Here is a 922,746-nt window from a genome sequence, read left to right on the forward strand (position 1 = left end):
CTTGACTTAAGCATATTTCTTAAAGGCTAAGGTGACGTTATGGCCGCCAAACCCAAAGGAGTTAGATAGAGCTACATTGACGGTTAAGGCACGGCTTTGATGGGGAACATAGTCTAGATCACATTCAGGATCGGGATTTTCCAGGTTAATCGTGGGTGGAACTTTATCTTCGGCGATCGCCATCACCGTGGCCACTGCTTCGATCCCGCCTGAACCACCCAATAAATGGCCCGTCATCGACTTTGTGGAACTGACCACCAAATCATAGGCATGACTTCCTAAAGCCTTTTTAATGGCCCTGGTTTCTGTTACATCATTAGCAGGCGTACTCGTCCCGTGAGCATTAATATAACTGACCGCTTCAGGACTTAAACCTGCATCCTTGAGAGCCAAGGCGATCGCCCTGGTTGCTCCCCGACCATCAGGAACCGGAGCCGTAATATGATAAGCATCACAGGTCATGGCATAACCCACGATTTCCGCATAAATTCTCGCTCCACGAGCTAGGGCAGAATCCAGTTCTTCTAGGAATAAAATCCCCGATCCTTCTCCCATCACAAAACCATCACGGTCTTTATCAAAGGGACGACTAGCATGGGTCGGATCATCATTGCGAAACGAGAGAGCTTTAGCCGATGCAAATCCCGCAAATCCCAGGGGCGTAATGGCTGCTTCTGTACCACCACAAATCATCGCCTTGGCATAGCCATCTTGAATCAAACGAAACGCATCCCCAATCGCATTGGAACCGGCTGCACAAGCAGTCACCGTACAGTTGTTCGGCCCCTTCGCCCCCAGGTTGATCGCCGTCAAACCCGAAGCCATATTAGCGATCATCATCGGAATCATAAAAGGACTACAACGGCTGGGCCCCTTGTCCAGAAAAATCGTCTGTTGATCTTCCAATACCTTTAAACCACCAATTCCAGTACCAATCAGTACCCCGATCTCATCTGCATTGAGGTCATTAATAATGAGCTTGGCATCGGCAAGGGCTTGTTGGCTAGCACAAACCGCAAATTGAGAAAAACGATCCATCCGTTTCGCTTCTTTGCGATCTAAGTATTGAAGAGGGTCAAAATCCTTGACTTCCCCACCAAAACGACAAGCCTGATTACTGGCATCAAAGCGTGTAATCGGCCCAATACCATTAACTCCCTTCAACAACCCTTGCCAATAGTCTTCTAAGGTGTTGCCGATAGGAGTAATTGCTCCCAAACCAGTGACAACAACTCGTTTTTTTACTAAATTTGTCATGATCCTCGTTCGTATTGGGGCTTGCTAACCCAGAATGCAGATAGGAAAGAAGGTTACTTTAAGATGTGAGTCGGGTATAAAGTGAGGTCGCTTTATTTAGTGGCTGCGCCAGTGGCTTCGGCGATATGATCGACTGCTTTGCCAACTGTATCAATTTGTTCAGCAACTTCGTCAGGAATTTCAATATCAAATGCTTCTTCTAGAGCCATAACAAGCTCAACGGTATCCAGGGAATCGGCTCCCAGATCATTAGCGAAACTTGCCTCTGGGACTACTTTATCCGGATCCTCAATTTCGAGGTTTTCGATGACGAGAGCTTTTACTGTCTCAAAAATGTCTTGATTCATTAGAAATAGATTTAACCGCTAAAAACCCTGTAGCTGCTACAGTACAAGGAGGAAACAGGGCGGGGATTACTGCTCCCTAGTGCATTTGTTGCTGTAAGCAAACCCAATCAGATTGGAGGTTCCAATCCGAACAGAACCGGTGACACTGATGATGCGTCATGCTATGTGGGTCAACAACCAAAGCCAATTTTATCATAGAGAGGACACCCCGATTTGCTCCCTTGTTGAGCACAAATGTTTGTAAAGGGGGACTTGTTGCCAATTAATACAATTTAATACAATCTACTCAAAACATAATCCGTTAACGCTAGTAAGGAAGCTTTAGCTGCCGAGGGTTTGAGACAATCCAATTGCTTGCCAGCCAATTTAGCATGGTACGCTGCTAACTCCCGCGATCGCCAAATGCCGTCACTATCTTTAACCAAATTTAAGGCCATCTCAATATCTCCAACTTCACTAAATTCTCGCTCGATTAAGGTGTTTAAATAGGGTTTTTCCTCCATCGCATAGAGAGCCGGAGCCGTAATATTGCCACTAATGAGATCGGAACCGGCCGGTTTGCCTAAAATTTCTGTGGACGTTGTAAAGTCTAAAATATCATCGACAATCTGAAACGCTAATCCTAAATCTCGACCGTAATGATAGAGCGAATCGGCCATCTCTGAGGAAACCTCACTCAAAACCCCAGCGGCCTTAGCACTATTGGCAATCAGAGAAGCTGTTTTATAATAGCTTTTATCTAGATAGGCATCTAATGACAGATCGGTATCAAAACGATTAATACTTTGTAAAATTTCCCCCTCGGCAAAGTCACGGATCACCTCCGACAACAATTTGACCACCTCTAAGTTTTCCAGATTTGCTAAATACCAAGAGGATTGGGCAAAGAGAAAATCGCCTGCTAGTACTGCAATGCGGTTATCAAAAAGACTATTAACGGTTGGCACATTACGCCGGAGGGCTGCCTCATCCACCACGTCATCATGGACAAGACTGGCTGTATGAATCATCTCGGTAATTTCGGCTAGCCGTTGATGACGTGGGGTAAGCTCCTCCTTCAATAAGGTGGCATAGGAAACTAATAAGACGATCGCCGGACGAATACGTTTGCCCCCCGCCTCGAACAGATGTTCCGCCGCCGCTCCCAAAATAGGATGACGGGCACTAATAAGCCGCTTAAGATTATCCGTCAAGAGACGTAACTCAGGGTCAACGGGAGCGAACAGGGAGGTACTTGAGATCATCGGCGAGCCAAACCCGGCAGATTTAGTTACAAAAATTTACATATCCCTATAGTGTATTTCAGTTAATCCCCAAAACAAAAGGGAGATCATTTTCTGTTCCACCAGCTAACAGGCTGAATCTAGAAGGGTATGTCATCCAGATCGGTGTCACTGAGTACGGGGGCAGGGCTGATCGGACGAGTTAACTCCTCTCTCTTCGGCGCAGATTCGGTCTTGGCAGCCGACTTGTAGCTGTCTAAATCAATCACTTTTTTCTCGCCGGTATGACTCTTGAGCATAACGATCGGATTAGCTGCCTGACGATTTCCCTCTGCCGATTTTTCTAGGGGATGAACCCTGGAAACAATCAATTCTGCCCGTTTTTCCTTAAAGCCTTCGGGACGATCCACCATTTGCATACTCAAACGCCCTTCTAGAATCAGGCGATCGCCCTCTGAATAGGTTTGTTGAATTTCTGTCCCTAAATTCCCCCAGGCAACAACTTTTAAGGTATGAGGGGGATCTTCCGGTCGGCTACCTGGAAACTCGACTAACATTTGGGCGATCGGGGTTTGGTTTTCCTGGGTATAACGTAACTCAGGATTGCGAATAATCGTCGCCATTAAAATACAAGTGTTCATGTCAAAGGAGTCTCCTAACTCACTAAAATCAAAGGAAAATGATGAAAGAATTGGAATGCAGTATAAACATTTCAGTTGATATTAACTTAATTATTTATAAAAAACTGATCTCATCTCCTTGAACCTGGTCAATAAATTTTTGCACATCTAGACGATAGGCTTTTAAATGGTCATCTACCCAATTACGATCTTCGCTATTGGCATAAATATGAACGAGTGGCTCTCCTGCATCCGGTAAAATTAAAACCCAATTATCATTGTTCGGATGGATAATTTTAACCCCATCGATTAATTCTAAATGTTGATGGCGGTGGATTTCTACCAAATGCCGCATTAAAGCTCCTTTTATTTTCCAGGGACAACGAATCGTACAGGATTTGTGATAGACCCTGGGTAATTCGGAACGAACTTGAGCCAGGGATCGCCCTTGGAAAGTCAACATTTCTACCACCTTGGCAATACTGAACATGGCATCAAAGCCAGGATGCAGCCGAGGGAAAATAAAACCCATTTCGCCACTTCCTCCTAAAACGACATGATTATTGGCTTGGGAAGCCGCCATTAAAGCCGTCGGATTGGCCTTTGTCCGAATTACCTTACCATTATGACGACGGGCTAACTGTTCTACCGCACTGGAAGCTTGTACTGGCACCACCACCGTCCCCTTGGGATAGGCCGTCAGAATCATATTGACCATCAAGGCTGTTAGTAATTCGCCACGAATCGGCAACCCTGACTCATCCACCAAAATTAACTGTTCTCCATTAGCAGAAACTTGTACCCCTAGACTGGCTTTTAAGGCCTCTACCACCTGTCCTAATTGATGGAGAAGGGTTTCTCGCTCCTCATTGGTAACGGCGGTTTGTCGTAGGCTGGCATTTAAAACCACCGCATCGCAGCCGAATTTGGTTAAAAGAAGCGGTAAAATTGCTCCTGATACGCCATAGACGTAATCAATTACAATCTTCGAGCCACTGCTGCTTAAAACATCCACTTCTAGTAAGGTTTCAAAGGTATTACGATAGGTTTCCAATACCTGAGCCGGATAGGACATTTCCCCAATATCGGGAATACTGACCCGCCGTAAATCCTCTTTGAAATAAGCTCCTTCAATTTTCTTTTCTGTGGCTTTGGAAATATTGATGCCCTGGTTGTCCAAAAACTCAATCAATAGATATTCGGGGCGATCAGGATGAACCCGAACATGAATACCACCGACAACTTTTAGCTTGGGAATCATGGTGCGGGCAATGGGAATAGCCGTTGCTTCCAAGTTTTGAATATTAATACCGACCGACATTAGACCGGCAATCAAAGAGCGAGTGACCATGCGAGAGACATTGCGCTGATCACGGGAGACCATAATTTCCGCGCCCTGTTTCAGGGAAGATCCGTAGGCAGCCCCCAATTTCACCGCAAATTCTGGAGTCATGTCAATATTGACAATGCCTGACACCCCCCGTTGACCAAAGAGATTGCGGTGGGCCGTATTTCCCCAAATCAAATTAATGTTCAAAATGGCCCCGGATTCCACTCGCTTACTGGGCCAGACTTTAACGTTGGCACTGATTTGGGCCTCTTCTCCGATAATAGACATAGGGCCAATCACTGCCCCCTCTAGGATTTGAGTACGGCGTTCTACTCGACTGCCACGACCAATTACACAGGCCGCTAGAAAAGCTTCATCACCAATCATGGCTCCATTCCAAACAATGGCCCGTTTCAGATCGGCTCCCACTCCAATGGTGACGTTATCTCCTAGAACGGTTCCTGCTTCTAAGACGGCTCCTGGCCCAATGCGACAATCATTGCCAATTAGAACTGGCGGTTTAAGAAGGGCAGTGGGATCAATATAGGTATTCTCTCCCACCCAAATTCCCGGAGACTGTTGAGTATGGTCGAAATCCAGATTCACTTTGCCGTCTAAGGCATCATATTGGGCCTGTCGATAGGCATCTAAATGGCCAACGTCACACCAATAACCTTCGGCGATATAGCCATACATCGGTTCTTGCCTTTCTAGGAGTAGGGGAAACAGATCTTTTGAGAAGTCACTTTCTTCGTTGGCGGGTAAATATTCCAGCACTTCTGGCTCTAGGATATAGGTTCCCGTATTGACAGTATCTGAAAATATTTCACTGGTGGAAGGTTTTTCGAGAAAACGGCTAATTTTTTGGTTTTCGTCCGTAATGACAACTCCAAATTCCATGGGATTGGGAACTCTAGTCAAAATTAAAGTTGCTCTCGATCCTTTATCTCGATGAAAGGCGATCGCCGCCGACAGATCAAAATCGGTAATACTATCGCCACTGATTACCAAAAAAGTATCATCTAGCAGTTCCTCAATATTTTTAACGCAACCGGCGGTTCCTAAAGGTTGTTCATCTTCAACGGCATAATTCATTTGTACGCCAAAACCGCTACCGTCCTGAAAATAATCTCGGAGTGCATCAGGCAAATAATGGAGGGTCGCAATAATTTCGGTAATATTATGGCGTTTGAGCAGGTTAATGATATGTTCGGCAATGGGTCGGTTGAGAATCGGAACCATCGGTTTGGGTAAATCGCAGGTAAGAGGACGTAATCGCGTTCCAGACCCTCCAGCCATCAACACTGCACGCATACGTTCTCCTTTCTACTGGATTTTCTCCTTCAATTTAACATTTTCTTTTGCCGACGAGAATTAACGGTCTAATTGGGTAAGATTGGCATTTTGATAATAGTGGGCCAATATTTGGGTATAGGGTGTTCCCTGTTGGGCTAACCCATAGGCTCCCCACTGACTGAGTCCTAGCCCATGCCCTGAACCGCGACCTTCAATAATAAAGCTGCCACCACTTTCAGAGACCGTAAACAAGGTACTCTTGAGCTTTAGGACTTCTCTCATTTTAGTTCCCCTGATATTCTTTGTTCCCCTACTGCCCACCACTCGCATGGTGACGATTCGTCCCAAGGGAGTCGTTTGTTCAGGAATCATGGCCCGAACGGTTCCTACACCGCCAAGCAAACTACTCATTTCCCCGACACTAAAACCTTTATTCCACTGGAACACCGGCGCGCTTTGATCATAGTCCACCACCGCCCTGAGATAGGGTAGCGGAGAAGTCCAGACATCCTCCACATTTTCCGTGTGGCCACCGGAAGAGGCATGAAAAGCCGCGAGAATAACTTTGCCGTTATAGGTCATCACCTGCCCCTGGGTGGCATTCACCGCTTCAACGGTGCTCACATACTCATTTTCCATGCCCTTATAGACTTGGGTGGCAGTAGTTGTATCAAGGTCATAATACCGATTACTTTCAGCCGTACTTTTATAGATCGCAAAGGTACGAGCCGCCACAGCCTGGGATTTTAAGGCTTCCAGGGGCCAAGCGGGAACTGCTTCCGAACCGACAACACTATATAAATATTGTTCTAAATTGACCTGATTAACGGCGGTTACTCCCGAACCTTGACGAAGTAGCCGAGTTCTTCCTCGATACCAGCGATCGCCGATCCAGACAACCCCATCCCCACTCGGTTCAATGATAATTTGAGAAGCTGTCCAACCATTGAGGCTAACACCTCGACCATTGGTTCCAGCGATCGCCGGGACTAATTCACCTAAGCTTCCCAAGGTTTTTCCTCCCCCATCCTTGACCAGCGCGGGAGTAGAACTACCCACCTTAACAGAACTAACAGCCTTACGAATGGCAACGCGCAAGTCCATTGCCTGGGCTGATAGCACCGAAAAGAGGGTAAAAAAGATCGCTGCTCCTCCGAGGCGAGATAACAGTCTGACCCAAAAATTGAGATTCAGTTGGGACGAATTAATACTAGATTGATAGAACATAATAGTTTATTAATCCTCACACGCACTGCTCGATTTTAGCTCAAGTTAATCGGAGTGCAGGGATTAAATGCTTGGGAGTCGATTTTAGAATAGAGGAAGTGTAACATGATGTTAAGCAAAGGACTAATTTTCTATGGAATGGCAAGAACTATCGGGTAGTTGGGTATTAATCCCGCCCCAACCGATCGCCCTGATTCATTTTTTAGGGGGGGCTTTTGTGGGAACGGCTCCCCATGTTACCTATCGTTGGCTCTTGGGGGAATTAGCGAAACAGGGTTATGGCATCATTGCAACCCCTTTTTTAAATACCCTTGACCATACGGCGATCGCTCGTGGTGTGTTAAATCGCTTTGAAAATATTGTCGAAAGATTGCAGAATCGGGGCGTACTTTCAACGGGATATATTCCTATTTATGGCTTAGGTCATAGTATGGGCTGTAAACTCCATTTATTAATTGGCAGTCTCTATAGTGTGGAAAGAGCCGGCAATATTCTGATTTCTTTTAATAATTATCCTGTTAAACAAGCCATTCCCTTAGTCGAACAATTATCTCAACTAGAATTAGATAAAGTCTTTAAATCACTACAGGCCCAATTTGATTTTAAATCGGATATAAGTTTGGATTTTAACCTTGAATTTAGTCCCACACCGGCCGAAACAACGGACTTAATTAGCCAAAGTTATGCGGTGCGACGGAATTTATTAATTAAATTTAGCAATGACACGATTGATCAAACCTTAATATTACACCCCATCCTCGGCGATCGCTTTGCCAATTTGATTGCGTTTCGGACATTGCCAGGCAATCACCTTACTCCTCTTGGCCAAGAACTGCAATGGCAGGCGGGATCTGTTTTCACCCCCTGGGATGCGATCGGCCAATGGCTCAAAGATTCCCTCTCTCAGGATCTTCAGAAACTCAGTCAGGAAATTCTGCGTTGGCTCAATCCAACTGTTTTATCCTGGTAAGTAACTATGCTAATCTTAAAAAAATAAATTCTTATCATCAAGGAGCTTTAAATATGAATCGCAATGAGCTTTTTTCTGCAACAGTCTCTTTGATAGCTGCTAGTTTTTGTTTAGGAAACTCCTTGCCGGTTCAGGCCGAAACCTGTCAAGCCTTGATGCCAGTGGGGGGCAATAATACCACCGTTAGAAAAACCGTCAGTCAGCCCTCAATTCCCCTTTTTGGCCCCATTGGTTTAAATAATGATTGGAATACAGACTTTATCGTTGAATCTAATGCTAAGTATAAAAACTATAAAGTGATCCTCCTGCCAACCAGTAACGGGGAATATTCTATTCGGACGTATTTAAAGTATAGTGACAATACAGCAGATAATTTCTATGATCAAAAACCCAGTCTCACTGCCAATAAACCTCTCGTGATTACCGGATTTCCTCGTAGTCAACAACAACCCTATCAGGTCAATGTTTTTGTCGGTGACTTAGTTTCTTTGGGCAAAGGTTATCAAGTTACCGTTGAAGGGTGTCGTTAACCTGAGTAGAACTCTCAGCAAATATTTTGGTCAAGATAGATACCTGAGAGAGCATTTACAAAAATTAATTTTCGTATTCTTGAATTACCTGTATCTTGTAGAAAGACCATCACTCTCAAGAAAAGTTATGCCGACATTAGATAACCAAGATTCCCCTCCGACAGATAACCCATCAACACTGCAAAAACATCTTAAGGCGGGTGATTTTCTTACTGCTTTTTCCGAAGCTATGGATAGAGTTACCAATTTAGAGGTTGTAACGGTCATAGAGGAACCGAATAGCACTAATCTCAGAGACACAAAAGCCAGTATAAAAGCAAGCCAGATTGGTGACCCAGGTAAGGTTTTATATACTAAAATCAGCCTAGTTGATGGCGATATTGTTAATGTTTATGGTAGAGAATTTATTAATGAATCTGAATCTTCTCATCAATCCTTAATTCAGTTCCATAAAGAACAAGTGCAGAAGGGGGAGACAATAATCCAAAATAATATTGATACTCTCATAAAAATCATTAAGTACGCTATGACCCTCAAAGATAAAGATAAAGGATAACCCTTAAAGATAAAGTTAACCCGTAACTATTTATCTAAAACCTGATAGAGTACTAAGACATTGTTATTGAACAACAAGCTTTTTGCCTTTCCCTGAGTGGGGAATAAATTTTATGGCTGAACCATCTTTGGAGCAAACAAAAAAGAATATTCATGCTGCTTTTGATAGCTTGGTGGATGGGCTAAAAGATTCTGTCAAAGATATTTCAGCCTTAGAGGTAAATACAATGATTGTTTCCGACATTAGCGGTTTAAAATTTAAACCTCTATTAGCTTATGAAGCACTTTATCGTATTCCTCATAAAGACCTTCCTGATAATATTATTAAAGACTCCGATGATTATTATGATGATCTCTATAAAGGAAATCTTGAATATCCTAGCCTGAATGGAAGCAATACAAGAATTAGTTCTAAAGACTTGAATATTGCTCGTAAGAATCATTTAAAATTGCGAGAAAGACTGGGGGAAGCTGCTAAGTTAGCAACTAATAATCAAGATTATCAATTGCCTGATCCTGAAAGCGTAGAGGATAGGCTAGAACTTCACAACTTATTGGAAAATACACAATTTATTCGCTCTTTACGGAAACTGAATGAATTGCGATCCCTGGCAGAAAAACCAGAGGCTTCGGATTCTAGCAATGTTTTTGATAATATCTATGCACAAACAACAATTCAGCTAGATGGAGATATAGTTAATTGTTTTCACAAAAGACTTTTTGAATCAATGGAGGGTGATGATCGAGATTTCTTAATTAAAGTTCATCTAGATGCTGTTAATAGTGGTCAAAAGAACTGGCAATCTCTTCTCCATCTTATTTTTGATATGCTATCTCAAATCCCTAAGCTGATCAATCCTAATCGTTCTACAAATATTTGATCATTTTAATAATATAAAAGAATGAGTTTACAAAGTTACTCATGAGTACTAATGATGATGACTACTTAATAATTTCCTCTTTAGATTACCCTCTCTTGGAAATTGTTATTGGTTATGAGCTATCTGGTTGGAAAGGTTTGGGTGATTTTATTTTTGTAGTAAACCAAGAAAAGGCTGAAAAAATTTTTGCAATTCAGCATCGGCAAGTTAATATCCAGTTTCCACAATACTTAGACCGTTTAGTAATTCGTAATTTCGCAGTTTCATCTAGTTTAACTTTTATCACCTATTATCAATCTTCAGAAGATAATCAGTTACCTAATTATTACCAAGAAAAAGCAATTGCAGTAACTTCCCTGTCATTAGATGGTGATATTTTCCAGCAAATGATTAAGGATTGCTTACAGAACAAGGTATATCAGAAAGTGGTTTACGCACACTTGTGGTTAGTCCGTCAAACGATAAGCTCTTTTTACGCGAAAATATATAAACGTCTTCAACATATTGATCTCAGTTTATTTTTAGCATTTGGCAGTGCAAATAGTACAAACAGTATTCTTTCTGGCTTTGGCAATAATCCTGTAAATTGGCTCAGAAATTTTATAATTTCTTTATTGATCATGGTTTTAAGTCTTTTATTAATAAACTTAAGAAGACGTTATTTTGGAGAAAATTTCTCTGAATTTGGACAAAAAATATTTTCGACAGAACTCGATCAGGCGATCTTTATTTCTGGCATAGTAATCCCAAACATCGTGACAGAGAATAATTATCTAAAACCTTTACTGATGATTTTAGTCACTGTGTTTAGTCTATTAATGAGGTGGATAAAAGATCAGAAAATTTATCAACGATTGATCAGAATTGAGATTCTCCCCAACAGCTTTGCTAGTCTAATGCTGGAAATTATTTTAGAACTATTCTTGATTATGGTTATTTTTCTCAATTTACATTTTAATTCATTTTCAAATACAATAATTGTTGCTCAAGTATTATTAATTAATTTATTGATTTTTCGGTTCCGCGATCGCCTACCCTCTTTAATCACTCAATGGTTTTGGCGAAAAATCTTAAAAGGCTGAACAAATCCAAGAGTTTAAGATTCCGAAAATTGCTGAATAGCTGGGATTAAATACTGACTCAAGGTAAAGGCATCAACCCCTAATTCTGTGCGTTCCTTGACGGCTAAAATACCTGCCTGAGCGTGCCACCAAGCCGCCGTTGCTACCATTTGTGCTAGAGGATAATGGCAATCTAAAGATTGAGCTAATAACCCGCCCATCAAGCCAGTTAACACATCTCCACTTCCTCCCCTCGCTAAGGCTGGAGTACTTTCTGGAATTAACCAGGTTTGACCATCAGGAGCCGCGATCGCCGTTCTGGCCCCTTTCAATAAAATGATCCCTTGACTCGTTTTCGCCGCTTGTTGTACCGACTTAATCCGATCAGTATTTGGATTATTGAGATCAGGAAATAAACGTTTAAATTCTCCCAAATGGGGGGTTAAAATCGTTGGCTTTGAGCGGTGACTTAAAATTTTATTAACTCCTAATTGAGCTAAACTCGTTAAACCATCAGCATCAATAATGACAGGAATATCGGCTTTTAAAACCTTGCTAACTAAGGCTTGACATTCTAAGGTTAATCCCGGCCCAATGGCTATCAAACTATATTGAGAAAAATCTTCTATTAAACTGGGTAAATTGGCGATCGCGCCAGAGTTTGTTTCAGGACAATCAATAATTAAAGCTTCAGGAAGATGACTCACTAACAACGGTTTTAACTCGGCTGGAACCGCAATAGATAACATCCCAATACCACTGGCTCTAGCCCCTAAAGCGGCTAAAATAGCCCCCCCCGCATAGCGACGAGAACCACAAATTAACAGTAAATGACCCTGTTGATATTTATGGGCTAATAAAGGACGAGGTAACGGCAAACAGTCTAGGGCTAATGACTGGCTTAAAATTTTAGGAGTTATTTCATGGGCTAAACTTGCTTGTAAAAAATGAGCAGGAATGCCAAAATCTAAGCGTTCAACCTGTCCGAAATAGGGCAAAGCCGGATCTTGAAAATAAGCTAATTTCCAGAGTCCTAAACAGAAACTTTGGCTCGCAACAATAGCTGTACCCAGTACTTCTCCTGTATCCGTATGTAAACCGGAAGGAATGTCGATACTGGCGATCGGTAACTGCCATTGATTGACTTGGATAATAATTTCCGCGATATTATCGGTTAAAGCACGAGTTAGACCAAAGCCAAAAAGTCCATCAACGAGAAAATCACTCTTTTGCAACTGGCTTACGTCATCAACAAAGCTTATTCCTAAACTCTGGGCATACTGGGTATGGTTTTTTGTTAAGGCTTTGAGTTGATTAAAAGGACAATAGATTTGCACCTGATAACCCCCTAGCCACAATTCCCGCGCGATCACCAGAGCATCACCACCATTGTGGCCTGGCCCGACCAAAATACCGACTTGAGGATATAACAATACAGGATACAATTGTTGAAGACGATCGCTAATTAAGAGAGCCGCTTTTTCCATTAAGGCTGCAACGGGCATTCCCAGGGAAAAAAGGTATTCTTCCACCTGGCGCATCTGATCTGCGCTGACAATTATGTCTGCTAGTAATTGCTTCGGTTGCGATCGCTGTATATTCTTGGACAAAGTGTTTGACCGATTCACTATGATAAATTGTCTCCAAATCCGAGATGCCTTACCATCAGATTTAACACAAATTGTTGCCATCTATAATGCCAGTATTCCCAACTATTTGGCAACAGCAGACACCGAGCCGATTACAGTAGAAAGTCGGTTACAGTGGTTTGCGAACCATTCAGCGAGTACTTATCCACTCTGGATTATGGAAAATGAACAGCAACAAATGTTAGGTTGGCTAGGATTTCAAGCTTTTTATGGTCGTCCAGCCTATCGTAAAACGGCTGAGTTAAGTATCTATATCGATCCCGCATTTCAAGGCCAGGGATTGGGTAAACGATTATTAGCAGAAGCGATCGCCCAAAGTCCCCGATTGGGATTAAAAACCTTATTAGGATTTATTTTTGGCCATAATCAACCCAGTTTAAAACTTTTTTCTCAGTATCAATTTGAACAATGGGGATTTTTGCCATTAGTAGCTGATTTAGGAGAAAAAGAAAGGGATCTGGTAATTATGGGAAGACGGGTTAACTGATATTTTTGTCTTTATTTATTCCCTAAAATTTAATATCCTGTGAAACGGTACGATAGGGCTTTCGAGCTCGCGTCAGATGTAATCAACGAAAATTTTACAGCAAGGAGGGTTTTGAGAAACGGATTTGGTATAACTATCCCTTTCGGTCAACTTACTTGTAAACTAAAACTAAAAAAGCAGCAATTGAGCTTGTTAAACATTTGCCTGAGAACATTTATTGGAAAGCGATCGCGTTTTTTCTCTTTTCAGGAAGAGGCGATCGCGTTTTTATCTTGACGGTAAGAGGCGATCGCGAAAATGTTAAAATTTAGCCATGTTTGATAATGTTTGCAAATTTCTCGCCGAAAATTTTTCCGAAGATTATGCCACTTGGTTACTTGGTCGTCCTGTTACCTTGACGAAACTGAGTCCAACGGAGTTATCTTTAGAACCGATCCGCGCTGATTCTCTAATTTTAGAGCAATCGGAAGATTTTGTATTACATCTGGAATTTCAAACCGAACCCGATGAAACAATGGGTTTTCGGATGCTGGATTATCGAGTTAGGGTTTATCGTCGTTTCCCAACCAAAACCATGAACCAAGTGGTTATTTATCTGAAACCCACAAAATCGACTTTAGTTTATCGGGATAGTTTTCAAGTGGGAGAAACTATTCATCGTTATCGAGTCATTCGTTTATGGGAACAATCCTCAGATTTATTTCTAAACAGTTCAGGCTTATTACCCTTAGCGGTGTTAACCCAAAGTTCTGACCCAACGATAATATTAAGAAAAGTAGCCGAAGTCTTGGAAACCATTCCCGATAATAATGTAAAGCAAAATTTAACCGCCGCGACGGCTGTGTTTGGAGGATTGGTTATTAAACCTGATATTGTAAAAACTATCTTAAGGAGTCAATTTATGAAAGAATCAGCCGTTTATCAAGAAATTCTTCAAGAAGGTCGCCAAGAAGGTCTTCAGAGGGGTCGTCAGGAAGGCAAATTAGAGGGCAAGCTAGAGGGCAAGTTAGAGGGCAAGTTAGAAGTTGCTCGACAGCTTTTGCAGTTGGAGATGCCTTTGGCTCAGGTGGCTCAGGTGACGGGTTTATCCGAAGCAGAGTTACGGCAGGGTTTGTCGCTCTAAAACGCGATCGCAACTTTTTAAGTTCCGACAATAACGTTTCAACCTGCAATCTTAATGTTGTACTCTGCAATAAGAATGTTTCACTCTCCAATAAGAATGTCTCACTCTACAGTCTTAATGTTGCACTCTGCAATTTTAATGTTGCACTCTCCAATAAAAGCGTTTCAATCTGCAATCTTAATGCTTCACTCTCCAAGCGGTTGGGTCTGGAATTAGGAGAGATGCAGAACGCTACAACCTCTGATGGAAAAGGGTTTGGGCTTGATTTGTTCGTCGGTATGATGGATTTTGTGTTAACTGTGACTTTTCTATATTGAAAAAATAGTTGGTTGTACTGTAAAATGCAAAGTAATTTTTCATACACAGGAGGAATTTATGTCTAACGTTTCTGTTTCGAGTCTCGCGTCTGTTTATGATCAACTCACGAGTTTTGCTAATTTGAGCAATTTCTGGAGTCTGTTTGATACGGCTTTTGGGTCAAGTTATGATTACGCAACGGCGGCAAATTTTCGTTCGCAATGGCAGAGTGGGAATTTTAGTTTGTTTCCCCAGATTGAAGTTGTTAGTGGCGATGTTTTGGGTACGGCGAATGGTGCTTATGCGATTAGTACGAATAGGATTTATTTGTCGGATCGGTTTGTGAGTTCGGCGAGTCAGCAGTCTTTGGAGGCGGTGATATTAGAGGAAATTGGGCATTTTGTGGATGCTCAGGTGAATGCAACGGATACGCCAGGGGATGAGGGGGAGTTGTTTTCGGATTTGGTGCGGGGAGTGAGTGTGAGTGACTCGGAGTTGAGTCGGATGAAGGGGGAAAATGATTGGGCGGCGATCGTGGTTAATGGGCAATCTATCGCGGTGGAGCAGTCTATTACCCAGATTGGAACCTATGACACCCCAAGCTACGCTGAGGGGGTACAGGTAGTGGGTAACTATGCCTATGTCGCGGATGATTATTCAGGACTACAAATCATCAACATCAGTAACCCCGCCGCCCCCACTCTCACTGGTTCCTATGACACTACAGGCTACGCTTATGGGGTACAAGTAGTGGGCAATTATGCCTATGTCGCCGATGCTTATTCAGGACTACAAATCATCAACATCAGTAACCCCGCCGCCCCCACTCTAGCTGGTTCCTATGACACTACAGGCTACGCTTATTGGGTACAAGTAGTGGGCAATTATGCCTATGTCGCGGATTTTTATTCAGGGCTGCAGATCATCAACATCAGTAACCCCGCCGCCCCCACTCTCACTGGTTCCTATGACACCCCAAGCTACGCTTTTGAGGTACAAGTAGTGGGCAACTATGCCTATGTCGCAGATTGGGATTCAGGGCTGCAAATCATCAACATCAGTAACCCCGCCGCCCCCACTCTCACTGGTTCCTATGACACTACAGGCTTCGCTTATGGGGTACAAGTAGTGGGCAATTATGCCTATGTCGCGGATGATTATTCAGGGCTGCAGATCATCAACATCAGTAACCCCGCCGCTCCCACTCTCGCTGGAACCTATGACACCCCAGGCTTCGCTCAGAAGGTACAGGAAGTGGGCAACTACGCCTATGTCGCGGATAGTGATTCAGGGCTGCAAATCATCGACATCAGTAACCCCGCCGCTCCCACTCTCGCTGGAACCTATGACACCCCAAGCCTCGCTAATGGGGTACAAGTGGTGGGCAACTATGCCTATGTCGCGGATTATGATGGCGGTTTAAAAATCCTTGATGTCAGTGACTTCACAAGTACACCCACCACCGTTAACCTAGCCGTCGCTCCCACCAGCGTCACCGAAGATGGCACAACTAATCTGGTCTATAGCTTCACCCGCACAGGCCCAACCACCAACGCCCTCACCGTCAACTACAGCATTGCAGGAACAGCCGACGCAACCGACTACACAGGGGCAACCCCTGAAACAGGAAAAACCATCACTTTTGCAGCAGGTTCAGCAACAGCAACCCTAACCATAAATCCCACAGCCGATACCACCATCGAAGCTAACGAAACCGTAGCCCTCACTTTAGCAACAGGCACAGGCTATACCATTGGAACAACGACTGCTGTAACAGGAACCATCACCAACGATGACTTACCCAGTATTAATCTGAGTCCTAATGGTCAAACCGCTGTCGAGGGCTTAACCAGTCCCCAAAACCTGAGTTATACCGTTAGCTTATCTAGTAGTAGCACTCAAACTATTACCGTTCAGTACAGCACTGCCAACGGAACTGCTTTAGCTGGCTCAGACTATACCGCTACAACGGGAACCCTCACCTTTAACCCTGGTGTCACCAATAAAACGATTTCGATTCCCATTCTCAATAATTCTGTTAATGAAGCAAATGAAACCTTTACGGTCAAGTTAACAAGTCCTACTAATGCAATCTTAGGAGGAACAGCGACAGTAACCAACACCATTACCGATACCCTTTCAGCTTCGACTACCACGACCCTAGCCGCTAATGTCGAAAATTTACTCCTGACAGGAACTACGGCTATTTATGGTACAGGTAATGCAGGCAATAACGTCATTACAGGAAACAGTGCGGCTAATACTTTAGATGGTAAAGCAGGAATCGATACTCTCACAGGCGGAACAGGAACCGATACCTTTGTTTTCCAATTTGGCCAATCTCTAGTTGCTAACAGCGATCGCATTACTGATTTTGCGATAGGAACCGATAAAATTGACTTGTTGACTCAAAGTGGTTTAGCGACAAATGCACCTACTGCTTTCACTCGTGCGGTTGATAGTTCTGCGGCTAATTTAACTACCGTTGTTAATAACGTCTTCACTGATGCTAACGGAGCGATCGCAGGCAATCAAGCCTTAGCAATTAACAGTGCCGCTTTAGTCAAAGTTACTACTACTGGCATTACTGGGACTTATCTTGTGGTTAACGATGGCACTGCTGGCTTCCAGGCTACCAATGATCTCTTAATTAATATCACAGGCTTTACTGGTACAATTCCCGCCTTGGGAACCATTGCAGTTAATAGCTTTTTTGTTTAAATCTTAAGGGCGATCGCTTTTTTTCTGAATCGGAAAGAGGCGATCGCATTTTTTTTTAATTAACTAAAAACAGCACGACAGGGAATTGTTTTTTGAATTTCCTCGCCAATTTGTTGTTCAGCTAATCGTAACTCATAGGATTTTTGTAAATTTAGCCACAACTCAGGACTTGTTCCAAACCATTGACCTAATCGCAAGGCTGTATCTGCCGTAATTGCTCGTTGGCCGTTAAGAATTTGGGTAATTCGGTTAGTAGGAACATGAAGTTGACGAGCTAAATCGGTCGCGCTGATGCCAATTTCTTGAAGTTCATCAGCTAAAATTTCACCAGGATGAATAGCAGGGCGTACCATTTTTTTCTAAGTGTGATAATTAACAATTTCGATTTCCCAGGGTTCGGAATCTTCTTCTATCCATTCAAAGCAAATCCGCCATTTATCATTAATACGAATGCTATATTGACCCTGGCGATCGCCTGATAAGGATTCAAAACGGTTACTGGGCAATAAGAGGAGATCTTGCTTATTTTTGGCTGATTCGAGGATTTCCAATCGTTTATAGGCTTGCCTGTCAAAAGACTGAAATTCTTTAACTCTTTCCCCTCTTGCAAAACGTTCAGTTCTTTTATCTTTATATTTTCGGCGCATAAGCATCCGTGAAGAAGTTACCCGTTACGTCAAGCATAACACAAGTCACGGCGATCGCGTTTTTCTTAATCGGGAAGAGGCGATCGCGGTTTTGAATAAATCACTGTGAACTATTCACTATCAACTATTTACTAATCGGCGATCGCGTTTTTCCTAATGAGTAAGGGGCGATCGCAGAAATGTTAAAATTCGTCCATGTTTGATAACGTCTCCAAATTTCTAGCCGAAAACTTTTCTGAAGATTATGCTACTTGGTTGCTCGGTCGTCCCGTCACATTGACGAAACTGAGTCCAACGGAATTATCTTTAGAACCGATTCGCGCTGATTCCCTAATATTGGAACAATCGGAAGACCTAGTATTACACCTAGAATTTCAGACTGAACCTGATGAAACAATGGGTTTTCGGATGTTAGATTATCGAGTCAGGGTTTATCGTCGTTTTCCGCTTAAAACCATGCACCAAGTGGTTATTTATCTGAAACGAACTAAATCGGCCTTGGTTTATCAAGATAGCTTTCAACTAGGAGCAACAACTCATCATTATCGAGTCATTCGTCTTTGGGAACAGTCTTCTGATTTATTTCTAAAAAATCAAGGTTTATTGCCTCTAGCGGTGTTAACTCAAAGTTCTGATCCCGAATTAATATTGAGACAGGTCGTAGAGGTTTTAGAGACCATTAAGGATACTCAAATTAAAGCCAATCTAATGGCTGCAACCTCCGTTTTTGGAGGACTTGTACTAACCCCTAGGCTTATTAAAACAATTTTACGGAGTGAAATTATGAAGGAATCAGCCGTTTACCAAGAAATTCTACAGGAAGGGGAGCAGCGAGGTCTTCTAAAAGGTAAACTTGAGGGAAAACTTGAGGGCAAACTTGAGACGATTCCCCTACTGACAAAATTAGGATTATCGATCGCAGAAATTGCTGAGGAATTAGATATTGATGTTGCTTTAGTCAATCAGTTTGTGGCTAATCAGAATAATTAAAAATTTAGATAACTATTCATCAGTGATCGCGTTTTTTCCAATGAGTAAGAGGCGATCGCTGTTTTTCTTTATCGGTAAGGGGCGATCGCTGTTTGTCTTTATCAGTAAAAGGTGATCGCGGTTTATCTTCACGGTAAGAGGACGATCGCTGTTTTTCTTCACAGTAAGGGGCGATCGCTTTTTTAATGGATAATGGACAATTAACAATGGATAATTATCAACTATTCACTATCAACTATTCACTGAACGGCGATCGCGTTTTTAATGGACAATTGACAATGGATAATTATTCACTATCAACTATTAACTATTAACTAAACGGCGATCGCATTTTGAGAGATGGAGGGTATTAGGCGATCACTATTTTCCCGTTGAAATCTGACCAGATCAGGGCTAAAATCTCGAAGATGCTATTTTTAAAATTTAATGACAAATTTAATGACAGAGCTATTGCAAGGTCTAAACCTCTATCTGATTGGCATGATGGGAACGGGTAAAACAACCATTGGCTACCAACTGGCACAACAATTGGGTTATCGTTTTTTCGATACAGATGTGTTGATTGAGCGGGTAACGGGACAGACGATTAAGACACTGTTTGCAGAGTTAGGTGAGGAGAATTTTCGCGCCTTAGAAAGTCGAGTATTAGGAGAAGTTGCGGGCTGTACGCGCAGTGTCATTGCCACAGGGGGCGGTATTGTACTGCGTTCTGAGAATTGGGGCTTGCTTCGTCATGGGTTGATCATTTGGTTAGATGCACCGATCGCCCTTTTGGTGGAGCGTTTAAAGGAAGATCAAACTCGTCCGCTTCTGGCTGAAGAAGATTTGGCAACAAAATTAATCACCCTGTCAGCGCAAAGACAACATTTGTATGCCGAGGCAGATTTACACATCAAAATCACGGATACTCAAACACCAGAAGAGATTATTACCAACATCTTGACCCAACTACCAACTGTTTTAATCAGTTCCCAGATCAGTCAAGCGGAACAAAATTAAGCATCCTGTTGGTTTGCAGGAACTGGTATCGTCTGATCAAAGTTGAAAAAAGTTATGGTGTAAGGCTTTGAGAAAATAGAAAAATAGTTTAAGACTAGACATCGGCCCGTTTTTATTATACTATTATTATTGTCATTATATCAAAGAAGAAGGAAACAGAAAACAATGTCAATATTAAAGAAAAGCTCTATGGAAATCCTGAATGATGTTGGCTTGTGCCAAGAGAAAGAGGATGCCTTATTCAAGAAAAACTGTCCTCATTGCTATAGTGAAAACGTAAAAATACATTCTCATTATCAAACGAAAGGTAACGGGGAACGTAAAATGTTCATTTGTCAAGAATGTAGTTCTTGTTTTGCTGAGACTTATGGTAGCGTAATCGCTGGCTTAGAAACCCCATTAAGTGAAATTGTAAAAGTATTAAAAGCCAGAATGGAAGGAATAGGATTGAATGCAGCAGCCCGAGTATTTGGCTACGCGAAAACAACAATATTGAATTGAGAAAAGAAATTATCAGGATTACAAGAGACATTATTTTTATACGCCTTAGTGAATGAATTTGTTAAATTAGTAATAGAAGGGGATGAACTATACACAAAAGTTGGAAAAAATAAAGAAGCAAGTGCCTCTGAGGGGTGGACAATCGTGCTCATGGACAGGGCTAGCCGCTTTATTTGGCATTTAAAATGTGGTCGAAAAGAGCAGAAATTATTTCTAGAAGCAATGATGACGGTAGCGGAATTATTTGAAAGGAGTGCAGAATCTCTCCAGTTATTTACAGATGGAGAAAAGCGATATAGTCAACTGCTATTTAATATTTGTCACGAAGTATTAAGGACTGGAAAGCGAGGTCGTCCCACCAAAGTATTACCGAAGGGTCTTGTGGTAAGACTAAAAAATAAGAGTAGTAAACGTCGAGATTCTGAGGGTAAACTAAAGAAAGTAGAAACTCCGAAACCAGAACATCCAGAGACAACAGAAAAACCAGAAGAAAAGGACGTCCATGCCAACCACGTTGAGGCATTTAATAGTGCTATCCGACGCTATTTAGCCGCCTTTCGTCGTCGTACAAATACTTATGCTAAATCTGTTGTGGGATTACAGCGAGTCCTAGATATTTTCTGGATGGTTCATAACTTTGTTCGCAGCCATTTTACTACTAGAGAAGTTCCTGCTGTAGCTCTCGGTATAATTGAAAAAGGGTTTACTTGGGAGGACTTACTCCAAATTCGCCTGATTTCTTGAACCTCTCGTATTGCAACGTTTGTAGCTTCTAGCTAGACGATACCAGTGCCGGTTTGCAACACCGCCCCATAAAGTGGCATCGGGGGTAATGAACATCGCATCCCCAAAGGAATAAAATCGATACTTTTCCTGAATGGCTTCTTGATAAAGACTTAATAACCGTTCTCGACCGATTAAGGCACTGACTAACATTAATAAACTGGATTTGGGTAAGTGAAAATTGGTAATTAAACCGTCAATGATCCGCCATTGATAGCCAGGATAAATAAAAATATTGGTCTTACCGCGATAGGCTTTTAACGCTTGAATATCCTTAGCGGCAACAATTTGGGCTGCCCCTTCCAAACTTCTGGCCACTGTTGTCCCGATCGCAATAATTCGTCCTCCCTTGGCCTTAGTTGCTTGCATTGCTTCTACCGTCACCTCTGGCACCTCAATCCATTCCTGGTGCATGGTATGTTCGAGAATATTTTCTACTTCCACCGGACGAAAGGTTCCAATTCCGACATGAAGTGTAACAGAGGCTCTTTGAACACCCTTAGCCGTTAATTTTTCAAATAATGCTTCAGTAAAATGTAACCCTGCCGTTGGAGCGGCGATCGCCCCTAAAGATTCAGCATAAATCGTTTGATACTGTTCAGGCGTTGCCTGATGCTCAGTCACATAGGGAGGAAAGGGAATAGTACCATAGCAGTCCAGTAGATCCCAGAGACTTAAACCTGATGGCGGCAAAAATTGTAACAGTCTGCCTCCTGTAGCCAGATCCCGATCAATAATTCTGGCTTTTAGGGGTGGGTCAATGGTTAAATGGGTTCCATTTTGAGGATAAAAATCGATTTCAGCCCCCACCTTTAGTCTTTTACCAGGTTTTACCAGGGCTAACCAACAATTTTCCTCTTTTTCTTCCATCAGCAAAATTTCTACCGGCGTGCCAGTGGATTTTTTACCGTAGAGCCGAGCGGGAATGACACGAGTATTATTAAGCACTAGTAAATCCTGGGGTTGTAGCCAATCCGCTAAATTGTGAAAATAACAATGATGATGGTGTCCAAGGCTAGTATCTTTACCCTCACGACCAGAAACCACTAACAGACGAGAACGATCTCTGGGAATAACCGGCGTTTGAGCGATTAACTCAGGAGGGAGAAAATAGTCATAACTGGAAAGCTTTTGATCATCATTCATTGAATCTTGAATTTTCCCATTCTCAACCGACCGTTAAATTATCAATTAATTTTTAAATTTTCTCAACCTTCACGGTTAACGATAGTGACAAAAACACAAATCTAGAACAACTATCACGAGGGAAGGTACAGCACTATGATGGGGCGATCTCCCTAAGCATGGGTGCGACCTTTAGTTGATGAAAAAAAGAAAGGTGTTAACATGAGATGCAGAAGTGTTGAACGTCGAAAAAAGTCCAATAAAATCTGGTACTATAGATATAGGAGTTACGCATTGTCAAAAAAGAAGAAATGTGCTAGACGGCGAAGAGAAAGGTATATTGTCATGATGCTCAAGAATAAACTGGCGAATAACAGGAACAAATCTGATTCCGAATTAGTTTGTGTCTTCTTGTATTTCTAAAAGCTTCTTGCTCAAGGGCTTTACGGAAAAACATACATCAAACATCGTCTTTTGTACCTTCCAATGGGTGTTATTGAGCGAAAAACACGCTATCAAAGAACTTTTGAACGGGATTCAGGAGGCTCAAAGCCTTATTCTCTCGTAGCCACAAGCTCATGCGGAACTAGGGTTATTTTAACTCACATCAGATGTATTCTACCTTTTTTGTCAATGCGTAACTCCTAAGATAGTGTAAAAAGCTAAAATAAGTTCCTAAAAGCCTGAAAACTTGACGGCGGCTATATTTTTCGGTAGGTTTGCATAACGCAATGGATATCATTTAACTCGCACTCAGCTTGTCTAGGGCTTTTTCTAGAGCTTAGGTCGTTCGTTTAAATGAATGAGAAACTTCTCTTCGTGATCTGTAGTCCACTGATCTGTGCAATTCTGTGGCATTAGCTATAACATTTGATTAACCTTTTTCCTCCTCTCACTTCAATCTGTCTGTTAAAATTCAGCCATTCCTTTCGGTACATAGCAAAAATACACTAATTTTCTATGCTTAACATTAAAATCTTGTGCTATCTACTATCAGTGGGACTGACATTGGGGGTTATTCCACGAGTAGAGGCGTTCTCGGATGCTGCCGTTCAAACCCGTAAAGCCCAACCTTCTCAGAATTTCTGGATGAAACAACAACAGCGATCGCCATCGGGGGAAGTTGATTTTCAGGATCCAGAAAAAGCCAAGGAACTCAGTCAGTCCTTAAATGAGAATCCTCAGACGACAAGCAGTATGCCCCAGGATGCGGAAACCCTCAGACAGTTACTCAGCGTGGAGGAAATCGCCCCACCTTCTAAAGTCAATCGTGTGTTTCCAGGTTCTAGCCTTGGTGTCCCGACCGCCTATGGGGCCCAATGGGGAGATGCTTGGTTCGGAGGAGCATTTTCTTCTGCCAATCTATTTGCTCCCAATGCAGACGGTTCGGTTGCCCTGGGGATGGGTTTCGGAGATGCCAAGGAATCTGTGGGTTTAGAAGTCTTTACGGGGATTTTTAACCTCAGTGGTAAGAACACTGATATTGGTGGGGTTGGGGGGAATGGCGGTGCAGTGGGTTTTAAGCTCCATCGTCGTCTGGATGATCGCGGTTACTTTGCGGTTGCCCTTGGCATGGAAAATGCCATTCGTTGGGGAACGGAAAATGCCTATGGGGGAAACTATGATACCTATTTTGGGGTTTTCACCGGACGATTTGATTTGAACGCGCCCCCCGACTACAATGAATCCGATTTAAAACAAGATCCTTTGCTCCAAGAACAAGCCAGAGCGATCGCCGGTCAGATCTATGATGGCTCCTATAACTATATGCCTCTGGTCGTTTCTGTTGGGCTTGGCTCAGGTGCTTTTCGTTCCAAAGGTGCTTTGGAAGCGGAGGAACAAAACGTCAATGTTTTTGCCACAGCCGGTTTGAGCATTCTGCCCCAGGTTTCCTTAATTTCCACTTGGGCAGGCTCACAATTAAATCTGGGAACTTCCATTACCCCATTCAATCATTTTCCGATTGTGCTCAATATAGGGGCTAGTGATGTAACTGGCGTTTATCCCCAGGGCACTCGTTTTATCATGTCACTCGGCTACGGCATCAAATTTTAGGAAGGGGAGCAGTAAACCATGCGTTATTTGACTAAAATCATCGGCATCAGTGGCCTTGTTAGTGTCTGTTTGATTGCAATTTCCCCTCAAGCAAGCTGGGCCAATACAGGGTCAGCTATTACGGGGGATAGTGGTTCCGGCAATCCCGACAGCTCAACCTTTATGGGAGACTTGTTTGGCTCTCCTCCCTTTGGGGGTAACGTCAATGAAGGGGCGGGGGGGGCCTTTGCCGGCGGCAGACAACGTCCTAAAAATTGGAAATGTAATCTCCCTTACAAGAATCAGGAGGGGTCACTACGCTTTAAAACGGTAGCAACCATGTTATCGACCAACTTAGCTGGAAGTGATTCTATTAATTTACTAGAAGCCAAAAATGTTATTACTGGCCCTAATGGTCAAGATATCGTCAGTAATCAAGGGCCCCTTTTTAGTTGTGCTGATAGTTTAACGCTTCGTCCAGCCGCGATAACAGCAACCAGTCTCTCCACTGCTCCCCCAGAAGTTGTACCGCCAAACACCTCAACTGCTCCAACTGCCCCAACTGCCCCAACTGCCCCAACTGCCCCAACCTCTCCAACCTCCCCTAGTTCGGCCGCATCCCTAGGCGGTGAAATTCAACCCACGATCGAACCCTCCATTCCATCTAACCTTCCATCTACCACAACAGAAACGGCTTCTACTCCAGCAGAACCCCCTAGTCGTTCGGTTTCGTTGGTTGAGTATTTTAACCGACCGGTTGAAACCCCTTTTCCCTTTGTTAGCTCTGGGGCTAGGGCGCAACAATCCCTGCAAGAAAGCTTAAAACTGCCCATTGTTCCCGATATGGATGATCCGTTAGCCGGCCCAGATACCGATCCCGAAATCATTAAAAGTAAGACTCTTAGGGATTTGATTACCACCCTACAGGGCTTAACGACGGAGAAAACCTTACCCGAAGATCCAGAGAACATGAAGGACAAGGTATTTGAAAAGATCTTGCCTGGCGATCCTCAGGGTGAAAGTTTGGTGGATATTAATCAGTTTGCGGCGGCGATTAAAACCTATAATGAACTAATCGCAGCTTTGGACGAGCAACAACTCCAGACCTGGGCTAATAATCGCTATGGACAAGATATTACCGCTACCTTGAAGAAACTCAGAACGACTTGTAATTGCGGTTGGGCGGATCGGGACAATACAACAGCAGGGATTCCCTCAAACTAACGTATTACTCCTGAGGGGTAAATCTCGCCTTGACATCCTCTCCGCCGTAGAACTGCGAAGATTCCTAAACCTCACAATTTAGGTTTCTGCTTCATTCACCGTCGCATAACACAGTTTTAAAAACCATGTACTGTCTTACACAGAGTCCACAGACTTTTACCCCATTTCAGAAGCCCGATTCCGTGTGTCCCACGGTACGGTTTCAGCAAAATGCTTTTTGTACTTGTTGCTTAGACTTTTTACCTTGCCAAGCCTTTCTAGCAAGAACCCCCTAAGCCTAGTTTTCAAGGTGCGATGCCGACCACTTGGTTTTCGTATTCAGCACATCGATTCTAACACCTTGTAAAGCCGTCCTAGAAGGACGGGGTTTCAGACCCTTTTTTTTCGATGATGACCGATCCTAGGCCAACTGAAGAATCTCCCTCTTTGCTAGGGTTGGTTCCTATTGATACAAGTGAGGTCAAAAACAGAGTCCTTGATCGCCCTTTCAAGCGACCTAGCTGGCAAAAAAGCTACTGGCTCTGGAGCTTGGCGGGAATTGGCGCGTTAACAATTCTTGGTGGGGGGATCTATGGACAATATTTTGTTCAAACTCAGATTGCGCCCTTAATTGGCCAAGGACTAGGGGATTTTCTCAACCGACCAGTCAAGCTGGGCAAATTGGAGGCTGTTTCCTTTAATTCTCTGCGTTTTGGGGCTAGTCGATTAGAGAAAACGCCTCAGGATCCCGATCAAGTTTCAATGGCGGGACTGGAAATTCATTTTAATCCCCTAGACTATTTAGGTTATCGTCAGTTATCTCTAGAGGCGATCGCGGATTCACCCCAAATTTATCTGGAGCAGGGGAAAACGGGAGAATGGTTATTAACCCCTTGCGATCGCCTTAGACCTGATGTTCCTTTCCAGCTCAAGCGGTTACAACTGCAAAAAGCCAATATTATTTTGGTAGCACGGAATAAGCAGGGAAAACTCAAATCCCCTGTCCCGATTTCCCTAGAGCGAGCAGACATTGATCTTCGCCAATTTCAATCGCAACAAAAGGTTTATTTTAAGCTTCAGGGACAACTTGCCCAAACCGGACAGTTGGCGATCGCGGGTTTGTACCAACCAAAAGCACATGACTTAAACCTGTCGGTTAGAGGCTCGCAATTAACGGCGAAGGCAGTGAGTGACCTGTTGCCCTTACCCTTAGCTTTCACCCAGGGTTATTTAGATAGCAATCTAGATATTACCGTGCGGCAACAACGGCTCATAAAGGTACAGGGTCTGGCTAATTTACAGAATGTCAGCACCGAACTATCCCTCTTTCCCCAACCGATAACGGCGATTCGGGGGCCATTACGTTTTCAAGGCACAACGGTTTTCCTGGAGCAAGTGGTTGGGCAATTGGGTGAAGGCGGTAAAAATCAGGCCCGGTTGATTGCTCAGGCTCAGGGTTCTCTTGACCTAATAAAAGGCTATCATCTCACCCTAAATACTCAGCCTCTAGCCCTAGCCCAAATTCCGCAAGCGTTAAAACTGCCGGCTCCTTCTGTCACCCTAGAGGGAAAGATTACTGCTCAGTTGCAGGTGACAGGCCCTCTCTCCCAACCTCAAATTACGGCTCAAATTCAAAACAGCGATCGCCGACCACTTCAGATTGATCGCCTGGGCTTAGAAACTCTAACCGCGAACTTAAGCCTACAGGGTTCTAATGTCATCATTGATCACTTTCAAACCCAGCTATTAACAGGGGGAAAAATTCAAGGGCAAGGCCAACTTTTGGGCAAGCGACAACAAGGAAAAATAACCTTTTCTCGTTTTCAAGGAACCATTCAGGCAGAAAAACTCGCCATTCAAGCCCTAGCCCATCGTTATGGCAAGTCTCTGCCCAGGGAAATTCAGCAACTTTCGGGACAAGGACAAATTACGGCCCTCTGGCCCCAGGAAAAAGCCCATTTAAAAAGCGATCAAGACGCTCTCTTTCCCCATCTAAGTTTTACCCAAGCTAGAATGCAAATTCCCCTAGCCGGTGGTGAAATTCGGGGTGAAAATGTCAGCTATGACCAGGGCCATTGGCAAGGTCACTTAACACTTAATCGCTTACAGGTAGCCCAACTCCCCTTCTCTTTACCAACTTTCCTTGGGCAAGGCAGATTACAGGGAGATTTTCAGGTTAAAGGCTATCAAGATCAGCTAAAAACCCTGGAGGCGAAAGGAGAGGCCCGATTACTGGTCAGGGCGAGCGAAAATGCGGTTGCAACCGACGGTGTTAGTAAAAAAGTTGTTTACATTAACCAGATCTCTTTACAAGATCAACAATGGCAGGCCCAGTTACAGACCCAGGATTTGCCGATTCGTTCTTGGTTTCCCCAATTGTCTTTAAGCCAAGCGGGACGGTTAACAGCTCAACTAATTGTAGGGGGCCATCTAGGGTCTCAACCTTTACAGGATGATTTAATAGTCAGGGGTCAGGCTCAAATTCAATTTCCTCAGGGCCAGATCTTGGCCCAACATCTTAAGCTCGATCAAGGTCAATGGCAAGCTGCTTTACTGGCTGACCAAATTCCCCTACGCGCTCTACCGCTACCACAGTCTCAGGCTCTAGCCGGTATGGTCACAGGGCAGGTTCAAATAGGAGGAACGGTTAAAGATCCGATCGCGACTTTGGTGGGAAGGGGTGAAGGGAAGTTACTTTTTGCCCAGGGCCAAGTAAGAGCGAAACAGGTCAATTTTGATGCCCATCGTTTTGAGGCCACTCTAGTCTCCCAAGCTTTGGGACTGAATCAATTAAACCCTTCCCTGCGGGGGAATCTGGATGGTCAGGTTAAACTGCAAGGACAATTGCAGAGATTGCAGCCCCAATTAACCCAGGTAACTGGCAATCTAGATTTTAGTCAGGGTTTAGCCAACTTAACTCAGCCTTTAAGTACGGTCTTTGCCTGGCAGGGAGAACGGTTAGCCTTACAAAAAATTCAGACCAAAAACCTGTCGGTCCAGGGAAATATTCAGGTTGATCTCGCTGCCTTAAATTCTCCTCAAAACCTGACCCAGAGGGTTAAGCAAGTTAACTTAAGCCTAGTTGCCCAGGGACTTCCTTTGACTGCACTATTAGCGCAATCACCTTACCCCCTAGCCTATGGTGGCCAGGTCAATTTTACGGGGAGTCTGCGGGGGAATCTGGCCCAACCGCAACTTCTGGGAAAACTCGCTCTAGAAAATTTACAGCTAGGAGATCTCAGTTTTGATCGTCGTTTGACGGGCCAAATTGGCAAAAACCATCAGGGAACGCATCTACAACTACGGGGTGACAGCGATCGCCTCAGTCTGACCTTAGACAGTCAAAATCAACCCACCGCTTTGAGGTTGCAACGGCAGGGGATGACCATTCAAGGAGTGAGAGAACAAGAACAACTTTTTCTGATGGCTAAACAGGTTCCGCTCTCTCTTTTGCAATCTTTGGTCGGTTTAGGTCGTCCCTGGTTGGCAAGATCGGGACAGTCAGTATTCAACCAAAACCTGCCTGCTCTGGGGGGAAATCTATGGGGAGATCTAACCTTTAATTTTGCTCAACAATCAGCCCAGGGTAAGGTCAGAATTGAGCAGCCTCGTTTAGGCAACTATGGCGGCGATCGCTTGACAGGGAATTTTAGCTATGGACAGGGGATTTTTAGCTTAAATTCAGGACAATTGTATAGTCAAAATAGTCGGTATGGATTGCAAGGTCGTCTCAATCTGGCCCAAAACAGTGCTTTTCAAGGGGAAATTTCCCTCGATCAAGTCTCAATCCAGGATCTTTTGACCAGCTTACAAATTTTTCGTTTAGAGGATCTCAAACGCGGTCTGAATGCCCCGGTCTATGGACGAGCCAAGGATCTCTATGGGGTTGCGGTTACTAATCCCCAAGAGGCCTTAATTTCGGTGGGTAATCCCCAAGATAGAGCAAACGAACCTTTTAAAGAACTTGAGAATGTTAATAACCTTCTTCGTCATTGGCAAGAACGGCGATGCCAAAGGCACACTTCGTGCCCGCAACAATCTCGACTCCCCGATCTAGAAAGCTTACAGGGCAAGTTAGCGGGCAAGGTGGGAGTACAGGGAACTTGGGGAGGAGAGGTGGCTCTCAATTTTCAGGTCAATGGTCTGGATTGGCATTGGGGACAATTCCAGGTGGCCGAATGGGAATTACAGGGCGAATGGGATAGGGGCCAATTATCGCTTCATCCCCTGCGATTACAGTCGGGAAATAGTTTAATGACGCTCACGGGCAAGGTGGGGGGCTACGGCCAGGAAGGGGAATTGCAGTTAGAAAATGTGCCATTGCAGCCCTTTGCCAGCCTGATCGGCCTACCGGAGGCTGTGCGTTTAGGAGGAAAGCTCCAAGCAGCGATCGCGATCGGGGGGAGTCGATCTAATCCTAGGGCAATGGGGAAACTTCAGGTTGACAATGCCACCATTAACCAATCTCAATTACAGTCCACTACCGGCCTATTTTCCTATCAGCAGGGACGACTCGATTTTGCCATTGATACGGTACTCAACCAGAAAACCGATCCCCTTACCCTCAAAGGCTCCTTTCCCTACCTTTTGCCCTTTGCTTCCACTCGCTCAGACAGCGATCGCTTTACCGTTGGTTTGCGGATCAATAACGACAGTTTAAAAATTCTGGACTTGCTGACCAATGGAGAATTAGTTTGGCGGGGTGGCCAAGGAACGGTGCAATTAGATGCATTTGGTCGGCTCGATCCCCAAACCCAAATGGTGCAGGATCTACAGGTGGCAGGATTGGCGAATCTCAGTCAAGCAGCGATCGCGGCTAAAATCTTTCCCCAGGAACCCCTCACGGACATTAACGGCACGATTACCTTAGATCTCCATCGTTTAGACGTGAAAAACCTAACGGGAAAATTGAGTGGTGGCGATCTGGCTATTAGCGGTTTTCTCAACCTTCATCCCTCCTCTCCTCTCCCCCTCTCCCCCTCTCCTCCTCCTTCCACCCTCTCCCTTTCCCTTAACAATCTAGCGGTCAAATTTCCCGATCTCTATGAAGGTGGTCTGCAAGGGACAATACAAGTTGGTGGCGATATTCAACAGCTTCGCATCGGGGGGGATTTAGACCTTTTCAAGGGAACGGTGTTGATCGGCGGTCAGATTCCCCAACTCAGTCAGGGCCAGGGATGGGCCAACCAAACCCAATTTCAAAACTTTAAATTAACCCTAGGGGAGGATATCCGTATTCAACGCCCGCTTCTCCTCGACTTTTTAGCCAGTGGTGGTGTCACCCTGAATGGCAGTATTAGCAAGATGGAACCAGAGGGCATGATTAGTCTGAAAAGTGGCCAGGTTAACCTCTTTGCCAGTCAGTTAAGATTAGGGGGAGGAGAAGAGAATGCGGTTTATTTTCATCGCAAACTGGATCCCTATCTAAACTTACATTTAATCAGTGCTGCAACAGAAACGAGTCATCGCCTAGCGAGTAATGATGGACGTAATTCTACTAACTCGTTTTCACTCTCGACCGAGATAGATGAGCCTTTTACTGCCAATCGAGATAGTCTGCAAACCGTGCGTATTAATGCTAATATTCAAGGATATGCCAGTCAATTAGATCAGAGTATTCAATTAACCAGTACTCCTAGCCGCAGTCGAGGTGAAATTATTACCTTACTCGGAGGTAGTTTTATCAATGATTTAGGCCAGGGAGAGACTTCCTTGGGTTTAGCAAATTTTGCTAGTTCGGCAGTGTTAGGGACGGTGCAGGGTCGCATTGGGGAAGCTTTGGGTCTCAATCAATTTCGGATTTTTTCTACTCCCTTGATCAACGAAAAAGAACGGACTCAAGCCAATCAACTGGGTATTGCGGCAGAAGCGGGCATTGATTTAAACGATGATTTTGCTCTTTCCGTACAGAAGATTTTTAATGCCGATCGCCCACCTCAATGGGGAGCTTCTTACCGTGTTAACGAAAATCTGCGAGTGCGCGGTTCCAGTAATTTTTTGGATGATAGTCGGGGCGCGATCGAGTACAATCAGCGTTTCTAACAACAGAAATTGACCTGACTTTTTCTGACTTTTTCCCCTTGTCGTTTATCGCTATTTCTCCCATGATGGTGGTTATACAGATCATACAAGGTTAACAATCACCGAAAATCTTGTAAATCTAAGGTTTGCAATATCATACGACTTGCTTAAGTTCCAATTTTCTCATTGAGTAAATTTCACGGTTGAAGATCGACTTCAGTTTCAGGAAAACAAGCTTGGTGTTATACCAAATCCTGTTGTCATACCTCTTTTTAGGCAATGTAGGGGCTTAGTCTCTAAATCCTATACTCTCTGGATTTGGAAACCAAACCCCTACCCAAAATTAAGGTAGCTTTAACAAAGGGATTTCGTACTATTTCTATTTTTATTCTGATTTATTTTAACTCATCTTTTTGTCCAATTACTCATCATTCTCTGTCTTCGAGGCCAATCTCAATGTTTAAACCGATTAAAATGATTGCTTCTCAACTGACCTTCGGCTTAATTGCCTGGGCGATCGCTGGTTATGGTCAGGCGGCATCAGCGGCGGCTGTCTATACCGATAGTCTGGTTACGGGTTGGAATAACTGGAGTTGGGGAACCACCTATCTCAATGACACCACCGTTCAAAAATCAGGAACCGCCTCAGCAAAAGTCACTATTACTGATCCCTGGGGAGCCTTTAGTCTTAGTCAAAGTCCCACTACCACCAGTTTAAGTTCTTTATCGGCTGTCTCTTTTGACGTAAACCCAGGCGCGTCTAGTAATATTGCCAAGGTAGCCGCCCTTAGCATTACTCTCCAAAATGGCAATACCCTCGGTAACGCAGTTTCCCTCTCCACCTATGCCTCCCCACCCCTAGCTGCCAATACCTGGTCAACTGTAACAATTCCCATTAGTGCCTTGGCAGGAACCCTCACCGCTCTTCAACGTTTGAACTTTCAGGATGGCTTAGGCCAAGGAAATATTGTCTTTAACCTCGATAACATCACCTTGGTTCCCACTTCAACCACGAGTAGCTGTGGTTCTTTAGTCGTGGATTCAGGGACTGCTAATGGTGGCGTTAGTCTTAACGGCTTTTTGAATGATCAATATAAGTGGTATGACAGCAGTTGTCGTCTCCGAACAGCCGCTTTGGCACGAAACGATACCAGTAAGGGTGGTAATGCCAAACAGTTCACTTATGTACTGAATGATGGCACAACGCGAACCATCAATCCTGGGACCAGTGCTGGAGGGTTTGGCTATATTGTCGCTCATCTAAGCAATCCCTCCTTTGCGAGTGCCTATGGAGCCAGTGATTCTCCCTTTGGTTCTGGCAATAGCGCGACCTACAGCAAGGTATTTACCGGTACGCACCATGCCATTCATGAATACACGCTGAACTATGTTCGCTATGGCCTGACCCAAGCAGCGATTAATAGTGGCTTTGCGCCCTGGACAACCATTAACAGTACCAATAAGTCGAATGTCACGGTTTATAATATGCCCGTTCGGATTCAATGGCTCTTTGCGACAGGTCGAAACTATCCTATCTGGTCAGTCACCTTTGATTTATCTGCCGCTCCTAATCGCGCTATAGACTCGGATTTTCGTGCGCCCTATGGAGATATGAAGATCGAAGGGGGTGATGGTTCGGCCCTAGTTGCAGGAGTGGCTTGGGGCGATAAGTACAGATTCATTTCTTCAGGTAATCCCTTCACCATGAATAATGATTGGGACTATTCTCAGCTTAATCCTGGTGCGCCCTATAGTTCGCTCTGGACGACAACGGTGGATGCTGAAATGGGTATAGCTGGAACCCGAATCACGGCCCTTCAAAATGCTGGAGGCTACAACAATTATCAAGCTCCTATCTGGCGGGGCAAAACGAGTGCAACGATGGGAACCCTTTGTCTCAATGATGGTGGTGCGGGGCCTGCTTACAATCACAAAATACCCTGTACGAGTGATTGGGCCTATCAATTAATTCAATATTCTGTTTCCAATGCAACTCAAACAACGAATAATAAGCGTTTAGCCTGGGGGGCAGATTGGGGATCTTTAGGCAATAGTTCTTTTACCAGTTCCAATGGTTATACGGTGAGCGGCTATCCCAAAGTGAGTTATAGCGTTTATATTGTTTTAGATCCTCACTCGGCCAATCCGACTCAAAATGTTGCCCTGCAAGCGAAGACAGCTAGTTTAACCACTTTAACCGCTAGTGTGGGAACGGTATTAACGAGTGGCATTGCCGGCGTGGGGCGAACGGACACAATTGCCTATAGTCCTTCAGGATTTAGCCCTGTTTTTGGCACCTGGGAAGTGAACGCTGCTAGTAATAAGGTTTCTTTATCCTTTGTGGTATCTAGCTCGGCTCCAGCAACGCTCAATTCTCCTATTATCGTGGTGCGTAACTACACTGGCCCGGCTAACCCTGCTCAGGTGACGTTAAATGGTGTGACGTTGACCGCTAACAGCGATTATTTTAGTAGTTTGCGTTCTGACAAGTCAGAATTATGGATTACGCTGAATAAAAAATTGGCTGGAACCAATAGTTTTAGTATTGTGAATTAAACAATAATTAGTGGTGCGATCGCTTCTAAACCCTCATCTTTTACCCTAGAAAGCCGGAAGGGAGAAGCGACGAACTTATCCCAATCCATCAAACAAAACTTAAAGAAAGTTTAACCCATGAGTAACCCCATTATTGTTGAAACCAGACTTGAAGATGTCCTAACCAAGATTGAAAATCGATTAGAGCGCATTGAAACCAAGCTAGAAGCCTTGCCCAAAATAGAAGAAAAATTAGACGGACGGGAGAAACGGGTAGATAAGCTCGAAACTAGTCAAAACCGACAAATCTGGGTTTTGATTGTTGCGGTCATCGGAGCTATTATCAAATTTGGATTTTTCTCTAATCCCTAACCGGCGATCGCCCTAAACTATTATAATTACTACCTTATTTGTTTCCCCAACCACCTATGTTAGCCAAACGAATTTTACCTTGTCTAGATGTCAATTCCGGTCGAGTGGTAAAGGGAGTGAATTTTGTTGATCTCAGAGATGCGGGTGATCCGGTCGAATTAGCAAGATTGTATAACGAAGCTGAGGCTGATGAACTGGTTTTTCTAGATATTACCGCTACCCATGAACAGCGAGACACGATTATTGATGTGGTCTTATCGCACGGCTGAGGAAGTCTTTATTCCCCAATTTTAGTAATTTTCTAGTGAGATGTATGCTTTCTTGGTATTTTGATATTTCTCTTCTGTTAGACTAGGAAGACATTTTCAAACCTCAAATACTAAAGTCCTTCCATAGCAAGACTTTTGAGCTATTAAGTTAGGAGGAAACACATATTTTATTTTATCCTCAGAAATAACGACAGATCCTTGTTGAGCAAGGGTTGTAGGATTTGAGATTTAAAATCATTTCCTAAAGTAACAAAAGAGAGATATCTCTCTTTTGTCAGAGCAAGAGAGCTATAATGAAGAAAAATGGCTAGAAGCAAGGCGGTGTATATGACGAAGCCAAGAGCCGCAAAACCAACAGTACAATTTATAGATAGCTACAGTGAATTGTACAAAGACTTATTTCCAGAAGTGAGAGCCTATGAGTATTTTAAATATTTACTGTTAGGATTAATTAGGGCTTGCTGAAAAAGTCAAAAAACGAAAGAAATGTGGGTTAGGGAAGTATGGACTGAAAAAGCATAGATAACTTATCCTTATGGAAACAAATCAAAATACAGATTTTGTTTAATCTATTGTTCCTTTCTGTCTAAAAAGGTCAACACAAATCACTCCTCACAAAAGAGAGGAAAATTAACACCATTTTTCACAAGAGAAACGACTCTACAACTTTTTACTTTTTGTCTTCTGAAGTAGAGTAGAAAGATTCATTACCAAAAAGTTCATCGCAATTACCGTTTCCGAGGTCTCAGGTAGTTTGGCCATCACTCGACCAAGACTAAATTTCCTCTTTCCCTGTCCGAATTTACCCTCAATGGCATTACGCACTCTTTCATCTGAGCGTGCCTCTTTCTTTTTTTCTTTGCTCACCTCTTTCGGCGGTCTTCCCAATCGGGGACCACTCATTCTTATATCCCTTTCTTTACAATAAGCTCGATTCGCTTTTGTTCGATAGATTTTATCCACATGAACCGATTCCGGATAACATCCTGTTTCCCTTTTATATTCTTCTATTCGCGCTTGTAAATCTCCCGATTCGTTGTAATTATCCCAACTTAATTTGTCTAAGAAGACAAAGCCATTCACATTACTTGCCGATATTTTAGCTCCAAACTCTACTGCTTTTCCCGCTTTTCCACGCACTATTGGACGCACGTGAGGTTGGCTTACACTCACAATTCTGTTTTCTACTTTATTTGTCTTTTTTTCATACATTTCTAACTGTTGCTCATACACTTTTCCTATCGTTACAAGCTCTTCTTGCTCTTTTTTCGTTAGTTTTTCTAACTTTGCTCCCTCTTCTATCATTTTTTCTATATCAGACAAGTTTCTTTTTATATATCCTAGTTGTTTTTTTGTTCCTTTTCTTCTTTCTTTTTTTGACACACGACGTTTTTTTGCTATGGCTAAGTACTCTTTTCTTGCCACTTCCCTATAAGTCCTCGGCTTTTCTTTCCTTTTCTCTTTTATTTCTTCATACAGCTTATCTATTATTTTTTCTGTTTTTTCTCTGGCATCATTCAATATTCCTATATCCGTTGGATATTTTATATCTGCTGGTGTACAAGTCGCATCTAACAATAACTTTCCTTCATTTTCTTTTTTTTCTGACGCTACACCCGTCGCTTTTTTTTCTATTTCTTTATTAATTTTATTTATTAATTCCATTCCTATTTTTTTACGAAAATGAACCATCATTGACGCATTAAATGCTTCTTTGCTACTATAGCTTTCCATTCCTATAAAGTACTGTAAATAAGGGTTCTCTTTTATTTGTTCTACTGTTTCTCTGTCACTTTTTCCTGAAATTTCTTTGATAATTAATGCTCCTAATGCCATTCTAAATGATTTGGCTGGGGCTCCTTTTTTTTCTGTGAAGTTTTTTGCATATTCTTCCTCATATTCTTCCCAAAGAATCATTTTTGACATTTCTATCCAACGATTTTCTTCGTCTAACTGCCCGCCGAACAGATTTTTCAAGTTTTCTGGTGTTTCAATTGAGTACTGTTGCTTTCGGTACATCTGCTTTCTCTCTTCTTAATGCAATGGTTTTGAGGCATTCTACCCTATTTTCGTGCATTCTAGCGGTTCTTAATTCGCCTACTATTTTTCTCCGTAAAGGTTTCAGCTTTTTTCAGCAAGCCCTATTTAGGGCTGGGAATATCCCAGACTGGAATGAGTATTAATACTCGTGAATTATTGGAAATAAAAAAGGGAAATATGGGTAAATATAGATTAGAAAACAACGGAAGAAATAGCGAGGATAAAACTATCAATAGAAAAAACAAAAAAAAGACACCAACTAATTCCGAATTAGAGGTATCTTACCAATTAAAAAAGCTTTACGGATTAAAAACTGATCCTATTGGGATTGATGGCTAGGATCGTCCTATCTTGCTGGGCCACCGTAACCACCAGTCAGTCCAACTCCGCGAGTTCCCGCTCCAACTCCGTGAAAACCAGGGCCAACTCCACCACCCGCACCAATCCAATCAATAAATAAAGCCGTTGCACCGCCTGATTTGGGCAGTTCGCCTTCAATAATTTTATATTTGTAGATTAGATCTTTGCCTTCCATCACAGGATTACTGATTTCGATCACAGCCAATGTATTTTCTTTATTGTTGCCTTCATAGACAGAAAGGGTGGCATTGGGGGGATCATTTTTAAAGTTGTCTGACCCTGCTTTTGCTGTCCATTCATCGAAATAGGCGGGCATGGTCAAATTTCCTGCTACTCGTTTTGGGCGATCGGAAAAATATAAGGTTTGTGGATTAACATTGACTAAACGCAGGGTTTTGTCTTCAGAATTTACCTTTAGATCTTCCGACGTTTGCACAAACATTAACTGTACTTTTTGAGCAGAAGCGGTTTCTTGTTTTGTAGGCGCATTTTGAGCAGAGCTAATAACAGGAAATCCCCAGTTAGTTATTGTCAATAGAGCAGTGGCCAGAAAAAGAACAGGACGAGTCGAGTTGTGAATGATTTTTATAGAGTTCATGGTGAAATTAATCCTTAGGATGGATTTTGGTTAAAGGCGATCGCATCAATTTAATCTCATTATAACGTGATCGCACCTTGCAAAAAGATCATCCCTCAAATGATAGCTTCCTAATCTCACAGTATAGTGATCGTCTCATCTAATTGAATCCTCGCAAAAAGAGATCGCCTTTTCAAAACGTTCCTCTAGACAGTACTTAAACCTTTGAATAAAACGTTCAAGACGTTATGCTCTAAGAGGCTAAAAACTTAACTTTTCGGAAGGATTGAAAATTCTAAGTCAATCACTTATCATAGAAGTATTACAGTTAAGGCAATACATTGCACTTAAAAGAGGAGAGTCATTGAGATAAACAAATCTTAATCGAAGAATAGGAGAATAGGAGAATAGGAGAAGCATTGCAGCGATCGCCGCCAAAACGCTTATCAATTGTATAAATTAATCACCGTTAGAGAAGCGATCTAATTTTGTTGTAACTCAGCCGCATAATAGGATTTTTTGCTACTTTCTTCATGGCTAATAATAAGACCTAATTCTTCAAGAATTTCTAAGCAATTGGCAATAGCTTTTGTCTTTTTCCTCCCTGAAAATTGGCTATCAATTTGCTCGATTGTCCATTCTCGATTTTGGGTTCGTAATAGTTCCCGAATGGCAGTAAGTTGTTCTTTAAAAGTAGTGGGGAATTTCTGAAGTTCGACGGGAGTAATTGGTGCTATATCTTCGATTTCGATTCCTTCAATTTCAGGTTGAGTCGTGATTTGATCAGGAGCTTGATAGTCGGGACGAAGCCAACGAATCAGCCCATTTTTCTCTTCTTCAGCCCGTTCCAAATTGAGATCAACTAAACGCTCTAGGATTTCGCCCTCCGTCAGATTTTCAGGCCAACCGTAGGCAGCAAAAACCGCCGTATCTAATTCGTCATGGATTTGTCTAAGGATAGAAACTAAAGCACGGTTATTATAGGCTTGATCTGGTGCAGAAAAAGGTTCTTCTTTTTGCATTTTCTCAAGCAAATTATACATTCCTGTGAGGGTAATATCGGGATGATTAGTCTGGACAGTTTTACGGTGATTGTCTAGTCTTTCCCCTAGGTCTCGAATTTGTTGTTTTAAGGTTTCAGAGGGAGTAGGAAAAGGAAACTTCATAAAACAATCACTATGATTATAATTGGAATCATTTCCTACCCCTAAAAAAGCTCCCGTCCTTAATGACCATAAAACATGAATTTGTGAAGATAAAATCCCTAAATAATAACTATCGTCTAAAGTAATAGCAATCAATTTTGCATCCGGCAGAATAGCACTATTTAAAAATGTAAAAATTCGATGTTTTGCAGTTCGACAAGTTGCAATATAACGAGTCAGTGATTGCAGTGACTTTCTAAACTCTGGTCTTTTTTCAGCAAATAGCCACCAATGCTCTCGATTAGCTTTTCTCTTCTGTTGATCTCGAATCGGTTTAACTTTATCTAAAAGAATTTGGTACAAAGCAGGATACTGTAAAAATGCCTCTTGCTGAGTAATTCCATAAAAATCAATTACCCATCTATTTTGAGGATTTTGAACTAAATCTCGACCGATGAGATAAGGCTTGATAACTTCTGGTAATTGGTGAGCTTGAATACCTAAAGATTGTAAGTCTTCTTTTGTTAACCTGAAACCTTCGCCTGATAAAATAACTCCTTGAAAGGATAATCCCAGATTCGCTTGTAATCTGATTAATTCTTGGGTATTTTCACCAATCGTTAAATTAGTATTAATCTTGCCAATATTATTTGAAAATTCAACTTCACTAACTCCCTCTTGATCGGTTATTTCTTGAGTTGAAATTAATAAATTACCTTGGTATTCTCCTAAAGCACAAGCAGTCATGGCCACTCTAACGGCGGCTCCATCTTTCGTATCTACCCAGGGATGATCGGGAATAGCAAAAATTAAAGATAGACCTTTATCCTGAGAGAGATAATTTTCAACAACTCTTCGATTAAAAGGTTGGGTAATGCTATTGGTTGTAATCAAACCAAAATGTTTAATTTTTCCCTCTGTTAATAACTGAGCGGCTTTGTTCCACCAATACATCACTAAATCAGCAGATTCAGGTACTTCCTTATAAACTTTTCTTAAGGTTTCGACATAACCATCTCCTAATAGATGTCGCATTCTTTTATTGCCAATAAAAGGCGGATTAGAAACAATATAATTAGCTTCTGGCCATAGGGCGGGACGGGGACGAACATAATGCAAAATCTTTTCTTGATCATTCGGATCAGGCACTTCTTCTCCAGTCACTGGATGCTTAATCGTTTTGCCCCCCCAGCGCGTTCTTACCTTACCTGTTTTCGGATCAACCGCCGTTTTAATTTTATCGTAGGCTAACACCGCATCTCGAAATTCAATGTTTTTATATTCACGCAAAACAGGCTCAATCGGAGGCAAGGTTCCAAATAAGCGGAAATGCCATTGTAAATAACCAATCCAAATCACTAAATCAGCGATCGCGGCTGCCCTGGGATTAATTTCAATGCCTAAAAATTGCGAAGGATTAACCTTTTCAAACTCTAATTTTAACTGAGATTCTCCTGTTACGGTTTCCAAACGATTAAAGACTTCTAACTCCAAAGTCTTCATTAAATCCAAAGTGACATAAAGGAAATTACCCGAACCACAGGCAGGATCAAGTACCTTAATTTCCCGTAATTGCTTTAGGAAATCCTCTAAAACAGTCTTTGCTAAACTAACTTTTTCTTCCTGACTTGCCTCGGATTCCGTATCTAAAATATGCTCCACTTCCCCTTGAATTAACTGCCATTGTTCCTGTAACGGCTCAATAATAGTGGGACGAACCAAACGCTCCACATAGGAACGAGGAGTATAATGCGCTCCTAATTGACTGCGTTCATCGGTCTCTAAAGCCTGTTCTAATAAGGTTCCAAAAATAGCAGGCTCCACACTTTTCCAGTCCCGTCCTGAAGCCGATAATAAAATTTCTAATTGTTCTTTTTTTAAATTAAAAGCCGTAGCATCCGAAAATAAATTACCGTTAAAACGCAGGAATTTATCAAAGGCAAAGTTTCCTCCTGTATTCATTACTTTCCAAAGTTCTTCAACCTCTTCCTTAAACTTGTAAGGCTTATCTAGCCAACGATCTTTAAGACGATTAGTAAAAATATGATCGGGTAATAATTCAATATCTTCTGCGAACATTGTAAAAATACAACGCATTAAAAACTGAGCCACTTCCTGGGGATCGCGTTTTCTCGGTTTTGTGTCAACTTTATGGGCTGGTGGCATTTCATGTTCTAACATTTTTGCTAAAATTGCCAAATCAGCAGCCACTTCCCTAGTTACTTTGGCCGCGATCTTCTCTGGATTTAAAGATTGAGGATCGGAAAAAATCTTAACAAATCGCTCAACAATTTCTGGTCTTAGTAAATCTTGAAAATCAATATATTCACCACTATCATAGGTTCCATAATTGCCATTCGCACTTAACCAATAGGGATTAAAATCTTGCCAAATGCGAAAATGATTACCAATATCACAAACAATTAAAAATGGCGGTTTAACGGGGGAAAATCGCGCATAATTCAGAGCTTGGGCAAAGGCTTTTTTCATCGCTTTTCGATAACTATTAGTTCCTCGTTTGCCCACGCCTTTCGCACTCAGATCACTTCCTTGCTTGGCCTCTAAAACAAAATGGCCTTCTTTGTAAAGATCAATAAAATTAGGCTTGATGATCACCTCACCATCAGGGGGAATAACCCTAATGTCTTTATCAAAACAAAAGCGATCGCCTTCTTCTGTACCTTTCGGTCGTGGTTTTTCTACACCTAACACCTCACAAAATTCTGTTAGAAATAATTGATAATTGGCCCGTTCATTGCCGCTTGCTTTTTGCCAACGGGTAATAAATGCTTCCATTCTTTGGCGATTATTTTCATCCATGATCATTGATTAAATTTTACTAATAATCCTTATAGAAAATATTTTAAGACTGAATTATACCACTTTATGCTTGCTATCAAGAAAAGCGATGCAGGCGATCGCGGTTAGTTTTCTCGTCTGTCTATCCTAATCTAAAATCCTAAAAGTTTTATAGCACTTTACCTAGACACTTACCCTACGATACCATCAAGTAAGTGTAGAATTATTAACCTTTTTGTTTCCCCAACCACCCTATGTTAGCCAAACGAATTTTACCTTGTCTAGATGTCAACGCCGGTCGAGTGGTGAAGGGAGTTAATTTTGTTGACCTCAGAGATGCGGGGGATCCAGTCGAATTAGCAAGACTGTACAACAAAGCTGGAGCTGATGAACTGGTTTTTCTCGATATTACCGCTACCCATGAACAGCGAGACACGATTATTGATGTGGTCTATCGCACGGCAGAGGAGGTCTTTATTCCTCTCACGGTGGGAGGCGGCATTCAAACCTTAGCGCATATTAAAAATTTGTTACGGGCAGGAGCGGATAAGGTTAGCGTTAACTCCTCGGCGGTCAAAAACCCTGCTTTTATTAATGAAGCCAGCGATCGCTTTGGGGCGCAATGTATTGTAGTGGCTATTGATGCCAGACGGAGGCATGATCCTCAAAATCCTGGTTGGGATGTCTATGTGCGAGGAGGACGGGAAAATACAGGGTTAGATGCGATCGCCTGGTCCAAGGAAGTGGAACAACGGGGGGCCGGAGAATTATTAGTCACTAGTATGGATGCCGATGGCACTCAAGCCGGGTACGATCTGGAACTAACGGCCACTATTGCCAACCAGGTGGAAATTCCGGTCATTGCCTCTGGAGGAGCCGGCAATTGTCAGCATATCTATGAAGCCTTGACCGAGGGAAAAGCAGAGGCGGCCTTGTTGGCTTCTTTACTTCATTACGGACAATTAACGATCGCCGAAGTTAAAAACTATTTACAAAGTCATCAAGTCCCCGTCCGCTAAAGGGTTAACGATTTAAAGCCCGTTGACCAATATCTCGTCGATAATAATGACCCTCAAACTCAATCTGAGCCACCGCTTCATAGGCACGGGCGATCGCTGTTCCAAAATCATCGCCGAGGGCTGTCACCCCTAAAACCCGTCCGCCATCAGTGAGCAGTTGACCTGACTGTGAACAGGTTCCGGCCTGAAAAACGACTGCACCCTGGGCTTCGGCTTGATCCAGTCCCGTAATGACTTTGCCTTTTTCGTAGGAGCCAGGATAGCCCTGGGAAGCCATCACCACACACACAGCACATTGTAATCCCATTTTTGTATCACTCTTGGGATGATCCTGCGATCGCCAGGTGAGAGGGGGAAATTGGGCCAGGCGTTGCTCCGTACAAGCAAAAAGAACCTCTTCTAGGGGCGTTTCTAGGAGCGGCAGAATGGCTTGGGTTTCGGGATCGCCAAAACGACAATTAAATTCCAGAACCTTGATCCCCCCTGTGGGACTGATCATTAAACCAGCGTAGAGAACACCACAATAATTAATCCCCTTTTGTCGCAAAGTATCAATCGTGGGTTGCAAAACCTCCCTGGTAATCTGTTCCAGGAGGGCTGGGGGAGCGATCGGGGCGGGTGCATAGACTCCCATTCCCCCCGTATTATTGCCCGTATCTCCTTCTCCAATCCGTTTATGATCCTGGGCTGGTAATAGAGGACGTACCGTTAATCCGTCACTCAAGGCCAAGACGGAAACCTCTTCGCCGACTAAACATTCTTCCAGTACCAGTTGATCAAAACCCGCCGCAAACAGTTCAGCGATCGCCCTTTTTGCCTCGGCCATGGTTTCTGCGACAATAACGCCCTTGCCAGCCGCTAATCCATCTGCTTTGACGACAATGGGGGCTCCTTGTTTTTTTAGATAAGCTTGGGCCGCAACCTGATCCGTAAAGGTTTCTCCCAGGGCCGTAGGTACTCCTGCCTCTATCATTAAAGCTTTTGCCCAGGATTTACTGGCTTCAATACGCGCCCCTGCCTGGGTGGGGCCAAACACCCGAATTTGCTGAGATTGAAGATAATCAACGATCCCCAAGGCAAGTGGGACTTCAGGGCCAACGATAACTAAATCAATGACCTGTTCCAGACAGAATTGGGCAATGTCTTCAAAATCTTCCAAATTGAAAGAAACATTTTCACATTTTCTTAATGTTGCCGTTCCACCATTCCCAGGCAAACAATAGCATTGCGCGACCTGGGGAGATTGCACCAACTTCCAGGCGATCGCGTGTTCCCGTCCGCCATTGCCCACGACTAAAACCTTCACGCTTATTGACCTTTTTAAACGACTATCTAGATTTGACTACTCGATAATAGCGGTTGATCAGGCCGCTGCGATAAATAACAAGAAAAAATTTGATTGTAATTATCTTTACAGCTAACGGGGATCAGCCAGTGCTAGTTTATAGGGGCAATGAAAACTCAGTTTAACAATCTCCCAATTATTATGGCTCAGATCCTTGATCCTGTACCGAGCGGTCAAAGGGGTACAATCCTATGCTGCTATGTGAATGCTACTAGCCACATTCAAATTGCCCGCATCACCAATATTACAAACTGGTATTTTGAACGGGTTGTCTTTCCTGGACAACGTTTAGTATTTGAAGCCCTTGCCGAAGGTCAATTGGAGATCCATACCGGCATCATGGCTAGTTCGATTCTTTCCGATACGATTCCCTGCGAGCGACTTTGTATTAGTGACGGCTTGGATGATGACTTGGACGAGGATACTAAACCCCCCGGCAAAAACCCTACGTTGACAGTTAAAAGCGTAGTCGCTTCAGCAACGATACCCGCAGAACCCCTCGTTATTGCTACTTATTATTCATCGTCTCAGCTAGAGCCAATTCTTGCCTAAAAAATGAGGGTAGGAGAGGGGAGCCAAACAACCCATCCTATCTCAAATAGACGGGTTGATCAAAAACATTTTGAACGACAAATAAGAGTATAAAACTAATCACGGCAGCCATAATGGGGGTGGAAATCCAACTGGAGACGATATCTTGTAAGACTCGCCAGTTAATTTGTCTAGCTCCCTTCGCGCCTTTCAATAGGCCCACACCAATCACTGCCCCCACAGCGGCCTGGGCACTGGAAACCGGAATGAGTGGAATGGGGGGAAGGCCCCACTGGATGAATAAATGTTGCAAGCTACTGGAAGAGAAGATAAAGAGGACAATAAATTCTGCTAAAACAACCACAAAAGCACCGATCGGGTTTAAAGGCATCAGATTATTTCCCACTGTCATCATCACCTTCTGGGAATCTGTATAGACTCCTACGGCAATGGCGATCGCCCCTAATAAAAATAATTGTTGAGCCGCCGATATTTCTCCGAGATGACCCACCGCGATCGCTCTAAAGGGATCTGACGGGACAAATACACCCATGACATTGGCAATATTATTGGCCCCTAGCGCGTAGGAAGCCATCGCCCCCACCACAATTAATCCCCAACGGGTATAACTATCCAAGCGCAACAGATGTAACTTCTGACGCTGGAGTCCCCAGGTAATACCTTTATAAAGCATCGCGCTAAACAAACCACTTAAGGCTGGACAGGCAATCCATGTGCCAACAATCTTTAAAACCACAGAAAGATTAGTGGGAGAACCACTAAAAAAATTCCAGCCAATGATGGCTCCTACCACTGCCTGGGAAATGGATACAGGGATATTTAACTGGGTCATCCAATAAACCGTTAAAGCAGCCGCTAAGGCCACAGTGAATGCTCCCCCCACCGCATTAACGGCTCCTAATTCGGTTAACCCCTGAGTTGCTCCGGCTCCACCAATCACCGCCCCTAAAATAACAAACACACTGAGGATCAAGGCTGCCGTTGAAAAACGCACCATCTGGGTACTAACAGCTGTTCCAAAAACCGTTGAAGCGTTATTGGCTCCCAGAGACCAGCCTAGAAAAAGGCCACTGGAGAGAAAGAAAAAAACGATTGGTGAGGTCATGAAGACGGTTAAGTTTCCAATAAATACAATAAATGCAAAGAATACTAATAAAATTAATCTGCCCGCTTAATCGCATAAATGGCCAGCCATTCACTCACTTCTTCGGCATTATCGGCAATTTCATCAATAAAATCGATACTATCTCTAAGGTGCATTTTTTGCTCTAGTGGTAAATCAGATTCAAAGATTTTTTGCTTTAATCGTAATCGAATGGTATCCGCTTCCGTCTCATAGAAACTAACCTGGGAGGTGTAGTCACGCGCACGAATGGGATCACGGAAATAAAAGCGGGCTGCTAAAATAATGGTTTCTACACTTTTGACCACTGCTTTCGTTAAATCAATAAAATCTTGTTTATAAATATCGGGAATCTGCGGCTTTTCAATGAGTAATTCCTGAAAGCTATCTTCACAATTGTCAATCAAAGAATAAAGATCCTGTAATAAACTGAGGACATCACCCCTGGTATCAGGAATTAACATTTCCGTATAAAGTTCAATGCCAATTAAACGACGTAATTCCTGGCTTCGACGTTTGACTTCAATAAGTTGTTGTAATTTTTGCTCACAATTCTGGTCAGAGCAACAATCGCGAAGATAGGAAATAATTCCTAATTCAAAACCCATGGCTCCTTCGGAAATTTTATCTAAAAAATCTTCCATTTGGGCAATAATAAAGCGAGTTTTTCCAAAGATACGGGGCATTTCTCTTGTCATTATTTGAATTTCCTGACTCTTCCTGATTTCTTTCACTTGACTATCATTATACGCCTAGCGATCGCATCAGAATTAACCCAAACCAGACAATCAACTATGCAAATTCAGAGCTAGACTGTTGACTGGGAATAACAATTAAAGACCAGTAGGGAACCTTGGCCGGATCAACTTCAGTAATGGGAATAATGCGTTGGTTGGGATAACTTGCTTGTTCAATATACAGCGATCGCGCTAAAAGTCCCAGTTCTGCTAGGATTGTTCGAGTTTTTAAAAAGTGCTTACCTAATTTAATAATTACTGCCGCATCAATCTGGGCCAGGCGATCGCGGAGATGGTTTTCTGGCAAGGTTGCGGGAATAATACTTAAAACATCGTTGCGGTAGGTAAGAGGTACGCCCAAGATCGCTGCACTGGCTAAGGTTGAGGAAATTCCTGGTACTACTATCGTCGGAAATTGGGGGGCAAGACGCTCAAAAAGATACATAAACGTACCATAGAGCATAGGATCACCTTCACAAAGCACTGCCACCGATTGACCTTGGGTTAAACATTCAGCCAATTTTTCGGTAGCCAGGTCGTAATAGGGTTGAGCAGAATTTTTTGTACTAAAAGGTAAGGGTAAGGGAATTTCTAATTGTTCTGAGCGGATAAACTCGGCCACAATGTCCCTGGCCACACTCCTCCCCTTTTCCGAAGTTGGGTAAGCAATTACCGGCACAGAAGTCAAAATTCGATAGGCTTTAAGGGTTAATAGTTCAGGATCACCGGGCCCAATCCCTAAGCCATAAAGTTGTCCTAATTGGCTCATAGTTCTGTCTCCAGGGCCAGGGCATTAACCGCCGCCGCCGCGATCGCACTTCCGCCCCGACGACCTTGCAGGGTAATAAAAGCCACCCCTCGACTATTGGCCACCAGTTCCGCTTTTGATTCGGCGGCTCCCACAAATCCCACCGGAAAACCTAAAATTAAGGCAGGTTTAGGAATACCTTGATCGAGCAATTCTAAAAGATGAAAAAGCGCAGTGGGAGCGTTACCAATGGTGACAATGGCATCTTTTAAATGGGGTTTCCATAATTCAATGGCAGCAGCAGAGCGGGTATTATCAATTTGTTGGGCGATCGCGGGGACTTGGGGATCATTCAAGGTACAAATAATGGGGTTACGGGCCGGTAAACGAGAACGAATAATACCATGAGCCACCATTTGAGCATCACACAAGATAGGAACCCCCGCTTTGAGTGCTTCTCGACCAATTTTTACCGCTTTTTCAGAGGCCGCGATCGCCGACCCAATATCTGTCATTCCACAGGCATGAATCAACCGAACCGCGATCGGAATTAAATCAGCCGCTAGATTTTCTAGATTCGCCTCAGCCCGAATCAGGGCAAAAGATTGACGGTAAATATCATCGCCATTGCGAAGGTAATTGATCATTAAATTGTTATTGGTTTAAACTTTATTGAAAAGCCTGTTTAAAAGTCAACCTAGAGTCTCTAATCGTAACGGGAAAGCCGCAGGCAAAATCCAGGCAATACAGTTTCTCCCGATAATGCTGCCGGCAAATTGTAAATTTCCACTTCCTGCTGTAAACGATAAATTTCTACTTGTTGTTGTTGAGGATTAATCAACCATCCTAACAGGACTCCTGCCTCCTGATACTCTAGCATTTTATATCGTAAAGTTTCTAATTTATCGGTAGCAGATCTTAATTCGATAACAAAATCTGGTGCTAGGGGTGGAAATTTTTGCCGTTGTTGTTGGCTAAGGGCCAGCCATTTTTCTCGTCGAATCCAAGCAACATCAGGAGAGCGATCAGCACCATTAGGTAACTTAAAGATGGTGGATGAGCTAAAAATAAACCCTAGCCCCGTTTGCCGATTCCAAATTCCCAAATCAATCAGAAGATCAGCTTCTCGATTACCACTTTCTCCCCCGACGGGTGACATAATAATTAGATCTCCTTGGGTTGTGCGTTCAAATTTTAATTCGCGATTATTTTGACAAATATTGTAAAATTGCTCATCACTTAGAGCAACCTGATTTAGGCTTAAAGTAAGAGGACTAGTCACCATAAATTCTGCCTGCAATCCCTTAGAAAAGACTAACTTAAAATTTAAACCACTCGTTCATTTCCCCCATCAATAGGAACCTGGGCCGCAGTGGTTTTGGCAAATAGGGGGCCACACATTTCAGCCGCTAACTCTGCCACATCCTGACTGGTGATTTCTACTTTCAGTAAATTATTGGTTTTATACTCCTCTACGGTTAAACCGTAATGTTTAGCCCTGGCTTGCAAAACTTCTTCCGTCCAAATCCCTGTATCAAACACCGCATTGGGATGAAGGGTATTTAAACGAATGCGATCGCCGCCCCATTCCAGAGCCGCCACACGAGTTAATTGATTTAAAGCCGCCTTAGAAGCAGAATAGGCTGCCACACCAGGCCCCGGAGCCGGAACATTTTTGGAGCCAATCACCACCACTCGTCCAGAACGGGGAGCTAATTTGAGGAAGGGATAACATTCTCGTAGCAGCATCAAATTGGAGTCCAGGTTGATACTCATCACCCGTTGCCATTCTGTCCCAGAAAGTTCGCTAATCCGACGGGCTGGCGGAAAAATTCCGGCATTGAGAATCAGCATATCCAAACCGCCAAACTGATTCAGTCCTTTTTCTAAGGCCTGTTTAAAAGCAGTTTCATCAGTGAGATCACACTGAATGCCTAAAACATCCGATCTTTTATAGCTCTGCTCAATAGCCGGTTGAATATCCAGGGCAATGACCGCCGCCCCCCGTTTTAAAAGAGCATCCACACAGGCTTTGCCGATACCAGAAGCGGCCCCCGTTACCAAGGCGATTTCCCCTGTAAATGGGGGAGTCTTACCTCCCTGTTTCAATTTTGCCTGTTCTAAGTCCCAATATTCCATGGCAAAGAGATCCTGGGCGGATAGGGCCCGATATCCTCCTAAGCCTGTGGCCCGTTCGATGATTTCGATGGTGTGCTGGTAAATATCGGCGGCGATCGCTGCACTTTTAGCGGTTTGACCAACGGTGCAGAGTCCCAGTTCTGGATCGAGAATAATCCGAGGAGCCGGATCGAGCATGGTTTTAGGTTCCGGTGCTACGGCTGCCTGGGTCTGAAAATAGGTTTTATAGTTTTCTACGTAAGTCTGTAAATCGCGGCCAATCAGAGGCAAACGTTTGGTGCGAATAATATGGTCGGGAGTGGCTGGCCCCTGTTGGGCAATTTCAGCCAGATCGGAACGTTGGGCAAAGGCTAAACTGCGATCATCAACTTGACGATTTAAAATAACAGGAAATCCGGCAGCGGCGGAAACCTCCGCCCGTAGATGGGCCAAAACATCACCCACAGATTGCTCCTTTTTTTGAGGAGGATGGCTGGCTAAATGCCAAGCTCCCTGACCATGCAAATACTGTTCAGCCAGATCCACCAGATAAATCATGCGTTCATAGGCCTCTTGAGCGGTTTCCCCAAAGGAAAAGATACCATGATTCATCAACACCATCCCAATGGTTTGTTCTCCGGCGATCGCTGCAAAACGTTCGGCACAAAGACGAGCCAGATCAAAGCCTGGCATGACATAGGGAATAATAACGACCCGATCGCCATAAACCGCTTGAATCCGTTCTAATCCCTGGTCAGTATTGGTAATGGTCACTACCGCATCGGCATGAGTATGATCCACAAACTTATAGGGTAAGGTGGCATGGAGAATGGTTTCTACTGAGGGAGTGGGCGCACTGGCGCGGGTCATCTGGGTTTTTAACTCATTGACCATCTGGGGATCGGAAAGACTGGGCAATTGGGCCAATTTCAACAAATGGGCTATCCGTACCGGCGAAAAACCTGCTTCTTCAATGGTGGCCAAATCCCAACCACTGCCTTTGACATAGAGAATTTCTTCGACTTCTCCCACTAAGTTGGTTTCTCGAATTTTGACTGAAGTATTACCGCCACCGTGAAGTACTAAGGAGGGATCACGCCCTAACAGACGGGAAGTATAGACTCTCTGACCTAAATCACCACTGTAAAGGCTTGCTTCGCGCTCATCCCACAAACTTTTCATAACGTTTAATTTAATTAATTTTTAGGGTTAGTTTTTTGATACATTATGGAGAGTTATACCTTAAAAAGGGAGTTATTAAAACCCCCTACAATACTTTTTTTGCACTAATAGAACGTCAACTTTATTTTGATGGGTTGCTAGATTCTCAAAGCCTTGCCAAAATAGACTTACGGGTTCTTGTAGCCCCTCATTTCAAGCTTGACAGACCACTAGTCTATCCCTAACCTTATCCAAAGCCCAGTAACGTTTCTTACAAGCATAACCCACAGTTTTCATAATTACCAAATTACCAAATCCCTTAGATATGGCAGACTTAGGAACCACAAAGTTAGTTAGGCCCTACATTGCCTAAAAAAGAGGTATGACAACAAAATTGGGCTACCTGTAAATAATTCGTTGATAGATTATCCTGTGAAACGGTACGATAGGGCTTTCGAGCTCGCGTCAGATGTATACCTCGCACGGTGATAATTTGCGTTTTTTAGTTCAGCCCCCCTAGCCCCCCAAGTTTTGGGGGAACCATTCTCTATTTAGGGCTTGCTGAAAAAGTCAAAAAACGAAAGAAATGTGGGTTAGGGAAGTATGGACTGAAAAAGCATAGATAACTTATCCTTATGGAAACAAATCAAAATACAGATTTTGTTTAATCTATTGTTCCTTTCTGTCTAAAAAGGTCAACACAAATCACTCCTCACAAAAGAGAGGAAAATTAACACCATTTTTCACAAGAAAAACGACTCTACAACTTTTTACTTTTTGTCTTCTGAAGTAGAGTAGAAAGATTCATTACCAAAAAGTTCATCGCAATTACCGTTTCCGAGGTCTCAGGTAGTTTGGCCATCACTCGACCAAGACTAAATTTCCTCTTTCCCTGTCCGAATTTACCCTCAATGGCATTACGCACTCTTTCATCTGAGCGTGCCTCTTTCTTTTTTTCTTTGCTCACCTCTTTCGGCGGTCTTCCCAATCGGGGACCACTCATTCTTATATCCCTTTCTTTACAATAAGCTCGATTCGCTTTTGTTCGATAGATTTTATCCACATGAACCGATTCCGGATAACATCCTGTTTCCCTTTTATATTCTTCTATTCGCGCTTGTAAATCTCCCGATTCGTTGTAATTATCCCAACTTAATTTGTCTAAGAAGACAAAGCCATTCACATTACTTGCCGATATTTTAGCTCCAAACTCTACTGCTTTTCCCGCTTTTCCACGCACTATTGGACGCACGTGAGGTTGGCTTACACTCACAATTCTGTTTTCTACTTTATTTGTCTTTTTTTCATACATTTCTAACTGTTGCTCATACACTTTTCCTATCGTTACAAGCTCTTCTTGCTCTTTTTTCGTTAGTTTTTCTAACTTTGCTCCCTCTTCTATCATTTTTTCTATATCAGACAAGTTTCTTTTTATATATCCTAGTTGTTTTTTTGTTCCTTTTCTTCTTTCTTTTTTTGACACACGACGTTTTTTTGCTATGGCTAAGTACTCTTTTCTTGCCACTTCCCTATAAGTCCTCGGCTTTTCTTTCCTTTTCTCTTTTATTTCTTCATACAGCTTATCTATTATTTTTTCTGTTTTTTCTCTGGCATCATTCAATATTCCTATATCCGTTGGATATTTTATATCTGCTGGTGTACAAGTCGCATCTAACAATAACTTTCCTTCATTTTCTTTTTTTTCTGACGCTACACCCGTCGCTTTTTTTTCTATTTCTTTATTAATTTTATTTATTAATTCCATTCCTATTTTTTTACGAAAATGAACCATCATTGACGCATTAAATGCTTCTTTGCTACTATAGCTTTCCATTCCTATAAAGTACTGTAAATAAGGGTTCTCTTTTATTTGTTCTACTGTTTCTCTGTCACTTTTTCCTGAAATTTCTTTGATAATTAATGCTCCTAATGCCATTCTAAATGATTTGGCTGGGGCTCCTTTTTTTTCTGTGAAGTTTTTTGCATATTCTTCCTCATATTCTTCCCAAAGAATCATTTTTGACATTTCTATCCAACGATTTTCTTCGTCTAACTGCCCGCCGAACAGATTTTTCAAGTTTTCTGGTGTTTCAATTGAGTACTGTTGCTTTCGGTACATCTGCTTTCTCTCTTCTTAATGCAATGGTTTTGAGGCATTCTACCCTATTTTCGTGCATTCTAGCGGTTCTTAATTCGCCTACTATTTTTCTCCGTAAAGGTTTCAGCTTTTTTCAGCAAGCCCTATTTATCGGTTTCAAAGTCCCCCAGCATTGGGGGATTCAGGGGGCGAAAATCTCAATCCATGACCGTGCCAAGTATAATCAACGAAAATTTTACAGCAAGAAGAAAATTGATTTAAATAACAGTGATATTCGGCTGGACAGTGGGAAGTTCTCGATGCGGGTAAGTGGAGAAAAGAAAATCGGACATCCGATACCAAAGAGTGCCGTTATGTCCGAAACTGGCTGATATAAGAAAATCGATAGCCAGTGCTATCTAGGGCTTGCTGAATAAGTCTGCAAATCGAACCTAGATGCCACAGGGCGCGAAAAATGGTGACTTCAGAAATCAGTTTCCGATTTTAACCCACAATTTTCTAGCAAAGTGCATGGATTTTGAGCCTTCAAATGCCATAAGCTTGCACCTAATCGTGTTCAAAATGGCTGAAAAGCTTATCTGATAAAGGTTCTGCCTTTATTCGGCAAACCCTATCTATCAATTATGCAACTATGTCAGCGACTAGAGCAAATCCTCGATAATCTCCGTCCAGCCTTTAGCCGAGAAGCAACGTTCCAATGGTTTATTCTGTTGGTCTGGGGAGTAGTGCTCAACAGCCAACCCAGCGCAATCACCAGCTATGTCAATGCCATTGGCTGAACAGAGAGCTACTACAATCAGGCTCTACATTGGTTTGATTCCAAGGCGTTTAGTGTCGAAGGGCTAACTTTGCAATGGTCAAAGTGGCTAAGTCAGCATGAAAGTCTATACAGAATTAAGGGGAAACGGGTGTATGTGGGCGATGGCATCCATCCGTGTCAACTTAAAGGAATGGGTTCCCAAATTTGTTGATTGAGAGCGGCCTTTTCTCGATGTCGCTTTCTCTCAGCTTTGACCAAACCAAATAACTTAGCACGTTCAGCCAGATAGGTTACTGTATCAGGCTTTTCTCCTCTAGCAATAGCCTTCGCTACATAGTATAGACTCCGAAACACCATCTCTACTGAGATTTTTTCTTTCGGTTGATTTAGAGCAATCGCCACTTCCCCTACCAATTGATTTAAGACCGTATAGAAAATCAAAGTGCAAATAATCTGGATTTGGACACCATTCTTATTCCCTACCCATAAATAGGCTAGTCCTAAAAGTCTTTTCGTTAATAAAAAGGCTTCTTCGATTGGGTGCGACCTTTAGTTGATAAAAGCTGTTGTAATCAGGGTTCTACAGGGAACCCATATTGATCAAGTTTTGCCCAAAATTGACTCCATCGTTCCTTGGTCAATACCAAAGCTCGTAGGCTCAAAATAATTCCTGCTCCTTTTTCCTTCCATCGCATCCCTGAACAACATAATCGTTGTTTGACCAACGTCTTACAAGCTGCTTCCGTAACACCTGAACCAATCGGATACTTTTTCTCTATGTATTCAGCATAATCCATTTGATGCTGATGATTCTCGTAATAAGTAATCGCCGCTTGTAGTTTCTCGGTAAGATTCTTAGAATGACTTTTTTCTTCTTTGACTTCTTTCATCAGATTTAGCAGTTCTCCTGCTTTTCCTTTTTCATGCTTGAGTTCTCGACAATTTTCAGTCAACCATTCTTTTTGTTTTGACACGGTATTCGGATGCAACGCTTCTGCCAAGGCACCTAAGTAACCAGAGGCATGATAGAAATCTAATATCTGTTCTTCCGTTTGCTTTTCTAAAAACTTCCAATTTGATTCTGCCCCGTCTGCTATCCCGACCAATGTTGCCTCTGGATAACGTTTTTTCGCTCGCTCAATTTCTCTTTCTAATCTTTCTAGAAAACTCTTTTTTCCATACTCTGGTGCCGCACCTAGATAGATTGTATGTTGACGTTCGCCTTCACTATCGTATAGGGAAACGGTTCCCACCATTGCTTCACGGTAGCCATCCTCACACATCAGCATACAGGTTCCATCTAATCCTATTCCCACTGTTGCAATTTGGCTATCCTCCTTGGGCGGGGCATAACTCCACGCTTCTTCTTTTGCCTGTACCACACTTCCTACTGCTTCACTCAATCTTTGGATATAGGATAGCGCTACTTTTCTACCATGATTTTCTAATAAATCATTTTTCACCTCTTTGCCTGCCATCCCTGACATTTTTGAGGATACCTGTTTTGCCAATAATGGCGTTGATGTTATGATTATCCTTGCTTCTCTTTCTAAGGGGCAATACGTTTTTCCTCAAAGGTGAACGCTGATATACATGACGATTCACTATAACCTCACCATAAGGTGTTTGATATTCTTTCGGTTGCTCTCCCTTACTCTTCCAGATTTCTTCACCGATTTTTAAGGGTGAACCATCTGTATCTAAATATTTCAAGGCTTCTTTGCTGGCGATGCAACCTACTTCGTTTAAGCCTTTTTGAATATTTATTTCTGTATCCAACATTGAACGACTTAGTTCTAATGTTAGTTCTATTTTTATCTTTGAACCCTCTACATTAATTAGTTTTGCTGTCATCATTGTTTCCTCTTTGTCACTTTTCATCTCATGTTAACACTTTTCTTTTCCTTCATCAACTAAAGGTCACACCCATTGGGAGAGTGAGATTTCAATAAATCATAACGCTTGACGGTATTATCGAGGTACGTTATGATCAGCGTTATCTATGATTAAGACTTTTTATTGTCGAGAAACTGAAAAGCTTTTTTTAAGGCGATCATCATCTAAGTTTCCAAGTAATTTTCTGCGGTCTGCTCAACGTAAGTTAGCTATTTTGGATGCAGCAGAAAGGTTAGAAGATTTACGGATTCCTCCAGGTAATCGTTTAGAAAAGTTAAAGGGCGATCGCCAAGATCAATATAGTATTCGGATTAATGATCAATGGCGAATCTGTTTTAAATGGATTGATGGCAATGCCTATGATGTCGAAATTGTTGATTATCATTAAAAAGGAGAATTAGAAACATGAAGTTATTACCTGTACATCCTGGTGAAATTCTATTGGAAGAGTTTTTAAATCCTATGAGGATTAGCCAATATCAGTTAGCAAAGGCGATTAATGTACCCGCAAGACGTATTAATGAAATTGTTCATGGTAAACGGGCAGTTACACCTGACACAGGATTAAGGCTATCTCGTTATTTTGGGCTTTCTGAACGCTTTTGGTTAAATTTACAAATGCAATATGATTTAGAGGTTACTAAGGATAGTTTACAAGAACGTCTTGATAGTGAAGTTAAGCCTTTAAGCTGTCATCACTCTAAGTGGATATAAGGTAGAATATATAGACTTACTTTTTTGTATGACTATGCAAATACGTACCCAGGGGAGCATCCCAGATTTGCAATGAGTAAAAGTACTCAGGCAATAGCTTCATTGAGATAAGCACAGCGTAATCTCAATATTTGAGGAACGTTTTCTGACTTCCAACAAGCCCCTGCTATTTGTATTCTCTTGCCAATTTGTTTGATTTTTGACTCTACACTTCCTGAGCCAATGCAGATACCTAAGTCTTGATAGAGTCCATAATCTGGCATTCTGCTTTCATGTTTCTTCATATAATTGATGAAGTTAATTGCTTCCTTTTGTTTTGAACCGTTCAATTCTTTAATTGCTGAATCTTGCTCCCCTTGCCATAAGTACGTCTCTATTTGCCTCTTTACCTTTTTTGAAACTTTCACTTTATGGATATTTTCCACCAAGTGATACCAATCCAATACTTCCCTTCTTTCGTCTTTATCCCTTATCTTTTCTATCAGATTCCAAATCCCATCATGTCCATCTCCTAAGCAAGTTACTACTCTCGCTAATGGTTGATTATTTGTCCAAGCGATTAATTCTTCCTGCGCTTGAAAAAATGCCGCACATACCTGACCATGTAAGCTTACTGCTTTATAATTTTTCCAGATACTTTCTTCGCCTACGCTCGTTCGTATTCTTACTGTTCCGCCATCTATGCTTAGACTTTCTATTTTCCCTTTACCTTGAGCTTCTTGAAATTCATACCCTAATGCTAATCGGTGTTGACTGCTTTTTGAGATGGACATTCCCGTCGTCATCTTGATTGTTTTTTCTCCTCTCTCAAATGACTCACAGGCTACAATATTTAAGCAGCATTTTTCTAAATAAGGACTCACTTGTTTATTTTTTTCTAACCCTAGCTTTTTCGCCTGTTTTTCTGTAATTTTTACTTTTCCGATAATACTGTCCACTGTTCTTTCTCTTCCTGCTTTTGTTCCTGTTGCTGTTTCACAAAAAAAACGGCCAATAGCTGGACTTACGACCGTCAACATTTGCTCTCGTACCGCTAGTTCTATACTTTCAAAGCTTTTCAAGTCTTCTTTTTGCGTATTTCTGACCATGATTTCTGCGATAGCTTTGAGATGGTCGTCTAATTTTTGCTTATCTTCAACGTTCATTTTTTGTACTCCAATTTTTATAACTTTTTAGATTATCCCCTTTTCCCTTCTTTGTAACTAAGCATTTATACTTACTGCAAATTTGGGATGCTCCAACCGTTAACCGTTTCCCTATACGATAGTGAAGGCGAACGTCAACATACAATCTATCTAGTGGTCTGTCAATTTTCTATTTGTGGATAAAGACGCTTGAGACGGATACGAGCCTCAGCCGTCGTGAATTGCCAATCTACCGACTTTTGGGAATGATTGCGCTGAGTGTACCAAGCCGTTGTTTCTTGCTCTAAAGTTTCCCGATCTGGAATTCGACGAGCTAGGCATTGCCGAGTCATTGCGGACAGCTCGTTTTCAGCAATATTAAGCCAACTGCCATGTTTTGGGGTATGGTGAATTTCCAACCGTTCGACTAGACGACGAGCCGTGGAAGGCTCAAATGCTTCATATAGTGAGGCAAGTTTGTGAGTATTTAGCTGATCACATACTAAAATGACTTTGTCGTTATCAGCATAGTCGTTATCGAGTAAATTCTTAATTTCTGTTGCCCAGTCAACCGATGTTCTACGTTCACTGACAACTGTCTTTCGCCACCCAGACAAGGGTTCTGTAAACATAAAGATATTGGCTGTTCCATTGCGTTCATATTCGTAATCATGCGCCTCTGGCTGTCCAGGTTTGGCTGGTAGAGGAAGGCGGGTTTCTTTGACCAATTGTATAGGTTGCTCATCCATGCAAATCACTGGACAATTGGGGTCATAGGGTCGGTGATAAATTTCTAGAACATCTTCCATGTTAGACACAAATTCGGCACTCTTTTCTGGTGGAATCACGTACATCTGTCGCAGATGAGGTTTTAGTTCGTTTTTTTTAACACTTGACGCACGGTTTCGTGACTAATTGCTGGCACAATTTCTAACTCGACCGCCTTGTCGGCTAGGGGTGTGACCTTTAGTTGATGAAGGAAAAGAAAAGTGTTAACATGAGATGAAAAGTGACAAAGAGGAAACAATGATGACAGCAAAACTAATTAATGTAGAGGGTTCAAAGATAAAAATAGAACTAACATTAGAACTCAGTCGTTCAATGTTGGATACAGAAATAAATATTCAAAAAGGCTTAAACGAAGTAGGTTGCATCGCCAGCAAAGAAGCCTTGAAATATTTAGATACAGATGGTTCACCCTTAAAAATCGGTGAAGAAATCTGGAAGAGTAAGGGAGAGCAACCGAAAGAATATCAAACACCTTATGGTGAGGTTATAGTGAATCGTCATGTATATCAGCGTTCACCTTTGAGGAAAAACGTATTGCCCCTTAGAAAGAGAAGCAAGGATAATCATAACATCAACGCCATTATTGGCAAAACAGGTATCCTCAAAAATGTCAGGGATGGCAGGCAAAGAGGTGAAAAATGATTTATTAGAAAATCATGGTAGAAAAGTAGCGCTATCCTATATCCAAAGATTGAGTGAAGCAGTAGGAAGTGTGGTACAGGCAAAAGAAGAAGCGTGGAGTTATGCCCCGCCCAAGGAGGATAGCCAAATTGCAACAGTGGGAATAGGATTAGATGGAACCTGTATGCTGATGTGTGAGGATGGCTACCGTGAAGCAATGGTGGGAACCGTTTCCCTATACGATAGTGAAGGCGAACGTCAACCTACAATCTATCTAGGTGCGGCACCAGAGTATGGAAAAAAGAGTTTTCTAGAAAGATTGGAAAGAGAAATTGAGCGAGCGAAAAACCGTTATCCAGAGGCAACATTGGTCGGGGTAGCAGACGGGGCAGAATCAAATTGGAAGTTTTTAGAAAAGCAAACGGAAGAACAGATATTAGATTTCTATCATGCCTCTGGTTACTTAGGTGCCTTGGCAGAAGCGTTGCATCCGAATACCGTGTCAAAACAAAAAGAATGGTTGACTGAAAATTGTCGAGAACTCAAGCATGAAAAAGGAAAAGCAGGAGAACTGCTAAATCTGATGAAAGAAGTCAAAGAAGAAAAAAGTCATTCTAAGAATCTTACCGAGAAACTACAAGCGGCGATTACTTATTACGAGAATCATCAGCATCAAATGGATTATGCTGAATACTTAGAGAAAAAGTATCCGATTGGTTCAGGTGTTACGGAAGCAGCTTGTAAGACGTTGGTCAAACAACGATTATGTTGTTCAGGGATGCGATGGAAGGAAAAAGGAGCAGGAATTATTTTGAGCCTACGAGCTTTGGTATTGACCAAGGAACGATGGAGTCAATTTTGGGCAAAACTTGATCAATATGGGTTCCCTGTAGAACCCTGATTACAACAGCTTTTATCAACTAAAGGTCGCACCCTCGGCTAGTAACCTCAATGTCCAACGGGCTTGACCAGCAGGCGGTTCTCCACAACGTAAGGCGATTAGTTTTGCTTCTACCTCTCCATCAATAATCGGTTGACGAGGCGGCGTTTTGCGGGGCTTGCGGCTTAATGCTGACTCCACACCTTCATTGACCAATCGCTCCCTGAGATTGGCGACTGTGTTACGGTGACAACTAAAGGCGGCGGCAGCTTCCTCATCCGTCCATCCTTGTCCATTCACATCAATGTTTAACAGAATATTGGCGTGCTTAATTTTGTAAGCCGCTCCTTTGCCGATGGATACCAAATCTTTTAGGGTCTGACGTTCTTCTTGACTTAATCGGACAATATAGGTCTTGAGCATGGTTACTTATTACGATATCTGTTGAGGTAATGAATAGCCTCTCCATTTTCCCTCAAATTCACAATCTTTAGCTTGACAGACCACTAGGTGCGGCACCAGAGTATGGAAAAAAGAGTTTTCTAGAAAGATTAGAAAGAGAAATTGAGCGAGCGAAAAAACGTTATCCAGAGGCAACATTGGTCGGGATAGCAGACGGGGCAGAATCAAATTGGAAGTTTTTAGAAAAGCAAACGGAAGAACAGATATTAGATTTCTATCATGCCTCTGGTTACTTAGGTGCCTTGGCAGAAGCGTTGCATCCGAATACCGTGTCAAAACAAAAAGAATGGTTGACTGAAAATTGTCGAGAACTCAAGCATGAAAAAGGAAAAGCAGGAGAACTGCTAAATCTGATGAAAGAAGTCAAAGAAGAAAAAAGTCATTCTAAGAATCTTACCGAGAAACTACAAGCGGCGATTACTTATTACGAGAATCATCAGCATCAAATGGATTATGCTGAATACTTAGGGCTTGCTGAAAAAGTCAAAAAACGAAAGAAATGTGGGTTAGGGAAGTATGGACTGAAAAAGCATAGATAACTTATCCTTATGGAAACAAATCAAAATACAGATTTTGTTTAATCTATTGTTCCTTTCTGTCTAAAAAGGTCAACACAAATCACTCCTCACAAAAGAGAGGAAAATTAACACCATTTTTCACAAGAAAAACGACTCTACAACTTTTTACTTTTTGTCTTCTGAAGTAGAGTAGAACTAAGTACAGGACAAAAAATGTAGGGAGTCGAGAAAAAGAGAAAAATTGGGTAGAGAAGGATTAAGAACAAGATGACGAAGATGGTCAAAACCAAGACGAAAAAGACTCTGCGCTAGGCGACCATGTTTCTTGAGGGGAATGGGATGAAGATGATGAATTGCTAGACCAGTTTTGAGAGACCAAGCCAAAGCTAAAGTCAGTAAAGCCAAAAGCTTACGAAGACGCTTGGGGTCAGTAAAGTGAGTAGATTCCAAGCAAAAGCCACGAGTCTTAAAGATGCCAAAAAGGGTTTCAATGCCCCAACGCAGGGCATAATCGTGAATAAGACCTTGGGAATCGGGATGTCCAATGACGATGAGTAGAGAATTATCAGGCAAGCGAAGAGCCTCTACAGAAACAGGATATCCCCAAACCCGACAACTCCCTTGAAGACGTTGAGATTCACTCTTTTGCAAGATGGGCAAAAATGACTTTGGCGGCCAAAAGCTTGCCATTGTGCTCAATCTTGTCCGTAGCCCGAATTCTCAGACAGAAAGCCAGTAGCGGTTCGAGCAGAAGATAGCGAAGCCAAGCCTGACCAATAAACTCACGGTCGCCACATAAACAACGAATCAGGGCGGTGGGAAAAATCTTGAGCATCTCCTCGATAAAACGCATTCGTTCATCACTGTTAGAATTGCCCTTTTTCTTGCTAAGCATCCACCACAAGATGGGAATGGCTACTCCTTCATGGACAATGCCGACAGTGAGGATATTATAACCATGACTGCCAAACTCCCAGGTTGTGCGGTCAATACTTAATACCCAAGGTTGAGGGATATCCAGCCAACTGACTACAATACGGGCAATGTGATGGTAATCCAGCTCAAATCCTGAGAAAAAGCGTTGTAAGCGTTTGTAATGAGAATCCACCAATGCCCGACCTTCAAAACCCAGAGCCAATTCTTTAAGGTTAACCGTTTTCACTTTGAGGAGGGCGAGTAAGAACAAGGCTAGGAAGGAGAGTCTGGCACCATGCCATCCCAAATGGGGTTTTAGGGCTTGTTTCAATGCGTTATATTGGTTCATGGGTTTTCTTACATTACGTTCATCTTCCATGAAACCCCTTTCTCGTATACTTTTCAAGCCTTTTGTCCTGTACTTAGAGAGTAGAAAGATTCATTACCAAAAAGTTCATCGCAATTACCGTTTCCGAGGTCTCAGGTAGTTTGGCCATCACTCGACCAAGACTAAATTTCCTCTTTCCCTGTCCGAATTTACCCTCAATGGCATTACGCACTCTTTCATCTGAGCGTGCCTCTTTCTTTTTTTCTTTGCTCACCTCTTTCGGCGGTCTTCCCAATCGGGGACCACTCATTCTTATATCCCTTTCTTTACAATAAGCTCGATTCGCTTTTGTTCGATAGATTTTATCCACATGAACCGATTCCGGATAACATCCTGTTTCCCTTTTATATTCTTCTATTCGCGCTTGTAAATCTCCCGATTCGTTGTAATTATCCCAACTTAATTTGTCTAAGAAGACGTATTTTACCCCTTGCCAATCCTTTTTTTTTACTTCACATTGACGTTGATAAATTCCATTTACTTGATCCCATGATAGAGATTCCTCTCTGCTTACTTGTTCCACACTGCTCACATTTACTCGTCCATAAATATATTCTTCATACCGCACCGTATATTTCCTACGGGCTTCCATGAATTCCAGATTTTCTGTAAAAAACCTTTGACAATTTTTACAGTAAAATTTACGACGAGGCACTTTCAGGTATACCATTTGACCAGATATAGACAAATCCCTTACCAGTACATTGTTCGTCTGATGTAATTCATCTGTTAAGCTACCACAATAATTACATTTGACTTCTTCCTCTTGACAACTCAGTATTAAAAATGCCTGTTTCCCTTCTTGAATAACATTTCTTATGCTTACCTTTGGCAAATTCAGGAGATTTTCCAGAAAAAATAACATTGATGTCATCCTCATATACTGTATCTTATTATACATCTTTTACCGCAAAGCCAGAAGAACCAGGAAAGTTATTGTTAGATGCGACTTGTACACCAGCAGATATAAAATATCCAACGGATATAGGAATATTGAATGATGCCAGAGAAAAAACAGAAAAAATAATAGATAAGCTGTATGAAGAAATAAAAGAGAAAAGGAAAGAAAAGCCGAGGACTTATAGGGAAGTGGCAAGAAAAGAGTACTTAGCCATAGCAAAAAAACGTCGTGTGTCAAAAAAAGAAAGAAGAAAAGGAACAAAAAAACAACTAGGATATATAAAAAGAAACTTGTCTCATATAGAAAAAATGATAGAAGAGGGAGCAAAGTTAGAAAAACTAACGAAAAAAGAGCAAGAAGAGCTTGTAACGATAGGAAAAGTGTATGAGCAACAGTTAGAAATGTATGAAAAAAAGACAAATAAAGTAGAAAACAGAATTGTGAGTGTAAGCCAACCTCACGTGCGTCCAATAGTGCGTGGAAAAGCGGGAAAAGCAGTAGAGTTTGGAGCTAAAATATCGGCAAGTAATGTGAATGGCTTTGTCTTCTTAGACAAATTAAGTTGGGATAATTACAACGAATCGGGAGATTTACAACCCACATTCCGTACATAAAAAAAGAACAAAGAAAATAAGAAAAGTCATTATGACAAAAGATAATACTGACAAGTAGTAGCCCCAAAAAAGCGCAAAATCCTCTCTCGCTCAAGCGTTAGATTGATTATTTGGGGACAATTATCCAGTACAACCCAATGAACTCCTCTCAACATCTGAAAAATCCAACGCAGTGTCGGACGCTGAGTCGGCTTTCCCAACTGATTAGGCACAGTCTCCTCCTGCTCTGCCAGAGCCAGTCTCAGTTTACGTTGTCCCAAGCTGTACACCAGTAAACACAACACCATGATGAAACTCAATGCCATAATCCGCTCAGGGGTTTTGAGAAAAACACTGGACGCCAAAAACAGAGGGTCTTTAAGGAAGCGAAAACCTCGCTCTACCCCTTGCTGTTGCTTGTAGTGGACAAGCAGTTGCTCATCGCTCAAAGAGTCTCCATCTAGCTGATTCGTCGCCAAGACAAAACGTCCTGCTGCCCGCTCTGAAGCTTGAACTTTCGCACTATTGAGGCTGAAAGTGGCTTGGGCATGATAGCTACGACGAATGGGCTGTTCATGGGGACGGGGTTTACCTCGATGACCGTAATGACATTTTTCGACGACAGTTAGGTCTTGAAGAAGATGCCATTCTAAACTCTTCTCCCATCGGCTCAGGGCGGTTAAAGCATCCTCCCGACAAGCAAATTCCTGACGCTGTAATTGTTCTAATTGTCTTTGAGCTTGAGCCGTTGCTTTCTCTGTCTTCTTCGTCAGTTGTTTGAGGTCTAAAGCTTTTTTTTGCTCGCTATCTACCACTATCCAACGTTGTTTGACTCCCCCATATTCACTTTCTAAGGAGGTAAGACGATAGCCCTCTAAATCAGTTGTGATGAATTGCTCCGAGGCTAATTGACTGACCGCATCCTGCACTTCTCTAATCGTTTTCGGCACAGAACATAACCAGTATATGCCGGTTAACTTTTGCAAGTTATCGGCACTGTATAAGGCTGAATCTGCTATATACAAACCATCGAATTGCCACTGCTCATTGAACTTTTTCAAGAGTTTAGCAAACTCTTTTTTATCACTTTGATTGCCATCTCCTAATTCGAGAAAAGCGGGAATGTCGCCATCCCCCCAACAGACTAGATTCAAGACAAATTGTTTCAAGTCTGGTCGCTTATCCTTTGAATAGCCATGAGTGATATGGATTATTTGGCTTTCTTTGTCTTCTCTCTCCACCGATAATTTATATTCCCCTTGTACCGATAATGAACTGGAGTCTAAATGGGAACTTTTCATCACTATTTTGAAGATTTCTACGGCTTTTAGACAAATTCCGAGAAACAAACGGCTGATGCCGGCCATAAAGATTAAATCTAAGACTCTCCCTAAACGGTCATCATTCAGGTCGCTGGCTTTTATTCCTTTTCCTAAAAGATGTTCTACTGGTTTATCTTCAAAAAAACGACTGAACAAATATAAAGGAGAGTTGATAAAGCCTAAGCCATTGAGAATCATCGCTTTCACTACCAGACCCGCACTGATTTTAGCACGGTCATTTTCTCCTAGTTGTTCATTGATATAATCCACTAGACCTAGTTCATCAACTATCGCCGCGATTATTCCTAAATGGTCGAGATTTTTAACGTTTAATTGGGTCATTTTCTCTTGGGTTTATTAGCTTTTTTATTTTAACTATTCTGTAGCCATTTTTGAATCTATTTTTATTTTTTCAAGACTAGTACGGAATACGGGCTCTAACACAGAAGTCGAAGAAATTAGCATAGATGGTGGGAAGGTACGACTCAGAACTCCCAAGGGAGAACCCTTAATTTGGCGTGATTATAAAGGAGTCAGTTTTCATCAATTGGGGGTAGCTGCCTTTTTTCAAGATAACTCGGCTTTATTAGATTTGGTTAATTCTCAAATTTTGGCTAAGCCTTTAATTTGTTTGGGAGATGGACATGATGGTATCTGGAACTTATTTCGTGAGATAGGACAGAAACATGAGCGAATTGAAATTTTGGACTGGTATCACTTAATTGAAAACCTCTATAAAGTTGGGGGGTCATTCCAGCGAATTGAGGAGGTCAAGTCTTTTCTTTGGACGGGTGAAGTGGATGCCGCTATCTCCTGTTTTGAGGGATGGTCAGAGCCTCAAGCTGAGAATTTTATCATTTATTTAAACAAGCATAAACATCGGATTGTCAATTATGGTTATTTGCAGGCAGAGGGCATTTCCATTGGCTCTGGCTCTGTCGAATCTCAAGTTAAACAAATTGGTCATCGTCTTAAAATTACTGGTGCGAGTTGGAATTCTGACAATGTACCACAAGTCCTTCGTCATCGCTGTTCCTATTTAAATGATTACCTTTTTTGACTCTTTCATTTACCTCGTTAAGTATTTCTACTTATTGCAGAGGTGAGATGCTCCCTGAATAAATACAAGGGAGAATTAATAAATCCTAAGCCATTGAGAATCATGGCTTTAACCACCAGACCCGCACTGATTTTCGCACGGTCATTTTCTTGTAACTGTTCATTGATATAATCCACTAGACCTAGTTCATCAACTACGGCCGCGATTATTCCTAAATGGTCGAGATTTTTAACGTTTAATTGGGTCATTTTCTCCTCGGTTTGTTAGCTTTTTTATTTTAACTATTCTGTTGCTATTTTTGAATCTATTTTTATTTTTTCAAAATTAGTACGGGATATGGGTTACAAGCGCGAATAGAAGAATATAAAAGGGAAACAGGATGTTATCCGGAATCGGTTCATGTGGATAAAATCTATCGAACAAAAGCGAATCGAGCTTATTGTAAAGAAAGGGATATAAGAATGAGTGGTCCCCGATTGGGAAGACCGCCGAAAGAGGTGAGCAAAGAAAAAAAGAAAGAGGCACGCTCAGATGAAAGAGTGCGTAATGCCATTGAGGGTAAATTCGGACAGGGAAAGAGGAAATTTAGTCTTGGTCGAGTGATGGCCAAACTACCTGAGACCTCGGAAACGGTAATTGCGATGAACTTTTTGGTAATGAATCTTTCTACTCTACTTCAGAAGACAAAAAGTAAAAAGTTGTAGAGTCGTTTTTCTTGTGAAAAATGGTGTTAATTTTCCTCTCTTTTGTGAGGAGTGATTTGTGTTGACCTTTTTAGACAGAAAGGAACAATAGATTAAACAAAATCTGTATTTTGATTTGTTTCCATAAGGATAAGTTATCTATGCTTTTTCAGTCCATACTTCCCTAACCCACATTTCTTTCGTTTTTTGACTTTTTCAGCAAGCCCTAATTACAGATTTATCAACTTTCTCTAGCTGGATCTTCCAATATTATCAATAATAATTCTCTGATTGCCAGTGGAACAGCCGGAATTATTCCCGCCAAAAAAACTTTGTTACTAGACTTGACAAGTTTGGGCATTCCTATTGACAATGTTGAAGGAATTACCTTTGGTTCAACTCTGCCGAATGGAGAGCGATCGCTGATTTTAGTCAGTGATAATAATTTTAGTTCCACTCAGTTTACCCAATTTCTAGCTTTTGGCGTTCAATCTGTACCTGAACCAACTACTACGGTAGGTTTACTCGTTTTGGGTATTGCGGGATTAATTAAACATAAAGACCGCTTTTAATAGGATGAGATAAAAAATTGAGTTCAGAAAAACGGTAATGTTCTAGACCGGTGGATCGCATTTCCAGAACGTAGTCAGTTCACTCATTACGATTGGTCTTATCCACAGATTCAGAACACTACCCTAGAGATAACCGGCGATCGCCATCAAATCAAATTTAAAAAGCTTGAATCCATTCCTTCACCTCATATTCTGTCCAAACACCATTTTGCCAATAGGGATCGGCTTCCACTAATTGCCTAACGGTAGCCTCATCCTCTGCGTCATAAATGCCAAAAACCTTCGTTAAATCTTGAGTTGGGCCTAGGGTTATTAAAACCCCTTGCTCCTTTTGAACTTGCAGACCCTCTAGGTGAGCTTGACGATAGGGAGCGCGTTTTTCCAGCACATCTTCACAGTAACTCCCCCATAAAACATATTTAGGCATGGTGTTTTTGACTCCGGTTAAATTTCTAAAGGGACTAATTCCAAATGATTGTTTGCGGAAATGGGTTCCACTAAATTTGAGGCTTGATAAGTAAGAGCAGCCTGCATTAATCCTAAAAATAAAGGATGAGCCTGATTAGGACGGGAACGAAATTCGGGATGAAATTGAGAGGCTATAAAAAAGGGATGATGGGGATATTCCACAATTTCTACTAAACGACCATCGGGGGAAGTTCCACTCACCACAAAACCCGTCTCTAGAAAAAGACTACGATAGGCATTATTAAACTCATACCGATGGCGATGACGTTCATAAACGACTTCCTGTTGATACAAGGAAAAGGCGAGGGTATTGGTGGCTAAACGACAGGGACAAAGTCCTAATCGCATAGTTCCTCCTAAATCCACCACATCCTGTTGTTCAGGTAACAGATTAATGACCGGATTGGGGGTTGTTGGTTCAAATTCAGCACTGTTGGACTGAGGTAAATTGGCCACATTTCTAGCCCATTCAATTACGGCACATTGCATTCCCAAACAGAGTCCTAAAAAGGGTATTTTTTGTTGGCGAGCATATTCAATTGCCTTTACCTTGCCATCCACACCACGCACTCCAAACCCCCCTGGTACTAGAATGGCACTAACCCCTTTTAGATGATGATCGGCTCCATTTTCTTCTATTTCTTCTGCACTAATCCAGCGCACATTTAATTTACTGTTAACGGCGATCGCGGCATGGCCTAAAGCTTCAATAACGGAGAGATAGGCATCACTAAGTTGAATATATTTACCTACTAAGGCCACTTCAATCTCATGCTGGGGCGATCGCATTTTTTCCACCAAGGATTGCCACTGGGTCAAATGGGGATGGCGGGCTTCTAACTTTAATAGTTCGATAGTTTGTTGGGCTAACCCTTCCTGTTCTAGGATTAAAGGCACTTCATAAATACTGCTGGCATCCTGACAGGTAATCACTGATTCGACCGGTACATCACAAAATTCCGATAACTTCTCCTTCATGCCTGGATGTAAAGGGCGATCGCAGCGACAGACCAGCACATCAGGTTGAATACCAATCGAGCGTAACTCTTTGACCGAATGTTGAGTCGGCTTGGTTTTCATCTCCTTAGCCGCCGGAATCCAGGGAATCAGGGTAACGTGCATATAAACCACATTATTGCGTCCCACTTCCTTGCGAAACTGACGAATAGCCTCTAAAAAAGGCAAAGATTCGATATCTCCCACCGTTCCACCAATTTCCGTAATCACTAAATCAGGATTAGTATTGTGAGCGACCCGCAAAATCCGTTCCTTAATTTCATTGGTAATGTGGGGAATAACCTGAACTGTTCCCCCCATATAAGCTCCGCGACGCTCTTTATTAATAACCGCCTGATAAATAGAGCCAGTGGTGACACTATTTAAACGGGACATGGAAGTGTCGGTAAAACGTTCGTAATGTCCCAAATCTAAATCCGTTTCTGCCCCATCCTCGGTGACAAATACTTCCCCATGCTGAAAAGGACTCATGGTACCAGGGTCAACATTAATATAGGGGTCAAGCTTGAGGATTGAAACCGAGTAATCCCGTGATTTAAAGAGACGACCCAAACTGGCCGCCACAATTCCTTTGCCAATACTGGAAACCACACCCCCAGTTACAAACACAAACTTTGTCATAGGTCTTAATCCGTCAGATTACTCGTGCTTCGAGCTGTTAATTAACCTTTAAAAGTTCAACATCAAAAATAAGCGTTGCATTGGGGGGAATTACGCCGCCAGCCCCTCTGGCTCCATACCCCAAATCGGGAGGAATAATTAACTGACGTTTACCACCCACTTTCATCGACATAACGCCTTCATCCCAACCTTTAATCACCTGGCCGACACCAATCTTGAAGGAAAAAGGTTGATTCCGCTCGACTGAACTATCAAAAACCTTGCCATTGGTGAGAGTGCCTGTGTAATGAACAACAACGGTTTGGCCCTGGGTAGGAGAAGCCCCTTCCCCTTCTACTATATCAATGTACTGGAGTCCAGAGTCCGTTGTAACTGTTTTTTGAGAGGACATTTGTGCAATTTCCTGATCTATCTTTGCAGCCAGTGTAGCGGTCGAGTTGTCATCTGTCGAGACAGTGGGATTAACAGTTTTAAGGTTAGCGGCTAGAACATCTGTCTGAGAAGAGCCACCATTAAACAGGTTGGAAAAAATTAAGATAACAGCAAAAAAAAGGACAAAACTTAAGCTAATTAAAACTTCTTTCATTGACTTCGTTTTATTGAACATTAGGTAAGAATTTAAAGGATTAAATGAAAGGGAAACTTCAAAGCAATTGTTGCAATGGCAAGGAAAAAGCCTTCGCGGTTAAAGTTCATCGCCAACGCTGATTTTCTAGTTCTCGAAGTTGTCGTTCCAGGCGATCGATGCGACCGCGCAGTTCGTCCATTTCCGATTGACGGGGAACGCCTAAATCCTGCAACATATTTCGCATTTGACGTTCTAGGTTAGTTTCCCAGTTGCTTTGTTCTGTTTTAACCTGATTGAGCAAATCATCAACAAAGGCTTTGGCTTGATCCGGGTTGATCTTACCATCTTTGACCCATTGATCACCGACTTCTCCCAGTTTGTCAGCCACTAGGGTCGTTGTGCCAATTCCCATCAGGAGAAGTTGCCGTAGCCAGTCATTTGTATCCATATTTTTGTTTTGGTGAGATTTTGATTAATTTTTAAAATCTTAGAAGAGCAAGGTGTTGAGAGTTAGCCAGAGATGACATGATGACATAAAGAATTTCATCACACTCTAGGAGGTTTTAATCATGCTTTGCCAATCAGGACAGCGGTTGGATTCAGAGCCGTAGGGGTGCATGGCACAAACGAAAATGGTGTTGTTATAAACCCTGCCGTGATAGTGACAACAGCCGATACAGGCAGGATGGACGTTTGTGGTAGCGGCAATTTTGGGATTGAGCCACAGGTTAGGTTCTTCTTCGGAGGTCGGGGGCGTAACCGCAAATTCGACAGCGATGTCATGATTAGAATCCACAAAAGGTTCGATCCATTCTCGCCAGAGGGATTCTAAAGGAGTCGTCACATCTTCGAGTACCGATTCCCCAACTTGTTCTAACGTCTGTTCGACTTCCCCTAAAAAGTCTTCAACAGTGGTGGTCACGGTTTCTACAAAGCGTAAAAAATCTGTTTGCCAATCTTCCATTGCTAACTGTGTTCCTTTTTCTATGCTGGTTTTATCAAAAAAAGTTCCTATAGTTAAAGTTCTCATGGTGAGCGATCGCGGCCAATACCTTGTCTCTTAGATAATTCAGAGGATAAGCTGAAAAATTACTGCTGACGCATCCGTCGTAACTCTTCTTGGAGGGCGGCTACCTGTTGACGTAATTCATCGACCCCTGAACTGTCTGAGGATTTAGGACTGGAGGAAGCTGGGGGCGGGGATTCGGTCGAAGCCTTGTCTTGATCATCAAAAACAATTTCAATGCGGCGGGGTTCACGGGGCGTTTTATCCGTTGATTTTTGCTCAGGGCCAACCTGGGCATCTTGGATTAACTCTTCAACGTAGCGTTTGGCCTCCTCCGTGGTCATTTCTCCCCGTACGACCAGTTCATCAGCCAGTTTTTGGGCTTGGGTTCTCAGTTCTTGGAGATTGGCTCCCGCTTTTTCCGCCGCATAGGCGGCAATCCCCACGCCAAGATAGAGGGCTTTTTGGACTAGATCACGCATAGCAGTCAGATTACAATAATAGGGCTATCTCTCTAGGATACGCAGAAAGCCTGTCAAGCGACTACTCTTTAGCAAAAACTGTTATGATCTTTAACCATCAATTGAGGGAGATAACGGCGATCGCTGTCCAAAAGGATGTCAAAAGCGGTTCAATGACGTAAATAATCTTTGTTTATGTCAAACATTGAAATGAATAGAGAAATAGATTATCAAATATTCTCTTTTATTCTCTTTTTCTCTTAAATTAACCAGTAAAATTCATGGGTTTGAGGAGTTGAAAACAATGCTAAAAAAACAAATGTTGCCTCTATTAACGTTCTTGTTACTGACCGGAATGGCTAGTCGTGCTTGGGCAGAAACGGTTCTTGAAAAAGTTGCCAGAACTGGGGAACTTAATGCCGCCACTCGAACCGATGCAGTTCCCTTCGGTTATCTAGATGAAAAGGGAAAACTGGATGGCTACGCGGTGGATCTGACTACCTTGATTCAACAGAAATTAGCAAAGCAATTGGGCAAGCCGATCAAATTAAATCTTAAGCCGGTTACACTGGCTGATCGGTTTAAAGTGGTTCAAAATGGTAGCTCTGATGTTGTTTGTGGAGCAGCGACTATTACCGAAGAACGCCTAGAAATAGTCAACTTCTCGATCCCATATTTTATGTCTGGTGCGCAATTTTTAATCAAAAAAGCTGACGAAAAGAATTTCAATATTAACGGTATGCTTGAGGGGATTCCGATCGCTTATCTGGCGGGAACGACAACCTACGATATTATCCCCCAAATCTATCCTTCTGCTAAATGGGTTGCGGTCAAGGATCGCCAGCAAGGTATTGCTAAATTAAAAAAAGGGGAAGTTAAAGCGGTGGTTAGTGATGGAATTCTGCTGATTGGTGAATTGGTAAAAGATGGCAACAATCCTAAAGCATTTGCCCTTACTCCCAAACAACCCATTACCACAGAACTCTATGGCTGTATTCTTCCTAAAAATGACTCAGCTTGGAAAGGTTTTGTCGATTCCGTCGTTGCCAGTCCTGAAAACCATGACCTTCAAGAAGAATGGTTTAGCGTTGATAAGAGTAAATTCCCCTACCTTGTCCGTACTGATCCCCGTTAGTTGATCTCTGAGTAATCCCCCTAAAAATGGGGGATGCAGACAATATTAAAGGCAATATTTAAAAATTGAATAAAAACTTAAACGAGAAACACACAGACTCTATTTAGACTTTATACTTATGTCCTTTGTCGGTTTACATATTCACAGTGATTACAGTTTATTGGACGGGGCTTCTCAGTTACCGGCTTTAATTGATCGGGCTATTGAGTTGGAAATGCCAGCGATCGCCTTAACGGATCATGGGGTTATGTATGGCGCGATCGAATTACTCAAAGTCTGTCGCAATAAAAATATTAAGCCCATTATTGGCAATGAAATGTATGTAATTAATGGCAATATTGAGGAAAATAAGAAAAATCGCCGTTTCCATCAAGTCGTTTTAGCCAAAAATACCCAGGGCTATAAAAATTTAGTCAAATTAACCACGATTTCTAATTTAAAAGGTATTCAGGGGAAAGGAATTTTTGCTCGTCCTTGCATTAATAAAGAGCTATTAACCCAGTATCGCGAAGGTTTAATCGTCACCAGTGCCTGTCTCGGTGGAGAAGTTCCCCAGGCAATTTTAGCAGGCGATCTCAAAAGAGCGAAGGAAGTTGCGAAATGGTATCAAGATTTATTTGGAGAGGATTATTATCTAGAAATTCAAGATCATGGCTCTATCGAAGATCGCATTGTTAACGTTAATCTGGTTAAAATTGCCCAGCAGCTAAAGATTAAAATTGTTGCGACCAATGATTCCCATTTTATTTCCTGCAATGATGTGGAGGCCCATGATGCTCTACTCTGTATTCAAACGGGAAAATTAATTACGGAACAAAAACGTCTCCGTTATAGTGGCACGGAATATCTCAAATCGGCTGAAGAAATGCGTCTTCTCTTTCGGGATCATCTTAGTGAGGAGGTAATTGAAGAAGCGATTCAAAATACGCTAGAAGTGGCGGAAAAAGTGGAACCCTATAAAATTATGGGCGAACCGCGTATTCCCAATTATGCTGTTCCCCCTGGTCATACCCCCGATACTTACGTTGAAGAAATTGCCTGGCAAGGTTTATTAGAACGCTTAAAATATCGATCGCGGGAAGAAGTGAGTCAAGTCTATCGTGATCGCCTGGAATACGAATTAAAAATGTTGCAACAAATGGGTTTTTGTACCTATTTTCTAGTGGTATGGGATTACATTAAATACGCAAGGGATCACGGTATTCCAGTCGGGCCAGGACGCGGATCAGCCGCCGGTTCTCTGGTTGCCTATTCCATGAAAATCACTAACATTGATCCAGTTCATCATGGTTTACTTTTTGAGCGATTTTTAAATCCCGAACGCAAATCCATGCCAGACGTAGATACGGATTTTTGCATTGATCGCCGCGATGAAATGATTCAATATGTCACTGAAAAGTATGGAGAAGCCAACGTTGCCCAGATTATTACCTTTAATCGTATGACCTCTAAAGCCGTCTTAAAAGACGTGGCCAGGGTATTAGATATTCCCTATGCTGAGTCAGATAAAATGGCCAAAATGATTCCAGTTTCGCGGGGAAAACCAACTAAATTAAAGGTCATGATTTCTGATCAGACACCTGAACCAGCCTTTAAAGCTCGTTACGATAATGATCCCAGTGTAAAACATTGGTTGGATATGGCTATTTGCATTGAAGGAACCAATAAAACCTTTGGAGTTCATGCGGCGGGAGTGGTCATTTCCTCCGAACCTTTGGATCAAATTGTGCCTCTGCAAAAGAATAATGATGGAGCCGTGATTACCCAATATTTTATGGAGGATTTGGAGTCTCTCGGCCTATTAAAAATGGACTTTTTAGGCTTAAAAAACCTAACTACTTTACAAAGAGCAACGGAACTCATTAAACAGAATCAAGGGATTGAGTTAGATCTAGATCAACTTCCCCTCGACGAACGGAAAGCATTACAAATTATTGCCAAAGGAACTGCTAAAAAGCTACCGGAAGACATCAGGAAAACTCACAAACTATTAGAAGATGGCGATCTGGAAGGAATATTTCAGCTAGAATCCCAGGGCATGAAACAAATTGTTAAGGACTTAAAACCTTCGGGAATTGAGGACATTTCTTCTATTTTAGCTCTCTATCGACCCGGCCCTTTAGATGCGGGTTTAATTCCCATTTTTATTGATCGTAAGCACGGACGAGAAGCCATTTCCTATGAACATCCTTTATTAGAAACCATTTTGAATGAAACCTATGGAGTGCTAGTGTACCAAGAGCAAATCATGAAGATGGCTCAAGATCTAGCTAATTATTCTTTAGGAGAAGCTGATCTATTACGTCGGGCAATGGGGAAAAAGAAAGCTTCCGAAATGCAAAAACATCGTGAAGTTTTTATCGATGGCTCTGCTAAAAATGGTGTGGAAAAACGCATTGCTGAACATCTTTTCGATCAGATGGTTAATTTTGCGGAATACTGCTTAAGTGAAGATAGTCTTGTTCTTACCGTAGAATATGGCCCTATGTCTATTGGTAAAATTGTTAAAGAGCAAATTCAATGCACCGTTTATAGTGTGGATGCTAATGGTTTTGTTTATACCCAGGCGATCGCCCAATGGCATAATCGTGGACAACAGGAAGTTTTTGAATATGAATTAGAGGACGGTTCAGTAATTCGAGCTACGGCGGATCACCAGTTTATGACAACCGATGGTCAAATGGTCGCCTTGGATGAGATCTTCACAAAGGGACTAGAACTGCAATTAATTTTAGAATAAATCTAGGCAACCTCCACTGAAGTAATGCGACGTAAATCGAGAATATCACTCATATTTTTGATCTTGGCAATAATATTTTCTAATTGCTGATGATCTCGAATATCAATCTGCAAACTAATCATGGCGGGTTTGCCATGGCCCGTTTTAACCCCAGCATTACGGACATTAATATTGCAATCCGTTAAGCGTAAGAGGATATCTTTTAAGACACCGACCCGATCAATAGCTTCAATCAGAATATCCACCGGATAAGTATGACCATTATTGCCATTTTGGGGATTCCATTTCACCGGAATTAACCGTTCCCCGGTCACACTATCTAAATTTGGACAACCTTGACGATGAATGGCAATTCCCTTGGCTCCTCGTCCCACGACTCCAATGATTGGTTCCCCTGGCAAGGGATGACAACAACCGGCAATGTGATAGAGCAAACCCTCTACTCCGGCGATCGGAGATTTGCCTTTGTCTGAAGATGGGGGCGGGTTAGAAACATAGGAAGCAGTTGAAATTGTAATCTCAGGCTGTTGGGTTTTAACTGTTGTTTCCCGCAGTTTATTCACAACCTGATTAAGCGTCACTTCTCCATACCCCATACCGGCTAAGAGATCTTCGACACTCTGATAATTACAGCGTTCAGCTACGGCTTGCATGGGAGGTGATTTGAGCAAGGATTCCAGTCCACTTTTTCCTAACTCTTTTTCCAGTAATTCCCGACCGCGTAAAATATTTTCATCCCGCCGCGATCGCTTAAACCATTGCCGAATTCGATGCCGTGCGCTAGGTGTCACCACAAAATTGAGCCAATCTAAACTAGGATGGGCATTCTTTTGGGTCACAATTTCGACAATATCACCATTTCTTAACTTCGTTCCCACCCCACTCCATTGACCATTAATACGAACGCCCTTCATATGATGTCCGACTTCCGTATGGATGCGATAGGCAAAATCGACAGGAGTAGAATCCCTGGCTAGGGAAATAACATCGCCATTGGGCGTAAAAACATAGACATCATCATCAAATAAATTTTCCTTAAGGTGATCGACGTATTCCTGAGCATCCTTAAGATCACTTTGCCAATCTAGTAGTTGCCGTAACCAAGTAAATTTCTCGTCGGAAGAGGTTAACTGAGTGTGATTAGAGTGCCCCGTTTCCTTATATTTCCAGTGAGCGGCAATCCCATATTCAGCAATATGGTGCATTTCAAGGGTGCGAATCTGCACTTCTAAGGGCCGACCATTTAAGCCAACAACCGTTGTGTGTAGAGACTGGTAACGGTTTGGTTTCGGTAAGCCAATGTAATCTTTGAAACGTCCTGGAATCGGTTTAAAAGCATCGTGGACGATCGCTAAAGCCCGATAACATTCATCTTTATTCTCAACAATAATGCGGAGAGCGGCAATATCAAAAATTTCTTCAAATTCTTTCTTTTGGGACACCATTTTATAGTAGATGCCATAAAGATGTTTGGGTCTAGCTTGTAATTCTACGAGCTTCACACCGATTTCTAGCAATCGTTTACGCAGGGTATTTTTAGCTAACTCCAGTCGAGATTCGCGATCGCCCCTTTTCTCGGCTACTAGGGATTGAATCTCACGATAGGAATCCGGTTCAATATATTTAAAAGACAGATCTTCCAATTCCCACTTAAACCGCCAAATGCCTAAACGGTTAGCCAAGGGCGCGAAAATTTCCCTGGTTTCCCTGGCAATGCGAGCTTGTTTTTCCTCGTTCAAAGCCTCCAAGGTTCGCATATTATGCAGGCGATCGGCTAGCTTAACCACAATAACCCGAATATCCTGGGCCATCGCCAAAAACATACGGCGGAAATTCTCAGCCTGATGTTCTGTTTTACTCGAAAAATTAAACTTAGATAACTTCGTTACCCCCTCAACTAATTGCGCCACTTCTGTACCAAATAAGCCAGCAATACCCTCCACTGTAATGTCCGTATCTTCCACCACATCATGCAGAAATCCCGCCGCAATCATGGACTCATCTCCACCCAAGTCCCGTAGTAAGCCAGCCACTGCCACCGGATGGGCAATATAGGGTTCTCCCGATTTGCGATATTGACCTTCATGAAGTTGGTACGCAAATTTAAAGGCCTGACAAATCAAACAATCACTCTCGACTGATTGGGACATATCCACGCGATCTAGACAATCCTGAAGCCATTGGGGCAAATCGATGAGCAGAGGTGATGAACTTGTCACCGCAATAGGAGCAGAGGATTTAGGCGGTGTGGTTAAAGTGGCAAGGGCGTTCATAGGTCTTAACGAAGGGGGATAATGGCAGAGATAGGCAGTCAGATAAAACCGCAACGAACGAAGAGCCAGACAGGCATCCCTGATAAGTTCAATTGGAAAACTATCTTTACCCTATATAGCTTTATTGTTTATTAGCATAGGGAAAGGGAAAGGTTCGGAAAATGATACTTTATCTTAAGACTTTTTTTAAAAACAGCCTTTCTGATGGGAGAAATCTCCAGGCTTGGTTCGGAGTAAATTACTTTCACTCTAACATGATTTACTGAAAAATGTTACCTACAACACATTTATCTGTTTACTATCAGTTTGCAGCCAGGGTTGATAACTTGAGCGTTTTATGGAGGGCAGAAAATCCTGTCCCTGAGGCGATCGCGGCCCAATTTGAAGAACTAGAGTCTTATTTTTTGCAAGAGATATTGACCCTAACGGATGATACCTTAGAACCGAAGATGGCTCATCAATGGCGAGTTATGCAAACCGAGATCCACCGGCTGTTACGGTTAATGAGGACAGATCTACTCTTCTGGCAAATGACCATGAAATCGGGTAAAACGCCTAAGCAAACTCAACGTCTTCATAACTACTTGCAGAAATTACAAGCATTCTGTCAGATGGCGACCCACGATTGATTAATCCTAATATTGTCCAACCAATTATTATATTGTTGCCTGTATGGTCATTGAATAGTTGAAATTTCAGGTTCTGGTGTTTTGGACATCTCCATAATATTTTAAAAAGCACAAAATTAATGTATAATTCTAGAAAATGGAAAACTAACAATGGAAAATTTTACCAGTAGAAAATAGGAGCCTAAAAGCACCCGTCAGTTATGCGGGGGAGTGTCAAATTAACTTACATCAATAAACATCCAGAGGAAACAAAGCGATTGTTAGGTATTGACTATAATCACTTACCACTATTGATGGAGCAGGGCAAAGTTTTGTATTAAAGAAAATAGGAAGAAATAGAAAAAAATTTTTTTAGACTAAATCGAGCGGCTGGTGGCAATAATCCTAAGCTTTTAATCGAAATGCAAATAATCTTAATGCTAGTTTATCTAAGGCATAATATCAGTTTTCAATTATTGGATTTAATGTTTCAAGTTAGTGAATCAACCACAAATAGTACTTTTTGTATTGACAACAATTCAGTAATTCTAAATTTAGGGTTTCATGACATAAAAAGCCTTATAACAAGAGGGTTGTACAATTCTTAACAATTACACTGATCGCTGAAACGACGCAAAATCGTTCTGAATTTATTTTTGCTGTTCTAATATGGAATAACTGATACATTTATGCGACAGAAAGCGGTATATTACCGCATTTTGCAACAATAGCATCACCCTCGTTACTGAGAGTGAAGGTCGTACCCGACAAAGCCTTGAGCATAATACCCAAAGCACCATTCCAATCGCGTGGAATAACGTGGTCACAAACGGGACATCGAAAAACCTTAGAACCACCTAGTTTTGTGTGGATATGTCCGCATTTCGTACAAGTTTTGCTGGTAAATTCTTCTGTCACGTCAAACACCTGACAGCCACTTAACTCAGCTTTATTTTTAAGGACTTGTTTGAACCGATAATGCGCCCAGGTCAACATTTGTCGGGCAGTTTTACTTCTGATTTTTCGCTTGGAACGATTGGTCATTTCTGACGTTTCAAACTTTGGCAGCAAGATAGCTGGATATTTTTTTGTTAAGTAACTTGCTGTTTTTTTATGGCAGTCATCAATTAAGTCACGAATCTTGCCCCGTAATCGAGACGCTGCCTTTCTCATCTTTTGTCGTTCTTTAGCAACTTTTGATAGGCTAATTCGACTCATTAGAGCATCAAGATATTTGCATAGCCTGTTGATTCGTCCCATGTCTGATGAGCCTACTTCTAGGAAGTTTTGTCCATCAAATCCTGTCAGAAAAGTTCTTACTCCTAAGTCAAGAGCAATAATGCGATTTTCTTGTTGTGCTACGGGTATCACCTCTTCTAGGAAAACACAGAACCATTCTCCTGACTTGTCTTTGATTAGTTGAGTTGCATAAAGACTGACGTTAGGAATTTCTTCTGAAGAAACAAAACTAAGTCCCTTTGTTAGAGATGGATATCATGTCCCTTTACTGAAATTGCAGTTGTTAAACTTGATTGTTTGTCTAGGAGCTTTACAACTTCTATACTTAGGGCTTGCTGAAAAAGTCAAAAAACGAAAGAAATGTGGGTTAGGGAAGTATGGACTGAAAAAGCATAGATAACTTATCCTTATGGAAACAAATCAAAATACAGATTTTGTTTAATCTATTGTTCCTTTCTGTCTAAAAAGGTCAACACAAATCACTCCTCACAAAAGAGAGGAAAATTAACACCATTTTTCACAAGAAAAACGACTCTACAACTTTTTACTTTTTGTCTTCTGAAGTAGAGTAGAAAGATTCATTACCAAAAAGTTCATCGCAATTACCGTTTCCGAGGTCTCAGGTAGTTTGGCCATCACTCGACCAAGACTAAATTTCCTCTTTCCCTGTCCGAATTTACCCTCAATGGCATTACGCACTCTTTCATCTGAGCGTGCCTCTTTCTTTTTTTCTTTGCTCACCTCTTTCGGCGGTCTTCCCAATCGGGGACCACTCATTCTTATATCCCTTTCTTTACAATAAGCTCGATTCGCTTTTGTTCGATAGATTTTATCCACATGAACCGATTCCGGATAACATCCTGTTTCCCTTTTATATTCTTCTATTCGCGCTTGTAAATCTCCCGATTCGTTGTAATTATCCCAACTTAATTTGTCTAAGAAGACAAAGCCATTCACATTACTTGCCGATATTTTAGCTCCAAACTCTACTGCTTTTCCCGCTTTTCCACGCACTATTGGACGCACGTGAGGTTGGCTTACACTCACAATTCTGTTTTCTACTTTATTTGTCTTTTTTTCATACATTTCTAACTGTTGCTCATACACTTTTCCTATCGTTACAAGCTCTTCTTGCTCTTTTTTCGTTAGTTTTTCTAACTTTGCTCCCTCTTCTATCATTTTTTCTATATCAGACAAGTTTCTTTTTATATATCCTAGTTGTTTTTTTGTTCCTTTTCTTCTTTCTTTTTTTGACACACGACGTTTTTTTGCTATGGCTAAGTACTCTTTTCTTGCCACTTCCCTATAAGTCCTCGGCTTTTCTTTCCTTTTCTCTTTTATTTCTTCATACAGCTTATCTATTATTTTTTCTGTTTTTTCTCTGGCATCATTCAATATTCCTATATCCGTTGGATATTTTATATCTGCTGGTGTACAAGTCGCATCTAACAATAACTTTCCTTCATTTTCTTTTTTTTCTGACGCTACACCCGTCGCTTTTTTTTCTATTTCTTTATTAATTTTATTTATTAATTCCATTCCTATTTTTTTACGAAAATGAACCATCATTGACGCATTAAATGCTTCTTTGCTACTATAGCTTTCCATTCCTATAAAGTACTGTAAATAAGGGTTCTCTTTTATTTGTTCTACTGTTTCTCTGTCACTTTTTCCTGAAATTTCTTTGATAATTAATGCTCCTAATGCCATTCTAAATGATTTGGCTGGGGCTCCTTTTTTTTCTGTGAAGTTTTTTGCATATTCTTCCTCATATTCTTCCCAGGGAATCATTTTTGACATTTCTATCCAACGATTTTCTTCGTCTAACTGCCCGCCGAACAGATTTTTCAAGTTTTCTGGTGTTTCAATTGAGTACTGTTGCTTTCGGTACATCTGCTTTCTCTCTTCTTAATGCAATGGTTTTGAGGCATTCTACCCTATTTTCGTGCATTCTAGCGGTTCTTAATTCGCCTACTATTTTTCTCCGTAAAGGTTTCAGCTTTTTTCAGCAAGCCCTACTTACAATCCCTACTGGCAGTATAGGCTTGGTGAGCATCAAAAATAGCATTCTGCCTGATATGGCAAGGGGTGTCTTTTACCCATTCAGGAAGATTGGATTGCATAATAATATTTCTTAACTTGCCCTTGCCAATCCTGCCATTTTTCTTTTGGTAGTCAATAGCTTGATCAGGGTAATCGCATATTAGTAGAGTGGAATCAAAAAAGAAATCTAGCTTAAAAATAGACTATATCAAAAACTAAAAAGAGAAGAAAATCAACTTAAACTCTAAAAGATTAAGTAGGGCTTGCTGAATAAGGATGAAATCCTTGCTAGACAATACTTTCAGGCATTTTACAAACGATCAGATGCAAGTTTATGGCATTTGGAGGCTCAAAATCCATGCACTTTGCTGGAAAAATGTGAGGTAAAACTGGAAACTGAGCTCTGAAGTCACCATTTTTCGCGCCCTGTGGCATCTAGGTTCGATTTGCAGACTTATTCAGCAAGCCCTAAGTAATTTCGCTAATTCATAATTGTTGGTGTCAATATTTTGCCAATCCTCCTATTTGGGGCTTGCTGAATAAGGATAAAATCCTTGCTAGACAATACTTTCAGGCATTTTACAAACGATCAGATGCAAGTTTATGGCATTTGGAGGCTCAAAATCCATGCACTTTGCTGGAAAAATGTGAGGTAAAACTGGAAACTGAGCTCTGAAGTCACCATTTTTCGCGCCCTGTGGCATCTAGGTTCGTTTTGTGGACTTTTTCAGCAAGCCCTATTTGAAGCTAAATATACTCATGAATATCACTCCCGTGAACTAGCTGCTAAAACCTGTAGAAGAAAATTGTTGTCCATCGCCGCCAAATAACGCTTCATCTTCAAGCTTTTTTGAGATGGCTCATGTTTAAGCAAATTAATACTTAAACGACGGAGCAAGCCCAAATTATCAGCCGCATTACCTTGACGCACTCGACTCGCATCCTCATTAAAAGTGACATCTAAAACCCAATGCAGACTATTTTCAATACTCCAGTGAGAACGAATCACATGGCTATGACGTTCGGCATCCGTAGGAAGACTGCTAATATAATAGCGAAACGTCTCTGTTGTTTTATGACCGAATTGAGTTTTACTTTTAACCATCACAACAGTTGCTAAACCGACCCACTGATTTTGGCGATGCAATGCGGAAAGCTGATTGATTGACACTGTCCAGACTTGACGAGTTTCTAAACGGTAATGTCCTTTTTCTGTCTTCTCATGATAACTGTATTCAATTCCTTGCCAGTTCTGAGCGACCGCTTGTTTAAACCAATCCCTAACTTGTTTATTAAGTTTGCCCTGATTTCCTTTGAGAGCCAATACATAGTCACCTTCACCTTGCTTTATTTGTTTTGCGATTTCTGTCTGCGTTCCCATTGCATCTAGGGTTACTACTGCCCCCTTGATGTTAAGTAACTTCAGTAACAAGGGGACTGCTTTTATTTCATTAGATTTACTATCTACTTTCTTTTGCGCTAACATCAGTCCCCGCTCACTACTCCACGCACTTATGCTGTGTAACGCATTTAGTCCTTTTTCCCTATCATAAGAACCTCTTTTCGTTTTTCCATCTATCTGTATCAGCTCTATGTCCATTTTCTCCGTTAGACTGCTTATCCAGCTCAGAAAACTTTTTTCTAGTTCTTCTGTTTCCAACATTCCAAATACTCTTCCAAAGGTATCGTGAGAGGGAATTCCCTTTGGTAACTCTAGAAACATTTCTAGCCATTCTCGTTTGGCTTTGCCATAGGCTTCAATTGCTACGAAGCCATCTGCCCCTGACAATACTGCCAATATTCCTATGGTGACAATTGCTGTTAAGTTATGGTCTTGCCTTCTCCCTGTTCTCGGTTCTTTTAGGCACTGAAAATGTTTCAGTATGCTTCTTTTGATAATTTTGACTTCTTTTTCTTGTTGTGGGGTTAGAACTCTTGCGCCGAAGCCTTTTGCCATCTTTGACCTCACTCACTTACTTTTTTTAAATAATAGCCTTTTCTTCTCTTAGATGACTGCTTCTTTTTTACACTATATTTCTCTCTTTTTGTCTGTATTTTTTGTAACAAATAAGATGCGATTACCCTGATAGCTTGATTAAAGCAATAACGACAAGCCGCCATCCATTTATTCCACTGTTTCTTCAACTCCAGACTGGGATAAACTTTTATCTTTCTTGATCTGAGTTTTATACTTTCCGAGTCCGTATAATCGGCTTGAGAAACAATCGAGAATGGCGAGGATGTCTTCAACCATCTCGGCTTCAGGAGAGAGATTTGTCTCATTGAGAACCACGATTGAGCATCCAAACTTTCGGCAGAACCAGTCAAGCCAATCAAATCCAAATCGGGCAAGCCTATCTTGGTGAGCGACCACAATTGTTGCGACATCTCCAGACATGACTCGTTCCAATAAGGTTGTAAGTTTTTGCCTTTTGAAGTTGAGTCCTCCACCGATTTCGCTAACGACTTCCGCTTGCGGGTACTTTTCTTGGAGGACGGCGACTTGTCTTGAGAGGTCTTCGGATTGTCCCCTACTGCTGACACGAGCGTAAATAACGGTAACTCTAGTTGGCTCAACATATTTTCCTGTATAGGATTCAATGTCGTATCGCCTTTGTCCTGACGGGGTTTTAATTGCTTGGATTTTCCCTTCCTGCTCCCATTTAACCAGGGTTCGGACGTGGACTCCGAGCATTCCTGCTGCGGTTTTGGGTTTAACATATTTTGCGATAATAAATCCCTCAATTCGACGCTTCCATTCTAGCGCATAGTAGCGCATTCTGTCGGTATTCGTGGATTAAATCTTGCTCTTTTTATTCACTCGTATTTCCTCTGCTTCTCACCCTAGTCGGCGAGGTGTAGGACGGCTGCTGGATTAGTTGTATGGCATAGAGACTAATGATGCCGGTTAACCCCAGTATTCCCCCAGCGATCGCGGCGATCATTTCCCTGCCTAAAATTGCCATTAAGGAACCCGTAATTAATGCCACCACCGCTAAACTAAACCCTAAAATCTGCCCTAAACGGCGATCGCCAGCTTGTTTTTGTTGAATTAAGGATTCATTGGTCAGCATTTTCAGCCGCAATTCATATTTTTGAGTCTGTTCCTTTTCCACGAGTGCCAAAATCTGGAGCGCGATCGGTTCAGGATATTGCCGGAGTAAGGACAGAGAAGTCAGAGGCTCGGAGCAACCTAAGGATTCTGTGAGATCAGCCAACCAGGGATTGGTGATCGCTTGCGACTCCAAAGAGACATTCACTTGCTCTGACTGTTGAGGTGATAGATCCGCAGAAGATATTTCGCGGGTGCGACCTTTAGTTGATAAAAGCTGTTGTAATCAGGGTTCTACAGGGAACCCATATTGATCAAGTTTTGCCCAAAATTGACTCCATCGTTCCTTGGTCAATACCAAAGCTCGTAGGCTCAAAATAATTCCTGCTCCTTTTTCCTTCCATCGCATCCCTGAACAACATAATCGTTGTTTGACCAACGTCTTACAAGCTGCTTCCGTAACACCTGAACCAATCGGATACTTTTTCTCTATGTATTCAGCATAATCCATTTGATGCTGATGATTCTCGTAATAAGTAATCGCCGCTTGTAGTTTCTCGGTAAGATTCTTAGAATGACTTTTTTCTTCTTTGACTTCTTTCATCAGATTTAGCAGTTCTCCTGCTTTTCCTTTTTCATGCTTGAGTTCTCGACAATTTTCAGTCAACCATTCTTTTTGTTTTGACACGGTATTCGGATGCAACGCTTCTGCCAAGGCACCTAAGTAACCAGAGGCATGATAGAAATCTAATATCTGTTCTTCCGTTTGCTTTTCTAAAAACTTCCAATTTGATTCTGCCCCGTCTGCTATCCCGACCAATGTTGCCTCTGGATAACGGTTTTTCGCTCGCTCAATTTCTCTTTCTAATCTTTCTAGAAAACTCTTTTTTCCATACTCTGGTGCCGCACCTAGATAGATTGTATGTTGACGTTCGCCTTCACTATCGTATAGGGAAACGGTTCCCACCATTGCTTCACGGTAGCCATCCTCACACATCAGCATACAGGTTCCATCTAATCCTATTCCCACTGTTGCAATTTGGCTATCCTCCTTGGGCGGGGCATAACTCCACGCTTCTTCTTTTGCCTGTACCACACTTCCTACTGCTTCACTCAATCTTTGGATATAGGATAGCGCTACTTTTCTACCATGATTTTCTAATAAATCATTTTTCACCTCTTTGCCTGCCATCCCTGACATTTTTGAGGATACCTGTTTTGCCAATAATGGCGTTGATGTTATGATTATCCTTGCTTCTCTTTCTAAGGGGCAATACGTTTTTCCTCAAAGGTGAACGCTGATATACATGACGATTCACTATAACCTCACCATAAGGTGTTTGATATTCTTTCGGTTGCTCTCCCTTACTCTTCCAGATTTCTTCACCGATTTTTAAGGGTGAACCATCTGTATCTAAATATTTCAAGGCTTCTTTGCTGGCGATGCAACCTACTTCGTTTAAGCCTTTTTGAATATTTATTTCTGTATCCAACATTGAACGACTGAGTTCTAATGTTAGTTCTATTTTTATCTTTGAACCCTCTACATTAATTAGTTTTGCTGTCATCATTGTTTCCTCTTTGTCACTTTTCATCCCATGTTAACACTTTTCTTTTCCTTCATCAACTAAAGGTCACACCCATATTTCGCTCATAGTTGAGTCGTTTTTGCAAAATAGGTTTGAGGATCTGCTCGTTTGAGCAAGGCCAGGGATAAAGTCAACCAAATATAACCGACAGCATAGCCCGCAAAAATATCACTACCCCAATGAACACGGCAATACATACTGCTCAGACCAATCAATCCGACCCAACCGGTTGCGCCTAGATAAATATAAAAACGGTGTTGAGGAAAATGGGTTGCCAACAAAAAAGCCATATAAAAATAAAAAACCACACTACCCGCCGCATGGCCACTGGGAAAACTTTTACCATCCACATCCACTAAACTAGACAAATCACTCGAAAAAGAACCTGGACGAATGCGATTAAATAAGGGTTTTAGGACTCGGTCAATGATTAACAGTATTCCCAAGGTAGCAAAGGCTAAAAATTTTGCTTCTTCCCAATAGCGTTTCCAGAGCAATAATCCCAGGGAACCTAGCACAAAAAATAAGGTGACATGGACTCCAGTGATCATATAAATCAGTCGCAAGATCTGACCAACAAAGCCCGGAATGAACTGATGCAATTTTTCTAAAAGAGCGACATCTAGGGCAATTTCTTGATTGGAAGCAAACAATGGCCCCACTGTGGCAAGTAAGACAATAATAATCAGAGAAATAATCAGTGGAACGATACCGATCGCCTGAAGCCAGGGCACACTTTCTACGGGCTTTGGGGATGGTGTTTTAAAGGGAATCTTCAAGGTCATTAACGGTCTGAGCTTACCGATCTGCAAATCTGAGCAATTCTAACATAAGGGCTAGACCACCAGAGGAGAGGAGATCTAGCACTGTCTAGTTAAATATCGCCGCGAATTTCTTCTACAACGCCATCCCTGAGTACAACTTCTACATTCAGTTTTTGTACGAGGTTATCCCCTATTTCAATGCGGAAAAAGCTTTCCATTTGCGCTTGGGCCACTTCCTGATCTAAATCAAGGAACTGTACTTGCTGCATTTGTTGAAGCATTTGATTTTTCTGCTCCAACATTTCACTTTTTTGCTGATTGACCTGGATTTGGATATTGTCAATTTGCTGAAGTACCTGGGGCTGTAAGGGCGTAATACTCTGTTTCTGAATTTCGGCGATCGCCCGTTGACCCTGTAGCTCAAGTTGTTGAATCTGGCCATCAAGCTGACTAATTTGGGCTTGGAGTTGTTGCTGCATCTCTTCTTTCCAGCGAGGTGTCACAATCACCTTAACCGTCACTGGGCGTTTTAGAAGCAGACTGGTTTTTGCGTCATCCATAAAGGCAATTTCCGTAGTAAAAATCAAGCGTTAAAAATGGCGAGTCCAGGGATTTTAAGCAAATAATCAGGACTTAGCAAACATCCCATCAATAATACCGCGATAATGTTCGGTCACGACAGGACGTTTAATTTTTAGGGTTTGGGTCATCATGCCATTATTTTGGGAAAAGGGTTCCAAGATGAGGCTAAAAACCTTAATTTGATCATCGGGACGATAGCCAGGGCGGTTTTTAACTTCTCGATTTAACTCCTGTCGGAAAAGCCCTAGTATCGTCTTGTCATAGAGATCGGTTTGGGAGAGTTGCGCTAGAGCCGTATCTTCGGGCGGCAAAGTAAGACCCAGGGATTGACTCCGAATCCATTGATTCAAGGCATCCAAATTCGGCACAATTAAAGCCCCTAAAGATTTTTGATCCTGCCCCACTAACATAATCTGATCAATGTAGGGACTGCGAATACAAGCATCCTCAATGGGTTGGGGTTCAATGTTTTCGCCATTACTCAATACAATAGTATCTTTTTCCCGTCCCGTTAGCACCAGATCATTCGCCTGGGTTACCCAACCCAGATCGCCACTATCAAACCAGCCGTCTGAATCGATCACTTTGGCGGTAGCTTCCGGCTTATTATAGTACCCTTGCATGATTTGAGGGCCACGAATCAAAACCAGACCTTTTGCTTCCGGCGGTAAGGGTTGACGGGTTTCCGGATCCACAATGCGAATTTCCGTGTAGGGGATGGGTTTGCCGGAAGAATAACGAAGATTCCGTTCAGGAGTACGAGCATTGGTGACCGGGGACGTTTCTGTTAATCCGTAACCCACTAGCAGAGGAATACCAACAATTTCATAGAAATCATCCAAATGTTTGGCTAAGGAACCGCCACCGCTCACGAGAGTCTTGAGATTGCCCCCCGTTCCCTCGCGCACTTTTTGATAAATTAGGCGATCGCCGAGTTGATGGAGAGGAGAGAGTAAGAGACACTGAAGGCGGGCAAAAAAACGGTAGAAGCCAGAAACATGGAGATGATCGAGACTAAGATTCTCGGCAATGCGTTTCATCAACATATAGCGTCCAGAAACCTTAAAGAAAGAGTGAATCAGTTCCTGTTCCTTCTCAGATTGATCTCGAAATTGTTTTTGAATACCTTCGTAGAGAGATTCCCACAGTCGCGGTACACCCACCATGTGATCCGGTTTAAATTTCTTTAAATCAGCCTTAAACGTCCGAATACTGGTGTAAATCAAGGTACAACCCTGGGATAGGAGAAAATATTCTCCACTACGCTCATAGGAATGCCAGGAGGGAAGAATACTTAAGGCGCGATCGCCGGGTTGAGGATGGAGAATCGCTTTTAACTCCTTAACCTGGTGTAACAAATTACCATGAGAGAGCATTACCCCTTTGGGTTGGCCAGTGGTTCCAGAGGTATAAATTAAGGTGGCTAAAGTCTGTTCATTTTGATCAACGGGTTTTAGTTCTTGATCATTGCTAAGAGCCAGCACCTGAGAAAAATTGAGTTGTTTGATCGGAAAATCCGGGTCAGGGGTTTCGTCCGAAAGTAAAATGACAAAATCTAAGGCCAGATCCGTTAAGCCAGTCCTGAGTTTGTCCAAGGTTTTGCGATCTTCAACGATTAGGCTACGACTTTGACTGTCAGCCAGAATATAAAGCAATTCTTCTCGATCTGCCTGGGAAGAACGCACCACATTGGTTGCTCCCGACAGCATACTTCCCTGATCGGCAATAAACCAACGGGGACTATTATCGGCAAAAATCGCCACCTTATCCTGGGGTTGAACCCCTAATTGCTGTAAGCCAATGGCAAATTGTTCTAGTTTTTGATAGAGTTCCCCATAAGTCAAACTCACGGGTGGTTTACTGTGAGGGTCTTGGAGAGCCAAGATTCCAGAGAATGTTGCTGCGGCAATACGCCAAACTTCCGGCAAAGATTTAACAGAACGATAGTCAACCAGGGCAGCCATGATTCTTATGGTGTTCTCAAAGATACTACTGAATAGGATAATTCATTCGATGGGGGAGATGGGGAGATGGGGAGATGGGGAGAGAGGGTTGGTTAATAAACGGTATGCCACTATTAACATTAAGTAACATCAAGGTTACGGCTTAAAATTTTTAACCTGATTTAAACCAATCCAACCGCATGGAATCCAAACCCCGCAAATTGAGAGATACGACTATTACCCTTGCTCATGGTAGTGGTGGCAAGGCCATGAAGGATTTAATCGAGCAGATTTTTCTGGCCCATTTTGATAATCCCCTTTTAGCTCTCCTTGAAGATCAGGCCCGCTTTGATCTGGCTAGTTTAACTGCTTTGGGCGATCGCCTGGCTTTGACAACGGACTCCTATGTGGTAGATCCTCTCTTTTTTCCTGGGAGTGATATTGGGGCCTTGGCGATTAACGGCACGGTCAATGATTTGGCGGTCAGTGGAGCCATTCCGCTTTATTTAACCTGTAGCGTTATTCTCGAAGAGGGACTGCCCATTGCGACCCTAAAACAGGTGGTGGCCAGTATGAAACAGGCGGCGATCGCGGCAGGCGTGCAGATTGTCACTGGAGATACAAAGGTCTTACCCAGGGGATCGGTGGATAAAATTTTTATTAATACCACTGGAGTCGGTGTGATTCGGACGGGAGTATCACCAGCAGCCCAAAGTATTCAACCAGGGGATGTGATTTTGGTAAACGGTTTTTTGGGTAATCATGGGGCCGCCATTATGGTAGCGAGGGAAGATTTGGCGTTAACGACCACCATTGAGAGTGATTGTCAGCCCTTAAATAGTCTAGTGGAGGCGATTTTAGCGGTTTGTCCTCAAGTACGGGCTATGCGAGATGCCACTCGTGGCGGTTTAGCAACGGTCTTAAATGAGTTTGCCCAGAGTGCAGGGGTTGGTATTCGTCTAGAGGAATCGGCCTTGCCTATTCAGCCAGAAGTGGAAGGGTTATGTGAACTACTAGGGCTTGATCCGCTTTATTTGGCCAATGAAGGAAAATTAGTGGTGGTCGTGCCGCGATCGCATTCTGAGACAGTATTAGCGGCCATGCAGGCCCATCCGATGGGCAAGGAAAGTCAAATTATTGGCGAGGCGATCGCTGAACCGCCAGGGTTTGTTTTCCTGAAAACTGCCTTTGGAACGGAAAGAATTCTTGATCTGTTAGTAAGCGATCCCTTACCCAGAATTTGTTAAATCGCCATTAAAGCTAAGAAAGATTAAAAAGTTATTTTGAGCAAATTGATGGAAAATTTAAAATGCACGAATTAGGGATTACCCAAAGTATTATTGATATTGCCCTTCAGTATGCCCAGGGTCAATCCGTCAGCCATGTCACCCTAGAAATTGGTCAACTCACTGCCATTGATCCCCGTTCTATTGAATTTTGTTTTGATGCTTGTTGTCGAGGCACTTTATTAGAAGGGGCAGTTTTAGAAATTTTAGAAAGGCCTGGATTAGCCCGTTGTCGTCAATGTGGGGCAGAAGTGGCCCTTGAACAACCCTTTGGTGTTTGCATCTGTGGTAGTCTCAACCTCGAAATTATCCAAGGTATGGAATTACAACTTAAGGAACTAGAAACCATCGATGATTGAAAAAGACAAACTTCCTGGGCTGTTCAGGATGGGATAAGATCGGAAGTTACCATTTTTCTAACAATTGCGCGATTCTTTTTGATTTTAAATTTGAGTTGAACCCTGTATGACCTTCTCGCCCGATCCAGTTTCTCCCCCTACCGTAGAAGTTGCCACGAGCAAGGCTCCCCATCGAGATTATCGTCCTTTGGATCGCAGTAAATTAACCCCCATGTTTCAGCACTATACGGAGGTGAAGGAACAGTATCCAGGGGCGTTATTACTCTATCGAGTTGGAGACTTTTTCGAGTGTTTTTTTCAGGATTCGGTCATCATTGCCAGGGAATTAGAACTCATTTTAACTAGCAAAGATGGCGGGAAAGAAATCGGTCGAGTTTCTATGACCGGCGTGCCTCACCATGCTCTAGAACGCTACAGTCGGCAATTGGTAGAAAAGGGCTATGCGGTGGCCATCTGTGATCAGGTGGAAGATGCGGCAGATGCGGCGGCGGAAAAGCGCATGGTAGAGCGACAGGTGACAAAATTACTCACGCCTGGGACGTTAACCGATGATAGTATGCTGCCAGCCAGACGGAATAATTTTTTGGCCGCGATCGCCTTATCAGGAGAACATTGGGGATTAGCCCATGCCGATATTTCAACGGGGGAATTTTTTACCACCCAATCCACGAATTTAGAAGCTCTAGGTTTAGAACTATTACGATTGCAACCGTCGGAAGTTTTAGTGCCAACCAACGCGCCGGATGTGAGAAATATTTTACGACCAGGGGAAAAATCTGAACATTTGCCCACCTGTTTACCCGAATCTTTTTGCTATTCCTTGCGATCGCAAACTCCCTTCAGTTTAATGGAAGCTAAACAGCGATTATTAGACACATTTCGAGTGCGTTCTTTAGAAGGCATGGGTTGTGATGGTTTACCCTTGGCTATTCGAGCGGCGGGCGGACTGTTGGAATATATTGAAGATACCCAAAAATCAAATTTAGTCCCGATTCAACCTCTAAAAACCTACAGTTTGACTGATTTTCTCATCCTTGATCACCAAACTCGTCGCAATTTAGAAATTAACCAAACAGTACGAGATGGTAGTTTTCATGGTTCCTTACTGTGGGCTTTAGATCGCACCTGTACGGCGATGGGGGGACGGGCCTTGCGGCGTTGGTTATTGCAACCTTTGTTAGATTTTAAAGGTATTCGCGCCAGACAAAAAACCATTCAAGAGTTAATGGATAATCCCCCTCTGCGTCAAGATATTCGGCAATTATTAAAAAGTATTTATGATTTGGAACGGTTAACGGGACGGATTGGGGCGGGCAGTGCCAATGCGCGAGATTTATTGGCTTTAGCGGAATCCTTAGTGCGATTAACAGATTTGTCCTACCTAGCCAGTCAAGGGAATTCTCCCTATCTCAAAGCCTTACATTTAGTACCACCGGCATTAGAAGAACTGGGCCGTTATGCGATCGCCCATTTAGTCGAAAATCCACCGCTTCATCTCAAAGAGGGAGGTGTAATTCGCAGTGGAATTAATGCTGATTTGGACGGAATGCGTCAACGTTTAGAAGAGGATAAACAATGGTTAGCTAATTTAGAAGTGACTGAACGACAACGCACTGGTATTCCTAACTTAAAAGTAGGCTATAACAAAACCTTTGGCTATTATTTAACTTTACCGAGAAGTAAAGCTGAACAAGCCCCTGAAAATTATCTACGGAAACAAACTCTGGTCAATGAAGAACGCTATATTACCCCTGAATTAAAGGAACGAGAAACCCGTATTTTAACGGCGCAGGATGATCTTAATCAATTGGAATATGAAATTTTTACGGAAGTACGCAGTAAGGTGGCGGAAAAGGCCCAGGCGATTCGAGATATTGCTAAAGCGGTGGCAGCCTTGGATGTTTTATCGGGTTTAGCCGAGGTCGCGGTTTATCAAGGTTATTGTTGTCCTGAAATCGTGGAAGGGCGTTTGCTACGTATAGAAGAAGGCCGACATCCGGTGGTAGAACAATCCTTGAGTGCCGGTTTCTTTGTGCCTAATTCAACGGATTTGGGGGATCTTAATGGCCAAAGTCATCCTGATTTAATTATTTTGACGGGGCCTAATGCCAGTGGTAAAAGTTGTTATTTGCGTCAGGTGGGTCTTATTCAATTATTGGCTCAAACCGGCAGTTTTGTACCCGCAAAATCGGCTCAATTAGCAGTCTGCGATCGCATTTTTACGCGGGTCGGTGCGGTGGATGATTTAGCGACAGGTCAATCGACCTTTATGGTAGAAATGAATGAAACTGCTAATATTTTGAATCATGCGACTCCTCGTTCTTTAATTTTATTAGATGAAATTGGACGGGGAACGGCTACTTTTGACGGTTTATCGATCGCCTGGGCGGTGGCTGAATATTTAGCAATGGAAATACAAGCTCGCACTATTTTTGCTACCCACTACCATGAATTAAATGAGTTGGCTTCTATTTTAGATAATGTGGCTAACTATCAAGTAACGGTGAAAGAGTTGCCCAATGAAATTGTCTTTTTACATCAGGTACAACCAGGGGGAGCCGATAAATCCTATGGTATTGAAGCTGGACGTTTAGCGGGTTTACCGAGTTCTGTGATTCGTCGAGCTAAACAGGTGATGGGACAAATTGAAAAGCACAGTAAAATTGCGATGGGTTTAAGGCAGGGTATTCAGAAAAAGAAGGTATCTGTTCCGAGTATAAAGTCAGGGCATCAGGTTGAGCAGTTGGATATTTTTGCGGATTAAAGAAAGGTTAGAAACGCCGCTTATTTTTACTCTACCTGTTGCCGAAAATAGGTTTCTGCCAGGGGAACTTGAAAGGCATAATGTTCATTAGTTTTGATTAAAATTTCTTTGTCTTCAATCAGGGTTTTAATCTGTATTTTGGAAACATTTTCTAAATGACCTGCGCTCATAAATTGGCTTAAAATCTGCCGTTGTTCCTCGGTAATTGTGTTTTTCCACAGTTCACGGAAATAATTGATACCGCGATCGCGTAGCAGTGCAAAGGTCGAGGGCTGGTGACTTCGTGGATTAAGTGCAAACCGATAAATAGTTGGGTTTGATCAAATTGGCTGTTGCAATCTCAGGATAAGTTTTGTAAAGAACGGCGATCGCGCTTTACTCTGTACTGTACAGTTATAGATAATGATGTTAGACTCTATTCCTACTTGGCAGTTAAAGAATTAGGTTAAGATTTCCTCCTGAACTATACCAATCGCCCGAATCCCACATCAGCAATATGGATATTGAACAAAAACTTAGTAATGCTCGAACATTGCTCAATGAATTGGGGAATGCCTTAACGGATTTGGTCAATGTGGCTCCTGATGTATTTGAAGATCAATCGTTAAACGACAAGTTACAGGATTTTCGGCGGGTTTATGACGAGGCGACGGAACGGTTAGCCAATCCAAGTCTCCGTATTGCGATGATTGGGACAACTTCATCGGGTAAGTCCACGATTGTTAATGCTTTGATTGGGCGGCGTATTGCTCCCATTGAGGCGGGAGAGATGAGCGGTGGCGTTTTACGGATTAGACATTCTCAGGATTGTTGTCTGAAAATAGAGGCAACAGACGATGCTGTTTGGGAGACGGGGGAATGGACAGATTTAAGTGATGAGGAAATTTATAATCGCATTCGGGCGGTTATGTACCATTACCATGAGGCACGACGAAAAAAAGACTATCTTGCACCTCAGATTGAGGTAAGCCTGCCAATCTTGCCTGCTTGCGATAAAAGTTTATCGGGTTTACCTGAAGGTTTAAATATTGAGTTTGTAGATTTGCCTGGTTTGAAGTCAGTACAAGATCACAAAAACTTAGAAATTATTCAATCTTTAGTTGGTAAAGCATTTAGTTTAGTTGCGCTTGACTATTTGCAAGTAGATGAAGAGCATAGACAAGTATTACTACAGGAGTTAAATAATGTAGTTAAATATTGGCAAGGTCGCCTTGATTCAACTATTTTTATTTTAAATCGGGTTGACTCTCGTGGCTCTGATGATTTACCTCTTGATATGCGTGTAGAAACCTTACAGCAAGAAATTCAAACGCTTCTATCATTAGCTGAATTACCAGATATTATTCCTTTTAATGCTCGTCTTCTTTACAATGCTCAGTGTTCATGGGGGCATAATTCTTTGGAGAATTCATCAGGGATATTATTGGAATCAAGACGAGAATTTCTCAAGGCACTGGTTAAAGATTCTGCTAGTAAAATTGAGGAACAAGTAACAGGAAAGCGTGATTTAAGAAGATGGTTTGATGAAATCAAGTATGATCTTGATGATAATCTTCACGTTGAAGATGAAAAAGTCAGGATGATTGTCAATTATGCTCTTCAGTGGAGTGGGGGTCAAACTTTATGGGATTGTATTAAAAAGAGAATTGAAGAGTCTTTTGCCGAGTTGGTAATTTTACCTATTTTAGTAAATGTTTTTAACTCTTATGATAGCTTGTCTGATTCAGTTAATTTATTAATTCAAACTAGAAAAATTACTAATCTTGAAGAGATTAAGGAAAAACAAGAGCAGTTAATTAAATTTCGCAATGAATTTCCTGATTTAGCCGAAAAAGTTAATAAAAACTTTGAGCAAGAATTAAAAGACTATATTAAAGATTTGAAGAGTAAAAATCCAACAGAAATTAATCAAGCAATCCAAAAGGCAATCGAAAAAAAACGTAAAGGATTTCAAGAAATTTTCGGCGCAGTTAATGATATTGAAGCGGATTTAAACACTAATATTATTATCCAAGTTAGAGATGCTTTTAAAAATAAAAAAGGTGCTTATGAGTTAGAAGATAAATTACAGGAAGTTATTACTCCTTCTCTTGCTAAAGATGTTGCTAGAGAATATGACCATGTTAGTCGTAGGATCAGTGACTTTACATCAGAAAAAGATGGTTATTTAGTTAAAAAAATTAAGATAGATGACAGTAAAAAAATCAAAGAATTAGAACATGATGAGAAATATGTCAGATTACTTTTTCATACCATAAAAGATGCTTTAACAGCAAGAGCAGAATTCAAATTACAAGCTAAACAAAAAGATTTCATTACTGCTTTAGATTCCTTAATTCAAGATCAAATTACACGCTTAAAATTTTTCATTCCTGAAGAAATTTTAGAATCATTAGATATTGAACAAGCTGTAATGAGTGATGTTAGGAAAAAATTAAATGAAAATTTAACTACGTTGCCAGAAAAGTTTTTTAATTTTTCTGAGGATATTAAGGGAAATACATTAACTCAAAGGGAAAAAACTGGCACAAAAGCTCAAAAAAGAAGTCGGGAAGTCGGTAGCTGTTTAAATAAGCGTACAGAAACTTATACCGAGTATGTTGATCAGCACGATAATATCCAATATAAACAATTACTAATCCCCGACATTGAAACAATGGCTAAACAATGGTCAAGTGGGATTAAAAATAGTGAATATGGCAAAGGTGGTTTATGGGATATTTTATTTGATTGGATCACTAATAAGTTAAATTATGCCAGTAATTTATTTAATGAATCTGTAAATAACATTCTTAATTTAACAGAAAAATGTTTAGATGAACAATTTAAAAAATTAGAGGAACAACAACTAGAATTAGAAAAATTAGCTAAATTTGAATCTTGTCACAGTAAAGCTAATAATATTCGTCAAGAATTAGCTAAAATATTTAATTCAAATTCTATAAATGAAGGAGTTATTGATAATGAACTCTTTTAATGAAATATTAAACGAAATATATGATAAAGTTCAAGAAAAACATTTATATACTAAAGATTTTAATCTTCTTTTAGAATATGCGATAATTTTATGGACAAAAAAAATTGATTTTCAAAAAAATATAAATCCAGAGATATTTAATGATATTAAAATATTCGACTTTGGCTATGAGCTTTATAAAGAATGGAATGCAAAAACAACAAAAGTATTAGAAAAATATACTAAAGGATTTAGTGTTGATGCACCATTCCCCGATGATAAAAGTCCACTTTATCACATAATACAAAAACTTATTAACAAATTACCATTAAGGAGTCAAGAAATGAAAAGCATCAAATTTATTGTTTTTCTTGGTCTTGTTATTACAGCAGTTGGTTATGTAGTTTTTCAACTCAATCAACAAAAAACGGCAACAAGCAATCAGGGATCATTATCAGATGATGATAATCCTTCATATTTTCTTCCTGAACCTAAAACATTAATCTTAGTAGTCAATGCTCTCAAAAAAGATTGCTTAGATAAACTTGAAAGTCAAGGTAATCAAATCCAATCTGAAGATTGCGAAAAACTTTATCGTGCTACTAGCTTTTTATGGATGGGAGATGAACTACATCCAAAATTAAATCGAAATTTAAACAATAGTGGTGCTTTTGTCGTTCAAGAAGGGGCTGAGTCTGAATATGATGTTTATTTGCTTAAAATTGAGTTATCAAAAGCTAATGAAGGCTTTGAACAGAATGCAGATCAAGTGTCGAGAATTGACGCTTTTCGAGAATTAGAAGGTTTATCTGTTCAGATTTCACGTCGGTTAAAAGTTTCTGTCTATGAAAACACAAACATTTACACTCGATAAAAGGAGAAAACCAAATGTTAATTGATGCAAAATTGTTAGTCAATAGCCCCGAAATTATTCAAGGTTTAATCTCTGGGGATATGGTTCGCTATGGTAGCGTTATTCGTTGGGCTAAAGGGGTTGGCCCCCACCCTGGCAGTGTTGTTAAAAATTTAATTGAAACGCCAGGCATTGCAAATCAGTTAATCGGATTACCCCTTTCTCCTATTGGAGGAAGTATTGATGTGATAGGCCACACCATGACTTATCACAAATTGCTAGGGATTGATAAAAAGCTAATCGGTATGAATCAAACCCTTTCCCAGGTAATGAATCTTAGCCAAATTGCCGCAGGCGCAAGCTTTTTAAATTTAGGCGTTAGTATTGTAGGTTTTGCTTATATGGCTTATAAACTTAATCAGATGCAAAAATCTATTACTGTTCTTCAACAAACGGTGGAAAAAGGATTTGATGATGTCAATCGTCGTCTTGATAAAATGTCACAACAACTAGGTTACATTTGCTTAGTTGTACAAGATAGTCGAGCAAAACAGGAAAAATTAGCCCAAGCAATTGCTCACCTTTACCAAAGCAGTTTAATCAGAGAAATATCAGAATTACAAGCCGAACTTCAAAATTTAAACCGTTTTCCTGATGAATCCCCCATAGTAGCTATAAAAACAGCAAGTCGTATTCGTCTATTTTTAAGCCATGAAGCACTAAAAATCACCCCAGAACTAGAAGCAGAATTAATGCTAAACAGTGATATTGCCATTCAAGGTTGGGCAGTTTCTACCATTACCGAAGCTAATTTATTAATGGAAATGGGTCGTTATCAAGACGCGAAATACATTTTAGGGGAAGAAGTCGTTAAATTTAAACAACTCTCCGAAAATTGGTCAAAAGCATTGCTAGATGACGGCCATGATAGTCTTAATACTTCCTATCGTTTCGTTGGCAAACCATTTAATGAGTTTATTTTGCCAGAAAGAGTAGAACGAATTTGTCAAATTTACCCTAAAGATTTTAATCTAAGCTCGGAACAAGTTCGACGCATCAAGAATGAAATTGATGTTGAATTTGATATGTCCTACGCTCCCGAACGCTACAACCAAGCCTGGGTTAACAAACAACTGGCGATCGCCGAATATTTAGACACCCTTAGCGAACTTTTAGCTCGACTAGATACCCTTCAAGATTTTGCCAGTCTTTGTGAAAATCGAGGTGTAAAGAGTAGCAAAGAAATCCTTCCTTCGCAAGATGTTAAGCCAGGACTCTATTTACTCGATGGAGTCACCTGATTTTCACTACAAAAGCTGTGACTTGCTGAATGGGATCAAACCAGATTCATATTCAGTAACACCTCTTTGCCTTTCTGCTTTAGTTTTATATTAGTAATTGGATAGCGAAAGAAATCCCATTTGCAATTATCGCAATTATCTTGAACCTCAAATGTGATATAGCCAGGATTCTTTAGTGACCACCATAAAAATCGTCGAAATTTATGAATTGCATCCAACTTATCTTCTTCCAGTAAACCTTGTCCTAGTTCTATTATATATTGTTTAAATAGTTCATCATCGGTAATGTAATCATTCTCAAGTTGAAGTTTTTTCAAAGTCATCAAGACCGCAACTAGATTTTCCTTATTAATATTGAGAAACTCCATTTTCATATGCTTTTTTTCCATTTTATGTTAGTTTTCATGATTAACGAAAGTGGCTTTACTTTCTTCTGATATTTATTTTTAGCCTATTTTTTTGCTACCCGCACTGAATTCAGTTTTTTTATTTTACCACCCATCTAAAATTAGCACACAACTTTAAAAAAATGCAAACGTACAAGATGTGGATAGCCGTACTTAGTTCTTTGCAACAACTATCCTAAATTCTTAAATATTTTCAGCGATCGCCTATTTCACCCCCAACACGCTCAAAAACTCAGTCACCACATCGGTAGTTTTTTCTTCACACTCTTTAGCGGTGAATCTAACTGTTGGTATTCCCTCACGCAACATTAGGCGATTATCCTACGTTATTCTGGCTTAATGTGTATAATTTATATGGCAGAATAATATGTGCTCTAGCTTCGACTAGGATGATATGAAAAACATAACTCTTGATCCCGCAAAACCCATTGGCGACCTCACCATTGTCAAAGATTTTTTGCCATCTCCAGAACAATTAGTCCCCAAAAAAACAACAGTGCGAGTAACAATGGAATTTACCCAAGAAAGTATTGAATTTTTTAAGCGTGAAGCCAAAAATCACAATGCCTCTTATCAAGCCATGATTCGTAACTTGGTAGATACCTACGCCAAACAACAACAGCAATAAATCTGGAAAGAATTGACTCTCAAAGTGCGATCGCCTATTTAAACCCTAGTAATCCCAAAAACTTCAGTCACCACATCGTTGGTTTTTTCATGACGTTCTTGAGCAATGAATCTAACTGTTGTTATTCCCTCTCTTAACATCAGGCGATCGCCGAGTATATTGAAAAAGAAAACCCTCAACCTAGAGAACAATCATTATGACCCTACAAGACATCCAATCCCAAATCTTAAAATTACCAACCCAAGACAAATGGCAACTCGTTCAAACCCTTCTAAATGCCATCCAAAAAGATACCACCGCCCCAAAAACAACCCCAGAGAAAACCTATCCCCTGCGCGGTTTACCCATCACCATTAGCGAAGACTTTGATGATCCCATGCCAGAACTGTGGGAGGTATTAACAGAATGATTCTCCTGGATACCCACACTTGACTATCGAACTCCTTCACTGTCTCCCCCTGTTTTACTAAGGCGATCGCCCGATATTAAACAACCCTTTTGATTAACCTACTTATTAAACCTATGCTAATTAAAAAAATTATCCAAGAATTACAAGCAATCCCTGAAGAAAAACTCACAGAAATTTATGATCTAATCCACTATTTTCGTATAGGCGTAAATCAAGAAACTAGTCTGCCTCGCACTCCAGGACTTCTGAAAGGAAAACTAAGTGACACCTTTTTTGATCCCTTACCTGAAGAGGAACTTCAACAATGGGAATAAAATACTTGCTTGATACTCATGTTTTATTGTGGTGGTTTTTTGATGATTCAAAACTAGATTTTTCCTGTCGAGAAATTATTAAAAATCCCAATCATCAAATTCTGATCAGCAGTGCATCTGCTTGGGAAATTGCCACAAAATATCGCATCGGAAAATTACCTGAAGCTAAACAAATTGTCGAAGAATATTCGCAAATATTAACTCAAGCACGATTTGTTGAACTAAAGATTACTTCAGCCCATGCTATCAGAGCGGGAAGCCTAGCCATTGACCACCGAGATCCCTTTGACCGAATGATTATGGCTCAAGCAGAACTTGAAAAAATTCCCGTCATCACTTACGACAAGGAATTTCAAACAGGACTCATTGATGTTATTCCCTAATTTCTACAAAATAGCCTCTCTTTTTTTAATAAGCCGCCCGCCCGATATTAAACAACCCTAAACCCAGACCCATTATGCAAATTGAAGACTATTTTATTTTTCTCACCCCTGATGACATTCGCCTAAAAGGTCATCGCATCGGTATTGACAACATCCTATTTTACTTTCTCGAAGGTTATAGTCCTGAAGAAATTTTATCTATCTATCCTGACCTAAACCTAGAAAAAATTTATGCAACTATTACCTATATTCCTTCTCTTAACATAACGTGATCGCTTTTTTAAAATTATCAACTACTCACTAAGCGGCGATCGCATATTCAAAATAATTGAAAACATGATAACATAGACTATAAATTGCCTTCCCAGAGGACAAAAAAATGAACCCATCCACCTTAATAGACTTCCCTCAACTTAAAACCATTATTGCCCAATGTAACCTAGAAGAAAAACTTGAATTATTGCAAATTCTGGAAAAAGAGACCTTTTCTGTAAGATTTAACAAATTTTTAGAATCCGTTAAAACCGACGAATTAACCCTAGAAGATATAACCCAGGAAGTTGAAGCCGTAAGACAGGCAAACTATCATGGAAAGTAATGCTCTTCGCGTTGTGATTGACACGAATATCTGGATCAGTTTTTTAATTGGAAAAGCGATCACGGGCTTGAATCAAGCAATTATCAATGATCGAGTAATTATTTTATTTAGTGATGATTTATTTTGTGAACTTATGGAAGTTTTAAACCGTCCTAAATTCAAAAAATACTTCTCAGCTGGACAGTGGGAAGTTTATGGATGCCAGATAAGGTAATGACTATGCGACGAAAGTAAGCATATCAGGGCTTGGGGAAGAGGCAAGTTTAGCGGTAAGGAATTTAGGCAAAAGCAGACTGGGTGGACTTTGAGGAAAAATCATTTGGGCTTGATGTTGAAGGGCTAGTTGAGCAATCCGTTCACTAGGGTAGCCATGGGATGGTAATGTCCGAAACCATCGAGGAAAATTAGCCCAAATCCCCTGGGGTAACTCTAAGGCGAGAATTTGAAGTAGCCCTAAAGCAATGGCATTAAGGTTAACAAAACGCTCAAAGGCTTCTACCTTGTTTAAAATCTGAGTCTGAACAGCTTGTGGATAGTCACTGAGGATAAGATTGCTGGGCCAGGTAGGTAAAGTAGGAAGACTCTTAAGCCAAAAACGATAGGCAAAGCTGCCCAAAAGATGGACTAATTGACGAAAAGTGACTTCAATCTTAAATCGGAGACCGTAAGCGGCAATAATCTCAGGTCCAGTCAAACAGAGATCAGTAGAAAGCAGAATCAGTCGTCGTCCGTTAGGCAATTGGGTCAGAACAAACTTGACGAGCTGATGGGGACTATCCCAGTGGAACTCAAAGCACTGATAAGAAACCGTGACTTGTTGACCATAGAGCCAGACTTTAGCTGTCGGAAAGTCCGCCGCCAGAGCGAACAGCTTTTCTAGTTTTATCGAACTCCCCCAAATCCGTGGTCGTCCTCTCCCCGTCAGCGTCGGCACGGAACAAAAGGGGGCATAGGCGACGGTGGAGCAACGCACTCTTGTGATTAGATGCAAGGCGTTCTGGCGAAAACTTTTGAGCACTGGTTCGCAAGCAAAATAAGCATCCAAAATTACATAACTCCCTGCCTCTGCGTAAGTAACACAAAGGTCAGCCATTTTTGTCACCAGGCTCGTCTTCACCTTTTTTTTGCCTTTTCCCTCCCCCTTCTCGGTTGCTTTGGACTTGATGCCATCGTCTAGCCGCAACACTAAGGGCAAGGCAAAGCAGGCTTTCCCTACTCCCACCAAAATACTCAAGGCATTGAAGTAATGACCCCTTATCCACTCTGGCTTGGACACATCTTCCGATTCTTGGTGTAGTCGTTTTACACCTGGCATCTTGCGTCCTTCTTTCCCCACTTTGATGCCATCACCCACATACACCCGTTTCCCTTTAATTCTGTATAGACTTTCATGCTGACTTAGCCACTTTGACCATTGTAAAGTTAGTCCTTCGACCCTAAACGCCTTGGAATCAAACCAATGTAGAGCCTGATTGTAGTAGCTCTCTGTTCAGCCAATGGCATTGACATAGCTAGTTATTGCGCTGGGTTGGCTGTTGAGCACTACTCCCCAGACTAACAGGATAAACCATTGGAACGTTGCTTCTCGGCTAAAGGCTGGACGGAGATTATTGAGGATTTGCTCTAGTCGCTGACATAGTTGCATAATTGATAGATAGCACTGGCTATCGATTTTCTTATATCAGCCAGTTTCGGACATAACGGCACTCTTTTGTATCGGATGTCCGATTTTCTTTTCTCCACTTACACGCCTCGAGAACTTCCCACTGTCCAGTTCTCAGAATCGGCTATTCAAAACCTAATTGCACTACTAAACGAAAAAGTTGAGTTAATTGAAACAAGTTTTCACTTTGATGATTGTCGAGATAAAAAAGATAATTTTATTTTAGATTTAGCGGTTTCGGGTAATGCAAATTATTTAGTAACAGGCGATAATGATCTATTAATATTGAATCCATTTGAGAAAGTGGAAATTATCTCCTATCAACATTTTCAAGATATTGTTTTAACTATAATTAACCCTTAATTAATTTTAAAATTATCAACTATTCATTGTCAACTATCAATTAATCGGCGATCGCCCAATATTAAACAACTCCAAATCTAGACTTCCCATGCAACTTGAAGACTATTTTATTTTTCTCTCTCCTGATGACATTCGTATAAAAGGTCATCGCATTGGCATTGACAACATCCTATTTTACTTTCTGGAAGGTTATAGTCCTGAAGAAATTTTATCTATCTATCCTGACCTAAACCTAGAAAAAATTTATGCAACTATTACCTATTACTTCCAGAATCAAAAAGAGATAGATGCCTATTTAAACCGAATTAAAAACTGGAAAGAAAACCGCTATCAAGAATCTCTTAAACATCCGTCATCTCAAAGGGAAAAAATGAGAGCGATTAAACAGCAAAGACAGGATTTATTAAAGGCATGAAAATCAAATTTCTCCTTGACGAAAATCTATCACCCCGTCTAAAAATTGCTGTTTTGAGGCTCAATTCTGATATAGACATTCTCCGTGTAGGGGATGAAAATACACCTAAGTTAGGAACCCTTGACCCCGATGTTTTAATTTATCTAGGAACTTCTCAACGACTATTAATCACTGATAATCGTACCAGTATGCCTGAACATTTAAAAGAATATGGGCAAACCAATCAAAAAATGTGGGGACTTTTGTGGGTACATCCTATAACGACAATGGGAAAATTAGCAGAGGAATTAACCCTCATTTGGGAAACAAGCGAAGCTGAAGAATGGATCAATGTTATAGATTGGATTCCTTTCTAATTCATCATTAATCATCAAAAAAATCGCTCAAACTGAAATATCCTACGAAGGCGATCGCCCTATTTAAACAATCCCTTTTTTGATTAAATACCCTAAACAAATGAACAAAACCAATTCACTTTTAACCCGAATCACCCAAACCCCTGGACAATGTGGTGGCCGTCCTTGTATCCGAGGAATGCGAATTCGTGTCTCCGATATATTAGAAATGCTGGCAGAAAATGTCAGTATAAATGAAATATTAGAAGACTTTCCAGACTTAGAATTTGCTGATATACAAGCCTGCTTAATTTTTGCAGCCAAACGAACAGAATTTCCCCGATTAATCGCATGAAAATCTGGATTGATGCTCAATTGCCACCAACTTTAGCCAATTGGTTAAACACAAACTTTAAAGTAGAAGCTATTTCCTTAAAGGAATTGGGTTTACGAGATGCTAAGGATACCGAAATTTTTGAAGCGGCTCGTCAGTTTAACGCAGTCATTATGACAAAAGATAGTGATTTTATTGATCTTGCTTGCCGCTTAGGAACACCTCCTCAGATTTTATGGTTAACCTGTGGAAATGTTACCAATCGTAATCTACAAAAATTGCTAAGTTTAACATTAGCACAAGCCCTTATGGAATTAAAACAGGGAGAAAATATTGTTGAAATTAATCAAATTAATCTAGCCTAAATCACCAAAAATAATTAATGAGATTATCTCCTACTGAGGCGATCGCCCTGCGTTATTCTAGCTTAAAGTTCTGACATTATTAACTCTAAAGCGATCGCTAATCAATTTGAGGATTAAATTATGGCAACAACGATAACTCTCTGGAATTCAGCAGAACATTTAAAAACAGAAGAAGATATTCAGCTATACCTAGAAGCTTGCCTTGATGAAGCTGATGGTGACTCTGATGCCTTAATTCATGCCTTGAATGTTATTGCCCGTGCTAAAAACTTAGGTCAAATTGAAAAAGATTCGGGTCTAACAAATGATGAACTGTATCAGGTATTTATCCCTGATAGTAGCCCCACTTTCGCAATGGTAGCAAAATTTGTTAATGCCCTGGGCTTTAAGCTGACTGTAGAGCCGATTATTTAATTTCTGGTTAGGTTTTATCTGGATAAATAATGGATAATTATCAACTATAAATTAATCGGCGATCACGTTTTCAATGGATAATTAAGGCTTGCTGAAAAAAGCTGAAACCCTTACGGAGAAAAATAGTAGGCGAATTAAGAACCGCTAGAATGCACGAAAATAGGGTAGAATGCCTCAAAACCATTGCATTAAGAAGAGAGAAAGCAGATGTACCGAAAGCAACAGTACTCAATTGAAACACCAGAAAACTTGAAAAATCTGTTCGGCGGGCAGTTAGACGAAGAAAATCGTTGGATAGAAATGTCAAAAATGATTCCCTGGGAAGAATATGAGGAAGAAGGTCGTGTTCTAAACCTGTGGAAAAGAGTAATAATAAATAAATGTAAATCTTAAAATTGGTGTGCCATGCTATTCAAAGCAATTGTTTGCCCAAGTTGTCAAAGTACGGATATTGTGAAACACGGCCCCTCTGGGGAGGGGAAAAAGCGTTACAGATGTCGTAATACAGAATGTAAGCGTTGCACATTTATCTTAAACTATACTTAGGGCTTGCTGAAAAAAGCTGAAACCTTTACGGAGAAAAATAGTAGGCGAATTAAGAACCGCTAGAATGCACGAAAATAGGGTAGAATGCCTCAAAACTATTGCATTAAGAAGAGAGAAAGCAGATGTACCGAAAGCAACAGTACTCAATTGAAACACCAGAAAACTTGAAAAATCTGTTCGGCGGGCAGTTAGACGAAGAAAATCGTTGGATAGAAATGTCAAAAATGATTCTTTGGGAAGAATATGAGGAAGAATATGCAAAAAACTTCACAGAAAAAAAAGGAGCCCCAGCCAAATCATTTAGAATGGCATTAGGAGCATTAATTATCAAAGAAATTTCAGGAAAAAGTGACAGAGAAACAGTAGAACAAATAAAAGAGAACCCTTATTTACAGTACTTTATAGGAATGGAAAGCTATAGTAGCAAAGAAGCATTTAATGCGTCAATGATGGTTCATTTTCGTAAAAAAATAGGAATGGAATTAATAAATAAAATTAATAAAGAAATAGAAAAAAAGCGACGGGTGTAGCGTCAGAAAAAAAAGAAAATGAAGGAAAGTTATTGTTAGATGCGACTTGTACACCAGCAGATATAAAATATCCAACGGATATAGGAATATTGAATGATGCAAGAGAAAAAACAGAAAAAATAATAGATAAGCTGTATGAAGAAATAAAAGAGAAAAGGAAAGAAAAGCCGAGGACTTATAGGGAAGTGGCAAGAAAAGAGTACTTAGCCATAGCAAAAAAACGTCGTGTGTCAAAAAAAGAAAGAAGAAAAGGAACAAAAAAACAACTAGGATATATAAAAAGAAACTTGTCTGATATAGAAAAAATGATAGAAGAGGGAGCAAAGTTAGAAAAACTAACGAAAAAAGAGCAAGAAGAGCTTGTAACGATAGGAAAAGTGTATGAGCAACAGTTAGAAATGTATGAAAAAAAGACAAATAAAGTAGAAAACAGAATTGTGAGTGTAAGCCAACCTCACGTGCGTCCAATAGTGCGTGGAAAAGCGGGAAAAGCAGTAGAGTTTGGAGCTAAAATATCGGCAAGTAATGTGAATGGCTTTGTCTTCTTAGACAAATTAAGTTGGGATAATTACAACGAATCGGGAGATTTACAAGCGCGAATAGAAGAATATAAAAGGGAAACAGGATGTTATCCGGAATCGGTTCATGTGGATAAAATCTATCGAACAAAAGCGAATCGAGCTTATTGTAAAGAAAGGGATATAAGAATGAGTGGTCCCCGATTGGGAAGACCGCCGAAAGAGGTGAGCAAAGAAAAAAAGAAAGAGGCACGCTCAGATGAAAGAGTGCGTAATGCCATTGAGGGTAAATTCGGACAGGGAAAGAGGAAATTTAGTCTTGGTCGAGTGATGGCCAAACTACCTGAGACCTCGGAAACGGTAATTGCGATGAACTTTTTGGTAATGAATCTTTCTACTCTACTTCAGAAGACAAAAAGTAAAAAGTTGTAGAGTCGTTTTTCTTGTGAAAAATGGTGTTAATTTTCCTCTCTTTTGTGAGGAGTGATTTGTGTTGACCTTTTTAGACAGAAAGGAACAATAGATTAAACAAAATCTGTATTTTGATTTGTTTCTATAAGGATAAGTTATCTATGCTTTTTCAGTCCATACTTCCCTAACCCACATTTCTTTCGTTTTTTGACTTTTTCAGCAAGCCTTAAGTATTAATACTTATTGCATAAGTGAGATGCTCCCGAACTTGACTGAATTGGGAGTTGATTTTTGGCTAATAAATTAAGATCAAGAATCCCTGACTCTTTCATACTCATCTTCTAATAGCCAAAGTCGAGCCTCTTCATAATCCGAACTAGCAAAAACGATTTTATTATTTTCTTTTGGATCATAAATTATAAAATTCCCCTCGGTATCTCCTGATAAAATCAGAATGTAAGGAGGAACGGTGGTTGAATCAGTCCACGTTTCAGTTTTTACAATAGTGTTGGTTCTATTGGGAGAGAGTGACAACATAAGAGATTTTAACCTTATCTATATTTTTTAATCAAGAAAAATCTACCTCTTTACTATAGCTAATTTTTTTCAGATTGTATAGGTTTTTAAAATCGGCGATCGCCGTTAAGTATGAGTGAATAGAAAGCGATCAGGGGTAAAAGCAATCAAAAAGAAAGCCACTATTAATAAGCCCCTTTGCCAAATAAAATTAAACGAGCCGTTTCCACTAAAATATCCAGATCAAGATTCAGAGACCAATTATCAATATAGTAAAGATCTAAACGGGCCACATCATTAAAATCACCAATATCCGATCGCCCCGAAATTTGCCAAAGTCCCGTAATCCCAGGCATTACCTGATGACGAATATGGTGCCAAGCATCAAAATGTTCTACATCCCGAATCGGTAATGGTCGGGGGCCAACCAAACTCATCTCCCCAAATAAGACATTAAACAACTGAGGAATTTCATCTAAACTTGTATGCCGTAAAAAATGGCCAATAGGAATAATACGAGGATCGCGTTTCAGTTTAAACATTACCCCATCTGAACTTTCATTATTCCTCTCTAATTCAGCTTGTTGTTGGGGCGCATCAATAATCATGGTGCGAAACTTCCACATCATAAAAACTTTGCCCTGTAATCCCACTCGTTCCTGTCGAAAAAAGGCTGGCCCTGGAGATGAACAACGAATCGCGATCGCCACGCCTAAAAACAAAGGAGAAAGAAGAATTACCCCCACTAAAGCTGCTATAAAATCACAGCCTCGCTTAATCCGATAATCCAAGCCCACTAATAAGGGCATTTCTACCCGCAAAGTAGGCAGACCTGCAAAAATTTCAGGCATTCCTCGACGATAGAGAATATCTCGACTAGAAGGCAATAATCGTAACGCAATTCCCGATCGCCGTAAGTGCCAATAGAGACTAGACGCTAAATTGGTTTTCAGTAAATCTTCGGCTAAAACTTCAACCGCTCCAGACTCAACAATGGTTTTCCAGGTATGTTCATTATGGGCCAGGGTCGCAAAGGCCACCCCTACAACAAGATAATTAGAACGGTCTTTTAAAATACAGGTTAACGCCTTTAAACGAGCCGCTGGAGCAATAATAAACACAGGAGTAGGAGCCTGATGACGTTGTAATTGTCCAACCATTAAAGTGGTTAATAAACGAAAACCGATCACAAATAGTAAACTGCCTCCCCAAGCAGCAAAAAACAGCGATCGGGGCGGATCAACGGTGGGATCATAGAAATAATTCAGCACCAGGGAAGTCAAATAAACTAGACTAATCAGTTGCAATAAACGAATATAGTTATGACTACGGGCGGTCGGACTATAAACTCCTCCATAGGCGAAAAAGAGAATCGTCATGGCCGCAAAACACCAAAATAAACTCGGCAATCCTAACCATACCCACCAAATTAACTGGGGCGGTGGAGCAGCATAGAAATGATTAAGATCACGAGCAAATTGCCAAGCCAGAGCCAGGGCAACTAAATCTCCTAACAACAAAATTCCCACCCTTAACCATTGCCGATTACTCAAATTGACACGACCAAAGGATTGAGGGGCGCGAATATCTGACAAAAGGGGCGAAAATTGCTTAACCAGTTTTTTCATGGTCATTGAGTGAGGAAAAAAGGTTAGCGTTTAAGCTGACTCGTTAGCCATTGCCAACCAAAGAGCAGGACAAAAGCAGGATTATGGAAAAGATAGCGTCGCCATAAACGTCTCGGTTCTGCCCCAAGTCGATAGAGCCATTCTAAGCCCCGATTCATCATCCAGCGAGGAGCCTGGGATACCATGCCACTATGAAAATTAAAGGCAGCCCCCACACCGATCATAACAACCGCCAATTTACCCTGCTGCCGTGCCATCCATTCTTCTTGCTTGGGACAGCCTAGACCCACCAACACCAGGGAGGCTCCTGAAGACTGGATTTTTTCTCGAATTTCTTCTTCTTCTGCTGAGGTTAAGGCACGAAAGGGAGGAGCATAGTAACCAGCGATCGCCAGGTTAGGATAACGGTTTTGTAAAATGGGAATTAGGGTTTCCAAAAGGGCTTCCGTGCCACCATAAAGAAAAAGCGGTAGTTGGTATTGAGCCGCCCGTTCACACCAGGCCAACATTAAATCAGGGCCATAAACCCTCGTCGCTTGTTTAATCCCCAATAATCGCAGTCCCCAGACCAGGGGCATTCCATCTGGTGTCACCAAAGCAGCCTGATTAATAACCGCTTGATAACGACGATTCCAGTAACCCTTCATCACCACATGAACATTGGCGGCCACGACATAACAGGAACGCTTTTCCCTGATCCATCCCTGTAAGCGATCGCAGGCATCCTGGTAACTCGTAGCATCAATACGGGTTCCTAAAATAGTTTGATGTTCTAAGCTCGACTTTAGCACCCCTTTTCCCAGACTCATTCTTTCGTAAACGAGTTAAACTTCAATTTGTCTTCTGTTTTAACAATAACGGGCCAAGGGAACAGAAAGACTTTTTTCTCCCCATTCTTCCCACTCCCCCCAGTCTCCGAGTCTCCCCAGCCCTACTTACCCTTCCCCAACTCCTGGGAACGACGACAAGCGGCTCTAACGGCTTCAATCATGGCCGATCGCAGACTCATTTTCTCTAAAACGGTCACACCTGCAATGGTGGTTCCGCCTGGACTCGTGACTTGATCCTTTAATTCTGCCGGATGGAGATGGGTTTTCTGTAACAATTGGGCCGTTCCTAATACCGTCTGAATGGCCAATTGATAGGCGATCTCCCTGGGTAAACCGGACGCAACTCCCCCATCAGCTAAACCTTCAATCATCATCGCCACATAGGCTGGCCCCGATCCTGATAGCCCTGTTACCGCATCCATTAGAGATTCTGGCACTTCTACCACCTGACCCACTGCCGCAAAAATTGATTTCGCAATCGTAAGATGATAGGCCTCGACTAATTTGCCAACGGCGATCGCGGTCATACCGGCCCCCACCGTTGCTGGCGTATTAGGCATCGCTCGAATAATCGGATGTTCGGGAAACCCAAAATCTAACCGACTAATGGGAACACCCGCTAACACCGAAATAACCAGGGGTTTCTGTTGATTACCGGCTAAACCTGCCACCACCCGCTCTAATACCTGGGGTTTAATGGCGAGAAGTAAAATTTCAGAGGCATTGGCCGCTTCCTGATTATCGGCTGTCACCTGTACACCATAGGTCTGACGTAAAAATTCACGGCGACTGGTCTGGGGATCACTTACCATAACTCGCTCTGCCGGATAAATTTGTTGATGCAACAAACGGGACAAAATGGCCTCTGCCATCACGCCACCGCCAATAATACCCAGTTGAATAGACACAAACGAAACCAAACTAATTGTGGTGGAAGCTATAAAGAATACGCCCTAAAATCTAGTTTAAAGCGCATCTTCTCCTCTGATCGGAGACTCAAAAAATCTTAACGACAAATTTTTCTTACTGAGCTAAACGACTTGCATCTAAGCCCCAGGCGGAAGTCGGTACAGCCGCACGTGAGGGAGAAGATGAGTTTTCCGGCAGCTCGTAAACGGTTCCTGCCAGAGTGCTAACTTTCACACAACTTGGCGTAAATAGAAAAATACTTTCACCAATACGTTCTTGATGACCATCAATGGCATAGGTTCCCCCTGCTACAAAATCGACGGCTCTCTGGGCCTCTTCGGGATCCATGACATTGAGATTCAGCACAACAGACTTACGTTCCCGCAGGGTTTGAATGACCTGGGGCATTTCTTCAAAGGAATGGGGTTCTACCACCACTACCTCGGCGACGCTATTGCTAATTCCTGGCATTCCAATCACGTTATTTCTCGTTCCTGTTCCCATGGTGGGTTCATTAGTTAACTGTAAGGCTTCTCGATTAGAGCGACGAGTATTGGGAATTTCTTCGGTTAAGGGAGGAGGGGTTATCGGCTTTTGGGCCTGTTGCCAATTCATCTCCTCGTATTCTTCCTCGTATTCATCATGTTCGCTAATGCCAACAAAGTCTTTTAATTTGTTCAAAATCATAGTTATCCATTTCCTGATAGAGGGGGAATTAAATCTCAAAAAAGTACGCAGTCAGCCAGGAAAACAAGGTAGTACACCAAACGTTAGCACAGAAAAGACCAAAATAACACAGCAAAATCGATGAGGTGCTCTGGTGATCTAGGGGTTCGTCTGTTTTTTTCAGCTTGAGCCAACCTAGGGAAGATGAGCCGAAAGGCAGCTATCTGCTTAATATAGCTAAATATAGCAAGAAAGAAATTCTTTCCATTAGTCGAAACTATGGTCGCAGAAGTTCCCAAGAAATTGTAAAATTTTGGCTAATATTCTTTATTTTGCCTACGGAAAATCTTTGTCCCCCTGTAAAGATTGTTTTTTCAGATAGTTATCCCTATAGATCACTCTATGGGATTGAGTCACTAGATTCTCGATCGCCGAATATTATCCGTCCCAAGCGGATCATGGTGGCTCCAGCCGCGATCGCCTCAAGGTAATCATCGGACATCCCCATAGAGAGTTCTGTAAAACACAGCGAGGTTTTCTGGGAGAGGATCTGGCTCAATTCTTGAGTTGCCTGAAAGGTTGTTAATCGTTGTTCTGGGGTTAGACCTAGGGGAAGAATCGCCATTAAACCTTGAATGTTTAAATGCTGGCAGTCAGCTAACGCGGCTAGATCTGCTTCTAGCTCCGGGACTGACCATCCCTGTTTGTTCGCATCCGGCAGCATTTTTATTTGCAGACAGATATGCGGTTTTTGAGGTAAATCTGTGGCTAAACGATCAAGGCGTTCGGCGATCGCTAAATTGTGAACCGAGTGAATCCAGGTAAAAGTCTCTAAGATTTTGCGGGCCTTATTGGCTTGGAGAGTACCAATGAAATGCCAACAAATATCATCCAGATCAGACAACATTGTAAGTTTTGGCAACGCTTCCTGAAGACGACTCTCTGCAAAATCCCGAATGCCTGCCTCGTAGGCCAAGCGTATCTTCTCAACTGAAACAGTTTTGCTGACCGCAATCAGTCGAATCTGGGACGGTAAAGACTGGCGCAACTGGGCGATACGGTTACTCAGGGTCATCATGTGTTGATTCTAAGATTAGCCAATGATTTCAGGATGATCTCGCTACGCGCGGAAAACTCTAGATCTGAAGCCCACGCAGCCTTTCTTTAAAAGGTGTTTTTGTGAAGCGTAAATAACACCTGATAAGCTTGAGTCTCACCATTACGTCGCAGCCAACGTAGGCGATTTTCCACCATGAGTTTGGCATCAGCACGAGTAATGGGTTCAAAAATAGTTTTACTTGCCGTCGTCGCCACTAAAAAAAACAGACGTTGGGCATAAAGCGTCGTAAAAATCTCCTGATTTTCCTCTAAGAGACAAACCCGGTACAATAGTCCAAAGGTGGGATGGTTGAGGTAAGTTTCGTTGCTCATTCAGTTTCCCGCTTGACAGCTCGATCCCAATCAGGGATAAAGCAGACATCTCCAGTAAGCCATATTATCCTGTATAGGGTCACTCTTTTCAGGATTCCAGAAGTTGTCCCTATCCGGCAGAGAAACTGATAAATCCGTAAGTATGAAGTCACGACCACAAAAATAGTTTTTTTGTTTCAATCCAAGGTTGGCCAGAATAGTGATTATTTCTTAGAATTCTAGTCTAATCAAAAATTATCTACCGAAAATTCCTGTCCCATGTTATACCTTCATATAATGCAGCCTTTAGTAACTAAGTACATAAAAATTAGTCGGGAAATATGTCAGATCCGAAGCCTAGTACTATCAATCTTGATCAAGCACCGCTCCTTGAAAATCCGTTAATTCGTTCACAGGAACAGTTTGACGATGATGAGGAAGAGTTGGATCTGCGACATCTCTTTCGGATTATTCGGCGCAGGGGATGGTTAATGGCGATCGTGGGACTAACCGTGAGTGGTTTGGTCGGATTCAAGTTTTTTAAACAACCCCCTGTTTATAAGGAATCCTTTCAGCTATTAGTTCAGCCGCCCGCCGCCGACATTACCAACCCTTTAGCCGGTGCAGCACAATTAGTCAGTGGGCTTGGAGTTTCTAATCGCGATGTGTCGTACTTTGAGACGCAAATTCAAGTTATGCAAAGTAATAAGTTGCTGTCTCCAGTGTTGGCAGAGGTTAAAAAGCAAAAGCAATTTTTTAAGAACTCAGAAAAACTAGATAAACTTACACTAGATAGATTTTTGAAAAACTTACAAATAAAACAGTCTAAGGATACACAAATAATAGAAGTTAGTTATAAAGATTTATCTCCTCAACTAGTTAAATTTGTTCTTGAGAAACTGGCTTCAGCCTATTTAGACTATACAATCGCCGATCAAAACGCACAGTCAGAGCAGAAACTGTTTTTTATAGAAAGACAAATACCCATCATTCAGAAACAGCTTTCAGGACTACAAAAGCAATTGGAACAGTTTCGACTAAAAAATAATTTGATTGATCCTCAAAACCAAGGTGAGGTGATTGCTAAAAGCCTAATTGAGGTAAATAAGGCTCAACAGGAAACTAATGCTCAGCTCAGAGACAGCATAGCACTTTATAATAATCTTCGCCAGCAATTAGGCATTGGGGAGCAACAAGCTATCATTCTCAATGCCTTAACTGAATCTCCGCGTTATATGGGTCTTTTAAATAAACTTAGAGAAGTCGATACAAAACTGGCCGCTGCTTCGACCCGTTTTACGGATGAAAATACTGCTATTCAACAATTAAAAGCTGAACGAGAAAATCTAATTCCCTTAATTAAACAAGAAGCGGCGATCGCCCTCAACGGTTTGTCAGTCAACCCCCAACAAGTTATTGATGGATTTGTCTCTCCTAATACAATTCGCCAAAATTTGACTCAACAACTCCTAGCAACGACTAATCAAGTACGACAATTACAAGCCCGACAACAATCTTTGGCCGTGAGTGCACAAGGTATTCGCCAACAAGTTCAAAACTTGGCCCACAGTGCGGGACGCTATGCTGATTTATCGGGGCAAATTGAAATTGCCAAGCAAAGTTTGGCCGCGCTTCTAACCGCAAAACAAACGCTTGAAGTGGAGACGGCTAAAAGTTTTACCCCTTGGCGTTTAGTTTCTGACATTCATCTGCCAGAGAAACCAGAAAGTCAGTTAATCAGAAATATTTTGTTATCGTTAATGGCCGGATTAACGGCTGGTGGAGCTGCTGGTTTATTAGCGGAAAGTTTAGACCGTACTTTCCATACACCAGAGGAGCTAACAGAAGAAACGGGTCTGAACGTTTTAGGAACGATTCCCTATCAACCTAGCCTCTTCGGTCTCAAAAAAAGACCCAGAGCAATCGAAATATCACAAAAAGCGATTCCTCAGTGGACTGCTTTTCTAGAAGCTTATTCTTTTCTCTATACGAATCTCTTTTTTATTCGGGAAAGAAGTCCTTGGCGATCTTTATTAGTTAGCTCTTCAGTCCCAAATGAGGGCAAGTCCACCACTGCATTTTACGTTGCCCAAGCCGCAGCCAATATGGGACAACGAGTCTTACTGGTAGATGGTGATCGCTATTTTCCCCAACAAGAAAAGTGGGCTTTATTGGCAAAACTGGGAAATACCCAAAAGAATGAAGCCTCTGAACTAATGTTATTGAATGATGCGGATGAAAGCAATTTTACTCAAAACAGTAGTGCTGCTCCCATTAAACTAGCTTATAATCTTGATGTATTAATCTCTGATCAAAAAGCACTTAATCCGGCTGAATTGGTAACGAGCAGAAGTCTTCATCAAATGATCGACTATTGGAAACTTCAATACGATGTTATTATCATTGATGCACCACCCTTATTAGGACTATCGGATACTAAATTGTTAGCAAGTCAAGCTGATGGAGTTTTACTGGTTGTCCGTCTGGATCAAACCAGCCGAGATTTAGTCAAAGAGTCAATTCTTGAATTAAAGATGTCTAATATCAAAGTTTTTGGGGTTGTGGCGAATGCAGTGAAACACGCTAACCGCCGCGACTATTATTATTACAACTATTATCGTCAAGCTAAAGAATCTGCCAACTTGAATTCTCCTAGCCCAGCAGAAAATTTGATTCAGAAAAACTAAATCATTACTGATTGGGAACGCGAGACAATAACTGGGCAATGTCTGGATCGTAAATCCGTAGGTAGTTCCAATAGTTGCTAAATACCGATTCTACATAGCCCTTGGTTTCAGCAAAGGGGATTTTTTCCACAAAACCATCCGGATCACTGCCTTGATATTGCTGTAACCATTTAGCTACACTCCCTGGCCCCGCATTATAACTAGCAACGGCGAGGGCAGAATTATTACTATAGGTTTTGTGGGTATGATCAAAGTACCAAGTTCCTAAGTTAACATTGTCCATGGGATTGCTTAAGGCATAGTTCTTTAGCTTAATTTGGGGCGCAATCCAAGCGGCTGTTGAGGGCATGACCTGCATTAATCCGGTGGCTCCGACGGGAGATTTGATATCCTTTTCAAAGCGAGATTCCTGGCGAATTAGGGCGGTGACTAAAAAGGGATTCAGTTGGCGTTTTTGTGACCAATTAAAAATTAGAGATTGATAGGGAAAGGGAAATAATGTCTGCCAATATTCGGGGGTTTGTCGCAGCGATCGCCAAATTTTTTCCTGCTCAGGATCGGTCGGGTTGCGAAGATCTAAAATCTGGTTAATACCGGCCAAATATTGATTTTGACTAATTTTTAAGAGGGCATCCGTAAAGGACTCTTCTACGGTTAAGGGACGTTTCACCTGGGAATCCTGGGATTGATTGATCTCGGCCGCAAATAAGGCGATCGCATCTCGATCTTGTCCCAGTTGATAAAGCTCTTTAAAAGTGGCGGAACCAGCCGGGGGAAGAGGACGTAATTTTGTGGCAGTAACAGGAGGATTCAGAAAACGAACCGTATTAAAATCTCCCACTTGCCAACCTAGTAACACGGCTGAACGCCAGGCATAGTAGGACTGGGGATAACGAGCTAAAACATTTTCAAAGGCAGCCTTGGCATCTTCTGGACGATTTAATTGCTGGGCCCATTTGCCGATCCAAAAGATGGCTTTCGGAGCCTCTGTACTATCAGGATTTTGTTGAGATAATTCCTGCGCCCACTGCCAAGCTTGGGATAAATCCCCTGCATCCGCCAATTGACGAGCCATTCGCCAACGGTATTGAGCCGCCGCATCGGAATTGGAATATTGTTTGAGCAGAGTTTGCAAGGCTTGATTGGCCGTCGCCGCATCGATCGAGGCTAATAAATTAGCTTTTTGCAATAGGGCATCGGGAGCTTGATTGGGAAAGCGTTGAATCAGTTGATCTAAATAGGCCGCCCCTTCCCTGGCTGGAACTAAGGTGGCAAGGCGTTTTAAGGCTCTGGGTGCATCTTCGTGATCAGGATACTTTTGCAGAAATAACTGATAATTCTGAATCGCCTCGGCCTTTTTATTTTTGATTTGTTGCGATCGCGCTAAACGATAAAGATTTTGGGCATTTTCTGGGGCTTTACGGTAGGCTAACAGGGCCTGATCAAAATTACGTTCTTGCCAAAAACTGGCTCCAATGGCTTGCCAATCTTCTGGCGTTAATTCGGTTTTATATTCTTTGAGTAGTTGATCCCGAACGGGATTTGTTTTTGGATTCTCAGGAGCCGATCGCATAATTTGACTCATGAGAGCTAAGGATTGAGGCTCTTTTTTTAGTTTCTGAAGCAGAATATCCAAAGTACGGGGATGGTTCGGATAATCTGCGATCGCCTGTTCCCAATATTTCGAGTCAGATTTGCCCAACAGATAAAGAGCTTCTACGGTGACAGGAGAATGGGGATATTTTTGGAGAATTTCTTGCCAGGTTTCATTGGCTTTGATTTTTTCGTTAGATAGTTCATAACCTCGGCCCCGTTTGAGGAGAATATAGGGAGCAAGAACCGGGTATTCATTTTCGAGATTTTCTAATAATTGTACGGCAGGGCCCCCTTCAAACTGCTTTAACCGATCATTGGCTAATAAATATCTGGCTCGACTGCGCTCTAAGCTCTGGTTCGGTTGGGCGGCGATCGCTTGTAGTTTGGCATCCCTCGCGGTATCGGTTTGATCCACCAGCTTTAACACCTCTGATGCCTGGGTTTGTTCCTGCTCAAAACTTTTAATTTGTTGGGACTGCTGCCACTGTTCTAAGCCATCCATGGCCTTTGGTAATAACAGCAATCCGCCTCCTAACAGCGTAATCAGTAAGCCACCGCCGATCAGCCACAATTTAGGGATTTTGGCTAAAAAAGATTTGGCTGGCTCCACGGAAGGAGAAATATTATCAGCCGTTGCTGGCGGTAGAGGGTCTGATGACTCAACAAAATGTTTTTCTCGTAAAAACTTCGGTAAGTCTGGGATGACTGTGGGTTTCTGTCCTAATTTTTCTGGCGATTTCTCTGGTGATTGCTCTGGGGCAATGTCTGGACTATTTAGCGTTTCTGAGGGAGGAAGCGTTTGCTCTGTGGGGAATTCTACCTCCGTGGGAGCCGCCGTAACCATTTCCGAGGACTGATCCTGAAGGGATTCTTTGTTATCGTTGAGAGGATCTGGAACCTGTAAATCTTTGAGCATATCCAATGTTATTGCCGAACCTAGCTTACTATTATCAGGGTTATCCAGTTTTTTTAGGCATTTCTTTTCAGTAATTCTAAATTTTCCCTGTGGCAAGACTTTCGGGAATTAGTTCGTACAAAACGTAGTCAAGTTCAACGGAATTGTCAATTTCATTTCACGAGTTTTCGGGCTTTCAGTAAAATAGTACACCTGAAGTCACCCAAAAACCTCCCTTTAAAACGTTCTTTAAATCCCTAAAAGACTTGCTGTGTCTAAGACTGAGAATTGCTGGTCACAGTCATTGATTTCGAGAATTTTGCACTAAGTCCGACAAAACCAGTTGCTTAAGCCTCTTTTAGATTGTTGTCGAACGCGACTATGCTAAACATGACCGTAGAAATTACGCGAATAATTCATGACACCAACTGGAAATTGGAAGAATTCAAAAGAAAACTTAACTAAACTTCAGCAATTCTAAATTTGCGCTGTAGCAAGAGTTTCAGGTTTTAGTTCGCGTAATACGGGGTAAAATTCAACGGGATTAACAAGTTCATTTAGTCCCAATGGTCAAAGGCTTGTTGGTGGTGGTGGTTATGGCGAACGCGGCGGAATGATTAAGATTTATGACGTAAAAAATGGTGAAAGCATATGTAAAATTCCTAAGTACAGGACAAAAGGCTTGAAAAGTATACGAGAAAGGGGTTTCATGGAAGATGAACGTAATGTAAGAAAACCCATGAACCAATATAACGCATTGAAACGGGTGCGACCTTTAGTTGATAAAAGCTGTTGTAATCAGGGTTCTACAGGGAACCCATATTGATCAAGTTTTGCCCAAAATTGACTCCATCGTTCCTTGGTCAATACCAAAGCTCGTAGGCTCAAAATAATTCCTGCTCCTTTTTCCTTCCATCGCATCCCTGAACAACATAATCGTTGTTTGACCAACGTCTTACAAGCTGCTTCCGTAACACCTGAACCAATCGGATACTTTTTCTCTAAGTATTCAGCATAATCCATTTGATGCTGATGATTCTCGTAATAAGTAATCGCCGCTTGTAGTTTCTCGGTAAGATTCTTAGAATGACTTTTTTCTTCTTTGACTTCTTTCATCAGATTTAGCAGTTCTCCTGCTTTTCCTTTTTCATGCTTGAGTTCTCGACAATTTTCAGTCAACCATTCTTTTTGTTTTGACACTGTATTCGGATGCAACGCTTCTGCCAAGGCACCTAAGTAACCAGAGGCATGATAGAAATCTAATATCTGTTCTTCCGTTTGCTTTTCTAAAAACTTCCAATTTGATTCTGCCCCGTCTGCTATCCCGACCAATGTTGCCTCTGGATAACGTTTTTTCGCTCGCTCAATTTCTCTTTCTAATCTTTCTAGAAAACTCTTTTTTCCATACTCTGGTGCCGCACCTAGATAGATTGTATGTTGACGTTCTCCCTCACTATCGTATAGGGAAACGGTTCCCACCATTGCTTCACGGTAGCCATCCTCACACATCAGCATACAGGTTCCATCTAATCCTATTCCCACTGTTGCAATTTGGCTATCCTCCTTGGGCGGGGCATAACTCCACGCTTCTTCTTTTGCCTGTACCACACTTCCTACTGCTTCACTCAATCTTTGGATATAGGATAGCGCTACTTTTCTACCATGATTTTCTAATAAATCATTTTTCACCTCTTTGCCTGCCATCCCTGACATTTTTGAGGATACCTGTTTTGCCAATAATGGCGTTGATGTTATGATTATCCTTGCTTCTCTTTCTAAGGGGCAATACGTTTTTCCTCCTACTGAACGCTGATATACATGACGATTCACTATAACCTCACCATAAGGTGTTTGATATTCTTTCGGTTGCTCTCCCTTACTCTTCCAGATTTCTTCACCGATTTTTAAGGGTGAACCATCTGTATCTAAATATTTCAAGGCTTCTTTGCTGGCGATGCAACCTACTTCGTTTAAGCCTTTTTGAATATTTATTTCTGTATCCAACATTGAACGACTGAGTTCTAATGTTAGTTCTATTTTTATCTTTGAACCCTCTACATTAATTAGTTTTGCTGTCATCATTGTTTCCTCTTTGTCACTTTTCATCTCATGTTAACACTTTTCTTTTCCTTCATCAACTAAAAGTCGCACCCATTGAAACAAGCCCTAAAACCCCATTTGGGATGGCATGGTGCCAGACTCTCCTTCCTAGCCTTGTTCTTACTCGCCCTCCTCAAAGTGAAAACGGTTAACCTTAAAGAATTGGCCCTGGGTTTTGAAGGTCGGGCATTGGTGGATTCTCATTACAAACGCTTACAACGCTTTTTCTCAGGATTTGAGCTGGATTACCATCACATTGCCCGTATTGTAGTCAGTTGGCTGGATATCCCTCAACCTTGGGTATTAAGTATTGACCGCACAACCTGGGAGTTTGGCAGTCATGGTTATAATATCGGGTGTGACCTTTAGTTGATGAAGGAAAAGAAAAGTGTTAACATGGGATGAAAAGTGACAAAGAGGAAACAATGATGACAGCAAAACTAATTAATGTAGAGGGTTCAAAGATAAAAATAGAACTAACATTAGAACTAAGTCGTTCAATGTTGGATACAGAAATAAATATTCAAAAAGGCTTAAACGAAGTAGGTTGCATCGCCAGCAAAGAAGCCTTGAAATATTTAGATACAGATGGTTCACCCTTAAAAATCGGTGAAGAAATCTGGAAGAGTAAGGGAGAGCAACCGAAAGAATATCAAACACCTTATGGTGAGGTTATAGTGAATCGTCATGTATATCAGCGTTCACCTTTGAGGAAAAACGTATTGCCCCTTAGAAAGAGAAGCAAGGATAATCATAACATCAACGCCATTATTGGCAAAACAGGTATCCTCAAAAATGTCAGGGATGGCAGGCAAAGAGGTGAAAAATGATTTATTAGAAAATCATGGTAGAAAAGTAGCGCTATCCTATATCCAAAGATTGAGTGAAGCAGTAGGAAGTGTGGTACAGGCAAAAGAAGAAGCGTGGAGTTATGCCCCGCCCAAGGAGGATAGCCAAATTGCAACAGTGGGAATAGGATTAGATGGAACCTGTATGCTGATGTGTGAGGATGGCTACCGTGAAGCAATGGTGGGAACCGTTTCCCTATACGATAGTGAAGGCGAACGTCAACATACAATCTATCTAGGTGCGGCACCAGAGTATGGAAAAAAGAGTTTTCTAGAAAGATTAGAAAGAGAAATTGAGCGAGCGAAAAACCGTTATCCAGAGGCAACATTGGTCGGGATAGCAGACGGGGCAGAATCAAATTGGAAGTTTTTAGAAAAGCAAACGGAAGAACAGATATTAGATTTCTATCATGCCTCTGGTTACTTAGGTGCCTTGGCAGAAGCGTTGCATCCGAATACCGTGTCAAAACAAAAAGAATGGTTGACTGAAAATTGTCGAGAACTCAAGCATGAAAAAGGAAAAGCAGGAGAACTGCTAAATCTGATGAAAGAAGTCAAAGAAGAAAAAAGTCATTCTAAGAATCTTACCGAGAAACTACAAGCGGCGATTACTTATTACGAGAATCATCAGCATCAAATGGATTATGCTGAATACTTAGAGAAAAAGTATCCGATTGGTTCAGGTGTTACGGAAGCAGCTTGTAAGACGTTGGTCAAACAACGATTATGTTGTTCAGGGATGCGATGGAAGGAAAAAGGAGCAGGAATTATTTTGAGCCTACGAGCTTTGGTATTGACCAAGGAACGATGGAGTCAATTTTGGGCAAAACTTGATCAATATGGGTTCCCTGTAGAACCCTGATTACAACAGCTTTTATCAACTAAAGGTCGCACCCATAATATGGGTGTGACCTTTAGTTGATGAAGGAAAAGAAAAGTGTTAACATGGGATGAAAAGTGACAAAGAGGAAACAATGATGACAGCAAAACTAATTAATGTAGAGGGTTCAAAGATAAAAATAGAACTAACATTAGAACTCAGTCGTTCAATGTTGGATACAGAAATAAATATTCAAAAAGGCTTAAACGAAGTAGGTTGCATCGCCAGCAAAGAAGCCTTGAAATATTTAGATACAGATGGTTCACCCTTAAAAATCGGTGAAGAAATCTGGAAGAGTAAGGGAGAGCAACCGAAAGAATATCAAACACCTTATGGTGAGGTTATAGTGAATCGTCATGTATATCAGCGTTCACCTTTGAGGAAAAACGTATTGCCCCTTAGAAAGAGAAGCAAGGATAATCATAACATCAACGCCATTATTGGCAAAACAGGTATCCTCAAAAATGTCAGGGATGGCAGGCAAAGAGGTGAAAAATGATTTATTAGAAAATCATGGTAGAAAAGTAGCGCTATCCTATATCCAAAGATTGAGTGAAGCAGTAGGAAGTGTGGTACAGGCAAAAGAAGAAGCGTGGAGTTATGCCCCGCCCAAGGAGGATAGCCAAATTGCAACAGTGGGAATAGGATTAGATGGAACCTGTATGCTGATGTGTGAGGATGGCTACCGTGAAGCAATGGTGGGAACCGTTTCCCTATACGATAGTGAAGGCGAACGTCAACCTACAATCTATCTAGGTGCGGCACCAGAGTATGGAAAAAAGAGTTTTCTAGAAAGATTAGAAAGAGAAATTGAGCGAGCGAAAAACCGTTATCCAGAGGCAACATTGGTCGGGATAGCAGACGGGGCAGAATCAAATTGGAAGTTTTTAGAAAAGCAAACGGAAGAACAGATATTAGATTTCTATCATGCCTCTGGTTACTTAGGTGCCTTGGCAGAAGCGTTGCATCCGAATACCGTGTCAAAACAAAAAGAATGGTTGACTGAAAATTGTCGAGAACTCAAGCATGAAAAAGGAAAAGCAGGAGAACTGCTAAATCTGATGAAAGAAGTCAAAGAAGAAAAAAGTCATTCTAAGAATCTTACCGAGAAACTACAAGCGGCGATTACTTATTACGAGAATCATCAGCATCAAATGGATTATGCTGAATACATAGAGAAAAAGTATCCGATTGGTTCAGGTGTTACGGAAGCAGCTTGTAAGACGTTGGTCAAACAACGATTATGTTGTTCAGGGATGCGATGGAAGGAAAAAGGAGCAGGAATTATTTTGAGCCTACGAGCTTTGGTATTGACCAAGGAACGATGGAGTCAATTTTGGGCAAAACTTGATCAATATGGGTTCCCTGTAGAACCCTGATTACAACAGCTTTTATCAACTAAAGGTCGCACCCTCTTTAAGACTCGTGGCTTTTGCTTGGAATCTACTCACTTTACTGACCCCAAGCGTCTTCGTAAGCTTTTGGCTTTACTGACTTTAGCTTTGGCTTGGTCTCTCAAAACTGGTCTAGCAATTCATCATCTTCATCCCATTCCCCTCAAGAAACATGGTCGCCTCGCGCAGAGTCTTTTTCGTCTTGGTTTTGACCATCTTCGTCATCTTGTTCTTAATCCTTCTCTACCCAATTTTTCTCTTTTTCTCGACTCCCTACATTTTTTGTCCTGTACTTAGGCTCAAGATTTTTCCCACCGCCCTGATTCGTTGTTTATGTGGCGACCGTGAGTTTATTGGTCAGGCTTGGCTTCGCTATCTTCTGCTCGAACCGCTACTGGCTTTCTGTCTGAGAATTCGGGCTACGGACAAGATTGAGCACAATGGCAAGCTTTTGGCCGCCAAAGTCATTTTTGCCCATCTTGCTATTGGTGAATCTCAACGTCTTCAAGGGAGTTGTCGGGTTTGGGGATATCCTGTTTCTGTAGAGGCTCTTCGCTTGCCTGATAATTCTCTACTCATCGTCATTGGACATCCCGATTCCCAAGGTCTTATTCACGATTATGCCCTGCGTTGGGGCATTGAAACCCTTTTTGGCATCTTTAAGACTCGTGGCTTTTGCTTGGAATCTACTCACTTTACTGACCCCAAGCGTCTTCGTAAGCTTTTGGCTTTACTGACTTTAGCTTTGGCTTGGTCTCTCAAAACTGGTCTAGCAATTCATCATCTTCATCCCATTCCCCTCAAGAAACATGGTCGCCTCGCGCAGAGTCTTTTTCGTCTTGGTTTTGACCATCTTCGTCATCTTGTTCTTAATCCTTCTCTACCCAATTTTTCTCTTTTTCTCGACTCCCTACATTTTTTGTCCTGTACTTAGGTAAAATTCATGATATTTCTACTAGTGAGTGGGGAAAAATATCTTCTATTGGCTTTAGTTCCTATAGTGATTTTTTCGCAAGCGGTAGTAGTGATGCACAGGTAAAAATTTGGGATACAGAAAAAGGAGAACTTCTACATACTCTTTGGGATGAGGGTGAAATTGGGGTGAGATCGGTTGCTTTCAACCCTAATGGAGATACGCTGATTGCCGCTATGGAGCAGGATAAGGTATATGTATGGCATCGGGAAGAAGAGACTGAATAAACTAATCAAAGACAATTGCGACTTCAGTGTGATGGAGTGCGATCGCTTTTTCTCAATCGGTAAGGGGCGATCGCTGTAAAGAAGTGTTACCTGTCGCTTTTTGCTACCTGGGAAGCCCGAAAGTCTGATATGCTTTTGCTATTGATTACACCCTTTACTCAAGCCTTAATAAGTGTCAGCACCCCGCACTGAAGTGACGGCGGCTCTCGTGCCTCTAACGGTCGTTAGCTGACCAGCCTAAGTCCTTCGAGGACTACGTTATCTAAGTCAAGATACCCACGAATGCGTCGCTAGTTTTTTGACTCTATCGTCAACTATTAAACAGTTTTACGAGGGGTAAGACAGTGTGGTTGACCTAACAAGCTCAGATAACATTGGCGAAGCGAACCTTACGTCGTACAGGATAGGCGGACTTCGGCTGAGAAGTGAGATAGGAACTGTACCTCTTCCAGTCTCCTCCTTGATGGGGAATAAATTCCCCTGAGTCGTTTTTCCTCTCAGGTCTGAGGACGCTGAGTTTCCACACTCTCATTTTTTCCTTATGAAAATCGCCATTACAGGTAGTACTGGTTTTGTTGGTAGCCAGCTAGTCAAAAAACTGATTGCACAAGGTCATTCCCTACTTTTATTGGTTCGCAATCCTGCCAAAATGAGAAGTTTATTAACAACAGAACAGCTTGCTCAAGTCGAAATTGTGCCTTATCAGGCCACTGAGTCAGGGGATTGGCAAGCAAAAATCACTGGTTGTGAGGCCGTGATCAATTTAGCCGGTAGCCCGATCGCCGAACGGTGGACTCCTGAGCATAAGCAGATCATTTTAAAAACTCGACAATTAGGTACGCAACGTTTGGTGGAAGCGATCGCCGCTTCATCCTCTCGACCGAAGGTTTTGATTAATGCCTCAGCCATTGGCTTCTATGGAGCCAGTGAAACCGCCACCTTTGATGAGCAGAGTCCGGCGGGTCAAGACTTTTTAGCAACCGTTTGTCAACAGTGGGAAGCTGCGGCCCAAAAAGTAGCGGAATTAGGCGTTAGATTGGTCATTCTGCGCTTCGGGATTGTTCTAGGCAATGGGGGAGCTTTGGCTAAGATGATACCGCCCTTTAAACTCTTTGCCGGTGGCCCCTTGGGAACGGGACGACAATGGTTTTCCTGGATTGATCGGGATGATTTAGTTGAGTTAATTCTGTTTGCTTTAGAACAGGAATCTATGCAAGGAACCTTTAATGCAACGGCTCCTCAACCGGTACGAATGACTGAACTCTGTCATGTTTTGGGGGAATTGCTCCATCGTCCTTCCTGGTTGCCCGTTCCCGATTTTGCCTTGGAATTATTACTAGGGGAAGCCGCTAAGGTGGTGTTGGAAGGTCAACAGGTTTTACCCAAAGCCACTCAAAATGCGGGTTTTAATTTTGCCTATCCAGAAATCTATACCTCTTTACGGAAAATTCTGAGCGGAGCCAACAATTTTTAGACAGCATTATTCATGACGAACGATTGTCGTTATAGATTTCAATCAGACTTAACAGCAAGAAAGTGATTAATGGAGTATAGAGGGCAGTCGGCTTAGCAAAATTTACGAAACAACAAGTTCCGATGGCAAAAATTTTGACGGCATTAACCTTATGATGCTTGAGTTTACGTCGTATCATCATTTTATGGCTCCTTTTTTATATGAAATGCTCGACTGGCTGGCAAGTGACTGATGACTGACTGAATGAATTTATTTTACCATGATTCTTATGTTGTTTGGCAAGGCTTAATCTGCTCCATATCTAAATTTCCGAGATGATCTAAGCATGGCAAGAGGTTCAGCCTAAAATGTGCAGTTTAAATCATGAACAGCTTAGATCAACAAAAACGCTAAACTGGCATTCAGTCACTAGATGGTTGACGGAGAGTAGTATGATGACTTGTGCATCTTTTTCGAGTAAGGCGTTCGCAGATGATTCTTTCGCAATAAATCGCGGTTACTCGCTCTATAGAGCAAATTTCTAGCATCACAGAAGGAAGAGCCTGAAAAATAATAGCCTCATTGGGAAGTACGACTTTTTCTAACGGGAACCGATGATCCGTGATTGACAGCACTTCATGGCTGGAGCTTTGATTAACGTAACAATAAAGTTCAGACATAGCCATTCTCTCCATGTAATAATCTTATTTTGCTGTGACTGACGACTGACTGACGACTGTCTGATGAACATAATCAAATCATATTTGGTAGTTGATTTCTTGTCAAGGCTTTACGCTGTTCCAGTGATCGCTCAGATCATCAAAAATCGTAAAGTCCTCTCTGTATAAGACTTTCAGGGCTAACAAATTTGGAGTTTGGAATTGCTGCTTGCCGATCAAGAAAAAAAGTGCTAGCCTAAACAGGCATTCAGTCGCTAGATAGTTGACGGAGAAAAGATGTCAGTCAGTTGTAAGCTTTCACATAAAGGACTTGAAAGGCTTAAAAAAGCACTTTCTGATAAACGTATGAGCAAACAAGAGCTTGCTGATAAAGCGAAAGTCGCTCGATCAACAGTTTCCAACTTGTTTTTGGGCAGATCTGTTTTATCAGAAAAACTCGAATCGATTTGTTCTGTCCTTAATATTCCTCCAGAAGAAATTATTAGTGACAACACAACTACTGACGATGTCAATACAGAATTGAATTGCGACACGAAAAACACACAAGCTCTTGTCAATAACGTTCGGAACAGGCTATTTTCTAATAGTGAGCCTCCTGAGGTTATACGATCTTTAGATATGCCTAAGCCTATAGACATTAATGACATTTACGTTGAAACAAAGGTTTGGAACGACTTAAACTACGACAGAAGAAAAGAAAAAAATAATTCTGACGAACTAGCCAGAGTTAATGGTTCAAAAATTCAAGGAATTGACGCAATTCGCTTAAATAGTAAGTTGCTTATTCTTGGTAAACCTGGTGCGGGTAAGACTACTTTCTTGAAGTATATTGCTCAAAATAACGAATTAAGCCTAGAACTGGATGTAGTGCCAATTCTTATCAAACTTCGAGACTATGCCTATAGACATATTGAAAAACCACAATTAGATGCTTATATTAAAGATATTTTAGATCAACAAAAAAATATTACGGAAAGCGAGACACAAACAATTCTTAATCAAGGAAAAGGCCTTATTCTTCTAGATGCTTTGGATGAAGTTCCCATCTCTCAAGACAACTCTATTTGCAGAGAAATTATTGACTTTATAGCAAAATATCGCAAGAATAGATTTGTGATAACTTGTAGAAATGCATCTGAACCCTTTAAGTTAGAAGATTTTGTCCGAGTTCAAATAACCGATTTTGATGGTGATCAAGCTAAGCAATTTGTTGAAAAATGGTTTAAAGGGGATGAAACTTTATTCCCGTATAATCAAGAAAGTCTCAAGCTTGCCAAAGAAAAATTGACAAGACAGGTAGAAGCTCAATCAGTATCTAATGAGTTGAAAATTAATAGACATAGAATTGATGATTTAAGATCAATAAAAGAACTTACAAAAACTCCGTTACTGCTGACAATGCTTTGTCATGTAGTTGCACAGGAAGGAGAAATTCCTAGAGGGCGATTAGACTTATACAAAAAGTCGGTAGATATTATGTTAAAAGAGTGGGATGCTGAACGTGGTATATCCAGAGAAAGACTCGATGGACTAACGACAGAAAAAATAAAAGTTCTATTATCTAAAATAGCAATTCAAGCCCATTCCAAACATGCCCCTGTGATTTCGGAATGGGAAATTGAATCAATAATTTTACAAGAGCATCAAGAATATGAACCAAAACTTGACCCCTTAGAATTTCTAAAGTTAATTGAGTCGCAATGCGGAATTCTTATCAGTTCGGATTTAGGCAAGTACGCTTTTCGCCATCAAACTTTTCAAGAATACTTTACTGCCTTGTCTATTATTGAGTTAATTGATGATTCGGCAAAATTATCAGACTATCTTACATCAGAACGGATTGCAGATCCTTCCTGGCTAGAAGTTTTTGTTTTAGTTGCAGAATTTTTATGCCATAAAATGGAAGCTAAAAAATTAATTTCTGATTTTCTACATATAATTTTGCAACATATAATTTACATTTTAAATGATTCTTCAAAAAATCAGCTTTTACTAAATGAATTTATCGAAGAAATAAAAAAAATTGAAAAGGGAATATCAGAAACGATTCGGAATAACCACAAGACAAGGACAAATAATGAAGAAAAGTTCATAGATTCAGCAGCATTAAGAATATTTCTTTCTGATCCTGATTATGAATATGATAGTACTAGAACATTACTGCTTGAATTAGATAAACAATTTGGTAATGTTTTAGTAGCTTCTAGCTTCATTATCCGGTTATTCTGGGACGAAGTTAATGACAAAAATATTGAAATTCCAGAAGCAATTATGATTGCGATGCAAGTGCCAAATATTCGTGATGCAGTTAATGCTGATCATGCTCTAGAAATCGTATATAAATATACAAAAGATGAATATTTTAAGATTGAACGTGTAGCTTCACCAAAGTCATATATAAAGCTCAGAAGTAAAGCAATTGAAAACGAGCTTGAATATATCTACACCGATGATCATTTAAGTCTGGCTGAAAAAGCTGAAAAATGCCGAACCTTGTGTCTAAAAAATTTAGATTTAAGTGAAACACTTAATGTTTCAAATAAACTTATTGGCTTACCCTCATATCCACAACTTTATAACGCAACACTATTATTAACTAGATCAATGAATTTGATTGAGTACTTGTTACCAAATCTAGATTTAGGTTGTGATTTACAAAATTTGATCATGACTACATCTGACGAACTTGAAAAAGAATGTAATTTAATGAAAAACAACAAATTTAATAATCAATTGAATGAAGGTGAATATAGATTTTCTGGTCAACTGAGTGATGAATACGCTCTTTGGCAGTCTGCACGACCTTATGTTGACGGTTTACGCAAACAACTTATTGATTTTTTAAGAGAATCTGAACAATCCCAAAATGCTATCCCTCGTATTCTTGAATTAGGATGCGGAGATGGAGAGCTAACTAAACTTGTTTTAGATTATCGAAAAGCAAGCATTGTTGCTGTTGATAATGAACCCTTGATGATTCAAAAAATCAAACAACGTTTTAATCAGTTTCAGGATAATGAAATTCTTTTGATCGTCCAAGCAGACATCTTAAGCTTCTTGAAAATGTGTTCTTCAGAGTCTTTTGACTTTATTATATCGGGATTTACATTACATAATATACTTGCACCATGTCGATTTGATGTCCTTAAAGAAGTTTATCGTGTGCTGCGATCAGGAGGTAAATTATTAGATGCAGATAAAATCGCTCAAAGAGGAGAGTCGCACGCCCAAGCGAGAGAACGGCAAATTAACAAGTTTATTGAAGTTTTAGTCTCTGCCAAACGTTTGGATTTACTTGAGAAGACTATTTTACATTATATGATTGATGATGAACCGGACAGAATTCGTTATGAAGATGAGGCTATTGCAGAATTATTAAAGATTGGATTTAAAGATGTCAAACTATCAAATCGTCAAGATATGGACGCTATAATTGTTGCATTAAAGTAAGCTGTCTATTGTGAGGAAAAAACAGAGAGCTGCTCTACATAACCTTTTGGTAGTTTTCTACATCTGTAGATAGATCGCTCTCTAATGGTCAAACTGACTACTATTCAGAAAATCGATCTACAATTTTACAACATCACCAATTGCAACGTAACGAAAGCCTTGATATCAAAGTATTTTCAAGTATCTGCTGATTTGGCTCCTTTTTAAATTTGACTATGCCGAAAATCGATCTACAGTTTTATCACGTCACCGACTGTTGTAAAGAGAACAGTTGAGGGATAATAATCTAACAAGATCCTTCGAGATGAACCCTGACCATGATTGAAGTTGAACATCTGAGCAAAATTTATGGTTCAACCGCCGCCATTCAAGATGTGGATTTTTCGGTGGCAAGCGGCGAAATTTTGGGCTTTTTGGGGCCGAATGGGGCGGGTAAAACAACTACCATGCGGATTCTGGCGGGTTATATTCCAGCAACCACCGGCACGGCTAGGGTGGCAGGCTTTGATGTTCATGAAAAGTCTCTAGAGGTTCGCCAACGGATTGGCTATTTGCCCGAAAATCCGCCCCTCTATTTGGATATGACGGTGGAAGGCTTTTTAACCTTTGTGGCTAGTATCAAGGGGGTAGCAGCCGGCGATCGCCGTAGTCGAGTCAGTTCGGCCATTGAACGCTGTCAGTTAACCGATAAACGTAAGGTTTTAATTCGCAAATTATCCAAGGGTTATAAACAACGGGTGGGTATCGCCCAGGCGATCGTCCATGATCCCCCTGTTATTATTTTGGATGAACCGACGGTGGGTTTAGATCCGAAACAAATTATTGAAGTTCGTAACCTTATCAAGGGCTTGGCGCAACAGCATACGATTATTCTTTCGACCCACATTTTGCCGGAAGTCAGTATGACCTGCGATCGCGTCACCATTATTAATCGCGGTAAAATCATTGCGACCAATACTCCCGATAATTTGCTCTCAGAACTCACGGGGAATATGGGCTATTTGCTAGAAATTGGTGGCAATATTGAGCAGGTAGAATCGCTATTACAACCGATTTCTGGTTTAAGTCAAATTGATATTCAAACCATTGAATCCCCCTTAAATCCAACCCGTTATAGCGTTAAAATTAAAACCGCATCTACCCAGGAATTAGGCAAGGATATCGCCCAGATTTTAATTCACAATGGGCTAGAACTCTATGAAATGCGCCGCACTCGTCCCACCCTTGAAGATGTTTTCCTCAATCTGATTACAACGGAAGAAAATACGCTTCACCAGACTGATATAGATGATTTGCTCCCGCCGGCTGAAACAGAATCCGCTAGTTTATCGGCAGAAAATTTATTAGAACCTACCTCTGAAGAAAATTCTCCTCACCATGAATAAAATCTTAACGGCTACCTGGCAAAATATGATGCTTCTGTTCGCGAACTTTCTAGCTATTTTCCGCAAGGAGTTTTCAGGCTATTTTTCCTCTCCCTTTGCCTACATCATTGCAGGAGTTTTTTGGTTGATTGCGGGGATTTTCTTTGGCGTAATTTTAGAAGGTATTATTCAAAACGCCGAGTTTGCTCGTCAAAGTGGAATGTCCATGCCGGTTGACATTGCCAGTGACTTTTTAAGTAGCTATTTAGGTGTTATTATTTCTCTGATTTTAGTGCTTTTACCCGCCCTTTCGATGGGTTTATACGCCGAGGAACGCAAACGGGGAACCTTAGAACTGTTGGCAACTTCTCCTGTCACCAATTGGGTAGTGGCCTTGGGTAAACTGGCTGGAGTATTGGCTTTTTTCAGTATTTTAATGTTCCCGCTCTGGATTTATCAAAGTATTATTTTTAGCGCCGCGACACCGCCCTTACCGATCGCCATTATTCTCTTGGCTAATTCAGCCGTTGTGCTAGTGGCGGCCTCAATTTTATCCCTAGGAATGTTTATTTCCTCGTTAACAGAAAGCTCGATTATTGCCTATATTTTGACCTTTATCTTGGTCTTAGGTCTATGGATTATTGATGTAGTAGCTCAACGGGTGAGTGGAATAGCGGGAGAAATTTTTTCTTACCTATCACTATTTGAGCATTACAATACCCTCGTCAATGGGGTGATCGATGTCAAAAGTTTTGTTCTATTTTTAACCTATATTTTTCTCGGTATCTTTTTAACGGCCCAATCGATTGAAACCCTTCGTTTCCAAAGATCTTAAGCTCTAAGCTATTAATCATCTCAAACGCATACAGGCAAGGGGCTTAAGCCCCTTGTTACAGAGCTTTCAACAAAATCGCCATGCACTTTAAAGGTGCGAAAGCTTAATACGAAATTTATCGCATTTCTCAAAATTTTGCTGAACCGTTGGCTGAAGTCAGAGTCTAAATAAATGTTGCAATTTTCTCGCTGATCTTAGAAAAATGGGAATCTAATTCTAGGATGGGAGTCAGAATTTGCTTATTTTCTCAGCTTTTAGGAGAACTCCATGCCATTTCAAGATGCTAGGGACTATCAAATTTGCTTTCTGAGTAGCTTTTTGCTGTTGGGAATCGGCTTGAGAGATTGGACGGTCAGGCCTGATTGGTTGGGTGGTTTACTGCTAAGTTGTTTGCTCCTGCAAGCCGCATTACTGCTGTTAAAACCGTTAATGGCAACCCGAAAAGCGTCAATTCCTCTGCGGCAATATCCAGCCCTAGTCTGGAAAATAGGGTTAAATAACTTAACCATTGCCTCTCTCAAAAGTGCCTTGATTACAGGTTTAGGACTGTGTTTGCTGTTGCGAGCTAATCATTTTTCAACCCTTTTGTTAGCAGCCAGTATTGCGATCGCCAGTAAGTTCCTATTGCAGGTAAGGGGTAAACACTTTTTTAATCCCGCCAATATTGGCATTATTGCCGCCCTGAGTTTAACCAACGATGCTTGGGTTTCGCCGGGCCAATGGGGAACCGAAATTTGGTTATTGGCCTGCTTTTTAGGGGCGGGGGGACTGGTACTCGGTAAAGTGGGACGCTGGGATACCTCAGTGGTCTTTTTTGCCATCTATGGGGGTCTAGAAATGGCTCGCAATATTTGGTTAGGCTGGAATCCAGAGGTGGTGCTTCATCATTTGAGTAGTGGCAGTTTACTGGTTTTTACTCTTTTTATGTTGACCGATCCTCGCTCGATTCCCAATGCCCGTTTGAGTCGTCTGCTTTGGGCCACGGCGATCGCCATTTTAACCTTTATCTTGCAATATACTCTCTATTTACCGACAGCCATGTTTTGGGCGTTATTTTGCTGCTCTCCTCTGACTTTATGGTTAGATAACCATTGGCAAGCTCCCCGTTTTACCTGGCAAGCTAAAACCCTGCAATTTAGCTCTTTTTAAGATTGAAATGTTAGTTAAATGTTAATTTAATTCCCTTGAATGTGATGAATAGTTTTCTCAAAAATTTTCTCAAGACTTTACTGTTTAGTTTTGTACTTTGTTTAACAATTCTGCTCTTTAGTCAACCTGTTTTAGCCTTTTGCGGCTTCTATGTGGCTAAAGCCAATACCAGTCTTTATAATCGGGCTTCCCAGGTGATTATTGCCAGAGATGGCCAACGAACTATTTTAACAATGGCGAATGATTACCAAGGAGAAGCCAAGGATTTTGCCCTCGTGGTTCCGGTTCCTGTTGTCTTACAAAAAGAGCAAGTTAATGTCGGCGATCGCCAAATTTTAGAACGATTAGATGCGTTTAGTGCGCCTCGTTTGGTGGAATATTTTGATAACAATCCCTGTCAACCCTATCCGATGATGGAGTCAGATATGATGACCAGGGGAGCTTTGAATAATGCTCCGGCTAGTAAAGCGGCTCGCAGTAATGAGGCATTAGGGGTGAAAATTGAGGCAAAATTTTCTGTGGGAGAATACGATATTTTAATTCTGAGTGCCAAGGAATCTAAGGGATTGGAAACCTGGTTAACTCAAAATGATTATAAAATTCCCCAGGGAGCCAGTCAGGTTTTACATCCCTATATTAAACAGGGTCTTAAATTTTTTGTAGCAAAAGTTAATTTAAAAGAATATGCTCGCAACGGTTTTCAATCACTACGACCCTTGATGATGGCCTATGAATCGCCTAAGTTTATGTTGCCTATTCGTCTCGGTATGGTCAATGCCAAGGGGCCTCAGGATTTAATGGTTTATGTCTTGTCTCCGAAGGGAGCTGCCGAAGTGACTAATTATCGCACAGTCAAAATTCCCAGCGATGAAGATATCCCTGAATTTGTGCAGCAGGAATTTAGCGGTTTTTACCAAGCCATGTTTAAAACTAGCTATCAGCGAGCCGGTAGAAATGCCGTTTTTCTAGAATATGCTTGGAATATGAATAATTGTGATCCCTGTTCAGCCAATCCTCTCACTCCTGAAGAACTGAAAAAAGCAGGGGTATTTTGGTTAGAGAGTCCTGTTTCAACGGTTTTTATCAGTCGTCTGCATTTGCGTTATACTCTCGATAAATTTCCAGAAGATTTGCAATTTCAAACCACTGCTAATCAAAATTCTTTTCAAGGTCGCTATGTATTGCGTCGTCCCTATCGCGGTGAAATGAACTGTGATGCGGCCCGAACCTATCGCCAAACGGTACGCGATCGCCAGGAAAAAGAAGCTCAAACCCTAGCCCAATTAACCGGCTGGCATTTAAGCGATATTCGTAAACGGATTCAATTTATGGAGGGTCAATCCCAACCCTGGTGGCATAATCTTTGGCCGGTTCGTTAGAGAAAGGCGATCGCTGCTAATCGTAGCTTAATCATAGGCAATGATAGTGGCCTGATCCCTTAACCGCGATCGTTTTTGTCCTTGGGTTCTGGCATAAAATCCTAATAATTCAATTGGTGTTTTCCAAATTTCAATAGGATCAGCTAAACGAGTTTGGGGAATTTCCTTTACAAGCCAACGCCCTAGTCGATAAATGGCCTCTGACCAACTAAATTCTCTCGCCAAATTAATACCATGCAGTTCCTGAAGATAACGATTTGATTCTCCATAGCGTTGCCATTGTTGATAGAAAGCTGACCAATTATCCCGATGTCGATGGTAGGCGATCGCCTGGGGTGCAAAGGTTATTTGCCAATCTGTCTTTTGTTGAATACGCCAACAAAGATCGGCATCTCCGCCAGTAGTAAGATAGGGACGAAATAATCCGACTTGCTGAAGAATGGAGCGACGTAGGGCTAAATTAGCCGTCTGTCCGTAGGGATAAAAGGGGTGATTTAGTGCAAATTTTGGGGACAAAACCCCATAATGTTCCGCATATTTGGCAAATACACTCGGATCTGGTAGAGCTTGGATTTCTCCAGCCACCATGCCAATAGTCGGCCTTTGCAAAGGTTGGACTAAAGCGGTTAACCAATCCTCAATCGGACGACAATCTCCATCGGTAAAGGCAATGATTTCCCCCGTTGTCTGCCGAATGCCTTGATTGCGGGCTGCGTAGGAACTTTGAATTGTATTTTCCTGCTCAACTTTAATCGTAATTCCTTTTTTATTGGCCTCGATTTGAGCCGATGCTAATAGTTGACTTGTTCGATCTTGACTATTATTATTAATTAAACAATATTCTACCTGGGATAATGGATAGGTTTGGTTCCACAAACAGGTTAATAAGTCAGGTAAATCCTTTTCCGCATTGTATAGGGGAATAATCACTGATACCGTCGGAGTAAACATTGTTTCAGAATTGATATCAACCATGATCAAAGAACTTTTAAAACAATTAATTTTTAGTTTACAAATTTTTTGGGTATTGCCCTTAATATTACCCTTTTTAGTCTCCACCGAAAAAACGATTATTCGCTTGGATGTACAACGCTGGCAACAGCTATTAAATTTACCCAGTCGAACTATTTTTTTTCAATTATTAGTATTGTTGCAATCGGCCCCAGAGTTTCGTAACTTGTATTATTTTCGTCTTTTTAAGGGAAATTTTGCTGGCCGGTTAGGGATAATGATCTGCAAAGTGATCTATCGCCCTTGTCCCTCTTTGTTTCTCGATTATTCCTGCAATATTGGGGCGGGACTGTTCATTCAGCACGGTTTTAGCACGATTGTTATGGCGGATCTGGGAAAAAATTGTTGGGTTAATCAGCAAGTGACGATTGGTCATCAGGATCGAACGGGACGGCCACGTTTGGGGGATAATGTGCGTGTCACCGCCGGAGCGAAGGTGTTAGGGGCGATCGTGGTTGGCGATAATGTGACGATTGGGGCCAATGCGGTAGTCGTGAAAGATGTGCCTTCCAATTGTGTGGTGGTCGGAATCCCCGCCTATATCATTGAACGTAATGGCATTAAAGTCAGAGAACCGTTAATTTAGCGATTAGTTTAAACGTTGCCGCAGGATAAATTCAGCGATCGCCAGATCAACCGGCGTGGTAATTTTCAGGTTTGTTTCCTCTCCTAAGACAATTTTGACGGGTAATTGACACTTTTCAAATAGGGCCGCATCATCGGTCACTTCCCATCCCAAGTCCGCTCCCTTTTCATGACATTCCATGAGTAATTTGACATCAAAACCTTGAGGAGTTTGGGCTGCCCAGAGATAATTTCGATCCGGTGTACTTTGAATCCAGCCCTGTTCATCCACCACCTTAATCGTATCTTTGACTGGAACCGCCGCGATTAAGCCCTGACAATCGGCGATCGCCAAAGCACATCGATCAAGTAAATCAGGCGTTGCTAAACATCTGGCTCCATCATGAATTAATACCGATTTTGCCTCTGACGGTAGAGCTTTTAAACCATTAAACACAGAAGCCTGACGGGTATCGCCACCCTGAATGAGAGTAACGGGTTTCGTGAGGGTTAGCGTTTGTAATACCTCCTCAATGGCGGCAAAATCCGAAGGCTGCCCCATAATGCCAATCCATTCAATCTGACGGGATGCCTCCGCTGCCAATAATGTCCAAGCTAAGAGGGGTTTTTCGAGGAGGGTCAATAACAGCTTATTGCGATCGCTGCCCATGCGTTTCCCCATACCCGCAGCAGGAATCAAAAAATACATAGGTTAATGGCTGCCATGAGATTTAAAACTATAGATTACTTCAAAGGGGATCAATCTACAGAAAAAGCGACTCCTTGGAATCAAAAACCCCCTCTTAGGATAGGCTGTTAATCATCTCAAACGCATATGGGCAAGGGGCTTAAGCCCCTTGTTGCAGAACTTTTAGCAAAACCACCATGCACTGTAAATGCGCGACAGCTTAATCGCTTAACCCAGGTTAACGACCAAGAACGCTCTTGTCCCTCATCAATTATTGAGAAAGTTTTGCAAGTTTATTGACATTATTTATCATTAATCTTAGGATGAATAACATAGTGTTCTCTTCTCAAGGATTCGGGGGGTGGGATGACTCGGCCAAAAAATCGAGTTCTCCCCCGTTTTTTTTAGCGTAAACTAGACAATCGGAGTCAATTTGGATGGTAGTGGTATGAACGCCTCGGCGTATGACGTGATTGTGATCGGTTCCGGCATTGGTGGGTTGGTAACAGCGACTCAACTGGCGGCGAAAGGGGCAAAAGTATTGGTATTGGAACGATATTTAATTCCTGGGGGTAGTGCGGGCTATTTTGAACGGGAAGGTTATCGCTTTGATGTGGGGGCCTCGATGATCTTCGGTTTTGGCGACCAGGGAACTACCAATCTGTTAACCCGTGCCTTGGCTGCGGTGGGTATGACCCTAGAGACGATTCCTGATCCTGTCCAAATTCACTATCATTTGCCCCAGGGTTTAGATCTGAAGGTGTATCGGGATTATGAAAAATTTTTGCAAGCCTTAACAGCCCATTTTCCCAAGGAAAGTCAAGGAATACGAAAATTCTATGATCAATGCTGGCAGGTGTTTAATTGTCTCAATGCGATGGAGTTGCTTTCCCTAGAAGAATTGGGTTATCTATTGCGCGTTTTTTTCCAACAGCCTGGAGCCTGTTTAGGGTTAGTGAAATATTTACCCCAGAATGTTGGTGATATTGCGCGTCGCTATATTCAAGATCCAGAATTACTGAAGTTTATTGATATGGAATGTTATTGCTGGTCGGTCGTGACCGCCGATCGCACTCCTATGATCAATGCGGGGATGGTTTTCAGCGATCGCCATTATGGCGGTATTAATTATCCCAAGGGAGGGGTAGGAAAAATTGCCCAAAAACTGGTGGAAGGTCTAGAGAAAGCCGGCAGTGAAATTCGATATAAAGCCAGAGTCACAGAAATTTTGCTAGAAAAAGGTCGAGCGGTAGGAGTCAAGTTGGCCGATGGCAGTCAATACCAGGCCCAACGAATTGTGTCTAATGCGACCCGTTGGGATACCTTTGGCTCCCTACTGTCCTCCGAGAATATACCGAAAACCGAAGTCAATTGGCAAAAACGCTACCAGAAATCACCGAGCTTTCTCAGTTTACACCTAGGGGTACAAGCCAATGTTTTGCCGTTGGGAACGGAATGTCACCATATTCTGCTAGAGGATTGGCAACGGATGGAAGATGAACAGGGAACGATCTTTGTTTCGATTCCAACCCTGCTGGATCCCAGTCTCGCTCCGGCGGATCATCATATTATTCATGCTTTTACCCCCAGTTGGTTGACGGCTTGGCAAGGCCTGTCTCCCCAGCAATATCAAGCAAAAAAGGAAGCCGATGGCGATCGCCTGATAGAGCGTTTAGAAAAAATTTTTCCAGGGTTAAGTGCAGGTTTAGATTATCAGGAAGTGGGTACTCCCCGCACCCATCGACGTTTTCTGGGGCGACAGGATGGAACATATGGTCCGATTCCTCGCCATAAACTATGGGGTCTGTTAGGAATGCCCTTTAATCGTACCACAGTACCAGGTTTGTACTGTGTAGGAGATAGCACCTTTCCGGGTCAGGGTCTTAATGCAGTGGCTTTTTCTGGGTTTGCCTGTGCCCATCGCATCGCCGTCGATTTGGGTTTATAGAGATCAAGCACTAGTGCTGTCAATGATCTGGAGTACAATCCGTATGAGCATCACCCCATGTTTGTGGTAGTAACCTTTCCCAGTTAATTTCCAAACAAGTTATGCTTGCTTTAACGGCCTATTCATCATCATCATCATTGAGAATGTTATTGGGACAAGATCTAATCCATTTGTCGCAGAATTGTTCAGAAATTGAGCAGTTACTCCCCCAAATGGCTGCTATGATCGGTCGTGCCTTGGGAGTGGAGGTTTGCTTATTAGTCGTGGGTCGTAATGAACAAAATCCCTTACAGTCAGTACTTTGGACGGGTGCGACTTTTAGTTGATGAAGGAAAAGAAAAGTGTTAACATGAGATGAAAAGTGACAAAGAGGAAACAATGATGACAGCAAAACTAATTAATGTAGAGGGTTCAAAGATAAAAATAGAACTAACATTAGAACTCAGTCGTTCAATGTTGGATACAGAAATAAATATTCAAAAAGGCTTAAACGAAGTAGGTTGCATCGCCAGCAAAGAAGCCTTGAAATATTTAGATACAGATGGTTCACCCTTAAAAATCGGTGAAGAAATCTGGAAGAGTAAGGGAGAGCAACCGAAAGAATATCAAACACCTTATGGTGAGGTTATAGTGAATCGTCATGTATATCAGCGTTCAGTAGGAGGAAAAACGTATTGCCCCTTAGAAAGAGAAGCAAGGATAATCATAACATCAACGCCATTATTGGCAAAACAGGTATCCTCAAAAATGTCAGGGATGGCAGGCAAAGAGGTGAAAAATGATTTATTAGAAAATCATGGTAGAAAAGTAGCGCTATCCTATATCCAAAGATTGAGTGAAGCAGTAGGAAGTGTGGTACAGGCAAAAGAAGAAGCGTGGAGTTATGCCCCGCCCAAGGAGGATAGCCAAATTGCAACAGTGGGAATAGGATTAGATGGAACCTGTATGCTGATGTGTGAGGATGGCTACCGTGAAGCAATGGTGGGAACCGTTTCCCTATACGATAGTGAGGGAGAACGTCAACATACAATCTATCTAGGTGCGGCACCAGAGTATGGAAAAAAGAGTTTTCTAGAAAGATTAGAAAGAGAAATTGAGCGAGCGAAAAAACGTTATCCAGAGGCAACATTGGTCGGGATAGCAGACGGGGCAGAATCAAATTGGAAGTTTTTAGAAAAGCAAACGGAAGAACAGATATTAGATTTCTATCATGCCTCTGGTTACTTAGGTGCCTTGGCAGAAGCGTTGCATCCGAATACAGTGTCAAAACAAAAAGAATGGTTGACTGAAAATTGTCGAGAACTCAAGCATGAAAAAGGAAAAGCAGGAGAACTGCTAAATCTGATGAAAGAAGTCAAAGAAGAAAAAAGTCATTCTAAGAATCTTACCGAGAAACTACAAGCGGCGATTACTTATTACGAGAATCATCAGCATCAAATGGATTATGCTGAATACTTAGAGAAAAAGTATCCGATTGGTTCAGGTGTTACGGAAGCAGCTTGTAAGACGTTGGTCAAACAACGATTATGTTGTTCAGGGATGCGATGGAAGGAAAAAGGAGCAGGAATTATTTTGAGCCTACGAGCTTTGGTATTGACCAAGGAACGATGGAGTCAATTTTGGGCAAAACTTGATCAATATGGGTTCCCTGTAGAACCCTGATTACAACAGCTTTTATCAACTAAAGGTCGCACCCCTTTGGACAGAGGGAAAGACAAGCCTTCTATCGACAACCGCCCGTTTTTGGCATCAACCCTGGGTAGAACGAACTAAGTTCAGTTCCGTATCTGTATTGTCTCATCCCCTGGCGACTGGCTCTAGGAAGTGGAAATTAACCCAGGAGATGGGTGCGACCTTCATATGATACCTTCTCGACTCTGGAAAATTCTTGCCTAGCAAAGCTTTCATCGAATCCACTCAAAAATCATGTTGTGAATTAGCAACAACCAGAATCCTTACGCAGCAATAGTTTATCAATCAGAGGTCGCACCCCAGGAGATTACCTTAGTTTCTGGGCTCAGTTTACGAACAGAATTCCAAGGGAGCATGAATGGCATGATTATTCTTGGCTCCTCAAAGGCAAGGTATTGGTCAGAGGAAGAACAAGATTTAAAAGAGATCCAGGATGCTTTGGCGATCGCTTATTACATTATCCAAACCCAAATGACGATTCCAACCCGTAGTCTAGGCTCGGAGGAAAGTCCCCTTTTTCGTGTTTGGATCGAGGCCACTCGCCAACAGTTAGAACAGCAACGACAATGGAATCAGCAACTGATCCATAATATTGTCACCATCATGAGCGATCAGACTCGTAATCCTTTAGCGACGATTCGGATGGGGATTGAGATGCTGCGGAAACGTCCCCCTTCGCCCGAAGTTTTAACCCAACGGCTAGACATGATGGAACAGCAATGGCGCAAGTTAAACGATATCAATGAAAAAATCCTCCAGTTACGAACCCTTAAATGTGATCAGAACAGTTTGGTTTTTCAGTCTGTTAACCTGATTGCTTTTCTAGAAAGTTTTCTAACCCGTTATCAAGAAGAAGGAGCGGCGATCGCTTCTAGACGGCGGGAGATCAAAACCAAATGGCCGGAGGAGACTGTTTTCGTGAATGTGGATATCAACTGTCTTAAGAAAATTTTGCAAGAGCTAATAACGAATGCTGAAAAATTCGCTTTGCCCCACACTCCGATTCAATTAGAAATTCAAGACCATTTAGAGACAGACTCGAATAAGGTGACAGTGTACTGCCGTAATTTTTCCCATCATATCCCCCCGAAACATCTAAAATATCTTTTTGATCCCTTTTACCGAGAGCAGTGGACAATTGATGACGCGATTCCAGGCATTGGCTTGGGGTTAACAATCGTTAAAACGCTGGTCGAACAACTCAATGGTACGATAGATGTAATTTGCGAACCCACTGATAGCCCTGATTTTTGTTCTATTATTTTTGTATTGGTTCTTCCCCAAAAAAGCTTGGCGAAATAATTCCTCCGGTTCTATGGTGATTCAGTTCCCTCCCGATCAATCTGTGTTGTGGCAAAGGGTTTCTGATTCTCCCTGGCAGCGACAGTTAACCTTGATGAAAGTGGCGATTACCTTTGCCGCTTTTTTGTTGTGGGATTCCTGGCGAGGCGATCGCTCTTCTGCTCAACGCCAACGTCGGGCTAATTGGTTAGTGAACCGTTTACTCGAATTAGGGCCAACTTTTATCAAAATTGGGCAGTCCCTTTCTACCCGTGCCGATTTAATTCCCCCAGAATATATTCAGTCCCTGAGTCAACTACAAGATCGAGTCCCTCCTTTTGATTCCCAAACGGCGATCGCGGTCATTGAAACCGAACTGAATCAGCCTATCGATCAGCTTTTCCACTCTTTTGAGCCTTTTCCCTTGGCCTCTGCTAGTTTAGGGCAAGTCCATCGTGGCATTTTACCGACGGGCGAGGCGATCGTGATTAAGGTGCAGCGTCCGGGGCTAGAGTCCCTCTTAAACTCCGATTTTGAAATGTTGCACCAAGGCATACGACTAGCTAAACGATGGCTACCTGGCTTTAAAAAATTTGCTCAAAAATATGATATCGAAGCCATTTATCAGGAATTTTTTGGGCTATTATTTCAGGAAATTGACTATATCCACGAAGGCAAAAATGCTGATCGCTTCCGTGTTAATTTTAGTGATTATCCTCAAGTTAAAGTTCCGATTATTTACTGGCAATATACTACTCGCAAAGTTCTTACCCTAGAATATTTACCTGGCATCAAAGTGGATGATCGAGAAACCTTAAATGCCCAAGGTATTAATCTCGATCAAGTCATTCAGATCGGCATTTGTTCCTATCTCAAACAATTATTATTAGATGGTTTTTTCCAATCCGATCCCCACCCTGGTAATATGGCGGTCAATCCCCAGGGCGATCTGATTTTCTATGATTTTGGCACCATGGCAGAAGTAAAAACCATTGCCAAAGATCAAATGATTCAGACCTTTTTTGCGATTTTACGTAAGGATGGGGACAAGATCCTAGAAACCTTGCTCTATATGGGGTTGATTGAACCAGTCAGTGATATGAGTGCGGTCAAACGCATTATTAATTTTCTGTTAGAAAACTTCCGCGAAAAACCCATTGATGTCAGAGCCTTTGAGCAAATTGGGGATGAAGTTTATCTGATGTTCCAACAACAACCTTTTCGTCTGCCACCTCAGATGACCTTTATTCTTAAATCTCTGACCACTTTAGACGGTATCGCCCGCGCTCTCGATCCCCATTATAATTTGATTGCAGCGAGTCAACCCTTTATTCAAAGTGTGGCTACAACTAGTCCGAAAGCCTCTCTATTCGCTACGATTATTCAACAAGTCCAAGGTTTTATGATGGCTCAATTTCAACGTCCCAACCGAAGTGAGCAGTTCATGCAAACGCTAGAGGGAAAAATTGAACGGGGGGAACTACAATTTCGGATTCGCTCCATGGAAAGCGATCGCCTCTTAAAACGAATTCATCTGGCGATCAAAAGTTTAATTTATGCCTGTTTAACCGGTTTTACGCTGCTATCAGCCTCGGTTTTAGTTTCCACGATTTATGTCAAATGGGCGGTAATGGGATTTGGATTAGCCGGATTATTCAGTTTATTTCTGCTGCGTTCTTTAATTCAATTAGCCCTTCAGGAACGAGTTGATAACATGATTAACAAATAACTGTATTGATTGTAAATTAATTTAACATTATTAAAATCATGAACTTTTATCAATAACTGGACGAGTTCAGATCCTGATTGAGGCAGATAGAGTAGATTGGTCAAGAACTTAAAGCTGGATCAGTCCAGTGATAAAATACAGATTAATTGTCAACGACAGGTTCGGTATATTAACGTGGTTACAACATTTCCCCCTTCTCCCACCGTCACAGTTTCTTTCGAGCCACCTTCAGGGTTAGAGGCTTTAAAATCTTGGTTAGCAGACTTGGCGCAACGGATTATTGGGGGGGAAAGGCTAAATAAGGAACAGGCTTTGGCTCTTAGTCGCATCGAAGGGCAAGCAGCGATTTTGTTACTCTGTGAAGCGGCTGATCAGATCCGTCAAGCTTGCTGTGGCAACGTGGTTGATCTCTGTAGCATTATCAATGTCAAGTCTGGTAACTGTTCTGAAAATTGTGGCTACTGCTCCCAATCAGTCCATCATCCCAACCCCGATTCCCCCATCTATGGACTCAAAAGCCAGTCCGAAATTTTAGAACAGGCCAAGGCCGCAGCCGCAGCCGGGGCAAAACGCTTTTGTTTAGTGAGTCAAGGTCGTGGCCCACTTTACAACAGTCCCAAATCCCAGGAATTTGCCACGATTTTAGAGACAGTGCGTCAAATTGTAGAGCAAACTGACATTAAACCCTGTTGCGCTCTAGGGGAAGTGAGTTCAGAACAGGCCGAGGCTCTACGGGAAGCAGGCGTAACTCGCTATAACCACAATCTAGAAGCGTCAGAAAGTTTTTATCCTGAAATTGTCACCACCCATAGCTGGCAAGATCGGGTACGCACGATTAAAAATCTGAAAGCGGCGGGAATTCAAGCCTGTACGGGGGGAATTTTGGGGATGGGGGAAAGTTGGGAAAATCGCATTGATCTGGCCCTGGCTCTACGGGAGCTTGAAGTGGAATCCGTACCCTTAAATTTGCTTAATGCCCGTCAAGGTACACCCCTCGCTGATCGCCCCCATCTGGATCCCTACGAAGCCCTGAAAGCGATCGCCATTTTTCGTTGTATCTTACCGGAGCAAATCCTGCGTTATGCCGGAGGACGGGAAGCCATTATGGGAAGCTTACAAAACCTGGGATTAAAGGCTGGTATTAATGCTATGTTGGTAGGAAATTATTTGACGACCCTGGGCCAACCCGCAGAACAGGATCGTGCCATGTTAGAGTCCCTCGGATTAGTTGGGGGAGACGCGCCCATTCCCGGTGAATATCAATCCTGATCCCAATCTTGCCAAGTCTGACAACGATACACCTTCTCCCATGAAGGTATCCTTTCCCCTGGAAATGCTTTGGGCGGCGATCGGCCTGCTTTTAACCATTTTAAGCACGTTTGTTGAGGCCTTTATTACCAATCCGCCCTGGGAGTGGATGAATAAGGGCATTTATTCTCATTCTCTAGGGATTACCTACCAAATTGGGGCCGTTCTTCTAACAGGCTGTCTGGGCGGCAAGAATGCTGGTGCTCTTTCCCAGGTGGCTTATATTCTGTTGGGGTTGGCTTGGCTACCGATTTTTGGTCATGGGGGAGGCTGGAATTATTGGCAGGAACCCAGTTTTGGGTTTATTTTAGGATTTGTGCCAGGGGCTTGGCTGTGCGGCTTTTTGGCTTTTCAGGACAAAGCTAAGATCGAAGGTTTGGCCTTTAGTTCCTTAGCGGGGCTAGGGGTGATTCATGGCATTGGTATTTGCTACTTAATTTTTCTAACCCTGGCAAAAATTCCCAGTCCTCCTATTTTGACCTGGGAGAACTTGCCAACAGCAATTTTTAATTTTTCTCTGGTTGCCTTACCCGGACAAATTATTCTGGTTTGTTTGAGCGCAGTCTTAGCTTTTTTTATTCGTAAATTACTTTTCTATTAACTTTGAGAATCTTAATTGAGAGTATTATTGTGAGTGATTTTGGCAAGCGTTGATAATAGATTAATTTAATCAATAATGAGAAAAAAATCTCTATTCTGGTTAGTGGCGATCGCTGGTCTATTTTTAGATCAAATAACTAAACACTGGATAGTCGGTCATCTTCAACAACCTGGAACCACCTTGCCACTAATTCCAACTATCTTTCATCTTACCTATGTCTTAAATTCAGGAGCCGCCTTTAGTGCTTTTCGGGGTGGATCAGGTTGGTTAAAATGGTTATCTCTAGGGGTGAGTATTGGCTTAATTATTTTTGTTAGCAGAGTCCCTAAAATATCTCGACTCGAACAGTTTGCCTATGGTTGTATTTTAGCCGGAGCCTTGGGCAATGGTATAGACCGTTTTCTCTGGGGACAGGTGGTTGATTTTTTAGATTTTCGATGGATTCATTTTCCAATTTTTAATGTAGCTGATATTTTGATTAATATGGGAATTATCGGATTGTTAATTAGTAATCTTCCACGCCGTTATAAGGTAGATAATTAGGGCTTGCTGAATAAGTATAGAACCCTTGCCAGATAATGCTTTCAAGCATTTTAAAAACGATCAGGTGCAAGGTTATGGCCTTTGGAGGCTCAAAGCCCATGCACGTCGTTGGAAAACTGGGGGTTGAAATTGGAAACTACTCTCTGAAGTCACCATTTTTCGCCTCCTGTGGCATCTAGGTTCGTTTTGTGGACTTTTTCAGCAGACCCTAATTAGGCAATTTTATTCTAGGAAAAGCAAAGTGAATTGAATATGAATTGGACTTGTTTAAACCGTTTTGTTGAAATTAAGTCTCCCTGGTTAACACTGATTGGAGAAAAATGGCAAGATGATCAACCTGACTTTTCCCGTTAAGTCCAAAATCCAGCAATGCAAACTTCTAGAGGCTTTATCTGGCAAGGGTTTGAGTAATGATTCTCTTGACAGGAAAAAAATATTCTGAAGCCATCATCCCGCTTATCGTTCAAATTTCAAAAACAAAGGATGAAGGGAGTATGAGACTGTAAAATGGAGAAAATCTTAAAGGGCAGGTCAAAAAATGTTGGAATGGTGGACAAAAAACTTTGCCAGTTGTGAATTGGGAGACGAGAGGCTAAACAATCGTGCCTTCTCGATTGGGAAAAAGTTAAGTGAGGGGTTTGGAAAAGCCTTATCAGAAGTGTTTAAGGGAGGAAACGAGTTAAAGAGGGCCTATGAATTTTTGGGAATCCGAAAACAGACTTTGTCAAGATAATAGAGCCGCACTGTGAAATGACAACTGCCGCCGTAGAAGAATATAAGATAATGCTATCAGTCGGAGATACGACCTTCTTAGATTATCGCAATATCAAGGAAAAAAGGGAAGGGTATGGGCCGACTGGAAAAGGAGGGAATGGATTAATACTGCATAGTGCTTTAGCAATTGAGCCAGAAAAAGGACAAGTATTAGGTTTATTATGGCAAAAACTGTGGAATAGGGAGGTAAAAGAAAAGCCCCCAACAGATGAAACGGCGAAGCAGAAAAAAGAAAGACAGAAAGAACAAAGAAAAGCAGCTCGTCAAAGACCATTTGAGGAAAAAGAATCCTACAAATGGGTAGAGGCTCTAAACACCTGTGAGAAACAGGTAGAAAGTTCAACGAGGGTAATTCATGTATTTGACAGAGAAGGAGATGTTTCAGAAGTCTTTGACTCAGTGCGTCAACTCAAGCATACAGGAGTGCTGGTCAGAGCGTCTCATAATCGTAGTTTAGACAAAAATAGTGAACGACTTTGGCAACATTTGGAATCAGAACCGATTCGTTTTCATCAAGAAATCGAGATTCCGAGTACAGGAAAAAGAAAAGCACGGAAGGTTAAGCTTGCCGTCCGATTTTGCTCAGTTAATCTACGAACTCCCTATCGTTTTGATAATCGTGACCCGTTGAATGTCTATGCTGTTTATGCGACAGAAATCGATTGTCCCGAAGGCGAAACTCCTTTATCTTGGATGCTTCTGACTACAGAAGTTGTTGAGACTATTGAGATGGCTGTCACTATTCTTCGTTGGTACACCTACCGATGGCGGGTTGAAGAATTTCATAAAGTCCTTAAGTCTGGTTGTCAGAGTGAGCGTTATCGACTTGCCTCTGATGGAATGAAAACTCTTTTGGGTTTTTTAAGTGTCATTGCTGTTGAACTTTTACACGTTACTTATCTTCATCGTACCCAGCCCGATGCTCTCGCGATTGAAATTCTTAATCCTCTTCAACTTCAGGTGTTAAAAGCAGCCGCCTCTCAAAAACTTCCCCCTATTTTGACTGTTGCTTGGGCTGTCGAGTCTGTTGCTTTTCTTGGTGGTTATCTTGAACATCGTCGTAAAACTCCTCTCGGTATCCAAGTCCTTTGGCGCGGTTGGTTGAAGTTGCATGACCTTTGCCAAGGCTGGCAGCTTGCAATCCGCACTTAACGGGAAAAGTCAGGATGATCAACAGGCTACTTTAGAGTATTGGCGAGTAGAAAAAGCTGACTCTTTGATTATTCTGCCGATTCAGAAGGCCAATGTCGATCTCTCGCCATCAAGCCAGGATCGTTTTTTATTACCAAGGTCTTTCTATCGCCCAGGTCTTGGCATAACAACCCTCGATTTTCCAGGGGGAAGATTGCTGCCCGAACAACAGCCCGAAACCCTTATTCCTCAGATCTTGCAGCGAGAATTAGGCATTTCTCCTGAGCAAATCACCGAGTTATCTGTTATTAATGCTCAGCGATCGCCTATCCATTGTCTATTCAAAACGCCTGTTAATTGATAGTTGATAATTGTCCATTGAAAACGCGATCGCCCTCTCTCATCTCTAATATTAAAAAGCGAATCGCCCCTTCCCTTCTCATTCCCAAAAGCGATCGCCTTTCCATTCTCCCCGTGTTTAAAAGCGATCGCCTTCCTTTCCCATTCTAAAAAGCGATCGCCTTCCTTTCCCATTCTAAAAAGCGATCGCCTCTCCATTCTTCCCCATTCTAAAGAGCGATCGCTGCTTAATAGGTCGTTATTAAAACAGCGATCGCCTTTCCGTTTTCTGGGAATTCAAGATTGTTGAATCCTGCGATCCTTTAAAAAGAGACAAGCTGTGGATATTCGTAAGAAAAAAAATTGATTATATTTCTCTCGATTGTTGTATAGTTGATCCTGTTATTGTGCATTTTGCTGGAGTTTTCTGATTCTATGCCCTCATACCGTGATTTAGAACCGATTGAGCGTGGCGGTGAGATTAGTCGTATTGGGCTGGAGTTTCAGGATCATGTTGCATCTGGTTACTGTATCGAAATGCTTCAAAATCCACATCTGGTAGAAGTATGGTGTGAAAGTTTGGATGATATTACACTTATCCGTCGAAATGGAGACATTGAAGAATTTGAATTCGTTCAAGCAAAAAGCAATCAACTTAATCACTTATGGAGTGTTTCTGAGCTATGTAAAAGAAAAAAATCAAATGTAGGTAGTTCGATTCTTGAGAAATCCTTGGCTAATGAGCGTGCAAAAGAAGCGGTTTGTTTCCGTATAGTCACTTGTTTGGGAGTTAACAAGGAGTTAGAAATATTGACATTTCCATTAAATTCACCAAAACGAGCAGGCGATGCTTTAACAGGATTGTGCCAGAGTATTGCTGAAAAAATACCGAATTATACATCTCCAAATGGCAATGGTACTGACTTTTGGTTATCTCGGACTGTCTGGGAAATTCGTTACTCGTCTAAAACAGTAGAAGACGCAAATATTCGGAAATTACAGACAGTTTGCGAAAACATGAATTTTTATTTGGTTGCAGACCAATTAGCTGAGTTATATCAAAAAATTCTCCGAAAAATTCAAGATGCGGGTAAAGCAGAATGGCAATTTGATCCAGAAGCCAAAAAGATAAAACAAAATGATTTCCGAGAATTGATTAAACAATGGTCTGGCCAGTCCCAGCATCCAGGAATTGGCGGTAAGGGGAATAAACTTCGTGAAAAAATGGAGATAGCGAGGATTTCGTCGGGTTTAATTGAAACAGCCCAAGAACAAAGAAGATTTTACCGAAGCCGTACTCTAAATCCAAGCTATATGGATTTATCAAAACGTGAGGAACTTGAAATGGAGACTCAAGCTCACCTACAATGTTTAAAAGCTCAATTAGATGCTGGGGCGTTAAAGGATACAGGGGTTGAGTTTCATAGTCGCTGTCTAGAGAGCTTAAAGCAAATTCAAGCTAACACAGAAAATGTACCTCTTTCCATTTTGCAAGGATATATGTATAACTTAACGGAGCGGTGCTTGCATCGCTTTACGAGGGAGATGTTATGAAATCTATACATGAACTTGCTGAAGTCCCCGCAGGCGTATCACTATTGGCCGATGACATTGTAGAATTTCATGCAGCAAGGATTCTTTTGTTGATAGAATTGTGTGGCAAAACAGATCGCGCTCATGGTGTAACCAAAATCGAGGGCTTAACAAAATTAGCAAAACTAGATTTTTTCGTAAGATATCCTCACCTTTTTGATAAAGCTTGTGCGGTGACTGGTGAAGGGGTTCGTTCCTTCTCAACTTCTATCGAATCCAGTATGGTAAGGCATCATTATGGGCCTTGGGATCATAGATATTATGAGATTCTTGCCTATCTAAGAAGTCGAGGTTTAATTAAAATTAAAAAAGAAAAAAATACCTATAATTATCAGTTAACTTCCATTGGAAAGGAGAGAGCCAAGCAATTAAGTGAGCAATCCTCTTTTCGCAGTTTATGTGAACAAATGCGCCGTGTTAAAAAAGCCTTTGGCTCAAAAAGTGGTTCATACATAAAAAACAAAATTTATGAAATTTTCAAACAAGAAGTTGAACAAAAATCTTTAGGAGAGGTTATTGAGTGATGACTACAAAAACTTTAGTAATAAAACAATTAAGTCGTTTTCCGAAAACAGGTGACTTTGATGAATTAAATTTTGAATATGGAGTTAATATTTTAGTAGGAGAAAAAAATACTGGGAAAACTCAGTGGCTCCGAATGCTTGATTTTTTAATGGGTGATCGAGAACCAGTAGAAAAAGCCTTTGACGAAGTATTGGTCGAGAAATATGATTCTATTAAAGGAGTTTTCATGGTTGGCGATGAAGAATTGATCCTAGAGCGACATTGGAAACAATCTGGAAATAAAGGAAAGGTCTTTGTTAACAAAATGCCAATAATAGTTGATAATTTTTCATCGCATCTGTTATCTCTTCTTAATATTCCTACCTTACATTATCCAGAGGGTAATCCCCTGTCACCTCGTACATGGCCAGAACTTAGTTGGCGCAGCTTGTTTCGTCATATCTATCGTCAGCAAAAATCATGGGGAGAATTAGTTAGCAAGCAGCCCGATGTTCAGCAACACGCCTGCTTATTGTTGTTTCTTGGCATTGCTGAAAATCAATTTTCTTCACAATATCAAAAATTATCAGATAAACAGAAAAAACTCTATAAATTACAAGCGGGAAAAGAAGAATTTAGCAATATGCTAAATCAAATATCAAGAGAACTTTTGAGCGAGCAAAATATTAACTCTCACATTCCTATAACGGAAGATTCAATTAACTCTGCTATTGACAGTCTTGATGCCAGAATGATCAGTTTGCTTAACCAGCGTGATCAAGTTCTCACTTCATTACAAAATAATGTTCTAGAGGAATTTTCTCCAGAAAGGACAATTATTTTTGAGCAATTAAGTAATAAATGGGCACGGCTTCAAACTAACAGAATTGAAATTTCATCTCAAATTAAAAACACTCAATCTCGTTTGCGAGAAATGGAAGAATATAGTGTAAAGATAGAGGATGAATTATCTCGAATCGAGCGTACTAAAAGTGCAGGTGAGATTTTTAGAAATTTACGGGTAACGAATTGTCCCGTTTGTGAACAGAGTATTCGCCCTAACAACAAGCCATCTAATTCCTGTTATTTATGTGGACAGACAATAGAAATTGACCTTGATGAAAATAAAGGAAGTGAACAAAGGCTTGACTTTGAAATTGAGCAACTTTGTTCTGAAAATGAGGAGGCAAAGGAATTAGTAACGCTAATTGAGGATGAACTGACAAGCTTAATTTCCGCTCAACGTTTCATCGATGAGGAGCTTGCTAGTATTCAAGATCAAATGAAACCTTTACAAGTTGCAGCATCTGTGATCTTACCACCTGAAATATCTGAGATTGATATGGAGCTAGGACGAATTCAAGAATCGAAAAAACACCTTGAAAGAATCAAAGGAGCTATTGAATTACAAACAAATTTGTCAGAGCAAATTGCTCAAATTGATAGCGAAGTGATCGAATTAGAAACTGAAGTAAATAAGTTACTAGATGACATTGACTTTAAAGAGTCTAGTTCCTTTTTTATTGAAAATATCAATCAGTATTTAGAATTGCTGAATCAATCTAATAACAATTCGTGGGATCAAGGGAAAGTAAGCCTGCGTTTAACAGATAAAAATTTTAGTTTTATCACAGCAACTAAAAAAACTATCGCAGGAGTAAAAAAACAAAGTAGTATCGGTGACACGACAATCCTGTATTTTTTGCCAGCCTATAATTACGCATTATTATCACTTTCTAATGAGATGCAATATCATTATCCAGGTTTAAGCATTTTAGAGTTTCCTGCAAGTTTTGCAGATGATTCTGACAAAGAAGAACTCAAAAATCACGAAAATTTCATTCTAGAGCCTTTTATTGATTTACTCAAACAGCCCGATATGAAAAATACTCAACTTATTGCTGTTGGTAGAGCGTTTGAAGGTTTACAAGGTGTTAATCAAGTTAAATTAACTCATAAATGGATTTAAAAATTAAGCCGTGGTTGCAGTTTTCAATAAATAGTTGTTAACCATTTATTATCAACTATCTGATGATCGCGTTTTCAATGGACAATTATTCACTATCAATTAATCCGCGATCTGTAGGAACTTAATACTATTAAGTCCTCTTACTTTTGTCACAGAAATTAAGGATTTAACAGTGTTAAATCCCTACGGAATGGAGTTGCGATCTCGTTTTAAATGGATAACTATCAACTATTCATTATCAACGATCAATTATTCACTAATCGGCGATCGCATTTTCAATAGATAATGGACAATGATCAATTATTTATAATGTTCAGTGTCAAACCTTGAAAACAACCTCCTATTTTGACTCCACGAGAAACCGCCCAGATCGTTTGTTCATAAAAGACGAATGGATTACTTTTGTTATAGAAAATCCCGAACGAATTCAGATTCAGATAGATGGTAGAATTCGGATATGGGCAAGAATTATAGAAGCCGAGGGAAAATATCTTCGTGTTATTCTTCTCCCAGATCGTGAAACCGTTCACAACGCATTTTTTGATAGGAGATTTAAGCCATGAAACTTCAATATTTTAAAGATACTGATACCCTATACATTGAGTTCAAAAATGTGGATATTGTTGATACCCAAGACCTTGATGAAAATACTTTGCTAGAGTTCAATGAACAGGGTGAGATCTGTGCAATTACAATGGAACACGCTAGTCAAAGAGCCGACCTTAATCACCTCACAATGGAAGGAATTGCTGTATAAATGAGCGATCGCGTTTTCAATGGATAATGGACAATTGACAATGGATAATTATCAACTCTTCACTATCAATTATCAACTTTTCACTATTAACTATCAATTAATCTGCGATCGCTGCTAAAGTTGGATTCTTTTATCTTTTTAATTCCACAAAATTTTCCAAATTTTACTTTTTGGATATTACTCAAACAAGAATAGACCTCTTGCCAATTCAAGAAAGTCCCCCTTTTTAAGGCTTCGGCCTTGAGTCAGCCGAACGGTGGATTTAGGGAGATCAAACGCTATTGTGCCAGAAGTCTATTGAATTCCCCTACTTCAGGAATTGTTTCAGGTTCATAGGCAACTGATAATGATTTTCTCATGGCTCAAGCCTCTAAACCTAGTATAACAATTAATATGACTCAAGCAGACAATAGCAAAACGATAACCAGTTTAATGGGGAATAAATCTTGTCTCCAAAGCCTTAAAAGGTTAGCGTAAAAATCCCTCCGATGGACTTTGGCAACTTCCTAATTCTCCTGATTGGCGGCTATTATTATCCAGTAAACAGAGATTACGAATTTCATAAATTTCTAATTGATCTATCCGCATATTGTAAATTGCTTTTTGTAAATCGGTAAGATTACTAGGAGAACTATAGGGAAAATAATCAATGGCTCTAACTAGCAGATCTTTATTGAAAGGAACAATGAGTTTCTGTCCATTACTCTGTCTGGTTTGAATTAAATCGGCAACCATGCCGACTCGCCATTTTCCGGTACCAATGGATTGAGGCGGATCAAGGCGTTTAATTTGTAACTGGGCTGATATTTTTTGAGTGGGAGAACTGGCAAAAACTTCGGGTGGAGTCATGCCCGCAATTTCCCTTAAAAACCCTTTGCGAAAATCTTCCGAGAGGGCGAAACTGGCCACCCAACTATTGGTCGAAATTTTTTGATTGCCGCCCTGGGGAGTGGGAATAAAAAGCCCCTGATCCCGTTGGGGTTTACTGACCTCTTCTAGGCTTTGAGCCGGTAGCATTCCCGACCAGTTAAACATCAGCGTCATGGTTTGATTGACAAAGTGTCGAATCGCTTCTGGTTCTCTGAATAAAGGATCTGCAAGCAGGGGGCGTTGTCCGGCGACAAGTTGAACAAAATTGGCCGGTTGTCTCAAACTCAATTGACGAATTCTGATGCCTTGAATAATTAAAATGAGTAAAGCTAAGGCGTGTAATGCTAAACCCGCGATCGCCAATAGACTTAACAAACTAATGCTTTTCTTTTTCTGTTGTAACAAACTCATACTGTCTTAATCTTTGCAACAGGATCAGGTTAAAATCGCCTCAATAGCAAAATTCGTTAAACTATCCCCATCAGTTTATTGCAAGAGAGCGACTTTTTCATGAATTATAATGACCTGAGTCTCGCCATTGTTAGTTATGCCAGCACCAGTTTAGAAGATCGCAAAGATTGGTATTCTCCCGCCGCCGATGCCTATAACCAAGTTAGACCGTCTTATCCTCAGCCCTTTATCTCGCGAGTATTGGCGATCACGCCCCTCACAGCTGATTCAAAAATTCTTGAGGTAGGTTGTGGCCCTGCCACTGCCACAGTCGCCTTCGCGCCCCTAGGGGCCAAAATGCTTTGCCTAGAACCCAATCCTCACTTTTGTCGATTAGCTCAAACTAATTGCCAAGCCTACCCCCAGGTTAGCATCAAAAATCTTTCCTTTGAAGAATGGCCGTTAGAATCAGACTGCTTCGATGCTGTTTTAGCGGCTAGTTCTTTTCATTGGATTCCGGCTGAAATTGGTTATCCCAAAGCAGCCCAATCGTTACGAGCAAAGGGTCATCTCATTTTATTGTGGAATAAAGAATTACAACCATCCTACGATGTATCTCTACTTTTATCAGAGGTGTATCAAGTTCATGCCCCCTTTCTTGATCGCTATGAAGATCAGGAAACTCAGGAAAAAATCGTGCAAGGATTAGGGCAAATTATTACTGATTCTGGGCAATTTCAAAAAGTTGTTCAGGGAACTTTCTGGTCTGAGGTTGTTTATACCATTGATGAATATTTGATGCTTTTAAATACCTATTCTCCTTATCTGAAGTTAGAAGCGGAACAAAGGGCCATTTTATTTGAGGCTCTGAGAGAAAAAATTGAGCAAAACCTAGGAAATAGTCTGCCGCTCTCCTATCTATCCGCCTTTCATGTTGCCAAAAAACGTTAGATACTAGTAAACAGAAAAGCAAATTCTTCTTACTTGCAGCCTGGGGTTCTCCCCAAGAATTCCGTTCTAGGATACCGTAAGAGAAGATTGTCTATTCTTAAAAGCCTTTCTGTAACCCTGCTAAATCACCATGACCGCGATCGCTCCTCACCAAAAAGCCAAAGCCTTAAAGCCGAATAGCCCCCGTCCTGCCAAAGCTCTCTGTAGTGAGTGTGGTCTATGTGATACCTACTACATCCACTATGTCAAAGAAGCCTGCGCTTTTTTAAATCAGCAGATTGCCAGCCTGGAAACCCAAGCCCATGGCCGTAGTCGGGATTTAGAAAATGAGAATGATCTGTATTTCGGTGTACATCAGGAAATGATGGCGGCTAAGAAACAGCAACCCATCCCTGGGGCCCAATGGACGGGAATTGTGAGTACTTTGGCCTGTGAAATGTTAAATCGAGGTTTAGTAGAAGGGGTTATTTGTGTTCAAAATACCAAGGAAGATCGTTTTCAGCCTCAAATCGTTATAGCGCGATCGCCGGACGAGGTTTTAGCTGCCAAGGTGAATAAACCGACTTTATCTCCTAATCTTTCCGTATTAGAAGAAGTGGAAAAATCGGGAATAAAACGATTGTTGGTGATTGGGGTCGGTTGCCAAATTCAAGCCTTGCGAGCGGTAGAGAAATCCTTGGGATTGGAAAAGCTCTATATTTTGGGAACGCCCTGTGTGGATAATGTTTCACGGGAAGGGTTGAAAAAGTTTTTAGAAACCACTAGTCGATCGCCGGAAACAGTGGTGCATTATGAATTTATGCAGGATTTTCGGGTGCATTTTAAACACGAAGATGGCTCGATGGAATTAGTCCCCTTTTTTGGCTTAAAAACTAACCAATTAAAGGATGTGTTCGCGCCTTCCTGTATGAGTTGTTTTGACTATGTGAATTCTTTGGCAGATTTAGTGGTGGGTTATATGGGCGCGCCTTTTGGTTGGCAGTGGATTGTGGTTCGCAATGAGACGGGGCGTGAGATGTTAGAGCTAATTAAAGATCAGTTAGATGTCCAAGCAGTGAGTTCGGAAGGCGATCGTAAAAATGCGGTGCAACAAAGTATTCCGGCCTACGATAAAGCGGTGACATTACCCATGTGGGCAGCCAAATTAATGGGAGTCGTGATCGAAAAAATTGGGCCGAAGGGTTTGGAGTATGCCCGTTTTAGTATTGATTCCCATTTCACTCGGAATTATCTTTATGTGCGTCGTAATTATCCCGAAAAATTAGCGGCCCATGTGCCAGAGTTTGCAAAAAAAATTATCGCTCAATATAAATTACCTAAAAAGTAAATGAAGAAAATGTTACTTGTTCCTACTACTTTCTCTGTTCCTCTAAAGACTGATGCTAATGGTGTTATTCGCGTCAATCAAACTCGTATTACGTTAGATACTGTCGTTACTGCTTTTCTGGAAGAAGCGACTGCCGAAGAAATTCGGGAGCAATATTCATCGCTGGAACTTGCTGATATTTATGCGGTTCTTAGTTATTATCTACAGCATCAAACAGAAGTTAATGCTTATCTTTTAGAGCGTCAAAATCTTGCTAACTTTATTCAACAAGAAGCCGAAAAACAATTTAATCCTGTTGGCATACGCGATCGCCTATTAGCAAGAAGGACACAAGTTTAAGCAAACATGGTGAAATTTTTAACATTAAAGAAACTGATAGATGCTTTGGCGATCGCCCTTAGTATTTATTTAACATTAATATTGAGATAAACAAAATTTGATCAGGAGGGGTCTATGTCAATTACCTATGATAAAGATTTAACAATCTGGGCAAAAGATACGGCTCAACTTTTGCGGGAACGTTGTTGGGATGCTATTGATTGGGAACATTTAATTGAGGAGGTTGAGGATTTGGGGAAAAGTGAGCGCAGTGCGATCGCCTCTCAAATGGAACGGATTATGGTGCATCTTCTGAAGTGGCAATATCAACCCCAACGGCGATCGGATAGTTGGCTTGATTCTATGAATGATGGGCGATCGCAAATCCGTCGTAAGTTGGAAGATAGCCCTAGTTTACGAAGTTATCCCCTACAAGTTTTAGAAAAAGAATACACAAGAGCGCGTCGAGAAGCGGCCCGACAAACTCATTTGGAAATCAATCTTTTTCCTGAATTATGTCCCTATCTCATTGAACAGGTTATGGGAGATTGGTTGCCTGGTGATGATCTTCAATAGTTCCCAAATCCATAGAGTATAGGACTTGGATAACAAGCCTTTACCTTAAATAAAAAAGAAGTCCTAAAAAAGAAATTTACTTTCTCAATTAATTATCTGAAAACATGAAAAATATTAGATTTACTAACCTCGGTCAAATCAAAGAAGCCGATATAAATTTCGGTGATTTAACTTTATTTGTTGGCCCTCAAGCTACGGGAAAAAGTATTTTATTGCAATTAATAAAATTATTGCTTGATAGTCAAGATATTGTGAATAATCTTAACAATAACGGTTATGACTGGGAAGAAAATACCGATGAATTTTATGAGCTTTACTTTGGGGAAGGAATGAATAATATTTGGAATAATAAAACAGAAATATATTTAGATGAAACAAAGTTTGATTCGGGAGATTTAGCTTCAGATTCAGACTTTTATTATGGGCAACAACTTTTTTTAGTACCTGCTCAACGTGTAATTGCTCTTGAAAATGGATGGCCTCGTCCGTTTACAAGCTTCGACATTGGCGATCCCTATGTAGTTCGTTATTTCAGTGAATCACTAAGATTAACAATTCAAAAAAGTTACATTAATTACGATACACATGAAGAGATAAAGAAAGCAATAGAAAACAGTATTTTTCATGGAGCATTGATAGAGGTAATAGTTACTGGAATGCGTAAAAGAATTCATCTTAATATTGATGGCAATTCATTCCCTTTTATGACTTGGTCAGCAGGACAACGTGAGTTTATGCCTCTACTGTTAAGTTTTTATTGGTTAAACTCTACACCAAATGATGATTTAGAATGGGTAGTAATTGAAGAGCCAGAAATGGGTCTCCATCCCCAAGCAATTTTATGTGTAATTCTAATGTGTTTAGAACTTTTAAATCAAGGTTACAAATTAATAATTTCTACTCATTCTCCTGTTCTTCTAGAAGCAGTTTGGGCAATTCGTTTTCTGCAACAAGAAAATTCTGATGTTAAATATCTTTATCAACTTTTTAATTTAGAATCTTCTGAATCAATGACAGAATTATTTGAAAATATTCTCAAAAATAAAACATTTTCAACTTATTACTTTGATCAACAAAAAGACGGTGTTTATGTGAAAGATATTTCATCCTTAGATCCAGGTGACTTAGATGACGCGATCACGGAGGACTGACAAGTTTTAGTAGTCGAGCTTCCGAAGTTGTATCCCAAGCGGCTCAGGAGAAAGCATGAGTTTTAAGACTGCAATTGATCAAACCCCTTTACTTAGAAATCATCTTAGAGACGGATTATAAGCTCTGGGTTCAAACAGTAACAACATAAAGCCAAATGATTCACGAAAATGTGAAGGTAGTGTGGACATTGATAATGCCGTAAAACAAGAATTTTCTAGTGATAATCGTTGGGATTACGCTGTTGGCTATGATGGGAAGACCTATTTTATCGAAATTCATCCTGCTGATACCAGTGAAGTTAAAACAATCTTAAAAAAGCTTGGATGGCTAAAAGTATTTCTATCTGAAAAAGCTCCTGAATTGAATAAAGAACCAAAAAGTTTTCATTGGGTTGCTTCTAAAGGAAACCATATATTATCTAATAGTCCCCAATATCGACAATTAGCTCAATCTGGAATTACAGCCATTGGTCAGCTTACCCTAAAATAAAATTTTTTAAATGGCATATACTCATTTCTTAATATAGCTCAAAAAAAAGCTTTCCATGCACTTCATTCTTGAATTGGCGATCAGAAAATATCGGCGGGGTCAGCAGCACGAAGTTTACGGGTAGCAATGCCACCTGAAATTAAACACATCATAATAGTTAAAATCAGGACAGTAATGGCTCGGCTCATGGTCATAAATAGCGGTAAATTGGTTGCATTTCGGGTTAAAGCATAGAGACTGACTGCGATCGCCGATCCGGGCAAAAAACCGAGAAAAGCCAGAATCAGAGCTTCTTGAAAAACAACGGTCAATAAATAGGAATCTTGATAACCCATTGCTTTGAGAGTGGCATATTCAGCCGTATGTTCAGCCACATCACCCGATAGAATTTGATAGACGATAACAACCCCAACCACAAAACCGATCGCCGTTCCCATCGTAAAAATAAAACCAATGGAGGTATTTTCAGACCAATATTGTTTTTCAAAATTGATAAATTCTGCCTTGGTTAAAACCCTGACATCATTAGGTAAATTTTTTTGTAATACTTGGGCCATGACTTGAGGATCGACTCCTGGTTTAAGTTGAATTAAACCTGCACTGACCTGGGACGGATCACGACTGGTCATAATGCGATGAAAATTAAGGTCACTCGTAATCACATTGCCATCAGCAGCAAAGGAAGCACCAGAGAGAAATAGCCCCTTAATATTTAATTTACGTTCCCTGGCTTCGGTGGAAACAGTTTTCCCCTGTTCTAAATCGGCGATCGCGGTTGTATAATTTCCCCGTGAACCTCGATCAAACAGGAGAATATCAGGCATTTTCAATTTCTCTAGATTTTTTTCCACTTCAGGAATTAAAAAAGCTGTTTTTTTCGGATTAAAGCCCAGTAATAAAATAGAAGTCTTGAGATTGGTTTGAGGATTTTTCCAGTCAACAAAATCCGTATAAAGCGGTTCAGCACTGGTGACTCCTTCAAAACTTAAGGCTTGATATAATCGTCGTCGGGGAAAAGTATCTAGACTAACAATATTTCTACCTTGAGGACTAATGAAAACTAAATCCGCATTAATGGTTTGGTGCAGTTGGGTATTGCTGTCATACAGCGCAGTCTGAAACCCCAATTGAATAAACATCAACATATCGGCAAAGGCAATTCCTGCCATCGCAACCATAAGACGACTTTTTTCTCGTTTAAGTTGGAGCCAAGCCAGGGGAATATTCCGAAAAATGGGTTGAGTTTTCATTCGCTTCTTTATCTAATTTTTGAGGTTTGATCCCCCTAATCTCTTTAAAAAGAGGAGAAAATCAAGAAATTATTGAATCTTAATCGCAACAGTAACTTCAAGATTAGTAAAAGCTTTGACTTTACGACTACTAATCGGATCTAGTAATACTTTAACCTCAACAATTCGTGCATCGGTGGCCGCAGTGGGATCGGTATTTAAGACCTTATTTTTATAAATTTGTAAGCCAATTTCCTCGACTTGACCGATCGCCTCTTCGGTGAAAGCATCACTGGTAATCACAGCCTTTTGTCCGATTTTTAGGCGTTTAACATCTGTTTCATAGACTTCAGCCACTGCCACCATTTGAGCCGTTTGACCCAGATCCACAATGCCATCATTGCCGACAATTTCTCCGTCCCAGCTATGGATCTTCAGAATTTGGCCATGACGGGGCGATCGCACATAGGCTAAATCTAAATCGGCTTGAGCCTTTTTAACCGCAGCCTGAGCCGCATTGACTTCTGCCAGAGCCGTTTGTACATCAACGGGACGGACTTCTGCCACCTTATCCAGAGTAGAACGAGCTTCATTAATTTGCTGTTGACCCGTGCGTTCAATTCGTTCCAAAGCGGCCTTGGCTTCGTTTATTTGTTGCTGACCGGTGGCTTGAGTACGAACCAAATTAGCTTTGGCTTCTGCTAATTGCTGACGACTGGTTTCTAGGACTAAACCTTTATTGTCATAGATGGAAGCTGAAACCGCTCCCTCCTCGTTTAATTGCCGATAACGCTGATATTCTGCCTGGGCATTGGCTAATTCTGCCTCTAACTTACGAATAGCAGCTTTTTGCGCCGCCACATCTCCCGCTAACTGTTCCTCTAAACGATTTAAGGTAGCCTGCTGAGTCGCTTTATCGCCTCGCCATTGAGCTTGTAGGCGTTCAATCGTGGACTGTTGTGCTCCAATTTCTCCTGTTTTGGCTCCTGCTTTCACCTGGGCTAACTTAGCTTGATTAACTCGTACCTGTTCCTGAGCCTGTTCTAATTCAGCTTGTAGGCGATCGCGGCTATCGAGAATAGCGATAATTTGACCTTTTTTGACGGTATCTCCCTGTTTAACCTGTAATTGGGCAATGCGATTACCACTACTGGAGGCTGCGATTTTAATTACTTCTCCCTTTGGTTCCAATCGGCCTAAGGCGACAACCGTTTTCGCCACCATCATTTGAGCCGGAGAACTGGCCACAGACTTCGATTCACTTTCTTTGGTTTGGTTCAGGTTAAAGACAATCAAGCCAGTGGCCGCGATCGCACCTATTACACCAAGGGTAATGACTCCCTGCCCTAGAAATTTAGGCAGTATTTTGGTTAAAGGATTTTTGGACGGTTCGATGGATTGCATAGGGTTAGTACCTAATCACGAGGGCAAGAAGAGTAATAATGTCGGATAATGCTTATGCAAAAAAATGAATATAAAATTAGGATAACAATAATGTATATTAAACAAAATGTATATGTCAAGGAGAAATTTTAATGGCTCTATCCCACGCACTACTGGCAAGTCTTTTAGTAGATGGCCCCTGTAGTGGCTACGATATGGTGAAACGATTTGATGAAAAAATTAGTTGTTATTGGATGGCTTCCCACCAACAGGTTTACAAGGCGTTGCGTGAATTAGAGTCCCAGGGCTGGGTCAGTTCAGAAACCATTACCCAAACCCGTCGCCCCAACAAAAATATCTACAGCATCACGAGGGACGGAACGGAACAATTAGCCCATTGGGTGCTGACTCCCAGTGAACCAACGACGATTCGTGAAGATTTGATGATTAAAACCCAGGTTGGCTTTCTGGTACCGCGTCCTGCCATTATTGAGGAGTTAAAGCGTCGTCACGGCATTCATTTAACCAATTTAGAAGTACTAAAAACCATTGAACAGCAAGAGTTCCCTGACCTCCCATCCCTTACCATTGAAGCCAAATTTCATTATCTAACTCTGCGACGCGGCATTCGTTTTGAGTCCGATTGGGTTGCCTGGTGTGAAGAGGCGATCGCTTTTATTGAAGCTCATGATTAAAGACAGGGGCTTTAGGGTTTTGCTGCCACTCTCAATTACAAACAGGACAATGACAATCGCTCGTGCCTTAGACTTTAGATAAATTTTAAAACTTTAGATAAATTTTAAAAATATCATCTTTACAGGTAATATTAAGGATATTGAAATAAAAAAAGTCCCACCTATGAGCCACTTACAATCGCGGCCAATTGCAATTATTGCTCGCAAGTTGTTTGCATTGTTTGGAGCAGATTACGAAGCCTTTCGGTACCAGAGCTTTGTTTTACAAAAGCAATGTGAGAAATTTGCGCGAAAAATATTTGAGCCGATGGGTATAGATTATTGGTCTAAGCCAGCCATATTTGACATGGACAATAAACTTCAAAAATATTTGTCCTATTCTAATGGTTTTTTCATCGAAGCCGGTGCAAATAATGGCTTTGATCAAAGCAATACTTACTATCTGGAAAAATTTAAAAATTGGCAAGGAGTTCTCATTGAGCCAATTCCAGAATTGTATGAACAATGTGTTGCTGAACGTACTCAGTCCCGGGTTTTTAATTGTGCTTTGGTTTCTCAAGACTACGATCAACCGACCTTAAAAATGAAATACATAGGCTTAATGTCAATGGTTAGTGGTCTTTTTCAAGACAAAGAGAAAGAAAAAGTACACGTTGAGGTGGGAGTGAAGATTCAAGGCAAACTCTCCACTTACGAAATTGAAGTGCCTGCACGGACTTTAACGTCAATTTTGGAGCAAGTTGGGGCAGAAAATATAGATTTTTTCTCCTTGGATGTAGAGCAATTTGAATTAGAGGTTTTAAAAGGTTTAGACTTAAGTAGATATCGTCCTAAGTATTTTTTAATTGAAACTAATCAGAAACAAAGTATTGATGATTATCTGGAAAATTATTATGTCCAAATCGATCAATTAACTTTTCATGATTATCTCTATCAAAGAAAAGACGATTTGTCTGATAATTGCCCATCTTAAAAAAAGAAGGAAGAAGTTAGGGAAGATCAATAAATATGAAAAATTATTTGTATCTGGTTGGTAAGAAAGTCAGTCCTGGATTATATAAAATTTTTAAGAATTTTAGTTGGTTGTTGGCTGAAAGGCTATTAACCATGATGATCGCCTTAACCATTGGCATTTATTCGATTAGATATTTAGGCGTTAGGGATTTTGGCTTGCTCAGTTATGTCATTAGCTTTGTAGGAATTTTTGATGTCATTGCCAGATTAGGTCTAGATTCAATTGTGGTTAGAAATTTAGTAAGAGAAGATAGTTTAACCAATCAATTACTAGGAACATCTTGGGTTTTAAAAATAATATCAATTGCTACAATTGGACTCATAAGTATTCTTTCTCTTTTAAGCTTTAGTGATAACCAAGAAACTAAGTGGCTAGCAGTTATTATTGTATGCAGTTTAATTTTTAATGCTTTTGACGTAATTGACTTTTGGTTTCAAGCTAAATTATTGTCTCAATCAATGGTAATTGTCAGGACGATACAGATAACCATTAATTCAATTCTCAAGCTTATTTTTATTTATTTAAAATTGTCTGTATTTGCCTTTGCATTTTTATTTATTATTGACGGACTTATCAAAACAGTCGGGATGATCATTGCTTATCGTCAACAAAAATATTCATTAAGCCAATGGCGGTTTAGTTTACCTCTTGCAAAAAAACTGTTAAGTGATTCTTGGCCTCTCATTTTATCCTCTGTAATGGTAACAATTTATGTCAGAATTGATCAGGTAATGTTAGGGATAATGGCTGATCAAAAGGCAGTGGGAATTTATGCCGCAGCAATTCGGTTTTCTGAAATTTGGTACTTTATTCCAGTAATTATTTGCTCATCTGTATTTCCAGCTATTCTTAAAGCAAAAATACAAAGTCAGTCTCTTTATTCTCAGCGATTACAGCAACTCTATGATCTGTTGACATGGATTTCTTTAATCATTGGTTTATGTGTTTGTTTATCTGCCTATCCTGCGGTAAATTTTCTGCTTGGTCAAGCCTATCATCAATCCGCCACTATTTTGATTTTGCATATTTGGGCTTTACCTTTTGTGTTTTTAGGTGTAGGTCGTAATCAATTACTTGTAGCTGAAAATTTGACCCATTTTAGTTTCTGGACTACTGCCCTAGGCGCTATTTCTAATATTCTGCTGAATCTATTCTTGATTCCTACTTACCAAGGCATCGGAGCCGCGATCGCCACTGTCATCTCCTATGGTATTGCTGCCTATTTTAGCTGCTTATTATACCGTCCTATTCATCCAACTTTCTGGATGTTAACCAAAGCTCTATTGATTCCTTTTAGGGTTCAGCAAAATTTAATTTATCTTCGTCAAATTAGAAAATTATTTGGTTGAGATAGAAAGCTTGCACAAAAAATTAAAATTCGACAATACAAGTATCTAAAGTGTTACGTTATATGTGTTATAATCATAAAAAATCACTCATAATCATAAAAATCAACCGATGAATCAAGATACAAAAATCGTTTTTATCCATAGAGGATATCGATGGTACCTTCCCTATGCTCTCTATCAAGCCAATTTCGCTAGCCCAAATTCTGAGGTTGTCCTGATTGGCGATAACTCAAACTTTAAGGGGATTCAAATTGAACCCTTAGATAAAATTCAAAGTGAGAAAATACAAAAATTTAAGCAATGCTACTCTCATCGGTCAACTAATAAAGAAAGTTTTGAATTATTCTGTTGGCTACGATGGTTTTATTTGCTAGAGTATATGTATCAAAATAAGGTTTCTTCTGTCCTACATCTTGACTCGGATGTCCTTCTTTATAGCTCAATTGAAGAGATAAGCAACTGTTATGGTCATCTAAACTGGGAATGTGGTTTATCTATTCCCAAGCAGGACTCAAATTCTTTTACCTGGAGTGCTTCAGGGCATATTAGTTATTGGACTATTACGGCTTTAGAAGATTTCTGTAACCTGACGATCGCTAGTTTTAGTGAGCGTGAATATTTAGAAAAATATCAAAAAAAGTGGGATTGGCATTTATCTCAGAATAAGCCTGGCGGGATATGCGATATGACTACTCTTTACCTCTTTTGGGAGGCCAATCAAAATCGGATTATAAACATGGCTAAAAGCAAGCAATCAAACGTTTTTGATCATAATATGAATATCGCTTCTAATTATGAAAATCCCCAGTATATCACCGAGTCTGGTATTAAGAAAGTACATTTTGTCAATGGTCATCCTTTCCTTGTTCCCATTAATCAAACAGAAGCTCTAGATCGCGCCCATGCCTTACACTTTCAGGGGGGAGCGAAGAGATATATTCGGGATTTTTATACAGGCCCATCTTTCCCAGGCAAAACCTATGCAGATACTCTCTTTTTCCTCCAATCTATCAAGGCTAAATTGCCATGATAATCACCTTTCAATCTTTTTTTCTGACTATCTTAGGCATAACCATGTTCTGCCAAAAAGTCTAGACTAATCTCTGTTTCTCGGTGGGCGGATTGATGATAACCCAATAATTTTTCGACATATTTACCTAAAATATCGCCTTCTAAATTGACCCAATCCCCAGGTTTTAAATACTGTAAATTAGTTTCGTGATAGGTATGGGGAATGACCGCAACGGTGAACCAGTTTCCCTGGCGATCGCCGTTAGCAATGGTTAAACTGATGCCATTAATACTAATACTACCCTTAGAGACGAGATAACGGGCCAAATAACTTTGCCATTGGGCTTGGAGTTCAGTCGGAGCCGTAAAGGTTAATTCCCAAGCATTCTCAGTGGCGCTCGCCTGGCTTAAAGCACCAATCCCATCCACATGACCGGTTACAAAATGGCCACCAATTTTTCCTCCCACTCGTAAGGATGTTTCAATATTGACATAGCTGGCCTTCTGACTGGCTTGGCCCAAAGTACTGCGATGCAGGGTTTCTGGGGAAACATCGGCAATAAATCCGTCGCTGGTAATGGTTTCTGTGGTCAGACAAACCCCATCCACTGCCACACTATCCCCGATCGCCAAATCTGAGAGAATATAGGTTGAAATGGCTGAAGAGAGAACAATTTGTAAGCGATTTTGTGGCAGGGAACGCAGTTGGCCCAAACCTTGAATAATGCCTGTAAACACGGTATTGAGGTTGAATAAAGGGAGTGTATTAGACGAAACTAGCTAGAGCAATTCGTCCATCAGGGTCATAACTTGTACCGTCGCTGGTGATAATAAAGATTCTTCAGAATGTTGGTCTCGATAGCGTTCCCAGAGGTTTTTAATGGCAATTAATTTCAAACTATTTTCCGCTAATGTAGCCGCGATCGCCGTTGCCCCAGGCAGATAACCCGTTGCTCCCAGATCCATCATGGCCGAGCGTCGTAATTGTAAATCCTTACCCTGTAAAGCTGAGATTAGACGTTCAGCATAAACAGTGTTTTGGGTTAACTGATAGAGAGAACGGGCGGCTGCATATTGTACCTTTGGGGAAAAATGCTCTAGAAAGGGTTCGATTAGGGAACGAGCCTCTTGGGCCTGTAGTTCTCCCAAGGCTTCTAAAATGGCTTCGTAGGGTTGGGCTAAATGGGGTTTATCGGCAACTTTTTGGGCCGCTTCTAATCCACCTTGGAGTAACTCAGCTAGGGGGGCGATCGCCCTAGAATCCTTCAGTTGGGCCAGGGCATAGGCTGCCGATTCCCGCACATAGTAATCCTCACAGTTCAAGGTCTGAATCAGGTCAGGCACTACCGTGAGATTGCCCAGTTTACCGAGAGCCTTGGCAGCATTGCGTCGCAAGGGATAGCCCCCATCCGGCGATCGATCCGTTTCATCCTGCAAAGCTTCCAGCAGAGCCGTGATCACAATCGGTTCTTTCACCTGAAACCGTCCAATCCACCAAGCCGCATAGTAACGCGCACTGGGATCTTCTTTTTGTTGCAAATTGGCGATCGCTTGGCTGGCCGTATAGGCAGGATTAACTACTTCCAACTCAGTATTCATTGTACTCAACTATTAATTCACCTTTTACCAATTACGTTCGGCCCAAACCGGATGGGAAAATAAAGAAGCTGCGACTCGTACCCCCCGCAGTTGATTCAATAACGGTAAATGTCCCACCGGAGCCGTTAAAGCCCAGATAAAGCCATGAGGATATTTTGTCCAACTATTGCCGTTTTTCCAGCCGATCTTGGGCCAAAGTTTCACAAAATCCTTACCCAGGGATAGCCAGAGTTTACGTTGTACCGAAAAGCCAAATCGTCCTTCCGAATGAACCCACCAGAGCGAATTAATGGTGTGTAAATCCACAGCCGAAAACTGTTCAACTTCCGTAAAGTATAACCATTTGCGTTGAATCGCTCCCGAACCAGCTAATTCACAGAGCTTTTCACGGGTCAGATTATCTGCCAATTCAAATTCCTGACGAGCGAGGGCAATCTGTAGGAGACGATAATCAATCTGGGCGGAAGATTCGAGGGGAACGACTCCATCGGGATAATGCTCTGCTAAAAAGCTCTGAACCTTAGTGTCATCCAGAGCATAAAGACTTTGATAGATTTTCCCCATAACGAGATTAGGAACGGGGGGGGAATGGCTCGCTAGATAGTCTAGCAAAACCTGCCATCCTGCTTCTCCCAATGTGGCTAGTTTGCCAATAGACTGAAGCTGATTTTTCTCAGATTCGTTAGACAGTTGACTCGCTAACTGCGAGAGATCGAGAGTGGAGTCTAGCATCGAAGAGGGGAAAGAATCGGTCATGTTTAGCAATAATGATTTTCTATTCATTTATAGTAATGGTTTTTTGGGGATTACTGCGCCCGGTTAGAAGGGTACTGGTATCGTGTGATCAAAGCTAGAAAAAGTTATGGTGTAAGAGTTTGAGAAAATAGAAAATAACTTACGACTGGACATATTCCCGTTTTTGTTATACTATTATTATTGTCATTATATTAAAGAAAGGGAAAACGGAAAGCAATGTCAACATTGAATAAAAGCTCAATTGACCTCCTAAGTGATATTGGCTTACCTCAAGAGAAAGAGGAAGCCTTATTTCAGAAAAACTGCCCTCATTGCTATAGTGAAAAAGTAAAAATACATTCTCATTACCAAACGAAAGGTAACGGGGAACGTAAAATGTTCATCTGTCAAGAATGTGGTTCTTGTTTTGCTGAGACTTATGGTAGCGTAATCGCTGGCTTAGAAACCCCATTAAGTGAAATTGTAAAAGTATTAAAAGCCAGAATGGAAGGAATAGGATTAAATGCAGCAGCCCGAGTATTCGGCTACGCAAAAACAACAATATTGAATTGGGAAAAGAAATTATCAGGATTACAAGAGACATTATTTTTATACGCCTTAGTGAATGAATTTGTTAAATTAGTAATAGAAGGGGATGAACTATACACAAAAGTTGGAAAAAATAAAGAAGCAAGTGCCTCTGAGGGGTGGACAATCGTGCTCATGGACAGGGCTAGCCGCTTTATTTGGCATTTAAAATGTGGTAAAAAAGAGCAGAAATTATTTCTAGAAGCAATGATGACGGTAGCGGAATTATTTGAAAGGAGTGCAGAATCTCTCCAGTTATTTACAGATGGAGAAAAGCGATATAGTCAACTGCTATTTAATATTTGTCACGAAGTATTAAGGACTGGGAAGCGAGGTCGTCCCACCAAAGTATTACCGAAGGGTATGGTGGTAAGATTAAAAAATAAGAGTAGTAAACGTCGAGATTCTGAGGGTAAACTAGAGAAAGTAGAAACTCCGAAAACTGAACATCCTGAGACAACAGAAAAACCAGAAGACAAGGATGTTCATGCCAACCACGTTGAGGCATTTAATAGTTCTCTACGACGCTATTTAGCCGCCTTTCGTCGTCGAACAAATACTTATGCTAAATCTGTTGTGGGATTACAGCGAGTGCTAGATATTTTCTGGATGGTTCATAACTTTGTTCGCAGCCATTTTACGACGAAAAAAGTTCCTGCGGTAGCTCTCGGTATAATTCAAAAAGGGTTAACTTGGGAGGACTTACTCCAAATTCGCCTGATTTGTTGAACCTCTTGTATTGCAACGTTTATAGCTTCTAGCTAGACGATACCAGTGCCGTTAGAAGCGTTGACTTAAAAAGTGCTGCCATTCCAGCCCCACATTGATCCCTTAGCATCGTTGAATTCAATATAAATACGATTTTGAGGAACTCCTAGCGTCATCTGAATAAGCTCACAGAAATCTTTACTCATGGCCTTGGTTTGGGTAGGGGACATTGTACCAATATTTTTGATTTCAAGATAGCAAACTGGCTCAAAAGTACCGCCAAAGGTCATTTTTGCCTGGGGTTCAAAGCTAGTCATGACATAGGATTCAGGTTTATTGACGTGTTTAGCCAATTTAGCGGATAGACTTTTGAGTAAGTCGTTGACTTGGGCATCAGAAGCGGCGATCGGTGCAGAGGTTTGAACTTTAATCAGGGGCATGATTTTGATTATTTTGTGGGTAATTTCCTTGTCATTATGCAGGAAAAGACTGAGATTAAAACGGCAATTAGAGGAAGATTGGCGTAAAACCACTCATTATTTTGCCATAGTTTCTCAGTACCGAAACATTATCTCTTGGAGTTGGCTGAGTACTATTGTTTGCCAAATTTAAGGCTTGAGGATTGGCTCTAGTGCGGTAGAATCAACGATTAGGCAAATGGGTTGACCCTAAAGCTTACCTCCAGTAAAAGTTTGAGACGGTATCAAGCCTTCTCAAGAGTTCTCTCTTTTTATCTTATACCTCGCACGGTGATAATTTGCGTTTTTTAGTTCAGCCCCCCTAGCCCCCCAAGTTTTGGGGGAACCATTCTCTATTTATCGGTTTCAAAGTCCCCCAGCATTGGGGGATTCAGGGGGCGAAAATCTCAATCCATGACCGTGCCAAGTATAACCTCGCCCCTAAACCCGGTCTAACTCGCAACCCATAGTTTTTTGAATCCCCAAGGTGATCCCCCTAAATCCCCATTAAAAAGGGGGACTTATGCCTGGAATATATCTAAGAAAACTACAGTTTCCAAAATGGACGGGGTTTAGCGGAGTATATTGACTCGTTAATTGATTAAAATGCTTCCCTATGCAAGCCCTTAAACCCTATTTGAAATATCTATACGTCCCTGGTGTGATTCTGACGGTGGCTGGTGTGGTCGCGGGAATAACCGCCGGTAGTTGGTCGCCGCTTTATTTAGGGTTAATAGCGATCGGTGGCATGATTCTGGTGGCTTGGTTGGGCTGGCTATTGAGCAACTATCCTGGTTTATTCTCTCGTCGTTCTACCCAGGCTGGAACTAATGCTCTTGTCACCACGATCGCCCTATTGGTCATTGTCGGAGCGATTAATTTATTAGCTTTTCGCTATTCGGGCAAGATTGATCTCACGGAAAATCAACTTTTTACCCTCTCGCCTCAAACAGAAACGGTGATTACTCAATTAAAGCAGCCTGTTAAGGTGTGGATTTTTAGTAGTAATCCGATGGCCAGTGATAAAGATTTACTCAAAAACTATCAACGAATCAATAATAATTTTTCCTTTGAGTTTGTCAACCCCGATCAGCAACCAGGCTTAGTCAAAGAATTTAATGTTAAGTCCCAGGGAGATGTGTTTGTTCAGTATGGTGCGAAAAAGCAACTGGCTCAAACACTGATTAATTTTAATCAACCCGAACCCCTTTCAGAGATTAAACTCACCAATACTATTGAAAAAATTCAACGCGATCGCCTTCTCAATGTTTATTTCCTACAGGGTCACGGTGAACATCCGTTAAATAACAGCAAAGAAGGCGTTTCTTATGCAGTCACCAGCCTAGAAAATAAAGGCTTTAAAGTAAATCCGCTCAATTTAGTACAAAATGCAGGTATTCCAGAAAATGCGAATGCCATTGTCATTGCTGGCCCCAAACGGGAAATTCTTAAGCCCGAAGTCCAAGCTCTGAAAACCTACAGCGATCGCGGTGGTAACTTAATGGTCATGGTAGATCCAGAGGTTAATCCAGGCTTAGATCCCCTTTTTCAGACCTGGGGTATAAAACTTGATCCCAGAACCGTCGTTGATTTATCAGGAGCCGGAAATCTCTTAGGTTTAGGCCCGGCAGCCCCCATTATTACCCAGTACGGAGAACATCCGATTACCAAAGAATTTAACAACGGCATCTCTATTTTTCCCCTCTCTCGCCCGATTGCCACCGTTAAAATGCCCAATGTTCAAGCCGTCACCCTGTTAGAAGCCTCTCCAAAAATGTTAGCCAAAAAAGAGCTAACCGCCGATCTACAATTTGACGAAAAACAAGATCTGCGTGGCCCCTTTGATCTCGGTGTTGCCCTAGAACGTACCGCCATCCCCCCTCAAATCACCCCATCCCCCTCTCCAAGCAGTAGTCCTAACCCCAACCTCTCTCCCAATCCCCAGGCCTCCCCGTCCTCAATCCCCTCCATCTCTCCCAGTCTCCCCATCCCCCCATCCCCCACAACCTCCCCATCCCCCACAACTTCCCCATCTCCCAGTCCCTCACCTAATCCTCAATCCTCCAAAACCTCTCAAAATTCTTCTAATATCAAACTGGTCTCCTATACCCTGGCTCAAACCGCAACCCCTAGCCTCGCCACACCCATTCCCCTAGTCTCCCCATCTCCTAGTCTCCCCATCTCCCCATCTCCCAGTCCCCTAGTCTCCCCATCCCCTACTCCAACAACCTCTTCCAAAGCAATTACTGAAAAAGTCACCTCAAAAATGGTCGTTATCGGTAATGCCCTGTTTATGACCAATCAATGGTTTAACGAACAATTAAATGGTGATATTTTTCTCAATAGTGTGCAATGGTTAGCCAATCGAGAAGAACAACCTCTTGCGATTCGACCCAAGGAAGCCAAAAACCGTCGTTTGACCCTAACACCGCTTCAAGCCAGTGCCATTAATTGGTTATCTCTCGTCATTTTTCCGCTTCTAGGAATTGGACTAGGCATTTTTACTTGGTGGAAACGACGTTAATTCAGATCAAAAATAATCTCAGATTTTCCGACTTAAGCAGCAATAGCAGGGAACTGTTTAACTATCTCTTCTTCTAATCCTAAGACTATGAAAGATAAAAACTTAGTTAAGATTTCTAATCTATCAGAGTTAAATATTCTGCGAGGAATAGCTGCTCTATTTATGATTATTAATCATGCTAGTTATAAGCTATTACCTTCTAAGCTAACAACAGAAGGGATATTCGGCACAATAACGTTTATCGGTAGTTTTGCTCCTGTTTTATTTTTTTTAATTACTGGGATTGGTTATGGATTACAGGATGGACAAAAGAAAAAGAAAAATTATTGGTTAAATATTATTTATAAGACTTCTATTCTTTGTTTAGCAGATCAATTTTTATTTTGGCGAGAAGGACAATTAATCGGTCTTAATTTCTTAGGTTTTATTGGATTCTCTATAATGATTATGGGTCTTATTCGAGTATCAAAACATCCACTAATATATGCCTTAATCTTGATTTTTTCTTCTCTTCTTTTACGTTATATTCTTGGAAGCTATTTAGAGAATAAACTTGATGCCTCCGGTTTAATAATTTGGTTGTTGGGAACAAAGGGGTTAAGCAATATTTCCTACCCATTCTCTCCTTGGATTACCTACCCTTGTTTTGGCTACATTTTTGGAATTTTTCTTAAACGCAATTATGAAAAGATAGAAGAAATAATAATAAAAGATATTTTAAAGTTTATGCTTTTTATCGTTCCTTCAAGTTTGGTCACTTATTTTTTATGGGCAAAAAATTTCTCTTTTCATCGATGGGGAACGGTAGCTGTTGCTTTTTATGTTGCTAGTATTTTAGTTTTGAGTATCGTAATAGTTGTTTTATATTTTATAAAAATCTATTCTTTTAGCAATCTCCTAGAAAATTATATTGGACTTAGAGGAGTTAGCTCTCTTGCTATTGTTCCGATTCATTATGGATTAATCTCGATTTTGAGTGTTGTTGGATTCAATAATTTAAACCCTCTTATTTTTATTGCTATAGTTTTATTAATTAGCTATATCAGTTTTATTTGCGCTGATCAGGTTGAATCTTGGGGTCGCTCTCTTGTTAGAGTTTGGCCCACCCAACGTATTCTCTATACTGGATTGACATTAGTAGCTCTCTGTGCTATCATTACCTGGTTTACTTCACCTGAAAGCTCTTTTGTACTTGTCGTTGCTGTAACTGCTGGCCAAATTCTTCTTTGTCTGTTATTGACTATTCGCTGGTAGTTCTTAAGAATCTCTTGTGATAGATAGCTAAACTAATCTAGGCAAAATCTAGCAGATCAATGACTACTAGTAAATAAATAGGGCTTGCTGAAAAAGTCCACAAAACGAACCTAGATGCCACAGGGCGCGAAAAATGGTGACTTCAGAGATCAGTTTCCAGTTTTACCTCACATTTTTCCAGCAAAGTGCATGGATTTTGAGCCTCCAAATGCCATAACCTTGCATCTGATCGTTTGTAAAATGCCTGAAAGTATTGTCTAGCAAGGATTTCATCCTTATTCAGCAATCCCTAAATAATACGTCTGATGTGAGTTAAAATAACCTAGTAGTCAGCAAGGGTTTTAGCCCCCCCTTTAATTAGAGAAAGCATCAATTAAACGAGTTTACGCCATTCCATGCTCCAACTCACATCAGGCGTATAATGTTCCTGAAAATACTAATCTAACTAGAGGTAACTCTAAATATGCAAGCCCAAATTATTAAAAATGTGCTGGATCCAATTTACTTAGGTAGTCTAGCTGAACGATATCATCAGCAATATATGAGTGCTGATCCTTTTGCACATATTGTTATTGACAATTTTTTACCAGATTCTATTTTGAATGAAGTCCTAAATGAATTTCCTAATCCTGATGAGATTCAGTGGAAAGAGTTTGATAATAAATCAGAGAAAAAGTTGGCTTCTGTCTCTGAACAACAAATGGGTCATGCAACGAGATTTCTTTTATATCAACTGAATTCTTCAACTTTTATTACTTTTCTGGAAAAACTAACGGGTATTGATGGTATTATTCCCGATCCTCATTTTGTTGGAGGGGGATTACATCAAATTAAACCTGGTGGCTATTTAAAAATTCATGCAGATTTTAATAAAAATACTCGTCTGAAATTAGATAGGCGTTTGAATTTGTTACTTTATCTGAATAAAGATTGGTCTGAAGGCTATGGGGGGCATTTAGAACTGTGGGATGTGAAGATGAAAGCCTGTCAGCAAAAGATTTTACCGATCTTTAATCGTTGCGTTATTTTTAGTACGACCGATTTTTCCTATCATGGTCATCCTAATCCACTAACCTGTCCTGATGATCGAAGCAGAAAATCTTTGGCTCTCTACTACTATAGTAATGGTCGTCCGCCCAAAGAAGTAGGAAGTCCTCACACGACAATATTTAGAGAACGTCCTAATGAAAATTTGAAAGAGTCGATATCTTGGTCAAAAGGGGCTAAAACTTTTATTAAAAAGTTAGTTCCTCCTCTTTTCATAGACTTGCTTTCTGTTTTCAAAAAGTAATTGTTTAGTTCTAAGCGGCCACCCCTAACGGTAGGAAAATGGTTAAAACCTCTTCCTGCTGCGCACCGCGAAGCGGATCTCTGCGAGATCGCTGACGAACAGTTAGTTTGCCTCCCAGGGCTTGGAAAAGATTTTTTGTCACCTCCAAATTCAGACTTAAACAACCCGTTTCCGGCTGAAACATCAACAGTTCTCCTAATGCTTTGAGCGGGTTAATCTGATAACTGGATTGGGTATGAAATTGAACTTTGAGTTGATGACCTGCGGTACTGACTTGCAGATGAATTGCGCCGCCCTGGGCTAAACTACGCACAAATTTTTCGATTAATCCGGTCAACACTTGATCTAACATCCCTGGATTACTAACCACCTGGGGTAGGGTAGAAGGCAAATCCACCTCTAGAGCGACATTGTGACGTTGGGCCTGTTTTTGCCAACGGGGAATGCCACTTTGAAAGACCTGCTCTAAGGACATGGAAACGAGAGGAAGATGATCGGTTTGTTTCTCAGTTTGTTTCAATGTCGTTTCTAATTCGGTAGCGCGGAAAATTAATTCCATGCGGTTAATTTGTTCAGTGCATTCTTGATCAATGGACTGAAGCCGTTTTAAGACATCGGCAGGCAAGTCTTTTTTCCTCAGCAGGAGGCGGGTCATGGTACGAATACTGGTTAAAGGAGTGCGAATCTCGTGGGTTAAGGCTTGCAACAATTCCACATCCACTGACTGTGCAGCTTGGCAAGGATAATGGGGTGGTTCTGCTGGTTCTAACCCATTGATCGAACGGGGAGATGGTTCAATGGCGGGCAAATTGGGGAGAAATTTCAATAGTTGACGGCTAAAATCACTCACTAAACGGTAATTGGGTTCTAGGGGCGTAAATTCTTGGACAAGGCGATCTAATTCTCCTAATTGCGGCACATAAACCAAACTTAAACGCGATCGCAGGGTTGACCAGGCTTGTTCGATGGCTTGGATATCAAAGGAAAAGTCAAAAAAAGGTAAACCGGTTTGCTCTTCCCCTAACAACAGCAATAAGCTAAAGCTTTTCGTGAGTATTAGACAAAATTGCTCTGTGGTGAGCGGATCCTGGGGAAAAAGTGGAAATTCCTGGGTCTGAGGAGAAAGAGACGGATAAGCGTTTGATTCCTGAATTTTCTGGCTAGGTAAGGGAATAAAATGTGTCCAGGCATTCAGGGTAAAAACACCGCTATATAATCCGGTCAGTAAATCGGGATGACTCAGGATCGGAGTCGGGCCAGCTAACATCACCCCTTGCCAGGTCTGGGAAGATGAATCTTGATGGGTCAATAATAATTGCTCTAAGGCGGCGATCGCGGCAAACCAATCCCGTTGGGCTCGTCGTTGAGCTTTTTGGTAATCACTCTCAGTCACCATTTGGCCTTCGGTCAGACAATGAAACTTAGCACTGTCTGGACTGGCCGTTGTAAAAATATCCCTTAAGCGGAGATGTGCTCCCTTGCTCTGAACCATTGTCGTTATCCCTTAATACCCCAGGCTCTGCCCTAAGATACTAAACCGAAATGCTGGCTTTCTCTAGCCGTAGAACCGAACCTTAAAAAGCGCGATCGCCGCTCTAGCCGGTGTTCTATTTCAGTTACCAAGTAACTTTGCCCTCCAGTTTGTGGAGTGTGCTTTCTTTGATGCCCTCCACTCGCTTTAAATCGGCTAAGGCCGTAAAGGGTTGTTGTTGCCGAGCCAGAATAATACGACTGGCTAACTTAGCTCCAATGCCGGGCAAACTTTCCAGTTCAGGTTGACTGGCCGTATTGAGATTAATTAAACCGGTTGAGGCGTGGGATACGGGGTCTGGTGTTAATGAAATATTGGGAATTTGGGCAGAGCCTAAGCATTCTTTTTCCTGTTTGGTGATCGCCTTTTTAATACGACTGGGTAAACCCAATTGGGCAGCTTGATAGAGATTGCTAAATTCCCGTTGATAATGGGCATTAATCTGAGGATTTTCTAACACTAACAGCGTTTCATCATTAAGATAATTAGCTCCGTTTGACCAATTATGGGAACCCGTAATGACCCAGCGATCGTCCACAAGTCCCAGTTTGTCGTGTAACTTATCTCCCTTCGGTAAAGTGGGAATGCCCACCGTCTCAATCGGATTAGACCAAGGACGATTATGGGCTTCTTCCTGACAATTTGTTTTTAAGTTAACGCCTAATAAATCTAGCCCCTCACTATAGTTTCTAAAAGCAAAGCCTGGATCAATTAAAACCTTAATCTCTGTTCCCTTTTGATGACGTTCTTCTAAGATATTACTGATGGATTGCTCACTAAATACGAAAAGTAGTAGATGAATTTGCTGCTGGGATCTTTGCAGGGTTTGGGCAATCAGTCCGTTACTGGTTTGTTCCCAAGGAATTATCTTTTTATCGGGAGAAAATTTAACTGTGATTTGGCTATTACCAATGGTCAGGGTTTTTGCTAATCTTTGCGGCTTCTTAGTGCCAAACAAACTATCCTTTTGACCACCGACTCCATCCCCCCACATGAGGTTAAATTCTTCGGTAAAGATTTGAGCCAGTTCAGGAGATTGAATGACCAACAAATTGTTAGTATTCCCCCTGGTTTCGGGTTTAGTATAATCCCCATGCTGATCACTGAGGGTAAAATTAGCTGAGGTGACAATGAGTGTTTTGCCATCCACAATCACAAATTTATGGTGCATTAATCCCGTTCCTTTAGATCCATCTTCCGTATCATCAATAACCGGAATGTTCCCATTGCGAAGAATTTGTACCGCATCTCGCTGATCACTTTCGGCTGGAGTAATACCATCCTGATTCTGATCAATAAAAGCAATATAATCCTCGGCGCGATCGCCATCTTGATCAGAAGTTTTAGCTTTTGCTTGTATCTTTTCTACTAATTCAGCAACAGTGAAATTATAAGTATTTTCTAAAATGACTCGTACTTTTACGCCTGATTCCTGTTTTTTAACTAAAGCCTGAGCAATTAACGGCAAACGCAATTCTTGCACTGCCACATCAACATTAGATTGGGCTTGATTAATCGTGTCAATAATGATTTTCTCCAAATTGTCACCAGGGCGATTAATGTGACGATAGGGATCTTGATAATCAGCTCCTTGAGCTAAATTATAATTAAAATAAACTTGAATATCAGGATCTTGAGGTAAGGGGCTAGGACGTTGACTTCTGAAAACACTACTGGCAAAAACAGTCAAAGTCATGACTCCCATCATGAGCAAAACTAAGATCCACCAGTTCTTAAATTTTTCTGATTTTCTTGGCATCTTAACTTAAACCTATACTAATATCTATAATCTGGTTTATAATCTTTCATTCTCTCGGCGAACTTCGGCGATCGTTGTCGGTAAAACCCCTACCAATAAAGCAAAAATCTCATCAGAAAGCAAGGTGGCAGTGGTGGCATCAAACCAATGTTCAAATTGATTTAAAATTACCTGAGCGCGTTCTCTTGGAATGGGATTATCAACAATTTGCTTCATTAATAAAACCCATTGACGACGGATTAAATAGCCTTTACGTTTTTCCTCTGAATTTTGCGGTTGTAAGAGAGAGAGATTGCCCACTGCTAAAATATTACTAACATCTCGATCAAAATCATTGCCAATCACTGAACCTGGTCCAGCAAATTCAGCGTGATAAGGTTTAATTAAAATAATGCCATTTCGACGACGAGGGTTAACTAGTAAGCAACCATTTTGCCGCAGTTGTGTGAGAATTTCTGGCAAATCCTCCATTAAGTTTCTCCTAAAAATTTATAATTACTCTACTATAACCGTCTAGATTTAAAGGGTTTTACTCAGTAGCAATCTCCTCGGTTGCCAAAATAACCAATCTGGCCAATTTAGGCGATTGTGTTGCCATTGATAACCCATATTTTCGTAAAGTGTCTTAGCCGCCAGATTATTGTCAAGAACGTGCAAAGACAGATTGAGACAATTCCAGTCCTGGGCTACTTGTTCGCATTTTAACAAAAGTTGCTGGCCAATTCCTTGTCTGCGATAGGCAGGACTGACAGCCAAATTAGAAATGTAGCAGATTTTAGTCGGCGTATAAAACCAACCTCGTAGCGCGATTTCAACCGTCCCTAAAATGTGTTGATTTTCAGAAGATAGGGCCACTAAGCATTGATAATCAGGAGAATTTCCTCGCAAACGGGTGCGTAAATCTTCATGAATCCCTAGGCGTAACAAGGGAGATAACCAGGCAGTCTGATTGGTCGTTGGGTGGAAACTTTGCATCAAAACATCGGCTAAACCTTTAATATCCTCAGTCTTAGCAAAACGGATCTGAATGGCAGGGGGGGGGACTGTCTTGGCGTTAAGGTTTGATAAGTACACAAGTTTAGAATTAAAGAGGCAGAAGTCCACATTTCCCTCTAAAAATGAATTATAAGGTGTGAGGATAGGCTCGTTTTAGCAATTTTGGCGATCCATTCAGGATAACAGGGGTTGACAGGGGGATTATTCCTTTGCAATGTTTGGATTTTAACCTGTAATGCTGATCTTGGGCTAAGGTTTTTCAATTTTGTAAGACTTTGATCATTTTATTAATCAGACTTTATTGATCAGATTTTTTTGTATCAGCTTCAAGGTAGGCCAGGACGGACGACAAAACCTGTTCTAGTAAATCAGGCGCGATCGCGGTAAACCATTGAATAGTGGGATCACCCCGAAACCAGGTGCGTTGTCGTTTGGCAAATTGTCTGGTATGAAGAATAATCTCAGCGATCGCCGTTGGTAAATTAATTTGACCGAGAAGATACTGTGTGATTTCGGCATAACCGAGGGTCTTTAAAAGAGGAAGATCCCAACCATATTTAGCCGCTAATTGGCTGACTTCAGTAATCAATCCTTGCTCAATCATGGTTTGAGTTCGCTGTTCAATGCGGGGCTGAAGTTGCTCTGGACTACAATCTAAACCAATTTGTAAAATCGGATAATTGGGCGGATTGGTTCCCTGTTGTTGGGAAATGGGTTGGCCGGTAACATAAAAAACCTCTAGGGCGCGGAGGGTACGGACTTGATCCTGAGCATGAATTTTTTGAAGAGAGAGGGGATCAACTTGTTCTAGTAATTGATAACATTGGGGCTGGCCTAATGTTTGTAATTGTTGGCGCAGCAGAGGTTGGGAAGCTACTCTTGGAATTTTTAAACCCTGGGTAATCGCCTTAATATAAAGCCCAGTGCCACCGACTAACAGTATGGGTGAGGGCAAAGTTTGAATTAATTTTTGTGCTTGTTCTTGATATTCTGCTAGGGTTAAAGTCTGAGTAGGTTCACAGATATCTAATAAATAGTGAGGCACTAATTGCTGTTCTGCTAAACTAGGTTTGGCTGTGCCAATATCAAATTCTCGATAGATTTGTCGAGAGTCAGCACTTAAAATAGCACCCTGCAAACGTTGGGCCAGTTGTAGTGCCAGTCCCGATTTACCAGAGGCTGTGGCTCCACAGATCACAATCACTTTAGGCGATCGCCTCATAGCCGAATTCGATTGGGGATTTTCGCTCACAATATTGTCAAGATAGTATAGTTTCTCGATAAAAATTCATAAAAATTCATAAAAATTCATAAAAGTTTTATAGTCTCGCAAATTATACTTTGTTTAAGCATTCATTAAGTATTCAGCTTGAGATAATTAGGTCATCCTAAGAGGGGTCAAGTAAGATTTCCATTAACCAACTATTTTGGAGTTCTATTTTAACAATAGAGAGGGCTTTTTCGAGATCTATTTCTAAATCCCGATTATAGATATCCGTGACCAGCTTATAAAGTAGTTCAAAGTCAAGTCGATCTTCTTTTTCCATCATACAGAAACGACCATTAGCCGCATTCTTCAGTTTCTCAATTTCTTCTTGGCCTACTTTACCTATAATCTTATCTTTACGGCGATCGCGCCAGATGCTAAACTGAATATCCTTGTGCAGAATGACCAATTCGTTGAAATTTTTAATGCGATTAGTAAAGAAAGTGCCATCTAAATTGAGAAAGGCGATCGCTTGACGATGGTTCTGATGTTGAATGACTAAATGTTCGGGCAATTTTTTTTTGCCAAAGCGAAGATAATCAATGGTAAAATTACCTGCTAACTGAAACGCTTCGGTAATGACCTTAAATTTACCCACATCATCGGTGTCAGTAATAATCTGTAGTTTGTCGTAATCCTGCTCTAATATTAGACGATTTTTTATCAGGAACTCTTGCACCAAATTAGGGCCAATCGATGTCGGTAAAGAGGGCGTAGATTCAGAACAGGATGAAGGAAATTCTAATAAAGCTTGACTGAGGGTTTGAAAGAGGTGTTTAAAAGACTGAAACTCTTTTTCTAATTGGGTTAGCCGCTTATTCAGAGAGACATTCTCTTTCTCTATGGAAGATAAATGAGTTTGAGAAGACGTTAGCGGCGGTGATAGGGGAATACCCCGAATTTTGTGGAGATAATGTTCGGCTGCACTATTCAAAATACTGCGAATGGAACCATGATTCAAAATCCTAGTAATTTCTGATGCAGTAAATAATTTTTCTAATTCCAAACCAACGGCTTGGGCTTTAATGATCAGGATTTCCTTTAATTTCTCATCCGTTGGCCGGTTAAGCAGGACTTGATTTTGGGAAACACGATCAATAATTGAATTATCAAGCTTGCCTTGGAATTGTTGCCAACGATCTGGAAAAAGATTGAGGATAATTAAACTATTGGGTACATGGGTAAAAATCTCTTTGACGGCTTCACCAAAATTAAGCAATAAGGTTTCATTTTGTTCTAATCCTAATAATTCCAACTGATCAAAAATAATAATTAAGGGTTCATCCAACAGAGATAATTTACTAAAAACGGCAATGGCTTCTAGAGAAAAAGCTTCTTTACTGAGTTCCTCACTCCAGTTATCCAAACCAATCAGTTCTAATTCTCCCTCCGTTAATTCCTCCGCCGCTAACCAACGAGTTACTAATTCCTTATAACGGCGATCGCTGTATCGACAAAATTTAATAATGCCCTTAATAATCTTAGGCGCGTAGCCCGCAATTCCATATTCACTCATCCACCATTCATTGGTGCGTTTTTCAATATGTTCCCAGTAACTTTTTTTCTTTTGACTCGTTTCTGTTCTCAGATGTTCATAGAGATTTAACGGATTACTTCTAACCGCATTCATAATATCCTGATCTTTCTGGTTCAGAGAAATCAGACTGGTGTGGCTAATTAATTTAACAAAACTATGGGCCAATAAAAATTCTAACTGAGTGTAACCTATTTCAGAAATTTTATAGACAAAAGACTCTAAAATACGGCTATAAATATGATAAAGTACCGCTTTAGGATTATTGGGATGACGAATAAAAAGCAGACGATTAACTTGAAGTAATTCCTTCGCCAATCGCATCATTAAATGAGTTTTGCCACTACCAGGTTCTCCAATAACAACGGCTCCCTTGGACTGATGATTTTTATCCTGTTTAATATCATTAATGATCCATTTTAATCGTTCAAATTCCGCCTGATAAATACTTTTTAAATCTAAATGATCTTGAAAAGGATTATCAACGCGACTGGAAGAAAAGGGATTAATAGAAATTGGGGACTGATTCATACTTTTTTGCTGGCGGATTTTACAATAAAGTTGATAGGTAAATAACGCATCATAGCGAGCCGTGTGGGCCTGTTCAGGATCAAAATATTGATTATTGACCTTTAATCCTAGTTTTTGACTGAGATATTCTAAAGAATAATTAGATAAACCTTGCAGATATTGCTGAGACAGTTCAAAAGTGCAATCCGTTGAGAGGGTAAAATAGGGAATACCTGTTTTATAGCAGCTTTGTCGCAAAACATTGAGGTCATGCCTCGCAGAATGAAAGATAACTAATTGATGATTAGCCAATAAAAAGAATTCCTGTAAAATTTGTTTGAGTGGTTTAACCTTCAGAGGCTTGCCATCATTTTCAGGGTTTTCCTTAGCAAAGGCTTCATAAATTAGTTGCCCTTGAGCGTCAATAACGGCAATTTCTCGCAAACTCTCTTTGCCTTCTGTATCGACAACAATAAAGTTAGGAAATTCTTTCATTTGGCATTGTCAATGGGCATTAATAAATAACCTTTGATTAACGCTAGATTTTAATAATATAGAACAGAGATTCTAGATTCGCGCTGTAGCAAGGGTTTCAGGTTTTAGTTCGCGTAATACGGGGTAAAATTCAACGGGATTAACAAGTTCATTTTACAGGTAGAAATTTCGCGCATTGTGCCTTTATGAACCTGAAAACGCCGAGAAATATCTTTAACGGTTTTGTATTGGAGTAGGGTTTGCGGCATGGGATAAAGTCCTCATAACCTTCATTTGACTTTATTATACTGTCAATTGACTTGGGTATTAAGTTTAAGAAAATTAGGGGCGATCTTTGATTATTTCCTCGATAGGATAGATAAAACGATTTTCATAGAGAATCATCCCATGATCACTATCTCTCTCAAAGAAGCCCAAGCCCAACTACCCGATCTTATTCATAACCTTAAATTAGGGGAAGAGTTGTTAATTACTGATAATGATCGCCTACTCGCCAAATTAGTTGGGCAATCCTCAACGCCATCCCAGCGTCCAGGCCCAGGGCTATGCAAAGGAATGATAACCATCGTGGTTGATGATGAGGAACACCTGCAAGAGTTTGCGGAGTATCTGCCTTGAAATACTTGTTAGATTCCCACACCCTCTTTGGTACACACTCAACGATTCCCAACTGAGCAGTACCGCCACCAAGCTCATTATTGACAAAAATACAGATAAGTTTAATCCTCTAGGCGATCGCATATCGGAGTGTGGAAATACAGTAGATTAAATTTTGGAAATACTGAAAAGCGAACCGCTAAATTTCCCTTAGTAAAACACAAATCTAACCAATTTCTAAAAGGTGATTTCTTGCCATTCCTGAGCATCAATAAAAACGATCATCCTCTAGTAAAAAGCTTTTGACCAGAAGGACGATTACTGTCAATAATTTCTTTGACTATTTCCCAATTTTTAGAGTTTTCTTCTGCTTCTTCTTCCGTGACCTTTTCTTCCATTTTTTGCTGTAACCAGGTCATTAATGGCTTATTTTTCTCTAGTTGTTCTTCAGGGGTTTTACCCAGATGTTTGAGATAGGGCGCGAAGGTGTGTTTCATAGATAGTGACCTTTCAGAGCTACTTTCCCTAAATTATACCTTCTAATTCAATTGGACATTGGGCTGAAGAGAGTCAGGGGCGATCGCGGGTTGGGGTGTGGAAATATAGTCGCCTTCTGAAGAGAATCACGAGTGATCGAATAGAAATCTACTACGCAGCGATCGCGGGTTGGAGTTTGGAAGAATCCTAATTCAGTAAAGCCTTCTGAGTTTAGGAAAAGGGCTAGGCAAAAATAGAAAATTTTACTAAGGGATAAAACGCGATCGCCGATCCTGTAAAGCGCGTCAGCAAAGCATAACGTATAACAAGATCTCAAGAATTAGTCCTATACAGATAAGAATTTGAAGGTCATAATGCAAAACTTCATTCTTCTTAATCCTTCTTGTTGAGAGTTTATACAAAAAAATGATAAAACCTCTAACCCTCAATTATCTTCCGCAACTTTTCAATTTCTTTCTCTTTACTGAGTGACTTCCAAGATTCAGGAATATCTGGTTCGTCAGCATTATATAGTATAGCAAGCTCAGAAGAATAAGCTGCCATAAACCACTTCCAGTAGCTTCCAACTTCTAGGCTAAGATCACCATTAATTTTCCACGAAGCATAGTAATCATTAACTTTCCGATAATCTTTGTAAAGACGGTATTCCCCATTAGTATCGTAGTTTATAAATGATCCCTCTCCTGCTACATCTTGTTGGCAAGTTTCTATAGCCAGTTTTGGTTTTCCATAAACAGGACGATAGCCAGTTATACCTTGTGGACGATGATAAGGAGTTCCATGATTTCCCTCATGATTATGATCTTTATCCACCCCCCCAGCAATACAAATCTCCCCACAGAAGGGACAACTCTTTAGACAACCAATCCGCAGACGAATTATGTCATTCACAACATCGCTTCTCAAATTAATATATTTCTTAGTTTGTGAATTAGAAAAATCACTTAATTTGCTAGCTAGTTCTGATTTTGTAGTATTCAATTCCTTACTAATTTCAGCTTGAAAATATGAGAAATCAAAATTCCCCTCAAAACTAGAACCCAAAATCTCAATCCTTTCAATATTTTTGAGAATAAGATGTTCTCTTGTCAATTCACGAAATTTCTTAGTCCAATTGGCAATAAAATGGGAATTTTCATCTTGACTTTTAATGTATCGATTTGTTGATTCTACAAAATTTGTAGCCAAATCTAATAATATTTTGATTTTGGCTTCTATGAGACCTTTAATACCCTTATCTGTAGTATTAAATTCGTCAAAATAATTAGATATCCAGCTTTTAATACTCTGTTCAGGCTTTTTGATATAAGTATAATAAGAATTTATGTCCCCCTTCTGTGCAAGAGAAACCAGAATACTCGCTATTAACGATTGCTTATCAGTAAGGATTGTGAAATTCTCACTCAACATCTTATTGCCTATTTCAGATTGTAAACTCGCTTCTATCTTCTCAGCCATTCCTTGCCTGATAATCTCACAGAATACCGATACCATAGTACTAACCAAATTTTCTTTGTTAAAACCAGCTTTAAAAATCCCAAAATAATATTCTTTGTCGAGATTTTTAATTGGATCATGATTGTCTCTGTATTTTTGATCTATTTTTTTCAAACGTTCGATGGCATAACCACAGATAATGATTGTTAAGTCAATCTTTAACTCTGAAGTTAAACTAAAAGCAAAGTTTTTAGATAATTCCTTAGATTTTTTTTCTATGGTACTCTTAATTTTTTGGATAATATTGCCAATATCAGTGTCATTGTATGGACGGGAATTATCCTCTTTGTCTCGCAGAAGCTTAATTACATACTCAAATAACTTATTTTTTATTTCTTCGATCTCGTTGATAACTTGATTCTCTTTTTCCTTAGAGAAAAAATCTGCGATGTTATCAATGATGTTATCAATGATGTTATCATTCAAGTCTGTTTTTTTATAGTGACTTTTCTTCACAGAAAGATCACTATAATTAAGTGTTTCACGTTTTTGTATTTTGTTGATAATTTGTTTAGAGTTAGAGGGATAAACAATTTCTAAACTTCTTTCATTATGCTTTTCTACCTTTGCTGGTTTTAGACGATTTTTGTCGTATTCTCTCCTTAACTCAGCTATCCAAACTTCCCATTGAGGGTCAAACAGTTCTCTTAGTTCTTCTTCAGAAAAACTAAGCATTTTTTCTTGCTCATTTTGACTTTTCTTCTGTTCCTGCACAAATTTTCGTATCATCCCAGTAATTTTTTCTTCATATCCCTCCCCTGCGATACAAATCTTAATTTCAGCTAGTCTATTATCATGATAATTTTGAATCTGCTCATTTTTTTCTCTTATCAAACTATTCTTCAAGTCTTTTAGTCTAGCAAAGGTACTTGTTTGCCATTGCTTCATTGAGCCGTCATACATTTCTTTTGATTTTGTGAAGAACTGTTTTAAACTTTCTTCTTGCTTCAAGAATATTTCCTCTATTTTATCTGATAATTCAGGCTTTAATTTTTCAAATACTTGAGATAATTCCGCCTCATTAGCGCAATTCATAATTTCAGTATGTGATTTCGCCATAAAATCCGTTACTGGAATCTGAAATTCTGTTTCTATCTGACTCCAAAATTTATCTAGTTCTCCTCTAGCTTGAGTTTCAATAATATTTTTAAACTGATAAACAAAATGCTCGTTTTTAATGGCATTCCAAAGATTATTCAAATGTTGATAAAAGTCAGCGATTGATAATTGATTCCTTGAATTTAACCCTTGAATAATTCTGCTTTTAAGTCCATTTACCTGTTTACTATAGTTAGGAATAACGGCATTTCTTTCATCATCACCTTCATGAAGAGAAGACAAATATTCTACATCTTCCGTCAGATTAAAATTAATTACATCTTTGAATAGTTTAATTGGTTTCTCTTCATGCTTACAGATCATTTCTGTAGAATTGTCAAGAGTTTCGCTCAAAACACGCTTTTGAGTAATTAATCTGCTCGGATCTGCTATGTTAGAGCGGTAAACAATTTTAGTTTTAGGACGCAAATTAACCTTTTTCATTCTTAAAAAAGCATGAACAGAAATAGGCAAAATTTCCTGTAAGTAAGAAATCTCTTCTGCTGAAGGGACTTTAATTAAAGTCAGATTACTTAAGCCAATTACAAAAGTTGAAAGTTCATTATCATGTTTCTGAGTTGAATTAGAAGAAAGCTCTGGAGATTTTAAACCTTCTGTATCCACTACAAAAATATAGTCAACATTATATTTTTCTCGTAATTTCTGTTCTAATTTTACTGGTTGTAAATAAACACCTTTTGTGCAACGACCTGCGCTAACAGCAAATTGCAAACCAAACATAGTATTCAATAAAGTTGATTTACCAGAACTTTGAATACCCATTGCTGATAACACAAAAACTTGCAGATTTTCTTTTCCTTCCCGTTTTTTAAGCGTTTTATTTAATTCTTTTAAAACAGTTTCAACCCAAACAAAGGGAACAGAACCAACATCTCCATCCATAATTTCTACTGGATACCCACTCAAGAGTAAATCAGCAGCAATTTGTGGTAATCGTTCTAAGTCTTTGAAGTCCGCTCTTTCGGATTCAGGACGTTCCATCACTGCTGAATAAATTTGCCCCATTTCTCGTAGCAAATGTTCCAAACCAAATGATTGAGATGAAATTTTCTGATCTAGTTCGTTAAGTATATTGTTAATAGCAGCTTTTTCTTCTGGCGTTTTATTATGAATTTCTTGCATCTGTTCACTATAGGAACTATATAAACGTGGTAGTTCCTCTCTGGAAAGTTCATCTAATCCTAGCTTTAAACACCTGACAAAATATTCTAAAGTTGAAGAATGCTCATTCAAAAATGTTTCGATGAACAATTTCATAACTTCTGGAAGACCATTTTTAACTATGCTAAATTGCCGTTTTCGACTTGCTATTTTGCGCTCTTCTTGTTTCTCAACGTATGTTATTGACGTTTCTTCTCCCTTATTCTCTTGGCGATAAACTTCCTTATCAGCTTCAGCCCAGTTTGCCCAATCTTTACCCTGTAAAGGTAATGTTTCAGCTTTACGTTTGTCCCTATCATACTTTTGAACAATTTGTAAAATTTGTTGAGCTTTTTTAATTCCTTGCTGACAATTTTCTTCTAACTCATCTACATCCACTCCCTGTTCTTGCATTGTTTGAGCCAGATTTTCTAGGCTAATTTTAGAATTATCCTTGGCTTTTATCTTTGTTAAAATTTCTCGAATTTCATCTCTGATGACTGGGGAATTTTTGTTTTCAATATCTATAATTACCAGTTGTTCATCATCATAGCTAGAAAAATACTCTAGGAAATTGTTAACTGTTTCTTCATCATCATCAGTAATGGTTTTATCAGTTAGTAGAATAATTACATTTTTCCCTACGGATAGAAAACTTTGCACAATTTCAGTTTCTTTTTCTTTTAGTTCCTTCGCTGAAACTAAGATTACAACTTTAGCTGAAATTTGTTTAATTAATTCTAATTGAACAGGATAATTTCTAACATCACCACGCAAATTGGTAAATGAAACTATATCTTGGAAAATATCTTCTTTTACGCCTTTAGGTAAATACCAACTAATTTCTACCATACCATCCGCTAACTGCCGATTTTTAGTAGAACCTTCCGAATTTCTGTGAAAAAATACAGGATGAGATTTATCAGGCTCATTTTCACTAATCACCCAATTTAAAAGCGATGATTTAGAAAAATCAGACTTATCAAATCTAATAAAGCTAACTGTTTCTATAGAATAATTAGCAATTCCCCGTTCTTCACTTTTAATAACTGTTCCTTGTAGAGCCTTCCACTTCATTACTAAAGAGCGCATTGCCCATAAAAAGAATTTTGGATCTTTCTGGCCATCTTCCTGAATAACTAAGGGAATGGCTAATTTACAACCCCATAATCTCTGAACTAAATCTTGTTGAATAATGGGATTACAGCATAAAAATGTGGCCGCAACCACATCTAACGGATACACATTAGCCGTTTCTACTTCTTGTTTCTTGCGTCTCCCAAAGCGACTACTTGATGGTTCCGATTTATTTTCTGATGCAATTTTCAGTTTACGCCCTTCATAATTAAACGATATTAAGTTACTTAAAAAATGTGTTGCAAGTTGTTCTGTAGTTGCTGGAATATTTGGCTCTAGTGAATATTCTGTAATGGAGTAAACTTCTTCTCTTCCTAATTTTCCAGGATAATATTGAGTTAGTTCTAAGCGTTCTAGTATATCTTGTAACTCAGAAGAAGGTTGTTCATCGGATGATGTAACGAGAGATTTTTTTAGTGAATTATTGTCAGTTTTTTTCATAATATCTTGTAACCCACTTCCTAAATTTTCATTCTGTGGTTGATCATCAATAATATCTTGCAGTTCTTTAACTGCTTCTACACATTCATAAGACAAACCTAAATTATATCTCTTGAGAATGCTAATAATGGATTCTGATTGTAGATTCGGTAGTAACACTTGCTGAACAAAATCTATTGTTCTCTCTTTTTCTAAAAACAAAACATCAGAGCCTAACAGCTTGAGTATTAAATAGACTTCTTTTTTTTCTGCCTGACAATTTTTTGCTTCTATACCAAAAGGATACTCTTGATCTTCTCGCAATAACCTTTCCAACGTTTGATAGTCTTCAACTTCCCAAACTTTATTAAAAAAGCTAAATTCTGGCACATAACCCAAGGGGAAAAGCAAGCACAAAAAACTAAGTTCACTCAGTTTATCTTTTTTTATCAGTGCTGTTCGTAAGCTATTGATAGCCAATATTATATATTGATATGATTTTTTCCTTAAATTTTCTGTACGCCCATTATCTTCTGAAATAAGCTGAATAAGCTTAGAAATCTTCTTAATAAGTTCATTAACATCCTTAATATCATCTGATATGATCAACTCAATATTTTCTGATTTTTCATTGAGCCATTTGAATATATTTTTATATGTAGCATAATCTTCTCTGGACATTACCATTGTATCTTCTGGATTCAAAATCTGACGTATTAAATCCTTTGTTTCTTTACTATCAGCACTGTTATACCTAACATCAAGTAAATACTGTTGAACTATTTTGGCTGACAATATTTCTTGCACCCAATAGTAATTATTCTTGGTTTTTGTTTCAACCTCTTTTCTCCAGTTAACTAAATAGCTTAGATTCTCAGCAGTAAGCTCTCGTTGCTGAATCCATAAAGGAATTTGTTCATTTAATAGAGTATTGATTTTTTCATTAACTTTAGCTATTTCATCAACAAAATATCGGAAGCTAGTGGTTAAACCACTGAGATTCATCCATTCGGCATGAAGCATCTCAGCAAGTCTCTGAGAATTTACAAATTCATTTAGATGATGACGGCAAATAATTTCCCATACAGCAATAGTTTTTCTGTAATCTCTGTCAATAACAGCAGATTGCTCAGGATTTAAACCACCAATTTGTACTTTTTCTATTTTGATCTTAGATTCGATACTTTCCTGTTTATAAGTATATTGATTTTCAGTATTTGAACTGTGGCTTGTCTCTAATCCTCCTCCTCCCATTCCAACAAAGTCAACTTTAAACTGAGTGGTAATTTTGTTATTAACAAGATTTTGAATTGTCTGCTCATCAGAAGCTAAAAAATCATTATAAGAAGCAGAAATCAAGAAGATTCTACCAAACGTAACAGTTCCCAACAGTGCGTGAGAGCCATAATGCTTCAGAAAATCGTGACAAGCCCTAATCGCTATAGATTCTGATTCGGGATTGCGTAAAATATCATCTATTCTTTTTAACTCTTGTAAGGCATTAGAATCAAAGCGAATCTGGTTGGGATTGAGAATACAAGCGGCAGTAGGGATAACTACATATTGAACTTTAGAGTAGTAACAACGCTCAACTCTCTGACTACTTTCAGCAACATTTTCTCTCTCTTGACGCAATGAAACATTAGCACTTAAATCCAGTAAACCTTGGAATAAACTATTACCTTGTGCTGATGCTTCAACACTAGCCCCTAACTTTTCTATCCCTTTTTTAAAAATATTTTCCTTACTTTCTGATTTGAATTCCTCCGTTTGGTCAAACGCTTGACGTGATGGCTGGATCAAAGAGATGTTCTCTTGAACTGTAATGAGATTAAATCGTTCTTGTAAAATTTCTTCTTCGTTTTTAGTGATAAGCATCCCTTGTAAAGCCAGTCCAGCCGATGCTTTTTGTAACATATCCTTGCTTGTCTGCTCTATTGGCAAAATACCCGTACCACTTAATTGCGCGATACTTGATTCGATATTATTTTGGCTGGACTCTGACATAAATAAAAGCCTCTATTCATAAATAGCTATTGAATTTTTACCAATGGCGATCATAATTATGACCACAATTTTCGCAAGTATCACCACGACCTTCATAGGATTTACAATTACAACCACTAGAGGAACAAGCCCCATAACCAGAACGTAAAGGCTTATTATTTGGGTAAGGTTTGAGCATTAACTTAGTGATGGTGGGTTGTAATAAAGCGTTTGGCTTCATAATCCATATTCTCGATAACTTAGAGTAGATGTAAATGAGTATGTTAGGGAAACATCGATTATACTGCGTTGTTTGGGCTGTAGCACCCTAAATCAGAGGCACAAAAATTTATTATCCTAATATAACACTATCTGCTAGATTTTATTTGCATAAGTAAATAATCATAATTAATTTTCTAGAAAATCAAGTCACAGCAAGGTTTTCAAGGTAATCTATTTTGCGTTTAGTTCAAACCACCTACTTGCTCAGTTCAGTAATTGTTAAGGCTGTTTTGCTTGCCAAGTGTAACAACCCACGATGGCAAACCCCTGAAATCACGATAATCAGCTTTCGATCCTTACTGCATAATGGTTTCAGAAAGCCTAAATCTAGAGTGCAAATAAATAAAGACACTAACCAAATTTTACTAAGGGAGTAAACGTGATCGCGTTTGAGACTGAGAGATATTGATAGCGCGATCGCGGTTTTGCAGATGATCAAGAGCGATCTCATTTGAGACAGAGACATATTGATCGGCGATCGCAGTTTTGTAGATGATAAAGAGCGATCGCGTTTGAGACTGAGACATATTGAGCAGCGATCGCGGTTTTGTAGATGATAAAAAGCGATCGCATTTGAGACAGAGACATACTGATCGGCGATCGCGGTTTTGTAGATGATAAAAAGCGATCGCGTTTGAGACAGAGACATCTTGAGCAGCGATCGCCTTATTTGTTTATGCCTTAATTAATATCGGTTTAAGAGGAATAGTTTCTCCGTGTTTACGATAACTCTCCTTAACCCCTTGCCAAGCTAATTCCAATTCATCAATAGCCCCTTGGGGAGTATCCGAAAAAGCAGAAACCGTTGGCATTTCTACCAAATGAGCCAACCAATCTCCATCTTCATCTTGGAACAGATTAATCGTAAAACCATCGAAAATATTTGTTTGAGTCATATAATTAGTCTTGTAAAGATAAAAATTGTCTAACTTGATAGGCTTTCGCTTCCCCATTTTTAGTCGGCTGAATAGATAAACGGACTTTAGTTGGCGAATACCAAATACGATGACTACCTGTTTGATGATCAAAAATCCAATCACAAAGACCTAATAGTGTCTCAAACTCGCTGAAACGCAAACCTTGAGGATTATTTTTGGCTTTTTTGAGTAGCTTGTCTTTTTTATCCACTATCTATTGGCAATTTCAACCTTCAAGTCAATTTTAGCCTAGTACGGTGAAAGCGATCGCATTTGAGACAGAGACATACTGATCGGCGATCACCCTTGAGAACAGAACTAAAATGAGGTCTGCGATCAAGTTTTTGACCTGAGAGGTAAGAGGCGATCGCATTTGAGAAATAGTGATAGGAGATCGCCACTTCTCAAGCCAACCTACGCAGCTTTAGCCTTTTCCTATAATTAATAAACTTCACGCTTATAAAAAGTGATGCCGACTCGCTCAATATGTTCAATCAAGTTAGGATTATTCAAACTATTGAAAATTGATAAATCAAAAAAATAGGGAAGAAGTAAATCATCAATCTTGTTCAAAATTTCCAGCAGTTGATGATAGTTGATATTGTCGCCAACAAGAGTTAAGTCAATATCAGAACCTGGTTTATAGTTTCCCTTTGCACGAGAACCATAAATAATCGCTTTACTAATTTCAGGATAGGCAGAAAATACTTGATTAATCTGATTAATTGTATCTTGTTTAAGTCCAAATTGGCTCATATATTTTGCATTTTTGTTTGAAGTTCTATAAATAGCTGAAAATAAAGGTTACGAATATCTTGAATAACTTGCCTAGCAACTTCCTCATTATAGGTATGTACCGTTGCTATTCTACTTTTAATCATTTTCATCCAAATTATCGCCATCCTTAATAATCCCCCTTTGAAATGCCAATCTTAGAGCATCTCGACTGCCCTGAATGTTAACTTCGCCCTGTTCTTCATAGTAGTCTTTAATCATTTTCCAGGCAAGTTCATAGGTATATTCAAAAGCTTTAATCATCCCTTGCTCTTCTAACTCATTTAATTCTCCTTTTTCAATAAATTTCGTGAGTTGACGAACTGCCTTTTGATAGTTATCTAAACGTTGTTTCCAGCGTATATCTTGCATAATTAATAAAGTAATTTTTATTTTGTTTACTATTAGGAAAAATAAATGAATTAGGCTAAATGCTAGTCGTCTATTCTAGGCTAAAAATGGGGTCTCTGTCAATACTCACGCCACAGTTAACCCTAGAATATAGTTAAAATGAGGTTTGCGATCGCCGTTTTATCGCCGTTTTACAGATAACAAAGAGCGATCACCGTCGGTATAAAGGCAAATTATGCTCGTCGCTGAGTTTGGGTGCTTTCTATATATTGGCGTAGAACGCTGTTTATTAAAGTTTTATACTGTTCTCCTTGAGCCTGAAACCATTGCTTCACATCGGGATCAAGCTGAACCAAGTCGTGCGCTTGCTCTGCTGGGATACATAAAGTAGCTCGTTCAAAAAAATCATCTGTCAGAGGTGGAATATCCGAGTAGTCAATATTCTCTTCTGACCTTGACTCCAATGCGGCCCAATTAGTACGAGAGGTACTGTTCAAATCGTTTCTGCTCATGACGGTTGGCTCTTCGTGCTGAAATGATTCGGAAGACATTCTGTCGACGTTCTGTCCAGACTACTACTGCTATTCCAGAACCGAGAAAACCGATCCCAAACCAGCGATCTTCGCCATAGTCAAAACGATCATCTAGCTCAATCAGCATTTTTCCATCAAACATCGTGGGAACATCAGCAAAATCAATCTCATGTTTACGAATGTTTTCAATATTTTTCGCTTCATCCCACTCAAATTGCATAAAGAATCAAGATATGCAAGATTGAACTAACTTTTTTCAGTATCACACATTTGGCTAAAATTGGTTAGTTTTTTAATGGAAACGGTTTTGGAGATGATTAATCAGCGATCGCCCCCCTATTTGGATTAAAAATAAACCTAAAAAAGGGGGCAAAATGACTAGGCTCCTCCGCGTAATTTATCGAGAACAGAACGATCTTCTAGGGTAGAAGTATCCCCCGAAATTTCTTGACCAGAGGCTAAACTCCTCAATAAACGTCGCATGATTTTACCTGATCGCGTTTTGGGAAGCACATCCGTAAAACGAATTTCACTGGGACGGGCGATCGCCCCAATTTCGCCCACAACGTGCTGTTTGAGTTCTTTCGCCAGAGCCTCACTAGGGGTTTGACTGCCTTCTAAGACCACAAAGGCAAAAATGGCTTCTCCGGTTAAATCATCGGGTTTACCGACAACTGCGGCTTCTGCTACTGTGCGATGGGAAACTAAAGCTGATTCCACTTCCATTGTGCCCAGGCGATGACCGGCAACACTAATCACATCATCGACTCGACCCATTACCCAATAGTAACCATCTTGATCCCGTCGTGCGCCATCTCCGGCAAAATAAACATAGTTACCCTCCTTGGGCGGAATATGCTCCCAATAGGTACGACGGAAGCGATCGCTGTCGCCATAGACATCACGAATCATACTGGGCCAGGGATGTTTGATAATTAGATAGCCACCCTGCTCATCGGTGACAGCATTACCATCTAGATCCACAATATCAGCAACAATACCAGGGAAAGGACGAGTACAGGAACCAGGCTTAGTCGGAATTGCACCAGGCAAGGGCGTGATCATAATTCCCCCCGTTTCCGTTTGCCACCAGGTATCCACAATCGGACATTTTTCGCCGCCAATGACTTTGTGATACCACATCCAAGCTTCAGGATTAATCGGTTCGCCGACAGTTCCCAGTAAACGCAGAGAGGAGAGGTTACGGGCATTAGGAATGTCATCTCCAGCACGGATAAAGGCACGAATTGCAGTCGGGGCAGTGTAGAAAATATTCACACCATATTTTTCAATCACATCCCAAAAGCAACCTGGATTAGAAGGACGGGGAACCCCTTCATACATAACCGTTGTGGCTCCGTTAGATAAAGGCCCATAGACGATATAGCTGTGGCCCGTAATCCAACCCACATCAGCCGTACACCAATAGACATCGGTATCTTTGAGATCAAAAATCCATTTGGTCGTCATGTGGGTATAGAGGTTATAGCCCCCCGTTGTATGCACAACCCCTTTGGGCTTGCCCGTACTTCCCGACGTGTAGAGAATAAAGAGCATATCTTCACTGTCCATCGGCTCGGCAGGACAATCAGCCGACATTTGGGATTTGAGATCGTGCCACCAATGATCCCGACCATCCACCATCGCGATCGCTTCTTTGGTGCGTTGAACGACTAATACATTTTCCACGCTAGGCGCACCATGTTCTAGAGCCAGATCAACCTGTTCCTTAAGGGCAATGACTTTATCTTTGCGGAAACCACCATCGGCTGTTACCACTAATTTAGCTTTGGCATCCACCAGGCGATCGCGAACTGCTTCAGCACTAAAACCCCCAAAAACCACACTATGGGCTGCCCCAATCCTGGCACAGGCTAACATGGCAATGGCTGCTTCGGGAATCATGGGCATATAAATACCAACGCGATCGCCTTTTTTAACCCCCAAGTGTTTCATGACATTGGCAAAAAGACAGACTTCTCGATGTAGTTCCCCGTAGGTCAGGGTGCGAGAATCGCCTGGTTCCCCTTCCCAAATAATGGCGGCCTTATTGCGTCGCCAGGTGGTGAGATGACGATCTAAACAGTTATAGGAAATATTGAGTTGGCCCCCTACAAACCATTTAGCAAAGGGAGGTTGCCAGTCGAGAACGGTATCCCATTTTTTAAACCAATGCAATTCCTGTTCTGCTAATTCAGCCCAAAATCGTTCAGGATTGGCGGCGGCCTTACTATAGAGTTGCTCATACTCGCGCACACTGCGAACATAGGCTTGGTCACTAAATTCCGATGGTGGATTAAATAATCGTTCTTCGTGGAGAACGGACTCGATGGTGGGGTCTGACATAGATTTATCGGATGATGACGACTTGTTGTGTTCATTGTCTCAAACATCGTTATTGATCCCCGCAATTGTAATGTTATGTTAAGTTCCTCGTACCATTAAGTGATCTTAATTTGGGAAGGCGGCGATCGCGGCTGACTTTTGTTGCTAGAATAGGAGCCAAACTCGCCAGTTTTGTCTAGGAGGAAATTGGGGGGAATCAAATTTACTTTGTAAAAAGCGAAAAATGTCTAACATTTACCAACGAAATGACGGGGGCGGTGATAATATCGCAGGTGACAAAATCGCAGGAGACAAGATTGGTCGTGACAAAATCGTTTATTACTATTCCCAAAACTTAGTTCAAGCGGCTCAGGACATTCAAAATTTGATTGCTCAACTTTCTCAAGATTATGATAGCAGCACGCCATTGGGACAAATACAAATGAGTACTAAAATCATTGAAGGTATTGAGGCTAATCCTACTCTGAAACAACGAACTTTTAATGCCATCAAAGAAGGTGGTGCGACGGCTTTAGAAGAAGCGATTAATCATCCTGTTGCCAAAATTACAATTGCTACTCTAAAAGGTTTTATTGATGCTTAGATGGTGTTTAAAAATTATTTATTGTAATTGAAAGTTAAATTTACAACTTAGGATGAATAGTCTTTAATAATAATTTTGTAAAAAATTCGCGGAAAAGTCAATGAGTGAAAAACAATTATTGCAAGCGGTAGCAAACCATTCTGCACTATCAAATCCAGAAGTTGTTGATGATGAAGCTTTACCTCTGAATGAAGCTAAGGTTATTTTTGTAGGACAAGGTTCAGTTGGTAAAACATCTCTGATTCAACGACTAACACACGATACTTTTAATAAGACATACGAAAACATCACTGACCGACTGGATATTAAATCATGGTGGTTAAATATAAACGATCAATCAATTAAGCTTGATTTATTGGATTTTAGTGTTCAAGAAATTTATTATGCAACCCATCAGCTTTTTTTAACTAGACATACTTTATATATCCTCGTATTGAACAGTCGTGTTGAAGAAGAAGAAAATCGCGTTGAATATTGGCTTAAGATAATAGAAACATTTGGTGGCAATTCCCCTATTTTAATTGTAGGAAACAAATCTGATCAACAGCCACTTGATATAAATCGAAAGGCTTTAATCTCTAAATACCCTACCATTAAAGGCATTTTTGAAGTTTCCTGTTTAACGGGTGAAGGAATTGATAGTTTACGTAATTTTATCAAACAAATCATTCCGTCTCTTCCTCATACTTTTGATCTGATGCCAAAAACCCGGTTTGAAATTAAGGCCGCTTTAGGCGATTTAGATAAAGATTATATTGCCTATGAAGACTATCAAGTAATCTGTGCCGAACATGGTCTAATTAAATCAACAGATCAATCTCTGCTAATTAATTTTCTCCATGACCTCGGCTCTGTTATTTATTTTGATAATTCTCGGCTCGGTGATACGATTATTGTCAATTTTAAATGGTTAACAGACGCAATTTATTCGATTTTCGATTCTAGTTTAATTAGAGAGGATAAAGGTGTTGTATCTTTCGATTCGCTAAAAAAAATCTTAGACTGTAATCGTTACCCCGTGAATAAACATCGCTTTATTCTCGACATCATGCAGTCTTTTCAGTGGTGTTATGAACTGAAAAATGAGAGTTTTCTTATTCCAAATTTACTTTCTAAGGAAATTCCTCTAGAAGTTGAACTACAGGATTGGAATGACTCTCTGCAATTTCAATATCGTTACGATTTCTTACCAGAAAGTATAGTGTTTCGTTTCATTGTACGTCAAAATCAATTTATCGATCACAATTTTGTTTGGCGTAGTGGTGTTGTTTTAAAATTCAAGGAGAATATCGCTCAAATTGTTGCTGATTTTGAAGAAAAAACAATTAACATTTTTGTAACTGGCTTACTCAATACTAGACGTGATGCCCTCGCTGCCATTCGCTATGAATTGGATAGTATTAATGAGACTTTTGCTAATCTTCAAGTCTCAGAACGTGTGCCGATTCCAAATCATCCGAACTTTTCCGTTGACTATCAAACGCTCTTGGCTTGCGAAAGGGAAGGAATACGCGAAATTATTCCTGATGGCATGACAACGCCAATTGACGTTCAACTATTAATGAATGGTATTGAACCATTTACTATTTATCAAAGAGACCCAAAACTGCTCCGTAAACGGGAAAATTTAAAAGAGCGTATAAGCAAAGGGCTGGCCAAACTTGGAGAGTAGCTTAAAAATGAGTAAAATCCAAGATAAATTAACACGCCTAAAACAGAAACGCTCTAAAAAAGTTCAACAATTATCTGAAAGCTTCCAACAGCAAATTGGAGATATACTTGAAGATGAAATTTTAAGCATTAAAGAAGAAATATCAGATCAAATCATAGAGATCGTCGAGAAAATTGATGATAAAGATAGTTTATCTGGCAAAGAACTGGACCAACTAAAAGAGGAACTCTATCTTCTTGCAGCTTATATTGCTGAAGTATCTGAGGATGAAACAATCAAAAGTCACAAAGCCTCAGTTCTTATTCAAAACTCGACTGTCACAGTTCAAGCTACTGAAAGAGGAGACAATATTGCCCAGGATAAAATCGAAGGTGATAAAGTAGTTCGTGACAAAATTCAAGATTATCATAATGTAGAAAAATCAAACTAAAATTCACTAAAAAGATTAGTCGCTGTATTTGTACAAGACTGTTGTATTGTCAAAGTGGGATGATAATAGTTAACTAAATTCCCTCTGACTCAATCTGGAAAAGTTAAACAGCGATCACTCTCTTTGTTTGTATTGTTCAATTACTATACTTGTTTTGACCTGTATCGCAGAGCCGCACCAATTGTGTACTCAAAACAGACTTAAATCAGTCAATGGCTTGGGCCGCAAAAATAAATTTAGAATCATGGTGGCTTGGGACAGCAGTTTGCAATTCGTGTCATTACAAAACAAGTAGATTCAGGGGCTACTTTTTCTTTATAATGGGAAGCCATGATTCAGTCTTTACCGAATGATCTCGTTAATTTGATTGCGGCGGGAGAAGTGATTGATTCCTTTGTCGCAGTGGTACGAGAATTGGTGGAAAATGCGATCGATGCGGGGGCAACTCGTCTTAGAATTTATCTTAATCCCGAACAGTGGCAAGTACAGGTAATTGATAATGGCCAGGGAATGACCTTAGAGGATTTGCAAATCTGCGCTCTTCCCCATACCACCAGTAAAATTCAATCCCTAGATGATTTTTTTAAGATTAATAGTCTTGGTTTTCGGGGCCAAGCTCTCCATAGTCTCAGCCAGGTAGCAGAGTTAGAGATCGCCACTCGTTCAGCCCAGGGAGAAAATGTGGGTTGGCAAGCCAGCTACAATCAGCAGGGAGAAGTTCAGAGGATGGAATCCTTGGCCCTGGCGGTGGGAACCTTAGTAAACGTGAAAAACTTGTTTGCTAATCTCCCCCAGCGTCGTCAGGCTTTATCGGGGCGATCGCCGCAAATAAAAGCGATTCAACAATACGTGCAGGAAATGGCCCTCTGTCATCCCCAGATCACCTGGCAAATTTGGCTGAAGGAGCGTCTTTGTTTTAGCCTGAGTCCAGGCCAATCCGCCGGACAGATTTTGCCGCAAATTTTGAAGGGGGTCAAAACATCGGATCTACAGCATTTTTCTAGTACGGTAGAGATTCCCGATCATCCCAATCGGCCAGGGACTCTGACCCTTTGGTCTGGCTTAAGCGATCGCTGTCATCGTCATCGTCCTGACTGGGTGAAAGTGGCCCTCAATCAACGCCCGATTCATTGTCTTGAACTGGAACAAACTTTAATTAATGCCTTCCATCGCACCTTACCTCGCGATCGCTTTCCCGTTTGTTTTTTACATTTGCAAATAGAACCTGATCAAATTGACTGGAATCGTCACCCCGCTAAAACAGAAATTTATTTACAATCCTTGAGCTTTTGGCAAGAGCAAATTACAACCGCCGTTCACACCTGCTTGCAACTGCATCCCTCTTCTGCCCAACAACAACAGCGTGTTACCCAATTACTGAAAACCGCCGAAGCTAACGGGATTTATCGCATTAATCCCCTCGAACAAAGTCTGGAAAGTCAACTCGGCCAAGCAACGCCAGAAACTAATCTCATCTCTCTCAAGGCGATCGGCCAGGTAAACCAGACCTATATTATTGCCGAAGTAAGTGAGGGAATTTGGCTAATCGAACAGCATATTGCCCACGAGCGAGTACTTTACGAACAATTACAGGCAAATTGGCAATGTGTTCCTATTACCACTCCGCTTTTACTCAATTATTTAACCTCAGCCCAGGTCGAAAAATTGGTGCATTTAGGCATTGATATTGAACTCTTTGGCGAGTCAGTCTGGGCCGTTCGGTCAGTTCCGGCTCCTTTAGTGCAACGGGAAGATTGTCTTGAAGCCTTACAGGAATTAAGTTTAGGGGGAGATTTAGCTACGGCTCAAGCGGCGATCGCCTGTCGAACAGCGATCAAGAATGGTACCCCCTTAACGCTAGGAGAAATGCAAAGCCTATTGGAACAGTGGCAACAGACCCGTCAGCCCCGTACCTGTCCTCATGGCAGGCCCATCTATTTGGCCTTAACGGAAACTGCTCTGGCTCGTTTTTTTCGTCGTAATTGGATGATCGGGAAAAGTCATGGTTTGTGAACTAGACCGCATTCACTTTAAGAAGTTAAATTTTTAGCCCCCTGTCCCCAACTTTGGAGGAAAAGAGTATAAAACGGATTAAGTCAACCAGTATTGGAGAATTTAGGGGGATCAAACCTCAAAGCCTGCCTTTTTCAAGATGTGTTTACACAGTAGCCTTATCAAGAGAGCAGAGGGGGATCGAGCGCAAAATCTATCTTTAATTTAATTAAGAACAGCTACTTATCCAGGACTATCAAATTTGTTTAAAACTCATAGAACTCAATTAAATTCAGATTTATTTTGGCTAATATTTTTTACCTTAGCAGCCATTTTTCTCTGGTTACTTGCCCTAGGTGAATTACCGCTACGGGATTGGGATGAAGGCTATTATGCCACCGTTTCTCAAGATATGTTTAACCATCATCAATGGTTGTATCCCACCTATCAAGGCCATCCCTTTTGGCTAAAACCGCCTCTTTTATTTTGGTTAATCCATCTCAGCTATCAATGGGGTGGTGTCAATGAATGGTCTTCGCGTTTACCCAGTGCCATAATTACGGCTTTAGGCGTACCCTTACTCTATCTAATTGGACGACAACTAGACTCTTTAGAGCCTGCGACTGAGCGTTATCGGGCCATTTTCTCTGCCTCAGTTTACCTAACCCTTTTACCCGTTGTCCGTTTAGGTAGATTAGCGATGCTAGATGGGATGATCAACACCTTTCTATTAATTGCAATCTTCTGTCTATTAAAAGGCTTTAAATCGTCGCGCTGGTTAGTTGGGGTCGGAGTTGGATTGGGATTAATTTCCCTCAGTAAAGGGGTTTTAGTGATAGCTTTAGGAGCAATTCTTTTAAGTTTTATTTTATGGGAAAAACGATTTAAATTACTACTTAATCCTTATTTATGGTTGGGATTATTAATCGGCTTTTTACCCGCCTTGATTTGGTATTTTTTACAAATTCATCACTATGGTCAGGATTTTGTTAAAATTCACTTTTTCTCCCAAAGTTTTGATCGTCTTTCCACTGCCGTTGAAGGCAATACGGGGCCATTCTGGTTTTACCTGATTGAGTTATTAAAATATGCTATTCCTTGGTTATTTTTCTTTATTCCTGGTTGCATTTTGGCAGTGCGGTCACTAAGTGTGTCTGCGACATCGCGCTCTCAAACCTGGGCAAAATTGGCATTAGTGGGTAGTATTGGCTATCTCGGTATTATTTCCCTGATGACCACTAAATTACCCTGGTATATCATGCCTTTTTATATTTTCTTTGCCTTAATCACCGGAAATTATCTCAATCACTTAAAAAATTCACACTTAAAATATCCCTCTCTATTAAGCTATTTGTTATTGCTTTGCACCGTAATTGCCCTCGGTGGCTGGATTTATTTTACCTTTGTCACTCAACAAATCAGTTTAATCCTCATTGCTGGTGCTTTGGCCTTGACCTTTGGTAGCTCAACTTTTTACTTTTTTCAACATCAATATCGTTCTATTTTGCTGCTCATCCTAGGATTGTATGGTACTTTTTGTCTGCTGATGCTCTCTCCCCTCTGGAATTGGGAACTCAATGAAGCCTTTGCGGTTAAACCTGTTGCCCAACTGATCAAAAGTCAGACTCCTGCTGATACAATTATTTATAGTTCTATGCCCTATAGTCGCACCAGTTTGGATTTTTACAGTGATCGCCAAGTTTTAGCCGTGGATGAAAAAGCGATCCAGGATTTAAGCCGCAAATCGGGCTATCTCCTCCTTGATGCCACTAGCCTCGCCAAAATAAGTACCCAACATTATCAGAACTTGGGACAATCAGGGGAATTTATCTTGATTAAAACCCATCCTTAAGGTGCAATTTTTACTAGTTTTATTAAAATTTCATGAAATCTAAAATAACGATTAAACGATTACTATTAATTCTCATTACCGTTATTTCTTTAATTCCGTTTTGTCTTTCCCTAGTTAATAGTCTCACGGAAGCTCAGGTACAAACTAACCTGCAATTATCCCAGACGAATTTAATGCTTGAGGCGACTATCCTTCAATCGGAGGGAAATAGTAATCAAGCCAGTTTAGCGTTGCTACTCTTGGGCAAGGATCCCTATCAGGTGGCGACAGAGCAGTATCAGGTGGCGATCGCCGAAATTGATAAAAATCAGCAAAAAATACAAGCTAGTTTATCGGCGTTACAAGAGGTGAGTGGTGCTAAAGAGTCTCAGGACATTGTCTCAATAGCTGAACCGAATCCGGCCCAGGTTAAAGCACTACAAGCCTCTTTACAAACTGTCACTTTAAATCGTCAAAAAGCCGCTTTGAATCTGGGATTATTGGCACAACAGCAAGGTAAGGATTCACTAGCGCGTCAACAATGGCAGGATATTATTGCCCTAGAAGTAACCAATTCTCAACTATTACCGATTCAAAAAACGGCTGAAATTCTGCTCCAACTGTGGGAGCAATCGCCTCAAGTCAGTCCCGATGATCAGGCTATCCTAGAGAAGAATTTATCGGGTTGGTTCCGCGATCGCGCCTTGACCCAATTCTATCAAGTCAGACAAGAGCGATCGCAACTTCAACAATTACAGCAAGCGGAACAAGAAAGGGCCAAGCAAGCTTTCCTTAAACTAATTCTGTTGAGTGTGCTACCTGTTTTAGGAGGCAGTCTGGGGATTGGCTTATTATTAGTTTTATTGCTGCAATGGTTCCTCAAAAAAGATCAGGCAATTCTAGCATTAAATACGTTAACCGCCTGGCAAACGCCCTGGGATTGGGAAATCATTTGGCAAGTTTTGGGGATTGGCTTTTTTTTCCTCGGCCAGATTGGTTTGCCCTTAATTTTAAGCTTGATTCACCTGGATGCTAGTAGTTTGAGCCTACGCGGAAAAGCCATTTATGTTCTCTGTAGCTATCTGGCCATGACCCTGGGCGGGCTATCAGTATTGTACTTTTCCCTCAAACCATTCTTTCCCCTGGCTGCCGATTGGTTTAGCTTTCGTTGGCAAAGTCGGTGGTGGTTGTGGGGATTGGGGGGTTATTTAACGGCGTTACCCCTGGTTGTGCTAGTTTCCCTGATTAATCAGCAATTTTGGCAAGGTCAAGGGGGCAGTAATCCCTTGTTATTTCTGGCTCTAGAAGCTCAGGATAAAGTGGTTTTGATCATCTTTTTCTTTACCGCTTCGATCGCCGCTCCGTTTTTTGAAGAGATTATTTTTCGTGGTTTTCTCTTACCTTCCCTAACCCGTTATCTGCCGGTGAGCGGTGCGATTATTCTGAGCAGTTTTGTTTTTGCGATCGCCCATTTGAATCTGTCGGAAGTTTTACCTCTGGCGATATTAGGGATGGTTTTAGGAACCGTTTATGCCCGTAGTCGCAACCTGTTGGCCTCCATGCTCTTACATAGTTTGTGGAATAGTGGTACGTTAATTAGCCTCTTTATTCTGGGAAGTGCAGGTTAAAAGATCTCCCGAAGGAATAGATCAACCCTAGCTGATCGTTCAGAATGAAACCGAGCAAGATAAAATAGGGAAAATAGATCTAAGACAATTTGAGACAATAGGATAATTTTTGGTGCTACTTTCCCTCGTTGCTGATTTTCGCATCATCTTTGAGCGTGACCCTGCTGCCCGTAACTGGCTGGAGGTATTATTTTGCTATCCAGGTTTTCAGGCACTCCTGTTTCACCGTTTTTCCCATCAACTCTATCGCCTGGGTCTGCCTTTTATTCCCCGTTTACTGTCCCATGTCGCTCGCTTTTTAACGGGAGTTGAAATCCATCCTGGGGCCCAAATTGGGGAAGGGGTTTTTATTGATCATGGCATGGGCGTTGTGATTGGCGAAACAGCGATTATTGGTGATTACGCGCTAATCTATCAAGGTGTCACCCTGGGCGGTACGGGCAAACAAAGCGGCAAACGTCATCCAACCCTGGGTGAAAATGTGGTAGTGGGGGCTGGAGCGAAGGTGTTAGGGAATATTTCGGTAGGAAATAATGTTCGGATTGGGGCTGGCTCGGTAGTATTAAGGGATGTCCCTTCGGATTGTACGGTGGTCGGGATTCCAGGCCGGATCGTCCATCGCTCTGGCGTGAAGGTTAATCCCCTTGAACATGGCAATTTACCGGATTCGGAAGCGACGGTTATTCGTCTGCTCCTAGACCGTATTGAAGCCTTGGAAGAACAAATGGAAAAACTGGAAACCTCCCGTCAACGGGAATTAGAGACTTTTTCTAGTAATTTTTATCAATCCTGTTCAGAAAGTTTTGCTGTTAAAAGGGAAAAAATTTGTCATGTCGGCGATCGCGAAATCGAAGAATTCTTGGGGGGAACACTGTAGCCTATTGTTAAAACCATGAGTATTTCTATGCAGTGGGCTAATGCTTTATCAACTCGTCCTTCCCTAGAAGCGGCAGTGAACGAGGTAGTGTCGATTGTCCAGCGATCCTTAACCGCGTCTCCAGACTTAGGGATTGTCTTTTTGTCTTCCGCCTTTGCCAGTGACTATCCTCGCCTTATTCCCTTGCTTCAGGAAAAAATGCCTCTTCCTGTGTTGATTGGTTGTGGAGGGGGCGGCATCGTTGGTATGAAGTCCGGTAAACAGGTAGTAGAAATAGAGAATAGTCCGGCTTTGAGCTTGACAGTGGCTTGCTTGCCAGGGGTAGAAGTTCATCCTTTTCGCCTGGATGCCGATAGTTTGCCAGACCTGGATAGTTCTCCCCAACGTTGGAGTGAATTGCTAGGGGTGAGTCCCGAAAAAAATCCCCATTTTATTTTGCTGGCCGATGCCTTTACTCCGAACATCACCGACCTATTGGAGGGCTTGGATTATGCCTATCCTCAATCAATCAAGATCGGCGGTCTGGCCAGTGGGGGGGCTAGTAATCAGAGTAATTTGTTTTTTGATTGTTTCTCCCTGCCCCGTTCTCGATTTAACCATTTCGGGACAATTGGGGTAGCCCTGAGTGGCAATATTCAGGTGGAAACGATTGTGGCCCAGGGCTGTCGTCCCATTGGTGAGCCGATCCAAGTTAGTCAGGGAGAGCGCAATATTATCACGGAAGTTTTAGTGCCAGACGAGAAGACTAATCAATTAAAGGCCAGATTGCCTTTGGATGTTATCCGGGAATTGGTGGAAACGCTGAGTGAAAAGGATCGAGAGTTGGCCCAACATTCGCTGTTTATTGGCATTGCCCGTGATGAGTTTAAGTTAGCGTTGCAATCAGGGGATTTTCTGATTCGTAATTTATTGGGGGTTGATCCGCGTCATGGAGCCATTGCTATCGGCGATCGCGTTCGTCCAGGTCAACGGATTCAGTTGCATCTGCGGGATGCCCAAACCTCAGGGGAAGATTTATTATTTCTGTTAGAAAATTATCACCGTGCGAAGGTCAATAGTCCCCAGGCGATCGGAGCTTTGTTGTTTTCCTGTCTCGGTCGTGGCGAATCTCTCTATGGCAAACCGAATTTTGACTCGGAATTATTTCAACGTTATTTAACGCAAGTTCCCCTCGGTGGCTTTTTCTGTAATGGAGAAATTGGCCCCGTTGGTAATCGAACTTTTCTGCATGGTTATACTTCTGCTTTTGCTATTTTTAGACCAATATCAGCATAGGACTGGACTATCTTAAATAGGCCAATCTCAGGCAAGGAGAACCTCTTTTTGACAGCAAAAATAAATTTGGAAAGATTTTGCGCCGTTTCAGCGATCACTCCAATTGTTAAGAATTGTACAACGCTCTTGTTATAAGGCTTTTTATGTCATGAAACCCTAAATTTAGAATTGCTGTCTGTTCATAGACCGTCCATTTATTAGGCGGTTGATTGATTTCCCGCAAGGTTTGCCCTAAATCTTCTTTTTCCGTCCAAGGAGAGAGTAATTGTACCTGTAAATAATTCGTTGATAGATTATCCTGTGAAACGGTACGATAGGGCTTTCGATCTGGCGTCAGATGTAATCAACGAAAATTTTACAGCAAGGAAAAATTCAGCTTTGATGACTAATCTGCCCGTTAAGTTATTTGAAATGGGTAGCAATCAATGGCGATATTACGATAATTTTACTTCAGGCAAACAACAGATTCATTATTTTCATAGTAATGGATTAGCCGCTATCAACAATCAGGCGGGAAAATTAGTCACGACTCTCCCTGAGACTGAAACCCCTGTAACAGATGATTTTGTCCATGATCCCTGGCGACCCGTACCTTCTTTAGGCGGTCATGCGAGTTTTCCAGGAGGAGTTTTTGAGCGATCGCTGTTAGATTGTCGCACCGATATTGTCACCTATACTTCAGAGCCACTAACGACAGATTTACACCTTTTAGGTTCTCCGATGGTCGAGATTCAAGTCCAGGCAGATAGCGAAAGTTTTGATCTCTGTGCCATTTTGTCTAGAATGACTGCCGATGGCAACGTTTATAATATTAGCCAGGGCTATCGTCGCATTGATCAGTCTCAAGCAGTTGTCAATCTCTCTCTTCAGGCAACTTGTATTAAAATTCCCAAAGGCGATCGCTTACGATTGAGTCTTAGTGGTGCTTGCTTTCCGGCCTATAATGTTAACGCGGGTACAGGAAAAGCTTTAGCAGAAGCACAATTATTAGAGCAGCAAGTGATTACTATCAGTATTGAATTAGGCAAAAATTTTACGAGTAAACTTTGTCTGAATTTAAACGAAAATACAGTTTAATTTGTGATTTTTCCCAAAAGTTTGGGGCTAGGAGCGAAAAACGGAACGGCTCCACGTGGATGGATTTATTCTTAATCTTGAAGTACTAAATTATCACGATGAACAATCGTTTCTGGCCCAGCATAACCCAAAATAGCCGCAATTTCTTCGGAATGATGGCCCTTAATTTTTTCGATTTCCTGACGACTATAATTAGCTAAACCCCGCGCAATTTCTTTGCCTTCCAGATTGCAGATTTGTATCGCATCATCTGCCATAAATTCTCCTTCCACCTGGGTAATTCCGGCAGCTAAAAGAGATTTACTACTTTCACAAAGAGCCTTCACCGCCCCGGCATCGATATAAAGCTTACCCATCGGCAACAACCCAAAAGCAATCCAACGTTTGCGAGCATTTTCTGTACGAGTTTGGGGTTCAAATTGAGTTCCGATCGCCTCTCCTGCCAAAATTTTACTAATATTCTGAGGTTGACGACCGTGAGTAATCACCGTTCTGACCCCTGAACCAGTGGCAATTCGAGCCGCCGTGATTTTCGTCATCATGCCACCCGTTCCCCACTGAGAACCTGGGCTACCAGCATTTACCTGTAATTGGGCCAATTCACTGGCGGAGACAAAATGAATCGGTTGGGCCTGACTATCCAAACGCGGATCGGCAGAGTAAACTTGATCCACATCAGTTAAGATAAACAACCAATCCGCTTCGACTAAACTGGCCACCAGAGCCGAAAGAGTATCATTATCGCCAAATTTTAATTCCTCGATCGCCACCGTATCATTTTCATTGACAATGGGAATCACGCCTAATTCAAAGAGAGCTTGAAAAGTGTTGTAAGCATTGACATAACAATTACGATCAATCAGTTCTCGTCGCGTTAATAAAACCTGGGCAATGACCTGACCCAAATTACTAAATAAATCGTCATAAATTCGGATCAAACGACCCTGACCCACCGCCGCGATCGCCTGTTTAGTGGCCATCTTTTTAGGACGTTCGTTCATTTCCAAGCGCAGACAACCGACTCCCACTGCACCGGAAGAAACCAAGACGATGTTATAACCCGCTTTTCTTAATTGACAAAGGGTTTCCACTAAAGCGGCGATCGTGGAGAGAGCTAATTGGCTCGTTTCTCCCTGGGTCAAACTCGATGTACCAATTTTAATAACTAGTGTTTGTTCGGAAAGCATGAAGAAATGATGGCAGAGAGATAGATGATGACGAAGCCAAGGACAGCTAATTTGTTATGGTCAAAACTGACTAACCCAAAGTTGTTTTGTACAGTTCCAAAACCTTTTCCCAGGCATCCTGAGCCGAGGTGGGATCATAGGAAGTCCGTTGATCACAGAAAAAGCCATGATCAGCCCCCGCATAACGAAAAACATGATGGGGAATTTGATGATTGGTTAAAGCCTCTTCAATTTGATCCACTTCGCTTAAAGGAATACTGGGATCTTCTTCTCCAAAAAAGGCGTAGAGCGTCCCTTTAATATCAGAGGTGCAATCCAAGGCCGGTTGAGAACTGCCCGGACGACCCGTAACAATACCGGCCCCGTAAAAAGAGGATGTTGCTTTCACCTCTGGCAAGGTCGCGCCTAAATAAACCACCAAACCACCAAAACAAAAACCAATCGTGCCAACTCCCATCGGTTTTACCTGGGGCAAACGATAGAGATAGTCAATCGTGGCTTGCAAATCGCTGAGTAATTCCTCAGTTTTAGTTTCGGTCTTATAACGTTTTCCCTCTTCAATACCTGCCATTGTGTAACCCGTTTCAAAGCCAGGGGCTTGGCGTTGGTAAATGGCTGGAGCGATCGCCACATAACCTTGTTTAGCAATCCGTTCCGTTACATCCCGAATATGGGCATTCACCCCGAAAATTTCTTGAATAACAATAATGGCCGGATAGGTTCCTGGCTCAACTGGAATCGCTAAATGGGCCGCGATCGCCAAATCTCCATTGGCAATAGCAATAGATTGGGTTGTAATTTCTAACATAAAATGAAAGTTAACGACTGATCCGAAAAATCAAAGACTCAAATAAACAATCTTAATCGCCAATGGTGGGATTGAAAATAGCTTAATTAAACGCCAGCAATTCCAAATTCAAATGGTATAAATAAATACAGAAGAATATCCCGATTTAGGAGCCTATGAACAAGAAAGGAAACTTCTGCCTGTTTTGTAGAGGGTGAAATGAAAGTAAACGACCTAAGTTTTGATGGCATCATGGAGTGTTTAAACGAGGTCATTGCGAAGATAAATGACCCCCGTTCGGCTAGTAATGCTACGAAATATAGTCTAAGGGAGGCGATACGGGGAGCATTTGCTGCCTTTTTTATGCAAAATGAGTCATTTTTAGAGTATCAACGTCAACTCCACAGTCGTTGTGGGCGAGATAATGCTCAGAGCTTGTTTGGAGGGGTGCGACCTTTAGTTGATAAAAGCTGTTGTAATCAGGGTTCTACAGGGAACCCATATTGATCAAGTTTTGCCCAAAATTGACTCCATCGTTCCTTGGTCAATACCAAAGCTCGTAGGCTCAAAATAATTCCTGCTCCTTTTTCCTTCCATCGCATTCCTGAACAACATAATCGTTGTTTGACCAACGTCTTACAAGCTGCTTCCGTAACACCTGAACCAATCGGATACTTTTTCTCTAAGTATTCAGCATAATCCATTTGATGCTGATGATTCTCGTAATAAGTAATCGCCGCTTGTAGTTTCTCGGTAAGATTCTTAGAATGACTTTTTTCTTCTTTGACTTCTTTCATCAGATTTAGCAGTTCTCCTGCTTTTCCTTTTTCATGCTTGAGTTCTCGACAATTTTCAGTCAACCATTCTTTTTGTTTTGACACGGTATTCGGATGCAACGCTTCTGCCAAGGCACCTAAGTAACCAGAGGCATGATAGAAATCTAATATCTGTTCTTCCGTTTGCTTTTCTAAAAACTTCCAATTTGATTCTGCCCCGTCTGCTATCCCGACCAATGTTGCCTCTGGATAACGGTTTTTCGCTCGCTCAATTTCTCTTTCCAATCTTTCTAGAAAACTCTTTTTTCCATACTCTGGTGCCGCACCTAGATAGATTGTAGGTTGACGTTCTCCCTCACTATCGTATAGGGAAACGGTTCCCACCATTGCTTCACGGTAGCCATCCTCACACATCAGCATACAGGTTCCATCTAATCCTATTCCCACTGTTGCAATTTGGCTATCCTCCTTGGGCGGGGCATAACTCCACGCTTCTTCTTTTGCCTGTACCACACTTCCTACTGCTTCACTCAATCTTTGGATATAGGATAGCGCTACTTTTCTACCATGATTTTCTAATAAATCATTTTTCACCTCTTTGCCTGCCATCCCTGACATTTTTGAGGATACCTGTTTTGCCAATAATGGCGTTGATGTTATGATTATCCTTGCTTCTCTTTCTAAGGGGCAATACGTTTTTCCTCAAAGGTGAACGCTGATATACATGACGATTCACTATAACCTCACCATAAGGTGTTTGATATTCTTTCGGTTGCTCTCCCTTACTCTTCCAGATTTCTTCACCGATTTTTAAGGGTGAACCATCTGTATCTAAATATTTCAAGGCTTCTTTGCTGGCGATGCAACCTACTTCGTTTAAGCCTTTTTGAATATTTATTTCTGTATCCAACATTGAACGACTGAGTTCTAATGTTAGTTCTATTTTTATCTTTGAACCCTCTACATTAATTAGTTTTGCTGTCATCATTGTTTCCTCTTTGTCACTTTTCATCCCATGTTAACACTTTTCTTTTCCTTCATCAACTAAAGGTCACACCCGTTTGGAGTGGAAAAAATACCAACAGTAGAGCCGATGGACGGGGTAGCCGCAAGTAGTCTATTCCCTTTGTTTGGTTTGATTTACCAAGCATTGAGGAGCATGGGATTCTTGAAAGTCTATGAAATATTGGGGGGAAATCTGCTAGTGGCGATGGATGGGACAAATTATCACAGTTCGGAAAAAGTAAACTGTCCATGCTCTCTTTGACCAAATATCTGCTCTTTGAAAGCTGGCATCATCTTTTAGATTTTATGCTTGATGCCCCCGTTTATCTGGCACTGGTATCGTCTAGCCAGAAGCTACAAACGTTGCAATACGAGAGGTTCAAGAAATCAGGCGAATTTGGAGTAAGTCCTCCCAAGCAGCAAAAATAAATTTGGAACGGTTTTGCGTCGTTTCAGCGATCACTGTAATTGTTAAGAATTGTACAACCCTCTTGTTATAAGGCTTTTTATGTCATGAAACCCTAAATTTAGAATTACTGCCTCCCAAGTTAACCCTTTTTGAATTATACCGAGAGCTACAGCAGGAACTTCTCTAGTAGTAAAATGGCTGCGAATAAAGTTATGAACCATCCAGAAAATATCTAGGACTCGCTGTAATCCCACAACAGATTTAGCATAAGTATTTGTACGACGACGAAAGGCAGATAAATAGCGTCGGATAGCACTATTAAATGCCTCAACGTGATTGGCATGAACATCCTTTTCTTCTGGTTTTTCTGTTGTCTCAGGATGTTCTGGTTTCGGAGTTTCTACTTTCTCTAGTTTACCCGCAGAATCTCGACGTTTACTACTCTTATTTTTTAATCTTACCACAAGACCCTTCGGTAATACTTTGGTGGGACGACCACGTTTTCCAGTCTTCAATACTTCGTGACAAATATCAAATAGCAGTTGACTATATCGCTTTTCTCCATCTGTAAATAACTGGAGAGATTCTGTACTTTTTTCAAATAATTCCGCTATTGTCATCATTGCCTCTAGAAATAATTTCTGCTCTTTTCGACCACATTTTAAATGCCAAATAAAGCGGCTAGCCCTTTCTATGAGCACGATTGTCCACCCCTCAGAGGCACTTGCTTCTTTATTTTTTCCAACTTTTGTGTATAGTTCATCCCCTTCTATTACTAATTTAACAAATTCATTCACTAAGGCGTATAAAAATAATGTCTCTTGTAATCCTGATAATTTCTTTTCCCAATTCAATATTGTTGTTTTCGCGTAGCCGAATACTCGGACTGCGGCATTTAATCCTATTCCTTCCATTCTAGCTTTTAATACTTTTACAATGGGGTTTCTAAGCCAGCGATTACGCTACCATAAGTCTCAGCAAAACAAGAACTACATTCTTGACAAATGAACATTTTACGTTCCCCGTTACCTTTCGTTTGATAATGAGAATGTATTTTTACGTTTTCACTATAGCAATGAGGACAGTTTTTCTTGAATAAGGCATCCTCTTTCTCTTGGCACAAGCCAACATCATTCAGGATTTCCATAGAGCTTTTCTTTAATATTGACATTGTTTTCTGTTTCCTTCTTCTTTGATATAATGACAATAATAATAGTATAATAAAAACGGGCCGATGTCTAGTCTTAAACTATTTTTCTATTTTCTCAAAGCCTTACACCATAACTTTTTCCAACTTTGATCAGACGATACTAGTGCCGATAAACGACGAATCCGAATGTCAATTCTGGCTCTGGCTTGAGAATCGCGTAGATTTTTAAACCACTGAGAGTAGGTTTCGGTTTGACGGATTTCAATCATTTTTTAATTGTATCGCACCATTGCTCATCTTATTGGCAGAGGTTTAGAACAGGGATTAAGAGGGATTTAAGGAACGCACGAAGTATTTTTAAAGGGAAGTTAATCAAAAATTGGTGAAGTTTGTGTCATACATTTAGAGTAAGCTTAAGGTTTACACTCGAATCCTAAGCCAACTTGAATAAAATGAGAATCTTCCGTCAAAATATGTTGGATATTGAATTCCTGCATAACAACCATTGAGGATAAATCTGCAAAAGAAATTTTAGGTTTATCAATATATTTTAATCTTAATATTTGGGTTTGATTAAAGCGAGTTTCATTAATTTGAATTAGATGGAACTGCTCTGTTTTGAAGGCATTAGAAAGTTGCAACATTGCTTGTTTGGCTTGATAAGAATTTAAGCGTTTAAAAAATAAGGTAAATGTTTCATCAAGAACAAAAGTTGTGGTATAAATTAGCGTTTTCTCTGCAATTAGATTGTGATATAATTCTGCAACCTGTTCATGTTGACGTTCTCCCGCATCATTTAGCGTTAGCCAACCCCAAGTATCTATAAAAATACGATTATTCATAAAGGCTGTTATCTATATTCTGGGCTAGATTTCCATGAGTGTTAGCTCCAACAAAATCAATTAAGGGATCGCTTGTTTCTTGGGTTACAGAGGTTTTTGTTTGAACAGTTTGGATAAATTGTAATACTGTTTGAATTTGACGATCGCTGAGTTGGGAGATAGCTTCTAGAAGTTCTTGGCGCGGACTGGTGGAATACATAGCGTTGAAATGATTAATGTTTTTTCTATAGTAGCAAATAGTCAACAAAAAGCGATCGCACCATTGCTCATCTTATCAGGAGAGGGTTAGAACAGGGATTAAGAGAGATTTAAGGAGCGCACGGATTATTTTTAAAGGGAAGTTGATCAAAAATTGGTGAAGTTTCTGTAATCGGTTTTGTTTGTGTTTGGAGTGGGGGATGTTAGCTTGGCATAGGTAATAAAATTAAAAAATATAAATAACAGCAAAAAGGCGCATTTTATTTCATTAATGCACCCAGCGATCGCGGCGATTACACTACAAAAACCATTGGTTATCTTCTGGAGGATTTATCCCAAGGTATTCTGTATAAATTCGTTGTTTATATTCAAATCCAATTTCGTTTAGCGCATCAATAAATATTTGGTAAGTTCCGCTGCCCCCTATCTTTTCCCAAAATTCATCACCGATTAGCACAACTTCATCTGTATTCATATTAAACCATCTGGCTGGGAAACTCCATGAATAATTTGCTTTTGTTCCATAGGGGTTATACGGCAGTGCGTAGTAAGCTCCCATAACTTGACGTGGTTCCATACAATATAATTTTAATAATTTTTCCTTACTAACCTTTGTTTGATCACTATTTGGTAATGGGGCCTTTAACTCAAAAGAATAAGCCTCGCCAGTTGTTGTGTTCTTTGCATAAACATCACAAATAATCTTAACTGGTATAGTAGCCTGAGATTTATCCTCCAAAATATAAGATAATTCGGTATTCCAATCAGGTTTAACTTTTTTTTCGTTTACCTGACGATGTTCTAAATGATTCAAAATTTCCGTGATGCGTCTAAGTTTTTCTTCACTGATATTTCCCATAATTGGATATTGTCTTTCTCCATATCCTAAACCTTGATTTGCCGCTACTACAGCAAGCGTTTCCCAAATTTTTCCAAAAGTCGTAACAAAACGTCTTTCAAAATGAGAAGACTTAAATATCTCATCTGGCACTAAAGCAGCATATAAGGGTTTTTCTGCTCTGTGTTTATCTTTTAAAAATGGATCTTTTTCTAAAACCCGATAAAGAACACTATCCATCATCACTTTTATTACTGATTGAATTTCTGTTTTCATTGTTTTACCTACAATAGTGATAATTTTGCTGGAAGATTACTTTTTTTTCCAAATAAATACCGATTCATAGAATTCACTAGAACGACGACCTGTCCTACGATTTACTTGGCGTTGTAAAATAGCTTCTTCTTCAAGATTACACCTTTTTGCTATCTCAGAATATAAATTATATTTATCTGCTGCAATAATAATTAAATAACCACCAGCTTTCATAGATTTAGTAGCGTTATTTAAGACTTTTGCTATAGATTCTTGATACTCTAATTGCGCTTTTTTACTAGAACCTTTTTGAGCAGACCCAATTTCAAGTTCTTTATAATCTTCAAGGTTCAGAAGTTCGTAAGCATATTTGTGTTGTTGATGGTAATCAATTAAACCAACATAAGGAGGGCTTGTAATCACTCCATCAATTAATGGGATTTGTTCAACACGGCTATCAGTGTGAAAAGCGCAGGTGCTGGCATCAGTACGTAGTGAGTCAAATTTTTCAATTCGCTGAATTGTGTCAATACTGTATCTTTTTAAGAATTGATAAGCTGTTTCCGTAGGAGAGCAAATTCTGTTGTGTTTGTAGCACCAATAAGGTTTTATTTGTGGTTCTTTAGGAAAATCAAGATCAAAATGGGTTGTTAGACGTGCGGATCTTGCCGCTCTAGAAAGAATGATTTTAAGAAGGTCTTGATTCTTGTACTCCTTAATTAATTCTCGATAGGTTAATAATTCATGTCTAGAATTGGGAGCAAACCAATTCATTAAATAATCACCAGCCGCATGATGATTAAAGACGGTATAATCGTTATTCCAAAGAGATAGCTGATGACTTCCTGACTGAGTGATTTGCTCTGTCTTATTCAAAATATCAAAAATTTCTTGACGAACATTTTTTAGATTATAGTAATTAGTTTTTACTTTTGTCAACAAAATATTAAAAGCAGAAACATCGTAGCCGATAGAATTTATACCAAGTTCATTCGCCTGAACTAATGTCGTGCCAGAACCAGAAAATGGGTCTAAAATTGTTTGACCTGGACGGAAAAACTTTCTTAAAAAAATTTCAACTATTTGTGGGATAAACTTACCTAGATAAGGATGCAAGCGATGGACGTGCTTAGTTCTTTCTTTTTCAGGTAGATCACTTTCTGTCCAATTCAAATTTAGTTCTGCCAAATGAGTAGCAAAGGTAACATTTTGGGGGATACTAGGCTTACCCTTTCCCAAATAAATTGAGACCGACTGTCTTGTGCTGGAACGTACATCGTTTTTAAGATTGTTAAAAGTACTGACCATATTTATTTAACTTTTGTTATCACTTCGATAGTCATTATACGCTATTTTATCTTGAAATTAACTGTGTGTTAATAAATCACAATTCTTAAATGGGTAAGGTCTATCAGCGAAGTCGTTAGCGATCGCCGCTCCCCAAGCCAGACTTTTCTCCATGATTAGAGATTCCTCTCGCGAATCTGGTAAATGAGTATTAATGAAACAGCTTGCTTTATCCTTGGCAACAGTACCATTTGAGCCATCCCCTTAAAAAGATAGGAGAAAACGATTTATGCAAGATGTTTAATTATGGATTTCTAGCCAATAATGCTAAAATCAAAAAGCGATGAATAGATAAACAAACGTTAGGAGATTGACAATTATGTTTGATCGAATTACCTTTAATCCTCAGATCATGGGAGGACGAGCTTGTATTCGTGGTATGAGAATCACCGTATCGTTGGTAGTAAGTCTTGTCGCCAATGGATTAACCTCAACCGAAATTATTCAGGAATATCCTGATTTAGAATTAGAAGATATTCAAGCTGCGCTGCAATATGTCGCCTTTTTAGCTAATGAAGAGATTCATCCCGTCATCAACGAGGCTGCTGCATGAAATTTGTGGCAGATATGGGAGTGTCAATGACCGTAGTTCAGGCATTGAGAGAGCAAAATTATGATGCAATTCATCTTCGAGAACAAGGACTTCAGCGACTCCCCGATCCTACAATTTTGATTAAAGCAAAACAGGAAAACCGAATTATTCTGACATTTGACCTGGATTTTAGTGAACTTTTGGCTATTAATCGGGAAAATTTACCCGGCGTTGTTATCTTTCGTCTTCAAAAAACAATCCCCCATTTTGTTGCCGATCGCCTATTAGAATCGTTGCCATTGTACAAAGAAAACTTAATTCAAGGAGCTATTTTGATTATTGAAGATAGCCGTTATCGCTTACGTCATTTGCCAATTTAAACTAGGGATAAAAACGCTACAAGTTCCACTATTGAACGTTGAAGATTAGCGATCACTTTTGTTTTAATTGGTAGCTTATCTAGCGATCGCCCCTTATCCTCATCCCCCCAAGCCAGACTTTTCCCCCTAATTAGAGATTCTTATCGCGAATCCGAATAAATGGTATTGCCAAATGATTCACCTTGCTCTATGATAAGTCTCACAAGATAACTAAAAGTCTATGGTGATAAGGGAAACTCACTCACCGTAAGCATTCCATCTATTTCCGACTGAGAGAAAATCCATGTTAGAGAGCCTCAGCCAGGTCGTCTGGCTAGTACCTTGTTATGCCCTATTAGGGGCAGTTTTAGCCATACCCTGGTCGCCAGGCATCATTCGCCAAACGGGGCCGAGACCTGCTGGTTATATTAGCATTGCCATGACCGCGATCGCCCTAGTGCATAGTTTATTAGCATTGAAATTTATCTGGGATAAACCCGCCATTGACCTATCCTTTCCCTGGTTACACGCCGCAAACTTAGATATTAGCCTCGACTTTGAAGTATCCGCCGTCAATGTGGCCGCTCTGGTCTTAATTACAGGCTTAAACCTCGCCGCGCAAATCTATGCGGTGGGCTATCTGGAGATGGATTGGGGCTGGGCCAGATTTTTCTCCCTCATGGCTCTCTTTGAGGCGGGACTTTGCACCCTAGTACTGTGTGACTCCCTTTTCTTTAGCTATGTCGTACTAGAAATATTGACTTTGGGAACCTATATGCTGATTGGCTATTGGTTCAACCAATCCCTGGTAGTGACGGGCGCGAGGGATGCCTTTTTGACTAAACGGGTGGGAGATTTAATCCTACTGATGGGGGTCGTGGCCTTGCTGCCGTTGGCGGGAACTTGGAACTATCACGGTTTAGCAGCTTGGGCGGCCACCGCTAATCTTGACCCGACCTTGGCGACCTTACTCTGTCTAGCTTTGATTGCTGGCCCCCTCGGTAAATGCGCTCAGTTTCCCTTGCATCTTTGGTTAGATGAGGCAATGGAAGGCCCCCTACCTGCTACCGTTTTGCGTAATACCTTAGTTGTGGCCACAGGTGCTTGGGTATTAGTTAAAATTCAACCGATTTTAACTCTTTCTCCCCTAGCGTTAACGGTAATGATGGCCATTGGGGCAACTACGGCGATCGGGGCTTCCTTAATTGCGATCGCCCAGATAGATATTAAACGCTCCTTGTCCTATACCGTTAGTGCGTTCATGGGATTAATATTTATTGCGGTGGCAACGGGCGAAACTAATACAGCCTTGCAATTAATCTTAACCTATACCCTCGCCATGGCCATCTTAGTCATGTGTGTAGGTGGCATTGTTTGGAATAACGTAACCCAGGATTTAACCCAATATGGTGGGCTTTGGTCGCGTCGTCCGATCTCTGCCTTAAGTTATCTAGCGGGCATTGTTTCCTTAATTGCTTTACCTCCCTTTGGCAACTTTTGGGCTTGGTTGAAATTAGCGGAAACATGGAATGAACAAAACCCCATTTTATTAGGTGTTTTATTATTTGTTAATACCCTCACAGCCTTTAGTGTCACCCGTGAATTTTGTTTGATATTTGGCGGTAAACCGAAACCGATGACTGTGCGATCGCCTGAAGCATTATGGCCCTTAGTTGTGCCGATGGTGATTACCGTAGGCTTTTCTTTACATAGCCCCTTAATTTTAAAACAATGGCATTTATTACCCGATTTTGCCGATATTAACTTGACTTTTACTAGCATTTTAATTGCCTCTAGTTTAATTGGTATTAGTAGTTCCGCTTTTATCTATCTTAATCCCGCCATTGCTAAACCGATTCAGTTACCCATTAAACCTCTACAAGATTTCTTTGCCTACGATCTTTATACCGCCCAAATCTACAAAGTCACTATCGTGGCGATCGTCGGAGGAATTTCCTACATTGTTAATTGGTTTGACAAATTTATTGTGGATGGATTCGTTAATTTAGTTGGCGTAGTAACTCTTTTTAGTGGTCAAAGTCTGAAATACAATGTTACAGGGCAAACCCAATTTTATGTCCTTTCCATTGTCTTAGGATTAACCCTCATTGGAGCCTTATTAAGCTATCCTTTCCTTCATCAATTTTTCTAATTATTATATTCTCCCCCCTTTTTAAGGGGGGCTGGGGGGGATAACAGGGCAAACGCATCTTATTTTTGAACGATAGGCTAGGTAAAGGTTTCAGTGATCATGATTGATTTTTTATGAAACGCTAAAAGGCTTGTCAAATAAAGGGGCTAGAATTTAGATGCGTTCGCCCTGGGGGGGGATAATTTTTAAGGGGGGCTGGGGGGATCAAATACGGTATCATCAGTTCTAGCTCATTATTAACCTCAACTATTCCCAAAAGAACCAATGTCGAAATTTAACCCTATCAATCGCCGTCATCTGCTCCAATACGGAGGTGGTTTTATCGGAACCAGCTTAATGGCAACAGTCTTAGGCTCTAATCTCATTAATGCTCCCGTTGCTAATGCTCAAAATAAAGACATTACGCCCGATGAAGCCCTTAAAAAGTTAGTGGAAGGGAATGATCGCTTTGTAAACCAAAAACGCACCAATCGCAATCAAACGAAAGAACGTTTAGTCGAAGTCGCCAAGGGACAAGAACCCTTTGCCGCCATTTTAGGTTGTGCCGATTCTCGCGTACCAGGTGAGATTGTTTTTGATCAAGGTTTGGGTGATTTGTTCGTCTGTCGTGTGGCGGGTAATATCGCCACCCCTGAAGACGTTGGCAGCCTAGAATTTGGAACCTTAGTGTTAGGCGCGAAAGTTCTAGTGGTTATGGGTCACACCAGTTGTGGAGCCGTTAAAGCTGCGATTCAAGGGGGAGAATTACCAGGCTCCATTGGTAGTCTCATTAAGAGTATTGATATTGGTAGTGTCGCTCCAAAAAGTGAGGTGCCTGGCGATGTAGATAAAGCTGCTCAAGCTAATGTTAATCATCAGGTTGAAACCTTAAAAAAATCACCTATTCTGAGTGATTTAATTGCTAAAGATAAACTGAAAATTGTCGGAGCTTACTATGACTTAGATACGGGCAAGGTTGCTATCCTAAGTTAGTAAAAGACAAGCAAAAAAACTGGGCGCAAGCCTTGCGCCCCTACCATAAACTTTTAATTTATGGTCTCCCGCCTCCCCGTCTCCCTCATCTAAAATAACTATGCTAACAACCTTATTAATCATTCCCCTGATCGGAGCCTTAATTGTCGGTTTTTTCCCAGGCAATTTAGAAGCTAAGAAATTACGTCAAATTACTGAAGTTTTTGCCGTTATCACCCTTTTTTGGTCACTATATTTACTCTCTCGATTTGATTTAAGTAATCCTCAGTTTCAATTCCAAGAATATTTCCCCTGGATTCCCCAACTAGGTTTAACCTATAGCCTGGGAGTAGATGGTCTTTCCTTACCGTTAATTATTCTCAATGGTCTGTTAACAGGGGTGGCGATTTACAGTATTGGCCCTAACTTAGATCGATCGCGGCTTTATTATGCCTTAATTTTATTTATCAATGCGGGTATTTCAGGGGCTTTAATGGCAGAAAATTTATTACTGTTCATTATTTTCTATGAACTAGAACTCATCCCTTTTTACCTGATGATTGCTATTTGGGGCGGCGAAAAACGAGGTTATGCTTCCATTAAGTTTTTACTTTATACCGCCATTTCTGGATTGCTAGTATTAGCTGCCTTTCTAGGCATTGGTCTGCTCGGTAATCAAGGTTTATTTGACTACGGTTCTATCTCCACAGGAGTTTTCTCTGAGCAAACTAAATATCTATTATTAATTCTGATTTTAGTGGGTTTTGGAATTAAGATTCCCCTCGTTCCTTTGCATACTTGGCTCCCTGATGCCTATACTGAAGCGTCTCCTGCCACTGCCATTTTATTGGGGGGAATTTTAGCCAAATTAGGAACCTATGGTGTGATTCGTTTTGGGTTACAACTGTTTCCTGAAACATGGGCAAGCCTCTCTCCCATTCTGGCCATTATTGGTACTATTACGGTTATGTATGGAGCTTTAGCGGCGATCGCTCAACGAGATATTAAACGCATGGTTGCCTACAGTTCCATCGGTCACATGGGTTATATCTTAGTAGCGGCGGCAGCCGGCACAGAATTAAGCGTACTAGGAGCCGTTGCTCAAATGATTAGTCACGGCTTAATTTTAGCCCTCCTATTTCACCTCGTTGGCATCGTTGAACGTAAGGCTGGAACCCGCGATTTAGATGTTTTAAATGGGCTAATGAATCCCATTCGAGGATTACCCTTAACCAGTGCTTTATTAATTACCGCAGGTATGGCCAGCGCAGGTATTCCAGGCTTAGTCGGATTTGTTTCTGAATTTATTGTTTTTCAGGGAAGTTTTACCGCTTTTCCTATCCCGACTTTATTGTGTATTTTGGCTTCAGGTTTAACAGCCGTTTATTTTGTTATCTTGCTAAACCGTACTTGCTTTGGCAAACTGGATAATAAATTGGCCTACTATCCTAAAGTTTTACCTTCAGAAAATATCCCCGCTTTAGTCTTAACCGCTATTATTTTCTTTCTTGGCATTCAACCCAACTTTTTAGTTAAATGGATTCAACCTACAACGGATCATTTAATTGCTCAAACTCCCATTGTTGAATATTCCCAACAAATTGCCGAAAAACCTTAAAAAAATTCGCCTCTCTTTAAGGCAAGCTCAAAAAAAATCTATTCCCCCCTTTTTAAGGGGGGCTAGGGGGGATCAAAACGCCCTCACAATGTACATTTATTTTAAACATAAAACCTATGACCGCCACCTTAATCGCTCCTAAAATTGCGCCATCTAAGCATCCCCACGCCGATGTGATTCATCGTCTCGAAGCAGGTGGATCAATGCTGCCTGATACCCCTGAAAACTTGATGCAAATTATCGGTATCTATAAAGCCTACGCGGTGCCGATGGACTTTTATTGGCGAGATTTATTGTATATTGCCGAGCAGGTTTTTCTGGAGCCTTTACCCTTTTTCAAATACTTTTTACCCCAGGAATATCTAGACTTAGAAAATCACTATGCCGGGGATAATGCCGATCTCAGAATTTGGCGAGGTCGGGGTACAGCCCATCCCGAATTATTAGAATTTATGGAAAAGGGGAAAACCCGAAAAATGCCCAAATTATTCCATCATTTATGGCACGATCGCATCAATATGGAATTTGCCGAAGCCTGTATGCAAGCGATGTTATGGCATGGTCGGGATATGGGCTGGGGATTATTTGATGGCTATTTAGATAGTGATGAATATAAAGCCAATGCGGATCGGGCGATTAAGGCTTATTTTAAATACAATCCGCCCATGTTAGCCCTCTATAAACTTTTTCCAGAAATGTTTTTAGAGCAAGTGCGAATGATGTCCTATTATTCCAATTTAGGATTATTTTGGGAAGTAATGGCTCCTGTCTTTTTTGAAATGTCGGATATTTACGATGAAGGCGGTTTTAAGGGCGTTCCTGATGCGATGAATTTCTTAGTTAATGGTATCTTTGCGATCGCGGGTCGTCCCATTTATCATCGTGTGAATATTCGCGGTGAATGGTTTGATATTATTCCCAAATCTAAGGGGTTTACCTGGCTCTATGAAGCGGCATTACCCTATGTGGAAGCGGTCTTTTATCGCACTTCACCTTTCCGAGGCACAAAATCCTATAATGCCCAGGCTAAACAGGTTCCTGAAAACCAAAAAGATTTTCACTATGGCATTTTATACGCCGATGTTTTTCCAGTAGGAACGGCAGGCATTCCACCCACTTTATTGATGGATGATATGTATCATTTTCTGCCCGATTATTTGGTTAAATATTATCAAGAACATTGTCGTGGAGAGGAAGATGTGCTGATTCAATTAGGGATTACCTTTCAGCGATCGATGTACAATGTTACTTCGGCAGTAATTCAAGCCTTACGAACGGCTTTGTTATATCCCTTAGATGATCCTAACCCCCGACATTTAGAGAAAAATCGTCAATTTTTTGAAGCGCAAATAGATCGTTTCCTCCGTCCCGAAGCCCGTTTACGGGATATTCAAAGTCCGAATTATCGTTAGAGAAGTCCCCCTTTTTAAGGGGGATTTAGGGGGATCAATCTTAAATCTATTGAGTTCATTGAGTTCTATTATTAAGAATTAAAATCGACTTTTTCTTGAAAACAATGAAAACTCCTGTCTTTACAACTTCAATTTTATCCTTCTTAGCCCCCTTTAAAAGGCCATCCATCACACAAAATTGGTGAAAGCCTTAATGTAAGTTGATCCCCCCTAGCCCCCCTTAAAAAGGGGGGAATCGTTAGTAAACCTTAAGTAAGAGAAAAAATTATGCCTGATATTGTTGATATTGCTGTTAGTAACGAAGGATTTTCTACCCTAGTGACCGCCGTTAAAGCTGCCAACTTAGTCGAAACCTTAAAAAGTCCTGGCCCCTTTACCGTTTTTGCTCCGACCGATGATGCTTTTGCCAAACTTCCCCCTGGAACAATTACCACACTAGTACAAAATATCCCCCAATTAACTCGTATTTTATGTTTTCACGTTGCCCCAGGCAAATTAATGAAAGCTGATTTGGAAAAATTATCATCGGTAACATCTGTGGAAGGTTCACCCATTTCTCTAGATTTCACTGAAGCTTTTGAAGTCAAAAATGCCACTGTTGTTGCGGCGGATATTGAGGCAGATAATGGCGTTATCCATGTAATTGATAATGTTATTTTAATGGGTTAAGTTGTTGAGGTGAACCTCAAGATGGAACGTCTCGCTGATCAAGGTTGAAAGACGATCGCCCCTTGAGGCAATTGGACAAACATGGGAAGATAGGAAGGATTGTGCTTTTCTCCCCTGTATTTAGTCCTCTATTTTCACCAATCCCCTATGCAATGTCGTGTCTGTGATTCCACCCAGCTAGAATTGGCCGTTGATCTTGGTTCCCAGCCCTGGTGTAACCATTTTCTGAAACCCGAAGAAGTGGGACAGGAACCCTACTATCCATTGCGAGTTTTGTACTGCCATGATTGTGGAACGGTACAGTTGGATTACACTGTCAAAAAAGAGATTATGTTTGGCGATCATACCTATTTATCAGGTGTGACCAAATCGCTAAGTGAGCATTTTCGTCAGGTCGCGCTGGAAATAGACGAACGATTTTTTAAAGATAAAACTCAGAAATCAGTGTTAGATATTGGTTCCAATGACGGGACACAATTAAAGCATTTTCAAGCTTTGGGATACGAAGTTTTAGGGGTAGAATCTTCAAAAACAACGGCTAAAATTGCCAATGATGCGGGTGTGCCAACCCTGAATGATTTCTTTAATTTAGAAGTCGTTAAAAAGCTAGATCGTAAATTTGATGCCATTAATGCGGCAGGAGTCTTTTTCCATCTCGAAGAGTTACATTCAGTAACGGCAGGTATTCGGGAAGCCTTAGCCAAAGATGGCGTATTTGTAGTGCAGTTTCTTTATATGAAACGCATTGTCGAAAACCTTGCTTTTGATCAGATTTACCATGAACACCTGCTTTATTATAATCTTCAGACCATTGAAGTACTATTAAATCGGCATGGTTTAGCGATGTTTGATGCCTATTTAGCTCCCATTCATGGCGGTTCTATTGTTGCTTTTGTGGGTCATCAGGGTAGTCGGCCAGTCAGCGATCGCCTACAGGCCATGAGACAGGCAGAAAAAGAAGCCAAGAGTAATGAATTTCAAACCTATCTGGAATTTGCTCAACGGATTGAACAGATGAAAGTGGAAAATCTTGCCTATCTAGAGCAGGCTAAACAAGCGGGGAAAAGCATCTGGGGATTTGGCGCACCCGTTAAAGGCAATACTTTGCTCAACTATTTTGGCATTGGTACTCAGTATTTAGATTACTTAGTGGAAAAAAATGAATTGCGTCGTGGTTTATATTCCCCCGGAATGCACATTCCCTTAAAAATCGAGAGAGAGTTAACTGCCTTGCCCGATATTTACTATGTTTTAGCCTGGAATTTTAAACGAGAAATTTTAGCCAATAATCAAGCCTTAATTGATCAAGGTTTGGAATTTTTCTTCCCCGTTAATCCGCCGGATGCTTAATGATAATCTCTATTCATTTTAAGCATTTTTTACTGAATATTATTGGGGACAATGAATGACTGTTGAACTGCGAAGTTATGTTTATTTAGATAGTTTACAACCTCAACATGCAGCTTATATTGGTACAGTGGCAGTGGGCTTTTTGCCATTACCAGGAGATTCCTCTCTTTGGGTAGAAGTCTCTCCGGGGATTGAAATTAATCGCATTACCGATATCGCGCTTAAATCCGCCGTTGTTCAGCCAGGGGTATTATTTGTAGAACGACTCTATGGTTTATTGGAAATTCATTCCTCAAATCAGGGAGAATTGCGGGCTGCTGGTCAAGCGATTTTGGGTTATTTAGGGGTCAAAACCCACGAATGCCTAAAGCCCCAGGTGGTTTCTAGTCAAATTATTCGCAATATTGATGCTTACCAGGCCCAGTTAATTAATCGCAATCGACGAGGGCAATTGTTGTTAGCGGGTCAAACGTTATTTGTATTAGAAGTTCAACCCGCCGCCTATGCTTCTTTAGCAGCTAATGAGGCCGAAAAAGCGGCCTTGATTAATATTTTACAGGTGAGTGCGATCGGGAGTTTTGGACGACTCTATTTAGGGGGTGAGGAAAGAGATATTATTGCTGGATCACGGGCTGCCCTAGCGGCGATCGAGAATGCCCCTGGACGCAAACCGATGTTGTTAGGCAAACAGGAATAATTTCTCTTAAAAAAATTAACTTTCCTTGAGAAAAGCCTGATAACTTTCCCCCATTTCCTTAACGGCCACTTCGTAAAATTGTTTACCCTGTTCTGGGGTGGCAAGAGCCGGATTTGACCCCATACGACCATCGGGATAATGTTGTCGAAAAGCATTGGCACCATAAATGCTATGGCCAGAGGCAACGGGACTACTGAGGGGGACATTTTTAATAGCTTCTGGATAGACAAATTGAGTCAGGGCAACTTCACTGGGAGTGGCATGGGAACCTTCTTCATTACCGTAGAGTTGCTTGGCTAATTGATAAACGGAACGGGCCATAAACCAATTTCCGACTTGACAGCGTACCTGGGCCGCGTTATCAAGACGCAATAATTCTAGATGGTAATACACTTCCGAAAAAGCCGCTTTCAGGGTCGCAATATTGCCGCCATGACCATTGAGAAAATAAAAATGAGTAAAGCCAGCCCTAGCTAAACTGGTGACAGAATCTAATACTACTTGAATGAGGGTACTGGGCCGCAAACTCATACTGCCTGGAAAGGCTAAATGGTGTAGGGCCATGCCCACTGCAATGGTCGGGCCAATCATGGCTCCCGTTTCTTCTCCCACTCCCTTGGCGATCGCCTCTGCACAGATCGCATCCGTTCCAATTAATCCCGTCGGGCCATGTTGCTCGGTGGAACCAATGGGGAGAATAATACCCGTAGAAGACTTAAGATATTCTTCCACTTCTGGCCAAGTGCAAAGCTGAAGTAACATTGGTGTTAAAAAACTCCCCTAAAATTTCTAACGGCTCCCACCTGAAGTGCTGAGAGGCTCTTTTCTATGGTATATCTTGGCATGGAAGCTCACCTCATCCCACTTTTTATGCTATCCCTTGACGCACCAACCTTCTCAAAAAAACCAGAGTTAGTCCAAACTCATCGCATTCTGATTGTTGAAGATGAAGAAGTTATTCGGCAAATGATTGTCATTGCCCTAGAGGAAGAAGGTTATGAAGTGATTACTGCCAGTGATGGCCGTTCTGCCCTATCTCTCCTACAGGAACTTGGGGAAGCAACGGGAAAACCCTCAGTTGATTTAGTCTTGTTGGATTTGATGTTACCCCAGGTGAATGGCTTAGATATTTGTCGTTTATTACGCTATCACGGTAATACTATTCCGATTCTCATTTTGAGTGCTAAAGCCAGCGAAACAGACCGGGTTCTGGGTTTAGAAGTGGGAGCCGATGATTATCTCACCAAACCCTTCAGTATGCGAGAGCTAATTGCTCGCTGTCGTGCTTTGATTCGTCGTCAGAATTTTAGTGTGGTTTCTCCCTCACCCTGTCGCAAATTTCGAGATTTATCTCTCTATCCCCAGGAATGCCGTGTTATCTTGCGTGGCGAAGAAATTGCTCTAGCGCCTAAAGAATATCGCCTTTTAGAATTATTTATGAGTTATCCTCGGCGCGTCTGGTCACGGGAACAATTGATTGAGCAGGTTTGGGGTATGGATTTTATGGGAGATACGAAAACTGTTGATGTTCATATCCGTTGGCTCAGGGAAAAGCTAGAAGTTGATCCCAGCCAGCCAGAGTATATTATTACGGTACGGGGTTTTGGTTATCGTTTTGGTTAAATAGGATGTTCACTTCCCTTGCCCCTTCATGGCTCGATTATGGACTTTTTCACCTTACTCCTAGGGGTTATGGTTGGGTTTGGCTTAGGAACGTGGGAACGATATCGCCTCAAAAGCCGCCTTCGACCCCTGCTCACCTCTCTCCCTGATACGGCTGAGGTGGCCCAATCCCTTTCTCTCACCTCTTTAGTGCGTCGGGAGATCACCTATCTTTCGGAAAAATGTCAGGCTTATCAGGAGGAACTGGAACTTTGGCAATATTTGATGGATCAGTCTCCCCTCGGTTATCTCCGCATTGATGCTGATAATTATTTGCGCTGGTGTAATCCGCAAGCTCAACAGCTTTTGAAAATTGATCGCTGGCAGCCAGACCAATTACGGCTAGTCCTAGAATTAGTGCGCTCCTATGAGTTAGACCAGCTTATTGAAAAAACCCGTCAAAGCCAACAAAATCGGGTGGAGGAATGGTTTTTTTATCCGGCTCCAGAATCGGTAGAAAATGGCCAACAAAGTTTTGCGCTCTCTTCTCGTTTGTTAAGGGGTTATAGTTACGCGTTGCCCCAAAAACAGGTAGTGGTGATGCTAGAGAATTTGCAACCTTTGGCTGAATTAACCCGTAGCCGCGATCGCGCCTTTTCTGATTTAACCCATGAACTCCGTACTCCACTCACGGCTATTTCTCTGGTGGCGGAAACTCTGGAAAAACGGTTACAAAATCCAGAACGCCAATGGGTAGAGCAAATGCTGGGCGAAACGAAGCGATTACAGTATTTGGTAGAAAATTGGCTAAACTTGACGGCTATTCAGGAAAATCCGCAACAGTTTTTGCAATATCAACCGTTGGAATTGCGAGAGTTAATTTTTGACCGTTGGCAGAGTCTTCAACCCTTTGTACAGCATAAGCCGGTACGATGGCAATATCAAGGGCCGGATGAAGTGAGGCTAGAAGCTGATCCTGATCGCCTTATGCAGGTTTTTTTGAATCTTTTGGATAACAGCCTGAAACATAGTCCTCCCGACGGTTTAATTGAGGTTAAAGTCCAGTATCTAGAGACAAAAGCTGTTTGGGAGATTCAAATCATTGATCAAGGTGAGGGGTTTTCAGCGGCCGATTTACCCTATATTTTTGAGCGGCTGTATCGTGGAGAAGTTTCCCGTACTCGTCAAGGTTTAGTGCGAGAGCGACAGGGCAGTGGTTTGGGATTGGCGATCGCCAAGGAAATTGTCGAAGCCCATGGAGGAACTCTCACTGCTCACAACTCCCCTGTAACGGGAGGAGCCTGTCTGACGATCCATTTACCTCAAAAGAAAACTTAATTTTTTGTAAAAAATTGTTCGATCCCCTTCTGCTTATTTTTAAAAATGATACAATGTTTCTAAACTTCTATCCCTTCAGAATCTGTTCTTCATGATTAAACAATTTTTTTGGGTTAAAACTCTTGGTGTTGGCTCAGTCATCCTTTATTTGACGGGAATGCAACCTAGTCAAGCCCAGGACACCGGTTTCGTTTGTGCTGTCACTAACGATAATGTTCCGACAACCTTTGCCCAGACAGGTGACGGCCCTGTGGACGTTTTTAAATGGCAATCCACCTATTTTCGTCCTCCCTATACCCCCATGCAACGCTGTCAGGAAGTTACTGAACGTATGAATAGTTTTGCGGCTCAGGGAATGTTGGACTACATCACCACTGGCCGTGTTAATAATCAGCCAGTTCTCTGCGCGGGTTCAGCCTGCGATCGCAGTGGTAGTAACGTTTTGTTAACCTTAAGACGAGATCAAAATCCGAACCAAGTTTTACAGGAAATTAATGCTAATCGGGCAGGTGCGGCCGGCCCCTCTCGACAATTAAGTGGTGGCAGCAGTTCATCTAGTTCCAGCTTTATCAAACAAAATAGTGATGGAACCATCAGTCTCAACGTTAAAAAATATTTAGGGGCTGCTTCTAAAAGTCCCTTTAAATCAACTCCCAACAATTCTTCCACATCACCTATTTTTAACAACAATTCCCCCTCTACTCCCTCACCTTCAGGGAGTTCCTCTGGCCGCAAATGGTAAACTATCTCATTTTTAGATTGCATGGCAACTTTGCCGAAAATCTTCTCAAAAAAGACTTAAGCTTTTTGTCGCTGTGCGTTCTGAATGATGCACAACTGCGGCTGATTGTGCCTAACTTCTTCTCCTTTTTTTCAGGCAGTTTATGAATGGTCGTTTACTAATCCTCGTCACTAGTTTGATCAGTTTTGGGTTAGGATTCTTCCTTCAGGGCTTGCCCAGGGGAAATTGTAGCCCCAACATAGTCGAATCGAGCTATGCCCCTAAAAGTGAGGTTTTATCGCCATCCTATGCCCCAAGCTCTTCTAAAACACCAGACGTTTTAGAGCAATATGCCCGCTCAATTACGGTCAAAGTTTTATCAGGAGAAAATTGGGGTTCGGGAATTTTAATTCGTCAGAAAGACAATATTTATAATGTCTTGACTAATCAACATGTTCTGATCTTTGGAGAGGGGAAGAGTTATCGTATTGTTACATCGGACGGTAAAACCTATCCTGCTAAATTAGTGACTATCAAGGGCCTATCTCATCAAGATTTGGGACTGTTGCAGTTTAAGAGCCAAAAAAAATATACTATTGCAATCCTTTCTTCTAAGGTAAAACCGATTCAAAGCGAAAAAGTATTGGCAGCAGGTTTTCCTTTTGATAGTCGTTTTAAGGGTTCCCAAGGTTTTTTAGTTAATTGGGGTCAAATCGAAATTCTGAATACTCGTTCTTTCGGTGGGGGATATCAGATTGGTTACAGTAATTTAGTTAAAAAAGGAATGAGCGGGGGGCCATTAATCAACCTTCAAGGTCAGGTTATCGGTATTAATGGTGTACATAAATATCCTCTTTGGGGCAATCCTTACGTTTTTAACGATGGCGATACTGCTTCCCCATCTGAAAAACAGAAAATGAGTCAATTTAGTTGGGCTATACCTATCCAAACTTTTTTAGAAATAGCTCCCCAGTATCTCGAAAAAAACACGCAAAGAAGAACAGAAAAAGTTACGCAAAAAAAGATAGTTCCCCTATCTAATCCACCTTTACCAGATAGAAGTTGGTAACTCACTTGCTTGGCCTACTAATTGTAAGCGATCGCCTCTTGAGATTGCTGGTATTTTTTAGTTAAAAACGTACCTCTATTCTAATTTTATGTGCTCTCTGTTTTGAAATGATCAAAATAAATTCTATTCTTACAATAGGTCTCAGTTTATGGCTATACACTAGCTTTGTTTCAAGGGCTATTTCTGATTCGCCCCGCCAGATTGCTAAACAAATTTATCCACTCACCGTCAAAATCACAGGAAATAAAGATTTTTATACGGGGGTGTTAGTAAATAAGCAAGGAGAGATCTATTCGGCCTTAAGTTGTGGCAATTTTTATTCGTCTAATCCATCTGATTATCAGGTAATTTTAGATAATAATCAAGTTTATAATGTTCAATCTCTTCGCAATGTTAACTCGAATAATCCTCTTATCTTATTGACTTTTACAAGTCAGAAAGTCTATCCCACTGCAAAATTAGGAAATTCTCAATCCTTGTCGATCGGCGATCGCCTTTATCTGGCCGGTTTTGTCAAGGGAGATGAACAAGCAGGAAATCAAAATAATAGCATTAGTGGCTTTCAATTCACTGAGGGGATTATTTCCAGTATGCCAAATCCGCCTCGACAGAATGTTTACAATTTTACTCACACTAACATTAGTTATGCCGGTCTAGAAGGCAGTCCTTTATTTGATAGTGAAGGGAAATTAGTCGGACTAAATTGTGGGAATCAACCCTTGCTTGACCAAAGAAATAATCCATTTAAGTTGTCCTTTGGTATTGGCATCAACGCTTTTCAAAATAACACTTCTACTCCTACTATAAACAGCAAATTTTCTGCTTTTGGTTCTCCACCACCTTATCCCAAAAATCGTTTTCTACCATCACCTCAAACTGCTGAATTAGTGACAGATGATAATCATAGTCAAGAACGTAGTCAAAAACTTCTAGATTTAACCAATCTAGCCCGAAAAAAAGCTGGTTTGTCATCGCTTCGTCTATCAATTAATCTTAGTCAAGCTGCCCAAAATCATGCTTTAGATATGGCTAGTCAAAATCTGATTAGTCATCAAGGTTCTGATCATTCCAATCCTAGCGATCGGGCTAAAAACTTTGGCTACCTGTCCGATTATGTTGGTGAAAATATCACAGGTGGCAGAATAACAGCCCAGGAAACTATTGATGGTTGGTTAAAAAATCCTCTCTATCGAGCCAATCTTTTAAATACAAAATATACTGAAGTCGGTTTTGGTTATGTTTATCAACCGAACAGCAAATATCAACATTATTGGGTGGCTCTTTTTGGAACTAAAATAAGTAATAATTCTGGTACGGCTCCTATTAATTCAAGTTCTTTAAATGGCATTAATTGCCAAGGGCAACAGTGGTTAACCCAAGCTACTTGTACAGGGGATGATCTAAATTCTGAAGAAGCAAAACTCTACCATCTGATTAATCAATACCGTATCCAAAGACAATTATCTCCTATTGCTCAATCAGTCTCACTAAATCAAGTGGCCAACCGTCATGTTCGAGATTTACAAGAAAACTTAGCTCTATATAATCAAAATGGCAAAGATTGGCGATTTGGCTGGAGTAATTGTCCCTACAATAGCGAGCAATCTGTAACGTTTTCCTGTTTGTGGTCAGCCCCCCAACGACTGAAAACGACTTATTCAGCGATCGCCTATGAAATTATTTGTGGTGGCGATGGTGAAATTACAGCAGAAGAGGCTTTGCGTTGTTGGCAAAATAATTCTCTCAATAATGATCTAATTATTAATCAAGGATTATGGCAAACTTATCAGTGGAGAGCAATGGGAATCGGTATATATAATGGTTATGCTGTGCTATGGTTAGGAGAGAAAATTGATGGTGGAAAAACTGCACCTAAACCTAGTCCGCAACATTTTCCTTTGCCTGGACGGGGAAAAATTTGGTAATTAAACCTATTTTTGTTATTTTGAAAAGGTTTTAAAATGCAAAAAAAAGAGATCTCATTCGCGTATTTTCATAAATCTTTCCTGAAGATTTTAAAACTAATTTTGGTAATAGATCTTTTTTGGAGTCAATCCTCTTTAGCCTATACTCCAGAAGCAATATCTAGTCAAATTTCATCTCGGCTGACTAAACTTAATCATCTAATAAAAACAAAAGTTAATAGTCAAATCAGTACTCAGTTTGATAGCCGCAAAAATATGGCTTATCGACAAGCTGGTCAGTTCCAACTGATCTATCAACCGACGACTTCTTATCCAGAACTGGAAAAAGCTCTCCGCAAATATAATCTCTTTGAAATAATTATTCATCAACTAAACACTTCGGGCTTGATTCTACCAGTTAACTTGCCAGTCATTTTACGAGAATGTGATCAAGTTAATGCTTTTTATGATCCTGTGGAAAAAAATATTACTATGTGCTACGAGTTTATTTTAGGAGCGAACAAAGATTTTGAAAAAATTGCTAAAGATGAGAGAGAAGAAACCGGTGAAAGCGCTGTTTATGCAACTATATTTGCTTTTTACCACGAATTAGGTCATGCGTTGATTGATATTTTGAAACTACCGACTGTGGGAGAAGAAGAAGGAGTCGTTGACGAGTTTGCTGCAATTATTTTGCTCAATACAAATAATAAGGCTTCTAATCATTCCGGCAACGAATCCGAAGATTTTCAAACACAAATTGTTCTTAATGGTGCAATCTGGTTTGGTATTCAACCTCAAGGGCCTTTTTGGGATGAACATCCTGCTGGGGATAAGCGTTTTTTTAATTTACTCTGTCTGATTTATGGCAGTAATCCTGACAAATATCGGCCTATTATTGCGACGGTTTTTAAACATATCTTAGCAAATGAGAATGCTGAACCAGAACAACTTCAGCGTCGAGGTAGTATGTGTGAACAAGAATATCCAAAGAAATTAGAAAGTTGGACGAAATTATTGATACCCCATTTTGCTCGTTCTTCAGGAGGATGGGGGCGATCGCGGGTAAAATCTCCATCCCCCTATGTGCCCCCATCAAACAATGGCCGTAATCCTGGACGTGTCTGGTAAAATAAAACTCGTCAAATCTGATGATTTTATAGGATTTTATTTGCCGAATTGACGGTCAAGATCATCGGCAGCCGAGGAACCGTGATTAGAATTGATCCGCAAAGATTCACCATCTTTCGACAATTCATAACTTAAAGGAATTCGTGATGACTGTAGATAAAATTTTCCTCGTTCGGCTAATGCTTGGGGGGGATTTTCTGCCATTAATTGTTTAAAGCGTTCAATCCGTTTGGGGACAGCAGGATGATCCGTGTCAAATTCAGCCCCTTCTGTTCTGGCTAAGACTTCCATGGCTCGAATGCAACCTTGGGCATCAAAGCCGGCTTTGGCCATGTATTGATAGCCCACTTCATCTGCTTCAAATTCCTGTTTACGCACATTGGCCGCACTTTCCTGCTTAAATTTTTGCTCTTTTTCGACAAAAATTTCCTGGGCCCGGACTTGGGCCTCCTGAACACGTTGAGCTTTAGCCTTTTCTATTTGAGCAGCTGTTGTATAGGCCGTTGAAGAATTGTTAGATAAACCAGCACTTACAGCCCCCAAAATGCCAAGAATCACGTCGCCTCCTGTCGGTTGTTGGGCACGTTCTATTTCTGCAACAGCCTCTTCCTGGGCTTCTTGCTGAAGTTTTTTCTGTAAGGCGACTTGCTCTGCTTTACCAAGGGCAATATGACGTTTGGAGTGGTGTCCCATTTCGTGAGCAACGACACAGGCGATCGCCGATGAATCGGATCCCAGTTGATCAAGAATACCGTTATAAACCGCGATCAAATTACCATCGGTTGCAAAAGCGTTAACTTCGTATTCAGGAGAAATGGTAATGCGCCAAGGATGTTCATCTAACTGATTTGCTCTTGCTAGACGATCAATAATGCGATAGAGAACATACCAATCTTCAGACAAATCTTTTTTGGCCATTGCATAGGGATCAATGGGTTGAGGGGCTGGCGCAACTGCCGGGGGAACAGACGTTGGATTTTTCTTACGGCGAGGAGCAGCTTGGACAGCAAGAGACATGTGCAGAAATAGAATACTGACCAAGAAGGCTAGAGAATGTCGAAATGAAGTATTGAACATACTTGAACAAGGTTACTAAAACTGATTCTTGCCTCAATTATCAATATCTCTGTCCCAAAAATCAAGCATATTTAGATCAAAAATCAAGCATATCTTAGATGGGGAAGTTTACTTATCTGTTTCTTGATTAGTAGCCTTAGTAACTGTAGGGATCGGCTGGGGTGGGAATGGCCTTAATCGATTGAGCTTTTAGCACAACTTGCCGTTTATTGGTAACTCCCTGAGCGGAATTACTACTCTTATTGGGTAGAGTTTCTGTAATCATTTCGCCTTGGATTTCAAGCCAACCATCCTGGGGATACTGTTGACGACTGCCGGTTAATTTCACGGGCAAACCGACCGGATAGGCATCCACCGCACAACAGGTCAAAATAAAGCGACTGAGCAGTAAATAGTTATCGGGTAAATTAGGGGAATAGACGACAAAACCTCGAATTTTAGCCTTTTGGCCCGCGTAGGCATCGGGTTCAGGGTAAGCATTGATCGTCCGAATCCAATCAATCAGCGATCGCTCTTCGGGTTTAATATTGGCAGCAAAACTTTCAGCTTGAATTTGGGTAGCCGGTAAAGTATTACTAATCCCTCTCTGGAGAGCAACCTGACTATTAAAAGCAGTGGGGGGAATCAAAAATGCCAAGATCGCCGTGATTAACAGTAAAGCACTGCCTAGACCGACGGGCAGCAGGGTAATATGAGCAACGGTATCCTTGACAGACGATGAGCGATTTTTGCGAAATAACCGTTTTAGCCATTGTCCTCCCCGAATCACACTTAAGCCAACTAGCACTACGCCAGTCATGGTCACTAAGCCAAAATAATTGGGATGAACCAGTAATCTTAATTCGCCACTGAAGGAATATCGCAACATCAAAAGTCCCCAGGCCAAAATAGCCAAAATATCCACCGTTGGCAGCAGAAATTGGGTAGTGAAGGACTTAAGGGGCAGCAAAGATTTCATAACGATGGCCGAAAAAAAGACAAGATAGGCTGATTGCTAAAACAGATAACTATGGATTAAGGCCAAAATAAAGGTTAATTGGGCCGCTAAAACCAAAAGATAGACAATAATTTTAGCCCGAAAGATCGAGAGCATTAGCCCGATACTCTTAATATCAATCATGGGGCCAAAGATTAAAAAGGCCAATAGAGAGCTACTGGTAAAGGTTGAGGCAAAGGAAAGGGCAAAAAAGGAATCAACAGTAGAACAGACAGAGACAATCCCTGCTAACAGCATCATGGCTAGAATCGAGCTAATGGTTCCCTGACCTAATGTCAAAATCAATTCTCTGGGAACAAAGGTTTGAATGGCGGCGGCGATCGCACTTCCCAGGATTAGCATTCCTCCCAATTCCCGTAATTCCTGGCTAACGTTTTCCACAAACAATTGCCATCGCTGAGGAGCCAAGGGAGAAAGAGCCGGATTCAGCTTGCTAGATAAGTTTTCATCTAAGCGTAAGGGTTGGCCTGGGGTTCCCAGTAAATAAGTTCCTGATTGCAACAAAGGTGAAACTAGCTCTGTCGGGGTTTGAAGACTTAAATTACTTCGTTGTAAACGTTGAGCTAAGAGAGGTTGTAATAAAGGAGACGCATCCTTCTGGACACTGAACACGCAGCTAATGGCGATCGCAATACTCAAGGAAAAAATAATGCGAAACCAAACAATTTCCGGCTGATCTCGAAATGCCACCCAGGTTGACCAAATGACAATGGGATTCACCGTTGGGGCCGCTAACAAAAAACCGATCGCCACCGAAGTAGGCAAACCCTTCATCAAAAAGCGTCGAGCCACGGGTACATTGCCACACTCACAAACAGGAAACAAAAACCCCATAAAACTTCCCGCCAAGGCCCCTAAAATCGGCTGACGCGGTAAATAGCGAATTAATTTCTGCTCATCACTAAATAACAGCAAAGCACTAGAAAGTAAAACCCCCAAAGTTAAAAAGGGGATAGCTTCTACTAATAAACTCAGAAAAATGGTAAAAGCTTGCTGAAATTGACTCATGGAGAAGGGGCCAGATATTACTTTTGGGGAGGAGTCGCCGAATCATTCTGGCCCGGCAGAGGCGGTTTTTTACCGGTTTTGACCTGATATTTAATAGCATCTAGCAATTGTTTTAATTGCTTTTCTTCTGGATAAAGTTTAACCAGTTTTTCCATCGGCGCGATCGCTCCAGGTAAATCCCCCATTTTTAATCGCACTTCTGCTAAACCTTGTAACGCCGTTGGGTTTTCGGGTTCTCGTGCTAAAACTTTTTCGTAACCCTGGGCCACCTGCTGGAGATTATTTTTCGCTGATTGGGGAGAAGTTGTAGGACTAGAAGGAGGAGCCTGATTGAACATACTAAACATCGGAATTGTCATCGTCCCTAAGAAAGCCAGGCTGGAGATGATGATTAAAAACTTTTGTAAATTGTTTTTGGAAGAATTCTCTGACATTATTCTCGCAATCTTTATTAAAATGAGTTGAAATTTTATGGAATCATTTAAAATCAGGTTTAGAATCTAGAACAGCTCATCTCTAGTGTAGATTGATAGCTCTAGGCAAACTACTTATTGATTACTTAACGTTCTTATAATGCATGCCCCTGAGCTAGGATGAGAGATTAAAATTGCTTGCTCTCCTCACAGGAGAAATATAGTGTGGTTAAACAGAGGTTAAACCATAAAACTAAACATATTGATTAAAGTGAAAATAGCTATAGACTCCTCCACCAAAACTCAGCAGACAAATTAACGTTAAAATACCGAGGGTTTGGAGACTGTTAAAACCCGCAGAGCGAAATTCGATACGTCCCAAAATGGCTGCGGCCAATAAAACTAAAAATTCAATAAAGAGATTAAACCAGCGTAAAACCAAAACGAACAAAAAAGACCAGATTAGAATCGAAACAATAGATCGAACTTCCGACTGCATCCAACTACCGACAAAAAAAGTCATCAAGGTGACAGGGGCGGTTAAAGCTAAAGAAGTCAGAATGATGGCCATTAACGCTAGGGCATGAATAACGGCAATAAAGATTTCCTGCTCTAATCCGATATGCCAATGCTGGAATTGTTCCAAGAGAATTTGACTCCAACCCAGGCTTTTGGCCGCAATATCCCAGCCAAAAACAGCATAAGTAATGATCAATAAGCCAGTGGAAAGTAGGGGAATTAAATTCAACCAGGCCATGAATAATCCTTGACAACGCAGAAGAAAACCAAAAGGGAATGGAAGAAAAGGAAAATACCGCGATTAATTACTGATAGTTAGCCAACCGCGATCGCTTTTCCTCCCCCCATCCTAGCCTAGTCCTAAAATTAAGACATTGCTTGAATAATATAATCAAAGTAGGGAGCGGCTTCTTGGGCCTCTTCAATACTCAGTAAACCGAGAGCAGCGTCTTTTAGGCAACGAATCGCTTCCACCATGCCCGGAACTGGAACATTGAGGGAGTTATACATTTCCTTAACACCGACTAAACCGATTTTTTCAATGGGTTCTTGATTGCCAGAGAGAATCCCGTAGGTTATGAGACGGAGATACCATCCATAATCTCGAAGACACTGATTGTACTGGCGTTGACCATAAGCATTACCGCCAGGGGCCCGAAAGTCGGGTCGCTTTCTAAATAATTGCTTTTGGGCTTGGTCAACAATTTTCTTTTCATTTTCAGCCAAGGTCTCAGCGATACGAATGCGCTGTTGGCCGGTTTTTAAAAACTCTTGGATACCCTGTAGTTCGCCACTACTGGGATATCTGAGTTCGTCGTCTGCTTTCAGAATAACTTGACTAACTACGCTCATGATATCAACGGAAATCTAATATCTTCATAGTAGTTTAGCTTGAGTTGTGATCTCTCAGGACAAGTCTCACAGAAAAGCTAGAAGAAACTTAATGAGGAAAGAGTCGCTCTCAATCTCGATAACACGCCCTTTTTCATCGATTTTCTCTAGCATTCTTGCTTAACGGACAAATTAAATGCCCCCATGCCCTAAAGATTAAAGGCTTCTTTTAAGGCGATCGCCTTGTCAGTTTTCTCCCAGGGTAAGTCCAAATCATTGCGGCCAAAGTGACCATAGGCAGCTACATCCTGGAAGAAACGGCCTCCCCGTTCCGAGGGTAAACCCCGCAGATTAAAGGCTTGGATAATACCGGCGGGACGAAGCTCAAATAATTGATTAACAACGGTTAATAATGCTTCTTCATCCACCTTGCCAGTACCGAAGGTTTCCAGCATGACACTAACTGGACGAGCTACCCCAATCGCGTAACTAACCTGAACTTCACATTTATCCGCTAAACCAGCAGCGACAATATTTTTGGCCACATAACGGGCGGCATAGGCAGCAGAACGATCAACCTTCGTGGGATCTTTCCCTGAAAATGCACCACCGCCATGACGAGAATAGCCACCGTAGGTATCGACAATGATTTTACGTCCCGTTAAACCAGCATCACCTTGGGGGCCACCAATGACAAACTTACCTGTAGGATTCACGAGAAAACGGGTGCTATCGTTAGGCTTCAGGGCAATATCGGCAAAAACTGATTGAATCACAGTTTCCCAAAGATCTGCCTTGATTTTAGCCTGTACACTTTCGTTGTCGGTCATGCTGCCAATGGTGGCATCATGTTGAGTCGAAACCAGAATAGTATCAATGGCAACGGGTACGCCATCTTCATAGACAATGGAGACCTGGGTTTTCCCGTCTGGACGAAGATAATCTAATTCTCCCGATTTACGGACGTTGGCTAGACCTAACGCCACCCGATGGGCCAAACTAATGGGTAAAGGCATTAATTCAGGGGTTTCATTACAGGCAAAACCAAACATTAAACCCTGATCACCGGCACCAATACTATCCAGTTCGTCTTCGCTCAGTTGATGACGTTGTTCCTGGGCCGCCGTTACCCCTTGGGAAATATCAGGGGATTGTTCATCCAGGGCCACTAACACCGCACAGCTATTGGCAGAGAAACCATTATCCGCATCGGTATAGCCAATTTCTGCAATTTTTTTGCGGGCAAGATCCACAAAATTAATATGGGCTTTGGTGGTAACTTCTCCCGTAATTAAAACGAGTCCGGTATTAACGACCGTTTCGGCTGCCACCCGACTGGCCGGATCATGGGCAAGCAGAGTATCTAGAATGGTGTCGGAAATCTGGTCACATACTTTATCAGGATGACCTTCAGTGACGGATTCCGAGGTAAATAAATAACGTTTAGACAATTGACCGTAAGCCTCGCAAAGAAATGGAACATTCTCTTAACTTGACACTCCACTCACTCCAGAGGGTGGATTCTTGGGCTGAACACGGCTTTACTAAAAAAAATGAGTTTTAGTTTTACTGGTTCATGTCTAGTCCGACTATACGCTTTCACGTCAGCCTCTTAATGGACTACTCCCACAAGCGTAAATTTCCCTGTGTCCCAGGGTATATAGCCTAATCTAAGGCCAAGCTATTCAAGACGGAAGAGGTTTAAAACCCGATTTTTCCATAAATTAACCAATCATGATAGCGGTAATTTTCTTAAATTGTGATTAATGACGGTTGAAAGTTCTAGAGGTAATGGAAGGGAATGGGGTGTTGGGACTAGAATAGGTACATTAGACTTTGTTCAGTTTATTTTGAGATCAATTTGGCGGTGATTATGTCTTTTCCCTTAGTCCAAGCTGCTTATATTCATCTTCCCTTTTGTCGTCGTCGCTGTTTTTACTGCGATTTTCCGGTGGTGGTGGTGGGGAATCACGCCAACTTAAGGGATCTAGCTGGGGTTCAACACTATGTTGAAGCTCTTTGCCAGGAAATTCAAATCACACCGTCTCAAGGTCAATCGTTAAAAACTCTCTTTTTTGGCGGGGGAACTCCTTCTCTTTTGCCGATCGCTGCTTTGGAAACCATTCTCCACCAACTCGATCAAAAATTTGGGATTGATTCCAATGCAGAAATTTCCCTAGAAATTGATCCGGGGACTTTTACTCGTGAACAGTTGTCTGACTATCACCGTTTGGGGGTCAACCGTCTCAGTTTAGGGGTACAAGCTTTTCAAGATGAACTTTTGCAATCCTGTGGACGTTCCCATTGCCTGGCGGATATTTATTTGGCTGTTAACTGGCTACAGGTTAGGGGTTGGCAAAATTGGAGTTTAGATCTGATCTCTGGTCTGCCTCACCAAACCCTAGCTCAATGGCAATATTCCCTCGAAACCGCGATCGCCCTTGCCCCCCATCATATTTCCTGTTATGACCTGGTGTTAGAACCAGTTACGGCCTTTGGCAAACGCTTTCAGCCAGGCGAAACCCCGTTACCAACTGATGAAAATGCCGCTCAAATGTATCGTCAAGCTTCTATTTTGCTGCAAAAAGCGGGTTACGAACACTACGAGATTTCTAACTATGCTCAAAAAGATCATCAATGTCGTCATAACCGAGTCTATTGGGAAAATCAAAGTTACTACGGTTTTGGCATGGGAGCAGCCAGTTACACCAACGGCATTCGCTTTACTCGACCTCGTACCCGTCAATCCTATTACCATTGGCTGCAAAAATATCAACAGCAGGGCGGTCAGCTTTTTGACTCTCCCTTAGATTTAACAGAGCAATTATTAGAAACCCTGATGTTAGGTTTGCGCTTGGCAGAGGGAATTCCCCTAGAACGTCTAAGGAAATTTGGCCAAGATCCACTAGAAAAAGTGTTGAAAACCCTCGCGCCCTATCGTGCTAATGGTTGGGTTCGACAACCGACAGAATGCTCACCTTTGGTTGCGTTAACCGATCCAGAAGGTCTGTTATTTTCTAATACGGTTTTAACGGCTTTGTTTAAGGCTTTTTCTGAGGAAGAGTGAGCTTTTTACGAGGCCAGCGAGTCCCCATCTCAGTCATGGCAGAGAAAACCAAATAGAGAACTAAAATCATCATCCCTATCAGAAAAGGCAATAAATCGTCTTTCATTTTTGCTCGACTCTGCGTTGTTTCAACAGGCTTAGAAGGAAATTAATTTAATATTTAATCATTAATTATTATCGTTGCCCTAAGCTCTCATTTGTTCTACTTTTGACAGGACAAATAAACTGCCATCTCCCCCCCGACCAATCCGCATTGTTTCATCCAAATAGGTAATATCTAAGGTGGGAATCCGTCCCTGGGGGCCACGAGCCTGTACAACTTTGCAGGGATCAAGTCGAGGTGTTTTAAAACCAGTTACAGTTTGAATTGCAATAATTCTTTCTAAAAATTGGACGTTTAAGCGTTTATCTGGCAAGGGAGAACCCGATTCTTTGGCGATCTCAAAGGTGGCTGTTACTTTCACATAGCCGGAGACTAAACCGAGGGGATGTTTGACAAAAGCTTGATTAAAAAATGCTTGGTTAGCCACATCGATCGCCTGATAGACTTTTCCTAACTGTAAACCAAGGGGGAGTTTATCAAGGGAACGAATTTCGCGGGCAGTGGAATAATGGAGTAGCCAAATCCCATTGAGCAGTTGGGGAGCATACAAAAGGGGATAAAGCTTAGGATTGACAGCTTCTAGGGCAACCGTTAATTGTTCAATTTCGGCGATCGCTTTGGGATCTAGCCTTAAGTTGGTGAGGGGTGAACCTTGCTTTTGGGCCTGTAGGGGTTCAATAATAGCGAGGAGTTGGTTTTTGAGGGACTGTTGGGGATTCAAGGTATTGTCTCAGTCACAGGATTATGTTCTTGATTTTAGCTGACTTGTTTCTCTGAATTTTCATCATGTTTTTGGGATGAGTTAAATGCTGGCCGTTTCTCAGGTTGAATTGTGGTGGTTTTCTCTCTCTGTTGATGAGCATACTCTAGCTTCTCTGATTGCTCTCCTATCCCCCACTGAAATGGCAAGGGCCGATCGCTTTCGGTTTGATCATCATCGTCGTCGTTATCAAATTGCTCATGGTGCGCTCAGAATTTTATTGGCTAATCATCTCCATTGTTCCCCCGCATCCATTGCTTTTGACTACAGTGAACGGGGTAAACCGGCGATCGCCGACCATTGTCAGCCCCAGGGTTTACAGTTTAATTTATCCCATTCTGAAGACTTAGGGATTGTGGGAATTAGTCGCGATCGCTTGATTGGAGTGGATGTGGAATATGTGCGAGACATGGACAATTTAGACTCCCTGATCAAGCGTTTTTTCTGTGCTGAAGAGTATCACTATTTTCAACAGGCAAATTCCCAGGAACAACAGAAAATCTTCTTTCAACTCTGGACAGCCAAAGAGGCCTATCTCAAAGCAACAGGGGCTGGATTAGCGGGTGGTCTCGATCAGGTACAATTATCCCTATCACCCTTAAAGTTTCAATCTCTCCCAGGAAACACTGAAGATCTCAAAGACTGGGGTTTATTTTCCTGTGCATTACTATCAAATTATCAGGCCGCGATCGCTGTCGGTCAACCTTGGCAAAGAACGACTCATTTAACCCCTTGGCAACTAGAAATGAAAGCGTTTCAGTTTCCCATTTCCTAATCAGGAATGTGCTATTGTAAAAAAATAGACTAGCCTATTGCCTTAATTTTAGCTTGTACCAGGATTGTTGATGTAGATTTTGAGCCTAGGTGTCGAAAATTTTGGGTATGTCAACCTTTAAATTCCGCACTACTATAAAATTTGAAACTATTGCTAGTCATCTCAATAAATTCTGTGGTATCAGTGAAGAACTTGCAAGTAAACGTCTTCACTTGCTCAAAAAAATTCATGGTCTTGGAGGTGCAGATAATGTTGTCTTTGACTTTTCAGGTGGTGTCTATAATAGTCTTACCGATGAATTTTTAGGAAGCCTCACTACTGGAGGTGCAAAGGAGAAAGCCTAATGAAAAAAAAAGATGCCTGGGCCATTCTAAGAATAGATGAAATGTCTATTGAATTGGCAGATTATATCAGCATAAAAGGTGTTTATGATAGCGAAGAAGCGGCCCATTTAGCGATACCCAATTCTTCGGAAAAATCTCATTATCTTGTGGTGAGAACTCGGCACTATTGCGATGAATTAACGACTAAAAACTTTGCACAATCTAATCCCCAATTTGTTCAAGGAATTCAGCTTCGATCTAACGGTAGTTACGCTGCTATAGACAAATTTCAGGAAGGATTTTCAGCGATTCAATGCCTTTGGCAAATACTTCCCTCGCAAACTCGCAAACAGGCTCTTTTTCAATCATTAAATCAGTTAACTGAAGTGGCACTCGCAAGAGCTTTAAGTGCATCTCTGAATGAAAATCCCAATTTACCTTGGGATCTGGAGCTATCTAATGGTCAACGAATTGTCGTTAAAGTGGTTATCCTTGAACCAGAAGCTAAAAAATCCCCTAATCTTCAATTTCCCTTGGAAAGACAGTTTGATTTTTTTGTGATCGTGATCTTTACACCAGATTTACAGATAGAAATCGCAAGAATGATTCCAGTTGAAGCTCTAGATTTTTATGCTCGTTCCGTTAATCCCTTATATAAACAATCTGCATTAAACCTGCGAGTGACTCAAGCTTTATTAGACTACCCCGGTTCTCAAACAGTGAATCTTAATCCCGTTTTAGTGGCTGCTTAATTTTCTACCTGCTTAGTAATCACGATTTCGGCTGAATTAAATATCCACAACTATGTTCACCACTATTGAGCCAATGAATCCGCTCAATGATGCAATCGGATAGAACTGCGCTAAACATTTCTAGCTCATGACCACAGATCGTTGGATATGATTCAGCGACTTCGGCAATGGCACAATGGTGTTCGGCCAAAATAAATTGATTGGGGGTTTCGGGTAAATGCAATTCGGCCATGTAACCCTCTTCTCTGCGGAGAGAGACTAACTGTTTCACCCGCATTTCTAAAGATCCTGCCCCAATGCGTTGACTATATTCCTCGGCTTTTCTTTCCCACTGTCTTTTCAGGACTTCGCCCACCTGTTGTTCGCCTACCGTCTCCGTTAAGGTATCCAAAAAGGAAACTGCAAATTCTCCATAACGACTGGGAAAGCGATCGCGCCCTTGTTTGCTGAGTTGATAGTAATGCTGAGGCCGTCCCATGCCCATCTGTACCGCTTGATGAAGAATTAGCTCCTCTGCTTCTAGATCCTTAAGATGCCGTCGGATGGCTTGCGGACTAATTTCTAAAAGATCGGCTAACTCCTGGGCCGTTGCTTGACCCTGTTTCAGCAGATAATTGAGAATATCCTCTTTAGTGGAGAGCTGTGGTGTAATAGTCATAGCAAGCGATCGCCAAAAAAAATCCAAAAAATCTCGATGAAGTCCAGCCGTCCAAGCCGTGGCCAGAAACCTTGGGGTTGCCTTACCAACAGATCAGACTAAATCTATCTTAACGACTTTGACAACTTGTGTGTTGTTAATCTATGATGGAGAAGAGTTAAGCAACTGTTTTGTTGTTTAAGTATCCAGTCCTTGAGAATACCTTTTTCCGTCCTCTCACGCTTCTATCTCCTCGGCGATGAAGTTCTGAGATTTTATCCCCCACCAGAGAACCCTAAATCCGATGAGTGCGACTACCGTTAAAACCCTCGTCAACCAACCCTACAAATATGGTTTTGTTACTGACATTGAAACAGATACCATTGCACGAGGGCTAAGTGAGGATGTCATTCGGCTAATTTCAGCCAAGAAAAACGAACCCGAATTTATGCTAGAGTTTCGCCTCAAAGCCTATCGCCACTGGCTGACGATGACGGAACCCACCTGGCCCCACGTTTCCTATCCGGCGATCGATTACCAAGACATTATCTACTACTCTGCTCCCAAACAGAAAACCGAAAAATTAAATAGCCTAGATGAAGTGGATCCAGCCATCCTAGAAACCTTTGAAAAATTAGGAATTCCCCTCTCTGAGCAAAAACGCCTCAGTAATGTCGCCGTAGATGCTATTTTTGACAGTGTTTCGATTGGCACTACCTTTAAAGAAAAATTAGCCGAACATGGTGTCATTTTTTGCTCCATTTCCGAAGCTTTGCAAGAGCATCCCGAATTAGTTAAACAATATTTAGGCTCCGTTGTTCCCGTCGGAGATAATTTTTTTGCGGCCCTGAATGCCGCCGTTTTTAGTGATGGCTCTTTTGTCTTTATTCCCAAAGGCGTAAAATGCCCAATGGATTTATCTACCTATTTTCGCATTAATAATGGTGATACAGGACAGTTTGAACGGACATTAATTATTGCTGAAGATGGAGCCTCCGTCAGCTATTTGGAGGGCTGTCATCCCGCCGGAGAACAAGTGCTTACCGCCCAAGGCTGGAGCAATATTGAAAGCCTCAAAGCTGGCGATAAAGTTTATGATCACAATGGTCAACTGCAAAAAGTTCGAGCCGCAATGGTACGTCATCATCAAGGGGAGATGATTACCATCCGTCCAGTTTCTCGATACAATGAATTTCGTCTAACACCTGAACATCCAGTTTATGCGATTAAACGGGAAAATGTGACGGTTAAAAGGAATATCAGAAAAGAGGGCTGGTTGCCTGAAGTTAATACTAAAAAATTATTAAAAACTGAACCTGAGTGGGTTAAAGCAGGGGAACTTCAAAAAGGAGACTTTATCTTAGTACCCAAATTAACTCGCGCTGATTCATCGGCTTTTAGCGATGCTGAATTGGAACTGCTTGGTTATTATCTGGCAGAAGGGAGCACCTACTTTAACCAAGCAAACCGACAATATACTAATCAATTATCTTTTGGTTTACATGAAAAAGAATTAGTGAATCGTGCTCATCACTTAGTGACAGAAATTACAGGTCGTCCTGCCTATGTCACAGAACAAACCGATCGCAACGGTGCCGGCATTAGTTTTTATTCCCAACAATACTCTGAATGGTTTACTGAACACTGTGGTAAGGGAGCAACGACAAAGCAACTTAGTCCCGCTTTAATGGAACTTTCTCCTCAGCAAACAAAAGTCTTCTTAGATGCTTATTTAGCAGGGGATGGTAATGTTCATCAACGTGATAATTCTTGTTTAGTTCGTTATTGTACAGCTTCAGAAACCCTCGCTCAACAGGTTCAAATGCTGCTCAATAAATTGAATATTTACGCTTGGATTCAGACTCGACCAGGGGGTGAAGTTCAATTTTCCAAACAATCAGAGCGAATGATTAACCGTCAACCTCTTTATCAGGTAGGTTATACCGACCAGAAAAAATGGGATATGGTACGAGAAACAGATACGCACTTTATTATTCCGATTCGTGAGGTTGATCGTGAAGACTATGATGATTTAGTCTTTAACATTGATGTTGATCAAACCCATAGTTATCTGGTTCGAGGCTTTGCTGTTCACAACTGTACTGCCCCGATGTACGATAGTAACCAACTTCACGCGGCTGTGGTTGAATTAGTAGCATTAGATAATGCTGAGATTAAATATTCAACGGTGCAAAATTGGTATGCGGGGGATACCAACGGTAAAGGTGGAATCTACAACTTTGTGACCAAGCGAGGCCTTTGTAAAGGTGTGAATTCTAAGATTTCCTGGACACAGGTAGAAACAGGTTCTGCAATTACCTGGAAATATCCTAGTTGTGTTTTAGTGGGCGATCATTCCGTAGGAGAATTTTATTCCATTGCCTTAACAAATAACTATCAGCAGGCCGATACGGGGACGAAAATGATCCATATTGGTAAAAATACTCGCAGCACGATTATTTCTAAGGGAATTTCTGCCGGTCATTCTCAAAATAGTTATCGAGGTTTGGTAAAAATGGGGCCAAAGTCCCAGGGTTCCCGCAACTATTCCCAGTGTGATTCTATGCTGATTGGTGATAATGCGGAGGCCAATACTTTTCCCTATATTCAGGTAGATAATAATACAGCGAAGGTCGAGCATGAGGCTTCTACCTCTAAAATTGGGGAAGACCAGCTTTTCTACTTTGCCCAACGAGGGATTTCTGAAGAAAATGCGGTTTCCTTGCTCGTCAGTGGTTTTTGTAAGGACGTACTTAATGAATTACCTTTAGAGTTTGCGGCAGAAGCTGATAAGTTACTCAGTCTTAAGCTAGAAGGTACAGTGGGCTAAGATTTGGCTAACTAAACCTGATAGACTTGCCTCGCTCTCCGAAGAGAGAGTGCCCTCTTAGCCCCCTTTCAAAAGCTATCCATTACGCAGAAGCCTCTGAAATCCTGGCTGAGTCTCGATCCCCCCAACCCCCCTTAAAAAGGGGGGCAACGCCCAAAAGACTTACTGTGCATGGCTTTGAGTTTTTAGATTGGGAGATTTGCTGAAAGAACAGCTTTCAAAAGAGGGAAATGAGTAAGTTGACTGTTTAAATTTCTTTTGTCAACTGTCAATTATCAATTATCAACTATCAACTATCAACTATCAACTATCAACTATCAACTATCAACTATCAATTATTAACCATCCATTATCAAAGATTCCATGACCAACACTATCCTCTCTGTTAAAAACCTCACGGCTACCGTTGATGGCAATCCTATTCTTAAAGGACTTAATTTAGACGTTAAAGCGGGAGAAGTTCATGCTATTATGGGGCGTAATGGTTCAGGTAAAAGCACTTTCTCTAAAGTCTTAACCGGTCATCCTGACTATGAAGTAACAGGAGGAGAAATTCTCTATAAAGGCGAAAATTTATTAGAGAAGGAGCCGGAAGCTAGGGCTTTAGCGGGAATTTTTCTTGCCTTTCAGTATCCTCTCGAAATTCCTGGGGTTAGCAATCTTGATTTTTTACGCATTGCCTATAATGCTAAACAAAAACATTTAGGACTGGAAGAAATTGATGCCTTTGACTTTGAAGATTTGGTTAATGAAAAGCTGGATATTGTGCAGATGAATCCGAGTTTTCTTGATCGCAGTTTAAACGAGGGTTTTTCGGGCGGAGAAAAGAAACGGAATGAAATCCTACAAATGGCTATTTTAGAGCCAACTTTATCTATCTTGGATGAAATTGATTCGGGGTTAGATATTGATGCTTTGCGTATCGTTTCAGGGGGAGTTAATCAACTCAAAAGGCCTGACAATGCCACAATTGTCATTACCCACTACCAACGCCTATTAGACTATATCGAGCCGGATTACGTTCATGTTATGTACGATGGCAAAATTGTGATGAGTGGCGGTAAAGAATTGGCGTTTGAACTAGAAGCCAAGGGCTATGATTTTTTAGATGAAGCAGCACTTATCCCTGCTTAAATACTTCGGCCTTTTTGGTCAACCAGAGTTTAAACCTTTAGTTTAAATTTTTCAGTTTAAATCTTAATTGTATCGTTATTTTCAGAATGAGGGGAAACAATGAACAGTGTGGTGATGTTAAAAAATGATGCCGATGGGTTAACTAGGGATACCTATCTACAAAGCCTATTGCATCAAGGCGATCGCCGACGAGCAGCAGCAGAAAAAAATGACTTTCTGGTAAAACTCCGGCAACAGGGCAGCAATCAAGTCAAGCAATCTCGCCTTCCCCATAAACGGGATGAGGAATGGTTGTTTACGGATTTATCTGATCTGGTCAAAGTAGATTTTCGGCCAGCCCAGCCGATGACGTTAAATCAAGATGTTTTAAACCAATTTATCTTGGAAGAAGCGACTCAAACCCGCTTAGTTTTTGTTAATGGTATTTATACTTCTGAACTTTCCGATCTGAGTGCCTTGCCCCAGGGTATCTTTGTGGGTAACTTAGGGCATTTAGCGGCGGAACAAAAAGATAAACTTCAGCATTATTTAGGACAACAGGAAGGGAGCGATGAAGTTTTTACGGCCCTCAATACCAGTGGTCTGGAGGATGCGGCGATCGTTTGGGTTGAAGCGAATACGGTAGTAACCACTCCCATTCATTTGCTTTTTTTGTCGGTGGTTTCTCCTCATCCTTCCCTAATTCAACCGCGAATTTTAGTGATCACAGAACCTCATTCTGTCTTAACTCTGGCAGAATCCTATGGCACTGTCACCGATACTTGCTCCGATCGCCCCCAACATCGTCCCTACTTTACTAATACTGTTACGGAAATTTTTCTCGGTCAAAATAGTCGCCTCACTCATATTCGCAATCAACGGGAATCCGCCGATAGTTTTCATATTGCCAAAACAGCGATCGCTCAGGAAAGAGATAGTGCTTATCGCTTATTTGAAATTAATCTGGGAGCAAAACTATACCGCCATCATCTCAATGTTGTTCAACAGGGCGAACACACCCAAACCGATCTTTTTGGCTTAACCATTATTGCCGGACGACAGGTTTCTGATACCCATAGCCTGATTCAATTGCGCTATCCCCAGGGTGTCACGAATCAATTGCATAAATGTATTGTTGATGACTACGCCCAGGCTATTTTTAGTGGTAAAGTTTTTGTCCCTAAAGCGGCTCAAATGACCAATGCTAACCAATTAAATCGCAATCTAGTTCTATCACCGAAAGGACGAGTCAATACGAAGCCCGAACTGCAAATTACGGCTGATAATGTCAAATGTTCCCACGGCGCGACCGTTAGCCAACTAGAAGCGGATGAAATTTTTTATCTCCGTAGTCGGGGCTTAAATGATTATGATGCTCGCCATTTGTTGATTGATGCCTTTGCCGGAGAAATTCTTGATCAAATTCCCTTGCCTTCCTTGCAACAGCGTCTAGGACAGTGCATTGCTTGTCGCACTATTTAGAGAACTCTTTTGTGCCTGCCTAATATTGCTACAATAACTATATTTCTATCCAGTTTTTATCTCCGTTAATCACCTAAGCCATGACTGTCCTCCAAGAAAAAGCCCTAGCCACCAGAGTCCGTAGCGATTTTCCGATTCTGAATCAGGAAGTCAATGGCCATCCCTTAGTTTATCTAGATAATGCGGCTACGTCCCAAAAGCCTTTGGCCGTATTGAACTGTTTGCGCCACTATTACGAACACGATAATGCTAATGTCCATCGGGGAGCGCATACTCTGAGTGTCAGGGCAACCGAGGCCTATGAGGCAGTTCGAGATAAGGTGGCGCAATTTATTCATGCCCAATCTCGTCAGGAAATTGTCTATACTCGCAATGCTACGGAAGCGATTAATTTAGTGGCCTATAGTTGGGGCTTAAATACCCTAAAACCAGGGGATGAAATTATTACCTCGGTGATGGAACACCACAGTAATTTAGTGCCTTGGCAAATGGTGGCGCGAAAAACGGGAGCCGTGATTAAATTTGTGGGATTAACAGATAATGAAGAATTTGATTTACAACAATTTCAAAGTTTGCTATCGGAAAAAACCAAATTAGTTACCATTGTCCATATCTCTAATACTTTAGGTTGTATTAATCCTGTTCAGGAAATTACCTATCTAGCCCATCAAGTCGGAGCCAAAGTATTAATTGATGCCTGTCAGAGTCTGCCCCATTGTCCGATGGATGTACAGGCAATCAATTGTGATTGGCTAGTGGCCAGTGGCCATAAAATGTGCGCTCCTACGGGTATTGGTTTTCTTTATGGGAAAGAGGCAGTTTTAGAAGCAATGCCGCCTTTCTTTGGTGGTGGAGAAATGATTAGTGAGGTGTTCTTTGATCATTTTACCTGTGGCGAGTTACCCCATAAATTTGAAGCCGGAACCCCAGCCATTGGAGAGGCGATCGCCTTAGGAGCCGCGATTGATTATTTAACGGCCTTAGGAATGGACAAAATCCATGCTTACGAGGAAGAATTAACGGCTTATTTATTTAAGAAATTGGAACAAATTCCTAATCTGAGAATCTACGGCCCCCGGCCGAATTATAAAGGGCAAGGTCGGGCAGCCTTAGCATCTTTTAATCTGGAAGGCATTCATGCGAGTGATTTAGCAACGTTATTGGATCAAGATGGCATTGCCATTCGTTCCGGCCATCATTGCACCCAACCTTTACACCGTCTATTTGGAGCATCGGGCAGTGCCAGGGCAAGTTTATATTTTTACAATACCCAGGCAGAGATTGATAAATTCATTCAGTCTCTAACCCAAACCATTGATTTTTTCCTCCGTCTAGAAGATTAGGCTTTGTGTCAAACTGTCACCTTTTTATGAGCAGTGCGATCGCGCCACCAGGCCAAAGAAGTACTAGCAATAAAAATACTGGAATAGGCTCCAGAGACAAAACCCACAATTAAAGCGAGGGCAAAAAATTTCAGGGTTTCTCCCCCAAACAGAAAAATAGAAACGAGGGGTAATAGAACTGTCAAAGTTGTGTTAATTGAACGAGTTAACGTTTGATCAACAGAACTCTCAACAATTTCGTCAACGGACAAATCGGGATGCTTTTCTGTGTTTTCCCGAATACGGTCATAAATAACCACAGTGTCATTGACGGAAAATCCAATAATGGTTAATAAAGCAACGAGAAAGAGGCTATCAACTTCAACTCCTGCGACTAATCCTAAAAAGGCAAACACCCCTACCGTGATAAAAACATCATGGAAGAGGGCCACGATCGCCCAAAAAGCATAGTCTAATTTAAAACGAAAAGTGAGATAAACAATAATTCCGACAAAAGAAAGAATCACCGCTAACAAACCAGAGGTAAAAAGCTCTTTTCCCACCGTTGGGCCTACGGTGTCGATCTGAATGGTTTCTGGATTAAATTTACCGATCTTTTCATTCAAGACATTCTGAACCTGATTCCGTTCGTCTCCATCTAGGGTTTTACTGCGAATGGAGAGGGTGTAGTTTTCAATGACCTGAAGGTTGCTATTACCTAATCCTTCGCTATCCAAAGCATCTCTAACCTCAGCAATCTCAATTGGTTTAGGACAGTTTTTCTGAGTTGCACATTGCAACTGTAATTGAATTCGCGTTCCCCCAATAAAATCTAATCCTGGTTTTAAGGGAGAACCGTAAACATTCCAGGAAATGATCATGGCGATAATGCCTAGCACGGTTAGGATGGCTGAAAAACTCCACCAAAAACGCTCCCATTTAATAACATTTAATTTCATGGCAAATTCTTTCCTCACTAACAGTATTTTCTAAATTTCTAGGATTTCTAAGATCTTTTAGGATTTGGCGATCGCCGGTGGATTAGGGCAAAACAGTTGGGGTTTTTGACGAACCCCTGGCACACCCAAAACGACCAATAACAAAAGAGTACGACTACAGGTAAGGGCGGTAAACATACTAACCATCACACCGAGCGCCAAGGTCAAAGCAAAACCTTTCACCAAACCCGATCCCAACCAAAACAAAGCACCACAGGCAATTAGCGTAGTAACATTACTGTCTAAAATACTGGAAAAAGCGCGATAAAATCCTGATTCCACTGAGCGATAGAGGGTATTACCGGCCCGAATTTCTTCCCTAGTGCGCTCAAAGATTAGAACGTTAGCATCTACCGCCATGCCAATACTGAGAATAAATCCGGCAATCCCTGGCAAACTTAAGGTCACTCCGACCAGGGCAAAGGCGGCCAAACTTAAGAGTGTGTAAATCAAAAGCGAAACATCGGCAATTAAGCCAGGCAAACGGTAATAGATGCCCATAAAAATCAGAACCAGGATTAAACCGACGACCCCAGCCACAATACTGCGCCGAATACTATCCTGTCCTAAAGTTGCACCCACGGTGCGATTTTCAACCACCTTAACGGGAAAGGGTAAGGAACCTCCCCGCAATTGCACGGCCAGATCATTGGCCGTTTCAATCGTAAAGTTACCCGTAATCACTGCTGCACCACCCGTAATCCCCGTATTCGCAAATTCCACTCCCACCGAGGGTGCACTAATTAAATTGTTATCGAGGAAAATGCCTAAACTGCGACCCGTTCCCGCTAGGTTTTTGGTTAATTCTGCAAACTTTTTACCGCCCTCAGCATTGAAACGAATCGCTACTTCCCAGGCATTGCCCGCTTGGGTGGGAGCAGGACGAGCATCTTCTAGGTTTTTGCCGGTTAATCCCACCGATTCAAACAAATTTAAGAGAGCTTGATTGGATTTATCTAAGCTTTTCCGTAATTCTTCATTTTTTTGGATGACTTCTGGGGAACTCCCTTGTTTACGCAAAAATTCTAATTGGGTGTCTAGTTGTCGTTTAATACTATATTCCGCTTGAAATTCCCCTTCTGTTCCTGGTTTCTGTTGACGAAATTCTAACTGGGCCGTCCCCCCTAAAATCCGCTCTGCCTGGGTTGGATCGGTGACACCTGGAAGTTGTACTAGGATCTTGTTTTGGCCAACGGTCTGCACTAAGGCCTCGGACACGCCTAGAGCATTGACCCGATTTTCAATAACCGTTTTCACTGCCACTAAATCGTCCGACTTAATAGCTCTGGATTCTTTCGGTTGTTGTACTTCCATCGTTAATTGGGCCCCACCCCGTAGGTCTAAACCCAATTGGAGCGGCAGGCTTGCGAGTACAACACCGGAGGCGATCGCCAGTAAAATAATCAGGAAAATTAACCAACGCTGTTTTTGCATCGTCTAGAGGGAGTTTGGGCTGAACATCAAGGTTTATCACCATCAGTTTACCGTTAAGGGTCACTACTTGGGACTAGACGGCGAGTTGGTAAGCCTCTTCAATAGTGCCAAAGTGTAAAAAGCTTAAATAGAATTAAAATCGGAAAATGTGTTATTGATCCAGTTTTGTAACTATCCCTGTGCTATGCAATATCGACGTTTTGGACGAACAGAATTGGCCATGCCTGTTTTTTCCTGTGGTGGGATGCGTTATCAGCACCAATGGCAGGATTGCGATCTCGCTCAAATTCCCGCCGCCGGTCAGCAAAATTTGGCAGCTATTATTGAGCAGTCCCTAGCTTTAGGGATTAACCATATCGAAACAGCCAGGGGTTACGGTACATCGGAAATGCAGTTGGGGCAAATCCTACCTAAATTACCGAGGGAAAAGTTAATTATTCAGACCAAAGTTTCACCCAAGGAAAATGCCCAGGCTTTTCGTGCTGATTTTGAACAGTCCTTGAACTATTTAAAGTTAGATTATGTGGATCTTTTGGGATTACATGGCATTAATAATGCAGAAGTTTTAGATTATTGTTTGCGTCCTGGCGGTTGTCTGGAAGTAGCCCAACAGTTACAGGCCGAAGGGAAAGTTCGTTTTATTGGTTTTTCAACCCATGCCCCGACGGAGATCATTATTCAAGCGATTGAAACCAATCAATTCGATTATCTGAATCTGCATTGGTACTATATTTTTCAAGATAACTGGCCCGCGATCGCCGCCGTCACAGCCAAAGATATGGGCGTATTTATTATTAGTCCGTCTGATAAAGGTGGACAACTCTATAATCCCCCGCAAAAATTAGTTGATCTTTGTCAACCGCTCAGTCCGATAGTTTTTAATAACCTTTTTTGCTTATCCCATCCCCAAATTCATACCCTGAGTATTGGTGCATCTCGCCCCACTGATTTTGCCGAACATTTAAAAACCTTAGATTATCTGGATCAGGCAGAAGCAGTATTAGCTCCTATTCTAGAAAAATTGGAACAGGCCTTGATCGATACTTTTGGCAAAGAATGGGTTGATACCTGGCAACTGGGCTTGCCTTCTCCAGAGGTCGTTCCCAACAACATCAGCATTCGTACCATACTTTGGTTAAGAAATTTGGCCATGGCCTACGATTTAACAGATTACGGCAAAATGCGCTATAACTTGCTGGGCAATGGCGGACATTGGTTCCCTGGTCAACAAGCCAAAAATGTTCAAGCTCTAGATTTTTCCCTCTGCTTACAACATAGTCCCCATCGAGAAATCATTCCCCAACTATTGCAGGAAACGGATCAACTATTGGGCGGAGAAAGCGTTAAACGTCTCTCTCAAAGTACTTAAATATCTTTATTGTTAGGGAAAGATTTTGATGTCTTTGTAAGCCTTACGCCAAGCGGATTTTTCCTGCTTAACCATTAGAGCGATCGCTTTTCATTGTGTTTACTCAGCGATCGCCTTTGAATTTTAGGGTTTATGAGAACGGGTTGTTTGATTACCGACTAAGACTTTGACGAGAACTGCGATCGCAATAATAATCCAGAAAGGATCATTACCATCAAAGCGAGGAGGCGTGGCAGGAATTTGAGCGGGTTGGGTCGGTTGGCTGGTTTGTGTAACCATCTTTTTCTCCTTGAATAAGTTGATATTTCTAGCTTGAGGCAAAAATCCTGAAACGTCGTTAGAGTAAATGTTTGAGTTGCGGTTAAAGTTGTTAAACTTGTTAAAGTTCAGTGCAAAAAACAATTTTCATAAAAGAGAAGGCAGGCTAGAAGCCCGCCCCACAGAAAAGACAATGCCCATGATGGTAGAACAGGCATCTTGCCTGTAGATAATTTTTATTTCTCTATTTTTTAAGGATGGTAAACAAGATGGGACGGCGCACATTACAGGCTTCTTCGGTAGGGATTGAGACAATTAAAAAAGCGATAAAACGTAAAAAGTGGTCACAGGATCTTCTAGCCGGTCGAGTCGGTTGTGTGCGACAAACGATAGGACAGCATTTATACAAAGGCGATCCCATTGATGAAGATTATTTTCTGGCAATCTGTCAGGAATTAGGTTTGAATTGGCAAGAAATGATTGTTCAAGAGGCCGAATCATGTGAAGATGACCTAGAAATTCAGGATTTAATCGCGGATATTCGTCAATGCATTGAACCAATGGTTAGAAAAGAATGTGGAAAGATGCGGGTTTTGGATATGGAGCAGGACATCGCCTTAGGGGAAATTTATACAGATGTTAATATTCTGGAAAATCTTACCGCCAAGCAACGTTTGGGTTTAGAAGAGTTACATTGTTTGTTCCATAGTGAGTTAGAAGACTTTGAGCGGTTGGGATGGGGTAAAGCTCAAAAAAGAGTATCGGGATTAGAGGCGGTTCAAGGTCATCGCAAGTTAATGATTTGGGGAAAGCCTGGAGCAGGAAAAACCACTTTTTTAAAATATATTGCAATGGAATGTTTGGCGGAACGATTGGGAACAGATTGTTTTCCGATTTTTCTGTCTTTAAAGGAATTTGCAGAAAAGCCAGATCAACCTGAATTGCTTCACTATATTAAGTATAAATTTGTAGATACGGGCGTTAAAATTGAAGTCATAGAAAAGCTTTTAAATCACGGGAAAGCTTTAATTTTATTAGATGGTTTGGATGAAGTTTTAGATAAAGATAGCCGTCGCGTGATTTCCCAAATTCAGAAATTAGCAAATCGTTTACACTACGGCAAAAATCAATTTCTGATTACCTGTCGTATTGCCGCTAAGGAATATCTATTTCAAGGTTTTCGGGAAGTGGAAGTAGCAGATTTTGATCGAGAGCAAATACAGGTTTTTGTGACGAAATGGTTCCAATCCAAAAATCCTAGCAAGGCAGAAAAATTTATTGAAAAGTTGGCTGACAATGAACCCATTCAAGAATTAGCAAGCAGTCCGCTTTTATTAACATTGTTATGTTTAGTCTTTGGAGAATTGACGAATTTTCCCCACAATCGAGCGGAGTTATATGAAGAGGGAGTTGATATTTTATTAAAAAGATGGGACGGTAAGCGAGGGATTGAACGGGATCAACTTTATAAAAATTTGTCGGCTAAACGTAAGGAAGATCTCTTAAGTTTAATTGCCCTAGAAACCTTTTGGCAGGGAAATTATTTCTTTAAACAAAAAACAGCAGAAACCTATATTGCTCAGTTTATTGAAAATTTACCTGATGCCAAAAGTGATCCCGAAGCTTTGCGCTTGGATAGTGAAGATGTTTTGCGGTCTATTGAAGCGAATCATGGGCTATTAGTGACTAGAGCTAAGGGCATTTATTCCTTTTCCCATTTAACCTTTCAGGAATATTTTGCAACGAGAAAATTAACCTTAAATCCAACAACAGAAACGCTCAGGGAATTAGTCAGTCATCTCACCGAAAAACGCTGGCGAGAGGTGATTTTGTTGGCAGTGGAAATGTTAGAAGATGCAACCGAATTAATGCAGTTAATGAAGCAAACAGTGGATCAACTCTTGGCAGAAGATGAACGGCTACAAGAATATTTGCAATGGTTAAAAGCTAAAGCCGATTCTTTAGAAGGAGAATATACAACCGAGGATATTGAACAGATCACTAGAAAATTTCCTTATTTAGCTTATATTAAATCAGATCAGCCCAAAATACTCTACCTCTACCTCTCCCTCGACCTCGGCCTCGACCTCGACCTCGACCTCTCCCTCGACCTCGACCTCGACCTCTCCCTCGACCTCTACCTCTACCTCTACCTCTACCTCTCCCTCTACTTCTACCTCGACCTCTCCCTCTACTTCTACCTCGACCAAAGATTTACCAAGCTACTCAATAAACTCCCCCAGATTTTATTCAAAGAAGAACTACAAGCCCTATTCGCTGAACGTCCCGATCCCCAAAACACAGAACAATTTAAACAATGGTGGCAAGAAAATGATAAAGCCTGGAGGAAGAAATTACGCCAGCTTATGATCACCCATCGCAATATTGGCCATGACTGGCAATTTAATAAACTACAAAAAGATTTGTTAGATCAATATTTCATTGCCAACATTTTATTAATGGAATGTCTGGGTCGGGAAGCCGTCATCGATCGAGGAGTTCGGGCTGAGATTGAAAACACACTCTTTTTGCCTATTTCTAACTAACATAAGCCTTACACTCTATGGATTTGGGAACCAAACCCCTACAAAATATTAACAGTGTTTTACAAGCAGATTTGGTATAACAATTAATTAAGCCCACTTCCCTATTCACTCATGGGCGATCGCTTTTATTAACCAGGACGCTCAATCAGAAAAGCTTTTAGTCCAGCCCTTTCTGCTCCCTGATAGTCTTCGCGGAAACTATCACCAATGTGCCAAGCTTGATGGGGTTGGGATTGATGTTTGGCTAGAGCTTGCTGAAAAATAGGGGTTTCTGGTTTAGCGGTTTGGCTGGCGGAGGAGAGCGTCACCGATTGAAAATAATTCTCTAGCTCTAGGGCGACTAATAGGTGATGTAAACGACTGTCAAAGTTAGAAATAATCCCTAACTCAACGTTTTGATTTTGCCAATAATTTAAACAAGGAATAACATCTTCATAGATAAACCAAGGTTGGGCCGTGGCAAAATGATCATACAAAAGTTGAAAATAGGCTGTAAAATCTTCAAATTGTTCTAAGGCTCCAATTTTCTGGAAACTTTGAGAAGCGATCGCTTGCCACCAGTCAAATTCTAACGGTTGCAATTTACTCAGATCAGATTCCCCAAAGGCTAAGGCAGGAGAGGCTCGAAAAGTATCCAAAAAAGCAGCATTAAGGGCTGAGATATCCACTGTTACCCCAAAAGAAACCGCGATCGCCGCATAAATTTCGCCCACAGTTGCCCGTAAACCAAAGAGAGTTCCCATCGCATCAAAGAAAATAACCTGGGGTTTATCTAAATGGGGTTTTTGTTGTAGTTCTTGAGCGAGATCTCGAATAACAGTGATCATATAAATTAATCATTTTTGGCCATCTTTTAAGCATCGAATCTAGTCTAATGCTTTGGTTATTCTAAATCATTTTGGGATTATTAACGTTCCTTCGGTAATAGCGATCGCCAGGCAAGGGGTAAAATGCTATCAAAATAATGTTCTAACTGCCGGTAGTGACGCTGATAAACAACACCGAGGTAAATAATCGCAATGCCCAAAGCGGATAGAGCCAAGGGAAATAATAGAGAATTTTCAAAAACCCGAAAAGCGAGGTAACTAATATAGCCAAATATACCCAAGCTGCCAAAAATCATAAAAAGGCGACGTTTTAGCAACAGAGAAAGAGCCATTAAACCGAGATTAATTAGCCCGTAGATAAAACGGCTCCATTCTGAATCCTGTCCTGAAAAAGGGAGGCTAAACCAAAAGGTAATCAGCCCAAATAAATATAGCCAAAAGGCAAAATCTCCCTCACTACGACGACACCGTAAATCAACGACATAGGCGATCGCTAAACAAATAATGCCATACCAAAGGGAAACGACTGCCTGGGTATGAAAATCAACATTTTTACCATACAGAAGAGGAACAATGTCCATGGACAAGTACCACAAACAAAACGCGAGGGGAAAGGTTAAAAAGGGAAATTTGATCCATCGCAAGGCCAGCAAACTAGCCAGAATGGTTCCCACTTCCATTAAAAACCAACTGCCCTTAATCCAACTATGAAAGTCCTGATAATGCCCTGGATCGCCCTGACCCCAAAACCCTGTCCATCGCTGTAATCCATAAATGGCTAGAGGGGTCATCCACACCGCAACAGTAACGAGTAATCCCCCTGGAATCTTTAAATTTTGCTCAAAGTAAAGATATTTTCCCGCCCATAAAAAGCCCAAGGCATAAATGACCGCGATCGCAAAAATACCAAAACCCCCTAAACTTTCCCAAGCTAAGGTGACAAAAAAGGCCATCGCTACAATGACAATTAGCGCACCAAAGTAGTAGGCCACATTGGCAAAATCAAAACGTAATTTGTTGGGATTAGAGTGATCCTGAGCAGTTTGAGCTTGAGTGATAAAAAACTGCCAAAGTTTAGTGGCCTGTTCTGGAGAAATCAGCCCTTGTTCAACCGCTTCCCGAAAATCTTCCTCTTCTAAATTCATCCCTTCTGCCTCCCATCACATGGACTGATTCTGACGGATTACCGACAGCTTATCTCAAAAAGTTAGGATAGTTTAAGAATTGGCTGATCTTATCCCCCGTTAGGGCATTGAAAAGACAACGGAAACAGATAAGACTAGGGAAGGATAAACCGAATTGTTAGATCAGTAACGAATCTATGGCGATCGCCCTACCGTTTTTATCGGCTCCCTATTTGGCAATGCACATTCCCGACGGCTTCCTCAGTGGCCCGGTTACGGTGCTCACCTGGGTTTTGGCCTTAGGCTTTATGACGCTTGCCTTCAAACAGGTGCAGCGAGACTATCAAGAGCAAATAGTGCCATTAATGGGAGTCTGTGCGGCTTTTATTTTTGCGGCTCAGATGATTAATTTTCCCATCCCAGGGGGAACTTCTGGTCATCTCTTGGGGGGAACCTTAGCCGGAATTGTGCTAGGCCCCTGGGCCGGTAGTTTAGTGATGTCAGTGGTTTTTCTGGTGCAAGCTTTCTTTTTTCAGGATGGTGGCATTACAGCTTTAGGAGCCAACCTTTTAAATATGGGATTGATTGGGACTTTAGGGGGCTATTATTGTTATCGATTTATCCGTCTTCTGTTAGGGCCTAGTCGTTGGCGTAGTATGGCGATCGCCACAGGGGTTACTGCTTGGTTAAGTGTGGTGACAGCCGCAACTATGGCCGCCGTAGAATTGGGTTTTTCCCAGACCATTCCCCTTAAAATTGCCTTGATTTCCCTCATTTCTTGGCATTTGATGATTGGTTTAGGTGAGGCCTTAATTACGGTCTTAGCGGTTCAATATATTTGGCGATCGCGTCCTGAATTAATCTACTCTCCTTTTAGGCACAAGCGTTGTGTCCCTACAAAAAATGTTTAAACAGGCATGGGGGAAAATTGCGTTTGCTCTTTAGCTATTCAATATACCAATCTAAATTGAAAACCTGGCAGATAAATTTTGAAAAAATCCTGTAGGGGCGTAAGGCTTACCATTGGTGTCAACTTAAGCCAAAATGCCTACTCACAAAAGATTAGCCTAAAAGCAGGCGGAAGTAAGAGTAGGCTGAAAAAAAGGTTAGTATATAAAAAAGTGAGCAAAAAACAAATGGCAAGACAACATCCTCGGAGAAAAGGAAACCCAGACTTACGTCGTAAGACAAATCAGCCAGGGGTAGAAATCCCTGAAATAACAAAAGAGTTGTTTGAATTACTAGAACCCACAATGTTTACACCATTAAAATATTTACAGGGAACTCATGAGAAAATGATGAGAGATAGGGTGCTAAATTTACCAGTAATGGTGGCATTAGTGTTAAGTATAGTGTATCGTCAAATAGCGGGTATAAGTGAAGCGGTAAGACTGTTAGAGGAAGAGGGATTGCTATGGGTAGCATCATTAAAAGTAAGCAAACAGGCAGTATCAAAAAGAATGATGAATGTGCCAGCCGAAATATTTGCAATATTACTAAAAGGAGTGTTAGAAAAAGCAGCCGAAAAAGGGAAGAAGCTCCAAGTAGGAGAAAAATGGGAAAAAATAAGAGAAAAGTTTAGTGCAGTGTGGATAGCAGATGGCTAAACGCTAGAGCAGATAAGGAAAAATATGAAAATAAGTAAAGAAGAAAAGAGTAAATTGGGGGGTAAAATAATGATGGTAGTGGAAGCCTTTACCCAAAGACCCGTTACTTTATGGTACACAGAAAATGATAAATCAAATGATAAAATATGGTGTGAAGAATTGGCAGCTAAATTACCAGAAAATGGTTTAATTCTCGTAGATATGGGATTTTTTAGCTTTGTGTGGTTTGATTTGTTAACAGAAGCTAAAAAGTTTTTTCTAACCAGATTTAGAGCGGGTACATCTTACAAAACCAAACAAGTATTGTCTCAAGGTAGTCATTACAGAGATGAGATTATCATTATGGGAAATTACCGTTCTAATCCTTGCAAGCATCCGGTGAGATTAGTCTCAGTATTATGGGGAACAATCTGGTATCAGTATTTAACAAATGTGTTGTCTCCCGAACAACTGTCCGCCGAAGAGGTCTGTGATTTATATCGAAGACGATGGACAATCGAAGAAGCCTTTTTATTAACGAAAAGACTTTTAGGACTAGCCTATTTATGGGTAGGGAATAAGAATGGTGTCCAAATCCAGATTATTTGCACTTTGATTTTCTATACGGTCTTAAATCAATTGGTAGGGGAAGTGGCGATTGCTCTAAATCAACCGAAAGAAAAAATCTCAGTAGAGATGGTGTTTCGGAGTCTATACTATGTAGCGAAGGCTATTGCTAGAGGAGAAAAGCCTGATACAGTAACCTATCTGGCTGAACGTGCTAAGTTATTTGGTTTGGTCAAAGCTGAGAGAAAGCGACATCGAGAAAAGGCCGCTCTCAATCAACAAATTTGGGAACCCATTCCTTTAAGTTGACACGGATGAAGGCTTACGCCCAATAAAATTGTCTAATTGCTATCTTTAATTTGATTTATGATTAAAAATACTCGCCAAAAATCTAATTTTTTGATCCTCATTTTAGGATTTTCTATTTTCATCGCCGTAGCCCTTTCTCCCTTTGCCAGTTCTAAACCAGATGGCTTAGATCGCGTTGCCGAAGATCTGAAATTTGCTGACAAAGCAACTTCCCTAAAAAGCCCCATTCCTCTGGCAGATAAACTGACCAATTATCAAGTACAAGGCGTTCCTTCTTGGTTAGCAACTCCCCTCGCTGGTCTCTTGGGAACCGTCACCACCTTTGCAATGACCTGGACATTGGGGAAGCTAATGATCAAAAAAAGGCCTAACCCCACTGCCTCAGAGGAATTATCCTAGCGTCTTGTGTTAATTCATCTTCCCCAAGGTTTTACGGCTCGACTGGTTAATCAACCTCAATTAAAATTTCAGCCTTCTGTCTATTTGCTGTCTATTTTACTGACTTTGTTGGCGATCGCCGTTACCCAAAAAGGAGACTGGGGAAGCTTAGGCTTTTATGCCCTGGGCATTGGAGGATGGCTTATCAGATTAAGAATTTACCTTAAAATATCGATGCGATCGCTGTTTAGCCGAGTGACCGTTGAATTTTTATTTATTGGTCTCATTCTCCTAAGTACTCTTTTTCAAACAGGTGGAGAGGTTATTTTTAACTGGGGCTGGCTACAAATTACCAGTCAGGGTTTAATCACCTTAATAACGGTGAGTTTCAAAACCTTTCTTTCTCTGCTATTAGTTAATTCTCTGTTGAGCATTTTAAGTCAAACTCAAATCCTTAATGCTTTTTTAGCTCTGCATTTTCCGCCCCTATTAGTGGCCATTATGGGATCAATGTTGCGTTATTTACATCTCTTAAACCGAGAATTTCAAACTAAAAAACGAGCCGCTTTATCGCGAAATCTGTTGCTTAATCCCCGTCAAACTCGCCAAGTTATGGCTAACTTAATTGGCTCTTTACTGATTCGCAGCTATGATCGAGGAGAAAGAATTCATCAAGCGATGTTAGCCAGAGGTTATTCTGGTTTGACAATGACTTCCGAACCTTCCCCCTTTTCTCGCTCAGAACGCTTATTTTTAGGGTGTCTTGTTCTTAGTTTACTCCTCGGACAAGGGCTATAATAAATCCTGACATTCTGCTTTAGTTTGCAAAGTTTTCAAGATTTGTTTAATATCCTGGGTGCGATCTTTGGGCACAATTAAAGTGACTTGGCGATCGCGGACAATGACCAAATCTTCTAAGCCAATGGTGACAATCACTTCCTGTTCATCGGTGGCATAGACAATACAGCCTTGACTATCTTGAGCGACGTGATTAGCCAAATCGACATTTTTTTGAGTCGCTGGCCATAAACGTTCCAAGGAAGTCCAATCTCCTAAATCATCCCAGCCAAACTTAGCGGGTAAAATGTAGGCTAATTTGGTTTTTTCCATTAAGGCATAGTCAATACTTTTCTTCTCTAATTCTCCATAGGCCGCTGCCCCTTTTGCGGTTAAAGCCTTTAATAAATCCGGTGCATGAAGACTTAATTCCGCCAACACAATTCCGGCTTGGAAAAAGAACATACCACTATTCCAACTATAGCGACCCGTACTGAGAAAATCCTGGGCGGTTTCTCGATTGGGTTTTTCAGTAAAACGGCTAACTTGATAAACCGGCAGTTCCTCAAAGGTCGCCGCTAACTCTCCCTGTTCAATGTAACCGTAACCTGTCGCTGGCTCTGTGGGGGGGATACCGAGGGTGACAATACTGGCTTGACTGGCCGCAAAGGCGATCGCCGCTTTTAGGGTTTGTTCAAAATCAGCCTGTTCCCCAATCCAATGATCCGCCGGAAAAAAACCAATGATCGTATCAGGGCCATAGCGTTTCGCAATTTCGAGACTGGCCCAGGCCACTGCCGGAGCCGTATCTTTGCCCTCTGGTTCTACTAAAAGATTTTCTGACGGTAAATCGGGCAATTGTTCTTCCACTCCCGCCGCGATCGCTGCCGCCGTAATCACCCACAAATTTTCCCAACCGCCAGCTAATCCCAATAGCCGCTCGGCCGTTGCCTGCAAAAGACTAACACCCGTACCATCTAGACATAGAAACTGTTTAGGCTTCTTTTTACGACTGAGCGGCCAAAAGCGTTCTCCCTTACCACCAGCCAAAATCACAGGGACGAATAAGGGACTTTTCTCGAAACTCATAGACAGGTTCCTATCGAATCACTCGTTAATTAATAACCAATCCCCAGTATTTTAAGCGAAATCTCCCTATCTAAATGGTTTTCCATGAAAGTAATATTTGTGCTCTTAAAAGCATTTTACTGTCAATCTTAATGATCTGCTGCACATTACATTATTGTTGCAAAAAAAGATATCTCTCTTGTTTTACTTCCAGGGCGAACGCATCTTATTTTTGAAAGGTAGGCTGGATAAGGGTTTCCGAGATCATGATTGATTTTTCATGAAACGCTGAAAGTCTTATCAGATAAGGAGTCTAGAATTTAGATGCGTTTGCCCTATGATACCAGTGCCAAAGTAACACAAGAGAGATATAATAAATTATCGCCAAAAGCGGCGGCATAGCCAAGTGGTAAGGCAGAGGTCTGCAAAACCTCCATTCCCCAGTTCAAATCTGGGTGCCGCCTTAAATTAATCGCAGAAATTGCTGAAGAATTAGAGCGTGTCATCAATCAGCAATTCCAAATTCAGAATGTAGTCCAAGATACAAAAGCCTTGAAGTGCTTACGGTCAAGGGGTTTTGTATCAATATGTGGAATCAGCGTAATGCTCTATTTAGTGATTGATCAAGTTTGTTTGCAGGTTGCTGACTCTCCAAGAGGCTAAGATTCGAGGAGGAAGTACAAAAAACGTCAGAAATCAGCGAAATCTCTTTTAACTGCATAAAAGCGAGATAACGTCTGTATCTTATGTTACTGTTTGAATTTGGAATTGCTGGTTCAACGTTTCGCCCAAAACCTACGAGATCGGCGATCGCTCTTTCACGTCTCAGGATTTAGCGAACATTGCCATCGAGGCCGAAGACCTCATTACCCAACTCGGCGATCGCCATTTTGAACCGACTCCCTCAGTAGCTAATTGTAGTATTTGTCCCTATTCAGTTATTTGTGAAAGCACTGTCAGTTAAGGGATCGCGCCTCTTTGAACTAAAGTTGGATTTTCTTATGTTAACGAAACCTATGAGACGGCGATCGCACTATCTGAAAGTGCCAGGCTAGAAAAATAAAGCTATAATTCCAACATGATATTCTCTACCGCACTTTTGACCATTTTATAATCTGTTAATTGCGTCTAACTCTTAACTCCTTCACCAAGGTAATCATCAATGGATACTCAACCCCTAGACCATAGTTTTCACTCTGCCGATGTCCCTAACCTACCCAGCGATTTGCATACACACCAAGATTTGTTCAGTGATCCGACTATTGGAGTCCATCACGATCCTTTCGCTCCATCCAGTATTGGGGTTTATGAGTCGAATCATATTCACAGTGGATTTGATGGTCATAACTTAGCTGATTATCAGCCCCATCATGCCAATAGCTTGCTAGATCATCAATATTCTCACGTTAATAATCCTTCCCATTTGGAGCATTCTTTTGAGAATCAGCACTTAGCGGATTATCAGCCTCATCATGCCAATAGCTTGCTAGATCATCAATATTCTCAAGTTAATAATCCTTCCCATTTGGAGCATTCTTTTGAGAATCAGCACTTAGCGGATTATCAGCCTCATCATGCCAATAGCTTGCTAGATCATCAATATTCTCAATTTGATCACAATTCTCATTTGGATCATCTTTCTCAGCGATCGGGTTCTGCTAGTTTTACCCCGTCTTCCCCTGCTGAGGTTGTGAAAAATAAGGAAGTCATTATCAAAGACGAGTTTGGCCATGACAAGTCAGGCACGGTAACAGATAAGCATAGTGACGGCACTTACAAGGTTGAGACCAGTAAGGAAGTTTATGACAATGTTTCCTATCATGATGTTCAGAAATATGGCCCCAAGTGATGATCCATCGTATCGTAGAACAGGCATCTTGCCTGTTGCTGTTGCGCTTTCTCGTTGCTTTCTGCCATTAACAGGACAGGCTGGAATCCCATTCCGATTAGATAGACATTCTTTTCTTCTTTTCTGACTGGACAGGTTGGAATCTCATCCCCATTAGATAGACATTCTTGACTATTGCCTTCTTTTTTTCTGACTGGACAGGCTGGAAGCCTATCCTACGGGAGAATTTTTAGGGGATTTTGCCTATAATCAAAGGGTCGCGTTGTTCTGGATTACTGGGATTAATTGGGATCAAATTAAATTTACAAAAAATTATTGTGGAGAAATTGTTGTTATGTTGACGGATAGCCTCGGTCTTTTGATGATGAGTGCCACTAATTTTTTCTCTGCACAAGAAAATCGCAAATCGTCTGAAAGAATTCAGGCTTTAAGTCGAGATTCTGCTGAGTATGTAAGTCATCTGAATCGAGAATCGTCGGAAGAAATGGCACGATTAAACAGAAAACACGCTGAGAAGTTGCAGTATCGGCAACTTAAAATGTCGGTTTTGCAACAACGGGAAAGTCAGGAGTTTCAACGAGAGTTAGCGGCTCTGAACCATGAGCGGGCTAAGGAAATTGAGGCTTATCGGGCGCAAGTAAATTTTGCAATTAATCAAAAAAATCTGGATTTTCAGAAGTGGCGTTTTGAGCAGGAGAAAAAGATTCAGTTTGAGATATTGCAATTACAGCAAAATTTTCAACGTGATTTAGCTAGTTTGCAACATCAAAATGCTGTGGAGCAAATGCGAGAAAGATTAAGATCGGATAAATCTCCTATTGCTAATTTATCTTTTGATTTACTGGAAAATTCCTTTGCTCATGGCACAATGCCCTTAAAAGTATTTCTTGCACCACCTTCTTTAGATCATGATCCCAGTACCGGTCAGCCGTTAAAATCAGATTACGAGACCTATTTAGCTGAAGAAATTGAGCAATTTTTACATCAAGGTTATTTAGGAAGTCATCACCATCCTGTGCAATTGGTTGATCGAGCTTGGGAGTCTAAGAAATGGGGTGGAAGTTCGGCGTTACAGTCTCTTCATGGACAACTAAAAAGTATTCCTGTTTTGGTTTTGGAGTCGGATATTAATTTAGGGGATTTGGTGAATTTTAAGCTGGGTTATTGGTCGGCAGGGGATGTTTCCTACACTAAAGCTACTATTTTGTCTGGTCAATCTTATTCTGATTTACTTTATTCTGTAGCCAAAAATCGGGCGTTAGAATGGGAAAAAACTCGCCAAAAACTCAAAGAGATTGGTAAGGATGAAGCTTTTATTAAGGAAAAAGGAGGTCTAAATGAGGAAAATTTACAGATCCTTCAGGAAGAATTAGCTGAAAAAGCTGAGTTTGAACAGCATGGTCTTGATTTGACCGTTAAGAAAGATTATAAGCTCAGTAATCTCGATTATCGTGCATTTTATCAATATTTGGCTGTATGGCATTGTTTGGCGATCAGGCTTTATGCGGATATTCTCTTTTTGGGTAATTCTTGGGACAATACGCCATTATTACCGAGTTTTATTCCGTATTTGTTGGACAAATACCAAAGTAATCCGCTTTTAACGCCAGATTTTTGGCAGGAAGCGATTTCCAAAATTGTGAAGTGTTACGGGGATTTTTATGACAGTTTGACGGTGGATTCTGCCTATTGCGCGCCTGATGTTCGGATGAAGTTGGCGTTATCTTTGGCTAATTTACCCAGTGAGTATGGCTATTTGGCTTTAGAACAGGGAAATAAGGCTTTTTCTGATTGGTTAGATGTCAATAATGTACCTTCAGATAAGGTTTTTGATGTGGATAATGATGAGGATTGTCAGGTATTAAAGCGGATTATTTATCAGGAGGACAAGCCATTTTTAGAGTCTTTAAAATTGTTATTAGAAAAAGTGAGGGATGCAGACAAGATCGAGGCAAGTCAAACGGAAGGGATTAATAGTCTTTTATTGGGTTGGCAGTTTTTGAGTCGTTTTGGTAATATTCCCCAGTTACCAGCGATGGAAGCGATCAATTTACCGATGATTGTGGAGGAAAAGGTAAAGCCTAATATGCCGAATCCTTCAAAAAACTTTACGGAAATGTTGCCTGGTAAGGTGGCATTGGAAATGATTTCTATTCCTGCGGGTGAATTTATGATGGGTTCAGATGGTTATGATGATCTAAAACATGATTTTTATCTTGAGTATATTCCTGATCACGATGCGGCAAGCCCCATGCACAAGGTAAAAGTTCAGGCTTTTTATATGGGAAAATATCCAATTACTAAAGCTCAATATAAAGCTGTTATGGGAAATGATCCATCATCTCATTCTTACCCTAATCCTACCCCTAATGTTATAGCACAATATCATAACCAAACAAAAAAACACCCTGTTGAATGTGTTAATTGGAATATGGCGAAAGAGTTTTGTCAAAAGTTATCAAAGTTGACAGGGAAAAACTATCAATTACCGACAGAATCTCAATGGGAATATGCTTGTCGAGCAGGAACTACCACTAAATATTTTTTTGGAGAAAAGCATCAATATATTAAAAAATATGGGCTTATACAGAACCACCAACACCTGTTTTTTGTTGACAAAAGAAACCGTTACTTTTGCGAATCTTTTAGTGCCCGCCTCTGGCAGTAATAATAATACTAAGCCTGTAATGTCGTTTAAGCCTAATCTCTGGGAATTATATGATTTAATAGGAAATGTTTGGGAATGGTGTCAAGATGATTGGATTGATGGTTATTATGGGCATCCTTCTGATCTGGACAGTGGGAAGTTTATGGATGCCAGATAAGGTAATGACTATGCGACGAAAGTAAGCATATCAGGGCTTGAGGAAGAGGCAAGTTTAGCGGTAAGGAATTTAGGCAAAAGCAGACTGGGTGGACTTTGAGGAAAAATCATTTGGGCTTGATGTTGAAGGGCTAGTTGAGCAATCTGACTTTTCCCGTTAAGTCCAAAATCCAGCAATGCAAACTTCTAGAGGCTTTATCTGGCAAGGGTTTGAGTAATAATTCTCTTGACAGGAAAAAAATATTCTGAAGCCATCATCCCGCTTATCGTTCAAATTTCAAAAACAAAGGATGAAGGGAGTATGAGACTGTAAAATGGAGAAAATCTTAAAGGGCAGGTCAAAAAATGTTGGAATGGTGGACAAAAAACTTTGCCAGTTGTGAATTGGGAGACGAGAGGCTAAACAATCGTGCCTTCTCGATTGGGAAAAAGTTAAGTGAGGGGTTTGGAAAAGCCTTATCAGAAGTGTTTAAGGGAGGAAACGAGTTAAAGAGGGCCTATGAATTTTTGGGAATCCGAAAACAGACTTTGTCAAGATAATAGAGCCGCACTGTGAAATGACAACTGCCGCCGTAGAAGAATATAAGATAATGCTATCAGTCGGAGATACGACCTTCTTAGATTATCGCAATATCAAGGAAAAAAGGGAAGGGTATGGGCCGACTGGAAAAGGAGGGAATGGATTAATACTGCATAGTGCTTTAGCAATTGAGCCAGAAAAAGGACAAGTATTAGGTTTATTATGGCAAAAACTGTGGAATAGGGAGGTAAAAGAAAAGCCCCCAACAGATGAAACGGCGAAGCAGAAAAAAGAAAGACAGAAAGAACAAAGAAAAGCAGCTCGTCAAAGACCATTTGAGGAAAAAGAATCCTACAAATGGGTAGAGGCTCTAAACACCTGTGAGAAACAGGTAGAAAGTTCAACGAGGGTAATTCATGTATTTGACAGAGAAGGAGATGTTTCAGAAGTCTTTGACTCAGTGCGTCAACTCAAGCATACAGGAGTGCTGGTCAGAGCGTCTCATAATCGTAGTTTAGACAAAAATAGTGAACGACTTTGGCAACATTTGGAATCAGAACCGATTCGTTTTCATCAAGAAATCGAGATTCCGAGTACAGGAAAAAGAAAAGCACGGAAGGTTAAGCTTGCCGTCCGATTTTGCTCAGTTAATCTACGAACTCCCTATCGTTTTGATAATCGTGACCCGTTGAATGTCTATGCTGTTTATGCGACAGAAATCGATTGTCCCGAAGGCGAAACTCCTTTATCTTGGATGCTTCTGACTACAGAAGTTGTTGAGACTATTGAGATGGCTGTCACTATTCTTCGTTGGTACACCTACCGATGGCGGGTTGAAGAATTTCATAAAGTCCTTAAGTCTGGTTGTCAGAGTGAGCGTTATCGACTTGCCTCTGATGGAATGAAAACTCTTTTGGGTTTTTTAAGTGTCATTGCTGTTGAACTTTTACACGTTACTTATCTTCATCGTACCCAGCCCGATGCTCTCGCGATTGAAATTCTTAATCCTCTTCAACTTCAGGTGTTAAAAGCAGCCGCCTCTCAAAAACTTCCCCCTATTTTGACTGTTGCTTGGGCTGTCGAGTCTGTTGCTTTTCTTGGTGGTTATCTTGAACATCGTCGTAAAACTCCTCTCGGTATCCAAGTCCTTTGGCGCGGTTGGTTGAAGTTGCATGACCTTTGCCAAGGCTGGCAGCTTGCAATCCGCACTTAACGGGAAAAGTCAGAAGCATACAGGAGTGCTGGTCAGAGCGTCTCATAATCGTAGTTTAGACAAAAATAGTGAACGACTTTGGCAACATTTGGAATCAGAACCGATTCGTTTTCATCAAGAAATCGAGATTCCGAGTACAGGAAAAAGAAAAGCACGGAAGGTTAAGCTTGCCGTCCGATTTTGCTCAGTTAATCTACGAACTCCCTATCGTTTTGATAATCGTGACCCGTTGAATGTCTATGCTGTTTATGCGACAGAAATCGATTGTCCCGAAGGCGAAACTCCTTTATCTTGGATGCTTCTGACTACAGAAGTTGTTGAGACTATTGAGATGGCTGTCACTATTCTTCGTTGGTACACCTACCGATGGCGGGTTGAAGAATTTCATAAAGTCCTTAAGTCTGGTTGTCAGAGTGAGCGTTATCGACTTGCCTCTGATGGAATGAAAACTCTTTTGGGTTTTTTAAGTGTCATTGCTGTTGAACTTTTACACGTTACTTATCTTCATCGTACCCAGCCCGATGCTCTCGCGATTGAAATTCTTAATCCTCTTCAACTTCAGGTGTTAAAAGCAGCCGCCTCTCAAAAACTTCCCCCTATTTTGACTGTTGCTTGGGCTGTCGAGTCTGTTGCTTTTCTTGGTGGTTATCTTGAACATCGTCGTAAAACTCCTCTCGGTATCCAAGTCCTTTGGCGCGGTTGGTTGAAGTTGCATGACCTTTGCCAAGGCTGGCAGCTTGCAATCCGCACTTAACGGGAAAAGTCAGGTATGCTGATGTGTGAGGATGGCTACCGTGAAGCAATGGTGGGAACCGTTTCCCTATACGATAGTGAAGGCGAACGTCAACATACAATCTATCTAGGTGCGGCACCAGAGTATGGAAAAAAGAGTTTTCTAGAAAGATTAGAAAGAGAAATTGAGCGAGCGAAAAACCGTTATCCAGAGGCAACATTGGTCGGGATAGCAGACGGGGCAGAATCAAATTGGAAGTTTTTAGAAAAGCAAACGGAAGAACAGATATTAGATTTCTATCATGCCTCTGGTTACTTAGGTGCCTTGGCAGAAGCGTTGCATCCGAATACCGTGTCAAAACAAAAAGAATGGTTGACTGAAAATTGTCGAGAACTCAAGCATGAAAAAGGAAAAGCAGGAGAACTGCTAAATCTGATGAAAGAAGTCAAAGAAGAAAAAAGTCATTCTAAGAATCTTACCGAGAAACTACAAGCGGCGATTACTTATTACGAGAATCATCAGCATCAAATGGATTATGCTGAATACATAGAGAAAAAGTATCCGATTGGTTCAGGTGTTACGGAAGCAGCTTGTAAGACGTTGGTCAAACAACGATTATGTTGTTCAGGGATGCGATGGAAGGAAAAAGGAGCAGGAATTATTTTGAGCCTACGAGCTTTGGTATTGACCAAGGAACGATGGAGTCAATTTTGGGCAAAACTTGATCAATATGGGTTCCCTGTAGAACCCTGATTACAACAGCTTTTATCAACTAAAGGTCGCACCCAGTCAAACAGAGATCAGTAGAAAGCAGAATCAGTCGTCGTCCGTTAGGCAATTGGGTCAGAACAAACTTGACGAGCTGATGGGGACTATCCCAGTGGAACTCAAAGCACTGATAAGAAACCGTGACTTGTTGACCATAGAGCCAGACTTTAGCTGTCGGAAAGTCCGCCGCCAGAGCGAACAGCTTTTCTAGTTTTATCGAACTCCCCCAAATCCGTGGTCGTCCTCTCCCCGTCAGCGTCGGCACGGAACAAAAGGGGGCATAGGCGACGGTGGAGCAACGCACTCTTGTGATTAGATGCAAGGCGTTCTGGCGAAAACTTTTGAGCACTGGTTCGCAAGCAAAATAAGCATCCAAAATTACATAACTCCCTGCCTCTGCGTAAGTAACACAAAGGTCAGCCATTTTTGTCACCAGGCTCGTCTTCACCTTTTTTTTGCCTTTTCCCTCCCCCTTCTCGGTTGCTTTGGACTTGATGCCATCGTCTAGCCGCAACACTAAGGGCAAGGCAAAGCAGGCTTTCCCTACTCCCACCAAAATACTCAAGGCATTGAAGTAATGACCCCTTATCCACTCTGGCTTGGACACATCTTCCGATTCTTGGTGTAGTCGTTTTACACCTGGCATCTTGCGTCCTTCTTTCCCCACTTTGATGCCATCACCCACATACACCCGTTTCCCTTTAATTCTGTATAGACTTTCATGCTGACTTAGCCACTTTGACCATTGTAAAGTTAGTCCTTCGACGCTAAACGCCTTGGAATCAAACCAATGTAGAGCCTGATTGTAGTAGCTCTCTGTTCAGCCAATGGCATTGACATAGCTAGTTATTGCGCTGGGTTGGCTGTTGAGCACTACTCCCCAGACTAACAGGATAAACCATTGGAACGTTGCTTCTCGGCTAAAGGCTGGACGGAGATTCTCTAGGATTTGCTCTAGTCGCTGACATAGTTGCATAATTGATAGATAGCACTGGCTATCGATTTTCTTATATCAGCCAGTTTCGGACATAACGGCACTCTTTTGTATCGGATGTCCGATTTTCTTTTCTCCACTTACACGCCTCGAGAACTTCCCACTGTCCAGTTCTGATGGTTCAGCAGTAAATAGGGCTTGCTGAAAAAAGCTGAAACCTTTACGGAGAAAAATAGTAGGCGAATTAAGAACCGCTAGAATGCACGAAAATAGGGTAGAATGCCTCAAAACCATTGCATTAAGAAGAGAGAAAGCAGATGTACCGAAAGCAACAGTACTCAATTGAAACACCAGAAAACTTGAAAAATCTGTTCGGCGGGCAGTTAGACGAAGAAAATCGTTGGATAGAAATGTCAAAAATGATTCCCTGGGAAGAATATGAGGAAGAATATGCAAAAAACTTCACAGAAAAAAAGGAGCCCCAGCCAAATCATTTAGAATGGCATTAGGAGCATTAATTATCAAAGAAATTTCAGGAAAAAGTGACAGAGAAACAGTAGAACAAATAAAAGAGAACCCTTATTTACAGTACTTTATAGGAATGGAAAGCTATAGTAGCAAAGAAGCATTTAATGCGTCAATGATGGTTCATTTTCGTAAAAAAATAGGAATGGAATTAATAAATAAAATTAATAAAGAAATAGAAAAAAAAGCGACGGGTGTAGCGTCAGAAAAAAAAGAAAATGAAGGAAAGTTATTGTTAGATGCGACTTGTACACCAGCAGATATAAAATATCCAACGGATATAGGAATATTGAATGATGCCAGAGAAAAAACAGAAAAAATAATAGATAAGCTGTATGAAGAAATAAAAGAGAAAAGGAAAGAAAAGCCGAGGACTTATAGGGAAGTGGCAAGAAAAGAGTACTTAGGGTTTGCCGAATAAAGGCAGAACCTTTATCAGATAAGCTTTTCAGCCATTTTGAACGGGTGTGACCTTTAGTTGATGAAGGAAAAGAAAAGTGTTAACATGAGATGAAAAGTGACAAAGAGGAAACAATGATGACAGCAAGGTACTGGTATCGTGTGATCAAAGCTAGAAAAAGTTATGGTGTAAGAGTTTGAGAAAATAGAAAATAACTTACGACTGGACATATTCCCGTTTTTGTTATACTATTATTATTGTCATTATATTAAAGAAAGGGAAAACAGAAAGCAATGTCAACATTGAATAAAAGCTCAATTGACCTCCTAAGTGATATTGGCTTACCCCAAGAGAAAGAGGAAGCCTTATTTCAGAAAAACTGCCCTCATTGCTATAGTGAAAACGTAAAAATACATTCTCATTATCAAACGAAAGGTAATGGGGAACGTAAAATGTTCATTTGTCAAGAATGTAGTTCTTGTTTTGCTGAGACTTATGGTAGCGTAATCGCTGGCTTAGAAACCCCATTAAGTGAAATTGTAAAAGTATTAAAAGCCAGAATGGAAGGAATAGGATTAAATGCAGCAGCCCGAGTATTCGGCTACGCGAAAACAACAATATTGAATTGGGAAAAGAAATTATCAGGATTACAAGAGACATTATTTTTATACGCCTTAGTGAATGAATTTGTTAAATTAGTAATAGAAGGGGATGAACTATACACAAAAGTTGGAAAAAATAAAGAAGCAAGTGCCTCTGAGGGGTGGACAATCGTGCTCATGGACAGGGCTAGCCGCTTTATTTGGCATTTAAAATGTGGTCGAAAAGAGCAGAAATTATTTCTAGAAGCAATGATGACGGTAACGGAATTATTTGAAAGGAGTGCAGAATCTCTCCAGTTATTTACAGATGGAGAAAAGCGATATAGTCAACTGCTATTTAATATTTGTCACGAAGTATTAAGGATTGGAAAGCGAGGTCGTCCCACCAAAGTATTACCGAAGGGTCTTGTAGTAAGACTAAAAAATAAGAGTAGTAAACGTCGAGATTCTGAGGGTAAACTAAAGAAAGTAGAAACTCCGAAACCAGAACATCCAGAGACAACAGAAAAACCAGAAGAAAAGGACGTCCATGCCAACCACGTTGAGGCATTTAATAGTGCTATCCGACGCTATTTAGCCGCCTTTCGTCGTCGTACAAATACTTATGCTAAATCTGTTGTGGGATTACAGCGAGTCCTAGATATTTTCTGGATGGTTCATAACTTTGTTCGCAGCCATTTTACGACTAGAGAAGTTCCTGCTGTAGCTCTCGGTATAATTGAAAAAGGGTTAACTTGGGAGGACTTACTCCAAATTCGCCTGATTTCTTGAACCTCTCGTATTGCAACGTTTGTAGCTTCTAGCTAGACGATACCAGTGCCCAGGCAAAGAGGTGAAAAATGATTTATTAGAAAATCATGGTAGAAAAGTAGCGCTATCCTATATCCAAAGATTGAGTGAAGCAGTAGGAAGTGTGGTACAGGCAAAAGAAGAAGCGTGGAGTTATGCCCCGCCCAAGGAGGATAGCCAAATTGCAACAGTGGGAATAGGATTAGATGGGGTGTGACCTTTAGTTGATGAAGGAAAAGAAAAGTGTTAACATGGGATGAAAAGTGACAAAGAGGAAACAATGATGACAGCAAAACTAATTAATGTAGAGGGTTCAAAGATAAAAATAGAACTAACATTAGAACTCAGTCGTTCAATGTTGGATACAGAAATAAATATTCAAAAAGGCTTAAACGAAGTAGGTTGCATCGCCAGCAAAGAAGCCTTGAAATATTTAGATACAGATGGTTCACCCTTAAAAATCGGTGAAGAAATCTGGAAGAGTAAGGGAGAGCAACCGAAAGAATATCAAACACCTTATGGTGAGGTTATAGTGAATCGTCATGTATATCAGCGTTCACCTTTGAGGAAAAACGTATTGCCCCTTAGAAAGAGAAGCAAGGATAATCATAACATCAACGCCATTATTGGCAAAACAGGTATCCTCAAAAATGTCAGGGATGGCAGGCAAAGAGGTGAAAAATGATTTATTAGAAAATCATGGTAGAAAAGTAGCGCTATCCTATATCCAAAGATTGAGTGAAGCAGTAGGAAGTGTGGTACAGGCAAAAGAAGAAGCGTGGAGTTATGCCCCGCCCAAGGAGGATAGCCAAATTGCAACAGTGGGAATAGGATTAGATGGAACCTGTATGCTGATGTGTGAGGATGGCTACCGTGAAGCAATGGTGGGAACCGTTTCCCTATACGATAGTGAAGGCGAACGTCAACATACAATCTATCTAGGTGCGGCACCAGAGTATGGAAAAAAGAGTTTTCTAGAAAGATTAGAAAGAGAAATTGAGCGAGCGAAAAACCGTTATCCAGAGGCAACATTGGTCGGGATAGCAGACGGGGCAGAATCAAATTGGAAGTTTTTAGAAAAGCAAACGGAAGAACAGATATTAGATTTCTATCATGCCTCTGGTTACTTAGGTGCCTTGGCAGAAGCGTTGCATCCGAATACCGTGTCAAAACAAAAAGAATGGTTGACTGAAAATTGTCGAGAACTCAAGCATGAAAAAGGAAAAGCAGGAGAACTGCTAAATCTGATGAAAGAAGTCAAAGAAGAAAAAAGTCATTCTAAGAATCTTACCGAGAAACTACAAGCGGCGATTACTTATTACGAGAATCATCAGCATCAAATGGATTATGCTGAATACATAGAGAAAAAGTATCCGATTGGTTCAGGTGTTACGGAAGCAGCTTGTAAGACGTTGGTCAAACAACGATTATGTTGTTCAGGGATGCGATGGAAGGAAAAAGGAGCAGGAATTATTTTGAGCCTACGAGCTTTGGTATTGACCAAGGAACGATGGAGTCAATTTTGGGCAAAACTTGATCAATATGGGTTCCCTGTAGAACCCTGATTACAACAGCTTTTATCAACTAAAGGTCGCACCCATTAGATGGAACCTGTATGCTGATGTGTGAGGATGGCTACCGTGAAGCAATGGTGGGAACCGTTTCCCTATACGATAGTGAAGGCGAACGTCAACCTACAATCTATCTAGGTGCGGCACCAGAGTATGGAAAAAAGAGTTTTCTAGAAAGATTAGAAAGAGAAATTGAGCGAGCGAAAAACCGTTATCCAGAGGCAACATTGGTCGGGATAGCAGACGGGGCAGAATCAAATTGGAAGTTTTTAGAAAAGCAAACGGAAGAACAGATATTAGATTTCTATCATGCCTCTGGTTACTTAGGTGCCTTGGCAGAAGCGTTGCATCCGAATACCGTGTCAAAACAAAAAGAATGGTTGACTGAAAATTGTCGAGAACTCAAGCATGAAAAAGGAAAAGCAGGAGAACTGCTAAATCTGATGAAAGAAGTCAAAGAAGAAAAAAGTCATTCTAAGAATCTTACCGAGAAACTACAAGCGGCGATTACTTATTACGAGAATCATCAGCATCAAATGGATTATGCTGAATACATAGAGAAAAAGTATCCGATTGGTTCAGGTGTTACGGAAGCAGCTTGTAAGACGTTGGTCAAACAACGATTATGTTGTTCAGGGATGCGATGGAAGGAAAAAGGAGCAGGAATTATTTTGAGCCTACGAGCTTTGGTATTGACCAAGGAACGATGGAGTCAATTTTGGGCAAAACTTGATCAATATGGGTTCCCTGTAGAACCCTGATTACAACAGCTTTTATCAACTAAAGGTCGCACCCTTTTGAACACGATTAGGTGCAAGCTTATGGCATTTGAAGGCTCAAAATCCATGCACTTTGCTAGAAAATTGTGGGTTAAAATCGGAAACTGATTTCTGAAGTCACCATTTTTCGCGCCCTGTGGCATCTAGGTTCGATTTGCAGACTTATTCAGCAAGCCCTACTTAGCCATAGCAAAAAAACGTCGTGTGTCAAAAAAAGAAAGAAGAAAAGGAACAAAAAAACGGGTGCGACCTTTAGTTGATAAAAGCTGTTGTAATCAGGGTTCTACAGGGAACCCATATTGATCAAGTTTTGCCCAAAATTGACTCCATCGTTCCTTGGTCAATACCAAAGCTCGTAGGCTCAAAATAATTCCTGCCCCTTTTTCCTTCCATCGCATCCCTGAACAACATAATCGTTGTTTGACCAACGTCTTACAAGCTGCTTCCGTAACACCTGAACCAATCGGATACTTTTTCTCTAAGTATTCAGCATAATCCATTTGATGCTGATGATTCTCGTAATAAGTAATCGCCGCTTGTAGTTTCTCGGTAAGATTCTTAGAATGACTTTTTTCTTCTTTGACTTCTTTCATCAAATTTAGCAGTTCTCCTGCTTTTCCTTTTTCATGCTTGAGTTCTCGACAATTTTTAGTCAACCATTCTTTTTGTTTTGACACGGTATTAGGATGCAACGCTTCTGCCAACGCTCCTAAGTAACCAGAGGCATGATAGAAATCTAATATCTGTTCTTCCGTCTGCTTTTCTAAAAACTTCCAATTTGATTCTGCACCATCTGCTATACCGACCAATTTTGCCTCTGGATAACGGTTTTTCGCTCGCTCAATTTCTCTTTCCAATCTTTCTAGAAAACTCTTTTTTCCATACTCTGGTGCCGCACCTAGATAGATTGTATGTTGACGTTCTCCCTCACTATCGTATAGGGAAACGGTTCCCACCATTGCTTCACGGTAGCCATCCTCACACATCAGCATACAGGTTCCATCTAATCCTATTCCCACTGTTGCAATTTGGGTATCCTCTTTGGGCGGGGCATAACTCCACGCTTCTTCTTTTGCCTGTACCACACTTCCTACTGCTTCACTCAATCTTTGGATATAGGATAGCGCTACTTTTCTACCATGATTTTCTAATAAATCATTTTTCACCTCTTTGCCTGCCATCCCTGACATTTTTGAGGATACTTGTTTTGCCAATAATGGCGTTGATGTTATGATTATCCTTGCTTCTCTTTCTAAGGGGCAATACGTTTTTCCTCAAAGGTGAACGCTGATATACATGACGATTCACTATAACCTCACCATAAGGTGTTTGATATTCTTTCGGTTGCTCTCCCTTACTCTTCCAGATTTCTTCACCGATTTTTAAGGGTGAACCATCTGTATCTAAATATTTCAAGGCTTCTTTGCTGGCGATGCAACCTACTTCGTTTAAGCCTTTTTGAATATTTATTTCTGTATCCAACATTGAACGACTGAGTTCTAATGTTAGTTCTATTTTTATCTTTGAACCCTCTACATTAATTAGTTTTGCTGTCATCATTGTTTCCTCTTTGTCACTTTTCATCTCATGTTAACACTTTTCTTTTCCTTCATCAACTAAAGGTCGCACCCAAAAAAACAACTAGGATATATAAAAAGAAACTTGTCTCATATAGAAAAAATGATAGAAGAGGGAGCAAAGTTAGAAAAACTAACGAAAAAAGAGCAAGAAGAGCTTGTAACGATAGGAAAAGTGTATGAGCAACAGTTAGAAATGTATGAAAAAAAGACAAATAAAGTAGAAAACAGAATCGTGAGTGTAAGCCAACCTCACGTGCGTCCAATAGTGCGTGGAAAAGCGGGAAAAGCAGTAGAGTTTGGAGCTAAAATATCGGCAAGTAATGTGAATGGCTTTGTCTTCTTAGACAAATTAAGTTGGGATAATTACAACGAATCGGGAGATTTACAAGCGCGAATAGAAGAATATAAAAGGGAAACAGGATGTTATCCGGAATCGGTTCATGTGGATAAAATCTATCGAACAAAAGCGAATCGAGCTTATTGTAAAGAAAGGGATATAAGAATGAGTGGTCCCCGATTGGGAAGACCGCCGAAAGAGGTGAGCAAAGAAAAAAAGAAAGAGGCACGCTCAGATGAAAGAGTGCGTAATGCCATTGAGGGTAAATTCGGACAGGGAAAGAGGAAATTTAGTCTTGGTCGAGTGATGGCCAAACTACCTGAGACCTCGGAAACGGTAATTGCGATGAACTTTTTGGTAATGAATCTTTCTACTCTACTTCAGAAGACAAAAAGTAAAAAGTTGTAGAGTCGTTTTTCTTGTGAAAAATGGTGTTAATTTTCCTCTCTTTTGTGAGGAGTGATTTGTGTTGACCTTTTTAGACAGAAAGGAACAATAGATTAAACAAAATCTGTATTTTGATTTGTTTCCATAAGGATAAGTTATCTATGCTTTTTCAGTCCATACTTCCCTAACCCACATTTCTTTCGTTTTTTGACTTTTTCAGCAAGCCCTAAATAGGGCTTGCTGAAAAAAGCTGAAACCTTTACGGAGAAAAATAGTAGGCGAATTAAGAACCGCTAGAATGCACGAAAATAGGGTAGAATGCCTCAAAACCATTGCATTAAGAAGAGAGAAAGCAGATGTACCGAAAGCAACAGTACTCAATTGAAACACCAGAAAACTTGAAAAATCTGTTCGGCGGGCAGTTAGACGAAGAAAATCGTTGGATAGAAATGTCAAAAATGATTCCCTGGGAAGAATATGAGGAAGAATATGCAAAAAACTTCACAGAAAAAAAAGGAGCCCCAGCCAAATCATTTAGAATGGCATTAGGAGCATTAATTATCAAAGAAATTTCAGGAAAAAGTGACAGAGAAACAGTAGAATAAATAAAAGAGAACCCTTATTTACAGTACTTTATAGGAATGGAAAGCTATAGTAGCAAAGAAGCATTTAATGCGTCAATGATGGTTCATTTTCGTAAAAAAATAGGAATGGAATTAATAAATAAAATTAATAAAGAAATAGAAAAAAAGCGACGGGTGTAGCGTCAGAAAAAAAAGAAAATGAAGGAAAGTTATTGTTAGATGCGACTTGTACACCAGCAGATATAAAATATCCAACGGATATAGGAATATTGAATGATGCCAGAGAAAAAACAGAAAAAATAATAGATAAGCTGTATGAAGAAATAAAAGAGAAAAGGAAAGAAAAGCCGAGGACTTATAGGGAAGTGGCAAGAAAAGAGTACTTAGCCATAGCAAAAAAACGTCGTGTGTCAAAAAAAGAAAGAAGAAAAGGAACAAAAAAACAACTAGGATATATAAAAAGAAACTTGTCTCATATAGAAAAAATGATAGAAGAGGGAGCAAAGTTAGAAAAACTAACGAAAAAAGAGCAAGAAGAGCTTGTAACGATAGGAAAAGTGTATGAGCAACAGTTAGAAATGTATGAAAAAAAGACAAATAAAGTAGAAAACAGAATTGTGAGTGTAAGCCAACCTCACGTGCGTCCAATAGTGCGTGGAAAAGCGGGAAAAGCAGTAGAGTTTGGAGCTAAAATATCGGCAAGTAATGTGAATGGCTTTGTCTTCTTAGACAAATTAAGTTGGGATAATTACAACGAATCGGGAGATTTACAAGCGCGAATAGAAGAATATAAAAGGGAAACAGGATGTTATCCGGAATCGGTTCATGTGGATAAAATCTATCGAACAAAAGCGAATCGAGCTTATTGTAAAGAAAGGGATATAAGAATGAGTGGTCCCCGATTGGGAAGACCGCCGAAAGAGGTGAGCAAAGAAAAAAAGAAAGAGGCACGCTCAGATGAAAGAGTGCGTAATGCCATTGAGGGTAAATTCGGACAGGGAAAGAGGAAATTTAGTCTTGGTCGAGTGATGGCCAAACTACCTGAGACCTCGGAAACGGTAATTGCGATGAACTTTTTGGTAATGAATCTTTCTACTCTACTTCAGAAGACAAAAAGTAAAAAGTTGTAGAGTCGTTTTTCTTGTGAAAAATGGTGTTAATTTTCCTCTCTTTTGTGAGGAGTGATTTGTGTTGACCTTTTTAGACAGAAAGGAACAATAGATTAAACAAAATCTGTATTTTGATTTGTTTCCATAAGGATAAGTTATCTATGCTTTTTCAGTCCATACTTCCCTAACCCACATTTCTTTCGTTTTTTGACTTTTTGGCACTGGTATCGTCTAGCTAGAAGCTATAAACGTTGCAATACAAGAGGTTCAACAAATCAGGCGAATTTGGAGTAAGTCCTCCCAAGTTAACCCTTTTTGAATTATACCGAGAGCTACCGCAGGAACTTTTTTCGTCGTAAAATGGCTGCGAACAAAGTTATGAACCATCCAGAAAATATCTAGCACTCGCTGTAATCCCACAACAGATTTAGCATAAGTATTTGTTCGACGACGAAAGGCGGCTAAATAGCGTCGTAGAGAACTATTAAATGCCTCAACGTGGTTGGCATGAACATCCTTGTCTTCTGGTTTTTCTGTTGTCTCAGGATGTTCAGTTTTCGGAGTTTCTACTTTCTCTAGTTTACCCTCAGAATCTCGACGTTTACTACTCTTATTTTTTAATCTTACCACCATACCCTTCGGTAATACTTTGGTGGGACGACCTCGCTTCCCAGTCCTTAATACTTCGTGACAAATATTAAATAGCAGTTGACTATATCGCTTTTCTCCATCTGTAAATAACTGGAGAGATTCTGCACTCCTTTCAAATAATTCCGCTACCGTCATCATTGCTTCTAGAAATAATTTCTGCTCTTTTTTACCACATTTTAAATGCCAAATAAAGCGGCTAGCCCTGTCCATGAGCACGATTGTCCACCCCTCAGAGGCACTTGCTTCTTTATTTTTTCCAACTTTTGTGTATAGTTCATCCCCTTCTATTACTAATTTAACAAATTCATTCACTAAGGCGTATAAAAATAATGTCTCTTGTAATCCTGATAATTTCTTTTCCCAATTCAATATTGTTGTTTTTGCGTAGCCGAATACTCGGGCTGCTGCATTTAATCCTATTCCTTCCATTCTGGCTTTTAATACTTTTACAATTTCACTTAATGGGGTTTCTAAGCCAGCGATTACGCTACCATAAGTCTCAGCAAAACAAGAACTACATTCTTGACAGATGAACATTTTACGTTCCCCGTTACCTTTCGTTTGGTAATGAGAATGTATTTTTACTTTTTCACTATAGCAATGAGGGCAGTTTTTCTGAAATAAGGCTTCCTCTTTCTCTTGAGGTAAGCCAATATCACTTAGGAGGTCAATTGAGCTTTTATTCAATGTTGACATTGCTTTCCGTTTTCCCTTTCTTTAATATAATGACAATAATAATAGTATAACAAAAACGGGAATATGTCCAGTCGTAAGTTATTTTCTATTTTCTCAAACTCTTACACCATAACTTTTTCTAGCTTTGATCACACGATACCAGTACCGACTTTTTCAGCAAGCCCTAAATACAGGAAGCAGTCAAAAAGTAGTGAGAGGAGGCTGTTTTACTAGTTCACAAAATGATTGTTGTTCTTTTTCTCGAAGCTTCAGGGGTGATAGTATTATTGATCGAACCATTGGGTTTAGGGTTGTTTGTGTCCCGTAGAACAGGCATCTTGCCTGTTGCTTTCTGCCTGTTGTTTTTTGACTGTTGTTTTCTCCCATTAACAAGACAGGCTGGCAACCTATACCACTTTTTTGAGCAACAGGACAGGCTGGAAGCCTATCCTACGATTTGAATTATTTTTCTTATTAACTGGACAGGCTGAAACCTAGACTGATGTAAATCCATCAAATAGCTGATTAGTAGAACAGGCATCTTGCCTGTTGCTTTTTCCCATTAACAGGACAGTCTGGAAGCCTATCCTACGGTTAGAATTCTTCCCATAAAAAAGGATAATCTTCAGGACGTTCTGTCAAGCCAGCCTTAACAGGATTCTGCCGAATATATTCCCAAAAATTAATAAACTCTTGATGATTCCTGACGATCCGATCATACCGTTCAACTTGCCAAACTATTCCAATATGCTTCATAACTTGAGGAATTTGTTTAGAACTATAACTTTTAATACTGTGTAAAATACTGCTGAGTGACCAATATTTATTGTCGGATTTGGGCAAAGGTTGCATCAACCAATGAACATGATCGGGCATAACTACCAATGCAAATGTATGATACCTTGCCTTATTCTCAATCTGATTTTTATCAAAAAATAGGCAGCAATCTAACACAAGTTTTCTAGCAGAATGATTGAGTTCCAACTTTTCCCAAGTGTTGAACGTAATAAAATAAACCGAACCCAGCAATTCCCAATGGGGCAAATTTCTCATTTTAATAGTAAAATTCTGGGCTTTCAATTGCATAGACTCTTAGAAAAATTAGATATTGTATTAAGTTGACAATAGGAAACCCAACATTTCAAAGGGAGAGGATTAGGTTAAATGGCGATCGCTTTTGAGACTGAGACATACTAATCGGCGATCGCAGTTTTGCCAATGATCAAGAGCGATCGCAATTATCTTATCTAAACGGCTATAGTTTGAACCGAAAAAGGAATATTCTCTAAAATGACATTAGGTACATTTCCCGAACCTAAAATTTCCTTAGCATCGAGAATTTCAATGCCGACTAATAACTCATTCTGACCAATATTCAAGGCGATTTCTTCTGTTAATTGAAGTATTCTACACTCTTGGTTTCCTTCCACTAGTTTAATATAGAGCGCATCAATTTCACTATCATAGCTAATTTTCATAAAATTGCCTCCTCTTAAAAATAAAAAGTATAAACTGTAATAACAACTAATTCCAACTCAGTCTCAGCAACAACTGGTGCAACCTTTTTGAGAGTATAAAACTTACCCTGCCAGACTGCATCATATTGAAAAGTAGCCTGATATTTAAACCGTCCAGCTTTTGCTTTTTGACAAATACCAGTACGAATTGCATGAACAACTTCTAACTCGTTTGTACCTCTTTCTAAACATTGTTCTTGAGCGTGTTTGGATAAACGAATTGGTTTCATCGCTGAAAAATATTATTGTAGGTATTTTAACATATTCATTTTTGAATATGCGATCGCCGATCCCGTATCTCAAGTGAAGGAACACAACCCCAAAAACATATTGTACTTAGGTACGATCGCCGTCTTCCTGTTAATTAAACTAAAACTGCGATCACGTTGGTTTTTATCAGTCATTTTTATACCTCAAACCTTTTGGCCAGCCATCCTCTACTAATGTATAAAGCACAGGAACAACGATCAAACTCAGGAGAGAAGAAGTCGTTAAACCTCCAATAATAGCAACGGCCATGGGTTGTCTTAATTCCGCTCCGGCTCCCAATCCTAAAGCCAACGGTAACATCCCCAAAATCGTTGAACCTGTCGTCATCACAATGGGACGAAAACGCACTAAACCTGTTGTAATCAGAGCCTCACGCCGTTCTATTCCTGTTGCTCGTAGGTGATTAGCGTAGTCGATTAATAAAATGGCATTTTTCCCCAATAGACCCAATAGAAAAATTAAACCAATGAGAGAAATCATGCCAAAATCGCTTTGGGTAATCAGTAGGCCGAGCATGGCTCCCACAATCGATAAGGGTAGGGAAAGACCAATCACCAACGGTTCCTTAAAACCTTGAAAGAGCAAAACTAAAACTGTCAACATAGCGACCAAAGAAAGCAATAGAGTTAAGGCAAATTCCGCAAAAACTTGACCGATGCGGGCCGAATCTCCTTGCAGTTCTAGGGTTATGTCCTGGGGTAACAGCGATCGCCCGATTTGTGTGACTTGTTCAGTAACATTGCCTAAAGCCTGATCGGAGGCCAGGTTCGCACTCAGATAAACGGCCCGTTTCCCTTGAAAATGTTCAATTTCGCTACTGTAATCGGCTCCTGTTAGTTTGATTTGAATTAGACCTGGAATTTTTTCTACTTCCTCCTTAAATTTGGTCGCGATCGCCTGAAGTTGGGATAAATTTTCACCCCTTAAGGCCACTTTTAAAGGACTATCATCCCCCGTTTGCACAAAGAGAATATTTTCCACACTAGTCGTTACTTTTGGTAATGAGGGTAAATCAGCCCTGACGGTTTCTTGTACCTGGGCAGTGGTTTGCGATCGCGAAGATTTTAACTTGGTATAAATATTGCCCTTGAGAGGATTGCCTTGCAAACCGGCCACCGTAAAGATTGATTCAACTTGGGAATTTTGTAAGAGCGTTGGCTCTAATTTTTCTGCCACCCGTCGAGTTTTTCGCAGCAAAAAACGTTCAGGCGATTGGGCAATTTCTGAGATCCAATCAAAAGCTCCACCGCTACTTTTGGAGCTATCCACCGCCCCATTTTCCGGCTTCAATTTTCCCGCTAATTTAGGTAAAGCCGAACTATAGACCACATTAAATTCGCCCCGATCTAAGGTAGGAATAAAGCCCTGGGGAATGAGGGGAATTAAGGCTAATCCGATGATTAAACTGGCGATCGCGACTCCCATAACGGCCTGACGATGATTTAAAGACCAGCCCAGCAGACGACCATAGTGGTGAATTACCTGTTCTAAAAACCCCTGGCTTTTCTTACCTGGCTTTGGGGGACGTAACCAAAAGATAGCTAGAACGGGAGAAAGGGTACGGGCTACTAAAAGAGAAAAAATTACCGAGGCTGTCACCGTAATGGCAAAGGGTTTGAAAAATTGTCCTAAAGTTCCCCCCATCAACGCGATCGGTAAAAAGACCATCGCAATAGAGAGCGTCGTAGCCGTGACCGTTAAACCAATTTCCTCGGTTGCCTGCATAGCCGCCTGTTTGGGAGAGGCTCCCGCTTCTAGGTGACGACTAATATTTTCCACATCCACGATCGCATCATCCACAACGATACCAATTACCAGGGCCAACGCCAGCAAGGTTAGAGTTTCTAGATTAAAACCCCCAATGGCCATCACCAATGCCGTTCCCAACAAAGACAGAGGAATGGCGATCGCGCTAATTAGGGTAGCCCAACCACTGCGGAGAAAGGGAAAAATAACCAAAACAGCCAGAAAAATGGCACCCATCAAGGATTCTAGCGTTGCATTCGTCGCTTCTTGAATGTAATTGGCCTGGGTTTCTGCCAAGACTAAATTCAGATTGGGAAAAGATTTTTGTAAAGTCGTGGCCGCTTTTTGAGCTTCCCGAACCACCTCCAAGGTATTCGCATCTGCTTTTTTAATCACCTGAACCGCTAAAACATCCTGGCCTTGCCAACGAGTCAGGGTCGGCGGATTGGGATCGGGTAAGTTCGGATCGGCGGGGGGGCGAATATTGCCATCTCCCAATAAATTAACCCTTAAAACCCCTGCTAGTTCACTGAAACGGGGAATAATTTGCTCTTGGGTAAGGGTTTCTAAATCCTCTAAACTTTGCCCTATTTTCTCGTTCGGAACAATGGCATAGGTAACGGCGGGGGATTCGTTGAGATTGAAGGGAAAAACCTCAAATTTGGCTCCTGTCGGTAATTTTAAGTTCTCTAAGGCTGTCTTGACCTGTTGAGTGGATTGATCCAAATTTAAACCCGCATCAAAGGCCGCCGTGATCAGCGATCGCCCTCCATAGGTAGAAGAATAAAGGGTCAGATTAGGCAAAGACGTTAATTGCTGCTCAATCGGGTTGGTCAGTTGGATTTCTGTTGCCGCGACAGAACTGAGGGGAATGGTGGCATTGACAATCACGACGGGAAAAGCAACTTCTGGAAATAGACCATATTTGAGCGTACTAAAAGCCAACAGACCCGCCACGGACAGGGCAATCCAAAAAGAAATGGTCAGCCAGGGATGGTTAATCGCCCAACGGGAAATATTCAAGCGGTCACTAAGGAACATCGGCAAACGGTTAAAAACTACTCGTATAATACCTTTTCAAAACAGGCTTCTCCCACCTCGGATAATTTACGGGCGATCGTCTTATCGGCCTTTGCCTTTTGTACCAAATTTCTAAATTGTTGAATATTGTATTGGCTACGGAATTGAGTTATAGTACACTTGCAGATATCCAGACCCACATCATCCGTTAATCCCTGTTGACGGACTCGTTTTAGACAGTCTTTTTGATAATCCTCAAAGGAGTTGATAGTGGTGATCGGGGTGACGGAGGGAGCTTTCGTGCTTGGTTTTGGGGCCGCGAGCAACGGGACAGTACAGATTGTGGCCACCAGTCCCAGAAACGCTCCATAATACTGGAATTTTTTCATGGTTAGAAATCAAGAAAGTTGCTAGAGCTAATCTTAGCGATTAAAATTGGTAATTTAAGTTTAACAAATCCTTGCTGATTGTAATCAAAAAAAGAGACAGTTCATCACCCTGCACAATCAAATTTAGGTCGGCAATTGTAGGCAAATGGCTTGAGAATTCAGTTCAAGTGTGACTTCTTGACCGTAGGTTAAATCAGCAATAAATGGCGATAGAATTTCCAACAGATTGGGGTTTTGAAAATGACTTCGTTTTGTTTCAGGATGGGGATAATAGACTAAGCTACGATAGCGATCGCCTTGATGGTTTAAATAACAGGGAGAAAAAGAAAAATTTTCGGGTGGATGGCAGGCTGACCAATCAACAGCTAAAAAAGTATATTCTGGCGCAAGTATTTGATAGGAATAGGGTGAGATCTCCACATTCAGCGTTCCGGCAAAAAAAGCAGTTAGATCCAATCCTAATGACTGAAAAAAAGGCGTTTGTAAGGCGATCGTTCCTTGGGGGTAAGGACTTTGGGGTGATTGACCCGATGCCACCTGATGGCCTGGCCGAATAATGCCCTTAACTTGAACCCATTCCGTCATAGCAACTTTCTTCTGAAATTTCCTGGCTTAATGTTACGCTAAATAGGATTTAATCCCTTCATTCTCCTATCCCAAAGCGTCCAAATGTCTGTGGTCTCTACTTTTGGTCAACGTGCCGCCGCTATCCGTACCTGTCCCATCAATCCGAATCACTGGTATGTGGTTGCCCAAAGTTCTGAGTTAACGGATCAGCCTCTCAGTGTTGTCCTCTGGCATGAAAATATTGTTCTTTACCGCGATCGCCAAGGGCTGGTTCAAGGGCTAGAGGATCGCTGTCCTCATCGTCAGGTGAAATTAAGCGAAGGACAAATTGTAGGGGATCATTTGGAATGTATTTATCATGGTTGGCAATTTAATCGGAAGGGAGAATGTGTTTTTATTCCCTATTTAGCAGAAAATCAAAAATTACCCACCTGTCAACTACGTACCTATCCCGTCAAAGAACAAGATGGTTTTATTTGGCTTTATCCAGGCGATCCAGAACTGCTTAAAACCAAATCCCTCAATCCTCTTTCTTTACCTGAATGGTCACATCTGAATTACATTGCTAGTGTGGCCACCATTGATTGTCAAGGACATTTTTCCTTTTTAATTGAAAACTTAATGGATATGTATCATGGTCATTTACATGATAGTTATCAGGCTTGGGCTTCTGCTAGTTTGCTCCAAATTCAAGCCGATTCAGAACGGATAGATGCCTATTATGATGCTCAGAGTTATTATAAAATTGATAGAATTTGGTCTATTTCCCAACTCTTTTTTCCTGCTTTACGAAAACTACATTCTGAGCCGTTAACGGTGAGTTATCTTTATCCGCATTGGTACTCAACTCTCGGTAATGATTTCAAGATTTATTGTCTTTTTTGTCCGATTAGTGAAACCCAGACTCGCGCCTATTTAGTTCATTTTACTTCCTTAAATGCGTTTCCAAAGTTGCATAAATTACCGATCGCCTTTCGGCAGTTTTTAAAGGATAAACTCTTTGGTTCAGCCCGTAAAATGCTAGAGGGATTAATACGACAGGATGTGATTATGATTGAGCAGGAGCAGGAGTATTACAGTAAAAATCCCCAGCATCGCAGTTATGAAGTTAATCCCACTTTAGGGAAAGTTCAATCCCTCATTCGTCAGCAAGCTCAAGCGGCTATTCCGGTTTTAGACTCTTTGGAACAGAGCTAAAGGAAGTACGAACAGTTGACTTTTCATTGAAATAAAAGGCGATCGCTGAAACATCACACCAAAATAATCTATCTGTATTTGCTGACTTCACCCATAAGATTAGCAAATTAGTAGATGCCCCCTTTGGCGATCAGCATTTACAGCTAGAATGTCCCAATCAAATGAAGTGATCCCATCAATCTCTTGATTCAAAATAACAGCGATCGCCGACCGAGTGATGAAGGGTATTGAAGTTTATTAAGTTCTATTTTTTCCTGACTTCTGAACTTAGGGGTTAATGCTAGGATGAGGGTTAGCTTTCGTTTGACAGAGTGCGATGACCCCGAAAAAGATTCTGATTTTAGCTGCCAATCCTTTAGAAACCGCCCATTGATAGCTTTACGAATACTCTGAACCACATTTAAGAAAGCTTCATCCTGATTTTCCCAGGTCGTAATCGGTTTGCCATCTTTTGGTAATGCTTGTAATTTGCTAAAGGGTGTATCTTTCCAGTCAGTTGGTCTAAGAATAATCGGGATTACCTTGGCGGTTCCTGCCTGATGACGTTCCATTGCTCGCTGCATTTCTAAGTCATAGCAATATTCTGATGCCATAAAGGGTGGACTAATCAATAGCAGGATAATTTGAGCGGATTCCAAATGAGCTTTGATTTCAGCATCCCATTCTGTCCCTGCCTCTATTGCTCGATCATTCCATGCAGAGATTTTTCCTTGCTTCTTGAGATTTGCTAAATGAATATCAAGTTCTTCTCGTAGGCTTTCATCTTTATGAGAGTAAGAAATAAAGATTTCTATCATTTCAGAGCTATTTTTAGAAGAATTTACGGCTAAAGAGGCGTTTTCTTCAGATGGCATTAAGCCTGAGAAAGTATCTATAATTTTGTTACTGTGGATTGGAGTTTCACGCTCAAGTTCACAAATAAAGTCGAGAAGTGCATTCAAAATACGAGATTTTTCACGTCTGAATTCTTCGAGACTAACGAGACCTTTACGTTTCTCATTTTCAATTTGTCTGAAATTGGCCGTGTGTAAAATAATTTCATTCTGATAACGAGACGGATATTCTTTGGTAATCTCTGTCAGTTGAGAGAGGGCATTTTCTACTTCATCTTGTTGAAGTAAGCTTTTAATCGTTGTTAGACTGGTATTCATAGATTATTCTTTAGATAGAGATAACTGGTAAAGTAATTGATTTTTTGTAAAAGATAAGAAAGGAAGATAAACTAGAAAATTTACAAAAGTATATATCGTTACATCAACCTCGTTTATATCTGTCCTTGGAAGCCAAGCTTGAGCGTATAAATACATCTGCAAAAAACAAATAAAAATAACTATTGCAAATGGTGCGGCTACTAGATTAAATACCTTAAATGATGAATAAATTTTGTTCTTATTTGGCTTTAGAGATTGAAATATGATAAATAGACATGGCAACCCAACAAAAACAAGAATCTGTGTCAAAGGCTTCAGATCAGTTGTCAAAGAAAATGAACTACAAATCCAGATTATAAACATCACACAAATAAATGTAATAATCGTATACAAAAGAGATAACCAAAAATCGAAAAAATAAGTGCTTTTGAAGAAGCATAAAATTGTTATAGTTACAGATAATAATAAAATATTCCAAAAAATAAATAATGACGGTATTTCGGGAACAAAAAATAAATAAAAAATAGTCATATTATTATAATACCCAGAGCGAATGATAGAAACAATGTTAATATTGCTTTCGATTACTTCTTCTGCTGCTTTTCTTTTTTCTAATTCACTATCCATATTATTGAATTTAATATCTTGAGACACTAAATTTTCTATATTAGTGCCAGTAGATTCTTTGATGATTGCCAAAAAGTCATCGATTGTTCCATTTTTTATCGAATCCAAAATATTAGAAAGAGATTTCTCATTTAGTGATTTTTTTTCAGATTGACTATTAAGAAACATATCTAATAATTTACAAGCTGAATCATTTCTATTTATCAAATAAAAGATGAGACTTTCCTTTCCCATAGACCTTTGTAATAAATCAATTTTTCTCTTATCAATTTTTCCCTTATCCATTAAGCAATAATTTCTTTCACTGTCAGTATCAGTGCCAGTGTCAGTAATTAGTGCGTCTGTATAATTTAACGAGTCTTTGCTAACATACTTTACAAAATCATCCTTAACAATGTATTTTTTTATATCTCTAAAGTAATTTTTATAGTTGCGATGTATTGCTGCTGACCCATTATTTTTTTTCTCATTGTAATAGCTATAGATTAAATCAAAATCTTCGACACCAGACATATCAATTGCGTCAAGAATGATTGTATTGACGATGAGTCTTTCTTTGTTCACTAAAAGTTTTAACTCAAGCGAGTTTAAAAAAACTAGGTTTCCAGAAACAATCAGAAGAATGCAAGCACAATACCCAAAGACTTCAATGGGTACATCCCGGATAAAGTAGTACATAGAATCTGGGGTAAAATGGAAAAAAACTGATGAGCGAAAAAAGTATGTTACCGATTCCCCCAGAAGAAAAAGCACTGTTAAAACAGCATCTCACCGAATCAGCCCGTATCCTGCGCAAATATACGGAACCAGAGAAACAGAAGGACTTTGGAAGCATCGAAGTAGAAGTCAGAACCCAGATGTTAGAAATTGTGGGGCCAACAATGGGGGAGTTTTTTTTTCAGAAGGGGGAAAAAAACGGTCTGGAAACAAGCGAAAAATCAAAACCCTAGTCGGAGAAGTGGAAATAAGCCAAAAACAAGCCAGAAAACTAAAGGTGTCGCCAAAAATCGTCTTAAGTCCAGGTTTAGAGAAATGCTGTCTAAGAGCCAGTGCGAAAACATCCTACCAACAAGCAGAAGAAGATATAGAGGAGTTGATGGGGATAAAAGTAGGACATAGCAGTTTACATCGCTTGGTAGAACGGACAGAACTGCCCTTAGCTCAAGCTCAGTCAGAGAGTGCGGGGGTCAGTATAGATGGGGGAAAGATTTGTCTGCGGGGCGAGGAGAAGGAAGGGGGACAGTGGCGAGATTATAAACTGGTGAGTCTTCATGGCAATGTCTGTGAAGCCTTTTTCCAAGACCCAGAGGGCTTAAAGAATTGGAGCAATGTTCAACCTTTGTCCCCAATAGTGACCTTTTTGGGAGATGGTCATCCCGCAATCTGGAATGCGGTAGAGAGTTTCGCCACTCAATCGTGGCTGATACGACGAGAGGTGTTGGATTGGTATCATCTCAAGGAGAATCTGTTCAAAGTGGGTGGCTCTCTCAAACGGCTAGAAGCAGTGGAGCATTTACTGTGGCGGGGTTTTGTGAACAAGGCAATAGATGCGTTTGATGGAGTCAAAAGCAAGAGGGCAAAGAATTTTCAAGCCTATTTGACGAAGCATTATCAGCGTATCCCTGATTACCAATACTATCAACAGCTTGGTATTGTGATTGGTTCTGGTGATGTGGAGTCTAAGATTAAACAGGTGGGAGCTAGGGTTAAATTGTCGGGAGCACGTTGGCATCTTCATAATGTTTCTCGTATTCTTCGGCTACGATGTGCTTATCTCAATCACTCTCCTCTTTTGAGTGTCAATGTATTATCTTAAGTCTCCTCTTTTGAGTGTCAATGTATTATCTTAAGTGGGATGCACCCGACTTCAATTAATGTGTTGTGTCTTCTAAAATGTCCATGTTTTTTCTCGATATTATAAGTTGACTGCAATTTAAACCAATAAATAAGAAAGATAGCTTCGAGAATAGCAATAATAATAGTCCCACCCCATAAAAAAATTGGATAATGGTAGTAATTTATTGGCGTGACTAGCACCAATAAAAAAATACTCAGATTTGCAAGTAGAGAATAATAAAAAACGTAATGCAATTTCAGTCCCCATAGTCGAGGATTGCCTAGCAAAAGTTTATGGTTTATGTCTTGTAGAAATCGAGGAAATAAAATCCGAAAGACTGGCTTAGGTATATTCATAATTATTTATCCTCAAAGCGTTTTTCTTCAAACAATTTACGAGTAGATTTACTAATGTCTCTAAAATATTTTAAAGAGATATTCTGATTGATAAAAATTTTAAGTAGGTCATGAGCTTTAATATTTCTGTCTGTATGAATAACAAAGCTTTTTCCTTCTTGATCAATTCTGTGACAACTAAAATTTTCTAGTACATCGAATAATTCATCCTTCGAGAGATTACTTGCTATTTCATAGGAATTTTCCTTTCTATCTTCCCCAAAATCAGCAACTGAACCATTATAGATAGCACTACCTCCTTTAAGAAAAATAATATTATCAGCAATATCCTCAACTTCATATAAATGTTGTGAGCTAACAATGACAGATAGCGGATTAGCACTCGAATTTGCCAAATCTCTTAAATCCTGTAAAAATAAAATTTGGGTATTGATATCGAGGTTTGCTAATGGCTCATCTAAAATAATTAGCTTGGGAGTCCATACGAGAGCTTTTGCTAACTCAAATCGAGTTCTATATCCCCCTGATATTTCATCCCAAGTCGCTTTGCGATACTGCTCCAATCCTAGACGACTGATAATAAAATCAACCTGGTCTTGATTATCATCTCCTGTAATACCATGAATGGACGCAGCAAAGTGTAAATTATCCATCAATAAACCGTTCCACTTCTCTATTTGCTGGGGGATGTAAGCGATTTGTTGTTTAATTGAATACCAATCTTCTCGACCGTTGAGCGTTAAAGCAGGATACCCAAGCTTACCCATGCTATTTTTTAACTCACCAGCAATTATTCTCAATAGAGTAGTTTTGCCATTACCATTTTCACCAACAATAGTCGTTATTTCCCCACGTCTTAGAGTTAGATCGATGGGATTTAATTTAAATTTGACGGCACGACTTTTGTAACTTTTTGTGATTTGAATCCCCGCGAAGACAATATCTCTATCCTCAGCAATATTAATAGATTCAGGCGGATGTTGCTTTCGAGCGTCTAAAAATTTTTGTTTGGCTCGTTGCAAATCAGTCATTGGTGTATTGGGGTTGTTGCTGATTTTTTCTTCGGGATTGTCTAAAATCTTAGACAAATCTGTTGGCTCATTAAAATTGTGAGGGTTGGATAATATGGTCTCTTTTGAAGTCTCAGATTCAACCACTTCTTCAAGTTCTGTTGATACGTCACGCCTAGACGGATTAAGGACTTGTTCGTATTCCTCCTTAATTTGATCAATAAAATCCAAAATATCTCGTCTAAGCTTTGCAAATCTCTCATTAACTAAATCCGTCTTGCCAAGAGTACGCGAATCCTCCCTGAGTTCGGTGTACTCCGCCCGAATATTGATGCTCTCACGCTTATCTTTTTTGTCTTGCGAAAAATCAACACAAAAATCCATCAGTCGTTTCGTTGCGGCATTTAAGTCATTGGAAGCGACACTGTTTTCGATTTCAGATGCTCTTTCTTCTAGCTCGGCACGGCTCATTCGTGAAAAATCAGTAATTTATTTAAGGATTATAATATGAAAATGAGATATTCAGTGGTTTTACCAGAAAGTAGGACAAATCAAAGTGTGTTGAAGGAAGAGATAGGTCGAGCAACAGAAAAACTCTGCGCCGAGGCACCAGGGCGGGTATCGTACTTTGATGAACTAAAATAGAGAACGATAAATATCACGATAAGCGAAAGGTGCCAAAAAGTCTGGCAATGTTTGTTCGAGAAAACGAACAAGAGTATCCGAGAAATTGACGATAGCACATAAACACCGATCGGTAGTTTGTATTATTGAAAAAAGACAATCGAGTAGTAATCTTTTGGGATTAGTAACCGTCGCTATTGCTTAAAAGCTTTCATAACCGTTCCTCTTACGACAAAACCCATACCATTATAACAAAATCCACTAACGGCGATCGCAGTTTATGGATTAGTTGAAAAGGGCGATCGCGTTTAGTTTTCTTTAACTGAAACAGATTTGATAATTTTAGAGAGAAATATTTTGACGATTAACATCAGTAATGGGTAACTCTACATCTTCATAAATTGCGGAGAGATTGATTGTTAAATTTAGACTTTCAAAGCAAACCTTTACTTCATTATAACTACGATAAAACCATCGTCCGAGTTCATCCCGTAGAAAAATTTCGACTCGCTGATGTTGGCTATTCACTAAAACATATTCCTGTAAACTGTTTAAAGTTTGATAATCATTAAACTTATCACCGCGATCAAAGGATTCTGTACTCTCTGATAACACTTCAATAATTAATTTTGGAAATCGTTTATAAGTAGAGGTTTCTCGGTCTTGAGGATCACAAGTCACCAAAATATCGGGATAATAAAAACAGTTTCGTTTTTCCAGTCGGGCTTTAATATCGGCAAAATAAACACGACAATCGGTTCCTCGTAAATGGTTACGGATGATACTGGCAAGGTTCAGAGCAATTGTGTTATGACTGTCTGTTGTGCCGGTCATTGCATAAGCTTCTCCGTTAATATATTCGTGTTTAATCAGACTTTTTTCTTCATTTTTGAGATAGTTTTCAGGGGTTAGATAGTTGTAGTCTGGTAAAGCAATCATGGTTATCATTCTATTTTTTGCATCAAGAGGGGAAATCTTGGTTTTTATTTTAACTTGAAAAAAGCGATCGCGGTTTATTAAGTTAAGGAGTGATCGCCCTTTTTATTCCTCTATAAAATACTCACTTAAAATTGAATTAATATCGCCAGCTGTAATATCTTCTTTTTCAGCTTTACTATAAATAGTTAGTAGTAAAATACTGGTCTCTGACTCAAGTAAATAGATTAATCTGTAGCTAGCATTTTTGCCTTTTTGAATATTACTATTTTTAACCCTGAGCTTATAAACGTAAATCTCAGAACCAAATCCCGCCAGGCGATCGCCTAAAATAATTCCTTGCTCCAATTGTTGAATAATCGGCTCAACATCTCGTTGAATATTACGATATTTTTTAGATAACCGATACAATTCCTTTTCAAATTCATCAGCAAATCTAACAGAAAATATGTCGCCCCTCAGATTCTCTCCCATAGCTCCGAAACGGGTCTTGTTTTTCCTTCTGTGTAATCCTGTAAAGCCCTTCTCAAACTAGCCTTAACGTCTTCTACAGACGTATCATCAGGATCAAACTCAACTTCATCTGATTCCGTCGAATCATCACTTTCTCGTTCCGCTAAATGAGCCAAAAAATCAGCCGCAATTAATAGCTGATCGTCTGATAACTGTTCAACATAATCTTGAATTTGACTGCGAAGCTCTACCACACTCATCACAAACTACCTCTACCGACAAAATCCACACTATTATAGCAAAGTCAACTAACTGCGATCGCGGTTTATTAAGTTAAGGAGCGATCGCCGCTTGAAATTCCTTCAAAAAAAGCTTGAGCGGCAACCTAGACCCAATCTCGGCTTTTACAACCAGAGGGAACCAGACTACCGCCCGTCTTTGCAATGATCAAGAAAAAACAAACCTCTCAGTCCTTCAATAGTTTCAAGATTTGTTTACGACTTCAATGGAATAGGTAAATACGACCCTTTCTGAAATTATAACTTCGGCAAAATTTGAGAGATTTTAGGGATTAAATGGGAAGCTTGCAGCATAGGAGTACTGGTAACAGAATCGCTGGCTAAGGTGAAGAGAGGATTCGCTAAAACACCCGCTAAAGTAGTTGCAATTAAGGTCAGAACTAAACCTACCTGAAGCGGACGCATTCCCGATAAATGCCACTGAATTTTAGGATAATTTTTAACCACATTGGACATTTCATGGGGTTCTTTGACCACCATCATTTTCACCACCCGAATGTAGTAATAGATGGAAACCACACTGGTTAACAAACCTAATAAAACTAAACCATACAGTCCGGCTTGCCAACCTGCCCAAAATAGATAGATTTTGCCGAAGAATCCTGCTAGGGGCGGAATTCCCCCCAAAGATAATAGACAAATACTTAAGGCCAAGGTCAGCAACGGATCTTTGGAGTAGAGTCCGGCATAATCGCTAATTTGATCGGTTCCTGTACGGAGCGAAAAGAGAATAATACAAGTAAAAGCTCCCAGGTTCATGAACAGGTAAATTAGCAGGTAAAAGACCATACTGGCATACCCTTCATCGGTTCCTGCCGTTAAACCAATCATCACAAAACCGGCTTGGCCAATGGAGGAATAGGCTAACATACGTTTCATGCTGGTTTGAGCCAAAGCCACCACGTTACCGAGAATCATACTCAAAACGGCTAGGGCGGTAAAAATCACTTTCCATTCATCGGTGATCACCCCAAAGGCAGTGACTAATAGGCGAATGGCGATCGCAAATCCAGCCGCTTTGGAACCGACCGACAGAAACGCCACCACCGGCGTGGGTGAACCTTCATAGACATCAGGAGTCCATTGGTGAAAGGGAACCGCCGAAATCTTAAAAGCAATCCCCGCAATCACAAATACCAGGGCAATGGCTAATCCTAGAGATTGACCCCCATTTACCGCATCCGTCAATTGGGCCGCGATCGCCTCTAATTGGGTTTCTCCTCCCGACAGACCATAGAGCAGGGAAAGACCGTAAAGAAAAATGGCGGAACTGGAAGCCCCGATTAACAGATACTTTAAAGCCGCTTCATTGGAACGAGGATCACGCTTCATGTAACCCGTCATCAGATAAGACGAAATACTCAGCATTTCCAAGGAAACAAAAATCATCACCAATTCGTTGGCGGCACTGAGAAACATTCCACCCAGCGTCGCCGTGAGCATAATGGCGATAAATTCAGCCAAAGAAGTTCCCGTCTGTTCCACATAACGCACCGACATTAAGATAGTGACCACCGCCGAAAGTGCAATGATCGCCCGAAAAACAATACTGAGATTATCCCCATTAAAGGCTCCCAGAAAACCGATCGGGTCTGCACTATCCCAAGCAAAATAGAGCGCGACAGTAGCTGCCAATAGTCCGGCGATCGCTGCATAGGGCAACCAACGGGCCGAACTACGTCCAGCTATCAAATCTCCAACTAAAATAAAGATTAAGGTAACGGTAACAATGCCTTCTGGCAGAATTGTCCCCGCATTCAGTTGAGTCGCAATACTACTAGAGAAATCCATAGGTACAATCAAAAAAATGCCTAAACAATAGCTTAGGCCATTTCTGGAATGATCGCTTGTCTCTAGCGATCGCAGTCAGCACTCACGGTTAGTCGGCAACGCGACGAGAATTGTAGGAATTATAGGAACGATAAGCGGGATTGCTGTTATAGCCATAGCGAGAATACCCACTCCCATTACCGTTCATGCTCAAAGGCGATTGCAGAGTTAAGGTGAGATCCTGACTCGGATCAATGGTCATAACCTCTCTCGTGCCACCTCCCACAATACCCGCAGTCGGTAAACCCCAACCCGCTAAGGCTCCTGTGGCCGCACCGGCTAACACCTCTAGGGCATTAATATGGCGATCGCCGGTTGTTCCTGCAATCAAGGTGGCTGTACCTGCACCTGCCAGGGTTCCCATAATAATATCCGCCGCACTTGCCCCTTCATTTTCCGTTTGGAAATCCACTAACATCCGAGAAGTTGCGTTAATGGGTATGGATCTGCCATTGGGCAAAACAATTTGTTGGGCAAGATATTGCACGCCCTGATCCGTCGCTTGCAGTTGACCACTAATTTCACTACCGGCTGGAACTAAAATTGTGCCATCAGCTTGACGAATATTAGCGGCCACATTGAGATTAAGAGAGAGACTTTCACCCTTAGCAATGGTAATTGTCTCAGCATCATCGTAGCTAACCGGAATGGCAGTGCCAGAGGGAATTATTATCCCTGTTTGGGAATATTGACGAGGGGAATTATTGTAGTTAGGGGGATAGGGCTGAGTTGAGCTATTGTAGGTATTACTCGACTTGCCAGAAAATAACGGTTTTGCAGAAACAGTCGTGACAGAACTTAAGACGGTTGCTCCAATCATCAAAACGGCAACTAGGGATTGGGCAGATTGTTTATGGTTAAAGCACAACATAGATTTTCCTCTCTTTTTTTCGGTTCAGTAGTAGATGACCTCCACCGATATCTTTAGCTTAGAGAGTGACTTCAGGGATGTCAGTCCCCAAAAAAGAGGAATTTTGTAAGGCTTTTTACCTATTGGTCAGCGATAAGGTGGAAAAAAGTAGAAAGTCAGCAACAAAGCATTAGCGCAATTCTCCACCCCAGGAAAAAAGAGCGGTAAGGGTGCAAACCAGTAGAGCGATTCTCTAAATCGTTGTCAGTTAAGCTATCAGGAACTTAGCTGAACCAGAGATTCAGAACATGACTCTTTCCTTACAACAAACCCTCTAAACGCCGACGGAGACGCTCTAATTCAGCCGCAGAAAACTCTCCTTCCTCTTCTGATTGTCCTGGCACAGGTTCTTGCATAACACCATCGGGATCCCAATCTGCATCAGCAATATTTTTTTCAGGAGGAATAGCCAACATTCCATCACTGACCATTTCGTACTCGTATCCTGCCTCGCGACAGAAAATTTCAATTTCTTCCGAGTCCATTGGTTCTACTGTAGGGGTGGGGAAATCCTGGGCCTCGAGTAACAGCGCGAAACGGGTGGCATCGTCCTCAGACTCAAACATCAGAATTTTGTTTTTTCCGCCCATTTGAATGGTATGAATTCCCTCATTGTCAGTGCGGGCATTAAACAACAAGACATAAACGCGCATAGGTCAAAGAAGTACTAGGAACTTAGCATTTTGATCAGAATCGTTTTGATGGTCATGATTGGGATGGGACGCTATCTCGATTTATCAATGAATCAAGACATCTCTGGGGGAGTGCGTCCTCCTCACTAATTGCGAGCTAACCATTTTTGTCCATTGAGACGCTGTAGGGTGTAGTTCACCATTAGATCCAGAGTCACTTTACGCTCATCAATCATAAAGGATTCAAGAGTACTGGGTTTGTTGCCCCCCGTTGACCAAGAAAAGGCTTTCTGTCCGTTAATCGTTTCGTCTAGAAAATAAATCTGAAACTGACGTTTTCCGGCTTGCCAAGTACCTGTAACTTGCCAATAGGCTTGGCTTGGGTCGGCTCCTATCATGGGAATGGCTTGTTTTTGAAATTGTAATTCTAGATCGGTTAAACCGGCTTGATCAAGGGCAGATTTAAGACGAGGGGTGAAATGCTGCTCCATGAACTCAGTAAAGGGTTTATCTTCTAAGGCGGGTTCTTTCGGCTTTTTGGCGGCGGGCTTCTCGCCATCTGCGGCAACTGCTTTAGGCACTTTTGGGGGTTTGGTCTCTTCTGCCATAGGAATAAATCAGCGATCGCTGAGAAATAGGACGATTCGGAAGATGGATTTCTAAAAATATAGCAATTATAGGCTGTTTGTTTAGCTTTCTGACGGCTTAAGTCCTGAATCCTCTTTAGAGGAATGGGAGCTAGGATGGGAAAGTTGATTACTAACCCGCCGTAATACACCATTCAGAAAACGATAGCCTGCATCATCGGAATACCGTTTAGCCAATTCTACCGCTTCGTTAATGGCCACTTTTTGCGGAATTTCTAAATATAAAATTTCAGCGAGAGCCAATCGCAAAATATCCTGGTCAATTTTCGGTAAACGATTCAGTTTCCAATCCACCATCGCTTCCTCTAATTGTTGATCAATCTCTTGACGGCGACGATGAACGGTACCAACAAGTTCAAGAGTATGTTGTCTAACCTCGTATTGACTGGCCAATTGGAGAATTTCAGGCAGTTCTACGGCGATCGCCACCCGATTAATCGCGGTCTGGGTAAGCACAATTGACTCCTGTAGCATGGCTTTCGCACTCTCTAGGGAAGTCGCACGAGTTTCGCTACTCAAAAGACGTTCATTACTGCGATTAACCTCTGCGGATGCCGTTTCTAAAATATCCTGAACTTCCCCCGTTAAAGTTCGGATTGCGGCCAATAGCAGAGAATTAATATCCTCCTGTTCTAATTTAGCTGTCCCATTCTTAATCTGACTCAAACTTAATAACGCTAACTCACGGGCAATACGACGGGGTTGTTGACGCGGTGGCATAGGAATTTACCCAAAAAATAGCAACGGAACAATGGAACAGGTTGGAAGATGAATTTTCTAGCTTAAACTAGGGCTTTGGTAAGCTAGGGGCAACCGAGCTATTATTGACAATCCCGCCAGAAATAATAATCCGAAAAGCGTCTTCAATCGACAAATCCAGATTAATGACCTCTTCTTCTGCGAAAATGGCATACCAACCAGAGGTTGGATTCGGGGTAGTGGGAATAAAAACACTCAATACAGATTGAGATAATTGAGCTTGAATCGGCTCACTGACTCCACCTGTCACAAAACCAATACTCCAAACCCCCTGTCGCGGATATTCCACCATCACCACCCGCCGAAAGCGATTTTTGGAATCTTTAAATAGGGTTTCTAAAATTTGTTGTAAGGTCTTGTAAACCGTTCCTGCTAAGGGGATAGACTGAAGAATGCGCTCTCCGGTATCTAACAGCCAACGGCCAATGAAATTGCGGGCCATCAAGCCAATTAACAAAATACCAAGAAAAGGAACGGTTAAACCGACGAGCAAATTCAGTAAATTAGTCAGGTTCGGATCAAGACCCACAAAGGGATTTAGTTGTTTGGGAATCTGGGTTAATAAACTAATGGCCCAATTAGCGATCGCAATGGATAGCCAAATAGTTGTGGCCAAAGGAATAACCACCAACAGTCCCGCGATCAGATCATTTTTAACTGCCTGTTTTAATCGGTAGAAAAGAGAACGGGAATCCGACATGATGAAGAGTAAGTAACAGACTAAAACGGAAGGATTAAGAGAACTGAATTCAGAGAATTTGGATTGCCAGCCCTGGTATTTTCCTAGCGTCGAGGAGTAGATGCATTGGTACTCATAACACCACGCAATCCCAATGCCCCTACCGTAGCATAACCAATGGCCAGCATCAGACTATTAAGACCCGTACGAAGTCCTTGTTTCAGGGCTTGAGAAGTCGCTTCACCTTCTGCTTTACGCTGTCTGTCTTGCAGTTGGGTCTCCAATTGCTTTTTGATAACATCAATACGCTTTTTATAGGCGGCAGGATCTTTAGATAGATCTCGTAATCCCTGAAGTTGATTTTTTTCAGCTTGCAGTGCTTCTAGTTGTTGGGGAGAAAGGGGATTTCCTTGGAACTGACCGCTTTGAATAACCTGATTGCGTTGAGCAATTTGTTGATCTAAAACGGCTGGATTTTGAGAGAGACTATTAACCTGTTTAAGAAATTGTTGAATCTGCTCTTTCCCTTGCCCAGCCCCTTTTTCGATTTGAGTTAGAGCCGTTGTCTTCGCCTGATTAAGATTGTTCAAGTGAACGGGAACGAGGAGCAAGAACATAAGTCCTAAAAAAGCGGACAGGATAAACACCGGTAGTCTTAAGTCAAAACCAGAGGATTTAGCCTTACTGGCACTGGTGGTTGAATCAATCCAATAGCCAATGAGAATAAGACCCACCCCGACCAAGGGAACGACTCCTCGATCTACTAGGTTAGATACAAAGCCCAGTTGCCACTGTTGATCACTCCAATTAAAGGGAATGGCTAGGGTCAGATAATCCAGTAGAGAGGAGAGAATAAAAATGACACCAAAGAGTTTAAGACACAGAGAGGTAAAGGCTGAACTATTCATTGTTTATCGATCTTGAGAATTCTAAATAGAAAGTTGGTATCTGTAAATGGTCTTTTAAGCGCGTATAACTAAACGTTCTTAAATGAGGTTGCAGGTCAATTACTCACTATAAGCTACGCAGGAATCAATTTTACCGCCGAAGTCTCACTTCCGTTAGGCTGGTAGTGTTCTGAGTCTATGATTAAGTAATCTCCTGATAGATTAACTGACTACGATTGAGAAAATCATCAGAAAATCAATCCACAGGTTGGCAACGTCACCAAATATAGTTGGTTAAATGTATTAACATAGATCCGCATGGCCCCTAATTTCCGTTTTAGTCACGAGCTGACAAGGCCTGAAAGTTTGACCTTACGTTATAATTACGGTAAAAAGTCATGGTTATGAATACAAAAAATTTAGGCGATCGCGTCAATCTCATTAAAGGTAAACGAGAATTTTTACTCAAGCTCTCGGAACAACCCAATTTAGGCATTCTAAAATTGGACGTTAGCCAAGCCTTAAGCGAATTGGATGATCTGATTGAAGATTTTGCCCAAACCTTTCCAGAGTTAGATTAAGGAAATGATGACTGGCGAGAAAATTCGGAATCTGGTAATTGCTCTGATTGCCATTGTTTTAAGCACGGCCATTTATTTTGGTTTTCAGACTCAAGGAGCCGCAACTTCTCTAGAGGCTCAGGTTAAACAGGCAATGCCCATTGAGGTCGCGCTGGCCAATGGGAAACCGACCTTAACGGAGTTCTATGCCAATTGGTGTGGTAGCTGTCAAGCTATGGCCAAGGATTTGGCTCTGATTAAGCAAAAATATGCTCAGTCTGTGAATTTTGTCATGCTCAATGTCGATAACAATAAATGGCTACCAGAAGTCCTCAAGTATCGTGTTGATGGCATTCCCCATTTTGTTTTTTTTGATGCCACGGGAACAGCGATCGCTCAAGCCATCGGTGAACAACCTTTGCCGATTCTGGAAGCCAATCTACTGGCCTTGGTACAAAATACCGATTTACCCTACGCCAATCGAACAGGGCAGACCTCGTTGTTTGAACCTAAGGTGACGGCGACTGAAAACAGTGACCCTCGTCGTCACGGGGTTAATTAACATAAATGGGGGTCGAGTTGGCAAGGCAATTGGTAAACTGGCCCCCGACTTTCCCCATTCCCCTCAGACCTTGATTAACTGAAAGATACGAAAGATCACAGCAGATCAAATGTGTGAGGTTAGACTATGCTGAATTTCAAAACCCGTTTAGAACTTGTCTTTCTGGGGTTAGGGATAACTGTTTTAGGTTTACAGATACAAGAGGCGATCGCCTATCCCGTCAATTCCTATAATCGTCCCCAACCAGCAGATGTGATTATCAACAGCGATCCCCAAGCCTATCCCCTCCCCTCTCAACCTGGTCAGGTTAACTATCCCCCGCAAACTAGTTCCATCGATCCACGCTTTACTTGCCAGAACAATAGTGGTCAATATACGGTGATGTATCGTCCCTTAAGCCAACCTGGCAGGGCCTATCCCTGGGCAGTACCTCGTAATTTAGGGGATGGTTGGACGGCCCAACGACGTTGTCAGGAAATTAGTCAGCGTTTAGAAAGTTACCGTCCTGATGGGTTAGCCGAATTACAAACAGGTTACGAAAATGGCTATCAAACCATTTGTGCTACCACAGAAGCGGTTCCTGGCTGTCGGATTGTGCTTACTGTTCCACCGGGCCAAGATGCCGAAGTGATCCGCGATCGCGTTTTTCAATCTTTAACCGTGGCGGATAGTGGCCAGATGACTCAGGGGGTTAATGCTTTTACGGGAGGCAATTCAGGTCAAAACTTTTTCAATCAATTGGGGCAACTATTTAATTTCGGTCAGTCGAAAACGAATCCTAAAGCGATCGCCACCAATCCCAGTCAGGGAATTAATTTACGGCCTTTCCTAGATACAGCAGACGGAGGAACTGGCCAGCAATTGAGTCGATTACCGAGCAAAAAATCTTCTCAACGTTTAAATTCTGGTCAGTTTCGTTAATATTCGTTAATTATTTCCTGACAGACCGAGACTTTCAAAACGTTTTTACAAGAGAATCATTCGTCATTAGGAATGAAAATCTATTAAATTAAGTTGTGCATTTGATGTTCTAAAGTAAAAGCTTCAGGTTTGTTTAACAACAAAATGCCTAGGTTATTTATTTTTTATCCCTTATCACTAGAGTTATTATCACTAGATTATTACCTGCTTATTCTCGCCTTGACTAAGGTCTTTATTCATTCTCAAAATTTCTAAAAAACGCCAATATTTCTTGAATTAGGATAAATTCATTCCTTTTGTAACCTAGAAGACAACGCAAAGGGATTGAAATTGATGCAATTAATGCAATCAGGAATATTGCATTGCCACTTGTCCAAAGGAGCATACACAATGAAGAATGATGCCAAAACCTGGGGAATAGTCCTGCTAATGAGCTTAATTGCTTGGGGATTATCACTTTCCCCCGTTGCTGCTGAACCGGATCTCCAAGAACAAATTGTCACGGCTCAAGTTGCGGCTGATACGTCTTTTATGATGTCTTGTTCCGGCTTAGTTCTTTTCATGACAGTGGGGTTAGCCTTTTTCTATGGCGGTTTTGTTTCCAAACGCAATGTCCTGAATACCCTAATGATGAGTTTTATTTCCTTAGGGATTGTGGCGATCGCTTGGCTCCTGTGGGGCTACAGTTTAGCCTTTGCACCTGGACTTCCCTTTATTGGCGGTGTGCAATGGCTTTTTTTACAAGGAGTTGGCTTGGAAACAACGGGCTATCTCACAGGAAGTTTACCCGATAATATTCTCTCCTATGCTCCGACCATTCCCCATCAAGCCTTTATGATCTATGAGGCGATGTTTGCAATTATTACCCCGGCGTTGATTTCGGGGGCGATCGTTGAGCGGACAAGTTTCAAGGCCTATTGTTTATTTTTATTGCTTTGGTTAACCTTCGTCTATTGTCCCCTGGCCCACATGGTCTGGGCTAAAGGTGGCTTTCTCAGCTTAATCGGAGGAACCTTAAAAGCACTGGATTTTGCAGGTGGAACAGTTGTCCATACTGCCTCTGGCGTTTCCGCATTAGTTGCTGCTTTAGTGATTGGCCCTCGTAAAAACTATCCTGATCGCGTTTCTCCGCCTCATAACGTGCCTTTTATTCTGCTTGGAGCCGGATTACTCTGGTATGGCTGGTTTGGCTTTAATGCTGGCAGTGCTTTAACGGCTGGCCCTCTCTGTACCTCTGCTTTTGTGGCAACTAATACTAGTGCGGCGGCGGCCATGTTAACCTGGTTGACCCTAGAACAAATTTTACGGGGCAAACCCACCACCGTCGGTGCCGCAACGGGCGTTGTTGTCGGATTGGTTGGCATTACGCCTGCATCTGGCTTTGTCACGCCTTTATCTGCGATCTTTATTGGTATTATTACCGCGATCGCCTGCTTTTTTGCTATTAGTTTGAAAGTTCAATTAGGAATTGATGATAGTCTAGACACTTTCCCTGTGCACGGTGTGGGTGGAGCCGTGGGAGCGATTTTAACTGGAGTATTTGCCACCCAGACGATCAATAGTGGTGGTATTGATGGCTTGTTATCGGGAAACCCCTTTCAATTACTCATTCAAATTGGAGCGGTTGTCATTACCTATCTTTTCGCTGGATTAATGACCTTTGTTATTCTCAAAATTGTTGATCTAACTCTCGGTTTACGCTTAAAGCCAGGCGCAGAGTTGCAAGGTATGGATATTAACGAACATGGCGAAGAAGGTTACGGCAGTGAATTTATCGGTCGTGAGACCTTGACTTCTTATGAATAGAAACTATATCTGTTCTAGTAAGATTAATAATGTTTCAACAGAAATATAGAAATTAGAAATATAGAAATGGAGGCTTAGAGGGATTATTAAAAGAGCCAGAATCACCAGTAAGACCCAAAAAAGTCTCCGTAGAAGAAGCGGCTCTCTTGCAAAATGAATTGCAGCTCTTTCCAGAACTCTAATGCTTTTCCCTAAAGCTGGTTTTGTCCCCAGTTCTATAATAGAAACAAACTTGTCTCACAAAATCCATGACTTCTGAACTGTCTGTCCTGACCTATCCCGAATCCTTACTCAAAAAGAATGAACGTTCCAATCTGATTCGTTTAGAGTCCATTTCTAAGGTCTATGGCACTGGGGAAACGACCGTTCATGCCCTCTCAAATGTTCACCTGGCGATCGCCCAAGGTTCCTACTGCGCCATTATGGGAGCTTCGGGGTCTGGGAAATCCACCATGATGAATATTATTGGTTGCCTAGATCGTCCTACCGCCGGACGGTACTATTTGGACAATATCGATGTTTCTGGATTGTCAGAGGATGAGTTAGCTAAAATCCGTAATCGCAAAATTGGTTTCGTCTTTCAACAGTTTTATCTGCTACCTCAGATGAGTGCCTTGGAAAACGTCATGTTACCGATGGTCTATGCGGGTGTTCCCCTCGAATCTCGGAAAATACGGGCCACAGAAGCTCTGGTTCGGGTGGGGTTAGAAAATCGGATGCAAAATAAACCGAATCAATTATCAGGCGGTCAGCAACAACGGGTCGCGATCGCCAGAGCCATTGTCAATCATCCCCTTTTAATCTTGGCCGATGAACCCACAGGGGCCTTGGACTCTAAAACTACGGAAGAAGTCCTCGGCATTTTTGAACAGTTACATAGTACCGGTATTACCATTGTTATTGTCACCCATGAAGCTGATGTGGCTAAACACACAGAGCGGGTCATTTGGTTCCAGGATGGCAAGATTAAATCCGATGGTGACTCCTTTTCGCCCGATCTCAATCTCCCCGATCTCAGTCCAATCCCGAATCAACTACCTTAAAAACGACTCAAGAGCATTATTGGATGAAGTTTATCGCAAATTTTTTAAATCCCCCTTGACAAAATCAGATAGTCACTTATACTTAAGTCAGGTGTGAGGAAAATTCAAGAGAAAGCACTTAGGGTCGAAACACGGCAAGACTCCTAGGTGTTTTTTCGATCCAAGGGGTACTTTGCGAGATAATTTAGGATATCTGCTTGAAATCAGGATTACTGGAGTCAGACTTAAGCGATGATGGAAAATAATTGGGAAAACTTTCTTCAAAATCTTGGAGAATGGCAAGGCTCTTTTACGCGAGTTTCCCTAGAAGGTGAGCTACTGGATTCCACACCGACATTGCTGACCTTAGAAAGCTTTGAGAATAATCAACTTGTGCGTTTTCGCCTCCAGCGTTTTGGGCCAGGTGGCTATAGTGAACCTCCCATTCAAGATCACGTACAAGAATATCGGTCTGTGGGTGGGCAAAATATCTTTTTTGAGACAGGAGCTTTTTCTAAAGGCTCATTGCAGTTTGCTCCTTTTTCGGAATTTGGGGCTGAATACGGGTTTGTGTCCGGCGATCGCCGTCTGCGTTTTGTTCAACTCTACGACAAGGAGGGAAACCTCAATAGCTTGACCCTGATTCGCGAATTTCGGCAGGGAACAGCGGCCAAGGAACGTCCTCCTTTAAGCGTCGATCAATTATTAGGAAAATGGCAAGGCATCGCCCACACGGTTTACCCAGGGTGGGAACCCTCAAAAACCTATACGACTCAATTAGAAGTTCAAAGTATAGGGAATGGACAATTACGACAACAGTTATCTTTTGGAGAACAAACCATTACTTCGATCGCTAATATTAAGGACAATCGCTTAGATTTTGAAAGCGGCGAAATTCCCAGACGTATTCTCCTACTCCCCGATGGCGCATCTAGCAATACCCCTTTACAACTTAAACTCCGACAACCGTTTTTTGTAGAATTAGGATGGTTAGTGGAAGAGAACGAACGCCAGCGATTGATTCGTAGCTACGATGAGAAGGGTGCTTGGGCCCATTCAACTTTTGTGATTGAAAAGAAAATATGACTATCTTATTTGATGCTTAAATATTTGTTGTTAGTGATTAACAGAAAGGCGATCGCTGCTTTTTAGCAAGGAATGACAAAGAACAATGTAGATTGAGCATAGGCGGAATATATTCTCTTTTTCTTGACACTTTTTCCCTTCTAATTGTTCTCAAAGACATCTATTTTAATACTGATCAAAAAATAGAAATGATGGCCGCAAACTTGCTTTCTTGAGGATTTTCGTCCTAGAGGTGATCATATTTAATTGACGAAATTTAATATTTTTTCTATAGCAAATCTTGGTAAACACTGCTAGATTATTTTTGGTAAAGAGTCAAGCAAACTCTAGTACCACTGCAATTTGTTTGTAAGAATCTGCCTATCGGCCATGACTCAAACCCCTTTTTGATGCTTCAGACACTAATGAATGTTCTAACCACGAATATATGAGTATGACCCAATTTCCTTGGCTAACCACCACTATTCTCTTTCCCATCGTCGCGGCCCTCTTCATTCCCATCATCCCAGATAAGGATGGTAAAACCGTTAGATGGTATTCCCTAATTGTCGGTTTAATCGATTTTGTTATTTTAGTTTATGGCTTTTATACGGGTTACGACCTGAATAATCCCAACTTACAGTTGGTGGAGAGCTATACCTGGCTACCCCAAATTGATTTGAAATGGTCAGTGGGAGCCGATGGTCTTTCGATGCCCTTGATCCTGCTCACAGGCTTTATCACCACCCTGGCCATTATGGCAGCTTGGCCTGTCACCCTTAAACCCAAGCTCTTTTATTTTTTGATGTTGGCCATGTATGGCGGGCAAATTGCGGTGTTTGCCGTGCAGGATATGTTGCTCTTTTTCCTAGTTTGGGAATTGGAGTTAGTCCCCGTTTATCTGATTCTTTCGATCTGGGGGGGGAAACGTCGGCTCTACGCAGCCACTAAGTTTATTCTCTACACGGCGGGGGGTTCCCTGTTTATTTTGCTGGGTGCTCTAACCATGGCCTTCTATGGCGATACCACGACCTTTGATATGTCGGCGATCGCGGCCAAACATTTCCCGTTGAATTTGCAGCTATTGCTCTATGCCGGTTTTCTCATTGCCTACGGGGTGAAATTACCGATTTTTCCGCTCCATACCTGGCTACCTGATGCTCACGGGGAAGCGACGGCTCCAGCCCACATGTTACTGGCGGGAATTTTGCTGAAAATGGGGGGATATGCCCTATTACGCATGAATTTACAGATGTTGCCCGATGCCCATGCTATTTTTGCCCCTGTGTTAGTGATTCTTGGGGTTGTCAATATTATCTATGCGGCCTTAACCTCCTTTGCCCAACGGAACCTGAAGCGTAAAATTGCCTATTCTTCCATTTCCCACATGGGCTTTGTGTTGATTGGGATGTCCTCTTTTACCGACTTAGGTTTGAGTGGAGCGATGTTACAGATGATTTCTCATGGTCTGATTGGAGCCAGTCTCTTTTTCATGGTCGGAGCCACCTACGATCGCACCCATACCTTGATGTTGGATGAGATGGGGGGTGTGGGCCAAAAGATGAAAAAAATGTTTGCTATGTGGACGGCCTGTTCCTTTGCTTCTTTGGCGTTACCTGGCATGAGTGGCTTTGTTGCTGAACTGATGGTCTTTGTGGGTTTTGCTACCAGTGATGCCTATAACCCGATTTTCCGTACCATTGTGGTGATTTTGATGGGGGTTGGGGTCATTCTCACACCGATCTATCTGCTCTCGATGCTGCGAGAAATTCTCTATGGCCCAGAGAACAAGGAGCTTACCAGTCATCATGCTCTGATTGATGCGGAACCCCGTGAGGTGTTTATTATTGCCTGTTTATTGGTTCCCATTATTGGCATTGGTTTCTATCCTAAGTTAGTCACTCAAATCTATGCTTCTAGCGCGGAACAGTTAACAGCAACATTACGGCGATCGGTTCCCAGTTTGGTGCAGAATGTGGCCCTTGCTCCGATTGAAACGGTGGCTTTACAGGCTCCTGAAATTGGTCGTTAAAACGAAGATAAGTTAGGGTGGATAATGACTTGTATAAATGACTTTTATAGTTGTTTTTATCCCCCTAAACAAAAAGGCATCCCTTTCAGATGCCCCTGATCGACTGGTCGATAGTCATTAAATTTACTTGAAGCCAACCGCAGCCTGCCAGACAAACGCTAATGCTAAAAAGAACAGTGGGATAATAGGCAGTACATCAACGAGTGGATCAAAGATTTGATAGGCTTCCGGCAATTTAGCCAGTAATAATGCGATCTCCATTGCTTGAGTTCCCTTTCTAACAGACAGATTATGATAAATCAATAGATTAAATCCTAGCACGAGTTGTCCGTGATCCCATGGCTCTGATTCGGTTGTTTAGGGGTTTTCTGGTGAATTTGGCCAAAGGAGTTTTAACGCCAGAATGGCAAACCCGATCGCCGCGATCGCCTTGAGAATTTTTGCCGGTAACAGTTGGGCAAGACTGCCTCCAGCGATGACTCCCAAAAAGCTGGCCAGGATCAAAGCCGTCACTGAACCGAAAAAAACGGCCTTTGGGGATTTAGCACTGCCCCCCAAAGCGATCGCCGCTAGTTGACTTTTATCCCCAATTTCAGCCAGAAAAACAGTAATAAAACTAAGACCTAATAGCTGCCAGTCCATACGAAATACATTCTCTTGATTTTGCTGAATCTCAAATAAACCCTTAAGTAAGTGGGCTTAATTAATTGTTAGATAGTAGAACAGGCTAGAAGCCTGTGGACGGGCAGGATGCCCATCCCACGTTTTATATTTAATTGTAACCAGCTACTTACTAATCCCTAAAGGGTAGTTAATAGGCAATTAACAAATACTCAATAGGTAATTAATAGGTAATTAATAGGTGATTACGTCACCGATCAATAGTCCTGTAATCAATAGCAGTAAGATCGCCACCGATAAATCTAATACCTGGGGAGACAACCGCCTTGCAATCCAATAACCAATTAATACGCCTAAAAGACTAGTAACGATTAATGCCGAAGCTGATCCTGCAAAGACAATCCAAGGCGACTGGGACTCTGCACTAATCAATAGGGTGCTGAGTTGAGTTTTGTCACCCATCTCTGCTAAAAAAATCGTGATAAAGGTCGAAGTAAAAACCGACCGAAAATAGGAAGGCTGCTTTTTTTGCACCTGAATAGCTTCTGAACTCGATTCTGAATTGGCTTGATCACCAGTCGCTACCATAAAATTGACACTAAAATCTTTTTAGGTTTTTTCATACTCTTCTCATTATTACGCAAAAATTCTGTCATCTCCTGGAATTTTTAATTTTTAGCTTGGACAGTTTAAGCCCCATTAACCGCGATCGCCTTCTCCATTTCGGCCATGAACCTATCCCATCACCTCTTGATTTTTACCCGTTATCCTGAAATTGGTAAAACGAAAACCCGTTTGATTCCCCTTTTAGGCGCAAAGGGAGCAGCCGATTTGCATCGTACCCTAACGGAACAGACCGTCAGTATGGTCAAACAGCAACAACAAACCGCCCCGATCAAAATCACAATTTATTTTTCTGGGGGAAATCAGGCTTTGATGCAGGCCTGGCTAGGGACAGACCTTGAATATTGTCCTCAAAGCCATGGAGATTTAGGACAAAAAATGCAGCAGGCTGTTTTAAGGTCTTTTTCTCAGGGGGCTAGTCGTGTGATTATAATTGGCACAGATTGTCCTGATCTGACGGGGGACATTCTAGAAACGGCCTTTCAATCTTTAGAAAATGTTGATATTGCGATCGGACCGGCTCAAGATGGAGGCTATTATCTCCTCGGTTTGCGCTATCCAATCCCTGAACTTTTTGATCATATTGATTGGGGAACCGAACGGGTTTTGACTCAAACCCAAACGCACATTGCCCAAAAACATTACAAAACTTATTATTTACCAGTTCTCAGAGACATTGATCGTCCTGAAGATTGGCTTATATGGATTAAAACCAAAGATTCTAACACTTTATTTTGAATTTAGGCTGCAAGCTATTCCTATCAGTTCATGCCAAATAGCGAAATACATTAAAAACTCTATAAATTATGACTAACTTTAATCAGAAACAACAACAGTTTTTATTACATTGTGTAAATCTCAAGTAATCTATCGCCTCTATCAATTAGAGTAATAGTATTGTTTCCAACCCAAGCTACATAGATTGTACTCCTAGAGACCCAGTCCTTCGGGTTCAGCAGGAGAGTAGATCATTATTTTTACTTCAAGCACACAAAGGTATTAAACGAAATAGCCATGAAAATCACCAATCTTTGCAAACTGACAGGAACAGGGCTTCTCAGCCTATCCTTACTCACCCCCATGCTTTTTGCTCAGGCCACCCCTCTGCGTCCTGAAATTACTCCCGCTGTCAAAAATGATGTTTCGCCACCCCTGCGCGATCTCATTTCTAAACCAGACTCTGGGACTCAGAGGGAAATTCCGCTACGATCCATTCCTTTGCCATCTTCCTCATCGACCGATGCACCCGATCAGGCTGTCCAGTCCTCAGCCTCCAGACCCTTAGCTGGTACAACACCTGGATTAAACTTTGCAGGCATCGGCAAGGGAGACTATGGCTACTCTGTCACTTCCGCACCGCCAGATACCAACGGAGCCGTGGGAGACACCCAGTATGTGCAGATCGTAAATACTGATTTTGCCGTTTTTAACAAGACTACCGGAGCAATTCAATTAGGCCCCAAAAAGATTAATACGGTTTGGTCTGGTTTTGGAGGGGGCTGTCAAACCAATAATGATGGAGATCCTACCGTCCTCTATGACAAGGTTGCTAAGCGGTGGATCATTTCCCAATTTTCTGTCAGTACAACTCCCTATCTCCAATGCGTTGCCGTTTCCACCACCTCTGATGCGACGGGAACCTACAATCGCTATGCCTTTAGTTATGGCAATGTAGCATTTCCCGATTATCCCAAGATGGGGGTTTGGCCTGATGCTTATTACATTACCTTTAACATTTTTAACAATGGTACAACCTATGCGGGGGCGAAAGCCTGTGCCTATGACCGGGCCAAAATGCTAGCAGGGCAAGCCGCTACTCAACAGTGTTTTGATCTGGGTACGTCCTATGGTAGTTTACTGCCCGCCGATTTAGATGGTAATACACCTCCCCCCAGTGGTTCTCCCAATTATCTGGTTAATTTTGGCACGAACAAACTAAACCTTTGGAAATTCAAAGTGGATTGGGTTAACACCGCTAATACCGCCCTAACAGGCCCCACTAGTCTTCCTGTTGCCGCTTTTACGGCTGCTTGTAACGGTGGAACCTGTATTCCTCAATCGGGAACGACTCAAAAACTAGATTCCCTAGCCGATCGCCTCATGTATCGATTGGCCTATCGCAATCGAAGTGGTACGGAATCCTTGATGGTAACTCACTCCGTCAAGGTGGGAACGAAACGCACTGCACCATCGGGAATTCGTTGGTATGAACTAAGGATTGCTGGTGGTACGCCTTCTGTTTTTCAACAAAGTACTTTTGCGCCAGATTCTACCTATCGTTGGATGGGAAGTATTGCCATGGATAAGCTCGGCAATATGGCAGTGGGGTATAGTGCCTCTAGTTCTGCTATTCATCCCGCTATTCGCTATACAGGTCGTCTCGTCAGCGATCCGCTCAATACCATGCAGGCGGAGAATAGTATTATTGAAGGTACAGGTTCTCAGACCTCTAACCTCAGCCGTTGGGGTGACTACAGTGCGATGTCAGTCGATCCGGTTGATGACTGCACCTTCTGGTACACTAATGAATACCAAAAGGCCAATGGCAGTTTTAACTGGAGTACCCGCATTGCCAGTTTCAAGTTCCCAAGCTGTAATTAATAAGCTGTTAATCATCTAAAACGCAGACGGGCAAGGGGCTTAAGCCCCTTGTTACAAGATTTTGAGCAAAATCATTATGCCAGTGATAGCTGACTTAAGTTTTGGCTAGTTTTCCTGTAATAATTAGGGCTTGCTGAAAGGGGAAATTAGACGAAGAAAATTGTTGGATAAGAATGTCAGAAATGGTTCCATGGGAGGAATTTGAAGGAGAATATGCTAAGAATTTCAAAGAAAACAAAGGAGCACCAGCGAACTCATTGAGAATGGCATTAGGGGTAAATCGTTAAAGAAATGTTAGAAATCAGTGGGATATTATCCGGCGTTGCTGAATCAAGGTATGAATCAGGCAGGAATTTGTGCAAAGTTGCTATTCATCTCTTGATTCAGCAACTCCAAAAAAACTTTATTCATTTAGAGGCAATTGTAACGGGTGCGACCTTTAGTTGATAAAAGCTGTTGTAATCAGGGTTCTACAGGGAACCCATATTGATCAAGTTTTGCCCAAAATTGACTCCATCGTTCCTTGGTCAATACCAAAGCTCGTAGGCTCAAAATAATTCCTGCTCCTTTTTCCTTCCATCGCATCCCTGAACAACATAATCGTTGTTTGACCAACGTCTTACAAGCTGCTTCCGTAACACCTGAACCAATCGGATACTTTTTCTCTATGTATTCAGCATAATCCATTTGATGCTGATGATTCTCGTAATAAGTAATCGCCGCTTGTAGTTTCTCGGTAAGATTCTTAGAATGACTTTTTTCTTCTTTGACTTCTTTCATCAGATTTAGCAGTTCTCCTGCTTTTCCTTTTTCATGCTTGAGTTCTCGACAATTTTCAGTCAACCATTCTTTTTGTTTTGACACTGTATTCGGATGCAACGCTTCTGCCAAGGCACCTAAGTAACCAGAGGCATGATAGAAATCTAATATCTGTTCTTCCGTTTGCTTTTCTAAAAACTTCCAATTTGATTCTGCCCCGTCTGCTATCCCGACCAATGTTGCCTCTGGATAACGGTTTTTCGCTCGCTCAATTTCTCTTTCTAATCTTTCTAGAAAACTCTTTTTTCCATACTCTGGTGCCGCACCTAGATAGATTGTATGTTGACGTTCGCCTTCACTATCGTATAGGGAAACGGTTCCCACCATTGCTTCACGGTAGCCATCCTCACACATCAGCATACAGGTTCCATCTAATCCTATTCCCACTGTTGCAATTTGGCTATCCTCCTTGGGCGGGGCATAACTCCACGCTTCTTCTTTTGCCTGTACCACACTTCCTACTGCTTCACTCAATCTTTGGATATAGGATAGCGCTACTTTTCTACCATGATTTTCTAATAAATCATTTTTCACCTCTTTGCCTGCCATCCCTGACATTTTTGAGGATACCTGTTTTGCCAATAATGGCGTTGATGTTATGATTATCCTTGCTTCTCTTTCTAAGGGGCAATACGTTTTTCCTCAAAGGTGAACGCTGATATACATGACGATTCACTATAACCTCACCATAAGGTGTTTGATATTCTTTCGGTTGCTCTCCCTTACTCTTCCAGATTTCTTCACCGATTTTTAAGGGTGAACCATCTGTATCTAAATATTTCAAGGCTTCTTTGCTGGCGATGCAACCTACTTCGTTTAAGCCTTTTTGAATATTTATTTCTGTATCCAACATTGAACGACTGAGTTCTAATGTTAGTTCTATTTTTATCTTTGAACCCTCTACATTAATTAGTTTTGCTGTCATCATTGTTTCCTCTTTGTCACTTTTCATCCCATGTTAACACTTTTCTTTTCCTTCATCAACTAAAGGTCACACCCATTGTAACAACTTGTTAAGGAGTTTTATCTATGACCCTATCTATTAACCCAAACCAAGCAGATATTTTTGAAAAGGTAAGAGATATTGTCGCAAACAAACTTTCCTTAGATGGAAGCAAGATTACTCCACAATCCAATTTTGCCAACGATTTAGCGATTATCTTGTTTGTCAAGGCCTTGATAGGATCGCTATCAAATAAAATTAGTCAAAACAAACAACTCATCCTCATACAACTCGTCAGAGAATGAGTTATGTTAACTCTTTCAACCAATATCAGAGAATTAGCACGCTTGCAGTTTTTCCTCCTTTGTCTCTATATTTTCAGGACATCGCCAAGGTTTTTGACTCTTGACTATAGCATGAAGAAATCCCAATAGCTTATGAGCGCAGGCAATTAAAGCTACTTTTTTGGCCTTACCTGCCTGGAGCAATTTTTGATAAAACGCCTTAATTACCGGATTGTGTTGTATTGCCACTAGGGCTGACATATACAGCACGGCACGCACCCTTGCTCGTCCACCGATAATACGTCGTTTTCCTCGCATTTGCCCACTGTCACAGTTCATGGGAGCAATTCCCACTAGACTCGACAGTTTCTTCAATGGTAGCTCTCCTAATTCTGGCAACATTGATAGCAAGGTCACGGCCGTTACTCTGCCCACTCCAGGTACACTGGTTAATAGCTCATACTGCTTTTTACTCTCTTCGTTGTCTTGCCGCAGTTGGTCTATCTGCTCATCCATTCCTTTTATCCTTTGTTTGAGCCATTGAATATTAGTCTCAATGTCAGCTTTCGCCGTGCTACTACGAACACTGTGCGCTCGTTTTTGTTCACTGTTTAGCATTTCCACTAACTGACTACGACGATTGACCAAATCGGATAAAGCTACTTGAGATTCTGATGCTAACGGTTTTGGGCTTGGTTGCAAGGCTTCTCCAAAATGGGCTAATACCTCGGCATCTATTTTGTCCGTTTTCGCTAGACGACCTGATGCCTTGGCAAAATCTCTGGCTCTTTTGGGATTAATCACTGCTACCTTGAATTCCTCTTTTTGCAGCTTGTGAGCCACTCCTCTTTCCATTCCTCCTGTTGATTCGATGATGATTAACTCAATTTTGTATTTTTTGAGTTGTTCGCTTAATTCCTGCCAGCCTGACTCTTGATTGGTTACTTGCAAAACCTTATTCGCTGGACGTAAAGCTATGTCCAACTTGGCTTTGCTGACGTCTATACCAACCCATTGGCTTGCTACTTGAGTTTCCATGCTTTTACCCCTTTACTTTGAGTTTTTATCTTCATTACTCGACCTTGTTCACTACGGGTTCGAGACCCTCTCGATTTTTCGAGTTTTTGAAGGATTGATGAGTGGCGACCTAGACTAAATCTCGGCTTTTATAACCAAGGGGGAATCGGTCTACCACTCTTCCTTTAAGATACAAGGGGTTGATTCTCTAGATGCCGTTGAATTAGTAATGGCTTTGGAAGAACAGTTTAATATTAAAGTCCCTGAAGAAGTTACGGAAAAAATGACAACTATTCAAGAGGCTGTGGATTACATCGACCGGCATTTCTGATTTTGAATATAAATCTTCTTTTATCCCATTTTTAAGGTCTAGAGTCTAGAGTTAAACTGACTTTTGAATGTGTGCGAATTTGTTATCCATATTTTGGTTCAGCAACGTCTTTTTGAAATGGCCCACAAAAACTGGGCTAATATTCTTGACTATGGAGTAAAATTTCTGGGCCAAGGCGGAGAATTTTTGCCTATCTCATGTGGCCAGTTTTGAGGCGATTACCGCATAAAAGGGATCAGACCCCATAATGCCTAAACGTTGCCAAAAGCTGGGGATATTAGTTGTTTTTACCACGACTTCCGGCGCACTAAAACCTGGTAATCCTTGAAAATAAGCTTTAACTAATTGGACATGGCTTAGATCTGTACCTTCACGCCAAATGGCGATCGCTTTTTGGTAGAACATACGATTGGAAAAACTGATAATCACAATGCCATCAGGTTTCAGAATGCGGTGGATTTCACTCAAAATGGCTTCTGGATATTCCACATACTGGATAGAAACCGCAATCAAGACCGCATCAAAGTCCTGATCAGGGAAGGGCAATTGGGGAGATTGATTCAGATCTTGGACAAAATAATGATTTAAGCGGGGATTTTTGGCTAATTCTTCTCGATTCAGTCCATGACCTTCTACCCAGGCAAATTCCTTTTCTTTTGGTAAATGGGATACCCAACTACTCATCAAATCGAGAATGCGGCTCTGGGATTTGAGGCGATCGCGGTAAAGATTCGTTAATTGATCAATAAAGGCAGGATCAACATGGGTGACAAAGCGAGGGAAGGAATAGAATTCTGTATCTTGATTACGATCCAATTTTTGACGATCTTCAGGGCGAAGCAGTAGCATTTCGGTAGTCGAGGTAAGGGTCTAGAATTTAATTTTTTTTGAATGATTAACTATCTTAAAATGACGCATTACTGACTAGAAGTAATTCCCCGTTCCTTCAATTGTCGAATAAAATATTCTTCTAAAGAAGCTCTGGCTAAATTAACACTAATGAGTTGAGCATCAAGAGTCGGTAAATGATCAATCAAGGCCTGGGGATCGCCATTTACTTGACCATGCCATAGCCCTTCTACTAAGGTTAAGCCGGTGATCCATTGCTTAAGTTGTTCGGCTTCTCCTCCTTTAATAATAACCTGGTAAACATCAGCCCGTCCCAAAATTTCCTCTAGGGAACCGACACATAGTAATTCGCCTCTGGCTAAAATGGCAATGCGATCGCAGATCTGTTCCACATCTGTCAGAATATGGGAATTAAAAAAGATGGTTTTGCCCTGTTCCTTAAGCGATAAAATAATCTCACGGACTTGATAGCGTCCCAGAGGATCTAAGCCTGACATCGGCTCATCTAAAAAGACTAATTCGGGATCATTAATTAATGCCTGGGCCATGCCCACCCGTTGTAACATTCCTTTAGAATATTGACGCAATTGTTTCTTTTTGGCTGTTTTTTGGTCTAAGCCCACTAGATCAAAAGTAGTCGCAATGCGTTTATTTAAAATGGGTTTAGAAATTTGGAATAACCCCCCGACAAAGGTTAAAAATTCCCAAGCCGTTAAAAAATCATAGAAATAGGCATTTTCGGGTAAATAGCCTACTCGTTGTTTGGTGGCGCGATCGCCGATGGGTTGGCCTAGTAGAACAGCCCGGCCATTGGTTGGTCGAATTACGCCTAATAAAATTTTTAAAAGTGTCGTTTTTCCAGCTCCATTGGGGCCAAGTAAGCCAAAGGTTTCTCCCTGCTGAACCGACAGAGAACAATTGGTTAAAGATTGAACTTTTTGATTCAACCAAAAACCCGTGCGATAAATTTTATTCAAATTCCAGGTTTCCACGACTGCCATTGTTTCTTTGCCCAAGGATGGAACGGCTAAATCAGACATTGTATTCATAGACAATCCATAAATTATTAATCCTTGCCAATTAAACAACCGGAAAAACCAGTTGATCCACTTCAATCATTTTCGGAAAATCTTTAAAGATCATGGTACAAGATTTGACAAATTTTTTTGCCCATTCCTGGGATAGCTCAATTTGAGCAATGCTGAGTTTATCCTTAATGGAGCCTTTATAGGTGACTTTAGCCGTAGAACGATTTACCTCAAACTGTTCAAACCATTCTAGCGAAGGTCTAGAAGCTTGAATATAGCGACTAGTCATGGTATTACCCAAATAACGATTACCCAGTTCACTGAAATGATTGAACATTAAGAGTAAATCTTCTACCGTGAGCGATAAAGTGGTTAAATCAATCACAGGAGAGGGAGTTTCTAGCTCGGCTTTCTGAGTTGGAGCAGGACTAACCGCGATCGCTACTTCTCCTACTTTTTTAAGACCGGCTTTTACTAAATTAAAACTAGTATCAAAACGAGTTTTATTATTATATTTAGCATTACTGAGAGCTGCTCTAGTTAGATCTGCACCATTAAAATAGGTTCCATTCAAATGAGCATCCTGAAGATTACTGCGCGTTAAAATAGCCCCAGTACAGAGTGCTTCATCTAGATTGGCCCCCTGTAAATTTGTTTTAATTAAATAGGTTTTAATCAGAGAAGCCCCTTTTGATGATTTAAAAAGATGGGAATAGCGACAATGGAGATTGCAAACCCTCTTTATTGTAATTGAAACTCGAAGCTTAGGGCACAATGTCTGGCTCTGAGCAGCAGGGGAGATGGCTCTAAATTGGTATCATTAAATATTTGAAATACTCATAAGCTCTCACTTCTGGGAATAAGTCTTTGTACAATTCACTGTAGTCATCCATGAAGTGTACTGTTGGTTTTACCTCTCTTGGCTTTGTCATATACACCGTCTTGCTTTTAGCCTTTTTTCTTCATTATAGCTCTCCTTCTCTGACAGAAGAGAAGTATCATTATTAACATAGGTTGGCAGTGATAAAATTTTTTGATTAAATGACGTGATTCTAAAAATATGCAAGAAAACAATAAACCTACGACAAAAACGCTAAGGGAATTCGGTTTTTTAGTTGGTGGCATTGGGGCTGGACTTTTTGGGGCTGTTTTACCTCTCATTAAAGGTCATGCTTTGCCCTGGCAGCCTTGGCTTATTGGTAGTATTTTAGCGGCTTTGGGACTTGTCCTTCCCCAGTCCTTAGCCCCAGTCTATCGTCTCTGGATGAAACTGGGTTTGATGCTGGGCTGGATCAACAGTCGTATTATTTTAAGTATTGTTTTCTTTGTCATTGTTACACCGATGGGCCTGCTCATGAAGTTGCTGAATCGGGATACGATGAACCGACAGTGGGAACTTCAACGTTCGACCTATCGTATTCCTAGCCGCGATCGCGCCATTACCCAAATGGAAAAACCCTATTAATTGACCCTGTACTGACTTGTTTGAGTGCGGCTCTCAACATTCCCGTATAAGAAGACAAGGAAAGGTGCTACAATGGAGAGTCTGTATCCTGACTTTTATAGTAAGTAACAGGAGGCATACGCACAAAAAATTACGGAGATTAAGGGATTTAGGTCTTAAAAACATACATGGTCAGTCAAACAACAACCCCTACTAGAACTATTGGATTCACTCACGAGGATTTTGCCGCTCTTCTCGATAAATATGACTATCACTTCAGCCCTGGCGATGTTGTCGCTGGAACCGTCTTCAGTATGGAGTCCAGAGGGGCCTTGATCGATATTGGCGCGAAAACTGCCGCCTACATTCCTATTCAAGAAATGTCGATCAATCGGGTGGATGATCCCGATGAGGTGCTTCAGCCCAATGAAACCAGAGAATTTTTTATTCTGACTGATGAAAACGAAGATGGCCAGTTAACCCTATCCATTCGTCGCATTGAGTATATGCGGGCTTGGGAACGAGTGCGCCAACTTCAGGCAGAAGACGCTACGGTTCGCTCTAACGTATTTGCGACCAATCGCGGTGGAGCACTAGTGCGGATCGAAGGTTTACGAGGCTTTATTCCAGGTTCTCACATCAGTGTTCGGGAAGCTAAAGAAGATTTAGTAGGGGAAGATTTACCCTTAAAGTTTCTGGAAGTGGATGAAGAACGGAATCGTCTAGTTCTGAGCCATCGTCGTGCCCTGGTAGAACGCAAGATGAATGGTTTAGAAGTGGGTCAAGTTGTCATTGGCTCGGTACGGGGTATTAAACCCTATGGTGCCTTTATTGATATTGGTGGAGTCAGTGGACTACTACACATTTCAGAGATTTCCCATGATCACATTGACACTCCCCACAGCGTCTTCAATGTCAATGATGAATTAAAGGTCATGATTATTGATCTGGATGCGGAACGAGGACGGATTTCGCTTTCCACCAAGCAATTGGAACCAGAAGCCGGTGCGATGTTAAAGAACCGTGAACTCGTCTATGAAAAGGCTGAGGAAATGGCTGAAAAATATCGTCAGAAGTTATTGGCAGAGGCTGAAGGTCGTCCCATTGAGGAAGAAATTCTCGATATTCCCCCCGCTCTAGAAGAGATTGAAGATGATCTGGCGATCGCGGCCACTGAAGACGAATAACACTCATAACAACCGAGATCTTCCTTTTTGATCAGAAGACCTGGGTTGATCTAGTTAATACACTAATGAGAGGGGAGACCCTCTTTTTTATTGTTGGCTAAAATTGCCTACATCCCCATCACTTCATAGCCAGCATCGACATAGATAATTTGTCCGGTAATGCCACTGGCGAGATCACTGGCTAAAAAGGCAGCCGTGTTACCGACTTCCAACTGGGTGACAGTACGATGTAGGGGAGCAATCTCTTCCACATGGTGGATCATGTCTAAAATGCCACCCACCGCCGAAGAAGCTAATGTCCGAATGGGGCCAGCCGAAATACCGTTAACCCGTACATTTTGCGCCCCCATTTCTGCTGCTAGATAGCGGACACTCATTTCCAATCCGGCTTTGGCAATACCCATCAAATTGTAGTTAGGAATAACTTTAACGCCACCGAGATAGGACAGGGTAATCACACTACCGCCCTCACTCATCAAAGGTTTAGCTGAACGAACTAATCTGCTTAGGGAATAGGTGCTGATTTCTAAAGATTGACTAAAAGATGCCCTAGGAATATCACTAAAACTCCCAGATAAACCTTCCTTATCAGCAAATGCTAAACAATGAATGAGAATATCCAGTTTTCCCCATTTCTCAGCGATCGCGCTAAAGAGATCTTCCACTTGGGGATCATTTTGGACATCACAGGGCAAAATTAAACTGGGATTGAGAGGCTCAACCAACTCCCGTACTTTCTTCTCAAAACGTCCCTTCTCGTCGGGCAAAAAAGTAACCCCAATTTTGGCTCCGGCCCGATGTAGCTGTTGGGCAATGCCCCAGGCAATGGAGCGATTATTAGCAATCCCTGTCACCAGGGCAGTTTTTCCGCTTAAATCTAACATAAAGCTTTCTCTGGATAAATTCAGTCTAAAAGGCGAAAGAGCTTGTAACAGCCCAAAATATAACTATATCGCTCTGGTGATTCCCTCTATGACAAAATCCAAAATTCAGCCATCCGCTTGGTTTGTCAAACCCTTTTTTTTCTGTCTGACCTTGACAGTAGTGCTCTATTTATTAAGAGGCATGGCTATTCTGACTTTCTTACCCGGTAGTATCTGGCTAGGGTTAATCAGTCTCTGTTTAGGACTAGCTCTTCTCTATACCTGGGAAAAAAGTCGCCGTTGGTAAAACGGATTGAGATAAAATCCCAAATTTTTCTAGACTGGCCGCTAGGGAAGGTCAATCTGGCCCATATACTGGGGATAACTGCTCTGACGACATCCTCGGTTAGATGATTTTGCCAAGACAGCTTTAAGGTGATCCTAGGGAATGGGGACACAAGCAAAGGACTCAAACCTTTAGCGAAAACTGTTTTTTCATGACTGAATGAAGGATTGCTGTAACATTTATTTGCACTCCCTATCAAGATAAAGAAGAAAATTATGACAGGAAAAGTTTTAGAGAGTAATCCCAAAGGCATCTTGATTCTAATTCTGCCGATCGCCGTCGGTATGGTATTAATCTACAAAGCCTGGCGAGTAATTTTGCTATTAGCTGCTCTAGTGATGGGATTTATTGCCTGGGATACTTACCAATGGCAACAAAAATGTCAGCAAATTGACCCTCAGTTTAATCAACTGGTGAAGGCAAATCAGGGACAAATTACCCAAGCGGATCTCGCCATACAAGGGATTGCCAAGGGACGTGCTGCCCAACGTTATTTAAACGATAAGGTGGCAGAGTATGGAGCCTACCAGCGCAAAGTTAACGAAACAACGGTCTATTATTTTATTACCGCCAGTACGCTAGGAACCATTTTTGATAGCAGTGAACCAGCCAGTGAAGTGGAAATAGTTTCAGCCCCTGTAGAAAATGCTTCTCCCCAATTAACAGCAGCGATCGCTCCTCCGGTTATTTTGCCAGAATCGCCCAAAGCCGAAACCATCGTTGAAACGGAACCATCCAGTTTTAGTTCCGGGTCTAGCCCCTTTGCCAATTTGGCCGAAATCAAGGAAGAGCGCAAACAGTTAGCCGAACCCATTTGGGATGTTAACCCCGTCATCGATAGTGCCCCTAACTCGATTCATGAAAATTCTGACTCCGGCCTGACCTTAATCCAATCCGAATTAGCCAAGCGGTTAGACACCACCTCCAGCACGATCGCCCGTCGCAAAGCCGAAGCAGATTTTACGGAATGGAGTCAGAGCAAAGATCCTGATGGTCTGGGTTGGTCGTACGATCTCGATAGTAAACTGTTCAAATCAGTTTAGTTTAGTTTAGGTAGGAATACTTTCCCCGGGCCAAGGGTAAAGTTAACACCCTCTTACTTTTCTCGGCAAATCTGGACAAAATTTCTGATTCAAGCGGAAGATTTGATACTAAAATTCAGCAACAGTTACGTCATTTTGTCTAATCAAATCAGCGAGTATTAGTACTATGGGGAATGAACGGGTATCAGTCGGCATTATTGGCGCATCGGGGTATGGTGGAATTCAATTAGTCAGGTTGTTATTGGAACATCCCCAGGTTGAATTGACCTATCTAGGGGGACATAGTAGTGCAGGAAAACCCTATAGCCAAATTTATCCCCATCTCACCAATATTGTTAATCTCACCATTGAACCGATTGATTTAGAGGCGATCGCGGCCCGTTGTCAGGTGGTTTTTCTGGGATTGCCCAATGGATTAGCCTGTGATATGGCTCCAGTACTAACCGCCAAAGGTTGTAAGGTCTTAGATCTGTCGGCGGATTATCGGTTTAAAGACTTAGTGACTTACAGTGCTTGGTACGGTAAGGGGCGTACGGATAAGGTGGTGGCTGCCAAAGCCGTCTATGGACTCCCTGAACTTTATCGAGAAGAAATTAAGTCTGCTCAATTGATTGGTTGTCCAGGCTGTTATCCCACCGCCAGCTTAATGGCCCTCGCTCCCCTGCTCAAACAAGGTTTAATTGTACCAGAAACCGCGATCATTGATGCCAAGTCGGGAACCTCCGGTGGGGGACGGGAAGCCAAGGTGAATATGTTACTGGCGGAAGCGGAGGGATCTTTGGGAGCCTATGGCGTTGCGAAACATCGTCATACCCCTGAGATTGAGCAGGTTTGTAGTGATTTAGCCGGTCAAGACGTAAAAGTTCAATTTACCCCCCATCTCATTCCCATGGTGCGGGGCATCCTGTCCACGGTTTATGCCACTCTGCGGGATCCGGGTCTGGTTCGAGATGATTTGATCACCATTTACAGTGCTTTTTACCGTTCCTCCCCCTTTATTAAAGTCTTACCCAATGGGGTTTATCCGCAAACCAAATGGGCCTGGGGAACTAATCTCTGTTATCTCGGCATTGAAACTGACCCTCGTACCAATCGTGTCATTGTAATGTCTGCCATTGATAATTTAGTCAAAGGTCAGGCGGGCCAAGCTCTACAATGTTTAAATTTAATGATGGATTGGGAAGAAACCCTGGGATTACCCCGATTGGCCTTCTATCCTTAAAAAAGTCTTGAACATTATTATGATCACCTAGGGATAAGGAAGGCCCGTAGTTTTTCTTGTAAAATCGGCTTAAAGAATCTTGTCAGCCAATGTGAGGACTCCCTGCCATGAGAAAATCCCTGGGTTTGTTGTTATTGAGTCTTATACCCTGGGCGATCGCTGATGGTTTTTGGGGAGCCTCCAGGATTCAAGCGGGGGAAACCTGTAACTATATCAACAACCGTCTTTATATGGCCCAGGCTTACCTCAACACCAAAAATATCTGGGTTAGTCAGGGATGGTGGGTGATCGAACCAGGTCAATGTGTTGTCTATGCCGATCATGCCAGCACCTACTTTAAAATCGAAGAGGAACAAGCGGCACCTCGCCCGATAATTCCGCAAAGTGTTCAGACCGATCTCTGTGTTGTCAATGATCGTTTTACGGTTTATCAAGCCAGTGATGCCGCCGTTTGTGATAATCAGGATGGGTGCGACCTTTAGTTGATAAAAGCTGTTGTAATCAGGGTTCTACAGGGAACCCATATTGATCAAGTTTTGCCCAAAATTGACTCCATCGTTCCTTGGTCAATACCAAAGCTCGTAGGCTCAAAATAATTCCTGCTCCTTTTTCCTTCCATCGCATCCCTGAACAACATAATCGTTGTTTGACCAACGTCTTACAAGCTGCTTCCGTAACACCTGAACCAATCGGATACTTTTTCTCTAAGTATTCAGCATAATCCATTTGATGCTGATGATTCTCGTAATAAGTAATCGCCGCTTGTAGTTTCTCGGTAAGATTCTTAGAATGACTTTTTTCTTCTTTGACTTCTTTCATCAGATTTAGCAGTTCTCCTGCTTTTCCTTTTTCATGCTTGAGTTCTCGACAATTTTCAGTCAACCATTCTTTTTGTTTTGACACGGTATTCGGATGCAACGCTTCTGCCAAGGCACCTAAGTAACCAGAGGCATGATAGAAATCTAATATCTGTTCTTCCGTTTGCTTTTCTAAAAACTTCCAATTTGATTCTGCCCCGTCTGCTATCCCGACCAATGTTGCCTCTGGATAACGGTTTTTCGCTCGCTCAATTTCTCTTTCTAATCTTTCTAGAAAACTCTTTTTTCCATACTCTGGTGCCGCACCTAGATAGATTGTATGTTGACGTTCGCCTTCACTATCGTATAGGGAAACGGTTCCCACCATTGCTTCACGGTAGCCATCCTCACACATCAGCATACAGGTTCCATCTAATCCTATTCCCACTGTTGCAATTTGGCTATCCTCCTTGGGCGGGGCATAACTCCACGCTTCTTCTTTTGCCTGTACCACACTTCCTACTGCTTCACTCAATCTTTGGATATAGGATAGCGCTACTTTTCTACCATGATTTTCTAATAAATCATTTTTCACCTCTTTGCCTGCCATCCCTGACATTTTTGAGGATACCTGTTTTGCCAATAATGGCGTTGATGTTATGATTATCCTTGCTTCTCTTTCTAAGGGGCAATACGTTTTTCCTCAAAGGTGAACGCTGATATACATGACGATTCACTATAACCTCACCATAAGGTGTTTGATATTCTTTCGGTTGCTCTCCCTTACTCTTCCAGATTTCTTCACCGATTTTTAAGGGTGAACCATCTGTATCTAAATATTTCAAGGCTTCTTTGCTGGCGATGCAACCTACTTCGTTTAAGCCTTTTTGAATATTTATTTCTGTATCCAACATTGAACGACTTAGTTCTAATGTTAGTTCTATTTTTATCTTTGAACCCTCTACATTAATTAGTTTTGCTGTCATCATTGTTTCCTCTTTGTCACTTTTCATCTCATGTTAACACTTTTCTTTTCCTTCATCAACTAAAGGTCACACCCATCAGGATGGACTGATGACTCCTTTTACCGCCATTGGACAACAAAAAGAAGTGCTTCAAGAATCTAATCCCTAGCCATTCCTTGCTGGTTTGGATAGACTTCATCCCCGCCTTATTCCGTGCGCTCCTGAACCCGTAATCTTTTTTTACATTCGGCGATCGCTGACAGGAAAGGCTTTTCAGTATTTTTTACAAAATGTAATCTTGAATACAGCATTTTAGGACTTTTCTCTTTTTTCAAGTTAGACTATATTAGTCAATAAGCCATGTTACCCCTTGTAGGTATCTGTATGAGTATTAGTACCCTGTCTCCTCGCACGTCCAGTAGCTACTCTATTACCTTACTTAAGGATGAAGTCCGTCAGTTAGTCGAAAGAGGAACCGTTAGCCGTCATCAGCCGATCTATGTGTTATGCCAATATATTCCAGCACGGGAATGGGTTTGTGTTGAGTGTGAATTAGAGCGGAGTGATTTTCTGTTGCGGGATCAGATTGGCGATTTAATTTCTTCTGAATGTTGGGATAATGACTAGGCGATCGCGATGGAAAAATTTTCTTCGTGCCCAGTCTGTAGAGAAAACGATTAAGTAAGAAGGTCAGCTAACTGAAACGCGATCGTCAATGATGGGTCGTGGTTTGGTAGTAGTGATGGGCTATATTGAGAAAGGATGAATGGCTCCCCTTTTAAGTATTTGTATTCCAGCCTATAATCGTCCTTTTTGGCTACGGCGAGCTTTAGAATCCATTGCTGTCCCTGGTTATGATGGTTCTCAAGTAGAAATTATTATTACTGATGATTCGGATGATCAAACCGTAGAGACGATCGCCCAGGAGGTTTTAAAAAATTGGTCTGGAAAATGGCTGTATGAATTCCATGAGTCACGGTTAGGAATGGCTCAAAATTGGAATCGAGCGATTAGTTTGGCAACGGGAAATTATGTGATAGTTTTACACGATGATGACTTTTTATTATCGGGTGGTTTAGCAAGACTATTAAAGGGAATTAAACGTCTAAACGATCGTTACCCTGTCCTATTATTTGGAGTTTGGGTTGTAGATAGCCAAGAACAAGTAATGAAGCGTCAAGTTTTTAAAGATGATCGCTTTTTAGCTCCGAGAGAAGCTTTAATTGCTTTATTTTCTGATTCTTCTTTTGTGCGTTTTCCGGCGATCGCCATGAAACGATCTGTATTTGAAGAAGTTGGTTTTTTCTGTCCTGAGTGGCAAGAACCCTGCGATGTGGAAATGTGGATGCGTTTATTTGCCTGTTATGGGGCTTATTGTTGTCAAGAAGAGACCGTAGCCTATCGGGTACATTCTCAAGCTTTGACAATGGCTTCCTTTAATGAGCAAACGATCAGCATTCTTTTAAATTTATTTGAGGAGTTATCCCTCTTAAATCTTTTGAGTGAAGAGCAGTTAGAACAGTGCCAACAACAGTATTTCTATCAATACATTTTAGCGGGAGCTTGGCGACAGTTACGCAGAAGAAAATGGCAAGCTTTTAAACAGGTTATGGAATTATTAGAAGTTCCAAGCATCAAAGTATTAGTTTGTCCGAGAAAATGGTGGTTTTTGAGAGCAATCTTCAGTTTATTAGCCGATATTGTTTAAACTTTTTCTAGGTTCTTTTTTCTTGGAAACTGCGATCGCCAAATCGTCTCTACCAAGCTTTAGGTTTAAATTTTGGGTCGTTAAGAATTACCAAATTATCTCCCGATTGAGCAATCACAAATAAGCCCTGACGATAGGCATAACTAGCTACTTCTTTCGGTGTGACCATTGCCGCCACTGCTCCTAAAATCTTTAAACTTTGATAGCGAGGTAAAAGTCTTTTGAATTTATCGAGTCTTTCTAGATGTTCATCTACATCAGCTTGAGTTAGTTTACTTTTAACTTCGATTGCGATCGCATCCGATCCATTGACAACTAAAAGATCAATTTCAAGACCCTCATCTCCCCTCTGTACGGAAAGGTCAGAAGATAATTCGGTGACATCAATGCCTCGTTCATGGAAGAGACGAACCGCCGCAGGTCTAACTTGCCACTCCACAAATTCTCCCAAACGATTGCCTAGTTTACCTAATTGCTCATCAACTCGTTTGTTTTGTTCTTTGATCAATCGTTCTGTTTCCCGAAAACGGCGATCAGTTTCTTTTTGGGATTGAATAAGTTCCCCTAAGAGTTGCCAGACTTCATCTGCTGTTGTTGCCATTATTGATTTCCTGTAGTCTGATTAGTTTTATTGTAGGCGATCGCAGGTTCTTCTAAAGCTCAGTTTTAAAAGGAGAATTAAAAGCAATTTTGATAGTTACCCATTAAGACCCAACTAATTTTCATGGATGAGCCATTGTTTAAGTTCATTTTGATTGGTAAAATGCAAAATTTGATCACTTAATTTTTCTAGTTGTGATGTTGATAAGTTAGTAATTTGTTGTTGAATATCGGAGGGAAGGGAACCCAAACGATTATTTAATAGTTTAAGGATAATAATTAATTCTCCCTGTTGAAGTCCCTGTTGAAGTCCCTGTTGAGTTCCGCAGGGTGTGACCTTTAGTTGATGAAGGAAAAGAAAAGTGTTAACATGGGATGAAAAGTGACAAAGAGGAAACAATGATGACAGCAAAACTAATTAATGTAGAGGGTTCAAAGATAAAAATAGAACTAACATTAGAACTCAGTCGTTCAATGTTGGATACAGAAATAAATATTCAAAAAGGCTTAAACGAAGTAGGTTGCATCGCCAGCAAAGAAGCCTTGAAATATTTAGATACAGATGGTTCACCCTTAAAAATCGGTGAAGAAATCTGGAAGAGTAAGGGAGAGCAACCGAAAGAATATCAAACACCTTATGGTGAGGTTATAGTGAATCGTCATGTATATCAGCGTTCAGTAGGAGGAAAAACGTATTGCCCCTTAGAAAGAGAAGCAAGGATAATCATAACATCAACGCCATTATTGGCAAAACAGGTATCCTCAAAAATGTCAGGGATGGCAGGCAAAGAGGTGAAAAATGATTTATTAGAAAATCATGGTAGAAAAGTAGCGCTATCCTATATCCAAAGATTGAGTGAAGCAGTAGGAAGTGTGGTACAGGCAAAAGAAGAAGCGTGGAGTTATGCCCCGCCCAAGGAGGATAGCCAAATTGCAACAGTGGGAATAGGATTAGATGGAACCTGTATGCTGATGTGTGAGGATGGCTACCGTGAAGCAATGGTGGGAACCGTTTCCCTATACGATAGTGAGGGCGAACGTCAACATACAATCTATCTAGGTGCGGCACCAGAGTATGGAAAAAAGAGTTTTCTAGAAAGATTAGAAAGAGAAATTGAGCGAGCGAAAAACCGTTATCCAGAGGCAACATTGGTCGGGATAGCAGACGGGGCAGAATCAAATTGGAAGTTTTTAGAAAAGCAAACGGAAGAACAGATATTAGATTTCTATCATGCCTCTGGTTACTTAGGTGCCTTGGCAGAAGCGTTGCATCCTAATACAGTGTCAAAACAAAAAGAATGGTTGACTGAAAATTGTCGAGAACTCAAGCATGAAAAAGGAAAAGCAGGAGAACTGCTAAATCTGATGAAAGAAGTCAAAGAAGAAAAAAGTCATTCTAAGAATCTTACCGAGAAACTACAAGCGGCGATTACTTATTACGAGAATCATCAGCATCAAATGGATTATGCTGAATACATAGAGAAAAAGTATCCGATTGGTTCAGGTGTTACGGAAGCAGCTTGTAAGACGTTGGTCAAACAACGATTATGTTGTTCAGGGATGCGATGGAAGGAAAAAGGAGCAGGAATTATTTTGAGCCTACGAGCTTTGGTATTGACCAAGGAACGATGGAGTCAATTTTGGGCAAAACTTGATCAATATGGGTTCCCTGTAGAACCCTGATTACAACAGCTTTTATCAACTAAAGGTCGCACCCGTTCCGCATGAGTTTGTGGCTACGAGAGAATAAGGCTTTGAGCCTCCTGAATCCCGTTCAAAAGTTCTTTGATGGCGTGTTTTTCGCTCAATAACACTCATTGGAAGGTACAAAAGACGATGTTTGATGTATGTTTTTCCGTAAAGCCCTTGAGCAAGAAGCTTTTAGAAATACAAGAAGACACAAACTAATTCGGAATCAGACCTAGCCTATCGTTCAAAAATAAGATGCGTTTACCCTGTTCTATACTATAAAAATCAATCTCATAAAGTAGCCTATTCTCTCTCTGCTGAAAGTAATAAGCAAATTTTGCTCAATCTTGTTCAAAAAACTCTCAACTCTTAATAACTTAATGTTCAAACCATTCTGTGTTGCATTACTGGCATCTTATCGAACTGGCCAAAGGAGCGAACTTACTCCGTACTTTCACCCCCACAATCCAACTCTTTCGCTATTGTGTCCCCTGCGATCGCGCTAAACTAAAAAAGTCTCGTCCTTGGTTATCGGTTAACAAATATGTATCAAACCTTACCACCGCGATCGCCTCGTGAAACCCTACCCACCATGTACGATCTACCGAGTGAAGACCCGGAGGAACCTGGTTTGCCCGACGAATTTCATCTACTTCAACCAGAACTATTGCGCCAAACTTTTCGCCCTCCCAGCTATGAAATAGATAATTTTTTCACAGCCAGTGACCTGAATCTTTATTACGACCTGCACCATCCCCAATGGTATAAACGTCCAGATTGGTTTGCCGTGTTGGGAGTTTCCCGTCTCTATAACGACAGCGAGCTACGCTTAAGTTATGTGACCTGGCAGGAAGGCGTTTATCCTTTTGTCGTTGTTGAATTATTGTCACCAGGCACAGAGAAAGAAGATTTAGGTCAAACCTTACACGAGGTAAATCAGCCTCCCAATAAATGGACAGTCTATGAGCAAATGTTACGGATTCCTTACTACTTTGTCTTTAACCGCTATACCGACGAATTACAAGCCTTTAGTTTAGTCAAAGAAAGTTATCAGCCCTTATCCCTAGAAGGGGCGGGAGTCTGGTTAGAAAAAGCCCAATTGGGCCTAGGACTATGGCAAGGGAATTATCAGGGCGTAGAACGCCAATGGCTACGTTGGTATGACCGCGATGGTCAATGGATTTTGACTCCTGCCGAACAGGAGCGACAATGGGCTGAACAAGAAAGGCAACTTGCCGAACAGGAACGACAACGGGCTGAACAAGAAAGACAACTTGCTGAGCAGGAACGACAACGGGCTGACTCCGCAGAAATGGAGATTGCTCGGCTCAAACGACTTTTAGAGCAAGCTGGTATTAATCCCAATTCTTAGACGACCCAACGACAAATGTTCCCTTAAAATATTACTACCTGTAAATAATTCGTTGATAGCTTTTCCTATCAAAAGGGATGATAAGACTTCTGTGATAACATCAGATATAATCAACGAAAAATTTACAGCAAGACTAAATTTAGTTAGAGCCTATTTTCTTCTGCTCTTAACCCTCTCACATAAATACAATGTCCTTCAACGACTTTACCCTAGCCAGCGTCAAACAAAAATTTGGACTAAGCCTACACGAAACCCCTCACCTCTTTCAATCCATTGTCCCCATTACTATCAGTGAAACTCTCCAGCAATCGCTAGAAGAAAATACGATTCTTGCCCTAGCCAGTAATACTGAAAAGGCCCGCTCGGAAATGTTAATTACACCAATCTTGATTGAATTGCGTCGTTTTCTTAAATATCAAATCAGTTTTTTCTCTGGTATTAGCTTTAACATTGATCCTAGCCAGGGATTAAATGGAAACTGTGACTATATCATTAGCAATAGTCCAGAGCTTTTAATTTTAACGGCTCCGATAATGACATTAGTAGAAGCCAAAAAAGAAGACCTAAACTTAGGATTAGGGCAATGTTTAGCGGAAATGGTCGCTGCTCAAATTTTTAATCAACGGAATAATAGCTCTATTGATACAATCTATGGCGTAGTCACATCTGGCACAAACTGGCGGTTCTTAAAACTTATTAACCAAGAGGTTTATATTGATCTAAGTGAGTATTATTTACAAAATATTAATCAAATTTTTGGCATATTGGTCTATATGTTATCATCTCTTGCTAAAACTTAAATTGATCTTTTTAATCAAAAATTAACGCCATTTAATCAAAAATTAACGCCATGAAAACGCCTCAACACTGGTATGAAAAAAACAAAAGTCAACTGAAACAGTATCGCGGTCAGTGGATTGCTTATGATAGTGATGGCATTATTGCTCATCATGCTAAGTACGAAAAAAATGATTCAGTCTTTACCCCTAGAAGTACTGATTATCTGATCGGACGAATTTATGAAACAGAGTTTGTTGAGCCTGTAAAATTCTATCCTATTCGGTTTAAAATCCTAAAAAAGCACGAATGACAACCCAAATATCCTGTTACTTTACAGTTTCAGATTACCTATTATTAATCCTAGACATGAAAATTACTACCCTTGTTGGCGCAAGACCCCAATTTATTAAAGCTGCTGCTGTTTCTCGTATCCTGCGTGCTAACTCAAATATTAACGAGATTCTGATCCATACAGGACAACATTATGATCCTAATTTATTCTGATATATTTTTCAAGGAATTGGAAATCCCTAAGCCTGATTATCATTTAGGCATTGTTTCGGGGAATCATGGTCAACAAACAGGTAGAATGTTAGAGGCCATTCAAACCGTTTTAATTATAGAAAAACCTGATTGGGCTCTCGTTTATGGCGATACAAACTCAACTCTAGCAGGAGCCTTAGCCGCCGTTAAACGATCTATTCCTATTGCCCATATAGAGGTAGGTTTACGCTCTTTTAATCGCCAAATGCCTGAAGAAATTAATCGCGTTCTAACCGATCACAGTTCAGATTTGCTGTTTGCACCAACAGAGGCTGCTGTTAATAATTTAAAAAAAGAAGGCATTGACACGAATAAAATACGCCTTGTCGGTGATGTGATGTATGATGCGGCTCTTTTCTATGGGGAGGAAAGCGATCGCCAATGCCCTAATTGTTGGATATTTTGAGAATAATCCAAGTGAGCTGAAAACTATGACAATATTCTTTTAAGGTACTTAACGTAGTATGAGTCAGATCGTAACCGTTATTCGAGCTAAGAATCAATCCTTTGGAGATACTCTTAAGGAATTTTGGGAATATCGAGAATTATTGTATATGTTAACGCTGCGGCGTATTAGTGTGCGCTATAAGCAAACCATCGTTGGCATTGCCTGGGTGTTGATTCAGCCGTTAATAGCGATGACTATTTTTAACGTTATTTTTGGGAAGTTAGTGAAAATTCCTTCTCAGGGTATTCCCTATCCCATTTTTGTCTATTCTGCCTTGGTATTATGGGGATTATTTTCGGAGGGACTTAACCGTTCTAGTTTAAGTTTAATTGGGGAAGCCCAGTTAATTTCTAAGGTCTATTTTCCGCGTTTAATGATTCCTTTTTCTGCCGTCGCTTCTGCCTGGGTAGATTTTGCGATTTCGTTATTTTTATTATTGCCTTTGACTTTTATTTACGGATTAAGACCGACCTGGAGTTTACTGTTGATCCCTGTCGTAATGGTCATCACAATGATTCTAACGACGGGTTTGGGGGTGTTCTTAGCCGCGATGAATGTTCGTTACCGAGATTTTCAGTATCTTGTTCCTTTTTTAGTGCAGGTTTTGCTCTACGCTTCGCCTGTCGTTTATTCTATCGAAATTGTGCCTCCTCATTTACATTTTTGGTATTATTTGAACCCCCTCGCTGGCTTGTTGGATATGTTTCGATTTGCGGTCACGGGACAGACAACTTATAGCTGGTTAGGTTTTGGCTGGTCAGTCATTAGTTCTCTGATTTTCTTTGGCTTAGGAACCTGGGTTTTTCGTTCTGTGGAACGAGGTTTTGCCGATTATGTTTAGTCGTCATTACTTGTCAAAACCCATAATTTTGTTAAGAAAATGATCATCAATTTGCAGCTTTTGGGTATAGTGATAGAGGTAAGTTGTGTAGGTTTTGATGAGTCAACCAGTGATTCAGGTTCGGGATTTGGGTAAGTTGTATCGCATTCGTTCGACAGAGCGGCAACCTTACTCGAATTTGCGTGAGGAATTTGGTGAATGGTATTAAACGCTTTGTGGGGGGGATTTTGGCTAGTTCCAGTCTGAGTTTTTTCGTTGCAGGATGTGAGTTGTGATAGGTAGGGGAACTCAATAGACATCTCCATAATACTATAAAATCGACAAATATGCTATAATCATAGAAATTTAGACAGGAGTAACTATGCCTGAATACATCTATATGTGGGCTTATATTCAAAAACAGCCTCAAGAAACAAAGAGGTTGTTAGGAATAGAGTACCCAAAATTATTAGAGCTTATAACCTATGGCAAATTACTTAAAAAAGAATTTGAAGAAAGCAAAACCACACTGATTAAAGCAGGTGGTGGAAATAAACCGAAATTATCAGAGGAGGAGCAAATAGTTTTAATGCTAGTTTACTTAAGGCATTATCCGACCTTTCAGCTACTAGGAATAATGTTTGAAATAAGTGAATCGTCTGCCCATAATATATTCAATTATTGGCAGTCACTATTCGGAGAAAATTTACCAGCAAGTCTATTTGAACAACTAAAAAAGTTGCCAGAAGAAATAGAAAAAGTTAAAGAGGAGCTAATCCAACATGAACTAATAGTGGATGCGACAGAACAACCAGTAGAAAGACCTTTAGGGCAGGAGGCACAAAAACCATACTACTCAGGTAAACAAAAAAGGCATACCTCAAAAAGCCAAATAATCATTTGCCCAAAAATCAAGGAGATTGTGGATGTTGTGATAGGAGAAATAGGTTCAAAGAGCGATGTACAAATATTACGTCAAAGATTGGCTAAATTCCATCAAGAACAAGGCTTTCTAGGTGATAAAGCCTACGAGGGAGAATTCCAATTAACAACACCAAAAAAGAAACCAAAGGGGCGAGAATTAAGCAAAGAAGAAAAAGAAAGAAATAGTTGGTTATCGTCTCGACGAGTAGTGGTTGAACATATGATTCGATTGCTCAAAGTATTCAAAGTGATGCAAGAAAAATTTAGACTAAGAAAGGGAAGATATAAGTCATTAATCTCAACAGTATGTGGATTGGTGAGACTAAGGATAAATGCGCTGATATTAAGCATTATAAAATGTAGCGAATCAGGGCAGGTAATTGAGGTAAAGATGAGTCATTGTTTTTTGCCAGAATTGAATTTGGAGGTCTGAAAGCCCTGTAAACTCGTCTATGTACCAAGAAGTCTACTGAGTCTAGATTTAGCTACACTGCTTGCTAGACTAGGCTTTCCAGTTTTTGGAGATGTCTAATGGATAACGTTATTGCTATTATTAAGTCTTACAATGCAATTCCTATTCGTCTTACTCATCAACAATGGTCTCACATCGTCGAAAATCATGACTATATGGCAGGTTGTCTAGATTTGGTTTTAGAAACCCTTAGCGAACCGGATCTAATTATTCAAGGTTGGACAAATGAATTGATTGCTCTGAGACATTATGAAAAAACGGTTATTTCTCAAAAAGCGGCAATTGTTGTCTATAGAGAATTGTTAGAAGATGGTTTTGTGATTACTGCATTTTTAACTTCATCACCAGAAAAGGTTTACAAGCGAGGAATTTTATGGCAGAAGCCGAACTTCTAAAATCCGTTCCCTATTTGTTGACGGCTCCGTCTTCTCAGATTTGGACAAGTTATGATCAAGAAGCTGATGTTCTTTACATTAGTTTTCGCAAGCCTCAAAATGCGAATGATAGTGTTCTGGAAGATAGTTTAATTTATCATTATCATGATCAGGATTTAGTCGGCATCACGGTTTTAAATGCTTCTCAGTTGAAATGAATTCTGATGGGCAGAAAGTTTTGGTCAGGTTTTGGGTAGGATAGAAAGGTAAGTTGTTGGGGTTTTATGAGCCAACCAGTGATTCAAGTTCGGGATTTGGGTAAGTTGTATCGCATTCGTTCGACGGAACGGCAACCTTACCGCAATTTTTGTGAGGATATGGTGAATGGCATTAAACGCTTTGGGCGGATGGACTTTGGGCGAGTCCCAATCTAAGGATTTTTGGGAGTTAAAATTTAGCAAAGGTAAAAGTCTATGCAGTATCAAGTTTTTGTGAAAAATGAGTCTCCTGAGCGTTTTGTTGCTTCTGTGGTGGGAATGAATAATGTGATAGAGGTTGGAAAAACGGAGGAGGAGGCTATTGATCGAATTAGATTGGCATTAGAAGGTTTACTACACCAAGGCAAGTTTGTCAGTCTAGAGGTTCCATCTCCGTCAGAGTTTCCGCCGATGAAATATGCAGGGATTCTGGCCGATGATTCGAGTTTCGATGATCTCGTGGAAAAATTGGTCGCTATTAGGAAACAGGAGAATTTAAGGGATGACGAATGACTGTTTATATTTTTGATACTGATCACCTTAGCCTTTATGGGCGTAAACATACTGCTCTGATAACTAATTTAAGAGTAAAACGAATTAAGTTGATAACAACGGTGGTAAATGTTGAAGAACAATTAAGAGGTCGTTTAGCTCAGGTGGCGGAAGCAAAGTCAAGAAACCAATGTGTTTTTGCTTACCAAAGGTTAGTGGAGACGCTTCTATTGTTATCAGATTTTGAGATTTTGTTTTACGATGAAAATGCTGAAAAAGAGTACCAATTATTACGGAAACAGGGTCTTCGTGTGGGAAGTCAGGATTTGCGAATTGCTTCAATAGTTATTGCCTACGGGGGAGTTTTGTTAACGAGAAATTGTCAGGATTTTGAGAAAATTCCTGGATTATTGTTTGAGGATTGGTCAATTTAGGAAAGAGTCATAAGTTTTGTTAAAAAGGTGATGTTCTGGCTAGTTTTTGGGTAGGATAGAAAGGTAAGTTTTTGGGTTTCTATGGCTCAACCAGTGATTCAGGTTCGGGATTTGGGTAAGTTGTATCGCATTCGTTCGACGGAACAATCGCCTTACTCGACTTTTCGTGAGGATATAGTGAATGGCATTAAACGCTTTGTGCGGGGGGATTTTGGCCAGTCTCAGTCTAAGGATTTTTGGGCATTACGTTAAGGAAGTCAGTTTATGATGGTTCGATATTCATCTATCAATTTAAATTCGGACAATATTTCGGCAATTTTGGCTAGGGTCAAGGAGGAACCAGCAATTATTACCGACGAGATTCAGGACGTTGCCATTATTCTATCCATTGCTGAATACCAGAAAATCTTAAAAAATAATATTGAATCTTTTCAGCATTTTTGCGATCGCGTTGGTTTAGAGGCAGAGAATAGGGGGTTAACAGAAGAGTTTCTGTTCGAGATTTTAAATGATGAGTGAGCAACGGTTTTTTGTTGATAACAATATATTAGTTAGTCGGTTACTTGCACCAAATTCTATCCCAGCACAAGCGCTCAGGGTCGCGGTCGAAAAAGGAAAATTATTGATTTCAGCAGACACTTTGCGCGAGTTGTCTGTGGTGTTGAGTCGAAAAAAGTTTGATAAGTATGTTTCTCTTGAGAATCGGCAAGAGTTCATTCAGCGATTAGGGGTTATTTCTGAGCTAATCTTGATTCAAACTAGGATTACTATTTGTCGTGATCCAAGGGATAACAAGTTTTTAGAATTAGCCGTTGATGGGAAGGCACAAATTATTATTACGGGAGATCAGGATTTGTTGATTCTTAATCCGTTTGAAAATATAGACGTTTTAACGCCGAGGGATTTTCTATTGAGGTACGATGTGTAAAGTTTTCTTGATGATTTTTAGGGATTGAGTGATAAGTCTAAGTTTTTGGGTAGGATAGGAGGGTAAGTTTTTTGGTTTCTATGAGTCAGCCAGTGATTCAGGTTCGGGATTTGGGTAAGTTGTATCGCATTCGTTCGACGGAACAATCGCCTTACTCGACTTTTCGTGAGGATATAGTGAATGGCATTAAACGCTTTGTGCGGGGGGATTTTGGCCGGTCTCAGTCTGAGGATTTTTGGGCGTTGAAGGATGTCAGTTTTGATGTTCACCAGGGGGAAGTGGTGGGCATTATTGGGCGTAATGGGGCTGGAAAAAGTACTTTACTGAAGATTTTGTCGCGTATTGTGCAGCCTACGACGGGAGAAGCGATTATTCGCGGTCGGGTTGGTTCTCTGTTGGAGGTGGGGACGGGTTTTCATCCTGAGTTGACGGGACGGGAAAATATTTTTATGAATGGGGCGGTTTTAGGGATGAAACGGGCAGAAATTAAGAGACAGTTTGATGCGATCGCCGATTTTGCAGAGGTGGAGAAGTTTTTGGATACGCCAGTAAAGTTTTATTCGTCGGGGATGTTATGTCCGTTTGGCGTTTGCGGTAGCGGCTCATTTGGAGCCAGAGATTGTGGATAAGGTTTTGGCGTTGGGGGATACGGTTTTTCAGAAGAAGTGTTTGGAGAAGATAGGGTAAGGGTTTGTGAAAACAGACAAGTGGTTTTACGAGTTATTTTTATCGCAACAGGGGATGTTGGCGGAGTTATTACCAGGCATTGAGGCAAGTTGGCGATTTTCCTACAGTGCGCCAGTGATTAAGGAGAAGGAGTTTCGCATGGATGGGGTATTTACTCCAGTTTTGGATGACCCAAAGATACCCATCGTGTTTGCAGAAGCGCAGATGCAAATTGATGATAATTTTTATGGACGCTTTTTTGCGGGAATTTTTCTGTATTTGAGGCAGTATGAGGTACGTCGGGCTTGGCTAGGTTTATTAATTTTGCCCAGTCGGGGTCTGAACTTAGGGGCAGAGTTACCCTATCAAGACTTGTTAGACCAGCGAGTGACAACGCTTTATCTGAGCGAGTTGAGGGAACGCCAAGGTTTGAGTCCGAATTTAACCTTGTTACAGTTACTGGTGACGGATCAAGAGAGGAGCGCGGAGATCGCTAAAGTTTTGTTGAAAACGGCAGAAACGGATACAGAGTTTGAGCGGCGATTGAGTTTGATTGAGACTATACTGGGCAATAAGTTCCCTGAGTTAACCGAGGAAATGATTATGCAAATTCTAGATTTAAAAAAGATGGATATTACGCAATCTCGTTTTTATCAGGAGATTCGTGCTGAAAGTGAGGCGAATTTGGTGCTTCGTCTATTGAAGCGGCGGCTGGGAGAATTGTCTATTAGTCAAGAGGAACAGGTAAAGGGCTTGTCGGTGGAGCAGTTGGAGGCTCTGGGGGAGGCTTTGTTGGATTTTACGGTTATGGCCGATTTAGAAGGTTATTTGGCTCAGTGATAATACCAGGTGATGTTCTGGCTAGTTTTTGGGTAGGATGGAAAGGTAAGTTTTTGGGTTTCTATGAGTCAGCCAGTGATTCAGGTTCGGGATTTGGGTAAGTTGTATCGCATTCGTTCGACGGAACGATCGCCTTACTCGACTTTTCGTGAGGATATGGTGAATGGGATTAAACGCTTTGTGCAGGGGGATTTTGGCCGGTCTCAGTCTGAGGATTTTTGGGCGTTGAAGGATGTCAGTTTTGATGTTCACCAGGGGGAAGTGGTGGGCATTATTGGGCGTAATGGGGCTGGAAAAAGTACTTTACTGAAGATTTTGTCGCGCATTGTGCAGCCTACGACGGGAGAAGCGATTATTCGCGGTCGGGTTGGTTCTCTGTTGGAGGTAGGAACGGGTTTTCATCCTGAGTTGACGGGGCGGGAAAATATTTTTATGAATGGGGCGGTTTTGGGGATGAAGCGGGCGGAAATTAAGAAACAGTTTGATGCGATCGCCGATTTTGCGGAGGTGGAGAAGTTTTTGGATACGCCAGTTAAGTTTTATTCGTCGGGGATGTATGTGCGGTTGGCGTTTGCGGTGGCGGCTCATTTGGAGCCAGAGATTTTGATTGTGGATGAAGTTTTGGCGGTGGGGGATGCGGCTTTTCAGAAGAAGTGTTTGGGGAAGATGGGGGAGGTAAGTGAGAGGGACGGGAGGACGGTTTTATTTGTTAGTCATAATATGAGTGCTATGCAAAACTTATGTAGTCGAGTAATCTATCTAGAGGGTGGAATAATAATGGATGATGGAAATTCTCAAAAAGTAATTGAACAATACATAATGGTATCTAACAACAGTAAAAACCAAAAAAATTTAGCCAAGATGATAAGAAATAATAATGAATTAGGGATGAAGGCCAAAATATGTCAATGTTACATACTTAATTCAAGAAATAATCAAGACAACATTATAAAGTTTGGTGAGCCTTTTTCAATTGTATTATCAATTATCCCTTACCAGGAAATAAAGCATGCATCGGTTCTTGTTAGAATAGATTCTCTTATGAATGATGCAATTGTGACAACCGCGAGTGAAAGTCAGGATATTTACTTCGACTTGATACCACAACAAACGGTTGAAATTAAAACAAATTTTAAAGATTTATATTTAGCTCCTGGACAATACTGGATAACAATTGGTTTAAGACAAGATAGACAAGGGATTGATGAACTTTGCCAAATATGCCCTTTGGAAGTTGCTAATATTTTGTACCACAAAAACAAAAAATTCAGCAACACATGGGGCCATCTTGAATATTACCCTGTATGGGATAGTCGTTAATTATTATATTCGTTTTTAGCATGGCTATCAATACTCAAAAAACAATGATATTAAAGTTCAAAAATCTCATCTATAAAATGCTAAGTATAAACATTAAACAATTGTTATTGTTTGCTGTCTTTGTTAAGGACTTTTTAAGGCCCTACATTAGACACATTAAATATCAGGGATTTACACTTGTCTATTCAAAGGGGACTTCTCTCGTTGAAGTTAATGGAAATCCAACAGTTAGATTTGGTGGAGTTTATGAACCAAGAGAAAGTCTTATACTAGCTAATTGGCTATCGGAGGTTCGGGATAAGGAACCGATTTTTCTAGATATTGGAGCAAACATTGGACTGATGAGCCTAAATGTTTTATCCAGCGTCCCCGATACAAAAATATATGCTTTTGAGCCTGGAGAACACCAAAATTTTCTTTTAGGCAAAACTATTCAAACAAACAATCTTGAGCAAAAAATAACGTTGTACAAACAAGCATTAAGTAAAGAATCAGGCAAAGGATTATTTGCTGTTCATAAAACACAAGATTGTTCGGGAGATGGGCTTTTTGATACATTAAGAGCTGGTGAAGTAAATACTATAGAGGTTGAGTTAAATACACTTGATGATTGGTGGCAATCAGTTGGGTGTCCCCTCGTAGATGTTATGAAAATAGATACAGAAGGAGCAGAACTCTGGATTTTACAAGGAGGCGAAAAGATGATTCAATCCTGCAAGCCAAAGGTTTTAATGGAAATTAATGCTACCAACTTAAATCCTTATCCCTATTCTCCCCATGATATATTAAGCTGGCTTAATGGAATCGAATACTCTCTTCAGAGTTTATCAGGAATACCAGTTAATGCCGATAACCTGAAAAGCTCTCTTTTGGATTGCGAAAATTTTAAAGCTATTCCCTTTAAGTCTTAAAAATCAATGACTTTAGTTAGAATCATCAAAAACTGGGATTATCCAGATTTACTACGTCAAACTCCCGACTCTTTAGGAAGATGGGAGCAGATACAATTTACTTGTGATGATGTAGAGGAAGCTGATTATGTCATTATTCTAAACGGCTCGTTATGTAATCTAGAGGTGAAATGCGTCCCAGAAAATATTTGGATTATCGTACAAGAACCGCCAACTAACGATGTTAAAAACTGGCACTTTATTCCCAATCATTGCAACAAAATGTTTACTTCAGACGAAAGTAAAGTCGGAAAAAATTATGTTCATTCACATCCAGCATTGCCTTGGCACGTCAATAAAACATACAATGAATTATTATCTTACTCCACGCCTATAAAGAGTCAAAATATATCTTGGATTACGAGCAATAAAACATTTTATGATGGACACAAAAAAAGACTTCTATTTATGGAAAAGTTAAAAAATATTTTAGACTTTGATTTATATGGAAAAGGTTTTAAGGAAATTCCTGACAAATGGACAGCTCTTACCCCATATAAGTATTCATTTGCGATTGAGAACTTTAGTAATCAATATTATTGGAGTGAAAAAATAGCAGATTGCTTTCTCTCTTGGACAATGCCTATCTATTATGGGTGTAAAAATATTACTCATTATTTTCCTAAAGAATCTCTTATTCAAATTGATATCGATTCAGATACAGTAATTGAAGATATCAAACTAGCCTTGAGTGAGAAAAGATGGGAAAAAAGTTTAGATGCTATCTCTTACGCTAGGACTTTAGTTTTAAATAACTATCAATTATTTCCTTTTATTACGTCTCATATAATTAGCTCTGAGAACAGGAGAGGGGCGTTTCATAAACCCCAAAAAGTAGTTATCCCAAATCAACTTGAATCATTAAGCAATGGTTCTTTTAATTGGGCGAATATATTAAAGCAATTTAAAATATAATTGTTAAAATCATGCCAAATAATGATTATGTAAAAATCAGTATTTTAATGCCTGTCTATAACGGAGAAAAATATCTTCGTGAAGCAATTGACAGTATTCTCAATCAAACCTTTACCGATTTTGAATTTTTGATCGTTGACGACGGCTCAACAGATAACAGTGTTGAAATCATCAATTCTTATCAAAATTCTCGGATTAATCTTGTTAAAAATGATAAAAATGAAGGCTTAGTTTACACCCTTAATCGAGGTTTATCTTTAGCCAAAGGTGAATATATTGCCAGAATGGATTGTGATGATATTAGTCTTCCAGAACGACTTAAAAAACAAATTGATTTCCTCGATTCCAACTCTGAAATTGCCGTAGTAGGAACTTGGATAAAAGTCATTAACGAAAAAGAAGAACCTCAAACAACTTGGCAGTATCCCCTTAAACCATTGGAAATTCAGTGGAATCTATACTTTTATTGTCCGTTAGCTCATCCTAGCGTAATGTTTAGAAAAAGAATTATATTGTCCAATGGCAGCTACTCTCCAGAAATGACTCATGCAGAGGATTATGAATTATGGTGGCGACTGAGTAAAAAATATTTATTGGCTAACTTACCTGATATTTTGTTAATTTATAGGCAACATCAAAGCAGTATAACTAATGAGCATCATCAAAGTCACATTCAAAAAGCCTCAAAAATCAACCAGATAATTATTGAAGATATTTTAGCTAAACGAGTTCATTATGATAATACCTACGATTTATTTTATCAAAATAATAAAACCTATCAGCAAGCTAAAAATAATTCCCTATTGACTTACAAAATTTATCAACAATTTCAACAAAAACATAATCTGACAACATCTGAAAATCAATATTTAAAACAAGATACTGCAAACAAAATTTATAACTTTACTCGTCCCCATATTCGCCAGATCAAATCATGGAAGTTTATTTTATTAGCTTTTTATTTAAATCCCTATCTTATCTCAATATTTATTAGTAGTCTCTCAATTTGGAAGAAATATATTTTAAAAATCCCAAAATAATGAAAACTGATAAACTTTTTTATCGTATTTTCTTAGAAAATCCTAGTTTGATCTCAGAATTATTACCAGACATCCCCAAAAATTGTGAGTTTGAATATAGCGCACCTGTGATTAAAGAAACCGAGTTTCGCCTTGATGGTATTTTAAGTCCTACGGCTCAGGATTTAGATTTCCCATTGATCTTTTTAGAAGCGCAAATGCAAAGTGATGAAGGATTTTATCGTCGCTATTTTGCCGAACTATTTCTCTATCTTCAACAATATCCCACCGCGAGACCTTGGCGAGGTTTATTGATTTTTCGCAGTCGAGAACAAAAATTAGGGTCAGAAAAAGCTTATGAAACCTTGCTAGAACAACAAGTACAAAGGCTGTATCTCAATGATCTGTTATCTTTAACAAATTTAAGTTCTAATTTGGGCTTGTTAAAATTATTGGTAGTCAGAAAGTCAGGGGTGGCGACTACCGCAAAGGAGATTTTAGCCAAAGCCCGTAATACCCAAGAGTTTAGACAGCAATTGGAGTTAATTGAGGTTATACTGGCCAATAAGTTTCCCACTTTAACAGCCGAGGAGATTTCAGCAATGTTCGACTTAAAGACCGCAACGGTCAAAGAACCCCGCTTATACGATTATCTGGTGAACTATTGGCAACAAGAAGGTCGTCAAGAAGAAGCATCCGCAATGGTGTGTCGTCAGTTGGCTCGGCAGTGTGGGGTTTTGTCTTCCGTTCAGGTGGAGCAGGTGAAGGCTTTGCCTGTTAGCCAGCTAGAAACATTGGGAGAAGCCTTACTAGACTTTTCAAGTTTATCAGACCTAGACAATTGGCTACAAACAAATTGAATTAACTGAGCGTATGAAAAAAATTCTTTTCTTTACCCCCTCTTGTCACCGTACAGGCTCAGAAATTGTCCTCTACAATCTCATTTCAAATATAGATAAAAGTAAATTTAAAGCTGTTGGTGTCGTAACTTATCTTAAAGGAGAATTACTTTCTCAATTTGAACCTGATATATTTACAATTGATTTTGAACATAGCTATCCTCAAATACTTCCATTATTAGAGCGATTGAAAATTAAAGCATTTAAACAAGACTTTTATCAACAGTTTTTAACAAAAATACACAAAAAACTTAAACCAGATATTTGGTATATTAATACAATCATACAGTCCGAAGTTTTGTATGCGGCGAAACTGCTTGATATTCCCTGTATTGTTCACTCCCATGAACTTGAACAAATGCTAACCAATCTCAGTGCTGATTATATCGAGCTATTAATTTCCTATCCTAAATTAATTATTGCTTGCTCTAAAACTGCCGAAAAAGTGCTAAAAAGACTAGGACGTAACGACAACATAGAAGTTTGTTATCCTAGCATTGACACTTCGTTCTTAGATCAATATACTGACCCAGATTGTAAGGTTAGATTTAGAGAAAAATATAATCTTCCCCAAAATGCTTTTATATGGCTAATGTCTGGTACAACTGATACCAACAAAAACCCCATTAGATTTATAGAACTCGCAAAAATTATTATTGAACAGTATCCTAACGTTTATTTTATCTGGCTTGGTAGTGATTCCAAGTCGGCAATGAATACCTATCTAACTCAGTATAGCAACGAACTAGGCATCTCTAAAAAAATCAGATGGGTTGATAGTCTAAAGCAAAAAGAATATTATCAATATTTCACGACAGTAGATAGCCTTATATTAACCTCAAGTAGGGAGTCCTTTTCTATCGTTACCTTAGAAGCAATGTATCTAGGCAAACCTGTTATCAGCCTTGATTGTGGTGGCCCAAGTGAAATTATAATCAAGGATACAGGGCAAATTATTAATTCCTGGGATAATGGCACAATTGCTAAAGCGATGATAGAAGTAATGAGTCAAAAAACTGATTATAATTGTATCACAGCCAAACAACAATCTAGTATTTTTTCAATAACTAATCAAGCCAAAAATTGGAACAAAATACTATTAAAATATTTCTCTTGAAAATTTAAATTCATACAATCTTCTTAACAAATATGCCCCTAAATTTAGTAACAAAAAAAGCAATCAAGTACAAGCTTAAATCACTTTTGAGATTCACTCGACTATATTCAATTTATTTACTATTTCTAAAGTTCAAAGAAAAAATAAATAAAGTTTTTGGATTGATTATTGGTTATTGTATTTACTTACTTAAATTTTCGCCCGATGTTCCCTTTTCTCCCCATAGTCAATATTACCGTTGGCTCCTGAGACATCACCCTAGAAAAGCTGATTTAGAGCAAATGGCTGAAACAATTCCGTTTCTTAAATATGATCCATTAATTAGTGTAATAATGCCCGTTTACAATTCACCATTAAGTTATTTAGAAGCAGCCATTGAATCAGTTATTAACCAAATTTATCCCAATTGGGAATTATGTATAGCAGATGATGCTTCTACAAATCCAGAAATCAGAACAGTTTTAGAAAAATATGCTCAACAAGATTCTCGTATAAAGACTGTTTACAGAACAACAAATGGACATATTTCTGCCTGTTCCAATAGTGCAATAGAAATTGCAACAGGAGAATTTTTAGCTCTTTTAGATCACGATGATTTACTAACCTCTGATGCTCTTTATCAAGTCGCCTTAGAACTCAATAAATATCCTGATGCTGACATGATTTATTCTGATGAGGACAAAATTGATGAACGTGGTTGGCGAAAAGAACCATTTTTTAAACCTGATTGGTGTCCTGATAGTTTTTTGTCCAGAATGTACACTTGCCACTTAGGGATTTATCGTAAAAAGTTAGTGGAAGCAATTGACGGTTTTCGGATTGGATTTGAAGGCTCTCAGGATTATGACTTAGTATTAAGGTTGACAGAAAAGACGGATAAAATTTATCATATTTCTAAAATTCTTTATCACTGGCGTATTCATCAAAACTCAACAGCGAAGAGCATAGCAACAAAAAATTATGCAGTAAATATTGCTCAACAAGCTTTGGCGGAATCCCTGGAACGTAGAGGAGAAAGTGGTGATATTGTGCCAATCATTGGGGATCACCATATTATTCGCTATAGGATTAAAGAATATAAATTAGCTAGTATAATTATCCCAACTAAAAATTTAGGAGACACTTTAAACAGATGTCTTTCCTCAATTTTTATAAAAACGAATTATCCAAGCTTTGAAATTATCCTAGTAGATAACCAAACAACGGAGGAAAAGGCTCATGAGATCATAAATTATTGGAAAAAGACTGAACCTAATCGCCTTAAAGTTTTTAATTATGATCTGCCTTTCAATTTTTCTGAAATTAATAACTATGCTGTAAAGTTTGCACAGGGAGATTATCTTTTATTTCTGAATAATGATACGGAAGTGATTAATGATGACTGGCTAACGGCAATGGTTGAACAGTCCCAACGGCCTCAAATTGGTGCGGTGGGAGCATTACTGTTATTTCCTGATGATACCATTCAACACGCGGGGGTCATTGCAGGATTAGGAGGAGTTGCAGGTCATAGCCATAAGCATTTTAATGCAGGACATCATGGCTATTTTAAGCAAATTCAAACTATTAATAATTATCTTGCTGTCACAGGAGCCTGCTTAATGTGCCGAAAGGAAGTTTTTCAAGAAGTTAATGGATTTGAGGAATATCTATCTGTTGCCTATAATGATGTTGACTTTTGTTTCAAATTGATTGATAAAGGTTATCGAAATATTTATTTACCTCATGTCAAATTATATCATTATGAATCTAAAAGTAGAGGTTTTGATGATACCATAGAAAAACAAAAACGATTTAACCAAGAAATCGAATTTATGATGGTAAGATGGGGAGGATACATCGCCAATGATCCCTGCTACAGCCCTCATCTATCTAAAAAGTACGAAAATTTTTCCGTCAACTAATTTTGTTCACTAAGCGTTATTCTCGATTTAAAATATGAAAAAGATAGTGCGATTAGTACTCAGGGTACTCCGCAGAATATTTCTAGTAATTGACACTCAGTTCGATCATGAGCTTATCGCCTCTGATGTTCCTTTGTCTGGACAAATTAATCACTCAAAATGGCAGAACTATTTATATGAAATTGGAAATAAAGAAGGAATGAAAATTTTGGAGATAGGTAGTCGTGAAGTGACGGCAAAATCTAACGCCAGACAAAAATTTTCTAATTCTACTTATATCGGCTTTGACTATTACCCAGGTAATAATGTTGATGTAGTTGGAGATGTTCATAAGTTATCTTCTTATTTTAAGTTTGAGAGTGAACAAGATAAGTTTGATATTATTTACTCAAGTGCCTGTTTTGAGCATTTTGCCATGCCTTGGATAGTTGCAATTGAAATTTCAAAATCATTAAAAATTGGCGGTATTGTTTTTATTGAAACGCATTTTTCCTATGCTTCCCACGAACGACCATGGCATTTTTTCCAGTTCAGTGATATGGCGTTAAGAGTTTTGTTTTCTGAAGCTCTTGGATTTGAGTGCATGGAAGCAGGAATGTCCAATCCTATGATAGGACGTTTTTCTTCTCTTGCGGATGATTATCTAAAAAATAAACCAATTCCTCATTTATATTGCCATAGTGAATACCTTGGTAAGAAAACTAAAGAGGTAAAAGATTTTAATTGGAACCAAGTAAATTTACAGCAAGTTGTTGGTGAAACTCATTATCCCTTATCCTAGTTCAAGGGCTGAATGATATTCAGTCCCTACAGTTTGCAAAAATATTTTTACATTTTCCCAAAAAATAGAAAACCGCGATCGCCTACAATAAAACCAATCAAATAAAGAGAAATTATCCTGCTCAGAATTAGTATATTTTAATAAACCGCGATCGCTCCTTTTACTCCTCTCAACCTATGACAAAAAAAGCTGATATTGGTAGTAAACGGCTGATTAGCCTTGATCCGAATAACTGAGTAAATTGGATAACCGAATCCTCCGACCTAGTGGTTACAGAATTTCTCAATCCAGACTTCCAATGGATTAGCAAAGAAAGCGACGTATTAATAAAAGTCCAGAGCCAAAACGAAGGTGAATTATTAATCCTGAATGAACTACAAATTCGTTATCACTCAAAAATGCCCCAACGTATTCGAGCCTACGCAGCCCTAGCAGAAGAACGGTATAATTTGCCAGTTTATCCTGTCCTCATCAATATCCTACCGCGCTCCGCTAGTCAAAATATTCCCAATTGCTATCATTCTGAAATACGAGGAATTACCGCTCATCAAGACTATCGAGTCATTAACCTTTGGGAAGTTAACGCTAATTTAGTCTTTGAACGCCATCTGACCAGTCTTCTTCCTTTTGTCCCGATTTTAAAAGGAGGTAATGAACCGCTTGTTATCCGTCAAGCCTTACGAGAACTACAAAATGATGAAAATCTTAACGAATTAGAGCCACTGCTCTCCTTTTTTGCTAGTTTTGTTTTAGAGATACCCTTAATTCAACAAATAATGAGGTGGGACATGACCGTACTGCGCCAATCACCCTGGTACGAAGAAATTCTCAAAGAAGGCTCTCAACAGGGACTTCAACAGGGACTTCAACAGGGACTTCAACAGGGAGAATTAATTATTATCCTTAAACTATTAAATAATCGTTTGGGTTCCCTTCCCTCCGATATTCAACAACAAATCACTAACTTATCAACATCACAACTAGAAAAATTAAGTGATCAAATTTTGCATTTTACCAACCAAAATGAACTTAAACAATGGCTCATCCATGAAAATTAGTTGGGTCTTAATGGGTAACTATCAAAATTGCTTTTAATTCTCCTTTTAAAACTGAGCTTTAGAAGAACTTGCGATCGCCTACAATAAAACTAATCAGACTACAGGAAATCAATAATGGCAACAACAGCAGATGAAGTGGGCAACTCCTAGGGGAACTAATCCAATCCCAAAAAGAAACCGATCGCTATTAAAATCCAATATGAAACTAGAATGGTTTTATGATAAAACAAGTCACCAATGAGTTATTAGATCAAATCACGCACAAACTAGTTGCAACCCTGAATCCAGAGCAAATTATATTGTTTGGCTCTCACGCTTATGGCGAACCTAATGAAGATAGTGACATTGACTTACTGGTGATCGTGTCCCAGTCTAATGAACCTCGTTATCGGCGATCACGCCTAGCATATAAAGCATTGCGTGGCATTTGCGTACCTACTGATGTGATTATAATGACGCGAGAGGAGGTTAAAAGGAAGGTAAATGTACGGAGTTCCCTAATAAGTCGAGTCATTCATGATGGGAGAGTTCTCTATGGATGATGCACATTATCATGAAATCCAGCAGTGGTTGTTAAAAAGTCAGAGAGATTTAGAGGCGGCTAAAGTATTGTTTGAGCATGGGCTTTTTGACGTTGTTGTTTATCATTGTCAACAGTCTGCTGAGAAAGCTTTAAAGGCTTATTTGGTGTATCAAGAAGTCATCTTACAAAAAACGCATAATCTTGTTGTTTTGTTGGAAAGTTGTCTTGCTTTTGATATTAACTTTGAGATATTGCGCGACTCAGCAGAAATTTTAACACCATACGCGACTGAGTTCCGCTATCCAGGTGACACTATCGAGCCAGAGAAATATGAAGCCGAAGAAGCTTTGGCGATCGCCAGTTTAGTACTCGATTTTGTAGTTAAATTATTACCTAACAGTTAGTGAGGGATGATAGGCATGGATAAAGAAAATGCTTATACTAATACATTAACCGAAATCATACTTATATTGAAACTCGGCTTTCCAAAAATCCCTTTTATATTACACTTTCAGTTTTACACCGCCTTAGAACTCTTATTAAAAAACTTATTAAAATCATTCTCTTTGAACCAGATCAAAAACCCCTTAAACTCTGGGCATCCTGCTTAGGTTTTATTCACGGATTAATTGGTAAGCTAGGTAAAACTTGGCTTCCTTGAATAGATTTGGTGATCGCCTGCAATAAAACTAATCAGACTACAAGAAATCAACAATGGCAACAACAGCAGATGAAGTCTGGCAACTATTAGGAGAACTCATCCAATCCCAAAAAGAAACTGATCGCCGTTTTCAGGAGACAGAACGTCTTCTCCAAGAACAGTCTCAGGAAAGCGATCGCCGTTTCCGAGAAACAGAACGACTAATCAAAGAACAAAACAAACGAGTTGATGAACAATTAGGTAAACTAGGCAATCGTTTGGGAGAATTTGTGGAATGGCAAGTTAGACCTGCGGCGGTTCGTCTCTTCCAGGAACGAGGCATTGATGTCACCGAATTATCTTCTGACCTTTCCGTACAGAGGGGAGATGAGGGTCTTGAAATTGATCTTTTAGTTGTCAATGGATCGGAGGCGATCGCAATCGAAGTTAAAAGTAAACTAACTCAAGCTGATGTAGATGAACATCTAGAAAGACTCGATAAATTCAAAAGACTTTTACCTCGCTATCAAAGTTTAAAGATTTTAGGAGCAGTGGCGGCAATGGTCACACCGAAAGAAGTGGCTAGTTATGCCTATCGTCAGGGCTTATTTGTGATTGCTCAATCGGGAGATAATTTAGTAATTCTTAACGACCAGAAATTTAAACCCAAAGCTTGGTAGAAACAATTTAGCGATCGCCTACAATAAAACTAATCAGACTAAGTAAGTGGGCTTAATTAATTGTTAGATAGTAGAACAGGCTTCTAGCCTGTGGACGGGCAGGATGCCCATCCCACGTTTTATATTTAATTGTAACCAGCTGCTTATAGCAATCGGGAGATAATTTAGTAATTCTTAACGATCCAAAATTTAAACCTAAAACTTGGTAGAGACGATTTGGCGATCGCCTACAATAAAACTAATCAAACTAAGTAAGTGGGCTTAATTAATTGTTAGATAGTAGAACAGGCTTCTAGCCTGTGGACGGGCAGGATGCCCATCCCACGTTTTATATTTAAATTGTAACCAGCTACTTATAGCAATCGGGAGATAATTTAGTAATTCTTAACGATCCAAAATTTAAACCTAAAACTTGGTAGAGATAATTTAGTGATCGCCTACAATAAAAATAATCAGACTAGAGGAAATCAACGATGGCAACAACCGCAGATGAAGTCTGGCAACTATTGGGAGAACTTATTCAATCCCAAAAAGAGACAGAAAAGTTATTCAAAGAACAGTCTCAGGAAAGCGATCGCCGTTTCCGAGAAACAGAACGACTAATCAAAGAACAAAACAAACGAGTTGATGAGCAATTAGGTAAACTAGGCAATCGTTTGGGAGAATTTGTGGAATGGCAAGTTAGACCTGCGGCGGTTCGTCTCTTCCAGGAACGAGGCATTGATGTCACCGAATTATCTTCTGACCTTTCCGTACAGAGGAGAGATGAGGGTCTTGAAATTGATCTTTTAGTTGTCAATGGATCGGAGGCGATCGCGATCGAAGTTAAAAGTAAACTAACTCAAGCTGATGTAGATGAACACCTAGAAAGACTCGATAAATTCAAAAGACTTTTACCTCGCTATCAAAGTTTAAAGATTTTAGGAGCAGTGGCGGCAATGGTCACACCGAAAGAAGTGGCTAGTTATGCCTATCGTCAGGGCTTATTTGTGATTGCTCAATCGGGAGATAATTTAGTAATTCTTAACGACCAGAAATTTAAACCCAAAGCTTGGTAGAGACAATTTAGCGATCGCCGACAATCAAACCAATCAAACAAAGAGAAATTATCATATTCAGAATTAGTATATTTAAATAGACTGCGATCGCCATTTTTGCCCCTCTCAACCTATGACAAAAAAAGCTGATATTGGTAGTAAACGGCTGATTAGCCTTGATCCGAATAACTGGGTAAGTTGGATAACCGAATCCTCCGACCTAGTGATTACAGAATTTCTCAATCCAGACTTCCAATGGATTAGCAAAGAAAGCGACGTATTAATAAAAGTCCAGAGCCAAAACGAAGGTGAATTATTAATCCTGAATGAACTACAAATTCGTTATCACTCAAAAATGCCCCAACGTATTCGAGCCTACGCAGCCCTAGCAGAAGAACGGTATAATTTGCCAGTTTATCCCGTCCTCATCAATATCCTACCGCGCTCCGCTAGTCAAAATATTCCCAATTGCTATCATTCTGAAATACGAGGAATTACCGCTCATCAAGACTATCGAGTCATTAACCTCTGGGAAGTAAACGCTAATTTAGTCTTTGAACGCCATCTGACCAGTCTTCTTCCTTTTGTCCCGATTTTAAAACCCACATTCCGTACATAAAAAAAGAACAAAGAAAATAAGAAAAGTCATTATGACAAAAGATAATACTGACAAGTAGTAGCCCCAAAAAAGCGCAAAATCCTCTCTCGCTCAAGCGTTAGATTGATTATTTGGGGACAATTATCCAGTACAACCCAATGAACTCCTCTCAACATCTGAAAAATCCAACGCAGTGTCGGACGCTGAGTCGGCTTTCCCAACTGATTAGGCACAGTCTCCTCCTGCTCTGCCAGAGCCAGTCTCAGTTTACGTTGTCCCAAGCTGTACACCAGTAAACACAACACCATGATGAAACTCAATGCCATAATCCGCTCAGGGGTTTTGAGAAAAACACTGGACGCCAAAAACAGAGGGTCTTTAAGGAAGCGAAAACCTCGCTCTACCCCTTGCTGTTGCTTGTAGTGGACAAGCAGTTGCTCATCGCTCAAAGAGTCTCCATCTAGCTGATTCGTCGCCAAGACAAAACGTCCTGCTGCCCGCTCTGAAGCTTGAACTTTCGCACTATTGAGGCTGAAAGTGGCTTGGGCATGATAGCTACGACGAATGGGCTGTTCATGGGGACGGGGTTTACCTCGATGACCGTAATGACATTTTTCGACGACAGTTAGGTCTTGAAGAAGATGCCATTCTAAACTCTTCTCCCATCGGCTCAGGGCGGTTAAAGCATCCTCCCGACAAGCAAATTCCTGATGCTGTAATTGTTCTAATTGTCTTTGAGCTTGAGCCGTTGCTTTCTCTGTCTTCTTCGTCAGTTGTTTGAGGTCTAAAGCTTTTTTTTGCTCGCTATCTACCACTATCCAACGTTGTTTGACTCCCCCATATTCACTTTCTAAGGAGGTAAGACGATAGCCCTCTAAATCAGTTGTGATGAATTGCTCCGAGGCTAATTGACTGACCGCATCCTGCACTTCTCTAATCGTTTTCGGCACAGAACATAACCAGTATATGCCGGTTAACTTTTGCAAGTTATCGGCACTGTATAAGGCTGAATCTGCTATATACAAACCATCGAATTGCCACTGCTCATTGAACTTTTTCAAGAGTTTAGCAAACTCTTTTTTATCACTTTGATTGCCATCTCCTAATTCGAGAAAAGCGGGAATGTCGCCATCCCCCCAACAGACTAGATTCAAGACAAATTGTTTCAAGTCTGGTCGCTTATCCTTTGAATAGCCATGAGTGATATGGATTATTTGGCTTTCTTTGTCTTCTCTCTCCACCGATAATTTATATTCCCCTTGTACCGATAATGAACTGGAGTCTAAATGGGAACTTTTCATCACTATTTTGAAGATTTCTACGGCTTTTAGACAAATTCCGAGAAACAAACGGCTGATGCCGGCCATAAAGATTAAATCTAAGACTCTCCCTAAACGGTCATCATTCAGGTCGCTGGCTTTTATTCCTTTTCCTAAAAGATGTTCTACTGGTTTATCTTCAAAAAAACGACTGAACAAATATAAAGGAGAGTTGATAAAGCCTAAGCCATTGAGAATCATCGCTTTCACTACCAGACCCGCACTGATTTTAGCACGGTCATTTTCTCCTAGTTGTTCATTGATATAATCCACTAGACCTAGTTCATCAACTATCGCCGCGATTATTCCTAAATGGTCGAGATTTTTAACGTTTAATTGGGTCATTTTCTCTTGGGTTTATTAGCTTTTTTATTTTAACTATTCTGTAGCCATTTTTGAATCTATTTTTATTTTTTCAAGACTAGTACGAAATACGGGCTTAAAGATGCCAAAAAGGGTTTCAATGCCCCAACGCAGGGCATAATCGTGAATAAGACCTTGGGAATCGGGATGTCCAATGACGATGAGTAGAGAATTATCAGGCAAGCGAAGAGCCTCTACAGAAACAGGATATCCCCAAACCCGACAACTCCCTTGAAGACGTTGAGATTCACCAATAGCAAGATGGGCAAAAATGACTTTGGCGGCCAAAAGCTTGCCATTGTGCTCAATCTTGTCCGTAGCCCGAATTCTCAGACAGAAAGCCAGTAGCGGTTCGAGCAGAAGATAGCGAAGCCAAGCCTGACCAATAAACTCACGGTCGCCACATAAACAACGAATCAGGGCGGTGGGAAAAATCTTGAGCATCTCCTCGATAAAACGCATTCGTTCATCACTGTTAGAATTGCCCTTTTTCTTGCTAAGCATCCACCACAAGATGGGAATGGCTACTCCTTCATGGACAATGCCGACAGTGAGGATATTATAACCATGACTGCCAAACTCCCAGGTTGTGCGGTCAATACTTAATACCCAAGGTTGAGGGATATCCAGCCCATTGGTGTCAACTTAAGCCAAAATGCCTACTCACAAAAGATTAGCCTAAAAGCAGGCGGAAGTAAGAGTAGGCTGAAAAAAAGGTTAGTATATAAAAAAGTGAGCAAAAAACAAATGGCAAGACAACATCCTCGGAGAAAAGGAAACCCAGACTTACGTCGTAAGACAAATCAGCCAGGGGTAGAAATCCCTGAAATAACAAAAGAGTTGTTTGAATTACTAGAACCCACAATGTTTACACCATTAAAATATTTACAGGGAACTCATGAGAAAATGATGAGAGATAGGGTATTAAATTTACCAGTAATGGTGGCATTAGTGTTAAGTATAGTGTATCGTCAAATAGCGGGTATAAGTGAAGCGGTAAGACTGTTAGAGGAAGAGGGATTGCTATGGGTAGCATCATTAAAAGTAAGCAAACAGGCAGTATCAAAAAGAATGATGAATGTGCCAGCCGAAATATTTGCAATATTACTAAAAGGAGTGTTAGAAAAAGCAGCCGAAAAAGGGAAGAAGCTCCAAGTAGGAGAAAAATGGGAAAAAATAAGAGAAAAGTTTAGTGCAGTGTGGATAGCAGATGGCTAAACGCTAGAGCAGATAAGGAAAAATATGAAAATAAGTAAAGAAGAAAAGAGTAAATTGGGGGGTAAAATAATGATGGTAGTGGAAGCCTTTACCCCAAAGACCCGTTACTTTGTGGTACACAGAAAATGATAAATCAAATGATAAAATATGGTGTGAAGAATTGGCAGCTAAATTACCAGAAAATGGTTTAATTCTCGTAGATATGGGATTTTTTAGCTTTGTGTGGTTTGATTTGTTAACAGAAGCTAAAAAGTTTTTTCTAACCAGATTTAGAGCGGGTACATCTTACAAAACCAAACAAGTATTGTCTCAAGGTAGTCATTACAGAGATGAGATTATCATTATGGGAAATTACCGTTCTAATCCTTGCAAGCATCCGGTGAGATTAGTCTCAGTATTATGGGGAACAATCTGGTATCAGTATTTAACAAATGTGTTGTCTCCCGAACAACTGTCCGCCGAAGAGGTCTGTGATTTATATCGAAGACGATGGACAATCGAAGAAGCCTTTTTATTAACGAAAAGACTTTTAGGACGGGTGCGACCTTTAGTTGATAAAAGCTGTTGTAATCAGGGTTCTACAGGGAACCCATATTGATCAAGTTTTGCCCAAAATTGACTCCATCGTTCCTTGGTCAATACCAAAGCTCGTAGGCTCAAAATAATTCCTGCTCCTTTTTCCTTCCATCGCATCCCTGAACAACATAATCGTTGTTTGACCAACGTCTTACAAGCTGCTTCCGTAACACCTGAACCAATCGGATACTTTTTCTCTATGTATTCAGCATAATCCATTTGATGCTGATGATTCTCGTAATAAGTAATCGCCGCTTGTAGTTTCTCGGTAAGATTCTTAGAATGACTTTTTTCTTCTTTGACTTCTTTCATCAGATTTAGCAGTTCTCCTGCTTTTCCTTTTTCATGCTTGAGTTCTCGACAATTTTCAGTCAACCATTCTTTTTGTTTTGACACGGTATTCGGATGCAACGCTTCTGCCAAGGCACCTAAGTAACCAGAGGCATGATAGAAATCTAATATCTGTTCTTCCGTTTGCTTTTCTAAAAACTTCCAATTTGATTCTGCACCATCTGCTATACCGACAAATTTTGCCTCTGGATAACGGTTTTTCGCTCGCTCAATTTCTCTTTCCAATCTTTCTAGAAAACTCTTTTTTCCGTACTCTGGTGCCGCACCTAGATAGATTGTCTGTTGACGTTCTCCCTCACTATCGTATAGGGAAACGGTTCCCACCATTGCTTCACGGTAGCCATCCTCACACATCAGCATACAGGTTCCATCTAATCCTATTCCCACTGTTGCAATTTGGCTATCCTCCTTGGGCGGGGCATAACTCCACGCTTCTTCTTTTGCCTGTACCACACTTCCTACTGCTTCACTCAATCTTTGGATATAGGATAGCGCTACTTTTCTACCATGATTTTCTAATAAATCATTTTTCACCTCTTTGCCTGCCATCCCTGACATTTTTGAGGATACCTGTTTTGCCAATAATGGCGTTGATGTTATGATTATCCTTGCTTCTCTTTCTAAGGGGCAATACGTTTTTCCTCCTACTGAACGCTGATATACATGACGATTCACTATAACCTCACCATAAGGTGTTTGATATTCTTTCGGTTGCTCTCCCTTACTCTTCCAGATTTCTTCACCGATTTTTAAGGGTGAACCATCTGTATCTAAATATTTCAAGGCTTCTTTGCTGGCGATGCAACCTACTTCGTTTAAGCCTTTTTGAATATTTATTTCTGTATCCAACATTGAACGACTGAGTTCTAATGTTAGTTCTATTTTTATCTTTGAACCCTCTACATTAATTAGTTTTGCTGTCATCATTGTTTCCTCTTTGTCACTTTTCATCTCATGTTAACACTTTTCTTTTCCTTCATCAACTAAAGGTCACACCCTTTAGGACTAGCCTATTTATGGGTAGGGAATAAGAATGGTGTCCAAATCCAGATTATTTGCACTTTGATTTTCTATACGGTCTTAAATCAATTGGTAGGGGAAGTGGCGATTGCTCTAAATCAACCGAAAGAAAAAATCTCAGTAGAGATGGTGTTTCGGAGTCTATACTATGTAGCGAAGGCTATTGCTAGAGGAGAAAAGCCTGATACAGTAACCTATCTGGCTGAACGTGCTAAGTTATTTGGTTTGGTCAAAGCTGAGAGAAAGCGACATCGAGAAAAGGCCGCTCTCAATCAACAAATTTGGGAACCCATTCCTTTAAGTTGACACGGATGTATCCAGCCAACTGACTACAATACGGGCAATGTGATGGTAATCCAGCTCAAATCCTGAGAAAAAGCGTTGTAAGCGTTTGTAATGAGAATCCACCAATGCCCGACCTTCAAAACCCAGAGCCAATTCTTTAAGGTTAACCGTTTTCACTTTGGGGAGGGCGAGTAAGAACAAGGCTAGGAAGGAGAGTCTGGCACCATGCCATCCCACAATGGGGTTTTAGGGCTTGTTTCAATGCGTTATATTGGTTCATGGGTTTTCTTACATTACGTTCATCTTCCATGAAACCCCTTTCTCGTATACTTTTCAAGCCTTTTGTCCTGTACTTAGGTAGGGAGCACGTTGGCATCTTCATAATGTTTCTCGTATTCTTCGGCTACGATGTGCTTATCTCAATCACTCTCCTCTTTTGAGTGTCAATGTATTATCTTAAGTGGGATGCACCCTTTCTACTTTCTCTAGTTTACCCTCAGAATCTCGACGTTTACTACTCTTATTTTTTAATCTTACCACAAGACCCTTCGGTAATACTTTGGTGGGACGACCTCGCTTTCCAGTCCTTAATACTTCGTGACAAATATTAAATAGCAGTTGACTATATCGCTTTTCTCCATCTGTAAATAACTGGAGAGATTCTGCACTCCTTTCAAATAATTCCGCTACCGTCATCATTGCTTCTAGAAATAATTTCTGCTCTTTTCGACCACATTTTAAATGCCAAATAAAGCGGCTAGCCCTGTCCATGAGCACGATTGTCCACCCCTCAGAGGCACTTGCTTCTTTATTTTTTCCAACTTTTGTGTATAGTTCATCCCCTTCTATTACTAATTTAACAAATTCATTTACTAAGGCGTATAAAAATAATGTCTCTTGTAATCCTGATAATTTCTTTTCCCAATTCAATATTGTTGTTTTCGCGTAGCCAAATACTCGGGCTGCTGCATTTAATCCTATTCCTTCCATTCTGGCTTTTAATACTTTTACAATTTCACTTAATGGGGTTTCTAAGCCAGCGATTACGCTACCATAAGTCTCAGCAAAACAAGAACTACATTCTTGACAAATGAACATTTTACGTTCCCCGTTACCTTTCGTTTGATAATGAGAATGTATTTTTACTTTTTCACTATAGCAATGAGGACAGTTGTCCTTGAATAAGGCATCCTCTTTCTCTTGGCACAAGCCAACATCATTCAGGGGGAGCATCCCAAATTTGCAGTAAGTATAAATGCTTAGTTACAAAGAAGGGGAAAGGGGATAATCTAAAAAGTTATAAAAATTGGAGTACAAAAAATGAACGTTGAAGATAAGCAAAAATTAGACGACCATCTCAAAGCTATCGCAGAAATCATGGTCAGAAATACGCAAAAAGAAGACTTGAAAAGCTTTGAAAGTATAGAACTAGCGGTACGAGAGCAAATGTTGACGGTCGTAAGTCCAGCTATTGGCCGTTTTTTTTGTAAAACAGCAACAGGAACAAAAGCAGGAAGAGAAAGAACAGTGGACAGTATTATCGGAAAAGTAAAAATTACAGAAAAACAGGCGAAAAAGCTAGGGTTAGAAAAAAATAAACAAGTGAGTCCTTATTTAGAAAAATGCTGCTTAAATATTGTAGCCTGTGAGTCATTTGAGAGAGGAGAAAAAACAATCAAGATGACGACGGGAATGTCCATCTCAAAAAGCAGTCAACACCGATTAGCATTAGGGTATGAATTTCAAGAAGCTCAAGGAAAATAGAAAGTCTAAGCATAGATGGCGGAACAGTAAGAATACGAACGAGCGTAGGCGAAGAAAGTATCTGGAAAAATTATAAAGCAGTAAGCTTACATGGTCAGGTATGTGCGGCATTTTTTCAAGCGCAGGAAGAATTAATCGCTTGGACAAATAATCAACCATTAGCGAGAGTAGTAACTTGCTTAGGAGATGGACATGATGGGATTTGGAATCTGATAGAAAAGATAAGGGATAAAGACGAAAGAAGGGAAGTATTGGATTGGTATCACTTGGTGGAAAATATCCATAAAGTGAAAGTTTCAAAAAAGGTAAAGAGGCAAATAGAGACGTACTTATGGCAAGGGGAGCAAGATTCAGCAATTAAAGAATTGAACGGTTCAAAACAAAAGGAAGCAATTAACTTCATCAATTATATGAAGAAACATGAAAGCAGAATGCCAGATTATGGACTCTATCAAGACTTAGGTATCTGCATTGGCTCAGGAAGTGTAGAGTCAAAAATCAAACAAATTGGCAAGAGAATACAAATAGCAGGGGCTTGTTGGAAGTCAGAAAACGTTCCTCAAATATTGAGATTACGCTGTGCTTATCTCAATGAAGCTATTGCCTGAGTACTTTTACTCATTGCAAATCTGGGATGCTCCCGAACCCACATTCAGGATTTCCATAGAGCTTTTCTTTAATATTGACATTGTTTTCTGTTTCCTTCTTCTTTGATATAATGACAATAATAATAGTATAATAAAAACGGGCCGATGTCTAGTCTTAAACTATTTTTCTATTTTCTCAAAGCCTTACACCCCATATCCCGTACTAATTTTGAAAAAATAAAAATAGATTCAAAAATAGCAACAGAATAGTTAAAATAAAAAAGCTAACAAACCGAGGAGAAAATGACCCAATTAAACGTTAAAAATCTCGACCATTTAGGAATAATCGCGGCCGTAGTTGATGAACTAGGTCTAGTGGATTATATCAATGAACAGTTACAAGAAAATGACCGTGCGAAAATCAGTGCGGGTCTGGTGGTTAAAGCCATGATTCTCAATGGCTTAGGATTTATTAATTCTCCCTTGTATTTATTCAGTCGTTTTTTTGAAGATAAACCCCTAGAACATCTCTTAGGAAAAGGAATAAAAGCCAGCGACCTGAATGATGACCGTCTGGGAAGAGTATTAGATTTAATTTTTATGGCTGGCATCAGTCGTTTATTTGTAGGAATTTGTCTAAAAGCAGTGGAAATCTTCAAAATAATGATGGCAAGCGCCCATCTAGACTCAAGTTCTATATCAGTAGAAGGGGAATATAAATTATCAGTAGAAAGAGAAGACAAAGAAGACCAAGTAATCCACATAACCCATGGTCATTCAAAAGATGGCCGACCCGACCTGAAGCAATTTGTCTTAAATTTAGTCTGTTGGGGGGATGGGGACATACCCGCTTTTCTGGAATTAGGGGATGGCAATCAAAGTGACAAAAAAGAGTTTGCTGAAGTCTTGAAAAGGTTCAATGAACAGTGGCAATTCAATGGTTTATATATAGCGGATTCAGCTTTATACAGTGCAGATAACTTAAAAAAACTAACAGGAATAAAATGGTTATATTGTGTGCCGAAAACGATTAAGTCAGTGCAAGACTTGCTGACTGAATTAGCTTCAGAGCAATTTATTACAACGGATTGATTTAGCGGGCTATCGTCTTACCTCCGTAGGAAATGAATATGGGGGAGTAAAGCAACGTTGGATAGTGGTGGAAAGCGAGCAAAAAAAAGCTTTAGACCTGAAACAACTGACTAAGGCGACAGAGAAAGCGACGGCTCAAGCTGAAAAGCAATTGTCGCAATTACAGCGTCAGGAATTTGCCTGTCGTGAGGATGCTTTGACTGCTCTGAGCCGATGGGAGAAGAGTTTAGAATTACATCATCTTGAAGACCTAAGGAACTGGTATCGTCTGATCAAAGTTGGAAAAAGTTATGGTGTAAGGCTTTGAGAAAATAGAAAAATAGTTTAAGACTAGACATCGGCCCGTTTTTATTATACTATTATTATTGTCATTATATCAAAGAAAAAGGAAACAGAAAACAATGTCAATATTAAAGAAAAGCTCTATGAAAATCCTGAATGATGTTGGCTTGTGCCAAGAGAAAGAGGATGCCTTATTCAAGAAAAACTGTCCTCATTGCTATAGTGAAAACGTAAAAATACATTCTCATTATCAAACGAAAGGTAACGGGGAACGTAAAATGTTCATTTGTCAAGAATGTAGTTCTTGTTTTGCTGAGACTTATGGTAGCGTAATCGCTGGCTTAGAAACCCCATTAAGTGAAATTGTAAAAGTATTAAAAGCCAGAATGGAAGGAATAGGATTGAATGCAGCAGCCCGAGTATTCGGCTACGCGAAAACAACAATATTGAATTGGGAAAAGAAATTATCAGGATTACAAGAGACATTATTTTTATACGCCTTAGTGAATGAATTTGTTAAATTAGTAATAGAAGGGGATGAACTATACACAAAAGTTGGAAAAAATAAAGAAGCAAGTGCCTCTGAGGGGTGGACAATCGTGCTCATGGACAGGGCTAGCCGCTTTATTTGGCATTTAAAATGTGGTCGAAAAGAGCAGAAATTATTTCTAGAAGCAATGATGACGGTAGCGGAATTATTTGAAAGGAGTGCAGAATCTCTCCAGTTATTTACAGATGGAGAAAAGCGATATAGTCAACTGCTATTTAATATTTGTCACGAAGTATTAAGGACTGGAAAGCGAGGTCGTCCCACCAAAGTATTACCGAAGGGTCTTGTGGTAAGACTAAAAAATAAGAGTAGTAAACGTCGAGATTCTGAGGGTAAACTAAAGAAAGTAGAAACTCCGAAACCAGAACATCCAGAGACAACAGAAAAACCAGAAGAAAAGGACGTCCATGCCAACCACGTTGAGGCATTTAATAGTGCTATCCGACGCTATTTAGCCGCCTTTCGTCGTCGTACAAATACTTATGCTAAATCTGTTGTGGGATTACAGCGAGTCCTAGATATTTTCTGGATGGTTCATAACTTTGTTCGCAGCCATTTTACGACTAGAGAAGTTCCTGCTGTAGCTCTCGGTATAATTGAAAAAGGGTTAACTTGGGAGGACTTACTCCAAATTCGCCTGATTTCTTGAACCTCTCGTATTGCAACGTTTGTAGCTTCTAGCTAGACGATACCAGTGCCAGACCTAAGCGTAGTGGAAAAATGTCATTACGGTCATCGAGGGGGTGTGACCTTTAGTTGATGAAGGAAAAGAAAAGTGTTAACATGGGATGAAAAGTGACAAAGAGGAAACAATGATGACAGCAAAACTAATTAATGTAGAGGGTTCAAAGATAAAAATAGAACTAACATTAGAACTCAGTCGTTCAATGTTGGATACAGAAATAAATATTCAAAAAGGCTTAAACGAAGTAGGTTGCATCGCCAGCAAAGAAGCCTTGAAATATTTAGATACAGATGGTTCACCCTTAAAAATCGGTGAAGAAATCTGGAAGAGTAAGGGAGAGCAACCGAAAGAATATCAAACACCTTATGGTGAGGTTATAGTGAATCGTCATGTATATCAGCGTTCACCTTTGAGGAAAAACGTATTGCCCCTTAGAAAGAGAAGCAAGGATAATCATAACATCAACGCCATTATTGGCAAAACAGGTATCCTCAAAAATGTCAGGGATGGCAGGCAAAGAGGTGAAAAATGATTTATTAGAAAATCATGGTAGAAAAGTAGCGCTATCCTATATCCAAAGATTGAGTGAAGCAGTAGGAAGTGTGGTACAGGCAAAAGAAGAAGCGTGGAGTTATGCCCCGCCCAAGGAGGATAGCCAAATTGCAACAGTGGGAATAGGATTAGATGGAACCTGTATGCTGATGTGTGAGGATGGCTACCGTGAAGCAATGGTGGGAACCGTTTCCCTATACGATAGTGAAGGCGAACGTCAACCTACAATCTATCTAGGTGCGGCACCAGAGTATGGAAAAAAGAGTTTTCTAGAAAGATTAGAAAGAGAAATTGAGCGAGCGAAAAACCGTTATCCAGAGGCAACATTGGTCGGGATAGCAGACGGGGCAGAATCAAATTGGAAGTTTTTAGAAAAGCAAACGGAAGAACAGATATTAGATTTCTATCATGCCTCTGGTTACTTAGGTGCCTTGGCAGAAGCGTTGCATCCGAATACCGTGTCAAAACAAAAAGAATGGTTGACTGAAAATTGTCGAGAACTCAAGCATGAAAAAGGAAAAGCAGGAGAACTGCTAAATCTGATGAAAGAAGTCAAAGAAGAAAAAAGTCATTCTAAGAATCTTACCGAGAAACTACAAGCGGCGATTACTTATTACGAGAATCATCAGCATCAAATGGATTATGCTGAATACATAGAGAAAAAGTATCCGATTGGTTCAGGTGTTACGGAAGCAGCTTGTAAGACGTTGGTCAAACAACGATTATGTTGTTCAGGGATGCGATGGAAGGAAAAAGGAGCAGGAATTATTTTGAGCCTACGAGCTTTGGTATTGACCAAGGAACGATGGAGTCAATTTTGGGCAAAACTTGATCAATATGGGTTCCCTGTAGAACCCTGATTACAACAGCTTTTATCAACTAAAGGTCGCACCCCATCGAGGTAAGCCCCGACTCCATGAACAGCCGATTCGTCGTAGCTACCCTGCTCAAGCCACTTTAAGTCTCAATATGGCGAAAGTTGAACTTGCGGAGCGGGCAGCAGGACGTTTTGTCTTGGCGACGAATCAGCTAGATGGAGACTCTTTGAGCGATGAGCAACTGCTTGTCCACTACAAGCAACAGCAAGGGGTAGAGCGAGGTTTTCGCTTCCTTAAAGACCCTCTGTTTTTTGCGTCCAGTGTTTTTCTCAAAACCCCTGAGCGGATTATGGCATTGAGTTTCATCATGGTGTTGTGTTTACTGGTGTACAGCTTGGGACAACGTAAACTGAGACTGGCTCTGGCAGAGCAGGAGGAGACTGTGCCTAACCAGTTGGGAAAGCCGACTCAGCGTCCGACACTGCGTTGGATTTTTCAGATGTTGAGAGGAGTTCATTGGGTTGTACTGGATAATTGTCCCCAAATAATCAATCTAACGCTTGAGCGAGAGAGGATTTTGCGCTTTTTTGGGGCTACTACTTGTCAGTATTATCTTTTGTCATAATGACTTTTCTTATTTTCTTTGTTCTTTTTTTATGTACGGAATGTGGGTTAAAAGGAGGTAATGAACCGCTTGTTATCCGTCAAGCCTTACGAGAACTACAAAATGATGAAAATCTTAACGAATTAGGGCTTGCTGAAAAAAGCTGAAACCTTTACGGAGAAAAATAGTAGGCGAATTAAGAACCGCTAGAATGCACGAAAATAGGGTAGAATGCCTCAAAACCATTGCATTAAGAAGAGAGAAAGCAGATGTACCGAAAGCAACAGTACTCAATTGAAACACCAGAAAACTTGAAAAATCTGTTCGGCGGGCAGTTAGACGAAGAAAATCGTTGGATAGAAATGTCAAAAATGATTCCCTGGGAAGAATATGAGGAAGAATATGCAAAAAACTTCACAGAAAAAAAAGGAGCCCCAGCCAAATCATTTAGAATGGCATTAGGAGCATTAATTATCAAAGAAATTTCAGGAAAAAGTGACAGAGAAACAGTAGAACAAATAAAAGAGAACCCTTATTTACAGTACTTTATAGGAATGGAAAGCTATAGTAGCAAAGAAGCATTTAATGCGTCAATGATGGTTCATTTTCGTAAAAAAATAGGAATGGAATTAATAAATAAAATTAATAAAGAAACTGGACAGTGGGAAGTTCTCGAGGCGTGTAAGTGGAGAAAAGAAAATCGGACATCCGATACAAAAGAGTGCCGTTATGTCCGAAACTGGCTGATATAAGAAAATCGATAGCCAGTGCTATCTATCAATTATGCAACTATGTCAGCGACTAGAGCAAATCCTCAATAATCTCCGTCCAGCCTTTAGCCGAGAAGCAACGTTCCAATGGTTTATCCTGTTAGTCTGGGGAGTAGTGCTCAACAGCCAACCCAGCGCAATAACTAGCTATGTCAATGCCATTGGCTGAACAGAGAGCTACTACAATCAGGCTCTACATTGGTTTGATTCCAAGGCGTTTAGGGTCGAAGGACTAACTTTACAATGGTCAAAGTGGCTAAGTCAGCATGAAAGTCTATACAGAATTAAAGGGAAACGGGTGTATGTGGGTGATGGCATCAAAGTGGGGAAAGAAGGACGCAAGATGCCAGGTGTAAAACGACTACACCAAGAATCGGAAGATGTGTCCAAGCCAGAGTGGATAAGGGGTCATTACTTCAATGCCTTGAGTATTTTGGTGGGAGTAGGGAAAGCCTGCTTTGCCTTGCCCTTAGTGCTGCGGCTAGACGATGGCATCAAGTCCAAAGCAACCGAGAAGGGGGAGGGAAAAGGCAAAAAAAAGGTGAAGACGAGCCTGGTGACAAAAATGGCTGACCTTTGTGTTACTTACGCAGAGGCAGGGAGTTATGTAATTTTGGATGCTTATTTTGCTTGCGAACCAGTGCTCAAAAGTTTTCGCCAGAACGCCTTGCATCTAATCACAAGAGTGCATTGCTCCACCGTCGCCTATGCCCCCTTTTGTTCCGTGCCGACGCTGACGGGGAGAGGACGACCACGGATTTGGGGGAGTTCGATAAAACTAGAAAAGCTGTTCGCTCTGGCGGCGGACTTTCCGACAGCTAAAGTCTGGCTCTATGGTCAACAAGTCACGGTTTCTTATCAGTGCTTTGAGTTCCACTGGGATAGTCCCCATCAGCTCGTCAAGTTTGTTCTGACCCAATTGCCTAACGGACGACGACTGATTCTGCTTTCTACTGATCTCTGTTTGACTGGACCTGAGATTATTGCCGCTTACGGTCTCCGATTTAAGATTGAAGTCACTTTTCGTCAATTAGTCCATCTTTTGGGCAGCTTTGCCTATCGTTTTTGGCTTAAGAGTCTTCCTACTTTACCTACCTGGCCCAGCAATCTTATCCTCAGTGACTATCCACAAGCTGTTCAGACTCAGATTTTAAACAAGGTAGAAGCCTTTGAGCGTTTTGTTAACCTTAATGCCATTGCTTTAGGGCTACTTCAAATTCTCGCCTTAGAGTTACCCCAGGGGATTTGGGCTAATTTTCCTCGATGGTTTCGGACATTACCATCCCATGGCTACCCTAGTGAACGGATTGCTCAACTAGCCCTTCAACATCAAGCCCAAATGATTTTTCCTCAAAGTCCACCCAGTCTGCTTTTGCCTAAATTCCTTACCGCTAAACTTGCCTCTTCCTCAAGCTCTGATATGCTTACTTTCGTCGCATAGTCATTACCTTATCTGGCATCCATAAACTTCCCACTGTCCAGTAAAGAAATAGAAAAAAAAGCGACGGGTGTAGCGTCAGAAAAAAAGAAAATGAAGGAAAGTTATTGTTAGATGCGACTTGTACACCAGCAGATATAAAATATCCAACGGATATAGGAATATTGAATGATGCCAGAGAAAAAACAGAAAAAATAATAGATAAGCTGTATGAAGAAATAAAAGAGAAAAGGAAAGAAAAGCCGAGGACTTATAGGGAAGTGGCAAGAAAAGAGTACTTAGCCATAGCAAAAAAACGTCGTGTGTCAAAAAAAGAAAGAAGAAAAGGAACAAAAAAACAACTAGGATATATAAAAAGAAACTTGTCTCATATAGAAAAAATGATAGAAGAGGGAGCAAAGTTAGAAAAACTAACGAAAAAAGAGCAAGAAGAGCTTGTAACGATAGGAAAAGTGTATGAGCAACAGTTAGAAATGTATGAAAAAAAGACAAATAAAGTAGAAAACAGAATTGTGAGTGTAAGCCAACCTCACGTGCGTCCAATAGTGCGTGGAAAAGCGGGAAAAGCAGTAGAGTTTGGAGCTAAAATATCGGCAAGTAATGTGAATGGCTTTGTCTTCTTAGACAAATTAAGTTGGGATAATTACAACGAATCGGGAGATTTACAAGCGCGAATAGAAGAATATAAAAGGGAAACAGGATGTTATCCGGAATCGGTTCATGTGGATAAAATCTATCGAACAAAAGCGAATCGAGCTTATTGTAAAGAAAGGGATATAAGAATGAGTGGTCCCCGATTGGGAAGACCGCCGAAAGAGGTGAGCAAAGAAAAAAAGAAAGAGGCACGCTCAGATGAAAGAGTGCGTAATGCCATTGAGGGTAAATTCGGACAGGGAAAGAGGAAATTTAGTCTTGGTCGAGTGATGGCCAAACTACCTGAGACCTCGGAAACGGTAATTGCGATGAACTTTTTGGTAATGAATCTTTCTACTCTACTTCAGAAGACAAAAAGTAAAAAGTTGTAGAGTCGTTTTTCTTGTGAAAAATGGTGTTAATTTTCCTCTCTTTTGTGAGGAGTGATTTGTGTTGACCTTTTTAGACAGAAAGGAACAATAGATTAAACAAAATCTGTATTTTGATTTGTTTCCATAAGGATAAGTTATCTATGCTTTTTCAGTCCATACTTCCCTAACCCACATTTCTTTCGTTTTTTGACTTTTTCAGCAAGCCCGAATTAGAGCCACTGCTCTCCTTTTTTGCTAGTTTTGTTTTAGAGATACCCTTAATTCAACAAATAATGAGGTGGGACATGACCGTACTGCGCCAATCACCCTGGTATGAAGAAATTCTCAAAGAAGGCTCTCAACAGGGGTGCGACCTTTAGTTGATAAAAGCTGTTGTAATCAGGGTTCTACAGGGAACCCATATTGATCAAGTTTTGCCCAAAATTGACTCCATCGTTCCTTGGTCAATACCAAAGCTCGTAGGCTCAAAATAATTCCTGCTCCTTTTTCCTTCCATCGCATCCCTGAACAACATAATCGTTGTTTGACCAACGTCTTACAAGCTGCTTCCGTAACACCTGAACCAATCGGATACTTTTTCTCTATGTATTCAGCATAATCCATTTGATGCTGATGATTCTCGTAATAAGTAATCGCCGCTTGTAGTTTCTCGGTAAGATTCTTAGAATGACTTTTTTCTTCTTTGACTTCTTTCATCAGATTTAGCAGTTCTCCTGCTTTTCCTTTTTCATGCTTGAGTTCTCGACAATTTTCAGTCAACCATTCTTTTTGTTTTGACACGGTATTCGGATGCAACGCTTCTGCCAAGGCACCTAAGTAACCAGAGGCATGATAGAAATCTAATATCTGTTCTTCCGTTTGCTTTTCTAAAAACTTCCAATTTGATTCTGCCCCGTCTGCTATCCCGACCAATGTTGCCTCTGGATAACGGTTTTTCGCTCGCTCAATTTCTCTTTCTAATCTTTCTAGAAAACTCTTTTTTCCATACTCTGGTGCCGCACCTAGATAGATTGTAGGTTGACGTTCGCCTTCACTATCGTATAGGGAAACGGTTCCCACCATTGCTTCACGGTAGCCATCCTCACACATCAGCATACAGGTTCCATCTAATCCTATTCCCACTGTTGCAATTTGGCTATCCTCCTTGGGCGGGGCATAACTCCACGCTTCTTCTTTTGCCTGTACCACACTTCCTACTGCTTCACTCAATCTTTGGATATAGGATAGCGCTACTTTTCTACCATGATTTTCTAATAAATCATTTTTCACCTCTTTGCCTGCCATCCCTGACATTTTTGAGGATACCTGTTTTGCCAATAATGGCGTTGATGTTATGATTATCCTTGCTTCTCTTTCTAAGGGGCAATACGTTTTTCCTCAAAGGTGAACGCTGATATACATGACGATTCACTATAACCTCACCATAAGGTGTTTGATATTCTTTCGGTTGCTCTCCCTTACTCTTCCAGATTTCTTCACCGATTTTTAAGGGTGAACCATCTGTATCTAAATATTTCAAGGCTTCTTTGCTGGCGATGCAACCTACTTCGTTTAAGCCTTTTTGAATATTTATTTCTGTATCCAACATTGAACGACTTAGTTCTAATGTTAGTTCTATTTTTATCTTTGAACGGGTGCGACCTTTAGTTGATAAAAGCTGTTGTAATCAGGGTTCTACAGGGAACCCATATTGATCAAGTTTTGCCCAAAATTGACTCCATCGTTCCTTGGTCAATACCAAAGCTCGTAGGCTCAAAATAATTCCTGCTCCTTTTTCCTTCCATCGCATCCCTGAACAACATAATCGTTGTTTGACCAACGTCTTACAAGCTGCTTCCGTAACACCTGAACCAATCGGATACTTTTTCTCTAAGTATTCAGCATAATCCATTTGATGCTGATGATTCTCGTAATAAGTAATCGCCGCTTGTAGTTTCTCGGTAAGATTCTTAGAATGACTTTTTTCTTCTTTGACTTCTTTCATCAGATTTAGCAGTTCTCCTGCTTTTCCTTTTTCATGCTTGAGTTCTCGACAATTTTCAGTCAACCATTCTTTTTGTTTTGACACGGTATTCGGATGCAACGCTTCTGCCAAGGCACCTAAGTAACCAGAGGCATGATAGAAATCTAATATCTGTTCTTCCGTTTGCTTTTCTAAAAACTTCCAATTTGATTCTGCCCCGTCTGCTATCCCGAGGTACTGGTATCGTGTGATCAAAGCTAGAAAAAGTTATGGTGTAAGAGTTTGAGAAAATAGAAAATAACTTACGACTGGACATATTCCCGTTTTTGTTATACTATTATTATTGTCATTATATTAAAGAAAGGGAAAACGGAAAGCAATGTCAACATTGAATAAAAGCTCAATTGACCTCCTAAGTGATATTGGCTTACCTCAAGAGAAAGAGGAAGCCTTATTTCAGAAAAACTGCCCTCATTGCTATAGTGAAAAAGTAAAAATACATTCTCATTACCAAACGAAAGGTAACGGGGAACGTAAAATGTTCATCTGTCAAGAATGTGGTTCTTGTTTTGCTGAGACTTATGGTAGCGTAATCGCTGGCTTAGAAACCCCATTAAGTGAAATTGTAAAAGTATTAAAAGCCAGAATGGAAGGAATAGGATTAAATGCAGCAGCCCGAGTATTCGGCTACGCAAAAACAACAATATTGAATTGGGAAAAGAAATTATCAGGATTACAAGAGACATTATTTTTATACGCCTTAGTGAATGAATTTGTTAAATTAGTAATAGAAGGGGATGAACTATACACAAAAGTTGGAAAAAATAAAGAAGCAAGTGCCTCTGAGGGGTGGACAATCGTGCTCATGGACAGGGCTAGCCGCTTTATTTGGCATTTAAAATGTGGTAAAAAAGAGCAGAAATTATTTCTAGAAGCAATGATGACGGTAGCGGAATTATTTGAAAGGAGTGCAGAATCTCTCCAGTTATTTACAGATGGAGAAAAGCGATATAGTCAACTGCTATTTAATATTTGTCACGAAGTATTAAGGACTGGGAAGCGAGGTCGTCCCACCAAAGTATTACCGAAGGGTATGGTGGTAAGATTAAAAAATAAGAGTAGTAAACGTCGAGATTCTGAGGGTAAACTAGAGAAAGTAGAAACTCCGAAAACTGAACATCCTGAGACAACAGAAAAACCAGAAGACAAGGATGTTCATGCCAACCACGTTGAGGCATTTAATAGTTCTCTACGACGCTATTTAGCCGCCTTTCGTCGTCGAACAAATACTTATGCTAAATCTGTTGTGGGATTACAGCGAGTGCTAGATATTTTCTGGATGGTTCATAACTTTGTTCGCAGCCATTTTACGACGAAAAAAGTTCCTGCGGTAGCTCTCGGTATAATTCAAAAAGGGTTAACTTGGGAGGACTTACTCCAAATTCGCCTGATTTGTTGAACCTCTTGTATTGCAACGTTTATAGCTTCTAGCTAGACGATACCAGTGCCATCCCGACCAATGTTGCCTCTGGATAACGGTTTTTCGCTCGCTCAATTTCTCTTTCTAATCTTTCTAGAAAACTCTTTTTTCCATACTCTGGTGCCGCACCTAGATAGATTGTAGGTTGACGTTCGCCTTCACTATCGTATAGGGAAACGGTTCCCACCATTGCTTCACGGTAGCCATCCTCACACATCAGCATACAGGTTCCATCTAATCCTATTCCCACTGTTGCAATTTGGCTATCCTCCTTGGGCGGGGCATAACTCCACGCTTCTTCTTTTGCCTGTACCACACTTCCTGCTGCTTCACTCAATCTTTGGATATAGGATAGCGCTACTTTTCTACCATGATTTTCTAATAAATCATTTTTCACCTCTTTGCCTGCCATCCCTGACATTTTTGAGGATACCTGTTTTGCCAATAATGGCGTTGATGTTATGATTATCCTTGCTTCTCTTTCTAAGGGGCAATACGTTTTTCCTCAAAGGTGAACGCTGATATACATGACGATTCACTATAACCTCACCATAAGGTGTTTGATATTCTTTCGGTTGCTCTCCCTTACTCTTCCAGATTTCTTCACCGATTTTTAAGGGTGAACCATCTGTATCTAAATATTTCAAGGCTTCTTTGCTGGCGATGCAACCTACTTCGTTTAAGCCTTTTTGAATATTTATTTCTGTATCCAACATTGAACGACTGAGTTCTAATGTTAGTTCTATTTTTATCTTTGAACCCTCTACATTAATTAGTTTTGCTGTCATCATTGTTTCCTCTTTGTCACTTTTCATCTCATGTTAACACTTTTCTTTTCCTTCATCAACTAAAGGTCACACCCCTTTGAACCCTCTACATTAATTAGTTTTGCTGTCATCATTGTTTCCTCTTTGTCACTTTTCATCTCATGTTAACACTTTTCTTTTCCTTCATCAACTAAAGGTCGCACCCTGCGGAACTAGAAAGACTGAACGATGTATAGGAGAAGCTCGTCATACCATGAGCGTGAAAAGGATAGATACAGATGGTCAGAAGTCGGAAAGCCTACCGTTATTGATAATGCAACCTTTCATCATGGCGATCGCCCTCCGCCTCTTAGATTAGTTCGGATTCCTGATTCTCAAATAGACTTAAACGTTTAGCAACAGGAACCAGGGTCAAACCTTGTAAAAAAATAGAAAGGAGCACAATAAAAAAAACGACATTAAAAATAGCCTTAGATTGAGATAAATTCATGGTTAAAGGTAGCGTTGCTAAAATCATCGGAATTGCTCCCCGTAATCCCACCCAGGCAATAAAAAGCTTTTCTCGCCAATTAAATTCACTAAAACTTAAGGAGACAAAGACACTGATAGGACGAGCAACAAAGATTAAGAATAGAGCAATAGAAATTGAAATAGCTGCGGTTGCGGGTAATTCATCAGGGACAACCAATAATCCAAAGGTTAAACACATAATAATTTGGACAAGCCAGGTTAAACCATCATGAAAACTCATAATAATTTGTCGATTGGTAAAGTCATGATGACCCATCACAATCCCTGCGAGATAAATCGTTAAGACTGCACTTCCATGTAAAACTGTGGTTGTTCCTGATAGTAAAAAAATAAGTCCTAAAGTTGCCGCAGGATAAAGCCCTGGAGAAGCTAAATTTAAATGATTAATGATCCAAACCATTGCTAATCCTCCACCATAACCTAAGAGAACGGCAATCAATAGTTGCAAAAATAATTCGAGAATAAACGTTCCCAAAGAAAAATGAGTACTGGTTAAAATCCCTAAAATATTAACTGTGAGTAAAACAGCCATTGGATCATTACTTCCCGATTCCAGTTCTAAAAGTCCCTGTAGTTTATTCGGTAATTTAAAAGGGCTAGACCGTAAAACCGAAAAGACTGCCGCCGCATCCGTCGAAGAAATAATCGCGCCTAATAGTAAAGCTTCTCCCCAGGAAATTCCATTAGGGCCAAGCTCAAATGTTGAAAAAGAGCCGAGAATAAACCAGCTAAAGCTGCCAACTAGGGCGATCGTTAAAAGCACTCCCACAGAAGACAAACTTAACCCTGGTAATAAAACGGGACGAATTTTAGACCATTCGGTATCAAGACCCCCAGAAAATAAAATCACGGTTAAAGCAAAATCCCCGATTAACTTTGCCATGACCGCATCTTCAAATTCGATATTACCAATGCCATCAGAACCCGCTAACATTCCTACTATTAAAAATAAGAGCAAAGCGGGAACCCCAAAGCGACTAGAGGCTTTACTCGCTAACACGCTGGTTAATAGTAGGACACCAAAAATCACAAATATTTGTTCGGTGGGAAGCATGACGGCCTATTCCAGACAGTTTTAAAAAGTGCCTATTATTAAATCAAACCAGGTTGGATTTGTCTGCTTTTTATTTTTTTTATATTTTCTGATGCGATCGCGGCTAATCATGACTCTTATTTTTCACCCGTCACTGTACTTATTGCTACCCGTCTGAATCAATATGACCTTTAATAGTACTGACTGTCTAGCAACGAAGAAAATAGATCGTTGAGATTTAGCCGTGATAGTCTTGCAGGAATTTAGCACAACAGGGATTGGCGATCGGCTGAGTGCCATTGGCAGAGGTGATGTAACCCATGCAAAGATTAACCAGATCTACTGTTGCGCCGGTGCTATCCAGTTGACATTGTTCTTGATTGATCTGTTTGGGTAAGGAAGTAGCAGGTTGAACCGAGGTGTTGCGATGAGAAGATAGAGTGGCTTCGCCCCAAGCGGGTAAAGGAGTGGCACTACCGATAAGAGTATGCAAGGTGGGCATTCCCATGGTTAAAGAGAGAGCAAAACCCGCGAAGATACTGAGTTGATTTTTGCTAAATTTGGCTTGGCGAGTTTTGGTGTTCATGATAATCTCTCTTTTTAAAATTTAAGTGTTGCTCGTACAGGGGGTTGAAATTCGATGGGTTTAGATTCGGTTGACTCAACTGATCCTTATTCTAAAAAAACGAGATTATTGTTAATGCCTGCTTTCGACTGCCAGACTGTAAAACTTGAGCGATGACGTTAAGCGGTTTGGACGGACTGGAAAAAAATTTATCTCGAACGTTTGTTTTGAGCAAAGCCTTATATATCAAGGGTTTCAAAAACTAACCTTTTCAGGAACGTTGTTAAAAATAACCTAAGTTATACAAACAAATACGGTCTAACCGACCATGACCGCAAGGTTTTACAAAAGAGAACCCTATGAATAACGCGATCGCTGACTTGGCCCTGATATAGTGGATTCAGTGAGTTAAACAAAGGAAATGTCCCCCATGAAAGCTACTTCTAAATCCCTAGCCTTCGCCGTTATCGGTACCGCCGCTCTTCTTTCCACCTTCAGTGCTAATGCAGCCCAAGCGGCTTCTGTATCCTACAGTGCCAATACAGGAGATTACCTAGAAACAGATTGGACAAAAACCTTGACTGTTAATAAATTTGATACGTCTTTAGGAAAACTAACGGGCATTACCTTCTCTTTAAATGGCAATATCGTTGGTGGTGCTGGCCTTGAGAATCGCTCCAGTTCAAGTTCTGCCGTTACAGCCGTTCTAAGTAGTGAACTCAAACTCTATAACAGTAGCGTCGCTAATGGTGCAGCCCTGGTAGTAGCACTGCCCACTTTCTCCAAAACCTTTAATCTCGCTAAATATGATAAAAAGTTAGATTTTGGCGGTACTTCTGGTATCAGCGTCAATGATTTATCTGCTACAAAGAGTGAAATTACCAGCTACGATGCTAGCTATGCCTATTTTAATGATTTAGCTAGTTTGGTTTCTGGTAGTGGTCAAGTCTCATTTGATGTGGATGCCAATGCCACTAGCACAGCAAGCGGCTCAGGAAATTTGGTTTCAACCTTTAATACCTCCGCTATGGCTGCGGTAACGGTGACTTATACCTACGATGTTCCTGTTCCACCGAGCAATCCAGTCCCCCCACAAGGCATCCCCGAACCCGAAGTATTAATTGGTAGTTTGGTTGCAGCTTTCCTTGGTTTCCAGTTCCGTAAACGCTATAACCAAGTTAAGAATGGATCTAAAGTCCAAATCGGTTAGTCTGGCAGTGATAGCAAGGCAATCAGGAGCATTTTTTCGATAGCTTTGTTTAACAAACTTGTCTTCTTACAGGGATATTCAAAGCGTCTTTTAAGCAGCCCTTCTAATCTGTTCATTCAAAAATAGCTATTTGAAAATTCCTTGGGGAAAGCTTATAACCAAGCGACAACAATACATATAACTCACTAGAGACAATGTTTTAAATATTGTCTTTTTTTCTATTTTGACCGAAAATTTGAGGATGGAGAGAGTATCATCGAATATTTAGATTTAACTAAAATTAAGCGTTTCAATTCTCAGGAACAAATAATTGCGATTGATTTCCCTTCTCGGATGATAGAAATTCTTAATCAGAAAAGTCAGCGTCTTAATTTACCGTTACCAGTTATTGTCAAAGGTTGGCTTGAGGAAAAGCTGATTAGTTCTAATTCGGTTCAAACCACTCATTAAATAGGGCTTGCTGAAAAAGTCAAAAAACGAAAGAAATGTGGGTTAGGGAAGTATGGACTGAAAAAGCATAGATAACTTATCCTTATGGAAACAAATCAAAATACAGATTTTGTTTAATCTATTGTTCCTTTCTGTCTAAAAAGGTCAACACAAATCACTCCTCACAAAAGAGAGGAAAATTAACACCATTTTTCACAAGAAAAACGACCAGGGCGAACGCATCTAAAAATGATACAGATACAAGAACATTATAGAGGGATGGATAAGGGAAAATAAGGGAAAGTGCATAGAAAACAAAAGCGATGAAACTCCGACCCAAATATAGACTGGTAGAACACTTTGCCGAAATAGATGACCCTCGCATCGAACGAACAAAACGGCATAAACTCATTGATATTCTAACGATTGCCATCTTAGCCGTCATTTGTGGAGCAGAAGGTTGGGTAGCCATGGAAAGTTTCGGCAAGGCTAAACATCAATGGCTAAAAAAAATTTTGGAATTGCCAAATGGCATCCCCTCCCACGATACGTTTGCGCGTGTATTTGCTAGTCTGAATCCAGAGCAATTTCAAGACTGTTTTCTGCATTGGGTCAAAAGTATAGCGGAGGTAAGTGAAGGGGAAGTGATAGCGATTGACGGCAAAACCCTTCGCCACTCCTATGATAATGCCAACGGAAAGGGCGCAATTCAGATGGTAAGTGCATGGGCAACAGCAAATCGTCTAGTACTAGGACAGTGCAAGGTGGAAAGCAAATCGAATGAAATCACGGCGATACCCAAACTCCTGAAAATGCTAGAGGTCAAAGGTTGTATCGTAACGATTGATGCCATGGGAACTCAGACAAAGATTGCCCAACAGATAGTAGGGCGAGGGGGAGATTATGTTTTGGCATTGAAAGGCAATCAAGGTAATCTATGTGAGGATGTTGAACAATTATTTGCTCATGCTCAATCGGTTAATTTTGCGGGAATTAAGCATGATTTTCATCAAACAATAGACAAGGGACATGGACGGATTGAAATTCGCCGTTGCTGGACGATGGAACAAACAGAATTTTTGCTGGGTGGGGAGAAATGGGCAAAGTTGACGAGCATCTGTATGATTAAAGCGGAGAGACGATTGAAAGACAAAACAGAGTATGAGACCCGCTACTATATCAGTAGCCTGCCGAGTAATGCTCAAAAATTATCCCAATCTGTTCGTAGTCATTGGTTGATAGAAAACTCTTTACATTGGGTTCTAGACTTGGCCTTCAACGAGGATGCTTGTCGCATTCGTAAGGATTTTGCTCCTGAGAATTTAGCCGTCTTACGCCATATCGCTCTTAACTTGCTCACAAAGGAAAATACTCTGAAACTTGGTATCAAGAATAAACGGCTACGCGCTGGTTGGGACGAGGACTATCTCCTTAAGGTTTTACTCGGATAAGATGCGTTTGCCCTGGAAAAACGACTCTACAACTTTTTACTTTTTGTCTTCTGAAGTAGAGTAGAAAGATTCATTACCAAAAAGTTCATCGCAATTACCGTTTCCGAGGTCTCAGGTAGTTTGGCCATCACTCGACCAAGACTAAATTTCCTCTTTCCCTGTCCGAATTTACCCTCAATGGCATTACGCACTCTTTCATCTGAGCGTGCCTCTTTCTTTTTTTCTTTGCTCACCTCTTTCGGCGGTCTTCCCAATCGGAAACCACTCATTCTTATATCTGACTTTTCCCGTTAAGTGCGGATTGCAAGCTGCCAGCCTTGGCAAAGGTCATGCAACTTCAACCAACCGCGCCAAAGGACTTGGATACCGAGAGGAGTTTTACGACGATGTTCAAGATAACCACCAAGAAAAGCAACAGACTCGACAGCCCAAGCAACAGTCAAAATAGGGGGAAGTTTTTGAGAGGCGGCTGCTTTTAACACCTGAAGTTGAAGAGGATTAAGAATTTCAATCGCGAGAGCATCGGGCTGGGTACGATGAAGATAAGTAACGTGTAAAAGTTCAACAGCAATGACACTTAAAAAACCCAAAAGAGTTTTCATTCCATCAGAGGCAAGTCGATAACGCTCACTCTGACAACCAGACTTAAGGACTTTATGAAATTCTTCAACCCGCCATCGGTAGGTGTACCAACGAAGAATAGTGACAGCCATCTCAATAGTCTCAACAACTTCTGTAGTCAGAAGCATCCAAGATAAAGGAGTTTCGCCTTCGGGACAATCGATTTCTGTCGCATAAACAGCATAGACATTCAACGGGTCACGATTATCAAAACGATAGGGAGTTCGTAGATTAACTGAGCAAAATCGGACGGCAAGCTTAACCTTCCGTGCTTTTCTTTTTCCTGTACTCGGAATCTCGATTTCTTGATGAAAACGAATCGGTTCTGATTCCAAATGTTGCCAAAGTCGTTCACTATTTTTGTCTAAACTACGATTATGAGACGCTCTGACCAGCACTCCTGTATGCTTGAGTTGACGCACTGAGTCAAAGACTTCTGAAACATCTCCTTCTCTGTCAAATACATGAATTACCCTCGTTGAACTTTCTACCTGTTTCTCACAGGTGTTTAGAGCCTCTACCCATTTGTAGGATTCTTTTTCCTCAAATGGTCTTTGACGAGCTGCTTTTCTTTGTTCTTTCTGTCTTTCTTTTTTCTGCTTCGCCGTTTCATCTGTTGGGGGCTTTTCTTTTACCTCCCTATTCCACAGTTTTTGCCATAATAAACCTAATACTTGTCCTTTTTCTGGCTCAATTGCTAAAGCACTATGCAGTATTAATCCATTCCCTCCTTTTCCAGTCGGCCCATACCCTTCCCTTTTTTCCTTGATATTGCGATAATCTAAGAAGGTCGTATCTCCGACTGATAGCATTATCTTATATTCTTCTACGGCGGCAGTTGTCATTTCACAGTGCGGCTCTATTATCTTGACAAAGTCTGTTTTCGGATTCCCAAAAATTCATAGGCCCTCTTTAACTCGTTTCCTCCCTTAAACACTTCTGATAAGGCTTTTCCAAACCCCTCACTTAACTTTTTCCCAATCGAGAAGGCACGATTGTTTAGCCTCTCGTCTCCCAATTCACAACTGGCAAAGTTTTTTGTCCACCATTCCAACATTTTTTGACCTGCCCTTTAAGATTTTCTCCATTTTACAGTCTCATACTCCCTTCATCCTTTGTTTTTGAAATTTGAACGATAAGCGGGATGATGGCTTCAGAATATTTTTTTCCTGTCAAGAGAATCATTACTCAAACCCTTGCCAGATAAAGCCTCTAGAAGTTTGCATTGCTGGATTTTGGACTTAACGGGAAAAGTCAGATTCTTATATCCCTTTCTTTACAATAAGCTCGATTCGCTTTTGTTCGATAGATTTTATCCACATGAACCGATTCCGGATAACATCCTGTTTCCCTTTTATATTCTTCTATTCGCGCTTGTAAATCTCCCGATTCGTTGTAATTATCCCAACTTAATTTGTCTAAGAAGACAAAGCCATTCACATTACTTGCCGATATTTTAGCTCCAAACTCTACTGCTTTTCCCGCTTTTCCACGCACTATTGGACGCACGTGAGGTTGGCTTACACTCACAATTCTGTTTTCTACTTTATTTGTCTTTTTTTCATACATTTCTAACTGTTGCTCATACACTTTTCCTATCGTTACAAGCTCTTCTTGCTCTTTTTTCGTTAGTTTTTCTAACTTTGCTCCCTCTTCTATCATTTTTTCTATATCAGACAAGTTTCTTTTTATATATCCTAGTTGTTTTTTTGTTCCTTTTCTTCTTTCTTTTTTTGACACACGACGTTTTTTTGCTATGGCTAAGTACTCTTTTCTTGCCACTTCCCTATAAGTCCTCGGCTTTTCTTTCCTTTTCTCTTTTATTTCTTCATACAGCTTATCTATTATTTTTTCTGTTTTTTCTCTGGCATCATTCAATATTCCTATATCCGTTGGATATTTTATATCTGCTGGTGTACAAGTCGCATCTAACAATAACTTTCCTTCATTTTCTTTTTTTTCTGACGCTACACCCGTCGCTTTTTTTCTATTTCTTTATTAATTTTATTTATTAATTCCATTCCTATTTTTTTACGAAAATGAACCATCATTGACGCATTAAATGCTTCTTTGCTACTATAGCTTTCCATTCCTATAAAGTACTGTAAATAAGGGTTCTCTTTTATTTGTTCTACTGTTTCTCTGTCACTTTTTCCTGAAATTTCTTTGATAATTAATGCTCCTAATGCCATTCTAAATGATTTGGCTGGGGCTCCTTTTTTTTCTGTGAAGTTTTTTGCATATTCTTCCTCATATTCTTCCCAAAGAATCATTTTTGACATTTCTATCCAACGATTTTCTTCGTCTAACTGCCCGCCGAACAGATTTTTCAAGTTTTCTGGTGTTTCAATTGAGTACTGTTGCTTTCGGTACATCTGCTTTCTCTCTTCTTAATGCAATGGTTTTGAGGCATTCTACCCTATTTTCGTGCATTCTAGCGGTTCTTAATTCGCCTACTATTTTTCTCCGTAAAGGTTTCAGCTTTTTTCAGCAAGCCCTAAATAGGGTTTGCCGAATAAAGGCAGAACCTTTATCAGATAAGCTTTTCAGCCATTTTGAACACGATTAGGTGCAAGCTTATGGCATTTGAAGGCTCAAAATCCATGCACTTTGCTAGAAAATTGTGGGTTAAAATCGGAAACTGATTTCTGAAGTCACCATTTTTCGCGCCCTGTGGCATCTAGGTTCGATTTGCAGACTTATTCAGCAAGCCCTAAATAAGGGCGATCGCCTTACATGAACTAAAAATCTAAAGCGCGATCGCTGTTATAAATAAACTGGAAAAAGCGATCGCGTTTTAATAAGTCTCATTTCTCAAGAGCGATCGCTTTTATAATCTTGATTTTGTGTAGGATGTTAGGTTTACTATTGTCAATTCAGCCTACAGATCGGCGATCATACTTTGATATTACGCTTCCAATTTATATTCCCAGATTAACATAGGTTAAAAATCGTCATTCGGAACAAGCCAATCGTCACTTGGTTCATGACCTCCATCAATAGCACTAACCAAGAATTTTGTAGTTGCTGAGATAGCACTGCGAATTGCTTCTGACTCTGTTGCTGCTTGAGTTATTGATGGATAATATGGGGCTGCTTGTGTTGGCGTACGTACGTTGTGACTGACCGTAAAGTGATATGGCTCTTTTAACATTACGTTACTTTTCCAAATCTTGATTCTAATTTTCGGATGGAAATAGTTTACTCCCACATTTAGAAAGATTTTCAATTCTCGAATGAGTACGTATGATTCGGCTATGTATTCGTGTTTATCTAGAAGAGCGATAACATCATCTGTTTCCATATATTTTTTCCATGAATCAATGGTGATTACTTTACTTATTAACAGATCTATTGCCGTTACAGAAATTGGATATTAAACTTTTTTATTCTCCTAGCATAAGCACGTTGCCTTCATGATAGGAAGTAACGATAGTTATTATCTTATTTTTATTCTTTTTAGCTTTGCAATTTCTTATGAAAAATATAACTGCATTAAGGGCCTGTGTATCGGAAAGTTTACACAATGACGTAACTTGGTATTTATATCCATTAATTTCAATAATCTTGGGATGAATAATATGATTCATATTGTTTTTCTTTAGTCTGCCCAACTAAGGATTATACCGAAACTTTTCATATACTATCCACAAATAAGGATTTTGTCAAGAAACTTTCCGTATATCAACCCCAAATAAGACGATCGCAAGAGAACTCCTGTATAATCCCTCTAAAAAGCGTGTTATACCGATTAGCGTATTTTTTTGCAAACTATCCACCTCCGCGATCGCCCTCTCGTAGATTCAAAAAAGCGATTATCCTCTCACGTTTCAATCCTTAAGCAATGAAAATTACTGGAATGCTTCAACACGGGGACTAAATGCGATCACGCTTTGCACTTTTAAAAGAAGCTTGTCAACAGGAAGACAAATAAGTGCTTTTGTTCGTATCTATGTTGAGTCCTATTTTCCCTCTGAGTTCTCTCTACAAACCCTGACAAATCTGGGCAATATCTCGACCATAAACCCAGTCATTGTAATCTTCCCATTGAGATTGGGACAAATGATAACTGTGCAGCGTTACCTCTTGCATTTTCACCATAAAAGGGCGGCGGATTTGCTCATATTGTTTAAATGCTTGGGCAATTTGATTGAGATCATCTAAGCCTTGATTGTTAATAATTTTAGTAATTAATGTTCCCAATAAAGATGCATCTTCAAAGCCTTGATTAGCCCCTTGGGCCGTAAAAGGTGGCATTCCATGAGCCGCATCTCCCGCTAAAACAACTCTTCCCTGACTCCAAATTAATTGCTCCTCAAGAGGAATATTGGCTGGCTGTAAATAATAGGCACGATGCAATAGTTTTTCGGGGTCAGAAAAGGAAATTAATTCCACCAGCATGGCGGGAAAGTCGGCTTTTGTTAAAGCATCCATCGCAATTTGGATTACTTCGGAGGCTAATTTATCGGTTAATACTCCTACGGTCAGAGGGGTATGCAGAAGATAACCTAACGCTTTATCTGGCTTGCGAGTAACAATTATTCGAGGGGAAGGAGCCTGCTGAAGTTGGGAATAATCTAGATTAAGGGTGACAATACGCTCCCCCTGTAAATAGGTATTTTCTAAAGCTTGATCAAGGGCTTCGGGAACATTACTGGTTTTAAAACAACCGATCGCCGTAAAGCCCGAATATTGAGGATTAGCCCAGTCCTGTAGGGGCGTACCACAGTAGAGATTCTGTCGAATAGCGGAGTTAATTCCATCTGCTGCAACCACTAATTTGGCATAAAGATATTGATGATTAATATCTGAATTTGGCAGTTCAACATCAGAAATAGTAGGTGGAGGAGTGAGTGCTGGTTTTTCCATTTCCCAATGAGCAAAGGGATTAGTTGTCATCCCCCTGGGAATATAGGTGATTTTGACTTTATCCTGTTGCTGGTTAACTTCTAAACAACGACAGCTAATCGCAATTAAATGAGAGGGAAGTTTATTTCTGAGGGTTGTTTGGAGTTCGTACCAGTTAGAAGAAACTCGCCCGGCACCGTAACGTTCAAGCCAATCGTCAAAACTGAGAGGGGCGGTACGAAGAATTTCTCCCTGTAAATTTTTGTGATGCCAAAGCCCTTTCTTAGTGGCAGAATTGGTTTGAGTATTGGTAGTGGGAGAAGAAGAAGAATCAGTTTGCCGAACAGATTGATAGGTTTGTTCATCAATATAGCGAAGGGCTTTTAAGCCATTGGGTAATAAGTCCACGATTTGTCCCACTGGCCGAAACTCTTGGGTTTGATCAATGACTAAAATATTGGTAATTCCCCGTTGATAAAGCGCGATCGCCGTAGCGAGTCCGACGGGGCCAGCCCCCACAATGATCACGTCATAGAGATGGTCTGTATTCATATTTTTCTGCTTTTGATCTTATAAACTAAGAACTGAGTATTTTTTATAATAGCTGAATCTGGAAATGGTAACGTTTTTTGAATTTTGTCTAAAAATTTGTCTAAAAACTTAAAACTTTACAAGTCTAAACGTTAAAATTCAAAGACACTATCAGAATATCACAAAATTGACATTGGATGATAAAAAATGAAAAAAATAGTTTTAGTTGGCGGTGGTCACAGTCATGCGATTGTCTTGCGGCGATGGGGGCTTAATCCCTTAGCTGATGTTGATTTAACCTTAATTACGAATGTAACCCAAACACCCTATTCGGGAATGTTGCCAGGTTATTTAGCGGGATTTTATACCTTTGCCGAAACTCATATTGATTTATTCGCTTTAGCCAAATTTGCCCAGGCTCAGATCATTTTAGATACAGCGATCGCCTTAGATTTAAGCAAGCGACAAATCATTTGTATAAACCAACCTCCCATCGACTTTGATTATCTCTCTTTAGATATTGGCAGTACACCAAAATTAGATAATATTGCTGGCAGCGAATATGTAATTCCCGCAAAACCAATTCCTCCATTACTAACTGCCTGGGAGAATTTATTAACTAATCTGCAACAGCATCCTCAACAACGTTTAAAAATTGTCATTGTGGGCGGTGGCGCAGGGGGCGTAGAATTAGCCTTAAATATGCAGACCCGTTTGCACAGTCTTTTAAAACAAGCTGATCAACCCTTAGATAATTTGAGTATTAATCTTATTCAGCGTGCCCCCAGGCTTTTACCCGATCATAATACTTGGGTTGGTAAACAACTAGACAAGGTGTTACAAAGACGAGGAATTAATATTCACTATTTAGATAGTATTCAAGCGATTACCAAAACTGCAAACAACGGCTATCAATTATCCTGTCAATCTGGTTTACAATTCTCCACCGCAGTCATTTTTTGGGTGACTCAGGCAAGTGCCGCTCCCTGGTTGGCTCAATCAGGATTACAAACCGATGAAAGGGGATTTGTGTTAGTAGCTCCGACCCTAGAATCTATTTCCCATCCTCGAATTTTTGCGGCGGGTGATGTGGCCACAGTGAGGAACTATCCGCGACCGAAAGCCGGAGTTTTTGCTGTTCGTCAAGGTCAGCCTCTATTTGAAAATTTACGTCGTTCTCTACAGGGAAAGACTTTAAAAGCCTATCTTCCACAAAAGTATTATTTAAGTTTAATCGGTACAGGTGATCAAAATGCGATCGCGACCTGGGGAAATTTAGCAGGTCAACACCCCTTATTCTGGCAATGGAAAGATCACATTGATCGAGCATTTATGGCACAGTTTCAGGATCTAAAAATTGCTTAAAAACTTTCTAAAAATTGCTAATTATCCTAATCTGAATAACTCTTGTTGGGATATTTATCATTCCGGTAATTTCCAATAGCGAATCCGTTCCCGTAACCAACCAGAGGTGCGCCAACCCGCGATCGCGGTATTGACCTTTTGTCGCAACTCTTCGTACTGCAAACCCTTGGGCATCACAATGGCCAACGCATCGCCCGAAAGTCGTTCAGGAAGTTGATGATAGCTTGGAAATTCCTGCACCCAGCCTGCTAAAAGACTATTATCCGCCGCAAAAGCATCAACCTGTCCCGTTTCTAGTTTGGTTTGAGCTTCTTGATAGGAAGAAACCCCCACTAAACGAGCCTTGGGTAAAGCCGCTCTTATCACAGCAATAGTACTAGAATGATTCAGCACCGCGATCGCCTTAGTGGTTAAATCGCTTAAATGTTGTATCGTCGGCTGTGACGTGATAATACCGGTTCCATCCAGATAATAGTAAGGACTAAAATCTACTAACCGCGATCGCCCAGGCGTAACTGTCACCTTGGCAATAACCAGATCCAGACGGTCATCTATAATAGCTGGTAGGCGATCTTGATTTTTGAGCGGTTCTAAAACGACAGCCTCTGGACTCCCGAATAACTCCTGAGCTAATTGTCGAGCAATATCAATTTCTAACCCCTGTAACTTTCCCTGGCCATCTTGAAATCCCAGGGGACGACTATCGGCCTTAACTCCAATCAGTAATTTTCCTCGCTGTTGTATGGTTGTCCAATCGGACGCATCGCTAGGGTTAAGGACAAGTAAACTATTTAAGCCAAGAATTGTGATCCCAACGACTCGTTTCAAGACCAAGATAATTCGCCTCATTTTACGCCCCAACAACCTGATTTCTACCCTGCTCTTTGGCTTGAAAAAGAAACTTATCAGCCCGTCGGAAAACATCATTTAAGCTCTCATCTGTTTTCTGATAAGTTGTCACCCCAATACTAATGGAAAGATTAATCATTTGATTATCAATGACCGGACAAAGGGTTGCAATACTCTCTCGTAACTTTTCTGCTAATGTAATCGCATCTGTTAATGTCGTTTCAGGCAAAATCGCTGTGAACTCTTCGCCACCAAAACGTCCCAACTGATCCACCTCTCGCATACTTTGGGTGAGGGTTTTAGCGACTAATTTTAGGCATTGATCGCCACAAAAATGCCCGTAGGTATCATTAACCTTCTTAAAATAATCCAAATCAATCATCATCAACGAAAAACAGTTATGGTAGCGTTTAGCTCGTTGGAATTCCTGCTCTCCAAAGGCAAAAATTGCCCGACGATTAGCGATCTCTGTCAACGGATCGATCACTACTAATTGTTCTAAAGCTTCATAAGCGGCCTTGAGTTCATCCTGGGCCTGTTTCAAGAAAAGATGGGTTTTAACCCTGGCTAAAAGTTCCGGTGAATGGAAGGGTTTAGTTACATAGTCGATCGCCCCCTTTTCAAAGGCTTGAATAACGTGATCTCGCTCACTACTGGCGGTTAAAAAAATCACTGGAATATCCTTTAACCTTGGATCAGCCTTAAGAATCTTACACACTTCTAATCCATTCATCCCTGGCATCATCAGATCCAGTAAAATTAAATCCGGTTTTAGGGTTTTCAATCGATCTAATGCCTGTTGTCCTCCCAAAGCAAAGGTCGTAGAATAGCCGAATTGTTCGAGGATTTCCATCACCAACTGTAAGTTTTTAGTGACATCATCCACGACTAAAATCAAATAGGATTCCGGCTGGAAAGGCTTCATCTGAGTAAAAGGGAGTTTAAGAGGGTGTGACCTTTAGTTGATGAAGGAAAAGAAAAGTGTTAACATGGGATGAAAAGTGACAAAGAGGAAACAATGATGACAGCAAAACTAATTAATGTAGAGGGTTCAAAGATAAAAATAGAACTAACATTAGAACTCAGTCGTTCAATGTTGGATACAGAAATAAATATTCAAAAAGGCTTAAACGAAGTAGGTTGCATCGCCAGCAAAGAAGCCTTGAAATATTTAGATACAGATGGTTCACCCTTAAAAATCGGTGAAGAAATCTGGAAGAGTAAGGGAGAGCAACCGAAAGAATATCAAACACCTTATGGTGAGGTTATAGTGAATCGTCATGTATATCAGCGTTCACCTTTGAGGAAAAACGTATTGCCCCTTAGAAAGAGAAGCAAGGATAATCATAACATCAACGCCATTATTGGCAAAACAGGTATCCTCAAAAATGTCAGGGATGGCAGGCAAAGAGGTGAAAAATGATTTATTAGAAAATCATGGTAGAAAAGTAGCGCTATCCTATATCCAAAGATTGAGTGAAGCAGTAGGAAGTGTGGTACAGGCAAAAGAAGAAGCGTGGAGTTATGCCCCGCCCAAGGAGGATAGCCAAATTGCAACAGTGGGAATAGGATTAGATGGAACCTGTATGCTGATGTGTGAGGATGGCTACCGTGAAGCAATGGTGGGAACCGTTTCCCTATACGATAGTGAAGGCGAACGTCAACCTACAATCTATCTAGGTGCGGCACCAGAGTATGGAAAAAAGAGTTTTCTAGAAAGATTAGAAAGAGAAATTGAGCGAGCGAAAAACCGTTATCCAGAGGCAACATTGGTCGGGATAGCAGACGGGGCAGAATCAAATTGGAAGTTTTTAGAAAAGCAAACGGAAGAACAGATATTAGATTTCTATCATGCCTCTGGTTACTTAGGTGCCTTGGCAGAAGCGTTGCATCCGAATACCGTGTCAAAACAAAAAGAATGGTTGACTGAAAATTGTCGAGAACTCAAGCATGAAAAAGGAAAAGCAGGAGAACTGCTAAATCTGATGAAAGAAGTCAAAGAAGAAAAAAGTCATTCTAAGAATCTTACCGAGAAACTACAAGCGGCGATTACTTATTACGAGAATCATCAGCATCAAATGGATTATGCTGAATACATAGAGAAAAAGTATCCGATTGGTTCAGGTGTTACGGAAGCAGCTTGTAAGACGTTGGTCAAACAACGATTATGTTGTTCAGGGATGCGATGGAAGGAAAAAGGAGCAGGAATTATTTTGAGCCTACGAGCTTTGGTATTGACCAAGGAACGATGGAGTCAATTTTGGGCAAAACTTGATCAATATGGGTTCCCTGTAGAACCCTGATTACAACAGCTTTTATCAACTAAAGGTCGCACCCGTTTAAGATTACAAAACGGTTGGGTACAGAAGTTTATATCACTGGATGTTATTCTAAGCGGCTTAACTGATCTAGCAAAGATTGTCGCACAGAAGGAAACGATTGTACAGTGTCAGGGAGATTATTACCATCAAAATTCTGAATTTGTGTATCTAAGCGATCAATGTAGTCTAGCAAGATTACAGTGGGATATTCTTGACCTAGAGCTTGCAATTGTTGAACAAATTGGCGCAATTCTTTCATAATCATGGTACGACACAGCTTCTCCCATACATCGTTCAGTCTTTTACCAATGTTAAGCTGTCACACATTGAGATTGTATAGTGATTTTTCTGAAAGCTCTGTAAAAAGAGGCTTAAGCCCCTTGCCTGTAGGTATTTTAGATGATTAAAAACTTATCAAGACATAACTTTAAAAATTGCTTTAAGAATCTTGACTTTCTCCCCCCCCCTCATGTTAATTTACTCATAGTGAATGTATCAGGAGTTACGCATTGTCAAAAATGAAATGATGTGCTAGCAATTCGGAGAGGGTTGAGTATAGTTGTCAAGAATGAATTGACGGATAACAGGAATAAACAACTCTCGTGAAAGTTGGTACAGATTGTCAATTAAATCGTGAGTCTTTTGGGTTTGTAAGTGAACAAAAGCTCTGATTGCGCAAAAGAAATGATTACGAATAGCTTGGCTATCCCTAACATAAAAACGCTCAATATTACAAACCTGTTTGATAACTCGATGAAACACCTCAATTTGCCAATGACGGTCATGTAATTGTTTGAATTCACAACGTTTTAGTTGTTTCAATTCCTCTAAATCGGGTAGATAAGTGATATAGTACCGAGCTTCGTTTCTAAAGCTCTGGTGAAATACCTTCACCCACCCAAACTCCTTGAGATAAACGGTTAGACCCGACTCAGGAATTTTCATTTTCTGTACTTGAGTGATTTGTCCTTTCTCCAAAGACACTAAGCGATTGTTGGCTATTCCAAACTGAAAACCCTGTTCCTTGTTTTTTAGGTACTTGAGGTTATCGTTACTTGAATACCAACCATCTCCTGTTACCCAATCTGCCTTAATTCCCCATTTTTCTACCTCTTCTAACATCTCCAAAAAATAATCATTTTTGGTTTTTTCCTCCTTTTTGTCATAAATTCGATAATTTACTGGATAAGATTTTCCCTCCATATCTGTATAGTATAATGTGATGAGATTGATTCCTTTCACTGGTTTTTTGTGTTTTCCAGACCAGAAGTAACCCACCAATTCTGTTTTACTTGGGTCTCGATAAAACTTATCTACAACACTATCGTCCACACTTAATGTGCCACCTTCTAAAATTAGTTCTTTCTTGACCTCCTCAAATAGGTCTTCAGGACTATATTCTTCGCGAAGCAAAAAACGGTTGATGCTGTCATGACTTAGACCTCCCATAATTTCACTGAGACGCAGACAACTAATATATTTGGGTTCCGACAGCAGATATAGCATATACAAATTTTGATCACACCTTGCTGTGGAAGGTTTTGAGTGTTTTCTTGCCATTGGACACCCCGAATAAAATCGTCGCATGGGACTATCCATCATACAATAAAGTTTCTGTCAATGCGTAACTCCTATGTATTTTGAAATCAACTCAACTTTCAAGTTTATGAAAAAGCGATTGTTCGGAACCTACTCTCTGATCGCTCTCTCGATCCCTGCGACACTGTTGACTCTTGCCCCTAATGCTCAAGCGATAGGACGGGTCTTGGGTTCAACTGCCACTACCAATATGGGTACATTTACTAGTGGAAGTCCTCTCTCGAATCTTACTAATCAGAGTGGATTGTCTGCAACCTATACTAGTGGCACAACGGATTTTGATATACCTCGCACGGTGATAATTTGCGTTTTTTAGTTCAGCCCCCCTAGCCCCCCAAGTTTTGGGGGAACCATTCTCTATTTATCGGTTTCAAAGTCCCCCAGCATTGGGGATTCAGGGGGCGAAAATCTCAATCCATGACCGTGCCAAGTATAGCTATGTTAGTAGCACCACTTCTAACTCTATTCAGGGTTCTAGTAATTGGTTATCAGCTTTGAACGTCACGACAGGCTTTGTTACTTTTGATTTAGGAGCATCCTATGACGTGAATGCTCTCGCACTTTGGAAGCTCCAATTTGGTAATGCCAACGCTGTTCGTAACTTTAGTCTCTATGCAGATACGGATGCTAATACTAGCTCTCTAGGGACTTTGTTGGGCAATTTTAGTGCAGTTAACGCAGCGGGTGCTCCTAGTGCGACACAATCCCAAGTATTTGATTTTGCGACTACCAACACCCGATATATTCAAATGAATATTACCTCTAATGCAGGTGGCACACTAGCTGGGATGAGTGAAGTCGCTTTCCGTGAATCTGCCACGCCTGTTCCCTGGGAAACGGATGCACTTCCCGTCATTGGCAGTGTGCTTTTCTTTGCGGGCGGAGTTTGGGCAAAACGTAAATTAGCCAAACCTCTTGACAAAGAATAAATTAATTGATCGCTAAAGGTTAGTATAAAAAAATTAAGGACAAAATCGCGATCGGAGTTGTCCTTTTTTATTGCTTGATCATAAAATCATATTTCATCAGGGTTAATTCCCAGCATTTTCAATCTTTCTGCTAACCGTTCTACTTTTCGTTCAGCTTCTTGTTTAGCGACTCTTTCTTGATTGGCAATTAAACGTTGCTGATTGGCAGCTAACCGTTCTTGATGAGCAATTAAACGTTCTTGATTCGCTATCATTTCTGCATTGATCGCTCTTTCATTAGCTGTCAGATAGCGATCGCCTGAAGCAGGATACCAATAAAGCCATTCCCGATACCAAGCAATATGCTCTCCCTTCTCGTAACCCAAGGCTAACTGGATTTCTGGCAACCAAACGCGGTTATTTTCCATTTCCAGCAGTTCATATTTTCCTGATATGAGCCGATAGACTTCTAACCTTTGTCGCTGCTTAAAACGTCCTCTTCTGCCACTCAGGGGATTGTAAATCGCGTAATAAAGAATACCTAGTTTTTGATAATCTGCTAACTTATCTTCATATTCACTGTTATATTTTTCGGAGACAACTTCTAAGGCTAAAATCGGCATAATATTCTGTTCTTCCCACAAGACATAACTCAATCTTCCCCTTTCGCCCGTATCATGCTTTACCCCAATAGACAAAAAACCATCAGGAACGATCGCCGGTTCTTCGGGGTTGTAATAAATTCCCATATCCACGCCAAAGTACCAATCATCACGATTTGTCCAAAGTTCGGCGAGTAAGCTAAGTAATAGATTGGGAATGTCATTCTGTAGTTGATTATCCACGGGCGTTTCGTCGGAAGAGGGTAGGTCTTCGGCGGTGGGAAGAGTTTGATTTTTGTTATAGATTAGGTTAACCATCGCTCAAGCCAGGTAGGGGAATTGCAATTATTCTAAATCAATTCCATCCCAAAGCTGTGAAATAGGAATTGTATTACCTGTCATTGCCTCCTGCCATCCCTGACGAAAACTAGACTCAGCCGATGGTAATGTCACGCTTTCACGAAACAAACGAACAATCTGCAACAAATTGGGTAAATATTCCTGGGGGGTTTGTTCAATTTCTTGAATGGTTTCCTCCAAAACTGTTTTCTTACGAGTACCATCAGTAACAAAATCTAAGTCGTTCATTGCCAGTTCGTCTTACTTATTAAATTTGAGTGCGATTTACTACTAGAATACAATTCTTATTGACAAGGCGATCGCATTTAAAGCATTAGCCAATTAAAAAGCTCATCAATACTGAACTGATAGAAAAATGGGCACTGGTTCAGCCTAGTTGTTAAATAGCCTGAAAGCCTTGTCCTATAAGGATTTTAGTGATTTAGAGCAAAAATCGTTGTACCCCTTGCTGCGCAAGGGTTTAATGTAATTCCAACAATCAGACTGAACCATTGCCGATTCATTTAATTTTAAGCAATCGATTGATTTATCCCACATTCCGTACATAAAAAAAGAACAAAGAAAATAAAAAAAGTCATTATGACAAAAGATACGCCTTATGTGAGTTGTCCAAAGGGTTGAACAGGAGTCTGCTCAAAGGTGAGAACATTGATGCCAAAAAGCTGGCGCAACAATATACGTAGCGTATGACTTGCCATTTTAGCGGCAACATGGACACAGAGTCCCTCAACTTTCTTTCTGAGCAATCGCTCCAAGTTGCGTCCTGTATTTTGCACCTCATTGAAAACTCCCTCAATCCGTTCTCGAAAATGCTGGAGAAGCCGCTCAAAGACGGGAGGAGTTTGTTGATGTTGATTGACTCTCTTAGCTGTAGAGACTCGATTACCTGTAGTTCTCGATATCTCGGACTGCCAATCAGTACTAATAAATCCCTTGTCCGCCAAGATGTCGCAGCCTTAAATGAACTGCAATACGGATTCTGCTGCTTCCCGTTCGTCACTATGAGCAGGGACGAGAGAATAAACCAAAGGGACACCCTCAAGGCTGCTCACCACGACTAACTTGTAGCCAAAATACTTCATCTGGCGGCTAGCACAATAGCCATAGGTGGCACTGCCTGTAAAATCGCTTTGACCTTTACTTCGCTTGTAACCAACGACGGGCACTGGCTTTGTATCGAGGAGCAGCGTTCGCTCGAAATGGACACCCATCTGCTTAACCCAAGAGCGTCTTAACTCCTCCATCAGTCCTTCTAATCGCCGAGCACGTCGATTGAACTGGCTCTGGTCTAAGAGCTTGGGAAACAGGCTCAAGTAGTTTGCTCGTATAAATCCCAGAAATTGTCGTTCTCCGGGATAGGGGAAGTAATCCATTGCTAACAATAATGTCAACATCTCACTCTCACTGAAACTAGGCTCGGGTCTAGGCAGGATGGGAATAAAGCGATATCCTTGTTCTTGATACCAGTCATCCACAAGGACATAAATGATGGTCAAGAGGGTTGGAGCATCTATCATATTCATGGCAGCAAAAATAAATTCAGAACGATTTTGCGTCGTTTCAGCGATTCACCAAATTGTCAAGAATTGTAAAGTCCTCTTGGTGTAAGGTTTTCAGAGCTATCAAGTTTTGAATTTGGAATTGCTGTATTCATGGGAGACCTCATGCTTTGGAGTATGATTACCTTTATCATGATATCTCCCCTTGATTTTGCAAACCTCTCTATCTCACATCAGCCGTAGGTTATCCTAACTCACATCAGACGTATTATGCTTTCTCGACGTAATTTTCTGACAGGATTGGGAACCACTGCGACCATAACTGCTCTTTCTTCCTGTGCGATTAAGAGCGATCGCAATCCCACTCAATTAACAGAAGCGGCCCTAGCCGTTAACCCCATTGTCGATCCGAAAACCTTAGAAAAACCGAATTTAACCATTGGTTATGTTCCCGTCAATGATTGCGCTCCTTTTGCGGTTGCCTGGGAAAAAGGATTGTTTCGCAAATATGGTTTAAATGTCAAACTGAGTCGAGAATCCAGTTGGGCTAACTCTCGTGATGGCATCATTTTTGGACGTTTAGATGCTTCACCTGTGGTATCAGGAGCCATTACTAATGCTCGCACTGGAGCCGAAGGAGCAAGAAAAGCACCACTTTGCGGAGCCATGACCATTCACCGTCACGGAAATGCCATGACAATGGATAGAGCGATGTGGGATTTTGGCTTACGTCCTTGGCAGGAATATAACGGTGATTTAGAGCATTTTGGCAAGGATTTACGGGCCTATTTTGATAAAATTCCTATCGAAAATCGGGTTTGGGCAGTGGTACTTAGTTCCTCGATTTATGAATATTTTGTCCGCTATTTAACCTCAGCAATGGGACTTAATCCTATCGAAGAATTTCGCTTATTAATTATTCCGCCTCCCCAAATGGTGAATAACATGAGGATTGGTTCAACTCAAGCCTATATGGTCGCTGAACCTTGGAATACGAGGGCAATTACCGGCAATGAGGGCGTGGGTTTTACCTTTGCCCAGGGACGAGAGATTTGGCGGGGTCATCCCGATCGCATTTTAGCGGTGATGGAATCTTTTATTACGGAAAATCCGAAAACCTATCGTTCTTTAGTTAAAGCTATGATTGAAGCTTGTCAATATTGTAGTAAACCGGAAAATCGCCCTGAAGTTGCTAAAATAATTGCTCAACGTTCCTTCACGGGGGTTAAACCTAAGTTAACTAAACCAGGCATTGTTGGTAATTATAATTATGGTGGCTTTGATGGTCAAAAACGCTTAGTAAATAGTATTGAAACAACGCTATTTTTTGATATGCCCGATGATATCGCCAAAGCGCCCGATGATCATTCGACCTTTCTTTGGCAATCAGAAAGTTTATGGTTAATGACTCAGGCCGCTCGCTGGCACCAAATTCCTGAGATTCCTAAAAATGCAGAGGCGATCGCCCAAAAAGCTTGGAGGACAGATTTATACCGAGAAATTGCCACAGAAATGGGAATTGCTTGCCCTAGCGAGGATCACTATATTGCCTCTGGGTCGTCATTTATTGATAACAAAACTTTTGACCCTAGTGATTTAGTCGGTTATCTTAATAGTTTTGAAATTCGCGCCAATGCTCCCAAATCCTTTTATTTGTCTTGATTTTCTCCAAACAAAAGTCTCTATTAAAAGGGAGATTTAGAAAAATAAAACGACAGATTAAAATTAAAATAGATTTTCATTCCTAAACAACTATGACTCAACCTCAAACTTTACCTAACCCCAATCAAACAAATATTGCTAACGAATTTCTCGTCGTTGAAAACCTTGTTAAATCCTATCCCAAATCCGATGGCACTGATTTTACCGTTCTTCAAGATGTTAATCTAACCATCGGCCCCCAGGAATATATTGCAGTTATTGGCCACTCTGGCTGTGGGAAATCGACTCTTTTAAAAATGATTGCTGGCTTAGAAAAACCAACCACAGGTTCTGTCTGTTTAGAAGGAAAATTAATTCGTAAACCAGGCTCGGAAAGAATGATGGTTTTCCAGCACTATTCTCTATTACCCTGGCTAACGGTACGGGAAAATATTCGCTTGGCTGTTGATGAAGTGCTCAGAAAGGCTAGTCGTAGCGAAAAAATTAGCATTGTTAATGAACATATTGCTATGGTTAATTTAACGGCTGCTGCTGATAAATATCCTGATGAAATTTCAGGTGGCATGAAACAACGGGTTGGCATTGCGAGAGCCTTAGCAACTCGTCCTAAAATGTTATTGATGGATGAACCTTTTGGAGCGTTAGATGCCCTCACGAAACGCAAACTACAACAGGAAGTCTTGAAGATTTGGGAAGAACATCGTCAAGCAGTGATGATGATTACCCATGATGTAGATGAGGCCATTTATATGGCTGATCGCATTGTTTTAATGACCAATGGCCCCAATGCCACCATCGGTGAAATTTTAACCGTTCCCTTTGCCCATCCCCGCGATCGCCATGCCATGCGCGAAACAACGGAATATTATGATTTAAGGAATCATGCTCTAGATTTTCTAGAACGGTATTTTACCCATCATTAAAAGGATAAAATTGGGTAAATTCTTCTAGATTATGACTGTTGGGCAAGCCGATCTAAAATAGTATTCATGACATCATTAATGGTCATAAAATACTGATCAGATGCTAATAAATCGGCTGATGTTTGAATATATTTACCTTCGACTAATTCGTCCGAGCAATGTTTGAGCATCTGGGTCACACTGGCTGGCGTAGATTCGAGATGAAACTGTAAACCCAGAACTTTATTGCCATAGAGAAAGGCTTGATTTTGACAGGCTTCACTATAGGCTAATCGGGTTGCTCCTGGCGGTAAATCGAAAGTATCCCCATGCCAATGGAAAACAGTCAATTGCGGGGAGAATGCCTTAAAAAGCTCACTATTGATGGCCTCAGGGGTTAACTCAATGGGAAACCAACCAATCTCTTTGTCTTGTCCTGAATAGACTGGCGATCCCAAAATATCGGCAATTAGCTGTGAGCCGAGACAAATACCAATCACCGTCTTGTCCTGGGCGATCGCCTGTTTAATAAACTGCTTTTCTTCAATCAACCAAGGATATTGGGATTCTTCGTAAATATTCATCGGGCCACCCATCACAATCAGCCAATCGAAATCTTCCAGAAGAGGCCAGGGATCATTCTGGTAAAGTCTCGTGACTGACAAAGTGTGTTGGTGTTGTCTCGCCCAGGCTTCAATGCTGCCCAGTCCTTCAAAGGGAACGTGCTGTAGATAATGAATTTTCATGACTCTCTTCTCCTAACGATCGCGTCCTATTCTAATCCAGAAACCCTTAAGATAATTGAAGGATATCATCTTACTCTGTCAAGCTTTTAAAAGCTGAACCCCTATGTTTAATTGGTTTCGCCGTCAGATGGGGAATGTAGCCCCTGAAGTTCCCACACCAGTCGTCACCCCTGAAACGGCTCCTGAACAAGAATCAGAGTCTCCCCCAGAGGCAACAACGGCGACAACGGAGACTTCAGAACAGGAAGCCTATTTAACCTGGGCCAAGGAAGCTTATAAAAATATTCAACAGCGTAAAGCTGAAACCCTGGAAACCTCAGAAAACCAAGAGGTGATCGCCGCCGCCAGTCCAGAATCAGAAGTGGCTCCGGTCGAGGAAAGTGTTAGTGCTGAAATCGAAGTAGTGCCAGTGGTTGAAACCTCTGCGCCCCTGGAGGTTGCCCCATCAGAAGCAGGGCCAGCTTGGCTAAAAAAATCTGATCGCTTAGAAGTTCTCAAAGAAACGGCGATCGAAACCCCGATCATTGATGCACCACTTCCCCAAGAGACAGGCGCAATTGATCTCGATGAAGATTTTCTCTGGTCAGCTAAGGTTTTAGCAGCTCAGGGACGATCGGCACAGGATGTTTCTGAAGCGGAAATCAACTGGCTCGGTCGTTTACGGCAAGGTCTAACGAAAACTCGGCGCAATCTGGTTAATCAACTCAAAGCCATTGTCGGTCAAGGGCCTCTCAATCAAGAGGCGGTACTGGAAATTGAGGCGTTACTCCTTCAGGCCGATGTGGGGGTAGAAGCGACCGATCACATTATCGAAACGCTGCAAAATAAACTGAAAGAAGAAGCCTTACCACCAGAACAGGCCATCGATTATCTCAAGCAAATTCTACGGGAGATTCTAGATCGACCCCTTCAAGATTGCGAAGAAACGGCTTTTGTTCCTGAAAAAGATATTCTCAATATTTGGCTATTAACAGGGGTCAACGGGGCCGGAAAAACGACCACCATTGGCAAATTAGCTCACATGGCTCAACAATCCGGTTATCGTTGCGTGATTGCCGCCGCCGATACTTTTCGGGCCGCCGCAGTAGAGCAGGTCAAGGTTTGGGGCGATCGCAGTGGCACGCTGGTCATTGCTAATCCGGGCCAAAATACCGATCCCGCCGCAGTGGTTTTTGATGGCATTAGCGCGGCCCAATCTAAAAATATGGATTTATTACTGGTAGATACGGCGGGACGGTTACAGAATAAGAAAAATTTAATGGATGAATTAGCGAAAATTCGTCGCATTATTGATAAAAAAGCCCCTAATGCGAAAGTCGAATCCTTGCTAGTTTTGGATGCAACTCTTGGACAAAATGGGCTACGTCAGGCGGAGGTTTTTTCAGAAGCCGCTAAACTCAGTGGTGTTGTTTTAACGAAATTAGATGGCACAGCGAAAGGGGGAGTGGCCCTAGCAGTAACAAAACAGTTAAATTTACCAATTCGGTTCATTGGTGCAGGGGAAGGAATTGAAGATTTGCGACCTTTTTCCAGTTATGAATTTGTGGAAGCATTATTAAATGGTTAGATAAATTTTCATGGGCAAGGCTCTTAAAAGGGCAAATCATCTTCATTCTCGTTTTCCTCAATGGGGGGACGACCTTGAATCAATGGTTTGGGAGAAATGCCTCCTGAATGGGTGGGTGAGAGAGTCGAGGGGGAAGGATTGGCATCAGTCTGTTTAGGCGGTATCGTTTTTTCTTCGTCCGGCGAGGAAAGGGTCACAATTTCTCCCTTAAAAACTTTGGCGAGGTCAGCCGCCGCTTTAGCAACATCTCCCTCAGAATTCTGGCTCGGTACTGAAATTGGCAGTTCCTTGGCGATCGCTGCATTGTTATTTTCGTTGGTAACGGGAGGGGACGGGGAGATGGGGGGACGGGGAGATGGGGAGATGGGGGGAGATGGGGGGATGGGAGGACGGGGAGACGGGGGGGGAGATGGGGCGATCGGGGGCGGGGAGGAAATGGAGGAGACGGGGGTAGAGTTTCCCGAAATGGAAAATTTGACGCGAATCCGACGGCCACAGATTTTTTCAAAAGCGGCTTCTAGCTCAGTTACCTTGCCCTGGGCTAATTTAAGCAGTGGTTCGGTTTTTATGCCGATATGGGCGACATTGCCTTCCAGTGATAAAAGTGCGGCGTGGGAGCGGATAAGAGCTTGGGTAAGATTGGTTAATTCCTGAAGAACCCCTTCCCAAATTTCAGGAAGATTAACCACAATTTCTGTTTCCTGGCTCGGTGTTTCATCATTATTTTTGCCTAGCCCTAGAGCCGTTAACTCCTGAAGAGATTTTTGCCAAGGTTCAGGCGGAGATAATGGTGTCGAACTAACTGTCGGAGTTGAAGCGGTTGAAGGCGTTGGCAGAATTGGAGGGGTTGAAGGCGTTGAAGAAATGGGACTAAGCTCTTGTGCTTTTGCTTGAGAGTTGGCAGCAGTGGAGGCTTGAAATTTGTTTAGGGTCGGAAGGGAGGCGGTGAGAGTTGGGGCGATCGCGGAATGGAGGAGTCCAAGGAAAGTAACTTCTAACCATAAACGGGGTTGGGTACTGTTGCGAATTTGAACTTCACTGTCTTTAAGGCGTTGTTGACCCGCCAAGATGGTGGCTGTATCCCAGGTGGGAGCCAGATGACAGAGTTGTTCCCAGGTGGCGGTGGTGACGCTAATTAAATCAGGGCGATGGGGAGCGGTTTTAGCAATTAATAAATTGAGATAAAAGGCCGCTAAATTTTGCAGGACGACCAATGGTTCTCGCCCTCGGTTCATTAAATGACGACAGCAATCAATTACCGTTTCGGCATTATTAGAGGCGATCGCCGTTAGAAGAGCTAATAAATCCTGTTCAGGAACGGCTCCCACTAAATCCCACACTTTTTCTGTGGTGACAGTTCCCGACAACAAACTTAATTGATCTAATAAACTTTCTGCATCTCGCAGTCCTCCATTGGCAATCTGAGCAACTAAGGTAATGGCTTCATCATTAATTTGAATATTTTCTTGATCCGCAATTTTCCGTAAATGGGAAACCATTGATCCGAGGGGAATACGGCGATAATCAAAACGTTGACAACGGGAAATAATGGTCGGTAAAACTCGTTGGGGATCGGTTGTTGCTAAAACAAAAATAACTCTTTCTGGTGGTTCTTCTAGGGTTTTAAGTAGGGCATTAAATGCGGCCGTACTAAGCATGTGACACTCGTCGATCACATAGACTTTAAAACGACATTGAACGGGAGAAAATTGCGATCGCTCAATAATTTCTCGAATATTATCAACTCCTGTATTACTGGCTGCATCGATTTCAATGACATCTAGGGCCGAACCCCGTAGAATCGCCCGACAAATTTCACAGGTTCCGCAGGGAGTCGGTGTTGGCTTATCGCCAGCAATACAATTTAAGGATTTGGCTAGAATGCGAGCAGACGACGTTTTTCCCGTTCCCCTTGGCCCGGTAAACAGATAGGCCGGTGCAATTCTTTCCCTGAGTAGCGCGTTGGTTAAGGTGGTAGCGATCGCCTCCTGTCCGACCAAATCTGCAAAGGTCTGGGGCCGATATTTATGATGGAGAGGTTCGTAAGCCATAGCCCTGTGACCGTAAAGGTCATAAAAATAGAGATTATTGTTAAAATTAGGTAATGTTAGATTAATTAACGCTTAAAAAGGTCTTTTAAAAACCAGAACCACTTTTCCTCTATTGTAATTTGTTTTTCCATCTCAACCTGATGACTACCGTAACAAAAGCTATAACTAAAAATCTCCCCACCGCCGGCGATCGGGAGACGTGATCCTGTTCAGATTGTTGTTAAGCCAATTTAGAAGTAAATTGTACCACCCCAACGGGCATCTAGTTTGGGGGCAACGAGGGTATAACCTGCCACATCATAGACATCATCCTCAGTCAGATTTCTCAGTTCGGGATAGATATCAGGACGGCTCACATTGGGATGTAATTCTGAATAATCGTCTTCGCCGTCGTAACTGGTCGGATTTTTCAGATAATCCACGATCGCCGCGAGGTTATTGCGAGGAGGTTCCGCCTTACCGAGGTCTTCCAATCCTAAACTGACATTGTTATTGGTTTTGGTTTTTCCTTGCAAATGGCATTTTGTACAATTACTGACAAAAAGTTTTTGACCATTGGCAAATTCCTGGGGGGTGAGGGTAGCGGTTTTGCCAGCCCCATCAAAGGGAACTGTTAGGGTAGATTCAGTTAATTCCACCGCATTGACACTGCCAACTGACAGATGAAATAGAAAAAAGACAGCAGCGATCGCTACCCAAAAAAATCGTTTCACCATTGTTCTCCTCAAATAGTTTGATTGATTTGGTACAGAGTTAATAAACAAATTCCCAATTCCTTTCGCTTTACCTAACGCTCATTAAAAAGCTAAAGGCGATTGAGTGGTATAACTATCATGCCATTCAAAGTCCCCCTTTCTGCATTGACCCCCTATCATTTAGTCCTCGCTCTTGACTCCTCTACTTACTTGCCGACCGTGACGGGCTGAGGTCAGCTTGAGTCTTAAGATACAGAATCGCCCTCAAGGGCCAACCTATAACTCTGAGGATTCGCTACAATAATTCTCATTAGTCTTAATCTTTTCTTAAGAGTTCCTTGTCTTTTCCCTCTGCCTATCTATTGGTTGCTCATGGCAGCCGCGATCCTCGTCCCCAAATTGCCCTAGAACGTCTTGCCTATTTGGTTGCCGACCAGCTAAGAGATTCCGTTGTGTTCAGGGGAGCCTGTCGTCAGAGTAGTGTCTTACCAGCAAGAGTTGAGTATCGTGGAAATGCTTCGGGGAGAATTGCCCTATTGTCACCTCCCTCCACCTCAATCGTTCGCACCGCCATTTTAGAATGTCATCCTCTACCCTTGCACGGTCAGATTATCGAAATGGCAGAGGATCTTCTCGCCCAGGGTTATAAAATTCTGAAAATTCTGCCTCTTTTTCTACTCCCTGGTGTTCATGTTCAAGAGGATCTACCCAGAGAAGTTGCCTTAGCCCAGAGGGAACTGGGAAATCGAATGAACCTAGAAATTGCCCCCTATTTGGGGAGTTTAGCCCCCTTATTGGAACTGATCAGACAACAATATGAGTTCTCTGAGACGACGGCTCGTATCCTCGTTGCTCATGGTAGTCGTCGGCCAGGTGGAAATAGCAGCGTTCAAGCCTTAGCCCGTATTTGTGAAGCAGAAGTGGCCTATTCAGCGATCGCCCCTCATTTAGCCTCAGTGGTAGAACAGGTTAGTTTAAGAAAGCCCACTACAATTCAAGTCATTCCCTATCTACTCTTTACCGGCGGATTAAGTGATGCGATCGCGGCGGAAGTTAAGACCTTACAAAAACAATATCCGACTATTCAGTTTTGCCTCGCTCATCCCCTAGGGACAAATCCTGCCTTAGCGTCCATTATTGCTGCCCAGGGAGAGTTATGAATCCTTCAACCCATGCTCAAATGCTAGGAAAAGTGTACTTGGTAGGAGCAGGGCCAGGCGATCCGGGTCTCTTCACGCTCAAGGGGAAAACGTTACTCGAACACGCCGATGTGGTGGTTTATGATGCCTTGGTTAGTCCGGCGATTTTGGCCATGATTAATCCCCAGGCAGAACGGATCGATGCGGGCAAACGTCGAGGAAGGCATTCTAAGCACCAGTCTGAAACCACTCAGTTATTAATTGATCTAGCTCAGGTTCATGCGGTCATTGTGCGTCTAAAAGGGGGTGATCCCTTTGTCTTTGGTCGAGGTGGGGAAGAGATGGCGGAGCTACAGGCGGCTAATATTTCGGTGGAGGTGGTTCCAGGCATTACGGCGGGTATTGCGGCTCCAGCCTATGCGGGTATTCCTATTACCCATCGAGATTTTAGTTCGTCAGTGACCTTTGTGACTGGTCATGAAACCATTGGAAAATACCGTCCGCAAATTAATTGGCAGGCGATCGCCCAGGGATCAGAAACCATTGTCATTTATATGGGAGTTCATAATTTAGGCAATATTATTAGCGAATTGTTAGCGGGGGGCTTAGGTAAGGATACGCCCATTGCTTTAATTCGTTGGGGGACTAGACCCGATCAAGAAGAATTAATTGGGACGTTAGCGACTATTGTTGAACAGGTTAACCAATCCCAATTTGAGGCTCCGGCGATCGCGGTTATTGGCCAGGTGGTGAATCTGAAGTCCTGTTCTTAATAGAGCGATCGGGCATTTTTCGGCCTTGCTAAATCAGGGGTTCTTCCTCGTCCCAGCGATTAAAAAGGGGGCAAAAATCACAATTCATGATCGTGCCAAGTATAGTTTGGTATATTTAGGATAAAATGGGAATCTTAATCTTAAGTACTAAAGTTTTACAAGGAGAATCTTGAGTTATGGCAAAATCTCAAAGTTTTGAAGAAATCTATCCTAATCTTGCTCGCTTTATTGATGGCAGTAGTGGTGGCTGGATAGAGCTAGGCGATAGTGAACATATTAGTTCTTTTGCTAGAGCCTATGATATGGGAGGAACGATTTATGAAGGAAAAAGGTCATATAAGACGATAGATGCAGCTTTACAAGATTTAGAAAAGCACGTTGGTGAGTATATGGAAGAGAATGGTATTGATTAACTTTTTTATAAACTCCGTCCAACTCAAAACTCATAGTTTTTGGGTCTCGTAAGTTGATCCCCCTAAATCCCCCTTAAAAAGGGGGACTTGCCCCTAATAACATCTTAAAAAAACTTCAGTTTCCAAAGTTAATGGGGTTTAAAACATAGATTTTTATTAAGGAAATTTTTTGAAAATGAGTATGTCTAATCAGCTTTTTTATGGCGATAATCTAGAGGTTTTACGGAAACATATTAAGGATGAATCGGTGGATTTATGTTATATTGATCCGCCTTTTAATTCTAAGCGCAATTATAACCAGATTTATAATAATGTGGGTAAGGAAGACCAGGCTCAAGCACAGGCTTTTGTGGATACTTGGACTTGGGATGATCATGCTAATCAGGGTTTAGCGGAAATCTTAGAGAATTATCATGGTCGTTTTACTAGTCAAAGTATTGATTTAATTGCAGGATTAACGAAAGTTTTAGGCAAGGGCAGTTTATTGGCTTATTTGGTGAGTATGACCTTAAGGGTAGCAGAAATTCATCGGGTTTTAAAACCAACGGGCAGTTTTTATTTACATTGCGATCCAACGGCTAGTCATTATTTAAAGATTATTTTAGATGCTATTTTTTGTAGTGATGGAGGAGATTTTCAAAATGAAATTATCTGGAGTTATAAAAGATACACTGCTGTAAGTAAAAGGTTCCAGAGACTTCATGATGTTATCTTTTTATATGTTAAATCTTCTAATTCTATTTTTAATCATATAAGAGATGATTATGGTGAAAAATCTGGAAAAGCAGATAGTCATTACAAACAAGATGAGGAAGGAAGATGGTTTCGCTGGCAGAAAAGGAAGGGGCAAGAGCCTTATAAAATTTATTTGAATTTAGAAGGAAAAAGATTAGGAGATGTTTGGGAAATATCTATTATTAATGCTTCAGCGAAGGAAAGATTAGGTTATCCAACGCAAAAACCAGAAGCTCTTCTCGAAAGAATTATTAAAGCCAGTAGTAATGAAGGTGACGTAATTCTGGATGCCTATTGCGGTTGTGGAACGACGATCGCCGTTGCTGAACGATTAAATAGAACCTGGATCGGTATTGATATTACCTATCAAAGTATTAGCTTAATTTTAAAACGATTAGAAGATTCCTTTGGCAAAAATGTCTTAGATAAAATTCAACTCAATGGCATTCCTAAAGATATGGCATCCGCTCAGGCTCTGGCCCTCAAAGCCGACGATCGCACTCGTAAAGAATTTGAAAAATGGGCCGTTTTAACCTATAGCAATAATCGCGCTGTTATTAATGCCAAAAAAGGAGCCGATAAAGGGATTGATGGAGTAGCTTATTTTCAAGGCGATCAAGATACTCCTGACAAAATTATTTTTCAGGTTAAATCAGGCAAAGTTAAAGCAGGTGATATTCGAGATTTACAAGGCACAATGACCCTCAATGAAGCGGCGATCGGTATTTTTATTACTCTGCAAATACCAACAAAAGATATGATGCAAACCGCAAAAATGGCAGGTATTTATCAAAGTCGTTACATGAGCCAAAATGTCGATAAAATTCAAATTGTCACTATTCAAGAAATTATCGAAGATAAAAAACGATTAGATATTCGACTCATGTTTGAAGTCCTTAAATCTGCTGAAAAACAACGAGAAACCCAATCCGTTCAAATTCCTTTAGATATTTAACTTGACTGGCTGAATGTAGGAGATTAGTTTCTAAGTTCCATGAACTCAAGATTTAGGAACCAATTACCACTCTTCAAAAAGAGGTTCTCCGTGCCTAAGATTTACCTATTTATACTCCTCACGGTCGTAAATTTACGATTTTTAGTTTAGCCCCCCTAGCCCCCCAAAAGTTGGGGGAACTATTCTCTATTCATGGGTTTCAAAGTCCTCCAGAATTGGGGGATCAAACGCTATTGTGCAAGAAGTCTATTCAAAAACAGTTCCACACAAAGGATCAAGCTTTTGATTAATGGTTATTTCGATGCGATGAGCTAACATAACTTTAAGCGTTCTATAAAATTATATTGCCGTTTTTTCATAATCTATTTTGAAAGGGCGATCGCGGTCATTGGCCAGGTGGTGAATCTGAGTTCGTGTTCTCAATAGAGGGATCGGGCATTTTTCGGCCTTGCTGAATCAGAAGTTTTGCCTAGTACCAGAAATTAAGCAGTAATTTTGGGATTGGCACAGAAGCGCGATTAGAAGAGCGATCGCCGTTGCATCACTTTAATTTATCCATTTAACAAAAAAGAATATTTGATCCTATTGATAGTCTTCCCTAGAGTGAAAGAGTGCTTCTTAACTCGGACTTAACCCCGACAGTGGCTCAAAAAATCTCTTTCTAAGCTTCGCTCTTAGCCCCAAACTATGACGACTCAAGTAACCCTTAACCGCAGTCAACATGGATTAAAGCCAGATTGCCTCTCTTTCGGAGAAGTATTAGCTCAATCCTTTGCCGTCATTGCTCCGACCACGATTCCGGCTTCCAACATCGGCCTAATTGTTGCCCTGGCTGGCAATGGTACTTGGCTCAGTTTTTTACTGGGTTTAATTGGGTTGGTATTAGTTAGTGTCAATATCAATCAATTTGCCAGTCGTTCTGCTTCTCCAGGCTCTCTCTATGCCTACATTGCCAAGGGGTTAGGGCCAACGGCTGGGGTGGTGTGCGGTTGGAGCTTGGTCTTAGCTTACCTCTTTACCGGCATGGCTGTACTGTGTGGGTTTGCTAATTTCAGCTTGGCTCTGTTAGGACATTTGGGATTCCATCCGGCCAGCATTAGTCTATTGGCGATCGGGGCTGGCATTGCCTGGTATGCGGCCTATAAAGATATTCAATTATCAGCAGTGGCGATGCTCTGGCTGGAAGGGGTTTCTCTAGCACTGATTGCGGTGTTAGCCATCATTATCTGGAACCATCACGGTTTTGCTTGGGATACAGCCCAGTTAACGCTCCGCGATGTTACGCCTGGCAAGGTGGCCATGGGATTAGTGTTAGTGATGTTTGGTTTCTCCGGTTTTGAAAGTGCAACCTCCCTGGGAGATGAGGCCAAGAATCCTCTCAAAACCATTCCTCAAGCGGTGATGGGGAGTGTGATTTTAGCGGGACTTTTCTTTGTGGTCACGACTTATATAGAGGTTTTGGGCTTTGAAGGCACAGGGGTCGCGATCGCTACGACCGAGGAACCCTTGGGATTTTTATCACAGCAAGCAGGGGTTGGCTTTTTAGGCGATTTAGTGGGGATTGGAGCTTTATTTAGTTTCTTTGCCTGTGTTTTAGGCAGTCTGAATCCAGCCGCTAGAATCTTTTTTACCATGGCCCGTCATGGTTTATTACCTGCCTCTTTAGGTTCAGCCCATGTGGCCAATCGTACCCCCCACAATGCAGTCACTCTCTGTTCCCTGATTCTTTTCCTTGTCCCGACAGCCCTGGCCTTCTCTGGGATCAAATTATTTGACAGTATGGGTTATCTTGGGGCGATCGCCAGCTATGGTTTTCTCACGGTTTATATCTTGATTTCTGTGGCGGCCCCTGTCTATCTTTATAAAATTCGGAAACTATGCCGTCGGGATATCTTTTTCTCCGTTTCAGCCGTACTGTTTATGATGATACCCATCCTCGGCAGTGTGGGAATTGAAGGCAGTTCTTGGTTTCCCATTCCCGATGCTCCCTATAGTGCTTTTCCCTATCTTTTCCTCCTTTATTTAGCCCTAACCTGTAGTTGGTTCGTGATCCAACGCCTCCGCTTTCCCGGATTAGCACGCCGAATGCAACGCCATGTGGAGGAGAGCCATGACCAATTTTTAGTCAGAGAAGAGGTTCTAGTTGCCTCTGCCCTCGTTCGTCCTTATCAAAATTGAGGAGTTAAAAATGACTGAATTAAGCCTATTAACAGCCATTCCTAAAGGGATTACTGCTTTTTGTGCCACTAATCTGGATGATATTCTCATTCTCTTGCTGTTTTTCACCCAGGTTAATGCCAGCTTTCGTCGCAGACAAATCATCGCCGGCCAATATTTAGGCTTTGGAGCTTTGGTTTTAGCCAGTTTACCCGGATTTTTCGGCGGTCTTTTCTTCCCCCGACCTTGGATTGGCTTACTAGGATTGGTTCCCATTTTTATTGGGGTTAGTCGTCTGCTCAATCCCGATGACGATGACGATGAGGAAACGTCCGCAACCACAACCGAGTTAAATCAAGCTTCCCCGCTTCACAGTTTTATTTCACCTCAAACCTATGGGGTGGCAGCCATCACCTTTGCCAATGGGGGGGACAATATTGGCATTTATATGCCGTTGTTTGCCAGTAGCTCTTGGGAAAGTTTGACGATTATTTTAACGGAATTCTTTGTAATGGTGGGGATTTGGTGTTATGCTGCTTACCAATTAACCAAGATTAAGGTATTAGCGGAAAACCTAACCCGTTACGGTAATTTTATCGTTCCCTTTGTCTTAATTGGTTTGGGTATTTTAATTTTGATAGATAGCCATACCTTGGAAAATCGAGGTTTAGTTGTCCTGACTTTAATCATGAGTGCAGGGTGTTGGTTAAGTCTAACTCGTCCGTGTTCAGAGGATACGGAGATTATGTTGCCTGTCACCCAAGACCTTACCATTGAACCCGATTAGGAGCAATTCAAAGCATCAGATCATGGAAAGTTTGTTACAAGTTATTGTTGCGGCGATCGCTGCTTTTGCGGCAACCAATATTGATGACATTCTGATCCTGATGTTTTTCTTTTCCCAAGTCAATAGCTCTTTTCGGATTCACCATATTATTCTGGGTCAATATTTAGGCTTTATGGGATTATTGCTATTAAGTTTGCCAGGGTTTTTAGGCGGATTAATTATTCCTAAAGCCTGGACTGGATTACTGGGTTTAATTCCAATTTATATTGGCTTACAACAAATTCTGAATCCCGAAACGCAAACTCCCGAAATTCCCTCAATTGCCTCTGGCAAGCGATCGCAACCTAAATCTTCTGGATTGATGTCCTACTTTAACCCCTTACTCGCTCCCCAGACCTACAGCGTTGCGGCCATTACCCTAGCCAATGGTGGAGACAATATTGGCATCTATGTTCCTTTTTTTGCCAGTTTGTCCTGGTTCAAGTTACTGGTCGTGATCACAACTTTTTTAAGCTTAGTGGGGGTTTGGTGTGCGATCGCCTATGGCTTAACCAGACAGCCGATGATTGGCAAAGTGCTCAACCGTTATGGCCATAAAGTTGTCCCTTTTGTGCTGATTGGACTAGGTTTATTGATTCTCTGGGACAGTCAAAGTTATGAATTATTAAAGTTATTAAATATCCCGCTTCCATAAGAATCTATGTTTGATCGCTCTTAAACGAGGTTCCACAATTAAATGAACTGGAGAAAATAATGTTCTTACTTTTTAAAAATATGCCCTCACCCACCTCAACAGACTCCTCCTTAAGCGTTTCCCCTGGCACCACGACCGACCATCCTAAACGTCGTAATTCTTCACGGGTACGGGATCATTTAGCCAATGAACGCACCTATCTTGCCTGGATGCGTAGTGCGATCGCGCTGATGGGCTTCGGTGTTTTAATTGCCCGTTTACGAATGTTTCAGCCCCCGGCTGTCCATAGCCCTGGCAATGGTTGGAAATTAGGTTTAGTCTTTTCCCTGGTGGGTTTAGTCACCGTTTTTCTCTCTACTCAGCATTATTTTGCGGTTCGCCATGATATCGATGAAGATACTTATGAACCGGCAGATCGTTGGGTCATTATTTTTAGTCTTGCTATTTTAATCCTCGGTTCTGGTGTTATTTACTATCTCTTTACCGTACCGCTTAATCCCCTTAGCACCATGACTTTTGAATAATTCTCAGGATAATTTTTTCCTCTTAAATATCAATTAATTTATCCTTTTTTATTTTCCTAAAATGTTAGAACAACTCTCCCCCTGGGTCAGCGAAAATCTATTTCTCAATACGACTGGAGTTTTACTTTCTTTAGTCGCCCTAGAAACAGTTTTGTCTGCGGATAATGCCATTGCCTTGGCTGCCTTGGTACAACATTTACCAGAAGAAAAGCATCAAAAACAGGCTCTCAATTGGGGCTTAGGGGGAGCCTTTATTCTACGGATTACCCTGATTGTTCTGGGAACCTGGATCGTCCAGTTTTGGCAATTTCAATTGGCAGGAGCCTTGTATTTACTTTGGCTAACGGCAAAATATTTCTGGGAACGCTTATCGGATGAGCAAGAAGACTCAATGATTATTAGTAGTTTCAATGATAAAACTACTCCCATAACCTTTGATTGGCAAATTATTCCCCTCATTGCTGTTACCGATCTAGCTTTTTCTTTGGATAGCGTCACAACGGCAATCGCGCTTTCAGATCAAACCTGGTTAATCTTAATTGGCGGCATGATTGGGGTAATTGCCCTACGCTTTTTAGCAGAAATCTTTGTGCAATGGCTCAATCAATTTACCTATCTACAAGATGCAGCCTATTTAACCATATTCTGGGTTGGAATTCGTCTATTGTTTAAAGCCCTGTTACCTAATTATGTTCCCCCCGAATGGATGGTTTTATCTGTTATTATTGTACTATTTTTCTGGGGATTTTCTAAACGGGAACTATCAGAAAGTCCTTGAGCCATTCAAGTTATTTAAGGAAAAACCATGAGAAGATCGATAATAAATATTCTACAATAGGCATAGTTGCATAGGGATTGACGCTAGATCCATCATTGTGGCTAATTGCTTAAATTCTAGAACCTTGCCATGTGTCAACTTCTGGGCATGAACTGTAATGTACCGACAGATATCTGTTTTTCCTTTGAGGGCTTTTGTGCTAGGGGAGGGAAAACGGACGAACATCGAGATGGTTGGGGGATTGCCTTTTTTGAAGGTTTGGGTTGTCGTCTTTTTCTAGATGATCATGCTTCTATACATTCTCCGATCGCCGAATTGGTTAAACAATATCCCATTAAATCCACCCAGGTGATCGCCCATATTCGCAAAGCCACCCAGGGGGAAGTGGGCTTAGAAAATTGCCACCCCTTTCAACGGGAATTGTGGGGAAAATATTGGGTTTTTGCCCATAATGGGAATTTAGAAAATTTTGAACCAGAATTGCAAGGACTTTATCAACCTGTCGGCAAAACAGATAGTGAAAAGGCCTTTTGTCTGATCCTTGAAACCCTGCGCCAAGCCTTTCCTGATGGTCAACCGACTTTAGAGAAACTCTATCAGATTTTAGCGACTATTACCCAATCCTTAGCCCAACAAGGAATTTTTAATTATCTTCTTTCCAATGGTGAATATTTATTTGTTTACTGCTCAACTCAGTTACATTATCTGATTCGTCAAGCTCCTTTTGCCGCCGCCCATTTAATTGATGAAGATATTACCGTCGATTTTCAAGCCTTAACCAATCAAACGGATCGGGTTGCTATTATTGCGACTTTACCTTTAACAGATAATGAAGTTTGGACGAATATTCAACCAGGGGAATTAATGGTTTTTCAGGATGGTAGGCCTTTAAATTTGAGGTTTACTGAAGAGTTGATAAACTGCCAAACTCCAGGCGATCGCCAAACACCAACCGCCTAAAATATCACTGGGATAATGAACCCCTAAATAGAGTCTTGTCCAGGCAATCGTAAGGGCAAAAATGAGACTTACAATCACTGTTAACGTTTGCCAACGACTGCCCCAAGTCAAAAGCATTAAAATCATCCCTAACATCAAACTCGACAGGGCATGGCCACTGGGAAAAGCTGGATTAGTGGGGCCGTGATAGCCGCTATCCCACAGATAGGGTCGAGGTCGAGCAATTAGGGTTTTGGTTAGGTAATTTAAGACAACTGATCCTAAAGCTGTGACGGCTATAAATGACAGCGATCGCCACTGTTTGGCCAGGGCTAGAATAATACCCAAAATGACCAGAATAGGTAAGGTTCCCCCATAAATCCCCATTGCAGTCACGATTGCTGCCAACTGATCTAAAACAGGATTAGCGGTGTCATGAATTGCCCATAACAGGGTTTGTTCTTGCCAGATTCCCTGGGGAGATTGCCGAACCGCGATCGCTAACCCAACAAATACTAACAACGGCAAAACTATACCCAGTAAGATCAGCCACCTTGACCGCTTATTTAGCAAAAGTTGCTTACTAACCATTTTGACTATTTAAGATTAAGAAAAGATTGCTAGGGTCAAAGCTCGATAAGTCTAAAATTTGCCAATGGACTAAAAGCACGACCACTACCGTAAAGGCTGTGGAGGAAAGCACCCCCGACCATAATGTTTGCTTAAAACTGGTGGCTTGAGAGGAAGATTGCAAAACCCGTCCCGTCCCCGCTTGCATTAGGACAATACCGACCAGATTAGATAACCAATAACCTGCGATCGCTCCGGGAATTAACCATTGCGGCACAAACCAACTGCACAGATGGCCAAAACCATAGGCCAAAGGAAGATTAAAAATCAGATCATTCCACCAGCAAAGGGGAGATAGCAGGAAACCAATACCCACCAATATTAATCCCCCGATTTTCCGCCATCCTTGACCTGATCCCAGCAGACACTCTCTCCAATACCCCTCATTTTCCTTTAGATTAATCATGAAATACAAAATGTTGATTGGATTAGTGTATTTTAGCCATTGAGGATGGTTTCAGTCAAGGAGCGAGCAACTAACGAAAACTAGCGTTGGTGTCATTGGGCACTGGTATCGTCTAGCTAGAAGCTACAAACGTTGCAATACGAGAGGTTCAAGAAATCAGGCGAATTTGGAGTAAGTCCTCCCAAGTTAACCCTTTTTCAATTATACCGAGAGCTACAGCAGGAACTTTTTTCGTCGTAAAATGGCTGCGAACAAAGTTATGAACCATCCAGAAAATATCTAGGACTCGCTGTAATCCCACAACAGATTTAGCATAAGTATTTGTACGACGACGAAAGGCGGCTAAATAGCGTCGGATAGCACTATTAAATGCCTCAACGTGGTTGGCATAGATGTCCTTTTCTTCTGGTTTTTCTGTTGTCTCTGGATGTTCTGGTTTCGGAGTTTCTACTTTCTTTAGTTTACCCTCAGAATCTCGACGTTTACTACTCTTATTTTTCAGTCTTACCACCATACCCTTCGGTAATACTTTGGTGGGACGACCTCGCTTTCCAGTCCTTAATACTTCGTGACAAATATTAAATAGCAGTTGACTATATCGCTTTTCTCCATCTGTAAATAACTGGAGAGATTCTGCACTCCTTTCAAATAATTCCGCTACCGTCATCATTGCTTCTAGAAATAATTTCTGCTCTTTTCGACCACATTTTAAATGCCAAATAAAGCGGCTAGCCCTGTCCATGAGAACGATTGTCCACCCCTCAGAGGCACAGGGCAAACGCATCTTATCCGAGTAAGAGAACACCAGAAAAAAGATGATCCAATGATTATAGCGGTTTGGCAAAGATTTCCACAAACCATTTTTTGAGGCTAGGAAGGCGATTAATCCGTGCTTCAACCTTTTCCATCCCAGCCTTGCTCAGCTTCACTCCTGTCTCATAAACTTTTTCTATCAGTTTCACTACAGGATTTTGACCCCTGAATGTTAGCGTTTTAGCAAAATTAAGCACGGTTTCAACCGTATCCAGTAAACTCCCATTCCAATGTTTTTCTAACCAACCAAAAGGGTGCGACCTTTAGTTGATAAAAGCTGTTGTAATCAGGGTTCTACAGGGAACCCATATTGATCAAGTTTTGCCCAAAATTGACTCCATCGTTCCTTGGTCAATACCAAAGCTCGTAGGCTCAAAATAATTCCTGCTCCTTTTTCCTTCCATCGCATCCCTGAACAACATAATCGTTGTTTGACCAACGTCTTACAAGCTGCTTCCGTAGGGTGTGACCTTTAGTTGATGAAGGAAAAGAAAAGTGTTAACATGGGATGAAAAGTGACAAAGAGGAAACAATGATGACAGCAAAACTAATTAATGTAGAGGGTTCAAAGATAAAAATAGAACTAACATTAGAACTCAGTCGTTCAATGTTGGATACAGAAATAAATATTCAAAAAGGCTTAAACGAAGTAGGTTGCATCGCCAGCAAAGAAGCCTTGAAATATTTAGATACAGATGGTTCACCCTTAAAAATCGGTGAAGAAATCTGGAAGAGTAAGGGAGAGCAACCGAAAGAATATCAAACACCTTATGGTGAGGTTATAGTGAATCGTCATGTATATCAGCGTTCACCTTTGAGGAAAAACGTATTGCCCCTTAGAAAGAGAAGCAAGGATAATCATAACATCAACGCCATTATTGGCAAAACAGGTATCCTCAAAAATGTCAGGGATGGCAGGCAAAGAGGTGAAAAATGATTTATTAGAAAATCATGGTAGAAAAGTAGCGCTATCCTATATCCAAAGATTGAGTGAAGCAGTAGGAAGTGTGGTACAGGCAAAAGAAGAAGCGTGGAGTTATGCCCCGCCCAAGGAGGATAGCCAAATTGCAACAGTGGGAATAGGATTAGATGGAACCTGTATGCTGATGTGTGAGGATGGCTACCGTGAAGCAATGGTGGGAACCGTTTCCCTATACGATAGTGAAGGCGAACGTCAACATACAATCTATCTAGGTGCGGCACCAGAGTATGGAAAAAAGAGTTTTCTAGAAAGATTAGAAAGAGAAATTGAGCGAGCGAAAAACCGTTATCCAGAGGCAACATTGGTCGGGATAGCAGACGGGGCAGAATCAAATTGGAAGTTTTTAGAAAAGCAAACGGAAGAACAGATATTAGATTTCTATCATGCCTCTGGTTACTTAGGTGCCTTGGCAGAAGCGTTGCATCCGAATACCGTGTCAAAACAAAAAGAATGGTTGACTGAAAATTGTCGAGAACTCAAGCATGAAAAAGGAAAAGCAGGAGAACTGCTAAATCTGATGAAAGAAGTCAAAGAAGAAAAAAGTCATTCTAAGAATCTTACCGAGAAACTACAAGCGGCGATTACTTATTACGAGAATCATCAGCATCAAATGGATTATGCTGAATACATAGAGAAAAAGTATCCGATTGGTTCAGGTGTTACGGAAGCAGCTTGTAAGACGTTGGTCAAACAACGATTATGTTGTTCAGGGATGCGATGGAAGGAAAAAGGAGCAGGAATTATTTTGAGCCTACGAGCTTTGGTATTGACCAAGGAACGATGGAGTCAATTTTGGGCAAAACTTGATCAATATGGGTTCCCTGTAGAACCCTGATTACAACAGCTTTTATCAACTAAAGGTCGCACCCCTTCCGTAACACCTGAACCAATCGGATACTTTTTCTCTATGTATTCAGCATAATCCATTTGATGCTGATGATTCTCGTAATAAGTAATCGCCGCTTGTAGTTTCTCGGTAAGATTCTTAGAATGACTTTTTTCTTCTTTGACTTCTTTCATCAGATTTAGCAGTTCTCCTGCTTTTCCTTTTTCATGCTTGAGTTCTCGACAATTTTCAGTCAACCATTCTTTTTGTTTTGACACGGTATTCGGATGCAACGCTTCTGCCAAGGCACCTAAGTAGGGCTTGCTGAAAAAGTCAAAAAACGAAAGAAATGTGGGTTAGGGAAGTATGGACTGAAAAAGCATAGATAACTTATCCTTATGGAAACAAATCAAAATACAGATTTTGTTTAATATATTGTTCCTTTCTGTCTAAAAAGGTCAACACAAATCACTCCTCACAAAAGAGAGGAAAATTAACACCATTTTTCACAAGAAAAACGACTCTACAACTTTTTACTTTTTGTCTTCTGAAGTAGAGTAGAAAGATTCATTACCAAAAAGTTCATCGCAATTACCGTTTCCGAGGTCTCAGGTAGTTTGGCCATCACTCGACCAAGACTAAATTTCCTCTTTCCCTGTCCGAATTTACCCTCAATGGCATTACGCACTCTTTCATCTGAGCGTGCCTCTTTCTTTTTTTCTTTGCTCACCTCTTTCGGCGGTCTTCCCAATCGGGGACCACTCATTCTTATATCCCTTTCTTTACAATAAGCTCGATTCGCTTTTGTTCGATAGATTTTATCCACATGAACCGATTCCGGATAACATCCTGTTTCCCTTTTATATTCTTCTATTCGCGCTTGTAAATCTCCCGATTCGTTGTAATTATCCCAACTTAATTTGTCTAAGAAGACAAAGCCATTCACATTACTTGCCGATATTTTAGCTCCAAACTCTACTGCTTTTCCCGCTTTTCCACGCACTATTGGACGCACGTGAGGTTGGCTTACACTCACAATTCTGTTTTCTACTTTATTTGTCTTTTTTTCATACATTTCTAACTGTTGCTCATACACTTTTCCTATCGTTACAAGCTCTTCTTGCTCTTTTTTCGTTAGTTTTTCTAACTTTGCTCCCTCTTCTATCATTTTTTCTATATGAGACAAGTTTCTTTTTATATATCCTAGTTGTTTTTTTGTTCCTTTTCTTCTTTCTTTTTTTGACTGGACAGTGGGAAGTTCTCGAGGCGTGTAAGTGGAGAAAAGAAAATCGGACATCCGATACAAAAGAGTGCCGTTATGTCCGAAACTGGCTGATATAAGAAAATCGATAGCCAGTGCTATCTATCAATTATGCAACTATGTCAGCGACTAGAGCAAATCCTCAATAATCTCCGTCCAGCCTTTAGCCGAGAAGCAACGTTCCAATGGTTTATCCTGTTAGTCTGGGGAGTAGTGCTCAACAGCCAACCCAGCGCAATAACTAGCTATGTCAATGCCATTGGCTTAACAGAGAGCTACTACAATCAGGCTCTACATTGGTTTGATTCCAAGGCGTTTAGGGTCGAAGGACTAACTTTACAATGGTCAAAGTGGCTAAGTCAGCATGAAAGTCTATACAGAATTAAAGGGGTGCGACCTTTAGTTGATAAAAGCTGTTGTAATCAGGGTTCTACAGGGAACCCATATTGATCAAGTTTTGCCCAAAATTGACTCCATCGTTCCTTGGTCAATACCAAAGCTCGTAGGCTCAAAATAATTCCTGCTCCTTTTTCCTTCCATCGCATCCCTGAACAACATAATCGTTGTTTGACCAACGTCTTACAAGCTGCTTCCGTAACACCTGAACCAATCGGATACTTTTTCTCTATGTATTCAGCATAATCCATTTGATGCTGATGATTCTCGTAATAAGTAATCGCCGCTTGTAGTTTCTCGGTAAGATTCTTAGAATGACTTTTTTCTTCTTTGACTTCTTTCATCAGATTTAGCAGTTCTCCTGCTTTTCCTTTTTCATGCTTGAGTTCTCGACAATTTTCAGTCAACCATTCTTTTTGTTTTGACACGGTATTCGGATGCAACGCTTCTGCCAAGGCACCTAAGTAACCAGAGGCATGATAGAAATCTAATATCTGTTCTTCCGTTTGCTTTTCTAAAAACTTCCAATTTGATTCTGCCCCGTCTGCTATCCCGACCAATGTTGCCTCTGGATAACGGTTTTTCGCTCGCTCAATTTCTCTTTCTAATCTTTCTAGAAAACTCTTTTTTCCATACTCTGGTGCCGCACCTAGATAGATTGTATGTTGACGTTCGCCTTCACTATCGTATAGGGAAACGGTTCCCACCATTGCTTCACGGTAGCCATCCTCACACATCAGCATACAGGTTCCATCTAATCCTATTCCCACTGTTGCAATTTGGCTATCCTCCTTGGGCGGGGCATAACTCCACGCTTCTTCTTTTGCCTGTACCACACTTCCTACTGCTTCACTCAATCTTTGGATATAGGATAGCGCTACTTTTCTACCATGATTTTCTAATAAATCATTTTTCACCTCTTTGCCTGCCATCCCTGACATTTTTGAGGATACCTGTTTTGCCAATAATGGCGTTGATGTTATGATTATCCTTGCTTCTCTTTCTAAGGGGCAATACGTTTTTCCTCAAAGGTGAACGCTGATATACATGACGATTCACTATAACCTCACCATAAGGTGTTTGATATTCTTTCGGTTGCTCTCCCTTACTCTTCCAGATTTCTTCACCGATTTTTAAGGGTGAACCATCTGTATCTAAATATTTCAAGGCTTCTTTGCTGGCGATGCAACCTACTTCGTTTAAGCCTTTTTGAATATTTATTTCTGTATCCAACATTGAACGACTGAGTTCTAATGTTAGTTCTATTTTTATCTTTGAACCCTCTACATTAATTAGTTTTGCTGTCATCATTGTTTCCTCTTTGTCACTTTTCATCCCATGTTAACACTTTTCTTTTCCTTCATCAACTAAAGGTCACACCCAATTAAAGGGAAACGGGTGTATGTGGGTGATGGCATCAAAGTGGGGAAAGAAGGACGCAAGATGCCAGGTGTAAAACGACTACACCAAGAATCGGAAGATGTGTCCAAGCCAGAGTGGATAAGGGGTCATTACTTCAATGCCTTGAGTATTTTGGTGGGAGTAGGGAAAGCCTGCTTTGCCTTGCCCTTAGTGTTGCGGCTAGACGATGGCATCAAGTCCAAAGCAACCGAGAAGGGGGAGGGAAAAGGCAAAAAAAAGGTGAAGACGAGCCTGGTGACAAAAATGGCTGACCTTTGTGTTACTTACGCAGAGGCAGGGAGTTATGTAATTTTGGATGCTTATTTTGCTTGCGAACCAGTGCTCAAAAGTTTTCGCCAGAACGCCTTGCATCTAATCACAAGAGTGCGTTGCTCCACCGTCGCCTATGCCCCCTTTTGTTCCGTGCCGACGCTGACGGGGAGAGGACGACCACGGATTTGGGGGAGTTCGATAAAACTAGAAAAGCTGTTCGCTCTGGCGGCGGACTTTCCGACAGCTAAAGTCTGGCTCTATGGTCAACAAGTCACGGTTTCTTATCAGTGCTTTGAGTTCCACTGGGATAGTCCCCATCAGCTCGTCAAGTTTGTTCTGACCCAATTGCCTAACGGACGACGACTGATTCTGCTTTCTACTGATCTCTGTTTGACTGGACCTGAGATTATTGCCGCTTACGGTCTCCGATTTAAGATTGAAGTCACTTTTCGTCAATTAGTCCATCTTTTGGGCAGCTTTGCCTATCGTTTTTGGCTTAAGAGTCTTCCTACTTTACCTACCTGGCCCAGCAATCTTATCCTCAGTGACTATCCACAAGCTGTTCAGACTCAGATTTTAAACAAGGTAGAAGCCTTTGAGCGTTTTGTTAACCTTAATGCCATTGCTTTAGGGCTACTTCAAATTCTCGCCTTAGAGTTACCCCAGGGGATTTGGGCTAATTTTCCTCGATGGTTTCGGACATTACCATCCCATGGCTACCCTAGTGAACGGATTGCTCAACTAGCCCTTCAACATCAAGCCCAAATGATTTTTCCTCAAAGTCCACCCAGTCTGCTTTTGCCTAAATTCCTTACCGCTAAACTTGCCTCTTCCCCAAGCCCTGATATGCTTACTTTCGTCGCATAGTCATTACCTTATCTGGCATCCATAAACTTCCCACTGTCCAGTTTTTGACACACGACGTTTTTTTGCTATGGCTAAGTACTCTTTTCTTGCCACTTCCCTATAAGTCCTCGGCTTTTCTTTCCTTTTCTCTTTTATTTCTTCATACAGCTTATCTATTATTTTTTCTGTTTTTTCTCTGGCATCATTCAATATTCCTATATCCGTTGGATATTTTATATCTGCTGGTGTACAAGTCGCATCTAACAATAACTTTCCTTCATTTTCTTTTTTTTCTGACGCTACACCCGTCGCTTTTTTTTCTATTTCTTTATTAATTTTATTTATTAATTCCATTCCTATTTTTTTACGAAAATGAACCATCATTGACGCATTAAATGCTTCTTTGCTACTATAGCTTTCCATTCCTATAAAGTACTGTAAATAAGGGTTCTCTTTTATTTGTTCTACTGTTTCTCTGTCACTTTTTCCTGAAATTTCTTTGATAATTAATGCTCCTAATGCCATTCTAAATGATTTGGCTGGGGCTCCTTTTTTTTCTGTGAAGTTTTTTGCATATTCTTCCTCATATTCTTCCCAAAGAATCATTTTTGACATTTCTATCCAACGATTTTCTTCGTCTAACTGCCCGCCGAACAGATTTTTCAAGTTTTCTGGTGTTTCAATTGAGTACTGTTGCTTTCGGTACATCTGCTTTCTCTCTTCTTAATGCAATGGTTTTGAGGCATTCTACCCTATTTTCGTGCATTCTAGCGGTTCTTAATTCGCCTACTATTTTTCTCCGTAAAGGTCTCAGCTTTTTTCAGCAAGCCCTACATAAAAAAAGAACAAAGAAAATAAGAAAAGTCATTATGACAAAAGATAATACTGACAAGTAGTAGCCCCAAAAAAGCGCAAAATCCTCTCTCGCTCAAGCGTTAGATTGATTATTTGGGGACAATTATCCAGTACAACCCAATGAACTCCTCTCAACATCTGAAAAATCCAACGCAGTGTCGGACGCTGAGTCGGCTTTCCCAACTGATTAGGCACAGTCTCCTCCTGCTCTGCCAGAGCCAGTCTCAGTTTACGTTGTCCCAAGCTGTACACCAGTAAACACAACACCATGATGAAACTCAATGCCATAATCCGCTCAGGGGTTTTGAGAAAAACACTGGACGCCAAAAACAGAGGGTCTTTAAGGAAGCGAAAACCTCGCTCTACCCCTTGCTGTTGCTTGTAGTGGACAAGCAGTTGCTCATCGCTCAAAGAGTCTCCATCTAGCTGATTCGTCGCCAAGACAAAACGTCCTGCTGCCCGCTCTGAAGCTTGAACTTTCGCACTATTGAGGCTGAAAGTGGCTTGGGCATGATAGCTACGACGAATGGGCTGTTCATGGGGACGGGGTTTACCTCGATGACCGTAATGACATTTTTCGACGACAGTTAGGTCTTGAAGAAGATGCCATTCTAAACTCTTCTCCCATCGGCTCAGGGCGGTTAAAGCATCCTCCCGACAAGCAAATTCCTGATGCTGTAATTGTTCTAATTGTCTTTGAGCTTGAGCCGTTGCTTTCTCTGTCTTCTTCGTCAGTTGTTTGAGGTCTAAAGCTTTTTTTTGCTCGCTATCTACCACTATCCAACGTTGTTTGACTCCCCCATATTCACTTTCTAAGGAGGTAAGACGATAGCCCTCTAAATCAGTTGTGATGAATTGCTCCGAGGCTAATTGACTGACCGCATCCTGCACTTCTCTAATCGTTTTCGGCACAGAACATAACCAGTATATGCCGGTTAACTTTTGCAAGTTATCGGCACTGTATAAGGCTGAATCTGCTATATACAAACCATCGAATTGCCACTGCTCATTGAACTTTTTCAAGAGTTTAGCAAACTCTTTTTTATCACTTTGATTGCCATCTCCTAATTCGAGAAAAGCGGGAATGTCGCCATCCCCCCAACAGACTAGATTCAAGACAAATTGTTTCAAGTCTGGTCGCTTATCCTTTGAATAGCCATGAGTGATATGGATTATTTGGCTTTCTTTGTCTTCTCTCTCCACCGATAATTTATATTCCCCTTGTACCGATAATGAACTGGAGTCTAAATGGGAACTTTTCATCACTATTTTGAAGATTTCTACGGCTTTTAGACAAATTCCGAGAAACAAACGGCTGATGCCGGCCATAAAGATTAAATCTAAGACTCTCCCTAAACGGTCATCATTCAGGTCGCTGGCTTTTATTCCTTTTCCTAAAAGATGTTCTACTGGTTTATCTTCAAAAAAACGACTGAACAAATATAAAGGAGAGTTGATAAAGCCTAAGCCATTGAGAATCATCGCTTTCACTACCAGACCCGCACTGATTTTAGCACGGTCATTTTCTCCTAGTTGTTCATTGATATAATCCACTAGACCTAGTTCATCAACTATCGCCGCGATTATTCCTAAATGGTCGAGATTTTTAACGTTTAATTGGGTCATTTTCTCTTGGGTTTATTAGCTTTTTTATTTTAACTATTCTGTAGCCATTTTTGAATCTATTTTTATTTTTTCAAGACTAGTACGGAATACGGGCTCTAACACAGAAGTCGAAGAAATTAGCATAGATGGTGGGAAGGTACGACTCAGAACTCCCAAGGGAGAACCCTTAATTTGGCGTGATTATAAAGGAGTCAGTTTTCATCAATTGGGGGTAGCTGCCTTTTTTCAAGATAACTCGGCTTTATTAGATTTGGTTAATTCTCAAATTTTGGCTAAGCCTTTAATTTGTTTGGGAGATGGACATGATGGTATCTGGAACTTATTTCGTGAGATAGGACAGAAACATGAGCGAATTGAAATTTTGGACTGGTATCACTTAATTGAAAACCTCTATAAAGTTGGGGGGTCATTCCAGCGAATTGAGGAGGTCAAGTCTTTTCTTTGGACGGGTGAAGTGGATGCCGCTATCTCCTGTTTTGAGGGATGGTCAGAGCCTCAAGCTGAGAATTTTATCATTTATTTAAACAAGCATAAACATCGGATTGTCAATTATGGTTATTTGCAGGCAGAGGGCATTTCTATTGGCTCTGGCTCTGTCGAATCTCAAGTTAAACAAATTGGTCATCGTCTTAAAATTACTGGTGCGAGTTGGAATTCTGACAATGTACCACAAGTCCTTCGTCATCGCTGTTCCTATTTAAATGATTACCTTTTTTGACTCTTTCATTTACCTCGTTAAGTATTTCTACTTATTGCAGAGGTGAGATGCTCCCTGAATAAATACAAGGGAGAATTAATAAATCCTAAGCCATTGAGAATCATGGCTTTAACCACCAGACCCGCACTGATTTTCGCACGGTCATTTTCTTGTAACTGTTCATTGATATAATCCACTAGACCTAGTTCATCAACCTAACTTTTCCCGTTAAGTGCGGATTGCAAGCTGCCAGCCTTGGCAAAGGTCATGCAACTTCAACCAACCGCGCCAAAGGACTTGGATACCGAGAGGAGTTTTACGACGATGTTCAAGATAACCACCAAGAAAAGCAACAGACTCGACAGCCCAAGCAACAGTCAAAATAGGGGGAAGTTTTTGAGAGGCGGCTGCTTTTAACACCTGAAGTTGAAGAGGATTAAGAATTTCAATCGCGAGAGCATCGGGCTGGGTACGATGAAGATAAGTAACGTGTAAAAGTTCAACAGCAATGACACTTAAAAAACCCAAAAGAGTTTTCATTCCATCAGAGGCAAGTCGATAACGCTCACTCTGACAACCAGACTTAAGGACTTTATGAAATTCTTCAACCCGCCATCGGTAGGTGTACCAACGAAGAATAGTGACAGCCATCTCAATAGTCTCAACAACTTCTGTAGTCAGAAGCATCCAAGATAAAGGAGTTTCGCCTTCGGGACAATCGATTTCTGTCGCATAAACAGCATAGACATTCAACGGGTCACGATTATCAAAACGATAGGGAGTTCGTAGATTAACTGAGCAAAATCGGACGGCAAGCTTAACCTTCCGTGCTTTTCTTTTTCCTGTACTCGGAATCTCGATTTCTTGATGAAAACGAATCGGTTCTGATTCCAAATGTTGCCAAAGTCGTTCACTATTTTTGTCTAAACTACGATTATGAGACGCTCTGACCAGCACTCCTGTATGCTTGAGTTGACGCACTGAGTCAAAGACTTCTGAAACATCTCCTTCTCTGTCAAATACATGAATTACCCTCGTTGAACTTTCTACCTGTTTCTCACAGGTGTTTAGAGCCTCTACCCATTTGTAGGATTCTTTTTCCTCAAATGGTCTTTGACGAGCTGCTTTTCTTTGTTCTTTCTGTCTTTCTTTTTTCTGCTTCGCCGTTTCATCTGTTGGGGGCTTTTCTTTTACCTCCCTATTCCACAGTTTTTGCCATAATAAACCTAATACTTGTCCTTTTTCTGGCTCAATTGCTAAAGCACTATGCAGTATTAATCCATTCCCTCCTTTTCCAGTCGGCCCATACCCTTCCCTTTTTTCCTTGATATTGCGATAATCTAAGAAGGTCGTATCTCCGACTGATAGCATTATCTTATATTCTTCTACGGCGGCAGTTGTCATTTCACAGTGCGGCTCTATTATCTTGACAAAGTCTGTTTTCGGATTCCCAAAAATTCATAGGCCCTCTTTAACTCGTTTCCTCCCTTAAACACTTCTGATAAGGCTTTTCCAAACCCCTCACTTAACTTTTTCCCAATCGAGAAGGCACGATTGTTTAGCCTCTCGTCTCCCAATTCACAACTGGCAAAGTTTTTTGTCCACCATTCCAACATTTTTTGACCTGCCCTTTAAGATTTTCTCCATTTTACAGTCTCATACTCCCTTCATCCTTTGTTTTTGAAATTTGAACGATAAGCGGGATGATGGCTTCAGAATATTTTTTTCCTGTCAAGAGAATCATTACTCAAACCCTTGCCAGATAAAGCCTCTAGAAGTTTGCATTGCTGGATTTTGGACTTAACGGGAAAAGTCAGGTTCATCAACTACGGCCGCGATTATTCCTAAATGGTCGAGATTTTTAACGTTTAATTGGGTCATTTTCTCCTCGGTTTGTTAGCTTTTTTATTTTAACTATTCTGTTGCTATTTTTGAATCTATTTTTATTTTTTCAAAATTAGTACGGGATATGGGTTAAAACAGCATCTCACCGAATCAGCCCGTATCCTGCGCAAATATACGGAACCAGAGAAACAGAAGGACTTTGGAAGCATCGAAGTAGAAGTCAGAACCCAGATGTTAGAAATTGTGGGGCCAACAATGGGGGAGTTTTTTTTTCAGAAGGGGGAAAAAAACGGTCTGGAAACAAGCGAAAAATCAAAACCCTAGTCGGAGAAGTGGAAATAAGCCAAAAACAAGCCAGAAAACTAAAGGTGTCGCCAAAAATCGTCTTAAGTCCAGGTTTAGAGAAATGCTGTCTAAGAGCCAGTGCGAAAACATCCTACCAACAAGCAGAAGAAGATATAGAGGAGTTGATGGGGATAAAAGTAGGACATAGCAGTTTACATCGCTTGGTAGAACGGACAGAACTGCCCTTAGCTCAAGCTCAGTCAGAGAGTGCGGGGGTCAGTATAGATGGGGGAAAGATTTGTCTGCGGGGCGAGGAGAAGGAAGGGGGACAGTGGCGAGATTATAAACTGGTGAGTCTTCATGGCAATGTCTGTGAAGCCTTTTTCCAAGACCCAGAGGGCTTAAAGAATTGGAGCAATGTTCAACCTTTGTCCCCAATAGTGACCTTTTTGGGAGATGGTCATCCCGCAATCTGGAATGCGGTAGAGAGTTTCGCCACTCAATCGTGGCTGATACGACGAGAGGTGTTGGATTGGTATCATCTCAAGGAGAATCTGTTCAAAGTGGGTGGCTCTCTCAAACGGCTAGAAGCAGTGGAGCATTTACTGTGGCGGGGTTTTGTGAACAAGGCAATAGATGCGTTTGATGGAGTCAAAAGCAAGAGGGCAAAGAATTTTCAAGCCTATTTGACGAAGCATTATCAGCGTATCCCTGATTACCAATACTATCAACAGCTTGGTATTGTGATTGGTTCTGGTGATGTGGAGTCTAAGATTAAACAGGTGGGAGCTAGGGTTAAATTGTCGGGAGCACGTTGGCATCTTCATAATGTTTCTCGTATTCTTCGGCTACGATGTGCTTATCTCAATCACTCTCCTCTTTTGAGTGTCAATGTATTATCTTAAGTGGGATGCACCCGCATGAATTGACTACGACGCGAATGATTTTCAGGTCCATTATCCTGATTTATCACCAATTTCTCAATATGACTAAAGCGATGCTTTACACTTTCCCACCAACTTTCTAATATGTCACCAATGCAATCTGCTGTTAATTTGGACGACACAAAAAATAAAGATAATTCGGGCTTGCTGAAAAAGTCAAAAAACGAAAGAAATGTGGGTTAGGGAAGTATGGACTGAAAAAGCATAGATAACTTATCCTTATGGAAACAAATCAAAATACAGATTTTGTTTAATCTATTGTTCCTTTCTGTCTAAAAAGGTCAACACAAATCACTCCTCACAAAAGAGAGGAAAATTAACACCATTTTTCACAAGAAAAACGACTCTACAACTTTTTACTTTTTGTCTTCTGAAGTAGAGTAGAAAGATTCATTACCAAAAAGTTCATCGCAATTACCGTTTCCGAGGTCTCAGGTAGTTTGGCCATCACTCGACCAAGACTAAATTTCCTCTTTCCCTGTCCGAATTTACCCTCAATGGCATTACGCACTCTTTCATCTGAGCGTGCCTCTTTCTTTTTTTCTTTGCTCACCTCTTTCGGCGGTCTTCCCAATCGGGGACCACTCATTCTTATATCCCTTTCTTTACAATAAGCTCGATTCGCTTTTGTTCGATAGATTTTATCCACATGAACCGATTCCGGATAACATCCTGTTTCCCTTTTATATTCTTCTATTCGCGCTTGTAAATCTCCCGATTCGTTGTAATTATCCCAACTTAATTTGTCTAAGAAGACAAAGCCATTCACATTACTTGCCGATATTTTAGCTCCAAACTCTACTGCTTTTCCCGCTTTTCCACGCACTATTGGACGCACGTGAGGTTGGCTTACACTCACAATTCTGTTTTCTACTTTATTTGTCTTTTTTTCATACATTTCTAACTGTTGCTCATACACTTTTCCTATCGTTACAAGCTCTTCTTGCTCTTTTTTCGTTAGTTTTTCTAACTTTGCTCCCTCTTCTATCATTTTTTCTATATGAGACAAGTTTCTTTTTATATATCCTAGTTGTTTTTTTGTTCCTTTTCTTCTTTCTTTTTTTGACACACGACGTTTTTTTGCTATGGCTAAGTACTCTTTTCTTGCCACTTCCCTATAAGTCCTCGGCTTTTCTTTCCTTTTCTCTTTTATTTCTTCATACAGCTTATCTATTATTTTTTCTGTTTTTTCTCTGGCATCATTCAATATTCCTATATCCGTTGGATATTTTATATCTGCTGGTGTACAAGTCGCATCTAACAATAACTTTCCTTCATTTTCTTTTTTTTCTGACGCTACACCCGTCGCTTTTTTTTCTATTTCTTTATTAATTTTATTTATTTATTTATTAATTCCATTCCTATTTTTTTACGAAAATGAACCATCATTAACGCATTAAATGCTTCTTTGCTACTATAGCTTTCCATTCCTATAAAGTACTGTAAATAAGGGTTCTCTTTTATTTGTTCTACTGTTTCTCTGTCACTTTTTCCTGAAATTTCTTTGATAATTAATGCTCCTAATGCCATTCTAAATGATTTGGCTGGGGCTCCTTTTTTTTCTGTGAAGTTTTTTGCATATTCTTCCTCATATTCTTCCCAGGGAATCATTTTTGACATTTCTATCCAACGATTTTCTTCGTCTAACTGCCCGCCGAACAGATTTTTCAAGTTTTCTGGTGTTTCAATTGAGTACTGTTGCTTTCGGTACATCTGCTTTCTCTCTTCTTAATGCAATGGTTTTGAGGCATTCTACCCTATTTTCGTGCATTCTAGCGGTTCTTAATTCGCCTACTATTTTTCTCCGTAAAGGTTTCAGCTTTTTTCAGCAAGCCCTAATTCATTCTGTTCAGGTAGAAAAATTCCGTAAGGAATTAGAGTAACTTCTGCTCCAAAGTCATGGTAAGAATGCCTCTGTTTTTACCCGCGTTTTTCCACTCCTGTCAAATTCTCCCACTTTGACCCCTACCTTGCCATCTAGCGATATACGCAATGTCTTTGGGTCTTCATCTGCTTCCCTGTTGATTTTTTCGATTTGTTCAAAAATAGCTTCCGTTTCTGCTATCTTTTTTTTCGGTTTGCTTTTTAATACTCTTCTTAAGCTATACCCCAAATCATTCAATTTTCTTCTGATTGTTTCCGATGATGGTAGTTCTTCCTCTTGATAACCTGATTGTACAATCAGTTGCCTACGCACCTCTTCACTTGTTATTCTCGTATATAATCGCGTACTTTTAAAACTTCGGTCTGTTTGACTTTTCGGCTCCACTATCGACTTTATATCTTCTAAGATATTCGGTAATTTTGTTTCTTTTTTTTTGCGCCCACTACGGCTGCGACCATCTATGAATGCTTGACCACTCGTTAATTCTTCTGTTCCTTTGCGGATTGTTCGTCTATTCCACCCTAATTCGCGTTCTGCGAAGGTTTGTCCCCCTATTCCCAAACCTTGTACAACCTGTGCCATGAATTGTCTCCTGTCGCTACCTTTTAGTTTTTTGGCTGTTTCGATGTACAGCGATTTTAGGTCTTCACTGATTTCCGTTACTGATTTTTTCAGCATACAATTTACCTTTTTGTTAAAACTGTCTTTTGCTATCGGATCATTTATTTTATGGCTATCTCTAACAGAATACAGACTACATAGCCTAGAATGCGAACACTGCGGGTCAAAAAGCCGAGGGAAATTGCCAGCAGGAGTGACCGAGAAAAGCTATGGGGCAAGATTAGCCGCCTTAGTGGGAGTGCTAAGTGTCGAAGCAAGACAAAGCCATCGTCAGATACAAGGGCTGCTGAGAGAGGTATTTGGCATAGAGATAGGGAGAGGGACAATCAACAACATCAGGCAAGAAGTAAGTGAAGCCATAGCCGCCGCCAATGAAGAAGCGAAAGAATATGCCAAGCAACAACCGGTGGTGAACTGTGATGAGAGGGGATTTAGCCAGCAAAATCGGAATGACAACAACCCAACAGAGAAGAAAGCATGGCTGTGGGTGCTGGTGCCCCCATGGATAAGCCTATTTCTAGTCACCTTGAGTCGTAGCCAAGAAGTGGCCAAACAGTTAATCGGCGAGACATTCACGGGCTACTTAGGCAGTGACCATTATGGCAGCTACAGCAGCAATTCTAAATTTGAAAAATCAGGAGGAATTAGTGGCGGGTAGAGGGTCAAATGGCTCAAGCATAAAATCAAGAAGGTGTTGCCAGCTATCAAAGACAAAATAGATAGTAAGAGTGCGTAAATGGGAAAAAAAGCATCTTCGAGTCCCTAAAAGTAGTCGGATACGTTGGTAGGACTCATCTAAAAGCTGTAAAACGGTGTGAAACAAGAAAGCCAGTAAATTTAAGGTGAGCAAAAAGGTAGCAAGATGGTGGTCACCATGTCCAAAATTGTGTTCTAGATGGTAGCCCTGAGTCTTAAGAGTATTATGGTTCTCATTTTCGGTTTTCCAACGAGAGCGAGCGACACTGGGTACTGGTATCGTGTGATCAAAGCTAGAAAAAGTTATGGTGTAAGAGTTTGAGAAAATAGAAAATAACTTACGACTGGACATATTCCCGTTTTTGTTATACTATTATTATTGTCATTATATTAAAGAAAGGGAAAACAGAAAGCAATGTCAACATTGAATAAAAGCTCAATTGACCTCCTAAGTGATATTGGCTTACCCCAAGAGAAAGAGGAAGCCTTATTTCAGAAAAACTGCCCTCATTGCTATAGTGAAAAAGTAAAAATACATTCTCATTATCAAACGAAAGGTAACGGGGAACGTAAAATGTTCATTTGTCAAGAATGTAGTTCTTGTTTTGCTGAGACTTATGGTAGCGTAATCGCTGGCTTAGAAACCCCATTAAGTGAAATTGTAAAAGTATTAAAAGCCAGAATGGAAGGAATAGGATTAAATGCAGCAGCCCGAGTATTCGGCTACGCGAAAACAACAATATTGAATTGGGAAAAGAAATTATCAGGATTACAAGAGACATTATTTTTATACGCCTTAGTGAATGAATTTGTTAAATTAGTAATAGAAGGGGATGAACTATACACAAAAGTTGGAAAAAATAAAGAAGCAAGTGGGGTACATCCCGGATAAAGTAGTACATAGAATCTGGGGTAAAATGGAAAAAAACTGATGAGCGAAAAAAGTATGTTACCGATTCCCCCAGAAGAAAAAGCACTGTTAAAACAGCATCTCACCGAATCAGCCCGTATCCTGCGCAAATATACGGAACCAGAGAAACAGAAGGACTTTGGAAGCATCGAAGTAGAAGTCAGAACCCAGATGTTAGAAATTGTGGGGCCAACAATGGGGGAGTTTTTTTTTCAGAAGGGGGAAAAAAACGGTCTGGAAACAAGCGAAAAATCAAAACCCTAGTCGGAGAAGTGGAAATAAGCCAAAAACAAGCCAGAAAACTAAAGGTGTCGCCAAAAATCGTCTTAAGTCCAGGTTTAGAGAAATGCTGTCTAAGAGCCAGTGCGAAAACATCCTACCAACAAGCAGAAGAAGATATAGAGGAGTTGATGGGGATAAAAGTAGGACATAGCAGTTTACATCGCTTGGTAGAACGGACAGAACTGCCCTTAGCTCAAGCTCAGTCAGAGAGTGCGGGGGTCAGTATAGATGGGGGAAAGATTTGTCTGCGGGGCGAGGAGAAGGAAGGGGGACAGTGGCGAGATTATAAACTGGTGAGTCTTCATGGCAATGTCTGTGAAGCCTTTTTCCAAGACCCAGAGGGCTTAAAGAATTGGAGCAATGTTCAACCTTTGTCCCCAATAGTGACCTTTTTGGGAGATGGTCATCCCGGAATCTGGAATGCGGTAGAGAGTTTCGCCACTCAATCGTGGCTGATACGACGAGAGGTGTTGGATTGGTATCATCTCAAGGAGAATCTGTTCAAAGTGGGTGGCTCTCTCAAACGGCTAGAAGCAGTGGAGCATTTACTGTGGCGGGGTTTTGTGAACAAGGCAATAGATGCGTTTGATGGAGTCAAAAGCAAGAGGGCAAAGAATTTTCAAGCCTATTTGACGAAGCATTATCAGCGTATCCCTGATTACCAATACTATCAACAGCTTGGTATTGTGATTGGTTCTGGTGATGTGGAGTCTAAGATTAAACAGGTGGGAGCTAGGGTTAAATTGTCGGGAGCACGTTGGCATCTTCATAATGTTTCTCGTATTCTTCGGCTACGATGTGCTTATCTCAATCACTCTCCTCTTTTGAGTGTCAATGTATTATCTTAAGTCTCCTCTTTTGAGTGTCAATGTATTATCTTAAGTGGGATGCACCCAGCAAGTGCCTCTGAGTGGTGGACAATCGTGCTCATGGAAAGGGCTAGCCGCTTTATTTGGCATTTAAAATGTGGTCGAAAAGAGCAGAAATTATTTCTAGAAGCAATGATGACGGTAGCGGAATTATTTGAAAGGAGTGCAGAATCTCTCCAGTTATTTACAGATGGAGAAAAGCGATATAGTCAACTGCTATTTAATATTTGTCACGAAGCATTAAGGACTGGAAAGCGAGGTCGTCCCACCAAAGTATTACCGAAGGGTCTTGTGGTAAGACTAAAAAATAAGAGTAGTAAACGTCAAGATTCTGAGGGTAAACTAAAGAAAGTAGAAACTCCGAAACCAGAACATCCAGAGACAACAAAAAAACCAGAAGAAAAGGACATCCATACCAACCACGTTGAGGCATTTAATAGTGCTATCCGACGCTATTTAGCCGCCTTTCGTCGTCGTACAAATACTTATGCTAAATCTGTTGTGGGATTACAGCGAGTCCTAGATATTTTCTGGATGGTTCATAACTTTGTTCGCAGCCATTTTACTACTAGAGAAGTTCCTGCTGTAGCTCTCGGTATAATTGAAAAAGGGTTAACTTGGGAGGACTTACTCCAAATTCGCCTGATTTCTTGAACCTCTCGTATTGCAACGTTTGTAGCTTCTAGCTAGACGATACCAGTGCCGCGACTATGCAGTTGTCTCTGATGTTCTAGGAATGATTCACATTGCATTAGAAACAGGCTGAAACCACCTAGTACCGCATATTTTAGGCTGTAGGTTGTATTTGGACTGGGTTGGCGAGGGTCTTTCATTTTCTCTATACTTGCTACCAAGTACGCTATCAGACCAGTCATACTGAGGGCTTGCTGAAAAAAGCTGAAACCTTTACGGAGAAAAATAGTAGGCGAATTAAGAACCGCTAGAATGCACGAAAATAGGGTAGAATGCCTCAAAACCATTGCATTAAGAAGAGAGAAAGCAGATGTACCGAAAGCAACAGTACTCAATTGAAACACCAGAAAACTTGAAAAATCTGTTCGGCGGGCAGTTAGACGAAGAAAATCGTTGGATAGAAATGTCAAAAATGATTCTTTGGGAAGAATATGAGGAAGAATATGCAAAAAACTTCACAGAAAAAAAAGGAGCCCCAGCCAAATCATTTAGAATGGCATTAGGAGCATTAATTATCAAAGAAATTTCAGGAAAAAGTGACAGAGAAACAGTAGAACAAATAAAAGAGAACCCTTATTTACAGTACTTTATAGGAATGGAAAGCTATAGTAGCAAAGAAGCATTTAATGCGTCAATGATGGTTCATTTTCGTAAAAAAATAGGAATGGAATTAATAAATAAAATTAATAAAGAAATAGAAAAAAAAGCGACGGGTGTAGCGTCAGAAAAAAAAGAAAATGAAGGAAAGTTATTGTTAGATGCGACTTGTACACCAGCAGATATAAAATATCCAACGGATATAGGAATATTGAATGATGCCAGAGAAAAAACAGAAAAAATAATAGATAAGCTGTATGAAGAAATAAAAGAGAAAAGGAAAGAAAAGCCGAGGACTTATAGGGAAGTGGCAAGAAAAGAGTACTTAGCCATAGCAAAAAAACGTCGTGTGTCAAAAAAAGAAAGAAGAAAAGGAACAAAAAAACAACTAGGATATATAAAAAGAAACTTGTCTGATATAGAAAAAATGATAGAAGAGGGAGCAAAGTTAGAAAAACTAACGAAAAAAGAGCAAGAAGAGCTTGTAACGATAGGAAAAGTGTATGAGCAACAGTTAGAAATGTATGAAAAAAAGACAAATAAAGTAGAAAACAGAATTGTGAGTGTAAGCCAACCTCACGTGCGTCCAATAGTGCGTGGAAAAGCGGGAAAAGCAGTAGAGTTTGGAGCTAAAATATCGGCAAGTAATGTGAATGGCTTTGTCTTCTTAGACAAATTAAGTTGGGATAATTACAACGAATCGGGAGATTTACAAGCGCGAATAGAAGAATATAAAAGGGAAACAGGATGTTATCCGGAATCGGTTCATGTGGATAAAATCTATCGAACAAAAGCGAATCGAGCTTATTGTAAAGAAAGGGATATAAGAATGAGTGGTCCCCGATTGGGAAGACCGCCGAAAGAGGTGAGCAAAGAAAAAAAGAAAGAGGCACGCTCAGATGAAAGAGTGCGTAATGCCATTGAGGGTAAATTCGGACAGGGAAAGAGGAAATTTAGTCTTGGTCGAGTGATGGCCAAACTACCTGAGACCTCGGAAACGGTAATTGCGATGAACTTTTTGGTAATGAATCTTTCTACTCTACTTCAGAAGACAAAAAGTAAAAAGTTGTAGAGTCGTTTTTCTTGTGAAAAATGGTGTTAATTTTCCTCTCTTTTGTGAGGAGTGATTTGTGTTGACCTTTTTAGACAGAAAGGAACAATAGATTAAACAAAATCTGTATTTTGATTTGTTTCCATAAGGATAAGTTATCTATGCTTTTTCAGTCCAGGGAGCATCCCAAATTTGCAGTAAGTATAAATGCTTAGTTACAAAGAAGGGAAAAGGGGATAATCTAAAAAGTTATAAAAATTGGAGTACAAAAAATGAACGTTGAAGATAAGCAAAAATTAGACGACCATCTCAAAGCTATCGCAGAAATCATGGTCAGAAATACGCAAAAAGAAGACTTGAAAAGCTTTGAAAGTATAGAACTAGCGGTACGAGAGCAAATGTTGACGGTCGTAAGTCCAGCTATTGGCCGTTTTTTTTGTGAAACAGCAACAGGAACAAAAGCAGGAAGAGAAAGAACAGTGGACAGTATTATCGGAAAAGTAAAAATTACAGAAAAACAGGCGAAAAAGCTAGGGTTAGAAAAAAATAAACAAGTGAGTCCTTATTTAGGGCTTGCTGAAAAAGTCAAAAAACGAAAGAAATGTGGGTTAGGGAAGTATGGACTGAAAAAGCATAGATAACTTATCCTTATGGAAACAAATCAAAATACAGATTTTGTTTAATCTATTGTTCCTTTCTGTCTAAAAAGGTCAACACAAATCACTCCTCACAAAAGAGAGGAAAATTAACACCATTTTTCACAAGAAAAACGACTCTACAACTTTTTACTTTTTGTCTTCTGAAGTAGAGTAGAAAGATTCATTACCAAAAAGTTCATCGCAATTACCGTTTCCGAGGTCTCAGGTAGTTTGGCCATCACTCGACCAAGACTAAATTTCCTCTTTCCCTGTCCGAATTTACCCTCAATGGCATTACGCACTCTTTCATCTGAGCGTGCCTCTTTCTTTTTTTCTTTGCTCACCTCTTTCGGCGGTCTTCCCAATCGGGGACCACTCATTCTTATATCCCTTTCTTTACAATAAGCTCGATTCGCTTTTGTTCGATAGATTTTATCCACATGAACCGATTCCGGATAACATCCTGTTTCCCTTTTATATTCTTCTATTCGCGCTTGTAAATCTCCCGATTCGTTGTAATTATCCCAACTTAATTTGTCTAAGAAGACAAAGCCATTCACATTACTTGCCGATATTTTAGCTCCAAACTCTACTGCTTTTCCCGCTTTTCCACGCACTATTGGACGCACGTGAGGTTGGCTTACACTCACAATTCTGTTTTCTACTTTATTTGTCTTTTTTTCATACATTTCTAACTGTTGCTCATACACTTTTCCTATCGTTACAAGCTCTTCTTGCTCTTTTTTCGTTAGTTTTTCTAACTTTGCTCCCTCTTCTATCATTTTTTCTATATCAGACAAGTTTCTTTTTATATATCCTAGTTGTTTTTTTGTTCCTTTTCTTCTTTCTTTTTTTGACACACGACGTTTTTTTGCTATGGCTAAGTACTCTTTTCTTGCCACTTCCCTATAAGTCCTCGGCTTTTCTTTCCTTTTCTCTTTTATTTCTTCATACAGCTTATCTATTATTTTTTCTGTTTTTTCTCTGGCATCATTCAATATTCCTATATCCGTTGGATATTTTATATCTGCTGGTGTACAAGTCGCATCTAACAATAACTTTCCTTCATTTTCTTTTTTTTCTGACGCTACACCCGTCGCTTTTTTTTCTATTTCTTTATTAATTTTATTTATTAATTCCATTCCTATTTTTTTACGAAAATGAACCATCATTGACGCATTAAATGCTTCTTTGCTACTATAGCTTTCCATTCCTATAAAGTACTGTAAATAAGGGTTCTCTTTTATTTGTTCTACTGTTTCTCTGTCACTTTTTCCTGAAATTTCTTTGATAATTAATGCTCCTAATGCCATTCTAAATGATTTGGCTGGGGCTCCTTTTTTTTCTGTGAAGTTTTTTGCATATTCTTCCTCATATTCTTCCCAAAGAATCATTTTTGACATTTCTATCCAACGATTTTCTTCGTCTAACTGCCCGCCGAACAGATTTTTCAAGTTTTCTGGTGTTTCAATTGAGTACTGTTGCTTTCGGTACATCTGCTTTCTCTCTTCTTAATGCAATGGTTTTGAGGCATTCTACCCTATTTTCGTGCATTCTAGCGGTTCTTAATTCGCCTACTATTTTTCTCCGTAAAGGTTTCAGCTTTTTTCAGCAAGCCCGAATTAATGTCGGCGGCGGCTATCGAAATTGGTTGGCGCGAAAAATCGCCCCTCGCGAAAACAGTCCGTACCTGTCGAAAGTTGCTGAAAGTGGAGGCGGCTCTCTGGACGTTTGTCTATAGAGAGGGGGTGGAACCGACGAATAATTCAGCACAACGAGCTTTGCGACCAGCCGTAATTTGGCGTAACCTCAGCTTTGGTTCTCAGTCTCAAGCGGGGAGTGAGTTTGTGTCGAGAATGCTGACAGTCAATCATTCGTTGAAATTACAAGGGCGTTCTGTCTTAGATTTTCTGACGCAATCATGTCTAGCGGCTCGACTAGGGGAGCAGCCTCCTTCTCTAATTCCTTTTGTTCAGGAGCCCGCCGTCTCAAATCCTAGACCCTTGATTTTTTTGTAGGCTATTGGACGGTTACAGTAATGACATTCTTGTTTGTCGTTACAGTCCCCCTAAACATTACGATGGTCGGAAAGTTTTTTCGTCTCAATTGCTACCATTTTTTCCCTAATGCCATTCTCAGCCTTGCAAAATCTGGAAAAAGTTTTAAAGAATCGGATAAACCCTAAAGTTACTTGTATGCTGCAAAGGAGAATATTATTAATCTCCCAAGGAGTACAAGCATGGCCAAAATTAAAGTTGCCATTAATGGATTTGGACGTATTGGCAGATTAGTCTTTCGGGCAGGTCTGAATAATCCCGATATCGAATTTGTAGGCATTAACGATCTGGTTCCCTCTGATAACATTGCCTATTTACTGAAATACGATTCTACTCATGGACGCTGTGATAAGGCGATCGCCGCCACCAGTGAAGGCATTACCGTAGAGGGAAAATTAATCCCCTGTGTCTCCCTTAGAAATCCAGAAGAATTACCTTGGAAAGATCTCGGTGTTGACTATGTGGTGGAATCAACTGGTCTATTTACCACCTTTGACTCAGCCTCTAAACATATTGCCGCCGGAGCTAAACGGGTTGTCCTTTCTGCACCGACGAAAGATCCCGAAAAAGTTCCAACCTACGTGGTCGGTGTTAATCACCATCTCTATAACCCCAGCACTGATGTCATTGTCTCTAATGCCAGTTGCACGACCAATTGTTTAGCTCCCATTGCCAAGGTCATCAATGATAATTTTGGGTTAGCAGAAGGGTTAATGACCACTGTTCATGCCATGACTGCCACCCAACCCACCGTTGATGGCCCCAGTAAAAAAGATTGGCGTGGTGGACGAGGTGCGACCCAAAATATCATTCCGTCTTCTACAGGAGCGGCTAAAGCCGTTACGTTGGTAATTCCTGAACTCAAAGGCAAATTAACAGGTATGGCTTTTCGGGTTCCCACCCCTGATGTGTCTGCGGTAGATTTGACCTTTAAAACAGAAAAGGCCACCAGTTACGCTGACATTTGTGCCGCGATGAAAGCCGCTTCCGAAGGCCCCATGCAGGGAATTCTGGGTTATACCGAGGATGATGTGGTTTCTAGCGATTTCATCACCGATCCCCATTCCAGCATTTTCGATGCCAAGGCGGGGATGGGACTCAATGCCAATTTTTTCAAAGTGGTTTCATGGTACGACAATGAGTGGGGTTATTCCTGCCGGATGTTAGATCTCATGTTGGCGATGGCTGCCCAGGAAAGTTAACGGGTTGCCCATTCTCTTCCTGTTTAATGCCACTTTGTACAGGATGAGATTGTTGATAGGGATTTATCCTTATCAGGGGTTGGGAGGATCAATAATTTAATCCTCTCGATCGCCATAATCCTCTGCTGATTCAGGTTCCAGTTCCCAGCGATCAAGATCGCGTTCCAAAAAATCGGGTAAGGTTTGCACCGGTTGACCATCGGCACTGGGAATGCCCATCGAAATCAGTAGATCTTCCGTCACATTTTGATCGGGAGTGGGATTACTCCCCCCAACCGCTTCTTCTCCTCCCACTTCGGCATCATACCAATCATCATCAAGCTCTCCTCCAGTTAGATTGGTATTGGAAAGATGGGGTTTACGAATTTGTTGGATCGCCCTGCCCAGACCCGTATCTCGATCTGTTAAACCATCGAAAAAAATATTAGATTGATCACTTTCTGTCAGATCAGCAAACAAAGTTTCTGCTTCTGATTCTCTAGATTGCCAATGATCCATCTCCATAAAATTGGGCTGAATCATAATTATTCCCTCCGAGTCTTTTTGCCAAAGACCTTATTGATAGATATTTTTTTATCTGTTTTGATCGTAAACAATTTCAGGACAGTCTGAATCAATTGTGTCAAAAGTTAACAACTTTCCCTCAGAAAAGTTTACAATCGGGAGAATTCTTGATCTTTAATTCAATCTTTAATTTATTTCACCATGACCGATTCCCTTTCCGATGAACAGTACAAAGTTAAGATGCAACGCCGTAAGGAAGTTCAAGATCAACGGTTAGCTCAAGCGACAGCTAATCAGGGTTTGATTATTGTTCATACGGGTAACGGCAAGGGTAAAACCACCGCCGCCTTGGGCATGGTACTCCGATCCCTGGGTCATGGGTTTCGGGTGGCGATCGTGCAGTTTATTAAGGGAGCTTGGGAACCGGCAGAAAAAGCAGCCTTTAGTCCCTGGTCTGAACAAATTGAATTTTTGGCCATGGGAGAAGGTTTTACCTGGGAAACTCAGGATCGAGAACGGGACAAGGCCAATGCCTTAGCGGCTTGGGAAAAGGGACTCAGTTATATTACCGATCCAGCCGTAAAGTTAGTCCTACTGGATGAAATTAATGTGGCTCTGGGTTTAGGTTATCTAGACGTTGAGGTAATTCTAGCGGGATTAGCCCAAAAGCCGGAGGATTGTCATGTTATTTTAACGGGCCGCAATGCCCCACCGGAATTAATTGAAAAAGCGGATTTGGTCACGGAAATGAAATTAATTAAACATCCCCTACGAGAACAAAATATTAAAGCCCAAGCCGGTATTGAATATTAGGAAAAGGAGGCTCGAAATTGGGTTTCTAGATAAACTAAAAGGGCATTAATATCAGCAGGATTAACGCCGCCAATACGGGTTGCTTGGCCGACGGTCAGAGGTTGAACCTTGGTTAGTTTTTCCCTGGCTTCCATTGATAGAGTGGCGATCGCCATATAGTTCATATTTTGGGGTAAACGACGATGACTATGGCGACTCACTTGTTCAATTTGTTGCTGTTGCCGTTTGATATAGCCGGAATATTTAATTTCAATTTCGACCCCTTCTTTGACCACTTTATCCAAATCGGGATTGCCCAGTTGATACTGTTCTAAATTGCTGTAATGAAAACCAGGACGACGTAATAAATCGGCAAGGTTAATCGATCCTTTAATTTTTTGTTCCGTATCGGCGGCGATCGCCAGACCAATGGCATCCTGTTCCTTAATGCGGGTTTCATGAAGACGTTCTTTTTCCGCAATCATTTGGGTTTGTTTATCTTGAAATAATTGCCAACGGTGATCGTCAATTAAGCCTAATTCGCGACCCAGGGGCGTTAACCGTTGATCGGCATTATCGGAACGTAAAATCAGCCGATATTCAGAACGACTGGTCAACATTCGATAGGGTTCTCGTAAATCTTTGGTGCAAAGATCATCAATTAAGGTTCCAAGATAACTTTCCTCACGGGAAAAAATTTGTAGGGGTAAATCTTGGCAAAATCGCGCTGCATTAATCCCTGCCACAATGCCCTGGGCCGCTGCTTCTTCGTAACCCGTTGTCCCGTTAATTTGGCCTGCACAAAAAAGTCCAGCCAATTTTTTCGTCATCAGACTGGGATAGCATTGGGTGGCCGGTAAATAATCGTATTCCACCGCATAGGCAGGCCGTAACATCACACAATTTTCTAGACCCGGCAAAGTATGCAACATGGCTAACTGAATATTTTCGGGTAATCCAGTAGAAAAACCTTGAATATAAAGTTCGGGAATGTCCCGTCCCTCTGGCTCAATAAAAATTTGGTGACTCTCCTTATCGGCAAAGCGCACAATTTTATCCTCAATGGAAGGACAATAGCGCGGCCCTTTAGAGTCAATAAAACCGCCATAGATGGGGGACAAATGCAAATTATCCCGAATTAATTGGTGAGTAGCCGCAGTGGTACGGGTGAGATAGCAATTCATTTGCTCCCGCTCTACCCAGGCAGTGGGATCAAAGCTAAACCAACGCACTTCGGGATCTGGCGGTTGGGGTTCGAGTTGGCTATAGTCAACCGATCGCCGATCCACCCTGGCTGGGGTTCCTGTTTTCAAGCGTCCCGTTTCAAAACCCAAGTCTGCTAAAGTTTCCGTCAGTCCAATGGCCGCAAATTCTCCCGCCCGGCCCGCACTCATCGATTTATCCCCAATCCAAATTTTGCCTCCTAAAAAGGTTCCAGTCGTGAGTATTACCGCTTTTGCTTGAAAACAAGTGCCAAAGTAAGTTTGTATGCCTACCACGTCATCGTTATCGCCCAGGACTAAATCTGTCACCATGCCTTCCCGTAGGCTCAAATTTTCCTGGTTTTCTACCAGGGTTTTCATGATGGCAGCATATTCCCGTTTATCAGTTTGCGCCCGTAAGGCCCAGACGGCTGGCCCCCTAGAAATATTTAAAACTCGTTTTTGTAAATAAGTGCGATCGGCCATTTTGCCAATTTCACCGCCCAGGGCATCCACTTCATGAGTTAACTGAGACTTGGCAGGGCCACCAACCGCCGGATTACAGGGTTGCCAGGCAATGCGATCCAAGTTTAGGGTTAACATCAAAGTCCGACAGCCTAACCGTGCCGCAGCCAGAGCCGCTTCACAACCTGCATGGCCAGCACCGACTACAACAACATCAAAACTATCTTGGAATTCGACGGGCATTCTGAGCGTCATGGCTCTCACGGGAAATGAATAGAAGGCATTGTTTATTTTAGCAGGTCTGCTTTCGGGCTAGATTTTACGGTGGGGCGGCCAGCAGGGCAAACGCATCAAAATTAAATTCTAGACTCTTTATTTGACAAGCCTTTTAGCATTTCATAAAAAATCAATAATGATTGCTGAAACAGCAATTCTAAATTTGCGCTGTAGCAAGAGTTTCAGGTTTTAGTTCGCGTAATACGGGGTAAAATTCAACGGGATTAACAAGTTCATTTTACGAGTCTTCAGGCTTTTAGGCGCAATAGTACATACAGGATTGCCCCAAAAACCCCCTTTGAAATGTTCTTTAAATCCCTAAAAGGCTTGCTGTGTCTAAAACTGAGAATTGCTGTTGCTGAAACCTTTACCTAGCCTATCGTTCAAAAATAAGATGCGTTTGCCCTGAGGCGGCCAGCAATTCTAAATTTAAGGCGAGGTAAGGGTTGTAGAAAAAAAGGATAATGGGAAAAGACAACAAAGTAGGAGGACGAAAAGATGCAAGGAATAATCAGTATGGGCGGTCTGATAGCTTACTTGGTAGCAAGTATAGAGAAAATGAAAGACCCTCGTCAACCTAGTCCAAATACAACCTACAGCCTAAAAGATGCGGTACTAGGTGGTTTCAGCCTTTTTCTAATGCAATGTGAATCATTCTTAGAACATCCTAGGGCGTGTCATCAATCAGGGCGAACGCATCTAAAAATGATACAGATACAAGAACATTATAGAGGGATGGATAAGGGAAAATAAGGGAAAGTGCATAGAAAACAAAAGCGATGAAACTCCGACCCAAATATAGACTGGTAGAACACTTTGCCGAAATAGATGACCCTCGCATCGAACGAACAAAACGGCATAAACTCATTGATATTCTAACGATTGCCATCTTAGCCGTCATTTGTGGAGCAGAAGGTTGGGTAGCCATGGAAAGTTTCGGCAAGGCTAAACATCAATGGCTAAAAAAAATTTTGGAATTGCCAAATGGCATCCCCTCCCACGATACGTTTGCGCGTGTATTTGCTAGTCTGAATCCAGAGCAATTTCAAGACTGTTTTCTGCATTGGGTCAAAAGTATAGCGGAGGTAAGTGAAGGGGAAGTGATAGCGATTGACGGCAAAACCCTTCGCCACTCCTATGATAATGCCAACGGAAAGGGCGCAATTCAGATGGTAAGTGCATGGGCAACAGCAAATCGTCTAGTACTAGGACAGTGCAAGGTGGAAAGCAAATCGAATGAAATCACGGCGATACCCAAACTCCTGAAAATGCTAGAGGTCAAAGGTTGTATCGTAACGATTGATGCCATGGGAACTCAGACAAAGATTGCCCAACAGATAGTAGGGCGAGGGGGAGATTATGTTTTGGCATTGAAAGGCAATCAAGGTAATCTATGTGAGGATGTTGAACAATTATTTGCTCATGCTCAATCGGTTAATTTTGCGGGAATTAAGCATGATTTTCATCAAACAATAGACAAGGGACATGGACGGATTGAAATTCGCCGTTGCTGGACGATGGAACAAACAGAATTTTTGCTGGGTGGGGAGAAATGGGCAAAGTTGACGAGCATCTGTATGATTAAAGCGGAGAGACGATTGAAAGACAAAACAGAGTATGAGACCCGCTACTATATCAGTAGCCTGCCGAGTAATGCTCAAAAATTATCCCAATCTGTTCGTAGTCATTGGTTGATAGAAAACTCTTTACATTGGGTTCTAGACTTGGCCTTCAACGAGGATGCTTGTCGCATTCGTAAGGATTTTGCTCCTGAGAATTTAGCCGTCTTACGCCATATCGCTCTTAACTTGCTCACAAAGGAAAATACTCTGAAACTTGGTATCAAGAATAAACGGCTACGCGCTGGTTGGGACGAGGACTATCTCCTTAAGGTTTTACTCGGATAAGATGCGTTTGCCCTGTGTCATCAATTAAGGCTCTTGACATTAGTGGACAATTATGCTGTTCAAGTGGAGCTACGCTAACCATATAACTGATGCTGCCAGATAGATGCCTCCTAGAAAATTGGCTGAGCGCTTGTCGTAACGAGTCGCAAGCGCACGGTATTGTTTGAGTTTCGCAAAGAAGTTTTCGACTAAATGGCGGGCTTTATACAAAAATGTATCATAAGGGCGAGGTTCTTTTCGATTACTTTTCGAGGGTATCACAGGCACTATCCCTTTTTCTTCTAAAACCTTAATGACTCTCTCGTCTGCGTCATAGGCTTTGTCCCCTAGCATCGCTTCTGCTTCCACGTTAGGCAACAAAACATCGGCTCCGTCTAAATCACAGGCTTGACCCGGCGTTAGAAAAAAAGAGACCGGATTCCCCAATGCGTCCACTACTGCATGGATTTTCGTACTTAATCCTCCTTTACTCCTTCCTATATCTTCTTTCTCTGCACTACTGTTTTTTGCTCCTGCACTGTGTTGATGCGCTCTCACAATCGTTGCATCTATCATTGCGTATTCATTATCGGCATCCTCTGCTAAATGCTTAAATACCTTTTCCCACACCCCTGATTTCGTCCATCGCGTAAACCGCGTGTGAATCCCTCGAAAATCTCCAAACTCTTCGGGCAAGTCTCTCCAAGGAATTCCCGCTCTATATCGATATAATACGGCTTCGACAAACAAACGATTATCTTTGGCCGTTACTCCCACATCTCCCTCTTTTCCGGGCAATAGCTCTTTGATTCTTTCCCATTGGTCATCCCGTAACGCATAACGCCTTGTCATATTCACACCTCTCTTCAATGTATATTTTGTCATTTAATACTCTGTGCATTATTTGCCACTAATGTCAACACCCCTAATTGATGACACGCCCTAGGAGTATCCAATTGCGAATTAACTCATTCACTAACTCAGGTGTATCATCATGGGGACAATGACCTGAATTGAGATAATGCTCTGTTAATTGGGGATAGTGCTGACGGAATTTTTCTCCTCGTTCCCTCGTTCGCATCCAGGGATCTCCTTCTCCCCAAATCATTAATAAAGGAGCCTGTAAACGCCCTAACAGTTGATCGACTGTTTCTCCCTGGGGAGTTTTAAATACTGAGGCAAAAACCTGGGCGGCTCCGCGATCGCAGGAGGGTTGATAAATTTCCGCGACTAGGCGATCAGTAATTGCGTCTTGATTCACATAAACCTTTTCCAGGGTTTTACGAATATTGCGCGGACGACGAACATACTGAAAAAGCAGATAACTAACCCAGGGTTGTAACAAAATTAGCTTGCCGAGTTTCTGTAACCAATTTGGCTCCAAATTAACCCGACTTTCTTGAAAGGGGCCCGCACTATTGAGCAAAATAACACCGGCTATCTGTTCTGGTGAATTGGCTGCCACCGCAAGAGCCGCATAACCTCCCAGGGAATTACCGGCAATAACAGCAGGCTTACCGATGACTTCTCGAATAAAATCCGTCAACTGTTCTTGCCACAGGTCTCCCCCATAGGCCAAATCCGGTTTAGCCGATCGCCCAAAGCCCAATAAGTCGATCGCCCAAACCTGAAAATCCTTTTGTAACTCAACAATATTTTTGCGCCAGTGGTCAGTAGAAGCCCCAAAACCGTGAACTAATAAGAGAGGGGGACGTTGAGAATGGGCCTGGCCCGACTGTACATAGTAGATAGAATAACCTCGCCATTGCCAGTGAGTGCCACTCAGTTGTTCCGTAAGACTAAGGGAGGTCGCTTGCATAATGTAAAGAAATGTTAAGAAGTGTAATTAATATCTTAACGTTATTTTTCCCCATTTCCCATCCTGAAACAAGCAGCTATTTTCGTGCGTCCCCTGGATTCAGACACTTAATCCTTAACGAGACAAGATCTTTTAGAAACCATGAACGCTAATCCCTTAGCTATGCTCTCAAAAGCATCCCTGGCGATCGCCGTGTTAGCCGCCATTGGGTTCAATCCTTCTCTCCAGGCCGCCAATCCCCAGCAAGTGGAGCAGTTACTCAAAACGGGTGAATGCCAGGGCTGTGATTTATCCGGTGCGAATCTCAGTGGCCAGCATTTATTGGGAGCCGATCTCCGCAATGCCAACCTCAAGGGCGCAAACCTGATCCAGACCAATTTAGAAGGGGCCGATCTCACCGGAGCCAATCTAGAAGGGGCAAATTTGACTGCTTCCTTTGCCACTAATGCCACGATGACCTTGGCGAATTTAGATCGGGCCAATCTCAGCCAAGCTCAACTCTATGATACCGATGTTCAAGGAGCGTCAATGGTCGCACTCATTCTTGATAATACCAATATTTTTAATACGGGAATTGGTATTGGTGGTGGTGAAGAAACGCCCTAACAATTGAGAAGCGACAAGCTTTAACAAGCAATATTTTTTGTGGAACAGGCATCTTGTCTCAGCTTCATCATAGACGAGTAGCAGGGTGTCCGTTCCATATTAATACTGTTCTGTTTGATTTTAAAGTGACAAGGGTTGTTGGCATAATCACAATTTCTGCTTACTTTAATCTTTAATGATCGCTAAATTTGGCAAATTTGGACGTAGCAGCAAATAGGTTAAGGGGCCAAATAAGGGGATAAATGCGAGTAGAAACCAAGGCCACTTAACGTTAATATTGCGACGGCGTAGATCATCTTTAAGTAGAACGGAAAAGAGAAAAGATAAATAGCAAAAATCCATACTCATTACCGCTAAGAAACGACTGTTTTGCCATTGAAAAACAAAATCACTCCAATCTCCTTGCCATAATCCAAAACTAACTAAGGCGATCGCACTCAGCATTAGAATTGCGCCTAGAATCTTAGAGTCATATAGTTTGAGTTGCCAATCCAGTGGGCCGGTAAATAGGGGATTATCTTTGCGAAGAATCAAGTAAGGCAAGAGGACAAAAGCTCCTAGGAAAAAGGAACCAATCACAAAGGGATAAGCAGGTATTTTCTGTCCACGCCCGTCAGCAAATAGAATAGCAGCATAGCAAAAAGGCCAAATTCCCATGAGATTAAATAGGGTAATAATCCAAGCATTGATTCCTTGCCATTGGCCAGTGGATAAATTAATAATGAGAGTTAGGGTTTCTGGATGATCAGGGGGCGCGAAAAAGAAAGCATAGACCAGTAAACTCACCCAAAGAATAGTTAAGCTAAGGGGACGTAAGAAATTGACATTCAAGATCAATAGAGGCAAGGGTTTAAACTCCTTTTATAAACATTGAAAGTATAGCAATGGACAGTTTGATTATGACATTCAAACTTTTGGGGCAAGGGGCTTAAGCCCCTTGTTAATGTCCTAACTATTATGGCAACGGCTATATATTAACTAATATTAATCTCACTTTAAAATTATCACTTTATTTTCTGATTTTCTCTAAATAAACTCTCAGAGATAAGCCGATTCTTTTGTTTACTTAATTAGGACATATAGGTTAACAAAGCTGTTCCTATTTTAAATTAGTATGGCGAACCATCTTTGTGATTGAATTGCCATTTCCCAGCAACGAAAATCGCTTGCAAATCGTCATCGGGATAGACTACCGAATCTCCCACACTGCGATCGCCCACTTCCAGATAAATCACTTCTTCACTGGTACGATTAAGCAAATGATGGCCATCTCCCGTACCGGCTTTAAACCCAGCGCACATCCCAGGCGAAAGTTGAGTTTCTCCCCTATCCGTAATCAGTACGGGAAAGCCTTGCAAAATATAGATGAACTCATCTTGCTGAGAATGGGCATGACGCAACGCTGACATAGCACCAGGCAAAAGACTCGTAAGATTGACTCCGAAATTGGCAAGTCCAAACAAATCACCCAAATTCCGTTTCTCTCGACCGACTATTCTGGAAGCAAAAGGTTCTGGATAATTGGAGCGTTTGGTTCGGGGGGCAACCTCTAGGGCCGTCAATGCAATGGGGATGGCGGGTTCATCCATTGAACTACCTCATTTACCAACGGACTTGTGAATAAGCAGCTTCAGAAATGGTAGGAATTTCAGCGTAACGTCCTAAAACCGATTGGACAATGCCATAGAAACTGGCGACCAGGGTAGCAAGAAAGGCGAAGTTAAATAGGGTCTCGGTTAATAGCCCAATTCCTAAAGCAGGTAAGATAGTTTGCAGAATTAAGCCAAAGAGAGACAGCAAAATGCCAATTAAAATTGCTTGCATGGCATTAAAACGAATAAAGTGGGAAATTTTGTCGTTTCTGACGACCGCGAAGAACAGTACTAAGAAAACAATAAATGAGGCAAAGGGAAATTGATAATAAAAACTCAGAAGCGGTTCAATGGGAAGATAGATAATGGCGAGAACGGGAAATTGGTTGAAAAGGAATTTGCCAAACATAAAGGCATCTAGTAGAGGGATGATATACATCATTGCCCCAAAGATTTTGTCTTTGATATCAGTTGAACCACGCCCAGTCATTGTATTCGCTCCTGTTAATCAATAGAAAATTTGGCTAGATCAAAAGTTTGCCCCTTGAGAGGCGATCGCCCCAATGTCCTCGCAATAACGCAGAGAGACCCGTGAAGGTTAGCCGTTTTCTTTGGATTGATCATAGCTTAAAGTCGTGAAGGAACACGATTCATCGGCATGTACTATGCTAAGTTATTTCATCAACGCCTAAAACCCTTGCTGTATAAGGATTTCGGTTAAAATCATCAGTTAATTGGCATGAATATGAGTTTGACATACTCCCCCGCGTGAACAACGGGGAATTCTTATTCATAGTTCACAGAGATCCACTTACTATTGTTGGTTTCCCTTCAATGATAGAGGCAGGGCGAACGAATCTTATTTTTGAAAGGTAGGCTGGATAAGGGTTTCCGAGATCATGATTGGTTTTTTATGAAACGCTGAAAGTCTTATCAGATAAGGAGTCTAGAATTTAGATGCGTTTGCCCTGCATTTTTAAAATTTTAACAACAGTAGAAGGGCGATCGCATGTTTAAATTCAATAGGGTGAGGGCGATCGCGTTTTATTCTTTGTAATCTGCGATCGCTTTTTTATCTTTTGTTAGGGATAATCGCTCTTTTACAGAAAATTAGAATCAGCATTGTACAGATTAATTTTGCTACTTTTGGGCGCAAGCTTGCGCCCCTACGATTTTCACAAAACCTTCTGTAGGGGCGAATTGCGTTCGCCCTTGGACAATAGATGTCTTGCACAACAATTAAAGACTTTAAGTTTGTGAAAGATTTTCCAATTAGAAAACTGATCCAAAGATTGGTATCTATAATAATTTTAGGCGTTTGAGTTTTGGGCATATATTTCACTTCTGACCGTTTCAACCTCTTGATTAATCAGTTCTAAGGACAATTCATCGGTTTTGAAGTCTTCGAGAAATCCTGTTGATTTTTTATTAATCAGGTCTTTGGTAAGGGCTTGATTGAGTTGTAGTTTTTCTTGATCTGAGAGTTGTTGAACAATTTCTAAAACTTGATTAAAGTTTAGGGAGATTTGGAGATTGGCGGTTGTCATAATTGTTTGTCTAGATAAAGGATTAGGGGATTTTCAGGATTAGATTAGACTTCTTGCACAATGGCGTTTGATCCCCCTAAATCCCCCTTAAAAAGGGGGACTTTCTTGAATCTGTAAGAGGTCTATTTTGGTGGGCCAATATAACAAATTCAATTAAACACCATCCTCCCCATTCTTCCCCTCTCCCCCATCATCCCTATTCTTCCCCATCCTCCCCTTCTCCTCCATCATCCCGATCGCCCCATTCCATCCTGCTAATCCTATCATCCTAAAAATCCTGATACTGGGAGGGGAGAGGATTTGGAGACCAAAACCCTACGTTTGATGCTCTTCTTTTTGTTGTAGGAATAGCTGATAATTTCTCCGACAAGTAACCGTATTGGGATGATCAATTCCTAAACTTTGCTCACAAATAGCTAAGGCTTCTAGGAAAAGGGGTTCGGCTTCGCTATCTTTCCCTTGCGTTCGGTACAGTTCTGCCAAGTTGTTGAGCCCTGTAGCTAATTCAGGATGATTGGGCGGTAAACTAGCTCGATCAATGGTTAAGGCTTCTTGATAAAGAGGGGCGGCTTCGTTATCTTTCCCTTGCGATTTGTACAGTAATGCCAAGTTATTGAGGTGAGTCGCTAATTGAGGATGATTGGGCGGTAAACTGGCTCGAACAATGCTTAAGGCTTCTTGGTAAAGAGGTTCGGCTTCGTTATCTTTCCCTTGCGATTCATACAGTAATGCCAAGTTGTTGAGGTCTCTGGCTAAATAGGGATGATTGGGCGGTAAACTGGCTCGATCAATAGCTAAGGCTTCTTGGAAAAGGGGTTCGGCTTCGCTATATTTCCCTTGCGAATAGTACAGTGATGCCAAGTTGTTGAGGTAACTGGCTAATAGGGGAGAATTGGGCGATAAACTGGCTCGACCGATGGTTAAGGCTTTTAGGTAAAGGGGTTCAGCTTCGCTATCTTTCCCTTGCGATTTGTACAGTAATGCCAAGTTGTTGAGAGTGGTGGCAATAGCAGGATGTTGGGCAGGGAGCCGATCTTGGGCGATAGTACGGGCTTTTTGATACCAATATTCGGCTTGGGGATAATCTACCAGGTTTTCATAAAAATAAGCTAGGCGGTTAGAGGGTTGAATAATATTATCTTCATCCATAATATCCCCTATCCAAACTTCAGCGACTTCGGTGATATGGGGTAAGGCAGGACGCAGGGCTTCGAGTTGTTGCACTGTTGAACGATATTCAATTTTTTGGGCTTCTTGGATGATGGCTTGGACTAAACCTTTTCGATAATCGGGATCAATTTGTTGGGTCGCTTTCCCCCGTAGATATTGCTGAAGGAGCGGATGAATTTTATAACTCGGAAGCGTGTTATCTTCAATTTCAAGAAAATGAAAACGGATTAAGATTTGACGTAAATCCTGTAAATCTGAGTTAATAAAATTTAATTTTTCTGTATTAAGCGGACTGGTTTGCTCCTTGGGAATTGGGGTTGTTAAAGAATGGGAACTTTGGCTAAAAAGAGGTTTATTCAAAAAATTCCAAACTTTTTTCAAAAAACTATTCTCTGGTTTAGGCTCATTTAAAATAGCGATCGCCGACTCTACCAAATACCAAGGAATCGGTGCATAGGCAAACCAACTCAAAAAACAGGCAAAATCCTGAACCCTTGACTCCAAAATCTCCCAGGATAAATCGATCGCCGCTTTTAAACCCCGCTCTGCCACCGAGGGATCAGCCTGATTCAGCCAACCCGTCTCTAAACCCTTAGCTTGCAATTGCTGGGTGACATCGGCTAAGGTTAAACCCCGATCATTGCTGAGATAACTGCCCACCAAACTAATCGCCAAGGGTAATCGCCCCAAACGCTCACAGAGAACTTCCGCCGATCCCCTTTCCCAAACCCGTTGCTCCGATTCCGCTAAAGTTTCTAATAACTGCACCGCTTCCGACAACGGCAACACATCCAACGGTAAATCCGACACGCCAGCAAACTTAATGCGACTGGTCACCAAGACCTTAAAACGAGCATCCGTCGGCAAAAATGGCTGAATCTCGCTGTAATCTTGCTCTTTATTGACATTATCAATCACAATCAAAACGGGACTGTCCCCTGGCCAGCTTTGCCACACAGCCCGCACCTTTTCTGCGATCGCTAACCCTTCATCAATCCCCAACTGCAACGGCGATCGGCCAAAACTGACAATTTCTTCCGCAAAACCTGCCCCCACCGTCAACCACAACCGACCCTCCGCATAAAAATCCGCCTGTTCATAGGCATACTGCAAAGCCAACGCCGTTTTACCAATACCACCCATACCCGAAACCGCCGTAATCGCTAACCGTTTAGTTTCCTGTAGGCGATCGTGCAGTGTGTTTAAATCCGTTTGCCGTCCCACAAAATTGGGATTCTGAACAGGTAACTTGTAGGGAGACTTTAACTTTGTCCGCTCTCCCTTCTCAGACGACTCCACTCAATCAGGCTTACCGTGATTGATAGTAATACTGTGGGCATTGTAAGCTGTTCCTCCTTGTTCAGCCTTGGCTTGAATATTGGTATTGTTATCGCCTGAGACATTTTGGGTCATATTGCTATTGTCTTGAATTTTTCCCGCCTGAATTTGTTGGGCTAAGGTTTTGATCTCTGTGGCAAAATTCTGATCATCATCCATTGCCACATCTAAGTTTTTAGCAATGGTTTCCAATGCCTTTTTGTTTCCCTGTTCTGCTTGAGCTAAAGCCTGATCCAGTTTTTCCGACTTGCCCCGCAATCTGTCCCAAAGCTTCTTTCGCAAACTATCCATCGCGGCGATCGCTTCCGTCGTAAACTTTTTGCCTAATTCACCTGCCCCAGATTCTAAAAACTTTTGGAAAGCAAGATTAGCAATGACCGATGCTGTTAGCGTTAAGGGTTCTACCATAATGGGCTTATAAACTAGAATCTGCTTTAAATCATACCGCTTTTTCTAAAAAAGAATAACCTTTGCTTAAACTGCTGTATTAAAAACTAGGCGATCGCTTTTGGGGATGGATTTTGTAAGTGTGATCGCCTCTTATTCCCCAATCCGAGATGTTAACCAATTATCCAAATCCGCAAGCTCACCAAAATCGAGTAAAGCTTCCCCCAAATCATCCAACTGCTCAAGCGTCAAACTATTAATAACTTGAATACGGCGATCGCTAATCTTGCCAAAACGCTTAGACAATAGACGCAGAACTAACTGCGCTTCACCTTCTTGACGGCCTTCCTGACGGCCTTCCTGACGACCCTCCTGTTTAGCCTCTTGATAGACTCTTGTTTGCTTAATATCGCTCAATAAAAACATCGCTTGAATCTCCTCTCGGCTTAATTGGGCAAACTTGGAAACCAAAACCGTCTCCAATAAATCTATAATATCGCGGGTTACTAAGGGATCAGCAATTTCTGTTTTTGCTCTTTCTAATAATTGTTGGACTAAAACAGGAGCTTGAACATCTTGAGTAAGGATTAACTGAATTAATCCGACTCCAATAGAACCCGATGAAACATCCTCCAAATAGATAGGAATAATCCGACCACTATTAATCAAGTCCTGTTGGTAAAGAGTCAAAGATGTCACCTCAAAACGGCGTTGGGCAAAAAGAGCGACGGCTTTCCAATCCTGAACAGGTTTATATTGATTCAAATAGAGATTAATTTCGGCAATCAACTCCCAATAAAAATGGGTGTGACCTTTAGTTGATGAAGGAAAAGAAAAGTGTTAACATGGGATGAAAAGTGACAAAGAGGAAACAATGATGACAGCAAAACTAATTAATGTAGAGGGTTCAAAGATAAAAATAGAACTAACATTAGAACTCAGTCGTTCAATGTTGGATACAGAAATAAATATTCAAAAAGGCTTAAACGAAGTAGGTTGCATCGCCAGCAAAGAAGCCTTGAAATATTTAGATACAGATGGTTCACCCTTAAAAATCGGTGAAGAAATCTGGAAGAGTAAGGGAGAGCAACCGAAAGAATATCAAACACCTTATGGTGAGGTTATAGTGAATCGTCATGTATATCAGCGTTCACCTTTGAGGAAAAACGTATTGCCCCTTAGAAAGAGAAGCAAGGATAATCATAACATCAACGCCATTATTGGCAAAACAGGTATCCTCAAAAATGTCAGGGATGGCAGGCAAAGAGGTGAAAAATGATTTATTAGAAAATCATGGTAGAAAAGTAGCGCTATCCTATATCCAAAGATTGAGTGAAGCAGTAGGAAGTGTGGTACAGGCAAAAGAAGAAGCGTGGAGTTATGCCCCGCCCAAGGAGGATAGCCAAATTGCAACAGTGGGAATAGGATTAGATGGAACCTGTATGCTGATGTGTGAGGATGGCTACCGTGAAGCAATGGTGGGAACCGTTTCCCTATACGATAGTGAAGGCGAACGTCAACCTACAATCTATCTAGGTGCGGCACCAGAGTATGGAAAAAAGAGTTTTCTAGAAAGATTAGAAAGAGAAATTGAGCGAGCGAAAAACCGTTATCCAGAGGCAACATTGGTCGGGATAGCAGACGGGGCAGAATCAAATTGGAAGTTTTTAGAAAAGCAAACGGAAGAACAGATATTAGATTTCTATCATGCCTCTGGTTACTTAGGTGCCTTGGCAGAAGCGTTGCATCCGAATACCGTGTCAAAACAAAAAGAATGGTTGACTGAAAATTGTCGAGAACTCAAGCATGAAAAAGGAAAAGCAGGAGAACTGCTAAATCTGATGAAAGAAGTCAAAGAAGAAAAAAGTCATTCTAAGAATCTTACCGAGAAACTACAAGCGGCGATTACTTATTACGAGAATCATCAGCATCAAATGGATTATGCTGAATACATAGAGAAAAAGTATCCGATTGGTTCAGGTGTTACGGAAGCAGCTTGTAAGACGTTGGTCAAACAACGATTATGTTGTTCAGGGATGCGATGGAAGGAAAAAGGAGCAGGAATTATTTTGAGCCTACGAGCTTTGGTATTGACCAAGGAACGATGGAGTCAATTTTGGGCAAAACTTGATCAATATGGGTTCCCTGTAGAACCCTGATTACAACAGCTTTTATCAACTAAAGGTCGCACCCATAAAAATCAGACTTACTTTGAAATTGTACCTCAACAAAATAGATGGGCTTATCTTCTCGATCTGGTATGAAAATTCCGTCAAAACGAAAAGCCTTTTCCTTAATCTCCCTAGACGTAAACTGATAATATTCAGCATTAACGATCGGCTCTCCTAATAGTTCAAACAGCAGAGGCTTAAAGGTTAGGAATAATTGGTAAAAGATCGTGTCAGTACGCATAGTATCCCAGAAGGGCAGATCACAAAAAAGGCAATCAATATTTCATTGTACCTCCTCTAAGATTAGTTTCTATTATTTTTTGAAAAGCTTGGCAGGGCGAACGCATCTAAAAATGATACAGATACAAGAACATTATAGAGGGATGGATAAGGGAAAATAAGGGAAAGTGCATAGAAAACAAAAGCGATGAAACTCCGACCCAAATATAGACTGGTAGAACACTTTGCCGAAATAGATGACCCTCGCATCGGGTGCGACCTTTAGTTGATAAAAGCTGTTGTAATCAGGGTTCTACAGGGAACCCATATTGATCAAGTTTTGCCCAAAATTGACTCCATCGTTCCTTGGTCAATACCAAAGCTCGTAGGCTCAAAATAATTCCTGCTCCTTTTTCCTTCCATCGCATTCCTGAACAACATAATCGTTGTTTGACCAACGTCTTACAAGCTGCTTCCGTAACACCTGAACCAATCGGATACTTTTTCTCTAAGTATTCAGCATAATCCATTTGATGCTGATGATTCTCGTAATAAGTAATCGCCGCTTGTAGTTTCTCGGTAAGATTCTTAGAATGACTTTTTTCTTCTTTGACTTCTTTCATCAGATTTAGCAGTTCTCCTGCTTTTCCTTTTTCATGCTTGAGTTCTCGACAATTTTCAGTCAACCATTCTTTTTGTTTTGACACGGTATTCGGATGCAACGCTTCTGCCAACGCTCCTAAGTAACCAGAGGCATGATAGAAATCTAATATCTGTTCTTCCGTCTGCTTTTCTAAAAACTTCCAATTTGATTCTGCACCATCTGCTATACCGACAAATTTTGCCTCTGGATAACGGTTTTTCGCTCGCTCAATTTCTCTTTCCAATCTTTCTAGAAAACTCTTTTTTCCGTACTCTGGTGCCGCACCTAGATAGATTGTCTGTTGACGTTCTCCCTCACTATCGTATAGGGAAACGGTTCCCACCATTGCTTCACGGTAGCCATCCTCACACATCAGCATACAGGTTCCATCTAATCCTATTCCCACTGTTGCAATTTGGCTATCCTCCTTGGGCGGGGCATAACTCCACGCTTCTTCTTTTGCCTGTACCACACTTCCTACTGCTTCACTCAATCTTTGGATATAGGATAGCGCTACTTTTCTACCATGATTTTCTAATAAATCATTTTTCACCTCTTTGCCTGCCATCCCTGACATTTTTGAGGATACCTGTTTTGCCAATAATGGCGTTGATGTTATGATTATCCTTGCTTCTCTTTCTAAGGGGCAATACGTTTTTCCTCAAAGGTGAACGCTGATATACATGACGATTCACTATAACCTCACCATAAGGTGTTTGATATTCTTTCGGTTGCTCTCCCTTACTCTTCCAGATTTCTTCACCGATTTTTAAGGGTGAACCATCTGTATCTAAATATTTCAAGGCTTCTTTGCTGGCGATGCAACCTACTTCGTTTAAGCCTTTTTGAATATTTATTTCTGTATCCAACATTGAACGACTGAGTTCTAATGTTAGTTCTATTTTTATCTTTGAACCCTCTACATTAATTAGTTTTGCTGTCATCATTGTTTCCTCTTTGTCACTTTTCATCTCATGTTAACACTTTTCTTTTCCTTCATCAACTAAAGGTCACACCCCTCGCATCGAACGAACAAAACGGCATAAACTCATTGATATTCTAACGATTGCCATCTTAGCCGTCATTTGTGGAGCAGAAGGTTGGGTAGCCATGGAAAGTTTCGGCAAGGCTAAACATCAATGGCTAAAAAAAATTTTGGAATTGCCGAATGGCATCCCCTCCCACGATACGTTTGCGCGTGTATTTGCTAGTCTGAATCCAGAGCAATTTCAAGACTGTTTTCTGCATTGGGTCAAAAGTATAGCGGAGGTAAGTGAAGGAGAAGTGATAGCGATTGACGGCAAAACCCTTCGCCACTCCTATGACAATGCCAACGGAAAGGGCGCAATTCAGATGGTAAGTGCATGGGCAACAGCAAATCGTCTAGTACTAGGACAGTGCAAGGTGGAAAGCAAATCGAATGAAATCACGGCGATTCCTAAACTCCTGAAAATGCTAGAGGTCAAAGGTTGTATCGTAACGATTGATGCCATGGGAACTCAGACAAAGATTGCCCAACAGATAGTAGGGCGAGGGGGAGATTATGTTTTGGCATTGAAAGGCAATCAAGGTAATTTATGTGAGGATGTTGAACAATTATTTGCTCATGCTCAATCGGTTAATTTTGTGGGAATTAAGCATGATTTTCATCAAACAATAGACAAGGGACATGGACGGATTGAAATTCGCCGTTGCTGGACGATGGAACAAACAGAATTTTTGCTGGGTGGGGAGAAATGGGCAAAGTTGACGAGCATCTGTATGATTAAAGCGGAGAGACGATTGAAAGACAAAACAGAGTATGAGACTCGCTACTATATCAGTAGCCTGCCGAGTAATGCTCAAAAATTATCCCAATCTGTTCGTAGTCATTGGTTGATAGAAAACTCTTTACATTGGGTTCTAGACTTGGCCTTCAACGAGGATGCTTGTCGCATTCGTAAGGATTTTGCTCCTGAGAATTTAGCCGTCTTACGCCATATCGCTCTTAACTTGCTCACAAAGGAAAATACTCTGAAACTTGGTATCAAGAATAAACGGCTACGCGCTGGTTGGGACGAGGACTATCTCCTTAAGGTTTTACTCGGATAAGATGCGTTTGCCCTGAAAAGCTTGGGCGATGATTTGCGATCAGATTTTTGCGTAAAACCGCGATCGCTGTTTAAGCTCTCAAAATCCAAGGCGATCGCTGTTTACAGGATTAAGAGGTAATCACGGTTTGACGGGAAAAGCAGAGCGCGATCGCAATACTAGTCCAAAAGAGCCAATTAATACTGAGATAAAGTGAAGAAGGACAAGATAAATTAACCTAAATCTTTATATAAAAATCAGCGTAAAAATTAGCCAAAATTTAGTTTTTAAAATCACTTCTTCCTGTTATTTTTCTAAAACTTGCTGCAATAATTTTTCCCGTTCAGGTTGCAAAATTCGATCAAATTCAGGATCATAGAAAGGAGACGGAAAAAGCTCATTAAACCAAAGCGTCATGGGCAGATTATCTACTACCAGAAAAAAGTCCTTGGGATTAGGGCCATCAATATGGCGGCTCACCACCCCAAAACCAAGCCTTTCCCGCCGATACTGTAATACGGGTGACATTTGAGTTAACCATTGATGCAAATTCGACGATGCTTGCATGGATAAAATTAACTGTTGCTCTAACTCAGCAGGAAGAGGGGTTTGTGTTGCTTCAATCCAAGCCTGCTGAAAGCGTTGAGAACGTTCAGAGGGATGATTCCAAGCAGTAATGATTTGATTGGCAAATTGCGATAACGTCTTTAAATCTGCTGATTTACCCTGACTAATTGCCATTAGCCCTTGACTAACTGGCGTTCCATATTGGCTAATATCCTTTTCTGCCTGAGGAAAATTACCTTGCCACCAAAATAAGCCGCCCCGAATTTGATGCAAAAGACTGATTAATGCCATGTTTTTAGGCGTTTGACTCTCTGCGTTCTTGATGAGTTCATTTAATCGCATCCCAACTTCAGTGAAAACCTGGGGAGCAAAACTTTTTAGTAATGGCCCTCGCCAAAAGGGACTGGTGATAAAAAGCGGGTCGCGTAAACATTCTAAACTAAAGGCTTGAATGGCTAGATCTATTTTTTTCTGAGCTAATAAGCTAATGCCGAGGGCATAAAATACGCCCCGTTTGGCCGGAACGAGGGTTAACGCTTTAGCAAAATCTTGAGAGGCTTTAGCCGGATCGGTTCCTAATTGCAACCAACCCACATTGTTATAGGCAAATTCTTGGTAAGGAGAAACTTTAATTCCTTTTTGAAACCAGGCGATCGCTGTTTGATTTAACTGTTTTTGGCTAATTTGATCAGGGGCAGCTAGAGCCAGATCACCCAGATTCCAACCCAATTGAAAGGGATAATACGCTTCCCAAGGAGCTAATTGATTGGCTTGGCTAAGATAGTTGACAAAAGCGGGTAATTTTTTAGCGGTTAAGGCAGAAAAACCTAAATTGGATAATTGCCAAGCCCGTTGAATGGGAAATAGCCAAATACTGACCGCTAAAATGAGAGCTAATCCTCCATAGGTTAAAGGTAACGCGACTTTTTGGGGAGGAGCATCAGGCGTAATCACTTGATTCGATTCAGAAAAATAGCTAATTAAAATTACCCAATAAATGACAAGCAGCCCACTAATACTCAGATTATCTAATTGGTAGTCTGTAATACTCATGATACCGTAGGCCAATAAAGCTCCGCTTATACTCCAAACTGCGACAAAATGCTTCAACGAGGAGTTGTAATTTTTTAACCATTGCCCCAAAGAATAAATTAAAACAAACGTTAAGACCGTGAGAATCATCAGTCCCCAAATTCCCATTTCTGCAAACAATTGGGATGGAGTGCTATGTAATTGATAAATAAGTTCTGAATCCCGACCAGCCCAAAAGGGTCGATATTTTTGATAAAGCAAGGGAACACCCCCTAACCCCACGCCTGTCCAGGGATGACTACTGCCCATACGCCAAGCAATGACAGCATTTAAAAAACGATAGCTTAATTCGGCTGATCCCAGACCTTGAAGGATTTGGCTTAAATCTGTTTTAAAGCGATCATTAGTGATCAAGAAAATGCCGATAACAGTAATAATACTTGTGGCAATTATGATTAACCAACGGCGATTCAGTTTCCCGTGAATAGCAATACCAACCAATCCCCAAAGAATCAACCCTCCCAGAGCAATTAAACCACCTCTAGAACTTGTGGTATAAAGATTAACCAATCCTAAAACCGATGCTATTAACCAGGGTAATCGCTGTTTTCCTGTGCTTGAAATTGCTAATAATGCAAAGAGAGGCAAGGCTAGAATTAAATAACCTGCTACATAATTTTGATGACCAATGGGAGCCCAATTGCGTAATTCTAAGTTAGAAAAACTAAAGCTTAAATTCACGCCTAGTTCCTGAAATTTTTGGCTTTGAGTGAGATAGGGAATCAGGGTTTGTGTTGTCCAAAGCAGTAAACTCAGGATGATGAAAGCGAAACTGAGATAACCCTGTTTAACTAACAAGCTGTCTCGTCGCGCTTCAATTAGGGCTGGCTCCTGGGGATTCCATAACCAATGGTGGAGGGCATAAAGTGCTGCCAAAACTCCCAACGCAGCCCAGCCATACCAATGTGCTTGATTCGGAAATTCTGCTCCCAGGTTAGCGACGAGTAAACCGACAATGCCTAAAACGGCGATCGCATCCCATCGCTTGCCCAGTCCATGAAAACGTCTTCCTAAGCCCACTTGCCAGAGTAACCAAAGCATGGGAGTCAGGAGAGCCATCTGCCAAATAAAAACCCAGGGCCAAACCACCATCAAGCTATTGCTATTGGGTAGTAGAGTAAATAGTCCATAGAAGGCCGCCGTCAATATTGCCAGCAGACGACCTTGGGCCGTTGTTTTATCGACACTTGCAGATTTGGAAGGAGAAGAGGTCATAGTTTATCATTAATAACATTCCTATTGTGCCTGTTTCTTGGCTGTATTTATCCCTCGTAACCTATGAATCTTTCATCCCATCCCAGGGCGATCGCTCGTATTTTAGATGCCAATTTAGACCGTGCCAGGGAAGGATTACGCATTATTGAAGAATGGTGTCGTTTTGGTTGGCAAGAAGTGAAACTAGCCGATCGCTGTAAACAAATGCGACAGGAATTGGCCCGTTGGCATGATCCCAGTTTTCGATTAGCACGAGATACGATGGGCGATGTGGGGACAGAACTTTCCCATCCCCAGGAAGAAAGTCGTGAAAATATTGAGCAATTACTCCATGCTAATATCTGTCGAGTACAGGAAGCATTACGGGTTTTAGAAGAATACGGAAAACTCCTCAATCCGTCGATGGGAATTGCCTTTAAAAAGTTACGTTATCAGGTTTATACGCTCGAAAGTCAATTATTATCCTATGGTCGTTTAGTTCAGCTAAAATCGGCTTCTTTATATTTAGTGACTTCGCCTTCAGCAAGAATTTTAGAGATTGTCGAAGCGGCCTTAAAAGGAGGTTTAAGATTAGTTCAATATCGAGATAAAAATACGGAGGATTATTTCCGTTTAGATCTTGCCCAAAAACTCTGTCAATTATGTCATCAATATCAGGCTCTATTGATCATCAATGATCGGGTCGATTTGGCCCTAGCGATCAATGCCGATGGTGTTCATTTAGGTCAACAGGATTTACCGATTAAGATGGCTCGTCAATTATTGGGCCCTCAATGTTTAATTGGCCGTTCTACGACCAATCCCACCGAAATGACCAAGGCGATCGCGGAAGGAGCGGACTATATTGGGGTGGGGCCAGTCTATGCAACACCGACTAAAGAAGGTAAAAAAGCAACGGGCTTAGATTATGTTCGCTATGCCCAAGAAAACGCATCCATTCCCTGGTTTGCGATCGGGGGCATTGATGCAGAAAATATGGGAGAAGTGATTAAAGCTGGGGCAACTCAAGTGGCGATCGTGCGGGCCATTATGAATGCTGAGAATCCGACCCAAGTAACCCAGGATTTATTACAGCAGTTAAGCCAAAATTCCTGCTAATGGGAATGATGAGAATATTCGATTTCTTCTTCTGAGATTGCTGAAGACTGAGGTTTGACTCGCCAAATCCAGAGGAAATTTGTCACCATACTCCAGCTTACCGAAACAACAGTAGCCAGTACGGCGGCCAGACGGTGATCTAGATGAAATTTGTTGCCTAGTACAATAATAATGAAGCTCCAGAGGAAAAAACTACTGAAATTAGCGACATGGTATTCCCAACAGCGTTTCCAGGTCGGGTGAGGATTGCCAAAAACCCAAGTATCATTAATGACGTATCTGGCGATTGTACAAAGCTCGGCGGAGGAAACCGTTGCCCAGGAAAGAGACATTCCCCAAACACTTTTAAACCAGTCTAGAAGTACAATATTCACCACCATAAAGACAATGCCGACAATCCACCAACGAACGACAGTATTATTGGCCAAGCCTTTGAGGGATAAGTTCATGAATTAGTACCCTGGTGTTCTGAATTAAGAAAGTTTAGACTAAAATTTGATCTTCGCTGGGTTGAGTTAATCTAGTGAAGTTTTGAGTTTACATCATCAATGCTCTCTGCTCTTGCTATTTTACAGTACTTCATGGACTGGATTCACCATTTTGAGTTGTCAGTTTTCCCTCGCTTATTGGGCTGGTTATTCCTAGGCCTAGTTTTGGTGGAATTGTTACTGCGCTGGGGACTCGGTTTAGGGCGGCGGCTACTCTATATCCCTGATCCCAACATTGGTTATTTACTGGCTCCTGATCAAGCATTTCAGCGACTGGGACGGAGATTTGTGATTAACCAGTATTCGATGCGGAATCAAGAGATCGCCGTTCATCGAGAACCTGATACCCTTCGCATTTTGTTACTGGGAGATTCCATTGCTAATGGCGGTTGGTGGACAGATCAACAGGAAACCATCTCAGCCCTGATAGAAAAGGCTTTACAGATACCGCAATTTAAGACGGTAGAAGTTTTGAACGCCTCTGCCAACTCCTGGGGCCCCCGTAATCAGCAAGCCTACCTAGAACATTTTGGTATTTTTGAATCGCAATGGTTGGTTTTATTACTCAATAGTGACGATCTTTTTGCGATCGCACCAACTTCTCTAGCGGTGGGTCTCGATCCCCATTATCCGGTAAGTCAACCATCATCGGCCTTAGGAGATTTAATACAAACACTCTGGCCTTCACGACTTAGAAAACCGGTAGAGATTTCAGGGCTGGCCCAAGTTCTGGCCGAAAAAGGCGATCGTGTTGGTTACAATTTAACCGCGATTGAGCAAATCCAAAAACAATGCCAACAATCCCAATGCCAATTTCTCCTAGCTCTTACGCCCCTTAAACGCCAAGTCGATAACAGTCGCTTTCCAGACTATGAAAAGACTGCTAGAGAACGATTAGAGAATTTCACCCAGAAAAATAAGATAATCTGGATTGATTTTTTACCGCTTTTTCAACCTATAAAACAGCCAGATTCTCTGTACCGAGATACCATTCATTTAAGTTCTCAAGGCAATCAATGGGTCAGCAATGTTATTAGTCAAACTATTACAGAAAATCATCAAAATCACTATTAGCAACAACTCTGGGTTTCTCTTAAAAAGGCCTATGCAATGTCTATTGAAACGTTCTCTCCTGTTCAATCCGTCTCAGAAGCCAAGCAAATTCAAGAAAGTCTTCGGACGCAAGTCGTTATCCATGATCAATTCGACATTCCCCACATTATTGCTGGCATTGATGTTGCTTTGCCCCAACGAGGCAGTCTGACTAGAGCGGCTGTTGTTCTCCTCACCTATCCCGATTTAACCTTAATAGAAACAGCGATCACCGAAATTCCAACCCAATTTCCCTACATCCCTGGTTTTCTTTCTTTTCGAGAGATTCCAGCCATTTTAAAAGCCCTAGAAAGCTTACAAAACCAACCTGATTTAATTTTTTGTGATGGTCAAGGCCTAGCCCATCTTCGCCGTTTTGGCATTGCTTGTCATCTAGGCGTATTACTGGATAAACCGACCATTGGTGTGGCTAAATCTCGCTTAATCGGGACTCATTCTGCTGTACCTCTTGAAAAAGGGGAGTGGGTTCCGCTCTGGGAGCATCAGGAAAGACTAGGAGCCGTGTTGCGATCGCGGACAAAGGTTAAGCCCTTATATATTTCGCCAGGCCACCGAATTAGTATCGAGACAGCGATGGATTATGTACAGAAAACCTTAACTCGGTATCGCTTACCCGAACCCACTCGTTTAGCCGATAAGTTAAGTAAAAATCCCCATCTTGCCATTTGATGAGATAAAAAAACTCCCACAGCCCCATCAAAAAGGCGCAGGAGTTAAGGAAAAATTTAGCTAAACAGCAAAAATTTTAGAATAGTCCCAGGGTTAAGGATTTATCAATCGGGAAAATAGCTCCGGCTCCTAACCAAATAGCGGCGGCTGTGCCAAATAGAAAAATGGTCATAGCCAGAGGACGACGGAAAGGATTTTGGAATTTATTCACACTTTCGATAAAAGGAACCAACATGAGTCCTAAAGGAATGGCCGCCATACAACCAATTCCCAGCAATTTATTGGGCAAAATCCGCAGAATTTGGAAGGTTGGATATAAATACCATTCGGGTAGAATTTCCAAGGGAGTGGCAAAAGGATTTGCGGGTTCCCCGATCAAGGCGGGATCTAAAATCGCTAAACCCGTTACCAGTCCGATCGCGCCCATAATACAGATAGGGAACATATAAAGAATGTCATTGGGCCAAGCGGGTTCACCATAGTAGTTATGCCCCATGCCTTGAGCCAGTTTGGCCCGTAAATCGGGATCACTTAAATCAGGCTTTTTGATAATTGTCATCGGTGTATTCTCCTTTAATCACCAGGGTTAGAAAAATTGCAGTACTCACTATCACTAGAGTAAGAGATTTACAAGGGGCCGGAGATACCTTGTTTACGAATCATGAGGAAATGGGTTAACAGTAGGACAGCAATTATCCAAGGCAGCACAAAAGTATGAAGACTATAAAAACGGGTTAGGGTAGCCTGACCTACGCTTTCACTGCCTCGCATCAAGGTGACAAGTTGATCCCCCACTACTGGAATGGCAGCCGGAACACCGGAAACAATATTTACAGCCCAATAACCGACCTGATCCCAAGGTAAGGAGTAACCTGTTACCCCAAAGGATACCGTTGTCACCGCCAGCATAACCCCAACGACCCAGGTTAACTCACGAGGTTTTTTAAAGCCTCCTGTTAAATAAACCCGAAAAACGTGCAGAATCATCATTAGAACCATCATACTGGCCGACCAACGATGAATAGAACGAATTAACCAGCCAAAATTCACCTCATTCATAATGTATTGAACAGAGGTAAAGGCTTCTGCTACGGTGGGCTTGTAGTAGAAAGTCATAGCAAACCCAGTGGCAAACTGGATCAGAAAACAAGTAAGCGTAATTCCCCCAAGGCAATAGAAAATATTGACGTGAGGAGGAACGTACTTACTGGCAATATCGTCGGAAATCGCTTGGACTTCGAGACGGTCATTAAACCATTGAAAGATTTTTGATTCGGTGACTTCTTTAGAAAACATTGAAGCTAGACTTCTCTAAGGATTGTAAATGTTCAGGGTTGACCCCCAAGGGAGTCAAAATCGCATATATATAGCGTACGATGACAGGTTATCTAAGAGAATAGGTAAACCTACAGGCGTAGAAAAATGAGAGTAACTCATTAAAAAATGTAACACAACTTTACGACCCTGATCCGAGGCGATCGCGAAGAAGTCCCCATTTTATGTCCTCAACATACAAACGCACTGAGTTAATAACGAGTCTCTGAGCAGGCGATCGCCCTTGAATGTCAAAAAAAGAGGATTTTCGCAAGTATTGTTAAGTCTCTCTTAAGGATTCTCAAGAAGCGGAAAGAATCATTTAAAATTTAGGAACAATCCTAATCCTAGGATTTTGTCATCCTAATTTTGACGCTCCCTTTTCTCTAAGCAACTGATAAGGATACTCACAATGGATCAAGACGTTCCCAAATACCAAATGGTTTGTACTCTGACCTTCGGAGACATTTATGGGCAAATTATCATTTGGCTAATTGTTATCTTTCTTTCTTTGGCAACGGCTTTAGGGCTTTGGAGTAGTACTAGACAGATTTATGCCTTGGCTACCGTTGGTTTAGTTCTCGTTCTGACCTTACCATTCCTGTTATTTGCCTTTGTGACGACCTTATTTAACCACTTAGAGTTTGTCCCCGTTGATCCCAATGCGGCCAAGGGTAAATTGAGTGGTAGTCGCAAACCCGCCTAAGGTTGTGATTACCCAGAAGAAAATCACTTGAGTTACGACTTAAAATTATAGACTTCGTGATTTTCTCTAGGCTCTGATTGGTTGACCTGGTGGTGTAAATGGTAGCTGATTACCAGAGGAGTGGTTAGTCTGCCCAATTTCAACCTCTACTTTGGTATTTTTATGGCTACTTTTTTTGGGTTATCTGGCAGGATGGTCTCTTCAAGATCAGCCTTGCTGTGTGTGTGTTTCGGGATTGGCATTGTCCCCCTTTCTACATCTAATGCTTATTCGGTTGAACCGTTAGTGATTACTAATCCTAAACCCTTAGTTATTTCGGAAGGGAATGCCCAGGATTTAAAGGGAAGCCTGAGCCGAGATGCTTCTCTGTGGCTGGGAGGTGTGGGAGGAGATGATGGCAGTGGGATTGATGAAAATGTCTATGAAATTTCCGAGGACTCCTACAATATCAGGGTCAAAAACCTCAATCAATCCTTAGAACTGAAAGATCAACAAATGGGAGAATCCCAACGAATTATTCGTCGCTTTCCTCTCAATTAAGATCTGGTAAGAAGACCTCTCTTTCTAGATAACAACTAGTACTGAAGCAGAGGAGAAAAATCCTGGAGTTGTGAATTAACGAGCTTTAGGATTTGCTCCAAATTCTTGAATTAATTTCGATTTTGTTCAGTTTACTGGTGATTTCTAATGCGGTTGTCATAGCTTTAGCCTCGATCCCTCGCCCTGACTAAGGGTAATGGGGCGTTGTATCTGAACCTCACTGGGTTCTGTGATCTAATATGTGATCTAACTTAAGCAGGATAACGAGGTCTTTTTGTCTCATGGATTACGAATTTGCCACCACCATGTTCTTTTTGCATTACCACTATGCTTTTCTACCATGAAGGCTGACGGTATTTTCTTGACTTTAAGGTGCATCATTCCATTCTGGCGTTAAAGTCCGAAAATCAAACTGAGCCACATTAGGATGACAGACAATACAGGTTTTAGCGGTCATATCAGCCGGAATCGGCACTCGTGGGTGTAAAGCACGGAAATAACGAGATTTTTCTGCATAGAGTGGGACAGGAGTATCGGGCGGTAAGACGCGGGAAAAAGTACTGACATAGTCCCAGATCAGCAATTGGGTTAAGCGATTGAAGTTGGGAATAACAGTGCCAAAGTGATTATCAGGACGACGCAGAATTTCTCTCCAGCTTTCTGTCGGCAAAACTTCCGGGGGAATGGCAATATGGCAACTGGCGCAATTTTCGAGATAAGCATCTAAGCCTGGCTGATAACGGGTGGGAACCGGATCAACGAGTAGGGAGTTTTTGATCTCTGAAGATTTGGGGGGAGGGGGCGCGATCGGTGTATTATCTGCCAGCAGAGGAACGGAAACTGCCACGACAGGAAGCGTTAGGGCCTGGGCTAATCCCCAACCAAGTCCCATTATTCCCAATCCCAGCATCAAGAGTAATAATGTTGTGAACAGCGATCGCGTCAATTTCAACATAGTCTAAACTCTCAGGGTTATACTTATAAGAAACTTTAATTTGATCTATTTTATTCTAAACACGATTTAGCGTAGCGATTGCTGTGCCTAGTTGAGCTATATTGATCACCCTTTTCTGTGCGGCAGGGCAAAAATCGTGTCTGGGGGTCTGGGGAACCATTCGTGTCAACTTAGTCCAAAACCCTGATTAAATAAGCATCGTAGGATGGGTTAGCATCGCGTAACCCATTATCAATCAACCACTAATCAAGGGGTCTATCTCCGAGTACTTACAAATAAGGCTCAATGAGATGCTCTAAAGTAGGGTTTGCCGAATAAAGGCAGAACCTTTATCAGATAAGCTTTTCAGCCATTTTGAACACGATTAGGTGCAAGCTTATGGCATTTGAAGGCTCAAAATCCATGCACTTTGCTAGAAAATTGTGGGTTAAAATCGGAAACTGATTTCTGAAGTCACCATTTTTCGCGCCCTGTGGCATCTAGGTTCGATTTGCAGACTTATTCAGCAAGCCCTAAAGTAGTTTCAAAGCCCTAATCAGCAAGAGTTACACATTAAGTTGACACCAATGCTGGGGAACTCCCCAGTCAGCACCTATCGCTTTTACCAGTAAGCAAAAAAAAAGGACCATCTATCGAGATCGCCCCTTACTGTGAAGAAAAAAGCGATCGCCCCTTACTGTGAAGGGGTGTGACCTTTAGTTGATGAAGGAAAAGAAAAGTGTTAACATGGGATGAAAAGTGACAAAGAGGAAACAATGATGACAGCAAAACTAATTAATGTAGAGGGTTCAAAGATAAAAATAGAACTAACATTAGAACTCAGTCGTTCAATGTTGGATACAGAAATAAATATTCAAAAAGGCTTAAACGAAGTAGGTTGCATCGCCAGCAAAGAAGCCTTGAAATATTTAGATACAGATGGTTCACCCTTAAAAATCGGTGAAGAAATCTGGAAGAGTAAGGGAGAGCAACCGAAAGAATATCAAACACCTTATGGTGAGGTTATAGTGAATCGTCATGTATATCAGCGTTCACCTTTGAGGAAAAACGTATTGCCCCTTAGAAAGAGAAGCAAGGATAATCATAACATCAACGCCATTATTGGCAAAACAGGTATCCTCAAAAATGTCAGGGATGGCAGGCAAAGAGGTGAAAAATGATTTATTAGAAAATCATGGTAGAAAAGTAGCGCTATCCTATATCCAAAGATTGAGTGAAGCAGTAGGAAGTGTGGTACAGGCAAAAGAAGAAGCGTGGAGTTATGCCCCGCCCAAGGAGGATAGCCAAATTGCAACAGTGGGAATAGGATTAGATGGAACCTGTATGCTGATGTGTGAGGATGGCTACCGTGAAGCAATGGTGGGAACCGTTTCCCTATACGATAGTGAAGGCGAACGTCAACATACAATCTATCTAGGTGCGGCACCAGAGTATGGAAAAAAGAGTTTTCTAGAAAGATTAGAAAGAGAAATTGAGCGAGCGAAAAACCGTTATCCAGAGGCAACATTGGTCGGGATAGCAGACGGGGCAGAATCAAATTGGAAGTTTTTAGAAAAGCAAACGGAAGAACAGATATTAGATTTCTATCATGCCTCTGGTTACTTAGGTGCCTTGGCAGAAGCGTTGCATCCGAATACCGTGTCAAAACAAAAAGAATGGTTGACTGAAAATTGTCGAGAACTCAAGCATGAAAAAGGAAAAGCAGGAGAACTGCTAAATCTGATGAAAGAAGTCAAAGAAGAAAAAAGTCATTCTAAGAATCTTACCGAGAAACTACAAGCGGCGATTACTTATTACGAGAATCATCAGCATCAAATGGATTATGCTGAATACTTAGAGAAAAAGTATCCGATTGGTTCAGGTGTTACGGAAGCAGCTTGTAAGACGTTGGTCAAACAACGATTATGTTGTTCAGGGATGCGATGGAAGGAAAAAGGAGCAGGAATTATTTTGAGCCTACGAGCTTTGGTATTGACCAAGGAACGATGGAGTCAATTTTGGGCAAAACTTGATCAATATGGGTTCCCTGTAGAACCCTGATTACAACAGCTTTTATCAACTAAAGGTCGCACCCCTGTGAAGAAAAAAGCGATCGCCCCTTACTGTGAAGAAAAAAGCGATCGCCCCTTACTGTGAAGAAAAAAGCGATCGCCCCTTACTGTGAAGAAAAAAGCGATCGCCCCTTACTGTGAAGAAAAAAGCGATCGCCCCTTACTGTGAAGAAAAAAGCGATCGCCCCTTACTGTGAAGAAAAAAGCGATCGCCCCTTACTGTGAAGAAAAAAGCGATCGCCCCTTACTGTGAAGAAAAAAGCGATCGCCCCTTGCTGTGAAGAAAAAAGCGATCGCCCCTTACTGTGAAGAAAACTGCGATCGCCCCTTACTGTGAAGAAAAACGCTATCGCCCCTTACTGTGAAGAAAAAAGCGATCGCCCCTTACTGTGAAGAAAAAAGCGATCGCCCCTTACTGTGAAGAAAAAAGCGATCGCCCCTTACTGTGAAGAAAAAAGCGATCGCCCCTTACTGTGAAGAAAAAAGCGATCGCCCCTTACTGTGAAGAAAAAAGCGATCGCTATTAAGAAAGAGTATAAGATGAGCCATGCCCACCCTACTTTAGGATTTAAGGTCTATCGGCGATTAATATCACGCTAGACAATGGTAACCGTATTCGTTGCGCTGATACTGTAGCCAGAGAGTTGAACGATAGAGTCAGTTGCTGCATTGAAAGCATTCAATGAATCATTGAAAACAAGGAAGGTTCCGCTTTGACCAGTTACGGTAAACGCTCGAGCCGTATTGGCTACAAGTGGCAAAGCACCGATATTTGCAGCAGATAAACTACCAATATTACCAATAGAAGCGTTGAGTGTTGTAGGAGAGACAATAGACGACGGAGCATCTATTTGTTCACCGATTGTGTAGTCAGAAATGACATCATAGCCAGCAAGCAGGGAATCAGCGAGGCTAGTAAATACAAACTTGTCTGTCCCTGTGCCACCCGTTAGGGTATCTTTACCAGCTCCACCAATGAGAGTATCGTTGCCTGCCCCGCCATTGAGAGTATCGTTGCCTGCCCCGCCATTAAGGGTGTTATTGGCTGTATTGCCTGTGAGGATGTTATTGCCAGCATTGCCTGTGCCATTGATGACACTAGAGCCAGTGAGAGTTAAATTTTCAACATTAGCGGGTAGGGTCGTGGTAGTCGAAGCGGAAAGAGTATCAGTAATGGTGGTTGTTACCGTTGCTGTTCCCCCTAAGATTGCATTAGTAGGACTCGTTAATTTAAGCGTAAAGGTTTCATTGGCTTCATTAACGGAATCATTGAGAATGAGAATGGGAATGGAAATAGTTTGACTGGTGACACCAGGGGTAAAGGCGAGGGTTCCTGTCGTAGCAGTATAGTCTGAGCCAGCTAAAGCGGTTCCATTGGCGGTACTGTACTGAACAGTAATGGTTTGTGGGCTACTGCCAGATAAGCTAACGGTATAACTCGGGTTTTGGGGACTGGTTAAGCCCTCGACAACGGTTTGACCATTAGGACTCAGATTAATACTGGGTAAGTCATCGTTGGTGATGGTTCCTGTAACTGCTGTAGTTGTGCCGATGGTATAGCCTGTTCCTGTGGCTAAGGTTAAAGCGACGGTTTCGTTGTTTTCAAAGAGGGTATCAGCAGTGGGATCGATGGTGAGGGTGGCTGTGGCTGAGTTAGCGGCAAAGGTGATCGTTTTTCCAGTACCAGGAGTTGCGCCAGTGTAGTCGGTCGCATCGGCTGTGCCTGTGATGCCATAGTTGACGGTTAGGGTAGAAGTGGTGGGGCCAGTACGGGTGAAGGTATAGACCAGATTGGTTGTGCCATCTTCGGTAACACTAGCAGGAGCGACAGCTAGGGTAATAGAGGGTAGATCATCGTTGGTAATAGTTCCCGTGACAGCCGCAGTGGTTCCAATGGTGTAGCCTGTTCCTGTTGCTAGGGTTAAAGCGACGGTTTCATTGCTTTCAATGGTGGTATCAGCAGTAGGATCAATTTTTAAAATTGCTGTTGCTGAACCTGCGGCAAAGAAAATACTGCCAAGAGTGCTAGTAAAACTGGTTGCACCGCTTTGAACGTAATCATTACCTAAAGTTGCTGTACCACCAACACCAAAGTTTACAGTTAAAGTATTGGTAATGTTTCCTGTACGAGTGAAAGTGTAAACTAAGTTAGTAGTTCCATCTTCAGTGACACTAGCGGGAGAAACGTTAAAGGTGATTAGGGGAGTTTGCTCTGCTACGGGAACTAGAATATCGGCAAAGGTAGCGGCCGCACCAGCAATAAAACCCTCATGTCCTGTGACAGCAAAGTCAAAAGCTGCACCTTTCAACTGTGCACCAGTAAGCCCTGCATTAGCCGCAGCTATAAGAGCAGTATTAGCTAAATCGATCGGTAACGTGTTCAAAGAGGCATATTGACTGGGGAATGAGTAGTTAGCGAAGGTGGGTGTACCAAAGAAAGATTCTCCCTGGGTAATACGCCAACTGTTAGCATAAGTTGTATGTATTTCCGCAGCAGTGGGACTAGCACTTAATTGAGTACCATTGCGTAAGGCGAAGTCGTTAGAAAGATCGCCGTCTGCATTGCCTAAAAGCCCCCGTAAAAAAGTAGCTCGGTAATCTGCTGGATCAACATAAATGTTGATATGATCCCCATTGTCATTGGCTGTTACTCGATCATCGTCTGAAGTATTGAGATTTCCATCTGGGCCTGCCCATATAAAGGTATAAGTATTACCCTGACGTTCGATTTTGCCCGTATTTAAAATCTGACTTTGACCACTAGCTAAAGTAAGGCTAGTGCCATCAATTGTAATTTTTTGATTACTCGCACGATCTATATCAAAAACCACATTGTAACCATCAATGTTAGTGGCAAAAGCTGTGTTGATAGAAACATCCCCCCATGTTGATGCAGTGTAGGGTTCTTGGCGTGTTTGAATTTGCCAATCATCTACAGTTGATTCAACGAGAATGAATTCTCCAACTGCCTGAAAATCATAGCTAGTGGCATAGGCACCAGAGAGAGGGGAGTCAAAAGTATTCAAATGTACGTCACCCCAGCCGTGTCCTTGACCAATTTGAGGTATAGAAGTGAAAAAGATCGAAAAATCTTGAGCAGTATAACTAGGGTTTAAAGTACCTCCCACATACACCATATAGTCACCCGGCCCAATTCCTCCGGCGTTGGCGTTAAAAACAACTTGTTCTATATTGTCTCGGTGATTTGCAGTAGTGTTGACTGCTGGTAACGAAGGATTAGTAGGATCGAGTGTCCAGGGACGATAGATAGTGCCATTAGAACCCTGTAAATAGAGGTCTAGGTCATTAACTAACACCGAAGTAGGATTATCAAGGGTTCTTACGGGTACAGTCACAGGGGCTGGATCTGTCCAAATTAGGGTTACTTTAATGTTGGTGCCATTGGAATTGACCTTACCTAAATTCATCGGACTACCGACAAAAGTATCTTCTGCCAATAAAGAGCGATTGGTTGTATAAGGATTCTTTAAATCATTTAGGAAAGTGGCCGCACTTTGACCATTGAGAAGCCCCCAACCAAAGGTATAATCGGGTCCGACATTGCCTAAATCAGTAGCCGTGTGGATAGCTAGTCCTTTCATGGTGGCACTGGACGGTTTGGCAATATTTATAAATCGGGGTTTGGTGGATGTATTAGTGATATTAGGAACGTTTTCATACTCAGGATCATTCAAAGCATCTATATTCTTATGATGCTGATACAACAGAGCCATTGTTCCCGTCACATTTGGGGTAGCCATTGATGTGCCACTATAAGTAGCATAGTTAGTACTGCCTGTGCCGATAGATGAATAAAGGCTATCTCCATTAGCAACAAGATCGACCTTAACTCGTCCATCATCTGTCATTCCCCAGCTAGAGAAAGGTAACATTGTTCCGCCAGTGGCGATCGTAGTGGGATTCAACCAAGTTGTGTCACTAATAGCACCAACAACTAGAGAGTTTTTCGCAGTCTGGACTTCAGGTAAGGAATCGAAACCTGTACCTGCATTACCATCTTGTGGCGGTGCAGCTGGACCACCGAGAGTAGGATCGATCAAGTAATAACCAGGTGTCCCTCCACCAGGTGGAGCGGATAAGTAGGCAAAGTATTTTGTCCCATTAGCACCAGTAAAATTATCATCACGATCATTACCAGCAGCCCACACACTCAGCAAAGCTTTATTGTTATAAAGAACGCTGTCCAGTGCCTGAGTTTGATTGCTATAACGGCCAAAATCTGGGTCTTCAGTAAATAGTGAACGATTATCTGTCCAAAAATCAGTGGGAATGCCACCTACTGAAACGAAACCACTCCACCCAGTCTGAAAACCATAAGAATGATTAGAAAGTTGGATCAAATTTGCATCGGCGTTTAACTCGGTGAAGTCGTTAGTCCAATCACGAGAACGAATGGAAACTAGATTTGCCATCCCTTTAGCAGCTCCTTGAATCCCAGTTGCGCCTATAGTTCCAGCTACATGGGTAGAGTGATTAGATGTAGCACCTGAATCAACGACTGCAACGCGACCAGTTAACTCTTGGTGTGTACTGAGGACTGGGCCTTCATCCCACACTCCAACTGTAATACCAGCACCTGTTAAAGAACCAAACGTAATTCCCCCAAGTATATTTGCTCGAGTGGTAATAGCAGCATTGGCATTAAAAGGAACATTAATTTTTAATTGAGACGGATCTAGTCCTGTAGCAATTAGCGTTAAACCTGGTGCTACTTGCACTGGAGTTGTTAATACCTTTAAGCCCAGACTTGTTAAATCTACGGCAAGACCCCCGTTAAAGTTTCCCACCGATACTGAAGCTGGATTACTCCCGACGGCTAAAGTGGCAACATTGTCAAGGGCTTGCTCGATCGCCACGTCTTGGCCATCAATCGTCACCGTCGCCCAATCATTCTCAGCTTTCAAAGCCTGCAAAGTAACCGCATCGATACTGTTTCCTCGTACAAGACGTGAAAAAATATCGCCCTCGTCGCCCGCACTATCGATCGCACCATTAAAATGAAAATCCAGATAATGCCCGATTTCCTCAAGCAGAACCGCATTTAGTTGGCCAGGATCGCCCTTAACCAAACTCTCCGTCAGGTAAATCTTACCCGTTTGGGCCGAAAATGCCCCCAACGCCCCCGCCAAATCCTGATCAGACCGCACCTCAAACTGCGGTAAACTCGCCAACGCCGCCTGAAAAGCCGACGATGAAATAGACTTACCAAAAACCAACTCAAACTGCTCCGCAAATAACGGATCAGCCGCAAACCCATTTAAAACATCCAAAACGCTAGTAATAGCCGACTGCAACTGTAACGCATAAACAGAATTGAGAAGCACCGTAAAACCTACCCATTGATAACAATAGTGAGAGTAAAAAGCAGCTAAAAACAGCAAAGATCAATTAAGCTTCAGCCATCTCAAGCAACAAAATAAAACTTGATCACAAGTTATACTAACTTTTCAAAAAGAGCAAGTAGGCAAACATAGGCAAAAGTAGGCAATATTGTTAAGAAAAGTAAAGAATGTTTAAAATAATCTAGAAAGCTTATCCAGTAAGCCTTACAAGCTACCTAAGTCCCCTTTCTCACTCAAGTAGTTTACTTACTGGACAGTGGGAAGTTCTCGAGGCGTGTAAGTGGAGAAAAGAAAATCGGACATCCGATACAAAAGAGTGCCGTTATGTCCGAAACTGGCTGATATAAGAAAATCGATAGCCAGTGCTATCTATCAATTATGCAACTATGTCAGCGACTAGAGCAAATCCTCAATAATCTCCGTCCAGCCTTTAGCCGAGAAGCAACGTTCCAATGGTTTATCCTGTTAGTCTGGGGAGTAGTGCTCAACAGCCAACCCAGCGCAATAACTAGCTATGTCAATGCCATTGGCTGAACAGAGAGCTACTACAATCAGGCTCTACATTGGTTTGATTCCAAGGCGTTTAGGGTCGAAGGACTAACTTTACAATGGTCAAAGTGGCTAAGTCAGCATGAAAGTCTATACAGAATTAAAGGGAAACGGGTGTATGTGGGTGATGGCATCAAAGTGGGGAAAGAAGGACGCAAGATGCCAGGTGTAAAACGACTACACCAAGAATCGGAAGATGTGTCCAAGCCAGAGTGGATAAGGGGTCATTACTTCAATGCCTTGAGTATTTTGGTGGGAGTAGGGAAAGCCTGCTTTGCCTTGCCCTTAGTGTTGCGGCTAGACGATGGCATCAAGTCCAAAGCAACCGAGAAGGGGGAGGGAAAAGGCAAAAAAAAGGTGAAGACGAGCCTGGTGACAAAAATGGCTGACCTTTGTGTTACTTACGCAGAGGCAGGGAGTTATGTAATTTTGGATGCTTATTTTGCTTGCGAACCAGTGCTCAAAAGTTTTCGCCAGAACGCCTTGCATCTAATCACAAGAGTGCGTTGCTCCACCGTCGCCTATGCCCCCTTTTGTTCCGTGCCGACGCTGACGGGGAGAGGACGACCACGGATTTGGGGGAGTTCGATAAAACTAGAAAAGCTGTTCGCTCTGGCGGCGGACTTTCCGACAGCTAAAGTCTGGCTCTATGGTCAACAAGTCACGGTTTCTTATCAGTGCTTTGAGTTCCACTGGGATAGTCCCCATCAGCTCGTCAAGTTTGTTCTGACCCAATTGCCTAACGGACGACGACTGATTCTGCTTTCTACTGATCTCTGTTTGACTGGACCTGAGATTATTGCCGCTTACGGTCTCCGATTTAAGATTGAAGTCACTTTTCGTCAATTAGTCCATCTTTTGGGCAGCTTTGCCTATCGTTTTTGGCTTAAGAGTCTTCCTACTTTACCTACCTGGCCCAGCAATCTTATCCTCAGTGACTATCCACAAGCTGTTCAGACTCAGATTTTAAACAAGGTAGAAGCCTTTGAGCGTTTTGTTAACCTTAATGCCATTGCTTTAGGGCTACTTCAAATTCTCGCCTTAGAGTTACCCCAGGGGATTTGGGCTAATTTTCCTCGATGGTTTCGGACATTACCATCCCATGGCTACCCTAGTGAACGGATTGCTCAACTAGCCCTTCAACATCAAGCCCAAATGATTTTTCCTCAAAGTCCACCCAGTCTGCTTTTGCCTAAATTCCTTACCGCTAAACTTGCCTCTTCCCCAAGCCCTGATATGCTTACTTTCGTCGCATAGTCATTACCTTATCTGGCATCCATAAACTTCCCACTGTCCAGTTTACTTACATTATGTTACTCAAGCCTTTACTGACAAAGGATTGCCCAAAAAAAGTCAGAGGGGTGATAGAAAAAATACGGGAAATGGGTACACCTTGGAGCATTGGTACTATAAAAAAATACGGAAAATGGATATACTTTGGAGTATCGGTACTTAAGAGCGGTTTTGTTCCGACCAAAATAGACAGAACTTTCTGTTATCTTGTTGTTGGCAGTATTACTTTCGATAAAAGTGCTAACATTTTTTGCTAAAAAATAAGTTTACATTATTTATTTAAAATTTCAAAATCTCAAAAATAGTATCAACAAACTTTAATAAACCTTGTAAAAATTGCAAAAAAAATTAGTCATGAATAATCAGCAAATTATCAACCATTTAGATCAAATAACCTACAAAAAAACGGGTAAGCACTTTAACGATTTGCAATTTACGATTCTTGAAGGTGTATTGAATGGTGACAAGTATTCTGATATTGCGAAAAGAGCGAATTGCACCAAAGGAAATATAAACGATAAGGCCTCTGAGCTTTGGCAACTGCTGACAAAAACATTCGGTGAAAGAATTAATAAAACTAATTTAAAAACTACTATCCAGCGACACATGGAAAAAAGCAATCTTTGTCATTCCATTCTGATGGATGAAGATATAGTGGCCATCATTGAAAAAACGATTGAATCCGTACAAATGCGCACCAAACTCTCAATCGGTTCTCGACTACAGCAAGTGGGACTAAGCGGTGAACAAATTGCCAGAGTTCTTGATCTACCGTTAAAATCGCTCTTGGGATTTTTGAACAACCTAGAGAATCTAGATGATCTTCCTGATTGACCCATCTTAAGATTGCCTTAAATTGTTGCCTCAGCTACAAACGATCGCGTCAATTGCCTTGATCGTGATAACAATATCCAAAACCGCCCTAGCTTAGATTTGAGGATAGTCAACCATGCCCCTGGATCACTACAACCCCGAATCGTTTTATGATGAACTTTTTCTGGCCTCAGGACAGCCTCGCCCCCATGCCGCTTCCCTGATTGAATGGATGCAGCAACTACCAGAACGGGTACTACAGCAACACCATGAAACGGCTCAGTTAGCTCTCTTTAACCTCGGTGTCACCTTTCGGGTTTACAGTGACCAGCAAGGGGTGGAACGGATATTTCCTTTTGACATTATCCCCCGTATTATCGATGCCAGCGAGTGGCAGTGGCTAGAAACGGCACTTAAGCAACGGATTAGAGCCTTAAATCATTTTCTCAACGATATTTACGGCCAACAACAAATTATTCAGGATGGTAAAATTCCCATCGATATTATTGAGTCTGCCAGTGGTTTCCTCAAACCTTGCATGGGGATTCAGCCGCCTGCTGGCGTTTGGTGTCATATCACGGGAACCGATCTCGTTAGAGATAAAGATGGCCGCTGGTTTGTCCTAGAAGATAATTTGCGGGTTCCCTCTGGTATTTCCTACGTTCTGGAAAATCGGCGGGTGATGAAAAGCACCTTCCCTGAAATCTTTCAGACCATGGCCATTCAGCCGGTTGATGATTATCCCAGTCATTTACTGGAAACGTTACTGAATCTGGCTCCTCCCCAATTACCCAATCCCACGGTAGTGGTTTTAACGCCAGGCATTTATAACTCGGCCTATTTTGAGCATTCCTTTTTAGCACAACAGATGGGTGTGGAATTGGTGGAAGGTAGAGATCTGTTGGTGGAGGATGGTTATTTAAAAATGCGAACAACAAAGGGACTGCAACGAGTGGATGTGGTCTATCGTCGCCTAGATGATGATTTTCTCGATCCCCAGGTGTTTCGTCCCGATTCTTTTCTCGGCGTGCCAGGTTTAATGGAGGTTTATCGACAAGGGAAAGTGGCCCTCGCCAACGCACCTGGTACGGGAGTTGCCGATGATAAGGTCATCTATGCCTATGTACCAGAGATGATTCGTTACTATTTGGACGAGGAACCGTTACTGGCTAATGTGCCGACCTATCTTTGTTGGCGAGAGCAGGATCGTCAATATGTACTAGAGCATCTTTCCGAATTGGTGGTAAAAGCGGCTAATGAAGCGGGAGGATACGGAATGTTGATGGGGCCGTCTTCTACCCCGGCAGAGCGATCGCAATTTGCAGATAAAATTCGCAGCAATCCCCGCAACTATATTGCCCAACCAGTGTTAAGTTTATCCCGTGTTCCCACCTTAGTCGATGGCGCGATCGAAGGTCGTCATGTGGATCTACGCCCCTACGTTCTTAATCGAGGGAATGAAATTTATGTGCATCCAGGGGGATTAACCCGCGTGGCTTTACGCAAAGGTTCTTTGGTAGTTAATTCATCCCAGGGAGGCGGCAGTAAGGATACCTGGGTTTTAAGTTAATCTGAGTAAACTATGCTTAAATCGCTCGGTTCTCTGGGAATTGGGGTGATAAATTTATCTTATATCGTTCAAGGGCGAACGCCATTCGCCCCTACACAAGGTTTTCAAACCAAACAACAAACTACTATGCTCAGTCGTGTTGCCGATTCAGTTTATTGGTTAAATCGCTATATTGAACGGGCAGAAAATATTGCTCGTTTTGTCGATGTTAATCTCAATTTAATGTTAGATCTTCCCAGTGGTATGACGCAGCAATGGGAGCCTCTGGTAGTCACCACAGGGGATCTTAGCTTTTTTCAACAGCGTTATGGTGAGACAACGGCGAGTAATGTCATCCAGTTTTTAACCTTTGATCAAAATTATTCCAATTCTGTCTTGTCCTGTCTCTATATGGCCAGAGAAAATGCTCGCTCGATTCGGGAAATTATTTCTTCAGAAATGTGGGAGGAGGTCAATCTTTTTTATTTAATGGTTAAGGAAGCCTCGGAAAATCCACCCCAAAATATTCCTAATTTCTTTGCCCAGGTGAAGTTATCGAGTCATCGTTTTGCCGGTATTATGGATGCCACTATGACCCATAATGAGGGATGGCATTTTGGACAAATGGGACGTTTGCAGGAAAGGGCCGATAAAACTGCACGTATTTTAGATGTTAAATATTATTATTTATTGCCATCGGTGGAATGGGTGGGAACCCCTTTGGATCAAATTGAATGGATCGCCCTGCTTAAATCAGCTAGTGCCTATGAAATGTATCGCAAAAGTCAACGACGAATTACTCCCAGTAATGTAGCGGAATTTTTAATCTTAAATCGGGAGTTTCCTCGTTCTATTCATTTTTGTCTATGCGAACTACAGCGATCGCTGCATAGTATTACGGGAACCTCTTTAGGAACCTGGCAAAATCTGGCAGAACGTTCCCTGGGCAAGCTTTGTGGCGAATTTAGCTACATTACCATTGAAGATATTATTGAGACCGGATTGCACGAGTTTCTTGACCAAATTCAAGGGCAGGTGAACGATATTGGCGTAAAAATGGCGAAAACATTCTTTGTCAACGAGCCGATTTTGTCTCTCTCCCAGAGTCAGTTCCAAACCCAGGGAAGCTTGTCGTAAACGTTTTTAAGAAAACATTTAAGAAAAACTTATCATTCCTAAAAGAAAAACCAACCAATCAGGGGTTTCTATATTTCTGAAAATGCTCTAATAATGAAGATTGGAGATATTAAGAAGGATGAAATTATGGAAACTACAGAATTAACCCTAGTAATGATGTTGGTATTTAACGCTGTCGTCTGTCTCTGTCTGCCCCGCATGATTAGCCTCTGGGGATCGAAGTAAATCTTACCGATCCTTAGCGGCCCGATCCTCTACAATAAAAGAGTTTTTTCTGACGGTCTGCTATGGGCTTTATTGCTGTCATTGACTACGACATGGGGAACCTGCACTCTGCTTGCAAAGGGCTAGAAAAAGCGGGCGGCAATCCCCAAATTACCCATTCTCCCCAAGAACTGGAAGCGGCTGATGGGATTGTTTTACCAGGGGTTGGTTCCTTTGATCCGGCTGTACGGCAGTTACGCGATCGCCATTTGGTCGGGCCGATTAAGGAGGCGATCGCTTCAGGAAAACCCTTTTTAGGCATTTGTCTAGGATTGCAAGTGTTATTTGATGCGTCTGAAGAAGGAACGGAACCAGGGTTAGGGATTATTGCGGGTCAAGTTAAACGTTTTCAGTCCGAGCCTGGTCTCACCATTCCCCACATGGGCTGGAATAATTTAACGTTAACCCAAGCAGATCATTTTCTTTGGCAAGGTCTAGGAACGGAGCCCTACGTTTATTTTGTGCATTCCTATTTTGTGGAACCCACTGATTCCAGTGTCCAGGCAGCTACCGTTACCCATGGCCAACAAACTGTCACCGCCGCGATCGCTAAAGAGAATTTAATGGCTGTGCAATTTCACCCCGAAAAGTCCGCCGATAAGGGGCTACAGATTTTGGCTAACTTTGTGCAACAGGTGCGGGGGTCTTAATTGTGGTCACGATTCGTTGCGGCGATCGCCGTTTTGAGGGCATTGAAGCCATTATTTTTGATAAAGACGGCACTCTAGAGGATTCTCACGCCTATCTACGAGAACTAACCGTTAGGCGCACGAGATTAATTGATGCTCAAATTCCAGGCGTTGGCGAACCGCTCCTTGAAGCATTTGGTCTTCGCAATCAACAACTTGATCCCACAGGTTTAATGGCTGTGGGTAGTCGTTCTGAAAATGAAATTGCGGCGGCGGCCTATATTGCTGAAACGGGCCGACCTTGGTTTGCCTCCTTAGCGATCGCGCGTGCCTGCTTTGAGGAAGCTGATCGCTATTGTCAACCCGATGCCCAGACTTCTCCCATCTTTGCCGGTAGTGGGTCGGTCATTAAATCTCTCTCTGCTGCGGGCCTAAAGTTAGCCATTCTTTCGGCGGCACGGACTGCCAGTATTGAACGTTTTGTTCGTGATCACCAGTTAGCTGACCATATTTCTGTGGGTTTAGGGGCTGATCAGGGCTTTGGTAAACCCGACCCCCGCTTTTTCTACCAAGCCTGTGATTTGTTAGGGGTGACAGCTAATACCGCTTTGATGGTTGGCGATTCTCAGGGTGATATTACGATGGCTAAGGCCGCAGGAGCCGCAGGGGCGATCGCGATCTCCTGGGGAAATGTTTTTCATCCCTTTCTTGAGCAGGCTGATGTGTTAATTAATCATCTCGAACAAATTCAAGTGATCTAGACATAATGCTGGGGCGATCATGGTTTAGCTTATCTCTCTTGTGTCAAACTGGGTTCAAATCTCGATCTCTCGTTGGCTAAAACCTTGTGATTTCATCAAAATATCCTTCCGTGACACCAGAAAAAGATACAAATGCTTGGTTGCAAGCAAGATAAGACAAATGGCTAACGATCGCGCCGCCAGCCATTGCCAATGTTGTTGTTGTTGGGTGGAGAAAATCTGGGCTGCGTCTTCCCAACTCGCTTCGATTTCTCTATCAGAAATTGTAACCTATAACACGGATCTTTTGTAACAAAAAATAAATTTTTTTCCTTAACCCAGATTTTTTAGGTATGATGGTATGTTGGGAGGTTTTCCCCAGAGAACGATTTCCTGCTTGTAGATGACCATACCAGGCTTGGCTCCCTTAGGCTTATAAACAAATTTGGGCTTCGTATAGACGACAGGAACTTGATCACTCTGCCTAGCTCTACTGTAATAGGCCGCCCAATCAGCCGCAGATTGTAAGTCTTTTTCATCGGCGATCGCGCCTGGAGTGAGACGCAATAAAACATGACTACCGGCAATTTCCTGGCTGTGGAACCAGAGGTCATAATCGCCAGCAATACGGAAAGTCAGATGATCATTTTGACGATTGTTGCGGCCAATCCAGATTTCAAAACCAGAGGGACTGCGTTGGCAATAGGGTTGAAAATCAACGGTTTTAGAGCGATGACGGGGATAGGGATGATCGAGGTAGTTTTGTTCGCTCAATTCCTCCCGAATTTCCTCTAAGGCTTGTTGATCTTCGGGACAAGTATAACGCTCTAATTGTTGCAAACTGGCTTCTACCTGTTCTAAATAGGCTAATTCTGTCTGAACAGCGGCCAACAGGGGCAGTACCGCCGATCGCGCCCGTTTTAACTTTTGCTGTTGTTTATAGAGCCATTGAGCGTTTTGAATCGCGTTTTTATCCGGCTGCAAGGGAATCGTAACAGGATCACCAGTATCAAAATCAGTGAGGATAATACTGTTCATACCGACTTGCCACTGTTGCAAGTTAGCCATCAGTAAATCTGCCTGTTGGCGATATTGGTCAGATTGGGCCGATTGTTGGAGGCGATCGCGGAAAGTTTGGGCTTTAAGTTGCAGTTTCGTTAAAAGAGAACGAATTTTTTGTAACAGTTGGTGACGAAGGTGATCAAAATTCTCCAGACTCAGGCGATCACGGTAATAGTGATAAATCAGGGTTTGGACATCGGGTGCAATGATTTTATCAATTTGGCCAGTTTGCCCCAGTTGTCCTAGAACTGTATAACCCGTACTTGTCCAGGCGGGCTGAAAAGTTCCGTTGTCGAGGATTTCTAGCCAATTTTGCCAGGCCATAAATAAAGCTTGCCACTGAGCATTCTCTAAACTAGCGATGGACTGTTGAGGATCAATTCCTACCGACTCAATCAGCGTCCGAGCCACCAGAGGACTTAAACCTCGATAATTTTTGACCCACTGTTGTTGAATCGGGCCAGGAATAAGACTCAGCCTTTCCTGCCAACGTTGATAGGGTTCAATCTGGCTGGGAGCAGTTGCCAATAAAGCGGGGGGAATTTGGTAAGGTTGGCCCGTCTGAACGGTGCGAATACGGGATTGATTGGCATTAACTTGGTGCGCGACGGTAATAATTTGTTGCTGGGCATCGGTCAAAATGACATTGCTGTACTTGCCCATGATCTCTACATACAAATGCCAAGCGGGAGATTCCCCTGGACGTTGGGCAATCTGAAGATCCAGAACCCTTTCCCAGGGGGCAATTAGGTCGATGGCAGTGAGAGCATAACCCTTTAATTGATGCCGAAGTTGATCGCTAAAGGTAAAGGTGTCGGGAGTACGAGGGGGATCGTCCTCCATGCCGATTCGAGCCGCCTGGGGATGCCAGGAGAGAGTCAACCAGCCCCGTCCTTCCAAGGTTCTAAGAGCTAGGGAAAGCGTATGGCGATCGCGTTGATAAACCTGCTCAATACGGGCGGGAAGCCATTGATGTCGCAGTTCCAAGCAAACCGCCACCAGGGTTGTAAAGTCAACGGATTGCATAACAGCCCAGCCCTAACCATTGGCTCATGTTTCCCCTGTCACCAGGGCAAGATATTCCTCGGCAGATATCGTATCTACTAAGGCCTCATCGGGATTACCTACCCGAACTTTAATAAACCACCCTTCACCATAGGGATCATCCGCAATGACTTCAGGAGACTCAACCATCAACATATTGCTTTCAATGACGGTACCTGTAACAGGAGCAATAAGCTCACTAGTCGCTTTGGTTGACTCAATATTCCCAAAAGAGACTCCTGACTCAATGGCATCTCCCACTTCCGGCAGTTCTAGGAAAACGATGTCTCCTAGTTCATCCAGGGCAAAAGCCGTAACTCCAATGGTGGCGATTTCTCCCTCAAGACGCACGTACTCGTGGCTATCGAGGTATCTTAGATCATCCGGATATTCCAATTCCATGTCACACCCTCTAAAGGTTTCACAAAGCTAAGTGTACAATGTCTAAGCTTAAAAGCTATCTCTCAATCAATCAATCCCACATTCCGCAGGTAGTTCAAGAGATAAAGTAGTATTTTTGACAGGAAGAGCCAAGAAAAGAAAGAATATGTTTGTGGTTAGAGGTCAAATTAACGGATAGCCTGAATACCATCAATCTCTAACCAACGGATAAATAGAAAAGACTGAAAAACCCAACGCAGAGTGGGAGTAGAGGTAGGTATGCCTTTTTGATTAGGAATGGTCTGATGGGAAGCAGCCAAAGCCAGTCGTAGGCGACGTTGTGCCAAAGTATAAACCAATAAAGAGACAACCATAATCATCATCAAAGCCATAATGCGTTGAGGATTTTTGAGAAAAAGAGCAATTTTAAAAGGTTGAGTTTCAATCCCTCATAGGGTTTATTGTTAATTGAAAGAATCAAAATGCCCTGATTGCCAATTCTACAATTTTGGTTTCAATCCCTCATAGGGTTTATTGTTAATTGAAAGAAATGATGGCCACTACACTCAGCGTGGTACATTCTGGTTTCAATCCCTCATAGGGTTTATTGTTAATTGAAAGTGACATGAGCCAACGGATTATCAGAGTTCTATTTGAAGTTTCAATCCCTCATAGGGTTTATTGTTAATTGAAAGAAATTTGTCTTCACCCAAACTTATTGGTTTAACGAGTTTCAATCCCTCATAGGGTTTATTGTTAATTGAAAGCAGGTGATCGCGGAATTGACAATATTGAGAATTTGATTGTTTCAATCCCTCATAGGGTTTATTGTTAATTGAAAGAAGTCCCAGAGGCGATCGCCGTCTCAATGCTTCGTTTCAATCTCTCATAGGGTTTATTGTTAATTGAAAGAGTCATGATCTTTGATGCTTACCAACTTCGTTCAGTTTCAATCCCTCATAGGGTTTATTGTTAATCTGCTGGGGCGACAAGATAGCTAGAAGACAGACATAGCAAGCTCCATAGCCCTCTGACCTCGAATGTAATCCCTCAACCGATGACGACTAATTTGCATTAGCTCTTGAATTATTTTTTCATACATCTGCCGTAGTCCCAGCCACAAATGGAGGTGTTGACCTACATAAAAGCTACTGTGACGACGTTTACTCGTTCTTTTCGATTCTGGTCTGACCACATATTTTTGAATTCCTTTTTCCTTGACCATTTGACCTTGTAGAATTGCACTCGTATGGGCAATCGCTGCCACAATTAATAGCTTTGATAGTCGTTCTGCCTCTAGATTTGTTCCCTCTAGATTATAGCCTCCAGACTTCAAATCCCTAAACATTTCCTCGATACCAAATCTTTTTTGATACGATTTAATTGCCTCCTCTAGGCTTCCTAAATTTGTCAAGATAAACCAAGGCTCTTTTGTCTTAAATCCGCCGTAGGTCTTTTTCCATTTACAGGCTAAATTAAATCCTCCAAATCCTTTCATTTTGGTAACGTTTACTTCGTTAAAAAATAGACTTGTTCCCGGGGATAATCCCAACGCTCTCATTTCTTGGTAAAGCTGCTCATCTTCCGACACATTTGTCGTCTTTTTCTGTCTCAAACAAAAGTATAGACCCTTCTTTCCTAGCCACTTTCCCAGTGTGACTGAACAGAATTCTCTGGGGAGCATCTCACCTTTGCAATAAGTAGAAATACTTAATGAGGTAAATGAAAGAGTCAAAAAAGGTAATCATTTAAATAGGAACAGCGATGACGAAGGACTTGTGGTACATTGTCAGAATTCCAACTCGCACCAGTAATTTTAAGACGATGACCAATTTGTTTAACTTGAGATTCGACAGAGCCAGAGCCAATAGAAATGCCCTCTGCCTGCAAATAACCATAATTGACAATCCGATGTTTATGCTTGTTTAAATAAATGATAAAATTCTCAGCTTGAGGCTCTGACCATCCCTCAAAACAGGAGATAGCGGCATCCACTTCACCCGTCCAAAGAAAAGACTTGACCTCCTCAATTCGCTGGAATGACCCCCCAACTTTATAGAGGTTTTCAATTAAGTGATACCAGTCCAAAATTTCAATTCGCTCATGTTTCTGTCCCTATCTCACGAAATAAGTTCCAGATACCATCATGTCCATCTCCCAAACAAATTAAAGGCTTAGCCAAAATTTGAGAATTAACCAAATCTAATAAAGCCGAGTTATCTTGAAAAAAGGCAGCTACCCCCAATTGATGAAAACTGACTCCTTTATAATCACGCCAAATTAAGGGTTCTCCCTTGGGAGTTCTGAGTCGTACCTTCCCACCATCTATGCTAATTTCTTCGACTTCTGTGTTAGAGGGTAATTCTTCAAAATGATAGCGATGTACAAGGCGTTGTTGCGTACTGTGAGAAACAGCAATTCCCGTCAATGATTGGATTTTCTTAGCTGCTTTTTCATAAGACTCATCGCCACTCAGTAGCAAACAGTTCTTCTCTAACATTGGACTCATCTGAGTTCGAGGCTTTAGTTCTAATTTCTTCGCTTGTTTTTCTGTAATGGGCAATTCCCCCAAAATACTTTGGCTCTTCCCCCAACTGTGTGGAAAGTGTATAATAGTAATACCACAGTAGGAGGTGGAGTATGTGGATAAACTTGGATGAGCTACTAGGTTTGCCAAAGGTAACAGTCGTAAACTATCGAGAAATAGATGGTGCTTTGTTCTTAAAATTAAAAATGAAAAACGAAGTAATGGAATGTCCAAATTGTCATAAAGAATTGGAAGATATAAATCAAATAGAATATAATTTGGTTCGGGATTTATCCCTATTGGGAAAGAAAGTATATCTGGAAGTGCCCCGCCGCCAGTTCCATTGTGAAAAATGTCAGAAATACATAACAGAAAGACTGGACTTTATGCGGCTAAGAAAACATTATACAATTCGTTATGAAGAAAAGATTTATGAGCAAGTAAAAAAGAAAAATGTAGAAGAGGTAAGGCAAGAAGAAGAAATAAGTTGGGGAACATTGGAATCAATATTTGAAGAGTATGCAAAGCAGGCAGAAAAGAAGGAATGGGAATTACCAGAAAAGATAAGTTTAGACGAATTTAGTAATAGAAAAGGAAAAAAAGACTTTATTACAACAGTGATAGATATAAATAAAAAGGAATTGTTAGAAGTAATAAAAGGACACAAAAAAGAAGAGATAATAGAAGCCCTAAAGGTGCAGCCAGCAAGGGTTAGAGAGAATGTAAAGGAAGTAAGTGTGGATATGTGGGAGGGATTTACGTCAGCAATAAAGGAGTTATTTGTAAATGCTAAAATCGTCTATGATAGATTTCATGTAATGAAAAATATAAATGAAGAATTGAATAAATTGAGAAAGAAAATGAATATCCATAAAAAGGGTTTAACATACCTATTATGGAAAAATAAAGAAGAGTTAAAAGAAGAAAAAAGAGAAGAGTTAGAAGAGATATTGAAAATGTATCCTTGTTTAGGAATAGCGTATGAAATGAAGGAAGAGATTAGAGATATTTATGAGCATTCAAGAACGACAAATGGTGCAAGGAGAAAATTTGAAAAATGGATGAGAACAGCGAGCCTATTCTATAAAAAAAGTGTGGGTATGCTGAAAACTCATTTGACAGGTATATGCAATTATTTTGAAAACCATACAACTAATGGATTAACGGAAGGGATGAATACAAAAATTAAATTAATAAAAAGGAAAAGTTATGGATTTGCTAATTTTGAGCATCTACGGCTTAAATTGTTAGCTTGCTTTAACTCGTAGGCTTAAATTGTTAGCTTGCTTTAACTCGTAACATAACATTACACACAGACAAGGGGAGAGCCTATCTTTTTATCGGTTGCCTAATAATAGTATCTTAACTTACGCCTTAGACTACTAGCAATTTCTCGATTATTTTCTCCCTCATCTGCCAGAAGCACTATTTTTGCCCTTAAGGCAATTTGCTGCTCTGTTGTATGACGATTTATCAGTTTTTCTAGATGTTCTCGTTCTTTTGCTTCCAACTTTAACTCTTTGGGGGCTAATCGGGGCATGACTTTTTCTCCTATATACCTATATTTATCTTTTTATCGGTTGCCTAATAATAGTATCTTAACTTGCGCCTCAGACTACTAGAGAAATAGTCTTTTCTCCCTTTTCCTCTCCTAAAATTGCACTCTCATAGGCTTGGCAGATATCATTCACTTTTTCCCCAAAATTTGGGTCAGGGGGGGGATTCAGCCAGTATCCTGACTGATGGGGTTTAATATCTGCTTCTTCCCATAATCTTCCTACCTGTCGAGGAGATATACTTTCCACTATTCCTTGCTTTACTAACTGGACAGTGGGAAGTTCTCGAGCAGGGTAAGTGAGAAAAGAAAATCGGACATGCGATACCCAAGAGTGCCGTTATGTCCGAAACTGGCTGATATAGAAAATCGATAGCCAGTGCTATCTATCAATTATGCAACTATGTCAGCGACTAGAGCAAATCCTAGAGAATCTCCGTCCCGCCTTTAGCCGAGAAGCAACGTACCAATGGTTTATCCTATTAGCCTGGGGAGTAGTGCTCAACAGCCAACCGAGCGCAATAACAAGCTATGTCAATGCCTTAGGGTTAACAGAGAGCTACTACCATCAGGCACTACATTGGTTTGAATCCAAGGCATTTAACGTCAAAGGACTGACCTTGGGATGGTCGAAGTGGGTAAGTCAGCATGAAAATCTATATCGAATCAAGGAAAAACGAGTGTATGTGGGGGATGGAATCAAAGTGGGGAAAGAAGGGCGCAAGATGCCAGGGGTAAAACGACTACACCAAGAATCCGGAAATGTGGCGAAGCCAGAATGGATAAGGGGGCATTACTTCAATGCCTTGAGTGTTTTGGTGGGAGCAGGAAAAGCCTGCTTTGCCTTGCCCTTAGTGTTGCGGCTAGACGATGGCATCAAGTCCAAAGCAACGGCAAAGGAAGGGAAAAAAGGCAGCAAAAAAGAGAAGACTACTCTAGTCACGAAAATGGGGGAGCTTTGCACTACCTACGCAGAGGCGGGAAGCTATGTGATTTTGGATGCTTACTTCGCTTGTGGAGCAGTGCTCAAAAGTTTTCGCCAAAATGCCTTGCATCTCATCACCCGAGTGCGTTGCTCTACAGTGGCATATGCTCCCTTTTCTTCCGTTCCGACCTTGAGGGGGAAAGGACGACCACGGCTTTGGGGGAGTTCAATAAAACTAGAAAGCCTGTTTGCTCTTGTGGAGGATTTTCCCACCGCTAAAGTCTGGCTCTATGGTCAACAAGTCTCCGTTTCTTATCAGTGCTTTGAGTTCCACTGGGATAGTCCCCATCAGCTCGTTAAGTTTGTCCTCACCCAATTGCCCAACGGACAAAGACTGATTCTGCTTTCTACTGACCTCTGTTTGACTGGACCTGAGATTATTGCCGCTTACGGTCTCCGATTTAAGATTGAAGTCACTTTTCGTCAATTAATCCATCTTTTGGGCGGCTTTGCCTATCGTTTTTGGCTTAAGGCTCTTCCTACTTTACCGACCTGGCCTAGCAATCTTATCCTCCCTGACTATCCCCAAACTGTTCAGACTCAGATTTTAAACAAAGTAGAAGCCTTTGAGCGTTTTGTTAATCTTCATGTCATTGTTCTCGGCTTACTTCAAATTCTTTCCTTAGAGTTACCCCAGGGGATTTGGGCTAATTTCCCTCGCTGGTTTCGGACTCTACCCTCCCATGGCTATCCTAGTGAACGCATTGCTCAACTAGCCATCCAACATCAAGCCCCAATGATTTTTCCTCAAAGTCCACCTAGTCTGCTTTTGCCTAAATTCCTTGCCGCTAAACTTGACCCTTTTCCAAGTCCTGATAGACTTACTTTGGCCGCATAGTCATTACCTTCTCTGCCATCCATAAACTTCCCACTGTCCAGTTACTAATTCCTCGGCTAATTCTCGTCCTGTCCAGTGACTTATCGGACGCTCATAATTCTTTGGGTCATCACAGGCTAATTTGAACAACTTCAAGATTTGTTCGGGTTTAAACTTGGCGGGTGCTCCACTACGTTCAGCATCTTTGATTCTTTCTGTTATTTCTATTTCACTTTTCTGTCCTGCTATCCATCTTTCTCTCCATTGACTTGCCATTTTTCGGCTGATTTTTAATTTTCTAGCAGTTTCTCGATTATTTTCTCCCTCATCTGCCAGAAGCACTATTTTTGCCCTTAAGGCAATTTGCTGCTCTGTTGTATGACGATTTATCAGTTTTTCTAGATGTTCTCGTTCTTTTGCTTCCAACTTTAACTCTTTGGGGGCTAATCGGGGCATGACTTTTTCTCCTATATACCTATATTTATCTTTTTATCAGTTGCCTAATAATAGTATCTTAACTTACGCCTTAGACTACTAGCATCCTCATTAAAAGTGACATCTAAAACCCAATAGACATCTCCAAAAACTGGAAAGCCTAGTCTAGCAAGCAGTGTAGCTAAATCTAGACTCAGTAGACTTCTTGGTACATAGACGAGTTTACAGGGCTTTCAGACCTCCAAATTCAATTCTGGCAAAAAACAATGACTCATCTTTACCTCAATTACCTGCCCTGATTCGCTACATTTTATAATGCTTAATATCAGCGCATTTATCCTTAGTCTCACCAATCCACATACTGTTGAGATTAATGACTTATATCTTCCCTTTCTTAGTCTAAATTTTTCTTGCATCACTTTGAATACTTTGAGCAATCGAATCATATGTTCAACCACTACTCGTCGAGACGATAACCAACTATTTCTTTCTTTTTCTTCTTTGCTTAATTCTCGCCCCTTTGGTTTCTTTTTTGGTGTTGTTAATTGGAATTCTCCCTCGTAGGCTTTATTACCTAGAAAGCCTTGTTCTTGATGGAATTTAGCCAATCTTTGACGTAATATTTGTACATCGCTCTTTGAACCTATTTCTCCTATCACAACATCCACAATCTCCTTGATTTTTGGGCAAATGATTATTTGGCTTTTTGAGGTATGCTTTTTTTGTTTACCTGAGTAGTATGGTTTTTGTGCCTCCTGCCCTAAAGGTCTTTCTACTGGTTGTTCGGTCGCATCCACTATTAGTTCATGTTGGATTAGCTCCTCTTTAACTTTTTCTATTTCTTCTGGCAACTTTTTTAGTTGTTCAAATAGACTTGCTGGTAAATTTTCTCCGAATAGTGACTGCCAATAATTGAATATATTATGGGCAGACGATTCACTTATTTCAAACATTATTCCTAGTAGCTGAAAGGTCGGATAATGCCTTAAGTAAACTAGCATTAAAACTATTTGCCCCTCCTCTGATAATTTCGGTTTATTTCCACCACCTGCTTTAATCAGTGTGGTTTTGCTTTCTTCAAATTCTTTTTTAAGTAATTTGCCATAGGTTATAAGCTCTAATAATTTTGGGTACTCTATTCCTAACAACCTCTTTGTTTCTTGAGGCTGTTTTTGAATATAAGCCCACATATAGATGTATTCAGGCATAGTTACTCCTGTCTAAATTTCTATGATTATAGCATATTTGTCGATTTTATAGTATTATGGAGATGTCTAATGCAGACTGTTTTCAATGCTCCAATGAGAACGAATCACATGGCTATGACGTTCGGCATCCGTAGGAAGACTGCTAATATAATAGCGAAACGTCTCTGTTGTTTTATGACCGAATTGAGGTTTACTTTTAACCATCACAACAGTTGCTAAACCGAGCCACTGATTTTGGCGATGCAAGGGGGGAAGCTGATTGACTGAAACTGTCCAGACTTGACGATTGTCTAGACGATAATGCCCTTTTTCTGTCTTCTCATGATAACTGTATTCAATTCCTTGCCAGTTCTGAGCCTCCGCTTGTTTAAACCAATCTCTAACTTGTTCATTAAGTTTGCCCTGATTTCCTTTGAGAGCCAATACATAGTCCCCTTCACCTTGCTTTATTTGTTTTGCGATTTCTGTCTGCGTTCCCATTGCATCTAGGGTCACTACGGCTCCCTTGATGTTAAGAACTTCACAGAACAGCAATTCCAAATTCAAACGGTAACATAGGATACAGACACGATCTTGTTTTTATGGATACAAGAGATGTTGACCTAATCTCTGAGTTTTTTTGCATTCCCTACCTCGAATCTCGGTCTCTTAGAGAGTCAGTAACCTGCAAACAAACTTGATCAATCACTAAATAGAGCATTACATTGATTCTAAATATTGGCATTAAACCCCTTGACCGTAAGCACTTCAGGGATTTTGTATCTTTAGCTACATTCTGAATTTGGAATTGCTGGAAACAGAACAGCAATTCTAAATTTGCGCTGTAACAAGGGTTTCAGGTTTTAGTTCGCGTAATATGGGGTAAAGTTCAACGGGATTAACAAGTTCATTTTACGAGTCTTCCGGCTTTTAGGCACAGTAGTACGTGTAGAATTGCCCCCAAAACCCCCTTTGAAATGTTCTTTAAATCCCTAAAAGCCTTGCTGTGTCTAAAACTGAGAATTGCTGGAAACAGAACTTACGCATTGACAAAAAGATTACAATGTGCATAATTTAGTTTTGGTAGCTTTAGATACAATTTTCTCTGAACTCTTGACAAAATCCTCTCCGATTTGATTTCCTGACATAAGGGTGTCTCTTTTTACCGAACAAAGCCATGAGAAACATTACTAAGCCAACAACTGCTAAATGTAATAGGGCTATTTAGGGCTTGCTGAAAAAAGCTGAAACCTTTACGGAGAAAAATAGTAGGCGAATTAAGAACCGCTAGAATGCACGAAAATAGGGTAGAATGCCTCAAAACCATTGCATTAAGAAGAGAGAAAGCAGATGTACCGAAAGCAACAGTACTCAATTGAAACACCAGAAAACTTGAAAAATCTGTTCGGCGGGCAGTTAGACGAAGAAAATCGTTGGATAGAAATGTCAAAAATGATTCCCTGGGAAGAATATGAGGAAGAATATGCAAAAAACTTCACAGAAAAAAAAGGAGCCCCAGCCAAATCATTTAGAATGGCATTAGGAGCATTAATTATCAAAGAAATTTCAGGAAAAAGTGACAGAGAAACAGTAGAACAAATAAAAGAGAACCCTTATTTACAGTACTTTATAGGAATGGAAAGCTATAGTAGCAAAGAAGCATTTAATGCGTCAATGATGGTTCATTTTCGTAAAAAAATAGGAATGGAATTAATAAATAAAATTAATAAAGAAATAGAAAAAAAAGCGACGGGTGTAGCGTCAGAAAAAAAAGAAAATGAAGGAAAGTTATTGTTAGATGCGACTTGTACACCAGCAGATATAAAATATCCAACGGATATAGGAATATTGAATGATGCCAGAGAAAAAACAGAAAAAATAATAGATAAGCTGTATGAAGAAATAAAAGAGAAAAGGAAAGAAAAGCCGAGGACTTATAGGGAAGTGGCAAGAAAAGAGTACTTAGCCATAGCAAAAAAACGTCGTGTGTCAAAAAAAGAAAGAAGAAAAGGAACAAAAAAACAACTAGGATATATAAAAAGAAACTTGTCTGATATAGAAAAAATGATAGAAGAGGGAGCAAAGTTAGAAAAACTAACGAAAAAAGAGCAAGAAGAGCTTGTAACGATAGGAAAAGTGTATGAGCAACAGTTAGAAATGTATGAAAAAAAGACAAATAAAGTAGAAAACAGAATTGTGAGTGTAAGCCAACCTCACGTGCGTCCAATAGTGCGTGGAAAAGCGGGAAAAGCAGTAGAGTTTGGAGCTAAAATATCGGCAAGTAATGTGAATGGCTTTGTCTTCTTAGACAAATTAAGTTGGGATAATTACAACGAATCGGGAGATTTACAAGCGCGAATAGAAGAATATAAAAGGGAAACAGGATGTTATCCGGAATCGGTTCATGTGGATAAAATCTATCGAACAAAAGCGAATCGAGCTTATTGTAAAGAAAGGGATATAAGAATGAGTGGTCCCCGATTGGGAAGACCGCCGAAAGAGGTGAGCAAAGAAAAAAAGAAAGAGGCACGCTCAGATGAAAGAGTGCGTAATGCCATTGAGGGTAAATTCGGACAGGGAAAGAGGAAATTTAGTCTTGGTCGAGTGATGGCCAAACTACCTGAGACCTCGGAAACGGTAATTGCGATGAACTTTTTGGTAATGAATCTTTCTACTCTACTTCAGAAGACAAAAAGTAAAAAGTTGTAGAGTCGTTTTTCTTGTGAAAAATGGTGTTAATTTTCCTCTCTTTTGTGAGGAGTGATTTGTGTTGACCTTTTTAGACAGAAAGGAACAATAGATTAAACAAAATCTGTATTTTGATTTGTTTCCATAAGGATAAGTTATCTATGCTTTTTCAGTCCATACTTCCCTAACCCACATTTCTTTCGTTTTTTGACTTTTTCAGCAAGCCCTATTTATACCTTATTTTTGCTCTGTGAGCCTAAATATGTAAGCTGTGTTCGGTTAGCTCAAATTCTGGGCAATTTATCTCATGACAGTATCAATCCAGCAAAAATAAATTTGGAACGGTTTTGCGTCGTTTCAGCGATCACTGTAATTGTTAAGAATTGTACAACCCTCTTGTTATAAGGCTTTTTATGTCATGAAACCCTAAATTTAGAATTACTGGTATCAATCGGTTCTTGTGGCGAGAGGACTATACACCCAAGGATTTATTTGATGAAGTGGCTCCGCAAATTGAACTAGAAGGCGGAACACTCAGTGTAGATGACACGGTAATTGACAGGCCTTATAGTGACCAAGCCAAGGCTGAGTTAATCGATTACTCTTACTCAGGTAAACACAAAAAGGTAGTCAAGGGTATAAACGTGGTTACCCTATATTAGACCGACGGGCAGGGATTGTCAGTTCCTGTCAATTATCGAATAGTTAATAAACAGGAGGGAAAGACAAAACATGAATATTTCTTAGAGATGTTGGCAGAAGTAAAAGCTTGGGGACTGAAGGCAGAGACAGCCACAGGAGATAGTTGGTATGCTTCGAAGAAAAACCTGAATACCATTAAAGACAAGGGCTTTCAGGGATTGTTCGCTTTGGAAGCAAATCGTTTAGTCTCGGTTGAACTAGAAACTAAATAGGGCTTGCTGAAAAAGTCAAAAAACGAAAGAAATGTGGGTTAGGGAAGTATGGACTGAAAAAGCATAGATAACTTATCCTTATGGAAACAAATCAAAATACAGATTTTGTTTAATCTATTGTTCCTTTCTGTCTAAAAAGGTCAACACAAATCACTCCTCACAAAAGAGAGGAAAATTAACACCATTTTTCACAAGAAAAACGACTCTACAACTTTTTACTTTTTGTCTTCTGAAGTAGAGTAGAAAGATTCATTACCAAAAAGTTCATCGCAATTACCGTTTCCGAGGTCTCAGGTAGTTTGGCCATCACTCGACCAAGACTAAATTTCCTCTTTCCCTGTCCGAATTTACCCTCAATGGCATTACGCACTCTTTCATCTGAGCGTGCCTCTTTCTTTTTTTCTTTGCTCACCTCTTTCGGCGGTCTTCCCAATCGGGGACCACTCATTCTTATATCCCTTTCTTTACAATAAGCTCGATTCGCTTTTGTTCGATAGATTTTATCCACATGAACCGATTCCGGATAACATCCTGTTTCCCTTTTATATTCTTCTATTCGCGCTTGTAAATCTCCCGATTCGTTGTAATTATCCCAACTTAATTTGTCTAAGAAGACAAAGCCATTCACATTACTTGCCGATATTTTAGCTCCAAACTCTACTGCTTTTCCCGCTTTTCCACGCACTATTGGACGCACGTGAGGTTGGCTTACACTCACAATTCTGTTTTCTACTTTATTTGTCTTTTTTTCATACATTTCTAACTGTTGCTCATACACTTTTCCTATCGTTACAAGCTCTTCTTGCTCTTTTTTCGTTAGTTTTTCTAACTTTGCTCCCTCTTCTATCATTTTTTCTATATGAGACAAGTTTCTTTTTATATATCCTAGTTGTTTTTTGGTTCCTTTTCTTCTTTCTTTTTTTGACACACGACGTTTTTTTGCTATGGCTAAGTACTCTTTTCTTGCCACTTCCCTATAAGTCCTCGGCTTTTCTTTCCTTTTCTCTTTTATTTCTTCATACAGCTTATCTATTATTTTTTCTGTTTTTTCTCTGGCATCATTCAATATTCCTATATCCGTTGGATATTTTATATCTGCTGGTGTACAAGTCGCATCTAACAATAACTTTCCTTCATTTTCTTTTTTTTCTGACGCTACACCCGTCGCTTTTTTTTCTATTTCTTTATTAATTTTATTTATTAATTCCATTCCTATTTTTTTACGAAAATGAACCATCATTGACGCATTAAATGCTTCTTTGCTACTATAGCTTTCCATTCCTATAAAGTACTGTAAATAAGGGTTCTCTTTTATTTGTTCTACTGTTTCTCTGTCACTTTTTCCTGAAATTTCTTTGATAATTAATGCTCCTAATGCCATTCTAAATGATTTGGCTGGGGCTCCTTTTTTTTCTGTGAAGTTTTTTGCATATTCTTCCTCATATTCTTCCCAGGGAATCATTTTTGACATTTCTATCCAACGATTTTCTTCGTCTAACTGCCCGCCGAACAGATTTTTCAAGTTTTCTGGTGTTTCAATTGAGTACTGTTGCTTTCGGTACATCTGCTTTCTCTCTTCTTAATGCAATGGTTTTGAGGCATTCTACCCTATTTTCGTGCATTCTAGCGGTTCTTAATTCGCCTACTATTTTTCTCCGTAAAGGTTTCAGCTTTTTTCAGCAAGCCCTAAATATGTTCAAATTCAAACTTTAGATATTCCTCAAGATGGCTTAATTGTTTATCTCAAACAAGTGGGACGAGTCAAGGTATTTAGAACGGTTCTCAAAAACGAAATTCGTTACTACGTGATGTTCGTCTCCAATTTAGATAAACTGGACTCAATCACCTGGAGAGAATTCCAGAAAATTCATGACCAACATTGGGGAATTGAGGAGTATCATCGCGCCTTAAAACAAGTGTGTAATATTGAGAAGTTTTAAGTGAGAGAAAGTCGGGCGATAAGGACTCATATCTTTTGTGCCATTCGCTGCTTTGTTCAGTTAGAATGCCTCCGATTTAAAGAGCAAATTATCAATTGGTATTGGGTGCATCCCACTTAAGATAATACATTGACACTCAAAAGAGGAGAGTGATTGAGATAAGCACATCGTAGCCGAAGAATACGAGAAACATTATGAAGATGCCAACGTGCTCCCGACAATTTAACCCTAGCTCCCACCTGTTTAATCTTAGACTCCACATCACCAGAACCAATCACAATACCAAGCTGTTGATAGTATTGGTAATCAGGAATACGCTGATAATGCTTCGTCAAATAGGCTTGAAAATTCTTTGCCCTCTTGCTTTTGACTCCATCAAACGCATCTATTGCCTTGTTCACAAAACCCCGCCACAGTAAATGCTCCACTGCTTCTAGCCGTTTGAGAGAGCCACCCACTTTGAACAGATTCTCCTTGAGATGATACCAATCCAACACCTCTCGTCGTATCAGCCACGATTGAGTGGCGAAACTCTCTACCGCATTCCAGATTCCGGGATGACCATCTCCCAAAAAGGTCACTATTGGAGACAAAGGTTGAATATTGCTCCAATTCTTTAAGCCCTCTCAGGGTAATCGCATCTTATTTGTTACAAAAAATACAGACAAAAAGAGAGAAATATAGCGTAAAAAAGAAGCAGTCATCTAAGAGAAGAAAAGGCTATTATTTAAAAAAAGTAAGTGAGTGAGGTCAAAGATGGCAAAAGGCTTCGGCGCAAGAGTTCTAACCCCACAACAAGAAAAAGAAGTCAAAATTATCAAAAGAAGCATACTGAAACATTTTCAGTGCCTAAAAGAACCGAGAACAGGGAGAAGGCAAGACCATAACTTAACAGCAATTGTCACCATAGGAATATTGGCAGTATTGTCAGGGGCAGATGGCTTCGTAGCAATTGAAGCCTATGGCAAAGCCAAACGAGAATGGCTAGAAATGTTTCTAGAGTTACCAAAGGGAATTCCCTCTCACGATACCTTTGGAAGAGTATTTGGAATGTTGGAAACAGAAGAACTAGAAAAAAGTTTTCTGAGCTGGATAAGCAGTCTAACGGAGAAAATGGACATAGAGCTGATACAGATAGATGGAAAAACGAAAAGAGGTTCTTATGATAGGGAAAAAGGACTAAATGCGTTACACAGCATAAGTGCGTGGAGTAGTGAGCGGGGACTGATGTTAGCGCAAAAGAAAGTAGATAGTAAATCTAATGAAATAAAAGCAGTCCCCTTGTTACTGAAGTTACTTAACATCAAGGGGGCAGTAGTAACCCTAGATGCAATGGGAACGCAGACAGAAATCGCAAAACAAATAAAGCAAGGTGAAGGTGACTATGTATTGGCTCTCAAAGGAAATCAGGGCAAACTTATACTTCAAACGTTCATAATCTGAGATTTATCAAAGCGTTGAAATCGTAAGGTGAGCAAAGAATCAAGCTCCTCCTTATATTTTACGTTAGCATCTTCAAGACATCCTGAAATTGCTGCAGAAAACTGCGTAAAATCTTCATAATATTTTGCGTATAAACACTTCTTCTTCACAAACTTCCACAGTCTTTCAATTAAATTCAAGTTAGGAGAATAAGGAGGTAAGTACAGTAACTCTATTCCTAATGATTCTGCCAACTCCTGCACAATTCGGCATTTTTGATAACGAGCATTGTCTAATACCAACGTAATCGGTATTAATAGTCCTAATTCTGCTATCTTTTCTAGGAGTTCACAAACCTGAGTTCCCGTAATATAAGAACTGTTCGTTACCATAATTACTTCATGGGTAATTGCATTTAATGCTCCTAACACATTAAAACGTTTTCTCCCTGATGGTGACTTAATAAAAATCCTCTTGAAGCACCATATAAAATTTACAAATGCTCCCATTACAAAATGAGAGGCATCTACAAAGAAAACTGCCCTTTTTCCTGCTTTTGCCTCTTCTAGCCTTGGTTCTAGCTCTTTTTCTCTATAGCTATCCTGAGCTTCTACATCTGCTTTTGATGCAAATGTTCCCACCTTTAGACACCTCATTCCTATTGACTTTAAAAATTTTCTGACTTGCGTTGGACTTCTTTTTATTCCCGTTAATTCTTCTATTCTTTTTACTGCTTCATTTATTTTTGCTGGTGGATTTGACTCAAAATATGCCTCAATTTTCCCTTGATGCTCTGTTAACTCGCTTTTCGGGCGATTAAATTTTATTTCTTTTAGTTTTTCTATCCCGCCCTCTTGATAATCACGGATATAGCTTGTCACCGTATTTACTGAAACTCCTGCGAATTGAGCAATTTTTTGATGAGATAATCCCTGACTTTTTAACCATAAAACTTCCATCTTTAGCTGTACTCTAGGATGCGGGTGATTAAACCGACCGTAAGACAACAGTCTTTTGTCTTCTTCCGTAAATTCTAACTTAATCATTTCTCAGCCTCTTGACTACTTTTTCTATTTTTACTATATTATCTCTTATTTTTAAAATTCGCAACTTGTGACCGTGTTCAGTATAATAAACAAGTTAGGGATTGGTTTAAACAAGCGGTCGCTCAGAACTGGCAAGGAATTGAATACAGTTATCATGAGAAGACAGAAAAAGGACATTACCGTTTAGAAACTCGTCAAGTCTGGACAGTGTCAATCAATCAGCTTTCCGCATTGCATCGCCAAAATCAGTGGGTCGGTTTAGCAACTGTTGTGATGGTTAAAAGTAAAACTCAATTCGGTCATAAAACAACAGAGACGTTTCGCTATTATATTAGCAGTCTTCCTACGGATGCCGAACGTCATAGCCATGTGATTCGTTCTCACTGGAGTATTGAAAATAGTCTGCATTGGGTTTTAGATGTCACTTTTAATGAGGATGCGAGTCGAGTGCGTTAAGGTAATGCGGCTGATAATTTGGGCTTGCTCCGTCGTTTAAGTATTAATTTGCTTAAACATGAGCCATCTCAAAAAAGCTTGAAGATGAAGCGTTATTTGGCGGTGATGGACAACAATTTTCTTCTACAGGTTTTAGCAGCTAGTTCACGGGAGTGATATTCATGAGTATATTTAGCTTCAAATAGGGCTTGCTGAAAAAGTCCACAAAACGAACCTAGATGCCACAGGGTGCGAAAAATGGTGACTTCAGAGCTCAGTTTCCAGTTTTACCTCACATTTTTCCAGCAAAGTGCATGGATTTTGAGCCTCCAAATGCCATAGCCTTGCATCTGATCGTTTGTAAAATGCCTGAAAGTATTGTCTAGCAAGGATTTCATCCTTATTCAGCAAGCCCCAAATAGGAGGATTGGCAAAATATTGACACCAACAATTATGAATTAGCGAAATTACTTAATCTTTTAGAGTTTAAGTTGATTTTCTTCTCTTTTTAGTTTTTGATATAGTCTATTTTTAGGCACTGGTATCGTCTAGCTAGAAGCTATAAACGTTGCAATACAAGAGGTTCAACAAATCAGGCGAATTTGGAGTAAGTCCTCCCAAGTTAACCCTTTTTGAATTATACCGAGAGCTACCGCAGGAACTTTTTTCGTCGTAAAATGGCTGCGAACAAAGTTATGAACCATCCAGAAAATATCTAGCACTCGCTGTAATCCCACAACAGATTTAGCATAAGTATTTGTTCGACGACGAAAGGCGGCTAAATAGCGTCGTAGAGAACTATTAAATGCCTCAACGTGGTTGGCATGAACATCCTTGTCTTCTGGTTTTTCTGTTGTCTCAGGATGTTCAGTTTTCGGAGTTTCTACTTTCTCTAGTTTACCCTCAGAATCTCGACGTTTACTACTCTTATTTTTTAATCTTACCACCATACCCTTCGGTAATACTTTGGTGGGACGACCTCGCTTCCCAGTCCTTAATACTTCGTGACAAATATTAAATAGCAGTTGACTATATCGCTTTTCTCCATCTGTAAATAACTGGAGAGATTCTGCACTCCTTTCAAATAATTCCGCTACCGTCATCATTGCTTCTAGAAATAATTTCTGCTCTTTTTTACCACATTTTAAATGCCAAATAAAGCGGCTAGCCCTGTCCATGAGCACGATTGTCCACCCCTCAGAGGCACTTGCTTCTTTATTTTTTCCAACTTTTGTGTATAGTTCATCCCCTTCTATTACTAATTTAACAAATTCATTCACTAAGGCGTATAAAAATAATGTCTCTTGTAATCCTGATAATTTCTTTTCCCAATTCAATATTGTTGTTTTTGCGTAGCCGAATACTCGGGCTGCTGCATTTAATCCTATTCCTTCCATTCTGGCTTTTAATACTTTTACAATTTCACTTAATGGGGTTTCTAAGCCAGCGATTACGCTACCATAAGTCTCAGCAAAACAAGAACCACATTCTTGACAGATGAACATTTTACGTTCCCCGTTACCTTTCGTTTGGTAATGAGAATGTATTTTTACTTTTTCACTATAGCAATGAGGGCAGTTTTTCTGAAATAAGGCTTCCTCTTTCTCTTGAGGTAAGCCAATATCACTTAGGAGGTCAATTGAGCTTTTATTCAATGTTGACATTGCTTTCCGTTTTCCCTTTCTTTAATATAATGACAATAATAATAGTATAACAAAAACGGGAATATGTCCAGTCGTAAGTTATTTTCTATTTTCTCAAACTCTTACACCATAACTTTTTCTAGCTTTGATCACACGATACCAGTACCTATTTTTAAGCTAGATTTCTTTTTTGATTCCACTCTACTAATATGCGATTACCCTGTTAAGCCCTCTGGGTCTTGGAAAAAGGCTTCACAGACATTGCCATGAAGACTCACCAGTTTATAATCTCGCCACTGTCCCCCTTCCTTCTCCTCGCCCCGCAGACAAATCTTTCCCCCATCTATACTGACCCCCGCACTCTCTCAGGGCGAACGCATCTAAAAATGATACAGATACAAGAACATTATAGAGGGATGGATAAGGGAAAATAAGGGAAAATACTCTGAAACTTGGTATCAAGAATAAACGGCTACGCGCTGGTTGGGACGAGGACTATCTCCTTAAGGTTTTACTCGGATAAGATGCGTTTGCCCTGGGGGGACAGACTTGACAATCTAGTAGGCTTGGGCGTGAATAGAGCTACCATTTAGGGAGAACTTAAAACAGAGGATAGGACAATGCCTAGATTAGCACCAACGCCACTGCACCTAAGCGAACTGGAGCGAGAGCAACTGCAACATTTGGTCAATCGGCACAGTACTTCCCAGCAAATTGTCCTCAGAGCCAAGATTATTCTACAAGCCGATGCTGGACAGAATCATCGAGAGATTGGTCGCGCCCTTAACATCAGTCGAGATATGGCCCGACTATGGCGCAATCGTTGGCTAGAGCTGAGTGGCAAGCCCCTGTCGGTGGTGGAGCGATTAACGGATCATCCGTGTCAACTTAAAGGAATGGGTTCCCAAATTTGTTGATTGAGAGCGGCCTTTTCTCGATGTCGCTTTCTCTCAGCTTTGACCAAACCAAATAACTTAGCACGTTCAGCCAGATAGGTTACTGTATCAGGCTTTTCTCCTCTAGCAATAGCCTTCGCTACATAATATAGACTCCGAAACACCATCTCTACTGAGATTTTTTCTTTCGGTTGATTTAGAGCAATCGCCACTTCCCCTACCAATTGATTTAAGACCGTATAGAAAATCAAAGTGCAAATAATCTGGATTTGGACACCATTCTTATTACCTACCCATAAATAGGCTAGTCCTAAAAGTCTTTTCGTTAATAAAAAGGCTTCTTCGATTGTCCATCGTCTTCGATATAAATCACAGACCTCTTCGGCGGACAGTTGTTCGGGAGACAACACATTTGTTAAATAGGGCTTGCTGAAAAAGTCAAAAAACGAAAGAAATGTGGGTTAGGGAAGTATGGACTGAAAAAGCATAGATAACTTATCCTTATGGAAACAAATCAAAATACAGATTTTGTTTAATCTATTGTTCCTTTCTGTCTAAAAAGGTCAACACAAATCACTCCTCACAAAAGAGAGGAAAATTAACACCATTTTTCACAAGAAAAACGACTCTACAACTTTTTACTTTTTGTCTTCTGAAGTAGAGTAGAAAGATTCATTACCAAAAAGTTCATCGCAATTACCGTTTCCGAGGTCTCAGGTAGTTTGGCCATCACTCGACCAAGACTAAATTTCCTCTTTCCCTGTCCGAATTTACCCTCAATGGCATTACGCACTCTTTCATCTGAGCGTGCCTCTTTCTTTTTTTCTTTGCTCACCTCTTTCGGCGGTCTTCCCAATCGGGGACCACTCATTCTTATATCCCTTTCTTTACAATAAGCTCGATTCGCTTTTGTTCGATAGATTTTATCCACATGAACCGATTCCGGATAACATCCTGTTTCCCTTTTATATTCTTCTATTCGCGCTTGTAAATCTCCCGATTCGTTGTAATTATCCCAACTTAATTTGTCTAAGAAGACAAAGCCATTCACATTACTTGCCGATATTTTAGCTCCAAACTCTACTGCTTTTCCCGCTTTTCCACGCACTATTGGACGCACGTGAGGTTGGCTTACACTCACAATTCTGTTTTCTACTTTATTTGTCTTTTTTTCATACATTTCTAACTGTTGCTCATACACTTTTCCTATCGTTACAAGCTCTTCTTGCTCTTTTTTCGTTAGTTTTTCTAACTTTGCTCCCTCTTCTATCATTTTTTCTATATCAGACAAGTTTCTTTTTATATATCCTAGTTGTTTTTTTGTTCCTTTTCTTCTTTCTTTTTTTGACACACGACGTTTTTTTGCTATGGCTAAGTACTCTTTTCTTGCCACTTCCCTATAAGTCCTCGGCTTTTCTTTCCTTTTCTCTTTTATTTCTTCATACAGCTTATCTATTATTTTTTCTGTTTTTTCTCTGGCATCATTCAATATTCCTATATCCGTTGGATATTTTATATCTGCTGGTGTACAAGTCGCATCTAACAATAACTTTCCTTCATTTTCTTTTTTTTCTGACGCTACACCCGTCGCTTTTTTTTCTATTTCTTTATTAATTTTATTTATTAATTCCATTCCTATTTTTTTACGAAAATGAACCATCATTGACGCACTAAATGCTTCTTTGCTACTATAGCTTTCCATTCCTATAAAGTACTGTAAATAAGGGTTCTCTTTTATTTGTTCTACTGTTTCTCTGTCACTTTTTCCTGAAATTTCTTTGATAATTAATGCTCCTAATGCCATTCTAAATGATTTGGCTGGGGCTCCTTTTTTTTCTGTGAAGTTTTTTGCATATTCTTCCTCATATTCTTCCCAGGGAATCATTTTTGACATTTCTATCCAACGATTTTCTTCGTCTAACTGCCCGCCGAACAGATTTTTCAAGTTTTCTGGTGTTTCAATTGAGTACTGTTGCTTTCGGTACATCTGCTTTCTCTCTTCTTAATGCAATGGTTTTGAGGCATTCTACCCTATTTTCGTGCATTCTAGCGGTTCTTAATTCGCCTACTATTTTTCTCCGTAAAGGTCTCAGCTTTTTTCAGCAAGCCCTAAATACTGATACCAGATTGTTCCCCATAATACTGAGACTAATCTCACCGGATGCTTGCAAGGATTAGAACGGTAATTTCCCATAATGATAATCTCATCTCTGTAATGACTACCTTGAGACAATACTTGTTTGGTTTTGTAAGATGTACCCGCTCTAAATCTGGTTAGAAAAAACTTTTTAGCTTCTGTTAACAAATCAAACCACACAAAGCTAAAAAATCCCATATCTACGAGAATTAAACCATTTTCTGGTAATTTAGCTGCCAATTCTTCACACCATATTTTATCATTTGATTTATCATTTTCTGTGTACCATAAAGTAACGGGTCTTTGGGTAAAGGCTTCCACTACCATCATTATTTTACCCCCCAATTTACTCTTTTCTTCTTTACTTATTTTCATATTTTTCCTTATCTGCTCTAGCGTTTAGCCATCTGCTATCCACACTGCACTAAACTTTTCTCTTATTTTTTCCCATTTTTCTCCTACTTGGAGCTTCTTCCCTTTTTCGGCTGCTTTTTCTAACACTTCTTTTAGTAATATTGCAAATATTTCGGCTGGCACATTCATCATTCTTTTTGATACTGCCTGTTTGCTTACTTTTAATGATGCTACCCATAGCAATCCCTCTTCCTCTAACAGTCTTACCGCTTCACTTATACCCGCTATTTGACGATACACTATACTTAACACTAATGCCACCATTACTGGTAAATTTAATACCCTATCTCTCATCATTTTCTCATGAGTTCCCTGTAAATATTTTAATGGTGTAAACATTGTGGGTTCTAGTAATTCAAACAACTCTTTTGTTATTTCAGGGATTTCTACCCCTGGCTGATTTGTCTTACGACGTAAGTCTGGGTTTCCTTTTCTCCGAGGATGTTGTCTTGCCATTTGTTTTTTGCTCACTTTTTTATATACTAACCTTTTTTTCAGCCTACTCTTACTTCCGCCTGCTTTTAGGCTAATCTTTTGTGAGTAGGCATTTTGGCTTAAGTTGACACCAATGCGGTGGAGCAACGCACTCTTGTGATTAGATGCAAGGCGTTCTGGCGAAAACTTTTGAGCACTGGTTCGCAAGCAAAATAAGCATCCAAAATTACATAACTCCCTGCCTCTGCGTAAGTAACACAAAGGTCAGCCATTTTTGTCACCAGGCTCGTCTTCACCTTTTTTTTGCCTTTTCCCTCCCCCTTCTCGGTTGCTTTGGACTTGATGCCATCGTCTAGCCGCAACACTAAGGGCAAGGCAAAGCAGGCTTTCCCTACTCCCACCAAAATACTCAAGGCATTGAAGTAATGACCCCTTATCCACTCTGGCTTGGACACATCTTCCGATTCTTGGTGTAGTCGTTTTACACCTGGCATCTTGCGTCCTTCTTTCCCCACTTTGATGCCATCACCCACATACACCCGTTTCCCTTTAATTCTGTATAGACTTTCATGCTGACTTAGCCACTTTGACCATTGTAAAGTTAGTCCTTCGACACTAAACGCCTTGGAATCAAACCAATGTAGAGCCTGATTGTAGTAGCTCTCTGTTCAGCCAATGGCATTGACATAGCTAGTTATTGCGCTGGGTTGGCTGTTGAGCACTACTCCCCAGACTAACAGGATAAACCATTGGAACGTTGCTTCTCGGCTAAAGGCTGGACGGAGATTATTGAGGATTTGCTCTAGTCGCTGACATAGTTGCATAATTGATAGATAGCACTGGCTATCGATTTTCTTATATCAGCCAGTTTCGGACATAACGGCACTCTTTTGTATCGGATGTCCGATTTTCTTTTCTCCACTTACACGCCTCGAGAACTTCCCACTGTCCAGTTACTGAAACGAGGAAATTTTCTCAGTCAAGATGATTTAAGAACGCAAATTCTTGAATTCATCGACTATTTTAACCGCACTATGGCGAAGCCCTTTCGATGGACGTATCGGGGGAAGGTTTTGGCTGCTTAAATTTTATAGCACCCAAACTTACGCCTTGGACTACTAGTCATCACACTGCGAAGATGTATGATGGAAGATTATTGCTTCACAGGAACCTGCTTTTTGAGACGAGTCCCAACGAGTCTTATAGTCTCTCCACAAGCTTAAACTCCTGACTGCCCATCAGCATTTGTTGACAGGATTTTTATTCCTTCTGCTCTTAAATTCTTGGCTGCATTTTCATCTCTATCGTGATGAGTATTACATTCTGGACTTATCCATCGTTATATAATTTTTCAAAAATAATGACAGACTTAGTTGATCATTTCAAAGCGCAATCCCTCTCTGAGAAAGGAATTGCACTTTCAGATGTTAGTCACGACTATTGAAAATTGGTATTAGCTATTTTTTCATGGACTCTAGCCACTATTTTCAGAGATTGCTGTAATACGGATTTGTTGACATCCGTTTAGGTGGATTGGCTGGCCAGAAATTGTCTTTGATAGTCTAAAAACTCGCCATGCCATTCCGCAAAACGCCGCTCCCCATCTTTGACTAAAAATTGGCGGTAGGCTTCCGAAGAAATCCAGGGCTTTGTTGGACGTTGTTGGGCCGAACGAGCTTGGTATTCAGCCGTTGATTGACGGCAGTAGTTGTGATAATTTTGGTGCCATTCACGATAGCGCCGTTCTCCATCCCGCACGAGGGCTTGGCGATAGGCTTCTGAAGATAGACTCATGGTGTTACTCCTTTTCAAATCCCTTGATGGCTTGATGGCTTGGCCAGGATTATAACACAATGCGTGAACTACCCAGTGCCGACCTCTCGTCAAGCAGCAATTCCAAATTCAGAATGTAGCAAATGATACGGAACATTGAACACTTTTGCCCTGTACATCCCAATCCAACATCAAGAAGAATTAACGAGAGCAACAGGGATGGTCTCATCAAGCATAAAGTCTAAAAGGTGATGCCAGCTTTCAAACAACAGATACTTGGTCAGACAAATAACGTCTTGAAAAAAGCCCCGGCGAGTCCCTCGTTGAAGCCGAGCCTGTTGATAGCGTTCATCGACCAGATGGAGAACAGTAGGTCATAAGAAAGCCAGAAGGTTGAGGGTCAGCAGAAAAGAGGACAAATGTTGCTTACCATGTCCAAAATTATGCTCTAAATGATAGCCCCGAGTTTTGAGAACATTGTGATTCTCATTTTCGGTTCGCCAACGACTGCGTCCAGCAGAGCAGAATGACCCGTTGAGGAATCAGGTCGTGGTTGGTATACTGAACACGGTCACAAGTTGCGAATTTTAAAAATAAGAGATAATATAGAAAAAGTAGTCAAGAGGCTGAGAAATGATTAAGGGGAGCATCTCACCTTTGCAATAAGTAGAAATACTTAATGAGGTAAATGAAAGAGTCAAAAAAGGTAATCATTTAAATAGGAACAGCGATGACGAAGGACTTGTGGTACATTGTCAGAATTCCAACTCGCACCAGTAATTTTAAGACGATGACCAATTTGTTTAACTTGAGATTCGACAGAGCCAGAGCCAATAGAAATGCCCTCTGCCTGCAAATAACCATAATTGACAATCCGATGTTTATGCTTGTTTAAATAAATGATAAAATTCTCAGCTTGAGGCTCTGACCATCCCTCAAAACAGGAGATAGCGGCATCCACTTCACCCGTCCAAAGAAAAGACTTGACCTCCTCAATTCGCTGGAATGACCCCCCAACTTTATAGAGGTTTTCAATTAAGTGATACCAGTCCAAAATTTCAATTCGCTCATGTTTCTGTCCCTATCTCACGAAATAAGTTCCAGATACCATCATGTCCATCTCCCAAACAAATTAAAGGCTTAGCCAAAATTTGAGAATTAACCAAATCTAATAAAGCCGAGTTATCTTGAAAAAAGGCAGCTACCCCCAATTGATGAAAACTGACTCCTTTATAATCACGCCAAATTAAGGGTTCTCCCTTGGGAGTTCTGAGTCGTACCTTCCCACCATCTATGCTAATTTCTTCGACTTCTGTGTTAGAGGGTAATTCTTCAAAATGATAGCGATGTACAAGGCGTTGTTGCGTACTGTGAGAAACAGCAATTCCCGTCAATGATTGGATTTTCTTAGCTGCTTTTTCATAAGACTCATCGCCACTCAGTAGCAAACAGTTCTTCTCTAACATTGGACTCATCTGAGTTCGAGGCTTTAGTTCTAATTTCTTCGCTTGTTTTTCTGTAATGGGCAATTCCCCCAAAATACTTTTTACTGTTCGTATCCGACCTGTGGTTTCCTCGGTACTTGTTTTGACAAAAAAATACCTATTTCTGGGTTGACATACTGAATCATTAAGTCTCTGACAGTCTCCTCTATTTCGCCCAAATTATTAAATGTTTTAACTTGAGATTGTTGATAGAGACATTCTCCCAACTCTTGACATAACTCTTGAATCCTTTTTTCATTTTCTGATAACACTGATAACATGAGATTGTTCCTCAATTGGGATAGATTTTGGAAAGTGGGTCTCGACTATTATACTCTCATTTCTTTTTTTGATAAAGTTCGATAAAGTTCAAAGTCTTATTTTTCTGCCCATAAGTATTAATATTTATTGCATAAGTGAGATGCTCCCAATCTCGGGAGCATCCCAGATTTGCAATGAGTAAAAGTACTCAGGCAATAGCTTCATTGAGATAAGCACAGCGTAATCTCAATATTTGAGGAACGTTTTCTGACTTCCAACAAGCCCCTGCTATTTGTATTCTCTTGCCAATTTGTTTGATTTTTGACTCTACACTTCCTGAGCCAATGCAGATACCTAAGTCTTGATAGAGTCCATAATCTGGCATTCTGCTTTCATGTTTCTTCATATAATTGATGAAGTTAATTGCTTCCTTTTGTTTTGAACCGTTCAATTCTTTAATTGCTGAATCTTGCTCCCCTTGCCATAAGTACGTCTCTATTTGCCTCTTTACCTTTTTTGAAACTTTCACTTTATGGATATTTTCCACCAAGTGATACCAATCCAATACTTCCCTTCTTTCGTCTTTATCCCTTATCTTTTCTATCAGATTCCAAATCCCATCATGTCCATCTCCTAAGCAAGTTACTACTCTCGCTAATGGTTGATTATTTGTCCAAGCGATTAATTCTTCCTGCGCTTGAAAAAATGCCGCACATACCTGACCATGTAAGCTTACTGCTTTATAATTTTTCCAGATACTTTCTTCGCCTACGCTCGTTCGTATTCTTACTGTTCCGCCATCTATGCTTAGACTTTCTATTTTCCTTGAGCTTCTTGAAATTCATACCCTAATGCTAATCGGTGTTGACTGCTTTTTGAGATGGACATTCCCGTCGTCATCTTGATTGTTTTTTCTCCTCTCTCAAATGACTCACAGGCTACAATATTTAAGCAGCATTTTTCTAAATAAGGACTCACTTGTTTATTTTTTTCTAACCCTAGCTTTTTCGCCTGTTTTTCTGTAATTTTTACTTTTCCGATAATACTGTCCACTGTTCTTTCTCTTCCTGCTTTTGTTCCTGTTGCTGTTTCACAAAAAAAACGGCCAATAGCTGGACTTACGACCGTCAACATTTGCTCTCGTACCGCTAGTTCTATACTTTCAAAGCTTTTCAAGTCTTCTTTTTGCGTATTTCTGACCATGATTTCTGCGATAGCTTTGAGATGGTCGTCTAATTTTTGCTTATCTTCAACGTTCATTTTTTGTACTCCAATTTTTATAACTTTTTAGATTATCCCCTTTTCCCTTCTTTGTAACTAAGCATTTATACTTACTGCAAATTTGGGATGCTCCCAGAATATATTGCAAATAAATTATTCAAATCAATTGAAGAATTAGAATCTCTCATCCATAAACTTCTTAATGAAGGTGGATTGACAATATGTTGGGGACGTAAAATCAAAAACAAGGGCTCAAGTATTATTGCAAGTTAAACTGATGACAGCTTACCAAAGCTCGTAGGCTCAAAATAATTCCTGCTCCTTTTTCCTTCCATCGCATCCCTGAACAACATAATCGTTGTTTGACCAACGTCTTACAAGCTGCTTCCGTAACACCTGAACCAATCGGATACTTTTTCTCTATGTATTCAGCATAATCCATTTGATGCTGATGATTCTCGTAATAAGTAATCGCTGCTTGTAGTTTCTCGGTAAGATTCTTAGAATGACTTTTTTCTTCTTTGACTTCTTTCATCAGATTTAGCAGTTCTCCTGCTTTTCCTTTTTCATGCTTGAGTTCTCGACAATTTTCAGTCAACCATTCTTTTTGTTTTGACACGGTATTCGGATGCAACGCTTCTGCCAAGGCACCTAAGTAACCAGAGGCATGATAGAAATCTAATATCTGTTCTTCCGTTTGCTTTTCTAAAAACTTCCAATTTGATTCTGCCCCGTCTGCTATCCCGACCAATGTTGCCTCTGGATAACGGTTTTTCGCTCGCTCAATTTCTCTTTCTAATCTTTCTAGAAAACTCTTTTTTCCATACTCTGGTGCCGCACCTAGATAGATTGTATGTTGACGTTCGCCTTCACTATCGTATAGGGAAACGGTTCCCACCATTGCTTCACGGTAGCCATCCTCACACATCAGCATACAGGTTCCATCTAATCCTATTCCCACTGTTGCAATTTGGCTATCCTCCTTGGGCGGGGCATAACTCCACGCTTCTTCTTTTGCCTGTACCACACTTCCTACTGCTTCACTCAATCTTTGGATATAGGATAGCGCTACTTTTCTACCATGATTTTCTAATAAATCATTTTTCACCTCTTTGCCTGCCATCCCTGACATTTTTGAGGATACCTGTTTTGCCAATAATGGCGTTGATGTTATGATTATCCTTGCTTCTCTTTCTAAGGGGCAATACGTTTTTCCTCAAAGGTGAACGCTGATATACATGACGATTCACTATAACCTCACCATAAGGTGTTTGATATTCTTTCGGTTGCTCTCCCTTACTCTTCCAGATTTCTTCACCGATTTTTAAGGGTGAACCATCTGTATCTAAATATTTCAAGGCTTCTTTGCTGGCGATGCAACCTACTTCGTTTAAGCCTTTTTGAATATTTATTTCTGTATCCAACATTGAACGACTGAGTTCTAATGTTAGTTCTATTTTTATCTTTGAACCCTCTACATTAATTAGTTTTGCTGTCATCATTGTTTCCTCTTTGTCACTTTTCATCCCATGTTAACACTTTTCTTTTCCTTCATCAACTAAAGGTCACACCCGTCACAACTTAGAACATGAGTTTTGGTGTAAGATGTAAGTATTTATTCGCGCTCCAGATTTAGGCTTTCTGAAACCCTTATACAGTAAGGCTCGATTTTGTATCTCTGACCCAGCGCGAAAGATTCGTGACACTAACGATTGATGACACGCCCTAGGGAAATGGAAAAATCAAGGCACTTTTGACTCTCCTATTGCAATCAGAACTCAGTTATAGTTAAAGATACATAACTTAACATTGCGACTCAGGCAACCATGATATCATCGCTTGCAATTCGGGAACTTCCCCTTTTTCCGCTACCTGAAGTAGTGCTTTTCCCTAACAGACCGTTACCGTTGCACGTCTTTGAGTTCCGTTATCGCATGATGATGAACACAATATTAGAGGATGATCGCCGTTTTGGAGTATTGATGGTCGATCCCACCAATGGGGAAATTGCCAAGGTCGGCTGTTGTGCAGAAGTTTTGCGCTACCAACGTTTACCCGATGACCGTTTGAAGGTATTAACGGTGGGTCAACAACGTTTTAGGGTGCTGGAATATCTACGGGATAAACCCTATCGAGTCGCCCTAGTGGAATGGATTGAAGATAAACCGACTCAACAGGATCTGCGCCCCTTGGCCAAAGAAGTGGATCGCCTTTTAAATGATGTTGTTCGTCTTTCGGCTAAGTTAACTGATCAGAGGCTGGAACTACCGGATGATGTTCCTGTTTTACCCCTCGAATTATCCTACTGGGTAGCGGGGAATCTCTATGGTGTCGCCAGTGAGCAACAGGATCTGCTCGAATTACAAGATACTGCCGATCGCCTACAACGGGAAGCCGAAATTTTAATTTCCACCCGTAGCCATCTCGCGGCCCGCACGGCTCTCAAAGATGCTCTTAAATAGCGGTTTAAAACCCTGAACCCTCAACGCTTCCCCAAATTTTAATGAGTTTGTCCTGACTACCCGTAACAATTTTTTGACCGTCCGTCGTCATGGCCATTGACCAGATACGTCCACTATGACCGCGCAGAATTTGGAAACAGGTTCCGGTGTTTCTATCCCAACGTCGAACGGTTTCATCCCAACTAGCCGTTACAACGGTCTGATTATCAGGGGTAATGGCAATTCCCGTAATTTCTTTACTGTGGCCCCCATGGCAAACGCATCTAAATTCTAGACTCCTTATCTGATAACCCACATTCCGTACTTGGCAACAAGAATTTTAATTAATACGAACAAGTCTAGATTAGCAAAAGTGCTTCCCCACAAAGGTTTCAGGAATCACAATCTGCTGAGCAACAAAAGTACACCTCTTTATGCAGCACAAAAACACTGATAAACGCACTACTATAGTCTTTCCTTCTCCGTCTATATCTAGTGTTGTGATGGCTAATGATACCTGCATATAGCGTGTAAATTTTAAATTATTTATTTTCTTCTAATTGGTACGGAATATGGGCTGAAACCCTTGCTACAGCGCAAATTTAGAATTGCTGGGCGACTGTGGAGCAACACACTCTTGTGATTAGATGCAAGTGCGTTCTGGCGAAAAACTTTTAGCACTGGTTCGCAAGCAAAATAAGCATCCAAAATTACATAGCTCCCTGCCTCCGCGTAAGTAACGCAAAGGTCAGCCATTTTTGTGACCAGGCTCGTCTTCACCTTTTTGTTGCCTTTTACCCCACATTCCGTACTTGGCAACAAGAATTTTAATTAATACGAACAAGTCTAGATTAGCAAAAGTGCTTCCCCACAAAGGTTTCAGGAATCACAATCTGCTGATCAACAAAAGTACGCCTCTTTATGCAGCACAAAAGCACTGATAAACGCACTACTATAGTCTTTCCTTCTCCGTCTATATCTAGTGTTATGATGGCTAATGATGCCTGCATATAGCGTGTAAATTTTAAATTATTTATTTTCCTCTAATTAGTACGGAGTACAGGTTTTACCTCCCCCTTCTGGGTAGGGCTGATTCATTCTCTGGTTTGATTCCTTTTTTGTCTCTCTTCAATCGCTTATGGGGTAAGCAAAGTAAGGTATTTTTAAAAATTTTCAGATATTTATTCTGAGAAATCGCCTTAAAACCTTGCCAGATAAGGATTTGATTGATTGAGATTTGTTAGAATGAAACAGCCCTACCCCTTCTGGGTTGGTTTGGACTTGATGCCATCGTCTAGCCGTAAAACTAAGGGCAATGCAAAGCAGACTTTCCCTACTCCCACTAAAATACTCAAGGCATTGAAGTAATGACCCCTTATCCATTCTGGCTTGGACACATCTTCCGATTCTTGGTGTAGTCGTTTTACACCTGGCATCTTACGTCCTTCTTTCCCCACTTTGATGCCATCGCCCACATACACCCGTTTCCCCTTAATTCTGTATAGACTTTCATGCTGACTTAGCCACTTTGACCATTGCAAAGTTAGTCCTTCGACCCTAAACGCCTTGGAATCAAACCAATGTAGAGCCTGATTGTAGTAGCTCTCTGTTCAGCCAATGGCATTGACATAGCTGGTGATTGCGCTGGGTTGGCTGTTGAGCACTACTCCCCAGACCAACAGAATAAACCATTGGAACGTTGCTTCTCGGCTAAAGGCTGGACGGAGATTATCGAGGATTTGCTCTAGTCGCTGACATAGTTGCATAATTGATAGATAGCACTGGCTATCGATTTTCTTATATCAGCCAGTTTCGGACATAACGGCACTCTTTTGTATCGGATGTCCGATTTTCTTTTCTCCACTTACCCGCATCGAGAACTTCCCACTGTCCAGTTATGATAATAGTTTAAGATAAATGTGCAACGCTTACATTATGTATTACAACACTGATAACGGGTCTTTTCTTCGGCTGAAAATCCATGTCCCCTAATATTTGTGCTTTAACAGCTTGGACAAACAATCACGCTGAATAGCATGGCACAATGAATTTTGAGCGTTACATTTATCTATTATTACTCATTCCACAGATTTAGAACATCACCAAAATGCTTCTGCTTATTTTATTGGTTTTTAATAGGAAGAAATTTCGGCGTTGCTGACTTGAGGTATGAATCTCTAAAGATGCAATTTTTAAAACATTGACTCACACTGGTTTCTAGATGTATGCAAAATTCTATTTCATACCCTGATTAAGCAACGCCGAAATTTCTAATTACGGCGAATTCTTTTTAATCTTCAGCCATTCTCACACCGCAAATGTCACAATAGATCATGTATAAATAACCCTGCATTTACCATGACTTCTACCCCCAAAGCCCTGAGCGGTAACGAAATTCGCGCCTCATTCCTGAACTTCTTTGCTCAACGTCAACACCAAATCCTGCCCAGTGCATCTTTGATTCCTGAAGATCCGACCGTTCTTTTGACGATCGCGGGAATGTTACCCTTTAAGCCAATTTTTTTGGGGCAAAAAGCCTCTGATTTTCCCCGTGCGACCACTTCCCAAAAATGTATTCGTACTAATGACATCGAAAATGTGGGACGGACAGCGAGACATCATACTTTCTTTGAAATGTTGGGTAATTTTAGTTTTGGCGATTATTTTAAGGAGCAGGTGATCGCCTGGGCCTGGGAACTTTCCACCCAGGTTTTTAACCTCTCTCCTAACAATTTAGTGGTCAGTGTTTTTGAAGAAGATGACGAAGCTTTTGCCATTTGGCACGATCAAATCGGTATTCCTGAGCATCGCATTCAACGCATGGGAGCCGATGATAATTTTTGGGTATCAGGGCCAACGGGGCCCTGCGGGCCTTGCTCAGAAATTTATTATGATTTTCATCCTGAATTAGGTGATAAAACCATTGATCTCGAAGATGATAGCCGTTTTATTGAGTTTTATAATTTGGTTTTCATGCAATACAATCGAGATATAGAAGGGAATTTAACACCGTTACAAAATAAAAATATTGATACGGGAATGGGCTTGGAAAGAATGGCTCAAATTCTCCAAAAAGTTCCCAATAATTACGAAACCGATTTAATTTTTCCCATTATTGAAACCGCCGCCAACATTGCGAAGATTAACTATCAAAAAGCCGATGAGAAAACCAAGATTTCTCTCAAAGTAATTGGCGATCACGTTCGTTCTGTTGTTCACATGATTGCGGATGGCATTAGTGCTTCTAATATTGGTCGCGGTTACATTTTACGGCGGTTAATTCGTCGCGTGGTACGTCATGGTCGTTTATTAGGCATTGAAGGAGAATTTACCTCCCAAGTCGCAGAAACCGCGATTCAATTATCTGAATCTATTTACCCCACTGTTCGGGAACGGGCTGATTTTATTAAACAGGAATTACAACGGGAAGAATCGGCATTTTTGAAAACCCTAGAGCGGGGCGAAAAGTTATTAGCTGAAATCATTGAAAAAGAGCAAAAACAAATTTCAGGAGTAGATGCTTTTACCCTTTATGATACCTTTGGTTTCCCCTTTGAATTAACCCAGGAAATTGCGAAAGAGCAAGGATTAACGGTTGATGAAATTGGCTTCCAAGCGGAGATGAAAAAGCAACAGGAACGTTCTAAAGCGGCCCATGAAACCATTGATTTAACGGTTCAAGAAAGTTTGGATAAATTGGCAGAGCATATTCATCCCACTGAATTTTTAGGTTATCAACAATTCCAAACTCTCGCAATTATTAAAGCCGTTTTAATTGAGGGGAAATCTACGGAACAAGCGGAAGCAGGTAACATCATCCAGTTAGTCTTAGATCAAACTCCTTTCTACGCAGAATCTGGGGGACAAATCGGCGATCGCGGTTATTTAACAGGCGATAATTTAGTCATTCGCATTGAAGATGTCAAGAAAGAATCAGGCATTTTTATTCATTTTGGTCAGGTTGAACGAGGCATTGTGACGGTCGGGAAAACGGTGACAGCCATGATTGATCGGGCCTGTCGTCGTCGAGTTCAAGCGAATCATACCGCTACCCATTTATTGCAAGCAGCGTTAAAGAATTTAGTAGATGATTCCATCTCCCAAGCCGGTTCTTTGGTAGATTTTAATCGTTTGCGTTTTGACTTCAATTGTCCGCGTTCTATTACTTCTCAAGAATTACAAACAATTGAGGATCAAATTAACACCTGGATCGCCGAAGCTCACGATACAGAAATTGCTGTTTTACCCATCGCCGAAGTTAAAGCGAAAGGGGCGATCGCCATGTTTGGGGAGAAGTATGGAGCCGAAGTTCGAGTGATTGATATTTCTGGGGTTTCAATGGAATTATGTGGCGGAACCCATGTGCGAAATACGGCTGAAATTGGGCTATTCAAAATCATTTCGGAAACGGGGATTTCTGCGGGAGTGCGGCGCATTGAAGCGGTGTCTGGCCCCTCAGTTTTAGAATATCTTAATCTACGGGAAAAAGTAGTTAAAGACCTCAGCGATCGCTTTAAAGTTAAGCCTGAAGAAATTCCAGAACGAATTACCAGTTTACAGCAGGAATTAAAGGCTACGCAAAAGGATTTAGAGGCCGCTAAACAGGAATTAGCTTTGTTAAAATCTGAGCAGTTATTAGATCAAGCTGAAACCATCGGTAACTTCAAAATTCTGGTAGCAAATTTAGGAGAAGTTGATCCTGAATCTTTAAAAACTGCCGCCGAACGATTACAGCAAAAGTTAGGAGAAAGTGCCGTCATTTTAGCCTCTGTACCCGAACCCGATAAGGTCAGTTTAGTGGCAGCTTTTAGCCCGAAAGTGATCAAAGAAAAGCAATTACAAGCGGGTAAATTTATCGGTGCGATCGCTAAACATTGCGGTGGTGGTGGCGGTGGTCGTCCCAATCTAGCTCAGGCGGGAGGTCGTGATCCCAGTCAATTAAAAGCGGCTTTAGAAGCGGCAACCACTCAACTGCGATCACTGTTAGGTTAGGGTTCCTTTTTGGGCGCAAGCCTTCATTGGTGTCAACTTAAGCCAAAATGCCTACTCACAAAAGATTAGCCTAAAAGCAGGCGGAAGTAAGAGTAGGCTGAAAAAAAGGTTAGTATATAAAAAAGTGAGCAAAAAACAAATGGCAAGACAACATCCTCGGAGAAAAGGAAACCCAGACTTACGTCGTAAGACAAATCAGCCAGGGGTAGAAATCCCTGAAATAACAAAAGAGTTGTTTGAATTACTAGAACCCACAATGTTTACACCATTAAAATATTTACAGGGAACTCATGAGAAAATGATGAGAGATAGGGTGCTAAATTTACCAGTAATGGTGGCATTAGTGTTAAGTATAGTGTATCGTCAAATAGCGGGTATAAGTGAAGCGGTAAGACTGTTAGAGGAAGAGGGATTGCTATGGGTAGCATCATTAAAAGTAAGCAAACAGGCAGTATCAAAAAGAATGATGAATGTGCCAGCCGAAATATTTGCAATATTACTAAAAGGAGTGTTAGAAAAAGCAGCCGAAAAAGGGAAGAAGCTCCAAGTAGGAGAAAAATGGGAAAAAATAAGAGAAAAGTTTAGTGCAGTGTGGATAGCAGATGGCTAAACGCTAGAGCAGATAAGGAAAAATATGAAAATAAGTAAAGAAGAAAAGAGTAAATTGGGGGGTAAAATAATGATGGTAGTGGAAGCCTTTACCCAAAGACCCGTTACTTTATGGTACACAGAAAATGATAAATCAAATGATAAAATATGGTGTGAAGAATTGGCAGCTAAATTACCAGAAAATGGTTTAATTCTCGTAGATATGGGATTTTTTAGCTTTGTGTGGTTTGATTTGTTAACAGAAGCTAAAAAGTTTTTTCTAACCAGATTTAGAGCGGGTACATCTTACAAAACCAAACAAGTATTGTCTCAAGGTAGTCATTACAGAGATGAGATTATCATTATGGGAAATTACCGTTCTAATCCTTGCAAGCATCCGGTGAGATTAGTCTCAGTATTATGGGGAACAATCTGGTATCAGTATTTAACAAATGTGTTGTCTCCCGAACAACTGTCCGCCGAAGAGGTCTGTGATTTATATCGAAGACGATGGACAATCGAAGAAGCCTTTTTATTAACGAAAAGACTTTTAGGACTAGCCTATTTATGGGTAGGGAATAAGAATGGTGTCCAAATCCAGATTATTTGCACTTTGATTTTCTATACGGTCTTAAATCAATTGGTAGGGGAAGTGGCGATTGCTCTAAATCAACCGAAAGAAAAAATCTCAGTAGAGATGGTGTTTCGGAGTCTATACTATGTAGCGAAGGCTATTGCTAGAGGAGAAAAGCCTGATACAGTAACCTATCTGGCTGAACGTGCTAAGTTATTTGGTTTGGTCAAAGCTGAGAGAAAGCGACATCGAGAAAAGGCCGCTCTCAATCAACAAATTTGGGAACCCATTCCTTTAAGTTGACACGGATGGCAAGCCTTGCGCCTCTACAAATAGACATCTCCAAACTAACTGGTCTAATGAATGGTTTTGATTGTCTTCGTTTTCTGGTCTATTTGTGGGATGACTTTTGCTACTCCTCTGCTTAAACTAACAAAAGAGAGTGATTATTGATGGGAATAATGAGGAACGATTAAGGGGCGATCGCGGTTGTCTTTTTAAGAAGAGTGGATCGCCTATCATAGAATAAGCTTAGTTGTTCCTGTCACTACCCCCCCGTAAACAAAAAAACCTATGACTGCAATTTTATTTGACCAACTCAAGAACCAATTGAGTGAATTAACTCGCCAATACCGCGATCGCGTTGATTTTTTGGCCATTCGGGTAGAACAGGCAGAAGGAACCAACATTGTTTTACGGGGTGATCAAATTGAAACCCTCAGTGAAGGCATTGCCATTGGCGGTCAGGTGCGGGCTTGTCATCGGGGGGGGTGGGGCTTTGCCAGTTTTAATCGCCTTTCTACCCTTTCAGAACGCATTGAAGAGGCGATCGCGGCGGCCAAATTGGTAGGCGAAGAAGAAACCCTACTGGCCCCTGTTGATCCGATCCAAGCCATCTGTCAATTACCCCTAACGGGAAGCGATCCTCGCCATATTCCCCTCGCGACGAAAAAGGCACTCTGCGATCACTATAACCAAATTTTAAGAAGTGTCAGTTCCCAGATTACCACCACCAGTGTGCGCTACGGCGATACGACGCAAAAAATTCTCCTAGCCACTTCAGAAGGCACTTTAATTGAACAAAGCTGGTGTGATCTTGAAATGCGTTTTTCCGCCACGGCTCGCAATGGAGAAATGGTACAAACAGGACGAGAAACAACGGGTTCCCGTCGCGGCTACGAAGATTTAGCTGATTTAGATCCAGTTGTTCAGGCTGCTGCCCAACGGGCCGTGAATGCTTTGAGCCTACCGACGGTAAAAGGCAATACTTATACAGTGGTCATTGATCCGATTCTAACAGGTTTATTTGTGCATGAAGCCTTTGGCCATCTTTCTGAAGCCGATATGCTCTACGAAAATCCAGACTTTTTGGAAGTAATGAGTTTAGGGAAACGCTTTGGCCCCTCTGACTTACAAATTTTTGATGGAGCGGCTCCTTCAGGTCATCGAGGTAGTTACTTCTATGATGATGAGGGGGTTCCGGCTACCAGTACCCAATTAATTAAAGACGGTGTGTTAGTGGGTCGTCTCCATTCACGGGAAACCGCAGGCAAATTGGGCGAAATGCCGACGGGGAATGCTCGCTGCCTCAATTATCACTATCCTCCCATTGTCCGCATGACCAATACCTGGATTGAGCGGGGTCAAACTCCTGTCGCTACCCTCTTAGATGATATTGAAGAAGGCGTTTATGCTAGCAATTGGTTAGGCGGTATGACTAATGGCGAAATGTTTACCTTTACGGCGGGGGAAGCTTGGATGATTCGCCAAGGCCAATTGGCGGAACCGGTTCGAGATGTAACCCTATCGGGCAATGTTTTTAAAACCCTGGCTAATATTGAGGCGATCGCCGATGACTTTTACTGGGATGAGTCCGGCGGTTGTGGCAAAGGCGGTCAAAGTGGTTTGGCGGTGGGTTGTGGCGGCCCTAGCCTCCGCATTCGAGACGTGGTGGTGGGAGGGGAAGCAGATTAAGGGAACAAAACTTCTGGGATTATGCGAATTCTACATCTTTATTAATTCAGTGATCGCATCATGAATTCACCATGAGACAACCCCTAGAAAGCAAAGATCAGTTAAGGTTAAGGCAATTTAATACGTTGATTAGTCATTTTCCTCAATTCAGGGAGTAACGCTTAAGCGGTATGTTCAGTGTTGTCTTATTTTTGGTGTATCTCGTTTTCATTAGCCTGATTTTCTTCCAGCAGCAAAAATGGTGGATTAAAATTGATACCCAATCTCCGTCCTGTACTTATTATTTTGGCCCCTTTGACTCCCCAGAAGAGGCGCGATCGCATCATCAAGATTATTTACTGGATCTACAAATGGAAGGAGCAGAAGGTATTACCTATTCCATTGAACAATCCCGTCCTCAACAGTTAACGATTGGGGCAGAAGAATAGCAAACTGAGCGGAAATTGATTGCGAATTGATCACCCTTCATGGCAAGGATAATCAGCGTGTTTAAATCCCTACTTTCCTTATTCCTAAAATCTGCTTGTCCTCTCTGTCAAAGGGCCTGTGAAACTGAGCTTTGTCGTTATTGTCAAGGGCAATTAGAATCCTGTCAATGGCCCAATCCTCGGCAAGGTTGGCAGGGAGATTTACCTCGATTTATTTGGGGACAATATGACGGCAAACTTAAACAGGCGATCGCTGCTTTTAAGTATGATAACCATCCCGAATTAGGCGATTTTTTGGGTTATGCTCTTGGGGAAAGTTGGTTAAAGTCTGCTATGCCAAAAAACTTACCGGCTTTGACCTTGGTTCCGATTCCCCTCCATCCCCATAAACTTAAAGAGAGAGGTTTTAATCAAGCTGAACTTTTGGCCCAGGGTTTTAGTCAAATCACCCGTTATCCGCTCCTTGCCCAGGGATTGGTGCGGGTGAAAGATACCGTTCCCCTTTTTAATCTCAAGCCGGAACAACGTCAAGCCACCCTGGATCAAGCTCTACAGATGGGAGAGTCTCTTAAAAAAGTTCGAGCCAGACGACCCATTTTACTGGTAGATGATATCTACACCACCGGAACCACCGCCCTAGAAGCTCAGAAAGTTCTACAGGCTCAAGGTTTTATCGTGGCAGGAATTGTGGCGATCGCCTCTCCTCGGTTTTCATAAAATAATCTGGCTGATGGCTTACCCTTGATCCACATCACACCCCATAGCAGGAACAATAAATTAATATAAAGAGTTGTATAGTTGTGTCCTTCAAAAAGTAGCACTCAACTTTATTGGTCACTAACCTCGCCCTCAAAGGGACGGGGCTTGCCTAAACCAATTTAGGCGACGTAAGTAGAGACTACCGCATCGAGACACAATCTGGTACAGACCTCCGCATACTTCCCTAGTTCGGATTCCCTCTAAGCCTTATTGGTAAGGCGTTGTAAGACAAGACATCTTGATTGTGTTGCGGGAAGGGACGTTAACTTTACTCTTAAGGATTATCTCCATGCAAAGAGTTCCTGTTATCTCAAAAGACGGAAAGCCGTTAATGCCCACTAAATCTAGTCGGGCTAGACGGTGGCTCAAAGAAGGAAAAGCTATCGGTAAATTTAACGACTTAGATATTTTCTACATTCAGTTAACCACCGAACCTTCCGACGACAAAACCCAGCCGATTGCTACTGGCATTGATCCGGGTAAATTATTTTCTGGCATCGGCGTTCAATCTTCTCTTTTCACTCTCGGCCAAGCTCATTTAGAACTTCCCTTTAAACGAGTAAGGGAACGGATGGACAATCGGCGATTAATGCGACGGGGACGAAGAGGACGACGAATCAACCGTAAACTCACCTTTGATTTACGGGCGCATCGTCAGAAACGATTCTCCAATAGAAGACAAGGGAAATTAGCCCCCTCAATAAAAGCTAATCGCCAACTCGAACTAAGAGTCGTTTCTGAATTAACCAAAATCTATCCAATCTCTGACATTTACTTTGAGTACGTCAAGGCTGATGTTGATCTAACTTCAGGTAGAAAAGGGGTCAAGTCTGGAAAGGGTTTCTCTGCTGTTATGGTCGGACAAAAATGGGCTATCGAGCAACTTTCTAAGATTGCTACAGTCCATACCCGTCTTGGTTGGCAAACCTCCAATCTCAGGAAATATCTGGGATTAGAAAAGTCCAAAAACAAGGCAGAACAATCTCCAGAAAGTCATGCTAACGATGGGATTACTCTTGCCTGTTTTCGTTTTTTAGATTACCTGCCATTCCACAGTTCTAATGGTCATGGACACGAATGGAAAGGCTCTGTTGAGATAACAGATGCTCCTTTCGCTATCGTCAAACGTCCTCCCATTAGTCGTCGTCAACTTCACCTCATGGTTCCCTCTCAGGGTGGTAAGCGACGTAAATATGGTGGCTCTACGACAAGGCATGGGTTCCGTAAAGGAGATTTAGTTTCTTCTCCCAAGGGAATCGGTTATGTCAGTGGAGACACCGAAAAATTGTTATCTGTTAGTGATGCCAATTGGAAACGATTGGGACAGATAGCTGTCAGCAAGATTCAATTAATTCGTCGTTCTAACGGCTTAATTGTTTCTTACTAACCCATATAAAGCCGTCCTCTGCCATCGCTAAAGGACGGGGTTTCTACCCAATTTTTCGATGAATTTTAGATGAGGAGAATGATGAAATCCCTAGTATCAAAGCTTTCTACGGTGTCTTGGAGTACAACTCTGGTTTTCGCAACCCTAGCAAGCCAGGCGATCGCTGCTCCCCCAGGCGTTAATCCCAATAGTCCTTTCCAAAAAACAACTACGCCTACCGTAACGAAACCATCCTCAACAACCCCTTCTGTTATAAACCCTGCCGTCACAACACCTTCTACAACAACGTTACCGGCTCAAACAACTCCGACTATTACAACCCCATCTGCCACAACGCTACCCACAACCCCCTCAACTAACCCATCGACCGCAACAGAGATTATTCCTAAAACTGTTGCGCCTTCCCTTACTACGCCTTCGGTGACAACTCCCACCACGACCGTTCCTTCCTCAACAAAACCCGCTACTACTACTACTACCCCTGCCACCCCAACCAAGACCACTGCAACAGCAACAGATAAAAAAGCATTAGCCACCCGTCTTGTATTGGTATTGGGTGAACGTCGGGTTTATGCCTACCAAGAAGATAAAGTCCTAGCCAGTTACCCTGTGGCCGTTGGCAAAAAAGGTTGGGAAACCCCCACTGGTAATTTTAAAGTTATCCAAAAAGTGAAAGATCCCATTTGGCAAAATCCCTGGAATGGCAAAATTGTTCCTGCCAGTTTGAATGGCCCCATTGGTATTCGTTGGATTGGTTTCTGGACGGATGGAAAAAATACCATCGGTTTTCATGGTACACCAGGCGAACATCTCTTAGGTCAGGCCGTGTCTCATGGTTGCGTCAGAATGAAAAACAAAGATGTGGTGGCTTTATTTGAAATGATTGAACCCGGTACTCCAGTCATCGTCAAAAATAAATAGTATCACTAACCGCAATTAGTCATCATTTCTTGTGAGATAGGCTTCTAGCCTACGACTAGAGATAAGTGATGTGATGCGTTAAAACACCGATGGGCAGGGGGCCTAAGCCCCTTGTTATTAGGCATTCAAAGTCAGTCATTATTCAGTCACGATAAAACTCTACAGATAAACTATCTCTTCTATCTTTTCGATCAACTATTTTTAAGTATTGCTCTTAAATTTTTATGGTTAACGTCACTCGCTCTCACTATACCAATGTTCAAATTGCTACCTGGCTAAGGGGCCTATTAACCATTGCTTGGGCCGATGGTGACTTTACGCAAGAAGAACAAATTTTTATTACTGAACTCATTCAGGAAATAGGGTTTCAGGATACGGATACGGTTCTCTTTAAAACCATTACACCGGATGAATTAGTGGAGGGTTTAGGCAAAGAAAAGATTACGGCTGAAAACTTTCTCCGCACGGCGGTTTTGGTAGCGATCGCCGATGGTCTTTATTCCCCCCCCGAATCCCAAATTCTCCAGCAATTTAGCCAGGCATTAGGGATCAAAATCAAGGCCTTAGAATCCCTAGAACATACCCTCTGCGATCCTCATGGTGACTATAGCCAGAGCGCACATCCCGATCCCCACCCCGATTTATTACACCCCGTTAAAGATTGGCTGGATGGGATGGCCATCCATGATCCTCGTTTAGCCCGCTTTGTTTGTAAATTAATTCCACCCCAATGTCCTTTTGAGCGAGATGTTAAGCTATTTGGCCATAAGCTGGTTCATATCCCTCCCCTTTGTAAACTCAACCCCCTCTATGAACAGTTAGTCGGTCTGCGCTTTCGGGCCCTTTCCTATCTGGCTGATGATTGTCAGGAGGATATTTCCGCCTATATTTAGAAAACACTGAGCGATCGCGATGATCATTCTCCAATTCGACCTCAAGTTAATTGCTGCCAAGGGAAAGTTATTCTGCTCTTTTTCTCTTTATAAAACCTATCGGGTTGTCAGTAAGGCTCCTGCCGATGTGTTGTGGTGCAAACTGGTTAATTTGGCGGACGTATCCTGGCACCCACTCTTTGCCAAAACCAATCTTCCTTTAGGACTAATCGCTAAACCGGGCCTCATTTATCAAGCCGTTACTCGTTTAACTCCGATTCCCATTCGTCTATTTGTGGAAAATGTACGCCCAGGACAATTACTGAGTTTGCGGGTGTTAACGTTTCCTGGAATGGAACAGAAGATTACTTACCAGATGGAATCGACTCTCTGCGGCACTTATATCTCCTATTCCGTCACCCTACGAGGTTGGCTTTCACCTTTTATTTGGTGGTTGATTAAACCCTATTCTGATCGGGTGGTGATGGAATTATCTAATGCGGCAGAACGTTTAGTTTAGATTCTAAGCTGTTCTTCTTCCTCTTGCTCTTTCATTTTATCTAATCGATCCCAAATAACCTGCATTAAGCTCTCTAAACCGGTTCTAGCTACGGCTGAAATTGTTAGGATCGGGGCCGATGTTATTTCTGCGAGAGACTGATGAATGGAAGTAACTTGTTCAGTATCAACAGCATCCACTTTGTTTAAGGCAATAATTTGTAGGCGATCGCCTAAACCATGACCATAGGCCCGTAACTCTTCCTCAATTACCTGATAATCCTTAAGGGGATCGTCTGAGGTCATATCAACTAGGTGTAATAACAGCCGAGTGCGTTCAATATGACGTAAAAAATCATGGCCCAAACCCACACCGGCATGGGCTCCTTCAATTAAACCAGGAATATCGGCAAATACAGTTCCATCTCCTGTCGGTTTACGTACTACACCCAGGTTAGGAACAAGAGTTGTAAAAGGATAATCGGCAATTTTAGGACGGGCCGCCGATAGAGAAGCAATCAGGGTGGATTTTCCGGCATTAGGAAGACCAATAATCCCTACTTCTGCCAATAGTTTTAACTCCAAACGTAACAGCCGCTTTTCCCCTTCTAGTCCAGGTAAGGCATATTCTGGAGCGCGATTGCGGTTACTGAGAAAATGTTCATTCCCCAATCCTCCTTTCCCACCCTGGGCAACACAAAGGCTTTGACCATCCACCACCAAATCCCCTAAAATCTCGCCCGTTTCAGCATCATAAACAATAGTACCGCAGGGAACTTGAACAATCACATCTTTTCCGGCTGCTCCCGTGCGATTATTTGGCCCTCCCCGTTTACCATTATCCGCTTTGAATAAACGAGCATACCGAAAGTCCAAGAGCGTTTGCAAATCGTTAACCGCCGCTAGGATCACAGAACCACCTCGACCGCCATTGCCCCCAGAGGGCCCTCCCGCCGGCACATATTTTTCCCGACGAAAGGCGACTAAACCATCTCCTCCCTTACCGCCTTCTACTTCGATTTCTGCCTGATCAATGAATTGCATAAAATTTAGTCTGGATTATTCTAGATCAATCTTATCAATCTTTGGCTTTTTTGACTTTGCCTCAGTTTTTTATCGGTTTTCCTGATGATGATTAATCTAGAAAATTACTTAAGTTTAATGCTCTAAATTATTACTAATTATTACTAATTATTGCTAATTATTGCGAGATAAACTTCGTAACTCTTGATCGAGATCATTCAAATAGCCCTGATTTTGATCCAACTGATAATCTTTGGATAAAATACAACTTTTGATAGCGGCTTGCACAATACTTTTGGAGGTGACATTACCGGCAGAATAGGCTTCAATTAACCCCCCTGCGCTGGGAATTCCCTGGGACTGAAACATACCCTGATAGGCCATTTGACCAAGGGTAACGGCTCCAATATAGTCTTGGGGTTCCCGAATACAGCTCGAAGGACTGGTTGCTGGTGAATCCGCTTTAACTTGGATAGGAATAACTACCATTGATAGAATAGCAGTGAGTAGAATGAGGGGATTTATTTTCATGGCAGTTAGGCATTTAGGGTTGAAGTTAAGCGTTTAGGGTAAAAAGAAATTAATGAATATTCTATGCAGTAAGGAAAGCTAATTGATGACCAATCTTCTTTAACCAAGCTGCATCAGCTTTTCGATCCGTCTTAATTTCTAATAAACGGATCCCTTCTTGAGGAAGATTGCTGATTAGTTCGACAAAGGTCTGTTGGTCATTGATGAGAAAATAATCAATATTATAGCTTACACAAAGTTTGGCAAAGTTAATAGACTGGGGTGTGGCAAAATAATTTTCAAAATAGGATTCTTTGGACGCGATCGCCAACATTTCAAAGATACCACCGCCGTTGTTGTTAATCAGGATAATGGTTAGATGCCCTCGGAAATAGGGACGAATTAAAAAGCCATTGGTGTCATGCAATAATGACAAATCCCCCGTCAAGAGTAAACTGGGCGTTTCTTGGTGAGCCATTCCCAGGGCGGAGGAAAGTGTACCATCAATGCCATTGGCTCCTCGATTAAAATAGGGTTGACTATAGGTTTGATTCGGCTGCCAAAAAAATTCTACATGGCGAATCGGCATACTGTTGGCAATAAAAATTGGGGTTTGGCTCGGTAAGGATTGAGAAATTAACCAGGCAATTTTTCCTTCAAATAGCTCCTCTCTCTCTGTCATTATTACTGTCATTTGTTGCTGGATTTTTTGTTCCAAAACTTGCCACTCTTGCAGGTATTCTTTTTTTCTAGAGGCTGGCTTTTTCTGCTCGGCAAGAATGGTCACAAATTGGAAAAGAGAAAGTCTGAGATGCTGGGTCTGGGCGTGTAACGGGTCAAAGTTATCTCTAGAGGTATCAACAATATAGCGAGGACAAGACAGTTGACTTAACCAAATTCGCAGGTTTTTACTCGTTGGTAATTCTCCAATTTGGATGATGCAATCGGGGTTTAATGTTTGAGCAATTTGGGGATTGCGTAACACAAAATCGTAGGTCGTAATCAGGGGGTAACTGCCATCAAAAAAATTTCGCAGGGGGGAAAGGGCATCTCCGAAGACAGGATAGGCTAAATGTTGGGATAGAGCGGCGATCGCTTGACAATAAGACTGAGGATCATCCCCTTGATACAATCCGGCGATAATAATGCCTTTGGCGGGCCAGGGAGCTTGCTCTGAACAATGTTGAAGAAGAAGCGTTAAGTCCGAATTAACGAGGGTTGATATCCTTAAGTTGCCGGAGATTGGCCGAACCATTGCCCAAAAAGAGTCTAGGGGAAAACTATCAGCCAAAGAGAGAACAGCAGCATCGGGAATGGGGGCTAAAGGTTCTTGAAAAGGACAGTTGAGATGAACCACACCGGCTTGAGGGTAAAGACTGCGTTCCCAGGCATGAACTATTGTTTGCCGAAGATATTGCAATGATTCTAAGGCTGAACTAGGAATGGTTAACTCGCTTTGCCATCGAGGGTAATAGCCATAGAGTTTAAGCTGATCGATGGTTTGCCCTGCATGACAATGACGTAATTCCGGTGGGCGATCGGCAGTTAATACGATTAAAGGGATCTGGCTTTCGGTGGCTTCAATAATAGCGGGATAAAAATTGGCTCCGGCGGTTCCTGATGTACAGACAAGAACAACAGGTCTTCTGGATCGCTTGGCCCGTCCCAAGGCAAAAAAGGCCGCCGATCGCTCATCTAAAATTGGAAGAGTTTCAATCTGAGGATGTTGGGCAAAAGCCAGGGTCAAGGAACTAGAACGAGAACCAGGGCAAATAATGGCAAACTTCAATCCCAGCCGATGAAGAGTCTCCACTAAAACCGATGACCAAAGAGTATTAACGTTCCGAAAATCCATGATTAGGGGCTAGGAGAAAGCGGCAATGGGGAAGCAGGAATAGGTGTCGCAGGGATAGAGCGATCGGGAATAGGTGTTGTTGGAACAGGTGTCGCAGAAATTGGTGTTGTTGGAATTGGTGTCGCAGGAACAGGTGTTGCAGGGATTGGTGTCGCAGAAATAGGCGTTGTTGGAATAGGTGTCGCAGGGATAGAGCTATCGGGAATAGGTGTTGCAGGGATAGAGCTATCGGGAATAGGCGTAGAAGATACATTTTCTGGAGGAGCAACTTCTAGTGATCTCGCTGTAAACCAGAGAAAAAAGCTATAACCGAAAAGTCCCAACAAACTTACAGTACCAACAAAAATAAGTGCAATTCCCGCCTTGAGAGAAATGGGTGTATATAAAACAGACGGTAGCCGCCGATGAGGAACCGGCATCCTGGGCAAAGGAGTCAGCATTTTTGCTTCGGCAGTGATCGCATTCATCGTGTTAGAAGCCGTCCTGCTAGAGACTTGGGTTTCAACCGCCTGATAGGACAGAGTGGGTAATGTTTCAGGGGCTTCCACTTGACAAAGTAATAGACCAATCGTGGTATTGTCATGGCCATTTTTTTCATTGGCTAAAGCCATTAAGCGATCGCGGCCTGTCAACAAATCGACTTTTCCCGTCAAAATGGGAACTAATTCCGTCTGCCAATACTGTTCAACCCGATCAAAATCCGACAAGCCATCCGAACAGAGTAAAAAGAGGGAGCGATCGGAGATTAATAATCGCTGTAAGGCGGGGTAAAGGGAGTCAGAAGCCGCCATTCCCATTGCCTGCACTAAAGCACCGGATCGGGGTAATTGCACTACTTCCCGATAAAGCGCGTAACCTAAACGCACCTCTCGACAGGCTAGATCATCATCCACCGTCACCTGCTGACAGCTATTTTCCGTAATCCAATAGCAACGAGAATCTCCCACATTGGCAATATAAAGGGATTGATGCTCGGCCAACGTCATCACGAGAGTTGTCCCCATCCGTTCCCGTTCCGTGCGATGTTCCTCATTGTTACGGTTATTGAGACGATCATTGACCTGATTGATCCCTTGCTCAAGCTCCTGTAAAACTTGCTGATAGGGCAATTGTTCAGAAGGTGTTGGAGAAGATTTTTGAGCAAAAGGTAAGCGGGTGGCAATTTCTTGAACGAGATGCTTGACCGTTAATTGGGACGCAATTTCTCCACCGTCTTGACCGCCAACGCCATCACAAATAATCATTAAGTTTTCCAGGGTGAGAACTTCCACTTCCGGCTCAGTGGGGACGGTTTCAACTGACAACTCCAGATTATTGGGATCTTCCACCATACTGACTTCTACTGGCGGATCTTGCGTCAGTGCCTCTAGGTTTGATGACTCTGGGGTGGGTGGATCATCCTTGGGAAAGGAAATCTTGATAGGATTTCTCCCTCTCAGCTTGCTAACAGGGCGAGTGATAGCCGGTTCTTCTTCTGGTAAAGCCTTTTCAGGAACAGGGCTGGGAATGGGGACAGGATAACAAAAATCCTCATTATGCTCACGATTAGGGCCCGTGTCCGTAGCTGTAACGATCTGGTAACGATATTGATAATGGTTAGCCAGTTCAGCGATCGCCTTTTCTAATAAAGTAATTAAAGATTCTGCATGGGGAATTTTCCCGTTTTCCAAATTGTCTTTGACCCCCTGACAAAAATCAGCGATCGCCGCTTGGGGATGACTCAGGAGGGGCGACCAAACCTCTGCCAACTCCTTAATCGTATGGTACCGATGCTCATCTAAGCACAATTCCATTAGCTGTACATTCAAGCCATTAACTCGCAGCAAAGAAGCTTGTAAAAGACTGGAAACGACTCCTTTAGCCTGTAGAGGTTGCCATAGTCGAGCCATCTGCCACAACCAAATTAATTGTTGTAACGGTGAAGCCTCAGCCCACAGCGTTGATAATTCTGGTAACAAATTCGGATATTGCAATTCTCCCTGAGCATCTAGCGGTAAAGACCCATACTCCAATAGCCAAATTTCCAAATTCATTTCTGGATCAGGGCTAGGCAAATAACTGTAAACCTGAGGAATATAAAGCCTTAAGGGGAACAACTTCAGATAGGGCTTAATCCCGTTAGGCATTTCCTCTGGATGATTCGGCTTGAGGGCGGGTAACGTATCTAACAAAACGTGAGGTCGTTGGAGTAAATAACGTTCTTCAATCAACTCGCCCATTTGATAGGCATTAATCCAATCTCCCACGGCCCATAAATAACGTTTAACCAGGGGAATTCCACAGGTCATACAAGTGGCATTATCCAAAGGGTTTATGGCTTGGCAAGTAGGATTCGAGCAGCAGAGGGTTGACACTAGGTTTCACCGAAAAGCAATCACAGAATAATTTTAAAGAAAATGGCAGTATTGTGGACATTTCTTTTCAGGGATAGCACACCATGTTAGAGCTAGGCAATACCTGATAGAGTAGGTAGTTGTTTTCAAAATTTTCTCCTCCCATTATGACCAACGTCGCGAATGACAAGACTATTGTTAAGAACTATTTTAATGAAACGGGGTTTGACCGTTGGCGGCGAATCTATGGGGATGGCAGTGTTAACAAGGTTCAGAAGGATATTCGTATTGGTCATCAACAAACAATTAATACAGTAATTGGTTGGCTAATCAGTGATGGCAATTTACCTGGCCTGATGGTTTGTGATGCGGGTTGTGGTGTAGGCAGTTTAAGTATTCCTTTGGCTCAATCGGGGGCGATCGTCTATGGCAGTGATATTTCCGAAAAAATGGTCGGAGAAGCTCAAAAGAGGGCGCAGGAAGCATTGGGTTTAGGGAATGTACCAACTTTTATGACCCAGGACTTAGAAAAGTTATCGGGTAAATATCATACGGTTATTTGCCTAGATGTACTCATTCATTATCCATCGACGGAGGCGAGAGGAATGATTGCCCATCTAGCTTCCCTAGCAGAAAAACGTCTCATTCTCAGTTTTGCACCGAAGACGTTAGGATTAACGTTACTGAAAAAGGTGGGGGAATTATTTCCAGGCCCCAGTAAAACCACCCGTGCTTATCAACATAAAGAGGAAGATATTAAGGAAATGCTTAAAGATAATGGTTTACAGGTGCAGCGCAATGATATGACTAGTACTCGTTTCTATTATTCTCGTATTCTGGAAGCAGTTCGGCTCTAAAATCTTCTATTAATTTTTGTCATTTTTTGATCAACGGCGATCGCGTTTTTTTCTTTTATCTAGCACTGTAATCTTTCGCTAAACTATGTTGTAGTTCAAGGCTTCTGCTTAACGATACTTATCAAAAAATTAACCAGCTAAAGACTTGTTGAACGTTTAGTTCTAAGGAAATTCCGGTCAGAACAGGCAGACGATCGCTGTTTTTAAGTTCCCGTACTCGGCGATCGCTATCCACAACTAAAATACTTTCATCTTCAGCATCCAGCAACCACCCTAATTCTGTCCCATACTCGGCACAATGTAATAGTTTGGCGAGGACTTGCTTATATTTTTGATCGGGAGAGAGAATTTCAATCGCCCAATCAGGATAAATTTCAAAACGATTGGCAATCCGTCCTGATGGCAATCGAGGGATTCGCTCCCAACGAAATACAGTAATGTCGGGAATGATCGCTAATCCACCAAACACACAACGCAGTTCAGGAAAGGCTTTAGCGATTTTTTGAGGTTTGGCAATTTGATTAATCGTTTCGCAGAGGTCAATCTGAAGTTGACTATGTTCGCCTTGAGGCATCGGTTTTTGTATTATTTTTCCATTAATAAATTCGGAAGCAGGTTCTGTTTCTGGTAATTGCAAAAATTCTTCGATTGTTATGGGTCTAATGGCTGCAACTGTCATCGCTTCATTCCTTCCAAAATCTCCTTAATTTTAACAGCGATCGCCTCTCCATTTCCTACATTCTAAAATAACAAAAATAAATTTGGAACGATTTTGCGTCGTTTCAGCGATCACTGTAATTGTTAAGAGGGTTTAGGATTAGTTTCTGCGGGACAATGGACAATATTTCTCTGACAATTCCTGTTCTACAGTCAATTGAATTAACAGGAAAAAGAAGAGTGCAAAAAGATTAGTCATAAAAAAGTTAATTTAGGGGCTAGATTTGACAAATATTTATATTAGTTTATATTCTACATGATCTTTGCTCTATAAGCTCTTTAGACCACCACTACTATCGAATCACTACCATTATTCCTTGCATCTTTTCGTCCTCTCTGTCTCCCTTGTTGTTCTTTCCCATTATCCTTTTTTTCTACCCCTTACCCATCCTTAAATTTAGAATTGCTGATTGATGACACGCTCTAGGGTTATTGATTCACAGCAAGGTAGGATTTTAAGATTCAGAATAAGCCAATTTTGATTTTTTACCTGGCTCCTCCTCCGTACTCTTCCAAGGCCCTTCGTAAACTCTCTGGTACGGCGATCGCTACTATTTTTTCCCCTTGTCTCTGCATACAAGCGGCTTGTTGTTCACCTTTGGCGACTAATTCTTCCCCCTTGTCCGAGATTTTCCAATAGTCAAAAAGCATGGTGATCCTATTTTGTTTAAGTTCCTTTAAGCTCATACGAATTGTCACCTGATCAAAGGCATATAATTCTGAGAAATAATCACAGGAAACTCGCACTGTCACCAAGGCTAAACCCTGGGAAAATTGTTGAATAATATCGGGCGCATGGTCATATAAAAACATTTCTCGACAACGACCTTGCCAAAGAATATAATTAGCATAATAAACATTGCCGACTAAGTTAGTTTCTTCAAAGCCGACAATGTGTTTATAATCATAACTTCTCATTTAATTAGTTACCTTTTGAGTTGGGGGAACACGATGATAATAAAGGGCAATTACCATAGGAATTAAGACGATTAGATTATAAAACATATGCAATTCAATGCGAGGCAGCCAGGGTTGACCACTAAAGGGAAGACCACTGAAATGTTGGGCCACTAATTGAGCAATACTAACTGGCGCGGCAAATCCATTGAGGTTTTGATGAATTAAAGCTTGACCGAGAAGTAAGGCGTGTTCAAAATGATGCCAAAATTGAATAATAAAGGCTACATCCCACCAAAAACGAGCCTTACCCGTCATGGAAGGACGAAAAACTGCAAATCCGAGTAGCATAAATAAAGCATGGGCATAATGTAAATATTCGGTTTTGATTAACCAGGGCTGCCATAAACCGAGTAAGCCTAAACATTGAGGGCGCGGCCAATGCAATACCCACAGTTGAAAGCATTGAATAATATGTTCTGATAAATGCAGAACAATAACGATCATAAAAATTTGCATTCCCAATTTATACCAACGTCCATTGAGGGCATAAATAATGCGTTGAATTAGAACATTAAGGGGATGTAACGGATTGCTTAAATTTGGTAGTGTTTTGTTGGTCGTCATAGTTACCTGTTGTTGATTTTAGGAAGTTAAGTTAAGAAAAATCTAGTATTCTAGAATTGCCAGTTTGAATTGCTAAAAAAAATTTTTAATTAGCATAGACCTCTTGCATAAGCGCGTATCGATCCCCCTAAATCCCCCTTAAAAAGGGGGACTTTTCGGACTTTTGCAAGAGTTCTCATCTATTTATCCAGATTTCACCTTGGCAATTAACAGAGCAATCACTAAGGGAGAATCGAAATTGTGCAAGGTAATGACAAACGTCGCGATCGCTAAATTGAGTTGTTTCTCCAAAACAATTCCTGATTGAAACCAAATAACTTGTTCTGTTGCCTGAGTAAAAGCTAAAGCTGCATTAGGCATGGCTCCGACTTTTTTCAAACATTCCTTTGCGGCCCAAAGACGAGTGGCAATGGTATCGAAACTTTCATTAGTTTCCCTGGTCAAAAGTTGAGCTAATGCCAGAGTTTCTTGCCCTAATAAATCTCTCCAAAGATCAGGATTTCGAGGAGTAATCATTTCTAAATCACAGGCAAGAGGGGTATTCGCTGTTATCGCCAAAGTTAGATCTTGGCAATGGGAAACTGAGACAAACTGACCGTTAATATCATCGGGTTTACCATCTAAACGGCGGCGAATTAATTCTGTTGTTGCGGTTAAATGGGCTAAAGCGCGATCGCTTCTAATTCGTGGTTCTACCGTCCCATCTTGATCAAAAATAAGGCTAAAATTGCTATTGTTAACTGAAGGAATATTTTCCCGTAAACAACGCTCTAGATAGGCTGGTAACAATTCTGCTAACCAGGGTGATTGTGGAGGCTTTTTCTGGATAATTTGTAGAGTTAAACCTTGCCAAACTTCTAAAATAGTACCCGATTCTGTTGTTACCCAGAGATCGTAAATAAAGCGATCGCCATCATGTTCCCGTTCAATGGCTGTCACTTGATGATTCACCTGGTCATTAACTTGATAAATAGTTAACTTTTCGATTCCAACGGGAAGAATTGTTGCATGGGGAATGCAAGCTTGTAGGGCATGAATAGCAGCATCTCTGGCACCTGCATCCCCTAATTTTAAATCTTGGGGTAAATAACGACTGAACCAGGGGGTTCGAGTATCAGTTTTAATTTCTGCAATACATTCCATTGCTTTTAAATGATGATAACTTTGTAATCGTTGAAAACGCCCTTGATGGAAAAGTAATTCTTTGTAGAGATGGGTTGGGGGATCGACATTCGGACGGGAGGATGGGGAGAGGGAGGGACGGGGAGAGGGGGAGGCAGGGGATGTTAGGCGACAGATGGCGCGAAAATGATCAATAGCAAAAGCAGTTTGTTCGCTACGAATAACAACTTCAATTTGGTTGGTTTCACGAGTGATCGCCGCTATACGAATGGTTGGGGGATTATCTGTCGATACGACAATCGGACGGTTAAATTGAACATTTTCTAGTTGAGTAATTTCTGTTGTGTCAGCTAAGGCCATTGCTACTTCGGCGATCGCTTCTAACCCCATCACCGCAGGAAAAATATATTCTCCTTGATAAACGTGATCTTGCAAGTAAGGATCAGTCGCTAAAGACAGTTCTGCTTCAACGACTAATTCAATCCCTGGATAATCTACTTTGGGATTTTCTAAAAAGCGTAATAAAGGCAATTCTCGATGACTTAATGTTAGGGTCGGGGGATTCCCAAAACGACCTGTTACAACCACTGATGTTGTGGGTAAAACTTGGCTCATTAATTGACGCAAAACGGCGATCGCCTGATCGGGTGAAAGAGGGGTAATACCCTGCTGCACAAGTGAATCAATGCGTCCTAAACGTTCTCCCATTCCTGTTCCTGACCACACTGACCAATCAATATTGACACAGTGACAATGAGGATTTTGACCCTGAAATTGGGAAACTAAATGGCCTAAAATATCGTTAGCTAAAGCATAATCAGCCTCACCTGGTAAACCAGTACGGGCGATAATAGAGCCAAAGGTAATTAATTGTTTAAGTTGGATATGGGGAATTGCATTGAGTAAATTTGCTAAACCATTAACTTTAGGGGCAAAAGTGTTAATAAAATCTGTTAACTCTAAATTTCTAATGAGTTTAGGTTGATTAACCCCTGCTCCGTGAATAATAGCTGTAATTTTACCCAATTTAATCTCAATTTTTTGGATAATTTCAGCAACTTTTTCTGGAATCGTCACATCACAGGAAAAGTAATTAACCTTAATTCCTGCTGATGTCATCCTTGACAAATTTCGAGCGAGTTCTGGATCATTTTTAGGTTCTGAACGTCCTAATAAAACTAGCGATACTCCCGTTGTTTTCGCTAATACTAAAGCAGATTCTGCGGCAATTCCTTTACCGCCCCCTGTAACCAAAAGTAGATCATTATCATTAACTTGAAAGTTGGGAGCAATAGAAGTAAAAGGTATTTCTAGGAGTTCTAGGGTTGGAGTACGTCGAACACCGTGAATATCATAAGTTACTTCTACAAAAGTCTGGGCAGTCTTAACTTCTGTCTCAATCCAATTTTTTGCCTGGGGATCATCAAAATTGAGATTGATCACACAGGTTATAATTTGAGGGTTTTCTAAAAAAAAAGTGCGAGCGAAACTAGCCGCATAATGATTATTCTGAATTAAAACAAAATGAGTTGATTGGGGATTTTGCAGACAATTTTTAGCTGACCTTAACAGAGATTCCAGAGCATTTAACGTCGGATTACTTGGCAAGCAAACTATAACTCCTATTCCTTCCCAGGCTTTAATTATTTTTGACAAAGCGCGGGTCAAATCATTATCGACTAAATCAATAATTTGCCAATCCGATCCCTCAAATTTTAACCTTGAATCTTGAGTTTTTTCTTCAACCCATTGCACAGTAAAAGGACGTATCCAATGGGCTACACCTGCGGGAAAATGTTCCTCTCTAGGATTATCTGTTACCAGTGTCAAATCTTCTAATGATTGGGCAATTTCGCTGACGCTGGCATCGGCATAATCGGTAGGTGAAATGGGAGGAGTTAAACCCAAATTTCGAGCCGCTTCTACAACTAACTGTCCAACGGTAATTGAGTTAAGATGCAGATCACTCAGAAGACGATGATGGTCGTGAATTGCGGCGATCGGTAATTCTGTTCGTTGAGCGACAAGATGACGTACACAGTCAATTTTTGAGGTTGCCGATTTAGCGAAAGGATTACCAACTATTACGTTTTTTTCGGCTTCAATAGAAGCTAATTCTGTTGGCTTTTGAATCCTCAATAATTCACTATCTCCAGCTAAAATTGGGGCTAATTCACAGGGATTGGCAAAAAATTTAGGTTGCCAATTTAAATCGAAGGGACGATGAAAACGGTTTGAAAAGACAACTGGATAGTTAATCTCTATCCCTAAACTAAACAGCCTGGCAACAATCTGAAATAATCCCTGTAAAGAATTGCTACTGCTATCAAGAGAAATTACGGGAGTCGTTAGAAAATCCTTGACTAAACGGTTTAAAATTTGTCCTGACCCAACTTCAATCCAGAGATCAATCTTTTTATCGGCAATGGTAACAGCTTCAATAAAACGAACGGGATCAGTTAATTGTTGTAAAAGCAAGGAAGAAATATTTTGGTCGAATTTTAAATCGGAACCTATTACGGTAGAAATAACTGATTTTTGTAGAGGAGAAAAGGTTTCTTTTACTAAATAGTCATTAAAAGGAGTGATCGCGTCTTTCATGAAGGGAGAATGGAAGGCTTGGGAAACAGGTAAAATAATTGCTTTTATTCCTTGATTTTTAGCCTTTTCTACAACTTGATTAACTGCATTAATTGCCCCAGAAATAACCGTTTGTTGTGGAGAATTTAAACCTGCAATGACTACATTTTGCGCTGCAATGAGAGTCTGTACCGTTTTTTGATCACTGCCAATACTGGCCATTGTTCCTGTTAATTCTCCTAAATTGGCCATAATTTGACCGCGCATTTTTGCTAGTTTTATTAGGCTTTCTTGGTTATAAACTCCTGCCCAATGGAGAGCGCAAAGTTCCCCTAAACTATGACCCACTGCAACTTCTGCGGTAATCCCTAATTGTGTGAGGATTTCTAAACCAGTTAAAGAGGCTGTAATGATAGCAAGTTGAGCCAAAAGGGTAGATTGCAGGGGTTCATTAATGGGTAATTCTGTTTGTTGGTAGAGGGCCGCGATCGCGGGAAAACGATGTTCCCAGAGATTGCCATTAGGGTAAACAGGGGCGGCTTGGCCAGGGAAAAGAAAGCCGATTTTAATCGTCTCTAATCCCTCTTTGAAAGATTTGATCCCCCCTAGCCCCCCTTGGAAAGGGGGGGAAATGAAGATGTTTTCTTGGTTAAGGTCTTGAGTATGGGGATTTTCTAGATAGTTTTTGAGGATTTTTAACTGTTGAGTTAATTCCTGGGGATTACGAGTAATAATAGCCGCACGTAAGGATAATTTATTATCTATATTTTTAGCAAGTTCGGCAGCTAAATCTCCTATTTCTGCTAGAGATAATTGGGAAGTAAATGTTAAAAGATGCTCAATTTTTTGTAATAAATCTTCAACAGTCGTAGCGGAAAATAATAATAATTCTCTATCTTGATAACTGGATAAAAGGGTTTCTTCTTTGGTAGTTAAAGCTTGTCGTCGGATTGTACTGGCTCCTTCAATGACAACATGACTATTAATTCCCCCGAATCCCATTGCGCTAACGGCGGCTCTTAATGGCAATTTTTCGGGCCAAAGTTGTCCTTTTTTTAAAATTTTGAGAGGTGCGTTTTCCTGTTGCAACGTTTCAGCAGGCGTTTGACATCCCGTTGTCGGCGGTAAAATTTGATGATGCAGAGCCATTGTTGCTTTGATAAAACCTGCGATACCTGCGGCGGCTTTGGTATGGCCAATATTCGCTTTAATAGAACCAATAACTGCTTGAGAATTTTCTGGGTTTACTTCTGTATTTTGACGACTAGAACTTAAAACCGCTAATTCAGTCGCATCGCCAACAACCGTTCCCGTACCATGACCTTCAAAATAACCAATACTGTCAATGCCAAAACCCGCCCGACGATAGGCTCGTTGAATAGCAAAGCGTTGACCTTCAACTTCTGGCCGAGTAAGCCCGCCGTGACCATCGGAGGAAATGCCCCAACCACGAATTACCCCATAAATGGGTTTGCGTTCCGCGATCGCCGTTTCATAGGGCATTAAAACCACAAAACCGCAACCTTCTCCTGGAATAAAACCCGTCGAACGTTGATCATAAATTCGCATTTCATCGGGAGCTAAAGCCCCTACTTTGGCAAATCCCACTAGTTCAAAGGGATCAATACTAATATCTACTCCCCCTGCCAGAGCCACGTCTAAATCACCACTGATTAACCCTGAACAGGCCTGGGCGATCGCCAACAAAGAAGAACTACAGGCTCCATCAACAGCGTAACCGCCCCCTTTAAGATCAAAATAATTACAAATTCGACCTGCGATCGTATTCGATAAATTTCCTGCTAAGGATTCTTCCCCAATTTCAGTAAAAGGAGCTTTAAATTGACTTTCTAATTCTAATAAAAAAGACTGTTTTTCTTCGGCATTCATTCCTTTTTGACTTAAAAGATTTGCCACCGTGCGACGGACGTAGGGCCAACGCAAACGCAAAGTGTTAGCCCGTGACATCTCTCCCGTCAAGGTATTACCTAAAAGCACTCCTGTTGTCTCTTTGGGAAGACCTTCACCGTTTTTAAAACCTGCATCTGCTAAAGCATTAGCCGCTACTTCTAGGGCCAACCAATGGGTTAAATCGGCTGAACGATAGGTACTACCCACTGTCCGAAAATTAACCCGATCAAATTCGTAATTCGTAATTAAAGCGGCTTGGCTTGAATAGATAGCATCAGGGGTATTTAAGTCCTCGGAAAAATAATCGGAGAGAGACAATCTTTCGGGAGGAATACGACGAAAAGCGCGGCGTTGAGCTAGGGCATTTTCCCAGAGTTCTTGGGGGGAATTGGCATCAGGATAGCGGCAGGCCATCCCCACGATCGCAATAGCAGGAGTCATGATTTTTACCGTTGAGGTTCGGAAACGAGGGGAATAGCAGAGGAACTAAATTTAGGCAGGAAAGGACTGGCAAACCATTCTTGAAGATAAAGGTTTAAACCCCGAATGGAACAAACAATGGTAAGGGCAAAAAAGAGTCCAAAAACAACATGAAAAGCCATTAAAATGCCATAGACTAGGGCGACAGATGCGCCAAAAATTATCTGATCTAAGGGTTTACTGGGAGTTGTACCTGGGTCTGTCACCATATAAAAAGTAAATAATACAAAGGCAACGCCCGTCATCGGCAATAAAGCGGGTAACAAAGGTGTCCCAAAAATATAACTTCTCACAAAAGCTTGCAGAAAAAATCCTCCTAGCCAAGCAATAATCATGGGCATTTTTTGGGTGAAGCGAATGTTTAAAAAAGTACCTGTACAAACAATGACTAAAGGTAATAACCAATCGGCCCAACCGTAGAGGTTTTCGGTGAATTGGTAAGGAGGAGAAATACTGACCCAGGGAAGTAAAATTAAGGTCAGAGAAATGCCAAAATTAGAGGGATTTAAAAAGTGTCGTACTTTGCCATTTATCTTCGCTTGAAAGAGAGCTTTAGAACCGATCGCCACTGAAGTCGCAAACATAATCGGCCAGAGTCTTTCGTTACTATAAAGTAACATGGCGATCGCTAGGGAAGTGATATGAGCAGGTAATAAGAAATCAACTAGGTTTTTAAAACTCCCTAAAAAACGAGGTTGAAAGTGATTAACTTTAGCGTCAATCAATTCTAATAACAGTTCAACACTATAACCTGTTGCTAGGGAAACTAAGGGATAGGCATAGGAGGCTTCAAAGCCAAGGAAACTATGGCCCAAAATAGTCAAAAAACTAATGGCGATCGCAAAACGACGTAATCCAGCTAGGCGATCGGGTTGTGTAGTAAGGGATTGAGTCATCAGTAAAATCCTCTGGAGTTAATCACAAAAATGCAGGAGCTTGATTCCGAAATCAGGTATTTTAATTGGATTTGGAAACCAAACCCCCTACAGATCAACAGAAAATTAATCCTGTTGATCTTTCTTACTTTTCTTGCCCCGTTTCTTTTCAAAAGCGGTTCCAAAACCCAGCGCAGCTAAGGAACCTAAAATTGTTAAAGGTTCAGGCGTAGCAACCTCTGTCCCATGCCCATCGGGAAAACCAGGACTACCTTTAGCGTGTTGAGCGGGGCCAGGGAAAAAGTCTCCTGGATCACACCCTGGACCAGTCGTGTTATAACAATTGACGCTATCGTCTCCGATCTGCCCGCGAACTAATAAAGCTCCATTGGGATTGTGAGTCCAGTTTGCTCCTTGATTAATTAGAGAAATAGAGTTTGAAAGTGTGAATTGAGAGCCAACACTCTGCGGAATAAAGGCGGCATCGAAATTAACATCAAAAAGAGAGGTAAAGGTTCCTTGCCATTGACCACTATCATCAAACCCCAAATTTCCCCCACCGAGAGCAACTGTGTTGTGGCTGATGGTCATGGTTCCCGTTGAAGGATTGTTAGCTGTAAGCCCAACGAAGACATCATAGAGGTTTCCACCCACATTGACGGGAGCAATGCTTTCTAGAGAGAGAGCCGTCAATTGAATATTGATAGTCGCGGAAGTACGCTCCAAAATACCATCATTATTGTCATCAAAAATTGCATCCTGTAGTCGTGTGATTTTAGTATCTGTGTTTCCTGGCCCAATCGTTAAACCTTTAAAAGTAACGACATCAATTCCTGTGCCAAAATCGAAGCTGGTGTTTCCATTACCTGGTGTGTGCAGAAAATCAGTACCTTTAATAATATTAAACGCACTTGCAGACTGAGGCAGTCCCAAAAGCGCGACTCCCAAACCTACAGCCCCGATTAGACTGCGGCTTAACAAACTAGATGAGGAAAAAGATGCCATGAAATAATGTTTCCTAATTACAAGTTGAATGAAATGACTAAAGATTTAGGGCTTTTTTACGCAGTTTGATACTGGATAAAAAGATTTCTTTTATTTCAGAACTTTAGTTGCCTAAATCCCCCGTTGAAGGGGGACTTATTTTATCAGAGAGCCAAGTACTAACTGGCAATGAAGCTATTAGTCAAGATCGACATTTTTGTTCGATTTAGCAAATTTGCTTTTTGCCCAAAGCCCAAAGCCAAAAAGAACGGTACTACCTACAACAGGAAGAGCGTCGGTTTCCCAGGGAACAGCAATTATTGTTTCATGGGTATCAATAGGACCATGTACTGCTGGACCAGGATAAAAATCTCCAAAACCAGGAGGAGGAGAAGTATGTGTGTTGGCATTACCATCTCCTGCTGGACCAGTAACCAAAAGGGCACCTGCTGGAGGTGTATGAGACCAGTCTGCCCCTGTATTAGTTAAGAGAAAAGAGGTGGAAACGGGGGACAAAGAAGAACCACCATTCACCGGTGTAAAAGTAGCTTCAGCATTAACCGTAAACTGAGAGGTAAAGGTTCCTTGCAATGTACCACTATCATCAAACCCCAAATTTCCCCCACCGAAGGCAACTGTGTTATGGTTGATGGTCATGCTTCCAGTGGAGGGCGTGTTATTCAAACCCACTAAGACATCATACAAAAAACCATTTACATTGATTGAATTGACGCTCTTTAAAGAAAGGGCCGCCAATTCAATATTGATGGTATCGGAAGTGCGTTCTAAGGTACCATCGTTATTGTCATCGAAAACTGCATCCTCTAGTCGTTTGATTTTGGTGTCTGTATTTCCTGGTCCAATAGACAAACCTCGAAAAACAACGTTACCAATGGGGCCGCCAAAATCGTAACTAGTCCCACCTGCACCAGGCGTGGAAAGGTAATCAGTACCTTTAAGAATATTGAGTGCCTTAGCGGACTGAGGCAGTCCCAAAAGCGCGACTCCCAAACCTACAGCCCCGATTAGACTGCGGCTTAACAAATTAGGCGGATTAAAAAAAGATGTCATGTGATAATATTTCCTAATTACAAGTTGAACGAAGCTCCTAGATTTAGGGGCTTTTTTTCTTCTAAGTCAGACTAGAAGAAGATTTTGCCGAATCGCCAAGTTGAACCGTATGCCAACCTGGAGATAACAACAAACTTTTTTGTTGGGGCTGTCTTTGGCTATTTCGCCATTGCACCTCAACCGATAAAGGAGAATTGGTAGAGACATCTCCTAAACCAAAATGCAACTCTGGACTACGCGCCCCCGAATGACCATTGCCGCCATCCACCTGGGACACCAGAAAACGACCATTTGGTAACAAAATTTTTGCCGTCGCGCCGATCGCCGCCGAACCTGTTGGCAACTGAAGACGCAACCCTAAAAACTGATTATGGTGGGGACTATCGTTGCGATAAAAATAGGAATCTTCCCACTGATTAGCAATGACAAAATCCAAATCCCCATCCCCGTCCACATCCGCCGTCGCAATACCACGAGTCACAAAGGGAGCATCTAACCCCAACTCTTTGGCAAAATCGTAATAACGACCATCCTTCGCACGGACATAGAAAGGATTCGGCACATGGCCACTCAGGTCATCCCCTGGATGCAACGCAAACCAACTAGTAGGATGGGGCAAGGCTAGATCATTACTCAGAGCCAACTCCTGTAATTCAGGCCAACGATCCGTTTCACCCTTGCGAAAACCTGTGGCCTGCAAAGCCTCCATTTCCCCATCATTGTCAAAATCACCAAACTTGGTTTCCCAACTCCAACTACTGCGAGAAACTCCCAAATATTCTGACTGATCCACATAGGGCGCGATTCCTCGTCGCATTTTCTCCGTTTCTCCCGTACTGGTAAAGAGAAAATGACTTTCTTCTAGGGCATACTCATCAGCAATATTGCTAACGTAAATATCGAGTAAACCATCCTGATTAATATCGGCAAAATCTACCCCCATCCCCTTATAGGAATCGTGACCCAAAACCTTAGAATTGGGAGTCGTTAAACCCTTTTCACCTTCTAAAAGTGCGAATTGCAATTGACCCGATTGAGAACGATTATGGAGTAGGCGATCGGGGCCAAAATCATTGGCAAAATAAATCTCAGGGCGCAAATCTCCATCTAAATCGGCGGTTCCAATGGCCAAAGTCCAGGCTTTAGCAATGTTTTCGGTAAAAACCCCCGCCACATCCTCAAATTGAACGCTGGGATTGTTTCCCGTCGTGGCCTGAGTCCAACGAAAAATATGGTTGGTTCCGCCGTTGTAAGCACGAGTCATGGAATCTTGCATTGGCGCAATATTTGTGGACTTAACATTGAGAATTTCTGAATTATCGGGAAAATAATTACCAATAATCAAATCACTGTGACCATCCCCATCTAAATCGGAAAAAGTGGCTGCATTGGTGAACCATTCTTCTCCCTGACCGACGGTTGGCACTAACTCCTGTGATAAATAATTCTCTGCTTCTAAGGTTTTTTTCTGCTGATTTAAAAAGGCAACGGGCGTTCTGCCCCAGTAGTAAACCAACAAATCTACCCGACCATCCTCATTCACATCATTTGGCAAACAACCCATAGGCGCGATCGCCGCCGCATCATAGCCGTTATAAACAGTTTCTAGGGTAAAAGGCTGATAGCGATCGCCTGTCCCTGGCACAGGAGCCACAATCACCTGATCTGTGCGGGGTTCCACATAACACAAATCATTGGCTAGACCATCTCCATCCAAATCATTGAGAGCGACTGAAGCTCCTACTGCCGAAACCCAAGCTGAATGGCGGGCTAAACTGGGATTAACTCCCCGTTCCTGTTTTTTGGGAACCCCTGTTACTTCAGGTAAGGGCAAACGGGTAAAGGCAAAACGAGAGGCGATCGCACTTTTTTCACTCTGAGACAAGGCGGGCAATTGGGCCAATACCAATAGAGCGAGAATTACCGTCACAGCCAAAATCCGTTTAGCTTGACCCCTTAAGAAAGTTATTAATTTTTTCATCTTGAACCTCGCAATCTGTTAATTTAAGTAGCTGGTTGCAATTAAAAATAAAATGTGGGATGGGCATCTTGCCTGTCCATAGGCTGGAAGCCTGTTCTACGCTCTAACAATTAATTAAACTTTGAACTTATTTTTGATACGCGATCGCCAAAACTCGTAGGCGGGTGTAATGTCATCAACAGGTAAATTTACCAATGCCTCATCCGTAATTACTGCAACCGCAACCGAAGACTGTTGCCAGATTAATTGACAAATTTGTTCTGTATGCTTAGGCAAATAACCCGCCCGTAAACGAGCCTTCGCCGCAAAAGCAATTCCTTGGGCTAAATCGGGTAAATAAGTTTGAGATAATTCCCCCAACTCCATCATTTCCGATGGACTTAATCCTCCCGCATAGGCAGAAGCTAAACCGACTCCACTCCATAAATCCGCCCTTCTTGTTTCAGAAAAAAGCTGGATCGTAGCCGCAATGCGTTTAACATCCAGACCCAAAACAAAACAAAGACTGCGCCCTAAACCCTGGTCAAATGCCCGCACCGCATAACCCGATAAATTTTTAGGAATGCTCTGTTTTTCTACCTGTGCTCGCCAATAAAAATACCCCTGATGGAAACCGTAACCATCGATCGCTAACCAGCCCAGAAGTGAAGACTGAGACTGAGAATTATCTGCACGATTCAAAGTTGGTAAATAACGAGAAATTCCTCCAGGCAAACGCGACAATGCCCAACCCATTCCCACATAGGCAAGATATACATAGGTATCTCCTGCTCCTGTTAAAAATGGCTGAAGCCGGTTCCCTTGCCAAGGCGTAAAGAAATCGGAGAGGGTCAAACCCATCGCCGCTCCTTCGTAAGCAAAACCTTGATATTCGGAATCAATGGCGTTTAATTCAATCACCAGTTTTTCTAAGGATTCGGCGGCGATCGCCCCATGATAACCCGTTAAAAAAGTCATCCCAATTTGTTCAACTCGCTCTTGTTTCTGAGGATCAGTAATCTGAAAACCCCGCCGAATTACGGTGACTTCTTCCAGAGAAATACCCAAAAAACGGCGTTTCACCTTTCCCCAGGAAATCGGTTGGAGAAAGGACGAGCTAGTTGCCGACGGTGGACTAAGAGGCTCAATAAGCTGGGATGGCATAATCTTAAAATATTTTGATGAAAAAAATGTATAAAATAGAGATGTAAAACTAAAACAAATCAAACAAACCAAACAAATCAAACAAATCAAACAAATCAAAACCCAGACATGGATTTTTATGTCCGATGCTGTACATTTAACGAACTTAAATTGTCAAATGCTTTTTAATATACAACTTGTATCGAATCCTAGTCGGATAAAATAGATTTGTCAAGTTTGCAAGGCTTAAAAAGCATTAAGTTATATGTATATTTGTAAAGAAGACTTCTAAATTAAAATCAAAATTAACGATTAATAATTACTGACAACCGTAATTCCACCGAGCCAAAAATGACCGTGGTAAAAACGCTATGGGGTGTGCTATTGGGAATATTGATTGCCTCTGGCGTAGGGATTGGTATCAACTATTTCCGCTTTTCTGCTTCCCTGCCGACGACAGTTAAACCTCGTCCCAGGGCAGCACCCGTCGAGGAAAATGTGGCCGCCCTAGGTAGATTGGAACCTCAGGGGGAGGTGATCTATCTTTCCGCGCCAGCCGCGATTGAAGGGGCAAGGGTTGAAAAACTATTGGTGAAATTAGGAGAAACAGTAGGACGGGGGCAAATTATTGCTATTTTAGATAACTATGAACGTCTTAAAAGTGCTTTAATTTTGGTTCAAAAACAGGTTAAAGTGGCTCAAACCCATTTAGCTCAGGTAAAAGCAGGAGCAAAAGCCGGTAAAATTCAAGCTCAAACGGCAGTAATTCGATCGCTACAGGCTGAACTTGAAGGCCAGATCGCCAGTCAAACGGCTACGATCAAACGTCTGCAATACGAATTACACAATGCAAAAACCGAGTGCGATCGCTATCAAAGTCTTTATGAAAATGGAGCAATTGCTGCCTCTCAACGGGATAGTATTTGTCTCCAAGAAGATACTTTGCGCTCCCAATGGCAAGAAGCTCAAGCAACGCGATCGCGGACAATTAATACTCTGAATCAACAGTTAACAGAAGCCAGGGCCACTCGCACCGAAATTGTGGAAGTCAGACCGACCGATTTAGCGGCTGCTCAAGCAGAAATAGAAACGGCCCAGGCAGGCGTTAAACAGGCCGAAGCTAATTTGACTTTGGCATTAGTTCGGAGTCCCCAAGCAGGTCAAATTTTAAAAATCTACACCTTTGCAGGAGAACGGGTGGGAGAAAAGGGCATTGTTGCTTTAGGAAATACTCAACAGATGGATGTAGTCGCGGAAGTCTATGAAACAGATATTCATAAAGTTGTGATCGGTCAAAAAGCCACTATTAAGAGTCAAGGATTATCCTCAGAATTAACGGGAAAAGTGACGGAAATTGGGTTACAAATTGGCAAAAAAGATGTCTTAGGAACTGACCCGGCGGCGGATAGTGATGTTAGGGTTGTAGAGGTCAAAATTAGTCTTGATGCCGATTCGAGTCAAAAAGTACGAACATTAACAAACTTACAGGTAAATGTGATTATTCATTTGTGAAACTAGTTTCCTAGTTTATCTATGTATGCGATTTAAAACTCCCCTGGCCTGGTTACAACTTAAATACGAAAAAATGCGCCTCTGGGTAGCGATCGCGGGCATCAGTTTTGCTGTCGTGTTAATGTTTATGCAATTAGGTTTTCAGGCAGCCCTTTTCGATAGTGCGGTACAGGTTCAAAATAGTTTTAACGGTGATGTTTTTTTATTAAGTCCCCGCTCCACGGCCTTGATCGCCATGAAAGGTTTTTCAGAACGACGACTGTATCAAGCTCTTAAATTTCCTGAAGTGGAATACATTGCTCCCATTTATTTGGGTTTTGCTCAGTGGAAAAACCCCGATAAACCAACCTATTGGCGCAACATTCATATTATTGGTTTTGATATACGCTATCCTGTTTTTAATTTACCCAATTTTGACGCTAATTATCAAAAACTTCAACAGCCAGATGTGGTCTTATTTGATTCTGCTTCTCGTCCTGAATTTGGTAATATTGTTAAGGATTTTAAAACCAAGGGAAATGTACAAACCGAAATTGATAATCTCAGTTCAGGTTCTCGCCGTACTCAAGTTGTCGGTCTTTTTCAGTTAGGAACCTCTTTTGGCATTGATGGTAATTTAATCACGAGTCAGCTTAATTTTTTGCGTATTTTTTCTCAACGTCAAAAGGGATTAATTGAAGTCGGTTTAATCAAACTCAAGTCTGGAATTAATGCTGATCAATTTAAACAAAAATTACAAATTGCTTTGCCACCTGATGTTATTATTTTGACTAAACAGGAATGGATTGATTTCGAGAAAAATTATTGGATGACAAGCACCGCGATCGGTTTTATTTTTACCCTTGGAGTGGGCATGGGATTAATTGTGGGTATTGTGGTTGTTTATCAAATTCTCTATACGGATGTAACGGAACATTTGCGCGAATATGCAACACTCAAGGCGATCGGTTATCAACATCACTATTTTCTCTTTTTAGTCTTTCAAGAAGCTTTTATTTTGGCGATTTTAGGTTATGTTCCTGGTTTTTTAGTGTCATCAGGTTTATATCATTTAGCTAAACAGGCAACCTTATTACCGATTATGATGACTCAGGAACGCATCTTACTGGTTTTTTCTTTGACCCTCTTGATGTGTTTCCTCGCAGGAGCGATCGCTATTCAAAAACTACAAGCAGCTGATCCTGCGGATATTTTCTAGCTGATATTTTTTAATTTTGTATTTTTTAAGGTTTGGCAAGGAACCCCTTGATTTTTATTCCGTCTCTGTTTACAATTCAATTGGTTTAGCCATTCTGCATTTTCAAGAGTTCCAAACCATGCTGTTTAACGTTCTCCATTCTTACCGACCTTCCCTTTCCCTCTGGCCTCTCTCCTTGGGCTTGCTGCTTTGGAATGGAAGTTTATTGCCCGCATTGGCAGATAGTGCAACCGATTGGAACCAGTTTGATGTTTGTGTAACCGACTTGACGACTAGCGGGGTGGATGGGAACCAGGCCAAGTCTGCCTGTGCGGGGGCGTTAATTCCTAAACAATTGTCCGAATGCGTTGTAATGATTCGCAATGGCTCTCCCCTGGAAGCGACTCCTGCGCTACAGGCTTGTTATCAAGTTCGTCGTCCAGTGGATTTGGGCAATTGTGTCGTTGATATTCAAAATAGTGTTCTTGGTGGTTATACTTCTCCTACCGATACCGCCACGGGTGTGAGCAGTAATGATTTATCTCTATTAGCGTTGAATTCTTGCCGTGAAAGTCTTTTGCCGGGACGACATTCGGAATGTGTGATTGCCTTGAGCCGAGATAATACGACTTCATCTCCCCAGATAGCGATGGACACTTGTCTAGCGGCGGAAGATTTCCCAAGAGATTTATTCCCGACCTATAGCCAAACCCAGGAAAAGGCGCAATAAAATAGAAAATATAATCTTGGCATAGTCATTGCTTGGAATTTTAGTGCTGCGGGTGACATCAATGTTTTTTTCCAAGCGACCCTATGTCACCTATTTGTTGATTGGATTTAACTTGTTGATGTTTGCCCTGGAAGTTAGGGAAGGGGGCAGCCAGAATTTGGATACCCTATCTCAATTAGGGGCTTTGGAACCGCTTCTGGTTCAGCAAGGACAACTGTGGCGATGGGTTACAGCCAGTTTTCTGCATTATGGCATCGGTCATCTCAGCATCAATATGTTGGGACTGTTTTTTCTAGGGGCGATCGCCGAGCGAAATTTTGGCCCAATCCGTTACCTGTTGCTGTATCTCGGTAGCGGCTGCGGTAGCATGGCTTTAATTACTTTTTGGTTTTTAAGCACTAATCAAACTAATCAAATCTTGGTGGGAGCCTCCGCCGCCATTATGGGATTGATCGGAGCAATGGCAAGTCAATACTGGCAGGACTGGTGGCATTTCCGCAGTCGTTTTGCTGCTCGGAGATTGCTAATCTTAGGGATGGTTATCAGTTTACAATTTTATCTTGACTTTCAGATTCCCCAGGTTAGTGTTGTCAGTCATGGACTAGGAATGATATTAGGTTTTTTGCTTGGTTTAATGTTACTCAGTAGCGAGTGCCAGCTTAATAACTTTGATTAATACCCGGCAAACCCAAAACAAAACTGGCCAATCCAAACACATCACGAATCGGCTGGGTTAATATACGAAATCCCTCAAAAATATCCCCTAAAATGGTGCGACTGACCACAATGACATCATTATCTTGAAGGGGAACGTTTTGAGAGACATCAAAGTTTTCCACCATGCCAGTGGGGTTCAGAGAGCGCGCAACCACTTTTCCCTGTTGAGGATCAAAACGGAGTAAGGTGACATCTTCTTTGAGAACGAGGGGCACGGTGGCGGGTAGGGACGCGACTGCATCCAAAAAAGTACTACCACTAGGCAACACCAAAGAACGGACTGCAATGCCAGTGGGTTGACTAGGAAGGAGAACTCGCACAGTCATATTCGGTTTAATCAGATTACTTTTGGCAATTAAGCGTTGATCATAGTCTCGATCCTTGCCGATTTCTCGTTTGGCAACAATGATGGTATCGCCACCCTGAAGACGCAGTTGTGGAAATTGGCCCCCCTGAAGTAAAGGTGTGTAGAGGTCAACTCGTTCTTCAAGGGAACTACCATCAATAAGAGTACGGCGAATAATCACTGATCGCAAATCAGCTTGTTCTGTTGTGCCGCCAGCAGTGGATAGCACAGTGCTTAAAACAGTACCGAATGGAAAGATGTAGTAGCCGGGACGAACAATTTCGCCGACAATCATTAGTTCAAGGGGGCGGGAGGAAGTAAGCACTGCACTCACCGAGGGAACATCCTGTAAGTAGCGACGGTGCAATTCGTAGCCAATTTTTGCTTCAATTTCATCTAATGTTAATCCCGCGATCGCCACACGACCGAGGATAGGGACTTGCACCTTGCCCTCATTGTCGATCACACCGGTAAAGCCAAATTCTGGAAAATCTGGCAGCGTTACCGTCACCGCGTCTCCCACATTCAAACGGTAGAGATTTAAGGGTTCTGAGGTTTTGTTCTCAAATCTGGGGGGAATGGCTCCTGGTGGGATAGGATCACTCGACCCGAAGGTATTATTGGGCAATCTCACTGAGCCAGGATTATTAGGCCCAGCCAGGGGAACTTGAGGATTATTTTGCCCCCAAACCGCATCGTTCAGGCAGAAAATACTGACAGATAGACCACAACTAATCAGCCCTCTCAATCCCAGCCGAGCTAAGGTTTCAAATTTTGTGAGAGTAAGTAATCTGAAGAAAAGGATCTGAACTGGTAGAGGCAAAGATTGGAACCAATAAAAATCTATCAATGTATTTTTGGGAGAATTTTTATACACGATGAAATCAGGGGACAGAGGAAAAGATCTGGGTTTCCAAGGCCGATTGTATGCTTTCTGCGACGGATTTTGCTAGAGATTCCTGCTCCTTAAGGTCACTAAAGGCATCCATCGGTATTTGCACGCTAACTGCTACCCAGGGTAAACGCTGCTGTCGAAGTTGAGCTAATTGATCTCGCCAAAACCATTGAAATGCTGCATTACTACCGCCACCGGGCCAAGCGTACCATTCCAATATGGCCCAAGTGCTATGATTCCAGGCCTGAAAAAATCGAGCTTGAACGTGACTTTGCCCAAAAATTAAGGTGCGCTGATCGGCAATTTGCCATTGATAGATCCGTTGTAAAGTGATCCAGGTAATTTCAGGTTTTTCACGATAGTAGGTTTGGGGCATCAAAGATAAAATCAAGGGATCTTGCCCCGATCTGTCCAAAAGTTGCACTGACCAACGATGATCGCCTAGGGGAACCTCTTTTTGTTCCAGGGTTTTCCATTCTTTCAGAGATAAACCCGTTTGACGAAGGTGGACAAGACGGGAAATTTCCGTGACGGGTGGCAGATCTTGCCAGGGCCAATGTCCTGAAAAATAACCTGGTAAGGCTCCTAGAATGACTAATAGGGTTAAGCAAAAGAGTATAAATCGCTGGTTTAGGGGAAACTTTACACCTTTAAGAGTCTGAAAATCACGGATAAAATTAGCCATTTTCTTCACCCGTTTCCCCCAGGGATAAATCTTGCCAATTTTGCCATTGTCTGTTTCTGTGAATCATCAGTTGGTTTAAAGCCACAATAGATAACAATAAAACTAGGGAGTAAATATCGCCTCCCAGACCAGCATGGAGAGACTCAAAGGCGGCTTGGTTGCCAGTACCATGAAAAAGACTGAGTAAGGTATTGCGAATGATGTTAGCTAATAAACTGAGAAAGGTGGCTCCAGCTAATAAAATCATCAGGCGATCGCGGCGGTGAAGTTGGCCTGACCAATGAACTAAAATTAGAGCCACATAAAGACTGGTAAACCACATTTTTAAACCGGCACAATAGGGCGCGACTTCTACTAACTTATCGTTGACTAACAAAAAAATATTTTCGACAGTGACTTTCACGCCCATATTCATCAAAAGAAAGCCGCAAACGGCTGCAATAAACTGTTGGAGCGGTAGGGTAAAGGGAACAAGAAGATAGGGAAGTGGATTGGGAGTAGCTAGGGCAATGAGCAATAGGGGAAAGGCATTTAGTTTGATTCCCGATAATCCTTTTAAACAACCCATGACTCCCGTTAGCACCAAGGGAAAGGACAAGTTAACAAACGTAACTGCTCCTGTTAGATAAAAAACAGAGCCAACTAAAAGACAAATGATGCCGACAAGATCAGCGCGATCGCCGAGTTTCTCCCAGGCAGTCCTATTTTGTCCAAAGATAATATAAGCTGCATAGGGAAAACCAAGCAAAGCATAACTGAAATATTCATGTTCCGTGCTAATACTTTTCTGCAACCATCCCATTAACCAATATTCTAAGATCGGGAGGTAAAGTATGGTCAGTAATCCTAGGATTAAAACATTTGCTCGATAATGTTTCACAAAACGTAAAGTAGAACGGAAAGAGGTCAGCATTTTAGAGGAGTGAATGAATACCAATACCTTTTCTATACAGTGTATCTGCGAATGTCATGATCGGGGAATTCGTATTATCCTCAGGTTTAAGTTGAGTGAATTTCCCACTAGACTAACGCGAACAGCCTTGATATCTCATTGTTCCATCCCCTGAATCTCCCCAGCCAATTTTTGTCAATTGAGGTAAAGTTTTATTAACCTTGTGGGTTAACCTAGGGTCGATAACCCCACTACTGAAATCTGAAACTCCTCTACCTTGACCAACGGACACGATACACTATTTAGGACAACGGTTATGCAGTGCCTCTCCTCATCTTTGTCGACTTTTCGGGATACTCGTTTAATGCTCGACACACCGTTAAGTCAGTCAGAGCTAAAACCCATCCATTTTCAGGCTGCCTTCGACGGTTATATGGAAATGTATGCTGACCTGGCGACGGTTGCTCATTACCTTGAAAATCACCAAAGCTGGTTTCATCATTGTGCTCAACCGATGAAGACGGAACCCTTGGGAGAAGATGGCTACGTGATGACCATTGGACAATTTGGCGCGTTGGGTTTTGATATAGAACCGAAAATGGCGGTCATTTTGGAGCCACCTCAGCAGGGACAGTACCTAATGCACTCTGTCACTTTACCCGATGAACCCTATTTAGGCTATGAGGTGGATTATCAGGCGATCATGAATTTGAGCGAGATTCCCCAGGCGCAGGCAGGAGAAGGTATCCAAAAGGTTTATCAAAAAGCCGGTTTATCTAGCCCACCGGAGAAAATCACTAAGGTAGAGTGGCAGTTACGCATGGATGTAGCGGTACAGTTCCCGAAATACATTTATAAGTTGCCTCAAAATTTGATCCGCAAAACCGGCGATCGCCTCTTGGTAGAAATTATTCGTCAAGTATCGCCACGTCTTACCTATAAGGTACAGAAGGATTTTCATGATCGTTGTAGTTTGCCCTTTCCCCCCCAAAGTAGCCGCCATTTCTATCGCATTAAGAGCAGTCAAACAGAAGAAATGAAAATGGAAGAGCCAGATTTAAGCTCAGAGGTGATGCTTTAACGCTAGGGTAAGACCATCGCCAATGGGAACCAGACAGAGGGAGATGCGAAGATCTTGATGGAGTTTGGCGTTTAGGTGACGGATGGACTGGGTTGCTTTGTCCTGAATGGTTTCGTCCGCCACTTTTCCGTACCAAAGAACATTATCAATTAGGATTAATCCCCCTGGCCGAACTAACTGCAAACTCAATTCGTAGTATTGGTCATAATCGCTTTTGTTCGCATCGATAAAGGCCAGATCAAAGGATTCTTGTTCGCCATTGGCCAAAAGTTGTTCTAGACTCGTTACGGCTGGCCCCAAAAGCACATCGATTTTTTCACTGACTCCAGCTTTTTGCCAAAATTGACGGGCGATCGCGGCATATTCTGCGCTGATCTCACAGCCCAGGATACGACCCTGGGGGGGTAAGGCCAGGGCGAGGGCGAGGGAACTATAACCTGTAAAAACACCAATTTCTAAGATTTTTCTTGCCCCCGTCAACTGTACTAATAAAGCCATAAATTGGCCCTGTTCTGGGGCGATCTGCATGTTGGCCATCGGTAATTGGCTGGTTGCTTGTCGCAGTTCCTTGAGGATTTCCGGTTCTCGAAAGGCGATCGCCTGGTAATAATCATAAAGAGAGGCATCTAGTCCCCAGGTTTGTTTCGTCATGACTGTTTCCTAATTTGAGGGTTGCTTCCTAAAAGATTTTCAGATTGTTTTAAACCTTTATTCATGATTGTTTTTGCTGGTATATTTTGGGTTTTAATCGCTAACTCTAATCCTTTTTGGGTTCTTCTGGCTTTGCGGTAGAAGATGTATAATAAGATACACTATATGAGGACGACATCAATGTTATTTTTTCTGGAAAATCTTCTGAATTTACCAAAAGTAAACATAAGAAATGTGATTCAAGAGGGAAAACAAGCGTTTTTAATACTGAGTTGTCAAGAGGAAGAAGTCAAATGTAATTATTGTGGTAGCTTAACGGATGAATTACATCAGACGAACAGTGTATTAGTAAGGGACTTGTCTATCTCTGGTCAAATGGTATATCTGAAAGTCCCTCGTCGTAAATTTTACTGTAAAGATTGTCAAAGGTTTTTTACAGAAAATCTAGAATTTATGGAAGCCCGTAGGAAATACACAGTGAGGTATGAAGAATATATTTATGGACGAGTAAATGTGAGCAGTGTGGAACAAGTAGGTAGAGAGGAATCTCTATCATGGGATCAAGTGAATGGAATTTACCAACGTCAATGTGAAGCTAAAAAAAAAGATTGGCAAGGAGTAAAACACCTCGGGATGGATGAAATAGCGAAACGAAAAGGTCATCAGAATTTTGTAACAGTGTTAGGAGATATAGAGAAAGGAGAATTAATAGAAGTGATAGATAGTCATCAACAAGATAAAATCATCGAAGTGCTGATGAAGAAAGAATTAGAGGTGAGGGAAGGAGTAGAACAAGTGAGTGTAGATATGTGGGGAGGATTTCCTAAAGTAATAGAAAAAGTATTTCCGAATGCAGTAATTGTAACAGATAGATTTCATGTAATGAAGGCGTTGAATGAAGAATTGAATAAAATCCGTAAACAGACAAAATTGAATGTAAAAATCAAGGGAGAAAAGTGGCTATTATTAAAAAATAAAGAAGACCTAAAAGAGGAAGAGTTAGAAAAACTAGAATTGGTGTTAAAGCAATCTGCTCGTTTGCGTAAAGCGTATGAATATAAAGAGTCATTTAGAGAGATATATGAAAAAGTAAATGATAAGGAAGAAGGAAGATTAAAATTTACAGAATGGTTAGAGAATGCAAAGAGCATTTATACAGATGTAATTAGCACAATTCGTAGGAATTTGGACTCTATTTGTAACTACTTTTTGAGTCGAACGACGAATGGGGCAATGGAAGGCATCAATAATCGTCTTAAACTAATCAAGCGTCAAGCTTATGGATTTATGAACTTTGATAATATGCGAAATCGTTTTTTAGCTTGCTTTTCATGATAAGCTTTAATTATCACTCTTTGTTCAGGAGAACCCCTTTTTGATAAATATTTTTAGCTAATTGGGGTAATCCAATTTCGAGATAAGTATCTCCTAATAATTGATAAACGGTTACTTCGCTACTGCCTTGATTAACAAGTTCTTCTAATACGTTAATTGCATTGTCATACAACTTATAACCGCGATATAAGTAAGCTAAAATTAGTCCTTTTTCGGTTGGAGATAAAGGTTGTTTTTGAATTTTTTCAACGGCTTCTAAAACTGTTTTCTTCGTCTGTTCATCTGATACATTAAAGCCTACTTCTGTTTCTTGTTGAGAAGATAAGCCTTGGTCTGTTGTTACTGTCACCCAATATCGTGTTTCTGGTTGTAAAGGGCGATCGCCTGAATAAATAATTTTATTTTGGTTAGTTTGGTTTGTCCAACTAAACCCATCTGTCTCGATTTTGACGATATAATAAGCGGCTCCTGGTACAGCATTCCAGCGTATGTGAGGGCGATCGCTGATAATATCAGTTTCACGGGGAGTAATAAGATAGGGCAGTTTTGCTAAGGCGGCTTCGGTTTTACCGACAGGACGAAGAGTATCATTATTGCTATTAGGAAGACGAATCACTGTTTTACTTGAAGGACAGCCTTGAGAAACTTTATATTTGCCTGGTTTTACTATCCAAATACTCAAATCACTACAATAAATTTTAACAGAAGCTTTGGCGGGTATATCGAGTGTATCGTCTGAATTTAGGGATAGTCCCACAAAAGCAGTTTGAGGTTTTTTCCAGTTTTTATTGTTAACTAAAACTTTACCTTTGACTTGTAAAATAGCGTGAACAGAGGCGTTTTGACTGAGGCTTGCTGTTGACAATCCACAAGTAATCAAAATTAAGGAAATAAAAGTCAAAGTTTTAAAGGCATTATTCATACATAACCTGAAGATTATTGTAGGGTCGCAAGGCTTGCGCCCAAAAGTTAAGGACTGGTCGGCAAATTAGGTAAAAATAACTTCACTAATCCCGCCATCAATGCGGCAACAATAGCGACAAAAATGGTGCGATTAGCAAATTCAATATTATCCAGTCTTTTATTAACTCCTGTTAATTCACCTTTAACATTTGCCAAATCAACTCTTAAATCATTCACCTCCTCAGACAATTTATCTATCTTGCCGTTAACTTGTTCAGATAATTTGTCTATCTTACCGTTAACTTCTTTAAATTGTGCTGAAATAAAGTCTTTTAATTCTTTGATTTCATTGTCTGTCAGGGTTGCCATTTCTGAAGTCTCCTATCGAAATTTGTGATTAAATTTTATCTGTTGTAGGGACAGAATATACAGAACTTTGTGGTTAAATCTCGTATAGGGTAGGGACATAATATATTATGTCCCTACAAAATTTTGTCCGTCATCACAACACAATTTGCTGTATTATGTCTTTTTCCAAGTTTAAATTTATTCAATGTAACCTCTAGATTTTAGCAGTTGCCTCTTAATCAGTCAAATTTCATAGGACTAGAATCGCCAGAGGGAATAAAGCTGGCCCAATAAAAAGGATGGTTTTGATCCTTACTTTTGAGCATGGCTAATTGGGTTTGTCGTAGAGCTTCACTGCGGCCTTCTCCGTTTTTTAAGCGTTGATAATAGGCGATCATTAAGTTTTTAGTTTCCTTGTCTGAGACTTTCCAGAGGCTAATTAATTGGCTTTCGCTACCTGCAATTACTAAGGCACGACGTAAACCATAAACGCCTTCACCTGTAGAAATATCGCCGTTGCCTGTATCGCAAGCGGAAAGGACAACTAATTTGGTTCCAACTAAGTTTAAGTTAGTGGCTTCTAAAGCGGAAAGAACACCGTCATCTCCTGCACTTTGGCTTACTTTAACCCCTGCAAAAACTAAGCCTGAACGTAATAAGGGATTTTCACCAATCTGTAGGGGTGAATTGCGTTCACCCTCATTTTTATTCTTAGTTGATTCGAGGAAAAAGCCATGCGTGGCAATGTGCAAAATATTCGTTTTTTTGACTTGTTTAAGGGCATTTTCGGTGGCTTGGGCTTGAATTAAAACCGTCGCTTTGGGGAGGAGTTTTTTAATGGCTTCGGCTTCTGCCTTTGTGCCTTCTAGGGGAAGAAATACAGAGTCAGCAAGATTAATAGAGCGGGTAGAGTTGGGATGAAGGGCAACTTTTTGACCTGTTTTATTGTAGAGGGGATTGGCAATAATCAGGGGTGGTTGTTGACTAGCAAATTTCTCTTTTTGTCGCAACAGATCGCGTCCAGAGGTGAGGTAAGTTATCTGGTAATTTTCGACAAGATACTGATTATTTTGATCTACTAAAGCTTCAAAGGGAATGAGGTTCAGGGCAGAGTCGGGAGAGAGGAGGAGGGTTTTTGTATTGCCTAATAGTTGACGAATGGGTTGCATTAACTTTTCGTCAAGTTGACGGGCGGATTTTTGCAGTTGGGGAATGGGGGTTTTGCTGTCTGCTAAATTGCGGCGAAAGGCAGTTACTTGCTCATCAATAGGTTGGGTTTCTCCTAAGTCTTTGGCTTTGATTTCGCCATTGGCAAAGAGAATATAAACGGCATAGTGAGGCTTGCCATATTTTTCCCTTTCTTTTGTTGCTTTCGGGTTAAAAGGTTTATAGCGAACGATTTCTACTAGGGCGGCATTAGTCGGGATTAATTTTTGAATGGCTTCGAGGGTAATGGGTTGGGATAGATTACGAAATTCGGCACTACGACGACTCAATTTGTCTTCGAGTTGTTGGGTTTCAGTTTGTAGGTTTGTGAGTTGTTGGCGATGGATTTCAGGGGATTTAATGGTTTCGGGTTTCTGGAAAGTCAGGTTAGAAAGTTGGGATTGTTTTTGAATTAGTTGTTCGAGGAGGGTTTGGCTTTCGGGGTCATTAATTTGTTGACGGAGAATTTGTAGGCTATTGGTGAGGATATCAAGAATACGTCCTTTGCGTTGCAAGATGGTTTTGAGGGCTAGATGAGTTGCTTCTGGGTTATTGGGTGCAGATTGAAGATTGAGGGAAATAATGGCAAATGTTGTCCCTGAAACTGTCGCTATGTAATCCCGTTTTTGTTTTTCGTCCCCAATATTGAGATTTTGGAAGAGGTTGTATTCTTGTACTGCAAGTCCTTGACTAAGAAATTTGATGGCTTGGGGAATATCATCTTGAGAGTAGTAAAGGTATGCCAAATTGTTAAGACTGGTTGCAGTAAGGGGATGGTTATTACCTAATTGTTTTTTCGCTATAGCTAAGGCTTCTTTCAAGAGGGGTTCTGCTTCACTATATCTTCCTTGAGAATGGTAAAGTAATGCTAAATTGTTGAGACTGGTTGCTGTATCAGGATGATTGTCTCCTAATTGGGCTTTTATGATAACTAAAGCTTGTTTGAAGAGGGGTTCTGCTTCACTATATCTTCCTTGAGACTGGTAAAGTAATGCCAAATTGTTGAGACTGCTTGCTGTATCGGAATGGTTGTCTCCTAATTGGGTTTTTCTGGTAGCTAAAGCTTGTTTGAAGAGGGGTTCTGCTTCACTATATCTTCCTTGAGACTGGTAAATTAATGCTAAATTGTTGAGACTAGTGGCGGTAGAGGGATGGTTATCTCCTAATTGGGCTTTATAGATAGCTAAAGCTTGTTTGAAGAGGGGTTCTGCTTCAATATATCTTCCTTGAGACTGGTAAAGTAATGCCAAATTGTTGAGACTAGTGGCGGTAGAGGGATGGTTATCTCCTAATTGGGCTTTTATGATAGCTAAAGCTTGTTTATAGAGAGGTTCTGCCTCACTATATCTTCCTTGGGATTTGTAAAGTCCTGCTAAATTGCCAAGGCTTTGTGCAGTAGTGGGATGGTTGTCTCCTAATTGGGCTTTTATGATGGCTAAAGCTTGTTTGTAGAGGGGTTCTGCTTCACTGTATCTTCCTTGAGATTTGTAAAGTCCTGCCAAATTGTTGAGACTGGTAGCAGTAGTGGGATGGTTGTCTCCTAATTGGGCTTTTATGATAGCTAAAGCTTGTTTGTAGGGGTGCGACCTTTAGTTGATAAAAGCTGTTGTAATCAGGGTTCTACAGGGAACCCATATTGATCAAGTTTTGCCCAAAATTGACTCCATCGTTCCTTGGTCAATACCAAAGCTCGTAGGCTCAAAATAATTCCTGCTCCTTTTTCCTTCCATCGCATTCCTGAACAACATAATCGTTGTTTGACCAACGTCTTACAAGCTGCTTCCGTAACACCTGAACCAATCGGATACTTTTTCTCTAAGTATTCAGCATAATCCATTTGATGCTGATGATTCTCGTAATAAGTAATCGCCGCTTGTAGTTTCTCGGTAAGATTCTTAGAATGACTTTTTTCTTCTTTGACTTCTTTCATCAGATTTAGCAGTTCTCCTGCTTTTCCTTTTTCATGCTTGAGTTCTCGACAATTTTCAGTCAACCATTCTTTTTGTTTTGACACGGTATTCGGATGCAACGCTTCTGCCAACGCTCCTAAGTAACCAGAGGCATGATAGAAATCTAATATCTGTTCTTCCGTCTGCTTTTCTAAAAACTTCCAATTTGATTCTGCACCATCTGCTATACCGACAAATTTTGCCTCTGGATAACGGTTTTTCGCTCGCTCAATTTCTCTTTCCAATCTTTCTAGAAAACTCTTTTTTCCGTACTCTGGTGCCGCACCTAGATAGATTGTCTGTTGACGTTCTCCCTCACTATCGTATAGGGAAACGGTTCCCACCATTGCTTCACGGTAGCCATCCTCACACATCAGCATACAGGTTCCATCTAATCCTATTCCCACTGTTGCAATTTGGCTATCCTCCTTGGGCGGGGCATAACTCCACGCTTCTTCTTTTGCCTGTACCACACTTCCTACTGCTTCACTCAATCTTTGGATATAGGATAGCGCTACTTTTCTACCATGATTTTCTAATAAATCATTTTTCACCTCTTTGCCTGCCATCCCTGACATTTTTGAGGATACCTGTTTTGCCAATAATGGCGTTGATGTTATGATTATCCTTGCTTCTCTTTCTAAGGGGCAATACGTTTTTCCTCAAAGGTGAACGCTGATATACATGACGATTCACTATAACCTCACCATAAGGTGTTTGATATTCTTTCGGTTGCTCTCCCTTACTCTTCCAGATTTCTTCACCGATTTTTAAGGGTGAACCATCTGTATCTAAATATTTCAAGGCTTCTTTGCTGGCGATGCAACCTACTTCGTTTAAGCCTTTTTGAATATTTATTTCTGTATCCAACATTGAACGACTGAGTTCTAATGTTAGTTCTATTTTTATCTTTGAACCCTCTACATTAATTAGTTTTGCTGTCATCATTGTTTCCTCTTTGTCACTTTTCATCTCATGTTAACACTTTTCTTTTCCTTCATCAACTAAAGGTCACACCCGTTTGTAGAGGGGTTCTGCCTCACGATATCTTCCTTGGGATTCGTAAAGTCCTGCCAAATTGTTGAGACTGGTAGCCGTAAGGGGATCGTTGTCTCCTAATTGAGTTTTTCTGATAGCTAAAGCTTGTTTATAGAGGGGCTCTGCTTCACTGTATCTTCCTTGAGACTGGTAAAGTGTTGCCAAATTGTTGAGACTGGTGGCAGTATTGGGATGATTATCTCCTAATTGTTTTTTTTGGATAGCTAAGGCTTGTTGATAGAGGGGTTCTGCTTCGCTGTATCTTCCTTGTTTTCGGTAAAGTTCTGCCAAATTGTTGAGACTGGTTGCAGTAGAGGGATGGTTATCTCCTAATTGGGCTTTATAGATAGCTAAGGCTTGTTTGTAGAGGGGTTCTGCTTCGCTGTATCTTCCTTGAGACTGATAAAGCAATGCCAAATTGTTGAGACTGGTGGCGGTATCAAGGTTATTCTCTCCCAGTACCTTTTTACGAATCGCTAAGGCTTTTTCTGTTAAGTAAATCGCTTCGTTATATTTTCCCTGATGATACAGTTCAACAACTTGCTGGGTTAGCTTTTCTGCTTCTACTAATGCTTCCTGATCTTGATTAGAAATCTGAACAATTACCTGTCCCACCGTTGGCGTTAACATCCCTGACGGTACTACTCCCACCGCGACTATCATAACCAACCCAAACCTCAGCAATCCTTTCATAACTGATCCTCAATAGGATTGTATTGTACGCCCATTGTACAACATTACATCTGCAAACCAGCAAAAAATTGTAGGGGTTTGGTTCCCAAATCCATCGTTTTATTGAATTCAACAGCAATTGATTACATTAAAGGGCGATTTATTACATTAAAGGGCGAACGCAATCATCCGTGTCAACTTAAAGGAATGGGTTCCCAAATTTGTTGATTGAGAGCGGCCTTTTCTCGATGTCGCTTTCTCTCAGCTTTGACCAAACCAAATAACTTAGCACGTTCAGCCAGATAGGTTACTGTATCAGGCTTTTCTCCTCTAGCAATAGCCTTCGCTACATAGTATAGACTCCGAAACACCATCTCTACTGAGATTTTTTCTTTCGGTTGATTTAGAGCAATCGCCACTTCCCCTACCAATTGATTTAAGACCGTATAGAAAATCAAAGTGCAAATAATCTGGATTTGGACACCATTCTTATTCCCTACCCATAAATAGGCTAGTCCTAAAAGTCTTTTCGTTAATAAAAAGGCTTCTTCGATTGTCCATCGTCTTCGATATAAATCACAGACCTCTTCGGCGGACAGTTGTTCGGGAGACAACACATTTGTTAAATACTGATACCAGATTGTTCCCCATAATACTGAGACTAATCTCACCGGATGCTTGCAAGGATTAGAACGGTAATTTCCCATAATGATAATCTCATCTCTGTAATGACTACCTTGAGACAATACTTGTTTGGTTTTGTAAGATGTACCCGCTCTAAATCTGGTTAGAAAAAACTTTTTAGCTTCTGTTAACAAATCAAACCACACAAAGCTAAAAAATCCCATATCTACAAGAATTAAACCATTTTCTGGTAATTTAGCTGCCAATTCTTCACACCATATTTTATCATTTGATTTATCATTTTCTGTGTACCATAAAGTAACGGGTCTTTGGGTAAAGGCTTCCACTACCATCATTATTTTACCCCCCAATTTACTCTTTTCTTCTTTACTTATTTTCATATTTTTCCTTATCTGCTCTAGCGTTGAGCCATCTGCTATCCACACTGCACTAAACTTTTCTCTTATTTTTTCCCATTTTTCTCCTACTTGGAGCTTCTTCCCTTTTTCGGCTGCTTTTTCTAACACTCCTTTTAGTAATATTGCAAATATTTCGGCTGGCACATTCATCATTCTTTTTGATACTGCCTGTTTGCTTACTTTTAATGATGCTACCCATAGCAATCCCTCTTCCTCTAACAGTCTTACCGCTTCACTTATACCCGCTATTTGACGATACACTATACTTAACACTAATGCCACCATTACTGGTAAATTTAATACCCTATCTCTCATCATTTTCTCATGAGTTCCCTGTAAATATTTTAATGGTGTAAACATTGTGGGTTCTAGTAATTCAAACAACTCTTTTGTTATTTCAGGGATTTCTACCCCTGGCTGATTTGTCTTACGACGTAAGTCTGGGTTTCCTTTTCTCCGAGGATGTTGTCTTGCCATTTGTTTTTTGCTCACTTTTTTATATACTAACCTTTTTTTCAGCCTACTCTTACTTCCGCCTGCTTTTAGGCTAATCTTTTGTGAGTAGGCATTTTGGCTTAAGTTGACACCAATGGAACGCAATTCGCCCCTACAAATAACCTAATTGGGTAGGGGTTTGGTTCCCAAATCCAGAACATTAAAGACTTGGAAACCAAGCCTCTACATAAAAATCCATTTGTGATAAATTTTAAAAAAAAGCCGATAAACTTGCTAAAATAATTGTAAACAATTCCCCGAATAAATTATGAATAATCTTAACGGTGACACTCCTCCAGAATCAGACGATTTAATGAAAGAACTCGATGCCAAATGGGATGCCCTAGAAAATGACCCCGAATTTTTAGCCAAACCTTTCTGGCAGAGAATCTCTGAAATTGGTGCAGTTGTTCCTCAAGAAGAATGGCGGAAACAATTACCCCGCGACTTTGCGCGTAACTTTGAACATTATATGTACGGTGCGCCCAGGGATGACGAAGAATGAGAAAAATTTTCTTGGATACAGCTTATCTTCAAGCCCTGATTGATTCTGGCGACAATCTTTATGAATTATCCCAAATGATGACCCCAAAACTGGGCAAATTTCAAGGGATTACCAGCGAAATGGTGTTAACAGAATTGTTGAATGCTTTTTGCAGTCGTGGCGAATATCTCAGAAGATCAGCGATTCGCCTAACCCATGATTTACGAGGCGATCGCAATATCATCATCATCCCTCAAACCAGTGAACAATTTGAGCAAGCTTTTGGGTTTTATCAAAGACGTTTAGACAAAGGATATAGCTTAACCGATTGTTCGTCAATGCAGATTATGAGAGAAAAAGGTATTAATGAAATCTTGACTTTTGATAAGCACTTTCAACAAGAAGGTTTTAGAGCTTTACTGAGAGAATAAAATTTTTGGGTGATTTTGGATACAAGCCTTGCACCCATACAACAGGTTATTTGTTAGGTGAAAATCAAACTACCTGTCAATGTGTAAAAAAAACCGATAAACTTGCTAAAATAATTGTAAACAACTCCCCAAATAAATTATGAATAATCTTAACGGTGACACTCCCCCAGAATCAGACGACTTAATGAAAGAACTCGATGCCAAATGGGATGCCCTAGAAAATGACCCCGAATTTTTAGCCAAACCTTTCTGGCAACAGATCATGGCAATTGGTGCAGTTGTTCCCCAAGAAGAATGGCGGAAACAATTACCCCGCGATTTTGCGCGTAACTTTGAACATTATATGTACGGTGCGCCCAGAGATGACGAAGAATGAGAAAAATTTTCTTGGATACAGCTTATCTTCAAGCCCTGATTGATTCTGGCGATAATCTTTATCAACTATCCCAAATGATGACTGCAAAACTTGGCAAATTTCAAGGGATTACCAGCGAAATGGTGTTAACAGAATTGTTGAACGCTCTGTGCAGTCGTGGTGAATATCTCAGAAAATCCGCTATTCGCCTAACCCATAGATTACAAAATGACGGTCGCACCATTATTATCCCTCAAACCAGTGAACAATTTGAGCAAGCTTTTGAGTTTTATCAAAGACGTTTAGACAAAGGATATAGCTTAACCGATTGTTCATCAATGCAGATTATGAGAGAACAAGATATTAATGAAATCTTGACTTTTGATAAGCATTTTCAACAAGAAGGGTTTAGAGCTTTACTGAGAGAATAAAATTTTTGGGTGCTTTTGGGTGCTTTTGGTTGCAAGCCTTGCACTCCTACGATCAGTTTTTTTTAGATTGTTTTCTGGCTTCAAATAACCATTGATCCTCTTCAATATTTAGCACTTTACCCTGGGATAATTTCAGACATTTTTGCCAATTTTCCTTCGCTGAAATAGATTTTTTATCTTGTTTCTGTAAAACTTGAGCATAAAGACAAAATACAGCCCCAGGATTGCGGATATATTTTTGAGTAGCTGAATCTTCGGCAATTCCGATCGCAATAGAAAGATTGATTTTAGCATCCTCAAGATGATTTTGCTTAAACCTTGCCCAACCTAAATTTTTATAAATATTGTACTTTTGCACCGCTAAATTAAGTTTCTCAGTTTCACTTAACTTGTCCAATTGTTGATCCTTTTCCGCTAACAAAACTTTACCTTTTTCTAATAAAGCGATCGCTTCTCCATCTTTGTTTTCACGAATATACCAATAGGCTAAATTATTATAAGCATCAAGATAACCACCCTTGGCCGCAATCAAATATTGTTTTTTTGCATTATCCAAATCCTGTAACTCCTCATAAAGTGTTGCTAACTTGTAATGAGCATCCAAATTATCCTCATCCAACGCGATCGCCTTTAAATATTGTTTTTCTGCTAGGGCTAAATTAGGTGAAGCTTGATTTTGTAACCGAGAAGCGTCTTGTTTATAATATTGAGAAAAGAAAGGAAAATTGAGAAAAATACAGACTAAAATTCCAAAAACAAAAAGCGTTGTGGCAAACTGAATTTCTTCGTACCAATATCCAGGAATTTTTAACCGATTCATTAACTTTATAAATCCCTGCTGTCTCGCTTGAGTCAGGGCATTTTGAGTTTGTAACAAAGAAATAAAGGTCGAAAAAATTACGCCGCCAATTTCTATTAATCCCGAACCACCGCCTAAAAATCGAGTGGCGATCGCGCCAATCAAGGTAAAATTAACCCCCAATAAAATCAGTTTTAGCGTCTTCACTAACCAATCCCAACGATTCCAAGGATGGGAAGACTCCCTCGTGTCTAAATACCACCACCAGGCTTGGTCAGAAGTCAGTAAACTCTCCCGATATTCAGCTAAATCAAGAACTTGAGTAATTTTGTAAGCTTGCTTTTTTAAACGGGCATCCTGTTCAGTTAAGGCTGTCCAAATCTTTGCTGAAACAGGAGAATGAGCCTCTAATTGTTTCTGCAGAAAATCTCTAGCCGCAAGGAGTTCTAATCCTTGCTCTTTGGTAAAGTTTTTATCAGCGATCGTTAAATCATGCAGGAGTGTATTATAATTCTCCAGAGCAACTTGTAGAGGAGTCGGTTTAGGAGAAAGAGACTTCATCATTTACAATCGAGTTTACTCTAGAGATAATTTCAGACAAATCCTTACCTAAGGCCGATAGAGCCAGAGCGGTTGGCCACTGGTGGCAAATAAAATAATCAGGCGATGCCGAAGGCACACTTCGTGATCGCGGCGGTGAAGTTGGCCTGACCAATGGACTAAAATTAGAGCCACATAAAGACTGGTAAACCACATTTTTAAACCGGCACAATAGGGCGCGACTTCTACTAACTTATCGTTGACTAACAAAAAAATATTTTCGACAGTGACTTTCACGCCCATATTCATCAAAAGAAATCCGCAAACGGCTGCAATAAACTGTTGGAGCGGTAGGGTAAAGGGAACAAGAAGATAGGGAAGTGGATTGGGAGTGGCTAGGGCAATGAGCAGTAGGGGAAAGGCATTCAGTTTGATTCCCGATAATCCTTTTAAACAACCCATGACTCCCGTTAGCACCAAGGGAAAGGACAAGTTAACAAACGTCACTGCTCCTGTTAGATAAAAAACAGAGCCAACTAAAAGACAAATGATGCCGACAAGATCAGCGCGATCGCCGAGTTTCTCCCAGGCAGTCCTATTTTGTCCAAAGATAATATAAGCTGCATAGGGAAAACCAAGCAAAGCATAACTGAAATATTCATGTTCCGTGCTAATACTTTTCTGCAACCATCCCATTAACCAATATTCTAAGATCGGGAGGTAAAGTATGGTCAGTAATCCTAGGATTAAAACATTTGCTCGATAATGTTTCACAAAACGTAAAGTAGAACGGAAAGAGGTCAGCATTTTAGAGGAGTGAATGAATACCAATACCTTTTCTATACAGTGTATCTGCGAATGTCATGATCGGGGAATTCGTATTATCCTCAGGTTTAAGTTGAGTGAATTTCCCACTAGACTAACGCGAACAGCCTTGATACCTCATTGTTCCATCCCCTGAATCTCCCCAGCCAATTTTTGTCAATTGAGGTAAAGTTTTATTAACCTTGTGGGTTAACCTAGGGTCGATAACCCCACTACTGAAATCTGAAACTCCTCTACCTTGACCAACGGACACGATACACTATTTAGGACAACGGTTATGCAGTGCCTCTCCTCATCTTTATCGACTTTTCAGGATACTCGTTTAATGCTCGACACACCGTTAAGTCAGTCAGAGCTAAAACCCATCCATTTTCAGGCTGCCTTCGACGGCTATATGGAAATGTATGCTGACCTGGCGACGGTTGCTCATTACCTTGAAAATCACCAAAGCTGGTTTCATCATTGTGCTCAACCGATGAAGACGGAACCCTTGGGAGAAGATGGCTACGTGATGACCATTGGACAATTTGGCGCGTTGGGTTTTGATATATACTTGGCACGGTCATGGATTGAGATTTTCGCCCCCTTTTGTTAGCATCGATGAAGGCCAGATCAAAGGATTCTTGTTCACCATTGGCCAAAAGTTGTTCTAGACTGGTTACGGCTGGCCCCAAAAGCACATCAATTTTTTCACTGACTCCAGCTTTTTGCCAAAATTGACGGGCGATCGCGGCATATTCTGCGCTGATCTCACAGCCCAGGATACGACCCTGGGGAGGTAAGGCCAGGGCGAGGGCGAAGGCGAGGGAACTATAACCCGTAAAAACGCCAATTTCTAAGATTTTTCTTGCCCCCGTCAATCGTACTAACAAAGCCATGAATTGGCCCTGTTCTGGGGCGATCTGCATGTTGGCCATCGGTAATTGGCTGGTTGCTTGTCGCAGTTCCTTGAGGATTTCCGGTTCTCGGAAGGCGATCGCCTGGTAATAATCATAAAGAGAGGCATCTAGTCCCCAGGTTTGTTTCGTCATGACTGTTTCCTAATTTAAGGGTTACTTCCTAAAAGATTTTCAGATTGTTTTAAACCTTTATTCATGATCATTTCTGCTGGTATATTTTTGGTGTTAATGGCTAATGCTAATCCTTTTTGATAGGTATTTTTCGCTAACTGGGGCAGTCCAACTTCGAGATAGGTGTCTCCTAATAATTGATAAACGGTTATTTTCCCGTTTTCTTGATTGACGAGTTCTTGTAAAACATTGATAGTAAAGGTTCCTTGATAAAACTGAGTAATCCGTCCCATAATACTTAGAAAAAGAGAAAAATTAGGTAGAGAAGGTTTAGGAAACATAAAACACTAAATTGCGATCGCTGACGATCACTTCACCAATCTCATAGGCAGCTAGATCACGGCCAGAAAACCAATCTAAGCTAATTTGAACCGCATCAGGCGGAACCAAGACCACAAAACCAACGCCCATATTAAACGTTTCTAACATCGCCCCTGCCGACACCTGGCCCGTTTGCGCTAACCATTGAAAAATGGGTAAAATCTCCCAACTTCCCTCCCGAACGGCGATCGCTTGACCTTGACCTAAACAACGGGGCAAATTTTCGGGCAAACCACCGCCGGTAATATGGGCCATGCCGTGAATCTTTAAACCCGATCTCAGAGCCTCAAGAATAGGCTGCACATAGAGACGAGTTGGCGTTAACAAAACCTCTCCCAAGGATTGACCCCCCAAAAGAGTAGGACAATGCTGCCAATCAAAGCCCTGGGACTCCACAATTTTACGCACCAAACTAAAGCCGTTACTGTGAACTCCCTGACTCGCTAAAGCGATCGCTCTATCTCCGAACTGTACCTGGGAACCATTGAGAATCTTACTTTTTTCAACAATACCCACACAGAAACCCGCCACATCGTACTCGCCTGCACCATAAAAACCAGGCATTTCCGCCGTTTCTCCCCCCAATAGAGCACAATTACTTTGACGACAGCCTGTCACAATGCCCGCCACCACTTCAGCTAACTGCTGGGGTTCTAACTTGCCAGTAGCCAAATAATCGAGAAAAAACAAGGGTTCTGCCCCAGAGGTCAAAACATCATTGACACACATCGCCACTAAATCAATGCCAATACTGTCATGCCGATTCATCGCCTGGGCAATTTTCAGTTTGGTTCCCACCCCATCCGTTCCCGATACCAAAACGGGTTGCTGATAGCCAGATGGCAGTTCAAATAAGCCACCAAAACCGCCCAAGCCGCCGATAACCTCTGGACGAAAGGTACTTTCTACTCCTTGGCGAATCTGCTCCACAAAATGGCGACCCGCTTCCACATCCACACCCGCTTGACGATAATCCATCCCCTTGACCTATGACTTGAGGTTAATTGCTCCTCTATGCTAAGGGCTAAGGGTCAGCAATCTCAAGTTTTAAGAATGGGAATATGTTCTAAAAAGATACTAAAGGTGACGGTCGATCCTAATCCTTCTCCCATGCTAAAAAAGGAAACTTGCCCTGATACATTTATGCGACAGAAAGCGGTATATTACCGCATTTTGCAACAATAGCATCACCCTCGTTACTGAGAGTGAAGGTCGTACCCGACAAAGCCTTGAGCATAATACCCAAAGCACCATTCCAATCGCGTGGAATAACGTGGTCACAAACGGGACATCGAAAAACCTTAGAACCACCTAGTTTTGTGTGGATATGTCCGCATTTCGTACAAGTTTTGCTGGTAAATTCTTCTGTCACGTCAAACACCTGACAGCCACTTAACTCAGCTTTATTTTTAAGGACTTGTTTGAACCGATAATGCGCCCATGTCAACATTTGTCGGGCAGTTTTACTTCTGATTTTTCGCTTGGAACGATTGGTCATTTCTGACGTTTCAAACTTTGGCAGCAAGATAGCTGGATAGTTTTTTGTCAAGTAACTTGCTGTTTTTTTATGGCAGTCATCAATCAAGTTACGAATTTTGCCCCGTAATCGAGACGCTGCCTTTTTCATTTTTTGTCGTTCTTTAGCTACTTTTGATCTAAGTACAGGACAAAAGGCTTGAAAAGTATACGAGAAAGGGGTTTCATGGAAGATGAACGTAATGTAAGAAAACCCATGAACCAATATAACGCATTGAAACAAGCCCTAAAACCCCATTTGGGATGGCATGGTGCCAGACTCTCCTTCCTAGCCTTGTTCTTACTCGCCCTCCTCAAAGTGAAAACGGTTAACCTTAAAGAATTGGCTCTGGGTTTTGAAGGTCGGGCATTGGTGGATTCTCATTACAAACGCTTACAACGCTTTTTCTCAGGATTTGAGCTGGATTACCATCACATTGCCCGTATTGTAGTCAGTTGGCTGGATATCCCTCAACCTTGGGTATTAAGTATTGACCGCACAACCTGGGAGTTTGGCAGTCATGGTTATAATATCCTCACTGTCGGCATTGTCCATGAAGGAGTAGCCATTCCCATCTTGTGGTGGATGCTTAGCAAGAAAAAGGGCAATTCTAACAGTGATGAACGAATGCGTTTTATCGAGGAGATGCTCAAGATTTTTCCCACCGCCCTGATTCGTTGTTTATGTGGCGACCGTGAGTTTATTGGTCAGGCTTGGCTTCGCTATCTTCTGCTCGAACCGCTACTGGCTTTCTGTCTGAGAATTCGGGCTACGGACAAGATTGAGCACAATGGCAAGCTTTTGGCCGCCAAAGTCATTTTTGCCCATCTTGCAAAAGAGTGAATCTCAACGTCTTCAAGGGAGTTGTCGGGTTTGGGGATATCCTGTTTCTGTAGAGGCTCTTCGCTTGCCTGATAATTCTCTACTCATCGTCATTGGACATCCCGATTCCCAAGGTCTTATTCACGATTATGCCCTGCGTTGGGGCATTGAAACCCTTTTTGGCATCTTTAAGACTCGTGGCTTTTGCTTGGAATCTACTCACTTTACTGACCCCAAGCGTCTTCGTAAGCTTTTGGCTTTACTGACTTTAGCTTTGGCTTGGTCTCTCAAAACTGGTCTAGCAATTCATCATCTTCATCCCATTCCCCTCAAGAAACATGGTCGCCTAGCGCAGAGTCTTTTTCGTCTTGGTTTTGACCATCTTCGTCATCTTGTTCTTAATCCTTCTCTACCCAATTTTTCTCTTTTTCTCGACTCCCTACATTTTTTGTCCTGTACTTAGACTTTTGATAGGCTAATTCGACTCATCAAGTCATCAAGATACTTACATAGCCTGTTGATTCGTCCCATGTCTGATGAACCGACTTCTAGGAAGTTTTGCCCATCAAATCCTGTCAGAAAAGTTCTTACTCCTGGGTCAAGAGCAATAATGCGATTTTCCGGCTGGGGTGTCGTTTTTGTTTCTTCTAGAAAAATACAGAACCAATCACCCGACTTGTCTTTGATTAATTGAGTTGCATAAAGACTAACATCAGGAATTGCTTCTGAAGAAATAAAACCAAGCCCCTTTGTTAACAAGGGATACCATGTTCCATGACTAAAGTTACAGTTGTTGAATTTAATTGTTTTTCTAGGAGCCTTACAACTTCTAAACTTACAATCCCGACTGGCAGTATAGGCTTGGTGAGCATCAAAAATGGCATTCTGCCTGATATGGCAAGGGGTGTCTTTTACCCATTCAGGAAGATTGGATTGCATGATGATATTTCTTAATTTTCCCTTGCCAATCCTGCCATTTTTCTTTTGGTAGTCAATAGCTTGATTAAAGCAATAACGACAAGCCGCCATCCATTTATTCCACTGTTTCTTCAACTCCAGACTGGGATAAACTTTTATCTTTCTTGCTCTGATTTTTATACTTTCCGAGTCCGTATAATCGGCTTGAGAAACAAGGTCGAATGGCGAGGATGTCTTCAACCATCTCGGCTTCAGGAGAGAGATTTGTCTCCCTATCGAACCACGATTGAGCATCCAAACTTTCGGCAGAACCAGTCAAGCCAATCAAATCCAAATCGGGCAAGCCTATCTTTGTTAGCGACCACAATTGCTGCGACATTTCCAGACATGACTCGTTCCAATAAGGCTGTAAGTTTTTGTCTTTTGAAGTTGAGTCCTCCACCGATTTCGCTGACGACTTCCGCTTGCGGGTATTTTTCTTGGAGGACGGCGACTTGTCTTGAGAGGTCTTCGGATTGTCCCCTGCTGCTGACACGAGCGTAAATAACGGTAGCTCTAGTTGGCTCAACCTATTTCCCTGTGTAGGATTCAGTGTCGTATCGCCTTTGCCCTGACGGGGTTTTAATTGCTTGGATTTTCCCTTCCTGTTCCCATTTAACAAGGGTTCGGACGTGGACTCCGAGCATTCCTGCTGCGGTTTTGGGTTTAACATATTTTGCGATAATAAATCCCTCAATTCGACGCTTCCATTCTAGCGCATAGTAGCGCATTCTGTCGGTATTTGTGGATTAAATCTTGCTCCCATGGCTTCCATCAATTTTTGAGAAATTGCCAATCCTAAACCGGTGCCACTGTAAGCTTTGGTTCGAGAACCATCGATCTGAACAAATTTTTCAAAGAGTTTGGATTGATTTTCTAAAGGGGTGCGACCTTTAGTTGATAAAAGCTGTTGTAATCAGGGTTCTACAGGGAACCCATATTGATCAAGTTTTGCCCAAAATTGACTCCATCGTTCCTTGGTCAATACCAAAGCTCGTAGGCTCAAAATAATTCCTGCTCCTTTTTCCTTCCATCGCATCCCTGAACAACATAATCGTTGTTTGACCAACGTCTTACAAGCTGCTTCCGTAACACCTGAACCAATCGGATACTTTTTCTCTATGTATTCAGCATAATCCATTTGATGCTGATGATTCTCGTAATAAGTAATCGCCGCTTGTAGTTTCTCGGTAAGATTCTTAGAATGACTTTTTTCTTCTTTGACTTCTTTCATCAGATTTAGCAGTTCTCCTGCTTTTCCTTTTTCATGCTTGAGTTCTCGACAATTTTCAGTCAACCATTCTTTTTGTTTTGACACGGTATTCGGATGCAACGCTTCTGCCAAGGCACCTAAGTAACCAGAGGCATGATAGAAATCTAATATCTGTTCTTCCGTTTGCTTTTCTAAAAACTTCCAATTTGATTCTGCCCCGTCTGCTATCCCGACCAATGTTGCCTCTGGATAACGGTTTTTCGCTCGCTCAATTTCTCTTTCTAATCTTTCTAGAAAACTCTTTTTTCCATACTCTGGTGCCGCACCTAGATAGATTGTATGTTGACGTTCGCCTTCACTATCGTATAGGGAAACGGTTCCCACCATTGCTTCACGGTAGCCATCCTCACACATCAGCATACAGGTTCCATCTAATCCTATTCCCACTGTTGCAATTTGGCTATCCTCCTTGGGCGGGGCATAACTCCACGCTTCTTCTTTTGCCTGTACCACACTTCCTACTGCTTCACTCAATCTTTGGATATAGGATAGCGCTACTTTTCTACCATGATTTTCTAATAAATCATTTTTCACCTCTTTGCCTGCCATCCCTGACATTTTTGAGGATACCTGTTTTGCCAATAATGGCGTTGATGTTATGATTATCCTTGCTTCTCTTTCTAAGGGGCAATACGTTTTTCCTCAAAGGTGAACGCTGATATACATGACGATTCACTATAACCTCACCATAAGGTGTTTGATATTCTTTCGGTTGCTCTCCCTTACTCTTCCAGATTTCTTCACCGATTTTTAAGGGTGAACCATCTGTATCTAAATATTTCAAGGCTTCTTTGCTGGCGATGCAACCTACTTCGTTTAAGCCTTTTTGAATATTTATTTCTGTATCCAACATTGAACGACTGAGTTCTAATGTTAGTTCTATTTTTATCTTTGAACCCTCTACATTAATTAGTTTTGCTGTCATCATTGTTTCCTCTTTGTCACTTTTCATCTCATGTTAACACTTTTCTTTTCCTTCATCAACTAAAGGTCGCACCCTTCTAAAGAGACTCCAATGCCCGTATCGGTGATACTAACTTTAACGAGGCCCGGAAATTCCTGATTATTCCAAACCATTCTTTTTTTCAAAATTTCAGCCCGCACTTTAATCTCTCCATCGGTGGTAAATTTAATGGCATTACCCACAATATTGAGCATGACTTGTAATAGACAACGATAGTTACCATGTACAGTAATCGGGGTCAAGGTTTCCGGCAATTGACTATCAAAGTTTAATCCCTTGGCTTGAGCTTGGGAGATGGCAAAATGATTGACGAACATTCATAACCCATGATCCAAGCGGTGGTGGATGGCTCCTTTGCTCTCAAAATGGGACTCAGGACTAAGGTCATACTAGAATGTTGCCTCCATAAACAAAAAGACCATGATAGATCTCCGGCTGACGATATTGTAGTACGCGCTGAAGACAATCATAGTAATCATGGATGGCGATCGGGCAAAGCGAATCCTGGGGCCAATGGTCAATAATCGTCTGAGGATCAATCCGATAAGCTGAAGCTTTATGCCAAGCAAAAGCTAAATATTTGCCTCGATAATCCTGAATATAAATCAGTTCTGCCCCAATGCTATCCCACTGCATGGAGTTCAGGTTCATCCTCTGGGTAAAAGTTAGTCATTCCATTCTCCCCTGGGGGGTACGGGAGGATTGCGACGCAGAGTACGAGTGAGATCATCATCTCTTTCCGGCTCCCCTCGCAACCATTGTTTAATTGCTGTTTCAATGATACGGCTGGGATCATTGGTAAGATGTTTGACTTGCTCTAGGAGATCGGCATCCAAATGAATGGATACTTCTACTTTTTCCGAGACAGTGGGAGTTGACGCTACATTTTCATTCATAAGCTTTGTTGACCCTTCTTCCTTTTTATTGTATCCCATGCTTTCCTTACAGAGGGAGAAAGGCAATGTTAATTTTAATGGTTAGGTCTGCTTAAAACAGTTATTAAAGTTACGAAGAACGGTGAGATGGCACAATGACACAAGCATTGCTCGAATTAGATTGGCTAGATCTGGGTTGGACAATGTTACTGCTGGGGTTAGCGATCGCCTTGGCCTTTTGGCAACAGGTCGGTTTAGCGAGTCAATTGGCCTGGGCGGGTGGCCGCTCTTTGTTGCAATTGTTGGTGGTGGGCTATTTTCTAGCCTTGATTTTTGCACTCAATCAACCGATCGCGGTGTTGGCGGTGTTGGCGATTATGCTCTCCATTGCGGCGATCGTGGCCAAAAATCGTATTAGTCAAAAACAAAAAGGGTTATTACCGTTAGTTTGGGTATCGCTCTTGATTAGCACCTTACTCACCCTGGGTTATGCCATTTTGGTCATTATTCGGCCAGCCCAGTGGTTCGCGCCCCAATACCTGATTCCCTTAGCCGGTATGGTTTTAGGTAATTCGATGAATAGTGCTTCTTTGGCAGGAGAGCGTCTTAGTAGTTTAATTCAGCAAAATCGACGGGAAATTGAAACCCATCTTTGTCTAGGGGCTACGGCTAAACAGGCGATCGCCGGTTATCAAAAAACAGCGATCCATGCCAGCTTAATTCCCACTCTCAATCAAATGATGGTGGTTGGCATTGTCAGTTTACCTGGAATGTTTACGGGGCAAGTGTTAGCAGGCATTGATCCCTTGAATGCGGCCTCTTACCAAATCCTGATTTTATTTATGATTGCCTTTGCCAATCTGGTGACGGCCATTTTAGTGACAGAGGGCCTGTATCGACATTTTTTTAATGAGCAGATGCAGTTGGTCAATCAGGACTTCTGAGCAACCAATTTTTGTTGAGTCGCCACTAAACTGAGCAAAGTACATTCCCAGACTAAACGCGGTTGTACATAGGCCGTCAAATGTTTGCGGGCTTTTTCCAGAATTTCTAACAAATGCTGTTGTTTTTCCGACTGCCAATAACGATTTTGTAAATAATCAATCAGCCAAAGTTGCAGTTGTGTATCTAGGTTTTTGTCGATCGCCTTGGCAAGATTAAGAGCCTCTAGGGGAGATTGGGGCACTTGATTTAATTGCTGTCTCAGTTCAAAGGGAATGGCTTGCAGTTGTTCATAGGCGTAGAGGGCGGCACCCGGACTGCCCTGGGCGATCGCCAACAATTCGGGATAGGCTAACACGGCTGTTTCACCAATACGTCCTAACACGAGTTCCAGATCGTCCCCAGAAAGCCGATAGAAAGGAATACGTTGACAACGGGAAACCAAGGTTGGTAGTAAGGAATCCACACTGGGAGCCAGAAGAATTAAAGTCGCTCGTCCTGGTTCTTCCAGGGTTTTCAGTAAGGCATTAGCCGCCCCTTCATTCATTGCCTGGGCTTCTTCAATAATAATGACGGCTCGTTCTGCTTCCAGGGGAGGACGACTTAAAAATTGATTAATTTCTCGGACTTGTTCAATGCGAATTAGGGGAGGAGCCTTCCGTTTGAGACCACTACTTTCGGCTTCCTGAGCGGTTAACAATTTACCTTGATGTTGATAGGTGGGTTCAATCCAAAGCAGGTCGGGATGATTGCCAGCAAAAAAGCGTTTTTTCACCCTTTCCTGTTCCTCTGCCGATAAATTCCAGGCCAATAGTTCCTCGGAAAAGGCCTTTGCGGCTAAACGTTTTCCCACTCCCAGGGGGCCAGCAAAGAGATAGGCCGGTGCAACACGGTTATGGGCGATCGCCTGTTGGAGCAGTTCGACCGCTTGGACTTGACCGATCAGAGGATAAAATCGGTTCATAGATAAGACGAAATTTTGCTAATCTTGACCTTAACTATCTTAAACTTCCCCTGTGGGTTGTCCCATCATGTTGGATGTTGAATCCGAAATACGCCGTTTAACAGAACTCATGCCCGCCTCTGGCCGGATGTTAACCAAAATTGCCAGCAAACCTAAACAGTCACGGGTCATTGACGCTGCTTTTCCTAAACCTTGGCAACGGGGCGATCGCCTGATTGCTATCAATTTTAATCTTTGGGCAGATCTGTCCCTGGGAGAACGGGATTTATTATTATTAAGTGTGGTCTGTTATCTGGTGCAAATCCGTTGGTTTAAACCCGATATTTACCAAGGTTTGACCCTGGCTGGGGTGGCTGGTGTGGGGCTACAACTGTGGCAAAGGGATGCGGTGGGAATGGTGATTGCTGGGGGATTAACCGCGATCGCCGCTCAACAAATTTGGAACAATTATCGCAGTAATGAACGGGAAATTGAAGCGGATGCCGGTGCGATTAAGATAGCCGAAAGACGGGGTTACGAAACCACCCTGGCAGCAAAATTATTACTATCAGCCATTGAACATCTCGCTCAAATTGAACAACGCTCTAGTCTGAGCTTTACCGAATTAATTCGTTGTCAAAATTTACGCACGCTTGCCCTCAACACTCAAACTTAATTTCCCAATGGCAATGGGATCACAAATCTCAACGAATCTCAACAAATCTAGGCGTTACGATCAGTTAAAAAGAATAAAGTAATGGATTAACAATACTCTCTAGGAGAAATCATGAATTTTTTCTCAAATTTTCAAAATGGGCAACACAATCTCCAGCAGACCTTAAAGGCTTGGCAAACAAAAGGTAGGCAATATTTTAGTCTGAGCATACTAGCCGGATTTTTGGCGATCGCCTTGAGCAATTGCACCAATCAAACCACCTTACCGCTCCGCATTGGCACGAACCTGTGGCCAGGCTATGAAACCCTTTATCTAGCCAGAGACTTGAAATATTATGGCGATGCTCCCATTCAATTAGTGGATTATCCCTCAGGAACGGAAGAAGTGCGAGCTTACCGCAACGGTGATATTGAAGGGGCCGGTCTCTCCATTGATCAGGCCTTAGTCTTAGCCGCTACCCAGGAGAATGTTCGTATTATTGCCGTTATGGATATTTCCGAGGGGGGAGATGTGATTTTGGGGAAGCCCGACATTGCTAATATCAAAGCTTTGAAGGGTAAACGAGTCGGCGTAGAATCGACGGCCCTGGGTGCTTTTTTTATTGCCCGTGCCCTGGAAAAAAATGGCATGACTCCCAAAGACATTAAAATTGTTTCCCTCGAACTGACTGAACATGAACGGGCCTATAAAGAAGGCAAAGTGGATGCCGTTGTCACCTTTGGCCCCGCCATGGTGAAATTATTAGCAGCCGGAGCCAAACTTTTATTTGATAGTAGCCAAATTCCAGGGGAAATCGTCGATACCTTGGTCGTCAAAGAAGAGGCGATCGCCAATTCGGAAAAGACTATTCAAACGCTAGTCAATGGCCGCTTTCGAGCCTTAGATTATTTAGAAAAAAATCCCCAGGATGCCGCCCGTCGGATTGCCCCCCGTACCAAAGTGACACCAGAGCAAATTCTCAATGCCTTTAAGGGATTGCGTCAGCCCAACCTCGCCGAAAATCAGAAACTTTTAGATCAAAGTGATCCTTCCTTAATTAACGCGATGCGAAAACTAGTCGATATCATGGTGGCAAATAAATTACTACCTAAGGCAATCGATCCAGCAACCATTTTAGATGATCATTTTATAAAAAATGCCCAACCCTAGAGTGGTTAAATCTTTTAGAGCCTGCCAAGACATTAATCTCAATGGAAAGATTTCCCTTCCCGCTCAGATTCTCCATTCCCACCATTTTAATTTTGTGTGGTAGTTTGTTGGGACTAGTATCCTTCCAGCAAGAAATCACAGAAACCTATCAAAAGACTGAAACCAGTAGCCAAAATGCAGTCAGGATTTCAGCGAGTCGAACGGCCGGTATATTAGAGTATCTCTACCGTCGAGCCGACAATGAACAGGCAGAAATTATCATTAGTCAAGTAGGCAGTGATCCTGACTTGGACTTGGTGCTGCTCTTTGACGATCGCAATTCAGTTTTATTGTCTGATCATTACGAATTAAGGGATCTACCCCTTGGAAAAACCCTGGCTCAACCCTACGAAGGGCAAATAACAGCCGTCCGACAGACAATGGCCGGACAAGTATGGCTTTCCCCCGATAAGCATAAATTGATTGCTATCTATCCGGTTCTGCTCAAAGCCTTGCCAGGGGAACTGCGTCCTTCTAGGGTGGGAATTCTTTTTTTAGAACAGGATCTGACCCAGGCTAAAAAGGAGGCCTATAATGATGCCCTCAGACGCTCCCTGCTCTTTGCGGGAATGTTGACCTTGTTTTGTATCGGTTTGTGGTTCTTTTTTGAGTTTACCCTAACCCGTCGAGTTGCTCACCTGGTGGCTACTAGCAATAGTCTGGCGGCTGGCCAATTAGGCGATCGCGCCCAGTTATCCGGTTCCGATGAAATTGCCCAGATATCGTCAGCCTTTGATCGTATGGCTGAAAAGATCCAAGAAAATACCAAAGATTTAGAGCGCAGTGAAGAACGTTACGATCTAGCCGTATCGGGCACTAACGATGGTATCTGGGACTGGGATCTGAATACCAATACTGTTTACTATTCTCCCGTTTGGTTCAAAATTCTGGGCTATGAACCTAATCATTTATCCAATCTTCTTTCTACCTGGTCAGAAAAACTACATCCTGACGATTTAGATTCATCTCAACAAGCTGTCCGTGATCATTTGGTCGGAGAAACAGAACTCTACGAACATACCCACCGAATGCAACATCGGGACGGTCATTATCTCTGGATTGCAGCCAAGGGCAAATGTTTACGAGATGACACTGATGCTCCCTATCGCATGGTGGGAACCATTACCGACATTACGGCTAAAAAGCAGGCCGAGGAAGAACTCCGTAAGGCTAAAGAAGCGGCTGAAAGTGCGAATCGTACCAAGAGTGAATTTTTAGCCAACATGAGTCATGAAATTCGGACTCCCATGAATGCCATTCTCGGTTTTTCCGATCTCTTACAAGGTTTAACCGCCGATGGTCGCGCCCACAGTTACCTAGAGGCCATCCGCTCTAGTGGCAAAACCTTGATGGCTTTGATTAATGATATTCTTGATCTTTCTAAGATTGAAGCAGGGAAACTCCAACTCAGCTATGAAGGCGTGGATATTCGTCAATTGGTTTATGAAATCCAGCAGATTTTTTCTGAAAAAGCGAAAGAGAAAGGACTCCAACTTTTTACCAAGATTGACGAAAAAGTTCCTCCGATGATTGCCTTTGATGAAGTCCGCTTAAGACAGATTTTATTTAATGTAGTTGGTAACGCGATTAAGTTTACGAACCAGGGCTATGTTCGCATTAGTGTCGCCAGCGATCGTCCCAACAACCAAAAAATAGAACTTCTTTTACAAGTAGAAGATACTGGGATTGGCATTGCCGAGGAAGAGCAAGAGCGTATTTTCGATATCTTTACCCAAAGTGAAGGCCAAAGCACCCGTAAATATGGTGGAACGGGTTTAGGGCTAACCATTACCCGTCGTTTAACAGAAATGCTAGGGGGATATATTGAACTCAAAAGTACTTTAAATCAGGGCAGTATTTTCACGCTAGTTTTCCCTTCCATTAAGGTAGAAGGAGAAGTTCCCAAACCGATCAAAACTCAACGAGATAAGAACCTAAAACAATTTGCTACTTCAAGGATTTTAGTGGTTGATGATGTGAAGTCCAATCGTCATTTGGTTCGGAGTTTTTTTGAGGGAACTGATCACCAAATTATCGAAGCCTGTGATGGTTTTGAGGCTATTCATATGGCGAAAATTCACCAACCGGATCTGATCATTATGGATATCTTAATGCCCAATTTAGATGGTCAAGAAGCAACCCTTTGTTTACGTAAAGATCCAGAAACCCAAGCCATTCCGATTATTATTTTGACCGCTTCTTTAATGTTGGATATTCAATATCAGCTTCAGGAATATTGCCAAGGTTTTCTAACCAAGCCCCTGTTTCAATCGGATCTGGTACAAGCCTTAAAAGAAGTACTGCCGCTAAGATCACCCTCCCAATCTTCTGCTCCTGCCTCCACTGAGCTAACAAGTCCGGCTATTGCGGTCATGTCTGCCCCCCAAGAGGACTCACCCGATACCCAGGAAACCTCGAATAGTCCTAAAGATTTATCAGAACTGCTCACCCAATTAATCAGGGAAGAAGACACCATTTGGCCTAAGATCCGACAAACCATGATTATGCGAGATTTGCGTGAGTTCGCAAAACGATTAAGAGCTTGGTCGGAAGACTACGCTTTTAGCCCTCTATTAGACTATGTGGTCAAGTTGGAGTTCCAAATCCATTCCTATGATGGAGAAAACTTAGCACGAACGGTTAATACCTTTCCCCAGGTACGAGCCGCATTAGAAAAAGAGTTGGCTGATGCTTCAATGCTCCTCAGCTAAAATCCGGTAGTAGAGATCAAAAATCCAACTAAAAAGCCAATAATTGTGGCGTAGGAAACAGAGCTTCCTCCCAATTCGTAAGCTTCGGGCATCTATGCAATCTTCCAAGTCCGTTTAAAGTCTCGGAATGCTCTCCCGCGACTTGTTCACACAAGCAAGACGATGGGATCAATTCAGGACAAGCAGTCCAAGACCGAGCACAATCTTGAGAAAAGCTTAAGTTGTGGACTCTGGCCCTTGCCAGCTTCATAAATTGTATTATTATAGAAATAAAGTTAACAATTTTTAATATATGTTAGTGCCTATTCTCATTTTTGATGTGGCTTTGGTGGCTTGGTCGCTACATCTGATGCAGCAGGCAGTCGAAGAACAGGAATTTTCGCTGATGTTGGCGGGAACGTTAGTCGCTTTGGCCGCTGCGGCCACCCTAGTTGTCTATTTTCTCATGGGCCACTGTTTAGCCTACATTACTCAACTTCCCTATTAAATAAGCCCTTGGCCGGCGATCGCCCCTCTCGCGCTCCTAGGTCAAGACAGTTTTAAAATTATTTAGCTTAACACTTGACAAAACTGTTTATGATAAGGCAAGATTAAAAACGGACTTAACGGGGTTATAGCTCAGTTGGTAGAGCACTGCAATGGCATTGCAGGGGTCAGGAGTTCGAGTCTCCTTAGCTCCATACGTAAATTTATAAATTCTTGGTCAGATGATCGCCTATGGTGATTGTCTGATTTTTGCTGGATTGAGCTTGCTATTCTTGATTAAGCCAATGCGGAGGATCATGGGTTGAATCCACGATCCTTAAGGGCTAATTGACCGTTTTAGAGGTGCTAGAAATTTGCTTACAGCGATCGCGGATGGGTCGGCGATTCATAAACAACAGGGGAAGCGTGATCAGGCACGAAATGACAAGCCCAATAGGAATGAATAAAACTCTTCCAAATCGGTTCATTTGAAACGCGGTAATAATCCCCAAGAATAGGCTTAATCGCTTCTGTTGCCGTTTTGAGGTGATAGTGGGGCATATTTAGGAAAATATGGTGGGCTACATGGGTGCCAATGTCGTGGTGAATGGGGTTAATAAAACCGTAATCGCGATCAATGGTGGAAAGCGCGCCTTTGAGAAAATACCAATCTTCATCCCGATACCAGGGGATACCCGGTTCAGTGTGGTGCAAGAAGGTGACTAAATCTAGCCAGATAACGAAGATAACGTAGGGAACGAGATAAAACTTGAGTAAAAACAGCCAACCAAACTGGTAGGTCAAAAAGCCTAAAAAGCCAACCATGGCAATCCAGAGCGTCGTGCTAGTGATGATATCCCATTTTTCAGAGGGACGGAACAAGGGGCTACTGGGTAAAAAATGAGAACCTTCCCGATTCGGCGATCGCTTGAAGAGATAGAGCGGGTAAGAAATCAGAGGCACATAAAAACGGAAGAGTTTTTCATACCAAGCCATTTCATTGTACTTACTTTCTGTGACAGGATACCAACTTTCATCGGTGTCGATATTGCCGGTGTTGGCATGGTGGGTGCGATGACTAATACGCCAGCCGTGATAGGGAACCAAAATGGGGATATGGGAAAGGTGTCCGATCAGATTATTCAACCATTTAGATTTAGAAAAGGAGCCGTGACCACAATCGTGGCCGACCACAAACAATGACCAAAATAAGGTTCCCTGAGCTAACCAGAAAAACGGGTAAAAATACCAAGAATCTAGATGGGCAGCGATCGCATAAAGACCAGCAATCATGCCAATATCCAAAAAAAAGTAGGCCAAGGATCGACCTACCGAGGGTTCAAAGCATTCTGGGGGAATCGCAGATTTCAGATCTTGGAGCGTGAAAGGTAGCTCCGTTTTTTGAGTTTTTGTATTGTTAACTAAGTTGGGTGGATTTTTAAGTTGCACGCAATTATCCTAAGAAGGGCAGTACAGAAAAGGGTCTTTAAGATTCTACCCTCTTTTGCTTTAGAAAACTTAATACTCTTCCACTATTTCTCCTTGTTTTTCTGAACAACCCCAGCCCTCCAATGACTCAATCCGCGTTGAAGTGGGAACTGAGTTATGCTGAAGGATAGAAGCTATGACTAATTGCTGTCACTAATTGCTATGACTGTACGAAATTCCCAAGAGACTGACTATTCCATCCCCAAGGTCGAAGTTGACATTGATCCCGATCCCTCGAAACTGCCTTCCCTACCAGAGAAGTTCAATCAAATGCTTCAGCAGTTTCAACAGTGGTATCAGGGACTGGCGGCTCCGGCTAAGATCGGGGTGGCGATCGCCTTATTTTTTATTGCAGTTAGCCTACTGCTCAAAGTCCTGCATCTCATTTCCTCCCTGATTACCGTCACCATTTTGGCCATCGTGCTTTACGGACTATATCGTACCTTTCTCAAACCCAATCTTTCCTAAACCTTAAACTTCTCCATGCCCCGTCCCTCTAAATTGACCTATGATCGCGGGACATTATTGCTCCATCCACCTCCCAGGGGAAGAGAATGGCTTGATTTCGTCACCTGGGATGATCGGGTGGAGAAGTTTCGTCTGCCGGCCTTTCAATATCGCTCTTTAGTGGAAAGACTTCAGGCGGCGGGGATTGATTTTATTGATGAAGCCAAGGGATTTTTACCTCTAGAATTAACTCCTCGCCTAGAACGTCAACCCTTTCCCCATCAAATGGAAGCCCTAACCGCCTGGAAAAAAGCGGCTCGCCAGGGAGTGGTGGTGTTGCCAACGGCGGCGGGAAAAACCTTTTTAGCCCAATTGGCCATTCAGTCCACCCCACGCACAACTCTGATCCTGGTTCCCACTCTGGATTTAATGCACCAATGGTATGCCCAAATGACCGCCGCTTTTCCTGATACGGAAATTGGTCTCTTGGGAGGGGGTTCCCGCGATCGCAGTCCGATTTTAATTGCGACTTACCACAGTGGCGCGATCCAGGCAGAAACCCTGGGTAATCAATATGCCCTTTTAATTTTTGATGAATGTCACCATCTCCCCAGTGATTTTTTTCGGGTCATTGCTGAATATGCGATCGCCCCCTATCGCTTAGGATTAACCGCGACACCGGAACGTAGCGATGGCAGTCATCTGGATTTAGATCATTTAATTGGGCCGGTGGTCTATCACAAAACCGTCGAGGATTTAGCCGGTGGTACGTTAGCCGAACATGAAGTCATTCAAATCAAAGTTCAATTGTCCCAGAGCGAACGAGAACGCTACGATCTGGCCATGCAAACCCGCAATCAATTTTTACGACAGTCTAATATTGCTCTCGGCAGCTTAAATGGTTGGCAACAATTTGTCCAAGCGAGTGCCTGTTCTAGTAGTGGCAGACGGGCCATGTTAGCTCACCGTGAAGCCAAGGAAATTTCCCTCGGTACAGAAGGCAAGTTACGAGTCCTAGCAGAAATTTTGACAGAGCATCATCCCGATCCCGTCCTTATTTTTACCAACGACAATGCAACGGTTTATCGGATTTCCCGAACGTTTTTAATTCCGGCCATCACCCATCAAACCCCGGTCAAAGAACGCCATGATGTTTTGAGCCAATTTCGAGAAGGTCACTATAAAAGCCTGGTAACGTCCCACGTTCTCAATGAAGGGGTGGATGTCCCCAGTGTCAAAGTGGCGGTAATTCTATCGGGGACGGGTTCCACTCGTGAATATGTGCAGCGTTTGGGGCGTATTCTTCGCAAACAGGTGGGAGTACATAAATTAGCAATTCTCTATGAAGTTGTGGCCGAAGATACGAGTGAGGAACAAACCGCCCATCGTCGTAAAGCGGCCAGTAAATCTTCTCCCGATCGCCCCCAGCAGTTGGAATTATTGCCTTCCCCAGAACGGCGATCGCTCAGAGCCGCAGAACCGAAAACCAATACTTACTCGACAGAAGATTAATCTGCTGTTACTGTAAACAAACAAAACGTAATCTTTCGTAACGATCAAGTAGGGTTCATGCCTATAATCGAGCAGAGTAGATTCTTCTGTTTCCGATCACTCTTCCAGACCGATAATAAATTACCCTTTTAAACTTTAGCTATAATGCCTCGAATTCTCGTAATTGACGATGATCCTTCGATTTCTGAGCTTGTCTCGATTAACTTGGAGATGGCCGGCTATGATGTCAGTCCCGCCGAAGATGGCATTAAAGGCCAGGCCTTGGCCGTACAAATTCAGCCTGACTTGATCATGTTAGACCTGATGCTTCCCAAGGTGGATGGTTTCACGGTTTGTCAACGTTTACGTCGAGACCCTCGCACTGCGGATATTCCGGTGTTAATGTTGACAGCCCTGGGTCAAATCCAGGATAAAATCGATGGTTTTAACGCTGGAGCCGATGATTACCTCACCAAGCCCTTTGATGTGGAAGAAATGTTGGCTAGGGTTCGAGCTTTATTGCGACGGACAGATCGCATTCCCCAGGCGGCCAAACATTCAGAAATTCTCAGTCATGGCCCCCTAACCCTCATCCCTGAACGTTTTGAGGCAATTTGGTTTGGCAAAAGTATTAAGCTAACGCATCTAGAATTTGAATTGCTGCATTGCTTACTGCAACGTCATGGGCAAACCGTCGCTCCCAGTGATATTTTAAAGGAAGTTTGGGGTTACGAACCCGATGATGATATTGAAACCATTCGTGTTCACATTCGCCACCTACGAACGAAATTAGAACCCGATCCCCGTCGTCCTCGCTATATTAAAACGGTTTATGGGGCGGGCTACTGTCTGGAGTTTCAGCCAGAGGAAGAGACAATGGTAGAAGACAAATCGGCGATCGCTTAAACCCCCCTAATTGCCTAGGAGGGCTAATCTGTCACATGTCGTGTTACGCTATGTTCTTTTCAGAATTTAGATGAAATTGACAGTGATTATTCTGCTGTCGCAGCCGTTGTTGCATCCGTTGTGTTCGTTAAACCACGGCTATCCAGCACTTCCTGAAGTTGGGCTTCTTCATCCTTAGATAGGGAAGTCCGCAATACTTTACCGCCGTATTTGCTCACTTCTTCTAGAACCTTATCTGGGGTCACTTTACGAACTAAAACAAACAGAGCGGAAGTACTTGGTTTTAGGGTTTCGCCTAATTCCCGCATAAAGTTGTCATCCACGCCCACATCACTCAGTGCACCAGCTAATGCACCACTCGCTGCACCAACGGCAACTCCTAATAGGGGTGAGAAGAAAAGAGTACCGATCAATAGGCCCCAAAAACCGCCACTAGCGGCTCCTGCACTAGTCAGATTAACGGCTTGTTTTAACTTAATTTTGCCTTTATCGTCTTTTACCACCACAGCCGCATCTTCGAGTTCGATTAAATGCTCGACCTGGAGTTTCGCTAGAGTGAGACGAACCTCTTCTGCTTTAAATTCGTCGTCGTAAGCAATAACAATAAGATCACTCATGGATTAGTCTTCTCGTAAAGGTTATCTGTTTCTATCCTACCAGTTATTTTTCCCGTTGCTCTAAACTGGTATCCTGGGCTACGTCTTTTGAGCGCTCAGTGAAAACCGAGATGGATAATTCTTTGACAATCCAGAGAGGGTAAGACAGTGGGTCAATTAACTCCTCAAACGTAGCCAAATATACCAATATGATTCACCAAGGCAAAGAGAAGATTCTTCTGGTAGAGGATTCTGAGAGCGATCGCTTTGTGTATCGTCGTTATCTTAAGGCGGACACCGAGAATCAGTACGAAATTTTAGAAGCTGAAACCCTAGCCGAGGGGCTGGAACTATGGCGATCGCAATCTCCTAATTTGGCGTTAGTTGATCTTCATTTGCCCGATGGTAGCGGCTTAGAACTATTAGAGGCGATTACTGCTCTACCCCAAGACCTTCAGATCCCCGTGATTGTGATGACAGGGCAAGGGGATGAAAAAATAGCCGTCCAGACCCTTAAACAGGGCGCAATTGACTATCTGGTTAAAGGTGATATCACAGCTTTGACGCTCTGTCGAGCCATTAGACAGGGGCTAGATGAGGGGATGTTCCCTAGAAAAGTCAGACAATTACAGCAACAAATCGAAATCCAAAACTCGGTTCTGAAATTTAAGGATGACCTCTTTCAAGCAATTTTTGATAATACTTTTCAGTTTACTGGCTTAATTGCACCTGATGGGACGGCGTTGGAGGCTAATCAAACGGCCCTCGCGGTGGCAGGTCTGAAAAAAGAAGAGGTTATTGGTCGTCCGATATGGGAAACGGAGTGGTTTAAGATTTCTCGTCAAACTCAGGAAAAATTGAGACAATCCGTCGCCCGTGCGGCCCAGGGGGAATTTATTCGCTATGAAATGGATATTTGGGGTGCGAATCAAAGGGTTATTCCCATTGATTTTTCTTTGCGTCCAATGTTTAATGAGTCGGGTGAAGTGATTTATATTATTCCTGAAGGGCGGGATATTACCGATGCCAAACGTTTACTTATAGAAAGAGAACAGGCGTTAGCGGCCCTCAAGGTACAAAAAGATTTTAATCAATTGATTGCCAAAATTAGCAGTCGTTTTGTGGAAGTGACTGATGAAACGTTGGATTTTGAGATTGATTGCAGTCTGCAATTGATTGGGGAAATGAGCCAGGTAGATACGGCCTATCTTTTTACTCTTGATCGCGATCGCCAAACCCTGAGCATGAGTCATGAATGGAGCCAATCAGGAAGTCTTCGTCAGATAGCGATCGCCCAAAATGTTCCCTTTGCAGCTTTTCCCTATTCAATCGCTTTAATTCTTCGGCAACAATACTGTTGTGTAAAAGATACGGCACTTTTGCCTCCAGAAGCGGCGGTGGATGCGGCCGGTTGGCAACAATTTAATATTAAATCTTTGTTATCAATTCCTCTCATCCGCAACGGCCAGACCATCGGTATGCTCGGTTTGGCTTCCTTCAGTCGGGCGATCGCCTGGGACGAAGAGAGCATTCGGATTTTAACCATTCTCAGTCAAACGATCGCCAATACCCAAGCACGAATTGAAGCCGAAAATATCCGTAAACAAAATGAAATCGAACTAGCCGAATGGCATAAACGTTATGAATTAGCAGAACAAGCTAGTGGACAAATGGTGTATGAATATAATTTTCTGACGAATTCTGTAATTTGGGGGGCGAATGCAAAATTGATTTTAGGCTATGCTGAGTCTGATTTACCGCTCCATTTGTCCGATTGGATGTCTTTAATTCATCCCGAAGATTTAAGCATTTTTCAACAGGCATTAGAAATAGCAAACATTCACCAAACCCTTTTCTTTGCTCAGTACCGTTTCCGCCATCAAGCCGGTCATTATATTTGGCTCGAAGACCGCAACCAATGGTTGTTAAATGAGCAAGGGGAGGGAATTGGGGTGGTTGGCATGATCGCCGATATTAGCGATCAAAAAAAGGTAGAACTGCTTTTAAAAAAACAAGCCCTCGTTTTTGAAAATATTACCGATGGGGTCATCATTACCGACCTGGACGGGATCATTATTGATTGGAATCGAGGGGCGGAAAATTTATACGGTTATACTAAAACTGAAATATTAGGCAAAAGTCCTAGTATTCTACACAAAACTGAAGAGGGACAGAGGTTCGCAACGGAAATTAATCAAACAACCTTGCAAAAGGGTCATTGGTCAGGGGAATTCACCGTTATTTGTAAAGATGGGACGGAAAAAATTACTGCCACCTCAACGGTTATTTTACGAGATATCCAAAAGAATAATATCGCTTTGATTGGCTTCAACCATGATATTACCAAACTCAAAAAAATAGAAGAAGAATTGCGCGACAATAATGCAAAACTTCAGCAATTTAATCAAGAATTAGAAATTAGGGTTGAAGAGCGTACCCACGCCCTCCAAGTCAGTGAAGCGTTTAATCGCCAGTTAATTACAGAATTTCCCATCGGTCTCGCTTGTTGCCGCTTGGACGGACAGTTAGTTTATATCAATTCCAATTTTGCCCAAATATTAGGACGAACAGTTGAAGAAACCCTCAATTTAACCTATTGGGATATTACACCCATTAAATATCAAGAGCAGGAAGTAGAACAACTCCGACAGCTACAGGAAACAGGAAGTTATGGCCCCTACGAAAAGGAATATATTCACAAGGATGGCCATCTCGTAGCAGTTACATTGACAGGATTACTGATTCAACAAAAGGGAGAAACTCTCATTTGGTCTAGTGTGCAAGATATTAGCGATCGCAAACAAGCTGAACAACAATTACAAAATCTCACCAATCGCCTGAAAATCGCGCTCAATTCTGGAGCGATCGGCTGTTGGGAATGGGAGATAGGGAACAGCATCGTGACTTGGGATGAGCGGGTGTATGAACTGTATGGCATTCCTGTGGAAACTACAGTGGTTTTTGAAACCTTTGTCAATAGCCTTTATCCCGATGACCGACAGGCGACCTTAACCTTAGTTCAGGAAGCCGTAGCAGGAAACGCTGAATATGATACAGAATTTCGAGTGATCCATCCCGATGGTAGTATCCATTTTCTAAAATGTTATGGGGCGGTAATGCGAGATGACCAGGGAAATCCCCTGAGAGTAATCGGCGTTAATTTTGAGATAACAGAACAAAAACAAGCCGAACAAACCATCCGTCAGCAAGCAGAAAAAGAAACTCTCCTACGGCAAATTACCCAACGTATTCGAGAAAGTCTTAATCTTCAGACCATTTTTGATACGGCTTGTCAGGAAATCCGTCAATTTATCCAAAGCGATCGCGTGGGAATCTTTCGGTTTTATCCCGAATCTGGCTTTGATGATGGAGAATTTGTCGCCGAGTCCCTGAAAGAAGGGTGTTCTTCCGTTTTAGCCATTCGGATTCATGATCACTGCTTCGGAGAAGACTATGCCAAAAGCTATACAGAGGGACATTTTCAAGTTATTAATGATGTTCTCCAGAGTAATTTACAAGAGTGTCATAAAGCGGTTCTGAGTCAGTTCCAAATTCGCGCCAATTTAGTGATACCTCTACTCTGTGGCCAGCAATTATGGGGGTTACTCTGCATTCATTCCTGCACGGCTCCCCGTATTTGGCAACCTGATGAAATTGATTTAATTCAACAAATTGCGGGTCAACTGGCGATCGCCATTCAACAGGCCAATTTACTGGAGCAATTACAACAGGAATTAAAGGAAAGACAAGTTGCACAACAACAACTCACCGAACGCAATCAGCAATTAGCCCTTTCTAACGAAGAATTAGCCCGTGCCACCCGTCTGAAGGATGAATTTCTGGCCAATATGAGCCATGAACTCCGCACACCCCTCAATGCCATTTTAGGGATGACCGAGGGTTTGCAAGAACAGGTTTATGGCCCCATTAACCCCAAACAACTCCGTTCCTTACAAACCATTGAACGCAGTGGGTTCCATCTGTTGGGCTTAATTAACGAAATTCTCGATCTCGCTAAAATCGAATCAGGTCAATTAGAGTTGGAGTGTGGGCCTACGGCGATCGCCCCGCTTTGTCGTTCTAGTTTGGCTTTCATCAAACAACAGGCTTTAAACAAACGCATTCAAATTCAAACCCAAATTCCTCAAGATCTGCCGGATATCTGGATTGATGAGCGACGCATCCGTCAAGTGTTGATCAACTTGCTTAACAATGCGGTGAAGTTTGCGCCGGAGGGAGGGAACGTGACCCTAGAAGCCACTTTAGCCGTCAACTCAGCAATGGCTTCCCTGGTGTCAGATTCATCGCCTTCGACCCAAACTTGCTTGCGGATTGCGATCATTGATAACGGGATCGGGATTACACCCGAAAATATCCCCAAACTCTTTCAGCCCTTTATTCAAGTCGATAGTGCGCTTAATCGTCAATATGAGGGAACGGGTTTAGGGTTGGCCTTGGTGAAACGCCTGGTCGAACTACATGGTGGTCGAGTTAGCCTTACAAGTGAGTTCGGAAAAGGCAGTTGTTTTACGATTGACCTGCCCTGTCCCCATCGTGAGCGATTCTCCTCTGCTTCATCACCTGAGCTAGAAACGGAAAACCGCACCGAAAGTATTTCTCTTCAAACCCGGCGTTCTTCTTCAATTTTGTTAGTGGAAGATAATCCAGCTAGTGCTAGTACGATCGTCAATTATTTAGAAGCGAAGGGCTATCGTTTGATTTTGGCAGAAAATGGAGAGAAAGCGATCGCTTTGGCCCAGTCGGAAAAACCGGATTTAATTTTGATGGATATTCAAATGCCAGGCATGGATGGTTTAGAAGCGATCAAACAAATTCGCCTAAATGCCAATTTAGCCCAAATTCCGATCATTGCCCTCACTGCCCTAGCCATGCCAGGAGATCGCGATCGCTGTCTGGAAGCGGGAGCCAACGAATATGTCTCTAAGCCCGTTAGACTCAAACAGCTAACTAGCCTCATGCAAGACCTTTTAAACTCCAGCCAAGACTAATCCCTAAACCAGAAAACACCATAAATTCTGTGAAAAACTACTCTATTTTAATCATTGAGGATTCGGAAAGCGATCGCCTTACCTATCGTCATTATCTTTTAGCAAACCAAAATTTTAAATACCAAATTTTAGAGGCGCAGGGGCTAACCGAGGGGCTGGAATTGTGGAGAACACAGTCTCCTGATCTGGTGCTAGTGGATATTAATTTGCCCGATGGTAGCGGCTTAGAATTATTAAAGGTTGTTAACAATCGGTATTCAAGACAACCCTTGCCGACAATTGTGATCAGTGGTCTGGGGAATGAACGGATCGCGGTACAAGCGATGAAACTAGGTGCGAGTGACTATTTAGCGAAGGATGATATTACAGCTTCTACCCTTTGTCAGGCAGTGGAAAACGCGCTGCAACAGTGGAATCTTACCAAAGATATTCAACAGCGTACTTATTTTGGGAGTTGGGAATTAGATGTACTGACGGGAAAGCTGACCTGGTCTAAGGAACTTTTTGAAATCTTTCGGATTAATCCTGCTAATGCTACCCTTACCTTCGATTACCTTAGCTCCTATTTTACCCCCCATTCCAATCAGGTACGTATAGAAGTCATTAGTCGAGCCATTCAATACGGTGAACCCTTTGAAGTTGATCTAGAAATTATTCGAGCAGATGGAACCAGAGGCTTTATTCTCTCTAAGGCAATACCCCAACGTGATGACACCGGAAAAGTGGTTTATTTATGGGGAGGGACAGTGGACATCAGCGATCGCAAGGAGACAGAAAGAGCACTCCAATTAAGTGAAGCCCGTTTTCGTCGGTTGTTTGATGCCAATATTGTCGGAATGCTTTTTGCTGATTTGCAGGGACGAATTATTGATGCCAATGATTGTTTTTTACAGGAGCTTGGTTATACTCGGCAAGAACTGAACCAAGGTTTAATTCGATGGGATCAAATCACGCCCTCGGAATACGCTCAACAGGATGAGGAGTTAAGAAAACAGATACAAAAAATAGGCTATTTCTTACCAGTAGAAAAGGAATATTATCGCAAAGATGGTAGTCGGCTGGCGATTCTGCTGGGAGGGGCGTTTCTCCCTGGTTCAAGCGACCAAACAATTTGTATTGCGATGAATATTAGCGATCGCAAATTGGCAGAAATTAAACTGCAACAGAGCAATCAAGAATTGGCTAGGGCAACTCGTCTTAGGGATGAATTTTTAGCCAACATGAGTCACGAACTCCGCACCCCTCTCAATGCTATTTTAGGGATGACTGAAGGCTTAAAAGAGCAGGTTTATGGCCCCCTTAACCCCAAACAACTCGATTGCTTAGAAACCATTGAACGCAGTGGTTTGCATCTATTGGAATTAATTAATGACATTCTTGATCTTTCTAAAATTGAATCTGGCCAGTTAACTTTGGACTATCATCTGACGGCGATCGCCCCGCTTTGTCAGGCTAGTTTGGCTTTTATTCAACAACAGGCTTTCAACAAACATATTCAAATTCAAGCACAAATTCCTCAAGCTCTGCCGGATGTCTGGATTGATGAGCGACGCATTCGTCAAGTGTTAATTAATCTTCTTAATAACGCAGTTAAATTTACACCAGAGGGAGGAAATATTCTCTTAACCATTGCCCCAATGGCTAACCCTTCTACCCAATCATTTTTGTTGCGGATTTCGATCATTGATAACGGGATCGGGATTGCACCAGAAAATACCCAAAAACTATTTCAGCCTTTTGTACAAGTTGATAGCGCACTCAATCGCCAATATGAGGGAACGGGTTTGGGGTTAGCCCTGGTTAAAAATATTGTTGAACTGCATGGTGGCCAGGTGAGCCTTCAGAGTGAGTTAGGAAAAGGCAGTTGTTTTAGCGTTGATTTGCCCTGTGCTGATTGTGAGTCATTTCTTCCTAACTGTCCGATAGCCCCCAGCATTTTGGCAGAGAAAAATCACAAACAAGAGACTCGCGCAGAATCAAGCCGTTCCTTTTTAATTTTGTTAGCAGAAGACAATGCCGCTAATGTTTTAGCCATGTCCGATTATTTAACGATCAAAGGCTATCGTTTGATTGTGGCAAATAATGGGGAAATGGCGATTTCCCTGGCGAGATCTGAACAACCGGATTTAATTTTGATGGATATTCAAATGCCAGGCATGAATGGTTTAGACGCAATCAAACAAATTCGCATGGATGCCAATTTAGCCCAGATTCCGATTATTGCCCTCACCGCCCTAGCCATGCCAGGAGATCGCGATCGCTGTCTGGAAGCAGGGGCCAACGAATATGTCTCTAAACCCGTTAGACTCAAACAGTTAACAAGCCTAATTCAAGAAATGCTTACCTCCGTCAACGAATAACCATTAATTACGATAAATGAGTTCTGTGGTAATTTCTAAGGAATGAAAAATAAATAAGATAGGCAAATGGTAAGATAAACTAAATGATAAAAAACAGGACACAGGATAATGCACTACTCAGAAGACATTGAATCAGAGATGGTAAAATTCTACAACTCACTGAGCGAGAAAGATAAACGAAGATATGCAGCCGTTGAAGAAAAAAGTTGGGTCATGGGGGAATCAAGTACATATCCGAGTTATTTGGATGTAACCGAAACACAATAACAGAAGGTAAGAGCGAGCTAGAAAATAGCGAGGTAGAGAAGTTTAACGAAAAAGCTATTCGAGAACAAGGGGGAGGAAGAAAGAGTTGCTTTGAGCAGATACCAGAATTAGATGAAGTATTTCTATTAGTAGAAGAAGATACAGAGGGAGACCCGATGGAAGAAAAAACAAAGTGGACATACTTAAATCAGTCCCAAATTGTTGAAGGGCTAAAAGAAAAAGGAATAGAGATAAGTATGCCAATTGTAAAAAAACTACTCGATAAACATGGTTATGTGAAACGTAAGCGTTAATCTTATAGATAAGGTTTATGCTAAAGGGCGAAAAGTTGTTGATGGTTTCAAGGACAATTTACCAATTGTTTTTGATTAATATCTTCCGAAATGGAATTACAGAGCCATTCCTCAATTCTACAAAAACGCATAAGTTATTTATTCTTTGTCCCTAAATTGCTTTCTAGGGCATTTTTATCAGATTTTTCCAAGTCTTTTAACTCTCAATTAAGTGGTTAATGTCCAGATTATTAAAGTCTCTCTGTTCTAGCTGGTTAATGGTTTTTTCAATCCATTGGTGAAAGTCTTGATCATAAAGAATTTGAGTTAACATAATTAGACTTTAAGTGAAAAAATAATAGTGGAGATCGCCCTTTACAAAAACAACAAGACTGTGATCGCCTTCTCAAAAACAACAGTTAAACTGCGATCGCACTTTCCTATCACAAACAACCAGACCGCAATCACATTTTCAAAGTGTGTCTCGGTATTCTTCAAGTAAGGCTAAAATATCGGCTAGTTGGTTTCTGTGGAGGTTGTTGGGGTTAAGTTGGAATCGGATGATTGCAGTACGGTATCGAGTTTCGATTCGAGTTCGGCGAGTTTCTCGTTCTGTTTTTTCAAGTCGGACAAGCCCCCGTAGGATTTGATCCAATGTAACAAGGCTGAAAGTAAGCCCCGCGAAGAGGAGTCCGAACCATTGGGGGATGATGATTGGGTCGTTTCCGAGTTGGATTGAGTCATAATTGAGGATTATTCCTGTTAAAAAGACGAATAGGGTGGTAAGAATACCGATAAAGGTCTGAAAGTCAGGCATCGGGTTTTTGTTGATTTAACTTGATTTTAGCATTTAGTTTTCAAGGCAAACTGTTTTGAAAATTGCCCTTTATCAACCATAAATAACAAAACAGCGATCGCTCTTAATATTTCTCAAAAATTCGGATGATGGCCTTGTGTCTGTATGTTACAGTGTTTCTTGTTCGCCTCAAGAGGCTTAAGCCATGAGTAATAAAGAAGCAGTTATTGAGCTTTTTAAATGTCTGCCTGAGAACATTTCTTTAACGGCGATCGCGGAAGAAGTCAGTTTTATTGCGGCTATTCAAGAGGGATTTGAAGAAATTGATTGGGGTAAAGGTGTGCCAGTTGAAACTGTTGAAAAAATGATGGCATCATGGACTATTAAGTAATTCTTTCACAAAAAACAGACTGCGATCGCATTTCTCAATTATTTTTCAGTTTGACGACAGAGCGGTTCATAAATTAAGCTGCAACATTAACCAAAAGTTCTGCGGTTAAAGGATTATCTTTTTGTAGTTGACTTACGCCTAAAATTGAAAAACCTAATACATTTCCCTGAAGATCAACTCTGGTCATAATTGCATCGTTTTCTGTTTCTTGCATATAACCTGGTTTATCGGAAAAAAGAACTTCTAAGAAATCACCTTCTTTATCAAACCAAATTTTTAAGTTAGTGGCCATAGTAACTCTCCTTGTTTAATTCTAATCGCCCTTTTACATTATAAAGAACAAGACCGCGATCGCACTTTATTCTAATAAAAAAAGGGGTGATCGCACTGAGAATTTAGTAAACTAAACTAAGATTAGAAGTATCAGGATAAAGCAATATGAATTTTTCTGGCTCTAAGGAAACTAACACAAATGTTTGACCATTATTGTCACAAAATTCTACTTCAAAAGCCTCTCCATTATTATATTCTTCTACCACTGTCCCCATTTGACCTATAGGTAAAATTATTTCTTTCTCTGTCATAAATTGAGTGGTCTTGATATTTTCAGTAAGAGCGATAATATCATGTAATTTAATTGAACTCATATTGATTTATCTCCTATAATTAATCAAGAGGATATACAGTAGTTAAACGAGGATAATCTTCCTCAGAACGAATAATCCAAGCACTTCTTATCTTTGATGTACCTTTAGAGGTGGTTAAATCAAAGTCAATTACATATTTTTGTCCGTATTGACTATTTTGAGTAAAAACATAATCATTATCTTTTGCTATTTTGATTAGTGCTTCAACTAAAATATCTTTATTGTCTAAAGCAATTCCTAATTTTGACTTAAATAAGCGGGCTTTGTGTTGACCATCTTTATGATCCGTTTTTAATGTGTATGTGATTAATTTGCTGATTATTTGTTCTGGTTTGACTTGATCTCCTTTTGGTAATTTCATTAAGCAATTTAAAATTGACACATACCGTTAATTTATTTATTCTACCAGTGATCGCCCTTTTCCATCACAAATAACAAAATAATGATCGCACTTTACAAATAGCAAATCCGCGATCGCCATCAATCACAAAAAACAAAACAGCGATCGCCCTTCACAAATAGCAAGACCATGATCGCACTTTTCAAAAAAACAAGATAGCGATCGCACTTTTCAATCACAAACAATAAAACAGCGATCGCACCAAGCTTTACCAAAATTCATTAAAAATACTATCAATTGCTTCTTCCAATCCAGGCAAATAATTCTCAATTATAGTCCAAACCACATCAAGATCAACTCGTAGATAATCATGGGCTAAAACATTTCTAAAGTCGCCAATTTTTACCCATTCAATATTCGGCTGTGAAGCCTTCCATTCCTCTGGTAACTGTTTAATGGATTCCCCCATAACCTCTAAATTTCTAAGAACAGCATCTTGAATCAAGATATTGTTCATAAAATAATTTTGGCCATTTTGTGTATAATTCTCAATTCGAGTTAAACATTCTTGAACATGAATCAAGTAAATTCTTGCATCTTTCATAACATCATTGCCTCTGCCAAAATACGCTCCTTAATAAACTCGTGTAAAGATTTAGCTGATACAACATCAACTTTTCTATCCAATAAATCTTCTAGATCATGAATTAAACCGACAGGAAACCAAGACGAAATTTTTTCTAGATCATAATCAATTAAAAAATCAATATCACTATTTTCTGTTTCTTCGCCTCTAGCGACCGAACCAAATAAACGGACATTAAAGGCCCCATGATTCGCCGCAATTTCTAGGATTTTTTCTCGCTTTTCCTGAATTAAATCTTTTAAAGACATTACTCAAACCTCGCACTCAATTATAAATCACAAACAACAAAACAGCGATCGCATTTGCAATTATAAACAACAAAATCAGGATCGCCATTCACAAACAACCAGACCGCAATCACATTTTCAAAGTGTGTCTCGGTATTCTTCAAGTAGGGCTAAAATATCTGCTAGTTGGTTTCTGTGGAGGTTGTTGGGGTTAAGTTGGAATTGGATGATTGCAGTACGGTATCGAGTTTCGATTCGAGTTCGGCGAGTTTCTCGTTCTGTTGTCTCAAGGCTTTGTTGCTCTTTTTCAAGTCGGACAAGCCCCCGTAGGATTTGATCCAGTGTAACAAGGCTGAAAGTAATCCCTGCGAAGAGGAGCCCGAACCATTGGGGGATAATAATTTGGTCGTTTCCGAGTTGGATTGAGTCATAGTTTAGGATTATTCCTGTTAAAAAGACGAATAGGGTGGTGAGAATACCGATAAAGGTCTGAAAGTCAGGCATTAGATTTTTGTTGATTTAATTTGATTTTAGCATTTAGTTTTCGATGGGTAAAAGCAATCAAAAGGCAAACTATTTTGAAAATAGCACTTCATCAACAACAAATAACACAACCGCGATCGCATTTTCAAAAACCATAAGACCGCGATCGCAGTATTGTCAACCCAGCTTACGGGAGTGGCGATCGCTGTTTTAGTTTTTCTTCAATTGCCTTTGCTATCTTAAGATCAAAATCAGAATCCCCCAGGGTAATCGCATATTAGTAGAGTGGAATCAAAAAAGAAATCTAGCTTAAAAATAGACTATATCAAAAACTAAAAAGAGAAGAAAATCAACTTACTGGACAGTGGGAAGTTCTCGAGCAGGGTAAGTGAGAAAAGAAAATCGGACATGCGATACCCAAGAGTGCCGTTATGTCCGAAACTGGCTGATATAGAAAATCGATAGCCAGTGCTATCTATCAATTATGCAACTATGTCAGCGACTAGAGCAAATCCTAGAGAATCTCCGTCCCGCCTTTAGCCGAGAAGCAACGTACCAATGGTTTATCCTATTAGCCTGGGGAGTAGTGCTCAACAGCCAACCGAGCGCAATAACAAGCTATGTCAATGCCTTAGGGTTAACAGAGAGCTACTACCATCAGGCACTACATTGGTTTGAATCCAAGGCATTTAACGTCAAAGGACTGACCTTGGGATGGTCGAAGTGGGTAAGTCAGCATGAAAATCTATATCGAATCAAGGAAAAACGAGTGTATGTGGGGGATGGAATCAAAGTGGGGAAAGAAGGGCGCAAGATGCCAGGGGCAAGGGTGCGACCTTTAGTTGATAAAAGCCGTTGTAATCAGGGTTCTACAGGGAACCCATATTGATCAAGTTTTGCCCAAAATTGACTCCATCGTTCCTTGGTCAATACCAAAGCTCGTAGGCTCAAAATAATTCCTGCTCCTTTTTCCTTCCATCGCATCCCTGAACAACATAATCGTTGTTTGACCAACGTCTTACAAGCTGCTTCCGTAACACCTGAACCAATCGGATACTTTTTCTCTATGTATTCAGCATAATCCATTTGATGCTGATGATTCTCGTAATAAGTAATCGCCGCTTGTAGTTTCTCGGTAAGATTCTTAGAATGACTTTTTTCTTCTTTGACTTCTTTCATCAGATTTAGCAGTTCTCCTGCTTTTCCTTTTTCATGCTTGAGTTCTCGACAATTTTCAGTCAACCATTCTTTTTGTTTTGACACGGTATTCGGATGCAACGCTTCTGCCAAGGCACCTAAGTAACCAGAGGCATGATAGAAATCTAATATCTGTTCTTCCGTTTGCTTTTCTAAAAACTTCCAATTTGATTCTGCCCCGTCTGCTATCCCGACCAATGTTGCCTCTGGATAACGGTTTTTCGCTCGCTCAATTTCTCTTTCTAATCTTTCTAGAAAACTCTTTTTTCCATACTCTGGTGCCGCACCTAGATAGATTGTATGTTGACGTTCGCCTTCACTATCGTATAGGGAAACGGTTCCCACCATTGCTTCACGGTAGCCATCCTCACACATCAGCATACCTGACTTTTCCCGTTAAGTCCAAAATCCAGCAATGCAAACTTCTAGAGGCTTTATCTGGCAAGGGTTTGAGTAATGATTCTCTTGACAGGAAAAAAATATTCTGAAGCCATCATCCCGCTTATCGTTCAAATTTCAAAAACAAAGGATGAAGGGAGTATGAGACTGTAAAATGGAGAAAATCTTAAAGGGCAGGTCAAAAAATGTTGGAATGGTGGACAAAAAACTTTGCCAGTTGTGAATTGGGAGACGAGAGGCTAAACAATCGTGCCTTCTCGATTGGGAAAAAGTTAAGTGAGGGGTTTGGAAAAGCCTTATCAGAAGTGTTTAAGGGAGGAAACGAGTTAAAGAGGGCCTATGAATTTTTGGGAATCCGAAAACAGACTTTGTCAAGATAATAGAGCCGCACTGTGAAATGACAACTGCCGCCGTAGAAGAATATAAGATAATGCTATCAGTCGGAGATACGACCTTCTTAGATTATCGCAATATCAAGGAAAAAAGGGAAGGGTATGGGCCGACTGGAAAAGGAGGGAATGGATTAATACTGCATAGTGCTTTAGCAATTGAGCCAGAAAAAGGACAAGTATTAGGTTTATTATGGCAAAAACTGTGGAATAGGGAGGTAAAAGAAAAGCCCCCAACAGATGAAACGGCGAAGCAGAAAAAAGAAAGACAGAAAGAACAAAGAAAAGCAGCTCGTCAAAGACCATTTGAGGAAAAAGAATCCTACAAATGGGTAGAGGCTCTAAACACCTGTGAGAAACAGGTAGAAAGTTCAACGAGGGTAATTCATGTATTTGACAGAGAAGGAGATGTTTCAGAAGTCTTTGACTCAGTGCGTCAACTCAAGCATACAGGAGTGCTGGTCAGAGCGTCTCATAATCGTAGTTTAGACAAAAATAGTGAACGACTTTGGCAACATTTGGAATCAGAACCGATTCGTTTTCATCAAGAAATCGAGATTCCGAGTACAGGAAAAAGAAAAGCACGGAAGGTTAAGCTTGCCGTCCGATTTTGCTCAGTTAATCTACGAACTCCCTATCGTTTTGATAATCGTGACCCGTTGAATGTCTATGCTGTTTATGCGACAGAAATCGATTGTCCCGAAGGCGAAACTCCTTTATCTTGGATGCTTCTGACTACAGAAGTTGTTGAGACTATTGAGATGGCTGTCACTATTCTTCGTTGGTACACCTACCGATGGCGGGTTGAAGAATTTCATAAAGTCCTTAAGTCTGGTTGTCAGAGTGAGCATTATCGACTTGCCTCTGATGGAATGAAAACTCTTTTGGGTTTTTTAAGTGTCATTGCTGTTGAACTTTTACACGTTACTTATCTTCATCGTACCCAGCCCGATGCTCTCGCGATTGAAATTCTTAATCCTCTTCAACTTCAGGTGTTAAAAGCAGCCGCCTCTCAAAAACTTCCCCCTATTTTGACTGTTGCTTGGGCTGTCGAGTCTGTTGCTTTTCTTGGTGGTTATCTTGAACATCGTCGTAAAACTCCTCTCGGTATCCAAGTCCTTTGGCGCGGTTGGTTGAAGTTGCATGACCTTTGCCAAGGCTGGCAGCTTGCAATCCGCACTTAACGGGAAAAGTCAGATCAGCATACAGGTTCCATCTAATCCTATTCCCACTGTTGCAATTTGGCTATCCTCCTTGGGCGGGGCATAACTCCACGCTTCTTCTTTTGCCTGTACCACACTTCCTACTGCTTCACTCAATCTTTGGATATAGGATAGCGCTACTTTTCTACCATGATTTTCTAATAAATCATTTTTCACCTCTTTGCCTGCCATCCCTGACATTTTTGAGGATACCTGTTTTGCCAATAATGGCGTTGATGTTATGATTATCCTTGCTTCTCTTTCTAAGGGGCAATACGTTTTTCCTCAAAGGTGAACGCTGATATACATGACGATTCACTATAACCTCACCATAAGGTGTTTGATATTCTTTCGGTTGCTCTCCCTTACTCTTCCAGATTTCTTCACCGATTTTTAAGGGTGAACCATCTGTATCTAAATATTTCAAGGCTTCTTTGCTGGCGATGCAACCTACTTCGTTTAAGCCTTTTTGAATATTTATTTCTGTATCCAACATTGAACGACTGAGTTCTAATGTTAGTTCTATTTTTATCTTTGAACCCTCTACATTAATTAGGGCTTGCTGAAAAAGTCAAAAAACGAAAGAAATGTGGGTTAGGGAAGTATGGACTGAAAAAGCATAGATAACTTATCCTTATGGAAACAAATCAAAATACAGATTTTGTTTAATCTATTGTTCCTTTCTGTCTAAAAAGGTCAACACAAATCACTCCTCACAAAAGAGAGGAAAATTAACACCATTTTTCACAAGAAAAACGACTCTACAACTTTTTACTTTTTGTCTTCTGAAGTAGAGTAGAAAGATTCATTACCAAAAAGTTCATCGCAATTACCGTTTCCGAGGTCTCAGGTAGTTTGGCCATCACTCGACCAAGACTAAATTTCCTCTTTCCCTGTCCGAATTTACCCTCAATGGCATTACGCACTCTTTCATCTGAGCGTGCCTCTTTCTTTTTTTCTTTGCTCACCTCTTTCGGCGGTCTTCCCAATCGGGGACCACTCATTCTTATATCCCTTTCTTTACAATAAGCTCGATTCGCTTTTGTTCGATAGATTTTATCCACATGAACCGATTCCGGATAACATCCTGTTTCCCTTTTATATTCTTCTATTCGCGCTTGTAAATCTCCCGATTCGTTGTAATTATCCCAACTTAATTTGTCTAAGAAGACAAAGCCATTCACATTACTTGCCGATATTTTAGCTCCAAACTCTACTGCTTTTCCCGCTTTTCCACGCACTATTGGACGCACGTGAGGTTGGCTTACACTCACAATTCTGTTTTCTACTTTATTTGTCTTTTTTTCATACATTTCTAACTGTTGCTCATACACTTTTCCTATCGTTACAAGCTCTTCTTGCTCTTTTTTCGTTAGTTTTTCTAACTTTGCTCCCTCTTCTATCATTTTTTCTATATCAGACAAGTTTCTTTTTATATATCCTAGTTGTTTTTTTGTTCCTTTTCTTCTTTCTTTTTTTGACACACGACGTTTTTTTGCTATGGCTAAGTACTCTTTTCTTGCCACTTCCCTATAAGTCCTCGGCTTTTCTTTCCTTTTCTCTTTTATTTCTTCATACAGCTTATCTATTATTTTTTCTGTTTTTTCTCTGGCATCATTCAATATTCCTATATCCGTTGGATATTTTATATCTGCTGGTGTACAAGTCGCATCTAACAATAACTTTCCTTCATTTTCTTTTTTTTCTGACGCTACACCCGTCGCTTTTTTTTCTATTTCTTTATTAATTTTATTTATTAATTCCATTCCTATTTTTTTACGAAAATGAACCATCATTGACGCATTAAATGCTTCTTTGCTACTATAGCTTTCCATTCCTATAAAGTACTGTAAATAAGGGTTCTCTTTTATTTGTTCTACTGTTTCTCTGTCACTTTTTCCTGAAATTTCTTTGATAATTAATGCTCCTAATGCCATTCTAAATGATTTGGCTGGGGCTCCTTTTTTTTCTGTGAAGTTTTTTGCATATTCTTCCTCATATTCTTCCCAAAGAATCATTTTTGACATTTCTATCCAACGATTTTCTTCGTCTAACTGCCCGCCGAACAGATTTTTCAAGTTTTCTGGTGTTTCAATTGAGTACTGTTGCTTTCGGTACATCTGCTTTCTCTCTTCTTAATGCAATGGTTTTGAGGCATTCTACCCTATTTTCGTGCATTCTAGCGGTTCTTAATTCGCCTACTATTTTTCTCCGTAAAGGTTTCAGCTTTTTTCAGCAAGCCCTAATTAATGCTCCTAATGCCATTCTAAATGATTTGGCTGGGGCTCCTTTTTTTTCTGTGAAGTTTTTTGCATATTCTTCCTCATATTCTTCCCAGGGAATCATTTTTGACATTTCTATCCAACGATTTTCTTCGTCTAACTGCCCGCCGAACAGATTTTTCAAGTTTTCTGGTGTTTCAATTGAGTACTGTTGCTTTCGGTACATCTGCTTTCTCTCTTCTTAATGCAATGGTTTTGAGGCATTCTACCCTATTTTCGTGCATTCTAGCGGTTCTTAATTCGCCTACTATTTTTCTCCGTAAAGGTTTCAGCTTTTTTCAGCAAGCCCTATTTAGTTTTGCTGTCATCATTGTTTCCTCTTTGTCACTTTTCATCTCATGTTAACACTTTTCTTTTCCTTCATCAACTAAAGGTCACGCCCAGGGGTAAAACGACTACACCAAGAATCCGGAAATGTGGCGAAGCCAGAATGGATAAGGGGGCATTACTTCAATGCCTTGAGTGTTTTGGTGGGAGCAGGAAAAGCCTGCTTTGCCTTGCCCTTAGTGTTGCGGCTAGACGATGGCATCAAGTCCAAAGCAACGGCAAAGGAAGGGAAAAAAGGCAGCAAAAAAGAGAAGACTACTCTAGTCACGAAAATGGGGGAGCTTTGCACTACCTACGCAGAGGCGGGAAGCTATGTGATTTTGGATGCTTACTTCGCTTGTGGAGCAGTGCTCAAAAGTTTTCGCCAAAATGCCTTGCATCTCATCACCCGAGTGCGTTGCTCTACAGTGGCATATGCTCCCTTTTCTTCCGTTCCGACCTTGAGGGGGAAAGGACGACCACGGCTTTGGGGGAGTTCAATAAAACTAGAAAGCCTGTTTGCTCTTGTGGAGGATTTTCCCACCGCTAAAGTCTGGCTCTATGGTCAACAAGTCTCCGTTTCTTATCAGTGCTTTGAGTTCCACTGGGATAGTCCCCATCAGCTCGTTAAGTTTGTCCTCACCCAATTGCCCAACGGACAAAGACTGATTCTGCTTTCTACTGACCTCTGTTTGACTGGACCTGAGATTATTGCCGCTTACGGTCTCCGATTTAAGATTGAAGTCACTTTTCGTCAATTAATCCATCTTTTGGGCGGCTTTGCCTATCGTTTTTGGCTTAAGGCTCTTCCTACTTTACCGACCTGGCCTAGCAATCTTATCCTCCCTGACTATCCCCAAACTGTTCAGACTCAGATTTTAAACAAAGTAGAAGCCTTTGAGCGTTTTGTTAATCTTCATGTCATTGTTCTCGGCTTACTTCAAATTCTTTCCTTAGAGTTACCCCAGGGGATTTGGGCTAATTTCCCTCGCTGGTTTCGGACTCTACCCTCCCATGGCTATCCTAGTGAACGCATTGCTCAACTAGCCATCCAACATCAAGCCCCAATGATTTTTCCTCAAAGTCCACCTAGTCTGCTTTTGCCTAAATTCCTTGCCGCTAAACTTGACCCTTTTCCAAGTCCTGATAGACTTACTTTGGCCGCATAGTCATTACCTTCTCTGCCATCCATAAACTTCCCACTGTCCAGTCAACTTAAACTCTAAAAGATTAAGTAATTTCGCTAATTCATAATTGTTGGTGTCAATATTTTGCCAATCCTCCTATTTGGGGCTTGCTGAATAAGGATGAAATCCTTGCTAGACAATACTTTCAGGCATTTTACAAACGATCAGATGCAAGGCTATGGCATTTGGAGGCTCAAAATCCATGCACTTTGCTGGAAAAATGTGAGGTAAAACTGGAAACTGAGCTCTGAAGTCACCATTTTTCGCACCCTGTGGCATCTAGGTTCGTTTTGTGGACTTTTTCAGCAAGCCCTATTTGAAGCTAAATAGGGCTTGCTGAAAAAGTCAAAAAACGAAAGAAATGTGGGTTAGGGAAGTATGGACTGAAAAAGCATAGATAACTTATCCTTATGGAAACAAATCAAAATACAGATTTTGTTTAATCTATTGTTCCTTTCTGTCTAAAAAGGTCAACACAAATCACTCCTCACAAAAGAGAGGAAAATTAACACCATTTTTCACAAGAAAAACGACTCTACAACTTTTTACTTTTTGTCTTCTGAAGTAGAGTAGAAAGATTCATTACCAAAAAGTTCATCGCAATTACCGTTTCCGAGGTCTCAGGTAGTTTGGCCATCACTCGACCAAGACTAAATTTCCTCTTTCCCTGTCCGAATTTACCCTCAATGGCATTACGCACTCTTTCATCTGAGCGTGCCTCTTTCTTTTTTTCTTTGCTCACCTCTTTCGGCGGTCTTCCCAATCGGGGACCACTCATTCTTATATCCCTTTCTTTACAATAAGCTCGATTCGCTTTTGTTCGATAGATTTTATCCACATGAACCGATTCCGGATAACATCCTGTTTCCCTTTTATATTCTTCTATTCGCGCTTGTAAATCTCCCGATTCGTTGTAATTATCCCAACTTAATTTGTCTAAGAAGACAAAGCCATTCACATTACTTGCCGATATTTTAGCTCCAAACTCTACTGCTTTTCCCGCTTTTCCACGCACTATTGGACGCACGTGAGGTTGGCTTACACTCACAATTCTGTTTTCTACTTTATTTGTCTTTTTTTCATACATTTCTAACTGTTGCTCATACACTTTTCCTATCGTTACAAGCTCTTCTTGCTCTTTTTTCGTTAGTTTTTCTAACTTTGCTCCCTCTTCTATCATTTTTTCTATATCAGACAAGTTTCTTTTTATATATCCTAGTTGTTTTTTTGTTCCTTTTCTTCTTTCTTTTTTTGACACACGACGTTTTTTTGCTATGGCTAAGTACTCTTTTCTTGCCACTTCCCTATAAGTCCTCGGCTTTTCTTTCCTTTTCTCTTTTATTTCTTCATACAGCTTATCTATTATTTTTTCTGTTTTTTCTCTGGCATCATTCAATATTCCTATATCCGTTGGATATTTTATATCTGCTGGTGTACAAGTCGCATCTAACAATAACTTTCCTTCATTTTCTTTTTTTTCTGACGCTACACCCGTCGCTTTTTTTTCTATTTCTTTATTAATTTTATTTATTTATTAATTCCATTCCTATTTTTTTACGAAAATGAACCATCATTGACGCATTAAATGCTTCTTTGCTACTATAGCTTTCCATTCCTATAAAGTACTGTAAATGAGGGTTCTCTTTTATTTGTTCTACTGTTTCTCTGTCACTTTTTCCTGAAATTTCTTTGATAATTAATGCTCCTAATGCCATTCTAAATGATTTGGCTGGGGCTCCTTTTTTTTCTGTGAAGTTTTTTGCATATTCTTCCTCATATTCTTCCCAGGGAATCATTTTTGACATTTCTATCCAACGATTTTCTTCGTCTAACTGCCCGCCGAACAGATTTTTCAAGTTTTCTGGTGTTTCAATTGAGTACTGTTGCTTTCGGTACATCTGCTTTCTCTCTTCTTAATGCAATGGTTTTGAGGCATTCTACCCTATTTTCGTGCATTCTAGCGGTTCTTAATTCGCCTACTATTTTTCTCCGTAAAGGTTTCAGCTTTTTTCAGCAAGCCCTATTTAGCGAAGGCTATTGCTAGAGGAGAAAAGCCTGATACAGTAACCTATCTGGCTGAACGTGCTAAGTTATTTGGTTTGGTCAAAGCTGAGAGAAAGCGACATCGAGAAAAGGCCGCTCTCAATCAACAAATTTGGGAACCCATTCCTTTAAGTTGACACGGATGGATAGCCAGACCAACCTCCCAGACGAGCGATGAGCCAAGTCGCCCAAGGCAAAGAGAAGCAAGGGAAAGGATTTTGCTGCTTGGAAGTGCGTCCCTGTAGAGAGTAAGACATTTGTAGTAAGCATTGCTGCTGTTCATCAGAAAAAGCAACAGAAGCAGGGATGGCTGGATTATCTCGCCCTTCCACCATTTGCAGAACGCGCACAGCGACAGATAAAGCCAGAATGGTTAAACGCTGAATCGCTTCTATCGACTCAAGTTGAGTCGCCTCCAAATTCAAGCCCGCCAGTTTGAGAGTGGCGAATAACTGTTCAATCTGCCAACGCCAACAATACCACTGAATTATTTTGAGGGCTTGTTCCAAGCAGACAACTTCATGGGTGGTTAACAGTCGCCAGTGAATCGGTTCCTGCCCAGATGGTGGATTCACTTCCTTGGCTTCCACTGCATAAAGGAAAATGCTAGGGGCATAGTCTTGACTATTTAAATTGTCAGGGCGTTGAATTTCTACCCGCGCCACACGAACCGCCAATAACGCTTCCCTCGCCGTTTGCCCTCTACGAGGTTCCGCTAGTAATTGCACTGTATAGGTTCCCTCACAGGGTTGCCCTTCTAGATACTTATACAGCGATTTCTCTTGACCTAACAAACGACGATCTTGACTCGACCTTACTAATAGATGCTCTCTTCTTCCATCTCCTATCCTTGCCCATGCCTCATACAGGTCACTTTCACGGTCTCCTATGTGCGTCACCATCTTCGCTCCCCCCGCATTTAAATAGTTCTGGCTCTTGGCTGCTGATACTAGCCATTTGTTGGATTCCTTTTCCTCTATTGGTAGTTTCTGGTAGTTTCTTTCCTCCTTACTGGGGCGCGATTCTTCACGATTCCACAATTGCACCGAACTTATTCCCAAGGGAAAGCCATTTTCGCCATTTAGTACTAGCGTCGGATGCAGAAAAAAGCCTATGTCTCGGTTATTTCCCACTACTCCCTGCCCTTCTGCCTTCAGTCGTCCTCTGTGTGCCTCCAAGTTAATTTCACTCGTATCATTTACTGCTAATACGTGTAAGCCTTCTACTTGCTGCTCACAATGCTCCGATAAGCTTTGTATTAGCTCTGATACTGTCACCTTGTCATTCTCCAAAAAGCGGTAGTAACCTACTTGCTCGGCACGGTTTTTGCTCATTTGACGGATGTTTACCGATTGCTTCCGTAACATTGCCTCATACAATTCCGCCCCCTTTTTACTAAGCGTGGGTCTCCAAATGCTTTTCCTTTTGCCTGTTCAGCGTGAATGAGTATCGGGTTGGTCATTTTTCAGTCCTCTTTTTAGTGGTTTTTCCCTTTTTCTAGTTTACACTCGACTTGTGTGTACACAGTAGGGGGGGGATGGGGGGATTATTAGAACCAATCAGCAGAGAATAGTTCTGGTCAGGGGAACAGTCCTATTAATTGGTGGCGTTGGCTAGTTCGGCTAACTGTTCCTGTTGATCTTGGGAAATACAGGATTGAATCATGTCCTCGATCGCGCCTTCCAAAGCCGTTGATAAAACAAAGTTACGGCCTAAACGGTGATCAGTAACGCGATTATCCTTGTAATTATAGGTACGAATTTTCTCGGAACGGGCTCCCGTCCCCACCTGGGAACGACGCATGGAACTAACGGCGGCCTGTTGTTCTTGCAGTTTAATGTCGTAAAGTTTGGCCCGTAGAATTTGCATTGCCCGCTCACGGTTTTGCAGTTGGGAACGTTCTTCTGTACAAAAAATCCGAATTCCCGTCGGTTTGTGCATTAAATCTACCGCCGTTTCTACCTTGTTAACATTTTGTCCGCCGGCTCCTCCCGATCGCGCTGTGGTCAGTTCAATATCTTTGGGATCAATATGAATTTCCACCTCATCCACCTCCGGCATAATGGCGACCGTGGCCGTGGAAGTATGAACTCGGCCCCCTGCTTCTGTCACTGGCACCCGTTGTACCCGATGCACCCCGGCTTCAAATTTAAGTTTGCTATAAACGCGATCGCCCTTAATTTCTAGGATTGCTTCCTTAAAACCGCCCATATCGGCCAGAGATTCACTTAACAAAAAGACCTTCCAGCCCTGGGTTTCAGCATAGCGAGAGTACATTCTCACCAAGTCCCCTGCCCAAATACTGGCTTCATCACCTCCCGTTCCGGCCCGAATTTCTAACATAATGTTGCGGTCATCATTCGGATCACGGGGAAGCAGCAAAAGCGTTAATTGCTTTTCCAAGGCTTGAATCTGATTTTCTAGTTCCTCCACCTCCATCCCGGCAATTTCACGCATTTCAGGATCGCTACTGGATTCTTTGAGAATCTGTTTAGCCCCAATTAAATCGTCCTGAGCCTTTCTCCATTCATCGTAGGTATTAACCGTCTCTTCCAGGGATGAACGTGCTTTGGCAACCCGTTGCAATTCTTCGGGATTGGTCGTCACATCCGGATCGGCTAACAGGCGCGTTAATTCCTGGTAGGTTTGTTCAACGGATTGCAATTTATCCAAAAGGTAAGTTTCAGCCATAGTCTCGTTAGGGTCAATACACTCAATCCTCTATGATAACCTGTGGACGGTTTCTTCGGGTGGAGGAAAGGGAAAGACTTGTTAGGAAGTCTGGGGCATAATCCTACATTCCGCAGGTTGCGCAAGAGGCAAGATGGCTCATCTGTTCGGATATTACGCGTGCGTATTGACTGCGAATAAGAATAAAAAAGTGTAAATTAAAGTGGCTCTTATCGCTATCTCCCCTTTTTAGTTATAATCCACCTTTCAGGGCCACTTCACAGCGATCGCTGATTGTTCATATTTACCGTAAAGTCTAAATGCGATCGCTATGAGTAAACAATAACCAGTAATTAGGGCTTGCTGAAAAAGTCAAAAAACGAAAGAAATGTGGGTTAGGGAAGTATGGACTGAAAAAGCATAGATAACTTATCCTTATGGAAACAAATCAAAATACAGATTTTGTTTAATCTATTGTTCCTTTCTGTCTAAAAAGGTCAACACAAATCACTCCTCACAAAAGAGAGGAAAATTAACACCATTTTTCACAAGAAAAACGACTCTACAACTTTTTACTTTTTGTCTTCTGAAGTAGAGTAGAAAGATTCATTACCAAAAAGTTCATCGCAATTACCGTTTCCGAGGTCTCAGGTAGTTTGGCCATCACTCGACCAAGACTAAATTTCCTCTTTCCCTGTCCGAATTTACCCTCAATGGCATTACGCACTCTTTCATCTGAGCGTGCCTCTTTCTTTTTTTCTTTGCTCACCTCTTTCGGCGGTCTTCCCAATCGGGGACCACTCATTCTTATATCCCTTTCTTTACAATAAGCTCGATTCGCTTTTGTTCGATAGATTTTATCCACATGAACCGATTCCGGATAACATCCTGTTTCCCTTTTATATTCTTCTATTCGCGCTTGTAAATCTCCCGATTCGTTGTAATTATCCCAACTTAATTTGTCTAAGAAGACAAAGCCATTCACATTACTTGCCGATATTTTAGCTCCAAACTCTACTGCTTTTCCCGCTTTTCCACGCACTATTGGACGCACGTGAGGTTGGCTTACACTCACAATTCTGTTTTCTACTTTATTTGTCTTTTTTTCATACATTTCTAACTGTTGCTCATACACTTTTCCTATCGTTACAAGCTCTTCTTGCTCTTTTTTCGTTAGTTTTTCTAACTTTGCTCCCTCTTCTATCATTTTTTCTATATCAGACAAGTTTCTTTTTATATATCCTAGTTGTTTTTTTGTTCCTTTTCTTCTTTCTTTTTTTGACACACGACGTTTTTTTGCTATGGCTAAGTACTCTTTTCTTGCCACTTCCCTATAAGTCCTCGGCTTTTCTTTCCTTTTCTCTTTTATTTCTTCATACAGCTTATCTATTATTTTTTCTGTTTTTTCTCTGGCATCATTCAATATTCCTATATCCGTTGGATATTTTATATCTGCTGGTGTACAAGTCGCATCTAACAATAACTTTCCTTCATTTTCTTTTTTTTCTGACGCTACACCCGTCGCTTTTTTTTCTATTTCTTTATTAATTTTATTTATTAATTCCATTCCTATTTTTTTACGAAAATGAACCATCATTGACGCATTAAATGCTTCTTTGCTACTATAGCTTTCCATTCCTATAAAGTACTGTAAATAAGGGTTCTCTTTTATTTGTTCTACTGTTTCTCTGTCACTTTTTCCTGAAATTTCTTTGATAATTAATGCTCCTAATGCCATTCTAAATGATTTGGCTGGGGCTCCTTTTTTTTCTGTGAAGTTTTTTGCATATTCTTCCTCATATTCTTCCCAAAGAATCATTTTTGACATTTCTATCCAACGATTTTCTTCGTCTAACTGCCCGCCGAACAGATTTTTCAAGTTTTCTGGTGTTTCAATTGAGTACTGTTGCTTTCGGTACATCTGCTTTCTCTCTTCTTAATGCAATGGTTTTGAGGCATTCTACCCTATTTTCGTGCATTCTAGCGGTTCTTAATTCGCCTACTATTTTTCTCCGTAAAGGTTTCAGCTTTTTTCAGCAAGCCCTAATTATTTCTATTAATGAGGATGAAAAATCAGATTAGTTTTAATTTCAGACAAAGCTTGTTCTAATGTTAAATTAGTAGAAACTTCCCACCATTGCCCCGTATGGCGAAAATAAGCCAAATTAAAACTGGTGGGCGTAACATATTCCAAACGAGTAAACTTTGCCTCAAAGGAAGGAACCATTGCTCTAGGGCTAGGACAATTATAGGTTCCACAAATATAAAACCAGCAGCGATACCATTTACCGAAAATATCTACTAAATAATTAAAGTCATGATCAGTAGGCGGTTCTTTGATATAACGAGGCTTGAATTCCTGTTCAATCAATTCCGTCATTTTTTGGGTAATGAGAGCTTTCTGAGATTCGGGAACTTTGGGTTTTGCTGCTTTACTGGGGGAGTAAATCCATTGTTTTTGAGGAGCCATAGCATTACTGAATAAAGTGATCAATCATAAAGCTATTTTAGGGCAACCAGCTAGAATCTAGCAAGTTTTCTAAGCTGTAGGGACAATGCGTTGGTAAGTTTTGTAAGCGAGTTTTTTTTCTAGTGTATCGTTGAGCATCTTGATAGATAATACTCAAGTCTTGTTCTAGATATTGATACAAAGTTGTGGTCAAATGTCGTCTTAACTGAGTCCGAAAACTGTCTATCGTCGCCTCCCAATGAGACGCATTATTATCATACTCTGCTGACCAATATTGTAACAATAAAAGATGTCTAATGATCTGTTCTAAAAGACTTACTGCTTTATTTCTATCTCGTTTACCCAAGTCTTCTAACTCCTCAATCAGATTTTCAATATCTAGTTGATCTAGGCGATCGCTCTTTAAACACTCAATCGTTTTCTCTAACCACAGAGTCGGGTCAGTTTCATAAAGTTGAGAAATATGGGAGATAGGAGCAATAATAGGCATGGCAATAAAAAAGATTCAAAAAATTTTATCTTTGATCAGCAGAGTTTACATAGATATAGTTTTGCGGATTTTTGAGTGACTCGATCGCTTCTTTTAAATGCTGACGATTCGCTTCCGTCGAGAGCAAATAATCGGTTTCGTCGCTTTCATTTGATTCGACCATTAACAAAATAGCCTCGATTACCGTTCCTTCAGGTAAGTCAAGATTAGGTAAATCTAGTTGACCATTTTTAATGGTGGTTCTGTATTTAAGAGCATTCATTGAATTTGATTCTCTAAAGATTGTTAAATTATACCAAATTTAATTTTGAGTAGCGATCGCAGGTAGTGGGATCATCTTTAAATGTGCCAATGGTGTCAGAATAATTCTAAGCGCGATCGCCGAAGATAGATAAATTTAGCCAGCAGTACCTAAAACTTGTTCGGCTGTTAATTTCAGTCGGGGAAATGTGGTCGAAACAATGCTTTGATTACCGCGCACTTGCTGAATATCATATTCCCCATTTACCAGCGTACAAATAGAAAGAGTGGGTAGTTTTGACTTGCCAATGTGTCGAATACCGCCCAATCCTGCATAGTCCGCAATCCAATATTCAGGAATACCTAAAACTGCATAATCTTCAACTTTACGCGCATAATCATTTTGCCAATTGCTACTAACAACTTCCGCCACAAATTTAATCGAACTGCCTAATGTTAGGAGAGACTGACTACCCCAGAGCGGCTCTTTAATAAGCTCACGACGATCAATCACTGCCACATCGGGGCGAAATGCAGTCATACCAGCGTTAGCAGGGCGTAATAGTCCTCGCTGAAGGACAAACCAAGGCAAACCCATTTGGTCAATCTGGACGCAAACTTTTGTAGTGATAAAAGCCGCAACTTCCTCATGTGAACCCGTTGGTTCCAAATCAAATACCTCTCCGTCAATCAGTTCATAACGATTGTCGCCATCATAACAGGCTAGAAATTCGTTGAAGTTGAGCGGCTTCTGTTGAATCGAACGGTCGGTTGCAAGTGTCATCGGTCAATTTAGCCCAATTAATTCATTCAGTATATCGAAATATCAGTTTTTCCTACGCACTTTTCTGTATTTACTAGATAGCGATCGCAGATAGTGGGATCATCTTTAAATATGCCAACGATGCCAGAGTCGCCCATCTTTATAATATACCAAAAACTACAAAGTATTAAGGTCTGATTCAATTTTTTGTAACAAATCATAAATTTTGAGAAAATTGTTATAAGTTACAGAAGGAGCATCATAGCTGGGTGTTATTTCTTTAAGGTGGGTATGGGCAAGATCATTTCTTTTCTTTTGAAGAGCACCTAACTCTGATTTTATTCTCTGTAAAATATCTTGTTGTTGTTTTAATTTTGCTTCTAGTCTTTCCACTGAAATAATACCAATTATATGAATCAAAAATGCTCTAAATTTCTCATAATCAAAGCTAGGATTTCGTCTAACCATATTTCTAACACTTTCTATATTGGATCCCTCCAGCAAATTTAATTGAATATAATCTAAAATGATTTCATCTTGAGCTTCTTCGATCCAGGCACACAACTCTAAAATTGCTAATTTAGAATAAAATTGCAATCGTCTTGTTTGTAAATCACTTGGAAGTTCACTGGTCAAAACGGATTCATATAAACCTTTCAAGTCTTCTAAGCTATTCTTAATATCTTCGCTATTAGTCATTTAAGTTCCAAAAATATGAATAGCAATAGTTAAGCGATTCTTAAGTTGACTCGTCTGTAGTAAACCATTGGCTAACTGCTGAGGGGAATAGGGTTCCGAATCAATCAGTTTAAGCAAACGCACTTTAAACTCCTCTTGTGTTTGAGACTTTAAAAAAGACAAATTTTTGGCAATACCAATAAGTATTCCTTCCAGAATTAATGCACTTATATTTTGTCCATAGAAAAATAATTTTTCGGGCAAATAATTACTATCAATTAAGGTTATTGTCTCTTTAAAAATATTAATTTTTTGCTCAAGAATTGACGACTCAAGATTTTTATTCTTATACATATACCGATTAAGGAATTGTGTTAATGTTCCAGAATACTGTTCGTAGTCATCAAAAAAAGCAAAAAAACGTAAAATAAATTCTTCATCCTTAAGATGTTGTTTTTGTCGTACTCGAAAGGGAGAAATTTGTTGCCAGGTTTTTAGCTTGCTACAATCTTTTAATAATTGGTTAAGATTACCTTGATAGAGACAATTTCTAATTTCCTGATTATTTAATTTAGTGCCTCCTGTATTTAAGCGATGAAAAATGGTGTATAAATAATCCAGATGACTTTCTTGAGTCGAGTCAAAATAAATAGCTGTAATGGGTAATGATAAGTTTTCTACTTGTTGATATAAATGGGGAGTTTGATATTGAATCTCTTGAACGCTCTTACCTCGAATACGAAAATCAACATCAGGTAAATCTGATAATTGCCAGTCTGGTTGTGACAGAAATTGAACAATTGTGGTAATTCTTTGGAAACCGTCAACGATAAAACGTTGGCCTGTTTTAGAGTCCCAACTCCAACACAGATTAGGAATAGGAATTTGTTTCATCAAACTATCAATAAAACGGGTTTTTTCTGCTTCCTTCCAATTTAATTTGCGTTGAAATAGGGAATTAGCCTCTAGCGTTTGTTGAGAAAATAGCTCACAAATTTCTGCACAGGTGCGTAATTCATTAAATGCGATAAGATCATTTGGAGGTGATTGAATAAAATCCTCATATTCGTAGGTTTCCTGATAGGTTTTATCTATCTGCTTTTGAAGAGCTAATTCTTGTTTAGATAAACTGATCATTTTTTCTCCTTTTTTAGAAAGTCAGGGAAATAACTCTTATTTCTAAACCCCGTCTAACTCGAAACCTGTAGTTTTTTAATGTCCCAAGGCGATCCCCCTAAATCCCCCTTAAAAAGGGGGACTTCTGGAATGTATCTAAAAAAACTACAGTTCCCAAAATGGACGTGGTTTATCTCCCCATTTTAGCTAGAATTCCCCTTTTAAAGCCGCGCCCCAGGGATCGCAGATAGTGGGATCATCTTTAAATGTGCCAAAAGAAAAATGGTTCATTTTCCCATCCAACCTTCAATTGCACCGCCAATCAAGGCTCCGACAGGATTATCAAAGGATTTTTTCAAAAATTCGAGGCCACCTTTTTGAGCCGCATTAATCAGTTTTTGCTTTAAGTTGGGATCGTTTTTAATAATTTCAATGGTCTTAATCCCCTGCATGGTTTTATCGTTGGGATAGGTTTGGGCAAGGGGCGTAATAATGGCTTGGACTTCGGTAATGATTTCGGTTAGATTTTGCTGTTCGGCTTCGTTAAGAATACCCGCAACTTTAGCGTTACCTTGAATTTCGCCTTGATTAACTCCCACTCCAAAGGTTCCTGCTTGTTTAATTTCGCCGTAGGACACTGCTTTTGCCTCAATGGTTATAGGTCTATTTGCTAATAGTTTAGCAATTTCTGACATATCGGTGCTTTTTTCTCGATAAAGTTGGAGAACTTCTCGATTGTTGGTTATTTCCTGCTCTTTATTGGCTAGTTGGGCTTGATAGTTTTGTTCAATTAAGGCTATTTTTTGTTCATAAACTTGATAAAAACGATTTTCTAGCTCTGCTTTATCCGTATCCTGGGGCGCGTCAATTTGAATAACAAAAGTCCCATCTCGTTTTTTGAGGATGCCTGCGATGGACAGTTCAATGTTTTCAGATTCGATTTGTAAACCATGAAAGGATTCAAGAAAGGCTTTCCAGTCAATGCCATCACTAAAAATTAGGTCAACGGTTTCCCTTACGATTTCAATTAATCGCTGAAAATCACCAGCATTAAAGATTTTATTCGGATCACGGGGACGACGCTCTTGATAAGTTTTTCTTTCACCCAATTCGTAATAAATGTAATCACAAATCACCGCTTCAAAAATAGTGCCAGTATTAATATGCCAATCCTGGATACAAGCCCCCGTTAGGTTAGCACGGGTAAAGTTAGTGTTCAAAGTGTTGGCTCCACTGAGGTCGGCTCTACTGAAGTTGGCTTCACTGAAGTTGGCTCCACTGAGGTCGGCTCTACTGAAGTTGGCTTCACTGAAGTTGACTCCGCTGAAGTTGACTCCACTGAAGTTGACTCCACTGAAGTTGGCTCCACTGAGGTTGACTCCGATGAGGTTGGCTCCACTAAAGTTGGCTCCACCGATGAAGTTGGCTCCACTGAGGTAGCCTCCTCCACGAAGGTCGGCTCCACTAAGGTTGGCTCCACTGAAGTTGGCTTGACGGAGGCTGGCTGAACGGAGGTTGGCTCCACTGAGGTCGGCTCCACTGAGGTCGGCTCCAATGAGTTTCGCTCCAATGAGTTTCGCTCCACTGAGGTTGGCTGCACTAAGATCGGCTCCACTGAGGTCGGCTTCACTGAGGTTGGCTTCAATGAGGTTGGCTTCACTAAGATCGGCTCCACTGAGGTTGGCTTCAATGAGGTTGGCTTCAATGAGGTTGGCTCCCCTGAGGTTGGCTCCCCTGAGGTTGGCTCCCCTGAGGATGGCTCCCCTGAGGATGGCTCCCCTGAGGATGGCTTTACTAAGATCGGCTCCACTAAGATCAGCTCCACTGAGGATGGCTCTACTGAGGTTGGCTTCAATGAGGTTGGCTTCAATGAGGTTGGCTCCACTGAGGTTGGCTCCACTGAAGTTGGCTTGACGGAGGTTGACTCCACGAAGGTCGGCTCCACTGAGGTTGGCTCCACTGAAGTTGGCTTGATGGAGGTTGACTCCACGAAGGTCGGCTCCACTGAGGTTGGTTCCCCTGAGGTCGGCTTTACTAAGATCGACTCCCCTGAGGATGGCTCCCCTGAGGATGGCTCCCCTGAGGATGGCTTCACTAAGATCGGCTCCACTAAGATCGGCTCCACTGAGGATGGCTCTACTGAGGTTGGCTTCAATGAGGATGGCTTCAATGAGGTTGGCTCCCCTGAGGTTGGCTCCCCTGAGGTTGGCTTGAGTGAAGTTTATTTCAATTCCAGGGTTCTTTTTTCTCCTCCATTCGTTCCATTTCTTAACACCCCATTCAAGCCTTGCTAATTGTTCTTGATTAGCCATAGAAACTACTTCCCCTCACCAACGGATTAAATCGGTAAACTCAAAAGTCATTAATCTTTATTTTGCAATCAATCAAGCTATTTTGCATTATTTTTATCTCATTTTTCAACGATCAGCAACATTCAACAAAGCAAAAACTAGGGAAATAGTTGCTTACCCTATCTCCCTAAAATTAATTAAAATTCTCCCTTTAAAGACGCTTCACAGCGATCGCAGATAGTGGGATCATCTTTCAATGTGCCAACAGTATCAGAATAATTCCAACAGCGATCGCACTTATGACCATCAGCCTTAACAATGGCAATGGCTAAATTATCAGTTTCACTGTTAAAATCAGTAGCTTGAATCGCCACTAAATCCACTAACTCCACTTGAGAAGCTAAGAGTAAATAACGCAATTGATCCACACCTTGACCTGACAATAACTCGGTGGAATTGTAGTTAAGCAATAGAGTTTTTAACTCTGGATTCGCCACATAAAGTAACACTTTGGCCTCCAGAGAAGAACCGATCGCCTTGCCGATGCGGGCCGCTTCCATGACTTTATTAACTTCATTGCGAAGACCGCGTAACTGTTCCCAACTTTGAGCTAATTCTGGTTTTAACCATTCCTGGTGAGCCTTTAACCAACCCGCTTGAAATACCGATTTATAGGGTTTTTCGTAGGGTAAAAATTGCCAAATATCTTCAGCTAAATGGGGTAAGACAGGGGCGATCGCCTTGGCTAAATTTTCTAAAGCAATCTGTAAAATCGTTTGGCAACTACGACGACGGGGCGCATTAGGGTCGGAAATATAAAGCCGATCCTTGGCAATATCCAGATAAAAATTAGATAAATCTACCACACAGAAATTCTGCACCGTTTGGAAGAATTTAAAGAACTGGAAACTTTCGTAGGCTTCCGTTACTTCCGTAAAAACTTCCGTAATGCGATGTAACATATAGCGGTCTAATTCAGGCAAATCCTCATAGGCAACAGCATCAGTTTCGGGATTAAAAGCGTGTAAATTACCCAACAAAAAGCGGGCCGTATTGCGAATTTTATTGCGAGCATCCGCCAATTGTCCAATAATCGTTGGCCCAATATTGACATCATTAGAATAATCAACCGAAGCTACCCATAACCGCAAAATATCGGCTCCGTAGGCAGGTTGCTGTTTTTGATTTTTACCGCCATTAATAATCTGATTGGGATCAACCACATTGCCCAGGGATTTACTCATTTTAAAACCCTTTTCATCCAACACAAAACCGTGAGTTAACACCGTTTTATAGGGAGCAATACCATTAACCGCCGCACTGGTTAAAAGACTGGATTGGAACCAACCGCGATGTTGATCCGAACCTTCCAAATACATATCCACAGGGTATTTTAATTCAGGTCGAGTTTGAGCCACCGCCGCCCAGGAAGAACCCGAATCAAACCAAACATCCATCGTGTCTTCACCCTTACGATATTCGCGCCCATTATTGCGATAACTAGGGGGTAATAACTCTTCTATGGATAATTCCCACCAGGCATCAGAACCCTTTTCGGCAAAAATTTGTTGCACATGATTGACGGTTTCTTCTGTTAGCAAAGGCTCATTCGTTTCTAAGTCATAAAAGACTGGAATGGGAACGCCCCAAGACCGTTGCCGCGAAATACACCAATCACTGCGATCGCTGACCATAGGGGTAATGCGATTTTCTCCCTGGGCGGGAATCCAAGTCACCGATTTAATGGCAGCTAAAGCAGCTTCACGAAATCCTTCTACCGAAGCAAACCACTGTTCCGTAGCGCGAAAAATCGTCGGTTTTTTAGTGCGCCAATCGTAGGGATATTTGTGTTGATAGGCTTCTTCTTTCAGCAATGCCCCTAATTTTTGTAACTCATTGATAATGGCTTCGTTGGCATCTTTCAAGACATTTAAACCCGCAAATTGTCCAGCCTCTGCGGTTAAATTGCCCGCATCATCCACAGGAGACAAAATTGGTAAATGATAACGTTGCCCGACAATATAATCCTCTTGACCGTGACCTGGTGCGGTGTGAACTAGCCCTGTACCTGATTCAGTAGTCACATAATCACCACCAATCACAATGGGACTTTGGCGATCGTAGAGAGGATGACGGTATTGGGTATGCTCTAAATCCGCACCTTTAATGGTCGTTTTAACAGTTAGATTACATTCCCAAAGAGTTGATAATCGTTCCACTAAATCTAGGGCGACAATTAGATATTTTTGTTGACAAATTGGTTGATTATTTTCGGCGATCGCATAGGTTAAATCAGGGTTTAAAGCAACCGCTAAATTACCAGGTAAAGTCCAGGGCGTTGTTGTCCAAATAGCAACCCCTAAATTGGGTAAATAGGGTGTTAATAAATCCTTAACTTTTTCCCCCGCTTGGGTAATGGGAAAAGAGACATAAACACTGCGAGAAGTGTGACCTTCGGGATATTCCAATTCCGCTTCAGCCAAGGCTGTCCGAGAACTAGGACTCCAATGCACTGGTTTCAAACCGCGATAAATATAGCCATTGAGAGCCATTTTACCAAAGACCCCGATCTGGGCGGCTTCATACTCAGGAGTTAAGGTTAAATAGGGATTTTTCCAGTCTCCCCAAACGCCATAACGTTGAAATCCAACTGCCTGCTCTTGTTGAGCTTTAAGGGCAAATTCTTTCGCTTTTTGACGCAAAGTTAAGGGCGTTAAGGCTTGACGCTCTTCTGGTTTTAAACTTTGTAAAACTTTTAATTCGATGGGCAAACCGTGACAATCCCAACCAGGCACATAACGAACCTTATGACCCTGCAAAAGTTTATATCTATTAATAATATCTTTGAGAATCTTATTTAAAGCATGACCAATATGCAGCGAACCATTGGCGTAGGGCGGGCCATCGTGGAGTACAAATAGCTCTTTCGGATTTTCGTTGGCTAGGGTTTCATAAATCTGTTCATCCTGCCAAAATTGCTGGATTTCGGGTTCTCGTTTCGTCGCATTGGCCCGCATATCGAACTGAGTTTGAGGCAGGTTAACCGTATTTTTGTAACTTTTGGCTTCTGTCACGGATCTATAGGGAGAGACAAAGGGTTGAGCATCCTAAATTCTAACTTGTTTTGTTGGGGCTGGGAGCTAGATTTAATGAATTGCAGCGATCGCCGCTCTATCCAATTAGGTTAACAAGAGGAAGAGTAAAATTGGTTAAAGCGATCGCAGATTGATCATGAAACCGACGCTATTCAGAACGCTTTAAAAAAGAGGAATTGAAGCCCTTAATCCTTCGTAATCCTAAAAAAACGATTATTAGATTGGATGCACCAACAAGGACTTGGTCAAATTTATGCATAGATAAAACTCTATTAAAAGCCCTGTATGGATAGAGAAAGATAGATGTAACTAATCAATGACTTTAGAAATTGGTATTTTACAAATTCAGGTTTATCAGGCAACTATAGGAGATAGGAAGACTCACTCCCCAAGAAACCAAAGTTTTGGAGGTTTTACCAATGGTTGCCCTGACTCAACGCCCACTTCAATCTAAGCCTGCCCAACGCTTGACCATGCAAACGGTGGCGATCGCGCCAGAAACAACGGCGATGCGTTTGATGAAAATTTGTCTTTAATAGAAGAAGATTTTCACTATTATTATGACTGTTTAATGGGGCCTAATGCGCGATCAGTATCTTCTAATCTTAAAACCCACCATAAATAATGAATTTGTTCTGCATTTAGCGCGACCTGATTTTGTCCTATTAGAGGGGGAGAAATGACTAAACGATAGACTATAATTATTTAACTAATTTTTTATATTTTTCTCATTCTTTACAAATATCTCAAGAACTGGACAGTGGGAAGTTCTCGATGCGGGTAAGTGGAGAAAAGAAAATCGGACATCCGATACCAAAGAGTGCCGTTATGTCCGAAACTGGCTGATATAAGAAAATCGATAGCCAGTGCTATCTATCAATTATGCAACTATGTCAGCGACTAGAGCAAATCCTCGATAATCTCCGTCCAGTCTTTAGCCGAGAAGCAACGTTCCAATGGTTTATTCTGTTAGTCTGGGGAGTGGTGCTCAACAGCCAACCCAGCGCAATCACCAGCTATGTCAATGCCCTTGGCTTAACGGAGAGCTATTACAATCAGGCTCTACATTGGTTTGATTCCAAGGCGTTTAGGGTCGAAGGACTAACGTTCTAATGGTCAAAGTGGCTAAGTCAGCATGAAAGTCTATACAGAATTAAGGGGAAAACGGGTGTATGTAGGGGATGGCATCAAAGTGGGAAAAGAAGGACGCAAGATGCCAGGTGTAAAACGACTACACCAAGAATCGGAAGATGTGTCCAAGCCAGAGTGGATAAGGGGTCATTACTTCAATGCCTTGACTATTTTGGTGGGAGTAGGGAAAGTCTGCTTTGCATTGCCCTTAGTTTTACGGCTAGACGATGGCATCAAGTCCAAACCAACCCAGACGGCGGAGGTAAAAGGCAAAAAAAAGGTGAAGACGAGCCTGGTGACAAAAATGGCTGACCTTTGCGTTACTTACGCGGAGGCGGGGAGCTATGTAATTTTGGATGCTTATTTTGCTTGCGAACCAGTGCTAAAAGTTTTTCGCCAGAACGCCTTGCATCTAATCACACGAGTGCGTTGCTCCACCGTCGCCTATGCCCCCTTTTGTTCCGTGCCGACGCTGAAGGGGAGAGGACGACCACGGATTTGGGGGAGTTCGATAAATGGAACCAAAATTATCGATTAATTCTTTGACTTGAGCAGCGTTTCTTGTTGTTGTCCAATCCACCAGAGAAACTGTACTATTTGTAGTAGCGTTTGTAAAAATTGTAATTGTCTTGTCAGACGCTGATAGCGAATTCTCAGTTGACGGGTTCCGACCTGGGCTTGGTGCAAATTTGCCGGAGCCGGAGTAAAGATGCGATTAGTACATCGTTCTAGACGAATTAAGTTTTTGGTCAAACGTTTGAGATCTCCTCGCCATCGCCAAAGACGAACGGCCAGATAACTATTCCCGATCGCCAATAACAGGTTAAAACAGATGACAAAGAGCAACATTATTGTGATATGATACCGATCCGATAAGGGGAATTAGCTCAGTTGGTAGAGTGCTGCGATCGCACCGCAGAGGTCAGGGATTCGAGCTCCCTATTCTCCATTCTGCAAGATAAGGTGATACTATTTTGAAACAATTTATCACAAACTCTTTCTCTCAGTGTGGCTAAGGTTGTTCTAGAAAATCTTTATAAAAGTTTTCCGAGTCAGGCGGGGAAGAAAACGACGCATCCCCATGATTCGACGGTCGCTAGTCATTCCCCAGGTTCTACGTCAAATGCGGTGAGTGTGCTGCGCTCCATTAATCTCAGCATTGCCGATGGCGAATTTATGGTTTTAGTGGGGCCATCGGGTTGTGGTAAAAGTACTTTGTTACGGCTTTTGGCCGGATTGGAAGAGGCCACGGGCGGCAATATTTGGGTTGGCGATCGCCTGGTGAATCAGATTCCTCCCAAGGCCAGGGATATCGCCATGGTTTTTCAAAGCTATGCCCTCTATCCCCATCTCTCGGTCTATGACAATATTGCCTTCGGTTTGAGGCGGATGAATAGTTTTCAGGATCGGTCATCTTCGTCAACCCTGCCCCCCTGGTTAGAGCATAGTTTAAGCGGAATGACTCGCAAACTGCCGAAGGGTTTACGTTATCGTTCATCCCAGGATACTGCCATTGAACGACAGGTAAGAGAAGTCGCAGAACGGTTACAAATTGAGGGACTCCTAGACCGTTTACCGAAACAACTGTCAGGTGGCCAAAAGCAACGGGTCGCCCTGGGAAGAGCGATCGCCCGTAATCCCCAGGTTTTTCTCATGGATGAACCGTTATCCAACCTTGATGCTAAATTGCGGGCCGAAACCCGTAGCCAGATCGTTAAAATTCAGCGACAGTTAGGCATTACCACTATCTATGTTACCCACGATCAAACCGAAGCCATGACGATGGGCGATCGCATTGCGGTGATGTATCAAGGTGAAATTCAACAGTTAGCTCCTCCCCTGGAATTGTATAACCGTCCGGCTAACCGCTTTGTGGCCGAATTTATCGGCTCTCCTCCCATGAATTTTCTGGAAATGGCAGTGGAATCCGCCCAATTATTAACCCATCCCCAGTTTTCTCTCACCTTGCCAGAGTCTTGGCATTCTCTAGTCCGTCTTTACCCAGGGCGATCGCTGTTATTGGGAATCAGGGCCGAGGATTTTACCCTTGAGGAGGCAGCCCCAGAGCATCTTGTCGTTGAAGTGGATTTGGTAGAAGCATTGGGGAATGATACTTATCTGTTGGTTCACCTAGTGGCCAATCCGGCTCTTTCCCTGCAAGTTCGTGTTGCCCCAGAACATCGGCTGCGTTTAGGAGATCGTCTTTGGTTGGGAATTGCGATCGACAAGATTCATTTATTTGATGCCAAGACCGAAAAATCTCTCAGAACCCTTTGATTTTCTAACTGGTTAAAACGGGATGAAAAAAGAAAGCTAATCCTAAAATGACATAGGAGGCTAACAGTAAAATTCCCTCTAACCAATTGGAGCGACCATCACTGCTAATCGAGTTGACAATAAGGACAGCGACGACCACTGCCACTAACTCAAAGGGATTAAAATTTAAATCCATCGGTTGCCCCATTAACCAACCCGCAATCACGAGAACGGGAGCTACAAAAAAGGCAATTTGTAAGCTAGAACCCATTACCACCGAAACCGATAGATCCATCTTGTTTTTCATCGCTACTGTGACTGCTGTTGCGTGTTCCGCCGCATTACCAATAATGGGCAACAAAATCACCCCTGTAAACAAGGACGTTAAGCCTAAACTTTCTGTCGCTACTTCCAACGAGTCCACCAACAGTTCCGACTCTACCGCCACCCCCAAAGTCACGACCAATAAGACAAGGCTCCAAAGGACTAAATTAGGTTTATAGTGTTCGGTCGGTATTTCTAATGTTTCTGTCTCTAAATCGGCTACCCCCACATCGTAGAGATAGGCATGGGTTTTCATGGCAAAAAATAGAGATAGGCCATAGACCATGATTAGTACAGCCGCCACAGCCACAGAGAGTTTTTGAATACTGGCTTCTCCTAAACCGGTTGAGGTATATTCGACGGCAGTGGGTAAAAGGAGGGCGATCACAGCTAGGTTCATGACCGAAGCATTCATCCGAGCCGCCGCAGGACGAAATTCCTGTTCTTTGTAGCGCAATCCGCCTAAAAACATGGCGAAACCCATGACCAGTAACAAATTACCAATAATTGACCCCGTAATGGTCGCCTTAACCACATCGATCAAGCCTTCTTTAAGAGCGACAAAGGCCAGAATTAACTCAGTGGCATTACCGAAGGTGGCATTCATTAATCCCCCTAAATTAGGGCCAACCACGATCGCAATTTCTTCGGTGGCAGTTCCCATAAACGCGGCCAGGGGAATAATGGCAATACAGGCGGTGATAAAGACGAGGGTTTCTCCCCAATGTAGATAGTGGGCCGAGAGGGAAATCGGTAGAAAAATAAGAAGGGCAAAGAAAATGGTGTTTTTATTGAGCATGGAATCTCACTGAAAAGCGGGGAAAACGTTATTGCCTATTTTACGAGGTCTTTTCCCTAACGCGTAACGCGATCGCCTGCCTCACTTTTCTTGATAACAAGCATAAAGTGGTATAACCCAGTCTTAAAATGTTTGCAACCCACATTCAGCAGGTTGCAATTTTGAAAAATATTTCTACCTGTAAATAATTCGTTGATAGATTATCCTGTGAAACGGTACGATAGGGCTTTGAGCTCGTGTCAGATGTAATCAACGAAAATTTTACAGCAAGAAATCTTTGATATTAAAGCATTGCTATTAGATAATAACGGGGATACTCATCAAAAATAGGTATTAAAATGGCCGAAAATCTCACACGTCTCATTTCCCAAGCGGAAATCGCCCAAAAAGTTAAACAATTGGCTCAACAGATTGATCAAGATTATCAAGGACAAACCCTGACAATTATTGGCATTTTGAAAGGCTCGTTTATTTTTTTAGCGGATTTAGTGAGAGCGATCGCCACTCCCCTAGAGCGAATCGAGTTTTTACAGCTTTCCAGTTATGGTTCCAGTACAGTTAGTTCCGGTAAGGTCACGGTTCTACAAGATATTTCTCCCGCCCTGATTCACCATCAGCATATTTTGTTAGTGGAAGATATTATTGACACAGGACTATCGATCGCTACTGTCCTTGACCGTTTACAAACCCATCAACCGGCTTCTCTCAAACTCTGTACACTACTCAATAAGCCCAGTTGTCGTCAGCAGGAAGTTCAAATTGACTATTGTGGTTTCTCCATTCCTAATCATTTCGTTTTGGGATATGGACTCGATCTGGATCAAAAATACCGCCAACTTCCGGCTATCTACTATTTACCAAAGTCTGAGTCTTGAATAAGATCGGGACTTTTTTCTGTTGTTTGAACTAATGGTTCTTGATTTTTGGGTTTTCCTCGACGGTTCCGCAAAAATTATCTGTTAGAAATTTGCAGCTAAATTTTAACGCTTTTTCACGATCGCTCTCTATTTTTAGAACTTAAAAAGCGATTGCATTCTAATTCTTTAAGTTGCGATCACCTTATTTGTCAAAAAATTATCGCATCATTTACGCGATCGAGTAAGCTCATGCCACTGTGATGATTGTTGCTTTGGGAATTCGGAAGGATGGCAGTAAACAGGACGTATATGCCCTTGCCAAAAAGCTATTGAGATTAGGGCTATTAGACAAATCGGATAGGGATCAAGATGATGATTAAAATTCAGAATGAGAGAATAGAAATTTGTGTATTTGGAAGTGCTAGAAAAGGCGATCGCTATTCCTGTGAGTCTTAATTTTTGAGCGATCGCCATAATTAGAGCAAAAATTTTTCCTTAAATTTTGTATCGTATTTAATCAATTCACCCACGAAATCAAACAGTCATATATTACGGTGATATTTCGGAGAGTCTGTAGAAAAGAGCGATCGCTATTCACATCAGAAAATTTCGGGAGCAAATGGACTAAATTTATGAACAAAATTATCCCTAGTTTTTGGAATTTACCGACTGAAAAATTGTTAGAGCAACTTCACAGTAGCCCTCAAGGTTTAACAACGTCAGAATCTCAAAAACGATTGATACAATATGGAGCCAATAGTCTTAAGCAAAAACGCAAATCCCATACCTTCTCTCTCTTATTAAATCAATTTAAAAGCCCAATTATTTTGATTTTAATGGGAGCCGCCATTCTTTCTAGTTTTCTAGGCGATATCATTAATTCTCTGATTATTTTAGCGATTGTTTTATTTAGTGGATTATTGGGTTTTTGGCAAGAACGGGGAGCCGCAGATGCGATCGCCAAATTACTGGCAATGGTGGAAGTCAAAGCACGGATTTTACGGGATGGCAAGCTTAAAGATATTCCCCTGGATGAAGTCGTGCCAGGCGATATAGTGCAAGTTTCAGCAGGAGATAATATTCCTGGGGACTGTTTGATTTTAGAATCGCAAACCTTGTCCATAGATGAAGCGACTTTGACGGGCGAAACCTATCCCGTTGCTAAAAATGTGGGTGTTTTACCAACTGAAACAGGCTTAAGTCAACGAACCAATAGTCTTTTGATCGGAACCCATGTGGTCAGTGGCAGTGCAACGGCGGTAGTTGTCCACACAGGCAAAATGACCGAATTTGGCAAGATTTCCGAACGATTAAAACTAAGACCTCCTGAAACCGAATTTGAAACGGGAATTCGTAAATTTGGTTATTTTTTATTAGAAATAACTTTAACCCTCGTCGCCTTAATTTTTGCGGCCAATGTCTATTTACAGCGTCCTGTTTTAGACTCATTCATGTTTTCTTTGGCCTTGGCAGTGGGATTAACACCCCAATTATTACCCGTGATTGTCAGCATTAATCTGGCCCATGGGGCTAAACAAATGGCCAAAAAACAGGTGGTTGTCAAACATTTACCTGCGATTGAAAATTTTGGTAGCATGAATGTCTTGTGTTCTGATAAGACTGGAACCTTAACCGATGGACAGGTCAATATAAAATCCGCCCTAGATGTCAATGGTCAAGAAAGCGATCGCGTTTTATTCTATGCTTACTTAAACGCGGCGATGGAATCAGGTTATATTAATCCCATTGATGAAGCCATTCGCAGTCATAAAAGCTTTGACATTTCAGCCTATCAAAAACTGGGGGAAATTCCCTACGATTTTAACCGTAAATGTCTCAGTATTCTCTTAGCAAAAGGAGATGAAAAACTATTAGTCACTAAAGGATCATTGATTAATATTCTGGATATTTGCACCGATGTCGAACAAGAGGAAGGAAAAACCATTGAACTTGCACCAATGCGGTCACAAATTCAACAACGAGCGGAAGATTTAGGGAGTCAAGGTTTTCGGATTTTAGGGGTTGCCTATCGTCAATTAACCACCGATAAACTTGATCCCAAAGATGAAACGAATCTCACTTTTTTAGGGTATCTTGCTCTTTATGATCCTCCCAAATCCGACATTAAAGGTACGATCGCCGATCTAGCCCGTTTGGGCGTTACCCTCAAAATGATCACAGGGGACAGTCACGCCGTTGCCACCAGTATTGCCCAACAAGTTGGCTTAGAACAAACTAAGGTATTAACAGGTTCAGATCTTCAAAAAATGAGTGCAGGTGCGCTGTTACATCAAGTTGATCAGGTTAATGTTTTTGCCGAAGTAGAACCGAATCAAAAAGAACGGATTATTGTCGCTCTCAAACGATCGGGCAATGTGGTGGGCTATTTGGGAGATGGTATTAACGATGCTTCCGCCCTCTACGCTGCCGATGTGGGTATTTCCGTTGATACGGCGGTAGATGAGGCCAAGGAAGCGGCGGATATTGTTTTGATGCAAAAGGACTTAAATGTATTGCTCGGCGGCCTTAAATCAGGACGAACGACCTTTGCCAATACGCTCAAATATGTTTTTATGGCTACCAGTGCCAATTTCGGTAATATGTTTAGTATGGCAGGAATTTCCTTATTTTTACCGTTTTTACCTTTACTGCCTAAGCAAATTTTATTGACCAATTTATTAACCGATTTTCCTGAAATGACCATTGCCAGCGATCGCGTTGATCGAGAACAGGTGAGTAAACCTCGGCGTTGGGATATTCGTTTTATTCGCAATTTTATGTTGGTATTTGGGCTACTCAGTTCTGTTTTTGACTATCTTACTTTTGCTGCTTTATTGTTTTTATTGCATGCCGATCAAGCTCAATTTAGAACAGGTTGGTTTATGGAATCGGTTATTTCTGCCTCTATGATTGTTTTAGTCATTCGCACCCATCAATCTATTTTGAAAAGTCGCCCTAGTCGCCCGTTATTTTTCGCCACGATCATCATTGTGATCATTACGCTCATTTTTCCCTATACACCCATTGCTGGTATTTTAGGATTTGAACCCTTACCGTTAGAGTTCCTATTAGTTTTAGCCTTAATCGTGGGACTCTATATTTTCTGTGCGGAGAATGTTAAACGAGTTTTTTATCAACACAATCAATAGTCGGTTAAGCCTTCACCCATAAGAACAAGGCCATAATTTATGCAAATAAGTTAAAGTAATCATCGCGGCTTTACAAAAAAAATCTGATCGCAAATCATCGCTCAAGCTTTTCAACAAATAATAGAACCAAATCTTAGAAAAGGTATAATGTAGTGTTGATTGCCTTTTTGTAATCGGCTCTTCTGTAAGACTATGCGTACTGACACGATCTTTTATCAATTATTCTTAACATTTAAGCCTCTTCTGTTTGAACTATTAGGAGAGCCGATCGCCAATGCTGAATATTATCAGTTTACTTCTAGGGAGATTAAGGAAAAGGCTTTCCGTTTTGACGGGATTTTTATACCAGACCGAGAAGATAAGCCCATCTATTTTGTTGAGGTACAATTTCAAAATAAGTCTGATTTTTATTGGGAGTTTATTGCTGAAATTAATCTCTATTTGAATCAGTATAAACCTGTTCAGGATTGGAAAGCTGTCGCTCTTTTTGCCCAACGTCATTTTGAGGTGACATCTTTGACTCTTTACCAACAGGACTTGATGAATAGTGGTCGAATTATTCCTATCTATTTGGATGAGGTGCGATCGGATTCCATTGGAGTCGGATTGATTCAGTTAATCCTAGCTCAAGAATCCCAAGCTCCTGTTTTAGTTCAACAATTATTACAAAGAGCCAAGACAGAAATTGTTGATCCTTTAGTGACCCACGATATTATAGATTTATTGGAGACGGTTTTAGTTTCCAAATTTGCCCAATTAAGCCGCGAGGAGATTCAATCGATGTTTTTATTGAGTGATATTAAGCAAACACGGGTCTATCAAGAGGCTAAACAAGAAGGTCGTCAGGAGGGCCGTCAGGAAGGTCTTCAAGAGGGTCGCCAAGAGGGAGAGATTCATTTGTTAATTCGTCAGTTATCTCGGCGGTTTGGGAAGATTAGCGATCGCCGTGTTCAAGTTATTAATAGTTTGACGCTGGAGCAGTTGGATGATTTGGGGGAAGCTCTATTAGATTTTGGTGAGCTTGCGGATTTGGATAATTGGTTAGGGTTGAGGATTGGGGAATAGGGCGATCGCCTTCCATTTTTAGAACTTAAAAAGCGATCGCATTCTAATTATTTTTAATAAAAACTAGGCAGCCATTTCTAATAATTGATAATGTAATTGCATTAATTGACTGGGCAGCAGTGTTTCCATTGCATAGGTTGTGCCATCATTATTAGCAAACTCAACTTCAAAAGCTTGATCGTCATAAACCATCACAATAGTGCCGACCTGACCCTTATAGAGAGTTATCGGTTCTCCTGTTTCAAAATGGGTTGCAGACATATCTTCCGTAAGAGCGATAACATCTAAATCTTTTAGTTGATTCATAGTAATACCTCATTTATTTACAGATAGCAATTAGTTAATCGAGGAAAATCTTCATCAAAACGAATTGTCCAAGCAACTAGAATAAGAGATTCTCCCGCATCAGTTATGAGCATAAATTTCATATTGTAATGTTGATTATGCTCATTTACCTTACGAAGAATAACTGACTCTGTAATAGCCGCTTGCTTAATGGCTCTTTTAAGAATATCGGCATTATTTAAAGTAATATCTAGTTTCTTTTTAAAGAGAATCGCTTTATTTTTACCGACATCGTGATTAAAATTTAGACAATAATTTTCTATCTTATTACCTAAATTAGCTTTGTCTCCATTCGGTAATTTCATTACTGAATATTTTTTGATAAGTTGTGTCTATTATAACTCAAACTAGCTGTTCTCGGTTCTTTCCTCTGAAACACTTTTTGACTACTCAAAATTAATGAGCGATCGCGTTCTAAGTTTTTAAGTTATGATCGCGTTTTCGATTTTCGTCGTCTGTGGCGATCGCGTTCTAAATCTTTAAGTTGCGATCGCGTTCTAATTCTTTAAGTTGCGATCGCGGTTTCGATTTTTGTTGTCTGTGAGTGGCGATCGCGGGGGAAAATGCGTTACACTTGCTTAAGTTAGACCTCTTGCAAATTCAAGAAAGTCCCCCTTTTTAAGGGGGATTTAGGGGGATCAAACGCTATTATGCAAGAAGTCTATTACAATCTGCTAAGTTTTGGAGCTTCTCTACGACTTCGGGATACAAAGATTTTTGGTATTGACTAAATTAAGCTATCTGAAAGTAATATTTTAAACATTAACCCACAACTCTCATCATGTCTGACCTTGAACTCCTACGCAAACTTGAAAAGGCGATCGGCACAACACTGAAACAAGTTGATGAAGAACGATTTAAGCTTGATTTAGAAAATCAGTCGAATTTTGTGAATGAGAATGCCTACGCGCTCTCGGATAAAGGAGAAGTGATAGGCTTGTCTTTACGAGAGATTGATGGAAATAAATTGTCAGGCTTTTCGTTATCTGGTAATTAGTCACCGCAATAAAGAAGGAAATTATTGAGAATGAGAAGCAAATGAAAAAAGTAAAGAATAATGAAGAAAGGAAAGGCGGTTAAAGAGATAGGTTAGAATAGGGAGACTATGAAAAAACTAGACCCAGTTCCAGACTTAAACCAAGAAGAAGTGAAAATGCCACGGCAAAAAGAAGTGGCAAAAGATTGGTATGAAGATTATCAGAAAGAAAAAGAAGAGAACGAAAAGCTGAGAAAAGAATTGGTAGAGTTAAAGAAAGAGATAGAAAAGTTGAAAGAAAAGCTGAAAAAGCTTAACCAAAGAACGAGTGAAAATAGCTCTCAGCCCCCAAGCAGTGACGGTTACAAAAAGAAAGTCGCCAAAACCTTCGGTCAAAAAGGAAAAAAAAGAGGTCCAAAGTACGACCATGTGGGTAAAACCAGAAACGGGTTTGGTCGGGTAGATGAAATAGTAGATTTAAGGATGGAAAAATGCCCAAAATGTGGTGCGTCAGTGGAAAAGCAAAAGGAGACTATCATCAAAAAAAATCAAATAGCTGAATTAGTCAGTAAACCAGTAGAGGTAAGGGAATATGTTAGGGAAAAGTATCAATGCTCAAAATGTGATTGGGAAGGTTATGCCCCACTTCCTTTGGGATGTCGTGAAGATTTTAGCTACGGTGCAACCTTATCCAGCTTAGTGGGATGGCTGGGATATGGGGGAAATTTGACTTGGCTAAAACAACGATACTTGGTAGAAACGGTCTTTGGCATTCCTCTGTCTCAAGGGAGTTTAGCTAAAATGCACCGATGGTTTTGCGAAAGCTTGTATCCTAGTTATGAACAGTGGTGGACTTACATACAGGAGCCTGGAGTCCGTTGTGTGGACGAAACCAGCTATCGCGTCAATGGGGTTAACTATTGGATGTGGGTGGCTACTTCCTCCTCTGTTTGTGTTTTGTTTCTGGCTCCCAGCCGGAGTTCCGATGAGGTTCATTCCCTATTAGGTAAAGATTTTCATGGGCTTCTCAGTACGGACTGTTGGGGGGCTTACCATCGCCAAAATGCCCAGCATAAACAGAAATGTCTGGCTCATATTGGGCGGGAATTGAAGGCCTTGGAAACTTCCCACTTTTCTGAAAATAAACTTTTTGCTCAGAGAGTTTTTCCTATTCTAGAGGGGTGTGACCTTTAGTTGATGAAGGAAAAGAAAAGTGTTAACATGGGATGAAAAGTGACAAAGAGGAAACAATGATGACAGCAAAACTAATTAATGTAGAGGGTTCAAAGATAAAAATAGAACTAACATTAGAACTCAGTCGTTCAATGTTGGATACAGAAATAAATATTCAAAAAGGCTTAAACGAAGTAGGTTGCATCGCCAGCAAAGAAGCCTTGAAATATTTAGATACAGATGGTTCACCCTTAAAAATCGGTGAAGAAATCTGGAAGAGTAAGGGAGAGCAACCGAAAGAATATCAAACACCTTATGGTGAGGTTATAGTGAATCGTCATGTATATCAGCGTTCACCTTTGAGGAAAAACGTATTGCCCCTTAGAAAGAGAAGCAAGGATAATCATAACATCAACGCCATTATTGGCAAAACAGGTATCCTCAAAAATGTCAGGGATGGCAGGCAAAGAGGTGAAAAATGATTTATTAGAAAATCATGGTAGAAAAGTAGCGCTATCCTATATCCAAAGATTGAGTGAAGCAGTAGGAAGTGTGGTACAGGCAAAAGAAGAAGCGTGGAGTTATGCCCCGCCCAAGGAGGATAGCCAAATTGCAACAGTGGGAATAGGATTAGATGGAACCTGTATGCTGATGTGTGAGGATGGCTACCGTGAAGCAATGGTGGGAACCGTTTCCCTATACGATAGTGAAGGCGAACGTCAACATACAATCTATCTAGGTGCGGCACCAGAGTATGGAAAAAAGAGTTTTCTAGAAAGATTAGAAAGAGAAATTGAGCGAGCGAAAAACCGTTATCCAGAGGCAACATTGGTCGGGATAGCAGACGGGGCAGAATCAAATTGGAAGTTTTTAGAAAAGCAAACGGAAGAACAGATATTAGATTTCTATCATGCCTCTGGTTACTTAGGTGCCTTGGCAGAAGCGTTGCATCCGAATACCGTGTCAAAACAAAAAGAATGGTTGACTGAAAATTGTCGAGAACTCAAGCATGAAAAAGGAAAAGCAGGAGAACTGCTAAATCTGATGAAAGAAGTCAAAGAAGAAAAAAGTCATTCTAAGAATCTTACCGAGAAACTACAAGCGGCGATTACTTATTACGAGAATCATCAGCATCAAATGGATTATGCTGAATACATAGAGAAAAAGTATCCGATTGGTTCAGGTGTTACGGAAGCAGCTTGTAAGACGTTGGTCAAACAACGATTATGTTGTTCAGGGATGCGATGGAAGGAAAAAGGAGCAGGAATTATTTTGAGCCTACGAGCTTTGGTATTGACCAAGGAACGATGGAGTCAATTTTGGGCAAAACTTGATCAATATGGGTTCCCTGTAGAACCCTGATTACAACAGCTTTTATCAACTAAAGGTCGCACCCTTCTAGAGCAAGCTCGTCAATCCCATCGAGATTATCATCAAGGCAAACTGAGCTTAGAAGCTTTACAACAACAGCGACCCCTAGTTGAAGCTCAACTTCAAGAGGTTCTGGATAATCCGCCGCCCACGGGATGGGCAAGTGATTCCCAATTGTTATCTAATCGCTTTCGACGTTATTGGCATGATTGGTTTACTTTTCTTACTTTTCCTGAAGTTAAACCTGATAACAATGATGCCGAGAGAGCCTTGCGTCCTGTTGTTATTCATCGTAAGGTTAGTGGCGGTGCTAGAAGTCATTGGGGCGGACAACTTGTTGCCATGATGTTTAGTTTTCTTGAAACCATGAGACTTCAAGGTAAAAGTGCGGTCGAACAGTTATCTCTTATTTTATCTTCCTCTGGTCTTTCTCCTCCTTCCATTGATGACTTTCTTCCTCTCTAGTATTTTTGGGGCTTAATGAGAATTAAGCCCCACTTATTGCTGTGACTAATTACGTTATCTGAATTTGAGCAACTAGCTTATTTATATTTAATAAAGATTCAACTAGAAAATTACTTGTTTTTAAAGGAAATAAAATACCTAAAAGTATTGGGATTAATCCGTAATGAATTAACAGATTTCTCTTTTCTAAAAGAACTGACAGCACTCACTTCCCTTGATTTAAGCAGTAATGAATTAACAGATGTATCTTTTCTAAAAGAACTGACAAGACTCACTTCCCTTGATTTAAACAGTAATGAATTAACAGATGTATCTTTTCTAAAAGAATTAATAGGACTCACTTCCCTTGATTTAAGCAGTAATGAATTAACAGAGGTATCTTTTCTAAAAGAACTGACAGCACTCACTTCCCTTAATTTAGGTTTTAATCGATTAACAGATGTATCTTTTCTAAAAGAACTGACAGCACTCACTTCCCTTGATTTAAGTTTTAACCAATTAACAGATGTATCTTTTCTAAAAGAACTGACAGCACTCACTTCTCTTGTTTTATGGAATAATGAATTAACAGATGTATCTTTTCTAAAAGACCTGACAGTACTCACTTTCCTTCGTTTAGGCGGTAATGAATTAACAGATGTATCTTTTCTAAAAGAACTGACAAGACTCACTTCCCTTGATTTAAGAAATAATCAAATCCCAGAAATTCCCCGTTGGTTGACGGAAAAAGGATTAGAAATAGAGATAGATGATGGATTTGCTAATGGATGTATTAATCTCTGCGATAACCCGATTGAAAATCCACCAATACAAATCGTTCGACAAGGCAATGAAGCGATCCGCAATTACTATGACCAGATCGCAGCCCAGGGCGAAGATTACCTTTATGCCGCGAAAATGCTAATTGTCGGTGAAGGAGAAGCAGGCAAAACCACCCTCGCCCACAAAATTGCTGATCCCGATTGTCCTCTACCCCACATAGACGATCGCACCAGGGGCATTACGATTCATCCCCATCTCTTCACCACCAGAGCAAAAGATAGCTCCGAAAATCGAGAATTTCAACTTAATGTTTGGGACTTTGGTGGTCAGGAAATGTACCACGCCACCCACCGTTTTTTCCTTTCCAGACGCTCCTTGTATGTGTTGGTTGCCGACAACCGTAAAGATAACACCGATTTTAACTATTGGCTCAATATTATTGAACTATTTGCGGGGAAAAGTCCTATTATTATTCTGCTCAATGAAAAAGACGACGTACAGCGCAATATTAATCAGTCCGAAATGAGAAGTCGCTATCCTGAAAGCATCAAAGAAGTGGTTAAACTCAACTTTAAAACTGCTGAAGAAACTGACCCAAATAAACGCCAAATACGCCTCAAAAAAATCCATGAGTTGATTAATCAAATAGAACATCATGCCGCCCATTTACCCCACATTGGCGAACCTGTTCCTGCCCATTGGGTAGATGTCAAACAAGCCGTAGAAACCGATGAGCGTAACCACATCTATCGGCAAGACTTCGATCAAATATGTCATCAGCTAGAGATCACGGCGGATCAGGATATTGATACCTTGCTCGGCTATTTTCACGACTTAGGCATTGTGCTAAATTTTGCGGATAGCTCTTTCTTAAAAGACCGCGTTATTTTGAAACCCGCCTGGGCAACTAATGCCATTTATCGCTTATTTGATAATGATGAAATTAAAGCCAAAGTAGGTCGTTTTACTCGCACAGATTGCATTGAGCTATGGCAAGAAAAACAATATCAGTATATGCACGATGTCCTGATAGAATTAATGAAAAATTTTCATCTCGTTTATCAAATTAAAAATACCGAAAATCTCGTCGCTCCCCAAATGCTCCCCGACAATACCCCTGACTATAATTGGGAGGAAAGCAACAACAGTTTAATGCAATTTCGTTACGACTTTTTTATGCCAAAAGGAATTTTGTGGCAATTCATTGTTAATCTCTATCGCTACATAGAAAATCACGATTGGGTCTGGCGTAATGGCGTTATTCTCAAACGGGGAAATAGTCGTGCTGAAATCATTGAAAACCTGTTTGAACGACGTATTTATATTCGATTATCGGGTAAAAGTATCGCAGAACTGCGGGCAATTATTACCGATGAATTGGATACCATTAGTCAATCCTACTACAGCTTAAAATATGAAAAAATGGTTCCCTGCAAATGTAGCATTTGTCAACTTGAATCTGAACCCCACTTTTTTAAATATTCCGTGCTGAAAAAACGTCAAGAAAGCGGAAAAAGAAATACAATTGAATGTGAAATAAGCGAAGAAGATGTTTCTATCCGACTCTTATTAGAAGGCTTCGATCTCAAGCCACCGAAAGAAGAAGCTTCTGTCAATCATTCCCCCCATATTTCCTCAGTACCTCCCAAGAAAACCATGAAAACTATCCGCATCTTTTTAGCCTCCTCAGCCGAATTGAAAGACGACAGAGAACAGTTTGAAATCTTTATTAACCGCAAAAATAAAGAATATATCAAAAAAGAAATCTTTTTAGAGTTAGTCCTCTGGGAAGATTTTCTGGATGCGATGTCAGTCACCCGCCTACAGGATGAATACAACAAAGCCATTGCTGAATGTGATATTTTCGTCAGTTTATTTCATACAAAAGTCGGCAAATATACCGAAGAAGAATTTTCCACAGCCTTTGCCACCTTCAAGGAAAATAACAAACCTTTTATCTATACTTATTTTAAAGATACTCCCATTAACATGAGTAAAATTACCTCTGAAATTTTGAGTTTATTAAACTTCAGAGAAAAACTTAAGGAGTTAGGTCACTTCCAAACTATTTATGCTGATATAAACGATCTTAAACATCAATTTGATCAACAACTGATCAAACTCAATCCCCATTTTGACGATTAATTTTGTGTATAAATTTAATTTTATGTATGCGATCGCATTTACCCACAACAAACAGCGATCGCCAAGTCTTGTCAAATTCTGTCAAACCAAATTTAGGAAATAACCTGAACAATAGCATGATATTGTGTCACAAAGCGTTTTAGCCAGTATGAATGACAAAGCCAGCCCCTTAAAACTAGATGATAGAATTAAAGAGAAAACCAAGCAAACAGCAACTTATGCTAAAAACCATCGAAAGCATTTATCAGGATAGGCAAATCCGCTTCACAAAACAACCACAAGTAGATTACCAGGAAAGCCACTAATGATCACTCTCACCAAAAAATACACCCTTAGGGAATATTTTGAGCAAGAAATACAATCCCAAACTCGCCATGAATATCTTGATGGAAAAATTATGGCTATGACAGGAGGAACACCAACTCATAATCGCATTATTGCTAATTTATTAGTCGCCTTATATACCAAGCTCAAAAATCAATCTTATGCTGTTTTTGTTACTGATCAGCGTTTATGGATACCTGAGCGACAAATGGCTACTTATCCCGACATCATGGTGACATCTGAACCGCTTAGTTATCAAGAAGGACGTAAAGATACTTTAGTTAATCCTGTTTTGATTACCGAAGTTTTGTCTGCTTCTACTGCTAATTATGATCGAGAAGGTAAATTTGCTGCTTATCGAACAATTCCTAGTTTTCAGGAATATTTATTAATTTCTCAGGAAAGATGTTATATTGAGCAGTTTCACAAAAAAGATGATAACTGGTTTTTTAAAGCTTTTGAAACTCCTACTATAATCACTTTAAAATCTTTACAAGTTGAGGTAGAGATTGCAGATATTTATAATAAGATAAATTTTGCAAATAACAACTAACGGGAAGTCACTCCGATTATAGCGTGATCGCCCCTTACTTTGCAAAAAGAAAACAGCGATCACTAGTAAATACGATCCAAGTTTTAATTGTTCTGATTAGCCACAAACTGATTGACCAAAGCAATATCAATATCTAATTCTTCAGCAATTTCCGCGATCGATAACCCTAATTTTTTAAGTAGAGGGATTGTTTTAAGCTTACCTTGCTGAAGACCTTTCTGAAGACCTTCCTGACGACCCTCTTGTAAAATTTCCTGATAGAAAGCTGATTCTTTCATCATGTCACTCCTTAAAATCGTTTTAATCGTTTCCGGTTCCATCACTAATCCTGCGAATACTGCTGTTGCAGTCACCGGATTTTCGACCAACGCATACTTGGTCAGGCATAAAAAAACTCTAGTACTTAGTTGATGTCAGATACCGTCTAAGATACTGGAGTTTTTTGCTATCTGAGATTAATTATTTTGAAGCGCAAAGTTACTGGAAAAGAATTCGATCAACGTTGTCCCTTAATGATTTTTAATGATTTCAACGTTGTCCCTTAATGATTAATGATTTTAGGCTTGGGCGGCTATTTTGGCCACTTCACTGAAAGCTTGGGGATCTAAAATCGCTAATTGAGCTAACATCTTACGGTTTAACTCGATATTGGCTTTTTTCAATTGCCCTGTCAGTTTGCTGTAGCTCATGCCCTCGGCTCTAGAAGCAGCATTGATCCGAGTAATCCACAGGCGACGAAAATCCCGTTTGCGTTTGCGGCGATCGCGGTAGGCATTGCGAAGAGCCTTCATCACCTGTTGGTTAGCAGTACGGAAGAGCTTAGAATGAGAACCTCTAAACCCCTTAGCTAATTTGAGAATTTTTTTACGGCGTTTGCGGGCAACATTACCCCGTTTGACTCTAGTCATAGTAAATCTTCTATGGTTTCAATGAATGGATGGGATTCTTACAAATAAGGAAGCATGAGGCGAACATTTGCTTCATCTGCTTCATGAACGAGGGCTGTCTGGGATAAACGACGGTGCTTTTGTTCAGAACTCTTATGTTCTAGTAAATGGTTCTTAAAGGCTTTCCGACGAACAATTTTTTTCCCACTGCCAGTAGGACGAAAACGTTTAGCGGCAGCTTTGCGGGTCTTCAGTTTAGGCATAGGACTGCTTGAATTCGACACAATTTCTTATCATAGCATTTATTTTTGCTTTCCTGGTAAGTTGAGAAAATGCCAGGAAAAAAGGGAGCTTCTTTGTCTAACTCCCCCTCTGCTTGTTCAAAGCAACAACGATTCAACAACAAATCAAAAATCTATTGCAAGTGCAAGTAGGCAGCTTCCGCTTCCAACTGACGAATCAGGGTTTCATTCCCCGAATTTCTAGCGGACTCTAGACGATGTTGTAAATTTTTACGTAGCGTCTCTTGGTGGGCGATCGCGGCTTGTGTTAGGGTTTGCTGACGGCTGTTATTCATGTAAACACCCTCCGAGGTGATCTTTGTTTCCTAATTGCTATATTTTTACAATAACACAAAAGGCTGGTTTTTAACAGGAACGGTATATTTTATTACTGAAATTAATATTCGTCTGTGGCAAGTAATTTTCACGCTTCGATAGTAAGTCGGCCCTTGGTGCTGCTAACGGATTTCGGCTTACAGGATGGCTACACCGGCATCATGAAAGGGGTTATTGCTCAGATTGCGCCCCAGGCAAGGATAATTGATCTCACTCACCACATACCACCTCAAAATATCCTAGCGGGTCGGTTTTGTCTGCTAAATGCCTATCGCTATTTTCCCCCAGAAAGCGTTTTTATTGGCGTGGTGGATCCGGGTGTGGGTAGTCATCGACGGGGCATTGCTGTGCGCTTTGCGGAAGGCTTTTTTGTTGGGCCAGATAACGGTTTAGTGGGTGGTATTCTCCGGGAATCTCCCTGTTTAGAGGCTGTCTCTTTGACGAATACTGACTATTGGCGAGTTCCCCAACCCAGTGGGACTTTTCATGGACGAGATATTTTTGCGGCGGTGGGAGCGCATCTATCCCTTGGCTTAGCCCTGGCGCAATTAGGAGATCCCCTCGATAGCTCAGAACTGGTTGATCTGCCCCTGTCTCCATTTCAGATCCAGCCTGGTGGTCTAGAAGGTTCTATTCAATATATTGATCATTTTGGCAATTTAATTACCAATATGCCTGGGAACTTGCTCAGGGGGAAAAGTTGGACAGTACATTTATCGGGACAGATGATTATCTCAGGCAAAACCTATAGTTCAGTGGCTCTGGGAACGGCGATCGCCTTGATTGGCAGTCATAATTACCTAGAAATTGCTGTCAATGGAGGTAATGCTCAAGAACAGTTCGGGGTAAATTGGGGAGACAGTCTGACCTTATCTTTTCTTTCCTAAACGCATGGTTTCAACTTCGGCGATCGCCCCAGCCCTGATTGAGAAAATATTGGCTGCTCCACAGCAACGGCTAACTTTTGCGGATTATATGGATTGGCTCTTGTACGATCCAGACTATGGTTATTATGCGACGGGTCAGGTGGGAATTGGTAAAACGGGAGACTTTTTCACCGCCTCTAGTTTGGGGTCAGATTTTGGTGAATTATTGGCGGAACAATTTCGAGAAATGTGGTTAAACCTAGCTCAGCCAACTCGCTTTAATTTAGTGGAAATGGGGGCTGGCACTGGTATTTTAGCCCAGGATATTTTAAATTATTGCCAGAAAAACTATCCTAATTTTTTTGAGAGTTTACAGTTTACTATTATTGAAAAATCCTTTTATTTACAATCATTACAGCAAAAGAAGCTGGAGAATTTTCAGGATAAAGTAAACTGGCAAGAGTGGGAAAATATAGCTGATAATAGCCTAGTGGGTTGTTTTTTTAGTAATGAATTAGTTGATGCTTTTCCTGTCCATTTAGTGACGGTAAGTGAGGGCAAGTTAAAGGAAATTTACGTTACCTATGAGCAAGGAAGTTTGCGGGAAACCATTGCTGAACTTTCCAGTCTAGAGCTAGAGTCTTATTTTAGTTTAAACCAACTTGATTTAACGGCTGATATTTATTCTTCTGGCTATCGTACCGAGGTGAATTTGATGGCTTTTGATTGGTTAAAAACAGTTACGCAAAAGTTAAGACAGGGCTATGTGTTGACGATTGATTATGGTTATTCTGCCGAAAAATATTACCATCCCCAACGCTTTCAAGGAACATTACAGTGCTATTATCAGCATCGTTATCATTCTGATCCTTATGTTAATTTAGGGAGACAAGATATTACTGCCCATGTTAATTTTACTGCCTTAGAAAATTGGGGTAAAATATTCGGCTTGGATTGTTTAGGTTTTACCCAACAGGGCCTATTTTTAATGAATTTAGGTCTCGGCGATCGCCTGACAGAATTATCTAGTGGCAAGTTTAAGCTTCCAGAAATTTTTCAACGTCGAGAGGCTCTACACCAATTAATTGATCCAACCGGTTTAGGCAAATTTGGGGTTCTCCTTCAGGCCAAGGGCTTAGACTCTGAAAAGGCGCGATCGCCGTCTTCCTATTGATTTTAAAAAGCGATGATGAGAAACCGACAACGTTCAACTCAACAGCCTAAACCGATTTCTGAAGCCTTAATTAAGGCCAAAGCCTACGAAATTTGGAGGCAAAGAAAGGCTAAGGGCAAGGATGGGGATAGTGAGGGAGATTGGTTAGCGGCGATCGCTTCTTTAAAGTCTTGGCACTCAAGATTAGGATTTAGGCTTAAACTCCTCTTTACCCATTTAGGAAAATCTTTTATTGGCTTTTTGGGGTGGTGGCTAACTCTTCCCTGGCGTTTGCTGAGGGCATTGATTCATTCTATCGTCAATTTATGGGCGATGTTTGCGGATAAGGATAGTCGCGGCTTCGCCTTAGATGTGGTCAAAACTTGGATTTCTTTTTTAGGGTTATCTGCCACAATTATTGCTGGCATTGGCTTTTATTTGAATTACAAACAAGGGCAGGAAAAGTTAGTTACTGAACGTTTTTCGACATCGGTGACGCAAATTGGTAATGCCAAGGAGGTTGTGCGGATTGGCGGGATTTATTCCATGGAAAGGATTGCTAAGGATTCGCCTAAAGATCATTGGACAATTATGGAGGTTTTAACTGCCTATGTCCGCCAAAATTCCCCTTTACCTCCCAAAGGAAAAGTAGCCTCTCCTATCCCGATTGATATTCAATCGGCTTTGACGGTTATTGGCAGGCGTAATTCTAAGCAAGAATCGCTAGAGAAGAGCCTCGATTTAAGTTCTAGTAATCTCAGTGGAGCCAACCTCATTGGAGCTGACCTCGCACGAGCCGACCTCATTGGAGCCAACCTCATTGGAGCTGACCTCGCACGAGCCGACCTCATTGGAGCCAACCTCATTGGAGCCAACCTTAGTCGAGCCTACCTCAGTGAAGCCAACCTTAGTCGAGCCTACCTCTCAAAAGCCTACCTCACACGGGTGTGACCTTTAGTTGATGAAGGAAAAGAAAAGTGTTAACATGGGATGAAAAGTGACAAAGAGGAAACAATGATGACAGCAAAACTAATTAATGTAGAGGGTTCAAAGATAAAAATAGAACTAACATTAGAACTCAGTCGTTCAATGTTGGATACAGAAATAAATATTCAAAAAGGCTTAAACGAAGTAGGTTGCATCGCCAGCAAAGAAGCCTTGAAATATTTAGATACAGATGGTTCACCCTTAAAAATCGGTGAAGAAATCTGGAAGAGTAAGGGAGAGCAACCGAAAGAATATCAAACACCTTATGGTGAGGTTATAGTGAATCGTCATGTATATCAGCGTTCACCTTTGAGGAAAAACGTATTGCCCCTTAGAAAGAGAAGCAAGGATAATCATAACATCAACGCCATTATTGGCAAAACAGGTATCCTCAAAAATGTCAGGGATGGCAGGCAAAGAGGTGAAAAATGATTTATTAGAAAATCATGGTAGAAAAGTAGCGCTATCCTATATCCAAAGATTGAGTGAAGCAGTAGGAAGTGTGGTACAGGCAAAAGAAGAAGCGTGGAGTTATGCCCCGCCCAAGGAGGATAGCCAAATTGCAACAGTGGGAATAGGATTAGATGGAACCTGTATGCTGATGTGTGAGGATGGCTACCGTGAAGCAATGGTGGGAACCGTTTCCCTATACGATAGTGAAGGCGAACGTCAACCTACAATCTATCTAGGTGCGGCACCAGAGTATGGAAAAAAGAGTTTTCTAGAAAGATTAGAAAGAGAAATTGAGCGAGCGAAAAAACGTTATCCAGAGGCAACATTGGTCGGGATAGCAGACGGGGCAGAATCAAATTGGAAGTTTTTAGAAAAGCAAACGGAAGAACAGATATTAGATTTCTATCATGCCTCTGGTTACTTAGGTGCCTTGGCAGAAGCGTTGCATCCGAATACCGTGTCAAAACAAAAAGAATGGTTGACTGAAAATTGTCGAGAACTCAAGCATGAAAAAGGAAAAGCAGGAGAACTGCTAAATCTGATGAAAGAAGTCAAAGAAGAAAAAAGTCATTCTAAGAATCTTACCGAGAAACTACAAGCGGCGATTACTTATTACGAGAATCATCAGCATCAAATGGATTATGCTGAATACTTAGAGAAAAAGTATCCGATTGGTTCAGGTGTTACGGAAGCAGCTTGTAAGACGTTGGTCAAACAACGATTATGTTGTTCAGGGATGCGATGGAAGGAAAAAGGAGCAGGAATTATTTTGAGCCTACGAGCTTTGGTATTGACCAAGGAACGATGGAGTCAATTTTGGGCAAAACTTGATCAATATGGGTTCCCTGTAGAACCCTGATTACAACAGCTTTTATCAACTAAAGGTCGCACCCCCTCACACAAGCCTTCCTCATTCGAGCCAACCTTAGTGGAGTCAACCTTAGTGGAGCCGACCTCAGTAGAGCTAACCTCAGTGAAGCCAACCTCAGTGAAGCCGACCTCTGGACAGTCGACCTCAGAGGAGCCGACCTCTCAGATGGCAACCTCAGTGGAGCCGACCTCGTAGGAGCCGATCTCAGAGGAGCTAAATATCTGACCGTAGAACAAGTCAAATCTGCGATTAACTGGAAGGAGGCCATCTATGATGACGATTTTCGTAAAAAATTAGGTTTGCCGCCCTAGTCTCCATAAAGCCCAAGGCAAAGGAGTGTCTGGCAAGAACGGGGCAAGGGGTAACTGAGTTTTTGCGAGGGGATAATGTCGGATTTATGGGGCTGTGGAGAACATAGGACGCGATCGCTTTGGCTTTTGAAAGTGCGGTCAGTGTGACTATTTCGTTTATAATTTCTACTGATACTTTATCCCAAAATGCTCCGAAATCCCCGTGAACTTTATTTTAAGTCACCATGCCGAGGAAAAAATTATTCAACGCCAAATCTCTTTAAAAATATTACAGGAAATCCTCAATAATCCTGAGCAAATTTTAGAAGAAGATGGACTCAAAGTTTATCAAGGTACGTTTGTTGCTATCAACAATAAAACTTATCTTCTGAGAATTTACATTAATGACTTAGTTGAGCCTCAAAAAATTGTTACACTATATGTAACCAGTAAACTTAGAAAATATAGGCAGCTATTAAATGAAAGCTAAATATGATGCTGAAGTTGATGTTTTAACAATTACCTGGCATAACGTACCCATAGAAGAAAGTGAGTCAATCAGCCCAGGGGTTATTCTGGACTATGATCAAGCAGGTAATGTCATCGGGATTGAAATTCTTAATGCTTCTCGAAAAATCGAGAATTTCTCTCCTAACTTACAGATGGCTATTCCTTCTCGATAAAGGCGATCGCTTGGACTTATAAAGGTGCGATCGCTATCTTCTTGTTGATTGAATGTGAAGAATGCGATCTTCTTTGAAAAACTTTAAAGTGCAAGAGAGGCGATCATACTATTCGTTTACAAAAATCACTAAATCTTCCGTTATCCCCTGTCAAATTATGAGGAGAATAACCTATGACTACCACTCTGTATGAAACCGACTTTAATCTTTGGATAGAACAAACTGTCAACCAACTCAAAAATGGACAAATTCAAGACCTAGACCTAGAAAACCTAATCGAGGAAATTCAATCAATGGGGAGCAATGACAAGCGGGAAATTAAAAGCCGATTAATTGTTTTAATCATGCACCTATTAAAATATAAATATCAACCCAAAAAGAAAACAAAAAGTTGGATTTCAACGATAACAACCCAAAGAGATGAACTCGAATTAGTTTTAGAAAACAGTCCTAGCTTAAAACCCTTCCTCAAAGCGAATATATCCGAATGCTATCAGAAAGCCCGAAAAAATGCTGCAAGGGAAACAAAATTGCCCTTAACCACCTTTCCTTTCTTCATTATTCTTTACTTTTTTCATTTGCTTCTCATTCTCAATAATTTCCTTCTTTATTGCGGTGACTAATTACGAATAAGTTATCTTTATTTTTTCAGTTCATACTTCCCTAACTTATATTTCTTTGGTTTTTGACTTTTTCAGCAAGCCCTATCTAACCTCAGAAATGTGTAGCAGCTAAAGCCTTACACTGAAAGTGCATAGTTTTGGACTAGCGTGTTTAGGATAATAAACTTCATAGTCATCTCCCTTTTAATTTTTTATATGGTATCGTTACTTTTGATTTAGGCTATTATAGCACTTGAGGCTATTATAGCACTTGAGGCTATTATAGCACTTGAGGCTATTATAGCACTTGAGGCTATTATAGCACTTGAGGCTATTATAGCACTTGTCTGTATAGGTAATTAATTTTGCATGACTACTTACCTATTTTGTCTTTGATAGCTGGCAACATCTTTTTGATTTTATGCTTGAGTCATTTGACCCCCTTCCCTTGGCTAACTCTTCCTAATTTTTCAAATTTAGAATTGCTGTCATTCCTTAATAGTCTTTCGTTGGAGGTTCGGCAATAGGGTAAAATTCAAAACGGTAGTGTTAATTTTAAATACAAATGAGTGGACAGACCATGACTCAGGCTAATCGCGTTTTTCGCCAAGAGGTGCTAGGGTCACGCAGATTTAGTAATTATTTTTGGGCAGCAGCCTCCACCCTTGGTGGTGTGGGCTTTTTTCTGGCTGGCCTTTCCAGTTATTTCAAGATCAATTTCCTTCTGGTTAGTGATACCACTGATTTGCAATTTGTGCCCCAGGGCTTTGCCCTCCTCTTCTATGGCATTGCTGGTTCCTTCGTTGCTTCCTATCTCTGGTTAACCATGTTTTGGAATGTGGGTGGAGGTTATAACGAATTTAATCAAGAATCCGGCAAGGTAACGGTCTTTCGTTGGGGTTTTCCGGGTAAAAATCGTCGTATCGAATTAACCTGCGCGATCGCCGACGTACAAGCAGTACGAGCAGAAATAAAAGAAGGAGTCAGTCCGAAACGAGCCTTGTATCTACGAGTCAAACAACGTCGAGATATTCCCTTAACCCGTGTTGGTCGACCGATATCGCTCTCTAGTTTAGAAAATCAAGGTGCGGAATTAGCCCGTTTTTTAGGTGTTCCCCTAGAAGGTCTTTAAATTAGCCGCCATACTTTTGTGCTGATGTCTTTTGTCCCGTTGGTATCGTTGAGACCTCAATTCCCCTGAACTTTTTTTCAATTTCAATTATGAAAAATCCTTGTTGGCAAATATTCCTGTCCGGGTTGCTGATGGTGGGAATTTGGCTAACGGGTTGTTCTCAACCCCAGTCTATTTCCTCTGACGTACAAGCATCCCCCATTAATGCTGCTCCAGTCAATTCTGCCCACGCGGATAAAACTCTGGCAAATTATAAACCACGCTTAAAAGGTAAAGCCACAGTAGAAATGATCGTCAATGGCAAACCCATCTATATTGAAGTTGACGGCGACCAAGCTCCGATTACAGCCGGCAACTTTATAGATTTAGTCGAACGAGGAGTTTACAGTGGACTCAAGTTCCATCGGGTCGTTCGTGATCCCCAACCCTTTGTCGTTCAAGGGGGCGATCCTTTGGGAAATGGGACAGGCGGTTTTATTGATTCGGCGACAAAGAAACCCCGCAATATTCCCCTCGAAATCAAATTAACAGACAAAGATCCGAAACAACCGACTGCACCAATTTATAACCAATCCCTGGGCCAACAGGCTGGGTTTTCTAATCCTCCCGTTGTTCTTCACCATAAACGAGGCGCTGTAGCCATGGCTCGTTCTCAAATGCCCAATTCCGCCTCTTCCCAATTTTATTTTGCCCTATCCGATGATCTGGGTTTTTTGGATGGGGACTATGCTGTTTTTGGTTATGTCACGAAAGGTATGGATGTGGTCGATCAAATTAAGCAGGGAGATAAAATCCAATCAGCAAAAGTTATTGAGGGAGCGGCTAATTTACAAAAGTAAATCGGGTATTCTCTTAGATTACTTCTAAGAATGGTTAACGCTCTCAACTCGAAAAACAGTAGGAGCGCAAGGCTTGCGCCTAGGGGAAACTTTAACTGTCCTGAATAAACTGTTCATCGTCTAAAACGCCTACAGGCAAGGGGCTTAAGCCCCTTGTTACAAAGCTCGCAGAATTGATCGCTGGCGATCTAATATATACGATAGCTTACTGTTTAAATGAGTCTTACAAATAGGAAAGAGCAGAAATTTTAGAGATTTTATCAGGCGATAATCCGCTTAAATCTTCTCTGAGTAACCATTTTTCCTTAAGCAGATCGGCAAAGAGAAAAACTAGGGCAGAGTAATCATTTTCTTTCCCATTTTCTTGTCCAAGATATTTCTGCATCGTTAAATAGTATCGACCATCAATCTGATGTCGTTTGGCACTCAAATAGTCATGAATTTCCCAAACTGCATCGATATTGTCAACGCCTTTGATCTTTTCAGAGAGTTGATCAATTAAGTCATTTGTTTCGCGTTCGTAAGCTTTTTTAAAAGCCTCCTGTGCTACTGTTTTTTCAATCGCTGACCAGGTGTTTTCACTCACTTTGTTAAAGGATTAAAGTTGATTGTTTTATTTTCATAAAATTTACCCTCTATACGAATTTGTATAGAAGGTTTGGAAATAGTTGTCCTAGCTGATTGATTTAGGAAAAAGCAATTTCTAGGCTGATCATGATGACCGTTATAATTAACGACGGGCCAGGTTTAATAATTCTTTAGGAGAGGCCAACAAATCGATCGCCACAAAGAAGATTTTATCTTCAGGATTGAGCAGAAATCGCCAAGCCATATTCATACCTACACCAGCACCAAACCAAGGTGTTTGTACTTTCCCTGTGACTTTGATTTGGGTATAACCATCGGCAGCGGGTTCAACGACACCCCGTTCAGGAATGAGTTTGAGATTTTGGCACTCTTCTTTAAAAAATCGCAGAATGGCCTCTTTGCCCACAATAGGACGTTGGAAGGGAGGTTGTAACGCACCATCTGAGGTGAATAACTCAATTAAGATATCAAAGTCATTAGCATTGAGGTTATCCATGTAGTTCAATACCGTTGCATTGGTGATACCTTCAATACTGACTTTTTGACGTTTGGAAACTTCGGTAGGAGCAACCACTGGCTCGGCAACGGTTTGATAGGTTCCTAGTTTATTAGCATCAAAGCCTAAATCGACAACGGCATTCCGTAACACCGTAATCTGTTGACCGGATTCTAAGCCTCGGATCGCTTGTAATACTGCTGCCGCATTCGCTGATAGTTGATAGCCTTCGGGTATGGGAGCCACAATACCTTGCTCCATCCATTCCCCTAAACGATACCAAAAACCGAGTTTGATATTGGCTGTCCAGGTGGCATAAATCCGACAGATGGGGGTATCCGCACGGTTAGCGAGGTCACACATGACCTGGGTTTGTTCTTGGCTGGACATTTCCTTGATTTGGGTCAAAGTGCCTTCGGCCAAAATCATACTGGCGGCACCAGGGGCGGCGATCGTGATCGTTTGTCCCATTTCGAGGTAAGCGAACCAAATTAAGGCCAGTTGATCTTCGGCATTAAGTTGAGAAAATCGCGCAATCGTAGCTGGCACTGAATCTGCGGAGAGTGTATTCGGAAAAATGCTACGGGCTGAATCAATAGTAAATGGCATACACTGACCTCTTGAGTGGTATTTTGTATCATCTTATCATGACAAATGCAAGTTTTCTTAAAAAAAGTTTACAAATCTTTTCACAAAATTTGCCAAAGAACTCCCAACCTTTCGCCTCAAGGGGCAAATTGCTATAGTTAACCTGTCGGTTACGGAATGATATTAATGCTGGCGCGATCGCCGTTAACGCCCTAACCCAAGGCTTCAGACAGATAATCTGCCGTTGACTCCACTAAGGGAATCGATTGTTCATAAAGCATTCGAGTCGGGCCAATAATACCCACACTGCCAACGGGTGTCTCTCCTTGATGGTAAAGAGCCGAAACAAGAGTACAGGGGCGCATGGATTCTAAGGGATTTTCAGAACCAATCCGAACAGTGACAGCTTTATGTTTATGGGGATTAGGGAGCGCGAAGACCAGGGGAAATAACTGATCTTGTTGTTGCTCTAATAGATGTAAGAGAACTTGTACCTGTTCAAGATGGGAAAATTCCGGTTGACGGATCACTTCTGACACACCATGAATGGCCATGGGCATGGTCTGTGTGGGTTGCAACAACGGTTGTATTTGCTGGATCAGGGTCTTGAGAAAATCAGTATAACAGACGAAGTCTTGATCAATTTCCTGCCAATTTAAACTGGCTAATTCCCCTAGGGTTTTGCCTTTGAGTTTATGGTTTAAGAAATTCGATAAAATCTGTAATTCCTGGGCGAGAGCTTCTGGGTCTTGCTCTGGTAAATGTTCAGGAGAACGCAAAGAAAGGGGCAATTCCATCAAAATCGACTGGGTTTGATAACCATCTGTCACCAGAATAATCATCACCTGTTCAGGCGCGATCGCTAAAAGTTGGAGGTGACGCAGTTGAACGGTGGAGGTTTGAGGAAAGGTAATGAGGGCAATATAACCGCTTAAATTGGCTAAGAGTTGGGTCGCTCTTTGTAAGAGGGTTTCAAAATGACGAGATTCTTCCTTGAGATGATAGTGTAAATTCTGTTCTACTTTCTTCTTAGTCTTTTCATTCACGATCAATAATTGATCCACATAGATCCGATAGCCCCAATCCGAGGGAATTCGTCCGGCAGAAATATGGGGTTGATAAAGCAATCCTGCTTTTTCCAATTGACCCAAAGCATTGCGAATTGTAGCAGAACTAATGCTAAATTTATATTCCTCTAGAAGGGTTTTTGAACCAACGGGTTCGGCCGTGGCAATATAGTGTTGAATGGTTGCTCGTAGAATATTCTGATATCGCTCGCTGAGATGGGGAGGAGTTAACATGAGAGAGGTTTTAAGGCGTATTTGATTCTAAAAATGAAAACAATAAAAATGTTATAGGGTTTTAAAAAAGAGATTTGATTGACTCTGAATATCTGACGAAGGAGTCAACTTCGGTGTTTCTTCGCTTAGTAGCGAGACAGAGATGGGTCAACACTGAGGGAATAGGCATCAATTCCCCCGATAATATTCTTAACATTGCTAAAGCCAATATTCCGTAACCACTGGCACATTCGTTCGGAGCGCATTCCATGATGACAGATTACCAATGTTTCCTGGTCGGGATTGTAGCGGGTTTTAATGGTTTCTGACCAATGGGTAAAGTCGCTGAGGGGGAGGATATCAAAGCCTTCTAAATGGGCGATCGCAACTTCGTGGGGTTCGCGGACATCGATTAATTGCAATGTCGCATCAGGTTTGGTTAAGCGCAGGGCCAATTCTTGAACTGTGATTTCTAAAACGGGTTTGGTCATTGGATTGCGGTCTGGAAATTTTTAAAGAAAGGTTAGGTCAAGCTTAAGGAGATTTTCTAGTCTCTCTAAGGTAACAGGTTGTTTGGGCAAAAAGCATAGCAGCAATTAAAATCCTCAAGATCGTTCAGAACAGTCCACTGACGACGGATAATGAAGATAGACTGTTGACCCATTCAGGCTTCCATGCCTTCTCATTGCTGTGAAACCTCGTCTATTTTTTCTGGCTTTGGCATTAACCGTGATTCTGTCGTTTGCTGTTGCAGGAGTTGGTTTTTATTGGGTGTTGGCCCAGAGTCCTCTTGCTCTTCTATCGGGAGGTGTACAGCGATCGCCCCTAGCAACGGTTTTTATCCCCAAACAAGCTCCCGTGATGGTGTCTCTCTTGGTCAATCCAGATCGTCTCGAAGCGTTTGGAGAACTGATTGCCCAACCCCAAAATCGCCGCCGGAGTCAGCGCGAATTACAGGAATTAGAACAAAGTTTATTGGCCAAAACGGGTTTAAATTACCAACAAGCTGTGCAGCCCTGGCTAGGGGAAGAAGTGACCTTGGCCGTGACTTCCCTGGATTATGACCGAGATGGAGCCAATGGCAATCAAGCCGGTTATCTCTTGATAGTGGAAACCAAAGATCCTCAACTGAGTAAGGAATTTTTACAGCTATCCTACGCAGAATCAGCGATCGCCGGCAATTTTGATCTGGTATTTGATACCTATCAGGGGGTAAATTTAACCTATAAACGGCCCTTAACCCCCATTGCCAATAATCAGTTGTTAGCGAATGCGGTGGTCGGTAATTATGTTTTATTTGCCAATCACCCCAAAGTTTTACGAGAAGCGTTAAATACGGTACAGGCTCCAGATTTAAGTTTGAATCGGGATACAGACTACCAAGCATCCCTTAAAACCATTAATGATCCCCGCATTGGCATTGTTTACGCCAATTTCCCCTCCCTTTCTGCCTTACTCAGTCAATTATCCAAGCCGGTCTTAACAAACCTAACCCAAACCTTGACTGTTGGCCTTTCTTTAAAATCCCAGGGATTATTGGCTGAAGCGGCTTTGATCGGTGTAACGGGGGATCAACCACCTCAATTGGGACAACCGATTCATCTCTTAAGTCAGGTTCCCGCCAATAGTTTGCTAACCGCCGCCAGTCGAGATTTAAACCAATTTTGGCAACAGGTAGAAACGGGCTTAGTCACGGATAGTCCTCTCCAGGGCTTAGTTGAAGGTTTTGTCCATAATTTACAACAGCCGTTGGGTTTAGACCTGGCCGAGGATATTTTTAAATGGGTACAAGGTGAGTATAGTTTCGCGTTTTTACCCAATCGTAATCATCCCCAACCAGACTGGGTTTTTCTAGCCCAACGTTTACCCCAGGTTGAAGTGGATACCGCGATCGCTCATTTGGATGAATTAGCTCAGAATCAGGGTTACACGGTGCAGACCTTACCTGTTTTAGGGCAAAATGTGACCGCCTGGACAAAGTTAAAAACCGCAGCCCAAGACCAAATTTCCCGTTTAGAAACCCAGGTCAGTGGAGTCCATACAACGGTCAATGATACAGAAATTATTGCCAGTTCTCTAGAAGCCATGTCTCAGGTGTTATTAGCCCATCAACAACCCCTGGTCGAAAGTGATAAATTTCAGCAGGCGATTAGTGCTTTACCTTTGGCTAACAATGGCTATTTCTATCTAGACTGGAATCAAAGTGAACCCGTTTTACAACAACAATTTCCTTTTTTACCGGTCTTAGAACTGTCGGTTAAACCCCTATTTAAAAATCTGCGATCGCTAACTTTAACCAGTGAAGGAAGTGTAAATGGCATCCGTCGGGCAACAGCTTATTTGAACTTAGGAGTCAGAGAATGAGCCTACCGCAGAGGGCAGATTAAATTTTGCTTTAAATCTTTCTCTTGTAGATTATTTCCCTAGACTAAAACTCCATTTAAAAAGATATCTGCCAATCCTTCGGCCATTTCTTGAAGTGCTTGGGGAGATGCCTGGGGATCAATAATCGTCTGTTCGGAGAAACCTGCCACAGTAAATAGGCCAAGGAAAACGTGAGCAATAATTTTCGGATTAATGGGACGATAAATGCCTTTGTCGATCGCTGTTTGAAAAAAAGCTTCGGCCACATCTGTCATTTTAGTAATCACCTCTGCTTGAATGCGATCGCGGAGTTCGGGGTGAAACTGGGCTTCAACAAAACAAACCTGTAAGAGATTTTTGCTTTCCCGCATTCTTAACATCCGATGACGCATGACCTGGGAAATAGCCTTATAATTCTCAATTTCACTTAATTCTGTTAGTAAATCAGTTAGGATTTCCAACCAACCCGCCGTTGCGACTTCCAAAAGAATGGCCTTTTTATTGCTAAAGTGACGAAACAATGTCCCCTCCGCCACATTCGCTGCCTGGGCTAAATCCTTAGTCGTAGTGCCATCGTAGCCCTTTTCTGCAAACAACCTTAAGGCGACTTCTAAAATTCGAGTTCGAGTTTTTTCCTCATGGGTGGGATGGGGAACCTCACGAAAAAGATGATGCGATCGCGTACCCGCGCCACTTTGTGATCGCGTCCCTAGCATAATCAAATCCCTCTCGCCAACAATACTGTCTCTCAATATTGTCCTCTAATCCTCTGGGAACGAGAGAAAATTAGGCGGTAATCTTCATGTAATGTTGAAAAAATTGATATTTGTTGACAAATCGCTGGCAACTTTTTTACTAACTTTTTTACTAATAGAGCGAAAAGGGAATGAAAAACCCAAAAAAGGGGATCAAATGACGATCCCCCCCTACCTACCATTTTAGTAAGTTAAATTGTTCCATATCGACAGTTTCCCGATTACGATAAATGGCGAGAATAATGGCTAAACCGACTGCGGCTTCTGCCGCTGCCACCGTAATGACAAACACCGCGAAAATTTGTCCTTTAATATTGGCAGGGTCAAGGAAATTAGAAAAACCCATCAAATTGATATTAACGGCATTCAGCAATAGTTCAATAGACATTAAGACTCGAACCGCGTTACGACTCGTAATCAAGCCATAAATGCCAATACAAAATAATGCTGCCGCTAAAATCAGAAAATATTGCAGTTGTAAGTGCATAAAATCCCTAGTATTCCCCAATAAATTTTTACTTTATTTTACTTTTCAATCGTCGCTAATTCTCTAGGACGTTCCGGTAGCGTTAAGGCCGTTGCCGTCGGTTCCGCTTTGCTGAGTTCAGGAATGAGATCTCGACGCGCCAGAATAATAGCCCCCACCATCGCCATTAATAATAATACCGATGCTAACTCAAAGGGCAACAGAAAATCGCTAAAGAAATGTTTGCCAATGGCAATAACCGTATTACTTTCTAGGGGCGATCGCGTCTCCAGTTGCCAAGGAGTAATTAAGATCATGGTTCCTAATAAACCAAAAATTCCGGCACAAACCAAGCCAGTCGCTCCCTGACGAATCCAGCGTCCTGGAATCTTGGAAAAATCTTCCCGCTTATTAACCAACATAATGGCAAAGAGAATTAGGACATTGACCGCACCCACATAGATCAAGATCTGAGCCGCCGCCACAAAATCCGCATTCAGCAAAATATAAATGCCGGAAATACTAATAAATAGGCCCCCCAGCAAAAAAGCGGAATAAACGATATTGGAGAGTAGGACAATCCCTAGGGCTGCCCCAATAACCATAATTGCCAAAATAACAAAGGATACGAATTGAACGCCTTCTGATAAATTCACTGTTTTGCGATCTCCTAAAAATCGTGATAGTTGACAGAACAAAGACTCGTTAGGGTTTAGCCGCCAAGTCTTCAGGACGTTGGCCAGACCGTTGACTGCCTTTAGGTAAATCGTGGGGTTCAATCACGCCCTTCGGTAAATAGGCCAGTTCTCGCAGGGGAGTCACCATCGGATCCTGGGTCACTTTATAAGGCAAACGACCGAGAGCGACGTTATCGTAATTCAACTCATGGCGATCGTAAGCCGCAAGTTCATATTCCTCCGTCATCGATAAACAATTAGTCGGACAATACTCCACACAATTTCCGCAGAAAATACAAACCCCAAAATCAATACTGTAGTGCTTGAGTTGTTTTTTCTTAATGGCCTTGTTAAATTCCCAATCGACAACCGGTAAATTGATCGGACATACCCGAACACAGACTTCGCAGGCGATACATTTATCAAATTCAAAGTGAATCCGACCCCGAAAACGCTCTGAGGGAATTAACTTCTCGTAGGGGTACTGTACCGTTACTGGACGACGGCTCATGTGATCAAAGGTGACAGCCAAACCTTGACCAATATATTTAGCCGCTTGCAAGGTTTCTTTGGCGTAATCGCCAACTTGTTTAAGGACGTTGAACATAAGATCTGAATCCTGAAAAATTCGGCAAAACAGTGAAAAACAAAACAAGGATAGGGGAAGATTTAACCGCCAAAGGCAAAGGGAAAGGCCAGTTTCAAGGCAGCGGTGATTAAAAGATTGGCTAAGGAAACCGGCAATAAAAACTTCCAGCCCAGATTCAGCAATTGATCAATCCGCACACGGGGAACTGTCCAACGCAGCAAAATAGCGATAAAGATCAGGAAGTAGGACTTGAAAACCGTCATGATAATGCCGAGGGAAGCCGTCAATACCTGAAGCCAGGATGTGGTTTCACTGACTCCTAACCAGTCGGCAAATCTTTCCAGAGGAACGGGAAATCCCCAACCGCCTAGATAAAGAATCGAAAAGACCAGGGCAGACAATACCAAGTTTACGTAGGAACCCACATAGAAGAGGCCAAACTTCATGCCGGCATACTCTGTCTGATAACCGGCCACTAGCTCTTCTTCTGCTTCCGGTAAATCAAAGGGTAGGCGTTCACATTCCGCTAAGGCCGCAATCCAAAAAATCAGAAATCCCACAGGTTGCCGCCAGATATTCCAACCAAGAATGCCATAACCTGACTGTTGCTGAACAATGTCGATAGTGCTCAGACTATTGGACATCAGGATAATGGCTAATACTGCAAAGGCAAGGGGAATCTCATAGCTGATGGATTGGGCGGCGGCCCGTAGTCCCCCCAGCAAAGAATACTTGTTGTTAGAGGCATAACCTGACATTAACAGGCCGATGGGGGCAATACTGGACAGGGAAATCCAGAGAAAAATACCGACATTCAAATCGGTAATGACCAAGTTCTGTCCGAAAGGAATAATGAGATAGGACAAAAATACAGGAAGTACTACCAGCACTGGGCCGAGGGTAAAAAGCCAGGGATCGGCTAAGGCTGGAACCACATCCTCTTTGAAAACTAATTTAATGCCATCGGCCACGGGTTGAAGAACACCTAATGGGCCAGCATACTCAGGACCAATCCGTTGCTGGGCGGCGGCAGAGATTTTTCGCTCTAACCAGACGACCACTAAAACGCCAACGGTGGCCCCAATAATCATCAGAATCAAGGGGAGGGGAATCCAGAAGGCCTTGGCTAACCCAGAGGATAATCCCAAAGCTTGAAGGGATTCAATAAAACTACTTTTAAGATCAATTCCTGCGTTCATGTTGCCGATGGGTTTCGTTTTTAACGAAATAGGAAAGTGATTGTTGACGATTGTAAATAAAATTCCTAGCTTAGTATAGCCTGGTCTGAGCAATAAGTCGGTGTTAAGTCAGAGATTCTGCCTATGGTAGTCATAGTCGCCTTATGACACGGCGTTTGATCGCCGATGGATAAGCGATCAGGAACTAATTGTGTTTTTTCCTTGTCTCCTGAAGAACCGGATTGTCTAGACATGACTCTATAGCTTATTTTCTCGTAATCACTGTAATCATCACAAAAATGGCTAAAACGATTTACCATAATCACGAGCTACAAAAAGAACTTTCTCAATCATTACAAGAACTTAATTATCATTTGGGCTACAAGTCTTACGATATAATTGTATCTCATAGTGAAATAAATGCTCAACATGGTGTTGGAGTTTTACTACAGAGAATTTTTCCAAACTCAAAAAATTTTTTGTCTATTCGATCGGATGATCTTTATGATGGAAATCAGTCGTTTGGAGATAGAGCAATCTGTTTTTATGCAAGAAATGATTCCCCTTTTGAAATTTATCGTAAGGTTCAAGAACAATTGAGTGAGGTTCTTCCCCAGCGTCTAGTTTCTGTTCCTTATTTTTGCGGAGATTATCTCATTAGTCTTGCAATTAAAAAGCTTTATAATTGTCCATTGTGTGTTTTTATTATGGATGATCAGAATATTATCTCTAAAAATGTTCCCGATTATCTTGTTAGAGAGCTTTTAGATGAGGCTGATCTCTGTCTTGGAATTTCCCGTTCACTGTGTAATGCCTATGAAGAGAAATTTAAGAGAAAATTTTGGTTCGTTCCTCCTGTTGTTGAAAGCTATCTTATTAAAGATAAATTAGAACTCATTTCTACTCAAAAACTCAAACAAAAGAAGGGAGTGTTGATTGGAAACATTTGGAGTCAGAAATGGCTAGATCAACTGCGATCGCTGTGCAAAGGGGCAAACATCAAGATAGACTGGTACGGAAGTCCCAACCGTGAATGGATTCATTTTAACGACAAAGAATTAGAAATTGACGGTATCTCTTTTAAGGGCTTTGTCCCAGAGCAAGAATTAATTCAGAGATTAAGGGACGCTCATTTTGCCGTTATTCCTACGGGAAGTTCAGATGATTTAGAGGATAGACCAGAACTAACAAAACTGAGTTTACCATCTCGGAGTTGTTTTATTATAGCGACAGCCAATATACCAATTTTAGTTATTGGCGATAGTAATAGTGCCATAGCTCAGTTTATTAGAGAATATGGTTTAGGTACTATTTGTGATTATGATGTTGATGATTTCCGTCAAAAAATAATTTATTTATGCCAATTAGAAAATCAGCAGAGAATTCGCCGAAATGCTTTTAATATTGGGCAAAATCTGAGTGCTGATAATTTGGCAGAGTGGCTTTGGGCTTCACTAGAAAAGAAGGAGGCAATAGATTTTCGTTTTGAGAATCTTCTACAACAGACTTCTGTGAAAGAAGCTAGTGTTGTGATTACGCCCAATGAAGTTACCCAAAGGCATGGCACGGGTGCTTTGGTAAGAAGGGTTTTCCCCAATGATTCGGATATTATTTCGATTCGTTCTGATAACCATTATGGTGGAGAACATGATTTTGGGATTAAATCCTACTTTTTACCTCAACGAGAGTTAGAGAGAAAAGCAGTTTTTACGAATATTGCTTCTGTTTTTGCAGAACACAGCGTTAATCGAGTCTTTTGTGTTCCCTATTATTCAGAGGATGTATTAACTGCGATCGCGATTAAAGAGTTCTTTGGCGTGCCGATGGGAACTTGGATTATGGATGATCAAAATATTTGTGTGAATAACATTCCCGATGACTTAATGAAGGAATTTTTAAGCAAATGTGATATCCGTTTTGCGACTCATCCTGAACTTCGAGATGCCTATGAGAATAAGTATGGCTTAAAGTTCTGGCTTTTGCCGGCAGTTGTTCCTGATTATTTAATTACCTCCGCGATCACGACTCCTATCCCCGAAAAGTATCAACAAAGAACAGGCATCTTAATTGGCAGTATTTGGAGTCGGCAATGGTTCAATTCCCTTTGTGAAAGTGTGGCAGGGGCAGGAGTCAAGCTGGATTGGTTTGGTAATTCCCAATATTACTGGTTAACGGAATCGGAGGATGAACTCCAGGCAAAGGGCATTTATCCCCAGGGACTTTCTCCCGAAAACGAACTAGCAGAAACGCTCAAAAACTATCCTTTCGTTGTTGTCCCCACAGGAACTCTAGATGAACGGGATGATCAACCTCAACTTTCCCAACTCAGTTTGCCGGGTCGCATTCTGTTTGCCTTGGCAACCTCTAATACTCCTGTTATTTTGTTGGGTAGTCCTCGTACCTCTGCGGCAAATTTCATTAATCGTTTTAAAATTGGGACTGTTTGTGACTATACACCAGAAAGTTTTAAAGCCGCAGTGGACTATGTGCTTGATCCTGATAACCAAAAAATGATGCGAGAAAATGCGGTCAAGGTGGCCAAAGCTTTTTCAGATAAGGGTATCGATGATTGGATTTGGCAATCTTTGGCTGATCGTCAAGCCGCCGATTCACGTTTTGAGTCCGTTCTGCCGAGATCGCCGATTGATCTTGTTCACTTTATCGAACCACCCGTACCTTCTATTATTTATAAAGACTATGCCCAGGTGTATCAGGTCATGCGTCGTCTGAAAGGACAAAATTATCATCCTGATTTTGTCGTAGATGTTGGGGCATCTCATGGCATCTGGTCGCACACAGCTAGTCAACTATTTCCAGAAGCTCAATTTATCTTGATTGATCCCCTGATTTCTCGCTATGAACAGGCTGCCCGTAATTACTATATTCGCAATATCCCCAAGGCAGAATTATTGGAAATAGCCGTTTCCAACCAAGCCGGACTATTGAGCTTTCAGGTCTCCCCCGATCTTTACGGCAGTTCCCTCTTAACCCCTGCCGATTTCAGAGAGTATGAAACTGTTACGGTGGAAGTCAAAACCCTCGATCAAGTAGCTGTTGAAAAAAATCTATCGGGGCGTGGGATACTTAAACTAGATGTTCAGTGTGCCGAACATATTGTTTTAGAAGGTGCAAAAATCTTTTTGGAGCAGGTGGATCTTGTCGTCGCCGAACTATCTTTTATTCGCTACGATGAAAAAGCTCTCGTTTTTCTAGAAATGCTCAATCTTCTTCATGAGCTTGGTTTTCGTTATTATGACGAAACGGGAGAGTGGCGATCGCAAATTGATGGTACGCTCTTACAAAAAGAAGTGGTCTTTATCCGCCAAGATTTGCTCATTCCTGAAACCAGCCGTAAAATTTAATCCCGTCTTTCAATTTATTTTAACCTTACCTGAAGCCCAATGATTAAGTCGTTACTAAAAAATAATAAAATCGCCCAACGAATCAAGGCAGTAAAAGATCTCTTGCTTGAAAAATTAGACAATCTTGCCCTCAAATCAGATCAGCAAGCCGGCCAACTATCTTCACTCTTAGAAGAAAATACGAGGGTTCATTTTAATACCAGTGTTTTACTCGAAAAAACGCAAGAGATTCAGTCAATAGGTAATAACCTAACAGATAACAGCATACTTTTATTAAAATCTTCTATAGATACAGTTAAAGTTCTTCAACACCTTCTTGATGATTCTCAATGGCGACAAGAAAAAATAGAAAATATACTAGCTGAGATGCGAACTGAGTCTCAACAATCACTAGCTGAGATGCGAACTGAGTCTCAACAATCACTAGCTGAGATGCGAACTGAGTCTCAACAATCACTAGCTGAGATGCGAACTGAGTCTCAACAATCACTAGCTGAGATGCGAACTGAGTCTCAACAATCACTAGCCAAGGTGCAAACCGAGTCTCAACAGTTATTATCTGAAATCCGGACAGAATTTCAACAATATTATCAATACACTATGCAGAAATTAATTGAAGTTCAGGAAGATTCCCGCAATCAAAATATTCTTACAAGTGAAACTTTGACAAATATTTATGTAGATATTCATAATCAAAAATTTAAGGTTGTTACCGATCAAGCTTATTTTCAAGACATAGATATTGAGTTAATGGTTTATCTATATTCCTATCTACCTCATCATCGTGCTATTGATATCGGAGCCAACCGAGGTGATGTTTCCAACCGTCTGATTGATGCCGGATACGAAGTGTATGCCTTTGAGCCATTCCCACCGGTGCTAGAAAAATTAACAACTCGCTTAGGGGATAATCATCATTTTCATATCTTTCCTTTTGCCGTAGGTTCGGCGAATGAAACCAGAGATTTGCACATTGCGGCAGATCAAACAGAGGATCAAATTTATGGAGATGCTACCTTTTATAGTAGTTTAACTGAGCATTCCTTATCGGAAGGTCTTGTTTTTAGTGAAACCACTCCTGTAACTGTCAAAACTCTCGCCAGTTTACATGAATCGGCAGAATTACCCATAGATATTGGGTTGGTGAAAATTGATACGGAGGGCTTTGATCTAGAAGTTATTAAAGGAATGGGACAATTTATTTATCCTGTTGTTGTCGCGGAATTTTGGGATGCTAATTTTCCTTTTGGTCGATCTGGTGCGATGAATCATCTCAAAGATATGGTCAAAGCGATGAGAGAGCGTAATTATCGTTGGCATATTGTGATTTATCGCATTTGGGGAAGTCATGATATTAGCTATTATTGTAATTCGGCTTACTCTCTGGATAATTCTTGGGGAAATGTTTTCTTTTTTAAAGATTACGAAGTTTTTAGTGAAGCTCTGAAATGGTGTTCTTCTGTTATGCCTGCAACTTATTTTTCCGTTTAGGCAATTTGAAAAAAGCTTTTATTATATTCAGATAAATCCCATTTTATTTATCCATTTATTTTTTAATCCTTATATGAAATTAACGACCCAGCAAAACCTAACATCCTTACGAAAATGGCGAAACCGCAATCGATACTATTACGAAGATATGGATTGTTTTTTTCGTTTTTCAATATTGCCTAATGCCTCGGTATTGGAAGTTGGTTCAGGTTTGGGCTATTCGTTAGATACCGTTAATCCTAGCTATGGTCTTGGAATTGATGCTAACCCCTTAGTGATTGAAGAAAGCCAGAAAAGGTTTCCAGAACTGAACTTTCTGGCAGAGCGAATAGAGGATTTTGAACCTACTGCTGAATTTGACTATGTTTTAATGGCAAATACAGTGAGCTATTTGGATGATATTCAGAAAAGTTTTAACTCCATCAAGAAAGCCTGTAGAGATAGTAGCCGTTTAGTTATGACTTTTCACAATCCTGCGTGGGAACCTGTTCTCAAATTTGCAACTTTGATTGGCCAACGTATGCCCGTTTCAGACTTGAACTGGTTGAGCTTTCAGGACATTCAGAATTTATTACAACTTACTGGTTTTGAAGTTATTTATAAGGGGAAAAGGTTGCTTTTACCGAAGCAAGTACCGCTTATTTCCTCTTTAATAAATCGCTTTCTGGCTCCTTTGCCTTTTCTTAATCAACTGTGTTTATGCGAGCATATTACTGCCCGACCACGCCCCCAAGAGGCTGATATTCAAACTAAGATTGAGCAAACAACTTGTTCTGTGATTATTCCCGCACGAAATGAGGCTGGGAATATTGAAGCCTGTATTACTCGTATGCCAAAATTAGGTGGACATACGGAAATTATTTTTATAGAAGGGCATTCCAAAGATGATACTTGGTCGGAAATTCAGCGTGTTCAAGAGAAATATCAAGGGCAATGGGATATTAAAATTGCCCAACAATCTGGAAAGGGTAAAGGGGATGCCGTTCGTCAGGGTTTTAAGATGGCCACTGGAGATGTCTTGATTATCCTAGATTCTGATTTAACGGTTAAGCCCGAAGATTTAGTTTACTTTTTTAAGGCGATCGCCTCTGGATACTGTGAATTTGCGAATGGTTGCCGTCTTATCTATCCTATAAACTCGGTAACTATGCCCTGGTTAAACCGAATGGCTAACGGCTTTTTTGCCTGGTTGTTATCCTATCTTCTCAATACTAAGATTAAAGATTCCCTCTGTGGAACCAAGGCAATTTCTAAGGAAAATTATCAACGCCTTGCCAAAAATAGGAGCTATTTCGGGGACTTTGACCCCTTTGGAGATTTTGATTTGCTATTTGGCTCGGCCAAGTTGGGCTTAAAGATTAGTGATATTCCTGTTCGCTATATGCCCAGAACCTATGGGACATCCAATATTCAACACTTTAAGGAGGGATTGGTCTTATTGGAAATGTGCGCCTATGCCGCTAAGAAGATTAAGTTTGTGTAATTTTTTTGCTGACACAGCATATCATTAAAATTAATTTAGTTAAGATGTATTAAAGGCATTTAAAATAACAAATTTGTCTATTCTAAAAACAGGGTATATCTTAAAGTAGATTATCGAGAATAAATTTATTCTTCTAAAAATTGAAAAGAGTTTTTGTAGAAATTCTATCACTCAAATCGAGGTTAAATAATTTATGATAACAAGTAATATGTTCAAAAAATTACCTAAAAAAAAACTTTGGATTTTCCTTTTTTTACCTTTGCTCTTTGTTACAATCTCACTGATCATTAGACAGCAACATGGCCCTTATTGGCTTGGTCTTAATTCTGATCCAGACTATGCTTATCTCTTTAATTCTTTAAACATCACCCAACTAAAAACCCCTGGCCACACCGATCACCCTGGTACAACAGTTCAGGTATTAGGGGGCATTATTATTCAGATTACTTATCTCATTCAATATTGGACAAATTCTGATACATCAAATATTGTGGAATCTGTTTTACAAAATCCTGAGTTTTATTTATTAACCATCAACACTATTCTGTTAATTCTGATAACGACTTGCTTGTTTTTACTGGGTGTGATAGCTTTTTCTTTGTGTCAGAGCATTGCCTTAAGCTTGCTGCTACAGTTGACTCCTTTTTGGTGGACAGTACTGAGTCACTCCATCCGAGTCAGTCCAGAGCCATTACTTTTTTGTCTGAGCCAGCTTTTCGTAATGCTACTATTATTTTATCTTTACTCAGATGTGGTCAGATTGCCTCAATTTGCCCTAGCAATAGGTGTGGTCTTTGGATTAGGAGTAGCGACAAAGTTTACATTTTTACCATTAGGATTAGTAATTTTGTTGTTCCCTGGATTGCCGCAGAAAGGACTAGCAATTTTTACTGCAATCACAACTTTCTTCCTTGCCACTTTGCCTGTTTTGTCACAGTATCCTCGCATTTTTAGTTGGATACTCTCAATTGCAACGCATACAGGCCGTCATGGCAAGGGGAATCAAGGACTAGTTGATTTTTCGACATTACCAAATACTTTTGTTAATCTAACAACTCAAGATACATTATTCTTTTATGTTATTGGTATATCGGCATTGAATTTTTTCATTATTACTTTTTGGTTTGGTTGGTATAAATTTAAAAATCTTGACTCGCAAAATCTGCCTAATATTTTTGCTAACAATAAATTTTACCACTTGTTCGCATGTCTTTTACTGATCATTCTGGCTCAATTGCTTATTACCTTGAAGCATCCAGCCACTTATTATCTACTCCCGTCTATGGGTTTATGCAGTCTGCTGATTCTGCTTCAAGTTGTATTATTTGAGCAACTACTGACTCCTATTTTTAAACCTATTATCTTGAGATGGATTGGTCTATTTGCATTTGGATTGTATATTTTTGCAACTACCACCAATGCTTACAACCAAACTTTATTGATGCAAAAAACTTATAAGTCTTATATGGGAGAAGTTCAAACCATTAATCACTTAATTCAGCAGAAATATAGTAACTGCACCCATGCAATATATTATCGGTCTGCCAATAAGGAGTATGCACTTAAGTTTGGCAATGACTTTGCGGCAAGTCAATATTCTCAGAATTTGCAGTCTGTGTATCCCAACGGTATTTTTTATAACCCCTGGTCTCGTAAATACGAGTCTTTTAACAAGGAATTGGATCTCAACACTCTTTTAAATAAAAAGTGTGTTATTATTCATGGTTATCCTCTAAACCAAGATATACTAGAATATAAAGAATATATACAGTTTAAGCACAATACCAAGATGAAACCAATTTTTGAAGGTCATGAGCAAGCTGTTTATCTGATTACTGGAAATCATCATTAATGAAAATAATTTTTATGCTAACTGACTAACAAAACCGTTCTATCTGTAGAGTCAATCTGCTGAATATGATTAATAAAGACTAGAGATAAATTTACTAATAAGAGCTATATTGCTGAATTTTTAAAAGCATCCTTATCAATAGTTTTGATCTTAATCGAAATCTTAATCATAAACTTCCAAAATTTCTTGCCAAGTTAATATTTTAGCGAGTTTTCCTTACTTAGTATTCTCAATCTATGAAACTTAGCATTATTATTCCTTGCTATAACGAAAAATCGACCATCCGCACAGTAATTGATGCAGTTCTAGCGGCTCCGTACAATGATAAAGAAATTATCATTGTCGATGATTGCTCAAAAGATGGCACGAAAGAAGTTCTATTGGAAGAAATAGAACCATTAGTTCATCAGATTCTTTTCCATAAAGTTAATCAGGGAAAAGGAGCCGCCCTCCGAACAGGAATCCAAACGGCAACGGGTGATATTGTCTTGATCCAAGATGCGGATTTGGAATATGATCCCCAGGAATATCCCAATTTAGTGGAACCTATTTTGCGAAATAAAGCGGATGTCGTGTATGGTTCCCGTTTTATGGGTTCCCAGCCCCACCGAGTCCTTTATTTTTGGCACAGTGTCGGTAACATGGTTTTAACGATCCTCTCGAATATGTTTACTAATCTGAACCTGACTGATATGGAAACTTGTTATAAGGTCTTTCGTCGGGAAATTATTCAAGGAATCTCTATTAAAGAAAATCGCTTTGGTTTTGAACCAGAGATCACTGCTAAAATTGCCAAGTTAGAATGTCGAATCTTTGAAGTGGGGATTTCCTATTATGGACGCACTTACAAAGAAGGTAAAAAAATTGGCTGGAAAGATGGAATTAGAGCAATCTACTGCATTATTAAATATAATTTATTTTAGTTATAAAATTCTATTTTTATTGTTTCTATTATGCTAATTTTAGTGACGCTTATCATCATTACTGCTTTATCTCTCATCGGATATGGTCGTTTACTAATTTGGACATTAAATCTGTTTAAGATTTTTCCGAATTCCTCCTTTTCTACCTCTGATTACTCTCTGCTTGGAATTTTTGTCGTAATGACTTTAGCGATAGTAGGAAATTTTTTTATTCCTTTATCTAACTTTAGTGGTGTTATAACATTAATACTTGGAGTACTGATTCTAATTTTATTTAATAAAAAAAGCAATTTATCTTTCATTCTATTTATAAAACAGAATTCGACTTCCTTCTTGATCATGACGTTATGTGTGGTTCTTGTCATGGCTAGGTTAGAAACTAGCCAGATTATGACCTATCAAACGTATAAGACTGTTTATCACTTTGATACAGGTCTTTATCATATGCCTTTCTTACAATGGATTGCTTCATATCCTATTCCGATCGGTTTGGCGAATCTTCATGGACGGTTTGGATTTAATTCTTCATGGTTGATTTTTCATTCAGCATGGCGATTCCCTTGGATCGGCTGGAGTAGTCTGCCGATGGTAGAAGGATGGATTTGGACGCTAGGACTTTGGATTCTAGGGGAGGGATTAGTCAATAGTTGGACAAAATTTGCACATGGAAATCGAATTTTATTAATTACATTAGCATTAATGTTCTTTATCAATTTTGGAATTAATCCACCAGGAAGTGTTGTTTCAACTGATCATGCTGCCAATATTGTTGCACTATTAGTGGTCGTTTACTTCTTGGAGTTTTTAAATGCGATCAAGGAACAAAATGCTTCAAAAATTCAGCGTGGTATTCTATTAATGATTATCAGTAGTTGTTTGGCGATTACAGGCAAATTATCCATGCTTCCTATCATTTGTTTCCCCATGATAGGTTGCCTTATGATGAGCAAAACTCTTACAATGTGGCGATTTCTAATAGTTTCTTTGACTGTAGGAGTAATATTTTTTTTCCTGTGGATTTTACGGAACTTTTTATTGAGTGGTTGTCTGGTTTATCCTGTTGCTTTTACCTGTTCAGATCTCGTGAGTTGGGGAGTTGGTAGTCAACAAGCAATCATTGAAAAAAATGATGTCACTGCATGGGCGAGATCGCCAGGGACAGATTACTTAAAAAGTTTAGACAATTATAATTGGCTGACTAGTTGGTTTATCCGTCTTCTAGATAATCCGACAATAAAACTCGTCTTTATTTCTTTATCATTAAGTTTATTCTTGCCTATTTTCGAGATTTTAAAAATCCAATATTACCAAGAAGATAAAGAAAGAATAGCTAAGAGTACTGATTTTGCATTAATTGTTTTGATAGCAGTTTTAGGTCTTTTATTATGGTTTTTTAACGGGCCGGATCCCCGATTTTCTTGGTCATTTTTAATTTTAGCCTCTGTTCCTACTACTTCCTTTTGGTTAACCTTATTTAATATTACTAAAGCATTTGACTTGCTAACAAAAGTATTTCAACAGAAAGTAACTTACTATATTCTAATAATCGTAATAATGATAGTATTTACGCAATATTCATCTAAGCTTTTTGACTTAACCCCTTGGGACAAAGCCCCAAATGTTGACTTTAGCCAGAAAGTACTACCCAAAAATGGGCAAATAATTTACACTCCCTTACAAAATAATGAATCCTTGGAAATATATCAATGTTGGGCGATTCCTATTCCGTGTACTCCTTATTCCAATGACAAACTCTCCTTTAAAAAACAATGGGGATATATCATCATTAGCAAAAATTTATAAACAGATTTTTGATGCCAGCTTTTATCCATTTTCCATTATTTACAATGAAATGAATTTATCTTCTCAATCACTTCCTTCTGAATATCAAAAGATGCTAGATGACCTTGATGATCAAGTGCTTCAGCTAGATAGAAAAGTTTTTAAAAGATTAAAAAAATTAGGTTACAATCCTCAAATTATTTATGATGTCGGAGCTTCTAATAGTGGATGGTCATATTATATTAATAAAATTCTAACTGAGGCAGAATTCTATCTCTTTGAACCTTTGATAGATTACAGCGGTGATTATCAAGGACTGATGTCAGAAATCCTTCGGATTTTCCCTTCTTTTCATCTCTTTAAATATGCTTTAGGAGAAAAAAGTGGGACGGTTACAATGAATATTTTTGAGAATGTAGTTAGCAGTACTGCTTTGACTATATCAGATATAGGACAAAAAACTATTCCTGTAGAAATACCAATGTTGAGCATGGATGAAGCGATCGCAACTTTTAATTTACCCAATCCTCAAGTCATTAAAATTGATACCCAAGGTAGTGAGTTATCTATTCTGAAAGGAGCTATAGAAACCTTACCCAAAGTTGACGTACTAATACTTGAATGCTGGCTATATAGAGGCTACGGCAAAGAGACCCCGCTTTTAACTGAGATTGCTGACTGGTTATTACCATTTAATTTTCGTCTATGGGATATTGCTGAACCCTATCGAGATCCCGATGATATTTTAACCACCTTGGACTGTATTTTTATTAACACTAAATCTGCGATCGCGCCTGATTGGTATTATTAATTTTTCATGCAGAACAAAATTTCTATGGGATTTTCTGATTATCTAAACTATTGAGATAAAATAATTTTAACTGATTACCAATGCGAATGGCAGGAAAATCTGCAATTTTTGCCATGAGCAAGGTCATTAAAATAGTTGAAAAAACATACATTCCAAAGGTCAAAAACAGATTGGCAAAGATACTCATCTTATTAATTGTTTTTAAATATACTAGAGAAGTCACTGAGCATAGACTGAGAAAATGAGTTAGATATAGCATGAAAGAATATTGACCAAGGATTTGCATTAATTTTGTTTCAAGCCATACTTTATATATTGTGTATCTATAGGTGACAAAAAATAAAAAACTGGATATCATGGTTATTCCTCCTCCGAAAATATCTCTGTTATCCAAAAAAATAAAAACATTGTAGAAAGAGCTAGAGGAAATAAGGATTCTTTGAGGAACATAATAAGGAAAACTAGCTAATAGGAGCGAAAATATAAATAAACAGTTTATCGTTAAATAAAATAAAATTCGGTTATTTTTGACTATTGCCATTTTCCCTTCTATATGGTTATAATTAATTCTCGCGTCGGCGATCGCCAATCCCAGAATAAAATTTTGTAAGTGATTCCCCTGCAACAATAAAAATAGAGTTAGATACAAGCCAAACCTATAGTGTATTTTGGCCTTCCTAGCAACTACAAGAATACCAAACGTCAAATAACTTCCGAGTAATTCAGTCCCAATCGTCCAGGCAGGAGGATTATAATCGTGAGCCTTAACAAATAATTGAAATAGAATCTCTCGAAAAAAAGAAAAATAATTTTTATCCTTTAAAGCATTAAAATAATCTCGAAACCAATTATTAGCCAATAAATCGGCTACTTGATGATTATAATAAAAACCTCCTTTGTAGATTAAAAAAGATAAAAAGCAAGTTAATGCCAATGGGATACCGAGACGAACGTATCTTTTTAAAGTATCTCCGTAAATGTCCACGTCCTGAGTTCTATGAGTAAAATGCTTAACAGACAAAACATAGCCTGACAACACGAAGAACAAACAAACTGCAAAATTGCCTGCCGTAATCAAACCTAATGGTGTTTTATAAAATAGTTCTAGTTCTGACGACTGTGCAGAGCCAAAAACAGCATTGGGTTTGAATGCAGCTAAAAAATGGGTCAGAAAAACAATCAAAGCCGCCAACCCACGGATACCATCTAAAGAGATGTCTTTTTTATTCAACATAATCTGGGTAATACCTTAGACCTCGTAGAGTATATTCTTCTCTTTATGGAGTTCGGTCGGTTCATCTATATTTGCTTGAACTTGATCTGTCTTATTCAGAGATTCAGAACACCACCCTTGCCTAGACTGATACATTTATGCGACAGAAAGCGGTATATTACCGCATTTTGCAACAATAGCATCACCCTCGTTACTGAGAGTCAGCAATTCTCAGTTTTAGACACAGCAAGGCTTTTAGGGATTTAAAGAACATTTCAAAGGGGGTTTTGGGGGCAATTCTACACGTACTACTGTGCCTAAAAGCCGGAAGACTCGTAAAATGAACTTGTTAATCCCGTTGAACTTTACCCCATATTACGCGAACTAAAACCTGAAACCCTTGTTACAGCGCAAATTTAGAATTGCTGACTGAGAGTGAAGGTCGTACCCGACAAAGCCTTGAGCATAATACCCAAAGCACCATTCCAATCGCGTGGAATAACGTGGTCACAAACGGGACATCGAAAAACCTTAGAACCACCTAGTTTTGTGTGGATATGTCCGCATCTCGTACAAGTTTTGCTGGTAAATTCTTCTGTCACGTCAAACACCTGACAGCCACTTAACTCAGCTTTATTTTTAAGGACTTGTTTGAACCGATAATGCGCCCATGTCAACATTTGTCGGGCAGTTTTACTTCTGATTTTTCGCTTGGAACGATTGGTCATTTCTGACGTTTCAAACTTTGGCAGCAAGATAGCTGGATATTTTTTTGTTAAGTAACTTGCTGTTTTTTTATGGCAGTCATCAATTAAGTCACGAATCTTGCCTCGTAACCGAGAGGCTGCCCGTCTCATCTTTTGTCGTTCTTTAGCAACTTTTGACAGGCTAATTCGACTCATTAAGTCATCAAGATAATTACATAGCCTGTTGATTCGTCCCGTGTCTGATGAACCGACTTCTAGGAAGTTTTGCCCATCAAATCCTGTCAGAAAAGTTCTTACTCCTAAGTCAAGAGCAATAATGCGATTTTCCGGCTGGGGTGTCGTTTTTGTTTCTTGTAGGAAAACACCGAACCAATCACCCGACTTGTCCTTAATTAGTTGAGTTGCATAAAGACTAACATCAGGAATTGCTTCTGAAGAAATAAAACCAAGCCCCTTTGTTAACAAGGGATACCATGTTCCATGACTAAAGTTACAGTTGTTGAATTTAATTGTTTTTCTAGGAGCCTTACAACTTCTATACTTACAATCCCGACTGGCAGTATAGGCTTGGTGAGCATCGAAAATGGCATTCTGCCTGATATGACAAGGGGTTTCTTTTACCCATTCAGGAAGGTTGGATTGCATGATGATATTCCTTAATTTTCCCTTGCCAATCCTACCATTTTTCTTTTGGTAGTCAATAGCTTGATTAAAGCAATAACGACAAGCCGCCATCCATTTATTCCACTGTTTCTTCAACTCCAGACTGGGATAAACTTTTATCTTTCTTGCTCTGATTTTTATACTTTCGGAGTCCGTATAATCGCCTTGAGAAACAATCGAGAATGGCGAGGATGTCTTCAACCATTTCGGCTTCAGGAGAGAGATTTGTCTCCCTATCGAACCACGATTGAGCATCCAAACTTTCGGCAGAACCAGTCAAGCCAATCAAATCCAAATCGGGCAAGCCTATCTTTGTTAGCGACCACAATTCCTGCGACATTTCCAGACATGACTCGTTCCAATAAGGCTGTAAGTTTTTGCCTTTTGAAGTTGAGTCCTCCACCGATTTCGCTGACGACTTCCGCTTGCGGGTATTTTTCTTGGAGGACGGCGACTTGTCTTGAGAGGTCTTCGGATTGTCCCCTACTGCTGACACGAGCGTAAATAACGGTAGCTCTAGTTGGCTCAACCTATTTCCCTGTGTAGGATTCAGTGTCGTATCGCCTTTACCCTGACGGGGTTTTAATTGCTTGGATTTTCCCTTCCTGTTCCCATTTAACAAGGGTTCGGACGTGGACTCCGAGCCTTCCTGCTGCGGTTTTGGGTTTAACATATTTTGCGATAATAAATCCCTCAATTCGACGCTTCCATTCTAGCGCATAGTAGCGCATTCTGTCGGTATTCGTGGATTAAAACTTGCTCCTTTCCCGATAATCCTGTCATTTTAATTATTAAGATGAACTTTTAATTATAAGAGGAACGTTAAGATTTATATATTGTCAGCAATTCTAAATTTGCGCTGTAGCAAGGGTTTCAGGTTTTAGTTCGCGTAATACGGGGGAAAATTCAACGGGATTAACAAGTTCATTTTACGAGTCTTCAAGCTTTTAGGCACAATAGTACATCTAGGATTGCCCCAAAAACCCCTTTAAAATGTTCTTTAAATCCCTAAAAGGCTTGCTGTGTCTAAAACTGAGAATTGCTGATATATTGTTGCCCCCACCTATATCAATACATTTCCGGCAAAAATAAATCCAGAACTATTTTGCGTCGTTTCATTGACTGGCCAACAACAATTGTAGGGCTTTCTTTACATAAGGCTTTCAGAGTTATTAAATTTTAAATCTGGAATTGTCGCGTACTAGTGTGTCCACTTGACAAAGTGACAGATATCTAGTATCAATACTGACATATAATATGTCTAGACCTGTTAAAGTGAGGTAATCAACTATTCGCTATGCAGGTTTGGTATATTACAATGATAATGCCTCGTCCCAACTTAAACAACCACAATTTGTAGTGTGAGGATCTCGTGAACTATGGCTATCGCACAGTCAGTCGTTATTGCTTTAGATATCATGTACGGCAATCAGGCCCCTTCGGCATCTGATTTAGAATGGTGGGCTAGTCCTGCCGCCGCCGATATTACCTATAATCAGGCTGTTGTCCTTTTTGCAACCTCAGCAGCAGCACAAGCAAACTATCCGTATCTTGCTGCTCCAAACGTTGCCAGTCCTCAGCAGTATGTAGAACAAATTTTCCAAAATAACTATGGCATCCCAGCATCAGCGATTGATCCTGTAGAACTGGATTACTGGGTGAGCTGGTTATCTTTGCCTGATGATAACGGTATTCCTAATTATTTAGAACTACCTTCCGTTATTAATCAATATTCCCCGCCTGCAAGACAAGCTGCTTTGGTAAATCGCGCTAATGTCGCTCTTGACTTTACTCAAAAGATGTTGGCGGCTGGGAATTCAACTTTTACCCCTGCCCAATCTGGAAATTCTTGGGCAATCATTAATACCGTCACGGCAGATCCTGCCACCGTTGTGGCGGCAAAAGCGGCTACCGATCAATTCATTGCGAATGGTGGTGGACAGACTGGAAACACATTTACCTTCACTACTGCTATTGATAACCTCATAGGTGGTGCCACCAATGATTCTTTTATTGGCGATAATGGTACTCCTACTGCAATCACAGTTCAAGCGGCAGATCAGGTGAATGGTGGCGGCGGTACTGATGTATTCAAATATTTTGCTCCAAACGTTGCGCTCCCTTCTTTGGTTGATGTAGAAAATGTGCAGTTGCTCAGTGCAAATGCGTCAGTTGGTGGCATTGACTTTTCTCCGTTGGCAGGGAAGGGTATTCAACAAGTTACTTTTGTTGGTAGTGCTCCTGATGGTGTTACCGTGAAAGGGTTAAATGGTATTGCTTTCGGTGTGGAAAACGTCACCGCAGGTACGCCTAATCTTACGGGAGATTTTGGTACTGCTACGGCTGCAACCTTTATTGTTACCAGTTCCCAAGTGGGGGATATTACCCTGAATGGAGCCAATCTCAAATCTCTGGACGTTCAATCTGAAGGAAAAAGCAACAAACTCAATGACCTAGTTGCAGTTGGTGGTGTATTGGCAAGCATCAATGTTGTCGGCACTGGAGGTTTAACGGTTACTAACTCTCTAGACAACAGCGTTAAGACAATTGATGCCAGCAAGAATACAGGTGGCGTTAATCTCATAGCAGGTAATTCAGATTTAACTTTTACTGGTGGCTCTGGGAATGATACCCTCAATTTTGCGGCACTTCAGTTCACGAGCAAAGATGTCTTGGATGGTGGTGCTGGTAAGGATACTCTCGTCCTTGGGGATGTACTTATTGATGGGAATGCTGCTCTTGTCGGGGCGATCAACAGCGTTAAGAATTTTGAAACGTTAGGATTCAGTGGTGGCGGTGCTACTGTTGATGCTTCTGCCATTACTGCTTTCACGGATTACCGTCTGCAAGGAGTTGCAGGAAACTTTAGCATTCAGAATGCAAGTAGCACCAACACCTTGACTATTGCCGTTGACAATGCTGGTTTTACCACAAATATTGCCAACAAACTAGGGCAAAATACTGCAAATTTGACGCTTGAAGGCTCAGGTGTAGGGACGGGTGGGTTAACCTTAACTGGTTTAACAACCCTAAATTTAGCATCTACGAAAGGTAACTCGACAGCTACTGTAGCGAACTCGATCAATAATTTTGTTGCTAATCCTGATAACCTTAAAATTTTAGTGACAGGAGATCAAGCCTTAACTGTCGCTGCGCCTAATGCCACCCTAACTGGTGTGACAGTCGATGCGACGAAGTTTACCGCTAAATTAAACTTTACTGGGACAGGTAAGGTAGATTCGTTGACAGGGGGGACTGGAGCTGACACTTTAACTGGTGGACTGGGGGCAGATGCCTTAACTGGTGGTGTTGGTGCTGATACTTTCAGCTATAATCCCGGCGGCGCGGTTGACTCCAACGCGGGAACCTTAACCGGAGTCGTAACTTTTGACACTATCAGTGATTTTGATGTTGCAGCAGATAAATTAAGCTCTGCCTTATTCGTCCCTGCTAATTTGACAGCTCAAGGTACTGTTCAAGCGGCGGTTAATGTCAGTGGTGCAACTACTCTATCTACTGCTATCGGTGTGGCTGCTGCCGCGATTGGTGCTAGTAAATACGGTGCTTTCCAAATTGCAGGTTCTACCTATGTCTTGGCTAATGATGCTGTTGTTGGTACGGTTGGTGCTGGCGATCTGTTAGTGCAGTTAACGGGGAATTTAACTTTAACTGCGACTAACTATACGGTTTAGTTCTGTGATAATTCAACATCAATAGAATCTTAAAACGTTTTTAATAGGATTAGTCCTTATGGATTGATCCTATTTTTTGTAAAACAATAGGGCGTTTTTCGCCTTACTGAGGTATCTATAAGCTGATAGGGTAACGAGAGTAAGCTAAAGTCTTGCCATATAAAGGTTGTAGGGTTATGAAATTTCAAAAGATCAAGTCTCAATTTCACTTTTATGAAGACTGCCATATATCTAATTTTTAAAACAAGGAGAACGTTCAAAATGCAATGCTAAGATAAGAACAGGTTCTCTTTTTGATAAGCTAATAGTTGAACTGTGGTTATTTACGTATTTTTGAGCAAAAGTGTATTATGATTTGGAATGAAGGCTATGTGGCAGAAGTAAATTATACCTATGGATTCTATGGAGAACTAAGTCCTCTTAAGCTGGCATTTGCCTCTGCTCTCAAGTCAATTCAGCTTCCTAACCTGACTGAATCTTTTAACTATTGCGAACTCGCTTGTGGTCGGGGGTATTCATCCAATTTATTAGCTGCTACTTATCCCCAAGCCCAATTTTATGCCAATGATTTTAATCCTAGCCATATTATTGAAGCAAAAACTTTAGCAGAAGCGGCAGGTACTCGCAATGTGCATTTCTTTGATGATAGCTTTGAAGAGTTTATTAATCAGGAATTGCCCCAATTTGATTTTATTGTGCTACACGGAATTTATAGCTGGATTAGTCCGAAAAACCGTCAGGCAATCGTTGATTTTATCCGAAAAAAACTTAATGTTGGTGGCTTAGTTTATATTTCCTATAATGCATTGCCTGGATGGTCTGCGGCAATGCCAATGCAAGCCTTGATGCTCCGTCATGGTCAACGATCATCCGAACCTATTCTCAATCGTATTGAACAAGCACTAAATTTTACGGGACAGTTATTAGATGTCAATGCAAATTATTTTACTCAAAATCCAATTGTTCAAAAACGCCTGGAGGCATTAAAAAGCCAGAATCGTCATTATTTAGCCCATGAATATTTTAATGAAGAATGGAATTCTTTTTACTTTGATGAAGTTGCCAAAGAACTCGAAGTTGCTAAATTAAATTTTATTGGTTCTGCTCATTTAATAGATCATGTGGATGCAGTGAATCTTTCCGCCGTAGCGCAAGCACAATTAGCTCAAGTTAGCGATCCCCTCTTTCGGGAAGTTGTGCGGGATTTCTGTCTGAATACTCAATTCCGTCGGGATATTTTTGGGCGAGGTAAATTATCACTTACTGTTCAGGAACAAGTTCAACAACTCCAGGGAACACGATTTGCCCTAGTCACTGCCTCAGCGAATATAAAGTTTGAACATCAGTTTCCCCTGGGTGAAGTTAAACTTCAAGAAGAAATTTATGGGCCAATTTGTACAACTTTAGCCACAGGAGCCTTAACCCTCGGAGAATTGCAAAATCATCCCCAAACCCAACATATTACGCTTAATAGTCTTTATCAAGCTCTTCTTATTTTGATTGGTGTTGGTTATATTCATCCCGCAGTAAATGAGACAACTCGTAAGCAACGGCAAAAATCTACCGATGCTTTTAATATGGCCGTCAAAACAAAAGCCCTCTATAGCGACGAGATGAATTATTTAGCCTCACCATTAGTTGGTACTGGTGTAGCAGTCAATCGCTTGGAACAGCTATTATTACTGGCTAAATCTCGTAAACAAAGTGGCCCTGAATTTCTTTGGCAAGTGCTTTCTAGTCAGGGGAAAAAAGTAGTTACAGACGGCAAGACCCTCGAAACTGAGGAGGAAAATCTGGCCTATCTTCACAGTGCGGCTGAGGAGTTTGAACGCGATCGCTTACCCATTTTGACACTTTTAGGAATTAACTAAAAAGAGTAGTGCGATTGACTTAAAATATTGGCTATCTTAACCAAGAAGCTGCTCCTGTCTCTCCTCTATGGTTAGCTGTTAGAAGTCAACAGGCAGAACTGAATCGATTGCGAACTCAACTTGCTGAAATCTAACTAACCTTGACGAACTATGATTACCAAACCCAGGTAATTGTAGAAAATCTTAAGGTTGATCAAAAAACAGCCCAGACAGAAATTGTGGCGATGAAAAGCAGTAAATTTTGGCAATTAAGGAATCTTTGGCATAGATAATTGGTTCAGATCTTAGCGTTTTTATCTTCAATTGTTTTTTTGCCTCCCTTTTATTTTCCTTTTTGCCCCTTTAAAATAAATGAACAAATTTATCATTATTGATCATTCTTTATGTAACTTACAGGGTCATCATTATGAGTGTAGTATCTCTGTTGCAGAGGCTGCCGCAAGAGCTGGATATCAACCGATCATTATTGCTAATCGTTCTTTTTCTCAATCTTTACAAACAGAGAATATTCAAGTTATTCCAGCTTTTGAGGTAGATTGGTTTAATCAGCCAACTTTAAATAAGTCTCAGGAAAATAATAACTTTAGATTACCATTTGAACAAAATATAGAAGTTTTTAAGCAGCTTTTTTTAATTGGTAAAAAACAAAGAAATCACAACGCTTTCCAATTATATGCTCTACGTTTAACCTATCCTCGTTGGGCAATTTTAATTGAAAAAATAGAAGGAAGTTTAGAACGTTTAAGTCAAGGTTTCCAGCAAGATCTGCAATTATTAACCAAAATTCCTTTTGCTAATACTTTCTGGCGATTACTCAAAATAGTTGGGGGTTTGTTGCTTTTAGGAGGAAAGCTGATCAACAAGATTTTTATTAAATTTTTAAGTTACCTTAATAATTCTAAGCCGCAGAGAAAACAATGCTTAGGCTTTGCTGAAACGTTAGCTCAAGTGTTACCAAGCTTAAGTTTAAACTATGGAGATCATGTTTTTATTCATACCTTAGGCATTGAACAATTAGAAGAACTTTATTATTGGCTAATTAACGGCGATCGCGCTTTGCTGCCAACCTATCATATTTTACTGAGAAGAGATACTGAAGATCCTCTAGTGCTACAGGCTAAAGGCATGGGACTGAAAAAATGTCTTCAGGCTTACTCTGAAAGTCAACTATGGCCGACCAAAATACGCTTTTATACCGATACTGAAAATCTTGCCTATCGCCATAATCAACTCAGCCCCATTCAATTTAGTCGTATTCCTATTCCCTTTCGCCAAGAACAACTAGCGGTTTCTCTTCCCCTGCAAAAAAAGGAAAAAACAGCGATTCATATTGTTTATTTAGGAGATGCTCGCCCCGAAAAAGGCTATCAGCATTTGCCTGCTTTAGTGGCGGCTCTGTGGCCCCAATATTTAAGTGTAGGAAAAGTGTTTTTTACTATTCAGTCTAATTACAATGTTCAGGGAGGAGAAATCGGCATTCTTGAAGCTAAATTAGCCTTGGCTCAGTACCCGGAAAGTAAGGTTAAACTCATTCACAACCCCATATCAACGGCGGAATATTATCAGTTACTCGCTTCCGCCGATATTGTTATTCTGCCCTACAACCCTCAGAATTATCAACGAACTTCGGGAGTTTTAACGGAAGCTTTAGCCGCCGGTAAGCCAGTGGTGGTTCCAGAGGGAAGTTGGTTAGCTCAACAGGTTGATCAATCTAGAGCCAGTATTTATGCCGAGCCACAGCAATTACCCCAGGCGGTTATTCGTCTTATTGATAATTTGTCTAGTTTTACTGAAGCAGCCCAGAAATTCAGTCTTTATTGGCGAGAACAACAATCTCCCGATCTCCTTATTCAGTGCCTACTCAATCCTCCTACTGTTGAGATTAATTTACCGATTCAGGCTTCCAATAACCCAGAGCGATCGCCCCAAGAAACGTCTAAAATTTTAATCTTAATGGCGGGAGAAGCAATTATTACGGATGGTAGTAATACTGATAATTCAGTTAGAGCTTTAAACTATTTTTGTCACTGTGGTTATCAGGTTTATGGTGTTTTCTATGGACAGCAGCAGAATTTAGATAAGCAATACTGGCAAGAATTTTCTCAATCTGTGCGACAGGCAACCCAACATTATGGACTTCAAGGTAGCTGGATTTTAGAACCTCAAGCTAACTTAGGAAAACCTTCTGATTGTAGTGATGAACAGTATCAACGTTATATTGAAGATAGTTTCTATCAACGTCCTACTGTTTTTAATAGCTGGGTTAGTTCCGCTTATTTAAGTATTCCGACTGAACTATTCACTCTTTTATCAACCCTGAAAATGGATCTGGTTTATATTGATTCTGTCCTATACTCGCCCTGCTTAAAAAAACTAGGATTGGGTCAGTTGCCAGTCATTGGGGAGGTTTCTCAACTCTATGCCTATCACTCTGCTTTGGTAAATTCTCAAGACTTAGATCATCAAGAGCTAGATTGGGAAATTCATTTACTGAAACAATGTAAAGTACTATTGACTGTAAATCCTGCTTTTGCAGAAAAAATCCAGGAGTTGACCCAAAATCCTCTCATTTATGCGATCGCACCATGGAATGCAGCCATAGAAGCTAAAGGCACTCGTCAGGCCAGCTATAATCAAGCTCTCAATCAAGCTTGTCTCGATATTTTAGGGAATAAAGCTCTGTCGTTAAAAGCGGTAAAATCTCACCCTAAGATCGCCATTCTTTATCCCTGGGGAAATATTCAAGACCGCAAAAGTGGAGCGAGTCAACGAACCGGAATGCTATGGGACTACCTCCGAGAACAATCCTACGAAGTGCGATTTTTTACCCTCGGAGAACAGCGATCGCGTTGGCAAGCGGGAGTTTGTTATGAATACCATGATTCTGTATTTTCCCCTGGGGATCTGATGAAAAAAGCCTATGGTGATGCCTATCGTTCTTGGTATTCTCTTTTTGAAGATTCTAACCTCAATTCTCACTTAAATTCGCCGATTATACCCACAGAAGGAAGCGAAAGTTGGCTGCCTTGGATTTATTATCAATTTCGCTTAGACCCCAATTTTCAACATTGGCTTGAAACTATTATTGATTGGGCTGATGTGGTGATTCTGGAATATCCTTTCTGGGCAGAAAGTGTTAACAAAATTTGTCATCGCAAGCAGGTTCGTTGGCTTTTAACGGCTCATGATGTTTTAGCCAAAAATCTTGCTCCCGATACGATGCTATTTCAAATTGCGCTTACGGAAGAATTACAAGCTTTGCGCCAAGCTGATGCGGTGATTACGTTATCTGTTGATGATCAGGCATTTTTTGCGAAGTATGGTATTCAATCTTCCTGTGTTCCTGTCGGTGTTGATCTTCAAAAAGTGCAGACTCTGAACAGTCAAAAAGTCCTAGCTAGACCGAACGAGCTTTTGGCATTATCCCCTGATTGGGAGCGACCTTTTTGCTTATTTATTGGCAGTAACCATCAGCCTAATCTAGAAGCCGTCAAACAAATACAGCTTTGGTGTCAGGAACAAACTCTGGCGTTTGATTTTGTGGTGGTGGGGAGTTGTTGGCAAAGTGAAAGATCAGGAAACTTTTTGGCGTTAGGGAAAGTCTCTGAGCAATCCCTGGTCTATCTCTATCAAAGAGCCAATCTTGTACTTGCACCGTTGACAATGGGGACTGGAATGTCTGTGAAAATCATTGAAGCGATGGCCTATGGTAAAGTGGTCTTGGGAACGGCGATCGCCTTTCGCGGTTATCCCGTTGAGTCAGGTGTAAACTGTCTGATTTGTGATAAGTTAGATGATTATCCTGATCAAATTAGCCTGCTAATTCAAGAACCTGACGTTTTAGACAAAATAGGCCAACAAGCACAGGAATTTGCCAAGGCTTACGATTATCGTCAATTGTATAAAACCTATTTAGATTTAATTTTAAATTTAATTACATGAAAGTATTAATTACAGATTTTGATCTCTTTGCCAAGGTTGGTGGTGGTCAAACTTTTTATCGCAGTCTAATTCTTAAAAATCCTCATATCGATTTCTACTACCTGACCGAACAGGAAAAAAAAGCGGTTCCTCGCCCCAATAACGCCTATCCCATTCCCTACCAGGAAAAATACTTTCTCACTGACCTCAATAACTTTGTTGATGTTAACCCCCCGAAGTGGGTTTATCGTTCCTTTATTCGAGCCAGTAATATTGCTGCTTCAGTGGCAGGAATGCAGTTTGATCTGATCGATTCTCCGGATTATGAACAATGGGGAATTTTCCTGCGTCCGGCTCTCAATTATCATCAGGTTGGGTTTGAAAAAATCGCCCTTTCCTTACATGGAAAAATCTCCACCACTCTGCGCCTAGATTGGTTCAGCTATAGTCAAGAAAATATTCCCTTAGTACTTGAAGAAAGTAAGCAATATGACACCGTTGATTTACGCTATGGCATTAGCAAGAGCTACATTGATGAATGGCGTGAATTGAGTTCTTTTCCAGCTTATTATTATCATCCACTTCATTTCTTTGACTTACCTAAGCCGGTGACAGGTATTTCTAGTCATTCACCCCTAACCTTAAACTTTATCGGTCGTACAGAAAAGCGCAAAGGGCCTGATATTTTTATCGATCTGGTTTGGTGGTTGCCCCGCAATCATTATCAACAAGCAAACATTATTGGCCCCCATAGTTTTAATGACAGCAGTACGGTTTCTTCTCAACACTTTTTAGAAGAGATGCTTGCCTATCGTGGGAATCAAGTGAAGTTGCTACCACCAAAGACGAATCAGGAGTTAATGACCTTATTTACTCAAAATGGGATTACTTTTGTTCCCTCTCGCTACGATACTTTAAATTTAGTTGCTCTAGAATCTTTATTTTCGGGTTGTCCAACCGTAATTGGCAGTGGAGCCGGCGTTTGTCGCTTTTTGGCAGAAACTTTTCCGCAAGTTCCCTTTGTCAAACTAGATCTCGATAATATTTATGCTTGTTTGCTGGAAGTTGATCAGATATTAACGGATTATTCCCATTATCGTCGGCAATTGGTAGATAGTATTCTTAGTTCTCATCCCACTGTTAGCGATCCTCCTTTAATCGAGATTTATCAGCAGCCTAGTCACTATGAGACGGATGTTAGAGCAGAATTACAAGCTTGGTATGAACAGTTAATGGGCTATTGGCAAGCCACCCAGGAAAATCAATCCTGGCTCCAGCCGTTAAAAGCCCAGCTTAAACCTTCTCTTAAGGAACTCAAACACAATCTCAAGCGGATTAAAGGAAAAATTAAGTCCCAAATTTTAAGACCCTTGGGAGATGATCGCCGAGCCCAACTGTTAAAAGCCCCAAATCTGGTCGGTCGATATAAAGAGACGTTTAATATTAACGAACAAACCAGCAAGGATCTTGATGCTAAGGTGCAAATGCTCTGGCGTTTGGGGTCTGGTTATGAATCGGAATTACAAGGGTTACGAGGTAAACTCAGCACAAATTATCGCATTGATCGGGTCAGGCTATGGCGAGAATTGGCTCGTCTGGAAGAGTTGCGGGGCAATACCTTAGTGACAGCTACCTATCAAATTCGGGTGATGCGAGCCTTGGGAGAAGATCGATTTGGGGATTTACCAAAAGTTCTGAAGATTTTGACAGAAAAGGGATTTGTGAAAGAAGCGGAGGCGATCGCTGCCATCTATGGGTCAGGGGCGGATCGAGAAACTCACTGTTTAGAATTAATCGAAAAGGCCAGACAGGCGCATTTACAGAATCCCGCCGATGAACAATACGAAATCTGGGATGATCGTCGTGATCAGTCCCATTACCGGGCAACCATTATTGTCTCTTTATATAAGGCCGCTGAAAAATTACCCTTCTTTTTGCGAACTCTCCAGCATCAAACCTTGATTAAACGGGGAGAAGCGGAGGTGGTCTTAGTGGATAGCGGTTCTCCTGGTAACGAGTATGAAGTGTTTCAACAATTAGCTCCTGAACTCGGCTATCCCATTTTGTATGCCCGTTCACCCCAGAGGGAAACCATTCAAGCGGCTTGGAATCGGGGAATTAAATTGGCGCGATCGCCTTATTTAGCCTTCCTGGGTGTGGATGAGACCATTTTGCCGGAATGCTTAGAAATTTTGGCCAGGGAATTAGACCAAGATGCCAGTTTAGACTGGGTAATTGGCCATAGCTTAGTCACCAATGTGGATCGCCAGGGCAGTTGGGTCAGCGACATTATGGCCTATGATCGTACCGGCTATGAACAGGATTTGGTTTATCTAGAAACCTGCTATTTGTCTTGGGTGGGAGCTTTGTACCGTAAATCGATTCATGATCGCTGTGGTTACTACGATCAGAGTTTCCGAGGTGCAGGGGATACGGAATTCAAAAATCGCGTTATGCCCTACATCAAGAGTAAATTTGTTGATCGCAACCTAGGTTTATTTTGGAATTATCCCGATGAGCGTACAACCCAAAGTCCGGCAATAGAAATAGAGGATATGCGAGCTTGGTATTTGCACCGTACCTTGTCTGGGGTGAAATATGCTTTTAGTCAGCGATCGCCAGAAGAAGTAGAGAATTTGCTATACCATTGTCTAGGCTATCGTAAATCCTACTGTCACCATACCAGTACTGATTTAGACCAGGCCTATTATTTGGGGCTGTATCTGCAAGAGGTCTATCCCGAATCCGAAGCCTTAAAATATTTAAGTGGCATTAAAACCCTATTAAATGCTTATCAGGCTCTAGACTGGATTCCTAAATTGTCTCGCTTTTCTCCTTTTTCTGTTGTCCTTGAAACCCGTAAACAGATAGAACAGGTTGAGCAAGCACACCGAAAACTTTGGCTCGGCGATCAGACTCATCAGCCAACCTATCGAATTTTTAATGATAATCGTCATGAACAACACGCTTTCCTTTGGTTCACCGATCTTTTAGGAGCAAAATAATAATGTTCACCTTTATTAAGGACAAAATCAAGTTCAAGTTAGCTAAAATTCTAGCTCCAGAAATTGATAAAAAACTAGCAATCAATCAACGAATCTCGACTCTTGAGCAACAGAATCAAGCATTAGATCAAAAGATAACTAAGCTGAATCAGCAAATGCTGGAAATATCGCAACAACTGACGCTTATTGATCAGAAGATTACGAATATAACGCCTTTTGGAATTGCGCCCTGGTATCAAGAAAATCTTTGGGAACCAACGGTACAAATTATTCTGCGGGATCTTTGTAAACCAGGCGATATCGTCTTTGATGTAGGCGCGAATTTTGCCGGTTTGACTACGCTTATGTCACGCATGGTCGGCCCTAAGGGCGTTGTTTGTGCCTTTGAAGCAAGTCCTCGCATTATTGATAAAACTCAGCGCAATTTGGTGTTTAGTGGTTGTAATAATGTGCAACTTTTTCACAATGCTGTTTATCATACCTCTGGCCAAACGGTTAAAATTTATCTTGGCGATCACCTGAATGATAGTATTTATCAAGAATATGGAGAAGATTCTGCCTACGAAGTGAAAACTTTGGCCTTAGATGATTTTATTACCCATACTCAATTAGTGCCTAATCTCTTAAAAATGGATATTGAAGGGGCTGAATTGGATGCGATTAAAGGGCTAGTCCATACTTTAAAAACAGCTAAACCCCACTTGATCCTAGAAACCCAACGGGAAGACACTCGTTGTTTAGACTTTTTACGGGATCTCGGCTACATAGCGATCGATTTGAATACCTATCAGGAAGTGACCAAGGTCGAAGATTATCCAGTTGGTGCCAATATTCGGAATAATTTGTATATTCACCGCGATCGCTATTTAGAGACTCCTTATCAGTTACCGTTCCACTTTCAAGAATATACAGTATTGGCAGCGCAAGATTTTAAGAAAGAGGCAGATGGTTCAACTTTTTTGAAAGAACCCTTGGTTTTTGAGCCAGGGCGTTATATTATTGACGTTGATTTTACCGCCCTAGGGACTAATAATGCTTTGATGTGTGGAGTCAAGAAAGATAACAAAGTTCTTTTTCAGTACCATGCTTACAGTCATTTATTAGCCTCAACCTATCGAGACTGGATCATCGATTTACCAGAAACTTCGACTATCACCCTTTATTTTGAATTTCAAAATGGAACAAGTGATGAGAGTCTTTCTGTTCAAGGCGTAAAAGTCAACAAAATCACCAATATTCGGTCATCTAATTATATAAATTAGCGTTATTTCTATTTATACTAAGTAAGTGGGCTTAATTAGGGCTTGCTGAAAAAGTCAAAAAACGAAAGAAATGTGGGTTAGGGAAGTATGGACTGAAAAAGCATAGATAACTTATCCTTATGGAAACAAATCAAAATACAGATTTTGTTTAATCTATTGTTCCTTTCTGTCTAAAAAGGTCAACACAAATCACTCCTCACAAAAGAGAGGAAAATTAACACCATTTTTCACAAGAAAAACGACTCTACAACTTTTTACTTTTTGTCTTCTGAAGTAGAGTAGAAAGATTCATTACCAAAAAGTTCATCGCAATTACCGTTTCCGAGGTCTCAGGTAGTTTGGCCATCACTCGACCAAGACTAAATTTCCTCTTTCCCTGTCCGAATTTACCCTCAATGGCATTACGCACTCTTTCATCTGAGCGTGCCTCTTTCTTTTTTTCTTTGCTCACCTCTTTCGGCGGTCTTCCCAATCGGGGACCACTCATTCTTATATCCCTTTCTTTACAATAAGCTCGATTCGCTTTTGTTCGATAGATTTTATCCACATGAACCGATTCCGGATAACATCCTGTTTCCCTTTTATATTCTTCTATTCGCGCTTGTAAATCTCCCGATTCGTTGTAATTATCCCAACTTAATTTGTCTAAGAAGACAAAGCCATTCACATTACTTGCCGATATTTTAGCTCCAAACTCTACTGCTTTTCCCGCTTTTCCACGCACTATTGGACGCACGTGAGGTTGGCTTACACTCACGATTCTGTTTTCTACTTTATTTGTCTTTTTTTCATACATTTCTAACTGTTGCTCATACACTTTTCCTATCGTTACAAGCTCTTCTTGCTCTTTTTTCGTTAGTTTTTCTAACTTTGCTCCCTCTTCTATCATTTTTTCTATATGAGACAAGTTTCTTTTTATATATCCTAGTTGTTTTTTTGTTCCTTTTCTTCTTTCTTTTTTTGACACACGACGTTTTTTTGCTATGGCTAAGTACTCTTTTCTTGCCACTTCCCTATAAGTCCTCGGCTTTTCTTTCCTTTTCTCTTTTATTTCTTCATACAGCTTATCTATTATTTTTTCTGTTTTTTCTCTGGCATCATTCAATATTCCTATATCCGTTGGATATTTTATATCTGCTGGTGTACAAGTCGCATCTAACAATAACTTTCCTTCATTTTCTTTTTTTTCTGACGCTACACCCGTCGCTTTTTTTTCTATTTCTTTATTAATTTTATTTATTAATTCCATTCCTATTTTTTTACGAAAATGAACCATCATTGACGCACTAAATGCTTCTTTGCTACTATAGCTTTCCATTCCTATAAAGTACTGTAAATAAGGGTTCTCTTTTATTTGTTCTACTGTTTCTCTGTCACTTTTTCCTGAAATTTCTTTGATAATTAATGCTCCTAATGCCATTCTAAATGATTTGGCTGGGGCTCCTTTTTTTTCTGTGAAGTTTTTTGCATATTCTTCCTCATATTCTTCCCAGGGAATCATTTTTGACATTTCTATCCAACGATTTTCTTCGTCTAACTGCCCGCCGAACAGATTTTTCAAGTTTTCTGGTGTTTCAATTGAGTACTGTTGTTTTCGGTACATCTGCTTTCTCTCTTCTTAATGCAATGGTTTTGAGGCATTCTACCCTATTTTCGTGCATTCTAGCGGTTCTTAATTCGCCTACTATTTTTCTCCGTAAAGGTTTCAGCTTTTTTCAGCAAGCCCTAATTAATTGTTAGATAGTAGAACAGGCTTCTAGCCTGTGGACGGGCAGGATGCCCATCCCACGTTTTATATTTAATTGTAACCAGCTACTTACTGTGTTAGATTAACGATGTTAAATTATTTTAATAACTTTTATTTAGATCATTAAATATGTATTTAGCGTATCAAAAATGGAGGAAGGGGCCGTGATCATCCCAATGATTAGCTTTGTGATGGGAGTGGTTGTTCTAGCCTTTTTAGGTTTAGTATCCCTAGGCTACCTTAATCTTAATGATAAACTCTCTTTTCTGACGACTAAAATCCAAAGAGATCGCCTCTTTGCTTTGGGATTGGGACTCATTGCTCTCGCACTCATGGCCGGTTTGATTGGCTACTTAGGATATATTAATGGTCATTTGTTACGTTTATTCCGTCTAATGTTATGGGCAGGAGGGTTAGGCTTAATCCTTTCGCGATCGCCTCTTTTTATCCGACTTTATCAAACCACTTTCCTGAGATATTTAACCATTGGTAATAGCTTAAAATTTATTACCTTGGTTTTTATGTCGTTTCTCCTGATTAGATCCCTGATTCGAGTAGATGGCAATGGAGATACATGGATGTATCAACTCCCCTTTGCCGCCCGTCTCTGGCACTTAGTTGGCCCAGAGCATTATTTGATGGATTATGAGCGGGAACTCATGTATGAAAGTTTTCCCAAATTAGCCAATTTCCTACAGGGTTTGTTCTGGTCAATGGCCGGAATTAATAATCCACAGGCAGCCAATTTAGTCAGTTTTTTTAGTCTAGTTTTATACTTAGTTTTTCTCAAAATTTATTTAAAAATTCCCTTATACCTTAGCGCGATCGCTATTTTAGCGGTTCCTCTTATTCATATTGCTGCTACGGCCTGTTACGTGGATTTGATCGGGAATGTAGGTGTTGCCATTGTGATCTTAATGACTTACTTACTCTATTGCCGAGAAAATTTTCTTAATTGGCGCAATATTGGTGTATTTACCTTGGGGGGATTTTTAGCGGCTAATACTAAATTCTTATTAGTGCCAATGGTAGTTATCTTTTTTATCCTTGCTTTAGCCAAAATCATTGTTACTGCTTTAGATCAAAAGAATATTAACCCTTTAAAGATCTTTCAATTCTTTTTGATCAGCTTGATTTCAGGAATCATTATTTTTGCAACAGAATTTATCAATGTTATTCAATATCAAAATCCTTTCTATCCCTTAAAAATTAGCCTAGGAAGCTGGATTCTTAATCATGCCATTACGCCCTCTGCTGATTATTTGTCACCAAAGTTACAAGCAATGTCATCTCTACAACGATGGATCTATTCCCTACTAGAAATTGGAGCTTTTGATCCTCAACGACCGTTGCCCTGGACAATTGCCATGGATTTTGTACCACTCAACAGTGATTCCTTTGGTATGGGGGGCTATTTTGCAATTTATGTCATTTTTAACGTTGTTTTATTCTTATTTTTATGTCGTCGTAGGACAAAGGAAACTAACTTTGCCCTGGGTCTATTTTTCCTGATCTCAACTTTAACTTTTTTACAACCATTTTCCTACCAACTTCGCTACTATATGTATTGGATCATGGTGCTAATTGCCCTAAATCTATTTTTAATTATTCAAGAACAAGATACTCTGAAGTCGATAAAATGGATTAATCCTAATACCTTTGGCTTAGTGGCTACCTCAGTTCTCATTTTATTTGTCACGATGACTCGCTGGGACTACACCTATCCTCGGACAAATTTTTTAGCATCCTATATGAGTTCTGTGCTTGACCCCCAAATTATGCAACAGTTAGAAGATCAACAAAAATATTGTTTAGTCGATCTATCTCCCCATACTTTTTTATATAACTCTCAATTTCATCCCCCTCGCAACTATTCTATTCGGGCTGAATTCAAAATTAGTCCTGAATATATTAAGGAACAATGTGCTTCCCGCGTCATTCTGCCGCCGGCTAAAATACAATCCTAGCTAACATCCTTATTGAGTAACTAATGAATCAACTTGCCAGCCAGCCTGAAATCTCAATAGTAATGCCCTGCCTCAATGAAATTAAAACCTTACCTGCCTGTATTAAAAAAGCTCAAGAAACGATTCATAATCTCAACTTACCCGGAGAAGTAATTATTGCCGATAATGGTTCAACCGATGGTTCTCAAGACCTGGCAGAATCATTAGGTGCGCGAGTGGTTAATGTTCCCGTTCGTGGTTATGGTGCCGCTTTGATTTGGGGTATTCGAGCCGCAAAAGGGAATTATATTGTCATGGGAGATTCCGATGATTCCTATGATTTTCGGGAAGCTCAAGCCATGGTTGAAAAATTGGAATTGGGTTATGAACTTTGTATGGGAACTCGTCTGAAGGGACGGATTATGCCTGGGGCGATGCCTTGGAAACATCGCTATTTAGGAACTCCCGTTTTAACCGCTATCGTTAATTTACTCTTTCAGGCTTCCTTTTCTGATGTCAATTGTGGAATGCGAGCTTTTACAAAATCTGCTTTTTTACAGATGCAAATGGAATCAACGGGGATGGAATTCGCCTCAGAAATGTTGGTAAAGTCTTCAATTTTACGCTTAAGAACGACTGAAATTCCAATTACTTTACATAAGGATGGCCGCGATCGCCGTCCCCACTTAAAAACCTGGTCAGATGGTTGGCGACATTTAAAATATATCTTATTATTTGCTCCTAAGTTTATCTATTGGATCCCAGGGCTTTTCTGTTTATTAGTGGGTGGAATTTTAGCGATCGCTCTTAATTTAACGCCGGAGGGTCAACCGGTAAATTTTGCTGGCTTCCTGTTTAACGATCACTGGATTGTGGTAGCTGCTTTACTATTTTTGATTGGTTATGAGATTCTCTTTACGGGATTATTGGCCTATCTCTATACGCTCACCCATCGGGTTAAACAACGATCTGTCAAAATTGAAAAACTCATTCGTTGGGTTAGTTTAGAGAAGATTCTATTATTAACTGCTCTGCTTTTGATTTCAGGATTAGCCCTAGAATTTTCAGTAATTAAAGCCTGGGTTAGTGGCGATTTTGCCAACTTGAATGCTTTTCGGCCAGCGATTACAGGCATGGCTCTAATTTTAATGAGTAGTCAAACCCTCTTTAGCGGTCTTTTTTATGCCGTTTTAGCGGAAAAGTACGAAAACAAGTTATTAAATCTTTCCATTGAAGAAGATTAAATTTAAATTTAAACCTATCTGCATTTGAGTAATTTTAAATAACTTTAAATAATGTCTAATCGTTCTAAAAATTCTAATTCTACTAATTCTATTGATAATTTCCTCAATCGAGCGATCGCCGCCTTAGAATATCTGCTTAATCTGCGGATCTTCAAATTTCTAGGTGTAGGAGGCTTTTGTGCGGGTCTTAGTCTCGTTATTCTTTACTTGTCAACCTCGGTTCTGGGTATTAATTATCTAATTTCAACGATTATTAGTATTATTGTCACCAACTTTATTGGTTTCGCACTCAATAAATATTACACCTTTCAAACCCATCGCAAATTATTTTGGCGAGAAATGTGGAAGTATTATAGTGTGATGTTATCCAGTTACTTTCTAAATCTAGTTATTATTTATTTACTGGTAGATTTTGTTAAAATCTGGTATCTATACGCAAATATTTTGCTAATTATTGTCCTAACGCCCTATAATTATCTGCTGCACAGAAATTGGAGTTTTAGAAAAAAAGAATTAAAATCCAGTGCAATCAATGATTCAGTGGCAGAACCAGAGACAAGCTATGAAGAATAGATCCGATAGACCGATAAAATTACTATTAGTGACTCATTACTATCCAAATCATCGAGGTGGGGTGGAAATTGTTGCCGGTAAACTGGTTGACTATTTACTAAAAATTGGTTCTATTGATATTACTTGGTTAGCCAGTAATGTGGATGCTCCTCCTCCCGACCAACCTGGACTCTGGTGTATGCCAATGCCCGCCAATAATTGGATTGAAAAAAAATTGCAAATTCCCTATCCTCTCTGGACAATTCCAGCCCTTTATCGTCTTTGGAAGCTCGTTAAGGATACAGATATTATTCATATTCACGATTATCTTTATTTCAGTAATTTAACAGCCTTTTTATTTGCAAGAATTCAAAAAAAGCGATTAATTATTACCCAACATATTGGCTTTATTCCCTACAATAATCCTCTTTTTCGTTGGCTCCTGAGTTTTCTCAATGCGACACTAGGCTGCTGGATTCTTCGTCATGCCGATCAAACTATTTTTATTAGTGATGTTGTGCAGAAATATTTTTCTAAGAAAACCAGGTTTTGTCAGCCAGCTTTATTGATTCCCAATGGAGTTGAAACCAGTATCTTTTGCCCCACCGATGAAGGCGATCGCCTCAATCATCGGCAACAGTTAAATTTACCCCTTGAGCAGCCAATTTTTCTTTTTGTTGGACGGTTTGTGGAAAAAAAAGGATTGCTGATCTTACGAGCATTAACGCAACAATTTCCAGACGTTTATTGGTTATTTGCCGGTTGGGGTTCCCTCGATCCGAACAGTTGGCAACGTCCTAATATTCGGGTTTTTTCCGATCTCCAAAGTAGCCAACTAACGCCAATCTATCAGGTAGCAGATCTACTCATCTTGCCGAGTAAAGGAGAAGGGTTTCCCTTAGTGGTGCAGGAGGCGATGGCTTGTGGTACGCCAGTCATGGTGGGAACAGAAACCGCTAAAGCTTGTTTAGCTGCCGAGTCATTGATTTTTTCAGAAACCGTTGAATCTGGCGATGTAGTACAATGCTGGTCAGCAGGGATTAGGGAGATATTACAAGATCATGCTAAACTAACTCAGTTGAGAACGACCGTGGCAGCTTTTGCCCAACAATATTGGAACTGGCAACAAACCGCTGATCGCTATTATGAAATTATCCGTCATTATTCCCTGTTATAACGAAGTTAATACTATTGAAAAAGTCGTTTATGCCGTGAAAGATTCACCGATTAAAAATTGTGAAATTATTATTGTTGATGATGGCTCTAGGGATGGGACGAGGGAGTTATTAACGACTAAAATTGAGCCGTTAGTCGATCAAGTTATTTACCATCCCAAAAATAAAGGCAAAGGAGCCGCTTTGAAGACGGGTTTTTCCTCGGCAATGGGGGATATTGTCATTGTGCAAGATGCTGATTTGGAATATGATCCTCAGGAATTTCCTCTCATGATTGAACCGATTCTTAAGGGTAAAGCAGATGTGGTCTTTGGCTCACGTTTTCAAGGCGGAAAACCCCATCGCGTTGTTTATTATTGGCATCGTCTTGGTAATGCTTTTTTAACAACTTTATCTAATATGTTTACCAATATTAATCTGACGGATATGGAAACTTGCTATAAAGCTTTTCGTCGAGAAATTATTCAATCGATCAATATTCAGGAATCTCGTTTTGGTTTTGAGCCAGAAATTACAGCCAAGGTTGCCAAGCTGAATTGTCGGATTTATGAAGTGGGAATTTCCTATTATGGTAGAACCTATAAAGAGGGGAAAAAAATTGGCTGGAAAGATGGAGTACAAGCTATTTATTGTATTATTAAATATAATCTTTTCAATTAAGTTCTATTTCTCCATTGGTTGTGATCACAGTTGTAATTGCCTGTAATCAGCTGTAATAGGCGATCGCCCCTCCTCATCCACAAAAAGCGATCTCCCTTTGCGTTCCTATCCCAAGCAATGGCAATTTTAAAGTTCAATCAACAATGTGACAGCGATCACGCTATAACAAAAACATGAGATCGCAGTTTTTAAAAAATTAATCAAGAGCGATCGCGTTTTGTCCCCCAAAATCTTTCTTGAAAAGCAGAACTTTCTTCAATGCTATGATAGACAAATAATCAATATTCATTAAATCGTTCACTGTAATTCTTATGACTGATGACCAATTGAAACAACTAATCGAGTCTAATCCCAAATCTATTGCGGCCTTATCCGATGCAATGGCAACTGAGCGAGAGGTGATCGCAGCAGAGTGAGAAGAACGACGAGCAGAACGAGGTCAACTATATCAATATTTGGACAGAATTGCGGCAGCACAATCCAATTTCTACGAAGTTCAAGCTGATTATTATCATCAATTAGCAGTGTTATCTGAGCGTCAAACTCACACAGAAGAACAAATTGTTAAAATTTTAAAGCATTTATCCATTACTGAATAATGACGCAGAAGTCACTTTTTTAAGGAGAGAATAAGCACTGGCTCGCATTATGAAGACGATCGTAATCAAAAGCCAAAGTGATCGTACTTTCAAAAGCCAAAACGATCGCGTTTTTAAACATGAATCAACAAGATAACGGCGATCGCAGTTTTAAATTTTAACTAATACAGAAAAAGGGCACTGGTATCGTCTAGCTAGAAGCTACAAACGTTGCAATACGGGAGGTTCAACAAATCAGGCGAATTTGAAGTAAGTCCTCCCAAGTTAACTCTTTTTCAATTATACCGAGAGCTACAGCAGGAACTTCTCTAGTAGTAAAATGGCTGCGAACAAAGTTATGAACCATCCAGAAAATATCTAGGACTCGCTGTAATCCCACAACAGATTTAGCATAAGTATTTGTACGACGACGAAGGCGGCTAAATAGCGTCGGATAGCACTATTCAATGCCTCAACGTGGTTGGCATGGATGTCCTTTTCTTCTGGTTTTTCTGTTGTCTCTGGATGTTCTGGTTTCGGAGTTTCTACTTTCTTGAGTTTACCCTCAGAATCTCGACGTTTACTACTCTTATTTTTTAGTCTTACCACAAGACCCTTCGGTAATACTTTGGTGGGACGACCTCGCTTTCCAGTCCTTAATACTTCGTGACAAATATTAAATAGCAGTTGACTATAAGTAGTCATGCAAAATTAATTACCTATACAGACAAGTGCTATAATAGCCTAAATCAAAAGTAATGATACCATATAAAAAATCAAAAAAGAGATGACTATGAAGTTTATTTGTGATTTAAGTTGGGACACAAAGAAAATGCTAGAACGCATTTACAAGCAAAGTAAGCATCATCAAACAAGACAACGTGCAAAGTGCCTTCTATTGAGCTTAAAAGGAACGCCAATAAAAGAGCTAATGAAAATATTTGAAGTAACAAGAAAGACAATTTACAATTGGTTTAGTTCTTGGGAAGAAAATAAATTGTTAGGGCTGTATGATCGTGCGGGTCGAGGCAGAAAGCCAAAGTTAACAAAAGAACAAGAAAAACAAGTAAAAGAGTGGGTAAAAGAGGAGCCTAAAAATCTAAAGAATGTCCAAATTAAAATAGAGAAAGAATGGGACTATAAAATCAGTAAAGATACAATTAAAAGAACTATAAAAAAGTTTGATATGAGATGAAAAAGAATGAAGAGGGGTCTGAGAAAAAGTGCTGCGGAATGGGAGTTAGAGATAAAAAAGGAGAAATTGATCTGAGATACTTTGATGAAGCAGGCTGGAGAATGAGAGCCTGTATTCCTATGGGTGGCAAGAAAAAGATGAGCCAGTAATATCCTAAAGTAACACAAGAGAGATAGCTTCACTAACTACGATGATGCTGATACATTTATGCGACAGAAAGCGGTATATTACCGCATTTTGCAACAATAGCATCACCCTCGTTACTGAGAGTGAAGGTCGTACCCGACAAAGCCTTGAGCATAATACCCAAAGCACCATTCCAATCGCGTGGAATAACGTGGTCACAAACGGGACATCGAAAAACCTTAGAACCACCTAGTTTTGTGTGGATATGTCCGCATTTCGTACAAGTTTTGCTGGTAAATTCTTCTGTCACGTCAAACACCTGACAGCCACTTAACTCAGCTTTATTTTTAAGGACTTGTTTGAACCGATAATGCGCCCAGGTCAACATTTGTCGGGCAGTTTTACTTCTGATTTTTCGCTTGGAACGATTGGTCATTTCTGACGTTTCAAACTTTGGCAGCAAGATAGCTGGATATTTTTTTGTTAAGTAACTTGCTGTTTTTTTATGGCAGTCATCAATTAAGTCACGAATCTTGCCTCGTAATCGAGAGGCTGCCCTTCTCATCTTTTGTCGTTCTTTAGCAACTTTTGATAGGCTAATTCGACTCATCAAGTCATCAAGATACTTAGGGCTTGCTGAAAAAAGCTGAAACCTTTACGGAGAAAAATAGTAGGCGAATTAAGAACCGCTAGAATGCACGAAAATAGGGTAGAATGCCTCAAAACCATTGCATTAAGAAGAGAGAAAGCAGATGTACCGAAAGCAACAGTACTCAATTGAAACACCAGAAAACTTGAAAAATCTGTTCGGCGGGCAGTTAGACGAAGAAAATCGTTGGATAGAAATGTCAAAAATGATTCCCTGGGAAGAATATGAGGAAGAATATGCAAAAAACTTCACAGAAAAAAAAGGAGCCCCAGCCAAATCATTTAGAATGGCATTAGGAGCATTAATTATCAAAGAAATTTCAGGAAAAAGTGACAGAGAAACAGTAGAACAAATAAAAGAGAACCCTTATTTACAGTACTTTATAGGAATGGAAAGCTATAGTAGCAAAGAAGCATTTAATGCGTCAATGATGGTTCATTTTCGTAAAAAAATAGGAATGGAATTAATAAATAAATAAAATTAATAAAGAAATAGAAAAAAAAGCGACGGGTGTAGCGTCAGAAAAAAAAGAAAATGAAGGAAAGTTATTGTTAGATGCGACTTGTACACCAGCAGATATAAAATATCCAACGGATATAGGAATATTGAATGATGCCAGAGAAAAAACAGAAAAAATAATAGATAAGCTGTATGAAGAAATAAAAGAGAAAAGGAAAGAAAAGCCGAGGACTTATAGGGAAGTGGCAAGAAAAGAGTACTTAGCCATAGCAAAAAAACGTCGTGTGTCAAAAAAAGAAAGAAGAAAAGGAACAAAAAAACAACTAGGATATATAAAAAGAAACTTGTCTGATATAGAAAAAATGATAGAAGAGGGAGCAAAGTTAGAAAAACTAACGAAAAAAGAGCAAGAAGAGCTTGTAACGATAGGAAAAGTGTATGAGCAACAGTTAGAAATGTATGAAAAAAAGACAAATAAAGTAGAAAACAGAATTGTGAGTGTAAGCCAACCTCACGTGCGTCCAATAGTGCGTGGAAAAGCGGGAAAAGCAGTAGAGTTTGGAGCTAAAATATCGGCAAGTAATGTGAATGGCTTTGTCTTCTTAGACAAATTAAGTTGGGATAATTAGGGCTTGCTGAAAAAGTCAAAAAACGAAAGAAATGTGGGTTAGGGAAGTATGGACTGAAAAAGCATAGATAACTTATCCTTATGGAAACAAATCAAAATACAGATTTTGTTTAATCTATTGTTCCTTTCTGTCTAAAAAGGTCAACACAAATCACTCCTCACAAAAGAGAGGAAAATTAACACCATTTTTCACAAGAAAAACGACTCTACAACTTTTTACTTTTTGTCTTCTGAAGTAGAGTAGAAAGATTCATTACCAAAAAGTTCATCGCAATTACCGTTTCCGAGGTCTCAGGTAGTTTGGCCATCACTCGACCAAGACTAAATTTCCTCTTTCCCTGTCCGAATTTACCCTCAATGGCATTACGCACTCTTTCATCTGAGCGTGCCTCTTTCTTTTTTTCTTTGCTCACCTCTTTCGGCGGTCTTCCCAATCGGGGACCACTCATTCTTATATCCCTTTCTTTACAATAAGCTCGATTCGCTTTTGTTCGATAGATTTTATCCACATGAACCGATTCCGGATAACATCCTGTTTCCCTTTTATATTCTTCTATTCGCGCTTGTAAATCTCCCGATTCGTTGTAATTATCCCAACTTAATTTGTCTAAGAAGACAAAGCCATTCACATTACTTGCCGATATTTTAGCTCCAAACTCTACTGCTTTTCCCGCTTTTCCACGCACTATTGGACGCACGTGAGGTTGGCTTACACTCACAATTCTGTTTTCTACTTTATTTGTCTTTTTTTCATACATTTCTAACTGTTGCTCATACACTTTTCCTATCGTTACAAGCTCTTCTTGCTCTTTTTTCGTTAGTTTTTCTAACTTTGCTCCCTCTTCTATCATTTTTTCTATATGAGACAAGTTTCTTTTTATATATCCTAGTTGTTTTTTTGTTCCTTTTCTTCTTTCTTTTTTTGACACACGACGTTTTTTTGCTATGGCTAAGTACTCTTTTCTTGCCACTTCCCTATAAGTCCTCGGCTTTTCTTTCCTTTTCTCTTTTATTTCTTCATACAGCTTATCTATTATTTTTTCTGTTTTTTCTCTGGCATCATTCAATATTCCTATATCCGTTGGATATTTTATATCTGCTGGTGTACAAGTCGCATCTAACAATAACTTTCCTTCATTTTCTTTTTTTTCTGACGCTACACCCGTCGCCTTTTTTTCTATTTCTTTATTAATTTTATTTATTAATTCCATTCCTATTTTTTTACGAAAATGAACCATCATTGACGCACTAAATGCTTCTTTGCTACTATAGCTTTCCATTCCTATAAAGTACTGTAAATAAGGGTTCTCTTTTATTTGTTCTACTGTTTCTCTGTCACTTTTTCCTGAAATTTCTTTGATAATTAATGCTCCTAATGCCATTCTAAATGATTTGGCTGGGGCTCCTTTTTTTTCTGTGAAGTTTTTTGCATATTCTTCCTCATATTCTTCCCAGGGAATCATTTTTGACATTTCTATCCAACGATTTTCTTCGTCTAACTGCCCGCCGAACAGATTTTTCAAGTTTTCTGGTGTTTCAATTGAGTACTGTTGCTTTCGGTACATCTGCTTTCTCTCTTCTTAATGCAATGGTTTTGAGGCATTCTACCCTATTTTCGTGCATTCTAGCGGTTCTTAATTCGCCTACTATTTTTCTCCGTAAAGGTTTCAGCTTTTTTCAGCAAGCCCTAATTACAACGAATCGGGAGATTTACAAGCGCGAATAGAAGAATATAAAAGGGAAACAGGATGTTATCCGGAATCGGTTCATGTGGATAAAATCTATCGAACAAAAGCGAATCGAGCTTATTGTAAAGAAAGGGATATAAGAATGAGTGGTCCCCGATTGGGAAGACCGCCGAAAGAGGTGAGCAAAGAAAAAAAGAAAGAGGCACGCTCAGATGAAAGAGTGCGTAATGCCATTGAGGGTAAATTCGGACAGGGAAAGAGGAAATTTAGTCTTGGTCGAGTGATGGCCAAACTACCTGAGACCTCGGAAACGGTAATTGCGATGAACTTTTTGGTAATGAATCTTTCTACTCTACTTCAGAAGACAAAAAGTAAAAAGTTGTAGAGTCGTTTTTCTTGTGAAAAATGGTGTTAATTTTCCTCTCTTTTGTGAGGAGTGATTTGTGTTGACCTTTTTAGACAGAAAGGAACAATAGATTAAACAAAATCTGTATTTTGATTTGTTTCCATAAGGATAAGTTATCTATGCTTTTTCAGTCCATACTTCCCTAACCCACATTTCTTTCGTTTTTTGACTTTTTCAGCAAGCCCTACTTACATAGCCTGTTGATTCGTCCCATGTCTGATGAACCGACTTCTAGGAAGTTTTGCCCATCAAATCCTGTCAGAAAAGTTCTTACTCCTGGGTCAAGAGCAATAATGCGATTTTCCGGCTGGGGTGTCGTTTTTGTTTCTTCTAGAAAAATACAGAACCAATCACCCGACTTGTCCTTAATTAGTTGAGTTGCATAAAGACTAACATCAGGAATTGCTTCTGAAGAAATAAAACCAAGCCCCTTTGTTAACAAGGGATACCATGTTCCATGACTAAAGTTACATTTGTTGAATTTAATTGTTTTTCTAGGAGCCTTACAACTTCTAAACTTACAACCCCGACTGGCAGTATAGGCTTGGTGAGCATCAAAAATGGCATTCTGCCTGATATGGCAAGGGTTTTCTTTTACCCATTCAGGAAGATTAGATTGCATGATGATATTTCTTAATTTTCCCTTGCCAATCCTGCCATTTTTCTTTTGGTAGTCAATAGCTTGATTAAAGCAATAACGACAAGCCGCCATCCATTTATTCCACTGTTTCTTCAACTCCAGACTGGGATAAACTTTTATCTTTCTTGCTCTGATTTTTATACTTTCCGAGTCCGTATAATCGGCTTGAGAAACAAGGTCGAATGGCGAGGATGTCTTCAACCATCTCGGCTTCAGGAGAGAGATTTGTCTCCCTATCGAACCACGATTGAGCATCCAAACTTTCGGCAGAACCAGTCAAGCCAATCAAATCCAAATCGGGCAAGCCTATCTTTGTTAGCGACCACAATTGCTGCGACATTTCCAGACATGACTCGTTCCAATAAGGCTGTAAGTTTTTGTCTTTTGAAGTTGAGTCCTCCACCGATTTCGCTGACGACTTCCGCTTGCGGGTATTTTTCTTGGAGGACGGCGACTTGTCTTGAGAGGTCTTCGGATTGTCCCCTACTGCTGACACGAGCGTAAATAACGGTAGCTCTAGTTGGCTCAACCTATTTCCCTGTGTAGGATTCAGTGTCGTATCGCCTTTGCCCTGACGGGGTTTTAATTGCTTGGATTTTCCCTTCCTGTTCCCATTTAACCAGGGTTCGGACGTGGACTCCGAGCATTCCTGCTGCGGTTTTGGGTTTAACATATTTTGCGATAATAAATCCCTCAATTCGACGCTTCCATTCTAGCGCATAGTGGCGCATTCTGTCGGTATTCGTGGATTAAATCTTGCTCTTGGATAAAATCAGCGAATTTTTTTACTAATTGGGGATTTCTCCAGCCTTGTTCAGCTTCTTGTTGGAGAATCGCTAGGGCTTCGTCAGGAGAAACAGCCGCTTTGTAAGGGCGATCGCTGGTTAAAGCATTATAAATATCAATAATTTGAAAAACCTGAGCCAGCCAGGGAATTTGTTCACCCTGCAAACCATCGGGGTAGCCACTACCATCCCAACGTTCATGGTGATGACGCATAATTTTACCAATTTCTCGACGGTAAGCGAGGGGTTGAAAGATTTTTTCCCCGACTAAAACGTGTTGTTTAATCAGTTCTCGCTCTGTGGGCGTTAATTTCCCCTGCTTGAGCAAAATAGCATCGGGAATAGCAGCTGTGCCAATATCGTGCAGTCGAGCCGCAAAAACTAAATCCTGTAGAGCTTCTGGTTCTAGCTTTAAATATTCTCCAAAAATCTGAGCAAATTGACTTAAGGAGAAACTGGATGCACCTTCCGCATGACGTTCATCTAATACCTGCGCAACTCGAAATAAAACCTGCTCAATTTGATCGACCCATTCTGTTAAGCGTTTCTTTTGCAGGAGCAGATCTACCCTCGGCAACAAATCTGTCCTATCTAAGGGTTTGAGTAAACAGGCATCCGCACCGACTTCCTTGGCCTTAATCCGAACCGCAGCATCATCTATAACAGTCATTAAAATGGCGGGAATCATGGCCGTTTGCGGATGTTGTCTAAATTCGTGACAAATTTCTAAACCCTTTTTTTGGGGCACCATGATATCTAACATGAGCAAATCAATATTTTCGGCGATCGCTTCCTGGACAACATCTGAATTGCCATCTGACTCAAGGATCTCATAACCATCTAACTTAAGAATGTCAATGGTAGCTAATCTACTATAGGGATGATCATCAACGACCAATATCCGGGCTGTTTTCAGGTTATTCACAGGTTTATATTAAGAAATGCAAATTTAAAAAAGAGTAAGTAGGGTCTGCTGAAAAAGTCCACAAAACGAACCTAGATGCCACAGGACGCGAAAAATGGTGACTTCAGAGAGTTGTTTCCAATTTCAACCCCCAGTTTTCCAACGACGTGCATGGGCTTTGAGCCTCCAAAGGCCATAACCTTGCACCTGATCGTTTTTAAAATGCTTGAAAGCATTATCCGGCAAAGGTTCTATACTTATTCAGCAAGCCCTAAGTAAAGGTGCTTAAGATAAGCCTATTCACCTATCTATTCTGGCAGAGTTTCTGAGAAAATGACCTTTACTTGAACTTTATCTCTTTATTTCTGAGCCAACGTTCTTTCCAAAGACGACTAGGTTCCAGGGTGCTGCTTGCCTGCTCTTGTTGACGACGATTTTTGATGGTCATCGCAGCATCAGTTAAGCTGGGATCTCGATAGGGAACGGCTGCACGGGTTTGGAGATGTTCTTGTTCTGCTAAAGAAAGGGAGGTTAAATCTATTCCTGTCCAATGGGCTAGGGTTCCAGGCGATCGCCGTCCAACTTGAAGACTAGGGCCAATTTTTAAACCCGTTAGCTGCAAAGCTTTTCTCACGGCGGCTGCACAGGAATAGGTCGCGAGATAACCAGGGGGAGCTAAACATTGGGCCACAAGCCTTAAAAATTCCACCGTCCAGAGTTGGGGACACTGGGGCGGCGAAAAGGGATCGAGGAAAATGGCATCCGCCAAAAAGCCCTGTTGTTGAAGAGTGGGTAAAGTCTGACGGGCATCTCCTAACCAGAGTTGGGCGGTTAATAGAGGCGTAACCAGACTTTCTTGAAGGGCTAATTGGGCTAGTAAGGTGGAAACGGGAGCGGGCCAGGGGGTTAATAAATGATGAGCGATCGCGCTTCGGGGAACCAGGGGATCCGATTCTAGGGCCATTAAGGTGACGTGACAATTGGGATTCACTGCCCAAATAGCCGCCAGAGCCGCCGCACTGTTATAACCCAAGCCATAGCAAATATCCAACAGAAAAAGTCGCGATCGCTCTAGGGCCAATTGCGGTAAACGACAAGCCTGGACGAACTTTTGTTCAGCCTCCTGTTTTGCACCCGAACGGGAATGGAAACATTCTTGAAACTCTTCAGAAAAGAAGGTATAGGAGCCATCCTCGGTAATTTGGGGAGCAAACATTTGCCCTAGACTTACGAGCCAGATTGGGAACGAGACTGTTCTAATTCCGTTTTCAGGGCCAGAATCTGGGCTGTCAACTCTTCGATTTCCCGTTGAGCATCGCTAAAACGAATATTGGTTACAGCAGTGCTATTGCCAGAACTTGAACTCGTATGGGTTCTCTGTGCTTTCTGTTGAGCTAACCAGGTTTCTACCCAACGTTTGGCCTCTGTCTCAGTGATTTCTCCTTTTTCAGCCCAAAGCTGAGTTTGTTGACTGAGTTGAGATTGTAATTCCGTGAGGGTTTGTTGGCGTTTTTGCGGATCTTGTAAGGTTTCCACTAGGGTCGTTGTGGCTCCTAGGGTAATCCGTAAACCCTTTTGTAAAAGGTTAGTAGCAGTGTTATTACTCATCGAATCGTTAATTAAAGTAGTTGAGTCGTTAATAAAATATTGGAACTTCAGCGATCGCCTTTATTCTAACGATTTTGTTAGTTTTGTTCGAGATATTGTCCCAAATCTTCAAGCAGTCGGGGTAATTCAGCTTCGGTGGTGAGGCGAATGCGATCATCTCTGACCGTTAACAGCACTTTGGCCGCGAAGGGACTGGGATAAATATTGGGATTACAAAAGACTTCTAGAAAAATTTCTCCGGTATAACGATACTCCATCGTGGGCTGTTTTTGGGCCCGCTCTCCCTTAGCCACCGTTGCCGCGATCATTTTGAGAGATTGCATTAACTGATCAATTTCCTGTTTTAGGGACTGGGCAGCTTCGGGTGTATAACGAAAGGAAACCGAGCCTTGAAGTAAATTGAGCGTTAGAGAAGCCATAAATCCGGATCAGAATTCAAAATAAGGAAATGGAAAAATTGTCGCTCTCCCATCTTAACGGTTTGAGACCTATTGATAAACCTTCATTTTCGCTAGTCAAAGGTTGGAAATTCCCCAACTTTTTCCACAGTCAACCCGTGTTTTCCACAGTTTCTTGCCAAGTTTTCCACAGAAAGTCGCCCAAAACCTTCTCCATCGTTACTTTGGACACAAGTGGTTCCATCAAGGAGAACCCCTTCGTTATTATAATAGTTAGCAAGATTTACCAGCGTCACGGCTCCAATAAACCTATGCCAATCATCGATCTTTTAGGAGTACCGCATTCCTATGAACTCACTCGACCCCTGGCAAATCCCTCTGAGCCTGTACTGATTTATATACATGGTTGGCTATTAAGTCGTCGTTATTGGCAACCTCTGATCCAATCTTTAGGAGAAGATTATCCTTGTTTAAGCTATGACTTGCGAGGATTTGGGGACTCCCCGAATCAACTTCGCTCTTCAGAAACGACCCTTGACCCAGGGCAATCTCCCTACAGTTTAGCGGCCTACGCCGAAGATCTAAAAATTCTTCTAGAAACTCTGAATATTCAAAAAGCCTGGTTAATTGGTCATTCCCTCGGTGGCAGTATCGCCCTTTGGGGAGCCAATCTTTGTCCTGAAAGGGTGCAGGGAGTCATTTGCTTGAATGCCGGTGGTGGCATTTATCTCAAGGAAGAATTTGAGCGATTTCGCCAGATGGGCAAACAATTAGTCAAATTTCGTTCACCTTGGCTGCGCTCTATTCCCCTAATGGATCAACTATTTGCCCGTTTAATGGTTGACCAACCCCTAGAAAAGCAATGGGGAAAACAGAGACTATGGGACTTTACCCAAGCCGATGCCGATGCGGCCCTGGGCTCCCTATTAGAGTCCACTACGGAAGAGGAAGTTCATTTATTGCCTCAAATTGTGGCTCAACTGTCTCAACCTGTCTATTTTCTAGCAGGAAGCCAAGATAAGATCATGGAAACTCAATATGTTCGTTACCTAGCTAGTTTTCATGCCCTCTTTAATCTCCAAGGTAAAAATGTGATTGAAATTCCCAATTGTGGCCATTTAGCGATGTTAGAACAGCCAGAAATTGTGATTGATAAAATTCGCCAAATTTTGCAAATCTCAGGCTGCTAATTTAGCTTGGGTGGGGAACGCTCAAAATATCCTCTCACAATGCTGATCAAGAGTGCTGTGGGCCAACGGATCGATTTGATCCAACCGAAAAATTTCCTGACAGGGAAGATTAATCCCCTGGCCTAAAATTGCCCAAATGAAACTGCGACTTACATCCACAATGGTTTTAACCAGAGATTCCTGATTGCCGGGGCGACCCCGTTCTTGCAGTGCCTCAATCTCCACGCCTATTCCCTGACTGCCGAATAAAATTTGAGCTAACCATTGGGCGCGGGGTAAATGACTCACCGAAGTGATCATTTTGACTCGATGGACTTGCCAGTTTTTCAGCAAAGGAATACTAAACAAAAAGTTCTCAAAAGTGGATTTAGCACATCGCTCTAACCAGACACGCTGGGGGGCAATAACCGCCTTTTGAAAAATCGCTTGAACACAGGGAACGGGGGAACCGGAAGAAATCAAAATCGGGATATCAGTCCATTGAGTCGCTAATTGAGCCGCATGGATTTCTCGTTGAATGCTGCCACCTAATACAAAAATGGCATCAATGGGCTGACCTTGATTGAGGGGTAAACGTACGCAGAGGTGAAAAAGCAAACTTCCCAACAATAACCCGCCGATCCCCCCTAGAGACAGCTTCAGGAACCTTATCTTCCTTTTACGACGTAATTGTCGAGTTAAGTCCAGCTTTGGCCGATTTACTTTACCCAATGCTCTTTACCGTTGTAAGACACCACCATAGTATAAATCTTCGGTTTTTACCGTGACGACCTGGGGCGGGGTAGCATCGGGAGGATACAGAAAATCAATGGTGACTTGTCGTTGTTCGCCAGGGGAAAGATTGAGTAAGACGAGGGGATCGCCTAATTGTCCCTGACGTTGAGTGAGATGGAAGAAACGTTCCTGTTGTTGTCCTCGATCATCGGTGTAGCTCATCTTGATGGTTCCACGAAAAAAGACCTGACCAGAAGGATGATTCACAAAAAAGAGGCGATCGCCGTATTGGTCTTGTTTAATCGGCGTTTGTAGCTTAAGACTAACACTTTGGCGATTTTCGGTTTTATTGCGGAGAGGTAAGGTCAGTTGGTAGTGAACACCATAGTTACCATTGGCTAAATAGGCCGTATCAGAATAGCGAACCAACATCGGCGCACTTTGCACTTGACTCGTTCCATGCGTTCCCACGGATAAGGTACTAAGAGGGTAGGAAAAAGCCTTACCTCGTGCAGGAATGCTCAAGTATTTTAGTCCTGGCTTATCCACTAACAAAGTTTTCCACTCCGAACCCAGGGAAATTCCCGCCACTCGTCCATAGATCGGCCGGGTCGGGCTATTGGTCGTGATCTGATTAAGGGGGGTGGGAACCTTATCTCTAGGAAAAACTAGGGTTCCCCGATCCAGCATCGCCTGCCATTCAGGTAAAACGGGTGCTCGTAATTTTGGCACAACTGGTACTGGAGGTTCCTTTGCCCCTTCCTTCGCTGGTTCTGTTTCCACCGGCATTTCCGCAATGGCATACATCGCTAAATTGGCGAGATAAACTGGGCCATCACTTTCTAATCGTAGATAGGTAGAACGAGCATTACTGGCCGTAATCGGTAGGACAAAGAGCATGGCACTCTGGCGCGGCGGAATAATTAACTGCCGAGGAAAGGTACTTTGGCTGGCTCCCCGCAGAATATCACTGGTTAATCGTGACCCTGGCCCCGAAAAGATTTGGCCCGAAGGATCTTCAATCACCGCCGGTAATTCCACAAAGGGGGCATCGGGAGAGGTGAGATAACTAGCTCCCTGCAAGACTTTAAGGGTGACAAAGCGATCGCTGGGATTTTCCACAATCACCCCTTGATAGAGAGTCCGAGAATCGGGAGTACGGGCAATGTGGTGAGAAAAGAAATCAAAACGACCGTTTAAGGGTTTGTTGAGGTGGGCCCTAGGGTCAGATTTTCCAGTCGGTGGAAAAGAAGAAAGTAAAATACCACTGCTCTGAACAACTTCAGGACTATTGCTGTTAAAAACAGGTATATCATTCAGCTTGCCAGGGAGAGAACGAATTTCCTGGGGTTGGGTAATAAATTCGGACTGAATGGGGGGCAACGGGGCCGTCACCACCTGGGCAACCAAGAATGAGGATAACAATGACAGCATAGAAGAAGACCGAGTGAGGGATAGAACGAATTTTATATCTTCTTAAGATTGCTATTTGGAACCGTTCTTGTCAAGCCCTCGTCCTATCTAGCCCGAAAATGGGCTTTGAGTTGTTGAATTTCTGCTTGCAGTCTGGTGACTTTGGCCGTTAATGTTTGATTCTCCTGAAGCAAGCCTTGATTTTTGCGGATTAACTCTTGCCAAATCTGAGATTGATTTTGCCGTTCATACTGACGTTCACGCCGATCTTGAAAAACCGCGATCGCAAAAATAATCTGTCCCTGTTCATCAAAAATGGGAGCCGCCGACAATTCGAGGGGAATAATTTGCCCCCCTTGATGAATTTCCAGGTCATCAACCGTGAGAGACTCACCCTGAAGAGCCCGCAACAAAGGATGCTCCGTCATCGGATAGAGTTGATTCGTTCCCACCTGGTAAGACTGGTAAATCGTATTGAGTTGATCAATGGTACCCCTAGAAAGAACCCCTTTTCCCAAAATCTCCATAGCCCTAGGATTCATATAATAAGGCGAACCCTGGGCGTTAATTACAAATATTCCTAGCGGACAGGCATTGAGAAATAACTTAAACTCCATGGATAATTGATCTTTAGCGACGGGGTAATCGATCAGGGGACTGATTCGACAGACCTGGTAAAGTTGGCGAGAGGGAAGGATTAGACGGGTTTAGATTCGGTTCTAGACCGGCACTGGAATTAGGAACAGTAGAAGCACTATTAGGAAGTGTGGGGTTGACACTACCAGGAAGCGTGGAATTAGAAGGAATCCCTGGGATTGTGCCGTTAGTTGTGCCAGGCATCGTGCCAGGAAAAGAACTGCTGTTATTGCCTGGTAAAGGACTGCCGTAATTATTGGGAAGATTGCTACCACTGGGAAAACTAGTACTCGGATTACTAAAACCGCCAAAATCATTGGGTTTTTGGGCTTCTCCGGGTAAAGTCGCTAAGGCCACGCGATCGCCGCCCACCCGACGCAAAAGATCTAGAAGTTGCACAACATCGTTATAGCTGGCATTACGGGAAGCGTGCAATACCATTAATCCCGTAGGGTTATACTGATGATAATTTTTAAGGGTATCAAACAACTGAGTTTCCGTGACAGGCTGTTTTTCCACGTAAAGCTGACCCAGATCATCCAGGCTAACCACCAACATCTCCCGCATTTGGGGCTTACCCGTACTTGCCTTGGGCAAATCCATACTAATGGCCTGTTGGCGGGATAACCCGACGGCTCCTAACAGAAAGAAAATCAAAATGCAGAAAATAATATCAATCAAGGGCAGCATTTCAATGCGGGTTTCTCCTTGATCATGGTTATTATCCTGCCATAGCTTCAAGGGTCGGGTGGGATGATAGATCGATAACTTACGAGAAGATCGAGGCGATGACGGTAGGGAAGACATAATCAGCTAGGACGAGTTAACGCAAAAACAGAAAACTGAGACCGATACAAAGGTCAAAAACACCTATAGATTAACTTAAACCAGAGTTAACTTTAGGATTCAGGCATCCCCTCTGCATACTGATTAGCCAGTTCAGATGGCAAATAGCCACGAGGAGGAGTCTCCCCATAGCGAATTTCTTCTTCTTCGATCCAACGTTGACGATAAATTAATTCCAGTTCGCTACCGGCCTTACGGAAAAGTCGCATCTGGTTAAACCAAAAACCCTGAAACAATCGATAAAAAGCCAAACTAATAATGGCAACAATCATACCCGCAGCCGTTGAAATTAACGATTCACTGATGCCTAAGGTTACACCGGTGGTAGAAGAAGTGCCTAGATCCTGAATTTGAATGCTGCTTAAGGAGCGGATTAAGCCCAAAACTGTTCCTAATAATCCCAATAAGGGAGATAGGGCAATGGCGGCCTCTAGAATCTTATCGCCTCGACGCATCAAGGCCAGTTGATCATCCGCAGCAGACTCCAGGGCCAAATGAAAAACATCGGGGTCAGCTTGGGGCAGACGGAGGGGGGCAAACAAATATCTGCCAATGGGATATTTTTGGCTATCCCTAGCCACTTTAACCGCTAAATCCCAATCCCTGGCGGCAGTATCTAGAATACGGGACTGCACCTGGGAACCTTTGAAGAGGATAATTCCCCAAAACCAAAGTCTTTCAATAATGGTGCTCACCGATAAAATAGAAAGGAAAAGGAGCGGCCACATGACAACTCCACCTTGTTCAAAAAGCTCTACTGGATTCACGGTCTTTTGGTACCTCCCCGACGGATTCCCAACTTTTTAGATCGTTACAATTGTGCCATATTCTCGCCTTAACTGTTTTCCAGACGGTCATACACTTGCTCAATTTTGGTTATCAGTTCTACCATTTTTCTGAAGAGAATGGCAAAAACTAAGCGAGGCTAATCAAAGTCAAGGGGCGATTTAAAGACGGTTAACAAGATTCAAGCTAGAAGATAACAATATTAAGGATAATGGTTTAAACCTGAGCAAGAACAGTGAAAAGACTGACTCAATGGATATCGCCAATTGTGCTCTTTCCCCTAATCGCGGGGGGGAGTTTGTCAATGATGACGTTTTTTGTTTGGCGATCGCAGCTTCAACAGGATGAGGCGGATACCCGCCACTATCTTCAGGTAGAAATGACGGCAGTTCAGTTACGGGAAAAGGATCAGGTTGTTTTTAGTAATATCCCTGACTACTGGCAAACTGAAGATTGGCAGCAAAGAACCGTGATCCATCGAGAGCCAGGACTGCCTTGGCAATTGGTCGTGGTTCCTAGTCCTCGAACCCTCAAGGAAATTCGATCGCCTTTCCCGATTTGGACATTGTTGGGGGGATTCGGTCTAGCCAGCCTGGTGGCGATCGCGCTTTATTATGCCTTGGTCAGTCGTCAAAGAAGCCAATCCTTACAAAAAGCCTTAATCGAGCAACAACGAGTCGAAAGAGAATTACAGGCGGCTCTGCTGCTCAATCAGGCAATTTTAGATGGTACCAATTACAGTATTATTTCCACCGATCTGAATGGGGTCATCCAAACCTTTAATCAGGCCGCTGAAAAGATGTTGGGTTATCAGGCTGCCGAAATCATTCATCAACAAACCCCGCTCTTAATTCATGATCCCCAAGAAATCGAAGCGAGAAGTCAGGAATTAACGGCCGAATTAGGATTCCCCGTAGCCGGTTTTGAAACCTTTGTGGCCAAGGCTAAACTACAACAACCCAACGAAGAAATTTGGACCTATATTCGCCAAGATGGAACTCGTTTTCCAGTTTTGCTGTCCATTTCCGCACTCCATAATGCCCAGGGAGAGATTAATGGTTTTCTGGGGATTGCCAACGATATCAGTGAACGTTTGCAGACCGAACAAATGCTTCGGCAGACGCTGCAAGAATTGGCCGTTCAAAAGGCGGCCCTAGATGAGGCGGCAGTGGTAGTGATTACCGATGCCAAAGGCGTGATTACCTACGTTAACGACCGTTTTTGTCAACTTTCCCAATATTCTCGCGCTGAATTGCTGGGACAAACCCACCGTTTGGTCAAATCTGATTATCATTCCCCGAAATTTTTTAAAGATCTCTGGAAAACCATTAGTAGTGGGCGAGTTTGGCATGGTGAAATTAAAAATCGCAGCAAAGATGGCAACTACTATTGGGTCGATTCTACCCTCGTTCCTTTTTTAGATGCTCACGGTAAGCCTTACCAATATCTAGCCATTCGTTTTGACATTACTCAAAGCAAACAAGCAGAAGAAATTTTGCGGGAAAGTGAACAGCGTTTTCGGAATATGGCGGATAGTTGTCCTGTCCTGTTGTGGGTATCCGATACTCGAACCCTTTGCACCTTTTTTAATCAAACCTGGCTGGATTTTCGCGGTCGTACCCTCGAACAGGAATATGGCAATGGCTGGGCCGAAGGGGTTCATCCCGATGATTATCAAGATTGTTTAAACACCTATCTGACTGCTTTTGCTAAACGTGAACGGTTTGAGATGGAGTATCGTTTACAGCGTTTTGATGGGGAATACCGTTGGGTCTTGGATGTGGGGATACCCCGCTTTTTGTCTGATGGCAGTTTTGCTGGTTATACCGGTTCCTGTGTGGATATTACTGATCGCAAGCAGGCCAAGGAAGCGTTACAGAAGCAATTGGAACAGGTGCTATTAATGCGCCAAATTACCCAGAAAATTCGTAGTAGTTTAGCTCCTCGTTTAATTTTTCAAACCACGGCTGAACAGGTAGGACAAGCCTTTAAAGTCAATCGTTGTCTCATTCACAGTTATATCAAGGAGCCTCAGCCCAGTTTACCGGTGGTGGCTGAACATTTAGAACCTGGCTACATTTCCATGCTGGGGACGACTATTCCTGTAGAGAATAATTCTCATGCCAGTCGCATGCTGGAAGTGGATGAGGTGTTATTGTCTCATGATGTTTTTAGCGATCCTCTGTTGACGGAGATGATCTCACTTTGTGAGCAGGTTCAACTCAAATCGATGATGGTGGTACGAACTTCCTATCGCGGTAAACCCAATGGCGCGATCGCCGTCCAGCAATGTGATCAACAGCGTACCTGGACTGAGGAAGAAGCCGAGCTACTAAAAGCCTTAGCCGATCAAGTGGGTATTGCCTTAGCCCAGGCCAACTTACTAGAAAATGAGCGGGAACGACGCAGAGAATTAACCGAGAAAAATCTTGACCTCGAACAGGCCAGATGGGCTGCCGAATCAGCCAACCGCGCTAAAAGTGAATTTTTAGCCATGATGAGTCACGAGATCCGGACTCCGATGAATGGGGTGATTGGCATGACTGATTTATTATTAACGACCTCCCTAACAACGCGACAAAAGGATTACCTTGAAACCATCCGTCAGAGTGGAGATTCCCTCTTAACAATCATTAATGACATTCTCGATTTTTCTAAGATCGAAGCGGAAAAAATGATCCTAGAGCATCAGGTTTTTAATCTGCGGGAAGTAATCGAGAGCACATTAGAATTGATGGCTCCCAGGGCGATGGAACGAAATTTAGAACTTGCCTACGTTTTAGATCCTTCGACTCCAGAAATTATTACTGGTGATATGAATCGTTTGCGACAAATTCTGGCTAATTTGATTGGCAATGGTCTAAAATTCACCCACCAAGGTGAAGTTATCGTTACCGTTAAAGCAGCTCCCTACTCCCTAGAGAGTTCGGCAGCAGAAAGCTTTCCCACCCAGTCTTTTATCCCCACCTATAAATTAGAATTTAGCATCCAAGATACGGGGATTGGTATTCCAGTTAATCGTCTAGATCGTCTCTTTAAAGCCTTTAGTCAAGTCGATTCTTCTACGACAAGAGAGTATGGTGGCACTGGCTTAGGGTTAGTCATTAGTCAACGTCTGGCCCACCTAATGGGGGGAGAAATGTGGGTAGAAAGTCAAGTCGGTGTCGGTTCAACTTTTTTCTTTACCATACTGACAACAACTGTTAAAAATGAAGCTCAGAACTATTCTGAAAATAATCTCGGTTCTCTGGTTGGCAAGCGGGTACTTATTGTGGATGATAATGCGACCAATCGCAAAATTTTATTAACTCAAACCCAGTTTTGGGGCATGGAACCGATCGCCTTTAGCTCTGGACAGGAGGCTCTAGAGTGGTTAAGCGAGGGCAATTCTTTTGAGCTAGGTTTATTAGATATGCTCATGCCGATGATGGATGGAGCCATGTTAGCCGAGCAACTTCATCAATTCCCCCATTGCCAGAATATTCCCCTCATTTTGCTCACTTCCTTAAGCCAAACAGCTTTAAATGAATCGGTACAGGGGCAATTTACTGCTATCTTACATAAACCTCTACGTCAATCCCATTTGTTTAATACACTCATTACGGTTTTTCATCATTCATCTCTCCCGTCTAGCATAGAAGTTATCCCAGAGCCGATAGAACTTTCTAGCTCCAGCGTCAAGGATTTATCTATTTTGTTAGCAGAAGATAATTTAGTCAATCAAAAGGTCGCAGGACAAATGCTTAAAATTCTAGGATATCAAGCGGATATTGCCAATGATGGTCTAGAGGTTTTAAAGATGATTGAGCAAAAAGACTATGATCTCATTTTAATGGATGTTCAAATGCCCAATCTAGATGGCTTAGAAACGAGTCGCTGTATTCGTCAAAAACAGGATTATCCTCAACCTAAAATTATTGCCATGACTGCCAATGCCATGCCTGGCGATCGCGAAAATTGCTTGGCAGCGGGGATGGATGATTATATTAGTAAACCCGTTGTTATTCAAGAATTAAATCAAATTCTAGTCAGTTTTTCTAAACCTTCTAATGTCGTTTTTAACCCGCCCTCAATCGAAGAAAGCAGTGTATCCTGGGTGGAGGAAAGTATTTTACAATTTATGCTAGAAACCTTGTGTAATAATGATTTTCAGCTAATGCAGGAAATGCTGAATTGCTATCTCTCAGAAAGTCTAGAATTAATCCAAAAAATACAATTATCGTGGCAGGCAAAAAATAGCCAAGAGGTGAGTTTTCTAGCCCATTCCTTAAAATCGAGTAGTGCTTCCATTGGAGCTAAAGCCTTAGCCGATCTTTGTCAGCAACTAGAGAAACTCAGCCAAGATGAGTCCTTAAAAACTCAAGTATCTCTGATCTTAGACTTGCAAACAACATACGCTCAGGTTCAGCAGGACTTACACCGATGGTTAGAGAAACTGCAAAATTAGATAGTATTCTGAATCTGTGGATAAGATAAATCATAATGAATAGACTGACTAGGTTCTAGAAATACGATCCACCAGTCTAGAATATTACCCAATTGAGTTGGGTTCTGTTTAATTAGTTTATGAAAGAGGAGATCTATTTTTCCTTTTTTGGGAACAATTTGCTCTTGGTCTAATCTTGGTGATCGGGGTTAAATTTATGGTTACAGGTATCATTAATATTTTTGTCAGTCAGATTATTCTTGAATGCTCAAAAATTAAATAGTACAAATCCCCAAAATACTCATAGGAGCGATCGCTATGTTTCAAAATTTCAAAACGTCCATTCAATTAATTCTAATGATTCAAGGATTGTTTATTGGCACCTCTAGCTTATTTGTACAAAAAGTGCTTGCCAATCCTGTTCAACCATCTTCAATTATTCCAGAAGACAAATTAGTTAGTTCCTGTAATAGAGTTATCCCCAAATTAAACCTGATGTCGCAGGCACACTTCGTGACCACGCCCACTGAATCCAGTTTGGCAGAAGATCAACCTTTACCCGCTCCGACAAGTGCCTGTGCTTCCGATCTAGAAATCCTATCGCCAACACCAAATACTCTAGTTTCTCAAGAAATTTCACCTCCGCCTGAATCTGTTTCCTCTCCTCAACTAAGTGAACCGCTACCAATCCAAACAGCAGAAGATAGCGATGCCAAAGACACGGCTGAAGCCGCACGCTGGAAATTTGTTTTCCAACCCTACGCTACCATTCCTATTAGTACCTACGGAAGCGCAACCGTTAAAGGACAGACCGTTGATTACAGCCTGAGTCTAGGACGATTATTGCAATATCTCAGTGTAGCGGCTAGTGGTCGTGTGGAAGCCTGGAAGGGAAACTGGGGATTTATTATCGATGGTTACTATGCTAATTTGAATGCGATTAACAGTGTCCAGCGAACGAATAGTCGCACTCCTAGCCCGATTAATGCGGTGGACTATGTTTTAACTAAGGGCATTAACACTAATGTCCAGCAGGTTGCTAACCAATTAGATCAAAACATTCAGGTATTGAAAGAACAGGAAGAATTTAAGGCAAGTACAACCCTCCAAAATCTTGAACAGGAGGTCAATAATCTCCAAGCAACCCTGACTCAGGATGCTCAATCTCTAGAAACCTTAGCCACCGATTTTAAATCTTTTCAACAGACATTAGCTCAAGATGGTCGGAAATTAGAGACTTTAGCCACCAATATTCAAGAAGTTCAATCCCTGGGTATTCCTCTTGAAGTTAATCAAGGACTCAAAGCCGCGATCGCCCTCAATAGTGCCATTGCCAAAAATCAGGAGCAATTACAAGACCTACAGCAACAAATCCAAAATCTTGGAACCATTCCCAGCCTAGATCAAGTCGAACAAAATCTACAGCAAACTAGGGCTGTCCTAGAAGAAGCGGGCCAAAAAGTTCAAGAATTACAACAAATTCAAGATAGTGAACCGTTACGAACTCTACAAGCGACCATTGAGCAAGATAAAGAATTAATTGATCAAAAAATACAACAGATCGACAAAGTTAAAAACTTCCAAGAGAATCGGGAACCGCAACAAATCAATAATGATATTGATAGCAGTCTCCAATTTAATCAAGGGATTTATGACTTTGCCGTTAGCTACAATTTCGGTGATACACCCCCCACGAGTTTGCCCAAAACACCTTCTGAAAAAGAATTTCCTCGTTTTTGGTTTCAGCCTATTTTAGGGGTACGTCTTAATGATATTAATGTGCAAATTCAGAATACGATTAATTACGAAATATCCAGTAGTTTAGTCAATATTCAAGGCACGTCTCAAAGCACGGTTCAAGCAGGAAGGCTGTGGTTGGAACCCCTGGTCGGTGCAAAATTAGGATTACAATTATCCGATCCCATTACTCTCTGGTTACGGGGCGATATGTCAGGCTTTGGTTTAGCAGGAGATACGGATTACAGTTGGAATTTACTTTTTGGGATGGATTGGTGGGTCAGAGAAAATATTTCTTTGCAATTAGGTTATCGTTTCTATGAAATTAATTATAAAACAGGTACAGGAAGTAATGCTTTTGGCTTTTCCGAATTATTTAATGGCCCCTTTTTATCGGCAAGTTTTCACTTTTAAGTCTCGATCAGATTAGTTCAACCTGCGATCACACTACCAATAACGGCGATCGCTTTTTCTCCCTCATTCCCCAAAAAGGGCGATCGCTTTCATTTATCTCAGATATTAACTGTTTAAATAATTAATTGCCTCTAATTTTTGAATTGGCGATTTACAAAGGTTTTTATGCAGATTTTTATCTTTTTGTCTGAGTTCTTCGTAAATTTCCCAGATGTTGCTTTCAAAGACTAAGTATCTCATTAAGTTCTGCGATCGCGGGAGTGTAACCTTGATTTTGGCTATGGGTAGTCATGGATTTAGCGATTTGTTCCATAAGAGTATTATTTTGCAAAATTGCTAGGGTTTCTTGTTGTTGCTCCCAATCTTCGACACTAATGACTACAAAATCGGCTCCGTCTTGATTGGTAATTTTGAGGGGAGTGTGTTGAGTAACAACTTGTTTGATTCGGTTTTTTAGGTTATTAGTAAATTGATTGATGGTGATGAAATTCACAGTTTTGCCCTCTTTATTTAAGGTAAAAAAATGTACAGTTTTCTCTCATTAATAAAAATAGACAAGGAAAAGCGATCATTGTTTTTTCTTCTTAAATTTATCAATATCTTTTTCCTTTGATAAGAGAAACTGAAGAAAAGATTTATTTTGAAATCGACAGGTTTGCATAATTCCAAGAAGCAGCAAATAGTGAGGCATCATAGATTCAAAGAAAGTACCCGAAATTTTCCTTTGAACAGCTAAATGCCTAAGCGCACGTTCTCCGGTATTATTATTCCAGGGGATATTATCTTCGTTAAGAAAGGTAAATAAACTTTCTCTGTAACGCAATAACCGTTTTTGGTATTTGAGTGTTAACTCAGATTTATAATTTTTGTTTATTGTGTCTTCATAAAATTTTTCAACACTAGGATTAAATTTACTAAGTTTTTTGGTTTTTAATCCATGCTCCTCGGCAGTTTGCAAAATAGGCACAATTAGATTTCGCACTTCTAATATAAAGCTTTCATACTCTATGTCAAAGGGGGCTTTCCATAAATCATCGTTCATATCTCGAATTAAATGTACCCAACACTTTTGTTGCTTACATTGAACAGAGTCATAGCCTGCATAAAAATCTGAAATTAGGGTTCCAGAATAATTACCCAAAAATTCGTGGACGATGGCGGCTTCTCTGGTTGGAGTGAGCTTAAAAACAACATGAATTCCATCGGTAAAAACCCAAACATATTGATCAAAACCTTGAATATTAACAATTGTCTCATCTGCATGAATGAAAGGGCTTTCTAATATTTTTTTAACGAGCATTTTCTCTGTTTCAGAATAAAATTTGCTAAAATCTGTTAACCAATTTGCAATTGATCCATTACCAATTTTTTCATTGAACTGATCTAATAACAACTGAGTAATAATTTTATATGGTAATCTAAGAAAAAGTCTGTTGTACACAACCCAAGCCTGAAAACCATGACCATATGCAAGATAGCCTGTTGTGAGTTCTGATGGGTTATAGTAGCGATTGCATTTTTGGCAAAAACCCTTTTTTCCAATATACTTTATGATTGTTTTTTTAATACTAGTCTTGGTGCAAATGATGTCAATGATCGTACACTCCGTATTGTTGTTTGACTCTATTAAAAATTCATCTTCATGCGTTAGGCATTTTGCTTTTGTTGATATGTAGACTGACTTACTCGCTTTTGGAAGTTTCCTCGTATGTCCTTCATGCCCTTTTTGAGCACCACGCTTTAACTTTTCTTGATTGCCATTTTCATTTCGTCGCAAGCTAATTTTTCCCTTGTTATAATCGGCATGAGCAATTTTTAAAATTGTCTCAAACTGATCGTGTAGTTTGGTTCCTATTTCTGTTGTCGGTTGTTTAGGTTGATCTGCAAAATCAATCTCAGATAAGGTGTCAACAGAATCCTGAATTGTAGAAAGTTTATCAGTTAATAATTTTAGGGATTGACAGTCCTCGCTATTATAAATCAGTAGTAAATTTTTGTATTTTTCATCCTGTGTGTTGTCCCAATGGTATCTCCAGACAAGACTTTGTAACCCAGATGCTTCTGGAGATGTCCATGAAGCCCCAATAAAACGACCAATAGTTTTCAATCTGTTTGAATATACAGGAAAATATATTCGACCATAAATATAAGTGTTAATATTAACAAGACGGTTTTTAATACTTTCAATATCTACACTTAAATGTGATTCATAACGCTTCGCTAATTTGTTTATTGCCCGCGATTCATAATCTCCATAATGATAGATAGGAGCATCTGGATATTGATTAACTATTTCTATGAATTTTTGCAATATTGATAATTCATCTTCGCAAGTATCCGCCCAAAAAGAATAATACTTACAAAAATTTGTCTCATTACATACAAGCAATCCGAGAAGATACTCATACTTCTGATCAGGAATTCCCTCAATATCAAAAAACAGTTCGATTGGTTTTCTGTTTAATTCAGGTAATTCATGGATATAAATCTTATTGGTTCTAATTGCTAAAGCCTGCAATTCTATTTTATGCAATTGTACTGGGTCTTTCTTTTTACGTTTGTTACGTCGTCGAGGTTTGTATAAGTAAGAAAGTTGTTTAATCGTAAAAATCCCTTTCTTTTCATAATGTCGAATGACCTTTGAAGTAACGTGATTTAAAAGACTCAGATTATCTTCCTGTTCAGCCTTTGCTTGACATAAATTCTGGAATTGGCAGTCAGAACAATGCCGATTTAGAATCAAAGCAGGAGTTTGAGTCGGTTTTTCTTCTGCCCACTGTTTTAATATCTTTATGAATGGAGCGATCGCTTTATACCCACTTTCCAGCTTTACATTGTGTGATTTTCCATCCATCCCTACAATTTTTCCCGTTCCAGGTAATTGCTCTTGAATTAGACCTAAAACTTGCCCAATAAATAAAAGTTCTGTTTTTTGTTCTGGTGTAATACTATAAGTTCCAACAATAATAGTTGGTTCATAGATTGCTTTATTTGATGTATTTGGCTCAACTTTAGTTAAAATATCACAATGAGCTTCCCAACATTCAGCTTTAAGTATTCCCTCAATCAAAAATTGCTTTTCATTTGAATCATGTTGCTTATATTGTTCGACATTTTCGTAAGATTGCTTAATTTTTTTTAGATACTGTATTTTATTAACTTGTCTTCGTTCTTCTAAAATACTTGGGTAATCATGGAAAACCCCTTGATCATCTGAAAACAAGAGCAAAAATGCCTTAAGAGGACATTGCGAATAAGCGACAAATACTTCTGAGGTAATTATTGTTTTGATCATGATATTGACCTTGTTTAAACATTAGAGAAAAAGCCAAACTTAATAACCGCACTGACTACCGCAGTAAAAATAATCCCGATTAATGCCCATATCTGAGCACGTTGACTACCTCTAAGGTCTTTCACTTCCTCTTTTACCGTCGTCAAATCAGCCTTAACCGTTGCCATATCAACCTTCAGATCAGTTAGATCACTCTCAATTTTATCTAACTTCTGCTCCAGACGGTCAAAACGTTGGCCTAACTGATTGAGAACATCCTTTAAATCCGTTTCAATCATCATCGACATCGTTTCCGCCTCGTCGCGCCCCTTCCATTTTAGATTAATAGATGAGAAACCGAGTAATGACCACAAGCTTAACACATTGAAAAGCGATCGCCCTTAATCCCATTAAAAAATGCGATCGCTGAGATTGGCGCGGGATAACGATTTCCGTTGTTGTAAAATGCGGTAACATAACGCTTTCTGTCTCATAAAGGTGTCAGGAACTATTACATTCAAAATCCTGAAGTGGAAAATTGGGCAGAGAGAAAGCTTAACAGCAGCCCTAGAAAAAAAGTTGATACTTCAAGGCTGCTCCTGACCCTGATAAGTCCTATTTGCGAGCCACTAAAGTGCGTAACAAAAATTGAGGAAGAACTAACATCCTTTTCCAACGCCAGGGTTCTTGGTAGAGACGATAAAACCACTCTAGATTATTATCACAAAACCATTGAGGGGCTCTTTGTTTCTGCCCCGACCAAACATCAAAACTTCCTCCGACACCAATCCAGATAGCATGAGGACAGAGATGGCGGTGTTCTCGAATCCAGGTTTCCTGACGAGGAACCCCCAAACCGACGAGAATAATCTGAGGTTGTTTTTCAGCAAGCGTTTGACACCACTCCTGCTGTTCTTCGGTCGATAAATATCCATGATTGGTCAAAATATTGAGATGAGGAAACCGCAATTCCCAATAATAAGCAGCCTGCTTAGTTACACCTGGCTGTCCACCATAGAAAACTATTAACGGTGGATTATCCATGTCCGCTACTTGGGTGATCAAGGATTCAGCCAGTTCAATCCCTGGACAACGTTTTTGTTGTTCCCCTTCTAGTCGTAGGTATAAAATAACCCCAGCCCCATCAGGAATCACTAGATCAGCTTGACGGATAATCTCGCTCACCTCTGGATTTGCTTCCGCCAGCATGACCATCTCAGAGTTCAAGGTAACAACGTGAGCACCTTGCTTTTCTTTTAGACAACCCATCAGGCAATTGCTATAGTCATTGAGAAGGTGGACTGGTAGGGTAAAAACAGTGCTCTTTTTGGGGATCTCTGAGATCATAACTATGAAAATAGTTTAGTTCGTCATCGAATTTAACATATATTTGCCCATTTTCTGAAAGAAACAGTATTGCTTGTGTGAAATTATGAATCAAGGTATTTATCTACTTGCCAATGATAACGTTATTGATAATGCGATCGCGTTTCTCAATAGTATTTCCTTACGTGATCCCTCGCTTCCGATTTACCTTGTTACTTTCGACCATGTACTGGTATTGTTGGAGAGACACCCATAAAATAAATGAGCCGATAAAATAGAAAAAGAAAGAAAGTTTTAACAAAAAGGTAAATGGTATGCCGAAAAATCAGTCACGGAAATCAGTGAAGACCTAAAATCGTTGTACATCAAAACAGCAAAAAAACTAAAAGATAGCGACAGAAGACAATTCATGGCAGAGGTAGTAAAAGGATTAGGAATAGAGGGACAAATCTTAGCAGAACGTGAACTAGGGTGGAATCGACGAACAATCCGTAAAGGAATAGAAAAATTAAGGAGTGGTCAAACATTATTCTTTACTTTTTTCATTTGCTTCTCATTCTCAATAATTTCCTTCTCTATTGCGGTGACTAATTACCTCTTACCGATAATTGCCAGAGAATCAGCCTTCAGACTATGCTAGACAATAGTGCCGATTATCCCCCAACCGAAAGACCATGTTTGATGCTCTCGCCGATCGCCTAGAGGATGCCTGGAAAAAGCTCCGTGGCCAAGATAAAATTTCTGCCAGCAATATCCAAGAGGCCCTTCAGGAAGTACGCCGCGCCCTACTATCCGCCGATGTTAGCCTCCAGGTGGTCAAACACTTCATTGCCGAAGTTGAGAAAAAGGCTCAGGGAGCCGAGGTTATTTCAGGGGTCAATCCAGGTCAGCAATTTATCAAAATTGTTTATGACGAATTAGTGGCAGTGATGGGGGAAAGTAATGTTCCTCTCGCTAATGCCGAGAAAAAGCCCACTGTCATTTTAATGGCAGGTTTACAGGGAACAGGGAAAACCACCGCAACGGCAAAATTAGCCCTTTTTCTACGGAAAGAAAATCGCAGTGCCTTGATGGTGGCCACAGATGTCTATCGTCCGGCGGCGATCGATCAATTAATTACCCTGGGTCAGCAGATTGATGTTCCCGTTTTTGAAATGGGAGGAGATGCCGATCCCGTCGAAATCGCTCGGCTAGGGGTCGAAAGAGCCAAAGAATTAGGAGTCGATACCGTTCTGATCGATACAGCAGGACGTTTGCAAATTGATCCTGAAATGATGGCTGAGTTAGCCCGTATTAAGGCGGTGGTCAATCCCGATGACACCTTGCTGGTGGTAGATGCCATGACCGGTCAGGAAGCCGCTAATTTAACTCGTACCTTTCAAGATGAAATTGGTATTACGGGAGCCATTTTAACCAAGCTAGATGGGGATACCAGAGGAGGAGCAGCCCTTTCCGTTCGTCAAGTCTCAGGACAGCCTATTAAATTTGTCGGGGTTGGCGAAAAAGTAGAGGCCCTACAACCGTTTTACCCCGATCGCCTGGCCAGCCGCATTCTTAATATGGGGGATGTGTTAACCCTCGTTGAAAAAGCACAAGAGGCGATCGATATTGGCGATGTGGAAAAAATGCAAACGAAGATCAGGTCAGCCACCTTTGACTTTGATGACTTCCTGAAGCAAATGCGTTTGATGAAAAATATGGGATCTTTCGGGGGTTTGCTTAAACTGATTCCGGGGATGAATAAACTTAGCAGTAGTGATATCGAAAAAGGGGAAGGAGAACTAAAACGCACCGAAGCGATGATCAACTCCATGACCATTGAAGAGCGCAAAAATCCCGATTTATTAGCCAAATCGCCTAGTCGTCGCCGTCGCATTGCCAAGGGATCAGGTCATGGCGAAAGCGATGTTTCCAAACTGGTGACTAACTTTACCCGAATGCGATCAATGATGCAGCAAATGGGCATGGGCGGAATGCCCGGAATGGGAATGCCCGGAATGGGAATGCCTGGGATGGGCGGTGGCATGCCTGGGATGGGAATGAATCGACCCATGCCGCCAGGATTTCGGGGCTATGCAGGCAGCAATACTAAGGGCAAAAAGAAAAAAGAGAAAAAGAAAAAAGGCTTTGGTAATCTCTAGAGCCTGTCATCAATTGGGGGGTTAACATGAGTGACAAATGCAGTTAAACCGAAATGCCGTAATCGCCCAGAGCCGTCACACAGACCAAGAATACCAGTATCTATGGATACAGCAAACCGTTCTTGAATCGCACTAATCTTTCGGTTTCTTAGTGTAGCAAGTAGCAAGACGGTCGGGGAATATGGCACAATCTAAACACACCTGATTCGAGCCAACAAAACTCTCCATGATCCCTACTGTTATTGAAACCTCTGGCCGTGGCGAGCGTGCCTTTGATATCTATTCCCGTCTGCTGCGTGAACGGATTGTCTTTCTCGGACAGGAAGTACGGGATGAAAATGCCAACCTAGTTGTCGCCCAACTCTTATTTCTTGAAGCTGAAGACCCCGAAAAGGATATTTATCTCTACATCAATTCCCCTGGCGGCTCCGTTTCGGCTGGTTTAGGTATTTTTGATACGATGAACCAAATTCGCCCTGATGTTTCCACCATTTGTATCGGTCTGGCTGCCAGTATGGGCGCGTTCTTATTGAGTGCTGGAGCCAAAGGTAAGCGGATGAGCCTACCCAACTCGCGCATTATGATCCACCAACCATTGGGAGGAGCCCAGGGTCAAGCCACCGATATTGAAATTCAGGCGAAAGAAATTCTTTATCTCAAGGGTCTGCTGAATCAACATTTGGCCAACCATACGGGACAACCCTTAGATCGCATTATTGAAGATACGGAACGGGATTTCTTTATGTCGGCGGTTGATGCCAAGGAATACGGACTGATTGACCAAGTGATTAACCGTCGTCCTTCTGCTCTCAATCCCTTGTAATTTACCAAACAATTTGCAAAACCACAACCAAGGCGATCGCCTCTTCCCGATTAAGAAAAACAGCGATCGCACTTTCCCGATTAAGAAAAAACGCGATCGCCTCTTCCCGATTAAGAAAAACAGCGATCGCCTCTTCCCGATTAAGAAAAAACGCGATCGCCTCTCTCCGGCACTGGTATCGTCTAGCTAGAAGCTACAAACGTTGCAATACGAGAGGTTCAAGAAATCAGGCGAATTTGGAGTAAGTCCTCCCAAGTTAACCCCTTTTCAATTATACCGAGAGCTACAGCAGGAACTTCTCTAGTCGTAAAATGGCTGCGAACAAAGTTATGAACCATCCAGAAAATATCTAGCACTCGCTGTAATCCCACAACAGATTTAGCATAAGTATTTGTTCGACGACGAAAGGCGGCTAAATAGCGTCGTAGAGAACTATTAAATGCCTCAACGTGGTTGGCATGAACATCCTTGTCTTCTGGTTTTTCTGTTGTCTCAGGATGTTCAGTTTTCGGAGTTTCTACTTTCTCTAGTTTACCCTCAGAATCTCGACGTTTACTACTCTTATTTTTTAATCTTACCACCATACCCTTCGGTAATACTTTGGTGGGACGACCTCGCTTCCCAGTCCTTAATACTTCGTGACAAATATTAAATAGCAGTTGACTATATCGCTTTTCTCCATCTGTAAATAACTGGAGAGATTCTGCACTCCTTTCAAATAATTCCGCTACCGTCATCATTGCTTCTAGAAATAATTTCTGCTCTTTTCGACCACATTTTAAATGCCAAATAAAGCGGCTAGCCCTGTCCATGAGCACGATTGTCCACCCCTCAGAGGCACTTGCTTCTTTATTTTTTCCAACTTTTGTGTATAGTTCATCCCCTTCTATTACTAATTTAACAAATTCATTCACTAAGGCGTATAAAAATAATGTCTCTTGTAATCCTGATAATTTCTTTTCCCAATTCAATATTGTTGTTTTCGCGTAGCCGAATACTCGGGCTGCTGCATTCAATCCTATTCCTTCCATTCTGGCTTTTAATACTTTTATAATTTCACTTAATGGGGTTTCTAAGCCAGCGATTACGCTACCATAAGTCTCAGCAAAACAAGAACTACATTCTTGACAAATGAACATTTTACGTTCCCCGTTACCTTTCGTTTGATAATGAGAATGTATTTTTACATTTTCACTATAGCAATGAGGACAGTTTTTCTTGAATAAGGCATCCTCTTTCTCTTGGCACAAGCCAACATCATTCAGGATTTTCATAGAGCTTTTCTTTAATATTGACATTGTTTTCTGTTTCCTTTTTCTTTGATATAATGACAATAATAATAGTATAATAAAAACGGGCCGATGTCTAGTCTTAAACTATTTTTCTATTTTCTCAAAGCCTTACACCATAACTTTTTCCAACTTTGATCAGACGATACCAGTTCCCTCTCTCCCTTCAGCCAGAAAAAAGCGATCGCCTCTTCCCCTTTAGTAGGAAAAAAGCGATCGCCTCTTCCCGATTAAGAAGGGTGCGACCTTTAGTTGATAAAAGCTGTTGTAATCAGGGTTCTACAGGGAACCCATATTGATCAAGTTTTGCCCAAAATTGACTCCATCGTTCCTTGGTCAATACCAAAGCTCGTAGGCTCAAAATAATTCCTGCTCCTTTTTCCTTCCATCGCATCCCTGAACAACATAATCGTTGTTTGACCAACGTCTTACAAGCTGCTTCCGTAACACCTGAACCAATCGGATACTTTTTCTCTATGTATTCAGCATAATCCATTTGATGCTGATGATTCTCGTAATAAGTAATCGCCGCTTGTAGTTTCTCGGTAAGATTCTTAGAATGACTTTTTTCTTCTTTGACTTCTTTCATCAGATTTAGCAGTTCTCCTGCTTTTCCTTTTTCATGCTTGAGTTCTCGACAATTTTCAGTCAACCATTCTTTTTGTTTTGACACGGTATTCGGATGCAACGCTTCTGCCAAGGCACCTAAGTAACCAGAGGCATGATAGAAATCTAATATCTGTTCTTCCGTTTGCTTTTCTAAAAACTTCCAATTTGATTCTGCCCCGTCTGCTATCCCGACCAATGTTGCCTCTGGATAACGGTTTTTCGCTCGCTCAATTTCTCTTTCTAATCTTTCTAGAAAACTCTTTTTTCCATACTCTGGTGCCGCACCTAGATAGATTGTATGTTGACGTTCGCCTTCACTATCGTATAGGGAAACGGTTCCCACCATTGCTTCACGGTAGCCATCCTCACACATCAGCATACAGGTTCCATCTAATCCTATTCCCACTGTTGCAATTTGGCTATCCTCCTTGGGCGGGGCATAACTCCACGCTTCTTCTTTTGCCTGTACCACACTTCCTACTGCTTCACTCAATCTTTGGATATAGGATAGCGCTACTTTTCTACCATGATTTTCTAATAAATCATTTTTCACCTCTTTGCCTGCCATCCCTGACATTTTTGAGGATACCTGTTTTGCCAATAATGGCGTTGATGTTATGATTATCCTTGCTTCTCTTTCTAAGGGGCAATACGTTTTTCCTCAAAGGTGAACGCTGATATACATGACGATTCACTATAACCTCACCATAAGGTGTTTGATATTCTTTCGGTTGCTCTCCCTTACTCTTCCAGATTTCTTCACCGATTTTTAAGGGTGAACCATCTGTATCTAAATATTTCAAGGCTTCTTTGCTGGCGATGCAACCTACTTCGTTTAAGCCTTTTTGAATATTTATTTCTGTATCCAACATTGAACGACTGAGTTCTAATGTTAGTTCTATTTTTATCTTTGAACCCTCTACATTAATTAGTTTTGCTGTCATCATTGTTTCCTCTTTGTCACTTTTCATCCCATGTTAACACTTTTCTTTTCCTTCATCAACTAAAGGTCACACCCATTAAGAAAAACAGCGATCGCACTTTCCCGATTAAGAAAAAACGCGATCGCCTCTTCCCGATTAAGAAAAACAGCGATCGCACTTTCCCGATTAAGAAAAAACGCGATCGCTAAGGTTCAACCCCTGTTAACCTACAAAAATATCCTCAGACGTTAGGGCTAAACCGACACTCAAGGTTGCAATTTGTTTGGAAGTTCCTAGTCCGTTTCCATCAGCATCAAATGATAAAGCTCCGTCGGTGGAGTTATAAATAAAACGCTGACTCGCGCTGGTCGCACTGGAGCCAAGAATAAATTGGGTTTGGGTTAAGGGATTCCCTGCTATTAAACCACTGCCGAAGCCTGAAGCAGAGATAAAAATGGTATCTTCGTTGGGAGTAAAGTCTGTGATGGTATCTATTCCGAGATTGGGATTAGCGAAGAAAAAGGTATCACTTCCGCTTCCTCCTGTGAGGGTATCATTTCCTGCTGCTCCTGTGAGGTAGTCACCGTTGCCTGCACCGTTGAGAATGTCATTACCCGTTCCCCCTGTGAGGTAGTCGCTGTAATTTTTTCCTAATAAAACACTGTTACCATTGGTTCCTTGTTGGTTGCGAGTGTTGTCATCGTTAATGATAGTGGCGGTTTGGGCAGCTGTTGTGTTGATTGTATAACCTGTTCCACTTGCTAGTTGTAAGATAACAGTTTCGTTGGTTTCTAGGGTGGTGTCAGCAGTTGGATCAAGGGTCAGTGTGGCGGTGGCTGAATCTGCCGCAAAGCTGATGGTTTGGTTCGTGCCTGGGGTTGCGCCTGTGTAGTCTGTTACATCGGCTGTTCCTGCAATGCTGTAGTTAACGATCAGGGCGTTGGTTGTGGCTCCTGTGCGGGTGAAAGTATAGATGAAGTTGTTGGGGCTATCTTCGCTGATGGCACTATAGTTTAATCCCAAGCTAATGATGGGGCCGTCGTCATTAGTGATGGTTCCTGTTACGGCTGTTGTTGTTCCAATGGTGTAGCCTGTTCCTGTTGCTAGGGTTAAAGCTACGGTTTCGTTGTTTTCTATGGTGGTATCGGCTGTGGGATTTACGGTAACGGTTGCTGTGGCAGAGTTAGCCGCAAAGATGACACTGTTTGTGATCGTTGCGTAATCTGTGCCGTTGGTTGCGGTTCCTCCAATGGTGTAATTAACGTTGAGAGGGTTGGTTATTAACCCTGTACGAGTGAAGGTATAAACTAAGTTTGCTGTTCCATCTTCTGTAACATTTGTTGGTGATACTGCTAGAGTGATGGAAGGGAAATCATCATTTAAAATAGTTCCTATAGCCGTTGCTGTTCCAAGAGTAGCTCCATTGGTAGGATTGGAAAGAGTGACGGTAAAGTTTTCATCGAGTTCAACTGTTGTGTCTCCACTGACGTTGACGGTAATCACCTTAGAGGTTTCATTCGCAGCAAAGGTAACGATTCCCGACGGCAAAGTTCCACCAAAGTCAGCAGCATTAGCAAGGTTAGTTCCTGTGCCTGTGACTGCCCAATTAACGTTGTTTATTTCTGTTGTTGAACCAGACCGTGTGACGGTAAAGGTAAATGCTTTATTCCCTGAATTTCCTTCTGTCTGATTCGCATTGGTCGCCGCGATCGCTAAGTTTGTAGATGATTTTTCAACAACTTTTAGAGTTAGCTTGTTGCTAAACCATTGAGGTAAAAACTGAAGAGTAGAGTGGGTGTGACCTTTAGTTGATGAAGGAAAAGAAAAGTGTTAACATGAGATGAAAAGTGACAAAGAGGAAACAATGATGACAGCAAAACTAATTAATGTAGAGGGTTCAAAGATAAAAATAGAACTAACATTAGAACTAAGTCGTTCAATGTTGGATACAGAAATAAATATTCAAAAAGGCTTAAACGAAGTAGGTTGCATCGCCAGCAAAGAAGCCTTGAAATATTTAGATACAGATGGTTCACCCTTAAAAATCGGTGAAGAAATCTGGAAGAGTAAGGGAGAGCAACCGAAAGAATATCAAACACCTTATGGTGAGGTTATAGTGAATCGTCATGTATATCAGCGTTCACCTTTGAGGAAAAACGTATTGCCCCTTAGAAAGAGAAGCAAGGATAATCATAACATCAACGCCATTATTGGCAAAACAGGTATCCTCAAAAATGTCAGGGATGGCAGGCAAAGAGGTGAAAAATGATTTATTAGAAAATCATGGTAGAAAAGTAGCGCTATCCTATATCCAAAGATTGAGTGAAGCAGTAGGAAGTGTGGTACAGGCAAAAGAAGAAGCGTGGAGTTATGCCCCGCCCAAGGAGGATAGCCAAATTGCAACAGTGGGAATAGGATTAGATGGAACCTGTATGCTGATGTGTGAGGATGGCTACCGTGAAGCAATGGTGGGAACCGTTTCCCTATACGATAGTGAAGGCGAACGTCAACATACAATCTATCTAGGTGCGGCACCAGAGTATGGAAAAAAGAGTTTTCTAGAAAGATTAGAAAGAGAAATTGAGCGAGCGAAAAACCGTTATCCAGAGGCAACATTGGTCGGGATAGCAGACGGGGCAGAATCAAATTGGAAGTTTTTAGAAAAGCAAACGGAAGAACAGATATTAGATTTCTATCATGCCTCTGGTTACTTAGGTGCCTTGGCAGAAGCGTTGCATCCGAATACCGTGTCAAAACAAAAAGAATGGTTGACTGAAAATTGTCGAGAACTCAAGCATGAAAAAGGAAAAGCAGGAGAACTGCTAAATCTGATGAAAGAAGTCAAAGAAGAAAAAAGTCATTCTAAGAATCTTACCGAGAAACTACAAGCGGCGATTACTTATTACGAGAATCATCAGCATCAAATGGATTATGCTGAATACATAGAGAAAAAGTATCCGATTGGTTCAGGTGTTACGGAAGCAGCTTGTAAGACGTTGGTCAAACAACGATTATGTTGTTCAGGGATGCGATGGAAGGAAAAAGGAGCAGGAATTATTTTGAGCCTACGAGCTTTGGTATTGACGAAGGAACGATGGGGTGCGACCTTTAGTTGATAAAAGCTGTTGTAATCAGGGTTCTACAGGGAACCCATATTGATCAAGTTTTGCCCAAAATTGACTCCATCGTTCCTTGGTCAATACCAAAGCTCGTAGGCTCAAAATAATTCCTGCTCCTTTTTCCTTCCATCGCATCCCTGAACAACATAATCGTTGTTTGACCAACGTCTTACAAGCTGCTTCCGTAACACCTGAACCAATCGGATACTTTTTCTCTATGTATTCAGCATAATCCATTTGATGCTGATGATTCTCGTAATAAGTAATCGCCGCTTGTAGTTTCTCGGTAAGATTCTTAGAATGACTTTTTTCTTCTTTGACTTCTTTCATCAGATTTAGCAGTTCTCCTGCTTTTCCTTTTTCATGCTTGAGTTCTCGACAATTTTCAGTCAACCATTCTTTTTGTTTTGACACGGTATTCGGATGCAACGCTTCTGCCAAGGCACCTAAGTAACCAGAGGCATGATAGAAATCTAATATCTGTTCTTCCGTTTGCTTTTCTAAAAACTTCCAATTTGATTCTGCCCCGTCTGCTATCCCGACCAATGTTGCCTCTGGATAACGGTTTTTCGCTCGCTCAATTTCTCTTTCTAATCTTTCTAGAAAACTCTTTTTTCCATACTCTGGTGCCGCACCTAGATAGATTGTATGTTGACGTTCGCCTTCACTATCGTATAGGGAAACGGTTCCCACCATTGCTTCACGGTAGCCATCCTCACACATCAGCATACAGGTTCCATCTAATCCTATTCCCACTGTTGCAATTTGGCTATCCTCCTTGGGCGGGGCATAACTCCACGCTTCTTCTTTTGCCTGTACCACACTTCCTACTGCTTCACTCAATCTTTGGATATAGGATAGCGCTACTTTTCTACCATGATTTTCTAATAAATCATTTTTCACCTCTTTGCCTGCCATCCCTGACATTTTTGAGGATACCTGTTTTGCCAATAATGGCGTTGATGTTATGATTATCCTTGCTTCTCTTTCTAAGGGGCAATACGTTTTTCCTCCTACTGAACGCTGATATACATGACGATTCACTATAACCTCACCATAAGGTGTTTGATATTCTTTCGGTTGCTCTCCCTTACTCTTCCAGATTTCTTCACCGATTTTTAAGGGTGAACCATCTGTATCTAAATATTTCAAGGCTTCTTTGCTGGCGATGCAACCTACTTCGTTTAAGCCTTTTTGAATATTTATTTCTGTATCCAACATTGAACGACTGAGTTCTAATGTTAGTTCTATTTTTATCTTTGAACCCTCTACATTAATTAGTTTTGCTGTCATCATTGTTTCCTCTTTGTCACTTTTCATCCCATGTTAACACTTTTCTTTTCCTTCATCAACTAAAGGTCACACCCGAACGATGGAGTCAATTTTGGGCAAAACTTGATCAATATGGGTTCCCTGTAGAACCCTGATTACAACAGCTTTTATCAACTAAAGGTCGCACCCAGTAGAGTTGATACTTAAACCAGTAAAGTCAAGATTAGATGAAGAATTTAAAGAGTCATAGGTCAAAACATCAAAGGTACTACCAAGAGTGGGAGTAAAGTTATTCAGTAGGCTAACATTCAATGTTCCATCAAAAGCGGCATTTCCATTAATATCCACTTGATCAAAGTTAGTTCCTGCGGTGCTTCCTCCCAGTTGAATATTGATATTTGCACTATTGGTTTCTGTGTAGCTGCTATTAATAGTTAGGGCTTGCTGAAAAAAGCTGAAACCTTTACGGAGAAAAATAGTAGGCGAATTAAGAACCGCTAGAATGCACGAAAATAGGGTAGAATGCCTCAAAACCATTGCATTAAGAAGAGAGAAAGCAGATGTACCGAAAGCAACAGTACTCAATTGAAACACCAGAAAACTTGAAAAATCTGTTCGGCGGGCAGTTAGACGAAGAAAATCGTTGGATAGAAATGTCAAAAATGATTCCCTGGGAAGAATATGAGGAAGAATATGCAAAAAACTTCACAGAAAAAAAAGGAGCCCCAGCCAAATCATTTAGAATGGCATTAGGAGCATTAATTATCAAAGAAATTTCAGGAAAAAGTGACAGAGAAACAGTAGAACAAATAAAAGAGAACCCTTATTTACAGTACTTTATAGGAATGGAAAGCTATAGTAGCAAAGAAGCATTTAATGCGTCAATGATGGTTCATTTTCGTAAAAAAATAGGAATGGAATTAATAAATAAATAAAATTAATAAAGAAATAGAAAAAAAGCGACGGGTGTAGCGTCAGAAAAAAAAGAAAATGAAGGAAAGTTATTGTTAGATGCGACTTGTACACCAGCAGATATAAAATATCCAACGGATATAGGAATATTGAATGATGCCAGAGAAAAAACAGAAAAAATAATAGATAAGCTGTATGAAGAAATAAAAGAGAAAAGGAAAGAAAAGCCGAGGACTTATAGGGAAGTGGCAAGAAAAGAGTACTTAGCCATAGCAAAAAAACGTCGTGTGTCAAAAAAAGAAAGAAGAAAAGGAACAAAAAAACAACTAGGATATATAAAAAGAAACTTGTCTCATATAGAAAAAATGATAGAAGAGGGAGCAAAGTTAGAAAAACTAACGAAAAAAGAGCAAGAAGAGCTTGTAACGATAGGAAAAGTGTATGAGCAACAGTTAGAAATGTATGAAAAAAAGACAAATAAAGTAGAAAACAGAATTGTGAGTGTAAGCCAACCTCACGTGCGTCCAATAGTGCGTGGAAAAGCGGGAAAAGCAGTAGAGTTTGGAGCTAAAATATCGGCAAGTAATGTGAATGGCTTTGTCTTCTTAGACAAATTAAGTTGGGATAATTACAACGAATCGGGAGATTTACAAGCGCGAATAGAAGAATATAAAAGGGAAACAGGATGTTATCCGGAATCGGTTCATGTGGATAAAATCTATCGAACAAAAGCGAATCGAGCTTATTGTAAAGAAAGGGATATAAGAATGAGTGGTCCCCGATTGGGAAGACCGCCGAAAGAGGTGAGCAAAGAAAAAAAGAAAGAGGCACGCTCAGATGAAAGAGTGCGTAATGCCATTGAGGGTAAATTCGGACAGGGAAAGAGGAAATTTAGTCTTGGTCGAGTGATGGCCAAACTACCTGAGACCTCGGAAACGGTAATTGCGATGAACTTTTTGGTAATGAATCTTTCTACTCTACTTCAGAAGACAAAAAGTAAAAAGTTGTAGAGTCGTTTTTCTTGTGAAAAATGGTGTTAATTTTCCTCTCTTTTGTGAGGAGTGATTTGTGTTGACCTTTTTAGACAGAAAGGAACAATAGATTAAACAAAATCTGTATTTTGATTTGTTTCCATAAGGATAAGTTATCTATGCTTTTTCAGTCCATACTTCCCTAACCCACATTTCTTTCGTTTTTTGACTTTTTCAGCAAGCCCTACATAGAGAAATTGACGGAGATAATAATCAAAGAGCCTGAAGAGTTTGGATATGAATTTGGACGTTGGACAGTAGCAAGACTATCAACTCATATGGAAAAAGAAACGGGTATATTGTTAGGAAATACACAACTTAGAAATATGCTTAAAAAAAAGCGATTTGTCTATATTTGGGCAAAATATAGTCTAGAAGATAAACAAGATGAGCAAAAAAGAGAGGAATTTAGAAAGAAAGTTGAAGAGTACAAGAAGCTTTTGAAAGAAAAGCCAGAATCAATCCAGATATGGTTTTGGGATGAAAGTGGCTTCAGCTTAAGAGTAATACGGAGAAAACATTGGACAAAAAAAGGAAAGCGTAAAAAAGTGAGGGGAGATAGAAGAAAAGGAAGAGTCAATGTAATGGGTGGTATTAGATATACTGACAAAAAACGGTGGGTTGATTTGATTCCCACTGGTAACTCTCAGAACTTCAAGAGTGTATTATTAAAATTTTACAAAGACATACAAAGAGAATGGATAGAACAAGGAAATAAAAAAGAAGACTTTGAAAAGAATGGTCTGAAGATTGTGATTATTTTAGATAATGCGAGCTTCCACAAAAAGCAAGAAATTCTAGACGAGAGCACGGAAGAAATGCCAAACATTATTTTGGAGTTTTTACCCCCCTATAGTCCCGATTATAATTTAATGGAATTGGTATGGCATTCAGCAAAAGAATATATTGCAAATAAATTATTCAAATCAATTGAAGAATTAGAATCTCTCATCCATAAACTTCTTAATGAAGGTGGATTGACAATATGTTGGGGACGTAAAATCAAAAACAAGGGCTCAAGTATTATTGCAAGTTAAACTGATGACAGCTTATAATCTTCAAACTACTAATAGTTGGGCTAAAATTATTCTGCTCTATTGTAGCAATGAAAGCCAGGGATTTGAACGTTTCTTTCAACTATTAGAAGACTTTAAAACACTACATAACCAAGAACAGCACACCGATAATATTAAAGAGCAACAATCCCTTCTTGTGCGGATTTGAGGGTAGGGAGATGGTGATGAACTGTTACAACTACCCGATTAAAAATAAAAGACCCTGGGCGGCGATCGCTCTTGCTCAACACTATGGAGTAGAGTTTCAAGGCTTGAATCCATTGTGGGAGATTTTTTCGCTAAAATCAAATGTACATATCGGTCAATTACTACCATGAAACAACTCAAACAACTAACTTGTATTATTGAGCGCGAAGGCGATGATTTTGTCTCTCTCTGTCCTCAAATGAATATTGCCAGTCAAGGTCATTCTGTAGAAGAAGCCAGAAACAATTTAATCGAGGCGATCGAACTTTTTTTGGAAACAGCTAGTCCTAATGAGATTTCAGCCAGAGCCTACTCAGAAATTTATGTAACACAAATTGAGGTAGCAGTTGGGTAAACTACGAGTATTATCGGCTAAACAAGTCTGTCAAATTTTAACCGAACAGGGTTTCATACAAGTTAGACAAAGAGGTAGTCATATCATTATGCAGAAAAAAATTGATAATTCTACGCTCACTATTCCAGTGCCTAATTACCCAGAAATTAAAATCGGTACACTGCAATCTATTATTCGACAATCTAATTTATCTCGCTCTTTATTTAAGTGATTCTTATTTTAGGAGTTCAAGGATTATACCTAAAGAGTTGAAACTATTTTAGGAGTCAAATAATCAGGTCTATTAGGTTAATTTTGGCTTGGAATACAAAGTGGAACAATTCACTAACTCGCAAATTTACGAAGAAATTGGCAACATTGTCAGTCAATTTTCCCTTTATCAATGCCAGGATTGTGCCAAGACAGTATTAAATTGGTTGGCTGAGAATGATATTGAAGGTAAACTGCTTCAACTCAGAACCCGTTATAATGATGAAAACTATATCATCAGCGATCGCCTAAGCAATGAACAAGCAATTACCACCAATGGCAAATACTACGGCGTAGAAGTGAGAGGGTGAGAGGTTTAGTATTTGATAATCTCTCTCCGAGTGGAATGACAAAAGAAGATTGGTTAAATGACTTTCATTGCCAAAGTGAAGAATTTATTCTCAAAGAAGGAAACAACCAATGAAAACAGAAATTAAAGGCGGTTTATTTGAAATCTTAGCAAAAATTAAAGCCAAACCTGGACTTTATTTGGGCAGTTCTTCCCTTTCTGATTTATTTAGGGCTTGCTGAAAAAGTATAGAACCTTTGTCAGACAATACTTTTAGTTATTTTGGAAACGATCAGGTGCAAGGTTATGGCATTTGGAGACTCAAAATCCATGCACTTTGGTGGAAAATTGTGGATTAAAATTAGAAACCGATTTCTGAAGTCACCATTTTTCGTGCCCTGTGGCATCTAGGTTCGTTTTGTGAACTTTTCCAGCAGCCCCTAATTTAGGGGCTAGATTTGACAAATATTTATATTAGTTGATATTCTACATGAGCTTTGCTCTATATACTCTTTAGACCACTACTACAGGGCAAACGCATCTAAATTCTAGACTCCTTATCTGATAAGACTTTCAGCGTTTCATAAAAAATCAATCATGATCTCGAAAACTCTTATCCAGCCTACCTTTCAAAAATAAGATACGTTCGCCCTGACCACCACTATCGAATCACTACCAAGTTGTGCAAGAAAACACTAATCTAGTTCAAATTCCTTTTGCCATTGATCGTCTTTTTGCCATTGAGGTTGTTCCGTTTTAGCCAGAATATAATTTTCTAATACCAGATAATCCATTTCGGTTCGCATAAAACAGCGATAGGCATCTTCCGGTGTACAAACAATCGGTTCCCCCCGCACATTAAAAGAGGTATTCACTAATACTCCGCAACCCGTTAATTGTTCAAAGGCTTGAAGCAGTTGATAATAGCGGGGATTGGTTTCAGACTGAACCGTTTGAATCCTGGCAGAGTAGTCCACATGGGTAATGGCGGGGAGGGTAGAACGGGGAATATTTAATTTCTCAATGCCAAAAAGTTGATTTTCCTGGTCGGTCATGGTTAGTCGTAAATTTTCTTTAACCTGAGCAACCAATAACATATAGGGACTAGAGCGATCTAATTCAAAATAATCCCCAACCTTTTCAGCGAGTACTGAGGGAGCAAAAGGGCGAAACGATTCTCGGTACTTAATCTTTAAATTCATGACCGACTGCATTTTGGGATTACGGGGATCACCAATAATGGAGCGATCGCCGAGGGCACGGGGGCCAAACTCCATACGACCTTGAAACCAACCCACCACATTGCCCTGATCCAACAGGTTTGCAACCTGGACGAAGAGTTCAGAATCAGTATAATAATGAAAAACAGCGCGAATATCCTGAAGATACTTTTCAATTTCAGTTAGACTAAAATTTGGCCCTAAATAGGAACCTTGCATCGCATCTTTGCCATTAGTTATACGCGGCTGATTACCATACTGATACCAGGCCGATAAAGCTGCCCCGATCGCACCCCCTGCATCCCCTGCCGCCGGTTGAATCCAAATATCTTTAAACTTGCCTTCTCGGAGTAAACGCCCGTTAGCCACACAATTGAGAGCTACTCCTCCGGCCAAACAAAGATAATCCGTTCCCAATTCTCGATAGGCCGTATGGGCCAAACGCAGAACCACTTCTTCCGTGACTTTTTGCACCGAAGCCGCAATATCCATCTCCCGTTGCGTCAAATCACTCTCTGCCCGACGGGGTGGCGCACCAAAGAGACGATCAAACTGGCCGTTGGTCATGGTTAAACCAGTGGCATAGTTGAAATACTTCATATTGAGGCGAAACGTCCCATCTTCCTTTAAATCCAGCAAATTATCTAAAATAAGATCCACATATTTCGGTTCACCGTAGGGAGCCAACCCCATCAATTTATATTCCCCAGAATTAACTTTAAAACCTGTATAATAGGTAAAAGCTGAATACAATAACCCTAAAGAATGGGGGAAATCAAGCTGCCATTGGGGGGTTAATTGATTGCCATTTCCTAACCATAAAGAAGTTGTAGCCCATTCTCCCACCCCATCCATACAAAGTACGGCTGCCTGTTCAAAGGGACTGGGAAAAAAAGCCGAGGCCGCATGGGATTGATGATGTTCTCCAAATAATAAGAGGGGTAATTCTTTGGTTTTGCAATTGGCAATTTGCGCCAGTTCTTGTTTGAGGACAGTTTTGAGATAAAGTTTTTCCCGCAACCAGACTGACATAGCTTGAATAAAGGAACTAATGCCCTGGGGGGCGTAGGCCAGATAGGTTTCTAGCAGACGATCAAAGGTCAGTAGGGGCTTTTCATAAAAGACAATGTAATCGAGATCTCTGAGGTTAATTCCTGCACTTTCCAGACAATAACAAATCGTCTGGGTGGGAAAACGGGCATCATGTTTTTTGCGACTAAAGCGTTCTTCCTGGGCTGCTGCCACAATCTGACCGGCTTTAATCAGAGCCGCCGCACTGTCGTGATAATACGCGGAAATGCCTAAGATGTAACTCACTGTCACCTAGATACTTGTCTGGGTAAGGAAACATTGACAGAATAACACATCAAAATCAAGTCCCCAGAATTTTGGCGAAAAGCAATACTGGCATGGTCGGCGATCGCTGAAATTGGGGACACCTGCGATTTTCGTTTTCGATCATCCAAGACAAGGCTGTATTTATCTCAGAGAGATCGGGATACTGTTAAAGTTAACAAAGATAATTTTGACGATATAAGTGCATGGCTTCCCAACTCCGCGTCTATGTTCCCGATCATCCTCTTGTTAAACATTGGTTAGGGGTAGCCCGCGATGCTGCGACTCCTTCCGTTCTCTTCAAAACAGCAATGGTAGAATTGGGACGATGGTTAACCTACGAAGCGACTCGCTACTGGCTACCCACTTTGGATGCAACGGTGCAAACGCCCTTGGCCGAAGCCACAGCAACCTTTATAAATCCTGAAATACCGATGGCCGTGGTTCCCATTTTGCGGGCGGGTTTAGGACTACTGGAAGGAGCCCAAACCTTGTTACCTTTGGCAGCAACCTACCATCTAGGTTTAGTTCGAGATGAAGTCACCCTAGAACCGACCTGCTATCTCAATAAACTGCCGGATGTTTTTCCACCCCAAACCCATATTCTTTTACTAGATCCGATGTTGGCAACGGGCGGATCGATTATGGCAGCCTTAGCCTATCTCACTGAACGAGGGGCGGATCCAGCTTTGATTCGGATCATCGGAGTGGTTGCGGCTCCCCTGGCTCTACAAAAGTTAAGTGCAACTTATCCTAGTTTGCAGGTCTATGTAGCAATGATTGATGAAACGTTAAATGAACAGGGTTATATTGTTCCAGGCTTGGGTGATGCTGGCGATCGCGCCTTTGGGACTTAAGATGGAATTCTAGAGATGTTAGGTGAGGGAAAACCATGAGTCAACGCAATAATTTCGCAGGCGGCTTTTTATTGGGGACGCTGATTGGCGGAACGGTGGGCGGCATTGTAGGGGTGCTATTAGCTAACCGACAAAATAAAACGGTTCTAGAGGAGGGAGAGCAATCTTTGTCCTTCAGCGATGCCAATACCGGCAACCTATTTGACACAGAAGCCAATATTGAATTAGCGCGTCGTCGTCTAGAGGATAAAATTGCCCAGTTAAATGTGGCCATTGACGATGTTCGCCACCAGTTAGGCAATGTCAACGGCGTAGTCGTAGAAACCAAGGAAGAAAACCATTCCTAGTGATTTGTTTTGATTTTTCTAACCTAGGGCCTCAAAATAGTCTCGAATGCGATCGCGGCGACGGGGATGGCGGAGTTTCTGAAGAGCTTTGGCCTCAATTTGCCGTACCCTTTCTCTGGAAAGATTTAATAGGCGGCCAATATCGGACAGAGAATAGGCGGTTCCATCTTGAAAACCGTAGCGTAGGGCAATCACTTCCTGCTCTCGACTCGTTAAATCGCCTAAAATGCGTTGAATATCCTTCTGCAAAGACTCATTGGCCAAAGTCTCCTCTGGCGAAATTTCTTCTGTTTCTAATAAATCAATTAATTCGGTATCCTTTTCCTTGCCCACTTTTACTTCTAAGGAAACAGAACGGGGGACACGGGTGAGAATTTCCCTTACCTGGAAAGGAGTCATCTCTAGTTCTTTCGCCACTTCGTCTAAGGTAGCCGTATGACCTTTTTCCTGGGAAATCTTCCGTTGAGCGCGTTTAATTTTATTAAGTTTTTCCGTAATATGAACCGGCAACCGAATCATTCGGCTTTGGGTCGCGATCGCTCTGGTAATGCCTTGACGAATCCACCAGTAGGAATAAGTACTAAAACGATACCCCTTGGTCGGGTCAAATTTTTCCACTGCCCGTTCTAGTCCCAAAGTCCCTTCTTGAATCAAGTCTAATAATTCCAGCCCTCGATGTTGATATTTCTTAGCGACAGATACCACCAAACGGAGATTGGCCTTGATCATTTGCTCTTTAGCCCGAATCCCCACCTTTTGTTGTTCTTCAAGTTCCGATACCGTTATACCAGCGAGTTCAGCCCATTTCTGTTTTCCCTGTCTCAGGATCTCCTTTAGTTTGTCAACCTCTAGAGAGGCTTCTTTGCCCCAACGTTCATAGGAAGGACGATGACCTAACTTGGAAACGAGACAATCATGAAGATGGATAACTTGAATAAAGTCACTGAGCAGTTGATCCCCCGTTGTCGCTGCTTGAGCACGAATCTCCAATAACTCAAAATAGCGTTGAATCTGCTGGGCTTTACTGACCTCTTCCTCTCGTTTTAAGAGCGGCACTCGGCCAATGTCCTGAAGGTAAAGGCGGACTAAATCCGTTGAAGCCTTTTGGCGACTAGCTACTTCACTAAAAATTAAGTCAGGAAGTTCTACCGTCAATAGCTCCTCTTCGCCGGATAACATTCTATCGGCCTCATCTGAATCCTCCGGGTAGGGCAGATGTGACATCGTCTTCCAATCGAAATTGGCTTCAGGAGATAATTCTTCAAAGGGGTTGACTAACATGATTTTCCCTCAGGAACAGTGACACAAGAGTAGAGCCTCTCCTTGTTTGAGCAAACTTAACGTTCCCATTTTTTCTGCCAAAATCAACGTTGATCAATTTTTTGTCCAAAGGGGGGAGCCGCTTAACGTCAAGTTCTCGAAAATTGATTGCCTATCCCTATGTTAGCTTTTTAACCCAGAGCTTGCCGAAAAGACCTTTCTAACAGCCAGCTACCTTTAACGTGGATAACGTTTCATTAAAGCTTGTACCTGTTCGGCGTGGTACGAACTACGGGTCAGGGGAGAAGCAACCACCTGTAAAAAGCCGATCGCTTCGCCAAAAATCCGCCAGGCTTCAAATTGCTCCGGTGTAATAAAATCCTTAACTTCTAAATGTTTTGGGGTTGGCTGTAGGTATTGGCCTAGGGTCAAGATATCACAGTCAACGGCCCGCAGGTTTTCCATCACTTGACGAACTTCCTGATCGCTTTCCCCTAACCCGACCATCATCCCTGATTTGGTATAAACCTTTGGTGTAATTGCCTTCGTTTTTTCTAACAGGGTCAGCGATCGCTGATAATCGCCCTGGGGACGTACCCGACGATAGAGACGCGGAATAGTTTCTGTATTGTGGTTTAAGACTTCTGGCTGAGCAGATAAAATCACTGCTAGAGCTTCCCAATTACCACACAGATCGGGAATCAAAACTTCAATCGTTGTTTTTTGGGAAATGGTGCGAACAGCATTAATACAACTCACGAATTGAGACGCACCTCCATCGAGTAAATCATCTCGATTAACTGCCGTAATCACCACATGATTGAGATTAAGACGCTTAACCGCTTCGGCTAGACGTTGAGGTTCACTGGGATCTAACGCTTGGGGTTTCTTTTCAAAATCAATATCACAGTAGGGACAGGCACGAGTACAGGCTGGACCCATAATTAGAAAGGTGGCTGTGCCAGCCTGGAAGCATTCGCCGATATTCGGACAAGAGGCTTCTTCACAAACCGTATTGAGAGATAGATCTCGTAAGATTTCCTTGACGTTTCCGACTCGTTGCCATTGAGGAGCTTTCACTCTTAACCACTCTGGTTTAACGATCATACCTAATGCCTCCCTGTGATGAATTGAATTTGCCGTTTACTAATCTCATTTAAAGATAAACGAGAATCTAATCTTTACTCAAGCTCTCGGAACAACCCCATTTAGGCATTCTAAAATTAGATGTTAGCCAATTGATTTGAGCCGCCCCCTGTCACTAAAACAATTCCTTGAGGTAAGAGCGGTAGCGATATGGTTACTTCTGGCAAAAGTCATTGAGGCGATCGCTTTTTATCTTCATGGTAAGAGGCGATCACTTTTTTCGTGAAGAAAGAAAAAGCAATTACTCTGGAACTTGATATTTTTCAATCTTAACCAACTTATAACCAAACTTTGAACTTTTCTTAACACCTTTTTGTTCAAACTTTATGGATAATTGGGCTGTCGAATAAAATTACCGAGACAAATCAAAAGTTGATTTAGCAGGGGAAGAAATTCTGCCTTCTAAAGAAGTTTTGGTTGCAAACACAAATCTTAAATAATCAATCGCAATTATGACTATTCCTCCAAAGGGTTTCATCAATCTTCCTAGTAGTGATCCAACTACGGATAACGGTGCTCATCGTGTTCAAGTTGTCGGCAATCTTGCTTATATCGCTGATTGGACTAACGGTTTACAGATTTGGAATGTCAGCAATACCCCTCCTACCTTTGTTGGTAGTTATAACGTTAATACCAAATCAAGAGGTCTTCAAGTTGTTGGCAACTTAGTCTATCTGGCTGATCAAGAGTTTGGACTAAAAGTTATTGACGTTACCGATCCTCTTAATCTTGTTTTGGTCGGCAATTATGACACTCCTGGTCTTGCTTATCGTGTCAAGGTCGTTGGTGAATTGGCTTATGTATCTGATGGTTTATCGGGTGTACAAATTCTTGACATCAGCCCCCTTGCTGGTACACAAACAACTCCAGTTCTTCCTCCTTCTTTTGTCGGCAATGCTGTCGCCACAGGTGTTTTGCCTAGTGATTCCAGAGCATCTGATCTAGTAGGAAATTTACTTTATGTTGCCGATTCTGCTTCAGGATTAAAAATTTACAATGTCAATAATCCTGCTGCTCCTATTTTGCTTAGTTCTACTGATACATTAAGTGCTGGCGGTATTCTAGTAACAGGAAAGTTCGCCTTCATTTCTGATGGCACGGCGGGATTGAAAGTTTTTGATGTTAGTAATCCTTTTGATCCTCTTCCTGTGGGAAACCCCTATGATACTCCCGGCAAAGCTCGTAGTCTTACCATTGTGGGCAAACATGGTTTCGTTGCGGATGGAACGTCCTTACAAGTTCTCAATGTTGCCGACCCATACAACATTACCTTTGTTGATTCCTATCCTATCCCTGGTGCTGATGTTGATACGGCTCGTGGTGTAGAGGTCCAAGGACTTTATGCTTACGTCGGTCTAGTTGGTGCCATCAAAGGAGTACAGATTCTTGATGTGAGTTATTTTGATAACTCAGTTCTTCTCACATCAGCAGTAGAGACTATCAACGCAAGTAATGGTGACGACAGTGTAACTGGTACTTATGCTAACCTGCAAACAGGGGACAGTCTTGATGGTGGTGCTGACACAGATACTTTAATTATTAGTGGTGGTGTTGCAGCTAACACTATTGCTATTAATGCTGGTAGCACGACTAATCAGTTTAACGTTGCTGGCGTAACGATCAAAGGTTTTGAACGCTTTGATCATAGTGGTTTCTTAGGAACAATCACTTTCGATGGTTCTACGGGTAATGATTGGGTTGTAACTGGTGCTGCTGCCGATATTCTTAATGGACTTGCTGGAATTGATACTCTGGCTGGTGGTTTGGGTAACGACATTTATATTGTAGATAGCACTACTGATGTTATTACCGAAAATATAGGAGAAGGAACCGATACGATTCAGTCCTCTGTCACCTTTAACCTAGCTACCGTTTGCAATATCGAAAACCTAACCTTAACCGGAGCTAGTTCCATTAGTGCGACAGGAGATTCAGGCAATAATGTCCTAACGGGCAACACTGGCAATAATATCCTTGATGGTGGTGCTGGTGCTGATACCTTAAATGGTGGTGCCGGTACCGATACCCTAATTGGTGGTAGTGGTAACGATATCTATGTGGTCGATAGTACTACTGATATTATTCTGGAAGTAGCAGGGGCTGGCACTGATACGGTTCAATCCTCTGTCACCTTTAGCCTTCAGGTTTTCCCAGACATTGAAAACCTCACCCTAACACCTAGCACTAGCACTACGGCAATCAATGGCACGGGCAACAGTGGGAACAATGTTCTAACGGGTAACAATGGCAATAATGTCCTTAGTGGCGGTGATGGTAACGACACCCTCAATGGCGGTGCGGGTAACGACACTCTCATTGGTGGATCTGGTAACGATATTCTTACTGGTGGATCTGGTAAAGATACCCTAACAGGTGGCACAGGGACAGACCGCTTTGTATTTACTAGCCTCGCTGATTCCCTGCTTGCTGGCTATGATGTCATTTCTGACTACGCAATCGGTGAGCAAATAGATGCTCCGCCTACTGTCGCTGCTGTTGTACTCAACACTTCTAGTGGTATTGCAGCTAGTCTGGCAGCAGCAAATATCTCTAGTGCGTTAGGCGTGTTTGCAGCCAATACTGCTAAAGCGTTTACCGTAACTGGTCAAAGCGGAACCTTCCTTGCTTTCAATGATGCAACGGCTGCTTTCAATGCGGCAACTGATTCTATCGTTCAACTCTCGAACTACAGTATCAGCGCAACGAATACGGTTACCATTGTCTAGTGTGATATTAATCGCCGATAGACCTTAAATCCTAGATTAGTGTGGGCATGGCTCACCCTATACTCTTTCTTAATAGCGATCGCTTTTTTTCTGGCTAAAGGGAAGAGGCGATCGCTTTTTTGTGTTGAAGGGGAAGAGGCGATCGCTTTTTATCTTCACGGTAAGGGGCGATCGCTTTTTTCTGGCTAAAGGGAGAGGGGCGATCGCTTTTTTGTGTTGAAGGGGAAGAGGCGATCGCTGTTTATCTTTATCGGTAAGAGGCGATCGCTTTTTATCTGTATCGAGAAGAGGGCGATCACTGTTTATCTTCACGGTAAGGGGCGATCGCTTTTTTGTGTTGAAGGGGAAATTGACTCACTTCCTATAAAATATAAAAATACAGTAATCCGATGCTCTTGTCGAATTATTTTTTTTGAATAAGCCTTGCACTTCTCCAAAAAGCATGATATACATTAATTTATAACAATTGTACAAAAAGCCGATCAACTAACTGTAGTTAGTGATGTCGTCAAGAAATTCTAATCCTAACGGGACTAGGATGCGTACAAAAGTTTGAGAAATTAATCGAGAGGGACTTATGCCTATCACTCCAATTGCACCGAATCCAATTTCCACGCCCGATGATGCCTATCGTATTCAAGTTATTGCTAATCTAGGCTATGTTGCGGACTGGAATAGCGGCTTGCGAATTTACGATGTCACCACTGGTAACTTCCTGGGGGGGGTTGTTATTCCTACTGGTGCGGGTGGTACGGGCCAAGCAAGGGGACTTCAAGTCATTGGCAAATGTGCCTATGTGGCTGCCCAAGGCGCTGGACTGCAAATCATCGATGTCAGTAATACCGCAAGCCCCACCATTGTAGGCAGTTATGCCACCGCGTCCAGTAACGCTTATCGTGTCGAGGTCGTTGGTAACTTAGCCTATATTGCCGATGGTACCAATGGGGTGCAGATATTAGACATCACTAACAAGACCTCGCCTACATTAATTGGTAGTTATAGCACTGGTTATAGTAGCGGTAGTGGTGTGATTGCCAAGTCAGTTCAGGTTGTTGGGAACTGGGCCTATGTTCCAAGTGGTACGGCAGGACTACTGATCTTTAATGTTAGCAATCCGTCGGCTCCCATTTTAGCTGGTACTTACAACACCCCAGGGAGTGCGAATAGTGTCCAAGTCATTGGTAATTTTGCCTTTGTTACTGATGAAGGTTCTGGATTGCAAGTCATTAATGTTAGCAATCCCACTGTTCCCACTTCAGCAGGCTCCCTTACCTCCCTTAATGCAAGTGGCACCTTTGCTCGTGGTATCGAAATCATCGGCAAATACGCTTATATCGCCAATGGAACTTCTCTGGAGGTTCTCGATATCAGTGGTTCAACGGTTGTCCCCCCATTCTCATCAGGGGTTACTTTTACGCCAGTCTTAGCAGATCGTTATCCAAATCCAACCCCATCGGTGCCAATCGGCACCATTCGTGGCGTTGAGGTAGAAGGAAATGTTGCCTATACGGCAGAAAGTGGCTCATTCAAGCAAGTGGAAGTGTTAGGACTAACTAATTTAAGTCCCGTAACTTTCCAAAGTGCTGTTACAACGCCAGCTGATGCTTTTCGTATCCAGATAGTTGGGAACAAAGCCTACGTTGCTGCTTGGACTGCGGGACTGTTGATTTACAACGTTAACAGTGCTGGTAATCTTACTGGCACTCCCACTACAGTCGCCAATCTGAGCGGTGGTAGTGCGCGGGGTGTTCAAGTTGTCGGGAACTACGCCTACGTGGCTGATTGGGCAGCCGGTTTGCAAATTATTGACCTGACTACTGCAACCACAGTGGGTAGCCTTCCCAATCCGAGCGGGACGGCTGCTACTGCTTATCGGGTTGAGGTAGTGGGGAATTTAGCCTATGTCTCTTCTGGTACAGACGGCTTATGCATTGTCGATGTCTGCGATCCGACTGCGCCCCAACAGATTGGACAATACAATACGCCTGGTATTACCAAGACCACTCAGGTGGTAGGCAATTTAGCTTATATTGCCGATGATAGTTTTGGGTTACAAATCGTTGATGTCAGTAATCCCTTCAATCCCCAGTTGAAAGGAATTTATGACACTCCAGGGAGTGCGAATAGCATCAAAGTTATTGGCAACTTAGTCTTTGTGACCGATGAAAGTCAAGGGTTACAAATTCTCAATGTCAGTGATCCCACAACCCCCACTTTAGTCGGGAGCTATGATACACCCTTCACGGCTCGTGGCATTGATATCGTTGGCAACTACGCTTATATTGGCGATGGTAATCCTTCAGGTTCAGGTGGAGCCTTACAAGTCCTTGATATTAGCAATCCGGCGGCTCCAAATCTGGTGGCAACTTATAATACGACTGGTACAGCTCGCGGCGTGGATGTGCAAGGTCTCTTCGCCTATGTGACTCAAACTGGCGTGGCCAAGCAAGTAGAAGTTCTTGATGTGAGTGCTTTTGATAATATTGTTACGCTGACATCGTTAACCGATACTGTTAATGCCCAAAGTGGAGATGACATTCTTACTGGTGACTTTAGCACTATCCAGCAAGGTGACAATCTTAATGGTGGTTCCTTAGGGATTGATACTTTGACGATTTCAGGAGGCGTTGCCGCTAACGCTGTCACGATTACTGCCGCCAACGCGACCAACCAATTAGCGATCACCAATCCCGTCTTAACCGCACTCAATGTTCCAGTCGTTAAGGATTTTGAACGCTTTGATTTTAGTGGTTTCCTTGGCAAGGTGACTTATACGGGAACAACTGGCTTTGATTGGGTACAAAGTGGAGCCGGAGCCGATAGCCTCAATGGTGGCGTGGGAGCCGATACCCTAATTGGTAATGCTGGTAACGATACCTACGTTGTGGACAACCTGGGTGATTTTGTGGTTGAAAATGCTGGCGGAGGAACAGATACTATTCAATCTTCTATTACCTACAGCTTAGTTGGCCTTCCAAATGTTGAAAACCTAACCCTAACTGGTGCTAATGCTATTAATGGCACGGGCAACTGTGCCAACAATGTCCTAACGGGTAACACTGGCAATAATATCCTCAGTGGCCGTGAGGGTAACGATACCCTCAATGGCGGTGCGGGTAACGACACTCTCATTGGTGGTACTGGTAACGATATTCTTACTGGTGGAGCCGGTAAAGATACCCTAACGGGTGGCACAGGGACAGACAGGTTTGTATTTACTAGCCTCGCTGATTCTCTGTTGACTGCGAATGGTGGCTATGATGTCATTTCTGACTACGCAATCGGTGAGCAAATAGATGCTCCCTCTACCGTCGCTGCTGCTGTACTTAGTGCTTCTATTGGTAATATTAGTGGTACTTTCAATGCTATAAATATCGGTGCTTTGCCACTTGTAGCCAATACTGCTCAAGCGTTTACCGTAACTGGTCAAAGCGGAACCTTCCTTGTTTTCAATGATTCATTGAATGCTTTCAATGCAGCAACTGACTCTATCGTTCAACTCTCGGCCTACAGTATCAGCGCAACGAATACGGTTACCATTGTCTAGTGTGATATTAATCGCCGATAGACCTTAAATCCTAAAGTAGGGTGGGCATGACTCACCCTATACTCTTTCTTAATAGCGATCGCTGTTTATCTTTATCGGTAAGAGGCGATCGCTTTTTCAATGGATAATGGACAATTAACAATGGATAATTATTAACTATCAACTGTTCACTAATTGGTGATCGCTTTTTATCTTCACAGTAAGGGGCGATCGCTGTTTATCTTCACGGTAAGGGGCGATCGCTTTTTTCTGGCTGAAGGGAGAGAGGCGATCGCTTTTTATCTGTATCGAGAAGAGGGCGATCGCTTTTTTCTTAATCGGGAAGAGGCGATCGCTTTTTTATATCGGAGTTAAGGGGCGATCGCTGTTTATTTTAATAGTAAGTGGCGATCGCTGTTTATATATATCGGTAAGAGGGCGATCGCTTTTTTCTGTCCAAAGGGGAAGAGGCGATCGCTGTTTTTCTGACTGAAGGGAGAGAGGCGATCGCTTTTTTCTGGCTGAAGGGAGAGAAGCGATCGCTTTTTTCTGGCTAAAGGGAGAGGGGCGATCGCTTTTTTTTGTTGAAGGGGAAGAGGCGATCGCTTTTTTCTTAATCAGGGAAGGGGCGATCGCTGTTTTTCTGACTGAAGGGAGAGAGGCGATCGCTTTTTTCTGGCTAAAGGGAGAGGGGCGATCGCTTTTTTCTGGCTAAAGGGAGAGGGGCGATCGCTTTTTTTCTGTCCCTTTCTCTGTGGTGTTTAACAGGTCACTTTCTACTCATCAGGTTTTGTAACAAAATTTAACATTTGCCTCTAACCCTTGTATCTACTCGCTTGGCAGTAATTAACTCATGGAACAGGGGTTGCTTTTTTTTTAAGGAATTGGTAGGCTGGCGAGCATTAGATCACTAAAATCCTGCTTTAATTTCAGGATTGCTGGGAAAAAACTCTGTTGTTAGAGGCTCTCTTTTTCACGGATCTTAAGATTTTAAAACCATTTTTAAATCAATGCATATAACTACTTAGTTTCTATTTTATCTACTATGTCCATTAACTCTGCCTTGACCCTTGCCTATAACCAACTCATTACTCATTGCTTTTGCCGGTTTAAACGGGTGTGACCTTTAGTTGATGAAGGAAAAGAAAAGTGTTAACATGAGATGAAAAGTGACAAAGAGGAAACAATGATGACAGCAAAACTAATTAATGTAGAGGGTTCAAAGATAAAAATAGAACTAACATTAGAACTCAGTCGTTCAATGTTGGATACAGAAATAAATATTCAAAAAGGCTTAAACGAAGTAGGTTGCATCGCCAGCAAAGAAGCCTTGAAATATTTAGATACAGATGGTTCACCCTTAAAAATCGGTGAAGAAATCTGGAAGAGTAAGGGAGAGCAACCGAAAGAATATCAAACACCTTATGGTGAGGTTATAGTGAATCGTCATGTATATCAGCGTTCACCTTTGAGGAAAAACGTATTGCCCCTTAGAAAGAGAAGCAAGGATAATCATAACATCAACGCCATTATTGGCAAAACAGGTATCCTCAAAAATGTCAGGGATGGCAGGCAAAGAGGCGAAAAATGATTTATTAGAAAATCATGGTAGAAAAGTAGCGCTATCCTATATCCAAAGATTGAGTGAAGCAGTAGGAAGTGTGGTACAGGCAAAAGAAGAAGCGTGGAGTTATGCCCCGCCCAAGGAGGATAGCCAAATTGCAACAGTGGGAATAGGATTAGATGGAACCTGTATGCTGATGTGTGAGGATGGCTACCGTGAAGCAATGGTGGGAAACGTTTCCCTATACGATAGTGAAGGCGAACGTCAACCTACAATCTATCTAGGTGCGGCACCAGAGTATGGAAAAAAGAGTTTTCTAGAAAGATTAGAAAGAGAAATTGAGCGAGCGAAAAACCGTTATCCAGAGGCAACATTGGTCGGGATAGCAGACGGGGCAGAATCAAATTGGAAGTTTTTAGAAAAGCAAACGGAAGAACAGATATTAGATTTCTATCATGCCTCTGGTTACTTAGGTGCCTTGGCAGAAGCGTTGCATCCGAATACCGTGTCAAAACAAAAAGAATGGTTGACTGAAAATTGTCGAGAACTCAAGCATGAAAAAGGAAAAGCAGGAGAACTGCTAAATCTGATGAAAGAAGTCAAAGAAGAAAAAAGTCATTCTAAGAATCTTACCGAGAAACTACAAGCGGCGATTACTTATTACGAGAATCATCAGCATCAAATGGATTATGCTGAATACATAGAGAAAAAGTATCCGATTGGTTCAGGTGTTACGGAAGCAGCTTGTAAGACGTTGGTCAAACAACGATTATGTTGTTCAGGGATGCGATGGAAGGAAAAAGGAGCAGGAATTATTTTGAGCCTACGAGCTTTGGTATTGACCAAGGAACGATGGAGTCAATTTTGGGCAAAACTTGATCAATATGGGTTCCCTGTAGAACCCTGATTACAACAGCTTTTATCAACTAAAGGTCGCACCCGTTTAAACCTCGTCTCACTTGAAACCCGTAGTTTTTCCTCTTTGGGGTCAAGGTGAGATTTAACCCATAAACGATCAGCAATAGCATTGAGATCTAAGTTAATGCGTTCTTGAAAAAGAGAAACAGCCCTAATCAGGTCTTCTTTGGATTAGTAACAAGTCTGGTAGGTAACATCCTCTCTTAGCCATTGCCATAAGTGTTCAACAGGCATGAAATCAGGACTATAAGGGGTAGTCGTTGAAGTCCAATTTCTAAAGTCTTGGCCTCTGAAGTAACAGTCGCCGCCCGATGATAGGGCGCACTATCCCAAAGCATTTTTAAATTCTAACCACCTAATTTAACAAATTTAACACTAAGGACGGTTTATCATGGCAAACAACTTCATTTGGATTGACGCAACTACCTTAAATGGCACTCTTTGGGATAATGGAACTCTATCATCAGCAACTCCTATTACTCAAATAGGCACATTAACACTTAGTGGTAGTTCTGACAAGTTTCTAAATACTCAACTCAACAATACGGGAACTATCGTCGAGAATGACTTTCGTTTGTTTTTCAATGATGGTGCTATTCTCAACAACTCTAATAATTATGAATTACAACAAGGAGAAATTCGTAATTCCACTTCTAGTATTGGCACATTTAACAACTCTGGAACTTTCAAGAAAACCACCACAGGAACAGGCTCTATTAGAGTTGCTTTTAATAATACAGGAACAGTAAATGTTGAGTCAGGAACTTTAAACCTTACGGGAGGAGGAGTTAGTAATGGTGGAAACTTCAACTTAACTAGCGGTAGAACCTTGGGATTTGGTGGAGGAGTTTATACTCTCAATAATGGAGCAAAAATCAACGGTAATGGTAATCTTACCCTTAGTAGTGGAACTTTAGATGTCAAATTAGCTGGGGGAACTGATATTGCTAATACTGTTTTATTTACCCTTAGTGATGGAACATTTCAAGTAGATGGAAATTGGAATTTACTAACAACAAATAATTGGAATGGAGGAACTTTAAAGAGTTCGGGAATTATTACCAATAGTGGCACTTTAACACTTGGTGGTAGTTCTGACAAGTTTCTAAATACTCAACTCAATAATACGGGAACTATCGTCGAGAATGACTTTCGTTTGGGCTCTCCTGAATAAAGAGTTATAATCAAAACTTATCACGAAAAGCAAGCTAAAAAGCGACTTCGCATATTATCAAAGTTAACAAATCCATAAGCTTGACGCTTAATTAGCTTCAGACGATTATTAATTCCTTCCATCGCCCCATTCGTTGTTCGACTTAAAAAGTAATTACAAATAGAGTCTAAATGACTCCGAATTGTGCTAATTACATCTGTATAAATGCTTTTAGCATTCTCTAGCCATTCTGTGAATTTTAAACGTCCTTCCTCCTTGTCCTTTACTTTTTCATATATCTCTCGAAATGATTCTTTATACTCATAGGCTTTTCGTAAACGATTTGATTGCTTTAACACCAATTCTAGTTTTTGTAATTCCTCCTCTGTCAGGTCTTTTTTATTTTTTAATAATAGCCACTTTTCTTCCTTAATTTTTAGAGTAAAACTTGTCTGTTTACGGATTTTATTTAATTCTTCATTCACCGCTTTCATTACATGAAATCTATCCGTCACAATTACCGCATTAGGAAACACTTTTTCTATTACTTTTGGAAATCCTCCCCACATATCCACACTCACTTCCTCGACAGCTTCTCTTACCTCTAATGGTTTCTCCATCAGGGCTTCAATTATTTCATCTTTTTGATGACTATCAATTACTTCTATTAATTCTCTTTTTTCTAGGTCTCCTACCACTGTTACAAAATTCTTATGACCTTTTCGTTTCGATATTTCATCTATTCCTACTTTTTTTATCCCTTGCCAATCTTTTTTTTTCTTTTCACATTGACGTTGATAAATTCCATGAACTTTATCCCAAGATAGGGCTTCTTCTCGGCTTACTTGTTCCACACTGCTCACATTTACTCGATTATACACAGATTCTTCATACCGCACTGTATATTTTCTACGTGCTTCCATAAATTCTAGGTTTTCTGTAAAAAACCTTTGACATTTTTTACAATAAAACTTACGACGAGGGACTTGTAGGTACACCGTTTGACCAGAAATGGGCAAATCCCTTATGAGTAGATTGTTGGTATGATGTAATTCATCGGTTAATCTTCCACAGTAATTACATTTGACTTCTTCCTCTTGACAACTCAGTATCAAAAAAGCCTCTGTTCCTTCTTGAATAACATTTCTTATTTTTACCTTTGGCAAATCTACCAGATTTTCTAGAAAAAATAACATTGATGCCATCCTCATATAGGGTATCTTATTATACATTTTTCAACGTCAATCCAGAAGAGCCGCTCTCGGTATAATTGAAAAAGGGTTAACTTGGGAGGCAGCAATTCTCAGTTTTAGATACAGCAAGCCTTTTAGGGATTTAAAGAACATTTCAAAGGGGGTTTTTGGGGCAATTCTATGTGTACTATCATGCCTGAAAGCCTGAAGACTCGTAAAATGAACTTGTTAATCCCGTTGAATTTTACCTCGTATTACGCGAACTAAAACCTGAAACCCTTGCTACAGGGCAAATTTAGAATTGCTGCTTGGGAGGACTTACTCCAAATTCGCCTGTTTTCTTGAACCTCTCGTATTGCAAAGTTTGTAGCTTCTAGCTAGACGATACCAGTGCCTTGCGGTGACTAATTGCATAATTGCCTCTGTTGGTCAAGATGGAAATGTGAAACTCAGCAATTCCAAATTCAAACGGTAACATAGGATACAGACACGATCTTGTTTTTATGGATACAAGAGATACTAACCTAATCTCTGAGTTTTTTTGCATTCCCTCCTCGAATCTCGGTCTCTTAGAGAGTCAGTAACCTGCAAACAAACTTGATCAATCACTAAATAGAGCATTACATTGATTCTAAATATTGGCTTTAAACCCCTTGACCGTAAGCACTTCAGGGATTTTGTATCTTTAGCTACATTCTGAATTTGGAATTGCTGTGTGAAACTGTGGCGGCGCGACGGCACTCTGATGATCACCATTTCTGCGTCTGACAAAGCAGGAATAGGAATTAATGAAGTAGCATTCAGTCCCGATGGGCAAATAATTGCTTCTGCTAGTCAAGATGGAAATGTGAAACTGTGGTCGCGCGACGGCACTCTGATGACCACCATTCCTGCGTCTGACAAAGAAAGCATTCATGGAGTAGCATTCAGCTCCGATGGGCAAATAATTGCCTCTGCTGGTCAAGATGGAGATGTGAAACTGTGGCGGCGCAACGGCACTCGGATAACACTCGATAAGACTATCTTTGCGTCTGAGTTTGAGTTCAGGGATTCTGAGGTTAAGTACAAGGATGGTGATTATATGCCGAGTGTTTATAGTGTGGATTTTAGCCCAGATGGCAAAATAATTGCCTCCAGTAATTACAGTGGTTTAGTAAAACTGTGGCAGAGGGACGGAAAACTCATTCGTTCCTTCCAGACATCGGAAGGTGCTCCTACTTTTGATATACATTTTAGCCCAAATGGACAGATGATTGTCTCTGCTAATGGAGGAAACTATGGCGATATTAAACTGTCATTGCCCGAAAATGGCTCTTTAATTGGCACCTTTGATTCTTCTTCTGGGCTTGAAGGAGAGGTTCGTCGAGTAGCAGTTAGTCCCGATGGACAAACGATTGCCATCGCTGGTGGGAAAGAAAGGGTAGTGATGTGGAATCTGAATATGGATGATTTACTGGTACAGGGTTGTGAGAAGGTACGTTATTATTTGAAGAAAACCAATGCTAAATTGAGTGAGGAGGACAAGGACTTGTGCGATGGGATTTGATCCTTCCCTGCTTCCATTAAAAAGAGAGGAGGATTGGAGGGTGGTTGGATTGCGATCGCTTTTTAGCATGAGAAGGAAAGGTGATCGCTTTTTGAGGGATGATGAGATTTAGGAGATGGTGCTATAATTCACATAATCAAATTCAGGATAAATTCTATGTCATTAGAAGCTACTTATGAACAAGGAACATTGAGATTATCACAACCAATAACACTAGAAGAAGGAAGTAAAGTACAAGTAATTATCATTCCTCTAGAGTCTAATGAGCAACCAAAAAGAACATTAGAAATTTTAAAAAAGATTGCTGAACTTCCTTTAGAGGGGAAGATAGATACTTTTGATGGCAAGGATCACGATCAAATTTTATATTGTTAATAGTTTATGATTTTTGTAGATACGGGTGCTTGGTTTGCCAGTATTGTTCCTTCAGATTCTGACCATCAAAATGCTATTTTATGGTTAACTAATAACACACAATCTTTAGTAACCACTGACTATGTAATTGATGAAACATTAACTTTATTAAGAGCAAGAGGAGAAAGCAAAAGGGCAATTACTTTAGGAGAAGCTTTCTTCTCAGGTGAATTGGCAACTATCTATTATTTAACAGAAGAAGATATTCGCCTAACTTGGCAAATTTTTCGTGATTATTCTGACAAAAAATGGAGTTTCACGGATTGTAGCAGCAAGGTTATCATGAAAAAATTAGGTATTATCCAAGCATTTTCGTTTGATTATCATTTTCGTCAATTTGGTATTTTTCAAGTCGTTCCGTAATGTATCGTTTTTCTTTTGTCTCTGGATAGAGATCGCATTTTGAGAATGTGGGGGAATGCGATCGCAGATTAAGAAATCGGAAGCCAACCAAAAAGTTTAGCCGCACCAGCTATCAGAGCCACAATCAAGGCCGCTAGAATGCCTCTATTGAGAAATTCTTGATTTTCGAGACGCTTACCGATACCTGTTACTTTCTCGTCAAGGGTTTTGCCTTGTCCTGAGAGTTTTTCATCAAGGGTTTTAACTTGTCCTGAGAATTTTTCATCAAGGTTTTTAATTTGTCCTGAGAATTTTTCATCAAGGTTTTTAATTTGTCCTGAAAGTTTTTCATCAAGAGCTTTAATCTCTCCCTTGATTTCTACCTGGGATATTTTGAGGTCGGTTAAGTCGTCTCGAATGTCCTTAAGGTCTTTCTGGATACTGACTAAAATATCTTCTAGCTTAATTTCAACGGTAGGGTTCGGCATAGGTTACGCTTTCGTTGGATTTGTGAATGGATGGGGAGAAATTAGCCGATTGTCTCTTTATGCTTTCTAGGATAACGGATTGTGGTAGTGATTCGATAGTAGTGGTGGCAGCTTAAGCCTTTGCTAATTGGGCATGGTAGTCGTGTATAAAGTACCAAATTGCCCCAAGATGAACCATGAACCATGTTCTTTAAATCCCTAAAAGGCTTGCTGTGTCTAAAACTGAGAATTGCTGCATTCATTGGGTCTTAGATCAGGAGACTCCTTCAGGCAAATAGTATTTTTGTCCTTCACTACCATCCTAACGAGATTCTTGGCTATCTTGTGAATTCTTCCGAAATCTTTGTTATCTTCAGACTTAAGTTCCTTAAAAAACCCCGCAATGCCCTCAACCGTCTCGACTCAACGGATGCAAATCACTGACGACCTTAATCAACTGCTTGATATTCTTCCCCTTGCCATTCGTACAATCCTTCAGCAACATCCCCAACGCGATCGCCTCATCGAAGTGGTTATGGATCTGGGACGCTTACCGGAAGCCCGTTTTCCCAAAAAAGCCATCTATCTAGGCGAAACGCCCATTAGTATGGATGACTTGCAATATTCCATTGAACGAGTTGGTCTGTTTAGTGGCGATAATCGAGCCGGTATCGAGCGCACCCTACACCGTATTAGTGCCATTCGTAACCGGACTGATAAAATCATTGGTCTTACCTGTCGGGTCGGACGGGCAGTGTTTGGAACAATTGCCATGATTCGGGATTTGGTGGAAACCGGCAATTCTATTTTGTTATTAGGTCGTCCTGGTGTGGGTAAAACAACGGCTTTGCGAGAGATTGCCAGGGTTTTGGCCGATGATCTGCATAAGCGGGTCGTGATTATTGATACCTCTAATGAAATTGCTGGTGATGGTGATATTCCCCATCCGGCGATCGGTCGTGCCCGTCGGATGCAGGTGGCTCGGCCAGAATTACAACATCAGGTGATGATCGAAGCTGTAGAAAACCATATGCCAGAGGTGATCGTCATTGATGAAATTGGCACAGAATTAGAAGCCCTAGCCGCCCGTACTATTGCCGAAAGAGGAGTTCAATTGGTCGGTACAGCGCACGGCAATCGCTTAGAAAATTTAATTAAAAATCCGACCCTATCTGATTTGGTCGGCGGTATTCAGGCCGTAACCCTAGGGGATGAAGAAGCCCGTCGTCGTGGTTCCCAAAAAACGGTTTTAGAACGAAAAGCTCCCCCCACTTTTGCGATCGCGGTAGAAATGTTAGAACGTCAACGCTGGGTAGTTCATCCTGAAGTAGCTCAAACCATTGATATGTTGCTGCGGGGTAAGGAACCCAGTCTGCAAGTGCGAACGGTGGATGAACAGGGCCAGGTAGAAATTACTCAGGAAACCCCGCAAACGCCGTCCCCGCAAACGGTGATACCAACCCAAACCCTGCAAAGTGTTCCTCGACCCACAGGATGGCGAGCCTCAGGGCGAATGGTGCCGCTCTCACCGTTATCCGATAGTCTTAATCAACCCGAGTTTGAGCAACTTCTAGAACAGTCCTGGCCACAACCGGAGCCGGTGAATGAGTTACGACCGATGTCTGCGTTGTCGGGAGAAGATGCGCCTGTTTATGTGTATCCCTATGGTATTAGCCGTTCTCAAATTGAACAGGTGATCGAAGTTCTCAACCTACCGATTATCTTAACCAAGGAACTGCAAAATGCCGATGCTGTCATTGCGCTACGTTCCCAGGTGAAAACCCATTCTAAATTGCGCCAGGTGGCGAAGGGTCGTCATATTCCGATCTATGGTATTAAGTCCAATACGATTCCCCAAATTAGCCGTATTCTGCAACGGATTTTAGGCATGGATGATACTAATACTTCGGAAAGTACTGATCTCAGGTTATTTTCTCGTAGTGGTAGCGATGATGAGTTGGAAGCGTTGGAAGAGGCTCGTCTGGCTGTGGAACAAATTGTTATTCCTACTGGCCAACCCGTTGAGTTATTGCCGCGATCGGGTAAGGTACGAAAAATGCAGCATGAATTAGTGGAACATTATCGTTTGCATTCCGATAGTTTTGGGGAGGAACCGAATCGGCGATTACGCATTTATCCTGCTTAATCTCAAGTTTTAGCAAAATTGAGTTAGAAACAGCTAATGTTATTTAATCCTTAAAGTTTATTTTTGAATAAAAATCTATGCACACTTCGGTAGTGATTCGATAGTAGTGGTGGTCTAAAGAGCACATAGAGCAAAGCTCATGTAGAATATCAACTAATATAAATATTTGTCAAGTCTAGCCCCTAAATTAACTTTTTTATGACTCCCCTTTTTGCAGTCTTCTTTCTTCTTTTCTTCTGTAAGTTTGCCGCCTGTTTACCGACAATGTGCTGTGCTCTAAATCAGGTGGTCAGATCGAGATTGAGGCTATTTTGCAGGAGTTCTTGCAGCGTGTTGATCGGAGCGTGAGCAAAATACTGGCGTTGAAATAGTTCTTCGGCGATCGCGGCTAAAAAGAACGGAATTTGGCTAACATCCGAGGGGACAGTCGGGGCAAAAAATTGCAATAGTCCCTGTTGTTCTTGCCAGGGAAAGCCTAGCGACTGAAGTAGAACCAAACCACGCCGACAATTCGCCTCACTCAATCCGAGCCTTTGCTGAAAACTTTCGAGACTGATTTTTCCCTGTTGTTGACTCAGGACTTTGGCCAAACCAATTAACTGATCGAGAATTTGTTCAGGAGATTGTTCAGGGACTTGATAGGCCAACGCTAAAACTTGTTCATTGGTCTTTCCCTTGAGATCGGCTTGGCTTTGGGCAGTTCGATAAACTCGCTGTAATTCTGGCCAATCCCTGGGACAGTGTTCTAGGATATGCATGTTCGTTGAATAGTTTAAATTGGAATGATCCTGTCGCCAATCTAATAAAGCGGGAGCAGTTGGCAAGGTAGAAGAATCTGGATTCTGACTTAAACGCAGATCCATTAAACGCACTTCGTAGCGATCGTGATAGGCATTAAAATCCAATTCCACCACCACGTCACAGGCCTGATCGACAGGAATTTCATCTTTATTATGACCCCACCAAATGCCTGGAAAACCTTCGGTTACGGTGTCATCCAACAGCAAAAATGTGGTTTTAAGATATTGTACTTTATTCCCTTTGGCATCCTGCATATTTTTGTTCCAAACCTTTTGAAAAGTGCAGTGATTTAACCTTAATTTGGGAACTGGATTACCCATCCCACAGGGTTCTAACAAGCGCAATTCTCGAAACAAGGCTTTACCCAATTGGGCCACCGTGACAGTAACATCAATTTCCAGTTGCGATCGCAAATAATGGCTATCAGGATAACTTTGCCGAAACTGTTGATTAATGGCTTCTCGAAATAATGACAAATTCTCTACCGGCAAACTCAAACCCGCCGCAAAAGGATGACCACCAAAACCCGTTATTAAATGCTGTTGGGATTTCAGCAATTCATATAAATTAATGCCGCGCACTGAACGGGCTGATCCGCGCAGTAGAGAACCACTCTGAGTCAGTAAAAGGGTTGGTCTGCCATAATCCTGGGCAATTTGACTGGCCACTAATCCTAATACGCCCCCTGGCCATTGGCGATCAGCTAAGACAATTACGCCCGTTGTAGATAAGTCCAGACGCTCCAGTTGTTGATTGACTTCGGCTGCGACTGTTTTCTGAAGAGCTTTACGACGAGTATTGGCTAATTCCGTTTCTTCGGCTAATTGTTGACAGCGTTGATCATCACGACTGGTTAATAATTCCACCGCAAAAGTCGCGTCGCCTTGAATACGACTAATGGCATTAATTCTGGGGCCAATCCCAAAGGAAATATCAGTGGGGCGATCGCCATTTTTTTGACACAATTTTAATAAGGCGGCAATGCCTGGACGGGTGGTTTGTTTAAGTTGTTTTTGTAGTTTTTGAATCCCTTTTTGCGCTAAATAACGACAGTCCCCTTGTAATTGCACCAGGTCAGCAATTAAACCGATCGCCACTAAATCTAATAAATCGGTGATCGGCGATCGGGGAATATCCGGTAAAGTCTCATAGAGAGCTTCCATGAGCTTATAAGCCACTGCTACCCCTGAGAGGTGATAGAGAGGATGATCTTCTGCAAAATACCGAGGATTAATGATGGCCAGAACGGGCGGACGTTGATCCGGTAACGTATGATGATCGGTAATAATAATGTCTAATCCTAAGGCTTGGGCATATTCAATTTCGGCTAAATTAGTGCTACCCGTATCACAGGTAATAATTAATTTTGTTCCCGATACCCTTAATTTTTCTAATTGGGGAATATTCAAACCATGAGATTCGGTTAAACGGTTAGGAATATAAAAGCTTAATTGCTCTCCTGGAGAGAAAAATTCCCCTAAGCCTTCCCATAAAACACTGGTTGCAGTAATACCATCGGCATCAAAATCGCCCCAAATAGTTACTTTTTCCCTGGCTTCCCTGGCTTTTTTAAGACGTTGTACGGCCCATTTCATTTCCTGCCCAAAGACAAAGGGACTGGTCGGATGATAGCGATCGCTGTCAATAAAGGGTAAGAGTTTAGCAATGGTATTAATGCCCCGTTGCCAAAGTAATTGGGCGGCAATTTGACCGTCAGAATCGGGACAAAAAGTTTTTACGGCTTTTAGAAAATCGACAGGAATTGATGTAGGGGGGCGAACTTGCCATTGGGGCTGGGGCATAAATTAAAAATAGTTTAAATAATTACAGGCGATCGCTTTTGAATTTCGGGTTACAATTACATAGATAACGATAATAACGATAATGGCACTTTCAATATCAGTCAAATAGGGGTATCATTATGACCATTAACCGAGTTAAAACCCAGTGGCAGTATTTAGAAACACGTCCCCACGCCTGGCGACGACAACTATACGTTAAAAACACCAGAATTAAGGCTTTTGATATTTGGTCAGATATGATCATTAACGAGATGACTGTCCAGGAAGCTGCTCTTAACTGGGAATTATCCCTGGCAGCTATCGGTGAAATCATTGATTACTGTGAGACCCATCAGACCTTATTGCAACAGGAAGCAGAACAGGAACGCTATCTTTTAGAAGCAAAGGGGATTAGCCTTGAGCCTAAAATTATTGTTAGATGAGGATTCTCAAGCCCAGCTTCTAGTCAAATTACTAATGGCTGCGGGTCATGATATATTAACCATTAACAAAGTTAACATGGCTGGTTCTTCAGATGAGGTTGTCCTTGACTATGCCAGACAAATAAACCGTATCCTGCTCACTCATAATTGTAATGATTTTGAATCGTTACACCAAATTAACCCAAAACATTCGGGGATTATAGCAGTTTATCGTAGTTCAAACCCATCAAAAAATATGAACTTTAAAGGCATTGTTAGAGCGATCGCTAACTTGGAAGCATCTAAGCTTACAATTGCCAATCAGTTCATTGTGCTTAATCAATGGAGTTATTAAGGGTAATCGCTAAAGGCTGACTTTGAAGATGATGAGGCTGAAAACAGAGCCAGTTATTTTTAATAATACTTAAAGACTATCTGCAAAATGAGCCGGAACAAACACTTCTAAAACTTTAGGAATTACTGCAAAATTAGCGGGTGTGTGGGTAATAAGCTCACCATCAGTATTAATTTTACGAGAGCGACGGGTAGTGATTTCTAACCTTTCAGCTTGTAACGTTCTTACCCAGGGAAGCAGTTGTTGTCGTCCCTGGGGTAAATGCAATAAAAGATGAAAAATTTGCCACCAATGACGCAATTCTAAACTATATAAATCCAAACGTTGATCATCAATGGTTGCATCGGCCGCGATCGCCATTCCACCGCCATAATAACGACCATTGCCCACCGCAATTTGAATGGTTTTGACCGTCACTGTTTGACCATTGGCCTGAATAGTGGCATGAAAAGGTCGCATTTGGGTTAAAACCTGTAGGGCGGTTAGAGCATAGGCCAAAATTCCCCAACGTCGTTTAGCTCCCCTGGTCAGTTTTTGGGTAATCTCAACACTAATGCCTAAACTAGCGACATTAAAAAAATAATTGTCATTGACTTGCCCTAAATCGATCGCCTTCCGATGACCCTGAGCAATTACCTGACAAGCCTCCGCGATCGCGTTGGGAATATTGAGAGTACGGGCTAAATCATTGGCCGTTCCCAAGGGTAAAATACCAAGGGGTAAATGATGTTCGACCAAACTATTGACCACACTGTTAAGAGTGCCATCCCCTCCCCCCACAATAACTAGATCAATAGAATCCGCATAATGATTAATAAAATCTGCGGAAGATTTTGCGGCCTTAACCGGAACCGTAATTAACTCAAAATCTAAATCATCGAGCAAATCAATTGCCTGAGCAAAAGCTTGTTTTCCACGACGAGCGTGACGATTAATTAACAATAAAGCCCGTCTCGTCATAACCCAGTCCTGCCCGTCTAAACCTTTCTAAAACTGTAAATAGTGCATTAACTGAACTGTCGTTTCCATCGGTAAACCCAGACGACGCTGAAAATCCACTAAGTTCTGGAACTGGCCATGACGTTCCCGTTCTAGCAACAGTCCTTCTGCTAATCCTAGATCAATAAAGGGGATTTTAATCAATTGTTCCAGGGTTGCCTGATTAATATTAAGACGCTGGGGAGCCAGTAAGCTTTCTGGATCATAGAAACTAAAGGATAGAATACCAGTTAACGGTTGTAATCTTTGTAGAGGAATATTCAGAGCCGCCGCCAAATCCGCCACTGAACAAAATTGCATTCCCATACCATTTAATTCCACCAAATTTCTGGCTTGATGGATAGAAATGCCCGGTAATCGTAACCATTCATCCACCTTGGCCTGATTTACTTCAATTTTAATCCCCAATTCTACCGCGATCGCCACTTCTTCGAGGGATTGGAAGCGATAAAATGGATCATTCAGAATTCGACGTTTCAAAGACTGTCGCCGCAGATTAATCATAATCATCTCAAGAAAAATCCTGTTGATAACTCTAGGTGCTGACAGTGAGGAGTTTATAGATCGCCAATAGATCTAAACCATGCGGTCAATCAGTTGACGACGCTTTTGCTCAAATTCATACTCTGATACTAAACCTTCCTGGCGTAATTGCTCTAATTGCCTTAAGGATTCGGCGATCGTGCTGACGGAAGTGGCATTAACCGCATTAATCGTCCCGTTTTGGCGCGGTGTATTAAGATTTAAGCCATTAAATTGCTGTGCAAAAGCGGCCTCGCCCTGGACTAAATACCAGACAGCATCAATAGCACAGGCAATACGAGGAATGGGAGTGTGCCACAGTAACAAGTAAATGCCGCCCCAAAGAGGCTGACCGAGATAAAATTTATGCAGTCCAGCAATCGGCCAGGGCAAAACCGTCGAAAGCAAGGCCAGGGCGATCGCCAGTTTACGTTTTTTAGGGTGACGGGTCAGTTGCTCAAAGAGAGACATAGACGACTTAGGCTAATTGGCTAAAAATTACTTAGAATTTAAGAAGTGGCCAGGATCGCTCTTGGCGGCCAAGACCGATAGATCGATACGGAAAACCGTATTTTACGATAACTTGCTTCTATTTTAGAATACAGAGGTGAGCATTGAGAAAACCCTTATTCAATTATCTCTTTTTGGGGAAAGCAGGACTACTATGGGATTTTTTGATTCGGAAGTCGTTCAACATGAAGCCAAACAACTGTTTGAAGATTATCAATCCCTGATGCAGTTAGGGGGTGAATATGGCAAATTTGATCGAGAGGGAAAAATTATTTTTATTGATAAAATGGAAGAATTGATGGATCGCTACAAAATTTTCATGAAACGCTTTGAGCTTTCTGAAGACTTTATGGCAAAAATGACGGTTGAGCAGTTAAAAACCCAGCTAGGTCAATTTGGTATTACCCCTCAACAGATGTTTGATCAAATGCAAGTTACCCTAGAAAGAATGAAGTCGGAAATTAGTTACTGAAATGCGGGGATTTTCCCTTGAGATTAACGGTATCTTGGCTAAACCTAGACTAAAATTATCTATTAATATTCTCTCAATTTTTTGGTTATAATGCCCTACGATTTTGCCATTATTGGCGGCGGAATTGTTGGCCTATCGACAGGATTATTCCTGGGTCAGCGTTTTCCCAATGCTAAAATTATTATCTTAGAAAAAGAAAGTCGATTAGCCTACCACCAAACTGGCCATAATAGTGGGGTCATTCACTCTGGTATTTATTACAAACCAGGCAGTTTTAAGGCAACATTTACCAAGTCAGGGAATCAGTCGATGGTGGACTTTTGTCAAACCCAGGCCATTCCCTACGATGTTTGTGGTAAAGTCATTGTGGCCACCCAGCAAAAAGAATTACCTCTCCTCGAAAATCTTTATCAACGGGGTCTGCAAAATGGTTTACCCGTTAAAAAGTTAAGCGCGGCAGCAGTCAAGGAACGCGAACCCCATGTGCGTTGTTTAGCTGGAATTTTAGTACCCACTGCCGGTATTACCAACTATCAAAAAGTTTGTCAGAAATATGGTGAATTGATTCAAGCTCAGGGCGGAGAGATTTTTCTTAATACTCAAGTCACTGGAATAATTCGTCAAGCCCAAGGTGATGCTAATTTTATTTTAGAAACCCATCAAAATCCCGTTGCTGCCAATTTTGTGATCAACTGTGCTGGCTTACAAAGCGATCGCGTTGCTCAGTTAGCAGGGGAAAATCCAGATGCAAAAATTGTTCCTTTTCGGGGAGAATACTATGAACTAAAACCTGAAAAACGCTATTTAGTTAAAAATTTAATTTATCCCGTTCCTAATCCTGATTTTCCCTTTTTAGGTGTCCATTTTACCCGTATGATTGATGGCAGTATTCATGCCGGCCCTAACGCGGTTTTAAGCTTGAAACGAGAAGGGTATCAAAAAACGGATTTTGATTGGCGCGATTTCAGTGACGTGATCACCTATCCAGGATTTTGGACGTTAGCCAGTCGGCATTGGCAAGAAGGACTACAAGAAATTATTCGTTCCTTTAGCAAAGCAGCCTTTGTCCACAGTTTACAGCAATTAATTCCCGAAGTAACGGCGGATGATATTATCCCGAATCCGGCTGGAATTCGCGCCCAGGCTTTGAAAAAGAATGGTCAATTGGTGGAAGATTTTCTGATCATTGAAGGGGAAAAAATGCTGCAAGTTTGTAACGCGCCTTCCCCCGCTGCCACCGCTTCTCTCGAAATTGGTAAGGCGATCGCCGAAAAAGTAGCAAGGCTTAACTAGTTGTAAGGAGCAGAATGTTAAACTATACCCACAAAAAAATTAGGGGTAGATAGAAGATGTTGATTTTAGCGGGAGATATCGGCGGAACCAATACCCGTTTATCAAAGAAATGGGTTTAAAACCCCGTCCTTTTAGGACGGCTTTAGTTGGTTTTGAATATATTGCTTAAGGACTTCAAGAGGTGCGCCACCAACACTGGAAACAAAATAGGAAGGACTCCACCGAGCCTCTTTGCCATAAGGTTTTTGGAATCCAGATTGACCGTAGCGACGACTAGAAACCCCCTTGAGCGCATTTACCATCTGAGAGATGGAGAGTTTTGGCAGAAATTCAATAAGCGCGTGAACGTGGTCAGATTCGCCATTAAATTCAAGAATTTGAAAATCCATTTTCTTGGCAACCTCTCCAAAGGATTTTTCTATAACAGCAAGACTTTCTAATGTCAAAATGGCTCTACGGTATTTAGTCACACAGACTAAGTGAACCTTAAGACTGGAAACACTATGACGCTCCCTTCGTAATTGGGTTGTCATTTTCATACAGACCAACTAAAATGTAGTTGCAGACCAATTCTAGCACGGTAAATGAAAGCAAGGTATCAATTCAGATTTTACCCAACTGACCAACAAATACGGGACTTATCCCGATTATTTGGTTGCGTTCGCGTAGTCTGGAACGATGCTTTGGCGGCTTGTAAAGGTTCTGAAAAACTGCCATCCTATAATCAACTTTCCAGTCTGCTAACCCAATCCAAGCAAACAGAAGAAAGGGTGTGGTTGACAGAAGTATCGGCGGTTCCCCTACAGCAATCGGTTAGGAATCTAAATGTAGCCTATCAGAACTTTTTCAATTCCGTTAACGGAAAAAGAAAAGGAAAGAAAATTAATCCGCCAAGATTTAAAAGTCGAAAATCAAAGCAGTCTGCTACTTTTACTAATGTAGGCTTCTCTATTAAAGGAGAAAAAGTTTACTTGGCAAAAATAGGCTACCTAGATGTGATGTGGAGTCGCCCACTACCCTCAGAACCTTCCAGTGTCACTGTAATTAAAGATGCGGCGGGTCGGTACTTTCTTAGCTTCGTTGTAGAGATTAATCCTGAAAAGTTACCCGACAATGGTAAATCTGTAGGGATTGATTTGGGTATAACTGATTTTGCTACTTTAGATAACGGAGAAAAAATCAAGTCTCCTAAACCACTCAAAAAGCGATTTAAGAAATTAAGAAAAGCTCAACGTAATTTGTCTCGTAAGCAAAAAGGGAGTAAAAGACGTGAAAAAGCACGATTGAAAGTAGCTAAACTTCACGCAAAAATCAAAGATATTCGTACCGACTTTTTGCATAAAGTATCCACTAGGCTCATTCGTGAAAACCAAACGATTGTGCTAGAGGATTTAAACACATCGGGAATGCTTAAAAATCGTAAGTTGTCTCGTGCAATTTCTGATTTAGGTTGGCGTAGCTTTAGGGATATGTTAAAGGCTAAATCAGAGAGGTATGGGCGTGATTTTAGGGTAATTTCTCGTTGGGAACCGACTACTCAAAAATGTTCTTGTTGTGGTCAAATTGGCGGCAAAAAAGAACTTTCTGTCAGGGAATGGACTTGTCTTTTCTGTGGAGAAACCCACGATAGAGATGTCAATGCTGCCAAGAATATTAAGGTCGCGGGAGGGCTTTCCGAGACTCGAAATGGACACAGAGGACGGCGTAAATCTAGCTTGCTAGTTGCTTCCGATGAAGTGTCAACCCGCCTATTACCCATTCAGTTAAATCTATTTGGGTAGATAGGAATCACCGTCGCTTCAGCGCGGTGAGGATGTCAAGTTTAACAGAAGTTAGTGCAGGGCGAACGCATCTTATTTTTGAAAGTTAGGCTGGATAAGGGTTTCCGAGATCATGATTGATTTTTTATGAAACGCTGAAAGTCTTATCAGATAAGGAGTCTAGAATTTAGATGCGTTTGCCCTGGAAGTTAGTGAGTATCATGTAACATGGTTTAATTAGTACGCAAAAGTAGGCTTCTAGGGGTTACTCTGTCTATCCATGTAAAGTTTTATTACAGGATTCAACATTTCTGAATCGCAGCAGAACTGGCATAAATCGGTACAATAACAGGAATACTTGTTTGCCAAACGAATGAAAACCCTACATCTGCAACTGAAGGAAAGCGATCGCCGCACGGTAGAGCTACGTTATCAAAGCGGTTCGGGCTACACAAGCCAGATATTGAACCTGGCAGAAATTCAGGAATTGTTAGAAGCGGAAAGGGTGAACTATACCGAGAAAAATCCGCGCTTGGTAGAATTTGGGCAACGGTTATTTAATTGGTTAGACGGATCGGGACGCTGGTTAAGTCGCTTAATTGACAGTCAAAGCGATCGCCTGATTGTCTTGGCCATTGATTGTAGTCAGGGGTTAGCGGTATTGCCCTGGGAAACGTTGCACGATGGGCGACAATTTTTGATTGATGGGGTAAATCCGACAATTGTGCCAGTGCGTTGGGTTGCTAAAAAGGAGAATTTACCCACTGAGAATTTACCTGAACGGCCTTTGCAGGTGTTATTTATGGCGACGGCTCCAGAAGATGTGGAACCTGTGCTGGCTTTTGAAGTGGAAGAAAGTTTGATTTTGCAGGCCACCGCAGGCATGGGTTTGGATTTACGGGTGGAAGAAAGTGGTTGTTTAACGGAATTAAAGGCTTTGTGGGGACGATTAGGGGGAAATTTTGATGTTTTTCATCTATCGGGTCATGCGGGGATTTCTTCAGGGGAAAAGGTCGAGCCTGTTTTTATTACGGAGAGCGAAACGGGGGAATGTGTTTATGCCACTGCCCAGGATTTAGCCCAGGTTTTTCAGCCGCGTTTTCCAGTATTGATCTTTTTGTCGGGTTGTCGCACGGGTCAGGGCAAGGCCAATCAAGCTGAAACGGCGGTCAGTTCGATGGCGGAGCAGTTAATTCAGCAGGGTGCGATCGCGGTTTTGGGTTGGGGTTTACCCGTTTTTGATCGTACTGCCATTTTAGCGGCGATGGCTCTCTATCAAGGTTTGGCAGAAGGGCGGCTCTTACCAGAGGCGTTGGCTTTGACCTATACGGCTTTACGTCAGCAAAAGGTGACGGATTGGCATTTGTTGCGGTTATATGTGCGGGGGAATGGTATCGGGGCCTTAGTGGCTCCCCCTGGGGATATTGTCTATGAGCGATCGCAGCCCCAGCAATTATTTCTTGATCCCCTTACTCAACAGGTCAGGGTAGCGGCTCCCGATGAGTTTGTGGGACGACGACGCATTTTACAAGCGGGTTTACGGCAGTTACGCAAAGATCGCGGTTTATTGCTCTATGGTCTGGGCGGTGTGGGCAAAAGTACGATCGCGGCGCGGTTATTGGAACGGTTACGCGGTTATGAGCGGTTAGTCATTCATCGCGGTTTGGATGAGGACAAGTTAATCAGTTTATTGTCCCAGTATTCCCAAACGGAGACGGGGCAAGGCATTTTGTCGGAAAAGTTACCGCTTCGCCAACGGTTAAGCAAGTTTTTAAAGTCGGGCTTAAATCAACCGAGGGAGCAGTTAATTTTTGTTTTGGATGATTTTGAGGCGAATTTGCAGGCACGGGGGGAAAGTCACGTTTTAAGCACAGAAGCGGCTCCCATTTTTGGGGATTTGTTAGAAGCGATCGCCCAATCTCCTTTAGCCCATCGGTTTTTGATTACCTGTCGTTATCAGTTTGAGTTAGAGCCGAAGTTACAGCGTTATTTTTTAGCTAAACAGGTACAGTCCTTGCGCGGGGCAGATTTAACCAAGAAGTGTCAGCGTTTGCTCTCTTTTAGTACAGATTCGACGGTAGAGGCGGATTTACGGGATCAGGCTGAAGCGATCGCGGATGGGAATCCCCGTTTATTGGAGTGGTTGGATTTGCTGTTACAGCAGTCGGATTTGGATATGACCAGCATTCTGGCGGCGATGCGGGGTAAGGAGCAGGAATTTCTGGAGGATATTTTGGCGGAGCAGTTGTTGGCCCAACAGTCGGCGGCGTTTCGGCAATTGTTAGCTTTGGGGTTGATTTTTCGGGTTCCTGTTCCCCAGGCGGCTTTAGCGGCGGTTTGGGGTGAGGGGGAGATAACGGTGATGAGCAAGACACAGAACATTGGTGTCAACTTAAGCCAAAATGCCTACTCACAAAAGATTAGCCTAAAAGCAGGCGGAAGTAAGAGTAGGCTGAAAAAAAGGTTAGTATATAAAAAAGTGAGCAAAAAACAAATGGCAAGACAACATCCTCGGAGAAAAGGAAACCCAGACTTACGTCGTAAGACAAATCAGCCAGGGGTAGAAATCCCTGAAATAACAAAAGAGTTGTTTGAATTACTAGAACCCACAATGTTTACACCATTAAAATATTTACAGGGAACTCATGAGAAAATGATGAGAGATAGGGTGCTAAATTTACCAGTAATGGTGGCATTAGTGTTAAGTATAGTGTATCGTCAAATAGCGGGTATAAGTGAAGCGGTAAGACTGTTAGAGGAAGAGGGATTGCTATGGGTAGCATCATTAAAAGTAAGCAAACAGGCAGTATCAAAAAGAATGATGAATGTGCCAGCCGAAATATTTGCAATATTACTAAAAGGAGTGTTAGAAAAAGCAGCCGAAAAAGGGAAGAAGCTCCAAGTAGGAGAAAAATGGGAAAAAATAAGAGAAAAGTTTAGTGCAGTGTGGATAGCAGATGGCTAAACGCTAGAGCAGATAAGGAAAAATATGAAAATAAGTAAAGAAGAAAAGAGTAAATTGGGGGGTAAAATAATGATGGTAGTGGAAGCCTTTACCCAAAGACCCGTTACTTTATGGTACACAGAAAATGATAAATCAAATGATAAAATATGGTGTGAAGAATTGGCAGCTAAATTACCAGAAAATGGTTTAATTCTCGTAGATATGGGATTTTTTAGCTTTGTGTGGTTTGATTTGTTAACAGAAGCTAAAAAGTTTTTTCTAACCAGATTTAGAGCGGGTACATCTTACAAAACCAAACAAGTATTGTCTCAAGGTAGTCATTACAGAGATGAGATTATCATTATGGGAAATTACCGTTCTAATCCTTGCAAGCATCCGGTGAGATTAGTCTCAGTATTATGGGGAACAATCTGGTATCAGTATTTAACAAATGTGTTGTCTCCCGAACAACTGTCCGCCGAAGAGGTCTGTGATTTATATCGAAGACGATGGACAATCGAAGAAGCCTTTTTATTAACGAAAAGACTTTTAGGACTAGCCTATTTATGGGTAGGGAATAAGAATGGTGTCCAAATCCAGATTATTTGCACTTTGATTTTCTATACGGTCTTAAATCAATTGGTAGGGGAAGTGGCGATTGCTCTAAATCAACCGAAAGAAAAAATCTCAGTAGAGATGGTGTTTCGGAGTCTATACTATGTAGCGAAGGCTATTGCTAGAGGAGAAAAGCCTGATACAGTAACCTATCTGGCTGAACGTGCTAAGTTATTTGGTTTGGTCAAAGCTGAGAGAAAGCGACATCGAGAAAAGGCCGCTCTCAATCAACAAATTTGGGAACCCATTCCTTTAAGTTGACACGGATGGACACAGAATCCCCCCACCTACGGCTTCCCCCCTTTGAAAGGGGGGCTAGGGGGGATAACGAGGATTTGGGGGATCAAGATGATCAGCAAAGGAAGTTAGAAGTGCTTGAGGAGACGGGTTCCCCTTATTCACAGTTTCCTACCCTGGAAAGGGGGGCTGATGAATTGGAGCGTTGTTTGGAGCGGGGTCGGGCGTTGGGGTTAATTGAGGTGTTTGAGCGACCCAATGTTTTACCGACTTATCGAGTACCGCGTTTATTGGCGGGATTGGTGGTTTTGCCTGGGGATGGGGAAGTTTTGGCCAAGGTGGGGGCTGAGGTTTTGCATCGTCTCTGGTGGGAATCGGATTATCAATACAGCGAAGAACAAGCCTTGGAAATTCATCGTTTGGCATTGGTAGGAAAAGCGGGAGAAATTGCCGTTAAAATTGCTGCTCAAATTACAGATAACTGGAACAATAAAAGTCGTTTTTGGGATGCCGTAAAAATTTGTCTGGAAACCCTAGAAATTGTCAACGATCATCAAATTTTTCATCAATTGGCAAAAGCTCAACAGCAATTAGGAGAAGTACAAGAAGCAACTTTTTACTATCAGCAAGCTCTCGCCACTTGTCCCGTTGAAGATGAACAAGAAAAATCCGTTATTATCCACAACTTAGCCACACTTTACGCGAATCAGGGAGAAATTGACCAGGCGATCACCCTTTATCAACAGTCTTTAGAACTCAAAGAAAAAATAGGGGATGTGCAAGGCAAAGCCGCTACTCTGCACCAATTAGCCATACTTTATGCGAATCAGGGAGAAATTGACCAGGCGATCGCCCTTTATCAACAGTCCTTAGAAATCAAAGAAAAAATGGGGGATATGCAAGGCAAAGCCGCTACTCTGCACCAATTAGCCATACTTTACGCGAATCAGGGAGAAATTGACCAGGCGATCGCCCTTTTTCAACAGTCCTTAGAAATTACTGAAAAAATAGGGGATGTGCAAATCAAAGCCGCTACTCTGCACTGTTTAGCCAGTATTTACGCGAATCAGGGAGAAATTGACCAGGCGATTGCCCTTTTTCAACAGTCTTTAGAACTCGATGAAAAAATTGGGAATGTGCGAGGCAAAGCCGCTACTCTGCACGAAATAGCCCGAATTTACGCGAATCAGGGAGAAATTGACCAGGCGATCGCCCTTTATCAACAGTCCATTGAAATCACTGAAAAAATTAGGGATGTGAAAACAAAAGCCTCTACTCTGCACCAATTAGCCATACTTTACGAGAATCAGGGAGAAATTGACCAGGCGATCGTCCTTTATCAACAGTCCATTGAAATCAAAGAAAAAATAGGGAATGTGCAAGGCAAAGCCGCTACTCTAGCCATGATGGGTCAATTATTGGTTGATGAAAAAGGGGATTATCAACAAGGTTTAGCCTACCTAGAACAATCCCTCGCCATTTTGCAACGATTACGTTCTCCTGATGCCGCTACCGTTCAAAGGATAATTGCACAGATTCGAGGGTAGGGAGACGGGGAGACGGGGAGACTGGGAGACTGGGGGACTGGGAGACGTGGGGGATGGGGAGGATGGGGTTAGGGGTTCAAGGCTTGAACCCAAAAACTTGAAAGCATTCTGGGAGATTTTTTCGCTAAAATCAAATGTACATATCGGTCAATCGTTACCATGAAACAACTCAAACAACTAACTTGTATTATTGAGCGCGAAGGCGATGATTTTGTCTCACTTTGTCCTCAAATGAATATTGCCAGTCAAGGTCATTCTGTAGAAGAAGCCAGAAACAATTTAATCGAGGCGATCGAACTTTTTTTTGAAACTGCTAGTCCCAATGAAATTTTAGCCAGAGCCTACTCAGAAATTTATGTAACACAAATTGAGGTATCAGTTGGGTAAATTAAGAGTATTATCCGCTAAACAAGTCTGCCAAATTTTAACTGAACAGGGTTTCATACAAGTCAGACAAAGAGGCAGCCATATCATTATGCAGAAAAAAATTGATGATTCTACGCTTACTATTCCAGTGCCTAATTACTCAGAAATCAAAATCGGTACACTGCAATCTATTATCAGACAATCCAATTTACCTCGCTCTTTATTTGAGTAATCGTAGGAATCCAAAGATTGCACCTAAAAAAATGGTTTGTCGATTCCCGACTTTGCCGCTTAAGAGGCAACAAGAATGAACAAGTTTTATAACGTACAATCTATTGAATTCAATCAAGAATGGATGACCCTAACTCTTGATATTGCCACCTATCAAATCCCAATTAAACAAATATCTAAACGTCTTTATACCGCCACCGATGCAGAAAGAAACTTTTATAAAATCTCTCCCTCTGGTTATGGAATCCATTGGCCAGCCATTGATGAGGATTTAAGTATTAAAGGTTTAATTAACCTTGCACTCCAAAATCAAGAAGTTGCTTAAAGTTTGGCGATCGCTCTTGCTCAACATGATAAAGTAGGGACGTAAGGTGTTCAGTGAGTTTATCGAACTGCTTGCACCCAAAGGCTTGAACTCATTTATTGATGTCGTAATATTAGACTTTTTGCAAATTCAAGAAAGTCCCCCTTTTTAAGGGGGATTTAGGGGGATCAAATTCTATTGTGCAAGAAGTCTATTGGAAGGCGATCGCTTAATCTCCAAGATAGGAATCTTTAAAAGCCTCTTTTATAGCCTTATGAAGCTCTCTATCAGGAGGCTGTTTTTCGTATTCTTTGTGTGTGTAAATCCAAACAAGATTGATGATCTTTGTCTCATTATCAACAAGATATATTAGGCGACCAAGCCGCGCCGCTCCCGACAAACTAGGAAGTCTTGCCCATTTTTGTTTTCTAAGTTGACACTTATCAATTGGTTCGCCACAAGGAAAACCTAACGTCCCGCCAACTTCTGGATTCTGAACAACTTCCTTCTTGAATTCATCTAAAAGATCAAGAAAAGCGCGATGTCCTTTTTTATCTCGCTTATAGTGAGTCTTGAGTAACTGTTCAAGACTTGAATTAAATTTGTTTGACAGAAACAGCTTGTATTGAACTGAGTCCAATTAGTCCCCCATTTCTTGGCATTCAACATAAGCAGAGGTAGCCGATTGAAGAACATCTTCTTGAAATTGAGGATTATCATTTTCAACCTTATCCAAAATTTCATCAACTAATATATCTAATGCTTCCACGCATTCAACAATCTGTTTTTGTCGGCCTTGAATAATAATTAGTAGAGAGTACCAAATCGCCTCAAATTTAGACAGCAAAGTGGGCCTAGATGTCTCGGTATCCAGCACAGAATAGGCAAACTCAATTAACTTCTCTTTGTGATCAGATGGCAGAGTATCCCACTGAGTGTTAACCAGGTTTGTTAGTTTTTTTATCAAAGCAAGGATGTCGCTTGTAGGCGAATGAGCCTTCTTTAGTTGCTTTATCTCGTTTAACTTTTGCTCATTAAACCAGCCATTAAGCGAAATGGAAGCAGTCGTCATAGCAAATGCCCCAGTAATAAATTGATATTCTTAGCTGATTGTAGCTGATCTTTGGACAGAGAAAGCTTTCTATAAGAACATTTAATGAATATCCGACTTAGGGAGACTGGGGTAGGGGTTCAAGGCTTGAACCAAAATAACAGTATTAGAATGGTTAGCCGATAATCATCTTGAAGGTAAACTGCTTCAACTCAGAACCCGTTATAATGATGAAAACTATATCATCAGCGATCGCCTAAGCAATGAACAAGCAATTACCACCAATGGCAAATACTACGGCGTAGAAGTGAGAGGGTGAGAGGTTTAGTATTTGATAATCTCTCTCCGAGTGGAATGACAAAAGAAGATTGGTTAAATGACTTTCATTACCAAAGTGAAGAATTTATTCTCAAAGAAGGAAACAACCAATGAAAACAGAAATTAAAGGCGGTTTATTTGAAATCTTAGCAAAAATTAAAGCCAAACCTGGACTTTATTTGGGCAGTCCTTCCCTTTCTGATTTATTTATCTTTTTAGCAGGTTATAAAACAGCAAGAAAGGAATTAGGTATTGAATCAACACCAGCAGAAAGGGTGTGACCTTTAGTTGATGAAGGAAAAGAAAAGTGTTAACATGGGATGAAAAGTGACAAAGAGGAAACAATGATGACAGCAAAACTAATTAATGTAGAGGGTTCAAAGATAAAAATAGAACTAACATTAGAACTCAGTCGTTCAATGTTGGATACAGAAATAAATATTCAAAAAGGCTTAAACGAAGTAGGTTGCATCGCCAGCAAAGAAGCCTTGAAATATTTAGATACAGATGGTTCACCCTTAAAAATCGGTGAAGAAATCTGGAAGAGTAAGGGAGAGCAACCGAAAGAATATCAAACACCTTATGGTGAGGTTATAGTGAATCGTCATGTATATCAGCGTTCACCTTTGAGGAAAAACGTATTGCCCCTTAGAAAGAGAAGCAAGGATAATCATAACATCAACGCCATTATTGGCAAAACAGGTATCCTCAAAAATGTCAGGGATGGCAGGCAAAGAGGTGAAAAATGATTTATTAGAAAATCATGGTAGAAAAGTAGCGCTATCCTATATCCAAAGATTGAGTGAAGCAGTAGGAAGTGTGGTACAGGCAAAAGAAGAAGCGTGGAGTTATGCCCCGCCCAAGGAGGATAGCCAAATTGCAACAGTGGGAATAGGATTAGATGGAACCTGTATGCTGATGTGTGAGGATGGCTACCGTGAAGCAATGGTGGGAACCGTTTCCCTATACGATAGTGAAGGCGAACGTCAACCTACAATCTATCTAGGTGCGGCACCAGAGTATGGAAAAAAGAGTTTTCTAGAAAGATTAGAAAGAGAAATTGAGCGAGCGAAAAACCGTTATCCAGAGGCAACATTGGTCGGGATAGCAGACGGGGCAGAATCAAATTGGAAGTTTTTAGAAAAGCAAACGGAAGAACAGATATTAGATTTCTATCATGCCTCTGGTTACTTAGGTGCCTTGGCAGAAGCGTTGCATCCGAATACCGTGTCAAAACAAAAAGAATGGTTGACTGAAAATTGTCGAGAACTCAAGCATGAAAAAGGAAAAGCAGGAGAACTGCTAAATCTGATGAAAGAAGTCAAAGAAGAAAAAAGTCATTCTAAGAATCTTACCGAGAAACTACAAGCGGCGATTACTTATTACGAGAATCATCAGCATCAAATGGATTATGCTGAATACATAGAGAAAAAGTATCCGATTGGTTCAGGTGTTACGGAAGCAGCTTGTAAGACGTTGGTCAAACAACGATTATGTTGTTCAGGGATGCGATGGAAGGAAAAAGGAGCAGGAATTATTTTGAGCCTACGAGCTTTGGTATTGACCAAGGAACGATGGAGTCAATTTTGGGCAAAACTTGATCAATATGGGTTCCCTGTAGAACCCTGATTACAACAGCTTTTATCAACTAAAGGTCGCACCCAGCAGAAATCAAATTTTATCAAGAATTTCATCAATTTTTTATCAAGAATTTCATCAATTTGTTGAAACAAAATATAATCTTCAAACTACTAATAGTTGGGCTAAAATTATTCTGCTCTATTGTAGCAATGAAAGCCAGGAATTTGAACGTTTCTTTCAACTATTAGAAGACTTTAAAACACTACATAACCAAGAACAGCACACCGATAATATTAAAGAGCAACAATCCCTTCTTGTGCGGATTTGAGGGTAGGGAGATGGTGATGAACTGTTACAACTACCCGATTAAAAATAAAAGACCCTAGGCGGCGATCGCCCTTGCTCAACACGATGGAGTAGAGTTTCAAGGCTTGAATCCATTGTGGGAGATTTTTTCGCTAAAATCAAATATACATATCGGTCAATTACTACCATGAAACAACTCAAACAACTAACTTGTATTATTGAGCGCGAAGGCGATGATTTTGTCTCTCTCTGTCCTCAAATGAATATTGCCAGTCAAGGTCATTCCGTAGAAGAAGCCAGAAACAACTTAATTGAGGCGATCGAACTTTTTTTGGAAACAGCTAGTCCTAATGAGATTTCAGCCAGAGCCTACTCAGAAATTTATGTAACACAAATTGAGGTAGCAGTTGGGTAAACTACGAGTATTATCGGCTAAACAAGTCTGTCAAATTTTAACCGAACAGGGTTTCATACAAGTTAGACAAAGAGGTAGTCATATCATTATGCAGAAAAAAATTGATAATTCTACGCTCACTATTCCAGTGCCTAATTAGGGCTTGCTGAAAAAGTCAAAAAACGAAAGAAATGTGGGTTAGGGAAGTATGGACTGAAAAAGCATAGATAACTTATCCTTATGGAAACAAATCAAAATACAGATTTTGTTTAATCTATTGTTCCTTTCTGTCTAAAAAGGTCAACACAAATCACTCCTCACAAAAGAGAGGAAAATTAACACCATTTTTCACAAGAAAAACGACTCTACAACTTTTTACTTTTTGTTTTCTTTTTTGTCTTCTGAAGTAGAGTAGAAAGATTCATTACCAAAAAGTTCATCGCAATTACCGTTTCCGAGGTCTCAGGTAGTTTGGCCATCACTCGACCAAGACTAAATTTCCTCTTTCCCTGTCCGAATTTACCCTCAATGGCATTACGCACTCTTTCATCTGAGCGTGCCTCTTTCTTTTTTTCTTTGCTCACCTCTTTCGGCGGTCTTCCCAATCGGGGACCACTCATTCTTATATCCCTTTCTTTACAATAAGCTCGATTCGCTTTTGTTCGATAGATTTTATCCACATGAACCGATTCCGGATAACATCCTGTTTCCCTTTTATATTCTTCTATTCGCGCTTGTAAATCTCCCGATTCGTTGTAATTATCCCAACTTAATTTGTCTAAGAAGACAAAGCCATTCACATTACTTGCCGATATTTTAGCTCCAAACTCTACTGCTTTTCCCGCTTTTCCACGCACTATTGGACGCACGTGAGGTTGGCTTACACTCACAATTCTGTTTTCTACTTTATTTGTCTTTTTTTCATACATTTCTAACTGTTGCTCATACACTTTTCCTATCGTTACAAGCTCTTCTTGCTCTTTTTTCGTTAGTTTTTCTAACTTTGCTCCCTCTTCTATCATTTTTTCTATATGAGACAAGTTTCTTTTTATATATCCTAGTTGTTTTTTTGTTCCTTTTCTTCTTTCTTTTTTTGACACACGACGTTTTTTTGCTATGGCTAAGTAGGGCTTGCTGAAAAAGTCAAAAAACGAAAGAAATGTGGGTTAGGGAAGTATGGACTGAAAAAGCATAGATAACTTATCCTTATGGAAACAAATCAAAATACAGATTTTGTTTAATCTATTGTTCCTTTCTGTCTAAAAAGGTCAACACAAATCACTCCTCACAAAAGAGAGGAAAATTAACACCATTTTTCACAAGAAAAACGACTCTACAACTTTTTACTTTTTGTTTTCTTTTTTGTCTTCTGAAGTAGAGTAGAAAGATTCATTACCAAAAAGTTCATCGCAATTACCGTTTCCGAGGTCTCAGGTAGTTTGGCCATCACTCGACCAAGACTAAATTTCCTCTTTCCCTGTCCGAATTTACCCTCAATGGCATTACGCACTCTTTCATCTGAGCGTGCCTCTTTCTTTTTTTCTTTGCTCACCTCTTTCGGCGGTCTTCCCAATCGGGGACCACTCATTCTTATATCCCTTTCTTTACAATAAGCTCGATTCGCTTTTGTTCGATAGATTTTATCCACATGAACCGATTCCGGATAACATCCTGTTTCCCTTTTATATTCTTCTATTCGCGCTTGTAAATCTCCCTGACTTTTCCCGTTAAGTGCGGATTGCAAGCTGCCAGCCTTGGCAAAGGTCATGCAACTTCAACCAACCGCGCCAAAGGACTTGGATACCGAGAGGAGTTTTACGACGATGTTCAAGATAACCACCAAGAAAAGCAACAGACTCGACAGCCCAAGCAACAGTCAAAATAGGGGGAAGTTTTTGAGAGGCGGCTGCTTTTAACACCTGAAGTTGAAGAGGATTAAGAATTTCAATCGCGAGAGCATCGGGCTGGGTACGATGAAGATAAGTAACGTGTAAAAGTTCAACAGCAATGACACTTAAAAAACCCAAAAGAGTTTTCATTCCATCAGAGGCAAGTCGATAACGCTCACTCTGACAACCAGACTTAAGGACTTTATGAAATTCTTCAACCCGCCATCGGTAGGTGTACCAACGAAGAATAGTGACAGCCATCTCAATAGTCTCAACAACTTCTGTAGTCAGAAGCATCCAAGATAAAGGAGTTTCGCCTTCGGGACAATCGATTTCTGTCGCATAAACAGCATAGACATTCAACGGGTCACGATTATCAAAACGATAGGGAGTTCGTAGATTAACTGAGCAAAATCGGACGGCAAGCTTAACCTTCCGTGCTTTTCTTTTTCCTGTACTCGGAATCTCGATTTCTTGATGAAAACGAATCGGTTCTGATTCCAAATGTTGCCAAAGTCGTTCACTATTTTTGTCTAAACTACGATTATGAGACGCTCTGACCAGCACTCCTGTATGCTTGAGTTGACGCACTGAGTCAAAGACTTCTGAAACATCTCCTTCTCTGTCAAATACATGAATTACCCTCGTTGAACTTTCTACCTGTTTCTCACAGGTGTTTAGAGCCTCTACCCATTTGTAGGATTCTTTTTCCTCAAATGGTCTTTGACGAGCTGCTTTTCTTTGTTCTTTCTGTCTTTCTTTTTTCTGCTTCGCCGTTTCATCTGTTGGGGGCTTTTCTTTTACCTCCCTATTCCACAGTTTTTGCCATAATAAACCTAATACTTGTCCTTTTTCTGGCTCAATTGCTAAAGCACTATGCAGTATTAATCCATTCCCTCCTTTTCCAGTCGGCCCATACCCTTCCCTTTTTTCCTTGATATTGCGATAATCTAAGAAGGTCGTATCTCCGACTGATAGCATTATCTTATATTCTTCTACGGCGGCAGTTGTCATTTCACAGTGCGGCTCTATTATCTTGACAAAGTCTGTTTTCGGATTCCCAAAAATTCATAGGCCCTCTTTAACTCGTTTCCTCCCTTAAACACTTCTGATAAGGCTTTTCCAAACCCCTCACTTAACTTTTTCCCAATCGAGAAGGCACGATTGTTTAGCCTCTCGTCTCCCAATTCACAACTGGCAAAGTTTTTTGTCCACCATTCCAACATTTTTTGACCTGCCCTTTAAGATTTTCTCCATTTTACAGTCTCATACTCCCTTCATCCTTTGTTTTTGAAATTTGAACGATAAGCGGGATGATGGCTTCAGAATATTTTTTTCCTGTCAAGAGAATCATTACTCAAACCCTTGCCAGATAAAGCCTCTAGAAGTTTGCATTGCTGGATTTTGGACTTAACGGGAAAAGTCAGGTAAATCTCCCGATTCGTTGTAATTATCCCAACTTAATTTGTCTAAGAAGACAAAGCCATTCACATTACTTGCCGATATTTTAGCTCCAAACTCTACTGCTTTTCCCGCTTTTCCACGCACTATTGGACGCACGTGAGGTTGGCTTACACTCACAATTCTGTTTTCTACTTTATTTGTCTTTTTTTCATACATTTCTAACTGTTGCTCATACACTTTTCCTATCGTTACAAGCTCTTCTTGCTCTTTTTTCGTTAGTTTTTCTAACTTTGCTCCCTCTTCTATCATTTTTTCTATATCAGACAAGTTTCTTTTTATATATCCTAGTTGTTTTTTTGTTCCTTTTCTTCTTTCTTTTTTTGACACACGACGTTTTTTTGCTATGGCTAAGTACTCTTTTCTTGCCACTTCCCTATAAGTCCTCGGCTTTTCTTTCCTTTTCTCTTTTATTTCTTCATACAGCTTATCTATTATTTTTTCTGTTTTTTCTCTGGCATCATTCAATATTCCTATATCCGTTGGATATTTTATATCTGCTGGTGTACAAGTCGCATCTAACAATAACTTTCCTTCATTTTCTTTTTTTTCTGACGCTACACCCGTCGCTTTTTTTTCTATTTCTTTATTAATTTTATTTATTAATTCCATTCCTATTTTTTTACGAAAATGAACCATCATTGACGCACTAAATGCTTCTTTGCTACTATAGCTTTCCATTCCTATAAAGTACTGTAAATAAGGGTTCTCTTTTATTTGTTCTACTGTTTCTCTGTCACTTTTTCCTGAAATTTCTTTGATAATTAATGCTCCTAATGCCATTCTAAATGATTTGGCTGGGGCTCCTTTTTTTTCTGTGAAGTTTTTTGCATATTCTTCCTCATATTCTTCCCAGGGAATCATTTTTGACATTTCTATCCAACGATTTTCTTCGTCTAACTGCCCGCCGAACAGATTTTTCAAGTTTTCTGGTGTTTCAATTGAGTACTGTTGCTTTCGGTACATCTGCTTTCTCTCTTCTTAATGCAATGGTTTTGAGGCATTCTACCCTATTTTCGTGCATTCTAGCGGTTCTTAATTCGCCTACTATTTTTCTCCGTAAAGGTTTCAGCTTTTTTCAGCAAGCCCTAATTACTCTTTTCTTGCCACTTCCCTATAAGTCCTCGGCTTTTCTTTCCTTTTCTCTTTTATTTCTTCATACAGCTTATCTATTATTTTTTCTGTTTTTTCTCTGGCATCATTCAATATTCCTATATCCGTTGGATATTTTATATCTGCTGGTGTACAAGTCGCATCTAACAATAACTTTCCTTCATTTTCTTTTTTTTCTGACGCTACACCCGTCGCTTTTTTTTCTATTTCTTTATTAATTTTATTTATTAATTCCATTCCTATTTTTTTACGAAAATGAACCATCATTGACGCATTAAATGCTTCTTTGCTACTATAGCTTTCCATTCCTATAAAGTACTGTAAATAAGGGTTCTCTTTTATTTGTTCTACTGTTTCTCTGTCACTTTTTCCTGAAATTTCTTTGATAATTAATGCTCCTAATGCCATTCTAAATGATTTGGCTGGGGCTCCTTTTTTTTCTGTGAAGTTTTTTGCATATTCTTCCTCATATTCTTCCCAGGGAATCATTTTTGACATTTCTATCCAACGATTTTCTTCGTCTAACTGCCCGCCGAACAGATTTTTCAAGTTTTCTGGTGTTTCAATTGAGTACTGTTGCTTTCGGTACATCTGCTTTCTCTCTTCTTAATGCAATGGTTTTGAGGCATTCTACCCTATTTTCGTGCATTCTAGCGGTTCTTAATTCGCCTACTATTTTTCTCCGTAAAGGTCTCAGCTTTTTTCAGCAAGCCCTAGGATATATAAAAAGAAACTTGTCTCATATAGAAAAAATGATAGAAGAGGGAGCAAAGTTAGAAAAACTAACGAAAAAAGAGCAAGAAGAGCTTGTAACGATAGGAAAAGTGTATGAGCAACAGTTAGAAATGTATGAAAAAAAGACAAATAAAGTAGAAAACAGAATTGTGAGTGTAAGCCAACCTCACGTGCGTCCAATAGTGCGTGGAAAAGCGGGAAAAGCAGTAGAGTTTGGAGCTAAAATATCGGCAAGTAATGTGAATGGCTTTGTCTTCTTAGACAAATTAAGTTGGGATAATTACAACGAATCGGGAGATTTACAAGCGCGAATAGAAGAATATAAAAGGGAAACAGGATGTTATCCGGAATCGGTTCATGTGGATAAAATCTATCGAACAAAAGCGAATCGAGCTTATTGTAAAGAAAGGGATATAAGAATGAGTGGTCCCCGATTGGGAAGACCGCCGAAAGAGGTGAGCAAAGAAAAAAAGAAAGAGGCACGCTCAGATGAAAGAGTGCGTAATGCCATTGAGGGTAAATTCGGACAGGGAAAGAGGAAATTTAGTCTTGGTCGAGTGATGGCCAAACTACCTGAGACCTCGGAAACGGTAATTGCGATGAACTTTTTGGTAATGAATCTTTCTACTCTACTTCAGAAGACAAAAAGTAAAAAGTTGTAGAGTCGTTTTTCTTGTGAAAAATGGTGTTAATTTTCCTCTCTTTTGTGAGGAGTGATTTGTGTTGACCTTTTTAGACAGAAAGGAACAATATATTAAACAAAATCTGTATTTTGATTTGTTTCCATAAGGATAAGTTATCTATGCTTTTTCAGTCCATACTTCCCTAACCCACATTTCTTTCGTTTTTTGACTTTTTCAGCAAGCCCTAAATATATTTTAGGAATAAAACTAATCTATGAAATTCAACGTAACCATTGATCGAGATGAAGATGGTGTTTGGATTGTGAAATACCCCAGTATTCATGGCCGTGTCAGTCAAGGGGAAACCAAAGACCAAGCCTTAGCCAATATTCAAGATGTCATTATTGCTTGTCTTCATGTTAGACGTGATTTAAACCTACCAAATCGGCCCTAAATCCAAAACAAAACTCGATAATATTTCCTCTCCCGATAAACTGTTAGGATTCTCCAAAACCTCTAACGCTTGACCCTGACGATAAATTTCAACCTGTCGGTCTTGACGATTAATCAACCAACCCAATCGAGTCCCATTTTCTAAATATTCCTGCATTTTTTCTTGTAAAATCTTTAAATTATCACTTTTAGATCGTAATTCAATCACAAAATCAGGACAAAGCGGCACAAAACCTTGTTGCTGTTTTAACATTAAACTATTCCATTTTTCTAACGGTATCCAAGCCGCATCAGGAGATTTATCCGAACCATTCGGAAGTTTAAACCCTCCTGAAGAATCAAAAGCAATACCGAGTTTATTACTGCGACTCCAGGATTGTAGTTGATAAGCAATTTCCAGATTGCGATTACTGGTTTCTCCACCTGTGGGGGGCATAATCATTAAATCTCCTCGGCAAGTTCTCTCAAAACGTAAGTCGCGATTGTTTTGACACAGTTGATAAAACTGCTCATCCGATAAGGTCAAGGGATCAAGCTTAATCGTTAGAGGACTCATTCTATTCAAGACGCAATTATTGCTAACTCCCTTCATTATAGTCTATTGTTCTGCCCTGTCAATTCGTGTAAATCATAGCAGTTAAATACTTTTTCAGACCAGCATTACCAATATTGACGATGCAATTACAGCCGATCTTCAGGTTAGACGCGACTTAAAACTACCAAATCGGCCCTAAATCCAAAACAAAACTCGGTAATATATCTTCTCCCGATAAACTATTAGGATTCTCCAAAACCTCTACCGCTTGACCCTGACGATAAATCTCAACTTGTCGGTCTTGACGATTAATCAACCAACCCAACTGAGTCCCATTTTCTAAATATTCCTGCATCTTTTCTTGTAACACTTTTAAATTGTCACTTTTAGACCGTAACTCAATCACAAAATCAGGACAAAGTGGCACAAATCCCTGACGTTCCTCTGGTGTTAACCCATTCCATTTTTCTAACGCAATCCAGGCAGCGTCAGGGGATTTATCTGCACCGTTAGGCAATTTAAACCCTGTCGAAGAATCAAAAAATATTCCTGTTCCGTTTTGTTCTGTCCAAATTCCTAATTTAACGATAATTTTGGCATTACGATTGCCTGTTTCTCCTCCTGTTGGCGGCATAATCATTAAATTTCCCTGGCGATTTCTTTCAAAACGTAAGTCACGATTATTCTGACACAGTTGATAAAACTGCTCATTCGATAAAGTTAAGGGATCAAGCTTAATCGTTAGAGGACTCATTCTGTTTAAGCGGGAATTATTGCTAACTGCCCTCATTATAATCTATTGATCCGCTCCGTCAATCAGTGCAAATCCCTCAAGGCGAAACCAAGATCAAGCCTTAGCCAATATTCAAGATGCTATTATTGCCTGTCTTCAGGTTAGACGCGATTTAAAACTACCAAATTGGCTCTAAATCCAAAACAAAACTCGGTAATATATCTTCTCCTGATAAACTATTAGGATTCTTCAAAACTTCTACCCCTTGACCCTGACGATAAACCTCAACTTGTCGGTCTTGACGATTAATTAACCAACCCAATCGAGTCCCATTTTCTAAATATTCCCGCATCTTTTCTTGTAACAATTTTAAATTGTCACTTTTAGACCGTAACTCAATCACAAAATCAGGACAAAGTGGCACAAATCCCTGACGTTCCTCTGGTGTTAACCCATTCCATTTTTCCAACGGTATCCAAGCTGCATCAGGCGATTTATCCGCACCATTAGGTAACTTAAACCCCGTCGAAGAATCGAACACCTTACCCCGTTGAGCCTGTTTATTCCAATATCTCAATTGATAGTTAATTTCAGAATTGCGTTCTCCCGTTTCTCCGCCAGTGGGGGGCATAATCATTAAATCTCCTCGGCAAGTTCTCTCAAAACGTAAGTCACGATTATTTTGACACAGTTGATAAAACTGCTCATTTGATAAAGTTAAGGGATCAAGCCTAATCGTTAGAGGACTCATTCTGTTTAAGCGGGAATTATTGCTAACTGCCCTCATTATAATCTATTGATCCGCTCCGTCAATCAGTGCAAATCCCTCAAGGCGAAACTAAAGACCAAGCCTTGGCCAATATTCAAGCAAGATGCGATTATTGCCTGTCTTCAGGTTAGACGCAATTTAAACCTACCAAATTGGCCCTAAATCCAAAACAAAACTCGGTAATATATCTTCTCCCGATAAACTATTAGGATTCTCCAAAACTTCCACCGCTTGACTCTGACGATAAATCTCAACTTGTCGGTCTTGACGATTAATTAGCCAACCTAATCGAGTCCCATTTTCTAAATATTCCTGCATCTTTTCTTGCAAAACCTTTAAATTATCGCTTTTAGACCGTAACTCAATCACAAAATCAGGACAAAGCGGCACAAAACCTTGTTGCTGTTTTAACATTAAACTATTCCATTTTTCTAACGGTATCCAAGCTGCATCAGGGGATTTATCCGCACCATTGGGTAATTTAAACCCCGTCGAAGAATCAAAAGCAATACCGAGTTTATTACTGCGACTCCAGGCTTGTAGTTGATAGGCTATTTCCAGATTTCGGTTTCCCGTTTCTCCACCTGTGGGGGACATAATCACTAAATCTCCTCGGCAAGTTCTCTCAAAACGTAAGTCGCGATTATTTTGACACAGTTGATAAAACTGCTCATCCGATAAGGTCAAGGGATAAAGTTTAATCGTTAGAGGACTCATTTTGTTTAAGACGAAATTATTGCTAACTTTCTCTATTGTAATCTACTGATCGGCTCCGTCAATTGGCGTAAACCTGTGGATTGAAACAGCGATCGCTTTTGGTTTTTCACTTCTTTTGATGTTGGGCGATCGCCTGGGAAAAGCCAAGTACCACAATAATATTAGAGATCGTTAATAAAGATTCCGCGCTACCGTGAAGCCAATCCACATTGGCCAACATTTCCCCATAGTGAATCTTGGCGTAAATTCCGGCGGGAATGGTGACAGCCACAAACACCAATAAAAAATAAAAGCCAAACAGAACAAGCCGAGGAGCCTGTTTTGAGCGGGTCAGAAACCACAAAAATCCTAGATAGGGAAAGAGTGATAAAGCAAAGAGTGTATCTTTAGACAGCATAGAAGTCAGATAGGTATATTCCCAAACAGCATTTTCCCATTATCTTGTCACCAAAACTTCATCCCCCTGACACAGGAAAGTCAAACACGACTCCTATATTAGGAATTGTCAGCCCAAAACCGTTTTCCCTATTGCTCCTCATCGGGCTGACTTTTTTCCTCCTTTCCTCTGGACTTTAACTTTGGTGAAATCATTATGAGAGACTATAGCGTAAATCATTCTTCTCCTTCTAACCCTAAACCGTCGAAGAAACCGATCGCCTATCTGGGTTTGGTCTTACTGGGCATGGGCATGGGAATTGGCGGAACCTATGCTGTTAGTAATCCTCAAGGGTTTGCCCACCTGTCGAAAAGTGCGATGCTTGCCCCTCAGTCTGCGGTAGAAACTCCAGCCGCGATCGCCGGTATTCCAGCCCCTAGTAACTTTGTTGTGGATGTGGTCAAGGAAACTGGCCCCGCCGTTGTTCGTATCAACTCCGAACGGAAAGTGGAAACCGAAGCTCCAGAAATGCCCAATGACTCCTTTTTCCGAGACTTTTTTGGTTCCCAAGTGCCGAGCTTTCCCCATGGCCAAAGTCAAATTCAACGGGGAACAGGTTCAGGTTTTATCGTCAGTGATAATGGTCAAATTTTAACCAATGCCCATGTGGTGGCTGGAGCCGACGAAGTAACTGTCACCCTCAAGGATGGTCGCACGCTCAAAGGACGGGTATTGGGTAGTGATCCGACAACGGATGTCGCAGTGGTCAAAATTGAAGCTGATCATTTACCTGTTGTTAAAGTCGGGAAATCTAATCAATTACAAGTGGGCGAATGGGCCATTGCGATCGGTAATCCTTTGGGTTTAGATAATACTGTCACCACGGGAATCATTAGTGCTACAGGTCGGAGTAGCTCCCAAATTGGTGTAGGGGATAAACGAGTAGAATTTATTCAAACTGACGCGGCCATTAACCCAGGCAATTCTGGTGGCCCCCTTCTCAACGCCAACGGTGAAGTCATTGGTATGAACACAGCCATTATTCAAAATGCTCAAGGCATTGGGTTTGCCATTCCGATTCAAAAGGCCCAACAAATTTCTAAGCAAATTATTGCTAAAGGTAAAGTGGAACATCCTTTTCTAGGGATTCAGATGGTAGAAGTTACCCCAGAATTAAAGCAAAAACTCCAGGAAAGTAATGGTGTAACCCTGAAAGCGGATCAAGGCGTTGTCATTATGAAAGTACTACCTAATTCGCCTGCCAATCTAGCTGGTGTGGAATCGGGAGATGTGATCCAAGGCGTTAACGGACAAAGCATTAAATCTCCTAATCAGGTTCAGGACTTGGTTGAAAATACGGCGATCGGTTCTGAGTTGCCGCTCCAGGTTTCCCGTGATGGCAAAGATCTAACACTCAAGGTTAAGGTTGGTGTCTTGCCCAATGTAGCTCAATCAGAATAAATGAGTGGCCGGACTCAAAACCCTTGATCAACTTTTTCTAACCTCTATTGTGAACACTCCAATGGCCCCAATTGTTGGGGCTTTTTTTGTAGTTGGTACTATGCGGATTTTCCAAAACTGGGCTAAGATACTGGGGCAGCTAAGTATTCCAATATTGCTTTCGATTCTAGCCCTTCGATGAGTTATTCTAATCCCTCTTCTCCCAGCCCAGATTCTATCACGGAAGAACAGCCTTTCTTTCACGCCGAGCTAGTGCAATCAGGTGAAGGCAAGGATGACTATTCTCGAACAACATCAAGCTTATTGCATCTACCTCGGCAGGAGAATCTCGCTTACTCAGAGGAGGAAATTCAGACCACAGATACAATTGACTTTAATTTTCTTTCTTCCTCTGCTTCTTGTTCGACTCAACCGGAAACCGCAGGGCGATCGCTGCTGGCAATGGGAAAAGGGCTGCTCACACCCTGGGGAATCAGTGGTCTTTTTTGCTTCTTGTTGGCCAATCTGCTGTTAACAGTCAGTCAGTTTTCCTCGTTACAAGCAACTTCTAGCCCCGCTACTACGATCGCCACCGCCGTGCCAACCGCTTCTGTTCCAACGGCGAACCCTTCTCTGCGATTAGATGGAGCCTACCCATCTCCGCTCAGTATTAACCAACTCAGTGAATTACCTAGTCCAACGGTTGCAAACCCATCAACCCAGCCGACAACTAATCTAACGGCCCATCAAGCGATCGCCTCCTTAGAAACGGTTCCTTCCCTTCCCCCAACCTCGGTTAATTCTGCCCCTGCCAATGAAAGTTTAGCCGCCCTGCTTCTGCCCCCTTCTTTACAACCCCAGATTTCCTACTCCACTGCTCTACCCCCCAGTCCCCCTCGTCCCCAACTACCTCCGCGTTCCCCCGTTGCTGGTCAGTTCAAGATTGCGCCTCCCCTTCCGTCCCAAGCCGTTCCAGCTAATCATTTTCCCACCGTTGCGGTTCGCCCTTCCCATCTTCCCGCCTCTGTTCCTCTCCCCCCCCCCGCCCCCCATCTCATCCCAGATTCCCCCCAGCCTGGCAACCTTGAGCAATCCGACCGCCGTTGCTCCGGTCAACTCAACTAGTCCGGTAAATAACGTTGCCAATCCGCCTGCCCCGATCAACAATCCCGTTTCTTCAGGAGTCAATCCGTCCCTGTCCGCCCCAACCTCAACGGCCTCTTCCCCCGCGTCAGAGCAAATCCTACGTCAAATCCTGAATCAACAGAATCAAGGACTGAGTGAGGAGAATCCTACTGCTCAAGAAAGCTTTAACCAAAAAACTCGCAAAAAATTACAGACCCTCTACAATCAGAATCAGGGGGTTGTCGCTAATCCAGAAAACCCAGAAACGCAAGGGTTAGTCAATCAACTTCAGCAACTGAATCAGCCAGAATAGTGACTGAAAAGTAATGAGTTTGTTAACACGCTTTCGGCAAGTCATTCGCGCACAGTGGACAAGTCTGGGGCAGGAAAGCCAAGACCCGGAAAAGTTGCTGACTGAGATGACCACGCAGATGGAGTTGGAATTAATTGAAATGCGACGTGCTTTAGCGGAGGCGATCGCGACCCATAAAAGCTCAGAGAGACAATTAGCAGCCCAACAGATAGCGGCTCAAAAATGGTATGAACGGGCTCAACTGGCGATCGATAAAGGCAATGAAAATTTAGCAAGAGAAGCCTTAGAACATCGTCAGGCCTATCAGCATCATATTCAGGTTTTGGAACAATCCTTGGCAGAACACCAACCCGTAATTCGACGATTGAAGGGCGATCTGCAAACCCTAGAACGTAAATATAGTGAAGTTAAGGCCAAAAAAAGTTTGTATCTGGCTCGCTTAAAATCGGCTGCTGCTGCCCAAAAGTTACAAGAAATGATGGGGGGTATGGATCATCTCAGTGCCAGTAGTCTCTTTGAACGTCTTGAGAACAAGGTTTTAGAATTAGAGGCTCAGTCCGCTCTTACCTCTTTCGTCAATGATCCCCTTGAACAAAAATTTGCTACCTTAGAAGACCAGAAAGGTATTGAGGCCACTCTCAATCAATTAAAAGCCCAACGTCGCTCTCTGCCCCCTTCCTAATTTTTGGCTATCTTCATGAAATCTTTGCCCCTACCAGCGATCGCTGATTTAAAAACAAACCAATTCTGGTTATTAGGATTGGCCGCTTGTTTAATCGGCATTCATTTCACCCTGACAGAACAGGCTAATTCCTCCGATTTTTTGGGATTGAGTATTCTGGTTTGGTTTGCGATCGGTTCTCTGATTAATCGTAAACGCCACACCCTTAAACTGAACAGTGACTTCCCTTCCACCTTATTGGGGGGACTCTTGATTGCAATTGTGCTATTAAGGAGTGCTAATGCCGTTGTTAATCCGGGTCTGACCCTCATTCCCCTTATTAGTGGTATGGGATTAGCTCTGCTGGCTTCTGGTTTTAAGGGTCTGGGTCAATATTGGCGAGAAATGATTATGTTGGGGCTACTAGCCATTCCGGCCGAATTGGGCATTGGTATTCTGAATATTGCCAATCCTTTAGCCCTTGTAATTACCAAATTGGTTGGTTTTAGTCTTTGGTATTTGGGCTTTCAAGTATCAACCCAAGGTAATCATCTCTATTTACCGACCGGTGGCATTATTATTAATGATGTCTGTGCGGGCGTTAATAATCTCACCTATCTTCTCAAAGTTTCTATCATTTTTTTACTATTATTTCCTGTCTCTGGTTGGAAAAAAAGACTTTCTGTTCCCCTCGTCGCTTTAGCCCTAGCATTTATCATGAATATTAGTCGTGTGGCGATTCTTGCTGTTCTTAGCCCCAGTGACCCGACTGCTTTTAACTATTGGCACGAAGGCGAAGGCTCCTTAACCTTTACCCTCATTATTGTTATTCTGTTTGGGACTTACTACTTGTTTCTGCTGCGCCGTGAAAAAACGTTATCATGACCCCACCCCCATCATCTAACCTTCCCCTCAATTCACCAGTTCCTCAACCCTATAATTGGCCTTTCTGGCGACGCGCAATCCTCATCGGCCTTTGTAGCGGTGCGCTGTTGACCTTTGTAAAAGTCCTCTTTTTTCCCCAGTCCTATCGTCTTCAACCCCTGAATTTTCCCGCCACTGTTCCCCTTCCTAATTGGCAACAAGCTCCAGCGATCACCCTTTCTAAACCCACCCAAGCAGAGGCAGATAAACTATTTAATTTCATCAATGGTCAAGCTTACCAGTATCGTCAAGGGCCAAAGACTCTAACCATCGAGATGCGTTACTTTGCACCAAGTGTCGGTGATGTTAAGGCACTGATTACCTACTATCGCAATGCCAATGTCCCCCCCCTAACCCTCAAGCAAATGCCTGGTATGGGCTATTATGCCTTACTGACAGATAAACAGCGATCGCACCTCACCGCTTGCCTCACCCCAAAAGGCGGTACTGTAGTAACAAGAGAACAATTTTTTCAAACTCGTTATACTAGCGATCTGCGTCCGAATCGTTTACTATCATGGATGGTTGGTCGTACTCCTTTGCTGGATAATCGTTGTCTTTGGATGGATCTATCTTTACCAGAAAACAACATTTCTGAACAAGGCAGTAATTATACTTTGCTCCAACAAGTTTGGCCCACTTGGAGCCAATGGTGGCAAACTTATTTTGAACAACATCTTCCCTAGCAGGATTTCCACAGCCAATAGGTGATAAAAATTCTTTAGGATCCCCTTTCCTGTAATCCTCTGAATAATTGACAATAACTTATGTTTCCTTTGGACAACGAAAATTTAAAAGCACAAATAGAAGACCTACAGGGACTCTCTTTTAGTTTCCGCCAAGCACTCAGTATTTTCCGTTGGTTAGGTTATGGCTTATTATTATTTACTCTCTTTGATTGGTTAGATGTCCTCACTCCCTTGAAATTCATGAATCCACTCTGGGAATTTCAAACCATTGGTGCTCTCGTGGAAAAAGTTGTTGTTCCCTTACTCGCCTTTGTTTTGGTTTTTAGTGGCGCAGAAGTCAATCGCCGCCGGTGGGAAGCTTCCCTTTTGAAATTCTTATCGTGGTTTACCCTGGTAATTGGCATTCTTTATCTGCTAATGGTTCCCCTAGGGCTACTTAACACGATTCGTATTAATGAAATTAACAGTTCTCAAGTCTTGAGCCAAGTTGATAAACAAGTTGCTCAGATTAAAGCAGTTCAAACTCAGTTGCAAACAGTCAATAATGAAGCGCAAATGCAGGAGCTATTACAAGCACTACAAAAAGGGGGATTAGCCATTACCCCCAAACCTGGAGAATCTGTTGAAACCATTAAAAAAGATCTCAGTAGTTTTATGACTGGGGCCAAAGAAAAAATGGAAAACCAAGCCAAGGAAGCACGTTCTAATCAACAATTTGCCCTATTTAAGAGTTCTATCAAATGGAATCTCGGAGCAGTGATTGCCGGAGTTTGGTTTATTGGTATTTGGCGACTAAGTGAATGGGCCAGATTCTGAAATCGCGACCCCATAGTAAAAGGTCCAGCTTTTAAAGATACTGCAAAAACAATAACATCTACTATAATGAGGGGTATTGTATTGGGAACGCCCAGTATTCTTATCTCAATACTCTGCATTTGTTCGCCTTTTCCTCCTAGTTTAACGTGAGGAGTTCTCTAAATGATCAATTTCAAAACAGTTTCTCTGGGACTGGTAGTCTCTGGTCTGGGCTTTCTTGCCCTGACTCCGGATGCACAAGCCTACAGTTTTGACTTCTTGGGTGCCAGTCCTAGTGGTGGTTCTATTGATTGGAAATTCGGCTTCAATTCGGAAGGATTTGACCAATCCCTCGGCAATGATAACAGAATTGTCTTTAGTGGTTTCAGTGGACTTAAATCAGCCGGTTTTGCTGCTGCCATGAGTTCATCTACCGGTGATACAATTGTCGTACCTAATACATTGGTGTTTCAAACGGTGGTAAATGTTGATCCCTCTATTGGAGAAGTTACCTATACCGCCCTCTCTAATGTGAATCAAATCAACGGTAACGTAAAGTATCAAACCTTTGTTGTCACTGCTGATGCTGTTCCTATCGGATTTGTCTCGGGAGATTATCAACTGCCCAATGGAAGTTCCTTGCTGCCTAATGGCCCCCAACCGAGTCCTGTTCCTGAACCCTTGACCATCCTCGGTTCTTTAGCGGCTTTGGGCTTTGGTGCCTTTGGCCAAAAGGAATATGCTAAAAAACAGTCTCAAAATAGTGATTCTGAATCTTACCTAAGATTTAGCTAGTTCGATGGGAAGCCCCACGCTCTACCGACAGGTGAGCGATGGGATGAAAGTCGAGTTAATCGAGTGGCTCAATGCCGCGAAGATTAACAAAAAGTGCTATTATTTGGACAAGGCAATAAAGAACCTGATTGCCATAAGGGTTGATTTCCTTCCCGTAAGATGTCTGATAAGCCTCTGATTGTTGGCACTTCTTCAATGAAGAAGATTCGATCAATAACAAGCGACTCCGTTGCATGGTTCAAATAGGATGAAAAAGAAATTTCAAAAAGTGGGGTTGGGCATCGTCTCACTATAAAACGCTCCAGTCCAGTTCCATCGTAGAACGACTTTCTGGTGGGAGAAGCCCACACTGTACCGCCTAAGCGGTTAGTGCTGGGAGTATGTCACGTAAAGGCCAACCTATGCAGGAACTATTACAAGCACTACAAAAAGGAGGATTAACCATTGCCCCCAAACCCGGAGAATCTGTTGAAACCATCAAAAAAAACCTCAGTAGTTTTATGACTGGGGCCAAAGAAAAAATAGAAAATCAAGCTAAGGAAGCGCGTTCTACTCAATAATTTGCTCTATTTAGGGCTTGCTGAATAAGTATAGAACCCTTGCCAGATGATGCTTTCAAGCATTTTAAAAACGATCAGGTGCAAAGTTATGGCCTTTAGAGACTCAAAGCCCATGCACGTCGTTGGAAAACTGGGGGTTGAAATTGGAAACAACTCTCTGAAGTCACCATTTTTCGCGTCCTGTGGCATCTAGGTTCGTTTTGTGGACTTTTTCAGCAGACCCTATTTAAGAGTTCTATCAAGTGGAATCTCGGCGCAGTGATTGCCGGAGTTTAGTTTATTGGTATTTGGCGATTAAGCGAATGGGCCAGATTCTGAAAGCGCGACTTCTAGCAACTTTTTTCTCAAAATAAACACTGACAATAAAAATATCATTCAGATAGGAGTAAATAAATGACAAGTAATACTCAATAAATTACTATTTGTACTTCTATCTATATCAAGTATTACAGTTAGTCGAAATCGTCAAAAGTCCTAGTAAACAAGCATTTGCTTTTCTCACTCGGCAATAGTTTAAATGGTCAAAATCCGTCATAAGACATAGTTGATAGAGAGTTTTAACGCTTAATAATCATGATAGACTGCCATAAGTGACAGGGAAAACGCACTAATCACTAAAAACTTTACTCCGCAAGGATTTTATATCTCTATCAAGGATTTTATATCCATATTTAGGTAAATTGAGAGTGAAACCCTTATGGAGTAAGTTGTTTAAAAAAAAGATACGTTCCCTCTAGCGTCAGTGATTACTTACCAGATACTTATGCATAGACTTAATGTCAACGTTCCCGAAAAAGAGATGGAAATACTTCGACAATACTGTGAACAGGAAGGGAGAACCCAATCTGATGTTCTCAGAGAATATATTCGCTCATTAAAACGAAAGTTGAACAAGCGCATCGAAAGTAGTCAATGAGCTATTGGCAGTTAACAGAAACTGAGAATGTCAACGCACAAACAAAGGCATAATTTCAGCCGCCGTGTACAATCCGTATAACCCCCGTTGATGTAAGCGTATCCCTGCTTTTAAATAACCGAAGGCAGGCCCGCAAACATTGGCCGCCATACTGGTTTCATCTCCTAAGGTGAAGGTGTGAGTTGAAATTTTGCCTTCAAAGGTGCGTCCTGTAATCTTGACATTGGTACTCAATGGTTTCTTCGGATTACGAGTGTCAACAACGCCCCCCACAGTGACCTGTTCGCGATCGCAAATGCCGGCTAGTTCCAGCATAATGTCATCAGCATGTTCCATATTTTCCAAGGCCAAAATACCGTTGGTTTGATCGAGTAGCATGGCAACTTCTTCATCGGTCATGGCTCTGGCCTTGTCCACATCATAGCCAGGCATATGAGCAATATCTTCTCGAATCGTGGCACGATAGGCTTCCCAGTTAGCAATACCGACCCCAAAGGTAATTTGAACGCGATGAACCTCGGCATAACTTTGGGCTGCTAAAGCCGCTGCTGCCGTTAAGAGTCCAGGAGTCGCTCCACATCCAGTCATATAGGTAATACCCGCAGTGGCCAACGAGTCTTTTAGCTCCAATAGCTGCTCTACGGCACTAGTGCGTTTCAGGGCATCAACTAATACGCCTTGCCAACCGGATTGGATAAAACGGCGAGCGACATCGGCCATAAAGGTATTCGGCAAGTTAGGTAAGGCGAGAAAATAGCCATCTACTTTTGCCTGGGACAATAATTCGTCAATACTGCGATCGCTCAAAACCCCAGAGGGATCTAAATAACCCAGAGAACCTTTTTCCTGATAAACGGCGATCGCGGACTGAAGTGGTAAACCTTGAGCTTGATAAGCGTAACCTTTATGATCGGCGGCAGCAACCCAACGCATTTCCTGTTTTGGAGCGAGCATCTGCGCGGCTGCTTGGCCTAAACCGCCAAAACCAAGGATCCCTATTCGTAAAATTTGAGGGTGTTCTTGTCTATTCATACAGTTTTTCCTTTGATCTAGATGATTTTCTAATTATCTGTTCAGCATTAGCACTTTGTCACGGTAATTGGAGCCAAAACGATGCTGATACATTTATGCAACAGAAAGCGGTATATTACCGCATTTTGCAACAATAGCATCACCCTCGTTGCTGAGAGTGAAGGTCGTACCCGACAAAGCCTTGAGCATAATACCCAAAGCACCATTCCAATCGCGTGGAATAACGTGGTCACAAACGGGACATCGAAAAACCTTAGAACCACCTAGTTTTGTGTGGATATGTCCGCATTTCGTACAAGTTTTGCTGGTAAATTCTTCTGTCACGTCAAACATCTGACAGCCACTTAACTCAGCTTTATTTTTAAGGACTTGTTTGAACCGATAATGCGCCCAGGTCAACATTTGTCGGGCAGTTTTACTTCTGATTTTTCGCTTGGAACGATTGGTCATTTCTGACGTTTCAAACTTTGGCAGCAAGATAGCTGGATATTTTTTTGTTAAGTAACTTGCTGTTTTTTTATGGCAGTCATCAATTAAATTACGGATTTTACCTCGTAACCGAGAGGCTGCCTTTCTCATTTTTTGTCGTTCTTTAGCAACTTTTGACAGGCTAATTCGACTCATTAGATCGTCAAGATATTTACATAGTCGGTTGATTCGCCCCATGTCTGATGAACCCACTTCCAAGAAGTTTTGTCCGTCAAATCCTGTTAGAAAAGTTCTTACTCCTGGGTCAAGAGCAATAATGCGATTTCCTTGTTGGGGTATCGGTTTTGCTTCTTCAAGGAACATACAGAACCAATCACCCGACTTGTCCTTGATTAGTTGAGTCGCATAAAGACTAACGTCAGGGATTACTTCTGAAGAAATAAAGCCAAGTCCTTTTGTTAACAAGGGATACCATGTTCCATGACTAAAGTTACAGTTGTTGAATTTAATTGTTTTTCTAGGAGCCTTACAACTTCTATACTTAGGGCTTGCTGAAAAAGTCAAAAAACGAAAGAAATGTGGGTTAGGGAAGTATGGACTGAAAAAGCATAGATAACTTATCCTTATGGAAACAAATCAAAATACAGATTTTGTTTAATCTATTGTTCCTTTCTGTCTAAAAAGGTCAACACAAATTACTCCTCACAAAAGAGAGGAAAATTAACACCATTTTTCACAAGAAAAACGACTCTACAACTTTTTACTTTTTGTCTTCTGAAGTAGAGTAGAAAGATTCATTACCAAAAAATTCATCGCAATTACCGTTTCCGAGGTCTCAGGTAGTTTGGCCATCACTCGACCAAGACTAAATTTCCTCTTTCCCTGTCCGAATTTACCCTCAATGGCATTACGCACTCTTTCATCTGAGCGTGCCTCTTTCTTTTTTTCTTTGCTCACCTCTTTCGGCGGTCTTCCCAATCGGGGACCACTCATTCTTATATCCCTTTCTTTACAATAAGCTCGATTCGCTTTTGTTCGATAGATTTTATCCACATGAACCGATTCCGGATAACATCCTGTTGGGTACATCCCGGATAAAGTAGTACATAGAATCTGGGGTAAAATGGAAAAAAACTGATGAGCGAAAAAAGTATGTTACCGATTCCCCCAGAAGAAAAAGCACTGTTAAAACAGCATCTCACCGAATCAGCCCGTATCTTGCGCAAATATACGGAACCAGAGAAACAGAAGGACTTTGGAAGCATCGAAGTAGAAGTCAGAACCCAGATGTTAGAAATTGTGGGGCCAACAATGGGGGAGTTTTTTTTTCAGAAGGGGGAAAAAAACGGTCTGGAAACAAGCGAAAAATCAAAACCCTAGTCGGAGAAGTGGAAATAAGCCAAAAACAAGCCAGAAAACTAAAGGTGTCGCCAAAAATCGTCTTAAGTCCAGGTTTAGAGAAATGCTGTCTAAGAGCCAGTGCGAAAACATCCTACCAACAAGCAGAAGAAGATATAGAGGAGTTGATGGGGATAAAAGTAGGACATAGCAGTTTACATCGCTTGGTAGAACGGACAGAACTGCCCTTAGCTCAAGCTCAGTCAGAGAGTGCGGGGGTCAGTATAGATGGGGGAAAGATTTGTCTGCGGGGCGAGGAGAAGGAAGGGGGACAGTGGCGAGATTATAAACTGGTGAGTCTTCATGGCAATGTCTGTGAAGCCTTTTTCCAAGACCCAGAGGGCTTAAAGAATTGGAGCAATGTTCAACCTTTGTCCCCAATAGTGACCTTTTTGGGAGATGGTCATCCCGGAATCTGGAATGCGGTAGAGAGTTTCGCCACTCAATCGTGGCTGATACGACGAGAGGTGTTGGATTGGTATCATCTCAAGGAGAATCTGTTCAAAGTGGGTGGCTCTCTCAAACGGCTAGAAGCAGTGGAGCATTTACTGTGGCGGGGTTTTGTGAACAAGGCAATAGATGCGTTTGATGGAGTCAAAAGCAAGAGGGCAAAGAATTTTCAAGCCTATTTGACGAAGCATTATCAGCGTATCCCTGATTACCAATACTATCAACAGCTTGGTATTGTGATTGGTTCTGGTGATGTGGAGTCTAAGATTAAACAGGTGGGAGCTAGGGTTAAATTGTCGGGAGCACGTTGGCATCTTCATAATGTTTCTCGTATTCTTCGGCTACGATGTGCTTATCTCAATCACTCTCCTCTTTTGAGTGTCAATGTATTATCTTAAGTGGGATGCACCCCATCCTGTTTCCCTTTTATATTCTTCTATTCGCGCTTGTAAATCTCCCGATTCGTTGTAATTATCCCAACTTAATTTGTCTAAGAAGACAAAGCCATTCACATTACTTGCCGATATTTTAGCTCCAAACTCTACTGCTTTTCCCGCTTTTCCACGCACTATTGGACGCACGTGAGGTTGGCTTACACTCACAATTCTGTTTTCTACTTTATTTGTCTTTTTTTCATACATTTCTAACTGTTGCTCATACACTTTTCCTATCGTTACAAGCTCTTCTTGCTCTTTTTTCGTTAGTTTTTCTAACTTTGCTCCCTCTTCTATCATTTTTTCTATATCAGACAAGTTTCTTTTTATATATCCTAGTTGTTTTTTTGTTCCTTTTCTTCTTTCTTTTTTTGACACACGACGTTTTTTTGCTATGGCTAAGTACTCTTTTCTTGCCACTTCCCTATAAGTCCTCGGCTTTTCTTTCCTTTTCTCTTTTATTTCTTCATACAGCTTATCTATTATTTTTTCTGTTTTTTCTCTGGCATCATTCAATATTCCTATATCCGTTGGATATTTTATATCTGCTGGTGTACAAGTCGCATCTAACAATAACTTTCCTTCATTTTCTTTTTTTTCTGACGCTACACCCGTCGCTTTTTTTTCTATTTCTTTATTAATTTTATTTATTAATTCCATTCCTATTTTTTTACGAAAATGAACCATCATTGACGCATTAAATGCTTCTTTGCTACTATAGCTTTCCATTCCTATAAAGTACTGTAAATAAGGGTTCTCTTTTATTTGTTCTACTGTTTCTCTGTCACTTTTTCCTGAAATTTCTTTGATAATTAATGCTCCTAATGCCATTCTAAATGATTTGGCTGGGGCTCCTTTTTTTTCTGTGAAGTTTTTTGCATATTCTTCCTCATATTCTTCCCAAAGAATCATTTTTGACATTTCTATCCAACGATTTTCTTCGTCTAACTGCCCGCCGAACAGATTTTTCAAGTTTTCTGGTGTTTCAATTGAGTACTGTTGCTTTCGGTACATCTGCTTTCTCTCTTCTTAATGCAATGGTTTTGAGGCATTCTACCCTATTTTCGTGCATTCTAGCGGTTCTTAATTCGCCTACTATTTTTCTCCGTAAAGGTTTCAGCTTTTTTCAGCAAGCCCTACTTACAATCCCGACTGGCAGTATAGGCTTGGTGAGCATCAAAAATGGCATTCTGCCTGATATGACAAGGGGTTTCTTTTACCCATTCAGGAAGGTTGGATTGCATGATGATATTCCTTAATTTTCCCTTGCTAATCCTGCCATTTTTCTTTTGGTAGTCAATAGCTTGATTAAAGCAATAACGACAAGCCGCCATCCATTTATTCCACTGTTTCTTCAACTCCAGACTGGGATAGATTTTTATACTTTCGGAGTCCGTATAATCGCCTTGAGAAACAAGGTCGAATGGCGAGGATGTCTTCAACCATCTCGGCTTCAGGAGAGAGATTTGTCTCATTGAGAACCACGATTGAGCATCCAAACTTTCGGCTGAACCAGTCAAGCCAATCAAATCCAAATCGGGCAAGCCTATCTTTGTTAGCGACCACAATTGCTGCGACATTTCCAGACATGACTCGTTCCAATAAGGCTGTAAGTTTTTGTCTTTTGAAGTTGAGTCCTCCCCTGATTTCGCTGACGACTTCCGCTTGCGGGTATTTTTCTTGGAGGACGGCGACTTGTCTTGAGAGGTCTTCGGATTGTCCCCTACTGCTGACACGAGCGTAAATAACGGTAGCTCTAGTTGGCTCAACCTATTTCCCTGTGTAGGATTCAGTGTCGTATCGCCTTTGTCCTGACGGGGTTTTAATTGCTTGGATTTTCCCTTCCTGCTCCCATTTAACCAGGGTTCGGACGTGGACTCCGAGCATTCCTGCTGCGGTTTTCCGAGCATTCCTGCTGCGGTTTTGGGTTTAACATATTTTGCGATAATAAATCCCTCAATTCGACGCTTCCATTCTAGCGCATTCTAGCGCATTCTGTCGGTATTCGTGGATTAAATCTTGCTCTCTTTCCCTATATACCAGGCTAAAAAACAAGCCACGGGTGCTTCGTTCCGCGACAGGACTAAGCTTGAGGGGATTTGAGAAACTGCCTAAATTCAAGAATAAGATCTTCAATTAGTACGTCTTATGGAAGAGGATTTTGTAGAAACTCAATAGCCTAAAATACTTGCCTAGCAAGAGATAGGGATAGTCTTGTCGCCTCTTCAGAGCTGTCGCTATTTCCAATTAAGTCTAATTGAGAATTTTAACTCGCGGCTGAATTCATAGTTGATAATTACTAAGTCTGGATGTGATATTCTCTAGATCTTATTTTTTTAGAGTATATTTTCTACGTTAGAGTAAAATTTGTAGTTGGCTCTCAAAAATATAGGATGACCCATCAGGGGTGCATTAGGACTCAGTGCAGTGGATTTAATTCAAACCTTTCAGACCCGCAACCCGATTATCGGAGTCGTTCATCTGTTGCCCTTACCCACCTCCGCCCGTTGGGGAGGGAATCTCAAAGCAGTGATCGAGCGAGCAGAACAGGAAGCAACTGCATTAGCAGCCGGAGGAGTCGATGGTATTATTGTCGAGAATTTTTTTGATGCTCCCTTTGCTAAGGATCAAGTCAATCCGGCGGTTGTCAGTGCCATGACCTTGATTGTGGATCGTCTGATGAATCTGGTTGTGGTTCCCGTGGGGCTGAATCTTTTAAGAAATGACGCAACCAGTGCAATGGCGATCGCCGCCTGTGTCAATGCCCACTTTATTCGGGTAAATGTACTAATTGGCATCATGGCAACCGATCAAGGACTGATTGAAGGAAATGCCCAGGAATTATTACGTTTTCGTCGAGAACTCGGATCAGATGTGGCAATTTTGGCCGATGTCTTAGTTAAACACGCCCGTCCCTTAGGAACCCCCAATTTAACCACCGCAGTCCAGGACACCATTGAACGAGGTTTAGCGGATGGGGTCATTCTTTCTGGTTGGGCAACGGGTAGTCCTCCTAGTCAAGAAGATTTGGAGTTAGCCAAAGCTGCCGCCAAGGATACACCCGTGTTTATTGGTAGTGGGGCTGATTGGGATAATGTGGGTCAATTAATGCAGGCTGCTGATGGAGTGATTGTGGCCAGTTCTCTAAAACGGAATGGCAAAATCAGTGAACCGATCGATCCCATTCGGGTTGCCCAATTTGTGGAAGCAGTGAGAGAAGTTACGGAAAAAAAGTCTGATCCAATACTAGCTTCCAATTCTCATCGCAGTCCGATAGAACATAGAGCTTCGTAGAAATCTCTACAGAACTGACGGAATCAAGATTGAGATAGGGACAAAAGTATTCCATGGGATTATTTCAACAGTAAATAATAGAGTTGCCCGTCATCACTCATTAACCCAGCGCGATCGCCGGCTAAATTCCCCGTTCCCATGAAAATATCCACCCGACCCGCACCTTTAATGGCACTGCCGGTATCCTGATCTAACACATAACGACTAACGCTTTCTTTTTGTAGATTGGTATTAGGAATCGGAGCTAATAATAGGGCCAAGGCCCCTGGTGGCATCAAAGATTTATCCGTTGCGATCGAACGTTCGGGGGTGACAGGCAGCCCTAAACTCCCTTTTGCTTTTGCGGCTGCGGAAGTTTCTCGAAAGAAAATAAAACGATGATTGCGGGGAAGATACCGATCTAGAGCTTCGGGATGTTTTTTTAAATAATCAATCAGAATCGGTAAGGTTAACTCACCTGGCTGAAAAATGCCATCCTTCACTAATTCTTTGCCGATACTCGTATAAGGGTAGTCTGTACTGCCATCAAAGGCGACTGAAATGCTTTTGCCATTGGTTAAACGAATCTTTGCCGCTCCTTGAATTTGCACTAAATAAGCCTCTAGGCGATCGCGGAACCAAATCAATTCCCTCCCTTTAATTAAACTTTTTGTGCCTAAGCCATCACTCCCTTCTAGGGCTGCCCTGGTGGGATGGGGCCTTGACCAGGCGGCAAAATTGGCCGGTTTACGGTAAAGGGGATAACGATACTCATTAGTACGATGACGACTGGCCGTATAGGTCGGCTCAAAATAGCCCGTAAAATGGACAGTGCCACGATTATCATTCCCAACTGCCTGATAGAAAACAAATTCCCGTTTAACCGCCGCTTGTAATTCCTGAGGATTGCGGGCCTGTTTCAACAAGGTTTTAAAACGCAACAAAGAACGTTTAACGCGATCGCGGCTAAAGCCAGGTACAGAATAACGACGGTAAGCTTGGACGGCACTAGGAGAACTGAGATAACGCAAACTATGATCAATGGCTTGGATTAAAGCCCAGCGATCTTTTTGCCACAGTTGTTCATCCAGACCTAGATTAGGATTATTAACCGCTAACTTGACCACCGTGAGAGGACTATTTTGAGAAACTAACGGAGGATTGGGAATGACCGTTAGGGCCAATAAAACAATGGATAAGGTGCAGACTTTTTGATACATGACAGAAAATTATATCTTAAAAAAAGAGATTATCAACCCACCTTGGTACACCTTTGTGCCAATCTATTCCTAACCTCATGCAAAGCCCAGTAAAGCTGTTTATAAGCATAACCCGCAGTCTTGCCCTAAGGTTTACGAAGCTAAGTAAGCAGAAAAAGAGGAAATGTTAACTTTTGCATGATTTCAGCCGAACATTCAGAGGCAGAGGGCGAACGAGTTTGATAAAGTAAAAGTGTAGTGGGTAATGTTGGCGGATAGCTTTGCCAAGCGTAGAATGGATGATTCAACAAACCCATTAACCAATCGCATTCAGCCCTATTCCTCAGACTATGCTCTCTTCTTTCCTCTCGACTCCGATCCCCATTCCGACTGACTCTCAGGATAGTCTCCAGATCGGTTTTGCTCCCCTGGCTTTAGAAGGGGTTTATCAATTAGCCGCCGATCCAGCCAATGGGGCGATCGTGGTGATGAGTGGCACTGTCAGGCAACAAACAGCAGGAAAAGCGGTAATTAACTTGGAATACCAAGCCTATGAACCGATGGTCTTAATCATTTTTCAACAAATTGCAGCACAAATACGTCAACAATGGCCAGAAGCAAATCGAGTGGTCATTCATCATCGCACAGGTTGTTTAGCCGTTGGCGAGATCAGTGTATTGGTCGCAGTGGGGTGTCCCCACCGTGGAGAAGCCTTTGCCGCCTGTCAATATGCCATTGATACTCTCAAACATCAAGCTCCCATCTGGAAAAAAGAACATTGGGTCGATGGCTCAAGTCGCTGGATAGGCATTGGAGAATGCGAAATGGCCCATGCTCTTGACAGTTAAGGATGAATTGGTGGCACTAAAAATCATACTATCCCGTTGAATTTCCTGATGATTGTCATTGAGCATTAAGGTTTTTGGACAAAGAAGATTTTACGGTAATTAGTTGCCAGGGGACGAATTGATAATGTTGGCGGAAACAGCACCCATTTTTTAGCTAAGTTTTCGGGAAAAGTTGTTTCATTAATAATGGTTAACCGAAACCCTGCTGCTGTTAAAAAATAGGGAAAGTCATCTCCATAAACCCGGACATGATCCACTTGTCCGAAAACGTCCTCTCGTATTTTGGTAATGGTTGCATCTTCAAACGTCTTTGATAGATGATCCTTTTGGGGAACCGTAATAATTCCATAGCCCTTTGCACTTAAAACTCGATAAATCTCAGCGATCGCCTTTAAACCCATATTCCGTACCAATTAGAAGAAAATAAATAATTTAAAATTTACACGCTATATGCAGGCATCATTAGCCATCACAACACTAGATAGGGCTTGCTGAATAAGTATAGAACCCTTGCCAGATAATGCTTTCAAGCATTTTAAAAACGATCAGGTGCAAGGTTATGGCCTTTGGAGGCTCAAAGCCCATGCACGTCGTTGGAAAACTGGGGGTTGAAATTGGAAACAACTCTCTGAAGTCACCATTTTTCGCGTCCTGTGGCATCTAGGTTCGTTTTGTGGACCTTTTCAGCAGACCCTAGATAGGGCTTGCCGAAAAAAAGCTGAAACTCTTACGGAGAAAAGATAGTAGCCGAATTAAGGACAGGCAGAATACAGGGAAATAGGTTAAAATGGCTTGAAAACCTTGCCGGAAAAGGAGGCAAAACATATGTACGGAAGACAACAGTACGAAACTAAGACACCAGAAAACTTCAAAAATCCGTTCGATGGGCAGTTAGACGCAGAAAATCGTTGGGTAAAAATGTCAAAAATGATTCCCTGGGAAGAATATGAGGAAGAATATGCAAAAAACTTCACAGAGGAAAAAGGAGCACCAGCGAAATCATTTAGAATGGCGTTGGGGGCATTAATCATCAAAGAAATGTTAGGAATAAGTGATAGAGAAACAGTGGAACAAATTAAAGAAAATCCTTATTTACAGTATTTTATAGGAATGGAAAGCTATAGTAGCGAAGAAGCATTTAATGCGTCAATGATGGTTCATTTTCGTAAAAGAATAGGAATGGAATTAATCAATAAAATTAATAAAGAAATGGTAAAGAAGTTCGAGGGAGTAGTGTCAGAAAAAAAAGAAAATGAAGGACAGCTATTGTTAGATGCAACTTGTACACCAGCAGATATAAAATATCCAACGGATATAGAAATATTGAATGAAGCAAGAGAAAAAACAGAAGAAACAATAGATGAGCTTTATAAACAAATACAAGGAAAAGAGAAAAAAAAGCCAAGAACGTATAGAGTAGCAGCAAGAAAAGACTACCTAGAGATAGTCAAAAAACGTCGTGTGTCAAAAAAAGAAAGAAGAAAAGGAATAAAAAAACAACTACAATATGTAAAAAGAAACTTGTCTCATATAGAAAAAATGATAGAAGAGGGAGCCAAGTTAGAAAAACTAACGAAAAAGGAGCAAGAAGAGCTTGTAACGATAAGAAAAGTGTATGAGCAACAGTTAGAGATGTATGCAAAAAAGACGAATAAAGTAGAAAACAGAATTGTGAGTATAACCCAACCTCACATCCGTCCAATAGTGCGTGGCAAAGTAGGAAAAGCAGTAGAGTTTGGAGCTAAAATATCGGCAAGTAGTGTGAATGGCTTTGTCTTCTTAGACAAATTGAGTTGGAATAATTATAACGAATCGGGAGATTTACAAGAGCGAATAGAAGAATATAAAAGGGAAACAGGATGTTATCCGGAATCGGTTCATGTGGATAAAATCTATCGAACAAAAGCGAATCAAGCTTATTGTAAAGAAAGGGATATAAGAATGAGTGGTCCCCGATTGGGAAGACCGCCGAAAGAGGTGAGCAAAGAAAAAAAGAAAGAGGCACGCTCAGATGAAAGAGTGCGTAATGCCATTGAGGGTAAATTCGGACAGGGAAAGAGGAAATTTAGTCTTGGTCGAGTGATGGCCAAACTACCTGAGACCTCGGAAACGGTAATTGCGATGAACTTTTTGGTAATGAATCTTTCTACTCTACTTCAGAAGACAAAAAGTAAGAAGTTGTAGAGTCGTTTTTCTTCTGAAAAATGGTGTTAATTTTCCTCTCTTTTGTGAGGAGTGATTTTTGTTGACTTTTTGTAGAAAGAAAGGGACAATAGATTAAACAAAATCTGTATTGTGACTTCTTTCCATAAGGAAAAGTTATCTGTGCTTTTTCCGTCCATACTTCCCTAACCCACATTTCTTTCGTTTTTTGACTTTTTCAGCAAGCCCTAGATATAGACGGAGAAGGAAAGACTATAGTCTAAGTGCGTTTATCAGTGCTTTTATACTGAATAAAGAGGCGTACTTTTGTTGATCAGCAGATTGTGATTCCTGAAACCTTTGTGGGGAAGCACTTTTGCTAATCTAGACTTGTTCGTATTAATTAAAATTCTTGTTGCCAAGTACGGAATGTGGGTTCAAAGCCTGGGGACGGGCAGTTAACGAAAAATTTCTACCTTGTCCTCTGGCCCTACCAGGGAAAGATAGGGACTCTGGAGATAGGTCTGGGCCACCCGTTGAGCATCGGCGGCGGTTACTTGGCTCACTTGTTCTTGAAAATCACTATCGAAGGGAAGTCCTAATCCCAGGGTTTCATACCACCCAAATAGATGGGCAATTTCTCCGTTGGTTTGTTTGCCCAGGGCGTATTGACCCAATAACTTGTTTTTAGCTGCCGTTAGTTCGTACTTTACTAACGTTTGTTGACAGAGCCGCTCTGCTTCCGTTTTTAGCCCCTCAACAGCGATCGCGGTATTGTCAGGAGCCGTTCCCATATACATCACAAACTGGGAAGAACCGAGACGGGTGGGATAAAAGGCCGAGACATCGTAGGCTAAACCCCGTTTTTCCCGCAATTCCACAAATAAGCGACTGGATAAACCATTGCCCAAATAGGTACTAAGCAACTTCAGAGGAGCATAATCTTCACTTTTCACCCCCGCCCCTAGATAGCCCAACATAATAATCGATTGCTGAGTTTCCTGGGCCGTTACTCTTGGATAGGGTTGAGCATTTAAGACGGGTAGGGTGGGGGCAATCAAGGAACGGTGAGGAATCTCCCAACTACCAAAGATGTCATTAATTAAATTCACAGCCGTCTCCAGGCTCAAACGACCGGAAAGACTAATCACCAAATTGTCTGGCCGAAAGTAGGCCTGATGATATTCCACTACATCCTGTTGGGTTAAGGTGGGAACCGATTCTTCCGTCCCTAAAATCGATGAACCATAGGGATGGTCGGCATACATGGATTGGCGGAGTTGATTAAAGGCTACATTGAATGGTTGCTCCTGTTGGGAACGAATGGATTGCAATACTAGCCGTTTTTCCAGTTCCACTTCAGTCTTAGGGAAGGTGGGATAGCGTAAAATCTCAGCAGCAAGAGCCAAAATTTCAGGAAAATCCGCCACAACGGTTTTGAGACTAATTAACCAATAATCGCTGGCCGCATCGGCTCCCAAACTCGCTCCAATGGATTCCACTGTTTCAGCAATTTCCAAGGAGGATCGATACTGGGTTCCCTTCATAATCACCGTTGCCAAAAGATGGGAAAGGCCAACTTTGGCAGGAGAATCCCAACAGGAACCTGCTTTTTTCAGAAAAATTCGTCCGGCAACTAAATCCGCTACTGGGTTTTCGGCAAAAACGATCGTAATACCATTGTCGAGAACCACACGATTGACTGATTGATGATGCCGCATAGCTGCTTTTTTAACCTAAAAACCAAGAATTACATTTAAAACGCCCCTATTTTTCCATTGTCTCCTATTCCAAGGGTTGCATGGCGGTAATGGCATAATAGTCAGGGGAAAGATATTGACGAGCCAAGCGTTGTAGGGTGTGGCAGTCGATCACCTGAATTGTGGTGGGATAACGGGTGGCTAATTCGGCACTGGCCAGGGTGTGATAGTAGCCGTATAACCCTGCTAATTGGCCGGGCGTTTCCGTTGAAAAAATATAGTCATGACAGAGCAGCCGTTTTGCCCTGGCGAGTTCAACCTCGCGAATCGGTTTGGTTTGCATTTCATAGATGCGATCGCGGATCAGTTGTTCAACTAAAGCTAAATGTTGCGGTTCAAGCCAAGCCGTCACACTCAATAAACTAGAATTACGTTGCAAGGAAAAACTACTTTGAATATCTAACACCAACTGCTTTTCTTCCCGCAGTTCCTGCACCAAACGAGAACAACGTCCCCCCGCCAAAACCGCCGACAGTAAATCTAACCCTAAACCATCTTCTAAACAGTCGATGCCGGGCCCTGTCCAAGCCATCATTAATCGCCCCTGACCCTGACGCGGAATCTGTAAATCCTGGCGACGAATCTCCACCAAGGGCGGATCATCCTCAATAATGGTTGGGGGGCATTCAGAACGAACCGCAAAATTCTCAAAGGTATCTACCATCAACTGCACAGCGTCTTTTTCAGTCACATCTCCCACCATCACCACGGTCATATTTTCGGGTTGATAATGAGTTCGGTGAAAACAGCGCATCTGGTTCGGGGTGTAACGACGGAGATCGCTCTCCTTGCCTAAAACAGAACGCCCATAGGGATGATTGGGATAAAGACTGGTGCAAATACTCTGAAGTGCGAGCCAATCAGGGTCATCCTCACTGCAATGAATCTCTTCGACCACAACGTCTCGCTCACAATAAAATTCTTCTTCGGGAATCTCGGCCTGTAATAAAATTTCGGCTAAATAGGGCAAGGTTTGACGCAGATAGGGAGAAGCCGTGGTTAGGAAAAAATGGGCATAGTCGTGACTCGTGGCCGCATTGGTGACACCGCCGTTATATTCAATAATCTGATCAAAGCCGCCTGGGGGAATCCGTTTTGTTCCTTTAAAAATCATGTGCTCTAAAAAATGAGCCATCCCCGGCCACTCGTTCGGTTCAGCGATCGCGCCTGCCTTAACCCAAACGTCAACCACTGCCACTGGAATCTCAGGCAAATATTGGTGAATCAGGGTGAGTCCGTGATCAAAAGTTAAAATCTGGGCCGGAAAGGAACAGGTAGGAAGGCGTTCTGAAAGCTGCACCAACTTTGAAACCTATACTTGCTTTTAAAGATAAATTATCCCACTTTTTACGTGTTCTTAACCCAATGGTATATAGTGAAACCCTAACTTTACTAATCCTTAGACAGATTCAATTTGCTGACAAGATTTGAGTATCTGATAAAATTTGAGTAAAGGAAACACTGCCGTGCCGTTTTACCTCAGTTTATGACCTGGGGTTAACCAGGTGGGTGCTAATGGTTTCTGCTTTCGTTTCTGAGTACAAGCTCAGTTTACTACCACGAAACACGTTGATAGCTCCCGTTTTTTCAAAGCAAGATCAAAAAACTTTGTTGGCAGTCACCAACACAGCAGCTTATGGATCATTATAGCTTAGGAGCCAGTTAAGTTCATAGGACAAAAAGACTATTGAGATGGACAAGGAAAAATGGGCAGATAAAAAAGGTGGATTCTTCAACCCACCCCTGACAATTTTAACGACTTATTTAATTTTAACGATTACGTTAAGCTCCCACTGCTTCCTTCGCGGCGTACATCACTTCTAAAGTAATCACGGATAAACCGCGATCGCGGGCAAATTTTTCAGTATTGCGTTTGACCTTACCGCGCACAAAACCAGGGATTTTATTCAATTCGGCTTGAGCTTCCTTGTTCCATCCCAAATCAGAATCCGCAGAAACGCCCTTCGTAATCACCTCCTTGGTATCGTGACCGCCAAAGATCTCTAAGAGGTGATCTTCCATGCCCAAGGTGAAGGAATTGTAAACCAAATCTGCCAATTGATTGGTTCCTTCATAACCCAAAAAGGGCTTGTATCCTAAAGGGAAATTTTGGATGTGAATCGGAGCCGCAATCACACCACAGGGAATATCTAAACGTTTACCCACATGGCGTTCCATTTGTGTGCCAAAAATAGCAGCCGGTTCAATGCGGGCGATCGCATCGGCAATTTGGCCATTATCTTCACTGATCAGAACCTCATCACAATATTCACTCACTTCCTGCTTAAACCAGTCTGCATCATATTTGCAATAGGTTCCAGCTAAAACGACATGAATTCCCATTTCCCGTGCCAGAATTTTGGTCATCGCTGCGGCATGGGTATTGTCCCCAAACACAACTGCTTTTTTACCGGTTAAATTTTGACAGTCAATGGAACGAGAAAACCAAGCTGCTTGGGAAATATACAGAGTTTGCTCATTAATAAAATTCTCGTAGTTAACCTCACCGCCTTGAGCATTTAAAACCTGTTGAATCTTGCGAATACAACGAGCCGTTTCGACCACTCCCATGGGCGTAATATCAACGTAGGGCATCCCAAACTCCTGCTCCAGATATTGGGCCGTCATCAATCCCACTTCTCGATAGGGACAAAGATTAAACCAGGCACGGGGTAAATTTTTCAGTTGTGTGACCGTCGCGCCTTCAGGGGCAATCACATTCACTTGAATACCCAAATCGGCCATCAAGCGTTTTAATTCTGTGCAGTCATGTTGATTATGAAATCCCAGGGTCGTAATGCCAATAATATTAACCGAAGGTTTTTCCGTTTTTTCGGTGGGCAAATCTCCTTTTTTCTGAGCTTTTTCCAAATAAAATTGTACCACTTGAGCCAAGGTGCGATCGGCCGCCTGCAATTCGTTATAACGATAGTGATTGACATCAGCCAGGAGCACATCACCCTTTGCCTCCATCTGAGCGCGATCGCAGAAATTCTTGAGGTCTTCTTGCAAAATACTAGACGTGCAAGTAGGGGTTAAAACAATTAAATCGGGATGTTCTTCGCTGTCTTTACGAACGATATTATCCACTACCTTTTCTTGGGAACCCCTAGACAAGACATTGCGATCAACCACACTGGTTGTTACAGGTGTAAATTCTCGTTCCCGTTCCAACATGGAGCGCATGACATTGAAATAGTCATCTCCCAGGGGGGCGTGCATAATGGCGTGAACATTTTTAAAGGAACTGGCAATGCGTAATGTCCCGATATGGGCAGGGCCAGCGTACATCCAATAAGCTAATTTCATCGAAAGTTCTCCCTTTAGAGGTGCAAGCAGGGTCGCTTCTGATTGTCTCAAACTTCTTGCTAGGTAACAGACCGCGCAACATACGGTAACAAAAGCCAAACTGTTCCCAAAATCCCCCAGAGCTTGAGTTACAGCCAGACTCTAACAACACACATATTGTTTAATTGACATAATTCTTAACATTTGTCTTGTCCAGGCATCTTGCTGTTTAGAGAATCATTTAAGTATTGAGACGAAATTATTTACACATGACTTTGATGTTATACAAGCTTTTCAGTCTGATTTTTGTGTAATTAATTTTGTACAACTACTTATAGCCTTTATCCTACCAGCCTTCTATACCTCCCCGAAACACCTATTGAGCCTTTCTCGTTTACGATGCTTCCATCGGGTCTTGCCAGCAATTCTAAATTTGCCCTGTAGCAAGGGTTTCAGGTTTTAGTTCGCGTAATACGGGGTAAAATTCAACGGGATTAACAAGTTCATTTTACGAGTCTTCAGGCTTTCAGGCATGGTAGTACACATAGAATTGCCCCAAAAACCCCCTTTGAAATGTTCTTTAAATCCCTAAAAGGCTTGCTGTATCTAAAACTGAGAATTGCTGGGGTCTTGCCTTGATGAACTTTCGGTTACGCTTTTCATGATAGGCTATTCGGGGGGTTAGCTTATTTTCCTGCTTGCTTTCAGCGTCTTACACTGGACTCAGCGTGACGGTTAGCTGTTTGCCGTTTCACCTTTGACTGCCAAAGGGGTGGGAATTTAACCCACAAGTTGACGAGAGTTATGCAAGTTTCTGAGTTTTCAACTTGCCGAACGGTGTTTTCCACTTCCAAGTTTCTTTTTTGATTCTTGGTTTCGTTCAACGTTTCGCCCCCAACCTATGCGATCAGCGATCGCACTGTTAGGCTTTTTTGTATGGATATGGTAACAGATTTAGATTTTGAATAAATCGGTAATCTCGTTGATTCTTGGAGATGAAAGGGTAATTCCATATTATTGCTGTGGCGGCGATCAATCCATCGGCAATGAGTAAGCAATGACTTAACCGATACAAGCGGAGCAAGTCAACTGCTTTGTCGGAAATAGGCGGGTCAATTGTAACTACGTCAAACTGTTGAAGAAATTTCTCTAGCGTCCGTAACTCTGATTTGTTAGCGCAGCCAACAATTAATTCCATTTGTGTAACTATGCTGATTGCTAATCTGGAAGTTGATTTTAGCTCTTGCATACAATTAACGGCTTCAGGAATACCACGACCAACATCAATGATTATGTCGGTATCTACGATAGTTGAACTAGCCATGAGATTTTGACCACTCATTTTCTCGCAAATTTCGCACCCAAGTATTACTCTCTAAGTCTTGACGATCACGCCACATTCCAATAAAGGGATCATTTATCAAATCACTATTTGGTAATGCAGACAGAGGTTCAGAATATATGTGCTTTTGTTTCAAAAAAGAGATCAGACTGATTACTTGGCTCTGTGCTTCAGCAGGCAAATCTAACAATTCCCCTAGAATTTCTTGATTTGTCATGATCATAACCTCCAAACAGAAAAAGATATTTTTGATTTAGGCTGACTATAAATGTAGCAATACTCATTGGCTTACTGCTGCTCGTTTAGCTTTACGCGCTTGCAGTTTTGCCATGCAGAAGCATATTCAGGCTTTGGCGGCAACTTAGAAATATTCGCAAGACGTTCTTTGTTCTTCTCTTGCCAATAATCCTGAATTTCCTCTGCTTGCTGTAACACGGTTTGATACTCTGACTCGACTTCTTCATAATGAGTGTCGATATAAGACATCGCTCCATCAAACTGCTCGTCAGTTAGATAGCATTGGTGGCGGATTAAATGGCGCGGGTAACTTGCGTGAATATAGTCCATTATTTGATACAAGGTTATTCTTGTGCCAGAAATTGTTAGACCGCGCTCTGTTTGGGTAATGGCTGGTTTATTATCCTGATATAACGGCATATTAATGATTAGCTCCAATTGGTATTTGGCTGTTGCTCCTTTTTATCATATCACCCCCAATTCTGTTCGCCTTCGCACCAATAAAAATAAGGTGCGTTGGAGTAACGCACGCTACAGCTATAAATAGTCAACCTTAATGGGCTTATCGGTTTCGGTATAATCGTTTAGTGTTGGCTAAATCCTTTGGGTATTGGGTTTCGTGTCTCAATTCAATCTACGCGACCAGCGATCTAAAAAAGTCTTGTGGTGTAATTATTTTGAGAATTGAAGTGCGATCGCGTTTTGGGGAAGTGTAGTCAGAATGCGATCGCGTTTTTGGAAAAATAGTTTTACGAAACTGGATAAACTTAGAGCAGGTTTTCATTGCGATCATATATGGAGGAAATGGAATCATGTATTTGGTACATGAAAAGACAATCAAAGCTCAAAAAGCTTGGGTTGAAAATGAATGGATTTGTATTCGTTTGGATGATGATAGAGAAATTCGTTTTTCTGCCGCTAAAAATAGACGATTAGCCAAAGCAACTCCTGAACAATTAGCGAATGTTGAACTAATTTGTAATGGAACAGGACTGCACTGGGAAGAATTAGATGAAGATTTATCGGTAATGGGAATTTTGGAGGGAAGGCTAGGAAATTGAATATTTAAACACTATCTATTTTGATCGCAATTCGGCTTCTTTAGACCTCTCTATCATACCTTGCAGGTTAGTGGGATTGATCTGCTTCAGGAGCTTTATCGCTAATGTCAGGTTGGGTTTCGTGTCTTAATCTAATCTACGTGATCAGCGATCGCACTACCCTGGCTTTATCCAACTTTTGACAACTGCTTTACCAACATTGACGTAAGGATTATCTAAAAATTCTTCAATTGCAGCTTCGCTACCTGCTTGTAATGCAGCAACCACACGCTGTTTGAGCTTAGGAGTAGTTTGGTTATTGACGTAAGCAGCTTGTTCAGCCTCCGTAGCGTTAGGATTCGTCATTTCCAGTTGCTTAATAAGTCTTTGAATTTCAAATGCAGCTTCAGTAAGAGTTTGTTTTTGTTCAGGTGCGTAAATATGCTGAATAGACTTCTGATCACCATGCACTGTTTCTGCGAAGTTCCCAACATTTGCACTACGAAAATCAAACTTTGAAGTCTCCATAACTATCTCCTCATGGTTTTGAGAATTACTTTGATTTGATTGGGCATTATGAGCAAAATTACCAAAAGTTGCACTACCAATATTATAAATTGCACTATTATGAAGAGCAATTGAAGTGCCAGATTTATTACCGTTCTCTATATCAGAAATAACCTCTGATTCTACTAATGTAACATCTTCATTTTTTAATCCTAGAACTTTTTTCAGACCCTCAAGGTTCATTCTAGAATTCTCACTTAAAGGATTTTCTAATTTTACAACTTCTAAAAAATTTTGCTGGTATTGTTTAATTTTCTCTTGATAGTGTTGTTTAATCCTGGTCGTGATTCTGTCTTCAATTTGCACGATATCTTCATTCTTTAACTTCCAAGTCTGCCGTAAAAAATGAAGTCCATTTCGCTCCTCATCCGTGTAGGGATAGTTGCGTTGGGTCGTTTCTATAAAAAGTTGTTCATACTGCTTTAATCTGTCTTCATATTGTTTCTCCCTTTGGCGCAAAACCTCTAGTTCAGCTAAAATCTTAAATATATTTGTATGATTGGCAGAAATAAGTCCATTCAGAACTTCATCCTTTTCCATCATCATTTGTTGAAGGAACTTGCTGGCGGCACCGCCAAACGTTCCAATTGGAAGCAAAGGTTTAGACAAAAGCTGCTGCGTTACACTTGCGGCGTTGGACGTATGATCGTTACCTCCAATGACTACAACGAGGTCGCATTCCTTTAAACCGACAAGATGACGCTCTAAACGGGTTCGTTCAGGCGGTTTCCTCCAGTAAAACAGTGATGGATTTTCTTTTGTGTACCGATAGAACGCGTCAGATGTCCGTGTCGCCATGACCAAGAGACAGCGTTCGCTTTTCTTGGGAAGGTCATTGCGCTTATTCCATACCTCTATAAATCCTTGAACAACGTAGTAGTCGGCGGTCGTTTCTTTCTCACTGGTCACGACGATGCCAAATCGACACTCGGCGAAATAACGACCGATCTCGCGGCACGTCGACTTAAAAGCTTCAATGTCAGCCAACGGCTCCCATTCAGCATTCGGGTAAGAGCCATAGATCGCAACAATCATTTCGCTATCCCTCGCTGCCCGATCAGGCAATTCTCGACGATGTGTAAAAATTCTACTGAGTCGAACGGAGGCGTTATTACCGCAGCCGCGAAATCAAATTTTTGCAACCTCGCGAGCTTATGGCGGCAGGCGATTGTGACAATGGACGCGCGTCTTGCAGCCCACCCCCCAATATCAGTATCCTCTATCGCAACAACGGCACTCGGCAGAAGTTGGAGCTTAGAAAGCGCGAGTTCGTAGCATTCGGATGACGGCTTCGGGTGGGCCACGTCGTCTGCGGAAATAGCCACGCTCAGTAAATTGGATATGTTCAAGCGTTCAAGTACCGCTCGCATCATCCACTTAGGGCTTGAAGTCACCAGCCCGAGTCGAAATGAATGATCTGTCAAGCTCCTCATAGTCTCTATTGCGCCTGGTACGGCTGTGGCTTCTGAGAGAACGGCCTTTTCGTAATGCTCCGCAAAGGCCGCGTTGTATGTGGACACCGAAATGGAAAGGCTTGCTTGGATGAGGGCCGCCTTTGCGACTTCATCTTGCGACTGTCCAAGCACTTGCGGATAGAAGACATCAGGCAAGTACCCTCCAAAATTGCGAGCGGTCTGAGCATGGGCAGCAGCCTTCAGTGGCTCCGTGTCCGCAATTACACCGTCCAAATCGAATATGACAGCCTTACTCATTTTGCACCCAACGCTCTGGCCCAGCACCAGGCAGTTCGTTTAACTAAGAACTATATGAAAATTTTATGTTAATACTACCACAAATAAGAATCTTATTAAGAATCTTTCTGTATAACACTCCCAAATAGCGCGATCGCCAGAAAACTTTCCTGATAATTGCTCAAAAAGCGTGTTATGGAGACTAGTCTATCGAATCTGCTTTTAAAAGCATAGCTTGAGCTTGCTGACAGTCCTGAGCAATTTGGGCTTTTAAAGAATCTAGGCTTGAGAACCTTTGTTCTGGGCGTAAAAATTGCAGTAATTCAACTCTTAGTGATTGATCATACAGATTATCTGAAAAATTGAGTCGGATAGAATCTGAATTGATACCTTGCCTTCATTTGTTGTGTTAAGACTAGTCTGTAAAACCATTCTAGTTAATTTGCCAAAAAATGACAACCTAATTAAGAAGGGAAAACATTATCTCTAGCCTCAAGATTTACTATACTTAAATTAAAGCCGCCCTAGATGGTTACTGAGCCTGTCGAAGTAAGGACTGGGTTTTAAACCCATTTTTCTGATAACGTTGCCCATCACCCGCAGCAGATAACCTCTGCATCATAACTGATCAACTTTCGGCGATCGGTGGCGGTCGGTGTGCATGGGAGTTGTTAGCTTGCGTCTATTACCTTGTGAGTGGTAATCACTTAGTACTAGCTAAAGCCTGTAGGTTTTGCTCTTCGTGTCTCACCACCACCAACCGCCATCATTCAGTGGGTTTCAGATAACTCGAAGGAAATATAATTCGTCGCTGATAGTGGGGAGGATTTAGCGTCTTGAACATCTTGTCCCAAAATCCTTGAATACCATAGTTTCCTGTAAAACTAGTATGATGAAGGTCGTGAAAATCAGATGATATAAAAAATATCGACAATGAACTATGGCCTTCTAAGTTGTAAGCATTGCCTACAAGAATCCATGCACATATCTGGTTGATATCATATCCAAATATAAATACAGGAAGAAGATCTGTCACAGTAGTAACAACAAATTCAGCCCAGCTTTTGTGAGCAGCAACAAAGCTTGATGTGTCCTGAAATTCATGGTGCTTTAAATGAAACCTCAATAAAGACTTTCTGTGGAATAGCAAATGCGTTACATAGAAGCATAAATCAGCAATAACAATTCTCATTAGAAACCACCCAAAATTGAGAATTAAATCATTGCCTCTGTGAACTTCTGGTGCCAAATAAAGGACGACACAGGCTGTTATGATAGACTTTACCTCACCTAAGAAAAAGCCTTTAACAGTGAAGGAGGGAAATTGTTGTTCTTTAACTTGAGAAACTCTCGCTGTTAACTTATTTTTTAGAGAGTCGTTCCCTTTTATAAATTTCTCAATAAATAGACCAATTCCATAAAATGATAAGAAACCAGTGATCCAATACAGGATCACCTGATTCATATAGTCAACTTGTGCATTTCCCAAGACTACATAAAACACTTGTTGGAAGAACATGCAAGCAATTGCAATCTTAAGATAAAACTCAAATTCGGTCAGAATGTTAAAAATTCTATACATCCAATTATAGCGGTTTTTACCTTTGTACGGATTTTATTAAGAATTTTTCCGTATGTTATCCCAAAATGAAACAATCGCCGGAAAACTTTCCTAAGAATTACTCAAAAAGGGTGTTATAGAGACTAGTCTATCAAATCTGCTTTTAAAAGCATTGCTTGAGCTTGCTGACAGTCCTGAGCAATTTGGGCTTTTAAAGAATCCAAACCTGAGAACTTTTGTTCTGGACGTAAAAATTGCAGTAATTCAACTCTTAACGATTGATCATACAGATTATCTGAAAAATTGAAAAGATGTATTTCAGCCGTGACTTTTTGACCGTCAACAGTAGGGCGATCGCCTAAATTCATCACACCACCTAAAGGATGAGGAGAGAGACTTGGACAATGGACTCGAACACAGTAAACCCCGAAACGCGGTAAGAGTTTTTCTTCCGGCAGTGCTAGATTAGCAGTCGGAAAGCCTAGGGTTCGCCCCAGTTGTTGCCCGTAAATAACCTTTCCCACTAAACCATAGGGACGGCCTAACATCCGATTGGCCTGTTCCATATCACCGGCTGCTAAAGCAGAACGAATCAGAGAACTACTAATCCGTTGATTAGCATCCTGTTGTAATGATGTGGTAAAAACCTCAATGCCAAACTGGGCAGCGATCGCCGTTAAATCCTGGGCTGTTCCCTGACGTTGATAACCGAAACGAAAATCAGCCCCGACACTAATTTTTTGAGCCTGTAATTGTTTAAATAAAATAGTTTCGACAAATTCCTGGGGAACAAGATTGGCTAGAGCCTGACTAAAGGGCAACAATACCAACTGAGCAATCCCCAAACTTTCCAATTGGGCAACCTTTTCCTCTAGAGGTGTTAAAAGCGGCTGATGTTGACCCGTAAAAAATTGACGAGGATGGGGATTAAAGCTGACCACCGTTGGATAGGGTCTTTGATCGCCTGAATTCGCCTGATGATCAATAATTTTTTTTAAAACCTGTTGATGCCCCAAGTGAACGCCATCAAAATTGCCAAGGGCGATCGCGGTTGGAACCAGTAGTTCGTTAGTTGATGAGATGATCCACACGCCTTATATTTTGCCATAACTTGAGCGCAGGAGAGATTGAGGAGCGGAAAATGAAGAGTCTGAATACCTAAAGTTTGCCATGATAGGCCGAGCCTAAATAGAGTTCACCCACCATCGGATTATCCAATAAACTGGCTCCCGTTCCCTCTAACTTATCCTTGCCATTTTCTAAGACATAACCTCGATGGGCCATCATCAAAGCCTGTTTTGCATTTTGTTCCACTAACACGATCGCCTTACCGTTGGCATTAATGGCCTTAATTTGTTCAAACACATCTTTAACTAGGAGAGGAGAGAGAGCCGCCGAGGGTTCATCTAAAACCAATAAATCAGGATCGAGCATTAGAGCACGTCCCATTGCCAACATCTGTCGTTCGCCCCCCGATAAAGTACCTGCTTTTTGGTGACGACGCTGGGCCAACTTGGGAAACATGGTGTAAATGTTATCCTTCAAAGCTTTAGTGGAACCATTATGCAAAAAAGCCCCCATTTCTAAATTTTCTGAAACCGTTAAACTAGCAAAAACGTTAGAAACTTGAGGCACATAACACATTCCGCGCCGCACAATCTGATCCGAAGGCAAACCAGCAATACTTTCCCCTTTAAAGAAAATTTCCCCTTGACTGGGAGACAATAGACCAAAAATCGTTTTCGCTAAGGTGGATTTTCCGGCTCCATTCGGGCCAATGACCGTTACTAATTCTCCAGGCGCGATCGCAAAATTGATACCTTGCAAGATCGGTAAATCCTGCACATAACCAGCATAAACATCCTTAACTTCGAGTAAATTATTCATCCACTTTTCTATACTTGTCTATCGGACTTCTGGAGTAGTACTAAATAGGGGTTTCCTGTAAATCCGGCCGTTCTGCGGCGATAATGGCTCCTTCCACTGGGCAGACTTGCAGACAAATGCCACAGTCAATACAAACATTAAAGTCAATCCAATACCAGTTAGTGCCTTTGACATTTTTGCCTGGCCCAGGATGAATACAAGCAACAGGACAGGCATCCACACAGTCAGCAACGCCTTCACAGGTTTTCGTAACAATACTATGGGGCATAAATCTCCTTGAGATCTAAGTACGACTCATTCGCTGCTACATAAAACTAATACAAAGCGACAGATTACGTCACATTTGAGGTTTACTTCCTGCGACCACCAGAACCGTCGGCGGCACTTTGTCCACAGGCTGACACGGTATAGCCTACCGCCTGACTCGCTAGCACTTTAGCCGCATTATAATAAGTCTCTATCCATTTCTAAGCCACATTCACAACGGTAAATGCGCTCTGATAGGGATAATTCTACCTTAATTGCGCCACAGCCCGAACAAGTTTTAGAAATCGGAAAGCATCGGTCAACTATCGTCCATTTTGACCCATAAATCTCACATTTATACTCTAGCTATCTTCTTAACTCATAAAAGCCTAGTTCAGAAATTGCTTTCGCTAACATTCGATTTGCTAACATTCCTGATACATTTAGGTCTTTTATCATCAATTCTTTTCTTTTTAAACTTAGGATAACCTGTGCTTTTTAGGTTGAAGAAACGTTTAAAGCTCTCTAGGTTTTTCTATACTAGAAACAAAGAGGAATGCCATCTGCCCTTGAGTGGGATTCGTTAAGGATTAACTGACTGGAACGTTACCTAAAATACGACCATTAAGACGGCGATCGCGGCCACTTCTCTAATTATCAGAAAAATGGGCTTAAAACCCCATCGTTCTACGACGGCTCTAATTGGTTCTGAATGTATTGTTTAAGAATTTCAATAGGCGCACCACCAACGCTTGAAGCAAAATAAGAAGGACTTCATAAAGCTTCTTTACCATAAGGTTTTTGGAATCCAGACTGACCGTAACGACGACTAGAAACACCCTTGAGTGCGTTTACCATCTGAGAGATAGAGAGCTTAGGCGGAAACTCAATAAGCGCGTGAACGTGGTCAGATTCACCATTAAACTCAAGAATCTGGAAATCCATTTTCTTGGCAACCTCTCTAAAGGATTTTTCTATGACAGCAAAACTTTCTGATGTCAAAACCGCCCTACGATATTTAGTTACACAGACCAAGTGAATCTTGACACTGAAAACACTGTGACGTTCCCGTCGCAGGGCGAACGCACCCAAAAGTGGTGCACACCAAGAACGTTATAGCCCACATTTAGCAGATAATTTGTACTTAAAAGAATTTCCCAGCAGGTTTTTAGACTGGACAGTGCGAAGTTCTAGGAAAATCAACGAGTTTACTAGGGTTTCAGCCCCCAACGTCCTTCACCCCTCTTCCAGACTCACAATCGCTGAAAGGCTTTCAATGCAAGGCTTTTAGGCATTTTGTCAAAATGTCTGACAGAGAACTTCGCACTCTCCAGTTTTAGAGTAAAAAAATAATTTAGCTAGGTGCAGTCTAACTCTTGCCAGATAAGGAGTTTAGGCCTTTTTCCCAGACAATCAAGTTATGTACTGAGCAGCAGGAGATTGAAGGATACAGAACAAATGATCGAAGTATTTTGTCATTTTTCACGAATTGAAATTAAAAATAAGTTAAATTCATCTATCTTATGTACTTAAATTTAAAAATACTAAAAAGGCCGTTAATCTCTAAAAGCCTTGTCCAGTAAAGCTTTCAAAAAATATTTAAATCGTCAAAATACCTGCGGAATGTGGGTTTAAACTAAACCCGATCGCAGCGCAATGACGGCAGCTTGCACCCGATCATCCACCAATAATTTATTCATAATGCCTCGTACATGGGTTTTAATCGTATTGATACTGAGGTAAAGTTCCTCGCCAATTTCGTGATTACTTTTTCCCTGCACAATTAACCTTAAAACATCGAGTTCCCGTTCCGAAAGATGGGCCAAGGTAGGTGGAATCGGTGGATAAAGCTGATCGATCACCAGGCGAGCAATTTGCGGATCGAGATAAGTGGCCCCATCCTTAGCTGCATCAATTGCCCCTAACAATCGTTCTAAACTGGCCCCTTTAATACAATAGGCATCGGCTCCACTGGCCAGGGCAGCAATCACTTCCGTTTGTAGCGTATGGGAGGTGAGCATAACAATATGTACGTTAGGCAATTGGGTCTTAATCTGCTTGGTTGCGGCAATGCCATCCAAACCAGGCAAACCAATATCCATGAGAATGACATCAGGTTCCAGTTCCAAAGCTTGCTGAACAGCACTATAGCCATCCCCAGCTTGACCAATAACGGTGATATCAGTCCGTTCGTTGAGAGCCTGTTCTAGCCCTAACTGCATCAGAGGATCATCTTCAACAATTAAAATTCGCATAGATATCAGTCAAGGTGTGCAATTATCACCCAGGCGGGGGAAGTGAAACTATTACTAGTTTAGGCAATCTTGAAGTAGAGTGTCGGGATTAACTATTTGTTTAGTACTTTGAGGCGGTTTCCCGTTTCCTTTTGCCGACTCATCTCCCTTAGCTGCCGTCATGTTGAAAGTTTTCTACGCTTTGCTCAATCATCTCCCTGGTTTTTCAGTTGTGCGGACGGCCAGGGGAAAAGGTTGGGTTTTGGCGATCGCCTATGGAGGTCTAGGTTGGTTAGCTGTTTCTTTGGTTAGAGCCAGCATCACCACAACATTGGTCGGTTTAGTCACTGGATTGGCGATCGCGGTGACAACGGGATTATTATTATCGGCGGCCGTGACAGAACGGGAACGATTGGAAAAGCAACTGCGAAGTACCCTAGAGCGGGATAAATTGTTAGCAGAAGTGGCCCTGCGAATTTGTCAATCCCTGGATCTAGACACTATCTTTCAAACCACCGTGACAGAAGTTAGAAATTTATTACACAGCGATCGCGTTTATATTGGCTTTCTAGAAACCACAGGACAATTCACCGTTGTTGCCGAATCTCTGAATCAGCATTATCCATCCGTTTTGCAAAACCAAGCAGAAAATCCTCGCGATGAAGAAGTAGCCCATTTATTACCGCAAAAGACCTTTATTGTTGATAATATGGCTGATTTTGAGGGGGAACTATTACTGCATGATTATTATCATCGCTATGGTGTCAAAGCCGTTTTAGCAGTTCCTTTAATGGGCAAAAAAGGCCCGATTGGCTTATTAGTCAGTCATTATTGTTCCGGTCCCCGACGTTGGCAAAAGGGAGAAGTCCGTCTTCTAGAACAATTAGCGATTCAAGTGGCGATCGCCGTTCAACAGGCCCAACTTTATCAACAGGTGCAAGTTCTCAATGGCAATCTGACCCGCCAGGTACAGGAACGAACCTTAGAACTCGAAGATCGGATGTTGGAATTACAAGATCTACACCAAATGAAGGCGGTTTTTTTACAAGCGGTCTCCCACGATCTCCGCACTTCTATGATGGGGTTATTAATGTTACTTAAAAATTTACAGAACCGTTCGGGAGAAAATGTCACTCTGTCCCGCCCTATTTTAGATCGTTTAATCCAAAGTGGAGATCATCAATTACTGTTATTAAACGCCCTCTCTGAGAGTCATTTCGCTGAACATCATCCTTTGATGATTCAATCTCAACCTCTTTGTTTAAAAACCTTATTTGAGAACCTATTGGCTGACTGGCAACCTCTTTTGCAACAAAATCAGGCTCAAATTAAGCATTCTATTCCCGATCAATTTCCCTTTGTCCTAGCGGATCCCCATTATTTACGACAGGTCTTTGAAAATCTGCTCACTAATGCCCTTAAACATAACCCACCTGGCATTCAACTTTTCCTAGACGTAGTGATTAAGGGACAAATGCTGCGTTGTACCCTGCGAGATAATGGTGTTGGGATGAAAAAGGAACAATGTCAGCATCTTTTTGGACTCTATCTGCGCTCTGCCTATAATCAACGTTTAACCGGTATTGGCCTAGGCTGTTATCAATGTCGGCAAATTATTGAGGCTCATGGTGGTAAAATCGGCGTTTCCAGCACACCCCAACAGGGAACACAGTTTTGGTTTACCCTACCGCTTGCCAATGTTCAGCGATCAGCCATTTCCTAATAATAAGAATGCTCTACAGAAGAATGATTGACGACAACCAAATCCTTTTGTCTGGGTAGCGTAACCGTAAAAGTTGTTCCTTGATTTAGCTCACTAACGACCGTAATTTTGCCCCCGTAAACCTCTACACAGCGTTGTACAATGGTTAATCCCAGACCTGTCCCCGCAATATTATCCACATTTTCTGCCCGATAGAAAGGGTTAAATAGCTTCGGTAAGGCTTCGGGGGGAATGCCAATCCCTTGATCTGTAATCTGAAAAACAATGACATCTTGCTCAACCATAAGGTCAAAATAGACGACTCCTTTTGGTGCAGAGTATTTAACCGCATTGGTCAGTAAATTATTGAGAATATGCCGGACTAAATTTGTATCCCATAACTCACTGGGCAATTCTCCCAAACACCGAAAAATAATGGGACAATGACCGTAAATGGGCTGCTGACTTTGATTGATATTATCAACTAAATGGCCACAGAATTCCTCAAGGTTTAAGGGAATAAAATGGCATTTCAATTTTCCTGAATCAGAGCGTCCTAACAATAGCACTTCGGTGAGCAATTGATCCATGTCTTTGATCGCATTGCGGATCATTTGAAAATAATTGACTTGCTGTTCAGGTGTTAAGCGATCGCGGCTTTCTTCTAAGAGACCAGCCGAAAGTAAAATCGTGTTCAGTGGGTTCCGAAAGTCATGGGATAACATGGAGACAAATTCGGACTTTAACTGATTTAATTCCTGGGCTTTGGTTAATTCGGCAGTGCGTTGTTTAATACTGGCTTCTAAGGATTGGTTTTCTCGACGAAGTTTTTCGGCCACCTGCTTACGTTCAATGGCATAACAAATAGAACGAACCAGTAGTTCGAGGCTGGCATTGCGTTTAACTAAATAGTCCTGGGCTCCAGCCCGTACTGCATCCAAAGCCAAATGATCGTCGTTATGATTGGTTAATACCACAATTGGCAAATCTGGTACGGATTCCATTAAGGGAATCAGAGACGATAATCCTTCACTATCTGGTAAAGTGAGATCTAAAAGAATGACATCAAAGCGTTGTTGGGTTGCCTTTTGTAAACCATCCGCCAGTCTTTGGACATGGACAATTTCAAAGGTTTGGCCCTGAGAACCCTTTAAAATCTCCCGTAGCAGACGAGCTTCAGCCGGATTATCCTCAATTAGGAGGATATTAATACAACTAGATAACACCATAATGTTCGCTCACGCTCTATTTGTAGCGTAACGTGATTTTGAGCAATTGCCATTAAGACTTTTTCCCCAATGGCGATCGCTGAAATCCTTAAGCCTGAAGCGGCTCTGTACAATAGAAAGGTTAGTCCCAAATTTCTTGCTGACAGCACTATTCAAGTTTCTTCCTCATGGTAACTCGAACTGAAGTTAAAAACAGTAATACTTTATGGATCGTCATTGTCAATTACCGTACTGCGGCTCTGACCATTGACGGTTTACATTCCCTGGAAAATGAGGTGAAGGAACTGGGAACGGTTAAGGTTTTCATTGTTGATAACGCTTCTGGGGATGATTCCGTTGAGCAAATTCAACAGGCGATCGCTCAGAACACCTGGGGAGATTGGGCCAGTTTAATTCCCTCAGAAAAGAATGGTGGTTTTGCCTTTGGGAATAATTTGGTCATTCAAAAAGCTCTTCATGCCAGTGATTCTCCTCAGTATCTTCTGTTGCTTAATCCTGATACGATTGTCCGGCCCCAAGCTCTAACCCATTTACTGGATTTCATGAATGCCAACCCCAGGGTCGGTATTGCCGGTAGTCGCTTGGAAGATCCCGATGGCACACCTCAACGATCTGCTTTTCGCTTTCATTCTTTCCTCAGTGAATGGGATGCCGGATTAAGTTTAGGAATCATCTCTTACCTACTCCGCCTTTGGATTGTCGCTCGTCCCGTTCCCGATCAGGCCTGTCAAACCGATTGGGTCTCTGGAGCCAGCATGATCATTCGACGCGAGGTTTTTGAAACGGTGGGATTGATGGATGAGGATTATTTTATGTACTATGAAGAAGTGGATTTTTGTTTACAGGCCAGTAAAAAGGGATGGCCTTGTTGGTATGTACCTGCCAGTCGGGTTGTCCATCTCGTCGGCCAAAGTTCTGGGGTCAATCAGCCAGGAGTGGAAAAAAAACGACAACCCACCTATTGGTTTGAATCTCGCCGTCGCTACTTTGTTAAAAATTATGGTTTGCTCTATGCCATCCTGGTCGATTTTCTCTGGTTGACAGGATTTTTGACTTGGCGTGGCCGCATCTTTTTTCAACGCAAACCGGATTCTTATCCCCCTTACTTTCTAACTGATTTCGTCCGTAATAGTGTTCTGACTCGATTGGGGAGCAATATCAATGTCTAGTTCTTTTGTCGTTGGGGTGGTGGTTATTGGCCGCAATGAAGGCGATCGCCTGAAACAATGTTTATTGTCTTTATTGCCGCAGACTTCCCAGATTGTCTATGTGGATTCGGGTTCAACGGATGGCAGTGTGGAGTTAGCCCAGTCTTTAAACGTGGAAGTTGTTGCTCTAGACATGTCCATTCCCTTTACAGCAGCCCGTGCTAGAAATACCGGAGTAGAAAGATTGATTAGCCTGAATGCCGAGATCCAATATGTCCAGTTTGTGGACGGAGATTGTGAAGTACTGCCCCATTGGCTACAGCAGGCGAGAAAAACCCTAGATGAAAATCCCAAGGTCGTTGCTGTTTCAGGCCGACTCACCGAAAGATTTCCCCAGAAAACCCTTTACAACTATTTAGTGAATATGGAGTGGCAAGCTCCCTTCGGTGAAGTACTTTCCTGTGGGGGACTGTCTATGATGCGAATTGAGGCTCTGCAAGCAGTGGGAGGTTTCAATGCCTCTCTAATCGCTGGGGAAGAACCAGAATTATGTATTCGTCTGCGGGAAAAGGGAGGGAAAATTCTGCGGATTGATGCTGATATGGCTCTCCATGATGCAGACATGACTCAATTTAGCCAATGGTGGAAGCGTAATGTTCGAGGCGGTCACAGTTTTGCCCAGGTGATTTCTGTCCATTCCCAAACGCCTAAACTTTACCAACATAAAGAAAGACGTAGTATCTGGCTTTGGGCTTTTACGGTTCCCCTTTTGGCCCTAGGACTCAGTTGGTTGACTCATGGTTGGAGTTTATTACTTTTTAGTGGTTATGGGGTATTAATTTGGCGTATTTATCGCTATCAACGGAGTCAATCTTTTACCCATAAAGACGCTTTAATCTATGCTATTTTTTGCTTGTTAGGTCGTTTTCCGCAATTGCAAGGCCAGTTGATTTTCTATCGCAATGCTTGGCTTGGTAAAAGAGCGACACTCATTGAGTACAAAGGCCCGAATACAACGCCCATACCAAAGAACAATTGACCCGATTTTTGCAATTTAATTATTCCTCGATAGTCTGTCCTCGTAAAAATACTGACGTATTTACTTGACTTACGGACTTATCTTGCCAACACTAAAGCCATTATTTATCTAAATTTATTACAAAACTGGACAGTGCGAAGTTCTAGGAAAATCAACGAGTTTACTAGGGTTTCAGCCCCCAACGCCCTTCTACCCTCTTCCAGACTCACAATCGCTGAAACCCTTTCAATGCAAGGCTTTTAGGCATTTTATCAAAATGTCTGACAGAGAACTTCGCACTCTCCAGTTACAAAAAATATACTCGATCAATGACATGTGTGGCTTATGATAGAAGTTAAGTAGATCGGTAATTACATAAGGGAAGGTTCGGAAATGGCAATCAGGCAAGTCAATGTACTCAATACAATGATCAATAACTTTTCCATGCGAGAACTGTTAGAAAAGTTAAATCGAACTGGGGGCGTAGTCGTCACCCCTAATATTGATCATTTGATGAAATTAAAGACTGATCGCTGTCTCCAGAAAGCTTACCTCAATGCCGAATACTGTGTCTGTGATAGTAAAATTATTCAATATGCCTCTTACTTTTTAGGCACCCCCATTCGAGAAAAAATTTCTGGTTCAGATTTATTCCCCGCTTTTTACCAATACAACAAAGATAATACCAACACTACAATTTTTCTGTTGGGAGCGGAAGACGGTGTAGCTCATCAGGCTCAGGTAAAGATCAATCAAAAAGTCGGCCGTCAAATGATTGTGGACGTTTATTCTCCTCCCTTTGGTTTTGAGAAGGATGAACAGGAATGTCAAGCTATTATTCAGCGTATTAAGGATTCGGGCGCAACGGTTCTGGCAGTTGGTCTTGGCGCGCCTAAGCAGGAAAAATGGATTGCCCAATATCGGGAGCAATTACCGACGATTAAAATTTTCTTGGCGATCGGGGCCACCATTGATTTTGAGGCTGGCTATAAACCGCGATCGCCGAAGTGGATGAGTGAAGTAGGGCTGGAATGGTTATACCGTCTGTTATCGGAACCTCGACGCTTATGGAAACGGTATTTAGTTGATAGTCTGCCCTTTTTCTGGCTAATCCTTAAACAAAAATTTGAGCAACACCCCCAGGAGCTATCTGGCCTGGGTGCGACCTCTAGTTGATATTAAATAAGGTTTTTAAAAAGTTTACTGGACATCGATTTTTCAATCAATCGTAACATACGATGTTCTGAAGTATCTACCGGCAAAAGGACTCATTAAACAAGGATTTATCAATTAGAGGTCACACCCTCTGGCCTTGCCGTGCAATCAAGTCAGGAAACAATCTAAGGGGGATTGACTTGGGAGAAAGTCTAAAATCATGGCATAGACTCTGGGTCTGGAATCGTCTCCAGGGTCTTACCTAACTTTAAACGGGCCATTTGCCAAGCCTGTAAAGATTGCCGGAAGCCTGGGCTTTCATAGCGTTTCATGCCGGTGATCAGGGCTTGAAAATAGCCTAAAACAATAAATAAGCCGCCGATCAGCCAGGGTTTTTCAACCGTTCGATAAAGACCGATCGCAAAAATATAGAGGGGATGGGTTCCCATAAAATACTGTCCTCGTCCCCAGCGTAGGCGGCCCGTTAATACGCCCTGGTGGGAAGATCCCATCAAACGTTGGTGAATAAAATTCAAATCTGGATCTTCGAGACTGCGAGTACGCCAGCCCGCCATCCGCGCTTTATGGAACGCAATGCCATCCCAATGCACCTCTCGCACAAAACCGCCAATCTCTTCAAAACATTGCCGACGATAGAAGTTAATCTGGCCAGCGACCATCTCATCGGCAGTACGTTCAATCACTAATTTGCCATTTTCCTCTAGGAAGGGTTTCCCACTGGCAGCCCCTAAATAGCGATCGCTGGCGAACAACGCCATCAGACGTTCAAAATAGCGCGGCCCAAAGGCAATGTCACCGTCCATCTTGCCAATAAAATCATAGTCCTGGGTTTTTAATCGCTCATAGCCATAGTAAAAAGCTTCTACCACCCCTGGCCCCACCGAGCGTATGCCTCGATCCGGCTTATTTTCAATATGAATCCAGGGATAACTTTGAGCCGCAGCTTCGAGAATAGCCAAAGTATTATCCGTTGAACCGTCATTGACCACGAGCCACTCAAGGGGCTGAACAGTTTGATTAACCAAAGACTCAATCACCTTGGGCAGAAAAACCTCCTCATTTCTAACCGGAGAAATCAAGACAATACGAGTATCCATTCTATTTACTAGTCCTTAATATTCAGACATCAGAAAACCAAAGCCTTATCCTCCAGAGGATGGTATTCAGACACAATTTGACGCAATTGATCCCCTTCAATCGTTTCTTGATCAATTAACAGATCTACCAGACGATCCATCAGAAAGCGATTTTCTTCCAAAATGTTTTTGGCTTGCTGGTGGGCAGCTTCCACAATTTGGCGAATTTCTAGATCAATGCGAGTGGCAATTTCTTCGGAATATTCGGCCCTGCGCCCCCAATCACCCCCTAGATAGTTATTATCATTTTCCCCTTCCAGGGCCACTAACCCTAACTCTGACATTCCCAGGCGCGTGACCATTTGGCGGGCTAAGTAGGTGATTTTCTCTATGTCATTGCTGGCTCCTGTGGTGATTTCGGCTTCTCCAAAGATCACTTCTTCGGCAACCCGTCCCCCTAATAAACCGGCAATCCGGGCTAAAAGTTGCGATCGCGTAATTAAGCCTTGATCTTCATCCGGCGTAAACCAGGTTAACCCCCTGGCCTGTCCCCTGGGAATCAGAGTCACCTTTTCAACCGGATCATGACCCTCATAAATCGTGCCAATTAGAGCATGGCCAACTTCGTGGTAGGCAATTAAGCGTTTACTTTTGCCATCCACCAGAGGCGTGCCTTCCATACCAGCCACCACCCGATCAATGGCATCATTGATTTCCATCATCGTAATGGCTTCTTTGCGACGACGAGCCGTAAAAATCGCCGCTTCATTGAGGACATTGGCTAAATCGGCCCCCGTAAAGCCTGGCGTGCGACGAGCGATCGTGCCTAAATCCACCTCTGCCTCAATCTTTTTATTCTGGGCGTGAATTTCCAGAATTTTATGACGACCATTGAGGTCTGGATAATCTACGACTACTTGACGGTCAAAACGTCCCGGACGCAGGAGAGCTAAATCAAGTACATCAGGACGGTTGGTCGCGGCAATGACGATAATACCGGAATTCCCTTCAAAACCGTCCATTTCCGTTAGCAGTTGATTTAAGGTTTGTTCCCGTTCATCATTACCGCCGCCATAGCCCACTCCCCGTTGACGACCCACTGCATCAATTTCATCAATAAAGACTAAACAGGGCGCGTTTTCCTTGGCCTTCTTAAATAAGTCTCGTACTCGTGAAGCCCCGACTCCGACAAACATTTCCACAAATTCTGAGCCAGAAATGCTAAAAAACGGCACACTCGCTTCTCCGGCGATCGCCTTAGCTAAAAGGGTTTTCCCTGTTCCAGGTGGCCCAATCAAAAGAACGCCCCTGGGAATTTTGGCTCCGATCGCCGTAAATTTTTCAGGCTGTTTAAGGAAAGTTACCACCTCTTGTAACTCTTCCTTCGCTTCATCAATCCCGGCCACATCATCAAAGCCAATTCCCGTTTTAGACTCCATCTGGAAGCGAGCGCGGGACTTACCAAAACTCATGGCTTGGCCCGAAATATTGGCAGAACGGCGGATTACCATGACCACCAAACCAATCAGAATCGCCACAATAAAAACATGGGTTAATAGACTCACTAAGGCCGAATTATCTGCCGTGTGCCGGATCCCCCAATTGACCTGACTATTTTTGAGTACTTCAACCAGTTCAGGATTGTTTTTAAATAGTCTTACTGTCTTTGGATCACTATTGGCCGGTTGATTCTTCAGCGTTACTTTCGCTTTTTGTAGCATCGGATCGATTTCGACCTTAGCCACCTGACCGCTCTTGATATCCTTGACCAGTTCTCCATAGGTCATCGTATGGCTATCGGCGGGTGGGTCGATAGTTTTTGGTTTTTCCTGGGCCAGACTGGGTGTCGCCGTCAGGAAAGTCGGCACCAGTAAAACACTAATCAGCCATCGATGCCAAAAACGGTTTGAGCTAATAGAACGAAATAACTGACCTTGAGCAAAACCTTTCATCATCTAACCGTAAGGGAAAATGTCATTGCCTTTATGATAACCTGCTCAGAAAATTGGGGAGAGAGATTTAAGATAGCCCTATTTCTCTTTGGTATGGAGCGATATTTGTACTGACTTTTCTGAGACAAGGCCAAACTATTCTGTGCGATCCACACTGCCAAAGAAAATCGGTTCCACACGGATGGCAAGAATAGTGGCAGGGCGAACTACCATATATTCCCCTTGAATATTTTTGATCGGAACAGTAATAAATTCCTGGGAATCATATTTCGGCACAACGTCTTTGCTGTACCATTGTTGGAATTCTTGAATATTGGTAAACCTTACCTCTTCCCGATGACCACCGGCCAAGAGAAGATGGATCGCATATTCGTCTGGTTTTTTCGGCATCGTTAATCCCGATAACGCTTTGCTTACGATTATGACGGATCGGGGGAGCAATTTGAACTGGGATCAGTGAGTTTCCGATCAACTAGAGAGCCTGGCTGTTTATTGATCCCCAGAGAGTTTTGATCGTTAGCAAATTTTTAACAATATTGACTAATATCTTCACCTAACTGATCAGCAAGATAGGATAGGGCCCGGAAGCGCAGCATCATCAACTCATCGTAAAAAGGATTTAGCTTACAGAGAGGCGGAATAGTAAGTACTGTTCGTCCCCCAAAGGTAATTTTTCGGGCAAAGGGACATTGGGCAGGGATCAGTTGACAAAGACGATGGGCTAGAGCAGGGCTAACAACTTCTAGGTTATTCAGGTAGTTCCTGATGGGCATCAACAGAGGGGGAAAGAATGAATGGGGAAGTGATGAAGTTGAAGACTGACAGGGGGGAGAATCCATTAGCCAGGTCGTAAAGATTAAATGGCGAATGGTTTGATCGCTAACACTCATGGGGGTTGATCTCACTTGAAATTGTGGAGTCAGAGACAATTCTAGAAACAAATGATTTGACAAAAATCAGAAATGTGAGGAAAAGATTATTGTCCTTTCTGGTGATAGCACAAAGTTCTCGGAAAAAGTCAGAAAAGCTCGACTTAGTGAGAAAAACTCATCATTGAGGGGGTAAGGATAGAAAAAGTGCTATAGCAGATAATCATTATTAGCTTAGAGTTGCCTCTTTCCTTTGATCATGGCCTAGCTTGCCGGCGACGGAAGTGAGATAGATCACCAACAGATAGTTAATTTAGATAGGGCAGGGTGTAGGCGATCGCTTTACGGGAAAGAGGTTTGACCCTTGTGTATCAACTTTGAGAATTCCAGACGGGGGTGAATATCGCTATATTTAATCGGGGATAACCGCAATGCAGTCAATTTCGACCCAAACATCCTTGGGCAGTCGTGCCACTTCTACACAGGCCCGGGCTGGAGCGGTTGCTTCCTCAAAATAGGTGGCATAAACCTGATTCATCGCGACAAAATGCCCTAAATCTTGGAGAAAAACTGTAGTTTTAACGACATCAGACCAGGTGGCTCCTGCTTGGGTCAAAATGGCCTCTAGATTAGCCATGACCTGTTGGGTTTGTTGCCCAATGTCTTCTTTACCAATAATTTCGCCACTGTGAGGATCCAGGGGAATCTGACCTGCAACAAATAACAGTTTTCCCTGGACTGCGATCGCTTGATTGTAGGGGCCAACGGGAGCAGGGGCTTGGGTGGTTTGAATAATTTCTTTCATGATTGATTCAGATGAGAAAAAAAGGAAACAACGGGTAAGGCGATCGCTTCAGAGGGCATTCGGTTTCCCAGTGTTTGGTTCTACCAGACGGCGATCGTGAAATGAATGGCAAACCTTGACCAGTTACTAAACTTCACATTAAATCCCGTCCGAACCGAAAACAAAAGCTTTACAATTAAATATTTGCTGCGGTTGTTACCGAAGATGCTCCCCCGTAGGCAACATTTATGCTTAATCCAAACTTGACGGAGATTGAACTCTCTAAAGACGACTACCAACGTTATTCCCGCCACATTATCTTGCCAGAAGTTGGGCTGGACGGACAAAAACGGATCAAGGCCGCCAGTGTACTCTGCGTGGGTACGGGTGGACTGGGTTCGCCTCTTTTATTATATTTAGCAGCGGCCGGGGTAGGCCGCATTGGCATTGTGGATTTTGACATTGTTGACCACTCCAATCTGCAACGTCAAATTATTCATGGAACCTCCTGGGTCGGTAAGCCTAAAATTGAATCGGCCAAAAATCGGATTTTAGAAATTAATCCCTACTGTCAGGTGGACTTGTACGAAACCCAACTCAGTTCCGTTAATGCTCTAGAGATTATCAAACCCTACGATATCGTGATTGATGGTACAGATAATTTCCCCACCCGTTATCTGACCAATGATGCCTGTGTTTTATTGGATAAACCCAATATTTACGGTTCTATCTTCCGTTTTGAAGGCCAAGCCACTGTCTTTAACTATCAGGGTGGCCCCAACTACCGCGATCTTTATCCCGAACCACCACCACCAGGCATGGTTCCTTCCTGTGCGGAGGGAGGGGTTCTAGGCGTATTACCAGGAATTGTGGGAACGATCCAAGCCACAGAAGCGATCAAAATTATTTTGGGTGCTCCCCATACCCTCAGTGGCCGTCTCCTCCTTTTCAATGCCTGGGAGATGAAGTTTCGGGAATTAAAACTGCGACCCGATCCTGAACGTCCCGTGATCACAGAACTGATTGATTATGAACAATTCTGTGGCATTCCCCAGGCTAAAGCCGCCGAAGCCGCCGAAAAATCTGCCTTAGCCGAAATGACCGTTTTGGAGTTAAAAGCCTTAATAGACAATGGGCCCCAGGACTTTGTGCTCATTGATGTTCGTAATCCCAATGAATATGACATTGCTCGTATTCCAGGTTCGGTACTGATTCCCTTACCCGACATTGAAAAAGGGCCAGGAGTTGAGAAAGTACGAGAATTACTGAACGGTCATCGTCTCATTGCTCACTGTAAGATGGGGGGGCGATCGGCCAAAGCCTTGTCTATTCTCAAGGAAGCGGGCATTGAAGGGATTAATGTCAAAGGTGGCATTAGTGCCTGGAGCCAAGAAGTTGATCCTAGTGTGACTCAGTATTAATCTGTTGGGCTTGGGAATTTTAGGAGGTTGGCTCAGTCCCTGTTTTAGGGAAATCTAGCTTCCCTGCTTTTTTTGAGCTTGGCGTTTGAGCTTGGCGATCGCAGTTATCTCTCAAACCCAAGCTTGCCGAATGTCCCTTAGACTCGTTACACTGCTTAAAAATATCCTCACTTTCAAGGGATAATAGAAAAAATCTAACGCTGTCAGCCTTCTGCTTTTAACCTAAAGGTAGAAACTCGCAACGCATTGTCACGTAACTAAATCACTCAATTTAGTAAAGCGTCTCTAAAGACACTAAAAATTATCCGTTACTAGAAGGAGCGCCAATGGGACTACCTTGGTATCGAGTTCACACCGTTGTCCTGAATGATCCAGGACGTTTAATTTCTGTTCACCTCATGCACACTGCTCTGGTAGCAGGTTGGGCTGGTTCAATGGCTCTCTATGAGCTAGCTATTTTTGATCCCAGCGATGCGGTTCTAAACCCCATGTGGCGACAAGGGATGTTTGTTCTTCCCTTCATGGCACGTCTGGGCGTAACTTCCTCCTGGGGAGGATGGAGCGTCACCGGAGAAACCGGAGTTGATCCTGGCTTCTGGTCTTTTGAAGGCGTAGCGGCTGCCCATATTGTTCTTTCTGGTTTGCTCTTTTTAGCGGCTGTTTGGCACTGGGTATTTTGGGATTTAGAACTCTTTGTCGATCCTCGCACTGGTGAATCGGCGCTGGATTTACCCAAAATGTTTGGGATTCACCTGTTCTTATCTGGTCTTCTCTGTTTTGGCTTTGGAGCTTTCCACCTCACTGGGGTGTGGGGCCCCGGAATGTGGGTCTCTGATCCCTATGGTCTGACGGGCCATGTTCAACCCGTTGCACCGGAGTGGGGGCCATCGGGCTTTAACCCCTTTAATCCAGGGGGTGTGGTTGCTCACCATATTGCAGCAGGAATTGTTGGTATTATTGCAGGTCTATTCCACTTAACAGTGCGTCCTCCTGAACGGCTCTATAAAGCCCTGAAAATGGGAAATATTGAAACCGTACTTTCCAGTAGTATTGCGGCAGTTTTCTTTGCTGCTTTTGTCGTCGCGGGAACCATGTGGTATGGCAATGCCACCACTCCGATCGAACTCTTTGGCCCGACCCGTTATCAATGGGATAAGGGCTATTTCCAAGCAGAGATTCAACATCGTGTTGACGTGAAGCTGGCTGAAGGGGCTTCTCTGTCAGAGGCTTGGTCAACTATTCCTGAAAAACTCGCTTTCTATGATTATGTGGGTAATAGCCCTGCTAAGGGAGGATTATTCCGTACTGGAGCGATGGATAGTGGAGATGGTATTGCGAAAACCTGGGCAGGCCACCCTGTTTTCAAAGATAAAGAAGGTCGGGAATTAACCGTGCGTCGGATGCCCAACTTCTTTGAAACTTTCCCCATTATCATGACTGATGCGGATGGCGTGGTTCGTGCTGATATTCCCTTCCGTCGTGCAGAATCGAAATTCTCGGTTGAACAAACCGGCGTAACCGTTTCTGTCTATGGTGGTGAATTAGATGGTCAAACCTTCTCTGACGCTTCTTCTGTGAAGAAATTTGCCCGTAAAGCTCAGTTAGGGGAAGCTTTCGACTTTGACCGCGAAACTCTCAACTCGGATGGGGTATTCCGCACTAGCCCTCGTGGTTGGTTTACCTTTGGTCACGCAGTATTTGCGTTGCTGTTCTTCTTTGGCCATATTTGGCATGGTTCTCGGACTATTTTCCGCGATGTATTTGCCGGTGTGGAAATTGAGGAAGAACAAGTGGAATGGGGTCTGTTCCAGAAAGTGGGTGATAAGACCACTCGTACGAGTAGTGAAGCTTAATTTTCTAACTTGAGGTGAATATCCTCAACTAGGGATAGTAATCTGAATGTGGGTTGCTGTCCCTTTTCTTTGAACATTTTTTAGTTAGGGTCTGCTGAAAAAGTCAACAAAACGAACCTAGAGGGTGCGAACTCTAATTGATAAAATAACTATTTTAGCGGCATTAATTGCAGGAGCAGCTAAGTTATTTGGCGTATTACCCAAAGGTTAACTTTTGAAACGAGAGGCAATCGCGGTTTCAATAGATAACGGAGGTTTAGAACATCACCCTCTATGCGATATTGGTGTGGCAATTTACCCTTTAGCCTAGTGGACGAGGGAAATTTTTATCGGTAGCGGCGATCAATCAATAGGATAATAAAGGATGCACCTGAGCGATCGCGCCATTCAGCCCCAAGTCAATGTCAAACTTATCAAAACCTATCAAAGGAGATGCTAATTTGGTTAGCCCAGCCTCTTTTAAAACCACAAAATCAGAAGAAATTTTTGCTGCTGCTCAAGCCCTAATGCCAGGGGGGGTTAGCTCTCCAGTACGAGCCTTTAAATCCGTTGGTGGTCAGCCCATCGTTTTTGATCGAGTCGCAGGAGCTAATATTTGGGATGTGGATGGTAACGAATATATCGATTATGTGGGCACTTGGGGGCCAGCCATTTGTGGCCATGCCCATCCCGAAGTCATTGCCGCCCTACAAAATGCCCTGAGCAAGGGAACCAGTTTTGGTGCACCTTGCCTCCAAGAAAACATCCTGGCGGAAATGGTCATTGATGCCGTTCCCAGCATTGAAATGGTGCGGTTTGTCAATTCAGGAACCGAAGCCTGTATGTCGGTTTTGCGATTGATGCGAGCCTTTACGGGACGGGAAAAAATTATTAAATTTGAAGGTTGTTATCACGGCCACGCCGATATGTTCCTGGTCAAGGCTGGATCGGGGGTTGCGACTCTGGGACTACCTGACTCACCTGGTGTTCCCAAATCAACAACGACCAGTACCCTAACGGCTCCCTACAATGACCTAGAAGCCGTCAAAGTTCTTTTTCAAGATCATCCTGACAGTATTGCAGGTGTTATTCTAGAACCAGTGGTTGGTAATGCGGGCTTTATCCCTCCCGATGCTGGATTTTTAGAAGGATTACGAGAATTAACGAAGGAATACGGAGCCTTACTCGTTTTTGATGAAGTGATGACTGGTTTTCGGATTGCTTACGGTGGTGCTCAAGCAAAATTTGGTATTACGCCCGATTTAACTACCCTGGGTAAGGTTATTGGGGGTGGTTTACCTGTGGGAGCCTATGGTGGTCGTCAAGATATTATGGCGATGGTCGCTCCGGCTGGCCCCATGTATCAAGCGGGAACCTTGTCGGGCAATCCTTTGGCGATGACGGCTGGCATTAAAACACTAGAACTATTGCAAAAGCCTGGCACCTACGAATATTTGGATAAAATTACCGGTCGTTTAGCAACGGGTTTATTGCAGGCGGCCAGGGATAACGGTCATCAAGTCTGCGGCGGTCATATCAGTGCCATGTTTGGCCTGTTCTTTACGGCGGGCCCAGTTCGCAACTATGAAGATGCCAAGCAAGCGGATTTGGCTAAATTCGGTCGTTTCCATCGCGGTATGTTAGAGCGGGGAATTTATCTGGCTCCGTCTCAATTTGAAGCCGGATTTACTTCCTTGGCCCATACGGAAGCGGATATCGATCGCACGATCGCAACTGCTAAGGAGGTTTTGGCTCAGATCTAATTTGTAAGCCCAGTAGCCTTCGCTCTGTAGGGCCAACCAACAGATGACTAAACAAAACGATCGCTGGAACGCCTGCCTATATCAAGAGCAGCACCAATTTGTCTGGCAATACGGTCAGGATTTGCTGGAATTACTTAATCCTCAAGCGGTCGAAGTGATTCTAGATTTAGGCTGTGGTACGGGACAGTTAACCCAAGTTTTGGCTGAAAAAGGGGTCAGGGCGATCGGAATTGATCGTTCTAGTCAGATGATTGAGCAGGCCCAACGCAATTTTCCGGATCTGGAATTTCAAGTTGCCGATGCGACGGCTTTCTCCTTACCGATGGTAGTAGATGCGGTTTTTTCTAATGCAGTTTTGCATTGGATTCCCCAGGCAGAGGCGGTGATTAGTTGTATTCATCGAGTTTTAAAGCCTGGGGGTCGTTTAGTGGTGGAGTTTGGTGCCAAGGGAAATGTTGCACACATTCTATCGGCGATCGCGTTTGGCTTGGAAAAATTAGGAAAAACTCGTCCTCAACCCTGGTACTTCCCCACCTTAGGAGACTATACAACCCGATTAGAAAACCAAGGTTTTTGGGTCAATTATGCGACGACCTTTGAACGCTTAACGCCCTTAACCGATGGCGATCGGGGGTTAGAAAATTGGTTGAAAATGTTTACTCAGGAGTGGCTAGGAGATTTGTCAGAGGTAGAAAAAAAACAACTTTTTCAACAGGTAGAAACTCAATTGAAATCAACCCTTTATGATCAGGGCAACTGGTTTGCCGATTATTGTCGTTTGAGAATTGTCGCAACTAAATTGTAGTTTTTTAATCAATTTAATCATTTATCATTTTCTAGCTTGTTTTTTAGCCAGGCTATAGCTTCTTTTATTTCTGCCACTGTTTCTTCCTTTTCTAGCTCAGGACGCTGCACCATAATCACAGGGATTCCTAATTCTCGTGCTGCTAGAATTTTAGGGTAAGTGGCATTACCACCACTATTTTTACTAACGATTACCTCAATTTTGTAGGTTTGTAACAGCGATCGCTCCTCATCTAAATCAAAGGGGCCACGAGCTAAAAGAACTTTGCCCTGGGGCAGGGAACCATTAAGAGAAGGTGGCTCAACCATTCGCATCAGAAACCAGTGATCGGAAAGCGTCGAAAAAATAGCCAATTCTTGCCGACCAATACTTAAAAATACCCGTTGGGCTAACGGAGATAAGATACTAACTGCCGCTTCATAACTTTCGACTTCTATCCAATTATCTTGCTCACTTTTTTGCCAAGCAGGACGCAGTAAACGTAGATAGGGAATCACCAGCGATGAGGCCGCGATCGCCGCATTTTGGGAAATTTGAGTGGCAAAGGGATGGGTCGCATTAATTAAAAAATCAATTTTCTCCTGCTGTAAATAGTCTCTTAAGCCTGGGATTCCGCCAAAACCACCGATACGAGTTTGAATCATGGGAATCATCGGCTGACGAGTGCGGCCTGCCAAGGAAAAAAAGACCTCTAGATCAGGAATTTTCGCTGCTTGAGCCGCTAATTGCCAACCTTGATCCGTGCCTCCTAAAATTAGAACTCGTTTCGTTTTAACCATCCTGTTTTGCTGAATAAATTTATGATAAATTCTTGGCAGAAAGGTTTTATTGGCCTCGATTTTTCTTTATCCAGAACCTTGCTATATTTTGCGTACAGGTTATACCCTCCCCGTTTTTGCTGTAGCTGCTGCCAAGGCTGCTTTGTTGCATCTTCAAAATACCAGTCTAGACATTTTCTCCACCGTCACCCTAGATTTACTGCCAGGGGATGCCAATATTGAGATTCAACAAGTCGCTCGGTTAACCCCAGAAAGTGCCTTGGGCATGACTCTGAGTGATCCAGGTGATAACTTAGATCTGACTCGCCATACTCCTATTTGGGCTTGGGTACAATTACAAGAAAGTCAAACAGAATCCTTAATCCTAGAAGCAGGGGAAGGCCTTGGTAAAACGTTATCAGGGGATCCGGCTATTTACCGTTATGCTCGTCGCCTGTTTGACACCAATTTATTACCCTTAATTCCCAGGGATCGCAGTTTAAGGGTGAAGATTATCCTGCCAGAGGGCCGACAACTGGCTCAACGTACCTCTAATGAGGCCTTTGGTATTGTGGATGGACTCTCTCTGATTGGTACCAGTGGCATTTCTCAGCCCTTATCGGCGGAAGACCATCTAGAAGAATTTCGTCAAATCCTGCAAACGAAGGTTCAAAGCCAACCCCATTTAGTGTTTTGCATTGGTAGTCATGGCATCCACACCGCTAAACAACTCGGTATTCCAGAGGCGGCGATCGCACCAACGGGCAACTGGATTGGGCCACTCTTAGTGGAAGCAAGTTTACGGGGAGCTCAATCAGTGCGGTTATTGGGTTATCAAGGCAAATTAATTAAGTTAGCTGGCGGCATTTTCAATACTTCTAGTCATTTAGCCGATGCCAAACTGGAGATTATCAGTGCAGCCCTAGTGCGGATTGGTGGCCCTCTAAATCTGGTGGAAGCAATTTTAATGGCCAAAACAGCCGATGAAGCTTACCAGTTATTGGTAAAAGAAGGGTGGTCTGATCAGGTTTTTTCGGCCTTAGCCCATACTATTCAGGAAAAAGCCCAACGCTACGTGCATAAGTACGCAAATAGATCTTTGGTGATTGGGACAATATTATGCGATCGCGCTGGTAACATCATTGCCCAGGCAACTATTCTCCCTCAAACCCTAGCCAATCAGGCTTTTCCGCCGCACAAGAAACCATGCTGAGTTCTAACTTCGTCAGCTTAACTACAGCAAATGTCAAGAGATTCGTTACAATAGCGAATATGATTGTTCAACCCTATTTTTTGTAACAGACTTTTTGATCCTCAGCCAGAACGGCGATCGCTCAAACACTCGCTAAAACACAATGACCATTGATAACATCCGACTACGCAACGAGTTCATTAATACCCAGGTAATCACCCGCAACACAGGTAAGAAATTAGGGGTGGTAAAAGAGATTTTGGTGGATATTGACCAGCGTGAGCTTGTTGCCCTGGGATTGCGGGATAATATTTTGGCCCTGTCTGGTATGCCCCAATACCTCTACCTCAACAGTATTTGTCAAACAGGGGATGTCGTACTGGTAGAGGATGAAAACGTCTTTGAGATTGTCGATATTGATGCCTATACTTCCCTCATTAACAGCGAAGTGATCACGGAAACAGGCGAACCTCTAGGACGAGTTCGGGATTTTCAATTTAACTTAGAAAATGGCAAAGTTTCCTCAATTATTATTGCCTCTCTTGGTTATCCCCAAATCCCAGAGCAACTGATCAGCACCTACGAATTATCAATGGAAGAAGTGATCAGTAGCGGACCCAATCGCCTCATCGTTTTTGAGGGTGCTGAAGAACGTCTAACCCAACTAAGTGTAGGATTGCTAGAGCGATTAGGTATTGGTCGTCCGGCTTGGGAAAAAGAAGAAGAGGATATGTATTATCCCCCGACTGCTCGTCCCGAAAATCAATTAGGCACTGGTACTCCTATTCGTACTCCTGTCCAGGTTCGCCAACCCGTTATGGAAGAGCGTTGGCATGAAGATGACTGGGAAGAAACTCGTCCCGCCCCGCCCCTACGTCGTCAGGCAGAAACCATTCGCTATGAAGAGGATGATTACGAGGAGGATAATTGGGGAGAAAGTAAACGGGAAATGGCTGTCCGTCAACCTCTCTATGAACCGGAAGATGACTATGATGGCGATCTGTGGGATGAGTCCATGGAACCTGAACCCTACAATCCGCCCAGAGTTAATATTCCTGAAAAACGGCGGGAAAAAATGCCTGAATATTACGAAGAATAGTAAACTGTTCACCATCTAAAACGCATAGAGGCAAGGGGCTTAAGCCCCTTGTAACAAGACTTTCAGCAAAATCGTTATGCAATTTAAATTCGTAACAGCTTATTCTGATTGTCTTTAAGGGGAGAAAGAAGCTTCCTGGCTTTGGTGTTTAAACTGCATTAAATACAAACGTTGATAGTAACCGGCTTTCTCCATCAGTTGTTCGTGGGTTCCTAATTCAACAATTTTTCCTTGATCTAAAACCGCAATTTGGTCGGCGCGATGAACGGTAGAAAGTCGATGGGCAATGACTAAACTGGTTTTAGATTGGGATAGCTCGTTAATGGCTTCCTGCACTAATTGTTCTGAAACCGTATCTAGCGCACTGGTGGCTTCATCTAAAATCAGAATTTCGGGATCTCTTAATAAGGCTCTTGCGATCGCCATGCGTTGTTTTTGCCCCCCCGATAAAAGTACCCCCCGATCGCCGAGTTCTGTTTCAAAACCCTTGGGTAAATTAAGAATAAATTCATAGGCGTTAGCCCGTTTAGCAGCCTCGATAACTTCTGCTTCGGTTATATTTTCCAAACCGTAGGCAATGTTATAAAAAACCGTATTATTAAAGAGAAAAGTATCTTGACTGACGACTCCCATTTTTTGCCGTAGGGAACGGATATCATAATTTCTTAAATCCAGCCCATCAATCAGAATCTTCCCCTGGGTGGGATCATAAAATCGGGGTAATAAATCGGCGATCGTGGACTTTCCCGCCCCAGAAGCTCCGACTAAAGCTACCATTTTGCCCTTGGGAATGTTTAAGGTAATGCCTTTCAGAACCATGTCTTGATGATCTGGATAGGTAAAATAAATATTGTCAAAACAAATAGATTCTTGCAATCCTGGAAAAGAAATCTCACCGTTGACTAAAAAGGGCTTATTATCTCGCTGCAAAAAATCGGTTGCCATTTTGATTCCGTAGGATAAATTTGCTAATTGGCTACGGATTGTGTTTAATTGATTAATCAAGGGCAATAAGCGAAATAAAACCACTAAATAGGTTAATAGAATGGGTGCAAAATATCTTACTTGTACTAAAAAAAGATAGCGTCCGATAACGACCATTAATAAAACGGTAACAATTCCGGAGATTTCATTAAAAGGCCCCATCAAGGCAAAAATAGATTGAAATTGAAATTCAGCTTTTTCTCGTTCTCTAATCAATTGGGCAATTTTTTGATACTCCTGGGCTTCATTGCTAACAGTTTTAATCAGACGAATGCCGGTTAAAATTTCAAATAATTTATTAGAATAATCTCTAGATTTCAGAGAAAGTGTCTTCCCAAAATGGCGGGAAGAACGAATAAAAACCTGATTGATTAAAGCGACTAAACCCAATAGAAAAACAGCAGAAATGGTGAGTTGCCAGGAAAGATAAATTAATAACCAGACAAAAACACTAATGGTAATGACAGTGGTTGATAAGTTAATTAAAGATCGAATGCCTGATGCGACCCTGGCAACTTCCTCATTAATGGTATTTAAAATATGGCCTGTTTTATGTTTTGCATAAAAATCTAGATCGACCTCTAGGGCAATTCGCAATGATTCTAAGCGGATGTCACTAACGAGGTTTTGGGAGAGACGACTAGAAACTAAACTGTTGCCATAAGTGGCCATATTTTTGAGGATGATGGCCAATAAAATAGTTCCAAACAAACAAAGCAATCTTTCTCGCTCATTTAAGCCGCTAAAAAGGTTTAATGCCTTTTGAATTAAAGGAGGTGTATCTTTAAAAAGCTCTTTTTGCTGTCCTAAAAAAGCTAATAAAAGAGGGACAATGAGAGTTGTTCCAATACCATTAAAAATTGCCCCTGAAAAGCCCAAAATAATGGTTGATAGAATGAGTATTGGATGTTTAATTGCGTACTTAAGCAGGAGGGAATGCTTGAACATTCGGATCAATTACTCAGAAACAACGGAAATTGATAATTCAGCGATCGCGGCAGTAATTGCAGGATCGATAGCTGACCAATCATAATAGGTTTTGGCCCATTCGTAACCTAAACGAGCCAAATTTTCAGCCAAAATGGGATTGTCCCACAGTTCTGCGATCGCCGCCAAAATCTCCTCGTCCCGATCAGCCAAGATGAGGGGAAAGGGAGCCGACAAAGATAACCCTTCTGCCCCTTTTTGGGTACTAATGACTGGACAGCCCGCCGCCAAGGCTTCCAAAATTTTGAGACGAGTGCCACCACCACTGATTAAAGGCACCACCTGAACGGAGGCTGAAGCCAAATAGGGTCGCACATCTGCCACCATTCCTGAAACGATAATGTTGGCATCTTGGGCCGCGGCCGTCAACATCTTAACGGTGGGAGTTCTGCCAATGAGCAATAAACGACAATCAGGATAGCGAACTTTTAGGGCTGGATAAAGACGATCCAGTAAAATATCCACCGCCTCTTGATTAGGAGGATAGGAGAGTTGCCCTAAAAAGAGCAAATTATGGCGTTTATCTCCTAATGCCGGTAAAGAGAGTGTTTTTCCCTGCCAAACCTCGTCATAGTAGCTAACATCAATGCCATTAGGAATCACCTTGGGTTGTAGCTCTTGGCCATACCACTGACGAACTAAAGAGGCATCTTCGGGACTGCAAACCCAGACTTGATCTCCTGCTCGACAAAAAGCTCTTTCTAAACGTTTTAAATGATTCTGTTCAAGCTGATATTTCAATCGGGCTTTCAAGCGGTATTGGTCTGGCTGACTTTCTGGCCCCAATTGCTGATGTAAATGAGCTTCGACGTTCTGGTTATCAACAATGATTTGACAGGGATAGCTGCGAACAACCTTAAGATAGGGATACATCCAAGCCTGTTCAAGAATCACCAAATCGGGTTTAAAGTCCCTGAGCAGTTGGGCTAAAGCCTGGGCTGCTTGTACTGAATAATTCCAGTCGGCACTATGGTGACGCTTGGGAAAAAGCCACCAAAAATGACGGTTAAATCGCTCCCAGGCACTGCGTTGTTCTTCTACATTACAATGACACCAACGCTCAATTAGAGGCAGTTGTAGGTTTTTGGGTGTCCAGTTGCAAGCAGAAAACAGGGCTACTGTTCCCCGTCTTGCCATTAAGTTGATCAACTGCCAACTCCGCAGAGAACTGCCCCCCCGTACTGGATAGGGAACTTCTCGGAGAATAAACAGAGTACGAAGTTTAGAGGACATGGGAAAGAAAATTGCTCAGTATTTGATAGGCTTGATACCCCAAATCTTAACGACGCAGAAACCGTATCACGGCTTCCCCAATTTCCTGGGGCCAGTGTTCCTGGGGATAATGTTTCGCTTCCGGCAGTTTAAAGAGTTCTAATTGGGGATTTTGGGCAACTAGGGTTTCCACTGGGTCAAGGGTTAGCCAGGGATCTTGCATTCCCCAAATCAAGAGGGTGGGTTTTTGCCATTGTTTTAGCCCCGTCTCAACTTCTGTCAGGGTTTTGGCAAAATTGAGATTTTTAGTCGTGGTTAACAAAGCCCGTCCCGATGCGGAGGTTTTTAAAAAGGGTTTACGGTAGATATCTAATCTTGCGTCACTGATCACAAAGCCGCTACCACCCTCTAGGGTACGGTCAATCAGTAGGGGATCCTGCGTGACCATATCGCCCAGAAAGGGAATTGTCCATTGTTGCATGAGCCAGGGCAATTTTACGGTGGGGGTTAGGGGGGTATTCAGAATGATGAGGCGATCAATTTGGGCGGGATGTCTTAGAGCGTATTGAATGCCAACCGAGGCTAAGAATCCTTGCACGATGAGGGAAATTTTAGGCAGTTCTAACGCGCTCAAAAAATCTCCTAGGGCCTGTAAATAGACTTCTGGAGTATAGGCAAATTCTCGTTTTTCCGGTGGGTGTGACCTTTAGTTGATGAAGGAAAAGAAAAGTGTTAACATGGGATGAAAAGTGACAAAGAGGAAACAATGATGACAGCAAAACTAATTAATGTAGAGGGTTCAAAGATAAAAATAGAACTAACATTAGAACTCAGTCGTTCAATGTTGGATACAGAAATAAATATTCAAAAAGGCTTAAACGAAGTAGGTTGCATCGCCAGCAAAGAAGCCTTGAAATATTTAGATACAGATGGTTCACCCTTAAAAATCGGTGAAGAAATCTGGAAGAGTAAGGGAGAGCAACCGAAAGAATATCAAACACCTTATGGTGAGGTTATAGTGAATCGTCATGTATATCAGCGTTCACCTTTGAGGAAAAACGTATTGCCCCTTAGAAAGAGAAGCAAGGATAATCATAACATCAACGCCATTATTGGCAAAACAGGTATCCTCAAAAATGTCAGGGATGGCAGGCAAAGAGGTGAAAAATGATTTATTAGAAAATCATGGTAGAAAAGTAGCGCTATCCTATATCCAAAGATTGAGTGAAGCAGTAGGAAGTGTGGTACAGGCAAAAGAAGAAGCGTGGAGTTATGCCCCGCCCAAGGAGGATAGCCAAATTGCAACAGTGGGAATAGGATTAGATGGAACCTGTATGCTGATGTGTGAGGATGGCTACCGTGAAGCAATGGTGGGAACCGTTTCCCTATACGATAGTGAAGGCGAACGTCAACCTACAATCTATCTAGGTGCGGCACCAGAGTATGGAAAAAAGAGTTTTCTAGAAAGATTAGAAAGAGAAATTGAGCGAGCGAAAAACCGTTATCCAGAGGCAACATTGGTCGGGATAGCAGACGGGGCAGAATCAAATTGGAAGTTTTTAGAAAAGCAAACGGAAGAACAGATATTAGATTTCTATCATGCCTCTGGTTACTTAGGTGCCTTGGCAGAAGCGTTGCATCCGAATACCGTGTCAAAACAAAAAGAATGGTTGACTGAAAATTGTCGAGAACTCAAGCATGAAAAAGGAAAAGCAGGAGAACTGCTAAATCTGATGAAAGAAGTCAAAGAAGAAAAAAGTCATTCTAAGAATCTTACCGAGAAACTACAAGCGGCGATTACTTATTACGAGAATCATCAGCATCAAATGGATTATGCTGAATACTTAGAGAAAAAGTATCCGATTGGTTCAGGTGTTACGGAAGCAGCTTGTAAGACGTTGGTCAAACAACGATTATGTTGTTCAGGGATGCGATGGAAGGAAAAAGGAGCAGGAATTATTTTGAGCCTACGAGCTTTGGTATTGACCAAGGAACGATGGAGTCAATTTTGGGCAAAACTTGATCAATATGGGTTCCCTGTAGAACCCTGATTACAACAGCTTTTATCAACTAAAGGTCGCACCCTTTCCGGTTTGCTCGAAAAGCCGGAGCCAATCCAATCTGGAGCGATCGCTCGCCAGCCCTGTTCTCCCAATAGTTCTAACAAACTAGACCAGGTTAAGCTTTGGGACGGTAAACCATGTAACAGCACCACCGGCGATCGCTCTGCTGCTAACTGAGATGCTGACTCAGAGGACACTTCTCGATAGAACCAGTTTAAATCGGCGATCGCGATCGTATTTTCAGTTATTTTCACAGACCTTTGTTATCCTTAGTGATTAAACAATTTCTAAAATTCTGTCTTAGAATACAGCATCTTTAAGGCACTTGGGTCTGTAATACTCAGGGGAGCCTTTTCCTTACACCGTTCTTCAAGCCCCACAACCAAGGAGATTGAACATGAACGCCTCTGAGCAAGCCAAAGGATTAGAAACCACCAGCAAAATTGCGACGGTAATCCATCTGTTTAAATCCCAGTTTCCCGACGCTAGGCCTGACTTGAAACCCTGGCAAAACGATCCTGACACCCAGGAAATGGTCGATCCCCACTCCATTGATATTGGATTTCATTTGCCTGGCTGGAGTCCTCGTTTCCAAAGTCGTAGTATGCTAGTCCAACTCCGGTTTCATCCCGATCCCATTGACCAATCTCAACATCTCATTGGTATCGAAACGGTTGGCATTAACCACCAAGGTCAGGCCTGGCGATTAGCGACTGTGGATAATTGGCAAATTGTAGGTAAATCTTTACCCGCAGCGGATATTGGCGAAAAATTACGGAGTTTCAATCGCGCTGTCTTTGAACTGTTTAAAGCCCCGATCACCTCTTAAAAGGCCTCTTAAATATTAAACGCTCACACAAAAAGGAGGTGAAGGAGATGAGTATAGATCCCCCGCAGCCTCGTCACAGCCCCAGTTATAGTTACCAGTGGCCAGGCACAAAGTCCTCACTGATAACTCATAAGACTCTGGGGAAATTAGTCTTTACAATCATCGTCTTTATCGCCTGGACATTTGCCGCCATAGACGGTTTGGGTATCCTGGGGATAATAGGTGGTTGCTTTGGCTAGGGTTTCGATTCCCACGACGAGGAGCAACGCGATCGCTAAACTGGTGACTAGGTTACGTTTCATCATTACATCTCCTGAACACATCCTGACACACCGAGACCATAGAGAGGATGATCCTCTACCCTTTCAGCATAGTCAGTCCCCATTGGCATGTCAGTCCCCCAATTCGGTTGGTTTTTCTTGACGAACATGGAAAAAAAGGGAATAAGAGGGAATTATGCTGGTGCGTGTTAAACCCAGTCTTCATCTTCGTCCTCATGCCAATCGGGTGGAGCATTGGAATTGAGTGGCGGGTTAATCACTCGATAGTTGGCATCATAAATTTTTTTGGCCGGTGTTGAAGTTTTTTGCGACGGGGAAGACTCTGGCGATCGCGGCCGGGTTGATCGACTTTGCGGGGGGCGGGGTTCGCGGTAGGTATAGGAATAGATAGTTCCTTCGCGAGTGCTTGTTTTAGGCGGCTGGGAAACCTCAAATTGCTTTAAATCCTCTGAACGCAGACGCGGAGGTGTGGATTCAACGGGACGAGGTTGTTCTAAAGGGCGAGAAATGGGTCTTTCTGTGTAGGACGGGATATCGATAATCGGTTCAGTATCTTCTTTTGCTTCTACTTTCGGTAACGGCGACGACCCTGGACGCTGATCCACTGTCCTTGGTATCTCTGGCAGATCTTCTACCTCCCAATCTTCTGCTTCAGGAATCGGGTTATCCCATTCCCAATCCTTGCCATTGGCCACCGGCGATCGCATTGTTTCTGTTGGGCGAGGGGGCGGCGTAGGCTGAGGCGATCTGGGTGGTTGGGGTGTGGTTTGGGGACGAGGTGATGATCTGACTTGACTGATTTTGGCCGGTTTACCCATCCTATTTAAAATTTGTAAAACAAGGCTAATTAGCACTCCCAGTAGGATAAAGCCAATAACCCAAAGTCCCAGGGGTAGAGAGAGGACAAAGAGAGCCGTTTTGTCACTATTGCCCAAAAAATAGAGTAATACGGGGTCTCGGTTTTGGAGAAAAAAAATCAGTCCTAGCCCCGAAAGAAATAAAACCAGCAGTCCGCGCATAATTTGCCCACTTTTCCCATCTTTGTCACTCTAACACGCTTTTCTATCGGTTCCCTTGACCCACAGGCGATCGCCCTCTGTTAATAGAACTAGTTGATAAATTGTCCCAAAAATCAAAAATCTTGCTTCAGAGATTCTCATTACTGAGATTAAGCTAACTTCATCCCTAAAACCTGGGTATGGGCTCCTCTCGCTTGGGTTACACCAATAGTTCTTTCGGCTGCTTCAATCATGGGACGACGCAAACTAACGACAATAAATTGGGCCTGTTTTGCTTGTTTACAAACCATTTTAGAGAGTTTTTCCACATTAGCTCCATCCAAAAACATATCCACTTCATCAAAGCCATAAAAAGGCGAGGGACGATAACGTTGTAGAGCAAAGATAAAACTCAACGCTGTCAACGATTTTTCCCCTCCAGACATGGAACTTAAACGCTGAACGGGTTTTCCCTTGGGATGGGCTACCAAATTTAAGCCGCCGTTGAAGGGATCTTCGGGATCATCCAATTGTAAATAACCGTCACCATCGGACAATTCAGCAAAAATGGTTTGGAAGTTACTATTGACAGCATCAAAGGCATCTTTAAAGGAACGCTGCCGTAGGGTAGTAAAATTTTCGATTCGCAATAACAACTCAGTTCTTTCGGCTTCAATGGTGGTGATTTTTTCCTTTAACTCTGTCAAACGAGCTTGGGTCTTTTCATGTTCTTCTAGAGCTAACATATTAACTGGTTCCATTGCTTCTAGGCGTTTTTGACCGTTGCGAATTTCTTTTTGTAGCTCTTCTAAAAGCTGGGGATAATTAACCGTTTCGAGATCAACATTTTCCAGTAGGGGAATTTCGGGGAGGGGATTGGGGAGTTCCGTTTGTTGAGTGGCTAATTGTTCCTGAAGATGGTGTAATTGCTCATGACGTTCCTGTTGCGTTGCTTGCAATTTCTCTAATTGCCAGGTGTTTTGTTGCTGTTGATTCTGTAAGGTTCTCAAAACCTGTTCCAGGCGATCGCGTTCTTGTTTGGCCAGTCCCAGGCGATCAGTTAACTGGGCAAATAGGGTTTCCGTGGCTTGAATTTGAAGATTGAGTTGGGTTAACTCCTGAACTAAGCTTTCCTGTTGACGTTGCAGATGGAGAGATTGCCCTTGATTTAGCTCTAGGGATTGTTGGCATTCGGTAATTTTTTCCTCTAAACGGACGGTTTGATTTTGCAAATCTTTAAGCTGAATTTCCCCCTGTTGCAAAGCTTGTTCTGCTGCTTTTAATTCATTTTCTTTACCTCGAATTAAAGTCTGAATATCTTGCCATTCTTGATGAGCATGGGATGTTTCTAAGACCGTTAGTCTTTCCTGCTCCTGTTGTAATTGAGCCGATAATTGGGGAATAGTTTGATTTAAAATAGCAAGACGTTCTTGAAGCGTAGTTAAATCCCCTTGGCCTTGATTAATTTGTTGGGTGAGGGTGGCTTTTTGACTCGTTAAGCGTTCAATATCCCGCTCCAATTGTTGCAGGTAAAGGTGATCTTCTCGATTATTTTGACGAATTTCGGTTAGTTCCTGGGATAATTGTCTAATTTGTTCTCCCCGTTGTAACAACATTTGATCATTACGCATTTGAATTTGATCAATATCTCCTAAACGTTGTCTGAGACTACGCAATTCCTCTGAATCTTCGGTGGCGATCGCTCCAAAACGAATACTAGATCGCCCTGGCCGACTACCTCCCGTCATGGCCCCACTACTTTCTAAAATATCTCCTTCTAAGGTGACAATACGTTGTTTGCCGATCTGAGGACGGGCAGTTTCTAAATTTTCAAAGACGACAGTATTGCCAAAAACGTAGAGAAAAATATCCGCATAACGGCGATCGCACTGCACCAAATTAACCGCTAAATCAATAAAACCCCTGGCATGACGTAAATTGCCTAAATCATTGGGACGCGGGGGACGAATTTTGGTTAAAGGTAAAAAAGTGGCTCGTCCAGCCTTAGATTGCCGCAAAATTTCAATGCCAGCCGCCGCCACGCCATCATCTTCAACCACGATATAACCTAATCTTGCACCAGCAGAAACTTCTAGGGGTAATTGAAATTGGGCTTCTACCTGACCCAGTTGGGCCACTAATCCTAATATGCCAGGTAAATCGGATTGTAAAATTAACTGCGTTGCATAGGTTCCCTGGGCTTCTTGTTGGGCCTGTTTTGTGGCTTCTAATTTATCCAGTTGCCGTTGTTTTTCTCGTTGTTCTTTGTTCAGACGATTTTGGGTTTCCTGAAGCAAACTTTGTTCCTGTTCAGCCAGACTTAATTGTTGCGCTAGGGTTTGAATTTGTTGCTGAATACCCGCAATTTGGGCTGATCGCTGGGCGGCTTCAGTTTCCTTTTGAAGTAGTTCAGGAGTAACTGCCGCTAGGGTTTGACGGGCATCCCTTAAGCTTTGTTCCAGTTGGTGTTGACGTTCCTGTAATTGAGCCTGTGCAGTTCGTTGAGGGGTAAGCTGTTCCTGTAATTGACTAACTTGACGACTCAGGGCGGTTTGTTCCTGTACCCATACCTCAGAAGCGGCGGCGATCGCCTGGGACTGTTCCCGATATTTTTCCACCGTATTTAATAGGTTTTGACGGCTGGCTTGTAATTGGGGTAAGGTCTGGCTTTCAAAGAAACTTTTTTCCTGACTAAGGTGTAAAAATTGCTGTTGTAATTGGTTTAAGGTGTCACGGGTTTGGACAACATCGGTTTGATTTTTTTGACTTAGGTTAGTTAATTCTTGATAACGTTGACTAAGCTGTTGTTGTTTAGCTTTTTGTTGTGCCAATTGGGAAGCAACGGATAATTGTTCTTCTTCTCCTAGTGCCTTAACTTGAGCATTGAAACTATTAAACTCGGCGGTATTTTCGGTAATTTGTTGGGTAATTTGTTGCAAACTCGCTTGCAATTGTTCTGACTCTTTTTCTCCCTGCACTAACTGACCCCTGAGACGGGTTTCCTGTTGTTGCAGCGATCGCCATTTTAAAACGATCTCCCACTGTTGTTTTTGCTGAACTGTTGCCCGTAATTTTTGATATTTTTCTGCCTTAACCCGATCCTCGGTTAAACGAGACAGCGATCGCACTAATTCGGTTTCAATAATGCGACAGCGATCTTCCCGTTCTCTCACCTCTTCTAGGGTTTCCTTGGTTTTCGTAATTTTGCGATCAAATTCTGCTACCCCCGCCATTTCATCAATAATTTCTCGCCGTTCCTTGGCATTCATACTAATAATACGGGTCACATCGCCTTGCAAAACAATGTTGTAACCTTCGGGATAGACACGAAGACGACTCAATTGTTCATGGAGTTGGGTCGCTGTGGAAACCGTTCCATTAATGTAGTAAGTGGAGGAGTAATTGCCGCCCTTGGTAATTTTGAGACGACGGGTGACAGTCCACTCTTCTCGATTGAGAATAATGGTGGGATTTTCTTTGCCCTCAGTTTTATTTTGCTCCTCTAAGCTTTCATTGGCCGCCATCACCATCGACAAAAAAGCCTCATCATCTAAATCGCGAATGTCAAAGGTGACAGACACACTGGCTTCGGAACTGCCCTTTTTACCGCTCTGATTATTATTGACTAAATCCGGCAGGCGATCGGCCCGCATCCCCTTAGAGGTTGCTAATCCGAGACAAAATAGTAGAGCATCTAGAATATTGGATTTACCTGAGCCATTGGGGCCAGAGACGACTGTAAAACCAGGCAAAAAAGGGATGGCTGTTGTACCACCAAAGGATTTAAAATGCGAAAGTTCAATTCGCTTAACGTGAACCATAGGGGTTCAGAATTTAAAGGAGATGCTGATAATCTAGGCTAGGTCTCAGTCTAGCAACATTCAAGGCTATTCAGACTCCTTAAGCAGAATTTGAGTTCCAACGCTCGTTTCTCTATAATGCTTAGTCAGCAAGTTTTTTGATAATAATCTATGCCGATTAAACCCAAGAAACCTAATGTTCTCAAATCATTGATTAACCTGATGGTTCTCCTAGGCATTATTTTGATAGTCGTGGAGTTTAGCCGCAATCGTTTTCCTGCGCTCATAAGCTCTGTGACCAAGCCAGGTTGTGTTATCAAAGGTAATATTTCAGTCAATACAGGCAACAAAAACTATCATTTATTTGGGATGGAGGATTACGAAAACACAATCATTGATCCAATGAAGGGAGAAAAATGGTTTTGTACAGAATCAGAGGAGATCGCTAATGGCTGGAAAAAAGCACCTCGATAACAGCAAGGCTTTGAGAGCTATTTTTATACCTCATTCAGGTAAAACCCATATTCCGTATTAATTAGAAGAAAATAAATAATTTAAAATTTACACGCTATATGCAGGCATCATTAGCCATCACAAAACTAGATATAGACGGAGAAGGAAAGACTATAGTAGTGCGTTTATCGGTGCTTTTGTACTGCATAAAGAGGCGTACTTTTGTTGATCAGCAGATTGTGATTCCTGAAACCGTTGTGGGGAAGCACTTCTGCTAATCTAGACTTTTTCGTATTAATTAAAATTCTTGTTGCTAAGTACGGAATGTGGGGTAAAAACTGCTATATTACGCCTGATGTGAGTTGGAGCATGGAATGGCGTAAACTCGTTTAATTGATGCTTTCTCTAATTAAAGGGGGGGGCTAAAACCCTTGCTGACTACTAGGTTATTTTAACTCACATCAGACGTATTTTTTAACTATGGATTATCGTAATTACATCACAATTGAACCTGATAAACGCGGTGGTAAACCCTGCGTGCGGGGCTTGCGTATCACGGTTTATGAGGTGCTTGAGTACCTAGCATCTGAAATGACGGAAGCAGAGATCCTCGAAGACTTTCCCGATTTAACACGGGAAGATTTAAAAGCTTGTATTGCTTATGCTGCTGACCGTGAACGTCGGTTTATGACTGCTCCCATCGCTGTATGAAACTTCTGTTTTATAAAATTTGGTTTCTTATGGTCAACCCAACTGATAGATCGGTGACTGGGCTGGAAATCAATCAAAATTTTTAACTTTGATGTAAGATTACAATTATCAATGGAACCAAGCAAACAGACCAATGTCTAATCTCAGTAAAGGTAATGGATTAAAGACTCTAAATCAAGCCTTGGATAAAGCTCAAATCAACAAACAACAAACGATTAAACCCAGTCAAAAATTAGATGTCACGCTGAATTTTGATACAACCGTTAGTATGCACGGTTATTTGGAAGATGTGCGAAATCAACTCAACCATTTGTCTCAGGAAATTCGCCAAGCCGTTCCTCAAGCAAAAATGGGAGTAGTTGCCTATGGGGATTATTGTGATGCTCAGACAACTTATGTAACCAAGGTTTTAGATTTAACTGATGACTATCAACTGATTAGCAATTTCATTACACAGGTAGAGAAAACTGACGGCGGAGATTTTCCTGAAGCAGTTGAAGAAGCTTTATACCAAACTAATCAGTTAGCTTGGAGATTGGGAAGTCGGCGAGCGATGGTATTGGTAGGAGATGCGCCGCCGCATGGGGTAATTGATTCTTTGCAAGCCTGTCAATATGGACATAATTGGCGAGATGAAACACAGTCTTTAGACAAAAAAGGGATTAAAATTTATACAGTTCAATGTGGTTCTAATCCTGACACTAAAAGAGTGTTTCAAGAAATATCTCAGATCACTAATGGCATTTATTTGAATTTAGAAAATATGTCTGATTTGGTCGATCTATTGATTAGTATTTGTATGAAGGAAGTGGGATTGCTGGCAGAATATGAGCAGAAGCTAAAAACAAATAATTCTCTTAATCCATCGAAGGAGAAGTTGTTGAGGCAGTTAGGTTCTGGTTCTGATAAATAGGATAAGCTTGGAGGAATTTAACAATGAATTACTATGAAATTTTAGGCGTGGAATCGACGGCAACAGCAGAAGAGATTAAGGAAGCATATCGCAACAAAGCGAAGGAATTGCATCCTGACACTTTGCCGAGAGATGTCAATGAAACTGTGAGAAAGTTGGCAGAAGAGAAGTTTAAAGAATTAAATCACGCTTATGAAATTTTATCTGATGCTGACAAAAAGAGAGAATATGATGCAGAGTTAAGTAATCTTCAAAGGGCTAATTTAATGAAGAAAATCCGAGATTTTTTTAATAACGGACAATTAAGCGACGCGGTAGAATGTGCTAAACGACTTTATGTTTTACTTCCAGAAGATGCAGAATGTTGTGATATTTATGCAGAGGTTCTTCAGGAGTTAGCGATCGCATTGGAGGAAACGAAAACCGCAGAAAATTTAACACAGGCAAAAGAATATTTAACAACCGCGTTAGAAGTAGTTAAATCGGCAGAGATTAAGAATCAAATTACAGCTAATTTGGAATTGTTAAAGTCTCGTACAGGTACAACAGGAGGACGTGAAAGAAGGGAAGGTGAAACCCAAACAATCAAAATTACAACTGAGAGAGCTTTCCAAATGCTACGAGGTGGTGAAGCAGGAATTAGAGCGTGGAATCAGTTTAGGGCGATGGAAAACTATATTCCTAGTCTTGAGGGAGTTGATTTGAGTGGACAAATTTTAATAAATGCTAACTTGTCAGGAGCGAATTTAAAAAATTCCAAGTTTATAAAAGCTGTGTTTCGTGAGGTTAATTTTAGTAATTCAAATCTTACTGAATGCGATTTTACTGGGACTGAATTTACTAATGCTAATTTTAATAATGCGGATATTGAATCAGCAAACTTAACATCAGTATTTTGCTACGCTTCATCTTTCGCAAATGCAAATCTTCAGAACGCAATCTTAAACCAAAGTAAATGGTTTGTGGTGTTTGGTGGTACGAATAAATCTGGATGCTTTGAATCTGGATACTTAATAACTGATTTTCAAGGAGCAAATTTATCGGGTGCATCTGTTATTGGCGCAAGTTTACGGGAATGTAACCTAGAAGGGGCAACCTTAACCAGAACTAACTTTAGTAATGCTGATTTAACAGGAGCTAATCTTAAAAATACAACTATTGTTGATACTGATTTTAAAGGAACTGATTTAAGCAAAGCTGATTTAACGGGAGCTAATGCCTATTACTTTGCTTTTCATGATGGAAATACCAAAATAAATGAAACAAAAGGAATTGATTAATGCGAAATAAACAAAATAGTGCGGTCTGTTTCGCAGTACCTTCGGCAACGTCTTCTTATTGATTAAACTTTAAAAACGCAATGTCTTTGGGGAAGTGTTAAAATGCAAGAGAGGCGATCGCACTAAGTAGCTGGTTACAATTAAATATAAAACGTGGGATGGGCATCCTGCCCGTCCACAGGCTAGAAGCCTGTTCTACTATCTAACAATTAATTAAGCCCACTTACTTATTCGTTTACAAAAATCACTAAATTTTCCGTTATCCCCTGTCAAATTATGAGGAGAATAAACCATGATGACTACCCTGTATGAAACTGACTTTAATCTTTGGATAGAACAAACTGTTAACCAACTCAAAAATGGAGAAATTCAAGACCTAGATCTAGAAAACCTAATCGAGGAAATTCAATCAATGGGGAGCAATGACAAACGGGAAATTAAAAGCCGATTAATTGTCTTAATCATGCATCTATTAAAATATAAATATCAGCCCAAAAAGAAAACAAAAAGTTGGATTTCAACCATAACAACCCAAAGAGATGAACTCGAATTGGTTTTAGAAAACAGTCCTAGCTTAAAATCCTTCCTCAAAGCGAATATATCCGAATGCTATCAGAAAGCCCGAAAAAATGCTGCAAGGGAAACAAAATTGCCCTTAACAAACTTTCCCCTAGAATGTCCCTTCACACCAGAGCAAATCATAGACTCCGATTATTTTCCAGACACAAATGCTTGATATAAAGTACGCGATCGCCGTCTTCCTGTTGATTAAATGTGAAGAATGCGATCGCCGTGACTTATGTTATGCTTGACGTAACGGATAACTTCTTCACGGATGCTTATGCGCCGGAAATATAAAGACAAAAAAACTGAACGTTTTGCAAGAGGGGAAAGAGTTAAAGAATTTCAGTCTTTTGAAAGGCAAGCCTATAAACGATTGGAAATTCTCGAATCTGCCAAAAGAAGACCTGCTCTTATTGCCCAGTAACCGTTTTGAATCCTTATCAGGCGATCGCCAGGGTCAATATAGCATTCGTATTAATGATAAATGGCGGATTTGCTTTGAATGGATAGAAGAAGATTCCGAACCCTGGGAAATCGAAATTGTTAATTATCACACTTAGAAAAAATGGTACGTCCTGCTATTCATCCTGGTGAAATTTTAGCTGATGAACTTCAAGAAATTGGCATCAGCGCGACCGATTTAGCCCGTCACCTTCATGTTCCTACTAACCGAATTACCCAAATTCTTAACGGCCAACGAGCAATTACGGCAGATACTGCCTTGCGATTAGGTCAATGGTTTGGAACTAGTCCTGAGTTGTGGCTAAATTTGCAAAAATCCTATGAGTTACGATTAGCTGAACAACAAATTGGCGAAGAAATTCAAAAAACAATTCCCTGTCGTGCTGTTTTAGTGCGATCGCCGTCTTCTTGATTAAATGTTAAGAATGCGATCGCTTTGATGTTTAAAAGTGCGGTAAGTGTGATTATTTCGTTTATAATTTTTACTGATACCTTATTATGATTTTTACTGATACCTTATCCAAAAATGCCCCGAAATCCCCGTGAACTTTATTTTAAGTCACCATGCCGAGGAAAAAATTATTCAACGCCAAATCTCTTTAAAAATATTACAGGAAATCATCAATAATCCTGAGCAAATTTTATAAGAAGATGGACTCAAAGTTTATCAAGGTACGTTTGTCGCTATCAACAATAAAACTTATCTTCTGAGAATTTACATTAATGACTTAGTTGAGCCTCAAAAAATTGTTACCTATATGTAACCAGTAAACTTAGAAAATATAGGCAGCGATTAAATGAAAGCTAAATATGATGCTGAAGTTGATGTTTAAACAATTATTTGGCATAACGTACCCATAGAAGAAAGTGAGTCAATCAGCTTAGGGGTCATTCTGGACTATGATCAAGCAGGTAATGTAATCGGCATTGATAATTCTTAATGCTTCTCGAAAAATCGAGAATTTCTCTCCTAATTTGCAGGGGACTATTCCTTCTCGATAAAGGTGATCGCTTGGACTTATAAAGGTGCGATCGCGCTGCAAGGAAGGTCAACATCTCAAAAATTGGTGTACTATGACGTTATCTTGCCAATAATCAAGTGTATAGAGAACAAAGCCATGAAGAACAGTCACTGCGCGAAAATCGCCCCTTAATCGTCAAAAGAGCAAGATTTAATCCACGAATACCGACAGAATGCGCTACTATGCGCTAGAATAGAAACGTCGAATTGAGGGATTTATTATCGCAAAATATGTTAAACCCAAAACCGCAGCAGGAATGCTCGGAGTCCACGTCCGAACCCTTGTTGGCGTTGCTTAATCAGGGTATGAAATAGAATTTTGCATACATCTAGAAACCAGTGTGAGTCAATGTTTTAAAAATTGCATCTTTAGAGATTCATACCTCAAGTCAGCAACGCCCCCTTGTTAAATGGGAGCAGCACCTTCAACAAAATCTTTTTAAAGATTTTAAAAAGCTGGTGACGGGATTTGAACCTGCGACCGGCTGATTACAAATCAGCTGCTCTACCCCTGAGCTACACCAGCATTACCACTCTAGGAAATTTAAATTTCTAGCCTAGACGATGCTTTTTCTGTTTTTTATCATCGGAAACATAATCCGATTTTCAATCATACCCTGTCCTTGTCCACTTCGCAAGCTCTCAGAAAGATATTAGAAAGGCGATCGCTGTCCCCGTTGTTTACGCTAGAAATCCAGACAGGGAAACTGTACCTTAAGCAGACCTAAGCTATATTACTCTCGATCGCCCAGCGAGCTAATTCCGTCCGATTATGAAGACTGGTTTTATTAAGCATATTAGACACATGACTTTCGATCGTCCGTTGACTTACATTCAGTTTATCGGCAATCTCACGGTTTGCTAATCCTTGGGACACAAATTGTACTACTCTTAATTCCGTTGGGGTTAACTCCACATTGCTCGGTACCTGTAGGCGTTGGCTTTCTTCCGTTGTCCGGTTAACTCCCCGCATCAGTCGATGGGCCTGCCGCAGAGATGATTCTACCTGAGCCACCAATTCTTCTGGTTCAAAGGGCTTGACCATATAAACATCAGCCCCAGTGTCTAAACCCTTGACGCGATCTTGGCTTTGACCCTTCGCAGAGAGAAACATGACTGGAACCCAGTTGATCCGAGAATCTTGACGAATTTTTTCAATTAACGTATAACCATCCATTTCCGGCATCATAATATCGCAAATAATCATGTCGGGAACAGTGGAGGCTAAAATCTCTAAGGCTTCCCGCCCATTTTCTGCGGTTGTCACCTCATAACCCTGGAATTCCAGATAATCTTTGACCAGAAGAATTAGGTTCGGATCATCATCGACGAGTAATAACCGATTATTCTCTTTGGATAAGTTATCTTTCATTATGCTTGCTCAGGGGGTGAGTCCGTCGGATTGAATAGGCTGATGGCTTGATCCCATCATTATCAATTATACGCTTTGAGGACAATGGATTGGCCGCTATTATCAGAAAAATGAATCGGTAAATCGATCTAGTAGCACGTCAATCTTATTTTGACGGGTTGATTGATTCTCAAAGCCTTGCCAAAATAGACTTATAGGTTCTTATTACCCATCATTTCAAGCTTGACAGACCACTAGTGAAGTTGGGAGAGAGATAACCCTTGCTAAATCTCTGACCCTTCGCTCTCTGATGTATTATTTATCGGTAAAGGATGGCGTAAAAAAGCATAGTCTTCAACCACTTTATTGCCGATAATATGTTCTTGTAAAATGCGCTCAATCACTTCTGGGGTGGCGTTACGATACCAAACACCATCGGGATAAACCAACAAGATCGGGCCTTCCAGACAAACCCGTAAACAGTTCGCTTTCGTCCGAAATACGCAATGAGGTTGATTTTCTGACGGTTTATCTAAATGTAATTCGGTTAAACGTCGCTTGAGATAGTCCCAAGATTCTAAACTGGCCAATTTATCGCAACATTTAGGCTTGGTTTGATCGCAACAGAGGAAAATATGTCGTTCAATCTTAGCTAAACCTAGGCCCGTGACGGTAGCAGCGAAATTAGGAGACATGAGCATTTTAAATAATTAATTGGCTGACTTGATATTCTAAGGTCTAAAGACACGGAGTTTCCTAACTCCCCTCTTTTCCCTATAATTATGATTGTTCTTTATCCTTAACTAAAACCATGGGATTTTTGAGTAAACTTTTCGGACAAGAAGAAGAAGCGAAGGCTGCTGCCGTTCCTTCCGTTAACGTGGCTTCCGTTGCCCATGAACAGACAATTCCTCCTCATAAAGTGGGATTAGACGGTAACTTTGATGAAAGTGGTCTTGCAAAAAGAGTAGCTAAAGCATTAGATGATAACAATATTTCTGATCAAGTGGGTCTCTGGGTTGCTCAACTAGATAGCGTGGTAGTAATACGCTATAACCCTGATGCGGAAGAGGTCTTGGAATTGGCTAAACAGATCGCAGCACAAGTGGAGGGAGCAACCGAAGTACAAGCGGAACCCAATAGTTAACGAGGTTCCAAAATACCTACGCATTTTGACAGATCCTTTCTTCTGAGTCTCTAAAGAGAAAAACAGACTCTGACTATGAAGAAAGGGGCTTTTTTTGTCGAAGTTCAAATCGAGATAGTCGGTGGAAGAACAACTTCCTACTCTGTCGGTAATGGGACGAATTGTCAAGGCAAGTTCTACCCTGCTCAGGTACGCATTTCCCTAATGCGGTCAAAAGACAACAAAACTTTACAATGAAAACAAGATTCGTTTAGTTCAAATTCTATTTAAAAGTTATGGCTATTAAACCGCAACCCGCCTGGCGACGACAACTCAGTGCGATTCTGATTTGGGGATCAACTATTTTTCTATTGGTCAATCTATTTGTCCCGCAACTTTTTGCTCCCCGTATTCCCCAGGTTCCCTATAGTCTATTTATTGATCAGGTCGAAGACGGTAAAGTGCAAAGCGTCTATGTGGCCCAAAATGAAATTCGTTATCAACTGAAGCCCGATAGTACCGCAGGTACAAATTTAGATGCTCAAAATAAACCCCAGGTAATGGGTCAAGTATTAAGCACTACCCCTATCTTTGATTTGGAATTACCCACACGTTTAGAAAAAAAGGGCATTGAATTTGCGGCGGCTCCTCCTCCTCGTAACAGTTGGATTGGAACGGCTTTGAGTTGGATTATTCCTCCCCTGATTTTTGTGGGAATTTGGCAATTTTTCTTGAATCGTGGCAATGGAGGTGGCCCAGCAGGCGCGTTATCTTTTACTAAAAGTAAAGCCAAAGTTTATGTGGAAGGAGAAACGGAAAAAATCACTTTTCAAGATGTGGCTGGAGTGGAAGAAGCCAAGACCGAACTCTCAGAAATTGTTGAGTTTTTAAAATATCCCCAACGTTATCAGGCGATCGGGGCGCGGATTCCTAAAGGGGTGTTACTGGTTGGCCCTCCTGGTACAGGTAAAACCCTTTTGGCCAAAGCGGTTGCGGGAGAAGCGGGTGTTCCCTTCTTCAGTATTTCGGGTTCGGAATTTGTGGAATTGTTTGTGGGAGCAGGGGCGGCTCGTGTCCGTGATCTGTTTGAACAGGCGAAAAAACAAGCTCCCTGTATTATCTTTATTGATGAGTTGGACGCGATCGGTAAGTCTCGCGCCAGTGGCATTATGGGCGGCAATGATGAACGGGAACAAACCCTTAATCAGTTACTGACCGAAATGGACGGCTTTAGTGCAACGGGTTCAACGGTGATTGTTTTAGCGGCTACTAACCGTCCTGAAACCCTTGATTCGGCTTTATTGCGTCCAGGTCGGTTCGATCGCCAGGTATTAGTAGATCGTCCAGACCTATCGGGTCGTCAGAAGATTTTGGAAATCTACGCTAATAAGGTCAAACTTTCCCCAGGGGTAGAACTCAAGGAAATTGCGACTCGCACGCCTGGTTTTGCTGGTGCAGATTTAGCCAATTTAGTTAACGAAGCGGCTTTATTGGCGGCTCGTGATCATCGGGAGACAGTGGATCAAGCTGATTTTAAAGAGGCGATCGAACGGGTTGTGGCTGGTTTAGAGAAGAAAAGTCGTGTTCTTTCCGATAAGGAGAAAAAGATCGTTGCTTACCATGAAGTCGGTCATGCGCTCGTCGGTGCGGTGATGCCTGGCGGCGGTAAGGTAGCGAAAATCTCGATTATTCCACGCGGTATGGCGGCGTTGGGTTATACCTTACAAATGCCCACCGAAGATCGTTTTCTGATGGATGAGTCGGAACTGCGGGATCAAATTGCAACCCTTTTAGGCGGGCGATCGGCGGAGGAAGTTGTCTTTGGCAGTATTACCACTGGGGCTTCTAATGATTTGCAACGGGCGACAGATTTAGCGGAACGGATGGTGACAACCTACGGCATGAGCAAAATTCTTGGCCCTCTTGCCTACGAAAAGGGTCAACAAAATGCCTTCTTAGGTGAAAGCATGAATCCCCGTCGTATGGTCAGCGATGATACGGCCCAAGCCATTGATGAGGAAGTTAAGGCGATCGTGGAACAGGGTCATAATCAAGCTTTAATGATTCTAAAAAATAATCTGGATTTAATGGAAAGTATTGCCCAGAAAATTCTAGAAACGGAAGTCATTGAAGGGGATGAGTTGCAAGGTCTTTTGGAGCAGGTTAAAACTCCTGATGTGTTACGAGAATTAGCAACAGTTGCTTAACTTTTTCTACAAAGTATTAAGGTAGTCTGGATAATGTCTGGGCTACTTTTTTTATGTGACTTGGAAGGTTAGGTTTTTAGAGGGCGATCGCAGGCCGTTTTAGTTGCAGTTTCAATGGCGATTTTCATGGTACAATATCAGAAAAATTTTCTAAACTGAAGGACTCGAACAATGGAACTTATTTTGGCGGCGTTAATTGCGGGGGCGACTGCGGCAACGAAGGATACGGCGGGTGTGGCGGTTAAGGATGCTTATGAGGGTTTGAAGGCTTTGATTAAGAAAAAGTTTGAAAAGGATGCTTTGGCCCAAGCAATGGTTGATGCTAAACCTGAAGATATCAAACAAGCAGAAGGTTTGTTAAAAGCTAAAATGACTGAAGTGGGGATTGACAAAGATGCAGAGATTCTCAAAGCAGCAGCAGAGATTCTGAAAAAAGAAGACCCTCAAGGGGCAAAGGAAGGCAAGTATAGTATTAATGCTCAAGGAGATATTAAAGGAATTGTCGGAGATGTGATTGGAGGAGAAATTAATCAGACCATTAATTAAAATGAGACAAATGAGAAGAAAAATCATGAAAATATCTCCCCTTGAAAATCCCTTGAAATCTCTCTATGAAGAGGATGAACATCTTTGGTTAACTGAAACAATCAAGTTACTTAAAGAAAATCGTCTAGAACGATTGGATATTGAAAATTTAATTGAGGAATTAGAAGATTTGAGCAAACGGGACAAAAACCAAGTCGAAAGTTTTTTAAGACAGATTATTATTCATCTTTTGTTGCTTCAATACTGGACAGCAGAACATGAATACAATTATCGCCATTGGCAAGGAGAAATTGCGACTTTTAGAGTTCAATTAAATCGATATTTGACGACTAATCTTAAGCAACATCTATTGGATAATATCGGAGATATTTATCAAGATTCGGTCTTTATTGTCACTCAAAAAACAGGTTTAGGTCTTGAGATTTTCCCGTCAATTTGTCCTTATTCTCTAGAACAATTGTTAGATAAAAGTTGGCTTCCTTATTAAGGGGAATCAGACCGCTTTGATACAAATCGTGAGTTATAGCTGGTTAGAGTATAGCTAAACTGTTTAGATTGGTGGAGAATCTCCTTAAAACCATTGACAAATGTTATACTTTAAATAAGGTAAATTTCATTACATTTCAATTAATAGGAGCATCAGGTTATGCCGATCGCCGTCGAAGTTGATCTTAAGGAAATTTTAGGTCAAATCAATCAAAAGCTAGACCATATCCAGAGAGATGTCACCGACATTAAGCTTGAATTGACTGAGGTTAAGGGTGATGTTAAGCGTTTGGATGAAAAAATTGATAGTGATGTTAAGCGTCTTGAGGACAAAATTGACGGTTTAGAGAAACGCCTAGATGAAAAAATTGACGGCGTAGAAAAACGTCTTGAGGAGAAAATTGATGGTGTAGAAAAACGTCTTGAGGGAAAGATTGATGGTGTAGAAGAGCGTTTGGAGGGTAAAATTGATAGTTTAGGGAAGCGATTAGAGAACCAAGAGTTTATCAATCGTGGCATTTTGGTGGCTTTAATTGTGGCAATTTTGGGAGGGTTAGCTAAACTGTTTGGATTAGTGGGGAATCCTTCTTAAAAGTCCCCCTTTTTAAGGGGGATTTAGGGGGATCAATAATTCTTGCGATCATCTTGAATAAATCTCTACAGGAGACTATCTCCTTTTTAAGGGGGATTTAGGGGGATCAATAGTTCTTTAGGGGTTACTTACAAATGACTAATCATAATTCAAGTTATTTTGCAGAAATTGGCGGTGATTTCAAAGGTATCCAAGGGGATATTAGCGGCGGAGTTATTAATCAATATATTATTACCCAAAAATCTGGACTGGAAATTACTAGTCAACCGTTAATTAAGGGTTCTCCTTATTTGGCTGGACAGTGGGAAGTTTATGGATGCCAGATAAGGTAATGACTATGCGACGAAAGTAAGCATATCAGGGCTTGGGGAAGAGGCAAGTTTAGCGGTAAGGAATTTAGGCAAAAGCAGACTGGGTGGACTTTGAGGAAAAATCATTTGGGCTTGATGTTGAAGGGCTAGTTGAGCAATCCGTTCACTAGGGTAGCCATGGGATGGTAATGTCCGAAACCATCGAGGAAAATTAGCCCAAATCCCCTGGGGTAACTCTAAGGCGAGAATTTGAAGTAGCCCTAAAGCAATGGCATTAAGGTTAACAAAACGCTCAAAGGCTTCTACCTTGTTTAAAATCTGAGTCTGAACAGCTTGTGGATAGTCACTGAGGATAAGATTGCTGGGCCAGGTAGGTAAAGTAGGAAGACTCTTAAGCCAAAAACGATAGGCAAAGCTGCCCAAAAGATGGACTAATTGACGAAAAGTGACTTCAATCTTAAATCGGAGACCGTAAGCGGCAATAATCTCAGGTCCAGTCAAACAGAGATCAGTAGAAAGCAGAATCAGTCGTCGTCCGTTAGGCAATTGGGTCAGAACAAACTTGACGAGCTGATGGGGACTATCCCAGTGGAACTCAAAGCACTGATAAGAAACCGTGACTTGTTGACCATAGAGCCAGACTTTAGCTGTCGGAAAGTCCGCCGCCAGAGCGAACAGCTTTTCTAGTTTTATCGAACTCCCCCAAATCCGTGGTCGTCCTCTCCCCGTCAGCGTCGGCACGGAACAAAAGGGGGCATAGGCGACGGTGGAGCAACGCACTCTTGTGATTAGATGCAAGGCGTTCTGGCGAAAACTTTTGAGCACTGGTTCGCAAGCAAAATAAGCATCCAAAATTACATAACTCCCTGCCTCTGCGTAAGTAACACAAAGGTCAGCCATTTTTGTCACCAGGCTCGTCTTCACCTTTTTTTTGCCTTTTCCCTCCCCCTTCTCGGTTGCTTTGGACTTGATGCCATCGTCTAGCCGCAACACTAAGGGCAAGGCAAAGCAGGCTTTCCCTACTCCCACCAAAATACTCAAGGCATTGAAGTAATGACCCCTTATCCACTCTGGCTTGGACACATCTTCCGATTCTTGGTGTAGTCGTTTTACACCTGGCATCTTGCGTCCTTCTTTCCCCACTTTGATGCCATCACCCACATACACCCGTTTCCCTTTAATTCTGTATAGACTTTCATGCTGACTTAGCCACTTTGACCATTGTAAAGTTAGTCCTTCGACCCTAAACGCCTTGGAATCAAACCAATGTAGAGCCTGATTGTAGTAGCTCTCTGTTAAGCCAATGGCATTGACATAGCTAGTTATTGCGCTGGGTTGGCTGTTGAGCACTACTCCCCAGACTAACAGGATAAACCATTGGAACGTTGCTTCTCGGCTAAAGGCTGGACGGAGATTATTGAGGATTTGCTCTAGTCGCTGACATAGTTGCATAATTGATAGATAGCACTGGCTATCGATTTTCTTATATCAGCCAGTTTCGGACATAACGGCACTCTTTTGTATCGGATGTCCGATTTTCTTTTCTCCACTTACACGCCTCGAGAACTTCCCACTGTCCAGTTATTTGGGTTTAAGAAAATTTGAAGTGGATGATAAAGACAAGTTTTTTGGACGCGATCGCTGGATTATTGAGTTAACGAATTATTTAGAAAAAAAGAATGTTTTATTGCTTTTAGGGGCTTCGGGCAGTGGTAAGTCTTCTTTGGTTCAAGCGGGTTTAATTCCGAAGTTGAAGGATCAATGGGGTTCGCAACTCTTTAATTTTACTTTTGTTCCAGATGTTGATCCCTTTGAGTCTTTCTATGGTTGTTTGTTAACGAAGTATAAGCAGTCGGAAGCGAAACTTGCTCGAACGGTTAAGGAAGATACGCTTCTTCAAGTTGTGCAAACTTTAAAAAGTGATGCTCAATGGTTGATTTTCATTGATCAATTTGAAGAAGTATTCACTCGTACACCGAAAACAGAGCGAGATATTTTTATAAAAAGTCTGATTCAATTGATTGAAAATTCTGATATTTCCGTTAAAGTTATTATGACGATGCGGGCTGATTTTCTGGATAAATTAAGTCCCTATCCCGATTTAGGAAAGGTTCATGATTCCTCTAGTCGGATGTTAACGGATATGGAGGATAGTGATCTGAGATTAGCTATTGCTGAACCTGCGGCGAGAAATGGGGTGATATTTGAGCAGGGATTAATTGATACTATTATTGCTGATTTTCATCAACAAGCTGGTTCTTTACCGCTCCTGCAATATACCCTTAATTTATTGTGGAGTAAGGATGATATTACGGATAGGGTTTTGAATACTAAGGCTTATCAGGAGTTGGGAGGCGTAACGGGCGCACTTCAGCAACAAGCGAATAAGATTTATGATCAGTTTGATGAAACACAGCGAAAGTTAGCTGAGGAAATTTTTCTAGAGTTAATTAGCTTAGAAGGGAAAGAAGCGGTTAGTCGAAGGGCTGATAAAGGGATTTTTGAGCGGGATGAAACGCAGAAGGAGGTTCTCTATCAATTGATTGATAATCGTCTTTTAGTAAGTAAGGGAGAAGACGGAAAAGCAACGGTTGAGGTGGCGCATGAGGAGTTAATTCGTTCTTGGAAGGTGTTACAGGATTTAATTCGAGAGAAGGAGGAGATCATTGTTCTACGAAATCGTTTATATGCGGATGCTAAAAGTTGGCAAGATGCTCAAAAAGCGAGTAGTGAACTGTGGAGTGGTTCTAAGTTAGCGCGAATTGTTGAGTTTAAAAAAGAACAAGCTTTGCCTAATTTGGATAGGGTGGCGATCGCATTTATTGAAGCGAGTGTAGCAGAACGCGATCGTTTGCAAAAAGCTGAAGTAGAGAGACAAAAACGTGACAAAAAAACGGCTCAGGGAATTGCGGCGGGTTCGGTGACAGCTTTAGTGATTAGTAGTGTTTTAGGATTGATGGCTTGGCAAAAAACAAAACAAGCAGAATTTAATCAAGCGGAATCTCTATCCCTTTATTCCTTATCTTTGGGGACAAATGGAAGCAAAGATTTAGATGCTTTTGTCTCAGCCATCAAAGCCGGACAAATTCTGCGAACTCAAAATACAACCAATCCCGAAGTCATCAACGCATTACAAGAAGCCCTGAGTTCCCCAACTGAACAGAACCGTTTGATCGGTCATCAATCTACGGTCAGTAGCGTAGCCCTGAGCAGCGATGGTAAGACCTTAGTTTCTGGGAGTTATGACAAAACCATCAAAATCTGGGATTTAGCTACAGGAGGGAAACCCCGCACTCTTACGGGTCATCATTTTCCGGTCAGTAGCGTAGCCCTGAGCAGCGATGGTAAGACCTTAGTTTCTGGGAGTTTTGACAAAACCATCAAAATCTGGGATTTAGCTACAGGAAAAGAACTTCGTACCCTCACGGGTCATCAAGATGCGGTCTTGAGCATAGCCCTGAGTAGCGATGGTAAGGCCTTAGTTTCTGGGAGTTATGACAAAACCATCAAAATCTGGGATTTAGCTACAGGAGGGAAACCCCGCACTCTTACGGGTCATCATTTTCCGGTCAGTAGCGTAGCCCTCACCAGCGATGGTAAAACCTTAGTTTCTGGGAGTTTTGACAATACCATCAAAGTCTGGGATTTAGCCACAGGCAAAGAACTTCGCACTCTTACGGGTCATCAATCTACGGTCAGTAGCGTAGCCCTGAGCAGCGATGGTAAGACCTTAGTTTCTGGGAGTTTTGACAATACCATCAAAGTCTGGGATTTAGCCACAGGCAAAGAACTTCGCACCCTCAACGGTCATCAAGAGGCGGTCAGTAGCGTAGCCCTGAGCAGCGATGGTAAGGCCCTCGTTTCTGGGAGTTATGACAAAACCATCACAGTCTGGGATTTCAATGTTAATTCTTTAGTAGCGAGGGTGCGACCTTTAGTTGATAAAAGCTGTTGTAATCAGGGTTCTACAGGGAACCCATATTGATCAAGTTTTGCCCAAAATTGACTCCATCGTTCCTTGGTCAATACCAAAGCTCGTAGGCTCAAAATAATTCCTGCTCCTTTTTCCTTCCATCGCATCCCTGAACAACATAATCGTTGTTTGACCAACGTCTTACAAGCTGCTTCCGTAACACCTGAACCAATCGGATACTTTTTCTCTAAGTATTCAGCATAATCCATTTGATGCTGATGATTCTCGTAATAAGTAATCGCCGCTTGTAGTTTCTCGGTAAGATTCTTAGAATGACTTTTTTCTTCTTTGACTTCTTTCATCAGATTTAGCAGTTCTCCTGCTTTTCCTTTTTCATGCTTGAGTTCTCGACAATTTTCAGTCAACCATTCTTTTTGTTTTGACACGGTATTCGGATGCAACGCTTCTGCCAAGGCACCTAAGTAACCAGAGGCATGATAGAAATCTAATATCTGTTCTTCCGTTTGCTTTTCTAAAAACTTCCAATTTGATTCTGCCCCGTCTGCTATCCCGACCAATGTTGCCTCTGGATAACGGTTTTTCGCTCGCTCAATTTCTCTTTCTAATCTTTCTAGAAAACTCTTTTTTCCATACTCTGGTGCCGCACCTAGATAGATTGTAGGTTGACGTTCGCCTTCACTATCGTATAGGGAAACGGTTCCCACCATTGCTTCACGGTAGCCATCCTCACACATCAGCATACAGGTTCCATCTAATCCTATTCCCACTGTTGCAATTTGGCTATCCTCCTTGGGCGGGGCATAACTCCACGCTTCTTCTTTTGCCTGTACCACACTTCCTACTGCTTCACTCAATCTTTGGATATAGGATAGCGCTACTTTTCTACCATGATTTTCTAATAAATCATTTTTCACCTCTTTGCCTGCCATCCCTGACATTTTTGAGGATACCTGTTTTGCCAATAATGGCGTTGATGTTATGATTATCCTTGCTTCTCTTTCTAAGGGGCAATACGTTTTTCCTCAAAGGTGAACGCTGATATACATGACGATTCACTATAACCTCACCATAAGGTGTTTGATATTCTTTCGGTTGCTCTCCCTTACTCTTCCAGATTTCTTCACCGATTTTTAAGGGTGAACCATCTGTATCTAAATATTTCAAGGCTTCTTTGCTGGCGATGCAACCTACTTCGTTTAAGCCTTTTTGAATATTTATTTCTGTATCCAACATTGAACGACTGAGTTCTAATGTTAGTTCTATTTTTATCTTTGAACCCTCTACATTAATTAGTTTTGCTGTCATCATTGTTTCCTCTTTGTCACTTTTCATCTCATGTTAACACTTTTCTTTTCCTTCATCAACTAAAGGTCACACCCATGCTGAATACTTAGAGAAAAAGTATCCGATTGGTTCAGGTGTTACGGAAGCAGCTTGTAAGACGTTGGTCAAACAACGATTATGTTGTTCAGGGATGCGATGGAAGGAAAAAGGAGCAGGAATTATTTTGAGCCTACGAGCTTTGGTATTGACCAAGGAACGATGGAGTCAATTTTGGGCAAAACTTGATCAATATGGGTTCCCTGTAGAACCCTGATTACAACAGCTTTTATCAACTAAAGGTCGCACCCAGTAGCGAAGAGTTGCGATTGGGTTCGGGCTTATTTGCACAATCCTAATTCTGATGTTAGGGAGGAGGATAGGCATTTGTGTGATGGCATTGGTACTAAATAAAGTTCTCCCCCCTTTTTAAGGTAGGGCTGATTCATTCGGGTGTGACCTTTAGTTGATGAAGGAAAAGAAAAGTGTTAACATGGGATGAAAAGTGACAAAGAGGAAACAATGATGACAGCAAAACTAATTAATGTAGAGGGTTCAAAGATAAAAATAGAACTAACATTAGAACTCAGTCGTTCAATGTTGGATACAGAAATAAATATTCAAAAAGGCTTAAACGAAGTAGGTTGCATCGCCAGCAAAGAAGCCTTGAAATATTTAGATACAGATGGTTCACCCTTAAAAATCGGTGAAGAAATCTGGAAGAGTAAGGGAGAGCAACCGAAAGAATATCAAACACCTTATGGTGAGGTTATAGTGAATCGTCATGTATATCAGCGTTCACCTTTGAGGAAAAACGTATTGCCCCTTAGAAAGAGAAGCAAGGATAATCATAACATCAACGCCATTATTGGCAAAACAGGTATCCTCAAAAATGTCAGGGATGGCAGGCAAAGAGGTGAAAAATGATTTATTAGAAAATCATGGTAGAAAAGTAGCGCTATCCTATATCCAAAGATTGAGTGAAGCAGTAGGAAGTGTGGTACAGGCAAAAGAAGAAGCGTGGAGTTATGCCCCGCCCAAGGAGGATAGCCAAATTGCAACAGTGGGAATAGGATTAGATGGAACCTGTATGCTGATGTGTGAGGATGGCTACCGTGAAGCAATGGTGGGAACCGTTTCCCTATACGATAGTGAAGGCGAACGTCAACATACAATCTATCTAGGTGCGGCACCAGAGTATGGAAAAAAGAGTTTTCTAGAAAGATTAGAAAGAGAAATTGAGCGAGCGAAAAACCGTTATCCAGAGGCAACATTGGTCGGGATAGCAGACGGGGCAGAATCAAATTGGAAGTTTTTAGAAAAGCAAACGGAAGAACAGATATTAGATTTCTATCATGCCTCTGGTTACTTAGGTGCCTTGGCAGAAGCGTTGCATCCGAATACCGTGTCAAAACAAAAAGAATGGTTGACTGAAAATTGTCGAGAACTCAAGCATGAAAAAGGAAAAGCAGGAGAACTGCTAAATCTGATGAAAGAAGTCAAAGAAGAAAAAAGTCATTCTAAGAATCTTACCGAGAAACTACAAGCGGCGATTACTTATTACGAGAATCATCAGCATCAAATGGATTATGCTGAATACTTAGAGAAAAAGTATCCGATTGGTTCAGGTGTTACGGAAGCAGCTTGTAAGACGTTGGTCAAACAACGATTATGTTGTTCAGGGATGCGATGGAAGGAAAAAGGAGCAGGAATTATTTTGAGCCTACGAGCTTTGGTATTGACCAAGGAACGATGGAGTCAATTTTGGGCAAAACTTGATCAATATGGGTTCCCTGTAGAACCCTGATTACAACAGCTTTTATCAACTAAAGGTCGCACCCGATTCATTCTAACAAATCTCAATCAATCAAATCCTTATCTGGCAAGGTTTTAAGGCGATTTCTCAGAATAAATATCTGAAAATTTTTAAAAATACCTTACTTTGCTTACCCCATAAGCGATTGAAGAGAGACAAAAAAGGAATCAAACCAGAGAATGAATCAGCCCTACCCCTTTTTAAGGGGGGCTGGGGGGGATCAAACCTCGTTTTAAGGACAACTGGAGAGGATCAACCTAATCATGCAACACCTCAACGACAGCGACTTTCATCTACCCTACGATCGCGCCCTCATCCCCAGAGCCAAAGAACTGCGAAAAAACATGACCGCCGCCGAAAGAAAACTGTGGCATCAATACCTCAGAACATTTGAATTTAGAGTCTTTAGACAAAGACCGATTGATTACTTTATTGTTGATTTTTATTGTCCAACCCTTAAACTTGTGATTGAAATAGATGGGGAAAGCCACTATACCGAACAAGGACAAGATTATGATCAAGAAAGAAGTCAAAGATTAACAGGTTATGGACTTAAAGTTATCCGATTTACTAATGAGCAAGTGTTAGAAAATTTTGAGGGTGTTTGTGAGGCGATCGGAGGGTTGATCCCCCCCAGCCCCCCTTAAAAAGGGGGGAGAATAGATAGATAGCGATCGCTTAAAAAAAGGGGGAGAATTGGAGGGCGATTGGGTTGCGATCGCGTTTTTGGGGAGATGATAAGATTTGGGAGATTATGCTATAATTCACATAATCAAATTTCAGGATAAATACTATGTCAGTAGAAGCCATTTATGAACAAGGAACATTGAGACTATCACAACCAATAAAACTAGAAGAAGGAAGTAAAGTAAAAGTAATTATCATTCCTCTAGAATCTGATTATCAACAAAAAAACACATTAGAAATTTTACAAAAGATTGCTGAACTTCCTATAGAGGGGAAAATAGATACTTTTGATGGCAAAGATCACGATCAAGTTTTATATTGTCAATAGTTTATGATTTTTGTAGATACGGGTGCTTGGTTTGCCAGCATTGTTCCTTCAGATTCTGACCATCAAAATTCTATTGTATGGTTAACTAATAACACACAATCTTTAGTAACAACTGACTATGTAATTGATGAAACATTGACCTTATTAAGAGCAAGAGGAGAAAGTAAAAGAGCAATTATTTTAGGTGAAGCTTTTTTCTCAGGTAAATTAGCAACTATATATTATTTAACAGAAGAAGATGTTCGCCTAACCTGGCAGATTTTTCGTGATTATTCTGACAAAAAATGGAGTTTCACAGATTGTAGTAGTAAAGTTATCATGGAAAAATTAGGTATTATCCAAGCATTTTCGTTTGATTATCATTTTCGTCAATTTGGTATTTTTCAAGTCGTTCCGTAATGTATCGTTTTTCTTTTGTCTCTGGATAGAGATCGCTTTTTAGAATGAGAAGGGAAGGGCGATCGCATTTTGAGAATGTGGAGGAATGCGATCGCAGAATAGACCTTGACGCGAATAGTCGGGATGACTACACTGAAAATATCAGTAAAAATTACTGAACTCCTTACCGACACTCAACCAAGAGGCGCGAACTATATGGCAACCCAAGACAATGCCCAACATCAAGGCAAAAAAATCAGATTAACCGTTGATGTATCCCCCGAACTCAATCAAACCCTCGAACAATTAGCCGAAAACGCCCACTCAACCAAAAGTGAAATTCTGCGTCGGGCGATCGCCCTAATGACTGTTGCTGCTCAAGCCCACGAAAAAGGTCAAAAATTAGCATTGATAGCAGAAGATCAACCTGCAATGACAGAAATTATTGGTATTTAGTTTGGTCTTATTTAAGTCTCCTGAGTTTTCAATTGGGAGGCTTTAATCTATCGCATTAATATACACTTTTATTAAATGACCAATCCGTCTCCACCATCCAGTAATCAGCCTCAGCAAAGCTCAATTATTGATCTTAATCAAATTGCCAACCAAAGTAACTTAGAAGTTGATCTAAAAATTAAAACCCCTAAAAGTCGCTTTGACCAGATAGTTGAACTTGTTTCTTTGGTAATTATCTCTTTAATACTTCTCGTGGCTATTTTTTACTGTTTTCAAATCTTAACGTCTCCCCAAAGTTCTCCTGAAGACAAGAAAAATGCTCAATCAACTATCACCTTGATTATTGGCGGTGCAATCGGCTATTTTGTTGGCAGAACAACGGCTAATCAAACCTAACTTATCGACACAGGGAATGGGCAGCGATCGCATTTTATTCTGAGATATTAAGCAGCGATCGCATTTTTTTATGAGGGATTTAAGCGGCGATCGAATAATCTGGCAGAGAACATCATCAATCCGTTAAAATAAAACAAAGGGCATTAAGCCTGATCATCTCTAATAAGAATTTAGACATTATGGTAACTAATTTACAAGAAAGATTCTTAACCGACGAACAAGGTAATCGCATTGCGGTAGTTTTGGATATTGCGGTTTATGAAAAATTATTAGAGGACTTAGATGAATTTTATTGTCAAAAAGCCTATGAACAAGCGGTGAAAGAAACTGACCCAGAAATAGAAACAGGTAATTATTTAACCCTAGAAGAATTGATAAAACAAAGAGAAGATGACTAAATTATGGCCTATCAAATGATTATCCCTAATGCAGTCCAAAAACAAATTAAGAAACTGCCTAAAGACATTCAAGATGATATTTTAGATTGTTTAATAAAACTTCAAATAAATCCTCGACCCAGTGGCTATTTAAAAATGAAAAACACAGAAGGTTATCGTATTCGTATGGGTGACTATCGCATTTTGTATGATATTGATGATCAAGCACAAAAAATAAAATTAAGAAAAATAGGACATCGACGAGATATTTATAAATAGTTATTTTTAGAATTTCTAAGTGATCGCATTTTTTCCTGTAGTGGTAAGCAGCGATCATTTTTTTTCTTGAGTTTTAGATGGCGATCGCAGAATCTAGCGGATCAAAGGATGGCTCTGATTCGTTATCTGTCCAGGGATGGTGGACATATTAATAGGGAGTTAAGAAATGAAGAAATTGACTCTATTTTAGCCACTTTTTTTTAACGAAGTTACCCCAAATGCCCGCGACTGGCGTTAACTAATCGCAGAAAAAATCCGAACCAGTTACTCAACTTCAACGGGACTGTGTACCAACATAGAGTTTTTTTGATTCAACAACCTTCAGGCGGATGGTGCGGCCAAAAAGGGCATCACGAGCCCGCTCTTCAAGCTTGTTCAGGGGCGGCAGCTCACCATCGCCCATCAGCAAAAGGTTTACGGTTCCGTCCGTTGTTTCGGCATCAACCGACATGAGCCGATATCCAGAGCCTTCAAGCCATTCTTGGCCAAAGGCATAGGTTCGTGCAGAGATCTTGTTAGTGACAATTAGCTGATAACTAGTCACTGAGAGAGGAATCGCAATGATCAGTAAGGCCACTAAGGCGACTATCAACCCCCGGCGTTGTGCCCGCGCATCGAAGGGAGATAGGGCTACTTGACGAAATCCCATTGCCATAAAAACAAGCGATCCGGTGAGCAGGATAGCCACATAGTTGGTTACGAACAGCAGCAAGCTACCAGAGGCGAGATTGGGTTTCCCAAGGGCTAACAGAATTCCCACATTGGCCAGGGGAGGGACTAATGATACGGCAATGGCTACCCCCGGTAGTGTGTCCGAAACATCCCGACGCGACAGGGCAAAGGCTCCAGCTAAACCCGTGGCTAATGCTGCCATGAGGTCGAGCAGATGCGGTGATGTGCGGATCATGATCTGTTGAATGGCTTCTGCTTTGGTAACCTGGGTGATCGGTAATGTCAGGACGAATCCCCCCCCTACCGCCATGGCAATCCCGGCCAAACTGACGAGCAGCGTGCTGATGATTTTGCGGCGATCGCCAATGCTGATGCTGAAGGCCAGTCCCATAATGGGCAACATCAACGGAGCGACAATCATGGCACCAATGACAACCGCCAACGAGTCGCCGAGAAGTCCGAATGTTGCAATACTGGAAGCGAGTACCAACAAACAGGCAAACTTAAAAAATTTGGGCCCTTGAAATCCCCGCTCAAATATTAATGTTTCGCTAACTCGTCTTACTTCTTCTACATCTACAGGGGCACCGTGCAAAACCTCAGCAAGCGTTTTGGCCATAGTTCATCAATCTCAATTTGTTTTATCGAGTAATCTATTTTGTTACTTGAAATTTATTGTAACAAAAATAGAGTATAAACTTAAGCGGGGCAGCTTATCCTGAAAGGGTTTTAGCTTTTCTCTTACAGAATAAGCCTTACAGTTAGTTTCAGTAGGCAAGACCCAGAGCAAAATGTCCCGTGTTACCCTGCTACCGACAAAAAATATAAATAATTTTCAAGTGTTTCTTTTATCGTTACAATGCCTTTATTGTTACAATGATGGCTGTATTTCATCAGTAGTTTTAGATCAAGAGGCAAGCATGATCGGAGATATCATGATTCAGGCTTCTTAAGGATTTAGGAGAGTTTTTTGTCAAGAGGTTTACTTGGCTTTCTCCTGACCACGGGCTTTTGCTAAACGTCGTTTAAAGATAGCACCAAAACCGATCGCTGCACCTGAGCCTAAAATTGTCAAAGGTTCGGGGACAGCAAAGTTCATATCTCCAATGCCGATGCCGTGATTACTAGGGTTTATTGCCGCAGAGCTACTCAATGCACCGGAAGCCTGGGTGAACTCAATATAAAGTTCATCGATATTACCGCCAAAGGAAAAAGTGACATTTCCATTATTTGAGTTATCATTATTTACCGATTTAGTTCCATCTATAACCGTCGCTCCCGTTATATTTCCGCCAGCATAGGGTGTTAAACCACTTGCACCACCGTTAATGCTGATGTTGCCACTGCTTGCACTGACATAAGAACTGACTGCGGTAACCGATGTGGGTAAAACAGCGACACCATTCAATAAACCTCTTACAATGACTCGATCTTGCCAAGCATTGTTTGTCAACGAACCTTTGTCATTGTCAACATCAAATAGCGTAAAGGTCAAACCACTCACTCCACCTGTATTGTTAAATTTTAGACCAGCATAGATTGCATTGTTAACAGAAGAGGAATCTTGTTGAAAATAAAGAGAGGGGCTAGCGTTAGGCAAAGTTCCGTTCAAAGTTGCATCAATTTTGGGGGTGTTGTTGACAAATTGGCTAGTAATACCTGGAACACGAACAGGAGAAGTCGCATTAATGTCAGCAATTGTCCCGAAAGTCAGATTGACCGTTCCACCATTGGTAACGCTAAAAGTGTTAGATGCACTTTTAAATGCCCCTGAACTATTAAAAAAAGTTGGGTTTCCTGTTTTAACCGTCTGCCAATTGAGGGATGCGGCTTGGGCGGCTTGGGACTGAAGCAGAGTCGCGAGGAAACCTACCGTCACTAGAGATAACGTGACAGGCGTTAAGTTTGTTTTGGTGCGGATTGAGCACAAAGAAAGCATAGAAATTTTCACCCCCCAATATAGTACAAATTTCAAGAATATAGTGTTTTTATGTAGTTGAGCAACCAGACATTTGATAGCATGTCCGTATATTAACGGACGGTGTAAGTAAATGCAAGCCTTTTGTTAAAGATTTTTAGGATAAAGAATTGGTAAACAAGAATGTTGTTTTAAAGTAATTTTTTTAAAGATAATGTAAAGTGACATGGTTCTCTGTGCGATCGCGAAGTCAATCCTATTGATAATACAAACTTGGATCAGGCTTTTCATTCAGAAACTTAACCACTTCCCGACGGGTCAACTAGCATAGTCAAGTAGCATTCTTGCTTTCCGATGACCGATCCCCAGCAATTACCGCCATCCCCTCCCTCTGATCTATCCCCCCTGAGCCGATCGCTTAACTGGCTACGACGACCTTCTACTCTGATCACAGGTGGAACTTTGTTGGCTTTAGGAACAGGGGTTTATGTTCTAGGGCAGCAATTGGTCTATCGTCAAGGCTCTCCCTTTTTAGAAACGGAATTATCCCATTTCCTCCAACGTCCCATTCAAATTGGAGAGATTGAGCAGGTTAGTTTTAACCAAATCCGTCTAGGAACCTCTACCCTACCGCCGACCCCTCAAGATCCCACCACCATCCAGATCCAGGGTTTGGAGCTAGCCATTAATCCTCTGCTTTGGCTAGTCGGTAAACCCATTGAAATTCAAGCCGATCTGATTCGGCCAACGGTTAAACTGAGCCAAAACAAAAAGGGAGAATGGTCTGGACTCACCTTGCCCCAGGGAAAGGGCAAATTTGAACTGCCGGCTGATGTCGATATTCAATTACGGATTAAGGAAGCCCAGATTAGTTTAACTCCCTACGGAGCCAGAAAACCCTTACTTTTAGCGGTTGATGGGCGGGGAAGATACCGTTATAGTCGGCAAAAATCTCAACAAACGGTTAATTATGATCTGAAGTTAGCTCTCCAGGGCAATCGTATTGCAGCTAAGGGCGAGACTATTCTAGAAACCGGAAAAAGTCAAGCGGCTTTAATCATTGAAAAGTTAAATTTACCTGAAATTGCTCAATTAATTCCCCAGGCTCCTCTGCAAGTGAGTCAGGGCAAACTTAATGGCAAATTACAAATTGATTTACCGAGTTTCAAGGAATATCATAAGACTCGTACTTTAGGGAATCTCGCCCTAGAGAATTTACAAGCTAAGTTTGATGCGCTTAAAGTTCCCCTAATTGCCAATTTTCAGATCGGTTTGCAGGGTCAGACGATGGTGATTAATCAGGGAGAAATTACGCTGGGTAAATTAATCACGCGCTTACAAGGACAAATTGACTGGCAGAAGGGTTATAACTTAGCTTTGCAAACCAATGTGATTGAGATTCAAGATCTGGTTAAAACCTTATCCGTCTCTTTACCGATCGCCGCCCAGGGAAAATTAAAAGCTCAATTCAAACTTCAGGGGCCTTTAGAAAATCCACTACTTTTGGGAAGAGTTGAAAATCTTAACCCTCTGACTCTCGATAAAATTAAAATTCAATCCTTTCAGACCCAATTACGGGGCAATCTAGATCGCTTAAGTTTCCAGAAAATTCGGTTTCAACCCCAGGTTGGTGGAGAAATCTTAGCAAAGGGAGATATTCAATTAGGGATTCTCCAAAATTGGCAAAAAAAGAGGGGAATTAATTGGCAAACGATGCCCCTTTCTCTTCAATTTAGCAGTCAATTATCGACAGAAAAACTATTACGTTCCTATCAGACCATTCCTGCCGATCTGCGTCTAAGTGATCTCACGGTTCAGGGTCAGGTGACGGGGACTCTTGCCCAACCAATTGCCCAATTTCAGTGGCAGGGTCAAAGACCGTTTCAAGTTAATCAAGTGGCGATTAATGCCCAGGGGAAGGCTCAACTGGCGGGAACCCGTCTAGCGATTCAGAATCGGCTCTGGACAAACAACGGAGGAGTCATTCAAGTCCAGGGCAAAGGGGATTTTAAAGGCGATCGCTGGCAAACCCGCTTACAGGCCCAACAGTTTGTCTTAACCCCCTGGGTTGAATGGTTCTGTGGCCGTTCCTCTTGTCCTCCCAAACTGAAAAACCAACCCTTAACACTGCAAAGAGTGAATTTGGAGCTAAGAGGTCAATTCAGCCATTTTGCGCCGGAAACCTTACAGGGCGGGGGAGAAATTAAGGTAAGGGTTTCCCAACAGCCGATCGCCGCCCAGATCAAGTTACGTCAGGGATTTTTTACCAGTTCGGCCCAGTTCGGCCAGGTTGCCCTCAATCCGTTTTTACCGAATTTACCAAAGACGGTGCAATTACAGCGCGGCCATATCACTTTAGCGGGCCAAATTCAACCCCATTGGCAAGTTGCCTGGTCGGGTTTATCCGGGCGTTCTGATCTACGTTTGGCGGTAGAAAAGGGCCGATTGAGGTTTCAAGGTGAGATTACCCAGGGCCAATTAACCGCGATCTCCGCCGTCAAGCATCTAAATCTCCAGCCGATTTTCCCAAAAATTACCCTACCGACTCAGATTAAGCGCGGTAAAGTTACCCTGATTGCCTCTCTGACTGACTTAGTTCAACCCCAGCCGAATTTACAACATCTTCAGGCGATCGCCGATCTACAGCTAAATGTGGCCGGGGGACAAGTTCAGAGCCAAAGTTATCTCAACCGCCAACAATGGCAAAGCAATCTTCAAGCAAACAATCTGAATTTTAATCATCTGCTTTTGGCCACTAATTTGAGTACGAAAGTCAAACAGCAAATCCCCATTTTATCGCCTCTTAATGGCAAGCTTAAACTGACGGGTAAAATTAATAATTTAGGTGGTTTAAATAAGTTAGAAAGTTTTCAATCATTACCCATTACCGTTCAATCGGCGGCTTTCAATGCGGGCAAACAATCCTTAGAATTTCAGGGAAATTTAGTCATCGCTCAACTTTTCCAAAATCCCCAATTCACTCAGGTTAATCTTCAGGTTAAAAGTCAGGCTGATCTAGCAATTTTACCGCTTAATGCCATTATTTCAAGCCTATCTTTACCGACTTATCTCCGTCCTCAATCAGCCCAGGTTGCCGGTATCGCCAGTTTTCAAGGCCAGGTTCGCTGGCGAAAGCTTCGGGATGTTAGCGATCCGTGGGTTCAGGGGAAAGTCGCGCTGCAAAATTTCGTGATCAATCAAGAGCGTTTTGAGCCTCTCTTAAACGGTTCCCTTCACTTTTCTAACAAACAAGGTTTGGCCATTGATCTCAAGGGTGAAAGCGATCGCCTGGCATTGAATCTAGATAGCTGTAGAGCTTCTAACTGTTCCTTTGCCTATCTTCCTAACCGTTTGATAATTGCCCATACCTATCAAACCGAAAATCCCTTGATAGCATCGGGAGAAAAAATCGGACAAATTTTTCGCTTAAATATTGCCCAATTTCCCCTAGCCTTATTAAATTTACAGCCCGGTAAACTGCAACAAATCCCTGGTGTACTTAAGGGTAATCTACAAGCTCAATTAGATCTGGATTTACAAAATAAAAAGGCTCAAGGTTCTCTTAAATTACATCAGCCTAGTCTGGGTTATTTATCAGCAGACGCGATCGCGGCTAATTTTGACTATGACAATAATCTTTTACAATTACAGAATGCTATTCTGCAACTGCAACAAAGTCGTTATGCCCTAGAAGGTAGTTTAAATTTTAAAACTCAAGCCGTTCGTGGCAATTTACAGATTGCCCAGGGAAAAATACAGGATCTTTTAACCGCCTTACAAATATATGACTTTGAATCTCTGCGATCGCGTTTTCAGCCCCAACCCCAGACTTTAGCCAAAACCCTAGCCCCAAAATCGGTGGGTGATGCCCAAGCTCCCCTGGACAAACAGGTTAATATTCTCTATCAAATTGATCAAACTATTCGCCAATTAGCCGAAAAATATGAACAGGGAGGAGTCCCCAATGAATTAAGAATTGATGGTTTATTTAATGCCAAAATTGGCCTCGAAGGCACTCTTTCTTCGCCTCAAGTTAATATCGCGCTTTCAGGAGAACATTGGAGTTGGTATCCCCAACCGGCCTTTGCTAACATTATTGCCCCCCTGGGATTGGTGATCAACGATACTCGCTTTTTACCGATTCATCAAGTCGCTCTGCAAGCTAGTTGGAAAAAAGGCGTTTTAACCGTCCAACCGTCTCAAATTACCATTAAGGATTCCCATATCGCGCTTCAGGGAAATTTCTCCCAAGAACAAAATGCCGCAATCTGGCGCATTGATAATTTAGCCCTTGATACGTTAGGCATATTCGTCAAACTCCCCGAAGAACTTTCCGGCAATTTTAATGCCCAGGGTAGTATTACGGGTAATCTCAATAATCCTCAATTACGCGGAGAGTTTAACTTTACTGATTTTGCTGTTAATGCTCGTCTTTTAGAACAACCCATCGCTGGCAATTTTAGTTATAGTGATAATTTTCTACAAGTCATTGCCGATAATAATTCTCCTCTCTTTTTCTATGCCAAAATTCCCTACGCTTGGAATGAAGAAGCAAAATTGGTTCAAAAACAAAGACAAGAAAATCAATTTGATTTACGCTTACGCCTTAAAAAAGATGCTTTAACCTTAATTGGAGCTTTAACCCAGGATCAGTTAGTCTGGCTGTCAGGGGAAGGAGAAGTCAATTTGGCAGCCCAGGGCAGATTGGATCTGAGTCAGGGGCTTCGTCTCTCCGAATTTCAGGCCAGAGGCAATATTAAGTTGCAAGAGGTGTTACTCAAGAGTGCCATTTTACCGAATCCGATTCAGATTACTGGAGATATTGATCTCGATAATCAAAGTTTGCAAGTGAAGTATTTGGAGGGAATTTTTGCCCAAAGTAAATTAGCTGTGACGGGGATGTTACCGCTCTTTAGACCTCAAGATAATATTGATAATCCCCTAACCTTGACAGTGGAAAAAGCAAAATTAGACATTGCCAATTTATACGAAGGTGATTTAGAAGGCCTGTTAACGGTGAAAGGAACTGCCTTTAGTCCTAAAATTAGTGGCGATATTCGTCTGGCAAATGGTCAAGTCTTTGTTCCCCAAGCTCCCTCGGCCCAAGAACAAACGAGTCCTATTTTTTCTCAAAATCCTTGGTTTAAACCGAGGAAAAGTCAGTCGTTACTTACGCCTCAACTCGAAAATTTAAGGGTTACGTTAGATAACCTTTTTGTTCAACAGGTTCCGCTTTATGATTTTGCTTTTGGTGGAGCCTTGACCCTGAATGGCCCCTTAACGGACTTAAATCGTTTGCAACCTCAAGGGGCGATCGCCTTAAGTCGAGGACGGATTAGCTTTCTGGATACTCGTTTTCTGTTAGAGCGACGTTATGCGAATCAAATTACCTTTAAACCCGCGCAAGGTTTACTTAATCCTGATATTGATATTAAGATGCGGACAATTGTTTCCGAATTACCCCAATCTAAACGGCTGCGATCGGCAGAGAGTAATGAAATTCCTGATGATACCCTCAATCAAGTTCAACGAATTGATATTAATCTCAATATTTATGGTTCTCTTCATAAACTGGTTCCCAATCTGAATCAAGCCCAGGTGGATGCCTGCACCAGAGAACGACAATTCCGCCCCTTTAGAGAAACTCAAAATATCTCTGATTGGCGGATGAAACGAGTGGCTAATTGTTTACAAGTTTTGGCGGCTCAGGGGATTACTGATCAACAATTACTCAGCAATCCGGCTATTCGTCTGACCAGTAATCCGGCTCGAAGTCAAGGTCAGATTGTACGTTTATTGGGAGAACAATTTGTGGTCTTAGCTGATGCACTTCAGGGCAAAAATAGTGGTCAGCTATTACAGTATGGTATTACCCAATTAGCGATTCCCATGATTTTTCAAGGGACGGTTTATGATGTGGAAACAGCTATTAGTAATACCCTTGGCACGACGGATTTTCGAGTTGTTCCTTTTCTAGAAGCGATCTATCAAGTTGAGAAAAAAGGATTTGTGCGTTTATCCTATGATTACAGTTTTAATGAGGTTAAGGTTCGCTATGAAAAGCAATTTTAATTCGTTTTATAGCAATGGACAGCCTGATTGAGACATTCAAACTTTTGGGGCAAGGGGCTTAAGCCCCTTGTTAATGTCCTAAGTATTGTGACGACGGCTATAATTCTGTATTTATATCTAGTATGATAATAGCAATTCAGACTGTTCCCCAACCCTTATTGAGTATTATTATTCCTGTTTTTAATGAAGCAAAGATAGCCAAATTTTATTTGGAAAAATTAGAAAAACTAGAATCTAATAAAAATTTAGAATTGTTAATCATTGACGGGGGAAGCAGCGATCGCACGGTTGAGATTTGTCGAGAATTTCCAGTTAACGTCTTAATTTCTGCCCAAAAAGGCCGGGCTGCCCAGATGAATTTTGGAGCCAAGCAAGCTCAAGGCAAGATTTTACTGTTTGTACATTTAGACAGTGAATTACCAAGTCAGTTTCTAACCGAAATTGAGCAAATTTTAAATAGTCCAAAGATTATCGCTGGAGCCTTTAAATTTCAAGTGGATAGTGTTGGCTTTGCTTTTCGTCTTTTAGAATACCTGGTTAATCTGCGATCGCGGTTTTTCGGTTTACCCTATGGCGATCAAGGCCTATTTATCAAAGCCGAAACCTTTTGGGAATTGGGCGGATTTAAAAATTTACCGATTATGGAAGATTATGAGTTTATTCAACGACTGAAACAACAAGGAAAAATTGCGATCGCTAATACCGCTATCCGAACCTCAGCAAGACGTTGGCAAAAGTTCGGAATTATTAAAACAACCCTAATTAATCAACTGATTATTCTCGGTTATCATCTGCAAATTCCGCCCCAAACCCTAGCAAAATGGTATCGAGACAGATAGTAAAGTAATCTTAAGCAGCGATCGCCTACATCCGCCGTTTTAATTCAGCTTTAACAGAGTCAATCACGGTCTGAATAATCTTAATACGAGCATAGTATTTATTATTCGCGGCCACGACTGTCCAGGGTGCAGCAGGGGTACTAGTGCGGGCAATCATTTGATTAATGGCCACATCATAGAGCGGCCACTGTTCCCGATTGCGCCAATCTTCTTCCGTTAATTTGTATTGTTTAAAACTATTTTTTTCCCGTTCTTGAAAACGTTGTAATTGTTCTTCGGGACTGATATGTAAAAAGAATTTCATCACCACACAACCTTCCGTTGTTAATTGGGCCTCAAATTCATTAATTTCTTTATAAGCCCGTCGCCATTCCGCTTCATTGGCAAAACCTTCAATTCGTTCCACCATTACCCGACCGTACCAACTGCGATCAAAGATGGCAATGGTTCCCCCTTTGGGAATATCGCGCCAAAATCGCCAGAGATAATGATAGCGAGCTTCTTCTTTGGTCGGAGCAGCAAAGGCGTGAACCTTATAACTACGGGGATCGAGAGTATCGGTTAAGCGTTTAATTGCCCCTCCCTTCCCAGCCGCATCCCAACCTTCAAAGAGAGCGACAACGGGGATTTTGTGCTGAAAGATTTTGACTTGCAGTTTGCGTAATTCCACTTGCAGTTCTCGCAATTGCTGTTGATAGTCTTCTTTCTCAATGCTTAAGTCCAGATCACACTTACTGAGAAAATTCGGCTCAGTGGGTAGAAGGGTGGTTTGAGCAGGAACCGCTTGCACTTCTAGGTTCGGAATTTTCAGATTATCCAGGGCTTGAACAATGGTGGCAACCAGTTGGGAGAGAACCTTTACCCTAGCCCAGCGTTCACAATCTCCTTCCACTAAGATCCAGGGCGCGTGACCAGTACTCGTATAGGCAAACATCTCCTCGACCAGGGAGCAATATTCGCCATAGCGTTTTTCCTGTTGCCAATCTTCGGGACGAACTCGCCAGGATTCCAGTTCATCGGATTCGTAATTATTGAGGCGTTTTTTCAGTTCTTTGCGGCTGAGATGAATCCAAAATTTGGCGATCGCCGTGCCATCATCCACTAATTGACGTTCAAAAGCATTAATATCGCGCATATAGAGGGGAACTTTAGCCGTTGTCACCCGATTAAAGAGCCTTTCTTCTAAGACATTCGTGTACCAACTATGGTAGAAAAAGCCAAGACTGCCCCTGGGGGGTAATTTGTGCCAAAAACGCCAGAGAAAGGGATAAAGACGTTCCTGAGCAGTGGCATTAAAGGTGGGATGAACGGTAAAACCGCGTGGATCCATGTAGTTGATGATTTTCTTGAGCAGAGTTCCCTTACCGGCTGCGGCCCAACCTTCTAGGACAATGATGATCGGCAACTTTTCTTCCCAACAGGACTGTTGCAGCGATCGCAGTTGACGCATCAGATCTTCAATTTGAGAGCGATAGGTTTCTTTATCTAACTGAAGGTTGAGGTCGAGGGTATCTAGCATGGTTGACGCAAAATCATGAATAATAGGGAGGCGTAATCTTTTAGTATAGAAAGCGTTCTTAAGAATCCCCCTATTCTTAAGGATCAATTATCAATTGCTTAAATCCCATTTACCCAACAGCAAGCAAGTGTCTCAAGTTAAACCCACTATTCTCGTTACTGGCGGCGCAGGCTACATTGGTTCCCATGCTGTGCTGGCTCTCCAAAAAGCTGGCTATGGAGTGGTTGTTCTAGATAACCTTTCGGCGGGTCATCCTGAGTTGATTCAGGAGGGTCTGAAGGCTGAATTAATTGTTGGTGATACCAATGATCGAGCTTTGTTAGATCAACTTTTTGCGGAAAGGGCGATCGCGGCGGTTATGCACTTTGCGGCCTTTATTGCCGTTGGGGAATCGGTACAGGAACCGGCTCGGTATTATCGCAACAATGTGGGGGGAACCTTAACGCTCTTAGAGGCAATGGTCGCGGCCAAGATTCAAAACTTTGTTTTTTCTTCCACCTGTGCCGTCTATGGTGAACCCCAGGAAATCCCCATGACCGAGACCCATCCCATTAATCCCCTCAGTCCCTATGCCGCCAGTAAACGCATGGTGGAGCAGATCCTAGCCGACTTTGATCGAGCCTATGGACTCAAATCAGTCATTTTTCGCTACTTTAATGCCTCTGGCGCGGAACCAACGGGACTACTGGGCGAAGATCATGATCCAGAAACCCATCTTATTCCCCTAGCATTGCTCACTGCCCTGAAAAAACGCAGTCATCTTTCCATTTTTGGCAATGACTATGACACACCGGATGGGACAGCGATTCGAGATTATATTCATATCTGTGACTTAGCCACAGCCCATATTTTGGGTTTGGAATATTTGCTGGCGGGAGGAGACAGTGATATTTTCAACCTCGGTAATGGGAATGGTTTTTCTGTTCGAGAGGTAATCGAAACCGCTAAAAAAGTAACAGGTCGAGATTTTCCCATGCAAGAAAGTCCACGGCGGGAAGGAGACGCACCAAATCTGGTAGGGAGTAGCAAAAAAGCTAAACATCAACTAGGCTGGAAACCTGAATATGCAGACTTAGAAGTGATTATTCAACACGCCTGGCAATGGCATCAACAGCGACATGGGGAAAGTGAATAATTGATAATGAATAATTGACAATGGATAATTGCTCATGGACAATAAATAGGAAAAATTATGGAAGGTTTTATTGAATTAATTAAAGATATTTGGGGTTTTCTTCATGAACGTCAGAAGTACTGGCTATTGCCCTTGATCATGACCCTGGTTCTTTTAGGGGCCTTACTCGTCTTTGCTCACGGTTCGGCGATCGCGCCCTTTATTTACACCTTATTTTAGGGGCTAAAAATTCGTCAGTTCCCTAAAAATGCCATAATAAAACTTCGCTCAAGGTATTCGCTCAAGGTAAGGAAATCGGTTATGCGACTCTCTCAGATGCTTTTGGTAACACTTCGGGATGATCCGGCGGATGCAGAAATCCCCAGCCATAAGTTGTTGGTTCGGGCTGGCTATATTCGACGCATCGGTAGTGGTATCTATGCCTATTTGCCCTTAATGTGGCGGGTGTTGCAAAAGGTTTCCCAAATTGTCCGCGAAGAGATGAATGCGGCCGGAGCCCAGGAATGTCTCTTGCCCCAATTACAACCCTCAGAACTGTGGAAAGAGTCAGGACGTTGGGATACCTACACCAAGGCCGAAGGCATTATGTTTGCACTCACCGATCGCCAAGAACGGGAATTAGGCCTTGGCCCCACCCATGAGGAAGTAATCACCACCATTGCCAAGGAAATGATCCAGTCCTATCGGCAATTACCCGTTAATTTATATCAAATTCAAACCAAGTTTCGGGATGAAATTCGTCCTCGTTTTGGCTTGATGCGGGGTCGAGAATTTATTATGAAGGATGCCTATTCTTTTCATACTTCTGAGGAAAGTTTAAAGACAACCTACGCTGCTATGGATCAGGCCTATCGTAATATTTTACGGCGATCGGGTTTGGCCTTTCGGGCAGTGGATGCGGATTCAGGTGCGATCGGTGGTTCCGGTTCCCAGGAATTTATGGTTTTAGCAGATGCTGGGGAAGATGAAGTTCTTTATACGGAAGATGGTAAATACGCAGCCAATGTAGAAAAAGCAGTTTCTTTGCCCATAGATGCGGTAACGTCTCCTTTTAAAACTTTTGAAAAGCGAGAAACGCCTAATACCAATACCATTGACAGTTTAGCTAATTTCTTAGATTGTTCTCCTACGGCTATTGTTAAAAATGTTCTCTACGAAGCTATTTATGATAGTGGTAAAACGGTCTTAGTTTTAGTCAGTATTCGTGGTGATCAAGATGTCAATGAAGTTAAGCTCAATAATGAGTTAGTAAAACTCGCCAATAATTATCAAGGTACGACCCTATTGTCGCTTAAAGTTCCCGATGAAAATGCTCAACAAAAGTGGTCAACAAAATCCTTACCACTGGGCTATATTGCCCCTGATTTAGCCGATGATTATATTGGTGAAATTACGGATCTAAATCCCACCTTTTTGCGATTAGTGGATCAAACTGCGGCTGAGCTGAAGAATTTTGTTACAGGAGCCAATGAAACTAATTATCATGTTCTCGGTGCTAATTGGGGACAAGAATTTAACCTACCTAAATTAGTTGTTGATATTCGTAAAGCCACTGTCGGCGATCGCGCCATTCATGATCCCAGTCAAAGCTTACAAACCGCCAGGGGGATTGAAGTTGGTCATATTTTTCAATTAGGCACGAAATATTCCCAGGCCATGGCCGCAACCTACACCAACGAACAGGGAGAAGAAAAGCCCTTTATCATGGGTTGTTATGGTATCGGTGTTTCTCGTTTAGCCCAGTCCGCCGTTGAACAAAGTTACGATAAAGATGGCATTATTTGGCCAGTGGCGATCGCGCCCTATGAGGTAATTATTGTTATCCCAAATGTCAGTGATGAAGCGCAAGTCAAAGCGGCGGAAACCCTTTATCAAGACTTAGCAAAAGTAGGGATTGATGTTTTGTTAGATGACCGTAATGAACGAGCAGGGGTCAAGTTTAAAGATGCTGATTTATTGGGTATTCCCTACCGCATTGTTACGGGTAAATCCTTAAAAGAGGGGAAAGTTGAAGTCGTACAACGGGCTACTAAGGAATCTCAAAATTTGGCGATCGCTGAAGTTGTGAGTACCTTACAAAATTGGATCACAACAGCCAAGCAAGCTTAATATTAAGATAAATAGGGATATAAGTCTTACTTATTTAAGAGCCATTACCGCCAATGAGGTTATTGCTATGACCATTGAATATATTAATCGTCGAGGAAAAAAACATTATCTCCATGAAGGGCAAACCAAAACAGGTAAACCCAAGTATTATTTTTCTCAAAAAAACGAGGGAAATTTAGCGGAGATAATTCCTGATGGTTATGAAATTTATGAAATGCCTTCTAATGCCCATGTTCTCCTCCGAAAAGTCCTCCGCCAATTAATCACCTCTGAAGAAATTGCCCTCGTTAAAAAGGGTATTGAAAAATACACTAAGATGACAGAAAAGCGAGAATTTCTTTTGGATGTTAAAGAAAAGTATTTAGTTGTTTATCTTTGTGATCAAAATTTGGAAAATCTTATTAATAATCTGGCTGAATCAGGAAGGCTGTCTAGGAAGAAATCAGCAGAAATTGTCTTGCAAGAGGCCACCTATTCTGGAATGATGCGATTTACTTTAAAAGATCAAGAAAGTCGTGATTTTTGGCTAGAGCGTTGGTATTTTCGTGGCTTGGTAGATGGCTGGATAGAATTAGATTATGATGATTTGCCGACTTTAGTTAAAAAATATGTTAAACATTTGAATCAGGTATCATTTCTTGATCTCTTCTTAGGAAGTTAAAGTTAGTTTAAAGGGAAGAAGACCAAATGTTATTTTTCTAGTATCACAACAATAATTATTAACAGTTCAAAAAATTAAAGGTTCAACTCAATGGAATGGTTTTTAATTGCGCTTACTAGTTTGTTAATGGTTATCTCTCCTGTGGGTTTAGTCGTCGATCAGGTTATTGATCATAATATCCGCGATCGCGTTAAAAGTGTCGAAGAATTATCCGTAAGAGTTGATAATGCGCCTAGTTTTCAGATCATTAAAGGTAAAGTTAATCGCGTTAGAATTGCGAGTCGGGGTCTTGAACCACTAGATCATGTTCGGATTCAAGCCTTGGAACTGGAAACCGATCCCATTGATATTAGCCTAGACAATTTAAAGATTAATAATCTACAGGAATTACGGGCTTCTCTTCACAAACCCTTGCAAGGAGCCATTCATGTCGTGATGACTCCAGAGGATATTAATAATGCCTTGGCTGATGAAGCGATTAAAGCTAAGTTACAGGATTTACTGAATAAAGTCTTACCCGAAGAAGCTCCTAAATTAGAATTGGTTAACATAAAAGTTAGTTTCTTAGAGAATAATCGTCTGCAAACCCAAGTCCAGTTGCAGCAGAAAAGTGAGGATTCTGAACTTCCAGATCAGTTAAAGATTGTAGTCGAAACAGGCATTAAGGTAAACCAAGGAAAATCTCTCGAATTAATTGATCCCACCGCCAGCTTAAATGATCGCAAAATTTCTAGCCGTATTCTCAAAAGTGTAATCGGTAGTGTCAGCGATCGCTTAGATTTAAGTCGTTTTGAAAATCAAGGTATTATTGCCCGCTTACTGAAATTAGAAATCAATCCCCAGGAAATCAATATTGCTGCTTTTATCCGACTGAATCCAGTAAATCCTCTTTCAGGCGACACGAATTAATATAATACTTTTTATTCCTGTATCCCGTTAAGCGATCGCTCTATGGTATTTATCGAACATTTCTTAAACGTATTAATCCCGATCGCAGAAGATGTTTATCAAGATTTTTTTCAACGTCCTGCTATTCAAGAAATTATTAGAGATCAAGAAATTAATTTAATTGTTTTTGAACCTAATTTAGAGGAAATTCTTCAATGGATAAATTAACTCAATACCGACAAATTATTCAAAAAATCATTAATCAGCATTCTACTTATCAAGCGACCGATGGAGACATTACCACAATTCCAATTTATGATCTATTTCAGGATAATTATTTGTTAATTAATTTGGGTTGGGATAGAACGGGTCGAGTTCATAATATTGATTTACATTTGCGAATTCAAGACGAGAAAATTTGGATTGAATGGGATGGTACGGAAAACGGTGTCGTAGAAGAGTTAATCCGAGCAGGTGTTGCAAAAGAAGATATTGTTCTGGGTTTTTATCGTCCTGAACGCCGATCGCTGGTAGATTTTGTTTTAACTTCTTGAACGACAAAAAAGATAGATACTTTAGCGATCTCGTTTTATTTGTTCTGCTAGAATGAAAATAATTTCGTTTCTTCCAATTAACGGAGACTACAGATGACGGTTTTAACGCCTAGTCCGATTCATTCCGATCCTGAAGTTATGGGCGGTACTTTGGTTTTTCGTAATACAAGAGTTTCGACTCAAACACTTCTGGATTATTTGGATGATGGTTTTAGTTTAGAAGAATTTTTAGATAATTTTCCGTCTGTTGATCGGCAAGACGCTTTGGCTTTTTTAGGTCATAAAAATCTGGAAAAATGACTACACCAATATCATTAGATTTTCCACTGGCTAAGGCTGAATACTTACTCACTCGTGTTGCCGAATTTGGGAAAGGAGGTGATAAACGTAATTACTGGCAAAATATTTTGGGATTTCGATCAGCAGAGCATATTCGCAAAGCTATTTTAGATGAAATTACCATTGAAAAACTTACTCCTCAAGGTATTCATCCCTATGGCGATCGCCTAGTTGCGATTATTCAAATAAACACCCCCTTGGGTCGTTCGCAACCAATTTTAACTGTTTGGCTGGTTCCTTTTGAAGCTAAGATTGCTCGTTTTATTACTGCGATACCTAATCATTAGACGAGGTAAATATGAAATCTTTTAATTTATTTGATACGGTTAAAACTATTGAAGAAATTACTCTTTCAAATGGTGATATTGCGCCGATTGATACTATTGGTGTGATTGTCGAGATTTATAATGATGGTGAAGCCTATGAAGTAGAATTATTTGGGAATTGGGTTGAATATAATCAACAGGGAGAATTTGTTGCTAGTCATTCAAATAGTCCCAATGCTTTTGTGGAAACGATCGCTGTGATTACTCTCTATCCTCAGCAAATTAATTTTGTGAAGCCAGCGAGGGAAACGGTCGGAATTAGGGCGCAACTTTTAGGAGTATTGGATGAACTCAGTGAGGACAAATTAAATCAGGTTAAGGATTTTGCGGAAACTTTGCGATAATTTTCATTGGTGAACTGCCTTTGCTCTCTTTTGCCAAGTTTTTAAATTTCTGCTTTAATCAAGATAGATAAGCTATTTGGGTAATAATATGCAATATCAAATCAAACTTAAAAAAAGTGAAGAAGGTTATGCGGTTTGGTGTCCTAGTCTGCCAGGTTGTGCTTCCCAGGGTGAAACAAGAGAAGAGCCCATTGCTAATATTAAGGATGCGATCGCGGTTTATGTAGATGTCTTGAATGAATTAAAATGATGGTGGGGGCGCAAGGCTTGCGACCAAAAATTTCATAGGAGAAATTCAATGACTTTGGATTGGTTAAAAAATATAGACCCCGATACTCTGGCTAAGTTTGCGGCCCTTGAGGTAAAACGGGATGATGATTGGTTCTTGAAGGAAAGTATAGAAATTATAATGGTCATGCCCGACTCAACTCAGGTTTATAAATTCTGGAGGGCAAATCTGGATTGTTTAAATGAGGATTTATTAACAATTCTGGAACAGTGGGCGAAAAAAAATCTAACCTCATCTCGCTCTAAAAAAGCCTGCGCTCTTGCTAAGGAACTGATCTTTTTTAGTGATTATGTTCAGGAATTTCCGTTAGGTTCTATTGCGATTAATAAGGAATTAGCGATCAAAGGTTATCAACTGGCTTTAACCGTTTTGACTTTTAAAAAATTTCCCCAGGATTGGGCAAGAATACAAAACGGACTGGGAATTGCTTACCAAAACAGAATAAGAGGGGAACGGGCTGATAATTTAGAAACCGCGATTACTTGTTATCAAGAAGCTCTTAAGGTTTGCACTTTTGAGGCTTTTCCCCAACAATGGGCAATGACTAAAATGAATCTGGGAACTGCTTACGGCGAAAGAATAAGAGGGGAACGGACTGATAATTTAGAAAACGCGATCACTTGCTTTCAAGAGGCTCTTAAGGTTTATACTTTTACTGCTTTTCCCGAAGCTTGGGCAAGTAATCAAATGAATCTGGGAAATGCTTACCGTAAAAGAATAAGAGGGGAACGGGCTGATAATTTAGAAAACGCGATCACTTATTATCAAGAAGCTCTTAAGGTTAGAACTTTCGATGCTTTTCCCCAAGATTGGGCAATGACTCAAATAAATCTGGGAAATGTTTACTCTGACAGAATAAGAGGGGAACGGGCTGATAATTTAGAAACTGCGATCGTTTGTTATCAAGAGGCTCTTAAGGTTTATACCTTTGATGCTCTTCCCCAGAATTGGGCAATGACTCAAGGCAATTTGGCAGTAGCTTTAGGCTCAAGGGCATCTTTAACTAATAATGCTCAAGATTTAGATCAAGCCATTGAACTATATGGTCAAGCTTTAACGGTTTCGGCTCCTGGTAGTTATTACTTTATTAGCCAGCAATACAGGTTAGGTCATACTTTAGCTCGTCGCTACGAAACCAGCAAAAATCCTGATGATCTGCAAAAATCCATAGCTGCCTATCAAATCGCCCTAGATTACCTCAGTCCCGAACATTACAATCGCCAACAATATTGGCAAGCGATCCCCGCCACTCAAGCCATTTTAGGCAGTCGTTTAGTCCGTGACGGCAACTGGCAAGAAGGATTGAAACTTTTAATTAATAGCCTCAATCAACTTAAAACAGGGGATAATTCCCTAGTTTATGCCAACGCCCTCTATCAAACAGGCTATGCCTACGAACTCCTCAGCGATCAAGAAAATGCTCGGCTTTATTATCGGGATGCCCTGCGACTGTATGAACATCTTCAGGATTTAGCTGGCATTGCCACAAGTCGGGAAAGTTTAGGGAATGTGTTCGTTTCCCAAGGTCATCTGGAAAAAGGAATGTCTGAATTAGCCCAAGCTCGTGACATTTATCAACAATTAGGTAAAACCGAAGCCGCCGAAAAAGTGGATAATACTTATCAATCGGTTCAGCAAGTCTGGGAACAGGTAAAAAGTGAGGTCTTAGAATGACAACAGCAGATGACATTTTCGAGCAATCCGCTAACAATATTCAAAACTTAGGACTCAGAGAAATTCCGTTCACAGAAAGCCCGACTGATCTCCAAAATAAAACCCTAGATCGTATTTTTACAGGTCGTGAAAAGGAACTCCGTCAAGTTTTTAATCTCTTTCAGAACCGAGAACGTCGCCGCATTTTAATCTATGGACGGATTGGGATCGGCAAAACTGCCTTTTTATTAGAAATTTTGTCGGTATTAAAGCGTAAACGCCCTAAAATGCTGACAACCTATATTTCTCTACCTTCCGAACTCGATTTGGCCACAACTGCTCTGATTGCATTAGCGAAAGCCATGCCTGATGATGACTGGGCGCAACGACAACTTCATCAAATGGGAATCCCCACCGCCAAAGAGATAAAAGAACGCACTTCCGAAGCAGGAGCAAATGCGGTTTTTGTCGGCAAGTTTAGTGAAAAAGATGTCTCTGCAACCAAAGCCCAATATCCCACCCTTAGCCTGGAAACTTTATTAGACCACGCCCTCGAAAAATATCCCGATGGGGTATTAATTGCCATTGATGATCTCGATAAACAAAACCCCAGAAGAGTCCGAGAATTAATGCACGATGCCCAGGGAATCTTAAAAGGAAAAGCCTGGTTTATGCTTACAGGTCATCCCTTGGGAATAACAGGGGATTTATTGACCAGTGAAAGGGGATTATTTGATCTACAACTTAAATTAGATGAACTCGATCAGCCTACCACCTACAAAATGCTGATTAATTACCTTAATAGTGCGCGAATTAATAATAATTGCGATGACGTGAATGACCCTCGTTCTGTTTTACCTTTTTCAAAAGAGACAGCCGCAGAATTTTGTCGTGTTTCCCTTGGTAAACCCCGCTTTTTTAATCGCTTAGGTAACGCAGTTCTCTCTACTGCCGCTAACTTAGAAGTAAGTCGCATTACCCCAGAAGTTTTGCAACAAGGATTTAAAACCATAGAAAAAGATCGCAAACTACTTCTAGCGGAAAAAGTGATGGAAAACCGCATTTTTCAACTACTACAAAAACGAGGTTCTTTATCCGATGAAACTATCATGATCGAAGAACTAGAATTACTCGGCGTTAAAAGTTATTCCGAAATTGTTCCCTATCTAGAACGCCTTGATGATGAAGATTTTGTTCAACGATCGCCCCAATTAGACGCGATCGCTTATACACCGATTTTGTTACCTTCTAGCGATCCTTAAATTAGAAGAAATAATCAATATTCAGAGGCGATCGCTCTTTTTCCTGATTGTTATCCCGTTAAGCGATCGCTTTTTATTCCCGTATCCCGTTAGGCGATCGCATCTTAACAAGATAAAATTGTAAGTAGGGCTTGCTGAAAAAAGCTGAAACCTTTACGGAGAAAAATAGTAGGCGAATTAAGAACCGCTAGAATGCACGAAAATAGGGTAGAATGCCTCAAAACCATTGCATTAAGAAGAGAGAAAGCAGATGTACCGAAAGCAACAGTACTCAATTGAAACACCAGAAAACTTGAAAAATCTGTTCGGCGGGCAGTTAGACGAAGAAAATCGTTGGATAGAAATGTCAAAAATGATTCCCTGGGAAGAATATGAGGAAGAATATGCAAAAAACTTCACAGAAAAAAAAGGAGCCCCAGCCAAATCATTTAGAATGGCATTAGGAGCATTAATTATCAAAGAAATTTCAGGAAAAAGTGACAGAGAAACAGTAGAACAAATAAAAGAGAACCCTTATTTACAGTACTTTATAGGAATGGAAAGCTATAGTAGCAAAGAAGCATTTAATGCGTCAATGATGGTTCATTTTCGTAAAAAAATAGGAATGGAATTAATAAATAAAATTAATAAAGAAATAGAAAAAAAGCGACGGGTGTAGCGTCAGGAAAAAAAAGAAAATGAAGGAAAGTTACTGTTAGATGCGACTTGTACACCAGCAGATATAAAATATCCAACGGATATAGGAATATTGAATGATGCCAGAGAAAAAACAGAAAAAATAATAGATAAGCGATATGAAGAAATAAAAGAGAAAAGGAAAGAAAAGCCGAGGACTTATAGGGAAGTGGCAAGAAAAGAGTACTTAGCCATAGCAAAAAAACGTCGTGTGTCAAAAAAAGAAAGAAGAAAAGGAACAAAAAAACAACTAGGATATATAAAAAGAAACTTGTCTGATATAGAAAAAATGATAGAAGAGGGAGCAAAGTTAGAAAAACTAACGAAAAAAGAGCAAGAAGAGCTTGTAACGATAGGAAAAGTGTATGAGCAACAGTTAGAAATGTATGAAAAAAAGACAAATAAAGTAGAAAACAGAATCGTGAGTGTAAGCCAACCTCACGTGCGTCCAATAGTGCGTGGAAAAGCGGGAAAAGCAGTAGAGTTTGGAGCTAAAATATCGGCAAGTAATGTGAATGGCTTTGTCTTCTTAGACAAATTAAGTTGGGATAATTAGGGCTTGCTGAAAAAGTCAAAAAACGAAAGAAATGTGGGTTAGGGAAGTATGGACTGAAAAAGCATAGATAACTTATCCTTATGGAAACAAATCAAAATACAGATTTTGTTTAATCTATTGTTCCTTTCTGTCTAAAAAGGTCAACACAAATCACTCCTCACAAAAGAGAGGAAAATTAACACCATTTTTCACAAGAAAAACGACTCTACAACTTTTTACTTTTTGTCTTCTGAAGTAGAGTAGAAAGATTCATTACCAAAAAGTTCATCGCAATTACCGTTTCCGAGGTCTCAGGTAGTTTGGCCATCACTCGACCAAGACTAAATTTCCTCTTTCCCTGTCCGAATTTACCCTCAATGGCATTACGCACTCTTTCATCTGAGCGTGCCTCTTTCTTTTTTTCTTTGCTCACCTCTTTCGGCGGTCTTCCCAATCGGGGACCACTCATTCTTATATCCCTTTCTTTACAATAAGCTCGATTCGCTTTTGTTCGATAGATTTTATCCACATGAACCGATTCCGGATAACATCCTGTTTCCCTTTTATATTCTTCTATTCGCGCTTGTAAATCTCCCGATTCGTTGTAATTATCCCAACTTAATTTGTCTAAGAAGACAAAGCCATTCACATTACTTGCCGATATTTTAGCTCCAAACTCTACTGCTTTTCCCGCTTTTCCACGCACTATTGGACGCACGTGAGGTTGGCTTACACTCACAATTCTGTTTTCTACTTTATTTGTCTTTTTTTCATACATTTCTAACTGTTGCTCATACACTTTTCCTATCGTTACAAGCTCTTCTTGCTCTTTTTTCGTTAGTTTTTCTAACTTTGCTCCCTCTTCTATCATTTTTTCTATATCAGACAAGTTTCTTTTTATATATCCTAGTTGTTTTTTTGTTCCTTTTCTTCTTTCTTTTTTTGACACACGACGTTTTTTTGCTATGGCTAAGTACTCTTTTCTTGCCACTTCCCTATAAGTCCTCGGCTTTTCTTTCCTTTTCTCTTTTATTTCTTCATACAGCTTATCTATTATTTTTTCTGTTTTTTCTCTGGCATCATTCAATATTCCTATATCCGTTGGATATTTTATATCTGCTGGTGTACAAGTCGCATCTAACAATAACTTTCCTTCATTTTCTTTTTTTTCTGACGCTACACCCGTCGCTTTTTTTTCTATTTCTTTATTAATTTTATTTATTAATTCCATTCCTATTTTTTTACGAAAATGAACCATCATTGACGCATTAAATGCTTCTTTGCTACTATAGCTTTCCATTCCTATAAAGTACTGTAAATAAGGGTTCTCTTTTATTTGTTCTACTGTTTCTCTGTCACTTTTTCCTGAAATTTCTTTGATAATTAATGCTCCTAATGCCATTCTAAATGATTTGGCTGGGGCTCCTTTTTTTTCTGTGAAGTTTTTTGCATATTCTTCCTCATATTCTTCCCAAAGAATCATTTTTGACATTTCTATCCAACGATTTTCTTCGTCTAACTGCCCGCCGAACAGATTTTTCAAGTTTTCTGGTGTTTCAATTGAGTACTGTTGCTTTCGGTACATCTGCTTTCTCTCTTCTTAATGCAATGGTTTTGAGGCATTCTACCCTATTTTCGTGCATTCTAGCGGTTCTTAATTCGCCTACTATTTTTCTCCGTAAAGGTCTCAGCTTTTTTCAGCAAGCCCTAATTACAACGAATCGGGAGATTTACAAGCGCGAATAGAAGAATATAAAAGGGAAACAGGATGTTATCCGGAATCGGTTCATGTGGATAAAATCTATCGAACAAAAGCGAATCGAGCTTATTGTAAAGAAAGGGATATAAGAATGAGTGGTCCCCGATTGGGAAGACCGCCGAAAGAGGTGAGCAAAGAAAAAAAGAAAGAGGCACGCTCAGATGAAAGAGTGCGTAATGCCATTGAGGGTAAATTCGGACAGGGAAAGAGGAAATTTAGTCTTGGTCGAGTGATGGCCAAACTACCTGAGACCTCGGAAACGGTAATTGCGATGAACTTTTTGGTAATGAATCTTTCTACTCTACTTCAGAAGACAAAAAGTAAAAAGTTGTAGAGTCGTTTTTCTTGTGAAAAATGGTGTTAATTTTCCTCTCTTTTGTGAGGAGTGATTTGTGTTGACCTTTTTAGACAGAAAGGAACAATAGATTAAACAAAATCTGTATTTTGATTTGTTTCCATAAGGATAAGTTATCTATGCTTTTTCAGTCCATACTTCCCTAACCCACATTTCTTTCGTTTTTTGACTTTTTCAGCAAGCCCTAAGTAGAAAAATTGATGGAAATCTAGATTATGACAACAACCGCCGATGATGTGTGGCGATTACTAGTAGTCTAAGGCGTAAGTTAAGATACTATTATTAGGCAACCGATAAAAAGATAAATATAGGTATATAGGAGAAAAAGTCATGCCCCGATTAGCCCCCAAAGAGTTAAAGTTGGAAGCAAAAGAACGAGAACATCTAGAAAAACTGATAAATCGTCATACAACAGAGCAGCAAATTGCCTTAAGGGCGAAAATAGTGCTTCTGGCAGATGAGGGAGAAAATAATCGAGAAATTGCTAGAAAATTAAAAATCAGCCGAAAAATGGCAAGTCAATGGAGAGAAAGATGGATAGCAGGACAGAAAAGTGAAATAGAAATAACAGAAAGAATCAAAGATGCTGAACGTAGTGGAGCACCCGCCAAGTTTAAACGCGAACAAATATTGCAGTTGTTCAAATTAGCCTGTGATGACCCAAAGAATTATGAGCGTCCGATAAGTCACTGGACAGGACGAGAATTAGCCGAGGAATTAGTAAAGCAAGGAATAGTGGAAAGTATATCTCCTCGACAGGTAGGAAGATTATGGGAAGAAGCAGATATTAAACCCCATCAGTCAGGATACTGGCTGAATCCCCCCCCTGACCCAAATTTTGGGGAAAAAGTGAATGATATCTGCCAAGCCTATGAGAGTGCAATTTTAGGAAAGGAAAAGGGAGAAAAGACTATTTCTCTAGATGAAATGACGGGAATTCAAGCATTAGAGCGGAAAGCACCAGACCTTCCGATGTCTCAGGGGAAGATTCAAGGTCGAGAATTTGAATATATTCGTCACGGCACTCAAACGTTAATAGCCAGTTTTGATGTGGCCAAGGGTCAAGTAATCTGCTCTACAGTCGGAAATACTCGCACAGAGGCAGACTATTTAAGCCATATCCAAAAAACCATTGCCACCAGCCCTGATGTAGCAAAATGGCACTTGAGCATGGATTGCCTAAATACCCATCAGTCAGAATCTTTGGTTCGCTATGTAGCAGAATTTGAGGGACTTAATCTTGAATTAGGAGAGAAGGGCAAGAGTGGCATCCTTCAATCAATGGCGAGTAGAGCAACTTTTCTCAGTGACCCCAATCATCGAATTGTTTTTCACTTCACACCGAAGCATTGTTCATGGCTCAATCAAATTGAGATTTGGTTTGGTATTTTAATGCGTAAGTTACTGAAACGAGGAAATTTTCTCAGTCAAGATGATTTAAGAACGCAAATTCTTGAATTCATCGACTATTTTAACCGCACTATGGCGAAGCCCTTTCGATGGACGTATCGGGGGAAGGTTTTGGCTGCTTAAATTTTATAGCACCCAAACTTACGCCTTGGACTACTAGCATGGTTACTTAGGGCTTGCTGAAAAAAGCTGAAACCTTTACGGAGAAAAATAGTAGGCGAATTAAGAACCGCTAGAATGCACGAAAATAGGGTAGAATGCCTCAAAACCATTGCATTAAGAAGAGAGAAAGCAGATGTACCGAAAGCAACAGTACTCAATTGAAACACCAGAAAACTTGAAAAATCTGTTCGGCGGGCAGTTAGACGAAGAAAATCGTTGGATAGAAATGTCAAAAATGATTCCCTGGGAAGAATATGAGGAAGAATATGCAAAAAACTTCACAGAAAAAAAAGGAGCCCCAGCCAAATCATTTAGAATGGCATTAGGAGCATTAATTATCAAAGAAATTTCAGGAAAAAGTGACAGAGAAACAGTAGAACAAATAAAAGAGAACCCTTATTTACAGTACTTTATAGGAATGGAAAGCTATAGTAGCAAAGAAGCATTTAATGCGTCAATGATGGTTCATTTTCGTAAAAAAATAGGAATGGAATTAATAAATAAAATTAATAAAGAAATAGAAAAAAAAGCGACGGGTGTAGCGTCAGAAAAAAAAGAAAATGAAGGAAAGTTATTGTTAGATGCGACTTGTACACCAGCAGATATAAAATATCCAACGGATATAGGAATATTGAATGATGCCAGAGAAAAAACAGAAAAAATAATAGATAAGCTGTATGAAGAAATAAAAGAGAAAAGGAAAGAAAAGCCGAGGACTTATAGGGAAGTGGCAAGAAAAGAGTACTTAGCCATAGCAAAAAAACGTCGTGTGTCAAAAAAAGAAAGAAGAAAAGGAACAAAAAAACAACTAGGATATATAAAAAGAAACTTGTCTGATATAGAAAAAATGATAGAAGAGGGAGCAAAGTTAGAAAAACTAACGAAAAAAGAGCAAGAAGAGCTTGTAACGATAGGAAAAGTGTATGAGCAACAGTTAGAAATGTATGAAAAAAAGACAAATAAAGTAGAAAACAGAATTGTGAGTGTAAGCCAACCTCACGTGCGTCCAATAGTGCGTGGAAAAGCGGGAAAAGCAGTAGAGTTTGGAGCTAAAATATCGGCAAGTAATGTGAATGGCTTTGTCTTCTTAGACTGGACAGTGAGAAGTTCTCGAGGCGTGTAAGTGGAGAAAAGAAAATCGGACATCCGATACAAAAGAGTGCCGTTATGTCCGAAACTGGCTGATATAAGAAAATCGGCGTTGCTTAATCAGGGTATGAAATAGAATTTTGCATACATCTAGAAACCAGTGTGAGTCAATGTTTTAAAAATTGCATCTTTAGAGATTCATACCTCAAGTCAGCAACGCCAGAAAATCGATAGCCAGTGCTATCTATCAATTATGCAACTATGTCAGCGACTAGAGCAAATCCTCAATAATCTCCGTCCAGCCTTTAGCCGAGAAGCAACGTTCCAATGGTTTATCCTGTTAGTCTGGGGAGTAGTGCTCAACAGCCAACCCAGCGCAATAACTAGCTATGTCAATGCCATTGGCTTAACAGAGAGCTACTACAATCAGGCTCTACATTGGTTTGATTCCAAGGCGTTTAGGGTCGAAGGACTAACTTTACAATGGTCAAAGTGGCTAAGTCAGCATGAAAGTCTATACAGAATTAAAGGGAAACGGGTGTATGTGGGTGATGGCATCAAAGTGGGGAAAGAAGGACGCAAGATGCCAGGTGTAAAACGACTACACCAAGAATCGGAAGATGTGTCCAAGCCAGAGTGGATAAGGGGTCATTACTTCAATGCCTTGAGTATTTTGGTGGGAGTAGGGAAAGCCTGCTTTGCCTTGCCCTTAGTGTTGCGGCTAGACGATGGCATCAAGTCCAAAGCAACCGAGAAGGGGGAGGGAAAAGGCAAAAAAAAGGTGAAGACGAGCCTGGTGACAAAAATGGCTGACCTTTGTGTTACTTACGCAGAGGCAGGGAGTTATGTAATTTTGGATGCTTATTTTGCTTGCGAACCAGTGCTCAAAAGTTTTCGCCAGAACGCCTTGCATCTATACTGAACACGGTCACAAGTTGCGAATTTTAAAAATAAGAGATAATATAGTAAAAATAGAAAAAGTAGTCAAGAGGCTGAGAAATGATTAAGTTAGAATTTACGGAAGAAGACAAAAGACTGTTGTCTTACGGTCGGTTTAATCACCCGCATCCTAGAGTACAGCTAAAGATGGAAGTTTTATGGTTAAAAAGTCAGGGATTATCTCATCAAAAAATTGCTCAATTCGCAGGAGTTTCAGTAAATACGGTGACAAGCTATATCCGTGATTATCAAGAGGGCGGGATAGAAAAACTAAAAGAAATAAAATTTAATCGCCCGAAAAGCGAGTTAACAGAGCATCAAGGGACAATTGAGGCATATTTTGAGTCAAATCCACCAGCAAGAATAAATGAAGCAGTAAAAAGAATAGAAGAATTAACGGGAATAAAAAGAAGTCCAACGCAAGTCAGAAAATTTTTAAAGTCAATAGGAATGAGGTGTCTAAAGGTGGGAACAATTCCATCAAAAGCAGATGTAGAAGCTCAGGATAGCTATAGAGAAAAAGAGCTAGAACCAAGGCTAGAAGAGGCAAAAGCAGGAAAAAGGGCAGTTTTCTTTGTAGATGCCTCTCATTTTGTAATGGGAGCATTTGTAAATTTTATATGGTGCTTCAAAAGGATTTTTATTAAGTCACCATCAGGGAGAAAACGTTTTAATGTGTTAGGAGCATTAAATGCAATTACCCATGAAGTAATTATGGTAACGAACAGTTCTTATATTACGGGAACTCAGGTTTGTGAACTCCTAGAAAAGATAGCAGAATTAGGACTATTAATACCGATTACGTTGGTATTAGACAATGCTCGTTATCAAAAATGCCGAATTGTGCAGGAGTTGGCAGAATCATTAGGAATAGAGTTACTGTACTTACCTCCTTATTCTCCTAACTTGAATTTAATTGAAAGACTGTGGAAGTTTGTGAAGAAGAAGTGTTTATACGCAAAATATTATGAAGATTTTACGCAGTTTTCTGCAGCAATTTCAGGATGTCTTGAAGATGCTAACGCAAAATATAAGGAGGAGCTTGATTCTTTGCTCACCTTACGATTTCAACGCTTTGATAAATCTCAGATTATGAACGTTTGAAGTATAACCCACATTCCGCAGGTAAGTCAAGAGACAAAGTAGTACTTTTGACATGAAGAGCCAAGAAAGGAAAGAATATGTTTGTGTTTGGAGGTCAAATTAACGATAGTTTGAATGCCGTCAATCTCTAACCAACGGATACAGCAATTCCAAACTGGACAGTGGGAAGTTCTCGAGGCGTGTAAGTGGAGAAAAGAAAATCGGACATCCGATACAAAAGAGTGCCGTTATGTCCGAAACTGGCTGATATAAGAAAATCGATAGCCAGTGCTATCTATCAATTATGCAACTATGTCAGCGACTAGAGCAAATCCTCAATAATCTCCGTCCAGCCTTTAGCCGAGAAGCAACGTTCCAATGGTTTATCCTGTTAGTCTGGGGAGTAGTGCTCAACAGCCAACCCAGCGCAATAACTAGCTATGTCAATGCCATTGGCTTAACAGAGAGCTACTACAATCAGGCTCTACATTGGTTTGATTCCAAGGCGTTTAGGGTCGAAGGACTAACTTTACAATGGTCAAAGTGGCTAAGTCAGCATGAAAGTCTATACAGAATTAAAGGGAAACGGGTGTATGTGGGTGATGGCATCAAAGTGGGGAAAGAAGGACGCAAGATGCCAGGTGTAAAACGACTACACCAAGAATCGGAAGATGTGTCCAAGCCAGAGTGGATAAGGGGTCATTACTTCAATGCCTTGAGTATTTTGGTGGGAGTAGGGAAAGCCTGCTTTGCCTTGCCCTTAGTGTTGCGGCTAGACGATGGCATCAAGTCCAAAGCAACCGAGAAGGGGGAGGGAAAAGGCAAAAAAAAGGTGAAGACGAGCCTGGTGACAAAAATGGCTGACCTTTGTGTTACTTACGCAGAGGCAGGGAGTTATGTAATTTTGGATGCTTATTTTGCTTGCGAACCAGTGCTCAAAAGTTTTCGCCAGAACGCCTTGCATCTAATCACAAGAGTGCGTTGCTCCACCGTCGCCTATGCCCCCTTTTGTTCCGTGCCGACGCTGACGGGGAGAGGACGACCACGGATTTGGGGGAGTTCGATAAAACTAGAAAAGCTGTTCGCTCTGGCGGCGGACTTTCCGACAGCTAAAGTCTGGCTCTATGGTCAACAAGTCACGGTTTCTTATCAGTGCTTTGAGTTCCACTGGGATAGTCCCCATCAGCTCGTCAAGTTTGTTCTGACCCAATTGCCTAACGGACGACGACTGATTCTGCTTTCTACTGATCTCTGTTTGACTGGACCTGAGATTATTGCCGCTTACGGTCTCCGATTTAAGATTGAAGTCACTTTTCGTCAATTAGTCCATCTTTTGGGCAGCTTTGCCTATCGTTTTTGGCTTAAGAGTCTTCCTACTTTACCTACCTGGCCCAGCAATCTTATCCTCAGTGACTATCCACAAGCTGTTCAGACTCAGATTTTAAACAAGGTAGAAGCCTTTGAGCGTTTTGTTAACCTTAATGCCATTGCTTTAGGGCTACTTCAAATTCTCGCCTTAGAGTTACCCCAGGGGATTTGGGCTAATTTTCCTCGATGGTTTCGGACATTACCATCCCATGGCTACCCTAGTGAACGGATTGCTCAACTAGCCCTTCAACATCAAGCCCAAATGATTTTTCCTCAAAGTCCACCCAGTCTGCTTTTGCCTAAATTCCTTACCGCTAAACTTGCCTCTTCCCCAAGCCCTGATATGCTTACTTTCGTCGCATAGTCATTACCTTATCTGGCATCCATAAACTTCCCACTGTCCAGTTCTTAGACAAATTAAGTTGGGATAATTACAACGAATCGGGAGATTTACAAGCGCGAATAGAAGAATATAAAAGGGAAACAGGATGTTATCCGGAATCGGTTCATGTGGATAAAATCTATCGAACAAAAGCGAATCGAGCTTATTGTAAAGAAAGGGATATAAGAATGAGTGGTCCCCGATTGGGAAGACCGCCGAAAGAGGTGAGCAAAGAAAAAAAGAAAGAGGCACGCTCAGATGAAAGAGTGCGTAATGCCATTGAGGGTAAATTCGGACAGGGAAAGAGGAAATTTAGTCTTGGTCGAGTGATGGCCAAACTACCTGAGACCTCGGAAACGGTAATTGCGATGAACTTTTTGGTAATGAATCTTTCTACTCTACTTCAGAAGACAAAAAGTAAAAAGTTGTAGAGTCGTTTTTCTTGTGAAAAATGGTGTTAATTTTCCTCTCTTTTGTGAGGAGTGATTTGTGTTGACCTTTTTAGACAGAAAGGAACAATAGATTAAACAAAATCTGTATTTTGATTTGTTTCCATAAGGATAAGTTATCTATGCTTTTTCAGTCCATACTTCCCTAACCCACATTTCTTTCGTTTTTTGACTTTTTCAGCAAGCCCTACTTATCCAACGTTTCGCCGCATTTTGCTCACAATCTTGCTTTTCAGAACCGTCTTGAGGGGTAATAAATTCAGGGGGTAAGGAAAAAACTGATTCATGGTCTGGGGAAACAATCACGGGCAATAATGCCTGATGGAAGTAGGTGACTTTTCCCTGTTTTGACGTTTTGGTTGAACAGCATGGACAATTTACTTTTTCCGAACTGTAGTAATTTGTCCCATCCATTGCCACTAGGAGAACACCAGAAAAAAGATGATCCAATGATTATAGCGGTTTGGCAAAGATTTCCACAAACCATTTTTTGAGGCTAGGAAGGCGATTAATCCGTGCTTCAACCTTTTCCATCCCAGCCTTGCTCAGCTTCACTCCTGTCTCATAAACTTTTTCTATCAGTTTCACTACAGGATTTTGACCCCTGAATGTTAGCGTTTTAGCAAAATTAAGCACGGTTTCAACCGTATCCAGTAAACTCCCATTCCAATGTTTTTCTAACCAACCAAAACAACGCTCTATCGGATTATACTTGCTGTGATACGGCGGATAATAAGCCAATTGTATATCTAGCTTTGACGATTCTGTAAAATCAATCATACGCCGCATGAATTGACTACGACGCGAATGATTTTCAGGTCCATTATCCTGATTTATCACCAATTTCTCAATATGACTAAAGCGATGCTTTACACTTTCCCACCAACTTTCTAATATGTCACCAATGCAATCTGCTGTTAATTTGGACGACACAAAAAATAAAGATAATTCATTCTGTTCAGGTAGAAAAATTCCGTAAGGAATTAGAGTAACTTCTGCTCCAAAGTCATGGTAAGAATGCCTCTGTTTTTACCCGCGTTTTTCCACCCCTGTCAAATTCTCCCACTTTGACCCCTACCTTGCCATCTAGCGATATACGCAATGTCTTTGGGTCTTCATCTGCTTCCCTGTTGATTTTTTCGATTTGTTCAAAAATAGCTTCCGTTTCTGCTATCTTTTTTTTCGGTTTGCTTTTTAATACTCTTTTTAAGCTATACCCCAAATCATTCAATTTTCTTCTGATTGTTTCCGATGATGGTAGTTCTTCCTCTTGATAACCTGATTGTACAATCAGTTGCCTACGCACCTCTTCACTTGTTATTCTCGTATATAATCGCGTACTTTTAAAACTTGGGTCTGTTTGACTTTTCGGCTCCACTATCGACTTTATATCTTCTAAGATATTCGGTAATTTTGTTTCTTTTTTTTTGCGCCCACTACGGCTGCGACCATCTATGAATGCTTGACCACTCGTTAATTCTTCTGTTCCTTTGCGGATTGTTCGTCTATTCCACCCTAATTCGCGTTCTGCGAAGGTTTGTCCCCCTATTCCCAAACCTTGTACAACCTGTGCCATGAATTGTCTCCTGTCGCTACCTTTTAGTTTTTTGGCTGTTTCGATGTACAGCGATTTTAGGTCTTCACTGATTTCCGTTACTGATTTTTTCAGCATACAATTTACCTTTTTGTTAAAACTGTCTTTTGCTATTCTATCGGATCATTTATTTTATGGCTATCTCTTAGTTGCCGAACCAGGACAGGTAGAAAGGTATGACTACGAATATGAACGGAATGGAGTGAGCAATTTGTTTATGTTTTCTGAACCCCTAGCTGGATGGCGACACGTAGAAGTAACCGAACGTCGTACTAAAAAAGATTATGCTCATCAACTGAAATCTCTGGTCGATATTTATCATCCAGAAGCCGAAAAGATAACACTTATTCACGACAACCTGAATACTAATGTTTCCTATGCCTTATATGAGACCTTTGAACCCCAAGAAGCCAAGCGTATCCTTGACAAACTGGATATTCATTACACCCCTAAGCATGGTAGTTGGCTCAACATGGCTGAGATTGAGTTGAGCGTTTTATCTCGTCAATGTTTAGCCCGTCGTATTCCTGACAAGGAAACTCTCAACAATGAAATTGCTGCTTGGGAAAAACACCGAAATGAACAATTGCGTACCATTGATTGGCAATTTACCACTGATGATGCTCGCATCAACAGCAATTCTAAATTTAAGGCGAGGTAAGGGTTGTAGAAAACAGGGATAATGGGAAAAGACAACAAGGGAGACAGAGAGGACGAAAAGATGCAAGGAATAATCAGTATGGCTGGTCTGATAGCTTACGTGGTAGCAAGTATAGAGAAAATGAAAGACCCTCGCCAACCCAGTCCAAATACAACCTACAGCCTAAAAGATGTGGTACTAGGTGGTTTCAGCCTGTTTCTAATGCAATGTGAATCGTTCTTAGAACATCAGAGGCAACTCCATAGCCGCAACGGTAGGGATAATCTTCAAACTCTATTCGGTGCCATTAAAATCCCTAGTGACAATCAAATTCGCAATATTCTAGACAAAATCAATGCCAATTCGTTATTTGGGGTGTTTAGTGACATTTACCAACTCCTGAAGACCAGAGGAATATTGACTCGGTATGAGGTGTTAGACAAGCAATTACTAATTCCGCTAGATGGCACAGAGTATTTCTCCTCTCAAAATATTCACTGTGAGCAATGTTCCCATCGAACCCATAAAAACGGGACAGTGACTTACTTTCATTCGGCAATCTTACCGGTAATTGTCTCACCTCAGCAAAAAGCGGTAATTAGTCTTGACCCTGAATTTATTACCCCTCAAGATGGTCACGAGAAACAGGACTGTGAGGTAGCAGCGGCAAAACGTTGGCTCCACAGACATCGAGAATTTTTTGACCCGTTCAGCGTTACTATGATTGGGGGATGACCTCTATAGTCGTCAACCGATGTGCGAAGAGGCTCTTCAAAACCACTTTCACTATCTCTTTGTCTGTTTGCCTGAATCTCACCCCACTCTTTATGAGTTTTTGGACTATGCCGAGAAGATTGGAGAGGTTTACTCTTTCCATGAGCGTCGTCGTCATGGTCGCGATTGGCATGATTATCATTATCGTTGGACTTATCACTTGCCCCTAAGAGATGGTTCCGCCGCCCTCAATACTCATTGGTTCGAGGTTACTGTTACTCGCCGTTCTGATGGTCAGGTTCTCTTTCACAACGATTGGATTACCGACCTTTTTCCCCAAGCCGATAACATTGTTGAGTTAGTCAGTGTCGCTCGCTCTCGTTGGAAAACCGAAAATGAGAACCATAATACTCTTAAGACTCAGGGCTACCATCTAGAACACAATTTTGGACATGGTGACCACCATCTTGCTACCTTTTTGCTCACCTTAAATTTACTGGCTTTCTTGTTTCACACCGTTTTACAGCTTTTAGATGAGTCCTACCAACGTATCCGACTACTTTTAGGGGCTCGAAGATGCTTTTTTTCCCATTTACGCACTCTTACTACCTATTTTGTCTTTGATAGCTGGCAACACCTTCTTGATTTTATGCTTGAGCCATTTGACTCTCTGCCCGCCACTAATTCCTCCTGATTTTTCAAATTTAGAATTGCTGTCGCATCAAACTCAAGCGGCTTTATCCATCAGTTCTACCTTGACTGACTACTAGCAAATACACGCGCAAACGTATCGTCGGAGGGGATGCCATTCAGGGCAAACGCATCTAAATTCTAGACTCCTTATCTGATAAGACTTTCAGCGTTTCATAAAAAATCAATCATGATCTCGGAAACCCTTATCCAGCCTACCTTTCAAAAATAAGATGCATTCACCCTGTCGGCGATCGCCGCAATATAAAGGAGATGGAGTAATAAGAAACCCAGCCAAACACCTGAAAAGGGAAAAAGCCAGGGCCAATCACATTGCCGTAGATTATGAACAAACCAGAGTCCAGAATTAATTGCCAAAAACCCAGCAACGTGAACAGCAAAATTCATGCGATCGTCCAATCGACGGAAGGCGGGATCACTACGATCAGGTTTACGGGGCCAACGAGGAGGCATAGAGCGGCAAAAGTCTTGATGGAAGATCACCCTCTATCCTACAAGATCGGCTCTCGTTTACATCAATTCTGACCGATGGGAAAGCAGAAAAGGCGAGAATCAATAGAAAATTTAGGTTTTATCTATTACAGAACAGCAATTCCAAATTCAAACGGTAACATAGGATACAGACACGATCTTGTTTTTATGGATACAAGAGATATTGACCTAATCTCTGAGTTTTTGGTAGTGTTCTGAATCTGTGGATAGATAGCTTTCTAATGGGCAAAGTGACTACGATTCAGAGGATCGATCCACAGGTTTATAACATCATCAATGAGTTTATGCCGTTTTGTTCGTTCGATGCGAGGGTCATCTATTTCGGCAAAGTGTTCTACCAGTCTATATTTGGGTCGGAGTTTCATCGCTTTTGTTTTCTATGCACTTTCCCTTATTTTCCCTTATCCATCCCTCTATAATGTTCTTGCATCTGTATCATTTTTAGATGCGTTCGCCCTGGATACTTTTCGCCAAGGGCTGCCAACCCTTGCACTTTTATGAGATAATCAGCAATTGCGTGTAAATTACAATCAATCTCGCTCAATCACTATGGCCAGTAAAAAAGGAAAGGGTGCGCGTCTGATCATCACCCTAGAATGTACGGAATGCCGCAGTAATCCTGCCAAGCGATCGCCTGGGGTTTCTCGTTATACCTCGACCAAAAACCGTCGCAATACCACCGCCCGTCTGGAACTGAAAAAGTTCTGTCCCCATTGCAATCAACATACCGTCCACAAAGAAATTAAATAGTCTCAGAAGTCTTAGATCCTCTCTTTTTGAGTCTCATTTCTTCAATAGCGCATTATTTCCTATCCTTAGACCCCGTTATTATCCTCATGAACTACTATCGCAAACGGCTTTCGCCCCTCTCTCCCAAACAACCGATTGACTATAAAGATACAGATCTACTGCGTAAATTTATCACTGAGCGCGGCAAAATTCTTCCCCGTCGTATTACGGGTTTAACCTCCAAACAGCAACGGGATCTGACCACCGCCGTTAAACGGGCGCGTCTAGTGGCACTCCTTCCCTTTGTTAACCAAGAAGCCTAACCTGATTCTAGGGTCTAGATGGGGATGGATTAGATTCCTCCCTTTCACCCGTAGCAAATCTGCAATCTATCCAAAAAAGAGTAATCTCGGTGGAAAAAGGAAAACTGGTCGAATTTAGGCTGCAAGGAGAACGCCGTTTAGCGGTGGCAGACCGCCCAGATGGCAAAAAGGATTGGATTGTCGTTGATCAAGGGGGACAGTCCCACAAGTTACGTCCCCAACGGGTTGAATATGAAGTTTTAGGTGGGCCCTATCAACCGACGGAGATTAAAGGTTTTCTTCAGGAAGTACAGAATTATCTTGAGCCAGAGCATTTAGAGGTGGCTTGGGAGATTTTAGTTGAAGACGGGGCAACGGTAACGCCGCAAGAAATGGCTCAATTGCTTTTTTCGGAGCAAAGTCCTGTCTTTTGTTATGCAGCCCACTGTTTATTGGCTGAAGATAAGATTTATTTTAAAAATAAGGGCGATAGTTACGAACCTCGCTCCATTTCCCAGGTTGAAGAGATTAAGCATCAACAAAGCGTTGAACTGCAACGTCAACAGGAAAAAGCTGGTTTTCTGACTCGTTTGCAACAAGCGATCGCCGGAGAGTCGGTAGAATGGATAGACAGCGATCGTCCCCGTTTGGAGTCCCTAGAGCGTTTAGTCTTGCAGCCCGAACTAAGTCATCGTCAGGCCGAAGAAGTCTTACAACTGCTAGATCGTCATCACACCCCAGAAGCGGCCTTTAGCTTATTGGTAGAATTAGGCTGGTGGCAGCGTCATGAAAATCTCTTTTTGCGTCGTAGTTCCTACCCCCGTCAGTTTTCTAAAAAGGTACTTGACTTGGCTTACTCTGTCCTCCATTCACCACCACCCGATCCTGACCCACAACGTCTGGATCTGACCTGGCTGAAGGTCTATACCATTGACGATGAGAGTACTGAGGAAATAGATGACGGTCTGAGTGTAGAGTTTTTGAGTGATGGTAGTCATAAGCTCTGGATTCACATTGCCGATCCCAGTCGCTTTGTTTTTCCCAACGATGAGTTGGATTTAGAAGCCCGTAAACGCAGTACTAGTCTTTATTTACCCACGGGCATGATCTCTATGTTCCCAACGGAATTGGCGATCGGCCCCATGAGCCTCGTTCAGGGTAAATTCTGTCCCGCTCTCAGTTTTGGGGTCATTTTGGGAGAAACAGGGGAAATTCTGGACTACAGTATCCATGCGAGTTTGATTAAGCCGACCTATCGTCTGACCTACGAAGATGTGGACGAAATGCTCCAGATGCGAATTCAGGCGGAACCAGAGATTGAAATCCTGGCAACGGCAGCAAAATTACGTAAGGATTGGCGCAAGTCCCAGGGAGCCATTAATATCAAAATGCCAGAGGCGGTCATCAAGGTTAAGTCTGAGGATGAAATTATTATTCAATTATTAGAAGCCTCTTTTTCGCGGCAGTTAGTAGCAGAGATGATGATTCTGGCGGGGGAAGTGGCAGGACGTTATTGCCAAGAGAATAATTTACCCGTTCCCTTTCGCGGTCAACCCCAACCGGAATTACCTTCTGAAGAGGAGTTATTATCTTTGCCCCCTGGCCCGGTGCGAGCTTGTGCGGTAAGGCGTTGTATGCCCCGTAGCGAAATTAGTATCACGCCCTATCGTCATGCCAGTTTAGGATTGGATACCTATACCCAGGTGACTTCTCCCATTCGTCGCTATACGGATCTACTGACCCATTTTCAATTAAAAGCCCATCTACGAGGTGAGGCATTGCCCTTTGCTGGGGATCAGGTACAACAAATTCTTTACAGTGTTACGCTCTCTTCCCAGGAGGCGACTTCGGTGGAGCGGCAAACCAATCGCTATTGGAGCTTGGAATATTTGCGTCGCAATGCGGATCAGGTATGGCAAGGGTTAATGCTGCGTTGGTTGCGGGAGGATGAAAATCTGGGCTTAATTTTATTGGAAGAGTTAGGTCTAGAATTACCTCATCGTTTTGAACGTCCTGTTTCCCCCGGCGATCGCCTAGCGGTGCAAGTCAGTCGGGCCGATCCCCATCGAGATGAAATTCGTTTTCGGGAATTATTAGCCAATGAAAGCTAGAGTTTATCAGCACTAGAGCAATGCTAAAACCTTTCTTTAAACCCAGTCAAATTGTTTGTTTGGAACATCAAAATAACTATTTGTACGGAGAGGTCATTCAGATTATTGAGTCGAGACAACTGTGTTGGATACGTCCTTTGATGTTGGCAGTTTTTGCTAACGATATCTCTACGATCAATAGCTTGCAGGAGGCTGAAGAGTTGTGGGATGTCCGCTTAACTTCTGATGTGGCCTATCCGTTACCTCTATTTCGTCCAGCTTTAGATCTGGAGGTTTTGCCATTGATGATGCACTTAGAGGAGGAGGTTGAGGAAGGAGACTCTCTGAGTAAGCAACAGCTGCGTCAATTTTTGGAGCAAATTTGGCAAAGTAATCCTCGTTATTTTCAGCAGTCATAATTCGGTAATAATCCCACAATGTTAGGATTAACCCCAGAAATTTACGCTAGACATTGCGATTGGATGCAGAAAGCCATTCAATTAGCGGCAGTGGCGGCAAAGAGGGGAGATGTTCCTGTCGGAGCAATCATTGTTAATGATCAGGGACAAGTCATCAGTACTGCCTATAACCGTAAAGAACAGGATCAAGATCCCACTGCCCATGCCGAAATTCTGGCCATTCGGGATGCTAGTCAAGCTCTCAAAACTTGGCATCTCGAAAACTGTACCCTCTACGTCACCCTAGAACCCTGTCCTATGTGTACGGGGGCGATCATCCAGGCTCGTCTAGGATTGCTGGTTTATGGCGCAGACGATCCAAAAAGCGGAACCATTCGGGCAGTTTTTAATTTACCCGATAGCCCCGCTTCCAATCATCGTCTCAAAGTTATTGCCGGTATTTTAGAAACGACTTGTCGAGAACAGTTACAAACCTGGTTTACTCAACAACGCCGTTTAAAAACCCTTTAAAATTAGCATTTAACCTAGGGTAGATCGGTTTCTCCCATTAAATAGCGATCGCAGGCTTTAGCGGCTCCTCGACCCTCATTAAAAGCCCAGACCACTAGACTTTGACCCCGACGACAATCTCCGGCTGCAAAAACACCAGGCAGACTAGTTTCATACTGTCCGTAGTCGGCCTTCACGTTACCGCGACCATCGCGCTCTAATTTCAAGGCTGCTAATAAAGGTTCTTCTGGCCCTAGAAAACCCATCGCCAAGAGAACTAGTTGGGCGGGTAAAATTTTCTCTGTGCCAGGAATCTGTTTGGGAATAAATTGACCTTTTTCATTCTTTTCCCATTGCACTTCCACCGTATGAACCGCTTTAACTTGACCCGTTTCATCTCCTTCAAAATGAGTTGCCGTTCGCAGATAAGCTCTGGGATCACTACCAAAAACCGCTTCAGCCTCTTCTTGACCGTAATCTAATTTATACACCTTGGGCCATTCAGGCCAGGGATTATTGGCTGCTCTCTCCTGGGGAGGCTTGGGCATAATTTCTAACTGCACTAAGCTTTTACAGCCATGTCTGAGGGAGGTGCCGACGCAATCGGTTCCGGTATCACCACCACCAATAATCACCACATCTTTACCTTCGGCAGAAATAAAGTCCTCCTTCTGACTCTGATCTAAAATGGTTTTAGTATTCGCTGTTAGAAAATCCATCGCAAAATGAATGCCCCGTAAGGAACGTCCTTCTATGGGCAGATCCCTGGGTTTTGTGGCTCCAGTGCAAAGAATCACCGAGTCAAAATCCTGGAGCAGGGTTTCTACGGGTAAATCTTTACCTACTTCCGTATTGCAAACAAAGGTGACACCTTCGGCCTCCAAGACATTCAAGCGACGTAGCACCACCCCTTCCTTGTCCAGTTTCATATTGGGAATGCCATACATCAGTAAACCGCCAGGGCGATCGGCTCGTTCATAGACTGTCACCCAATGACCCGCTTTATTGAGTTGGGCTGCTGCTGAAAGACCCGCCGGGCCAGAACCAATGATGGCAACTTTTTTGCCTGTTCGTTTAGCTGGAAGTTCGGGAGTAATCCAACCCTCTTGCCAGCCTTTATCAATAATCGAATATTCGATATTTTTAATGGTGACGGGGGGATTATTAATGCCCAACACACAAGAACCTTCGCAGGGGGCAGGACAAACTCGGCCCGTAAATTCAGGAAAGTTATTGGTTTTATGTAAACGCTCTAATGCCTCGCGCCACAAGCCCCGATAAACGAGATCATTAAATTCAGGAATCAGATTATTAATGGGACAACCACTGGCCATGCCGCTAATGATGGTTCCGGTATGGCAAAAGGGTGTGCCACAATCCATACAACGTGCGCCCTGGGTTTGTACTTTTTCGTCGGGCATGGGGAGATGGAATTCATCCCAGTTATGCAGGCGATCGCTGGGGGTTAATTCCGTCGGGAGTTCGCGGGCATATTCTAAAAAGCCAGTGGGTTTTCCCATAGTTATTCCTCAAAGGTCTCTGTGATCATGGTAATTCTTTCTCTGATATTCTGAAATGCTTTTATCTAGATTTGTTGGCATTATCTAAATTCTTTATCTTTAAGCAATCCAGTCTTTTCTAGTTTGGGGCATCTAACTCTTGAAATAAAGGTGTACTCAAATAACGTTCTCCAAAACTCGGTTGAATCATCACGATCAACTTATCTCGATTTTCAGGACGTTTACCGACCTTAATCGCTGCACAAAGAGCCGCACCACTGGAAATACCAGATAATAGTCCTTCTTCCCGCGCTAAACGACGGCCATAGTGGATGGCTTCTTCATCCGTCACCGTGATCACCTCATCGATCAATTCTTGTTTTAAGACCTCCGGGACAAAGCCCGCCCCAATGCCCTGAATTTTGTGGGGGCCAGGTTTTCCACCTGATAAGATTGGACTATTCTGCGGTTCAACGGCGATCGCCATAAAACTAGGCTTACGGGACTTCAGCACCTCAGCAACCCCTGTAATCGTTCCCCCCGTACCCACACCGGCAATTAAAAAATCAATCTGCCCATCTGTATCAGTCCAGATTTCCTCAGCCGTCGATAAACGATGAATTTCGGGATTGGCGGGATTATTAAACTGTTGCAAGATATAAGCATGGGGAAACGTCGCGGCAATTTCCTGGGCCCGTCGGATACAACCACTCATTCCCTCACTACCAGGCGTTAACTCTAACTGAGCACCATAGGCACGCAACATTGCCCGTCGTTCCTGACTCATGGTCTCTGGCATGGTCAAAATTAACTGATAACCTTTGGCCGCAGCCACCATGGCTAGAGCAATACCCGTGTTGCCAGAAGTCGGTTCTACCAAAATAGTTTCTCCTGGCGTAATTAACCCTTCCTGTTCTGCCCGATTAATCATATTAACCCCAATCCGATCCTTGACCGAAGCGGCTGGATTCATACCCTCCAACTTGACCACAATTTGAGCAACACAACCTTCGGCGATCGGAATACGATTGAGTTGAACTAAGGGGGTATGACCAATCAACTCTGTGACATTTTTGGCAATTTTCATGGATTTTCTAACTGAGTGACTCCTTTGTGAATGGTATAACGAAAAAACCCCGCCGCGGGCAGGGTCAAAATGAATTTTAAGATTTCTCAGATTGGAATTATGACCTAGAACGTGAAGGTTCCGCGCAAGGTTCCAATAACTGCATCTTTGGAATTGGTGCTCTGTTCTGGTTTAGAAATCCAGATAACACCAGGAGTTAGAGACAGATTATCAGTAACTTGATACTTGTAGAACATTTCGACCTGAACTGGATTGGTACGAGGTAAGAGTAGGTTATTACCCGAATTTGTAAAACCAGTCAGATAAGGTTGGACACCGGCAAAGATACCTAAAATGTTACCTTCTTTACCGAAGTCGGGGAGAGCAAAACCACCGCCATAAGTCCAGATACTGCCGTTGCCAGCACCTCGAACATTAACGTTGGTGTAGCTTCCAAAGGCGCTGAAGTTTAACCAGTCAGCAACTTTCCAAGCTCCCTGAATACCATAGCTATTGGTTTGTTTGCCACCAAAATCAAAGGGATTGATGAAGTTACCAGTGGTTCCATCTCCGGCTCCACCATAGCTACTCTGAGAGTTATATTCCGTCGTTGGCGTAGGAACAGTACCAACAGAGCCAGCCGCAAAGGCATCATTCATAGTAGAACGAGAGAGGTTAGCTGCGGTAGTTCCAACGATACCAGGACCGCCTTTGCCACCTTGGTTAAAGATCGCGCTATCAGGAGTCGAATAGGCGTTAACGTAGGTTAAAGCAATGTTAATGCTGTCAGAAATATTGGTATTTAACTGGGCTAAAGCACCATAGTTGCCATTAAAGAGACCGTTGCCACCATCAGAGAAGGTATAGTTATTACCGGTTGCAGGGTTAGTGGTGCTCTGACCGCTATTAGGATTGTTAGCCGAGCCTGCTAAATAACCGAAACTTAAGGAACTGGGGCCAAGAATTCCTTCAAGGAAACCAAGTTGAAGGCTAACCCCAACACCAGCACCGCCACCGATTTGGTAGATAGGGTTACGTTGGGAGAATTCACTTAAAGCACCCTTACCACCATCGTAATCTTCAAAGTAGGGGTTTAAAGTGGGAACAAAGTCAGACCATTGACCACCCCAACCGGCAATGTAGGTGTTCAGACGGAAATCTTTACCCAGATCAATAGGAACGTAGTAAGCTAACCAGTCAACTGAAACACTGTTATTGGTGCTGGGAGCTAGGTTAAACTGCTGGGTCATGGTCGGGCTTTCTAAAGGACCATTGGCGATTCCAAGCTGTTGACCACTATTGATATTGGGGTTATAGACGTTATTGGTTTGATTAAAGGACTGAAAGCGAGAAGCACTACCGGCCGCTAAACGAGTAACCAATAAGTCATTGCCACTGAAACTGGTGTTGAACTGTAAACGAACCCGATCTTGCATAACGGCTTGGTTATTGTCCGCCGTGCCGTTAAGAGGGTTTTTGGTGTTGAAGATGGCTGTGGGAGCGATGATCACTTCCCCAGTCAACTTGGTGGTAGTAGAGAACTGGTGATCTTCTAAGAACGAAGTCCGAGCTTCAAGGTTATCAACCCGCGCACCTAAGGCCGCCAGTTCGGCTTCAAACTCTTGCATGAGGCGTTTGAGTTTGTCGATATCTTCCCGTAAAACGGCAACGTTCTCTTGGATTAAACGCTCCATGACGTTCATACAAGCATTTAAACCAGCCGCGAATTCCCAACGGCTAAGAGCACGATTTCCTCGGAAGGTACGATCTGGGTAACCAACGATACAACCATAACGTTCTACTAAGCTTTTAAGAGCTTCATAAGCCCAAGCAGTGGGTTCTACGTCACGAAGTTCGCTAACACTCGTTACCTGATCTGCTGTGTTGGCTTGACCTTCATTCGCGTAGGTATCGACTTGATTTAAAATCTGAGAGCTACTGTTAGTACCATTTCCACTGGTAGCGGGAACAGCTTGGGCCGAAGTAGCAGCTAGAGCGGCTCCAATAATAGCTGGGCTAACCAGCAAAGATTTCCAAAGTAGTTTAAGCATACTGATCGTTTCCTCACACCTTGATTCGACGTATAGGTCTAGTAGTCCTATATTCCCCTTCATTATACACAGCTTTTTCAGATCGGGGAATAAATAACTTTTTTTAACATTATTATCGGAAAGAGATAGAGATTGGCGAGGCCCCTTTAGAACTATCCGCTTCCCTGACACCAAGGCCAGAAAAGCGGTCTAGTCAGGTCAAGACTGATTGAAACCTAGCTGCCGGAAGGAACTCGCTTGAACAATGGTTCGGGAAAAGAGGAACTTATTGTTTAGAGAGCGGCTCCGGCGCACAGCCGGTTAACTCCAATCAGATGACCCATGCTTTTACTGCTTTCACTCATGGACATCACCTCCTTATTTCCTGTACGGAATTTACTGAATCGGTTTATGTTGACAGCTTAACGTAGCTTTTTGGAAAAGGCAAGGCAAGATTGTAAAAAATTTTTAAGGAATTGGGAATTGGCTCCAAAGTGAAGATGGAGATAGGAGGCATGAAGTTGGTAATGATGCCAGCCTTCTATTTTAGGGGAATCTGAAGGTAGAAGACCTTGGAGGGAAAAAAGGGGGGATTCAGACTGTATAGAAAGATTGGAGCGGTGAAATTCATGGCCTCGAAGGGTGTTGCCAGGAGAAAGAAAGGGACCATTGAGAGCGATCGCTTGACGGTAGCCGAGGGTTAATTTCTGTCCCATGACGGTTTGGGTAGGCAAAATCCCCACCATTGGCCAGACTTTACCGCCAAAATCGATGAGGAATTGACAGAGATACATGAGTCCGCCACATTCGGCATAGGTTGGTAGTCCAGCCAGAATAGCTGCTCTTAATTGTTGACGCAGAGGAAAATTGGCACTGAGGGTTTCGGCGTACATTTCGGGAAAACCACCGCCCAGGTATAGTCCGTGAATATTTTCAGGTAGCTTGCTCTCTTCTAGGGGACTCCAAAAGACGAGTTCGGCTCCGTTGACGGTTAACAAATCTAGGTTGTCAGGGTAGTAGAAGTTAAAGACGCGATCGCGGGCGATGGCAATGCGAGGGGAAGAGGGGAGAAAGGGGAGAAAGGGGAGAGGGGGGGACGGGGGGACGGGGGGACGGGGAGAGGGGGAGAGGAGGGGGAGGAGTTTTTCCCAGTTAAAGGATTGGGCTGCCAGGGTGGCGAGTTGGGCAAATAACTGATTAAGTTGAGATAATTCGTCGGTGGGGATTAAACCTAAATGGCGATCGGGAATTGTTAATTGATCGGAACGATCGAGTACTCCCAGAATGGGTAGATTAATAGGTTCGAGGGCTTGTCTAAGTAGAAATAGATGGCGATCGCTGCCGACTCGATTGAGAATAACGCCAATAATAGAAACTTCAGGATCAAGATGTTGATAACCAGAGGCGATCGCGGCGACAGAACCGGATAGGCGAGCACAGTCAATCACGAGGAGAACGGGCAATTTGAGAAGACGGGCAATATGGGCCGTAGAAGCAAAATCGGAGCATTCCTCAAAAGGAATACCATCAAATAAGCCCATCACCCCTTCAATTAGGGCATAGTCAACGGTTTGGCAATGGCGGGCATAGCAAGCTTGCACATAGCTTTCTGAGGTTAAAACCGGATCTAAGTTACGACAGGGCCGTCCTGTCACGGCGGTATGAAACATCGGATCAATATAGTCAGGCCCCACTTTATAGGATTGGACTTTGGCCTGTTTCTGGGCCAAAAAAGCCAAAATAGCTAAAGTAATCGTCGTTTTACCAACCCCACTCCGTTCTCCAGCAATAATTAAGGTCATGCCAATTAACTCAAAATTAATATGAATAATTTAACCTCCCCAACCTCCCCAACCTCCTCATCCTCCTTGGCCTTCATCGGTTTAGGTGTCATGGGTAGCCCGATGGCCCAAAATTTGGTTAAGGCGGGTTATCCGGTTAAAGCCTGGAATCGCACACCAGATCGCCTTCTCGTCCAACAAGCCAGGCAAGCAGGCGTAGAAGTTTTAGCGAGTTTAGCTGAGACGGTACAGGATGCGTCTATGGTTTTCACCTGTGTAAGTGATGTGGCTGATATTCAGTCGGTTATTTTTGGGACAGACGGCATTGCCGCCCAGGCTCGACCTAACACTCTGATTGTGGATTTCAGCACCATTGGCCCCCAAGCAGCCCAGGAAATTAATCTTAAACTCCAATCCCAGGGATTACGGTTTCTTGACGCACCTATTTCAGGGGGTGATATTGGAGCCAGAAACGGAACCTTGACCATTATGGTGGGAGGTGATGAGGCTGATTTTGAGGAAGCTTTACCCATTCTCCAGACCCTCGGACAAAAAATTGTTCATTGCGGCGATCGCGGTAGTGGGCAAGCGGTCAAACTCTGTAACCAGATCCTCTGTAGTTTACATATGGTGGCCCTCTGTGAGGCGATGCAACTGGCCGAAAATTTTGATTTAGATCCCCAGTTAATGATTGAGGTCTGTAATAGTGGGGCCGGAGGTTCCTGGGCTTTGGCCAACCTGGGGACAAAAGTGGCAAGATCAGATTTCGCGCCAGGTTTTATGATCAAGCATATTCTCAAGGATCTCCGTTTAGTAAGGGCAAGTTTGACGGAAGAAAGTTTACCTGGCCTGGAACTAGCTGAAAAGCTTTTTAAACAGGTACAGGAAATGGGAGGAGAAGAACAGGGAACTCAAGCCATGATCCGGGCCTATCGGGAAAATGTCTAATTCCGAAACCAACTGGGATCAATATAGTTACTTTTGGCATAGGGTTCCAGGGCCGCCAATATTTGGGAACCGTAACTTCGAGAATTAACACGCGGATCAAAAACCGCAATCATGCCTTGCTTGTCCCGTAGAGGCATAACCGCCTGTTGCAAAGCCTTGATCGCCGTTGGTAGTAGATAACCTCGAAACCAATCCTGATGATGGCTTTTGTAGTAGTTGACTCGTCGGGCTACCAGGGGATGCTCCAGGGAGGGCAAGGGTAAAGTTCCCAGAATGAGTAGGTGGGGAGTGGGTAATTGTTCTTGCTGTTGACACCAAAAATCCCAGCCACTAATCAAGATGCTGCCAGAGGTTAAATGAAGTTTTTCTACCTGTACCCTGGCTCCAAACTCGGCGGCTAAGAGGGTTCCCAAAAAAGCTTTCAGGGGAAAATCGTCCAATAGAATAACAATAGTTAACTGAAGTCCTAAACTGGCTCGGATTAAACGCTGTACCTGCTCAAATAAAACACTTTTAAATTCGGGAGTATTGGGAAAGGGTAGCTTTTCGGGCAAATAGACCTGAATGGATTCGGTTTGACGATTGGGGGAAAACTTTAAACAGAGTAGCTCACCTAAGCCGAGGGTTTGACGAAAGGTAGTAGCCGGTTTATCCGCATCTAAAAAGCCCCCGATAATCACCACAGGATTTTGCCAGTAGGGTTGCAGTAATTGGGCAAGATGGACAGGACTAAGATGGAGACTAAATTGCCCACTGGGACGTTCTAATTTCGCAAATAGTAAAGAGTTGTCGCTTTGGGTCTGCCAGGTTTGCCAAAAAAATTGTACGGGATGGTTGCAAGGCGCGATCGCCGTTAGTTGCGGTAAATAGGTTATGAGAATGCTTTCTTCCTCTGGGGTTAGGGGATAACATTCGTAGGGATTCGGGGGACGGGAGAAAAGGGCTTTGGTTAAATGAATTTGCAGATCCCGAATTTTTTCCTGTAAGGGCGGCAAGCGTTGGCTTAGGTTTTCCCAATCAGATCGCCTTAGGTTTTGACCAAAATAGTCCCTGGCCCAATTTTCTAGATAATCAGCCTGATCGATGACGGTGGGCAGTTTAATCTGGGGAGAGCCGTCGGTCTGAAATCCCTGGTTAAACCATTGTTCTGGCGTTAAGACTTGAATAGATGATTGAATGGTTTGTCCACGATAGGCTGTTAACCAGGCCTGTAGAGCGGGAAGATCCTGTTCCTGTAGATGCTTTTGACGAGGGGGAGAAACCACAATTTGGAGGGGAATGGCACTGAGTAGGGCAGGAATTAAATAGCTTAAATGGTAGCGATCGCCGAGCGTCCCAGTTTGGATCAAGGCGGAACGGTTTAAGCGCAATGTACGGGATACCAGCCGTCCCATCGTCAAATGATGGCCCCAAAAAGACTGAGGATGGTGTCGTAACCAATCCCTCAAGGCATCATGAACCTCTGTTTCTAACAGTCCCATCGCGATGATTTATCTTTCCCTTCGATCTTTATGGGATGATTAAGAATTATTACGTTCAATGTTAAGGATAAGCAAGTA

General features: G+C 41.3%; 777 protein-coding genes, 4 tRNA genes, 1 other RNA gene, 132 pseudogenes and 1 CRISPR repeat array (1 of these 915 only partly in view). Of the genes and pseudogenes, 489 read left to right on the forward strand and 425 right to left on the reverse strand.

Annotation, left to right across the window (positions count from 1 at the left end; all coding sequences use genetic code 11):
- Positions 1-6 precede the first annotated feature (6 nt).
- The 6 genes and pseudogenes from fabF to KA717_06370 form a co-directional block, all read right to left on the reverse strand.
- On the reverse strand, positions 7-1,257 hold the full coding sequence (fabF, locus tag KA717_06345) for a beta-ketoacyl-ACP synthase II (GenBank protein ID UXE62401.1): 1,251 nt from the start codon (positions 1,255-1,257) through the stop codon (positions 7-9).
- Between the two features lie 92 nt (positions 1,258-1,349).
- On the reverse strand, positions 1,350-1,604 hold the full coding sequence (locus KA717_06350) for an acyl carrier protein (GenBank protein UXE62402.1): 255 nt from the start codon (positions 1,602-1,604) through the stop codon (positions 1,350-1,352).
- A 272-nt stretch (positions 1,605-1,876) separates the two neighbouring features.
- Positions 1,877-2,848: a solanesyl diphosphate synthase gene (gene sds, locus KA717_06355; protein UXE62403.1), complete on the reverse strand. Its 972-nt coding sequence runs from the start codon at positions 2,846-2,848 to the stop codon at positions 1,877-1,879.
- A gap of 332 nt (positions 2,849-3,180) precedes the next feature.
- Positions 3,181-3,468 (reverse strand): annotated as a pseudogene (locus KA717_06360) (single-stranded DNA-binding protein).
- Between the two features lie 94 nt (positions 3,469-3,562).
- Positions 3,563-6,091 carry a mannose-1-phosphate guanyltransferase gene (locus tag KA717_06365; GenBank protein UXE62404.1) on the reverse strand — a complete coding sequence of 843 codons (2,529 nt, stop codon included), beginning with the start codon at positions 6,089-6,091 and terminating at the stop codon, positions 3,563-3,565.
- A gap of 60 nt (positions 6,092-6,151) precedes the next feature.
- Complete coding sequence (locus KA717_06370) at positions 6,152-7,300, reverse strand: SpoIID/LytB domain-containing protein (GenBank protein UXE62405.1); 1,149 nt, start codon at positions 7,298-7,300, stop codon at positions 6,152-6,154.
- Between the two features lie 133 nt (positions 7,301-7,433).
- Here KA717_06370 and KA717_06375 point away from each other — a divergent pair, with 133 nt between their 5' ends.
- The 5 genes from KA717_06375 to KA717_06395 all read left to right on the forward strand — a co-directional run bounded on the left by KA717_06375 (position 7,434) and on the right by KA717_06395 (position 11,318).
- On the forward strand, positions 7,434-8,270 hold the full coding sequence (locus KA717_06375) for a DUF1350 family protein (protein ID UXE62406.1): 837 nt from the start codon (positions 7,434-7,436) through the stop codon (positions 8,268-8,270).
- On the forward strand, positions 8,240-8,800 hold the full coding sequence (locus KA717_06380) for a hypothetical protein (GenBank protein ID UXE62407.1): 561 nt from the start codon (positions 8,240-8,242) through the stop codon (positions 8,798-8,800). Before KA717_06375 ends, KA717_06380 begins: the two co-directional genes overlap by 31 nt.
- Before the next feature lie 127 nt (positions 8,801-8,927).
- The gene (locus KA717_06385; GenBank protein ID UXE62408.1) at positions 8,928-9,356 is read left to right on the forward strand and encodes a hypothetical protein; all 429 of its coding nucleotides are present in this window, start codon (positions 8,928-8,930) and stop codon (positions 9,354-9,356) included.
- A gap of 112 nt (positions 9,357-9,468) precedes the next feature.
- Positions 9,469-10,236 carry a hypothetical protein gene (locus tag KA717_06390; protein UXE62409.1) on the forward strand — a complete coding sequence of 256 codons (768 nt, stop codon included), beginning with the start codon at positions 9,469-9,471 and terminating at the stop codon, positions 10,234-10,236.
- Between the two features lie 41 nt (positions 10,237-10,277).
- Complete coding sequence (locus KA717_06395; GenBank protein UXE62410.1) at positions 10,278-11,318, forward strand: hypothetical protein; 1,041 nt, start codon at positions 10,278-10,280, stop codon at positions 11,316-11,318.
- Positions 11,319-11,332: 14 nt separating this feature from the next.
- Here KA717_06395 and KA717_06400 read toward each other — a convergent pair whose 3' ends face one another.
- Entirely contained in the window at positions 11,333-12,838 is a 1,506-nt protein-coding gene (locus tag KA717_06400; GenBank protein ID UXE64569.1) for an NAD(P)H-hydrate dehydratase, read from the reverse strand.
- A gap of 88 nt (positions 12,839-12,926) precedes the next feature.
- Between KA717_06400 and KA717_06405 the strand changes: the two genes are divergently transcribed.
- From KA717_06405 to KA717_06415, 3 genes are all read left to right on the forward strand, one after another.
- Positions 12,927-13,433 carry a GNAT family N-acetyltransferase gene (locus KA717_06405; protein ID UXE62411.1) on the forward strand — a complete coding sequence of 169 codons (507 nt, stop codon included), beginning with the start codon at positions 12,927-12,929 and terminating at the stop codon, positions 13,431-13,433.
- A 313-nt stretch (positions 13,434-13,746) separates the two neighbouring features.
- Complete coding sequence (locus tag KA717_06410; protein UXE62412.1) at positions 13,747-14,556, forward strand: Rpn family recombination-promoting nuclease/putative transposase; 810 nt, start codon at positions 13,747-13,749, stop codon at positions 14,554-14,556.
- Between the two features lie 375 nt (positions 14,557-14,931).
- On the forward strand, positions 14,932-17,574 hold the full coding sequence (locus KA717_06415) for a M10 family metallopeptidase C-terminal domain-containing protein (GenBank protein ID UXE62413.1): 2,643 nt from the start codon (positions 14,932-14,934) through the stop codon (positions 17,572-17,574).
- 59 nt (positions 17,575-17,633) lie between these two features.
- On the opposite strand, the gene KA717_06420 is transcribed toward KA717_06415, so the two are convergent.
- Both KA717_06420 and KA717_06425 read right to left on the reverse strand, forming a co-directional pair.
- Entirely contained in the window at positions 17,634-17,927 is a 294-nt protein-coding gene (locus tag KA717_06420; protein ID UXE62414.1) for a HigA family addiction module antitoxin, read from the reverse strand.
- A gap of 6 nt (positions 17,928-17,933) precedes the next feature.
- The gene (locus KA717_06425; GenBank protein UXE62415.1) at positions 17,934-18,227 is read right to left on the reverse strand and encodes a type II toxin-antitoxin system RelE/ParE family toxin; all 294 of its coding nucleotides are present in this window, start codon (positions 18,225-18,227) and stop codon (positions 17,934-17,936) included.
- 189 nt (positions 18,228-18,416) lie between these two features.
- On the opposite strand from KA717_06425, the gene KA717_06430 reads away from it, so the two are divergent.
- The gene (locus KA717_06430) at positions 18,417-19,211 is read left to right on the forward strand and encodes an Rpn family recombination-promoting nuclease/putative transposase (GenBank protein ID UXE62416.1); all 795 of its coding nucleotides are present in this window, start codon (positions 18,417-18,419) and stop codon (positions 19,209-19,211) included.
- Between the two features lie 12 nt (positions 19,212-19,223).
- Here KA717_06430 and KA717_06435 read toward each other — a convergent pair whose 3' ends face one another.
- Positions 19,224-19,418 carry a hypothetical protein gene (locus KA717_06435; GenBank protein UXE62417.1) on the reverse strand — a complete coding sequence of 65 codons (195 nt, stop codon included), beginning with the start codon at positions 19,416-19,418 and terminating at the stop codon, positions 19,224-19,226.
- Positions 19,419-19,637: 219 nt separating this feature from the next.
- Here KA717_06435 and KA717_06440 point away from each other — a divergent pair, with 219 nt between their 5' ends.
- Complete coding sequence (locus KA717_06440; protein UXE62418.1) at positions 19,638-20,210, forward strand: shikimate kinase; 573 nt, start codon at positions 19,638-19,640, stop codon at positions 20,208-20,210.
- A 213-nt stretch (positions 20,211-20,423) separates the two neighbouring features.
- Positions 20,424-21,455, forward strand: a pseudogene (locus tag KA717_06445) (IS1 family transposase).
- A gap of 75 nt (positions 21,456-21,530) precedes the next feature.
- Here the strand turns inward: KA717_06445 and queA are convergent.
- Positions 21,531-22,640: pseudogene (gene queA, locus KA717_06450) on the reverse strand (tRNA preQ1(34) S-adenosylmethionine ribosyltransferase-isomerase QueA).
- Positions 22,641-23,627: 987 nt separating this feature from the next.
- Between queA and KA717_06455 the strand changes: the two are divergent.
- The 6 genes and pseudogenes from KA717_06455 to KA717_06480 all read left to right on the forward strand — a co-directional run bounded on the left by KA717_06455 (position 23,628) and on the right by KA717_06480 (position 35,069).
- A complete protein-coding gene (locus tag KA717_06455; GenBank protein UXE62419.1) occupies positions 23,628-24,674 on the forward strand; it encodes a hypothetical protein in 1,047 nt (348 codons plus the stop codon).
- An 18-nt stretch (positions 24,675-24,692) separates the two neighbouring features.
- On the forward strand, positions 24,693-25,877 hold the full coding sequence (locus KA717_06460) for a hypothetical protein (protein ID UXE62420.1): 1,185 nt from the start codon (positions 24,693-24,695) through the stop codon (positions 25,875-25,877).
- A 426-nt stretch (positions 25,878-26,303) separates the two neighbouring features.
- Positions 26,304-31,898: a translocation/assembly module TamB domain-containing protein gene (locus KA717_06465; GenBank protein UXE62421.1), complete on the forward strand. Its 5,595-nt coding sequence runs from the start codon at positions 26,304-26,306 to the stop codon at positions 31,896-31,898.
- A gap of 435 nt (positions 31,899-32,333) precedes the next feature.
- The gene (locus KA717_06470; GenBank protein ID UXE62422.1) at positions 32,334-34,433 is read left to right on the forward strand and encodes a hypothetical protein; all 2,100 of its coding nucleotides are present in this window, start codon (positions 32,334-32,336) and stop codon (positions 34,431-34,433) included.
- Positions 34,434-34,550: 117 nt separating this feature from the next.
- The gene (locus tag KA717_06475; GenBank protein ID UXE62423.1) at positions 34,551-34,784 is read left to right on the forward strand and encodes a hemolysin XhlA family protein; all 234 of its coding nucleotides are present in this window, start codon (positions 34,551-34,553) and stop codon (positions 34,782-34,784) included.
- A gap of 56 nt (positions 34,785-34,840) precedes the next feature.
- Positions 34,841-35,069 (forward strand): annotated as a pseudogene (locus tag KA717_06480) (HisA/HisF-related TIM barrel protein).
- A gap of 665 nt (positions 35,070-35,734) precedes the next feature.
- Here the strand turns inward: KA717_06480 and KA717_06485 are convergent.
- Positions 35,735-37,072: pseudogene (locus KA717_06485) on the reverse strand (IS5 family transposase).
- Positions 37,073-37,225: 153 nt separating this feature from the next.
- Here KA717_06485 and KA717_06490 point away from each other — a divergent pair.
- The gene (locus KA717_06490) at positions 37,226-37,432 is read left to right on the forward strand and encodes a hypothetical protein (GenBank protein UXE62424.1); all 207 of its coding nucleotides are present in this window, start codon (positions 37,226-37,228) and stop codon (positions 37,430-37,432) included.
- A 7-nt stretch (positions 37,433-37,439) separates the two neighbouring features.
- On the opposite strand, the gene KA717_06495 is transcribed toward KA717_06490, so the two are convergent.
- Both KA717_06495 and KA717_06500 read right to left on the reverse strand, forming a co-directional pair.
- The gene (locus KA717_06495) at positions 37,440-38,051 is read right to left on the reverse strand and encodes a hypothetical protein (protein UXE62425.1); all 612 of its coding nucleotides are present in this window, start codon (positions 38,049-38,051) and stop codon (positions 37,440-37,442) included.
- Positions 38,052-38,512: 461 nt separating this feature from the next.
- Positions 38,513-42,001: a class I SAM-dependent DNA methyltransferase gene (locus tag KA717_06500; GenBank protein UXE62426.1), complete on the reverse strand. Its 3,489-nt coding sequence runs from the start codon at positions 41,999-42,001 to the stop codon at positions 38,513-38,515.
- A gap of 227 nt (positions 42,002-42,228) precedes the next feature.
- Here KA717_06500 and hisF point away from each other — a divergent pair, with 227 nt between their 5' ends.
- Positions 42,229-42,993: an imidazole glycerol phosphate synthase subunit HisF gene (hisF, locus tag KA717_06505; GenBank protein UXE62427.1), complete on the forward strand. Its 765-nt coding sequence runs from the start codon at positions 42,229-42,231 to the stop codon at positions 42,991-42,993.
- Positions 42,994-42,997: 4 nt separating this feature from the next.
- Here hisF and purD read toward each other — a convergent pair whose 3' ends face one another.
- Positions 42,998-44,299, reverse strand: a complete 1,302-nt coding sequence (purD, locus tag KA717_06510; protein UXE62428.1) for a phosphoribosylamine--glycine ligase — start codon at positions 44,297-44,299, stop codon at positions 42,998-43,000.
- A 180-nt stretch (positions 44,300-44,479) separates the two neighbouring features.
- Between purD and KA717_06515 the strand changes: the two genes are divergently transcribed.
- On the forward strand, positions 44,480-44,890 hold the full coding sequence (locus KA717_06515) for a DUF1830 domain-containing protein (protein ID UXE64570.1): 411 nt from the start codon (positions 44,480-44,482) through the stop codon (positions 44,888-44,890).
- A gap of 37 nt (positions 44,891-44,927) precedes the next feature.
- Here KA717_06515 and KA717_06520 read toward each other — a convergent pair whose 3' ends face one another.
- The 7 genes and pseudogenes from KA717_06520 to KA717_06550 all read right to left on the reverse strand — a co-directional run bounded on the left by KA717_06520 (position 44,928) and on the right by KA717_06550 (position 52,896).
- A complete protein-coding gene (locus tag KA717_06520; protein UXE62429.1) occupies positions 44,928-45,887 on the reverse strand; it encodes an inorganic phosphate transporter in 960 nt (319 codons plus the stop codon).
- A 161-nt stretch (positions 45,888-46,048) separates the two neighbouring features.
- Entirely contained in the window at positions 46,049-46,699 is a 651-nt protein-coding gene (locus KA717_06525; protein UXE62430.1) for a DUF47 family protein, read from the reverse strand.
- 106 nt (positions 46,700-46,805) lie between these two features.
- Positions 46,806-47,519 (reverse strand): precorrin-2 C(20)-methyltransferase, encoded by a 714-nt coding sequence (gene cobI / locus KA717_06530; protein UXE62431.1) that lies wholly within the window; start codon positions 47,517-47,519, stop codon positions 46,806-46,808.
- The gene (locus KA717_06535) at positions 47,516-48,145 is read right to left on the reverse strand and encodes a precorrin-8X methylmutase (GenBank protein ID UXE62432.1); all 630 of its coding nucleotides are present in this window, start codon (positions 48,143-48,145) and stop codon (positions 47,516-47,518) included. The genes cobI and KA717_06535 overlap by 4 nt, the downstream gene beginning before the upstream one ends.
- Positions 48,146-48,204: 59 nt before the next feature.
- Positions 48,205-48,783: a Uma2 family endonuclease gene (locus tag KA717_06540; GenBank protein UXE62433.1), complete on the reverse strand. Its 579-nt coding sequence runs from the start codon at positions 48,781-48,783 to the stop codon at positions 48,205-48,207.
- Positions 48,784-48,824: 41 nt separating this feature from the next.
- Positions 48,825-50,798: a bifunctional aldolase/short-chain dehydrogenase gene (locus tag KA717_06545; GenBank protein ID UXE62434.1), complete on the reverse strand. Its 1,974-nt coding sequence runs from the start codon at positions 50,796-50,798 to the stop codon at positions 48,825-48,827.
- A gap of 760 nt (positions 50,799-51,558) precedes the next feature.
- A pseudogene (locus tag KA717_06550) lies at positions 51,559-52,896 on the reverse strand (IS5 family transposase).
- 602 nt (positions 52,897-53,498) lie between these two features.
- Here KA717_06550 and KA717_06555 point away from each other — a divergent pair.
- Complete coding sequence (locus KA717_06555; protein ID UXE62435.1) at positions 53,499-53,654, forward strand: hypothetical protein; 156 nt, start codon at positions 53,499-53,501, stop codon at positions 53,652-53,654.
- Between the two features lie 158 nt (positions 53,655-53,812).
- On the opposite strand, the pseudogene KA717_06560 reads toward KA717_06555, so the two are convergent.
- Positions 53,813-54,172, reverse strand: a pseudogene (locus tag KA717_06560) (IS4 family transposase).
- Positions 54,173-54,207: 35 nt separating this feature from the next.
- A pseudogene (locus KA717_06565) lies at positions 54,208-55,489 on the reverse strand (ISKra4 family transposase).
- Between the two features lie 148 nt (positions 55,490-55,637).
- Between KA717_06565 and KA717_06570 the strand changes: the two are divergent.
- Both KA717_06570 and KA717_06575 read left to right on the forward strand, forming a co-directional pair.
- Positions 55,638-55,919, forward strand: coding sequence for a type II toxin-antitoxin system RelE/ParE family toxin (locus KA717_06570; protein UXE62436.1), 282 nt, complete (start codon positions 55,638-55,640; stop codon positions 55,917-55,919).
- A gap of 74 nt (positions 55,920-55,993) precedes the next feature.
- Complete coding sequence (locus KA717_06575) at positions 55,994-56,245, forward strand: HigA family addiction module antitoxin (protein ID UXE62437.1); 252 nt, start codon at positions 55,994-55,996, stop codon at positions 56,243-56,245.
- 86 nt (positions 56,246-56,331) lie between these two features.
- Here KA717_06575 and KA717_06580 read toward each other — a convergent pair whose 3' ends face one another.
- Together KA717_06580 and KA717_06585 are read right to left on the reverse strand one after the other, a co-directional pair.
- Entirely contained in the window at positions 56,332-57,390 is a 1,059-nt protein-coding gene (locus KA717_06580) for an ISKra4 family transposase (GenBank protein ID UXE62438.1), read from the reverse strand.
- A 161-nt stretch (positions 57,391-57,551) separates the two neighbouring features.
- Entirely contained in the window at positions 57,552-58,223 is a 672-nt protein-coding gene (locus KA717_06585) for an IS630 family transposase (GenBank protein ID UXE62439.1), read from the reverse strand.
- 175 nt (positions 58,224-58,398) lie between these two features.
- Here KA717_06585 and KA717_06590 point away from each other — a divergent pair.
- Positions 58,399-59,680, forward strand: a pseudogene (locus KA717_06590) (ISKra4 family transposase).
- Between the two features lie 15 nt (positions 59,681-59,695).
- Here KA717_06590 and KA717_06595 read toward each other — a convergent pair.
- Positions 59,696-60,082 carry a helix-turn-helix domain-containing protein gene (locus tag KA717_06595; protein ID UXE62440.1) on the reverse strand — a complete coding sequence of 129 codons (387 nt, stop codon included), beginning with the start codon at positions 60,080-60,082 and terminating at the stop codon, positions 59,696-59,698.
- Between the two features lie 176 nt (positions 60,083-60,258).
- Between KA717_06595 and KA717_06600 the strand changes: the two genes are divergently transcribed.
- Complete coding sequence (locus tag KA717_06600) at positions 60,259-60,660, forward strand: hypothetical protein (protein UXE62441.1); 402 nt, start codon at positions 60,259-60,261, stop codon at positions 60,658-60,660.
- A 174-nt stretch (positions 60,661-60,834) separates the two neighbouring features.
- Here the strand turns inward: KA717_06600 and KA717_06605 are convergent.
- The 3 pseudogenes from KA717_06605 to KA717_06615 form a co-directional block, all read right to left on the reverse strand.
- Positions 60,835-61,903: pseudogene (locus tag KA717_06605) on the reverse strand (IS4 family transposase).
- A 76-nt stretch (positions 61,904-61,979) separates the two neighbouring features.
- Positions 61,980-62,363: pseudogene (locus KA717_06610) on the reverse strand (transposase).
- A gap of 99 nt (positions 62,364-62,462) precedes the next feature.
- Positions 62,463-62,534, reverse strand: a pseudogene (locus KA717_06615) (hypothetical protein).
- Positions 62,535-62,869: 335 nt separating this feature from the next.
- Between KA717_06615 and KA717_06620 the strand changes: the two are divergent.
- Positions 62,870-63,427 (forward strand): annotated as a pseudogene (locus KA717_06620) (IS5/IS1182 family transposase).
- Positions 63,428-63,486: 59 nt separating this feature from the next.
- On the opposite strand, the gene KA717_06625 reads toward KA717_06620, so the two are convergent.
- Entirely contained in the window at positions 63,487-65,100 is a 1,614-nt protein-coding gene (locus KA717_06625) for an IS1634 family transposase (protein ID UXE62442.1), read from the reverse strand.
- Positions 65,101-65,203: 103 nt separating this feature from the next.
- Here KA717_06625 and KA717_06630 point away from each other — a divergent pair.
- Positions 65,204-65,818: pseudogene (locus KA717_06630) on the forward strand (ISKra4 family transposase).
- Positions 65,819-65,835: 17 nt separating this feature from the next.
- Here the strand turns inward: KA717_06630 and KA717_06635 are convergent.
- The gene (locus KA717_06635; protein ID UXE62443.1) at positions 65,836-66,066 is read right to left on the reverse strand and encodes a DUF4277 domain-containing protein; all 231 of its coding nucleotides are present in this window, start codon (positions 66,064-66,066) and stop codon (positions 65,836-65,838) included.
- A gap of 93 nt (positions 66,067-66,159) precedes the next feature.
- On the opposite strand from KA717_06635, the pseudogene KA717_06640 reads away from it, so the two are divergent.
- Together KA717_06640 and KA717_06645 are read left to right on the forward strand one after the other, a co-directional pair.
- Positions 66,160-66,522: pseudogene (locus tag KA717_06640) on the forward strand (transposase).
- A gap of 269 nt (positions 66,523-66,791) precedes the next feature.
- Complete coding sequence (locus tag KA717_06645; protein ID UXE64571.1) at positions 66,792-67,073, forward strand: esterase-like activity of phytase family protein; 282 nt, start codon at positions 66,792-66,794, stop codon at positions 67,071-67,073.
- A gap of 157 nt (positions 67,074-67,230) precedes the next feature.
- Here KA717_06645 and KA717_06650 read toward each other — a convergent pair whose 3' ends face one another.
- The 6 genes from KA717_06650 to KA717_06675 all read right to left on the reverse strand — a co-directional run bounded on the left by KA717_06650 (position 67,231) and on the right by KA717_06675 (position 71,235).
- On the reverse strand, positions 67,231-67,500 hold the full coding sequence (locus KA717_06650; protein UXE62444.1) for a YciI family protein: 270 nt from the start codon (positions 67,498-67,500) through the stop codon (positions 67,231-67,233).
- 17 nt (positions 67,501-67,517) lie between these two features.
- The gene (gene pyrG / locus KA717_06655; protein ID UXE62445.1) at positions 67,518-69,179 is read right to left on the reverse strand and encodes a CTP synthase (glutamine hydrolyzing); all 1,662 of its coding nucleotides are present in this window, start codon (positions 69,177-69,179) and stop codon (positions 67,518-67,520) included.
- A 37-nt stretch (positions 69,180-69,216) separates the two neighbouring features.
- Complete coding sequence (locus tag KA717_06660) at positions 69,217-69,765, reverse strand: FKBP-type peptidyl-prolyl cis-trans isomerase (GenBank protein ID UXE62446.1); 549 nt, start codon at positions 69,763-69,765, stop codon at positions 69,217-69,219.
- Positions 69,766-69,871: 106 nt separating this feature from the next.
- Positions 69,872-70,195 (reverse strand): phasin family protein, encoded by a 324-nt coding sequence (locus tag KA717_06665; protein UXE62447.1) that lies wholly within the window; start codon positions 70,193-70,195, stop codon positions 69,872-69,874.
- A gap of 105 nt (positions 70,196-70,300) precedes the next feature.
- A complete protein-coding gene (locus KA717_06670) occupies positions 70,301-70,777 on the reverse strand; it encodes a hypothetical protein (protein UXE62448.1) in 477 nt (158 codons plus the stop codon).
- A 59-nt stretch (positions 70,778-70,836) separates the two neighbouring features.
- Positions 70,837-71,235 carry a hypothetical protein gene (locus KA717_06675; GenBank protein UXE62449.1) on the reverse strand — a complete coding sequence of 133 codons (399 nt, stop codon included), beginning with the start codon at positions 71,233-71,235 and terminating at the stop codon, positions 70,837-70,839.
- A gap of 283 nt (positions 71,236-71,518) precedes the next feature.
- Here KA717_06675 and KA717_06680 point away from each other — a divergent pair, with 283 nt between their 5' ends.
- Together KA717_06680 and KA717_06685 are read left to right on the forward strand one after the other, a co-directional pair.
- Complete coding sequence (locus KA717_06680) at positions 71,519-72,349, forward strand: amino acid ABC transporter substrate-binding protein (protein UXE62450.1); 831 nt, start codon at positions 71,519-71,521, stop codon at positions 72,347-72,349.
- Between the two features lie 118 nt (positions 72,350-72,467).
- Positions 72,468-75,089, forward strand: coding sequence for a DNA polymerase III subunit alpha (locus tag KA717_06685; GenBank protein UXE62451.1), 2,622 nt, complete (start codon positions 72,468-72,470; stop codon positions 75,087-75,089).
- A 2-nt stretch (positions 75,090-75,091) separates the two neighbouring features.
- Here KA717_06685 and KA717_06690 read toward each other — a convergent pair whose 3' ends face one another.
- Complete coding sequence (locus tag KA717_06690; GenBank protein UXE62452.1) at positions 75,092-77,362, reverse strand: bifunctional (p)ppGpp synthetase/guanosine-3',5'-bis(diphosphate) 3'-pyrophosphohydrolase; 2,271 nt, start codon at positions 77,360-77,362, stop codon at positions 75,092-75,094.
- 326 nt (positions 77,363-77,688) lie between these two features.
- Here KA717_06690 and patD point away from each other — a divergent pair, with 326 nt between their 5' ends.
- Positions 77,689-77,991: a heterocyst frequency control protein PatD gene (patD, locus tag KA717_06695; protein ID UXE62453.1), complete on the forward strand. Its 303-nt coding sequence runs from the start codon at positions 77,689-77,691 to the stop codon at positions 77,989-77,991.
- Between the two features lie 666 nt (positions 77,992-78,657).
- Here the strand turns inward: patD and KA717_06700 are convergent.
- The 9 genes and pseudogenes from KA717_06700 to KA717_06740 form a co-directional block, all read right to left on the reverse strand.
- Positions 78,658-79,341: a transposase gene (locus KA717_06700; GenBank protein UXE62454.1), complete on the reverse strand. Its 684-nt coding sequence runs from the start codon at positions 79,339-79,341 to the stop codon at positions 78,658-78,660.
- Between the two features lie 423 nt (positions 79,342-79,764).
- Positions 79,765-81,102 (reverse strand): annotated as a pseudogene (locus KA717_06705) (IS5 family transposase).
- A gap of 916 nt (positions 81,103-82,018) precedes the next feature.
- Positions 82,019-83,209 carry an ISAs1 family transposase gene (locus KA717_06710; protein UXE62455.1) on the reverse strand — a complete coding sequence of 397 codons (1,191 nt, stop codon included), beginning with the start codon at positions 83,207-83,209 and terminating at the stop codon, positions 82,019-82,021.
- Positions 83,210-83,377: 168 nt separating this feature from the next.
- Positions 83,378-83,998 carry an IS607 family transposase gene (locus KA717_06715; protein ID UXE64572.1) on the reverse strand — a complete coding sequence of 207 codons (621 nt, stop codon included), beginning with the start codon at positions 83,996-83,998 and terminating at the stop codon, positions 83,378-83,380.
- A gap of 67 nt (positions 83,999-84,065) precedes the next feature.
- Positions 84,066-84,512: a hypothetical protein gene (locus KA717_06720; GenBank protein UXE62456.1), complete on the reverse strand. Its 447-nt coding sequence runs from the start codon at positions 84,510-84,512 to the stop codon at positions 84,066-84,068.
- Positions 84,513-84,590: 78 nt separating this feature from the next.
- A pseudogene (locus KA717_06725) lies at positions 84,591-85,872 on the reverse strand (ISKra4 family transposase).
- A gap of 83 nt (positions 85,873-85,955) precedes the next feature.
- Positions 85,956-86,678 carry a phosphatase PAP2 family protein gene (locus KA717_06730; protein UXE62457.1) on the reverse strand — a complete coding sequence of 241 codons (723 nt, stop codon included), beginning with the start codon at positions 86,676-86,678 and terminating at the stop codon, positions 85,956-85,958.
- An 89-nt stretch (positions 86,679-86,767) separates the two neighbouring features.
- On the reverse strand, positions 86,768-87,217 hold the full coding sequence (locus KA717_06735) for a YlqD family protein (GenBank protein ID UXE62458.1): 450 nt from the start codon (positions 87,215-87,217) through the stop codon (positions 86,768-86,770).
- Positions 87,218-87,283: 66 nt separating this feature from the next.
- On the reverse strand, positions 87,284-89,203 hold the full coding sequence (locus KA717_06740) for a long-chain fatty acid--CoA ligase (GenBank protein ID UXE62459.1): 1,920 nt from the start codon (positions 89,201-89,203) through the stop codon (positions 87,284-87,286).
- Between the two features lie 248 nt (positions 89,204-89,451).
- On the opposite strand from KA717_06740, the gene hypE reads away from it, so the two are divergent.
- The 3 genes from hypE (at position 89,452) to mutS (ending at position 93,591) form a co-directional block, all read left to right on the forward strand.
- Positions 89,452-90,429, forward strand: a complete 978-nt coding sequence (gene hypE, locus KA717_06745; GenBank protein ID UXE64573.1) for a hydrogenase expression/formation protein HypE — start codon at positions 89,452-89,454, stop codon at positions 90,427-90,429.
- Between the two features lie 62 nt (positions 90,430-90,491).
- Positions 90,492-90,827 (forward strand): hydrogenase maturation nickel metallochaperone HypA, encoded by a 336-nt coding sequence (locus KA717_06750; protein ID UXE62460.1) that lies wholly within the window; start codon positions 90,492-90,494, stop codon positions 90,825-90,827.
- A gap of 106 nt (positions 90,828-90,933) precedes the next feature.
- Positions 90,934-93,591, forward strand: coding sequence for a DNA mismatch repair protein MutS (gene mutS, locus KA717_06755; GenBank protein ID UXE62461.1), 2,658 nt, complete (start codon positions 90,934-90,936; stop codon positions 93,589-93,591).
- A 26-nt stretch (positions 93,592-93,617) separates the two neighbouring features.
- On the opposite strand, the gene KA717_06760 is transcribed toward mutS, so the two are convergent.
- Positions 93,618-93,761 (reverse strand): hypothetical protein, encoded by a 144-nt coding sequence (locus KA717_06760; protein ID UXE62462.1) that lies wholly within the window; start codon positions 93,759-93,761, stop codon positions 93,618-93,620.
- A gap of 326 nt (positions 93,762-94,087) precedes the next feature.
- On the opposite strand from KA717_06760, the gene KA717_06765 reads away from it, so the two are divergent.
- From KA717_06765 to KA717_06775, 3 genes are read left to right on the forward strand one after another with little or no spacing between them, the layout of a single operon-like run.
- Complete coding sequence (locus KA717_06765) at positions 94,088-96,568, forward strand: dynamin family protein (GenBank protein ID UXE62463.1); 2,481 nt, start codon at positions 94,088-94,090, stop codon at positions 96,566-96,568.
- Positions 96,555-97,421, forward strand: coding sequence for a hypothetical protein (locus KA717_06770; GenBank protein UXE62464.1), 867 nt, complete (start codon positions 96,555-96,557; stop codon positions 97,419-97,421). Before KA717_06765 ends, KA717_06770 begins: the two co-directional genes overlap by 14 nt.
- A gap of 14 nt (positions 97,422-97,435) precedes the next feature.
- Complete coding sequence (locus KA717_06775) at positions 97,436-98,701, forward strand: hypothetical protein (protein ID UXE62465.1); 1,266 nt, start codon at positions 97,436-97,438, stop codon at positions 98,699-98,701.
- Positions 98,702-98,736: 35 nt separating this feature from the next.
- Here the strand turns inward: KA717_06775 and KA717_06780 are convergent, their stop codons facing one another.
- The gene (locus KA717_06780) at positions 98,737-99,090 is read right to left on the reverse strand and encodes a hypothetical protein (GenBank protein UXE62466.1); all 354 of its coding nucleotides are present in this window, start codon (positions 99,088-99,090) and stop codon (positions 98,737-98,739) included.
- 412 nt (positions 99,091-99,502) lie between these two features.
- Between KA717_06780 and KA717_06785 the strand changes: the two genes are divergently transcribed.
- The 7 genes from KA717_06785 to KA717_06815 all read left to right on the forward strand — a co-directional run bounded on the left by KA717_06785 (position 99,503) and on the right by KA717_06815 (position 101,654).
- The gene (locus KA717_06785; protein ID UXE62467.1) at positions 99,503-99,736 is read left to right on the forward strand and encodes a hypothetical protein; all 234 of its coding nucleotides are present in this window, start codon (positions 99,503-99,505) and stop codon (positions 99,734-99,736) included.
- 196 nt (positions 99,737-99,932) lie between these two features.
- A complete protein-coding gene (locus KA717_06790; protein ID UXE62468.1) occupies positions 99,933-100,145 on the forward strand; it encodes a hypothetical protein in 213 nt (70 codons plus the stop codon).
- A gap of 113 nt (positions 100,146-100,258) precedes the next feature.
- Positions 100,259-100,459 carry a hypothetical protein gene (locus KA717_06795; GenBank protein ID UXE62469.1) on the forward strand — a complete coding sequence of 67 codons (201 nt, stop codon included), beginning with the start codon at positions 100,259-100,261 and terminating at the stop codon, positions 100,457-100,459.
- Positions 100,450-100,842, forward strand: a complete 393-nt coding sequence (locus KA717_06800) for a type II toxin-antitoxin system VapC family toxin (GenBank protein UXE62470.1) — start codon at positions 100,450-100,452, stop codon at positions 100,840-100,842. The genes KA717_06795 and KA717_06800 overlap by 10 nt, the downstream gene beginning before the upstream one ends.
- Before the next feature lie 74 nt (positions 100,843-100,916).
- Positions 100,917-101,114 (forward strand): DUF433 domain-containing protein, encoded by a 198-nt coding sequence (locus tag KA717_06805; protein UXE62471.1) that lies wholly within the window; start codon positions 100,917-100,919, stop codon positions 101,112-101,114.
- A gap of 107 nt (positions 101,115-101,221) precedes the next feature.
- Positions 101,222-101,440 (forward strand): hypothetical protein, encoded by a 219-nt coding sequence (locus KA717_06810; protein UXE62472.1) that lies wholly within the window; start codon positions 101,222-101,224, stop codon positions 101,438-101,440.
- Entirely contained in the window at positions 101,430-101,654 is a 225-nt protein-coding gene (locus KA717_06815; GenBank protein ID UXE62473.1) for a putative toxin-antitoxin system toxin component, PIN family, read from the forward strand. Before KA717_06810 ends, KA717_06815 begins: the two co-directional genes overlap by 11 nt.
- Positions 101,655-101,657: 3 nt before the next feature.
- Here KA717_06815 and KA717_06820 read toward each other — a convergent pair whose 3' ends face one another.
- Positions 101,658-102,800 (reverse strand): transposase, encoded by a 1,143-nt coding sequence (locus KA717_06820; GenBank protein UXE62474.1) that lies wholly within the window; start codon positions 102,798-102,800, stop codon positions 101,658-101,660.
- A gap of 129 nt (positions 102,801-102,929) precedes the next feature.
- The gene (locus KA717_06825) at positions 102,930-103,085 is read right to left on the reverse strand and encodes a hypothetical protein (GenBank protein UXE62475.1); all 156 of its coding nucleotides are present in this window, start codon (positions 103,083-103,085) and stop codon (positions 102,930-102,932) included.
- Positions 103,086-103,160: 75 nt separating this feature from the next.
- Between KA717_06825 and KA717_06830 the strand changes: the two genes are divergently transcribed.
- The 9 genes and pseudogenes from KA717_06830 (at position 103,161) to KA717_06870 (ending at position 107,334) form a co-directional block, all read left to right on the forward strand.
- Positions 103,161-103,466, forward strand: a complete 306-nt coding sequence (locus tag KA717_06830) for a putative toxin-antitoxin system toxin component, PIN family (protein ID UXE62476.1) — start codon at positions 103,161-103,163, stop codon at positions 103,464-103,466.
- Between the two features lie 88 nt (positions 103,467-103,554).
- Positions 103,555-103,881, forward strand: a complete 327-nt coding sequence (locus tag KA717_06835) for a DUF433 domain-containing protein (protein UXE62477.1) — start codon at positions 103,555-103,557, stop codon at positions 103,879-103,881.
- Positions 103,878-104,237: a DUF5615 family PIN-like protein gene (locus KA717_06840; GenBank protein ID UXE62478.1), complete on the forward strand. Its 360-nt coding sequence runs from the start codon at positions 103,878-103,880 to the stop codon at positions 104,235-104,237. Before KA717_06835 ends, KA717_06840 begins: the two co-directional genes overlap by 4 nt.
- 100 nt (positions 104,238-104,337) lie before the next feature.
- Positions 104,338-104,571, forward strand: a complete 234-nt coding sequence (locus tag KA717_06845) for a DUF433 domain-containing protein (GenBank protein UXE62479.1) — start codon at positions 104,338-104,340, stop codon at positions 104,569-104,571.
- Positions 104,568-104,915 (forward strand): DUF5615 family PIN-like protein, encoded by a 348-nt coding sequence (locus KA717_06850; protein ID UXE62480.1) that lies wholly within the window; start codon positions 104,568-104,570, stop codon positions 104,913-104,915. Before KA717_06845 ends, KA717_06850 begins: the two co-directional genes overlap by 4 nt.
- A 120-nt stretch (positions 104,916-105,035) precedes the next feature.
- The gene (locus KA717_06855) at positions 105,036-105,329 is read left to right on the forward strand and encodes a putative addiction module antidote protein (GenBank protein UXE62481.1); all 294 of its coding nucleotides are present in this window, start codon (positions 105,036-105,038) and stop codon (positions 105,327-105,329) included.
- A gap of 207 nt (positions 105,330-105,536) precedes the next feature.
- A complete protein-coding gene (locus tag KA717_06860; protein UXE62482.1) occupies positions 105,537-105,722 on the forward strand; it encodes a hypothetical protein in 186 nt (61 codons plus the stop codon).
- Positions 105,723-105,734: 12 nt separating this feature from the next.
- Positions 105,735-105,875 (forward strand): hypothetical protein, encoded by a 141-nt coding sequence (locus KA717_06865; protein UXE62483.1) that lies wholly within the window; start codon positions 105,735-105,737, stop codon positions 105,873-105,875.
- 122 nt (positions 105,876-105,997) lie between these two features.
- Positions 105,998-107,334 (forward strand): annotated as a pseudogene (locus KA717_06870) (IS5 family transposase).
- A 309-nt stretch (positions 107,335-107,643) separates the two neighbouring features.
- On the opposite strand, the gene KA717_06875 reads toward KA717_06870, so the two are convergent.
- The 7 genes from KA717_06875 to KA717_06905 form a co-directional block, all read right to left on the reverse strand.
- A complete protein-coding gene (locus KA717_06875; protein ID UXE62484.1) occupies positions 107,644-107,871 on the reverse strand; it encodes a hypothetical protein in 228 nt (75 codons plus the stop codon).
- A gap of 164 nt (positions 107,872-108,035) precedes the next feature.
- On the reverse strand, positions 108,036-109,445 hold the full coding sequence (locus KA717_06880; protein ID UXE62485.1) for a sugar transferase: 1,410 nt from the start codon (positions 109,443-109,445) through the stop codon (positions 108,036-108,038).
- A 56-nt stretch (positions 109,446-109,501) separates the two neighbouring features.
- Positions 109,502-110,269: a WecB/TagA/CpsF family glycosyltransferase gene (locus tag KA717_06885; GenBank protein UXE62486.1), complete on the reverse strand. Its 768-nt coding sequence runs from the start codon at positions 110,267-110,269 to the stop codon at positions 109,502-109,504.
- Positions 110,270-110,409: 140 nt separating this feature from the next.
- Positions 110,410-111,216: a pyrroline-5-carboxylate reductase gene (gene proC / locus KA717_06890; protein ID UXE62487.1), complete on the reverse strand. Its 807-nt coding sequence runs from the start codon at positions 111,214-111,216 to the stop codon at positions 110,410-110,412.
- A gap of 115 nt (positions 111,217-111,331) precedes the next feature.
- Positions 111,332-111,904: a cell division protein SepF gene (locus tag KA717_06895; protein ID UXE62488.1), complete on the reverse strand. Its 573-nt coding sequence runs from the start codon at positions 111,902-111,904 to the stop codon at positions 111,332-111,334.
- Positions 111,905-112,283: 379 nt separating this feature from the next.
- Positions 112,284-112,958: a YggS family pyridoxal phosphate-dependent enzyme gene (locus KA717_06900; GenBank protein ID UXE62489.1), complete on the reverse strand. Its 675-nt coding sequence runs from the start codon at positions 112,956-112,958 to the stop codon at positions 112,284-112,286.
- Between the two features lie 89 nt (positions 112,959-113,047).
- The gene (locus KA717_06905; protein UXE62490.1) at positions 113,048-113,314 is read right to left on the reverse strand and encodes a PipX family protein; all 267 of its coding nucleotides are present in this window, start codon (positions 113,312-113,314) and stop codon (positions 113,048-113,050) included.
- Between the two features lie 320 nt (positions 113,315-113,634).
- Between KA717_06905 and KA717_06910 the strand changes: the two genes are divergently transcribed.
- On the forward strand, positions 113,635-115,980 hold the full coding sequence (locus tag KA717_06910; protein UXE62491.1) for an AAA family ATPase: 2,346 nt from the start codon (positions 113,635-113,637) through the stop codon (positions 115,978-115,980).
- A 4-nt stretch (positions 115,981-115,984) separates the two neighbouring features.
- On the opposite strand, the gene KA717_06915 is transcribed toward KA717_06910, so the two are convergent.
- Both KA717_06915 and KA717_06920 read right to left on the reverse strand, forming a co-directional pair.
- Positions 115,985-118,588, reverse strand: a complete 2,604-nt coding sequence (locus KA717_06915; GenBank protein UXE62492.1) for a transglycosylase SLT domain-containing protein — start codon at positions 118,586-118,588, stop codon at positions 115,985-115,987.
- A gap of 681 nt (positions 118,589-119,269) precedes the next feature.
- Complete coding sequence (locus KA717_06920; GenBank protein UXE64574.1) at positions 119,270-120,550, reverse strand: ISKra4 family transposase; 1,281 nt, start codon at positions 120,548-120,550, stop codon at positions 119,270-119,272.
- Between the two features lie 75 nt (positions 120,551-120,625).
- Here KA717_06920 and KA717_06925 point away from each other — a divergent pair.
- The 11 genes and pseudogenes from KA717_06925 (at position 120,626) to KA717_06975 (ending at position 135,203) form a co-directional block, all read left to right on the forward strand.
- Positions 120,626-120,925: pseudogene (locus tag KA717_06925) on the forward strand (IS4 family transposase).
- A gap of 74 nt (positions 120,926-120,999) precedes the next feature.
- Positions 121,000-122,281, forward strand: a pseudogene (locus KA717_06930) (ISKra4 family transposase).
- Between the two features lie 115 nt (positions 122,282-122,396).
- Positions 122,397-123,678 (forward strand): annotated as a pseudogene (locus KA717_06935) (ISKra4 family transposase).
- Between the two features lie 33 nt (positions 123,679-123,711).
- Positions 123,712-123,990 (forward strand): annotated as a pseudogene (locus KA717_06940) (IS4 family transposase).
- A 25-nt stretch (positions 123,991-124,015) separates the two neighbouring features.
- A pseudogene (locus tag KA717_06945) lies at positions 124,016-124,627 on the forward strand (transposase).
- A gap of 807 nt (positions 124,628-125,434) precedes the next feature.
- Positions 125,435-126,367 (forward strand): TIGR01777 family oxidoreductase, encoded by a 933-nt coding sequence (locus tag KA717_06950; protein UXE62493.1) that lies wholly within the window; start codon positions 125,435-125,437, stop codon positions 126,365-126,367.
- Between the two features lie 935 nt (positions 126,368-127,302).
- A complete protein-coding gene (locus KA717_06955) occupies positions 127,303-130,476 on the forward strand; it encodes a methyltransferase domain-containing protein (protein UXE62494.1) in 3,174 nt (1,057 codons plus the stop codon).
- Positions 130,477-130,793: 317 nt separating this feature from the next.
- Complete coding sequence (locus KA717_06960) at positions 130,794-131,861, forward strand: ABC transporter ATP-binding protein (protein UXE62495.1); 1,068 nt, start codon at positions 130,794-130,796, stop codon at positions 131,859-131,861.
- Complete coding sequence (locus KA717_06965) at positions 131,854-132,675, forward strand: ABC transporter permease (protein ID UXE62496.1); 822 nt, start codon at positions 131,854-131,856, stop codon at positions 132,673-132,675. The genes KA717_06960 and KA717_06965 overlap by 8 nt, the downstream gene beginning before the upstream one ends.
- Before the next feature lie 429 nt (positions 132,676-133,104).
- A complete protein-coding gene (locus tag KA717_06970; GenBank protein UXE62497.1) occupies positions 133,105-133,824 on the forward strand; it encodes an RnfABCDGE type electron transport complex subunit D in 720 nt (239 codons plus the stop codon).
- 44 nt (positions 133,825-133,868) lie between these two features.
- Positions 133,869-135,203 carry a DUF2330 domain-containing protein gene (locus KA717_06975; protein UXE64575.1) on the forward strand — a complete coding sequence of 445 codons (1,335 nt, stop codon included), beginning with the start codon at positions 133,869-133,871 and terminating at the stop codon, positions 135,201-135,203.
- Between the two features lie 27 nt (positions 135,204-135,230).
- Here KA717_06975 and KA717_06980 read toward each other — a convergent pair whose 3' ends face one another.
- Positions 135,231-136,154: a glycosyltransferase gene (locus KA717_06980; protein UXE62498.1), complete on the reverse strand. Its 924-nt coding sequence runs from the start codon at positions 136,152-136,154 to the stop codon at positions 135,231-135,233.
- A gap of 22 nt (positions 136,155-136,176) precedes the next feature.
- Here KA717_06980 and KA717_06985 point away from each other — a divergent pair, with 22 nt between their 5' ends.
- A complete protein-coding gene (locus tag KA717_06985) occupies positions 136,177-136,800 on the forward strand; it encodes a serine acetyltransferase (GenBank protein UXE62499.1) in 624 nt (207 codons plus the stop codon).
- Positions 136,801-136,803: 3 nt separating this feature from the next.
- Here the strand turns inward: KA717_06985 and ispD are convergent, their stop codons facing one another.
- Complete coding sequence (gene ispD / locus KA717_06990) at positions 136,804-137,487, reverse strand: 2-C-methyl-D-erythritol 4-phosphate cytidylyltransferase (protein ID UXE62500.1); 684 nt, start codon at positions 137,485-137,487, stop codon at positions 136,804-136,806.
- Between the two features lie 427 nt (positions 137,488-137,914).
- Here ispD and crtH point away from each other — a divergent pair, with 427 nt between their 5' ends.
- The 14 genes from crtH to KA717_07060 all read left to right on the forward strand — a co-directional run bounded on the left by crtH (position 137,915) and on the right by KA717_07060 (position 153,635).
- Positions 137,915-139,414, forward strand: coding sequence for a carotene isomerase (crtH, locus tag KA717_06995; protein ID UXE62501.1), 1,500 nt, complete (start codon positions 137,915-137,917; stop codon positions 139,412-139,414).
- A gap of 381 nt (positions 139,415-139,795) precedes the next feature.
- Positions 139,796-141,076, forward strand: a complete 1,281-nt coding sequence (locus tag KA717_07000) for an ISKra4 family transposase (GenBank protein ID UXE64576.1) — start codon at positions 139,796-139,798, stop codon at positions 141,074-141,076.
- Positions 141,077-141,460: 384 nt separating this feature from the next.
- Positions 141,461-142,408, forward strand: coding sequence for a HAMP domain-containing histidine kinase (locus tag KA717_07005; GenBank protein UXE62502.1), 948 nt, complete (start codon positions 141,461-141,463; stop codon positions 142,406-142,408).
- Between the two features lie 13 nt (positions 142,409-142,421).
- Entirely contained in the window at positions 142,422-144,116 is a 1,695-nt protein-coding gene (locus tag KA717_07010; protein UXE62503.1) for an AarF/ABC1/UbiB kinase family protein, read from the forward strand.
- Between the two features lie 168 nt (positions 144,117-144,284).
- Positions 144,285-145,385, forward strand: coding sequence for a biotin synthase BioB (gene bioB / locus KA717_07015; protein UXE64577.1), 1,101 nt, complete (start codon positions 144,285-144,287; stop codon positions 145,383-145,385).
- Positions 145,369-146,025 (forward strand): biotin transporter BioY, encoded by a 657-nt coding sequence (locus KA717_07020; GenBank protein ID UXE62504.1) that lies wholly within the window; start codon positions 145,369-145,371, stop codon positions 146,023-146,025. Before bioB ends, KA717_07020 begins: the two co-directional genes overlap by 17 nt.
- A gap of 75 nt (positions 146,026-146,100) precedes the next feature.
- A complete protein-coding gene (lspA, locus tag KA717_07025; GenBank protein UXE62505.1) occupies positions 146,101-146,568 on the forward strand; it encodes a signal peptidase II in 468 nt (155 codons plus the stop codon).
- A 538-nt stretch (positions 146,569-147,106) separates the two neighbouring features.
- Positions 147,107-147,301 (forward strand): transposase, encoded by a 195-nt coding sequence (locus KA717_07030; protein UXE62506.1) that lies wholly within the window; start codon positions 147,107-147,109, stop codon positions 147,299-147,301.
- A gap of 17 nt (positions 147,302-147,318) precedes the next feature.
- The gene (locus KA717_07035; protein UXE62507.1) at positions 147,319-148,494 is read left to right on the forward strand and encodes an IS4 family transposase; all 1,176 of its coding nucleotides are present in this window, start codon (positions 147,319-147,321) and stop codon (positions 148,492-148,494) included.
- On the forward strand, positions 148,454-148,834 hold the full coding sequence (locus KA717_07040) for a hypothetical protein (GenBank protein ID UXE62508.1): 381 nt from the start codon (positions 148,454-148,456) through the stop codon (positions 148,832-148,834). Before KA717_07035 ends, KA717_07040 begins: the two co-directional genes overlap by 41 nt.
- Before the next feature lie 413 nt (positions 148,835-149,247).
- Positions 149,248-150,366, forward strand: coding sequence for a DUF4297 domain-containing protein (locus tag KA717_07045; GenBank protein UXE62509.1), 1,119 nt, complete (start codon positions 149,248-149,250; stop codon positions 150,364-150,366).
- A 44-nt stretch (positions 150,367-150,410) separates the two neighbouring features.
- Positions 150,411-150,929: a hypothetical protein gene (locus tag KA717_07050; protein ID UXE62510.1), complete on the forward strand. Its 519-nt coding sequence runs from the start codon at positions 150,411-150,413 to the stop codon at positions 150,927-150,929.
- Entirely contained in the window at positions 150,929-152,878 is a 1,950-nt protein-coding gene (locus KA717_07055) for a hypothetical protein (GenBank protein ID UXE62511.1), read from the forward strand. The genes KA717_07050 and KA717_07055 overlap by 1 nt, the downstream gene beginning before the upstream one ends.
- A 559-nt stretch (positions 152,879-153,437) precedes the next feature.
- A complete protein-coding gene (locus tag KA717_07060) occupies positions 153,438-153,635 on the forward strand; it encodes a DUF2283 domain-containing protein (GenBank protein UXE62512.1) in 198 nt (65 codons plus the stop codon).
- 468 nt (positions 153,636-154,103) lie between these two features.
- Here KA717_07060 and KA717_07065 read toward each other — a convergent pair whose 3' ends face one another.
- On the reverse strand, positions 154,104-154,916 hold the full coding sequence (locus tag KA717_07065; protein UXE62513.1) for a hypothetical protein: 813 nt from the start codon (positions 154,914-154,916) through the stop codon (positions 154,104-154,106).
- Between the two features lie 99 nt (positions 154,917-155,015).
- Here KA717_07065 and KA717_07070 point away from each other — a divergent pair, with 99 nt between their 5' ends.
- The 6 genes from KA717_07070 (at position 155,016) to KA717_07095 (ending at position 159,708) form a co-directional block, all read left to right on the forward strand.
- Positions 155,016-155,846, forward strand: a complete 831-nt coding sequence (locus KA717_07070) for a class I SAM-dependent methyltransferase (protein ID UXE62514.1) — start codon at positions 155,016-155,018, stop codon at positions 155,844-155,846.
- Between the two features lie 130 nt (positions 155,847-155,976).
- Positions 155,977-157,173: a Coenzyme F420 hydrogenase/dehydrogenase, beta subunit C-terminal domain gene (locus tag KA717_07075; GenBank protein ID UXE62515.1), complete on the forward strand. Its 1,197-nt coding sequence runs from the start codon at positions 155,977-155,979 to the stop codon at positions 157,171-157,173.
- Between the two features lie 9 nt (positions 157,174-157,182).
- Positions 157,183-157,512 (forward strand): DUF433 domain-containing protein, encoded by a 330-nt coding sequence (locus KA717_07080; GenBank protein UXE62516.1) that lies wholly within the window; start codon positions 157,183-157,185, stop codon positions 157,510-157,512.
- 114 nt (positions 157,513-157,626) lie between these two features.
- Positions 157,627-158,067, forward strand: a complete 441-nt coding sequence (locus KA717_07085) for a DUF29 domain-containing protein (GenBank protein ID UXE62517.1) — start codon at positions 157,627-157,629, stop codon at positions 158,065-158,067.
- A gap of 104 nt (positions 158,068-158,171) precedes the next feature.
- The gene (locus tag KA717_07090) at positions 158,172-159,218 is read left to right on the forward strand and encodes an ATP-binding protein (GenBank protein ID UXE62518.1); all 1,047 of its coding nucleotides are present in this window, start codon (positions 158,172-158,174) and stop codon (positions 159,216-159,218) included.
- A gap of 181 nt (positions 159,219-159,399) precedes the next feature.
- A complete protein-coding gene (locus KA717_07095; GenBank protein ID UXE62519.1) occupies positions 159,400-159,708 on the forward strand; it encodes a hypothetical protein in 309 nt (102 codons plus the stop codon).
- An 80-nt stretch (positions 159,709-159,788) separates the two neighbouring features.
- On the opposite strand, the gene devC (KA717_07100) is transcribed toward KA717_07095, so the two are convergent.
- Together devC (KA717_07100) and KA717_07105 are read right to left on the reverse strand one after the other, a co-directional pair.
- Positions 159,789-160,958: an ABC transporter permease DevC gene (gene devC, locus KA717_07100; protein ID UXE62520.1), complete on the reverse strand. Its 1,170-nt coding sequence runs from the start codon at positions 160,956-160,958 to the stop codon at positions 159,789-159,791.
- Positions 160,959-161,027: 69 nt separating this feature from the next.
- Positions 161,028-162,341 carry an ABC exporter membrane fusion protein gene (locus KA717_07105; protein ID UXE62521.1) on the reverse strand — a complete coding sequence of 438 codons (1,314 nt, stop codon included), beginning with the start codon at positions 162,339-162,341 and terminating at the stop codon, positions 161,028-161,030.
- 131 nt (positions 162,342-162,472) lie between these two features.
- On the opposite strand from KA717_07105, the gene KA717_07110 reads away from it, so the two are divergent.
- The 4 genes from KA717_07110 to KA717_07125 all read left to right on the forward strand — a co-directional run bounded on the left by KA717_07110 (position 162,473) and on the right by KA717_07125 (position 166,409).
- A complete protein-coding gene (locus KA717_07110; protein UXE62522.1) occupies positions 162,473-163,015 on the forward strand; it encodes a PadR family transcriptional regulator in 543 nt (180 codons plus the stop codon).
- Positions 163,016-163,178: 163 nt separating this feature from the next.
- Complete coding sequence (locus KA717_07115; protein ID UXE62523.1) at positions 163,179-163,988, forward strand: FkbM family methyltransferase; 810 nt, start codon at positions 163,179-163,181, stop codon at positions 163,986-163,988.
- Between the two features lie 35 nt (positions 163,989-164,023).
- Positions 164,024-165,379, forward strand: a complete 1,356-nt coding sequence (locus tag KA717_07120; protein UXE62524.1) for a flippase — start codon at positions 164,024-164,026, stop codon at positions 165,377-165,379.
- Between the two features lie 109 nt (positions 165,380-165,488).
- The gene (locus KA717_07125) at positions 165,489-166,409 is read left to right on the forward strand and encodes a hypothetical protein (GenBank protein ID UXE62525.1); all 921 of its coding nucleotides are present in this window, start codon (positions 165,489-165,491) and stop codon (positions 166,407-166,409) included.
- 32 nt (positions 166,410-166,441) lie between these two features.
- Here the strand turns inward: KA717_07125 and ribE are convergent, their stop codons facing one another.
- From ribE to KA717_07140, 3 genes are read right to left on the reverse strand one after another with little or no spacing between them, the layout of a single operon-like run.
- Positions 166,442-167,128, reverse strand: a complete 687-nt coding sequence (gene ribE, locus KA717_07130) for a riboflavin synthase (GenBank protein ID UXE62526.1) — start codon at positions 167,126-167,128, stop codon at positions 166,442-166,444.
- 42 nt (positions 167,129-167,170) lie between these two features.
- Positions 167,171-167,989, reverse strand: coding sequence for a HEAT repeat domain-containing protein (locus KA717_07135; protein UXE62527.1), 819 nt, complete (start codon positions 167,987-167,989; stop codon positions 167,171-167,173).
- A gap of 24 nt (positions 167,990-168,013) precedes the next feature.
- The gene (locus tag KA717_07140) at positions 168,014-168,745 is read right to left on the reverse strand and encodes a GUN4 domain-containing protein (protein UXE62528.1); all 732 of its coding nucleotides are present in this window, start codon (positions 168,743-168,745) and stop codon (positions 168,014-168,016) included.
- Positions 168,746-168,961: 216 nt separating this feature from the next.
- Between KA717_07140 and KA717_07145 the strand changes: the two genes are divergently transcribed.
- Positions 168,962-170,041, forward strand: coding sequence for an IS1 family transposase (locus KA717_07145; protein ID UXE62529.1), 1,080 nt, complete (start codon positions 168,962-168,964; stop codon positions 170,039-170,041).
- Between the two features lie 65 nt (positions 170,042-170,106).
- Here the strand turns inward: KA717_07145 and KA717_07150 are convergent, their stop codons facing one another.
- Positions 170,107-170,460, reverse strand: a complete 354-nt coding sequence (locus KA717_07150) for a phenylpyruvate tautomerase MIF-related protein (GenBank protein UXE62530.1) — start codon at positions 170,458-170,460, stop codon at positions 170,107-170,109.
- Between the two features lie 634 nt (positions 170,461-171,094).
- On the opposite strand from KA717_07150, the gene KA717_07155 reads away from it, so the two are divergent.
- From KA717_07155 to KA717_07165, 3 genes are all read left to right on the forward strand, one after another.
- The gene (locus KA717_07155; protein UXE62531.1) at positions 171,095-173,002 is read left to right on the forward strand and encodes a Gldg family protein; all 1,908 of its coding nucleotides are present in this window, start codon (positions 171,095-171,097) and stop codon (positions 173,000-173,002) included.
- Between the two features lie 87 nt (positions 173,003-173,089).
- Positions 173,090-174,256, forward strand: a complete 1,167-nt coding sequence (locus tag KA717_07160; protein ID UXE62532.1) for an acyltransferase family protein — start codon at positions 173,090-173,092, stop codon at positions 174,254-174,256.
- Between the two features lie 463 nt (positions 174,257-174,719).
- A complete protein-coding gene (locus tag KA717_07165; protein UXE62533.1) occupies positions 174,720-175,547 on the forward strand; it encodes a 2OG-Fe(II) oxygenase in 828 nt (275 codons plus the stop codon).
- A gap of 10 nt (positions 175,548-175,557) precedes the next feature.
- Here the strand turns inward: KA717_07165 and KA717_07170 are convergent, their stop codons facing one another.
- The 6 genes from KA717_07170 to KA717_07195 form a co-directional block, all read right to left on the reverse strand.
- Positions 175,558-177,039, reverse strand: coding sequence for a HAMP domain-containing histidine kinase (locus KA717_07170; protein ID UXE62534.1), 1,482 nt, complete (start codon positions 177,037-177,039; stop codon positions 175,558-175,560).
- 124 nt (positions 177,040-177,163) lie between these two features.
- Positions 177,164-178,774, reverse strand: coding sequence for a phospholipase D-like domain-containing protein (locus KA717_07175; protein ID UXE62535.1), 1,611 nt, complete (start codon positions 178,772-178,774; stop codon positions 177,164-177,166).
- A 99-nt stretch (positions 178,775-178,873) separates the two neighbouring features.
- Positions 178,874-179,308, reverse strand: a complete 435-nt coding sequence (locus KA717_07180) for a hypothetical protein (protein ID UXE62536.1) — start codon at positions 179,306-179,308, stop codon at positions 178,874-178,876.
- 48 nt (positions 179,309-179,356) lie between these two features.
- Positions 179,357-179,911 (reverse strand): GNAT family N-acetyltransferase, encoded by a 555-nt coding sequence (locus KA717_07185; GenBank protein UXE62537.1) that lies wholly within the window; start codon positions 179,909-179,911, stop codon positions 179,357-179,359.
- Between the two features lie 220 nt (positions 179,912-180,131).
- Positions 180,132-181,055, reverse strand: a complete 924-nt coding sequence (gene miaA, locus KA717_07190) for a tRNA (adenosine(37)-N6)-dimethylallyltransferase MiaA (protein UXE64578.1) — start codon at positions 181,053-181,055, stop codon at positions 180,132-180,134.
- Positions 181,056-181,221: 166 nt separating this feature from the next.
- Positions 181,222-183,639 carry a hypothetical protein gene (locus tag KA717_07195; protein ID UXE62538.1) on the reverse strand — a complete coding sequence of 806 codons (2,418 nt, stop codon included), beginning with the start codon at positions 183,637-183,639 and terminating at the stop codon, positions 181,222-181,224.
- A gap of 387 nt (positions 183,640-184,026) precedes the next feature.
- On the opposite strand from KA717_07195, the gene KA717_07200 reads away from it, so the two are divergent.
- The gene (locus KA717_07200) at positions 184,027-184,257 is read left to right on the forward strand and encodes a type II toxin-antitoxin system prevent-host-death family antitoxin (GenBank protein UXE62539.1); all 231 of its coding nucleotides are present in this window, start codon (positions 184,027-184,029) and stop codon (positions 184,255-184,257) included.
- A 260-nt stretch (positions 184,258-184,517) separates the two neighbouring features.
- Here KA717_07200 and KA717_07205 read toward each other — a convergent pair whose 3' ends face one another.
- The 11 genes from KA717_07205 to acs all read right to left on the reverse strand — a co-directional run bounded on the left by KA717_07205 (position 184,518) and on the right by acs (position 197,236).
- Positions 184,518-184,733 carry a hypothetical protein gene (locus KA717_07205; GenBank protein ID UXE62540.1) on the reverse strand — a complete coding sequence of 72 codons (216 nt, stop codon included), beginning with the start codon at positions 184,731-184,733 and terminating at the stop codon, positions 184,518-184,520.
- 418 nt (positions 184,734-185,151) lie between these two features.
- Positions 185,152-192,054 carry a hypothetical protein gene (locus KA717_07210; protein ID UXE62541.1) on the reverse strand — a complete coding sequence of 2,301 codons (6,903 nt, stop codon included), beginning with the start codon at positions 192,052-192,054 and terminating at the stop codon, positions 185,152-185,154.
- Between the two features lie 37 nt (positions 192,055-192,091).
- Entirely contained in the window at positions 192,092-192,232 is a 141-nt protein-coding gene (locus KA717_07215) for a hypothetical protein (GenBank protein UXE62542.1), read from the reverse strand.
- Positions 192,233-192,680: 448 nt separating this feature from the next.
- Positions 192,681-192,842: a hypothetical protein gene (locus tag KA717_07220; GenBank protein UXE62543.1), complete on the reverse strand. Its 162-nt coding sequence runs from the start codon at positions 192,840-192,842 to the stop codon at positions 192,681-192,683.
- Between the two features lie 147 nt (positions 192,843-192,989).
- On the reverse strand, positions 192,990-193,211 hold the full coding sequence (locus KA717_07225) for a type II toxin-antitoxin system HicB family antitoxin (GenBank protein UXE62544.1): 222 nt from the start codon (positions 193,209-193,211) through the stop codon (positions 192,990-192,992).
- Between the two features lie 4 nt (positions 193,212-193,215).
- A complete protein-coding gene (locus KA717_07230; protein UXE62545.1) occupies positions 193,216-193,443 on the reverse strand; it encodes a type II toxin-antitoxin system HicA family toxin in 228 nt (75 codons plus the stop codon).
- A 230-nt stretch (positions 193,444-193,673) separates the two neighbouring features.
- On the reverse strand, positions 193,674-193,988 hold the full coding sequence (locus tag KA717_07235) for a nucleotidyltransferase domain-containing protein (GenBank protein UXE62546.1): 315 nt from the start codon (positions 193,986-193,988) through the stop codon (positions 193,674-193,676).
- Positions 193,989-194,105: 117 nt separating this feature from the next.
- Positions 194,106-194,378 carry a nucleotidyltransferase substrate binding protein gene (locus tag KA717_07240; GenBank protein UXE62547.1) on the reverse strand — a complete coding sequence of 91 codons (273 nt, stop codon included), beginning with the start codon at positions 194,376-194,378 and terminating at the stop codon, positions 194,106-194,108.
- 212 nt (positions 194,379-194,590) lie between these two features.
- Positions 194,591-194,869: a BrnA antitoxin family protein gene (locus KA717_07245; GenBank protein UXE62548.1), complete on the reverse strand. Its 279-nt coding sequence runs from the start codon at positions 194,867-194,869 to the stop codon at positions 194,591-194,593.
- Positions 194,832-195,110, reverse strand: a complete 279-nt coding sequence (locus KA717_07250; GenBank protein ID UXE62549.1) for a BrnT family toxin — start codon at positions 195,108-195,110, stop codon at positions 194,832-194,834. The genes KA717_07245 and KA717_07250 overlap by 38 nt, the downstream gene beginning before the upstream one ends.
- 158 nt (positions 195,111-195,268) lie before the next feature.
- Positions 195,269-197,236, reverse strand: a complete 1,968-nt coding sequence (acs, locus tag KA717_07255; GenBank protein ID UXE62550.1) for an acetate--CoA ligase — start codon at positions 197,234-197,236, stop codon at positions 195,269-195,271.
- A 223-nt stretch (positions 197,237-197,459) separates the two neighbouring features.
- Here acs and KA717_07260 point away from each other — a divergent pair, with 223 nt between their 5' ends.
- From KA717_07260 to KA717_07300, 9 genes are all read left to right on the forward strand, one after another.
- Complete coding sequence (locus tag KA717_07260) at positions 197,460-197,819, forward strand: hypothetical protein (protein ID UXE62551.1); 360 nt, start codon at positions 197,460-197,462, stop codon at positions 197,817-197,819.
- A gap of 100 nt (positions 197,820-197,919) precedes the next feature.
- The gene (locus KA717_07265; protein ID UXE62552.1) at positions 197,920-199,491 is read left to right on the forward strand and encodes a GTP-binding protein; all 1,572 of its coding nucleotides are present in this window, start codon (positions 197,920-197,922) and stop codon (positions 199,489-199,491) included.
- A gap of 7 nt (positions 199,492-199,498) precedes the next feature.
- Entirely contained in the window at positions 199,499-199,921 is a 423-nt protein-coding gene (locus tag KA717_07270; GenBank protein UXE62553.1) for a hypothetical protein, read from the forward strand.
- A 330-nt stretch (positions 199,922-200,251) separates the two neighbouring features.
- Positions 200,252-201,934, forward strand: a complete 1,683-nt coding sequence (mutL, locus tag KA717_07275; protein UXE62554.1) for a DNA mismatch repair endonuclease MutL — start codon at positions 200,252-200,254, stop codon at positions 201,932-201,934.
- A gap of 241 nt (positions 201,935-202,175) precedes the next feature.
- On the forward strand, positions 202,176-203,765 hold the full coding sequence (locus KA717_07280; GenBank protein ID UXE62555.1) for a glycosyltransferase family 39 protein: 1,590 nt from the start codon (positions 202,176-202,178) through the stop codon (positions 203,763-203,765).
- Positions 203,766-203,797: 32 nt separating this feature from the next.
- Complete coding sequence (locus tag KA717_07285) at positions 203,798-205,372, forward strand: CPBP family intramembrane metalloprotease (GenBank protein UXE62556.1); 1,575 nt, start codon at positions 203,798-203,800, stop codon at positions 205,370-205,372.
- Between the two features lie 112 nt (positions 205,373-205,484).
- Complete coding sequence (gene cysE / locus KA717_07290) at positions 205,485-206,249, forward strand: serine O-acetyltransferase (protein ID UXE62557.1); 765 nt, start codon at positions 205,485-205,487, stop codon at positions 206,247-206,249.
- A 15-nt stretch (positions 206,250-206,264) separates the two neighbouring features.
- Complete coding sequence (locus tag KA717_07295) at positions 206,265-207,524, forward strand: FIST C-terminal domain-containing protein (protein ID UXE62558.1); 1,260 nt, start codon at positions 206,265-206,267, stop codon at positions 207,522-207,524.
- A 381-nt stretch (positions 207,525-207,905) separates the two neighbouring features.
- Positions 207,906-208,601, forward strand: coding sequence for a CocE/NonD family hydrolase (locus tag KA717_07300; GenBank protein UXE62559.1), 696 nt, complete (start codon positions 207,906-207,908; stop codon positions 208,599-208,601).
- A 71-nt stretch (positions 208,602-208,672) separates the two neighbouring features.
- Here the strand turns inward: KA717_07300 and proB are convergent, their stop codons facing one another.
- Positions 208,673-209,788, reverse strand: a complete 1,116-nt coding sequence (gene proB / locus KA717_07305; GenBank protein UXE62560.1) for a glutamate 5-kinase — start codon at positions 209,786-209,788, stop codon at positions 208,673-208,675.
- 70 nt (positions 209,789-209,858) lie between these two features.
- On the reverse strand, positions 209,859-210,596 hold the full coding sequence (locus tag KA717_07310; GenBank protein ID UXE62561.1) for a dienelactone hydrolase family protein: 738 nt from the start codon (positions 210,594-210,596) through the stop codon (positions 209,859-209,861).
- A 198-nt stretch (positions 210,597-210,794) separates the two neighbouring features.
- On the opposite strand from KA717_07310, the gene KA717_07315 reads away from it, so the two are divergent.
- Entirely contained in the window at positions 210,795-211,082 is a 288-nt protein-coding gene (locus tag KA717_07315) for a hypothetical protein (protein UXE62562.1), read from the forward strand.
- Here KA717_07315 and KA717_07320 read toward each other — a convergent pair.
- From KA717_07320 to KA717_07350, 7 genes and pseudogenes are all read right to left on the reverse strand, one after another.
- Positions 211,055-212,336: pseudogene (locus tag KA717_07320) on the reverse strand (ISKra4 family transposase). The gene KA717_07315 and the pseudogene KA717_07320 overlap by 28 nt on opposite strands.
- A 491-nt stretch (positions 212,337-212,827) precedes the next feature.
- A pseudogene (locus KA717_07325) lies at positions 212,828-213,888 on the reverse strand (IS1 family transposase).
- A 134-nt stretch (positions 213,889-214,022) separates the two neighbouring features.
- Complete coding sequence (locus tag KA717_07330) at positions 214,023-214,184, reverse strand: hypothetical protein (GenBank protein ID UXE62563.1); 162 nt, start codon at positions 214,182-214,184, stop codon at positions 214,023-214,025.
- A gap of 144 nt (positions 214,185-214,328) precedes the next feature.
- The gene (locus tag KA717_07335; protein UXE62564.1) at positions 214,329-214,757 is read right to left on the reverse strand and encodes a PIN domain-containing protein; all 429 of its coding nucleotides are present in this window, start codon (positions 214,755-214,757) and stop codon (positions 214,329-214,331) included.
- Positions 214,750-214,956: a hypothetical protein gene (locus KA717_07340; protein ID UXE62565.1), complete on the reverse strand. Its 207-nt coding sequence runs from the start codon at positions 214,954-214,956 to the stop codon at positions 214,750-214,752. Before KA717_07340 ends, KA717_07335 begins: the two co-directional genes overlap by 8 nt.
- Before the next feature lie 297 nt (positions 214,957-215,253).
- Positions 215,254-216,069, reverse strand: coding sequence for a TdeIII family type II restriction endonuclease (locus tag KA717_07345; GenBank protein ID UXE62566.1), 816 nt, complete (start codon positions 216,067-216,069; stop codon positions 215,254-215,256).
- A 36-nt stretch (positions 216,070-216,105) separates the two neighbouring features.
- On the reverse strand, positions 216,106-217,287 hold the full coding sequence (locus KA717_07350) for a site-specific DNA-methyltransferase (protein UXE62567.1): 1,182 nt from the start codon (positions 217,285-217,287) through the stop codon (positions 216,106-216,108).
- Between the two features lie 427 nt (positions 217,288-217,714).
- Here KA717_07350 and KA717_07355 point away from each other — a divergent pair, with 427 nt between their 5' ends.
- The 9 genes from KA717_07355 (at position 217,715) to KA717_07395 (ending at position 227,135) form a co-directional block, all read left to right on the forward strand.
- Positions 217,715-217,948 carry a DUF433 domain-containing protein gene (locus KA717_07355; GenBank protein UXE64579.1) on the forward strand — a complete coding sequence of 78 codons (234 nt, stop codon included), beginning with the start codon at positions 217,715-217,717 and terminating at the stop codon, positions 217,946-217,948.
- A 14-nt stretch (positions 217,949-217,962) separates the two neighbouring features.
- Positions 217,963-218,307: a DUF5615 family PIN-like protein gene (locus tag KA717_07360; GenBank protein UXE64580.1), complete on the forward strand. Its 345-nt coding sequence runs from the start codon at positions 217,963-217,965 to the stop codon at positions 218,305-218,307.
- 283 nt (positions 218,308-218,590) lie between these two features.
- Positions 218,591-220,438 carry an NAD(P)H-quinone oxidoreductase subunit F gene (locus KA717_07365; GenBank protein ID UXE62568.1) on the forward strand — a complete coding sequence of 616 codons (1,848 nt, stop codon included), beginning with the start codon at positions 218,591-218,593 and terminating at the stop codon, positions 220,436-220,438.
- Positions 220,439-220,774: 336 nt separating this feature from the next.
- Positions 220,775-221,410 (forward strand): carbonic anhydrase, encoded by a 636-nt coding sequence (locus KA717_07370; GenBank protein UXE62569.1) that lies wholly within the window; start codon positions 220,775-220,777, stop codon positions 221,408-221,410.
- Between the two features lie 100 nt (positions 221,411-221,510).
- Positions 221,511-223,007, forward strand: a complete 1,497-nt coding sequence (locus KA717_07375; protein ID UXE62570.1) for an NADH-quinone oxidoreductase subunit M — start codon at positions 221,511-221,513, stop codon at positions 223,005-223,007.
- Between the two features lie 116 nt (positions 223,008-223,123).
- Positions 223,124-224,419, forward strand: coding sequence for a CO2 hydration protein (locus KA717_07380; GenBank protein UXE62571.1), 1,296 nt, complete (start codon positions 223,124-223,126; stop codon positions 224,417-224,419).
- Positions 224,420-224,686: 267 nt separating this feature from the next.
- Entirely contained in the window at positions 224,687-225,088 is a 402-nt protein-coding gene (locus KA717_07385; GenBank protein ID UXE62572.1) for a fasciclin domain-containing protein, read from the forward strand.
- A 147-nt stretch (positions 225,089-225,235) separates the two neighbouring features.
- A complete protein-coding gene (locus tag KA717_07390; protein UXE62573.1) occupies positions 225,236-226,438 on the forward strand; it encodes a class I SAM-dependent methyltransferase in 1,203 nt (400 codons plus the stop codon).
- Positions 226,439-226,493: 55 nt separating this feature from the next.
- Positions 226,494-227,135 (forward strand): hypothetical protein, encoded by a 642-nt coding sequence (locus tag KA717_07395; GenBank protein UXE62574.1) that lies wholly within the window; start codon positions 226,494-226,496, stop codon positions 227,133-227,135.
- 15 nt (positions 227,136-227,150) lie between these two features.
- Here the strand turns inward: KA717_07395 and KA717_07400 are convergent, their stop codons facing one another.
- A complete protein-coding gene (locus KA717_07400) occupies positions 227,151-227,897 on the reverse strand; it encodes a creatininase family protein (protein UXE62575.1) in 747 nt (248 codons plus the stop codon).
- A 108-nt stretch (positions 227,898-228,005) separates the two neighbouring features.
- Here KA717_07400 and KA717_07405 point away from each other — a divergent pair, with 108 nt between their 5' ends.
- From KA717_07405 to KA717_07430, 6 genes are all read left to right on the forward strand, one after another.
- Positions 228,006-228,758 (forward strand): response regulator transcription factor, encoded by a 753-nt coding sequence (locus tag KA717_07405; GenBank protein ID UXE64581.1) that lies wholly within the window; start codon positions 228,006-228,008, stop codon positions 228,756-228,758.
- Positions 228,759-228,827: 69 nt separating this feature from the next.
- Positions 228,828-230,075: a PAS domain-containing sensor histidine kinase gene (locus KA717_07410; protein UXE62576.1), complete on the forward strand. Its 1,248-nt coding sequence runs from the start codon at positions 228,828-228,830 to the stop codon at positions 230,073-230,075.
- 91 nt (positions 230,076-230,166) lie between these two features.
- Positions 230,167-230,817 carry a COP23 domain-containing protein gene (locus tag KA717_07415; GenBank protein ID UXE62577.1) on the forward strand — a complete coding sequence of 217 codons (651 nt, stop codon included), beginning with the start codon at positions 230,167-230,169 and terminating at the stop codon, positions 230,815-230,817.
- Between the two features lie 142 nt (positions 230,818-230,959).
- The gene (locus tag KA717_07420; protein UXE62578.1) at positions 230,960-231,865 is read left to right on the forward strand and encodes a serine protease; all 906 of its coding nucleotides are present in this window, start codon (positions 230,960-230,962) and stop codon (positions 231,863-231,865) included.
- Positions 231,866-232,128: 263 nt separating this feature from the next.
- Positions 232,129-233,790 (forward strand): CAP domain-containing protein, encoded by a 1,662-nt coding sequence (locus tag KA717_07425; GenBank protein ID UXE62579.1) that lies wholly within the window; start codon positions 232,129-232,131, stop codon positions 233,788-233,790.
- A 36-nt stretch (positions 233,791-233,826) separates the two neighbouring features.
- On the forward strand, positions 233,827-234,900 hold the full coding sequence (locus tag KA717_07430) for a DUF4344 domain-containing metallopeptidase (protein ID UXE62580.1): 1,074 nt from the start codon (positions 233,827-233,829) through the stop codon (positions 234,898-234,900).
- Between the two features lie 36 nt (positions 234,901-234,936).
- Here the strand turns inward: KA717_07430 and KA717_07435 are convergent, their stop codons facing one another.
- The 7 genes from KA717_07435 to metK form a co-directional block, all read right to left on the reverse strand.
- A complete protein-coding gene (locus tag KA717_07435; GenBank protein ID UXE62581.1) occupies positions 234,937-235,917 on the reverse strand; it encodes a M48 family metallopeptidase in 981 nt (326 codons plus the stop codon).
- A gap of 196 nt (positions 235,918-236,113) precedes the next feature.
- A complete protein-coding gene (locus tag KA717_07440) occupies positions 236,114-236,935 on the reverse strand; it encodes a TIGR03943 family protein (protein ID UXE62582.1) in 822 nt (273 codons plus the stop codon).
- Between the two features lie 36 nt (positions 236,936-236,971).
- Positions 236,972-237,982, reverse strand: coding sequence for a permease (locus tag KA717_07445; protein ID UXE62583.1), 1,011 nt, complete (start codon positions 237,980-237,982; stop codon positions 236,972-236,974).
- A 17-nt stretch (positions 237,983-237,999) separates the two neighbouring features.
- Complete coding sequence (locus KA717_07450) at positions 238,000-238,329, reverse strand: tetratricopeptide repeat protein (GenBank protein UXE62584.1); 330 nt, start codon at positions 238,327-238,329, stop codon at positions 238,000-238,002.
- A 319-nt stretch (positions 238,330-238,648) separates the two neighbouring features.
- Positions 238,649-239,152 (reverse strand): hypothetical protein, encoded by a 504-nt coding sequence (locus tag KA717_07455; GenBank protein ID UXE62585.1) that lies wholly within the window; start codon positions 239,150-239,152, stop codon positions 238,649-238,651.
- A gap of 128 nt (positions 239,153-239,280) precedes the next feature.
- Positions 239,281-239,766 (reverse strand): allophycocyanin, encoded by a 486-nt coding sequence (locus tag KA717_07460; protein UXE62586.1) that lies wholly within the window; start codon positions 239,764-239,766, stop codon positions 239,281-239,283.
- A 188-nt stretch (positions 239,767-239,954) separates the two neighbouring features.
- On the reverse strand, positions 239,955-241,196 hold the full coding sequence (gene metK / locus KA717_07465; protein UXE62587.1) for a methionine adenosyltransferase: 1,242 nt from the start codon (positions 241,194-241,196) through the stop codon (positions 239,955-239,957).
- A gap of 422 nt (positions 241,197-241,618) precedes the next feature.
- Between metK and hemW the strand changes: the two genes are divergently transcribed.
- Positions 241,619-242,812: a radical SAM family heme chaperone HemW gene (gene hemW / locus KA717_07470; GenBank protein ID UXE62588.1), complete on the forward strand. Its 1,194-nt coding sequence runs from the start codon at positions 241,619-241,621 to the stop codon at positions 242,810-242,812.
- A 185-nt stretch (positions 242,813-242,997) separates the two neighbouring features.
- Here hemW and KA717_07475 read toward each other — a convergent pair whose 3' ends face one another.
- Entirely contained in the window at positions 242,998-243,636 is a 639-nt protein-coding gene (locus tag KA717_07475) for a PAP/fibrillin family protein (GenBank protein ID UXE62589.1), read from the reverse strand.
- Between the two features lie 85 nt (positions 243,637-243,721).
- On the opposite strand from KA717_07475, the gene KA717_07480 reads away from it, so the two are divergent.
- From KA717_07480 to KA717_07490, 3 genes are all read left to right on the forward strand, one after another.
- The gene (locus tag KA717_07480) at positions 243,722-244,450 is read left to right on the forward strand and encodes a 4'-phosphopantetheinyl transferase superfamily protein (GenBank protein UXE62590.1); all 729 of its coding nucleotides are present in this window, start codon (positions 243,722-243,724) and stop codon (positions 244,448-244,450) included.
- Between the two features lie 107 nt (positions 244,451-244,557).
- Positions 244,558-244,794: a hypothetical protein gene (locus tag KA717_07485; GenBank protein ID UXE62591.1), complete on the forward strand. Its 237-nt coding sequence runs from the start codon at positions 244,558-244,560 to the stop codon at positions 244,792-244,794.
- The gene (locus KA717_07490) at positions 244,794-245,525 is read left to right on the forward strand and encodes a hypothetical protein (protein UXE62592.1); all 732 of its coding nucleotides are present in this window, start codon (positions 244,794-244,796) and stop codon (positions 245,523-245,525) included. The genes KA717_07485 and KA717_07490 overlap by 1 nt, the downstream gene beginning before the upstream one ends.
- Before the next feature lie 19 nt (positions 245,526-245,544).
- Here the strand turns inward: KA717_07490 and sufR are convergent, their stop codons facing one another.
- Positions 245,545-246,183, reverse strand: coding sequence for an iron-sulfur cluster biosynthesis transcriptional regulator SufR (gene sufR, locus KA717_07495; protein ID UXE62593.1), 639 nt, complete (start codon positions 246,181-246,183; stop codon positions 245,545-245,547).
- 283 nt (positions 246,184-246,466) lie between these two features.
- On the opposite strand from sufR, the pseudogene KA717_07500 reads away from it, so the two are divergent.
- From KA717_07500 to KA717_07525, 6 genes and pseudogenes are all read left to right on the forward strand, one after another.
- Positions 246,467-247,180: pseudogene (locus KA717_07500) on the forward strand (Fe-S cluster assembly protein SufB).
- 669 nt (positions 247,181-247,849) lie between these two features.
- Positions 247,850-248,233, forward strand: a pseudogene (locus KA717_07505) (hypothetical protein).
- 27 nt (positions 248,234-248,260) lie between these two features.
- A pseudogene (locus KA717_07510) lies at positions 248,261-248,992 on the forward strand (SufD family Fe-S cluster assembly protein).
- A 363-nt stretch (positions 248,993-249,355) separates the two neighbouring features.
- Positions 249,356-250,126 (forward strand): Fe-S cluster assembly ATPase SufC, encoded by a 771-nt coding sequence (sufC, locus tag KA717_07515; protein ID UXE62594.1) that lies wholly within the window; start codon positions 249,356-249,358, stop codon positions 250,124-250,126.
- Positions 250,127-250,240: 114 nt separating this feature from the next.
- Positions 250,241-251,587: a Fe-S cluster assembly protein SufD gene (gene sufD, locus KA717_07520; protein UXE64582.1), complete on the forward strand. Its 1,347-nt coding sequence runs from the start codon at positions 250,241-250,243 to the stop codon at positions 251,585-251,587.
- 80 nt (positions 251,588-251,667) lie between these two features.
- On the forward strand, positions 251,668-252,930 hold the full coding sequence (locus tag KA717_07525; GenBank protein UXE62595.1) for a SufS family cysteine desulfurase: 1,263 nt from the start codon (positions 251,668-251,670) through the stop codon (positions 252,928-252,930).
- 8 nt (positions 252,931-252,938) lie between these two features.
- On the opposite strand, the gene secF is transcribed toward KA717_07525, so the two are convergent.
- Together secF and secD are read right to left on the reverse strand one after the other, a co-directional pair.
- Complete coding sequence (gene secF, locus KA717_07530) at positions 252,939-253,868, reverse strand: protein translocase subunit SecF (GenBank protein UXE62596.1); 930 nt, start codon at positions 253,866-253,868, stop codon at positions 252,939-252,941.
- A 57-nt stretch (positions 253,869-253,925) separates the two neighbouring features.
- On the reverse strand, positions 253,926-255,341 hold the full coding sequence (gene secD, locus KA717_07535; protein UXE62597.1) for a protein translocase subunit SecD: 1,416 nt from the start codon (positions 255,339-255,341) through the stop codon (positions 253,926-253,928).
- A gap of 184 nt (positions 255,342-255,525) precedes the next feature.
- Here secD and KA717_07540 point away from each other — a divergent pair, with 184 nt between their 5' ends.
- The gene (locus tag KA717_07540) at positions 255,526-256,710 is read left to right on the forward strand and encodes an aldo/keto reductase (GenBank protein ID UXE62598.1); all 1,185 of its coding nucleotides are present in this window, start codon (positions 255,526-255,528) and stop codon (positions 256,708-256,710) included.
- Between the two features lie 123 nt (positions 256,711-256,833).
- Here KA717_07540 and KA717_07545 read toward each other — a convergent pair whose 3' ends face one another.
- A complete protein-coding gene (locus KA717_07545; GenBank protein UXE62599.1) occupies positions 256,834-256,989 on the reverse strand; it encodes a hypothetical protein in 156 nt (51 codons plus the stop codon).
- A 248-nt stretch (positions 256,990-257,237) separates the two neighbouring features.
- On the opposite strand from KA717_07545, the gene KA717_07550 reads away from it, so the two are divergent.
- Positions 257,238-259,514, forward strand: a complete 2,277-nt coding sequence (locus tag KA717_07550; protein UXE62600.1) for an NACHT domain-containing protein — start codon at positions 257,238-257,240, stop codon at positions 259,512-259,514.
- Between the two features lie 128 nt (positions 259,515-259,642).
- Here the strand turns inward: KA717_07550 and KA717_07555 are convergent, their stop codons facing one another.
- Both KA717_07555 and KA717_07560 read right to left on the reverse strand, forming a co-directional pair.
- Positions 259,643-260,341: an HAD-IA family hydrolase gene (locus tag KA717_07555; protein UXE62601.1), complete on the reverse strand. Its 699-nt coding sequence runs from the start codon at positions 260,339-260,341 to the stop codon at positions 259,643-259,645.
- An 80-nt stretch (positions 260,342-260,421) separates the two neighbouring features.
- A complete protein-coding gene (locus KA717_07560; protein ID UXE62602.1) occupies positions 260,422-261,486 on the reverse strand; it encodes a DUF2157 domain-containing protein in 1,065 nt (354 codons plus the stop codon).
- A 176-nt stretch (positions 261,487-261,662) separates the two neighbouring features.
- Here KA717_07560 and KA717_07565 point away from each other — a divergent pair, with 176 nt between their 5' ends.
- The 4 genes and pseudogenes from KA717_07565 to KA717_07580 all read left to right on the forward strand — a co-directional run bounded on the left by KA717_07565 (position 261,663) and on the right by KA717_07580 (position 265,103).
- Positions 261,663-262,376 carry an energy-coupling factor ABC transporter permease gene (locus tag KA717_07565; protein ID UXE62603.1) on the forward strand — a complete coding sequence of 238 codons (714 nt, stop codon included), beginning with the start codon at positions 261,663-261,665 and terminating at the stop codon, positions 262,374-262,376.
- A gap of 225 nt (positions 262,377-262,601) precedes the next feature.
- Positions 262,602-263,927 (forward strand): annotated as a pseudogene (locus KA717_07570) (IS4 family transposase).
- A 57-nt stretch (positions 263,928-263,984) separates the two neighbouring features.
- Positions 263,985-264,326 carry a PDGLE domain-containing protein gene (locus KA717_07575; GenBank protein ID UXE62604.1) on the forward strand — a complete coding sequence of 114 codons (342 nt, stop codon included), beginning with the start codon at positions 263,985-263,987 and terminating at the stop codon, positions 264,324-264,326.
- A gap of 6 nt (positions 264,327-264,332) precedes the next feature.
- Complete coding sequence (locus KA717_07580; protein UXE62605.1) at positions 264,333-265,103, forward strand: cobalt ECF transporter T component CbiQ; 771 nt, start codon at positions 264,333-264,335, stop codon at positions 265,101-265,103.
- Here the strand turns inward: KA717_07580 and KA717_07585 are convergent.
- Positions 265,098-266,171: a mannose-1-phosphate guanylyltransferase gene (locus KA717_07585; GenBank protein UXE62606.1), complete on the reverse strand. Its 1,074-nt coding sequence runs from the start codon at positions 266,169-266,171 to the stop codon at positions 265,098-265,100. The two genes, KA717_07580 and KA717_07585, sit on opposite strands and share 6 nt — an antisense overlap.
- A gap of 371 nt (positions 266,172-266,542) precedes the next feature.
- Between KA717_07585 and KA717_07590 the strand changes: the two genes are divergently transcribed.
- The 3 genes and pseudogenes from KA717_07590 to KA717_07600 all read left to right on the forward strand — a co-directional run bounded on the left by KA717_07590 (position 266,543) and on the right by KA717_07600 (position 270,824).
- Positions 266,543-266,614 (forward strand) — tRNA-Cys (locus tag KA717_07590).
- A gap of 698 nt (positions 266,615-267,312) precedes the next feature.
- Entirely contained in the window at positions 267,313-267,999 is a 687-nt protein-coding gene (locus KA717_07595) for a hypothetical protein (GenBank protein UXE62607.1), read from the forward strand.
- Between the two features lie 2,173 nt (positions 268,000-270,172).
- Positions 270,173-270,824 (forward strand): annotated as a pseudogene (locus KA717_07600) (formylglycine-generating enzyme family protein).
- An 8-nt stretch (positions 270,825-270,832) separates the two neighbouring features.
- On the opposite strand, the gene KA717_07605 reads toward KA717_07600, so the two are convergent.
- Positions 270,833-271,000, reverse strand: a complete 168-nt coding sequence (locus KA717_07605) for a hypothetical protein (protein ID UXE62608.1) — start codon at positions 270,998-271,000, stop codon at positions 270,833-270,835.
- 168 nt (positions 271,001-271,168) lie between these two features.
- Between KA717_07605 and KA717_07610 the strand changes: the two genes are divergently transcribed.
- The 4 genes and pseudogenes from KA717_07610 (at position 271,169) to KA717_07625 (ending at position 274,042) form a co-directional block, all read left to right on the forward strand.
- Positions 271,169-271,363: a transposase gene (locus KA717_07610; protein UXE62609.1), complete on the forward strand. Its 195-nt coding sequence runs from the start codon at positions 271,169-271,171 to the stop codon at positions 271,361-271,363.
- Between the two features lie 17 nt (positions 271,364-271,380).
- Positions 271,381-272,556 (forward strand): IS4 family transposase, encoded by a 1,176-nt coding sequence (locus tag KA717_07615; protein UXE62610.1) that lies wholly within the window; start codon positions 271,381-271,383, stop codon positions 272,554-272,556.
- 16 nt (positions 272,557-272,572) lie between these two features.
- Positions 272,573-273,310: pseudogene (locus KA717_07620) on the forward strand (IS4 family transposase).
- Between the two features lie 15 nt (positions 273,311-273,325).
- On the forward strand, positions 273,326-274,042 hold the full coding sequence (locus tag KA717_07625) for a hypothetical protein (protein UXE62611.1): 717 nt from the start codon (positions 273,326-273,328) through the stop codon (positions 274,040-274,042).
- A gap of 19 nt (positions 274,043-274,061) precedes the next feature.
- On the opposite strand, the gene KA717_07630 is transcribed toward KA717_07625, so the two are convergent.
- On the reverse strand, positions 274,062-274,748 hold the full coding sequence (locus tag KA717_07630) for a transposase (protein ID UXE62612.1): 687 nt from the start codon (positions 274,746-274,748) through the stop codon (positions 274,062-274,064).
- Between the two features lie 129 nt (positions 274,749-274,877).
- Positions 274,878-275,033 (reverse strand): hypothetical protein, encoded by a 156-nt coding sequence (locus KA717_07635; protein ID UXE62613.1) that lies wholly within the window; start codon positions 275,031-275,033, stop codon positions 274,878-274,880.
- A 275-nt stretch (positions 275,034-275,308) separates the two neighbouring features.
- Here KA717_07635 and KA717_07640 point away from each other — a divergent pair.
- The 5 genes and pseudogenes from KA717_07640 (at position 275,309) to KA717_07660 (ending at position 279,639) form a co-directional block, all read left to right on the forward strand.
- Positions 275,309-275,934: pseudogene (locus KA717_07640) on the forward strand (transposase).
- A 275-nt stretch (positions 275,935-276,209) separates the two neighbouring features.
- The gene (locus KA717_07645; GenBank protein ID UXE62614.1) at positions 276,210-277,289 is read left to right on the forward strand and encodes an IS1 family transposase; all 1,080 of its coding nucleotides are present in this window, start codon (positions 276,210-276,212) and stop codon (positions 277,287-277,289) included.
- Between the two features lie 61 nt (positions 277,290-277,350).
- Positions 277,351-277,524, forward strand: coding sequence for a hypothetical protein (locus KA717_07650; GenBank protein UXE62615.1), 174 nt, complete (start codon positions 277,351-277,353; stop codon positions 277,522-277,524).
- A gap of 66 nt (positions 277,525-277,590) precedes the next feature.
- Positions 277,591-278,872 (forward strand): annotated as a pseudogene (locus KA717_07655) (ISKra4 family transposase).
- A gap of 50 nt (positions 278,873-278,922) precedes the next feature.
- Entirely contained in the window at positions 278,923-279,639 is a 717-nt protein-coding gene (locus tag KA717_07660; protein ID UXE62616.1) for a hypothetical protein, read from the forward strand.
- Between the two features lie 293 nt (positions 279,640-279,932).
- Here the strand turns inward: KA717_07660 and KA717_07665 are convergent.
- Positions 279,933-281,214: pseudogene (locus KA717_07665) on the reverse strand (ISKra4 family transposase).
- Between the two features lie 75 nt (positions 281,215-281,289).
- Here KA717_07665 and KA717_07670 point away from each other — a divergent pair.
- Both KA717_07670 and KA717_07675 read left to right on the forward strand, forming a co-directional pair.
- Positions 281,290-281,982 (forward strand): annotated as a pseudogene (locus tag KA717_07670) (transposase).
- Positions 281,983-282,317: 335 nt separating this feature from the next.
- Positions 282,318-283,654, forward strand: a pseudogene (locus KA717_07675) (IS5 family transposase).
- Between the two features lie 267 nt (positions 283,655-283,921).
- Here KA717_07675 and KA717_07680 read toward each other — a convergent pair.
- The 7 genes from KA717_07680 to KA717_07710 form a co-directional block, all read right to left on the reverse strand.
- Positions 283,922-285,001, reverse strand: coding sequence for an IS1 family transposase (locus KA717_07680; GenBank protein UXE62617.1), 1,080 nt, complete (start codon positions 284,999-285,001; stop codon positions 283,922-283,924).
- 573 nt (positions 285,002-285,574) lie between these two features.
- On the reverse strand, positions 285,575-286,066 hold the full coding sequence (locus KA717_07685) for a transposase (protein ID UXE62618.1): 492 nt from the start codon (positions 286,064-286,066) through the stop codon (positions 285,575-285,577).
- Between the two features lie 161 nt (positions 286,067-286,227).
- Complete coding sequence (locus tag KA717_07690) at positions 286,228-286,458, reverse strand: DUF2283 domain-containing protein (GenBank protein UXE62619.1); 231 nt, start codon at positions 286,456-286,458, stop codon at positions 286,228-286,230.
- A 14-nt stretch (positions 286,459-286,472) separates the two neighbouring features.
- Positions 286,473-286,727, reverse strand: a complete 255-nt coding sequence (locus KA717_07695) for a DUF4258 domain-containing protein (GenBank protein UXE62620.1) — start codon at positions 286,725-286,727, stop codon at positions 286,473-286,475.
- A 166-nt stretch (positions 286,728-286,893) separates the two neighbouring features.
- Positions 286,894-289,554 (reverse strand): efflux RND transporter permease subunit, encoded by a 2,661-nt coding sequence (locus KA717_07700; GenBank protein ID UXE64583.1) that lies wholly within the window; start codon positions 289,552-289,554, stop codon positions 286,894-286,896.
- Positions 289,555-289,571: 17 nt separating this feature from the next.
- Positions 289,572-289,922, reverse strand: coding sequence for a hypothetical protein (locus KA717_07705; GenBank protein UXE62621.1), 351 nt, complete (start codon positions 289,920-289,922; stop codon positions 289,572-289,574).
- Positions 289,923-290,045: 123 nt separating this feature from the next.
- On the reverse strand, positions 290,046-290,507 hold the full coding sequence (locus KA717_07710; GenBank protein UXE62622.1) for a hypothetical protein: 462 nt from the start codon (positions 290,505-290,507) through the stop codon (positions 290,046-290,048).
- An 84-nt stretch (positions 290,508-290,591) separates the two neighbouring features.
- On the opposite strand from KA717_07710, the gene KA717_07715 reads away from it, so the two are divergent.
- On the forward strand, positions 290,592-291,686 hold the full coding sequence (locus KA717_07715) for an aromatic ring-hydroxylating dioxygenase subunit alpha (GenBank protein ID UXE62623.1): 1,095 nt from the start codon (positions 290,592-290,594) through the stop codon (positions 291,684-291,686).
- Between the two features lie 188 nt (positions 291,687-291,874).
- On the opposite strand, the gene KA717_07720 is transcribed toward KA717_07715, so the two are convergent.
- Positions 291,875-292,837: a toll/interleukin-1 receptor domain-containing protein gene (locus KA717_07720; protein ID UXE62624.1), complete on the reverse strand. Its 963-nt coding sequence runs from the start codon at positions 292,835-292,837 to the stop codon at positions 291,875-291,877.
- Positions 292,838-292,840: 3 nt separating this feature from the next.
- Entirely contained in the window at positions 292,841-294,142 is a 1,302-nt protein-coding gene (locus tag KA717_07725; protein UXE62625.1) for a hypothetical protein, read from the reverse strand.
- Positions 294,143-294,171: 29 nt separating this feature from the next.
- On the opposite strand from KA717_07725, the gene KA717_07730 reads away from it, so the two are divergent.
- Both KA717_07730 and KA717_07735 read left to right on the forward strand, forming a co-directional pair.
- Positions 294,172-294,414, forward strand: coding sequence for a hypothetical protein (locus KA717_07730; protein UXE62626.1), 243 nt, complete (start codon positions 294,172-294,174; stop codon positions 294,412-294,414).
- Positions 294,402-295,280: an ISKra4 family transposase gene (locus KA717_07735; GenBank protein ID UXE64584.1), complete on the forward strand. Its 879-nt coding sequence runs from the start codon at positions 294,402-294,404 to the stop codon at positions 295,278-295,280. The genes KA717_07730 and KA717_07735 overlap by 13 nt, the downstream gene beginning before the upstream one ends.
- A gap of 379 nt (positions 295,281-295,659) precedes the next feature.
- Here KA717_07735 and KA717_07740 read toward each other — a convergent pair whose 3' ends face one another.
- From KA717_07740 to KA717_07790, 11 genes are all read right to left on the reverse strand, one after another.
- Entirely contained in the window at positions 295,660-297,138 is a 1,479-nt protein-coding gene (locus KA717_07740; protein UXE62627.1) for an ABC transporter ATP-binding protein, read from the reverse strand.
- 495 nt (positions 297,139-297,633) lie between these two features.
- On the reverse strand, positions 297,634-298,230 hold the full coding sequence (locus KA717_07745) for a Uma2 family endonuclease (protein ID UXE64585.1): 597 nt from the start codon (positions 298,228-298,230) through the stop codon (positions 297,634-297,636).
- Positions 298,231-298,332: 102 nt separating this feature from the next.
- Positions 298,333-298,701, reverse strand: coding sequence for a type II toxin-antitoxin system RelE/ParE family toxin (locus KA717_07750; GenBank protein ID UXE62628.1), 369 nt, complete (start codon positions 298,699-298,701; stop codon positions 298,333-298,335).
- A complete protein-coding gene (locus KA717_07755; GenBank protein UXE62629.1) occupies positions 298,686-298,940 on the reverse strand; it encodes a hypothetical protein in 255 nt (84 codons plus the stop codon). The genes KA717_07750 and KA717_07755 overlap by 16 nt, the downstream gene beginning before the upstream one ends.
- Positions 298,941-299,216: 276 nt before the next feature.
- Positions 299,217-300,770: an NAD(P)H-quinone oxidoreductase subunit N gene (locus tag KA717_07760; GenBank protein ID UXE62630.1), complete on the reverse strand. Its 1,554-nt coding sequence runs from the start codon at positions 300,768-300,770 to the stop codon at positions 299,217-299,219.
- An 88-nt stretch (positions 300,771-300,858) separates the two neighbouring features.
- A complete protein-coding gene (locus KA717_07765; GenBank protein ID UXE62631.1) occupies positions 300,859-301,680 on the reverse strand; it encodes a hypothetical protein in 822 nt (273 codons plus the stop codon).
- A gap of 299 nt (positions 301,681-301,979) precedes the next feature.
- Positions 301,980-302,372 carry a DUF3110 domain-containing protein gene (locus tag KA717_07770; protein ID UXE62632.1) on the reverse strand — a complete coding sequence of 131 codons (393 nt, stop codon included), beginning with the start codon at positions 302,370-302,372 and terminating at the stop codon, positions 301,980-301,982.
- A 125-nt stretch (positions 302,373-302,497) separates the two neighbouring features.
- A complete protein-coding gene (locus KA717_07775) occupies positions 302,498-302,959 on the reverse strand; it encodes a DUF2996 domain-containing protein (protein UXE62633.1) in 462 nt (153 codons plus the stop codon).
- 81 nt (positions 302,960-303,040) lie between these two features.
- Entirely contained in the window at positions 303,041-303,718 is a 678-nt protein-coding gene (nusB, locus tag KA717_07780) for a transcription antitermination factor NusB (protein ID UXE62634.1), read from the reverse strand.
- 67 nt (positions 303,719-303,785) lie between these two features.
- Positions 303,786-304,457 (reverse strand): DUF502 domain-containing protein, encoded by a 672-nt coding sequence (locus KA717_07785; protein ID UXE62635.1) that lies wholly within the window; start codon positions 304,455-304,457, stop codon positions 303,786-303,788.
- An 83-nt stretch (positions 304,458-304,540) separates the two neighbouring features.
- Positions 304,541-305,344 carry an HpsJ family protein gene (locus tag KA717_07790; protein UXE62636.1) on the reverse strand — a complete coding sequence of 268 codons (804 nt, stop codon included), beginning with the start codon at positions 305,342-305,344 and terminating at the stop codon, positions 304,541-304,543.
- Positions 305,345-305,727: 383 nt separating this feature from the next.
- Between KA717_07790 and KA717_07795 the strand changes: the two genes are divergently transcribed.
- The 7 genes from KA717_07795 (at position 305,728) to KA717_07825 (ending at position 313,291) form a co-directional block, all read left to right on the forward strand.
- Positions 305,728-305,904 (forward strand): hypothetical protein, encoded by a 177-nt coding sequence (locus tag KA717_07795; GenBank protein ID UXE62637.1) that lies wholly within the window; start codon positions 305,728-305,730, stop codon positions 305,902-305,904.
- A 7-nt stretch (positions 305,905-305,911) separates the two neighbouring features.
- Positions 305,912-306,445 (forward strand): thioredoxin family protein, encoded by a 534-nt coding sequence (locus tag KA717_07800; protein ID UXE64586.1) that lies wholly within the window; start codon positions 305,912-305,914, stop codon positions 306,443-306,445.
- A 126-nt stretch (positions 306,446-306,571) separates the two neighbouring features.
- Positions 306,572-307,366, forward strand: coding sequence for a COP23 domain-containing protein (locus tag KA717_07805; protein UXE62638.1), 795 nt, complete (start codon positions 306,572-306,574; stop codon positions 307,364-307,366).
- Between the two features lie 333 nt (positions 307,367-307,699).
- Complete coding sequence (locus tag KA717_07810; protein ID UXE64587.1) at positions 307,700-309,172, forward strand: ammonium transporter; 1,473 nt, start codon at positions 307,700-307,702, stop codon at positions 309,170-309,172.
- Between the two features lie 314 nt (positions 309,173-309,486).
- A complete protein-coding gene (locus tag KA717_07815) occupies positions 309,487-310,215 on the forward strand; it encodes an ABC transporter ATP-binding protein (protein ID UXE64588.1) in 729 nt (242 codons plus the stop codon).
- Between the two features lie 231 nt (positions 310,216-310,446).
- Positions 310,447-311,280 (forward strand): DUF3598 family protein, encoded by an 834-nt coding sequence (locus KA717_07820; protein UXE62639.1) that lies wholly within the window; start codon positions 310,447-310,449, stop codon positions 311,278-311,280.
- A 433-nt stretch (positions 311,281-311,713) separates the two neighbouring features.
- On the forward strand, positions 311,714-313,291 hold the full coding sequence (locus tag KA717_07825; protein UXE62640.1) for an NAD(P)H-quinone oxidoreductase subunit 4: 1,578 nt from the start codon (positions 311,714-311,716) through the stop codon (positions 313,289-313,291).
- A gap of 123 nt (positions 313,292-313,414) precedes the next feature.
- Here KA717_07825 and KA717_07830 read toward each other — a convergent pair whose 3' ends face one another.
- The 3 genes from KA717_07830 to KA717_07840 form a co-directional block, all read right to left on the reverse strand.
- Positions 313,415-313,552 (reverse strand): photosystem II reaction center protein K, encoded by a 138-nt coding sequence (locus tag KA717_07830; protein UXE64589.1) that lies wholly within the window; start codon positions 313,550-313,552, stop codon positions 313,415-313,417.
- Between the two features lie 96 nt (positions 313,553-313,648).
- Positions 313,649-313,933, reverse strand: coding sequence for a TMEM165/GDT1 family protein (locus tag KA717_07835; protein UXE62641.1), 285 nt, complete (start codon positions 313,931-313,933; stop codon positions 313,649-313,651).
- 213 nt (positions 313,934-314,146) lie between these two features.
- Positions 314,147-314,500 (reverse strand): TMEM165/GDT1 family protein, encoded by a 354-nt coding sequence (locus KA717_07840; protein UXE62642.1) that lies wholly within the window; start codon positions 314,498-314,500, stop codon positions 314,147-314,149.
- Between the two features lie 141 nt (positions 314,501-314,641).
- Here KA717_07840 and KA717_07845 point away from each other — a divergent pair, with 141 nt between their 5' ends.
- Together KA717_07845 and KA717_07850 are read left to right on the forward strand one after the other, a co-directional pair.
- The gene (locus KA717_07845) at positions 314,642-315,274 is read left to right on the forward strand and encodes a TIGR04282 family arsenosugar biosynthesis glycosyltransferase (protein UXE62643.1); all 633 of its coding nucleotides are present in this window, start codon (positions 314,642-314,644) and stop codon (positions 315,272-315,274) included.
- Between the two features lie 276 nt (positions 315,275-315,550).
- Positions 315,551-317,137 (forward strand): hypothetical protein, encoded by a 1,587-nt coding sequence (locus KA717_07850; protein ID UXE62644.1) that lies wholly within the window; start codon positions 315,551-315,553, stop codon positions 317,135-317,137.
- 462 nt (positions 317,138-317,599) lie between these two features.
- Here the strand turns inward: KA717_07850 and KA717_07855 are convergent.
- Positions 317,600-318,881: pseudogene (locus KA717_07855) on the reverse strand (ISKra4 family transposase).
- A 104-nt stretch (positions 318,882-318,985) separates the two neighbouring features.
- On the opposite strand from KA717_07855, the gene KA717_07860 reads away from it, so the two are divergent.
- On the forward strand, positions 318,986-319,204 hold the full coding sequence (locus KA717_07860) for a hypothetical protein (protein ID UXE62645.1): 219 nt from the start codon (positions 318,986-318,988) through the stop codon (positions 319,202-319,204).
- A 33-nt stretch (positions 319,205-319,237) separates the two neighbouring features.
- On the opposite strand, the gene KA717_07865 is transcribed toward KA717_07860, so the two are convergent.
- Entirely contained in the window at positions 319,238-320,221 is a 984-nt protein-coding gene (locus tag KA717_07865) for an IS110 family transposase (protein ID UXE62646.1), read from the reverse strand.
- 118 nt (positions 320,222-320,339) lie between these two features.
- On the opposite strand from KA717_07865, the gene KA717_07870 reads away from it, so the two are divergent.
- Complete coding sequence (locus KA717_07870) at positions 320,340-320,531, forward strand: phosphopantetheine-binding protein (protein UXE64590.1); 192 nt, start codon at positions 320,340-320,342, stop codon at positions 320,529-320,531.
- A 195-nt stretch (positions 320,532-320,726) separates the two neighbouring features.
- On the opposite strand, the gene KA717_07875 is transcribed toward KA717_07870, so the two are convergent.
- The 3 genes from KA717_07875 to KA717_07885 all read right to left on the reverse strand — a co-directional run bounded on the left by KA717_07875 (position 320,727) and on the right by KA717_07885 (position 323,183).
- Entirely contained in the window at positions 320,727-321,380 is a 654-nt protein-coding gene (locus KA717_07875) for a class I SAM-dependent methyltransferase (protein ID UXE62647.1), read from the reverse strand.
- Positions 321,381-321,448: 68 nt separating this feature from the next.
- Complete coding sequence (locus tag KA717_07880; protein ID UXE62648.1) at positions 321,449-322,420, reverse strand: ABC transporter ATP-binding protein; 972 nt, start codon at positions 322,418-322,420, stop codon at positions 321,449-321,451.
- Between the two features lie 40 nt (positions 322,421-322,460).
- Positions 322,461-323,183: a pentapeptide repeat-containing protein gene (locus KA717_07885; GenBank protein UXE62649.1), complete on the reverse strand. Its 723-nt coding sequence runs from the start codon at positions 323,181-323,183 to the stop codon at positions 322,461-322,463.
- Between the two features lie 285 nt (positions 323,184-323,468).
- Between KA717_07885 and KA717_07890 the strand changes: the two genes are divergently transcribed.
- Positions 323,469-323,873 (forward strand): SxtJ family membrane protein, encoded by a 405-nt coding sequence (locus tag KA717_07890; protein UXE62650.1) that lies wholly within the window; start codon positions 323,469-323,471, stop codon positions 323,871-323,873.
- Positions 323,874-324,040: 167 nt separating this feature from the next.
- Positions 324,041-325,039 (forward strand): 30S ribosomal protein S1, encoded by a 999-nt coding sequence (locus tag KA717_07895; protein UXE62651.1) that lies wholly within the window; start codon positions 324,041-324,043, stop codon positions 325,037-325,039.
- Positions 325,040-325,146: 107 nt separating this feature from the next.
- Here KA717_07895 and fabI read toward each other — a convergent pair whose 3' ends face one another.
- Complete coding sequence (gene fabI / locus KA717_07900) at positions 325,147-325,923, reverse strand: enoyl-ACP reductase FabI (GenBank protein UXE62652.1); 777 nt, start codon at positions 325,921-325,923, stop codon at positions 325,147-325,149.
- Between the two features lie 88 nt (positions 325,924-326,011).
- Between fabI and KA717_07905 the strand changes: the two genes are divergently transcribed.
- The 4 genes from KA717_07905 to KA717_07920 all read left to right on the forward strand — a co-directional run bounded on the left by KA717_07905 (position 326,012) and on the right by KA717_07920 (position 328,995).
- Positions 326,012-326,209, forward strand: coding sequence for a hypothetical protein (locus KA717_07905; protein UXE62653.1), 198 nt, complete (start codon positions 326,012-326,014; stop codon positions 326,207-326,209).
- A 254-nt stretch (positions 326,210-326,463) separates the two neighbouring features.
- Entirely contained in the window at positions 326,464-327,291 is an 828-nt protein-coding gene (locus tag KA717_07910) for a hypothetical protein (protein UXE62654.1), read from the forward strand.
- Positions 327,292-327,457: 166 nt separating this feature from the next.
- Positions 327,458-328,513, forward strand: coding sequence for an N-acetyl-gamma-glutamyl-phosphate reductase (gene argC, locus KA717_07915; protein UXE62655.1), 1,056 nt, complete (start codon positions 327,458-327,460; stop codon positions 328,511-328,513).
- Between the two features lie 107 nt (positions 328,514-328,620).
- On the forward strand, positions 328,621-328,995 hold the full coding sequence (locus tag KA717_07920; GenBank protein ID UXE62656.1) for a DUF1036 domain-containing protein: 375 nt from the start codon (positions 328,621-328,623) through the stop codon (positions 328,993-328,995).
- Positions 328,996-329,014: 19 nt separating this feature from the next.
- Here KA717_07920 and KA717_07925 read toward each other — a convergent pair.
- Positions 329,015-330,296 (reverse strand): annotated as a pseudogene (locus tag KA717_07925) (ISKra4 family transposase).
- 363 nt (positions 330,297-330,659) lie between these two features.
- On the opposite strand from KA717_07925, the gene KA717_07930 reads away from it, so the two are divergent.
- Entirely contained in the window at positions 330,660-330,902 is a 243-nt protein-coding gene (locus KA717_07930; protein ID UXE64591.1) for a DUF4327 family protein, read from the forward strand.
- Positions 330,903-331,041: 139 nt separating this feature from the next.
- Entirely contained in the window at positions 331,042-331,983 is a 942-nt protein-coding gene (locus KA717_07935) for a glycosyltransferase (protein ID UXE62657.1), read from the forward strand.
- A gap of 49 nt (positions 331,984-332,032) precedes the next feature.
- Here KA717_07935 and KA717_07940 read toward each other — a convergent pair whose 3' ends face one another.
- Positions 332,033-332,584, reverse strand: a complete 552-nt coding sequence (locus tag KA717_07940; GenBank protein ID UXE62658.1) for a hypothetical protein — start codon at positions 332,582-332,584, stop codon at positions 332,033-332,035.
- Between the two features lie 401 nt (positions 332,585-332,985).
- Between KA717_07940 and KA717_07945 the strand changes: the two genes are divergently transcribed.
- The 32 genes and pseudogenes from KA717_07945 (at position 332,986) to KA717_08100 (ending at position 357,084) form a co-directional block, all read left to right on the forward strand.
- Complete coding sequence (locus KA717_07945) at positions 332,986-334,266, forward strand: ISKra4 family transposase (GenBank protein ID UXE64592.1); 1,281 nt, start codon at positions 332,986-332,988, stop codon at positions 334,264-334,266.
- Between the two features lie 402 nt (positions 334,267-334,668).
- Positions 334,669-334,851 carry a hypothetical protein gene (locus KA717_07950; protein UXE62659.1) on the forward strand — a complete coding sequence of 61 codons (183 nt, stop codon included), beginning with the start codon at positions 334,669-334,671 and terminating at the stop codon, positions 334,849-334,851.
- 13 nt (positions 334,852-334,864) lie between these two features.
- Entirely contained in the window at positions 334,865-335,644 is a 780-nt protein-coding gene (locus tag KA717_07955; protein UXE62660.1) for a Uma2 family endonuclease, read from the forward strand.
- A 368-nt stretch (positions 335,645-336,012) separates the two neighbouring features.
- Complete coding sequence (locus KA717_07960; GenBank protein UXE62661.1) at positions 336,013-336,444, forward strand: hypothetical protein; 432 nt, start codon at positions 336,013-336,015, stop codon at positions 336,442-336,444.
- A gap of 50 nt (positions 336,445-336,494) precedes the next feature.
- The gene (locus KA717_07965) at positions 336,495-336,734 is read left to right on the forward strand and encodes a DUF5678 domain-containing protein (protein ID UXE62662.1); all 240 of its coding nucleotides are present in this window, start codon (positions 336,495-336,497) and stop codon (positions 336,732-336,734) included.
- 210 nt (positions 336,735-336,944) lie between these two features.
- Complete coding sequence (locus tag KA717_07970; protein ID UXE62663.1) at positions 336,945-337,373, forward strand: UDP-N-acetyl glucosamine 2-epimerase; 429 nt, start codon at positions 336,945-336,947, stop codon at positions 337,371-337,373.
- 58 nt (positions 337,374-337,431) lie between these two features.
- The gene (locus KA717_07975; protein ID UXE62664.1) at positions 337,432-338,256 is read left to right on the forward strand and encodes an ABC transporter permease; all 825 of its coding nucleotides are present in this window, start codon (positions 337,432-337,434) and stop codon (positions 338,254-338,256) included.
- A gap of 379 nt (positions 338,257-338,635) precedes the next feature.
- The gene (locus KA717_07980) at positions 338,636-339,592 is read left to right on the forward strand and encodes a transposase (protein UXE62665.1); all 957 of its coding nucleotides are present in this window, start codon (positions 338,636-338,638) and stop codon (positions 339,590-339,592) included.
- Between the two features lie 98 nt (positions 339,593-339,690).
- On the forward strand, positions 339,691-340,026 hold the full coding sequence (locus KA717_07985; protein ID UXE62666.1) for a hypothetical protein: 336 nt from the start codon (positions 339,691-339,693) through the stop codon (positions 340,024-340,026).
- The gene (locus KA717_07990; protein ID UXE62667.1) at positions 340,005-340,223 is read left to right on the forward strand and encodes a DUF2283 domain-containing protein; all 219 of its coding nucleotides are present in this window, start codon (positions 340,005-340,007) and stop codon (positions 340,221-340,223) included. The genes KA717_07985 and KA717_07990 overlap by 22 nt, the downstream gene beginning before the upstream one ends.
- Positions 340,224-340,289: 66 nt before the next feature.
- On the forward strand, positions 340,290-340,439 hold the full coding sequence (locus KA717_07995) for a hypothetical protein (protein ID UXE62668.1): 150 nt from the start codon (positions 340,290-340,292) through the stop codon (positions 340,437-340,439).
- Positions 340,440-340,478: 39 nt separating this feature from the next.
- Positions 340,479-340,775: a type II toxin-antitoxin system HicB family antitoxin gene (locus KA717_08000; protein ID UXE62669.1), complete on the forward strand. Its 297-nt coding sequence runs from the start codon at positions 340,479-340,481 to the stop codon at positions 340,773-340,775.
- Entirely contained in the window at positions 340,772-341,188 is a 417-nt protein-coding gene (locus KA717_08005; GenBank protein UXE62670.1) for a type II toxin-antitoxin system VapC family toxin, read from the forward strand. The genes KA717_08000 and KA717_08005 overlap by 4 nt, the downstream gene beginning before the upstream one ends.
- Before the next feature lie 81 nt (positions 341,189-341,269).
- Positions 341,270-341,440, forward strand: a complete 171-nt coding sequence (locus KA717_08010; protein UXE62671.1) for a hypothetical protein — start codon at positions 341,270-341,272, stop codon at positions 341,438-341,440.
- Positions 341,441-341,452: 12 nt separating this feature from the next.
- Positions 341,453-341,707 carry a hypothetical protein gene (locus KA717_08015; protein ID UXE62672.1) on the forward strand — a complete coding sequence of 85 codons (255 nt, stop codon included), beginning with the start codon at positions 341,453-341,455 and terminating at the stop codon, positions 341,705-341,707.
- The gene (locus KA717_08020) at positions 341,697-342,116 is read left to right on the forward strand and encodes a putative toxin-antitoxin system toxin component, PIN family (GenBank protein ID UXE62673.1); all 420 of its coding nucleotides are present in this window, start codon (positions 341,697-341,699) and stop codon (positions 342,114-342,116) included. The genes KA717_08015 and KA717_08020 overlap by 11 nt, the downstream gene beginning before the upstream one ends.
- 80 nt (positions 342,117-342,196) lie before the next feature.
- Positions 342,197-342,797, forward strand: a pseudogene (locus tag KA717_08025) (ATP-binding cassette domain-containing protein).
- Between the two features lie 12 nt (positions 342,798-342,809).
- Positions 342,810-343,622, forward strand: coding sequence for a DUF2887 domain-containing protein (locus tag KA717_08030; protein UXE62674.1), 813 nt, complete (start codon positions 342,810-342,812; stop codon positions 343,620-343,622).
- Positions 343,623-343,685: 63 nt separating this feature from the next.
- Entirely contained in the window at positions 343,686-344,942 is a 1,257-nt protein-coding gene (locus tag KA717_08035) for an ABC transporter ATP-binding protein (GenBank protein ID UXE62675.1), read from the forward strand.
- A 20-nt stretch (positions 344,943-344,962) separates the two neighbouring features.
- Positions 344,963-345,853, forward strand: a complete 891-nt coding sequence (locus KA717_08040) for an FkbM family methyltransferase (protein UXE62676.1) — start codon at positions 344,963-344,965, stop codon at positions 345,851-345,853.
- Positions 345,854-345,859: 6 nt separating this feature from the next.
- Complete coding sequence (locus KA717_08045; protein ID UXE62677.1) at positions 345,860-346,807, forward strand: glycosyltransferase family 10; 948 nt, start codon at positions 345,860-345,862, stop codon at positions 346,805-346,807.
- 47 nt (positions 346,808-346,854) lie between these two features.
- Positions 346,855-347,847 (forward strand): glycosyltransferase, encoded by a 993-nt coding sequence (locus tag KA717_08050; GenBank protein ID UXE62678.1) that lies wholly within the window; start codon positions 346,855-346,857, stop codon positions 347,845-347,847.
- Positions 347,847-348,686 carry a DUF2887 domain-containing protein gene (locus KA717_08055; protein ID UXE62679.1) on the forward strand — a complete coding sequence of 280 codons (840 nt, stop codon included), beginning with the start codon at positions 347,847-347,849 and terminating at the stop codon, positions 348,684-348,686. The genes KA717_08050 and KA717_08055 overlap by 1 nt, the downstream gene beginning before the upstream one ends.
- Positions 348,687-348,699: 13 nt before the next feature.
- Positions 348,700-349,842 (forward strand): glycosyltransferase, encoded by a 1,143-nt coding sequence (locus KA717_08060; protein ID UXE62680.1) that lies wholly within the window; start codon positions 348,700-348,702, stop codon positions 349,840-349,842.
- A gap of 281 nt (positions 349,843-350,123) precedes the next feature.
- Complete coding sequence (locus tag KA717_08065) at positions 350,124-351,746, forward strand: glycosyltransferase (GenBank protein UXE62681.1); 1,623 nt, start codon at positions 350,124-350,126, stop codon at positions 351,744-351,746.
- A gap of 34 nt (positions 351,747-351,780) precedes the next feature.
- The gene (locus KA717_08070) at positions 351,781-352,527 is read left to right on the forward strand and encodes a class I SAM-dependent methyltransferase (protein UXE62682.1); all 747 of its coding nucleotides are present in this window, start codon (positions 351,781-351,783) and stop codon (positions 352,525-352,527) included.
- 266 nt (positions 352,528-352,793) lie between these two features.
- Positions 352,794-353,585, forward strand: a complete 792-nt coding sequence (locus KA717_08075) for a DUF4351 domain-containing protein (protein ID UXE62683.1) — start codon at positions 352,794-352,796, stop codon at positions 353,583-353,585.
- A gap of 218 nt (positions 353,586-353,803) precedes the next feature.
- Positions 353,804-354,127, forward strand: coding sequence for a nucleotidyltransferase domain-containing protein (locus KA717_08080; GenBank protein UXE62684.1), 324 nt, complete (start codon positions 353,804-353,806; stop codon positions 354,125-354,127).
- Entirely contained in the window at positions 354,120-354,512 is a 393-nt protein-coding gene (locus KA717_08085; GenBank protein ID UXE62685.1) for a HEPN domain-containing protein, read from the forward strand. The genes KA717_08080 and KA717_08085 overlap by 8 nt, the downstream gene beginning before the upstream one ends.
- A 310-nt stretch (positions 354,513-354,822) precedes the next feature.
- The gene (locus KA717_08090; protein UXE62686.1) at positions 354,823-355,428 is read left to right on the forward strand and encodes a hypothetical protein; all 606 of its coding nucleotides are present in this window, start codon (positions 354,823-354,825) and stop codon (positions 355,426-355,428) included.
- Positions 355,429-355,901: 473 nt separating this feature from the next.
- Complete coding sequence (locus KA717_08095; protein ID UXE62687.1) at positions 355,902-356,486, forward strand: hypothetical protein; 585 nt, start codon at positions 355,902-355,904, stop codon at positions 356,484-356,486.
- Between the two features lie 112 nt (positions 356,487-356,598).
- Positions 356,599-357,084 (forward strand): hypothetical protein, encoded by a 486-nt coding sequence (locus KA717_08100; GenBank protein UXE62688.1) that lies wholly within the window; start codon positions 356,599-356,601, stop codon positions 357,082-357,084.
- 29 nt (positions 357,085-357,113) lie between these two features.
- On the opposite strand, the gene KA717_08105 is transcribed toward KA717_08100, so the two are convergent.
- A complete protein-coding gene (locus tag KA717_08105; protein ID UXE62689.1) occupies positions 357,114-358,727 on the reverse strand; it encodes an IS1634 family transposase in 1,614 nt (537 codons plus the stop codon).
- Between the two features lie 93 nt (positions 358,728-358,820).
- Positions 358,821-359,366, reverse strand: a pseudogene (locus KA717_08110) (IS4 family transposase).
- 111 nt (positions 359,367-359,477) lie between these two features.
- On the opposite strand from KA717_08110, the gene KA717_08115 reads away from it, so the two are divergent.
- Both KA717_08115 and KA717_08120 read left to right on the forward strand, forming a co-directional pair.
- A complete protein-coding gene (locus KA717_08115) occupies positions 359,478-359,963 on the forward strand; it encodes a hypothetical protein (GenBank protein ID UXE62690.1) in 486 nt (161 codons plus the stop codon).
- Between the two features lie 109 nt (positions 359,964-360,072).
- On the forward strand, positions 360,073-360,561 hold the full coding sequence (locus tag KA717_08120; protein UXE62691.1) for a transposase: 489 nt from the start codon (positions 360,073-360,075) through the stop codon (positions 360,559-360,561).
- On the opposite strand, the gene KA717_08125 is transcribed toward KA717_08120, so the two are convergent.
- On the reverse strand, positions 360,534-361,814 hold the full coding sequence (locus KA717_08125; GenBank protein UXE64593.1) for an ISKra4 family transposase: 1,281 nt from the start codon (positions 361,812-361,814) through the stop codon (positions 360,534-360,536). The two genes, KA717_08120 and KA717_08125, sit on opposite strands and share 28 nt — an antisense overlap.
- Positions 361,815-361,889: 75 nt before the next feature.
- Here KA717_08125 and KA717_08130 point away from each other — a divergent pair.
- Positions 361,890-362,216: pseudogene (locus KA717_08130) on the forward strand (IS4 family transposase).
- 6 nt (positions 362,217-362,222) lie between these two features.
- Here the strand turns inward: KA717_08130 and KA717_08135 are convergent.
- A pseudogene (locus tag KA717_08135) lies at positions 362,223-362,475 on the reverse strand (IS4 family transposase).
- Positions 362,476-362,651: 176 nt separating this feature from the next.
- Positions 362,652-363,428 carry an IS1 family transposase gene (locus KA717_08140; GenBank protein ID UXE62692.1) on the reverse strand — a complete coding sequence of 259 codons (777 nt, stop codon included), beginning with the start codon at positions 363,426-363,428 and terminating at the stop codon, positions 362,652-362,654.
- Between the two features lie 87 nt (positions 363,429-363,515).
- Here KA717_08140 and KA717_08145 point away from each other — a divergent pair.
- The 11 genes and pseudogenes from KA717_08145 (at position 363,516) to KA717_08195 (ending at position 372,362) form a co-directional block, all read left to right on the forward strand.
- Positions 363,516-364,567, forward strand: a pseudogene (locus KA717_08145) (ISKra4 family transposase).
- Positions 364,568-364,849: 282 nt separating this feature from the next.
- On the forward strand, positions 364,850-365,638 hold the full coding sequence (locus tag KA717_08150; protein ID UXE62693.1) for an IS1634 family transposase: 789 nt from the start codon (positions 364,850-364,852) through the stop codon (positions 365,636-365,638).
- A gap of 67 nt (positions 365,639-365,705) precedes the next feature.
- Positions 365,706-365,945: a hypothetical protein gene (locus tag KA717_08155; protein UXE62694.1), complete on the forward strand. Its 240-nt coding sequence runs from the start codon at positions 365,706-365,708 to the stop codon at positions 365,943-365,945.
- 94 nt (positions 365,946-366,039) lie between these two features.
- Complete coding sequence (locus KA717_08160) at positions 366,040-367,119, forward strand: IS1 family transposase (protein UXE62695.1); 1,080 nt, start codon at positions 366,040-366,042, stop codon at positions 367,117-367,119.
- 166 nt (positions 367,120-367,285) lie between these two features.
- Positions 367,286-368,567 (forward strand): annotated as a pseudogene (locus KA717_08165) (ISKra4 family transposase).
- A gap of 67 nt (positions 368,568-368,634) precedes the next feature.
- Positions 368,635-369,150 (forward strand): IS1634 family transposase, encoded by a 516-nt coding sequence (locus tag KA717_08170; GenBank protein UXE64594.1) that lies wholly within the window; start codon positions 368,635-368,637, stop codon positions 369,148-369,150.
- Positions 369,150-369,296 (forward strand): hypothetical protein, encoded by a 147-nt coding sequence (locus KA717_08175; protein ID UXE62696.1) that lies wholly within the window; start codon positions 369,150-369,152, stop codon positions 369,294-369,296. The genes KA717_08170 and KA717_08175 overlap by 1 nt, the downstream gene beginning before the upstream one ends.
- A gap of 102 nt (positions 369,297-369,398) precedes the next feature.
- A pseudogene (locus KA717_08180) lies at positions 369,399-369,782 on the forward strand (transposase).
- 130 nt (positions 369,783-369,912) lie between these two features.
- Positions 369,913-370,068 (forward strand): hypothetical protein, encoded by a 156-nt coding sequence (locus KA717_08185; protein ID UXE62697.1) that lies wholly within the window; start codon positions 369,913-369,915, stop codon positions 370,066-370,068.
- 129 nt (positions 370,069-370,197) lie between these two features.
- Complete coding sequence (locus KA717_08190) at positions 370,198-371,340, forward strand: transposase (protein UXE62698.1); 1,143 nt, start codon at positions 370,198-370,200, stop codon at positions 371,338-371,340.
- 89 nt (positions 371,341-371,429) lie between these two features.
- Positions 371,430-372,362 (forward strand): annotated as a pseudogene (locus KA717_08195) (IS5 family transposase).
- Positions 372,363-372,740: 378 nt separating this feature from the next.
- Here the strand turns inward: KA717_08195 and KA717_08200 are convergent.
- Positions 372,741-373,986, reverse strand: a pseudogene (locus KA717_08200) (ISKra4 family transposase).
- A 42-nt stretch (positions 373,987-374,028) separates the two neighbouring features.
- Positions 374,029-374,580 carry a hypothetical protein gene (locus KA717_08205; protein ID UXE62699.1) on the reverse strand — a complete coding sequence of 184 codons (552 nt, stop codon included), beginning with the start codon at positions 374,578-374,580 and terminating at the stop codon, positions 374,029-374,031.
- Positions 374,581-374,704: 124 nt separating this feature from the next.
- Between KA717_08205 and KA717_08210 the strand changes: the two genes are divergently transcribed.
- Positions 374,705-375,784 carry an IS1 family transposase gene (locus tag KA717_08210; protein UXE62700.1) on the forward strand — a complete coding sequence of 360 codons (1,080 nt, stop codon included), beginning with the start codon at positions 374,705-374,707 and terminating at the stop codon, positions 375,782-375,784.
- 28 nt (positions 375,785-375,812) lie between these two features.
- Here the strand turns inward: KA717_08210 and KA717_08215 are convergent, their stop codons facing one another.
- The 4 genes from KA717_08215 to KA717_08230 form a co-directional block, all read right to left on the reverse strand.
- Positions 375,813-376,226, reverse strand: a complete 414-nt coding sequence (locus KA717_08215) for a hypothetical protein (protein ID UXE62701.1) — start codon at positions 376,224-376,226, stop codon at positions 375,813-375,815.
- Positions 376,192-376,620, reverse strand: a complete 429-nt coding sequence (locus KA717_08220; GenBank protein ID UXE62702.1) for a hypothetical protein — start codon at positions 376,618-376,620, stop codon at positions 376,192-376,194. The genes KA717_08215 and KA717_08220 overlap by 35 nt, the downstream gene beginning before the upstream one ends.
- Positions 376,621-376,921: 301 nt before the next feature.
- Positions 376,922-378,157 carry a potassium/proton antiporter gene (locus KA717_08225; protein ID UXE62703.1) on the reverse strand — a complete coding sequence of 412 codons (1,236 nt, stop codon included), beginning with the start codon at positions 378,155-378,157 and terminating at the stop codon, positions 376,922-376,924.
- A 217-nt stretch (positions 378,158-378,374) separates the two neighbouring features.
- Positions 378,375-378,722 carry a hypothetical protein gene (locus tag KA717_08230; GenBank protein ID UXE62704.1) on the reverse strand — a complete coding sequence of 116 codons (348 nt, stop codon included), beginning with the start codon at positions 378,720-378,722 and terminating at the stop codon, positions 378,375-378,377.
- A gap of 409 nt (positions 378,723-379,131) precedes the next feature.
- Here KA717_08230 and KA717_08235 point away from each other — a divergent pair, with 409 nt between their 5' ends.
- Both KA717_08235 and KA717_08240 read left to right on the forward strand, forming a co-directional pair.
- Complete coding sequence (locus tag KA717_08235; GenBank protein UXE62705.1) at positions 379,132-379,911, forward strand: choice-of-anchor E domain-containing protein; 780 nt, start codon at positions 379,132-379,134, stop codon at positions 379,909-379,911.
- Positions 379,912-380,663: 752 nt separating this feature from the next.
- Positions 380,664-381,791, forward strand: coding sequence for an ISAs1 family transposase (locus KA717_08240; GenBank protein ID UXE62706.1), 1,128 nt, complete (start codon positions 380,664-380,666; stop codon positions 381,789-381,791).
- A gap of 26 nt (positions 381,792-381,817) precedes the next feature.
- On the opposite strand, the pseudogene KA717_08245 reads toward KA717_08240, so the two are convergent.
- From KA717_08245 to KA717_08270, 6 genes and pseudogenes are all read right to left on the reverse strand, one after another.
- Positions 381,818-382,078 (reverse strand): annotated as a pseudogene (locus KA717_08245) (transposase).
- A 3-nt stretch (positions 382,079-382,081) separates the two neighbouring features.
- The gene (locus KA717_08250) at positions 382,082-383,257 is read right to left on the reverse strand and encodes an IS4 family transposase (GenBank protein UXE62707.1); all 1,176 of its coding nucleotides are present in this window, start codon (positions 383,255-383,257) and stop codon (positions 382,082-382,084) included.
- A 17-nt stretch (positions 383,258-383,274) separates the two neighbouring features.
- Entirely contained in the window at positions 383,275-383,469 is a 195-nt protein-coding gene (locus KA717_08255; protein UXE62708.1) for a transposase, read from the reverse strand.
- Between the two features lie 200 nt (positions 383,470-383,669).
- Positions 383,670-384,787: pseudogene (locus tag KA717_08260) on the reverse strand (IS5 family transposase).
- A 569-nt stretch (positions 384,788-385,356) separates the two neighbouring features.
- On the reverse strand, positions 385,357-385,716 hold the full coding sequence (locus tag KA717_08265) for a hypothetical protein (GenBank protein ID UXE62709.1): 360 nt from the start codon (positions 385,714-385,716) through the stop codon (positions 385,357-385,359).
- A 680-nt stretch (positions 385,717-386,396) separates the two neighbouring features.
- Positions 386,397-387,812, reverse strand: coding sequence for an FAD-dependent monooxygenase (locus KA717_08270; GenBank protein ID UXE62710.1), 1,416 nt, complete (start codon positions 387,810-387,812; stop codon positions 386,397-386,399).
- Between the two features lie 186 nt (positions 387,813-387,998).
- Between KA717_08270 and KA717_08275 the strand changes: the two genes are divergently transcribed.
- Complete coding sequence (locus tag KA717_08275; GenBank protein ID UXE62711.1) at positions 387,999-389,156, forward strand: FAD-dependent oxidoreductase; 1,158 nt, start codon at positions 387,999-388,001, stop codon at positions 389,154-389,156.
- A gap of 57 nt (positions 389,157-389,213) precedes the next feature.
- Here the strand turns inward: KA717_08275 and KA717_08280 are convergent, their stop codons facing one another.
- Entirely contained in the window at positions 389,214-389,984 is a 771-nt protein-coding gene (locus KA717_08280; protein UXE62712.1) for a transporter substrate-binding domain-containing protein, read from the reverse strand.
- Positions 389,985-390,006: 22 nt separating this feature from the next.
- Positions 390,007-390,930, reverse strand: a complete 924-nt coding sequence (locus KA717_08285; protein ID UXE62713.1) for a diguanylate cyclase — start codon at positions 390,928-390,930, stop codon at positions 390,007-390,009.
- Positions 390,931-391,026: 96 nt separating this feature from the next.
- On the opposite strand from KA717_08285, the pseudogene KA717_08290 reads away from it, so the two are divergent.
- Positions 391,027-392,308, forward strand: a pseudogene (locus tag KA717_08290) (ISKra4 family transposase).
- A gap of 82 nt (positions 392,309-392,390) precedes the next feature.
- On the opposite strand, the gene KA717_08295 reads toward KA717_08290, so the two are convergent.
- Both KA717_08295 and KA717_08300 read right to left on the reverse strand, forming a co-directional pair.
- Positions 392,391-392,591 carry a hypothetical protein gene (locus KA717_08295; protein UXE62714.1) on the reverse strand — a complete coding sequence of 67 codons (201 nt, stop codon included), beginning with the start codon at positions 392,589-392,591 and terminating at the stop codon, positions 392,391-392,393.
- A 266-nt stretch (positions 392,592-392,857) separates the two neighbouring features.
- Positions 392,858-393,832 carry a transposase gene (locus KA717_08300; GenBank protein ID UXE64595.1) on the reverse strand — a complete coding sequence of 325 codons (975 nt, stop codon included), beginning with the start codon at positions 393,830-393,832 and terminating at the stop codon, positions 392,858-392,860.
- Positions 393,833-394,266: 434 nt separating this feature from the next.
- On the opposite strand from KA717_08300, the gene KA717_08305 reads away from it, so the two are divergent.
- The gene (locus KA717_08305; GenBank protein UXE62715.1) at positions 394,267-394,854 is read left to right on the forward strand and encodes a discoidin domain-containing protein; all 588 of its coding nucleotides are present in this window, start codon (positions 394,267-394,269) and stop codon (positions 394,852-394,854) included.
- A gap of 86 nt (positions 394,855-394,940) precedes the next feature.
- Here the strand turns inward: KA717_08305 and KA717_08310 are convergent, their stop codons facing one another.
- From KA717_08310 to KA717_08325, 4 genes are all read right to left on the reverse strand, one after another.
- Positions 394,941-395,753: a Uma2 family endonuclease gene (locus KA717_08310; protein UXE62716.1), complete on the reverse strand. Its 813-nt coding sequence runs from the start codon at positions 395,751-395,753 to the stop codon at positions 394,941-394,943.
- Positions 395,754-395,780: 27 nt separating this feature from the next.
- Positions 395,781-396,023 (reverse strand): hypothetical protein, encoded by a 243-nt coding sequence (locus KA717_08315; GenBank protein UXE62717.1) that lies wholly within the window; start codon positions 396,021-396,023, stop codon positions 395,781-395,783.
- A 368-nt stretch (positions 396,024-396,391) separates the two neighbouring features.
- Complete coding sequence (locus tag KA717_08320; protein ID UXE62718.1) at positions 396,392-396,739, reverse strand: hypothetical protein; 348 nt, start codon at positions 396,737-396,739, stop codon at positions 396,392-396,394.
- 12 nt (positions 396,740-396,751) lie between these two features.
- Complete coding sequence (locus KA717_08325; protein ID UXE62719.1) at positions 396,752-397,318, reverse strand: hypothetical protein; 567 nt, start codon at positions 397,316-397,318, stop codon at positions 396,752-396,754.
- 246 nt (positions 397,319-397,564) lie between these two features.
- On the opposite strand from KA717_08325, the gene KA717_08330 reads away from it, so the two are divergent.
- Positions 397,565-398,956, forward strand: coding sequence for an ABC transporter substrate-binding protein (locus tag KA717_08330; protein ID UXE62720.1), 1,392 nt, complete (start codon positions 397,565-397,567; stop codon positions 398,954-398,956).
- 92 nt (positions 398,957-399,048) lie between these two features.
- Positions 399,049-399,879, forward strand: coding sequence for a nitrate ABC transporter ATP-binding protein (locus KA717_08335; GenBank protein ID UXE62721.1), 831 nt, complete (start codon positions 399,049-399,051; stop codon positions 399,877-399,879).
- A 29-nt stretch (positions 399,880-399,908) separates the two neighbouring features.
- On the opposite strand, the gene KA717_08340 is transcribed toward KA717_08335, so the two are convergent.
- Positions 399,909-400,604 (reverse strand): type 1 glutamine amidotransferase, encoded by a 696-nt coding sequence (locus tag KA717_08340; GenBank protein UXE62722.1) that lies wholly within the window; start codon positions 400,602-400,604, stop codon positions 399,909-399,911.
- A 103-nt stretch (positions 400,605-400,707) separates the two neighbouring features.
- Between KA717_08340 and ftsY the strand changes: the two genes are divergently transcribed.
- Positions 400,708-402,171, forward strand: coding sequence for a signal recognition particle-docking protein FtsY (gene ftsY / locus KA717_08345; GenBank protein UXE62723.1), 1,464 nt, complete (start codon positions 400,708-400,710; stop codon positions 402,169-402,171).
- A gap of 23 nt (positions 402,172-402,194) precedes the next feature.
- Here ftsY and KA717_08350 read toward each other — a convergent pair whose 3' ends face one another.
- Both KA717_08350 and psbV read right to left on the reverse strand, forming a co-directional pair.
- A complete protein-coding gene (locus KA717_08350; protein UXE62724.1) occupies positions 402,195-404,222 on the reverse strand; it encodes a DNA polymerase III subunit gamma/tau in 2,028 nt (675 codons plus the stop codon).
- 230 nt (positions 404,223-404,452) lie between these two features.
- Positions 404,453-404,935: a photosystem II cytochrome c-550 gene (psbV, locus tag KA717_08355; GenBank protein ID UXE64596.1), complete on the reverse strand. Its 483-nt coding sequence runs from the start codon at positions 404,933-404,935 to the stop codon at positions 404,453-404,455.
- 320 nt (positions 404,936-405,255) lie between these two features.
- Between psbV and KA717_08360 the strand changes: the two genes are divergently transcribed.
- The 10 genes from KA717_08360 (at position 405,256) to KA717_08405 (ending at position 414,832) form a co-directional block, all read left to right on the forward strand.
- Entirely contained in the window at positions 405,256-406,077 is an 822-nt protein-coding gene (locus tag KA717_08360; protein UXE62725.1) for a sirohydrochlorin chelatase, read from the forward strand.
- Positions 406,074-406,829, forward strand: a complete 756-nt coding sequence (gene cobA / locus KA717_08365) for a uroporphyrinogen-III C-methyltransferase (protein UXE62726.1) — start codon at positions 406,074-406,076, stop codon at positions 406,827-406,829. The genes KA717_08360 and cobA overlap by 4 nt, the downstream gene beginning before the upstream one ends.
- Before the next feature lie 176 nt (positions 406,830-407,005).
- The gene (locus tag KA717_08370; GenBank protein ID UXE62727.1) at positions 407,006-407,242 is read left to right on the forward strand and encodes a hypothetical protein; all 237 of its coding nucleotides are present in this window, start codon (positions 407,006-407,008) and stop codon (positions 407,240-407,242) included.
- Between the two features lie 181 nt (positions 407,243-407,423).
- Positions 407,424-408,932: a restriction endonuclease gene (locus KA717_08375; protein ID UXE62728.1), complete on the forward strand. Its 1,509-nt coding sequence runs from the start codon at positions 407,424-407,426 to the stop codon at positions 408,930-408,932.
- Between the two features lie 687 nt (positions 408,933-409,619).
- The gene (locus KA717_08380; protein ID UXE62729.1) at positions 409,620-411,110 is read left to right on the forward strand and encodes an APC family permease; all 1,491 of its coding nucleotides are present in this window, start codon (positions 409,620-409,622) and stop codon (positions 411,108-411,110) included.
- Positions 411,111-411,120: 10 nt separating this feature from the next.
- Positions 411,121-411,876, forward strand: a complete 756-nt coding sequence (locus KA717_08385) for a cadmium resistance transporter (protein UXE62730.1) — start codon at positions 411,121-411,123, stop codon at positions 411,874-411,876.
- Between the two features lie 22 nt (positions 411,877-411,898).
- Positions 411,899-412,570: a cadmium resistance transporter gene (locus KA717_08390; GenBank protein ID UXE62731.1), complete on the forward strand. Its 672-nt coding sequence runs from the start codon at positions 411,899-411,901 to the stop codon at positions 412,568-412,570.
- Between the two features lie 80 nt (positions 412,571-412,650).
- Positions 412,651-413,094 (forward strand): DUF202 domain-containing protein, encoded by a 444-nt coding sequence (locus KA717_08395; protein ID UXE62732.1) that lies wholly within the window; start codon positions 412,651-412,653, stop codon positions 413,092-413,094.
- Positions 413,095-413,155: 61 nt separating this feature from the next.
- A complete protein-coding gene (locus KA717_08400) occupies positions 413,156-413,872 on the forward strand; it encodes a DUF475 domain-containing protein (protein UXE62733.1) in 717 nt (238 codons plus the stop codon).
- 129 nt (positions 413,873-414,001) lie between these two features.
- Positions 414,002-414,832 carry a class II glutamine amidotransferase gene (locus tag KA717_08405; GenBank protein ID UXE62734.1) on the forward strand — a complete coding sequence of 277 codons (831 nt, stop codon included), beginning with the start codon at positions 414,002-414,004 and terminating at the stop codon, positions 414,830-414,832.
- Here the strand turns inward: KA717_08405 and KA717_08410 are convergent.
- The 5 genes and pseudogenes from KA717_08410 to KA717_08430 form a co-directional block, all read right to left on the reverse strand.
- On the reverse strand, positions 414,761-415,333 hold the full coding sequence (locus KA717_08410) for a phosphatase PAP2 family protein (GenBank protein ID UXE62735.1): 573 nt from the start codon (positions 415,331-415,333) through the stop codon (positions 414,761-414,763). The genes KA717_08405 and KA717_08410 overlap by 72 nt on opposite strands.
- Before the next feature lie 61 nt (positions 415,334-415,394).
- Positions 415,395-415,658, reverse strand: a complete 264-nt coding sequence (locus KA717_08415; protein ID UXE62736.1) for a hypothetical protein — start codon at positions 415,656-415,658, stop codon at positions 415,395-415,397.
- 337 nt (positions 415,659-415,995) lie between these two features.
- Complete coding sequence (locus KA717_08420) at positions 415,996-416,625, reverse strand: hypothetical protein (protein UXE62737.1); 630 nt, start codon at positions 416,623-416,625, stop codon at positions 415,996-415,998.
- 49 nt (positions 416,626-416,674) lie between these two features.
- Complete coding sequence (locus tag KA717_08425) at positions 416,675-416,857, reverse strand: hypothetical protein (GenBank protein UXE62738.1); 183 nt, start codon at positions 416,855-416,857, stop codon at positions 416,675-416,677.
- 89 nt (positions 416,858-416,946) lie between these two features.
- A pseudogene (locus KA717_08430) lies at positions 416,947-417,120 on the reverse strand (ISKra4 family transposase).
- Positions 417,121-417,195: 75 nt separating this feature from the next.
- Between KA717_08430 and KA717_08435 the strand changes: the two are divergent.
- Positions 417,196-418,477: pseudogene (locus KA717_08435) on the forward strand (ISKra4 family transposase).
- Here the strand turns inward: KA717_08435 and KA717_08440 are convergent.
- Positions 418,450-418,773 carry a hypothetical protein gene (locus tag KA717_08440; GenBank protein UXE62739.1) on the reverse strand — a complete coding sequence of 108 codons (324 nt, stop codon included), beginning with the start codon at positions 418,771-418,773 and terminating at the stop codon, positions 418,450-418,452. The pseudogene KA717_08435 and the gene KA717_08440 overlap by 28 nt on opposite strands.
- Positions 418,774-418,991: 218 nt before the next feature.
- Positions 418,992-419,705, reverse strand: a pseudogene (locus KA717_08445) (transposase).
- 135 nt (positions 419,706-419,840) lie between these two features.
- On the opposite strand from KA717_08445, the gene KA717_08450 reads away from it, so the two are divergent.
- Entirely contained in the window at positions 419,841-420,179 is a 339-nt protein-coding gene (locus KA717_08450; protein UXE62740.1) for a hypothetical protein, read from the forward strand.
- Here KA717_08450 and KA717_08455 read toward each other — a convergent pair.
- A pseudogene (locus KA717_08455) lies at positions 420,152-421,433 on the reverse strand (ISKra4 family transposase). The gene KA717_08450 and the pseudogene KA717_08455 sit on opposite strands and share 28 nt — an antisense overlap.
- A 90-nt stretch (positions 421,434-421,523) precedes the next feature.
- Here KA717_08455 and KA717_08460 point away from each other — a divergent pair.
- Complete coding sequence (locus tag KA717_08460; protein ID UXE62741.1) at positions 421,524-422,666, forward strand: transposase; 1,143 nt, start codon at positions 421,524-421,526, stop codon at positions 422,664-422,666.
- A gap of 42 nt (positions 422,667-422,708) precedes the next feature.
- On the opposite strand, the pseudogene KA717_08465 reads toward KA717_08460, so the two are convergent.
- Positions 422,709-423,353 (reverse strand): annotated as a pseudogene (locus KA717_08465) (transposase).
- Positions 423,354-423,512: 159 nt separating this feature from the next.
- Entirely contained in the window at positions 423,513-425,126 is a 1,614-nt protein-coding gene (locus tag KA717_08470; protein ID UXE62742.1) for an IS1634 family transposase, read from the reverse strand.
- A gap of 103 nt (positions 425,127-425,229) precedes the next feature.
- Here KA717_08470 and KA717_08475 point away from each other — a divergent pair.
- Positions 425,230-425,844: pseudogene (locus KA717_08475) on the forward strand (ISKra4 family transposase).
- A 207-nt stretch (positions 425,845-426,051) separates the two neighbouring features.
- Here the strand turns inward: KA717_08475 and KA717_08480 are convergent.
- Positions 426,052-427,227 carry an IS4 family transposase gene (locus tag KA717_08480; GenBank protein ID UXE62743.1) on the reverse strand — a complete coding sequence of 392 codons (1,176 nt, stop codon included), beginning with the start codon at positions 427,225-427,227 and terminating at the stop codon, positions 426,052-426,054.
- Between the two features lie 17 nt (positions 427,228-427,244).
- Positions 427,245-427,439 (reverse strand): transposase, encoded by a 195-nt coding sequence (locus tag KA717_08485; protein UXE62744.1) that lies wholly within the window; start codon positions 427,437-427,439, stop codon positions 427,245-427,247.
- A gap of 540 nt (positions 427,440-427,979) precedes the next feature.
- On the opposite strand from KA717_08485, the gene KA717_08490 reads away from it, so the two are divergent.
- Positions 427,980-428,858 (forward strand): ISKra4 family transposase, encoded by an 879-nt coding sequence (locus KA717_08490; protein ID UXE64597.1) that lies wholly within the window; start codon positions 427,980-427,982, stop codon positions 428,856-428,858.
- A gap of 11 nt (positions 428,859-428,869) precedes the next feature.
- Here the strand turns inward: KA717_08490 and KA717_08495 are convergent.
- The 3 genes and pseudogenes from KA717_08495 to KA717_08505 form a co-directional block, all read right to left on the reverse strand.
- Positions 428,870-429,037 (reverse strand): annotated as a pseudogene (locus tag KA717_08495) (ISAzo13 family transposase).
- A 227-nt stretch (positions 429,038-429,264) separates the two neighbouring features.
- Positions 429,265-430,610: pseudogene (locus tag KA717_08500) on the reverse strand (IS5 family transposase).
- A gap of 184 nt (positions 430,611-430,794) precedes the next feature.
- Positions 430,795-431,460: a hypothetical protein gene (locus KA717_08505; protein UXE62745.1), complete on the reverse strand. Its 666-nt coding sequence runs from the start codon at positions 431,458-431,460 to the stop codon at positions 430,795-430,797.
- Between the two features lie 124 nt (positions 431,461-431,584).
- Here KA717_08505 and KA717_08510 point away from each other — a divergent pair, with 124 nt between their 5' ends.
- A complete protein-coding gene (locus KA717_08510) occupies positions 431,585-432,061 on the forward strand; it encodes a transposase (protein ID UXE62746.1) in 477 nt (158 codons plus the stop codon).
- On the opposite strand, the pseudogene KA717_08515 reads toward KA717_08510, so the two are convergent.
- Positions 432,038-432,358 (reverse strand): annotated as a pseudogene (locus KA717_08515) (ISNCY family transposase). The gene KA717_08510 and the pseudogene KA717_08515 sit on opposite strands and share 24 nt — an antisense overlap.
- Before the next feature lie 156 nt (positions 432,359-432,514).
- Here KA717_08515 and KA717_08520 point away from each other — a divergent pair.
- From KA717_08520 to KA717_08535, 4 genes are read left to right on the forward strand one after another with little or no spacing between them, the layout of a single operon-like run.
- Positions 432,515-432,991, forward strand: coding sequence for a hypothetical protein (locus KA717_08520; protein UXE62747.1), 477 nt, complete (start codon positions 432,515-432,517; stop codon positions 432,989-432,991).
- Between the two features lie 39 nt (positions 432,992-433,030).
- Complete coding sequence (locus tag KA717_08525; GenBank protein UXE62748.1) at positions 433,031-433,273, forward strand: hypothetical protein; 243 nt, start codon at positions 433,031-433,033, stop codon at positions 433,271-433,273.
- Positions 433,261-434,139 carry an ISKra4 family transposase gene (locus tag KA717_08530; GenBank protein ID UXE64598.1) on the forward strand — a complete coding sequence of 293 codons (879 nt, stop codon included), beginning with the start codon at positions 433,261-433,263 and terminating at the stop codon, positions 434,137-434,139. The genes KA717_08525 and KA717_08530 overlap by 13 nt, the downstream gene beginning before the upstream one ends.
- A 39-nt stretch (positions 434,140-434,178) precedes the next feature.
- On the forward strand, positions 434,179-434,814 hold the full coding sequence (locus KA717_08535) for a hypothetical protein (GenBank protein UXE62749.1): 636 nt from the start codon (positions 434,179-434,181) through the stop codon (positions 434,812-434,814).
- Between the two features lie 32 nt (positions 434,815-434,846).
- On the opposite strand, the gene KA717_08540 is transcribed toward KA717_08535, so the two are convergent.
- Positions 434,847-434,993, reverse strand: a complete 147-nt coding sequence (locus KA717_08540; GenBank protein ID UXE62750.1) for a hypothetical protein — start codon at positions 434,991-434,993, stop codon at positions 434,847-434,849.
- A 170-nt stretch (positions 434,994-435,163) separates the two neighbouring features.
- On the opposite strand from KA717_08540, the pseudogene KA717_08545 reads away from it, so the two are divergent.
- Together KA717_08545 and KA717_08550 are read left to right on the forward strand one after the other, a co-directional pair.
- Positions 435,164-436,501, forward strand: a pseudogene (locus KA717_08545) (IS5 family transposase).
- 272 nt (positions 436,502-436,773) lie between these two features.
- A pseudogene (locus KA717_08550) lies at positions 436,774-437,070 on the forward strand (ISKra4 family transposase).
- 227 nt (positions 437,071-437,297) lie between these two features.
- Here the strand turns inward: KA717_08550 and KA717_08555 are convergent.
- Positions 437,298-438,635 (reverse strand): annotated as a pseudogene (locus KA717_08555) (IS5 family transposase).
- A gap of 159 nt (positions 438,636-438,794) precedes the next feature.
- Here KA717_08555 and KA717_08560 point away from each other — a divergent pair.
- Together KA717_08560 and gap are read left to right on the forward strand one after the other, a co-directional pair.
- Positions 438,795-439,157: pseudogene (locus tag KA717_08560) on the forward strand (transposase).
- 221 nt (positions 439,158-439,378) lie between these two features.
- Entirely contained in the window at positions 439,379-440,398 is a 1,020-nt protein-coding gene (gene gap / locus KA717_08565; GenBank protein UXE62751.1) for a type I glyceraldehyde-3-phosphate dehydrogenase, read from the forward strand.
- Positions 440,399-440,494: 96 nt separating this feature from the next.
- Here gap and KA717_08570 read toward each other — a convergent pair whose 3' ends face one another.
- Entirely contained in the window at positions 440,495-440,920 is a 426-nt protein-coding gene (locus tag KA717_08570) for a DUF6335 family protein (GenBank protein UXE62752.1), read from the reverse strand.
- Between the two features lie 183 nt (positions 440,921-441,103).
- Here KA717_08570 and cobO point away from each other — a divergent pair, with 183 nt between their 5' ends.
- The gene (cobO, locus tag KA717_08575) at positions 441,104-441,715 is read left to right on the forward strand and encodes a cob(I)yrinic acid a,c-diamide adenosyltransferase (GenBank protein UXE62753.1); all 612 of its coding nucleotides are present in this window, start codon (positions 441,104-441,106) and stop codon (positions 441,713-441,715) included.
- Here cobO and mnmG read toward each other — a convergent pair.
- Positions 441,712-443,616 carry a tRNA uridine-5-carboxymethylaminomethyl(34) synthesis enzyme MnmG gene (mnmG, locus tag KA717_08580; protein UXE62754.1) on the reverse strand — a complete coding sequence of 635 codons (1,905 nt, stop codon included), beginning with the start codon at positions 443,614-443,616 and terminating at the stop codon, positions 441,712-441,714. The two genes, cobO and mnmG, sit on opposite strands and share 4 nt — an antisense overlap.
- 800 nt (positions 443,617-444,416) lie before the next feature.
- On the opposite strand from mnmG, the gene KA717_08585 reads away from it, so the two are divergent.
- Positions 444,417-445,544 (forward strand): ISAs1 family transposase, encoded by a 1,128-nt coding sequence (locus KA717_08585; GenBank protein UXE62755.1) that lies wholly within the window; start codon positions 444,417-444,419, stop codon positions 445,542-445,544.
- Positions 445,545-445,613: 69 nt separating this feature from the next.
- On the opposite strand, the gene KA717_08590 is transcribed toward KA717_08585, so the two are convergent.
- Together KA717_08590 and KA717_08595 are read right to left on the reverse strand one after the other, a co-directional pair.
- Positions 445,614-446,375 carry an IS5 family transposase gene (locus KA717_08590; protein UXE64599.1) on the reverse strand — a complete coding sequence of 254 codons (762 nt, stop codon included), beginning with the start codon at positions 446,373-446,375 and terminating at the stop codon, positions 445,614-445,616.
- A gap of 73 nt (positions 446,376-446,448) precedes the next feature.
- Entirely contained in the window at positions 446,449-447,342 is an 894-nt protein-coding gene (locus KA717_08595) for an alpha/beta fold hydrolase (protein UXE62756.1), read from the reverse strand.
- Positions 447,343-447,483: 141 nt separating this feature from the next.
- On the opposite strand from KA717_08595, the gene KA717_08600 reads away from it, so the two are divergent.
- On the forward strand, positions 447,484-447,948 hold the full coding sequence (locus tag KA717_08600; protein ID UXE62757.1) for a pentapeptide repeat-containing protein: 465 nt from the start codon (positions 447,484-447,486) through the stop codon (positions 447,946-447,948).
- A 165-nt stretch (positions 447,949-448,113) separates the two neighbouring features.
- On the opposite strand, the gene KA717_08605 is transcribed toward KA717_08600, so the two are convergent.
- From KA717_08605 to KA717_08635, 7 genes are all read right to left on the reverse strand, one after another.
- Positions 448,114-448,794, reverse strand: coding sequence for a PLDc N-terminal domain-containing protein (locus KA717_08605; GenBank protein UXE62758.1), 681 nt, complete (start codon positions 448,792-448,794; stop codon positions 448,114-448,116).
- A 263-nt stretch (positions 448,795-449,057) separates the two neighbouring features.
- Positions 449,058-449,537 carry a cupin domain-containing protein gene (locus tag KA717_08610; protein UXE62759.1) on the reverse strand — a complete coding sequence of 160 codons (480 nt, stop codon included), beginning with the start codon at positions 449,535-449,537 and terminating at the stop codon, positions 449,058-449,060.
- Between the two features lie 13 nt (positions 449,538-449,550).
- The gene (locus KA717_08615) at positions 449,551-450,030 is read right to left on the reverse strand and encodes a hypothetical protein (GenBank protein ID UXE62760.1); all 480 of its coding nucleotides are present in this window, start codon (positions 450,028-450,030) and stop codon (positions 449,551-449,553) included.
- An 820-nt stretch (positions 450,031-450,850) separates the two neighbouring features.
- Positions 450,851-451,087 (reverse strand): hypothetical protein, encoded by a 237-nt coding sequence (locus KA717_08620; protein UXE62761.1) that lies wholly within the window; start codon positions 451,085-451,087, stop codon positions 450,851-450,853.
- A gap of 315 nt (positions 451,088-451,402) precedes the next feature.
- Complete coding sequence (locus KA717_08625) at positions 451,403-453,556, reverse strand: tetratricopeptide repeat protein (GenBank protein UXE62762.1); 2,154 nt, start codon at positions 453,554-453,556, stop codon at positions 451,403-451,405.
- Positions 453,557-454,003: a hypothetical protein gene (locus tag KA717_08630; protein ID UXE62763.1), complete on the reverse strand. Its 447-nt coding sequence runs from the start codon at positions 454,001-454,003 to the stop codon at positions 453,557-453,559.
- A gap of 132 nt (positions 454,004-454,135) precedes the next feature.
- Positions 454,136-454,747, reverse strand: a complete 612-nt coding sequence (locus tag KA717_08635; GenBank protein ID UXE62764.1) for a DUF2887 domain-containing protein — start codon at positions 454,745-454,747, stop codon at positions 454,136-454,138.
- A gap of 112 nt (positions 454,748-454,859) precedes the next feature.
- Here KA717_08635 and KA717_08640 point away from each other — a divergent pair.
- Positions 454,860-456,141, forward strand: a pseudogene (locus KA717_08640) (ISKra4 family transposase).
- Positions 456,142-456,160: 19 nt separating this feature from the next.
- On the opposite strand, the gene KA717_08645 reads toward KA717_08640, so the two are convergent.
- Both KA717_08645 and KA717_08650 read right to left on the reverse strand, forming a co-directional pair.
- On the reverse strand, positions 456,161-456,394 hold the full coding sequence (locus KA717_08645; protein ID UXE62765.1) for an Rpn family recombination-promoting nuclease/putative transposase: 234 nt from the start codon (positions 456,392-456,394) through the stop codon (positions 456,161-456,163).
- Positions 456,395-456,677: 283 nt separating this feature from the next.
- A pseudogene (locus KA717_08650) lies at positions 456,678-457,959 on the reverse strand (ISKra4 family transposase).
- Between the two features lie 79 nt (positions 457,960-458,038).
- On the opposite strand from KA717_08650, the gene KA717_08655 reads away from it, so the two are divergent.
- On the forward strand, positions 458,039-459,106 hold the full coding sequence (locus KA717_08655) for an ISAs1 family transposase (protein UXE64600.1): 1,068 nt from the start codon (positions 458,039-458,041) through the stop codon (positions 459,104-459,106).
- A 285-nt stretch (positions 459,107-459,391) separates the two neighbouring features.
- Here KA717_08655 and KA717_08660 read toward each other — a convergent pair whose 3' ends face one another.
- The gene (locus KA717_08660; protein ID UXE62766.1) at positions 459,392-461,959 is read right to left on the reverse strand and encodes an O-antigen ligase family protein; all 2,568 of its coding nucleotides are present in this window, start codon (positions 461,957-461,959) and stop codon (positions 459,392-459,394) included.
- Between the two features lie 63 nt (positions 461,960-462,022).
- On the opposite strand from KA717_08660, the gene KA717_08665 reads away from it, so the two are divergent.
- On the forward strand, positions 462,023-463,057 hold the full coding sequence (locus KA717_08665) for a thiamine phosphate synthase (protein UXE62767.1): 1,035 nt from the start codon (positions 462,023-462,025) through the stop codon (positions 463,055-463,057).
- On the opposite strand, the gene KA717_08670 is transcribed toward KA717_08665, so the two are convergent.
- Positions 463,054-463,506 carry a GtrA family protein gene (locus KA717_08670; protein UXE62768.1) on the reverse strand — a complete coding sequence of 151 codons (453 nt, stop codon included), beginning with the start codon at positions 463,504-463,506 and terminating at the stop codon, positions 463,054-463,056. The genes KA717_08665 and KA717_08670 overlap by 4 nt on opposite strands.
- Positions 463,507-463,605: 99 nt before the next feature.
- On the opposite strand from KA717_08670, the gene KA717_08675 reads away from it, so the two are divergent.
- Positions 463,606-464,619 (forward strand): GDSL-type esterase/lipase family protein, encoded by a 1,014-nt coding sequence (locus KA717_08675; protein UXE62769.1) that lies wholly within the window; start codon positions 463,606-463,608, stop codon positions 464,617-464,619.
- A gap of 36 nt (positions 464,620-464,655) precedes the next feature.
- Positions 464,656-465,327, forward strand: a complete 672-nt coding sequence (gene nfi / locus KA717_08680; GenBank protein UXE62770.1) for a deoxyribonuclease V — start codon at positions 464,656-464,658, stop codon at positions 465,325-465,327.
- Between the two features lie 76 nt (positions 465,328-465,403).
- Here the strand turns inward: nfi and petD are convergent, their stop codons facing one another.
- Both petD and KA717_08690 read right to left on the reverse strand, forming a co-directional pair.
- Complete coding sequence (gene petD, locus KA717_08685; GenBank protein UXE62771.1) at positions 465,404-465,886, reverse strand: cytochrome b6-f complex subunit IV; 483 nt, start codon at positions 465,884-465,886, stop codon at positions 465,404-465,406.
- Positions 465,887-465,954: 68 nt separating this feature from the next.
- A complete protein-coding gene (locus KA717_08690; GenBank protein ID UXE62772.1) occupies positions 465,955-466,623 on the reverse strand; it encodes a cytochrome b6 in 669 nt (222 codons plus the stop codon).
- A 430-nt stretch (positions 466,624-467,053) separates the two neighbouring features.
- Between KA717_08690 and KA717_08695 the strand changes: the two genes are divergently transcribed.
- Complete coding sequence (locus tag KA717_08695; protein UXE62773.1) at positions 467,054-467,347, forward strand: hypothetical protein; 294 nt, start codon at positions 467,054-467,056, stop codon at positions 467,345-467,347.
- 213 nt (positions 467,348-467,560) lie between these two features.
- The gene (locus tag KA717_08700; protein UXE62774.1) at positions 467,561-467,887 is read left to right on the forward strand and encodes a hypothetical protein; all 327 of its coding nucleotides are present in this window, start codon (positions 467,561-467,563) and stop codon (positions 467,885-467,887) included.
- A 367-nt stretch (positions 467,888-468,254) separates the two neighbouring features.
- Here KA717_08700 and KA717_08705 read toward each other — a convergent pair whose 3' ends face one another.
- The gene (locus KA717_08705) at positions 468,255-468,842 is read right to left on the reverse strand and encodes a diheme cytochrome c (protein UXE62775.1); all 588 of its coding nucleotides are present in this window, start codon (positions 468,840-468,842) and stop codon (positions 468,255-468,257) included.
- Positions 468,843-469,600: 758 nt separating this feature from the next.
- Here KA717_08705 and KA717_08710 point away from each other — a divergent pair.
- Positions 469,601-470,882, forward strand: a pseudogene (locus tag KA717_08710) (ISKra4 family transposase).
- Positions 470,883-471,489: 607 nt separating this feature from the next.
- Here the strand turns inward: KA717_08710 and KA717_08715 are convergent.
- The gene (locus KA717_08715) at positions 471,490-476,295 is read right to left on the reverse strand and encodes a S8 family serine peptidase (GenBank protein UXE62776.1); all 4,806 of its coding nucleotides are present in this window, start codon (positions 476,293-476,295) and stop codon (positions 471,490-471,492) included.
- Positions 476,296-476,634: 339 nt separating this feature from the next.
- Here KA717_08715 and KA717_08720 point away from each other — a divergent pair, with 339 nt between their 5' ends.
- From KA717_08720 to KA717_08750, 7 genes are all read left to right on the forward strand, one after another.
- Positions 476,635-476,790 carry a hypothetical protein gene (locus KA717_08720; GenBank protein UXE62777.1) on the forward strand — a complete coding sequence of 52 codons (156 nt, stop codon included), beginning with the start codon at positions 476,635-476,637 and terminating at the stop codon, positions 476,788-476,790.
- A 129-nt stretch (positions 476,791-476,919) separates the two neighbouring features.
- Positions 476,920-478,062 (forward strand): transposase, encoded by a 1,143-nt coding sequence (locus KA717_08725; protein ID UXE62778.1) that lies wholly within the window; start codon positions 476,920-476,922, stop codon positions 478,060-478,062.
- Positions 478,063-478,452: 390 nt separating this feature from the next.
- Positions 478,453-478,932, forward strand: coding sequence for a hypothetical protein (locus KA717_08730; protein UXE62779.1), 480 nt, complete (start codon positions 478,453-478,455; stop codon positions 478,930-478,932).
- A gap of 115 nt (positions 478,933-479,047) precedes the next feature.
- On the forward strand, positions 479,048-480,481 hold the full coding sequence (locus KA717_08735; protein UXE62780.1) for a circularly permuted type 2 ATP-grasp protein: 1,434 nt from the start codon (positions 479,048-479,050) through the stop codon (positions 480,479-480,481).
- 126 nt (positions 480,482-480,607) lie between these two features.
- The gene (locus KA717_08740; GenBank protein UXE62781.1) at positions 480,608-481,597 is read left to right on the forward strand and encodes an alpha-E domain-containing protein; all 990 of its coding nucleotides are present in this window, start codon (positions 480,608-480,610) and stop codon (positions 481,595-481,597) included.
- Between the two features lie 287 nt (positions 481,598-481,884).
- Positions 481,885-482,511, forward strand: a complete 627-nt coding sequence (gene hisH / locus KA717_08745) for an imidazole glycerol phosphate synthase subunit HisH (protein UXE62782.1) — start codon at positions 481,885-481,887, stop codon at positions 482,509-482,511.
- Between the two features lie 2 nt (positions 482,512-482,513).
- Positions 482,514-483,251 carry an HAD family hydrolase gene (locus KA717_08750; protein ID UXE62783.1) on the forward strand — a complete coding sequence of 246 codons (738 nt, stop codon included), beginning with the start codon at positions 482,514-482,516 and terminating at the stop codon, positions 483,249-483,251.
- Between the two features lie 312 nt (positions 483,252-483,563).
- Here the strand turns inward: KA717_08750 and KA717_08755 are convergent, their stop codons facing one another.
- From KA717_08755 to KA717_08775, 5 genes and pseudogenes are all read right to left on the reverse strand, one after another.
- Positions 483,564-485,318, reverse strand: a complete 1,755-nt coding sequence (locus KA717_08755) for an NFACT family protein (protein UXE62784.1) — start codon at positions 485,316-485,318, stop codon at positions 483,564-483,566.
- A 24-nt stretch (positions 485,319-485,342) separates the two neighbouring features.
- A complete protein-coding gene (gcvH, locus tag KA717_08760) occupies positions 485,343-485,738 on the reverse strand; it encodes a glycine cleavage system protein GcvH (protein ID UXE62785.1) in 396 nt (131 codons plus the stop codon).
- Between the two features lie 167 nt (positions 485,739-485,905).
- Positions 485,906-486,109, reverse strand: a complete 204-nt coding sequence (locus tag KA717_08765; protein ID UXE62786.1) for a hypothetical protein — start codon at positions 486,107-486,109, stop codon at positions 485,906-485,908.
- A gap of 46 nt (positions 486,110-486,155) precedes the next feature.
- Positions 486,156-486,700: direct repeats of the CRISPR family, unit length 37 nt; unit sequence GTTTCAATCCCTCATAGGGTTTATTGTTAATTGAAAG.
- Between the two features lie 14 nt (positions 486,701-486,714).
- Positions 486,715-487,308 carry a hypothetical protein gene (locus tag KA717_08770; GenBank protein ID UXE62787.1) on the reverse strand — a complete coding sequence of 198 codons (594 nt, stop codon included), beginning with the start codon at positions 487,306-487,308 and terminating at the stop codon, positions 486,715-486,717.
- Positions 487,309-487,448: 140 nt separating this feature from the next.
- A pseudogene (locus KA717_08775) lies at positions 487,449-488,298 on the reverse strand (ISKra4 family transposase).
- A 59-nt stretch (positions 488,299-488,357) separates the two neighbouring features.
- On the opposite strand from KA717_08775, the gene KA717_08780 reads away from it, so the two are divergent.
- Positions 488,358-489,512 carry an ISL3 family transposase gene (locus KA717_08780; GenBank protein UXE62788.1) on the forward strand — a complete coding sequence of 385 codons (1,155 nt, stop codon included), beginning with the start codon at positions 488,358-488,360 and terminating at the stop codon, positions 489,510-489,512.
- Between the two features lie 80 nt (positions 489,513-489,592).
- Here KA717_08780 and KA717_08785 read toward each other — a convergent pair whose 3' ends face one another.
- Positions 489,593-489,784 (reverse strand): hypothetical protein, encoded by a 192-nt coding sequence (locus KA717_08785; protein ID UXE62789.1) that lies wholly within the window; start codon positions 489,782-489,784, stop codon positions 489,593-489,595.
- A 70-nt stretch (positions 489,785-489,854) separates the two neighbouring features.
- Positions 489,855-490,049: a hypothetical protein gene (locus tag KA717_08790; protein ID UXE62790.1), complete on the reverse strand. Its 195-nt coding sequence runs from the start codon at positions 490,047-490,049 to the stop codon at positions 489,855-489,857.
- Between the two features lie 145 nt (positions 490,050-490,194).
- Here KA717_08790 and KA717_08795 point away from each other — a divergent pair, with 145 nt between their 5' ends.
- The gene (locus tag KA717_08795) at positions 490,195-491,622 is read left to right on the forward strand and encodes a transposase (protein UXE62791.1); all 1,428 of its coding nucleotides are present in this window, start codon (positions 490,195-490,197) and stop codon (positions 491,620-491,622) included.
- A gap of 3 nt (positions 491,623-491,625) precedes the next feature.
- On the opposite strand, the gene KA717_08800 is transcribed toward KA717_08795, so the two are convergent.
- The 3 genes from KA717_08800 to KA717_08810 all read right to left on the reverse strand — a co-directional run bounded on the left by KA717_08800 (position 491,626) and on the right by KA717_08810 (position 493,778).
- A complete protein-coding gene (locus KA717_08800; GenBank protein UXE62792.1) occupies positions 491,626-492,057 on the reverse strand; it encodes a helix-turn-helix domain-containing protein in 432 nt (143 codons plus the stop codon).
- Positions 492,058-492,269: 212 nt separating this feature from the next.
- Entirely contained in the window at positions 492,270-493,226 is a 957-nt protein-coding gene (locus tag KA717_08805) for a transposase (protein ID UXE62793.1), read from the reverse strand.
- Positions 493,227-493,310: 84 nt separating this feature from the next.
- Positions 493,311-493,778 (reverse strand): ISAs1 family transposase, encoded by a 468-nt coding sequence (locus KA717_08810; GenBank protein UXE62794.1) that lies wholly within the window; start codon positions 493,776-493,778, stop codon positions 493,311-493,313.
- 795 nt (positions 493,779-494,573) lie between these two features.
- On the opposite strand from KA717_08810, the pseudogene KA717_08815 reads away from it, so the two are divergent.
- Both KA717_08815 and KA717_08820 read left to right on the forward strand, forming a co-directional pair.
- A pseudogene (locus KA717_08815) lies at positions 494,574-495,911 on the forward strand (IS5 family transposase).
- Positions 495,912-496,660: 749 nt separating this feature from the next.
- Positions 496,661-496,825 (forward strand): hypothetical protein, encoded by a 165-nt coding sequence (locus KA717_08820; GenBank protein ID UXE62795.1) that lies wholly within the window; start codon positions 496,661-496,663, stop codon positions 496,823-496,825.
- Positions 496,826-497,051: 226 nt separating this feature from the next.
- Here the strand turns inward: KA717_08820 and KA717_08825 are convergent.
- Both KA717_08825 and KA717_08830 read right to left on the reverse strand, forming a co-directional pair.
- Positions 497,052-498,389 (reverse strand): annotated as a pseudogene (locus KA717_08825) (IS5 family transposase).
- A 492-nt stretch (positions 498,390-498,881) separates the two neighbouring features.
- Positions 498,882-499,271, reverse strand: a pseudogene (locus tag KA717_08830) (ISKra4 family transposase).
- A 250-nt stretch (positions 499,272-499,521) separates the two neighbouring features.
- Here KA717_08830 and KA717_08835 point away from each other — a divergent pair.
- The gene (locus KA717_08835) at positions 499,522-500,208 is read left to right on the forward strand and encodes an ISAs1 family transposase (GenBank protein UXE62796.1); all 687 of its coding nucleotides are present in this window, start codon (positions 499,522-499,524) and stop codon (positions 500,206-500,208) included.
- Here the strand turns inward: KA717_08835 and KA717_08840 are convergent.
- The gene (locus tag KA717_08840; protein UXE62797.1) at positions 500,190-501,233 is read right to left on the reverse strand and encodes an IS630 family transposase; all 1,044 of its coding nucleotides are present in this window, start codon (positions 501,231-501,233) and stop codon (positions 500,190-500,192) included. The genes KA717_08835 and KA717_08840 overlap by 19 nt on opposite strands.
- A gap of 138 nt (positions 501,234-501,371) precedes the next feature.
- On the opposite strand from KA717_08840, the gene KA717_08845 reads away from it, so the two are divergent.
- A complete protein-coding gene (locus KA717_08845; GenBank protein ID UXE64601.1) occupies positions 501,372-501,689 on the forward strand; it encodes an ISAs1 family transposase in 318 nt (105 codons plus the stop codon).
- A gap of 563 nt (positions 501,690-502,252) precedes the next feature.
- On the opposite strand, the gene KA717_08850 is transcribed toward KA717_08845, so the two are convergent.
- On the reverse strand, positions 502,253-503,332 hold the full coding sequence (locus tag KA717_08850; protein ID UXE62798.1) for an IS1 family transposase: 1,080 nt from the start codon (positions 503,330-503,332) through the stop codon (positions 502,253-502,255).
- Between the two features lie 599 nt (positions 503,333-503,931).
- On the opposite strand from KA717_08850, the gene KA717_08855 reads away from it, so the two are divergent.
- Positions 503,932-504,228, forward strand: a complete 297-nt coding sequence (locus KA717_08855; protein ID UXE62799.1) for a helix-turn-helix domain-containing protein — start codon at positions 503,932-503,934, stop codon at positions 504,226-504,228.
- On the opposite strand, the pseudogene KA717_08860 reads toward KA717_08855, so the two are convergent.
- The 12 genes and pseudogenes from KA717_08860 to KA717_08915 form a co-directional block, all read right to left on the reverse strand.
- Positions 504,195-504,719, reverse strand: a pseudogene (locus KA717_08860) (transposase). The gene KA717_08855 and the pseudogene KA717_08860 sit on opposite strands and share 34 nt — an antisense overlap.
- A gap of 137 nt (positions 504,720-504,856) precedes the next feature.
- A pseudogene (locus KA717_08865) lies at positions 504,857-506,194 on the reverse strand (IS5 family transposase).
- 102 nt (positions 506,195-506,296) lie between these two features.
- On the reverse strand, positions 506,297-506,719 hold the full coding sequence (locus KA717_08870; protein ID UXE62800.1) for a hypothetical protein: 423 nt from the start codon (positions 506,717-506,719) through the stop codon (positions 506,297-506,299).
- A gap of 24 nt (positions 506,720-506,743) precedes the next feature.
- Entirely contained in the window at positions 506,744-507,229 is a 486-nt protein-coding gene (locus KA717_08875) for a hypothetical protein (protein UXE62801.1), read from the reverse strand.
- Between the two features lie 83 nt (positions 507,230-507,312).
- Positions 507,313-507,732: a hypothetical protein gene (locus tag KA717_08880; protein ID UXE62802.1), complete on the reverse strand. Its 420-nt coding sequence runs from the start codon at positions 507,730-507,732 to the stop codon at positions 507,313-507,315.
- Positions 507,733-507,861: 129 nt separating this feature from the next.
- Positions 507,862-508,017, reverse strand: coding sequence for a hypothetical protein (locus KA717_08885; GenBank protein UXE62803.1), 156 nt, complete (start codon positions 508,015-508,017; stop codon positions 507,862-507,864).
- A 700-nt stretch (positions 508,018-508,717) separates the two neighbouring features.
- A complete protein-coding gene (locus KA717_08890; GenBank protein ID UXE62804.1) occupies positions 508,718-508,987 on the reverse strand; it encodes a hypothetical protein in 270 nt (89 codons plus the stop codon).
- A 170-nt stretch (positions 508,988-509,157) separates the two neighbouring features.
- Positions 509,158-509,484: pseudogene (locus tag KA717_08895) on the reverse strand (ISNCY family transposase).
- A gap of 179 nt (positions 509,485-509,663) precedes the next feature.
- Positions 509,664-510,722, reverse strand: a pseudogene (locus tag KA717_08900) (ISKra4 family transposase).
- Between the two features lie 197 nt (positions 510,723-510,919).
- Positions 510,920-511,971, reverse strand: a pseudogene (locus KA717_08905) (ISKra4 family transposase).
- 220 nt (positions 511,972-512,191) lie between these two features.
- Entirely contained in the window at positions 512,192-513,064 is an 873-nt protein-coding gene (locus tag KA717_08910; protein ID UXE62805.1) for a hypothetical protein, read from the reverse strand.
- On the reverse strand, positions 513,030-513,458 hold the full coding sequence (locus KA717_08915; GenBank protein UXE62806.1) for a hypothetical protein: 429 nt from the start codon (positions 513,456-513,458) through the stop codon (positions 513,030-513,032). Before KA717_08915 ends, KA717_08910 begins: the two co-directional genes overlap by 35 nt.
- A 300-nt stretch (positions 513,459-513,758) precedes the next feature.
- Here KA717_08915 and KA717_08920 point away from each other — a divergent pair, with 300 nt between their 5' ends.
- Positions 513,759-514,394 (forward strand): LON peptidase substrate-binding domain-containing protein, encoded by a 636-nt coding sequence (locus tag KA717_08920; protein UXE62807.1) that lies wholly within the window; start codon positions 513,759-513,761, stop codon positions 514,392-514,394.
- Positions 514,395-514,398: 4 nt separating this feature from the next.
- Here the strand turns inward: KA717_08920 and KA717_08925 are convergent, their stop codons facing one another.
- The 3 genes from KA717_08925 to KA717_08935 all read right to left on the reverse strand — a co-directional run bounded on the left by KA717_08925 (position 514,399) and on the right by KA717_08935 (position 516,139).
- Entirely contained in the window at positions 514,399-514,689 is a 291-nt protein-coding gene (locus KA717_08925; GenBank protein UXE62808.1) for a hypothetical protein, read from the reverse strand.
- A 940-nt stretch (positions 514,690-515,629) separates the two neighbouring features.
- On the reverse strand, positions 515,630-515,914 hold the full coding sequence (locus tag KA717_08930; GenBank protein UXE62809.1) for a hypothetical protein: 285 nt from the start codon (positions 515,912-515,914) through the stop codon (positions 515,630-515,632).
- Between the two features lie 69 nt (positions 515,915-515,983).
- Positions 515,984-516,139 carry a hypothetical protein gene (locus KA717_08935; protein ID UXE62810.1) on the reverse strand — a complete coding sequence of 52 codons (156 nt, stop codon included), beginning with the start codon at positions 516,137-516,139 and terminating at the stop codon, positions 515,984-515,986.
- A 592-nt stretch (positions 516,140-516,731) separates the two neighbouring features.
- Here KA717_08935 and alaS point away from each other — a divergent pair.
- From alaS to KA717_08980, 9 genes and pseudogenes are all read left to right on the forward strand, one after another.
- A complete protein-coding gene (gene alaS, locus KA717_08940) occupies positions 516,732-519,365 on the forward strand; it encodes an alanine--tRNA ligase (protein UXE62811.1) in 2,634 nt (877 codons plus the stop codon).
- A 139-nt stretch (positions 519,366-519,504) separates the two neighbouring features.
- Positions 519,505-520,830 (forward strand): annotated as a pseudogene (locus KA717_08945) (IS4 family transposase).
- A 270-nt stretch (positions 520,831-521,100) separates the two neighbouring features.
- Positions 521,101-522,501 carry a TldD/PmbA family protein gene (locus KA717_08950; protein ID UXE62812.1) on the forward strand — a complete coding sequence of 467 codons (1,401 nt, stop codon included), beginning with the start codon at positions 521,101-521,103 and terminating at the stop codon, positions 522,499-522,501.
- Positions 522,502-522,671: 170 nt separating this feature from the next.
- Entirely contained in the window at positions 522,672-522,929 is a 258-nt protein-coding gene (locus KA717_08955) for a DUF1816 domain-containing protein (protein ID UXE62813.1), read from the forward strand.
- 57 nt (positions 522,930-522,986) lie between these two features.
- Positions 522,987-523,646, forward strand: a complete 660-nt coding sequence (locus KA717_08960) for a ComF family protein (GenBank protein ID UXE62814.1) — start codon at positions 522,987-522,989, stop codon at positions 523,644-523,646.
- A 373-nt stretch (positions 523,647-524,019) separates the two neighbouring features.
- The gene (locus KA717_08965; GenBank protein UXE62815.1) at positions 524,020-525,075 is read left to right on the forward strand and encodes an RRXRR domain-containing protein; all 1,056 of its coding nucleotides are present in this window, start codon (positions 524,020-524,022) and stop codon (positions 525,073-525,075) included.
- A gap of 111 nt (positions 525,076-525,186) precedes the next feature.
- A complete protein-coding gene (locus KA717_08970; protein ID UXE62816.1) occupies positions 525,187-525,996 on the forward strand; it encodes a L,D-transpeptidase family protein in 810 nt (269 codons plus the stop codon).
- A 224-nt stretch (positions 525,997-526,220) separates the two neighbouring features.
- The gene (locus KA717_08975; GenBank protein UXE62817.1) at positions 526,221-526,889 is read left to right on the forward strand and encodes a nitrogenase; all 669 of its coding nucleotides are present in this window, start codon (positions 526,221-526,223) and stop codon (positions 526,887-526,889) included.
- A 19-nt stretch (positions 526,890-526,908) separates the two neighbouring features.
- A complete protein-coding gene (locus tag KA717_08980; protein ID UXE62818.1) occupies positions 526,909-527,388 on the forward strand; it encodes an SRPBCC family protein in 480 nt (159 codons plus the stop codon).
- Here KA717_08980 and obgE read toward each other — a convergent pair.
- The 4 genes from obgE to KA717_09000 all read right to left on the reverse strand — a co-directional run bounded on the left by obgE (position 527,385) and on the right by KA717_09000 (position 533,060).
- Complete coding sequence (gene obgE, locus KA717_08985) at positions 527,385-528,410, reverse strand: GTPase ObgE (protein ID UXE62819.1); 1,026 nt, start codon at positions 528,408-528,410, stop codon at positions 527,385-527,387. The genes KA717_08980 and obgE overlap by 4 nt on opposite strands.
- 153 nt (positions 528,411-528,563) lie before the next feature.
- The gene (locus tag KA717_08990) at positions 528,564-528,920 is read right to left on the reverse strand and encodes a hypothetical protein (GenBank protein ID UXE62820.1); all 357 of its coding nucleotides are present in this window, start codon (positions 528,918-528,920) and stop codon (positions 528,564-528,566) included.
- Positions 528,921-528,981: 61 nt separating this feature from the next.
- Positions 528,982-530,754, reverse strand: coding sequence for a 2-succinyl-5-enolpyruvyl-6-hydroxy-3-cyclohexene-1-carboxylic-acid synthase (gene menD / locus KA717_08995; protein UXE62821.1), 1,773 nt, complete (start codon positions 530,752-530,754; stop codon positions 528,982-528,984).
- A 2-nt stretch (positions 530,755-530,756) separates the two neighbouring features.
- Positions 530,757-533,060 carry a protein phosphatase 2C domain-containing protein gene (locus tag KA717_09000; protein UXE62822.1) on the reverse strand — a complete coding sequence of 768 codons (2,304 nt, stop codon included), beginning with the start codon at positions 533,058-533,060 and terminating at the stop codon, positions 530,757-530,759.
- A 194-nt stretch (positions 533,061-533,254) separates the two neighbouring features.
- Here KA717_09000 and bchM point away from each other — a divergent pair, with 194 nt between their 5' ends.
- Entirely contained in the window at positions 533,255-533,944 is a 690-nt protein-coding gene (gene bchM, locus KA717_09005; protein UXE62823.1) for a magnesium protoporphyrin IX methyltransferase, read from the forward strand.
- A gap of 121 nt (positions 533,945-534,065) precedes the next feature.
- Here bchM and KA717_09010 read toward each other — a convergent pair whose 3' ends face one another.
- From KA717_09010 to KA717_09050, 9 genes are all read right to left on the reverse strand, one after another.
- Entirely contained in the window at positions 534,066-534,623 is a 558-nt protein-coding gene (locus KA717_09010; GenBank protein ID UXE62824.1) for a Uma2 family endonuclease, read from the reverse strand.
- A 524-nt stretch (positions 534,624-535,147) separates the two neighbouring features.
- Positions 535,148-535,579, reverse strand: coding sequence for an acyl-CoA thioesterase (locus tag KA717_09015; GenBank protein ID UXE62825.1), 432 nt, complete (start codon positions 535,577-535,579; stop codon positions 535,148-535,150).
- Positions 535,580-536,185 (reverse strand): hypothetical protein, encoded by a 606-nt coding sequence (locus tag KA717_09020; GenBank protein ID UXE62826.1) that lies wholly within the window; start codon positions 536,183-536,185, stop codon positions 535,580-535,582.
- A gap of 183 nt (positions 536,186-536,368) precedes the next feature.
- Positions 536,369-542,239 carry a type I polyketide synthase gene (locus KA717_09025; protein UXE62827.1) on the reverse strand — a complete coding sequence of 1,957 codons (5,871 nt, stop codon included), beginning with the start codon at positions 542,237-542,239 and terminating at the stop codon, positions 536,369-536,371.
- 5 nt (positions 542,240-542,244) lie between these two features.
- Entirely contained in the window at positions 542,245-543,174 is a 930-nt protein-coding gene (locus tag KA717_09030) for a hypothetical protein (GenBank protein ID UXE62828.1), read from the reverse strand.
- Positions 543,175-543,279: 105 nt separating this feature from the next.
- A complete protein-coding gene (locus tag KA717_09035; GenBank protein ID UXE62829.1) occupies positions 543,280-544,086 on the reverse strand; it encodes a PEP-CTERM sorting domain-containing protein in 807 nt (268 codons plus the stop codon).
- Positions 544,087-544,335: 249 nt separating this feature from the next.
- Complete coding sequence (locus KA717_09040) at positions 544,336-545,133, reverse strand: hypothetical protein (protein ID UXE62830.1); 798 nt, start codon at positions 545,131-545,133, stop codon at positions 544,336-544,338.
- Positions 545,134-545,269: 136 nt separating this feature from the next.
- Entirely contained in the window at positions 545,270-547,189 is a 1,920-nt protein-coding gene (locus tag KA717_09045; protein ID UXE62831.1) for a CRTAC1 family protein, read from the reverse strand.
- Positions 547,190-547,303: 114 nt separating this feature from the next.
- Complete coding sequence (locus KA717_09050) at positions 547,304-548,332, reverse strand: DUF1702 family protein (protein UXE62832.1); 1,029 nt, start codon at positions 548,330-548,332, stop codon at positions 547,304-547,306.
- A gap of 330 nt (positions 548,333-548,662) precedes the next feature.
- Between KA717_09050 and KA717_09055 the strand changes: the two genes are divergently transcribed.
- From KA717_09055 to KA717_09070, 4 genes are all read left to right on the forward strand, one after another.
- Positions 548,663-549,823 carry an ABC exporter membrane fusion protein gene (locus KA717_09055; GenBank protein UXE62833.1) on the forward strand — a complete coding sequence of 387 codons (1,161 nt, stop codon included), beginning with the start codon at positions 548,663-548,665 and terminating at the stop codon, positions 549,821-549,823.
- Between the two features lie 25 nt (positions 549,824-549,848).
- Positions 549,849-551,021: an ABC transporter permease DevC gene (gene devC, locus KA717_09060; protein UXE62834.1), complete on the forward strand. Its 1,173-nt coding sequence runs from the start codon at positions 549,849-549,851 to the stop codon at positions 551,019-551,021.
- 118 nt (positions 551,022-551,139) lie between these two features.
- Positions 551,140-551,730: a hypothetical protein gene (locus KA717_09065; GenBank protein UXE62835.1), complete on the forward strand. Its 591-nt coding sequence runs from the start codon at positions 551,140-551,142 to the stop codon at positions 551,728-551,730.
- Positions 551,731-551,791: 61 nt separating this feature from the next.
- The gene (locus tag KA717_09070; protein ID UXE62836.1) at positions 551,792-552,406 is read left to right on the forward strand and encodes a rhomboid family intramembrane serine protease; all 615 of its coding nucleotides are present in this window, start codon (positions 551,792-551,794) and stop codon (positions 552,404-552,406) included.
- Here KA717_09070 and KA717_09075 read toward each other — a convergent pair.
- The 3 genes from KA717_09075 to crtB form a co-directional block, all read right to left on the reverse strand.
- Positions 552,390-553,316, reverse strand: coding sequence for a polysaccharide biosynthesis/export family protein (locus KA717_09075; protein ID UXE64602.1), 927 nt, complete (start codon positions 553,314-553,316; stop codon positions 552,390-552,392). The two genes, KA717_09070 and KA717_09075, sit on opposite strands and share 17 nt — an antisense overlap.
- A gap of 361 nt (positions 553,317-553,677) precedes the next feature.
- A complete protein-coding gene (locus KA717_09080; protein UXE62837.1) occupies positions 553,678-554,373 on the reverse strand; it encodes a cyanoexosortase B system-associated protein in 696 nt (231 codons plus the stop codon).
- Complete coding sequence (gene crtB, locus KA717_09085) at positions 554,366-555,175, reverse strand: cyanoexosortase B (GenBank protein ID UXE62838.1); 810 nt, start codon at positions 555,173-555,175, stop codon at positions 554,366-554,368. Before crtB ends, KA717_09080 begins: the two co-directional genes overlap by 8 nt.
- Positions 555,176-555,629: 454 nt before the next feature.
- Here crtB and KA717_09090 point away from each other — a divergent pair, with 454 nt between their 5' ends.
- Entirely contained in the window at positions 555,630-556,346 is a 717-nt protein-coding gene (locus KA717_09090; protein UXE62839.1) for a DUF1997 domain-containing protein, read from the forward strand.
- On the opposite strand, the gene KA717_09095 is transcribed toward KA717_09090, so the two are convergent.
- On the reverse strand, positions 556,329-556,997 hold the full coding sequence (locus KA717_09095) for a class I SAM-dependent methyltransferase (GenBank protein ID UXE62840.1): 669 nt from the start codon (positions 556,995-556,997) through the stop codon (positions 556,329-556,331). The two genes, KA717_09090 and KA717_09095, sit on opposite strands and share 18 nt — an antisense overlap.
- Positions 556,998-557,177: 180 nt before the next feature.
- Here KA717_09095 and KA717_09100 point away from each other — a divergent pair, with 180 nt between their 5' ends.
- On the forward strand, positions 557,178-558,332 hold the full coding sequence (locus KA717_09100) for an ISL3 family transposase (GenBank protein UXE62841.1): 1,155 nt from the start codon (positions 557,178-557,180) through the stop codon (positions 558,330-558,332).
- Between the two features lie 13 nt (positions 558,333-558,345).
- Here KA717_09100 and KA717_09105 read toward each other — a convergent pair whose 3' ends face one another.
- The 6 genes and pseudogenes from KA717_09105 to KA717_09130 all read right to left on the reverse strand — a co-directional run bounded on the left by KA717_09105 (position 558,346) and on the right by KA717_09130 (position 565,968).
- Positions 558,346-559,254: a hypothetical protein gene (locus KA717_09105; protein UXE62842.1), complete on the reverse strand. Its 909-nt coding sequence runs from the start codon at positions 559,252-559,254 to the stop codon at positions 558,346-558,348.
- Positions 559,255-559,301: 47 nt separating this feature from the next.
- Complete coding sequence (locus KA717_09110) at positions 559,302-559,604, reverse strand: hypothetical protein (protein UXE62843.1); 303 nt, start codon at positions 559,602-559,604, stop codon at positions 559,302-559,304.
- A gap of 218 nt (positions 559,605-559,822) precedes the next feature.
- Positions 559,823-562,345 carry a CHAT domain-containing protein gene (locus KA717_09115; protein ID UXE64603.1) on the reverse strand — a complete coding sequence of 841 codons (2,523 nt, stop codon included), beginning with the start codon at positions 562,343-562,345 and terminating at the stop codon, positions 559,823-559,825.
- A 56-nt stretch (positions 562,346-562,401) separates the two neighbouring features.
- A pseudogene (locus KA717_09120) lies at positions 562,402-563,683 on the reverse strand (ISKra4 family transposase).
- Positions 563,684-563,749: 66 nt separating this feature from the next.
- Positions 563,750-564,439 (reverse strand): tetratricopeptide repeat-containing protein, encoded by a 690-nt coding sequence (locus tag KA717_09125; protein UXE64604.1) that lies wholly within the window; start codon positions 564,437-564,439, stop codon positions 563,750-563,752.
- 203 nt (positions 564,440-564,642) lie between these two features.
- Positions 564,643-565,968 carry an IS4 family transposase gene (locus KA717_09130; protein ID UXE64605.1) on the reverse strand — a complete coding sequence of 442 codons (1,326 nt, stop codon included), beginning with the start codon at positions 565,966-565,968 and terminating at the stop codon, positions 564,643-564,645.
- A 286-nt stretch (positions 565,969-566,254) separates the two neighbouring features.
- On the opposite strand from KA717_09130, the gene KA717_09135 reads away from it, so the two are divergent.
- The 4 genes from KA717_09135 to KA717_09150 all read left to right on the forward strand — a co-directional run bounded on the left by KA717_09135 (position 566,255) and on the right by KA717_09150 (position 567,687).
- Complete coding sequence (locus KA717_09135; GenBank protein UXE62844.1) at positions 566,255-566,491, forward strand: hypothetical protein; 237 nt, start codon at positions 566,255-566,257, stop codon at positions 566,489-566,491.
- Positions 566,488-566,901 carry a PIN domain-containing protein gene (locus KA717_09140; GenBank protein ID UXE62845.1) on the forward strand — a complete coding sequence of 138 codons (414 nt, stop codon included), beginning with the start codon at positions 566,488-566,490 and terminating at the stop codon, positions 566,899-566,901. The genes KA717_09135 and KA717_09140 overlap by 4 nt, the downstream gene beginning before the upstream one ends.
- 139 nt (positions 566,902-567,040) lie before the next feature.
- The gene (locus tag KA717_09145; protein UXE62846.1) at positions 567,041-567,277 is read left to right on the forward strand and encodes a hypothetical protein; all 237 of its coding nucleotides are present in this window, start codon (positions 567,041-567,043) and stop codon (positions 567,275-567,277) included.
- Positions 567,278-567,288: 11 nt separating this feature from the next.
- A complete protein-coding gene (locus KA717_09150; GenBank protein UXE62847.1) occupies positions 567,289-567,687 on the forward strand; it encodes a PIN domain-containing protein in 399 nt (132 codons plus the stop codon).
- Between the two features lie 52 nt (positions 567,688-567,739).
- On the opposite strand, the gene KA717_09155 is transcribed toward KA717_09150, so the two are convergent.
- Together KA717_09155 and xrt are read right to left on the reverse strand one after the other, a co-directional pair.
- Positions 567,740-569,050: a hypothetical protein gene (locus KA717_09155; GenBank protein ID UXE62848.1), complete on the reverse strand. Its 1,311-nt coding sequence runs from the start codon at positions 569,048-569,050 to the stop codon at positions 567,740-567,742.
- Positions 569,051-569,095: 45 nt separating this feature from the next.
- On the reverse strand, positions 569,096-569,722 hold the full coding sequence (xrt, locus tag KA717_09160) for an exosortase (GenBank protein ID UXE62849.1): 627 nt from the start codon (positions 569,720-569,722) through the stop codon (positions 569,096-569,098).
- Positions 569,723-570,326: 604 nt separating this feature from the next.
- Between xrt and KA717_09165 the strand changes: the two genes are divergently transcribed.
- Positions 570,327-570,446, forward strand: a complete 120-nt coding sequence (locus KA717_09165) for a DUF1997 domain-containing protein (protein UXE64606.1) — start codon at positions 570,327-570,329, stop codon at positions 570,444-570,446.
- Positions 570,447-570,489: 43 nt separating this feature from the next.
- Here the strand turns inward: KA717_09165 and KA717_09170 are convergent.
- The 4 genes and pseudogenes from KA717_09170 to KA717_09185 all read right to left on the reverse strand — a co-directional run bounded on the left by KA717_09170 (position 570,490) and on the right by KA717_09185 (position 572,869).
- Positions 570,490-570,768: pseudogene (locus tag KA717_09170) on the reverse strand (class I SAM-dependent methyltransferase).
- A 128-nt stretch (positions 570,769-570,896) separates the two neighbouring features.
- Entirely contained in the window at positions 570,897-571,202 is a 306-nt protein-coding gene (locus KA717_09175) for a hypothetical protein (GenBank protein ID UXE62850.1), read from the reverse strand.
- Entirely contained in the window at positions 571,192-572,220 is a 1,029-nt protein-coding gene (purM, locus tag KA717_09180) for a phosphoribosylformylglycinamidine cyclo-ligase (GenBank protein ID UXE62851.1), read from the reverse strand. The genes KA717_09175 and purM overlap by 11 nt, the downstream gene beginning before the upstream one ends.
- A 163-nt stretch (positions 572,221-572,383) precedes the next feature.
- Positions 572,384-572,869: a zinc ribbon domain-containing protein gene (locus KA717_09185; protein UXE62852.1), complete on the reverse strand. Its 486-nt coding sequence runs from the start codon at positions 572,867-572,869 to the stop codon at positions 572,384-572,386.
- Positions 572,870-572,974: 105 nt separating this feature from the next.
- Here KA717_09185 and KA717_09190 point away from each other — a divergent pair.
- Positions 572,975-574,043, forward strand: a pseudogene (locus KA717_09190) (IS4 family transposase).
- Here KA717_09190 and KA717_09195 read toward each other — a convergent pair.
- From KA717_09195 to KA717_09220, 6 genes and pseudogenes are all read right to left on the reverse strand, one after another.
- Positions 574,040-574,609 (reverse strand): hypothetical protein, encoded by a 570-nt coding sequence (locus KA717_09195; GenBank protein ID UXE62853.1) that lies wholly within the window; start codon positions 574,607-574,609, stop codon positions 574,040-574,042. The pseudogene KA717_09190 and the gene KA717_09195 overlap by 4 nt on opposite strands.
- Before the next feature lie 4 nt (positions 574,610-574,613).
- Positions 574,614-575,235: pseudogene (locus KA717_09200) on the reverse strand (IS607 family transposase).
- Positions 575,236-575,249: 14 nt separating this feature from the next.
- Complete coding sequence (locus tag KA717_09205; protein UXE64607.1) at positions 575,250-575,378, reverse strand: hypothetical protein; 129 nt, start codon at positions 575,376-575,378, stop codon at positions 575,250-575,252.
- A 75-nt stretch (positions 575,379-575,453) separates the two neighbouring features.
- A pseudogene (locus KA717_09210) lies at positions 575,454-576,735 on the reverse strand (ISKra4 family transposase).
- Between the two features lie 59 nt (positions 576,736-576,794).
- Complete coding sequence (locus KA717_09215; protein ID UXE62854.1) at positions 576,795-577,091, reverse strand: ATP-binding protein; 297 nt, start codon at positions 577,089-577,091, stop codon at positions 576,795-576,797.
- A gap of 348 nt (positions 577,092-577,439) precedes the next feature.
- Positions 577,440-577,670, reverse strand: coding sequence for a type II toxin-antitoxin system CcdA family antitoxin (locus KA717_09220; protein ID UXE62855.1), 231 nt, complete (start codon positions 577,668-577,670; stop codon positions 577,440-577,442).
- Between the two features lie 134 nt (positions 577,671-577,804).
- Here KA717_09220 and fetB point away from each other — a divergent pair, with 134 nt between their 5' ends.
- Positions 577,805-578,593: an iron export ABC transporter permease subunit FetB gene (fetB, locus tag KA717_09225; protein UXE62856.1), complete on the forward strand. Its 789-nt coding sequence runs from the start codon at positions 577,805-577,807 to the stop codon at positions 578,591-578,593.
- On the opposite strand, the gene holB is transcribed toward fetB, so the two are convergent.
- Positions 578,581-579,555 (reverse strand): DNA polymerase III subunit delta', encoded by a 975-nt coding sequence (gene holB / locus KA717_09230; protein ID UXE62857.1) that lies wholly within the window; start codon positions 579,553-579,555, stop codon positions 578,581-578,583. The two genes, fetB and holB, sit on opposite strands and share 13 nt — an antisense overlap.
- A gap of 67 nt (positions 579,556-579,622) precedes the next feature.
- Here holB and KA717_09235 point away from each other — a divergent pair, with 67 nt between their 5' ends.
- From KA717_09235 to KA717_09255, 5 genes are all read left to right on the forward strand, one after another.
- On the forward strand, positions 579,623-580,210 hold the full coding sequence (locus KA717_09235; protein ID UXE62858.1) for a DUF3318 domain-containing protein: 588 nt from the start codon (positions 579,623-579,625) through the stop codon (positions 580,208-580,210).
- Positions 580,211-580,321: 111 nt separating this feature from the next.
- On the forward strand, positions 580,322-581,359 hold the full coding sequence (locus KA717_09240; GenBank protein UXE62859.1) for an ABC transporter substrate-binding protein: 1,038 nt from the start codon (positions 580,322-580,324) through the stop codon (positions 581,357-581,359).
- A 41-nt stretch (positions 581,360-581,400) separates the two neighbouring features.
- Positions 581,401-584,109, forward strand: a complete 2,709-nt coding sequence (locus KA717_09245; GenBank protein ID UXE62860.1) for an ATP-binding protein — start codon at positions 581,401-581,403, stop codon at positions 584,107-584,109.
- A gap of 292 nt (positions 584,110-584,401) precedes the next feature.
- Entirely contained in the window at positions 584,402-584,596 is a 195-nt protein-coding gene (locus KA717_09250) for a hypothetical protein (GenBank protein ID UXE62861.1), read from the forward strand.
- 120 nt (positions 584,597-584,716) lie between these two features.
- Positions 584,717-584,789 (forward strand) — tRNA-Ala (locus tag KA717_09255).
- A gap of 163 nt (positions 584,790-584,952) precedes the next feature.
- On the opposite strand, the gene KA717_09260 is transcribed toward KA717_09255, so the two are convergent.
- Complete coding sequence (locus tag KA717_09260; protein UXE62862.1) at positions 584,953-586,023, reverse strand: fatty acid desaturase; 1,071 nt, start codon at positions 586,021-586,023, stop codon at positions 584,953-584,955.
- Positions 586,024-586,224: 201 nt separating this feature from the next.
- Here KA717_09260 and KA717_09265 point away from each other — a divergent pair, with 201 nt between their 5' ends.
- From KA717_09265 to KA717_09275, 3 genes are all read left to right on the forward strand, one after another.
- Complete coding sequence (locus KA717_09265) at positions 586,225-586,530, forward strand: hypothetical protein (GenBank protein ID UXE62863.1); 306 nt, start codon at positions 586,225-586,227, stop codon at positions 586,528-586,530.
- Between the two features lie 15 nt (positions 586,531-586,545).
- Positions 586,546-588,021, forward strand: coding sequence for a DEAD/DEAH box helicase family protein (locus KA717_09270; GenBank protein UXE62864.1), 1,476 nt, complete (start codon positions 586,546-586,548; stop codon positions 588,019-588,021).
- 144 nt (positions 588,022-588,165) lie between these two features.
- Positions 588,166-588,906, forward strand: coding sequence for a response regulator transcription factor (locus KA717_09275; GenBank protein UXE62865.1), 741 nt, complete (start codon positions 588,166-588,168; stop codon positions 588,904-588,906).
- Between the two features lie 86 nt (positions 588,907-588,992).
- Here the strand turns inward: KA717_09275 and KA717_09280 are convergent, their stop codons facing one another.
- Positions 588,993-589,523 carry a DUF1269 domain-containing protein gene (locus KA717_09280; protein ID UXE62866.1) on the reverse strand — a complete coding sequence of 177 codons (531 nt, stop codon included), beginning with the start codon at positions 589,521-589,523 and terminating at the stop codon, positions 588,993-588,995.
- 188 nt (positions 589,524-589,711) lie between these two features.
- On the opposite strand from KA717_09280, the gene KA717_09285 reads away from it, so the two are divergent.
- The 4 genes from KA717_09285 to KA717_09300 all read left to right on the forward strand — a co-directional run bounded on the left by KA717_09285 (position 589,712) and on the right by KA717_09300 (position 598,597).
- Entirely contained in the window at positions 589,712-594,511 is a 4,800-nt protein-coding gene (locus tag KA717_09285; GenBank protein UXE62867.1) for a PAS domain S-box protein, read from the forward strand.
- A 29-nt stretch (positions 594,512-594,540) separates the two neighbouring features.
- The gene (locus KA717_09290) at positions 594,541-596,871 is read left to right on the forward strand and encodes a response regulator (protein ID UXE62868.1); all 2,331 of its coding nucleotides are present in this window, start codon (positions 594,541-594,543) and stop codon (positions 596,869-596,871) included.
- Positions 596,872-597,077: 206 nt separating this feature from the next.
- Positions 597,078-597,431: a hypothetical protein gene (locus KA717_09295; GenBank protein ID UXE62869.1), complete on the forward strand. Its 354-nt coding sequence runs from the start codon at positions 597,078-597,080 to the stop codon at positions 597,429-597,431.
- Positions 597,432-598,411: 980 nt separating this feature from the next.
- Complete coding sequence (locus tag KA717_09300; protein UXE62870.1) at positions 598,412-598,597, forward strand: hypothetical protein; 186 nt, start codon at positions 598,412-598,414, stop codon at positions 598,595-598,597.
- Between the two features lie 73 nt (positions 598,598-598,670).
- Here KA717_09300 and KA717_09305 read toward each other — a convergent pair whose 3' ends face one another.
- The 5 genes from KA717_09305 to KA717_09325 form a co-directional block, all read right to left on the reverse strand.
- Positions 598,671-598,889 (reverse strand): DUF2283 domain-containing protein, encoded by a 219-nt coding sequence (locus KA717_09305; protein UXE62871.1) that lies wholly within the window; start codon positions 598,887-598,889, stop codon positions 598,671-598,673.
- 103 nt (positions 598,890-598,992) lie between these two features.
- A complete protein-coding gene (locus KA717_09310; protein UXE62872.1) occupies positions 598,993-599,244 on the reverse strand; it encodes a DUF4926 domain-containing protein in 252 nt (83 codons plus the stop codon).
- Between the two features lie 19 nt (positions 599,245-599,263).
- Positions 599,264-599,626 (reverse strand): hypothetical protein, encoded by a 363-nt coding sequence (locus KA717_09315; protein ID UXE62873.1) that lies wholly within the window; start codon positions 599,624-599,626, stop codon positions 599,264-599,266.
- A 226-nt stretch (positions 599,627-599,852) separates the two neighbouring features.
- Complete coding sequence (locus tag KA717_09320) at positions 599,853-600,188, reverse strand: DUF86 domain-containing protein (protein ID UXE62874.1); 336 nt, start codon at positions 600,186-600,188, stop codon at positions 599,853-599,855.
- The gene (locus KA717_09325; GenBank protein ID UXE62875.1) at positions 600,185-600,478 is read right to left on the reverse strand and encodes a nucleotidyltransferase domain-containing protein; all 294 of its coding nucleotides are present in this window, start codon (positions 600,476-600,478) and stop codon (positions 600,185-600,187) included. The genes KA717_09320 and KA717_09325 overlap by 4 nt, the downstream gene beginning before the upstream one ends.
- 946 nt (positions 600,479-601,424) lie before the next feature.
- On the opposite strand from KA717_09325, the gene KA717_09330 reads away from it, so the two are divergent.
- Positions 601,425-601,829, forward strand: coding sequence for a hypothetical protein (locus KA717_09330; GenBank protein UXE62876.1), 405 nt, complete (start codon positions 601,425-601,427; stop codon positions 601,827-601,829).
- Here the strand turns inward: KA717_09330 and KA717_09335 are convergent.
- Complete coding sequence (locus KA717_09335) at positions 601,802-602,518, reverse strand: hypothetical protein (GenBank protein ID UXE62877.1); 717 nt, start codon at positions 602,516-602,518, stop codon at positions 601,802-601,804. The genes KA717_09330 and KA717_09335 overlap by 28 nt on opposite strands.
- Before the next feature lie 203 nt (positions 602,519-602,721).
- On the opposite strand from KA717_09335, the gene KA717_09340 reads away from it, so the two are divergent.
- Both KA717_09340 and KA717_09345 read left to right on the forward strand, forming a co-directional pair.
- Entirely contained in the window at positions 602,722-602,916 is a 195-nt protein-coding gene (locus tag KA717_09340) for a transposase (protein ID UXE62878.1), read from the forward strand.
- A 17-nt stretch (positions 602,917-602,933) separates the two neighbouring features.
- Positions 602,934-604,109, forward strand: a complete 1,176-nt coding sequence (locus tag KA717_09345) for an IS4 family transposase (GenBank protein ID UXE62879.1) — start codon at positions 602,934-602,936, stop codon at positions 604,107-604,109.
- A gap of 9 nt (positions 604,110-604,118) precedes the next feature.
- Here the strand turns inward: KA717_09345 and KA717_09350 are convergent, their stop codons facing one another.
- The 4 genes and pseudogenes from KA717_09350 to KA717_09365 all read right to left on the reverse strand — a co-directional run bounded on the left by KA717_09350 (position 604,119) and on the right by KA717_09365 (position 606,575).
- Entirely contained in the window at positions 604,119-604,328 is a 210-nt protein-coding gene (locus KA717_09350) for a hypothetical protein (protein ID UXE62880.1), read from the reverse strand.
- Positions 604,294-604,623 (reverse strand): hypothetical protein, encoded by a 330-nt coding sequence (locus KA717_09355; GenBank protein UXE62881.1) that lies wholly within the window; start codon positions 604,621-604,623, stop codon positions 604,294-604,296. Before KA717_09355 ends, KA717_09350 begins: the two co-directional genes overlap by 35 nt.
- A 286-nt stretch (positions 604,624-604,909) precedes the next feature.
- A pseudogene (locus KA717_09360) lies at positions 604,910-606,247 on the reverse strand (IS5 family transposase).
- A 124-nt stretch (positions 606,248-606,371) separates the two neighbouring features.
- Positions 606,372-606,575 (reverse strand): annotated as a pseudogene (locus KA717_09365) (IS5/IS1182 family transposase).
- A gap of 250 nt (positions 606,576-606,825) precedes the next feature.
- On the opposite strand from KA717_09365, the gene KA717_09370 reads away from it, so the two are divergent.
- Positions 606,826-607,884, forward strand: coding sequence for a transposase (locus tag KA717_09370; protein ID UXE62882.1), 1,059 nt, complete (start codon positions 606,826-606,828; stop codon positions 607,882-607,884).
- Between the two features lie 574 nt (positions 607,885-608,458).
- Here the strand turns inward: KA717_09370 and KA717_09375 are convergent.
- The 12 genes and pseudogenes from KA717_09375 to ileS form a co-directional block, all read right to left on the reverse strand.
- Positions 608,459-609,800, reverse strand: a pseudogene (locus KA717_09375) (IS5 family transposase).
- 291 nt (positions 609,801-610,091) lie between these two features.
- Positions 610,092-611,312, reverse strand: a pseudogene (locus KA717_09380) (IS4 family transposase).
- A 229-nt stretch (positions 611,313-611,541) separates the two neighbouring features.
- On the reverse strand, positions 611,542-612,636 hold the full coding sequence (prfA, locus tag KA717_09385) for a peptide chain release factor 1 (GenBank protein ID UXE62883.1): 1,095 nt from the start codon (positions 612,634-612,636) through the stop codon (positions 611,542-611,544).
- Between the two features lie 562 nt (positions 612,637-613,198).
- Positions 613,199-614,536: pseudogene (locus KA717_09390) on the reverse strand (IS5 family transposase).
- A 135-nt stretch (positions 614,537-614,671) separates the two neighbouring features.
- On the reverse strand, positions 614,672-615,109 hold the full coding sequence (locus tag KA717_09395) for a hypothetical protein (protein UXE62884.1): 438 nt from the start codon (positions 615,107-615,109) through the stop codon (positions 614,672-614,674).
- Positions 615,110-615,122: 13 nt separating this feature from the next.
- Positions 615,123-615,575, reverse strand: a complete 453-nt coding sequence (locus KA717_09400; GenBank protein UXE62885.1) for a DUF29 domain-containing protein — start codon at positions 615,573-615,575, stop codon at positions 615,123-615,125.
- Between the two features lie 25 nt (positions 615,576-615,600).
- The gene (locus tag KA717_09405; GenBank protein UXE62886.1) at positions 615,601-615,837 is read right to left on the reverse strand and encodes a hypothetical protein; all 237 of its coding nucleotides are present in this window, start codon (positions 615,835-615,837) and stop codon (positions 615,601-615,603) included.
- A 135-nt stretch (positions 615,838-615,972) separates the two neighbouring features.
- Entirely contained in the window at positions 615,973-616,599 is a 627-nt protein-coding gene (locus tag KA717_09410; protein UXE62887.1) for a Uma2 family endonuclease, read from the reverse strand.
- A gap of 156 nt (positions 616,600-616,755) precedes the next feature.
- Positions 616,756-617,277, reverse strand: a complete 522-nt coding sequence (locus KA717_09415) for a hypothetical protein (protein ID UXE62888.1) — start codon at positions 617,275-617,277, stop codon at positions 616,756-616,758.
- Positions 617,278-618,393: a DUF262 domain-containing protein gene (locus tag KA717_09420; protein UXE62889.1), complete on the reverse strand. Its 1,116-nt coding sequence runs from the start codon at positions 618,391-618,393 to the stop codon at positions 617,278-617,280.
- Positions 618,394-618,659: 266 nt separating this feature from the next.
- On the reverse strand, positions 618,660-620,684 hold the full coding sequence (locus KA717_09425) for a pentapeptide repeat-containing protein (protein ID UXE62890.1): 2,025 nt from the start codon (positions 620,682-620,684) through the stop codon (positions 618,660-618,662).
- A gap of 176 nt (positions 620,685-620,860) precedes the next feature.
- Entirely contained in the window at positions 620,861-623,737 is a 2,877-nt protein-coding gene (gene ileS / locus KA717_09430) for an isoleucine--tRNA ligase (GenBank protein ID UXE62891.1), read from the reverse strand.
- Positions 623,738-624,640: 903 nt separating this feature from the next.
- On the opposite strand from ileS, the gene KA717_09435 reads away from it, so the two are divergent.
- Positions 624,641-624,871: a hypothetical protein gene (locus tag KA717_09435; GenBank protein UXE62892.1), complete on the forward strand. Its 231-nt coding sequence runs from the start codon at positions 624,641-624,643 to the stop codon at positions 624,869-624,871.
- Between the two features lie 22 nt (positions 624,872-624,893).
- Positions 624,894-625,427: a transposase gene (locus KA717_09440; protein ID UXE62893.1), complete on the forward strand. Its 534-nt coding sequence runs from the start codon at positions 624,894-624,896 to the stop codon at positions 625,425-625,427.
- Here KA717_09440 and KA717_09445 read toward each other — a convergent pair.
- Entirely contained in the window at positions 625,424-625,738 is a 315-nt protein-coding gene (locus KA717_09445; GenBank protein ID UXE62894.1) for a hypothetical protein, read from the reverse strand. The two genes, KA717_09440 and KA717_09445, sit on opposite strands and share 4 nt — an antisense overlap.
- Positions 625,739-625,765: 27 nt before the next feature.
- Between KA717_09445 and KA717_09450 the strand changes: the two genes are divergently transcribed.
- Positions 625,766-625,838, forward strand: a tRNA-Ala gene (locus KA717_09450).
- A 59-nt stretch (positions 625,839-625,897) separates the two neighbouring features.
- Positions 625,898-627,166, forward strand: coding sequence for an ABC transporter ATP-binding protein (locus KA717_09455; protein UXE62895.1), 1,269 nt, complete (start codon positions 625,898-625,900; stop codon positions 627,164-627,166).
- A 4-nt stretch (positions 627,167-627,170) separates the two neighbouring features.
- Here KA717_09455 and cax read toward each other — a convergent pair whose 3' ends face one another.
- Complete coding sequence (gene cax / locus KA717_09460) at positions 627,171-628,268, reverse strand: calcium/proton exchanger (protein UXE62896.1); 1,098 nt, start codon at positions 628,266-628,268, stop codon at positions 627,171-627,173.
- 338 nt (positions 628,269-628,606) lie between these two features.
- Between cax and hpt the strand changes: the two genes are divergently transcribed.
- The 3 genes from hpt (at position 628,607) to KA717_09475 (ending at position 633,339) form a co-directional block, all read left to right on the forward strand.
- Positions 628,607-629,143: a hypoxanthine phosphoribosyltransferase gene (gene hpt, locus KA717_09465; protein ID UXE62897.1), complete on the forward strand. Its 537-nt coding sequence runs from the start codon at positions 628,607-628,609 to the stop codon at positions 629,141-629,143.
- A 614-nt stretch (positions 629,144-629,757) separates the two neighbouring features.
- Complete coding sequence (gene mgtA, locus KA717_09470) at positions 629,758-632,274, forward strand: magnesium-translocating P-type ATPase (GenBank protein UXE62898.1); 2,517 nt, start codon at positions 629,758-629,760, stop codon at positions 632,272-632,274.
- 192 nt (positions 632,275-632,466) lie between these two features.
- Positions 632,467-633,339, forward strand: coding sequence for an Rpn family recombination-promoting nuclease/putative transposase (locus tag KA717_09475; GenBank protein ID UXE62899.1), 873 nt, complete (start codon positions 632,467-632,469; stop codon positions 633,337-633,339).
- Positions 633,340-633,402: 63 nt separating this feature from the next.
- Here the strand turns inward: KA717_09475 and KA717_09480 are convergent, their stop codons facing one another.
- Together KA717_09480 and KA717_09485 are read right to left on the reverse strand one after the other, a co-directional pair.
- Positions 633,403-633,645: a DUF4926 domain-containing protein gene (locus tag KA717_09480; GenBank protein ID UXE62900.1), complete on the reverse strand. Its 243-nt coding sequence runs from the start codon at positions 633,643-633,645 to the stop codon at positions 633,403-633,405.
- 17 nt (positions 633,646-633,662) lie between these two features.
- On the reverse strand, positions 633,663-633,989 hold the full coding sequence (locus KA717_09485; GenBank protein UXE62901.1) for a hypothetical protein: 327 nt from the start codon (positions 633,987-633,989) through the stop codon (positions 633,663-633,665).
- A gap of 476 nt (positions 633,990-634,465) precedes the next feature.
- On the opposite strand from KA717_09485, the gene KA717_09490 reads away from it, so the two are divergent.
- From KA717_09490 to KA717_09515, 6 genes and pseudogenes are all read left to right on the forward strand, one after another.
- Positions 634,466-634,681, forward strand: coding sequence for a hypothetical protein (locus KA717_09490; GenBank protein ID UXE62902.1), 216 nt, complete (start codon positions 634,466-634,468; stop codon positions 634,679-634,681).
- 180 nt (positions 634,682-634,861) lie between these two features.
- Positions 634,862-635,824, forward strand: a pseudogene (locus KA717_09495) (IS66 family transposase).
- An 89-nt stretch (positions 635,825-635,913) separates the two neighbouring features.
- Positions 635,914-637,195, forward strand: a pseudogene (locus KA717_09500) (ISKra4 family transposase).
- Between the two features lie 15 nt (positions 637,196-637,210).
- A pseudogene (locus KA717_09505) lies at positions 637,211-637,669 on the forward strand (transposase).
- A gap of 147 nt (positions 637,670-637,816) precedes the next feature.
- The gene (locus tag KA717_09510; GenBank protein ID UXE62903.1) at positions 637,817-640,576 is read left to right on the forward strand and encodes a leucine-rich repeat domain-containing protein; all 2,760 of its coding nucleotides are present in this window, start codon (positions 637,817-637,819) and stop codon (positions 640,574-640,576) included.
- Between the two features lie 304 nt (positions 640,577-640,880).
- Positions 640,881-641,453, forward strand: coding sequence for a Uma2 family endonuclease (locus KA717_09515; protein ID UXE62904.1), 573 nt, complete (start codon positions 640,881-640,883; stop codon positions 641,451-641,453).
- Between the two features lie 83 nt (positions 641,454-641,536).
- On the opposite strand, the gene KA717_09520 is transcribed toward KA717_09515, so the two are convergent.
- From KA717_09520 to KA717_09535, 4 genes are all read right to left on the reverse strand, one after another.
- Positions 641,537-641,806: an Rpn family recombination-promoting nuclease/putative transposase gene (locus tag KA717_09520; GenBank protein UXE62905.1), complete on the reverse strand. Its 270-nt coding sequence runs from the start codon at positions 641,804-641,806 to the stop codon at positions 641,537-641,539.
- A gap of 204 nt (positions 641,807-642,010) precedes the next feature.
- Positions 642,011-642,361: a 50S ribosomal protein L20 gene (gene rplT, locus KA717_09525; GenBank protein UXE62906.1), complete on the reverse strand. Its 351-nt coding sequence runs from the start codon at positions 642,359-642,361 to the stop codon at positions 642,011-642,013.
- A 38-nt stretch (positions 642,362-642,399) separates the two neighbouring features.
- Positions 642,400-642,603: a 50S ribosomal protein L35 gene (gene rpmI / locus KA717_09530; GenBank protein UXE62907.1), complete on the reverse strand. Its 204-nt coding sequence runs from the start codon at positions 642,601-642,603 to the stop codon at positions 642,400-642,402.
- A 152-nt stretch (positions 642,604-642,755) separates the two neighbouring features.
- On the reverse strand, positions 642,756-642,917 hold the full coding sequence (locus tag KA717_09535; GenBank protein UXE62908.1) for a hypothetical protein: 162 nt from the start codon (positions 642,915-642,917) through the stop codon (positions 642,756-642,758).
- Between the two features lie 114 nt (positions 642,918-643,031).
- Here KA717_09535 and KA717_09540 point away from each other — a divergent pair, with 114 nt between their 5' ends.
- From KA717_09540 to KA717_09585, 10 genes and pseudogenes are all read left to right on the forward strand, one after another.
- Positions 643,032-643,844: an SAM-dependent chlorinase/fluorinase gene (locus KA717_09540; GenBank protein UXE62909.1), complete on the forward strand. Its 813-nt coding sequence runs from the start codon at positions 643,032-643,034 to the stop codon at positions 643,842-643,844.
- A gap of 4 nt (positions 643,845-643,848) precedes the next feature.
- Positions 643,849-644,997, forward strand: coding sequence for a class I SAM-dependent methyltransferase (locus KA717_09545; GenBank protein ID UXE62910.1), 1,149 nt, complete (start codon positions 643,849-643,851; stop codon positions 644,995-644,997).
- A 15-nt stretch (positions 644,998-645,012) separates the two neighbouring features.
- Complete coding sequence (locus tag KA717_09550; protein ID UXE62911.1) at positions 645,013-645,927, forward strand: pentapeptide repeat-containing protein; 915 nt, start codon at positions 645,013-645,015, stop codon at positions 645,925-645,927.
- Between the two features lie 66 nt (positions 645,928-645,993).
- Positions 645,994-647,275: pseudogene (locus KA717_09555) on the forward strand (ISKra4 family transposase).
- Positions 647,276-647,328: 53 nt separating this feature from the next.
- Complete coding sequence (locus KA717_09560; protein UXE64608.1) at positions 647,329-647,598, forward strand: pentapeptide repeat-containing protein; 270 nt, start codon at positions 647,329-647,331, stop codon at positions 647,596-647,598.
- 202 nt (positions 647,599-647,800) lie between these two features.
- On the forward strand, positions 647,801-648,067 hold the full coding sequence (locus KA717_09565; GenBank protein ID UXE62912.1) for a DUF4258 domain-containing protein: 267 nt from the start codon (positions 647,801-647,803) through the stop codon (positions 648,065-648,067).
- Positions 648,057-648,260 (forward strand): DUF2283 domain-containing protein, encoded by a 204-nt coding sequence (locus KA717_09570; protein UXE62913.1) that lies wholly within the window; start codon positions 648,057-648,059, stop codon positions 648,258-648,260. Before KA717_09565 ends, KA717_09570 begins: the two co-directional genes overlap by 11 nt.
- A 173-nt stretch (positions 648,261-648,433) precedes the next feature.
- The gene (locus tag KA717_09575) at positions 648,434-648,883 is read left to right on the forward strand and encodes a DUF29 domain-containing protein (protein ID UXE62914.1); all 450 of its coding nucleotides are present in this window, start codon (positions 648,434-648,436) and stop codon (positions 648,881-648,883) included.
- A gap of 544 nt (positions 648,884-649,427) precedes the next feature.
- Positions 649,428-649,994 (forward strand): photosystem I assembly protein Ycf4, encoded by a 567-nt coding sequence (locus KA717_09580; GenBank protein ID UXE62915.1) that lies wholly within the window; start codon positions 649,428-649,430, stop codon positions 649,992-649,994.
- A gap of 89 nt (positions 649,995-650,083) precedes the next feature.
- Positions 650,084-650,833, forward strand: a complete 750-nt coding sequence (locus KA717_09585) for a peptidylprolyl isomerase (protein UXE62916.1) — start codon at positions 650,084-650,086, stop codon at positions 650,831-650,833.
- Positions 650,834-651,056: 223 nt separating this feature from the next.
- Here the strand turns inward: KA717_09585 and KA717_09590 are convergent, their stop codons facing one another.
- From KA717_09590 to KA717_09605, 4 genes are all read right to left on the reverse strand, one after another.
- Complete coding sequence (locus KA717_09590; protein ID UXE62917.1) at positions 651,057-651,419, reverse strand: hypothetical protein; 363 nt, start codon at positions 651,417-651,419, stop codon at positions 651,057-651,059.
- Between the two features lie 144 nt (positions 651,420-651,563).
- Positions 651,564-652,526 (reverse strand): orange carotenoid-binding protein, encoded by a 963-nt coding sequence (locus KA717_09595; protein ID UXE62918.1) that lies wholly within the window; start codon positions 652,524-652,526, stop codon positions 651,564-651,566.
- 191 nt (positions 652,527-652,717) lie between these two features.
- Complete coding sequence (gene hrcA / locus KA717_09600) at positions 652,718-653,806, reverse strand: heat-inducible transcriptional repressor HrcA (protein ID UXE62919.1); 1,089 nt, start codon at positions 653,804-653,806, stop codon at positions 652,718-652,720.
- Between the two features lie 125 nt (positions 653,807-653,931).
- Positions 653,932-654,276: a rhodanese gene (locus KA717_09605; GenBank protein ID UXE62920.1), complete on the reverse strand. Its 345-nt coding sequence runs from the start codon at positions 654,274-654,276 to the stop codon at positions 653,932-653,934.
- A gap of 199 nt (positions 654,277-654,475) precedes the next feature.
- On the opposite strand from KA717_09605, the gene KA717_09610 reads away from it, so the two are divergent.
- On the forward strand, positions 654,476-656,149 hold the full coding sequence (locus tag KA717_09610; GenBank protein ID UXE62921.1) for a DUF3352 domain-containing protein: 1,674 nt from the start codon (positions 654,476-654,478) through the stop codon (positions 656,147-656,149).
- A gap of 59 nt (positions 656,150-656,208) precedes the next feature.
- Here the strand turns inward: KA717_09610 and KA717_09615 are convergent, their stop codons facing one another.
- The 5 genes from KA717_09615 to nuoH all read right to left on the reverse strand — a co-directional run bounded on the left by KA717_09615 (position 656,209) and on the right by nuoH (position 659,835).
- Positions 656,209-656,865 (reverse strand): TetR/AcrR family transcriptional regulator, encoded by a 657-nt coding sequence (locus KA717_09615; protein ID UXE62922.1) that lies wholly within the window; start codon positions 656,863-656,865, stop codon positions 656,209-656,211.
- A 214-nt stretch (positions 656,866-657,079) separates the two neighbouring features.
- Positions 657,080-657,391 (reverse strand): NADH-quinone oxidoreductase subunit NuoK, encoded by a 312-nt coding sequence (gene nuoK / locus KA717_09620; GenBank protein UXE64609.1) that lies wholly within the window; start codon positions 657,389-657,391, stop codon positions 657,080-657,082.
- 38 nt (positions 657,392-657,429) lie between these two features.
- Complete coding sequence (locus KA717_09625; GenBank protein ID UXE62923.1) at positions 657,430-658,026, reverse strand: NADH-quinone oxidoreductase subunit J; 597 nt, start codon at positions 658,024-658,026, stop codon at positions 657,430-657,432.
- A 49-nt stretch (positions 658,027-658,075) separates the two neighbouring features.
- Complete coding sequence (ndhI, locus tag KA717_09630; protein ID UXE62924.1) at positions 658,076-658,654, reverse strand: NAD(P)H-quinone oxidoreductase subunit I; 579 nt, start codon at positions 658,652-658,654, stop codon at positions 658,076-658,078.
- Between the two features lie 62 nt (positions 658,655-658,716).
- Positions 658,717-659,835: an NADH-quinone oxidoreductase subunit NuoH gene (gene nuoH / locus KA717_09635; protein UXE62925.1), complete on the reverse strand. Its 1,119-nt coding sequence runs from the start codon at positions 659,833-659,835 to the stop codon at positions 658,717-658,719.
- 278 nt (positions 659,836-660,113) lie between these two features.
- On the opposite strand from nuoH, the gene KA717_09640 reads away from it, so the two are divergent.
- The 7 genes from KA717_09640 (at position 660,114) to KA717_09670 (ending at position 671,518) form a co-directional block, all read left to right on the forward strand.
- Positions 660,114-663,176, forward strand: a complete 3,063-nt coding sequence (locus tag KA717_09640; GenBank protein ID UXE62926.1) for an FkbM family methyltransferase — start codon at positions 660,114-660,116, stop codon at positions 663,174-663,176.
- A gap of 39 nt (positions 663,177-663,215) precedes the next feature.
- Positions 663,216-664,667: an FkbM family methyltransferase gene (locus KA717_09645; GenBank protein UXE62927.1), complete on the forward strand. Its 1,452-nt coding sequence runs from the start codon at positions 663,216-663,218 to the stop codon at positions 664,665-664,667.
- Positions 664,668-664,740: 73 nt separating this feature from the next.
- Positions 664,741-666,150 carry a glycosyltransferase gene (locus KA717_09650; GenBank protein UXE62928.1) on the forward strand — a complete coding sequence of 470 codons (1,410 nt, stop codon included), beginning with the start codon at positions 664,741-664,743 and terminating at the stop codon, positions 666,148-666,150.
- Between the two features lie 193 nt (positions 666,151-666,343).
- The gene (locus tag KA717_09655) at positions 666,344-668,002 is read left to right on the forward strand and encodes a hypothetical protein (protein ID UXE62929.1); all 1,659 of its coding nucleotides are present in this window, start codon (positions 666,344-666,346) and stop codon (positions 668,000-668,002) included.
- Positions 668,003-668,238: 236 nt separating this feature from the next.
- Entirely contained in the window at positions 668,239-668,925 is a 687-nt protein-coding gene (locus KA717_09660) for a glycosyltransferase family 2 protein (protein UXE62930.1), read from the forward strand.
- A gap of 30 nt (positions 668,926-668,955) precedes the next feature.
- Positions 668,956-670,728 (forward strand): hypothetical protein, encoded by a 1,773-nt coding sequence (locus tag KA717_09665; protein UXE62931.1) that lies wholly within the window; start codon positions 668,956-668,958, stop codon positions 670,726-670,728.
- Positions 670,670-671,518, forward strand: coding sequence for an FkbM family methyltransferase (locus KA717_09670; protein UXE62932.1), 849 nt, complete (start codon positions 670,670-670,672; stop codon positions 671,516-671,518). The genes KA717_09665 and KA717_09670 overlap by 59 nt, the downstream gene beginning before the upstream one ends.
- A 22-nt stretch (positions 671,519-671,540) precedes the next feature.
- On the opposite strand, the gene KA717_09675 is transcribed toward KA717_09670, so the two are convergent.
- The 3 genes and pseudogenes from KA717_09675 to KA717_09685 form a co-directional block, all read right to left on the reverse strand.
- Positions 671,541-672,752 carry an acyltransferase gene (locus KA717_09675; protein UXE62933.1) on the reverse strand — a complete coding sequence of 404 codons (1,212 nt, stop codon included), beginning with the start codon at positions 672,750-672,752 and terminating at the stop codon, positions 671,541-671,543.
- 395 nt (positions 672,753-673,147) lie between these two features.
- On the reverse strand, positions 673,148-674,173 hold the full coding sequence (locus tag KA717_09680) for a transposase (protein ID UXE62934.1): 1,026 nt from the start codon (positions 674,171-674,173) through the stop codon (positions 673,148-673,150).
- Positions 674,174-674,177: 4 nt separating this feature from the next.
- Positions 674,178-674,799 (reverse strand): annotated as a pseudogene (locus KA717_09685) (IS607 family transposase).
- A 681-nt stretch (positions 674,800-675,480) separates the two neighbouring features.
- Between KA717_09685 and KA717_09690 the strand changes: the two are divergent.
- The 5 genes from KA717_09690 (at position 675,481) to KA717_09710 (ending at position 687,852) form a co-directional block, all read left to right on the forward strand.
- Complete coding sequence (locus tag KA717_09690) at positions 675,481-677,793, forward strand: hypothetical protein (GenBank protein UXE62935.1); 2,313 nt, start codon at positions 675,481-675,483, stop codon at positions 677,791-677,793.
- Positions 677,794-678,143: 350 nt separating this feature from the next.
- Positions 678,144-679,664 carry a class I SAM-dependent methyltransferase gene (locus KA717_09695; GenBank protein ID UXE62936.1) on the forward strand — a complete coding sequence of 507 codons (1,521 nt, stop codon included), beginning with the start codon at positions 678,144-678,146 and terminating at the stop codon, positions 679,662-679,664.
- Positions 679,665-680,015: 351 nt separating this feature from the next.
- Entirely contained in the window at positions 680,016-683,606 is a 3,591-nt protein-coding gene (locus tag KA717_09700) for a glycosyltransferase (GenBank protein UXE62937.1), read from the forward strand.
- A complete protein-coding gene (locus KA717_09705) occupies positions 683,603-686,590 on the forward strand; it encodes a glycosyltransferase (protein ID UXE62938.1) in 2,988 nt (995 codons plus the stop codon). Before KA717_09700 ends, KA717_09705 begins: the two co-directional genes overlap by 4 nt.
- Positions 686,591-686,592: 2 nt before the next feature.
- Positions 686,593-687,852, forward strand: coding sequence for an FkbM family methyltransferase (locus tag KA717_09710; protein ID UXE62939.1), 1,260 nt, complete (start codon positions 686,593-686,595; stop codon positions 687,850-687,852).
- A 265-nt stretch (positions 687,853-688,117) separates the two neighbouring features.
- Here KA717_09710 and KA717_09715 read toward each other — a convergent pair.
- A pseudogene (locus tag KA717_09715) lies at positions 688,118-689,455 on the reverse strand (IS5 family transposase).
- Between the two features lie 293 nt (positions 689,456-689,748).
- On the opposite strand from KA717_09715, the gene KA717_09720 reads away from it, so the two are divergent.
- From KA717_09720 to KA717_09740, 5 genes are all read left to right on the forward strand, one after another.
- A complete protein-coding gene (locus tag KA717_09720; protein ID UXE62940.1) occupies positions 689,749-691,566 on the forward strand; it encodes a hypothetical protein in 1,818 nt (605 codons plus the stop codon).
- Positions 691,567-691,628: 62 nt separating this feature from the next.
- Positions 691,629-692,789 (forward strand): glycosyltransferase family 2 protein, encoded by a 1,161-nt coding sequence (locus KA717_09725; GenBank protein UXE62941.1) that lies wholly within the window; start codon positions 691,629-691,631, stop codon positions 692,787-692,789.
- Positions 692,790-692,840: 51 nt separating this feature from the next.
- Entirely contained in the window at positions 692,841-693,362 is a 522-nt protein-coding gene (locus KA717_09730; protein UXE62942.1) for a GtrA family protein, read from the forward strand.
- A gap of 28 nt (positions 693,363-693,390) precedes the next feature.
- Complete coding sequence (locus KA717_09735) at positions 693,391-694,518, forward strand: glycosyltransferase family 4 protein (GenBank protein ID UXE62943.1); 1,128 nt, start codon at positions 693,391-693,393, stop codon at positions 694,516-694,518.
- The gene (locus KA717_09740) at positions 694,487-695,176 is read left to right on the forward strand and encodes a glycosyltransferase family 2 protein (GenBank protein ID UXE62944.1); all 690 of its coding nucleotides are present in this window, start codon (positions 694,487-694,489) and stop codon (positions 695,174-695,176) included. Before KA717_09735 ends, KA717_09740 begins: the two co-directional genes overlap by 32 nt.
- 825 nt (positions 695,177-696,001) lie before the next feature.
- Here the strand turns inward: KA717_09740 and KA717_09745 are convergent.
- Both KA717_09745 and KA717_09750 read right to left on the reverse strand, forming a co-directional pair.
- Positions 696,002-696,154 carry a hypothetical protein gene (locus tag KA717_09745; protein ID UXE62945.1) on the reverse strand — a complete coding sequence of 51 codons (153 nt, stop codon included), beginning with the start codon at positions 696,152-696,154 and terminating at the stop codon, positions 696,002-696,004.
- Complete coding sequence (locus tag KA717_09750; GenBank protein ID UXE62946.1) at positions 696,133-696,459, reverse strand: hypothetical protein; 327 nt, start codon at positions 696,457-696,459, stop codon at positions 696,133-696,135. Before KA717_09750 ends, KA717_09745 begins: the two co-directional genes overlap by 22 nt.
- Positions 696,460-696,547: 88 nt before the next feature.
- Here KA717_09750 and KA717_09755 point away from each other — a divergent pair.
- Positions 696,548-697,068 (forward strand): annotated as a pseudogene (locus tag KA717_09755) (helix-turn-helix domain-containing protein).
- Positions 697,069-697,154: 86 nt separating this feature from the next.
- Here KA717_09755 and KA717_09760 read toward each other — a convergent pair.
- Positions 697,155-697,685, reverse strand: coding sequence for a zinc ribbon domain-containing protein (locus KA717_09760; GenBank protein ID UXE62947.1), 531 nt, complete (start codon positions 697,683-697,685; stop codon positions 697,155-697,157).
- Between the two features lie 142 nt (positions 697,686-697,827).
- On the opposite strand from KA717_09760, the pseudogene KA717_09765 reads away from it, so the two are divergent.
- Positions 697,828-698,809: pseudogene (locus KA717_09765) on the forward strand (IS5 family transposase).
- A gap of 229 nt (positions 698,810-699,038) precedes the next feature.
- Here the strand turns inward: KA717_09765 and KA717_09770 are convergent.
- Positions 699,039-700,376, reverse strand: a pseudogene (locus KA717_09770) (IS5 family transposase).
- A gap of 124 nt (positions 700,377-700,500) precedes the next feature.
- On the opposite strand from KA717_09770, the pseudogene KA717_09775 reads away from it, so the two are divergent.
- Positions 700,501-700,884, forward strand: a pseudogene (locus KA717_09775) (transposase).
- A gap of 205 nt (positions 700,885-701,089) precedes the next feature.
- On the opposite strand, the gene KA717_09780 reads toward KA717_09775, so the two are convergent.
- The 6 genes and pseudogenes from KA717_09780 to KA717_09805 form a co-directional block, all read right to left on the reverse strand.
- Positions 701,090-701,617, reverse strand: a complete 528-nt coding sequence (locus KA717_09780) for a hypothetical protein (GenBank protein UXE62948.1) — start codon at positions 701,615-701,617, stop codon at positions 701,090-701,092.
- A gap of 4 nt (positions 701,618-701,621) precedes the next feature.
- Positions 701,622-702,243, reverse strand: a pseudogene (locus KA717_09785) (IS607 family transposase).
- The gene (locus KA717_09790) at positions 702,239-703,228 is read right to left on the reverse strand and encodes a response regulator (protein UXE62949.1); all 990 of its coding nucleotides are present in this window, start codon (positions 703,226-703,228) and stop codon (positions 702,239-702,241) included. Before KA717_09790 ends, KA717_09785 begins: the two are co-directional and overlap by 5 nt.
- A 346-nt stretch (positions 703,229-703,574) precedes the next feature.
- Entirely contained in the window at positions 703,575-704,450 is an 876-nt protein-coding gene (locus KA717_09795) for an MnmC family methyltransferase (protein UXE62950.1), read from the reverse strand.
- An 11-nt stretch (positions 704,451-704,461) separates the two neighbouring features.
- Entirely contained in the window at positions 704,462-704,842 is a 381-nt protein-coding gene (locus KA717_09800) for a thylakoid-associated protein (protein UXE62951.1), read from the reverse strand.
- Between the two features lie 77 nt (positions 704,843-704,919).
- Positions 704,920-705,261, reverse strand: a complete 342-nt coding sequence (locus KA717_09805; GenBank protein UXE62952.1) for a hypothetical protein — start codon at positions 705,259-705,261, stop codon at positions 704,920-704,922.
- A gap of 290 nt (positions 705,262-705,551) precedes the next feature.
- On the opposite strand from KA717_09805, the gene KA717_09810 reads away from it, so the two are divergent.
- Positions 705,552-706,430 carry an alpha/beta hydrolase gene (locus KA717_09810; GenBank protein ID UXE62953.1) on the forward strand — a complete coding sequence of 293 codons (879 nt, stop codon included), beginning with the start codon at positions 705,552-705,554 and terminating at the stop codon, positions 706,428-706,430.
- Between the two features lie 21 nt (positions 706,431-706,451).
- Here the strand turns inward: KA717_09810 and KA717_09815 are convergent, their stop codons facing one another.
- The 5 genes from KA717_09815 to KA717_09835 all read right to left on the reverse strand — a co-directional run bounded on the left by KA717_09815 (position 706,452) and on the right by KA717_09835 (position 710,806).
- Positions 706,452-707,039, reverse strand: a complete 588-nt coding sequence (locus KA717_09815; GenBank protein ID UXE62954.1) for a YdcF family protein — start codon at positions 707,037-707,039, stop codon at positions 706,452-706,454.
- Positions 707,040-707,147: 108 nt separating this feature from the next.
- Positions 707,148-708,578, reverse strand: coding sequence for a DUF3370 domain-containing protein (locus KA717_09820; protein UXE62955.1), 1,431 nt, complete (start codon positions 708,576-708,578; stop codon positions 707,148-707,150).
- Positions 708,579-708,661: 83 nt separating this feature from the next.
- Positions 708,662-709,174 (reverse strand): PAS domain-containing protein, encoded by a 513-nt coding sequence (locus KA717_09825; GenBank protein ID UXE62956.1) that lies wholly within the window; start codon positions 709,172-709,174, stop codon positions 708,662-708,664.
- 13 nt (positions 709,175-709,187) lie between these two features.
- Complete coding sequence (locus KA717_09830; protein ID UXE62957.1) at positions 709,188-710,000, reverse strand: biopolymer transporter ExbD; 813 nt, start codon at positions 709,998-710,000, stop codon at positions 709,188-709,190.
- A 92-nt stretch (positions 710,001-710,092) separates the two neighbouring features.
- Entirely contained in the window at positions 710,093-710,806 is a 714-nt protein-coding gene (locus KA717_09835; GenBank protein UXE62958.1) for a MotA/TolQ/ExbB proton channel family protein, read from the reverse strand.
- 287 nt (positions 710,807-711,093) lie between these two features.
- On the opposite strand from KA717_09835, the gene KA717_09840 reads away from it, so the two are divergent.
- Both KA717_09840 and KA717_09845 read left to right on the forward strand, forming a co-directional pair.
- Positions 711,094-715,272, forward strand: coding sequence for a PAS domain S-box protein (locus tag KA717_09840; protein ID UXE62959.1), 4,179 nt, complete (start codon positions 711,094-711,096; stop codon positions 715,270-715,272).
- A 492-nt stretch (positions 715,273-715,764) separates the two neighbouring features.
- Positions 715,765-717,402, forward strand: coding sequence for a hypothetical protein (locus KA717_09845; protein UXE62960.1), 1,638 nt, complete (start codon positions 715,765-715,767; stop codon positions 717,400-717,402).
- Positions 717,403-717,622: 220 nt separating this feature from the next.
- Here KA717_09845 and KA717_09850 read toward each other — a convergent pair whose 3' ends face one another.
- The 4 genes from KA717_09850 to KA717_09865 form a co-directional block, all read right to left on the reverse strand.
- Positions 717,623-717,895: a type II toxin-antitoxin system Phd/YefM family antitoxin gene (locus KA717_09850; protein ID UXE62961.1), complete on the reverse strand. Its 273-nt coding sequence runs from the start codon at positions 717,893-717,895 to the stop codon at positions 717,623-717,625.
- Positions 717,896-717,970: 75 nt separating this feature from the next.
- Positions 717,971-720,697: an IS66 family transposase gene (locus tag KA717_09855; GenBank protein ID UXE62962.1), complete on the reverse strand. Its 2,727-nt coding sequence runs from the start codon at positions 720,695-720,697 to the stop codon at positions 717,971-717,973.
- A gap of 14 nt (positions 720,698-720,711) precedes the next feature.
- A complete protein-coding gene (locus tag KA717_09860) occupies positions 720,712-720,984 on the reverse strand; it encodes a hemolysin XhlA family protein (GenBank protein ID UXE62963.1) in 273 nt (90 codons plus the stop codon).
- A gap of 307 nt (positions 720,985-721,291) precedes the next feature.
- On the reverse strand, positions 721,292-721,945 hold the full coding sequence (locus KA717_09865) for a WecB/TagA/CpsF family glycosyltransferase (GenBank protein ID UXE62964.1): 654 nt from the start codon (positions 721,943-721,945) through the stop codon (positions 721,292-721,294).
- A gap of 731 nt (positions 721,946-722,676) precedes the next feature.
- On the opposite strand from KA717_09865, the gene ffh reads away from it, so the two are divergent.
- From ffh to KA717_09880, 3 genes are all read left to right on the forward strand, one after another.
- Complete coding sequence (gene ffh, locus KA717_09870; protein UXE62965.1) at positions 722,677-724,143, forward strand: signal recognition particle protein; 1,467 nt, start codon at positions 722,677-722,679, stop codon at positions 724,141-724,143.
- A gap of 226 nt (positions 724,144-724,369) precedes the next feature.
- A complete protein-coding gene (gene clpP, locus KA717_09875; protein UXE62966.1) occupies positions 724,370-724,966 on the forward strand; it encodes an ATP-dependent Clp endopeptidase proteolytic subunit ClpP in 597 nt (198 codons plus the stop codon).
- 13 nt (positions 724,967-724,979) lie between these two features.
- Entirely contained in the window at positions 724,980-725,156 is a 177-nt protein-coding gene (locus KA717_09880) for a hypothetical protein (protein UXE62967.1), read from the forward strand.
- A gap of 28 nt (positions 725,157-725,184) precedes the next feature.
- On the opposite strand, the gene KA717_09885 is transcribed toward KA717_09880, so the two are convergent.
- From KA717_09885 to KA717_09895, 3 genes and pseudogenes are all read right to left on the reverse strand, one after another.
- Positions 725,185-726,264, reverse strand: a complete 1,080-nt coding sequence (locus KA717_09885) for an IS1 family transposase (protein ID UXE62968.1) — start codon at positions 726,262-726,264, stop codon at positions 725,185-725,187.
- A 262-nt stretch (positions 726,265-726,526) separates the two neighbouring features.
- Positions 726,527-727,808: pseudogene (locus KA717_09890) on the reverse strand (ISKra4 family transposase).
- A 201-nt stretch (positions 727,809-728,009) separates the two neighbouring features.
- Positions 728,010-729,407, reverse strand: a complete 1,398-nt coding sequence (locus tag KA717_09895; protein ID UXE64610.1) for a hypothetical protein — start codon at positions 729,405-729,407, stop codon at positions 728,010-728,012.
- A 247-nt stretch (positions 729,408-729,654) separates the two neighbouring features.
- Between KA717_09895 and KA717_09900 the strand changes: the two are divergent.
- Positions 729,655-730,903, forward strand: a pseudogene (locus tag KA717_09900) (ISKra4 family transposase).
- Between the two features lie 15 nt (positions 730,904-730,918).
- Here KA717_09900 and KA717_09905 read toward each other — a convergent pair.
- Positions 730,919-732,199 carry an ISKra4 family transposase gene (locus KA717_09905; GenBank protein ID UXE64611.1) on the reverse strand — a complete coding sequence of 427 codons (1,281 nt, stop codon included), beginning with the start codon at positions 732,197-732,199 and terminating at the stop codon, positions 730,919-730,921.
- A gap of 539 nt (positions 732,200-732,738) precedes the next feature.
- Here KA717_09905 and KA717_09910 point away from each other — a divergent pair.
- The 5 genes and pseudogenes from KA717_09910 (at position 732,739) to KA717_09930 (ending at position 736,298) form a co-directional block, all read left to right on the forward strand.
- Positions 732,739-734,079 (forward strand): annotated as a pseudogene (locus KA717_09910) (IS5 family transposase).
- Between the two features lie 218 nt (positions 734,080-734,297).
- A pseudogene (locus KA717_09915) lies at positions 734,298-735,158 on the forward strand (IS630 family transposase).
- 352 nt (positions 735,159-735,510) lie between these two features.
- Positions 735,511-735,738, forward strand: coding sequence for a type II toxin-antitoxin system HicB family antitoxin (locus tag KA717_09920; protein ID UXE62969.1), 228 nt, complete (start codon positions 735,511-735,513; stop codon positions 735,736-735,738).
- Positions 735,731-735,949: a type II toxin-antitoxin system HicA family toxin gene (locus KA717_09925; protein ID UXE62970.1), complete on the forward strand. Its 219-nt coding sequence runs from the start codon at positions 735,731-735,733 to the stop codon at positions 735,947-735,949. The genes KA717_09920 and KA717_09925 overlap by 8 nt, the downstream gene beginning before the upstream one ends.
- Before the next feature lie 100 nt (positions 735,950-736,049).
- Entirely contained in the window at positions 736,050-736,298 is a 249-nt protein-coding gene (locus KA717_09930) for a hypothetical protein (GenBank protein ID UXE62971.1), read from the forward strand.
- 673 nt (positions 736,299-736,971) lie between these two features.
- Here the strand turns inward: KA717_09930 and KA717_09935 are convergent.
- A complete protein-coding gene (locus KA717_09935; protein ID UXE62972.1) occupies positions 736,972-738,813 on the reverse strand; it encodes a carbamoyltransferase in 1,842 nt (613 codons plus the stop codon).
- Between the two features lie 224 nt (positions 738,814-739,037).
- Here KA717_09935 and upp point away from each other — a divergent pair, with 224 nt between their 5' ends.
- Together upp and KA717_09945 are read left to right on the forward strand one after the other, a co-directional pair.
- Positions 739,038-739,688: a uracil phosphoribosyltransferase gene (upp, locus tag KA717_09940; protein ID UXE62973.1), complete on the forward strand. Its 651-nt coding sequence runs from the start codon at positions 739,038-739,040 to the stop codon at positions 739,686-739,688.
- Positions 739,689-739,723: 35 nt separating this feature from the next.
- Positions 739,724-740,035 carry a hypothetical protein gene (locus KA717_09945; GenBank protein UXE62974.1) on the forward strand — a complete coding sequence of 104 codons (312 nt, stop codon included), beginning with the start codon at positions 739,724-739,726 and terminating at the stop codon, positions 740,033-740,035.
- A gap of 18 nt (positions 740,036-740,053) precedes the next feature.
- On the opposite strand, the gene sigC is transcribed toward KA717_09945, so the two are convergent.
- Complete coding sequence (gene sigC, locus KA717_09950) at positions 740,054-741,259, reverse strand: RNA polymerase sigma factor SigC (GenBank protein UXE64612.1); 1,206 nt, start codon at positions 741,257-741,259, stop codon at positions 740,054-740,056.
- A gap of 273 nt (positions 741,260-741,532) precedes the next feature.
- Positions 741,533-742,402, reverse strand: a complete 870-nt coding sequence (gene lipA / locus KA717_09955; protein ID UXE62975.1) for a lipoyl synthase — start codon at positions 742,400-742,402, stop codon at positions 741,533-741,535.
- A 491-nt stretch (positions 742,403-742,893) separates the two neighbouring features.
- On the opposite strand from lipA, the pseudogene KA717_09960 reads away from it, so the two are divergent.
- From KA717_09960 to KA717_09970, 3 genes and pseudogenes are all read left to right on the forward strand, one after another.
- A pseudogene (locus KA717_09960) lies at positions 742,894-744,170 on the forward strand (hypothetical protein).
- A 196-nt stretch (positions 744,171-744,366) separates the two neighbouring features.
- A pseudogene (locus KA717_09965) lies at positions 744,367-744,492 on the forward strand (calcium-binding protein).
- 6 nt (positions 744,493-744,498) lie between these two features.
- Positions 744,499-745,167 carry a hypothetical protein gene (locus tag KA717_09970; GenBank protein UXE64613.1) on the forward strand — a complete coding sequence of 223 codons (669 nt, stop codon included), beginning with the start codon at positions 744,499-744,501 and terminating at the stop codon, positions 745,165-745,167.
- A 69-nt stretch (positions 745,168-745,236) separates the two neighbouring features.
- Here KA717_09970 and KA717_09975 read toward each other — a convergent pair whose 3' ends face one another.
- A complete protein-coding gene (locus KA717_09975; protein UXE62976.1) occupies positions 745,237-745,479 on the reverse strand; it encodes a hypothetical protein in 243 nt (80 codons plus the stop codon).
- 265 nt (positions 745,480-745,744) lie between these two features.
- Here KA717_09975 and KA717_09980 point away from each other — a divergent pair.
- The 6 genes and pseudogenes from KA717_09980 to KA717_10005 all read left to right on the forward strand — a co-directional run bounded on the left by KA717_09980 (position 745,745) and on the right by KA717_10005 (position 752,349).
- Positions 745,745-747,996, forward strand: a pseudogene (locus KA717_09980) (hypothetical protein).
- A 94-nt stretch (positions 747,997-748,090) separates the two neighbouring features.
- Positions 748,091-748,267, forward strand: a pseudogene (locus KA717_09985) (hypothetical protein).
- Between the two features lie 51 nt (positions 748,268-748,318).
- Positions 748,319-748,714, forward strand: coding sequence for a hypothetical protein (locus tag KA717_09990; GenBank protein ID UXE64614.1), 396 nt, complete (start codon positions 748,319-748,321; stop codon positions 748,712-748,714).
- A 174-nt stretch (positions 748,715-748,888) separates the two neighbouring features.
- On the forward strand, positions 748,889-749,068 hold the full coding sequence (locus tag KA717_09995) for a hypothetical protein (protein ID UXE62977.1): 180 nt from the start codon (positions 748,889-748,891) through the stop codon (positions 749,066-749,068).
- A gap of 814 nt (positions 749,069-749,882) precedes the next feature.
- Positions 749,883-751,164, forward strand: a pseudogene (locus tag KA717_10000) (ISKra4 family transposase).
- Positions 751,165-751,566: 402 nt separating this feature from the next.
- Positions 751,567-752,349 (forward strand): hypothetical protein, encoded by a 783-nt coding sequence (locus KA717_10005; protein UXE62978.1) that lies wholly within the window; start codon positions 751,567-751,569, stop codon positions 752,347-752,349.
- Between the two features lie 20 nt (positions 752,350-752,369).
- Here KA717_10005 and KA717_10010 read toward each other — a convergent pair whose 3' ends face one another.
- Positions 752,370-753,524 carry an ISL3 family transposase gene (locus KA717_10010; GenBank protein UXE62979.1) on the reverse strand — a complete coding sequence of 385 codons (1,155 nt, stop codon included), beginning with the start codon at positions 753,522-753,524 and terminating at the stop codon, positions 752,370-752,372.
- Positions 753,525-754,266: 742 nt separating this feature from the next.
- On the opposite strand from KA717_10010, the gene KA717_10015 reads away from it, so the two are divergent.
- The 3 genes from KA717_10015 (at position 754,267) to KA717_10025 (ending at position 755,844) form a co-directional block, all read left to right on the forward strand.
- Positions 754,267-755,067, forward strand: a complete 801-nt coding sequence (locus KA717_10015) for a hypothetical protein (GenBank protein ID UXE62980.1) — start codon at positions 754,267-754,269, stop codon at positions 755,065-755,067.
- 156 nt (positions 755,068-755,223) lie between these two features.
- Positions 755,224-755,442 (forward strand): antitoxin family protein, encoded by a 219-nt coding sequence (locus tag KA717_10020; protein UXE62981.1) that lies wholly within the window; start codon positions 755,224-755,226, stop codon positions 755,440-755,442.
- Between the two features lie 6 nt (positions 755,443-755,448).
- Entirely contained in the window at positions 755,449-755,844 is a 396-nt protein-coding gene (locus KA717_10025; protein UXE62982.1) for a PIN domain-containing protein, read from the forward strand.
- A 68-nt stretch (positions 755,845-755,912) separates the two neighbouring features.
- On the opposite strand, the gene KA717_10030 is transcribed toward KA717_10025, so the two are convergent.
- Positions 755,913-756,311: a hypothetical protein gene (locus KA717_10030; protein UXE62983.1), complete on the reverse strand. Its 399-nt coding sequence runs from the start codon at positions 756,309-756,311 to the stop codon at positions 755,913-755,915.
- A gap of 409 nt (positions 756,312-756,720) precedes the next feature.
- On the opposite strand from KA717_10030, the gene KA717_10035 reads away from it, so the two are divergent.
- Entirely contained in the window at positions 756,721-758,436 is a 1,716-nt protein-coding gene (locus tag KA717_10035; protein ID UXE62984.1) for an AAA family ATPase, read from the forward strand.
- A 281-nt stretch (positions 758,437-758,717) separates the two neighbouring features.
- On the opposite strand, the gene recJ is transcribed toward KA717_10035, so the two are convergent.
- Positions 758,718-761,039, reverse strand: a complete 2,322-nt coding sequence (gene recJ / locus KA717_10040; protein UXE62985.1) for a single-stranded-DNA-specific exonuclease RecJ — start codon at positions 761,037-761,039, stop codon at positions 758,718-758,720.
- Positions 761,040-761,158: 119 nt separating this feature from the next.
- Here recJ and KA717_10045 point away from each other — a divergent pair, with 119 nt between their 5' ends.
- The gene (locus KA717_10045; protein ID UXE62986.1) at positions 761,159-761,461 is read left to right on the forward strand and encodes a hypothetical protein; all 303 of its coding nucleotides are present in this window, start codon (positions 761,159-761,161) and stop codon (positions 761,459-761,461) included.
- Positions 761,436-761,795, forward strand: coding sequence for a DUF5615 family PIN-like protein (locus KA717_10050; protein UXE62987.1), 360 nt, complete (start codon positions 761,436-761,438; stop codon positions 761,793-761,795). Before KA717_10045 ends, KA717_10050 begins: the two co-directional genes overlap by 26 nt.
- Before the next feature lie 69 nt (positions 761,796-761,864).
- Here KA717_10050 and KA717_10055 read toward each other — a convergent pair whose 3' ends face one another.
- From KA717_10055 to KA717_10065, 3 genes are all read right to left on the reverse strand, one after another.
- The gene (locus tag KA717_10055; GenBank protein UXE62988.1) at positions 761,865-762,755 is read right to left on the reverse strand and encodes a lipid kinase; all 891 of its coding nucleotides are present in this window, start codon (positions 762,753-762,755) and stop codon (positions 761,865-761,867) included.
- Between the two features lie 27 nt (positions 762,756-762,782).
- The gene (locus KA717_10060) at positions 762,783-763,298 is read right to left on the reverse strand and encodes a ComEA family DNA-binding protein (GenBank protein UXE64615.1); all 516 of its coding nucleotides are present in this window, start codon (positions 763,296-763,298) and stop codon (positions 762,783-762,785) included.
- A gap of 72 nt (positions 763,299-763,370) precedes the next feature.
- Positions 763,371-763,787 carry a hypothetical protein gene (locus KA717_10065; GenBank protein ID UXE62989.1) on the reverse strand — a complete coding sequence of 139 codons (417 nt, stop codon included), beginning with the start codon at positions 763,785-763,787 and terminating at the stop codon, positions 763,371-763,373.
- 193 nt (positions 763,788-763,980) lie between these two features.
- Here KA717_10065 and KA717_10070 point away from each other — a divergent pair, with 193 nt between their 5' ends.
- Both KA717_10070 and lhgO read left to right on the forward strand, forming a co-directional pair.
- A complete protein-coding gene (locus tag KA717_10070; GenBank protein ID UXE64616.1) occupies positions 763,981-764,298 on the forward strand; it encodes a DUF1825 family protein in 318 nt (105 codons plus the stop codon).
- A 90-nt stretch (positions 764,299-764,388) separates the two neighbouring features.
- Positions 764,389-765,591 carry an L-2-hydroxyglutarate oxidase gene (lhgO, locus tag KA717_10075; GenBank protein ID UXE64617.1) on the forward strand — a complete coding sequence of 401 codons (1,203 nt, stop codon included), beginning with the start codon at positions 764,389-764,391 and terminating at the stop codon, positions 765,589-765,591.
- A 131-nt stretch (positions 765,592-765,722) separates the two neighbouring features.
- Here lhgO and tnpA (KA717_10080) read toward each other — a convergent pair whose 3' ends face one another.
- The gene (gene tnpA / locus KA717_10080; GenBank protein ID UXE62990.1) at positions 765,723-766,124 is read right to left on the reverse strand and encodes an IS200/IS605 family transposase; all 402 of its coding nucleotides are present in this window, start codon (positions 766,122-766,124) and stop codon (positions 765,723-765,725) included.
- Between the two features lie 51 nt (positions 766,125-766,175).
- On the opposite strand from tnpA (KA717_10080), the gene KA717_10085 reads away from it, so the two are divergent.
- From KA717_10085 to KA717_10115, 7 genes and pseudogenes are all read left to right on the forward strand, one after another.
- Positions 766,176-767,372: a transposase gene (locus KA717_10085; protein ID UXE62991.1), complete on the forward strand. Its 1,197-nt coding sequence runs from the start codon at positions 766,176-766,178 to the stop codon at positions 767,370-767,372.
- A 352-nt stretch (positions 767,373-767,724) separates the two neighbouring features.
- Positions 767,725-768,648 (forward strand): annotated as a pseudogene (locus KA717_10090) (CHAT domain-containing protein).
- A 1,197-nt stretch (positions 768,649-769,845) separates the two neighbouring features.
- Positions 769,846-771,171, forward strand: a pseudogene (locus KA717_10095) (IS4 family transposase).
- A 74-nt stretch (positions 771,172-771,245) separates the two neighbouring features.
- Positions 771,246-772,694: a tetratricopeptide repeat protein gene (locus KA717_10100; GenBank protein ID UXE62992.1), complete on the forward strand. Its 1,449-nt coding sequence runs from the start codon at positions 771,246-771,248 to the stop codon at positions 772,692-772,694.
- Positions 772,695-772,853: 159 nt separating this feature from the next.
- On the forward strand, positions 772,854-773,081 hold the full coding sequence (locus KA717_10105) for a type II toxin-antitoxin system HicB family antitoxin (GenBank protein ID UXE62993.1): 228 nt from the start codon (positions 772,854-772,856) through the stop codon (positions 773,079-773,081).
- Positions 773,074-773,292 (forward strand): type II toxin-antitoxin system HicA family toxin, encoded by a 219-nt coding sequence (locus KA717_10110; GenBank protein ID UXE62994.1) that lies wholly within the window; start codon positions 773,074-773,076, stop codon positions 773,290-773,292. The genes KA717_10105 and KA717_10110 overlap by 8 nt, the downstream gene beginning before the upstream one ends.
- A gap of 123 nt (positions 773,293-773,415) precedes the next feature.
- Positions 773,416-773,616, forward strand: coding sequence for a DUF2442 domain-containing protein (locus KA717_10115; protein ID UXE62995.1), 201 nt, complete (start codon positions 773,416-773,418; stop codon positions 773,614-773,616).
- 208 nt (positions 773,617-773,824) lie between these two features.
- On the opposite strand, the gene KA717_10120 is transcribed toward KA717_10115, so the two are convergent.
- Together KA717_10120 and KA717_10125 are read right to left on the reverse strand one after the other, a co-directional pair.
- A complete protein-coding gene (locus KA717_10120) occupies positions 773,825-774,235 on the reverse strand; it encodes a hypothetical protein (GenBank protein ID UXE62996.1) in 411 nt (136 codons plus the stop codon).
- Positions 774,236-774,667 carry a hypothetical protein gene (locus KA717_10125; GenBank protein ID UXE62997.1) on the reverse strand — a complete coding sequence of 144 codons (432 nt, stop codon included), beginning with the start codon at positions 774,665-774,667 and terminating at the stop codon, positions 774,236-774,238. It abuts the gene before it with no gap.
- Positions 774,668-775,074: 407 nt separating this feature from the next.
- On the opposite strand from KA717_10125, the gene KA717_10130 reads away from it, so the two are divergent.
- The 4 genes and pseudogenes from KA717_10130 to KA717_10145 all read left to right on the forward strand — a co-directional run bounded on the left by KA717_10130 (position 775,075) and on the right by KA717_10145 (position 777,405).
- The gene (locus KA717_10130) at positions 775,075-775,245 is read left to right on the forward strand and encodes a hypothetical protein (GenBank protein ID UXE62998.1); all 171 of its coding nucleotides are present in this window, start codon (positions 775,075-775,077) and stop codon (positions 775,243-775,245) included.
- A 66-nt stretch (positions 775,246-775,311) separates the two neighbouring features.
- Positions 775,312-776,593: pseudogene (locus tag KA717_10135) on the forward strand (ISKra4 family transposase).
- Between the two features lie 445 nt (positions 776,594-777,038).
- The gene (locus KA717_10140) at positions 777,039-777,266 is read left to right on the forward strand and encodes a type II toxin-antitoxin system HicB family antitoxin (GenBank protein ID UXE62999.1); all 228 of its coding nucleotides are present in this window, start codon (positions 777,039-777,041) and stop codon (positions 777,264-777,266) included.
- Positions 777,259-777,405: a type II toxin-antitoxin system HicA family toxin gene (locus KA717_10145; protein UXE63000.1), complete on the forward strand. Its 147-nt coding sequence runs from the start codon at positions 777,259-777,261 to the stop codon at positions 777,403-777,405. Before KA717_10140 ends, KA717_10145 begins: the two co-directional genes overlap by 8 nt.
- A gap of 205 nt (positions 777,406-777,610) precedes the next feature.
- Here KA717_10145 and KA717_10150 read toward each other — a convergent pair.
- From KA717_10150 to KA717_10175, 6 genes and pseudogenes are all read right to left on the reverse strand, one after another.
- Positions 777,611-778,378 (reverse strand): annotated as a pseudogene (locus KA717_10150) (transposase).
- 200 nt (positions 778,379-778,578) lie between these two features.
- Positions 778,579-778,956: pseudogene (locus KA717_10155) on the reverse strand (transposase).
- 16 nt (positions 778,957-778,972) lie between these two features.
- On the reverse strand, positions 778,973-780,148 hold the full coding sequence (locus tag KA717_10160; protein ID UXE63001.1) for an IS4 family transposase: 1,176 nt from the start codon (positions 780,146-780,148) through the stop codon (positions 778,973-778,975).
- 17 nt (positions 780,149-780,165) lie between these two features.
- The gene (locus KA717_10165) at positions 780,166-780,360 is read right to left on the reverse strand and encodes a transposase (GenBank protein ID UXE63002.1); all 195 of its coding nucleotides are present in this window, start codon (positions 780,358-780,360) and stop codon (positions 780,166-780,168) included.
- 202 nt (positions 780,361-780,562) lie between these two features.
- Positions 780,563-781,561, reverse strand: a pseudogene (locus KA717_10170) (IS5 family transposase).
- Between the two features lie 129 nt (positions 781,562-781,690).
- A pseudogene (locus KA717_10175) lies at positions 781,691-782,299 on the reverse strand (transposase).
- Between the two features lie 113 nt (positions 782,300-782,412).
- Between KA717_10175 and KA717_10180 the strand changes: the two are divergent.
- Together KA717_10180 and KA717_10185 are read left to right on the forward strand one after the other, a co-directional pair.
- Positions 782,413-783,105: pseudogene (locus KA717_10180) on the forward strand (transposase).
- Positions 783,106-783,340: 235 nt separating this feature from the next.
- A complete protein-coding gene (locus tag KA717_10185) occupies positions 783,341-783,520 on the forward strand; it encodes a type II toxin-antitoxin system HicB family antitoxin (GenBank protein UXE63003.1) in 180 nt (59 codons plus the stop codon).
- On the opposite strand, the gene KA717_10190 is transcribed toward KA717_10185, so the two are convergent.
- From KA717_10190 to KA717_10210, 5 genes are all read right to left on the reverse strand, one after another.
- Complete coding sequence (locus KA717_10190) at positions 783,503-784,075, reverse strand: Uma2 family endonuclease (GenBank protein UXE63004.1); 573 nt, start codon at positions 784,073-784,075, stop codon at positions 783,503-783,505. The genes KA717_10185 and KA717_10190 overlap by 18 nt on opposite strands.
- A 160-nt stretch (positions 784,076-784,235) precedes the next feature.
- Entirely contained in the window at positions 784,236-784,844 is a 609-nt protein-coding gene (locus KA717_10195; GenBank protein UXE63005.1) for a Uma2 family endonuclease, read from the reverse strand.
- Between the two features lie 121 nt (positions 784,845-784,965).
- Positions 784,966-785,574, reverse strand: coding sequence for a Uma2 family endonuclease (locus KA717_10200; GenBank protein ID UXE63006.1), 609 nt, complete (start codon positions 785,572-785,574; stop codon positions 784,966-784,968).
- A 126-nt stretch (positions 785,575-785,700) separates the two neighbouring features.
- Positions 785,701-786,273, reverse strand: a complete 573-nt coding sequence (locus KA717_10205; protein UXE63007.1) for a Uma2 family endonuclease — start codon at positions 786,271-786,273, stop codon at positions 785,701-785,703.
- Between the two features lie 106 nt (positions 786,274-786,379).
- Positions 786,380-786,670, reverse strand: a complete 291-nt coding sequence (locus KA717_10210) for a DUF3593 domain-containing protein (GenBank protein UXE63008.1) — start codon at positions 786,668-786,670, stop codon at positions 786,380-786,382.
- A gap of 195 nt (positions 786,671-786,865) precedes the next feature.
- Here KA717_10210 and KA717_10215 point away from each other — a divergent pair, with 195 nt between their 5' ends.
- The 10 genes from KA717_10215 (at position 786,866) to KA717_10260 (ending at position 794,867) form a co-directional block, all read left to right on the forward strand.
- Positions 786,866-788,110, forward strand: coding sequence for a trypsin-like peptidase domain-containing protein (locus KA717_10215; protein ID UXE63009.1), 1,245 nt, complete (start codon positions 786,866-786,868; stop codon positions 788,108-788,110).
- 252 nt (positions 788,111-788,362) lie between these two features.
- On the forward strand, positions 788,363-789,214 hold the full coding sequence (locus tag KA717_10220; protein ID UXE63010.1) for a hypothetical protein: 852 nt from the start codon (positions 788,363-788,365) through the stop codon (positions 789,212-789,214).
- On the forward strand, positions 789,174-789,527 hold the full coding sequence (locus tag KA717_10225) for a hypothetical protein (GenBank protein ID UXE63011.1): 354 nt from the start codon (positions 789,174-789,176) through the stop codon (positions 789,525-789,527). The genes KA717_10220 and KA717_10225 overlap by 41 nt, the downstream gene beginning before the upstream one ends.
- A 13-nt stretch (positions 789,528-789,540) precedes the next feature.
- On the forward strand, positions 789,541-790,209 hold the full coding sequence (locus tag KA717_10230; GenBank protein UXE63012.1) for a PspA/IM30 family protein: 669 nt from the start codon (positions 789,541-789,543) through the stop codon (positions 790,207-790,209).
- 15 nt (positions 790,210-790,224) lie between these two features.
- Positions 790,225-791,073, forward strand: coding sequence for a cyanoexosortase A (gene crtA, locus KA717_10235; GenBank protein UXE63013.1), 849 nt, complete (start codon positions 790,225-790,227; stop codon positions 791,071-791,073).
- A 107-nt stretch (positions 791,074-791,180) separates the two neighbouring features.
- The gene (locus KA717_10240) at positions 791,181-791,798 is read left to right on the forward strand and encodes a cyanoexosortase A system-associated protein (protein ID UXE63014.1); all 618 of its coding nucleotides are present in this window, start codon (positions 791,181-791,183) and stop codon (positions 791,796-791,798) included.
- 90 nt (positions 791,799-791,888) lie between these two features.
- Complete coding sequence (locus KA717_10245; GenBank protein ID UXE63015.1) at positions 791,889-792,617, forward strand: HpsJ family protein; 729 nt, start codon at positions 791,889-791,891, stop codon at positions 792,615-792,617.
- Positions 792,618-792,779: 162 nt separating this feature from the next.
- Positions 792,780-793,391: a PEP-CTERM sorting domain-containing protein gene (locus tag KA717_10250; GenBank protein ID UXE63016.1), complete on the forward strand. Its 612-nt coding sequence runs from the start codon at positions 792,780-792,782 to the stop codon at positions 793,389-793,391.
- Between the two features lie 401 nt (positions 793,392-793,792).
- A complete protein-coding gene (locus KA717_10255) occupies positions 793,793-793,951 on the forward strand; it encodes a hypothetical protein (protein UXE63017.1) in 159 nt (52 codons plus the stop codon).
- Between the two features lie 799 nt (positions 793,952-794,750).
- On the forward strand, positions 794,751-794,867 hold the full coding sequence (locus KA717_10260) for a CopG family transcriptional regulator (GenBank protein UXE63018.1): 117 nt from the start codon (positions 794,751-794,753) through the stop codon (positions 794,865-794,867).
- Positions 794,868-794,897: 30 nt separating this feature from the next.
- Here the strand turns inward: KA717_10260 and KA717_10265 are convergent, their stop codons facing one another.
- From KA717_10265 to KA717_10275, 3 genes and pseudogenes are all read right to left on the reverse strand, one after another.
- Positions 794,898-795,821, reverse strand: a complete 924-nt coding sequence (locus KA717_10265) for a saccharopine dehydrogenase-like oxidoreductase (GenBank protein ID UXE63019.1) — start codon at positions 795,819-795,821, stop codon at positions 794,898-794,900.
- A gap of 171 nt (positions 795,822-795,992) precedes the next feature.
- Complete coding sequence (locus KA717_10270; protein UXE63020.1) at positions 795,993-796,793, reverse strand: transposase; 801 nt, start codon at positions 796,791-796,793, stop codon at positions 795,993-795,995.
- A gap of 285 nt (positions 796,794-797,078) precedes the next feature.
- Positions 797,079-797,405 (reverse strand): annotated as a pseudogene (locus KA717_10275) (transposase).
- Between the two features lie 60 nt (positions 797,406-797,465).
- Here KA717_10275 and KA717_10280 point away from each other — a divergent pair.
- Both KA717_10280 and KA717_10285 read left to right on the forward strand, forming a co-directional pair.
- Positions 797,466-797,708 carry a hypothetical protein gene (locus tag KA717_10280; protein UXE63021.1) on the forward strand — a complete coding sequence of 81 codons (243 nt, stop codon included), beginning with the start codon at positions 797,466-797,468 and terminating at the stop codon, positions 797,706-797,708.
- Positions 797,696-798,574: an ISKra4 family transposase gene (locus tag KA717_10285; GenBank protein UXE64618.1), complete on the forward strand. Its 879-nt coding sequence runs from the start codon at positions 797,696-797,698 to the stop codon at positions 798,572-798,574. Before KA717_10280 ends, KA717_10285 begins: the two co-directional genes overlap by 13 nt.
- 24 nt (positions 798,575-798,598) lie before the next feature.
- Here the strand turns inward: KA717_10285 and KA717_10290 are convergent.
- The 3 genes and pseudogenes from KA717_10290 to KA717_10300 form a co-directional block, all read right to left on the reverse strand.
- Positions 798,599-799,624: pseudogene (locus tag KA717_10290) on the reverse strand (IS5 family transposase).
- Between the two features lie 122 nt (positions 799,625-799,746).
- Positions 799,747-799,944, reverse strand: coding sequence for a hypothetical protein (locus KA717_10295; GenBank protein ID UXE63022.1), 198 nt, complete (start codon positions 799,942-799,944; stop codon positions 799,747-799,749).
- Between the two features lie 4 nt (positions 799,945-799,948).
- Positions 799,949-800,497 (reverse strand): annotated as a pseudogene (locus tag KA717_10300) (IS607 family transposase).
- Positions 800,498-801,037: 540 nt separating this feature from the next.
- Here KA717_10300 and KA717_10305 point away from each other — a divergent pair.
- The gene (locus tag KA717_10305; GenBank protein ID UXE63023.1) at positions 801,038-801,904 is read left to right on the forward strand and encodes a BtpA/SgcQ family protein; all 867 of its coding nucleotides are present in this window, start codon (positions 801,038-801,040) and stop codon (positions 801,902-801,904) included.
- Between the two features lie 59 nt (positions 801,905-801,963).
- Here the strand turns inward: KA717_10305 and KA717_10310 are convergent, their stop codons facing one another.
- Positions 801,964-803,103 carry a murein transglycosylase A gene (locus tag KA717_10310; protein ID UXE63024.1) on the reverse strand — a complete coding sequence of 380 codons (1,140 nt, stop codon included), beginning with the start codon at positions 803,101-803,103 and terminating at the stop codon, positions 801,964-801,966.
- Between the two features lie 329 nt (positions 803,104-803,432).
- On the opposite strand from KA717_10310, the gene KA717_10315 reads away from it, so the two are divergent.
- Positions 803,433-803,930, forward strand: coding sequence for a molybdenum cofactor biosynthesis protein MoaE (locus tag KA717_10315; protein ID UXE63025.1), 498 nt, complete (start codon positions 803,433-803,435; stop codon positions 803,928-803,930).
- A 65-nt stretch (positions 803,931-803,995) separates the two neighbouring features.
- Here the strand turns inward: KA717_10315 and KA717_10320 are convergent, their stop codons facing one another.
- Positions 803,996-804,331, reverse strand: a complete 336-nt coding sequence (locus KA717_10320; protein UXE63026.1) for a hypothetical protein — start codon at positions 804,329-804,331, stop codon at positions 803,996-803,998.
- 424 nt (positions 804,332-804,755) lie between these two features.
- On the opposite strand from KA717_10320, the pseudogene KA717_10325 reads away from it, so the two are divergent.
- Positions 804,756-806,093, forward strand: a pseudogene (locus KA717_10325) (IS5 family transposase).
- 437 nt (positions 806,094-806,530) lie between these two features.
- Here KA717_10325 and KA717_10330 read toward each other — a convergent pair.
- From KA717_10330 to KA717_10360, 7 genes are all read right to left on the reverse strand, one after another.
- Complete coding sequence (locus tag KA717_10330; protein ID UXE63027.1) at positions 806,531-807,793, reverse strand: insulinase family protein; 1,263 nt, start codon at positions 807,791-807,793, stop codon at positions 806,531-806,533.
- 64 nt (positions 807,794-807,857) lie between these two features.
- Positions 807,858-809,132 (reverse strand): insulinase family protein, encoded by a 1,275-nt coding sequence (locus KA717_10335; protein ID UXE63028.1) that lies wholly within the window; start codon positions 809,130-809,132, stop codon positions 807,858-807,860.
- Positions 809,133-809,286: 154 nt separating this feature from the next.
- Positions 809,287-809,471: non-coding RNA, 6S RNA (gene ssrS, locus KA717_10340), on the reverse strand.
- Positions 809,472-809,614: 143 nt separating this feature from the next.
- Positions 809,615-811,141, reverse strand: a complete 1,527-nt coding sequence (locus KA717_10345) for a ferredoxin:protochlorophyllide reductase (ATP-dependent) subunit B (protein UXE63029.1) — start codon at positions 811,139-811,141, stop codon at positions 809,615-809,617.
- 901 nt (positions 811,142-812,042) lie between these two features.
- Positions 812,043-812,462, reverse strand: a complete 420-nt coding sequence (locus KA717_10350; GenBank protein UXE63030.1) for a type II toxin-antitoxin system VapC family toxin — start codon at positions 812,460-812,462, stop codon at positions 812,043-812,045.
- Entirely contained in the window at positions 812,437-812,679 is a 243-nt protein-coding gene (locus tag KA717_10355) for a hypothetical protein (protein ID UXE63031.1), read from the reverse strand. Before KA717_10355 ends, KA717_10350 begins: the two co-directional genes overlap by 26 nt.
- Positions 812,680-812,750: 71 nt before the next feature.
- Positions 812,751-813,119 carry a DUF433 domain-containing protein gene (locus tag KA717_10360; GenBank protein UXE63032.1) on the reverse strand — a complete coding sequence of 123 codons (369 nt, stop codon included), beginning with the start codon at positions 813,117-813,119 and terminating at the stop codon, positions 812,751-812,753.
- 392 nt (positions 813,120-813,511) lie between these two features.
- On the opposite strand from KA717_10360, the gene KA717_10365 reads away from it, so the two are divergent.
- Positions 813,512-813,760, forward strand: a complete 249-nt coding sequence (locus tag KA717_10365) for a DUF2442 domain-containing protein (protein UXE63033.1) — start codon at positions 813,512-813,514, stop codon at positions 813,758-813,760.
- 156 nt (positions 813,761-813,916) lie between these two features.
- Here KA717_10365 and KA717_10370 read toward each other — a convergent pair whose 3' ends face one another.
- The 9 genes and pseudogenes from KA717_10370 to KA717_10410 all read right to left on the reverse strand — a co-directional run bounded on the left by KA717_10370 (position 813,917) and on the right by KA717_10410 (position 821,946).
- A complete protein-coding gene (locus tag KA717_10370) occupies positions 813,917-815,341 on the reverse strand; it encodes a hypothetical protein (protein ID UXE63034.1) in 1,425 nt (474 codons plus the stop codon).
- Positions 815,338-816,018 carry an HAD family hydrolase gene (locus KA717_10375; GenBank protein ID UXE63035.1) on the reverse strand — a complete coding sequence of 227 codons (681 nt, stop codon included), beginning with the start codon at positions 816,016-816,018 and terminating at the stop codon, positions 815,338-815,340. The genes KA717_10370 and KA717_10375 overlap by 4 nt, the downstream gene beginning before the upstream one ends.
- A 181-nt stretch (positions 816,019-816,199) precedes the next feature.
- The gene (locus tag KA717_10380; protein ID UXE64619.1) at positions 816,200-816,316 is read right to left on the reverse strand and encodes a riboflavin kinase; all 117 of its coding nucleotides are present in this window, start codon (positions 816,314-816,316) and stop codon (positions 816,200-816,202) included.
- A 447-nt stretch (positions 816,317-816,763) separates the two neighbouring features.
- Entirely contained in the window at positions 816,764-817,579 is an 816-nt protein-coding gene (locus KA717_10385; GenBank protein ID UXE63036.1) for a sterol desaturase family protein, read from the reverse strand.
- Between the two features lie 122 nt (positions 817,580-817,701).
- Complete coding sequence (locus KA717_10390; GenBank protein ID UXE63037.1) at positions 817,702-818,649, reverse strand: bifunctional riboflavin kinase/FAD synthetase; 948 nt, start codon at positions 818,647-818,649, stop codon at positions 817,702-817,704.
- A 67-nt stretch (positions 818,650-818,716) separates the two neighbouring features.
- A complete protein-coding gene (locus KA717_10395) occupies positions 818,717-819,445 on the reverse strand; it encodes an ABC transporter ATP-binding protein (protein UXE63038.1) in 729 nt (242 codons plus the stop codon).
- Positions 819,446-819,485: 40 nt separating this feature from the next.
- Complete coding sequence (locus tag KA717_10400) at positions 819,486-819,713, reverse strand: ferredoxin family protein (protein ID UXE63039.1); 228 nt, start codon at positions 819,711-819,713, stop codon at positions 819,486-819,488.
- A 665-nt stretch (positions 819,714-820,378) separates the two neighbouring features.
- A pseudogene (gene tnpA, locus KA717_10405) lies at positions 820,379-820,783 on the reverse strand (IS200/IS605 family transposase).
- Positions 820,784-821,322: 539 nt separating this feature from the next.
- Positions 821,323-821,946, reverse strand: a complete 624-nt coding sequence (locus KA717_10410) for a response regulator transcription factor (GenBank protein ID UXE63040.1) — start codon at positions 821,944-821,946, stop codon at positions 821,323-821,325.
- Positions 821,947-822,106: 160 nt separating this feature from the next.
- Between KA717_10410 and KA717_10415 the strand changes: the two genes are divergently transcribed.
- A complete protein-coding gene (locus KA717_10415; protein UXE63041.1) occupies positions 822,107-823,648 on the forward strand; it encodes a GAF domain-containing sensor histidine kinase in 1,542 nt (513 codons plus the stop codon).
- Here the strand turns inward: KA717_10415 and KA717_10420 are convergent.
- Positions 823,645-824,856 carry a hybrid sensor histidine kinase/response regulator gene (locus KA717_10420; GenBank protein UXE63042.1) on the reverse strand — a complete coding sequence of 404 codons (1,212 nt, stop codon included), beginning with the start codon at positions 824,854-824,856 and terminating at the stop codon, positions 823,645-823,647. The two genes, KA717_10415 and KA717_10420, sit on opposite strands and share 4 nt — an antisense overlap.
- Positions 824,857-825,023: 167 nt before the next feature.
- On the opposite strand from KA717_10420, the gene KA717_10425 reads away from it, so the two are divergent.
- The 3 genes from KA717_10425 to KA717_10435 all read left to right on the forward strand — a co-directional run bounded on the left by KA717_10425 (position 825,024) and on the right by KA717_10435 (position 828,198).
- Positions 825,024-826,025, forward strand: a complete 1,002-nt coding sequence (locus tag KA717_10425; GenBank protein ID UXE63043.1) for a glycosyltransferase family 2 protein — start codon at positions 825,024-825,026, stop codon at positions 826,023-826,025.
- Entirely contained in the window at positions 826,018-827,043 is a 1,026-nt protein-coding gene (locus KA717_10430; protein ID UXE63044.1) for a glycosyltransferase family 2 protein, read from the forward strand. Before KA717_10425 ends, KA717_10430 begins: the two co-directional genes overlap by 8 nt.
- Before the next feature lie 372 nt (positions 827,044-827,415).
- Positions 827,416-828,198, forward strand: a complete 783-nt coding sequence (locus KA717_10435; protein ID UXE63045.1) for a WecB/TagA/CpsF family glycosyltransferase — start codon at positions 827,416-827,418, stop codon at positions 828,196-828,198.
- Positions 828,199-828,395: 197 nt separating this feature from the next.
- Here KA717_10435 and KA717_10440 read toward each other — a convergent pair whose 3' ends face one another.
- From KA717_10440 to KA717_10460, 5 genes are all read right to left on the reverse strand, one after another.
- Positions 828,396-829,295, reverse strand: coding sequence for a glycosyltransferase family 2 protein (locus tag KA717_10440; GenBank protein UXE63046.1), 900 nt, complete (start codon positions 829,293-829,295; stop codon positions 828,396-828,398).
- A gap of 29 nt (positions 829,296-829,324) precedes the next feature.
- Complete coding sequence (gene ftsH, locus KA717_10445) at positions 829,325-831,226, reverse strand: ATP-dependent zinc metalloprotease FtsH (GenBank protein UXE64620.1); 1,902 nt, start codon at positions 831,224-831,226, stop codon at positions 829,325-829,327.
- 135 nt (positions 831,227-831,361) lie between these two features.
- Positions 831,362-831,616: a hypothetical protein gene (locus KA717_10450; GenBank protein ID UXE63047.1), complete on the reverse strand. Its 255-nt coding sequence runs from the start codon at positions 831,614-831,616 to the stop codon at positions 831,362-831,364.
- Between the two features lie 137 nt (positions 831,617-831,753).
- Positions 831,754-831,999, reverse strand: a complete 246-nt coding sequence (locus KA717_10455; GenBank protein UXE63048.1) for a Mo-dependent nitrogenase C-terminal domain-containing protein — start codon at positions 831,997-831,999, stop codon at positions 831,754-831,756.
- A 508-nt stretch (positions 832,000-832,507) separates the two neighbouring features.
- Entirely contained in the window at positions 832,508-832,903 is a 396-nt protein-coding gene (locus KA717_10460; GenBank protein ID UXE64621.1) for a RidA family protein, read from the reverse strand.
- A gap of 224 nt (positions 832,904-833,127) precedes the next feature.
- Between KA717_10460 and moeB the strand changes: the two genes are divergently transcribed.
- From moeB to KA717_10480, 4 genes are all read left to right on the forward strand, one after another.
- Complete coding sequence (gene moeB / locus KA717_10465) at positions 833,128-834,300, forward strand: molybdopterin-synthase adenylyltransferase MoeB (GenBank protein UXE63049.1); 1,173 nt, start codon at positions 833,128-833,130, stop codon at positions 834,298-834,300.
- A gap of 326 nt (positions 834,301-834,626) precedes the next feature.
- Complete coding sequence (psbB, locus tag KA717_10470; GenBank protein ID UXE63050.1) at positions 834,627-836,153, forward strand: photosystem II chlorophyll-binding protein CP47; 1,527 nt, start codon at positions 834,627-834,629, stop codon at positions 836,151-836,153.
- 440 nt (positions 836,154-836,593) lie between these two features.
- Positions 836,594-837,895 carry a glutamate-1-semialdehyde 2,1-aminomutase gene (gene hemL / locus KA717_10475; GenBank protein ID UXE64622.1) on the forward strand — a complete coding sequence of 434 codons (1,302 nt, stop codon included), beginning with the start codon at positions 836,594-836,596 and terminating at the stop codon, positions 837,893-837,895.
- A gap of 43 nt (positions 837,896-837,938) precedes the next feature.
- Positions 837,939-838,700 (forward strand): class I SAM-dependent methyltransferase, encoded by a 762-nt coding sequence (locus KA717_10480; GenBank protein ID UXE63051.1) that lies wholly within the window; start codon positions 837,939-837,941, stop codon positions 838,698-838,700.
- Between the two features lie 17 nt (positions 838,701-838,717).
- Here the strand turns inward: KA717_10480 and KA717_10485 are convergent, their stop codons facing one another.
- The gene (locus KA717_10485) at positions 838,718-839,479 is read right to left on the reverse strand and encodes a cobalt-precorrin-6A reductase (protein UXE63052.1); all 762 of its coding nucleotides are present in this window, start codon (positions 839,477-839,479) and stop codon (positions 838,718-838,720) included.
- A gap of 49 nt (positions 839,480-839,528) precedes the next feature.
- Here KA717_10485 and cbiD point away from each other — a divergent pair, with 49 nt between their 5' ends.
- Both cbiD and KA717_10495 read left to right on the forward strand, forming a co-directional pair.
- On the forward strand, positions 839,529-840,671 hold the full coding sequence (cbiD, locus tag KA717_10490) for a cobalt-precorrin-5B (C(1))-methyltransferase CbiD (GenBank protein ID UXE63053.1): 1,143 nt from the start codon (positions 839,529-839,531) through the stop codon (positions 840,669-840,671).
- Between the two features lie 142 nt (positions 840,672-840,813).
- On the forward strand, positions 840,814-841,749 hold the full coding sequence (locus KA717_10495) for a PRC-barrel domain-containing protein (protein ID UXE63054.1): 936 nt from the start codon (positions 840,814-840,816) through the stop codon (positions 841,747-841,749).
- Positions 841,750-841,863: 114 nt separating this feature from the next.
- On the opposite strand, the gene KA717_10500 is transcribed toward KA717_10495, so the two are convergent.
- The 3 genes from KA717_10500 to KA717_10510 are packed head-to-tail and all read right to left on the reverse strand — an operon-like array spanning position 841,864 to position 845,566.
- Positions 841,864-843,681: an ABC transporter ATP-binding protein/permease gene (locus tag KA717_10500; protein ID UXE63055.1), complete on the reverse strand. Its 1,818-nt coding sequence runs from the start codon at positions 843,679-843,681 to the stop codon at positions 841,864-841,866.
- 9 nt (positions 843,682-843,690) lie between these two features.
- Entirely contained in the window at positions 843,691-844,953 is a 1,263-nt protein-coding gene (locus KA717_10505) for a glycosyltransferase family 4 protein (protein UXE63056.1), read from the reverse strand.
- Between the two features lie 46 nt (positions 844,954-844,999).
- On the reverse strand, positions 845,000-845,566 hold the full coding sequence (locus KA717_10510) for a hypothetical protein (GenBank protein ID UXE63057.1): 567 nt from the start codon (positions 845,564-845,566) through the stop codon (positions 845,000-845,002).
- Between the two features lie 135 nt (positions 845,567-845,701).
- Here KA717_10510 and KA717_10515 point away from each other — a divergent pair.
- Positions 845,702-846,983: pseudogene (locus tag KA717_10515) on the forward strand (ISKra4 family transposase).
- Here the strand turns inward: KA717_10515 and KA717_10520 are convergent.
- Positions 846,956-847,249, reverse strand: coding sequence for an alpha/beta fold hydrolase (locus KA717_10520; protein UXE63058.1), 294 nt, complete (start codon positions 847,247-847,249; stop codon positions 846,956-846,958). The pseudogene KA717_10515 and the gene KA717_10520 overlap by 28 nt on opposite strands.
- A gap of 143 nt (positions 847,250-847,392) precedes the next feature.
- Between KA717_10520 and KA717_10525 the strand changes: the two genes are divergently transcribed.
- Complete coding sequence (locus KA717_10525) at positions 847,393-847,824, forward strand: hypothetical protein (protein UXE63059.1); 432 nt, start codon at positions 847,393-847,395, stop codon at positions 847,822-847,824.
- A 146-nt stretch (positions 847,825-847,970) separates the two neighbouring features.
- On the opposite strand, the gene KA717_10530 is transcribed toward KA717_10525, so the two are convergent.
- The 3 genes from KA717_10530 to smc form a co-directional block, all read right to left on the reverse strand.
- A complete protein-coding gene (locus KA717_10530) occupies positions 847,971-848,129 on the reverse strand; it encodes a hypothetical protein (protein ID UXE63060.1) in 159 nt (52 codons plus the stop codon).
- Positions 848,130-848,293: 164 nt separating this feature from the next.
- Complete coding sequence (locus tag KA717_10535) at positions 848,294-849,124, reverse strand: hypothetical protein (protein ID UXE63061.1); 831 nt, start codon at positions 849,122-849,124, stop codon at positions 848,294-848,296.
- Positions 849,125-849,273: 149 nt separating this feature from the next.
- On the reverse strand, positions 849,274-852,924 hold the full coding sequence (gene smc / locus KA717_10540; protein ID UXE63062.1) for a chromosome segregation protein SMC: 3,651 nt from the start codon (positions 852,922-852,924) through the stop codon (positions 849,274-849,276).
- 150 nt (positions 852,925-853,074) lie between these two features.
- On the opposite strand from smc, the gene KA717_10545 reads away from it, so the two are divergent.
- From KA717_10545 to KA717_10575, 7 genes and pseudogenes are all read left to right on the forward strand, one after another.
- On the forward strand, positions 853,075-853,377 hold the full coding sequence (locus tag KA717_10545; GenBank protein UXE63063.1) for a hypothetical protein: 303 nt from the start codon (positions 853,075-853,077) through the stop codon (positions 853,375-853,377).
- A 459-nt stretch (positions 853,378-853,836) separates the two neighbouring features.
- On the forward strand, positions 853,837-854,067 hold the full coding sequence (locus tag KA717_10550) for a DUF433 domain-containing protein (protein ID UXE63064.1): 231 nt from the start codon (positions 853,837-853,839) through the stop codon (positions 854,065-854,067).
- 133 nt (positions 854,068-854,200) lie between these two features.
- Complete coding sequence (locus KA717_10555; GenBank protein ID UXE63065.1) at positions 854,201-854,980, forward strand: VWA domain-containing protein; 780 nt, start codon at positions 854,201-854,203, stop codon at positions 854,978-854,980.
- Between the two features lie 23 nt (positions 854,981-855,003).
- Positions 855,004-856,260, forward strand: coding sequence for a pentapeptide repeat-containing protein (locus KA717_10560; protein ID UXE63066.1), 1,257 nt, complete (start codon positions 855,004-855,006; stop codon positions 856,258-856,260).
- A gap of 292 nt (positions 856,261-856,552) precedes the next feature.
- Complete coding sequence (locus KA717_10565; protein UXE63067.1) at positions 856,553-856,996, forward strand: DUF29 domain-containing protein; 444 nt, start codon at positions 856,553-856,555, stop codon at positions 856,994-856,996.
- Between the two features lie 244 nt (positions 856,997-857,240).
- Positions 857,241-857,384: pseudogene (locus KA717_10570) on the forward strand (type II toxin-antitoxin system RelE/ParE family toxin).
- Positions 857,385-857,389: 5 nt separating this feature from the next.
- A complete protein-coding gene (locus KA717_10575) occupies positions 857,390-857,698 on the forward strand; it encodes a HigA family addiction module antitoxin (protein ID UXE63068.1) in 309 nt (102 codons plus the stop codon).
- 1,063 nt (positions 857,699-858,761) lie between these two features.
- On the opposite strand, the gene KA717_10580 is transcribed toward KA717_10575, so the two are convergent.
- The 3 genes from KA717_10580 to KA717_10590 all read right to left on the reverse strand — a co-directional run bounded on the left by KA717_10580 (position 858,762) and on the right by KA717_10590 (position 860,353).
- Positions 858,762-858,833: transfer RNA gene (locus KA717_10580), tRNA-Thr, on the reverse strand.
- Positions 858,834-859,031: 198 nt separating this feature from the next.
- Positions 859,032-859,679 (reverse strand): response regulator transcription factor, encoded by a 648-nt coding sequence (locus KA717_10585; protein UXE63069.1) that lies wholly within the window; start codon positions 859,677-859,679, stop codon positions 859,032-859,034.
- A gap of 263 nt (positions 859,680-859,942) precedes the next feature.
- Positions 859,943-860,353: a ferredoxin gene (locus tag KA717_10590; GenBank protein UXE63070.1), complete on the reverse strand. Its 411-nt coding sequence runs from the start codon at positions 860,351-860,353 to the stop codon at positions 859,943-859,945.
- 125 nt (positions 860,354-860,478) lie between these two features.
- Here KA717_10590 and KA717_10595 point away from each other — a divergent pair, with 125 nt between their 5' ends.
- From KA717_10595 to KA717_10620, 6 genes are all read left to right on the forward strand, one after another.
- Positions 860,479-860,805, forward strand: a complete 327-nt coding sequence (locus tag KA717_10595; protein UXE63071.1) for a hypothetical protein — start codon at positions 860,479-860,481, stop codon at positions 860,803-860,805.
- A 275-nt stretch (positions 860,806-861,080) separates the two neighbouring features.
- Positions 861,081-862,991, forward strand: coding sequence for an ATP-dependent zinc metalloprotease FtsH4 (ftsH4, locus tag KA717_10600; GenBank protein UXE63072.1), 1,911 nt, complete (start codon positions 861,081-861,083; stop codon positions 862,989-862,991).
- A gap of 171 nt (positions 862,992-863,162) precedes the next feature.
- On the forward strand, positions 863,163-863,537 hold the full coding sequence (locus KA717_10605; protein ID UXE63073.1) for a hypothetical protein: 375 nt from the start codon (positions 863,163-863,165) through the stop codon (positions 863,535-863,537).
- A 25-nt stretch (positions 863,538-863,562) separates the two neighbouring features.
- Positions 863,563-864,024 carry a DUF29 domain-containing protein gene (locus KA717_10610; GenBank protein UXE63074.1) on the forward strand — a complete coding sequence of 154 codons (462 nt, stop codon included), beginning with the start codon at positions 863,563-863,565 and terminating at the stop codon, positions 864,022-864,024.
- A gap of 159 nt (positions 864,025-864,183) precedes the next feature.
- The gene (locus KA717_10615; protein ID UXE63075.1) at positions 864,184-864,615 is read left to right on the forward strand and encodes an apolipoprotein A1/A4/E family protein; all 432 of its coding nucleotides are present in this window, start codon (positions 864,184-864,186) and stop codon (positions 864,613-864,615) included.
- Positions 864,616-864,749: 134 nt separating this feature from the next.
- Positions 864,750-864,947, forward strand: coding sequence for a hypothetical protein (locus KA717_10620; GenBank protein UXE63076.1), 198 nt, complete (start codon positions 864,750-864,752; stop codon positions 864,945-864,947).
- Between the two features lie 3 nt (positions 864,948-864,950).
- Here KA717_10620 and KA717_10625 read toward each other — a convergent pair whose 3' ends face one another.
- Positions 864,951-866,378: a transposase gene (locus KA717_10625; protein UXE63077.1), complete on the reverse strand. Its 1,428-nt coding sequence runs from the start codon at positions 866,376-866,378 to the stop codon at positions 864,951-864,953.
- 154 nt (positions 866,379-866,532) lie between these two features.
- On the opposite strand from KA717_10625, the gene KA717_10630 reads away from it, so the two are divergent.
- On the forward strand, positions 866,533-868,911 hold the full coding sequence (locus KA717_10630; GenBank protein UXE63078.1) for a WD40 repeat domain-containing protein: 2,379 nt from the start codon (positions 866,533-866,535) through the stop codon (positions 868,909-868,911).
- On the opposite strand, the pseudogene KA717_10635 reads toward KA717_10630, so the two are convergent.
- Positions 868,884-870,165 (reverse strand): annotated as a pseudogene (locus KA717_10635) (ISKra4 family transposase). The gene KA717_10630 and the pseudogene KA717_10635 sit on opposite strands and share 28 nt — an antisense overlap.
- Before the next feature lie 100 nt (positions 870,166-870,265).
- On the opposite strand from KA717_10635, the pseudogene KA717_10640 reads away from it, so the two are divergent.
- From KA717_10640 to KA717_10680, 9 genes and pseudogenes are all read left to right on the forward strand, one after another.
- A pseudogene (locus KA717_10640) lies at positions 870,266-870,457 on the forward strand (ISKra4 family transposase).
- Between the two features lie 248 nt (positions 870,458-870,705).
- Positions 870,706-871,987, forward strand: a pseudogene (locus tag KA717_10645) (ISKra4 family transposase).
- 272 nt (positions 871,988-872,259) lie between these two features.
- Positions 872,260-872,643, forward strand: a complete 384-nt coding sequence (locus KA717_10650) for an endonuclease domain-containing protein (GenBank protein UXE63079.1) — start codon at positions 872,260-872,262, stop codon at positions 872,641-872,643.
- Positions 872,644-872,789: 146 nt separating this feature from the next.
- Positions 872,790-873,011: an antitoxin family protein gene (locus KA717_10655; protein UXE63080.1), complete on the forward strand. Its 222-nt coding sequence runs from the start codon at positions 872,790-872,792 to the stop codon at positions 873,009-873,011.
- Between the two features lie 3 nt (positions 873,012-873,014).
- The gene (locus tag KA717_10660) at positions 873,015-873,410 is read left to right on the forward strand and encodes a PIN domain-containing protein (protein ID UXE63081.1); all 396 of its coding nucleotides are present in this window, start codon (positions 873,015-873,017) and stop codon (positions 873,408-873,410) included.
- A 195-nt stretch (positions 873,411-873,605) separates the two neighbouring features.
- The gene (locus KA717_10665; GenBank protein ID UXE63082.1) at positions 873,606-873,845 is read left to right on the forward strand and encodes a ribbon-helix-helix protein, CopG family; all 240 of its coding nucleotides are present in this window, start codon (positions 873,606-873,608) and stop codon (positions 873,843-873,845) included.
- 75 nt (positions 873,846-873,920) lie between these two features.
- On the forward strand, positions 873,921-874,241 hold the full coding sequence (locus KA717_10670) for a hypothetical protein (GenBank protein ID UXE63083.1): 321 nt from the start codon (positions 873,921-873,923) through the stop codon (positions 874,239-874,241).
- Between the two features lie 179 nt (positions 874,242-874,420).
- The gene (locus KA717_10675; GenBank protein ID UXE63084.1) at positions 874,421-874,639 is read left to right on the forward strand and encodes a hypothetical protein; all 219 of its coding nucleotides are present in this window, start codon (positions 874,421-874,423) and stop codon (positions 874,637-874,639) included.
- A gap of 3 nt (positions 874,640-874,642) precedes the next feature.
- Positions 874,643-874,897, forward strand: a complete 255-nt coding sequence (locus KA717_10680; GenBank protein UXE63085.1) for a type II toxin-antitoxin system RelE/ParE family toxin — start codon at positions 874,643-874,645, stop codon at positions 874,895-874,897.
- 274 nt (positions 874,898-875,171) lie between these two features.
- Here KA717_10680 and KA717_10685 read toward each other — a convergent pair whose 3' ends face one another.
- On the reverse strand, positions 875,172-876,188 hold the full coding sequence (locus KA717_10685; protein UXE63086.1) for a DUF389 domain-containing protein: 1,017 nt from the start codon (positions 876,186-876,188) through the stop codon (positions 875,172-875,174).
- Between the two features lie 363 nt (positions 876,189-876,551).
- A complete protein-coding gene (locus KA717_10690; protein ID UXE63087.1) occupies positions 876,552-877,520 on the reverse strand; it encodes a PEP-CTERM sorting domain-containing protein in 969 nt (322 codons plus the stop codon).
- Between the two features lie 321 nt (positions 877,521-877,841).
- Here KA717_10690 and KA717_10695 point away from each other — a divergent pair, with 321 nt between their 5' ends.
- Positions 877,842-883,559, forward strand: a complete 5,718-nt coding sequence (locus tag KA717_10695; GenBank protein ID UXE63088.1) for a translocation/assembly module TamB domain-containing protein — start codon at positions 877,842-877,844, stop codon at positions 883,557-883,559.
- 122 nt (positions 883,560-883,681) lie between these two features.
- Positions 883,682-884,398, forward strand: coding sequence for a TIGR04283 family arsenosugar biosynthesis glycosyltransferase (locus KA717_10700; protein UXE63089.1), 717 nt, complete (start codon positions 883,682-883,684; stop codon positions 884,396-884,398).
- A gap of 25 nt (positions 884,399-884,423) precedes the next feature.
- Here the strand turns inward: KA717_10700 and pap are convergent, their stop codons facing one another.
- A complete protein-coding gene (gene pap / locus KA717_10705; protein ID UXE63090.1) occupies positions 884,424-885,917 on the reverse strand; it encodes a polyphosphate:AMP phosphotransferase in 1,494 nt (497 codons plus the stop codon).
- 127 nt (positions 885,918-886,044) lie between these two features.
- Between pap and galE the strand changes: the two genes are divergently transcribed.
- From galE to KA717_10775, 14 genes and pseudogenes are all read left to right on the forward strand, one after another.
- A complete protein-coding gene (gene galE / locus KA717_10710) occupies positions 886,045-887,052 on the forward strand; it encodes a UDP-glucose 4-epimerase GalE (protein UXE63091.1) in 1,008 nt (335 codons plus the stop codon).
- 57 nt (positions 887,053-887,109) lie between these two features.
- Complete coding sequence (locus tag KA717_10715) at positions 887,110-887,271, forward strand: DUF5989 family protein (protein UXE63092.1); 162 nt, start codon at positions 887,110-887,112, stop codon at positions 887,269-887,271.
- Between the two features lie 81 nt (positions 887,272-887,352).
- Positions 887,353-889,161, forward strand: a complete 1,809-nt coding sequence (gene proS, locus KA717_10720; protein ID UXE63093.1) for a proline--tRNA ligase — start codon at positions 887,353-887,355, stop codon at positions 889,159-889,161.
- A 67-nt stretch (positions 889,162-889,228) separates the two neighbouring features.
- The gene (locus KA717_10725) at positions 889,229-889,822 is read left to right on the forward strand and encodes a hypothetical protein (protein ID UXE63094.1); all 594 of its coding nucleotides are present in this window, start codon (positions 889,229-889,231) and stop codon (positions 889,820-889,822) included.
- Between the two features lie 90 nt (positions 889,823-889,912).
- A complete protein-coding gene (locus KA717_10730; GenBank protein ID UXE63095.1) occupies positions 889,913-890,731 on the forward strand; it encodes a DUF2993 domain-containing protein in 819 nt (272 codons plus the stop codon).
- 42 nt (positions 890,732-890,773) lie between these two features.
- Complete coding sequence (locus tag KA717_10735; protein ID UXE63096.1) at positions 890,774-890,938, forward strand: hypothetical protein; 165 nt, start codon at positions 890,774-890,776, stop codon at positions 890,936-890,938.
- Positions 890,926-891,264, forward strand: coding sequence for a XisI protein (locus KA717_10740; GenBank protein UXE63097.1), 339 nt, complete (start codon positions 890,926-890,928; stop codon positions 891,262-891,264). Before KA717_10735 ends, KA717_10740 begins: the two co-directional genes overlap by 13 nt.
- A gap of 93 nt (positions 891,265-891,357) precedes the next feature.
- Complete coding sequence (locus tag KA717_10745) at positions 891,358-891,564, forward strand: DUF433 domain-containing protein (GenBank protein ID UXE63098.1); 207 nt, start codon at positions 891,358-891,360, stop codon at positions 891,562-891,564.
- Positions 891,561-891,890 carry a hypothetical protein gene (locus KA717_10750; GenBank protein UXE63099.1) on the forward strand — a complete coding sequence of 110 codons (330 nt, stop codon included), beginning with the start codon at positions 891,561-891,563 and terminating at the stop codon, positions 891,888-891,890. The genes KA717_10745 and KA717_10750 overlap by 4 nt, the downstream gene beginning before the upstream one ends.
- A gap of 11 nt (positions 891,891-891,901) precedes the next feature.
- Positions 891,902-892,273: a DUF4926 domain-containing protein gene (locus KA717_10755; GenBank protein ID UXE63100.1), complete on the forward strand. Its 372-nt coding sequence runs from the start codon at positions 891,902-891,904 to the stop codon at positions 892,271-892,273.
- Between the two features lie 88 nt (positions 892,274-892,361).
- Positions 892,362-892,523, forward strand: a complete 162-nt coding sequence (locus KA717_10760) for a type II toxin-antitoxin system HicB family antitoxin (GenBank protein ID UXE63101.1) — start codon at positions 892,362-892,364, stop codon at positions 892,521-892,523.
- Positions 892,524-892,571: 48 nt separating this feature from the next.
- Positions 892,572-894,236, forward strand: coding sequence for a tetratricopeptide repeat protein (locus tag KA717_10765; protein UXE63102.1), 1,665 nt, complete (start codon positions 892,572-892,574; stop codon positions 894,234-894,236).
- Positions 894,233-895,477 (forward strand): ATP-binding protein, encoded by a 1,245-nt coding sequence (locus tag KA717_10770; GenBank protein UXE63103.1) that lies wholly within the window; start codon positions 894,233-894,235, stop codon positions 895,475-895,477. Before KA717_10765 ends, KA717_10770 begins: the two co-directional genes overlap by 4 nt.
- Before the next feature lie 250 nt (positions 895,478-895,727).
- Positions 895,728-896,705, forward strand: a pseudogene (locus tag KA717_10775) (IS5 family transposase).
- 229 nt (positions 896,706-896,934) lie between these two features.
- Here KA717_10775 and KA717_10780 read toward each other — a convergent pair.
- Positions 896,935-898,272 (reverse strand): annotated as a pseudogene (locus tag KA717_10780) (IS5 family transposase).
- A 124-nt stretch (positions 898,273-898,396) separates the two neighbouring features.
- On the opposite strand from KA717_10780, the pseudogene KA717_10785 reads away from it, so the two are divergent.
- From KA717_10785 to KA717_10815, 7 genes and pseudogenes are all read left to right on the forward strand, one after another.
- A pseudogene (locus KA717_10785) lies at positions 898,397-898,780 on the forward strand (transposase).
- A 351-nt stretch (positions 898,781-899,131) separates the two neighbouring features.
- A complete protein-coding gene (locus KA717_10790; protein ID UXE63104.1) occupies positions 899,132-900,334 on the forward strand; it encodes an IS630 family transposase in 1,203 nt (400 codons plus the stop codon).
- Positions 900,335-900,506: 172 nt separating this feature from the next.
- Positions 900,507-901,466, forward strand: a pseudogene (locus KA717_10795) (IS5 family transposase).
- Between the two features lie 249 nt (positions 901,467-901,715).
- Positions 901,716-902,384, forward strand: a complete 669-nt coding sequence (locus tag KA717_10800; GenBank protein UXE63105.1) for a hypothetical protein — start codon at positions 901,716-901,718, stop codon at positions 902,382-902,384.
- A 77-nt stretch (positions 902,385-902,461) separates the two neighbouring features.
- Positions 902,462-903,505, forward strand: coding sequence for an IS630 family transposase (locus KA717_10805; GenBank protein ID UXE63106.1), 1,044 nt, complete (start codon positions 902,462-902,464; stop codon positions 903,503-903,505).
- A 283-nt stretch (positions 903,506-903,788) separates the two neighbouring features.
- Positions 903,789-905,216 carry a transposase gene (locus tag KA717_10810; GenBank protein ID UXE63107.1) on the forward strand — a complete coding sequence of 476 codons (1,428 nt, stop codon included), beginning with the start codon at positions 903,789-903,791 and terminating at the stop codon, positions 905,214-905,216.
- Between the two features lie 41 nt (positions 905,217-905,257).
- Positions 905,258-905,665 (forward strand): annotated as a pseudogene (locus KA717_10815) (transposase).
- Positions 905,666-905,869: 204 nt separating this feature from the next.
- Here the strand turns inward: KA717_10815 and KA717_10820 are convergent.
- Both KA717_10820 and KA717_10825 read right to left on the reverse strand, forming a co-directional pair.
- A pseudogene (locus KA717_10820) lies at positions 905,870-906,109 on the reverse strand (ISNCY family transposase).
- A 27-nt stretch (positions 906,110-906,136) separates the two neighbouring features.
- Positions 906,137-907,259 (reverse strand): annotated as a pseudogene (locus tag KA717_10825) (ISAzo13 family transposase).
- Positions 907,260-907,422: 163 nt separating this feature from the next.
- On the opposite strand from KA717_10825, the pseudogene KA717_10830 reads away from it, so the two are divergent.
- The 3 genes and pseudogenes from KA717_10830 to KA717_10840 all read left to right on the forward strand — a co-directional run bounded on the left by KA717_10830 (position 907,423) and on the right by KA717_10840 (position 909,325).
- A pseudogene (locus tag KA717_10830) lies at positions 907,423-907,938 on the forward strand (IS630 family transposase).
- Between the two features lie 21 nt (positions 907,939-907,959).
- Positions 907,960-908,652, forward strand: a complete 693-nt coding sequence (locus tag KA717_10835; protein ID UXE63108.1) for a hypothetical protein — start codon at positions 907,960-907,962, stop codon at positions 908,650-908,652.
- Positions 908,642-909,325, forward strand: coding sequence for a hypothetical protein (locus tag KA717_10840; GenBank protein UXE63109.1), 684 nt, complete (start codon positions 908,642-908,644; stop codon positions 909,323-909,325). The genes KA717_10835 and KA717_10840 overlap by 11 nt, the downstream gene beginning before the upstream one ends.
- A 218-nt stretch (positions 909,326-909,543) precedes the next feature.
- Here the strand turns inward: KA717_10840 and KA717_10845 are convergent, their stop codons facing one another.
- Together KA717_10845 and KA717_10850 are read right to left on the reverse strand one after the other, a co-directional pair.
- On the reverse strand, positions 909,544-909,795 hold the full coding sequence (locus tag KA717_10845; protein ID UXE63110.1) for a hypothetical protein: 252 nt from the start codon (positions 909,793-909,795) through the stop codon (positions 909,544-909,546).
- Positions 909,796-910,052: 257 nt separating this feature from the next.
- Positions 910,053-910,199: a transposase family protein gene (locus KA717_10850; GenBank protein ID UXE63111.1), complete on the reverse strand. Its 147-nt coding sequence runs from the start codon at positions 910,197-910,199 to the stop codon at positions 910,053-910,055.
- Positions 910,200-910,383: 184 nt separating this feature from the next.
- On the opposite strand from KA717_10850, the gene rpmG reads away from it, so the two are divergent.
- The 5 genes from rpmG to tadA all read left to right on the forward strand — a co-directional run bounded on the left by rpmG (position 910,384) and on the right by tadA (position 913,884).
- Positions 910,384-910,584, forward strand: a complete 201-nt coding sequence (gene rpmG / locus KA717_10855; GenBank protein UXE63112.1) for a 50S ribosomal protein L33 — start codon at positions 910,384-910,386, stop codon at positions 910,582-910,584.
- An 86-nt stretch (positions 910,585-910,670) separates the two neighbouring features.
- Complete coding sequence (gene rpsR / locus KA717_10860) at positions 910,671-910,886, forward strand: 30S ribosomal protein S18 (GenBank protein UXE64623.1); 216 nt, start codon at positions 910,671-910,673, stop codon at positions 910,884-910,886.
- A gap of 89 nt (positions 910,887-910,975) precedes the next feature.
- A complete protein-coding gene (locus KA717_10865; protein ID UXE63113.1) occupies positions 910,976-912,976 on the forward strand; it encodes a ribonuclease R in 2,001 nt (666 codons plus the stop codon).
- A 20-nt stretch (positions 912,977-912,996) separates the two neighbouring features.
- A complete protein-coding gene (locus tag KA717_10870) occupies positions 912,997-913,374 on the forward strand; it encodes a hypothetical protein (GenBank protein UXE63114.1) in 378 nt (125 codons plus the stop codon).
- 18 nt (positions 913,375-913,392) lie between these two features.
- Complete coding sequence (gene tadA / locus KA717_10875) at positions 913,393-913,884, forward strand: tRNA adenosine(34) deaminase TadA (GenBank protein UXE63115.1); 492 nt, start codon at positions 913,393-913,395, stop codon at positions 913,882-913,884.
- A 14-nt stretch (positions 913,885-913,898) separates the two neighbouring features.
- On the opposite strand, the gene gltD is transcribed toward tadA, so the two are convergent.
- From gltD to KA717_10895, 4 genes are all read right to left on the reverse strand, one after another.
- Positions 913,899-915,383: a glutamate synthase small subunit gene (gltD, locus tag KA717_10880; protein ID UXE63116.1), complete on the reverse strand. Its 1,485-nt coding sequence runs from the start codon at positions 915,381-915,383 to the stop codon at positions 913,899-913,901.
- Positions 915,384-915,501: 118 nt separating this feature from the next.
- Positions 915,502-916,449, reverse strand: a complete 948-nt coding sequence (cysK, locus tag KA717_10885; protein ID UXE63117.1) for a cysteine synthase A — start codon at positions 916,447-916,449, stop codon at positions 915,502-915,504.
- A 104-nt stretch (positions 916,450-916,553) separates the two neighbouring features.
- Positions 916,554-918,479, reverse strand: coding sequence for an iron uptake porin (locus KA717_10890; GenBank protein ID UXE63118.1), 1,926 nt, complete (start codon positions 918,477-918,479; stop codon positions 916,554-916,556).
- 401 nt (positions 918,480-918,880) lie between these two features.
- Positions 918,881-920,260 (reverse strand): cobyrinate a,c-diamide synthase, encoded by a 1,380-nt coding sequence (locus KA717_10895; GenBank protein UXE63119.1) that lies wholly within the window; start codon positions 920,258-920,260, stop codon positions 918,881-918,883.
- Positions 920,261-920,281: 21 nt separating this feature from the next.
- On the opposite strand from KA717_10895, the gene KA717_10900 reads away from it, so the two are divergent.
- Positions 920,282-921,187, forward strand: coding sequence for an NAD(P)-dependent oxidoreductase (locus KA717_10900; GenBank protein UXE63120.1), 906 nt, complete (start codon positions 920,282-920,284; stop codon positions 921,185-921,187).
- Here KA717_10900 and KA717_10905 read toward each other — a convergent pair.
- Positions 921,184-922,668, reverse strand: a complete 1,485-nt coding sequence (locus KA717_10905) for an ATP-dependent DNA helicase (protein ID UXE63121.1) — start codon at positions 922,666-922,668, stop codon at positions 921,184-921,186. The genes KA717_10900 and KA717_10905 overlap by 4 nt on opposite strands.
- Before the next feature lie 77 nt (positions 922,669-922,745).
- Here KA717_10905 and psb28 point away from each other — a divergent pair, with 77 nt between their 5' ends.
- Position 922,746: a 1-nt sliver of a photosystem II reaction center protein Psb28 gene (gene psb28 / locus KA717_10910; GenBank protein UXE63122.1), read on the forward strand. 335 nt of this gene lie beyond the right edge of the window; a 1-nt sliver of its 336-nt coding sequence is all that appears in the window; only part of the start codon is in view: it crosses the right edge, with 1 base visible at position 922,746; its stop codon lies beyond the right edge, outside the window.

The organism is Woronichinia naegeliana WA131 (assembly GCA_025370055.1).
Classification (GTDB): domain Bacteria; phylum Cyanobacteriota; class Cyanobacteriia; order Cyanobacteriales; family Microcystaceae; genus Woronichinia; species Woronichinia naegeliana.

Coding starts and splice junctions, on each gene's coding strand:
- KA717_10845 (UXE63110.1), bottom strand. CDS start 909,795: ATGCCTCCTCGTTGGCCCCGTAAACCTGATCGTAGTGATCCCGCCTTC.
- KA717_10185 (UXE63003.1), top strand. CDS start 783,341: ATGAAATTCAACGTAACCATTGATCGAGATGAAGATGGTGTTTGGATT.
- KA717_09700 (UXE62937.1), top strand. CDS start 680,016: ATGAACAAATTTATCATTATTGATCATTCTTTATGTAACTTACAGGGT.
- KA717_07810 (UXE64587.1), top strand. CDS start 307,700: ATGCAATTAATGCAATCAGGAATATTGCATTGCCACTTGTCCAAAGGA.
- KA717_09795 (UXE62950.1), bottom strand. CDS start 704,450: ATGTTTGCTCCCCAAATTACCGAGGATGGCTCCTATACCTTCTTTTCT.
- KA717_07315 (UXE62562.1), top strand. CDS start 210,795: ATGAAAGTAAACGACCTAAGTTTTGATGGCATCATGGAGTGTTTAAAC.
- KA717_08350 (UXE62724.1), bottom strand. CDS start 404,222: ATGGCTTACGAACCTCTCCATCATAAATATCGGCCCCAGACCTTTGCA.
- KA717_08335 (UXE62721.1), top strand. CDS start 399,049: ATGACTCAACCTCAAACTTTACCTAACCCCAATCAAACAAATATTGCT.
- KA717_07775 (UXE62633.1), bottom strand. CDS start 302,959: ATGGCAGAAGAGACCAAACCCCCAAAAGTGCCTAAAGCAGTTGCCGCA.
- KA717_07435 (UXE62581.1), bottom strand. CDS start 235,917: ATGTCTCTTGCTGTCCAAGCTGCTCCTCGCCGTAAGAAAAATCCAACG.
- KA717_06850 (UXE62480.1), top strand. CDS start 104,568: ATGAAAATCTGGATTGATGCTCAATTGCCACCAACTTTAGCCAATTGG.
- KA717_07260 (UXE62551.1), top strand. CDS start 197,460: ATGTCTAACATTTACCAACGAAATGACGGGGGCGGTGATAATATCGCA.
- KA717_08920 (UXE62807.1), top strand. CDS start 513,759: ATGATATCATCGCTTGCAATTCGGGAACTTCCCCTTTTTCCGCTACCT.
- KA717_06525 (UXE62430.1), bottom strand. CDS start 46,699: ATGCCCCGTATCTTTGGAAAAACTCGCTTTATTATTGCCCAAATGGAA.
- KA717_10440 (UXE63046.1), bottom strand. CDS start 829,295: ATGGATACTCGTATTGTCTTGATTTCTCCGGTTAGAAATGAGGAGGTT.
- KA717_06650 (UXE62444.1), bottom strand. CDS start 67,500: ATGCCTAAATATGTTTTATGGGGGAGTTACTGTGAAGATGTGCTGGAA.
- KA717_06575 (UXE62437.1), top strand. CDS start 55,994: ATGAGGATTAGCCAATATCAGTTAGCAAAGGCGATTAATGTACCCGCA.
- gap (UXE62751.1), top strand. CDS start 439,379: ATGGCCAAAATTAAAGTTGCCATTAATGGATTTGGACGTATTGGCAGA.
- crtA (UXE63013.1), top strand. CDS start 790,225: ATGAAATCTTTGCCCCTACCAGCGATCGCTGATTTAAAAACAAACCAA.
- KA717_10525 (UXE63059.1), top strand. CDS start 847,393: ATGAACGCCTCTGAGCAAGCCAAAGGATTAGAAACCACCAGCAAAATT.
- nusB (UXE62634.1), bottom strand. CDS start 303,718: ATGCCACCGCGTCAACAACCCCGTCGTATTGCCCGTGAGTTAGCGTTA.
- KA717_06665 (UXE62447.1), bottom strand. CDS start 70,195: ATGGATACAAATGACTGGCTACGGCAACTTCTCCTGATGGGAATTGGC.
- KA717_09435 (UXE62892.1), top strand. CDS start 624,641: ATGCAACTATGTCAGCGACTAGAGCAAATCCTCGATAATCTCCGTCCA.
- KA717_09490 (UXE62902.1), top strand. CDS start 634,466: ATGTCTGACCTTGAACTCCTACGCAAACTTGAAAAGGCGATCGGCACA.
- proS (UXE63093.1), top strand. CDS start 887,353: ATGCGACTCTCTCAGATGCTTTTGGTAACACTTCGGGATGATCCGGCG.
- KA717_06365 (UXE62404.1), bottom strand. CDS start 6,091: ATGCGTGCAGTGTTGATGGCTGGAGGGTCTGGAACGCGATTACGTCCT.
- KA717_07585 (UXE62606.1), bottom strand. CDS start 266,171: ATGAGTTTCGAGAAAAGTCCCTTATTCGTCCCTGTGATTTTGGCTGGT.
- sufC (UXE62594.1), top strand. CDS start 249,356: ATGACCAACACTATCCTCTCTGTTAAAAACCTCACGGCTACCGTTGAT.
- hpt (UXE62897.1), top strand. CDS start 628,607: ATGGCCGAAAATCTCACACGTCTCATTTCCCAAGCGGAAATCGCCCAA.
- KA717_10755 (UXE63100.1), top strand. CDS start 891,902: ATGAAATCTTTTAATTTATTTGATACGGTTAAAACTATTGAAGAAATT.
- KA717_08840 (UXE62797.1), bottom strand. CDS start 501,233: ATGATTAAGTTAGAATTTACGGAAGAAGACAAAAGACTGTTGTCTTAC.
- KA717_10420 (UXE63042.1), bottom strand. CDS start 824,856: ATGGTGTTATCTAGTTGTATTAATATCCTCCTAATTGAGGATAATCCG.
- rpmI (UXE62907.1), bottom strand. CDS start 642,603: ATGCCTAAACTGAAGACCCGCAAAGCTGCCGCTAAACGTTTTCGTCCT.
- KA717_09725 (UXE62941.1), top strand. CDS start 691,629: ATGCCCTGCCTCAATGAAATTAAAACCTTACCTGCCTGTATTAAAAAA.
- KA717_10675 (UXE63084.1), top strand. CDS start 874,421: ATGGTAACTAATTTACAAGAAAGATTCTTAACCGACGAACAAGGTAAT.
- lipA (UXE62975.1), bottom strand. CDS start 742,402: ATGATCGTTAAACCAGAGTGGTTAAGAGTGAAAGCTCCTCAATGGCAA.
- KA717_07975 (UXE62664.1), top strand. CDS start 337,432: ATGAGTCAGATCGTAACCGTTATTCGAGCTAAGAATCAATCCTTTGGA.
- KA717_06810 (UXE62472.1), top strand. CDS start 101,222: ATGAACCCATCCACCTTAATAGACTTCCCTCAACTTAAAACCATTATT.
- KA717_09410 (UXE62887.1), bottom strand. CDS start 616,599: ATGACACTTGCAACCGACCGTTCGATTCAACAGAAGCCGCTCAACTTC.
- KA717_08055 (UXE62679.1), top strand. CDS start 347,847: ATGAAAACTGATAAACTTTTTTATCGTATTTTCTTAGAAAATCCTAGT.
- KA717_06775 (UXE62465.1), top strand. CDS start 97,436: ATGTTAATTGATGCAAAATTGTTAGTCAATAGCCCCGAAATTATTCAA.
- KA717_08730 (UXE62779.1), top strand. CDS start 478,453: ATGAATAATCAGCAAATTATCAACCATTTAGATCAAATAACCTACAAA.
- prfA (UXE62883.1), bottom strand. CDS start 612,636: ATGGCTGAAACTTACCTTTTGGATAAATTGCAATCCGTTGAACAAACC.
- KA717_10745 (UXE63098.1), top strand. CDS start 891,358: ATGACGGTTTTAACGCCTAGTCCGATTCATTCCGATCCTGAAGTTATG.
- KA717_07700 (UXE64583.1), bottom strand. CDS start 289,554: ATGTTCCTTAGTGACCGCTTGAATATTTCCCGTTGGGCGATTAACCAT.
- KA717_10165 (UXE63002.1), bottom strand. CDS start 780,360: ATGTTGGAATGGTGGACAAAAAACTTTGCCAGTTGTGAATTGGGAGAC.
- KA717_09605 (UXE62920.1), bottom strand. CDS start 654,276: ATGACCAAACCCGTTTTAGAAATCACAGTTCAAGAATTGGCCCTGCGC.
- KA717_10265 (UXE63019.1), bottom strand. CDS start 795,821: ATGCTCGCTCCAAAACAGGAAATGCGTTGGGTTGCTGCCGCCGATCAT.
- lspA (UXE62505.1), top strand. CDS start 146,101: ATGAGAAAAAAATCTCTATTCTGGTTAGTGGCGATCGCTGGTCTATTT.
- KA717_08270 (UXE62710.1), bottom strand. CDS start 387,812: ATGAATACAGACCATCTCTATGACGTGATCATTGTGGGGGCTGGCCCC.
- KA717_07085 (UXE62517.1), top strand. CDS start 157,627: ATGTCAATTACCTATGATAAAGATTTAACAATCTGGGCAAAAGATACG.
- cax (UXE62896.1), bottom strand. CDS start 628,268: ATGCTCAATAAAAACACCATTTTCTTTGCCCTTCTTATTTTTCTACCG.
- KA717_06750 (UXE62460.1), top strand. CDS start 90,492: ATGCACGAATTAGGGATTACCCAAAGTATTATTGATATTGCCCTTCAG.
- KA717_06985 (UXE62499.1), top strand. CDS start 136,177: ATGATCAAAGAACTTTTAAAACAATTAATTTTTAGTTTACAAATTTTT.
- KA717_08220 (UXE62702.1), bottom strand. CDS start 376,620: ATGAAAAGTGACAAAGAGGAAACAATGATGACAGCAAAACTAATTAAT.
- KA717_10345 (UXE63029.1), bottom strand. CDS start 811,141: ATGAAATTAGCTTATTGGATGTACGCTGGCCCTGCCCATATCGGGACA.
- KA717_07360 (UXE64580.1), top strand. CDS start 217,963: ATGGGAGTGTCAATGACCGTAGTTCAGGCATTGAGAGAGCAAAATTAT.
- KA717_09325 (UXE62875.1), bottom strand. CDS start 600,478: ATGTCTTTAAAAGATTTAATTCAGGAAAAGCGAGAAAAAATCCTAGAA.
- KA717_07240 (UXE62547.1), bottom strand. CDS start 194,378: ATGCAAGATATACGCTGGAAACAACGTTTAGATAACTATCAAAAGGCA.
- KA717_10395 (UXE63038.1), bottom strand. CDS start 819,445: ATGAATAATTTACTCGAAGTTAAGGATGTTTATGCTGGTTATGTGCAG.
- KA717_09425 (UXE62890.1), bottom strand. CDS start 620,684: ATGGCTAATCAAGAACAATTAGCAAGGCTTGAATGGGGTGTTAAGAAA.
- KA717_07895 (UXE62651.1), top strand. CDS start 324,041: ATGGTCAGTCAAACAACAACCCCTACTAGAACTATTGGATTCACTCAC.
- KA717_07820 (UXE62639.1), top strand. CDS start 310,447: ATGATGGAAAATAATTGGGAAAACTTTCTTCAAAATCTTGGAGAATGG.
- KA717_10385 (UXE63036.1), bottom strand. CDS start 817,579: ATGTATAGAATTTTTAACATTCTGACCGAATTTGAGTTTTATCTTAAG.
- KA717_06855 (UXE62481.1), top strand. CDS start 105,036: ATGGCAACAACGATAACTCTCTGGAATTCAGCAGAACATTTAAAAACA.
- KA717_10025 (UXE62982.1), top strand. CDS start 755,449: ATGATTTTTGTAGATACGGGTGCTTGGTTTGCCAGTATTGTTCCTTCA.
- KA717_08670 (UXE62768.1), bottom strand. CDS start 463,506: ATGAACTTATCCCTCAAAGGCTTGGCCAATAATACTGTCGTTCGTTGG.
- KA717_08695 (UXE62773.1), top strand. CDS start 467,054: ATGGATCAAGACGTTCCCAAATACCAAATGGTTTGTACTCTGACCTTC.
- KA717_10530 (UXE63060.1), bottom strand. CDS start 848,129: ATGATGAAACGTAACCTAGTCACCAGTTTAGCGATCGCGTTGCTCCTC.
- KA717_07845 (UXE62643.1), top strand. CDS start 314,642: ATGAACCTATCCCATCACCTCTTGATTTTTACCCGTTATCCTGAAATT.
- KA717_06460 (UXE62420.1), top strand. CDS start 24,693: ATGCGTTATTTGACTAAAATCATCGGCATCAGTGGCCTTGTTAGTGTC.
- KA717_07850 (UXE62644.1), top strand. CDS start 315,551: ATGAAAATCACCAATCTTTGCAAACTGACAGGAACAGGGCTTCTCAGC.
- KA717_09750 (UXE62946.1), bottom strand. CDS start 696,459: ATGACTACTTATAGTCAACTGCTATTTAATATTTGTCACGAAGTATTA.
- KA717_06580 (UXE62438.1), bottom strand. CDS start 57,390: ATGAACGTTGAAGATAAGCAAAAATTAGACGACCATCTCAAAGCTATC.
- KA717_08935 (UXE62810.1), bottom strand. CDS start 516,139: ATGCAACTATGTCAGCGACTAGAGCAAATCCTCGATAATCTCCGTCCA.
- KA717_08175 (UXE62696.1), top strand. CDS start 369,150: ATGACTTTTCTTATTTTCTTTGTTCTTTTTTTATGTACGGAATGTGGG.
- acs (UXE62550.1), bottom strand. CDS start 197,236: ATGTCAGACCCCACCATCGAGTCCGTTCTCCACGAAGAACGATTATTT.
- KA717_10255 (UXE63017.1), top strand. CDS start 793,793: ATGCAGGAACTATTACAAGCACTACAAAAAGGAGGATTAACCATTGCC.
- lhgO (UXE64617.1), top strand. CDS start 764,389: ATGCCCTACGATTTTGCCATTATTGGCGGCGGAATTGTTGGCCTATCG.
- KA717_07245 (UXE62548.1), bottom strand. CDS start 194,869: ATGAGCAGAAACGATTTGAACAGTACCTCTCGTACTAATTGGGCCGCA.
- KA717_10130 (UXE62998.1), top strand. CDS start 775,075: ATGAAAACAGAAATTAAAGGCGGTTTATTTGAAATCTTAGCAAAAATT.
- KA717_09320 (UXE62874.1), bottom strand. CDS start 600,188: ATGAAAGATGCAAGAATTTACTTGATTCATGTTCAAGAATGTTTAACT.
- KA717_07165 (UXE62533.1), top strand. CDS start 174,720: ATGCAAGCCCAAATTATTAAAAATGTGCTGGATCCAATTTACTTAGGT.
- KA717_07450 (UXE62584.1), bottom strand. CDS start 238,329: ATGTTTAGTATGTTCAATCAGGCTCCTCCTTCTAGTCCTACAACTTCT.
- KA717_08780 (UXE62788.1), top strand. CDS start 488,358: ATGTGGATAAACTTGGATGAGCTACTAGGTTTGCCAAAGGTAACAGTC.
- KA717_07615 (UXE62610.1), top strand. CDS start 271,381: ATGACAACTGCCGCCGTAGAAGAATATAAGATAATGCTATCAGTCGGA.
- upp (UXE62973.1), top strand. CDS start 739,038: ATGGCTTCCCAACTCCGCGTCTATGTTCCCGATCATCCTCTTGTTAAA.
- KA717_08485 (UXE62744.1), bottom strand. CDS start 427,439: ATGTTGGAATGGTGGACAAAAAACTTTGCCAGTTGTGAATTGGGAGAC.
- KA717_09545 (UXE62910.1), top strand. CDS start 643,849: ATGGTTTCAACTTCGGCGATCGCCCCAGCCCTGATTGAGAAAATATTG.
- KA717_06680 (UXE62450.1), top strand. CDS start 71,519: ATGCTAAAAAAACAAATGTTGCCTCTATTAACGTTCTTGTTACTGACC.
- KA717_07155 (UXE62531.1), top strand. CDS start 171,095: ATGCAAGCCCTTAAACCCTATTTGAAATATCTATACGTCCCTGGTGTG.
- KA717_07195 (UXE62538.1), bottom strand. CDS start 183,639: ATGAAAGAATTTCCTAACTTTATTGTTGTCGATACAGAAGGCAAAGAG.
- KA717_07175 (UXE62535.1), bottom strand. CDS start 178,774: ATGACTTTGACTGTTTTTGCCAGTAGTGTTTTCAGAAGTCAACGTCCT.
- petD (UXE62771.1), bottom strand. CDS start 465,886: ATGACAATTATCAAAAAGCCTGATTTAAGTGATCCCGATTTACGGGCC.
- KA717_07440 (UXE62582.1), bottom strand. CDS start 236,935: ATGAAATCTTTGCTGCCCCTTAAGTCCTTCACTACCCAATTTCTGCTG.
- KA717_10485 (UXE63052.1), bottom strand. CDS start 839,479: ATGGTTAAAACGAAACGAGTTCTAATTTTAGGAGGCACGGATCAAGGT.
- KA717_08615 (UXE62760.1), bottom strand. CDS start 450,030: ATGACTGGGCGTGGTTCAACTGATATCAAAGACAAAATCTTTGGGGCA.
- KA717_06585 (UXE62439.1), bottom strand. CDS start 58,223: ATGTACGTGATTCCACCAGAAAAGAGTGCCGAATTTGTGTCTAACATG.
- KA717_06970 (UXE62497.1), top strand. CDS start 133,105: ATGGCAACCCGAAAAGCGTCAATTCCTCTGCGGCAATATCCAGCCCTA.
- cysK (UXE63117.1), bottom strand. CDS start 916,449: ATGAAAATTGCCAAAAATGTCACAGAGTTGATTGGTCATACCCCCTTA.
- KA717_09675 (UXE62933.1), bottom strand. CDS start 672,752: ATGTTGAATAAAAAAGACATCTCTTTAGATGGTATCCGTGGGTTGGCG.
- KA717_07575 (UXE62604.1), top strand. CDS start 263,985: ATGATTAAAAATACTCGCCAAAAATCTAATTTTTTGATCCTCATTTTA.
- KA717_07390 (UXE62573.1), top strand. CDS start 225,236: ATGCAATGTCGTGTCTGTGATTCCACCCAGCTAGAATTGGCCGTTGAT.
- KA717_08795 (UXE62791.1), top strand. CDS start 490,195: ATGCAACTATGTCAGCGACTAGAGCAAATCCTAGAGAATCTCCGTCCC.
- KA717_07995 (UXE62668.1), top strand. CDS start 340,290: ATGAGCCAACCAGTGATTCAAGTTCGGGATTTGGGTAAGTTGTATCGC.
- KA717_06410 (UXE62412.1), top strand. CDS start 13,747: ATGTTTGATAATGTTTGCAAATTTCTCGCCGAAAATTTTTCCGAAGAT.
- KA717_09670 (UXE62932.1), top strand. CDS start 670,670: ATGACAAACTCTCCTTTAAAAAACAATGGGGATATATCATCATTAGCA.
- KA717_08820 (UXE62795.1), top strand. CDS start 496,661: ATGTTGGCAGAAGTAAAAGCTTGGGGACTGAAGGCAGAGACAGCCACA.
- KA717_09015 (UXE62825.1), bottom strand. CDS start 535,579: ATGAGAAGTTATGATTATAAACACATTGTCGGCTTTGAAGAAACTAAC.
- bchM (UXE62823.1), top strand. CDS start 533,255: ATGACCAACGTCGCGAATGACAAGACTATTGTTAAGAACTATTTTAAT.
- KA717_09805 (UXE62952.1), bottom strand. CDS start 705,261: ATGGCTTCTCTAACGCTCAATTTACTTCAAGGCTCGGTTTCCTTTCGT.
- KA717_06545 (UXE62434.1), bottom strand. CDS start 50,798: ATGAAAAGTTTGTGGGATGAGCGCGAAGCAAGCCTTTACAGTGGTGAT.
- KA717_07595 (UXE62607.1), top strand. CDS start 267,313: ATGGATACTCAACCCCTAGACCATAGTTTTCACTCTGCCGATGTCCCT.
- KA717_07415 (UXE62577.1), top strand. CDS start 230,167: ATGATTAAACAATTTTTTTGGGTTAAAACTCTTGGTGTTGGCTCAGTC.
- KA717_08520 (UXE62747.1), top strand. CDS start 432,515: ATGTCAACATTGAATAAAAGCTCAATTGACCTCCTAAGTGATATTGGC.
- KA717_09100 (UXE62841.1), top strand. CDS start 557,178: ATGTTATTTTTTCTGGAAAATCTTCTGAATTTACCAAAAGTAAACATA.
- KA717_10750 (UXE63099.1), top strand. CDS start 891,561: ATGACTACACCAATATCATTAGATTTTCCACTGGCTAAGGCTGAATAC.
- KA717_06670 (UXE62448.1), bottom strand. CDS start 70,777: ATGAGAACTTTAACTATAGGAACTTTTTTTGATAAAACCAGCATAGAA.
- KA717_10625 (UXE63077.1), bottom strand. CDS start 866,378: ATGCAACTATGTCAGCGACTAGAGCAAATCCTCAATAATCTCCGTCCA.
- KA717_10725 (UXE63094.1), top strand. CDS start 889,229: ATGACCATTGAATATATTAATCGTCGAGGAAAAAAACATTATCTCCAT.
- KA717_06425 (UXE62415.1), bottom strand. CDS start 18,227: ATGCTTATGCGCCGAAAATATAAAGATAAAAGAACTGAACGTTTTGCA.
- KA717_09265 (UXE62863.1), top strand. CDS start 586,225: ATGACTGTACGAAATTCCCAAGAGACTGACTATTCCATCCCCAAGGTC.
- hisH (UXE62782.1), top strand. CDS start 481,885: ATGGGCTTTATTGCTGTCATTGACTACGACATGGGGAACCTGCACTCT.
- KA717_07105 (UXE62521.1), bottom strand. CDS start 162,341: ATGCAATCCATCGAACCGTCCAAAAATCCTTTAACCAAAATACTGCCT.
- KA717_10260 (UXE63018.1), top strand. CDS start 794,751: ATGGAAATACTTCGACAATACTGTGAACAGGAAGGGAGAACCCAATCT.
- KA717_07285 (UXE62556.1), top strand. CDS start 203,798: ATGAAATCTAAAATAACGATTAAACGATTACTATTAATTCTCATTACC.
- KA717_07345 (UXE62566.1), bottom strand. CDS start 216,069: ATGAAAACAGAAATTCAATCAGTAATAAAAGTGATGATGGATAGTGTT.
- KA717_09220 (UXE62855.1), bottom strand. CDS start 577,670: ATGAATGAAAATGTAGCGTCAACTCCCACTGTCTCGGAAAAAGTAGAA.
- mgtA (UXE62898.1), top strand. CDS start 629,758: ATGAACAAAATTATCCCTAGTTTTTGGAATTTACCGACTGAAAAATTG.
- sigC (UXE64612.1), bottom strand. CDS start 741,259: ATGTCACATCTGCCCTACCCGGAGGATTCAGATGAGGCCGATAGAATG.
- KA717_10030 (UXE62983.1), bottom strand. CDS start 756,311: ATGCCGAACCCTACCGTTGAAATTAAGCTAGAAGATATTTTAGTCAGT.
- KA717_09575 (UXE62914.1), top strand. CDS start 648,434: ATGACTACCACTCTGTATGAAACCGACTTTAATCTTTGGATAGAACAA.
- KA717_07070 (UXE62514.1), top strand. CDS start 155,016: ATGAATTATAATGACCTGAGTCTCGCCATTGTTAGTTATGCCAGCACC.
- KA717_07830 (UXE64589.1), bottom strand. CDS start 313,552: ATGGAGATCGCATTATTACTGGCTAAATTGCCGGAAGCCTATCAAATC.
- KA717_10355 (UXE63031.1), bottom strand. CDS start 812,679: ATGACAAATCAAGAAATTCTAGGGGAATTGTTAGATTTGCCTGCTGAA.
- KA717_07420 (UXE62578.1), top strand. CDS start 230,960: ATGAATGGTCGTTTACTAATCCTCGTCACTAGTTTGATCAGTTTTGGG.
- KA717_08965 (UXE62815.1), top strand. CDS start 524,020: ATGCCCACTAAATCTAGTCGGGCTAGACGGTGGCTCAAAGAAGGAAAA.
- KA717_06475 (UXE62423.1), top strand. CDS start 34,551: ATGAGTAACCCCATTATTGTTGAAACCAGACTTGAAGATGTCCTAACC.
- KA717_08160 (UXE62695.1), top strand. CDS start 366,040: ATGTCAATATTAAAGAAAAGCTCTATGAAAATCCTGAATGATGTTGGC.
- mutL (UXE62554.1), top strand. CDS start 200,252: ATGATTCAGTCTTTACCGAATGATCTCGTTAATTTGATTGCGGCGGGA.
- KA717_07035 (UXE62507.1), top strand. CDS start 147,319: ATGACAACTGCCGCCGTAGAAGAATATAAGATAATGCTATCAGTCGGA.
- KA717_10890 (UXE63118.1), bottom strand. CDS start 918,479: ATGCTTAAACTACTTTGGAAATCTTTGCTGGTTAGCCCAGCTATTATT.
- KA717_09705 (UXE62938.1), top strand. CDS start 683,603: ATGAAAGTATTAATTACAGATTTTGATCTCTTTGCCAAGGTTGGTGGT.
- KA717_06770 (UXE62464.1), top strand. CDS start 96,555: ATGAACTCTTTTAATGAAATATTAAACGAAATATATGATAAAGTTCAA.
- KA717_07385 (UXE62572.1), top strand. CDS start 224,687: ATGCCTGATATTGTTGATATTGCTGTTAGTAACGAAGGATTTTCTACC.
- sufD (UXE64582.1), top strand. CDS start 250,241: ATGTTAAAAAATGATGCCGATGGGTTAACTAGGGATACCTATCTACAA.
- KA717_09275 (UXE62865.1), top strand. CDS start 588,166: ATGCCTCGAATTCTCGTAATTGACGATGATCCTTCGATTTCTGAGCTT.
- KA717_07940 (UXE62658.1), bottom strand. CDS start 332,584: ATGGCAACAACAGCAGATGAAGTCTGGCAACTCTTAGGGGAACTTATT.
- KA717_06840 (UXE62478.1), top strand. CDS start 103,878: ATGAAAATCAAATTTCTCCTTGACGAAAATCTATCACCCCGTCTAAAA.
- KA717_07115 (UXE62523.1), top strand. CDS start 163,179: ATGAGCCACTTACAATCGCGGCCAATTGCAATTATTGCTCGCAAGTTG.
- psbB (UXE63050.1), top strand. CDS start 834,627: ATGGGACTACCTTGGTATCGAGTTCACACCGTTGTCCTGAATGATCCA.
- KA717_09760 (UXE62947.1), bottom strand. CDS start 697,685: ATGAGTCGAATTAGCCTATCAAAAGTTGCTAAAGAACGACAAAAGATG.
- KA717_07000 (UXE64576.1), top strand. CDS start 139,796: ATGACAGCAAAACTAATTAATGTAGAGGGTTCAAAGATAAAAATAGAA.
- KA717_07140 (UXE62528.1), bottom strand. CDS start 168,745: ATGACCGATTCTTTCCCCTCTTCGATGCTAGACTCCACTCTCGATCTC.
- fabF (UXE62401.1), bottom strand. CDS start 1,257: ATGACAAATTTAGTAAAAAAACGAGTTGTTGTCACTGGTTTGGGAGCA.
- KA717_08255 (UXE62708.1), bottom strand. CDS start 383,469: ATGTTGGAATGGTGGACAAAAAACTTTGCCAGTTGTGAATTGGGAGAC.
- KA717_06905 (UXE62490.1), bottom strand. CDS start 113,314: ATGAGCAACGAAACTTACCTCAACCATCCCACCTTTGGACTATTGTAC.
- nfi (UXE62770.1), top strand. CDS start 464,656: ATGTCTATTGAAACGTTCTCTCCTGTTCAATCCGTCTCAGAAGCCAAG.
- KA717_09310 (UXE62872.1), bottom strand. CDS start 599,244: ATGAGTTCAATTAAATTACATGATATTATCGCTCTTACTGAAAATATC.
- KA717_07720 (UXE62624.1), bottom strand. CDS start 292,837: ATGAATACCAGTCTAACAACGATTAAAAGCTTACTTCAACAAGATGAA.
- KA717_08855 (UXE62799.1), top strand. CDS start 503,932: ATGCCTAGATTAGCACCAACGCCACTGCACCTAAGCGAACTGGAGCGA.
- KA717_07765 (UXE62631.1), bottom strand. CDS start 301,680: ATGTTGTGCTTTAACCATAAACAATCTGCCCAATCCCTAGTTGCCGTT.
- devC (UXE62834.1), top strand. CDS start 549,849: ATGCGATTTAAAACTCCCCTGGCCTGGTTACAACTTAAATACGAAAAA.
- KA717_07760 (UXE62630.1), bottom strand. CDS start 300,770: ATGGATTTCTCTAGTAGTATTGCGACTCAACTGAATGCGGGGACAATT.
- KA717_06865 (UXE62483.1), top strand. CDS start 105,735: ATGCTATTCAAAGCAATTGTTTGCCCAAGTTGTCAAAGTACGGATATT.
- KA717_06690 (UXE62452.1), bottom strand. CDS start 77,362: ATGAACGCCCTTGCCACTTTAACCACACCGCCTAAATCCTCTGCTCCT.
- KA717_06370 (UXE62405.1), bottom strand. CDS start 7,300: ATGTTCTATCAATCTAGTATTAATTCGTCCCAACTGAATCTCAATTTT.
- KA717_08835 (UXE62796.1), top strand. CDS start 499,522: ATGGCAAAAGGCTTCGGCGCAAGAGTTCTAACCCCACAACAAGAAAAA.
- KA717_07790 (UXE62636.1), bottom strand. CDS start 305,344: ATGAATAGTTCAGCCTTTACCTCTCTGTGTCTTAAACTCTTTGGTGTC.
- KA717_09270 (UXE62864.1), top strand. CDS start 586,546: ATGCCCCGTCCCTCTAAATTGACCTATGATCGCGGGACATTATTGCTC.
- KA717_10565 (UXE63067.1), top strand. CDS start 856,553: ATGATGACTACCCTGTATGAAACTGACTTTAATCTTTGGATAGAACAA.
- KA717_08705 (UXE62775.1), bottom strand. CDS start 468,842: ATGTTGAAATTGACGCGATCGCTGTTCACAACATTATTACTCTTGATG.
- KA717_08910 (UXE62805.1), bottom strand. CDS start 513,064: ATGTCAGGGATGGCAGGCAAAGAGGTGAAAAATGATTTATTAGAAAAT.
- KA717_09515 (UXE62904.1), top strand. CDS start 640,881: ATGATCACTCTCACCAAAAAATACACCCTTAGGGAATATTTTGAGCAA.
- cobA (UXE62726.1), top strand. CDS start 406,074: ATGAATCCTTCAACCCATGCTCAAATGCTAGGAAAAGTGTACTTGGTA.
- KA717_08630 (UXE62763.1), bottom strand. CDS start 454,003: ATGGTAGAACCCTTAACGCTAACAGCATCGGTCATTGCTAATCTTGCT.
- KA717_07990 (UXE62667.1), top strand. CDS start 340,005: ATGGCAGAAGCCGAACTTCTAAAATCCGTTCCCTATTTGTTGACGGCT.
- KA717_09710 (UXE62939.1), top strand. CDS start 686,593: ATGTTCACCTTTATTAAGGACAAAATCAAGTTCAAGTTAGCTAAAATT.
- KA717_07430 (UXE62580.1), top strand. CDS start 233,827: ATGCAAAAAAAAGAGATCTCATTCGCGTATTTTCATAAATCTTTCCTG.
- KA717_07865 (UXE62646.1), bottom strand. CDS start 320,221: ATGGAAACTCAAGTAGCAAGCCAATGGGTTGGTATAGACGTCAGCAAA.
- KA717_07545 (UXE62599.1), bottom strand. CDS start 256,989: ATGGTTACACAAACCAGCCAACCGACCCAACCCGCTCAAATTCCTGCC.
- KA717_07330 (UXE62563.1), bottom strand. CDS start 214,184: ATGATTGAAATCCGTCAAACCGAAACCTACTCTCAGTGGTTTAAAAAT.
- KA717_06390 (UXE62409.1), top strand. CDS start 9,469: ATGGCTGAACCATCTTTGGAGCAAACAAAAAAGAATATTCATGCTGCT.
- KA717_06535 (UXE62432.1), bottom strand. CDS start 48,145: ATGATCAATTACCTTCGCAATGGCGATGATATTTACCGTCAATCTTTT.
- KA717_10190 (UXE63004.1), bottom strand. CDS start 784,075: ATGAGTCCTCTAACGATTAAGCTTGATCCCTTGACCTTATCGGATGAG.
- KA717_10665 (UXE63082.1), top strand. CDS start 873,606: ATGGCAACCCAAGACAATGCCCAACATCAAGGCAAAAAAATCAGATTA.
- KA717_09125 (UXE64604.1), bottom strand. CDS start 564,439: ATGATAGTCGCGGTGGGAGTAGTACCGTCAGGGATGTTAACGCCAACG.
- KA717_09055 (UXE62833.1), top strand. CDS start 548,663: ATGACCGTGGTAAAAACGCTATGGGGTGTGCTATTGGGAATATTGATT.
- KA717_08955 (UXE62813.1), top strand. CDS start 522,672: ATGTTCAGTGTTGTCTTATTTTTGGTGTATCTCGTTTTCATTAGCCTG.
- KA717_09235 (UXE62858.1), top strand. CDS start 579,623: ATGTTGGATGTTGAATCCGAAATACGCCGTTTAACAGAACTCATGCCC.
- KA717_06760 (UXE62462.1), bottom strand. CDS start 93,761: ATGAGCGCAGGTCATTTAGAAAATGTTTCCAAAATACAGATTAAAACC.
- KA717_07005 (UXE62502.1), top strand. CDS start 141,461: ATGAATGGCATGATTATTCTTGGCTCCTCAAAGGCAAGGTATTGGTCA.
- KA717_07905 (UXE62653.1), top strand. CDS start 326,012: ATGACAAAATCCAAAATTCAGCCATCCGCTTGGTTTGTCAAACCCTTT.
- KA717_10200 (UXE63006.1), bottom strand. CDS start 785,574: ATGAGGGCAGTTAGCAATAATTCCCGCTTAAACAGAATGAGTCCTCTA.
- KA717_07690 (UXE62619.1), bottom strand. CDS start 286,458: ATGAAAATTAGCTATGATAGTGAAATTGATGCGCTCTATATTAAACTA.
- KA717_07075 (UXE62515.1), top strand. CDS start 155,977: ATGACCGCGATCGCTCCTCACCAAAAAGCCAAAGCCTTAAAGCCGAAT.
- KA717_07485 (UXE62591.1), top strand. CDS start 244,558: ATGTCAACCTTTAAATTCCGCACTACTATAAAATTTGAAACTATTGCT.
- KA717_10650 (UXE63079.1), top strand. CDS start 872,260: ATGCAACACCTCAACGACAGCGACTTTCATCTACCCTACGATCGCGCC.
- KA717_09140 (UXE62845.1), top strand. CDS start 566,488: ATGAGAAAAATTTTCTTGGATACAGCTTATCTTCAAGCCCTGATTGAT.
- KA717_10045 (UXE62986.1), top strand. CDS start 761,159: ATGACCATTAACCGAGTTAAAACCCAGTGGCAGTATTTAGAAACACGT.
- KA717_10055 (UXE62988.1), bottom strand. CDS start 762,755: ATGACGAGACGGGCTTTATTGTTAATTAATCGTCACGCTCGTCGTGGA.
- KA717_08690 (UXE62772.1), bottom strand. CDS start 466,623: ATGTTTTCTAAAGAAGTCACCGAATCAAAAATCTTTCAATGGTTTAAT.
- KA717_07170 (UXE62534.1), bottom strand. CDS start 177,039: ATGGTTCAGAGCAAGGGAGCACATCTCCGCTTAAGGGATATTTTTACA.
- KA717_08950 (UXE62812.1), top strand. CDS start 521,101: ATGACTGCAATTTTATTTGACCAACTCAAGAACCAATTGAGTGAATTA.
- KA717_10425 (UXE63043.1), top strand. CDS start 825,024: ATGGTAACTCGAACTGAAGTTAAAAACAGTAATACTTTATGGATCGTC.
- KA717_08505 (UXE62745.1), bottom strand. CDS start 431,460: ATGCTGAAAAAATCAGTAACGGAAATCAGTGAAGACCTAAAATCGCTG.
- KA717_07840 (UXE62642.1), bottom strand. CDS start 314,500: ATGGTAGCGACTGGTGATCAAGCCAATTCAGAATCGAGTTCAGAAGCT.
- KA717_06685 (UXE62451.1), top strand. CDS start 72,468: ATGTCCTTTGTCGGTTTACATATTCACAGTGATTACAGTTTATTGGAC.
- KA717_10005 (UXE62978.1), top strand. CDS start 751,567: ATGGCAAACAACTTCATTTGGATTGACGCAACTACCTTAAATGGCACT.
- KA717_07625 (UXE62611.1), top strand. CDS start 273,326: ATGCTGATGTGTGAGGATGGCTACCGTGAAGCAATGGTGGGAACCGTT.
- mutS (UXE62461.1), top strand. CDS start 90,934: ATGACCTTCTCGCCCGATCCAGTTTCTCCCCCTACCGTAGAAGTTGCC.
- KA717_08540 (UXE62750.1), bottom strand. CDS start 434,993: ATGAAAGACCCTCGCCAACCCAGTCCAAATACAACCTACAGCCTAAAA.
- KA717_08085 (UXE62685.1), top strand. CDS start 354,120: ATGGATGATGCACATTATCATGAAATCCAGCAGTGGTTGTTAAAAAGT.
- KA717_08140 (UXE62692.1), bottom strand. CDS start 363,428: ATGCTCCCCCTGAATGATGTTGGCTTGTGCCAAGAGAAAGAGGATGCC.
- KA717_07770 (UXE62632.1), bottom strand. CDS start 302,372: ATGCGCGTTTATGTCTTGTTGTTTAATGCCCGCACTGACAATGAGGGA.
- hemW (UXE62588.1), top strand. CDS start 241,619: ATGTCTTTTCCCTTAGTCCAAGCTGCTTATATTCATCTTCCCTTTTGT.
- KA717_09400 (UXE62885.1), bottom strand. CDS start 615,575: ATGCCTATTATTGCTCCTATCTCCCATATTTCTCAACTTTATGAAACT.
- KA717_08980 (UXE62818.1), top strand. CDS start 526,909: ATGATCATTCTCCAATTCGACCTCAAGTTAATTGCTGCCAAGGGAAAG.
- KA717_06835 (UXE62477.1), top strand. CDS start 103,555: ATGCAACTTGAAGACTATTTTATTTTTCTCTCTCCTGATGACATTCGT.
- KA717_10360 (UXE63032.1), bottom strand. CDS start 813,119: ATGCCGTTATATCAGGATAATAAACCAGCCATTACCCAAACAGAGCGC.
- KA717_06740 (UXE62459.1), bottom strand. CDS start 89,203: ATGGCTGCCCTGGTTGACTATCGTTCTGTTAAATCTTTGCCGGAAGTT.
- KA717_07695 (UXE62620.1), bottom strand. CDS start 286,727: ATGAAACCAATTCGTTTATCCAAACACGCTCAAGAACAATGTTTAGAA.
- KA717_06595 (UXE62440.1), bottom strand. CDS start 60,082: ATGCTCAAGACCTATATTGTCCGATTAAGTCAAGAAGAACGTCAGACC.
- miaA (UXE64578.1), bottom strand. CDS start 181,055: ATGAGGCGATCGCCTAAAGTGATTGTGATCTGTGGAGCCACAGCCTCT.
- KA717_07965 (UXE62662.1), top strand. CDS start 336,495: ATGAAAACGCCTCAACACTGGTATGAAAAAAACAAAAGTCAACTGAAA.
- KA717_08665 (UXE62767.1), top strand. CDS start 462,023: ATGAATCTTTCATCCCATCCCAGGGCGATCGCTCGTATTTTAGATGCC.
- KA717_07445 (UXE62583.1), bottom strand. CDS start 237,982: ATGAGTCAATTTCAGCAAGCTTTTACCATTTTTCTGAGTTTATTAGTA.
- KA717_07835 (UXE62641.1), bottom strand. CDS start 313,933: ATGGACTGGCAGCTATTAGGTCTTAGTTTTATTACTGTTTTTCTGGCT.
- KA717_06900 (UXE62489.1), bottom strand. CDS start 112,958: ATGACCCTGAGTAACCGTATCGCCCAGTTGCGCCAGTCTTTACCGTCC.
- KA717_10320 (UXE63026.1), bottom strand. CDS start 804,331: ATGGGTTTAAAGGCGATCGCTGAGATTTATCGAGTTTTAAGTGCAAAG.
- KA717_08385 (UXE62730.1), top strand. CDS start 411,121: ATGACTGAATTAAGCCTATTAACAGCCATTCCTAAAGGGATTACTGCT.
- KA717_09650 (UXE62928.1), top strand. CDS start 664,741: ATGAAATTAACGACCCAGCAAAACCTAACATCCTTACGAAAATGGCGA.
- holB (UXE62857.1), bottom strand. CDS start 579,555: ATGAACCGATTTTATCCTCTGATCGGTCAAGTCCAAGCGGTCGAACTG.
- KA717_10655 (UXE63080.1), top strand. CDS start 872,790: ATGTCAGTAGAAGCCATTTATGAACAAGGAACATTGAGACTATCACAA.
- proB (UXE62560.1), bottom strand. CDS start 209,788: ATGCTTTCCGAACAAACACTAGTTATTAAAATTGGTACATCGAGTTTG.
- KA717_08740 (UXE62781.1), top strand. CDS start 480,608: ATGCTCAGTCGTGTTGCCGATTCAGTTTATTGGTTAAATCGCTATATT.
- KA717_10115 (UXE62995.1), top strand. CDS start 773,416: ATGACCCTAACTCTTGATATTGCCACCTATCAAATCCCAATTAAACAA.
- KA717_07825 (UXE62640.1), top strand. CDS start 311,714: ATGACCCAATTTCCTTGGCTAACCACCACTATTCTCTTTCCCATCGTC.
- KA717_08610 (UXE62759.1), bottom strand. CDS start 449,537: ATGGATGAACCCGCCATCCCCATTGCATTGACGGCCCTAGAGGTTGCC.
- KA717_08765 (UXE62786.1), bottom strand. CDS start 486,109: ATGGCTTTGATGATGATTATGGTTGTCTCTTTATTGGTTTATACTTTG.
- KA717_07705 (UXE62621.1), bottom strand. CDS start 289,922: ATGAAAAAATTCCAGTATTATGGAGCGTTTCTGGGACTGGTGGCCACA.
- KA717_07365 (UXE62568.1), top strand. CDS start 218,591: ATGTTAGAGAGCCTCAGCCAGGTCGTCTGGCTAGTACCTTGTTATGCC.
- KA717_09585 (UXE62916.1), top strand. CDS start 650,084: ATGAAAAATCCTTGTTGGCAAATATTCCTGTCCGGGTTGCTGATGGTG.
- KA717_08800 (UXE62792.1), bottom strand. CDS start 492,057: ATGCCCCGATTAGCCCCCAAAGAGTTAAAGTTGGAAGCAAAAGAACGA.
- KA717_07785 (UXE62635.1), bottom strand. CDS start 304,457: ATGTCGGATTCCCGTTCTCTTTTCTACCGATTAAAACAGGCAGTTAAA.
- KA717_06910 (UXE62491.1), top strand. CDS start 113,635: ATGTCAGATCCGAAGCCTAGTACTATCAATCTTGATCAAGCACCGCTC.
- KA717_06470 (UXE62422.1), top strand. CDS start 32,334: ATGTTTAAACCGATTAAAATGATTGCTTCTCAACTGACCTTCGGCTTA.
- KA717_07725 (UXE62625.1), bottom strand. CDS start 294,142: ATGTACTACTTTATCCGGGATGTACCCATTGAAGTCTTTGGGTATTGT.
- KA717_07370 (UXE62569.1), top strand. CDS start 220,775: ATGGCAACAGTCTTAGGCTCTAATCTCATTAATGCTCCCGTTGCTAAT.
- KA717_07685 (UXE62618.1), bottom strand. CDS start 286,066: ATGCAATTGAAAGCCCAGAATTTTACTATTAAAATGAGAAATTTGCCC.
- KA717_09065 (UXE62835.1), top strand. CDS start 551,140: ATGCTGTTTAACGTTCTCCATTCTTACCGACCTTCCCTTTCCCTCTGG.
- KA717_06825 (UXE62475.1), bottom strand. CDS start 103,085: ATGCAACTATGTCAGCGACTAGAGCAAATCCTCAATAATCTCCGTCCA.
- KA717_08390 (UXE62731.1), top strand. CDS start 411,899: ATGGAAAGTTTGTTACAAGTTATTGTTGCGGCGATCGCTGCTTTTGCG.
- KA717_08185 (UXE62697.1), top strand. CDS start 369,913: ATGCAACTATGTCAGCGACTAGAGCAAATCCTCAATAATCTCCGTCCA.
- KA717_10315 (UXE63025.1), top strand. CDS start 803,433: ATGCTCTCTTCTTTCCTCTCGACTCCGATCCCCATTCCGACTGACTCT.
- KA717_09135 (UXE62844.1), top strand. CDS start 566,255: ATGAATAATCTTAACGGTGACACTCCTCCAGAATCAGACGATTTAATG.
- KA717_06875 (UXE62484.1), bottom strand. CDS start 107,871: ATGTTGTCACTCTCTCCCAATAGAACCAACACTATTGTAAAAACTGAA.
- KA717_07080 (UXE62516.1), top strand. CDS start 157,183: ATGTTACTTGTTCCTACTACTTTCTCTGTTCCTCTAAAGACTGATGCT.
- KA717_07985 (UXE62666.1), top strand. CDS start 339,691: ATGGATAACGTTATTGCTATTATTAAGTCTTACAATGCAATTCCTATT.
- KA717_08990 (UXE62820.1), bottom strand. CDS start 528,920: ATGAAAATAAATCCCCTCATTCTACTCACTGCTATTCTATCAATGGTA.
- tadA (UXE63115.1), top strand. CDS start 913,393: ATGTTAGGATTAACCCCAGAAATTTACGCTAGACATTGCGATTGGATG.
- KA717_09095 (UXE62840.1), bottom strand. CDS start 556,997: ATGACGAAACAAACCTGGGGACTAGATGCCTCTCTTTATGATTATTAC.
- KA717_06395 (UXE62410.1), top strand. CDS start 10,278: ATGAGTACTAATGATGATGACTACTTAATAATTTCCTCTTTAGATTAC.
- KA717_07220 (UXE62543.1), bottom strand. CDS start 192,842: ATGTCTCAGTCTCAAACGCGATCGCTCTTTATCATCTACAAAACTGCG.
- KA717_09155 (UXE62848.1), bottom strand. CDS start 569,050: ATGATGAAGTCTCTTTCTCCTAAACCGACTCCTCTACAAGTTGCTCTG.
- KA717_07225 (UXE62544.1), bottom strand. CDS start 193,211: ATGACTCAAACAAATATTTTCGATGGTTTTACGATTAATCTGTTCCAA.
- KA717_09485 (UXE62901.1), bottom strand. CDS start 633,989: ATGAAATTACCGAATGGAGACAAAGCTAATTTAGGTAATAAGATAGAA.
- KA717_08375 (UXE62728.1), top strand. CDS start 407,424: ATGTCTAATCAGCTTTTTTATGGCGATAATCTAGAGGTTTTACGGAAA.
- smc (UXE63062.1), bottom strand. CDS start 852,924: ATGGTTCACGTTAAGCGAATTGAACTTTCGCATTTTAAATCCTTTGGT.
- KA717_07270 (UXE62553.1), top strand. CDS start 199,499: ATGAGTAAAATCCAAGATAAATTAACACGCCTAAAACAGAAACGCTCT.
- KA717_10740 (UXE63097.1), top strand. CDS start 890,926: ATGGATAAATTAACTCAATACCGACAAATTATTCAAAAAATCATTAAT.
- KA717_07490 (UXE62592.1), top strand. CDS start 244,794: ATGAAAAAAAAAGATGCCTGGGCCATTCTAAGAATAGATGAAATGTCT.
- KA717_08210 (UXE62700.1), top strand. CDS start 374,705: ATGTCAACATTGAATAAAAGCTCAATTGACCTCCTAAGTGATATTGGC.
- KA717_08070 (UXE62682.1), top strand. CDS start 351,781: ATGAAAAAGATAGTGCGATTAGTACTCAGGGTACTCCGCAGAATATTT.
- KA717_06795 (UXE62469.1), top strand. CDS start 100,259: ATGCTAATTAAAAAAATTATCCAAGAATTACAAGCAATCCCTGAAGAA.
- KA717_09305 (UXE62871.1), bottom strand. CDS start 598,889: ATGGCCACTAACTTAAAAATTTGGTTTGATAAAGAAGGTGATTTCTTA.
- KA717_07875 (UXE62647.1), bottom strand. CDS start 321,380: ATGCTACTGCTTCGCCCTGAAGATCGTCAAAAATTGGATCGTAATCAA.
- KA717_07120 (UXE62524.1), top strand. CDS start 164,024: ATGAAAAATTATTTGTATCTGGTTGGTAAGAAAGTCAGTCCTGGATTA.
- KA717_08295 (UXE62714.1), bottom strand. CDS start 392,591: ATGATTATGAAAGAATTGCGCCAATTTGTTCAACAATTGCAAGCTCTA.
- KA717_07730 (UXE62626.1), top strand. CDS start 294,172: ATGAGCGAAAAAAGTATGTTACCGATTCCCCCAGAAGAAAAAGCACTG.
- KA717_06385 (UXE62408.1), top strand. CDS start 8,928: ATGCCGACATTAGATAACCAAGATTCCCCTCCGACAGATAACCCATCA.
- KA717_10895 (UXE63119.1), bottom strand. CDS start 920,260: ATGACCTTAATTATTGCTGGAGAACGGAGTGGGGTTGGTAAAACGACG.
- KA717_10685 (UXE63086.1), bottom strand. CDS start 876,188: ATGGCCAAAACGCTTGCTGAGGTTTTGCACGGTGCCCCTGTAGATGTA.
- KA717_07405 (UXE64581.1), top strand. CDS start 228,006: ATGCTATCCCTTGACGCACCAACCTTCTCAAAAAAACCAGAGTTAGTC.
- KA717_09145 (UXE62846.1), top strand. CDS start 567,041: ATGAATAATCTTAACGGTGACACTCCCCCAGAATCAGACGACTTAATG.
- KA717_10585 (UXE63069.1), bottom strand. CDS start 859,679: ATGAAAGATAACTTATCCAAAGAGAATAATCGGTTATTACTCGTCGAT.
- KA717_07045 (UXE62509.1), top strand. CDS start 149,248: ATGCCCTCATACCGTGATTTAGAACCGATTGAGCGTGGCGGTGAGATT.
- secD (UXE62597.1), bottom strand. CDS start 255,341: ATGCAAAAACAGCGTTGGTTAATTTTCCTGATTATTTTACTGGCGATC.
- KA717_09240 (UXE62859.1), top strand. CDS start 580,322: ATGAATTTTTTCTCAAATTTTCAAAATGGGCAACACAATCTCCAGCAG.
- KA717_07150 (UXE62530.1), bottom strand. CDS start 170,460: ATGCCCCTGATTAAAGTTCAAACCTCTGCACCGATCGCCGCTTCTGAT.
- gltD (UXE63116.1), bottom strand. CDS start 915,383: ATGGGAAAACCCACTGGCTTTTTAGAATATGCCCGCGAACTCCCGACG.
- KA717_08735 (UXE62780.1), top strand. CDS start 479,048: ATGCCCCTGGATCACTACAACCCCGAATCGTTTTATGATGAACTTTTT.
- KA717_07890 (UXE62650.1), top strand. CDS start 323,469: ATGCAAGAAAACAATAAACCTACGACAAAAACGCTAAGGGAATTCGGT.
- KA717_07380 (UXE62571.1), top strand. CDS start 223,124: ATGACCGCCACCTTAATCGCTCCTAAAATTGCGCCATCTAAGCATCCC.
- KA717_08585 (UXE62755.1), top strand. CDS start 444,417: ATGAAACTCCGACCCAAATATAGACTGGTAGAACACTTTGCCGAAATA.
- KA717_09080 (UXE62837.1), bottom strand. CDS start 554,373: ATGGCTAATTTTATCCGTGATTTTCAGACTCTTAAAGGTGTAAAGTTT.
- KA717_08450 (UXE62740.1), top strand. CDS start 419,841: ATGCAACTATGTCAGCGACTAGAGCAAATCCTCAATAATCTCCGTCCA.
- KA717_10770 (UXE63103.1), top strand. CDS start 894,233: ATGACAACAGCAGATGACATTTTCGAGCAATCCGCTAACAATATTCAA.
- KA717_09280 (UXE62866.1), bottom strand. CDS start 589,523: ATGAGTGATCTTATTGTTATTGCTTACGACGACGAATTTAAAGCAGAA.
- KA717_09020 (UXE62826.1), bottom strand. CDS start 536,185: ATGACGACCAACAAAACACTACCAAATTTAAGCAATCCGTTACATCCC.
- KA717_07550 (UXE62600.1), top strand. CDS start 257,238: ATGGGACGGCGCACATTACAGGCTTCTTCGGTAGGGATTGAGACAATT.
- KA717_08870 (UXE62800.1), bottom strand. CDS start 506,719: ATGAAAATAAGTAAAGAAGAAAAGAGTAAATTGGGGGGTAAAATAATG.
- KA717_08620 (UXE62761.1), bottom strand. CDS start 451,087: ATGACAACCGCCAATCTCCAAATCTCCCTAAACTTTAATCAAGTTTTA.
- KA717_09335 (UXE62877.1), bottom strand. CDS start 602,518: ATGCTGATGTGTGAGGATGGCTACCGTGAAGCAATGGTGGGAACCGTT.
- KA717_10800 (UXE63105.1), top strand. CDS start 901,716: ATGCAACTATGTCAGCGACTAGAGCAAATCCTCAATAATCTCCGTCCA.
- KA717_10450 (UXE63047.1), bottom strand. CDS start 831,616: ATGCCGAAAAAACCAGACGAATATGCGATCCATCTTCTCTTGGCCGGT.
- KA717_10620 (UXE63076.1), top strand. CDS start 864,750: ATGACTAATCATAATTCAAGTTATTTTGCAGAAATTGGCGGTGATTTC.
- KA717_07645 (UXE62614.1), top strand. CDS start 276,210: ATGTCAACATTGAATAAAAGCTCAATTGACCTCCTAAGTGATATTGGC.
- KA717_09415 (UXE62888.1), bottom strand. CDS start 617,277: ATGACTAATAGCGAAGATATTAAGAATAGCTTAGAAGACTTGAAAGGT.
- KA717_10560 (UXE63066.1), top strand. CDS start 855,004: ATGAATTACTATGAAATTTTAGGCGTGGAATCGACGGCAACAGCAGAA.
- KA717_10215 (UXE63009.1), top strand. CDS start 786,866: ATGAGAGACTATAGCGTAAATCATTCTTCTCCTTCTAACCCTAAACCG.
- KA717_07980 (UXE62665.1), top strand. CDS start 338,636: ATGTGGGCTTATATTCAAAAACAGCCTCAAGAAACAAAGAGGTTGTTA.
- KA717_08235 (UXE62705.1), top strand. CDS start 379,132: ATGAAAGCTACTTCTAAATCCCTAGCCTTCGCCGTTATCGGTACCGCC.
- KA717_07030 (UXE62506.1), top strand. CDS start 147,107: ATGTTGGAATGGTGGACAAAAAACTTTGCCAGTTGTGAATTGGGAGAC.
- KA717_09045 (UXE62831.1), bottom strand. CDS start 547,189: ATGAAAAAATTAATAACTTTCTTAAGGGGTCAAGCTAAACGGATTTTG.
- KA717_06660 (UXE62446.1), bottom strand. CDS start 69,765: ATGAAAGAAGTTTTAATTAGCTTAAGTTTTGTCCTTTTTTTTGCTGTT.
- KA717_10085 (UXE62991.1), top strand. CDS start 766,176: ATGAAAGCAAGGTATCAATTCAGATTTTACCCAACTGACCAACAAATA.
- KA717_09330 (UXE62876.1), top strand. CDS start 601,425: ATGCAACTATGTCAGCGACTAGAGCAAATCCTAGAGAATCTCCGTCCC.
- pyrG (UXE62445.1), bottom strand. CDS start 69,179: ATGACAAAGTTTGTGTTTGTAACTGGGGGTGTGGTTTCCAGTATTGGC.
- hisF (UXE62427.1), top strand. CDS start 42,229: ATGTTAGCCAAACGAATTTTACCTTGTCTAGATGTCAACGCCGGTCGA.
- KA717_09680 (UXE62934.1), bottom strand. CDS start 674,173: ATGGCGGCTTGTCGTTATTGCTTTAATCAAGCTATTGACTACCAAAAG.
- KA717_08225 (UXE62703.1), bottom strand. CDS start 378,157: ATGCTTCCCACCGAACAAATATTTGTGATTTTTGGTGTCCTACTATTA.
- KA717_10700 (UXE63089.1), top strand. CDS start 883,682: ATGATAATAGCAATTCAGACTGTTCCCCAACCCTTATTGAGTATTATT.
- KA717_08315 (UXE62717.1), bottom strand. CDS start 396,023: ATGAACGACTTAGATTTTGTTACTGATGGTACTCGTAAGAAAACAGTT.
- KA717_08100 (UXE62688.1), top strand. CDS start 356,599: ATGACAAAAAAAGCTGATATTGGTAGTAAACGGCTGATTAGCCTTGAT.
- KA717_08480 (UXE62743.1), bottom strand. CDS start 427,227: ATGACAACTGCCGCCGTAGAAGAATATAAGATAATGCTATCAGTCGGA.
- alaS (UXE62811.1), top strand. CDS start 516,732: ATGACTTCTACCCCCAAAGCCCTGAGCGGTAACGAAATTCGCGCCTCA.
- KA717_08300 (UXE64595.1), bottom strand. CDS start 393,832: ATGCTATATCTGCTGTCGGAACCCAAATATATTAGTTGTCTGCGTCTC.
- KA717_06440 (UXE62418.1), top strand. CDS start 19,638: ATGACAAATTTAATGACAGAGCTATTGCAAGGTCTAAACCTCTATCTG.
- cobI (UXE62431.1), bottom strand. CDS start 47,519: ATGAGCCAATTAGGACAACTTTATGGCTTAGGGATTGGGCCCGGTGAT.
- KA717_08660 (UXE62766.1), bottom strand. CDS start 461,959: ATGACCTCTTCTCCTTCCAAATCTGCAAGTGTCGATAAAACAACGGCC.
- KA717_07745 (UXE64585.1), bottom strand. CDS start 298,230: ATGATTGCTTTACCAGACTACAACTATCTAACCCCTGAAAACTATCTC.
- KA717_09865 (UXE62964.1), bottom strand. CDS start 721,945: ATGGGTTGTCTAAAAGAAAAGCAAGGTGCTCACGTTGTTACCTTGAAC.
- KA717_07680 (UXE62617.1), bottom strand. CDS start 285,001: ATGTCAACATTGAATAAAAGCTCAATTGACCTCCTAAGTGATATTGGC.
- KA717_09885 (UXE62968.1), bottom strand. CDS start 726,264: ATGTCAATATTAAAGAAAAGCTCTATGAAAATCCTGAATGATGTTGGC.
- argC (UXE62655.1), top strand. CDS start 327,458: ATGGGGAATGAACGGGTATCAGTCGGCATTATTGGCGCATCGGGGTAT.
- KA717_10070 (UXE64616.1), top strand. CDS start 763,981: ATGGGATTTTTTGATTCGGAAGTCGTTCAACATGAAGCCAAACAACTG.
- KA717_06780 (UXE62466.1), bottom strand. CDS start 99,090: ATGGAAAAAAAGCATATGAAAATGGAGTTTCTCAATATTAATAAGGAA.
- KA717_06730 (UXE62457.1), bottom strand. CDS start 86,678: ATGACCTTGAAGATTCCCTTTAAAACACCATCCCCAAAGCCCGTAGAA.
- secF (UXE62596.1), bottom strand. CDS start 253,868: ATGAAATTAAATGTTATTAAATGGGAGCGTTTTTGGTGGAGTTTTTCA.
- KA717_10415 (UXE63041.1), top strand. CDS start 822,107: ATGTTGAAAGTTTTCTACGCTTTGCTCAATCATCTCCCTGGTTTTTCA.
- KA717_09825 (UXE62956.1), bottom strand. CDS start 709,174: ATGGAGTTTAAGTTATTTCTCAATGCCTGTCCGCTAGGAATATTTGTA.
- KA717_09110 (UXE62843.1), bottom strand. CDS start 559,604: ATGGCAACCCTGACAGACAATGAAATCAAAGAATTAAAAGACTTTATT.
- crtH (UXE62501.1), top strand. CDS start 137,915: ATGAACGCCTCGGCGTATGACGTGATTGTGATCGGTTCCGGCATTGGT.
- KA717_07955 (UXE62660.1), top strand. CDS start 334,865: ATGTACGATCTACCGAGTGAAGACCCGGAGGAACCTGGTTTGCCCGAC.
- KA717_09860 (UXE62963.1), bottom strand. CDS start 720,984: ATGTCGATGATGATTGAAACGGATTTAAAGGATGTTCTCAATCAGTTA.
- KA717_06400 (UXE64569.1), bottom strand. CDS start 12,838: ATGCGCCAGGTGGAAGAATACCTTTTTTCCCTGGGAATGCCCGTTGCA.
- KA717_10835 (UXE63108.1), top strand. CDS start 907,960: ATGGGAAAAGACAACAAGGGAGACAGAGAGGACGAAAAGATGCAAGGA.
- KA717_07540 (UXE62598.1), top strand. CDS start 255,526: ATGCAATATCGACGTTTTGGACGAACAGAATTGGCCATGCCTGTTTTT.
- KA717_10020 (UXE62981.1), top strand. CDS start 755,224: ATGTCATTAGAAGCTACTTATGAACAAGGAACATTGAGATTATCACAA.
- KA717_08535 (UXE62749.1), top strand. CDS start 434,179: ATGCACCCAGCAAGTGCCTCTGAGTGGTGGACAATCGTGCTCATGGAA.
- KA717_09660 (UXE62930.1), top strand. CDS start 668,239: ATGAAACTTAGCATTATTATTCCTTGCTATAACGAAAAATCGACCATC.
- KA717_07460 (UXE62586.1), bottom strand. CDS start 239,766: ATGAGCGTAGTTAGTCAAGTTATTCTGAAAGCAGACGACGAACTCAGA.
- KA717_09695 (UXE62936.1), top strand. CDS start 678,144: ATGATTTGGAATGAAGGCTATGTGGCAGAAGTAAATTATACCTATGGA.
- KA717_07410 (UXE62576.1), top strand. CDS start 228,828: ATGGTTGGGTTTGGCTTAGGAACGTGGGAACGATATCGCCTCAAAAGC.
- KA717_06405 (UXE62411.1), top strand. CDS start 12,927: ATGATAAATTGTCTCCAAATCCGAGATGCCTTACCATCAGATTTAACA.
- KA717_10505 (UXE63056.1), bottom strand. CDS start 844,953: ATGTCCTCTAAACTTCGTACTCTGTTTATTCTCCGAGAAGTTCCCTAT.
- KA717_09580 (UXE62915.1), top strand. CDS start 649,428: ATGAGTGGACAGACCATGACTCAGGCTAATCGCGTTTTTCGCCAAGAG.
- KA717_10660 (UXE63081.1), top strand. CDS start 873,015: ATGATTTTTGTAGATACGGGTGCTTGGTTTGCCAGCATTGTTCCTTCA.
- tnpA (UXE62990.1), bottom strand. CDS start 766,124: ATGACAACCCAATTACGAAGGGAGCGTCATAGTGTTTCCAGTCTTAAG.
- KA717_07300 (UXE62559.1), top strand. CDS start 207,906: ATGACTAATCTGCCCGTTAAGTTATTTGAAATGGGTAGCAATCAATGG.
- KA717_10230 (UXE63012.1), top strand. CDS start 789,541: ATGAGTTTGTTAACACGCTTTCGGCAAGTCATTCGCGCACAGTGGACA.
- KA717_10695 (UXE63088.1), top strand. CDS start 877,842: ATGACCGATCCCCAGCAATTACCGCCATCCCCTCCCTCTGATCTATCC.
- KA717_08590 (UXE64599.1), bottom strand. CDS start 446,375: ATGACAAGGCGTTATGCGTTACGGGATGACCAATGGGAAAGAATCAAA.
- KA717_07945 (UXE64592.1), top strand. CDS start 332,986: ATGACAGCAAAACTAATTAATGTAGAGGGTTCAAAGATAAAAATAGAA.
- KA717_06430 (UXE62416.1), top strand. CDS start 18,417: ATGTTTGATAACGTCTCCAAATTTCTAGCCGAAAACTTTTCTGAAGAT.
- KA717_07355 (UXE64579.1), top strand. CDS start 217,715: ATGTTTGATCGAATTACCTTTAATCCTCAGATCATGGGAGGACGAGCT.
- KA717_10870 (UXE63114.1), top strand. CDS start 912,997: ATGCTAAAACCTTTCTTTAAACCCAGTCAAATTGTTTGTTTGGAACAT.
- KA717_08600 (UXE62757.1), top strand. CDS start 447,484: ATGAACGCTAATCCCTTAGCTATGCTCTCAAAAGCATCCCTGGCGATC.
- KA717_09165 (UXE64606.1), top strand. CDS start 570,327: ATGAAGACGGAACCCTTGGGAGAAGATGGCTACGTGATGACCATTGGA.
- KA717_08850 (UXE62798.1), bottom strand. CDS start 503,332: ATGTCAACATTGAATAAAAGCTCAATTGACCTCCTAAGTGATATTGGC.
- KA717_08080 (UXE62684.1), top strand. CDS start 353,804: ATGATAAAACAAGTCACCAATGAGTTATTAGATCAAATCACGCACAAA.
- KA717_06965 (UXE62496.1), top strand. CDS start 131,854: ATGAATAAAATCTTAACGGCTACCTGGCAAAATATGATGCTTCTGTTC.
- KA717_09615 (UXE62922.1), bottom strand. CDS start 656,865: ATGCTAGGGACGCGATCACAAAGTGGCGCGGGTACGCGATCGCATCAT.
- rpsR (UXE64623.1), top strand. CDS start 910,671: ATGAACTACTATCGCAAACGGCTTTCGCCCCTCTCTCCCAAACAACCG.
- KA717_07750 (UXE62628.1), bottom strand. CDS start 298,701: ATGGGAGAGAATCTGAGGGGCGACATATTTTCTGTTAGATTTGCTGAT.
- KA717_10715 (UXE63092.1), top strand. CDS start 887,110: ATGGAAGGTTTTATTGAATTAATTAAAGATATTTGGGGTTTTCTTCAT.
- KA717_07740 (UXE62627.1), bottom strand. CDS start 297,138: ATGAGCCGTGCCGAGCTAGAAGAAAGAGCATCTGAAATCGAAAACAGT.
- KA717_08015 (UXE62672.1), top strand. CDS start 341,453: ATGATGGTTCGATATTCATCTATCAATTTAAATTCGGACAATATTTCG.
- KA717_07910 (UXE62654.1), top strand. CDS start 326,464: ATGACAGGAAAAGTTTTAGAGAGTAATCCCAAAGGCATCTTGATTCTA.
- KA717_08395 (UXE62732.1), top strand. CDS start 412,651: ATGCCCTCACCCACCTCAACAGACTCCTCCTTAAGCGTTTCCCCTGGC.
- KA717_10330 (UXE63027.1), bottom strand. CDS start 807,793: ATGCGGCATCATCAATCAGTCAATCGTGTGGTTCTCGACAATGGTATT.
- KA717_07375 (UXE62570.1), top strand. CDS start 221,511: ATGCTAACAACCTTATTAATCATTCCCCTGATCGGAGCCTTAATTGTC.
- KA717_08020 (UXE62673.1), top strand. CDS start 341,697: ATGATGAGTGAGCAACGGTTTTTTGTTGATAACAATATATTAGTTAGT.
- KA717_10370 (UXE63034.1), bottom strand. CDS start 815,341: ATGATTGTTGCGATCTATGGCTCTTACCCGAATGCTGAATGGGAGCCG.
- KA717_07660 (UXE62616.1), top strand. CDS start 278,923: ATGCTGATGTGTGAGGATGGCTACCGTGAAGCAATGGTGGGAACCGTT.
- KA717_08150 (UXE62693.1), top strand. CDS start 364,850: ATGACCCAATTAAACGTTAAAAATCTCGACCATTTAGGAATAATCGCG.
- KA717_08785 (UXE62789.1), bottom strand. CDS start 489,784: ATGCCCCGATTAGCCCCCAAAGAGTTAAAGTTGGAAGCAAAAGAACGA.
- KA717_07210 (UXE62541.1), bottom strand. CDS start 192,054: ATGTCAGAGTCCAGCCAAAATAATATCGAATCAAGTATCGCGCAATTA.
- KA717_06415 (UXE62413.1), top strand. CDS start 14,932: ATGTCTAACGTTTCTGTTTCGAGTCTCGCGTCTGTTTATGATCAACTC.
- KA717_08340 (UXE62722.1), bottom strand. CDS start 400,604: ATGAAAATTCATTATCTACAGCACGTTCCCTTTGAAGGACTGGGCAGC.
- KA717_07455 (UXE62585.1), bottom strand. CDS start 239,152: ATGGCCTGGTTGAATTTAATTCCCCTACTTTCCACTGGCTTATTGATC.
- KA717_09920 (UXE62969.1), top strand. CDS start 735,511: ATGAAACAACTCAAACAACTAACTTGTATTATTGAGCGCGAAGGCGAT.
- KA717_07635 (UXE62613.1), bottom strand. CDS start 275,033: ATGCAACTATGTCAGCGACTAGAGCAAATCCTAGAGAATCTCCGTCCA.
- KA717_06515 (UXE64570.1), top strand. CDS start 44,480: ATGGCTCAGATCCTTGATCCTGTACCGAGCGGTCAAAGGGGTACAATC.
- KA717_08405 (UXE62734.1), top strand. CDS start 414,002: ATGTGTCAACTTCTGGGCATGAACTGTAATGTACCGACAGATATCTGT.
- ffh (UXE62965.1), top strand. CDS start 722,677: ATGTTTGATGCTCTCGCCGATCGCCTAGAGGATGCCTGGAAAAAGCTC.
- hrcA (UXE62919.1), bottom strand. CDS start 653,806: ATGTTAACTCCTCCCCATCTCAGCGAGCGATATCAGAATATTCTACGA.
- KA717_06860 (UXE62482.1), top strand. CDS start 105,537: ATGTACCGAAAGCAACAGTACTCAATTGAAACACCAGAAAACTTGAAA.
- KA717_08065 (UXE62681.1), top strand. CDS start 350,124: ATGGCTGAAACAATTCCGTTTCTTAAATATGATCCATTAATTAGTGTA.
- KA717_07340 (UXE62565.1), bottom strand. CDS start 214,956: ATGTATTCCACCAGTCCGCGCCAAGAACTTCTAGAAGCTATCTCCCAA.
- KA717_08045 (UXE62677.1), top strand. CDS start 345,860: ATGACTTTAGTTAGAATCATCAAAAACTGGGATTATCCAGATTTACTA.
- nuoH (UXE62925.1), bottom strand. CDS start 659,835: ATGAACGCAGGAATTGATCTTAAAAGTAGTTTTATTGAATCCCTTCAA.
- KA717_07930 (UXE64591.1), top strand. CDS start 330,660: ATGAGTATTAGTACCCTGTCTCCTCGCACGTCCAGTAGCTACTCTATT.
- cobO (UXE62753.1), top strand. CDS start 441,104: ATGACCGATTCCCTTTCCGATGAACAGTACAAAGTTAAGATGCAACGC.
- obgE (UXE62819.1), bottom strand. CDS start 528,410: ATGCAATTCATTGATCAGGCAGAAATCGAAGTAGAAGGCGGTAAGGGA.
- fetB (UXE62856.1), top strand. CDS start 577,805: ATGACACAAGCATTGCTCGAATTAGATTGGCTAGATCTGGGTTGGACA.
- KA717_10735 (UXE63096.1), top strand. CDS start 890,774: ATGGTATTTATCGAACATTTCTTAAACGTATTAATCCCGATCGCAGAA.
- KA717_09130 (UXE64605.1), bottom strand. CDS start 565,968: ATGGCAAGACAACATCCTCGGAGAAAAGGAAACCCAGACTTACGTCGT.
- KA717_06920 (UXE64574.1), bottom strand. CDS start 120,550: ATGACAGCAAAACTAATTAATGTAGAGGGTTCAAAGATAAAAATAGAA.
- KA717_10280 (UXE63021.1), top strand. CDS start 797,466: ATGAGCGAAAAAAGTATGTTACCGATTCCCCCAGAAGAAAAAGCACTG.
- KA717_10905 (UXE63121.1), bottom strand. CDS start 922,668: ATGGGACTGTTAGAAACAGAGGTTCATGATGCCTTGAGGGATTGGTTA.
- KA717_10615 (UXE63075.1), top strand. CDS start 864,184: ATGCCGATCGCCGTCGAAGTTGATCTTAAGGAAATTTTAGGTCAAATC.
- KA717_10605 (UXE63073.1), top strand. CDS start 863,163: ATGGAACTTATTTTGGCGGCGTTAATTGCGGGGGCGACTGCGGCAACG.
- KA717_07235 (UXE62546.1), bottom strand. CDS start 193,988: ATGAGCCAATTTGGACTTAAACAAGATACAATTAATCAGATTAATCAA.
- KA717_08040 (UXE62676.1), top strand. CDS start 344,963: ATGGCTATCAATACTCAAAAAACAATGATATTAAAGTTCAAAAATCTC.
- KA717_08525 (UXE62748.1), top strand. CDS start 433,031: ATGAGCGAAAAAAGTATGTTACCGATTCCCCCAGAAGAAAAAGCACTG.
- KA717_09550 (UXE62911.1), top strand. CDS start 645,013: ATGAGAAACCGACAACGTTCAACTCAACAGCCTAAACCGATTTCTGAA.
- moeB (UXE63049.1), top strand. CDS start 833,128: ATGCTTAATCCAAACTTGACGGAGATTGAACTCTCTAAAGACGACTAC.
- KA717_09720 (UXE62940.1), top strand. CDS start 689,749: ATGGAGGAAGGGGCCGTGATCATCCCAATGATTAGCTTTGTGATGGGA.
- crtB (UXE62838.1), bottom strand. CDS start 555,175: ATGGGATGGTTGCAGAAAAGTATTAGCACGGAACATGAATATTTCAGT.
- KA717_08005 (UXE62670.1), top strand. CDS start 340,772: ATGACTGTTTATATTTTTGATACTGATCACCTTAGCCTTTATGGGCGT.
- KA717_07200 (UXE62539.1), top strand. CDS start 184,027: ATGATCACTATCTCTCTCAAAGAAGCCCAAGCCCAACTACCCGATCTT.
- KA717_06710 (UXE62455.1), bottom strand. CDS start 83,209: ATGGCAAAAGGCTTCGGCGCAAGAGTTCTAACCCCACAACAAGAAAAA.
- KA717_06570 (UXE62436.1), top strand. CDS start 55,638: ATGATTAAGACTTTTTATTGTCGAGAAACTGAAAAGCTTTTTTTAAGG.
- KA717_10805 (UXE63106.1), top strand. CDS start 902,462: ATGATTAAGTTAGAATTTACGGAAGAAGACAAAAGACTGTTGTCTTAC.
- KA717_08010 (UXE62671.1), top strand. CDS start 341,270: ATGGCTCAACCAGTGATTCAGGTTCGGGATTTGGGTAAGTTGTATCGC.
- KA717_09535 (UXE62908.1), bottom strand. CDS start 642,917: ATGAATAACAGCCGTCAGCAAACCCTAACACAAGCCGCGATCGCCCAC.
- KA717_10495 (UXE63054.1), top strand. CDS start 840,814: ATGACCATTGATAACATCCGACTACGCAACGAGTTCATTAATACCCAG.
- KA717_09345 (UXE62879.1), top strand. CDS start 602,934: ATGACAACTGCCGCCGTAGAAGAATATAAGATAATGCTATCAGTCGGA.
- KA717_10760 (UXE63101.1), top strand. CDS start 892,362: ATGCAATATCAAATCAAACTTAAAAAAAGTGAAGAAGGTTATGCGGTT.
- KA717_10410 (UXE63040.1), bottom strand. CDS start 821,946: ATGCGAATTTTAATTGTTGAAGATGATCCTCTGATGCAGTTAGGGCTA.
- hypE (UXE64573.1), top strand. CDS start 89,452: ATGAAGGATTTAATCGAGCAGATTTTTCTGGCCCATTTTGATAATCCC.
- KA717_07935 (UXE62657.1), top strand. CDS start 331,042: ATGGCTCCCCTTTTAAGTATTTGTATTCCAGCCTATAATCGTCCTTTT.
- KA717_06495 (UXE62425.1), bottom strand. CDS start 38,051: ATGAACTCTATAAAAATCATTCACAACTCGACTCGTCCTGTTCTTTTT.
- KA717_09300 (UXE62870.1), top strand. CDS start 598,412: ATGAGTAATAAAGAAGCAGTTATTGAGCTTTTTAAATGTCTGCCTGAG.
- KA717_10400 (UXE63039.1), bottom strand. CDS start 819,713: ATGCCCCATAGTATTGTTACGAAAACCTGTGAAGGCGTTGCTGACTGT.
- KA717_09730 (UXE62942.1), top strand. CDS start 692,841: ATGTCTAATCGTTCTAAAAATTCTAATTCTACTAATTCTATTGATAAT.
- KA717_10455 (UXE63048.1), bottom strand. CDS start 831,999: ATGCCCATCAGGAACTACCTGAATAACCTAGAAGTTGTTAGCCCTGCT.
- fabI (UXE62652.1), bottom strand. CDS start 325,923: ATGTTAGATTTAAGCGGAAAAACTGCCCTGGTGACAGGGATTGCTAAT.
- KA717_09855 (UXE62962.1), bottom strand. CDS start 720,697: ATGATCAAAACAATAATTACCTCAGAAGTATTTGTCGCTTATTCGCAA.
- KA717_06735 (UXE62458.1), bottom strand. CDS start 87,217: ATGGATGACGCAAAAACCAGTCTGCTTCTAAAACGCCCAGTGACGGTT.
- KA717_10545 (UXE63063.1), top strand. CDS start 853,075: ATGCCGATTAAACCCAAGAAACCTAATGTTCTCAAATCATTGATTAAC.
- KA717_09340 (UXE62878.1), top strand. CDS start 602,722: ATGTTGGAATGGTGGACAAAAAACTTTGCCAGTTGTGAATTGGGAGAC.
- KA717_08890 (UXE62804.1), bottom strand. CDS start 508,987: ATGAGTCTATCTTCAGAAGCCTATCGCCAAGCCCTCGTGCGGGATGGA.
- KA717_10590 (UXE63070.1), bottom strand. CDS start 860,353: ATGTCTCCTAATTTCGCTGCTACCGTCACGGGCCTAGGTTTAGCTAAG.
- KA717_07565 (UXE62603.1), top strand. CDS start 261,663: ATGGCGATCGCCCTACCGTTTTTATCGGCTCCCTATTTGGCAATGCAC.
- KA717_09820 (UXE62955.1), bottom strand. CDS start 708,578: ATGCTGTCATTGTTATCCTCATTCTTGGTTGCCCAGGTGGTGACGGCC.
- KA717_10160 (UXE63001.1), bottom strand. CDS start 780,148: ATGACAACTGCCGCCGTAGAAGAATATAAGATAATGCTATCAGTCGGA.
- KA717_10810 (UXE63107.1), top strand. CDS start 903,789: ATGCAACTATGTCAGCGACTAGAGCAAATCCTCAATAATCTCCGTCCA.
- KA717_09420 (UXE62889.1), bottom strand. CDS start 618,393: ATGATCAGTTTATCTAAACAAGAATTAGCTCTTCAAAAGCAGATAGAT.
- pap (UXE63090.1), bottom strand. CDS start 885,917: ATGCTAGATACCCTCGACCTCAACCTTCAGTTAGATAAAGAAACCTAT.
- KA717_09050 (UXE62832.1), bottom strand. CDS start 548,332: ATGCCATCCCAGCTTATTGAGCCTCTTAGTCCACCGTCGGCAACTAGC.
- KA717_09655 (UXE62929.1), top strand. CDS start 666,344: ATGATAACAAGTAATATGTTCAAAAAATTACCTAAAAAAAAACTTTGG.
- KA717_07010 (UXE62503.1), top strand. CDS start 142,422: ATGGTGATTCAGTTCCCTCCCGATCAATCTGTGTTGTGGCAAAGGGTT.
- KA717_06540 (UXE62433.1), bottom strand. CDS start 48,783: ATGGTGACTAGTCCTCTTACTTTAAGCCTAAATCAGGTTGCTCTAAGT.
- KA717_07560 (UXE62602.1), bottom strand. CDS start 261,486: ATGAATTTAGAAGAGGAAGATTTTCGGGAAGCGGTTGAACAAGGGCTG.
- KA717_10250 (UXE63016.1), top strand. CDS start 792,780: ATGATCAATTTCAAAACAGTTTCTCTGGGACTGGTAGTCTCTGGTCTG.
- KA717_07525 (UXE62595.1), top strand. CDS start 251,668: ATGACTGTCCTCCAAGAAAAAGCCCTAGCCACCAGAGTCCGTAGCGAT.
- KA717_10295 (UXE63022.1), bottom strand. CDS start 799,944: ATGGCGGCTTGTCGTTATTGCTTTAATCAAGCTATTGACTACCAAAAG.
- KA717_06845 (UXE62479.1), top strand. CDS start 104,338: ATGAACAAAACCAATTCACTTTTAACCCGAATCACCCAAACCCCTGGA.
- KA717_10670 (UXE63083.1), top strand. CDS start 873,921: ATGACCAATCCGTCTCCACCATCCAGTAATCAGCCTCAGCAAAGCTCA.
- KA717_07135 (UXE62527.1), bottom strand. CDS start 167,989: ATGAATACTGAGTTGGAAGTAGTTAATCCTGCCTATACGGCCAGCCAA.
- KA717_06975 (UXE64575.1), top strand. CDS start 133,869: ATGAATAGTTTTCTCAAAAATTTTCTCAAGACTTTACTGTTTAGTTTT.
- sufR (UXE62593.1), bottom strand. CDS start 246,183: ATGACTATTACACCACAGCTCTCCACTAAAGAGGATATTCTCAATTAT.
- KA717_06490 (UXE62424.1), top strand. CDS start 37,226: ATGAGTATTAATACTCGTGAATTATTGGAAATAAAAAAGGGAAATATG.
- KA717_07860 (UXE62645.1), top strand. CDS start 318,986: ATGACCCTATCTATTAACCCAAACCAAGCAGATATTTTTGAAAAGGTA.
- KA717_07795 (UXE62637.1), top strand. CDS start 305,728: ATGAATACAAAAAATTTAGGCGATCGCGTCAATCTCATTAAAGGTAAA.
- KA717_09480 (UXE62900.1), bottom strand. CDS start 633,645: ATGAATCAACTAAAAGATTTAGATGTTATCGCTCTTACGGAAGATATG.
- KA717_08885 (UXE62803.1), bottom strand. CDS start 508,017: ATGCAACTATGTCAGCGACTAGAGCAAATCCTCAATAATCTCCGTCCA.
- KA717_08310 (UXE62716.1), bottom strand. CDS start 395,753: ATGGTTAACCTAATCTATAACAAAAATCAAACTCTTCCCACCGCCGAA.
- KA717_10365 (UXE63033.1), top strand. CDS start 813,512: ATGTATTTGGTACATGAAAAGACAATCAAAGCTCAAAAAGCTTGGGTT.
- KA717_07180 (UXE62536.1), bottom strand. CDS start 179,308: ATGGAGGATTTGCCAGAAATTCTCACACAACTGCGGCAAAATGGTTGC.
- KA717_10765 (UXE63102.1), top strand. CDS start 892,572: ATGACTTTGGATTGGTTAAAAAATATAGACCCCGATACTCTGGCTAAG.
- KA717_09810 (UXE62953.1), top strand. CDS start 705,552: ATGCCAATCATCGATCTTTTAGGAGTACCGCATTCCTATGAACTCACT.
- KA717_09800 (UXE62951.1), bottom strand. CDS start 704,842: ATGAGTAATAACACTGCTACTAACCTTTTACAAAAGGGTTTACGGATT.
- KA717_09595 (UXE62918.1), bottom strand. CDS start 652,526: ATGCCATTTACTATTGATTCAGCCCGTAGCATTTTTCCGAATACACTC.
- KA717_07335 (UXE62564.1), bottom strand. CDS start 214,757: ATGAATAATCGTATTTTTATAGATACTTGGGGTTGGCTAACGCTAAAT.
- KA717_06950 (UXE62493.1), top strand. CDS start 125,435: ATGAAAATCGCCATTACAGGTAGTACTGGTTTTGTTGGTAGCCAGCTA.
- KA717_09285 (UXE62867.1), top strand. CDS start 589,712: ATGATTCACCAAGGCAAAGAGAAGATTCTTCTGGTAGAGGATTCTGAG.
- KA717_07715 (UXE62623.1), top strand. CDS start 290,592: ATGTCTGTGGTCTCTACTTTTGGTCAACGTGCCGCCGCTATCCGTACC.
- KA717_10555 (UXE63065.1), top strand. CDS start 854,201: ATGTCTAATCTCAGTAAAGGTAATGGATTAAAGACTCTAAATCAAGCC.
- KA717_10010 (UXE62979.1), bottom strand. CDS start 753,524: ATGTTATTTTTTCTAGAAAATCTGGTAGATTTGCCAAAGGTAAAAATA.
- KA717_07265 (UXE62552.1), top strand. CDS start 197,920: ATGAGTGAAAAACAATTATTGCAAGCGGTAGCAAACCATTCTGCACTA.
- KA717_09350 (UXE62880.1), bottom strand. CDS start 604,328: ATGTCAGGGATGGCAGGCAAAGAGGTGAAAAATGATTTATTAGAAAAT.
- KA717_10730 (UXE63095.1), top strand. CDS start 889,913: ATGGAATGGTTTTTAATTGCGCTTACTAGTTTGTTAATGGTTATCTCT.
- ftsH (UXE64620.1), bottom strand. CDS start 831,226: ATGAAAGGTTTTGCTCAAGGTCAGTTATTTCGTTCTATTAGCTCAAAC.
- KA717_10105 (UXE62993.1), top strand. CDS start 772,854: ATGAAACAACTCAAACAACTAACTTGTATTATTGAGCGCGAAGGCGAT.
- gcvH (UXE62785.1), bottom strand. CDS start 485,738: ATGGAATTGGAATATCCGGATGATCTAAGATACCTCGATAGCCACGAG.
- KA717_10205 (UXE63007.1), bottom strand. CDS start 786,273: ATGAGTCCTCTAACGATTAAACTTTATCCCTTGACCTTATCGGATGAG.
- KA717_09445 (UXE62894.1), bottom strand. CDS start 625,738: ATGTTGCTCTTTGTCATCTGTTTTAACCTGTTATTGGCGATCGGGAAT.
- KA717_08645 (UXE62765.1), bottom strand. CDS start 456,394: ATGCGTACTGACACGATCTTTTACCAATTATTCCTAACCTTTAAGCCT.
- KA717_08125 (UXE64593.1), bottom strand. CDS start 361,814: ATGACAGCAAAACTAATTAATGTAGAGGGTTCAAAGATAAAAATAGAA.
- KA717_10350 (UXE63030.1), bottom strand. CDS start 812,462: ATGAGTGGTCAAAATCTCATGGCTAGTTCAACTATCGTAGATACCGAC.
- KA717_08370 (UXE62727.1), top strand. CDS start 407,006: ATGGCAAAATCTCAAAGTTTTGAAGAAATCTATCCTAATCTTGCTCGC.
- KA717_10550 (UXE63064.1), top strand. CDS start 853,837: ATGGATTATCGTAATTACATCACAATTGAACCTGATAAACGCGGTGGT.
- KA717_09830 (UXE62957.1), bottom strand. CDS start 710,000: ATGTCTTCCCTACCGTCATCGCCTCGATCTTCTCGTAAGTTATCGATC.
- KA717_06420 (UXE62414.1), bottom strand. CDS start 17,927: ATGGTACGCCCTGCTATTCATCCTGGTGAAATTTTAGCTGATGAACTT.
- KA717_09185 (UXE62852.1), bottom strand. CDS start 572,869: ATGAAAAAGGCAGCGTCTCGATTACGGGGCAAAATTCGTAACTTGATT.
- KA717_08090 (UXE62686.1), top strand. CDS start 354,823: ATGGCAACAACAGCAGATGAAGTCTGGCAACTATTAGGAGAACTCATC.
- KA717_08380 (UXE62729.1), top strand. CDS start 409,620: ATGACGACTCAAGTAACCCTTAACCGCAGTCAACATGGATTAAAGCCA.
- KA717_10575 (UXE63068.1), top strand. CDS start 857,390: ATGGTACGTCCTGCTATTCATCCTGGTGAAATTTTAGCTGATGAACTT.
- ndhI (UXE62924.1), bottom strand. CDS start 658,654: ATGTTCAACGTCCTTAAACAAGTTGGCGATTACGCCAAAGAAACCTTG.
- KA717_06675 (UXE62449.1), bottom strand. CDS start 71,235: ATGCGTGATCTAGTCCAAAAAGCCCTCTATCTTGGCGTGGGGATTGCC.
- KA717_09945 (UXE62974.1), top strand. CDS start 739,724: ATGAGTCAACGCAATAATTTCGCAGGCGGCTTTTTATTGGGGACGCTG.
- KA717_08675 (UXE62769.1), top strand. CDS start 463,606: ATGCTCTCTGCTCTTGCTATTTTACAGTACTTCATGGACTGGATTCAC.
- KA717_10140 (UXE62999.1), top strand. CDS start 777,039: ATGAAACAACTCAAACAACTAACTTGTATTATTGAGCGCGAAGGCGAT.
- recJ (UXE62985.1), bottom strand. CDS start 761,039: ATGCCCCAGCCCCAATGGCAAGTTCGCCCCCCTACATCAATTCCTGTC.
- devC (UXE62520.1), bottom strand. CDS start 160,958: ATGAAAACTCAACCCATTTTTCGGAATATTCCCCTGGCTTGGCTCCAA.
- KA717_10500 (UXE63055.1), bottom strand. CDS start 843,681: ATGTTCAAGCATTCCCTCCTGCTTAAGTACGCAATTAAACATCCAATA.
- KA717_08595 (UXE62756.1), bottom strand. CDS start 447,342: ATGCAAGCGACCTCCCTTAGTCTTACGGAACAACTGAGTGGCACTCAC.
- KA717_10850 (UXE63111.1), bottom strand. CDS start 910,199: ATGAAACTCCGACCCAAATATAGACTGGTAGAACACTTTGCCGAAATA.
- KA717_07205 (UXE62540.1), bottom strand. CDS start 184,733: ATGAAACACACCTTCGCGCCCTATCTCAAACATCTGGGTAAAACCCCT.
- KA717_10610 (UXE63074.1), top strand. CDS start 863,563: ATGAAAATATCTCCCCTTGAAAATCCCTTGAAATCTCTCTATGAAGAG.
- KA717_07055 (UXE62511.1), top strand. CDS start 150,929: ATGACTACAAAAACTTTAGTAATAAAACAATTAAGTCGTTTTCCGAAA.
- rplT (UXE62906.1), bottom strand. CDS start 642,361: ATGACTAGAGTCAAACGGGGTAATGTTGCCCGCAAACGCCGTAAAAAA.
- KA717_10125 (UXE62997.1), bottom strand. CDS start 774,667: ATGACGACTGCTTCCATTTCGCTTAATGGCTGGTTTAATGAGCAAAAG.
- KA717_10435 (UXE63045.1), top strand. CDS start 827,416: ATGGCAATCAGGCAAGTCAATGTACTCAATACAATGATCAATAACTTT.
- KA717_10790 (UXE63104.1), top strand. CDS start 899,132: ATGCCCCGATTAGCCCCCAAAGAGTTAAAGTTGGAAGCAAAAGAACGA.
- KA717_08105 (UXE62689.1), bottom strand. CDS start 358,727: ATGACCCAATTAAACGTTAAAAATCTCGACCATTTAGGAATAATCGCG.
- KA717_08215 (UXE62701.1), bottom strand. CDS start 376,226: ATGTCAGGGATGGCAGGCAAAGAGGTGAAAAATGATTTATTAGAAAAT.
- KA717_08240 (UXE62706.1), top strand. CDS start 380,664: ATGAAACTCCGACCCAAATATAGACTGGTAGAACACTTTGCCGAAATA.
- KA717_09250 (UXE62861.1), top strand. CDS start 584,402: ATGTTAGTGCCTATTCTCATTTTTGATGTGGCTTTGGTGGCTTGGTCG.
- KA717_07310 (UXE62561.1), bottom strand. CDS start 210,596: ATGTTAGAAATTACAACCCAATCTATTGCTATTGCCAATGGAGATTTG.
- KA717_09025 (UXE62827.1), bottom strand. CDS start 542,239: ATGACTCCTGCTATTGCGATCGTGGGGATGGCCTGCCGCTATCCTGAT.
- KA717_07755 (UXE62629.1), bottom strand. CDS start 298,940: ATGAGTGTGGTAGAGCTTCGCAGTCAAATTCAAGATTATGTTGAACAG.
- KA717_09440 (UXE62893.1), top strand. CDS start 624,894: ATGAAAGTCTATACAGAATTAAGGGGAAAACGGGTGTATGTAGGGGAT.
- KA717_07125 (UXE62525.1), top strand. CDS start 165,489: ATGAATCAAGATACAAAAATCGTTTTTATCCATAGAGGATATCGATGG.
- KA717_08060 (UXE62680.1), top strand. CDS start 348,700: ATGAAAAAAATTCTTTTCTTTACCCCCTCTTGTCACCGTACAGGCTCA.
- KA717_07480 (UXE62590.1), top strand. CDS start 243,722: ATGCTGGCCGTTTCTCAGGTTGAATTGTGGTGGTTTTCTCTCTCTGTT.
- KA717_10535 (UXE63061.1), bottom strand. CDS start 849,124: ATGCGCGGACTGCTGGTTTTATTTCTTTCGGGGCTAGGACTGATTTTT.
- KA717_06955 (UXE62494.1), top strand. CDS start 127,303: ATGTCAGTCAGTTGTAAGCTTTCACATAAAGGACTTGAAAGGCTTAAA.
- KA717_09090 (UXE62839.1), top strand. CDS start 555,630: ATGCTCGACACACCGTTAAGTCAGTCAGAGCTAAAACCCATCCATTTT.
- KA717_10680 (UXE63085.1), top strand. CDS start 874,643: ATGGCCTATCAAATGATTATCCCTAATGCAGTCCAAAAACAAATTAAG.
- KA717_07920 (UXE62656.1), top strand. CDS start 328,621: ATGAGAAAATCCCTGGGTTTGTTGTTATTGAGTCTTATACCCTGGGCG.
- menD (UXE62821.1), bottom strand. CDS start 530,754: ATGGATTTTCGGAACGTTAATACTCTTTGGTCATCGGTTTTAGTGGAG.
- KA717_06625 (UXE62442.1), bottom strand. CDS start 65,100: ATGACCCAATTAAACGTTAAAAATCTCGACCATTTAGGAATAATCGCG.
- KA717_08975 (UXE62817.1), top strand. CDS start 526,221: ATGGTTAACGTCACTCGCTCTCACTATACCAATGTTCAAATTGCTACC.
- KA717_08330 (UXE62720.1), top strand. CDS start 397,565: ATGCTTTCTCGACGTAATTTTCTGACAGGATTGGGAACCACTGCGACC.
- KA717_07090 (UXE62518.1), top strand. CDS start 158,172: ATGAAAAATATTAGATTTACTAACCTCGGTCAAATCAAAGAAGCCGAT.
- KA717_08050 (UXE62678.1), top strand. CDS start 346,855: ATGCCTGTCTATAACGGAGAAAAATATCTTCGTGAAGCAATTGACAGT.
- rpmG (UXE63112.1), top strand. CDS start 910,384: ATGGCCAGTAAAAAAGGAAAGGGTGCGCGTCTGATCATCACCCTAGAA.
- KA717_07060 (UXE62512.1), top strand. CDS start 153,438: ATGAAACTTCAATATTTTAAAGATACTGATACCCTATACATTGAGTTC.
- KA717_09645 (UXE62927.1), top strand. CDS start 663,216: ATGATTAAGTCGTTACTAAAAAATAATAAAATCGCCCAACGAATCAAG.
- KA717_07960 (UXE62661.1), top strand. CDS start 336,013: ATGTTAATTACACCAATCTTGATTGAATTGCGTCGTTTTCTTAAATAT.
- KA717_06980 (UXE62498.1), bottom strand. CDS start 136,154: ATGTTTACTCCGACGGTATCAGTGATTATTCCCCTATACAATGCGGAA.
- KA717_07110 (UXE62522.1), top strand. CDS start 162,473: ATGGCTCTATCCCACGCACTACTGGCAAGTCTTTTAGTAGATGGCCCC.
- KA717_09105 (UXE62842.1), bottom strand. CDS start 559,254: ATGAATAATGCCTTTAAAACTTTGACTTTTATTTCCTTAATTTTGATT.
- KA717_10015 (UXE62980.1), top strand. CDS start 754,267: ATGATCACCATTTCTGCGTCTGACAAAGCAGGAATAGGAATTAATGAA.
- KA717_07145 (UXE62529.1), top strand. CDS start 168,962: ATGTCAACATTGAATAAAAGCTCAATTGACCTCCTAAGTGATATTGGC.
- ispD (UXE62500.1), bottom strand. CDS start 137,487: ATGTATTTTTTGATTCCTGCTGCGGGTATGGGGAAACGCATGGGCAGC.
- KA717_06520 (UXE62429.1), bottom strand. CDS start 45,887: ATGGTGCGTTTTTCAACGGCAGCCTTGATCCTCAGTGTGTTTGTTATT.
- KA717_06635 (UXE62443.1), bottom strand. CDS start 66,066: ATGACCCAATTAAACGTTAAAAATCTCGACCATTTAGGAATAATCGCG.
- KA717_09010 (UXE62824.1), bottom strand. CDS start 534,623: ATGACAGTTGCAGCCATTAGACCCATAACAATCGAAGAATTTTTGCAA.
- KA717_06785 (UXE62467.1), top strand. CDS start 99,503: ATGAAAAACATAACTCTTGATCCCGCAAAACCCATTGGCGACCTCACC.
- KA717_08095 (UXE62687.1), top strand. CDS start 355,902: ATGGCAACAACCGCAGATGAAGTCTGGCAACTATTGGGAGAACTTATT.
- KA717_08325 (UXE62719.1), bottom strand. CDS start 397,318: ATGAATATGATAGATGCTCCAACCCTCTTGACCATCATTTATGTCCTT.
- KA717_08805 (UXE62793.1), bottom strand. CDS start 493,226: ATGTGGGCTTATATTCAAAAACAGCCTCAAGAAACAAAGAGGTTGTTA.
- KA717_07800 (UXE64586.1), top strand. CDS start 305,912: ATGACTGGCGAGAAAATTCGGAATCTGGTAATTGCTCTGATTGCCATT.
- KA717_06800 (UXE62470.1), top strand. CDS start 100,450: ATGGGAATAAAATACTTGCTTGATACTCATGTTTTATTGTGGTGGTTT.
- KA717_09640 (UXE62926.1), top strand. CDS start 660,114: ATGGCTAAAACGATTTACCATAATCACGAGCTACAAAAAGAACTTTCT.
- KA717_09030 (UXE62828.1), bottom strand. CDS start 543,174: ATGACTCAATCCCTTACTACACAACCCGATCGCCTAGCTGGATTACGT.
- KA717_09175 (UXE62850.1), bottom strand. CDS start 571,202: ATGTTTCCTAAACCTTCTCTACCTAATTTTTCTCTTTTTCTAAGTATT.
- KA717_06790 (UXE62468.1), top strand. CDS start 99,933: ATGACCCTACAAGACATCCAATCCCAAATCTTAAAATTACCAACCCAA.
- KA717_06805 (UXE62471.1), top strand. CDS start 100,917: ATGCAAATTGAAGACTATTTTATTTTTCTCACCCCTGATGACATTCGC.
- KA717_08265 (UXE62709.1), bottom strand. CDS start 385,716: ATGGAAACAGATGATGTTATCGCTCTTCTAGATAAACACGAATACATA.
- KA717_07065 (UXE62513.1), bottom strand. CDS start 154,916: ATGAGTTTGTTACAACAGAAAAAGAAAAGCATTAGTTTGTTAAGTCTA.
- KA717_07395 (UXE62574.1), top strand. CDS start 226,494: ATGACTGTTGAACTGCGAAGTTATGTTTATTTAGATAGTTTACAACCT.
- KA717_08230 (UXE62704.1), bottom strand. CDS start 378,722: ATGAACACCAAAACTCGCCAAGCCAAATTTAGCAAAAATCAACTCAGT.
- KA717_09690 (UXE62935.1), top strand. CDS start 675,481: ATGGCTATCGCACAGTCAGTCGTTATTGCTTTAGATATCATGTACGGC.
- KA717_07295 (UXE62558.1), top strand. CDS start 206,265: ATGAGTATTTCTATGCAGTGGGCTAATGCTTTATCAACTCGTCCTTCC.
- KA717_07610 (UXE62609.1), top strand. CDS start 271,169: ATGTTGGAATGGTGGACAAAAAACTTTGCCAGTTGTGAATTGGGAGAC.
- KA717_10060 (UXE64615.1), bottom strand. CDS start 763,298: ATGATTAATCTGCGGCGACAGTCTTTGAAACGTCGAATTCTGAATGAT.
- KA717_10210 (UXE63008.1), bottom strand. CDS start 786,670: ATGCTGTCTAAAGATACACTCTTTGCTTTATCACTCTTTCCCTATCTA.
- KA717_08035 (UXE62675.1), top strand. CDS start 343,686: ATGAGTCAGCCAGTGATTCAGGTTCGGGATTTGGGTAAGTTGTATCGC.
- mnmG (UXE62754.1), bottom strand. CDS start 443,616: ATGACGCTCAGAATGCCCGTCGAATTCCAAGATAGTTTTGATGTTGTT.
- KA717_06350 (UXE62402.1), bottom strand. CDS start 1,604: ATGAATCAAGACATTTTTGAGACAGTAAAAGCTCTCGTCATCGAAAAC.
- KA717_06500 (UXE62426.1), bottom strand. CDS start 42,001: ATGATCATGGATGAAAATAATCGCCAAAGAATGGAAGCATTTATTACC.
- KA717_09570 (UXE62913.1), top strand. CDS start 648,057: ATGAAAGCTAAATATGATGCTGAAGTTGATGTTTTAACAATTACCTGG.
- KA717_07400 (UXE62575.1), bottom strand. CDS start 227,897: ATGTTACTTCAGCTTTGCACTTGGCCAGAAGTGGAAGAATATCTTAAG.
- KA717_07555 (UXE62601.1), bottom strand. CDS start 260,341: ATGATCACTGTTATTCGAGATCTCGCTCAAGAACTACAACAAAAACCC.
- KA717_10900 (UXE63120.1), top strand. CDS start 920,282: ATGAATAATTTAACCTCCCCAACCTCCCCAACCTCCTCATCCTCCTTG.
- KA717_09905 (UXE64611.1), bottom strand. CDS start 732,199: ATGACAGCAAAACTAATTAATGTAGAGGGTTCAAAGATAAAAATAGAA.
- KA717_06895 (UXE62488.1), bottom strand. CDS start 111,904: ATGATTTTGAACAAATTAAAAGACTTTGTTGGCATTAGCGAACATGAT.
- KA717_06815 (UXE62473.1), top strand. CDS start 101,430: ATGGAAAGTAATGCTCTTCGCGTTGTGATTGACACGAATATCTGGATC.
- KA717_08570 (UXE62752.1), bottom strand. CDS start 440,920: ATGATTCAGCCCAATTTTATGGAGATGGATCATTGGCAATCTAGAGAA.
- KA717_09195 (UXE62853.1), bottom strand. CDS start 574,609: ATGGCGGCTTGTCGTTATTGCTTTAATCAAGCTATTGACTACCAAAAG.
- KA717_09740 (UXE62944.1), top strand. CDS start 694,487: ATGAAATTATCCGTCATTATTCCCTGTTATAACGAAGTTAATACTATT.
- KA717_10310 (UXE63024.1), bottom strand. CDS start 803,103: ATGTATCAAAAAGTCTGCACCTTATCCATTGTTTTATTGGCCCTAACG.
- KA717_09070 (UXE62836.1), top strand. CDS start 551,792: ATGTTTTTTTCCAAGCGACCCTATGTCACCTATTTGTTGATTGGATTT.
- KA717_10430 (UXE63044.1), top strand. CDS start 826,018: ATGTCTAGTTCTTTTGTCGTTGGGGTGGTGGTTATTGGCCGCAATGAA.
- KA717_07160 (UXE62532.1), top strand. CDS start 173,090: ATGAAAGATAAAAACTTAGTTAAGATTTCTAATCTATCAGAGTTAAAT.
- KA717_09780 (UXE62948.1), bottom strand. CDS start 701,617: ATGGCGGCTTGTCGTTATTGCTTTAATCAAGCTATTGACTACCAAAAG.
- KA717_07040 (UXE62508.1), top strand. CDS start 148,454: ATGACCTTTGCCAAGGCTGGCAGCTTGCAATCCGCACTTAACGGGAAA.
- purM (UXE62851.1), bottom strand. CDS start 572,220: ATGGATTATCGTCAAGCGGGTGTGGATGTGGAAGCGGGTCGCCATTTT.
- KA717_10195 (UXE63005.1), bottom strand. CDS start 784,844: ATGAGGGCAGTTAGCAATAATTCCCGCTTAAACAGAATGAGTCCTCTA.
- KA717_09405 (UXE62886.1), bottom strand. CDS start 615,837: ATGAATGCTCTTAAATACAGAACCACCATTAAAAATGGTCAACTAGAT.
- KA717_08275 (UXE62711.1), top strand. CDS start 387,999: ATGAAAAAAATAGTTTTAGTTGGCGGTGGTCACAGTCATGCGATTGTC.
- KA717_06960 (UXE62495.1), top strand. CDS start 130,794: ATGATTGAAGTTGAACATCTGAGCAAAATTTATGGTTCAACCGCCGCC.
- KA717_06830 (UXE62476.1), top strand. CDS start 103,161: ATGTCCGATTTTCTTTTCTCCACTTACACGCCTCGAGAACTTCCCACT.
- KA717_06555 (UXE62435.1), top strand. CDS start 53,499: ATGCAACTATGTCAGCGACTAGAGCAAATCCTCGATAATCTCCGTCCA.
- KA717_07805 (UXE62638.1), top strand. CDS start 306,572: ATGCTGAATTTCAAAACCCGTTTAGAACTTGTCTTTCTGGGGTTAGGG.
- KA717_10035 (UXE62984.1), top strand. CDS start 756,721: ATGCAAATCACTGACGACCTTAATCAACTGCTTGATATTCTTCCCCTT.
- KA717_09245 (UXE62860.1), top strand. CDS start 581,401: ATGGAAAGATTTCCCTTCCCGCTCAGATTCTCCATTCCCACCATTTTA.
- KA717_08720 (UXE62777.1), top strand. CDS start 476,635: ATGCAACTATGTCAGCGACTAGAGCAAATCCTCAATAATCTCCGTCCA.
- KA717_10065 (UXE62989.1), bottom strand. CDS start 763,787: ATGTCTCTCTTTGAGCAACTGACCCGTCACCCTAAAAAACGTAAACTG.
- KA717_07710 (UXE62622.1), bottom strand. CDS start 290,507: ATGACGGAATGGGTTCAAGTTAAGGGCATTATTCGGCCAGGCCATCAG.
- ftsY (UXE62723.1), top strand. CDS start 400,708: ATGTTTAATTGGTTTCGCCGTCAGATGGGGAATGTAGCCCCTGAAGTT.
- KA717_08400 (UXE62733.1), top strand. CDS start 413,156: ATGTTAGAACAACTCTCCCCCTGGGTCAGCGAAAATCTATTTCTCAAT.
- KA717_09215 (UXE62854.1), bottom strand. CDS start 577,091: ATGTTCGTCAATCATTTTGCCATCTCCCAAGCTCAAGCCAAGGGATTA.
- KA717_07880 (UXE62648.1), bottom strand. CDS start 322,420: ATGTCTGATTTAGCCGTTCCATCCTTGGGCAAAGAAACAATGGCAGTC.
- KA717_08000 (UXE62669.1), top strand. CDS start 340,479: ATGCAGTATCAAGTTTTTGTGAAAAATGAGTCTCCTGAGCGTTTTGTT.
- KA717_08470 (UXE62742.1), bottom strand. CDS start 425,126: ATGACCCAATTAAACGTTAAAAATCTCGACCATTTAGGAATAATCGCG.
- sds (UXE62403.1), bottom strand. CDS start 2,848: ATGATCTCAAGTACCTCCCTGTTCGCTCCCGTTGACCCTGAGTTACGT.
- KA717_08915 (UXE62806.1), bottom strand. CDS start 513,458: ATGAAAAGTGACAAAGAGGAAACAATGATGACAGCAAAACTAATTAAT.
- KA717_09475 (UXE62899.1), top strand. CDS start 632,467: ATGCGTACTGACACGATCTTTTATCAATTATTCTTAACATTTAAGCCT.
- clpP (UXE62966.1), top strand. CDS start 724,370: ATGATCCCTACTGTTATTGAAACCTCTGGCCGTGGCGAGCGTGCCTTT.
- KA717_10375 (UXE63035.1), bottom strand. CDS start 816,018: ATGAGTAAGGCTGTCATATTCGATTTGGACGGTGTAATTGCGGACACG.
- nuoK (UXE64609.1), bottom strand. CDS start 657,391: ATGCACTTACAACTGCAATATTTTCTGATTTTAGCGGCAGCATTATTT.
- KA717_07215 (UXE62542.1), bottom strand. CDS start 192,232: ATGCTCAAACCTTACCCAAATAATAAGCCTTTACGTTCTGGTTATGGG.
- xrt (UXE62849.1), bottom strand. CDS start 569,722: ATGGGATGGTTGCAGAAAAGTATTAGCACGGAACATGAATATTTCAGT.
- KA717_08250 (UXE62707.1), bottom strand. CDS start 383,257: ATGACAACTGCCGCCGTAGAAGAATATAAGATAATGCTATCAGTCGGA.
- KA717_09665 (UXE62931.1), top strand. CDS start 668,956: ATGCTAATTTTAGTGACGCTTATCATCATTACTGCTTTATCTCTCATC.
- ftsH4 (UXE63072.1), top strand. CDS start 861,081: ATGGCTATTAAACCGCAACCCGCCTGGCGACGACAACTCAGTGCGATT.
- KA717_06765 (UXE62463.1), top strand. CDS start 94,088: ATGGATATTGAACAAAAACTTAGTAATGCTCGAACATTGCTCAATGAA.
- KA717_06375 (UXE62406.1), top strand. CDS start 7,434: ATGGAATGGCAAGAACTATCGGGTAGTTGGGTATTAATCCCGCCCCAA.
- KA717_08755 (UXE62784.1), bottom strand. CDS start 485,318: ATGCAATCCGTTGACTTTACAACCCTGGTGGCGGTTTGCTTGGAACTG.
- KA717_07250 (UXE62549.1), bottom strand. CDS start 195,110: ATGCAATTTGAGTGGGATGAAGCGAAAAATATTGAAAACATTCGTAAA.
- KA717_08285 (UXE62713.1), bottom strand. CDS start 390,930: ATGAAGCCTTTCCAGCCGGAATCCTATTTGATTTTAGTCGTGGATGAT.
- KA717_10480 (UXE63051.1), top strand. CDS start 837,939: ATGACTAAACAAAACGATCGCTGGAACGCCTGCCTATATCAAGAGCAG.
- KA717_09355 (UXE62881.1), bottom strand. CDS start 604,623: ATGTTGGATACAGAAATAAATATTCAAAAAGGCTTAAACGAAGTAGGT.